Below are 922,746 nucleotides of genomic sequence, written 5' to 3'. Positions count from 1 at the left end.
AAATGATGGATTGTCGTATTTATTTTCTTTCATAGCTTCAAAAAATGAGGTTCTTTAATTAAAATCATTTTAACTTTTTTATTATCCATGTCAAGGTTCAAAACCTTGATATGGAATATTGCTGTTCTTTTTGATGTTAAACTAATACGTTTCAGACTTTGAAAATATTTCAGTCAAAGGAATTTTAGTTCCAGTAATTTCTCCGGTGAGAATAGGGCCTATGTAAATTTACGACAATTATATCAGAATCTTAATGTATTGTCTGTATTGGGAATTGAAAAGTTACTTTTGATTTTTGCGAAACGCTTTAATCAGTTTGTCATTGCGTTTATCCGCTCTTTCATTGTTTAAAGAAAGAACAGCCCAAATGGCGGCAGGAAGCCATCCGATCAGCGTAATCTGTAAAATCAGACAGATAATTCCGGTGAGAACTTTTCCACGGATAATGAAGGATAAGAAAGGAAGTAATATGGCTAGTAACATAGTTTTAAATTTTAATTGAACATACTTTTAACGGGATTGAGGATCAAAATACGCTTTAAAAGTAAGCGGATCCTCAATTTTATCTTCAGCTTCTTCAAGATATTCCAAATATTCTTCCTGATGCTTTTCCATATAAACGAGTACAATAGCCAGGTTTACAAATAGGTTTTTGTCTTTAGAACCTAATTCTAAAGCCGTCTTTAAATACTCCAGCGCTTTTTCATTTTCTCCCATATCGGAATACACAGCACCAATATCAATTAAAGCCGGTGTGTTTTCAGGTTCAATCAGTAAAATTTCATCCAGTTCTTTGATCAGCAGGTCATTTAAAGTATCCCAATGGTCTTCATTTTCCCATCTTTTAGCCTGAAGTTTTTTTACGTTTTCTAATCTTTGGGGTATAGTACTCATTATTTAAAATTACAGAATGGATGTTTGCTTATGCTGTACAAATTTAGCTTCTTAGAACAGAAAGTTTCGTATTCCTGTTCATTATTGTATTAATTCGGTCTGATAACAGGGCTCGAACCTGTGTCCTCCCGGTCCAAGAGCCGGGTGCTCTGCCACTGAGCTATATCAGATATCAGGATAGGTGCAGGGCTCGAACCTGCGTCAACCCGGGTGAAGAGCCAGGTGCTCTGCCACTGAGCTAACCTATCCTTTTATTTTTCTCATATTTTTCCTGAAAAATATTTATTCTGTCTTAAAACTTTCGCAAGAAACGGATTTGAAACCATCACCCCATGCACCAGTTCAGGGGTAGGTCTGAATGGGCTTACTCCATGAATTCTCGGAGCAATCCATCCTGATTTTTCAGGATCTATGCCAGCCTCCTTACAGGCATTGACAATAATTTCCTTATTGCAGAAAACTCTTTCCTGAAAAACCTCCCATGGCAAAGGTACATTATTCCAGACTTCTGTATTGGGATCGATCTTGCCGCCAGTAGATAAATGCCATGCGATCACATCGGCTGCCATCAGGCGCATTACTTTTCCAAAACAAAGATCTTCAAGAATAGAATCCAGCCCTAAAGCATAAATCAGGTTCATCCAATTATCTCTGGCTTTATTCCAGGCTCCGGCTGTATTATTCCAGGTGGTGGAATCATTTCCTTTTTTGACAGCCATGGTTTTCCTGTAAATATCATTTTCATACCAAAGCATCTCCAGAAATCCTGAAATTTCTTCGAGAATAACGGTCCATTTTCCTAATAAATTTCCTTTCTGTTCGTCTGTCAGATGCTGTAAAACTTCCCGGGAAGAGTAGATATAGGAAATAACTGACCAATTTGTTCCTTCCGAATTTTGTTTGCATCGGTTGAAAAGCATGTCGCATATCCCATCAAAAGGTCTGTCCTGGCTTTGATTGGTAAAGGTGCTTCTCAGATTGCTGCGTGCATTAAAATAAGCGATAAAGCAGGCTGTATTCAGATCAGCAGAGAAATCTTCAAAACTGATCGTATGGGAAAGTCCGTGTTTGGAAATTTTCTGAAATTCAATCTTTTTTGATTCGTGAATAAATTTCTGAAGCCTGATTTCAATCCTTTTCAGAAGCCTCCATTTTTTATTATAATTCCGTTTGGAAATATCCATTCCGGCGAGCTTTCTCAAATCTTTATTAAGACGGTCTTTTCTGAAATCATTTTGTCCAACATCTTTATGAATAAGGGAAGAAACTTCTTTCAGAAAAGCTTCAATTTCATCCACATTATTATATCCCGAGTTTTCTTTTTCACTGATTTTAAAAATTTCAACTGCTTTTTTGATTTGTTTTCCTGCACCGATGGCAACTCCAAAAGTTTCAAGCATTGAGGTGTACCCATAGAAACTGTTTTTCAGGGAATGGTTGGCTGCTTTACTTAAAATAGCATGTTCATGAATTTTAAAGTCGCTTTTTATTATATCAACAATCATTTCCGCAACATCTTCAGGACGTTTGCGTTCATCTAAAGTTTTATAAAGCTGTTGGATTGTTGTCATAAAGACAAATTTATAAGATATTTTTATGTAAAGGATCTACTTATGCTTTAATCCCATCCAGTATGGCTGCTTTCAGGATTTCAACGTTGATATCTTTCAAGGATTTGAACTTAATGCAATATCCGGTTACACTGGCTTTACCTATTTTATCTCCATAGGTGGCAGACAGATAGGTTTTATCATCAATGTTGAGAACATAAATAGAAATTCCCGTGGTGTTGGCACTCATTCCAATCTGATAGAAATCTCTGGTGTTTCCGTCGGTATACTGTATGGTATAGAATCCATAGCCGATATTGGGATTGGAAACTGTTTTATTTTCACTGTTTTTACCATCCAGAAACCACAGCTGGCATGCCGGCATAAGCTCTAGAATGATGTGATGAAGTTCCTGCATATCATTTCGTTTCTTCTCAGGCTGGCTGTTGATATAGTCTTTGATTTGTTCTTCGATGGTCATGTGAAATCAGGAATTTGGTTTGAGTATATTGAGCGACTAATTTACAAAATTTCATAAAGCACAATACACGTAACGATGAAACAAAAAAGAACAGCAATTGCTGTCCTTTTTATATTTATTTTTTCTGTCACAATCTGAATGTATATCCTATCCAAATGCTCTTTTCAATAAACTCTCTACTTTCGGCTCACTGCCTCTGAAGCTTTTATACAATTCCATTGGATCTTTTGTTCCCCCTGAAGAAAGCAGTACTTTATATTTGGCAGCAATCTCAGGATTGAAGATTCCGTTTTCTTTGAAATACTGGAAAGCATCCGCATCCAGAACTTCAGCCCATTTATATGAATAATACCCGGCAGAATATCCGCCCTGGAAAATATGGGAGAAACTTGGGCTCATTGCCGTTTCGGAATTGGAAGGATAAAGAGTTGTTGCTTTGGTATACTTATCTTCAAACTCCTTTACACTTTCATTTTTTAATTCTTCAACTTTTGTATGGTAGTTCATATCCAGAAGTCCGAAACCTAGCTGTCTTAAGGTTTGATAACCTTCCATGAAGTTTTTAGACTGTTCTATCTTTTCAATTTTCTCGTCAGGAAGTACTTCCCCGGTTTTATAATGTTTGGCGAATGTTTTTAAGAACTCTGGTTCATAACAGAAGTTTTCCAGAAACTGAGATGGAAGTTCCACAAAATCCCATTTTACAGAAGTTCCTGACAACGTAGGATATTGGGTATCTGCCATCATTCCGTGAAGAGCATGCCCGAATTCATGGAACAAAGTAGTCACTTCCTGGAATGTCAATAAGCTCGGTGTATCTTTTGTTGGTTTGCTGAAGTTACAAACAATTGAAATATGTGGACGGGAATTTTCACCGTTTTGTTTATACTGATTTTTGTAGCTGGTCATCCATGCACCGGCTCTTTTCCCTTTTCTTGGGAAATAATCAACGTATAATAATGCCTTGTAGCTGTCAGCCTGAGCGGAGCCGAAGGCTTCTTTTACTTCATATACTTTTACATCTTCGTGGTATTTCGGAATATCATTTCTTTCCTCAAAAGTCAATCCAAAAAGTTTTCCAGCCAGTCCGAATACAGCTTCCTGTACCTGATTGAGCGGGAAGTAAGGTTTTAATTCCTCATCATTCAGATCAAATTTCTCTTTACGAAGTTTTTCAGCATAGAATGCGTGATCATAGCCTTGCATTTCTTCAATTCCATCAGCTTTTGCTAAAGCTTTTAATTCTTCAATTTCCTTATCAGCATATGGTTTTGCCTTGGCTAAAAGCTCATTTAGAAAATCCAGAACTTTTACCGGAGACTTCGCCATTCTTTCTTCAAGAACAAAATCTGCATAGTTTTTATATCCAATAAGTTCAGCTTTCTGCTGTTTTAGAGTAAGCAGCTCTTTGATCAGATTCTGATTGTCAAACTCTCCGCCGTCAAAAGATTTTTTACCGTTTGCTAATGCCAGTTCCTTTCTCAGTTCGCGGTTTTCAGCATACGTCATGAATGGAATATAGCTTGGATATTGTAACGTTACTACCCAGCCTTCCAGGTTTCTTTCCTTAGCTTCCTCTGCATATTGATTAATGATAGCTTCAGGAATGCCCGCAAGATCTTCTTTGTTGGTGATATGTTTGAAATAAGCATTCGTAGAAGCCAAAACATTCTGTCCGAACTGTAAAGATTTTAAAGAAAGATCCATGCTGATTTTCTTTAATGTTTCTTTGTCTTCCTCATTCAATAAAGCTCCGCTTCTTACAAAACCTTTGTAGGTCTCATTTAAAAGCATTTCCTGCTCTTCATTAAGATTATACTTGTCCTTTTCATCATATACTTTTTTGATTTTGTTGAAAAGGGCTTCGTTTTGAGATATTTTTGAAGAATATTCCGTTAAGATCGGAGAAACCTCCTGAGCGATTTGCTGAATTTCATCGCTGGTTTCTGCAGAATTTAAGTTGAAAAAAATATTTGAAACCACATCCAACTGCTCTCCGGAATAGGCCAGTGCTTCGATTACATTTTCGAAAGTAGGTGCTTCAGGATTGTTGACAATAGTATCAATTTCTGCTTCGGATTTTTGTATCAGTTCTTTAAATGCCGGAAGATAATCTTCATTTTTAATGTCACTGAATGGTGCCGAATGGTATGGGGTAGTAAATTTTTCTGTTAAAATATTCATTTTTTGATCTTTATATAAGGTAAATGTAATGATTCATCAGGAATCACAGCTGAAATGCTCAAAAATAATGCCTTACTCACAAGTTATGACAAAAATACTTATCTTTAAATAATCTTGTCATATGGAAAGTGGGAGTGATGTGGGAATATTTAATTTTGAGAACAGATTTAAAATAAATAACCTTAAATATATAGACTATGAAAACACTCTTAAAAATCATCGGAGCCATCATCGTGCTGATTATTATCTATGCTGTAATTGCTATGCTGGCTTTCAGTAAAGATTACCATTATGAAAAATCTATTGTCATCAATGCACCAAAAGATAAAGTATGGCAGCATACAAACTCTTTAAAAGCATACAATACATGGGATCCTTTTTCTAAAGAAATAAAAAATTTCTCTGTTACCTACTCAGGGGCAGGAGACCAGATAGGCGACTCCTATCACTGGACAGGGGATGACAGCGAAGGTGAGCAATCCATTACTGAAATTACACCTAATGAAAAGCTAGGTACCCAGCTTCATTTCATAAAACCTTTTGAAGGTATGGCTAAAAGTAATATTGTACTGACTCCTGAAGGAAGCGGAACAAAAGTAACCTGGATGATTGATAATGAACTGAACACCATGATGAAGATCATGAAGCCTATGATGGACAGTAACATGGATAAAATGTTTGGCCAAGGTCTTGGTGATCTGAAGAAACTTGCTGAAAAATAAAACGAAAGCCTTGTAAATTTTACAAGGCTTTTTTATTACAATTCTTTCTTACCAATCTCGTTGATCGAGTTATAGTTTCCTTCACCCTTAGGATTAGGTCCGTATTCATTGGGTCCGTGGTCACTGTCTGCAAATAACATCCATAAACCATACAAAGGAATTAGTTGAAACCAACCTGAATTTCCTCTGTCATGACATCTTTTTGCTCCCTGTGCAATAAGAAACCAAAGAAATGGAATTAATAAAAGGAAGAAAACTATAGTAACACCCCCGGATGGCTGTTCATTAGTCTGAAAATAAAAATTGAAAGGAACAGAAAACACAAGATATATAAGATATGATAATCCATATTCTGTTCTTCTGATTCTCCCATCAAATGAAAATGGTGCTTTAAACATGGTTGTAGTTTTAAAGAGGCAAAGCTAAAAAATATTTTTAAAAAGGATGAACTATTTTGCAATCGTTTTTTTATGTTAAGTCAAAGAAATATTATTCAAAAATATTATCTTTATATAAAGAATCGATTGTATGGAGAAGATTGTATTTGAAAAAAATCATATCAGAGACTTTGTAAAAACTACTATCGCAGAGAAAATTGAAAAGCTTAAAAACTTTATCGAATTTACCCTGGAGGCCAGCCGTGACATCAAAAAAACTCCAAAATATGACAGCATGAGAGAAGAGATGCAGGAGGAGATTTATCAGATGCAGCGACAGCTGGGGGCTTTGAATGATCTTAAAAGAAATATGGCAAAAGTCCTGAATACCTCTACGGAAAGAGTACAGCTTGGCTCACTTGTGATCACCAACAAGGCCCGGTTTTATATATCAGTGTCTTTAGGAGAGTTTTTTTTTGAAGGAGACCGGTTTTATGCCATCTCTCCTGAAAGTCCTATGGCCAAAAAAATGATGGGCATGAAATCAGGCGATGAGTTTACTTTAAATAAAATCCATCAGAAGATTATAGAGGTTTTGTAAAAGTAAAAAGTAATTTTGATAAGCTTCCAGCATCTATCACCCGGCCAAACATTAAACTTCCTTCATCCCGCTTCCTGCTTCTATCTTTTTTGTAATTTTGTTACATGAATAAAGCATCCATTTTAAAAGAAATCATAGAGCAAAGAAGAAGTATTTTCCCAAAAGATTATGCTGATACCGAAATATCTCAGGAAGTCATTGATGAAATTTTACATTCGGCAACACTGGCTCCGAATCATAAAAGAACAAAGCCTTGGCGTTTCAAGATCTTCAAAGGGGAAGAAAAAGCAAAACTGGCTTCAGAAATGCAGGCTATCTATAAAGCTACACAATCCGAACAGACTTTTTTGGAGAAGAAATACCAGGATATTGGTTTTAAAATCAATAAATCTGACGCCGTAGTTTCCATTGTTGTCAATTTCAGCGGAATGGTTCCGGAATGGGAAGAAATAGCTGCTGTTTCAATGGCGGTTCAGAACATGTATCTTACCTGCACCGCGAATAATATCGGATGCTATTGGAGTTCTCCCAAAATTGTAGAAGAGTTGAAGGATGCTCTTACTATTGAAGAAAACCAGAAGTGTCTGGGACTTTTCTATATGGGAGGTTTGTCTTAAAATAGCCCTGATCGAGCGGCCTGTCTAAGCTCTTTTTCTTTGTAAAAGAAAAAAGCGAGTAGTGAGAGCAGGTTTCCGCTTTTGGAAAAAATAATTTGAATTTATAAAACTTTTTACCTGGAGCTTTTTACTTCAAACTTTTTTACTATCTTTGCACTCTTAAATATTTAACTGGGACGAGTTCCCGTAAAATTCAAACATTATGTCAGTAAAAATCAGATTACAAAGACACGGTAAAAAAGGAAAACCTTTTTTCCACATCGTGGTTGCAGATTCTAGAGCTAGAAGAGATGGTAGATTCATCGAAAAACTAGGAACTTACAACCCAATTACTAACCCGGCAACTATCGAATTGAACGTTGATTCTGCTGTACAGTGGTTAAACAACGGTGCTCAGCCTACTGATACTGCTAGAGCTATCCTATCTTACAAAGGTGCTCTTTACAAAAAACACTTACAAGGTGGTGTAGCTAAAGGTGCTTTTGACGAAGCTGAAGCTGAAAAAAGATTCAATGCTTGGGTAGAGGCTAAAGATTCTAAAGTACAAGGTAAAGTAGAAGGTTTAGCAACTGCTAAAGCTGATGCTAAGAAAGCTGCTTTAGATGCTGAAGTAAAAGTAAACGAAGCTAGAGTTGCTGCTGCTGCACAAGCTGATGCTGATGCTAAAGCTGCTGAAGAGGCTGCAAACGCACCTGCTGAAGAAGTTGTTGCTGAGGCTACAGAAGGAGAAGCTCCTGCTGCTGAAACTGAAGAAAACACTGAAGCTTAAGACCAAATCCTGTTATGCGTAAAGAAGATTGCTATTTTTTAGGTAAAATCACACGCAGACATGGACTTGCGGGTAACGTAATCCTTAAATTGGATACCGATCAACCCGAGCTTTACAATAAATTGGAATCAATATTCGTTGAAATCAACGGATTATTGGTTCCATTTTTTATTGAAAGATCATCATGGAGCAAATCTGATGCTCTGAATCTTGCATTCAAAAATTCTTCTGAGGCTATGATTGACCAGGTTTTGGGTAAAAATGTTTACCTTCCGCTTGCTTCACTGCCTAAACTTTCGGGAAAACAATTCTATTACCACGAGATCATCGGGTATGAAATTTTTGATCAAAATGATAATAACTGTGGAGTGATCAGATCTGTAAACGATCAGACGGCTCAGGTGTATTTCATTACCAATCTGGATGGAAAAGAAGTGGTTATTCCTATGATCAAAGACTGGATTCTTGAAGTTGACAGAGAAGAAAGAATCATAAAAATGGAACTTCCTGAAGGTCTTATTGATGTTTTTCTGGTTCCATCTAAGAAAGACGAATAAGCTTTTCTTCCTCCCTTTATATTACTCATTACTCATTTTCATTACTCATTTTTACTATCCATCATCAAGGCGGGTAAAAGATATTCCTGTACCATTTTTTCCACTTGTGAGTGAGCATAGGGCTTATTGTAAGCTTGTGCGGTAATCACCATTACAACTGGTATCCTGGTGAAGATGATGATTTTGTTTCCACCATTTCCGCTGGATTGGAAAGCTTCATAACTGCTGTTTCCCACAGTATAAACTTTTCTCCAGAATAAATACCCATAGCCTTCAAAATCCTGATGATCGGAAAAATAATTGGTAAAAGATTTCTTAACCCAGTCTTTACTCAAAATAGTTTTACCCTCCCAAACTCCATTGTTGCTGTACAGCTGCCCGAATTTTGCGAAATCAAGTGCTTTCATACGCAGTCCTCCTGCCAGAGAAGGTTTTTGCTGTGGAGTAAACTGCCACTTATAATTGGTGATTCCAAGCGGTTGAAATAACTTTTTATCCGCATAGTTTTTTAAGCCCTGCGGAACTGTTTTATCCAAAATATCTCCGGTTATCACAACGCCAGCTGTGAAGTAACTCCAGTTTTTTCCTGTTACATTCTCTGTCATGGGCAGATTCAATGTGAAATTCACCCAATTTTCGGTAGGATACATGTTTTCTTCATTTCCGGCAGATTCAGAATTTTCATCGTTTCCTTCAAATCCGGAACTCATTGTCAATAAACTTTTTATAGTAACATTCTCTTTTTGGGAAGAATGATTTTTAAATTGTCTCAGGTCATAAAATTCTTTCAGGTTTTGATTTTCGCTTTTTAAATATCCCTCCTTGATTGCAATTCCCATTAATGCTGAAGAAAACGATTTTCCTACAGAACGGGTATCCTGCAGAGAATCTCTTCCGGATCCGTTGAAATATTCTTCAAGAAGCAATTTTCCGTCTTTTACAACGACAATTCCGGTTATATTTTTAAACCTGTTTTCTGCAATTTTCTTATTCAGATTTCTGATAGTTTCCGTATTGATCTTTGCCTGAGAAACCTTCCATTCACTGCTGGGTTGGATGGACTGAACAGCGATCTGCTTTTCAGAAATATTTTGGGAAGGAATACTGAGATTAATCTGACCTTCTGCTATAACAGGTCCTGTCTTGATTGTAGAAGTATTGAGATACGGACGCATTTCAATCTTTAAAATATGATTTCCTTCCGTGAGAGCATCAATTCCGTTGTGTGCCATATAGAAGCGCATCCATAGATATCTTCCCCACGAATCTTCGTTTTTACTGCTGAGAAGAGGAATTCTCAATGTGGTTTTGGCTTTTTTATTTTCTGCTGTACCTGCACCCGTATTGAGATTTTCTTTATAGATCAGTTTTCCGTCTGCATAAAATGAGAATTGATAATTTCCGTTTTTCAATAGTTCATCAACAGTCCAATTGGGTTCAAGCTGATGAAGGTAGTTGACAAGAGAATTGTCAAAAAAAGCATGAATTCCAAGATCTCCGTTTTCCTGAAACACAGAAGAAGTGAGAAAGTCCGAATCTTTTAAGTTTTCAAGGGCAACGGCTTTGTTAAGGAAAACAATTTTTCCGGTATATTTTTTTTGAATTGGATTTTCAATTTTTTCAGGATTAATTATATTTTTATTTTGTCCCTGATAAATATAAAATGTGAAAATAAAGATCAATAGTAGAACTGGTTTCATTGCAGGAAGTATTTCAACAAAAGTAGCAAACTTCTTAATGGTAAAATAGAATGAAATTAACATTGCTATTTTATTATTTGCCGTGTATTCTAATTGAAAAGCTTTCTAAATTCTCCCGGAGACTGATTCGTCTTTTGTTTAAAGAGCTTACTGAAAGACTGTGGGTGTTCAAATCCCAGTTCATAAGCAATTTCACTTACTGATAAACTTGTGGTACTCAAACGTTCTTTGGCAGAATCAATCAGCTTATTCTGAATGTGCTGCTGGGTGTTTTGCTGCGTGTGAAGTCGTAGAAGTGTTCCCAGATAATTGGGCGAAATATTCATTTGTTCGGCAATGGTTTTTACCGATGGAATTCCGGTTTCAAGAAGATTTCCACTTTCGAAATATTGGGAAAGAATATCTTCAAACTTGTATAATAATTCGTGGCTTGATTTTTTTCTGGTGAAAAATTGACGTTCATAAAAACGGTCAGAGTAAACCAGTAATAATTCAATTTGGGCAATGATCAGTTCCTGCGTAAATCTATCTGTATTGGACTGATATTCCCGTTCAATATTTTTAAAAATATCAACAAGGATTTTCTCTTCTTTATCAGAAAGGAAAAGAGCTTCTTTTACCTGATAACTGAAAAAATCATAAGACTTTATTTTCTTGGTTAATGAAGTGTTCCACAGAAAATCGGGATGAATCAGCAATAGAAATCCGGTAGGCTCTACTTCAATATCCTGTCTTATTTCCAGACTTAAAAACTGTTGTGGAGAAACAAAACATAATACGCCCGAATCAAAATCATATTGCTGCTGCCCGTAATTGAATTTTGGAGTAACATTTTTCTTCAAACCAATCGAATAAAAATTCTGAATCCATTTCAATTCGTCATTATCCACAACATAGCGGACTTTACTGTAATCTATCACACTGATCAGCGGATGCTCAGGATTGGGAAGACTGCAGAAGGCATGAAAATCTGAAATGGAATTAAAACGAACAGGCTGTTTCATAATAGCGAAGTTAGTTGTTTTTTGAAAAAAATATAACGTATTGATTCAAATGTCTTCGACTCCGGTCAGGATGATTTCTAAAGTTTTATATTTAATTCATCCGATTAAATTAAAATAGTAAGTATTAGGAATGTCATCCTGAGCGGAGTCGAAGGATAGTATCAAATTAAATCGCAGTGGAAACAGTCAGACTTTCCCATTTTTCAGCGTCTTTCTTTAAAATATCAATTTTGTTATTCAGAAATTCTATCGTTCCGACACCCAATAATAAATGTACAGGCGGATTTTTCTCTTTACTGATCTGGATCAGTACATCAGCTGCTTTTTCCGGATCATTAGGCTGGTTTCCGTTGATGTCATTAAGATGGGCCTGTTCAGAATTTCTTGCCGCTTCATAAGCCTGAATAGGATTAGAAGGTGTTTTCACAGAATCTTTAGTTAAAAAATCTGTGCGGAAATATCCAGGATACACAACGGTAGCATGAATTCCGAAATCTTTTACTTCTTCAGCCAAAGCTTCAGTAAATCCGGCAACAGCAAATTTTGTTGAACAGTAAATTCCCCAACCCGGAAAATTAGCAGAATACCCTCCAACAGAAGAAATATTGAAGATGTTTCCGGATCTTTGCTCACGGAGATAAGGCATCGCATTTCTGATCACATTTAAGGTTCCGAAAACATTCACAGCATAATTTTCTCTTGCTTCTTCATCCGAAAGCTCCTCCAAGGTTCCGATTTGTCCATAACCAGCATTGTTGACAACTACATCAATTCGTCCGAAATGTTCAACCGTTTTGGCAATAGCAGATTTTATATCGTTGTTGTCTGTGATGTTTACGCTAAGCGGAAGGAAGTTTTCAGAAGTTTCTCCGATGGTGGAGATCAGGGATTCAACGGTACGGCTTGTTGCAGCAACCTGAAATCCTTCGGATAATAATTTTTTTACCAACTCGAATCCTAAGCCTTTTGAAGCTCCTGTCACGAACCATACTTTTTTTGTTTCCATTTTTAAATATTTTTTTGTTTAAATGATGGTACAAAGATGAAAAGTTACAGAAGGGAAAATGTATCCAAATCGGGGAATGATGTATCCAAATCGTGAATGGTGGTTTTTATATCATTTAAATTCAGATAGATTCTAATGAATTTTCAAAAGATTCCTGTATTTCAAGGGAGTGATTCCGATATTTTCTTTAAAACATCTGGTAAAATGACTCTGATCTGAAAAGCCGCATTCCATAGCAATATCCGTTAAAGAATGGGGCAAAGTCAGCAGTTCAAGTGATTTATTAAGTTTTAATTTTCTGAGGTATTCGCCCAGATTACAGTGGAAATATTTATGGAAATCCCTGCTGAGATGAATGGGATGGATGTTCAGGGTTTTAGAAAGCTCCGTAAGATTGAGACTTTCTGTAAAGCTTTCATGTAAAATTTCATTGATCTGACGTACCCAGACTGGCTTTCTATCAACTATCTTCTTCTGATGGGTCAATTGACTGAAAAGATGCAATAGTAACTGATTGACGGCTATTTCAAAAGATAAATCATTGGTTTTCGTTTCTTTGAACATCTGATAAACCAATAGTTTCAGATTGGGATCTTTTATATTGAAACTGCCTTCCACTTTATTTTTCTGGATGTCAAAATGATCAAACCAACTTTGTGAGAGTTCGATGTGAAATCCTCTTGTAAAAATATCCGGTTTAATATTGTAATGCGGATCTTCCCAATGATGGTACAATAATGTTCCAGCAGAACAGCCATAAGTTTCTTTTCTGTTTCCTTCTGTCATATTGCCCTGAAGCAAAAAGGTGAAGTAGGCATTTTCATGATAATGCCAGTCTACGAAAGGATGTGTATACTCCGTATCAGTGATAGTCAATCCTTCTAAATTGAGCATTTGATTGGTTTCTCCAAAATATTCGCCTTTACGAAGAGTATTCATGATAAGTTCTGTTTTAATCGGTCAATCTGTTCATACATTTTATTAAAGAACATTTTCCTTTCCCGGTTTCCGGATTCGTTCAGTGATCTGGAGTTTTTGATCTGATGCTCAAAATAACTCAGAGAATCTTCACAGGTGATTTTATCATTGGTCATCATATATCCAAACATGCTGAAAGGAACGAAAAAGGAACATTGCTGCTCATTTTTGAATAAAATACTGTTGTTTAAAATTACTAAATCATTCACATATATCTGGAAATTAGTTTTTTCCAGTGTTTTAATTTCGAGACCTTCCAGTAGTTTTCTTAAGTCATCCAGAATAAGATCTACATCATTTTTCTTTAATAATCCCATCTCATAGTAGAACGAGATTTGTCTCAAAGCGCTCATAATGGTGGTGTCATTCCAGATTTCGGTTACGTTTTGTTTATCATAAAGATCTTTCAGCATGTCATTTTTTACTGAATGATATTCCATATTAAACTCATGAAAAGGACTTAGAAATTTGTCCTGGTTCAGTAAATTCATCCAGACATAAAACTTAAAACGGGATAGCATTGAACCTGAAATGGTGTAAAAAAACGGGATGTCTTTTGCGGAATAAAATACTTTAGAATTGGTGATATCCTGAAAAACGTTTAAAATTTTCAATGAGTTTTCAAAATAGTTTAAAAGGTCTTCGGTGGTTCTTACCGGTTGTGTTCTTTTGACAACCAATTGATTTTCTGTTCCCAGGAACTGATCCAGTGAGATCTGATAGTATTTGGCAAGCTCCAGCGCTTCTTCAAAGCTGAACTTGGCTTTCAAAGAAGTTCTTCTGTGGGCCGCATCATAACTGATATTGAGAATGTTGGCAATCTCATCATTTAAAGATCTTTCCCCGATTTTTCTTCGGATTTCCTTCAATAGAGCTTCCTGGTGCATAGTTTTGTGATTTTCACAAATGTAGTATTTTTTTTAATTTTTTTTCACATTCGGAACTGTGCTTTCTGCTGATAATTTTGAAATGTAATTTTAAAATAATGAGTTATGAAAACACGAATTTTATTTACAGCAGTTCTTTTATTCAATAGTCTGGCTTATGCATCAGACAGTTTAAAAGCAGATTCTTTGAAACCGAGATTGATAGCAGCTTCTCCTTCAAAGAATGTAAGAAACGTCAACGGAATTTTATTTAAATACTATGATCAGGAAGATCATTTTAAGCCTAAAAAAGTAAATGGATTAGGCCTTGGGTTCAATGTTGTAGGTATTTTCCTTCCTCCGCTGATGCTTTTCACTTTACAGTCACCAGGAAGCTGGAGTCTTGATGATGATTATGTAGTAGTTCCCCGTGAAAAGATGAATAAAATCAATGGACTTCAATTGTCTCTGATCAATATGGAACCTACGGTCACCAATGGTCTGGAGATTAATGTTTCTAGTAATATTAATACACATGCGGTGACTAACGGGATGTCTGTTTCTCCATTTTTTAATCTTCATCATGAAATGAAAGGAATTTCTGTAGCGCCACTGGCTAATGTTGGTCAGAAATGCAGGGGAATACAGATTGGTTTATACAATAAATGTGAGGATTTCAGAGGAATACAGATCGGCGGATGGAATGAAAACGGAAAGAGAAAACTTCCCCTCATCAACTGGAATTTCAAGAAACAGAAAACAAATAAGACGCTATGAAAAAGTTTGTTACCCATAAATAATTCAACCATGAAAAATTATAAACTGATCTTATTTTTATTGATGTTGCCAGCGCTTATTTTTTCACAAAATGTTGCAGCCGATACATTAAAAGCCAATAGTGAAGATTCTTTTGATTATAAAAAATATTATGACTGCGATTTTGGAGAAGGGAATGTTTTATTAGTGATCAAAAAAGGAAAAGAATTTACAGACCTTACAGATTTAAGAAAATCAGGGAAGGGATTTGCGATTAAAATGGAAGCTATATACAGTATGGAATTTAATGACGGGAAAAGATATGAATCAAGTGTAGTGAAAAAAATTACACAGGACAGTCTTTCGATCACGAATTTTTTTAACGAAAATGCAGCCAAACTTGCGGGACAACCCTTCACGTTGATTACTTATCCTCTTTCCTCTTTAAAATATGTCCGTTTTATTGATGACCGGATGCTGTCTTTGTACGGTAAAAAGAATGTCCAGAAAAATTTTGATCTGATCGTAAAGAAAATGGACCGCGCGAAAATGTGTCCTGCTATTATTCAGTTTAAAGACAGAAACGGAGAGATGAAAGTCTGTCATTTTTATCTGACATCTCAGGGCTATGATCTTTTGTATGAAAACAATGGGAGAGTGTATTATCTGGAAGGTAGAGTAGAATGGAAATAATTGATGAAGAGAGTACAGTATGAAGACTTTACTCTCTTTTGTAAGTTTATCAGCATTGGTTTTAATAAAATTATTCCCCATTCACGGAAAAAAATAAAAGGATTGGTGTATCTACTGAAGAAAAATAATATTTTTGTAATATAGCTAGGATGAATGATGAAAATAAAACTTTTACTACTGTTTTTGATTATCGGGAATGTGTTCTGTCATTCACAAACCCATGATATAGAAAAAAATATCCCCGAACACAATACTTATGAAGAATTGGAAAAAGAATTCTATGGCAGCCGTGCGGGAGAAGGAAACAGTAAAAGTATTGCAGACTCATATCTTAAAAAGGCAAAATCTGAAAAAAATATCAGTCATATTGCTGAGGGATATGTTATGCTTCATTTTGACGAAGACTTGCCCAATGCTTTAAAATATCTTGACAGCTTACAGCATATCACCCAAAATTCTAAAGAAAATACCTATCCGGCCAGAACTTATCTTTTAAGAGGAAATCTTTATTTTAGAAATGATAATCTTCAGTCTGCATTGAATAATTATATCTTAGGGCTGAAGTATGCAAAAGAAAAAGGAAATAAGAGGCAGATTGCCATGGCACACATCAGTATTGCCTATCTGAATAATTATATTGGAAAACACGCGGAAACAGCTAAAGTATTAAGACATTATGCCTATGATGCTGATTATATGAATGAGGTTGAGAAAAACTCTCTCAAACTGAATCTGGCTGATGCTTACATAGAAATTAATAAAATGGATTCTGCGTATGTATTGATACAGAATGGCTTACAGGATTCCAAAAAAAATAATGATGTTTACCGTTATTATCAGAATCTTGGACTGCTGGGATATTATCATCTGCATTCAAAAAATTATCAGAAAGCTATTGATGGTTTATTGGAATGTGAAAAATATTTTTTTACAAATAGTAGTGGCAGTAAAAGAAACCAGCATTATACTCTTTTATATTTAGGGAAATCCTATGCCGGGCTTCAGGAAAAAGAAAAAGCTGTAGACTTTTTCCGGAAGATTGATTCTATGGTTCTTGAAACAAATTATATCTATCCGGAGCTGAGAGATGTATATACTTACCTGATTGATTATTATAAAGAAAACGGTGATAAAGAAAAACAACTGTATTATGTGGATCGCTTTTTAAAAGTTGATCAGGTTCTGGATACTCAATTCAGATATATTTCCAGAGAGCTTCCGAGAAGATATGATACTCCGGAACTACAGCAGGAGAAAGAAAATATTACCAATGAGCTTACAAAAAGAAAGAGTCTCTTTTATATTGTTTTAAGTCTTTTGCTTATATCACATTTATTATTTATCAACTTTTATTTCAAATACAAAAAATCAGAAAAAAATTATAAAAAGATTGCCCAGGATCTGATCCAGTCTGTTAATGAAAACAGAGTAGGAAAGCACAAAGATTCTGAATTCAAAAAAGAAACCCTGTCTGAGCCTCTTCCGATAGAAAATACAGTAAATTCAGAAGACAGAACTACTAGAACAATCTCAGAAGATATTGCCCAAACCATTTTAAGAGAACTTGAAATCTTTGAAAACAAAGACCAGTTTTTAAACAAAGGAATTACATTGGGAAGTCTCGCCAAAAAGATAAAAACAAACTCTAAATATCTGTCGGAAATTATCAATACTTACAAAGGGAAAAATTTTGCAACGTACCTCAACGATCTCCGTATTGATTATGCCATCAGCAGATTGGCCAATGACAGAAAATTCAGGTCCTATAAAATTCCATTTATCGCAGAAGAATTAGGGTATAATAATGAGCAGGCTTTCACTTTAGCCTTCAAAAAACGAACCGGAACCCCTCTTTCCATCTATTTGAAAGAGATTGAAAATATGTCTTCAAATTAGGTTTAATTTATTGGTATTCATTTACTTTGTGTTTATAAATTCATGATTTTATGTATATAAATTTATGAATCTATAGATCATATACTTGTTTCATTATTCCACTTCCTGCATCTTTGCTTCAGGTAAAAACACAACCATTTATTTTGTATGTGCACAATACAAGATATCATTCCAGACTATTGATTAATTAAAAAATTAAATCAGGAATTGTATCATAAAAATTAATAATGAAGTGGATAAGAACCAAAAATAATAACCAGAAAATAAAATGTAAATAATGAGATAATTGTTCAAAAGTTTGGAAATATAAAAGTGTAGTGATCATTAAAAATCATAAACAGTTAAAAACAAAATCCAGTGGTGAATCCGCCACACAGTTTAAAAGTATAGTATAGTCTAAAAATGGATGTATGACCGGGTAATTTACCACGGAGTTATCACTTAAAAACTAATAACCATTTCAATAAAACTAATTCCATGAAAACTCAGAGTAAAATAAAATTTTATTCTTTTTAAAAGTGATAGTGTAAGTGTGTTCATTCCGTGTCAATACGGATTTTATTGAAGTTCAGGACAATATTGAGTGGAAATGTAACCTGAAAATGAAGAAGAGTCTGCAGCAGAAAACAGGTGAATTCCCTGAACTCAAAGTTTAAATACTCGTTAAATGATTTTTAAAGACGGCGCAATCATCAAGTTGCGCTGTTTTTTTGTAACTTTGCGGACATTAATTTTTATATAAAAAATTTATCATCAACAAATGAAAAAGCAAACGATCAAAGAAGTCCTAAAGGATTACAAGAAAGTATTACATCATGACATTACAGTTTACGGATGGGTAAGATCATTCCGTGCAAATCGCTTTATTGCACTTAATGATGGTTCTACGATTAATAATTTGCAGATAGTTGTTGATTTCGAAAATTTTGATGAAGCAATCATCAAGAATATCAGTACTGCTTCTTCCCTGAAAGTAGTGGGTGAAGTAGTGGAAAGCCAGGGAGCAGGACAGTCTGTGGAAATTATCGCTAAAAAGATTATTGTTTTAGGAGATAATTTTACAGAAGAACTTCAGAGTACAATTCTTCAGCCTAAGAAACACAGTCTTGAAAAACTTCGTGAGCAGGCACACTTAAGATTCAGAACAAACCTTTTCGGAGCAGTGTTCAGAGTGCGCCATGCAGTAAGCTTTGCGGTTCACTCGTTCTTCAATCAAAACCAGTTCTTCTATATCAACACACCGGTTATTACAGGAGCAGATGCAGAAGGAGCAGGTGAAATGTTTGGAGTAACCAATTTTGACCTGAACAATATGCCGAGAACTGAGGAAGGAGATATTGATTTTGCACAGGATTTCTTCGGTAAAAAAACAAACCTTACCGTTTCAGGACAGCTTGAAGGAGAAACTGCAGCCATGGGATTAGGAAGAATCTATACATTCGGACCTACTTTCCGTGCTGAAAATTCTAACACCACAAGACACCTTGCAGAATTCTGGATGATTGAGCCGGAAGTTGCTTTCAACAACCTTGAAGACAATATCGACCTTGCGGAAGATTTCTTAAAATATGTAATCCAGTATGTATTGGATAACTGTAAAGATGATCTTGAGTTCTTAGACAACCGTTTTGCAGAAGAACAGAAAACAAAACCGGAAAAAGAAAGAGCAAAAGAAGGTCTTATCGAAAAACTTCAGAATGTAGTGGCTAAGCGTTTCAAGCGTGTAAGCTATACAGAAGCAATCGAAATCCTATTGAACTCGAAAGAAAATAAAAAAGGAAAATTTGCTTACCCGGTTGAAAGTTGGGGAACAGATCTTCAGTCTGAGCATGAAAGATATCTTGTTGAAAAACATTTTGAAAGCCCGGTCGTATTATTTGATTATCCGAAAGAGATCAAAGCTTTCTATATGAAACTGAACGATGACAATAAAACCGTTGCAGCTATGGATGTTCTTTTCCCTGGTATTGGTGAAATCATCGGTGGATCAGAAAGAGAAGCAAGACTGGATGTTTTAAAACAGAAAATGGCAGATATGCATGTAGATGAACATGAGCTTTGGTGGTATCTTGATACCAGAAAATTCGGTTCTGTGCCGCATGCAGGCTTTGGTTTAGGACTTGAAAGATTAGTTCTTTTCGTAACAGGAATGACGAATATCAGAGATGTGATTCCTTTCCCAAGAACGCCGAAAAGTGCTGAATTCTAGAACAATAAAAAAAAGCCTTAATCACAAGTTAAGGCTTTTTTTATTTTTCAATAGTTTATTAAGATGGGATGTATCATGCAAAAATCATGCTAAATACGTTTTTTATCAAATAAATTTATTAAATTCGTAGAATATGTTATGTTAAAACGCAAATAAGAATATGCTTAAACAACACTTACAACTCAAATTAGGACAAAAGCTGGCCCCTCAGCAAATCCAGTTGATGAAGCTTATTCAACTTCATACTCTTGAATTTGAAGAGGAGTTGGAGAGAGAGTTAGAAGAAAACCCGGCTTTGGAAATTGCGAAAGAAGATTCTAAGGAAGATGAATACTCTTCCCTGGAAGATGCTTATAAGGATGAGGGTACAGAAAGCATTGAAACAGATTTCGACGTCAATGAATATATCTATGACGATGAACCGAGCTATAAAACTGCATCCAGCAACTATTCTCCGGATGATGAAGAATTTGACAACGAAAGCCTTCTCACAGAGGGACAGTCCTTATATGACTATCTTACAGAACAGATTCACCTGATTAATATCAGTGATGAAGATCTTAAGATTGCAGAATACCTTATCGGGAACTTAGATACAGACGGATATCTTAGAAGAGAAATCAAGTCTATTGTTGATGATCTGGCTTTCTCACAAGGAATTTACACAACTAAAGAAAAAGTTGAGGATATTCTGGAGAACTATGTTCAGAAACTGGATCCATCTGGAGTAGGAGCAAGAGGCCTGCAGGAATGTTTATTGCTGCAAATTGAAAAGAAAGTAAGCTCAGATAAAGCAGTTTCTTTAGCTGCCAATATTTTGAGACATCAGTTTGAAGCCCTGACGAATAAGCACTACAATAAGATCATTCAGAAATATGATATTGAAGAAGAAGATCTGAAAGATGCACTGGAAGAAATCTCAAAATTATCCCCGAAAGTAGGAGGGAACTTCGATACACAAACAATTACAATTAATCAGGAAATTATTCCGGATTTTGTGATTCAGGTAAAAGATGGATTGGTGATTCCTATGCTCAACAGCAAAAATGCACCTACTTTAAGAGTTTCTGAAGAATATAAAGATATTCTGACTACTTATTCCCATGATAAAAACTCATCGGAACATAAGCAGGCTGCATTATTTATCAAGCAGAAACTGGATGCCGCAAAATGGTATATAGATGCTATTAATCAGCGTCAGAATACTTTATTACAGACGATTACAGCCATTGTAAAGTTTCAGAAGGATTATTTCATTACCGGAGACGAAAAGTCTCTGAAACCAATGATTCTGAAGGACGTTGCTGATATTACAGGATTTGATATCTCCACTATTTCAAGGGTGGTAAAAAGTAAGTATGCAGATACCCCTAACGGGATTGTATATCTTAAAGACCTGTTTTCAGACAGCTTAACGAATGATGATGGAGAGGAAGTTTCTACCAAAGAGATCAAAACCCATCTTCAGGAAGTAATCAGTAAAGAAAACAAAAGAAAGCCGCTTACCGATGATGCATTAGTGGTAATTCTAAAGGAACAGGGTTATAATATTGCCAGAAGAACGATTGCGAAATATCGTGAACAGCTCAATATTCCTGTCGCAAGATTAAGAAAAGAACTTTAAAAATATAAAAAAGCATTTCAATTTGAAATGCTTTTTTTATTATTGAATTTGTACTTGTTTAAAGTTTTCATTCCTTCTTTTTTAATATAACAAGTTTTTATCAACAATTTCAGTACCGTATTTCTACTGAATAAAATTCAATCCTTTATCCCGACATTTGGTTGATTAATCTTTAACTGAACCAATTAACCATTTGCTTATGTCAACAAAAACCGTTCAATTTAGTGTTGAAGTGAAAAATATGATCATCACTTCAGGAAGTTTCCAAGTTTTTGGAATTGTTGAAAATTTTATTGGCGCTGTTAATAACAAAACCTCATTTGAAAACAATACTTTCAGTGTTGAAATTAAAAATGCAGAATCAGAATATTACACTGTAACCGTTTGGGTGCATGAATATATCATTGAAGATACAAAATATAAAATTGAAGGCGAGCCCTTAAGTTTATTGGCAACATTCTATCTTCCTGATGTCACTGCTCCTGTCATTGTAAATCCTGAATCCTCTATCGCTTCAATCTATACATTTGCACGTATGTCGAAAGTAGATGATAACGGAACAGTTCATATTACAGGTACCGAACGAAATATGAAAATTGCTTATGGGATGAAGAAGAATCTTTACAAAACAGAAGGAGTCATCGGGGCTATGATCAGCACATCACCGAATGGCTTTGAAACGAACAGTTATCCGATGTTCAACTCTTTATGTAATTTGTACTATTATTCTTTAACAAACCCAATCCTCAGTACAGGAAAACCTTTTTACAGACAGTTTTTGGATTATGCGTGGCATGAACCTTCTGAATCAAACAAAAATTTTCTTCAGGCTGTACGAAATTTATTACATGATCCGTGTAATAATGCCGATAATATTTATAAAATGCTTATTGGTTTGAAAGAAATTTACCCGGATTCATTAGTCTCAATGAAAAATATGACTGATGATCAAAAAATTCCTAATAACTGGACACTTACCTTAAAAAGTAATTCTTCGGGAGCTAAGAACTTTATTCCAAGTGGTGCTGCATTTGTTGTTTTTGATGCAGATGATAATGCATGGATCGCCAATAATTTCAGGGCCGGTTCTCCGGATTCCGGAACGCATTGTCCTGTTTATAAATACGATGCTACACCTGCTGATTTTTCTCCGGTTCAGGGTGGCGGACTACTTGGAGTAGCTTTTGGAGCTGCAGTGAGCCCGGATAAAAAATATATTTCCTTCGGTAACTTCGGCTGGAGTTCGGAATATAACAATCCACAAGAAGGAAGTATCTCCCGTTTTTATTATAAAGATGGAAAACCGGTAAGTCCTTCCAATGGTTTTACATTAGGACTTTCCAGGGTTCAGGGAATGGAATATGATAATCAGGGAAATCTATGGATGGCTTCGGTGGGCTGCCAGGAACCTTTCGCACCTGCCAAACCGGGAATTTATCCTTTTGAAAACGAACCGAGTGCAGTAGTTGTTTATCTAAAACCGAAAGATGGTGACTTTGGAAAGGGTCCCACAAAGGAATTAACTCTTATTTGTAATGAATTTCCCGTAAAAAGATCACAAAACTTACCTCCGTTACCAACCAAAACCCCTTATTTAAAAATATTTGATGTAATTCCTGATCATAAAGGAAGTGCTTATGTTTCCTGTATCGGAAATTATGATAAAGATGTTCCTGAAAATTGTGCTTTTTCAGCAGTTTATAAAGTTGCAATTGAAGGAAATCAACTGGTGGTTACAAATAGCTGGTTCAGTAATTACTCTGAAAGTGCCAATAAGCAGGAAGGTTATGAATCACTTCGTCAGATTGCAATAAATGGTAATGGCGATGTTGTTGTGGTAGGAGTAAGCAGTAGCCGTGCCACAGTTCTTAGCAAAGACCTTTCAACCGTTTTGGGATATTATGATGTAAATACTTATGCTCCCTGGGGAGTTAAAATAGATAAAAACCACACTGTTTTTCTGGCTAATTTTGGTCATGAAACGGATTTTAAGAATAACCCTACGCTGGATATGCAGGGGCCTTTTGGAGTAACGATGCTTCGTAATCCGTCAAAACCGGAAACGGCAATGCTGCTTACTCTTCCTACAGGCGGTTCTGAGGTCACTTTAGCTAATGGATATCCTTTATATGGTACTCAGCGAAAACCAAAATTGAACGAATCAAAACACGAAGAGTTACAAATGCATTGTTATCAGCCAATCATGAGACTGACTTCAACAAATATTGACGGTGCCGGAAATCTGTGGTGTATGAACAACTGGAAACCGTCAGCCCTTGTAGATGTTTTTGATAATCCCGGTGGTGACGGAGTAGTCATTTTCCTTGGAATTGCAGAACCTGAATAGAGTACATTTCCATTTAAAAATAAAATACTCCAAAAGGATAAGCAATTATTCAAAGCAAATTCATATAAAAAAACCTGTTTAAGCATTTTAAACAGGTTTTTTTATTTTAATTGGTAAGTCTAAAATGCTTCTGGTGAAAAGCTCATATAAGACGAAAAATCAAACATTTTATAAAACTAATGTGTACTATTGTACATAAAGTTTGGTCTAAAAAAACTTAAATATTTAAAACTTTTGTGTCTAAAATTATCAATGCAAATTGAGACATGCTCAATCTTTAAAACTGCCTAATTCTAACTCTTTCATAGAAATCTCCCGCATTTCTACTTTTCTTATTTTTCCGGAAATAGTCATGGGGAACTCATCTACAAACTTCCAGTATTTCGGTACTTTATAGTGGGCAATTTTTCCTTTGCAGTATTCCTGCAGTTCTTCAGCGGTGATGGTAAAACCTTTTCTCACTTTTACCCAGGCCATCACTTCTTCCCCAAACCTTTCACTTGGAACACCAATGATTTGAACATCAAGGATGTTGGTGTAAGTATATAAAAAGTCTTCAATTTCTTTAGGTGAAATATTTTCTCCGCCACGGATGATGAGGTCTTTTATTCTTCCTGAAATGGTAATATATCCGTCTTTATCCATTACTGCCATATCTCCGGTATGCATCCAGCGGGCATCGTCCAGTACTTTTTTAGTGTTTTCAGGGTCATTCCAGTATTTCAGCATGACAGAATAGCCTCTTGTACAAAGTTCGCCATGTTCTCCACGTTTCAGGGTTCTGCCATTTTCATCCACAATTTTTATTTCAAGGTGATCCTGAACAGTTCCCACAGTACTTACCTGCTTCTCCAGTGGTGTTCCTATTAAAGTCTGGGTAGATACAGGCGAAGTTTCCGTCATTCCGTAACAGATGCTCATTTCTTTAATATTCATCAAACTTTCTACCTTTTTCATAATCTCGGGAGGGCATACTGATCCTGCCATGACACCAGTTCTTAAGCTTGAAAAATCATACTTATTAAAATCTTTTACTGCCAGTTCAGCAATAAACATGGTAGGAACACCATACAAAGAAGTACATTTTTCGTCAGAAACGGCTTTTAAAGTAATTTCCGGATCAAAACTGTCGTTGGGAATTACCATGCAGGCTCCATGGGCTGTGCAGCATATATTTCCGATAACCATACCAAAGCAATGATAGAAGGGAACGGGAATACAGACCCGGTCTTTCTCAGTATATTTTAATCTGATTCCGATAAAATAACCGTTGTTGAGAATATTATGATGAGAAAGCGTGACGCCTTTCGGGAAACCTGTAGTTCCGGAAGTATATTGAATATTAACAGGGTCATCAAATTGTACATGTTCTTCAAAACTGTGAAGAACTTCATCTGAAATATCCTGACCCTTATTGACAAAAGCTTCCCAGGTTTCATCAAAGAATATTTCATGTTCAAGGGTGGGGCATACTTCTTTGGCATACTCAACCATTTCTTTGTAGTTGCTGCTTTTATAACTTAAGGAAGAAAAAATGAAACGAACTTCAGACTGATTAAGGACATAGGTGAGTTCATGAGTCCTGTAGGCCGGATTGATATTAACTAAAATAGTTCCTATTCTCGCAGTGGCATACTGCAAAAGAACCCATTCATAACGGTTAGAAGACCAGATTCCGATTCTGTCACCGGCTTTTGCTCCCAAAAGCAGTAAAGCTTTTGCAACAGCGGTTGTCTGATTGTAAAATTCCTGGTAAGTAGCTCTGTAATTCTGATGAACACAGACTAATGCTTCCTGATGGGGATGTTTTTCGACAGTACTTTTAAGATTGGCTCCGATGGTCTGTCCTAATAATGAAACCTCAGAAGTTCCATATACATAAGATAAGGGCATAGTTTAAGATTTGGTGGGCTAAAATTAATAATTATATCCCGAAATATGCCTATGTATATTAACTTTCCTGAGAATCTATTTCTTTAAGCTGCTTTAAATTTTTATCAAGTTTTTTAATAATTGTACCATATACCAGTCTGTAATAAAGCCAGATCATAGATATGCCTAATAAGGTACTGACAACAATTCCTACTATAATGATGGTAAGATTTGAGCCGCTAGGCTGTATATTCTGAGAATTTAAAGTGTAAAATATGAATGCAGTCAATACAAACGTGAATATCAACAATAATACAATGCTGATCAGAATAAAAGCATTCACTGTGGTTTTGAACTTAATAATTCTGGTGATAAGACCCTTCAGATTTTCCTCAATCTTGATTCTTCTGTAATTCTGGTAGAACTTCAATACAAAATATGCTGTGATCAATAAACTTAAAACTTTTATAGCTAAATAAGCATGGCCGAAGTTGTTTTCTACTTCCGGAGCTTCCTGAGCGCCTAATCTTTCCAGCATTTTGCGGAAGCTGTCTGATTCTTCTTCCGGGAAAAGATAAAACAGACCTAATACGGAAAAGAACAAAAATTCTACAACGCTGATCCAGAAAATATACTTTATGTAATTACGTGATTTTCTATTCAACATCTGGAGAATCTCCTTGTCGTCATATTTAGGCTGAACAGGTTGTTCCTGCCATGTTTTTTTTAAACTATCTAGATCAAATTCAGGCATATTTTTCCATCTGTTCTTTAAGGGTTTTCTTTAATCTGTTCATTTTCACGCGTGCATTGACTTCAGTGATACCGAGGTTTTCTGCAATATCCTTGTAAGGCAGATCGTCAAGATACATCATGACAATGGCTCTTTCTACATTAGGAAGAGTCTTGATTACAGTATACAAAAGTGATACCTGCTGCTGTTTTTCATCGTCATCTTCCACAAAATCCTTGTGGTTGATGTCCAGCTCATTCGTAGGAAGACTTTTGCTTTTTTTTCTAAAGAGGGTAATGGCCGTATTGAGCGCTACACGATACATCCATGTGGAAATCTTGGAATTCCCTTTAAAGGAATCATAGCTTCTCCAGAGCTGTAAAACAATTTCCTGGAAAAGATCCTCCTCATCTTCCAGAGAATTGGTATACAGGCGCGATACCTTGATAATCAGACCCTGATTATCCTTAATAAGCTTCGCAAATTCTTTTTCTCTGGAATCCATAGATATATAATGGCACGAAGATAATAATAAAGTGGTAATTGGTGAAAATTATAATGTAAAATCATAGAAATGTGAAACAAAGAGAATTAACAGCTGAGATTTCTCTGCTGCCTTAGCTTTATCCACTTTCTTTGCGAAATTTATGTATCTTTGCATCCGCGAGAAAATCGGCTTGTTGATTTCCCGTTTTACGGGAGGTAGGAAAGTCCGGACACCATAGAGCAGCAAAGCGGATAACATCCGTCACCCGTGAGGGTAGGACAAGTGCAACAGAAAGCAAGTACAGTTCGGCTGTAGTGAAACCAGGTAAACTCTTTGCGGTGCAATGGTAAGTATATCGGTTCTTTTCAGTAATGGAAATAGGGGCGGCTCGTCCTGAAAACCGAGGGGTAATCAGCTCAAGTGTTGCAGCAATGTAATACGTAGATAAATAACAGGCACTTCTTCGGAAGTACAAAATCCGGCTTATAGATTTTCTCGTTTTTTACAATATAATCTTCCTCAAATTTTATTTTTAAAATCAAATCTGTTTTCATAGTTATATGTGAAAAAGGGTATTGTTTTGTATAAGTCTAATATAAGACTTATATGAAACTAAATAAGACGAATAGAAAACTTTTATATTTTTCTGTTACCACACATTTGTATAAACAAATTAAAATGAGAACAGAAATCACATTACATTCAGTTCCTGAAGAAAAACCCGGATATATTCTTATTCTACTCTACATTGCCTTTGTATACGGATTATTTTGGGTGATAGATCAATGTCTGGTTTATTTTTTCAGTGATGTTACCAATGTTATACTGATAAAGATTCTTAATAAGACGGTATGGATCGGGTTGATGTTTTTAAATTATTTGATCGTAAAACATTTCCTTTATCTGATTAGAAAACAAAGAAAACGTCCGGTTATTTATCCTGCTTTAACCATCTCAAAAGAAGGAATAACTTATTATCCGGAAAACAAAAAATCCGAATGGGGAAATATTTCAGAAATACAGATTATAGATTCTATATTGGCTGTAACTGTAGATTTTGATTCTGGAAAAGATTTTAAACTTAACCTTTTCAAGACAGATCTTCAGAAGCAAATGAAGCAGGAAGATTTTGAAAAGCTATTGGAATATCATTATAAAAAAGAAATTTATACCTATATTACTCCATCATCCTGTGGTTGTGGCTGTTAATTTTAATATATTAACATACAAAATGAAAACAGAAATCACTTTATATAAATCCAGACAAAGAAAACCAGGATATATGGCGATTATTTTCTTTACGCTCATATCACTTGCTCTATTGACTGCCCTTTGTGCAATAATCTATCTTTTGCTGACAAGTAATAGTTTTTTTAAATTTTTAATCTCGGTTATTGTACTTGTATTGATATCAGCCTTATTTTATGGTTCAGTAAAAATCTTAATCGGATGCATTAGGGAACAGAGAACGCCGGAAGAAAAAGCTGTTGAAATATTATCCATCACCAAAACAGGAATTTTTAACCATAAGAAAAAGCAGCAATTGATTTGGAACGAAATTTCTGAAATTCAGATTATTGATGCCGTTATTTCGGTGACAGTAGATTTGTATCCTGAAAAAGATTTTCAATTAAATTTAGGGGATACAGATGTTTATACGGATATGAACAGAGATGATTTTGCAAAATTACTTCAATGTCATTACAAAAAAGAAATTTATACCTATAATAGCCCTCCATCATGTGGATGCGGAGGTTGATTGAGTTTATATTAATAACTAGCATTACCATTAAAATTTTGACATCATGAAACCCAAATTTACTTCCGTTTTACTTGATAGCACACAGTTAGATTATGACCAGAATCCTTTGTGGGAAAGGATTTCATCGTATCAGATTGATCAGGCTCACGTCATCATTCCATTTTCCAGAAAATTAGCTCAGACTGAAGGGTGGACGAGAAGATTCTGTCTGCTTGCCATTGAAGAATATAAAAAGTTTGTTTATTTATGCTGTATCTCAAAAAACGGAGCCTCCCCTTCAATCGTAGTAGATAAAGTATGGCATATGCATTTGCTCTATACCACTGAATACTGGAAAGAATTCTGTCCGAAGATCCTGGAAAGAGAGCTGCATCATTTCCCAAATGTAGGTGGAATTAATGATTATCATAAGCATCAGGACTGGTATCTGGAAACATTAAAACTGTACATCAATATTTTCAGGCAAAATCCACCCGAAGTTTTCTGGCGCATTCCAAAGGAAATTATACCATTCCTATTACCTGAAAATGGGAATAAGATAAAAAATACCGGACAATTCACATGGAAAAAAACCTTTGAAAAATTACATTCAAAGGTCTTTAATTATATTCATCACAGATCGGTTTTGAAATAAGCCATGACTGATTATTCTCCCATTAATTGTGTTTTGGCCCGCTCTAGGTCTTCTTTGTCTTTATCAGAAAGGGTAGGATATTTGAGATTCATTTTTTCAAGAGTATCAATAATTATCTGGATAGCAGCCACTCTTGCAAACCATTTGTTGTCGGCAGGAAGTACATACCAAGGAGCATGATCTTTTGATGTTTCATTGATTGCTGTTTCATAAGCTTCCATATATTGATCGAATAATGCTCTTTCCGGAAGATCTGCTGCAGAGAATTTCCAGTTTTTTTCCTGTTCATTGATTCTGTCCAGAAGCCTTTTTTTCTGCTCATCCTTAGAAACATGTAAAAAGATCTTTACAACCGTTGTTCCGTTCTGTGAAAGGTGCTTTTCAAAATTTCTGATACTTTCATATCTGTTTTCCCAGAATTTATTGTCGAAATCTTTTACTGAAGACCATGTTTTTTCACTTAAATTATATTCAGGATGTACTTTACAGACCAGGACACTCTCATAATGGGACCGGTTGAAAATCCCAATCATTCCTTTCTGTGGCAATGCGAGATAATGCCTCCATAAAAAATCATGGGAATACTCTTTAGAACTTGGTGTTTTAAAACTGGTCACATTGCATCCCTGAGGATTCACCCCTCCGAAAACATGTTCTATCATACTGTCTTTTCCCGCTGCATCCATAGCCTGTAATACAACCAGGAGAGACTGGCTTCCGTCAGCATATAATCTTTCCTGCAGTTCACGAAGCTTTTCTTTCTCCTGAATCAGCATTTGTTCTCCATCTTCTTTGGTGAGTTTTCCTTTATAAGATGTTGAAGTTTTTTTTATTGAAAACTTTCCATTTACCTTAAAGTCATCTGAGAAATTGGTGTCCATATATTTAAAAGATTAAAAGATGTTGTTGTTATAATTCAATAGGGGGTGGGCTTTAGCCCAGCCATTTTAAGAAGGAATAGGCCCAAAGATTTCAGCAAATGTCACTTCCTCCCACCCATTACCTGTCATCTGCTGCCTTAACAAACATAAATGTAATAAAAAAACCGCCTCTATGGAGACGGTTTCTTTATTTTTTTTGAGTAGAGATTACTTCGCAGCAGCCTTTTTAGCTAGTTTAGCAGCTTTTTTCTCAGCTTTAGCAGCTTCTTTCTGCTCAGCAGGAGTCAATACTTTTGCCTCAGCAACAGGAGCATTAGCGTCTACATTACCTTTAATGTAGATTACACTTCTACTGTTTACAGGGTCATTAGAGAAAACCTCAATCATTTTGTTGAAACCTCCAGGAATAGCAGTGTTGTATCCAACTTTGATCTTAGCGGATTTACCCGGCATGATAGGATCTTGGCTGAACTCAGGAGTTGTACATCCACAAGAAGGCTTTACGTTTGAAAGAATCAAAGGCTTATCACCTGAATTCGTTACAGTAAAGAATCTCGTACCATCAGCATTGGGCTTAATAGTACCGTAATCAAAAGTTGTTTTATCAAATGTAATTGTTTGTGCAGATGCAATTGCAAATGTCCCGAATAATGCAATTCCTGCAATTAGTTTTTTCATATTCTTGAATGTTAATACGTTTGTTAGATAAATTTTGTGAAACAAAGTTAAAAATTATTTTAATTCATGCTTAAAAATTTTTTTCTTTAGACTATTTTTGCAAATTGCAAGCCAAAGAAATAGAATTTATGCAGATTTCAGAAAAGTACAATCCACAGGAAACAGAACAGAAATGGTACAATTACTGGTTGGAAAATAAATATTTCCACTCAGAACCTAATGACAAACCACCATATACCGTGGTCATTCCTCCGCCAAACGTAACGGGGATATTACACATGGGACATATGCTGAACAATACCATTCAAGATGTTCTGGTCCGTCGTGCAAGAATGCGCGGGTTTAATGCTTGTTGGATTCCGGGAACAGATCACGCTTCAATTGCTACCGAAGCTAAAGTTGTTGCTAAATTGAAGTCTGAAGGAATCAATAAGTCAGATCTTACCCGTGAAGAATTTCTAAAACATGCCTGGGACTGGACTCATAAATATGGAGGTACCATCCTTGAGCAGCTGAAAAAACTGGGATGTTCTTGTGATTGGGACAGAACCCGTTTTACAATGGAAGATAATCTTTCAAAACAGGTCATCATAAGTTTCGTAGATCTGTATAATAAAGGAAAGATCTACAGAGGATACAGAATGGTCAACTGGGATCCTGAAGCCAAGACTAATATTTCTGATGAAGAAGTAATATTCAAAGAGCAGAACGGAAAACTATATTTCCTTAAATATAAAATTGAAGGCTCAGAAGAGTTCCTTTCAGTTGCTACTACACGTCCTGAAACTATTTTTGGGGATACTGCAGTGTGTATCAATCCTAATGATGAAAGATATGCTCACTTAAAAGGTAAAAATGTAATTGTACCGATTGTAAACAGAGTAGTTCCAATCATTGAAGACGAATATGTTGATATTGAATTCGGAACTGGAGCCCTGAAAATTACGCCGGCACATGATGTGAATGACTACGAAATCGGACAGAGACATCAGCTGAAAATGATTGATGCTTTGGATGATGACGGAAATCTTAATGAGCATGGATTACATTATGCAGGGAAAAACAGATTCGATGTAAGAAAGCAGATTGCAAAAGAACTGGAAGAAAAAGATCTTTTGCTGAAAGCTGAAGACTATGTAAATAAAGTAGGAACTTCGGAAAGAACAGGTGCGGTAATTGAACCTAAAATTTCTGTACAGTGGTTCCTTAAGATGTCTGATCTTGCTAAGCCTGCTTTAGACGTGGTAATGGATGATGATGTGAAATTCTATCCAGAGAAATTTAAAAATACCTACAAACACTGGATGGAAAACATCCGTGACTGGAATATTTCCCGTCAGCTATGGTGGGGACAGCAGATTCCTGCTTTTTACTACGGAACAGGAGATGAAGATTTTGTAGTAGCTGAAACCGCTGAAGAAGCGTTAGAATTAGCAAAACAGAAATCCGGAAATCCGGAACTTACTCTGGAGAATCTAAGACAGGATCAGGATACATTAGATACATGGTTCTCTGCCTGGTTATGGCCAATGTCTGTATTTGAAGGACTTTTAGATCCAGAAAATAAAGATATCAAATATTATTATCCTACTTCTGACCTGGTAACTGCCCCTGATATTATTTTCTTCTGGGTGGCAAGAATGATCATGTCCGGGCTGGAATACAAAAAAGAAGTGCCGTTCAAGAATGTTTACTTTACGGGAATTGTAAGGGATAAACAAAGAAGAAAAATGTCCAAATCTTTAGGAAACTCTCCGGATCCTATTGAATTAATGGAAAAATATGGTGCTGATGGTGTACGTGTAGGAATTTTATTGAGTTCTGCAGCTGGAAATGACCTTCTTTTTGATGAAGATCTAATGCTTCAGGGAAGAAACTTCATGACGAAAATCTGGAGCGCATTCCGTTTGATCAATATGTGGAATCATGAAGATAAACCTGCAATTGCTACAGATCACCAGGCTATTGAATGGTTTGAAAATAAACTGAACAAAACAATCGTTGAAATTAATGATCAGTTTGAGAAATTCAGAATTTCTGATGCGCTGCATTTGATCTATAAATTAATTTGGGATGATTTTTGTGGTTGGTATCTTGAAGCAATCAAGCCTAACTATGGAGAGGGAATTTCTAAAGAAGTATATAATAAAACCATCTATTTCTTTGAAGAATTGATGAAGCTGCTTCATCCGTTCATGCCATTCCAGTCTGAAGAAATCTGGCAGTTGATTTCTGAAAGAAGTATTGATGAAGCGCTTGTTATTGCCCAGCAGAAGAATGCTGATAACTTTAGTGAAGAGGTTATTAAAAACTTTGAAATCACAGCTGAATTGATTTCTGGAGTTAGAAATTACCGCCAGACAAAAGGAATTTCGCCAAGAGAAACTGTTGAGGTATATACCAATGCTTCTGAATTTGCGAATGAAGCCGTAGTAAGAAAATTGGCTAATATTTCTGAGATCCATTTTGGGCAGAAAACAGATAAGCCAAGCTTTACCTTCCTGGTAGGAGCAACTGAAGTTTCTATTCCTTTAAGTGAAAACTTGGATTTAGGAGAAGAAAAAGTAAAAACTGAAGAGGAATTGAAATATTTAAAAGGATTCTTAATTTCAGTAGATAAGAAACTTTCCAATGAAAAGTTTGTTGCCAATGCTAAACCAGAAGTTGTAGAAGTGGAACGTAAGAAGCAGAAAGATGCTCAGGATAAAATTGCGATCCTTGAAGAGAAACTGAAAAGTTTGTAAAAATTGCCTAATAATAGGTTAATTTGTCGGAATGTCAGGCTGAGCGGAGTCGAAGCCTTTTTGAAAGATGAAACAATATTTTGTATATATTTTAAAATGTTCCGATAATTCCTATTATACAGGAGTTACCAATGATATTGAATTGAGATTTTCTCAGCATCAATCAGGAAAATTTCCTGAAAGTTATACTTATAAAAGAAGACCGGTTGAGCTGGTCTTCTTTTATCTGTTTAATGATATTATTCAGGCAATAGTATTTGAAAAACAAGTGAAGGGCTGGAGTCGTAAAAAAAAGGAAGCAATTATAAATGATAATTGGGATAAACTGAAAGAACTATCTATTTGCCGGAATGACAGCCACGCGGATAATTTTAAAGATAAAAATCCTGAAGGCTTCGACTCCGCTCAGCCTGACACTGAAAATAAAGAATAAATAAAATGACACATATAGAAAACATAAAAAAACTATTCTCGAAGGATTTTGTAGAAAATCCATTGTTAGAAAGTTTTGAAGCAGGAAAGATTTATCTTTCCAGTGGAAAGCTGGTTACCTGCGATCCATTAATCACCAATGATATGCTGCCTTTCACCACAGAATTTCCAAAGGGAGATTTTTCTGTGATAGTACATAAAGAAAGAGACAGCAACTGTGTGGCTTATGCCGAAATTATATTCAATAATTCTGAAATTAAAGAATGGAAGCTGGCAACCACAGCAGGGCAGAATATAAAAGATCTGGCAAAAGAAGAAATTTTTGGATATCCTGTAGAAAGTGGGATGGGATGTTTTATGGATGTTGATACTCAAAATAGCCTCAACGAGCTTGAACAGAGATTATATCAAAACAAAGGCGGAGATTTTATGGGAATCTATGAAGAATTTTTCCATGAGTATTTCTTTGATGAAAATGGAGCTATTGACCAATATGCGTTCCTAAAACCTGCAAAAGAACATCCCGGAACTATATTTGCTTTTGAAACCGGATATGGTGAAGGATTTTATGCCAGTTATATAGCATATGATCAAAATCAATTACCAGTGAAAATAATTACTGAATTTATAGAAATAAGTTAACTTAAAATTAGTTACTTTTGGAACACGATTTTGTCAGTTATAAATTTTAAAGCTAATACAAAACACAATGAATTTCTCATCAGAACAACCCCGAATTATTGTTGTGGGCAGCTCATCCATAGATTTGGTTCTTGAAACCGAAAAACTTCCTTCACCCAACGAAACGGTTTTAGCCGTTAAGTCAGATAGCTATTTTGGGGGTAAAGGAGCCAATCAGTCAGTAGGTACTGCCAGACTGGGGGCAAGTGTGTATTTTATAGGATGTGTGGGAATGGATCCCCTTGGGCAGCAGATTATGAGAAATCTGGTAAGTGAAAATGTGAATGTAGGTTTTGTACATGAAACAGATAAAGATGCTACAGGAACAGCCTATGTGACGACTTCTCACGGTAATGCAGCTATTGTTGTAGTGCCGGCAGCCAATAAATATCTTAGCACATCACATATAGACGAAGCTGAAAAGTATTTTAATACGGCAGATCTTGTACTGGTACAGCTTGAGGTCTCTATGGAGGTGGTAGAGCATACCGTTAAAAAAGCCAAGAAATATGGGAAAAAAGTAGGTTTATATGCTTCTCCCGCAATGAGAGTCAGTGAAGAAATTTTAGAAAAGGTTGATTTTATTGTAGCTAAGAGCAACGAATTATATACCATTTTCGGAGAAGAAAAAAGGGAAGAGGTTCTTAAGAAATATTTCAATAAAGTTTTTGTAAGAGATGATACCAACTCAACTATTTATTTTGATGGTACTGAGATGAAATATTACAGAAACGACAAAGATGAGAAAGTTTATAAAATGGGAATGGGTGATGCATTTACTTCAGGATTTGCTATCGCACTTTGTCATGGAAACTCTATCGAAGAATGTGTAAAGTTTGGAAATGAAGTTTCATCAAGAGTTTCCGGCGGTAAAGGTTCTCAGACAGGGCTGCCAAGAATGTCAGATTTCTTTTCTTAAAACTATTTACGACATATCAAAAGTCTGAAACTTAACATAAAAATATAAGTAAAATGTCCACTTTTATAGTGGATTTTTTCTTTTTATACTATGGAAAAGCTAATACTTACCACAGAAGATCATATCTCTCTGGTTGTCCATCTCTTTAAACCGGAAGAAAGTAATGGAAAACTGTTGCTGATCAATTCGGCAACAGGAGTAAAACAACAGGTGTACTTTTCTTTTGCCAGTTATTTTTCTGAACAGGGATTTACAGTGATTACTTATGATTACAGAGGAATAGGACTTTCCAAGCCGAAAGATATGAGGGGATTTCATGGTTCAATGAGATTGTGGGGTTCAAAGGATTATAAAGCTTTAACCCAATATATCAAAACAAACTTTAAAGATCACAAAAAGTATTGCTTAGGCCATTCTGTAGGTGCTTTGATTCTGGGAATGAATGAAGATTCGGAAATATTTGAGGAATTCTTTTTTGTTGGAACACAAAATGCTTTTGTCGGCAATCTTAAAGGGATGACAAAAATTGAAGCCTATTTGGGGTTTGGAATTGCCCAGCCATTAACCACTTCATTATTAGGGTATTTTCCTGCACATTGGTTTGGACTGGGAGAAAGTCTTCCAAAAAATTGCGCATATGACTGGAGAACCTTAATTTTAAACAAGAAATCAACCAACAAACTGTTGGAGAAAATTGATAACTTTTCTAAAAATTTGACACAAAAAGTATTTGTAATCCGCGCAGAAGATGATATCTGGCTGACAGAAAGAGGCGTATTGAGTTTATTAAATAATACCTATCCTAATCTTCAACCAACGTACAGACTGATCGCTGTTTCAGAATCTGATAAAAAAGAAATCGGACATGTCAATTTTTTTAGAAGCTACAATAGAAAACTCTGGGATATTATTTTAAATGAACTGATAGATAAATGAAAAGTACGATTGAAAACACAATAGCATTTGTAAAAGAAAAATTAGAAGGAGCAGAGGCAGGACATGACTGGTTCCATATTGAAAGAGTCTGGAAACTGGCTGTTCAAATAGCAGAAACAGAAGATTGTGATAAAGAGGTGGTAGAACTGTCTGCTCTTCTTCATGATATTGCAGATCCTAAATTTCATAACGGTGATGAAACTATTGCTCCCAAAATATCCAGGGCGTTTCTTGAAGAGCAGAATGTTCCCGAAGAAACAATCCTGAAGGTTTTATTTGTGATTGAAAATATTTCATTTAAAAACAGGGATCAGGCACCGATAAATCCACCTGTTGAGCTTAAAATTGTGCAGGATGCCGACCGTATTGATGCAATAGGAGCTATTGGAATTGCCAGAACGTTCAACTTCGGAGGCTTTAAGAACAACCTGATGTATCACCCGGATATGAAACCCAAACTGGGAATGTCAAAAGAAGAATATAAAAAATCAAATGGCACAACCATCAATCATTTCTACGAAAAATTATTACTTCTGAAAGAGATGATGAATACTGAAAAAGGAAAAGAAATGGCCGAAGAAAGACATAATTATATGTTGAATTTCCTCGACCAGTTTTATAAAGAATGGAATGTAGATTAGTAATAAACTGATTATAAAGATTGACACACTATTTTACATCATAATCAGATATTCAATTTTACATTGATGTATTTCCCAAACATAGCTATCCATACCAATGTTGTAAGACTTTCATGTGTCTGGATAGTTTTTTTTATGCAGTAAACTCTCTAAATATCAAAGAAACTAAGTCTCAAAAACATTTTTGCACTGTAGTTTAAAATTAAAAAAATAACCTCTGATATAGATAAAATACAGATAAGAAGTATCTTTGTAGAATATGACACTCATTATTTTTATAATATTTCTGGCTTCTGTTCTTTCTCTGGTCCTGTTTAAGGTAAAATCAGGAAGTATGGCAAAGTGGGCGAAGCTGTTCCGTATTGTAACAGTAGTTTTTTCAATTTCTGTTTTTACGTATTGGTTTATCAAGAAAAGTGCTGTGGCATTTGTGGATAATTCTGTAGGGCTGCAGGTTATCAATAAGCTTCCTCAGGCATTGGATTTTTATCTGATCAATGTAAATAAAACCGATAAAAATACAACCCTTGAGCCTAAGCATATTGGCAAAATACGTCCGGAATACTACAGAATAGAATACCTGAAAATGGATAAGTCTGATGAATACTGGATCATAGGCTATCTCGGAAAGAAAAACCTCGTGTACTTTTCCCAGCATTCCGTACCGAATAAAAATATTGATCAGATTGTGGAGGTACAGAATTACATCAACCAAAGTATGAAACTGTCTGAATCGGCAAAAAAACAGGTAGATGCCTATAATTATGAGAATACAAAACTGGGGATCTGGATTGCACTGGATTTTCTGCTTCTGTTTCTCAATCTGGTATTGCTTCTGAAGAAAAATAAATAAAAAAATAGGTAATGAGCCTTTTTAGAGTACTCATTACCCATTATTATTTCTGCTAAGGATAATCCAGGATTTGCATGATTTGTTCCTTGAATTCCTCAGGACAGGATCTGATAAGTTTGTCTTTACTTTGTTTACTGATTTCTTTGGAGGTAATCCATTCCGTTTTATTGGAATTAAGACTGTGATGGTCATATACTCTTTTTATGGTACTGTTCTCATAAAAGATATATTCATTACCAAGCCAGTTACTGGCAATACTGATTTTGCAAATTTCCTTTTCCATGATTTATGTTTTAAAGCATAATGTATCGTGAGATACATTACACTCTAATTTATGAAATTTTTCGTTATGAAAAAGAAGTTTGTTTTAATCTTTTATCGCATTCCTGCTCTAAAATAATGTTCCTGTACTCTCCGTTGCCATTTGCGGAACATGAATATCAGTTTTCCATTCTTCATTCAGTTTCTTGATGAAATAGGCGGATAATAGAGGAGAAGCTTTTTCAATATTCTGGTGTACGAAAAAGTAGAGATTCTGGAGACCTTCTTTTTTCCATTTTGTGAGATGCTTCAACCAGTCATCCAATCTTTCATAGTCACTTTCAGCATTGGCTCCTACGTAACGGATAAATGCATTAGGCGTAGTAAGACGCATATGGAGCATATCTCTTCTTCCGGCAGTATCTACGATGATATTGGTGATGTTATGAGCTTCAAAGAGGTCACAGGTTGTATTGAGGATTTCCTCATCAGTAAACCATTCCGTATTTCTGAGTTCTATAGCTAAAGGAACTTCTTTAGGCCATTCTTTTACAAATTTTTCCAGCCTGTCATAATCCTTGGGTTTAAAATTGTCATGAAGCTGAAGAAAAGCCATTCCCAGCTTTTCATCAAAATTGATTACTGCCGAAGCAAAATGAGTCACCGGATCAGTCACATCAATCAGTCTTCTGAAATGGGAAACCGTATTGGTGATCTTGGGGAAGAATTTAAAATTATCAGGGGTTTTTTCTTTCCATGTTTTTACCTGATCTGGAGTGGGCATTCCGTAGAAAGTAGCATTCAGTTCAATAGAATTAAACTGAGTGGCATAATAGGTCAGTTCATCTTTAGTTCCTTTGGGGTAAAATCCTTTAAGATCCGTTTTATTCCATTTTGCGCATCCGATAGAAATATTTTCCAGTCCTTTTTTATTAAGAGCCAGCATATCCTTGGTTTTAGGATGATCTTTTGGTAAGGTAAAATCTATTTTTGATGGGTCTTCTACTTGTCCGAATTTCATATCTGTAGTTTTGGTATTAAACAATAAACACAAATATAAACCAAAAAAATCATAGAATTTTCTATGATTTTTAATGGAAATAATTGTATCGAAATTACTTATTTTTTAATGATTTTTTTCGTAACCTGAGTCTTATCAGTCGTGATTTTTATGATATAAACAGCAGTAGGATAGCCTGAAAGATCAATACTTACATTAGCTTGATTGAAGTTTCTGTCCAAAAGAATCCTTTCTTGAAAATCAATAAGTTTAATGTTTTTTATAGGAGTATCGGCGCTGATTTGCAGGATGTCTTTTACCGGATTAGGGAAAACTTTGATCTGTTTTGTCTTGAAGCTTGGATTGTCGCTCTTCAGGAAAGAATTGCTGCAGTTTGTGGTGAATGTGACATCAGGGTACATTGTCTGAAGTTCATTCAATTGTGCATCATCCACGCAAACTGATAAATTAGAGTTGTTATTGGTAAAATCAATGAAATCTTCTATTGAACCATTTCTCAGATTAGCAGAATTAAGATTAGACATATTCCATAAAGTAACAGATTCCAGATGTGATGATGTGGAAAGATCAAGTTGAGTAATCTGAGGACAGGTATTAAAATGTACATTCTTCAGATTAATATTATCGGAAGTGTTGATCTGGGCAAGCAAAGGCAGATTTGCCAATGTCAATGATTCTAAATTCGTATTATTTGAAGTATTGACTGAAGCAAGGAGATCATTGTAAGAAAGGCTTAATGATTGCAGAGAAGCACAGTCTTTGGTGTCTAGAGCGGATATTTTTGTATTGCTTACCACAATATCTTTAAACCCGGTACATTGGCTGAGGTTGATTTCTTCTAAGTTCGAGAACATAGCCCCGATTGATAAATTCTGCAAGCCTGGACAGTTTTCTAAATCGAGTTTTTTTAATTCGTTATTATTGTCGAAAGCAAAATTTGTGAGTGCAATACAGTTTTTAGTGAAAATGTTCTGAAGATTGTTTGCTCCTTGTGTCCCGTTGGTTATAAAACGATCTGTTTTTAAGGTATGCAGATGGGAAAGGTTATTGGTGTTTACCGTATTCATATATCCGCAGGAATTGGTAAGATCAATGCTTTCCAATTTTTGGGCAACACTGAAGTTGATAGTATTGGTGATCTTTTGATTGAAAGCTTTCAGGGTTTTTAGTTTTGGAAGACCCACAAGGTTTAAGCTATTTACATCTCCGAAATAAATTCCGGAAGTGGTAGAGTATAGATATCTGTTATAGAAAGAACAGTCTAATTCTTCAAGATTAATCAGTCCTGCCATACTAAAATCAATAGATGGAGCATTCAGGCCCATTATTTTCTTTAAGGAAGAGCAACCAGTAAGGTTTACATTGGAGAAATATGACCCTGTTGATTCATAATGATCCGTATCTGCAATGATTTCCTGCAGGTTTATGCAATTATTGGCAATCAGCTCAATATTCTGTTCTGAATTGCCTGAAGAGGTGAAACCTCCTGTTACTGATATTCTAGTCAAAGTATTCAGATTAGGAACGACAATCTTTTCCAGAAATTTACAGGAATCAAATGTAAGAGTTTGAATACTGGAATTTTCAATATACAATTCTCTAAGCTCTGCGGAACTAATCAATGCATCATTGTTTATTTGATGGCAGTTTTTTATCCTTAAGCTGTTTTCATCAGGATACCATGGATTACCGGAGATCTGATAGGCGATGATATCGGCAATATTCTGAATCCCTGAGCAGTTATCAAAAGAAAGGTTAATAGGAGAAGCCATATATTGACCTCCCTGTGATAAGTCATAATAAAAAGGTCTTCCCTGTACTTTTTTGATTTTAGTGTTGTTTGTAAAGCTGATGTTGGCAGTCTTGGTATTCCAGAAATAAAGTTCCTCGAGATTGGAGAACAATATGGCATCCGAAATCCCGTCCGGCAGATGGGTGTTATAGTATGTACTATTGATATTATTCGGATCAAATGGGCTGCCATTAGGATCAATATACATTTGGTCAGAATCTAACCTGATTGTCAGAACTTTAATCTGTTGCGCTTCTGAAGGCTGGATTTCTCCATCTCCGTTACTGTCTATGGCAATAGAATTACCATTAAAGTCTTGTGCAATCTGGTTAGTTGTATTTGAGCTTAGAAGTAAAGCTTTAAATTTTGAATCAGAAAAGTTCAGATTCTGAGAGTAAGCGATAGAAAATCCGCTTACCCATAAGGTAATTAAAAGTTTTTTCATATTTGAGTTTTAGTTATCAGATAATATTACAAATCCCTTTGTGTACAATCAGATGTTGTAAATATAATTTCTTTTTTTGAAAAAAATCCATTTTAGATGTCTGTAGATTTATTTCTTGGTTTTATGTAATATTTATTAATAAAAGGGTATTATGGTTTAATTTTATTTATTTAATATTTATTTTTAATGTCAATTTTTAGTCTGGAAGAAAGGCTTTTCTCATTGTTATCTTGGAAAAATGACCTTCAAAAGTTCTGATAAATAAAAAAGCACACTAAAAAGTGTGCTTTTTTAAATATAGCGTGTTTATTACTTGATCTTATGCTTCACAGCTTGAACATGACACGAAGTTAACCATCATTTCTTTTGAAACAGATGAACTTCTTTGGTAGTAAAGTGTTTTTACTCCTTTTTTCCAAGCTTCAATATAAAGGTAGTTAACATCTTTTACAGGCATTGTAGAAGGAATCTGAAGATTCAGTGACTGTGCCTGGTCAATGTATTGCTGTCTCTGTGCTGCCTGAGAGATGATCTCCATTGGAGAAATTTCTTTGAATGTTTTGAATACTGCCTTTTCTTCAGGAGTAAGCTCATTCAGGTGCTGTACAGATCCATGGTTGAGCATGATTGTTCTCCATGTTTCTTCGTTATCCAATCCTTTTTCTTTCAATAATTTTGCAAGATATTTATTCTTACGCATAAAGTTTCCTTTAGCAAGACCTGCTTTATAATAGTTGGAAGAGAAAGGCTCAATTCCCGGAGAAGTCTGTCCTAAGATTGCAGAGCTTGAAGTGGTAGGAGCAATAGCCATTGTTGTGGTATTTCTTAATCCGTATCCTTTCAATACTTCTGGTTCTCCATAGATGTTGGCAAGCTCTCTTGAAGCCTGCTCAGCCTGATCTTTAATATGTCTGAATGCTCTTGCGTTGAACTGAGTTGCCTCAAAGCTTTCAAACGGAATCATATTTTTCTGTAAATAAGAATGGTATCCTAAAACTCCTAATCCAAGAGCTCTGTGACGCATTGCAAAGTTTCTTGCTCCCTGTAGGTAATAGTTCCCTTCAGTTTTGTCAATAAACTCGGATAACACAGCATCAAGGAAATATACTGCTAATTTTACAGCATCTGTATCTTTCCACTCATCATACAGTTCAAGGTTCATGGAAGACAGACAGCAGATGAAAGATTCTTCCATAGTAGATGGAAGCATGATTTCAGAACAAAGGTTACTTGCATTCACCGTCATTCCTAAATCTTTATAAACCTGAGGTTTATTTCTGTTTACGTTGTCTGTGAAGAAAATATATGGAAGACCTTTTTGCTGGCGGCTTTCCAATACTCTTGCCCAAACTTTACGTTTCTCCATATCACCGTCTATCATGTCCTGCATCCAGTAATCTGGTACACATACTCCGGTAAACAGGTTCTGAATCGGGCTACCAATATCTTTAATAGATAAAAATTCTTCTATATCTCCGTGGTCAATATCTAAGTAAGCAGCAAAAGCACCTCTTCTTACTCCTCCTTGTGAAACAACGTCCATAGCCGTATCAAAAAGCTTCATGAATGAAACGGCTCCTGAAGACTTTCCGTTATCAGTTACCGCTGTTCCTCTGTTTCTTAATTCTCCAAAATATCCTGAAGTACCCCCTCCGATTTTAGTCTGCATGATTACTTCACCCATTTTGTGAGTAATCCCTTCAATACTGTCCGGAATGTGAGCGTTGAAACATGAGATAGGAAGACCTCTTTCTGTTCCCATATTTGCCCATACAGGAGAAGAAAAACTGATCCATCCTTTTGTAATCATTTCTTTGAATGCCGGTTGAAGTTCAGGTTTGTATAACCTTTTTGCAGCAGCAGTGGTAATTCTGTCGATAGCACCATCTACCGTTTCACCTTTCAACAGATATCCTCTGTTCAGCATCTGCTCAGACTCTTCATTGAGCCACCATATATTTGAATTTTGCTCTTCCATAGATGTTATATTTTCGAATTCCGGAATGAGAGAATCACTCCGGAATTTTGTTTTTTATATTATTGATTGTAAAATTTCTACTTTGTGGGAACCGTTCAGTCCGCTTTCATCTCTTAATCTCTGAAATTCTTTAAAAGACGGAACATTCAAAACTTCATGCTGAACTTCTTCGTTGATGTAGTTTGAATAATGTACAAAAGTAACACCATCTTCCTTTATATAGACTTTATATTCAAAAGTGGAAGAATCTAAATTCTTGAAATCTTCCAGGAACTTTTGGATATTGGTTTTATTGTTTGGAACAAATTCGGGGTTTACCGTATAGCTTACTATTACATTGATCATTTCTTCTGTACTTGTGCTTTATTATTAATTGAACAGCAATTCCACTTATTAATCAGAAAAGGATCATCCTAATACTGACTGCTTTGACGCTCGCTTCGCTCGCGCCTCTGTATTAAAACAAATCGTTTGCTGTAATACTCTTATCGTGCTTCGTATAGTCTACAGGTCTTTTTGCAAAGAAATCATCTAATGAATTGGCAAAAACTTCCTCCTCGAACCATACCATTGGCTTGTATTGTTCAGGGGTGATGTTGTATCTTGTTTTCATGTTGATTTTCTTCAAACTGTCATCCACACGGTATTTCATGAAGTTTAACAGGTCTTCCTTAGAAACATTGTCGATTTCTCCTAATTCAAAGATCCAGCTAAGAATATCTCCTTCTCTTGCGATAGACTCGTCTACCAAGGTGTAGATATCTTCAATATCGCTGTCTGTTAATAAGTCAGGTTGTTCCTCACGGATTTTGTTGATCAGATAGATTCCTGCATTCGCGTGAATTTGTTCATCTACTGAAGTCCATGCAATAATATTGGAAACATTTTTCATGAACCCTTTGAATCTTGTAAAAGAAAGGATGATGGCAAACTGCGAGAAAAGAGAAACATTTTCCACTAAAATACTGAATAACAATAAAGCAGAAACATATTCTTTCGGAGTAGCAGAATTCGCATGCTTTAAAGCATTTCCTAAAAACTCGATTCTTCCTTTTACAGCAGGAATTTCGATAACGTTAAGGAATTCGTCATTATATCCTAATACCTCTAATAATCGGGAATATGCTTCAGAATGACGAAACTCGCATTCTGCAAAAGTAGATCCTAATCCATTGAATTCCGGCTTTGGAAGGTGGTTGTATAAATTCCCCCAGAATGTCTTTACAGACACCTCGATCTGTGCAATGGCTAACAGCGCATTTTTCACAGCGTGCTTTTCATGTGGTTCCAACTGCGAATGAAAATCCTGAACATCTGCAGTAAAGTCCACTTCCGAATGCACCCAGAACGATTTGTTGATTGCCTCTACAAATTGAAGAACCTCCGGGTATTCAAATGGCTTATAGCTTACTCTTTTATCAAAAATTCCCATATTAAATATCTTTATAATTAAATAATTTAGATCTCTGTGGATAACGTTCCGGAAATACTTAACTTTTTGTTTTTCTGCATATTGTGAAATAAAGTTATTCACTTTCGCAAAATCATATTTCTTGTAAAGAACTAATAGCAAAGTTCGAAAAAAAGAACTGATTTTGAAAGGGGTAAATACTAATAGGCTGACTTTTAGCCTGAAAAGTTTTCCACATTTACATGAAACGGGCTAGAATAATAGGCTAGACCACTATCTTGAGGATAAATACATGGAAATCTAGAGTTACAGTTAAACAGAAGTATGTAAATTATTATTAATAAAGGTTTAAAACATTAAACAAAAAAATATTTGAATAAATTTTTATTCTTGTAACAATTTGAAAATATCATCTACTTATTGGGTATAAAACATACATCACTTAATGTTAGTAATTCAGGATTTAAATAAGTCATACGATACAGGGAAAAGCAAACTTCATGTTCTCAAAGGAATTAATCTGAATATTTCTGAGGGCGAGTTTGTTTCTATTATGGGAAGTTCCGGTTCCGGAAAATCTACACTTCTTAATATTATTGGTATTCTGGATGAAAAAGATTCAGGAACCTATGAATTAGATGGAGTTCCTATTGAACATTTGTCAGAAGTAAAAGCTGCAGAATACAGAAGTAAGTTTTTGGGATTTATTTTTCAGTCTTTTAACCTTATCAATTATAAAACAGCTTTGGAAAATGTAGCACTTCCTCTTTACTATCAGAATGTACCGAGAAAAGAGCGAAATCTGAAAGCTATGGAATATCTGGAGAAAGTAGGTCTTGCACAATGGGCAAACCATCTTCCGAGTGAACTTTCCGGAGGGCAGAAACAGAGAGTAGCTATTGCAAGGGCATTGATAACAAATCCAAAAGTTGTGCTTGCAGATGAGCCTACGGGAGCATTGGACTCTAAAACCACACATGATATTATGAAACTGCTTCAGGATATCAATAATGAAGGAAAAACAATCATTGTTGTAACCCACGAACCGGATGTTGCTGCACAAACCAAAAGAAATGTAATACTGAAGGACGGGATTATTGAAAGTGATGAGTTTATTAAGCAAATTGTGCTTTAGGAATTTGAAAATTTGAAAACGAGATAATTTGAAAATTTAACGATTCAATTTTTAATCTTTAAATTTTTAAATCTTTTAATACCAATAAAAAATGTTTGACCTAGATCGTTGGCAGGAAATATTCAGTTCTATCCGGAGTAATGTACTTCGGACGGTGCTTTCAGGGTTCACAGTAGCTTTGGGACTGTTTATTTTCATTGTACTTTTTGGAATTGGAAAAGGACTTCAGAATGCATTCTCTGAAGGATTTGCGGGAGATGCTAAAAATCTTATTATTTTTTCTACAGGAAAAGCATCTTTAGCTTATAAAGGCCTTCAGTCTGATCGAAATATAACAATGAATAACTCAGATTATGACTTTTTAATTAATGCAGATAAGAAGAAAGCTGGACCTTCCAGTCCCAGATATACTGCCAATTTAATGGTGAAATATGGAAAAGAAAGTGGCCTTTATCAGATCAATGGAGCTCAACCTGGGGAACAAGTCATTGAAAACCGAAAGATTATTGATGGCAGGTATCTGACAGATATGGATTTGGAAAGAAAATTAAATGTTGCAGTCATTGGAAGAATGGTTCAGCGGGATTTGATCAAAAATGGAAGCCCGGTAGGAAAAGAGCTCGATATTAATGGGACGATGTATAAGGTCATTGGTGTCTTTTCAGATGATGGAGGAGATAGGGATGAAAGACATATTACCGTTCCGATTACCACTTTACAGCAGATGAAGAAAGGATCTGATACAGTAAATATAGCCTATATCACATACGATGATAAACTGACTCCGGATCAGGCCATTAAGTATGGTGATGAGCTTAAAGATAAATTAAAAGCGAGAAAAAGTGTTTCTCCTGATGATGAAAACGGTGTGCGGGTCTGGAACAATGCGAAAAACATGAATGATACATTTGCATTTATGGCAGTTCTTACAGCAATTGTCGGGTTTATTGGTATGGGTACATTGCTTGCGGGAATTATTGGGATCAGTAATATTATGGTGTATATCGTAAAAGAAAGAACCAAAGAAATTGGAGTACGAAAAGCTATTGGCGCAAAACCAAGTGGAATTGTAGGCCTGATTGTTCAGGAAAGCGTTGTGATTACAGTGGTATCCGGACTTATTGGAGTAGGAATTGGGGTTTTGACATTAAGTCTTATTGGTGATGGTCTTGAAGAATATTTCATCAAAAGTCCGAGCGTTGGATGGGGAGCTATTATTATGGCATTCATTGCTTTGATTTTCTCAGGATTGATCGCAGGATTTGTACCAGCATACAGGGCTTCAAGAATTAAACCGATCGAAGCATTGAGAACAGAGTAATTAGTGTAAAAAAAGAAATGAAGCAAATTCATAATTTATAACTTATAATTCAACAAGGTGAATATCATATTTAAAAAAGATACTTGGCAGGAGATCTATTACTCACTGAGGAATAATAAACTCCGAACATTTCTTACCATGATTGGCGTAGGATGGGGGATGTTTTTGTATGTAAGCCTTCTTGGAGCAGCAAAAGGGATGGAGAATGGTTTTGATAAATTATTTTCCGGTTTTGCTACCAATTCAATATTCCTGTGGGCACAGAAAACATCTATTCCTTATGAAGGATTTCCTAAAGGTCGTGAAGTTCACCTGAACTTAAACGATATGGAAATGCTGAAAAGAAAAGTAACTGCCATAGATTATATATCGCCGCAAAATGCAAGAGGAAGCTTTACCGGAACACCAGGGGAAGCGATGTCTAGAAACGGGAAGAATGGAACGTATTCGCTTACCGGAGACTACTCTGTGGGAAATAAAATTTCAGAAAAGAAACTGATCTTCGGACGTTATATCAATGATGCCGATGTTTCAGGAAATAAAAATGTAGTGGTTATAGGAGAAGAAATTTACAAAAACTTCTTTGATGCCAAGAAAAAAGAAAACCCAATTGGAAAATCAATCAATATTAAAGGGTTGTTCTTTAATGTAATCGGAGTTTTCCGGGTAAAAAAAGGAGGCGGATTTGAAAATGACCAAACAGCTTTCATCCCACTTTCTACCTATACAAAAATGTATAATGCAGGAGAGCAGATAGACATGTTTGCAATTGTAAGTAAGCCTAATGCCAATGTAAATTCCGTAGAAGAAGATGTAAAGCAGGTGTTGAAAACAAAAAATAAAGTTTCACCTGAAGATACCAATGCTTTCGGGAGTTTCAACCTCGGAAAAGAGTTTAAAAAACTGACAGGTTTCCTTACGGGAATGCAGTTATTAACAATCATTGTGGGGACACTGACAATCCTTGCCGGAGTAATTGCTATTTCAAACATCCTTTTGATTACGGTAAAAGAAAGAACCAAAGAAATCGGGATCAGAAGAGCATTGGGAGCAAAACCGTCAGAAGTAAGAAATCAGATCTTACTTGAAAGTGTTGTGATTACGCTTTCCTCGGGATTGCTAGGTTTTATGTCTGGGATTTTTGTGCTGATGATTCTCAATGCCGTTACACAGGGACAGGATTCGTTTCCATTCTATAATCCGACAGTCAACTATGGAAACGTATTTGCTGCGATGGCCGTAATGGTGATTTTAGGACTGATAATCGGGATGATCCCCGCGCAGAGAGCCGTAAAAATTAGACCTATTGAAGCATTAAGAACAGAATAATTAATTTGAAAATCAAGATGAACAGCTGATAAATGTACAGAATCCATCTTTTAATTTTTAAATCATTCAATCTATTTAATAAAAAATAAACTATACATATGAAAAAGAAATTCACCTGGAAAAAAGCCATTTATATTGTCTTGGGGCTTTTATTTGCAGTGGCATTGTTCTCGGGGCTTGGCTATCTTATAAAATCAAATTCTAAAGAAGGGGAGGCTTTCCTGACCCGTAAGCCAACTATTCAGAATATGGATGATAAAGTAATGGCAACAGGAAAAATTGTTCCCAAAGAAGAAATTGAAATTAAACCCAATATTGCAGGGATTATAGATAAAATCTTAGTAAAAGAAGGAGATAGAGTAGAGGTAGGACAGCTGATTGCTACCGTGAAAATTGTCCCAAGCATCTCTGAAGTAAATGCTTCTCAGCAGGAAGTTCAGAATGCACAGATCCAGATCAGCAACGCCCAGATGAATGTAGGAAATATGCAGAAGCAGTTTGAGATGCAGGAGAAATTATACAAGCAGGGAGTAGCCTCTAAACAGGAATATCTGAACTCTCAGCAGCAGTTATTCTCTCAGCAGCAGACTTTGAAAAATGCCCAGCAGCAATTGAATACTGCTCAGAAAAGATTGCAGATTGCTAAAACAGGTGCTACTCCTGAACTTAAAGGACAGGGCTTAGCTACCACCGAAATTCGTTCCAAAGCTTCAGGTACCGTACTTGAAGTTCCTGTAAAAGCAGGAAGTCAGGTGATTGAAGCCAATAACTTCAACGCAGGTACTACAATCTGTTCAGTGGCAGATCTGAACGTTTTGATTTTTAAAGGTGAAATTGACGAAGCTCAAGCTGGAAAGTTAAACGAAGGCATGGATATGAATATCGTAATCGGTGCTTTACAAAACAAAACTTTTCCAGGAAAACTTACCATGATCGCGCCTAAAGGAAAGGATAATGCAGGAACTATTAAATTTCCGGTAGAAGGAAACGTAACTAATCCTAATAATGAGTATATTAGAGCAGGTTTTTCTGCAAACGGTGAAATTGTTTTGAGTTCTCAGAAAAATGCTTTATTATTGGATGAATCTTTAGTTCAGTATGAAAAGAAACAAGGTAAAGATGTTCCTTTTGTAGAAGTGAAACAAAAAGACGGGAAATTCAAGAAAGTATACTTGAAATTGGGAGCAAGTGACGGTATCAACGTTCAGATTCTTCCGGGATCAAACATTACAAAAGACACTGAAGTAAAAGTTTGGAATCCATCTGATAAAGACAAAGAAGAGCTGAAAGAAAAAGCGAATAAAAAATAATAAACTACACTATACACTTTTAAACTGTGAATCCCGGAGGAATTTTTTTCTCCGGGATTCTTTTTTTATATCAAAATTTTTGCAAGAGTAAATTCCTATATTTGAATCAGATAAATCCATGAAAAATGTGTCGATACGCACGGAAAACTTATAAATCACATTATGTCTGTTTTAAATGCCGAAAATCATTTAAACAGCCGGATGCCTATGACATTATACAAAGGATCGAAAAAGAAAAGATATACCATAACCCTAATGGGAAGTCAATTCGTAAAGTAGGACATGTTTTCACAAAAGCAGAAACAAAGGAGCTGGAAAAAATGGTTTCAGATATTGAAAACAGAACGGTAAAATGCCCTGAATGCAGTAATGTGATGGCTGATCTGGGGAAAGATTTTAAAGCTCCTAAAAAAACAGCAGTCAAAGAATGGAGGATTGTAGAAAGTCTTTTTAAAACAGGAAAATGCTTTCATTCATGTGGTTGCGATGGAATAGGGTATATTCCTAAAAATCCTAAAGACTACGAAACATACCTGAATACTATATTGAAAACCTATCAGGAATATTTAACTGCTTGTCAGAAGATTCATCTGGAAGAATGTCCTAAGAAGATTGAAGAAATTAAGTATTGGTCTGAAAATATTCAGAAGATAAAAACTGAAATTATTGATAATAGGTTTGAAATAACATAGGTGTAACAAAATAGAGGTTTAGACTGTCTTACCTTTAAATTCCAAACTATATCCCATGAAAAAAGACTATTGGATTCTTTTACTTTTTATCATTGCAAAGTTTGCTCTCCAATATTCACTGATAAGCTCTGAGTATGAACTTCACAGAGATGAATATCTGCATCTCGATCAGGCGAATCATCTCGCATGGGGATATCTCTCTGTTCCTCCGGTAAATTCCTGGCTGGCCTGGATAATTAAAATGCTTGGAAATTCCATATTTTGGATTAAATTTTTTCCAGCCCTGTTTGGAGCTTTGACAATTGTGCTGACATGGAAAGTTGTTGAAGAACTCAAGGGAAGTTTGTTTGCTAAAATACTGGCTTCTTTGGGAGTATTATTTTCAGTACTTCTTCGGGTAAATATGCTGTTTCAGCCTACATCTTTAGAAATTTTTCTGTGGTTGTTCCTTTATTATGCTTTGATTAAATATTTTAATTCGGAAAAAGTAAAATGGATTTATATTGGAGCTGTCATTTTTGGAATAGGAATATTAAATAAATACAATATTGCTTTTTCATTATTAGGGCTTATTCCTGCATTATTGCTGACAGAGCAAAGGAAGATTTTTATGCAGTCTCATGTGTATTTGGCCGCACTTTTAGCTTTAATCATTATTTTTCCTAACCTTCTCTGGCAGTATCAGAATCATTTTCCGGTCATTCATCATATGAAAGAACTTTCTGAAAAACAGCTTGTGCATGTAGATAGAATGGGTTTTATGAAATCTCAGCTATTATTCTTCATTGGAGTTGTTTTTGTAATTATTGCAGGCTGGGGAGCATTGTTATTGTATAAGCCTTTCGATAAATTCAGATTTTTCTTTTGGAGCTATATCATCACAATTGCTTTGTTTTTGTTTTTTAAAGCAAAAGATTATTATGCAATTGGACTCTATCCGGTGTACATTGCTTTTGGATCCGTTTTTCTTGGTCATCTATTTGAAAAAGGGAGGAAGAGATTCCTGAAACCCGTCAGCATCCTTATTCCTGTACTTTTATTTCTTCCTTTATATAATGTAGCCTTTCCCAATAGAAGTCCCGGATATATTGAATCTCATCCGCAGCAGTACAAAAAATTCGGACTGCTTCGCTGGGAAGATGGAAAAGACCATCCTTTGCCACAGGATTTTGCCGATATGCAGGGTTGGAAAGAATTGGCTCAGAAAGTAGATAAAGAATATTCCCGTCTGTCAAAGTCAGGAAATACCATGGTGCTGTGTGATAATTATGGCCAGGCAGGAGCAATTAATTATTATTCAAAAGCGGGTATTGTGGCGATGTCATTTCATGCAGATTATATCAATTGGATAGATGTAAGCAAAAAATATAAAAATGTTATCAGGGTCAAAGATGCTCCCGAAGCAGGAAAAGAGCTTAAGGAATCCGGTTCTTTTTTTGAAGTTGCAAAATTAAAGGATTCTATTGCCAATCCATATGCAAGAGAAAGAGGAACGGCAATTTTCAGCTTACAGGGAGCAAAAATAGATATCAATAAAAGAATTCAGGATGAAATTGATGAGACAAAAAATGAATGGAAGTAGTTTTCATAAGATTGTAAATGATGTTTTGTTGACAAAATAAAGTTAATAGATAAATGTTATTGCAACTTTGTTGCGTTGTTTGATTTTATGTTAACTTTGCACTATCAACTATCAACTATCAACTATCAACTATCAACTATCAACTATCAACTATCAACTATCAACTGAACTATGGAAAATAAAAAATTTGATGTCATTATAATAGGAGGAAGCTATTCAGGATTATCAGCAGGAATGTCATTAGGAAGATCTTTAAGAAATGTCCTGATTATTGATAACGGAAAGCCTTGTAACAGGCAGACTCCTCATTCCCATAATTTTGTTACTCATGATGGCAAAACGCCTGCAGAAATTACAAAGCTGGCAAAAGAAGATGTAGAAAAATACAACACGGTCCGGTTTTATAACGGAACCGTTATGAAAACAGTAAAATCAATCGAAGGTTTCGAGATTGAAACTTCATCTGATGAAAAATTCCATGCTAAAAAACTCATCCTTGCTTCTGGAGTGAAGGATGTAATGCCGGATATTCCAGGGTTTGCAGAATGTTGGGGGATTTCTGTTATACATTGCCCGTACTGTCATGGCTATGAAGTGAAAAACGAGACTACCGGAATTCTTTCCAATGGAGAAATGGCTTACGAATTTTCAAAACTGATTTTTAATCTGACTAAAAATCTTACTCTGTTTACCAATGGAAAAGCTGTTCTTACTAATGAACAAACTGAAAAGCTAAAGCAGAATAAAATCATGCTGAATGAAGATGAAATTGAAGAGATCAAACATGAAAATGGATCTATTCAAAAAATTATTTTTAAAAACGGAAAAGAAGTTTCTTTACAGGCTTTATATGCTAAAATTCCTTTTGAACAAAATCTCAATGTGTCCGATGATCTGGGATGTGAGCTTACAGAACAGGGATTTATTAAAGTAGATATGATGCAGAAAACAAATGTCTCCGGAGTTTTTGCCTGTGGAGACAATGTAACGATGATGCGTTCTGTGGCTAATGCTGTTGCACAGGGAAATTTTGCCGGTGCTGTAGTCAATAAAGAACTTGTGGATGAAGAATTTTAAAAGATTTTTGATCAGATTAAAAGAAGCATAATATTAGATTTATTAATGGCGTTTTTCATTTTTTAGTGTTTAAAATCATTTTTTCCATAGAGAAATCTCAATGAAAATTCCGTACATTTGGGGTGGAAATTTCAAAAACTAAAAGTAAAATGGATATTATTTTCGACCTGATTGAAAAGGAAAGACAAAGACAAACTCACGGATTAGAGCTTATCGCATCAGAAAATTTTGTTTCTGAAAACGTGATGAAAGCAATGGGAAGTGTACTGACAAATAAATATGCTGAAGGATATCCCGGAAAAAGATATTACGGAGGATGTGAAGTTGTAGATGAGGTTGAAACATTGGCTATCAACAGAGCAAAAGAACTTTTCGGAGTAGACTATGTGAATGTTCAGCCACATTCCGGTTCTCAGGCGAATGCAGCCATTTATCTTGCAGTTTTGAAACCTGGTGATAAAATCATGGGGATGGACCTTTCGATGGGAGGACACCTTACTCACGGTTCTGCAGTGAATTTTTCAGGCATCCAATATAATGTGGTTTCTTATGGAGTTCAACAGGAAACAGGTCTTATTGACTATGACCAGATGAGAGAAATTGCCTTAAGAGAAAAACCAAAAATGCTTATTGCTGGTTTCTCAGCGTATTCAAGAGATTTGGATTATGCTAAATTCAGAGAAGTGGCAGATGAAATAGGAGCTACCCTTTGGGCAGATATTGCTCACCCGGCTGGCTTAGTAGCAAAAGGATTATTAAACTCACCATTTGAGCACTGTCATGTAGTAACTACCACTACTCACAAAACCCTGAGAGGTCCAAGAGGAGGGATGATCATGATGGGTAAAGATTTTGAAAATACATATGGCCACAAAACTCCAAAAGGAGAAATCAAAATGATGAGCCAGGTATTAGACGGAGCTGTATTCCCAGGTATTCAGGGAGGGCCGCTTGAGCATGTTATCGCTGGTAAAGCAGTCGCTTTCGGTGAAGCTTTGGACGGACAGTTCGAAACATATGCAAAACAAGTTAAATTCAATGCTCAGGCACTATCAAAAGCGATGATCGACAGAGGATTTGATATCGTAAGTGGAGGTACAGATAACCACTTAATGTTGGTAGACCTTAGAAACAAGGGCGTGAATGGTAAAGAAACAGAAAAAGCATTAGTACTTGCTGATATTACCTGCAACAAAAATATGGTTCCTTTTGATGATAAGTCTCCATTCACAACATCTGGTATCAGATTAGGAACAGCAGCAATTACAACAAGAGGATTGAAAGAAAATGATATGGATACTATTGCAGGATTGATTTCTGAAGTGGTAGACAATATCAAAAATGAAGAAGTTCTTACCTCTGTAAGAAAGAAAGTTAACGAATTAATGGAAGGAAAAGCTTTGTTTAACTACTAACAGGCATTTCAATATCATATAAAGAATGGGCAACTGCTCATTCTTTTTTTATTCAAATGGAAAAGAAATCTTATACTTTTGAGGAAATCAAACAGAAACTGGTCAATTACTGTGTTTACCAGGACCGCTGTCATGCAGAAGTGGAACAGAAGATGAGAGAGTTTCTGCTTATTGATGAAGCTAAAGAAGAAATTATTTTATACCTCCTGAAAGAAAACTATCTGAATGAAGAAAGGTTTACAAGAAGCTATATCAGAGGCAAATTTTACATCAAACACTGGGGTAAGACCAAAATAAAAATGAATCTGAAGCAAAAACAGGTTTCAGAAAGACTGATCAATTCGTGCTTTGATGAGATAGATGATTCTGATTATGAAAAGACTATCAGAAAAATTTTCGAAGGGTATTATTCTAAACAAAATGGTTTGAAAGAATATCAAAAAAAAACCAAAACTATAAAATATTTGATGAGTAAAGGTTTTGAATATGAGAAAATAATTGATATTTTTGAATAATATATTAATGAATTTAAAAAAACTTGAAATATGACTTTTAACAAAAAAACAATCAGTTCATTGAAAGAGATTGATACATAAAGATTTAATGATGATTTAAAACATGAAACAGCTGAAATAAAGACTTTTTACAGATAAATATCACCTTTATAAGACTTTATATGGTATGATTTTTGTCTGTGAGCTTAGCTGTATCGTAATGGAATTATTAGATTTCATAAATATAACATCAAATTTATTTTTGATTTCAACATATTGAAATAAAATTATTTTATTTTTGCATGATTGTATCAGAATTATCTTTGATCAGATGATCAGATATTACAATTTTAATTAAATATGAACACCAATATAGACAATGTACGATTCTCTTAGAAAAACAATATTTGGAGGGGATAATGTTGTCAATCTCTCAGACGTAAGATACCTTCCTAGATGGATAATTCTTGTAATAGACATTATTATTCTGGTTATATCTTTATTTCTTTCCACTTACATTATCGAAAAAATTACCAAGCAGGAATTTATATACCATGAAGATAAAAGCTTAATCTTTGCTTTTATTATTCTGGCGAATACTGTTTTTATGTATCTCTTCAAGACGTATGCCGGAATTATCCGCCATTCAACATTTATAGATTTATTTAAGCTTCTGATATCCTGCTTTTGTACAATGCTGGCTATTGGAACTATCAATATTCTTTATTTCTGGACTACAGGAGCTAAGTTTATACTTACTCCTTATCTGATGCTTTATTTTGTAATTTCATTTATGGGATTATTCCTTTTCAGACTCTATGTGAAAGAGTTTTTCCATATTGTAAGGGAATACAGAAGAAGTGCATTGAAAAAAAGAATTTTGGTGCTGGGGATTGATGAACAATCCATTGCAATTGCACGTGCGATTCTTGATAATCCAAGTCTGCCTTATCAGGTAGTGGGCTTTTTAACTCAAAGAACAGATTCTAAAAGGGCATCTCTACTTGGAAAGCCCATCTACGGAAAACAAAAAATAGAAGAAAACACGAAAGAAGATCTTATTATTGATGGAATTCTTATTGTAAAAGAGATGATGGCCAGAGATGAGATGAATACGTGGGTGAATTTGTTTTTAGAGAAAGATCTTAATGTCTTTAAAGCGCCTTCAGTACAAAAATTGAGAGACAGTGATTTGGGAGGATCTATCAGAAATCTTCAAATTGAAGACTTGTTAAATAGAAAACCTATCAAAATTCAGAACGAAAAAGTTAAGAGCAGGCATTTTGATAAAACAGTATTAGTAACTGGAGGAGCAGGATCCATAGGAAGTGAAATTGTAAGACAGGTTGCTAACTTTAACCCTTCTTTAATTGTCATTCTGGATCAGGCAGAGACCCCTCTTTATGAAATTGAACTCGAAATGAGAGATAAGTATCCTCATATTGCTTTCAAATTTGTTTTAGGAGATGTTTCTAATCATCACAGAATGGAATCCTTGTTCCAAACATATAACTTCTCAATGGTCTACCATGCTGCTGCTTATAAGCATGTTCCTTTGGTAGAAGAAAATCCGCATGAAGCGATTTTTGTTAATATATTAGGTTCAAAGATTGTTGCAAAATTATCCAGCAAGTATAAAGTAAACAGGTTCGTAATGGTATCTACAGATAAAGCTGTAAATCCCACCAATGTTATGGGAGCTTCCAAACGAGCTGCTGAGCTTTTTGTACAGTCACTTCAAAATGTTGAGGGTAATGTTACCAAGTTTATTACAACAAGATTTGGAAACGTATTAGGATCCAATGGTTCTGTGATTCCTCATTTTAAAAAACAGATTGAAGCAGGAGGTCCGGTAACCATCACTCACCCGGAAATTGTAAGATATTTCATGACGATTCCGGAAGCATGTGAACTTGTACTTCAGGCTGGAACAATGGGAGAAGGAGGTGAAATTTTTGTCTTTGATATGGGCGAACCTGTTAAAATTCTTGATCTTGCAAAAAGAATGATCAAATTATCAGGATTCGAACCTAATATTGATATTAAGATTATTTATACGGGATTAAGGCCTGGGGAGAAGCTTTATGAAGAACTTTTGAGTGATGATGCGAAAACACTTCCTACTCATAATGACAAAATTATGATCTCTAAAGACCCTTCTACGGGATTCGAAGAAATAGATACACTTACTAGACAAATTACTAAAGCTTCCCTCAGAAGAGATAAGGTGGAAGTAGTAAGGATTCTTAAAACAATAGTGCCGGAATTCCGAAGCAATAATTCTATCTATGAGGCCCTGGATAAATAGAAAAAATATAAATGTATATTTGCATAATTTAACAATAGAATGAAAGGAAAAATATTAGCAGTAATCTTGGTGTCCTCTTTAGCGATTTCCTGTAAAGTTAATCCCAATGCGAAGAATGATTTAAATTATATGCAGAATATAGAACAGGTTGCAATCAATGCTTCTGCTAAAAATTCTGCAAATACAATCCAGGCAGGGGATCAGCTGATTATTCTGATTACAGCAAAGGATATGGATGTTGTAAAGCCTTTTAATCAAAACTATTCTTCATCAGAACTTGTTCAAACAAATGCAGCAGCAGGAGGAAATACTCCTAATCAAGGAGCAACAATATTGTCTGGTCCAACATATATTGTAGATGCCAATGGTGATATTGATTTTCCAATATTGGGAAAACTGAATACATTAGATAAAAGTTTAACGACATTTAAAGATGAACTAAGGGAAAAAATGACAAAATATGTCATTAACCCAACAGTTAATATGAGACTGTCTAATTTTAAAGTTACTGTATTAGGAGAAGTAAATAGACAGGGTGATTATACTATTGCAAATGGACAGGCAACTATTTTAAATGCATTAGGGATGGCTGGTGATTTGACTCAGTATGGAAAAAGAAATGATATATTGGTTGTAAGAACAGAAAATGGGGTTGTATCTCATGGTCGTATTAATATTCAGGATGCTAATTTAATTAATTCTCCATACTATAATCTGAAACAAGGGGATGCCATTATTGTTTCTTCAAACAATACAAAAGATGTTATGGCAAAACAAAACCCAAATACAGGTCTTTACCTGACTGCAATTTCTATCGGTATCACAGCCATAGCAGTAGTGGTAAGTTTATTTAATAAGAAATAAAAATTGATGGATAACCAGCGAACTTCACAATTTTCAGAAGAAGAAAACAACTCAATCAGAATTAATATTAGTGAAATTATAAAACCATATGTCCGAAAATGGCCTTGGTTTATTATAAGTGCATTTATTGCTTTGATAATAGGCTATATTTCATTGAAATTTATGGTACCTGTGTATGGTGTACAATCTACAATTCTTATCAAAGACGCTAAAAACTCTTCTTCGTCTGTAATGGCTAGTGATTTGGGAGTTTTACCTGATTTATCTGGAATTGGAGGGCTTAAAACAAATAGTATAGCCAATGAAATTGAAGTTTTGAAGTCAAAAAAAATGATGAGTGAAGTTATCAGCAGTTTAAGTCTTCAAACTAATATTACAGCAAAAGGAAAAATCAGAACCCTAGAGCTATACAAAGAAACTTCCCCTGTAGAAGTAAGAGTAATTGGAGAGAAGAAAGATAAAGGCTCTGTAAATACAATTCAACTTGCAGTCAATGGAGAGAAGTTAACTTTGAGTGGTGAAAGTCTTAAGAAAGATATTGTAACAACTTATGGTAAAACAATAAGTTTACCATTTGCAAACATTATAATAACAAAAAACCCAAAATTTAACTCTGTAGAAGTTAAAGGTTTAAACATAAATAATCTGGTACTTCAGATATCTTCTCTGGAAGCTGCCGTAAATAGCCTTCAAGGGCCACTTAATGTTGATCTTGTAAATAGAGAAACTACCGTACTAAAACTTGGATATCAATACCCTCAGATATCAAAAGCAAAAGATATTATCAATAGCCTGGTAATAGCTTATAATAATGATGCTATTGTAGATAAAAATTCAGAATCAAAAAAGACTTTAGATTTTATTGAAGATAGAATTAAAAAATTATCAGGAGAGCTAGGAGAAGTTGAAAACCAGAAAGAGAGTTTTAAATCGAAAAATAATCTTACTGATTTAGAAACAGAAGCTAAAATTAATTTAGAAAGTTCTGCAGCAGCAAGAGCTAAGCAACTGGATGTGGATGCTCAGCTGGAACTTACAACAGCTCTTATAGGCTATGTGTCTAAACAAGGGCAGTATCAGGTTCTGCCTGCAAATGTGGGGCTGAATAATCCTGAAGCAATATCAGGGATATCTTCATATAACCAGCTTGTTTTACAAAGAAACAGATTGCTTGAATCTGCTACACAAGAAAACCCAACTGTGGTAGATGTTACAAAGCAAATTAACGCAATGCGTAGTTCTATTATGCAGACTCTCCAAAGAAATAGAGTTGGGCTTGAGTTGGCAAAAAATGAATATTTAGGAGAACAAAATAAAGTTTCCGGGAAAATATCCAAACTTCCTTCTATCGAAAAAATGTTCAGAAGTATAGAAAGACAGCAGCAGATTAAAGAGAATCTGTACTTGCTTTTACTTCAAAAAAGAGAAGAAACTGCTATTGCACAGTCTATTATAGCTCCAAAAGCAAAAGTTTTGGATGCTGCATATGCTTCACCCGTAGCAATTTCTCCAAAAACCAATGTTATTTTAACGGTTTATTTAGTAGCAGGTCTGTTAATTCCTTTTATTATAATTTATTTAACAATGCTTTTCAATAATAAAATTGTTACTAAACATGATCTTGAAAAGCTTATACATGCTCCTATTATTGCAGAATTACCAAGTCTTGAAAGTGGAGATTCTGAAATAGTAAAAATGAATGATATTACTCCTATGGCGGAAGCATTTAGAATTCTTATTACCAATATGAACTTCATGCTTTCAAAAGAGAAAAAAGGGAAAGTTGTATTTGTTACTTCAACAGTAAAAGGAGAAGGAAAAACCTTTACATCTGTCAACTTAGCTTTAACATTGGCCAATCCTAAGAAAAAAGCAATTATCATAGGATCCGATATCAGAAATCCTCAACTTCAAAGATATAATCCTGCAAGAAAGGGACTTACCGGACTTACAGAATATCTTTATAATGACAATACTAAACTTGAAGATATCATTCATGTATCATCTTTTAATCCTTATCTGGATGTAATTTATTCAGGAATGATTCCTCCGAATCCAACAGAATTATTATCCAACGGCCGTTATGAAATCCTTCTGAGCGAGTTGAAAGATAAATATGAGTATATAATCTTGGATACTGCACCGTTGCTTCTTGTTACAGACACATTCCTTATTGCTGAACTTTCTGATGTCACAATTTATGTATCCAGATCTAAATACACAGAAAAGGCATTATTAGAATTTGCAAATAGCAATATTGATCAGAAAAAAATCAAAAATGTTGGATTTGTACTTAATGACGTAAGCAGAGAAAATTTAGGATACAGCAACAAATATGGTTATGGTTATAACCAACATACAGAACAATCTTGGTTTCAAAAAATAAAAAATAAACTTAGTTAATGACAACAACATATAAAATAGCGGTTATAGGCCAGGGTTATGTAGGCCTTCCTTTATCTCTTGAATTTGCAGATCACTATCCTGTCTTTGGATTTGATATTAATACGCAGCGTGTTGATCAGCTTAATGAAGGAAAGGATATAACGCTTGAAGCAGATGTTGATAAATTAAATAACGGACTGAAAAAATATAATGAATCTAATGGCTCTTTAGGCTATAAGGCAACAAGCCTGTTGTCTGATATTTCTGAAGCTAATGTATTCATTGTAACAGTTCCTACCCCTATTGATAGATATAACGCTCCGGATTTGAATCCACTGATTTCTGCCTCAAAAATGTTGGGCGAAATTATCAAAAAAGGAGATATTATTATTTATGAATCTACCGTTTTTCCTGGATGTACAGAAGAAGAATGTGTACCGGTTCTTGAAAAATATTCGGGACTTCAGTTTAATGAAGACTTTTTTGTAGGGTACTCTCCGGAAAGAATTAATCCGGGAGATAAAGTAAATACCCTTACCAGTGTTAAAAAAGTAACTTCAGGCTCTACGGAAAAAATTGCCGAAGAAGTAGATAATCTATATAAGAAAATCATTACCGCTGGAACTCATAAAGCACCCAGCATTAAAGTAGCAGAAGCCTCAAAAGCTATTGAAAATGCACAAAGAGATGTTAATATTTCTTTTGTGAACGAATTAGCTTTAATTTTCGATAGAGTAGGAATCGATACCAATGATGTATTGGAAGCTGCTGGTACAAAATATAATTTCCTTAAATATAAACCGGGATTAGTAGGAGGACATTGTATCTCCGTAGATCCTTATTACCTTGCACACAAGGCAGAGCAATTAGGGTATCATCCGGATGTTATTTTATCAGGAAGACGTGTAAACGATTCTATTGCAAAGTTTGTTGCAGCCAAAGTAGTGAAACTTCTTATTGCAAAAGGTGGAGTGATCAAAAATTCTAATGCCTTGATTTTAGGAGTTACATTCAAAGAAAACTGTCCGGATGTCAGAAATACGAAAGTTGTTGATATTTATAGAGAACTTGCTGATTACGGAGTAAATGTGGATATTTATGATCCGTGGGCTAGCAAAGAGGAAGTGAAACATGAATATGGAATTGATATTCTGGATGCTCTTCAGGAAGGTAAAAAGTATGATTCTTTAGTTATTGCAGTATCTCATAATGAGTTCCTGGAAATGGATCTGGATCAACTTAAAAAAGAAAATGCTGTGGTTTTTGATACCAAAGCATGTTTAGACAGAAATCTGGTAGATGCAAGACTGTAACAGATCATGAACTATGATATTATAATCATTGGTGCAGGTTTGGTAGGATTGGCTACAGCCTATCAGACTAAGCTGAAAAATCCTGATTCTAAAATTTTAATTTTGGAAAAAGAAAATGATGTGGCATTACACCAATCGGGACACAACAGTGGAGTAATCCACAGTGGGATTTATTATAAACCAGGCAGCCTTAAAGCAAAAAACTGTATCGAAGGATATAACTCGGTAATTAATTTTGCCGAGAAATATGGAATAAGATATGACCTTTGCGGTAAAATAATCGTAGCTACTTCACAGGAAGAATTACCCCTCTTGGATAATATTTATAAAAGAGGAGTTGAAAACGGTCTGCAGGATTTAAAATACCTTTCAAGAGAAGAATTCCGTGAAATTGAACCCCATTGTGAAGGCGTAAAAGCAATCAAAGTTCCACAGACCGGAATTATTGACTATCCGGGAATAGCAAAAAAAATAAAAAAACTTTTTGAGGAATTAGGAGGAAAAGTAAGATTTAATAATGAAGTAAAAAACATCATTGATAAAGGATCTGAAATTATTGTAAACACCAATATTTCCGAATTTAAAACCAAAAAACTTATTTCCTGCGCAGGACTTTATTCTGATAAGATCACCAAAATGACCAACGAAAAAAACGATGTGGTCATTATTCCGTTTAGAGGAGAATATTATAAAATTAAGGATGAAAAAAAATATTTGGTAAAACATCTTATTTACCCGGTTCCTGACCCTAGTTTTCCATTCCTTGGAGTACACTTTACCAGGATGATTGATGGTAATATCGAAGCTGGCCCTAATGCTGTGCTGGCTTTCAAAAAGGAAGGATACCATTTTTTCGATTTCAATTTCACCGAAACAATGCAGACTATGCTATGGCCGGGGTTTAGGAAAATTGTAGCAAAATATGGAAAAACAGGAATGGGAGAAATGCATCGTTCACTTTCCAAATCCGCATTTACAAAAGCCCTGCAAAAACTGTTACCGGAAATACAGGAAAGTGATCTTGTAGCAGGAGGTTCAGGGGTAAGAGCTCAGGCTTGCGACAGAAATGGAGGATTGATTGATGATTTTGATATCGTGAAAAACGGAAATATCATTCACGTTAGAAATGCACCCTCTCCGGCAGCCACTTCCTGCCTTTCTATAGGTAATAAGATCAGTGAGCTTATCGTGAATTAAAATATGCACCTCTACGTGCACTCAAAAAACTAAAGATATGAAAATTCAAATGGTTGACCTTAAAGGTCAATACCTGAAAATAAAAGAAGACGTAGATGCCGGTATTCAGGAATGTATAGACAATACAGCATTTATTAACGGTCCTGCTGTAAAAGAATTTCAACAGGATTTTGAAAAATATTTGGGGGTAAAACATGTTATTCCCTGTGCTAATGGAACAGATGCTCTTCAAATTGCCATGATGGCGCTTGATCTGCAGCCTGATGACGAAATCATCTGCCCGGCTTTCACTTATGTAGCTACTGCTGAAGTTATTGGTCTTTTAGGACTAAAACCGGTAATGGTAGATGTAAACGAAGATACTTTTGATATTGAGCTGGAAGATTTACAAAAATATCTGACACCCAATACCAAAGCCATTGTTCCGGTTCATTTATATGGGCAAAGTGCCAATATGGAGAAGATTCTTGAATTTGCAAAAACACACAATCTTTTTGTAATAGAAGATAATGCTCAGGCAATTGGGTCTGACTATACTTTTTCTGATGGAACTGTAAAAAAAACAGGGACTATCGGCCATATCGGATGTACCTCATTTTTTCCGTCAAAAAATCTTGGATGTTATGGTGATGGAGGTGCCTTAATGACGAATGATGATAACCTGGCTTCAAAAATCAGAATGATAGCCAACCATGGTCAGGAAAAGAAATATTACCACAAAGTTTTAGGCTGTAATTCAAGATTGGATACACTTCAGGCAGCCGTTTTAAAAGTTAAGCTAAAACATTTGGACGAATACTCAGCTGCCAGAAACAGAATGGCTGATTATTATGATGAGAATCTTGCAGGTATTGCCGAAATTCAAACACCCAAAAGAGCTGAAAACTCTACCCATGTATTCCATCAGTATACCCTTAGAGTGAAAAATGGGAAAAGAGATGAACTACAAAAATACTTGGCAGAAAAGAATATTCCAAGTATGATATATTACCCCTTACCCCTTTACAAACAAGAAGCCTTTCTTCAATATGTAGAAGAAGGTTTTAGTCTTCCTGTTACGGAGCAACTTTGTACCGAAGTGATTTCCCTTCCTGTGCATACAGAATTTGATCAGGAAGTATTGGATGTTATTGTTACAGAAATTAAGAATTATTTTAATTAATATAAAGCAGATATGTCAGATTTTTTTGCACACGAAACGGCGGTTATTGACGAAGGATGTCAAATAGGAAAAGGAACCAAAATTTGGCACTTTTCACATCTTATGACAGGTTGCATTTTGGGCGAAAAATGTAATATTGGTCAAAATGTTGTCATTTCCCCTCAAGTAGTTTTAGGACAGAATGTGAAAGTTCAGAATAATGTTTCTATCTATGAAGGAGTAACCTGTGATGATGATGTCTTTTTAGGACCTTCAATGGTTTTTACCAACGTAATAAACCCCAGGAGTGCTGTAAACAGAAAAAATGAATACCTGAAGACCCATGTTGGGAAAGGAGCGTCTATAGGAGCCAATGCAACTATTGTCTGTGGCCATAATATAGGTCAGTTTGCTTTTATTGGAGCAGGAGCTGTGGTTACAAAAGAAGTACCGGATTATGCATTGGTAGTAGGAAACCCTGCCAGACAGATGGGATGGATGAGCGAATTTGGGCAAAGACTTCAATTTGATGCAGAAAATATTGCCGTTTGTGAAGAAAGTGGAGAAAAATACAAATTAGAAAATAACAAAGTTTCAAAAATTTAAAAACATACAAATGAGTGAAAAAATAAAATTTGCAGTAGTAGGCTGCGGGCATATCGGAAAAAGACACGCCGAAATGATCTCAAGAAATGATGAATGTGAGTTGGTAGGACTGATTGATGTTAAAGATAAATCAGTATTGGGAATTGAAAATTATGACGTTCCCTTTTTTGCATCACTGGATGAATTTTTAGCTTCCGGAATCGAAGTGGATGTTATTAATATCGCTTCTCCAAACGGATTCCATTTTGAACAGTCTTATAAAGTGATAGATGCAGGAAAGCATGTTGTGGTAGAAAAACCAATGGCGCTGAAGAAACAGCATGCTGAAAAACTTATTTTTCAGGCGTTGCATAAACATAAACAAGTTTTTGCAGTGATGCAAAACAGATACTCGCCACCTTCTGTCTGGGTAAAAGAAATGGTAGAGAGCGGAAAACTGGGAAAAATATTTATGGTTCAGCTTAATTGCTACTGGAATCGTGATGACCGATATTACAAACCGGAATCATGGCACGGAAAGAAAGAACTGGATGGCGGAACTTTATTCACGCAGTTTTCTCACTTTATAGATATCATGTATTGGTTATTCGGAGATATTACCAATATTCAGGCGAAATTTGCAGATTTTAATCATGAAACGCTTACTGATTTTGAAGATTCAGGTTTCGTCAGCTTTGATTTTGTAGACGGAGGAATGGGTTCCTTAAATTATTCTACTTCTGTTTGGAATCAAAACCTTGAAAGTTCAATGACAATCATTGCAGAACATGGAGCTGTGAAAATCGGTGGGCAGTATATGGACAAAGTAGAAGTCTGTAATATAAAAGACTATGTAATGCCGGAATTAGCTCCAACAAATCCTGGAAATGATTATGGTGCTTATAAAGGATCTGCTGCCAATCACCATTACATTATTGAAAATGTTGTTGATGTATTGAAAGGGAGAAATACTATTACTACGAATGCTCTGGAAGGGCTTAAAGTGGTGGATATTATTGAGAGAATATATGATAAAAAGTAGAAAATTTCATAATATTTAAAAATTTTGGTAACAAGTAATTATTTCCTAAAAATACTTTCAGATAATCTGCTGCAAGATTGGGTTGGTAACATTTTTAGAGAGAGATTTGATGTAGATGTCCAGGTTAAATTTTCTGATGGTCATTTTTGTCTGATTTTTTCTAAGAAAAACCATTTTGCAACTATTAACTTTACTAATAATGGAAGACAAGCATTTTTCAATAAAGAAAATGCCTTCTGTTATGTGTCTGGAGAATCTATTTCAAAAACAACAGGGCTAGAGATTCCAAATGAGAATTTGGTTTTATTTGGGGTTTCGGAAATAGACTGGTTTATAAGGAAAGAAAACAATGTTTTCACAGTAAATTATGACTTCGTATCATACATGATATGGTCTCTCAATAGATTAGAGGAATATGGAGTGAAATCTGAAGACAAACATTCCAGATTTGAGTTGAAAAACTCTCATTTATGTAAGGATGAATTATACTTGCGACCAATAGTTGATGAGTGGATTTATTTTATTGGAAGTATGCTTTTAGCCTCTGGTATTGATTGTAAGCAAAATAGATTTTCTTACGAAGTAAGTCATGATGTTGATAAAATATCCAGATATATCAGTGTTCCAAAAACTAAATTCTTTACGCTTTTTCTTATAGATTTAGTGAAAAGACCCCGATTGGCTTTTTCTTATTTGACTGATAGGAAATTTTTTTTTGATAATGAGGCTTCAAATACATTTGATTGGATTATGGATGTTTCAGATAAACACGGTATAACCAGTAAGTTTTATTTTATTCCAAGCAATACCTCTTTTAAATTTGATTTTAGATATAACTATACCAATTTTGTAAAACGTCTTATAAAAAAAATTGACGGTAGAGGCCACGAAGTAGGAATTCATTATAGTTACAGTGCATCATCAAAATTTAAGATTAAGACAGAGTGGATGAAGCTCAGAACAATTTTGTCTGAACTGAATATCCCTACAGATCTTGGAGGTAGAATGCATTATTTAAGAATTAATTTTCTTGAAACACTAAGACAAATTTCCCAAGTAGGGCAGAAGTATGATAATACCTTAACCTTTCACGAAACAGGTGGTTTTAGGTGCGGAACATGTTTTCCCTACAAACCGTTTGATATCTATAAAAAATTAGTTTTGAATGTAGAAATACAACCTTTAATTGTAATGGAAGGAAGTGTTTTAGATTACTCTAAAATAAGTATAGATAATGATGAAGCTCTTCATTACGTAAAAAAAATAGTCCTTCAGTGTTATAAAGTTGGAGGAAGATTTTCATTACTTTGGCATAATGATGAATTTGAAAGTGAAAAAAAGAAAGAATTATATTGTCAGATACTTGAATTCTGCTCAACCTTGAATAACACAAAGTCAGTATGAGAATTTTGATAACAGATGCAAATTATAAAAACTCTATAGCGATACAACGGGAATTGTACAGAGAAAATGTGCACGAAATTTTTGCTACAGACAAAGAAGCCGTTTTTTTTACAAAAAGATTGGGATATTGTAAAGATTATATTGTAGGAAGTTTAGAAGAATCTGTTAAACAAATTAAACCTGAATTCATAATCCCGGTAGGAAGCGAGGCAGTAAAGATATGCTCAGAAAAATATAGGGAACTATGTTTAATCCCTACAAAAGAGAGTCTTGAAATAGCATTAAATAAAGATAAAATGGTAATTTTGAACTCTCTTAAGGATGTATATTATCCTGAATGCAGATTATTTGCAAATCTGGAGGATTTAAGGCTATATAGTAGAGATAAGAATTGTGTTGTTAAATCGAGCAATGAAAGTTTAGCTAAATTTGACCCGTTTTATGTAAAATTAGGTTCTGACTCCGAATTCGAAAAAATAGAAAAATACTTGTCAGGGGGAGTAAAACTATTAATGCAGGAACAGGTATCAGGAGTAGGAAGGGGCTTTTTTTGTATCGCTAAAGAAGGTAAAATCATTAGTTATTACATGCATCAACGTATTAGAGAAATACCAATTACAGGAGGATCCAGTACGGCAGCCAAATCTATTTTTTGTGAAAAAATGTTTAATGTATCTAAACAAATTATAGAATATTTAAATTGGTCCGGTCCACTAATGATTGAATATAAATATGATGAGACGAAACAGCAATATTATTTAATAGAGTTGAATCCCAAATTTTGGGGTTCATTAGATTTATCTTATGCATTAGGACTCAATTTCGGTAAAACTTTGATTGAAGCTTATTCAAATAATGTGGAAGAACAAATTGAAAAAAGATATGATGTTGAAAAAAAGTTCTTCTGGGTATTAGATGGAGATCTTTTGGTTTTATTTAAAACAGGAAAACTGTATAAAATAAAAGAATATTTTTATAAGGACTCTTATACGAATCTGTTTGAAAACTTTTTCGTTGATTCAATTAAATTACTATGGACGATAAAAAAAATGTTCTCAAAGTAAATGAGATGAAAAAAGGAATTTTTCATTTTCATAGTACCTATTCCTATGACGGAATTAATACACTTGAAAAAATAATTAAAATAATAAAAGAGAAAAAACTTGATTTTGTTGTTTTAACGGACCATGATACTATAAAAGGGAGCTTAGAACTTCAGAAAAAAGTAAAAGAACAAAATCTGAATGTAGAGATTCCTACTGCTGCAGAATATAAGACTGATAGAGGAGATGTTATTGCATTAAATTTGAAGAATGAAATAACAGATATGAGATGGCAGGAGTTTTATAAAAATGCAAAAGAACAAAATGCCCTACTGATTTTACCGCATCCCTACGACGGACACAGACAAATAGAAGAACTGGCACAAGCAGTTGATGTCATAGAAATATTTAATTCCAGATCATCAGTTATTAATAATTACAAGTCCTATCTATTGGCTTTGAAATATAAAAAGCCTGTAATTTGGAGTTCAGATTCTCATATCCCTCAAACGCTCTTAAATGTAGTGATAGGATATGAAAAAAAAGATTTACAGTTTCATGAAGCATTAACAAATGGAGAAATTGCTCCGTTATTTCTGAAAAAAAGCTCTGTTTTAGACATTTTTTTCTCACAACTCAAGAAAGCTTATGTAAACAAAGATTTTAAATTATTTATTTACATTGTATACAAAACTCTTTTTAAGAGAGCTAAAGAAGATTATTTAAATTTATGAAAAGAAAAATAATATCTTTTTTAGGAAGCAATATATTATCTCAATTAATATTACTGATTGCAGTCCCACTTACCGGAAGAATTTATTCTGATTATGAAATTGGAGTGCTGTCGTTTACTTTATCTATTTCCGCCCCATTGGCATATTTTTATACTTTGTCCTACAACAAAGCCATTATGTTACCAGGAAAGAGTGAGGAGTACAGTATGCTGTATGCTGTTTCGATTTTCTTAAGTATTACCATCTCATTAATTTCTTTTTTCATTATACTTATTTCAACTTTATTTTTTGATATAGATTCCTATTTTTTAATTGTACCATTGGTCGCATTTAGTCAATCTTTATATAGTGCATCAAAAGATATTCTTATTAAAAAAGGCTTGTTGAATATTGTAAGTAAATCAATGATATTAAACTCCATATTTGCAGTTATCATCATACTTTCTGGTTATTATATAAAACTATCATATTGGGTTTTGATATTATCTTATGTGATACCTAACTTTTTGGCTACTATATTTATATTGTTTTATCTCAAAATACAAAGAAGAAATTTTGTATACAGAGAGTTTTATAACATTATAATAAAATATAAGTCGTTTCCATTACATCAAATGCCAGCTTATTTTATCAATACTTTTAATGCAGAGTTACCTAGTTTCTTTATAAAGCATTATTTTGGAGAAGCTATTTTGGGAAATTATTTCATGGCTTCTAAAATTGTGAATAAACCATTAAGTTTAATATCTGAAAGTTTAAATGGATTAATATACAAAGACTTGTCAGAAACTAATAAAGCTAAGCTTAATAAGAAAATGAATACTTATGTTGGATTATTATTTTTAGTTTCCTTATTATTTGCTATAGTATATTTAATTTTTGGTGAATATTTTTTCTCTTTATTTTTTGATATTAATAAATGGAGAAAAGCGTTTGATATGAGTAAAATAATAATTTTTACCACTATTATTTCCGCATCTTTTTCTCATTACTCAAGCGGTGTATTGGTTAAACGGAAAAATAAAATTTTTCTCGTTTGGGAGGTAATTACTACTTTAGTTTTGCTTGTTTCATTTTTTTTAGGAAAGAGTTCTACAATAGATTTATTTATATGGATTTATGTGGGAGTAATTCTATTTAGATATTTATTACTTTCTTTACTATTTAATAAGTCTTGATTTTTTTGTTGCTATGAAGTATTTTACATTACTAATATTTTTTATTATATATAAATTATCTTTAGATTATCTCTATGTTAACTCAATATCTGTACATTATGGATATCTTGGTTATGTAAGAGAATTTAGTCATACAATTAATAACCTTTCTTACGTTGCTATAATATTTTATACTTATTTTTTTAAAAAGATTTTAGAGAAAGATACTCCTGCAAGTTTAATTCTTATGGTAATATATCTATTATACTTTTTACCAAATTTAACTTTTTGCGTATATACCAATAATTTTGAGTTCTTTTTATATAGTGTGATATATTGTGCACTGCTCTTTTTGTTTTATATAAGATATGGAAAAGTGAAATATTATAAAATTTTTGACAACTCCCAGTCAATGACTTTGTTTAATATTTTGCTATATACGGTAGTGCTGATGATGATTGCTTTTTCCGTTATATATAATGGTTTTAGCATTAAATTTGATTTTGAAGAAGTGTATGAAATACGAGCAAAAGTCAGCGAATTAAATATGCCTTCATTTATTAATTATCTGCGGCCGATAGCAAGTATGTTTATTACAATTTCTTTTATGTATTATCTGATACAGAAAAATGTTTTTCTAAGCTGCCTATTTTTCTTCTTTGGCTTAATGATGTATTCTTTTGGTGCACATAAGACAGATTTTGTATTATTGATATTGACGATACTTATTTATTTATTTTATAAGAAAGAATATAATAAGTATCTTCTGCATGCATTTATTGGCTTCAATCTTATTTTGATATTTTTTGTAGAATTTGGAAGTGAGAGTGTTCAGATCAGTATTGCCGGTCTTTATTCAAGAACCTATTTTACACCTACTCTGTTAGCCTATTTTCATTATGATTACTTTTCCACTCATGAATTACTTTATCTCAGAGAGCATTTCGGACATTGGTTTGAGACCAATGTAAATCATAAAAATAATTCACCTTATATAATAGCAGCAACTTATTTTAATGATCCGGATATGTCTTCCAATACAGGTCTGATTGGAAGTGATTATGCACAGTTTGGATGGGCTTCTCTACTGGTATTTCCTCTTGTGAGAGCTTATTTCTTTAAAGTTTTTGATATGTCAAGCTTTAAATTAGACGCAAGGATATATTTAATTTCCAGCTTTTCTTTTGGAGCTTTATTTATCAATGGTGCTTTTTTTACAGCACTTATTTCAGGTGGGTTTTTAGCTGTTTGCTTTTTACTTTATTTAATGCCTAGATATACTAAAAATAATGAATAAAAAAATACTTCATCTTTCACCCACAGATATACGATATGACAGTAGGATATTAAAAGAGCTGAAGGCAGTCCGGAAGATTGAAAATACAACCCTGATAGCCTATGGAATTGATGATTCTGAGGGGCATAAATATGAAACAGAGCATATGCCTTTTATTAAGGTATTCAATATCGCTACAAAAAACCTGAAATTTTTACCAAGACCTGTCAGATATTTTCTTAATCTTATAGAGGCATTTATTAGAATGGTTTTTCCAGGGATCAAATATAAGCCGGATATCATTCATTGTCATGATACCTTATATTTGCCTATTGCAAAAATGATCAAATTATTTTGTGGATCAAAACTGATTTATGATGCCCATGAACTTGAATCAGATAAAGCAGGGCAGTCAAAAATACTTTCAAAGTATACGCTTTTCATTGAAAAGATGTTGTGGAAAGATATTGATATCCTGATTAGTGTGAGCCCATCAATTATTAATTGGTATGATGAGCATCTTGGGAAAAAGAAAAGTGTGTTGATATTGAATTCCCCTTTGCTTGACTCTTCTCAAAAAGAAAACATTAAAAATAATTATCTCAGAGAAAAATTTAATATCCCTGAAGGGAAAAAAATATTTTTATACCTGGGAATAATAAGTGAAGTGGGAAGAGGTATAAATTTGTATTTGGATGTTTTCCAAAGAAAAGAAGTAGATTCCCATATTGTTTTTATTGGTTATGGTGAATATGTAGATGAAATTAAAAAAATAGCACTCAATAATGCTAATATTCATTACCATCCGGCGGTTCCACATCATCAGGTAGTAGATGTGTCTATGTCTGCGGATGTAGGGCTTTGTTTAGTGGAAGCTGTTTCTTTAAGTGATTATTATTGCTTACCGAATAAATTATTTGAATATGCTTTCTCAGAATTATATATTTTAGCATCAGATTTTCCTGATATCAAAAAAATTGTTGGTGAATATAATTTAGGAAAATGTAGTAGCTTGAATGCTGAAAATTTATTTGAAATCGTAAAAGACGTTGAGCATTTAGATTTGAATAGTAGGGCGAAAAAAGACCTTTACCCACTTAGCTGGAACTTTCAGGAAAGTGAATTATTAAAAATGTATAATAATATTTTAAAAAATAAAGAATAAAAAATAAAGACAAATGTGTGGAATTTTTGGAGTCGTATCAAAGACTCATATAAACAAACAGAAGTTTCAAACCCTGGTAAAACACTCTGAACAAAGAGGAGTAGACTCCAGCGGTTTGATCTATTATCAAAATAATCACTATAAGGTAAACAGAGCAGATTATAGTATTGAAAAGTTACTGAATAAAGTAAAGCCGTATAATAATAATATTGTATTGGGGCACAGTAGGTTAATTACCAATGGTCTGGGAGATAATCAGCCAGTGGTGAGAGGAAATATATGTGCTATACATAACGGTATCATTGTAAACGAAGACGAAGTTTGGGATAAATTATCAGTAAGCAGACAACTGAAAATTGATTCCGAAGCTATTGTAGCCATTGCAGAAGAATTTCTTAGCAATAAGGAAAACAAAATTGAAGATCTCCCCAAAGAAATACTTTCCCTATGTAGAGGAGTTATTGCATGTGCTCTGGTATTACCAGAAAAAGGGAAATTGCTTCTTTTCTCCAATAATGGAAGTTTATACGTGGGTTACAATGAGGATAAAACTTATTTTGCTTCAGAAAATTATGGGCTTAAAATTATTGGATGCGAGAATATCAGTCAGATAAAAGATGAAGCTATGATTCTTGATATCCCTGTTTCAGAAGAAAAACTGAATATTGTAGATGAGAAAAGCAGAGTAGAAAATTTGATCCCTGAATTTAAATTTAATACAATTGAGGAAGGCTTACTGGAATACAAAAAGATAAACATCAAGAGATGTACAAAATGTATACTGCCGGAAACGATGCCTTTTATAAAATTTGATGAAACAGGAGTATGTAATTACTGTAAAAATTATAAACCAAGAAATAATCCTAAACCCAAAGAAGAATTATTTAAATTGGTTGAGCCGTACAGAAGAAAAGGAAAAGAATTAGACTGTATCGTTCCTTTCTCAGGAGGTAGAGATAGCTGCTACGGATTACACCTTATCGTAAAAGAGCTGGAAATGAAACCCGTTACTTATACTTATGATTGGGGAATGGTAACAGATCTTGGCCGAAGAAATATCAGCCGTATGTGTGCAGATCTTGGGGTAGAAAATATTATTGTAGCAGCAGATATTTCACTCAAAAGAAAGAATATAAAAATGAACCTTGAAGCATGGCTTAAATCTCCGCATTTAGGGATGATGGCAATGCTTACTGCAGGAGATAAACATTTCTTCAGATATGTAGAAGATATTAAGAAACAAACAGGGATCAACCTTAATCTTTGGGGAGTAAATCCATTGGAAGTAACTCACTTTAAAACAGGATTCTTAGATATTGAACCTGATTTTGAAGAGAAAAGAGTATACAGTCATGGAGCTATGAAACAGTTGAGATACCATTCTAAAAGATTCAGAGCAATGATGCAGAGTCCGGGATATTTCAATAGTTCACTTTGGGATACTCTTTCAGGAGAATACTACCGTAGTTTTACTGATAAGCAGGATTATTACCATATTTTTGATTACTGGAGATGGGATGAAGAACAGGTAGATGATACTCTTTTAAATCATTATGATTGGGAAAAAGCAATAGACACTACTACTACATGGAGAATTGGTGATGGTACGGCAGCTTTTTATAATTATGTATATTATACGGTAGCAGGTTTTACAGAACATGATACATTTAGAAGTAATCAGATTAGAGAAGGACAAATGACAAGAGAAAGAGCTTTAGAACTTGTCGAGATAGAGAATACTCCACGTTATCAGAATATCAGATGGTATCTTGATACTTTAGGACTGGATTTTGAAGGTGTGATAAAAATTGTTAACAATATTCCAAAATTGTATAAGCAATAATAGATACTAATTATTAACTGCTTATTTATAGATGAAAAATTTATTAATTTATAAACTGAGGTTTATTTTTATTTATTTGTTTTGTACCATCAGCATTGGCCCGGTGGTACAGGCATCTGTAAGCAAAACGTCTTTAATGTCGGTTGAGCCTGTATTCAGACAGCAAAATCTGAAAACGACAGAAATCGTTAATCTCATCAACCATTACAATGATATTTTTGCTTCCGAAACAAAAATGGCAAATTGGCCCAATGCTGCTTATGATTGTGCTGCTTTTTTATATATTCCCATACAATATGGCTATGATACGAAAAATCAGGAAATTATAAAAAGACTGCAGGTGCTTTTTACCTATGAACGATTGCTTACCATAAAGAATAGAGCAGATATAGATGATTTAAGTAAAAGAACGTTCTATTTTACAGTTTCCGAATATCTTAGAAGAAGTGGAATACGTGGTGATGCAGAAAAAACAAAAATGTTTAATTTCATCAAAAAAGAGATATTAAACTATTGGAACAATGCCTATGCAAATATTTGGGAAGCAGAATCCAGGAAATTCTACGGCGTAAAACAAAGAGTACAGTATTTGCTTACTGGCGAATATAACGGTGATATGAGCTATTATAGTGCATTTACTGATCTTGAGCTTTATATTATGGCAACAGGAGTTAGTCTTTCACTTATAGAAAAAGATGCCTCAATTACTGCTACTAGGGATTTGATAAACATTAGAAACTCTTTTTATCAGGTAATGCAGAAAAAAGTAGTCTTCCAGGATAATGTATGGTATTTGCAGCCAAATGTTTGGAAAGATCATCCCAATTATCAGGATGTAGTCTTAAAAAAGAATCAAAGTGTCAATTGGGATGCGTCTCATTTTTCAAGAATGCCTGCTTATCTGTACCTACTGAAATTAGCATTTCAATCTGATACTACAAAATTTCAATATTTAGATAAACTTAATACATTGCTTTCAAAACAATTACTGAATAATATTGCAATGTATAATCCTAAAGATGGAATTTATGCCTTCAATAATTTTGTGGATGGAAATAATAGCAACTTTAGAAGTAATCTTAAAAAAGGAGAAAAAGGATTATCACCCTCTGAGGATTATACCCATATTTTCTATGGATGGTGGAAGATGCTGAATACAAATGAAGTAAATATGATGTATGATAGGATTTCACTTAAATACTCTTATTATTCCAGTCAAAATCCTTATATCAATGATAATAAAGGGTATTTTCAAGAAATTGTAAACTTAAAATAAACATATACATACATACTGATGAATATCTGGCTGATTTCCAAATATGCCTCACCTCCACAATACGCAAAAGTTCCATCACGTTTGTTTTATTTGGCAAGAGAATTTAAAAGACAGGGAAATAATACCCTCATGATAACTTCAGATTCTAATCATTTTACCAATTGTCCTGAAACTGACAAGATCTATAATGATGAAGAGGAAGATGGGGTAGCTATAAGATGGATTAAAACAAAAAAATATACTAAAACGGCATCAATGGACAGGATATTGTCCTGGTTTGATTTTGAAAGAAAACTATTCTCTATGAAACTGGCCGGGATGACAAAGCCTGATACGGTTATCATTTCATCACTTTCTATTTTTACGATCATATATGGTTATTATCTGAAAAAAAAGTTTGGTAGTTTTTTAGTTTTTGAAATTCGTGATATCTGGCCTTTAACGATGACAGAAGAAGCGGGTTTTTCCAAATGGCATCCTCTTGTTTTATTGATAGGATTTATAGAAAAGTTTGGATATAAAAACGCTGATCTGGTTGCAGGAACAATGCCAAGGCTGGATTTACACGTAGAAGAATTACTCGGATATAAAAAACCTTTTCATTGTTCACCATTAGGATTTGATCCTGAAAATTATTCTGAAGACTTCCTAACAGAAAAAAATCCTTTTTTAGAAATAGTACCATCGGGTAAAGTCATTATTGGCTATGCGGGAAGTATGGGAGTTACTAATGCATTGGAACCTTTTATTGAAACAATACAGATGATGAAAGAGAACACTGATATCCATTTTGTATTAGTGGGAAGCGGTGATCTCAGAGAGTCCTACAAAGAACAGTTAAAAGATTGTTCTAATGTTACGTTTTTACAAAGAATCCAGCAAAACGAAGTGAAATATTTTCTCCAGGTTTGTGATATTCTATACTTATCCACCAAAGATTCAAAAGTGTGGGACTACGGGCAGTCTATGAACAAAGTAGTAGAATATATGCTCGCGGCGAAACCAATTATTGCTTCTTATACCGGATATCCTTCTATGATTAATGAAGCGGATTGTGGTAAATTTATCAACAGTACATCTACAGAAGATATAAAAAACGCAATTTTATATTATGCTAATATGAGCTCGGAAGAAAGAATAGCGATTGGAGGGAAAGGCAGAAAATGGATTCTTGAAAACAGGACATATCCGGTATTGGGAAAAAAATATATGGATGCTATTTTATTTCATTCCGTAAAGCAAAAGAAGTAGCTTTGCACTGGTTGAAATAAAAAATAGGCTTTGTTTTGAAAATTACTATTAATAATAATTTCATTTATAAACTATTCCTGTTATCTGTTATGGTGGGAAATACTATTGCCATCTCCTTTGCAAAACCTTTGGAGATGAACCCCAGGAATTTTTCTATACCATACCGAATCTTCATCATTATTTTTTCTTTATTGATAATATACAGAGAAAGAAAAAATATCAGCTTTAAAAATATTTCAATAATAAGCCTTGTTGTATTTTGGATTTTTTATATCATCAAGCTTATGTATTCGTTTAATAATTATTCCTTTAATCAGGAAGTACTATTATCAAGGAATGAAGATATTTTCAGAATCTTATGTATGGTACTTTTACCCAGCATTGCATTATTATGTATCAACTATAGTAAAATAGATTTTAAAAGTATAGTAAAATACTATGTTACTATTCTCTGTAGCCTTCTTGTTATAAATTATATATATGGCTATATAAAATTAGACCATATTTTTAGTACGTACTACATAATGTATGGTCATATAGGAGCTTCATTGTTTATCATATCATTATTTTTGCTTTTGTTTTGCAGAGAGGATTATAAATCCTATTTTCTGTTCTTTTGCCTTTTTTTAGGCCTTTTTAATGTTATACAGTCTATGGCGAGAAGTCCAATTGTAGCTATTTCTGTATGTTCTTTGTATATGATTATTTTAAAAGGGAATAAAAAATATATTTTATATGCTCTGATTTTGCTGCTGCTGTTTATAGGATTGATTATTTTGCATGAGCAATATGGCAACGGAGAAATTACAAGTTTTAACAGAATGTATAAATGGATAGCACAGGGAGATACATCAAGCAGAGGTCCATTGTATAGCAAAGCTATCGAGATATTTAATTCACATCGTTTATTCGGAGGAAGGATATTGTTTGAGGACGGCGTTCACCCACATAATATTTTTTTAGAGCTTTTAATGGGCACAGGTATTTTAGGGCTGATTATTTATTTCTTAAAATTTTGGCCCGTTGTAAAAAATGCTGCCTTATTTTGGAATATTCAAAAGGGAAATATATACTATAAACTGATTTTTGCGTTATTTTTGCAATACTTTACTTTGGTACAGACTTCCTGCAATCTTTTCAATATACCGGAATTTTTGTACTTTAGCTCAATGATTATAGGTATTGGTTATACTGCAAAAACACAGGAAGTTTAAAAAAGATATTGATAAAAGCATATGATGATTGATACACCTAATTTCTAAAAATGTACAAAAATTATTTAAAGAGGATTTTCGACTTTGTAGTTTCTCTCATAGGAATTACCCTTCTGCTTCCAATTTTTCTTATTGTGATGGTTGGATTGTTTCTTTCCAATAATGGGAAGCCTTTTTTCTTTCAACAGAGACCTGGCAGAAATGGTAAGGTATTTAAAATTATAAAGTTTAAAACAATGAATGATAAAAAGGATTCTAATGGAAACCTTTTATCAGATGCAGAAAGATTAACAGCTCTGGGAGCATTTGTCCGTAAAACATCTCTGGACGAAATTCCACAATTACTTAATGTTCTTAAAGGAGATATGTCCCTTATTGGGCCTAGACCTCTTTTAGTTCAGTATCTGCCACTGTATAATGAAAATCAGGCACGCAGACATGAGGTAAGGCCGGGAATTACCGGATGGGCACAAGTAAATGGTAGAAATGCAATATCATGGAATCAGAAATTTGATTATGATGTATGGTATGTAGAAAATATATCATTCATCTTAGATGTGAAGATTTTCTTTCTGACAGCAAAGAAAGTGTTTGTAAGAGAAGGCATTTCTGCTGATGGACATGTAACCATAGAACCCTTTCGGGGAAATTAATTTAGAGTTATGTATTTATTCGGAGCAAGTGGACACGGAAAGGTAATTGCAGATATTGCAACAGCTAATGATATAAAAATTAAAGCATTCATAGATCAGGATATCACTAAAAAAGAATGCTATGGGCTTCCTGTGTTGAATACTCTGCCGGCGGATCAGGAAAAACTGATTATTTCCATTGGAAATAACGCTATCCGCAAGAAGATTGCACAAGAAGTTAAGAATGAGATTGGTATTTTAATACATCCGAAATCTATAAATTCAGATTCCGTAACCATTGAAGAAGGAACTGTAGTAATGGGAGGGGTCGTAATCAATGCAGAAACTACCATCGGAAAACACTGTATCATCAATACCAACGCTTCAGTAGATCATGATTGTTTAATTGAAGACTTTGTTCATATTTCACCCAATGCAGCGCTTGCTGGAGGGGTTGAAGTAGGAGAAGGTACCCAGATTGGAATCGGGGCATCAGTAATACAGGGGATCAAAATAGGAAAATGGTGTGTAGTAGGTGCTGGTGCAGTAATTATTAATGATATTCCTGATTATTCAGTTGTGGTAGGAAATCCTGGTAAAATCATCAAAAAAAATATTATATAAACAAGTTACTAATTAATATTATGAATACTAAAATCTGGTTGTCCTCACCTCATATGGGAGGTAACGAACAAAAATATATCAACGAAGCATTTGAAGAAAACTGGGTGGCACCATTGGGGCCTAATGTTGACGGATTTGAAAAAGATCTGGAGCAGTTTTTGGGTGAAAATGCAAAAGTTGCCGTTCTTTCTGCCGGTACTGCAGCATTGCATCTTGCCCTTATTGAATGTGGAGTACAGCATGGTGATGAGGTGATTTGCCAGTCAATGACTTTCTCAGCATCAGCCAATCCTATTGCTTACTGTGGAGGAATTCCTGTTTTTGTAGACAGCGAACCGGATACCTGGAATATGTGTCCAAAAGCTTTAAGAGAAGCCATTGAAGACAGAATTCAAAAAGGAACGAAGCCTAAAGCAATTATTGTAGTTCATTTGTATGGTATGCCTGCAAAAATGGACGAAATTACAGCTATTGCCCAGGAATTTCAGATTCCTGTTATAGAAGATGCTGCAGAAGCTCTTGGTTCTACTTACAAAGGACAGGCATGCGGAACATTCGGACGTTTTGGAGTATTAAGCTTTAACGGGAACAAAATTATTACTACATCAGGAGGCGGAGCTTTGGTTTGTCATGCTCAGGAAGATAAAGATAAAACGGTTTTCCTTTCCACTCAGGCAAGAGATAATGCACCTCATTATCAGCATTCACATATTGGTTTCAATTACAGAATGAGCAATATTGTTGCAGGGATAGGAAGAGGACAGATGGAAGTACTTAAAGATAGAGTGGTAGCGCGTAGAGCAATGCATGATTTCTATTTGGATGCCTTCAAAAATATTGAAGGAGTGACCGTGTTTTCTGAACCTGGAAATGATTTTTATTCAAATCACTGGTTATCTGCCATTATTATTGATCCGCAGGTAGCAGGAAAAGACAGAGAAGGCCTAAGACTTGCATTTTTAGAAGACAATATTGAATCAAGACCACTTTGGAAGCCAATGCACCTACAGCCGGTTTTTGAATCTTCTCCCTATTACGGAGGAAAAATTTCCGAAAATCTTTTTGATAACGGACTGTGTCTTCCGTCAGGGTCCAACTTGTCAGATGATGACAGAGAAAGAATTGCAAACGTAATCCGTAACTATTTCGGAGTTTAATATCATTGAATTTAATGAATCAGTACAAATATTGGAAAGTGGTTTTTGATTTTATCTTAGCGGTAATATTGACCCTCTTTCTTATGCCGGTGCTGATTGTTTTATTTGTGATTGCAAGTATCGATACATCTTCTAATGGAATTTTTTTTCAGACCCGGATAGGACAGTATGGAAGGCCATTTACCATATTTAAATTTAAAACAATTCATGATAAAAAAAGAGTATGCTCCAGAATCGGGCAGACGCTCAGGAAGTTTAAATTTGATGAATTTCCCCAATTGTTTAATATTTTAAAGGGTGATATGAGTTTTGTAGGTCCCAGACCTGATATCGAAGGTTATTACGATAAACTGGCCGGAGCAGATAGAAAAGTTCTGGAATTAAAACCCGGATTAACGTGTGAAGCAAGCATTAAATACAGAGATGAAGAAGACCTTCTGAACAGCCAGAAGAATCCTTTGCTATATAATGATGAAATATTATTTCCAAACAAAGTAAAAATGAATCTTGACTATTTTGAAAATATGTCTTTCAAAAATGATACGAAGATTTTATTTAAAACAATAATAACCATATTGAAATAGAGTTTTTTTACTATTATGAAAATTAAAGAAACCCCGCTTAAAGATTGCTATATCATAGAGCCTACCATATTTGAAGATGAAAGAGGCTACTTCTTTGAAAAATTCAACGAAAAGAAATTTGAAGAATTAACAGGAATGAACGGCCACTTTGTCCAGGATAATGTTTCCAGATCATCTTATGGAGTGCTTAGAGGACTCCATCTTCAGAAAGGTGAGCATGCACAGGCAAAACTGGTATCATGTCTTGAGGGTAGTGTGTGGGATGTTGCTGTGGATCTTAGAGAAGATTCTCCTACTTTTGGGCAATGGTTCGGAATAGAGCTTACCGCAGAAAATAAACTACAGCTTTATGTACCAAGAGGTTTTGGACACGGATTTGCCGTATTAAGTACCCATGCTGTATTTTCCTATAAATGTGATAACTTTTATAACAAAGAATCAGAAGGCAGCGTAAAGTTCAATGATCCGGATCTTGATATTGATTGGAAAGTTGATGAAAAAGACGCCATACTTTCGGAAAAAGATCAGAACTCCCCTGGATTTAAAGACAAAAACTTTTAAAATATATCCCTGAAAACCACTTTTATAAAGTGGTTTTTATTTTTTAATTCTTAACTCTTCAATATTTTGTATCTTTGCAGACTCAAAATCAAAACGATGCGTACAAAATCTGTAGGGAAGAAGAAAATCAATGTAGTCACTCTTGGATGCTCCAAGAATGTATATGATTCTGAAGTATTAATGAGCCAGCTGAAAGCTAATGGCAAAGAAGTGGTTCATGAAGACCGTGGTGACATTGTTGTAATCAATACCTGCGGATTTATTGATAATGCTAAAGAAGAATCTATTAATACTATCCTTGATTATGTCGAGGCTAAAAATAGAGGAGAGGTTGAAAAAGTATTCGTTACAGGATGTTTATCAGAAAGATACAAACCAGATTTGATAAAAGAAATTCCGGATGTAGACCAATATTTCGGAACAAGAGATCTTCCGATGCTCCTAAAACATCTTGGAGCAGATTATAAACACGAACTGGTAGGAGAAAGACTTACAACGACTCCAAAACATTATGCTTACCTTAAAATTTCTGAAGGTTGTGACAGACCATGTTCTTTCTGTGCGATTCCATTGATGAGAGGAGGTCATATGTCAACCCCTATCGAAAAACTGGTTTTAGAAGCTCAGAAACTGGCAAAAAAGGGAACAAAAGAATTAATTCTTATTGCTCAGGATCTTACTTACTATGGTCTTGATCTTTATAAGAAAAGAGCGTTAGGAGATCTTTTAAAAGAATTGGTGAAGGTAGAAGGTGTAGAATGGATTCGTCTTCATTATGCGTTCCCAAGCGGTTTCCCTGAAGATGTTCTCGATATTATCCGTGAAGAACCTAAAGTATGTAATTATATAGATATTCCTCTTCAGCATATCAATTCCGATTTGTTGAAATCCATGAAGAGAGGAACTACCCATGAGAAAACAGATGCTCTTCTAGGAAAGTTCAGAGAAAAAGTTCCGGATATGGCAATCAGAACAACACTTATCGTTGGATATCCTGGTGAAACAGAAGAAAGATTCCAGGAACTTAAAGACTGGGTAAGAGAACAGAAATTTGACAGATTAGGATGCTTTACTTATTCTCATGAGGAAAATACTACGGCTTATGTATTGGAAGATGATATTCCACAGGAAGTAAAGGAGGCAAGAGTAGAAGAAATCATGGAATTGCAGTCTCAGATTTCGTGGGAAAAGAACCAGGAAAAAGTAGGTAAAATATTCAGATGTATTTTTGATCGTAAAGAAGGCAATTATTTTATCGGAAGAACAGAGTATGATTCACCAGATGTGGACAATACGGTTTTGGTTTCTGCTGAAGATACCTATATCTCTATAGGTGAATTTGCAGATGTTAAAATTACTTCGGCCGAAGAGTTTGACTTATACGGAGAATTAGTCTAGTTAAATGCTTATTAATCAGTTTGAAATAAGATTTGTAAAATTAAGCTATTAACGAAAATTAACATAGAATTTTCTCGGTGGCTTGTTTTTATTTAATTGATAATCAGTTTGTTAATATTTTGTGTAATTAAGATTTTTCAAATTTCTATTTTAAAGTATATAAATTTGAAAATTATATCTTAAATTTGCGCAATAAGCAATATTTTTAAATAATATGCTTTCAATAAGTTAATTATTAATATGAAGCTAAAATTGAATAAAAATAATTTTTTTACCCTTCAGTTTCAATGTAATATTCACAAGTTGGGATGCGTTTTTCCTATTTTTTGAAAATATTGATGAAAAAAAATGTAATTAAAAATCTTTAAAAACTTATGAAAAAAATTTTATTAACAGCAATTATGCTTGTTGGCCTTTCGGCTTTTTCTAAGGCTCAGACTACAGGGCGAGTGGGGATTAACACAACCACGCCTGCCGCAACGCTAGATGTAGTAGCAAATACTACTGACAACGCTAGACCTGACGCTTTATTAGTCCCTCGTATGACAAGAGCACAATTATTAGCTAAAGATGCAGCTTATACTACAGCTCAAAATGGAGCACTTGCTTTCGTTACAACAATTGACGGTACAGCAACTCCTAAAACTACCAACGTTACAGCTGTAGGTTTTTACTACTATGATGGCCAGACTACGAATACCTGGATCACTGTAGGTGGTGGTGGAATCGTTACACCTGTTGCTCCTTCTGTAAGAACTTCAGCTACAGGAGCAGACTTATCTGCAGCAGACTTAAATGGTTATGTATTCCTTACAACCAATGCTGATTTGTCAACAATCCCTGTAAGTGCAGCAACAAAAGGAAAAACTATTACGCTTGTTAAAGTAGGTGGAGGTACCCTTACTGTAAACGGTGCAAGTGCAGCATCATTTAATTCAATGACTACTAATGGTAGAGGTCTTGGATTCGTTTATGATGGAGCTTCTTGGCAATCGTACTCAGCTCAATAATTATTAATTTTACACAGATTTAGTCATGAATAAAAAAATATTATTAGTTCTTGCCTCTTCTTTGGCAATGTTTCAATATACAAATGCACAGGTAAGAACAAATGGTTTCGCCAGTGGAAATATACAAGGACAAGGTGCTTTCCTTGATGCATCAGGAAGTGCCGGAGGTTTTACAGATAGTGCTAATGACGGAAAAGGGATTGTTTTTCCAAGAACAGACTTAACTGTCTTTACATTTGCAACTCCTGTTACTGACGAGGATAACTTTCCAACAGCTTACGATGGTATGATTGTTTTTAATAGTGCTACAGGAACTACTGTTTCTGGTATTGCTACAAGTGTAACTCCGGGATATTATTATTTCTCTAATCCAACTGGTGGAACGGCAAATGGTTTTGCAACTTCAACTGGTAGATGGGTTTCGCTTTCAACTTCACCTAAAGTAACTGTTGGAACAGCAGAAACAACTACAAATACTATTATTAATGTTAGTCCGGGTGTTGATAAGCAGCTTTATGCTATCAAAGGATCTTTCACTGCAAGTGGTACTTCTACAGCAGTTAATATCCCAGCCCCTACAGGAATGACTACAATGTATGGTATTACAATCTATAAAGCAGGTACAAACACTGTTTATGATAGAAGTTTATATTCTTATAATCCGGTTACAACTCCAGGAAATGCTGTTACAGGATCTCCTAGTATGTCTGTAGTGTATCCTAACGGTACATACGACTATGTATTGGAATATTTAAAATAAGACATTTATTTAATTACATATAAAACCAATGAGAAATCATTGGTTTTTTACTTTTAAGAGATTTGCGTTCATTTATTTTTTTGGGTTATAAATCATCACTCATTCATTTTTTTGAATGATTAAAGCGGATATTTATTGGATATCGTATCGATCTATAAATTTTAACAAAACAAAACGGTGTTAAAAAATAAGTCAGGCATCTGGTTTTATGTGAGCAGAGGTCCTCTGTCAGAAAGTTTTTCCGGAATCTAGTTCTTAAGACTTTATTTTTTTTAAGATTGATTTTCTGATTTTATTTTAACTTTGTTGATTTTGTAATTTATTGATTTACAGTTGTTTTTAAAAGTATAAAATTTAAATTATGCACAAAGTAGTTAATTATGTTAACTTTTAGACTGTTTTTTTAACACTTTTTAACACCGTAGTCTAAAACCCCTGTTTATAGGGGGTTGCAGTGATGTTTAACATTTGTTTAATATTTTGTTAACGGTTTTTAACATATCGAATAGTGTTTTCTAAAGATTCCTGATACTTTTGCTCCGTCAAAACCAATAAAAGTTCAAAATGATGAAAAGATTCATTCTCGTAATCATAATGATGATTTCAACCTTAGGTGTTTATTCTTTTACGAGTAATGCCTTAGATGCGAAAAAAACAAGTTATGCATCGTACTACCACGATAAATTTAACGGTAGAAAAACTGCTAGCGGAGAAATCTTTGATAACTCAAAGTTTACTGCAGCAAACAGAACGCTTCCATTTGGAACAAACGTTAAGGTTACTAACCTTAAAAATGGTAAAGAGGTAATAGTGAGAATTAATGACAGAGGGCCTTACCATTCATCAAGATCTTTAGACATGTCTAAAGCTGCGTTCGATGAGATTGGAGATATCAGTCATGGTACAATTCCGGTCGAATATGAAATTGTCGATTAGTTTTATGATTTAAATTAAAAAAAAGCCAGCTGATTCAGCTGGCTTTTTGTATGCGTAATATCTGTTGATTATACATTCAATTCCAATAAAGCAGGGCAATGGTCAGAATGTACAGCTTCCTTTAAAATAACAGCCCGGGAGAGCTTATCCTTTAAACTGTAAGAAGTGAAGTTATAATCCAGCCTCCATCCCTTGTTTCTGGCTCTGGAATTTTGTCTGTAGCTCCACCATGTATAATTGTCCGGATCATTATTAAAAAATCTGAAACTGTCTATCAGCTCACATTCATTCATGAAATTCGTCATCCATTCCCTTTCCATAGGAAGAAACCCTGAAACATTCTTTAACCCAATTGGATTGTGAATATCAATTGCTTCATGACAAATATTAAAATCACCCGATATAATCAGATTGGGAATTTCTTTCTTTAAATTTTTGATATACTCCAGAAAGTCATGGCAGAATTGCATTTTAAAATCCAGTCTTTCAATATTAGACGCAGAAGGAACGTACACCGAAATAGCGGAATATCCGTCAAAATCTGCACGGATGATTCTCCCTTCATTATCATAGCTTTCAATGCCGCAGCCATACTCTACATGATTAGGTTTGTTTTTTGAGGCAATTCCGACCCCGCTGTAGCCTTTTCTTACTGCTGAGTGCCAATAACTGTGATAACCTAATTTTTCAAGGCTTTCGATGTCTATCTGATCGTTTCCGGCCTTGCTCTCCTGAATACAGATGATATCCGGATCAGCAGTTTGTAGCCAGCCCAGGAAATCTTTTGTAAAAGCAGCTCTGATTCCATTGACGTTGTATGTGATTAATCTCATTAGTCTTCTATAAAAAGTTTAAAATTTTCATTGTATTTCGAAGGGATAAACTCCGTGATGTCATAATCCGCTACCTGATGAATATAAAAAGGATCTTCAGAAATAATCTGCTCAATTTCATTTTTAGATTCTGCATTGGCTATAATGATACCTCCCGTTCTGGGTTCTTTTCTTCCCGAAGCAATAAAGCGTCCGGATTCATAATGCTTATTAAGGAAAATATTGTGCTGGGGAATAAGACGTTCTACATTTTCAATAGAACTCTTGTAGGTAAGCGAAATAATAAACATGATTTATTTTTTACGAAGATATGAACTATAAAAAAGAAGCGGAAAAAATCATTCGATTTTTTCCGCTTTAAACCCAAAATTAAATAAACTATGAAAAAAACTACTTGGGTTCTAAAATGCTGATAGGAATGATACACTCTTCGAGTGAAATTCCCCCATGCTGGTAGGTTTCTTTATAGTAATTAACGAAATGATTGTAATTTTTAGGGTAAGCCAGGAATATATTGTTTTTAGCAAAAATATATTTCGAGCTTAAGTTTCCTTTTGGAAGGAAAAGCTTTTCAGGATTGGTAATTGCCCATACATCGCTGTCGTCATACGTTAAACTTTTACCTGTTTTATATCTGATATTAGTAGAAGTTTCTCTGTCTCCTACCACTTTACTTGGCTTTTTCACGTATACCGTTCCGTGGTCTGTCGTAATGACCAGTTTATAGCCATTTTCTGCCGCTGTTTTTATAATCTTCAGCAAAGAAGAGTTTTCAAACCAGTTGAAGGTAAGAGAACGGAAAGTTTTATCATCACGGATCAGCTGATCTACGATGTGGTTGTCTGTTTTCGCGTGGGAAAGAATATCAATGAAGTTGTATACGATAACCAGCAGATCATTACTCTTATGCTGGTTGAAATCATCATAGATCTTTCTTTCAAAATCAGCATTCAGTACTTTAAGGTACTTCATAGACTTGGATCCAAGACCAATTCTCTTCATTTGATCTTCCAGGAAATCACGCTCAAATTCATTTTTATTTCCCTCTTCATTATCATTAAACCATTTATCCGGGAAACGTTTTTCAATTTCAGACGGCATTAATCCTGCAAAAAAAGAGTTTCTCGCATACTGTGTAGCAGTAGGAAGGATGCTGTAGTAATAATCTTCCGATATCTTATTATAATATTTTGTAAATAAAGGTTCAATCACTTTCCACTGGTCGTAACGAAGGTTGTCTACCATCAGCAAAAGAACTTTTTCTTTTTCAACTTCAGGTTTTACTTTTTCCTTGAATAGGGTGTGGCTCATGAGAGGTTTGTCAGAATCAACCAGCCAGTCTGCGTAATTTTTTTCAATAAACTTCGCAAACTGAATATTGGCTTCCTCTTTCTGAGACTGCAGAAGGTCAGCAAATTCATTATCTGCAACCTTATCAAATTTGATTTCCCAGCTAAGGATTTTTTTATAATATTCTGCCCATTCCTGATACGTTCTCAGGTATGAAAGCTCCATAGAAAGGTTTCTGAATTCCTGTTGGTACTGCAAAATAGTTTTTTGCTCAACAAGATTGTCTTCCTGAAGGTTTTTCTTTAAGGAAAGTAATATCTGGTTAGGATTTACAGGCTTCAATATATAATCGGCAATCTGAGATCCGATAGCCTCTTCCATAATGTGTTCTTCTTCGCTTTTGGTAACCATCACAATCTTTAAGGAGTTATCTTTTTCCTTAATCATAGGAATAGCTTCCAGTCCGGAGATACCCGGCATATTTTCATCAATTAATGTTAAAGCAAATTTCTCTGAATCCATAAGTTCCAAAGCCTCATTCACATTATTAACAGGGGTTACCTGGTAACCCTTCTTTTCTAAAAATACAATATGAGGTTTAAGTAAGTCTATTTCATCGTCGATCCATAATATCTTTTCTGACATAATTTATTTTTTACACGGTTATTCTATCAAAATGTTGACCAAATCCTTTTAAAATCTCACAAAATAAAAAGATTATAAGTTAAATATTAGTTAAATGAAAATATCGTCTGATATTTCACATTTTTGTGGTGGTTTTTATATATTCCAAAGCTCTTTCCAGAACTTCATCTTTTTCGTTTTTAAGGCCTTCTACAGTTGGTTTTACAAGAATGTCGGGAGTGATGCCTATTCTTTGTGTTTCCCTTCCGTCAGGATAATAAGCTCCAAGTCCTGTAAACCGGGTATCAAGATCGGCAATTTTAAACATAATCACATCTCCGTTGGCTCCTGCAGTATTGCTTCCGATAATTTTAGCGTTCAGATGCTGCTTGAACATCATTGCAGTGGTCTCTGCCTGGCTTTGGGTATTTTCATCTACTAAAACGATTACATTCCCTTTATAGTATTCAGGATTTTTCCTGCCGATAACATTTTTTCTGCTGTAAAATTTACCGGGATAATAAGGATCAGGAAAAGTAAACTGATAATAAACGGAAGGTTCAGGAAGCAAAAGATAACTTAAAGGGATGATCGTTTGCTTTGGATAATTTCTAAGATCAAAGATAATAGATGTTGAAGATTTTAAACTGTTGTACATTTCATCCAGATCTTCCTTCTCTATAATCTCCATATTAACATAGCCGATTTTCTTTTCCTTATCTATGAATTTCCATTTTTTTGGAGCTTCATTTTTCTCATGAAGAATATCTTTGGTAAAATACGTTTTGGTTTTTATTTCCAGATTTTGTCCACCTCTCTCAATTTTTACAGAAATAGAATCGTTATTGCTGAAGAGAAGCTTGCTTTTTGCTTTGTTGAATTTACCCCAGGAATTGGAGGCTGGAATATATTTTCCAAGGCTGTTGACTATTTGCGGAATTGTTTTACCTTCAATATCATAAATAACATCTCCTACATGAAGCGGGCTTTTATTCCGGAATTTTGTAGCATTGATTTTTGTAATCACAAGTTTTCCTTCTGCATAAGAATAGTCTGCAGGCACTCTTCGGTTTCCGTATTGATGCCGCTGAATTTCCTTTGATGAAAGATAAGCATGGGAATCATCTGTTTTGGTAACCAGTTCTGCCAATGTTAGATGATAATTTTCATCATTGTCAATCATCAGAAATTTGGGTATCATTTCTGTAAGAACATCGTTCCAGTTCTGATCAGTTTCATATTTATACGGGAAAAAATATTCTACATAATTCCAGTATCTGAATAGTTCCAATAAGCTAATGGTCTTTGAAGTGAATTTTGAACCGTAGGACTTTTCATTTCTGAAATATATTTTCCTTCCACTTTTTCCGAAATAGTGATTATCTCCAAGATTCCGATTGTTTTCAATATAATGTAGTTTTTGAGACAGGTCTCTGGAGAAAATTTGACGATTATCTATCCAGCTCAGATCAAAGTTTTTAAGAAAATACACCTTATTATCCTTTACTGAGCATTCTTTGCAGGGGGTAACTTCTCCGAGATTTCTGATCCAGTCAGCATAAAAATTATTCAACGCCTCTTTCTCATTAATAGATTCAAGTTCATCAATTTTTTGGAAAAGCTGTTTATCCCAGTTCAGATTTCCTTTTGCTACCTGTGGATGATAATATTTTAAAAATCCCCATATTCTGCAGAGGGATTCCAGTTTTTGCGTTTCAGTTATAATTTGTGCGGAAAAATTTAAACTTAAAAATAATAGAAGGAAAAGAGAATACTTTCTCATTAAGGGTTGTCGTGTTTTCTCTCAAAGGTAGTCCTTTGCAACAACAACTGCAAAAGGTTTTCAAAAAAAATATTGAATTAAAAATAAAAATGAATCGGAGAAATTTTCAATCGTATTATTTGTGAAAAATATGAATGATATCAGTTTTTTAACTTCATGTTTTAATAGTAATTTAATAAATGGCTAAACTTTAAAATGCCTAACTTTGTTTACTAATATTGAAGTTTGAATGCAGAATAAGCTAAAAATCATCAACGATCCTGTTCATGGATTTATCAAAATTCCCCACGAAATTTTATTTGATATCATTGAGCACCCTTACTTTCAGAGATTAAGAAGAATCGGGCAGACCGGTCTTCTGAACCTGATATTTCCGGGAGCTACACATACAAGATTTCATCATGCACTGGGAGCAATGCACCTGATGTTTACGGCATTGGAAACATTAAAGCAGAAAGGGGTGAAAATTTCTGAAGAAGAGGAAAAAGGGGCGATGTTGGCTATTCTGATGCATGATATTGGCCATGGTCCGTTTTCTCATGCGCTGGAAAGTATGCTGATGGATGACTGGCATCATGAAAACCTTTCTTTACTCCTGATGAATAAGCTGAATGAGGAGTTTGATGGCCAGTTGTCAATGGCTATCGAAATGTTTCAGGGAAAATATCATAGAAAATTTTTCAACCAACTGATCTCTTCCCAGCTGGATGTGGACCGTTTGGATTATCTGAAAAGAGATAGTTTTTTTACCGGTGTATCGGAAGGAAATATTAATACCCAGAGAATTATTTCCATGATGAATGTCTGTGAAGAAGGTGAGCTGGTGATTGATGCAAAAGGAATTTATTCCATTGAAAATTTTCTGACAGCCAGAATGTTTATGTACTGGCAGGTCTACTATCATAAAACTTCAGCGTTAGCAGAATTTCTTTTGGTTAAAATCCTTGAAAGAGCAAAATATCTGATTTCCCAGGGAACAGAGCTTCCTGCAGCGGATAATCTGAAATATTTTTTATACCGAGAAAAGAGTGCTGCAACGGATGAAGATATAGAGAGATTTACAAGTCTTGATGATAATGATGTGATTCAGGCAATGAAAGAATGGCAAAATGCAGGTGATTTTGTGCTGTCATATTGGTGTAAATGTGTAATTCAGAGAAATTTACCTAAAACAATTATTTCATCACATCCATTTGGTAAGGAAATAATTGATGAAAAAGTAAAAAATACCAATGAATTTTTCAAAATTGATAATGGAAATGAATTGGTTCATGAAATAAAAAGGAAACTTTTACCCTATCATGCGGAAAAACAACCAATCTATTTACTGCATAAAAATGGCAGGAGAACGAGACTTCATGAGTCAGAAGATCAGCTTTTATCAGGGTTAATTGTAAATAAGACGACCCGCTATATCCTTATGTTTCCAAGAGATATCTCCAGGCTAGACTCTTAAATAATATTAAAATTTACGATCTGAAACCAAAAAATGTTTGCAAATTCTAGAATTTCTTATCTTTGCAGAATATGGAATTTACAGCTTCGCAAATTGCAAGTTTTATTGACGGAAAAATAATAGGTGACGAGAATGCACTTATTACAGGGGTTTCACCAATTGAAAATGGGGAATCAGGACATCTTTCTTTTATAGCACAAGATAGATTTTCTCATTTCTTAGATACCTCACGATGCTCTGTTATCATCATTTCGGAAAAACTTCTGGAGAAAAACAGTTATAACCCTACCTTAATCGTTGTAAAAGATGCCTATCTTTCTTTTCAGATCCTGATGAATTTATATCAGGAAATGCAGGGAAGAAAAGAAGGTATAGAAAATGGTTCTTCCATTCACGATACAGCTGTCATAGGAGATAAAGCATATATCGGAGCATTTACTTATGTTTCCGAGAAAGCTAAAATCGGGGAAGGGGCACAGATCTATCCACACGTATATATAGGAAAAGGAGTGAAAATTGGTAAAAACTGCAAGATAGACAGTGGCGCCAGAATTTATGACTACTGTATTATTGGGGATAACTGTGTGATTCATTCCAATACGGTAATTGGAGGTGACGGTTTTGGTTTCCAGCCAACTGCCGAGGGTTTCAAAAAAATACCGCAGCTTGGAAATGTAATTATTGAAGACGATGTTGAGATAGGCTCAAACTGTAGTATTGACAGAGCAACAATAGGCTCTACAATTATAGGAAAAGGAACTAAAATTGATAACCTGATTCAGATTGCCCACAATGTGAAAATAGGTCAGAACAATGTAATTGCAGCACAAGCGGGAATTGCAGGTTCTACTACAATTGGTGACTGGAATCAGATTGGAGGCCAGGTAGGCGTCGTAGGACATATCAAAATAGGAAATCAAGTGAAGATTCAGGCTCAGAGTGGTGTGAATTCCAGCGTTAATGACAGAGAAACATTGTATGGCTCTCCAGCCATCAGTTATAATGACTATTTGAGGAGTTATGTTCATTTCAGGAATCTTCCTGGAATAGTAAATAGAATAAATAATCTTGAGAATACCTCAAAAGATAATACTAATGAGTGATATGCAAAAAACACTTCAGCAAGAGGTAACTCTTTCTGGAATTGGCCTTCATACGGGTAGAGAAGTAAAACTTACCATTAAACCTGCTAAAGAAAATACAGGTTTTGTATTTGTAAGAACAGACTTGGAGGGACATCCTCAGGTAGAAGCAGATGTAAACTATGTTGTAGCAACAGAAAGAGGAACTACCTTAGAAAAACTAGGGGTGAAAATTACCACTTGCGAACACCTTTTGGCAGCTCTTGTAGGTTGTGATATTGATAACGCAGTCTTAGAAATGGATGCCTCTGAACCACCTATTCTTGATGGATCTTCAAAATACTTTGTTGAAGCTATTGAAAGCGTTGGTGTTGCAGAACAGGGCGTGGCGAGAGAATATCTGGTTGTAAAAGAAGTTCTTACCTACAGTGATCCGGCTACTGGTTCGGAAATCACAATCATTCCTTCAGATACTTACGAAGTAACGACAATGGTAGATTTTGGGACTAAAGTATTAGGTACTCAGAATGCTACTCTTAAAAATATTTCAGAATTTAAAGACGAGATCTCATCAGCAAGAACATTCAGCTTCCTGCATGAATTGGAAATGCTTTTAGATCACGGTTTGATCAAAGGTGGAGATATTTCCAATGCGATTGTATATGTAGACAAAGATCTTACTCCTGAAACGACAGAAAAACTAAAGAAAGCCTTTGGAAAAGATAATGTATCTATCAGACCAAACGGTATTCTTGACAATCTTAATTTAAACTATCCTAACGAAGCCGCAAGACACAAATTATTAGATGTAATTGGTGACCTGGCTTTAGCAGGAGTAAAAATAAAAGGTAAAGTTATTGCCAACAAACCGGGACACTTTGTGAATACCCAGTTTGCGAAAAAACTAAACCGCCAGTGGAAATTGCAGAAAAAGAAAAACGTTCCGGATTTTGACCTGACAAAAGAACCAGTATTCGATATCAACGGAATTATGAAGCTTATGCCTCACAGACCCCCGTTCTTATTGATTGATAAAGTTCTTGAACTTTCAGACTCTCACGTAGTAGGGTTGAAAAATGTAACAATGAACGAACCATTCTTCGTTGGACACTTCCCGAAAGAACCTGTAATGCCTGGAGTACTTCAGGTAGAAGCTCTAGCACAGACAGGAGGTATCCTGGTACTGGCCAGCGTTCCGGATCCTGAGAACTATTCTACTTATTTCATCAAAATTGATAAGGTGAAATTCAAGAGAAAAGTAATTCCTGGAGATACGCTTATATTCAAAATTGAATTGATAGAGCCTATCAGAAGAGGAATTGTTCATATGCAGGGGTATGGATACGTAGGAGATACAGTAGCAGTAGAAGCAGAGCTTATGGCTCAAGTTGCAAAAAATAAAGTTGATTAAATGATTCATCAATTAGCAGCCGTAGATAAACGCGCGAAAATCAGCAAAAATGTAATCGTAGAACCATTTACTACAATTGCAGGGGACGTAGAAATTGGAGAAGGAACGTGGATTGGTCCCAATGTTACCATTATGGAAGGTGCAAGAATCGGAAAAGACTGTAAAATCTTTCCCGGAACTGTAATCTCTGCAATCCCTCAGGACTTGAAGTTCGATGGTGAAGATACACAAACAATCATTGGAGATAACACTACTTTAAGGGAATGTGTCACCATAAACAGAGGAACCAAAGCATTAGGATACACCAAAGTAGGAAGTCACTGCCTGATCATGGCAACTTCACACGTTGCTCATGACTGTATTATAGGAGATAATGTGATTATTGCAAATGGTTGCGGTATTGCGGGACATGTGGAAATTGGTGACTTTACCGTAATGGGAGGTTTATCTGCTGTTCAGCAGTTTGGTAAAATCGGGAAACATACTATGATTTCAGGAGGATCTTTAATTAGAAAAGATATTCCACCTTATGTAAAAGTAGCAAGAGATCCAATTTCTTATGCAGGAATCAACTCTGTTGGATTAAGAAGAAGAGGGTTTTCTAATGAGAAAATCTTTGAAATTCAAAAAATCTACAGAGCTATTTTCCAAATGAAGATGAATGTTTCTCAAGCGTTAGCCTATATTGAAAAAGAAATGCTTCCAACGGCTGAAAGAGATGAAATTTTACAGTTTATTCAAAACTCACCTAGAGGTATCGTAAAAGGATATGGTACCGGAAAGGATAGAGATTAATTTATAAATACTATCAGACAATGAAAAGTTTAATCGTACTTATTGCGCTTTCTGCAACTTCTTTTTTGTTTGGTCAGCAAACGGAAAAGTCTGCAACTGGGAAAAAAGAAAAGCCTTTTACCATAGAAAGAAAACTTTCCGGAGAATCTAATGATAGTATTGCCAAGAATAACTTAAATGGTATTCTGAAACAGAAAAGTATCAGAAGTTCAATATTAGGAACAACTGATCAGTATAAATCTGATGTTCAGATGAATGTAAACAGATTAAATAATAATGTGAATGCATTCAATAATAATACATTTAACAGAATGATGCCTCAAGGACAAGGTATCGAAATTAAAAAAAGAAAATAAATATTTATATAATTAATGGCAACAAGTAACGATATCAGAAAAGGTCTTTGCATCGAATTTAGCAACGATATTTTTAAAGTAATCGAGTTTCTTCACGTAAAACCAGGGAAAGGTCCTGCTTTCGTAAGAACAAAACTAAAATCTGTGACAAACGGAAAAGTATTAGACAATACATTCTCTGCTGGTCACAAAATTGATGAAGTAAAAGTAATCACAAGAAAGTTCCAATATCTTTATGATGACGAGAACGGATTCCACTTCATGAATAACGATGATTTTTCTCAGTTATATTTAAATAAAGAAATGATTGAAAACTCAAACTTGATGAAAGCAGGGGAAGAAGTAACAATCATTTTGAAAGAAGCTGATGAAACTCCGCTTTCTGCAGAACTTCCACAGTCAGTATATCTGGATGTTATCGAAGCTGATCCGGGTGTAAAAGGAAACACGGCAACTAACGCTCTTAAAAACGCAATCGTTGAAACAGGAGCAAGAGTAATGGTTCCTTTGTTCATTGAGCCAGGAGACAGAATTAAAGTAAGCACTGAAGACGGTAGCTACTTAGAAAGAGTGAAATAATAAATAAAATTTACATAAATTCGGTTTGCACTAGCAGTCCGAATTTTGTTTTATAAGAAAATCTATTGTTATGAGATTCCATTCTCCGCAAAAGCTTAAAACGATTGCAGATTTAATAGGCTCAGCATTTGTTGGGCCAGAAGACTTTGAAGTATTGGGAACCAATGAAATTCATATGGTAAAGCCAGGTGATATCGTTTTTGTGAACCACCCTAAATATTATGACAAAGCACTAAACTCTGCAGCCACTATTATTTTAATTGATAAAGAAGTAGAGTGCCCGGAAGGCAAAGCGCTTTTGGTTTCTGATGATCCTTTCAGAGACTTTAATAAAATCAATACTCATTTTACCAGAATCTATAATTTCACAGAAGAACTTCACGATGTTGAAATAGGAGAAGGCACAAAAATCCACCATTCTGCAGTAATCGGGAACAATGTGAAAATCGGAAAAAATACCCTTATCTTCCCAAATGTTGTGATAGGAGACCGTACCGAAATCGGGGATAATGTTGTTATCCAGTCCAACACAGTTTTAGGAGGTGATGCGTTTTATTACAGAAAATTAGATGGAAATTTTGACCGTCTGATTTCTGTAGGAAATGTTATCATCGAAAACAATGTGGAGATCGGAAATGGCTGTACCATTGACAGAGGGGTTACGGATTCTACCCTCATTGGAGAAGGTTCTGTTCTGGATAACCAGATTCAGATAGGACATGATACCGTTATCGGGAAAAAATGTCTTATTGCGTCTCAGGTAGGAATTGCTGGATGCTGCATCATTGGAGATGAGGTGACATTATGGGGACAGGTAGGCATTGCTTCCGGTAATAAAATTGAGGCAGGATCTGTAATTTTAGGAAAAACCGGAGTAAACAGAGATCTTGAAAAAGGTACCTATATTGGGATGTTTGCAGAAGATTTCAAAACTTATCTGAAAAAAGAAGTAAAGCTGAGAAATCTCAAATAAACTATTCCAAAGGTTTTATCCAAAATCAAAGAAATTTAAGTAAATTTGTGAGCATTAATAAAATAATAAATAAATTAAAACAACAATAAAATGTCAATTTTAGTAAACAAAGATTCTAAAGTAATTGTACAAGGATTTACAGGGAACGAAGGAACTTTCCACGCTGGTCAGATGATTGAATACGGAACAAATGTAGTAGGTGGTGTTACTCCAGGAAAAGGAGGTAGCGAGCACTTGGGAAAACCGGTATTTAATACAGTGGCTGATGCTGTTGAAAAAGCAGGAGCAAACGTAAGTATTATTTTCGTACCACCGGCATTTGCAGCAGATGCTATCATGGAAGCTGCTGAAGCAGGTATCAAAGTGATTGTATGTATTACTGAAGGTATTCCTGTAGCTGATATGGTAAAAGTAAAATCTTATATTGCTGACAGAGACTGCAGATTAATCGGACCAAACTGCCCTGGAATCATTACTTCTGAAGAAGCTAAAATTGGTATTATGCCAGGTTTCGTTTTCAAAAAAGGTAAAGTAGGTATCGTTTCAAAATCAGGTACCCTTACTTACGAAGCTGCTGACCAGGTAGTAAGAGCAGGTTACGGTATTTCTACTGCTATCGGTATCGGTGGTGACCCAATTATTGGAACAACGACAAGAGAGGCATTAGAATTATTCATCAACGATCCTGAAACTGAAGCTGTTGTAATGATCGGTGAAATCGGTGGAGGTCTTGAAGCTGAAGCTGCAAGATGGTACAAAGCAAGCGGGTCTACTAAACCGGTTGTAGGATTCATCGCTGGACAAACTGCTCCAAAAGGAAGAACTATGGGGCACGCAGGTGCTATCGTAGGTGGTGATGAAGATACAGCTCAGGCTAAAATGGAAATCATGAGAGAAAACGGTATCAACGTTGTAGATTCTCCTGCTGACATTGGTGCTACTGTAGCAAAAATTCTAGGATAATATAAAACCACACCATATGAAAAAACTTTTATTAGCCTCAGCTTTGACGCTGTCTGCATTATCTTTTGCACAGGTGCAATGGAATAATACAAGATTCGGTCTTACTGCAGGTTTAAACTACTCAAGAGTAGCAAATGCCCACAATCCCTCTGGCCCAAGATATACCTTCCAAGGTGGAGCTTTGGCTTTGATCCCCGTAGGGAAGGCAAACCAATTCTTTATCCAACCCGAAGTTCTGTACTATGGTGCAGGAGAAACCGGAAAAGATAAAGATGCTAAAGGAAAAGATGGTTACGATGCAGTATATGCAAATAACTATCTGAGTGTACCACTTTATTTCAAAGGATACTTTTCAGAAGCTGAATCAGAATTCTTTGGATTGATTGGACCTAGATTTAACTTTTTAGTAAGTCAGGACGTAAAGAATCCTCCTGTAGGAAGACCTTATTATGATCCGGACGTTACTGATCCTACACAACCAGGAGTAGACGGAAAAGCAAAAAGCTTTAACTGGGGACTTGGACTAGGCGTAGGATATAGCTATAAGAGACAACTCGAAGTAGCTTTAAAATATGATTTAGGACTTTCTGATACTTACCCTGGTCTTGTAAAAGAAAAAGGAGGAAGTGATAAGAAAAAATCAGAACAGGTAATTGCACTTACCTTAAGCTATATATTCAAATAGAATATCTCAGAATATAAAAAATCCCGGAAACTTAGTTTCCGGGATTTTTTTATTATAAATTATAAACAGATTGATCTGTAATCTTTATTTTTCAGCCTTTTGGTGATTATCCTTTAATCCACTTCCAAAGCTCTTTTAAAGTAGCTTTATTACCGTACATCAAAATACCTACACGATAGATTTTTCCGGCCAGGAAGATCATAAAAACAGTTGTTACCAATAATAATGCAATAGACAATGCAATCTGCCATGCAGGAACTCCAAATGGGATTCTTGCAATCATCGCAACCGGTGAAGTAAACGGAATGATTGACAGCCAGAAGCCTAATGGCCCATCAGGATTGTTCATCAAAGTAAAACTTCCATACATCCCCAAGGTTAAGGGTAAAATTGCAAATAAAGTAAATTGCTGTGTCTCTGTTTCGTTATCTACTGCAGAACCGATTGCTGCATAAATAGAACTGTAAAAAATATATCCTAGAAGGAAGAAAACGATGAATACAAAAATGATCAGTGGGAAATTAAGTTCCAGCAAACTGTGAGAAATCTGGGTAGCAAGCTGCCCCACATCCAGTTTACTCGCAATCTCATTATTTCCACCCGGGATATTTTTCTGAAGAGGTGAGAAGCCTGTATTCAGAACTAATGCTCCGATGACAGACATTGTGATCCAGATCAGAAACTGAGTCAGTGCAACCATGGTTACCCCCAGAATCTTCCCCATCATCAGTTCAAAAGGTTTTACGGAAGAAATAATAATCTCCACAACACGGTTGTTCTTTTCCTCAAGTACACTTCGCATTACCCTTACCCCATAAATAATGATAAACATAAAGGTAACATACATCAGGATCATGCTCAGCCCGGATTTAACCCCGAAGGCAAGATCAGAATCCTCTTTATTATTATCCGTTACATTAATGGTCTTTAATGTGAAGCTTTTATCAAGATCAATTAACTGAGTCTCCTGAATGCCCAGCTGTTTGATTTTTTCTTTTTTAACAACATTGCTGATATCAGAAACAATTTGCTGCTTTGTGTCGAATCCTATTTTACTGTTGATTACCAGTCTTGTCTCTTTTTCAAGCGCATCGAAATTCTGATTTTTCAATTCCGGAAGAATCAGAATACCATCCAGGGATTCATTTCCTTTTAAATTGTTAATCTTTGATTTTTCATCTGCGGCAGAAACAAAAACGTAATTTAATTTATCATTAGATTTCAGCTGATTCATAAACAATCCGCTCTTATCAACCACTTCTATAATGCTGTGTGACTCATTAGCCTTAAACATTAATCCTACTACAGCTCCGAAAGCAATAATCATTATGGGGGCAAGCAGCGTTAATATGATGAAGGATTTTTTCTTAACCTGTGTAAGAAATTCTCTCTTGGTAATTAAAAAAATATTATTCATAAATTAAGGATGGTTACTTACAGCATTAATAAACACTTCATTCATGCTAGGTATTCTTTCATCAAATGATCTCACTTTGCCCACTTGTACTAGATCAAGAAGAACATTATTTTGACTCTCTTCATTTTTCAGGTCAAAGGAAACAAGATTATTTTCATTCGATAAATTGAAGATGTCATACTTACTCTTGAAATGGTCAAACTGATCGTTGCTGACTTCAGAAAGTGTAACCCCAAAAATATTCTTCTTGAATTTTTCTCTTACGTCAAAAACCCTTCCGTCAATGATTTTTTTAGAATTGTTGATCAAAGCAACATAATCACACATTTCCTCCACACTTTCCATTCTGTGGGTAGAAAGAATGATAGTTGTTCCGTTATTTTTAAGATCAATGATCTGATCTTTGATTAAGTTGGCATTTACGGGATCAAAACCTGAAAAAGGTTCATCAAGAATCAAAAGATGAGGTCTGTGAAGAACGGTTACTACAAACTGGATCTTTTGTGCCATCCCTTTAGAAAGTTCAGAAAGTTTTTTCTTCCACCATTGATCGATGTTCAGTTTTTCAAACCATTTTTTGGCTTCATTCAGAGCATCGTTCTTACTCATTCCTTTCAGTTCCCCGAAATATAGGATCTGATCGCCAACACTCATGTTTTTATACAATCCTCTTTCTTCGGGCATATAGCCGATGTCTTTAATATGATCCGGGCTCAGTTTTTGTCCGTTGATGAAGATATCTCCGGAATCTGCCTGAGTAATTTGATTAATGATACGGATAAAAGAAGTTTTTCCGGCTCCGTTGGGACCTAAAAGGCCGTAAATACTACCTTTTGGAACATGGATGCTGAAATCATCCAGGGCGACCTTTTTTCCGGCATTGTAGGTCTTTTTAATATGTTCAGCTTTTAGCATTAAAATTATTCTTTTTACAATTAGTATAAAAAGATTCCGAAAGTTACGGAAATATTAAAACAGAATTAATGTAAAAGAAAAAATCCTGATGATTATCAGGATTGTAATTTATTGTTTCACGATTTGAGTAACTTTCTGCGTGTTGTCACTTAAAATATAACGGATCATATACTTTCCGGGTTTCAATTTTTCAATATTAATCTCACCGGAATTCATATTCACTGTATAATTAGCGACCTGCATACCCAAAATAGAATAAAAAGTCACACTTTTGATTCTTAAAGAAGAATCTTTTGCCTTAATGATAAGGAAATCCTTTGCAGGATTTGGATAAGCAAGCAACACCCCATCATCCGCTTTCTGAGTGATGGAACTCGGCTCTCTAAGCTGAGCTTTTAAATTGTTGGAAAATCCAACAAAAGTGCCTACAAATAGAAATAAAAGTAAAAGTTTTTTCATCAAATTTATAATTTCTCGAATATATATAACAAATGTAATAAATTCTATAATTTCATACAATAGTTTTTTGTAGAACTTATATTAAATTTGTAGAAACTTATTCAAAAAGTATTCCAAAATGATACATTCAAGAAATAGAAGACTTAGAGTTAATGAATCTATCAGAAGTTTGGTAAGAGAAAATGTGCTTACAACTGATGATTTTGTAATGCCGATCTTCGTAATGGAGGGCAAAAACAAGCAGGAGGCAATCCCGTCTATGCCGGGGATTTTTAGGCGGAGTATAGATTTAACCGTGAAGGAATGTAAGGAATTATTTTCTTTGGGAGTAAAAGCTGTCAATTTGTACATGAAAGTGTCAGAACATCTGAAAGACAATACAGGAAAAGAAGCCTGGAACAATGACGGACTGATGCAGCGTACAATCAAAGCAATTAAAGATGCCGTTCCGGGAATGATCATTATGCCGGATGTAGCGCTGGATCCTTATTCAATTTATGGACACGACGGAATTATTGAAAACGGAAAAGTGATCAATGATGCTACCAACGATGCACTGGCAAGAATGTCAGTATCCCACGCTGAAGCAGGAGCAGATCTTGTGGCACCAAGTGATATGATGGATGGAAGAGTACAGGTCATTCGTGAGGCATTGGAACAAAGCGGATTTACAGATGTAGGAATTGTGAGCTATGCTGCCAAATATGCAAGTTCTTTCTATGGACCTTTCAGAAGTGCTTTAGACAGCGCTCCGAAAGATGATATGGAAATTCCGAAAGATAAAAAAACATATCAGATGGACTTCCACAATACACGTGAAGCATTGAATGAAGTATTTAAAGATATTGACGAAGGAGCGGATGTTATCATGATCAAACCGGGACTTCCTTATCTGGATATTGTTTCCAAAGTACGTGAAGCCATTGATCTTCCGATCGCAGTATACAATGTAAGCGGGGAATATGCAATGGTAAAAGCGGCAGCACAGAACGGCTGGCTGGATAATGACAGAACGATCATTGAAAGCCTGACTTGTTTCAAAAGAGCAGGAGCAGACATGATCTTTACTTATTTTGCAAAAGAAGCTGCTATCCTTTTGAATAAATAACAGTTAGAAAATCGTGATCCGGACACCAACGTTAATGTTAGGTTAATGGTCTGAATTGAAGACTTTCGAGTACATAAAAAATATACTTTTGAGTAAAGCTAATTTCGAGAAACGAAAATAATTAAAACATCAAAAGAATTTATTTATGAGAAATCTTAAAAAGATTGAAAGAAATCAATTGAAGGAAATCAAAGGAGGAGAAGTGATCATTGATGATCCAAATTGCGGAACATGGTGCAAGGGAATCTGGCATCCATGTACAATTAATCATTTAGCTTGTCCACCTGATTAATCATTTCAATAAAAAATAATAGGCTGTTCAGATAAGAACAGCCTATTTTATTTTCAGACAGGTGAGTGGTTTATTATTTTATAACCAACCTTTTTTCCCATAGACGTAGGTATCATCAAACTGTTTATCACTCATAAAAAGATACAAAATACCTTCAATAAAAGGAATGACAGAAGCTGCTCCTAAAGTAACAACATTCAGAACCAGCTGAATGATTCCCTCTTTCGTATAGCCAAGATAAAATTTATTTAAAGCCAGCCAGCCTACAAGAATTCCCAATAATGCCGCAGGAATTTTCTTTTCCGAATGATAAGGGACGCTGTTTTGCTGGTTTTGTACATTTTCTGTTTTTGTGTAACCGTAATTTTCCATTTCTTAATGATTGTAATTGATTGAGATGTTTTACGATAAGTAGTTTAAAATGGTTAAAAGTTACAATGATTTGGAAGTGAACAAGTTTATATTTAAATAAACAAGTTGATATTAACATATAAGTGAAGTTTATATTTTTGATATATTTGCCCTATGATTTTACGAGGAGAAAACTTAATCAAGGAATACGGTCCTAAAAAAGTTGTAAAAGGCGTTTCTGTACAGGTTCAACAGGGAGAAATTGTTGGTTTGCTGGGTCCGAACGGAGCAGGAAAAACCACATCGTTTTATATGATCGTAGGGTTGGTTAAGCCCACTTCAGGAAAGATTTTCCTGGATAAACAGGAGATTACTACGGATGCCATGTACCGAAGAGCCCAAAAGGGAATCGGATATCTTGCTCAGGAAGCTTCCGTTTTCAGAAAATTGTCTGTAGAGGAAAATATTATGGGAGTATTGCAGCTGACCAAGCTTTCAAAGCGTGAACAGCAGATCAAATGTGATGAACTGATCGAAGAATTTTCTTTACAGCATGTCCGTAAAAACAGAGGAGATCTTCTTTCCGGAGGAGAGAGACGTAGAACCGAAATCGCACGCTGTTTGGCTACAAGCCCGAATTTTATTCTTTTGGATGAGCCTTTCGCGGGAGTAGACCCTATTGCCGTTGAAGATATCCAGAAGATTGTAAGAAGTCTTGTAGATAAAAATATTGGAATTCTGATTACCGATCACAACGTACAGCAGACGTTGGCCATTACCAACAAAACCTATATTATGTTTGAAGGAAAAATCCTGAAAGAAGGACTTCCGGAAGACCTTGCGAATGATCCGCAGGTAAGAGAGGCATATCTTGGTGAAAACTTCGTGTATCAGAGTATTTTGGATAAACCTAAAAAGAAAAAATATGCTTACAATATCTGGGCAGGAAACTTTGATTCAAAAGCACAGTTACAGGGATTTGTAGATGAAAACTTCAGACAGTTTGATGATCTGAGACTGATGTATGGTTTTGAAGACATCAGCTTTGCTTCATTAGCAAACTCTGAAATTGAACATATCTTTAATGATGTGGTAGATAAAAATGCCAACAACTCATTTGTTTTCCAGAAAAAAGAAATCAATTCTCAATATTCTCTAGAGCAGGCAGAAGCGGAATCTAAAGAAGCTGGCAGAAAAGAACTGCATTACCTTACAACTTATCTATTTGAAGGATAAAATATAAAGCATTTATTTGCTGAACATGATAATAAAACGTACCTTTTTCTTTTGAAAGCGGTACGTTTTTCATTTAAAAATGATTTCTATGGCTAAACCTTTTAACAGAACAGTCACCTTGTTCGGAATTTATAAACAGCTTGTCCCCTTTATCAGACCTTACCGATTAATGATTTACGGAACCCTGTTTCTTACTTTTCTGGGAGCCCTCGCAGCACAGGTAAACCCTATTGTTTTGAAATATACAGTAGATGAAGTCACCAAGCTAACCCATCTTCCACATCCGATGACAGAGGGTATTCATATTCTTATCATCATTTCAATTATTTTGCTGGGAAAAGAACTGCTGAATATTTTTATCAATTTCGGACAGAAATTTTATGGAGAAAAGATCAGGATCAATGTAAGTTCTGTGTTGGCTCAGTCAGCCATTGATAAAATTTTAACCTATAGAGTTGCTTATTTTAATGATGAAAACCATGAATCCGGAAAATTACAGATCAGAATAGACCGTGGTATAGAAAGTTTAACCAGACTGGTACAGAATTTTTTTATTGATATTCTGCCGCTTTTTTCCAACGCTATTATTGCGCTGATCATTATGTATATGCAGAATGTGTACGTAGGACTTGTTTCAACTATCATTGTTCCGATTTATTTTTATATCAGTTCTCTGCAGGCCAAAAAGCTTGGAGGAGTGCGCCGCCAGCTTAGAAATCAGAGAGAAAAAAAGACATCCGGACTTCTGAATCTGATCAATTCCATTATGGTCATTAAAAGTTTTGTCCGTGAAAAGTTTGAAGGAAAAAAACAATACGATCTTCAGATGGAACTGATGGAAAGCCAGATGATCACAAGAAGAACCAACTTTATTTATGATGGTTTAAAAACGTTTATTGAGCAGTTCGGAGTAGTTTTAATCATTCTTTTAACCGTTTATCTTGTTCTTGATCAGCAAATGACTATCGGTGCGATCATGCTTCATATTATGCTTTTCAATAATGTCTCTGCGCCTATCCGCCAGCTGCACAGGATTTATGATGATATGAATGATGCCATGATCTACGCTGAAGGCTACTTTGATATCCTGAATGCAGACAACGAAACCGAATCGAATGGAACCTTTGTGGAAAAAGAAATCAAAGGAACTTTTGAATTGAAAAATGTTGATTTTACTTATCCCAACGGAACAAAAGCCTTACATGATGTTTCCATGAAAATTGAAAACGGAAAAACGACAGCTTTAGTAGGATTGAGCGGTGCGGGAAAATCAACGGTGATTAATCTTTTGTGTAAATTTTATTTTCCGGATTCCGGAGAGATTCTTCTTGACGGAGTAAATCTTAATGAATTTGATAATACTTTTCTGAGAAGTGATCTTGGATTGGTACTTCAGAGAAACCATATCTTTCAGGGAAGTATAGAAGATAATATCCGCTATGGAGATATGAATGCAGGTTTTGAAGAAATTCAGGAAGCTGGAAAGAAAGCTTATCTGCATGAACAGATCATGGATCTTCCGGATCAATACCAGCATGATGCTACTCAGCTTTCCGGAGGACAGCAGCAGAGGATTGCCATTGCCAGGTTGTTTCTTAAAAATCCCCCGATTATCTTTCTGGATGAACCTACAGCAAGTCTTGATGCCATCGCCACCGAACAGATCAAGAATTCTTTGGATGCAATAAAAGAAGGAAGAACCGTGGTTATCATTTCCCATTCCCTGTCGCAGATTCTGGATTCCGATATCATTTACGTGATGAAAAAAGGAAGAGTAGTGGAAAATGGAACTCATGATGAACTTTACAGTAAAGAAGGTACTTACCGTGAGATCTTTGATGCATCAGCCCGCAGTCTGAATCTCGATAAACTGGTGAATACTTTTAAAGAAAATTAAATAAAAAAACTCAGCTTGCCCGCTGAGTTTTTATTTTTAATAACAATTGTCTAATGCGCTTTTTCAGGAACCTGATAAGTCCCTACATCTGCTCCGAAAGCAATATTAATTCTGTTGTAGCTGTTGATGGCAATAACGGCCATTGTTAAATCCACTATTTCAGTTTCAGAATAGTAATGACTTACCTTTGAATAAATATCATCATTCACTTCCTTGCCATTTAAAGCCGTTAAAGTTTCAGCCCATAGCAGTCCTGCCTTTTCCTTATCGGTATAAAATGAACACTCTCTCCAGGCACTTACGAGAAATATTCTCTGTTCTGTTTCACCTTTTGCTCTTAATTCTTTAGAATGCATATCCAGGCAAAAAGCACATCCGTTCATTTGTGAAACCCGGAAATACATCAGTTCAAGAAATGAATTGTCCAGTGATGAATTCTGTACCTGAAATCCCATGGTGTGAAGTGCATTTACAGCCTTGTTTCCGATCGCAAATGCGTTGATTCTTTGTGACATAATATTTGTTTTTTGATTAATTATGTGACAAATGTAGAACTGTATTTTCCTGAATTTTTTTACAAATGATAAATTTTATAAGGAAAGATTTTAAAAGCTGGAGGATAGAAGCTGGATACTGGAAGTTACTATTATGTAGATGATATATATTCAGTCTACAATAGCTTCCCACTTCCAGCCTCCAGCTTCCTTTTCTCTAAAACTTCTGTGCTCTTATTCTGCTTAAAGAAACCTGAGTGATTCCGATATAATCTGCCAGATCACCAAGACTGATGCGCTGGATAAGATCAGGTCTTTGCTTCATGAAATTGTGATAGCGTTTTTTTCCGTCATCTTCCAGCATTTCACTGATCCTTCCCATCATATTGACCGGAGCTTTTGAATACAATTTGCTGAAAAGTGTTTCTGCTGTGTGATATTTTTTACACAATCCTTCAATAACATCTCTGTGTATACGGAGGACTTCAGTAGGTTCCAGGGCAACGATCATGTATTTTGACGGCTGTCCGGTAAGAAAACCGCTCAGCTCAGCGAAAAAAGCATTTTCTGCAAAAAAAGTCATGATAAAATCTTTATCACCATTGTCAAAAAATAGTTTTACAAGTCCCTTTTCAATAAAATAAAAATACCGGCAGGTTTCATCAGCTTTTAACAAAAAATCTCCTTTTCTGTAAGTTTTGGATTCCATATGGGTAACAAGCCCGTCTATCACTGCCTGTTCCGGTTTTAAAACTTTTTCAATAGACTGAACAAAATGAGTGTGAAGCATAAAAAAGAAACTGTTTTGTGAAAAATAAAATTAATAAAAAAAGCAGTCCCATTTATAAGACATACCTCGAAAAAGAATTTTAGCTTTGTTACATAATGAATGATCACTATCTTAAAAAACTCGATCGGGTAACCGCTATCCTTACCCAATTACAGTCTAAACCTGTAGTTCGGGCGCAGGATCTGGCTGAAAAGTTCGATGTAAGTATCAGAACCATTTACCGTGATGTAAAAACCCTGGAAAATGCAGGTATTCCTATTGTAGGTGAAGCAGGAAACGGCTATTCTTTGATGGACGGATACAAACTTCCTCCCATTATGTTTACCAAAGAAGAGGTCTTAAGTTTTATAACCGCCGAAAAGCTAATGCAGAAATTTTCCCACCAAAGTTTGGGAAGCCATTATCAGGCAGCCATGGAAAAGGTACGGTCAGTATTGCGGAATTCTGATAAAAACCTCATTCAGAATATTGAAAAACAGATTGATGTTTTTAGTTTTCATACCGATTCCGGAGATTCTCTTAAAAATGTGATTCCAATTATTTTAGAAAGCATCGCAGACAAAACCCAATTGAATATAAGATATCAGACGGTAGATGGTAGGGTAGACAACAGAACAATTGAAACTGTCGGGATGTTCTTTGAGTTTAATTTTTGGTACATCATGGCATTCTGTACTTTGAGAAAAGATTTCAGACAGTTTCGGATAGACAGGATTTTAGAAATTTCAAAAACCTTGAATCCCTTTTTGCAGGAATATGGGCAGGTAAATGATTACCGGAAAAAATCAAACGGAAATAAAGTCAGAGCCAAACTTTTGGTTGACAAAAAGATAATGTCTCATCTGGTGAATTCCAAAAAATATTATGGACTGATAGAAGAAGTGGAAACTGAACAGGGGGTAGAACTCACTTTTGAAACAGAATGGATCAGTGACGGATTTCCCCGCTGGCTCGTTACTTTTGCAGACTATGCCACCGTTCTGGAACCGGAAAGTCTTCGCACCAGATTGAATGAGCTGCTTGTAAAAATGACAGAAAGACACCAATAAAACCTCAACAGAGTAATTGTTGAGGTTTAAAGACTTAATTGAGGCAAATAAATGAAATGGTTAATAAGCCAAGGGCAAAATCGCAAAAAAGCTAAATTTGTTTTGTTGCAAAAAATGATATAAGTTGTTGAGATGGAGGAAAATCACTAATTAAATGACATTGCAGATGTATTCTCAGGATTTCCGCCTTTTTGCAATTTTACCTCTTTACTTTTATTAAAATTAAAATCTTTCCCAGAAGAAAGGTGGTTCAATTCCCAAAGCTCTCAGATAAACATATCCTTGTCCGCGGTGGTGAACTTCATTGTCTACAAAATAAAGAATGTTCTGATATACAGGGAATTCATATTCTCCAAATAAATTGAAAGTTTCCTGGAAACGCTCTTCAGAAATCATATTAAAATAATGGTTGATTACTTCTGTTTCTTCATCCCACTTCTTTAAAATTTCTTCTTTTGTTTTCGGATTAAAGGCTTCCTCGTTGTATGCTTCCATGCTTCCTTCAACAATTCCTTTTAAAGCAGGTCCGCCAATGCCAATCAGCTCTACTGCCAGTTTTGCAAACGGTCTCATTCCACCTACAGAAAATTCGAATAGTTCTTTTTCTGGAAAAGATTCAATAACTCTTCTCGTTAGATTTCTATGTCCTTGCCAGTCGTTTAATAACTGTTCAGAAGTCATGAATTGTTTAGTGGCTGTTGCTGTAGTTGTCATAATGTTTTGTTTTTGTTTGTTATTGATACAAAGGTAAGACAGGGTTATGACAACAGTTTGTCAGTAGGGTTTTTGATATTGAAAAAATATTTTTTTCTTTGCTAAAATATCCGGACCTACTTTTCCGTTAGAAGGAAGGATATTAATAACAAAAATCGCTATTAGAATTATGAAGAAGTATATTTTGCCTGTTGTCACCGCATTTTTATTAGTATCATGCAATAAGATTGAGGAAAAAATTGACCAGACGGTTCAAAAAACAACAGAAACTGTGCAGCAAAAGGCACAGCAGGCTGTAGAAGAAACAGTGAAGAAAACAATCAATGAATCAATAAATACGATAACCAATTCCGAAGATGTTAAGTTTAATACCGTTTTTCCTGGTACGGGAGCTTCTATAGTTTCTGAAGAAAAAGGGAAAAAAATTAAAATCCCGGGAAGATCTGAAGGTTACATTTTTAAATACAAAGCAGACATTGCCGCATTGCTCCCGTTTTTAGAAGGCCAGCCTACTTCTGATGAAAGCAAATCAGAAAAGACAGCCCGTAAGATTGATGGACAAAACATCATTGATAAAATAAGTCTTTTATCAAAATTTCTTCCTGATAATACCCTTGATACAAGTATTCTGGAAGATATAAAATCCGATAAAAACATTCAATATTATAAATTGAAAAGGTTTCCCAACAGTAGTACAATTATCTACAACCCAAAAAATCAGACCATCATACAATACGTAGAGGTAAATAAATAATTTGGATATGGCCGTTTTAACGGCCATTTTTTATATGCAGTCAATAGGTGAAGTAATCTCAAGCTACGAAAACCACTTATAAGAAAGAATGAAATCATATTTATTCCCCGGTGTAAGTTAATCACTTTTTCAGACAGAATTAGGAAATTACTACTGCATTTCTTTTCATATTATTAATAAATTACTGATGTTTGTAAGTTTATTATTGTTTTTATAAATAAATACTATTTGTGAGGTTATGGAGTATTATTCATATCATATGATTTATTTTTGTATTTAATATTAATATTTTCACTAGATTTATTAAATAATTGTCAATTGATATGAAAAAGGAATTGTTTAATAAGAAAATTTGTGCACTGGTATTAAGTGGAGCTGGTGCAATGGGATATGCTCAGGACAGCATAAAACAAAATAAAATAGATGAAGTTGTGGTTACAACGGGTAGAACTAAGCCCAGAACCATCATTACCTCAGCAATTCCTATTGATAATATTTCTGCTGTACAATTAAAATCCACAGGGCAAATTACTTTTGATAAAGCTTTAACCTATGCTGTTCCATCTTTTAATTCGTCACAGCAAACCGTTTCTGATGCAACGGCTCATTTTGATCCGGCAGATTTAAGAGGATTAGGACCTTCCAGAACATTGGTTTTGGTAAATGGTAAAAGAAAAAATCAAAGTGCTTTAATTTATGTAAATGATACACCGGGAAAAGGTGAGGTAGGTACAGATCTTAAAAGTATTCCTTCAGCAGCATTACAAAATGTAGAGGTATTGAGGGATGGTGCATCTGCACAATATGGTTCTGATGCTATTGCAGGAGTAATCAATATTATCCTTAAGAACAGTGTTGGAAAAAGTACGGTCAATCTTTTTTCAGGTATTACATCAGAAGGAGATGGCTTTAATATCGGAGCAGATTTTAATACAGGAATCAAGGTTGCAAAAAATGGAAGTCTGAATCTTACATTCGGATATTCTTCCCAAAATAAAACCAACCGTGCAGGTACTGTTACAAAAGATGACCTTTTTGGTGTAGATAATGCCTGGACGCAAGCTAATCCTGGTCTGGGAATGATTATAGGGCAGCCGGAAACAAAAGTGGGCAATATGTTTGTCAATTTTGAGTTGCCAACAGGTGAAACAGGCAAATTTTATGCTTTTGGGGGTACAACTTACAGAAGTGGGACTAGTTTTGCTTTGTACAGAACTCCCTATTGGGTAGCTTCAGATTTTGGTTTATTAACTCCACAAGGACAACCTTACAATGGATTTCAACCGCAATTTAAAACAGATGTTTACGATTATAACTTAACCTCCGGGTGGAAAGGCATGTTTGGAAAATGGAATTTTGATGGGAGTGCAACCTTTGGCTCTAATGCCGTAGATTATGCTGTAGCAAATACCATTAATACATCTTTGGGAGCCAATTCACCAACCCGTTTTAGAGCAGGAGGTCATCAGTTTAGTAATATTATAGGAAACATAGACATCAACCGGGATTTTGGTGCGCTTGTTTTAGGAGCTGGAGCAGAAGTGCGTAATGAAAACTATCAGGCGAAGGCAGGTGAGGAAGCATCTTATATAGGAAGTGGTGCAGAATCATTTCCAGGATTGCAGCCTCAAAATGAAGTCAATAAAAATCGTCAGAATATTGGAGCGTATCTGAATGCTGAATGGGATATTACGAAAAACCTGTTAGTTGGAGGAACTGTGAGATATGAAAATTTCAGTGATTTTGGAAATAATGTTTCCTGGAAAGGAAATGCAAGATATAAACTGTTAGATGATAAATTGGTTTTCCGAGGATCTGTTTCTACAGGATTTCGGGCACCTTCATTACACCAGATTTATTATTCCAATGTTCAAACCAAAATTACAGGGAATACTGTAGCTAATCAGGGTACTTTTAATAATGACTCTCAAATTGTAAGATCTGATCTTGGTGTAGCCAGATTAAATGCTGAAAAAGCTTTTAACATTACTGGGGGATTTGCCGTAAAACCGTTTAAAAACCTTACTATTACAGCAGATTATTATAGAATAAAAATTAAAGACCGGGTACTTTTCTCAGGAGATATTGGTTATAAAACCGGTGCTCCGGGTAGTCCGGATATAACAAACCCAGTGGAGGTAATATTAGACAATAATAAAATAACCTCTTTGAAGTTTTTCACCAATGCGGTAAATACAGTTACTCAAGGGGTAGATTTCGTCGCAAATTATTATACTTCTGCTATAGGCAAAGGAAGATTGGGAGTTATTGCTGCTTTCAATTATAACGAAACTAAAATAGTAGATAATATTGCCGTTCCGCCTATTTTGGCTGAAAATGGTTACTCAGAAAACTTTTTTGATAGAAAAGAACAATCCAGAATTACTTCTGCAAGACCCAAAACAAAAACTATTCTTAGTCTTTCTTATGATATTTCAAAGTTTAACTTTAACCTTAATAATACTTATTTTGGTTCTGTTGCATGGCAGCACGCAACTGATCCTGCCAAAGATCAGACATTTTCTGGGAAGGTAGTTACAGACATCGTTCTAACATATAAAATAACGAAAGACCTTAAAGTTTCCGGAATTGTAAATAATTTATTTAATATTTATCCGGATGTTATAGACAGCAAAGGAGATGTAGTAACAGATCTTGGAGGAAGGTTCAAATATCCTTGGGAGGTGAATCAGTTTGGATTTAACGGAACAACTTTCCAGCTAAATGTTAATTATACTTTTTAATCTCTAAATAAAAGAATTAGCATTTGCTTTGTCATACTTAAAAAAGGACAAGCAATCTCAAAAGATATAAAATTCACATATAGAAATATAAACTGACATTAATTCCTGGTGTCAGTTTATCATTTTTCAGATAGAATAGGAAGCTATTACTACATTTTACTTTTTACATTCTGCAAAAAAAAGTATTTTAGTACTATGAAAATTTATACGAAAACAGGAGATAAAGGTCAGACGGCATTATATGGCGGAACAAGAGTTTCTAAAGCCAGTGCCAGAGTAGACAGTTATGGAAATATAGACGAGCTGAATTCATTCATTGGGATTGCAAAAAGTCATATTGAAGATGAAGAAGTATTGAGACAGCTGAAGAAAATACAGTTTGATCTGTTTACTGTAGGTTCTGAGGCTGCTACACCAGTAGATAAACTGATGCTGGCCAACGGAAAATCACGCCTTCCGATCATTATTTCAGACACAGAAATTGAAGAACTGGAACAATGGATGGATGCTTTTGAAGATAAACTAGAGCCGCTTCAATACTTTATCCTTCCAGGAGGTGGAAAGCCTGCCACTTTTTTACATGCTGCAAGAACCATCTGCAGAAGAGCAGAGCGCTCATTGGTATTTTTGAATGAATCAGAAGAAGTACGTCCTGAATTGATTAAATATTTAAACAGACTTTCAGATTATCTTTTTGTGTTGGCAAGATATGTTTCAAAACTGAACAACGAACCGGAAGAATACTGGAATCCGAATGAGAGATAAAGCACTACTTTTCATCAACGGAGATGCTCCCCAATCTTTCCCTGATCTTGATCATTATGACTTGATTGCTTGTACAGACGGTGCTTTTCACTATTTAAAAAGAATGGGTTTCCCAATGGACAGGTTGGATTTTATATCTGGTGATTTTGATTCCCATTCCGGATCAGATGAAGATATGTATCAGGAAAAATTTATCCTTACATTGGATCAGGATAAAACAGATTTTCACAAAGCTTTGGAAATCATTTTGGAAAAAGGCTTTTCAGAGATTGATGTTTTTGGAGGAAGTGGAGGTGAGCAGGATCATTTTCTTGGAAACCTTACCGTTGCTTATGCATTCAAAGATCAGATGGAAATTAAATTTTATGATGAGTTTTCAGAATATTACTTTATTCCAAATCATTTTAAATTGAAAGGAGCGAAAAATAGAATGATTTCTCTCTATCCATTTCCATCAGTGAATAATATTACAACGAAAGGACTTAACTGGTCTTTGACGAATGAAACTTTAAGCATTACTTCAAGAATAGGAACCCGAAACTTTGCCGTTGAAGATGAGGTTTCCGTAGAATATGAATCAGGAGATGTCCTGTTATTTGTAGGAATCAGCGAAATAGAATATCCCACGATCTATTAAAAAGATCTTTATCGAGTAGTTATTCTACCAATAGAAATGGGCTTTAGCCCATTTAATAAAAAATATATAAATCAACTGGCTTTAGCCAAAACGTATTAAAAACTATTGAATAAATTAATCAAAATATCAGTTCTCATCATTTCATTATGCAGTATTTTCTCATGCAGAACACAGCATTTTGAAACACCCGAATATGGAAAAAAGGAGACTGAAAAAGTGATTCATATAAAGAAGGTAACGAACTTCCGAACTGTCGGAAATATTAAAAATGTAGATGGAAGAACCTTAAAAGAAGGAAAGTTCTACCGAAGTGCCCATCTTCATAAGCTTAAAAAGAAATCTTTTGATGATTTTGAAAAATTGGGAATCAAAGAGATTATTGATCTTAGAAATTCAAAGGAAATTGCCGAGAAACCTGATTGGCTGCCTTCAGGAATCGTTTACAAAAAATATTCAGCGTTTGAAGATGAAGGAGATCAGCTGGCTCAGGCAAGAAAACTGGTTCTGAAAGGCAAGGTGAATGCTTCAGATGCAGATAAGAGAATGATAGATTTCTATCGGGAATATGTTACGGAAAATCCTGAGACCATAAAGAAAATCATCACTGAGATCCTGGAATCTGAAGATCCGGTTTTGTACCACTGTACTGCAGGAAAAGATAGAACAGGAATTACAACAGCACTCATCTTAACGATTCTGAGATTTGATAAAGAGACTATTTATAATGAATATCTTCTATCCAACAACTACAGGAAAGAGATGGTTGAGAAGAGACTTCGCCTTGCCAATCGCTTACATTTCATCTATCCGAAGATGGATTTGCAGGTGCTTGAAAATCTGAGCTGGGTAGAAAAAAGATACCTTGATGCTGCTTTTGGGGAGATTGATAAAAAGTATGGCTCCATAGATGTCTATATTCAGCAGGTATTAGGGATTTCAGATGCCAAAAGAACAGAATATATTCAAAAGTTTACCTATTGATTATCAGAGATAAATTTTTGCAGGATATGATATTGGGTCTTTATTTAAAATTATAATAATTTTAACACCCGAAAATCAAACTTTTTTAGCAATTTTGCATTTCTTAATTCACTTGTTTAGAAATGAAAATAAAGTACTCGGAACTTATTGATCAGACATTATATTTTCCTACAGAGGAATTTAATGTATCTGAGAACAATTTGTTGTTTCACGACGTTCCATTGATGGATGTAGTTGAACAATTTGGCACTCCGCTAAAGATTAGCTATCTGCCGAGAATTTCTCAAAATATTCAGAAGGCCAAAAGCTGGTTTAAAGAAGCTTTTGAAAAAACCGGATATAAAAAGAATTATACCTACTGCTATTGCACAAAATCCAGTCATTTCAATTTCGTATTGGAAGAAGCCTTGAAGAATGATATTTCGATAGAAACATCTTCTGCTTATGACATGGATATTGTGAAGTCTCTTTACGAAAAAGGGAAAGTAGATAAAAACATTGAAGTAATCTGTAATGGTTTCAAAACTGATGATTATCTGACAAATATTTCAGATATGATCAACAATGGTTTTGAAAATATTACTCCGATTCTTGATAATTACAGAGAATTGGATAAACTTACGGAAAGTATCGATTCTACCTTTAATATCGGAATCAGAATCGCATCAGAGGAAGAACCGAAGTTCGAATTCTATACCTCAAGATTAGGAATCGGATATAAAGATATTATTCCTTATTACAGCCAGAAGATTGCCGAACACCCGAATGCAAGATTGAAAATGCTTCACTTCTTCATCAATACCGGGATCAAAGACACTTCTTACTACTGGAATGAATTGTATAAATGTCTTCGTGTATATGCACGTTTGAAAAAAATCGCTCCGGAAGTAAATTCATTGAATATCGGAGGTGGTTTCCCAATAAAAACTTCTTTGAACTTTGATTATGACTATCAGTATATGGTAGAAGAGATCGTTTCTCAGATTAAAAAATTCTGTGAAGAAGAAGGAGTGGAAGAACCTAATATTTATACTGAATTCGGAAGTTTTACTGTAGGGGAAAGTGGAGCGAATCTATATAAGATTATTTCTCAGAAGCGTCAGAATGACAGAGAAAAATGGAATATGATTGACTCTTCTTTCATGACCACTCTTCCTGATACTTGGGCGATTTCAAGACACTTTATCATGCTTCCGCTAAACCGTTGGGAAGATTCTTATGAAAGGGTATTTTTAGGAGGGCTTACATGTGACTCAGATGATTATTATAACTCTGAACAGCATACCAACGCAATTTATTTACCGGTTTTCAGTGATACTAAGCCATTGTATATCGGATTCTTCCATACAGGAGCGTATCAGGAAACAATCGGAGGATACGGTGGAGTACACCACTGTCTGATGCCTCAGCCGAGACACGTCCTGATCCAAAAGGATGAAAACGGTGAATTGCACTATGAAATTTTCCGCGAAAAACAGGAACCGGAAGATATATTGAAGATTCTTGGTTATAAATAAAACCTTAATCTGTCATTGCGAGGAACGAATGTGACGAAGTAATCTCATCTTAATAATCTTAATCACTCAATATATCTTAATATTTTAAAATTTAACCATTAAGTTTTTTATTAAGAATTAAGGAAAGTTAAGGATCTTCACTTCGTTCAGATGACAAAACATATACAAAATAAAAGCTCTCAGATTCTGAGAGCTTTTTATTTAGAAATACGTAGAGATTTTATCAAGTTCGAGTTCCTCATAATCAGTAACTACAGTGTCTGCCAATGTATAATCCTGATTTTTAGAATGTGGACTTCTGTAAGCCGCACAGAAAATTTTAGCCCGATGTGCGGCAAGAATCCCGTTGGTGGAATCCTCAATGACCATACAGTTTTCAACAGGTTCGCCTGCCATTTCTGCAGCCAGTAAAAAAACTTCAGGATGAGGTTTTGATTCTTTTAAATCGGCACCGCTGATCTTTCCACTGAAATATTTTTCCAATCCGAATTTTTCAAAAACCATATTGATCGTTACCATGGTAGCCGAAGAAGCCAGAATAAGTTTTATTCCATTTTCATGATAATGTTCAATTAGGTTTTTTACCCCCGGAATTAAATCAAATTCATCATCATTATAAAAATAATCTTTGAAATGAGATCTTTTGATTCCTGCAATGGATTCATAAGTCTGATTTAAATTAAATTCATTGATCAGGGTTTCAGAAACTCTTTTGGTTGATGCTCCGGTAAAAGAGGTATACAATTCTTCGGAAACCGCAATTTCCAATTCATCAAACGTTTTGAAATAAGCTTTTCTATGTAATGGTTCTGTATCTACAATTACTCCATCCATATCGAAAAGAACAGCTTTTAAAGACATATTAAAAGTTTTGTGCAAAAATAACTTTAAAATTTAAACATTGAAAGGTTTAAAAATTTAAAAATAGAAAGGAAGGTTAAAAATTCATAACAAACCGTTCATTATTTATAACTCAGGTACTATTTTGTATCTTTGTGGAATCTTTTAATTTTTCAATCATTTAATTTTTTAATTAATAATTATATATGAAAACATACGCAGGAATTCCCGAGGAAAACGCAACGCTAGAGAATTCGAAAGTAATGTTGGTAACTGTTCCTTATGATGGAACTTCAACATGGGGAAAAGGAGCTGATAAAGGCCCTGAATTATTCTTAGATGCTTCTGAAAACATGGAGCTTTATGATATTGAAACCCAAACAGAACCTTATCTTCAGGGAGTATACCTGGCAGGAGAAATTTCTGAAAACTCCAGTCCGGAAGCAATGACAGAAGCTGTTTACCAGAAAACAAAAGAACTTTTGAACAATGACGGTAAGTTATTTACTCTTTTTGGTGGGGAGCACTCTGTTTCTATCGGTTCTATCCGTGCAGTAGGAGAGAAATATGACAATCTTACTGTTCTTCAGTTTGATGCTCATACAGATTTACGTCCTGAATTCCACGGTTCTACTTCCAATCACGCTTGTGCTGTTTTTGAAGCAAATCAGAAGCATAACTTAGTACAGGTGGGAATCCGTTCTATGGATGTTGAAGAAGTTGAATATTTACCGGAAGGAAGAGTATTCTTTGCTCACGAAATCGCGAACAACGAAAACTGGATCAATGATGTATTGGAACAAGTATCAGGAAACGTTTATATCACAATTGATTTAGATGCTTTTGATCCTTCTATTGCTCCTTCTACAGGAACTCCTGAACCAGGTGGATTACAATGGTATCCAACACTGGAGTTATTGAGAAAAGTATTTGAAAAATGTAACGTAGTGGCATTTGATATTGTGGAATTAATGGATTCTCCAATGGCTAAGCCAACCGCTTTCTTATCGGCGAAGCTATATTACAAAATGCTTGCTTATTACAATATTTATAACAACAACTAATATTCCACAAGAATCGGATTTTTTCTGCCGTATATTCTTTGGAAATTTGTGAGGTAAAATAACAATACGATGTCCACACAAAGTCAGATAGATTATAACAGAATTGCTAAAGCGATAGAATATATCCAGAGCAATTTCAGGCTTCAGCCAAGTTTGGAGGAAGTGGCAGAGAATATTCACTTGAGCCCCGCCCATTTTCAGAAGATCTTTACAGATTGGGCAGGAACAAGTCCGAAAAAGTTTTTGCAGTTCATCAGTCTTGAACATGCCAAAAACCTATTGAAGGAAGAAAGAGCAAGTTTGTTTGATACCGCTTATGAGACAGGATTTTCCAGTACCAGCAGGCTTCATGACCTGTTTGTAAAGGTAGAAGGTATGTCTCCGGCAGAATATAAAAATGGTGGAAAAAGCCTTAGTATTCATTACAGTTTTTCTGAAAGTCCTTTCGGAAATATAATAGTAGCTTCTACAGAAAAAGGAATCTGCTATATGGCTTTTGAAGACGATAAAGAAAAAGCATTCGGGGAGCTGAAGCAAAAGTTCCCCAATGCTTCTTTTACTGAGCAGCAAGACGCTCTTCAAAAGAACGCACTGTCCATATTCGATAAAGACTGGACCAAACTCAATACTATAAAATTACATTTAAAAGGAACCGATTTTCAACTTAAAGTATGGGAGAGCCTGTTGACTATTCCGATGGGAAAACTGTCAACGTATGGCAGCCTGGCTGAAAAAATAGGAAATCCAAAAGCTTCCAGAGCGGTAGGGACTGCTATTGGAAGTAATCCTGTCGCATTTCTTATTCCGTGTCACCGTGTTATTCAGTCTACCGGTAATCTTGGCGGATATCGCTGGGGAAGTGAAAGGAAGCAGTTGATCGTAGGTTGGGAAGGTTCACAGATGTACTCGTAACATATTTTTACCACAAAAGGCACAAAAGACTTTACAAAGGATTAAAGTTCAAATTATTTGTCTTAAAGTTCATAAAATGAAAATTTTATATTTTCAAAAACTTAAGTGTATTTTTATATGCAGGGATTATTCTTAAAAATACTTAAGTATAAAATTCTTTGTGACTTTTGCGGTTGAAAAAGGTTAATTTTGGCTAAAGCCAATGGATTTTTTATTTCTGATTAAACGGACTAAAGTCCGTTTCTATTGATGCAAAATCTATAGTGCCATTTGTGAAAAATATTTGAGCCATTTGTGTTTAGCTATAAAAAATCATAAATACATTTAAATTATAAAAACTATGATGAGCCTGTTCGAAGAAATATCAGACTATCCTCTCAATATACTTCCACATGACGGAACCGTTCATTATTACGGAAAGGTTTTTTCTAAAGAACAATCGGATTTTTATTATGATTATCTCCTCAATCAGATTCCATGGGAAAATGATGAGGCAGTGATCTTTGGTAAATTGATTCTGACTAAAAGAAAAGTTGCCTGGTTCGGAGAAAAGCCTTTTGAATATACCTATTCGAAAAGAACAAAATATGCAAAGTTCTGGACTCCGGAATTATTAGAATTAAAAAAGAAATGTGAAGAAGTTTCGGGTGAGACTTACAATTCATGCCTGCTGAATTTATATCATGACGGAAGCGAGGGAATGGCTTACCACAGTGATGGTGAAACAGATCTGAAAAAACATGGAGCAATTGCTTCTCTGACCTTTGGAGCAGAAAGGAAATTTTTATTCAAACATAAAAAGACCAAAGAAAAGACCGAAATATTTCTGGAAAACGGAAGTCTGCTCATTATGAAAGGAACTACTCAGGATAATTGGCTTCACAGGCTTCCACCTACTACAAAAGTGAAATCTCCCAGAGTCAACCTGACCTTCAGAACAATTGAAGAATAAATTATTATATGTTTTTTTATCAATAGGAGCGGGCTTCAGCACACTTGAACAGAAAGAACATCTTCATCCGGCTTTAGCCAAAACCTAAAAAATATACTTCAAGTCTTCAAAAACAAAAAAGCTGTTCAAACGAACAGCTTTTCAATTTATTTTAAAACTTCAGCCTCAATTGAGCTGTCATCATACACTTTGATAAATGCTTTAGTGTAATCTTCTTTGGTAGCAAAATTCGGATTATCCATAAATTTTTGTGGGTTGATAGCAAAAAGTGGGAACCATGTACTGCTGATCTGAATCTGAATTTTATGTCCTTTTTTGAAGGTGTGAACTACATCCTGAAGTCTGAAATTAACAGCTGTTTTCTGATTAGGAACCAATGCTTCTCCTTTTTCTTTTGTATTTCTGAATCTGGCAGGCATTATTTCACTTCTTACCATCTGATGATAATTGCCATAGATAACACCGTCTTTCTTTTCTGTCGGTTTGAAATCTTCAGGATATACATCAATAAGCTTTACTGCAAAATCGGCATCTGTAGAAGAGGATGCAATATTCAGTTTGGCCATAATTTCTCCGGCAAATGCCATATCTTCAGTCAGAACATCTGTTGTGAACGTCAGTACATCAGGTCTTCCTACTGCAAATCTCTGATCTTCCGACATATAATTTTTCGGAGTGAAGCCATTGAAATCTTTCAGGTGATCTGAGCTTACAACAGGATTATTAGGATCGCTGTAATATTCAGAATATCCTTGTCCCGAAGTTTTTTTCAAGGTGTTGTCAGCTAAATAGAAATTAACTTTCTGAGCATTTTTAGGAGGATAAGAAGCAAATTCTTTCCATTCTTTAGCTCCGGTATCATACATCAGCGCTTCAGGAAGTCCGGCATCTTCTTTTGTATTGCCTTTCAGATAATGATTGAAGAATCTGGTTTCAATATTTTTCTGGTAATAGGTTGCAATACTGTCTCCAAAATACGTTTCGCTGTGGAAATGTTTACCCTGTTCCTGAGACCATCCACCATGAGAAAAAGGTCCCATTACAATTGTATTTTTAGCTTTAGGACTTGTTTTTTCAATGGTTTTATAAATATTCAAAGGACCTGAAAGATCTTCTGCATCAAACCATCCTCCAACAGTCATTACAGCGTGATTGATATTCTTCAGGTGAGGAAGAAGACCTCTTTTTTGCCAGAACTCATCGTAGTTGGGATGATTCATAATTTCTGTCATGAAGAAATTATTCTTATAATATTTCTCATAGCCCTCTTTCAGGGTGCCCATGTCTCTGTAGAATTTTAATCCGTCTTCGGAAGTCTGTTTGATGAAAGAATCCATATACCAGGCCTGTTTTTCAGGTTGTGTTTTCTGAACTCCAAAAACAGGGAAAGTTCTGAAATAGCCTAACATAAATCTTCCGTTGTGAAGGAAATCGTCATTCCAGAAATCAGAGATAGGAGCCTGCGGTGAAGAAGCTACCAAAGCCGGGTGTTGTGACAACGTTCCTACAGCAGTATAAAATCCAGGATAAGATGTTCCGAACTGACCTGCTTTACCATTGTTGTCCTTGATGTTTTTCAAAAGCCATTCAATGGTATCATAAGTATCTGTACTTTCATCTACATCTTTTTTGGTTTTACGCTCTACTTGTGGAGTCATATTGGTAAAAGTACCTTCACTCATATATCTTCCGCGCACATCCTGGTATACAAAGATATACTTGTCTTTCATAAGGTAAGTGTTGGGACCTACCTTTGTTTTATATTCACTCTCTCCATAAGGTGCAATGCTGTAGCAGGTTCTCTGCATCAGAAACGGATATTTGTTCTTGTTTGATATATCTTTCGGGATATATACAGCTGTAAAAAGCTTTACTCCATCACGCATCGGAATATAAAATTCTCTCTTGGTGAAATTGTCTTTAACGAAAGTATCTTTCTGTTCCGTCTTCTGAGCTTTTCCAAGAATGAAAAAAAGAATACATAATACTGAAATATGGATTTTCATAAAAAAAATTTGCTGCTAATTTAAAAATAAAAACACGGTTATTGATCAATCTTCTCTGGATTCATAAAAATAGCCGGAAAGATCCGGCCATTATCAAAAATATATATATAAAAGTATGGTGTTGTGTTATTGCATTTTTTTACCGGCAAACTTATTCAGCTTCATGCTGATAGAGAACATGATATATCGTTTCAAAATCAGATCTTCACGGTCTTCAAAATAAGAATCTGTGATGGTTCTTCTCACACTTTGATTTTGATTTAAAACATCATAAATCTTCACTTTTGCTGTAAACTGTTTTTTGTAGAATGAATAACCCAGACTGGTATTCCAGAAGTAGAAATCCTTTTTAAAGCCGGGAGCAATATTTGAGTTGGTATTATATTCAAAATCGTTTCCAAATACGAAATTGCCTTTCAGCAGATAATTGGTAAGTTCCAGTTTTAATGACTGATTGGCCGTATTTATACTTTTTAAATTATAATTGGTATAATTTGAGAAGCTGTATCCAAGTCGGTAAGAAGGTTTGATCGTCATTTTATCTTTGATCTCATACACAAGATTAAGACCAGGATTGAGATTGTATGAATTGCTGGTGAAAGATTGTCCGTCGATAAAACCATTATTGTAAGCATAATTCATGTTGAATGTTGGGTTAATGGTCAGTTTGTCATTTTTCCATTTCAGGGTTTTACTAAAGCCCCCGCCGGCGTTAATGCTTTTATTTCCACTTACATTGTCATAAGTAACGATCTGTTTTCCTGCATTATCATAAGTAGAAAAATTGATGATGTCATTATTCCTGTACGTAAAGCCAATATTGAAATAGTAACTGAGGTTTTTTACTTTATTATAATTATTGAAATACAGATAAAGATTGTTGATCCAGGTATTTTTCAAATTGGGGTTTCCTTGATAGGTAATCAAAGGATTGGATTCATCTTTATAAGGAGTCAGCTGTTCTGCAGTCGGAATGTTGAAGTTAGAGTAATTATAGATACTTAAGATTTTACCTTCCCCAAGCTGATAGTAAAGGTTGAGATTATATTCGGGCAACACGAAATTTTTCTGCAGGTCATATTGCTGTCCGTTGTAGATAGAGTTTACCTTCATATCTGAAATGTCAAGGTTCACCGAAGCCCAGAAGTTGAGTTTATTTTTATTGATTTGATAGCTCAATTCAGGAGAAATCTGATTGATTCTCTGCTTCATATTATTCGATAAAAGCTGGTTGAATTTAGTGTAATCTCCGGTTACATTATCAAAATCGTTTACATTCCTTAAATCCCTCGCTGATCTCGCTTCATATTTTATTTTAAAATTTACACTGGACGAATCGGAAACGGGTTCTGAATATCCTGTACTGAAATTGAATGAGCTGTTCTGATTTTTATTTTTGGCTAACTGGTCACGATTATCTTTTGTTATCCCGTTTTGGTCATAAAATGTGTTCTGGGATTGGCTTAGGTTATCCCTTTTAGACTCAGAAATAGAACTGTTCATATTGGCTGAAAGCACACGTCCTTTTTTCTTGAATTTTCTGGAAAAATAGATGTAAGGATTAAATGAATTGCTTTCCGAATCATTACTTGAATAGGAGTTGCTTTCATTCAGAAGGCTGCCATTCTTCAAAGTAGATGATTGTGAATTATTGAAATTAAAACTGCTGTTTTTAGTAAATCTCGGTGAAAAATAAACACTTGTCATAGAATCCAGCTTGATTTTGACTGAAGTATCAAAACTGTATTGCTTAGATTCATTTTCTCCATTACTTTCAGAATTGGTCTGAAGCGTATAATTGGGTAGAAGAGTAGATCTGGAAACCTTGGATCTTGTCTCCGTATTAGAATCTGAATGCATCAGACTGAAAGAATCCAGATCAGCATCTTTCCCCATTTTATCACTGTAATTCAATCCTATGGTGGTAGACCGCTGAATTCCTCTTGTACTGCCTCCCTGATTATAATACGTCACATTTCCTACCGTTGAGACTGATCCGCCCTGCATCATCCAGGCATTCCGCCCGTTCCCCATACTGTCAAAAACTTCATCCCTGGAAAACCCTTGTGAATTGATATTATTGGATGATGCAAGAATACTTACTTTTGTGTCTCCTTTAAAATAACTGGCCAGTCCGCTTGCTTCATACCGCTTGTCTGACCCGTATCCGACCGTAAGTCTTGTCAGCAACCCTTTATTCTTTTTTTCATCAATATTAAAGTTGATAGTAGTGTTCTGAGATTTGGCTGCTTGCCCGCTCAGTTCTTCTTCCTTTGTCTTGGTTGTTGTAAACTGAATGTTCTTGATGATATCTGCAGGTAAATTCTGCAGGGCAATTTTGCCGTCTTTATCGAAGAAAGGTTTGCCGTTGATCATGATCTGATCCACTTCTTTCCCGTTGACTGTAATTTTTCCTTCATTGCTGATGTCTACTCCGGGAATCTGCTTCAGAAGTTCCTCTATTTTACTGTCAGGCCGTACTTTGATTGCCGCTGCACTGAATTCAATGGTATCCTTTTTAATTTTTACCGGTGATGCAGTGATTTTTACCTCATCAATATTATTGACAATACTTTGTTTTTCAAGCTGAATATCTCCTAAGGATAGGGGTTGATCTATTTTATCAAATTTTTTTGAATAGGACGACAATTTATCAGCATCAATTTTAAGAATGGAAGGTTCTTTTACATCGTCTATCTTCAGAGAAAATTTACCTTCTTTATTGGTTGCTGTATAGTTGACAATGGATGAATCTTTTTCTTTCAAAAGATAAACGGTGGCATTTTCTATCGCTTTCTTTTCAGAATCGGATATTTTTCCATCGATGTGTAATTTTTGGGCGTGCAGAATAATGACTGTGAACATCAAAGTCAATAGCAGCAGAGTTTTCTTCATTAGTTTTTTTTTCAGAGCCGTAAAAATATAAAAACATCCCAAAGTTGGGATGTTTCTATGCTTTTTTTGTGAAAATTTATTATTTTTTAATAAAAATTATGCTCTTAAATATCTTGAATAAGCATATCCTTCCTGGCCGTCATCAGTTTTCACTTTCCACCAGTCATCAGAAGTCTGCTCAATTAAAGTTACAGAAGAACCTTTAGCTGCTTTACCTACTACGGCAGCTTCAGTAGAAGGTTCCTGTCTGATATTCAGGTTAGAATCTTCTGTTGCTACTGTTAAAGAAGCTCCTGAAGTAAGACCTGCAACCTGTACATCAATATTGATATCTGAAGCAGAATAAGTAGAATCAATAGCTCCTAAAGCATTCCATACAGCATCTTTAGCCGCGGTGTTGGAAGCATTTCCGGAAACATAAAGAATTCCGTCCTGCTCCTGAACCTGAAGATTGGCGATCCCTGCAGACTGTGCCGCTGAAACTACGCTTGAATATTTATCTTGTAATTCGCTCATCTTAAATTATTTTACGATTAGGTTGTTGTTATACTTTCCGATTTTCAAAGCATCTACAGATTCTTTGATTTTTCTAGCCTGCAGGCCGGAAACATTTCCTGTAAGAGTAAGCTGTCCGTTTACAACTTCTACCTTTACAGAAGGGAAATCCTTCACCGCATCCTGAACTTTTTTCTGAACAGCAGGATCTACAGCAGAAGAAGTTTCAACAGGGGCAGGGGCAGGAGCAGCTGCTACAGTAGACATATCCATTACGTCTTTTACTCCGTTGATCGCTTTTAATTTTGTGATCATCGCGTCTTTAGACTGCTGGTCTGCGAAAGTACCGCTTAAGTGAGCTACACCTTCTTTTACTTCAACAGAAGCATTGGGATTAGAAGTTACTACCGTTGTAGCCTGAGTCTGAAGGTCGGCATCAGAAACTTTCTTTTTACAAGAAATAGCACCGAAAGATACAGCTACAGCTAATGCAGCCATTGCAATAGTTTTTTTCATATTGTATATTTATTAATGTTGTTATACAATCAAATGTAATAATAAAATTTGTACCAAAAGAATAAAAATTCAATAAATGTTTTTTAATTTTTTTACAATATTTTCTAAACCAGGCTTTTAATTTTTAGGGATTAAAAACTTAATGTAAAATTAATCCACATTGAAGAAAATCTTCTGCCAATTGAAAAACCATTATATTTGCGCAAATTGAACTATATATATGAAAGGACAGAATAAACTTTTTATAGCAATTATCATTGCCCTTCTTGTTGGAGTAGGAATCGGAGGTATTGTACATGTGAAATATCCTGAGAATGCGGAACCTTTTGCTAAGAACATAAAATTGTTGGGAACGGTTTTCATCAGATTGGTACAGATGATTATTGCTCCTTTGGTTTTTACGACATTAGTAGTGGGGATTGCCAAAATGAGTGATATTAAAATGATTGGAAGAGTAGGAACAAAAGCAATGCTTTGGTTTATTTCCGCTTCTCTGATTTCCCTTTTTATCGGGTTAATCCTTGTTAACTGGCTTGAGCCGGGACATGTCACAAAACTACCGATTCAGGACGTATCTTCTGCTGATGAACTTCTTAAAAGCAGTAAAAGTTTCTCCATGGAAGACTTTGTAAAGCATATGATTCCTAAAAGTTTATTTGAAGCCTTTGCTACCAATGAAGTATTGCAGATCGTGATATTTGCTGTGATGTTTGGAGTTGCACTTGCGAATTTAGGAGAAGAGTATTCTAAGCCTGTGGTAAAGCTTTTTGATATCATCGCTCACGCAATTCTTAAAATGGTAGGGTATATCATGTGGTTTGCTCCACTGGGAGTATTGGGAGCTATTGCAGCAGTAGTGGCAACCAATGGTTTTGAAATCTTTAAAGTATATGCTATTTATCTGAGAGATTTCTTCTTTGCTATAGCAGTTCTTTGGCTGGTACTTTTACTGGTAGGTTATTTTATCTTAGGAAACCGTCTTTTTGACCTTTTAAAAAGAATTAAAGAACCGTTACTGATCGCTTTCTCTACAACGAGTTCAGAAGCAGTGTTCCCGAAATTGGTGGAAGAGCTTGAAAAATTCGGTTGTAACAGCAGAGTAGTATCCTTTATTTTACCTTTAGGATATTCATTCAACCTGGATGGAAGTATGATGTATATGACATTTGCTTCAATCTTTATTGCTCAGATCTATGGGATCGAAATGAGCCTTGGACAGCAGATCACCATGCTATTGGTATTAATGCTTACCTCAAAAGGAATTGCAGGTGTTCCGAGAGCTTCTCTGGTAATTATTGTGGCAACCTGTTCTATGTTTGGTATTCCACCGGAAGGAATTGCTTTGATCTTACCAATTGACCATTTCTGTGATATGGGAAGAAGTATGACCAACGTGTTAGGAAATACACTGGCCACTTCTGCAGTTTCCAAATGGGAAGGACAATTGACAGAGCCATTAGACAAAATTTAAATATATCAATGAGTTTACAAAACTTAAAAAACAATAAAAGCCATATTCTTGAATATGGCTTTGCTGTTATCAATAATGTATTTTCACAGAAAGAACTTGAAGAAATAAACCATGTTCTGCAGCATATAGATACCTCAAAAGAGAATTTCAGAAAGTCTGAAGATCTTTTCGCTATAAGACAGTTTTTAAAAGAAGTTCCGGAAATTAAAGACCTGATTTTTAATGAAAATATTCAGAAAGTGGTTAAGGAAATCTTCGGAGAAAAATATTTTGTGGTCAAAAGTATTTATTTTGATAAGCCTGAAACCTCCAACTGGTATGTAGCTTATCATCAGGATCTGACAATTTCTGTAGATAAAAAACTGGATCTGCCTGATTTCGGTCCATGGACAACTAAAAAGAATCAGTTTGCAGTACAGCCTCCATTAAATATTTTGGAAAATATCTATACTGTAAGAATCCATCTGGACGATACTGACGAAAATAATGGAGCTTTGAAAGTAGTTCCAAAGTCTCACGCAAAAGGTATTTACAGACCGGAAACCATCGACTGGACGATTGAAACAGAAGAAATCTGTAATGTTGAAAAAGGCGGAATTATGATCATGAAACCCTTAACGCTTCACGGTTCTAACCGGACAACCAACGGAAAGAAAAGGAGAGTGATCCACATAGAATTTTCTGATATGGAACTTCCGGAAGTTCTGCAATGGTCGGAAAGAATGAATTCATAAAAAATCGGTCTTCGAATTTTCGAAGGCCGATTTTTTATGATGGGAAGCTGGAAGAAGAAAGCTTCTGAAAGACTAAGGATTAAAATCAGTCTATTTTATTAATTTTTTTTTAAATCTAAAATTTCTACAAGCCAACTTTTAAAAAGTAATCTGGCAAATAGAAACCTCCAGCTTCACTCTTCCATCTTCCTTACTTTGCAGAAATCTCATCAATAAAAATATAAGCATCTCCTCCTGCTCCCTGGTGCCATTCAGGAAGTTTTCCGAAGTAATAGGCTTTTACTTTGATATATCTCGCTTCGGTAGGAAGAATTTCAGTAGAAAAATCTTTGACCTGTACCTTCTCATCTTTAGCATCAATATCACTTTCAACCGTTTTCAGAAGAATAAAATCTTTCCCGTTCATGGAAGCGTAATATTCTACTTTTCTAGGCATCAGAATCCATGCTCTGCTGTCCTGAAGGTAGGTGGAAGATAATGACTTGATTTGCTGAGGAGATTTGAAATCAATGATTGCTTCGAAATTCTGCCCCTGATAGCCTTGCCATTCACCTTTCCTCCAGTTGACATCACCTCTGATTCCGTCAATAAGAGCCAGTTTTCCGGTAGCGCTGTACTGTGGAGTCACTTTAGACATGATATTAATGTCCCAATAATTTGGTCTTCTGTTGAAATTGGCTGTGGTTACAGAACTTTTTTCTCCGTTTCTTTCGGCATAAGCCATTACCTGAGTAGTCTTTGTGATGGAGAATGGCCCTTTGTAAGTAGAGAAAGTCTTTCTTTTATTGCTGTCGCTTTCATCCATGGTCATATAATATACCTTGTCATTTGGATTCAGTGGGGAGATCTCAACTTTGGTAGAAAAATCAAAGATTCTGTCAGCTGCGATCACGGGCGAAGCTGTTTGTTCTGCATATTTAAAGTCCTTAACAGGTTTCACATTTTCGAAACCAAGTTTTTTAAGCTCTGCTCTGCTGGTGTTTTTAGTAATGGTTTTTGTCGTACCATCTTCCAGATGAAGCTTGATTTCATCAAAATAAGGTATTGTCGTTTCCCATTCCGGTAATCCTGGGGTAACGGAATAAATTCCCATAGAGCTTAGAATATACCACGCACTCATTTGGCCGCAGTCTTCATTTCCAATCAATCCGTCAGGTGTATTTTTATAAAAATTATCAAGGATATATTTTATTTTAGCATCTGTTTTTTCTGGCTTATCTACAAAATTGTACAGGTAAGCAATGTGGTGGCTTGGCTCATTTCCCTGAGCATATTGTCCCATCAATCCTGTGATATCTACCTGTTCCCTTCCAGTTGTTTTATCCGGAGCGGAAAAGATGGCATCAATGAACTGTTCAAATTTTTCTTTTCCGCCATGAGCTGCAATAAGTCCCGGAATATCCTGCTGTACGGAATAAGAATAATGCCATGAATTCCCTTCTGTATAATTATTGTTGACTTCTCTAGGATCAAAAGGTTCATACCAGTTTCCGTTCTTTCTTGGCTGCATAAACCCTGTTTTAGGATTATAAAGATTTTTCCAGTTTTGAGAACGCTTCATGAAATACTGATAATCTTCTTTTTTGCCTAAAATTTTTGCCATTTGAGCAATACACCAGTCGTCATAGGCATATTCTACAGTTTTGGAAACACTTTCATGCTCATCATCGATACTGATATAATTATTCTGCTTGTAAGCATTCAATCCAAAAATGTCCTGCATTGCAGAACCTTTTGCAGCCTGAAAAGCTTTTTCGTAATCAAACCCCTGAATTCCCTTGGCCATAGCATCTGCCATTACAGAAACGGAGTGATAGCCAATCATACATTCTGTTTCATTGGATGCCAGTTCCCATACCGGAAGTTTTCCCCCTTGTTCATATTGTTTGATAAAAGTGTTAATGAAATCTGCAGTTCTTTTTCTGTCAATCAAAGTCATTAATGGATGAGCGCCTCTGAAGGTGTCCCAAAGTGAAAAGACCGTGTAATAATCAAAACCGGTTGCATTATATAACTTGTTGTCCCTGCCTCTGTATTTTCCGTCAACATCCATATTGATGTTTGGTTGTGTGAAAACATGATAAAGAGCGGTGTAAAAAACAGCTAATTTATTTTTATCATCAGACTTCACTTCAATTTTTGAAAGCTCTTTGTCCCAATTGGCTTCTGCCTGTTTTCTTACAGCATCAAAATCCTTTGATTGTCCTTCTGCCAGCATATTTTTGCCAGCTCCTTCATATCCTGTGGGAGAAATAGAAACTTTTACATTAATTTTTTCTCCTTTTTTAACACCGGTTGAAAATGCCAGTGCAAGCTTTGTTCCGGTAAAAAGATGAGTTTCCTGTTTTCCGTTGACTTCTTTCTTGGAAATTTTCATAGGTTTTGAAAATTCAATTCTGGCGTAGATATATTGGTTGGTAGCCCAGGCCTCACTTCTTCTGAAAACTTCAATGGTTTTATCATCAATGATTTTTACTTCCCCTTCAAGAAGTTTATCTCTGTGGTTGAGGTCTAAAATAATATTGGCATCACCTGCATTATTGAAGGTATATTCATGATGACCAACTCTTTTTGTCGTTGTCAGGCGTACTCCAATATTATGTTTATCTAATTTAACAGCATAATATCCGGCAGCAGCCTTTTCATTTTTATGCGAAAATTTTGAGGAATAATTTTTACTGTCCAGACTTGGGTTTCCCATCGTAGGCATCAGCATAATGTCTCCATAATCTGAAACTCCGGTTCCGTTCAGATGGGTATGAGAAAAACCATAGATCACGGAATCCGAATAATGATATCCACTGCATCCGTCCCAGCTTCCGTCAATTCTTGTATCCGGAGAAAGCTGTACCATCCCGAATGGAACGATTGCCCCTGGAAAAGTATGGCCATGGCCTCCGGTTCCTATAAAAGGATTCACATATTGGGAGTAATTCTGTGCGGAAATGATCTGAGTAATAAATAAAGAAAATGCTATAAGCCCTTTTTTCATGTTCTGATTTTATAAAGGCGAAGATATTGAAAAACAGCAAAACAGAGGTAATAAAACAGAAGTCTAGCTTGTCTTATAGAAAACTATTATCATTCATGAAGAAGATATTACTTGCTGTAATCATGCTATTGCCGGCAGCTGCATTTGCCCAGACAATAACAGGGAAGATCACCCAAACCGGAAATGCAGTTCCTTATGTTGAGGTGATTGCTGTAAAAGATCAGAAAAAACAGACCGCTATTTCAGACGAAAAAGGAAACTATTCACTGAAGCTTTCAGAAAACGGGAGCTATAATATTAAGATTATCCAGGACGGTGCAGAAATATCCAGTAAGGAGCTGATGGTAAATGGTGAGGTAAAACACGATTTTTTTATTGAAAAAAAGAATGAAAAACAGATTGAAGGGGTTACACTTACTGCCAGAAAAAAACTGATTGAGAGAAAAGCTGACCGATTGGTTTTCAACGTTTCCAATTCGGTGGCTTCACAGGGAATGGATGGCGTGGATGCTCTTGCAACAACGCCTTTGGTAAAAGTTGATGACAATACCGGAGTTTCCATTGTTGGCAAAAGTGGAGTAGCAGTGATGATCAACGACAGGATTCTGAATTTGTCAGATGCTGAGCTGGTTACTTACCTGAAAAGCCTCAGATCCGAAAATATAGAAAAAATTGAAGTCATTACTTCTCCTCCTGCCAAATATGAAGCGCAGGGAAACAGCGGCCTGATCAATATTGTTTTAAAGAAAAATCAGAATATCGGATGGAGTGGAAGCCTGACCTCCAGCCTTCAGCAGCAGACCTATACCGGACATTCAAACAGTGTGACATTGAATTATCAGAATGAAAAACTGCGAACCTCATTGAAATTAAGACAAAATAAAAATAAAAAGCACTCTTATGAAAACTATTGGATAGAAGGTGCAGATGGTCTTAAAAGTAATGATAACAGAAGTGATTTCGGAGATGGTCTTGGAGCTAACTTAAGTCTGGATTATCAGCTGGGGAAGAAGTCTAATATCGGATTTATTTATGATTTCGGATTCGGGCATTCCAATATGAATATCACCAATACTTCGGACTATTTTCAAAATGGCAGCTATACCAATACCTTACTTACTTATGCAGAGCACAGGGCTACCAGCAGACAACATACTGCCAGTGCTTATTATGATCTGAAATTCGGGAAACAGGATAATAAACTGAGCATTACAGGAAATTATTTTTCCAATACTCCGGAAACGACCATTGATTTTACGACTAGAGAAAGTTCTGGCGACCGATTTGTCGTAAAATCACCCTCAATGGTGGATTATAAAATTTATTCCGGACAGGCAGATCTTACACTGCCTTACCAGTTCGTAAAGACTGAAACAGGTGTGAAATTCACAAATTTTGATAATAACTCTAGTATATTCTATCAGAACTTAACAAATGGAGACTACATTACAGATCCACTGAAAAGTAACGAGTTTGAGTATAATGAAAAAAATTATGCAGCTTATATCAGTTTTGAAAAATCATTCAACGAAAAATGGTCGGCAAAAGCGGGTTTACGGTATGAGTATTCTGTAGTCAATGGGAATTCTTTAACTTCCGGACAGCAGACCGAAAACTCTTATGGGAAATTTTTCCCTACTGCCTATATCAGCTATAAAAGCAATGAAAATCATACTTTCAGCCTGAATTATTCCAAAAGGATCAACAGACCGGGATTTCGTGCGATTAATCCGTATCGCTGGTACATCAATATCAATTCCTATTTCACAGGAAATCCTTTCCTGAAACCTTCCATTAATCATAATTTTGAACTTTCTTATGTTTATAAAGGAAAATTATCGGCATCCGCTTATTTTCAGAGAACAGTGGAAGCGTTTGGTCAGCTGGCTAATCTGAAAGGGGAAAACAGGGTAAGCACTTTTGAAAATTATTATAATCAGAATAGCATGGGCATTTCTCTTAATTATTCCGATACTTTTTTCAAAAAATGGGAAGCTAATTATTCGGCCAATTATTCTTATATGAATACTGACGTTTTTGCAACCGATGCCCTTTCCAGAAAAGGAAACAGCTATGATTTCGATTTTCAGAATAATATATCACTCAACCCAGGCAAAACGATACAGCTGATCTTAAATTACTGGTTCCGTCTGCCTTCCAATTCCGGAAATTCATATATGAAATTTGCCGGCAATTTTACATCGGGTCTGAAACTGAGCTTTATGGAAAGAAGTCTTCAGCTGAATGTGTTTGTTTCTGATATTTTGAAGCAAGGGAAAAGTCTGGGTGAAATCTATTATACAACCGGAACTCATTCGTACAATAATTATTATGATGCCAGAAGACTTACGGTATCTGCAACCTATACTTTCGGAAATAAAAAAGTAAAAGGAATGGACCGCAATGTAAAGTTTGATGAAAAAAACAGAGCCAACTGATCACCTGATTTTAAATTATTTTTTCGATGCATGTCATTGACTACGTCGAATCTTCGATTTCTGACAAAGGAAGAATCTCAACATGGAAATATCTATACTTCTCCTTCAAAGACATCAGTAAGATATTTCTCTTTGTCTTTTTCTTCTCTTTCAGAACCCAGATATTTTTTCCAGGATTGGGATTCATGATATACAATACCCATTTCCCAAACACAGTAAGTAGGGAGGTGGGTTTTGTTTCTGTCCCATATTTCAAAGTTTCCGGAACCGTCATAATAAACACTTTCCCATAATTCATTTTCACTCCGCCACGTACATACCAGGAGAAGATAATTTTCTCCGCAACGATGCATAATGATGAATCCCAGATCTTTAATATTTTGAAAGTCTTCTTCAGCATATTCAACACATAACCGGGCATTATGGATGTCCTGTGGAGAGATTTCTGCAGGGTCACCAGCCAGATCATACCATTTGAATTTCGTTTTTCCGACTGTAAAAATTCCTTTTGGCAGTGCATATTTGGAAGGGTAGGTATTGGTTTTCATAACAATTGTTTTACAATGATAATGGTGTTAATAAATCTAATTATTTTATTTTAAATATCTATTCATAAATATTTTTATTAACGGATAAAATACCACAAAAGTGTTATATGATTCGAATTCCAAATTTCATACATTTGATGGTAAACTAATAATTCCCGGTTTGAAATACTCAAAAATTTTTTAAGTATAACAAAACTGGGGAAACGAAGACCAACTCAATACAAAATATGATGGAAACATTATTTTTTTACCTTCTGCTGCTTGTTGCAGTTACGTTTCTGATATTTTACTTTAAAGACAGTCTATACGCTTCTAAAAAAGTGAAAATATTTAAAGATGTTGATGAGAAATACCCTTATTACTTTATTCCTCAAAAACCTGTCAAATGGTTTGATTTTACCGGGTTGATGAATAGTTTCAGAATGGTTTCTCTTTCTGCAGATATCCTTTCTATCATTGATAAAAGAGAAATGCAGACCGCTTTGGGAAAAGATACCGGAAGAGAACTGATAGAAAATAATTGTGATGAACCTGAAGATGAATTCTGGTTTGATTTCATTGCAGATACCGGCGATGGCTTTGATGCTACCACCTCTGTTTTTTACCATCTGACAAGAGACAGCTATATCTATTCTTTTAAAAATGAATTCAACAGAGATGTTGAGGATGAGGTTGAAATCAAACTGAAAAGGGGATCTGTTTTGGTAGTGGGAGGTGATCTGGTATATCCCGTAGGCTCTGAAATCAATTACAGAGACCGCTTCAAAGGACCTTTAAGACTTGTTGCTCCTGATACAAAAGAAGCAGGCCCGATACTCATTGCCACACCGGGAAATCATGACTGGTACGATGGTTTAAGTGCTTTTTTCAGGCTGATGTGCCAGAGAAGTAAAATCAGTGATTACAGAACCGTACAGAACCGAAGCTATTTCGCTTATTTACTAAGGGATAATGTTCACTTAATGGGTATTGACAATCAATTGCTCGGTGATATTGATATTCCTCAGATGACTTTTTTTACTGAATATGTTGAGAGAATATCAAAAGGAAATGATACAAACCACATTATCCTGCTCATTGCAGAACCTTACTGGTACAATTACCAGATAAAAGACAGACACAAGAGAAGACAGCGTATGGATAGCCTGGAATATATCATCAGAACGATGAAAGAAGCTGTCAGAAAGCTGGAAGCCAGTAATATAAAATCAGAAATTATTTTTGATGTAGTGCTTACAGGAGATATTCATCATTATTCACATTATAAATTAGATGAAAATGAGAAAGGCTATGATAAAGAGATCAAACATTATATTACTTCAGGAGGAGGAGGTGCTTTCGGACATGTTACCGATTTTTTAAAAGATACCATCACTCTTCCTATCCTGCAAAATACAACGACTACAGAACTTACCTATAAACTGAATGGCAGATATCCGTCTAAAGAAAAATCCGGTAAAAAAACATTCTGGAACCTTATTTTCTTTATCATTAACTATGAATTTACTGTATTGCTGTTTTTTCTCTCATTAATTGTTACCTATACCCATTGTTACTCAGATTCTATTTTGAAAGGGTTGATTTTATTTTTAATTCCTGTCATCTTTCATTTTACCATCACCAAAGTCACCAATACAGAATGTTCCGGGAAGGAAGAATGGACGAGCAGAATTTTACGGGGATTTTTGTTTATATTATCTTTTGCTGTTCAATGGTTTGTATTTATGAAGCTTCAGACTTATGGATTTGCTTTTTTAAAAGACAGTCATTTGTCTTTTATTCATATTAATGAAATAAAAAGTTTCTTTAAAATTCCGGTGGGCTGTGATTATTTTGTTTCTCAACTGATCATTTCCGCTCTTTTGCAATCCATACTTTTTGGATGGTATATTCTTTTCGGATATCATTTTTTTAAATTGTATGTAACCGAAATCTCATCAGGGAAAATAAATACAGGAAATAAAAACTTTCTGAAGTTTAAAATAACAGATAAAGAAATTGTCATCTATGTAGTTGCTATCAAAAAAACATACCAATGGATGAATTTATTAAAAAAGAAACAGGCTTCTCATTTACAAAAAGAGATGCTTACGGAGGATCCAAAGAAATTTATCAAAGACAATTTCAAACTGGATCCGGGCAAAAATGTGAAAATTATTGATAAAATAACCATTTCATTATAACCTCAAAACAAACATAACCTCAAAAAACAAAGACATGGAAACTCATTCTAAAAAACCTGCTCCAGATGATAATAACGGCGTTCTGATCTCCTATTACCAATTACGAATGTTTATCGGATTACTCGGATTTCTCCTTTCCTTTCTTCTTTTTATGACCACCTATTTTTTAAATGATGAACATCCGCTTAAAGTAAGTATAAGCCATTATTACTACAGTTTCGGGCATGTGATTTTTGTTGGAACATTATGTATTCTGGGTGGATTATTCGCTACCTACAGAGGAAAAGACAGATATGAAAACATGCTTTCAAATTTTGCCGGAGTAATGGCGGTATTGGTCGCTGTATTTCCAACAAAATTTAATGGATATGGAGGAAATATTTACATCAATATAGATAAGGCTAACTATCAGGACTGGTTCAGCTGGGTACATTATATCAGTGCAGGGCTGCTTTTCGTTTCTTTTGCCGTTTTTTGTCTTTATTTTTTTCAAAAAAGTGATAAAGAACAGGATGGAGAGCCTATTTCCGAAGAAGAAGCACTCAAAAAAAGCCGTAGAAACCTGTATTACAAATGTTGCGGCTGGGGAATACTCATCAGTCTCGCCTGCATTGGGCTTATTGCTATTTTAGGAGATGACTCAGCTTCCGCGAATCAATTTCTAACGTATTCTACCCTTATTTTTGAAACCACCTCATTGTTTTTCTTCTCTACCTCCTGGCTGTTAAAATCCAGTGAATTCTGGAATAAAAATATTCCGTTAGTAACCTATTTCAGATAATAATTGCCGATATATAAAGGGCTGAAGGTCTGTGTTTACAAAAGAATTTATCTATGATTGTGTTTACTTATTCTAAATAGGTGAAAAATGCGTAAATTTGTAAACAATTTATATTTATATGTTGACGAAAGAAAAGGTTCAGGATTTCCTTAAAGAAATAGAAGTAGACGATTTGGTGAATAATCTTCAGATTATGGGTAATGATGTTTATATTGACATGACTGCTCATTCGCCTGCAATGCACGAAAAGAAAAAACTGGAGGCTGCAATGAAACAGGCTTTTGCCAGTGAGTTTGGAGAAGAGGTTCATTTAAAACTTAAAATCGTTTCTCCGGAACCTAGTGAAATTCAGCAAAGTCAGATCAAAGGAAAACAAATTCCGGGAATTCAAAATATTATCGCTATTGCCTCCGGTAAAGGAGGAGTAGGAAAATCTACAGTTTCTGCAAATATGGCAGTAACGTTGGCAAAAATGGGTTTCAAAGTAGGGTTATTGGATGCTGATATCTATGGTCCTTCTGTTCCCACCATGTTTGACACAGAAGGTGCAAAACCAATTTCTGTAGAAGTAAATGGGAAGAATTTGATGAAACCTATTGAGAACTATGGAGTAAAAATGCTTTCTATCGGATATTTCTCAGGAGCTAATCAGGCGGTAGTGTGGAGAGGTCCTATGGCTTCAAAAGCATTAAACCAGATGATCAGAGATGCTGCATGGGGAGAACTGGATTTCTTATTAATAGACCTGCCTCCGGGAACAGGTGACATTCACTTGTCAATCATTCAGGAAGTACCGGTAACAGGAGCAGTGATCGTAAGTACACCTCAGCATGTTGCTTTGGCAGACGTAAGAAAAGGAATTGCTATGTTCCAGATGGAGAGTATCAATATTCCGGTGCTTGGATTAATCGAAAATATGGCGTATTTTACACCGGAAGAACTTCCTGACAACAAATATTATATCTTTGGAAACCAGGGAGCACAATATTTAGCTGAAGATCTTGGAATTCCTGTATTGGGAGAAATTCCGTTGATCCAAAGTATCAGAGAAGCTGGAGACGTAGGAAGACCTGCTGCTCTTCAGGAAGGATCTAAGATTGCTGATATCTACACAGAAACAGCCAGAAAAATGGTAGAAAGCCTTATAGAAAGAAATAAAAGTCTTCCTCCTACTGAAGCAGTGAAGATTTCAACAATGGCAGGATGCTCACCAAAAGCAAAATAATAATACCTTTCAATACTTTGAAAGAACCAAATTGAACTGAAAAATATGGAAACAAACATAACGCACGAAGATACAGTAACAAGAGTAATGGAAGCTCTGGAAAGCATCAGACCGTTTTTGAATAAAGACGGAGGTGATATTGAGCTTATTGATGTGAAAGATAATCAGGTGTTTGTGAAGCTTTTGGGTAACTGTTCCGGATGTTCGTTGAATTTCTCAACGCTGAAATTAGGTGTTGAAAATACCATCAAACAACATGCGCCAGAAATCGAAAAGGTAATCAACGTAGAATAAATTATATCTGAGATATTTTTAAAAGACAGACCTCAATGGGGTCTGTCTTTTTTTGTTTGAATATATTCTTTACAGATTTTGAAATCTGTGAGAACTGTATTTACTGTTTTACTACTTTATTCCCCACTCCTGTAATAGAAACATCAGGTTTACCGGATTTTGTTCCGGAAGTTCGGTAGTAGATCATATTGTCACCACCCTCCATGGATATTTTGTCCACTTTATCAATGTATACTTTATTACCTGTTCCGGAAACCGTAATTTTTTTAGCACTTCCTTTGACTGTTAATGTATTGTCACCACCTTCTACCTCAACAACTCCTCCGTTGAGAGTATAATTGAGATTATGACCTACACCTTCTACATGGACCACCTTATTACCTTCTGTTTTCTCTACACCTTTTGCGGATTCTATCTTTCTGGATTGTGAAAAAGCTGTTCCTGTTCCCAATAACAGAAAAGCAAGAATTCCTGCCGTTTTAATATTTTTCATTGTGAATTTGGTTTGTTAAAGGTAAATATAGAAATAAAATGATTTTTTCAGGCATTTCAAAAGTTAAATCATCTTAAATAATAAGTTTTATATTGAGTTGACTTCAAATTTATCAACAACAAAAAAGCTCCGGAAAATCCGAAGCTTTAAAATAGAATGGTATACTGTAATTTATGTTTACTTTACAATGACTCTTTTTATTTGTCCTTCTGAAGTTTTTACAAGATAAACACCAGTAGAAAGATTGGATGTGCTTATGGTTAAAGCATTCTTTTCCTTTCCGATCAGCTTTCCGGACATATCATACAGTTCGTAATCCTGTTTTCTGTTGAAATAAAGTGTATTTCCTTTGTTAACAGGATTTGGGAATACGTTGAAGGTTGCCTGTTCAGCTTTTGTTTCACCAGTTCCCAAAGTAGGCGGCATTGCCACTTCATACATGGATAAAGTTCCGCTGATCTCGTTGGCAATAATTACATAGCCTTTATTGGTTGTAGTATTTTCAGGAGCGATGTAGATGATCCCTTCAGGGCCATTGTCACCTCCGTAAGCTGAAGTAGAACGCGAATGTTTATAATCGGTAAAAGTAGGGCTGTTAGGATCTGTGATATTATATACCATAACGCCTCCGGTTCTTTCTAATGTGATAAAAGCATATGTCTGTCCGTTGATGTTTCCTAATGCTACGCCTTCCGGTTCAGGGCCTTTTGCACGGCTTCTGTTTTTGGCACCGTTGGATTCATTATCGGCATTGAAAATTAACGGCTGATAAGCTGCAATATATCTTTCAAACTGATCTCCGCTGTCGTACACGATCTGTTTGGTATCCGCATTGAAAATAGAGAATGAGCGTGCTCCTAAAGCTGCCATTTCTTCAAATTCTGCATCTCCGTCTGTATTTCCTGTGGCAGATGAAACCCTGAATCTTCCAAGATTATAAGAAGCCTTTAAAATATTTGAATTCGGGAAAAGTACTGGATCTAAAATATAACCGTTTGCACCTACAGTGGTTCTTTCGCTGTAGCCTGAAAGGTCTTTTTCATCTCCTTCATTGGCTGTTACAATATAATGAGTACTTCCTACCTTATAATTCTGTACTGCATCCGGAACATAATAAGCTTTTACAGGCCAGTTGGCAATTAAAACCTCTCCATTATTGTCCGAAGCATCAAAACCATTACCCGGAAGGCTCATGTCTTTTTTACCCAATCCCCAGATTCCCGTGATGGTTTTGGTTGCCAGGTTAATTTCAGCGACAGCATTATTTTCCTGAAGTGTTACCCATGCTTTCTGGCTATCTGAACTGATGGTAACATATTCAGGTTCCAGATCCTGAGAAAGCGTATTATTTGTTCTTACTTTTCTTAACCCGGTAGCTGTTAAAGCTGCTACCTGAGAATCAAAACTATTGAAATTGAGCGTTGTCACATTACTTTGCGTAAGATTTCCGATACCTCCGGAAATATCAATGATGCTGATCGTTCCTTCGGGATTTACCGTATAGGCATCATTAGGTTCCCCTTCGTTGGCGGTCACTACTTTTGTTCCGTCGGGAGAGAAGGTGATCATATCCGGTAAAGCTCCTACACTTACCTGTTTCAGGAAATTTCCGTTAATATCAAAGAATACTACAGAACCATTTTGCTGCGGATCGGTATTCGGAGAAGCAGCGGCGATGATTCCGTTTTTTACTGCAATACTTGTGATTCCGCCATAGAAAGCCATATTGACTGTTTTTACGACCGATGGAGTGGCAGGCGTACTGAAATCAATAATATCAAAAACATCTGTAATGGAGCTGATCGTGAATAAACGTTGAGTTGATGCATCATGAACCACAATTTCCGTGGAGCTGTTATTATTTCCTGAAGGATCAAAACTTCCCAGATAATTCAGTTGGATCTGATGGGATGGAACCGGTGCCGGCTTATCATTGTCTACAATATAAACAGTTGCAGTATTGTCTCCTGAAATAGTTGCTCCGGTAGGATTTTCGAGGCTTACAACAAAATATTCGGCCTGCTGTTCTGCCACTGTGTCATCAGTAATCGGAATGTTGACTGTATAACTTGTTGTAGATGGAGTGATGTTAATAGTTTGGCTGGCTAAAGTAAAATCATTAGCATCAGCCGTACTGAATGGTGCCGGTTTTACCACAAGATTTACTGTAGCCGTTGAAGGATTGGTGATATTGATTTTAAATGCAAGGTTTCCTGCATTTTCATTGACCTTAATGAAGTTTTTTTCCAAAGAAATTATTGTTCCGGCTGTAGTGAAAGTGCTGGATGTAACAGCTGTAACTCCATTATCACTAAAGTCTTCTACCATATTGGGTTTAAGGGCAAGATAATAAGTTTGTCCCGGTACCAGTCCCGAAGTTGGGATTACAGTAATCGTATTGTTGCTGAAAGTCGTTGTAAATGGAATTAGCGCCCCTGCTGCATTCCCAAGACGAAGCTCTATAAGGTTTTGAGCGTTAGAATTATTGATCGCAGAATTATCTGTTAATCTTATATTTTCATTAAAAGATAAGGTAGGATTTACAGTAGTCGAAGCGTTATTGGTATTATTGGCAGGAAGATAAGTAACAGTTGGTGGAGTGGTGTCCGCACCTCCGGCAGGAGTGGCATCTACCGTAAAGTTATCAAAACGGTTGTTACCTCCTGTTCCGCCTCCTGTTGCTGAGAATTCAACTTTTAATTTAAAGTTGGGATTGTTATTGGCTCCCTGAATGGCAGAAAAATCAATAGTAATGAGCTGAGGATTGGCATCCTGAGGATTCACAGTCTGAAACTGCACAAAATTAGTTCCGTCTGTTGAATAAGACCATGTCTGAGTACCGGCTCCCTGTCCGGATCTTCTGGTGGTAAATTTAACAATGACGCTGTTATATCCGGTGGTAGGCAGATTAAACTGTAATCCTCCTCCAATTGGATTATTGAACCTTAAATGAGTTCCGGATGCATCTCCATTTCTGGCATTTAAATTTTCATCACTAAAATTCTGCCCGGTACCACCAGCAAAATCTATTACACTTGTACCTCCTGCTATAGCCGTAAGAGAGCCATTCACCAGGGTAGAAGCAGGTGTAGTGACTGTGGCAGCAGAAGTATTGTTGTTAAAATTCCAGTAATGAATCAGTGTCTGTCCGAAAAGACCGCTCTGAAAAAAGAATGCGGCAATCACAGACCCTTTTAATAGGTAGTTGTTGATCATTTTTACTTTAATTAGATAAATGCAAAAATGAACTTTATGTTTCGCAACTATTTTAATGGAATCTTAAGAAATGTTTAAAAAATAGGTTTGTTTCCGATAAATGATAGAATGTTGTTCAAATGAGGACTTGTAGGATGTATTTATTTTCCTGATTTTCCGGAAAAATTTAAAATTGTTCCGGACTTATTTCCTTCTAATGGATGTTTCTGCATATAAAAATATCCTGAAACAGCAGTCACAAGCAAGAGTACAAAAATAACCAGAATAATTCTTCTTAACATGTCTCTCATATCGCTAAATTTTTAATATCTCTAATTTCTAAAGTAGATGTAGGGTATCCTTTTTGTGTCACATTGATCATTGCTCTACCCACTTCGTGTAAAGTTAATGATTTTGATTGAAAAAAAACAGGAAAAATCCAAATAAAAGGTTTAAAAAACCATTTTACATTCAATTGACCGTCAACAGGTTTCATAAATCCGGGGCGAAAATTATAAGCCCCTTTGAAATTTATTTTTTTCAAATCATTTTCGGTTTTGCCCTTTACCCGTGCCCACATCATTTTCCCGCTCTCTGTGCTGTCTGTACTTGCCCCTGAAACATAGTTAAAAACTATATCCGGATTTTGGTTCAAAACAGCTTTTGCAAAGTGAAGGGTTGTATCGTAAGTGATTCTGGTATAATCTTCTTCATTCATACCTACACTGCTGATTCCGGCACAGAAAAAACAGGCATCATAGCCTTTTAGTTTTTCATCATGGATGTCTATGGATAAAAAATCCGGGACAAGGTATTCTTTCAGTTTGGGGTGTGATTTTCCAGAAGGTTTTCTGCTTATGCTGAGGATTTCAGAAACATTGGGGTTCTCAAGACATTCCATTAAAATGCCTTCACCTACCATCCCTGTTGCTCCTGTAAGAATTATTTTGATTGGATTCATTGTTTTGCTATTGATAATGATATGACGAATGGGGATAGGGTTTTACTTTAAAATTTGGAAAAGTTTTTTACTAAAAGTAAAAAGTAAAAAGTAAAAAGTAAAAAGTAAAAAGTAAAAAGTAAAAAGTAAAAAGTAACTTTTATTAAAATTCAATAGAGGTGGTTTTAATCCACCTGACAATAAATGATTTATCATTGGCTTTAGCCAAAACTTAATAGCATGGGAGAACATAGAGATTGCTTCGTCGCGTTGTTCCTCGCAATGACAGTACTGTGAAAAGCTGAAAACAGTTTCAAAAAAATAAAACCAGCTCAATGGCTGGCTTATAATATTGTTATTTGTTGTTACTTTTTGTGCTGTAACTGAGTGTAAATGTTGTGGATCAATCCGTCTGCCACAGATATTTTAGGGACAAAAATCCTGTTGATATCAGACCATAACATCACATTATTGAAGATGCTCAGGGCATGTACCAATACATCGGCACGGTCTTCTCTAAGGTTGTAATTGGTCATTCTTTCTTCCACAGACAGCTCATTGAATTCTTTATGGACCTTTTTCAGGTGTGATAAAGACATGGGTTTCCCGTCTTTGGTTTTGCTCATGGAGAACACTTTGTTGATGTTTCCTCCTGATCCAATCGCTACAATTGGTTTCTTGCTGACAATATTTTCCTTGATCTCGTCCTTCATCTCTTTCCAGTTGTCCATCGTAACCAGGTTGTTGAGAAGACGAATGGTTCCGATATTGAACGATTTCTCGTAAACCATTTTACCGTTTTCGTAGAAGGTAAGTTCCGTAGAACCTCCGCCAACGTCGATGTATAAGTAAGCGAATTCTTTATCAAGACCTTCTGCAACATGATTTTCATAAACCAGGGTAGCTTCTTCATCACCGGAAATAATTTCGATGTTGATTCCAGATGCTTCTTTTACGAGTTCAATAATTTCGTTGCCATTGGAAGCGTCACGCATGGCACTGGTAGCACAGGCTCTGTAATGATCCACTTTATATATTTTCATCAGGTCACTGAAGATTTTCATGGAGTCAATGACCATTTTTTCTCTTTCGGGACCTATTTTTCCGATGGTGAAAACATCCATTCCCAGTCTCAGGGGAATTCTGAGAAGGTTGAGTTTGATGAATTCAGGTTTTCTGTTATTAATCTTAACTTCATTGATTAGAAGGCGGGCTGCATTACTCCCTATGTCTATCGCTGCTATCTTCATTTTTTGCTTGTTTTAGCTTTTAAATATTTATAGGTTTCTATTTGTGAACGGCATTCTTTTTTATCATTTCTTATGTATTCATTGCTGAGTTTCTTATCCAGAATTCTGGCTTTTACATTATCCCTAAGCTGAATATCAAGAATATCTTTTAATTCTTTCTTAAGGTTCTTGTCAGTGATTTTAGCGGCGGCTTCAATCCTGTAATCCAGGTTTCTGGTCATCCAGTCAGCGGAAGAAATGTACATGTCTTCTGTTCCTTTATTGTAGAAATACATTACTCTGGCATGCTCCAGGTATTCATCTACAATACTAATCGCTTTTATTTTTTCTTTAAACTCTTTCTGGTTTACGGCACAATAGATTCCTCTTACGATGAGTCTGATTACCACACCAGCTTTGGCGGCATCATATAGCTTTTCTATCAGTAGCCTGTCGCTCATAGAATTTACCTTGATGATGATCTCTGTTTTTCGGCCTGCTTTGGCTTCTTCTATTTCTTTATCAATATGGTGAACAATCTTTTCACGCATAAATTGAGGGCAAACTAATAAATTTTTACAAGTTTTCAAAATCGGAATAAAATCATCCTTCGGTTTTTTCAGAACATTGAACACTTTATTGATATCTGCCATGATACCGCGATCGGCTGTAAGGAGCAGATGATCACCATATATTCTTGCTGTTTTTTCGTTGAAATTCCCGGTACTTACAAATCCATATTGGATGGTTTTATTATGCGCTCTCTTTTTGATAACACACAGTTTAGCATGTACTTTTTTGTTGGGAATTCCCACAAGAACTGTAATCCCCTCCGGTTCCAGCATATCTTTCCATTTCAGATTGGATTCTTCATCAAACCTTGCCTGAAGTTCAAGCATTACGGTCACTTCTTTACCATTTCTGGCAGCATAGATGAGCGCATTGATGATTTTTGAGCTGCTTGCCATACGGTAGGCAGTGATCTGTATAGATTTTACATCCGGATCCATTGCTGCTTCACGGAGAAGATCAATTACCGGATTATATTTGTGATAAGGGAAAGTAAGAAGCACATCTTCTTTTAAAATAACATCTGTTACTCTCTCACCATGTTCAAATGCCTGATGAGTAAAAGAGCTTCTTTCCACAGGTCTTTCATACTTTTCAAAAACATCTGGGAAATCCATGAAATGCTTGAAATTATGAATTTTTCCTCCCGGAATGATACTGTCTTTTTTCGTTAAATTCAGCTTTCTGATAAGGAGTTCCAGCAGCGCTTTATCCATATCTTTATCAAACACGAAACGGGTAGGCTTTCCTTTTCTTCTGTTTTTGAGTCCTTTTTCTATTTTCTCTGCGAAATTGGTTCTGATGTCATTGTCCAGATCAAGTTCAGCATCTTTTGTTACTTTAAAAGCATTAGCAGAAAACTCATCATATCCGAAATAAGAGAAAATATGCGGAAGGTTGAAAGTGATGACATCCTCCAGCAGCATTACGTTTTTCTCTTCCGGATCTTCTGTTGGAAGCAATACGAATCTTCCTACAAAACGGGAAGGAATCTCAATAATGGCATAATTGCTGGAATATTGCCAGTCTTTTTTTCTCATCGCAACCCCCAGATAAAGACTTTTATCTCTCAAATAGGGCATTGGCGTATTTTCATGAAGAAGAATAGGAATTACATTAGATTCTACCACTTCATCAAAATATTGTCTGACAAATTCTTTTTGTCCTGCTGTCAGGTTTTTGGCATTTTTAATGAAAACTTTATGATCAGCCATTTCAGTCTGGATATTTTTCCAGCTTTTATCAAAATTCAGCTGCTGTCTCATCACAATTTCATTGATTCTCTGAAGGATTTTGGAGGGAGGTTGGTAGAAAGATTCAGCAATCACTTTTTCCTTAAAATCCATGGCACGTTTTAATCCGGCAACACGTACTCTGAAAAATTCATCTAAATTGTTGGAGAAAATTCCGAGAAAACGTATTCTTAAATGTAAGGGAACTTTTTCATCCATGGCCTCCTGTAAAACTCTTTCATTAAAGGCAAGCCATGTAATATCTCGTGGATTAAAGTGTAATGACATTCTAAATGTGTATATTTTATCAAAAATAATAATTCGTAAAGATTCTGTCTCTATTTCTTAGGTTAAACTTTGATTAATTTTTAAAGGTTGGTGAATTAAATTGTTTTGCTGATAACAAGCATATTGGTAATCAATTGGTTTAAGCAAATTTAGAGTTACAGTGATTTTACTGTAAATTACTCATTTATTCCATAGTCTTGTTGGAAGAATGGTTATATTTGCCGACTATTTATACTATTTATATGAAAAAAATTTTACTATTAACTGCCGGCTTTCTGATGGCTAATGTATTTGGACAGAGAGAATGTGCTACTGATTTGAAAATGAAGGAGTTTTATACAAGAAACCCTCAGGCTCTGGCAAAAAAAGAAGATTTACGAAATTATTTAACCAGTAAAAATGCTAATACAATGGCTAAAAATGGACAGACTGTTGTTACTATTCCCGTAGTAGTACATGTTCTTTATGGAAGTGCTGCCCAGAATATTTCTGATGCTCAGATTGCATCACAGATTGCAATTCTGAATAATGATTTCAGAAAGTTGAATCCTAACTTTAGTTCTGTCGTTCCTGATGCATTCAAGCCTTATGCAGCCGATATGGAACTGACATTTTGTATGGCAACAAAAACTCCTACAGGTGCTTCCACTACAGGAATAGAAAGAAAATCTGTAGCTGCAAATTTTGATTTTGCAAACCAATATTATTTAGCTTCGGGACTTACAGCCTGGGATCCAACTAAATATTTGAACATATGGGTAGGGAATATGCCAAATCCTTACTTAGGTTGGGCTTATCTGCCTGACGCTGCTGGTTTTCCGGAAGACGGACTTGCTATTGGTTACAAATATTTCGGAACCACAGGAGCTGCTCAGTATCCTTATAATGGAGGCCGAACTGCTACGCATGAAATAGGACATTATTTCGGATTGCTTCACCCTTGGGGAGAAGATGGCAGTCTTTGTAATACACCGGATAATGATGATGGGTGTGCTGATACCCCTGCTATTAATGATGCTCATTACGGTGGTAATGTTTTTCCAGATAATGGATTCATGTGTAATCCGACTGCAAACGGAGCTATGTTCATGAATTTTATGGATTATGTGACAGATACAGAAATGGCATTCTTTACCAATGATCAGAAAACAATCAAGACCAATACGATGGCAGGGCCAAGAGCAAGTCTTTTGAATTCTAACGCATGTGCATTTTTATCAGTAAATGATGTACAAAAGGTAAATTCTATCAATCTTTTCCCTAATCCTACTACACAGTATATTTCTATTGCTTCTCCTTTAGCACCTATTAATGAAGTGGAAATTTTCAATGCAGAAGGAAGACTGGTGAAAAAAGCATTTATTAAAAATGAAACAGATAAAATTGATGTGAAAGATTTTGCCAGTGGTGTTTATTATGTAAGAACTTATAATGACAAAGACTTCGTAAAATCAATGAAGTTTATCAAAAAATAATGAAAATATTTCCATATTAAATCATACAAAGCCTCGATTTTATCGGGGTTTTTATTTTATTGTGTCATTTTGTCACAATTCTTTGAATGGTACAGATATTGAGAAATTGAGAGTGTAAATTAATTTAAAAATAGAAAAAAATATAAAATATTATGAGTAAAATAATTGGAATTGACTTAGGAACGACCAACTCTTGTGTTGCTGTAATGGAGGGTAAAGACCCTGTTGTTATTCCTAACGCAGAAGGTAAAAGAACTACTCCTTCTATTGTAGCTTTTACAGAAGACGGAGAGAGAAAAGTAGGTGATCCTGCAAAAAGACAGGCTGTAACGAATCCAACAAAAACTGTTTACTCTATCAAAAGATTTATCGGAACGCACTTTAAAGATGATGCTTCTGAAGTTTCAAGAGTACCTTATAAAGTGGTTGCAGGACCAAATGATACTGTAAAAGTAAAAATCGACGATAGAGAATATACACCACAGGAAATTTCTGCAATGACGCTTCAGAAAATGAAGAAAACTGCTGAAGATTATCTTGGACAGGAAGTAACAAGAGCGGTAATCACTGTTCCTGCATACTTCAATGATGCACAGAGACAAGCTACTAAAGAAGCTGGTGAAATCGCTGGTCTTAAAGTAGAAAGAATTATCAACGAACCTACAGCTGCGGCGTTAGCTTACGGTCTTGATAAAAACCATAAAGATCAGAAAATCGCAGTATATGACCTAGGTGGTGGTACTTTTGATATCTCTATCCTTGATTTAGGAGATGGTGTATTCGAAGTATTATCTACAAATGGTGATACGCACTTAGGAGGTGATGACTTTGATGATGTGATCATCAACTGGATGGCTGATGAGTTCAAAGCTGAAGAAGGTGTAGAATTGAAATCTGATGCAATCGCATTACAAAGATTGAAAGAAGCTGCTGAAAAAGCTAAAATTGAATTATCTTCTTCTCCTCAGACTGAAATCAACTTACCATATATCACGGCTACTGCTACAGGTCCTAAGCACTTAGTGAAGTCTTTAACAAAAGCTAAATTCGAGCAATTATCTGCAGATCTTGTAAGAAGATCTATGGAGCCTGTTGCTAAAGCATTAAAAGATGCTGGTTTATCAACTTCAGATATTGACGAAGTAATCTTGGTAGGTGGTTCTACAAGAATCCCGATCATCCAGGAAGAAGTAGAAAAATTCTTCGGTAAAAAACCATCTAAAGGAGTGAACCCGGATGAGGTTGTAGCAATTGGTGCAGCAATCCAGGGAGGTGTATTAACAGGTGATGTAAAAGACGTATTACTACTTGACGTTACTCCACTTTCTTTAGGTATTGAAACAATGGGTTCTGTATTCACTAAATTAATTGAGGCGAACACTACGATCCCAACTAAAAAATCTGAAGTATTCTCTACAGCTTCTGACAACCAGCCGGCTGTAAGCATCAGAGTAGGGCAGGGAGAAAGATCAATGTTCAACGATAACAAAGAAATCGGTAGATTCGATCTTCAGGATATTCCACCAGCACCAAGAGGAGTTCCTCAAATTGAAGTAACTTTCGATATTGATGCTAACGGTATCCTAAGTGTGTCTGCTAAAGATAAAGGAACTGGTAAAGAGCAGTCTATCAAAATCCAGGCTTCTTCAGGTCTTTCTGACGAAGAAATCGAAAGAATGAAGAAAGAAGCTCAGGAAAACTCTGCAGCAGATGCTAAGAGAAAAGAAGAAGTTGAAATCTTCAACAAAGCTGACGGATTGATCTTCCAGACTGAAAAGCAATTGAAAGAGTTCGGTGAAAAGCTTTCTGCTGACAAAAAAGCAGCTATCGAAACGGCTCACACAGAATTAAAAACAGCTTTCGAAGCTAAAAGTGTTGATGATGTAAAAGCTAAAACTGAAGCATTAGATGCAGCATGGATGGCAGCTTCTGAAGAATTATATGCAGCTGGTCAACAGCCTGGTGCTGATGCAGGTGCCGGAGCTCAGAATGCTGGCGGAAACGCTGGAGCTGAAGATGTACAGGATGCAGACTTCGAAGAAGTAAAATAATTAATTGATTCATAACAATTAATAACATATAGAAAAACCCCATAAACATTTGTTTATGGGGTTTTTACTTCCAAAAGGTTTCTTACAACAAAAAACTGCCTTTTAACCAAGAACTCAGAGGCAATGCAGAAATAGTAGGATTAGGAGAATCTACTCACGGTTCGAGTGAAGTGTATCAAATGAAATATAAAATAAGTGAATATTTGATAGCCCACAAAAATTTCAATGTCTTTTCGCTCGAAGCCAATATGCCTGAAAGTTTTTTAATGAATCACTATATTCAGGAAGGAAAAGGAAACCCAAAAGATATTCTAAAGGGAATGTATTTTTGGCTGTGGCAAACCGAAGAAACTTTAACTTTTGTTGAATGGTTGAAAAAATACAATGAAAATCATAGTTCAAAAGTTTTTTTTGATGGTTTCGATATGCAATACGCTAAAGGGGCGATAGCTCAAATAAGAAAAACATATCAGGAAAATCAGCTGCCCGAGCAAGAGATTGATGACATGGAAATCGCTTTAAAGGAAAATAACAGAGGCTTTAGAACGTATTCTAAAAAAGGTCAAAAAATTATATCTGAGTATCTGTTTTTAATAAAAGAAAAAAGTATATCAATAAAAAATCCGGAAGAAAAATCGCGCTTCCTACAAAATGTAGATATTATTAGACAATATATCCAACACAGTTTTATTAGAAGAGACCAATTTATGGCAGAGAATGTTAAATGGTTAAAGGAAAACTATTTGAATTCTAAAGTAATTGTCTCCGCTCATAATTATCACATTGCAAAATTAAATTCAGAAAGAATGGGGTATTGGATGAATGAAATGCATGATAACGATTTTGTGAATTTTGGATTTGCCTTTTATGAAGGTACTTATTCTGCCAGTATTAATGGGAAGCTTGGTATCTATAATTCAGAAAAAGCCGGTCCCGGAACATTAGAATATAAGCTTAACTCGCTCGACATTCCAATTTTTATTTTGGATCTGAAAGGAATCAAGAAGGATGGCAACAAACTTGGTAATTGGATATTAAAAGATATTCTATTCCGCAAAACAGGATCAGGTACAGATAAAAGTGAATTTACAAAAACTAATGTTACTGACTCTTTTGATTATTTGATATTCATAAATAAGTCAACAAACTCAAAAACTTTTAAATGGTAACCCAAAATAAGCACAGCAAATTGAGTACTCTATTTATTAATGGATGGGTAATATTAATTTATATAGTTATCTATAAACACTAACATCTAATTATAAATCAAACCCGCAGTAAATTTATTTACTGCGGGTTTTTATTTTTTGTAGACTGATATATGAATTTAATGTATAAACTTTTAAAGCACCTTTTTACTTTCTAAAATAGTTTTGCCCCAATTATTAATATGATCCAATAAAGGAATAAATGATAATCCTAAATCTGACAAACTATATACAACTTTTACGGGAGGCTTTGTTCCAAATACTGTTCGTGTTATTAATTGATCTCTTTCTAATTGTCTTAGCTGAATACTTAAGGTTGTTTCTGTAATAAAAGAAAGCTCTTTTTTTAGTTCACCAAACCTTTTATCACCGTTCTTTAGGTGGCAGAGAATAACTCCTTTCCATCTTCCTCCAATGAGATCCATGACAAAGCTTACTGCACAGGGATAAGATTTTTGGTCCACATTGATGTATGAGGTCTCACATTCTTTTTTCATTTTTTTATAGTATCTATATTGATAGTTATTTTATGCTAATAGTACAGGATCTATTTTTACACAATATAACGAGAATTAAAGAAATAAAAAAATGTACCAATTAGCACAAATTAATGTTGCCCGAATGAAAGGAGTTAACATAGAAGATCCAGTAATGAATGAGTTTGTAAGTCATTTTGATTCAGTTAATCAACTAGCAGATGAAAGTGATGGGTTCATATGGAGGCTAAAAGATGAGGATAACAATGCGGCAAGCTTTAATCCATTTAATGATGAACAAATTATTATCAATCTATCTGTATGGAGAAATATAGAAACATTGGAATACTATACCTATAAAACATTTCATGTTGACTTTCTGAAAAGAAGAAAAGAATGGTTTCAAAAATATGGAAAAGCCTTTTATGCTCTGTGGTGGATTAAAGATAGTGAATATCCAGACATAACAGAAGCTGTGAAGCGGCTAGAGTATTTGCAGGAAAACGGTCCATCATCCTATGCATTTAACTTTCAGTCCGTTTTTAAAAAGCCATAGCCAGATGTAATATCGTATGTATTTAAGTTGTATTATTGTTTTATTCTTCATTCAGGGAATTGTTTGTATATATTGTTTGGTTTTAAGAAAAAATAACTTTAATTAATTTTAAAACTTACTTTTTATTTAGAATAATTATAATTAATTTTGCGCTCTAAATATTTTAAGGGTGAAATTATCGTTATTAGCAGGTGCTGTTTTTCTAACAGCAGGCGGATTCTTGTCTGCTCAGAAAGTTGAATTTTCTCATAATGGACAAATCAAAACGGGAGAACTTGTCAGTGGTGGTTTGAAAGAATGTAAAGAATTGCATAAGAACGGTAATTCTATGGTTCTCAAAGGAAAATGCCAGATTACTTTCCTAAATGATAATAATAGAGAAGAAACCATTATAATCAAAGAGGGGGAGGAACTAAAGTTGCAAATTCTATCACCTAAAAGCTCATCTCGTGAAAGATCAGAAATCAGAATCGAAGGAGTGCAGCTTACTGCAAGAAAAAAACAATTTTCTGAAATAGCAATTCAACAGGAAGCACTTCAAAACCTGCAGTCATTTTCTATCGGAGATGTATTACAGCAATTACCTGGTCAATATGTACAGCAGTTTGACAATACCCAATTTAAAAATATTGTTTTCAGAACCGCAAGCGGACCTTCAATAACAGGTTCCGGAAATGTTCCAGGAGGTGATGATTTCGGGAACAGGGCGTTTGGGGTACAGTTGATGGTCAATGATATTGTCTTATCTAATAACGAAAATATGCAGAGCTATGACTCTGCCAACAGCGGCCCTTTTGGAATAAGCTTTAATACCTCTACCAAAGGAGGAAACCTAATGCCAAGCCAGCCGAATTACGGGGTTGATTTAAGAGAAATTCCTACAGAGAATATCGAAAGTATTGAAGTTGTACAAGGAGTACCGGATGCCAAATATGGAGATTTGACTTCCGGATTGATCAAAGTTACTACAACGGCAAAAGCATCACCATTACGATTGGATGCATCGCTGAGAGAAGGAACTTATCAGGTTGGCCTTACCAAAGGGTTTAAAATTAATCAGAATAATGCCCTGAACGCTTCTGTTGATTATATGAATTCTCTTTCAGATCCCAGAACCAGCCTTGTAGGATATGACAGAACAAATGTCAATTTTCTTTGGTCAAGTAATAAAAATGGATTTAGAAATAAGCTGTCTGCTTCATTTTCTACCAATAGCAGCAAAGGAAAAAGAGACCCTGATGATGTTGACGGAATGATTATCAATGTCGAAAATAAAAGCTTTTCATTAGGAAATAATATCAGTTATTTTTTCGCACAGAATGGTAAAAAAACATTCTTTAAATCAATCAATGTCGATATGGGATTAAGCTATGCAACTCAGCTTACAGAACGCAGATACTGGCTGAACCAAGGCGCTCGTCCTTATGGAAACTCTACAACAGATGGAGTTTATTATGCACCTTATACACCGCCAAGTTATGAGAATCAGGCATTTTCGGATGGGAAACCTCTTAATATTTACACCAATTTTAGCATTAACGGAATAAAACTAACTTCTTCAAAATGGGCTCATAATTACAGTATGGGAGCTAATTTCCGTTATGGAGATAACTTTGGAAAAGGAAGGTACGGAACAGCAGGACAGTTCACAACGATAAATGCAGCCGGGCAGGGTTCCAATGGGATGAGAGATTTTAATTACAGAGACAATGTATTTTCCAGTAAACAGTATGCATTGTATATTCAGGATAATATTACCAAAGTCTTTGCTAATAAACACATTTTTAAAACAAATCTGGGTCTTCGCTATGATTTGCAGAATTCATATTCTACCTATTCGCCAAGAGTAAACACTTCTTATCAGATGGGGAAACTTTCTGTGAGAGGAGGGTTTGGATTAACATCTAAAGCACCTTCACTTAATCAGATCTACACAGCACCAAGATATTTTGACTTCCTTCTTGGGGATTATCGTCTGCCTGGATATTATTCAGCAGCTATTATGCAAACGGTCGTAACACCAGGAGATAATGCGAGTCTTAAACCTTCAAAGAGCTGGAAAACTGAAATAGGAGTAGATTACAGGTTTCCTTTTGGGATTGTTAACCTTACAGCATATTACAATAAGCTGGTAGATGGTTTTACTACCATGAGTGTTCATAAAATAATGGATAAAGCCAAAGTTGATGTCAATATATCAGGAACAAATGTGCCTACTTTTGAAATTGTAGGAACTGAAAAATTTAATTACCTCCAGAACAGAATTATTAACGGATATCAGTCTTCAGATAAAGGATTGGAACTGATGGCCAGCTTCAAAAAAATAGAAGCTCTTAATCTTGTGATTGGTTTTAATGCCAGTTATGTGGAGACTTCCGGGCAGAAAGATGACGGACTTTACAAAATCAGTGCACCGGAGATCATGGATAAGGATTACCAATATGGGATTTATAATGATATCAAAAATAAAAGATCCATGGCCAGAGCAAGTTTCAGTTTTGATTATCACCTTGCTTCATCAGGGTTAATTATTGGCTTGAGAACAGATCATTTTCTTTCAGACAGATCTTTGACAGGAATGAATGACATTTATCCGATAGGGTATATAAAACATGACGGAGAAATGCAGATGATTCCTGAAAATGAGCGTACCAATCCAAAATACCAGGGATTATTCCTGAAACCTTCTGACGAAAAACTTTCAGGGTTATATAACAAAACACTTCATAATGTTCATTTAAGGGTTACAAAAGATTTCTTAAGTGGTTTCAGATTGTCAATATACGTAAGTAATGTTTTCAATTTAAAAGCATACGACGAAAGAGGGGCTGTTTACGGAAACTTTACGTCTACTTCATTTGGAGGAAATATTTCATACAGATTTTAATAACGCTAAAAATAAAAATAATGAAACGATTAATACTATTGTTAGTAATTCCCGTTCTTGCCCTTGTTGGATGCAACAGAGATGATGACTTTGGAGGAAATAACGAGATTAAGCCTGTTCCGTTTACTGTAAATATTAAATATGATGCTTCCAAATACCCTTCCGTAGCAGACAAAGGAGTAGCGAATGTAACTGTTATCCTGAAAAATACAGCCACAGAAGATCAGATTATCGGAAAAACAGATGCCAACGGAGAACTGAAATTAGATGCCGTTCTGCCGGGAAGTTACAGTATTCAGGCTGAATTACAGCTGAAGCAGAGTGAATATGAACAGCAAATAGGAGAGGAAACAAGCTATGAAATTGTTCACTTCGGAGGTTTTGATGAAAAAGTAACCATCAATGCCAATACTTCTTCAAAACTGATCAGAATCACCAGTGGAAACCTTGGAGATCTTGTAATCAAACAATATTATTATGCAGGTTCGGATAATAAATTAGGAGCCAATTTCAGAGATCAGTTTATTGAGGTTCACAACAACTCGGATCAGACTATTTATGCTGACGGATTATACCTGGTATTTCTGGAAGGAAATGTGAACAGTAATGTGACCACCTATACTTTATCCAATGGGCAGTATGACTGGAGCAAAACTGCCGGGGGAGGTGCTGCAGCCAATACGGATTATGTTTATTCTAATATACTTATCAAAATACCGGGCAACGGTAGCCAGTACCCAATTTTGCCTGGGAAAAGTATTATTGTAGCTCAAACGGCCATTAATCATAAGATGCCTTTTGATGATATTAACGGTACAGGAATACCAATACAGGAGCCTGACAAAACTGTTGATCTGAGCCATGCCGACTTTGAAACTTATATGGGAGATTATAATATAAGTATTGGTAAAAAGCCCTTCGCATGGGATATCCAGAATATTATGGTGCCGGATATGCAGGTTGCTTACTGGAGTATTGCCTCTAATGATTTAATCCTGAATGTAAATTCTATGCTGGGATTAGGAATTCTGAGAGCAACGGATGCAGAAGTGGCAAGCTGGCAAAAAGTTGCAGCTCCTAAAGCTCCTACCGGAACCCTGTTTTTACAAATTCCTAAAAACTATATCATAGACGGAATAGATATTACGGATAAAGAGCAGAAAGTACCTAAAGATTTCCCTGCAGATATAGATGCTTCAAGAACTTTCATTGTCAACTCTCTGGGGCAGGCTGAAGGTACTTTTACAGGATTTTCTGTAATCCGTAAAACGAAGGAAATTGTCAATGGACGTATGGTATTGCAGGATACAAATAATTCTGCCAATGATTTTGTAACGATTAAAGCAAACCCTAGAGGATATGCACAATAATAGAAATAAGACGATTAAAGTCTTTCAATACAGTATGTTGGGATTGGTTGCTTTAGGCAGCCAGTTCTTCCATGCTCAGACTACTCATTTAGATAGTATTAACATCAGTTCGGTAGAAAAGGATATCAGAATAAATGATCCGTATATTTCATTTTTCCAGCCTTTGGATTTTTCACGGACAACCTTTCAGTATTCTTCTGTAAAACAAAATTTTAAAAGAGTACAGACAGCAGGAGAAACAGGAAGTTTTACTTTTAAGTCTGAAGGAGTTTATAAGCTGAATGATAAAATTGCATTATCAGGAAGACTTAAAGCAGACAAAACAACTGAAGAAGATGTTCCCTATATTCTAAGCGATGAGAGAACTACAAATTCTTCTTTTATTTATAACCCTTCATATTATTGGGTTCCCCGTTCGGCAAGATGGCAGAAACAAAGCTATTTTATCAGCGGACAGTTTGCCTATAATCCAGTAAAACCTGTAATCCTGCAGTTGGGAGGAGAAGGGTTGTATGCCAAATCTTACCGTCAGAATGCAGATCCAAGACCGAAGGTAGATGATTACAAATACAAAGCCTTTGCAAAATTGGGTTTAAAGTGGAAACAGCATGCCATTTTCGGGAAACTGAGCTACGTAAATCATTACAAGGGAAATGATATCATGTTTGTGAATATGAAAGGAAATGTACCTGCCAATGACAGCATTTATATCCGTTATAATGAAGGTTATGGTAATCAGTACATCGGGAATACCGAGTATAAAACTTCTGAATATAAAATGGGAGGCTATATCTGGGGTGGAGAATATGCTTTTAATAATGGAAGTACCCATTTCTCTGCCGGATATGATTATAAAAATCTGATTGAACGCTTTTACAGGGTCTTCGAATATCAGGACGCAGTCTTTAACTGGCATAAAGACTATACAAAATATTCCGGACTAAAAACAGATCTGCATAGTTTCTATCTTAATTTTTTAGGGAACTATAATGGTAAAAAATGGGCTTCCATGGTGACCTATCAGGATCAGCTGGATACCAATTATAATTATCCTCTGGAATATAGATCGTACCGCCTGGAGCAGAAGAATCTTTTCTGGCAGAATAGTGTGATTTGGTTTAACCATAAAAATGAAGCATTTAAGATTCTTTTTGATGCAGCATATGGGAAAAATCATGTGAAAGATGCATCGGTAGTAATGGACAGAAAACTTTCTTTTTTCAATTACCGTCTGGGTGCAGAAAAAGAATTTGCTTTAAAACCTTCACATAAAATAATGGTTGGTCTTTCGCAAAACCTGTATATTCCATTGGAAAAAGAATTCAATTATCAGCCTTATCAGAGCACAAAAGAGAATATCTTTGCAACGAAAATTGCTCAGCCGGATTTTGCTTATGACGCAACTCCAAAAATTGGTCTTAATTTTAACGCAAGTTATATCTTTGATCAAAACAAAATCAGATATGAGCTGTACGGAAGTTTTTCTCAGACCTGGCTGATGAACAGTACGTATAAAAATCAAGTGGACTACAATGGCAGAGCTAATCATGTTGCCTTGGTAGGGTTGAATGTTTATTATTAAAAATAAATGAAAGACAGATATATCGCTTTTTTGGCCGTTGCCGGAATAGTATGTTTATTAAGTTATACCTCAAATGATCCTACAGGATATACTGTAGAAGAGCTTCGTACTTTATACAGCAGCGGGGATCAGAGCAAATGGCCGGCTCCTCACTTATTTGATGAAGCAAAAGACGGGTTTCAGGATATCGGACCTTTGTCTAAGATGAAATTTCCTGAAGATAATCCCTATTCCGAAGATAAAATGGAATTGGGAAAAATGTTATTCTTTGATCCGAGATTGTCCAAAAGCGGACAGATTTCCTGCGCCAACTGCCATAATCCTGAAATAGGATGGTCAGACGGGAGCAGAGTTTCCTTTGGTCATGACAGACAGACGGGAACAAGAAATGCACCTACTTTAGTGAATATCGGATATGCCAAAACATTCTTCTGGGATGGCCGTTCAGCAACGTTGGAAGAGCAGGTGAAAGCTCCTATCGAAAATCCGGTGGAAATGAATCTTCACATGTCAATGGCCACAAAAAATATCAAGAAGATTAAAGATTATAAGCCTTTCTTTATAAAAGCTTTCGGAAATGGAGAAGTGACAGAAGAGAAAATTGCAAAAGCCGTTGCAACGTTTGAGCGTTCTCTGATCAGTCCGCCATCAAAGTTTGATAAATTCGTTTCCGGGAAAAAAGATGCGTTAACGGACTCTGAAATCAATGGGCTTCATTTATTCCGAACCAAAGCGAATTGTATCAACTGCCACAACACTCCTTATTTTTCTGACCAGAAGTTTCATAACCTCGGACTCACCTATTACGGAAGGAAATACGAAGACTTGGGAAGATATATCGTTACTAAAAAAAATGAAGATGTAGGGAAATTCAAAACCCCTACACTGAGAGAGGTTTCTGAGAACAAACCTTACATGCACAACGGGCTTTTCCCTGAGCTGGCTAACATTGTCATGATGTACAACGCAGGAATGGGAAGAGAAACTCCAAAAGAAGATCAGATCAATGACCCGAAATTTCCCCATAAATCAGGAATGGTGGAAAAATTGAATCTTACGGACGACGAAGTTTTTGATATCGTAGCATTTTTAAAAACGTTAAATAGTTACAAATACAAAATGCGTCCCCCTGAATTGCCTAAATCATAATCACTATAGTAAAAACTCTTCCACCCAGGAAGAGTTTTTTTATGTAGAGGGATATTAATCATTTCATTTTTGAAAGGATTTAAGGGTAAATTATATGAATGGATAGGGACGGATATTGACCTGAAATGGGTTTTAATGTGGAAGTAAATCTTTAATTATTAATATTTTATGAAAATTTATTAATGAATTATAAGGAGTGGTTTTAATTTGTATATTTGATTTTTATTTAGAATAAATAAAAATATTGTTTAACGAAAAATTAATGAATACAATTTTATCCATCTAATCCACAATTTTCACTAAATAAAACTATGGAACAACAAAACAAAAGAATCCTCACTCTGGATTTAATAAAAGGTATAAGTGTTATCGGAATGATCATTATACATACCTTACTGGTATACGCCAATGTAAAATCACAATATGAAACAGCAATTGGCAGTTTTATTGTTTTTCTCGGAAGAGGAACTTCCATTTTCCTGATCTGTATGGGAATTACCTTTATGACTTCCACTCATCAAAGTCTTAAAAGTGCATTAAAACGGGGTGTTTTACTGGTGTTTGCAGGTCTCTTTATGAATTTTATGAAATTTATGATCCCTGTTATTTTTAATTTTGCTCCCGATAATTTTATCCAGAAATACGGATGGCATGCTCCTATAGGGCAGCAGTATGTATATCTGGTACAGCTGGGTGATATTTTACAGCTGGCAGGGATGTCTTTACTGTTCGTTGGGTTTATCAGAGAGTATGTGAAAAATAAATATATTATTCTGGCGATAGGCTTATTCGTTGCACTGATATCCAGAGAAGTGAGCGGAATTAATCTTGACTATCCTGTGATCAATTATGTTCTGGATCTTCTTTTCAATACAGATTATCCGGCATATGTCTATTTTCCTGTTTTCCCATGGATGGCTTTTATTATCATCGGAATGTTTTTCGGTAAATGGTTTCAGGAACTGAACTACAACATCAAACTGGTATTTAGAAATATGCTGTATGTAGGACTGTTGTTTATTGCCATAGGTGCACCGTTGGTTTTTCTGTATGGTGATTATAATTACAACGGATTTTATCATATGGGGCCTGGCGGGGTTATTTATTTTGCAGGCTGGACCTTACTGTTTTTATGGCTGATCAATACAATAACTGCAAACGTTAAGGAAAATGGCTTTATGCGTGTTCTGAAGTACTGCAGCAGAAATTTAACCTCAATGTACATGATCCAATGGATACTGATCTCCTGGGGAAAAGGAATTTTTGGGTATAGACAACATGAAATTGGGTATGTGTCGGTGCTGATTGTACTGTATATCATTCTCACTTTTTCAGTACAGACTCTGGTGGATATTGTGAGAAAGAAAAAAACTTTAATTAATTTCAGACCTGTATCATCAAACAAAGCCGCCTTGAAATAAAAATGCCAGTGTAATGCTGCAATATTTTATAAGAGAAAACCACAGTAAAATATTTCACTGTGGTTTTGTTTTTAATGGGTTAAAGAATCTCTACTTCTTCAGGGATCACAAAAAGAATAGTACACCCATGCTCCGACTTCACGGAATGTTTAAAATTCGGCGGAGTGTACAAATAATCTCCTTTTTCAAGCTGGGCACCTGCAATAGCAGCGTCACCTTCCATGATAAACAGTTCTTCTCCGGCAGGATGATTGTGATAAGGATAGCTGGCTCCCGGTTCAAATTTTAAAAGAATGCTGGTAGAGCGGTTTTTCTCCGGATCAAATTTTAAAGATTTTACAAAAATACCTTCATAATGAATCCCTTTTTCAATTAAAGGCTGCCATTCTTTTTGTTCTGTTTTTACGATGTAATCGTGAATGTTGGTGTTCATGATATATAAATTTTAATTGTTATTGTTGTAGAAATTGGTCTAGACTCCATTGATAGCGGGAGAAAGTACTCAGAAGAAATGCTCCGGCACTGAATGCAAAGACAGAATAATCCAAAGGCTCTTTAATGCCAAAAGAAATACTCATCGCAACCGCAAAAAATAAAGTAAGAATAGAGGCGCACCGTGCTGTGCCTTTTATCTTATACCCTATAAGAAGCAGAATACCGATTGATAATTCAGCAGCTGTAGATAATATGGCAATTATGGAAGCCCATGACTGCGGTAAGAATGAATTCGTTTCAGCAGTATAGCCGACAAATTTTTTCCATCCTGAAGATTGAGCTCCCCAAAGATTCAGCCTGCTTGCTACAGCAGATAAAAATCCGGATGCCAGAGCTATCCTTAACAAAAAAACGGCAGTGTCCTGTTGAGTTTTCATACCTTATTTTTAGATTTTAATTACAGGTACAAAGTTCAGCGAAAACCATTGCCTAAAGAATAGACAATTCCGGGAAAAGCATAGAATATTTGTATGAAGGGAAGCAGAAGGCTGTAAGCTGTAAGCGATGATAATGTATAAACCATCCTGGATGAATCTCAAATCCTGTGGAGAATTCGGTATATTGACATTTAGCTATAAATTAGAGTACAGCTTTAGGCACATGCTTCATCAAAATCGATTGAATATCGATTCACTTCTTTGCTCACTTAAGATAAAACGGAATTGAAAATAAATCTTTGCGTTTTATAAAATCCAGAATTACAGATTTCTCCAACTTTTGTATCTGATTCCCATCCTGATTTCTTTTAAATTTCCTTTACTGCTTTCTGATAATCTTTTGGAGAACGGGATGTATGTTTTTTAAAGAAATTTGAAAAGTAGAAAGGATCGTTGAAACCAAGAAGGTATGCAATTTCTTTCACTGTTAGTTTTTCATAGAGTAAAAGTCTCTTCGCTTCAGAAATAATAAGGCTGTAGATGACATTCTGGGCGGTTTTGCTTGTATGGAGTTTTGAAACCTCATTCAGCTTGGCTTCAGTGGTTCCAAGGATATCAGCAAAATGAGAAACCTGGTAATTATTTTTAAAATGAGTCCTGACACTTTCCAGGAACTTTAAGAATAAAGCGTCCGGTTTCCATATTTCATCACCGTTGGCAATTTTGCTGCGGTTGATTTCTACCAACAGCAATTCTACCAGGGAATGTGTCGAAATGAGATACTGATAAGGCTGCTCCAGAATTTCCTTTTCAATGGTGTTTAGTGTTTCAGAGAAAAATTCGGGATGAAGTACAGTAATTATTTCATTCATTCCAAAATGACAAAAAAGCCCATTGTGAAAAATAAGTTCAATATCACTGTCACTTTTAGAGAAGAAGTCCAGGGTAAATTCTAATGCCGTAAGTTCTCCTTCCACCGATTTTAATTGATGAAACTGCCCTGAAGTAATGGTTATGGTTTGGCCGGTTTTCAGGATGAAAATATTTTCGTCAATCAGGATTTCAGCACTTCCATGATCACACCAGAATAATGTGTATTTGATGACCCGTCTTGGCTCAGGATGTCCTGACTGATTAGAATATTTTTTTATTTCAATCATTTTGTAAACTTACTAAAAGTTAATATATTGAATGGGATGAAACTTTAGGCGTATTGTATTACATAAGGGAAACTAATTTTGTTTTTGATCAATTTTCTCCAAATCTTTCTTTACTGTCCTGACATCTCCTTCCGTAAGCTTACCATAGCCCATTTCTTTAATTTGCTTGAGTTGTATTTTTCTTATTTCATCTTGTTTATTATTTTTTAATAACCCATCCCGTAATGAAATATATTGTGGAGCAGTATATACTTCATCTTTCAAAAACTTTGTAATATTTTTACTATCTATGGTGCAACCTAAAATATACTCCATTTTTAAAGGGTTTCTGGAGTAAAGTGTATAGATGTCTAAAAATCTTTTATCCTTTCTTTTAAACAATTCTTTCCCTGAATATAATTTTAATGCATTGCTCCCATTCATCGCAAAATAATAGAGCTCGTCATTGCTCGCTATTTTGGCAACTTTTTTAAATTGATTATAAATTTTACTTTCTTCTCCACCGACTCCGATATGAGATGATTCAGCATAAGAAATAGTATCTAAAGGCTGTGCCAGCTTTTTTACCGCATCGGAAACCTGAGCATTATATCCTGCAAAGCTGAAAGCTAGAAGAAAACCGTAAAAATATTTATATCCCATTCTTTATAATAATATTTAAAGTTAAATAAAATAATTGAACGATTAAATGCCTAAATTCGTGTAGATTTAAACAAAAATTCAGAATGAAATACTCTAAAATTATTATCGTTGTTACACTGTTTTTATTTCAGTTAGGAGCAGCACAGGAAAAAGCAGATATAGTATTAAATACAGCTTTCAAAGAAGCTAAAGCAGACAATAAAAATGTTTTACTGGTATTCCATGCTTCATGGTGCAAATGGTGCAAGATGATGGAAAAAAACATGAATCTTCCTGAAGCCAAACCTATTTTTGATAAAAGATTCGTCACTGCTTATGTGGATGTTCAGGAAAGAGGCGAAAAGAAAAGTCTTGAAAACCCTGGCGGGCAGGAATTGATGAATAAATATAAAGGTGAAAATGCCGGACTTCCTTTCTGGCTGGTTCTGAACCCAAAAGGAGAAGTATTGGCAGATTCTTTTGATGATAAAGCGCAAAATCTGGGATCACCGGCAACCCCGGAAGAAGTAAGTGCTTTTATTGCTAAACTGGGGAAATCCTCAAAACTGAGTAAAGAAGAATCGCAGACCATTGAGAAAGTGTTTGTGACGAAATAAGACTTTTAAAAATAGAAAATCCCTCCAACATGTTCATTGGAGGGATTTTTATTATATCATCGATTGATTAAAACTTCTTGTAGTAATATTCAATATTTGTCCATAAAACCTGATCTCCTGATTTTACCATTTCAGAAGGAGTGGTAAATATATTCCCAAAAATATTTTCGTACTGGGTTGTTCCAAAATGTGCACTTTTAGTAATCAGCATCCCTTCTCCATCGGTTCGGGGTACTCTTTTAACGTATCTGTAAGTTCTTTTTAAAGTGAATGAGGACGTATTTTTATTGAAATCACCAATATAAGTTGGTTTATTAGTAGTATTCTCTTTGATGAGTACGGAGTCATTTACAATCGTGAAACTATAAGTGAAGTCTGTAGATGAGGTTTCGGAAATCAGTTTGATGGTCTTGTTGGTAAGATCAAGGCTTATCTTTTTCCAGGCAGGTTCCTGATACGTGCTCCAGTATTTGTTCAGATAAGACTCATCAGGATTAGATTTACTTCCGAATGATCCGGTATAAAGAGTGGTTCCTTTTACAGCATAGCTTTTGAATTCAAATTGATACATTTCTTTATCAATTGGCTTCGGATCGTCAATGGTGCTATCATTATTTCCACACGAAACCAGAGAGAGGCCTATCATTGCTGCGTAAAAAGGGTACTTCATCGTTATTTTTTTGCAAAAGTAAGGGTTTTGCACGTATTGGTGAAATAGGAAAGGGTGTGATTTGTCAGTAACAGAACAAAAAAGCAAAAAGGAGAATTCACTTATCTGCCTTTTTGCTCTTTGTTTTACATGTTATTTTCCAAAATATATCATATCCTGCTTCTGCTGCTCATTATAAATGATCTGGAAGCTTACAGGCATATATTGATAAAGGAGTTTCCAATGTTGAATCTTTGCGTGTTTTTTGAAGCTTTCAAAAGATCTTACAAACAGATTTTCAATCATGGTTCTTACATAAGAATCCCCGTTTTTATAGATTGAGTCCATCAGTTTAAGGTGATGGGCAATAATGCTGATTTTAGATTCCTGTAAAAGATTCTTCAGATAATTCACGGTAGCCTGCATGATTCCAGCGAAATTGTCCTGAACAGACAATTGTGTGATTTCCTTGCGAAGTGGCGGATAGAAAAATTTTAAGTATTCAACAGCTATTTTTTGATTAATAGTTTGCATTTGTACTTTCATCATAATTAAGAATTTTTCAAACACTTTATATTGCAGCGAAATGTATACCAAAATTTAAAGACAGGCCGCAAAAATAAATACACATACTATTACAGCGATGTGAGTGAGTAATATCTCTGTATTGTGTCTGCTAGTCGTAGATTTCCAGGTTTTCCAGTCTGAAATTCTTCTTATTTTATTTTTCATAATCTATTGATTGTGAGTTATTTTTAATTTTGTTTAATTTAAACACTTTGTAATGAAACAGATAAAAAATGTAATAAAACCTTTATATACCATGACTGTAAATTTGTCTTGAATATACCTTCTGAAGGTTGGCAGAAATGTGACTAAAAATCACTTTTCTGTATTCTTCACTGCAGAAAGCGGTACAATTGTCCAGAGAATAGATGAAAGTGGTCTCAATAGCATTTTTTAATACGGTATCTCCGTCAGTATAAATTTTGTCCATTTTCTGTAAACTTCTGAACAGCAGATTTCTGTCATTCTGGTGGATCATGTTTTTAATGCGCTCCGTGAAAGTGCGGATGATGCTGTATGAGTTTTGAATTTTAATTTCTTTCACTTCTTTTTCGAAATCGGGAACCACGTCGGTGATTTCCTTTACGGCTTGTAGGTAATTCATAATATTATATTTTAATGGTGATTCTGTTCCAGCATTCTGATGATGGCGCCAAAGATGAAAATGGTTAAAAAAGCAAAAAAGAGCAGGTGATAGGGCTTCAGCCATTTTGGAGTTTCAGGTCCTCTGCTTTTTAATCTTCTCAGCTTATCGAGTCTGTTTAATGTCTTTAAGTCCATTTTTCTATGTTTTCAAATCATGATGCCAATGGTATTCCGTTAGAAATATGTTTTATTTAAATATTTGATATTTAAACAATTATGTATTTGTTGCTGAATTTTTAAAACAAAAAAGCATGTCAAAATGATAAGGGTTTTATCAATTTGGAAAAATGAAAGCCAAAAACTTCTATTATCAAGCCTATTACAAACGAACGACTGAGAATTGGGACTGTTTCAAAGGCCAAATGGTTTAGCTGTTGTCATTCTGACGAATGAATAATCTAATTGATATTCAGGTTTATGGGATTCTTCACTACATTTCATTTCATTCAGAATGATACAGTGGGATAAAATTTCACCCAGAATAAAATGAAAATTTTTAGGTTTCGCAGAAAGAATAAGAATGAATATCTTTGCAGTCCAAATATTCAGAAAAATGTTTTCAAAAATAATAGTACACAGAGTAGGAAATAAGATCAATGGAGATTCCCTGACGCTTTCCCAGGAAGAATTGAAGCTGGAAGAAGGAATGGCAGAAATGCTTGAAGATTACTTTTTAGGTTCCTTTAAATCAGAAGAAACTTTTCATTTTTACAGTGACACCTACCTGGTGAATAATCCGGTTTACAGTGCCGTATCTGAAATTTTTGAGGATAAATCCAAGTTCATCTGGGAGTCGGAGAATATTGCAAAACACCTTTTTGATGCTGCCGAAAACCCAAGAGTTCAGAGTGGAGAACTTTTTATCGTACTTTTTGAAGATGAAAGTGACCGTCCTGATAAAGTAGACAAGATCGGGATCTTCAAAACAGAGAAGAGAGAATCTTTCCTGAAAATCAACCCTTCAGAAGAAACTTTTGATATTGAAAAAGATCAGGGAATTGGTTTATCTAAAATTGATAAAGCCGCTTTGATCTACAACAATGATAAAGAAACCGGATATGTACTTTCTGTAGTTGACAACAACAAAAACGGAGATATGTACTATTGGTTCGAAGATTTCCTGAAGGTAAAACAGCGTGATGATGAATATTTTCACACGCAGGAGGCTTTGATGGTCTATAAAGATTATATCACAAAACAGCTGCCTCAGGAATTTGAAGTTTCCAAAGCAGACCAGGCGGACTTCCTTAATAAGTCTATCAATTTCTTCAAAGAAAAAGAAGAATTTAAGTTAGATGATTTTGCCAGTGAAGTATTGGGAGATGAACACGTGATTGAAAGTTTTGTCAACTTTAAAACAGATTACGAACAGGAAATGCAGGTGAACATTGCTGAAGAATTCCCGATCAGTGAAGCTGCGGTAAAAAAGACTCAGAGACATTTTAAAAGTATCATTAAACTGGATAAAAATTTCCACATCTACATCCACGGAGACAGACAGAAAATTGAAACCGGAGAAGATGATAAAGGAAAATACTACAGACTTTATTTCGAAAAAGAGGTGTAAAAAGATATCTCCCGTTCAATAAGAAATCATAACTTTATCTCACCACACAAAATAAACGTTATGAAATTTTTGATCATTTTCTGGGGGGCTTTTTTCTTTTTTTTCAGTGCTCCTTTTCCCATTTTCATCTATATGATGGGTGAGGAACTTGCAACAGAACCGAGAAATTCATTAGCTGTGAGCTATGGGTATCTCGGTTTTTCTTTGCTTATATGGTTGTATGTGATTCTTTTCTTTATCAATATACTTTTTATAAAAACCTTTAAAGAGAAGAATATGATTCAATCCATACTGCGGAACGGAATTCCAAGAGAAGCAAAAATCATGAACTATAAACTCCTGAAGTATATTCCGAAAACCAATATGAATATGATTCAGGTTGTACTTTCATTTCCGAATCTCAGAAATACAGGAATTGAACATGAAATGATGTTTCACGACTCCAAACCACAGGAAAAAAGGTTTGATGTCGGAAATAAGGTGAAAGTACTGTTAAATCCCAATGTTTCAAAGGAACCTTACTTTATTTTAAGTGATCAGAAAGTCGGTTTCAATACCTCAGGAATCGTTTTAAGAATTGTGTTTGCTGTATTGATGATTGTTTACATAACCGGACTTTACTATTACTTTTATATGCGGGAATCCTTTGATTTTGGCTGGAGATTTCTGACCTTCATGCATCCGATTGTTTTCAGTGGAGTAATGACTCTTATTTATATTTTGGTTTTTCAGTTACTCATCAGCAGGCTGTTTAAAAATAAAAAAGAAGAACGAATCCTCTTTTCAGGAAGAAATGCTGAAGCCAATATTATCAGTGTAAGCCAGACAGGTCTTCTTGTCAATGATCAGCCGCAGATTATGTTTCAGGTGAGCTTTAAAGATTTCAGAGGAACAGAACATATTACTGTTTACAAGAAAATTGTCAGTCTTTTGAACCTCTCTTCTGTTCCTAAATCCGGAACTATTGAAATCATGTATGATGAGAATGATCCGAAGAAGATTATGATTCCTAAAGGGTTTTAAGGAAAAGGCAAAAAAGCAAAAGGGTAAAATGCTAAATTTGATGGTAATGCGTCAAAATAATTAAACAACCTTTAGACTTTATATGTGAAAATTTCTGTTTGAAATTAATTATTTAACATAATCAAGAATAATAAAAAGCATTTTTTTAATGAATACTTTTTGTGTAGGAAATATGATAAAATCAATTCAATTTTATACGAAAATTTTTTAAGTGAAAAATATGTTTTTATCAGATAAACAACTGCTTAACATAATAAAAAATATCCTATAGATATGAGTTAGTTGTATATATTTGAGACCTGATTAAAAACATATTTTATGAAAAAATTAAAAAAAATGACTCGTGAAAACCTTAAATCTGTAAAAGGAGGTCAAGTTTGGTATGCTGAAACTTCTTGCGGTGTACAAGCTACAACTACTCAAGATTGGACAGCAGAGCAAGCAAATGCGTGGGTTGAAGCTCTTGAAGCAAATTATTGTAAGTCGGCTTCTCACTATGGTCCTAGTAATAATCTAGCCTAATTAGCTTAAATTAATGCACTTATAGTGAAAATTAAGACTATAAGTGCAATTTTATAATGAAAAATATCTCTTATGCATTACCATAAAAAACTAATACAAATATTCATTTTATTTTATAGTGTTTTATCTTATGCACAATCATACAGACAGGATACTCTTCATGGTGAATTTACTTACCAATTAAAAGCTAAATTCGATTCACGAACTGATTATAAACATGAGGAACAATTTTTATTACAGATAGGGAATAACCGTGCATTTTTCGCAAGTAATATATCACTTAAGTGTGATTCTGTAATGACGGCTTCAGGAACAGCAACAAAGAATGCTGATGGTAGTATCACTCTTGGTTGGAAAAAAGGAACAGTGATTCCAAAAACAGGTTTATCTTTTACCATAATTCAATCTAATGAAAATATACAATATTTTAGATTAGTTGGAATGTCTTTACTTACTTATAAAGAACCAATAATAAAGAATTGGAAACTTATTAATGAGTCTAAAGTGATCAATACAATTAATTGCAAAAAAGCAGAAGTTACCTTTAAAGGAAGAAACTGGATAGCATGGTATTCTCCTGAAATTCCATTGCCTTATGGTCCATATAAATTTAGTGGATTACCAGGATTAATTGTCAAAATAACAGATGATAAAGGAGATTTTGATTTTGAACTGGTAAAATCTATACCTGCATCTAAATTAAAAGGAAAGTTAGTTACCATCAAGAAAAACAGATATACTGAAGCTATAGAAACAACACAACAAAAATTAAAACAAGCATTAAGAAATGCAGAAGCAAATTCTGCTGCTGTACTTGCAAGTTATGGAACGACAATAATAAAAGGTCAGGAAATGGTAAGACAGAGAGAAAAAGAACGAGAAGAAAATAAAAAATATGAAAACCCAATAGAATTAGAAAAAGATCAGTAATTAGCTGATCTTTTTTATGTACTGATCAGATTCTTAACTCAAACAAATATTCCATTTATTCTTCTTTTTATCATATTCGCTATCTTTGTTTTATTAGCTAAATCATATGAAAACGACAATTGTTGATCTGACAAAACCCATTCAATATAATGCAGGAGACCCATGGTTCATGAGGGTGAAAATCAAACATAAAGCACACAGAAAATCACATTGGCTGATTCGTCTGGCGTTAAGACTGCCCTCAAGACTTTTTCCTAAAAACTGGACGGGCTGGGCAGATGACACGATTAAAAATATGGGACTTCATGCCACCACTCATATTGATGCTCCATGGCATTATGGTCCAGTAGTAGAAGGTAAACCGGCAAAAACCATAGATCAGATTCCTCTGGAATGGTGTTATGGGGATGGAATTGTGATTGACTGTACTCATAAAGAAGATTTTGTGGCTATCACCGTAGATGATCTCAAAAAAGACCTTGACAAAAATGGAATCATGATACAGGAAGGAAATATTGTACTGATCAGAACTGACCGAGATAAGATGATGGGAACTTCAGATTTTGTAGAAAAAGGTACAGGAATGAGCAAAGAAGCTACAGAGTGGCTGATTGACCAGGGCGTAAAAGTAATGGGAATTGATCAATGGGGCTGGGATCTTCCTTTAAGATATATGGCTAAAAAAGCCAAAGAACTCAATGATCCTGAATTCTTTTGGGAAGGACACCGTGTAGGAATTGAAAAAGAATATTTACACATCGAGCAGCTTACGAATCTCAGTGCATTACCTCCGTCCGGATTTAAAATCTGTGTATTTCCATTAAAGATTGTAGGCGGTTCTGCAGCTCCGGCAAGGGTTGTGGCCATAATGAATGAGCAGAAGTAAATCATAAAAAGAAAGAGCAAACCTGCATTGCAGATTTACCCTTTCAAACATTATCATTTTTAGCGTTCTTCTTTTATTGATCTAAGCTTTTTTCCTGAAAAATAAAGCTCTGCTATACTCAAAATTCATTCTGGCGATATTGAGTACGGAAATTCCTTGTGGACATTCCACTTCGCAGGCTTCTGTATTGGAACAGTGCCCGAATAATTCGGTGTCCATCTGAGCCACCATATCCAGAACCCTTTTACTGCGTTCTTCCTTCCCTTGAGGAAGAAGGGCCATATGGGTGATTTTTGCAGAGGTAAATAATGCTGCACTTCCGTTTTTACACGTAGCCACACAAGCCCCACATCCGATACAGGCTGCGGAATCAAAAGCTTCTTCAGCAGTCTGGTGAGTCACCGGAATGGCTGTAGCGTCAGGAGCCTGGCCTGTGTTTACAGACACAAAACCTCCTGAAGATATAATTCTATCGAAAGCAGAACGGTCTACTTTTAAATCTTTCTTCACCGGAAAAGCTTCAGCACGGAAAGGTTCTATCAGAATCGTTTCCCCATCTTTAAAAGACCGTAAATGAAGCTGGCAGGTGGTTGTATTTTTCAGAGGACCATGGGCAATACCGTTAATCATCATTCCACATTGTCCACAGATTCCTTCACGGCAGTCGTGATCAAATTCTACAGGCTCATCACCTTCAATGATCAGTTTTTCGTTTAAGGTATCCAGCATTTCTAAGAAAGACATATGGGAGTTCAATCCTTTCAGGTCGTAGCCCACCAGTTTTCCATCACTTTTTCTGTCTTTCTGTCTCCATATCTTAAGATGTAAATCCATAATTTTCTGTTTTTATTTGTAACTTCTTACCGTTGGCTGAATTTCTTCAAAGGTTAAAGGCTCTTTAATCAGTTCAGGTTCTCCATTTTCACCTGTCCACGCCCATGCGGAGATAAACTGGTATTCCGCATCATTTCTCATCGCTTCCCCGTCCGGAGTCTGGAATTCTTCCCGGAAATGCGCTCCGCACGATTCGTTACGGGTTAAGGCATCATAGCACATCAGTTCTCCGATTTCAAAATAATCGGCAACGCGGCCTGCTTTTTCCAGTTCGGTATTCATTTTATCTCCCTGCCCGGAAACCCTTACATCCTTATAAAATTCCTCTTTCAGTTTTCTGATTTCCTGAATGGCATATTTCAGACCTTCTTCATTTCTGGCCAGTCCGCAATAATCATACAGGAGTTTTCCTAATGTTTTGTGGAAATAATCAACGGTTTTAGTTCCTTTAATACTGATAAAATCACGAATCTGCTCTTTAACGGCATTTTCTGCCTGTTCAAATTCAGGAGTGTTCGGTGAAATTTTTCCGGTATGAATTTCATCTGCCAAATAGTTCGCAATGGTGTAAGGAGCAATGAAATAACCGTCTACAGAAGCTTGTAAAAGAGAATTGGCTCCCAATCTGTTGGCTCCGTGATCCGCAAAATTAGCTTCACCTAGGGCAAACAATCCCGGAATAGTAGTCATCAGCTCGTAATCTATCCAAAGTCCACCCATTGAAAAGTGTGCAGACGGAGAGATCATCATAGGTTCTTTATACGCATCATAACCTGTTATTTTCAGATACATATCGAATAAGTTTCCATATTTTTCACTGATCTTATCTTTCCCCTGTTCCTGTATTGCTTTTGAAAAATCGAGATACACTGCATTTTTCAAAGGCCCGATTCCAAAACCTGCATCAATTCTTTCTTTTGCTGCACGGGAAGAAATATCTCTCGGAGCAAGATTTCCGAAAGCCGGATATCTTCTTTCCAGGTAATAATCTCTTTCATTTTCGGGAATATTATTCGGAGGTCTGTTTTCACCTTCTTTCAATGGGACCCAGATACGACCGTCATTACGTAATGATTCAGACATTAAGGTCAGTTTAGACTGATAATCTCCGGATTGTGGAAGAGAAGTAGGATGCACCTGAATCCAGCTTGGAGAAGCCATTAAAGCTCCCTTTTTGTGGGCTCTCCAGATCGCAGAGCCATTGCATCCCATGGCAAGGGTAGACAGGTAATAGATTTTACCATACCCTCCCGTTGCCAATACTACAGCATGGGCTGCATGTCTTTCAATGTCTCCGGTGTCTAAATTCCTTACGATAATTCCTCTGGCTTTCCCATCAACAGTGACCAGATCAAGCATTTCATGTCTTGAAAACAATTGTACAGAACCTTTTCCAACCTGTCTCATCAAAGCCTGATAAGCTCCCAGAAGAAGCTGTTGCCCTGTTTGTCCTCTCGCATAAAAAGTACGGCTTACCTGAACCCCTCCGAAGGAACGGTTATTCAGATATCCCCCATATTCACGTCCGAAAGGTACACCTTGAGCTACGGCCTGATCGATGAGGTTCAGAGAGCACTCTGCCATACGGTATACATTCGCTTCACGGGCTCTGAAGTCGCCTCCTTTCAGTGTGTCTACAAACATCCGGTAGATACTGTCACCATCGTTTTTATAATTTTTTGCAGCATTCACACCTCCCTGGGCTGCCACAGAGTGTGCTCTTCTCGGGCTGTCCTGGAAACAGAATGATTTAACATTATATCCCATTTCTCCCAAAGAAGCAGCAATGGAACTTCCTGCCAGTCCTGTTCCTACTACAATGACATCCAGTTTTTTGCGGTTGGCAGGGTTAACGAGTTTTGCTTTCTTTTTATAATTATCCCATTTATGTTCTAATGGGCCTTGTGGTATTTTTGAATCTAAAATCATGACCGTTCTGTTTAATGATAAGTAAAGAATACATACACCGGCATCAATGCAAAACCTACACAGATAATGATTGAATAGGCAATTCCTATAGTTTTGAACCATTGTACAAACTTAGGGTGATAGAGCCCCAATGTTCTTACAGCACTGTGTATCCCATGGATCAGGTGATAGCATAAAGCAATCATTGATAAAACATAAATGATAACGTACCACCATTCTTTAAAGACATTCACTACTAGAATGTACAGATCCTTATTTCCGTTTTCATCCAAAGGCGGATTTCCGAATTTGTAGATATACCAGAAGTTCTGGAAATGGATCACCAGGAAGATCAGGATTAATGTCCCGAGAATTCCCATATTTCTGGAAGCCCATTTACTGGCTCTTCCACGTCTGTCCGACTGATAACCGCCACCAGACTTTTTATTTTTTAACGTAATGATCAGCCCGTCTACAGCATGTAGAATAATACTGGCATACAAAACATAAGAAACTATTTTGATAATAATATTTCCGGATAGAAAATGCGAATAAGCATTAAATTGCAGGTGCGCCTGTTCTTGTGGCAGAAAAAGCTGAAGATTTCCGAGAAAATGAATCAACAGGAAGAATCCCAAAAAGAGTCCTGTAAGGCACATCAGCATTTTTCTTGACAGTGTTGATAACATATTTTTTATTTTATGATTAATAATATCCTAAGACTTTCATCCACAATCCTCCTACAACCATATAAATGATCAATAGAACGATCCCTATTTCAAGACCTCTGACCCACCATGCTTTCAGGTCTACATATCCGCTTCCGAAGAATACCGGAGCCGGGCCATGGCCGTAATGGGTAAGTACCCCATAAATAGAACCCATGAAACCCAGCATCATCGCCAATAGCATAGGAGGAATTCCCAAAGAAACCCCAACACCCAGCAATGCTGCATACATAGCTGCTACGTGAGCGGTAGCACTGGCAAAAATATAGTGACTGAAGAAATAGACTACAATAATAACCGGGAAAGCTACCTGCCAGCTCAGACCTCCAATTTGTACCTTGATAAGGTTACTGAACCAGCCAATGAAACCCAGTTCATTTAAAGAACTTGCCATCATCACCAGTACAGCGAACCAAACAATGGTATCCCATGCTCCTTTTTCACTTTTTACATCCTCCCAGGTCAATACTGAGGTTAACAGCAATAATGTTAATCCGATAAATGCAGTAGTGGTTGCATCAATAGAAAGTGCTCCGCCAAATATCCAAAGGGCTAACAGAATGAAAAATGCCAGTAACATCAGCCATTCATTTTTAGAGATAGGTCCCATTTCTTTTAATTTCTGAGCTGCCATTTTCGGAGCATCACCTGTTTTTTTCAGTTCAGGCGGGTATAGTTTGTACAATACCAAAGGAACGACAAAGAAGGCTACCGCACCAGGAATGAAACCTGCAGCAGCCCATGACATCCATGTAATATCAATACCCAGGTTCGCTGCAAATTTCTGACACATCGGGTTACTTGCTGTCCCGGTAAGGAACATAGAAGAAGCGATGAGGTTCATATAATAACTGTTCAACGTTAGGAATGATCCTAATTTTCTGTGGGTTTCAGGTTTTTCAGGAACGGAATCAAAGCTGATAGCCATAGATTTCATGATAGGGTAGATAATTCCACCTCCTCTCGCTGTATTACTCGGAATAGCAGGGGCCAGACAAACATCGGCAAGTCCTAATCCGTAAGCCAATCCCAATGAACTTTTACCAAAAATCCTGATGAATAGAAAGGCAATACGGTTTCCAAGTCCCGTTTTGATAAATCCTCTGGCAATAAAGAATGAAATCCCGATCAGCCAGATTACTTTATCTCCAAAACCGGAAAGCGCTTTGGTAATAGATTTTCCAGCATCTCCCGGAGCCACAACCTGCGTAAGGGCTGTAAAACCAATGGCCATCATACACATTGTACCCATTGGTGCTGCTTTAAGAATAATCCCTAAAATAGTTGCCGCAAAGATGGCGAACAGATGCCAGGCATTCTCAGCAACACCTTCCGGAGCAGGAATGAACCATATGATTAACGCAACAGCAAATGTAATCGCTACGTTTTTGATATTAATTTCTTTCATGATACTAACTATTTAATCGTTTAGAATCTACTCTGTACCTGCACAATGAATAGATTGTTATTGTATTGTGATGTATTTTCCACCTGATATTTGTAACGGTCAAACTGAACCCCCAACTGAATTCTTGCACCGTAATTTTTCAAAAATTCCAATCCGAACATAGGAGTGATCGTTTGTCTTGGGTTGGAAGCCATTCTGAAATTGGTATCAAGGTATTCGTACCGGCATGATAATTCAAAAGCACTGAGGTTCTTATGGTTGATCTCATATCTTAAATTCGGAAGAAAATAAGCTCCTCGAATCAGATACTGATCAGGATTATCAGGGCGTAGTTCAGGGGCAATGGAATTGTACAGAACGTGGTTGGTCGCCTGTTTGGCTTCCAGCTGCATATCAAGGCTCCATTTTGGATCAAATTGGATCAGTGAACTCAGATCTACTCCCAGAGCATATACTTTTTTGCTAAAAACTTCCCCGGTACCCGCATTTAGTCCTACGTTAAAATTATATTTTTTGGAGAGTCCAAAAACCAGACGGGTAGAATATTGTTTTCCGTTATCGTTGTCATTGATTTGATTCTTTCCATTTCCGTTGACTACCGAAACAGCATATTGGAAAGGGATTTCTCCTAATTGAAGCTGTCCTGTAGCAGACATTCCGATCTGGAAACTCGTCCAGCCCAGTTTTCCGAATTCAGTATACTGATTGGACCAGTCTAAAGATTTAATAATATCAATAGGGTAAGTTTCTTCGATACCGAACCAAGGTCTGAACTGTCCTACCGTAATTGCTAATTTCGGATTGAAGGTGTACTTCAGATAAGCATTTTCAAGAACTCTGCTTTTAGGATCATTTTTAAAATCGGCAAGGTTGGCCAAAACAACAACTTCTGTACGTTTACTGATCTGTGCCCGTACCTGAATCCTCATGTATTTGAGCATGAAATTATTATCCGTTCCGGAACCATCGGTATGATGGAGTCCGTTGACATCAACATCCTTGGACATCCCCACGAGATAACGTGCCTGAAAAAGGCCTTTGATCTGCAGCTGCGGATATTTTACATTGTCTTCTTCCTGTGGAGGTGGGGTGGTCTTCAGAGAATCCTGATTTTGCGCATAAGCTGATAACCCACAGGCCAGCATGCACAGGATCAGGCTTTTCTTTTTAATCGAAAAAAAGGCCATATCTATTTTTGTTTTTTTATTGTAAACTTTATTTTACCATTACTTTCCTGCATGCACTTAAATGAAAGACAAGTATTTTAAACTATCTGTCAAATCTTTGATTTGGCATCTATCCCGAGGAAAGGAGTGGCTACACATTCAATTATAGTGCTGCATACTTAGGTCTTTTCATCTGCTGAGGGCAGATTGTTTTTGCATAAGCGTAAGCGGTTTGTGGTAAAATATCTATTTTAATCCTAAGAATGTGAACGGTGCAGATTCTTTAAAATTTGCGTTGGATTTACCGTTGTAAGTGTTATTATTACTAAGATCCAGTTTCATTACTTTTCCCTTAGAGCTCAGGTCGAAATCTTTAAGATCTACCCAGAAAGTATTCGGTGTGAAAACCGTTTCAAAATAATACACCAGGTTTTTCTGATCCGAGACAGAACGCCATCTTGTTGAAGAAATATTAGGCTCTGTTGCAGAGGTGATTCCGTAAGGAACGGAACAGTTTCTGATGACACTGAAAACACTGGCCACCGCTGTACGGGTATCGGCAGTCTGCGGAATTGCATTCACATAGTAAGAAGCTCGTACAAAGCGGTCTGCAGCGCGGTTGGTTCCCGGAAGCATAACTGTTCCCGGAATTCCTTTCCAGTAATTGTTAAGGGCCAGCTGTTCTTCAAAAACAGGAGAATTGGTCATTACCGTATAAGATGGATCATGATGAATGACCAGTTTACCGGCAATATACTCAAATACAGCATTGTCTCCTGAAGCATCGGAAATGGAAAGATGGACTGTTGTAAATCTTTCTGTTCCCGGAATATAATCACTTACAATAACAAACGGTTCTTTTCGTGAAAATTCTACTGCTTCTTTTACGGTGGCAAAATTATCGAGATAATATTGTGCCCATAATGATATGGCAAGTCCCTTTTTACTTCCTTTTCCATCGAATTTCGGGTACTGGGATTCTCCTAACCAAAGCAGGTTGGCAACCAGTCCTTTTTCGTTCATTCCGTCTGCTGATGCAATATCCCAGGAAGAGCTGATAAGGCTTCCGTATTTGGAGTTCCATTTTACAGATTTAGAGCCTACCTGCCCGTTGCGGTCTATTCCTTTTGGGAAAACCCACAGGTTCGCAGGGATTTCGTCACGCCAGTCCATAGAACGGGCTGTAATAACGGTATTCTGAGGCCCTTTGTAAACCACTCTTGTGCATGCTTCCGATGGATTCCATAATCCTATAGAGAGGACCAGAGAAAATAAAATTAATGGGAACTTTTTCATAATAGTATTATTTGAATTTAAATTTTGTATTGAATTTATTGTGAATAATTCAATTAATTTTGATCATATTCATTATTTGGTGATATAAATTTAGATAAATTTGTTTAAATAAAATAATTATTAAGGTTAATAATGTGTAAATCATGTTATGAATCATAGTTAAAGCATGATAATTGGATTATTGGATATTTTTTTGTATATTTTAGATATATGACATTAAAAGTGGGAAAAAATGAAGAATATTTTAATGTGTTTTTCGGCCTTTTTTTAAACTGATTTTTCTCTTGAACATTTGATAGACTGAAGTTTAAAATCTACGTACCACAAAATAGGAAGCTGTTCCAAAAAACGTTATATTTGATAGATAGACTGAAGAGATATATGAATTTTATAGAATGCCATGAAGAACCTATCCATATTCCGGGTTCTATACAAAGTTTTGGTTATTTGATTGGCATTGATGCGGAATCCCGTACCATTACTTTTTTTAGCAGGAATATTTCGGATATATTTAAAATCGGGAGTTCAGAGGAACTGTTCGGAAGGCAGCTTACTGACTTTCCGGAAAGTTTTCAAAGCATTATTGATTCAGAAATCTATACTTCATTGGATAAGTTTACCAGACGGAAGAATGAAACTTATTTTGATAAGATTTTTATTGGTGATACAGAGTACCATTTTTCTGTTTTCAGAAGTGAACTTTATATTTTTATGGAGTTTGAAGAAGTCCTGATTAACCCCAATAAACGAATTTCGAATAAATACGATAATTTTTATATCATCGATAATGAAAAGGAGCTCTGGAATCATCTTCTGGAAACCCTGTCGAAGGTGGTAAACTATGACCGGATGATGGTCTACAAATTTATGATGGATGGTTCAGGAAAAGTAATCGCCGAAAAGAAAAATGAGAATATGGAAAGCTTTCTGGGACTTCATTATCCGGAATCCGATATTCCAAAACAGGCACGCGATCTTTATCTGAAAAAAAGAAAAAGAATCTTCAGCAATGTATATGCAGATACGGTTCCTATTTTAAGCAGGAGCCCTGAAAAGATTGACCTTACTTACTCAGCATCCAGAGGTATGTCACCCGTTCACGGGCAGTATCTTAAAAATGCAGGCGCTGCTTCAAGCTTCAGTGTTTCCATTATTATTGATGATCATCTTTGGGGATTGGTAACCTGCCAGAATGTAGAACCTAAGCATATTGACCTTGAGGACAGGGTACAGGCAGGAATTTTTACAGCTTTGGCTGCTAATGCTTATTCATCTTTTAAATCCAAGAGTGAACTGAACTACCGTTTGGAACTGAATGAGAAAGTGTCTCAGCTTAAAACGGAGTTTTTAAAACATAATAACCTGTTCGACTCTCTTATTGAGTGTAAGACAGAGATCAGAAATCTGCCTGAGGCGGATGGGCTTGCCATTGTTTCGGATGAGAGTATCATAACAGATGGTAAAACTCCTAATCCGGAAAGTATCAACAGAATTGTCCAATGGGCACTGGGGAATACAAATGAGAGAATCTATGTAAGCCGTAACTTTCTTAAAGAGCACGGTGATGAACTGGATCTGTCTGACAATGCTGCAGGTATCGTTATTTATTTTATAGAAAAGGAGAAAAATGAAATGCTGATCTGGTTCCGGAAAGAGTTTGATGAACACATCAACTGGGCCGGGAATCCTGAGAAAAAGATAAGTGTCTTTTCTCAAAACGGAGAAGAAAAGCAGATGATATCACCTAGAACCTCCTTCCGTATTTTTACAGAAAATATCAAAGGAAATTCTAAAAGATGGAATTCCAGAAATGTGAGTGCTGTACAGGCGGTAAGAGATTTGATTTTAGAAACCTCACACAAAAATTATAATGCAATCAAAAGGCTTAATGATGAGCTGAAAAAGGTAAATGATGAACTTGACAGTTTTTCTTATACCATTTCGCATGACCTGGGAACGCCTCTTACGGTAATGAAACTGAATGCACAAATGCTTTTGGGAAATCTTGCTGATGATTCTATAAAAAGCAAAAACAAGATCAATACGATTATTGAGGAAATAGATAATATGGCGGAAATGATGCATGATGTACTGCAGCTCAGCCGCGCCAAGCATAGTGAAATACAGCTTGAAAGCCTGAAAACGGCTCATACTATTGAAAAAATATCTCAAAATGCCAAGATGACCTATGGCAGTCCAAATAGTGAAATCATCATTAAGGAATGTCCGGATGTACTGGCTGATAAAACAATGCTTCATCAGGTGTTCCTGAATATTATCAATAATGCCGTGAAATATTCTTCCCACAAAGAGCTTCCGAAAGTGGAAATTGAAGGGAGAGAAGATGGCCAGACTATTATTTACAGAGTTTCCGACAATGGAATCGGTATTCCTGAGGAGGAAAAACATAAGATGTTTAAAATCTTCAACAGGATGGATAATGCGAAGAAATTTAAAGGAAACGGAGTAGGGCTGTCCATTGTACACCGTATCATGAAAAGGATAGGAGGAAATGTGGATTATGAAAGCAGCAGTGAAGGAACTTCCTTTATTTTAACGTTCAAAAAGCCTTATATTTGAGAAACTTTTAAAACGTTATTTATGGTATCAGAATATCTTAAACAGAATACGGCAGATTATCACGATGCAGCAGAGAAACTTTTTAATTCTGAAAAGATTTTTAACAAAACTTTCACCTTAGAGGATTATAAAAAAATCATCCATACCAATTACCTGATGCTTCTTCACAGTGAAGACAAAATATTCAGCAGTCTTTCCGGGAAATATGCAGAGAAACTTCAGCTTGATGCAAGAAAAAAGCTTTCACTTATTGAAAAAGATCTGAAAAGCCTTTCTCTGGAAAATCAGGAAGTATCTCATAACCTGGAGTTCAATAACGAGCATGAAGCGCTAGGAGCTATGTATGTGATTGAAGGTTCTACCCTTGGTGGGAACGTAATTGCCAAACAGCTTTCCAAAACGGAAGGTTTTGATGAGGTTACATTCAACTTTTTCGGGTGTTATCAGGAAAATACAGGACCTATGTGGAAAAATTTTAAAGAAGTTCTGGATACGGAGGTAGCTGAAGAAAACTACAAAGAAGTGCTTTCTGGTGCGAAAAAGCTGTACACGTTTTTACTGAACGTCAACTAATTTATTTTAATTCTAATTAAATTCCTGAAAAATTGCGCATTTTTTCAGGAATTGTTAAATTTGGGGAGTTTCAAATTTAAACTTAACTAACAAAAATAATTTTTAAAAAGTAACAATATGAAAGTAACTGTAGTAGGTGCAGGCGCTGTAGGAGCAAGCTGTGCGGAATACATCGCAATGAAGAACTTCTGTTCAGAAGTAGTTTTGGTAGACATTAAAGAAGGGTTTGCTGAAGGGAAAGCAATGGATTTGATGCAGACAGCATCTCTTAACGGATTTGATACAAAAATTACGGGTACAACAGGAGATTACAGCAAAACTGCAGGTTCTCATGTAGCAGTAATCACTTCAGGAATTCCTAGAAAACCTGGAATGACAAGAGAAGAATTGATCGGTATCAATGCTGGTATCGTGAAAGAAGTTACTGAAAACTTAGTAAAACATTCTCCGGAAGTAATCATCATCGTGGTTTCTAACCCAATGGATACTATGGCTTACCTTGTTCACAAGACTTCAGGTCTTCCTAAGCACAAAATCATCGGAATGGGTGGTGCATTAGACTCTGCAAGATTCAAATACAGATTGGCTGAAGCATTAGAAGCTCCAATTTCTGATGTTGACGGTATGGTAATTGCTGCTCACAGTGATACAGGTATGCTTCCGTTATTGAGCAAAGCTACAAGAAACGGTGTTCCTGTAACTGAATTCTTAAGTGAAGATCAACAAAAATATGTAATCGAAGAAACTAAAGTAGGAGGAGCTACTCTTACGAAATTATTAGGAACTTCAGCTTGGTATGCTCCAGGTGCAGCAGTTTCTGTAATGGTTCAGGCGATTGCATGTGACCAGAAGAAAATGATCCCTTGTTCTTTAATGCTTGAAGGAGAATACGGTCAAAATGATATCTGTCTTGGTGTTCCAGCAATCATTGGAGCAAACGGAGTAGAATCAATTGTAAACGTAACATTGACTGCTGAGGAGCAATTGAAATTCGCTGAAGCTGCTAATGCAGTAAGAGAAGTGAATGGAGATCTTAAATTTTAATGATTGCCTGCTTTTAATCAGGAATTAAAATAGATAAAACCCGGCTGTTTCAAATGAAACAGCCGGGTTTGTTTTTAATCTTTGAATATTGATTAAGTTTTTGGCGCGGCCGGAGGCCGCGCCAAAAACTTAATATCTGTAAAATAGTCAATACAATATCACTTTGCAGTATTCACAAACTGACTGACAGCATTCACAAATTCTTTATTTTTTTCATAGTACAAAAGATGCCCGCCATCAATAGAAACTATTTTCTGATTGGGAAAACTAAATGTTTTATAGTGCTGGGTTCCTACTGCTTTATCTTTTTTTCCGGTAATAATCAATACAGGAACATGAATATCTTTTGTGATAGGAGCGTAATCGGCATAATATTCCGGGAAATCTTTGGGTTTTGAGATGACTGCCATTCCAAAGTCGATAATTCGGGGATGAAGAGAGTCAATCTTATCAGATTCTTTTATAGTTTCAATATCTTCGGTCAGAAATTTATATCCGATTCTTTTTTTCCTTAACGCACTGCTGATTTTTGAAAGTTCTGATGAAAGACTGTCTTTAGAAACAGCCCTGGTTTTTGTATGTAAAAGACTGTTCCCATATTCAATCTGTTCTTTGACTGATTCATCATTCAGGAAATGTAAGGTAACATTCGCCAGAATGAGTCCTTTCGTATGCTGAGGATATTTTTTTGCATAACTGACGGCAATGATTCCCCCAAAGGAGTGGGCCAGCAGAAAGATTTTTTTCAAATGGAGATGTTGTCTCATTTCTTCTATATCCTGAACCATTTTATCGAGATGATAGTTTTCCGAAGTGCCGGATGCGCCGGAACCCCGCTGATCCATATAAACCATCTGCATGCTTTTTTCCAGATTATTCCCTCCCATCAGTTCAAAAGAGGGATAGCCCTGCCCGGGACCTCCGGGAACATAGAAACAGGCTTCTCCTTTTCCGGAGACTTTGTATTTGATCTTTACATGATCTGAAGTTTCATAAAAACCTTCAGAATGATGATTCTGAGCTGAAACGACAGCCAGAGATATGAACAAAAAGAGTAGGAAAGAAATTGTTTTCATATAGTAATAACAATTGTAAAGGGATGTTTATTACTAAGATTAAAAAATTATGAGATTAGAGTTCAGCGATTTTCTCAAATAATTCTGGATAGCTAATGACTAATCCCATTTCATCGACTGAAATTTCAGCTTTAAAATCATTTTCAATATTTTCATACAGATATTTATGGGATGCTGTCCTTGTATATTCTTGTTGAACAGGCCTGATTTGCTGATTTAATATATCAATATAAAGAACATCAATTTTTTGAGAAATACTTTCCTGCAGTTTTAAATTGTTGATCGGTAAAGTATTGGTAAATGGAGTGAGGGAAATGTCTATAAACTCACAACCATTGAGTTCAGGGCTTATGGTATTGTTGATTTCCCATTGATCCTGTATTCTTTTTCCTGCAAGTTTGCTTTTAATAGTATTGATCTCGGATTCGATCAAAAAATCCTGAACAATCCAGTTTTTATCAATAAGAATGCTGTAGTTTACAGCAAAGATTTTATCTTCATAGCAACCAATGATTTTTGATTCTGCAGTATAGCTTTTATCATCAGATAGTAAATTAAAATATTCAAGAGATTGGTAAAGAATTCCCTGCCAGATTAGTGTTTTCATATATATAGTTTTGGATGTAATGTATTAACGGGTAATTCTTCGTTTCCGGATTCTGCTTAATGTTTCTCTTGCTACTCCAAGAAATGAAGCCAGCTGAGTGAGCGAGATACGTTGCAGCATTTCCGGATGCTTGGATTCAATATATTCCAGTCTTTGTTTTGCTGTATAAAGTTTGAACAGATTTGAAAATTCTTCTTGTCTGGATGCAAACTGGCGAATACAATGGCGTCCTAAAGTTTCAATTTCGGGTGCATTTCTGGCTGCTTCAAATAGTTTTGTTTTATCAAAGATAACAACATGCAGGTCTTCACAAGCGATGATATTAAATTCAGATTTTTGACCGTTCCCAAAGCTGCTGATATTGGTGACGATTTCATTTTCAAAGAAAAACCCGGTGTTTTTGATATCTCCGTCTATTTCATAATAGCTTTTGCAAAACCCATTATCGATATAAAATAAAGTGTTGCAGACTTCATCTTTCTGTAACATCAGTTCATTTTTCCTGTAATTCCTTTCCGATAGAGCAGGTTGAAGTATTTCCCAGCTTTTGTCCGAAAATGGAGTGAGTAATCTGATATATTTCAGAAGATTTTCCATGATATTGAGAAATTCTGTTTTTTGCGAAATTAATGAAATTGCCGGAGATTATACCTTAGCAACAGGTCATAAAAAAGAGCGGTAAAAACCGCCCTCAACAAAATTTTATCTAACAAGAATATTTTACATATAAACGCATCCGCATCCTGTTTCCCATTCCTGGCAAAGACGCATTGGTTCATTACATCCAGGGTTGCCACCGCCGCCGCCGGAAACTCTGTAGCAGGTTCCATCACTGCAATAGTAAGAGCCTATTGTTGGTGGGCAATTGCCATCCATATCACATAATGCATAAGGAGTGTCACCACCACTGATCATCACAAGCTGATTTCTCTTTAATTTTTTTAAATTTTTCATAGTAATCATGTTTTAATTTGTTGATAACTAATGTATAAAATTTTTAACACACCAGCAAGTGTTTTAATTAATATGGATGTAGATTTTAAGATAGTATTTATTTTATCATAGATTTAATCAAGGTCTAAGGTCATAAAAAGAGCAATTTCTTCTGCATTTTCATACAGTCTTGTGTTCAGTCCGGTAATATTGAATCCCATTCTTCTGTAAAACTGGATGGCTGGATAATTTGTGTTTTGTGTTTCCAGTTCAATTACCCTGCAGTTTAGTTTCCTTGCCTGTTTAAGAGCACTTTTAATCAGCATAATGCCAATTCCCTGTCGTCTGTGTTTTTCATCGATCAGGATGTTTTCAATATAAAAACTGTTGTTCCATGTCCTGTGTTCACAGATGATCCAGCCTGTAAGTTGTTCATCTGCAAAAGCACCAAAAGAATTTCCTTGTTCGATAAAGGCATTGAGTTCTTCCAGATCTTCAGAAGTTGTTTCCCATATTTTGTTGTAAGGGAAAGATTTTTCTTTTAAGTTAAACTCAAAAGAACCTCCAAATTCAATCGAAGAAACAGAATATATTATTTCCGTTGTATAGCCATTATGCCCCCAGTTTAAGCTTGGGTTGGATTCTAATTTTTGTAATTTTTTTATTTCCACATCAGATATTTTAAGCTTATTGAATTTCAGTACAGATTTCTATCAGATAATTATCAAGATCTTTGATGTAAGCTGTTTTTTGCCCCCAGGGTTTTACCGAAATATCTTCATAAAGAATAGCCCCGTTTTTTATTGCTTTTTCTACTAAGGCTTCTACATTATCTGTGGTAAAACCCAGTTCTATTCCGAAAGGTTTATCTTCCGTTTTTGAAGTTAAAAAACCTTTTTTAATATTTGAACCTGCAAGGCTTACAGAGGCAAATGATAGCGTAGTTTCTCCGGTCAGGAGTTCTCCATAATCTTTTTCCGGGGTGATGAATTTTATTTCAGAATCAAAAGTATTTTTATAAAAATTAATAGATTGTTCTACATTTTCCACGTACAGAATGACATATTTGAATTTAATCATAGTATTGAATTAAAATGGTTTTATTTTTTGTTAATAATATACTCTTCATCCACCATCAATTTTATATGGAGACCATGTAAAGGATATTCTTTGAAGCTTCCGAAATGTCCGAAATAAAGAGGGTATTTCTGGGCAAGCTGCCGAACTTTGCTTCCAAAGGAATTGATATCCACCTTTTGGATATTCTCTTTTTTCTGCCTACCATTGCTGAAAAAAAGCATCAAATTACAATGATCATTAAAATTGAAATCATTATAGTAGAAGACATTGAGATTTTCTTCCTGGCAAATCTGCACTAAGTCATTAATAAGATTTTGTTTATGCTGTGCAGGAAGGTTGCAGTCAATTCTGACCATATAATTTTCAGCATTACTTTTTTTTAAATCTGAACCCACCATCTGAATAAACCGGTGTTCAATATTTTTGAAAGCTTCTCTTTTCGGAGGATAGCTTTTACTGGATTGAATAGTAAAGGGAATGCCTGAATTTAGTAATAGAGCATTTTCACAAATCAATAATTTTTCAATTTCTGTTACAAACTGAAAATGAAAGTCAAAAAGCTGATAATCTCCAATAGTAATGATCAGTTGATTTTCATTGATGTTTACCTGTAAATGTATCTGTCTGAAGTTTGCTTTCAGTTTTTCCAACTTTATGAGGAAATCATTTGTGTTTTCAACCTGAACTTTCGCTGCCAGTTCAGCAGGAGTATCGGCATGTCCACCAAATCCCGGATAAAATTTGAAAAACGTAAAGTCATATAGATGATCCGGAAATTTGAAATACCAGTATACGCCTAAAATCATAGAAGGTTGATTGATGAATTGTACAATAATCAAAATTAAATAAAATTTCACACTCCAAAACTTTCAAAACCCTTAAATTTGTAGGCAATAAAAATTTACTTGGATGCTTAGGAACATTTCAATTGCGGCAGCTACATTATTGTCCGTAGTTACAATCAATGCGCAGAAGAACAGAAATACTCAACTGGAAAGACCCAAATTAGTCGTTGGTCTGGTAGTAGACCAGATGCGTTGGGACTATTTATACCGTTTTTATGGTAAGTATGGGAATGACGGTTTTAAGAGACTTTTGAATACAGGATACTCTTTGAATAACGTACACATTCCTTATGTGCCTACCATTACAGCTTTGGGACACACTTGTATCTATACAGGATCTGTACCGGCAATTCATGGGATTGCAGGAAACGACTGGACAGATAAAGAGACCGGAAAAGGGGTTTACTGTACTGCAGATGAGAGCGTTCAGCCAGTAGGAACAACCAATACAAAAATCGGAAGCCACTCACCAAAAAATCTTTGGTCTACTACAGTAACTGACGAATTGAGACTGGCGACCAACTTCCAGGGAAAAGTAGTGGGTGTTTCTTTGAAAGACCGTGCTTCTATTCTTCCTGCAGGGCACACTCCAAACGGAGCTTTCTGGTTTGATGACAGCACAGGAAATTTCATTACCAGCACATGGTATATGAATGACCTGCCTCAATGGGTAAAATCATTCAATGCTCAGAATCTTCCTGAAAAATTAGTAGCAAACGGTTGGAATACCTTACTTCCGATCAACCAATATACAGAAAGTGCACCGGACAATTCTTCATGGGAAGGGCTGCTGGGAAGCGCAAAAACACCTACATTCCCTTACAGCAACTTAGCAAAGGATTATCAGACTAAAAAAGATAATATCCGTTATACTCCTTTCGGAAACACATTGACATTGAAGTTGGCAGAAGCTTCTGTAGAGGGTGAAAAACTGGGTGGAGATAATATTACAGACTTTTTAGCTATCAACCTTGCTTCTACAGATTATGCGGGACATAAATTCGGACCAAATTCTATTGAAGTAGAAGATGTTTATATCAGATTAGACCAGGATTTAGCTGAATTCTTCAATTATTTAGATTCAAAAGTAGGAAAAGGAGAATACACTGTTTTCCTTTCTGCAGACCATGGTGGAGCGCATTCTGTAGGATTTCTTAAAGAACATAAAATTCCTACAGGTTTCTTCGGAGAAGATGCTGAAAAAAATCTGAACCAAAAGCTAAAAGATAAATTCGGAGCAGATAAACTGATCAATGCGATTGATAACTATCAGATTTATTTCGACAGAAAAGTATTGGCAGACAGCAAACTTGAATTGGATGATGTAAGAAACTTTGCAGTAAAAGAAATTGAGAAAGATCCTACTGTTTTATATGCTGTTTCTGTAGATAAAGTTCAGGAGTCAAGCATTCCGGAGCCCATCAAACAAAGAATTATCAACGGAATCAACAGACAGAGAAGCGGAGATATTCAGTTGATTTCTCATGATTCTATGCTTCCTCCATATTCTAAAACAGGAACTACACACAGTGTATGGAACTCTTATGATTCACATATTCCATTGATCTTTATGGGATGGGGAGTGAAGCAGGGAGAAAGCAATAAAGAATATCACATGACTGATATTGCTCCTACGGTATCTTCTTTACTGAAAATTCAGTTCCCAAGTGGAAATGTAGGAAATCCAATTACAGAAGTTATCGGTAGATAAGCTGAAATTATACATTATAAAAAAGCATTCCAGTTTGGAATGCTTTTTTGTTTTCATAGCTTATGATGTTCTTATCATTTGCTGTATCTCTTTATGAAAATTCTTATTCTGTTTTCTGATTTTTATAATAGAATATAAAAGGATAACTATAAAAATACATCCCAGCAGTACAGAGCTAATTTTAATATAACGATAATAGGATTTCAGTTTTTCACTTTTTAAAGAGGTTTCCTTATTATGATTGTCAATGACCTGGTTAATGGATTTCAGTTCATTTTGTTTTCTTTTAAAGCGCATTTCCAGATATTTTTTATTATACTGCTGGTAAAGATTCTGTTGTCCCATGGCAAGATGATTTTCTGCCAATTCCTTGTAGATTCCTTCATTCAGGGTGATATCTCCTATATTTTTACAAAGATTTTCTGCTTTTAACAAAAGGTTTATAGCAGGTTGATTTTCATGTTTTTTCTTGTGTATTTCGGCAATTCCTTTTAAGGCAAAAGCTTCCAGACTTTTAGAGTAATTCTTCCGGGCATAGTTTAAAGATTCCACAAAAGCTTCCTGTGCTTTATCAATTTGATTGAGATTAAGATAACAATACCCGATATTGTATAAGACCACACTCATGTTGGAATTGGTAGTTTTCTTTACAGGTACTTTTTCAAAATTCTGGATTGAAATTAAAAACTTTTCCAATGCAATTTCTGAATTGGACTGGCTCTTGTAAATCATTCCTCTTATGGCATAGCTTGTAGCGGTTTCAACATATTTCAAGGGATTTTTGTCCGGGATTTTAGCAATATATTGGTCCGCTTCATTCAGCGTTTCAAGGCTCTTGCTGAAAAGTTCCATCTGCTGATATTGTATTGCGACAGAGATAAGAACTTCTGCATGACTCCAGGGATCATTGGTTTTCTGGGAAAGTTCCTTTGCCTTCATAATATATCTTAATGATTCCTCAAAGTTTCTTTTGGCAATATGAGCTGTGGAAAGAAGCTTATAAAGTTGGATAGAAGTTTTGACATCATGAGATTTCTTTAACAGCCGTTCCCCAATTTTAATTGTATTATCAGGATTGTCATAAATTTCAAGCCTGGCCTTTTTCATTAAGACACTATCCGGTGTCTTTTGAGCCTTTGTGAAAATACAAAAGGATACCAGGAGCAGTGGCCATATTTTTAAAAGTGATTTCATACGGTTTTGGTTTTACTGATTTCCTGAATATAGGCATTGGGAGACATTCCGGTGACGGATTTGAAAACGGTTGTAAAGGCACTGTGTGATGAGAACCCTGAATATTCTGCAAGATAGCTTACTTTATAATTAAGAAAGGTGGAATCATTCCTTAATAGCTGTACAATATGATTGATCCTTAGTTTGTTAATGTATCCATTGAAATTTTTCTCTTTGTTGTTGATGACTTCAGAAAGGTATTTTGTATTAATTTCCATTTGAGAGGAAAGCATAGATAAGGACATATTTTTATTCAGATATCCGTTGGATTTTTCAAACTCTTCAAGTTTCTGAAGGATTTCATCTTCTTTTTCCCTCGATATTTTGTTGAAACCGGCATCTTTTGCTGTTGTAGAAGCTTTATTTAATAAAATGGGTTGAGGTTTCTCATTGCTCTGTTTTTTAAAGAAATCAAACTGCTTTTTTAAATCTTTATTTTTGCTTTTAATAATTAAAAAATAGATGGACAGGCCAATAATAATCAGGAATAGAATGAGAGCCAGAGGTAAGAAGGACCTAAGGAACATCAGTTTTTGAAATTCAATATTTTTATTCTGATTGGTTTCAACAAGTTTTACAATATATCGTATTCCTTCTTTCGAGCTTGCATCGGTTTTTGTTTTTAAATCATTATAGAGTTTATTGTATTGATGATATTTTACATCATCATGAAGTGCGTAATAGTTGCGGGATAATGATTCGTAAATTTTAATTTTTAAATTATTAAAAGACAGATCTTCAATCAAAAAGAGTCCAGCTTCCAGTTTCTCAACAGATGTTGTGTAATCCTGTTTCAAAAAATAATACTGGGACAGATTCTCATACGCTAAACCTAAAAGAAATGGTTGATTGGTCTGGTGTTCAAGATCAGAAATAATATTTTCTATAAGCGCTTTATATTCAACAAGTCTATTTTGTTTTAGGAGATAAGAAGAGCGGAAAATTCTGTTTTCCATTTTTAATATTCTGTTTTCTTCATTATGATCGCTGAGGTACTGATTACTTTTATCAAGGTTTTTGAATGCTGCAGGATAATCTCTATTGATTCCTGAGTTCAAAGCTTGCAGTTGGTACAGCTTTGCTGTGGTTATTCGTAATGCGGCATCATTACTTTTAAGAAGCTTCTGATCAGATAAAAGATGGGTAATAATTCTTTTTGACTGATTGTACAGACTCAGATTTTGGTATTGGTCAGCAAGATTATAATCACTGAAAACCTGCATAAAATAAGAAAGTTCATTTTTCGGATCGGCATCTTCTTTCTGCGCAAAAATATTCACAGATTGTATGTAATCGCCTTTCATAGCAAAAGCCTGTGAAATAATGTTTTGCAGTACAATTTTATGCTCTGTATTCTGATCACTTACGAGGATTCCCTGAGTATAGCTGATGCATTCGTCAGAATTCTGATACAATTTCAGAAATGCCTTATCTGCCAAAATATTAAAGTCCGGACCTGACTGTCCACTGGTAATAAAAGAACAGCAAATGAAAATAAACAGTAATATTTTTCTGCTATTTTGAAATAATTTTTGTCTTGATAGTTTGTTTTTTGTGCTTTTTTGAATAGTTCGGGTAAAATCCATATTCAAAATGATGTTTTGTATCTAATTGATTATTATTTGTTTAGAAATTAAACTCTTTTAAAATTCACGAATTATGAAAGTCTATTTCTTTGGATAGGGTAAATATTGTATTAATATTGTTTTCACCAATTCGGAACGCTAAATATAATAAAATATGAAAAATTTTTACAGAATGTCAATAAAAATATTGACGGCTTGTCTTTTTCTGAAATTTAGTTTTGCAGCAGCACAGCTTACAGTAATAGGGCTGGGAAATTATAATGTAGGTGCAGTTTCAGATAATGGAGTAGTAAGTATGCATACAAGTGCAGGAGGAGTATATAAATGGAATGCAGCAGGCGGACTTGTACAGATAGGTTCAATATCAAACGGATATCCAGCCGCAGGGAGAACGATTGTTTCAAACGATGGAACCAAAATATCATCTTCTGTTACAAATTCTGCAACAGGATTTAATGAAATATCAACTTATGATGTAGCTACTTCCACATGGGTAAACAGAGGAGGGCTGGTTCCTACCGGTTGGGACGGCAGTGTAAGTTCTACATGGGGAATGTCACCTAACGGAAATACTATTGTAGGGTTAGGATTTCTTACTGCTGCGAACGCACATGCTGTGAAATGGGATGACGTAAACGGAATGGTTGACCTGGGAAGTATAGTTTCCGGACGCAGTTCCAGGGCAAATGCAATCAATGCGGCAGGAACAGTGATTGTAGGGTGGCAGGATGAGCCAACCGGAACAAGAAGCGGTGCAAAATGGCAGGATGGAGTAGAAAGTTTTATTACAGATAATAACGGGAATAATGTAGGAGAAGCAGGCGGAATTTCGGCTGATGGAAATACCATTATAGGATCTGCAAATCCTAATCCTTATGTTTGGAATGCTACAAGCGGACTGACTTATATAACACATCCTAATGCTTCGTTCAATTTCAAAGGAGGAGCTACAGGAATTTCAGCTGATGGAACACGAGTTATTGGTTTTTACAGAGCATTTGGAGCACCTCCAATGTCGGGAGAAGGTTTTATCTGGACTGCATCTGCCGGAAGAATTAATCTGAATGATTATGCAGTATCCTTAGGAATTGCAACGAATGGAGTAACGATGGGACTTCCTCTGGCGATTTCACAAGACGGAAAGAAAATTGCCGGATCAGGGACGAATGCTTCAGGTCAAATAGTTGCTTTTTATCTGGATACTTCTGAATTCTTATCAGTAAATGATACCGTGAAAGAGAAAAATAGTGTTGGCATTTATCCTAATCCTGTAACTGATGTGCTTTATTTTAAAGGAACAGGAAAAATAGAAAAAGCAGAAATCTATAATATGGTTGGGCAAAGGGTGAAATCATTCAATACTGTGGAAGGACAAATTGATGTTTCATCTTTATCAAAAGGAGATTATATTCTGCAATACTCTGTGAAAGGAGAAAAACAAGCTTATAAATTCATTAAAAAATAACATATATAAATAGTAAAGTAGTGGGATGATGGCCGTTTTCAATTTTGAAAGCGGCTGTTTTTTATTTGCAAAAGTCTGAAATTTTTGATGTAAAAGCCGGTTTTTTGGCAAATACATATAAAAAACTATCTTTGCAAAAATTTTGGTTTCCAGTATTTTGGAATGAAAAGGGAATTGGGTGTAACTCCCATACTGTCCCCGCAACTGTAAATCGCAATAAAAGTTTCTGCAAACAACCACTGTCTAAAACGGGAAGGAGCAGAATGCGAAAGTCAGGAGACCTGCCAACATTATAATCAAAAAACATATTGCTTTCGGAGGAAAAGTAAAAAAGTATGGATATAAAAAGATCTTTAGTACTGCTTTTTTCATCTTATGGCTGTTTTCTTTTTGGACAAGAGAAAACCATAGACACTATTTATGTCTTCGACAACCAGATGAATAGGGTGAAACTTTTTCATCCCGTAAAAATAATTTCGGCAGAAGAGGCCGAGAAAAACTCCAGTAATCTTTCAGAGCTCCTGAGATTTCAGTCACAGGTTTTTATCAAAGAAAATGGCCGAGGGGCTGTTTCTTCACCATCTTTCCGGGGTACTACCGCTCAGCAGACTGCATTTGTATGGAATGGGATTAATATCAACTCCAGTTTTTTAGGACAGGGAGATATCAATAATATTGCTTTGTTTGGCTATGATCAGATCGGTATAAAAGCCGGCGGTGGAAGTGTAGTCTATGGAAGTGGTGCCATTGGGGGAAGTATTCACCTGAATAATACCCTTGATTTTAATAAAGGTTTCCATGGTTCTTTATTTTCTGAGGTGGCTTCCTTTAATACCTATAATAATTTTGTAAAAGGTTCTTACAGCAATGATAAGTTCAGTTTTAAAGCTTCCGGAAATTATTCTGTAAGTGAAAACAATTATGAGGTAAGCGATCTGAATTACATCAACAGAAATGGAAATTACTATAATACCACATTCAATGCAGGTGCATCCTATAAAATAACCAACGATCATAAAATTTCGTGGCAAAGCCAGTTTTTCGATTCTTCACAGCATTATCCTGTGTATGAAGAAACGGGAACAAAAACAAAATATAAAACTCAAAGTATAAGAAGCCTTCTTTCCTGGGACTGGAATAAAACTAAGTTCAGCAACTCTTTTAAAGCGGCCTATACAGAAGAAAACTTTCAGTATTTCGGTTCGTTAAACCAGCCTAAATCAAGTGGGGGAACAGGGAAAAACTATATCTTTAAAAATGATTTCAATTATTTTCTGAATTCTAAGTGGAATTTTAATCTTATCGGAGAATTTCAGATCAATAAAGGTGAAGGATATCAGAGCGGAATATCCAGTGTCAGTAGAAATATTGGCTCTGTTTCCGGGTTGCTGAGGTATTTTGCTACTAAAGACCTGCGTTTTGAGGGTGGATTTAAGAAAGATTTTGTGGAAGATGTGAAGTCTCCGTTTATGTATTCATTCTCTGGAAAATGGAGTGCCGCAAAATGGTATGATGTAAGCGTTAACGTGTCAAAAAACTTCAGATATCCGTCATTTAATGATATTTATTATGAGCCGGGAGGAAATAAAGATCTGAGACCGGAAACGTCTACCCAGTTTGATATGGTGAATGAGTTCAAAGTAGGAGATTTCAGACTTACTTTGTCTCCTTATTATATGAACATTACAGATCTTATTGTATGGCTGCCTACTGCTTTGGGGTATTGGCAGGCATTTAATGTCAATAAATCTGAATCTTACGGATTGGAATCTCAATTGTCTTTCAGCAAACAATTGGGAAATCATAAAATCCGGGCTAATGCCGGATACTATTATGCAAAATCTATTGATAAGGAAACTAAAATGCAAAGACCTTATGTTCCCATGCACAGAGGAATGGCCAATGTAGATTATGAATACGGTTTCTTTAAGTTTTTCGCACAGGGACTGGTGAATGGCGTTACTTACACTACAAGTGATGAAAAAAGATCAGAAGCAATAGATCCTTATTTTCTTTTAAATATGGGAGTTTCAGCAACACTGGCAAAAAAGTATACTTTAGGATTTAAAGTGAATAATCTAACGAATACTTATTATAAAACGGTTTCTTTTTATCCTTTACCGAAAAGAAACTATAGTGTGTATGCGGCAATAAATTTTTAAAAAATTAAATTGAATAAATTATGAGAATAACTAAACTTTTAACTGTATTATTTGCAGTGGTTTTATTGTTTAACATGTCTTCATGTACAAGTGACTCTGCAGAGTTTGAAATGTCTCCGATCACTTACCAGAACGGATATTTTATCTCTAATGAAGGTAACTTCAACAGCCAGGGGGCTAAAGTAACATTTCTTACAAGAGATTTAAGCCTGAAGCAGGACGATGTATATGGTTATAACAATAGTAAAGAAATCTTAGGTGACGTTCTTCAGACCATTGGTCTTGACGGAAATAAGGCTTATCTTGTGATAAACAACTCGAACAAAATTGTTGTAGTAGACCGTTATACATTTAAGAAATTAGCAGTCATTTCAGATCAGCTTGATAATCCAAGAGGAATTACTTTTGCGAATGGATTTATTTATGTTGCCAACACCAATTTCATTGCTCATACTCAAAGTGTAACTAAATATAAAGCTTCTGATTATTCATTTGTAAGTAAAATCAACATGGCTGATGTTTCTGATAAAACAGTAGAAGCAGGAGGAAATGTTTTCGTACAGAATGCTTCATCAGGATTTGGAAATAAGATTACGTATATCAATACTTCCAACGATAGCAAAACTGAAATTTCCATTCCGAATGGTCAGATTGGAAACACTGTATCTTACAAATCCAATGTTTACACAATTTCTTCAACAGCTACAGATTCTTATATCTACAAGATTACGAGCGCAGGAATTATAACACCGGTAATTACTTTGACAGGAATTCCAAATGCTACAAATCTTCAGATTGATAACGATAAGTTCTATTTCAGCTCTGTCAATAAAGTATATACAACAAGCTTAGCTACACCAACAGTTCCTGCAAGTCCGTTATTAACAGCAGCGGATGGTGGACCTTATTATACGCTTTATGGATTTAATGTTATTGATGGAAGAATCTTTGCATCAGACGTTAAGAAGTTTACAGAAGAAAGTGAAATGGTAATATATTCAGCAGCTACAGGGAGCAAGATGGGATCCATTAAAACTGGAGGTCTTGGTGCTAACGGTACTTACCTGAATCCATAATACTTCACAGTATATAAAAAAATAATTTTTTATTTTTTCATCATTTGTGTTTTTTTCCGGCCGGTTTCTTTTGAAACCGGCCGGCTTTGTTTTCCTTGTGAAAATAAAAAAACCGGCGGGATGGAACATCCCGCCGGGCTTTTATATTAGCTATAGATTGAATTAGATTGTTAATCCCAGTTTTTCCGCTTCAGCAATCACAAATTTTGTGGCTTCCTCTTTTTCATTGGGAATTTCACCTTCCAGAATGGCTTCTTTTACTTTCTCTTTCAAAATACCAATTTCACGGCCTGGCTTAAGATTAAACATTTGCATAATCTCTTCACCAGTAATAGGCGGCTGGAAGTTTCTTACCTGATCTTTTTCTTCCACTTCTTTGATCTTCACCGCTACATATTCAAAGTTTCTTTTGAACTTTTCCTGTTTCTTGGAGTTTTTAGTTGTAATGTCAGCTTTACAAAGGGTAAAAAGATCTTCAAGGTTTTCACCGGCATCAAATAAAAGTCTTCTCAATGCAGCATCTGAAGCATCATCAGTGATCAGGGCAATAGGTCGCGATGAAAGTTTTACCATTTTCTGAACATATTTCATATCACTTCCCAAAGGTAATTTCAATCTCTGGAAAAGGTTTTTAACCATTTTTGAACCTAAAAACTCATGTCCATGAAAAGTCCATCCTGTTCCTTCTACAAACTTTTTTGTAGGAGCTTTACCAATATCATGGAGTAAGGCAGACCAACGAAGCCAAAGATTATCTGTATTCACAGAAATATTATCTACAACTTCTAAAGTATGGTAAAAGTTATCTTTGTGGGTTTGTCCTTCCACTTCTTCCACTCCTTTAAGTTCGATCAGCTCTGGAATAATCAGCTTCATAAGACCGGTTTGCTCCATGAGCCTCAATCCGACAGACGGTTTTTCAGAAAGCATAATCTTGTTGAATTCTACCATGATTCTTTCCATAGAAACAATCTTGATTCTTTCCGCTTCCTGCTGGATAGCCTGCAGAGAGTTTTCCTCAATTTTAAAATTTAAAGTTGAAGCAAAACGTACCGCTCTCATCATTCTCAACGGATCATCAGAATAGGTTTGAGCCGGTTCCAAAGGAGTTCTTAAAATTCCATTCTCAAGATCTTCAACCCCATTGAACGGATCAATCAGTTCTCCGAAATTATCTTTATTTAAAGAAATAGCCATCGCATTGATGGTGAAATCCCTTCTTTTCTGGTCATCTTCAAGGCTTCCTCCTTCTACTTCCGGTTTTCGACTGTTTTCGGTATAGCTTTCCTTTCTTGCTCCCACAAATTCAAGATCAAGTTCTTTATACTTAATCATTGCTGTTCCATAAGTTTTGAATACGGAAACCTTTAATTTAGGATCTATATCTTGAGCTACATTTTGAGCAAGCTCTATACCGCTTTGTTCTGTTACAAAGTCTATATCTGTAGAAGCTTTTCTGTTCATCAGAAGGTCACGTACATAACCACCCACAATATACACGGACTGGTTATTCCTTTCTGCTGCTTCAGAAATTATTTTAAAAAGTTTTAAATTCTTATTTTGATTAAGATTAATTTTCATCGTTAATAATAGTGACAATTTCTACGCATGTAACCCATTAATCATAATGAGCATACATTTTATTAATTTTTCCATCTTCATTAAAAAACATGACTTCAACAGCATGTTTATCCATAATCGACTTATAAAATAATGCTGCTGAATCTACTCCCGCTGTAGAATGAATAAGGTCAAAATGGAGATTTGGGAATTTTTCCAATGCCTTTCTCCAATATTCACGGACAGCTTCTTTTCCCTTCAAAGAACTTTCTTTACCGCCTGTAGCCATCGCAATCATGGGAGTTGTAATCTCAATATCATCCGAATAATGGGTAAGAATAGTCTCTAAATCATGAGAATTCCATGCATTAACCCACATTTGAGCAAATTCCTGATGATTCATAGCAAATAATTTATGAGTTGAGTTTGCAAAGATAGAATTAAAAAAAAGAAATCCTGCCGATATGAACTGACAAGACTCTAAAAAATAAACAAAAAGGTTCAGAATTTCTATTCCCGAAGAACCTTTATTCTGTTGTCACTCCATATTTTGATCACCGAAGAACCAGCGTATTTTGAAACTTTTTCTCTGTCTTCTTCCACTGCATAATCTACAAGACCAATCATCTCTTCAGAAATATCAGAGAATTTCAATGGGCTTTTCTCGCCACTGAAATTGGCAGAGGTAGATACCAGAGGTTTGTTCAGTTTTGTAATTAGTTTTTTGCAGAAATCATTTTTTACAAGACGTATTCCGATGCTTCCATCCTCCGCAAGAAGTTCTTTGGGTAAACCTCTTGGATTTTCATAAACGATCGTTACAGGTTTTTCACTAAGATCAATAATGTCCCATGCTATTTCAGGAACATCCACCAGATCCTGAAGTCTTTTTTCAGATTCTACAAGAATGATCATGGATTTGTTTTTTTCGCGCTTTTTGATGTCAAAAATTTTATTGACAGCTTCTATATTAGTGGCATCACAACCAATTCCCCAAATGGTATCTGTAGGGTAAAGAATTGTTCCTCCGGATTTTAATACTTCAATAATATGTTCCATAATTGTATGTGAAATTCAAAGAGTGGATAAAGGTAGAAAATCTATGGATTTCAGACAAAAAATCAGGATGTAAATGTGGTTATGTTGATAAGTTTTGGCTAAAGCCAATGGAATGGTGTAAAACGTGAAAACGGGCTAAAGCCCGTTCCTATTGATGTTTTTATGACGCATTTAAAAAATGTTTCAACGATTATTAGGTATGCTATCTTATTCAATAGAAATGAGCTTTAGCCCATTTAAATAAAAAAGGAACAAATCCTCTGGCTTTAGCCAAAACTTAATTAAAACTTATTTTTAATCTCCTACATCCATCCCAACTTCGATAAATACCTTTCCTCAATAATATTCAGATGGTGGTAATTATGTCCTACAATCAGCTTTCCGATGGTTTCCACAGAAATTTCATGGCCATTGGCTGTACCTGTATTTTGTAAGGCGTAAGGCGTAAGCGTTTCTAATAGAATCTTGGAAGACTTTCTCACCAGCTTGTATTCTTCCAGAAGAGATTCCAGTGTTCTTTCATTGGCGAAAGACTGATCGGCATATTCATTTTCATCAAACCCTGGAAGATTGTTTTTTTCTCCTCTTGCGAAAGCTAATATTCTGTATTGGAAAACTCTTTCCGTATCCGATAAATGGAGTAGAAGTCCTTTTAATGTCCATTTTCCTTCTGCATAAGCAAAATGAGACTGCTCTTCGGTAAGGTTAGAATAAATTCCTATGGTTTTATCAGCTGATATCTGCAGTTCGTTTAGCCAGTTCCCTGATGGAATCTGATCTAAATATCTTTGAATGTATTTTTGAAAATCGGTCATATTATTTTTTTGTTTTTATAAATTGATTTCGGGGTGTGGGTATAGAGAATGCAACAGAAAGTTAATGATAGTAATGAATATATTTTATAAAATTACTCATTACTGATTTCTCATTACTCATGAATTGCTCCACTCGTAGAAGTTCACAGAGTCATACAATTCAAATCCGCAGGCTGGATACAGCTGATTCCCGATATCATTGCTTTTTCCTGTTTCTAAAAGGATACCACATGCTTTTGATGAACGGCAGTGCTCCTTGGATTCTTCAATTAATTCTTTAGAATAGCCCTTTCCTCTATGGTTTTCATTCACGTAGAGATCATTCAGCAGCCAGTAGCGCTGCATTCTTGTAGATGAGAATATAGGGTATAATTGTACGAAACCTGTAAGTTTACCATTTTCTTCTGCAACAAAAATTTCAGAATCTTTATTTTCAAGTCTTTCCTGAAGAAAACTTGTCGCGGCAGAAATATCTGAGGTCTTGTGATAGAATATTCTGTACTGATCAAATAGTTTTGCAAGTTGAGGCAAGTCGGAAATGACTGCTTTTCTTGTGTTTTTCATATGATTGGTTGGTGGTTATAATAAAATGAGAAGGATTGATTAACCCTTCTCATTTTAGTTTATAGTATGTTAAGAAAAAGCTTTCTCAAGATCTGCAATAAGATCTTCTGCATCTTCAATACCTACGCTTAAACGAACAAGATCATCAGTGATCCCCAGTTCAGCACGTTTTTCTGCCGGGATTGAAGCATGGGTCATCAGAGCAGGGTGGTTAGCCAGAGATTCTACTCCTCCTAAAGATTCTGCAAGGGTGAATACTCTTACTTTCTCTAAGAATTTAATTGCATCTTCTTTCTTTCCGGATTTGAAAGTGAATGAAACCATTCCTCCTGCTTCCTTCATCTGAGATTTTGCCAATTCATACTGAGGGTGAGATTCTAATCCCGGATAAATTACTTTATCTACAGCAGGATGATTTTCAAGATACTTGGCTACTGCAAGTCCGTTGTCAGAATGTCTCTGCATTCTTAATGCCAGTGTTTTGATCCCTCTCAGTACAAGGTAAGAATCATGAGGTCCTAAAATACCACCACTTGCAAACTGAATAAAGTGAAGTTTTTCTCCCAGTTCAGCATCTTTAGCGATAAGCGCTCCCGCAATCACATCAGAGTGTCCACCCAGATATTTGGTGGCAGAGTGCATCACAATATCAGCACCCAGATCAATAGGTCTTTGAATATAAGGCGTTGCAAAAGTATTGTCTACTGCTACTAAAATATCTTTTCCTTTCGCAATATCTACAACCGCTTTGATGTCTACCAATTTCATCAAAGGGTTGGTAGGTGTTTCTACCCAGATCAGTCTCGTTTTATCAGTGATAACATCAGCAATTTTAGAAACATCATCGAAATTCACGAAAGTAAACTTCAGCTGATATTTTTCGAAAAGTCTTGTAAACATTCTGTAAGTACCTCCATAAAGATCATCTACAGCAATGACTTCATCACCTGGGTTTAATAATTTCAAAACACAGTCGATGGCAGCAAGACCAGAACCGAAAGCTAAACCTCTCGCTCCATTTTCAATACTTGCCAAAGAATCTTCCAATGCCTGTCTTGTAGGGTTGGCAGCTCTTGAATATTCATATCCGGAATGTACTCCAGGGCTTTTTTGTGCAAACGTAGAGGTCAAAAATACAGGAACATTTACAGAACCTGTTGCAGACTCGTGGTGCTGCCCTCCGTGAATTACTTTTGTATTAAAATTCATAATTTTTTGCTTTAGGCTTGAGCATTAAGCAATAGAATATATTACTTGAGCCCATTGTTTTTTATTAAATTTGCTCTAGCTGAATACAAAAAGCTTACCGCTTACTGTCTCCAGCTTATCACAATTGTTTTTTTACTTAATAGCAGATTTCACAGCAAACTCTTCTGCAACTTCTTCCATCCACTGCGCTACATCCTCCTCACCCGTTGCTCTCTGATAAGTGCTTCCTAAAGATATTAAAATCTGGTGGATAAACATCTTCATTTGGTCTACAGGCATTTCTTTAGTCCAAAGATCAATTCTTAATGCCTCTCTTGTTTTATCATCCCATACAGAAATCATCGTTGCTTTAGTATCTTGCTTATCAATACCTCCATCCTGAGCGTTCCATGTAATATTTTCAGGTACATGATTTTCATCAAGCTCTACATCTATCGTAATCTGAGTCTTTCTCATTTTTCTATTTTTTCTAAATTCTAAATTTTCTATTGTTTAAGTTTCGGTTTATAACCGGATTCATTAAAAATGGTCGTTGCATCCATTTTCAGGAAAGCTGTAAGTTTTGTTTCAGGCTTTTCCTTAAGGTAGGTCTTACAGATCTGCCATCCTGTAAAAATTCCGATTTGTGGTGAAGATTCATTGTCAATCTCCGTATAAAATTTTGAGAATGGTCCGGGCGATATGAAACGCTCTCCCAATCTTGGATCATCACCGAAAATCAGGTTGCTTTCTACAAAATAATTCCAGATGTTGGCTTCATTAGCTGTTGCCCATTCATATTGCTTTTTGGTATAATTCATTTTCAGATAATCAGGAACATCAGGAAGAAAAGCGTCCTGAAGAATCATTACTTTTCCATTCAGAACGATCTGATCAATGAATTTCTGATGATCAGGAGATTCCGTTACAATATTTTCAGCAAAAAGCTGTGAAACCTTAGGAACGATATTCTGCGGATTCATTGATTTTTGAAAATAAAGTTCCAGTCCTTTATAATTAGGATTTCCATCTCCCATAAAACCGGTAATATCTATAAACAGTAGATTTCCTTTCTGATCATAAAATATCGGATCCTGGATCATCTGTAACGCAGATGAAAATAAATATACTTTGGGGCTTTTAAACTGTGGGAAATAATATTTGATATGCGAGAATAAACTCTTCAGCTCTGTTTGTAATGTAGCCTGATTTATCTTTCCAATCGCTTCCTTGTAGATTTTGATCTCTTCAGCATCCATTCTTCTCTTTTCAAAATCTGCATCTGAAACACTTCCCTGAAACCATGGGAACTGAGTTTTAAACTGCTCCAGCGGAACATTCGGATTGTAAAATTCTTTGGAGATATCTGTTACATCAACTTTTTCGGCAGTTTCTTTAACTTCTACCTTCCATTGATTTTCAGCTTCTTTTTTGCAGGAAACAAGTCCGGCAGCTAAAATAGAAGAAAGCGCAATATATCTAAAAATCTTCATTATTTTTACATGGAATTTAAGTTTACAAAAATAAGGATTAAATACACAATTCATGATGAAAATTAAAATAATTACAACCCTTTGCCTTATTTTGGGACTTTCTTTTTTCTATGGGCAAAAGCTGGAATTTAAAGATAAGAACTTTGAAAAAGCTGTACTTGAAAATTTTGATCTGAATAGAAACGGAATACTTGAACCCATGGAAGCTGGGACGGTTACGAACCTGTTCCTTGTTCAGAAAGGGATTACTTCCACAGAAGATCTGCACTTTTTTAAAAATGTGAAAATGATTATTCTGGATGATAATGTGATTCCGAATATTGTACTAAACAGCTTGGATCAACTCGAATTGTTTTCCTGTACAGGATGTAAAATCTCCTCATTCAAAGCAGAAAATCTGAAAAATTTAAGTTCTTTATATCTGGACAATAATCTGTTGGAAGGTATTTCGCTGAATGGAATTCCAAAAATTGACCAATTAACATTATCTTTAAATCAATTAAAAACAGTTGACCTTACGCAGTTCAAAGTATTAAGGAAACTGAATGTAGAACATAATAAGCTTCAAAAAATTGATATTTCCGGGAATCCTGCTTTACAAACCCTCAATGTAATGGGAAATAAAATAAAAGAAACAGACATCAAAAAAGGTACAAAAACAGACGTAACTATTTTTGGTGCTGAAGAATAAAAACTAATGAGTATGAAAATAGAAACAGAGCGACTGATATTAAGAAAACTCGAGGATGAAGATTTTGAAAGTATATTTCTGCTGGACTCCAATCCGGAAGTCATGAAATATATTGGTGTACCGGTATTGACAGATATCAATGAATCTAGAAATGTTATCAGCATGATTCAGAAACAATATGAAGAAAATGGAGTAGGAAGACTGGGAGTAGTGGAGAAAGAAAGCGGTCTTCTGATAGGTTGGAGCGGATTGAAATTATTAACCCATGAAACCAATGGCTACAAAAATGTATTGGAGCTGGGATATCGTTTTTTGCCGGAATCATGGGGAAAAGGATATGCTGTGGAAGCCGGAATAGCTTCTCTGAATTATGGTTTTAATGACCTGAATGCTGAGGTTATTTATGCCTATGCTCATTCTGAACATGAGGTGTCTAATCATATTTTAAGAAAATTAGGATTTGAAAAAACCAGTGAGTTTGAAGAACCTGACGGAGTCTGTTTCTGGTACGAACTGAAACGTGAAAAATATAAGAGTAATGACTATTAGAAAAGAAGAAGAAAAAGATCATAAAAAAGTTTTCAGTCTTGTAGAGGAAGCTTTCAGAGATATGGAACACAGCGATCATCAGGAACAGTTTCTTGTTGAAAAATTAAGATTGTCCAGTGCTTTTATTCCGGAATTGTCATTAGTGGCAGAAGATGGGAATGGTGAAATTGCAGGACATATTCTGTTCACAAAAATTACAATTGAAGGTGATGGAGAATCTTTCCAATCTCTTGCACTGGCTCCTGTTTCTGTAAAACCTGAATTTAAAAATCAGGGAATCGGCGGGAAATTGATTCTTCAGGGACACCATATTGCCAAAGAATTGGGATATGAATCTGTAATATTGATCGGACATGAAAATTATTATCCGCGCTTTGGTTACAAAAAAACAAGTAATTTTGGGATTTCTTTTCCATTCGATATTCCGGAAGAAAACGGAATGGCTGTAGAATTGATAAAAGACGGATTAAAAAATAAAAAAGGAGTGGTGAAATACCCTCAGGAATTTGGAATAGACTAAAAAAATATAAACAATGCAGACACAAAAAGTGATAGATCATATTGTAAGCTGGTTAAAAGATTATGCGACAAATGCCAAAGTAAACGGATATGTAATTGGAGTTTCCGGAGGAGTAGATTCCGGAGTGGTTTCTACTTTAGCAGCAATGACAGGCCTGAAAACATTACTGATCGAAATGCCGATTCGTCAGAAAGTAGATCAGGTAGACCGTGCACAGGATCATATGAATGACCTTAAATCCAGATTCCCCAATGTAGAAACAATGTCTGTAGATCTTACACCTGCTTTTGAAGAATTGTATAAAACTTTTGATGTAAAAGATGATCTGTATCCTAACGAGAAACTTGCTTTTGCGAATACAAGAGCCCGCCTGAGAATGCTTACTCTTTACTATTACGGACAGCTGAACGGTCTTTTGGTATGTGGAACAGGAAATAAGGTAGAAGATTTCGGAATAGGTTTTTATACAAAATACGGAGATGGTGGAGTAGATGTTTCTCCCATTGCAGATCTTTATAAAACTGAAGTATATAAACTTGCCAAAGGATTGAATCTGATCAAGAGTATTCAGGAAGCTATTCCTACAGACGGACTTTGGGATGTAGACAGAACGGACGAACAGCAGATTGGGGCTACGTATCCGGAACTGGAAAAAATCCAGAAAGAATACGGAACAAAAACGGCTGATGACTACGAAGGAAGAGATAAGGAAGTATTCCAGATTTTTGACAGAATGCATAAAGCTGCCAAACATAAAATGGATCCTATTCCGGTTTGTGATATTCCTGAAGAATGGAGAGCATAATAAAATGTACCAGTTCAGCAGTGTCATCATTTAGCAATAAACGATGCGCTGCCTGATGGGTAAATTGTCACATTTAAACAACTATTGTTATGAACGGTAAAATAAGATCCTTATTTTTTATATGCCTGGGACTCCTTTTCGGAATGGCTGTAATGTATGTTTACAGGAACTTTATTGAAGATAAGAAAGATCATGCAGGTTCTGTAAAAAAGGAAACAGTGAGCTATGGCAGTACCTCCCCGAATGGTGCATCCAATAATGGAAATTCATCAGCTCAGGTATCTATTGATCAACTGACAGAAGAAAAGACGGTGATCAGCTACGTGAAGCAGAATCATCAACTTCCGGATTATTATATCACTAAAAATGAAGCCAGAAAACAAGGATGGAATCCTTCCCAGGGAAACCTTTGTGACGTAATTCCCGGAAAAGCGATTGGCGGAGATAAATTCGGAAACAGAGAAGGGCGGTTGCCTGATGGCGAAAGGTACTTTGAAGCAGATGTAAACTATCATTGCGGCGGAAGAAATGCTGACCGTATCATTTATACCCAAAATGGGGAAGTATACCTTACCAAAAATCATTATAAGAGCTTTGAGAAACAATAATGTGTAAATAACAAATTGTCATTGTGAGGAACGAAGTGACGAAGCGATCTTTAAAAAAATAATCACAGTTGAAAGCAGGTTTTGTCTATATCATGACTAATAAAAATCATACAACTCTTTATACAGGAGTTACTTCAAATCTGCCTAAACGAGTTCAAGCATAAGGAATCATATTACTCACAAAGCTTTACCTCGAGATATAATTTATATATTTTGGTGTATTGGGAAGCTTTTCAGGAGATAGGTGACGCTATATTTAGAGAAAAACAGATAAAAGCTGGTTCGAGACAAAAGAAATTAGATCTGATAAACAGTATGAATCCATTATGGAAAGACCTTGCGGAGGATGTTGAAAATATTATGGATGTTTTTTGAGATTGCTTCGTCACTTCGTTCCTCGCAATGACCAGTGTATAATTTGCATTTAAATTATTATAAATATTAATTTTGAAAAATATTTACACAGAGATAGATTTCTAATCAAGAAACGGATTTCTGCAAAAAATGCAAAACTTTTTTAATCAATAAAAATTGGAAATTTAGTTCAATATGAAGACAGTATATATAGATTTTACAGACATAGGTGATTATGAAGATTTTTACGCTCAGTTAAAGGAAAAAATTCAGCTTCCTGAACATTTTGGCGATAATCTTGATGCACTGTCTGACACCATCACCGGAGAAATAGAAATGCCCCTCCATCTGGAATTCGTAAACATGACCGTAGATCAGCTGGAGATTTTTGAAGATCTGCTGACCACTCTTGAAGATGCCGAATACGAAGTAGAAGACTTTAGCTTTAGCTACTATCTGGAGCAGTATGAAGACGATGGGGATGAAGATGAAGACGAAGAATAGAAAAAAAACAAGACTGTTTCAAATTACGAAACAGTCTTTTTTATGCTGAAATGTGAAGTTCGTTTTCTTTTATCACACCGTGTCAGGGTTTTAAACCTTGACACGGTGTAGAAATTTCTTTAAATTTATCAGAGATAAAATCTTTGTGCCTTTCTACACAATACACTAATTATTACAAAAATGAAGAATCAAAATAAAATGGCAGCAGATCCTTCACTGCCTGCACTTTTACAACCTCTTCATTCATACTGGAGAAATAAAGGTCAATATTCTCATTTTGTTTTGTCTCATATTCGATAAGACTCTGACGGCATGCTCCACAAGGAGGAATCGGAGGATTATTTTCATGAAATTCTTTAGGACCTCCCACCACAAAGATCTTTTTTATTTTCACATTTGGAAAGTTGGCGGCTACCCAAAAAAGAGTAGTTCTTTCTGCACAGAGTCCGGATGGATAAGCGGCATTTTCCTGATTATTCCCGGAATAGATTTCTCCGCTTTCCAATAACACGGAACATCCTACCAGAAATTGAGAATAAGGGGCATAAGCATTCTCACGAGCCTCTTTGGCTCTTTCAAATAATGTATTTTCTATGGTGCTCAGTTCACTGCTATTTTTAAAATATTCGTAACTGATCTGTATATCTTTTTTCATATATTGTAGACTAAAAAAGGGGGGTAAAATTAGTTCTTTTTAATGAGGTGGGCAATATTTTATTCTTCCGGTGAAAAGTTCAATTTTTTTAAAGAGTACAATGTTATATACACCAATAAAATTTAGAAATGTAGAGTTAAAAAACAGATGGGTAATGTCACCCATGTGTATGTATTCATGTGAAAACGGAGAAGCCAATGACTTCCATTTCGTACATTACGGAAGCAGATCACAAGGGGGTACAGGTCTGTTGATTGTAGAGGCTACGGGAGTAGAACCTAAAGGAAGAATTACCAATCACTGCATGGGAATCTGGAATGATGAGCAGGCAGAAAAATTACAAAGGATTGTGGAGTTTGTTCATAAAAACTCTGAAAGCAGAATAGGAATTCAGCTGGCTCATGCCGGAAGGAAAGGCTCAACATGGAATAACCTGCAGATTTCTATTGAAGAAGGCTGGGAAACCGTTGCACCAAGCCCTATTCCGTATCACCCGACGGAAAGAATTCCGCATACGCTCACTACAGATGAGGTAAAGGAGCAGGTTCAGAATTTTAAAAAAGCAGCAAGAAGAGCTGTAGAAGCTGGTTTTGACGTTATTGAAATTCATGGGGCACACGGATATCTGATCCATCAGTTCCTGTCACCGCTATCCAATATCAGAACAGACGAATATGGGGGAAGCTTTGAAAACAGAATCAGGTTTCTGATCGAAATTGTAGATGCTGTTAATGGAGAATTGAATGAAAATACAGCCCTTTTTGTAAGAATTTCGGGAACGGAGTATGCAGAGAATGGTTGGGATATTCAAAGCAGTGTGGAACTGGCAAAAATTTTGAAAGAACATGCTGTAGACCTTGTTGATGTATCCAGCGGCGGCAATATCCATGGCGCGAAAATTTCGGTTTTCGATGGCTATCAGGTTCCTTTTTCATCACAGGTGAGAAATGAAGCCGGTGTAAAGACAGGAGCAGTAGGATTGATTACCAAAATAGAGCAGGCTGAAGAAATCCTTCAGAAAGGTGATGCCGATCTTGTTTTTGTGGCAAGAGAAATTCTTAGAAATCCATATATTGCCGTTCAGGGGTCTTTTGAGATGAAAGAAGACTGCTTTTTTCCACATCAGTATACCAGAGCCAAAATCTCTTCTTAATTACAGAAATAGTTGACAAAACCACAGTAATGGATATCGAAGACTTTATGCTTACCTGCCCCAGCAAAAAATTCCTTGGAGTGGAATGCCTGGGATGCGGCGCCCAGAGAGCAATTGTATTGGTGTTTGAAGGAAAGTTTTCTGAAGCTTTTCACATGTATCCTGCCGTATATACCTTATTATTGTTTTTTTTTACCCTGGGCCTGAGTTTTATCGACAAAAAAAGAAAATACAGCAATATTTTAATGGGTATGGTAATCATTAACCTTATTATTATGGTAATTGGGTATGGATATAAACACTATTGATGTCACAAAAAAATGCTAAATGATTGATATTGAATAAAGTGATTGTTTTTGGTTTCCTGTGCATGTGGGATTATAAAGGATTTTGTAGAAAAATTTCAATTAAAAACAAGGTAATTTAGTTTAAAATTCTAAAATTGATTTTTAATTCAAAATTTGATAAATGTCGTAGAACTACTACAATTTATGAAACAGTGCCATAAAAACTTTTTAAATTAGAACATGAAGTCTATCTTTGTTATATAAATCCTATATCTGGGAACAGTTGTTAATGATTAAAATTTAAGAATATGGCAGGAAATTCAAGAGGAATCTTAAAATTCAATGGAGGAGAAGGTCAAAAGTTATTAAAGCTTAACTACAGCGTATCAAGATCTACAGACATATCAGGACGTGTAGCATCTGATCCGTCAAACGCATTGATTAAAGTAACTATTGAAGCAACAGAAAAATCTGATGTTTTAGAAAGTTTGCTGAACAGTAAATATAAACCTACAAGCGGAGAAATAAACTTCAATAAATCTCACGAAGAAGGAACATTGATTTCTTTGAAATGGGAAAACGGATATGTTATCCAGCATGAAGTAGACTTTGATGCAATAGACAGTAACAATATGCTGATCAGCTTTGTAGTAAGTGCTGAAAGCATTACATATGGAAACTCATCTTATGACGGACTTTGGCCAATGAGCTAGGTCTTTCATGAGTAAAAGATAAAAGACTGTCCTTAAATAAGACGGTCTTTTTTTACCTTAGACTATATTCAGTGGGAGCTTTTGTTTTTATTTTTAAATTCCCGTCCTGTTGAATAAACGGTTAGAAAATTAATCAAATCACTAAAAAATATGTCAAATACACCTGGAAAATCACAAGCGACGTCTTTTCGTCCTACGCAGAATGCAGATGGTATTTCCGAAAACCATCATACAGGTATCAACCGTTTGGTAAAACTTTCTCTTGTCATAGAAGGGAAGATTATCAAGTATTATAAGCATTTTAAGCTTAAACAAAGCACCAGAAGACACCACGAATTTACACTGACACTGGCACATGATACCCTGGGAGACAGACAGACCCATTCATTGGAAGAAGCCAATAAGTTCCTTGGAAAAAGACTTACAGCTGTTATTTCCTATAAAGATATAGACAACAGTCCTGAAAGAACCTTTGTAGGAGTGATTACCGGAGTAGGATTCAGCCAGGAACAAATGAGCCTAGGAAACATTGTGCTTACCGGATACAGTCCTACCATTCTCCTTGACGGAGCACCACATATCCAGAGTTTTGGAGGTACGCAGTCTGTAAATGTAGGAATCATTGCAGAAGAAGTGATTAAACAGGGAATTGACAAAAGCCGTTTTGATATCAGGGTAGATGCGAATAACTTTTCCCAAATCATCTACAGCAGCCAGTATGATGAAACCCATTACAACTATCTGGCAAGAATGGCTGAAGCTTATGGTGAACAGTTCTACTATGACGGTGAAGTCTTACACTTCGGAAAACTTCCTGCTCAGAACAAGCCCATAACCCTTACCTACGGAAGCAGTGCCAATGATATAAAAGTGGAATTGAAAGCAGTACATACCAAACCACAATTTTACGGTTACAACAGTAATAAAAATGAAAGACTGACTTCCGGTTCAACCCCGATCAAACATGTGAGTGATCTGGCAAAAACAGCATACAGTCATAACGAATCTATTTATAAAACCCCGGCTTTACAGATGGCTCCCATCAAAGCTACCACACATCTTGACGTTGAATACTCTCAGAAAAGTGCATCAGGAAGCGAAGCTGTCAACGTTTTTTCCGTTTCAGGAAATACAACAGTTCCTTTCCTGCATCCAGGATGTGTAGCAGATGTGCAGATGCGTAAACAGGATTCTAATGAAACTTCTTATTTCACCAGAATCATGATTACAGAAGCAGAACATGAAATTGACACAATAGGTCATTACAATGGAAGCTTCATAGGGATAGCAGCAGACACTGGCTTTCTTCCAAAACCGGAATATACCCTTCCAAAAGCTGAACCACAGACTGCAACGGTAATTTCTAATACAGATCCCGAAGGACAGGGAAGAATACAGGTGAGATTTGACTGGCAGACCAATGATACCACTCACTTTATCCGTATGATGAGCCCTGATGCAGGGGGAACAGACCAGATTACCCAAAACCGCGGATATGTAGCTATTCCGGAAGTGGGAGATCAGGTGATGGTTAATTTTGTTCACAGCCATCCGGACAGACCCTTCGTAATGGGAGGAATGTTCCATGGAGGAATCGCTTTAGGAGGTGGTGTAAACAATCATCTGAAATCTATCCAAACCAGAAGTGGAATCAGAATTTTAATGAATGATGAAGAAGGTAGTGTAACCATTCTGGATCCGAGTGGCAATACTTATTTCATGGACGGACAGGGCAATATCAGTATGAAAGCACCTAAAAACTTTACTTTAAATGCTGGTGACAATATCAATATCACAGCAGGAAAAGAAATTTCAATAGGAGCTGGAGCAAGTATTACCAGTACTGCAAATGACAATATTGTTTCTATAGCAGGAAAAGATATGAAACTTACGGCTTCAGGAGACATTACGGAAGCTTCCGATACCCGAACAGAAATGATTGAAAAAGAATTCAAGAGACAATCTGAAACATCCAATGAAATAGCAGGTGAAATTTCTATGTTCAGCGAACTGGAAAATATGACCATGCAGAGTGGAAAGATAGTAGAATTCAACAGCGCTGAAAAATCAAAACTTTTCTGATATGGCCATCATAAAAACAGCAACCAATCTGCGCATAACAGTAAAAGATTCCTATCACCTGAGTGTAGGAAAAAAGGTTGAAAAAATAGCAAAGAAAATCAATGTGGAAGCACACAGAGATAATCTGGTTTTAGCGAGTAACAAGAAGATTATGTCCCATGGTCATAAGTAAATATAACATACTGATTCTTTTTATAGTATGCTGTTTCTCATTAACGAATTGTCAGAATAAAAAAATGGAAGAAAAATACAGTTGGCTGGGAACCGTTTCTGCCCCACAGGAATATCCAATGGAAGTGTATGAAGGAGCTATTGTGGCTGATGATTTCACCTACAGTTTTGATGCGATCTGGGGAACACAGAATACAGGATGGGGAAAAGAAGGAGGAACGATGAACGTAACCACCGAAAGAATGAATGCTCCCCATGAGCTGGAGTTCACATGGTACTCGTTGGTAGAAAAAAAATTCTATACCGGAAAATGGAACCTGGACAAAGAAAAGATAAAAAGCCTTTTTGATGAAGGATTTGTAGATCAGGATACGAAAAAAAAATCTACATACAACTCATTTGTCGTAGGATTAGCTCCACAGGGCAGAGTGGTGATTTGGATGAAGGGTGCTGGTAACCAGAGAGAAATAGGTGCTTTCCAGGCTCACGATACTGTTATTACCAAAGAAAAAGCATATGATAATGCTCAGTATATGCTGAAAGAAGGTTTTGCAGACAGAATGCTGAAAGATCCTTCTTACAAGACATTCAAGCCAGAAATTCGTGAGAAAATTGAAAAAGAAGGATATCCTGCAGCGGACATCTATACAACCTACAGAGAAAAATACAACTGGAAACCTTCAGTAGTTCTTCCTGAAGGAGCAGTATGGATAGATTTTGGTTTTACCAATTATAACGGAGAACAGGAAAATCTTTTTGATCAGAGTTTGAAAGATAATACCTATAAAAGCAGAGCGGTACCAAGATTCTGTGGTTTTTACTGGAAAGATAAAAACAACAACAGGTATGCAGTATGGATAGACGCTTTTGATGATAAAGAAATATTTGATTTGTTTCAAAAATTAGGGAAGGATAAAAATATTGATCTTACCATTAAAGTAAACGAAGACAATACTAAAATTTTAGTGTTTCTGGAATCTGAAAAAGAAAAACTAGCTGTTACTAAAGCAAAAATAAGGGTATCCCGAAAGATAGAATCATAGCGTTCACTCAGTCAATTTAAAAACAAGAACTATGCACAACAATCAATTTGGAAGTTATACACCATCTGTATCCAAAGAGGAAGTACTGGATATTACCATTGGGATTTTTTTTGACGGAACCCTGAATAATAAAACCAATACAGACGAAAGAAAGAGAGAGACTGATGCCCATAAAAAACATGGTGGTAAATCTACAGACAATACCAGTTACAACAATGATTGGAGTAATGTAGCCCGTATGTGGGATAACTATGATAAAAACTTTGGAATCTATATAGAAGGCATCGGTACTCAGGATAAAGAAGGAGATGCTACGTTGGGATATGCTTTTGGAACAGGAGAAACCGGGATCAGATCGAAGGTAAGAAAAGGCTGCGAAGAAATTGTAAAAAAGGTAAAAACCATTAAAGCAGAAAAGAAAGCTGATAAAATTGCTGTGCTTACTTTTGATGTTTTCGGATTCAGCCGTGGAGCTGCTGCTGCCCGTAATTTTGTATACGAAATTGGAAAAGCAAAATATAAAGCCACCTCACGTACAGTTGCCAACGAAGCCGTTTCCGTTACTACTTATTCAGACGACGATGGAAAAGGGGTAGCTTCAGAAGAACTTCCAAAATGGGGACATTTAGGCCTTAAACTTGAAGAAGCAGGATTAAAAGTAGATGTTTTAAAAGTAAGATTCCTGGGAATTTACGATACCGTTTCTTCCTATTCAAAATACCTGTCACCAGTACCTAATTTCAGCAATGACGTTGAAGAACTGAGCCTGAATGATATCGGAAAAGCACAGACTGTAGTTCACTTTACTGCAGAAGATGAACACAGGGAAAATTTTGACCTTACGAGAGTACATATCGGAACTGAAAAAACATTCCCCGGGGTACACTGTGATGTAGGTGGAGCTTACGAAAACGGACAGGAAACGTGGGAAGAAGTTGAAACTTCATGGACTACCAGTACCAAATTAAAAGCATTAAAAACAGAGCTTGAAACAGAAGGATGGTATCATAAAGATGAGCTCACCATTACCCCCGGATTCTATTTATCACTAAGAGGAACACGCAAGCTGCTGAAGACATACAGCTACATTCCTTTGCATTTTATGGCGGAATATGGCATTGATAAAAATCTTCCTATAACCATAAAGAAACTGACAGACGATAAATATTCTATTTTGGATGATCAGTTTTTAATAGGAATAAAAGACCGTCTCAGAACTTACGTGATGGGAGATGGCAAGCCTTACTCTTTCAAACATTATAAAGCCCTGCGGGATGCCTATGGAGGAAACGAAATCCCGGAAAACCGTCAGACAGCTTATCAGAAAGAAGTAAAGGAACAGGATGATTTAAGAAAACTTCGCCATGAATATCTTCACTGGTCAGCAAGAAGAGAAGGTATTGGTATGGATCCAAGACCTAACAGAACAAGGGTTATTCATTTTTAATAAAATAAAAAATATAAAGAAAGAAATTGAAGCAGGAACATTTTTATGCAGAAATATAATATACATACCGTTCAGAAAGATGAAACTTTAAAAAGTATAGCCTCGCTGTACGGACTGGATAAAGATACATTAAAACTCTTCCACAATAATCATTGCGATGTTAAGGATATGATCCTGATCAACCTTAACGGGCAGAAAGAACTTTTTATTCCGAGAACGGCAGTTGCAGATAAAAACAATTTGGTGAAATTCGGAAGAGGAAATAATCTCGTTTTTCAGCCGGAAATTTCAGTACGGAAATACAGTGTTGTCATTACCATTGAAAAAGGAGATGATAAAAGCGAATTAAAATATGAAACCTCAGTTCGCTGGCTGAAAACAGAAAAAGGACACCACTTTTTTGAGATAGACAGAACATCTAATCTTTATCTCAATGAAGAAGAAGTCAATGAAATTGCAGATCTGCTGGCGTACAGAACCTCTGAGATTTTATATCCTTTACAGATCAGTACAGATGAACAGGGGAAATTTGAAGCAGTAGAAAATGCTGAGGTATTTATCAAAAGATGGCCGGCTGTAAAAGAAGAATTATATAAAGAATTTGAGGGCGAAACCGTAGACGAATACTGCGGAAAGATTGAAAAAGTAATCAGCCAGCCTGAAGCAATAGATCTTTACCTTAAAAATGATTATTTCATCCGGGCTTTGTTCTTTGGGATTTACCAACGTTTCGGAACGGATTATACGACAGAAATGACATCAACTTTTCCGGTAGTGGACAACGCTATTGAACCCAAATACAAAATTAAGCTGCAAACAGATCCGATAAAAGGAGAAACAGGTCTGATTACTGTAGAAGGATCAGGGAAATTATATGAAGAAAGAGACATTGATGATTTTATAAGAAGATCACCTTTTTCATTGATTATAGAAGACGAACCTGTGATGAATGAACAAGGAACTTTCAGACTCATAAGCTATATGAAAGGAGAAACTTCACTTCCGGAATCTCTTTACCTGGAATGCAGTATCATGCTGCAGGAAGAAAAAAAGATTTCAGTATCAGTTTCAGGAATTGATAAAAACTAAATTACCATTTCACTAAAGATAAAATTAATATGGCAGAAAAACATATTGTAGTACAGGGCGCCATGTGCAAATGCCAGTTCGGGCAGGCTCCGGACAAGCTGAAAGTACTTACACACCAAAAAGAATATGCCAATGATAAAAGCGCTTCCAAAAAACTCATCGTCACCACGAAAGAAATAGGAGCAGCTACATTTGAAAAAAACACATTCGGAAACTGTACCAAAATGGGAGTTCCGCCGCCACCTTGCAAGATCATGGTTACAGAATGGCAGAAGTTTTATGATAAAGTACAGCTCAGCAATGGCGGATATATAATTGTAGAAGACAGCAAAGCCGTATGTGCTATTGCCGGAACTCCATGCATTGAGATTATAGACCACGGGCAGAGAGCAGAAGCCAGCCAGCAGAACTTTAAAAATGCAGATAAAGACGTCCAGCAGCAAATCAATCCGTTGGTGGATTCCGAAGAAATGTATAACGAACAGCCTTCGGGAGGAGGTCAGGATGGTGCAATCTAAATGATACAAAAATGGCAAAAGGCGTAAAGAAAATAAAAGTTGTAAGTGGGCTTTATTACCCTAAAATGTCTGTATTAGGACAAAGGGTTACGATAAAGCCGGATCAGTGGGTGCAGTTTGGAGTGGGCGAATGGTTACCAGGCACTACAGATGCAGACAAAAAGAAACCTCTCACCTGGATGAGGCAGAACAACAGTAAAAAAATTATCATCAATCAGATAACCTCTGCTACCGGATATAAGTTTTTAATAGGAAAACAGTTCTGTGGAAGCTATCAGTTTTATATTGAAGCCAGTCTGTCAGGAGTGAGAGACCCAAAAAATGATACAGGAATATATGTAAAAGGCTGGTGTGATCCCAAAATTGTAAGCAGTAAATGGTCTACACAGAAAAACAGCAAGAGTATTAAAAACAACAAAAAGGCAGAGTATATTTCCTATGGACACATTGTTCACCTGAACCTGATGACAGAAGGGCTGAACGGAAATACACTCAGTATTGAGCTATGGAACCAGCAGTCTGCAAAAAAAGATAAACTGGTACACACCTACAACAATGTACAGGTAATAGATGGTGAGGTAAATGTGAAAATGGAGAATACTTTTGCATGGATGGCCTATGTAGACAACATTCAGAATGTGGAAGAATTCTACGTTAAAGTAAAAGATACTGCATCAAAACAATACATCAAAGACAAGCTGGGTGATGATCTTCATGCCATCTATCTGAATGTAAAGAATAAAATAGCCACTACCAATACCAACGGAGCTCAGAATCAGACACCAACCAAAGTCTATAAACCAGATGTAAACTCTGTAAGACTAGAGCCGTGCAAATTTGAAGTGATAAAGATTACTGAAAATGAAACAAAGGACGGTCAGGCCAGCAATACAACCGTTAAAGTCTTTGACAACGGGAATGGTGTCAAACTGATAAAATCTGCTGCATTACAGGAGCATATTCAAAGAACGATTTTTTATAAATTTGATTCCACAGTCATTGACAAAGACGGAGTCGCAATTCTGAATAATGTACTCAAATTCCTTCTGGAGCATAAAGATTCCACAATGAATCTCAGTGGCTATGCCTGCGTTATAGGAAAAGAAAATTATAACAGAGGACTTTCCCAAAGAAGAGCAGACGTTGTCAAAAAATTCTTTGCAGACGGAGGGTTAGATCCCAGAAGAATAATCTCAGTAGGAAAAGGAGAAGTAGATCCTACCGATGATAAAATGGGAAGAGATAATATTAAATATAAAAATGAGAAAGACTACGAAAACAACCGTAGAGTAGATATCTCATTTGTATTCAATGCCCATGATGCACAAACGGTAAACTATGAAGTGACAGCTCCCAGCGTGTCTACAAAGAAAAATCTGATCATTGATATTACAGGTTTTCAAACCAATGAATGTTTCAGAGACAGTAAAGGAAAACATAAAAAACAAGCTCTGATTGTAGACGTAGGGCAGGCAATAGATAAAGGAGATACGGTGAAAACATTTACTACTCCTTCATTTAGTTATGGTGTATATTCAAACCTGTCCAGAGTCAATGTTTATCCAATAGAATATATTTGGCCTTCAGCAACCAATCCGAATCAGTTTCATTTGCATGTTCATAGCTGTAGATATTTTAGTAACGAAAAAAGAACTACAGTACTGATCAAAGCTTATCCCGATATTAAATGGGAACTCGCTCTTGAGTTTTTGGTGAATGTTTCCAATTATAAAGCGGCCAATATGCCGCCTGGATCTGTTTATGCAAAACACCAGGAAAAATCCAGGCAGGCAGGATACAACAGAATGAGAATGAATGAAACCGGAAAAGTTCCGATTTCAATAGGAGTAGGACTATCTGCTGAATGGGATGCCGGGAGAGAAAAGAGAAGCTTTACTAATGAATTTGCAGATAAAATTAAACTGGTAGCAAGAATGATTGCCACTGCTGTAAATATTGTCCAAAATGCAATCAACTATGCTCAAAGTGCGGCAAAAGAAACAGCAATACCGGTAGGTTTCAATATGAGATATCCAAAATTTACAGTCGTAGGAAAATGGTATCTGGAAAGAGTAAACGAAAGAAATACACTCAGCGTAATTGGTGAAGTAGGCTTTGGCTTTAAACCCTTGATCGGAGCTGAAGTAGTCATAGATATTCTGGGAGCTGCTATTGCTGCAGCCTCTTATGGAGCTACAGGAAATCCAGCTGCCGCAAGAATTATTAATAAATTCCGTGGAGGATTAGAAAAACTAGGAGCTTCGGTAACCTTTACAGCAACGTTCTATGGTGAATTGGAAATAATGGTAGATGCCCTGAAAATTGACAGCATCAACGGGATCAATATGCAGGGGAAAACCACTATTGGAGGGAAAATGGGAGCCACCATTGAACTCAGTGTAAGTGTCGAAATCGGAACAGTTAAAGGAACCAAATCAAAACCGATTATGACTTTTAAAGCCGCTGCAAAAGCCGATTCTTACTTTGGAGGAGATATTGTACTGGATTCCGATTCTAAAGGATTATTCATACAGCCGATCCTGAAATTCTCAGGAGTAGTTCTTTCAGTAGAAATAGAAGGAGAAGTCGGCTGGTGGAAAAGTAATTTTAAAGTAGAAGAAAAAGCAATAAAAGAAGAAACTTTCTACCTGGAAAAAAAATATTTAACTTAAATTGACGTATGCATAATTTAAAAAAAACATTATATTCTGTATATCCGAGACTGTACTGCTCAGGCACCATCTATATAAATGATGTTCCTGTCATAGACTGGTACGGAGACGAAACAAAAGAAGGAGGATTCGGAGGTGATACTATGATCAATCAGGCATTGCTTCAGAGTGGGAAATATAAAGTGACCGGGAAAATGTATCCTCGTTTAGGAAAAAATATCTTGGATGAAGATGATATGATGTCCATCGATTTCTTCTGTGCAGAGCTTGATAACTGGAAGGCTTCACGATCTGCTTTTCATCCCAAAATAGAATCTCCATGGGACGGTCTGAGTGACAATATCAAATATCCTCATTTTGAAATCGCAGGTGAAATAGAAGTCGAGCTTCCTTTTGTACTGGATGGATGGCAAAATTCAGTAGATTTGAAAGACATCAAAGAAGAAGACCTTTTCAGTGATGTTTTTAAATATTATAAGCAGATCAGAACAGTACTTCAAAGCCATAATGCCGGAAAATATCTGGAAATGTCACAGGACAAAATGAAACTGCAGGAACAAGCTTTATATTATACAGAAGAAAGAAAGAAACGCTTTGTGGAAAGCGCAGGACAATTATTTTCTCAGAACCTGGAAGTGGAAGAACTTCATGAATCAGATCTGCAGCTTGAGATAATGGGATATGGAAAATTAGTAAGGCTGATGAGAAAAGACGGCTCACAACCATTGCAATTCAAAAGCCCCGATATTGAAAAACAAAGTAATATAGAAATGGAAGTGAAACTTCATATGAGAACAAAAGAAAAAGGGTTCAGTATTATTTAATCATTGAAAATGACTTTTTTAGGATATTTTACAGCAATTATTATCATATTTTCTCTGTATAAAGGATATAAAATCTTCACGAAATTTGCTGCGAACAGAGATCAGTCAGGAAAAAAAGAAGGTCTTTTGGAGAAAGCCTTCCTTCTTTTTATCATTTCAATCATTATTATTTCTGTTAATGCAATGACATTGGTACTTTCATACACCTTTTTCTGGGAAAAGGCTTACAGAAGCTTTGATGAGCCGCAATATGAAGCAACAGTAGTGGGATACAAAAAAGAAACTACAAAGTTTAAAAACTTTTCAACCTCTACCTACAGAGATAAGGTGATTTTCTTTCCGAAAGTAGAATATACAGGCGCCAATGGGGAAAAGGTAACAAAAACACTGGATATTACAAGTGATCATCCACCTGCTATGGGACAGAAACTAAAGATAACAGATAAAGCAGGGAAGGATAGTACAAATGCTCTTCAGCTGGATTGGGTGATGTTTGCTGCAGGTTGTATTTTTACAGGATTTGCTGCATTTTTTGCTTCATTAATTTCTACCTACACCACATCATATCCCATGAAAAAAAGAATAGCCCTGTCCTCCAGACTTGCATTATTGCTTATTTTCATTAATATTTCCTGTATAGTATTCATATATTTGAAATCATAAAGAATAGTTTAAAAACAAACATATAATAAAAAATAGCGAATTATAGTAATCATCAAAATATAAAATAGTATGAAAAAAGCGAGAGTTCTGATATTGATTTTTGTAGTATTGATCAATATCTGTTGTGGAAATAAATCATTTGACCTTTCATCAGTTTCATTAGGCGATGACGCAAAAAAATATGACTTTGAAAACAAAGATTTATTTATGAAAGATGCCGCAAAAGCAGACATCATTCAATACTATGCTGATGAAAACAAAGGAATAACGTATGGAAATATACCCTTAGATAATACGATGGGTACAAGAATTACAGTATACAAAGGAAAAGTAGGGGCTGTTGACACCAATGCTGCCGAAAAATACTCTTTGGAATTTGTAGAAAAAATAGTAAAAAAACATGGAAATCCTACAGCTTCTATCACGGATAAAGCAACTGTAGATATCAAACTTGTAAAACCTATTTTTGAAAAATTGAAAAAACTTTCTCCCGAAAAAGTTTCATGGGATCAAAATCAAAAAAATGCCTTTACTTATCCAACTTCTTTCTTCTGGGATGATGGAAAAAATTATTCCATACTAAGTATTTCCATTGAAGATGATGGGAAAATAAGAAATAAATACATTTCCGTGACCAAAGAAGCTTACCGTAATAATGCCGTGTTCGGGTTAAAATATCCCACGCCTCCGGCCTCTCCGTGGTATAAATACATGAACTAAATGAATCTGATGTAATTTAGGGAAAAGTAAAAATATCGGAATAACAGTCATGTATTTTTCCTGGATTTGAGAACAGAACAGATGGGAATAAAAAAAGAAAGGCCGTACATTGCATATATCATTTTAGGAATAATAGCCGTATGCTTTATTTATTTTATTCTATGGGTTATTTTCAAGGACAAAATGCCACTGCATGAATATGCTTATGAAATTGCAAATAATTATGACAGCTATGCCGAAAAAGCCATCATTCTTATTCCTTTATTATTTTTTATATTCATATTTATCATAGTAATGAAGCCTAATGCTGCAAAACGTTTTTTACGTCTGCAGTCCTCTCTTCCCACCTCAAAGATCCATTCCGTAGCCAAAGGAGTAGTAGAGATTGAAGGTAGCCTGATCATGAAAAATCCCTTATCTTCACCGGTGAAGAATGAAGAATGCATTGGATATTATTATACCATCGAAAATATTGGGCGAGACTCAGACGGTAAAGAAACATACAGCATCATTCACAGGGAAACCCAATGTAATATTTTTCAGATGAAAGATGATACAGGAATTATAGAAGTAGAACCTGAAGGAATAGAACTGGTTTTGTTGGGAGAAACCAATATAAGCAGCCACGGAGGCAAAAGATACAAAGAAACCCTTATAAAAGACGGGCAGAAAATGCTTTTGGTGGGATATGCCGATTCTAAAAACGGGACACCTTTCATTAGAAAAGACGACTATTATAAAGTTCTCGGGATTACTTCATCATCAGGAATCAGTGTTTGGAACAAATATCAGCCATTGCTGAGGTCATTTATGTTTACCTGTTCCATCATCCTTTTAATAATTATTTATATACTCATACAATAATGAATCAGACGGTCGCAATCATATTACTTATCCTGTTAGGAGTAGTTATTATCAGTTTTTTGATCAATCTGTATAACAAATTGGTCATGCTCAAATTTAATGTTGAAAAAGCTTACGGAAATATTGATGTGGTGCTGAAACAACGTGCAGATGAGATTCCCAATCTTGTCACCGTAGCCAAACACTTTATGAATTATGAGGAAAAGCTTCTGGCCCGCCTTACAGAGCTCAGAACTTTTTACAATAACAGTACGGATGCAGATAAAAGAACCGAAATTGCCAACGAAACCTCAAAAGCACTCTCTTCATTCTTTGCAGTTTCAGAGAACTATCCCGAGCTGAAATCTAATAATAACTTCCTGGAGCTGCAAAAAAGAGTTTCCGATCTGGAAAACAAAATAGCAGACAGAAGAGAATTTTTTAATGACAGTATTAACCTTTATAACATAGGAATCCATGAATTTCCCAATGTTATACTGGCGAAAATGTTAGGATATAAAGACAAGACTTTACTGGAGGTAACCAATGCCGAGAAACATTATGATGGGGTTCAGTTTTAACACCTTCTTCGGACTGGAGGACAGAATTACAGATTATCCTGAAGTTGTTATCTTCGGGGCGATGTTCGTACCTCTGCTATTATTTATCCCCGTTGCCCTGATAGGCTGGATGTTCAGAAAGCTTAAATTCAATATGTACATCATTCATGTGTTGATGTATACATTGCTTTTTACTTTTATATTTGGAGCGATCACCATATTTGTACTTTTCTTTATTACAGACAAAAATGGAGTGAAATTAGCATATTGCTGGCTTACCGTCTTTACCGGAATGTTTATTTTCAGTTTAATCAATGCCAATACCATTACTAAAATGTTTACCGATTGGTCTAAAATAATTAAAGACAAACAGAATCAGTAATTTTGGATTAAAATATCCCACACCTCCGGCTTCTCCGTGGTATAAGTATATGAATTAAAAATAAGCCTTTAAAAGGATGAAGAAATAAAAAAACAGATTCCGGATACTTGAATCCACTTTTTTCTGTTTTATTATTGAGAACTGCTTACTAACACTAACATTATGAAAGGATTGAAATATATAGTACTGTCAATGATCTGTTGGGGACTTGCTTCATGCGGCCATCAGAAAAATAAAGAAACTGAAGCTTTGGTTGAAACACAGGGAAGTACGCAGACAGAACCCTTTAATCTTGCCAAAATTACTGTAGGTCAGAATATTAATGAAATTTTAAAATCTGCCGGAGCAACAGCCAAAGAAGCCGTACGTAGCAGTGAAGTTACCCTCATCGGAAATGAAAAACTGGCTTTTTCATCAAAAGAACTATTACACTTCAACGGAATAGATCTGGAAGGAAAGTATAATAAAAATACCAATAAAGTAATTTTACACTTCGGAAAGGTTGATCAGGAAATAGGTCCTCTTGCCAATGAAAAAGAAGATGAATTGGGAATGTATCAGCTTGATATTTATACAGAGCAGGAAAAAACTGCACTTCTGGATAATCTGAACAAAACACTTCAGAAACCCAGCTTTGATACCATACGTGAAGGTTTTGAATCAAAAGTTAGAGATAATGAAATCATCCAGACGCATAACAAACTCAGACAGGAAGTGGCGATCTGGAGAAACAAAGATATACTCTATTACTACTGCGAAACCAAAATAGATAACAGACCGGACGAATACCGCTGCAATCTCTTTGTATTTAAAAATAAAGAATGGAAAGACCTTCTGAAAGGATCGGGATATCCGGATCTGGATAAAATCTCTCTATAACATTCGCTTAGTCAAATCAGCTTGCTGATCCTTCTTTGCTCTTTAAAAATAAAACATTAAAAAATAAAATCTCTGCGTTAAAAAATCCTGTCAATTAAAAAAATGTTGAGTTTTAAAAACATAAAATGCCAGTCTAAAAAGACCGGCATTTTTTATATTTAAATAAGTATTTGAATTATTTTACCAAAAACTGCATCGTAACCTGATCCAGTTTCAGAATATAAACTCCCTGACCAAGATTTATGGTTCTGATAGAATTTCCATTTCTGAAAGGTTGGTCAATCGTCTGAAGAACTTTCCCCTGTAGGGTATAAATCTCAGCTTTTCTTACCTTCTGAAGATCTCCTTTTACAAAAATCTCCTGGTTGGTAATAGGATTAGGAGAGATTTTAAAACTGTTAAAAGTTGTTTCTACAGCCGTATTTTGAGCCATTCTTGCACTTGATCCGGAATAGCATGTCCATGCAAGATCATCAATAGCCACTCTGTTACTTGTTGAATTATTAACCAGGCTTACCACTACATTCCCGGAAAGGTTGATATTGTTGATAGTAGTAGTTGTAGATGAAGTACTGTAAGGAACAGTTCCTACGGTTGTTCCGTTTACTTTTACATCAAAAGTTCCATTTGTTCCTGAGAATTTAAGCTGTGTAGTTACTGTTAAAGAACCAATACCGTTTGCTGAACTGCCGGAAGTTAAAGACCCGTTTCTTACTGTAATAGCTTTATTGTTAATAGTCTGATCAGTTCTTGCATCCGTTGCTGTCCATGAGATTCCTCCATTGCTCCATGTTCTGGTTGTATAGGTAGAATTGGCTGCAGGAATGGTTTCAAAAGTTTCATTGGCACAGTTGGTTCCTGGAGTAGTACCTCCTGAATTGGTAGTACCGGAAACCGTTGAGCTGTTTGATGACGAATTTCCTGCTGCATCCTTCGCTACAACATAGAAGCTGTAAGTAGTAGAAGGAGTCAGTCCTGAAATAGTCGTTGAGGTTGAGCTTACCGTAGTTTTCAGATTTCCATCCATATAAACGTTATAAGCTGTTACACCTACGTTATCTGTGGAGGCATTCCAGGCAAGAGAAATACTGCTGGAAGTTTTCCCTGAAACAGTAAGCCCTGTTGCTGTGGTTGGAGCCTGAGTATCACCTGAAGGCTGTTGAGAACCCCAGATAAGGTTTACATAATTCGGATTGTCAATAAATGGATTTCTGTTACCCTGGAAAGTATAAGATGCATTATTTCTTTTGATCTCAGCCTGGGAAACGGGATCCTGATTGTGCCAAGCCAGAAGAACATTCAGTTCCCATGTCTGCAGTCCCGGGAATGTAGAACTTCCTAACATGTTTCCTGAGGAAAAAGAAGAAAGTTTACTCTGATAACGGGTTACAAAATAGAAAATCATACGGGCCACATCTCCTTTAAACTCATCAATCGGCTCAAAAACTGTCCCCGAATATCCTGAAGAAGCTGACGTTCCAAGCTTTGAACCATTCTGTGAAGTAAAAGAAGCACTTCCTACCTTTCCGAAAGGATAATTACTTCTCATTCCGTTTACTTTTCCATCTGTAGCTCTGATGAAATTAACGTCAGAAACCATTGGTGAAGCTTCATTAAAGAGACTTTGAGGAACAATATGCTCTCTGTTATAGCAATTTCCTTCCGTAGAATATGTTCCACACTGGTTGGTCCCCGGAGTATACTTATAAGGATCTGTGCCTGAAGGTTTTTCAGAGTAAATATCAAGAATAGAACCGTCATTCTCATAATCCTTATCAATATCAGTGGTTTTATACGCAGTCCATAGTCCACTGTAACCTTTGTCCATATGTCCGTTGGTGATAATACTGCTTAATTCAGTTTTCAGTGCTGCGCCACTCAGTCCGTTGGCAGAATTGTAGTATCCTGCAGGAGCCTGAGCGTAGGTAAGTCCTGCAAATAGAGAAAATAAAATAACTTTTTTCATATAATATTAAGTTTAAGCAAGAATAACACATTTTTGTGAATAAAAAATTAAGTGAGCGTTAATTTTAAATGTACAGCATGTTAGTAATGATGAATTATAAGTTATAAATTATTTTTCTATTAATAAGTGATTGTCTTTTAGTTCAATAGGAGTGGGCTTTAGCCCGCTTATCAAAATCAATATTCATTTGGCTTCAGCCAAAACTTAAAACTTAATAATCCTACTCATAAAAATACACAAAAATTGATTTGTGAAAATCTGTTTTATCTATGGAAAAACGGAATAATTACTTATAAAAAAAGCCAGTACAAAAATACTGGCTTATATAATGGATGACTTAATTTTATTTTCTTTGTGGCGGATAATTTTTCATAATCTCAGCCATGATTTCAGGAATCTGTCTTTGTTTCGCCTTTGGAGAATCTACAGAAATTCCACTTCCGATACCCTGCCAAACCAATTTGTTGGTTTTTGAATCAATAAGGTCTACGATCAGTGCGCCTTCATTATAATTTGAAGTCCATGTTCTGCTCATTCCAACACCCCATCCGAATGGTCCACCCCATCCCCACATACCGTAAGGTGAAGAAGAATTGATATCTGTAACCTTTTTATGATTCGCTTTTACGTTGATAATCAGATCAGGATTTTCTCCGGATTGAAGCCCTTTGCTCTGAAGCTGTTTAGACAGTTCATTCAGGACTCTGTCTTTATCAATATCATTCAATTTTAGATCATCAATTCTTATTTTATACGTTTTGAAAGAATTGAAATTGGCGGTTTCAGCATAATCTGAACGTACCTGAAAAGGGCTACAAGAAGTTAAACCTAATGTAGCAGATGCCAACAAAATAAAAATATATTTTTTCATTTTATTTATTTTTTTTATCATTTTTAATGAATGTATCAGTCTTTTTATCGTACCCGTAAGGACAGTGTCTGCAGCCGCTTTTACAGCAATGACCTCTTTTCAGATGGAATTTTTCTGTAAAAACCTTGTACCCCTGTTCATTATAGTAGAAGTCTTCACCTTCTTTGATGTCATAATGGGCCATAAGTTAAATGCTAGTCAAAAAACTTTTTATATTTGTTACTATGATAATTGTATGCCAAAAGCCTTTAAAAAAATTAAAAATTAATGGCATTGCTTTCTTTCCCTTTATCTTCATTAGGAAACCCGAAGATAAGGAAAATAATGTATTGATCAATCACGAAAAAATCCATTTACGCCAACAATTGGAAATGCTCATTATTTTCTTCTATATTTTTTATGTCATTGAATACTATTACTGGTTTTTTAAGCTCAAAGACGGCTATCTGGCTTACAGAAGAATATCATTTGAAAGAGAAGCTTATGCCAATGAAAATAATTTTAATTATCTCAAAAAAAGAAAATTCTGGAACTTCCGGAAATATCTGTAGAATTATGAATTATTTTGAAAAAGTATTCACATCTCTACTTATTCAATAGAAGTGGGTTAATATCCTGAGCGTACACGAAGGAAGCCGTTTATCAAATAAATCAACAATTCATCCGGCTTTAGCTAAAACTTAGAAAAAAGATAGTATCAATACAATCATCTGTAAGAATCTGCATGATCTGTTGTGAAAAATAAGTAAACAGTACTTTATACAAAGAGAAAATCTCTACAACACTAAATCTTTTCCTACTTTTGCAAACAGTAAACCTTGAGTAGTAAAACTGAAATGCTATTACAACTTCCCACAGAACCTGTTTCCATTCAGGAAATTCCCATTCATAAAAACGTAAAACTTTTCATTAAAAGGGAAGACCAGATTCATCCGCTGATTTCAGGCAATAAATACTGGAAACTATTTTATAATGTGAACCACTATCTGGAAAAAAATCCGGATAAACCCTATATTATTACTTTTGGCGGAGCTTTTTCCAACCATATCGCCGCGGTTTCAGCAGTAGGGAATCTGGCGGGTATTCCAACATTGGGAATCATCAGAGGTGAAGAGCTGCAGCATAAGTGGCGTGATAACCCTACTTTACTTTTTGCCAAAAGAAATGGAATGAACCTGAAATTTGTCACCCGTGAAGAATACCGTCATAAAGAAAAACTGACAGAATTCCTTCATCAGGAGTTTCCCGATGCCCTGATAGTACCTGAAGGAGGTACCAATGAAGAGGCTGTGGAAGGGGTGAAAATGATGCTCAATGAACAAACAAAAGATTTTGACTATCTTTGCACCGCAGTTGGAACCGGAGGAACCATTGCAGGAATTTCAAAATTTAGTGAAGACAATCAGAAAGTTATAGGATTTAAAGTTGTAGATGATGCTTCACTGGAAAATAAAATTTTTGAATTAACTTTGAGACAGAATTTTAATCTAATAGATTCATGTTTTGGAGGTTATGGTAAAATAAATGATGGAAACATCCGTTTTATCAATGATTTCAAAGAGAAGTATGGTATTCCTTTAGAACCGATATATACAGGAAAAATGATGGAGAAAGTTTTTGAACTGATTGAAGATGATTATTTTCCTGAAAACAGCAGCATTTTGTGCTTTCACACTGGTGGTTTACAGGGGATTGAAGGAGCTAATCTGCTTTTAGAAAAACAGAACAGAAATTTAATTATATAAGTAAAATTGAAAAACATGAAAAGACTTTTCCTATCCATAAGCCTTTTAGTTTTATCAAAATTTTCTGCCCAGGCTTGGGCAACCGAAGATCAGTATATTCAGAAGTTTGCTAAATATGCCGTAGAAGAAATGGAAAAATATAAAATTCCGGCTTCTATTACCCTTGCCCAGGGATTATTGGAAACCGGGGGCGGGCAAAGCAGATTGGCACAGGAAGGTAAAAACCACTTCGGTATAAAATGTAAAGAAGACTGGACCGGTAGAACGATGAAACATACCGATGATGCACCCAATGAATGCTTCCGTGTATATGACGATCCAAGACAGTCTTATGAAGATCATTCTATATTTTTATCCACCAGAAAATATTACGCAAACCTTTTCAAATTGGATATGAGAGATTACAGAGCGTGGGCAACCGGTTTAAAAAAAGCGGGTTATGCTACCAATCCACGTTATGCTTCAATTCTTATTACCAAAATTGAAAAGTACAAGCTATATGAATTCGACAATACCAGTTCTAATGAGGTATTGTATGCCGTACTTAAAATGTATCCGAATCTGAAGGACGACAGAACTTTCATGGCACAGCTGGAACCCTCAAAAGCGGTTAAAAAAGCTAAAGACCCGGTTACTGTAGAAGTTCCTTATAAACAGACTTCTTACGCACAACAGCAAAAAAGAGTGGAAAGAATCAAAACGAAAGCTGAAATTCTTAATTCCATCCTTATCAAAAGCCATCCGAATGACGGCCTGAAATATATCGTAATTCCTGAAGATACTGATGTGAAATTCATCGCCAATAAATTCAAAGTCAGCGAAAGCAGACTGATCAAGTGGAATGAACTGGAAGGTGAAATCTTAAAGAAAAATGATATTGTTTTTCTGGAATCAAAAAATTCTACAGGAAATACAGCTACTTATAAAGCAGAATCCGGAGAAGATATGCATGATATCGCTCAGAAATTCGGAATCAAATTAAATAAATTGTATGCTAAAAACAGAATGGATGAAGGACAGCAACCATCTGCAGGACAGCTTATTTATTTAATAGACAAAAAACCAAGAAACTAATTTAATTTTTTGTTGAGCGTTTACCGTTGACAGTTACATGCCAACCAGCAACTGCCAACAGCAACTAAGTATATATGAAGTATCAAAGAAGTTCGGCTTTGTTTGATGAAGCCTACAAATACATTCCGGGAGGAGTAAACTCTCCGGTGAGAGCATTCAAATCCGTAGGAGGTGTTCCTGTTTTTATGAAATCGGCAAAAGGAGCTTACCTTACCGATGCAGATGACAATACTTACATCGATTATATCAATTCATGGGGCCCGGCCATTTTGGGACATACCCATCCTGAAGTACTGGAAGAACTTAAAATCCAGGCAGAGAAAGGATTCTCTTTCGGAGCGCCTACAGAACTGGAAACGGAAATTGCAAAATTTATTATTGATAACGTTCCGAATATTGACCAGATCAGAATGGTTTCTTCAGGAACAGAAGCATGTATGAGTGCCGTAAGACTGGCAAGAGGTTATACAGGAAGAGATAAGATCGTAAAATTTGAAGGCTGTTATCACGGACATTCAGATTCATTTCTGATCAAAGCAGGAAGTGGTGCGGCAACTTTCGGAAATCCAAATTCTCCGGGAGTAACAGCAGGTACTGCTAAAGATACATTACTTGCCCGTTATAACGATTTTGAACAGGTAGAAGATCTATTCCGTCACAATCAGGGAGAAATTGCAGCGGTAATTATAGAGCCGGTTGCAGGAAATATGGGGTGTGTACTGCCGGAAAACAATTTCTTACAAAATCTGAGAAAGATCTGTGATGAAAACGGAGCTTTATTAATTTTTGATGAGGTAATGACCGGTTTCAGACTGGCTTTCGGAGGAGCTCAGGAGCTTTTCAATGTTAAAGCAGACCTTGTGACTTACGGAAAAGTAATCGGTGGAGGTCTTCCGGTAGGAGCTTTCGCAGGAAGAAACGAAATTATGGATCACCTGGCTCCAAAAGGAGGAGTATACCAGGCAGGAACATTAAGTGGAAACCCTTTAGCAATGAGAGCGGGATTAAAAACCCTTCAGCTTATTAAAAATGATCCTGAATTTTTCAACAGATTATACAAGACAACAGAAACATTAGATTTTGAAATCGGAAAAATTCTGAATGAAAAAGGAATTGCTCATAAAATCAACAGAAAAGGTTCTATGATGTCGGTATTCTTCCATATCAACAGAGTTTCTAACTTTGATGAAGCACAGGAAGCTAACCATTCATTGTTTAATAACTTCTTCCACCAGATGCTTCAGAATGGAGTGTATCTGCCGCCAAGTGGTTATGAAACGTATTTCATCAGTGATGCAATCAAGGATAAAGAAATTGATATGACGCTGGAAGCTGTAAGAAAATTTGAATATTCAAATAAATAATAATAAGACCGGATTTTAAATCCGGTTTTTTTATGTACAGAAAATTGATTTCATTAGTTTGGAATTACAAAATGTTCAACGCAACGTTTGTCATTCCATAGGAGTCTCGGCAACGTAAAACAGCATCATTTAGATTCTTACAGAATGACAAAGATGCTGTCAATACTTTCCGGATAAATAAAAAGTACTCATTACATCTGATAAAAATATCCGCAATCTTTGTCACTCCGTAGGAGTCTCAGTAATGTAGATATTATGATATAGATTCCTACGGAATGACAAGGTTACTGGTAAACATTTTTATAAATTGTAAGTAATTTTTACGTCTAAAAATATCCGCAAAGTTTGTCATTCCATAGGAGTCTCGGCAACGTAAAACAGCATCATTTAGATTCTTACAGAATGACAAAGATGCTGTCAATACTTTCCGGATAAATAAAAAGTACTCATTACATCTGATAAAAATATCCGCAATCTTTGTCACTCCGTAGGAGTCTCAGTAATGTAGATATTATGATATAGATTCCTACGGAATGACAAGGTTACTGGTAAACATTTTTATAAATTGTAAGTAATTTTTACGTCTAAAAATATCCGCAAAGTTTGTCACTCCGTAGGAGTCTTAGTAATGCGGGTATTATGATATATGTTCCTAAGGAATAACAGCGTTATGGATAAAGTTGTTTATTGCTGTAATGAATAACAGGGTATTTAAAAAACAATCAGAACAAAGCATAAATCATACAGATTTTGTAATAAACGATACACTTTGTTCACCAGACTTCTTTTTAATTTTGTCATAAATAGATTGGAAATGAAGACTTCTGACAATACCATCTCCCGCAAAGACTTTATCCGAAATTCAGCTTTGGCTGTAGCGGGATTAACTTTAGTACCTAATATCATGACTGCATCACCTTTCCTGGATGAAAATAACAGTTCGGCAAAAGGAAAAATGATTCTGAAAAATGTCCGTCTGGAAACAGGTTTTGAATATCAGGATGGAGAAGTGGCTTCTACCAAAACAGATCTGTTCTATATAGAAGTTGAAAACGGAAAAATTATAAAGATTGCTCCGAACCAGCCTAATGCTAAAGCGACAGATGCAAAAGGACTATTGATGCTTCCTGCATTCAAGGATATGCATATTCACCTTGATAAAACCTTTTATGGAGATCAATGGCAGGCCGTTAGAAAAAGAACCGGAGGGATCAAAGGAATGATAGAGCTGGAGCAGAAAATGCTTCCGGAGATGCTGAAGAATTCAACCTTCAAGGCAGAGAAACTGATCGAATTATTACAGTCAAAAGGAACTTCCTATGCGAGAAGCCATGTGAATATTGAACCCACTTCCAAACTGCAGTCATTAAAAAATCTGCAGAAAGCTTTAGAAAATAAAAAGAAGGGTTTTGGAGCTGATCTGGTAGCCTTTCCGCAGCATGGCGTGTTCTATACAGATTCTGTACCTTATCTGAAAGAAGCAGCAAAGATGGATATTGACTTTATTGGTGGTGTAGACCCTTTCAACATTGATGGTGATATTGAAAAAGTGGTAGACTTTACCGTTCAGCTTGCTTTGGACAATAAAAAAGGAATCGATATTCACCTGCATGAAACCGGTGATTCCGGATTGAAAACTGTAGAATATCTTATTAAAAAAGTAAATGAAAACCCTTCTCTGAAAGGGAAAACCTATTTAAGCCATTGTTTTATTCTGGCTAAACTAGAAGCTGCAAAACAGGAAGAAATCGCAGAAAAATTAGGTGAGGCACAGATCGGAATTGTTTCTACAATCCCTTTCGGAAGGCTGATCATGCCAATACCAACGCTTTACAAACATAATGTAACCGTTCTGACAGGAAATGACAGCATCATAGACCATTGGAATACTTTCGGAACGGGAAGTGTGCTTCAGAAAGCCAACTTAATGGCTCAACTGTATGGATATTCAACAGAGTTTTTATTGTCAAGAAGTTTAAAACTGGCCACAGGAAATATTCTTCCGCTGGATGACAAAGGAACTCAGCAATGGCCAAAATCAGGTGATAAAGCAGACTTTGTTCTGATGAATGCAAGCTGTTCTGCAGAAACTGTATCAAGAATTTCAGAAGTTGAATCATTGGTGCATGATGGAAATGTTGTCTTTTAAACTTTTTTGAACTTAAATGAAAAGTAAAAAAGTCTTGCAGATAAGATTTGAACAATATAATTGCTTATAAATTTATATATATAATTTAGTTGTGTTTTTTTAACCACAAAGGGTATAAAAGTTTTACTAAAGGAAAGCCTGGGAATATATTATTGATTTTCGGAAATAGTCACTGAATGCAGATAGAAACTGAAGTAGGAATGGTGTATGTAAAGCTTTTGTCCCTTTTGTGGTTATTTTAGTTTTTTCTCACAAATTTTAGTAATTTTAGGAGAAAATCAGGCAGAGTGGGCTATCATACGGATCATTTTCCAATTTTAGGAATTCAGGAATTTAGTGAGAATCAGCTGAAGGGCTGTAATCTGCTGTTTAATGAACTTTATGGGGCACGTTCCATTGATGATCCCCATAAGCATGATTTTTTTATCATCAATCTTTTTGAGCATGGAGTCGGTTCACATACTATAGATTTTACAGAATATCCGGTAAAAGACCATCAGATCCACCTTGTTTTTCCGGATCAGGTACATCAATGGGTGATTGAAAAAGAAACCATCGGTTATCAGCTGATGATCAGCCGGGACTGGTTTGAAAGTTTCCTGCCGTCATTAAGGTTTTCTGCCTCTTATTATCAGAACCATCCGGTTATCAATCTTTCCCCGGAAATTTTTAAAACTTTTCTATATGAATTTCAATCTATCCAGAAAGAACTTAGTGGTGAAAAAGTATTTTGGGAGCTTATTCAAAAAAGGAGTGAGCTGATTGGGCTGTTGGTAAGTAAATCTGTGGAAGGAGCTTTCAAAGACTTTGAAGTCTATAACTCAAATCCTATTATTTCAAAATTTCTCCATCTTATTGATGAACATTTTAAAACAGAAAGATCAGTTTCTTTTTATGCGGATAAACTGAATATTTCGGCCAACTACCTGAATATTGTCTGCAAGAAAAATCTTAATGCTTCGGCTTCATCTCTCATTCAGGACCGTATTTTACTGGAAGCCAAAAGACTTTTAAAAGTTTCTGAAATGTCAGTAAAAGACATTGTGTATGATCTCGGTTTCTACGATCATGCAAGTTTTTCCAAATTCTTTAAAGCACAGACGGGAATGACACCTACCCAATTCAAAGAATAATCTGTACAAAACAAGACATAATTGATACACCTGTTTTACCCTGAAGTAGGGCTAATTTTGTATTGTTAAAATCTTAGAATCATGCAATTTCCCTATCAATTAACTGCAAAAGGAAAATATTCCCTTAAAAATGTCCGCCTGGAAACAGGTTTTGAATACGAAAATGAAGAGGTAACCGGAACAAAAACTGATCTTTTCAGTATTGAAATTGAAGATGGAAAAATAAAAACAGTAAAAGCAAATGATCCCGCTTCAGAAGCAATAGATGCTAAAGGATATCTGATGCTTCCGGCGTTCAGAGATATGCACATCCATCTGGATAAAACATTGTACGGTCTTCCATGGCAGGCTCTTTCTCCTAAGAGAAGAACAGTGAAAGATATGATTGCTTATGAGCAGGAAATCATTCCTGAACTGTTGAAAACTTCTGTAAGCAGAGCAGAACAGCTGATCAGTCTGCAGCAGCATTATGGAACTCATTTCGTAAGAACTCATTTCAATATTGATACTACTTCGGGACTGAAATCTCTGGAGCATCTTGAGCAGGCTCTTGAAAATAAAAAGGACTCTTTCAAAGCAGAATTAGTTGCTTTTCCGCAACATGGAGTTTACTATACAGATACTGTTCCTTTGATGAAGGAAGCAGCACAGCTTAAAAGTGTAGGATTTATCGGTGGATTGGATCCTTTAAGTATTGACGGAAGCATAGAAAAAGTAATGGATTTTACCGTTGAGCTGGCTTTAGATCACCACAAAGGAATTGATATTCACCTGCATGAAGTAGGAGAGTCTGGAATGAAAACAATCAATTACCTGATTGATAAAGCAATTGAAAATCCGGCACTGCAGGGGAAAACATTTGTAAGTCATGCATTTGCCCTGGCTCATCTTTCACCAAAAGAAACAGAGCAGATTGCAGAAAAACTGGCTGAAGGAAAAGTGGGAATCGCTTCTTCAGTACCTTTTAAAGGAACGGTAATGCCGATTCCAACCCTGAAAAAATATGGGGTCAATGTATTGATCGGAAATGATAATGTACAGGATTACTGGAGTACTTTTGGTTCAGGAAGTATGCTCCAGAAAGCGAATCTCATTGCTGAGTTATATGGTTATGCTACAGAATATGCACTATCAAGAGCTTTGCAGTTTGCCACTCAAAGTATTCTTCCATTGGATGAGAAAGGAAAACAGCAATGGCCTAAAGCTGGTGATGAAGCTGCAGTTGTTCTGGCAGACGCTTCGTGTTCTGCAGAAGCTGTTTCCAGAATGTCTGAAATAAAAGCCCTGATGAATGACGGGAATTTATTTTGGAGAAATTAATTGAAGTATATATATTTTTATACACTTGTTTTTTGTGAATGCCATCGGGAGTTTCCTGGTGGCTTTTTATTGAATGATAAATTATAAATTATAAATTATGAGTTATGGGTTTCGGGTCTCTTCTCTCTTCTCTATCAATAGAATATATTTCCCTGGTTTTAGCCAAAATTTTTTAACAAACCCTTATAAAAATCTACTTTTAAACAAAAATAACAACTGTTCAAATTGCCATTTTCTGTTTTTTACAATATGAACACCGCTTAATATTGATTTCAGCGGACCATTATAATATCTGATGATAACAATAAAAAAAAGCCCTCGGAAAATACTTCCGAAGGCCTTCTATTTGAAATTAAATCTAAGTACTTATGTATTATTATAAGTTGAAGTTTGTCCATCCTGCGTACCAAGTATCTGTAGCATCTTTTACAGCACCTTTGTAAGTTACCTGTGTAAACCAAGTAGCTAATTTAGGGTTAGTAAATGCACCTCCTGTTAATAAAGGAGAACCTGCGCTAGGCGTAAAGTTTGGTGTAGTTCCTGCAGGAGCCCATGCACCGGCAAGTTTTACATCAGCAGTAGAAGCAAGGATGGTATTTCCTTTAGCATTAAACCAAGTTGTAAGATCGTTCAATGTATACGTTGTAGGAGTAGAAGTAGATGGTCCGAATTTTAAAGGAGTTTGCATTCCTGCTAAAACGTTATTTTCAAAGAACAGCTTATTACCTACAATATTGTTATCTGTTGGAGCACCTTTTGTAGCATCAATGAATAAACCAACAGGGAATCCTGTAAATACAGAGTTGAATACAGAGATAGAAGAGTTTCTTCTGATCTGTAATGCATTCTGGAATAACGCGTTGATTGATCCTGGAGCTGCAGAGTTGATTGGTCCGATAATCGTCATGTTAGAGAATGTAGCTGATGTCTGAGGTGTCAAAGTAGAACCGTTAGCATCATTATCAGATTCAAATGCGTTAGAACCGGAAACGTCTGCTACCTGAGAATCTCTTACTGCGATACCAAACTGTACCTTTCCTGAGAAACCGTTATCTGTATCGAAATCATCATCAAGACCTTTGTAAGAGATAAGGTGAGAACAGTTTACCGTTCCTCCGAACCATTCAAAACTGTCATCATTAGCATAAGCAACTTCTACGTAATCTACTGTAGTTCCGCTACCTACACCACCGAATGTAAGTCCGTTGATCTCTTTATCCGGTAAGAATGCATATCCTGCATATTCTATTCTTACATATTTTAATATACCACTGTTGTCAGCAGCATTGTTTCCACCGTAAAGTCCAAGACCTTCAGAGTTGTTGATTCCTCCTTCAATCTCTCCAACTCCGTTTGCCCCACCGAAAGAAGCATTAGTAGGAGCATTTCCTAAAATTACTACACCTGCCCAGTCTCCTCTTTTAGGACTTGGTTTTTCAGAAGTGAAGATAATTGGGTTGGCAGCAGTTCCTTCTGCCATGATTTTACTTCCTTTTGTAATGATCAAAGCTCCGTTTTTATCAGCTTCACCTACAATCTTTGTACCTGGCTCGATAGTTAAAGTAGCTCCGTTAGTTACATATACTAGTCCTCTTAGCTTATAGATTTTATTTGCTTTAAGCGTAAGGCTGGAAGTGATCTTTCCTGAAAGAATAAGGTTTTCAGTTTCTCCGTTTCCATTACCTCCATTTTGAATAATGGTAGGTCCATCTTCTTCTATATTTCTACATGCGGTAGTTGATACTAGAGCGCCAAGCATTAAAGAATATAAAACGAACTTTTTCATGTTATAAAGAATTAAATTATTTATTAGATTATTTGTTGAATGAATTAAAAATTGTATCCCAGTGTTAAACTGATATTGGTTCCTGAAAGTCTTTCGATAGCAAGAGCATCTTTGCTGTCATACTTACCGTTGTCGTTCAGGTCATGGTAGAATTTAGCACGACGGTTCAGAATATCTGAAACATTCAGCTTGATTTCTCCTTTGTTGCTCCATATTTTTTTAGCAAGCTGGAAATCCAAAAGAGGTCTTGGTGCTTCCCAGATTGGTGGTACCTGATCGTTTCCTACATAAAGGATTCTTCTTCCGATCATATTGAATAGTACTGTAGAAGACCAACCTGATTTTTCAGTGTCATACTGAAGACTTACGTTGACAGTATAAGGAGACTGCCCCTGCATTGGTCTGTCAATCTTAGTAGCCTCGTCTGTTACTTTGTTTTTGATTAAAGCTACGTTTCCACCCAGGGTGAAGTTTTTAAGAGCGCTTACAAAATCAAGTTTTTTTCTTACTTCTAGTTCCACTCCATAAGCATCAGCTTTATCTACGTTAAGGTAGTTGAAGGTATTACTCGTTCCTACCCCTGATTGGTTGAAGTATAATTCGATTGGCTTTTTGAAGTTTTTATAGAAACCTGCTACGGATATAATTTCTCCGTTTCTTGGGTAATATTCCCAACGAACATCGGCACTCGTAATTTTGGTTCTTTCAATTGATTTGTTACCAATTACAGTAGCTCCAAGATCAAAATCATAATATGCTAAAGGAGAAACTTCTCTAAACTCCGGTCTAACAACAGTTTGTGAACCTGCAACACGGATGTTCATTTTAGGGTTTACCTTGAATGTTAAGTTTACAGCAGGTAAGAAATCTGTAACACGGGTGTTCACAAAACGGTCATCACTTTTCTTCGTGCTTCCAACCAATTGATCAAAGTTTTCAACTCTTAATCCCCAAACTGCTCTTAACCATGGTGTAAAGTTGTTGTCAAACTGTAAATACCCCGCGTTAAGGATCGTGTTGGCAATATATCTGTACTGGTTTCCTGCAATTTCATCAAATGTAAATCCACCGTTACCTCCGAAATTCCCAGGATTGAAGATTGTTTCGAAAGGCTGAGAAAGTAATCCCTGGTTGAATTTCTCAAGTCTTACAGAGAACGGTCTTGAGTTGTAGATTCTGTCTTTTACCTGGAACAAATAACCTCCTTTGATCGTTTGTTTTTGTCCAAACATCGTAAATGTTTTGGAGATATCACCCCCTGCATTATATAGATAATCACTTAGGGTAGAATAGAATACACTTCCTGACTTTTGAGAAAGACCATTAGAAATCAATGCTAAATATGGGCTTCCTTCTATATTGGTGTATTGGTTATACTGCAAACGCTGCAGCAAAGGAATATACTGATCCAGGATCCCGAAGCTTCCGTACCAGTTTACGGTAAATCCACCCAGAGCATCTATTTTATGAGTACCGGTAAGGGTAGAGTTGTAGAAAGTAGTTTCTTTAAAACCTATTTCCCTTGCCATAATGTTTGTCCCGTTGATCGGGTCAAATTCAAAGTCCTTTCCTGTTCTGAAGGACATGTGGTTCACCGTATTGTTGGTGATGATATTCTTTAAGGAGATTTTATTGTTGCTGTTGAGCTTTAAAGAAAGGTTCAACATTCCTCCTAAGATAATATCATTGCTGTATTTTTCTGTAAAATAATCGAAGTTGGTATCGGCAAGTTGGTCGTTGATGGTAAAGAAACGGTTGGTAGATTCAGTTCTTCTTTTGTTGTTACTATAGTTTAAAACAGCAATTACCCCTAAATCTTTTCCGAATAATTTGGTGTTGAAACCTCCGTCAAGTTGTAAACTTAAGTTTTCAGGATAACCAATACTGTTGTATCCTAAATTCTTTGTAAACCCTTTACCAATGTTGGTTTTCTGACCTTCATCTAAAATACTGAACGCATTTTTTGCAGGCATATTGGTTGGCAGCTTTCTGTAACCGTCATCAATTCCTAGAAAGTCCCATTTTCCACCTTTCTGCATATGGAATTCCTGTCCCATAGTCGCCGTATTTCCTCCTACACCTACCTGTACATTGAAGAAATTTTTATTAGGAATATCCTTTGTATTTACCTGGATCAAAGCTCCTCCCCATTCACCTGTATATTCTGGAATGAAAGTTTTGTTGATAACAAGGGTTTCGATAACGTTGGCAGGGAAAAGGTCGAAAGAGAAAGTCTTTCTGTCAGGCTCCGTGCTGGATAACTGAATACCATTCAGCATTGCCTGGTTATAACGGTCTGATAAACCTCTTACTACAATATATTTTCCTTCAGATAAACTCACTCCGGAAACTCTCTTCAGAACTTCCCCTGTGTTTCTGTCCGGACTTCTTTTAATAGCTTCAACACCAATAACCTGAGAAACTACACCGGCATTTTTCTGTAGTCCGATAGTAGAGGCTATGGTTTCTTTTCTTGCGTTTGATTTGATGACAACTCCCTCAATTTCTTTTTCTTTGGTAGAGGGCTTGTCCATTACGATATCAAGATGAGTATTACCTTCATTTTTGATAATAACCTCACTGATCTCTTTTCTGTTATACCCATTGGAGCTTACCGTTACAATGTAATTGGTGCCGGGGGACAGGTTGATAGAGTAGTATCCGGAAATGTCAGTCATTACTTCCTGTCCATTTACTTTTACCTTTACCCCTTCTATAGGAGTGTTATCTTTCTCGTCCAATACCCTACCTTCCAAAATCTGACTTTGTGCAAAAGCATAGCCAGCAGAAAACAAGGCAAGTAGCATGATGCTCTTGTGGAGTTGTTTTTTCATTTTACTTCTTTTACTTCTTTTTCAAGGGCAAAATAAGGGCTAAGTTTTTAAGAAAACTTTAGGAGAATCTTAATTAATTGTGAAATTTGTATTAACAGATGAGAGAAATTTATAGTTATTGATGTTTAATTTATATAATTATAATTTTTGTTTTAATTTTAAATATTATTCCCTATATTTGATTTATGTGTATTTATTGTTTAATTTTTTTATTGATTTTGTAATTTTATACTGCGATATGTTTTTTTAATAATTAGTTAACATTTGGCAGATAGATGAAATCAATGGAAATAATTAATTTTGTGGGAATTCTTAAACTAGAAGATGAGCAAAAAAATTCTTTTAATAGACGATGAACTGGACATTTTAGAGATTCTGTCTTACAATTTGGAAAAGGAAGGGTATGATATCTATACAGCTACCAACGGTAACGAAGGTATAGAAAAAGCAAAGGAGATTGTTCCGGACCTTATCTTATTAGATGTCATGATGCCTGAAAAAGATGGTATAGAAACCTGTCAGGAACTTCGTAAAGTGAAAGAACTTCAGAAAACACTTATCGTGTTCCTTTCTGCAAGAAGCGAAGAGTTTTCTCAGTTAGCAGGTTTTCAGGCGGGTGCCAATGACTACATCGTAAAACTAATCAAACCGAAAATCCTTATTTCTAAGGTGAATGCATTATTACAGCTGACCTCACAGGTTTCTGACAATGCAAAACTAATCGAAATCGGAGACCTTATTATCGACAAAGATAATTTCAGAGTTTCCAAAAGCGGACAGCAGTTTCTTCTTCCTAAAAAAGAATTTGACTTGCTTTACCTTTTGGCTTCCAATACTGAAAAGGTTTTCAAAAGAGAAGAAATTCTTGAAAAGGTTTGGGGTAATGATGTGATTGTTGGTGAAAGAACAATCGATGTACATATCAGAAGGTTGAGAGAAAAACTAGGAATCAATACGATTCAGACATTAAAAGGGATTGGATATAAACTGATCGTTTAATTATTTTAGAATCTTAACTTTACGTTCAATCATTAAAACGTTGTAAAATTGAAATTTTACAGACTTACCCTCGTTGCCTCCTGTCTGCTGACATTGGTAATGCTTCTTTTAGTAGTCGTCTTCGATTCACTGAAAGATATCTATTATGAGACCCCTTTGTTTAAAACGGGTCTTTTCATCTGTATTGTCCTGATCTTTCTGATCAACTGTGTGGTATTGGAACTTCTTTTCAATTATTACAGCAGAAAACAGGTAAAAGGACTTTCAGGATTTCTGCCACAGGAAATAGTTCAGAATCAGGATGAAAATATTACCATCAAAGAATTAGGAGAAAGGTTTTCAGATCTCAATCAGCAGCAGGTATCAGAAATTGATATGATGAAAGAGATGGAAAGCTACCGTAAAGAATACATCGGTAATGTGTCCCACGAACTGAAAACGCCTTTGTTTTCTATTCAGGGATATGTAGAAACTTTAAGAGACGGCGGAGTAGACAATCTTACCATCCGGGATAAATACCTGGAAAGAATTGATAAATCTGTCGAAAGACTTATCGCCATTGTAACAGATCTTGATATGATCAACAGGCTGGAAGCAGGTGAAATCAATCTTACCGTTTCAAAATTTGATGTCAATCTTCTGATTAAAGAGATTTTCGATCTTCTTGATCTTGAAGCCGAAAAACGAAATACAACATTACAGATCCAGACCCTTCATCCACAGATTTTTGTGGAGGCTGATAAGCAGAAAATTTCCCAGGTTTTCATTAATCTTATTTCCAATGCGATCCATTATGCCAACAGACAGGAAGCAAAAGTGATCGTAAAGACCAGTGTACTCAAAAATAAGGTGCTGATAGAAGTGATAGATAATGGGATGGGAATCAAGTCTGAAATTCTTCCAAGGATTTTCGAAAGATTTTACCGTGTAGAAACCAGCAGAAGCAGGAGAGAAGGAGGTTCCGGGCTGGGATTGGCTATCGTAAAACATATTCTTGAAGCACATAACGAAAATATCACCGTAGAAAGCGTGTACCTTGAAGGGACGAAGTTTAGTTTTATGCTCGAAAAAAGTAAATAATTCCGGTAAAATGTAAGGAAAAAAAATATTTTAAAAAATCCTGAAATATTTTTTTGTCACATGTCATTTATTATATATTTGCACCAGAGATTTATCATAATTATAAAGGCAAAAAAGTAATTTAAGAAACTGATATGGTTTACAAAATCCGCGTAATATTAGATGCGAAAGAAGATATTTTCCGTGATATCGAAGTTAAGGGAAAACAAACGTTATGGAACTTACATTTAGGAATTAAAAGTGCATTCAGTCTGCAGGGAGATGAGCTTTCTACTTTTAATCTGTTAGAAGATGACGGAACAATTGTAAAAAGTGTCCCATTGGAAGATATGAGTGATGATGGTGATGGTGAGATTATGTCAGATGTTTACATTGATGAAGCTTTTGAAAGTGTAGGTGACAAAGCACAGTTCCAATACGGGCTTCTTGACCTTTGGGAATTCTTCTGTGAACTTGTAGAAGTTATTGAAGAAACAAAAGGGGTTAATTATCCTATCACGGTATACAGATTCGGAAACGTTCCGTTGAAGGCACCTAGCAAAAATGGAAGTGCCGGAGGATCTAAAAAGAAATCAGCAATGCCTTTGGCAGATGATGAGTTTGGTTTCGATGAAGATTTCGGATCAGGAGGAAACTTTGCAGATGAAGACGATAGCTTCGATGATGAGGAAGAAGAAGACTACAATGACGATGTCTTTGATGATGAAGATGACAATGATGACGAAAGATAGTCAACACAATATACTGGCCCTGGATTTTAATCCGGGGCTTTTTTTTGTAAAAGTGTGAAGGTAGGTATTTAAATAAAAACAGCCTCATTTGAGGTTTCAGATATATCAGCTAAGCTTTTGTAAGTCTATTTTGAGTTCTTTAAATTCTTCAGTAAGATTTTCAGGTTCTACTGACGGGTTGGAGATGCTATTTATCTAGCCGTAAATTTTGCCTTTCTCAAAAAAACAATTCTTACTTTTGTTAAAAATAGTTTAATGAAAAAATTAATTTTGTTAGCTGTAATTGGTCTGGGAATTGTTTCCTGTACCACTCAAAAAAATACCCGGAAGATGACAGAACTGCCAAAAGATTGGAAACATAATACGAATATCTACGAAGTAAACATAAGACAATATACTCAGGAAGGAACTTTCAAAGCATTTGCAAAAGAAATGCCCCGCCTGAAATCTATGGGAATAAAAACCCTTTGGTTTATGCCTATCACACCCATTGCCCAGCAGAATAAAAAAGGAAGTATGGGGAGTCCATATGCTGCTGCAGACTATACTTCCATCAATCCCGAATTCGGAACGTTGCAGGATTTTAAAGATATGGTGAATGAAGCACACAGATTGGGATTCAAAGTAATTATAGATTGGGTGGCCAATCATACAGGATGGGATCATGTATGGACGAAAATACATCCCGAATTTTATCTGAAAGATCCAGACGGAAAATTCCATATCGCTTCCGGAATGGATGATATTATTGAACTGGACTATAAAAACCAGGAGATGCGTCAGGCCATGATTGATGCCATGAAATTCTGGGTACAGGAAACTGATATTGACGGTTTTCGATGTGATCTTGCTTCATGGGTAGAGGTAGATTTCTGGGTTCAGGCCCGTCCCGAAGTAGAAAAAGTAAAACCTCTTTTCTGGCTGGGAGAATTTGATGAGTTGGAAAGTCCTGAATATGGGAAAGTTTTTGATGCCAGCTATTCCTGGAAATGGATGCACAAATCTGCAGATTATTATAAAAAAAATGAACCTCTTCAGGAATTAAAAGATCTTCTGAGACAATATTCTAATATCGGAGATGCTTCAATGAGAGCATGGTTTACTGCAAACCACGATGAAAACTCATGGAACGGAACCGAATATGAAAAATACGGAGTCATCACAAAACCTATGGCAGTATTCTCTGCAACATGGAATGGAGTTCCGTTGTTGTACTCAGGCCAGGAACTTCCAAATATGAAGAGACTGGAATTTTTCGAAAAAGATGTCATCAAATGGACCAATACCTATCAGGTTGCCGGTTTCTATAAAACACTATTGGATTTAAAAGCTTCCAACCCAGCTTTAAGAGGAGGTGATTCTAATGTAACTACATACCTTCTTAATACTACAGCCAATGACAAAATCCTGGCTTATGTAAGAAAAAATGGAAATGATGAAGTGCTAGTAGTCTTGAACATGTCAAAAGAACCTGTTAACTTTTCAATTGAAGACGAACATGTATCCGGAACATTCAGAAATGTTTTTGATAAAACGAAAAGAGATTTCAGTAACGGAACAGACTTTAGCTTTAAAGTTTCTGATTATGCCGTATTTGAAAAATAATCTTAAAATTTTTGACTTACATTTTAAAATAGTACAGAATAGTCTTTAACGGTATTCAATTCCTCTCCGCTGGAGGGGTGTCAAAATCATAGATTTTGACGGGTGGCTTAGCTATCCACAATAAAATCCCACTATTAGAATGAACAAACAGGAAATAATCAATATTATTAAAGCAAAAGCTGCCGACAAAATCCAGTATTTTGAAAACCTTATTGCAGAAACAAGGGCTTCCAACAATGATACAAAAAGCTCAATGGGTGACAAATACGAAACCGGAAGAGAAATGCTTCAGCAGGAAATTAATAATCTTCAAAGACAGCTTAACGAAGTTTTGAATCAGCAGGCTGTACTGCAGAAAATAACTTCCGACCCTTCGGAAAAAGTTCAGAACGGTGCATTGGTGAAAACCAATAAGGGATTGTTCTATATCTCTGTTTCAATGGGTGAACTTGTTTTTGAAAATCAGAAAATCATGACGGTATCTGCAGAATCTCCCTTGGTAAAAGTGATGTATGGTAAAAAAACAGGAGAGTCATTCACTGTAAATACTATTCATCAGACAATTGAAAATATATGGTAAAATTAATATAGGTTAGATTGCAGATATACAGTTGTTTAATAGAAAATAGAGATCAGGCTTATAAAAAGCATTCATAAAAATGAGTGCTTTTTTTGATGGTTTTTACTAAATTTGGAACTTAAAATCTCATTCAAAATGCAAAACTACCTGGATCTTTTACAGCATATTTTAGATAACGGAACTGATAAAACCGACAGAACAGGCACTGGAACAAGAAGTGTTTTCGGATATCAGCTGAGATATGATCTGTCTAAAGGATTCCCTTTGGTAACAACTAAAAAAGTGCATTTGAAATCTATTATCTATGAGCTGCTTTGGTTCCTGAAAGGAGATACCAATATCAAGTATCTTAAAGATAACGGAGTAAGCATCTGGGATGAATGGGCCAATGAAAATGGAGATTTAGGACCGGTTTACGGAGCGCAGTGGAGAAGCTGGAGCGGTGCAGACGGAAAAGTTGTAGATCAGATCACAGAAGTAATTGACCAGATTAAAAAGAATCCGGATTCCAGAAGACTGATTGTCTCCGCCTGGAATGTTGCGGAAATACCGAATATGGCTTTGGCTCCTTGTCATGCTCTATTCCAGTTTTATGTAGCAGATGGTAAACTTTCCCTACAGCTGTACCAAAGAAGTGCTGACGTTTTCCTTGGAGTACCATTCAATATTGCAAGCTATGCATTGCTGTTGATGATGGTAGCGCAGGTTTGTGATCTGGAAGTGGGAGATTATGTTCACAGTTTTGGAGATGTTCATATCTACAATAATCACTTCGAGCAGGTAAACAGACAGCTGGGACGAGAGCCGAGAGCACTTCCAACGATGAAACTGAATCCGGAAGTTAAAGATATCTTTGATTTTGATTTTGAAGACTTCAGTCTGGAAAATTATGATCCGCATCCGGGAATCAAAGCTCCTGTGGCTATTTAATAATCTTATATCACTTTAATTTTTTTATTTACTTCTATTAATTTAACATTAATAGATGGCATTACCTGTGCTCATAAGTTGGAGAATCAGAATATAAATCCTTTAGTACACTTTCTTTTGGCAATTGTTTCTTAAATTTGAAAGAACAACTCAGGCTCATTTAACCCTTTGAAAAAAGGAGTGGATGATTGGGTTACAGATCATAAATTTCAAATGCTTAAAAATAAATCATGAAGTATTTAAAAATAAATATTGAAGAAAATGCAGACATTGAAGTGTTGAAAAACGCCATACTTCAATTGAAAGGAGTAGCTTCAGCTGAAACAGTGGATGACGAAAATCCGGAAAGTGAACTTAAAAAAGCTTTTGCAAAGACAAAGGAACAGCTTCAAAAAGGGGACTATGAGACCCTGGTGAATGATATTTTCGATATAATCATTAAAAAATAATTCTAAAAATAATAATGTAGACAGATGAGAAAGGCCATTTTATCAATTGCTATACTCGGGATTTTATTTTCCGCCAATGTATCAGCACAAACCGAAACTTCAGGAAGAGAAAAAGTATACAGAGCAACTCCCGCTAAAGTAACGGAACTTAAACACACAAAGCTTAAAGTAAATTTCGACTATCAGAAAGAACAGATGAATGGGGAAGAATGGCTTACTGCCTCCCCTTATTTTTATGCTGCAAACGAACTTACACTTGATGCAAAAGGAATGCTGATTCATGAAGTAGCGCTTGATAATAACGGGAAGAAATCTCCTTTGAAATATGATTACAAAAATGATGTTCTGAAAATCAGCCTTGATAAAACATACCAGAAAAATCAGGAGTATACAGTCTACATCAAATATACATCCCGCCCGAATGAGGTAAAACAACAGGGAAGTATGGCCATCAATGATGCAAAAGGACTTTATTTTATCAATCCTCAGGGAACAGATCCGGATATGCCTACACAAATCTGGACACAGGGAGAAACAGAATCCTCTTCGGCATGGTTTCCGACTATTGACAAACCCAACCAAAAGACAACGCAGGAAATCTATATGACGGTTCCTGATAAATATGTTACCCTTTCCAATGGCCTTCTGAAAGAATCTAAAAAAGAATCTAATGGGCTTAGAACGGATCACTGGGTGATGGACAAAAGACATTCTACCTATCTTTTCTTCATGGGAGTAGGAGAATATGCCATTGTAAAAGACAAATGGAAAAACATTCCGGTTGATTATTATATTGAAAAAGAATACGAACCTTACGCTAAGCAGATCTACGGAAATACTCCGGAAATGATCGATTTTTTCTCCAAAAAACTGAACTATGATTATTCATGGGCTAAATATGCTCAGATATCCGGTAGAGATTATGTAAGTGGAGCGATGGAAAATACCACAGCAACACTTCATGGGAGTGATATTCTTCAGAAGCCGGGCCAGCTTATTGATGAAAATACATGGGAAGATACTATTGCGCATGAATTGTTCCATCACTGGTTTGGAGATCTGGTTACAGCAGAAAGCTGGAGCAATCTTACAGTCAATGAATCCTTCGCCAACTATTCCGAATACCTTTGGAATGAATATAAATACGGGAAAGATCAGGCAGATTATCACCTGATGACCGATGTGAATAACTACCTCCACAACCCATCCGACTTTAATAAAAATCTGGTAAGGTTCAATTATGAATCCCGTGAAGATGTTTTTGATCTGGTAACGTACCAGAAAGGAGGTGGAATTTTAAATATGCTGAGAAATTATCTTGGAGATGATGCCTTCTTTGCAGGAATGAACGACTATCTTAAAACCAACGAATATCAGAATGCTGAAGCACATCAGTTGAGATTATCTTTTGAAAAAGTATCTGGTAAAGATTTAAACTGGTTCTTCAATCAATGGTATTTTGGGAGCGGAAATCCGAAACTTAATTATTCATTTACATTTGAGCCTGTTAAAAAACAAGTGGCGGTAACCATTAATCAAACTCAGGAAAAGCCATTTGAATTTCCTCTGGTTATAGATGTATATGACAACGGAAAACCTAAAAGATACAGTGTCTGGGTAAATGCAGAAGCAAAAAATACATTTAGTTTTGATGTTTCCATAACTCCTGATCTGGTTAATATCAATGCTGATGGAGTTTTACTGGCAGATATTACAGAGACCAAAACTCCTGAACAGAACCTGATGCAGTTTACAAATTCTAAGGAGTTTAAAAGCAGATATCTGGCTCTAACCGGAATCAAAGATCAGGCTGGGAAAAGTCCTGCAGCAGTAAAATTATTGGCTGCTGCATTGAAAGATCCTTTCTTCAGAGTAAGAATAAAAGCTTTGAATTTAATAGACCTCGCTAATCCTGAACAAATGAAGGCATTAGGCGCTGATGTTGAAAAGCTGGCATCTAGCGATCCTAAAACATTAACTCAGGCAGCTGCTATTGCTGCTTTAGGAAAAACAAAAGACAAAAAATACCTTCCGTTATTTGAAAAAGGAGTAAATGCCGTTTCAAATGCCGTGAAAGGAAGTTCTATGGGTGCACTTCTTTCCATTGATCCATCAAAAGCAAACAATCTGGCCGATAAAATTGATATGAAGGGCGCTTCAGATGAATTGCAGGCACAATTGCTTCCGATTATTGTAAAGAATAAAATTACTTCTCAGATAGAGAATATTGCTCCTCTTGCCACCTTTTATCCATTTATTAAATTCCAGAACCCGGAATTAGGGAAAGCAGCAGAAGATGGTTTCAACTGGATCATGACTTCCGATAATCTGAAAGCTACGGAAAGCATTACGAAAATAGCAGGATATGCCAAGAATCAGATGGCAGATAATCCACAGGCTAAAATGATGATCGTCCAGATGCTGAAAGATGGCTTAAGCAAAAAAATGGAACTGCTGAAACAGAATCCACAAAATGCTGCAAGTATTAATAAGCAGATTGATGTGATCAATAAAGCAATTGAAAACTATAAATAATAAATAAGGCCGGCAAATCTGCCGGCTTTATTTTATCATGACTGAATACCAATTTGTCAAAATATAATATAAAGTAGATTGGGTTTTAATAATATTACAAAAATCAGCATTTTTTACCACTGTTTTTTGCATTATCTTTCATAAATTCGTTTAAAATTTAGACAATTATGAGTTTTGGAATTGAGGCAGCGGGCTATTATGTGCCTGGTTTATATTTGGAGATTAAGGATTTAGCAGAAAAAAGAGGAATAGAACCGGCGAAGTTGGAAAAAGGTTTAGGTCTTCATAAAATGGGGCTTTCTGATGTTCACGAAGATGCAGCAACCTTTGCCGCAGAAGCATTACTGAAGCTTATACAAGATTATAATATCAATCCTAAGGAAATAGCAAGAGTATATCTGGGAACAGAAAGTGCGGTGGATGCAGCAAAACCTACGGCATCTTATGCTGTTCAGATGGTAGAACAGGTGCTGGAAGAAAAATTTGGAGCAAGATGTTTCAGAAATTGTGATGTGCTGGATATGACTTTTGCGTGTGTAGGAGGTGTAGACGCACTGCATAATGCCCTGGATTTTGTAAGGGTGAATCCTGATAAAAAAGCAGTAGTGATTGCCAGTGACTATGCTAAATATGAATTGGCTTCTTCAGGTGAATATACGCAGGGTGGAGGAGCGGTAGCTCTTTTGATTTCTTCACAGCCGGACCTTCTTGAAATTGAAAATAACTGGGGAGTAGCTTCAGAAAGTGTTTTTGATTTTTTCAAACCAAGAAGAACTTATAATAAGGAAGATCTGGATGGTGCTCCGGAAACATATCCTGAAAAAATTGAAATTTTTACAGATGAACCTGTATTTGATGGACAATATTCTAACCAATGTTATCAGGATAGAATAAAAGAAGCTTATCATCATTATAAAGAGATCACAGGCAAGGAAAAACCTTACGAAGACTGGAAGTATATTATCTTCCACCTTCCTTATGCATTTCATGGGAAAAGGGTTTTTACTGAAATCTACAGTTTGGAGAATGGTCTGTCCTATGAAACAGCAGAGGAGCAGAAAGCTGTTGCAAAATCTGAAGACTATCTAAAATTAATCAATGATAAGATAGAAAAGACACAGAGAGCTTCTTCCGAAATAGGAAATATGTATACAGCTTCTGTCTTTATGGCATTTCTTTCGGCATTACAAACCTCTTTTAATGAAAATGAAGACTTATCTGGGAAAGAAATTGGTTTTATAGGATATGGAAGCGGTTCAAAATCAAAAGTTTTTGCCGGAAAAGTATCCGGAAACTGGAACAAGATAGTGGAGAAATGGAACTTATTTGAAAATTTGAATCAAAGAACCGCTGTAGACTTTGATACTTATGAGAAACTTCACAGAAAACAGAAGAAGGAATCTGTAAACAAACAGTATAATGGTTTTGGGCTTGTCTCTGTTGAGACTGAAAATCCGGTTTTAGTAGGAGCGAGATATTACAGTTATCAGAAGTAAGATTATCCTTATTTATCATACAAAGCACCTCTCTTTTGGGGTGCTTTACTTTATTATAAATGCAAAAAACGGGGGAATGTTTTTAAAATTTATGAGGTTGAATTATTTTTAATTTTAAGTGAGAAATGGTTAATAAATTACATGTATTATCACAGAAAATTTTACTGGTTTTAATCGAATTCTCTATATGGTATATTAACGGTTTTTTATTTTAATCTGAATAACCCTGTCTTGAAATAGGGGTTGTCTGCCTTTTAAAGTACCTTTTTTATGTAAAATTTAAGAAAATAAGGTGTTTTTTTTCTCCATTTTCAATACAATTAAGGATTTATTTCTTTTATTATTTTCGTTAATAATAATGTTTTATGTTTATTTTTTTAACCATTTGTTTTAAATGAGTTTAAATTGATTTTAATTTTAAAATTTATTAAAATTCCGTTAATGTTTAAATTGACTTATTTTTTGTTAATTTTTTAAATACAATTAAAATGATTCTCCATCATTTTTTGAGTATGAATGTGAATCTCTCCTTTCTGGAAGCCTGTTTTCAACGTTTAGCAAATTGATGTTATAGATATTTATCGACATATTTGTGCCTTGAATATATTAAAATCTGTTAATATGAATGTGAAATTAAGCGTTTTGACAGTTGGTGTTCTGTTTTTTACAGGACAGACTGTACTAGCTCAGGAAAAGGACTCTAAGAACAGTAAGGACAAGGAGACAAAACTTGAAGAAGTTGTTGTTTTAGGTTATAGCAAGACTGCTACTAAAGCAAAAACGACTACATCTTCGGTAACAGTTGGTTCTGAAACCTTAGAAAACAGACCTAATATCTCGGTACTGAGCTCAATTCAGGGTACTGCTCCCGGGATAGTAGTAAATTCGGCATCTGGATCTCCAGGTTCTGGAAAATTCAATATTTTGATCAGAGGTGCGAGTTCCCTTAATGGTTCTACAGATCCTTTGTATGTTGTGGATGGGGTAATTACTTCCGGTTCTCAGTTCAGAAACCTGAACTCTTATGATATTGATACATTCAGTATCCTGAAAGATGCTCAGGCAACTGCGATCTATGGTAACAGAGCTGCGAATGGAGTTGTTGTAATTACAACTAAAGGAGGAAAATTCAATGCTGGACTGAAGGTTTCTTATGATGCATTAACTTCATTTAGTAAATTACCTACTTCTGACTACAATATGTCAGACGGCAGACAACTTTTACAAATTCAAAAGAATTTGCAAACTGGTAAAGGTAAAACTTTATCACAACAAGAAATTGACAACTGGGGTACTAATACAGACTGGAGTAAACAATTTACCCGTATTGGTATTTCCCAGCAACACAACCTTTCAATTACAGGTGGTGGGGAAAACATCAATAACTTCTTATCTCTAGGATATCTTGATAGCGAAGGAACTGTAAAATCTACAGACTTCAAGAGATTTACAATGAGAAATAACCTTAATGGTAAGTCTAAAGACGGGAAATTAACTTTCGGGGCTATTATGGGGTTAGGATACTCCAGAAGAAACCAGCTGGATGATGAAACGAATACAGGTATTTCCAACAATACCCTTCAGAATCCTTTATTCGGAAGTGTTCTTTCATTACCATATGCAACACCTTCTCCATATGCAAATGGACAGGAGCTATATAATGCTATTAAAGGAGATGCTACTAACAACAGGCATTGGATCCTTCAGGATAACATTAATGGAGGAATCAGAAACAGATTTACAGAGCTAAGTATCTCTGCTAATGCGAACGTAAATTACAAAATTACAGATTACTTAAGCGTTGGAAACAGAACAGGTATTGAATATAAACAATATGATAGAACCTTCGCAAGATCTCCACTTGGATACCTTGCTATCAGTGTAGCAAAAGGAGATGGATCTACATATGGAGGATTCGAAGATTTTTCTACAACAAAAGATTTGACATTCAACAGTATTACGAATATTACATTCAATAAATCTTTTGGAGATCATACAATTAGTGCTGGTGCATACATGGACTATATTAAAGCTCATGTGACTACAAATTCTCAAAGACAAAATGGTCTGAACCCATTACAGTGGGAGTTTGGTGCAGGAACTGGTTATATTCCATTTAACCCGGATACACCCAATATCTACAGACCTTCTAACAGTGCTACAAAAGTAACTGCCGGTACACTAGCGTACTTTGGAACTGTAGATTATGATTACAAAGATAAGTATGGTGTAAGTGGAGTTGTTAGAAGAGATGGTTCTTACCGTTTTCTTCCTACCAACAGATGGGAGACTTTCTGGTCAGTAGCAGCAAGATGGAATATCGACAAAGAAGAATTCATGGCTAATTCAGGGTTCAGATTGCTTAAGCTAAGAGCTTCAATCGGTACTACAGGTAACCAGAACTTAGGAATTGCCAGTGATAACCAAAACCCATTAGCGCTTCTTCCAAATAACTTCCTTGATCTTTATAACGGATTCTCAGGATACCAGAATTTATTAGGATATAACTTTGTTAATTTATCAAATCCTTACTTAGAGTGGGAGCAGGTAAAACAAAGTAACATCGGATTAGATTTCAACTATAAAGGATTAGTTGAAGGTAGTGTTGATTACTATCAGAAAAGAACATCAAGAATGTTCAATGACCTTCAAAAATCATCAGTTACGGGGTACTATTCAATCAGAGGGAACGATGGGGTTCTTGATAATAAAGGTATTGAAGGGATGATCAAGTACAACGTGATCAGAAACGAAAATACAAGATTCTCCGTGTTCGTTAACGGTGCATACAACTCTAACAAGATTGTTTCTATGAACAGCGAAAATCTTGCTGGAGATGTAGTAAATGCTATCGGAGGTCCTGCTGGTCAGTATCAGCTATATTCATATGTTGGTGTAAACCGTGATAACGGAAACTTACAGTTCCTTGACAAAAATGGAAACATCACTGAAGCTCCGACATCTGCAGACAGAGTATTGACTGGAAAATCAAGATATGCTAAGTTTACAGGAGGTTTTGGATTCAACTTACAACATAAAGGCTGGTTCCTTGATACATTATTCTCTTTCCAACAAGGAGGATGGATCTATGATAACTTACAGTCATGGATTATGGACCCAAGTGCAGCTGCTACAAGAAACCTTTCAGCAGACTTGTTAAACGCTTGGACTCCTGATAACAGAGATACTGATGTACCTGGATTGAAAGCGAGTAACCTTAGCTTAGGTTCTTCAGACAGATTCTTACACAAATCAGATTTTATCAGACTTAAGAACATTTCTGTAGGATATAACTTTAGCAAAAGTCAGTTAGGTAAACTGCCGGTAAAAGGAATCAAAGTATTTGTTCAGGCGGAAAACCTTTATACTTGGACAGATTGGAAAGGATTTGATCCGGAGCCAATTACTTCGTATTCACTAAATGTTTACCCTAACCCAAAAACCGTATCTGTAGGTTTAAATGTTGATTTTTAATAGAGAAGAATTATGAAAAGAATTATCAATACAATATTAGTTGTAGCAACCCTATCATCTGCAGCATTTACGCTGAACAGCTGCCAGGATGCACTAGATATAAAGCAGGCTGGAGAATTACAGGAACAAGATCTGTATACAAGTGTTGCTAACCTTAATGAAGTTTTAAACGGATCTGTTTACGCTCAGTTAGACCCAATTGATGAGATCTACTTTACAGCGGTATTTACTGACGAAGTAAAACCAGGATCTGGTAGTGGAGGACAGGAATATACTCTGCACAGACATTTTCTTGATCCGTCTAGTGCTGTTGTTACAGGAGGTACAGTAGGTACTGTTGCGAGTGATGGAATCTGGATGAATAACTATAAAGTAATCAACAGAGTTAACAGACTTCTTGAAGGAGCAAAGAGAATTACACCTACATCTGCTGAAGAAAAGAATACATACAATGCGATTCTTGCACAGGCAAGAGCAATCAGAGCATATTGTTATGTACAGCTGGAGGCTTATTTCTCTAGCGATATGAAGGATCCTAACGCACTAGGAGTTATTCTTCTGAAGGATGTTCCTTCTACAGAAGCGCAATTGCCAAGAGCTAAAAATCAGGATGTATATGATTTCATTAATGCTGATTTAGATTACGCGAGAGGAATCTTAGGAAACTCTACAACACCGAGAAGATATAAAGTAGATAAGAATTTTGTAAACGCTGTTGCTGCTCGTTTCAACCTTTACAGAGGTGAAATGGCTCTAGCTAAGCAAAATGCAGAATTAGTAATCAACGGTTCAGGTCTTTCTCTTACAGTTGCAACACCAATCACAGGTTCCAATGCTGCAGTTCCTGTAACTGAAGCTGATGGTTCTGTATTCCAATCCGGACCTTTCAGTGATACACCTACCGACAAGTGGAATATTGCATTCTATGGTGGGACTGATGAGAAAAGTGGAAATGGTATTGCAGGAGGTTCTTTCAACCCATATAGAAGAATGTGGGCCGATACTGAGAATGGAGAATCTATTTTCTCTCTTAACAGACTTCCTTTAGGTGCAGGCGCTGCTATTGGTGGAAAATGGAATACAAACCAGTCTAACATTAGTGGAGCACCAATGTGGTTCTGGGGAAGAAACTTATACAACATATTTAAAAATACTCCCGGAGATATCAGAAAATATGCTTACGTAGATCCTTCATCAAAACCAAATCCAGATTATGCTTCTGCAACAGCAGGAAATACAAGAACTGACGGATTGGTTATTGACAAGTATCCTGGTAAAACAAGTACTGCTACAAGAAATGATGTAAAAGTTTTCAGATTGTCTGAAATGTATTTCATTATAGCGGAAGCTGAAGTAGCTGCAGGAAACCTTACAGCAGCTCACGATAGAATTCAACAAGTGAGAGTAGCAAGAAACTTCGAGGGAACAGCTACAACTCCTACTTATTCAAGCACTCAATTAGCTTATGCTGATATCTTGAAAGAACGTAGAATTGAATTAGCACTTGAAGGACACCGTTTCATCGACCTTAAGAGACTTGCTGTAGCAGCTAATGTAAGTATGGACAGAAACCTTACGGATGATATTATCGATGTGAAAAATCTTCCAAATGGTGATTACAGATATACATTACCTATTCCAATCAGAGAGATCTCTGCAAACCCGAACGTTAAGCAGAATGACAAGTATTAAGATTTAATTTTAATATATTTTTTAAGAAGAGTCCCAGAAATGGGGCTCTTTTTTTATATAAATTTATAGATAGATTATCTCAGAACCATTCTGTCCTGATAACTTTTTGGAGTTACCCCTTCCAATTGTTTAAATACTCTGGTGAAATAGTTTGTATCTGAAAACCCGGTTTGAAAAGCCGTTTCCTTAATGCTGGTCTGGCTGGCTAATAATTCTTTCGCACGGGTGATCCTTTCCTGCAGAATAAAATCATTCGGTGAAGTTCCCAGCTCGTCTTTGAACATTTTAAAGAAATTCGACTTGCTTACATAAGCCAGCTTTGCGATACTATCAATAGACAATTTCTGATGCAGGTTTCTTTTAATGTAATCTACTACAAAACCTATTCTGGATTTATTTTTAACAATATTTTTTTCTACCATGCTTCTTGCCTGGGTCTGCATCAGTCTTATCAGAAGCTCTTTCAATGCAAAATCAGCCATAATATCCTTTTGAGAATTATCATCCATGGCAATTCTCATAATATTATTGGTCGCGGAAGCCAGAGCTTTATTATTAAACAGAAAATATTCCTCCAGCTGAATGTTCCATTGCGAAGTTTCATCCACTTTTGGAAGATGATAATTGAGATAATTAAGAGAATCTTCTATAAAATCAGGGTTAAGACTTAAAGAAATACATTGGGTAGGGGTTTCATCCGCTTCAGGAAAATCAATAACCATCGTTTCCCCCGGCGCTACCAGAATACTTTCTCCCGGATAATAATCAAAATAATTGGTCTTATTATCCAGCTTCATATGTTTCTTACCTCTCAGCATGGCTGTAAATGCAATGTTTTCAAAATGAAGTTTTACATCAAAAGCAGCCTTATGAGTCTCATAAATACTGAATTCACAGTTGTTTAGATTGAATTTCGTCTGGTGTTCAACAAGACTCAATAGTTGGCTTTCCTTACGTAATTCAGGAGTATTTAATAAAATATTACTATTGTTATTCATTTCTAATTTTTTTTGAAAAAGAGGTAACTCAAATATAGAAAATTTGAGAGTACGTTGCTGTTAATAAAATACTAAAATTGAACACTTTGCACTATTTTACACTTTTTTTATAGGATTGTGCTATACTCTTTTGGACATCTCAGTGTAATTTGGCTTTATCGAAAAATAAAAACAATACTAATATGAGCACTATTACAGAACCAAGATCAACTACGCTTTTACAGCGTCCGGAGTTCAAAAGCAGATATGATAACTATATCGACGGGAAATTCACGCCACCCGTTAAAGGGAAGTATTTTGACGTTGTCTCGCCCGTAGATGGGAAGAACTTTACTCAGGTTGCCCATTCTTCCAAAGAAGATTTGGAACTGGCTGTAGATGCCGCAGAAAAAGCATTCCGAACCTGGAAAAATACTTCCTCTACGGAAAGAAGTATCATCCTGAATAAAATTGCCGACAGAATAGAGCAGAATCTGGAATATCTTGCTACCGTAGAAACGATAGATAACGGAAAAGCGGTGAGAGAAACGCTGGCTGCAGATTTACCTTTGGCAATTGACCATTTCAGGTATTTTGCTTCCGTAATCCGGGCAGATGAAGGGTCTCATAACGAACTGGATAAAGATACCGTATCGCTGATCGTTCATGAACCTCTTGGAGTAATCGCACAAATCATCCCATGGAATTTCCCGATACTCATGGCTGTCTGGAAACTGGCTCCGGCATTGGCAGCAGGAAACTGTGTGGTTTTGAAACCCGCAGAAAGTACTCCTGTTTCCATCATGGTTTTGATGGAGCTTATTGGAGATCTGTTACCAGCTGGCGTTATCAATATTGTTAACGGATTTGGAGCAGAGCTTGGAAGAGCTTTGGTTACCAATCCGAAAGTAGCAAAAGCCGCATTTACAGGATCTACCGCTACAGGACGTCTGGTGATGCAGTATGCAACAGAAAATATCATTCCTGTGACATTGGAATTGGGTGGGAAATCCCCGAATGTTTTCTTCAATTCTGTAATGGATGCCGATGATGAGTTTTTAGATAAAGCGATAGAAGGAGCCGTTCTTTTTGCCCTCAATCAGGGAGAAATTTGTACATGTCCCTCAAGATTACTCGTTCAGGAAGATATCGCAGATGCATTTATTGAGAAGGTAGTCGAAAGAGTAAAAGCGATCAAAGTAGGAAATCCACTGGACAAAACCGTGATGATGGGAGCGCAGGCTTCAAAGATTCAGAAAGATAAAATCCTTTCCTATATCCAGTTGGGAATAGAAGAAGGAGCTGAAGTTCTGGTAGGAGGAGAAGTTAATCATCTTGGAGAAGATCTGGAAGACGGATACTACATTCAGCCGACGATTTTCAAAGGAAACAACCGAATGAGAATCTTCCAGGAAGAAATTTTCGGTCCGGTGCTGGCATTTACCACTTTCAAGGATGAAGAAGACGCAGTGAAGATTGCCAATGATACCATCTATGGGCTTGGCGCAGGAGTGTGGACAAGAGATGCACACCAACTGTACAATATTCCCCGTCAGATAGAAGCGGGAAGAGTATGGGTAAACCAATATCACTCTTACCCTGCAGGAGCGCCTTTCGGAGGTTACAAACAATCCGGAATCGGAAGAGAAAATCATAAAATGATGCTTGATCATTACCGCCAAACCAAAAACATGCTGATTTCTTATAACAAGAATAAGTTAGGTTTCTTTTAATATTATTTAGGACGTGCCCGATTGCCTTGGCTTTATCCAGGGCAACGGTCGGGCTATGCAGGGCTGCACTTCGTTTCGGTGCTTCATTGCATTTCGCACCGGCTCGTTCCTCGCCGCCCTTACTATCCCTCACGCAGAGAAATTACCTTTTCAGATGTGGAGATAAAAACTAATAATCCCAGATAACTCTATCCAAAAAATAAAATATGATTCCAAAAACAATGAAAGCGGCAGTAGTTCAGGGCTACGGCCAGCCTCTAAAAATAGAAGAGGTACCCGTAAGAGAACCCGGAAGATATGAAGTCCTTGTTAAAGTAATCGCCTGCGGGGTTTGTCATACAGACCTACATGCTGTAGATGGCGATTGGCCGGCAAAACCCAAGATGCCTCTTATTCCAGGACATGAAGGAGTAGGTATTGTGGTAGCCTGCGGACCTGAAGCTTTCGTAAAAGAAGGAGATGCAGTAGGAGTTCCCTGGCTGTACAGTGCATGTGGATGTTGTGATTACTGTATCACAGGATGGGAAACCCTTTGTGAAGCACAGAAAAATGGAGGTTACAGTGTAGACGGCGGTTTTGCAGAATACGTTATCGCAGACTCAAGATACGTAGGTCATTTGAAGTCTGATGTCAACTTTTTGGAAATTGCTCCTATTTTATGTGCCGGAGTAACTGTTTATAAAGGATTGAAGGAAACGGAAACGAAACCTGGAGAATGGGTAGCCATTTCAGGCATCGGTGGGTTGGGACACGTAGCAGTTCAGTATGCCAAAGCAATGGGAATGCATGTCGCTGCTATTGATGTAGCAGATGATAAGCTTGAATTAGCAAAAAAATTAGGAGCAGACCTTGTTGTCAATGCAAAAGATACCGATCCCGGAAAATATTTACATAAAGAAGTCGGTGGGATGCATGGTGCATTGATTACGGCTGTTTCACCTATTGCTTTCAAACAGGGAATAGACGTTTTAAGAAGAAAAGGTACTATTGCTCTGAATGGACTTCCTCCCGGCTCTTTTGAACTTCCGATTTTTGAAACGGTTTTAAAAAGGATCACGGTGAGAGGTTCTATCGTAGGAACCCGAAAAGACATGCAGGAAGCGTTGGATTTTGCCAATGAAGGATTGGTAAAAGCCACAGTTACTTCCGCAAAATTAGAAGATATCAATGAGGTATTCGATAAAATGAAAAAAGGACAGATTGACGGCAGAATCGTTTTGGATATTGCCGGTTCAAATTAATTGATGATGTGTTGCTGATCCCGGTTAGAATTACTTGCCGGGATCTTTTATAACGATAAAGTTTGCAATAAGCTAAAATAAAAACAATGGAAGCAAAAATATCCAGACTCTCCGCAACAGAGCAGGCTCTTGAAGTGATCCGGAAACTTGAAGACCAATATGGCCCCCTTATGTTTTATCAGGCAGGAGGATGTTGCGAAGGCACACAGCCACAATGTTTTGAAAAAGGAGGATTTTTTCCCAGAATGAATGATGCAATGATCGGAACCATCAATGGATATGAGTTCTGGATAGACCGTGATCTTTTTGAATACTGGAAATATTCACATTTTACATTAGATGTTACAGACGGTTTCGGACCTGGCGGTTTCTCTCTGGAAACTCCTTTGGGAAAAACCTTTAAAGTTCACTACAGACTTTTCACTCCCGAAGAATATGAAAACCTTGAATCTGTAAAACGCAGTGAATAGAATATTGGATTTAAGATAGGCTTAAGGCTTTTGTGCAATATAAATAAGCTCTCTTTCAAATTCATATTTGCCTCTTGAAATTCCTCTTTTTAAAATAAAATATTGAGCAACAGCAATTACCAAAGCTACTCCTGCGAACATAAGATCTTTTTGATCACCTTGTATATTGACAAAAGCTGCCACGAAGCAAAAACACAGAATCATCATCCAATTAAAAATCTGAAATCCTGATGGGAAAAATTCTACAGAGACAGAAGATTGCCCATTTTTATCAGAAATAGTTCCATGAAAGACAGGATTATTTCTGTTCATATCAAATAGCCTCGCTCTTCTTTTGATGGTGAAAGTGTTTGCAGCAATCATTCCCCGATATTCAAACCGGGTAGGAATTGAAGAATCTTTTTCCAGGGATATGAAAGTAGTATTGGTTTTGTAAGTTACCTTCCATAGTCTTTGTATAAGCTCTGCACTGTTGATATTGAGATCAATAGTAATGGTGTTATATAAGCCAATGCTTTTGAAAAATGAGTTCATCTTTTAAAGAAAATAGTTAAATGACCATCAGACCTTTACAAACCGGTTGACAAACATGGCGGCAACTATATCTCCTACAGCATTCAATACGGTGGCTAAAGGATCTACCAAAGTTCCGATAATCATTACAGCAGGGATTGCTTCCTGAGGTAATTTATAAACAGAAATCATCAGCATTTCACCAATATACCCACCATTAGGAATACCACCAGCCACAATGCTCACAAATACAGTAATTCCCAATGCCAAAAGCAGGTTGGCAGGATCAAAGAAATCTTTTCCAATGATTAAAAATGCTACATAGATCTTGATGATTGAAGACATGGAAGATCCGTTTTTATGCAGAGTAGTCCCAATAGGAATGACCAGATTGGCAATAGAGTTGGGAATTCCTATTTTTGATGCTGCCTGTAAATTAGCAGGCATGGTTGCAAAGCTGCTGCAGGTACTTATTGCAGTAAGAGTTGGGTAGATAGCGTTGGTCCAGAAACTTTTAACTCCTTTTTGCCCGTTCGCCATAAAAGCATAGATAGAAAAGAAGACCAGAAAGTAAATGATTCCTGCAACATAATACAATCCTAAAGGTTTAGCATAAAATCCAAAAAGCTGAGGTCCTAAAGTTGCTACCTGATAGGCAAAGTAAGCACCCAAACCAATGGGAGCCAGTTTCATGACCAGTAAAAGAAGTTCTTTCATCACTTCATATCCTGAAGCAATAAAAACCCTGAAAGGCTGCCCTTTTTCACCTGTTTTTCTGGCCGCAAACCCTGTCAGAAATGCAAATACCAGAAGAGCCAGCATATTCCTTCTCGAGAAAAGCTCAGTGAATTCACCTACCGTAAAGAAGCTTACAATCCTGTTGCCCCACGTATCATCACTCGCCGCTTCAGAAATGATCTCAGAACTCCCTGAGACTCCCGAAACCGGGAAAAGATATACTGCACAGATGGTAAAAACAGCTGCTGTGAGAATAAAGAATAAAAAGGTAAGGGACATCACAAGGATGATTTTTCCAAATTTGGATTGCTGTTCCAAAGAAGCAATAGAATTGGATACGGCAAAAAATACCAAAGGAACTACACTCACAAAAAGAAGATTAAGAAAAATATCTCCCAAAGGTTTTATATAGTCCACAAAACCGGGAGCAACAATTCCAATGATGCTTCCAATAGTGATTCCCAAAAGTAAAAATATGATTCCGGAGTAGTTTTTCAGTACCTCTTTCATGTAGTGCTTTTTATCAAAGATAGGTTTATTTTTAACATTTTGTTATACAATTTTCAGACCTAAATTTCATAAATTTGGGTAAACCTCATTTCTATGGCTTATATAGATTACTATAAAATTTTAGGCGTAGATAAAAGCGCAACACAGGATGATATTAAAAAGGCCTATCGAAAACTGGCCAGGAAACTTCATCCCGATCTGAATCCTGATGATAAGGAAGCAGAAAGACAGTTCAAAGAATTGAATGAAGCCAACGAAGTGCTCAGCAATCCGGAAAACAGATCTAAATACGACAAGTACGGAGAACACTGGAAACACGGCGAAGAATACGAAAAGGCCCAACAGCAGCAGCAAAGACAATATCAACAACAAAATTATGGCGGAGGATTCTCCGGTGCTGATTTTGGTGAAGGGGAAGATTTTTCAGATTTCTTCCAGAATATGTTCGGTGGAGCAGGTAGTGGGTTTGGTAAAAACTCACGAGGAAGAGCTTCCGGAAAATTCAAAGGGCAGGATATCAAAGCAGAATTGAATCTGAATCTGAGAGATGCTGCAAAAACCCATCCGCAAACCTTTGATATCAATGGGAAGAAAGTCAGAATCACTATTCCGGCAGGAGTATATGACGGGCAGCAAATCAAACTGAAAGGACATGGAAATCCAGGTGTCAATGGCGGCCCTCACGGGGATTTGTATATCACTTTCAATATCCCGGCCGATCCGAATTTTGAAAGAATCGGGGATGATCTGAAAACCAAAGTCGTGATCGATTTGTACACTGCTGTTTTAGGAGGAGAAGTGAACGTTAATATCCTGGAAGGAAGTGTAAAGCTTAAAGTAAAACCGGAAACCCAAACGGGAATCACTGTAAGACTGAAAGGAAAAGGTTTTCCTGTCTATAAAAAAGAAGGAGAACATGGAGATCTTTTTGTAACCTATGAAGTGAAACTGCCAACGAACCTTACCGAGAAGCAGAAAGAACTTTTTGAACAACTAAAAAATTCCTAAGCTATGAGTGAAAGAATATCACGGGAAGAACTCGTAAGAATCTATAATATAGAAATCACTTTTTTTGATGAGCTTGTAGACTATGGGCTGTTGAATATACATATTGAAGACAATATCCATTATCTGATGTATGATGATCTGCCAGAACTAGAAAAATTTGCTAACTGGTATTATGATCTTGAAGTCAATCTTCCCGGTCTTGAAGTGATCCACAATATGCTGAAAAAGCTGGATGCACTGAACCGCAGAAACAGGGAGCTGATGAATAAACTTTCTGCAATAAGTGATCAATATGAAGATATTTAGTTTAGTTTTGTAGCTTTTTAAAGCAAACTTTATAATTATGAATGAAGAAAAGGTGATTACATTAAAACCGGACAGAAAGATTTTTGAAGATATTTATTTTAGCGGTAATCAGGGAAGTCTGCTTTTTTCACCTACAACGAAGAGTAAAACCATTGTCACCATTGCAGCAGCAATCATTGTTTTTATTGTTTTTCTTTTGAAAGATAATCTGAGCAAAGAAAGTGTAGGTATTTTATACTTTTTGAGTTTTATATTTTTGCTTTGTGCTATTTTTTTGTCTGTAAGTGTCAATAAAGTTTCAAGATGGAAAAAACAGGTGAATCATTATTTAAATGTTCTGGAAAAGTGTAAAGTGTACGAAATCAGGTTTGATCAGAATTTTTTCACTGTGAATATTGATGGAGAAAAAGAAACCAGTGAGTGGAAAGATTTTGAATATTTTGACAGCAATAATGAATTTATTTCCCTTGAAGGAAAATACAGCTATATGTTTCCCAGAAAAGCAATGAGTGAGAAAGAATACAGCATTCTTAAAAGTAGATTAAAAGAAAATATCAAACAATAAAAATAAAAAACGGAACAAAATTTTGCTCCGTTTTTTTATGATCTGTAAAGTGGTTTATTAACCTTCTTTATTTTCTTCCAGCCAACCCATTTCTTTCATCCACTCGTCATTGTAAATTTTTCCTACATATCTTGAACCATGGTCATGAAGTAAAACGACTATCACATCATCTTTAGTAAACTGATCTTTCATTTGGATCAAAGAAGCAATAGCGCTTCCTGCAGAATATCCACAGAAAATTCCCTCTTCCTTAGCCAGTTTTCTGGCATAGATAGCACCGTCTTTATCAGTTACCTTTTCAAAATGGTCAATTACAGACATGTCATAATTCTCAGGAATGATATCTTCCCCGATACCTTCTGTGATATAGGTGTAAGCATGGTCGTAGTGCAGCTCTCCGGTTTCGTGGAATTCCTTCAGAATAGAACCATATGTATCAACACCAATTACTTTGATGTTCGGATTTTTTTCTTTAAAGAACGTTCCGCATCCCGTGATTGTACCTCCTGTTCCGGCTCCTACGACAAAGTGCGTCAGGTTTCCTTCAGTCTGTTCCCAGATTTCCGGAGCTGTAGATTCATAATGAGCCGCTCTGTTGGATAAGTTGTCGTATTGGTTGACATACCATCCGTTTTCCGTTTCTTTTGCCAGTCTTTTAGATACTGAATAATAAGAACGTGGGTCGGTAGGTTTTACGTCTGTAGGACAAACGATTACTTCAGCCCCTACAGCACGAAGGATATCACATTTTTCTTTTGACTGCTTAGAATTGGTTACAAAAATACATTTGTAGCCTTTGATGATCGCTGCCAATGCTAATCCCATTCCTGTATTTCCGGAAGTACCTTCAATAATAGTACCTCCAGGTTTTAATCTGCCGTCTTTTTCGGCATCTTCTATCATTTTAAGAGCCATTCTGTCCTTTACTGAGTTTCCAGGATTGAAGGTCTCTACTTTTGCTAATACTAATGCTGGGAAATCTTCGCCTAATACTTTGTTAAGCTTTACCAGCGGCGTGTTACCTATAGTTTCAAGGATATTTTTTGCGTATTTCATAAATGTTTTATATGCGGCGCAAAGATAAGGCTTTTAAAATTATCTGCGCTGTGGATAACATGTGGATAAGTTGTGGGTAAAATTAAAAATCCCTTGAAAAACAACGAATACCTGTCAATTATCAATTTAGTTGTACTTAATAACTTTCACAGGAGAGATCTTACTGATCAGGTAGCTGGGAATAATTAAAGCCAATCCTGAAATAAGAAGAATTCCCAATGAGATAGAAATAATTGCGATAGGATTAAGGTCTACCGGAACTGTACTTACATAATAGTTTTCCGGGTTAAGTTTTATTATTCCAAAGAATTTCTGAATTAAAATAAGTCCCAATCCGATAGCATTTCCATACAAAAGTCCCGGAATCATAATAATCAGGGTATAATTGATGAAGGTGGCTCTTATCTGTGAATTGCTTGCACCCAATGTTTTAAGGAGACCGATGGAATTTGTTCTTTCAATAATAAGAATCAGAAGAACCATGATGATATTAATAACCACTACAATCAGCATGATGATAATGATCAATGCTATATTGGTATCAAAAATACTGATCCAGTCCGTAATCTGCGGAAATTTTTCAGTAGCTTTTTCAGCATAATTTTTATAGCCGATCTGTTTTTCAATTTCAGGAAAATCCTTGTCGATATCGTTTACATTTTTCAGAAAGATATCTATTCCGCCAATTTCATCAGACTTCATATCCTGAATTTTTCTGGCATGGTTGATTCCACCGATAACAAACTGTTCATCAATCAACTTAATATCAGTTCTGTAAATCCCTATAATCTTGAATTTACGATAAAGTGGTTTTTGATCAGCCTTTAAAAATACGGTAACAATACTGTCATTCACCTTAAGATGAAGATCATTGGCTACTTTTTGCGAAATAGCAACATCATTGTTGAAGCCTTTCTCGGTAACTTTCGGGGTGGTGCCGGCAATAAGGAATTTTTTAAACCTTAAACTGTCAAAATCTTTTCCGATTCCCTTAAATATAATTCCCGCAAAATTGTGCTCATTACGCATAATTCCGGTAACCATCACATATTTCTGAATACTTTCCACATCGGGAAGTTCTTTTATTTTTGCGATATTGAGTCCCTGATTATCAAGTACGGAAGTATTATAAGAGGAATTTGAACGTGTTGATCTTACAGTAATATGTCCGCTGAAATCTGCCAGCCTCTCTTTGATAGCTTTTTTTGAACCAAAACCGGTGGCTACAGTAATTAAGGAAACAATAATCCCCAATGCTACGGAAAGCCTGCCAATGAAGATGATAACCCTTGAAAGGTTATTTTTGTTATCTTTGGAAAATGCTATTTTTCTAGAGAAATATAAAGGAAATTTCAAGCTTATGAATTTAGATTTCAAAATTAAAAATTTACTTCTGATTTGCCTAATTTTTTTAGGAGTATTCAATCAATATTATTCTCAGACTCATGTTCAATCGGATTTTAAAACCGGGGCAGACCAGCCTGAAATGTATTTGCCACTCTTAAAAGATAAGACAATAGGGGTAGTAACCAATCAGACGGGTTTGATGAGTGACAGAACTCATTTGGTAGATTTTCTGGTAAAAAACGGAATAAAGATCAAGTCGATTTTTGCTCCTGAACATGGTTTCAGAGGAGATGCAGATGCGGGTGCAAAAGTGAAAAATGGTGTAGACATAAAAACAGGAATCCCAATTGTTTCCCTGTATGGCAATAATAAAAAACCAAAGTCGGAGCAACTGGCAGGAATTGATATTGTTGTTTTTGATATCCAGGATGTTGGGGTGAGATTCTATACCTATATTTCCACTCTGTCTTATCTGATGGAAGCAGGTGCTGAAAATAATATCGAGATCATGGTATTGGATCGTCCCAATCCGCATGACGGATATACTGATGGACCTGTATTGAGAAAAAAATGGGCCAGCTTTGTAGGGATGCATGAAGTTCCTGTAGTTTATGGGCTTACCATAGGAGAGTATGGAAAGATGGTGAATGGAGAAAAATGGCTGAAAAATGGCATCCAGGTTAAATATACGCTTATTCAGATGAAGAATTATCATAAAAAGCAGCGCTATTCAATACTTGATAAACCTTCCCCGAATTTACCCAATGATAAAGCAATCAATTTATATCCAAGTCTGTGCTTTTTTGAAGGAACTCAGGTTTCTGTAGGAAGAGGAACAGATCTTCCTTTTCAGATTTATGGTTCCCCATGGACGGAAAATCTTCCTTACCAGTTTACGCCGAAGCCAAGCTATGGTGCTAAAGATCCGTTTCTGAACGGGAAATTGTGTTATGGTGAAAATCTTTCAGAATATCCTAAAGACTTAAGAGCGCTTAACCTTGAATGGGTGATCAAAGCTTATCAGAATTATAAGAATCCTCAGCAGGATTTCTTCCTTAAAAATCTTTGGTTTGATACCTTGTCAGGAACTGATGATTTCAGAAAACAGATTATAGCCGGAAAATCAATTCAGGAAATTAAAGATTCCTGGAAAAAAGATCTGGAAAGTTTCGAAAAGATCAGAACCCGGTATGTGGTATATGAAGATTAATTAATCAAAATTTTGGGGTGGATTTTTATCATTTCTGCCCTTATTTAATATAAAGAGCCCAATTGTTAATCCAACAACTCCCGCAAAAGCAGTTAATAAAGCTCTCTGCAGTTTATCAGGCAGATCGTTTCCGATATAGTTCATTAAAAAAAGAATCACAAAAGTGATCACTAAAATGATAATATGATTTTTTCCGAATAGCTTCATTGTCTTATTTTAATTTATAGGAAATCATTACGCCTCCTCTGTATGGGATGATCTCACCACTTTTATTGAATTTTTCTGCACGATCATAACGTCTCCCTGTGGTACGGTCATATCCCTTATAAAATCCTTGTGATGTTCCGACTGTTCCATAAATGTCAAGATTCCATCGTTCGGATAACTGGAATTGATATCCTGCTGTAACACCGAGCATAATAGAGAACCCCCTTTGATACAGATTTGAGTTGCGGAGTGTTTCTCCGTTCCAGTTTTCAAAGGTATCATCATTCCAGTAATTCCATTTTGAAGCATTGTAGGCCGCAAAACCAATGTTAGCTCCTACATACCAGTGTTTGAATGCCTCATTAAAATAGTATCTTCCTTCTGCAGATACAGAATAAAACTGTAATTCATGTCCTGAGAAAGACTTCCATGGTGAAATGAAAACATCGCCCTGAAGGGTATATTTCGGACTGATCTGTTTTTCTATTCCCAGGTTTAAAATTCCTATCGGAGCAAATAAAGCATTTCCCTTTATGTATAAACTTTTCTCCTGTCCTCCTTGTTCCTGTTCCTGAGCACTTACTGTGCTTGCTGACAGGAAAGCTAAAATGCCTGCTGCTAATAATTTATATTTCATCCGGTATGTAATGTTTATTTTATTTGCTTTAATAATTCATCTGCAAGTTGAGAATCTTTATTGCCCTGAACTGCTATATTTTTTGCCATTTCAGCATAGTTTTTTGCCATTTCTTTATTTCCGGTAAGGTAATAGAGTTTAGCAAGAATGTAAGTGTTTTCTGAGGTTTCGCTTCTCATGACAGATTTTTCTGCCCATTCTGTCGCTTTTTTTAATGAAGATGGGGTTTTCACATGATCTACAAATACCCAGGCAGCTCTTAAAAGCTCATTAGGGTCAAATGAATCAGAATTTTTATAATATTCTAAAGCGGCTTTTTCGTATTCAGGAAAATTACTGTTCTGCTCATAATAGCTGAGTTTAGTCTGATTCAGTTTTTTAAGAGCAGCTTCTTTTCCTACCAATGGTTCAGCTGTTTTTAAAAAATAGTTATCGTTGATCTTTTTATTTTTATCATCAATAGACTGTTCTACTATTTTTCCTAATTTCAGCTGAGCATCAAATTCGTTGTAGGTTTCTTCAGGAAGAAATTTAATGATCTCTGCTTTTCTGGATGCGAAAACAGTATAATTGATATCTTCTGACGACTTTACGAAATAGAGAAGAAAGCCGATTTCATCTTTTGTAAGTTCCTCGGTTTTCTTTTTATTCTGAAAATATCTTTCGGAAGCCTTTTTAGCAAAATCATAATCTGTGTTGGCGTTCAGCTTCATAATATTGATCAGGAATTCCGGATCTTTATCACCACCGGCAAAACGATCTTTCAGGGATCCTTTTTTGTTTCCTGGTGAATTGATATCCTGAGCCATAGCCACAAACATGCTCTCTTCCATATAACCGGTATTTCTGGAAACAAGTTCTCCTTCACCGTTCAGGAAAAGATAAGTAGGATAGGAACGTACTCCGAATTTAGAAGCGATGTCTCTGCCTTCTCCTTTTTCCATATCAAATCTTGCATTGATGAAGTTGGTATTGTAATAATCACTGACAGATTTTTGGGTGAAAACATTTCTCTCCATCATTTTACATGGACCACACCAGGAAGCATATGCATCAATAAAAACCAATTTCTTTTCCTTCTTGGCTTTAGCAATAATGTCCTTGAAAGGGAGCTCCTGAAACTGGATGGCTTCCTGAGCTGAGATAGCAATGGCACAAAATATAGATATCCCGGAGATGATCTTCTTCATTTTCAAATAAGATTTGTAGGCGAAGATAATTAATTTCAAAAATATAAAATGCTGAATCTGCTGATTGAACGTTGATATTAACTAATTTTAAGATTTATACCTATTTTTCTGATCTTTCAGTTTATGTAAAAAAAAGAGTTATCCTTTGGGCTTTTTTTAAATGAGTGAGAATTTAGATTATTTTTTCTTCATCTGTTTATGTTCGTTACCCCATACTTCCAGCTGATTCAAAACCGGAATCAGCTTTCTGCCAATTTCTGTAAGCTCATATTCTACTTTTATAGGTACTTCTGCATATACTTTCTTGGCGATGAGCCCCTCCTGTTCCATTTTTTTCAGCTGCAGGGTAAGCATTCTTTCAGAAATATTGTGGATTTTATCTTTCAGTTCAAAAAATCTAAGTTTCCCATGTTTAAGATGGTAACAGATGGAAAGAATCCAGCGGCCACTGATCAGATTTACAGCATATATTTCAGAACAGCTGTACTCCAGCGTTTTCTTATTTTCATTATTGGTGGATGATTCTTTAATACTCATACTTACATTTTTGTTCGTTCCAGACAATCATTTGTCAACTTGGAAAGGACGATGTTGATAGGTTAAATTTACAAATAAAAACAGGAAATATCCTGTCGGAAAATGGTTTTATCGCCGATGTAGAATAAAATATTTAGAAAAAAATGGATTTTAATAGAATTAACATTGATTTAAAAAATAGTATTGAAAATGTTCCTTATTCATTAGAAATTGATGAAAATTTATTTTTGAATGCCCCGGAAATTATTCAACAGGAAAGAATAGAATTTACGAAAGCGAATCCTTTTAAAAAGCCTGATCATATTGCTGTAAAAGATATTTTTATACCAAGTTCAGAAGATGGATATGAGATCAGACTTCACATTTATCAACCTGAAGGTTTCAACCGGGACAGGATTCTGCTTTACTTTCATGGAGGAGGATATGTTTTCGGGTTACCGGAACAGGTGGATGACCAGATGTTTGGAATAGCAGATACACTCAAAGCAATCATTATTTCTGTTGATTACAGGCTTTCTCCCCAATATCGGTTTCCTATTCCTGTTTTAGATGGTTTTGATGCTCTACGATGGACTATTGAACACGGTGAGTCAAAGTTGGGAATTAATTCTGACCGTATTACCGTTTTTGGAGCAAGTGCAGGTGGACATCTTGCAGCGGCTGTAACTCAAATGGCAGCACACCATAATATTAAAAATATAGAACATCAGTTCTTACTATATCCTGTGATTCACAACAGGCTGAATACTCCTTCAATGGAAGAGTTTACTGATATTCCACTATGGAATAAAAGCTACGCAAAGATAGCGTGGCTGCATTTTCTGGGTGAAGGAAATGAGGATAAAAGCATTCAATATTCGGATCTTACCTGTTATAATGCTTTTTTAAGGTTACCGCAAACCACCATTGTTGCCTGTGAGTTGGATCCTTTAAGAGATGAGGATGTAGAATATGCTCAGCTTTTATATAAAGCAGGAGTGAAAACTGAATTGTGGGTAATTCCCGGTGCACTGCATGTATTTGATCTCTTCGATTCTCCTGTAAAGGATGAATATAATACGTTTCTTATGAACAGACTTTTCAAATAATGATAAAATAAAAACAGATGAAATTACAAAACAAAAAATCGGCATTGCTTCTTATTGATATTCAAAAAGGATTTCTTGATGAAAACTATTGGGGAGGAAACAGAAATAATAAAGAAGCAGAAAAATTAAGCGGAAAAATACTGCAAAAATGGAGAAGCTTGAATTTGCCTATATTTCACATCCGACATAGCTCAACAGACATTAATTCAAAACTGCATGAATCTGATCCGGGATTTGAATTTAATGAAAATGTCCTACCTCAAAATAATGAACCTATTATTACAAAAAATGTGAACAGCGCTTTTATTGGAACTGATTTAAAAGAAAAATTAGATCTTCAGAAAATAGATACTCTGGTGATTCTGGGAATTACGACCAATCATTGTGTTTCAACTACGGCAAGAATGGCTGGAAACTTTGGATTTGAAACCTACGTGATTTCTGATGCTACAGCAGCTTTTGACAGAGTAGGGATACACGGAGAAAAATATGAAGCAGAACTGGTTCATCTCATGGCATTGGCCAATCTGAGTGAAGAATTTGCCACGATACTGAATACTGAAGAATTATTAAAAAAGTTGTAGAAAAACGATAATCTGAACATATTGAAACTGTCATCTTTTTGGTGGTTTTTTTATTACATATAGTTAATAATATATGTTTTGGTTTAAAAAATAGGCTTGTTTATCGATGGTTTTAAATATAAAAATAATTCACTTTATGGTACTGGAATCTTTGTTATATCTTTGCAAACGAATAATTTATATGTAGGAGAACAACAATTCAGAGAGACTTGAGTATTAATTTTAAACACACCTTATCCCAAAAATACATTTACATCACCGCTCTATCTGCCTGCTTGATTGCAGTGGCAGCATTTGCTGTTCTGAGCCTTTTAATTACTGAAGACAGCCGTAAAAACACTGATGATTTTGCAAAGAAAACCTTCTTCCGTAAATATGAATCTGTAGAACATGAATTCAGAAATATTGAGGACTATCAGTATCTGCTTCGCGCATTGATTCAGAAAGACGGTCTGAAGAATTATAAAGATTATTCTTTGGTTTTAAATGATTTAAACAAAAAAAGAAATCTGCTGCCTTACAGCTGGTATTATTATGAAAATACTGCTTCCGGAAAAACAGAAAGTAATAATCCGTTATCCGATATTTTCAAAAATACAGATCATAAAGAGAAAGCTATTGTTTTAAAAAACAACGGGTCCGGACATTTCAGGGATCTTTTGATAACTAAAAAAGACAGTATGTATTGGGTGAGTTATGATTCCCTGATGCTGCCTGATAAAAACAAATTGTATTATGGTTCTACTGTAAGCCTGGATGATCTCCATCAGTACTTTATCAATGTAGATAAAAGTTCTAATACGTATGCGTATGTCTTTACCAAAGAAGGAATTTGTATTACCCATCCGGAGAAAAAATACATCGGAAAGAATATTTTTGATTTTACAGATATTAAGGCTAAAGATACGTTGTCTGGCAGCTCTGAAGCCGGATATACCAAAGGAACAGCGGTCTCGGAATATCTTGGAGTTGAAGTAACCCGCTTCATAAAACCATTAAAAACAGACAATTTTGACGGATATACGGTTGTGAACCATGTTAATTTCATCATTGATGAAAATATAAGCAAGATAAAAACCTATACTGTGTATATTTTTCTGGCAGCTCTGTTTCTTATTGTAACGGTTTTTATCTTATTCCAGAGGGCGACCAATCTGGCTTATCAGGAAAAAGAAAAAATACAGTCTGAAAAGAATTTATTGTTAGTAGAGAACGAAAAGATGCACAAAGCAGAAGTGATCAACCAGCTGCAGCAACTTAAGAATAACATCAATCCACATTTTCTCTTCAATTCTTTGAATTCCCTTTACATGCTGATTGGGATCAATAAAGAAAATGCGCAGAAGTTTACCATGAATCTCTCCAAGATTTATAGGTATCTTATAGTACCTCCGAAGGAGAATATAGTTCCGGTTTTGCAGGAAGTAAAATTTATACAGCAGTATATGGAACTCCTGAAAAGCAGGTTTGATGAAGAAATGAGTTTTGAACTGATTATTAATGATTCTGCAAGTCTGGAAAAGCGCATTCCGTATTTATCACTGCAGATTGTTACTGAGAATGCAATCAAACACAATATTGCGACCATAGATCAGCCTTTGGAAATTATCATTATTATTGACGAAAATGGGATTACTGTGAAGAACACCTGGCAGCCAAAAACTGAACCAGTGCAGGGAGAAAAATTCGGAATTGATTATTTGAATCAAGTTTATGAGTATTTTAAGAATAATCTTCTTCATATTTCTGTAGATGGTGAATATTTCATATGTTTTTTACCATTAATGAAGTGAAAATAAAAATCCATTCACTCCCGAAAAATCACCATTCACTCCCTAATATTATATATATGATTCACGATACCTATAGCTTTGCTGGCTGAAACTAAGATATTTACTATTTGGAATGAATCGGACTATTTTAATGAAGAATTACAGGCTGGCACTGTATTTAGGTCTTGCTATGGCCTCACCAATGGCAATAGCACAGAAAAAAGATACAGTAAAGGTCAACAAAGACAAAACTGATAAGACAGAGACTTCCTCATCAAAGAAAACAAAGAAAATTGAAGATTTGATCAAAAAAGGGACTTATAAAAAAGGACTTTTTAATACGATACAGGTAAAAACGGATATTTATTTTGAAATTCCTGACAGTCTGATGGGACGTCAGTTTTTGGTGGTGAACAAACTTTCTCAGGTACCAATGCAGGTGAATGAGGCAGGTTTGAACAAAGGAATGAATTATGAAAATAAGGTCATTTCTTTCCATCGTGATCCCGTAGCTAAAAAAGTATGGGTAAAAACGGTGGTGCCTAAAGTATCATCCCCAAAAAATGATGCGATTACAAAATCGGTGAAAGACAACTTTTCAGAATCTGTAATTGAAGTCTTTGATATTGAAGCACAAAATAGCGATTCTACAGCAGTAGCCATTAAAGTCAATAAAGTTTTTGATGGAAATCAGAAGAGCTTCAATGATGTTCTGGCCAATGTAGGATTGGGAGGATCTGTGAAATCAAGCCTTTCTTATATAGAAGGAGTGAAAACTTTCCCCAGGAACCTTGTGGTGAAGTCTCAATTGTCTACTTCTGTAAATGAAGGTGGGGTAGATCTTCCGGTAACCCTTGGTGTTACTACAAATCTGGTACTGCTTTCTAAAATACCGATGAAACCGAGAGTCGCAGATTCAAGAGTAGGATTTTTCTCCGAAAAGCACTGGTCGTTTAATGACAATCAGCAGAAAATGGATGAAAAATTCTTCATTACCAAATGGAATCTTGAACCGAGGGACGAGGATAAAGAAAAATACTTAAGAGGTGAGCTGGTAGAGCCTAAGAAACCGATTGTTTATTATATCGATCCGGCAACACCAAAACAATGGCGTGAAAAAATCATTGCCGGAGTACATGACTGGCAGGCGGCGTTTGAGCAGGCAGGATTCAAAAATGCAGTGATTGCGAAAATGCCGGACGAAAAAGATGAAGATTTTGATATTGATGATGTAAGATATTCTGTGATTACTTACGCCGCTTCGCCAAAGTCAAATGCAATGGGACCCTCTGTAGTAGACCCGAGAAGTGGTGAAATTATCGAAGCAGATATCATCTGGTGGCATAATGTAATGACTTCTCTTCATGACTGGATGAGAATTCAGACAGGGCCTATCGACCCGAAAGCAAGAGGAAATAAATTCAGTGATGAGCACATGGGGGAAGCGATTCGTTTTGTTTCATCTCATGAAGTTGGACACACTTTCGGACTGAAGCACAATATGGGAGCATCCTTTGCATTCCCTGTAGAGTCGCTTCGTTCCAAAGAATTTACAGACAAAATGGGTGGTACAGCACCTTCCATTATGGATTATGCACGTTACAACTACGTAGCACAGCCGGAAGATGGGGTTACAGCCATCACTCCGAAAATTGGTCTTTATGACAAATATGCTATAGACTGGGGCTACCGTTGGTATCCGGATGAATTTGTTGAGAAAAAAGCGCTGAGAAATTTAATTGAAAAACATGAGGATGACCCGATGTATTTCTATGGCGAGCAGCAGAGCTACCTGGAAACTATCGATCCACGCTCACAGTCTGAAGATTTAGGAGATGATGCCATGAAAGCCAGTGAGTACGGGATGAAAAACCTGAAAGTGGTTCTCAACAACCTTTTGAAATGGACCTATGAAGATGGTAAGGAATATACGGATGCTGGAAAACTGTATATGGGAGCTATCGGACAATGGGATCTGTACACAGGTCATGTGATGGCGAATGTGGGAGGAATTTATCTGAACAATACTGTTTTTGGCAACAAGAAGAAAGCTTACGAAGCAGTTCCTGTTGAAATACAGACAAGAGCTGTTGATTATATTGTTAAAAATGCAATCAACCTTCCGGAATGGTTATTCTTCAATCCGATTACAGAAAAAACGTATCCGGTTAAAGATTCACCAATGGGACCATTTGAGCAGACACCATATACCATGGCGAGAGGAATGCAGTATGCAAATATCTATTCCTTGTTTATGGATGACCGATTGTTGAGATTGCTTGAAAATGAGCTGAAGCATCAGATGTCAGGTTCAAAAGAAGAGATCTATACCGTTGAGAAATTATTTGATCAGGTAAGAACGGCCATTTTTAACAAAAAAGGAAGCCTTACGATGCTTGAAAAAATGACTCAGAAAAACTATGTGGATGCCTTGATTGTTTCGGTGAATAAATTATTTGAAAAAACAGCAGTTAAAGGATTGAAAGTTGATGATACCCTGAATATCCCAACCATCTGTAATTTCCATGAAGATGATCACGGTTTGAGGAATATCAATTATTCATCCATGAAAAGAGTATCTGAAGTCACTACATACAAGAGGGCGGAACTTCAGAAGGTTCTGGATTTACTGAACAGGACAAGATACAGAGGTGATGATGCTTCCAGAGCACATTACACAGATTTAATCATTCGTATACAAGAGGCTTTAAACAAATAAACGGCAATGAAAAAAACTCTAATACTTTTACCTCTTTTGGCTGCTAATATAGCAATGGCCCAGCAAAAGAAAACCATCACCGGGAAAATAGAAGACGGAAATACTTCTCATATAATTGCCGGTGCATCTATAAAAATAGAGACGCAATCTGTTTCAACAAAAACAGAATTGGAAGGAATTATCGAAAGTGTATCTGTAGGTACAGTAGCCGATAAGGACGGGAAATTTATATTAGAAATTCCTGCAGATACCAAATCTGTATCAGTAAGCTATCCAGGTTATGAATCCCGGGTAATTCAGTTGAATGAAGGACAGACCAACTATACAATAAGACTAACTTCTGAAGTTACAGACAAAAATAAAATCCAGGAAGTAATCATCACTGGATATCAGAAAATTGAAAAACGTAAGCAGACCTCAGCGGTTTCTACAGTAAAAATGGACAACATCAGCCAGGCTGGTGTTGCCAGTGTAGACCAAATGCTGGCAGGTCAGATTGCCGGTGTGGCAGTAACTCCTGAAACAGGGGCTCCGGGAAGCCCGGCAAAGATCAGAATCAGAGGTACAGCTTCTCTTTCCGGTCCTCAGGATCCGCTATGGGTAATCGACGGTCTTCCGTTAGAAGGAAATGATGTTCCGAACTTTACAGATAAAGATAATATTGACCAGCTTCAGAACTTCTCTATTGCAGGGCTCAACCCTAATGATATTGAAGATATTACCATTCTTAAAGATGCAGCTGCAACAGCCATTTATGGAGCAAGAGCAGCAAATGGAGTAATCTCTATTACAACCAAAAAAGGAAAAAAAGGAAGTTTAAAACTGAACTTCTCAGCAGATACTTTTGTTACATCACGTCCTGATTTTGGGAAACTGAATCTTTTGAATGCTTCTGAAAAAGTAGATCTGGAACTGATGCTTGCAAAGCGTGCTGATCTTACTTACCGCGCAGATAAAGGAGAAGTGATGAGGATTCTGACTCAGAACAGTCAGCTTGATGCTTTCAGAAACGGGGGGTTTGATGCGCTGAATTCATTGACGCGCCAACAGATCAATGGCCTAAGGAATAACAATACAGACTGGGGTAAACTGTTGTACAGAAATGCCATCAACAAACAATACGGATTAAGTATTTCCGGAGGAAGTGACCGTGCAGATTATTATTTCTCCCTGGGATATTATGATGAAGAAGGAACAACTATCGGGACAGGTTTTAAACGTTATAACCTGACCTTAAAAAACAACTATAAATTAAGCGATAAGTTAAATGCAGGAATCTCTATTTTCGGAACGCAAAGTGAACGTGAATCTTTTGTAACGGATGCTGATGCTTCAATAAACCCTGTTAATTATTCAAGAAATGCCAATCCTTATCTGAAACCTTTCAATGCAGACGGAAGCTACAATTATGATAAAGATATGGATGGTTTTGAGGACCGCTATATTCCTTTCAATTTCCTTGAAGAAAGAGAAAATACAAACTATTCGCTGAAAAATAACTCTTTGAAAGCGATTTTAGATTTAGAATATAAAGCTTCAAAAAGTTTAAAATTTACCTCTCAGTTAGGGATTCAGTATGATACCAATAAAACAGAAAAATTTGCTGCAGAGAATACGTACTTCACCAGAAAAATGAAAGAAAATACCCGTTATTACAAAGACGGTAAATACAATTATTTTCTACCGGCTGGTGCTGTGAAACAAAACTGGGATAATGATTTCTTCCAGTACAACTGGAAATTGCAGGCGGCGTATAGCACGAAGATCAATTCAAAACATGAAATTGATTTGATGGCTGGAACTGAAATCCGTAAAACAGAAGATAATACTACTATTACCAGAGCCTTTGGGTACGATCCAAAGACCAGAAGAGCTACGGCAATTGTTTTCCCGAATTCAGGTTTTGCAGCAGATAAAAGATATGAAACGTATCGTGAAGCAGCTCCTATAGAGAATGCATATGCTTCTATGTTTGCTACAGCATCTTATACTTATGATCAGAAATATACATTCTTCGGAAGTGTGAGATATGACGGAACCAACCTTTTTGGGGTGAATAAAAAATATAAATATCTTCCGATATGGGCAGTTTCAGGATCATGGCTGGTAACGAAGGAAGATTTTATGAAAAATATTTCTGCGGTATCTAACCTTAGACTGAGAGCCTCTTATGGTCTTCAGGGAAATATTGACAGAAATACATCGCCATTCTTTATCGGGGAATATAATGATACAACGATTCTTCCAGGTGTAAAAGAAGGAGTTATCAATGTTATCAGCCCTCCGAACGATAAACTGAGATGGGAGAAAACAACCAATACCAACTTAGGACTAGACTTAGGATTGTTCAATAACCGTGTAAGCCTTACCGCTGATGTCTATAGCAGAAAAGGAACGGATATGATCAGTATGAAAGAAACTCCCCTTGAAACAGGTTTTGAATATACAATGATGAACTGGGGAAGTTTGACCAACAAAGGTTTTGAACTGGCATTGTCTACCAGAAACATCAATCATGATAATTTCAAATGGACGACTACCATCAATTTTGCTCACAACAAGAGTAGAGTATTGAGTGAGCAGCCCCGTGAAAACGCCTTCCTTCCTTCAAGAGAAGGTCTGCCTGTGAATGCGGTTTTTGCTTTGAAAACTGCAGGAATGGATGAACACGGAAATCCATTGTTCTGGAAAGGGGATCAAAAGATTTCCGCAGCAGAATTCTTTAAATTGTATGATGTGTATGCAGATTTCCTTCCAGGGCAGCTTGTAGATACGAAACTCTCAAACGCTGAACTTAGAAGCCTGTTTACTTATGTGGGAGACAGAGATCCGAAGTTTACCGGAGGGATTATCAACACATTTAAGGTAAGTAATTTTGATCTTACAATCTCGGCAACATTCAATCTGAAGCAAACCGTAATGAGAACACCTTCTTACCGCGGAATGGAGCTGGACAGAGGAAGAAATTATACAAGAGATATCTATGAAGCAGGGGGTTCGCTTCCGGGAATTACAAGTCCTGATATGGATGCTAATCCGGACGGATGGATGGCGAATAAATGGTTTGCCGGAAACCGCTCAAGCGCATACAATCTGCTTGATATATGGGCAAAAGAGATCAGCTATATCAGAATCAGCAGCATCCGTTTAGGCTATACACTTCCGAAAGAATTTACAAATCCTATGGGAATCAGTAGTTTGAGACTAAGCGTTGAAGGGCGTAACCTGTTTGTATTCAGTAACGGATATAAAGGATATTTTGATCCGGAAACGTATGGTAATATTTATGCACAGCCTATCACCAAGTCGGTGACCGTAGGATTTAATGTTTCTTTTTAAAACTTGAGAAAAATGAGAAAAATTACAGCAATCATAGCGCTTACAGCAATCAGCTTTATCAATATCGGATGTGATAGATTTTTAGATATTCAGCCTGAAGGAAAAATCATTCCTGTTACCACTGAAGATTACCGGAAAGTACTTACATCTGCCTATTCAAAATATCCCGTTCACAAGTCGCTGGTAGCCCTTCGTACCGATGAGACCAGTATTGATGATAATGGAGTAGATTTTATTTCTTATCGTGAAATTGCGATGTGGAAAGATTCGAACTATGACTCTAACTCTGCGGAGCTTCCCTGGTTAAGCTTTTATTCCGTAAACTTCTATCTGAATCAGATCATCAATGAAGGAAGCAAAACAATGCAGGATTCTCCGGAGAAGAATCAGATTTTAGCAGAAGCATATGCTCTTCGTGCTTACCTGTATTTCGATATGGTGAATCTATATGGAAAACCCTACAACAGTGCAACAGCTTCTACAGACAGAGGAGTTCCAATTAGTCTTGAAATTGATCTGGAACAGGTTTTGAAACCTTCTTCAGTACAGGAAGTATACAATCAGGTTCATGCAGACCTTAAGAAAGCAGAAGATCTGATGATAGAACAGAAGCAGGCAATAGGAGTCAACTACAGATTCTCAAAAATAGCATTGCTGGCTTTTGAAGCAAGAGCAGCTCTATATGAAGGAGACTGGAATAAAGCTTTAAACTATGCAGATCAGGTACTGGTGGTAAAAGGAGATTTGAGCAATTTAAACACGGTAAATACCCCCCCAAACCATTATGCTTCTCCGGAATCTATCATGGCTTTGGATAATACATGGGATAACTCTATAAAGAATTTATCTTTTGCAGCACCGGAATTGATTTCTTCATACAATAATATTACAGACAAGAGGTTTGGCATGTATTTTGAGAAAAATGGAAGTAAGTATAAAGTTATTAAAGGAGGAAGCTTAGAGTTCAAAGTTTCTTTCAGAACAGCAGAGCAGTACTTTATAAAATCTGAAGCATTATTAAAGTTGAATAAACTTAATGAAGCTAAAGAAACCCTTCTGAAAGTATTAAAAAACAGATACACTCCGGATGGATATACTTCAGTACAAAATGCAGTGAATTCAATGGATTCTGCAGCATTTATGAACTTTATCCTGGATGAAAGATTCAGAGAATTTGCTTTGGAAGGACAAAGGTGGTTCGACTTAAGAAGAGCAAATCAGAAAAAAATTAGCCACACCATCAGTGGTAAAGAGTATATTCTTCAGCAGAATGATCCGCGATATACCATTGAATATCCCATGAGTGCGAAGAAGAATAACCCTAATCTATAGAACTTCATATCAAATTCAATACAGATGAAACCGCTTGAACTTAATCGTTCTAGCGGTTTTTTTGTACTTTTGCACCGTTATGAAAATTGCCATTATAGAAGATGAGCTGCTGGCTGTGAATTATCTGAAAAATCTTTTGGATACACAGAGCATTGTCCCTGTTACAGAGACTGTTATTCTTCGTTCCAAAAAGCAGGCAATTGATTTTTTTGAGAAAGATTCGGCAGATCTTATCTTTATGGATATTCATCTTGGTGATGGGATGAGCCTTGAAATTTTCGAGCAGGTAGAGCTTTTTACCCCTATTATTTTCATTACCGCATTTGATGAATATGCCATGAGAGTCTTCAGGCATTTTACCATTGATTACCTTCTGAAACCTTTCGAACAAGAGGATTTGCATAAAGCTTTACAGAAATTTATTTCCATAAGAAACAATTTTGATCCCGAACCGGTGCTCAAATCAATTTCCTCACTGCGCCAGACAGAAGATGAGGTGATGAAACGTTTTATGGTAAGAGAAGGAAATAAACTCAAATCAATAGACGAGCATAACACGGCTTATTTTTTTGCCTCCGGGAAATACCTTTTCCTTACCACAAAAGATCATCAGACCTATATTTTTGATGATACCATTAAAGATATTATTCAGAAGCTGAATCCTGAGATTTTCTTTAAAATAAACCGTAAGTTTATCATTAATAAAGAAGCTGTTTCTGAAATTATCAAGCATTCCAGTCAAAAAGTAGAACTTAGGCTTTCTCCAGAACCGGAAGTAAATGCCGAAATTTTTATCAGTAAAATGCAGATTACCGAGTGCCTGAATTGGCTGAACAAGTAATAAAACTGCATAGAAATACATACCTAGAAAGAATCAATGAAGTTGATTCCTATCTAAGCTTTCTTAAAATTTTAACCTAAATACTAATCTTTACGTTATTCTTTTGATTCATATCGGTAAGGGGCATGTAATATAACAACAAAAAAACCTCTAAAATGAATTAGAGGTTTTAAGTGGTTTCTCCAGGAATCGAACCAGGGACACATGGATTTTCAATCCATTGCTCTACCAACTGAGCTAAGAAACCATTTATGTTTTCGTTTATTACTTCGTTGTTTTAAAGTGATGCAAAAGTATAATATTTTATAATACCACGCAAGTATTTTGTTTTATTTTTTTGATGAAACCTTCTGATGTCAGTTGTTTTTAGTTTCAATACTTTGTTCATCAGTAATTTGGTAGCTTTTATTTTTTTTATTTTTTTCAAAATATTATTTTTAACGCCTTTCTATAATTGTATTTTCAGTACTGAAACTCATTTTCTGTCCTAAAAACTGCTGTCACACTCTATTAATGATAGAAAAATTACTTTGATCTGATAAATTATAAAAATTATTTTCCCGTTTTAAAAGATCTTAAACAAGCAGTAAAATAACAAAATTTGCAATTGAAATAAATTGCAAGCGCTTGATTTGTAGTATGTAATAAACCTAACAAGTGTTAGTCGTAGAATTACTACACTTTTTTAAATTTAATAATAAATTTCATTTACGTTTTGTAATTACATCTATATTTGGTGATATAGAAAAACAAAATCATAAAAATATTAACCATTAAAATTTACAAATCATGGCAGAAAAAAATTCAAGAGGAATTTTAAAATTCAACAACGGTGAAGGGCAAAAGTTATTAAAGCTTAACTACAGCGTATCAAGATCTACAGATGTATCGGGACGTGTAGCATCAGATCCTTCCAATGCTCTTATCAAAATCACGGTAGAAGCTACTGAAAAATCAGATATTCTGGAAAGTTTATTGAATGGAAAGTACAAGCCTACTGTAGGAGAGATTACTTTCAATAAATCTCACGAAGAAGGAACTTTAACAACACTGAAGTGGAACAACGGTTATGTAATCCAGCATGAGGTAGATTTCGATGCTGTAGATGAGAACAGTATGTACATCAGTTTTATAATAAGTGCAGAACAGATAGATCTGGGGAATTCTTCTTATTTCGGAGCATGGCCTTCTTAAGCCTACTCAGAATTTAAATATCAGGCAGAATAGTACACCCGGTCCAAGGGATGCTGTTCTGCCTTTTTTAACCTTATAGAACGACTGTTTATTTAAAAAAATGTTCTGAAAAAAAACACCTAATCACTATGAATAAAAATGCCTCGAATTCTGATAAGATTTCTGAGAATCATATTCCCGGAATCAACCGTGTGGTAAAGCTGGATATTGTGATTGAAGGCAAAATTATCAAACACTTCAAGCATTTCCGCTTACAGCAAAGTGCCAGAAGACATCACAATTTTGAACTTATTCTAGCCCATGATTCTCTTGGAGAAGCCCAAAACCATACCCTGGAACAAGCACGTCAGTTTTTGGGAAAGAGGATTACGATTGTCTTTAAATACAAAGATTATGAAAGTGAAAGCCCTGAAAGAACTTTTGTGGGGGTCATCACTAAAGCGGCATTCAGCCAGGAAAAAATGAGTCTGGGAAATATTGTACTGAGAGGTCAGAGCCCTACCATTCTTATGGATGCCGCTCCCCATACTCAAAGTTTTGGAGGGGATCAGGCTGTTAATACCGGAATCATTGCCAATAAAATATGTAAAGAAGCACTGGGATCTGAGAAGTTTGATTTCAGAGTAGATACTCAAAATAAAAGCTATATTAATTATAGTGCACAATATAACGAAACCCATTATAATTATCTTGCAAGAACTGCAGAAGCCTACGGAGAACAGTTTTATTATGATGGTGAAGTCCTTCATTTCGGAAAGCTTCCCCCTTCAGAAAAACCGATCAGGCTTGTATATGGAAGCAATGCAACAGACGTTCAGGTGGAGCTGAACGCTGTCCATACCAATCCCCGGTTTTTTGGATATAACAGCAGCAGCCACACAAAAATGGAAGGCTCTGAAAATAATATCAGACATTTGGGAGAAATTCCGTCCAAGGCTTATGAACTGAATAATAATATTTTTAAAACCCATTCACTTTCTCCGGCGCCTATCAATGCCAATATGTTTGTGGATGTGAGTGATTCTCAGAAAAGCGCTGCCGGAAGTGCTGCCGTAGAAGTATTTACTGTTTCAGGAAATACAACCGTTCCGTTTTTATATCCAGGTTGTCTTGCTGATATTGAAATGAGGAAACCGGATACCAGTCAGACTTCTTATTTTACAAAACTTACGATTACCGAAGTATCCCATGAAGTAAACGCCCGAGGGTATTATACGGGAAGTTTTGAAGCTATTGCAGAAGGTACAGGCTTTATGCCGAAACCGGATTTCATACATCCTAAAGCTGAACCACAGGTAGCTACCGTTATTTCCAATACAGACCCACTTAATCAGGGAAGAATACAGGTGAGATTTGACTGGCAGAAAAATCCCGATACTACCCATTTTATCAGAATGATGAGCCCGGATGCAGGCGGTACAGATGTTATTACTCAAAACAGAGGTTTTGTAGCAGTACCCGAAGTGGGAGATCAGGTAATGGTAGGCTTTGAATACCACCACCCGGATTTTCCGTTTGCAATGGGAGGAATGTTCCATGGGCAGGTGGCATTGGGAGGAAGTATCAATAACCATCTTAAATCTATTCAGACAAGGAGTGGCAATAAAGTGATTTTTAATGATCAGGAAGGAAGTATTTTCATAGAAGATCCAAGTGGAAATACTTATTTAATGGACGGAAAAGGGAATATAATAGTTAATGCTCCCAAAAATATAACCTTCACAGCCGGAGAAAATGTACAGATCAATGCGGGTAAAAATATTATTGCCTCAGCGCAGAGAAATGTCAATATTATGGCTGGAGAAGATATCACGGAAACCGCCAATGATGATTATAATCTGACAGCAAGCAATATCATTGAAACGGCTGAAGCTGGCAGAAAATCTACAGCTAAAAATATTACAGAAAATATGGAAGCCGGCTCTTACATCAGTACAAAAGATGCCATCAATGTAGAAAGTGCCAAAGAAGTGCTTATCAATAGCGGTAAACAGGTAAAAATGCAGTAATATGGCGGGCGAAGGTGGAAATATCGTAAGAAATGTCTTTGGAAAGTCCTACAAGGAAGCAGAACATATTATGAAAGATGCTTCCAAGGGGACATTGGATTTTAAATCCCCTCAGGAAAACACCTTTTATGGGAAAAAAGGAGGAAAGAAATTTGATGAATATCAGGCGAAAAGTGAAACTCAGTCATTACTTGTAAAGGCTGTGAAATGTTATGAAGATATAGAATGTACAAAAGAAGTTAAGATTATAAAAAAAGAAGTTAAATATTACTTTAAAGCAATACAGTATAGCAGAACTCCTACGAAATCAGAATTGAAAGGTCTTAAGTGGGCTATCCAGTATGATGATACCCCTTTAGCTAATGCTTCTCAGGTAACAGGTGAGGAGAAGATATCCTATATTGTTCCTAAGGATAGGAAAATATCCAAATTAAGAGTGTATGCTTTCTTTAAAGCACCAGATGAAAAGGTAAGAGCAGAAGTTTCATTCAAAATTTTGGATCCAATCATTATTTATATTTGTGGATATTGGAATAAAAAAATGCCTTATGCTGGAAGTGAATGGGGAGAACAATATTGGGGTATTGGGCTTAAAAGCAGCGCTAAGAAGTATTTTAGATCCACAAAAGAATATTTTATTAACGGAGCCGGCACAAAATTTTCATCGGGAGGAGATCGGTATAAACAAGGTAAATCGTTTGCAGAAGCCAGGCTTAAAAATCAGGCATCAAAATTTTATCAGGAATTATTCAAAGAAGAACGTCGTATAATGGTGGTGTCACATAGTATGGGAGGAGCTTTTGCAGAAGGGGTTCTGAGTGTATTTAAAAACCAAAAGCTCAATATTGAAAAAGTTGTTCATCTGTCCCCGGCAGATACCTCAGGTTTTAGTGTTACATTTCCACAAATAACTTACCAGATAGATATTGACTGGGATCCTGTGCTTATGTATAAAAATGCTAATGATTCCTCTACAATAAGAGGTGTGAAATTCAGCGGTATTTCAAAGAATCCAAAAGGGGATGAATTCGGACATATGTATACAAAAGACGAAGCTTTTGTATGGGGATGGTTTGAAGATCTTGAGCTGATAGAGTTTCAATTTGTAAATCAGGAAAATAAAACATACACAACACCTGGTAGCGGAATGGGATATGGAGGAACATCTACTACAGTATTACAAAAGAATTTTAATGCCTTAAAAGTAAAAAGCCCAACACCTTTTTCAAGAGTATATAAAAATTCTAAATTTTACTTTTATGATGAAAAAACAAAAAAATATTATACAGAAAATTAATGAAGAAATATTTAATAATAGGAATTATTGCAGTACTGTGTCTGATCATTTACAGATATGGTTTTCTCATTGTATTTTGGCTTACAACACCTAAAGAAGGAACTTTAAGTTCATCTGAAAAAGTACTTTTAGAAAAAATAAAAATAGAAAATCATGCAAAAGAGGTATTAAGAGAACCTAAATATAATGTTGATCAACCTAAAGATACAACCGTTTATAAAATTATTGTAAATAAGGTTCCTTGTACCTCTGATACCTTATTTTATAGAAGTAATGCTTTTTCTATAAAGAGAAGATTAGATAGTATTCGCCTGCATCAAAATTATTATAAATATCAGATATTTTATGAGTGTATGGATGGTAAAGAATATGTTTACTCTTTTATGAAAAAGTAACAGGTTGAATGGTCAAATAATATCGAAACAGATTGGACTAAAATAGATTTATTAACCTATAAGCACATATTCATTAGTGTGATTTTAAATAGTATAATGAAATTTATCTTTTCATACATTTTATTTCAGATAATTAGTAAGCAATGATAATTGATAAAAGATCTAAGATAGCTATCGGAATTATAATATTTCTTGAACTTCCTTTTTGGCAAGAGCATATATTATTTATTCCTTTTTAAGGTATGATTCGCTTAATGGAGATGGAAATCATGACGCGACACAATATGACACAGAATTTTTACAACAGTGATATATTCCCTTTTAATAGTTGTTTTTTTATCTTTTATAAGTATTGTGATTTTTAGAAAAAGAAAATAATGATAGTAATACAACTCAGGTTATATTGAAAATTAATGAAGAAATATTTTATTCCAAAATGAAGAAAAAAATAATAACTGCAGGAGGATTTATAGGAATATTATTCTCAACATGGGATTCAATAGTTGATCATACTGATTCAGCATCATTGAGTGACCATATGAAGATTGGATTTATTTTCCATTCGGTTTTTAGTTTGAAAACATTGATATATCTGTCGATTGGTGTGGCCTCCGGATGGATAATAAGTGTAATGATTAATAAAATCAGCGAGCTGCACCAGGAGTGGAACGACTTTTAAATAATAGACAATAACCAACCAATATGGTAGAAACAAGAGTAAAACCTTTTCAGAAATATGCCTTAGGAACCCATGATTATCACGTGGAGAATGCGCTTGAAATACAATTTGGAGAAGCAAAAGGGTTTTATTCATCTTTTAGAATTACACTGCAGGAGAAAGAGAATGAAGATCATACAAAATACTGGCTGATAGATAAGGTAGATGATTCCTCTTTTCCATCTGAAAATAAATTTATGGAAATCCTGTATATCCTGGAGCAGAGCTCTTATCCGCTGGAAATAAAAGTGGATGAAAAAGGAAGTTTTCTGGGCGTAGCAGACCATCAGAAAAATATAGAAAACTGGAAACTCAAAACGGCAGTGCTTCAGGAAAAATACCAGAATGCTGAGGTCTTCAGAAACCAATATCTGTCTGCGCTTGAAGATGAAGCTGTTTTTTATAAAAATAAACTGAAAGAACCCTTCTGGAATCTGCTGTTATTCGCCCCTTATTATGTAGATAACGGAGGAGAAAACCATGAGTCTATCATATGGAATATCAAAGGAATTGGTGATATAGAATGTCCCGGAGTCATCAATGCAGAACAGAGAGAATATGGTTTTAATGCCTTTTTTACTTCCGAAATCAAAGTTCCGGACACCATACAGGAAGAATTAGATAAGAAATACCTGTATTACGCGGGACAGTATCAGGTAAAATTAAGTATAGAAATGGAATACAACTCCCGTAAAAAACAGTATTCCAAAAAGAAAGCTGACTTTATATTGTCAGATGGAGAAAAAACAGTATACCGGGAAACGATCACAATGACTTAATCTTTATGAACAAATGACATGGCGGATAAAGGATACATCATTATAGAAGGAGCCACTGCGTACTGCAGCAGTTCTGTAACCAATAATTCCAATGGAACCGCTGTTCCGATGGAAGTGAAAAGCCAGAAAAAAAAATTAGGCAAAAACAAATACTTTGCACAGAATAAACCTGTAGCAACTTACCTTGATGATAAAGCCGACAGCTTCGGTGGTGGCAATGGATTTGGAAACTGTAAAGGTTCAGATGGGAAAACTTACCCATGCAAAGGCAAATGCAGTATCAAATATAAAGACTATTATGAAAACGTAGAATTCAACAAGAGTATGAAAATACTGTTGGATGCTTCTACCGGAAATTGCCCTGGATATGGCGTTCCCGGAACGATTGCTTTTGCAACTACCGGGCAGGCCAATAACGTTTCCCAGATTGAAGTCAAAGAAGCAGATGAATTTTCCGTAGCCAATACTTCACCACAATGGCCTTCATCTGCTGCGTCTGAAGCGAGCATTGCAGTGTCATCAATCTCAATGATAAGGCCGATACCGGAAGATAAGCCTGTCGGAAACTATTATTATATCAAAGGGATGAACGGACCGTTATTTCCCATTGCAAATCCTTTTGGCGGTGATAATCTGGATTTGAAAGCCCAATTTAAAGGTGATGAGAAAAAAATCATCTGGGCTCTTTTCAAAGGAGAAGGAACCAAAGATAAAGTAAAAACCTTTATTGGATTGGGAAGCAATTTCAGCCAATCTATGAGTAAAATATTTGACGGTCTTGCAGAAGGGAAGTACAGGCTCGAAGCTTATGGCAAAAAAGCTGGTGATGCTAAATGCTCTATTAATGTAGAGGTCGTTCAGGACTTTGTTAAAAAAATTGTCAGTCCAGGATCTTCAACCTTAATTAAAATCCCTTTGCCTGTATCTATTGAACGTAAACTCAGCAGTGCGACCGACCAGGCGAAAATACTGAACAGAGGTTTCTTTATGCCTGTGAATAGCGTTCAATGGACTGTAAAACAAGGAACGACAGTACTCTATAGCAGTTATTCAGAAGTCTCTTCTCCGCACCTTGTGGATGTAACTGGGATTGGTGATCGTATATTTCTAACTTTTAAAAATGAAGGAAAATATACTGTAGAAGCATTTACAGATCCCACAGATCCAAAACCCCAGTCTATAGAAGTTAAAATAGAAAACAGCCTCGGAGTAATGGGAGTGAAAGGAGAACCGGGTTTAGTAAGATTCAGTGATACTATCAAAGTTCAGGCCTCTAAGTTCAACGTTAATTATATACCTTCCGGGACATCTGTATATTGGTATCTTAAAAAAGAAGGAATTGGAAGAGTGGCCTTATTTGAAAATTCACCTTCCTTCAGGACTAGTGTCATCAGTAAAAGAGTTGCTGAATTGCTTTATAATGATGCAAAGCTGGCCAGTAATCAGTATTTCGGAAAATATGTGCTGGAAGCTTATGCCAGCCCGGTTGGAGAAGGAAAACAACCCGGATTTTCAGGATCAGACTGTTTTAATTTTGAGGTGATTCAAAATGTAATTGATAAATTCACCGTTCCCGCCACGAATATTCCGAAAGGAACCAAGATAAAATATACAGCAACAGCAAGAATTGCTACACTGGCTGGAAATGAGGCCATAAAAATAGAAGTACCGGATAAAGTCACCAATAACGGAGACGGAACCATTACATTCAATGATCTCGGAGAATATACGATTTCCGCTTATTTAACAGGAGATTATACGGATGGCAAGAAAATAGAAGCTAAAGTAAAAGTTTCGGAACCAACCGTAAAAAGAGCACTTTGGGCGTATGCAACCGGAGTAAAACGTACCGAAACAGGGTTTGGAGAAGAAACCTATGGATTTCTTGAAATTGATGGTCTTCAGAACCAGGCTTTAAAAGTAAAAGTCTGGGTAAAAGGAGAAGGCGATGATTTCTATAAAGAGAAAGACAAATATATGCTGGAAGAAAAAACCGTCACCCTTAACAGTGAGGGCAAAGCGTCTTTTCTTATTACCACCAATGACGATTACAAGAAAAAATTGCTGGCAGCTATACCCAAAACAACAGAAAATCCCAACCCGTCTTACCGTCTGGTATTTACCGTAGAACTTCAGGCGAATTCATCTGCAGATATTGTGCTTCCAGGGAATATTACCATTCAGGGAACACGTCCTGTAGTGGTAGATGCCACTACAACTTATCTGGAAGTTCTGGATTTCAATGAAGAACTGGTGATGACTTCCGAACAGAAAATTGTCTCCATTATGTTCTCCACAGAAAATGGTAAAGATATCCAGCGGGAGCAGACTTTCTATGGTAAAACCCATAAACTTTGGGTGCACACCGTCAATATGACTGAAGAAGTTCTGAAAATTGACGTTTTGAAAGAAATTCCTAAAGAAGGGTTAAACGAAAAAGACCATATAACCTATACCCACGAAAGCAAACAAAGCTACAACGAAGAAAAGACAGGAAAAGACGGCTTGCTCGAAGTTTCTTTCACGGCAAAAGAAGAATGGAAAAATCCACCAAAGAATTTTGATTATTATATAGCACAGGTTTCCCGGCAAGTGCAAGATCCTGCAGATCCTAAAAAAAAGGTATGGAAAATAGAAAAAAGCCAGTTTACGATTAATAATACACTTCCTGCCGATCTGGTTAGAACGGAAGATATGGAAAAGCTGGGAATCAAAGCTTATAAAAAAGACGGAACTCCTTTTACAAAAGAAGAAATGCTGGAATTAAGGAAACAGTTTATTTTTTATGAAAGTGGCTGCCTTAAAGTATCTCAGAAAGAAACTCCTGAAGCGATTGATAATGATGTGATGCCGGTGGTGGTGGAAATGGCGGAAGTGAAGAAAGAAGGAGAAAATGGCTGTCCACGATGTAAAGCTGAAATTACAGTTGATATTCTCAAAAGAGTATATAAAAATGCTGAGAATGACGATTTACAAGAGTTAGCGTTAACTTTAAATAAATACAGAAATATTTTCGAATTAAATACTTGCGCAAGAAAAGCTCATTTTTTCGCACAGTCATTACAAGAAGCAGGAACGAGTTTAAAAGGAGGTCTCCATGGTGAAAGTTTGGATTATGCAGCCGAAGATCTACCAAAACATTTTAAAAATTTTAGAGCAAATCCTGAACTGGGTAAGCAAAGTCCACCTAATGATCTGGCGTATGAATATGGTAGAAGTTCAAAAAACGGATATAAATCTAATGAAAAGAAAATTGCAGAAATAGCATATGGAGGGAGACTTGGAAATGAATCTGTTGATGATACCTGGAATTTTAGAGGTAGAGGATTGTTACAAATAACAGGAAAGGGTAATTACAAAGAAATTCAGAAAAAAATAGATGAAAAAGCTAAAGACTCTGGAGTGATGATTTCTGACGGAGTAGATAGGGACTATACCCCTAAGGAAGCAGCAATAACTGGGATGGCAGATTGGTATAAGGACTCTATGTATTTGAAAGCGGATGATACAGGCAAATTATCGGATGATGTTGTAGTTGATTCTGTAGTTGATATCTTGAATAAACTTACACCTTCAAGACTACACAGAAAAATTTGGTATCGTGGAGGTAAGCTAGATAAATGGGAAGTTAAAGCAGGTGATTCTATGAAAGCGGTATTTAGAGTTGTAGAATGTGGTAAAGGGACAGGATTGAACTTGGTGGGAAATGCTCCATGGTTTCAAGCTGCATGGAAAGAATATGAAAAATATAAAGGATTAAGAGAAATTGATAGCCCTTTAAAAGAAAAAATCACAGAATACTTTGATGTCTCTTCTGCTGCTGGATTAGGTTACGATTATACAAATCCGTGGTGTGGTGCATTTTTAGCTTGGTGTTTTGATCAGACTCAGGATTATCAAAGGATTAATACTCCTAAAAGTGCAGCTGCCTTTGGCTGGAAGGGAAGTACATGGGAAAATGGAGAAGATTGTAATGCTTTTGTTGGAGCTTTAATAGTTTTTGATTATTCACATGTGGCATTAATTGCTGGTGAAAATTTAGATGGTACAAGATATGTATATTTGGGAGGAAATCAAGGGAATGGAGAAAAAACAGCAGGACATCAAAAAATAATACTTGGTTCTGTTGATAAAGAGAGTAAATCGATCGTTGCTATTACCAAACCTAAAAAATATACAATATCTGAAAAAGATAAAGAATTTCCAAAGTATGATGTTAGTGCTGAAAATTCTAAAGAAAGTTCCAGATAATAAAATATAATTTCTATGAATATAAAAAGTAAAATTAGATTAACAATATATTCCTTATTAATAATGAGCAGTTTTGGCTGCCAAGAAAAAAAGCAAAGTTTAGGCAATCGTCAAAAACCAATAAGTATGAATGATGATACTATAATACAAAAGGTTCTAAAGAAACAGTTGCAGGAAGGTGCAGGTAAATCAATTGATGAGGCGGGAGCTGAATTAGCTAAAATTCAGTTTGGGATAGAAGAGCTTGAAGCATCTGCTGAAACTGCAAAAAAAATATTATTATCTAATGGTTTTAAAGAATTATCTGATAACGAATTTAGTAATAAAATTAAAAATATTTTTGGAAGAATAGTAGACCCTAATTCAGGTAATCCGTTTTTATATGTAAATTATTTTGATAGATGTGATAGAAACTTTGTTACCTATAGTAATAATAGCGTAGATTATGAAGGTGGGTATATTGATAAACAAAGAAAACTTTTCACTGACTTTTATTATCTCCCCGAAATTCTTGATTATCAAAAAGAATATCCCACATTGAATAATATTGAGTCTAGCAAAATTATTAGGAAATCAAGTTCACAAGTAGACGTTGAAATTCCACATTGGAAAGATGTTGCAAATTTAAAAGAACAAAGAAAAGTAAATATTCAAAGAATCATTGCCAGAAATATGTACTTGTTCAATGATAACAAAACATATATTATTTGGTTGGTAACTCATGATAAAAACTTTATAAAGTTACTGGTTAAAAATTTTGGTTATGACAGTGAGCCTAAGTTTAATGAAATGCTTATCAATGAATATATTCAATCGAAGGATATGTATAAAATTGGGGAGCTTGTTTTTGCTAAAAATTGTGATAAAGAATTAGAGGTGAGAAATGGAATATTACAGAATATAGCTGCTGTTTATCAAAAAAGTTCAAATCCTCACGATCTGTTTGGTTTAATGGAGTTTTCTTCTAAGTTATTAGAAACTGAAGAGTATAATAATTATTCGGAAAAAGAAAAAATTAAAATGATAGCTTATCTGGCTAACACGTATGATTTTTTGTTCAAAAAAAATCATAGGCATCAGGATGGTTGGGATCCTAGATGGAATATTTTAGGCGCTTATTTTGAAGATGACTCCAGAAGTAAAATTAAGTGGACTCAGCTAAAAGAAGAAATGCAGAAAAATAATTACTATAACCTGCCAAATTTAAAAGAAGTGATAAGTTACGCAGAGGGATTTGATAGTGTAGGTGCTCCAGACTAAGTTCAATTAAATTTGTTATTGACAACCAGCCCTTGAATATAACAAATATCCTAAAAATAAATATTGAGAGCACAGTTTGATAAACTGTGCTTTTATTTAAAAACACAATAATGATAAAAAGAATTTTATTTTTTCTGGTAGTATTGCAGGTAAATGATTTTCACTCACAAAATATGGCTGAAAATTCCGAAAGTTCCTTTTTATCCATTCTTAAGGCACAATTGAAGGCTGGTGCAAGTGGCGAAAAAAGTGAGACGGATTATCCAGCTTATCAATTTACATTAAAAGATTTAGAGGCTACTGAATCAATTATATCAAAAGAATTAGAAGATAATGGATACAAGAAGCCCAATAAAGAAGCCTTTTCTAGTATAATTAATAAAGTATTCAATAGGATAATTGATCCAAGATCAGAATCAAAGTATTTGCATATCAATTTTGAAGATAAATGCTCAAAAGATTTTAAGCTTTTTAAAAATTTGAATAGTATTGATGTTAATCCATACAGTACTTATGTTTTTAAAAATGAACTTTTTATATCAAATTTATACAGCATCCCTGAAATACTGGATTACACTAAAGATTCTAAATTATTCCAATATGAAAGAGAAGCTGAGAATAAGAATCATGTAGCAGGTGTGAAAATATATTATTGGAAAGATATTACAGACTTAAAAGAACAGAGAAAAAAGAGCATAAAAACTTTAATTGCCCGTAATCAGTATCTATTCAATAATAACAAAGTCCAATACAAATGGCTTATTTTGAATGATCAAAATTTTATGGCAAGCTTAGTAAAAACATTTGGATATGCAGGAGATACTGACCTCTTAAAGTGGGTTATTGAAAGAACAAAGTTTAATAAAAATAATCCACAAGATTATGGAAAATTGTTTTGGATTAAACAATGTGACGGAAGTTTAAAGCTCCATGCCAATACTTTTAAAGTTCTTCAAAAACTATACCTTCCTACTGATCCGTCAGAAAACAGATTTATCTTGGATCACATAAAAGATTATCTTGAGTATCTTGCTGATTTTAATAACAAAGAAACTGGTGTTTCAAAGGAAGATAAGGTGAAAATACTAGCGAATATTGTTTATTTTGCGGAACAATATAAGTATGACAAAAGATTTGTTTCAGGATATGGGGATAATTCTAAAATGATGGGAAGGCTGCGATTCTTTTTAGATCAGGAGGAAATAAATCTTTTACAGAAAAATAATTATTTCAATCTTCCAAAATTTAAAGAATGGTGGGACAATGCAGATTATGATGAATATTTTGTTGAAGAGTGTGAATACAACGGAACATGCGGCCCAGACAATCAACCCATGAAGATAACAGAATGGCGAAAACAACATCCTCAGAAATAAATATTGAAAACACAGTCAAAAATGTTATACTTTTTATATAAAAGCATCTCATCCACGGAACGAAGTTGGAAAAATATAATAAAAGCCAGTTACTCATAAAGTAACTGGCTTTTATTTTTAAGTTATAATTTTAAGGAAGGGTTGAAAAATTGATATTAGGAGCTTGTGTAGGTGCGGTAACAGAAAACTGTGAGCCAGGCGCAACCGTTGTGTTAAAGAATTCTCCATTTTGTAAAAAGAAAGCATTACCGCTTGTTCCTCCCATTGCATCTATTCTTTGCTGTGCATTGTAGGTATTATCCACACTAAACTTTGCTCCGGAAACAGCGATCCAACTGCCGTTTGAAGTTCTTACCCATTGATTTTTGAATTCTGCTTTTCTGCCCTGATATCCATTTTCGGGATTGAAATTTTCAACGAAACTATAGAAGCTTTTAAGATAAGTACTGGTTTGAGGTCGCTTCCAGCTGGCGATCAGTTTCCATGTTGTCGTATCAGGTGATAAGAACCAGGCTGTAAAATCTGTTTTTCCGGTTCCGTCCGGTTCGCCTTTTAATAAGAATTTATAAGTTTGTCCTGCACTCCAGTTATACTTATAATAACTTTGTCCGCCAGAGCCCTCATTCCCGAATTCTCCAACTGTTACTCCGGTGCCTGCTCTGTTGAGGAGGATTTTATGATCAGGAGGAATATTATTAGGATCATCAGTATCAAATGGGCTCCATACAGAGAATAAAATTCTTCTTTCTGTGGCAGAATTCACCTGCATTCCAAAATAGCCTGCACTAAAGCCATTAGCCATAAAATAAGAACCAATCTTATCTTCTCCGGCAGGAACAGTTACTTCGTTATAATAATAGCTCACATTGTCTGTGGTGGGAACTGCATAATTCAGATGACATGAAGGTCCTCTGCGCGCCCAATAATAATAGGAAGGGTCATTGCTGTAAATATTGGTTCCTGTAGAGGCTGCGCCGCTGAAGATAACATCCGTAACATCTGCAAAGTATCCACCGATTTTAGAAACACCCTGAAGATCGACTTTTACATAGCCGGGAGTAGAAACGTTAAAATCTCCAACAGTATAATCTGTATAAGCCGATCCCGTTAAAGTAATATTTTTGGATGTGCTGCCAACCGTTACTTTTACAACACTTGTACCTGAAGGGACTGACGCTTTTAAACCGATGTTTAATGTTCCTGTATTGCTTACTCTGAAATAAGTGCTGATAACAGTATTGGAGTTGGTCCAGTTACCTAAATTAGTAGAAGTGATCACCTCGCTGGCTCCCGAAGGTTTTACCGTAAAAAAAGAATTCCCGGCAACGGGTACATTGAAGGACGATGCGTTCTTTAAAGTTGAGATATTTTTTTGTGCAGCAGCAGTGTCCTCTGTTATCATCGGTGTTTCTGCACAGGATTGAAAAACAAGCAGAGCGACACCCAGAAAAGTATCTGCAAATAATTTTATTCTCATAATAGTATTTGTAATTTGGTTTACAATACTAAATTAAGTTTTACCGATCAAATAAAAAATTAATTCCCATCTTTTTGATTAATTTTATTTTTTCAACAGATTTTATCTAGAAGTGCATTAAGATTAAGTATTCGTTTTTCAATATTCCGGAAGAAACTACTGGAAGGAAAGGGAGGTATATAAAAACAAAAAAACCTCTAAACTGAATTAGAGGTTTTAAGTGGTTTCTCCAGGAATCGAACCAGGGACACATGGATTTTCAATCCATTGCTCTACCAACTGAGCTAAGAAACCATTTATGTTTTTGTTTATTACTTCGTTGTTTTAAAGTGATGCAAAAGTAGTAAGTTTTAGTATACAAAGCAAGTATTCATCGTACTTTTTTTGAATAAAGTTAAAAACTTACTGATTATCAGCCGGATTATTTTCCTGCTCCTTTCTGATCTGCTCACTCATCTCTTCCAATACCGGTTTGATCGTGTTTTCCGGAAGATCACTGATTCGGATATACATCAATCCGTCTATCGCATCATTGAAGTTAGGATCTACATTGAAAGCGATTACTTTTGCGTTTTGTTTGATGTATTTCTTGATCAGAACAGGGAGTCTCAATTCAGGCTCAAGATCGTCAATGATTTTGTCCAGCTTATTAAGATCAGATTCCATTTCCTCAAAGAAAATGTTTTTATCCCTGTCACGAAGCTTTACCTTATATTCATTCCTTGGAGTGATATACTGAGCTACTGCGGAATCAAAATAATTGGAACGCATAAATTCGATCATCAATGATTTTGAGAACTCCGAGAACTTGTTGGAAATACTCACACCACCCATAAGGAATTTATGGTCAGGATTTCTCAGGCACACATGCACAATCCCTCTCCATAAAAGAAAAAGAGGTAGTGGTTTCTGCTGATATTCCTGGCAGATATAGGCACGGCCCATTTCGATCACCTTTTTAAAGAAAGGGTGAATATCCTGCTCAAACTCAAATAAAGAGCTTGTATAGAAGCCTTTGATACCATATTTCTTCATAACCTCTCTACCCAGTGCCATTCTGTAAGCACCAGCCAGTTTTTTCTCCCCGTTGTCCCAAAGGAACAGGTGATGGTAATGCTTATCATATTCATCAAGGTCAAACGGAAGATTACTGCCTTCACCTACTGCACGGAAAGTAAGCTCTCTCTGACGTCCGATTTCCCTCATAATAGAAGGTATTTCCTCGTAAGTGGTAAAGTAAATTTCGTAATTCCCGTTACTGAACAGCATTTTGTCTGTTCCTCTCAATTTATCAACATCTTTAATGATGTCTTCCAGAGGCGTTTCATCAATAATATTCTGAACAATGTTTTCTTCCTTCAATAAAGGAAACTTCACCGATAAGTTCTGAAGATTGATGCTTTGAGCAAGGGATTTTCTCTTTTCGTAGTAAGATTTCATCATATAAACCTTACGTTTCAGAAACTCTCCCAATTCCTCAATTGTTTCCATATCGTCCATCGCCTTTACAGTAATAGGACGCCCGATTCTGATTCTGATAGGTTTTTCTCTATCATTCATCATTTCTGAAGGAAGCATCAAAGTCTGCAAATTCGGATGAAGCTTAGCCACCTGATAAAAAAGACGGCTGTTCTTGGCATGAAAATACATAGGAACTACCGGCACTTTAGCCATTCTGATAAGCTTAAGTGCCGTTTTTTCCCATTCCTTATCTAAAATTTCTCCGTAAGGATTGTTCTTGTTAGAAACTTCACCTGCCGGAAAAATACCTACGCAGCCTCCGTTTTGTAAATGCTTGAGTGTTTCACGCATTCCTGAAGAACTGCTGTAAGCTTCTTTTCTGTTTTCAAAAGGGTTTACAGCGATTACATACGGTTCCATAGGTTTGATCTTTTCCAAAAGGAAATTTCCCATCACCTTGAAATCCGGACGAACCTCTGATAAGACCTTGCACATCAGAATCCCGTCAATAGCACCCAGCGGGTGGTTGGAAACCAGAATAAACGGTCCCGTTTTCGGAATCTTTGCCAGATCTTCTTCAAAAGCTACATAGCTTAAGTTTCTTTCTCTTACAAATGAGTCGAAAAAGTCTTTGCCTTCCTTATCTTTTAGTTTGTCGTATAATTTATTTACTTCGTTTATTTTAGCAATGCTCATCACAGCAGATGCTACCGGGTTCTTGAGGAACCCAAGTTTACTTAAGCCGGAAGCTTTGATCAGATCGTTTTTCGAAATTAAACTCATGTGTGTTTAGTCGCAATTAATATTATTGTGTTACCATTTGAAGAGTATTCTTGGAAATTTGTTCCAATAATACATTTTTTTCATGGTAAAATTTATCAATGTGATCCATCTTCGCATTTCTTACTGTGAATAAAGATACATTTTTAATTGCTTCGGTTTTAAAAATTTTTTGAAGCTCCTGGTTGAGCTCATCTATATGATTAAATTTGTCTTCAAGGCACAATGCCAGGGAGATAGCAGAATTCTGCATCAGGGAAACCTTGATCTTATATTTAGATAAATATCCAAAAATTAAGCTCATATGGTCTTCTGCAATAAAAGAAAAATCTCTTGTAGAAATCTTCAGAAGATCCTGGTTTTCTTTTAAAATATAAGATTCTTCCTGTTGGTTTTTTTCAGAAGCACCTACTTTTGTTCCTCCTTTGGTAGGATCTACGAAAGACTTTACATAAAAAGGGATACTTTTTTGCTGTAACGGCTGTAATGTTTTTGGGTGAATAACACTTGCTCCGTAATAAGCCATTTCAATCGCTTCTTCATAAGAGATATTGGAAAGAAGAGAAACATCATCGAACTTTCTTGGATCTCCGGTCATTACTCCCGGTACATCTTTCCAGATTGTCATCGCTTCAGCATTTAAGCAATAAGCAAAAATAGCAGCAGAGTAGTCTGAACCTTCTCTTCCTAAAGTCACCGTAAAATTGTTTTCGTCAGAACCAATGAATCCCTGGGTAACATAGCAGATCTCAGGATTCAGATTGGAAATAAATTCCTCAGTTCTCACCCAGTCTACCGTACCTTCTCTGTATGAATTATCCGTTTTTACATAATCTCTGGCATCCAGCCATTGATTGGTAAATTGGATTTCATTCAGGTATTCGCTCAGGATTTTGGTAGAAATCATTTCTCCGCAGCTTACCACCTGATCATAAACAAAGTTGTAGTTGGGAGATTTATTTCTTCTTAAAAAAGAATCAATATCATCAAAAAAGAGATTGATTTCTGCAAAAACGGCATGATTTTCAGGAAAAAGGCCTTCCGCAATCTCAATGTGTTTTCGTTTTATCTTTTCAATCTCAGTTTGATAGTTATCCTTTTTGAAATAAAGTTCAACAACTTTTTCCAACTCGTTTGTCGTTTTGCCCATTGCTGAAATCACCAGCAAGCATTTGGCAAATCCCTGGCTTTGTAGAACCATAGACACGTTTTTCACACTTTCGGCATCTTTTACAGATGCTCCACCAAACTTAAAAATTTTCATTAAATTATTAAAAATAAAATTGTTAGATAAAAAATTACATGAGTTTTTTACGGACGTCAAAATTATAAATTTACAACGAGATATGAAATAGCCTGAAAGGGAGATAGAATTAAGATTTCCTTAAAATCAACAAATAATGAAATAATTTGGATTTTTTGTGCATCTGAGATAACAAATCCGGAGATATAATTTTCAATAACAGTTCAGTGTTATGCTTTTTTTTGTTTGTATTTTGTTGAAATACAGTGGATAAGATCTTTTGTAATTAAATTTTCTTAATGCGATAAATTTTCCGAAATTTGGGGAAAACGTAAAAAGAAAAATATGTCAAATCAACCATTACAGACTTTAGGAGAATTTCTTATAGATAAACAGGACGATTTTCAATATTCTACAGGTGAATTTTCTCGTCTTCTGAGCGCAATAAGATTGGCTTCGAAAGTGGTAAACAGAGAGGTAAATAAAGCCGGAATTGTAGATATTACAGGAGCTGCCGGTAACCAAAATATTCAGGGTGAGGAACAGCAGAAACTTGATGTGATTGCTAATGAAATTTTTATTACGGCTTTGTCTCAAAGAGAGGTTGTTTGTGGTATTGCGTCTGAGGAAAATGATGATTTTATTGATATTAAATGTGGTGAAAACGGACATTTAAGTAAATATGTAGTACTTATCGATCCTTTAGACGGATCTTCCAATATTGATGTAAATGTTTCCGTAGGAACTATTTTCTCTATCTACAGAAGAGTTACTGAACCTGGAACTCCTGTACAGCTGGAAGACTTTTTACAGAAAGGAATCAATCAGATTGCTGCGGGATATGTGATTTACGGTTCCTCTACAATGATTGTTTATACTACCGGAAACGGAGTAAACGGATTTACCCTGGATCCTTCTTTAGGAACATATTATCTTTCTCATCCTAACATGACTTTCCCGAAAACAGGTAAAATCTATTCTATCAACGAAGGAAATTATATCAAATTTCCTCAGGGAGTAAAAAATTATCTTAAATACTGTCAGATGGAAGAAGGAGACCGTCCTTATACTTCAAGATATATCGGTTCTTTGGTCGCGGATTTTCATAGAAATATGCTGAAAGGAGGAATTTATATCTATCCTTCCTACTCACAGGCTCCAAATGGTAAATTAAGACTTTTATACGAGTGTAATCCAATGGCATTCCTTGCAGAACAGGCAGGAGGAAAAGCAACAGACGGATTCAGAAGAATTCTTGAAATAGAACCTACAGAACTTCACCAGAGAATTCCGTTCTTCTGTGGAAGTATACAAATGGTAGAAAAAGCGGAAGAATTCATGCGTATCGACAGCGTAAAATAATGGAAGCAATTTATTTAAAATATTTATTACAATTCAAACGCCCGAGTGGAACATCTCGCGGCGTTTTGCTTGATAAGGAAACCTTTATCCTCACTATTTCGGAAGACGGAAGAAAAGGTGTTGGTGAATGTGCTATTTTCAGAGGCCTGAGTTTTGATGACAGGCCCGGTTATGAAGAAAAGCTGAAATGGCTTTGTGAAAATATCAATCAGGATGGAGCATTTTTAAAAGAAGAACTGAAAGAGTTTCCTTCCATTTGGTTTGGTTACGAGCAAGCGGTTCAGAATTTGAAATATGGAGACAGCCTTTATTTTCCAAGTGAGTTTACGGAAGGTAAATCTGCTATTACCATCAATGGCCTGATATGGATGGGAGGAGTAGGGTATATGGAAGAACAGATTCAGGATAAACTTGAAAAAGGATTTCATTGTATTAAATTAAAAATCGGGGTCAATTGGAAATCTGAACATATTATTCTTCAGAAGTTAAGAGACAAATTTTCCAAAGATCAGCTGGAGATTCGTGTGGATGCAAACGGGGGATTCAGCACAGAAGAAGCGGTTACAGTTTTACAGCAGCTTGCAGATCTTCATATCCATTCTATTGAACAGCCAATTAAAGCAGGAAACTGGAATGATATGGCAGAATTATGTGCTAAAACACCTACTCCGATTGCATTAGATGAAGAACTGATCGGAATTATTGATCCTAAAGAAAAGAAAAAACTTTTAGAAAAAATACAACCACAATATATTATTCTGAAACCTGCATTGGTAGGAGGTTTTTCCGGTTCGGATGAATGGATTTCTCTTGCAGAAAATCAAAATATCGGCTGGTGGATTACTTCAGCTTTGGAGAGTAATATCGGATTGAATGCCATTGCTCAGTATACATTTATCAAAAAAAATCCAATGCCTCAAGGTTTAGGCACTGGAGCTTTATTTGTAAATAATTTTGAATCCGATTTAGAACTCAGAAATGAGCTGTTATGGTTCAAAAGTATAACTTAGAAAAGTTAATTAGCATAATGGGGGAGGTGAATCCGGGCAAGTGGTTTGACCACAGTAGTCAGGCCCCCATGATCTGCAGCACATAGCAACCGGGTTCCAGCTGTTGCACCCAAGAGGCGGTCTTCCTCCTTTGATTGTTTTTAATTCTCCTCTTTTGATTTTCTTTAGATTTTTCATGATATTAATTTTATTTGATTGATAAGTAAATGTCGAAAACTTTTTTCAATTATACAACAAATGGGGAATTATTTAGCAATATTTAACAATATCAAAGGAATGTTTCAATAAATTTCAAACATGAAAATATATTCCTGCATCAGATTAAGAGGAATAATTATTGGTTTTTTCGGTCTGTTTTACAAGGATGAGTAATTTTTGGATCGAATATTTTGTTGATTTAGAGGTTGTTATTCAGTTAAATGACATCTTTTACGAAGATGGTCTTCTTAATATAGTCTAATATATAAGAAAACTGTTTTTTAATATTTTCCATAATAAAAAAAATTATAATTCCCTATAGTTTGAATTAGCAATATTTATGCCACACTGTGGATTTGAACTAATTTTAACGTAGTGTTCATTTTTTAAGAATTATTTAAACTATTTGTTAAGAAATAATTGTGAAAATGTTTTCGTTATCCTTGGATCGGTTGGTAATAAGATTTCTGTCAATTCCATTTAAATTCTGAAAGATATCTGACTGTACCTGCGAGCTGGAGAGGTATCCCCAGTGGTTTCCCACTTCATATTTAAAGCTGTTCAAAATATCATCTTTTACAAACGTACAGTCGATAATAGAAACAATATCTTTGTAATGGGTAAGATCACTTGGTCCGTTTTTGCCAAGTCGTGGTGTCAGAATGTTTTTTGTAAACTGAGAAATTCCCAAAACAGCATCCTGTCTGTTCAGGTAAATAGAAATCCGGTTAGCCAGTAATGGCAGCTTATTGTAGGAATCTTCGGAATCTTCAAATACCTTATAGCTTACATCTGCATTCAACAGTAAAACCTGATCAATAACACGAAGTATATTCTCCCTTTTAAGGCTGTAGAGCATGCTTTGAAGTACTCTGTTCCCCAAAGAATGAGCCATAATATGAATTCTTTGATTGCAGGGCGCAAGATCCCGGTTGGAAAAGATATCTTTTAAAAATTGGGTGTAGAAATAAAACAATCTCATCAGAGATGTTCCGGAATTGATACTGGAAGCTTTATCATCAAAATAACTCAACGGGATAATACTTCCTGAGGCTGGCCAGCTTACGAATAAAATATGTTCTACAGGAGATGCCGGGTTATCAATGAATATTTTCTTAAGATCAAGAATAGCCTTTAATTCATCATCAAAATCATACAGATAACCGTGGATGAATATCAGTACATCGCTTCGGTCTTTAGTGGAAGACATGTTTTTGTACAGTTCATAGAACATTCTTTGAGTTCCGCCAAGATTATTGGCTGTAAGGGCGGATTTTTTAATCCCTTTTTCATTGAGCAGAACATCCAAAACTTCTTCATAACCCTGTTTTTCGGGCTCAGAAAAGAACTTGTAGTTTAAGATATTCCTGTTGGTATAGTCTTTTTTCTTTTTGGCTTGAGCGGTGGGTTCTTTGTAGTTGTCAAAATCACATTTGGCGATCCTGAAATTGGGAATAGAATATTCATCATTGGAAAAAGAGTCCACTCTTTCGCCTTTATGCCGGATAATTTTCCGGTTGCTTAAGATATAAACAGCCATGATGGTTAAGTTGGTTAAAATGGTTTTAGTTCTCCCGAAGTTAGTGAAAAATATTGAATTACAATCAATAAGGCTTTTAAATTATCACTTTTACAAAAGCTTATTTTTCCGTAACTTTGTAAAACTTTTTTAGCTAAAAAATAAAAGCTACTTTAATGGAAGAAGAAAAAAAATCACTCAATTTCATTGAGCAAATTATTGAAGATGATATGGCAAACGGTCTGAAAAAAGATCAGATTCGTTTCCGTTTTCCACCTGAACCGAATGGTTATCTGCATGTAGGGCACACAAAAGCGATCTGCATCAACTTCGGCCTGGGTGAAAAATACAACGCTCCCGTAAACCTTCGTTTCGACGATACGAACCCTGAAAAAGAAGAACAGGAATTCGTAGATTCTATTATGAAAGATGTTGAATGGCTAGGTTTCAAATGGGATAAAGTTTTGTACGCATCCGATTACTTCCAGCAGCTTTACGATTGGGCAGTTCAGTTAATTAAAGAAGGTAAAGCTTATGTAGATGAGCAGGCATCTGAAGTGATTACTGAGCAAAGAAAAAATCCTGCAGAGCCAGGAATTGAATCTCCATACAGAAACCGTCCTGTTGAAGAATCGTTAGATTTATTCGAAAGGATGAAAAACGGAGAATTTGAAAGTGGTTCAATGTCTCTTCGTGCAAAAATCGACATGGTTTCGCCAAACATGAATATGCGTGACCCTGTGATGTACAGAATTTTGAATAAACCTCACCACAGAACAGGTACAGCCTGGAAAATTTATCCAATGTACGATTGGGCTCATGGTGAATCTGATTATATTGAACAAGTTTCACATTCACTTTGTTCTTTGGAGTTCGAAAATCACAGACCGCTATACAACTGGTATTTGGATCAGGTTTACGAAGAAGGAAGGGTTAAAAACAAGCAGAGAGAATTTGCAAGGATGAACGTTTCCTATATGATTACTTCCAAAAGAAAGCTGCAGAGATTGGTAGCGGAAGGAGCGGTAACCGGATGGGATGACCCTAGAATGCCTACCATTTCAGGAATGAGAAGAAAAGGATTTACTCCAACTTCCATCAGAAACTTTATTGATAAAGTAGGGGTTGCGAAAAGAGAAAATCTTATCGAGATCCAGTTGCTTGACTTCTGTGTACGTGAAGACCTGAATAAGGTTGCGAAACGTGTGATGGCCGTTGTAGATCCAGTAAAATTAGTGATCGAAAACTACCCTGAAGATAAAGAAGAATGGTTAGAGACTGAAAATAATCCTGAGCAGGAAAATGCGGGAACAAGAGAAGTTCCTTTCTCAAGAGAGTTATACATTGAGCGTGAAGACTTCAAAGAAGAAGCTAACAATAAATTCTTCAGACTGAAATTAGGCGGAGAAGTTCGTTTGAAATCAGCTTACATCATTAAAGCTGAAAGAGTAGAGAAAGATGAAAATGGAGAAATCACTACCATCTATGCTACTTATGATGAGAAGAGTAAGTCTGGAAGCGGTACAGAAGAAAGTTTAAGAAAAGTAAAAGGAACTCTGCACTGGGTATCTGCAAAACATGCGATTCCTGTAGAAGTAAGAATCTATAATCACTTGTTTACTGTGGAACAGCCTGATGCTGAGAAAGATGTTGATTTCCTGAACTTTATCAACCCTGAATCTATGGCTATCGTGAAAGGTTTCGCTGAGCCAAGTCTGAAAGATGTAGCTGTTGGTGAACCTCTTCAGTTCCAGAGAATAGGATACTTTACAAAAGATCAGGATTCTACAGATGAAGCTATGGTATTTAACCGTACAGTAACACTGAAAGATTCTTTTAAACCTGAATAATTTTAAGGAATAGATAATAAAAAAGCAGGACTTAGATTAAGTCCTGCTTTTTTATTATCTTAAGTAGTGTAAGTGTTAAGATATTAGCCCTTCACGCCTTTTACCCATTCCTGGAATCTACCTACCTGTTCCATGATGAAAGATTCATGTTCTTCTTTCTCTTCAGGACGGTTGACCAGAATATGTTCAAAATAAGTTCCTTTCAATACTTTTCTTATGACACCTTCTCCTAAGAAAGGTTTGTAGTCATTCAGAGCCTGAGTAGCTTTTAACAAATGTCGGATATCATACTGTAACGGATTGATATCCGGAACCTGTTTGTTAAGGTTAAGAAGGTTGTAAACGGCTATTCTTGCTGTTCTTACAGAACTTTCCATAGTGAAAACCACATCATTATTGGTCTCTACAAACTGCCCTACAAGGCCTAAGTTGGTACATCCTTCAGGAACTACTCTCGGACGGTCTCCCTGCGCTCTTGGCATAAACATGGAAGTGATGTAAGGCATGAATGCAGTACGAACAATTGTGTTTTCTATGACATTATCCAGTTGGTCTGTCATTCCTAAGTGGTAACATAGTTCGGCAAGAATCTCGTTTCCGGTACATTGAGGCATTGTTTTTTTGATATAATTACCTTCTTTATCCATCAGTAAGGCATATACCCATACCACCAATATATCATCCGGCTGGGTAGGGAAGTGAGGCTGTCTGTTGCAGGTAAAGCTCATTACCCAATTGGAGTCTGTAATGGTAATAATACCTCCTGTAGCAGTTCTTCCGGAATAAGGGTCATTTACACAGAGCTCTTTTAATTTCTCTGTGAAGGCAGAAGGGCGACATGTTAATGTTGCAGATTCCCAGGAAGATTTTTCAATATGGCTGCAGAATTTTTCAGGTTTCCCGAATACTTCAGATTTCGCAGCGAGATTTTTCCACAGTTTCCATCCTGCGCTTTGTCCTGCACTGCTGCTGTCTATTGTAACTTCAGGAACGGTATTGTTATCTCCGTAGAAAGTACTTTCAGTCATAGATCCGGTGGTCACAATAACATAATCATCTTTACCGATCGGTATTCTTACTTCCTCTCCGTTTTGTTCCGTAATAATTCCTTCTACTGTTTTTCCTTCCGTATTGATATGGATGTCAAGATCTTTTACCAGCGTATTGAATTGGATTTGTACTCCTTTTTCTACCAGAAAGTTTTTCAGTGGAGTTACGTAAGTGTCATATTGGTTGTATTTAGGGAACACAAGACATGAAAAGTCTTTCATTCCGTCAATCGCGTGAAGAAATCTGTGCATATACAGTTTCAGTTCCAGTAAGCTGTGCCAATTTTCAAAGGCAAACATAGAGCGCCAGAAGAACCAGAAGTTACTGTTCAGAAAGGATTCTGCAAAATAATCTTCAATCGTAAGATCATCAAGTTCTTCTTTTTTCTTCAACAGTAGTTTTACAATGGCCAGTTGATCCTTTTTCTCAAGTCCGAATTTGCTGAAATCCTTGATCTGTCCCTGGTTATGAATTAATCTTGCTTTAGAATAATTCGGGTCATTGTCATTGATTAGACGGTATTCGTCCAGTACACTGTACGGTGCAGGCAATTCCAGAGCAGGAACATCCTGAAACATATCCCATAGATTTTCATAGGTCATGTCCATTTCCCTTCCGCCACGGATGATATAGCCGTCTTTTGCGTTACCGGCTCCATCCAGAGATCCACCTTCAACATTAAGCTGGTCTAGGAAAATAATGTTTTTGCCGGGAACATGTCCGTCACGGATGAAATAGTAAGCAGCCGACATACCGGCAATTCCGCTTCCTACAATATAGATTTTGCTGTTTTCGTAAGACTGTAAAGGAATTCCTTTATTACGTTGATAGTTTCCAATCTGGTCGGAGAAAGGCATCGTTTTTTCAGGAGTGTTAATCTGAACTTCTTTACTTGAATCCGGTTCGTGATTTACTTTTCCAAACTGGTCAGAGGCATTTAAAACGTTGTCGAATTTTGAATTGATCGTACTCATCTTTTATTGTTTTTAATTAACAGTATAAAGGTACCTCTATTCACAAAGCTACATATATCCTCAAGTTCAGAATTATTATCCCCAAATTCTCATGACTGAATATTTTCTTTATTTCTGTACTCTGAAGGAGAGAGAGCAGTATGCTTTTTGAAAAAGCGTCCGAACGCAGATGCCGAATTAAACTGAAGGTCAAATGCTATCTCTGAAATAGTAATATCCGGATTCCCAAGCATAACGTAAGCTTCTTTCAACAAGGTTTCATCAATAACCTCATGAGGTGTTTTTCCACTTGCTTTTTTAATGATTTCTATAAGATATTTATTGGAAACATGCAGCTGATCCGCATAAAACTGAACTGTTCGCTGCTGCCTGATATTTTCTCTGATAAGTTTGCTGAATTTCAGATAAAGGTCTTTTTTTCCATCCTCTTTTCCCGGAGTTGAAGAATTTTCCTGTTCCATGATCTCAGCCGTTTCCAGCAGCAGGTGAAAAATAATGGTCCGGATAATCTCTTCTGTAAATTTACCCTGCTTTCTCGATTTTTTTTCAAGATCATCCAGAAGATTCTGGAGTAATGAAGAATTTTTTGAAGTGGTTTTTACAACACTGTAAGAACCTTTGGAGAAAAGATTCATTTTTTCAATGATAAAGGGATTGGAAATATTTTTAATCAGAAAATTCTTGTCGAAGAACAGCAGTTTCATGATAAAATCATCACTGGTTTTTCCAAATTTTACAATTGTAGAAGGAGCAGCCATAAGAAAACTGTGTGCATCTACTTTATATTTCTGACGATCTATCTCAATATTGATTTCTCCGGCAGTACAGATGCACAGTGCATAATAATCCATTCTGAAAGGAGCTTTAGGAAATTCAAAAATGGGTTTTCCGGAGGAAATATAGTAAGATTGCCGGCAGTCAATACTGTAAAAGGATAGTGTATCATGTAAATTCTCGTAGGTTACCATTCTTAGTATTGATTGAATTTTTATTGTGTTTTTAAGTGACTTTAGTCTAAAAATCCCTGTTGTTACTGCAATTTACGGTTTTTATAAATGAATTTTAGTTTTAAATAGTAAAAAAAAAAGCTTTTTTTAGGATACAGCTGATAGTCTGTTTTTATGGATGTTATTTATAAAAAAGGGTTTTAAATAAAGGCTTTTGGGTTATTTTTATCTAATTTTGCTCTTTCAAATTTTCCCCAAAATATTATTGTGAGATTAATTAACGTTTATACGAGTTCTTTCAAAGGACTCTCGCAGGAGAGTTGGATGCTGGCGTTGGTAATGCTCATCAACAGGGCCGGTTCTATGGTACTTCCGTTTCTGGGAGTTTATATGACCAATCATTTACATTTCAGTATTGAAAATTCAGGAATTGTTCTGAGCTTTTTTGGAATAGGCTCGGTAATTGGTTCGTGGCTGGGAGGTATGATCACAGATAAAATTGGCGAATACAGGGTACAGAGTCTGAGTTTACTCCTCAGTGTTCCATTATTTTGTTTAATTCCGCTTTTTACAACTGAAGCTGGTCTGGCCGGGATTATTTTGGCTCAGAGTATTGTAAGTGAAACATTCCGTCCGGCAAATTCGGTGGCAATCACCAAATATGCGAAACCTGAAAATATCACTAGGGCTTTTTCACTGAACCGTATGGCTGTAAATCTTGGGTTTTCTATCGGGCCTGCATTAGGAGGTATTTTATCTGCTATTTCTTATGAATTTCTGTTTTTCAGTAATGCGCTGGCTGCTTTGCTGGCAGGGCTGATGTATATATGGTTCTTTAAAGGCCGCGCAAGATTGGCCAAACAAAAGGCGAAAAAGGTAAAAGAAGCAATTGTCATTAAAAAAGAGAATTCTCCGTACCGGGATGGTAAATTTTTGGTATACTGTGTATTCTGTATGCTGTTTTCAATATGTTTCTTCCAGTTGTTCAGTACACTGACAATATTTTATAAAGATACCGCACATATGAGTCAGCAAAATATCGGCTATATTCTTGGATACAGTGGTTTTCTGATTGTATTGCTTGAGATGGGTCTTGTACAGATTGCTGAAAAATATTTTACTTTAGCTTTTACCATGCTTATCGGGACTTTCCTGTGTGGAGTTTCCTATGCAATGCTGGCTTTCGATTATAGTATGGTTACCCTTGTGCTGTCTATGACATTACTTTGTGTAGGAGAAATATGGACACTTCCTTTTATGTCAACCATTACAGCATTGCGTTCAGGAGAGAATAATAAAGGTGCTTACATGGGATTGAACGGGATGTCATTTTCTATAGCATTCATTATTACACCTTATATAGGAACACTCATTGCTGAAAAATTAGGATTCAATGTACTTTGGATTGGAACAGGGGTGCTGGCTGCAGCTATTGCCATCGGTTTTTACTTTATCATTCCATGGCTGCTTAAGGATAAAAATAAAGCAGAAGGAGAAATGATGTAAGTATTGAATCAGTTTAAAAAAAAGCTTCGGGCAATTTCTACGAAATTGCCCGAAGCTTTTTAGTATATATGAGTTGTTTAATATTAAGATCTGGAAAGAATGGTATTGATAATCATATGAGCATGAATTCTCGAGTTTTCAATGAACCAGAGGTGAGTATCTTTTCCACCGCATACAACTCCTGCAAGATAAAGGTTGGGAATATTGGTTTCCATAGTTTCAAGATTATAGAACGGGTTCAGGCAGTCTCCATTGAGTTCAATACCCGAATTTCTCAGAAAATCAAAATCAGGAAGATAACCCGTCATCGCCAGCACAAAATCATTGTCAATTTCATGAATTTCTCCGTTTTCATCTTTAAAAACAACAGTATTATCTTTAATTTCGATCATTTCGGCATTAAAATGGGCTTTAATACTGCCTTCTGTAATTCTGTTTTCTATATCCGGTTTCACCCAATATTTTACACTTTTTGAAATCTCGGAATGACGAATAATCATCGTTACTTCAGCACCTTTTCTATAGGTTTCCAGGGCTGCATCCACCGCAGAATTACTTGATCCTACAACAACAATTTTCTGTTTTGCATAAGGATATGGTTCAGTATAGTAATGCTTGACCTTTGGAAGATTTTCGCCGGGAATATTCATAAGGTTGGGAATATCATAGAATCCGGTAGCAATCACCAGATTTTTAGCATGATAGGTTGCTTTGGTTGTTTTTATCTCAAACAGCTCATTGCTCTTGGAAACACCCAGCACTTTTTCATACAGATTGATGTTAAGTTTTTTTTGTCTGGCAATTCCCTGATAATATTCCAATGCCTCCTGTCTTCCTGGTTTGGGAGCTGTCGAAATAAATGGAATTTCGTCAATTTCCAGTTTTTCTGCAGTAGAGAAAAAACGCATATATAAAGGATAGTTGTACAGAGAGTTGACAATGGTTCCTTTTTCTATGATTAAATGACTAAGATTATTTTTTTGAGCTTCAAGGGCACAGTTTAAACCGATGGGTCCGGCCCCGATAATGAGAATATCCAACATTTCCATCTAACAAATGTACGATGTAATTTTTAAAATGAGAAGCGATAACCCAGCAGCTCTCATAGTCTTTATCTCTTTAAATCATTTACCGCTTGGCATCAGTTTTGGTGTTTTTTACCAATAGCAAAATTTATAATATGAAAAAAATACTTATTCCATTGGTTGTTTTGGTTCTGGTTGTAGCCTGTAAAAAAGAGGCAGGAAAACCTGTTCCCAATGTGGTTGATTCCATCGCACAAAATAAAACAGACAGTGCAGGTACCGTTCAGAATATTGCTGATAAAGAAGCTGTGTTGAAACAGACCAATGATGAGGTTTTGAAGGCTCTGAAAAATAAGGACTATACCAGTTTTGCTGCCTTGATCCACCCTGAAAAAGGAATCCGTTTTTCAATGTATGCTTTTGTGGATATAAAGGGAGATAAACATTTTTCTAAAGCAGATTTTGAAAAATATCAGCCTACTAAAACACTATTTACCTGGGGAGCACATGACGGTTCAGGAGATCCTTATAAGACAACGGTCAATGATTATCTTGGTAAATGGGTCTTTTCTAAAGATTTTACAGCATCCCAATATTCACTGAATAAATTCATAGGAGGAGGTAATTCCCTGAATAATTTAAAGGAAATTTATCCTAAACATGACTTCACCGAAAACTATATCAAAGGAACCGAAAAAAATGGCGAAATGGATTGGAAAACACTCCGCTTTGTATTTGAAGAATTTCAGGAGAAATATTATCTGATTGCAGTGGTGAATGATCAGTGGACGATTTAAAAATTAGAAGTTAGAAGCCGGTATTTTACTTCCAGCATCCAGCTTCTAACTTCCTTTCTTTGTATTATAAAATTTCAGTCAGTTGGCGGGTTAGGTTTTTTCTTGAGAACTGCTCAATATGCTGAGTGTTTTCGAGAAGATTTCCGTTTTTCCAAAGGATAAATTTTTCAAGAATAAATTTCTTGATAATTTCTGTATCCTGATAACTGAAATGTTTTCCTGCCTGGGTTTCTTCCAGAATTTTTGCAACATCAGCTTTGTCCGGCCCGAATGAAAGAATCTGTTTTCCTGAAGCCAGATATTCAAATATTTTTCCGGGAATGATTCCTTTTGAAGATTCATTTGGGAAATTGGTGATAAGAAGCAGATCTGAATTCTGCATTTCCTCCACCGCTTTTCCATGGGCAAGATATCCAAGGTTCTGAATATGATTTTTCAGACTTGAATTTTCGATAGACTGCAGGATTTTATCATCTATTCTGCCTACAAATTTCAATGTAAAATCAGCTGCAAATTCAGCATTTTCCTTCACCAGTTCATCAAGTGCTTTCCAAAGATTCTCAGGGTTTCTGAGTTGCTCTAAAACACCAATATAACTTAGAGTAAACTGATCTTTACTATTCTGTCCTTTTACTTTACTATCCGAATCACTTTCATCAAATCCGTTCGTAATACAAACAGCATTAGCTCCTGCTTTTCTGAAGTTTTCCGCATCAGTATAGCTTGTAGCCAAAGTGATGTCAGCATTTTTAAATACGGCACTTTCAAGCTGACGGTGTTTCTGATCCGAACTTTTAGTTAGTTTCAGATGTTTGTAATAAGAAATTTCTGTCCATGGGTCGCGGAAATCAGCGATCCATTTCAGACTCGGTATATTATTTTTAAGTCCTAAACCAATCAGGTGAAGCGAGTGGGGAGGACCCGAAGTTACAATCGTATCTATTTTATTTTCTTTCAGGTATTTCTCCAGAAATTTAATGGAAGGTTTTACCCAAAAAACTCTGGCATCAGGAATGAAAAAATTACCTCTCACCCAGATCGAAAGTCTGGATTTCCAGCTTTGATTTTTTCCTACATCAAACTGTCCTGCTTTAAATTTTTTATTGCTTTTATTCAGCTTTTCAGCCAGCTGGTAAGGTTCCCATATCTTGGTTCTTACCATCTCAATATTTTCAGGAACATCTTTCATCAGGGTTTCATCCAGTAATGGATAACTTGGATTTTCCGGAGTATAAATGATAGGTTTCCATCCGAAATCCGGCAGATATTTTGCAAACTTCAGCCATCTTTGAACACCAGGACCTCCCGCAGGAGGCCAGTAATAGGTGATAATCAATATTTTCTTCTGTTCCATTTTTTAATTGATGTCTATGTCATTCTGAATGAAGCGGAGCGCAGTGAAGAATCTCACTCTATCTCTTCATTGAGAAATTTCCAATCCGGATTGAATTCTTTAATTAAGTTTTCTTTCTTTTGACTGGTCCAGCCTTTTATTTGCTTTTCCCTTATTATTGCTGTCTCAATGTCATCAAAATGTTCAAAATATATTAAATAAAAACAATTATATTTTGATGTGAAATTTTTTTCAATAGCTTCTGGATTTTTATGCCAGTATAATCTTTTCTGTAAATCGTTGGTTATAATACTGTCTTTGTTTTATTAGTCAGTATATAGACATAGTAATTATGTGTACCTAACGTTTTCATTTGGGATTCTTCATTACGCTATGCTTCATTCAGAATGACATTGTGCAATATTATATTGTTTTAAGCTTTTTGTTCAGCTAAAATTTCTTTTTTCTTATTCTTGTTCATCCAGAAAATTCCAAATGCAGACAACAGGATGAATAATCCGAATGATAGTAGAGAAAGCCATTTCCCTTTTTCAATTACTTCAGGCTCAAATACCATTCTGATGTGGTGGTTTCCTGCAGGAACATGTACTGCACGAAGTAAGTAATCTGCTTTGATGTACGGAACTTCTTTCTCATCCACCAATACTTTCCAGCCATGAGGGTAATATACTTCAGAGAATACTGCTAATTGCGGAGTCTTCGACTGAGATTTAAATTCAAGTTCGTTAGGCTGGTATTTCGTAAGATTGATAAATGCAGCAGGATCTGCCTGAACCGGTTTGTTGTCAAAATAGGATTTATCAGATGATGCAATAACTGCTGTTTTCTTATTGTCGATAGTCCCGATGGATTTAATTTCCTGATTAGGAGAATCTACAAACTTTAAATCACTTACAAACCATGCATTTCCATTGGCTTTTGGATTAGGAACAACCTGTGGCTGCTCAGGTCCTCCGAAAACCATGTACTTGGCATTTAATAAGTTTAAGATATTAGGTGTTTTTACACTGTCTACATTATTGATGTATTCATTCAGAACATCATCATATCTTCTTAGTTTTACGGCGTGATAACCACCAATTGAAGCTTTAAAATAAGAGGTATTGGTCTCACTTGTCACACCCAGGGTCTGGTTGTAAATTCTGTAGTGAGTTTTGTCTTTTTCAGCGATTGTTTCCAATGTTTTGTTAATATTGACATTGGATAAAATGGATTCCAGATTAGGATTCCCCTGAACTTTTTCAGCCAGCAGATCTGAACTTTCTGTTTGGAAAGGATTTTCAGCAAATATTTTATCTACGTAGTTTTCGTCATTTAAATAACGTTTGTTTACGGTCCATAGATCAAATAAGCTTACTACTCCAATTACTACCAAAGCAATATTCTGATTAAGCTTTTTCTTTAAGGTTAAGAATAAGGCAGTAGCAGTAATCGCTACATAAATAAATGCCTTTATGGCATCTATTCTGAATAGTTTATATCTTTCATCTACAAGATAATCCAGTAGGAAAGGAGGAAAATAAGTTTTTTCGCCTTCTGTAGAAAACCCTAATAATGATTTTCCGAAGATCAAAAGAATTAATAAAAATCCTAAAGTTCCACCTCCTGTATACATAAGAATTTTCTGCTTGTATTCTTCAGTCAGCTCTTCGTCTGTGAAGAATCTGTATAATCCCAAAATGGCAATCAAAGGGAATAATAATTCTACAACTACCAGGATTGAAGAAGGGGCTCTGAATTTATTATAAAACGGAACATAATCAATAAAGAAGTCAGATAATGGCATAAAGTTACTTCCCCAAGCCAGTAAAATAGTCAGGATAGAAGCACCTAAGATCCAGTAACGGTATTTTTTTCTGGCAAAGAAGAATCCTAAAAAAGCAAGGAAACATACAATGGCTCCCTGATAAGCAGGTCCTGAAGTTCCCGGCTGATCTCCCCAGTAGGTCATTCCGCTGAAGCCTTTTGAAATTCTGTCCATTTCAGCCTGTGAACCAACATTTTCCTGAACCAGTTCCTGAACTCTGTTCATCATTTCTTTTCCTTCCGGCTCCTGGCTTCCGCCACCCATCAATCTTGGGATGAAAAGGTTTAAAGTTTCAAGCTGTCCATAGCTCCACATCAGCATACTTTCTTTATCCATTCCGGATTTTCCTGAAGTATGGCTGTCATTATTTAAGATCTGCTTTCCACGAACTGTTTCTTTTACATACTCAGAATTGGCCATGATTCTTTGTGAATTCATTCCAACTCCGATAATGCATGATGCTGCAATAATTCCTGATGAAATAAGGAAATGCTTCATCGGTGTCTTTTTCAGTATTGCTCTGATCAGTTCAGACAAGAATAAAAATCCTAGTGCAAGGAACAGATAATACGTCATCTGCGGGTGATTGGCTGCAATCTGAAGTCCCATAAAAAGGGTAGTAACAATGAACCCCCAGATGTATTGTTTTCTGATATAAACCAGTAAAATTCCGGCTAACAGCGGTGCAAAATACTCAATGGTGTTTACTTTACCATTGTGCCCGGCTGCAATAATGATATAAAAATAGGTTGAAAGTCCGAAGAAAGTGGCCCCTAAGAGCGCATACTTCCAGTTTCTGACTACTACCATTCCCAAAAGGAAAAAACCTGCAAACAGCAGGAAGAGATAATTAACCGGCCTTGGCAGGAAATTCAGATTGCTGTCGATTTTCTTGATGATGTCACCTTTGAACTGGCTTCCCATCTGATAAGTCGGCATTCCCCCAAACATGGAGTCACTCCAATAGGTTTCATTTCCGGTATTCGCTCTATAGTCGAGCAGTTCTTTTGCTCCTCCTCTGTATTGCACAATATCGTGCTGGAAAAGCTGTTTTCCTGTAAATACAGGGGTGGAATATAAAAATGCTAAAACTATAAATACGACTAATGAAGCTGCAATATAAATGAAGTTTTTATTTTTTGCCATGCTGGTTATTATCTTTTATTTCTTGGAATGTTACCTTTTGTCCTTACTCTCTTTCACCTCTTCAAAGTCTACAGTTTCTGCATCCCAGTTAAGGTTCTGTTTGTTATTCTTATTCGAGTCCTGTATATCCTGCTGTCCGTTGTTTTGATTATTGTTATTAAAACGGTAACTATAAAATGTCTTAAAGAAAATCCTTTTCAGAATATTCCAGACAAAGAAAATAATAATGGCAGTGAGTACTAACTCAAGAATGTACTTCATAATGTTAAAATTTAAAGTTCAGGGTTTAAATAATAAACCCTGAATGCATTTAATTCAGTTATTTAGCAGATGGGTTTACCATTACCGATGAATTGGAAACGCTTTTCATAGACTGAGATTGTTTTCCATCTGAAATGGTTTCTATCTGTGTCGTTTTTACGTTGATATTCTGGTTGGTAATCCATCCTGTGCTTTCGTCAAACTTAATGGTTCCGTTCTGAACCAGTTCACTGCTCAGGCTGTGTGTAATAGGTCCCTGAGCTTTCTTTTCAGTCTTCTTAGGAATACCTCCGGTAACGGCAATTTCTGCTGATCCGTTTCCTAAGCTTTTCATTACATAATTGGAAGTTACTTTTACAGCTCCACTTGCATCTGCATTTTCAGAAGTAGACCATTTTTCACCAATTTTTACTCCTTTTTTAGGAATAATCATCAGATTTTTATGGAACTGATCTTTTAATACCTTTTCATTGAATGATTCTTTAAGACTTGCCACAACACTCGCTTTTTGATTGGCATCTTTGATAAGAGTCCCTACTGCATTGGAAACTTTTGTATAAACAGCATCAAATCCTGTAATAGAGATTACATTCCCTTTTGTATCCATTTTCATGGCAAGTTTGTTTCCGGTAAGTGCTTTGTTTACATTCCAGATCATTTTAAGATCATCCTCTTTAGGAAGAGCAAGCTTGGTATCTACCACTACTGTTTTTCCCTGTGCAGACTGAGAATTTCTTTTCGCTACAAGATTAAGGGTCATTTCGTATACATCTCCTTTAATATCATTAACTACAAAGTTCATTTCATCCGTAGATTCACTGGTTGCAGTGATAGATTTTCCCTGAGGATCCGTCATTGTTTTTACATCCCTCTGATAAGTGGTAAGAGGATAAGTTTTCCCTTTTTCAAGCTTAAAAGTCTGTTTGATAACTCCCGCAGAATCTTTGATTGCCGGATTTTCTGCAACTTTTGCCACAGAATCAGCAGGAACTTCTACGGTTACCGTTTTTCCGGTTTTAGGATCTACTTTCGTTATTTTTGCCGTTTCTTTTTTACAAGATACAAGAGCTATTGATGATATAAGCGCAAGCGCTGCAATGTTCTTCATTTGATTTTAACTTTATTTTTTACTACTATTTCTTATTATATTTTCTGCAATATCATACAGTTTCCCCTGAGATTCTCCATCTGACTCATTAGACAGTATAACAACTCCCATATTTTTTGATGGATAGACCTGAAGTACGCTTGAAAAACCAAATGTACCTCCGGTATGAAAAACCATTTGAGTTCCGTCTTCATAGGTATGTACCCTCCAGTACAGTCCGATTCCATCCCCATCACTTTTTACAAGAGGAGTATGGGATATTTTCACATATTTATTGCTTTCATCCAAATGGTACTGCATGTATTTCACGAGATCTCCTGTTGTAGAAAGAATTCCGCCTGCAGGAGCCATAATTGTTGTGAAATTTCTGGGCATTACCTTTCCTTTTTCATTATAGCGAGTCAATAGCTGTGCAGAATTCGTACCAACAATGGTTTGGTTCATTTTCAGAGGCTTTGTAATATACTCTGAAAGCAGATCTTTATAGCTTTTCTGATATACTTTTTCCAGGATATCTCCTGCGATCTGTGTTCCTACATTGGAATATTTATAGTTTGTTCCGGGTACAAAATCTACTTTAGCCTGATGAAGATCTTCATAAAACTTCTTTTTCGAGTAGTTTTTATAAAAATCAGCTAATGCTATGGCAACAGAGTCCATCGGTTTTTTGAATGTTTCAGACTGATCCGGTAAGAACTGAGGTAATCCTGATGAATGATTGGTAAGATTACCGACCGTTATCGGGTGTTTTTCAAATTCAAGATTAGGATAATTCCCGCTAAGATATTTCCGGATATCATCATCTATTTTAATTTTACCGTCTGCTAAAGCATGGGCCAGAAGTGTTCCGGTAAAAGTCTTGGTGATGGATGCGATCTCGTAAACACTTTTGGAGGTCGGAAGTTCTGATTTTCCGATTTCCGTGGTTCCATAATTATAAAAATAACTTTTACCATCTTTGAAAATACCTATTGAGAGCCCTACACGTGCAGGATTCTGCATATAAGTGAGCGCTTCCTTCTGAACAATTTTATCAAGTTCAGTGGTAAGGTGGTTGTCAGTTGTTGTATTTTTTGTCTGTGCATTCAATGCAAATGGTACAAAAAATAATGGTAAAAGCAATTTTATTTTCATGTTTAAGGATTTGGTATAGCAGTCATTTTCTGTCTTACCGCTTCATACAAAATCGCTCCACATGCTACAGAAACATTCAGAGATTGAGTTTTTCCTTCAATAGGAAGTTTTATTTTTTCGTCAGCATGATGCAGAACCTCTTTAGAAATTCCGGTTTCTTCATTCCCCATAACAATAGCACATGGCTCTGTAAGGTTGACATCATAAATTAATTTCTGAGCTTTTTCACTGGCTGCATACACAGAAATTCCGCTTTGCTGAAGGAAATCCACAGCATGAGCCAGGTTGTTTTCTTTACATATTTTAATATTGTAAATAGCACCTGCAGAGGTTTTTATAGCATCAGAATTAATAGGAGCTGCACCCTTTTCCGGAATGATTATAGCATCAACACCTACACATTCTGCCGTTCTGCAGATAGCACCAAAGTTTCTTACATCAGTAAGTCTGTCCAGAATTAAAAGAAAAGGAGTTTTTCCCTGCTCAAATAATTGTGGAACAATATCCTCCACTTTATGAAACGGTACATCCGAAATAAAAGCAACCACACCTTGGTGGTTTTTTCTTGTAAAACGGTTCAGTTTTTCAACCGGAACATAATTGGGACGGATTTTATTTTTCGCTAAAATTGCTTTTAGTTCAGCATAAATAGGACCTTGAAGTGCATTTTGCACAAAGACCTTGTCAATCGTTTTTCCCGCTTCAATTGCTTCAATCACGGGACGCAGCCCGAAAATAAAATCGTCTTTCATTGAAAATTTATTATATAGTTATAGAGTGAATTGTCAATCGTGAATTTTACGTTGTAAGTCAATTTTGGTGTGTAAATATTCACATTTAACCATTGACTTGCGCAGCAAGATTTACTATCTTCCTTTCTCTCCTAAAATTGCTCTTTTCTGCGCCATCACATATCCGTAGTGAAGGCTTTCATGCATGTTGTTGAAGATAATGGCATCCTGAATGCTTTTCAGATCCATCCCAAAACTTGTCGTGTAAGGAGTGTAGTCTGAGAAGAAATCACTGTCATAATCCTTCATTAAAATCTTCGAAGTTTCCGTAAGTAAAAACTCTAAATCTTCTACTTCCGACTTCTGAACATTTAAATTCGGTAAAGTTCCTTTTTTGTAAGTTTCGATCCAATATTTGTCAATACGGAAAGGATTTCCGCTTAGGTAATAATGCAAAAGCTGCTGTGTAGCAACAGTATGAGCAATATTCCAGTAAATATTATTGTTAAAACCATCCGGAATCAGAATCAGATCTTCATGGGATGTGTTCTGAAGGACGTCTAAAACGTTCTTTCTTACCTGTCTGTGCGCTTGAAAATGATAATTCATTTTGCGAAATTTTTAATCACCAAAAATAGTTTAATAAACTGGAAATGACAATTTTTGAGCAGGTGATTAAAGCAAAATTTATATATTTTTATGAAAAAATAGAATAATCTTATTGAGTTTTAAGCTTTCAGCAGTTCTTAACCTTGCATCAATACTGGAATATTTAACAAACTTTAACTCAAAAATGGCATTTATTGTGTTGATTAATGCAAGTATTTATCAGAAATTTACCACTTATTTTAAATCAAGCTATGTCAGAGATATATCAAGCTGAAGATATCCGCCAATTGACGGAAAAAGTAAAAGAAAAAAACTACTTATTTTCTCTTCTGAGACAGGAAATCAACAAAGTTATTATTGGGCAGGATTACATGGTAGACCGTCTTTTGGTAGGGCTTTTGGGGAATGGTCACGTTCTTCTTGAAGGGGTGCCGGGATTGGCTAAAACCCTTGCCATAAAAACGTTGGCAGATGCTGTTCATGGTGAATTTTCAAGAATTCAGTTTACACCGGATTTGCTTCCTGCAGACGTAGTGGGAACCATGATTTACAATATCAAAGACAATGATTTTTCTATAAAAAAAGGTCCTGTATTCGCGAACTTTGTACTGGCAGATGAGATCAACCGTGCGCCGGCAAAAGTGCAGTCGGCTCTTTTGGAGGTAATGCAGGAAAAGCAGGTGACCATTGGTGATGAAACAATGAAGCTGCCGAAGCCGTTCCTGGTATTGGCAACCCAAAACCCCATTGATCAGGAAGGAACTTATTTGCTGCCTGAAGCACAGAGTGACCGTTTTATGTTGAAATGTACCATAGATTATCCTTCTTTTGAAGATGAAAGACAGGTAATGAGAATGGTTTCAACTTCACATCAGCCGACTGTGAAACCTGTGATTTCTCTTCAGGATATTGTAGATGCAAAAGAATTGATCAACCAGATTTACCTGGATGAGAAAATTGAAAAATATATTCTGGATATGGTTTTTGCAACGCGTTATCCGGAAAATTACGGTCTTTCTGATCTTAAAAATTATATCAGCTTTGGGGCGTCTCCAAGAGCATCTATTAACCTTGCTATCGCTTCAAGAGCATATGCATTCCTAAAGGGAAGAGCCTTTGTGATTCCTGAAGATGTAAAAGCATTGGCAAAAGATGTATTGAGACACAGAATAGGCTTGACTTTCGAGGCTGAAGCAGAAGAAGTTTCATCAGAAGAAATCGTTAATAGAATTTTAGCAAAAATCCAGGCCCCGTAATGAGTAATGTACTAATCAGAAAAGCAGTTCTGGAGGACTGTGCTTCCATGCTGGATTTAATTAAAGAGCTGGCGGAATATGAAAAAGCATTGCATGAAGTAACGGTGACGCTGGATGAATTTATTCAGGATGGTTTTGGAGTTACTCCGGTCTGGGGAGCTTTTGTGGCAGAATTTGAAGGTGAAATAGTGGGAATATCGCTGTATTATGACAGATATTCAACATGGAAAGGAAGAAGGCTGTATCTTGAAGATCTTGTTGTGACAGAAAGACTGAGAGGAAAACAGATCGGAAAAATGCTGCTTGATGCTACGCTGGAATATGGAAAATCAAAAAACTACAGTGGAATGGTGTTCCAGGTATTGAACTGGAATGAGCCAGCCATCAATTTTTATAAAAAATACAGTCCGAAGTTTGATAACGAATGGTTGAATGTATCTATTGAGTTGAAAGATTAACTTTAAACCATCATCCCGTATTCAACATTAAACTTTGAATTTTAAACCTTAATTTGGTCTATGCAGATAAAAGATATTGTAAAAAAAGTAAAGCAGATTGAAATCCGTACCAGAAAAAAGACGGAGGCTGCTTTGATGGGGCAATATCACAGCGCTTTTAAAGGGCAGGGGATGACTTTCTCTGAAGTTCGTCCTTACCAGTTTGGAGATGAAATCAGAAGAATCGACTGGAATAAAACTGCAAGATTCCGTGAGCCATTCGTAAAAGTAATGGAGGAAGAAAGGGAATTGACGATGATGATTCTTGTTGATATTTCTGCTTCCATGGATTATGGTACGAAAGTTCAGCTGAAAAGAGAATATGTAGCCGAAATAGCAGCAAGCCTAGGATTTTCAGCAGCCGGAAACAATGATAAAGTAGGATTGATCCTGTTTGCTGATAAAGTATATAAAGTAATTCCTCCTCAAAAAGGAAGAAAACATATTCTTTCCATTATCAGTAATATTCTGACCGCAGATTATGTTCCGGCAGAATCCAGAATAGACAAAGCTATGGAATATATGATGGGGATTTTTAAAAGGAAATCTTTGGTTTTTCTGTTTTCAGATTTTGGAGATGAATATGATTCCAAAATGCTGAGAGTAGCTTCAAAGAAGCATCAGTTGTTGGGAATGAGGATTTATGATGAAAAAGATAATGAAATTCCTGACGTAGGATATGCCCGTTTACTTGATGTGGAAACCGGAAAAGAAATATGGGCCAATACTTCCAGCGCAAGATGGCGGTATACCTTCGCTGAAGCTCAAAAACAAAAGCTGAGAGCTCTGGAAGAAGATTTTGCCAACAGCTCTGCCAGTTTTATGAATATTAATACCGGCTCAGATTATTCAAAATTGTTGTATAATTATTTTCAGAAAAAATAACACGGGCTCAGCTCGTAACTAAAAACATCAGGCATTTGCCTTTATTATTTTAACATTGAGAAAAATACTTTTAATATTATCTTTTCTGATCTGTGCGAATGCTTTTTCACAGATATTATCCTCTAACGTAGAAAAGAAAACCCTTGCTCTTGGAGAAATCAATCATATTACCATAAAGATTGATAATCTTAATGAGCAGCAGGTAACTTCCGCTCCGAAAAATGAACTGCTCCCTTTTCATTTTGAAGAAACCAAAGACAGTATCGGGCAGACGGCCAATTCTTACGAAAGAAAGATTGAATTTGCTGTTTTCGACGAAGGGAAGTTTACTATTCCGGAACTGGAATTCAAAGTAGGAGATAAAGTACTTAAAACTATTCCTTATGAAATAGATGTCATTAATACGGCTCAGAAAGCAGATCAGATCAATGATATCATGAGTAATAAGCAGGTGAAACTTGACGCTAAGGATTATTGGGAGCTTTACAAGTTTTATATTCTGGCAGCACTCGCAGGTATTGCTTTAATCATTGCTATTGTTATGATTGTAAAATGGGGCAGGAAATCCAAAAGTTCTCCGGTAATAGCTACCAATCAGACTTTGAAAGAGCTTGACTCACTTAAAAAGAAAAAATATATTGAAGGAGGAAACTTCCGTTCATTCTATGTTGAACTGATCGATATTTCCAGAACCTTCATTACCAAACAATACCATCTTCCTGCAGATGTTCTTCTTACAGATGACCTTATTGATGTCATGAAAAAGAACAATACAATTTCACAGGACAACGAAAAAATAATAGAGGATGTATTCCTGAGAGGAGATCTGGTGAAATTTGCCAAAACCTTCCCTGATCAAAATACAATGGAAACCGATTTTGCCAATATCAGAGATTTTGTGAAAAGATCATCCAAAGATTTAGAATTCGAAAACTTAAGAAAGGATGTTTAATTTTGAATTTTACAGCCCATGGTTCTTGTTACTTTTTCTATTGTTTATCCCACTTTTAATTAAGGATACCGGAAAACAGAGAAGAAAAGGTATAAAAGTGCCTACCATAAAAAATATGGACCATAGCGATGGAATCCAGGGTGTACTTTTTTTACTGAAAATCTCAAAGTATATTATTCTTTCTGCCTTGATTATTGCCATGGCCAGACCGAGAACGTTTACGATTTCTCAGGACAGGGATGATACAAAAGGAGTAGATATTATGCTGTCCATTGACGTTTCGTTAAGTATGCTTGCAAAGGATCTGAATCCCGACAGAATTACAGCATTGAAAGATATTGCTGTAAAATTTGTTCAGAAACGTCCCAATGACAGAATTGGAGTGGTAGCTTATGCTGCAGAAGCCTTTACCAAAGTTCCGGTTACTTCAGATCATCAGGTGGTGGTTGATGAAATTAAAAACCTGAATTCTGCAGGTCTTGAACCTGGTACGGCTATCGGAGAAGGTCTTTCTGTTGCAGTGAATCATTTGGTTAAAAGTAAAGCAAAAAGTAAAGTGGTGATCCTGATGACGGATGGGGTAAGCAATATCCAGAATGCCATTCCTCCACAGGTTGCAGCTGAGCTGGCAAAAAATAATAATATAAAAGTATATGCAATCGGAATCGGTACCAATGGGTATGCTCTGATGCCGACATCGCAGGACATTTTTGGAGATCTTATCTTTACGGAAACGGAAGTGACTATTGATGAAAATACCTTGAAAGAAATTGCACAGACTACAGGAGGGAAATACTTCAGAGCAACCTCAAACAGTAGTCTGGAAGAAATATATGATGAGATCAACCAGCTGGAAAAATCTGATGTGAAAGTTTCCAAACTGTACAATTATGAAGAATATTTCAAGATATTTCTTTGGATTGCTTTAGGAATGTTGGTATTTGACGCATTATTGAGATGGGTGTTTTATAAAATTTTAAGCTGATGAGTTGGTCTTTAGGAAATTATTGGTATTTATTTTTACTGTTGCTTCTGCCGCTGTTAGCTTTCTTTTTGATCCGTTTCTTACAATGGAGAAACAAAAAAAGAGAAATTTTTGCAGCCAGCCAGTTTCACGATAACTTATTTGAAAAGAGATCAGGATTCACGAAGTTTTTTCCTGCATTATATTTATTAGGAACATTGTTTCTGATATTTTCCATCATTGATCTTTTGAATGGTTCAGAAGAGGTGAAAAGTACCCAGAAACTGAACAATGTGATCTTTATGCTGGATGTATCCAATTCTATGAATGCTGAGGATATAGACCCAAGCCGCCTTGCAGAAGCTAAAAACCTGATGACGGCTACAATGAAGAAAATGAATAATGACAAGGTGGGTATTGTCATCTTTGCCGGACATGCAATGTCTATCATGCCTCTTACCACAGATTATAATTCTGCAGAGACTTATATCAGCGGGATTGAAACCAATTCTATGCAGATTCAGGGGACGGATTTTCTAAAAGGGATGCAGGCTGCCGCGGATAAATTTAAAAATGTAAGCAAAGGATCAAGAAAAGTAATCTTGCTGAGTGATGGTGAAGATAACGAAGGGAACGATAATGCAGCGATAAGACTGGCAAATAAAGAGGGTATAAGCGTTACTTCTGTAGGAATTGGTACCGACGAAGGAGCCCCGGTTCCGGAATATGTATTTGGGCAGCTGATGGGGTACAAAACAGATGTGAACGGTGGAACAGTTATTTCAAAGAGACAGACTGAAGCCTTAAAGAAAATGGCAGAATCTACAGACGGAACTTATATTGATGGCAATAATATCAATGAAGCTCCGGACAGAATTGTTGATGCAGTCAATAAAAAGTCTGCAGGTGCTGAAACCATGGTGAAATCACAGAATGCCAATCATTATTATCAATATTTCCTTGGAGTATCTATTCTGTTTTTCTTTTTAATTTATATTTTTAATCCGAAAAAGGATTTTAATGTGTAGATTTCCCTTATTTATAGAAGAAATTCTACAAGTACTTTAACCGAATTTTAACAAATAAAACTCTGTTTCTTAACATATAAAGGAATAATTTTGCAAGTGATGAATACTAAAATCATATTTTTATCGTTTATTGTTGTCATCTCGTTCTCAGGCTTCATGTCTGGGCAGGAAAACTACAGGAATTTAGTTCATGAAGGCAACCAGAAATTTGACGGTAAAGATTATGACGGAGCCTCCTCAAAATATATGGAAGCAATAAAATCTAATGATAAAGATTTTACTGCTCACTATAATATGGGGAATGCTCTCTATAAAAGTAAAAAATACGAAGAGGCAAAGACGGAGTTTGAAAAAGCAGAGAAACTTTCACAAACACTTCCTGATAAGACTGCCGCTCTTCATAATTTAGGGAATGCTTATATGCAGATGAACCAGCCGGAAAAAGCGGCTGATTTTTATAAGAAAGCTCTGAAGCAGGATCCCTACAGTGAGGTAACCAGAAAAAATTATGAGATTGCCAAACTGAAAGAGAAAGAAAAAGAACAACAAAAGAACCAAGAGAATAACTCAGGAAAAGGCGGCGGCGGAAATGATCAGAACAAAGGTGACGATCAGAAAGGTGACAAAGACAAAAAACAGGATCAAGGAAATGGCCCGCAAAACGAAGGTAAAAGCGACCAGGGGGATAATCCTAAGCAGAATCAGAATAATGAAGGCAGAATGCCTAAGAATCTTGAAAATGCGATCTTAGATAAAATAAACGAAAAAGAAAAAGAAACCGCCAGAAGAATTTTAAACAAAAATTCTTATTCGATGCCTGAAAGCAACGAGAAAGATTGGTGATGCAGCACAAATTGATTTACATATTGCTTACCCTCGCATCCGTAATTACTTACGGACAGGTAAATCTTACTCTGGATGCTGACAAATCCGAGTATGCAGGGAAGGATATCGTAAACCTTACTATTGTTCTTGAACTTAACGGAAGTGACCTTGTACAACAGACAGGTTTTCAGCTTCCGGATCTTTCAAAATTTAATATTATAGGAAGCGGATCTGTTACCAATACCGTGATTGATCCTGCTACCAATACTTTAATTACTCAAAAAGTATCGAGAATTGCTCTCGAACCTAAGAAAAAAGGAAAAATAAAAATTGGTTCTGTGCTGGTTACAGTAAACAACAGAATCTATAAAACAGAACCTTTCGATGTCAATATCCGTGATATTGTTGATAGAAGAGCATTAGCTGCTAATACATCCAATGATGTCTATCTGAATATGGAAATTGATGACAGGGAAGTCTATCAGGATCAGCCTACCATTGCTGTTCTTAGAGTATATTCAAGAAATATGGATAACCTGAGAAAGGTGAAAAATATCCATCTTCCACAGCAGGATAATATCAATGTACATCCTATTAATTTTGATAAATCTGAGATAGATCCGTCTGGATATGGAAATATGCCTTCACAGGTGTTGGCCATGTTTATGGTATTTCCAAATGAAGCAGGGTTTGTTGAAATTCCCGGAGTATCGGCTTCTGTGAGCAGCTATTCTAATAAAACGAAGATTGTCTCCAATAAAGTAAAAATCAATGTAAGAAAGCTTCCGGAAGGAGCTCCTGAATGTTTTAAAAATGCTGTTGGAAACTTTAATGTCAATGTATATAATGCTTCCAAAGAAAAGCCGGAAGCTAAAAAGCCGCTGAATGTTGTTGTGAAGGTTTCAGGAGAAGGAAACTTACCGGATATGGAACTTCCTAAAATTGCAGCATCTCCGGATTATGAAGTTTTTCCTCCGAAAATTACCTCCAAAATTTCTCCGGGAACTACAGGAATGAAAGGCGAGATTCTGGCTAATTATGTTATTATTCCAAAAAAATCAGGAGCAATCTCTATTAAAACTGAGCAATTTGCTTTCTTTGATCCTGAAAATAAAGAATATGTAGATCTGGGACAAAAAACACTGGATCTTAATGCTTTTTCTCACGATCAGATCCTGGAAGCCCGCTCTACGGTAGAAAAAGTAAATGAGTATACTAATAACCTTCTGGAGACTGTAAATACACCGGTTTTAAAAACTACTTCATTTAAAGTAAAAGAAAAAAGTAAATTCCATTGGAATATCCTTTTAACGAATATCGCCATTCTGATAAGCTTATTTGTGGCTTATCTGTTATTTAAAAATTGGCAAAAAAAACGTACATTAGTTAGGGAAAATATACCGTCAAAACCTTTAGGTTCAGTAGCTGAAACAGAAAAAGAGATCAGAGAATTGCTGAAAACAGATATCAATGATTATTTCGGTTATCTGGAAAATCTTAAAGATAACGGCGATTATGAAAAGTTCTTTACAACGCTGGAGGAATTGGATCAGGAAGTGAGAAGTCAGTATTTTCAAGGCTCTGCAGCAGAGTTTAAGACTTTTCTTGAAAAACACAAAGGCGCTTCAGTTGCAGAAGAATACAATAAATTGCAGCAGAGAGTTCAGATGGAGAAATACAATCCTGTGAAATCTGCTGATGCACTTGAAGAACTTTTGAAAACAATTGTTAATTTGTATTCACAAATTAGCAAATAGTCAGTTTATTTTCATATTTTTGCGAAATTTTTAATTACAAAGAGATGGAAATTTTTGATGGTTTCTCTTTTAAAGAGGTCGTTACCAGCTTTATGGTTCTTTTTGCCGTTATCGATATTATCGGCTCGGTTCCCATTATAGTAAGTCTTCAGCAGAAGTTCGGACAGATTGAGGCCGGAAAGGCTGCAATCACTGCTGGTGCTATTATGATTGTTTTCCTTTTCGTAGGAAATAAGATCCTTAAACTTATTGGAGTAGATGTAAATTCTTTTGCCATTGCCGGTGCTTTTGTGATTTTTGTCATAGCCCTGGAAATGATTTTAGGAATTGAAATTAATAAAACAACTGAAGCAAAGGCTGCATCTATTGTACCCATCGCATTTCCGCTGGTTGCAGGAGCTGGAACTTTAACCACAGCACTGTCTCTGAGGGCTGAATTTCATGATATTAATATTATCCTCGGAATTGTTCTTAATACAATTTTCGTATATTTGGTGCTGAAATCAGCGAAATGGTTGGAGAGGAAAATTGGGGATGCTACTTTGATGATCCTTCAGAAAGTTTTCGGAATTATCCTTTTGGCAATTTCAATTAAATTATTCACCGCAAATTTTGCCCAGTTGGTGCAGAATTATATTAATTTTTAAGAGTCATGAAGAAGTTTTATAAAGTATTTTTAGTACTGTTTATTGTATTCATCGCCATCAATCTTTATGCGATCAACTGGCAAGCGACAGATATCTTAGGAGATGAAGATAACGTTAGGTTTGCGTTCTCAGCTGGAGCTGCTGCATTAGGCCTTATTTTGCTTTTTGTAATGGATACATGGAGTAGAATCGGTTTAAAGAAATAATTGAATATTTCATATAGATATAAGCCTCTTTCATTTTGAAGGAGGTTTTTGTTTTATTAGGTAGAAGGTAATAGGGATTAGGAAATAGGTTATCTTAAATACAATTTTGGTTTTTTATATTCAATATAGGTGTGCTTTGGTCTGTTCAAACAAGTATAAAACCTCAATTGGCATTAGTCGAAGCAAATTATTACGCAAAGTTCGCAAAAATGATTATAAACCATTTTAAAATCGTTCGCAATGGCGTTACACTCAGCAAAGAAAACTATAGGCAAATATCTGCGAAAATCCGGAAATCTGTGGTTAAATAGTACAATCAATCAAGATATTAAAAGTTTCCGGAGTTCTGTGAAATAACCAGGTTTTTCAATATGGCTTCAGACTTCAGTTCCGTTTCTTTCCATTCTTTCTCCGGATTGCTTTGAGCTGTTATTCCACCTCCCACAAAAACATGTACAGAATCTTTATAAAGCCTTGCACAGCGTAGATTTACAAAATACAGAATACTTTCTTCGGTTTCAACTTTGATATACCCGGCATAAAATTCACGTGGAAATTTTTCGTATTTACGGATATTCTCATTGCAAAAGTCTTTTGGAATGCCACAGACAGCAGGAGTAGGGTGCAGGTCCTGAATAATACGGTCAAGGTCTTCTGCTTTAATATGGGTCTTAAAATCTGTGCGTAAATGCTTTATATTTCCTGAAATATGATCATAGGTTTCCGAATGTTTTACATTGTCAGAATAATTGTTAAGAATATCCTGAATATAAGTAGTAACAGGTTTCTGTTCTTCAATTTCCTTTTCAGACCATTCTTCAGATACCGGAAGAGTACCGGCAAGGGCCATGGTTTCAAACTCGTGGGTGATTTTATTGAATTTTCCTAAAACTTCTGAGAAAGCCCCCATCCATGTGTTTTGCCCGTCGTTAAACAGATATCTGAAAGCATTGGGATAAGAATTACACAAATTTTCGAAACTTTCTCTATAATTGATTGTCTTGAAATCTGTAAAAATCTTCCTTCTTGAATAAACAAGTTTAGGCAGATTGTTTTCTTTGATTACTTCAATCACTTGCTGTAGAGTATTACAGTATTCTTCCTTCGTTTCAGCAGCAGAATTTGTTGAGTCACTGATCAATTCTTGGTTTGTAATTGAAGTATGGGTAAATTCTTCAGCATTAACTTCAACAATATTTCCATGGAAACTGATTTGATCTAAACCATTGTAGGAATAAAAATTGACTGCATTTTTTATATTTTTTTCATCAGCAGACAGTAGTCTTTCGTCAAAAGGGAGTTTGAAATAAATCATGAGCTATGAAGGAATTTTTGAAAATCAATGACCAGAAATAATATAAGGACTTTCCGGAGTAATTTTCCTTTCTGCAAAGGTATTACTAGTCTTAAAAATGTCAAAATAAAAAGAGCTTAAATTTATTTTAAGCTCTTTATTTTTTATGTTGTGGTAACTTATCTGTTAATGATATTATTCGTCATTGTTGTATGATTGATCAAAACACCTTTTTCATCACGGATTTCAATTTCTGAAACGTGCATGGATTTTCCTTTTCTGATAAAACGTGCAGTAGCCGTTACAATGCCGTCCTTTTTGCTTCTTAAATGATTGGAATTGATATTGGTTCCTACTCCGTAATATTTTTCACCATCAATGAAGATATTAGACAGGCTTGACCCTAAAGTTTCGGCCAAAACACAGCTTGCTCCTCCGTGCATAATTCCAAACGGCTGATGTGTTCTTGGAAGAACAGGCATAGTGGCAGTAAGGGTTTCATTTTCAAGATCAATATCGATGAATTTTATTTCAAGGGTTTTGGCAAGCGTTACATCTCCCCAGTTATTGATGAATGCTAATATTTCTTCTTTTGTCTGACCTTTCATTTTTTATAATTGATAAATGATGATTGATTAATTTCGTTTTTAGCTTTATTCATTACCGGTTCCCATGATATCAGGATTCCAGTTTTCGGGAACTTTCGGGACAATATCATTTTTTATATAATAGTCCTGAATTTCCTTCATAATTTCTGAAAAGGGAACGGAAGCTATTCTTTCGTAAGGAATAGTATAACCCAGGTAAACAATATTTCTTTTGAAATCACCTGCTGCCAGTACAATAGGAACTTTTGCAGCGAGGGCCATATGATAGAATCCTTTTCTCCATTTCGGAACCCAGCTTCTTGTTCCTTCCGGGGTAATAACAAGACTGAAATCTTCTTTGGAAAACTGGTTGGCTACAAAATTCACCAGATCATTTTTCTGGGTTCTGTCTATACCAATACCGCCAAGACCTTTTACGATACTTCCGTACCAGGCTTTGGTGTGGGCATCTTTAATAATGATTTTTAAAGGTTTTTCCAGTGACCAATAGGCGAAATTTCCTAAAATGTATTCCATATTATGGGTGTGAGGTGCTACCACTAGGATACACCTGTTCAGGTTGTTAACATCGCCCTGCAGAACGACCTTCCAGCCTAATATTTTTAACATTGCTTTGCCTATCAGCTTTTTCATAGATTTCTTGAATTAAAAACAAAAAAGTATAACCAAACTTTGGTTATACTTTACAAATATATTGAAATATTATCGCTCTTAAAACAAACCGCTAATTAAATCTACGATTTTCATTACGAATTCCATTGCAAATTGTATCATGATAAAGCTGTGTTTTTGGTTGGTTGGTTATTAAATTTTAGCTCTACGAAATTAAACCTTTTTTTTTACATAAGAAACTAAATATGGTTTTATTTTTACTTTTCTGAGAGAAGAAGAGTGTGAATTTCAAACGGTTGCCATCCACTCACACCTTCTACCACTCTCTGAAGTTAATTATTTAGTTTGTATGGAAATTTCGTTTTTTCCGTCTTTGATTTTGATGTCCATATCTTTATTTGATTTTTTGATATTGGACACTGCAGAATCAATTACTTTCTTTGCCTGGTTGTTCGGAACTTTTTTGCCATTTACGATGATACTGTCTTGATCATCAGAGTTATACTCAATACTAGAACCGTTTACCGTGATTTTATTTTTTTCAATTCTAACGCCGTTGTTATCTTCATCGTTGTCCTGATCTTCATCATTGATACCATCTCCGTCTAAGTCACCATCAATATGGATATGGTTTTTGTTCATTGAAATAACCACTGCTTTTTGCGGAACTACAAGTTCATATTCCAGGCTATAGTCTCTGAATCTGTGCTCATATGGATATTTGATATAGTTTGGAAGTAGTATTTTGTTGTTTACAACTTCTACAGGAACTGTCAGCTGAATAGGGAAATTGTATCCTTTTCCTTCTTTTTTGATGATCAGATAAGGTGTTTTAATATCTGGCTTTCTTGTTACGTCTACAGAGATATAGTCTTCTTCATACACTGATCTTTTGTCAGAATAAATGTCATTATTATAAGCTTTGAAATTCTGAGGAATATTGATTTGCTTTACATCTACATACACTGTATCTGAAGTAGTGTTGATGGCCACATTCTCTACATCTTCCTTACTTCCTCTGTAGATCATGTCTTTTTTAGCCATGCTTATTCCGAAGTACGTTCCCAGTCCGATCAGAAGAAGAAATAAACCTCCTACTACCCATCCGATATTTCTCAGTTTTGTTTTTGGAGAAAATATCTTAATACTTAATAAGCTGAAAAGAATTGCTGGAATTAAGCTTCCGATTACCATCATGGCTGCCAATACTTTATCAAGACCCTGGTCATCCATATAGAATCTTATTTCATTGGCACCAGGAAAGTCTGTATCCATTCCGAAAAGACCGAATAATACAAATACTCCGATAATGCTGCTTACAGCCATCAATACGAAGAATCCTCCTACGATATACTTGAAAACATTCCAGATTCCGCTGCTTGCATTGTTGATATAAGGTTTGTTTTCGTTGTATATTTCTCCGACCCTCTGAGTAGATTCATTGGCAAACTGAACCAATTTATTAGACTCATTCTTAAGATTGTCGAAGTTCATAGGCTTTCCCTGCATTTTCAGGAAATCTGCTGCTGTTTCAGCTTTTGGAAGTACGATCCAAAGGATTACATATAAAAGACCGATCAGTGAAGATGAAATGGCTGCTGTAAAAATTCCTAATACAAAGATTCCCAGCCAGATTGCTCTCATTGCGGTAATATCCATTCCTACATATTGAGCTAAACCTGCGCAAACCCCTGCTACTTTTTGTTTTTCCGGGTCACGGAACAGTTGTTTTTTATCGGAATAATAAGTTCCTGAATTGGTATTTCTGGCAGATGTTTTTTCAGAAAAATAAGCCTCTTCCTGTTCTTCAATTTTTTCCGGGCTTCCGATCTGTGCGATTACCTTTTCTACATCGGTATCATTTATTACTTCACGTTTTCCCAGAGAATCTTTGAAAATCTCCACCATTCTTATTTCTATGTCATGCATTACCTCATCAGCTTCAGAAGCATCCAGTGAGCTTCTCAGAGCGTTCAGGTAATCGCTGAGCTTTATATATGCGTGTTCTTCTATTGTAAAAGAAAAACCTGCGAGTCCTATTGAGAGTGTCTTGTTCATAGCTTTGTTTTTTAATTTTGTTGGGTGATGTTTTTTACTGAGGCTGTCAGCTCATTCCATGTGTTTTGAAGTTCATCCAGGAAAAGTTTTCCTTTTTCTGTGATCTGATAATATTTTCTGGGTGGTCCTCCTGTAGATTCTTCCCATCTGTAAGAGAGAAACTCTCCGTTTTTAAGTCTTGTAAGAAGAGGGTAGAGGGTTCCTTCCACTACATCCAGTTTTCCTTTTTTCAGTTCGTCAATAAGATCAGAAACATACATTTCGCGATTATTGATGAGACTTAGAATACAGAATTCCAGAATTCCTTTTCGCATTTGCGCTTTGGTATTTTCGGTATTCATCTTTGATAAGTTTTGTTAATTAGTTATATAATTTTCGAAGTTCGGAACCTAGCTAGTTGTACCTATTTCGATTTTACATTACAAAGATATGTAAATAAAATGGTATTATGCAATACAAAGTAGTGAAATTTTTAAAATAAATAGTATAAATATTTGATAATCAGATTTATAAATTTTACTATGAATTTTGATAAGAATGAATTTGATCAAAAAATGTTTAAATTTTAAATGAAAATGAAAGAAATAAAGAGAAAAAAAGTTATCATTCATTAATTATTGCTCATTACCCAAGATATAGCCCCGATAGCAGCGGTTACCTCACAGCGGCTTGGGTTCAGGTACGGAGCGAGGAGTATGAGCGTATAGCGGGAAATAGCTTCTTATTACTGAACACTCTTTTATTTAAAGGCTGTTAAAATGTTTCAGATCCTTACAGATAATAAGGCCGGAATTTTGAGATCGGTATTATGATTCGTATTTTTGTTAGGAAAAAAACACCTAAATCACTTACTATTACCATGAATTTATTCAATAAGTATAAACATTTACCGGCTTTTGTTTTACTGGGGCCTGCATGTTTCGGACAATATCAGTTTGAGGTTAAAAATGCATCAAAGAATTATGATGCAATCATCCAGGTAGAAAATTGCTATGATGACCGGTGCAGCGGCAAAGGAACTGTAGAATTGTTTGATCATAAAAATACAAAGGTACAGACTTTTGCATCGGATAATCTGGTGTTGGAAACAGATCAGACTGAAAAGCCCAGGCTGGGAAAAATGATCCAGCTGACAAATAAACAGAACTCTGTAATCATTAATGATTTTAATTTTGACGGAACTGAAGATATAGCGGTAAGGAACGGGAATATGGGAAACTATAGCGCTGCTTCCTATGACGTTTATGTATTCAACAGTACAAGAATGGCATTTGTGAAGAGTAAAGAACTTACGGATCTTGCGTCCAGTGCTCTTGATATTTTTGATGTGGATGTGAAACGTAAGCGCCTGATCTCCTATGGAAAATCTGGCTGTTGTGATATTTTTACCACTGAATATGCTGTTGTTCCCAATAAAGGACTTGATAAAGTCTTTGAAAAAGAAGAAGATATGACGGTAGAAGGCCGCGTAAAAGTGATCACTAAAGAAAAGATCAATAATAAGTGGGTAACCAAAACAAAGGTGTACCCTTCAGAACAATATAATAGAGAAAAGTAAGATGAAAATTCAGAAAGAGATTGATTTTATCCTGGCAGTGGATGCCTTGAAAAATGTACAGCGAAGAAATTATAATGCTGACGATTCCCGAAGAGAGAATACTGCGGAACATTCATGGCAGATCATCATTCTGGCTCAGATTCTTTATCCATATGCTAAAAACCGTGCAGATATTGATCTGTTGAGAGTGATAAGAATGCTTTCCATTCACGATTTGGTAGAGATAGAAGCTGGGGATACCTTTATTTTTGATGAAAAAGCAATGGTAGGGAAGTTTGACAGAGAGAAAGCATCTGCACAAAAGATTTTCGGTATCCTGGATGAGCCTTTGCGTACAGAGTTCTTCAATCTATGGCTTGAGTTTGAAGATGAGAAAACACCGGATGCTATTTTTGCCTGTGGAATCGACAGAATTATGCCATTTATCTTAAATTCTCATACTTCAGGAAAAAGCTGGACGGAAGCCGGAGTAACAGAAAAACAAATCCGGAATATGCTTGAAAATGCTATCAGCAGAGCATCGGATGAAATGGGAGAAGCCTTTGAACTGCTGCTGAGCAGAAGCCTGGAAACTGAAAAAGTTGTGAAATAAATTTATTGAAAATAGAATAATTTTCGGGCGGCCTTTGGCCGCCCGAAAATTTATCATTTATAGTATCTGAATTGGTTTCTTGAATTCGTCAATCGCTACAAAAGTAAAATCACCTACAATGGCTTTTTCTCTTTCATAGGAATACATCTGCTCGGTATAGATCTCAACATTTACTTTCATACTTGTTTTTCCTACGTATGAAACTTTGCCAATCAGTTCAACAATAGTTCCGGCTGGAATAGGTTTCTTGAAATCGATCTTGTCACTGCTCACTGTTACCACTCTTTTTCTGGCAAATCGTGTGGCTGTAATAAAAGCTACTTCGTCCATCAGCTGCATGGCCGTACCACCAAAAAGGGTATCGTAATGATTGGTTGTGTTAGGGAAAACCGCTTTAAAGATTCTGGTTTCGGATGCTTCAATTCTTTCTTCTGTAGTCATATATCATTATTAATTAAAGCGAAATGAAAACGATATTAAAACAACAGAATAATGACAGGAACTTAAAGAACCCCCTGAAACAATCCATCAGATCAATACAACTTCAAATCGCGAAAGTTATTTGTTTAAAGAAATAGGCAGGTCTCCTGACTTGTAACATCTTTTATCTCCTTCCCATGCCTCGCACAGTGGATCTTTGATAAAGATTTCAGTTACTTACAGTTGCGCGACAGTCCGTGATTTTCACACGGTTCCCTTTTAATCTGCAGTGATGCAGAACCAATTCCTGTGATGAATAAGCGTAAAACTTTTCGAGTGCAAAAATAATGAATTTATTCCGGATTATGGTAAATAATCTGGCTGATTACTCTTCCTTTCTTGATGGTCCACAGCGTGGTGTATCTGTTTTCTCCTGAACCGTTTATCATGTATAAGAAAATATTATCGGTGTCAAGGGAGGTTACGCCAATATTCTCAAAATCCATAGTAGGCTGGAACATGTTTTTGATGGCTTCTCTTACAAAGACAGAACCTCTTCCGGGTTGTTGTACTCTGATTGATTTGATCTCAGTCATTCCTTCAGGAAGATCATTTCCGATTCCCCAAGGTTTTACTTTATCAATGGTAAGAAGTTTTCCTTCCGCATCTTTTTCCTTTTTACGGTAGCCGGCATTGGAAGGGTAGATATCAATCACAACTTTGCTTCTTTGGGCAGTAGGAACTTTTGGATCAGAATTATCTGTGAAAATAAGTGATTTTCCGTTTTTGGACCTGGAGGGAGTATAGGCCGGAAGCTGGTCTATATAAGCAATACGTTCTTTATTGACCATTCCTTCTTTGTCCAGTGTTTCATAACGTACAAATGGTTTGTCTTCATCCTGTTTTTCAGGATATTTGATCCAGATCCACTCTGTTTCTCCGGGAGCAGGTTTTACATAAACAAATACATCTCCTTTACGCATACGGATCTTATCTACAATTTTTCTGTAATTGTCTTTATGAACCCGTACATTGGCATATCCTTCTTCAGCTTTTACAACTCCGAAAGGAACTTTATTCTGCCCTTTTACAAAGGCTATAGATAAAATACTGAAAGCGGATAAATAGAATGCTTTGTTTATGAAAGTCATCATGAAAATTTTTTGATCCCCCAAATATATAAATTAAATGCTTTTCAGGAGATAATTTATACCATTGCAGTTCTTTAAAATCTTGTATTTGTTTCAGATGGATTAAAAATGCAGATATCTTATGGGATTATTTTGTATAATAGGTGTGATTTTTGGCTTGTAATTTAAAATGTATTGATAAAATATAACAATAAATGAAATATTTATAAGAATTATTTCAAAAAATGCTCTATTTTTCAGGAGAATTTAAAAACTAATAAACATGACAAAAAGACTACTTTATGTATTCTCTTTTATTTTGGGTATTTCAAGCTTTCAGGCAGAAAACAAGATAGAAGCAGGATCAAAATCTTTATTTTATTGTGATACAAATGCTCCAACAGATGTTGTGGTATCAAATGTTAGCCTTACTTCCGCAACGGTTACCTGGACTGCCGACCCAAATACTCCGAACAATTATGTAAGATACCGGAAAGCTGGCAGTACCACCTGGATGATAGCAACGGGATTGTCTGGGCAAAATGTGTTTACTATTGGTATGTTAGAGCCCTGTACAATTTATGAAGTACAAGTTGCAAAAATATGTAACACGATAACGGGAACATGGTCCACTCCTATATTTTTTACAACAGTCATCAATTACTGTGCAAGCGCTTCTACAGATACCAGCATGATGCATATTTCCAATGTGACAGTAAACTCCACAGGGGTTACGGCTCCCATGGTCAGCAACTCCGGCTCATCCAACTATACAGATTACAGAAGCGATGTAAGCCGTAGAATAAAGTTTTTTGTAGGAAGTGTGGGCAATAAACTTTCGGTAAGTAATAGCTGGACCGGAACTCCAGGTACAACAACGGTAACTGCATGGATAGATCTCAATGCTAACGGCATTTTTGAATCCAGTGAAAGAGTAATGGTTGCCAATAATGTTACTCAGGCAGCTCCGGCTGTGTCTGTATTTAATATTCCAAGTTTTGCAACACTGACAACGTGTGGTACTGTAATGCGAGTGGTTTCAAGTCAAACTACACCTACAGATGCTTGTGGGACATTCACCTATGGCGAGGTTGAAGATTATGGGGTAGATATTATAAATCTCACACTAGGCGTTGGAGAATCAGTAAAATCTGTACAGCCTGAAATTTATCCTAATCCGGCATCTGATATTTTAAATATTTCCGGCACTTCAGAAGCAGCAAATTTTGAAATTTATAATGCTGTGGGACAAAAAACAGGAGAAGGTAAAGTTTCAGATCATAAAGTGAGCCTTCATCACCTTTCAAAAGGTGTTTATTTCATCCAGCTGAAAGACAGAGAAAGAGTAACCCGACTAAAATTCATTAAGAAATAAAATGAAAAAAGAGTGTTTGAAAAAACACTCTTTTTTTATCTGCAATATAGTTTTTAAGATTTTGTATTTTGTTGTGTAGAACCATAAATGGCTTGGGGATTATTTTTCAGAAAGTAAGAAAAGATCCCATAGAATAAAAGAACGAAAAGATATAAAACGGAACATAGATAAAACGCAGTCCCGAAACCATAGCTGATCGAAATATCACTTCCAAATCCCATCGCTATTTTATTATTTCCAAATCCTTCCATATTAGATTGAAATGTCAGATAAAAAATAAGTAAAGAGGCGAGTCCTATAATAGAAAGAATAATATGATACAGATATTTCTTTCTGACATTCTTCATCACCTGAACAAGAATTCCTGCAATAGCAGCCAAAAATGCAATGATGATCAATGGGTTAGGAGGAATGTTTTGCTTGTCTTTTTTATTCTTGGGTTCGTTCAGAGGCGAATATTCAATATCTGTGTCTGAAGATGTATCTGCTTCTGCTTTATCATTTCCAAGTGCGGCGCCAAAAGGTGAGCTTTTTTTGAGGCTTTCCTTCATTCGCTCATTGATAGCCTTTTTGGAAACTCCTGTTATAAGATCAGTTCCTTTGACAGACATTAATGTTGTATCTCCACATTTTATCAGGAAAAACGGAAAGAAAAAACATAGAATAATAACCGTATAACTGGGTATTGGTAAAAGGTCTGAAAGTGCTTTTAATGGTTTCATAAATTATAGTTTTATATAAAAATAGAAAAAATTTAGGATTAAATAGAAAAGGGAGAGCACCTTCTGGCACTCTCCCTTGTTATTTGCATTTACTTAATTTTCGGATTAATTAGATTCTCTCAAGTTCATCCGCATTAATTGTTGTTTTGAAAGTTCCGTAATTAACAATCACTTTGTTTCGGGAAATCTTTTCGATAGTTCCTACACTGGTACTTCCTGTAATACGAACACGCTGTCCAATCTTCATCCAAAGAGCACGGTCGCTTTTACGCTGTTCTTCCAGTTTTTCATTGGTTTCTGCAATTTTTTCAATGACTTCCTCCTTTTTCAGCTGTTGAGTAATTTTTCTCTTAACAACCTGCAGGCGTTTTGTTTCATCTTTGTCATGGCCCAATTTTCTGAATTTCTCTTGCTCAAGAAGCTTTACAAAGTCTTTTACAACATCCTTTCTGGATTTTCCCTTTGTATAACTGTCGATGAATGTTTCAATCTTATTCCCGAACTGAAGCTTGCGGTGTTCCTCCTCATATAATTTCTGGAAATTGAAAAGTTTCTGCTGAAGCTGATCATTCAGTTTCTGAAGATTGTCACGCTTATCTTCTACAGATTCTTTTCTTTCTGCAAGATCAGATTTCAGCTTTTCAACTTCAAATTTCTCCTGCTGCAGCTTTACAATAGTCTTATCAAGGTTAACAATATCATGCTCTACCTTTTTCTTCGCAGAATGGATAATAAATCTTGGGATTTTATTCTTTTCTGCAACTTCAAAAGTAAATGAACTTCCTGCCTGGCCTACTTCCAGCTTATACATCGGCTCCAGTGTTTCTTCATTGAAGAGCATTGCTGCGTTCTGGGCATTGGGAAGCTGTTCTATCACCAGTTTAATATTGGTGTAGTGCGTTGTAATAATGGCAAAACTCTTTTTGTCGTAGAAAAACTCCATGAAACTTTCTGCCAGCGCACCTCCAAGTTCAGGATCAGAACCGGTACCAAATTCATCAATCAATAGAAGCGTATTGGCATCTGCCTCACGGATGATTCCGGACATTTTCTTCAATCTGGATGAATAAGTCGACAGGTGGTTTTCAATGGATTGATTATCACCAATATCGGTCATGACTTTCTCAAAGAAAAACATTTCAGATTTGGGATGAACCGGAACCAGAATACCACTCTGAATCATCAGCTGTAATAATCCTACTGTTTTCAGAGTAATTGATTTTCCACCGGCATTAGGCCCGGAAATACAGATGATTCTGTTATGTTCTGTTAAAGCAAGAGTCTGGGGATGAATCGTTTTATTCTCTACTTTATTTCTCAACCATAGCAATGGATGGTAAGCGTCTTTAAGCTTCAATGTCTTATGACGGTTGATCTTTGGAAGAATTCCATTCACTAAATCAGCAAATTTAGCTTTCGCTCTTGTAAGATCCAGGTCAAAAATATAAACCTGATATCTCCATAGCTGAGGTTGAAACTCTGCCAGTTCTGTGGTAAGCTGTCGGAGAACTTTGTCGATTTCTTTTTTCTCTTCTTCTTCACTTTCACGAAGCTTGAAGTAATGTTTTACAACACTGTCCGGCTGAATGTAAGTAATGGAACCTGTTTTGGAAATTCCCAACGTTCTTCCGGCCACTCTTTTTTTGAATCCTGATTTTACAGCCAGAACTCTTTGGTCATCAATAATTGTTTCCCGGATATCATCCAAAAAGTCACTCTGTCCATAGGTGGTGAGTGCACGGTTGAAATTTTCCTGAATTGCTTTTTTAGCAAGCTGAATTTCAGTTCTTATGCCTTTTAAGGCCGGAGAAGCTTCATTTTTTACTTCACCAAAACGGTTGAAAACCTTATCTACTTTATCAATGATCTCTTTTCTGAATTCCAGTACAGAAACTTCTTGTAATAAAGTAGGAAATGTTTCGGGCATGGTAGGGAAGAACTTCTGCAGTTTTCCGATCTGTTCCGTGATGGTTTTTATTTTGATGAAAGCAGCATTTTCCAGTCGGTAATTCTCAATCAGCATCAGTTTCAGCTCACTTTCAATATCTTCATATTCATCAAACGGAATCGCATTTGAACTTTCAAAACTCGACAGATATTCTGACGTTTTTTTTAACGAAAGTTCCGCCTCGTCTATTTCCATTGGGCGAAGTTGAAGAATTTTTTCTCTTGTTTTCGGAGAATACGCAAATGGGGAGATTTCCGCGAGCAATTGCGGAAACTCTAATTCGTCTAAATCTTCTTTATCTATATACACACTGCAAATTTAGTGAGAATTTTGATTATTACGTATATCCGAGAGATTTACAGAATAAATTAACTTTAAATCTGATGTTTTTTTTGAACCCTTAAAATGATAAAAGTTTTAAGGTTTACCGATGGATCTAAATACCTTGATACATAAAGTAAGTGATCCGTATGATTGAAAAAACAGAATAATTTTTTTTTGAAAAAGAAAAAGTTTGAATGTATAATGGTTAAGGCTTATATTTATTGCACTAATAACTATAACTATGAAAAATTTACTGCTTGCCCTTCTTTTTCTTTTGGCAGGTATTCAGGCTCAGGCCCAGATTCAGATTCAGAAAAATGAGATTGAAAAAAATGAAAAGAAATCCATTAGCAGAACTCCCCAAAAGACCGCTGGTAAAAAACTTCCGGTGAAAAGCTTAAAAAATAAGGACCGTAAAAAAATGGCTGGCCATAGCAATAAAAATAATAATGTCCGTAAAAAAGAACACAAAAAAAGTGATCAGGATAAAACAGAATCAATTGTTATTTACGAAAAAAGCTATACTGTAAAATACGGGGTGTATTTATTTATGAATCTGGACGCTGATGAAAGCGGATTCTCAGAAACCTTAGTATTAAGAGATATCTGAAATAGCTTTAGTAAACATAAAAATTTATTTACAACCACTTATCCTATCTGAACAATGAAACTAGAAACCTCAAGGTTGATTTTAAACGGTATCAATGAACAGCATACCGAAGATATTTTAAAAATCCGAAGCAATCCGGAGGTCAATAAATTTGTGAAAAGGGTTTCACCGAAGACAAATTATGATGCCCTTCAGTTTATTTTAACGATTAAGGAAAGAGTTCAGAATAATCAAACCGTGTATTGGGGAATTTCTTTAAAAGATCAGTTGAATCTTATCGGAACAATCTGTCTTTGGAATTTTTCTGCAAACCGGAAAACAGCAGAAGTTGGTTATGAATTATTGCCGGAATATCACAGACAGGGAATAATGTCTGAAACATTGAAAGCAGTTTTAGATTTTGGGTTTAACGAATTGCATTTACAGGAAATTGTAGCGATTACCAATAAAATTAATGAAAACTCAAAAGGACTTCTTGTAAAACATGACTTTATTTTGTTAGAGGGAAAGAAAGATGAAGGCTTTCCGGATAACATTATTTTTAGTTTAAAAAGACCGTCCGGTAATGAATAATATAAAATCTAACAGGTTTTTTCTATCTTTATCGCCGATTGAAATTATATATGAAAAATGAAATAAAATCTTTAACGGGGCTTAGAGGGGTTGTTGCATTATGGGTAGCTTTTTTTCATTTTAGTTTTTTTAGAAATGAATTCATTCAGGATATAGTAGGGAAAGGGTATGTGGCAGTGGATATCTTTTTTGTATTGAGTGCTTTTTTATTGACTGTTTCTTATTCTGGAAAATTTAAAGAACTTAATTATAAAACAATAGAAATTTTTTATAAAAAAAGAATCAATAGAATTTATCCTGTATACATTGTATCGGTTGTTTTTATTGCATTGTTTTTAATGAAGACTTCTATAGCAGGGCTTCTGATTAATGCGACCTTATTACAATGCTTTTTTAATCCTGATTACCTGCTGAATGTTGTCTATTGGTCGCTAAGTACAGAGTGGGTTTGTTATTTGATTTTTCCGTTTATACTATGGTTTGTCCTGCATTATAAAATACGAAGCGAAGTTTTAATTATTGCAAGTTTGGTTTTGAGATTTATGCTTCCCTATCTCCCAGGCCATTTGTATATAGGTTCTGAACATTCCATGGAAGTAGGCGAATCACCAAGATATCTTGATCTTCCTTATGGTCTTGTTTCCCTTCTGAGAACAGTATCTTCTTATTTTCTTGGAATTGGGGTTGCTCTTTTACCACTATTTAAAATGAAGAAGGATACCCTCGTTATTTATATCATTCTCTTACTGTTTGTATCTATGTTGTTTATTGAAAAAGGATTGTTATTTATTCCTTTATTATCAGCATTGATGATAAAATATCTGTATGAAGGAAAGCAAAACTATTTAAAAACATTTTTAGAAACCAAGGCAGTGTATTTCCTGGGGAATATTTCTTATTCGCTATATATTATCCATTATATTGTGAAGAAGCAGGATTTCGTTATTGTGCATTCTTATCATCTTAATAATCTGTTATTGATATCTTTTTCGTTGTTATTATCCTATGTTTCTTATATGCTGATCGAAAGAAAACTGAAGATATTTAAAGTATAATGCAGGCCCTTATTTTAATATTATTATTTTTGCAGTATGACGTGGACAGAAATTTTAGCCCCTATAAAGAGTACAGAATACTTTACAACCCTTTGGGAGAAAGTAAAGAATGAATATGCAACAACTAAAGTTTTTCCACCGAAAAATCAGATTTTCAGAGCACTGGAGCTGACGGCTTTTGATGATGTTGAGGTCGTTATTATTGGTCAGGACCCTTACCATAATGATTTTCAGGCCAATGGTTTGTGTTTTTCTGTTTCTGAACAGGTTACTGCACCGCCATCACTTAAAAATATTTTTATTGAGTTAAAGGATGATTTAGGAGTGGTGAGAACTTCCAAAGAATTGGATGACTGGGGAAGACAAGGTGTTTTGTTGCTGAATGCTACGTTAACGGTTCGCGCTCATTCACCCAATTCCCATAAAGATCTGGGTTGGGAAAAATTCACCAATTTTATCATTAAAGAAATTTCAGATAAAAAAGAGAATGTAGTATTTGTTTTATGGGGTGCTTTTGCACAAAAAAAAGCCGAACTCATAGATCCGGCTAAGCATTTTATTCTGAAATCGGCGCACCCTTCACCATTTTCTGTATACAGAGGTTTTTTTGGGAGTAAGCCTTTCTCAAAAATTAATGAGTATCTTGTTTCCAAAGGCAAGAAGCCTATTTCGTGGTAGAATCTGTTGATTGATCTGCCTTTTTTATTGTAATTCCGATTTTATATTTTCCGGCTAATGCTTTTGTTCCGTCCTGTTGTTTTGGATATGGAGCAACATCTTGTAAGGTAATGGTATACCCATTGAATTCTGCCGACTGGCGGTAATTCCTTCCCGGATAATCTATGCTTGCAAGATTCAGAATCATAGGTCGTGTAGAAGTTCCCATTACTTCCACCTGAGCAAGAGCGGCTCCGGCCCAGATACAATTGACTCCTTCAGGACAACGGCTGTCTTCAGAAACCCCTTTGAATGTCACATTCATCTGGTATTCTTTTAAAAACTTATTTTCTCCTTCATTCAGGTATATAACACCATCTTTCTGACTATTAGTGCTTGTTGTTTTAGTACCTGCAGGCATTTCAGTAGTTTTTGTGTTAATCTTAGATTTCTTTTGGGCATCGCAACCTGTTAATGCGAAAATTCCCAGACTGAGTATGATAATTTTATGGAACATAGTTTCTTATATTTTAATTAAATAACGTTAAACATATTAAGAAGTACTACCAAAAACATTGCCACTCCTACCACAAAACTGAATCCGGTTCCGTAAATGAATCCAATCAGTGCTCCTTTGGTAGATTGTAAGGCTTTATTCATATCCTTACTGTCATGAAGTAATTCACCAATAAATACCCCTGCAAACATTCCTATCAGGAAACCCAGGGGAATCGGAATAAATATACCAACAATAGTTCCTATTACAGACCCGATGCTTCCCCAGCGTGTACCTCCATATTTTCTGTTGGTTTTTGCAGGAATGACATAACTTAACACTACAGATGCTGCTGTAAGAATTCCGAATGCCCAGATATAGATCATAGGAAGATCCGCATCCGTCCCGAATTTATAGATCAGAAGCCCGCAGATGCTCAGCAAAAGCCCCGGCAAAACAGGAAGAAAAGTTCCCAATATCCCTACAAACAGGAGAATAAGGCAGAATATATTAATAATTGTCGTATCCATTCTTTTAAAATATAGATGCAATATAAAAAAAGTGGCCTTATAAAAGACCACTTTGAGAACTGAGTTATAAAATTTTATTACAAATTTAAGATTACGTATTCCAGAATCGGTCCTGCTTTACCGATATTTCCACTGGCGTGGTTATGGAATGTGGTATAGTAGATATTTCCACTGCTTGTAGTTGCTGAACATGATCCCACATAATCACCATGTGCCTGGTGGGCGTTCCATGCATTCTGATTAATGGTAATGGTAATATTGTTACCACTTGCCGTATGATGGCAGATTGTCATCTGATTATTGTTTAACGATGTTCCGACAGGTGTTTTAGGAGCTGTTGCATTTACATACTTATTGGTTCTTATCATCAATGGTTCATTATCTTTCTGTACCAATACTTCCCAGAACAAAGGATCATAATACTGGATTTTTTGCCACAAAGGCTGATCATACTGAATATCTAATGTGCTAAATCCTATTGCTGAAGCCATAGCAGTATTGGAAACGCTACAGTTATTATACATCGCACTATTACCATTGGTATTAAAACAGATCTTTGTAAGATCCAGAAAGCCTCCATAAACACCGCAGTATGGTGCATTTTTATCTCCACCTACCAGATAGGCTGCAGCCCAGTCTGAAGTATAAATGCTTCCACCATTCGTGATAAAAGTAGAGAGATTACTGAAAACAGAAAGGTCATTACTCGGATAATTGGTTCCTGAGTAATTGAAGTTACGTGAACCACAGTTCAGGAAAATAATATCGTACTGAGAAATGGTGTTGAAGTTTTTTAAATCCTGATAGCTAATTTCTGTTGCTGTATAACCAAGACTTGTAATTATAGTTTCTATTTCGTCATAACTGCCTTCTACATAAGCTATTTTTGCAATCTGATTCAGCTTTGAATCTTTGCTTGCTACACTGGTTGTTTCATTTTTTTTAACGGTAACTGGAACTTCTGTTCTGAAGTTTAAACCATTTCCTGTCTGAATGTGAAGTGTAGAGTTTCCTTCAGGTGCAGTTAGACTGAATGTACCATCTGCATCGGAATAGGTGTGGTAAACCTGATTTTTACTATCAATAGTAAATACAATAGCTCCTCCAATAGGTTTTGTTCCGTTTTTAGCAAATACTTTACCTTCTACTGTTCCGGTGGGTATCGGTTTGGTGTCTTCGGGATTGATTGACTCATCTCCACCTTTACAGTTTGCTAACAGTACAAGGCTGCACAGCATGATGAACAAGTAATTTTGTTTCATATTTAATTGATTTTTATGGGTTAGTTTTAATCAAATTTAATAATTTTTTAATATTAAAACGTTAAAATTGTAATTGTTTTTAATATTATTTACTTTATGTTGATTTTTATAGTTAAATTTTCATTTATAATCAGGGGTTGTAGAGGATTTGATATTTTTCAGTTTTTCTCAAAAATATTTTTATCAAATATCTTCTGATGAATAACTTTTGGGATGAAAATTGATTATGAATAGTAAAATGATGATTCTTAATTTCATAAATTTGCTGTAATGAATGACCAGTTACAAGAAACTAAAAACTTTATACAGGAGCTGAGCGAACAGCTTTACATTTATATTACCCAGATATCACCTTCCGGGTTGGACTGGGTTTTCCATATTATTGTAAAACTGAGCTTACTTGTTGTCCTGTTTTTAATTACTGATTTTGTTTTTAAGTTCATCATCAATTTTGTATTCAGGTTATTTCATAATGAACAGAAATTTCCCATCTTAAAATCTATTTATCAGGCCAAAATCACCAACTCTGTAGCTCATTTTGCTGCTCTGATTGCTGTAGCTGGCATCCAGGGATCCATATTTCCGGAAAATGCGCTGCCGAAGACAACCATTTTTATCATAAGATGTATCAATCTGGGATTGGTATTAATGTTAGCAGGAATGCTTTACAGATCACTGACGGCTTTCAGAAACTATTTCAGCATCAAACAGGATTTCTACAAGATTATGGCGCTTAATGCCATTTCAGAAACTGTAAAGATTTTAGGACTTTTTATATTTACCGTAGTAGGGTTTTGTGTGATTTTTGGGATCAAAGGAACCACAATCGTAGGAAGTCTTGGGGCGATTACAGCAGTGCTTGTACTGGTTTTCAGAGATACAATATTAGGATTTGTAACAGGACTTCACGTTGCCACTTCTAAAAATTTAAAAGTAGGAGACTGGGTAAGCATTCCAAAATATACTATTGAAGGGAATATTACGGAAATAAATCTTTTAACGACTAAGATCACCAATTTTGATAAAACGGTTTCCACTATTCCTACTTATGATTTGATGACCACTGAGATCAAGAATATGCAGGTGATGTCTGAATCTAATACCCGAAGAATAAAAAAATCCATTTACTTCAACATCAATTCTTTTAAGTTTCTGACTGATGAAGATGTTGAGCGCTTAAAGGAGATTAACCTGATTTCAGATTATCTGGAAGAAAGGACTTCAGAGATCAAAAAAGAAAAAGAAAGCCTTGAACATAGAGATAAAATTGTGAATGGAAGGCAGCTTACCAATATCGGTGTTTTCAGATATTATGCACAGAAATATATTGAAAATGATCCGGATGTAGACAAAAATGGAACCCGAATGGTACGTCAGCTAGAGATTACCCCGCAAGGGCTGCCCCTTGAAGTGTATTGTTTTGCCAGTGACTCTCAATGGGAACGTTTTGAACAGATTCAGGCCGATATTTTTGATCACTTATTAGTCGCTTCAAAAGAATTTGAACTTCAGGTGATGCAGGTAAGTGTAAAAGTGTAAAAGAGCTGGAAGACGGAAGAAGGAAGCTGGAAGTTTCAGAACCTTTTAAACAAATTTTAAATTAAATTTTTAAATGATCATAAATGTGGAAGACCAATAGAAGTACAAAGTCTGGATTTACTTCCAGCCCCATGCTTCCACCTTCTAACATCTTATATCTAACATCTAAAATAAAAAATGACAAAACTAAGCGTAAACATTAATAAAATTGCGACGTTAAGAAATGCAAGAGGAGGCGAAACCCCAAGTGTTACAGAAGCTGCTGTAAAAATTCAGGAATTCGGAGGGCAGGGAATTACCATCCACCCAAGACCTGATGAAAGGCATATCACAAAAAAAGATGTCTATGATCTGAAACCGTTAGTTACGACTGAATTTAATATTGAAGGAAATCCACATCAGAGTTTTATTGATATGGTATTGGAAGTGAAGCCGGAGCAGGTAACTTTAGTGCCGGATGCTGATGATGCAATTACATCTAATGCAGGCTGGGATACTAAAAAACATCTTGATTTCCTTACAGAGATTATTGCAGAATTTAAAAAATCAGGGATCCGTACTTCTGTTTTCCTTGATCCTTTGCCGGAGTTGGTAGAATATGCTGCTAAAACAGGCGCAGACAGAATAGAACTGTATACCGAAGCTTACGCAAAAAATTATCTGACCAATAAAGAACAGGCTATAAAACCTTATTATGACACAGCGGTTGAAGCTACCAATTTTGGATTGGGAATCAATGCAGGTCATGATCTAAGCTTAGAAAACCTGAAATACTTTGCAGACACCATTCCAAACCTGTTGGAAGTATCTATCGGACATGCTTTGGTTTCAGAAGCACTTTATATGGGATTGGAAAATACAGTTCAGGCTTATCTGAAGAGACTGGCAAAATGGTAATAATTAAGAAACCGGAAGTTAGAGATTAGAGGTTGGTAAAACTTCGTTTTTGGCTCTCATGTGTTTTGCAGGTTTATAATGCAAACAATGCTACAGGGACTTATTATCTGACTTCTGATTTCTTACATCTAACTTCTAATACAATATGGAAATTTTAAATTCAAAAATATTCGGCGAAAATTCAACTCATACGCCGCTTCTTGTATTTCACGGATTATTTGGAATGCTTGACAACTGGGGAAGTTTCGGAAAAGATCTGGGAGAATATCTACCCGTACATCTTATTGACCTTAGAAACCACGGAAGAAGCTTTCATTCAGAAAGTATGTCTCATGACGATCTGGCAGATGATATTGCACACTATATGGATCATTATGGAATTCAGAAAGCTCATGTTTTAGGACACTCTCTAGGAGGTAAAGCAGTGATGCAGTTTGCTATAAAATATCCTGAACGTGTTGAAAAACTGATTGTTGTTGATATTTCACCTAAAGCATATCCGCCACACCACCAGGGAATTATCAAAGCGCTTGAAATTGTTGATTTCAATACCGTAGGTTCAAGAAATGATGTAGAAGCAGTTCTGAACCAATATATTCCAGAAAAATCTACCGTACAGTTTTTAACGAAAAACCTGTATTGGGATGAAAATAAAAAGCTGGGCTGGAGATTCAATCTTAAAACATTATCTGAAAAATATAACGAATTTGTTTCCAATGCTGTTAAATTCGGTGTTTTTGAAGGTGACTCACTCTTTATTGCGGGCGAAAAGTCCAATTATATCCTGCCTCAGGATGAATTTGGGATCAGACAGCAATTTCCTAAAGCTAAGGTAGTTACAGTGAAAAATGCCGGACACTGGGTACAGGCAGAGAATCCGGTTGATTTCGCAAACGTTGTTAAAGAGTTTCTTGAATTGAATTAATTTTATTCTTTGATTTTTTATATTATGTTAAATTTTTATTAAAAACCAATATTATTTCTCCATGATTTGAATTTTTTGTATTTTGGATTTCCAAAACAATAAAAATATTAACTTATGGAAAACAAAAATTCAAAAAAGAAGCCATTTTTTGCGTCATTCTTAGAAAAACAGGTTAAAGATCCTGAAACAGTAAAAGGAGGAGGTATTACTTCTGTATTGGTAGATCAGATTACTACATCCCTTCAGGACCAGATCACTACACCTCTTAAGGATAATGTTACCAAGCCTGATAATGATAATGTAACGATGAAATATCCTTCTGATGGGGATGATGATGTTTTAGATGTGTAAGAATATACATACAGCTTAAGCTAAATTATATATCAAACTAAAACTAAACATTATGAAAAACCAAAACTCAAAGAAGAAGCCTTTTTTCGCATCATTCTTAGAAAAACAGGTTAAAGATCCTGAGACAGTAAAAGGAGGAACTGATATGTCAATTCCTGAAAGAGACGTTATTACAAAACCGGCAATAGACGTTGTAACTTCTCCGAAAGATGATATGATGCACACGCTGAAATATCCATCTGACGGTGATGATGATGTAATCACTATTCCACTATAAAATCAGTAGAATATTTAATAAATAGTAGGGGAAACTTAAACATTAAGTTTCCCTTTTTAATAAAAACCGGCAAATGATTCTCTGCATCACCCATTCACAGGATTTTTATAATATCGATATCTTTTTCGAATACCTGGCCTCCAAAAATATCCCTTATTTCAGACTGAATTCTGACCGATTGAATCACCTTCAGAAAATCAGCATTCATGAAAATTCATTTGAATTGACTGATGAATATGGAAATACTATTCATTCTGATGCGATCAAAGGAGTATGGCACAGGAAAGCATGGAGAATCAGTGCTCCTGAAGAATTGGATAAGGACTATGAACGAATTTTCCTGAACGAATATGGAAGCCTGCGTTACAATCTGATCACTGCCTTAGAGCATATTCCCTGGATCAACCCTTATGAAAATGAAAAAAAAGTAGATGGGAATAAGATATTTCAGCTGAAAATTGCAGAAAGAAATAACTTAACCATTCCCAAAACTGTATTTTCCAATGATGAAGAGAAAATAACAACATTTTTTCATCAATACTGTCAGGGGAAAGCAATTGCCAAGCTTCATGGAGTAACAGCGAAAACGATGTCAGGAGAAAATATGATGTCCACTACAATTATTGAAGAGGAATCACTTGAAAACCTTGCAGACATTGCTTACTGTCCAATGATTTTTCAACCCTACATCGACAAAGAATATGAATTGAGAATCGTCTATGTAGGCGGTGATTTCTTTACAGGAAAGATCAATAACAGTGAAAATGCAGATTGGAGGGTAGCTCGTGAAGGCTATTTCTGGTCAGCTTACGAACTTCCGGATTTCATTAAAACCAATCTCACTTCCATGATGAATGAAATGGGACTTTATATAGGAGCCATCGATATGATCAAAGGGAAAGATGGAGAATATTATTTCCTTGAAGTTAATCCACAGGGAGAGTGGGGAATGCTGCAAAAAGAACTGGGATTTCCCATTGCAGAAAGAATTGCCGATAATCTTATCAACAGAATCAATTTCCATGAATAAAATTTTAATTATAACCCATACCGCAGATAATTTTTCTATTGAAAAAGTAACAGAATACATTGAAAAAAATAACTGTGAAGTCATTCGTTTTGATGTTGACGTCTATCCTTTACAAAACAAACTGTCTACCATTTTTCAGGATGGAGAATGGATAAGTTTTCTTGAAACTCCAGATGCAAAACACCGTTTGGATGATATTTCAGCCATCTGGTACAGAAGAGCTTACAATATCGGAAAAGGACTGAAAGAGGAAATGGACTCTAAGTTTTACGGTGCGGCAATGGGAGAAATCAGAAATACACTTTTCGGTTTCTTTGAATCTGTGGATGCTTATTCTTTAGGAAAACCAAGTGTGTACAGAAGACTCGACAGTAAAGAAGAGCAATTGAAAATTGCAGATAAACTAGGGCTGACCATTCCGGCTACATGTCTTACCAACAATCCTGATGAAGCCAGAAAATTTATTCTGAAACATCAGAATGTAGTGGCGAAAATGCAAACCGGTTTTGCCATCTATGAAGACGGTGTGGAAAATGTAGTGTTTACTAACGTTGTCAGCGAAGATAAACTGGAAGAACTGGATTCATTATTGTACTGCCCTATGCAATTCCAGCAAATGATTCAAAAGAAAAAAGAACTTCGTATTACCATTGTGGGAAGAGATGTTTATGCATTTGAAATAGACTCCCAGCAATCTGAAGATGCCAAAGTAGACTGGAGAAAAGATGGAATTAATCTGATTGATAAATGGAACAGAACAGAACTTCCTGGAGATGTAGAAGCAAAACTGCTTGAACTTCTTGATATCTATAACGTAGATTACGGAGCGATAGACATGATTGTTTCCCCTGAAGACGAATATTATTTCATCGAGATCAATGCAGCAGGAGAATTCTTCTGGCTGGATAATCTTACAGAAGGAAACCTTATTTCCAAGAGTATTTCAGACGTTCTGTGTGACAAAGCTCCAAGGAGAAATAATGAGGTAATGGCTTAAGAACAAAGTGTTTTTAATCATAGAAGTCCTGAAAGTTGTATATTCTTTCAGGACTTTTAAATATAATAACCTGTTGTGATTTAAATTTTTCCTGTATGTTGATTTCTGAGTGATAATATTGGTTAAATAAAGTTGAATTATGCTTTAAAAATCGCAAATTTGCAGAAGCAGTTTTTCTAAGGAATTTTTGCCGGATCCGGAAGAATTGCCGGATAGAAAATATTGTTATATTTTAGTCAGTAATCAAGTAAAATAATTAATGATTTTTGTAACGGGTGCTACCGGAATTCTGGGAAGAATAATTGTACTGGAGCTTCTTAAAAGGGGTAAAAATGTACGTGCTTCCAAAAGACCGGGCAGCAATTTAAACGAAGTAAAGCATTCATACAGCTTTTATACAGAGAATCCCGACGATTTTTTCAACAAGATCGAATGGGTAAACGTAGATTTTGATGATCTCAATTCTCTGACAACAGCACTGCGAGGTGTGGATGAGGTGTATCATTGTGCCGCAAAAGTGAGCTTTCATCCCAAAGATGAAAAAGAAATGTACCGTACAAATATTAAAGGTACAGAAAATCTCCTCTTTGCATGTGAAGGATCAGACGTTAAAAAATTTCTTCATGTGAGTTCCGTTGCCGTTCTTGATAATTTTAATGAAAAAGGAGAACTGGACGAAGATTCTGACTTTAATCCAAAACTGGAACACTCTGCCTATGCTATTTCAAAACATTTATCTGAGATGGAAGCATGGAGAGCTTCAGCAGAAGGCTTGAATGTAGTTATTATCAATCCGGGAATGATCGTAGGAAGCGGAAACTGGAATCAAAGCAGTGGAGAACTTTTCTCAACCTTTGAAGATAACAGTTTTACTTTTTCAGGAGGTTCTGCCTATGTTGATGTAAGAGACGTAGCCCATACTGCAATCGGGCTCATGGAAAATAATCTTTTCGGAGAACGTTTTATCATTGTTGCTGAAAATAACAGATATGCCGACCTGGCAAAACAGGTAAGAACCCGTCTGGGGCTTAAAGATGCCAGAATTCTTTCACAATCCATATTAAATATCGGAAGAATAGCCAATATCCTTTTCGGATGGCTGATTCCCAAACTGAAAATGGCTACCAAATCAAATATTGAAGCCATTTCTTCATTCAACACCATTTCCAATCACAAAGTCAAAGAAAAACTGAACTATCAGTTTATTCCTGTAAAAGAAAGTATAGACTTTCACCTGAATAATTATATTAACGACAAAAAGCTGAAGAAATGAATCTTGCAGAGGCAATTATCCTTAAAAATGTAGAAAAACATCCTATAAAAGCAGCCATCGGATTTAAAAAGAAAGATGGAGCCTGGAAAGAGCTGAGCTGGAAAAAATTCAGTGAGGTTATTTTTAAAACAGCCAATGCTTTAAAGGAAGCTGGAGTTCAGGAGAATGACAGAGTTGCTATTTATTCGGATAACTCATCAGAATGGATGATCGTTGACCTGGCTTCAATGGCCATTGGCGCCGTTACGGTACCTATTTATTCAACCAATAATGCGGAGCAGGCAGAACATATCATTAACGATTCCGGAGCTAAAGCTGTTTTAGTAGGAAATCAGATGCAGTATGATGCCTGTCTTGAGTTTTTACATAATGAAGAAAACAATCTTGAAACCATTATTGTTTCTAAAAAAGCAGTATGGATCAAGAAAGAATTCAATAGTTTTTATCTTGAAGATTTTATCGCAAAAGCTTCTCCGGAGCTGGAGATATACAAAAAGGAAAATGATGATACTGCTACATTGATCTATACTTCCGGAACTACCGGAATTCCGAAAGGGGTAATGCTTACTCATGGAAATTTTATCAAAGCATTTGATTCTCATTTTGAATTTTTTAAGTTTAAAAACTTCGAGGAAGAACTTTCGCTGGCATTCTTACCATTAAGCCACGTTTTTGAAAGAAGCTGGAGTTTATTATGCTTATATGGCGGAGCTCGTGTGTATTTCCTGGAAGATCCGAAAAATGTAGCCAAAGCACTGGAAGAAGTAAAACCTACTGCCATGTGTGCGGTACCGAGGTTTTTCCAGAAAGTATATGCAGGAGTTCTGGAAAAAGCAGAAGAAGGTTCATCATTGAAGAAGAAAATCTTCGACTGGGCTCTTAAAACCGGATGGGAAACTGCTGAATTGAGAAGAAATGAAAGACCAATTCCTTTTGGATTAAAATTCAAAGAAGCTGTCGCAGACAGATTGGTTTTCAGTAAAATAAAAGAAAAAATGGGTGGAAGACTTTGGTTCTTACCTTGTGGAGGAGCTTCATTGTCACCGGAAGTTACCCGTTTCTTCGATTCAGTGGGAATTCACGTGACAGTAGGTTATGGATTGACAGAGACTACTGCAACATTGACACTTTTCCCTTTAACACATTTTGAACATGGTACGAGCGGAAAGCCTTTACCGGGTGTTGAAATGCGTATCGGGGAAAACGATGAAATTCAGGCGAGAGGAAATGGAATCATGAAAGGATATTATAATAAACCTGAAGAAACCCAGAAAGTATTCACAGAAGATGGATGGTTCAAAACCGGTGATGCCGGAAAGTTCGATGATAAAGGAAATCTTATTATCACAGATAGAATCAAAGATCTGATGAAAACTTCCAATGGAAAATACATTGCTCCACAACAGATTGAAAATCTTCTGACCAACAATAATTTTATCCAGCAGATTATGCTGATTGCGGAAGGAAGACAGTTCGTTTCAGCGTTGATTGTTCCAAATTTTGAATTTTTACAGGATTATATTAAAAAGAATGGTATTCCTTTCACCAATTGGGAAGATGCTGTAAAAGATGAAAAGATCATCAACCTTTATAAAGAGAAAATAAAAGAATTACAGAATCACCTGGCGGACTATGAAAAAGTGAAGAAATTTACTTTGATGCCGGCAGAATTTGATATCAATACAGGAGAAATTACTCCTACACTGAAAGTCAAAAGAAATGTAGTGATCAAAAAATACGCGGATATTATAGAGAAAATGTACTAAGAAGTACAGTTAAATTAGACTATGACGACACAAGATTTTATAGGAAAAGAAAATTTCACCATTCATACACAAACGGTTTCAGAAAGCTGCCCATCTAATATTGCCCTGATTAAATACTGGGGAAAATATGCGGATCAGATTCCTGCCAATCCGAGTATCAGTTATACCTTAAACCATTGTAAAACCAATACCTCAATGGAATTCATCGCGGATGGAGCTTTTTCGGTACAGACCTTTCTGGCTGGAAATGAAGAAGTGAAGTTTGCCGAAAAAATTGAGAAATATTTTAAAAATATAGAACAGTATCTTCCCTGGATTTTAAAAGGAAAATATATCATCAGAACAGAAAATACATTTCCCCACAGTTCAGGAATTGCAAGTTCAGCTTCAGGATTTGGAGCCATTGCAAAATGTCTGATGGCATTGGACACTTCATTTACAGGAAAAACTTCTGGAGAAGAATCTTTGAGAAAGGCATCATTTTTAGCAAGATTAGGAAGCGGAAGTGCATGCCGAAGTTTGTATAACGGACTTGTGGTATGGGGAAAAACTGATGAGGTAGAAGGAAGCTCAGATCTTTTCGGGGTACAGTATCCGGATGCTGAAATTCATGATGTATTCAAAAACTTTAACGACTGGGTTTTACTGATTCATGAAGGGCAGAAAAGTGTTTCCTCAACAGTAGGACACGGGTTGATGAATACCAATCCTTATGCGGAAAGAAGATTTCAGGAAGCAAGGGAAAACTTCGTCCCAATGAAAGAGATCCTGAAAAAGGGAGATATGGAACGTTTCATCAAGCTGGTAGAACATGAAGCACTTACACTACATGCGATGATGATGATGAGTGATCCTGCTTTTATACTCATGAAAACGGGTACTTTGGCGGTTATCAACAAAATCTGGGATTTCAGAAGAGAAACTGGCCTATCATTATTCTTTACGCTGGATGCTGGAGCTAATGTTCACATTCTGTTCCCAAATAATGGGACTGAAGAACAGATTAAAGCCTTTATTGAAGCTGAATTATTACAGCACACACAGAAAAATGGAGTAGTGAAAGATATTATGAAGTTCTAGTATGCAAAAGAAAAAACTTTATATTCTCATTGCTGTTTTTATTGCTGTATTACTTATGTTTTTTACTGAATATGAAGTAGGGACGGAAACAGGCAGCTGGGGTAGAAACAGAACTATTAACTGGGGCTGGAACTTTGGATTTTAATATAAAAATAGCATTGAATATTTAATAAAAGTGGGTTAAAGCCCACTTTTTTTATTAATCTTCAGTAACAACAGTTTCACGTTCGCCATCTTCTTTTTTTCCTTCTTCTATCATAATTTCAGCCTCTGCTTTCTCTTCGGAAGTCGCTGTTTCAATCAATTCTTCCTGTTCATCGTTGTGATGGTCTATGAAAAATTCGCAGTATACCGGAAGGTGGTCTGAACCAAAATTTTCCAATGTCTTCAGCTGTTTAATAAAAATATCTTCACTATGAAACATCAGATCGATAGGAAATCTTAAAAGACGGTATTTCGCATGGAAGGTAGAAACAAAAGAATGCCCGATTCTCGGATCTATCAGATGACTTGTTTTTCTGAAAAGAACAGATGATCTTGACCATGCAACATTATTGAAGTCTCCCACTACAATAACAGGTTTTTTAATGTCTTTTACACATTTGGCAGTACTTAGAAGATCGCCGTCTCTTTCCTTTGAAGTTTCTTCTTCCGTAGGACTCGGCGGCGGCGGATGAACCCCGAAGAAAACAAAAGAAAAACCAGCAGCTGTTTTCATATGGATCTCAATACTCGGAATATCATCAGCTACAAAATAATGGGTCTTTGCTTCTTTGATTTCAATTCTGGAATAGAAATGCATGCCGTAAGTATTTTCAAGAGTCACTTTATGTTGGAAGCCGTATTCTTTTTCTAAAGATCTCATAGCATTTTCCCAATCACCATTGCTTTCCATAGTCATGAAAAAATCAGGATTATGTTTTTTAATAAGTCCGGTGAATTTCTCATATTCTTTATTGAACTGATAAACATTGGCAGAAATAAAATGCAGTTTATCAGAAGATTTGTGACGCTGTCTGTGTTTTTTTACGGGGTAAAAACGGGTGTATTTGATGAGGGTATGGCTGTGATGAACAAATAAGACCAGCAAAAGCCCCTGGTAATACCATAAATATCCATTAGAATCAGTAAAAAGGCCTAACAGAAAAGTAAGAAATATAAGGTAGGTGATCTGTATTTTAGCAAATTCTGGCACCCTGAATATCCAGTGTGAATGCTGAATTTTTGGCAGTATTGTCATGACCAGCAGAAGTATGGCCAAAGTCAGATAAATAATCCACATAAAAGCTCTGAAATAATTTTGACCACAATTTAAGGAAAATGAATTTTAAAATTTGTTAATCAATTTAAATTTTATTTTATCTATTTTTAATTATCTAAATCTATACTATGAATAAAATAATTATATTTCTTCTTCTGATCAGTATTTCGGGTTTCGGTCAGCAGAATAAAGATATTGAAAAACCTATCCGTAACTTATTCCTTGGTATGAAAAATGCAGATCCGGAACTGGTAAAATCGGCCTTTGCTGAAAATGCCGTTCTTCAAACGATCACGAAGGATGGTGCTGTAAAAAGTGACAGCATACCGGATTTTGTTGCTTCGGTTTCAAAATTTACAAAAGGAGATCTGGATGAAAGGATTGTTATAGAAGCCATTCATACAGATGGAAACCTGGCCAGTGTATTTACACCTTACTCTTTTTACTTAAAAGGGAAATTATCACATTGCGGGGCTAATAGTTTTCAGCTGGTAAAGCAGAATAACGAATGGAAAATCCAGTATATTATTGATACAAGAAGAAAAGACAGCTGTAAAGAAATACAATAATAAAGTTCAATTGAAAATTAGTTTAAAATAGAAAATGAAGATCCATCATATTGCAATCATCTGCTCAGATTATGCCGTTTCAAAGAAGTTTTATACGGAAATTTTAAACCTGAATATCATCCGGGAAGTATATCGGGAGGAAAGACAGTCTTATAAACTTGATCTCGCTATCGGAGATCATTATGTGATTGAGCTGTTTTCTTTTCCCAATACTCCACAACGCCCGTCACGTCCTGAAGCATGCGGTTTAAGACATCTTGCTTTTTCTGTTGAGAATGTCTCGGAAAAACGGAATGAACTGCTAGGAATGGGATTGGATTGTGAAGAAATCCGTATAGACGAATTCACCGGAAAAGAATTTTTCTTTACCCAGGATCCCGACCAATTGCCGTTAGAGTTTTATGAAATGTAAAAATTAGTGTGCATAGCCTGCAAAGAAACTCACTGCCATAATCGCTAAAACAATAGAAGAAATGACTACATATACGTAGTCTTTTTCTTTTAGATAGCCTATTAAAGCGAAAACAATTCTCATTAAAGGGGTGAAGATCAACAGAAGAATTCCCAGCTGAATAATAGCCATTCCTTCTCCTTTACACAGGGAATTCCAGAAATGTCCCCATACTTTCTCTGAAGAAGTACCTACCACAAGGCTGGTATATTTTTCGGGCATTTTGAAACCCTCAAAAAATAACTTGATAAAACCAATCAGGGATGTTGCCACAGAAAGAATAACACCCAATCTCAGAAGGTTTCCTACGGAGCGGTTCAGATCTACATCTGTAAAATTCTTTTTCATTATCTGAAGCTTTTGTTGATACCGTTATACATCATATAAACCGAAAGAATGGTAATCACAATGGCAAAAAATACCTTTAATTTTTTTGTTTTTGATACCATCAGTGTTTTTGAACCAATAAAACTTCCGATGACAACTCCTATCAATACCGGAGCTACAATGACAGGAATAATTTCTCCTCTCTGGAAATAGATCAGTGCACTCGCTACTGCCGTTACTCCGATCATAAAATTACTGGTCGTTGTAGATACTTTGAAAGGCAGTTTCATCATATTATCCATTGCCAATACTTTCAGCGCACCAGAACCTATTCCTAATAACCCAGACATTGCACCGGCAAACATCATCATCAAAAATCCAGGAACTGTATTTCTTGCAGAATAGTTTTTCAATATTCCTTTATCAGGGAATGTTCCGTACAATTTCAGTTTATCTTCAAGACTTCCTTTGATCAGAGGTTCCTGGTGATCGGGCTTTCCTTTAAGATTTAAAATAACCGTTAAAAGAAGAATACTTGCGAAAATAATTCCGATTGTATTGGGGTTAAGCATTCCGGAAACCAGAGCACCCGCAATAGCTCCTGCTGTGGTGGCAATTTCGAGAAACATCCCGATTCTCATGTTGGTAAATCCTTCTTTGACGAAAGCTACGGCCGCGCCGGAAGAGGTACCAATCACTGAAATAAGTGAAGCACCGATAGCATAATGCATTGGAACGCCGAATCCCAGCGTTAATAAAGGAATGATAATAACTCCTCCTCCTAAACCCGTAAGTGAACCTAAAAGACCAGCGGAAATTGCGCCAAGGAAGAGTATGATGATTTCTGACATACTACAAATAATGTTACAAATATAAAATTATTGTAGTAGTCTGCCAAACATTTGAAAAAGATAAATTTAACGTATTTTTGCATGCATGAAAAATGTAATGAAATTATTTTATGTTATCCTTGGGGCAACTCCTAAAGGAAGAAATATTGAGCAGCACGATGTTTTCTTCGGAATAGCAGAGAATCTTAAAGATTTGATTCCGGATATGAAAGAGTTTTGGAAGGAAGCAGAAGGTAAAATTCACCTGGATTGTTATCAGGAAGTCAAATTTGCTGACGGCTATGAAGTGGAAATTGTAGAGAAGGAAGAGAAATCATCAGAAGACCAATTGTTTTTCCTCAATCTGGGAGGGTATAAGCCGGGGTTTTTTGAAGAATTCCATGAGCAGCATTTAATGGTGGGGCAGTCTATGGGAGAGATTGTAAAAAGGGCAAAAGCTACCGAGTTTTATCAGACAATGGGCTTTGAAGGAGCTGTAAGCCATATTGATGATAAGCATGGAGTGGATATTGATGATATTTTCAATGTGAGTGATATTCTTCCTGCCTATATGAAAGAAAAATACACTATCATTCTTAAAAAATCTGATGCAGAAAATCAGGAGAACCCGATGGGACTTGGGTATTTAAAAATCGATAAAATTCAATAAGAAGTAAATTTAATAAAAATAAAAAATGAAAATAGGAATTCTGGGAGGCGGACAGCTGGGAAGAATGCTGATACAAAGTGCACTGAAGTATGACGATGAGTTTTATACTCTGGATCCGGCTTCTGATGCGCCATGTCATAACATATCGTATTTTACACAGGGAAATTTTAATGACTATGATACAGTTCTGAACTTCGGTAAAGACAAGGATGTTGTAACCATTGAAATAGAACATGTAAATGCTGATGCATTGGCAGAACTTGAAAAGCAGGGAATAAAAGTTGTTCCTAATGCCAGTATCATCAAAACGATCCAGCAAAAGATCCTTCAGAAAGAATTTTATAAAAGCCATGATATCCCAAGCCCGGAATTTCAGGTAGTTTGGAATAGTGATGAGAAAATCATTATGCCATTGCCGTTTGTTCAGAAAATGAATACAGGCGGATATGACGGAAAAGGAGTACAGGTGATCAAAACGCAAGAAGATTATCAACACTTATGGACGGAAGCTTCTGTCATTGAAAGTCTGGTAGATATTGAAAAAGAGCTTTCCGTAATTGTGGCAAGAAATGAAAAAGGAGAAACCAATATTTTCCCGGTGACGGAAATGGTTGCTGATCCCAAATTAAATCTATTAGACTTCAATGTATGTCCGGTTCTTTTAACAGAAGATGTTCAGAACCAGATTGATTCCATAACAGAGAAATTTCTAAATGCGGTGAACTCTCCGGGATTGTTTGCTATCGAATTATTTCTTGACAAAGAAGGAAAAATATGGGTGAATGAAACCGCTCCGAGACTGCACAATTCAGGACATCAGAGCCAGGAAGGAAATACCAATTCTCAATTTGAGCAGATGTACCGAGTGGTGAAAAACTTACCTTTAGCCGATACTGATGCTATCACTTACAGCGGAATGCTGAATCTTGTTGGAGCAGAAGGATACGCTGGAAAAGTAGTCTATGACGGAATGGAAGACGTTCTTAAGTTACCTGAAACCTACATCCATTTATATGGGAAAACAGAAACCAAGCCAGGAAGAAAAATGGGACATATCAATGTTCTTGCAGACTCCAGAGAAGAACTTATGGAAAAGCTTGTTATTGTAAAAGGTATGATGAAAGTAATTTCCGAGTAATCCGTTTAAAATAATTAAAAGGGAGCTGTTTAAAAATTTAAACAGCTCCCTTTTTTGTTATACGGTTATTCAATAGGAGCGGGCTTTAGCCCGTTTATAAAATGATTATAAATTCAATTGGCTTTAGCCAAAACTTAAAAGCTAAAATCTAATGCTATTGATGATTTAATTGTTTTGATTTATCAAGGATTTTTAACCACCTCGATACTGTCTTTCTTATAATTGTATTTGATATAGCTTCCTAAAGCTGTTGACAGAACTGAAAATTCTTCCAGTTTTGTAAGCGGAGCATAGAGTTTAAAAGTACAGATATCCGTTGCAGAAATAAAAGGATTAGTGACTAAATGGCTGTGGGTAGCCATTGTTACAGTACCCCCGTTTTCCAATGACGTAAAAGCCGGAATAAGCCTTGAATGAAATTTTTTACTGGAAATAATAGTACCCTTTTTATCAGAAATAAAAAGATAATCATTTCCGAAGGGGATGACTCCGGACTGTGCAGTACCTGGTATTAAATATACCTTATAGTTTTCATTAAACGGAATAATAATCATATTAAGACTATATCCCTGTGGTACCGTTACCTCATATTTTGGATCATATAACTGTGGTATAATGGCTGATCGGATATTTTTTAATGTGCTTTCAGTTTCATTAAGTTCTCTTTGCTTATAACTTTCATCTATTGGTTTTGTTTGGTTATTTTTAAAAGAAAATTCGGCGATGATCAGATTACTGCTTTTATTAAGAAAAGCTGTTTTTATATTATTATCGTTGGTTTGATAGGTGATGTAGCTTCCGGTATTTTCAGCCAAATTTTTGTTATTGCCTACAAGATCTCCGGCATGCCATGATGCACTTTCATATGAATAGAGTAGGTTTCCTTCTGCTTTGATGGAATCTAGTTTCTGCCGGAGCTCCTTATCAGAAAGAGTAAGGCTTTGTGCAGAGATAATCATTGAAACTAAAAAGAATAATAATCCGATAGTTGGTCTCATAGGTTATTTTTTGAGCCAAAATACGAAATTGATAGATTCTAAAAAGGTATTGTTATCATTTTTCCTTTATATTCTCCATTTACAATTTTAAAAAGAGCAACATAACCTCCCGCTCCGTCAGAATTAATAGTTGTGATATATAACGTATCGTTTTTACGGTCAAAATGACATTCCGTAAATTCATTGTTAGGATTAAAGAGATTTTCAATCTCCCGGTTAGGAATCTGAACTTTTTTATCTCCAATCTGTACCGTAATAGATTGGTAATAGGTTTGAGGAATGGTGCCGTCTGTTCCCCATATGGGTTGCCCTTTATATTTATCCTCAATTTTTTGCCCGTTATAATCAGATGAAGAAAAGAATTTTTTATTTTCCTTGTAATTGAACTTCCCTGAAATGATATCTACCTTGATATTCCCAGATTTGAAAACCGCTTTATTTTCATTCCTTACTATAGGAGAAACAGGTTCGTAAGATTCTATCAATTGTACTCTTGAACTATGGATGTAGCCTATTATTTTGTCATTATAATAAACATTCAGCCAGTTTTTGTTCTTCTCATCCGGTTCATAAGCGTAGACAATTTCATCAGAATTGACCTTTCCTACAATCTTACTTTTAGCATCTGCATTCTCCCTCACATTTACATAACCATCTTTGTCTACAATTTTAGCAAACTGAGCAAAAGACATTTGTATGCTTAGAATTGCTACTAACAGGAATACTTTGTTTGCTTTCAATGGTTTATATGTTTTTTTTGTTAAAATAATAGTTGTGATGGAATCTACAATCAAGGCCGAGATATTTTACTAAAGAAAACTAAAAGAGAGAACTTATTATTCGATTATGGTAACTTCCAGCATCCCTCTTTTAGCTTCCAGCTTTAAAAAGCTTTATTTAAAAATCTTCTGAATCACATTTCCAATCTCTACAAAATCCCCATGATTTCCTACGGAACGTATTTCGGGACTGTTTTTATCATATTCTGAGAAAGGGAAAATCAAAAGATAATTGTTGTCTTTCAGATTTCTGTTGAGAAGTTCCGGGATCAGTCTCATTCGTGGAATATAGGATTTCATGCCTCGTTTTGCCATCAGGATAATCAACGCTTCATCATCTTTCAGCTGGGCAGCGGTTCTTTCGCCATCCTGCCATGTGCTCATAATGATAAATTCTGCTTCTATACTGGCCTTTTTCATAATTTTCTGTAGAATATCAATGATATTTTCAGGGGCATAAAAAACAACTGTAGCTCCGGAATTTCTGGCAATATTCCAGACCCTAAGCAATGCATGGAAGAATCCTGCATCCTTATCGGCATTCTCAGGAATCATGACGGCATATTTCTTTATGGTGGAAAGCGGTTGTGCAGCATGATATACCAGCACATTCACATCATCATTCTGCAGGTAACCGTTGTAAAGATTATAGACAAAAGAAGGTGAGAATCCTTTTTCATCCTCCAATCCGATGATGAGGTCTGTGATTTTCTGTTCTTTAATCACATTATTTACTCCATTGACAACATCATTGTCATATCTTTTTAGGGCTTGCAGTTTCACATCTGCGGCTGCGGCTGCATCTGCGGCCTGATGAAGAAGTTTCTCAGCATTTTTTACTGAAGATTCATTTTTATCTTCATTGATGACGTTCAGGGCAAACAGATCTTCTGTATTGGAATGTGCTTTAATCAGAATTCCAAGATTCACCATTCGCTCAACAGTAGCCTCATGGTTGATGGCCAACAGAATGCTTTCTTCTTCATGCGTATTTCCGGAAACGGTATCTTCATTATCACTTTCAGCAATTTTCTGAGCACTTGCCATAGAAATAAAAGAGGAAATGGTACATGAAATCAGGATCAGAAGGATACTTCCGTTCAGTACATGTTCATTTAGTAATCTTACAGGTTCTCCGGTTTCGGTTTCGGAAAGGATGATGTTGTATCCTACCATTACTGAAGCCAGTGTTGCAGCTGCAGAGGCAGAACTTAACCCAAAGATAAGTTTTCCTTCCTCTTTGGTCAGTCTGAATGTTTTTTGAGTTGCTACCGCAGAAAGATATTTTCCTCCTATGGACGCTACCAGCATAATTCCGGCAACTTCCAGTGTTTCCCAGCTTTTAAAGAACACTTTAAAATCAATCAGCATTCCTACACTGATCAGGAAAAACGGAATAAAGATGGCATTTCCTACAAATTCAACTCTGTTCATCAAAGAAGAAGTATGAGGAATAAGTCTGTTTAAGGCTAATCCTGCAAAGAATGCCCCGATAATGGCTTCCACACCCGCAAGTTCCGCAAGCATCGCTGCCAGATAAATCATGACCAATACGAAAATATACTGTGAGATTTTATCATCTACTCTTTTGAAAAACCAACGTCCTATAATCGGAAAGACAATGAGTACAATCAGTGCAAAAACAATGAAAGAAACAGATAGTTTAACCCAAAATTCTGTCCCTACATCTCCCTGGGACATTCCCACAATTATGGCAAGTACCAATAAGGCCAGGATATCCGTGATCATTGTACCTCCAACGGTGATATTAACAGCCTTGTTTTTGGCAATTCCCAATTTACTTACTAATGGATAGGCAATAAGAGTATGGGATGAAAAAAGACTGGCAAACAGAATGGAAGTCAGCATTGAAAAGTGCAAAATATAATATCCTCCAAGATATCCCAGTACAAAAGGAACGGTGAAGGTATAGATACCAAAGGTGAGACTTTTCCACTTGTTCTTTTTAAAATCTCCCATATCAATTTCTAGACCCGCCAGGAACATAATATAGAGTAGTCCGGTGGTTCCCGTTACAACAATACTGCTGTCTCTGGACAATACATTGAATCCGTTCGGACCAATGATAGCTCCGGCGATGATAAGCCCCAAAAGGTGGGGAACTTTAATTTTATTAAGAAGCAATGGCGCTGCCAAAATAATGACCAGTACCAACAGGAACTTCAGTACCGGATCTTCTATAGGAAGACTCAGGTTGTGTATACTCAGTAAAATCATAAGTGTTTATTTTGTGGAACGAACTAATTCAACAGAGAACTTAGCGGTACAGCCATCAGATGTGATAGTTCTTGTGCCTTTGATCTTGTTGTCTGAAATATCATTAAGAAGAACGTTCATTTCTACATTCTTTTTGGCAGTAGAATCTGTTTTGAAAGACAACCTGATCTCATTGTTTTCAAACTTGCCTGTATATAGCCTTACCAGATTATTGTTATTGATGATTTTGGTAATAGGCTGGGTAGAATCGTTATCAAACTCCCAGATGTCAGTACGCTGGTCACCCACAGCATACTCACTGCAGTTAGACTCTGTACAGATTACTTTTCCATTCCATGGACCGGAAATTTCAGCGGGCCATGAAGAAGTAATAACTACCGAATCTTTTTTAGCAAAAATACTGTCTCTCATTTTCAGGAGCGACTGATATTCGGATTCTTTCTTCGCGAATACTTTTTCTTTTTCTAATAATTGTTTTTCCCTGTCTGTCAGGTTTTTCTCCTTCTCTTTGTAATCACAGCTTACAAGAAAAAAAGAGGCGACCAGAAATAAAAAAAATGTGTTTTTCAGCATATTGTATAGGTTGGAGTATACAATATAGGAAAAATGGAGGGAATATGAAAATACTCCCTGATGATGTTCTTTAGTATTCTAAAGGAATAAAGACAATTCCCGACACGTCAAACCCTTGTATATTGGTCTTCCAGACAGGAGATGTTTTTACGATATTGGTGAGTTGTTTTTTGATGGTATCAGAAATATTCAAATTTTTTATTTCCACAAAAGTTGGAACTCCGTTTGGCTCTATATCTAAAATAAGAACAGAATTTCCTTTCTCTTTTTTCTTATATTTCTTTTCCAAGGCCGGATATATGTTTTTTTCAATCCATTGATACAATGCTGCTTCACCACCTTCGAATTCAGGATGCGGAGGTTTATTGTCTTTAAATTTTGGAGGAAGATCCTTGGGGTAAGAGGTCAGATTTGAATTTTCTTTGACTAATGTTAGCACTCCTTTTTTATTGGGACTATAGATTTTATGGTTGATTTTTTCTGTGGTAAGATCAATATCTACAAAATGAATTTCTGCGTTGTTAATTCTGTAAATACCTCTGTGAGTTTCTTCCCCAGATATTTTTTTAACAAGAGCATTTTCTCTGATAGTATCCCCTTTATTAGGAATCAGATATAATTCCTGATCCGTTTCTTTGTCTTTTTTGTTTTGAATATAGATTTTGTAATCAAAACTTTTCAGTTTGATATCTTCCCTGGGCTCTGCTTTTTGAGAAAGATAAAATGCAGGAAGAAGTAAAACAGTAATGATGGATAGTTTTTGCTTCATGGTTATAAAGTTGTGTTTGGACAAATGTAAAGAAATTCTGATACTTACCTATAAATTTTAATCGAATTTAATGGTTAGAAATGCAATACAGCAAATAAAAAAATGAGGAAATTTTTCACATATTATGATACTTTCTGCCTCCTGAACATCTCCGGTTTGTAATTAATAATAAAAACGCCACAGATGATCATAACAGCTGCAAGAATAAACTTGAAAGTCACTTTCTCATCCATAATCAGCCAGCCTAAAAATATAGCAATGATGGTATTGATATAGGCCAGAATAGAAACCTGTACCGGCGAAATTTTTGTCAGTGCATAATGGAAGGCAAAAAAAGCGGCTACTGAACCAAAAACAGAAAGGTATAACATGGCTGAAATACTCTTTACAGACCAGTTTCCAAAGTTATAATTTTCAGAAAACAGGAATGCAAAAATAATCTGAACAACCCCTGCAAACAGGAACTGATAGAACAGATTCAACGTTATATTTCCGCTCTGGATATTTAATTTTTTGGTGAAAATGGTTCCGGAAGCCCAGCCTGCAATGGCACAGAAGAGGAAAATCATCCCCATTCTGTAATCAGGGTTGGCAAGATCTTGCAGTCCATCCCAAAAAATAAAAAGAATTCCGCTGAAACATAACAAGACGCCACTAAGAGCCCGTAAACTGAACTTTTGTAATCCCACAGCTACACTTCCCAAAAAAACAAGGATAGGAGAGCAGGCACTGATCAGTGAGGCAAGACTGCTCGAAACAGTTTCCTCAGCGACTGTAGTCATACCATTAGCGACAACCAACATCAGGGAAGAAAAAACAACCTGATATCCTAAGCTTTTCCAGCCAATCCATTTGAATTCCTTTCTCGAAAGTAGAACGACAAGCATAATGAGAGAAGCCAAAAACTGACGGATTCCTGCTACAAACCAGGCAGGAATGGTTTCCACAGCTACACGTATAGCCAAAAATGTAGTTCCCCAGACCATAGCAACGGTAAGAACAGCAAAAATAAGTTTATAGTCTTTCAATGTAAATAAGTAGTGTAACACACAAATGTAGAGGTTTTGAAGAAAAAAGAATGGGTACAGTTGTTTTAATTTTTGATGATACAGATGGGAAAAGGGGAAATAATTGATGATTGATTGGATTTTGTTTGATTGTGATAAAAGAACTTCCTGCTTCCTTCTTCCAACTTCCCGCTTTATTTTTTTATCTTTGAAGATCTAATAAAATTGAAGATGGTAGGAATTATTATGGGCAGTCAGAGTGATCTGCCGATCATGGAGCAGGCTGCAAATTTTCTTAAAAGCCTGGATATCCCTTATGAACTAACTGTAGTTTCAGCACACAGAACACCGGAAAGAATGTTCGATTATGCAAAAACCGCTCAGGAAAGAGGGTTGAAAGTAATCGTAGCCGGAGCCGGAGGGGCGGCACACCTTCCGGGAATGGTGGCAAGCTGTACAACACTTCCGGTAATTGGGGTTCCGATCTTGTCCAGTAATTCAATAGACGGATGGGATTCTGTTTTATCTATTCTTCAGATGCCCGGCGGAATTCCGGTAGCTACTGTAGCTTTAAACGGTGCTTTGAATGCAGGAATTTTAGCGGCAAAAATTTTAGGAAGCGGAAATGAAGAAGTAGCAGCAAAACTTCAGAAATACCAGGATTCCCTAAAAGATAAAGTATTAGGAACGGTAGAGGATATCAAAGCCCAGCATCCAAATCATTTTGACAAATAGCTTATCTTTAAACTCAAAATAAAAGCCTCACTTTTCAGCGAGGCTTTTTTGTTTTTATTTCTTAATGAATTTTGAAGAAATTGTTTTTTCTTTTAGAATGAGCTGTAAAATGTAATTTCCTTTAGGTAAAGAGCTTACATTAATCATATCATTATTAGGATTTCCTTCTTTCACAAGCCTTCCGCTTGCATCATAAATTTTATAGCTTTTCATGTCCTTTAATCCTTCAATATGAATATCATCCACTGCTGGATTAGGATAAAGTGAAAGTTTTTTATTCAGTTTTAAATCAGATGAAGACAGTAAACAGTTTCCTACTGTATCACCGGTCATAATCCAGCCTTTATTGATAAGAATATCTCTTTTATCTGCCACGTTTGAAGCGTATTTAAATCCTGTTACAGGACCTAATGCAACGTTGTTTGCCGTATTGGGGTTGTCTGCCCATCCCAGAAGTGTTTTGCTGTAATTTTCACAATTGAGCGCAGCTAAATTTAATGCAGCATTAGCATTTGTAACAGAAGCTAAGTTCCAGTTCCCTAGGGGCTGATTATAACTTGAAGCACCGTTGAGAATCTGGTCTATTCTGGTGACCTTGGTCATGTCCCAGTTTTCCAAAGGTTGATTAAAGGTTGAACAACCATGAAAAACATGAGCCATATTGGTAACCTTAGACGTATTCCAATTGAGCTGCTGATTGAAAACAGGGATCACATGAAACATAAAATGCATATCCTCAAGACTAGAAGTATCCCAGTTGTCCAGACGTTGATTGAAACTTAAACACTGCCCAAACATCCAGCTCATATCTGTCACTTTTGAAACGTCCCAGCTATTGAGAGTTTGGTTAAAAACGGTCCTGTTTCCAAACATATAGCTAAGGTTTGTAGCAGAAGACATATTCCAACTGTCAAGATAGGGTGGATTAAACTGATCTGTAATTGTTACCGGAGAAACATCAAATAAAAGCGAAAACATAAAACTGAAATTTTTGATTTTCGAAGTCTCCCAGTTTTGCATGGAGCTGGCACCCATAAAGCTGGTTGTACCATAAAACATAAAAGAAGCATCATCAACATTATTAAGATCAGGACTGTCTGTTGCGGTAAGAATCATTAGCCTGCACAAACTGAATGCACTGTTCATTGTTGTCCATGAAATATTTCCCCATTGTTCTATTTCCAGTAATTTGTCTGTACTTCCATTGATCTGCCAGATAGGAAATAACTGCTCAGGAAGTGTCATCATCTGTGGTGACCCGAATTTTATTTGTTTGAATTCCCCATTTCCATTACTTACTTTTACTCTGTATTTTGCATCATTTCCGTCTGAAAGTGATATGCCAAAATCAATCAGGACCTGTTTCGTAGAAGTGACATTGGTAAGAGAGCCGTTGTGCTGGGGATAGCCTATTTCCTCCCAGTAAATATCATAATTATCACCAATTCCGGGAAACCATATTTGCTGAGGACTAGCCTGATAGGGAGCGTCTACATTTACTGCAGGTAATGCCGTAGAAGCAGGTTTCCAGATCGTGATAAATTCATCCTGAGCTCTCACCATGAAAATCAGTATTAGAAAAAAGAGTGTTGAAATTTTTTTTAATAGCATGTTCAGTGTTATTTCTTTATGAATTTTAAATTCCGGATATTCTCTTTTGAATAAAGCTGTAAAATATAATTCCCTGGAATTAAAGCTTGAATATTGATCTGCTCACTCACCAGATCTCCACTTGAAACGATTCTTCCGCTCGCGTCAATAATTTTAAAGTCTTTAGCATTGGAATTTTTTACATAAATAATGTCTGTGGCAGGATTTGGGTAGATATTGATTTCACCTTTTATCTTTACATCAGAAGTTCCAAGGAAGGATTGACATTCTCCGTTATATGTATCTCCACTGATTGCCCAGCCTTTATTGTTAATCAGATTGTTTCTCGCAGTTACTGCTGCATTATGGGAATAAGTAAGAGGAGAAATTGAGGTTAGGCTAATGTCATTTGGTGTTGAAGGATTCAGGCTCCAGCCATACAGCGTGCTGTCATAATTCTGGCAGTTCAGCGCAGAATTTTTGAACATATTGGAAGCGTACAATAATGAACTGAGATTCCATTTTCCCAGGTTCTGGTTGAAAGCAATGGCATTGTTGAACATGCTGTTCATACTTTTTACTAAACTGACATTCCATTTTCCTATATCCTGATTGAAGCTTTTTGCTCCGTTGAACATGTCCTGCATCCATTCTACTTTTCTGGTATCCCAATTGGAAATATTGCTGTTAAAATTCTCAGCATTATAAAACATACCATTCATAATGGTGACACTGCTTGTATTCCACATAGATATATCCTGATTGAAAGCTTTTGCACCATTAAACATATGATTCATTTCTATGATTTTTGAAGTATTCCAGTCTTTAAGGGGATAATTAAATTTCGTAGCCCCGGAAAACATAAACTCTGAATCAAGATTATTAGACATATCCCAGTTTCCAATAGGGCGGTTGAATTCAGCGGCTCCATTAAACATAGCCGTAGTAGAAGTTACTTTAGAAGTATCCCAGTTATCTAATGGTTGATTGAAAAGTTTAGCTACATTGAACGTGATAGCCATTATGGTTACATTGGAAGTGTTCCAGTTTCCAACCGGCTGATTAAAAACGAAACATCCTGTAAATGTTCCAAGTAATGTAGTTACATTGGATGTATTCCAGTTATTTATAGTAGGATTTCCCACTAAGCCATAACAACCTGAAAACATGTAAGACAAATCAGTTACCTCCTTCAGATCAGGAATGTCTGTGGCGGTAAAATCTAAAATTTTGCATGCCTGAAATGCCTGTTCCATAGAAGACCACTGAATATTTCCCCATTGTTCTATCAATTGTATTTTATGAACATCTCCTACAATTCCGTTGTCATTAAATATGTCCCAGTCAGCAAATCTTATCTGGTGAAAATTTCCGTTTCCATTACTTACTTTTAACCGGTAAGTGGCATCTGATGGATTGGGGTTGTGCGGAACTCCGAAATCGATCAGGGTCTGATAAGCAGAAGTTACATTCGTTAAGGTCGCATTGTGTGAAGGATAGCCTATTTCTTCCCAATAGATTTTATAGTTTGTTCCTCTTCCTGGAAACCAGATTTGATTATTATTTGAGTTAACAGGAATTCCTGCATAAGGATAGGAAGGCGGGGTAAGACTGGGTTTCCATACCGTGATAAATTCATTTTGTGCCTTTACCAGGAATATCAGCAAAAGAAAAATGAGTGTTGGAATTTTTTTTAAAATCATGATTATCGTTTTATGGTATTAGGTTATTGTTTAATGAATGGAAATGAATGAATCTTATTCTCTGTCAAGACCTGCAGAATATAATTTCCCGGAGACAAAAGTCTGACAGTAATTTCTTCATGTTTCAGATTGTCTTTGGCAACAGTTCTTCCACTCATATCAGTTATAATATAACTTTCCGGCTTCGGAATGTTTTTCAGATAAATATGATCTTTTACAGGATTGGGATAAATGGAAGCTGTATTGATGGTTGCCGTTTCAGAAGTTGAAAGTGTTTGATTGCAGAGTCCATTGTAAACATCACCGGATATCGTCCAGCCTTTATTATTGATTAAATAATTTCTTGCAGCTACAGCATCAGCATGAGAATAGACCAATGGTGATGCATTTGATAGATTAATATTAGCAGGTGTTGATGAGCTTTGACTCCATCCGTAAAGGGTTTTATCATAATTCAGGCAGCTCATAGCAGAGTTGAGAAACATACCGGTAGCGGTTGTTAATGAACTTAGATTCCATCTTCCAATATTTTGGTTAAAAGCGGTGTCATGGAACATTTCATTCATATTAGTGACATTTCCTGTATTCCAGTTTTGAATATCCTGATTGAAGTTGTGAGCAGTATGGAACATATGCTCCATGGTGGTAACTTTTGCGGTATTCCATTTTCCCAAAGGCTGGTTGAATGCTGTATTGTCAAACATATATGACATATCTGTAACATTGGAAGTATCCCAGTTTCCCAATGGTTGGTTAAAGAGATAATCATCACCAAACATATAATACATATCTGTAATTGTAGAGGTGTTCCATGTATTGAAAGAAGGATTGCCGAGTAATGAAGTACATAAATAAAACATCTGACGCAAACTGGTTACCATACTGAGGTCTGGTACATCAGTAGCTGTCACATCCATATAGTCGCAGAATACAAAAGCATTGTCAAAGCTTTTCCATTTTATATTTCCCCATTGAGTAATTTGTGTGATTTTCGTGCGGTCAGGGGCATTATAAGTGGGAATTATTGTATTATCAAAAAACCTCACCTGATCAAAGCTGCCGGTTCCGTCACTAATTTTGATTCTGTAGCTGGCCTGGGCAGAAGATGGATTTAATGGTGTTCCTAAGTTGATAGTAAATTCAGTAGTTGAGGTTACATTGTGCATTGTTCCGGTATGTTGCGGATATCCTACCTCTTCCCATGACACCTGGAAGTTAGTTCCTCGGCCGGGAAATTTAATGAGCTGTGCATTTTGGGGTTTCCAAATGGTGATGAACTCATTTTGTGCTTTTATTGTGAGTATCAACAATAGGAAAATGAGTAACGAGATTTTTTTTAAAATCATGATTATAGTTTATGGTATTAGTTTTAAGGTGAAAATAGAAATGAGTGAATATTTTTAATTATATCTCTATTTTATGATATAAATATACAGAAATTTTAAAATATTAGTAATATTATTCGTTAATGTTTTAAGTATTTTTTATTTTGATCAAATAAAAAACTCTCCGTTTTGGAGAGTTTTATTTTATTCCTGAAGCATATTGTCACGTGTATTTTTCTGGACTGCGATGGCTCCGAAGAGAGCGAGCAGAAAGGCAAAGGCATAAAAACCTTTTTCACTCGGAAGAATAGTGGCGTTCCAAAGTCCAATGGCCAGCAATACAATAGATGATAATGTAGCAAACCAGCAGATCCCGTAATAAATGTCTGTTACCTGAATATTTTCTAACCTGTCACGTACTGCTTTTTGTAGAGAAACAACGGCAAATAGGCCATAAAGAAGAATAGTAAAATAATATCCTTTTTCATTCAGCAGCATTTCAGCTCTTGCAAGACCGACGATGAAACCAATCATTCCTGCTCCCAATGCTACCCATGATGCAGCGACGAATGCATTCGATACTCTTTGTTTTTTCATAGTTTAATGTTTTATTTAAGAGGGCTAAGATATTCATTTTTTATAAATAGAGCTCTAGCAGAGGGGAAATATGGGAAAAATACGGATTGTTATATTCATGGATTTTAAGTTTTGGCTAAAGCCGGTTGATTTTATTATAAAAACGGATTCCCTTCGTCTAAGCTCAGGATTATAGTCCGTTCTTATTGAATATGTATAGAATACCTCCAAATTCATAGTTCATAATCTATAATTCAAAATTTTCCCCTAGCCCCGATAGCAGCGGTTACCCCGGAATTTGCGTTGAGACCCTTCGGCTTCGCTCAGGGTGACAGTGCTGGCGTGAGGAGTATGAGCGGATAGCGGGATCAGCTCATAAAAAAACTCCCCAAAATTGGAGAGTCTGTTATTATTGAGTGATATATTCGTAATTATACTGAGCTGAAAGGTTTCCGTTGGCTTCTTTTGAGACTACCTGAGTAGGTAAACCGGCGCTGTTGTATTCTATCGTAGAGGTTCTGGTTTGGTTTTGTATCCAGGTCCCGTTACTTTTGTAGCTTACCTTTTCTATCAGATAATTATTGGGGCTCATCACAATAGCTCTGCCCATCATAATTCTAATATACTTATTGAGATTGATATATGGGTTCAGTTTATCATCGTAGGAATACACAACTTTAGTGCTGGATCCTCCACCCTCTGAAATCTCTGATGAAATATTGTTCCCATTATAAGCATACGTATCAACGATGGGATTGGAACAGTCTGGCGACTGGCAAAGAGATGTAGAGATCACCTGTCCGTTGGTATTATAATTATAGGTAATCGTTCTGTTGTAATCCGGATGAGTGTTGTAGATTGCTTTAACGCTTGCCAGCTGATCTCCGTTATAATTAAAAGCAGAATAGTATTCCAGTGTCTGGTTGGTATTATAATGATTTATCTTTACAGGTTTCCCGTTATTGTATTCAAATGTGGAAGTTCCATAGGCAGACGAAGTTTTTATAAGCTGTCCCTGACTATTGTATTCAAGGGTTTCTACGCTGGTTTGAGGCTGTGATGGATTATCATAGTAAACTGTAGTGATTTTACTTAATAACATTTTTGGTTCGGAAGGATTATTGGTTCCCTCATTATCATCATTGCCGCTGCAGCTGTTAAGGAATACAACAGCGCTCATCATTCCCAGAAATAAGTAGTTTTTCATGTTATTTTTTTAGTTGACAAAAATAAGGAATTGCCCTGCGGCACTCCATAAAAAATCCCACTATCTTAGAAATAATGGGATCATATCATGTTTTATTTAAATCTTAGTATCTGTAGTATTCAGGCTTGAATGGCCCTTTTACATCTACACCGATATATTCAGCCTGCTCAGGAGAAAGAGTTTCAAGTTCTACGCTTAATTTCTTAAGGTGTAAAGCTGCTACTTTTTCATCCAGGTGCTTAGGAAGCATATATACTTCATTACCATAAGCTGCAGAGTTGTTCCATAATTCGATCTGAGCCAAAGTCTGGTTAGAGAAAGAGTTAGACATTACGAAACTTGGGTGGCCAGTAGCACATCCTAAGTTTACCAATCTACCTTCTGCAAGGATGATCACTTCTTTTCCTTCAATAGTATAAATATCAACCTGAGGTTTCACTTCAGATTTAGTCTGACCATAGTTTTTGTTTAACCAAGCCATATCGATTTCGTTATCGAAGTGTCCAATGTTACAAACGATAGCTTTATCTTTCATTTTAAGGAAGTGTTCTCCTCTTACGATATTGAAGTTACCTGTTGTAGTGATGATGATATCAGCGTTGTCTACTACAGTGTCTAATCTTTTTACTTCATACCCGTCCATAGCAGCCTGAAGCGCACAGATTGGGTCAATTTCAGTAACAGTAACGATAGAACCAGCTCCTCTGAATGAAGCTGCAGTACCTTTACCAACATCTCCGTATCCGCAAACTACCACTCTTTTTCCGGCCAACATTACGTCTGTAGCTCTTCTTACTGCATCTACAGCAGATTCTTTACATCCGTATTTGTTGTCGAATTTAGATTTAGTTACTGAATCGTTTACGTTGATTGCAGGCATTACTAAAGTTCCGTTCTTCATTCTTTCGTACAGTCTGTGAACACCTGTAGTGGTTTCTTCAGAAAGACCTTTGATATCTTTTGTGAATTCAGGGTATTTATCAAAAACCATGTTTGTTAAATCTCCACCATCATCCAAAATCATGTTTAATGGCTTTCTGTCTTCACCAAAGAATAAAGTCTGCTCAATACACCAGTCAAATTCTTCTTCATTTAAACCTTTCCAGGCATACACCGGAATTCCAGCAGCAGCAATAGCAGCAGCAGCGTGATCCTGTGTAGAGAAAATATTACAAGATGACCAGGTAACTTCAGCTCCTAAAGCTACCAATGTCTCGATAAGCACAGCCGTCTGGATTGTCATGTGAAGACATCCTGCGATTCTTGCTCCTTTCAGTGGCTGAGATGGTCCGTATTCTTCACGGATAGACATCAAACCAGGCATTTCTGCTTCTGCAAGGGTAATTTCTTTTCTACCCCATTCTGCAAGGGAGATATCCTTAACTTTATAAGGAACGTATTGTGTTGTAGTACTCATATGTAATGAATAATTTTAAATTCAATTGATTACGAAAGGCAAAATTACGATTAATAATTAAGATATAAAAACGGCAGATCAAGTTCAGTTTTATGAGATTAAACATGAATTAATATTATTTAGTCTTAATATAAATAATTAATTTTAACTGATAAATAAATATATTATGAACCATACCCATACAGAAAAGAAAATCAAACCTGTTGCTCCAAAAGTACAGGAACTCATCAATGCTTCAAAAAGTATTATTCTGGCTACTGTAGATGCAGAAGGGAATCCCAATTCAAGCTATGCTCCTTTTGTTCAAGTAGAGCATACATTTTATATCCTGGTATCTTTCATGGCAAAACATACTAAAAACCTTGCTGACGGAAGAAAAACATCCATCATGTTTATTGAAGATGAATCAGCAACGAAGCAGATCTATGCCCGTGAAAGGCTGACTATTGAAGCAGGAGCGTCTCAGATTGAAAGAGATTCTGAAGTATGGAATACTGTAGTTGCCCAACTTAAAGAGACTCATGGTAAAGTAGTGGATGTCATTTCTGAAATGGGAGATTTTATTTTAATTGCCTTGCAGCCTGTAAAGGGATCTTATGTAAACGGATTCGGAAGCGCCTATTTTGTAGATGCAAATCTTGAAATTGTAGAGCATAGAAATGATGTGAATCATCAATCTAAATAATTAAGCTGGATGTTGGGAGCGGGAAGCTGGAGGTTTATAAATATTAAGGAAACAAAGAGTTTGTTTTTTATCGACAATTTCTTTTATCTGGTTTACAAATTATTTTTATAACAAATAGTAACTTCCATTCTCCAGCTCCCAGCTTCAAGCTTTTTTTAGTATTTTTGTCTCATATAAAAAAGAATGCCACTCTACAGAGATTTTTCAGATGATAATGCCACCATCCTTGTTTGGAAGTATGATGAAAGTGAAGAATTGGATATCCATAAGCTTCTGGAACCGGAAAATGCTGAGAAGGTAAAAGATTATCATCCTAAAAAATTATTGGAAGTCCTGATGGTACGCAAGCTCCTGAAAGGATTAAAGCCCAATTCTAAGATTTTATATAAAGAAAGAGAGCCTTTTCTTTCTCCCAACGATGCAGAGATTTCCATTACGCATTCTTTTCCCTTTGCTGCCATTGCCATTTCTAAAAATAAAATAGGGATTGATGTAGAAAAGTTCAATCCTAAGATTTTAAGGGTGATCGATAAATTTACCTATGAAAATGAGCGCGGTTTTATTCCTGAAGATAAAGCAGATACTTTTTATACAATTATATGGAGTGTAAAAGAAAGTATGTATAAAATTCACCACTCAAAATATTGGTCTTTAAAGAAAAACTATGAGGTGAAGCCTTTCGAGCTGAAGCATCTTCATAAAATAAGCTGCCGTGTCTATGACGACCAGTTTTCAGATGAATTCAAGGCCAGGGTAGAGTTTTTCGATGACTACTGCTTTACGATTGTGGAGGAGTAGGATCTGTCTCGTTTTTGTACTTCTCGATTACTTTTCTCTGTTCTTTTGCTACATCATAGATCAGTTCCAGAATATCATGGATGTTTTTAAGCTCCGTTAAATGGGATATTTTATCTGGATCTCTTCTGTCTACAATGTCATTTTCCTCAATCTCGGTTTTTCTTTTCAGAAGCATATCTTCAATGGAAGAATCTTCCGGCTCAAGGCGGCTTTCCATTTTCAAGGTTTCGTTGATGTCATTTCCGTTGAGGAGGGCAGAAGTTTGCTGCATTTCTGCTTCAATCTTCCGGCTCCAGCTTTCAGCATCTATTTCAGGATATTGTTCATTACTCTTGGAATATTGAGAAAGAGAAGCGGTATATGCTGTGATCAGGTGTGATGTTGCCACAAACTGATGAACAACTTCCAGTTTTTTCTGCTGATTTTTAGGATCCGAAATCATTCTCTGAAAATTGTCAGAAAGGTTGGCCAAAGAAATGATCGCATTTTTTCGCTTTACCTTATAATCTTCAAGATCAAAATTTCCCTGTAAGAATTTGGAAATCACACTCTGAAAATAGATAAGGTTGTCTGCTGCAGACTTCTTCATCAGATCCAGGTTTTGGGTATGTTCCCAAACTGGCAGTACTATATAAGATACTACAAAAGCAATGATTCCCGCAATCGCTGTATCAAATATTCTATCTTTAAAAATGATATTGACTTTCCCTGGATTTAAAAAATTAAAACTCAGGAAAACATAAATTGTCATGAATAATACCGCCCAGAAATAACGTCCTTTCAGAAAACTGAAACACATAATCATACTGATAAGCAGAATAGCGAGTAAAACACCGTTAATATGTACAAAATGCAGAATGGCGTAAGCAATGCTGGCCCCTGCAATTGTGCCATAGAGACGGAGCAGGTTTCTCTGTTTCGTGATGGAGTAAGCTGGTTTTAAAATGGCTGTAATGGTAATTAATATCCAATACGTATGTCCCAGTCCCAGAACATCAAACATCGAGAAAATATACCCCAGCAGCAAAGCCGTTGTAATTCTTATCGCATGGCGGAAATGGGAAGAGGATAGCGAAATATTATTTCTTAAAACCTTAGCATTGAGTTTGGGCTCATTAGGCATGAATTTTTTCAAGTCTAATCCCGTGGATAAACTTTTTGCCAGTTTTATATTCTGAGAAAATACTTTATAGATCTCGTTGATTTCTTTCGTAATTTCATAGATACGCATCAGGATCTGGCGCAGGATCATGAAATTTTCCAGATTATCAGGAGAAAGCTGTTTATTTCTGAGTTCGAAATAATTGTAATTAAGACTTTTTAATTCCTGTTCCAGATTTACCATCGGCTTTGCTCTGGTACCACTTTGAAGGGCAATTCCGATATTGGTGATCTCCTCTGCCAAAAGATTGAGATAATCATGGATATTAACAAGGATCATACTGTCCTCAAAACTCTGCTGAAGCTTCTGATAATCGCTTTCGGAAGTCATCAGCTTCTCATGAAGGTCCATGGAATTCAAAAACATCAGCATCAATAAACGACTGGTTGTTGTAGATTCATTGACAATAGTTCTTGTTTTAAAAACAGTTTCTCTGGTGTCTTCCTGTAAGTTTTTTATTGCAATCTGTTTTGCAATAACCTGAGTGGTCAGTTTATTAAAATCCGGATTTTTCTGATAATAATTAGCTTTAATCTTTAAAAACTCGGCCAGCTGAAGATAATTTTCCCCAATCATCTGGCTTGCCAGTTTATATGGACGGATTGTCGTTACAATAAGGAATATGAGCAAAAACCAAATACAGCCTGAAGCAAAGATCAGCAGACTTTTAAAGATATTACTTCCTGTAAGATGACCGTCAATAAAAATGGCAAGTACAACGAGTGATAGTGAACCTACTGCCGCCAATCTCTGACCGTAAACTCCGATCAGGGAGAAAAACATCCCAAATACGATGACTTCCAGGATTACCAATATTTTGATATTCATCACAAGACTTGCGATGAGCGCGACAAAAACAAAACAGAGGATTGCAAAAGTAAGGGCATTCCTTCTTCTGATGAAAGGCCCGGGCTGATCTGTAAGAGCTACAAAGCTGGTTCCTAGAGGGAAAAGAAAATATTCCTTCAAAAGCCCGAAGTGGGCGAGGACTAAACAAGGCAGAACAGTAGCTAATGTAATTCTGATAGCAGAATATACATACTGGCTGGTTACAAATTTTTTTAGCTCTGCCGAATAGTTCATACTACAAAAATAGCTATTGAATTTAAGAAAATCGCCATAAAAGAAAGACTTTTGTAAACTTAAATATTATATTTTTTTAATTGAGCTGTAGTACTATTTAAAAATAAATTGACAGAAGAAACATATGAATGATTCACAACTCATAATTGGTTATTTTTAACACAACAGCTAACAAATCTTGTTCCACGAATTCTTACCTTAGCTTATCTCAAGCTTAAATTATCATTTTATGAAGATCATCAGTAAAAATATATTAGCCATTTTGTTTTCTTTTATCATGTTAAGCTGTATTTCACAGAAGAAAAGCAGTTTTAAGGCAAAGAAAATTTATGAATCAAAAACTCTGATCATCACCCAGATTTCAGAAAACACATTTATTCATACTTCTTTTAAGCAGACCAATGATTTCGGGAATGTTCCCTGTAACGGATTGATTGTAAAAGACCATAATGAAACTATTGTTTTTGATACACCTACTAATGATACAGGTTCAGATGAGCTGATACAATGGATCAATGAAAAACTTCATGCGAAAATCAATGCAGTGATTCCCACTCATTTTCATGATGATAGTTTAGGAGGATTGCTGGCCTTTCATAAAAAGAATATTCCTTCTTATTCCAATGCTAAAACAATCGAACTAGCCAAAGAAAACAATTTCGTTGTCCCTGAAAACAGTTTTAATGATTCTGTGATTCTGAAAGTGGGTGATAAGGGTGTTATTGCTAAGTATTTCGGAGAAGGTCATACAAGAGATAATACTGTTGGATATTTCCCAAGTGAACATATTCTGTTTGGAGGTTGTTTGTTGAAAGAGCTTGAGGCGGGCAAAGGATATTTAGGAGATGCAAATGTCTCTGCGTGGTCAAATACCATTGAAAAAGTAAAAAAAGAATATCCCGACGTGAAAATTGTAGTTCCGGGACATGGAGATTATGGAGATGGGAGACTTCTTGAGTATACCATTACATTATTTAAAGGTCAATAGTGAAATTTTGCTTCGCAAAGTGAATGGTGAATGATTGTAGTATAAAAGAAATTGACAAGTGAAGCGGATTGACCCCTTCACAATTGATATAAAAAAGCCTCAATACAATGTATGAGGCTTTTTTTATATAGCTGTAGCTTTTTTTAACGATCGTTGTTGGATGTTTCTTCTCCGATGTTCCAGGTAAGACCGAAACGAAGCGTGTTATCCAATGCACTGTTGATTTTAGACATGTTGATCAGGTAAGAAAGATCAAGTCCGAAAGAACGGTATCTTAAACCAACACCCGCTGTAGCAAACTGTCTTGCTCCCTGCTCTTCACTTTCATGGAAGTAACCTCCTCTTACAGAAAATGCATTGTCATAAGAATATTCTAAAGCACCACTGTACATGATACTGTTTTTATTTTTGAAAGATTTTCCAATACCAGCCATTGGCCCTACATTCGGGATTTGATAAATAGGCTGTCTTGTATTTGGATCAATTCCTGCATATTCAGATCCGGGAACCAAAAGTTTTGAACCTTCTACAGAAATTCCAACTCTGTTCATATCATCCAGGTACATGTCATACCCAACTCCTAATCTTGCCATTGTAGGAAGATAAGATCTTGACTCTTCATTTCCTGTATAATCCAGTTTCGGACCTACATTCTGAATAGCTAAACCTGCATTCACTTTACCATCATATCCTCCGATACTGGAGAATCTTGGTGAGGTATAGTATGCTGAAACGTCTACTGCGAAACTGTTTGCTGCTTTAAGTGTAGTGTCTGTGTTGAATCCTCCGGCTAAGTCTGAACGGATAAATCTACCGGTAACAGCACCAGAGAATGAATCAGAAAGCTTCAAAGCATAAGCAACGTCAATTGAGAATTCGTTTGGTTTTGATGTACCCATTGATGCAATTTCTGTACCTACCAACTGAGTCAGGTCTACCTGTCCCATGTTGAAATAATAGATACTTGCAGAGATTGTAGATCTCTCTTCCTGCCCCAAAAACTTATGGAACGAAGCATATAATAAGAATACATCATTGGTAAGTTTCCCCATGTAAGGCGTATAGTTAAGACCTACGGAAGAACTTGTTCTGCTGAAAGGATATTTAGCCGCATTCCAGAATTGTGAAAATGCATCCGGAGAGGTTACCACCCCTTGATCTCCCATACCTCCTGATCTCGCATCAGGCGCAATTCTTAGGAAAGGAGCTCCGGTAAGAACTGGGTTTACTTTACCTAAATCTTGCGAATAGCCTAAAAAACCAGCACTCAAACCAAATCCTAAAAGCAGTTTAGTAGTTAAATTCATATGTTGTCTTTTATATATTATCAGTTTTTTGTTAATATTATTGTCTATGTATTATTTAATTATTTCAAAAGTACCATTTTTTCTACAGCTGTAGCACTTCCTTTGCATTTTTCTTGATTTTGACTTTTTGCAAATATCTTAAAAATATACGTACCTTTTGCTACTGTTGACCCAAAATCATCTCTTCCGTCCCATTCTATTGCCTGACGAGGGGTTCTAAAGCCCTGTAGGAAAGGTTCTGCGACTACCGGCTGCGATAAAGTTCTTACCAATCTTCCGGTTATAGTATAAATTTGTACGTTCACATCCAGAATATCATCACAATTGTGTTCAAACTGAATATAGGTTTTATTTGTAAATGGATTTGGCCAGTTCAGCGGACGGTTGATCGTCAGGTGTTGGTCAGATTCATCTTTAACTTCAAAATTTAACGTAGCAGATGTAGAATTATTGTTTATATCCCAAACTTTAAATGTCAGTTGGTGTTGTCCAATCGCTAAATTTCTGAAAGGATAGGTTACATTTCCTTTTTGGTAGTCAGCAAGACTTGGATTTAAACATCCGTTTCCTTCTCCTGCAGAGTAAAAATCATTTAAAACAACGGTATTGATAATCTGCCCGTCCAGGTACGTGGTAATATCGTGACCTACCCCTGAACCTGTAGAGTTGATTCCTGTGTCATCTGTAAGACAGGCAAGAAGCATAGGATTCTGGTTGGTAATTCCACCATCTGCAAAGTTGGTGTTATTCATATACAGTTTTACTTTTGGAGGCTGGCTGTCATTGATTCCATTAGGGTTGATATCACCTACTTGCACCGCCTGGTTGTTGAAAACATCCGTTGACTTGTTGTCTGCATAGGCTAAAATTCTTCCCTGTCCCACCGCATAGTTGATATCTTTAGGAACATAGAATTCTGCAGTGAATACTCCGTTTACAGCAGTTCCGGCAGCTTTTACAATAGCACTTCCTTCCTCTGTATAATCTAAAACCGGAGATAAAACACCGGTATTATTTAATGTTTTCTTATTTAATCTCTTATCAAAAATATTGATGCTGACTTTCCCGTTGAAGGTATTGTTCAATGTTCCGTTCGGATTATTGATGTGTCCTTTTATTTTCACGAAATCCAATCCTCTGATCAGTCCCGGAACCGGAGTTTCAATATTATCAATGGTAAGAAGTCTTTGAGGTCTGCTTAATTTCATAGCAGGGTCACCCAGGAAGTTTACCTTTAAATGGTTATTGTTTGGTCCCTTCTGTTTTTTAGCCAGTAAATGGGCATTTCCTAACGTATTGAAATCGTCATTCGTTAGTTTAAAAATATTCTGGGTAAATGTATTCGTGAAATCACGTCCGTAATCTACACCAATAGCACGGCTGGAAGTAATCATTGTTGATGCACCTCCCTGTTTCATTTTGATAAACTGTTCCCCTACAGAATTGGTTGCAGGCTCATCCCATAATGTAAATTCACATGTGATGGTAGAAACAAACGGGAATCTGCTGTATACATTAGAGAAGTTATTGGCATTCTGAACCTCAGTAGTTGTTAATACTCTTTCCTGTGCCCAGCCATTGATTCCTCCATGTCCGAAATAAAACAGATATAAACTGTTTCCGATAGCATTGGAAATAGCCTGGTTTACCTGTGGATATCTTCGACCTCCAGAGGTACTCTGAGCGGTAAAGGCATCCATATATAACTTTTTAACATTATATTCTTTAAGTTCCGTCTGTCCCGGTTGTTCAAATATGCCGGCCAGAGAACTGTTCATTACATTATGAAACGGACCTCCTCCCTCATCATTATCATCCACTACAAAGTCAAGTCGCATACGCCAGTCTCCGAAAGGAGTTGACTGCCCCTGAAGTTTGTTGTAATAAGCCAATGTTTTATTGATCATATCTCCAGCTTCACTTGCGTTTGCAGCAGGAATTCTTCCCACAGGCAGATCCGGTAAATTATTTTCAATTAACAATGTGGTCTGCGGTTTGGTCATTACAATATAATCATCCGTTACAAATGAGGATACGTAATCTGAAGACTGTTCACTCTGGTAGCTGGCAACAACGTTTGTATTATTGGGAACTCTGTTTTTATAATCAAATGAAGCATCACCCAGGATAAATACGTATTGAAGTCTGCCAAGAGGAGTATTGAGTTTGCTGACGAAATCTCTTATAGCCGTAAGATCTTTACTTCCGCTGCCATATTCTTCATAGATTTTGTTAACGTCTACAATTTCTACATTATAATTATGAGCAGTCTGGTGATAGTTGGCAATTCTCTGTGCCTGGCCCATCATTTCAGGAACCGTCAGAATCAGGTAATCTATATTTTGTAAGGCAGAAAGATTTTGATTGGAAATTCTTCCTACAAACTGTGGGCTGAAAGCCGCATCAGCACGGAATGCCACAAATTCATTATTGAAATTCTGATCAGCAGCTGTATAAGCAAAGTTGAAAGCGCCGGCTCCGGCTTTATTCACTCTTCGGCTGGCATTGGTAATATCCGTTACATCCCATACCTGTTCTATATTAGCCGCATTGGTAATGCTGAATCCGTAATCTGTATTACTTCCACTTACAATTGAATAATCCCTGAAGTTCATCTGTGAACCATTGAACGCAAGATTTTCTTTGTACTGAACTTCTGCATAATCAAAATAGAAAGTTCCGTTAGGGTTTTTAGAAATATCAGGATTCAAAACCATTGTAATCTGATTTCCGGTAAGATTGGTAAGCGTTCCGGAATAGGTTACAGGGTAGAAGGTATACTGATAAGATGAAGTATCTGTAGGAATCGTTTGCAGTGGATGCGGATTTAAATTATTGATCTTAAAATCAATCGTATTCTGTTGCGAATTATAAGCTACCACCTGAGTTCTGTATCGTATAACATCACCGGCCTGTATTGGCGAGTTGGTGGAAAGTGTTATTGTTTTTTCATTGCTGAAAGGAGTGTCTTCCACCCAGGTTCTTCCTACTTTCAACAAGTTTTTCTGATCCTTGTTGATCACCTGGTAATTGTCATATCTTGTAATCAGCTGGGCAGGAAGGGTTCCATCAACAGTTGGAACTCTCTTCCCTGAACCTTTGTCAAAGTTGATATAGTAATAAGAAAAATCTTCATATATATTTTTAACGTTATTACTTCTTTCGCTGAACCGGGTATCTTTTCTTTTAAAACCATTTCCATTGGAAGTGTCGTAAAGGTTATATCCATCAGGACCCTGAGCATAGAAAAGAGCATAATCATTATCGTTCCATACCCCGTCATCTTCACCTACTACCTGAATGGCATTTTCCTGTAAAGCTCCATATCTTGCATCCTGATTATATTCAGGAAGCAGTACCCCTCCGTTTCCATAAATTCTGAAATTTTTAGGATTTACAGAGCCGGGATTGATTCCGTTATCTTTTAAAAACTGGGATGTGATTTTGAATACACCGGATTTGTCAACTTTTATTTTATAAAAGTTACCACTTGATAATGGGTTGCCGGTTGTTCCTATCTTATTAACAGTTCCTGTAGTATTTACAAATGAAGAGGCTTCTGAAACATTAAACGAAGATAATCTCTGAACACGGCCTTTTACATTTTTAAACAAAGCAACACTGATACTGGCATAGCTGTCTCCATCTAAATTATAATAAGAAACATCTGCTACATCATAATCAGGGAGTCTTCCTTTATCCAACTCAAATAAATCCTGAGTAGGAACGCTTTCCCAGACAAGATCTGAAATTTTAAGCTGCTTTTCTCCGATTTTTTGCTTGGTTACTATAAAAACATTATTTTGGCTGAAAGAAAAACCCTCATTTTTAAAATTAGGAAGATTTAATTTTGTGTCGCCAAAATCCTGAATTTTCGATCCATTCCATTCTATGGTGTTTCTTTGGGCGTAAAGTGTTGATGCAAAAGCGATTAAAGATAAAAGCGTAATTTTTCGTTTCATGTTTACTATTGAAATTGCTAAATTACAAAATAAATGAAAATTTTAGAATTAAATTGCGATACAATAAAATTAAATTGTTAACGTTTTTCAAAAAAATCAAATGTTTACTTGATTTATTGAATAATTTATTTTTTCTTTGTACTTTGAAAATATTTATATCGACTATGAAAAAACTAAAGTTGTTTTCATTAATAGCATTAAGTTCTACACTTGCATTAACCAGCTGTGGCGGATCAGGAACCAGCAAAGGTGGCGGTACCAAAAAATTTGTCAGTAAAACGGGTTGGAAACCAAACGAAAAACAAGGTTGGTTTTTTGCAGGAAAGCAACAAAAGCAGAAGGGGTGGCCTGGAATGGTATATGTAGAAGGTGGAACTTTTACAATGGGATTAGTGAAAGATGATGTTATGCACGATTGGAATAACACGCCTCGCAGGATGCAGGTAAGTTCATTCTTTATCGGAGAAACAGAAATTACTAACTACGAATACCGCGAATACCTGACATGGTTGAAGTATGTATTCCCACCAAGTGATCCTAGTTTTAAGGAAATCTATAACGGTGCATTACCGGATACCTTATTGTGGGACAACAAATTAGCAAGAAACGATTATAATGAAACGTATCTGCGTTCTCCGGAATTTGATTACTATCCGGTGGTAGGAGTTTCCTGGACTCAGGCAAACAGATACTGTGAATGGCTGACAGATAGAGCGAATGAAAAAGCTTTGATGCAGTCTGGTATTATTGCCAAAGATTTGTATATCAACGAATCCAACAACCAGGGAGGAACTGCATTCAACATGGATAAATTCAAATCGAATGATCCTGAAATGCAAGGATATATTAATGAAAAAAGAATGCAGCAAAAAACTGGTATGAAAACTACAAACCAGAGATTGCTTGCAGCTAACAGAGCTCCAAATTCTGCAATGGTACAGAAGTTCAGACTTCCTACCGAAGTTGAATGGGAATATGCAGCTCTTGGTATGGCAAAAACCAGAGAATATAACCAATACCTAGGAAAAAAACCTGAAATCGAAAGACTAAGAGGTACCAAAGGAAGAGACAGAGGAATGTTCCTTGAAAACTTCAAAATGGGTAAAGGTGACTATTCAGGGATTTCAGGATGGAAGAATGACGGTTCTGCACAGACTTCTGATGTAAGAAAGTATCCATCTAACGATCTTGGTGTATACGGTATGTTCGGGAACGTTTCAGAATGGACTGCGGATGTGTACAGACCAATCATTGATGAAGATTACAGTGATTTCAACTACTATAGAGGAAACATGCCTCAGGCTATCGTAAGAAACGGTGACGGAACTTATAAAATGATCGACGAAGGTACTATCAAATATGATACTTTGGCTGACGGAAGATTAGTTTACAAAGGACTTCCTGGACAATTCGAAAGACAAACTATCGCTGATTACAGAAACTACAGAGATGGTGACAGACAATCTTCTTTAGAATATTACAGAGCTTCTGATTCTGCTGCTGGGTTCGATATGTACAATGCTCCTAAACAAAGCTTTGTTGTAGATGGAGCTGGTAGAGTGAAACTACAAAAAGATACCAAAGACAGAACTTCAGGAATTTCTAACGAGGTTAGAGTTGTAAAAGGTGGTTCTTGGCAGGATACAGCATATTGGCTGGATCCGGGACAAAGAAGATATAAAAATCAAAACAGAGCTTATGGTTGGGTAGGATTCCGTGTTGCACAGGATGCCAGAACTAACGATAAGGGTAGAACTAGAAGATAATATTTATCAAAAAATACTTATAAAAAACCTTCCGAACTTTCGGAAGGTTTTTTTATTTTTGAACCATGAAATCGCTTTGGTTAAAAAGTCTAAAATACTCATATAGATTTGGCGATTGCATATGACCTCTTTTTAAAAAATATATATTTCCACATGAATATAGAACAGTTTTATCCTTTATTTCTGCAGGCTGCAAAAGTGACCATCGATAGCAGAAAAATAGCAGAGAATGATATTTTCTTTGCCTTTTCCGGTGAGAATTTCAATGCAGCTACATTAGCGGAAAAAGCCATAGATGATGGAGCTTTGGCCGTAATTGTTGAACTTCCGGAGTTTGAAAACAGAGATAAAAATATTTTCTATGTTCCATCTACCCTTGAGTTTTTACAGCAATTGTCTCTTTATCATAGAAGCAAGCTTACCATTCCTTTTATTGGGCTTACAGGAAGTAATGGGAAGACGACGACTAAAGAATTGATTCATGCTGTACTCTCAGAAAAATATAATGTACAGTATACATTTGGAAATCTGAATAACCATATAGGAGTTCCTTTGACAATTCTTTCCATTAAACCGGAACATGAAATGGCTGTGATTGAAATGGGAGCTAATCATCAGAAAGAAATTGAATTCCTGTGTACCATCGCTCAACCCGATTTTGGATATATTACCAATTTCGGAAAAGCCCATTTAGAAGGATTCGGAGGTTTTGAAGGGGTGATTAAAGGAAAGTCTGAGCTTTATGACTATCTTAAAAATGATAACAGAACTGTTCTTGTTAATGAAAATGATCCTATTCAGGTAGAAAAAACTGAAAATTATTTACCTAAAATTACTTTTGGAAAAGAGACATCAGATTACAATTTTGAATCTTTTTCTGCAGAACATTTTGTAGGATTGACTTATCAGGGAGTAAAAGCAGTTTCAAAACTGACTGGAGAATATAATTTCACCAATCTTTGTGCAGCGGCAAGCCTGGGGCTTCATTTCGGAATCAGTTTTGAAAAAATAAAACATGCGCTGGAATTGTACACGCCTACCAATATGAGATCTCAGGTGGTGAAAAAAGAGGGTAAGACTTTGGTTCTGGATACGTATAATGCCAACCCGAGCTCTATGACCGCTTCTTTGAATAATTTCATCAGTTTTGAGGGCAGTAAAACCATTATTATTGGGGATATGCTGGAATTGGGTGATGAAAGTGAGAAAGAACATCAGAACATCTTAAAACTGGCTCAGGAACTTAACTTCAATGAAATTATCACGGTAGGAAAGCATTTTAAAGAGGTTAATTCTTCAGATCTTGCTTTTGAAAATACAACAGTCCTGATAGAATATTTAAAACAGAACAAAATTCACTCTGAAAATATATTGCTGAAAGGCTCCAGGGGAATTGCTCTCGAGAAGCTGATCGAATTTATTTAACAGAGTAAGGAAGCTGGAGGCTGGGAGAGGGAAGATCCTGAAGGTAAGTGAAGAGTATTCTCTTTTTTATTCAACTTTATAAACTTCATTGTTAAATGATCCCCGAAAAAGTGGATTGCCGGATAGTAACTTCCAGCTTCACTCTTCCAGCTTCCAGACCTACTACTTATTTCTTCAAGTCCCAGAATTCCTGTACAATCAGTATAATATTTTTGAAGGTACTTGGGAAAACTTCATCCTCAATTTCTGCTGTTGTTTTCCAGGCCACTTCAGTAATACCTTCTTCTATTTGCGGCTTGGAAGTGTCTTCTCCGTCAAAGTTCATTTCAAACCAATGGGTACATTTTAAAATTTTCTCACCATTTCTTTCTATATAGATATGGTAAGTGGTATTGATGAATTTTACAAGTTCTACATCACTCAGACCGGTTTCTTCTTCTATTTCCCGTACTGCAGACTCTTCTCTGGATTCTCCTTTTTCCATTTTACCCTTCGGAAGATCCCATTTGCCAAGTCTTTTAATGAAAAGGATTTTACCTTCTGGATTATTAACTAAGCCTCCTGCTGCTTCTATAATTCTGAAAAGCTTCTGGAATTCCTGCCATATTTCATCCAAATTCTCTCCATATACGTTAAGTTCCTGCACAGAAGTATTCTCCAGAAGATCCAAAGCGATCTCTAAAGTTGTATAATTTTCATACTCAAGCTTTTTTTCAAGAGCTTCCGGATGCTTAGATATCAATAATTTTTTTTCGTTGACAAAAACTTTATACATTTTACTTGAAATTAAATATAATTGATAATCAGTAGTTTGTGATTTTTAAAAACATGAAAAAATGTCATTTTTACTATGTTTTTTACTATTTTTTTACTACAATTATTCAGCAAATATAAAAAAATAGATATAAAAATAGCCTCGTAATGAGGCCTTAGTTTTCTTTATTTACTGAAGATTGTTTCTCTTCAATCTTATTTGGAAATAAATTTTTAATAACTGTTAAGTAGAATATTAGGATTGATGCTGTTAAAGTTCCACATACAAACATAAATTCAGTTTCTGAGATTTTAAACTCTAATTCAACGGTCTTAAATAGAAGTGGTATTTTAAAAACTTTAAAACCGTGTAATAGTATAAAAAAAGCAATAAAAACGGCCCATATACTGGAGAACCAAAAAGCCTTTTTTGCATTTTCCTTTCTTAGTCTTCGTTCATTTTTTTTATCCTTAAATTTTGAATGACTTTCTTTAAGTTGAGTCTTCTTTTTCAACTTGAACTCTAAAACTTTCAATCTTAATTCCTCGTGTTTAATAAAATCTCTGGAATCTGTAGAAGTGTCAGACTCTACAATTAGTTCTCCTGATGCTTCACTAATTTCTTCTTCTCCAAGAGTTTCGTCTTCCGGATTAAATTCATTGAAGAATTCACTTACTTGTTCTGGAGTCGGGTTTTCATGGTTAGTTGGCGTTGTATTATCTTCGCTCATCAATTAGTTTTTTATAGTGCTCTTTAATTATTTCGTTACTAATAACTTTGTGGTACACTTTTGGGTCATAAGCTTCTTTCCATGGAGTGTTATTCATATGAGTTTTAGTTGAAAGCTGTAGACCTGTAAATCCTTTATAGGCGTTCCAAATTGTTTTTAAAAAAGCTTTATCTTCATTTGATAATTTATTTTCTGAATACAGATCGACAATTTCAATATCAACATTGCTATGTCCAAATCGTTTTGTAACATGATATAATTCAGGGATTACAGGGCCGTATTTCCAAGCCTGAACACTATTTTTTATCAAAGGTTTGTCGTAAAAGCCAAGAAACCAACCATGTGCAATGTAAGTTAACTTAAGAAGCTTCATTGGCTCAAGAACCTGTCCATCTTCTTTAGCTAACTTTAGAAATTGTTTTGCAACATCAAAGCAGTTATACATAGCATTTATTTTTTTTAAAGATACAATTATTAGCTCAAAAAGCAAAAAGTTTGCAAAAGTAGTTTATTTCTTCAAAAAAACGAACATTTGATACTTATTACTTTTCAACAAATATCACAAAGCATTACGACAAAACACGTCGTATAATAAAAGATGCCCCGTTTGGGGCTTTATTTTTACCAGTTGTTGGATGTCTCATGTTTTTTATTCATTGCTTCTTTTAAATCGGAAATTAACAATTTAATTTTTTCATCAGTTTTTTCTTTTATGTCATTCCATGGACCTTTTCTCAGAAAAACATCATTGGTTTTGTCGGGTTTATCATTAGTGGTTAACGGCCCATAATTTATTGCACTTTTTGGCCTGCAGTTAGTGCCCTCATGAACTAATGAGTGAATAATATATTTATAGCGACCATTTTTTAAGTATATGTTTATTTTAAAATTTACATATCCTATAGTACACAGAGCACCAACATATATTTTTTTTGTATAATATCTCAGTTTTCCACCGCCTGTTATTTCTCCTTCATTGCTATCTTCAATTGTAAATACTTCTCCGTCATCTTTCAGGCTTTTTGTAATCCAATCTCTCGCCCTATTGTATAACTCCTGTTTTGTCACTGTAGAATCAACCGGCACGACTTCTTCATATTTTAATTCTTGAGCTGAAAAAAAGGAAGTAGTTACTAAAAATATTATAACTATTATTTTACTTTTCATTTTCATAAGATTGTTTTTCGAAAGGTGTGTTTCGTATTTTTATATCAACACTGACAGGGGAACAAGATATGAGATAATAAGTATCTTTGTTTTTATATTTAGCCTCATAGATCCATTCATCTGATTTGAAGGATTTGCGTAACAAAGTAATGAGCTGTTGGTAATCAAGCCTATTTGTAGTTATTTTATCATCACGATCTGCCACAAATGATTTGATAAATTCATACTTTTTATTACGGTTCATTTCGGAAACTATGTTGTACCATATCTCCTGAATGTTTTTTATTTTATTTGTATAAATAGATATTTCTTGTATTGTTTTAATGTCGTCAGATTCTGAGACTATCACCGAGTATGTTTCAAAATCATAAGAACGGCGTTCAATACCTAAAGACGTTGTTTTATAATTACTTTTAATACTTAAACCTGATTCTAGATCTGAAAACTTTTTTCCCACATAGCTTGACAATTGATCAACAGAGGAAAATGTTTGTGATTTAACTATTTGAGTATTTAACAAAAATAGTAACAACATTATAATTGAAAGTTTCATGATTAATTTTTCACAAATATAAAAATTAAAAAATATTCACATTTTACGGATACCCGTAATAAATCCGTATAAATACGTATTGTGTGAGAAAAAAGATTTGCTATACATGTGTAAAAATCATTGTTTATTGAAATAATATATTATATTCGTAACAAGGATATGAAGTTAATAAGTAATTAGCATCACTATATAATTAGTATTTTTGAGTTTAATTTATAAATGATTAACAATGAAAACACTAAAACTAATTATTGCAGGAGTTGCTGCTACAATTTTAATTAATTCATGTTCTTCTGATCGTGATGAAGAGGTGAGGGAAGATGCAATAGAATCAGTTAAAAAGAGTAACCAAGAAAAATTTAAGTTAAACAAATCTGGTACTGAAAGTCGTGATGCTGAACCACAAGCAGTCAGTGATACTATCATTGTGAAAAGTGGTAACGCAACTATGGCAGATGATCCGGATACAAATCTAGATCCAGGAAATGAAGGAGATCCAAAAGACGTTCCTCCAAGAAAATAAAATCAAAAAATCAAAATCTGCAAAAATAGGGTCGGTTCTTTTAATAGTATCGGCCATTTTACCTTGTATAGATGTTGTTTTTAAAAGATATGTCCCTGGAATGGACACTTTAAAGGACTCACAAGGAGTGCTTGTTACGGTAGATATTTGGCTTGTTACGTTGTTTATTTCTCCCGCTTTAATACTACTAGCTGTATCATTTAGGCCTAACCCTAAACTTTATTTTTTTCCTCTATTGACCTCTTTTTATAGTGGCACTGTATATTTTTCTCCTATTTTAGGAGGAAAAGTTGATTTCTTAAAAGTAAATAGTTGGACTTTTTTTATTGTCTCAGCCGCAGGGGCTCTTTTATATATGTGGCTTTTAAAATACATACGATGGCTAAGGCTGGACGAAAATGCTTCTGATCATTTTAAAAATGACTTAAAAGAAGAAATAAAAAGATTAAAACAAGAGAACGAGCAGTTAAAATCCAACAAACACCAGATTTAAAGATGAAAAGCTACGATTATTTACTTTTAGAGAAGCTGCTTGAAAAAAACAGGAGAATGTTTCGAAAGAAATTGATTGAATCCGAAGAGTATATTGATAATCATGAAATAATAATGACTAAAATTAAAAAAGTCATATTTAAATTTGAGAAATATGATATTGATATATTGCAAAATATGGATATTGACGAAACACTTGAAAGGTTCCGAAGAGAGATATTTTTAGTTAAGTTTAATCTTAATTAAATACAGCTTAACTTTTCTCCTTTTTTTGCGTTAAACTATTTTTAAGATCTAGAATTAGATCCGAAACCGCTATTCTTTCCTTCTCTATAAATTCAATAATTGCTTTAGCTTGATCTTCGTTCTGTTTTTTTTGTGCTTCTAGGCTTTTCTTTAATTCTTTTACTTCTGATAATAGGGTGTCAAAATTAGAATCTGATTTAACTGCTTTATTATCTGTTTTTAAGTTTGTGGGTGTATTTTCTTTTTCTGATTGGTTATACATAGGCAGCTCGCCCAATAGAAGCCATTTTTTTGATACATTATATGTGTCAAGAATACTATCTATAATTGCTTTTGACGGTTCTGGATATTTGTCAATATTACCTCTTTTGTCAATCTTAAATAGCCTATCAACACTTTGTTGACTTATGGTTTTTTCTCCTTTAGTTTTCTTCTTTAGATTTTCACTAATTTCTCTTGCAAAAGCAGCAGTGTTTCCAAAAGTCTTTTCAGTTATAAGTTCTTTAATCCTTAAATTAATATCCGGTAATATACATACCGCGTTTGTATTTTCTTCTTTTTTCATATATTTGTATAAATATTAGATGGTTATGAACGACAAGGAAATAAGTATTGAGCTTTTAAAGCTATATCCCCAGTACGAACATGAATATACTTTTGAACAGTTTTTAAATTTATTTAACTCTATGAGACGTTTTGTTGTTAGTAGAAAAAATTCAGTCACAAGAATAACAAAGCAAAACCTCAAAACATTTGAAGAGAAACAAGAACCACAGCATTTTGTAATTGTTGAGTTTCAAAGATTTAAAGAAAACTAAAGCTTAAGAAGCGCCTTTCTTCCTTCTAGTGTTATCCGTACAAAAATTACCTCTTTCTCTTCGGTAGAATTCAATCTATTTACAAACCCTTTTTTAATAAGCTTTAAAACCTCGTTGTATTCAGCGGGGTTTTCGTCTTTATCAAACGCCATAGCGTGTTCGCTAATCTTTTCTAATAATTCTTTCATATAAAATTTTTCTCACTGGTTATCAATTAGTTAAGTGTTTTGATGGTAAAATAAACAAACAACGCTTGTATATAACAAACATTGTGTGTATATTTGTCTCAACAAAACAACAACACAAAGGTAATCTTTTTGTTGAATGCGAAAAAACAGTGATAAAACTAATTTTTAATTAAAACAAATAATGTATGGAAAGTTTAATAATTGGGAAAACGATAAGTGCAGAAATTTCCTACTACTTGAAAGAATATACAACGGCTCAGGATATTGCTGATGTTAATACCGAGACGGGGATAAGTACTTCAACTTTAAACTATGTAAAAAGAAGAGCGGGTAATATTTCAGAAGAAAATAAAAAGGGAATTATCAGTTTGGCAAAAAAAGCATTCAATAATGCAGAAGCTAAAAGAAAGGAAGCCCTTAAGTGTAAAAAAGAACTCAGTTTAATTCTTCAATCATGAATCTAGACTATCAAATAGCAGAAGATTATTTACTAAAGCTTCCTTCTGAAACAAGAGAGGAATTATGTAAAAAGATTTTGAGTGGTTTGAAAACAAGAAAAAAGACTAAGAAGGAGATTGAGCATGAATACGCAAGTTACTTAAGCAAGTCAAAATCATTCAAGGATTTCAAAGAAAAATATTTTACAAAAAAATGAGCCACCTCGGCAAAGGTGACTCGGCAAAAACGAAATAGTAATTAAAATCACTACATCATGAAGGCAAAAGTAAAGAAAATTTTGGACAAAGAGATCAAAGCTTTTGAATTTTACAAGCAGACTGATTTCAGAACTAACAGAGAAAGAGTACATGGGTTTGTGTGGTTGGAAGATGGGGAGAGAATCTATGTTAAGTTTAATGAGTTTCAAATATTAAACAAGCTCGGGCAAGTATCGGGAATGGTTTTAAAATCGAATCCTGGTTACAAGAGAATAAAGAGAATGATCGCTCGTTGGTTTTCTTCTTATCGCAAAGGGTCAAAAGGAGGTCAGATGCATCATGTTACATATTGGAGAAGTAGAGCAGTTGACGGAATGCACAACATTAATCTTTTCAAGAGCTCCGGAATTAGCTTTTCAGAAAACAGGTCTAACTTTTTAAGACTAGCATCATGAAAGCTTTATTTCTACTCAAATGCTGGTTTATATATCAGTTCATCTGTTTAATTGAATACTTACTTAAAAAACAATAATCATGAACCTAACAGAAATACTAAGTCCTGAATTTCTAATTGATAAGGACTTTACGAAAAAAGTTTCAGATGAAGTTTATTACGAATTACAGATAGCAAGCTCAGAACCTTCAGTAATAGTATATGTCTATAATAATTCTGCTTCGATATGTATCGGTACAGGTAGGGAAAAAGACATTAAGATTGAAAGTGAGTCTCAGTTCTCACGTTTTTTAGAAACCATTCAAAACACTTTATCATGAAATCAAAAAAAGTAACTAGATACTATTCAGATTGCGGTAGGGGATTTTGGAAAAAGCAAAAGGCTTTAAATCATGAGCAAAATTGTACTTACTGGAAGAATCCAAAATTTAGATCATGTCTGTCATGCATTAATAAATGTATTGTAATTGACCATAATGATATGGAAGAGCCTTATCGCCAAACATGGCAAACTAATCTTTGTAAGTTTTCAGATTCAGGAATTCCAGTACATCCTGATTTTGACTTCATAAGAAAAAACTGTAAACATTATTTACCTAAACAATCATGAAAGTAACTGTAATAATAGAAAACGTTGGTGGTGTTTTTTACGTAAACCACAAACGATTAGGCCACGATAAGCTTTCTGAAATGGAGACAACAGCCTTAAACGAGTTCATCAAAGAGTTTAAACAATCAAATCAATAATCATGACAAAAGAAGATAAAATTAGAAAGGCTTGGGAAAATTGGGAACACATAGCAGTAGACGGAGGAGTTGATGAAAATGGATGGACAAACTATGTGCAGTCATATGGCTCTTTTAATATAAATGACTTTGAGCAGAAACAATTTCTAACAGGGGCTTCTATCAGACCAAATGAATTATCTGGAATCGAAAACAACAATGGATGGATGGTTCTTAATGAAGAATCATATGAAGAGTTAGAAAATGGATATTACATGTGGTATAATAATACAAACGGAGATTGGGAAATAGATGATTTATCAGATACCCATATTAAAAATTACACTCACTTCCAAAAAATTACAGTTCCACCTAAACCACCAATTTATTAACCAAAGCAAAAATGATATGGATATTCAAGACTACAGCCGGGGGCGTAACAACGCAAATTCCAAACTGGCATTTCAACAAGTAAAGGTGACTATTCCTAAAATGCAGGATAGGGTTTTAAATGAAGTAGACGGGATTAAATCAACTATTGAGATTGCCAATATACTGGGAGTCCAGATTCACACAATTTCCGGACGCTTCTCAGAGCTAAAAGCAAAGCAAAAAATCTATCAAACATCATCAAAAAAGATCGGTAGTAAATCATATGCCGTGTACACAAAAACAATTAATTAATCATGGAAAAATTATCACTCTACCAAAAACTGCACAAAATCCAAAAAGAGCTTATTGGCTTAAAAAAAGATAAGAAATCATTTAACTATGAATATACTTCTGGGGAAAAAGTGATTAATCACCTTAAACCACTAATGAACGAATATTCATTGCTTCTAAAACAGGAAATTCTTTCTATTGAAAACGAACGTCAGGATTATGTAACGATAAACAAAGACAAAACCGAAAAAAATAACTCGGAAATTCTTTCTAAAGTTGAAATGAAATTTACATGGATTGATGTAGAAACAGGAGATACCGATATAAATCTTTTCGGAGCTAACGGCCAGAACGGATGGGATAAAGGCGTTGGTTCCGCTCTTACTTACGGTGAAAGATATTTTCTTCTAAAGTACTTCCATATAGACACTTCTAAAGATGATGTAGACGCTAAAAACAATATAACGCCTGAGCAGCAGGATGAAATTGTAAAAGACATTTTAGAGAGCATAAGTAAAAGCAGAACAAAAGATGAATTAATGGAGGTTTGGGAAAGTATTTCAGAAGAACAACAGATTAGAACCAAAATAGAGTTCTCTAAAAAACACACTTCACTTACAAAAGCTAAATAATGGATTTTACAAAATATATATTCAGATCTCATATGGTTGGCAATATAATTAATGTTCCTAAACCATTAACAGCAGATCAGGCTTCTACCTTAATAAAATACAGAGAAAGGAATTCTGGAGTAGGCAGGATCTTGACTGAAAAACAGAAAGACGATTTAAAAGACCTTGAATATAAGGAAATGAAAAGTCGAAAATTTGAACTTTCAGATTTCAATAAAGCTGAATTAACTAAGATTGTATGTTATGAAAAATCCGGGAGATCAAAAATACTTGAAAATGCATATCTGGAAAAAGGCTTAAAAGTTGAAAAATCGGCCAGAGATTTAATCTCTAAAGTTCTTAAAATATTATTGACTTCAGATGATGAAAGAAAATCAAATAATTGGGTGACAGGCAAGCGTGATGTTTTTTCTAAAAGTGTAATCCCGGATATTAAGTCTACATACAGTTATGAAACTTTCATTAAACACCTATTAGAATCGGCTAGTTCTCTTTATCTAAGACAGCTTGATAGCTATATGGATCTGTGGAAAATTTATGAATCACTGCTTTGCTTTGTTCTTATTGACACTCCTTCAAATCTAGTAGATAGGGAAATTATTAAATCTTCATACTCTAAAGATATTTTAACATTTGACGGTGATATTAAAGATTCAGGCATTGAAGATGTGAAAAGAATAATTACAAATCACATTTATACTAGAGCTGGCTTAGAAAAATATTGTACAGAATCTTCATACGCATACATTGAATGGTTTGATGATTTTGTAGAAATACCAGACGCTGAAAGAATTCATATGATTCCTCATTCATTTGATAAGATTAGAATAGAGCAACGAAACGAATGCATAAATCTCGGCAGAGAATTTATGAACACAGTAAAACCAATAAATAATATAATACAAATAATAGCATAGCATGGAAATACAAGGAACAATTAAAAGAATCGGAAATCCTGAAACATTCGCTTCAGGATTTCAAAAAAGAGAATTCGTAATACTAACTACAGAACAATATCCACAACCTATTAACATAGAGGTTATGGGAGATAAGATTGACATTCTTGACCCGATTAAAGAAGGTGATAATGTAAATGTTGGAATCAATATTCGTGGCAGAGAATGGACTTCTCCATTAGGCGAAACTAAATATTTCAACTCGATAGTTGCCTGGAAGATTCAAAAACTTTCCTGATGAAAGAAAAAGACGGATACTGGACTGGCCGAGATAGCAATGGCCTATTCAAATGGAACGAAAAACGCTTAATCCGAATTGAAAACGACAAAAAGAAAAACAATGAGAAATCCAAAACCAAACCCAGAAATTGAGGCAATAAGATTAAGTCTATGTAAAGACTTGGGTTACCTACCAGGTGATAAAATTCCAAATAGTAGTGTATCAATAGCATTAGGAAAAATAGATGCCGAAGCAACCCTAATTTACGCAAAAACACTTAATCGTAAAGCCAGATTCGCAAAGCCTGGAGAATGCCAGTACACAATTGAGTTGGAAGGCAAAAGACAGGTTAAACCTGATGATAAGCCAGAAAAACTATTTAATGGTCTTTTATCAACAAGACAGGCAGCAGAAGTACTTAAAATATCTGTAATGAATCTTCAACAACATCGAAGAATGGGAAAAGTTTCCGCTGAAAAAATAGGAAACAGAATGTTTTTCAAACCAGAAGAAGTTGAAAGATTTAGAATTCAAAGAGCTATTGATAAGCTTTAAAAAAACTACCATGCATTAGTGATGTTTTAGCATGGGTACCGAATTGAAATAACTTAAGTTTTAATGAATGATATGGCACAATTAGGATTTACATTTTATCCTAAAGATTGGTGGACCAGCGATTCGTTCTACACTTTGAATCCCTTTGAAAGATATATTTACTTGGAATTGTTGTTTATGATGTATGACAATTCAGGCTACATATTAAACGAAAAGATTAAAGTTGAGCGTCGTTTATCCACAACTATTAGGGAAGATGTCTGGTTAAAAATTACCGATTTAATGGTCAAAGAAGGTGACCAAATAACCTGCGACAGTGTTAATAAGAGATTAAAAAAAGCAACAGCAAATAGGGAAAACGGGAAAAAAGGAGGAGCGCCTAAAGGCAATAATAATGCTAAAAAAAATGAAAGTGAAGATGAAAAACAACCCAAACAACCCAAAAAAACAACCCAAAACAACCCACCTTATAAAGAGAAAGAGAATAATAATATAATTACTACTAACAGTATTAATAATCTATATAATTATTCTTTTGTGAAAATCGATGATTTCCACGAGCTCTATAAAAAATTTGAATTTGAGAGAAAGTATTTGTTTCTGGCTTACAAGTTTTGGGAAATGTGGAACAAGGAGAATCCAAATCAGAAAACTTTAACAGATGCCAAAATTTCAAAATGGTATGAGGCAATCAGGTTGATTGTTGAAGTGGATAAGCAAAAACCGGATAAGCTGATAGGTATTTACTGCTATTTTCAGAAATGCGCAAGTAAAGAATCTGGATTTGATGATTTCTGGTTCAAGACAGTAAAATCGGTTTCAGCATTCAGAAAGAAGGACAAAGACGAAGTTTACTACCTGGATAAAATCATCAGTCACGTAAACAACAAAATAGGCAAAGATCAAGATTTTTCAAGACTCGTACAGGACACAATTAAAAAATTCAACAAATGAAAGCAATTAGACACCTCAAAAATCGATTTGAATACGCTTTAGGTGGTTCTGGTTCAATTAAGGTAAATCAGAATGATATTGACGCTTTAAATGCGTTGATAAAAGAAGAAAATACAAAATGTAGAAATACTGAGCTTGAAGATTCATTGATTTTATTCTATCTTTTGTCTGCTTACAAGGTTCAAAACATTAAAAACAAAGCTTTTCTACAAGAGAAAAACGAAGATGAAATTAGATTTCCATTAGGAATGCCCGAGGCAAGTGTAATACTAAACAAATTATCCAGCAGAATAAATCCTAAACAGCAAATAATTCAAATGATTGCCGATGAGCTTTGGATTTATCAGGAGTACGAGAGAATACCGAAAGACAGGGATTTGTACATAAAGGAAATGTATTCAGAGCAGGATTGGGAGCAAAAAGATCACCTGTCGAATTTAAAAGTAACTAAACAAGAAATGATCCAGATAAAAAAGGAAGACAGGATTACTTTTGAGCAGGTAGAAGAGTTGTTAAATAAGTCCATTGCTTACGCTAAAGATAATTTTCCAATGTTTAAAAAGCTAGATCAAGGATTCGCTAAATTCATGAAAATAGAACCGTTAAGTAGTAGGGTATGATAGAGGAATTAAAGCCTATTGGACAGGTTGAAAAGCCAGCAGAAATCATAAATTTAAATGATTACCTGGTAAGTCCTGATGAAGATATTCCAGAACCCACTCCAATATTGTCAATAAAAGAATTTGGGCGTAAAATTCCAATATTCACAGAAGACAATGTTTCAATGATTTTTGGTCCTGCAAAATCAAGAAAATCAGCGTTGATCAGATCTATTTGTCAAACGGTTTTATCCGGAGAAAATGATAAAATGTTTTCAAATTATTACAGTAACAACATAGCTGTTTTTGACACTGAACAATCAAGATTTCATTGTCTAAGATCAACTAGAATAATCTGGAATATGACTCAACAGGCTATTAATTATTTCTGTATTTCGACTTTAAATAAAGATCAAAAGAAGAAAATAGTTGAAGACTTTTTAATGCAGAATCAGGATTGCGGAATGGTAATACTTGACAACATTGTTCACTTCGTTGGAGACTTTAACAGTGCTCAGGAAAGTTCAGAAGTTACAGAGTGGGTTTTGAATATGAAAAGCAAGTATAAAACACATATTCTGGTTGTCCTTCACGAGAATGCATCATCAGGCTTTATTAAACCAAGGGGGCATTTAGGAACTAACCTTATGAATCTTTGCGAAACAGCGATAAGAATACAGAAAGATCCGAATGATAAATTTCAAAGTATAGTTTCTGCAGCATTGACAAGAGGGAGGGGGTTTGAAGATTTTGCATTAACAATGGATGATCAAATGATTCCTTATCTGGGTGATTTAAGTCCATATGAAAAAGAAAATTTTAAATTATGAATTATTCAAAATTATTAAAAAATACGGCAAATAGAGTTCCGGTGTCAGTTTCATTTATCAACACCGCCCCAATAAAACAAAAACCACTGATAAAGCCTTTAACTGGACCGCAAAACTATAATGAAAAAGACCGTAATGAAGTTGAAAAGTGGTTAAGCTTCTGCGCTATCGGAACAACTATGGTAGATACCGGGACTAAGATGTTAAAAAACAAAGGTTTGATTCATTCGCGAGACGGAGTGTTTGATCTAATTACGGCTTTTAAACAACTTAATAAACATTTTACAGGCAATGAAAATTTTGATCAAAAAGAATTAGGGATTGATGATTTTGTTTTCACATTCTTAACTTCCACTGAAGAACAGCAACAGAGGGTGATTAAATTCCAGGAATCGCTTTTGAGAAAAAGTTAGTTTTTCTTTAAAACTCCTCTCCATTCTCCATTCTCATTATATGAATGTTCTGCGTACTGATCTGAAGCAATAAGTTCAAAAACAGAACATTCGAGAGCGTCGGCGCACTTTTGTATTAGCTCCATTTTAGGGCCTCTTTTTAACCTCTGATTAAAATCGATATAGCTTATGCCAATCCTTGAACACATTTCTTGTAATGTGATCCCCTTACGTGTAGCTACATCTTTAATTCTGAATTCCATATTGCAAATATACGATATAAATAATAATGTTTATACGTGAAGATAAAAATAAATTAAAAAGTTTATAATATATTTGTTTATATAAATAAATGTGTTTATATTTGTAACAGCAAAATCGAACAACAATTAAAATTTACAACGACATGAAAAGGTATAGATTTAAAATTACATCGAGAAATAATAATTCAGTATTGGGTACTGGTGCTTTTACTTCATCGAAAGAAATGAACCCTACAGAGCAAATAGATTTTTTCCATCAATATACAAACGGAAGGTATTTAAATCAGGAAAATTTTGTAATCATTGAAATTGGAGAAGAGAAGCCTGATTAAAATAAAATTCACATGGTTAGTTTTTCCGGGTGGCGGATTCCAAAGCCCGGTTTTATTTCAAACAAAATATTTTTTTAAAAATGAAAGATTATTTCAGAAAATCAAATCCAGAATACATCAATATTATTTGTGAAATTGAAACGATAGAAAGCAGAATTAATTCTGGTATTATCACAAATAATAAAACTCTAAAGTACAAAAATAGAGATCTTAAAAGGCTCTACGAAAAACTAAAAATAACAGATAAATATTTAGACTAATGAAAACTAAGTATATAAAAGTGTCGACAGCTGATCGACTGCCGGATGAATCCGATTACTTTAATACAGATGATGGATGGGTTCAATTTAACATTCACGATAAAAAATTTTGGTTAGAAGGTGTATATGAAGTACATCCTAAATACTGGCTAGAAGAAGTAAATGACTATGAGGATGAGATGATGGAGCTTCTAACCGAATTAACCGAGGCAATAGAATTTGAGTCTATTATCATTAAAGAAAACATTGATAATGATGGATGGGAAAATTTCGGAGGAAGACTTTATGACAAAGCAAAAAATTTACTAACGAAAATAAAAGAATCATGAGATATTTAAAGACACACTATGATCCTTTCGCAAATCCATCAGACGAAGAAAGCTGGAGCGAAACTGGAATTTGTGGGACTTATCTTAATGATGGAAATTCTACAAACGATAAAGATATGGTATCCTGCCAAAAATGTAAAAACCTATTCGTTAAATCAGATATAGAAGTTGCAAGAGCAAGACAGCAAGAGCTTGATGATATGCAGGGTTTCGTTGACTTTATGAACGAATCAAACAAAAAATAAAACGGAAACCCGGACGTATTCTAAAGGGGAAAACAACAACAATTTAAAGTAAGGTCAAAGTTCGCAAAACATAGCGAACGCACCAGACTTATGTCAAATTAAAAAAATATAACAATGGCAATAGAATATAATTCAGAAGAAATGCTTGAAAAGTATGGTTTAAATTCTGAGCAAAAAAAAGCTGCAAAAGCAGTGTTTTCAGCAATGCGAAAGGCTGGAAAATTAGGAGTTGAATTTTGGGATATGTATGGAACTCTGACAGCTTACAATGGGAAGAAGTTCAGGGGAATTTCAATGGATGACATTCCAAATGCGATTCAGGTTGTGAATTCAGAAGGTTCAGAATTGACATATTGGGAACAATTAGAAAATTTTAGTCCTGGCTGTTCTGATGATGATGCATTGACCTACATACGATTAGGTTATAATGGCTATTTAAATCTAAAAATTACAGAAAAACACAATGATGGTGTATCATTCGAGTATGAATATAAGTCCTCTAAAAGAAGAAGAAAGTTTGCCTACAGATTTAACTATGTTTCACAGTACTCGCCTAATGTCGCTCAGCTGGATTTTTTGAGAAGTAAAGGTTACGCTTTACCATGGATGAATCTAAATATTGATACCCTTGAAAAATACGGATGGATAAAACTTAAAGAAAACTAGCCATGAGTCACCAAGAGAAACAAGAGATCTTTGATCAGTATGCAAGAACCAGAGAATTTGAAAACTGGAATGATTTAAAAAATTGCTGTATAGAATTCGATATTGACTTAGATGAGTACATTTTCGAAGCCTGCGATTTCGTCCAGGAGGAACAGCAGAAGAGAATAGCGGAGAATGCTACCATAAACTATTCCTCAGAAGATCAATATTTTTTTATTGACGAATACTCAATCATTAACCCCGAAAACAAAATACAATAATGGAAAAGATAAAAAACCTAATGAAAAAAGCTGATGATTTATCTACTAAAGCTGATTTAGCATGTGGAGCAATTGTTATTGAAATATTAAAAAAATATAAGAAAACAAGAGATGCTGAAATTGAGAACAGTTTTGTTGAGGATTTAGGATGTTTTAGCCAGGCTGGTGATGGATTGGTTTTTACTGATGAAGTCGGAAGCAATGTCCCGGTATGTGATATTGTTGCATTAATTGAAAGTAATGGGTATTTCACGTATGATGATTTTATTAATTCGAGGATATGAAAGCACTAGAAGAACTAACAGCGGATTTACGGGGAAAATTGCCGAGGCTTTTAATTTCATTTTCAGGAGGAGAAACTTCAGCTTATATGCTATGGTGGATATTAGAGAACTGGAAATGGAGATATGAGATACAAGTAGTATTTGCGAATACTGGGCAGGAGAATGAGGAAACTCTTGAATTTGTTGAAAAATGTAGCGAATACTTTGATGTCAGAGTGATATGGGTAGAAGCTGTTTTTAATATGCAGTATCGAAAAGGAACTACACACAGAATAGTTGATTTCAAATCAGCTTCTAGAAATGGTGAACCTTTCGAGCAGATGATAAAAAAACACGGAATTCCAAATCAGACAACGCCTCATTGCAACCGAGAATTAAAACTTTATGCAATTAATTCATATTTAAAATCAATAAAGTGGAAAGATTACTATACAGCCATCGGTATCAGAGTAGATGAGTTTGACCGAATGAATGCAAAAAGAGAAGAAAATAAAATCCTCTATCCATTGATTAAAGAAAAACCTATGACTAAAAAAATGATTAATCAATGGTGGAATCAACAGCCGTTTAGGTTGAAATTGAAAGGTTATCAAGGTAACTGCAAAACCTGCTGGAAAAAATCAGATGCAAAACTGTTCACGTTGGCAAAGGAAAATGAGGGACAGTATGATTTCTTTAGAAATATGGAGCTAAAATATGAGAACTATGTGCCAGCAAGTAGATTGGATAAAATTAAAAAAAGAGGTGAAGTTCCAAATCTACCATGTCGATTCTTCAGAAAAAACAGAAGTGTTCAGGAGATGATTAATGAAGCAAAAACATTCAATAAAAGAGTTGTTGACGATGCGATGGAATTTCCAGAATTGAACCTATTCGATCTATTAGAAGAAGAAAGTTGCGATATATACTCTGAATGTGGGATTGATAATTAAAAGACCAATCCCCTGAACTAATAAACTTCCTTCACGGATTAATAAAAAAATAACGTCTTACTGACATTAGGAAAACGATAACCAAAAAAATAAAATAAAATGAAAATTAGAAGTAAAATATGCGAAATACAATATTTATCAATGTTATGTAAGACTATTGGATTCGATTGCTTTACTGACTTTGCTGCTCATGTAAATCAGTTTTCAGTTTCGCTTCACAATGGAAAATGGAACAGAGACAGTCAACCGATTAAAACAGAATTTTACGTTGAAGATTCTCATCATCCATTACAAAAGGCTGACAGTGTTATTTATCAACTAAAACAAATTTTAAAAAAGAACAAAATCAATTATTCTGAATTGATTGAAGTGGAAAGAATTGAAATAGACTATAGATTTTAAAAACAAAACAATGAATAAAGAAGAACAATCATGAAGCAGTTACAATTAGAACTAAACAAAAGGCTCCTTATTGTGGAGTATGAAACAGTCCATGAAATGGAAGTAGAATATTCACTTTACAAAGGTCTTCCGGAAGCTGATAAAGAAGTTTTATGTAAAGGCTCTGAAATAACAGAGGATATTATAAGCCCGTATGTAGAGAATTTCCTTGAAAATATGGATAGTTTAGCCGTTTATCGGAAATATGATGCTACTGAAAAAGACTTTGAAGAAGATCATTGGTCACATTGTGCTGATGATGCTGTAGATTCTTTCGTTTCTGCCGTCAGAGCTTACGGCTACCATTGGGGAGAGAATCCTGTGAAAAAACCAGTAAAAGATAACTACGGGTATCACGAAAATATTAATGTTTTGGATACTCCACCGGAATGGGATGAAGAATGCTATTATGAAGACTTGGATAAATGGCAGAAAGCCGAATCCCGGACGTTTAACCCTGAGAAATGTATAATATGTGAAATACTTAAACCATGAAAATAACATTTAAAAATTACTATGTAATACAGAATATTAATGGAATAATAATGCCTCATACTTTGAGCTATGAAAAAAGGGCATGTATATCTAATTTCATTGAAGGCAGTTCTATGATATGGTATGAAACTAAAAAAAATATGGCTGGAAATGTTTAAAAGTAAATGTGAATTTTGAAATACTGTAATTATGAAAGAGAGATATTTTTTTATTTCATATTCAATTAGAACTGATAAAATTTCAGGATATGGAAACTGGGGGTACATTACAAGAGACGGTAAGTTTTTTAACAAAAAAATTGTAGGAAAATCAATAGCTGAAAAGAGTGGGTTTAATGAGGAGAATGTTGTTATTTTAAATTTTAAAGAATTCAACAACGAGTCAGATTTAAATAATTTTTTTGATCTAAAAGAAAATTAATTACGGAAACCCACAATACCAAATCAAACAACAAAACTAAATTAGTAACATGAAAGAATTTATTAAAGACTGTTTATTGTTTCAGCACAAAGATAGGCAGATGAGAATTATCGGAGTTACAACCTGGCTGAGTATTCTCGGGTTGATAGGATTGTTTTACTGGATATTGTTTTAGTATATTTACTCCATGGAAAACATGGAAGAAATAGAAGCAAAAATACTTGAAAAAGTCAAAGCCGATCATAAAATAAATGGAGGCGCGAATGGAACGGATTTAAATGAACTGGACAAGATAATACAACTCCAAATACCCGAAAGAAATCAGTTGCTGGATAAGATGGTCGCCGAAAAGAAAATAGCTTATCTAAGGCCTTTAAACACAATACGTATTACTTTACCAAAATAACCCCTGCATTAACAGGGGTATTTTTTTGTCCAAAATTTCAATGTTAGTTTATTCAATAAAAATTGTTAGTAAAAACTATAAAAAAAGTTAGAAAATACTTTTTTAACTACACGATTCTTTGTAAATTTACTATAAAGCAGTTGGAAATGAAGGAGATAAAGCCTAAGAAGTGCGCGGTGTGTGGCGGGGAATTTATACCGAGTAAGACTACTCAAAAAGTATGTGATTGGAGCTGCGCAATTTCTTTAGGTCATTCAAATATTCAAAAGCAAAATGCTAAACTTTGGCAGAAAGAGAAGAAGATCAGGAAGGAGAAGCTAAAGACTCACAAAGATTATTTAAACGATTTACAGAAGGTATTTAACGAGTTTATTAGAATTAGAGACAAGGGTAAACCGTGTGTGAGTTGCGGGTGTATGGTTGATGGGAATGGACACGCCTCACATTTTTTTGCGGTTGGATCGCATCCGAATGTAAGATTTAGCGAAGACAATGTTCATGTTAGCTGTGTTGAGTGTAATTTACATAGACACGGGAATCTAGCTGAATATTCTTTAAGACTGCCAAGGCTAATAGGACAAGAAAGATTTGATATGCTTGTTGTGAAGGCTAAACAATCCTTACTTAAGCTTTCAATTCCAGAGATAAAAGAAAAAATTGAGTATTACCGTAATAAAATTAAGGAGATGAAGAAGGAATATGACGGTATTTGATATGATTAATTGTTGTTTAATTACCAAGCACAGATGATGAGTGCAGAAGGGGTGGTTAGTTGGTTGATGAAGTAGGGTGCTTGGTGTTTTTTAGAATTTTAAAATAAAAATATATGAAAGTATTTAATTTCGATATGCACCATGATGTGGTAAAAAAAAACAATGAGATAGACAAGCTTAGAAATGAGATTTGTAAATTATTAGGTAAAGATCTAGAGGCTGAAATATATGAAGATATAAAGATGTATAGCTATTCTTTAGCACTCAACAACTCAACAACTATTATTAGTTTTTTAAAACTAAAATTAAATCAGATTAACTCATGGAAATCGATTACGCCATGAATTTAAAAAAGTATTATTTAGTCTGGTTATTTAGATTTTCTGCGGTTTGGGATGTTCTGACGTGCAAGAAGTTTGTACTTGAATCTTATAAATGTTCAACAAGTAAAATTCACACGCGCACTAAGTTTGACTATGATGAAATAAAAAATACAGATACTAATAAACTGTAATAAACGTGATGCTAGCATATAGGTAATGCGCTACAGCCGTGGATAGGCAAATGAAGTTGGAGTAGAGAATCTGGTTCGAGTCCGGAGTATCAGCGAACATTTTAAGACGAGAGAAGTAAGAGCGACCTTACGACTTTACAATGAAAACAGACTGATCATCTGGATTGTGCACGATTAGAATTGTAAAGGTGGAAAAAGCAAAGCCACGGGGTAAAAGCCGTGGAAACGGGAAAGTAGCTCAGATGGTAGAGCAGTTTAATCTTTTAAAATAGGTGGGAAACCTAATCCATTACTAATGGAAAGTTAAGCGAGGCGGTGGTTCGAATCCATCCTTTTCCACAATAAAAGCAAGCAAGTGCTAAAAGCAATCCGGAGAGAACTGTGAACGTGACGGGAAAACGGAGTAATATTCCTAAGGTGAGAAGTGCGCCAATGTCAATAAGAGAAAGCATATTCAACAAACGAAGGTAACGTTATAGTTTGCTTTTACATGCGAAATGTAGCATAGTGGAATGCTTCGCTAAACGAGAACCTTTAATAGGTGACGTGGGTTCGATTCCCACCATTTCGCCAGTGAGGCATCTGTAATGCTGGCTGATAGGAAAGACTATCATTTTAGATTGATTTAATGCAGTAGGAATTTTTCATATTAATATTTTGTGATTTGGTGTCCCGCTGCTGTAATAGGTAGCGGGGTTTTTAATTTAGGGAGTATGGAGAACAGTGTAGAAAATAAAATTGCCTTTATGGCTCAGTATTACGGACAGAATGTGCTTAGAAGTTACTTTCCAGAGCAAAAAGGTTTAAGTAAGATAGGTGGCATGTGCTTTCATATTCAGCATTTGTTAAAGAACGGATATTTGGAGCTTAAGCGTCTTCCTGATTTAACGGATAAAGATGCGTTGAAAATCGCCGGAATACTGAAATGGAATCATTACACTAATGAAGGTAAAATAAAGCAGGTCAAAAACTTTATTGATTCTTATTTGGACTATCATTCAACAAATATTTCTCCAAATGAATATTTTGAAGTATTAGACTACTTGCGATCAAACGGTTATGCAGTTCCTTACAAAGGACTTACAGTTGAGCAACAAGTTGATTATTTGTGGATTAAAATAAGCTAATTTTCTATGGCAGAGGGAGTGACAGGGAGTGCGGTGAATAAAGAAAAAGAAAAAATTATTTATCCTGATTTCTCACCTTTAGGACAATACCGGAAGTGGGTCAAATACTTGGATAAAAAATACGGGATAAGAAATGGCAAAGAAGAAGAGTGAAGAGAATGAAGGAAGAAAGCCGGATGGAAAGTTTGCGGAGGGGAATAAGTTTTCACCTGGAAGAACACCCGTATATTCAAACGGTGAAGAGCTTGCTGAAAAACTTCTTGAATACTTCGAATGGATTAAAGGGGAGTTTATTATCGAAAGAAAGATAACAAGTAAAACTACCGGAAAAGGGAAAGATGCTGTTACAACGACCGAAGACGAGCCAGTAAAGATATGGACTCGTTATCCAGAGGAACCCACAATGACTGGATTAGCTATGTATCTAGGTTTTGAAAGCAGACAATCCCTTTACGACTATGGGAAAAAAGACGGTTTTTCTTACCCTATAAAAAGAGCCTTACTTGAAGTAGAAAATAATTATGAAAAAGGACTATTTGGAGATAAAGTTGTTGGCGTTATTTGGGGACTTAAAAACATGGGCTGGACAGACAAGACTGAAACAAAACTAACCGGCGATCCAGACAATCCAGTCGAAATAAAAGAACAAACAAAAATCATTTTCACACGTGGTTTTGGAGATTCCAAATAAGTTTGAGCCATTGTTTGAATGGTTGCAATATAAAAGAGGTGGTAAAGATGAATCTAAACCGCCTTTTTCCGTTGCTATACTTACAGGTGGACGTAATTCATTTAAATCATTTACCGCATCTGTAATGCTTGCTGAAGCAGTATCATCATTCAGTCATAGAATACTGTACACTAGATATACAATGACTTCTACAGAAGACTCTGTAATACCTGAATTTAAAGAAAAGCTTGATCTTCTCAATTATGGAGATCGTTTCAACATAAACAAAGACCGGATTATTTATAAAGAAGGAGAAAAGGAAGAGTCAGAGACTACACCAAAGGTTGTTTTCAAAGGGATTAAGACCTCTGCCGGGAACCAAACAGCAAACCTTAAATCTCTAAAAGGGTTTTCAATATTTGTACTGGAAGAAGCTGAGGAAATGCCATCGTTTTCAGAGTGGGATAAAATTCGAAAATCCATCAGAGCAAAAGATGTGTTTAATCTCTGTATTCTGATTCTCAACCCTACAACTAAGGAACATTGGGTGCATAAAGAATTCTTCGAGGAAAGAGGTATTCCGGATGGATGGAATGGTGTAAAAGATGGTGTTTGCTACATCCATACTACCTATAAAGATGGGCAAAGGGATTGGACGGCTGATCACATTATGGAGGACTTTGAGAAGACAGAAGACGCGTATCATCAATACTTATCGACTCCAATGAAAGAACGAGATTCTTTACCAGAAAAAATAAAGAAATGGCACAATTACTATGCGCATTCTGTTCTTGGTGGTTGGCTTGACAAAGCAGAAGGAGTAGTGTTTACAGATTGGATTATTGGTGATTATCAAGAGATTAATTCCACGCTACACGGCCAGGATTTCGGTTTTTCCGTTGACCCTACGACATTGGTCAGTGCATCCATTGATAAGGCCCGGAAAAAGATATATCTGCGGGAAGAATTATACAAAACACATCTTACCACCACGGATATTTATGAGGCTAATAAACGAGTTGCGGGAACTCGTAAGGTTTATGCAGATTCTGCAGAATCAAGACTAATTGAAGAGCTTAGAAAACGGGGAAATAATATTGAAGCAGTTGAGAAAGGTCCGGGAAGCATATCGGCTGGAATTGCTTTAATGCAGGATTATCAGTTGGTGATTGATCCGGGGAGTATAAACCTTATCAAAGAGCTGAACAACTATGTTTGGAGTGATAAGAAGTCAGGCGTTCCGGTTGATGCTTATAACCACCTTATTGATGCTTGTAGGTATGCTTGCTACAAAGAACTCAAAACAACTCGAAATGTCGATCTTAAAAAGCTTGGCAGAATGTTAGGATAATAAAAATACTATATATGGATTTGAAAGGATTAGATGCAGAGGAAATAGTAAAGAAGTTGGATAAACTAAGACCGAACACGGACTATTTATCGAAAGCTGTTCTGCAGTATAACGTGGAGACACACGAGATTTTCACAAATAAAACGAAATACCCGGATAAGCTCGTTGAAACTGAAGAAGGGACGTATTCGCAACCAATTAACAGAATTGGTTTTGCGTTTCAGCAGTTAATAGTTGATAAAATTGTGGCGTTTGGTTTTGGTAAACCTGTTACATACATTCCTACTAATGACAGTTTCTCATTGGTCCAGGATGTTTTAAAACAAAATAAGATCATTTCTTTAACACGTGATGCAGCAAGGGAAGTTTATGGAACTACAAAAGTAGCAGAGGTCTGGTATTTAACACCCGAAGCTGATAGATTGCGTGTTAAATTATTGCAACCAACAGAAGGTGACGTTTTCTACCCTGTTTTTGAAAATGGAGATATGACTGCCTTTGTTCGTGAAATTACCTTAAAGGACGAAAGCGATAAAGAAGTTGAATATAGGGAGATATACACCGCTGAAGAAAAGATTGTTCTAAAAAAGGAATCTCAATGGATTGAAGAAAGTAGAGAGCGAAATTTAATTGGGAAAATTCCGGTTGTGTATGGGTCACAAAAGAAAACCGAATGGGATATTGTGCAGGTTTTAATTGAAAGGATGGAAGAACTAGCTTCTGGGCATGCTGAAACTAATGACTATCATGCGGATCCAAAAGTTAAGGCGAAAGGTGAGTTAACTGGTTTTGCTAGGAAGGGACAGAAAGGGGCTATTTTCCAAATGGAAAAAGATTCAGAGTTAGACTATCTTACATGGGATAATAATACAGAATCTCAAAAACTGGAATTTGACAATCTCAAAGAATTTGTATACAAACTCACCCAAACACCTGATATTTCCTTTGAAAAACTTAAGTCTATGGGAGCTATATCTGGTGTTGCTGCGCAATATTACTTCATGGATATTCACTTGAAAGTGGAAATGAAGCGTGAAATATGGGATGATTATTTGGCGAGACGAATTAACATCATTAAAGCGTTTCTAGCGAATGTTCTGAGCACAAAAGATGCCAAAAAGCTGGAAGAATTAGAAGTTGATATTGTCTATAATCCATACATTATTAACGATAAAAAAGAAAAGATTGCTTATCTAATAGATGCAACGGGCGGTCAGCAGATTATGAGCACTGAAACCGCAATGCGAGAGTTGGGTATTGACGATCCAGAGGAAGAAATGAAGCGAATTCGTGAAGAAAACCAATATTCAGCGGAAACAGAGAATTCACAAACGTTTGGAGTATGAGTATTGCAAAGATAATTCAGAAGAAAGAATTTAATATTGCAATAAATATTTACAGGTAAAAATTAAAATTATGAATGGTCAACAAAGAAAAGAAATGTTCGACTTTTATAAAGAATGTATTGTAGAAATAATCTATACAAATAAAATTTCTAAATACTTTCGTATTATTTTCAGAGAATATACCTATAATATTTGTCTTTCTAATCATTTTGGTGAATATAGAAAAGGTTACAGACAATACATTACAAAAAAATTAACTCATTCAAATGCAAAACATTATGCATACCAATTACACAACTTGCAAAAAGCCGAAAAACATCTATGAAAAAGAAAACTATTAAAATTCCGATCTACTTTGGCGATTTAACCATTATTCATTCTGATGGATGGGAGGAGGTTAATAAGAAATATGAAAAACAAAGTGACTGGTCTTCACCGCTTGATAATGGTTACGAGGCATGCGTGTTTCCGGCACATTATAAAAGTGGGTATACGCAATATGTAGTAGCTTTTAAGAGAATCCCAAAAGGATCAACAATAGCTCATGAGTGTGTTCATCTTGTTAATCACGTCTTTCAAGATAGAGGGCTTGTGCTTGATATGTACAATGATGAAACACAGGCTTATTTAACGGGGTGGTTTTTTGAACAAATAGAGAGATTCTTTAATAACATTGAAAATGGAAAATAATAAATCAGGTGTTGAACCTAAAAACGTTTGGATTGCTAGAAGAAAAAAGGAATTGAGGTCAGCCATAATAGATATGCTTAACCAATATCATGAGTTGCCGAAAGAATGGATTGATGAATATAATAGTCATACTAAAAATAATCCGGCTGGTGTTATTGACACGATAAAAATTATAAAAGAAACTTCCGCCAAAAATTACGATGTTCAATTCGGAAATGGTAAAACAGGATCAATAGGATATAGTGAATTAGACTCTGAATTTCAATTGTTTGAAGCGAATAACGACGTAGTGCAAGCAATTCTTTGCAGAAGTAAAATGGAATTAACGGTAGGTAAATCTTTTATTCAAATAATGGTCAATTGGTTAACAAGTATTGGGTTTATAGTTGATATAGATAATGGACTTCGACAAGCAACATAGAAAAAGAGTAGAGCAATACTTAAGACGAGTTGAAAAGCTTTTCAATGACCTTGTTGAAAGCATTGTCTTTTCATCCCTGCCAGCAACTTTAAAGGAAGGGCTTTTTCAGTTTAGGAAATATCCAAAGATAACCAAGCATATTGAAGAGGTTTTTAATCAATTCAACTCTGATTTACGGGAATTAATAACTGTGTCTACTGCTTACTCATGGAATATTGGAGACTTGAAGAATGACGCTTTAAAACTGGCAACTTTAAACCGGATCTCAAAAGAAATACCTGCAGAGGTTTTAAATAAGCTCAAAGATGCTCCAATGCCAAGGAATGCAGAAGCTTTAAAAGCATTTCAAGAACGTAAAGTAGGTAAATTCAATATTTCAGAACGGGTATGGTCAATTACCCAAAACACCAAGAAAGAGCTTGAATTTGCACTTGATTTGGGCTTGTCCGAAGGTAAAAGCGCTCAACAGTTAGCCAGGGAAATAAAAAAATACCTTCGAGAACCGGATAGGCTATACCGAAGAGTCCGAGATAAGCACGGTAATTTGACATTGAGTAAGAATGCGAAAGCCTACAAACCGGGACAAGGTGTATATCGTAGCAGCATGGCAAATGCTGTTCGTCTTACTAAAGAGGAGAACAATTTAGGTTATAGAGAGTCAGATCAGCTTCGTATCATGCAGAATAACGACATTGTTGGTTATCAAATCCAGTTGAGCAATGCACATAAAATTATTGACATCTGTGATGATCTTAAAGGTTTTTATCCGAAAAATTTCATATGGAAAGGCTGGCATATCGGATGCATGTGTCAACGCTTCACAGTCCGTAAAACAGATAAGGAAATCATTGATGAAATAAACAAAGGACTCAATTTACCACCTGAAAAATCGGAGAATTATATTGCTGACGTTCCAAATCATTTTAAAACCTACATGGACGAAAACAAAGCTAAAATGGAAGGTTGGAAAACTCAGCCAGCTTTTATGGTGGATAATAAAAGCTATGTAAAATAGAATATTTAAATTTGCATTACACTTGTAGGTGGTTTTCTACTTGCTTCAGTAAAAAATGAATAAAGTGATTGCATATTTTGTGATCGCTTTTTTTGTTTTAATTTCGTAAATTTGCTATAACAGTAAACTCATTCAGGACGCTGAATCTTACAATTAGTTGCGCTACATGGGGTAGCCTTCGGGAGAAATCCGCATGACGTAAGCAGGTTCGAACCCTGCCGTTTAATTGTAGTAGTTTGCTGTTATTTTTTTATACAAATCCATGATCTCACACCAAGAACAAAAACTATATGATGAATTGACGGAAGGATGTAACTTTATGCCACTTCCGGACAAGCTTTTACTAATGGTTGAAAACTGCAACCTTACCGGAGAAATTCATCCGGAATTCCCGTTTATCTGCTATCACTTTCATTCATATTCATATACGAAGCAACAGTATGAAATGCTATGTAATTTTCATGTGAAATTGCTTAATAAAGTTCAGCAACATAAGATGTTGTCGGATAACGTAGCAAATACTGTTATTGTTCTAAGAGAGCCACTAGCACATTCAGGACAGTCAGAATACGAAGATAAAAACATTGCTTACTGGAAAGATATAGTGGAAAACACTCCCGAAATTAGATTCAGGAGTGAGTTTAGGAAATACTTAATTTAAAAAATATAAATACCATGAAAACACCAATTCAAGACTTCTTACTAAAGTCAAGGGGCTTCAATGCAAACCGTCCCGCTTATTTTATGTTTGTAATGGGGAACTCAACGGTTTTAATTAACAAAGAAAAAGAGTTGATTATTAAGACATTTATCGATGCTTTAAAAGATTCCGATTTATCCAAACAAGAAAAGGAAAAAAGAGCTGAAAAGTATTACATAGAAAATTACGTTGATGAAAAATAATAATTGGGTTTTCTGGTTAATAGGAATTGGATCGGTAGTTTTTATGAGTTTTGTTTTATGGCAAAATTATTTGTATGCAACTAATTTAGGAAAAGATTATCAAGGGCTATTTGGAGATATGTTCGGTGCATCGAATGCATTATTTACTGGTTTATCTTTTGTAGGAGTAATTATTGCTATTTTACTGCAGAGGCAAGAATTGCAACTTCAACGTAATGAGTTGGAGCTAACTCGAAAAGAAATGGAGCAAACACGTGATGAATTTGTGACTCAAAATTACACTTTGAAACTTCAGCAATTTGAAAACACATTTTTCCAGATGTTGAAAATGTTGAATGATATTGTTAAACGACAAAAATACTATGAAAGAGATCAGTTTTTTGGTGGAGAAGAAGTGTTTGATATTATTTTCAAAAATTATTACTCAGCAAAACATAATTATGTTGCAACAAAACTAGAACTAGATGATTTAGAAGCTTTTTATGATGAGACAAGAGTTAAGTCAGAATTCAAAAACTTGTCTAAAACAGAAATACTTACCATATACAGAGAATCAAGTCAGTTAATGGATAAAAAATTGATTCCATATTTTTCACACATTAATTCAATGTTAAAATTACTGAGTGATTCAGAAATAAAAAATAAAGAAGTTTACTCATCTATTTTAAAATCTCAATTAAATGATTCAGAACTTAGATTTATTTTTTTCAAATGTGTAACTGGTGACGTATGGAATGAGTTCTCAACAAATATCCAAAAATTCGGAATTTTAAACAGGGAAACATTACTTGAATTGGTTGAAAAACAGTTGGTTGAAGATTTAAAGTTACTACAAAATAAAACAGCCCCATAATTGGGGCTTTGTTATTGATTGTACTTAGCTAAAGAATCTTTGTGAAATTGATGATATTTAACATCATTTCCAGAAAACCAAGTACACCATAGTGAAACACCATCCTTGCCACTAACTGTCATTAAAACATTCATGTTTAAATCCGACTTTAGATAAACAACGTCTCCAATTTGTAATTCCATATTTATAAAATTTAGTTAAGTTTTAAAATTAATTTATTTATTGCTTCATTCATTACGGTTTCCCATATTTAATATCATTTATGAATTAATTATTTTTCTTTTCAAAACCGGATAGCGTTCATCGTTGTAGTCAGGTTCTGTTTTTTCTCCCGGCTTAGGGTTTAAATATTTTACCTCAATATGCATCGGAATATCAGTTACATCAAAATTATTCAAATACTCTTGAAGGTCATCTTCGTTATCAAATACGGCCTCTGTATCTCTATCGGCAAAATCGCCAATTATAAGCATATAGATTTTCTTTTCCATACTTTACTTATTAATTGCTAACTCTTTTCCTGTAAGTGTGAAAAAGAGGTTTTGGAACTGGTGGACATATTTAACATGTTTTAAAGGAATGCTCAATGATTGGTTAAGACTATCAGAACTGACACAAATTACGGTTCCGCGCTCTCCATATTCTATTTCCAATTGTAGATCCCACCCACCAGATTCATCAACCAAAGATTCTATTTCAACATACTGATCTATTTGAAATCCGAATTTAAGTATCCAATCCTCGGTTAATGGTATCGGCTCGATAGAGGCTTCTTTGTCTTCCTCTTTACATGCAGTCAAATATAGCAATGCATTAGCGGTGATTGAGTACACTACTTTGGTGACCTTGTCTTGGGTTAGATTTCCAATTCTCAATTCGTTTGCTTCCATATTAATTTCTTTGCACTTTTTTTAATATTATTTTATCTGAAAGATCCTTCATTTTATAGCCCAGAGTGTTGATTTTATGTGAAGATATAAATCCAATCTTTTCACTAAAATAAAAAACTGCTGATTCAAAGTTATCGATTATATCAGGAAATCCCAATTGTTTTAACCGCATTACGTCATGAGGTGATAGTCCGTTTTTCTTAATCTGCTCTTTGACTTGTATCAACTCTAGAAATTCACAGCCCAAAGCAAGAGAAATTTCCATCAGCCTTCCGTTTAATTCATATTCATTCATATTAAATAACATCAAGTTCAACTATTTTAAGCCATTTTTGTGGAGAATCATTCATTAATAACCAGTCATTTTTTAATTTTAATTGAACAGGTTCAAGCAGAACTTCTTCTTCTAAATCAATTCTTATTTTTTCAATCAAAGCTAATTTATCAGATGATACCCAATTGTTATAGATACTGTATTCCCTCTCAAAGGGTAAATTATATGACTTTACAATAAATAATTTACTATGTTCTTCTTTCATTTGTTGGCTCATAATTAATTCAAATTTATAACATAATACTGGATAGTTAATTTGTCCAGGAGTTTAGTATTCTGGACTATAAAATAGTTTCCACATTTAATCGGACGCATGATTACTACTTTCATCTAATTTATAATCAAAACTAATCTCAAATCGCTCAACAAAACTTAGAGGAGCTACTATTTTCAAACAATCTCCTTCAAAGTTCTCTATCGTTATGCTTGGTTCAGAGCGGTTAATTGTGACACAGCGAAAAGTCCCTTCCTTAATTTTCCGTTCTTTTAAAAGCCATTCCACTTCTTTTTCCGCAAAGAAATTGTCGATAGTAAAGTCAAAACTTAAACTTCCTTTTCTCACCTTCTCATCCATTCCAATACCTTTTGAGTGTCAAACAATAACTTCTTTTTACGTTTCCTTCCTTCATAGCCTCCTATGATTAATTCATCAGGATAATATTGGCATCTAAGAAGCGCATAGACTTCTTTCTGTCCCTTTCCTGTTACCTCGCAAAACTCCGATAAATCCATTGTGATTTTTTGAACCATTGCCAGCCTGTTAAAAGCTACATAAAGTTCACTTAGTGTCATATCCGACGTTCTCATACTCCCCAAATCTCCCCTCATAAAAATAATACCGTGGTTATAATAGTAAAATTACGAAATATCGTGTATAAAAGCAATAAAAGCTATTGAAAACAAACGATTTACGGACGAAATTTACGGTAATTAATAATAAACCTTTTAATATGACAAGAGAAACTATAATTGAAAAGCTGAGAAACAAGTATGCAAACCTGGGTCTTGGTGACGATATTTTAGGGTCGCAAGCAGATTTAATTTTAACCGGAAGTCCAACAGATGAAACAATTGATGGAGTAGTCGAAGGTGTAGGGGGATTATTAAAATCTATTCAATCAAGCTTGGATAAGGCAAGACAAAAGCCAGATCCTGAAAAGCCAAAGCCAACTGCACAGCCTAACCAAAATCCAGAACCTAAACCAGGTAATCAGGATCAAACATTAGCTGAGCAAGTTAAGGCCCTTACACAATCAGTTCAGGCATTAGTAACCAAAACAGCTACCGACGACAAAAAAGGAAATCTTGTTAAAGCTCTTGCTTCGAAGAACATTCCTGAAAAGTACTACAACAAGTTTTTGTCAACCGTCGATTATGGAGAAGGCTACTCTGAAGAAGACACAGTAAAATCTATGGAGACTGAATTTGAGGATTTCAAACAAGCTTTTGCAACTGAAGGTGCTCAAGGTGGAAAACCGCCTATTGGAACCGGAGGAACTGACCAAAACAACCAAGTATTGAAAGACATTGAAAGGTTAGGATAAAATCGAAAACAAAAATGAGCAAATTAGGATTAAAGAAGACGGTAGTTGCGGGAGATAAGACAATTTTCGCTCACGTTCTTGAAACTGCTTTAGGCGGTTTCGTATTAGATACAACAGGGCTTACTGTTGGAGATAAAGTACTTGCGGGTACTGCATTTTCGTATGATGAAGCAACGAGAATGGCAAAGCCTGATCAAGTAAATCCAAAGGGATTACTGTATGAAGATGTAGTTATTGACTCTGCAACTTCTGTTGATATTGTTCTTAGAGGAACTGTTTATGCAAACAGAATTCCAGCATTGACCGATGCTTTAAAAGCTAAGATGCCGCAAATCATTTTCTCACTTTCTAAATAATTAAAACTATGAGTGAAATTGTAACATCAATATTCGGACAATACGGTACAAGCGGAGCAATTCAGGCAATTATCGACAAAAGAATGGATAAGTTCAAAACCAGAGAATTCACCAAGTATCTTTCTTGGGACACTCCTCAGGTTGATCTTTCCTTTGCAGATGTAATTGGTAGAAGTAGAATTGAAGCAATCGCATCAGTAATTGGTGAAGATGCCGTATCTCCAGTAAGAAGCAGACAAGGGCTTGAAAAGTTAGAGGGGAAAATTCCTACTATTTCTCACAAGTACCTAATGAAATCTTCTGACTACAGAAACTACATTACTTTACAGAATCAGAATAACGTTTCTGATGATACGAAGAAAAAACAAATCATTGATCTTATTTTCAATGACGTAAAAAACGCTGCTGACGGTTGTACCGCTAGAGTAGACGTTATGTTCTTACAGGCGTTATCTACAGGTAAAATTGATTTGTCTGTGACTAACAATCCTGATGGAGTTGCTTACGGCCAAATTGACATGCTACTACCTGCAGATAATATCATAACAGCAGCCAAAGTATGGACTGACACAACAGCTAAACCGACAAGCGATCTTGAGGCAGTTATATCTGCAGCACAGGCAAAAGGAAATGGAGATTTTGCAAAAATTCTCATGACAAGACCAACCTTCAACAAGTTGAAAGACTCTGCTGAGATCCAGGCAATTTTCAAAAATTCGAATAAAGATAATTACGCTTTGGTAACTCTTGCCAGAGTAAATGATTTCTTTACTTCAAATGGATTACCTCCGATTGAACTTCAGGACTCTTTATTTGGCCTAGAGCAGGATGGGAATATCACCACATTCAAAGCATTTGCTGATGATGTGATTGTATTCGTTCCTCAGGGGCAATTAGGGACAGTTAAGAATGGTCTTGTGGTTGAAGGAGACTTAATGCAAGTATCCGGGCATTCATATGCAAACGTTGACAAAGTGAAGATTGCTAAATGGTCGAAAACTGAGCCAATGAATGAGTTCACAAGAGGACAATTACATGCTATTCCGGCATTAACTGCAATCGATGCTGTATATCATTTAAAACTAAAACTAGCATAATAAATGAAAGTTAGGGATTATTTGTCAGCAAATCTTGAGTTATGGTCGGTTGAAGTGTCCGATTCGCTTATTGATGCAGAATTGATTAATGTAGGATTGAATGGCGACTCTGAATACGAACCCGAATTAGAAGTAAAAACTAATACGCTGTTTTACAATTTAATCCCTAAGCTTTTATTATCTCCAAAAAGAGTTTCAGAAGGACAGTTTACAATCGAATATGATAAAGATGCAATGCTTGCATATTACCGTATGATTGCTGGCCAGTTAGGGCTTCCAAATAATCTGGAAAGGAACAAAATTCGTGATCGTTCAAATCTCTGGTAAATGGCAATTCAATATCCATATAAGTTAGAAGTATTTGTAAAAACAGATGCTGTAAAGGATGAAAACGGAAACTGGATTCCCGGAACTGAGGAATGGCAGGACTTCGGTAAATGTCGTGATGAAGACAGTCTTTCAAGTACAAAAACTATTTCTAACGATCAGATTAAGTACGAATACACCTGGCTGATTCAATGCCCTAAAAAACTTAAATCTATTGATAATGGTTCAAGTATAAGAGTTATAGGATCAAAAGGAGAAACAAGACTTAAAGGAGAGGTTTTAAGAGTTAAATACGATCAATTTCACAGTAGAATATGGGTGTAAGAGCAAACTTTAACATGCCGGGTTTAAACCAGTATCTCAATGATGCTTTGGACGCAAAAATCCAGAACATCATTAGAATTATGCGGGTGGTTGGTGAAGATGCTATAAACGAAGCGCGGTCTTACGCGAAAGATAAAGACTGGCAGGATGTAACCGGAAACCTTAGGTCGTCTATTGGGTATGTAATCACTTTGAATGGCAATGTTGTAAGTCAAGACTTCGAGAAAGTACAAGGACCACAGACAACAACAAAGGATGGAAAGAAAATAGGCTATGATTTGGCGATTGATATTGCCAAAGCTCTTCCTGAAATAGCTTTAGTGATTGTAGCTGGTATGAACTACGCTTCAACCGTTGAAAGTAGAGGTCGTAATGTCCTAACCAGCGCTGAACTCAAAGCGAAATTAAAACTCAATCAATTTCTAAATAGTATACGGTGAGAAATTCAGTAATAGAAGCCAAACAGTGGATTTACAATGAGTTGAAAAATGGTGGTGTTGGATCTATTATCACAGGAGATCTGTATAAAGACTTTAGACCATCCGGTAGCATCAAAGAAGATGTTGTTGTAAATGCTATCACTATCAATAATACGTTTTTTCAAACCGGCGCATTTAATGTGAATTGCTACGTCCCTTATTTAAAAGTTAAGATCAACGCAATTGATCAAAATGTTCCGAACGAAATTAGATTAAAAGCTGTTTCCGACAAAGTAAAACCAATTCTGGAAAGAAAATTCACTGACAAATACAATGTTGATATAGAATTCGAGCAAGCAATTATGGATGACAAAGATTGCTATATCAATTTCAGACTAAAATTAAACGCATTTAATAATTAAAATTCAATAAAATGGCAGGACAGATTAACAATGGTGTAGCGAAAATTGAATTAGCACCAGTTGCATCAGACGGGGGAATGGGCACCGTCTTTAAAAAATTAGGGGAAACCATGCTTGGGACTTTAAAAATCAATATGGAAGATGGTACAACTACAGATTTCAATGTTGAGGAATATGATGATCCCATTTTCACAAGAACTACTAAAGGAGCAATGTCTTTTGATTTTGATGTTGCTAATCCGGATGCTGACACCTTGGTTGAGGTTGGAGCCGGAACAAAAGACACCGACGGAAATTATATTCCTCCTATTGGAAATGTTACCGTAGAAAGATCATTAAAAATAACACCTGAAATCGGTTTTGGATTTGATGTAGTAAGAACTCTTATTACCTATAAATTCACCACCGACATGGGTAAAGACAACTTAATGGGAGTATCTGTAAACGCAAAGGTTCTCAGACCAACAAAGGAGAATACTCCATCATTTGAGTTGGTTAAATATCCAGTAACACCTTAATATTTTTCTTTTCAGCGCACTTGCTTAGGTGGGTGCGCTTTTTTTAACTACAAAAATTACAATTATGGAAGAAGAGAAAATATTAAGCGAAGAGGAAAAAGTAATTGCAGAAGAAAAGGAACTGAAGGTTTTAAATAGTGTTGGATTTGCTGTTAAAACATCATTTTGGGGCAAAGAATTGATCTGGAATGTTAATAAAATCCCATTGAAGGTAATGTTTGCTCAAAGTTACCGGTTTTTTAAACTTAAAGTCTTCCAGGAGAAACAGGAAAATGATGATTTCCAAGAAATATTAAACTCACAATTTAATTCAGTCGCTGATAATGCCAAGCTTTGCGCAGAAATTATTGCGATTACGATCCTGGGAACAAAATGGAATAACTGGCTTTTTAGAAAGCTTTTAACTGAGCATTTATTCAATAATATCAATTCAAGAGAACTTCTAGAATTTACACAAAACGTTCTTTCATTGAACGATTACCAGTCTTTTACGATCTCTACCACATTACTAAGCGCAGTAAGAGTGACGAATCCGATGAAGGTAGAGAAAACGGCCTAAAAACTATTTATGGTCTATGTGGTCAACTATGTCACCACTTTGGATGGACACTCGATTATTTACTTGAAGAGGTGGATTATGCTTTTTTACAAAGAATGCTGATTGATGCCCCTTCATATGATTACGATAAAGATGAAGATGTGAAAAAAGACTCGAATAAAGGTAAAACATTTAATTATTCAGAATTATCTCAAGAGGATTTTTTATCACAGTTGGAGCAATATAAATAATGAAGAATGAATAATGTAGGAGGAGCTTTAAATTTCAATGCGACGTTGAATTTGAACGAATGGAGGAGAAATGTTGATCAGATACGAAGAGATATTCTTGGATTAAATCAGCAAACACAGCAACAGACATCACAAATGGACACCGCTTTCCGGAATCTATCAATTGGTGTTGCAAGTTACTTTTCAGTACATGTTGTTCGGGATTTTATAAATGAACTTATAACAGTTCGTGGCGAATTCCAACAAATGGAGAATGCTATCGAAACCATTACTGGTTCGACATCCCAAATGAATAAGCTGATGGATGAATGGAAAGAACTTACTTTAAGGTCTCCATTTCGTTTATCAGAAATCGGTCAAGCAGGAAAACAATTACTAGCATATGGCATTGATGTAAATAAAGTTACACATGATATTGAAATGCTTGCCAATGTGGCTTCCGGGGTATCAGCGCCAATCGGTGATATTGCTTATGTTTATGGAACCTTAAAAACACAGGGTAGAGCATATACTAGAGATATTCTACAATTCACAATGCGAGGTATTCCATTAATGGATGAGTTAGCGAAAGTCATGAACGTAAATGTTTCTGAACTTAAAGGGCTAATTGAAGCTGGAAAAGTTGGTTTCCCAGAAGTTGAAAAGGCTATGAATAGACTGACTACTGAAGGAGGTAAATTCAATAATCTTATTGGCAAGCAAGCCACAACATTAACGGGTTCAGTAAATAGACTTAAGCACGAATTTGAATTAATGCTTAATGAAATCGGAACCAATAATGAAAACATTCTTAAAGGCGGAATTGACGCAATTACCCACTTGATTGAAAACTATCAGGAAGTTGGAAGAGTTTTGCTTACTCTAATTGAAATATACGGAATTTACAGAACTGCTTTATTGGTGACAACAGCAATTCAAAAAGCTTCAATTGCGGTAGAGGCTATCAAGACATGGATCTCATTGGCTAGAAGTATTAGAACTGCAGCAGATGCACAAGCTTTATTTAACCTTACCGCAAGAGCCAATCCTTATACTCTTATAATTACTGTAATAGGAGCTTTATTAGCAATAACTTACAATTATCGCCAGGAACTAGGCGAGCTTACCGGAATGATCGAAGAGCAGACAAACTCACAGAAAGCACAGGAGGAGGTAATGTCTGAATATCACAGGAATTTCGCCAAAGGTGTAAACGAAACCAAAGCTAATATTTCTGAGTTAATCGGCATTATCAAAAATGAGTCTTCCACATTAGAAATGCGTAAGGCCGCATATGAAAAGCTTATTAAGATTGATCAGACTTTCATCGGTGTTCTTGATGGTCAGTATAAAGCAACAAATAGGCTCGGACAGGCTTTAGAATATGTTACATCTAAAATTGATGCATTTGCAATGGCTCAGGCCAAGGCTGCTGCTTCAAGAAAAATACTTGAAGAATCATTCGAGGAGCAATTTAAGCGCGATGCTTTAAAAGTTCAGGCCGATTCAGCTCAAAAAGAAGCTGATAAGTGGAAGAAAATGGACGAAGAGGCAAGAAAGGCTGGAAAAGCGAGCCTAGAGTACATGAGAAATGCTTATGATGCTGAGAAGAGACGAGATAAGCTTCTTGAACAACTTGAAAAGCAAAGAAAGGTAGCCAACGAGAAAACCGGTATTTCTAACGCAATCATCAGGAGCAACCAGCAGGAAATTAATCAAAAAACAAAGGTTTTAAATCAACTAAGAGAAGAAGTTAGGCTAGGAAAACTAAATGGTGAACAATTAGAGCTTAAAAAGAAACAAATTGAAAAACTAGATTTTGAACTTAATGGTTTTAAGCCTCAAATTATTCAATCACCTGAAGAAAATAAAAAGTCTGAAGGATGGGCTGAAAGGATTAAAGCTCAAATTGAAGAATTGGAATCGCAGGCACAGAAAGCACCTACACAAGCAGCCTATCAAGCAATACGCAATAGAATAGACAAGTTAAATGAATTATTAAATCCAAAAAAAAATAAGCAAGAAAATCAAATAGCTGAAATATTACCAGAAGGTTCTATAAAAGAACTTGAAAGAAGAGCTCAGTTGCTAAATGATGCTATTGATACAGCTGTTAATGGTGTAGTTAAACTTCGAAATCTAGACAAGTTTGGACACGATAAAGATAAAAAAGGGAACCCTTATTTAACAGGCGAGACGGTATCTACAGAAGAAGCTTATAAAAGACTTCAACAAATACAGGATGAAATAGACTCCAAAAGGTATAAATCTAACAAAGATAGACTGGATGAAACTAAAACACAGTTTGAAAACTATTACTCTATTGCTTCCTATTACGGAAAAGAAATAGCTGATAAACAGTATGCTCCTCTAATTAGTAAATCAAAAAATTACCTTCAGTACGTAGAGGGAGAAGTTAATTCTATCGAAAAAAGAATAGAGAGTGGGGAGAAGCTTTCCAAATCTGATCAGGAGTATTTAGTTATGCTTAGAAATGAGATGGATTCATTAAATGGTTTTGAAGCCCCCATAGAAGCTTTTAAGCGTGAGTTTGAAAACACTCTAAAACTTATGACGTCATACATTGATCAGATAGATGCAATAGATAATGCGATAGATAAGGCCTTCCAAAAAGAAGGAGGAAATAGCAAACAATTCTTGGATCAGAAAAAGTATCTGGAAGAGTTAAGGAGAAATGCTGTTCAGGCTCAAAAAGAACAGTATGTTCAGTTTATCAACGAACATCAAACTTTTGAACAACGCAAAGTAGAAATAACAAAGAAGTACGATGATATACGTCTGAAGATTCAAAAATCAAATGATTCCGACTTAGAAAAAACAAGGCTTACTGACGAAGCAAATAAAGCTCAGGCTAAAGACATTTCATCAATGTCTGTCGAACTATTTCAGAAAACCGATTTGTGGGTTAAAGCTTTTGGAGATTTAAATCGTGTAGGGCCAAAAACACTTCGTAGAATGCGAGATGAGTTTAAGAAATTTTTAGACTCAGACGCCGCCAAAGCACTAAAACCCGAAGACCTTAAAACAGTACAGGATGCATATGATAAATTAGACGAGAGTGTTAAATCAAGAAACCCTTTCGCAGCAATAAGCATTTCAATTGGTAAGTATTCTGAAGAAAAGAAAAAGCTTGCAGATGCGGAGAAAAAATACGGAAAAAACAGCAAAGAATACAATGAGCAGTTAGAAAATACAAGAATTGCTTTAGCAAACATATTTAAAAATGGGCAAGATGCCGCTAATGCTGTTATTGGTTTTGCGTCAGATCTTGGTGGCGCATTAGGATTACTGTCCCAAGAATCTCAAGAAGCATTAAAAAATGCTCAACAATTATTTGATGGTATTATTAACGCTGTAACGGGTTATTTTTCCGGAGACTATGCTAAAATGGCAGGTGGAATTGTTCAAATGATTACATCTATTTCAAAAGCTATGAATGGTGATATTGATCGTAATAAATCTATACAACAATGGGGCATTGAGATTGAAAAGCTAAAATCATTATATGAACAACTGAATAAAACTATTGAAAAGACTGCAGGTGAAGCTCAGTTAAAAATGAATCAAGATCTCATCCAAAATCTCAAACAGCAACAGGATATTTTAGCTAAAATGAGGGATACTGAAAATGAGAAGAAGAATTCAGATACAGATAAAATTGCATCATATACACAACAAATTGAAGACATAAATAATAAGATTGCTGAGATTGCTGATAATTTTAAAAACAGTATCACAGGATCTGATTTTAAAGATTTGTCTCAAAAGATGGCAGAAGCTCTTACATCCGCATTTACACAAGGAGAAGATGCTGCAAAGTCATTTGATAAGGTTGTGGATGATGTTATGCGTAATGCAGTTCAAAATGCTTTAAGAATAAAATTTCTGGAACCCGCTGCTCAAAAGATAGTTGACCAGATTTATCAATCTATGGGATTTGGAAATGGGGATGCATCAACTTTAGAATCACAGATTAAACTTGCTGAAAAAGAAATCAATGATGTAGTAAACAAACTTAAAAACACTAGTGTACTTGACGGAAATTACCTAACACTATACAAAAAAAGGGAAGAATTAGAGAAGTTGATCAGCTCTTTAAAAGAACAAATTGCGACTTCTAATACATCAGGAGGTTTTGATGGCCTTACTCAAGAAGAAAGAGACAAGAATAAAGAATCGGTACAGGACGCCATGAAAAAGTACATGGAAGGGATGAAGCAATATCAAGACCTTTTCGGTCAAGCAGCAGAAAATGCTCAAGGCTTAAAAGGCGACATCAAAGGAATCACCGAGAAAACAGCTGGTGCTTTAGAAGGCCAACTTAATGCAATGCGCATTATGCAGGCTGAGGCTTTGAAACGCTTCAAGGATGGTTTAGAAGTTATGAGAAGCCAGCTTCTTGTTCAATCACAGATAGAAATGAATACAAGACCTATAAAAGGTATGTATGAAGAAATTAAGTCGATGAATTCTAAAATTAAAAATAGCCTAGCCGGAATACCATAATGAAAACAGATTATATTTTAAAAGAAATGAAAGCTTTCAGCCCTTGTAAAGGGGGCTTTGAAAAGGCTTATAAGGATGCTTCAATAAAGAACCTTTGCGAACTATTTTTTGCAAATTCTGATTGGGCTTTAAGACAAAATTTCCCGTCAAAAGAAGTACTTGAAAAATACCGTGGTTATTATGAAAATTACGGACTTTACTATAGACAAAGTACTATAAACAAGGCTGTTAATTTGGCTATCTTTGATAGTGAATCTGAAATAGAATACTCAGGATTTGATGTTTCAGATGTTTTTATTCGTGGAAAATCGAAAATCACAATAAAAGCTTCCGGATATTCTAAAGTATTTGTGACTGTTTTAGATGATTCTGAGCTTGTAGTAGATAGACGGGATTTTGCTGAGGTATTTGTTTACCAATATGGAGGAATGATTAATGGAGATTGTGTGGTAAAACAGAAGAAATGGGATTAAAGTGGTCAATCAATGGAAGGGATTTTGCGGACTTTGGAATTAATGTTCAAGAGTCTAAAAGTGTTCTTGATAAATTAAAGCCACGTGAAAGAAATTCATATACATGGGCTGAATACCACGGAAAGCAAATCGACTTATCTAAACCTTACTATGAAGCGCGAGAAATGGAGCTTCAGTGCTGGCTTAAAGCATCTGATTCAAATAGGTTAACAGAAAATTTTAATTCCTTTTTAAGCTTATTTGATACAAAATCGACAAAGCGTTTTACTATCGAACCTTTCGGCAATAAAGAATACGCATATGAGGTGTTGCTTAATGGTTCTGCTGAACTTATAAAAGAGTTTAGAAACGGTGAAATGTACGGCTCTTTTACGCTAAAACTATTAGAGCCAAATCCAATAAAAAGAGTTCTAAAAACAACTCTGGACACCTTCAAACTATCCTACGAAATAGATTCCGAGACAGAGATTTTCTTCGGTGATGGGACCAAGCAGACCGGACGTAGTAATGTAAGCCTTACAAAAGACTATTCAGAACCTTCTTATGAGAATTCCGGATTGTCACTTGTAAGTGTAAGTGGTTTTAATGATGAATATTTCGAGGTATACTCTGTTCCGGAAAAATCTACCACTTATCAGTTCTCGGTTGAAGTGACTTTAGTATCACCTAAAAACATAAAACTTTATGTAATCGGAAGAAAGCCTGATAATGTTTATGAAGTGGTTGCAATAAGTACAATTTACGAAGGCTTAATAGGCAAAAACACCATAACCGTGATTAAGGACGTCAATATACCGGTCTATGGGAAATTTATATACAAGGTTTTGGATTCAGACGGAAATGAAATTCCGGGAATGGTTTACAATAACCCTCGTATTGAAACCGCTGAGGTAGTCGGAGAGTGGCAGGACATGACAGGTAAAGAAAAAATAATAATAATTGCTGGAAATATTGAAGACATGAAAAACCTTCAGACACCAGCGGAAATAATTTGGGAAAAAATATAGAACTATGGACGAACAAGTAACGATTATAATTACAGATACAATACCACCGGCTAACATAGCGACTATCGATAAAGACCAATTAGTAGGTAATGCTGTCTCTAAAGAACAGTATGAGAAAGGCAAGGAGGAACAAGATAAAAAGCTTGCTGAAATAAAAGAGCAAGTTGAATCAGATTTTAAGGGAGTGATTTCACCAACTGATCCAGCGCCGACAGAAGACGGCAGTTATAAACCTTCTGTTTCATCAGCAGATCCTGGAACAAATTATCCAAATGCCGGAAATATGAAAGCAATTAAAGGATTTTCAACAATGTTCTATAAAAAGGGGACAGTATGGACGAAATCAGAAGAGGAAATGGCTAAGGCTGCGCAAAATTTAACAGCTTTTGAGGCCTTACAATTTCCAGCCACTGCCGGAACACAGGCCGTGTATCAGGAAGCTATATGGCAGGTTAAAGCAGGACAACAGGCAACAGCATCAGATATTCCTTCTTACACATCTACTGTTTGGATAAAAGTAGATAAAGCAGACAACTTACTTAGTAAGGTCAGTGAAAATTCTGTAGGCAATAAAACAATAAGTACAGTAACTGATAGGATCATTAGAAATAATACTTTTGACCAAACCTTTGAGATACCACCTAGAGTTGATGGTTTATTAAAAACCGGACAGTACATTAAACCTAATGGGACTATAACTACTTCAACTGGAACCCGCCAAACTATTGAGATTCAGTTGTTAGCAGGAGTTACGGCTTATTATAAAGGATATAACGTTGGAGCCAGCAGTACAGTTCCTAACGTTGTTTTCGTAAATGCCAGTTCGGTAGCTACCGTGGTTTTAGCAGGAGCTGCGAGTACAAGTATAGCAGAACCTTATGAGGGAAACTACACGCCAACTGTTAATGGCACACTCTACATAAACACAGATACAAGACCAGCGTATATTGACAAATATCTATTCTATAACGATAGTAGCGCTATTTTAACTTTATCGTATAGGCAAAAAATGCTATCAGCAAATAGGCTTGATTTGGAAGCTACGTCAATAGCTTATTGCGGTGATTCTATTACAAGATATGGACTAGATCAAAATTACGGTAAGGGCTTTCAGCTTGTTATTCAAGAGTCTGTCAAGTTCAAAACATCGACAACCTACGCCACTGGTGGGTTTACATTAGCGCAATTAAATGGGAGCTCAACAAATTGGGTTTCACATGACATTTTCTCGCTATTAATTGGAATCAATGATCATAGGTTGGCTACTCCATTAGGCGCATTAACAGACTTTGATAACGCCACTAATAATGGGACGTTCTATGCGGAATTAAGGAAATACGTTGACAAAGTATATTCGCTTAATCCTAAAGCTGTAATGATAATGTGTACGCCTACGCAGGTGAATACTTTTCCATTTACGACTACAAATCCTCGTAACTCATTCACTAAAAATGCAGTTAATTGTGATTTAAATGATTATGCAGAAGCTATCAGGACAATAGCAAGAAAGTATAGTTTCCCATTAGCCGATTTATTTAATGACGCGAATCAAAATATCCTTAATATTCAGCAATTGACTTATGAGGGCGTACATCAATTTTCTGAGGGCTACAGAAGACTGGCGAACATTATAATGAACGCAATTAATAAAGTAATTTAATTGAATAATATAACACTATACAGAAATGGATCACCCTTGTTTAATTTGATTGAGCGAGGGAAACGTTCTGTAGAATCAGCAACACTTAACCGGGTTATGCTTTCGGATGATTCAGTTTCGATAAAGCTAAATTCCCGGGAAAAGCTGGATATTCTGATCAATGATTATTTCATCTTGTTTGATTCAGTATACCGCATTAATACATTGCCGGCATTGGTAAAGAATAGCAATACCTCATATGAGTATAACATTACTGCGCAGGGTTTAATGTTCGATATGCAGCGATGTAAATACTTCAATGCAGATGCAACCGGATTTGGGCCGGATCTGGAATTTCCTTTGATCGGCACAATTGAGGTTTTCTTGTTGGCACTTAAAAACAATATGAAGCGTTTTGCTGCAAACTGGGAGCTGGGGAATTTTACCAACGGAGAAACCAAGACAATAACTTTCGGTGATGATACATGCCTATCAGCCATGCAGAAGATCTGCAATGAGTTTAAAACTGATTTTTGGATAAAGTATGAGAATGGTAAATATGTAATTCATACCGGAGACTACGGAAAGAAAGTACCGTTAAAGTTTGAGTATGGAAAAGGTAAAGGCTTATATTCTTTATCCAGGAATAATGTTGATGATAACGACATTGTAAACCGTCTATATGTTTTCGGAGGAACCAATAATATTCCTAACGAATACAGGAATTTTAGCAAGCGATTAAAATTACCTGGTGCTGACTTTTTAGAGGATCAAAGCTCAATTTCTGGTTTTGGATTAAAAGAAGGATCTATCACTTTCGATGAAATATATCCACATCGAACAGGAAGTATAACGTCTTTAGGAGATACGAAATTTAAGTTCTTAGATTCTACAATGGATTTTGATTTGAACGAGAAAGAAGCTGATGGGGTGACAACAAAGTATCTGATTGCAGGAACATCTGTCAAAGTACATTTCAATACCGGTAATTTGGCGGGATATGAATTTGAGATTAAAAAGGGCGGTTACAATCACTCAACGAAAAGCTTTGAAATAATTCCATTCAAAAATGATCAGGGGCAAAGCTTTCCGGATGAAAATTCAACTGCTTTTCAATTTGCTATTGGGGATGAGTATGTATTGCTGGATATTGTAATGCCGAAAACATATATAGATAACGCAGAAAACGAACTTCTACAGAAAGGACTTGAACAATTTGAGCTAAATAAGAACGCTAAGGTTTCCTACGATCTGAATGTTGATCCTGCTTACATGGAAAAAATAGGAGTAGGGAAGTTTGACATTGGTGATTACATTCAAGTTTATGATACAGTTTTGGGAATCGACAAGATTTTGAGGGTAAATCAGATTACGAATAGCTTTATTGAATCCTATGATTACAATCCATTTAGATTAAAAATTGTAATTGCAGACTCATACGAAATTGCATACAGTTCTAAAGTAGAGCTTCAAATTAAGGAAATAAAAAATGTTTTATCCATCACCAATTTAGGACAGATCAATTATTCAAAACTCGGATTAAAAACCACTGAAGAGCTTAAGAATCTTGTCTTTGATACGGATGATTATTTTAATCCGGAGAACATCCGTCCAAATTCTATTGAAACAAACATGATTTCAGTTGGCGCCAGATCTCAACAGATTAGCTGCAGCGTTGTTTTCTACGTAATGTTTGAGAATGATAAGAATAAAGTGAAAGTCAATCCTGGAATCATTTACTCTCAGACTTTTGACAAAGAGTGGAATATCCCGGAGAATATTGAAACTATTCCAGATGATCAGTTTAGATACGTCTATGGGAAATGCAGTAAAACCGATCAAAATGGTTCAATTGTATTCACGCAGGAGCAGATTAAATTTGATGCAGACGCTAATGATTATTACTTTCTGATTGGAATTCTCCATTCGGTAGTTGAAGGTGTTAGGGTGCTTTCTATTACTGTAGGAACAACCACCATAAACGGCGGACTGATCAGAACTGGTATTATTTCATCACTTGACGGCCAGATGACAATAAATTTGGACACTCAAGAAATCAAAGGTAAAATCAAGTTTACTGATGGTTCGGACGGTTTCACTTCAATTGATAATGGCTTATTGATGTCTCAGGTTATAGAGGTAGGAAATGAAACCGAAAGAAACGCCTTTATTTCTTCTGTTACAGATGCCGGCGGGGATAGTATAAGATTTGGAGCAGGCGCGGATTACGCTCATAAGAATGATGCAGTTTTTCAAGTGTTGCAGAATGGAAAAATGATTTCTAAAAATGCAGAGATTAAGGGGAATATCGACGCAAATACCGGGACAATTGGCGGTGTAAATGGTTGGTATATTACGACTTCAACTCTTACAAGTACGACAGGCAAAATACTATTTGGCACTGTTAACACTAATGGCGATCTGGTTGACGGTTTAATGATCTCAAGTGATGTGCATCCGAACAGCCAATATATCGGAAATTTCATTATTAATTCTTCCAAAGACGCTGGCAATGTAATAAATACGGGCGCATCAATTTCAGCATCAGGGAATAACGTTGGAAACACAGCGTTGGAGCTTTCAGCATCTGGCCCACAGGGAAATAATAACGCATTAACAGTCAATGATGGATATGTCTTCTTAAATAATATAGGCGGGGCAGGATTTAAAGGGTTTAAAGTTTATGTGACAGCATTAGGAGGACAAATAGCAGAAGGTTTTTCTGGACAAAAAACAATTGGAGGGACTATTTGTGTTTTTCAAAATGGACTTTTCATAGGGTAAATAAAATATAGAATAATGAAAGAATTTATATCAAATAACCTAATAACCATACACTCCGGAGGAATCGGAGGGAAGGTTTGGGCATCCTTTCAGCTGGCAGCAGTTCCGGCAGTTGGGTTTTCTATTTCAGAAAGGCTTACAGGATGGTACATTGAAAGCTATGTTTTTATTTTCGTTTTAGGTTTCGCGCTTATTGCTGATTTAGTGGCGGGAATATGGAAACACATGAAATTGGAGACATTTTCACCGAAAAAGATGATAACTGGTTTTTGCCAAAAAATAGGACTTGTTATTCTTGTCTACTTTTTAACAGAAGCATTCATACAGATAATTTCAGACGCTGACCTAGATAGTGTTTATTTCAAAGTAGCAAGTAAGATCATGATTTTCATTTACCCAGCAGGAAACGCTTTGGTTAATATTGGAATCATCACGGACGGTAAGTTTCCTCCGTTGGCTTTTTTGAAGAAATTCGAAAAGTTCAATAAGACATTAGACATCAGAGATCTTAATCTTAAAAATAATAGTGATGAAATCAAAAATACTGATAATAATCCTGCTGAGTAGTATTTTGCTCGGATGTAGGACCAAGCATAAAACGTCTTTCTATTCTAATGAAGGCCGAACAGATATTGAGCGTGTCACATTGGATTCTGTTAAAGAAAAAACAGTGAAGGAATCAACAAAAAAAGTGACGGACCAAACAGTTAAAAAGAAGCTGGAAGATTTTTCCGGAGATATTGTCATTAAAGGGAAATCAGACACTTTAAACCCACTTATATTTCATAATGTAGTTTCCGGAGATACACTACAAAGTATTATCATTCGTGGAACCGCTGATTATTATATAAACAATCACTACCAGAAGTCGGAAGAAGATAAAAAAGAAAACTCCAGCGAAGAAAAAACAAACATTATCCAAGATGCTGCTCGGGAGCTTGTGTCAAAAAAAACAATTAAAGCGGTAGCTTCGGAAGTAGAAAAGAAAACCAATGAAATAAAAGCTACCGGATTTCAGGCCGGTTTATGGATTGTCCTGGCTATTTTGGGAGTCGTTGGAATCGTAATATTTGGAATTTATAAATACTTTAAGAAATGAAAAACATTAAGCTATATAACGAAGATAACCTGGAATTAATGAAAAGACTTCCAGATGAAAGCATAGATGTGATCTGCATAGATCCTCCGTACTTGTATTTGAAAAATCAGAAGCTCGAAAGACCGTTCGATGAACATAAGTTCTTTTCAGAATGTAGAAGGCTTTTAACAAAAAACGGATTCATTGTGATGTTTGGTCGTGGTGAAAGCTTTTACCGTTGGAATACGATTCTTTCAGATCTGAAGCTCACTTTCAAGGAGGAAATTATATGGGACAAATCTTACACTACTTCCTCTATGCATGCAATTAGCAGGTGTCATGAAACCATTGTGATATTTGGAAATTCAGCAATAAATAATGTACGGGTGCCATATCTTGAGATTAAGCAAGAAAATACACCTGGCATAATTCAGGACATTAAAAGAATTAAATCAGCACTTAACAACACAAAGGAATTGGAAGCATTAGAGCTATTTATGACTAAAAAAATAGTAAAGTTTGGTGATGATAAAAAACGAGGATTTAATACCACAATACAAGGTGTAAGTAAAGAACAATGCCGATCGGTTAAAACTATGCAGTCGGTAGTGAATGGCATGAAAGAAAAAAGTATTATAACTGTAAAAAGAAATCATTTTGATAATATCCATCCAACACAAAAACCTGTACGACTATTAGAACGTCTTTTAGCTCTAGTTATTCCAGAATCAAAGCAACGTGAGGAAATTATAGTGGCTGACTTTTTCGCAGGCTCAATGAGCTGTATGGAAGCAGTACACAATATGGGAATGAAAGGAATAGCAAGTGAAATTGATCAGGAGTACTTTGAATTAGGAAAAAAGAGAATTGAAAATTTGATTCCGGTTCAAGAAGAGTTGTTTAAAAGAGAGGTTGTTTAAATTAAAATAGAATAAAATGAAAACATCACAAAAAGGAATAGACCTGATTGTATCATTTGAAGGCTTCAGCGCTAAGCCTTATCTGGATTCTGCAGGAATTCCGACGATAGGGTATGGTAACACTTACTATCCCGGAGGAAAGAAAGTAACCATGAAAGATCCTGCAATCACAAAAGAAAAAGGAGCAGAGCTATTCGCTTCAGTTTTGCCGACTTATGAAAAGATAGTGAACTCGAAAGTGAAAATAGCACTTAATCAAAATCAGTTTGACGCCCTAGTTTCTCACACTTACAATACAGGAGGATCTGACACTCTGTTTTCTTTGATCAATAAAAAAGCAACGGATTCAGAAATTAAAAATTGGTTTACAAAACGATATATTACCGCAGGCGGAAAAACATTAAACGGACTCATCCGCAGAAGAAAGGCTGAGGCTGATCTGTTCTTTGCGAAATAAAAATTCCCCGCTGTTTGGTGGGGAATTTTTATTTGTCATTTTTAGTTTTATCTTCTTTTTGTCTCTCTTTTTCTTTTTTTTCTTCGTAAAGAGTTATAAAATTAGCAATTGGAATAATTAACGAAGCCATGCCAGCTTTTGCAGATATTGTTGCGATATTTTCTCGTATAAATGGAAAAATCATAGCCGCGGCATTTACATTAGAGAATCTTTCAGCCAATAATAAATCATCGTTGTTTTCAATATCAAATTCGCTTAATTCAAACTGAGCAACATGCTTGGATGAATATGTTATTTGATTATTTTTTTTATCTTTTTTGGAGTAATAGAAAGAAGCATTATAAATAAATTCAACAACAAGAAAACTATCTTTCACAATTCCATGTTTAATTTCAATTTCTGTGCTCAATTTAAGCTTGTCTTCAGGCTTCATACTTCTATCTCTCTTAAATGAAGTTTCAGCTAAAATTATAGTTTGTAGGTTTGTTTTCATTTTATTTATGCAGCAAAGGCAAATTCGTCATTATATATGCAGGATTTCTTTTGCCCCTCAATATTTGGAGTTATAATTTGTTGTTCTTCGTAGATGAAATCAGTGTTGTATTTCATTGCAATTTTAGAAATATAATCAATAATATTTATTGTTTTTTGATTATTTTCACATGACAAATTATTTATGCTTAAGATGGTATCTGTTTTTAAGCTATAGTTTTTAACTTTTACAACACAATTATCAACATTTGTATTGTCGTATAAGCTTTCAAACTTAAATTCGTATTTAGTGTCATTGTCAAAAATAGCTACAATAGAATCTGGGAAAAATTCTACAAAATTCAAATACATACTATCACTAATGGCATTTATAGTATCCTTATCTAATGTTTTTGAATACAAAAGAATAAAATGAACATGTACATTTGAATTATATTCATATTTGATAAGAAGATCTTTATGGATTTTTAGAATTTTACCAATCTCTTCTAATAAATATTTAATTTGCTTATTCATAATATTTTATTTAACTGAACCATTACGTTGTCACATAGTCCTTTAGATTCAATGCTATCATCATCATCTAAAAGGAATTCTCTATAATCTGCTAATTGTCTTTTTTCTTTTAGTTTCATAAGATCGACAGTTAGAGCATTTCTTGAGCTTAATCCGATTATTTTTACTAATCGATTGATTGCATTGTTGTGCGATTCACTTGTTTTAGATAGGTCTCTAATTTGAGAATCTGTTAGGTTTTCTTTAATATGGAAAACATGATTCATGGCCTGCATACAAGTGTAGTAATAACAATGTATACTTGAATTAAACATGTTATTAGACCGTAACACATCACCTGAATCATACGTGTTTTGTGATTTTTTCAGATAAGAATGCGACATTTAATATGGCTTCTGTTTTAGTTTTATTGGTTAATTAGTTAGTTTTTTTAAATAAATGTTGCATATTCAAATTAAATTTAATATGCATGTATCTTTCTGTGAACAAAAATACGCAATTTTCGTTCCGATGATTCATTCATGTACTAAAAAATGTTATAACATTGTTTGTTGTAACAATACAACAAACAAAAAATGTAATACTGCGGCATATTTTACACGGTTATTGATATTATCTATTTGTTTCCATTTTGATTACTTAGAAGGCTATTTCGTCGCATTTTTGAAATACAAACAGCTTTTGTGTATCAATAATTATAGCGAAAATAACACTTCAACGCGACAACACATGTCGTTCTGTATAATTTTTGGTGAATCTACAGAATAAAACGTTACTTACATTACGGTTTCCCGTAGAGTTATTACTACAGTCTATCCGTATATTTACGGAGTTTTTTTTAAGAGACAAGAACAAGTCAAGTTTTTTTAAGTATCCTCCCGCGTAGAGGGTTTTTTGTAGAAATAAAAACTCTCCTTATTAGGGGAGAGCCGATTGTACTGTAAGATTGTACAACATTTATTATTAGAAAGTAAATGTATGCGTGAATGAATTTCATTTATATGCTTGCGATCATACGATGTTAATTATTATTGTCGTATATGTATAATAAATAAAATATACCACTAAAATAAAGATTTAATTAATAGGTGATTAATTTGGCATATTGGTTGACGTGATCATGAAAGCTTATTTAACACCAAATCTTAACTCATAATTCATTTTACACTTTTAACCTCCTAATGCCATGGGAGGTTTTTTATTTGTTGGGAGTTTGGTTTTTGTGATCCTCAATTTGCTTTTTTGTTATCTTCTCTTTCTTAGCCTCATTTTTTAATGCCTCTTCTATTACCTGAGCTTGAGAATGATCGCGCTTTTCGCAGATTATTTCCAATATAGCCTTTGCGTCGGCATTCATTCTTATGTTTTGCTGTTTCTTTGCCATGTTCCTTGTTTGCAACAAATATAATGAAAAAATGTATATCAAAATAATTTACGAATTTAACATTTAATATTTGTTTTGTATATTAAAAAGATATACATTTGTGATAATAAAACGACAATCATGAAACCAAATTTTAAAATATTTATAAAACACATTAAAGTATCTAAAAATACTATTAATTCTTACTTAGAGATACATTTAAATAAGGAAGCTATCGCACATGCTGAAGTAAATGGCAATAAAAGCATTTCAGCTTCAGGTATTTCAATAGGGGATGCATGGTTAACGACTATTAAAAGCAAGAAAGATATAGTAGATTTATTTGGCGAATACTGGTCCGCAAGTGGGTTAAGAGCGGTTAATAAAAAATTATATAATCCTGATCTTATATTATATGAGACATTTTTAGAACATAAGAGAATAAGTAATATGACAATAGATGATCAATATTATTACTTATACGAAGACGATGATAACTATAAAGAATTTGTAAAAAGTGAAGCGGAAAGATTTGAGGAGGAATATCCAGAACTTATATATGGCCCATTAAGAAAAAGGCATTCATTGGTGAGAAAAAGAAAATATTATTTTCTTCCAAAAATGGTTCAAGTAGGAACAAACGACCAAGTAAATGAAGCGCTAAAATTTTGGAAAGAATTTAAATAACTTAAACTATAATAGTCATGAAACTAATCCCCCTTTCTGATTTTGTTATGGAGCAAGAACGAATTTTAGAAGAAGTCTATTCTAATTTTGAACACCAGTATGACTGTGATAAAGCTAGACTTGAATTCGTTGTACGAGTAACGAACTACACTAAGTTTCTAAAACAGCCATTGAAGATGGGAATGTTTTTGCCCATGGATAAACACGGTGTTATTTTAGAACCTTTACAATTATGCTGTAACAGTTCAGATTGCGGATGCATGGGAATGCCGGTAAATGTAAGTTCTCAGGAAGAGATAGACGAGTATTATCAATCGGAGTATAGAATTTTGTTTGAAGGTTTTCGATCTAAACCAGCATTAAACGAAGTTTTTAATGACTCATTGAAATTGACAATTTATTTAGAAAGGTTTCAATTCATGAATGTTCACGAAAATGGATTGGGAGGCGGTGATCTTATTGGAAACACAATAGAGGCTTTGGCTCATGCTTATTTAGGAATTGAACTAACCCCTTCCGCTTTAGAGGCTATAGGACTAAAAGAATAGAGATGAGAACTAGATCTAGTGTTAAAAATCAAAACGCATTATATAAATATTTAACTGGAAATAGAGTGAAAGTTGATAATGTTTTCCTGCAGCAAAAAGACAATTCAATTGTAACTGATTATACATTCGATATTTCTGTGCATAAATTTAATTCTACAGAAGATGCGATTAAACTTAGAGATTTATCAATGGGTAGGTTTCTGCGAATAATGTTAGATCCTGAATACAAAGCAACAATTGATGAATTTTACACTGTGAAAGATACCTTTATGGAAGCAGTTGAATATTTAAACCCCACGGAGTAGTCTCCACAAAATATAAGAATATGATACTTACAAAAAATGCATTAGCTGATTTCGCAAGATGGTCGCATGACAGAACAACATCGCAGACACCATTGCCTAATGATTTGTTTGAGCTTTTACAACAAAGTTTAATTATTGAATGGTTTGACTTTGTGGAAATAAATATCCATGTTGATATTACAAGTTCTTACTATTTAGGAAAGATTTATGTAACATCTTTAGATACACCGGATTTTCAGGAAAAATATTTCCATAATGTAGATAGGAAGCATGTTACAAATAGTTTGATTCAAAAGGCAAACGAAATTTACAATACAACTCATTAATTTGAGTTTTCATGGTTATTAGTTTTATCCTCGGTTTTCCGGGGATTTTTGATTTAAAATATTATATTTGATTTCTCATTTTCTATGAAATGAGTTAGTAATTAATATATCCTCGATTTAGGTCGGGGATTTTTTTGTGGATAACTTTTTAATGCGTCAAGTTCTGACGTATAAAGGGTTTTGCTTTGCCGGAAAATTGTAAATTTAATTATGCAAATTTCTGGTGTTGTTTTGAAAATTTTTGAAGAAACTGAAAAAGATGATTTTACAGAGAGAATCATCAGGATAAAGTCATTTGAAAAAGATCAGCTGCTAGATATTTATGCATACAATAAACTTGCATTCAGAACTGGATTCTTAAAAATAGGTGAACAGGTTACTTTCTCAATCATTTTAAGAGGTATTGAGGTTGGTAAAAAACAGGAAACACAAATAGTATTGCAAAAGCCTATTAAGCCGGATTTAATACTTACAAAAGACCATCCTATTGATGGTATTGAATGGATACGGAAAGATTCTAGAATACCAAAATAAAAGGCGTAACATTTTAGCTACGCCTTAAGTTTAATACTCGTCTAATACAACATTTTGCGCCTTCTCGAAACGAAGTTCTTTTATATAATCTGCATACAACTCTGTCATTTTTTGTCTTGAATGTCCAAAAATTGCCGCAATAGTTTCAATATCTATACCTGCTCTAAGCTTATCACTTGCGCCTTTATGCTTGTTTGAATACAATTTCTTATTAATTTTTAATCCATCAATTATTTCCCTTTTCCATAATTTAGTAGGGTAAGCCCTATCAAACTGATACTTATTTGGACAGAAGAAATTTTCTTTCAAAAATGGCAATTTGCCAGGGATAGGGTGTCCAAAAAGAAATAAATCAGGATCTGAAAGATCAAAAGAATATATTAGCTTCTTTATTGTTCCTATAATTGGAACAACTCTTGTTTTTTTTGTTTTGGAATACACCGAATTAATTTTAATTATCTTCCTTTCAACATCCACGTCCTTACATCTCAATCGTAGTAATTCACCTGGACGTATTCCCATATAATAAACTATTGAACAAAAAACGTAGTAATTGAAGTTTAGCTTTTTCAAATGACTAAACGCCTTTTTTTGCTCTTTCTTTGTCATGACTTCATATCCACCTCTATTCTCTTCTTTCAAAGACTTAATATCTCTAGCTGGATTAGATGTGATTATTTCCCACTCAATTAACTCGGAGAAGATAGAACTATACCTTCTTAATGTTTTATTATAATTCATAGATGACCAACTCCTGTCATTTCTTGCAGCATTTAAAATGGTCTTAATGTGATAACGCTCGCAATTTTGAATAGAAATTTTGTCGAATCCTTCTATAGCTCCATAGTGCTTAAAAATATTCACTGCAATAGAATATTCACCATATGATCCGGAGGCTAAAGATGCCTTCTTTTTATCAAGACCAAATTCCAATGCTTGGAATATCGTCATTGATTGGTTCTTCTTTTTGGACTGAGGATTCCATCCTTCATTGATTTCTTTTTCGATAATCCTCTTTAAAGTTTCAGCCTTTATCATTCTTTCTTCAAAAGAACGCTCAGAGTTGATGCCTTTGTAGATTTTTTTTATAATTTTGCTATTGTGGTAAATGTAGACGTACCATTTTTCATCCATGTTTTTAGATGAAAACACTCGTACTTCGAAATTTTTCATGTAATGTATGTTTTGGGTTTTTACTATTTTTTACTATCAAAAATTTATGTAGTAAATAAAGTATTGATTATCAGTTAATAGTAAAGGTACGCAAAAACTTTATACATTTGTAATAGTTAAGAATTTAAATACAAAAATAAAAAATGAATTTAGAAGGACGAAAGATTATTGTCAATAAATCATCTAAAGAACTTACCGAGTTGTTAAAATCACCTGAAAACTATAAAGATTTTATGCCGGATGGTCTTCAAAAATTTGAAACAAGAGATAACGGATTTAAATTCGGATTACAGGGAATGCCGGAAATCGCGTTAAAAATAGACGAAGTAGATGATCAGAAAGCTGTTTTAAAATCTGCAAGTTCAAGCTTGGATTTCACATTAACAGCAACTTTAAACCCAATCAGTGATAATCAGACTGAAGTTCAGATGTTATTCGAGGGAAAATTCAATCCATTCATCAAAATGATGGTGGAAAAACCTTTACAGAACTTTATCAATACGCTTACCGATAAAATCGAAGCCTATAAATAACAAAAAAACCTTCATTTTTGAAGGTTTTTTTATTTTGATATGAAAATTGTTATGCAATGACCCCTGAACAGTGGTCATAGGAACTTCCTGTAGCAGAAGACAGTACATTCACTTCATTATTTACTTTTAAAACACCCATGAAAGCGAAGATCAGGGCTTCCTTATAATCAATGATTTCTTTTTTAGGGATAATCACTTCAGCTTGTGTTTTTGATCTTATTTTTTCAATTAAAAATGAGTTGTAAGCACCTCCGCCGGTGATAAGAATATCCTTTATATTATTTTTATTGATAACATTGGCGATCTGCTGTGCGGTGTGTTCCGTAAAAGTGGCAAGGGCATCTAAGATTTCAATGTTTTTAAGAGCCGGAAATATATGTTTATTGCACCATTCGATTCCCAAAGATTTTGGGTGTGAATGCTGGTAGAAATCTAAAGTATTAAGATCGTTCAGCAAAGCTTCATTTATTTCTCCTTTTTGAGCAAGCGCTCCGTTTTCATCAAAACTTTTGTTGATTTGTTGTGCTAAATGATTCAATACAATATTAACCGGAGCTATATCAAAAGCGATTCTTTTTCCGTCTGAATGTAAAGATATGTTGGAAAACCCGCCAAGGTTTAAGCAGGCGTTATACTCTGAAAAAAGTAATTCATCACCTATAGGAACCAACGGAGCTCCGTTTCCATTCATCAGCACATCCTGGCTTCTGAAATCATAGATAACGGGTAATCCTGTTTCCAGTTTGATTGCTCTGCCGTCTCCTATCTGAAGGGTAAATTTTCGCTTAGGCTGATGGAAAATCGTATGACCGTGAGATGCAATCATGCTGATGTTTTCGAGCTGATGCTTATGAATGAATTTTTTCACCTGCCGGCCAAGGTAAAAACCATATTCTGAATGCAGTTCCAGTAAATCTTCAGCAGAAAGATGAATAGAGTTTCGAAGTTTGTTTTCCCAATCCTCAGAATAGGGGATTGTCTCGGCTTTCAGGATCTGAAAGGTCCATTTGTCTTGTTTCTCAAATTCAGCAAGACAGATATCCAAACCGTCCATACTTGTCCCGGACATCAGTCCAATAGCCAGAGCTTTCATTATTTTTTTGGATTATTTTTTATTCTCAGAAATTCTCTTTGAACTGAAATCTCCTGAGTTGTTATAGAAAGTATATTCTGAAAAGTCATCCTTTGCAGTCATTCCATTGGCGCCTACCAGCGTAGAGCCGTCTTCCATGGTAACATATACTGTATCTTTAGTATAGATTCTGTTCTTTCTTTGATCCCAATAAATACTCTGCATTGCAAATCTCTGTCCTTCATTGGTTTTTATCCTTACGTCACCTTTGGCTTCGTAGAATTTTTTATATTCAAAGATACGGGCGTATTTAGCTGTAATCCTTCCCGGAACTTTAGGTTTCTTTTTATCAAAAAACTCAATGTCAATTCCTTTTCTGGCTACTACATAAGGGCTGTCAATCAGCTCATACTTTTCAATGATGGGTGCTTTGGCTTTTAAAGTGATAAAGCCGGAGTCACGCTGTATAATATTGGCGTTGTTGATAATTTGTGAAGGGAAATTTTTGCTTTGGCTGCCATTTCTTTTGGTAAGATCCTCTTCACAGGATGTCAATATAAAAAATATAGCACAACTAAAAAGGCATGCTATATTTTTATATGATATTTTTTTTGAAAAATTCATTCTAGTTATAAAGAGTCTTTCGGAACCATTTATCAGCAAAATTAAAGCCGATTTTCAGGTTGACAAAATTTTGATTGATCAGGTTGTTTTTAAGAGTTCCTCTTTTACCTACTTCCAGACCTATTTCCAGACCACTCATTCTTGTGATACTACTTGTTTTGAATGGAAGCATTACCCCGGCAGAAATACCGAATTTGTTGATGCTTGTTCCTTCCAGTTTAAGGTTTCCTCTTTCATAGAAAGCTCCATATCTGTAGATTACCCTTGAAAAGTAGTTTCTGAAGTTATTATAGTTAGGAAGGTACCATCCACCGGCAGAAACTCTGTACGTATCCTGAAAGTCGAAAGTTTTACCAAAATAAGAGATATCTTCTCCTTTTTTATAATCCACCTGTCCTGATAAGAACCAATGGTTTTCACTTCCATATCCAACCCCTACGGATGCTTGTAATGGAAGAAGGTTTTTAGATTTTGTTTCCTGCTGATCTATGATTGTCTCATATACCTTATTGGTTTCCTGAGCATCAGAGTATCTGTAAGTACTGTTGACGTATTCAGTAGTCATATTACTTGTGTTACCAAAAGTAGCAGTTGCTCCTACTGTGAATTTCTTATCAGTACGGGTATTTAAAGTCTGGTAGCTTGTACCAAGCGTAAAATTAAAGTTTCTGACTCTGTTTTTAGTTTGATAACCGTTAACATATTCACCAGCATAACTACCTGTAGCAGGGTTGTACGCACGGAATTCATTAAGGTCATTAAGGTCTCCAAAATAAAGGTTCGCTCTTGCTCCCACAGAAAGTTCCTGATTAATTTTATAAGAAACAGCAACCTGTGCAGCATTCAATGTTCCGCTGCCTTTAAAGTTATTTTTATACATTGGAGTTCCGTCTGCAGCCAATTGTTCATTTACGATATCGTAACTTTTAGAACTGTATGGCTGGTATGAAATCCCCATTTTCACTTTTGGAGATAGTGGAAATGCAAGAGAAATATTGGAAAGATACGTAGAATGCTTTGTAGATTTCATATCGTTATAGTTCGATTTGAAATAATTGTTTTCATTGGTAGCCTCCAGTCTGATACTCGTAAGTTCAAAATTGGCGTTGTTTGCCGGGTTGGCAAAATTGAAACTACTAGTGAAATCACTTATAAAAGCAGTTGATATACCTCCCATAGAAGTAGTCTCGATCGTATTATCATATTTCACATCTCCAATTCCATACGTTGCATAAGGCGAGTTGCTTAGACTCTGTGCATTTAGAAAATATCCAACTGATATGAATGATACTACAAAGATTTTTTTCATTCTTTATTTTTAAAACAATGCGCAAATATCTTAAATATTAATGAATTGTAAAAATTATATGTGGTTAAAGTTTGTTAAGGGCCTTTCTTTCAAAGAAAAATGCAAATTTTCATCAGTTAAAATATCAGTTCTATTATATAAAAAAGGCTGTTCTATATTGAACAGCCTTAGTTTATAGGACTTATTATCTCTATTTATTATTTTACCTGAAGCACGGATCGGCTGTGGCTAAAGCTTTCAAAGCTGAACTTTCCATGATATTTTCCCATTCCTGAAGTTCCTACACCCCCAAAAGGTAAATAATGCGAACCCACATGGATAATTGTACTGTTGATCTCCGCATCTCCGCTTGTGGTATGATGCAAAACGTTATCTGCAAATTCCTGGTTTTCTGTAAAAACATATAATGCCAGTGGTTTTGGGCGGCTGTTTATTTCTTCCAGAGCCTCATTAATATCACTATATGTCATGATAGGAAGAATAGGGCCGAAGATCTCCTGCTGCATTACCTGATCATTCCAGGTGATATTATCCATTAAAGTAGCTTCAAAATGACGGGTTTCCAGATCATAGCTGCCCCCATAGATCACTTTTTCAGGAGCTGCTTCCAAATAACCGGCTAGATGTTTAATTTGATTTTGGCTCACAATTTTCCCGATTTTCCCTAATGACTGACCTTCATAAGTAGTATTTAAATGCGCTTTAAACTTTTCAATAAATGCACCCTTTATAGATTCATGGATGTAAATATAGTCCGGAGCAACACACGTTTGCCCACAGTTAATCCACTTTCCGTAAGATATTCTTGCTACCGCCTTATCAAGATCTGCATCTTTGTGAACAATCGTTGGCGATTTTCCCCCAAGTTCCAATGCCAGAGGTATTAATTGCTCTGCGGCTGCTTTCATCACAATTTTTCCAACATTCGGACTTCCTGTAAAGAAAATATAATCAAAAGGAAGGCTTAATAATAGAGTATTCTCTTCAATAGCTCCCTGAATGACTGCTACATAAGATTCATCGAAAGACTCTTTTACAATATTTTCAAGAACCTGGGCAACATGAGGTGTATTTTCAGAAGGTTTTAGAATAGCTGTATTTCCGGCTACCAAAGCGCCAATAAGCGGACTGAATGTAAGCTGAACCGGATAGTTGAAAGGGCCAATAATATAGGTAACACCATAAGGTTCATACATTACTTTGCTTACCACTTCAGCTCCTGATGGATGTGGCTTTGAAGGGACGGAAGTTGGTTTTGCCCATTCATCAATATTCTCCAGAAAATAATCCAGCTCACTAATGACAATTTGAATTTCCACATACTCTGCTTCCTTTCTGCTTTTTCCCAGATCAATAGACAGGGCTTCACAAAGATCATCCGTATGCTGCAAAAAAACTTTACGGAATTTTCTTAATTGCGCTTTTCTGAATTCAATATCTTTAGTCTTATTGGTTTTGAAAAAGGTTTTCTGCTGTTGAAATATACCTTTGATTTTTTGTTCCAGGTTTGTATCCATTGGTGTATGATTTTTACTAGTTGAAAATGATGTGAAACCGTAATGAATTTACGAAAAATTTCACTCCGTAAATTTATTGCTTAAAATTAAATTGTGTAAAATTTAATTTTAAGTTTTATTCTAATCTTATTATTGATATTTCCTATAATAGGATAGGAGTGATCTCTTTTGAAATTTGTAATCTATAGTTTTATACATTTTAAGCAGACTTAATTTTATAAATTGAGATAAGATTTTTTATCTTTGAAACATGAATTGGGAGAACATCGCCGGACAGACGAATCTGAAAAAAATTCTTAGAGAAAGCATTGCCGAAAACAGAGTGAGCCATGCCCAACTTTTTGTAGGAAAAGAGGGATACGGAACTTTACCTATGGTTTTAGCCTATGCAAAAGAGATTCTAAATCGTGAGAATGAACATGCTGCAGCGAAAGTAGAACATCTCAATCACCTGGATCTGCATTTCAGCTTTCCTGTTTTTACGGATAATAGAAATTCTTTAAGTAAGAATAAATTTGATGAATTCAGAGAAATGATCATGGCTTCTCCTTATGCAAGCTATGATGACTGGACTGCTTTTTTAGAGTCGGAAAATAAGCAGCTGTTTATTTCCGCAGATGAAATTGATGACCAGAACCAGAAGTTTTCTTTGAAAAGTTTTGAAGGAGGAACTAAAATTCTTATCGTCTGGAGAGCTGATAAAATGAATATTGCCGCTTCCAACAAGTTTTTGAAATTTTTAGAAGAACCACCGGCTAAAACAATCATCCTTCTTACTGCGGAAAGTACCAATGATATTCTTCCTACCATCCTTTCTAGAACGCAGATTGTAGAAATCCCGAGAATACATGATGAAGATATTGAAAACCATCTCAAAAAGAACTTTTCTGTTTCAGAAGAAAAAGTGAAAGAGATTGTTCATGAAGCGCAGGGAGATCTCAATGATGCCATAAAACTGTTGAATTCTGGAGATAAAAGTAATGAATTCGAAAAGCTCTTTGTACAGTGGGTGAGAGATGCATTTATGGTGAAAAAGAAACCTGAGTATCTGAGAAGTATCATTCTTTGGGCAAGAGAAATAGCAGGATGGAACAGGGAAAAGCAGAAAAATTTCCTGAACTACTGTTCTGAAATCTTCAGACTGGCATTACTTCAGAATTATCAGTCCGAAAATCTGGTGTATAAAAAGATTAATGCGAACGGCTTCAATTGGGCAGGGTTTTCAAAATTTATCAGTGGCGCCAATATTGAAAGTATTCTGGAAGAAATCAATACTGCGGATCTGCACCTTACCCGAAACGGAAATCCTAAAATTGTCTGGACCGATCTTGGCATAAAATTATCAAGATATATTCACAAAAGCACATAAATAAAACTCCGGTAGCAGCCGGAGTTTTTTGTTTCTGTTTTTCCTTTTTTTTAATACATTTTACATTAACATTGTGTTAAAGATTCACATTTTGCAGTGAAATTTCTCTAAATACTCCATTATTATTAAGCTTTCTGAGGTTGTTTTTGTCTGAAAACAGGCTTTCCAGCAGTTTCAGTGCCCATTATAGAAAACGTCTTTTCTTTACAATAAATTAAATCTATATTAAAAAATCAATCAATCGTTTGATTTGTGTTAAAACTTGTGTACATTTGCGCCCTGAAAAATGAACACTAACATGATTTCAAAAGAAGAAAATATATTATTCGCAGCCGAGAAGCTTTTTGCAGAAAAGGGATTCGAAGGAACTTCCACCCGTGAAATTGCAAAGGATGCTAATGTAAATATTTCTATGATTTCGTATTATTTTGGCTCTAAGGAAAAACTTTATGAGAAATTAGTAGAATACAGAATGAATGAAGGTCAGTTTTTTTCAAAAGACCTTTTGGGAAGAACCGATATCAACGAGTGGCAGAAGATTGAAAAAGTAATCGATCAGTTTTCTAACAAGATCCGTACTCAAAAATGCTTTTACAGGATTATGCAGAGAGAACAGCTGTATAGTAAGAATCCTCAGATTATAGAATTTTTGAAACAAACTAAAATGGGATTCCTTTCTATGTATTCACAAATATTGGAAAGCGGTCTTAAAAATGGAATTTTCACCAAAAATCCACCTATTTATCTCCTTCATTCCACTATAAGCGGAACCTTATTTTATGCATTCAATGCAAAAGAAATGTATAAAGAGTTTCTGAATGAAACAGAGGATGAGGAAACTTTTGATGCAAAATACTATACAGAACTTAATAAACATATTAAATACTTACTAAAAGACCTTTTAGGTTATGAAGAGAATAAATAACTCAGTGATTGCATTATCACTATTCGTAGGAATAGCAAATGCAAATGCTCAGGAGAAAAAAACACTTTCTCTTGACGAAGCTGTACAGTTGGGAATCCAGAACAGCAAGAATCTCAAGATCGATGCAGCCAAGATCGAAGAGGCTACAGCTGATCTTTTGGAAGCTAAAAACAGACAGTTACCGGAATTGAAAGTATCAGGCAGCTATATGTATCTTCCGATAAAACCGAATGTAGATATCAAACTTCCGGGTGTTTCAGGAGCAGGAGGTCCCGAAGTACATCAAGTACTTTACGGTTCAGCTAATCTTAGTGTTCCAATTTACAGCGGAGGAAGAATCAAGTATGGTATTCAGTCAGCGAAATATTTGGTAGAAGCTTCGAAATTAAGCACTGAGAACGACAAAATTGCGATTGCTTATAATGTTGCCCAGGCTTACAACAACTTATTTAAAGCCAATCAGTCTATTAAAGTTTTTGAAGAAAACCTTGCTGCTTCTCAAAAAAGAGATGAAACATTCCTTAAAATGGAAAACAATGGTTTGATTGCGAGAAATGACAGATTAAAAGCAAACCTTCAGACTTCAAATATCGAACTTCAGCTATTGGAAGCTAAGAACAACTACAATATTGCCAACATCAATATGGATTTGTTGCTAGGAATTCCTGAAACTACAGAGTTAGTAGTAGATGAAAACTATATTGAAGAAGGTTCAGATGTGAAACCTGTTGATTTTTATGTAACTGAAGCCAGAGAAAACCGTAAGGACTTACAGGCTTTGGCACAACAGAGAAAAGCGGCAGAGTTGGGATCAAAAGCGGCAAAAGCTGAAAATCTTCCTTCTATTGCATTTACCGGAGGCTATGTAGCCGCAGATATTCCTAAGTTTCTTACTGTATACAATGCTATCAATGTAGGAATCGGGGTTTCTTATAACTTATCCAACTTATGGAAAGAAAACTCTTCATTAAGACAGTCGCAGGCGAGAGAAAAACAACTTGCCGCTACAGATGAGCTATTGAATGATAACATTAAGCTTGATGTCAACAGAGAGTATCAGAATACAGACTATTCAAAAAAGAGAATTGTTGTTTTCGAAAAATCTGCTGAGCAGGCAAATGAAAATTACAGAATTACAAAAAATAAATACGACAACGGTCTTGCAACCATGACAGAATTACTGGATGCAGATGCGGCTCAGATTGCAGCCAACGTTGGAGTGATCAATGCTAAAGCAGATGCTGCCTTAGCATACAGAAAACTATTACAGACAACAGGAACTTTAACAATTAAATAATCAGATCGAAACCAAAATGGAAAATAATAATACACAGGCAGCTGAACCTAAAAAGAAAAAAAGTTTAGTTTTTCCTATCATTTTAGCGGCAGTAGTAATCGGAGGAGGATTCTATGGTTACAGAGCCTTTACTTACGGACAGTATCATGAAGAAACTGACGATGCTCAGATTGCTTCCAATATGTCACCGGTAATTTCTAAAATCTCAGGATATGTAGCTCAGGTAAAAGTAAAAGACAACCAGTTTGTAAAGAAAGGAGATACGTTGGTGATTTTGGATAACAGAGATCAGAAAATGGCTCTTGAACAGGCTCAGGCAGCATTATCTACTGCTAAAAGCAATATTTCAAATGCAGAAGCTACTACAACAGCTACTTCTAAAAATATCGGTTCTTCAGAAGCGGCAGTAGTAACTGCTAATGCTCAGATAGAAGCGGCAAAAGTAAACGTTTGGAAAACTTCTCAGGATTTGAAGAGATATGCTAATCTTGTAAAAGATCATTCTATTACAGAACAGCAATATGAGCAGGCTTTAGCTGCAAAACAATCTGCAGACAGACAGTTACAGGTTTTAGTTGATCAGAGAAATCAAATTGCTCAGCAAACCCATATTGCTTCTTCTCAGACAGCCGCAAGTTCACAACAAATCAGTGTTGCCGGATCTGTTGCTAAGCAAAGAGAAGTAGATGTAGAAAATGCAAAATTGAATTTATCATATACCGTAATTCTTGCTCCTGAAGACGGACATGTAGGAAAAGTGTCTACACAGGCAGGTCAGTATCTGCAGGCAGGATCACAGTTGTTTGCTTTGGTTAAAAACGATCAGAAATGGGTTGTAGCCAACTTTAAAGAAACACAGGTAGATAAAATGGTAGAAGGACAGAAGGTGAAAATCGAGATTGATGCTTTCCCTGATCAGGAATTTGAAGGAGTGGTAAGTTCATTCTCTCCGGCTACAGGAGCTACTTTCTCTATTCTTCCTCCGGATAATGCGAGTGGTAACTTCGTAAAAGTAGTCCAGAGACTTCCTATAAAAATCGATTTTGTAAATCTTGACAAGAATATTGCAAAAAGACTGAGAACAGGAATGAACGTGAAAGCAGAAGTTGCTTTGAAATAACATTTAAAATTGTTGAAAGTCAATGGCGAACTTCGTTGTCAATAGTGAATCAGTTTTTGTAGTCAATTTAAAATAGACTGCTTTATAATTCAGGATTCACTTGTGAAACAAAATTCGCCATTGATTTTTTACATCATAAAAACTTATGCAAGATTCATTAGTAGAATATGGAGCGCGTAGAGTGATCATTACGATTACTGCTATCCTTTGTGCCCTTCTTGAAATTGTAGACTCCACGATTGTCAATGTTGCCTTGAATGAAATGAAGGGGAATCTTGGATCTACACTTTCTGAAGTGGGATGGGTAATTACGGCTTATGCCATTGGTAACGTAATTATAGTACCAATGACGAGCTGGCTTTCCCAGCAGTTTGGACGTAGGAATTACTTTGCGGCATCCATCATTATATTTACCATATTTTCATTTTTATGTGGAAATGCGACCAATATCTGGGAACTCGTGTTCTTCAGATTGATGCAGGGAATCGGTGGGGGAGCCTTATTGGTAACTTCACAGACGATTATTACGGAATCTTATCCGATTGAAAAAAGAAGTATGGCCCAGGCTATTTATGGTCTGGGAGTAATCATTGGTCCTACATTAGGTCCGCCTCTTGGAGGATATATCGTTGACAACTTCAGCTGGCCATATATTTTCTATATTAACATTCCGATTGGAATTGCCGCAACCTTGATGACGCTGCAGTTTGTAAGAAGTCCGAAATATGCCGAAAAACGTAAGGTCTCGGATGTAGATTGGATTGGAATTGGTTTACTGGCGGTAACGGTAGGTTCATTACAGTTCATTCTGGAAAGAGGACATGAAGAAGACTGGTTTGAAAGCGGAATGATCGTAGCCTTCACAGCAGCAGCAATTTTAGGATTTATATTATTCCTCTGGAGGGAACTTACCTTTAAATATCCAATTGTTGAGCTCAGGGTGCTTAAAAACAGCAATTTAAGAATCGGAACCATGATGTCATTCGTGCTTGGATTTGGGCTTTATGGTTCCACATTCATCGTTCCACTGTATACCCAGAGTATTTTAGGGTGGACGGCACTTCAGTCAGGAGCTTTGATGATTCCTGCAGCTTTAACGACGGCCTTCATGATGCCAATCATTGGTAGATTGCTAGCAAAAGGAGCAAAACAGCAGATCCTGGTTTCTTTAGGATTGTTCATCTTCTTTGTCTATAGTTTCTGGGGATATAAAATTCTGACACCGGACACCAGTAAAGATGCATTTTTCTGGATGCTGATTGTAAGAGGAGCAGGATTAGGACTACTGTTTATTCCAATCACCTCTTTGTCCTTAAGTACATTGAAAGGGCAGGAGATTGGTCAGGGAGCAGCCTTTACCGGAATGATGAGACAGCTAGGAGGATCTTTCGGGATTGCAGCAATTACAACTTTTATTGCCAATGCAGGCCAGAAGTACAGGAATAACCTGATTTCCCACCTTGACGAAAACAGTTTTGAGGTCCAGCAAAGACTCGCAGCATTGAAGGCAAGTTTTGTAGCGAAAGGAATGACCCCGGACGCCGCGATGAATGCGGCTTATAAAATGCTCGACATGTCAGTAACCAAGCAGGCAACGGTATTGTCTTACATGGATGTATTTCTTTACCTCGGAATCGTATTCCTGATATGTATTCCGTTTATCTTACTCGTAAAAGAAAGAAAGAGCAAAGAAAAAATAGATTTGAGTGAAGCCATGCACTAAATTTTAATTAAAAACCTTCGATATTTTCGAAGGTTTTTTTTTGTTCATTTCTGTCATAAAAAAATATCAGACAATAACTTTTAGTTTTAATTCTGTTAAACAAAAAATAATATCACTTATTGGAGAGTTTAATTATTTTTTCTAGCTTTACAAGAACAAATGAAAAAATATGAATAGATTCCCTAATCCCTCAAACCCTCTTCAAAAAGGTGTTTTCCCAATAAAGTACCGGATTTTTATCTGAATATCATTTTTAATATCAATTGATTGAGCACTATCATCCACTTTGTTTTTATATTCAATAAAGACAATGTCCTTATTTCTGAAAGCTTTATTAAATATTGTCTTTCGTTTTAATAATTAACTAAACCATGATCTCAACATACTTACAAAATATTAAATATGAATCAAATACAACTGCCGGAAACCTATCTGGCATTATCAGATTTCAGAAAGCATGATGTCTATCTTCCTGAAATGAATCAGGCTCAGATTATTTCAGATTTTTTTCCCGGAACCTTTACAGAACTTACCCAGCGCCTGTCTGATATTACAGGAGCTTTTTATGGTGGAATGCTTAAGCAGATTGGCAGACTTTATGGAGCCGAAGCTATTGAACAGCTTTCCAGTACCTTCATGTATGATCTCGGATCCAGAATGACACTGAGAAATCTTGAAACAAAACCTAATCTGCAGCCCGGTATTCCGGCCGCAGCCAAAATACTGATAGGAGCAATTTTTACATCCAGTCCCGAATATAATTTTGAATTTAAAGAATTAAATGACCACCAATGTGAACTGCTGATCAAAGGAGTAGACCGTTACCATAAAATAACGCAGAGCCTGCAAATCGCTGGCCTGTTGAAATGGCCGGTCATAAAACCATTTTTACAGGGAGTTTGCGATACCCTGGGGCTGGATGTTTTACTTGAAATAAAAGTGCTGAAACTTGACCCGGACAGCTCATGCAGTTATCATATAATGGTCTCAGAGAAATAAGATTCTTCAAAAGCATTTCGCAGATTTTGAAGATTTCGCAGATCTTATTGTAATCAATTTTATCTCAAAATATTAATAAAAGCGGACTAAAGTCCGCTTTTACCATTATAAATTAAGGATCGGCTTTAGCGAGAACATAAAACCCGCACCCCGAATCTTGAAATTTAATCTACTTCATCCTCTCTATCCACTCAATTCCGCTCACATCAATCAGTTTCAGCGCATGAATTTCACTTTTCTGAAGAATATCATCAATATCCAAAGTTACATCAGCCTTTGCTCCCAAGGGAATTACCAAGCTGTGCTTTCCGGGTTTTACTTTGGTGACATAATGATTCTGTATATTTTCTTTAGACAATTCAGAAAGTTCTTGATGATTCAGTGCTTTTAAAATATTTCCATTTTTGTCCAGAATATGGATGCCTATCAGGAAAGAGCCATAAACATCGGCCCCTTCCGTCCTGTAGACTTCAAATTTTAAATCCGAATTAGTATGGGAAATATTTGAAATTTCCAGTTTCGGTTTTACCGATTTATTATGCAGGGTTCCCCATACACCTCCATGGAAATACTGATTGGTAAAAAGAGTCAGCCCGAATATGATAAGCGAACCTGCCAGTACAAGAACTTTTGGTTGTGAGATAGGAAAGTTTCCTGAGCCAAGCCACTGAAACCCTCTTTTTTGAGTGAAGATTTTGTTATTCTTCATGAAATAGTAATCCAGTGAATAAGGACCGCTTCCGGTAAGAAACAGAACAAATCCGCCAGCAACTCCTAAAACTCCTATCTGCCATTCATCAAGACAGGTTGTTCCCAGCCAGCCGGAACCCAATAGAATCCCAAGGGCAAGACTGAAGATGCCGATGCTCATCAGCCGTGTAAATAACCCGAGAATAATGAATAATCCCACAATAGCTTCAATAATAGTGAAAATCATCATGGATCGCTGTAAGGCATCAGGATGGGTGACCAGATATTCAATAATAGGTTTTATACCGAGTGCATTCGGTAAAAAGTGATTGAATTTTTCCCCGATATATCCCTGCTCATCAGGAATAAGCTTGTTTTCGAGGATAAGTCTGCGCCAGAAGGCTGAAAAGTAAGTCCATCCGATCACCATGCGGAGGGATAAAGCATATAATCCGGCCATGTCCGAAGACTGGCTGTTTAGAGTATGTTTCATTGAAATTAATATTGTATTGTAAAAAACTGATTTTTAATTAGGTTAAAAAAGTTTAAACCAGATTAAGCTTCAGTCTTTTAAACAGAATATATTTCGGCGGGCTGTTTCCTGTAGAATGCCCTGAGTATTCATTGAAAAAAATCTTCTCTTCAGCAGAAACCTCTGCAGAAGAATAAAAATTGGAAAAAGAATCTTTGTATTGGCCCTGAATGTTAGCTTTTGAGACTGAAACTCCTGCTGAAGCGGATGCAGCATCACAGCTGGAAGAAAGAGATGAAGTTATCTTTACCTTATTCAGCCCGCTGATATACTGAATATCAAAAATATCAAGAACATTTCTTTTTACAGAACACGGTGATAATGAAAACACCAATACAAGCATCGTAATGACAGCTTTATAGGTTTTCATATGGAGTCCTGAATGGGGCATGGTTACAAAACTACACTTTATTTTAATGTAAGCTTAATAAATTGTAAAAAATCCTCCTGCTGGTCTACAAATAAATAATGGGAACAGTTGTCGATAAGTCTGAAATTTTTCACCCCAACGATATTTTTAAGATCATTCAGCTGTTTTTCTGAAAATATTCCGTCATCCTTGCCATACACTGCAAAAATGGGAATTCCTTTTTTTCGGATGTCTTTTAGAACGGGAGTATTATCCAGATTGTTCAGAGTTTCATTTTTATAGAATTTAAGGGGTGAATCAGGATTTCTTATATTGTTTTTATAAAACTCACCTGCCTTGTATTCGTTTCTCAGCATTTCACTTTTGGGAGTAGGATTGGGCATATCGAAGAAACTCAGCTTACCGGCCATTTCATAACATCTTTTTCTATAGGCCGCAGAATTTTTATCCAGATTTTCTATTTCCGAAATCTCTTTGAGCTGTACAGAATCATTTTTAAAATGTTCTTTTGCCTGTTTTAAAATATGATCATAAGTTTCCTGCTGGGTAAATAAAGCTCCGGCAAGAGTCAGAGAATTTACTTTTTCAGGAAATTGTGAAGTGAATAGAGTCCCGATAATTCCACCGAAACTGTGAGCAAGAATATTTGCTTTTTTAATATGATAAGCTGTGTAAATTCCTTTTAAATCTTCAAAACTTTCTTTAAAAGTCATAGTGGCATTTTCATCTTTTGAACGGCCTTCACCGCGTCTGTCATAGACAATGACATAAAATCCTTTATCAGCCAGCTTTTGAGCTGTAGTTCCTTCAAATAAAGTGGCATTTCCGCTCGGTCCTCCATGAATAAAAATAACAGGAATGTTTTTTGGATTTCCATAGGCTTTAGAATATAGATTCTGTGCATTTAAAACAATAGAACATACAATAAAGATAATAGAAAACAGTGATTTCATGATAGCGTTTTAGGATCCTCTAAACTACTGAATATTCTGTGAGCAGGATAAAATAAATGGAATTATCATTAAATTTAAAAAATAAAAATCACTACTGACGGACAGTTGTCACAAACCTGATTTATTTTTACAACATTATTTAGAATTTAAACAGAATATTGTAATGAGTTATTGTTTAGCAATAGAAGGTATGCAGCCCGAAAGCAGAAAAGAACTGCACAAAAATTATCATGACCACTATTATGGATTTTCAATTCATGATGATAATGAATTGTTTGGAAGGCTGATTCTGGAAATCAACCAGGCAGGCTTAAGCTGGGAAACCGTTCTGAAAAAAGAAGACAGTTTCAGAAAAGCCTATGATCATTTTAATATTCAGAAAATAGCAGCATATACAGAAGAAGACCGCGAAAGACTGTTGAATGACAGCGGAATTATCAGAAATAAATTAAAGGTAAATGCTGCGATTGAAAATGCCAGAACGATTTTAGAGCTTCAGAAAGAATTCGGGTCATTTGAAAAATGGCTGGAACATCATCATCCTAAAACATTGCAGGAATGGATGAAGTTATTCAAAAAAACATTCAAATTCACAGGTGGAGAGATTGTCAACGAATTTCTCATGAGTACCGGATATCTGAAAGGAGCCCATCATGAAACCTGTCCGATACATTCAAAAGTTTTGGCTCAAAAACCTTTGTGGAAGAGAAGTTTGGATCAATAATAAACATAAATTCCTACGGAATGACAGAGTGTGTAAATAATGTCAAACACTTCTTTTTTGTCACTCCGTAGGAATCTCAATCATTCTTTGTAGCTTTATTCACTACTTCTTTATGCTCATTTCCCCATTTTTCAAACTCGAGGATAATGGGTTTCAGCTTGTACCCGATTTCTGTAAGCTCATATTCTACCCTTGGAGGAACTTCGGCAAATACTGTTCTGGTAATGATTTTGTCCTCCTCCAGCCTGCGAAGCTGAAGAGTAAGCATACGCTCTGTAATATTCTGAAGCTTTTTTCTCAGTTCTCCGAATCTCATTTTTCCATTGATCAGATAACAGCAGATAGCCAATGCCCATTGTCCCCCGATAATGTTGGAAGCATAGATTTCCGGACATTCATCAGCAAGCGCTTTTTTATTGGCAAAATTCGTTGAAGTTTCCTTTATTTTAGTCATTACTTACATTTTTTATAGTACCATACAATGGGTGGCTAATGTACAAAATGTAAGTTACGTATCGTAATTTTGTAATAGAAATTTAAACATAATGAAGACTTTAGTAATTATTATCCATCCTGATATTGAAAAATCTGTGATCAATAAAAAATGGACTGACGAATTAAAAAAATATCCTGAAAAATATACGGTTCATCAATTATACGAAGCTTATCCTGATGGAAAAATCAATGTAACTCAGGAGCAGAAGTTGATGGAATCTTATGATAAAATTGTATTTCAGTTTCCTTTTTACTGGTTCAGCAGCCCGCCACTTTTAAAACAATGGTTGGATGAGGTGGTTTTATATGGTTGGGCGTATGGAAGCAACAGTGGTTTCAAGCTTGCAGGAAAGAAAATGTCACTGGCTGTTACTGCTGGAATTGATGAAGAAGGATACAGTACATCCGGAGAGTATAAATATACCATGAAGGAGCTTTTCAGGCCTTATGAATTGACGTTTGATTATATAAAAGCAGATTATAAAGAACCTTTTGTTTACTACGGAATTGAAAGAGATTCTTCCGATGAATGGATCAACAGAAGTGTTCCGATGTATCTGGAGTTTTTGGATGCTTTATAACAGAGTAAAAGTAAAGTTGGACTTTAATTAAATGAGTTCAACTTACTTTTCTATGTATTCAAAAGGTTCTACATTCCAGTCCTGAATATATTTCTTTATTGTATTACTATCAATATTAAAAGGGACATCTTGATATTTCCAGCCTTTTGCGGGAATTTTTAAATCTATAAGATAATTCTCAATAGAATAAATGTCAAGAACTTTTGCATTTTTAGGTTTTATAGAATCAAAAATGATGAGAAATTTATCTCCTTTTTTGTAAGAACAATTTGTTGTTTTATAATATATTTTATTACTAACCTGATAGCTATAATCTGTTCCTACACCATTGTTATTCTTTGGATGCCAATCCGTAATAGCCTCTCCAATTGTATATTTAGGACTTTTGAGCATTTTTTTTACCCATAAATTCTCGTCTACCATGCAGAATATGATCAATCCTAAAGTGAGTACCAAAAGAATAATATGAAATTTTTCAGAGATAAATTTTTTCATGTTCAACTCATATATTTTTCATTGAACTTTTGCAGATCTACTGCCTGTTCCTGAAAATATTCTTTAAATTTATCTGAAAGATTTTTTTCTTTAAACTTTACTATAGTATACCCGCTATCAAAAGCAATAATTTCTAAAATACTTTCCTGAATTAAAAAATGATTAGGTTCCCAAACGATGGAATCTTCAGCAGATAGTTTAGAGATTAATGAAGTATCTGGTACAATATTATTTGGAACAGCGGATATTATCCCCCAAATCATCTGAGTATTGCTTTGATAAAGCTTTTCAAATTCCCGATGATCCAAAACAAAAAAATCTTCATCAAAATTAATGGGAAGTGGCTGTTCAGATATAAAATCCAGATCAGTTAAGATCCAGTGATAAATAGTCAGATCATCCCATATAGGCTTTAAAATTTCCTGAAGATTGGTATGGAATTTTACTTTCTTTGTACTTCTGATAATCCAGTTCATTTATTCTTTATTTAAAATCCTGTTGATTCTTTTCTCTGCTTCTTCCTTTGTAATTCCATTATAAAAATCATGTACAAAAGGATGTTCATAGCTTTGGTGAGGATAAACAAATGGCCTGCCGATTGCATTATTTACCACCACAGTTGTAGGAACGCTTTCCTGAAAATCATAATCCGGAAGATAGGTAGAAAGCCATCCGAAATATTCAGCTTCAAATTCCTTATTATCGTAATTCTCAACATATTCATTATAGCTCTTCTCACTCAATGAAACCCATATTCCATAATCCAGATCTCTGCAGTCATCATTAACTTCCTGCACAAGAACTGTGCGGATAAATCGGTGTGTATTTTCAGGATCTTTGACGACACACAGGTCTGAACTGAGTTCAGCATTTTTTAATTCTTCTTCGGATAAGCAGGAATAAAAATAAGGGTATGAATAGGCTATTGCCGGCCAGTCTTCTTTTTCTTCCCCGCAGCATTGGCAGATGTATTTCATGATTAAATTTGCTTTTCGGCTAAAATACCTAAAAATCCTTATCCCACCGTCGGCGTATCCTCTTCTTTCAGTATTTTCTTCTCTTTCATGGTGAGCATCATGCGTTCATATTTGTATTTTTCCCAGTCGAAACCATTGAGAAAATCAAGGGCTGCCTGGAAACCTCTGTTGAAAAGTTCTTCCTTTTCCTCTTTTTTCATAAAGAAATTCAGCCAGCTGCTGGTACCGCAGTTCACACTCTGTATACTGTATAAACGGTAAAAAGTATGTTTGGTAAGGAAAGTTTTGTCATTAAAACCTTTCAACGTACTGATGATATTTCCGGCATAGCTGAAGGGTGTTTTCATGATTTCTGCACTGGTTTTCCCTCTTTCCGAAAGAATAGCAGAATCACTAGTCAGCTGTACTCCGAAAAGAGGCATTCTTGGATAAAAAACTTCATCGGCATGAAACAGGTCAATAGGAAAGTTGGAAATACTGCCTCCATCAATGAAAACCCCGGCAGGGTTGATATCTTCCGGTTTGGTATTCATCCAATATCTCCAGGCGTATTTTACAGAGCTGTCATCTTTATTGATCTGTTTCTGAAAAGGTTCAAAGAAAAAAGGAACAGCCATAGATGCTCTTACAAATTCCGCCGGGCTGATGTGCTTCAGTTCCTCTTCGGACCAATAGAGATTGGCCATTGTAGGAAGTTCCACCTTAATTTTAGCATTGATATCGGTGGTAATGACAACATATTCAGATTTGAGAAGGTAAAACGGATTGTTTTTATAATAATCATTATTGAGGGCACTTTCATAGAAAATTCGATATCGGGTCTGATCAATATGTTCCTTATTTTTTATTTTAATCTTTTCGATATTCTGCAGAGTCACTATATAATATTCCTGACCGTTTCCATACCGGTAGTTGAGGTTAAGATTCCGTTCTTTCTGAATAAATTTCTCGTTGAGGTGGGCCACCGTTTTGATTCCAAATTGATCCAGTGCATTTTGCATGGTATTCTGGAAAACATTTCCGGGATTGAGACCGCTGTTTTCTTTCCTAAAATTATTATACAGTTTTTGAATGCAGAAAAAGAGAATGACAGCCGGAATCAGAGGAATCAAAAACATCAGTTTGGCATTCAGTATAGTAGCTGAAGAAACCAAAAAAGGAATACTGATCAGGATAATGAACAGGATCGCAGCAATAATGGCATTGATCTTAAAAAAATCCTTATTGTTAAGCATTGCATGCAGCGTCGTTTTTACATAAGTTTTTCCATCCATAAAATCGGAAAAATCCCAGCTGAAAAGGATATCTTTGATAAGCTCACTTTTGGGCTCTTCTTTGGTTTTACAGGCCGCAATGAGCATCGTATTAATGGCTCCGGCACTCGTTCCGGCTACTTTCAGAAAACGGATACCAAATATTTCCAGTCCGTAAAGATAGCCTACCAGTGCACTTCCCCAGACACCACCACCTTCCTGCACAAACTCTATATACTGATTCCCAGACTGATCCAGGAGATCAGAGAATTCTTTGGCAGATATATTCTCATGCAAAGCAGCCAGTTTATCTTTGGAGGCCTGCGAAAGAGAAGAATCTTCCATGATTTTGTTGAGGTTTTCGGAGGTCATGGTATTTTGTCTTGATGGTGTTTGGGTTAAAGGCAAAAAGCAATCAACCGGTTTATATTTTTATCGAAGATAAAATCTTTGCGTCTTTGTGCTTATATAAAAATTAATCACCATTGTTTACGTCTTACATAAATAAACGTACTGATCATGACCGTAGCCATAGCTCCCAGCGTTATAAAATATCCGTATTTATGATGAAGTTCAGGCATATTATCGAAATTCATCCCATAAACCCCGGCAATAAAGGTGATCGGTAAGAAGTAAATAGAATAGATAGCCAGAACTTTCATAACCTGGTTGGCCTTTTGATCCGAAAGTGCCAGGAACATGGAAATAAGGTTGGTGATCTGAATATTCAAGTGATCAAAATCTGCCACTACATCTTTATGTTTATCTTTCAAATCAACAATTTCGGAGTCCTGTAAATTCAATAATTTAAATTTATCAATGGCATCCGTAGAAATCACCAGTACCCGTGAATTCAATCCTGATTTTCGTTTCAGTTTATAAAGGCGGCGGATCTGGCTTGTATGATTGGTGTTTTTAAGGAAAATCTCATTCTCTATATTGTCCATAGTTTCAAACAGACTTAAAGATTCATCATCAAAACTTTTCATGATCAATATAGCAATCATCAGTGTGATCTGCTGAGGATTAAGGTCTTCCTGAATTAAAGAAACTTTCTTCTTGACTTCGGTGATACTTCTGGTTTTCATCCTGTGGATGGTGATAATGGTATTCTCCACCAAAAAAATCCCGATCTTGGTACTGATGTCACTGATGGTATTCAGATTCTTTCTTTCCAGTTCTGTACTTTCACGCAGGAGAAAGAATTTGATATTTCCGTCCTCTTCATATTTGGGAAGGTGGTTGGGGTCCATGGTATCTTCCAGAAGAAGATTATTGATTTCATATCTTTCATGAAGAAATTTCAGGTCTTCTGCAGTAGGAGCCTCTACATCTACCCATTCGCACTGGGAGGTTCTGTATATCGTATCAATTGGCATAAAGTAAAAATACTAATATTTTGAAAAACTATGTGTTAAATAAGTTTTATCTTTGCCAAAATTAAAAAACTATATGATTAAAAGTACAATAAAAGGTGTGGGATTTTATGTTCCAGATAACGTTGTTACAAATGATGATTTAGCAAAACTAATGACGACCAATGATGAATGGATTACGGAAAGAACGGGTATCAAGGAACGCAGACATAGAAAAAACAGGAATGACGCTCAGGAAACTACTGCTTATTTAGCGTTTAAAGCCTCAGAAAAAGCCATTCAGAACGCAGGTCTTACCTCAAAAGATATTGATTTTATTGTTTTTGCAACCCTTTCTCCGGATTACTATTTTCCTGGGAGCGGAGTATTGCTTCAGGATATGTTGGGATGCGATACAATTGGAGCACTGGACGTGAGAAATCAATGTTCGGGATTTGTATATTCTATGAGTGTTGCCAATGCATTTATTAAATCAGGTACTTATAAAAATATTCTTGTTGTAGGAGCGGAGGTTCACTCTTTCGGATTAGATTTTTCTGATGAAGGCAGAGGAGTTTCTGTTATTTTCGGAGATGGAGCAGGAGCAGTTGTACTTTCAGCTTCAGAAGATGAAAATTCAGGAGATATTTTAGCGGTGAATATGCATTCTGAAGGTAAATATGCAGACGAACTTTGTACGCAGTTCCCGGGTTCAAAATTCGGATGGAGTGACAGAATGAGAAAAGAGCCTGAAAATGTAACCAACAAAGAAGTATACCCAATCATGAACGGTAACTTCGTGTTCAAACATGCGGTGACAAGGTTTCCTGAAACGATGATGGAAGCATTGAACAAAGCAGGGAAAACAGTTGAAGATCTAGATATGTTCATTCCGCACCAGGCGAATCTTAGAATTGCTCAGTTTGTACAGGATAAATTCGGATTACCGAATGAAAAAGTCTTTAACAATATTCAGAAATACGGAAATACAACCGCTGCTTCTATTCCTATTGCTTTAAGTGAAGCGATTGAACAAGGGAAAATTAAAAGAGGTGATTTGGTACTTCTTTCAGCTTTCGGAAGCGGATTTACCTGGGGAAGTGTGCTGTTTGAATACTAAGAGAAGAGAGTAAATAGCTTTTGTATCTATAAAACAGAAAGAAAGCTTTATTTTCCACTTATATTACAGCTGAAGACGTGAAAATTCCCATCCTTTGGAGGGGTGGGGAAAATTCAAAGAATTTTTGACGGGGCGGTTGGCAACATCTATTCCCTAAACAATATAAAAAAACCGCAGAACTGCTAAAGTTCTGCGGTTTTTGGTTTATGTATTCCTATTAAAGGCTTTTCAATAATTTTTCGGTATCAGTAGAATCCTGTCCTGTACTTTTTGCAAGCTCAATAGATTTTTCAGCCCATGTTTTTGCATTTTTCTTATCCCCAATCTTATTGTAAAGATTTGCCAGAGTATCTGTATTAGCAAAGTTCTGATCTTTCTTTACAGATTCCTGTGCCCATGCAATTGCTTTTTCAAGAGATGTTTTATTGCTTACGTTTTCAAAGAAGTTCCACGCAAGAGAATTCAGTTCTTCAGAACCTGCTGCAGAATAGTCTTTGTATAAGTCAATGATCAATTTTTCATACTCAGGAATATCTTTATTCTTTAAAGCTCTGTTGGCTTTCATTCTTTTTAAGATCTTGTCAGCCTCTTCTTTGCTTAGGAATTTCTGAGTTTCAGACATGAAATAGTTGTCGTCCCATTTTTTTGTATCTGCATTATATGCTTTTTTGGAAACGGTATTCAACTTGATGTTTTTGTCAAACTTTTCATACTTATCTTCCGGGAAGAATTTAACGATATCCGCTTTCTTATCCTGAAAAATTTTGTACAAAGGGCTGTCTATAGTTTGAACCCCTGAAAGAAGCATTTGAACATCTTCCTGATCTAAACTTGGTTTCTGCTGGAAATAACGGTTAAGTACTTTACCGGCAAACTCAGCATCATTATACATTGTAAGTCCTGCAAGATTCTTTAGAAACTCAGGATCTTTTTCTCCTTTTTCAAACTGCTCTTTTAAAGAAGTCAGTCTTTTGTTTGGATCTTCGGCATCTTTGGCAAACTGGATAAAGTCTTTTTCTTCAACATATCCTAACGTTCTGTGTACTGCTTCACCGTTTCCATCAATAAACAGGTAAGTAGGGAATGCTTTTACATTATATTTTTTAGCCAACTCAATTCCTTCACCTTTTTCCATGTCAATTTTAGCATTGATGAAGTGAGAATTATAGTATTCACCCACAGACTGAAGTGGGAAGATATTTTTTACCATCAGTTTACAAGGTCCACACCATGAAGCATATGCATCTATAAAGACCAGTTTTTTTTCTTTTTTTGCTTTGGCAAGGATAGACGCAAAATTGCCGTCTTCAAATTTAATTCCCTGTGCCCATGCAAGAACTCCTATAAAGATTGAGGAAAGTATTGCTATTTTTTTCATAAAAACTTTTTATTCCCTGCAAATGTAATAAATATGATGACACATGAGCCGTTCATATTGAAAATAATTATAAAGGAATTTTGGTTTTAAAACAGGCATCGGTTCATATGAAGGATAATCATTTATTATTTCGGTCTAATTATTAAAATTAATGTAAATCGCTGTTTTAAGTTAAATGATTAAATTTCAATATAATATTTTAATAAAAAATAAAATATCACTAGTTTTGTAAAAAACAAAAAGACACCCAGTGAAAATAATGATGAATTATTATAAAATAAAAATAATAATTTGTTTCTGTATGTCTAAAAATATCCTGAAATTTTTGTTTTTGCTGGTAACAGCAGTCCCAATATTCGCTCAGAAAAAAAACAACTTTGAGCTTATCTGTGAAAGAACGTCTTCTGTTACCGCACATAAGGATTTACCCAAAGCGATCAAGACCGCAGATTCTCTTTATATGCTGGCACAGAAACCTTCTGAGAAAATACAATCTCTTATTCTCTCTTCAGAACTTTATCATCATGCCGGCGAGCTTAAAAAAGCAATTTGCTATAGTGAAAACGCCCACTCGATAATCAATCAGATAAATGACCCGGAACAGATGGCTGTGGTAACCCGATTACTTGCCAGGCAATATAGACAGGTAGGGTTGTATGAAAGGTCTAAAAAATACATTGTAAAAGGACTGGAAGCTTCCGGCAGGATTACTGATTTTCAAAAAAGTAATGAGGCGGCAGGACTCCTGAATCAGGAAATGGCTTTCTATGAAATGGAACTGGGCAATTACTCAAATGCAATACGATTTATAGAATCTTCTCTGAAATATTTTGAGAGAATCAACAGCCGTAATGAAAACAGAACAGCTGCTGCTTCCTATCAATTGCTTGGTGATGTCTATTTCAAACTGAATGACTATCCTGTTTCTGAAAATTATTACAGGAAAGCTGAAGGTTTGCTCAAAGTCGGAAGCTGTACGCTCGGATTGGTTTATAATGGTCTGGGAGGAATCCGTCTGAAGCAGAAAAACTGGAAAGATGCGGAACTATACCTGAAAAAAGCAGAAAAAATAGCAGACACCTCCAGAAGTCTTACATTGAAAAAAGCAGTATACTCCAATATAAATGATTACTATGAAGGGATGGGGGATAATTTCAAAGCTTCTTTATATGCTGTGAAATATGTACGGACATACGACAGTATTGCAGCTCGTAATCAAAGCTTCACAATGAAAGGAGTAGAGGTTTCAAAAGGGAAGACCAGTAAGAAGAACGGACAGATGAATCTGGTGAAAAATGCCACTATTATTGTCCTGTTTACATTGTTGGTTGGTTTACTTGTTTTCTTCAGAACGAAACAGAAAAAACAACGTTCAAAGTTCAGAAATATCATAAGAACTCAGTTGAAAATGATCAGCAGCAGAAGTAATCATCCTTTAAAACAATCCGATGGTTCTGAGTTTTCCAATATATCTGTGGAAGAAATTGATGAAAAAGATTCTGAAACAGACCGAAGACGAAATGATTCTCTGATGACTTCCGAAACAGAATCAAAGCTGCTTGAACTTCTTGAAGATTTTGAGAAAGGTGATCTCTATAACAATAAGGGAATGTCTCTGTCTTTCCTTGCAGGTGAATTGAATACCAATACAAAATATCTGTCTTATGTAATCAATCAGCATAAGAGTGCTGACTTTAAATCGTATATCAACCGACTGAGAATCAGATATATTGTGGATAAGCTGATCAACGATGAGAAATACCGACAGTATAAAATAAGCATCCTTGCTGATGAATGCGGCTTCTCTTCACACAGTAAATTTGCTGCAGTTTTCAAAGCGGTCACAGACTATTCTCCATCAGCCTATATTAAATATCTTGATGCTGAAAATCAATCAGATAAAAATGTTCATTTTCCTGAAAATGATTAAAAATAGATAGGTTTTTAAATTCTATCTTACTGTTTTCACGAAAATGAACAACCTATTGTTTTACAGGAACCCTTTGCTATCCTATCTTTGCGCCAGTTCGAGGGACATGAATACAATCATACTACAGCTTATCTCTTTTATTTTTTGAAGGAATATTTCTTTTCCTGAAATAATATTATAGTAAGAAAATCATCCCTAAGCTGAAAACTAAACCATGAAAATTTATATATGGAACGCGTGTATATTTCATCATTGAAACAGCCACGGTTCCTGTTTTTATCTTTAAAGGAAGTATTCTGTTCACAGAATATAAACCATATCTTATAATCGGGGTTGATTGCCCGGTTTTTTTTCAGTCAAGTTTTTTTAAGTGCAAATCCACAGAAGTCTGTGGATTTGTGATTTTATTTAACTTTTGGACTGTCGGGTTTGGTTTTTGAAGTATCAGCTGCCGGAGCGGGTATAGAATTAGCTACAGCAGAATCACCCATTTTGTTTCTTAAAGATTCCTTGTTGTGGGCATCTTTATATTCCTCTCGTTTTTCTTTATTTTGAGCACAACTTCCAAGGAAAAGAAGTCCAAGAACTGCTCCTATCCAGAATTTTTTCATAGTAGTATATATTAATGTTTGGTAATAATCAAATATAAGATTAATTAAAAGATAAAAGATAAAAGATAAAAGATAAAAGATAAAAGATAAAAGATAAAAGATAAAAGATGTTATTATTAAAATTCAATAGGGGGTGGATTTTAACTCACTAACAAAAAAATATTCGTCCCATTGGCTTTATCCAATAAAAAAAATCTGCAGCGATTTCATCTGCAGATTTTCCATTTTTAAATTGAACGTATATCAATACTATTTGACTGGAGACATTACCGCTGAATCTTTTTTTATCTTGACACTGTCAGGATTTGTCATTTTTGTAGTCATTGTATCAGTGGTTGTAGGCGGTATACTTTTTTGAGTATTTTCTACTGTCGCTGAATCACGATTGCTCGATGACATTGTCGATTCTTTGGTTCCACAGCTCACTGCAAATATTCCTATTCCAATGACTGTTAGCAATAACTTTTTCATACTATTTTATTTTGGGGTGTATACCTATTCAAAATCAACAATTATTCCTAAGAGGGTAGGGAAAGTCGTAAAATATAGGTAAAGTTTGTTAAAAGATGTTAGGTAAAAGGTAACAGGTTGTAGGGATTAGGGGAGAGAGTATTGAAGTATTGGAGAAGTAAAAGTATATTTCTGGCTACCAATAACCTTAAACCTTAGACCTTGAACTTTAAATCTTTAAACCTTGAACTCTGCATCCCACAAAAAAGCCCCGAAACCGAAATTCCGAGGCTGTTCAATCATTTATCAATGATCATTTATCTTTTATTATCCCAAATAAGGATATTTGTAGTTTTTTGGAGAAACAAAAGTTTCTTTTACACTTCTTACAGAGGTCCATCTCAGAAGATTCATTTTAGAACCTGCTTTATCATTTGTTCCTGAAGCTCTACCACCACCGAAAGGCTGTTGTCCTACTACAGCACCTGTTGGTTTATCATTGATGTAGAAGTTACCTGAAGCATTCTCTAAAGCTTTATAAGCTTCATTGATCGCGTAACGGTCTTGTGAGAATACAGAACCTGTTAATGAATAAGGAGAAGTAGAATCTACAAGTTTTAGCGTTTCTTTCCAGTCCTTATCTTCATATACAAAGATTGATAAGATTGGCCCGAAGATCTCTTCTACCATACTTTCGTAGTGAGGATTTGTAGTTTCAATTACTGTTGGGTGTACAAACCATCCTTTAGAATCATCAACTTTTCCACCGATTGCTACAGAAGCTTCATCTGAAGCATTTGCTCTGTCGATATATCCTTTACATTTCTCGAAAGAATTTTTGTCAATTACTGCGTTTACAAAGTTAGAAGTATCTTCTGGAGAACCTACTTTAATAGAATTCATCTGAGTTTCCATTACTTTTTTCACGTCAGCCCAAAGAGACTTAGGTACATAAGCTCTTGAAGCAGCTGAACATTTTTGTCCCTGATATTCGAAAGCACCTCTTACCAATGCAGTAGCTACAGCTTCTACGTTAGCAGATGGGTGAGCGATTACAAAATCTTTCCCTCCTGTTTCTCCAACAATTCTTGGATATGTTCTGTAGTTGTGGATATTATCACCAATCATTTTCCACATTCCCTGGAATACTTTTGTAGAACCTGTGAAGTGAAGACCAGCAAAATCACGGTGTGCCAATACTTTTTCAGCAGTTTCTTTTCCATCTGTAAAGATCATGTTGATAACTCCCGCAGGAAGACCAGCTTCAATTAATACATCCATAATTACTTTTGCAGAATATACCTGCTTGTCAGACGGCTTCCAAACTACAACGTTTCCTAACATTGCCATACAAGTAGGAAGGTTTCCGGAAATAGCAGTAAAGTTGAACGGAGTTACTGCAAAGCAGAATCCTTCTAATGGTCTGTATTCAACGCGGTTCCAGATTCCATTGTCAGAAACCGGCTGCTCAGCATACATTTCTGTCATGAACTCTACATTGAATCTTAAGAAGTCGATGAATTCACAAGCTGCATCAATTTCAGCCTGGTGTACATTCTTAGACTGTCCGATCATTGTTGCAGCATTAATCACATCTCTGTAAGGACCAGCCAAAAGATCAGCTGCCTTTAAGAAAATTGCTGCACGCTGTTCCCAGCCTAGTTCATTCCATTCTTGTTTAGCTGCCAATGCCGCGTTGATAGCGTCATCCACATGCTGCATACCACCCTGATAATAGAAACCGAAGTCATGAGCATGATCCTGTGGAGACTGAAGCTGTACTTTTGTATCAGTTTTCACTTCTTTTCCATTGATAATCATTGGAACTTCCACCTTTTCAGCCCACATTTTTTTATAAGTGTCGATAAGGCTTTTAACTTCCGGAGATCCCGGTTCATAAGAATTTACCGGCTCATTTACCGCTAATGGTACTTGCGAAATTGCTTTTGACATATTACGTTTTATTATTTTATTAAATTAAATAAGATGTGTATACAAATTTACGATAATTATAAGGAAAGAAAAAAATACCGCCTGTTTTTATGAAATAAAGCTTATTGTTAAGTAATAGCTAATGAATAAAGGATTTTTAACATGTTGTGTTGATAATATTGGATGTATTTACTCGATCTTTTAAATAGAAGGAAAAGATAAAGTGGAATATCAGAATTATAGGAATAAGGACAATAAAATATTTGTCATAGTTCATAAACTATGCTTAAGTATTATAAATAAGGGATTTATCATGAAATGTTAAAATTACATAAAATTGTATTTGTTGCGATTTTGAACATTTTAAATAATTTTTTTGATAGCCAAGGTTTTAAGATTGTTCTAATTTTACACCATTATTAATAGTATGAAAAAAAGAGTTTTATTTTTCTCTTTTCTGATGTTTTTCTCAGCGTTGTGTGCAGGTCTTTTTGCACATAAAGGGAAAACTCAGTCATACTCTGATATTATCTCAAAAATCAATCTCCTTCAGCAGAAATCCGATCAGCAGACCCAGCCTGAAATGTATAGTTTTTCAGATGTGCAGGATGTACAGGATTCCAATGACTGGGAGAAAGTGAAATTTGATTACTCAGTACTTGCACAGCAGTGGCTCAATTATTTCTTTGCAGGCTACACTTACAATACACAGGTTGCGGCTGTTCAAAACCGTACCTACATTACAGCACCAAGATACATTCTGTATCACTGTCTGCAGATAGCGGGCTGCTAATCCCTTTTTTAAATTTTTAATGATCCATTGTGGTTTGTATTCACTCAATACAGATCCGTAAAAATCATTCCCATTTTACATTTTTTGAACATGTCTATTTGCCTTTATGGAGAGGTGAACCAGTACTGTTTGTCCAATTTTAAATAAAAATACTATGCACTTAACACCGAGAGAAACGGAAAAGCTTATGCTATTTCTGGCAGGCGAACTCGCTCTAAAAAGAAAGGCAAGAGGCCTTAAATTAAACTATCCTGAATCAATTGCACTCATCAGCCACTTTTTGCTTGAAGGAGCAAGAGATGGAAAAAAAGTAGCCGAACTGATGCAGGAAGGCGCTAATCTTCTTACTAAAGATGACGTAATGCCCGGCGTATCAGAAATGATCCACGATGTTCAGATTGAAGCCACTTTCCCTGATGGGACTAAGCTGGTAACCGTACACAACCCAATCCGCTAATACTACTGATTATGATACCAGGAGAAATTTTTGTAAAAGAAGGTACAATTATCTGCAATGAAGGCAGAGAAACTGTAAAAATAAAAGTAACAAACACCGGAGACCGTCCTATTCAGGTGGGTTCACACTTCCACTTTTTTGAAGTCAATAAAGCGATGAGCTTTGACCGTGAAAAAGCTTTCGGAAAGAGACTGAATATTGTAGCAAGTACTGCAGTAAGGTTTGAACCGGGAGAAGAAAAAGAAGTGGAATTGGTAGAAATAGGAGGAACCAAAAAAGCAATGGGCTTCAACAACCTTGTCGACGGACAGATAGATTCCGAAGAACAGAAAAAGGCAAGCCTTGCAAAAGTTGAAGAATTAAACTTTAAAAATCATTAAGATGAGCTTACACGTAGACAGAAAACAATACGCCAATATATTAGGTCCTACAGCCGGAGACAAAATCAGATTGGGAGACACTGAAATAATCATTGAAATTGAAAAAGATTTCACTCACTATGGAGACGAAGCCGTTTTCGGAGGAGGAAAAACAGTCCGTGACGGAATGGGACAGAATGTTACTGCTAAAAGAGATGAAGGTGTTCTGGACCTTTGCATCACAGGAGCTGTCATCATTGACCATTGGGGAATTATAAAAGGTGATATCGGAATCAAAGACGGAAAGATCGTAGGAATCGGAAAAGCAGGTAACCCTGATACAATGGATGGTGTAAGTCCTAATATGATTATTGGAGCTTCAACTGAAGTCCACGGTGGAAAAGGATATATCGTAACAGCCGGAGGTATTGATACCCATATTCACTACATCTGTCCTCAACAGATCGAAACATCTCTATACAGCGGGATCACAACAATGATTGGCGGTGGTACAGGTCCGAATGACGGAACTAATGCTACAACAGTGACTCCGGGAAAATTCAATATGCAGAAAATGCTTGAGGCAGCAGAAGAATATCCTATGAACCTTGGTTTCTTCGGAAAAGGAAACTGTTCGGCAGAAGAACCTATTGAAGAGCAGGTAGAAGCAGGTGCTTTAGGTGTGAAAATCCATGAAGACTGGGGAGCAACTCCCGCAACAATTGATGCAGCACTGAAAGTAGCGGATAAATATGACGTTCAGGTTGCTATCCATACCGATACGCTGAATGAAGGAGGATTCCTTGAAGATACAATGAGAGCAATCAACGGAAGAGTGATCCATACATTCCATACAGAAGGAGCTGGTGGAGGTCACGCCCCGGATATCATTAAAGCAGCAATGTACCCAAATGTACTGCCCGCTTCTACAAATCCTACACGTCCTTATACAGTCAATACGATTGATGAGCACTTAGATATGTTGATGGTTTGTCATCACCTGAGCAAGAATATTCCTGAAGATGTAGCTTTTGCAGATTCCCGTATTCGCCCTGAAACCATTGCAGCAGAAGATATTCTTCATGACATGGGCGTTTTCAGCATCATGAGTTCGGATTCTCAGGCGATGGGAAGACCGGGAGAAGTGATTACAAGAACATGGCAGACGGCAAGCAAAATGAAGGAGCAGAGAGGTGATTTAGCTGAAGATCAGGATAGTGGAAACGATAATTACCGTGCAAAAAGATATGTGGCTAAATATACCATCAATCCCGCTATTGCACATGGTATTTCAGAATATGTAGGATCTCTTGAAGAAGGTAAATTGGCAGATTTGGTGATCTGGAAGCCTGCATTATTCGGAGTAAAACCGGAAATGATTGTAAAAGGAGGGTTTGTGATTGCTGCTAAAATGGGAGATCCAAATGCATCTATTCCAACACCTCAGCCAATTATTTACAGAAATATGTTCGGAGCTCATGGAAAAGCCAAGTTTGGTATTTGTGCGAATTTCGTTTCTCAGGTTTCTATCGACAACGGAACCATTGCTTCTTACAAATTGGAGAAAATGATTCTTCCGGTAAAAAATTGTAGAAATATTTCCAAAAAAGACCTTATTCATAACGATAAGACTCCTTTAATTGAAGTGAACCCTGAAAACTATAAAGTAACGGTAGACGGTGAGTACATCACTTGCGAACCTGCGGAAACACTTCCTTTAACACAGCTGTATTACTTATTCTAAGATCAATTTAAAGTACAGTATCTGAAAGCGAAACTATTGGGCTTTGTCATTCTGACGAAGGAAGAATCTCATAGGGATTCTTCACTACATTTCGTTTAGAATGACACTTTCAGGTACTTCTTTATCCCAGGTTTACTCACTGAATTTAAAATAATTATAGAACTAAGTTTAAAATGAAATATTTAAATAAAACAGTTGTTTCTCTTGTTGTAGCCGGAATGTCTATGCTTTCAGGAAATCTGAGCGCTCAGTTTTTGGGCGGGCACAGGCTTAAAAGTGATGAAGATGGACCAAAAGGGCAGTTTATGGTGTATGGTTCATTAGATTACTCTAAACTTACAACTCCATCCAGCAGCAGCAGTACTGTCTCAAGCGCACCACTTGGAGTAGGGTACTTCATTAACAATAATGACCTTATCGGAGTCAATTATGCTTACTCACAGAATACAGTTGATCATAATGTAGTCTACAAACAAAATGAAGCAGGTATCTGGTACAGCCCTTCATTGATGCTTGGAAAGTACTTTGTACTGATCGGGCAGGTAGATGCTCACTATGTTTGGGGACAGCAGCTGTCAACGGCTGCTGATGCAATGCAGAACTTTAACGGATTCCGTCTTCGTGCCTATCCCTTGATTGGAATATTACTGGGAGGAGGCTGGGCCCTGAAATTCAAATTTGCAGAACTTTCAATGCTTCAGACTAAAACCAAAGAAGAAGGCTGGACGAAGAACTATGTAGCAGGAATCAGTGGTTCAACATTCGGGGTAGGAATCTCCAAAAACTTAGACTTTAGAAAAAAATCCAAAAATGATAATTAATCAAATCACAGGCAATCTCTCTGAAAATCCTACAGGGAAAACCATAGATTATCTTGATCTGGAATGGTTTGAAACTACCAAAAGAATCCAGCGCAAAAAAACCAGACAGGGAACTGACGTTGCGATCAAGTTTCTCAGAGAAGGACAGCGTTTGCGTGAAGGAGATATTCTTTTTGAGGATGCGGAAAAAATAATCGCGGTAAATGTTCTGGAGACGGAAGCGATCGTGATGTCACCTGCTTCGCTCCTGAAAATGGGTACCGTATGTTATGAGATCGGAAACAAACATATTCCGCTCTTCATTCAGAATGATAAAGTATTGCTTCCTTTTGAAATGCCGATGTTCAGATGGCTGGAGGCAAGCGGTTTCAACCCGGAGAAACAATCTGTGAAACTGCTGAATCTTCTTAAATCCAATGTAGAACCCCACGGGCATGGAAGTCTGGGATCAACAATCTTTACAAAAATCTTAAAAATGGCAGCTCCGAAAGATGAATAATATCAACATAAATTTCCTGTCAGGACTGCTTCATCTTGCAGATCCGACACTTCCCATCGGAGGGTATACTCATTCCAACGGACTTGAAACCTATGTGCAGGAAAGGATTGTACATAATTTAGGTACAGCCAAAGAATTTGTGCAGAATATGCTTCAGTACAACCTTAAATTTAATGATGGGGCTTTTGTAAAACTGGCGTATGAAGCAGCGGAAAAAGGAGATTTGCAGGCATTGTTACTTCTTGATAATGAGTGTAACGCTATAAAATGTCCGAAGGAAATCCGCCAGGCCAGTCAGAAATTGGGGATCAGGCTGATCAAAATCTTTAAAAGGAGAGACCGTTTCCCTTTTATGGAAGCGTTTGAAAAAGCAGTGCAGAATAAAGAAGCCAATTCCCATTACTGTATTGTGTTCGGAGTGTATGCTTACCTAATGAAAATTCCTTTGTATGAAGCTCTTTTAGGATTCTATTATACCTCAGTGGCGGGAATGATCACCAATGCGGTAAAGCTTGTTCCTCTTGGACAGCTGGATGGACAAGATATTTTATTTTCCCTTTATCCTGTAATGGAAAAAACAGTCTGGGAAACCATAGAGCTGGACAGAGATATGATAGGACTTTGTAATACCGCTTTCGATATCAGGTGTATGCAGCATGAGAGATTGTATTCAAGACTTTATATGTCGTAAGGAAAAGGTAAATAGCTGATGATGCAGAATACGATGCACATTGCTGAGTGAAACGCCTTTGCGATCGTAAAATATTCACGGTAAAAAACTTAGCGTCCATAGCGTTAAAAAACAATTAAAATTTTAAAAAAATGGAAAATAGAAAATATATAAAAGTAGGAGTTGCAGGACCTGTAGGTTCAGGAAAAACTGCATTACTGGAACGTTTAAGCAGAAAATTATTCGGAAAGTATGACCTTGGAGTAATCACTAATGATATTTATACAAAAGAAGATGCTGAATTTATGGCAAAAAACAGTCTTCTTCCCCATGATAGAATTATCGGAGTAGAAACAGGAGGCTGCCCACACACTGCCATCCGCGAAGATGCAAGTATGAACCTTGAAGCCGTAGATGAGCTTGCAGCACGTTTCCCTGAAATTGAACTGGTTCTTATCGAAAGTGGAGGTGATAACCTTTCAGCGACATTCAGCCCGGACCTTGCAGACGTTACCATCTTCATTATTGACGTAGCAGAAGGAGAGAAAATTCCTAGAAAAGGAGGTCCTGGTATTACAAGATCAGACTTGTTAATTATCAATAAAATAGACCTTGCCCCGTATGTAGGAGCCAGCCTTGAAGTAATGGAAAATGATGCCAGAAGAATGAGAAAAGGAAATCCTTTTGTATTTACAAACCTTAAAACAGATGAAGGACTGGACAAAGTAATAGGTTGGATTAAAAAATATGCTCTTCTCGAGGAAATTGAAGAACCGAACTTAGTAAGATAAATGGACAGTCGTTTAAATATTATCGCAGGATTTAAGGGAGGAGAATCCTATGTGAAAGACCTTTATGTCTCACTTCCTTTCAGAGTGGTTTCTGTAGGGCAGCGGAAAAGTGACAAAAAACTTTATCAGATGGTGATGAGCTCCTCTCCGGGAATTCTGGATGGAGACCACTACCATCTGGAGGTTGCTCTTGAAAAAGGTGCTGCGCTTCAGCTGCAGTCACAATCCTATCAGAGGCTTTTCAATATGAAGGATAAAGCACTTCAGGAGCTTAATGTTTCTATGGAAGATGAAACCTCTTTTGCTTACGTTCCTCATCCCATAGTTCCGCATGAAGATTCCAATTTTAAGAGCAAAGCGAATATTCATATTGGGAACAACAGCCAGATCATCATCAGTGAGATTATTACCTGCGGAAGAAAACATTATGGAGAAGTTTTTAAACTGAAGCGTTTTCAGAATGTGATGGAAATCTACCACAACAATAAGCTGGTAGTGAAAGATAATGTTTTCATTCAGCCTGATATGATCCCGATCAGCAGTATCGGAAATCTGGAACAGTATACCCACCAGGGAACCCTGATCTTCTATAGTACGAAGGGAAATGTAGACAAGAATGGATTGATTGAAGAGATCGTTGAAGCAGCGGCACAGCATCATGAAGAAATGGAAGTCGGAGTCTCTGCAATGGATGACAATGGTTTTGTCGTAAGAGCTTTGGGACACGGAGGAGAGTTGATGTACAACTTCTTCCTGTATATTCAGGAAATTCTCTGGTCACTCGAGTAAAAAAGGGAGCCTTGTCAAGGTTCAAAACCTTGACAAGGCTCTCAAGTAAAACAAAAAAGTAAAAAATGGATAGTACAGTTTGGGCGCTTCTTTTGAGTGCCGTTTCAATAAGTTTCATACACACCGCTTCAGGGCCGGATCACTACCTGCCATTCATTGTGATTTCAAAATCCAAGAAATGGAGCGGAATGAAAACAGCAGTATTAACGGTTGTCTGCGGTTTCGGACACGTATTCAGTTCTCTGATTTTAGGCTTTATCGGGGTTTTCCTTGGATGGCAGCTCAATAAGATCTCCTGGTTTCAGGATATCAGAGGAAATTTCTCAGGATGGGCACTGCTTATTTTTGGAGGAGTTTATCTGGTATATAGTTTCATTCAGGCCATCAGAAACAAGCCTCATAAGCATTTTGATGTAATGGGTGATGATGTTTATGTATACGAACATAATCATAGTGAAGTGGTAATGCCTCAAAAAAGAATAAAAGTGACTCCGCTTGTACTTTTTATGATTTTCGTAATGGGACCCAGTGAACCTTTAATTCCTTTATTATTCTATTCGGGAGTAAAACATTCAATGTCTGAAATTGCTGTTCTGGTAACGTCTTTCACCATAACTACCGTCCTGACAATGCTTGGAATGGTTCTTCTGGGACGTTATGGTTATTCAACACTATTCAATACTGAAAAGCTGGAAAGATATATGGGAGTGGTGAGCGGGGCTGTGGTAACCGTTTGCGGAATAGGAATGGTCTTTCTTGGATGGTAAACGAGTTTCAGGATTCAGGATTCGGGGTACGAGTGGTAGAGTTTGAAGGTCAGAGAGAATGAGAGTTTTAGTGTAGAGTCCCACTTCCTGCTCCCAATTTCTAGCTTCCAGCTATTACTTTTACTGTCTCACTCAAATCATCAATACATTTTACATTGTACAAAATACATTATACAAAAAAACTATGAACGAATTTTTCAAAAAACTACCTTTTATAGACCATGTTTTGAAAGGAATCGGACAGATTATGCTTCAGGAAAACAGATGGACAGGACTTCTGTTTCTTACAGGAATCTTTATGGGAAGCTGGCAGTGCGGGATTGCAGTATTGCTTTCAACGGCGGCCGGAACTTTTACTGCCATGAAACTTAACTATGCTAAATCTGAAATCAATGCCGGGCTTTACGGCTTCAGTGCGGCACTTGTAGGAGTAGCGTTGTCCTTTCTATTTGAAACTACATTGCTGATCTGGATTTTAATAGTGTTGGGTGGAGCATTGGCAGCTGTTATTCAGCATTTCTTTATTCAGAAGAAAATTCCGGTGTTTACCTTTCCTTTCATTATCATTACATGGATATTGGTATTTGCACTCCATCATTTTACGCATATTCCGCCATCTGCGATGTTGAGCAGTGAAGTGGTGCCCACAGAATATGATGATTTTCTTGCCTGTACCAATGGTTTTGGCGAAGTAATATTTCAGGGTGGAGTACTTTCAGGAATGATTTTCTTTCTTGCCGTTTTCATCAGTTCTCCCATAGCCGCTTTATATGGGCTGGCAGCATCTATTCTTGGTGCAGGATTATCACAGTTGAACGGAGAGCCTATTAAAGAAATCCACATGGGATTATTTGGTTTTAATGCCGTGCTTTCAGCAATTGCTTTTTCCGGAGTTAAAAAAACAGATGGTTTATGGGTACTTATTGCCGTTCTTATCACGATTGCCATTGATGATCTTTTGATTGACAATCATTGTTTAGATATCGTGGGTGGAGTATTTACTTTTCCATTCGTAGCCGGAACGTGGATTACGCTTTTAATTCAGAAAGTATTTCTTAAAACTAAAGAATAGAGTTTTAGAAGGGAGTTCAAAGTTCAAAGTTTAACGTTCAAGGTTTAAAGTTTAAAGTTTAAAGTTCTCCTACGAATGACTGATGATTCACTTGTCTTTCATTTGACTTCTAAAATCATTAATACATTATACAAACAAATAAAAAATGAAAATAACAAAAATAGCAGCCGTATTTCTGGTCATGGCATTCAGTGGAAAAATGATGGCGCAGGAAGCAGAAAAACAGTTGCTGATCAAAGATGCAGATGACAAATTTCCCATTGCAGATGCTTTGGTAAAATATGACCACGGGAACAGCCATACTCATACAGCGGCAGATGGTATATTTGCCATTCCTGTAAAATCACTTCCTGATACCCTTGTGATCAGCCGTCAGGGATATGATGAGGTAAAATGGGTGGTGACCAGCGATGAAGATAAAAATAAAGTTATTTTTTTACAGCATAAGCCTTTTCAGATTTCTGAAGTTGCCATCAATCACAGTTCATTTTTATCAGCCATTACAAAGGTTGATCTGAATAAATTTCCGGTAAACTCAGCGCAGGATTTATTGAGAAAAGTTCCGGGATTGTTTATTGCACAGCATGCTGGAGGAGGAAAGGCCGAACAGCTTTTTTTAAGAGGATTTGATGCCGATCACGGTACCGATGTCAGCGTTAATGTGGACGGAATGCCGGTGAATATCGTTTCTCATGCCCATGGTCAGGGATACTCAGATTTACACTTTGTGATTCCTGAAACGGTAAACAATATTGACTTCGGAAAAGGAGCCTATTATATGGATCGCGGTGATTTCAATACGGCAGGATATGTAGATTTTCAGACCTATAATGGATTGAAAAACAGTATGATTAAACTGGAAGGAGGCTCTTTCAATTCAGAAAGAGTTTTGGGAATGTTCAATATTCTGCATGATGATCTGGGAAGAAAAAATGCCTATATCGCAGCAGAATACAACTATACAGACGGCCCTTTTGATGTAAAACAGAATTTCAACAGAGTTAACATCTTCGGGAAATACAACCAATGGTTAACTGATAAAGACTATTTCAATATTCAGTTTTCAACATTCAATTCTTCATGGAATGCTTCCGGACAGATTCCGGAACGTGCCGTAGATGAAGGAATCATTGGCAGATGGGGAAGTATAGACCCTACGGAAGGCGGAAAAACTTCCAGAACAAATCTTCAGATGAATTTCAAGCACATTATATCTCCTTCTGAGCAGATTGATGCCATGGCTTTCTATTCAAAGTATAATTTCAATCTGTATTCTGATTTTACCTTTAATTTAAAAGATAAAGATCATGGAGATGAAATTCAGCAGACCGACGGAAGAAATATCTACGGTGCCGAAGTGAAATATACCAAAGCTTTTGCCCTGGCTAATAGTTCTTTAAACTGGACTTCTGGAATAGGGTTAAGGAATGATGATATCAATACTTTACAGCTTAACCATGTGTATCACAGAGATATGCTGCTTGACAGATTATCCGATGTGACAGGGACGGAAACCAACCTTCATGCTTACTCAGGATTGGTATGGAAGACAGGAAAATGGACCATTAACCCTGCTTTGAGAGTAGATCATTTTATCTTTAACATGCATAATCTGCTGGATGTAGAACAATTGCCGTCCGGACAGTCAAAAGAAGCAACAAGACTAAGCCCGAAATTGAATTTCTCCTACGCTCAGAATGATAACGTGATGTGGTTCCTGAAAACAGGGATGGGCTTCCACTCCAATGACCTGAGAGTAGTCGTTCCCAATAAAAACGAAAATACCCTTCCATATTCTATTGGAGCAGATTTTGGGGTGAGATTACATCCGTTCAAATCATTGATTATTACTCCGGCATTATGGTATATGGATCTGCAGCAGGAATTTGTTTATGTAGGAGATGATGCTGTAGTAGAACCTTCCGGAAAGTCAAGACGTTTCGGGGCCGATCTTGGAGTTCGTTTCCAGCCGTTGGAAAACTTTTATCTGAATGCCGATATCAATTATTCTCATGCAAGATTTACCGAAGAAGAAAAAGGACAGGATTACGTTCCGCTGGCTCCTGTAGTAACCAGTACAGGATCTGTAAACTGGGATTTCCTGGATGGCTTTTCTTTAGGACTTCAATACCGATATCTGGGAGCAAGACCAGCAGTAGAGGATAACAGTATCAGAACCAAAGCTTACTTTGTAAATGATCTAATGCTTTCTTATAACCGCCGGAAATGGGGTGCAAATGTTCAGCTTAACAACCTTTTCAATGTAAAATGGAATGAAGCCCAGTTTGCAACAGAAACCCAGTTGAAAGGAGAAGCAGAACCTATTACAGATCTTACTTATACACCAGGAAGTCCTTTTGGAGTAAGGGTAGGAGTGTATTATAAGTTCTAAATGAATGAGTGGGAGAGTATAAAGGGGTGAGAGAGGAGGTTGCTGGATGCGGGAGTTGCTTTTGCCCTTTTACTTTCCACTGATTCGGTGTTGAGTCTTAAAAATATTTTGTATAACTTTAAATAATCATAAAAAGGATATGGAAGTTCTATCCAATTTTCAATATAAAAAACTCTTTCTTCCGAATATTACGGACAGGATATTAGCCAATAATGCTGATATACAGCTCTATCGGATAGAAAATTACCTTAAAGGCATTCTGATGCCGGTCATTCCGTATCGTACAACGTTTAATTTTATCATTTTCGTTACCAACGGTCATATCAGACAATATCTTGAAAATAAAGAATATCATGCTGGGAAAGGCGGGGTTATCTTTATCAAACAAGGAACCATCACGGCAACTGTAGAATTATCAGACGATATTGAAGGCTTCTTCCTGGCTTATGAAAATAATATCCTGTCTGAACAGGAACTGCCAAAGCATAAAAGCAGTATCTTTTTCATGACTCCTTTCCTGAATCTGGACAGCCTGACTTATGGAACCATTACCCAGCTTCTTCCTATCATGGAGCAGGAGTTGTGGCTAAATAATCTCAATATCAATGATGTAGTAGTAACGATGCTTCATCTTATTTTAATCAAAATGCTGAGCACAGATTCTGATACCCATCACAAATCTGCGACGCGCCCTATGGAATTGTCCCTTCAGTTTCGGGATCTTTTGTTTAAATATCATGTGGGAGAAAAGAGAGTGGCGTTCTATGCCGATAAACTATCTGTAACAGAAAGCTACCTGAATAAATGTGTAAAAGGTGTTACCCAGAAATCCCCAAAACAGTGGATCAATGAGATAGATATCAATTACAGCAAAGCATTACTTCACTCCAGTAAAGATATTGCTGAAATTGCTTACGAACTGAATTTTCATACTGCTTCCCATTTTACCCAGCTTTTCAAAAAAATTGCAGGTATTACTCCAAAGGAATACAGAATACAGTTTTTGAATAACAACAGGATTTCAATATAATAAGGCTGGGAGTAGGAAGCCGGATGCTGGAAGTATTGCAGAAGCTTGATCAAAATGAGTTGAAAGTTCGGAATTTGATTTCAGAACTTCCATCTCCCTGCTTCCTTTCTTCCATTTTCTCACATCCTCTCATTTTCAAGAATTTTCAGAACCAGCCTTTCCTCTTTTGTCAGATCAGCTTTTCCATCATTTTCTTCTATAATTTCCAGTTCGTCAAGGTATTTTTTGATGGTATTGTTTTCGTAAAGATTAATAACTAAAGGATGAACATAATATTTTCTGCAGACAGCTGAGGTATTTCCTAAGTTTTCTGCAACGATCTCCAGAGCTTCTTTTACTTTCTTTTTATATTGAGTATCATTTTCTGCATACCCGATCTCTTTAAAAGCGATCAGAGCACTTACCGTTCCAGACCAGGTCCTGAAATCCTTAGCCGTAAAATCTTCGCCGCTGATCTCTTTTATATATTCATTCACCATACCTGAATCCACAGAATGGCGGTTTCCTTCATCATCAAAATATTGAAAAAGTTCCTTTCCCGGAATATCTTTACATTTCTGAATAAGTCTTGCCAGCCTCTTACTTCTAAGGTCAACGTTATGCATAATGCCTTTTTTGCCTTTAAAAGAGAACGTAATTTTCTGTCCTTTTACCTTGACATGCTTATCCTTTAAAGTAGTCAGTCCAAAAGAACCGTACAGTTTTTCATAAATAGTATTACCAATACGGATATTGGTTCTTTGCATAAGGCTCACAATTAAAGCCAGAATTTTTCGCTTTTCAAAATTTCTCAAAGCAAGATCCTGTTCTATATGCAGCCGCATTTCCGGTAACGCATATCCGAACTGAAGCATTCTGTAAAATTTCGTATGATTTCTTAAAGCGCTCCAAAGAGGGTGGTAGCGGTATTGTTTTCTTTTTTTGATGTCAAAGCCCGTTGCCTGAAGATGCCCGTTGTCAAGGGCGCAGATCCATACATTTTCCCAGGCAGGCGGAAGTACCAGGCTGTTGATTCTTGTAATTTCTTCCTTATCCTTGATCTTTTCACCGTCTTTATAATAGGAATATTTCTTTCCTGTTTTCTTACGGGTAATTCCGGCGGTCTCTGCATCGGTGGTATATACAAGATGTACCGCCTTTGCAGAAGCTTCCGGGTCCTTCATTATTTTAACAATTTTTGAAGGCTTAAGGTGAGAAATCATCTCCAGATCTGTATTCTTCTCCATAAAGCATGGTTACGAGTTTTTACCCCTCGAAAAAATCAGTAAAAGAATCCCTACTATTATACAGACTAAGAGAATTCCCCACCACATTCCTGCCTTAAAAATTGTTTCTACTGCTTCACAACTTGTTAGTGTCAACAAACTTAATATCATAATACTGTAAAAGCTCCACTTTTTCATAACCATATATTTTGTTGAGGTGTTAGATTCTGAGTCGGTCAGCCCTCCATTTTTTTATAGACCGTTTAATTTCATCTCCTGAGATGTTTTCGTGAAGAGCTCTGTATAAAAGCTCTTTGAACTCATCGTCATAGGTAAATCTCAATGCAGCAATCTGATCAAATCTTAGTTTTTCAACAGTTTCATCCGATCTTTTATTGAAAATTTCAAAATACCGCTGTTGAAATTCCAGAATTACCATTCGGTTTTGAAGCCCCAATGCATAATGCTGCCGCGTCATAAACGCCAGATAAAAAAGCAGAAAAATCACAATAGAAAATAAAATCCAGGTCAGCTGATTTCCCGGGTCATCCCAGATTTTATAAATTCCAAAAATCTCTAATAAGATGAGTAAAGGGAGATAGATAAAATGATGAGGTGGATAAAACTTCCTGTGGTTATTGTAGTTCTGCTGTTTCATGGAATTGAATACAGCAATAATCTTTCCAAAAATTTATTATTTTGATAATGTGGTAGTTTTTTTTAGATGAAAATGATTTATTTTATTAAATATGTTTAAGGTTTTAATGTTTTTAAATTATAAATTTATTCCCAATCCATTTACATGTATTAAGTGTCAGAAAGCTTAAATATACTTTTCAAACACAAGGATTGTCATTTAAAAAACAGAATATTAAAAAAGATTTTGTGACTTTAGGGGGTAAATAATCAATGTCTTTTAATACAAAAACATATAAAATTAAACCACAGATCTCTTCAAAAAGAAATCGGGATAAAATAACAGATTATTAAGTAAAATAGCCGTTAGATTTCAGCTCCAACTTCAAATTTTTCGTAACTTTCGGTGTTTAAAAAAGAAAAGAATGACTTCAAAGGAAAAAGTTGCTGCGCTTCGTGAAGAAATGCAGAAAAATAATGTTGATGCATTTATAGTATATTCTGCAGACCCGCATATGAGCGAATACCTTCCCGAAGAATGGCAGGAGAGAGCTTGGTTGTCAGGTTTCTTAGGTTCTGCTGGTTTTGTGGTAGTTACCAAAGACAAAGCCGGACTTTGGACAGACGGAAGATACTTTACACAAGCTGCTATCGAGCTGGATGGTTCAGGTATTGATCTTTTCAAAGAAGGTATGGAAGGAACTCCCAACTATATCGACTGGATTATTTCAGAAATCCCTTCAGGAGGTAAAGTGGCTGTAAATGCTTTAGCAGCCTCTAATGCAAACTGGGAATTGCTTTCTCAGAAATTTAATTCAAAAAATATTACGCTGGTAGATTTTCCGCTTTTAAAAGAAGTTTGGAAAGAAAGAGGAACACCATCTGCTAACCCTATTTTCGTACATCCGGTAGAAAGAGCGGGAAAATCCGTCTCTGATAAAATTGCTGCCATCCGTCAGAAAATGGAAGATCAGGAAGCTACCGTACATATCATATCAAGTCTGGATGACGTAGCATGGACGGCTAACCTGAGAGGAAGTGATGTAGAAAGCAATCCTGTGTTTTTAGGATATATTGTGATTACTAAAAACGATGCTGTTCTATTTACAGGATTAGAAAAAATGGAAGTAGGAGCAAGAAAACAAATGGATGATTCCTTTGTGAAGATGATGCCTTACGAAGAATTCTACAATTACCTGAAGACCTTCAAAAATGAAAAAGTACTGGTTTCTCCAAACAGCAATCAACAGATTTTTGAAACTTTAAAAACAGACAACCAGTTTATCAAAGCTCCGGTTCCCGGTAATTTGATGAAAGCCCAGAAAAACGAAGCTGAGCTGGAAGGGTTCAGAAAAGTAATGGTAAGAGATGGAGTCGCTATGGTAAAATTCCTTTATTGGTTAACTCACAATGCAGGAAAAGAAACGATGAATGAATATTCTATCGGACAGAAACTAAGAGGATTCCGTGCAGAAGGTGAAAATTTTGTCGGAGAAAGCTTCGGTTCTATCGTGGGATATAAAGATAATGGTGCCATCATGCATTATTCTGCCAAAAAAGAAGGAAGCAAAGACGTAACCAATGAGGAAACAATCCTGGTAGATTCAGGAGGTCAGTACCTTGAAGGAACTACAGATATTACAAGAACTTTCGCCTTAGGAACACCTTCGGATGAGTTTAAAAGAAATTCAACATTGGTATTACAGGGATTGATCCGTTTATCAATGGTAAAATTCCCAAAAGGAACAAAAGGAGTGCACCTTGATGCTATCGCAAGACTTCCTTTATGGATGGAAGGTAAAGACTTCAACCACGGAACAGGACATGGTGTAGGAAGCTTCATGAATGTACACGAGGGACCCCAAAACATCAGAAAAGACCTGAACCCTCAGGAACTTCTTCCGGGAATGGTATGTTCAAACGAACCTGGATATTACCTTGAAGGACATTATGGAATCCGTCATGAAAACCTGATCGCAGTAAAAGAAGCAGAAAAAACAATTCACGGAACATTCTATGAATTTGAAACCTTAACATTCTGCCCGTTCTTCAAAGATACTGTAGTGAAAGAAATCCTTTCAGAAAGTGAAATCGCATGGTTGAATGGTTACCATAAAACGTGTGAAGAAAAGCTCGCTCCTTATTTGGAAGGAGAAGTTAAAGACTGGTTCCTGCAATTGGTAAGCCCTCTTTAATAAAGTTTAGTTAGGGTTTAAAGTTAATGAAATCATCACTTTATATCTTGAGCTTTAAACATTAAACAAAAGAATTGTTAGATAAACCAAAGTCCTGTAAGGTATTTCCTGCAGGGCTTTTCTTTTTGTACAACCGTATTTTTACGGATATAATTCTAGGGATTCTACTGATTGATAAAAAACTGCGTTGACCTATCTTTGTCCCAACAAAACATCATTCATATCTTCATAAATAACTCAAGTAAATTCAAAACGGTAAATCATCTCGTCCTGAGGTGATTTTTTTTGTTCTCAATTGAAACTTGCATGGCTATACATTCGCTTAAAAAGAATCAATGAAATTGATCTCATCTTCGCTAACTTAAAATAAAATCTTAGAAAAAATGAAAACTTTGCGTTTATAAAGCATGTTGCATTCATCTTTTATCTATTTTCGTGATTCATTAGAACACCCTTATTTTTAAGAATGATGATACAGGATTATTTTCGAAGCTTTAATCTGTTTTCAGAGAACGAAATTGAAGAGTTTCTACAACTTTTCGAAATCCGTAAGCTGAATAAAAACGACTTTTTCGTACAGGAAGGCGAGCGGTGTAGAGAAGTAGCTTTCATAAACTCCGGAATTTTCCGGTCTTTCTATACTTCCGGTGACGGAAAAGATATGACTTATTGTTTCAAGTTTCCGAGCACGATGATTGCGGCTTATTCATCATTTATTTCAGGATGTCTCAGTAAAGAAAGTATTCAGGCTATTACCGATGTAGAATTATTGATCCTGAAAAAAGAAAAAATGGATATTCTGGTTCAGGATGCACTGAACTGGACTCAGTTTTTAAAAATTATTGCTGAACAGGAATATCTTGAACTGGAAAGAAGATTTTTTCAGCTTCAGAGAGACAGTGCGAGCCAAAGGTATGCAGCACTTCTTGAAAATTATCCTGATTATATTCAGAAAATTCCATTACAGTATTTATCTTCTTACCTGGGAATTACACAGCGGCATTTGAGTCGTATCAGAAAGGAAGTTTCTTTTTAGACATTTGTCCTGTTCATTGAAATGGGAGCGCTATACTTTTGTCAAAAAAAGTTATGGAGCAAAATATTTTAATCATTGGAGGAAATGGATTGGTTGGAAAAACTATTTCCCGCATTCTGAAATCAAGAAACCCTCATCTTACCATTTTTATTGGAGGAAGAAAAGGTGGACAAACGGATAAAGACCTGAGAATCGACGTTACAGATCCTGCTTCTTTTAAGGTTATTCTGGAAAAAAAAATAAACCTCATCATTCTTTCTGTGAATGATAGAGAAGATCATATACTTCGTTTTGCGATTGCTCATCATATAGATTATCTGGATATCACCAAGCCTACTCCGGCCTTGGTAAAAGCTTATGCTATTGCCGGAAAAGCAGACGTGAACAGCAGAATTGTTTTCAGTTCAGGATGGATGGGCGGAATTGTACCGGGATTGGTCAATACTCTTTCCAGTTCAGATGATATTAAGGAAGTAAAGGTATTTGTTTATTATTCGGTAAAAGATCTGGCAGGAGAGAGTTCAGCTCATTTTATGGCAGAAAACGTAGCCGTTCCTTTTGTACATTATAAGAATGACAGACCTGTTTCTATCAGACACTTTCTGGATACGGAACCTTTTAAGTTCTCTTTTGGAATAGGAGAGAGAAAGGCTTACAATTTTGATGTACCAGATCTTTATATTCTTAATAAGGTGGAACGAATTCCCGGAGTAAGTGTAAAAATGACCTATAATTCTAAATTCATTACATGGCTGCTGGGATCCTTTCAGTACCTTAGAATTTTTAATATTTTATCATTAAAAGAAAGAAAAATGATTTTTGGATCCAGTGGAAACGGAGATCAGTCTGTGTTTGAAATTGTGGTAAAAGATAAAGAAGGTCAGAAGAAACTGAGCTTACGAAGTATGAAAGGACAGGCAGAACTTACTGCTTTATCTGCTGTTCTGCATACCGAAGAACTGCTGAGAAATCCCCATGAAAATAATGTGTATTTCAGCCATCAGCTGCATGAGCCTTTATCATTAATGACACAGCTTCATAGCTATGAAACCATCAATATCAATATCACACAATGAAAAAAATAGCAATTATCAACGGGCATCCCAATAAAGATTCTTTCAACTTTGGCGTGGCAGAAGCTTACAGTGCAGGAGCTGCAGAAACAGGCGCAGAAGTAAAGGAAATTGTTATAAGAGATTTAAACTTTAATCCTAATCTGCAGTTTGGATACCAGAAAAGAATGGAACTGGAACCGGATCTGATGAAAGCATGGGAGATTATTCAGTGGGCTGACCATTTGGTGTGGGTACATCCTGTCTGGTGGGGAGGATTTCCAGCTTTGATGAAAGGATTTATAGATCGCCTTTTCTTACCGGGAATGGCTTATAAATACCGGGAGAATTCTGTGTGGTGGGATAAACTTTTAAAAGGTAAAACGGCACATGTAATTACTACTTTAGATCAGCCGGGCTGGTATTACCGTTTGTTTTTTGGCAGACCCAGCGTGAATCAGCTTAAAAAATCCATATTGGAATATTGCGGCGTAAAACCTGTAAAACTGACCTATATCGGGATCATCCGGAATTCTAAAGATGAGCAGAGGGGTCAATGGTTGAGAAAAGTGAAGGAATTAGGGAGGAAACAGAAATAATCTATAAATTTTAAGATGTAGAGTTGATGATAACTTTATCCGGTAATAATTGATTTTTTATTACCGGATAAAGGTTTCTCTGTTAAAGTAAAAATACTGCTGTTTTGCCATTTTACAATCCTTTTTTCCCCTCAATCCAGTATGCCTGTGATTTTATACATTTGGGAGAAACTCCTTTGGCCTTAAGAAACTTCCTGATCAGAGACATTCTTTCTCCGTTTCCGGTGAGGTAGAAAACAGCATCATCATTATAAATAGCTTCTTTTTCCTCCCTCAGAAAATCATTCAGCGCTTCAATCATCCTCATGGTATTGTTTTTGGGGCTGTGATAGCCATATAAATTCAGTTTTTCAAGAGCAGAACATTCTTCCAGTTCATGAAGGCAGATGAATAAAGAACCATTTTCTTCCACGGCTTCTTTGATCGAAAGTGAACTTCCCAGTGAAGTTTCGTCACCCACAGAAAAATGAATTTTTGCATTGGGAGCAAAGAATTGTTTTCCTCTGGGCATTAAAAGCTTTATAGAATCTCCGGCAGAAAGCTGGGTAACAAAATGGCTTCCGGCGGCAGATGTATCATGAAGGTGAAATAGAACATCAAAAGTGCCGGCCTCCTGGTTGAAATTGAAGGGAGAATAATTCCGGAAATCGCGGCCATTGATTCTTATCGCTATTGCATACGCAGGTTCGTAAGAAACATCCTGTAAGTCCGTTTGAAAACGGACAAGACGAAGATCATTCGTTATTTTTTCTATCTGGATAACCGTACAGTCTTTAAATTTTGAGGACCAGACATTTTCTACAGTGTCGTTGATCCATTTTGGTAAACTCGGCATAAATCATTTTTATTGCAAAGGACGTTGCAAAATCAGAAAATACCGATAGCTGTTTCAGGGGAATAATTGGACTATTCGTGGTTAGTGTTTGTTTTGATGCAGATTCCGGAATTCTGATGGAGATTGGTCTTCCAGTTTGGAAAATAAGCGGCTGAAATAAGTATGGTCACTATATCCCAATTCATAAGCGATCTCTTTTACACTTAGGCTCGTAAAGACCAGTAATCTTTTAGCTTCAATTAAAATCTCCTGATGAATCCAGTGTTGTGCAGGTTTTCCGGTTGCTTCCCGGACAGCCTCCGTCAAATATCCTCTTGTGATATTTAAAATTTCTGCATATTCGGATGGACTTTTCGAGGTTTTGAAATCCTTTCGAACCAAGTTTCTGAACGTTCTCGATAACTGTAAAGCCCGGTTTTCACTGGAAGCAGGAGGTAGATTCTTCTGGGAATAAATCAAGGCAAACATACCCAGGAATGCATTAAGCAATGAATGAACAACCAGAAATCCTTCTTTGGAGGAAAGCATCTCGTTTGTATAAGAGGCATGAAGCATACTGGCTGTTGTGGTTATTTTTTTAATGAGTTTTTTGTCAATAAGCAGTGGCTGTATTTCACCCAGAGATTCATCAAAAAAAGCACGTACCGTATCAGGAACAAGTTCCGCTTTTACAGCTACAAACCATCCGCAAACGTCTTTCATCAAAAGTCCCTGATGGACCTGCCCCGGCAATACACAGAAAATACCGGAATCTTTTGATTCAATTGTTTTAAAATCTACCATCATTTTTACATGACCGCTTTCCATACAGGTGAAAATGTAATGACTGTCCCGGTGTATTCCTTTGTCTAAAAGAATATCTTCAGCATCCTGAGTCCGTTTATCCATTCTTTTAACATGGAATCTGTGGTGAGAAATGCCGTTTAAATCGTAAGTAGGAATAGTCTGTTTCATCTGTAAGCCAGTTGTGATGAGGATAAATACGCAACCGTAAAATTACGTATTTTCACGGTTTTACATCCGGAATATTAATCTCAAATTCGCGGTGCATAATGATAATATTTTCTTTAGATCAGATTTTATATGAATATACAACGGGATTCGGAACAGAAAGAAACCTGTTCCGGATTTTATTTTGCTTTTGAAAATGCCATTTTTATCGCTAAATAGGTTAACACACTGGCCATAAACCATTTCTGAATCTTTATCCAGACCGGATTATTGGAAAAGAATAAGGCAACTCTTGCAGCAGTTAATACAATGATAAAGTTAATGCTGAAGCTGATCAGAACCTGAATTACTCCAAGTTCAAGGCTCTGCGTGAATACGGAACCATACTCAGGTTTGATGAACTGAGGAAAGAAAGACAGGTAAAAGACAGCCACTTTCGGATTTAATACATTCGTTAAAAAACCAATGGTAAAAAGCTTTTTGGGACTGTCATGAGCAACATTCTTATCAACATCAAAAATATTCCTGCTTTTTGGTTTTACAGCCTGATAGGCCAGATATAAAAGATAGACCGTTCCCAGGGCTTTAAGAACGGTATAAGCCAATGGAACAGCCAGCAAAACTGCAGTCAGACCAAAAGATACCATGATAATGTGGAACAAAAACCCGCACACTACTCCGGCCAAGGAAATAAATCCGGACTTTTTCCCTTGTGTTATAGACTTTGAAATCAGGTAAATCATATTAGGACCGGGACTGATCACTAAGATGAGTGCAGCCAGGATGAAAAATATAAGTTCGTGAAATGGAATCATTGACAGTAGTTATTTAAACGGGAGTATTCCCGGCACAAAGATACAGACTGTCCCTGATCCGATATTATAAAAAATTGCAGAAATATTAATTTTTACTCAATTAAATTTTATTTTCCACTTGAATGTGATTTAAAATAAATAGCAGTCTGTTTTTTTTGTAAATTTCAACACATAAAATAATTATCATTCACAAATAAATAGTATCATGACTACTGAAAACATCTTTGAAGCCATCAGAAAATGGAAAAATCTTATTGATTCTTATAAAAACGGAATTGATACAAATGGGGCAGAAATTTTGAATTTTTTAAATCAGGGAACTCATTTCAGTGTTTCAGGTGACGAAATTGAACAATGGAAACAGAATCTTGGAACCGTAGAATTGAAGACAATTCATGCGTATGTAGGTATTCATGAGAAGCAGCTGAAATTTTTTCTGATTGATTCTAAAAGTGATAAGGATGCCGATTTTAGTACCATCATTATTAAAGAATTTTCAAGCAAATTTCCTGAAGAGAAGATGGAGAGCAGCAATGACCGAGAAGTGATATCACCTCCAATTACGTCTGAATCAGCCATTAACCGTAATTTCAGATGGAACATGTTCGGTACATCATGGATACAGGCTCAGAAAACAGAAGCTATTTTTCAGCTGATTTCAATTCCGTTTTCAGATTATGATAAAATGGGAATTACAGGAGGACAAACCTGTACCAGTTTCTTTGGACTTACCGATGATCTGGAGAAAAAAGATCCGGAGTTTCCTTATCATATCGAAATTATAACAGTGAAAAGCCTTGCGATTAATCATATGAGTGAGACTGCAGAAAATTATTCTACTCCAAGACCTCCTTTTACCGTTGATACTCTTAATGATTATCAACTTTTGAAGCAAAGCACCAGTGTTTTCGTATAACAGCTTATCCCTGTATTTACAAATTATTATTAACCTGGTCTTATGTACAGGACTGATTGTATTGGTAAGAGAAGGGATAAAAACAAAACTTCCTGTGATTATACTTCTCTCAGGAGAATTCATGCTGGAGCTGACGGACTTGGCGGACCGGCTGATGAAATTAAATACACTCAATATTTACAACTATATATTGAGCCAGTTTTTTGGCTTAATGATTCTTACTGTGATTTATAGCAACTACTACATCCGGCTTTCCCGTGAGTTAAGGTGGATGATCTATGGTTATGCAATATTGATACTGATTATTAATGTGTTGTGTGTGCAGGATAATACACAGGTTACTTTTTATTCCAATATTATCACCAGTATTATTATTTGTAGTTATGCCGCCTCTTATTTTATGAAGATCATAAGGGAAGGGAAGGCAGATCGGGATATGTTTATCGTGAACGTCATTGTTTTCCTGTTTTTTTCTATTGAATGCATCATATCCACGACCTTTAATTTTTTAATCAGCAACCATCTGAGTTGGGTAGCACCTATCTGGCTTTTTAGAGGCATCTTGCTATTGTCTTTTTATATTGCTTTTATTAATCTGGGATGTGGCGTTGGGAAAATCAGGATCAGATAGTTCTATGGATATGGATCGGTATTGGACTATTTTTTTTAACAACGTTATTCATTACGTTATTGGTTATTAATTATTTGAAAAGTATAAAGAAAAATAAACAGAAAGTATCTCAGCTGGTCCGGAATACAAAAAAGGAATATTGGGAGAATACACTGCTTTTACAGGAACAGGACAGGGAGCGTCTTGCAGAAGAACTTCATGATAATATTATCTCACAGTTGAATCTCATCCGTCTGAATCTTACGGATAAAAACCCCGAAGAGCTTAATCGCGATCTAAAAAAATCCATGCAGCTGATAAGGGAATTATCTCATAATCTTACACCGCCGGATCTTGATGAAGTTGAGCTGGAAGATTTGATTGCAGACTATCTTGAACAGGTTAATAAAAATATAGAAGTCATTTTCCGCCATATTACGATAAGAGCTCCGATCAGCAGTCCGGTAAAACTGAACCTTTTCAGAATTGTTCAGGAACTGATCACCAATATTCTGAAACATGCTGGAGCTACCAGAGTAGATGTATCCCTGAGAATATCTCTAAACTATCTGATGCTGACCATAGAAGATAACGGGAGAGGTTTTATCATGGAACCCCACTTAGGAGGTATAGGATTGAGGAATATTCAGTCAAGAGCACAAAAAATTCAAGCCATTTATAAACTTAAAACACAGCCCGAAAAAGGCACAAAATTCATAGCCTGTATGGCCATACAATAAAATAAACATGGAACACACAAAAATTAAAATCGGAATTGTAGATGATGACCTGCTGTTTGTACAGCTTTTGAAAAAATATATTGATCATAATGGAGAGTATCAAGTTACGCTGACCTCAACAGGCGGCTATCAATTTCTCACCGAGGATTCCGTATCTTTAGATATTCTGATTCTGGACCTGAGAATGACGAATGGTGATGGCCTTGAAGTAATGTCTGAACTGGCCAAAAGAGAAACGGAGACAAAAATCATTGTTCTTTCCAGTTTTTACCGCCGTTCATTTATGGGACAAATGCTGAAAATGGGAGCCCATGCTTTTTTACCCAAAGAAATTGAATTAGAAGAATTATTGGCCGTCATCAAAACTGTTCACCACACAGGACATTACTTTTCCAATGATCAGATTGATGTCATGAGAAGTCAGCTTTCCAATAAGCTTCCGGAGTTTCATTCCTTTTCAAAGAATGAGCTTACCGATAGAGAAGTGGATGTTCTGCGGCTGGTTTGTCAACAGCTCAGCACTAAGGAAATAGCTGATTCTCTTTTTATTTCTCCCAAAACTGTAGAAACCCATAAAACCAACCTGATGATCAAAACAGGAGTGAAAAATATGGCAGGTCTCGTTATTTACGCAGTGCAGAATCAGGTTATAGATCCGAACGAAATCGTATTATTTGATAAATAGTTTTATCCAAAAAAAGAATCAGGGAGTACATGAATGCACTCCCTGATAACAAGAAATCTAAAAATACACTATAATTTAGGATTCAATACTTTAGCAATAGAAACCGCATCTGCTACCGTATCCAGGCTGTAGATCTGCAGAATACCCTGAGTGGTAGCTGCCTGACCTAAAATGTTCTGTTGGTTTTGTGCATTCACTGCATTTTCAAACATAATTCCTGTAGAATGCGCTGCAGATTGATATACGTTACTTAAAGCCATTGCAGGAGATTCTGCGACTACTTTTACGTTCGATTGTGTTACTGCGTCTGTGATTTGTTCGTTTACTGGCATAATGATTATTGTTTATTTGGGTTAAAAGTATCCGGATTCTCCGGTTGTTTAAAATAATTATTTAAGGCTTTCCTCAAAAATGAATTACGGATTAAGGATCTTAGCCATAGAAACAGCATCAGCAATGGTATCCAGACTGTAGATCTGTGCGATACCCTGTGTAGTAGCTGCCTGAGTTACAATGTTCTGTTGGTTTTGCGCGCTCACTGCATTTTCAAACATAATTCCTGTAGAATGTGCTGCTGTCTGATATACGTTGCTTAAAGCTACTGCAGGAGATTCTGCAACTACCTTTACGTTCGACTGTGTTACTGCGTCTGTGATTTGTTCGTTTACTGGCATAATGATTATTGTTTATTTGGGTTAAAAACAACCGGCTTTTCCGGTTGTTCGGGCAATGGTATTTAAGCTTTTCGCAAAAATGGATTAAGGATTAAGGATTTTAGCCATAGAAACAGCATCAGCAATGGTATCCAGACTGTAGATCTGAGTGATTCCTTGTGTAGTAGCTGCTTGAGTGACAATGTTTTGCTGGTTTTGTGCATTTATTGCATTTTCAAACATGATTCCTGTAGAATGGGCTGCTGATTGATATACGTTGGCAAGTGCCATTGCAGGAGATTCTGCGACTACTTTTACGTTCGATTGTGTTACTGCGTCTGTGATTTTTTCGTTTACTGGCATAATGATTATTGTTTATTTGGGTTAAAATAACCGGGTTTTCCGGTGGTATAAAATTGTTTTATTTGCGGTCTGCAAAAATGGATTAAGGTTTAAGGATTTTAGCAATGGAGATGGCATCAGCTATAGTATCTTTACTGTAGATTTGAGTGATCCCTTGTGTGGTAGCTGCTTGCGTTACGATATTGTGCTGATTTTGAGCAGTCATCGCATTTTCAAACATAATTCCTGTAGAATGGGCAGCAGATTGATACACGTTACTCAAAGCCATTGCAGGAGATTCTGCAACTACCTTTACGTTCGACTGTGTTACTGCATCTGTGATTTGTTCGTTAACTGGCATAATGATTATTGTTTATTAGGTTAAAAAACGACCGGATTTTCCGGCTGAGAATTACTTTTTATCAAAAAAGTGTAAAAATTAAGGCTTAAGAATCTTAGCAATGGAAACCGCATCTGCTACCGTATCCAGGCTGTAGATCTGCAGAATACCCTGAGTGGTAGCTGCCTGCCCTAAAATATTCTGTTGGTTTTGTGCATTCACTGCATTTTCAAACATAATTCCTGTAGAATGGGCTGCAGATTGGTACACGTTGGCTAAAGCCATTGCAGGAGATTCTCCTACTACTTTCACGTTCGATTGCGTTACTGCGTCTGTGATTTGTTCATTAACTGGCATAATTGTTTTTGTTTTTTGTTGAGATCTGATCTCGGTTAATAATTATTGAGGTAAACTAGTTTTGTATTTTATTTTAAACTCACTACAGATCCTGCAGATGATACATTTCAAAGGCATTGGTATTGACAGGTTATGAATAAATTAGACTTGAAGGGTGGCTCTGAATACAATGGTTGAAACCCTTATCTGTAAAATCTGTGTGAGTTTAAAGCATATTTCCTGATAAAAGGATGTGGCTTTTATTTTTAATATCTGTCTTAAAAATAAATTTCTACTGCAGGTATACTGGCAATGCTGGATTCCTTTGGGCTAAAGATGGATTCTGAATGATTGCTTCTGTACATAGACAGCATCTGAAAGACGGTGCAAATAAATGTTGACCTGATTGTATTTATGTTGAGGGCACCGGATTTCATCTCTGCAGGGAAATAAACCACATCCGTAGTTTGGGTTGAACTGAAATTAGAAACGTCCTTTCCTAATGGTCTCCAGTTCTTTTATTTTCATATTCTTTGGACTCATTTTTTTTAGACCCATGACATAGCTGCCGATTGCCGTCATGTTATTTCGTTGCTGGTTCAGGGCAGAATTGATCTGCATTGCACCTGTAGAATGCGCACTTACCTGTGTTGAAATGGCGTTAGGTACAGCGGTAGACATTCCCATAATTATAGTATCGATTTCGTTCATAATATCTGTTGGTTTTGATGTTTTTAAGGGCGGATATTACCAAATCTGGCACTCAGCTTATTCATTCGGTCTATTATTTTGAGCTCTTTCTCCTTTACCTTTGCTGTTGAGGCCTCCTGAAGTCTTTTCAACTGTTCTTCATAGTTCATCATAGGAGGATCAGCCTGAGGTGGTGGTATAGTCTCCTGTGCCTGAGGTGATTCTTGTTGTTTCACAGCTTCTTCCAGCTTTTCCAGCAAAGGGCCAAGTGATTTCATGGTCTCTTTGACGGCTTTATCTCTGATGTAATTAATGATTTCCTCTTCATGTCTTAAAACAAAAGGCATGATTTCTTTTTCGACGATTTCAGGTTCCGTTACAAGTACCGGAGGTTTGTGAGCGGGTGCCTTCTTGCGGGTTCTTCTGCGCATAAGTACTGTTTTTATAATGTTGGAAAAAGTAAACGCTTACTTTACAGCAGATAATTAATAAATGCAGCTGCAGCCTTCCAGTCGTGGTTGATATCTTTTACTACATTATAACCCGTTATCTCCAACGCAATACACGCTGAAATAGCAGTGGCTGACAACATTTCTTTTAACTGGTTCGGAGGAAGGGTAAGGATATAATCATCCGGAATTACAGGAAGCCTGCCGTTGTTTGGAGGGTTTTCATTCACTACAATACTCAGGATTTCCTGGAAATAATGGGCAATCAGCTTAGAAGCCTGGAATTCCAGCTCTCTTTTTAATTCAATTATTTCTTCCTGGCTTACCAGTTCGGCAATAGCAGCTACATCCACATCATGTACAGAATACTGAGCTTCTCCCGTATCAGATGGAGTGATCGTGATATCTGTTTTGAGAATCCATTTTGCCTTTTCAAGATTAATGGTAAGAAGTTTTGAATCAAGATCTGAAACTGCAATTTCATTTAAGGTGGTAAAAGGTAAAATTCTCACATTACAATAAAAAGCTTTCGGATCATCCAGCTTGACCATGATGACGGCAATTCCAGTTGATCTGTCTATAGGTTCCACTACAAAAGACTGGAAATGATTGTATCTTTTATTTCCTCTGTTGATGCAGTTCACCAGTCTTATGGCAGGCTGAATATTAATGTTTGAGGTCTGAAGATTAAATACAACTCGCTCTGCATTATGTTCCGTCTTTTTAACATCAGTACTTCTCGTGTCAAAATAAGAAATATCACTGCTTCGGGTCAGGTAAAGTCGTTCATTTAAATCATTTAAATTTTCTAGATTTAAAATTTTGGCGGGTTTGGTTGTTGAAGAATAATTCATCTTTTATTTATTTTAATTTTTTCAAGGAGTTGATTTATTATTGTTTTTTTCTTGCGGTTAACTTCAGGTTCTACTGAAGGAATTACTGCTTCCTTAATCTCTGGTTTTACGAGTGGCTGTGTCAGTTTTACTGACTTTAATACTAATTTTCCCCCATGATCAGCCGTGATAAAGCTTTTTCTCATACCTTCCTTTTCTGATGAGACTTCTTCCGGAACCGGATCTACTCGTTTTTTTTTTCAGGATCTTCAGTCTCAGGAGAAACTTCCGTAAACGAGGGAGGAGAAGGAAGAGCCACTGGAACCGGAGGCGTGTTGACATTATAAATAGTATTGGAAATTTTAGCCTTCACCTCAGCATATTCACTTACCATTTTGAACAGATCTTTCATCATTTCATTTCCCTTTCCTGCATCCTGGCCTTGCAGGTGCTCTGCCATCTGAGTGGAAGTTTCTTTACTACCAGGAGCCGGACCGAAAGTCGTTCCATACGTCAGTAGATTATTGGCCAGCCTGCTTAATGCAATCAAACCTACCTGCTCAAATCCTTTCAAAAAAGACTGTAAATCCTGAACCATCATTCCTGTAGACTGTTCTATCATTACTTTTGTTACTCCGGTCATTGGGGAAGCCTTAGGAGGGGCCAGTACCTCACTGTTCACAAATACTACAGCTTTCTCCGCCGGAGTGGTAGCATTTGCTGCCTGGGATTGTTGGGTTTCACTGTTGTGTTCACTCATGATTGTAAGGTTTTATATTATCCTTTTAAAATTTTAATGGCATCTGCAACAATCGCAGGGTTGAGCTGGTTCAAGTTCTGCTGGTTTGTTACAGAATTCTGAATAGAAATTCCACTGGCATGCGTGGCCATCTGGTAAAGCATACTCATAGCCTGTGCGGGAGACTCACCAAGTACGGTAACATTGGTCTGCGTTACTGCATCTGTAGTCTGGGTGTTTACGGTTTCTGCCATATTCTGGTTTTAATGGGTTACTATTATTTTTTATTTTCAAACATCTTCTTTCAAAGTCTTTGTTTCAACTCAACCTTACTGTTAGGTCTTGGTTAGGTCTTCACTGTGAGACTGTTGATCTCTTTTGTCTGATACAAATTTCATCAAACGGAATAAATCTTCATTAAGGGAAAAAACTGAATTTTAAAAAATAAGGGAATTCTCCTACGAGTGAATTTTTTAGATAACCATCGTGTCAGTAAATAACAGAATCGGAAAATAGAACAGCCCATATAACTGTATTTCTATCATCATTACTACATGATACACAAATACACTATCTGCCCATAAGGGGAAACCCTGAATTTCTAAAAATGGGTAGATCCCCTCTATTTTGTCGGGAGCTTTACCTTGAAATTTGTTCCCTAACGTATTATAATAAACGATATGATAAGAAATAGAAAAAAAAACAAAGAAGCTGTTTCCAATACAGATGCTGCTGCTCGCAGACCAGCACCAAGACCTGAACGTCAACGTGGCCCCAAACCTGAATTTAAACCTAAAGTGCTTATCCAGCCCGGATATGCCACCGGTGATATGTTTGGAATTGCCGCGACTTTAATTGATGATGAGGAGCTTCATGTTGTCATTTCAAAAGGCGACGGCACGGTCAAAGACCATACCGATAAAGCAGATTCTATAAAAAAATTCTATAGAGATTCCGGGATAGGTGAGGACAGAATACATGTTGTAGAAGTAAAACAGTTAAGGGGAGATAAAGCCGGTAAGAAAAAATTAGAAGATGAAGCACGTAAGTATCAGCGAAAGGGATATATTAAAGGGGTGAACTATGGAACAGATTACATTGCCAGAAAATACTCGCCGGCCTTACGGGCTAAGCTAAAAGAAAGATGGGAGGTCAATATCAACACCTATGAAGATGACGCTATAAAAAAATGGCTGGAACAACAAGGAATACCCACCAGTGGAAACAACTTACTTATTTTATGGTCCCGTTTCAGTGGGAAAGGAGGAGATATTCATATAGAGCACGATACAAGTTATACAGGGATCAGGCAGATTGTTTATAGAGTAGCAGAGATGTATGATGCAATTATTATTACCGGAGATAAAGGCTATGTGAAAGAGAGAGGATCTAAGTTTGATGACATTGTCAATGAGGTCAAAAGGTATATTCATCCTTCCAAAGTATTCAACATCACCGAATTTTGGGATGATAAAACACCATCTTTATTAGCATGGGGAGGTAATACCCGTTTTGGGCAGTTTAAGCTGTATGAGTATTTTGAGAAAAATTTCACCCATGTAAAGCATCTGGGCTTCAGAAGCGGTAACCTTGAAGTGATGGCGATGTTAGGATACACGGTAAGGTACATGGAAGAAGAAGGCAGTGAGAGCGGAGGCAGAATGCTTGCCTGGAAGAAGGAGAATGAAGGTAAGACTAAAAAAGGAGGTGATGCCACCGGATATGAACGTTTGTTGCTGAGTGAACCACCAACACGATCAGGTAAATTTCTTCAGGAAAAAATAAAAGACATCAATCAAAGAATTGAGTACGAATTAGGTGAAGAGATCAACAAAATAATAATGACCACACCTAAAACAGAAAATGAGATAAAAGAATTGAAGCAGCAGCTTAAACCTACTATAGAAGCAAAATTCAGAGGCGAAAAAAGAGATTATACAGGGGCGCATTTCGCTCCGCGTAGAAAAGATGAAAAAGCCTTAACTCCCATACCAAAAGAAGAAAAAAGCAGGTTTAATGAAGGATTTAATGACAAAGATATGGAGCTTATACTCTCATTTTTAAAGCCTGAACGCTGGGTTGACAAAGAAATTACGTATAACCCAATCATCCCACAGAAAAGAAAAGATTACAAAAAACTGTTGGAAATTGCTGATTAAACAGTAAGCCCGGACTCTAATGGTTAATTACAATACAAATTTTCACAGATATTTCAAAAAAACAGCCTTCTACACAGAAGGCTGTTTTTTGATGAATAGTGCTATGCTGAAAGAAGGGTATCTTCAGTTTCCTTTTCAGGTAATTCCTTTCTCTTTCTCCAGAAGAAATAGGCAACAACAGCGGTTGCAATGGGCAGGGCAATCCCAAACTCATCAATATAATAATTGGTATTTCCCGTATCTACCGTAAGCGGTGTGAAAATAGACTGTATAAAAAGATTGTGGCTGGCATGTAAAACAACACCTGTCCATAAACTTCCGGATTTTAACCGTAACCAGGTGAAAATGAAACAAGATGCAAATATCATGATCGTAAAACATAATAGAGCCAGCCATTTGGGACCGCCCGTATTATAATTGGAAAAAAGCAGAAGAGGATAATGATAGATAGCCCATATGAGACCCATCCAAAGGGAGGTGGCAGTATAAGAATTGATCTTTGCTAACTGCGGAGTAAGAAATCCCCGCCAGCCTATTTCCTCACCCAATGCCGATCCTACAGAACGTACCATACCAAAACTGCTCATCAGAATTACATACAGGATGACGGTCAGACCATCAGAAAGATTCCAGCCCATACCTTTACCGGCTTCAGCTATAAACTCATGATTATAAAAGCCGCCAGCTCCACTGATCCAGATGATAAGGTAAGGAATAAAGCTGTAAAGAACAGGAATACAGTAAGCCATGATCTGGTATTTCGTAAGGCCCCATTTCCAGCCCAGGGAAGAAACAGGAATTTTCCGGATACGGCAGGTAAGAAGTGCTGCAATGGCCGGGCACCACATCACAATGGTAGCATAGGATATAATTCCGCCACCGAGTTTTCCGGTACGAATACACATATAATAGACCGGGAGACAGAAAAGCAGGGTAAGAAACAGGTAAGTGGCAATATTCTTCCTGATTTCGGATTTGGATATTGTATTTTCCATAAACTGATTTGGTGTTGTAGTTTATAAATAGTTGAAAAATAGAAGGTTATTTTTTAATAAAAGTACACTTATTTCTTATATGAATATTAATTTTAGCACTGTTCAATTTAAAAAAGAGGTCTTCCGTTTTTTAATAATGGAAAACTGTAAATTAGCCAAAACATTTTTTTCAGAATTACCTTAGAACATGTCCAGACTAAAAGCGATAAGAGAACAAAAAAATCTGACTCAGGAGGAACTGTCAGAAAAATCAAAAATTTCTGTAAGAACTATTCAGCGGATAGAATCCGGAACAGAACCTAAGGGACATACTTTAAGAACGCTGGCGCAGACTTTGGAAATAGAGGAATCTTTATTATTGCAAGAAGAAATCATCATTTCCCAGGAAAATAATGAGGTAACAACAGAAACCGCAGAAGAACCTGAAACGATCAATTATTCTTTGGTTAAAATGATCAATCTCTCTTCCTTATTATTTGTGGTTGTACCGCCATTAAATATTCTGGCTCCCTTTCTATTAATGTTTATCATGAAGCAGAGAAACAGTCTCACCAAACAGATTATTTCACTGCAAATGTTTTGGACAGCTATGGCACCCATTGTATTTATGCTCGGTATCTTTTTAAAGCTCGGAAAAGAGTTTACTCTTATTCTGATGATCCTTATTGTACTGTCCAATGTATTTATGATCCTCCGGAATGCTGCAGAGATTGACCGCAAAAAGAAACTGTATTTCAAATTGAAATTCAGTATGTTATAATTTGTGTCGTGGCTTTGTCGGGTTTTTGTCGGGTTCATTTTTATTAAAAAAACAAAATGAAATTGAACCTTTGTCAAAAAAATAACAATGACAAAATCTGCACAGCTTATCCTTCCTTTTTTTATTCTGTTGATGAGTATCGTTCATGCACAGACAGAAAAAACAGATCCTCTTTATAAAACAATTATATCGAAAGACAGCTTGTTTTTTTCAGCTGGCTACAATACCTGTAACATCGGGAAGATGGAAAGCATGTTAAGTGACGAGTTTGAGTTTTATCACGATAAAGGCGGCTTTGAGGACAAAAAGAAATTTATTATTGATTTTAAAAACGGATTGTGCAAGTCTCCGGAAACCTACCAATTAAAAAGAGTATTAGTTGATAAAAGTACTGAGATTTATCCCATGTATAAAGATGGAAAAATATATGCTGCCATTCAGAACGGAGATCATCTGTTTTATGAGAAGGTAGGAGATCAAGCTGAAAAATTAGTCGGGGAAGCAAAGTTTACTCATCTGTGGATCCTGGAAAATGCTGAGTGGAAACTTAAGAATTCATTGAGTTTTGATCACCATCCGAAGCAGACTACTGATAGTGAAACAATGTTTGATAACGATCAGTCGATGCAAAGCTGGCTGAAAGAAAATAATATTCCAACGATGGGATTAGGAATTATCGAAGGAGGAAAACTGCAACAGATAAAAGTTTTTGGAAATACTAAAACAGGAATTTCATCTCCTCTTAATGCCTGTTTTAATGTAGCCTCTCTTACCAAACCTGTCACGGCAATGGTCGCATTAAGGCTTATAAGCTTAGGGAAATGGAAGTTGGATGAACCTTTGGATATATACTGGACTGATCCGGATATCATCAACGATCCGAGACATCAGAAACTGACAACCAGAATGATCCTGAGCCACCAGACCGGCTTTCCCAACTGGAGATGGATGAACACTGACAAAAAACTGAATTTTCAGTTTGATCCCGGTACAAAATACCAATACTCAGGAGAAGGTTTTGAATACCTTCGGAAAGCGCTGGAAAAAAAGTTTGGAAAATCACTGGACCAGCTTGCGAAAGAACTTATTTTTCAGCCTCTCAAAATGCATAACACAAACTATATCTGGGATCAGAATACAGATGAATCAAGATTTGTAACAGGATACAATGAAAAGGGAAATGCTTATCCTATAGAAAAAATTAAAACAGCCAATGCTGCCGATGATATGCATACCACGATAGAAGATTACGGAAATTTTATGATCAGCGTTATGAAAGGAAAAAATCTGAAGCCGGAAGTCTTTCAGGAAATGATCAAAAAACAGGTAAAAGTAAAAGAAGGTAAATATTTCGGGTTAGGTTTTGAAATCTATGATTTTGGGAATGGTGAATATGCTTTATCTCATGGAGGTGCCGATCAGGGAACAAGGTGTATTGCCATTGTACTGCCCAATTCAGGAAAGGGGATTGTGATATTTACCAATGTAGATGATGGCTATAAAGTCTATGAAAAACTGGTAGTTCACTATCTGGGAGAGCAGGGAAAGAAAATAGTTGACATTGAACAGAAATAAAGTAAATCCTCTGGATTTTAGGACTTCAAATAGATTTAAAGTCTGATAACACTTATTTTTTTAACCATTTGAGCAAAAAGAATAAAATAAATATGGCTACAACACTAATAATTAGATTACCTATTGTATGGTCAAATCTTAATCCACGTTTATATTCAACATTGAAGGAATAGATTATTTTAATCAGGATTAAAATAATAACAATACTTGTAAAAATTTTTGCACCTAAGGATTTCATTTTTGCCTGTTTTAAAATATTGTAATAAAAGGATAAGGGTAAAAAGTTTAAAAAATTCCATTGTAGAGCTGCAAAACAAAGAATACATTGTACTCAACTGAATTAACTCAAATTCAATGGCAATTTATTAAAAAAAACTTACGTTTAAAAGAAAAATCCCTGTTGTCAAAGTAAATGAGAGCAGGGATTTGTTTTATATTGATTTTTAAAATCTATTTTACTTTTTCCAGGAGATACAGCTTAGCTCCGGAAAACCCCAGCTTAGGCATCAGGTTTCCTTCCAGAATCATCGTCTTATTATTAGCATCGATGACAGAAATATAATTGTTGGAATTGTATTCTATATAATTTTCCTTTTCTTTCGTTGAAGGATTTTTTCCGAACTCCATAGAATACTTTACCCAGTCTTCATCTTGTGAACTGCAGTGTACAGGTTTGAATTTAGACTTTTTAGCCTTGAAAACAATCTGGTCAAAACCTTCCGTACATTCTGAGGTGAATGAGCCGTCAGGATTCTGATCTTTTGAAAAATCCTCGAAAGAACCACGGTAAACACCTACCACTTTCCAGGTTCCGTCTATACGGTCTTCATCAATTTTCCCTTTCGCTTTGCTTACCGCCCAGCTGATTCCGTTTACGGTTCCTTTTACAGCTTTATAACTTAAGCTTACAGCGCCTGAAACTACTTTTGTAGCCGTTCTTACCACACATGAATTGAGAACAAGGACAGCCGAAGCCAGCAATACTATTTTCTTCATTTTGTCAAATTTTTTCAGATACGAAGATACTGTTTTTGGAAAAACTGTTGAATGATGAATTCTGTTTTGCCTATTTTGATAATCATTTCATGCATCTTTATGTATTCTGCTGTCTGGTTTACCGTGCGAAAATCAGTATTCACCGTTCAATATGGCCTGTTCAAAGTATTTACACTTATTTCTATCTCTGTTTTGCAATAATTTTACCATTACAAAACATCACTATTATGAATACTACATTGAACTTCAGTAAAAAAGTACAGGCCATTTTATCCTTACTTATTTTTATAGGAATGGGATTATGGTCTCTGAAAGCACAGACTTATACCGCTGGCGAAAAAGACATTGAAAATACAGCTGTCAGAGCAGCTTTCCAACATACAAAGAAAATAAGAGCCGGATTGCTGGATGTAGGATATGCGGAAGTAGGACCTGAAAATGGAAAGCCCGTTATCCTTCTTCATGGATGGCCCTATGATATCCACAGTTTTGAACAATCTTCAGCTATACTTGCCGGAAAGGGCTACCGTGTTTTAGTTCCTTATTTAAGAGGCTATGGTACAACTACCTTTGTATCTCCCAATACAAAACGCAATGGTCAGCAGAGTGCTGTTGCACTAGATATTATTGCTTTTATGGATGCCCTGAAAATTGATAAAGCGATCATTGGCGGCTTTGACTGGGGAGCCAGAACTGCCGATATTATGGCTGCATTGTGGCCGGAACGTTGCACTGGCCTGGTTGCCGTAAGCGGATATTTAATAGGAAGCCCAAAGGCAAACGAAAAACCTCTCCCTCCAAATGCCGAGTTTTTATGGTGGTATCAGTATTACTTTTCAACTGAAAGAGGGTATAAGGGATACAAAGCCAATACTGTGGCATTTAATAAACTGATCTGGAAAACAGCTTCGCCAAAATGGGCTTTCGATGATCAGACCTACGAACGCTCTGCCGGAGCATTTGATAACCCTGACCATGTTGATATCGTAATCCACAATTACCGCTGGCGTCTGGGATTGGCGAAAGGAGAAAAACAATATGATGCGCTTGAAGCTAAACTGGCAAAATCTCCGTCCATTACGGTCCCAACAGTTACCCTGGAAGGTGATGCCAACGGAGCTGCGTTTCCTGCACCGGAAAGTTATGCCTCCAGATATACCGGAAAATATGCCCATCATACCCTGACAGGCGGAATTGGACACAATTTACCACAGGAAGCTCCCAAAGCATTTGCAGATGCCATTATAGAGGTAGATTCTATGTCGCAATCTAAATAACATCTGTCGGATTAAATAGTATAATGTTGGAAAGAAAGAATTAAAGGATTTTGATATTCAATTTATACCCTGAACAAAACAAAACCACTACTCAATAGCAGTGGTTTTTTATTTTTATCTAACTGTTCATTAGCCTTTAAAACCTTCTTCAAGCTTCAGTTTATTCACCAAAGGATTGGCATACATCGCCAGGAAATACTCCTTAGACACCGGATCAGACGGGTCTATACGCATCTCAAGTCTTCGGATAAACAGCTGTTTCTCCTGTTCGGTATATTGTGAAGCATACGTATCTGTATTGTGAATCAGATCGTAGGCTATATATTTTGTCGGCCAAAGCTTATAATTTTTAATGATTGAATGGTCAATCACCTGTGCAATAGCCTGCAACTGTTTGTTTTTATTCTCAATAGTAGCGGCAATTTCATCCAGTTCGGTATCAATAACATCCCCGGCATGCAGATGAATTCGTTTCTTTTGCCCTAATATTCCGCTGAGCATGGTGGTAAAATCTTCATTTTTACCTTTGATGTATTCCTCATCCCTGTGTTGTGCCAGTAGCTGAGGCATTTTTAAAGAATCTGTAGGGTCATATTCATAAGAAATGGATATAGGAACAATCTTTAAGGTTTTAAAATACTCTATCAGTGACTGATCTCCGGATGCCATGGCAAGCATTTTTAAAACACCCTGTTGAGTGGCATCATTACCGTTTTTGGTACGGCCTTCACGCTGGGCGATCCATACAGAACGGTTTTCATGATGCAATTGATGATCAATATACTCAGACATGGTTTGTGAACTTTTAAGCTGGTCGCGAAGAGACAAACCTCTTTGAACTAAAAAGTTGCGGTTCAGCTTTGCCAGTACATTCAAAAAGTTTCTTTTCACAAGATTATCACCAATGGCAGAAGCTGTCATAATATGGCCGCTTTCCAGAAGAGCCAGATTAAGCAGTGAAGTATCCAATACAATATCTCTGTGATTTGAAATGTAAAGGTAGGGCGTATTTTTATCCAGCTTATCGAAGCCCGAGGTCGTTAAACCTTCAGAACTTTTCGCAAGGATCTGACGAACGGTATGTGCTACAAAATGATGCTGAAAATCACTTATAGAGTGGATCTCTTTAAACTGTTCCAGCCAGACCTGCTCATCCACACCGGGAAAAGTAAAGTTCATCAGTGCTTTCATCATGGGATCACGGGCTACACTCTGCAATCTTTCATTCACTTCATGATCATGAAAATACCGTATTTCATCAAACTTCGACATGCAATTATTTAAAAATTAAAACTTTTTGCAAAAGAACGAAAATTTATCTGGGGAATGGGTATAATGGATGTTAAAGTATTATGAAGGGCGTAGGAGTTAGTTGAACCGTGTATAACAAACGATCTACATACGCGTTCACCTTATCATTCCGTAGGAATCTAAACTGCTTATTTTCTCATCACTTATTATCCAAACCATTGTCTGGATTCCTACGGAATGACAAACTTCGTGGATAGTCTAAGCGGGTGGTTTGTATTAAGTCAGGAGCAAATAAGTAGCTATGCACACATACATACATACATACATACATACATACATACACAAAAAAAATATGCGCCCACCTTGTCATTCCGCAGGAATCTAAACTCTTATTCTATCATAATTTATTATCCAAATCTCTGTCTGGATTCCTACGGAAAGACAAACTGTGTGGATAGTCTAAGCGGATAGTTTGTACTTCATTATACGACAAACAATTTTGTCATTTGATATGAAATACTACTCATATCAAAGCCAGTTTTCAAACAAGTAATTCAAAAATTCTAAATTAGGATTTGTCTTCCTTATAAGCTCAAGCTTCTTAATTCTTGACCAGTTTTTAATTTCCTTTTCTCTTTCAATGGCATGATAAATCCAATCATATTTCTCGTAATAAATTAGAAACTCAAGATTATATCTTGCTGTGAAGCTACTTGGATTTAGTCTGGTTTTGTGTTGAAACAATCTTATGTGGAGGTTTCCTGTAACGCCAGTATAAAGTACTTTTCTATTTTTATTGGTAAGAATATAGATATAGTAGGTATATCTTCCTGTTGAAAACTCAATCATTTGTGTATTTGTTTTATAAAAGTTACAAAAAATATTTTTCAACTGGATTTTCAATTGGATTTAATCAAAGTATTGAAAGAAGAATGATAGCTTCTTTCTCAATTGAGTATGAGTTTTTATTTGTAAGAAAAGGTGAAAGGTATACTACGAACCAAACAAGGTAATGAGACACAATCTTTGTCATTCCGCAGGAATCTAAACTCCTATTTTCTCATCACTTATTATCCAAACCATTATCTGGATTCCTACGGAATGACAAACTTCGTGGATAGTCTAAGCGGATAGTTTGTATTAAGTCTGGAGCAAATAAGTGGCTATGCACACATACATACACAAAAAAATATGCATTCACCTTGTCATTCTGCAGGAATCTAAACTCTTATTCTATCATAATTTATTATCCAAATCTCTGTCCGGATTCCTACGAAATGACAAATGGTATGAATCTTCTACAGATCTAGTTTTAAATTTTCAGGAGCTTCTATAACCGCAATAATAAAATCTTTCATAAATTTTTTAAACTTGCCATTTCTTACATCAATCCAGAATGAAGCATCATGTTCTATATTAGCATATTGTAAGAAAAACAGAGGCCACCAATGTGATGTTCTGAACTTTATTCCTAAATAATTTCTAAGATCAATCAGATATACTTTATCGTGGTGTGAATCCTTATATTGAGGTGTTTTTACCAAACCATAAATAACTCCACCTTCTTCATAATTGAATTTGATGAATAAGTTTTTAAAGACAGGAATTTCAAAATGATGAAACTGTTCATTATATGTGATACGCATTTTTAATTCTTTGGTTAACTCATCTGTCAGTTGAAGCATCTGCTGGTCAACAAGATTTTTCATTTCCTGTTTAATCGAATTTAAAGTGTTGGATACTTTAAAAGCGGTTTCTATATTTTCTTCAGTTTCTGTGATAAAATGATTCAATGAACCCATATCTAAGTTTTCTTTTCCCATATAATTTTCAATAAGTTGACTTTCAAAATCTACCAAAAAAGAACGCACTCTTTCATTTTCTGTATTTTTTATAAATTCTTTTAATATTGGTATAATATGTTCTTCGTAGTTGATCAAATAAAGCTTTCCTGTTTCTATTAGTTTTTCGATTTCTTTTCCGCCGCTGTATTCTGTTAATTCCTTTGATTTCGGGGTTAAATAGAGAAGCTGATAATGGTTATTACTGATATACTGTAAATATTTCAAATAATCTTCAACCTGATTTTCCTGATCTTTTGTCCAAGGGTAAATTTTATTTTCAATTCCCAGAATACTTGACTGATCTTGATTCTTCAGAACAATGTCGACCCGTCGGTTTTCAAAGGTTGAATCCTCTAAAATAACCTGAACTTTTTCCGGAGTATCATAAGGGAAATACAATCCTAATTCTTCTTTGAAAAGCTTCAAATAAATATCACCCTGACCATGGTTTTCATTTGGATTTAGAAAAAACGCTAATATTTCAGAGACTTTATTTTCGTTCCAGTGGAGGAACTTCATCGCATTAAATTTAGAGGCCAGCTTTTTAGAATGTCTTTTTTCATATTCAATTTCAAACCTGGAGTGGGCCTGGATCTCTCTGAAAAAAGAAATATAATCGTTCATGATGTATTAGTTAATCTTGTTTTTAAAACTTTTTTAGCAATGATAATAAAAATCTCCAGCTTCTGCTTAGGGGAAAGCGTAAATTTTCTTTAAAAATACCATAAATAGTACTCAGAAATACCTGGAGCCCCTTCCGAAGTCCCTCTAACCCCTTACCCAAGCCTCTGGAGGGACTTATATAAGGGGATAGAGACCGTTACTTAAGAGGGTAGAGACCGTTGCTATACTACCTGGAGGGTGTTAGTAAAGGGGGTAAGAGGAGTAAAGTACCATTGTAAGAATCATGAGCACTATCCATCCGGCTTCATCAGTGGCACAGCCACCATTCCTTTGCTCCCTCAAATCATGTATTTCTATCAATGAAGCCTTTGCGTTAAAAAAATCACTATAAATCTGCAGATATAATGACTTATTCTTTTGTTTTAAACGCAAAGACGCAAAGTTTTTAATATTGATATATTTTTTTAAGGCGCAAGAAAATCAAAGATTTTCAGCAAGTGAGTATATCGGGATATAAAAATTTTATCTGAGATAGAATCCTTGAGCCTTAAAAAGCATCCCCATGATAAGACCTTGCGCCTTTGCGATTTCCAACCCAAAGCAAGCAGACGGGTAACCACAAAAAGTTACTATAAACCTGCGGATAAAATGACTTATTCTTTTGTTTTAAACGCAAAGACGCGAAGTTTTTAATATTTATATGTTGTTTAAGGCGCAAGAAAATCGAAGATTTTCAGCAATAAACAAGGAACAGAAATTTTATCGGAGATAAAATCCTTGCGCCTTAGAAAGCATCCCTATGATAAGACCTTGCGCCTTTGCGATTTCCAACCCAATCAAGCAGACGGGTAACCACAAAAAATCACTATAAACCTGCAGATAAAATGATTTATTCTTTTGTTTTAAACGCAAAGACGCAAAGTTTTTAATATTGATATGTTGTTTAAGGCGCAAGAAAATCAAAGATTTTCAGCAAGTGAGTATATCGGGATATAGAAATTTTATCGGAGATAAAATCTTTGCGCCTTAGAAAGCATCCCTATGATAAGACCTTGCGTTTTTGCGATTTTCCTACCAAAATCAAACAGACTGGTAACCACAAAAAATCACTATAAACCTGCAGATAAAATGATTTATTCTTTTGTTTTAAACGCAAAGACGCAAAGTTTTTAATATTGATATGTTTTTTTAAGGCGCAAGAAAATCAAAGATTTTCAGCAAGTGAGTATATCGGGATATAAAAATTTTATCGGCGATAAAATCCTTGCGCCTTAAAAAGCGTCCCCATGATAAGACCTTGCGCCTTTGCGATTTCCAACCCAACCAAGCAGACGTGTAAGCACAAAAAAAGCACGTTTTCACGTGCTCTCAGAAAAAGTGTTTATTCTTACTGATTGTTGTTTGAAGTAGGTGGAGGTGTTTCAGTAGGTACTGAAGTTTGTCCAGCCACAAAAAACTGCTTCATTCCTTCGTAGATCACATTGGTACCGGGTACATTTTCTTCAGAAAGGTATCTGATGCTTCGATAGAAGCTGATGGCGTTATGATAATTATCGTGGTCCAGTAATACCTTGGTATCGGAAAGTTGTTCGATCACAGAATCTAATAGTTGCAGTCTTTGCTCTATCTGCTCTCTGGCTGTGTAATCTCTGTCGAATTCTGCCTTATCAAGGAAGTTTGGAACATGTTGAACATTTTGTTCCATATAGGTTTTGGCTTTATTCACAAAGAGTTTGTTCTGCTCTGCAATTCTTCCGTATTGCTGTCTCTGATCCGGAGTAAGGTTGATGGTTTTCCCTGTAAGGACAGTCTGAATGTCCTGAATTGCTTTGTCAATGGTTTTTAAATCGCTTTCTGAAAAGCTTACACTGATTAAATTGTCTAGTGCCATATGCTTGTGTTTTTGGTTGTTGTTGTGATCAAATATAGTAAGCGTAAAGCATAGAAAAATAGGGCGTTGTAAGATTTTAAGGGAGCATTCATCAGAAAATGCAAACGGGATAATGAGGTTTGTTTTTTCTGATTTTTTGAAGAAAAAAACAGTGTGTAAAGAAAGAAATAACGAAATAGGAGAGGAGTCCATTTTAACGATTCAGGGAAATGCTGGGCATCAAGCAGGAAGCACTGGCTTTTGACCTTGGGACTACTGGAACCAGAAGAAAGTTTCTCTGCTGGAACAGAAAGAAATTATTGAAGATCCTTTACTGAAAGAATTTCTGAAGTATTGAAAATTCTGGTGGAAGCGTTTCAGAATTTTAACGATGAACAAGCAATCAATATCATTTCAAATACTTTCCACGACTTTAAAGATAGCTCTGTTGCTTCTGCAATGAATTATAACTGTACATTTAATCCAATAGATAAAATTGTAGAGTTGTATGATGAAAAGATTGAGCTTTATGAAAGGATGCTGAAGGAGAAAGATGAGATGATGGTGAGACTGGAGAGGTTGATTGAAAAGGGATAAACTTGCAATATTATAAGTGAAAAGCTCAACAGAATGTTGAGCTTTTCATATTTAAATTTATACTGTTATCTGATCTTACTTAAAGCTTTCCTCCTATTCCTTTGAATTTTTCGACAAAGGCACTAATTTTTTGAAAAACACTTTGTTTCTTGCTTAAATACTGTGGATTTAACGGGCTCATTTTAGGTAAGATAGCGTTCAGTTCTGTTCCGTTTTCACTGGCAAATTCACGTTTTAGTGATGTAGCTATATATCTCTTTGTCGCCTCCTCATTTAAATTCTCTTCTGTTATCAGCTCAAAAGCTTCAGCTCTTTGTTTCTCACCTGCATAAGTATAAAATGCGTCTAAAATATTTGGTTTTTCTTGTATTTTATCAAGATCTGTTTCATTAATAAAGTCGACTACAAGACTCTCTTTTGCTCTTTGTCCAATACTGGCACGAATTACTCTACGAATTTCATCAATTAAAGCAGTTTTATCTTTTGTCTTTTTGTTATGTTCAAAAATTAACTCTAGAATGTAATCCAGGTTTATTTCCTGAGATTTTAATAAGTCTATTTCAAAAACAACATCATCCCAATCAATTTTAGATGCTTCGGCTTCATTTCCATTTTTCTCTCGTCTTAACCAATCGCGTATGTCATTATACGTTGAGCGATAATCCTGAGCGGTTCTTTCTGGTAATAGAGCGATTTCCTGCATTGCTGAAATATCTTCGTCTGTCACAAAATAAGTTTCTTTGAATGCTTTGATTGCCTCAGGATTATTTAGATCTATAATCTGTAATGCTTTAAGGTGAGTAAATTCATCGTAATTTTGCAAAATATTTTCTACACGTAGATATTCACCAAAAAGTTTCGTAAATTCTTTTTTGTCTTTTTCTGTAATGATTTCATCAGGATTGGGAAACCTTTCATTCAATTCATTTACAACATCGATATAACCTCTGCGGGCTTCACCAGTAGCAACATCTGTAAAACCTTCCAAATATTCTTTATAGCTCTTTTCAAGCACCACGTTTTTGGTATTGTTATCTCCAAATAAAGTGATGGCATCAATGGTTGCCTGTTCTAAATCTCTAAATGTAACAATGTTACCAAAGGTTTTTGTAGCATCATAAATACGATTGGTTCGCGAAAATGCCTGCATTAGCCCATGATAGTGCAGATTTTTGTCTACAAAAAGCGTATTCAGTGTAGGGGCATCAAATCCAGTAAGAAACATGCCGACTACAATGATAAGGTCTAATTCTTTGCTCTTTACTCTTTTTGCAAGGTCGCGGTAGTAGTTTTGAAATTCTTTACTTTCAACTCCAAAACTGGTTTTGAACATAGCGTTATACTCATTGATTGCTTTGGATAAGAATTCTTTTGCACTAATATCCATTGCTGATGGTTCAAAAGTTTCATCAGGAATTTCACCAATGGCGTTTTGTTCTTCATTGGCTGCAAAAGAAAAAATGGTTGCTATTTTCAACGGCTTTTCACTTTCTTTTTGCAGGTGATTCAGTTCTTCATAATAACATTTGGCAGCATCTACACTGCTTACGGCAAACATGGCATTAAATCCTTTGTTGCTACCCTGATTTCTATGGGTTTTAATTCTGAAATTTTGCAGAATGTATTGCGAGATTTCTTTAATACGGGCTGGATGAAGTAATGCTTTTGTGTTTTCTGCAGCGCTCAGTTTTTTTTCATCCTGCTCTTGCTCTATTTTCTTAAATTGTGGACGTACATTGTTGTAATCTACTTTGAACTTCAATACCTTTTCATCTCTAATTGCATCGGTTATCACATAGGAATGCAATTCGCGACCAAATACACTTGCTGTAGTTTCAGCGCCTAAAGCGTTTTTAGGAAAGATTGGTGTACCGGTAAACCCAAACTGATAGAATTTTTTAAATTTTTTCTTTAGGTTTTTCTGAGCTTCACCAAATTGAGAACGGTGCGCCTCATCGAAGATGAATACTACTTGTTTTTGATAAATGGCTAAATCACCTTCACTTTTCATGAGGTTGTTTAGCTTCTGTATGGTGGTAACAATAATTTTGTTATCTTCTTTTCCTATGTTTCTTTTTAAACCGGCAGTACTATCGGAACCGTTTACGCTATCGGGCGAAAAACGCTGATATTCTTTCATGGTCTGAAAGTCCAAATCTTTACGATCCACAACAAAGAATACTTTGTCTATAAAGTCAAGCTGTGTTGCCAGTCTTGCCGCTTTAAAACTGGTCAGGGTTTTTCCTGAGCCTGTGGTATGCCATATAAATCCGCCACCTTCTGCAGAAGACCATTTTTTTGTTTCATAAGAACTTTTTATTTTCCACAACATTCTTTCTGTTGCTGCTATCTGATACGGACGCATGATGAGTAATGTATCGCTAGTATCAAAAACAGAATAGGTGAGTAATACATTTAGCAATGTATGTTTCTGAAAAAAAGTGGCTGTAAAATCTTTCAGGTCTTTAATCAAAGAGTTATCCGCTCTTGCCCAGTTCATGGTAAAGTCGAAACTATTTTTATCCCGCTTTACAGTGTTGGCAAAATAACGACTGTCGGTACCGTTTGAGATAACAAATATCTGTAAATATTTAAAAAGTGAGTTTTCGCTGTTGAAGCTTTCTTTACTGTAACGATGTACCTGATTAAATGCTTCACGGATAGCAACTCCACGTTTTTTTATTTCTACATGTACTAAAGGTAAACCATTCACCAAGATGGTTACATCATATCGATTGGCATGCGTTCCTTTTTGTTCGAATTGTGAAATTACCTGCACTTTATTGCGGACAACGTTCTCTTTATCTACTAAATAAATGTTTTGGATGTGACCATCGTCAAATACAAAATCGTAAATATAGTTTTCATGAAGCTTTCTTGTTTTATCAACGATGCTGTCTCCGGGTTTATCCAAATATTCTTCTACAAAACGAATCCATTCCGCATCTGTAAACTCCATATTATTCAGTGCCTGCAGTTGTTGCCTTACATTAGCCAACATAGCTTGCTGTGTAGTAAGGTGAGATGGTTTTTCGTAACCCTGAGCGACCAAGTCCCGGATAAATTCCTGTTCAAGGGCAACTTCCGTCTGATAGACCGCAGGTGGTTCGTTCAATGTTGAATATTTGTCGTATTTATCGAGAACGATGAAATTGTTGGTTTCGGTTATGGTGTTATACTGTGCCATTTTCTTCTATAACATTTGGGTTAATAGTTGATTTGAATCCATATCTTCTTTTCACTTCTTCTACCAGAAAGCTCAATACCCGCTTATCATTTTCTTCAATAATTGATATTTCTTCACCATGATGTTTAGAATGACTGGAGAGATTTATTATTCGTTTGTAATATGCTTCACGTGATTCTTGGGGTAAAAGGTCTTCCCATTTATTGTGTCCCAAAAAGGTAGAGGTTTTTTCTAATATATTACGAAGAAAATTGAAATGAAACTTTTTTATATCATTTGGCGATTGTATAGCTTTTTCTAATTCAGATAAAAGAAATAAATGATACGAGAATGGAGAGTCGCTTACTAGCTCATTTATTGAAAAAGTTCCATCATCCAGTTTTTCTAAACGCCATTTTATTGTGTTCTTTACTCCGTTAAATTCATTAAATAACACATTGTAGAATAATGGATTATGAGTAGTGATAATGAATTTTAATCCTGAATTACTATACTTAATCAACTCAGCTATATTTACAGCCAACTCGATTAAGTGGGTATCATCGAGTGAACTTACCGGATCATCAATAAATACATAATCCAAATTATTAAATAGCCCACCTAAGTTTTTGAGTTTTTCTTGTGCTGTGTTCAATTCAATATTAGCCACTTCCGCTTCATTTCTTAATACGTCTGCTTTGTTAGCGTCCTCTTTGTTTCTGCTTTTTTTAGCTAGATTTTCTGCTTTTTTTGTGTCTTTGCTTTTTGATTCGGCTATTACGGTCAATGATTTTATTTCTTCTTGTGCCTCTCCTAATGGGATTAATGCCTCTATAGCTTCCTTTAGTAAACTATAAAACACACTCCAAATAAAACAGCTCTCTTCGCCTTTGGAAATTTTCACAAATTCGGAGGGCTCATCATTTCCACGTTCAAATGAAAAGCTTACTTCAGAGTAAGGAGGAATCGTTACATCCTTATTGTCTTGATCTTTAATAGTGTATTCCTCATTAAAAGTGGGTGTTAATTTATCATTAGTATAACGCTGGAAATGAGCTGCTATATTAGGCTCTTGTCCTTGATCCTGAAGTATCCATTTTGTATACTCATTGGGCTGAATTTTCAATTTCATTAAATCATTATCCCAATAAAACAAATCTTCGGTAAATGCATTATAGTACATTATCTTGATTTCTGTTTCCTCTTCTTCGGTTTCTGGATTTTTGGGAGCTATCAATTCTTTAAATTCACGTGACAAACGTGTTTTACCAGTACCATTAAAAGCATAAATTAATTGCACTTTTTTATTGGCATCTCTTAAAGATTGTGCTATTTGGAGTAATGACTGTGCCATATTATGCTTCTATATTATCTTTTGGAAAGGTTAATAACAGATCTCTGTAATATTCATACTGTTTTTGTCGTAATTCTATTTCTTTTGGTAAACCTTCACTTATTGAATTAGTTAGAATATCAAATTTGTCTAGAATAGAAACGATGTGTTCTTGTTCTTCAGGAGAAGGTATTGGAATTATTGTCTTTCCTAGCCCTTTTGCATTAATAGCAGAAATTTTACCAGAAGATATGTGCTTTTTAATCTGATCGTGGAATTGTTTGGTTCGTGTAAAATAAGCGACAAACTTTGGATTTAAAACGGTTTTATATGAAAAACAAGCATCATGAATAACCACACCTTCGTCACCTAACCAAGCTGTCCCTTTTCCAATATCTTCAATTGTTTCACCAGCCGCAACGATAACCACATCACCTTTTTGAGCTAATCGCAGATTTTTATTTTTAACGAGCTCTTCACTCACAAAAGATTTTGTTTTTTCCGTCCAAGTACCATAATGTGTGTACATTTCACCATAATGAATAGTAGGAACTCCTTGTGTAACCAAATCAGTTTTTACAAAACGTTTGCCTCTTTGAAACTCCCCAATACTTTCATCATCCATTTGCAGATGTTTCACTTCATTTTCATTAAAACAGAACAACTCTTCCCGATAATAATTATACTGTTGTTTACGAGCTGTAAGCTCTGTTGTAAGCTCTGTTGTAAGCTCTGTTATAAGTTCTGTAAACTTATCGAGAATATTAACTATTTTTCGTTGAATATCAAGTGATTTTTTTATATTTTTTGGGCAAGGAATAGGAATAAGTGTTTCTTTTGCAGAAGACCAATGCCTTTTATAATTATTCTCTCTCTTATAAAAATTCACCAACGCATAATAGATATATTTAGTATTATATGCTTTTGATTTAAGAATCTTCAAGCCATCAGCACCTTGTATAAAAGAAAAATCGATGTATTTTATATGCTCGGAATGATCACCAAAAATGACATACTCACCTGCTTCAACCGCAGCAATATCTTCATCTGTGTAACCAGCAATAAAAGTTATACCTTGGTCTATAATTGGGGTCTTTCCAGTATCACCATAGGTATTTTTATTTAGTTTTACAGGAGCTGTAATTGTCAAAACAACTTCATTTAATGTTTTCCATTTCACCTCCGCACCATCTAATAATTTTTCTAGATAACTCATCCTTCAATTTCGTTTATAATGGTAGCAATATCAGCACGAAGCTTATTGATTTTTTCTACAGTTTGGGCAACTTCCTTGTTCAATTCAACTATGTTGATCTTTTTTTTATTGTCTTTAGCTTCTACATACCGGCTTACCGATAGATTATAATCGTTTTCTGCAATTTGAGAATTATCGATAGATGCTGCTATATGGGCTTTATCTGTTTTGCTATCGAAGATTTCCATTATCTTTTCAATGTGTTTGTCTTCCAACACATTGTTATTGGTTACTTTTTTAAAGAAATCTTCACCCGTGGCATCTATAAACTGGGTTTTGGTATCAGTTTTATGTTTGGAAATCACCAAGATATTTACCGAAATAGAAGTACCATAAAACAAATTAGACGGTAAAGCGATAATGGTTTCTACAAAATTGTTATCTATCAAATATTTTCTAATCTTTTGTTCCGCGCCACCTCTGTAAAATATTCCAGGAAAACATACTATAGCTGCTCTTCCTTTGCTAGAAAGATAACTGAGTGCATGCAACACAAAGGCAAAATCGGCTTTGGACTTAGGAGCTAATACACCAGCAGGCGCAAAACGATCATCATTAATCAAGGTGGGGTCATCCGATCCTATCCAATTGACCGAATAAGGTGGATTAGATACTATGGCATCAAAAGGTTTTTCATCTCCAAACTGAGGATCAATCAAAGTATTACCCAATGCAATATCAAACTTATCGTAATTGATGTTATGCAAAAACATATTCATACGAGCCAGGTTGTATGTCGTATGGTTAATCTCCTGTCCAAAAAAACCTTCTTGAATAATATGATTATCAAAATGTTTTTTGGCTTGAAGCAACAAAGATCCCGAACCTGCTGCCGGATCATATATTTTATTAACCTCTGTTTGCTTATGCATCGCTAATTGTGCTATGAGTTTAGATACGTTTTGTGGAGTAAAGAATTCGCCACCGGATTTTCCGGCATTTGCAGCATAATTGTTTATCAAAAATTCATAAGCATCACCAAAAAGGTCAATTTGATTGTCTTCAAAACTTCCAAAATTCAATTCTTCTACACCCTTTAAAATAGCAGCTAAACGGCTGTTTTTGTTTTCTACTGTATTTCCGAGACGCGTACTTGTTGTATCAAAATCAGCAAAAAGTCCTTTAATGTCATTTTCAGAAGGATAGCCATTTGCAGAATTCTCGATATCATCAAAAATAGCTTTTAAGTCTGTATTGAGGTTTTTGTTTGTGTTGGCTTTTTCAGCAATGTTTACAAACAATTGACTAGGATATATAAAATAGCCTTTTGTTCTTACCGCATCAGCTTTAATTTCAGGTGTTATTACTTCATCTGGTAGCTTTGCATAATCAACACTCTCATCACCACCTTCCATATAATTTGCAAAGTGTTCACTAATATATCTATAAAAAAGTGTTCCTAATACAAAATGTTTAAAGTCCCATCCGTCTACAGAGCCACGTACTTCGTTGGCTATTTTCCATATTTTATTTTGTAATATATCTCTTTGAGCTGTACTTGTCATTTTTTGTTTTTTATATCTTATACCTTATACCTCCTCATTACATATAACATAACAGTCTTTAAGGCTATTAATAGCAATGTTTTTATAACCTATTTGCTGTAAAAAGAAGACAAATTTACTATAAAAATATTGTTATAATACCTTTATCTACGAAAATTAAACTTGTAATGATGACCTATTTATTTAAGATTATTTTAAAATTGCACAAATTCTACTTGGAAACTAATTTATAATAGATCTATAATTAAATATAACGCATGGCATGATTTAAAAAGCCTAAATAATTTAATATTTAGGCTCTTATCTTTAATTATATAAATAAAATTTAGTTATTCAATTTCCAATGACACCGTATCCATCTTCCTACACATCCACCTCCTCAATCTCCAAACCGGCAAATACACAAACACCACAGACAACACACCCGCCAACGTTCCCACCACCACAGCCATTGCAGTAGCATCCAGCTTATAATCCTTTGAGAAATTGTACTGTCCTATAAAGAGTAGGGAGAGTACCAATGAACCTGTAATTAAGCCATGTATAATGCTTAGTTTGGTCATTAACTTTTTAATATTCAACTGCTCGTCTACGGTAAACTCTATGGCTTCCTGGCTGGCGGCATCGGTTACTCTTTTGATGATGTCAATGGTAAGGACTACCGGAAGGAAAATAGCCATCGGGAGGGTAAGACGGGCCAGGTTTTGGGTTCCTGAGAAGAAATGCGTGTAGCCTAACTCTTTGAAGCTGGCATACGCAATGATGAAATTAAAAAATACATTCGGGAGGACATAGTAAATCGTACGCTTGATGAGAAAGCGTTTCAGGGTAGTTTTTTTGATGGGTTTTGGCTTTGGCGGCTTTATTTTAAATTTCATACAGAGGTGGTCAATAGCTCAATGGCTTTATCTTTTATCAGATGGGCTTCTTCTTTGGGAAGAAAATTTTCATTGGACATGAAGGTGAAGTCCATTTGCTGGTTGTACGTACTGGCAACTAAAGTATTTGAGTTCAGCCATGGGAAAGCCACGGTAGGACTGAACACGGTTTCCAGATTGAAATTGGTGTAATCATTCGGGATATTCACCTTTCCCATATTGGATAAGGTCACATCATGTCCGCCTTCGCTGGATTTCAGCATCCTGATCATACGGCTTACAACAGGGTGCATATGTTCTCCCATCCAAAGAAGTTCACGGGCTTCCAGCTTACTGATTTTCTCAATAAGGTCTTTTTTGATCTGCTTGGCATTGTCCATAACATTCCTGTTGTCTTTTTTGATGGAAAGCTCTACCGTTGGGGCAAAAGCAAACAAATGATCTTCCTTGATTTCCGGAATGAAATGGCGTACATCCACAGGACTGATCACCTTACCTTTGGCACGCTCTCCCTGAATATCACGGAAGGCCTGCATCACGGAAGAACACAGCAAAGCGTGGACGGAAATTCCGTTAGCTTTACATTTTTCAGTAATCAGTTTGGTATCTTCAGGAGTCATTTTCCAGTGGATGGCGTAGCTTTTTCCAAGGTTTCTCTTTTTACTTTTTCGCTGGATAGAAAAAAATATTCTGGCAAACAGCAGATAAAGACCGGCCTTGTATTTTTTGATTCCCGTATTAAAATCCGAAGGCAGAAAATCATCTACCGATTCAAAAGCAACATAAGGAATTAATGGAGAATAAGGATTGTCCAGCAAGCTCAGAAGTTCACGCATTAAGGTCACTCCGGTAGTTCCGTCTGAAATGCAGTGCGGCATGATCCAGAGGATTTCGGAATGGTCATGTCCCTTCACCCATACTACTTCGGCCAGAGGCTTTTTGGGTTGATCAAAAAGTTGGAACCATGCTTTTTCAGATTCTTTGAACCAATCATCGTCTGTCTTTCGCTCTACAATACGGAGTGGAATAGGTTCAATATCTTTCTGTCCCATAAAAAAAGGATAGCGTCCGATGGTATGATCAACGATAGCTCTCAGCATGGGATGTTTCTGCTGGATTTTGATTAAAGCTGTTTTAAAAGTCTCCTCAGAAATCTGTCCGTTGATTTTTGCGGTATACACACAGTTTAAAGGCGTTTCAGGATCTACATACATGATCCTTTCCACCATCATTAAAGGTCTCTTGATCATGATACTACGGTCTGTTTAATTTGTGAATAAATCGTCTGCATAACCTCATCGCGGATAGCCAATGCCTCTGTATACGGTAAATAACCTTCGCTTCCCATGAATGAAAAATCCATTTTTCCACGGTAGGTAGAAACCACCAGGGTAGTGGTATTTCCCAAAGGACCAATCACTGACGGACTGAAGATCGTCTCAACGGTAAATTCTTTATACTCATGAGGAATCTGAATACGTCCCAGATTGGAAAACATACAGTCGTTGGAGGATTTTCCGTTCTTCAACAGTTTTGTGAAACTATTCAGCGCATCATGCCCGGATTCCATGACCATCATCGTGATATAAGGATTCAGTTTTGAGGTCTTTTGTTCCACAGATTTCTGCATCGCGCGGAGGTTGTTCTCAAAGCTTAGTTTTTCATCAGCTGAAACCACAATCATCAGCCCGAAAGCGAAGATATGATCTTCTTTAATCTGACTGGCAAAACGTCTGATATCTACTGGACAGGAAACCTTATTGAAGGATTTTTCAGCCCTTACTTTTTTAAATGCCTGCAATACGGCTGCACTTAAAAAGGTATTCACGGTCACTTTCTGAGATTTGCAGTAAGAGATTAATTCCTTGCTTATCGTTTCATCCAGTTTCCAGTTGATCAGGTAGTCATTCTGTCTTTCTACCGCTTTTTTGCCTACAGGAATCCATTTGATGGCAGTAGCCGCCAGTCTTCCTATAAATTTTGCTTTCAGTTTTTGTCTGCGGCTGTTCAGAATGTGGGCAGGAACTACATCCTGTATTCCCAGAATCGGATTTTCTGTCCCGATTTCAGCAGCCGGATTATCCAGCACTTTCAGAAACTCATTCAGGAAAGACATGGCAGAACCTCCATCACATAAACAGTGGTGGAAGGCAAACAGCATATCGGAAACATCTTCCCCTTTGATCCAGATAAACCGGATCAGGGGCAGTTTTTCATAATTAAATGGAGTGTTCCATTCTCTTCTGGATTCTTCCTGCCATTGATCTTCACTCTGTCGGGTGATAATCCTTACAGGAATAGAAATGTGTTTTTCCGGAACATTGAACCACGGAATATTTTTTTCATCATGGCTGATCAATGCTCTCAGCCATGGATGTTTATGTTGAATTTGAGCCAGAGCCTGCTGGATATCTTTTAACGTAAAAGTACCTCTCAGTCTGAACGGGATGACCGCATTAAAAGGTTCTGTTCCGTCCCCCAATAATATGCGTTCACCAAATAATAATCTTCTTTTCATGTGTTGATTCATAGGCTATACGGGAGCTAGTGTTGAATGTTCCTGTACAAAATTCTCTAATAATTCTACTGCCTTATCGTTACCTCCGGCAAGGGTAAATGTGTTTCTTACTTCCTGAGCAGCAATTCTGTATTTAGGATTTTCCAACAGTTCAAAAACGGTTTCACGAAGCGCATCTACACGCAGTCTTTTGTATCGGATACTGATTCCGCAGCCTGCCTGCTCAATCAGTTTTGCAATATGGAAATGATCATAAGCAATAGGGGTGATCAACATTGGTAATCCGTTTCGGAAAGTATCATTTACGGTATTGAATCCACCATGGCAGATCACCATGTCCATTTGCTGCATCACTGCAGATTGAGGAACAAAACTGTTCACAATAAAATTGTCCGGCCATTCTTCAAAAATTTCTGGTGGAGTAGCGGCAATTACCGTAACTGGCTGGTCTTTAAATGCAGCAATAATTTTTTCAAAGAAAGCTTTTCTGATGTCTACCAACAATGTCCCCAATGATACAAATATCTTTGGAGTGGTAGAAGCATTCAGTTTATCCCAGTCAAATGGAGCATCGTTCGGACGGCCTTTTACCGGACCTACGAATTTCATATGAGACGGAACCGTTTCAAAGCCGGCAAAGGCCTGTGAGGTAAACACCATATTCAGTTTGTGAGAATGGATATAAATACCTTCTTCATGAATGCCTACTTCTTTTTGAAGGTCTTTGATCAGGTTTTGCTGCCATTCCCAGATTTTTGGGGCACTTTTTTCCGTATCTCCCATCACATCCGGTGGAACAGGTGTTGTCGTTACACAAGGAATATTATTTTTGTGAGCGAAAAGAGCGCCTCCGAAAGTAATACAGTCATTCACGATAACATCCGGCATCCAGCTTTCAGTAAGTCTGTTAAGTCCCGGCATCATCATTTTAGCGAAAGGAACATAGGTTTCTTCCAATGCCAGTTTCATCACTTCAGGTCCTGAACAGGCTGGTCCGTCATCCTGTCTCTTTAAAATACGGGCAATTTCCTCCTGATACGGAACAAGATCTTCTTCAGGATAGAAATAAGAACCTCCTTCCGGAATATGTTTATTGTCTAATGGGGTAATTCCGAACCATTTTACTTCGTGTCCACGGGCAATAAGACTTGCTCCAACACTTAAAGTAGGGCTCACATGTCCGAAAAACGGAGGAACTACAAATAAAAATTTAGACGGTTTTTCAGGTTTTGAAGCTTTCAATATTGCTTGTTCCAATAAGTTGGCCACTGTAGCAGAACCTCCGGCTTCTACAAAAGATTGTCCCACTTTCTGAGCTGCTTCTTTATAGCTCGGATTGTTCAGAACCTGCTGTACAGCTTCTCTAAGGTGATTTCCTTTAAATCGGTTAAAATTAAGACGTTCACCTGCTTCTGTACGTACAACACGTCCTGCAACGTGTGACTGGTCATAGGCAATAGGGATCACGACCAAAGGAATACCGTGTGATAATGTTTCAGATACGGTATTGTGACCGCCATGGCAAACCACACCGTCAAGATGAGGTAACAGATCCAATTGTGGAACCTGCTGATACACCATAAAGTTATCCGGCCATTCCTCGAAAAGTTGAGGATCGGAAACCACTACAACGGTTAGATCTTCATCTTTAAAGGCATCAATTACCTTTTGGAAGAATGCTTTTTTATGATCATGATCGAAGGTAGTCCCAATGCTTACCAGGATCTTTTTGTTGTTTTTGCTTTTTAACTTTTCCCAGTCGAATTCACATGAAACACGTCTTTCTGTAAGAACGGGACCTGTGAACTGATATTGAGAAGGCAGATCATCCATTTCACCAAAGAAATAACTGGAAGTCAGAACAAGGGTCAACAGGTCTGAAGTCGCCAGGGAACGTTCTTCCTGGAAACCCAGTTCTTTCTGTAAATCAATGATCTGATTCACTTCCCACTCGTGTACCTTAGGCAGTTCATTCATAATTTTAATGGCGGCCGGAGCGGTAACGGAAGTCGCACAAGGAATTCCAAGTGTTTTTGCTGCAACTGGGGCTGCAAATAACTGATGATCCCCGATAATCAAATCGGGTTGATATGTTTTTAATAATGAAACAATACCCTTATAGCAATGTCTGTTCAGCGGGATAAGAACCTCTTCGTAAAGGAACTTCACGCTGTCTATGCCATATACTACTTTTTTGGAAATAATATCGAGATATTGTTCACTTTCTTTCTTTTCTTCGTCGGTCTGATCGTATTGGATCAGTAATAATTTTCCTCCCTCAGGAAGTTTAGCCTCTAAAGTCGGGTCAAGGCTGATCCAGGCTACTTCATGTCCTCTTTCCAGCAGCGTAGCACCGATGCTTAGGGTAGGGTTGACATGTCCTGTCAATGGTGGAACTATAAATGCAAATTTAGCCATGGTTTTGTGTTAAAATTTTAGATAAAAATTGAGCGATTGTTTCCGCAATCAGATTGGGTTCCTGGATAGGAATATTGTGATCACCCGGGATTAATTCAAGTTCAGATCCGTTGATTTTAGACTGAAGCCACTCTCCGGTAGGTCTGCAGTTGGAATCAGCTCCATAAAGCAATAAAGTAGAAGCCGCCAATTCACTGAAACGGGCTTCACCAAGGAAATGTTTTTCCCTGATCATATCTGCTTTAATGGTGGTCTGATTAAACAGAAATTCATACATACGGTGGTTTTTTTCCATTTGTCTTTTACCCATCTGTACTTTGGTGGTATCTGTAAAATTGGCGACATAATGCTCAAGAAATTCTTTGCTGTATTCATCAATGATGTTACGGGCTTTTTCGTCCTGAGGATCCGGAGCTTCCGTCACCACGAGCTGATTCACGCGGTCAGGATATTCTAAAGCTGTTTTTAAAGCGATAAGACCTCCGAAACTATAGCCGACAAGGTGTACTTTTTCCAGTTGAAGGTGATCTATTAAACCTATTAAATCGGATGACATATTGTCAAGATCGTACCCATCCAAAAAGCGTTCACTCATACCGTGGCTTTTCAGATCGTACATCACCACATGGAAATGCTTTGCCAGCACAGGGGCAATATTAAAATAGTAAATGGACAGGTTACTGAACATACCGTGGATCAATACCACGGTTTGTTCGGCTCCTTTGTTGAGTTCCTGTATATGAACTTGTCTGTTATTGACAGTGATTATTGGCATTCGTAGATATAATTGATGATCATACTAAGGTCAAGATTAATAAGCTGGTCAAGATCCATAGAAGATAACCAACCTGTAAAGTCGATCTGATCGCCAAAATGCGCTTTGATTTTTTCTGAGAAAGAAACAATCTCGATGCTGTCCATTTCAAGATCTTTGGTGAATGAACTTTCCGGAGTAATGTCCATTTCTTCTACAAATTCAGCCCCTATCACTTCAGTAATAAAACCTTTTAATAAAGTGAAAAGTTCTTCGTGGTTCATTTTTAATGTTGCGTTTACAGTGTCCATCCGATAATATAATTTTTATGTTTAATAGTTTTGATTTCAATATTGTTGATCCACAGGTGATCATCTTTTATCATTTCGACTTCGAAGGCTTTAGGATTTCCTTTCAGTCCTGTTCCCATGAACTTTCCGTAGGCTTCCTTGGCTACCCAGAAACGGGTGGTCCATTCTGCCTGATCTCTGTCTTTTAATAAGGCTAATTCGTTGTCGGTAAATACCATATCGTAGAATCCTGAACTGCGTTCTTCCATCAGTTCCATATCGATTCCTACAGATTTTCCATATCTCGCGATTCCTACGGCTTCTTTGCCTTTATGAGCTAATGAAATATGAATGTCTTCTGTAAAATCACTGATGAGGTAAGGTTTCCCCACTTCATCGGAACGGATTTCAAAGGTGATCGGGAAACAGGCATGATTCTTTTCCTGACGAAGAAGATTTCTTACGGCATCTTTTACCGCTACACGGCTTACCATCCAGTTTTTCTTTTTGTTGGGTAATAACTGCTGGTGATGTTGTTTTTCCGTCTGGTTAAAATACCTTTTCAGGATAAAATCCCATGAAGCCACTCTGGTATACGCCTGGTGGAAAAAGAATACTTCGGGAGCAATCTCTTCCGAAAGACGGTTGTGCAGCGGTGACATGGAAACATTCCACAAGGCGGCATCAATTTCCAGTCTTCTGTTCTGCCAGCCGGTGATGGCACACCATACTTTTCCGTCTCTTTTCAGGATGATATCTGCGATGGCAAATTCATCATTAAGTTCTGTCAGCATGCATGTACATTCAAAAATACCTTCCTGATCATGCATATCTCCGAAGAATTCAATATCTCTGATTTTTACAGGGAATGCAATACGGTCTTTCACCAAAGTAAGCTGCAGCCAAAGTCCGAATAACTGTCCTGCATTGTCCAGTAAAGAACCTTTACCGCCGTTTCCTTTTATTTTTCCGATAATTCCTTTGTCTCCAACGGCTGAAACTTCAGTGATTCCCTGGTATTTGTCTCCATGGAACATATGCATGTCATAGATTTCTTCAGGAGTTCTTTCGATAGGTAAAAGGTTTCCAATGGAAATATTGAAATTAGGTGTTGGAACAGAAGTAGATTTTAAGATTACTTCTGCATTGGCAAAGTTCTCAATATCAAGATAGGCGTGGTTGGGTGAGCGCCATTCTCCTTTCACTGTTTTCTCGAAAGGTTTGGCTACGTTCATCCATTGGAATACACTTACATTCATGATTTTATGGACCAGCGTTCCCGGAATTTCGGCTTCTGCAATTTCAGCAAGCTGTTCAAAGATCATCGTCATCGGAATTACCGGTTCCATATCCGCTACATGAGCCCATCCTTTAGGCTGTCTCAATAAGCTGTGGTCAATCAGATAAGGATGACTTTCCAGGGTTACATACAGGTCTTTCGAGAAGGTTGTGCTTCTTGGTGCTTTCGGAGCAACTTGTGCTGCCGGAGCTGCAGGGCGCTGAATCGTGATTTCCGGGCGGTTCTGGAATAAAGTCAATACTTCTTCCTGCATACGGATCATATCGGCTACATTATCCTGGAATGCCTGTACCAACGGGTGACCACTTTTGGTGGCAATTGCTGAAGCTGTTGCTGTATATTGTTTTGGTGCATCAAAGGATTGAGCCAAAGCTTTCACTTCTTTAAAATTACGGATAATAGGAGAACCCAATTCCAGCTTAATCCCTTTTCCTGAAGTTCTTTTTGTATGATTCTGTATCTCTAAAAAGTCAAGAGCAATTGTTTTACCTTCTACAAATAATGAAGCGACAATACGTTGTAACTGCGCTAATGCAGAACGGGTAGGAACACTGGAAGCAATTGTACTGAAGGCTTTTCCTTTCAAGGTATCATCAATAAATCCTATCAATCCTCCTGTACCCACCTGAATGAATACTCTTGCGCCTTCTTCATATAATGTATCGGTCAGTTCACGGAAACGGACAGGCTGAACCAAATGCTCGGCACTCAGTTTTCTGATCGCTGCCTGATCTGCAGGATAAGGTTCTAATGTTGTGGCTGACCACAATGGAATTTTTGTCTTCTGGAACTGCGCTTTTTCCATTCCTGCAAGGATGACATCCAGTTTATCAGCGATAAAAGGAGAGTGGAATCCTGATTGGAACGGCAATACCTGATGGAAAATCTGATTGGCTTTTAACAAAGGAACCAATTCATCCAAAGCGGCATTACTTCCACAAAGAATTACCTGATTAGGGCAGTTGTCATTGGAAATATAAAGGTTTGAAATTTCGTTAATAAAAGGTTTTATAACATCAATTCCGGCTCCTATGGCGATGAACTTGGAGTCTTTTAATTCAAAAGTTTCAGGATTCAGCACATCAATTAATGCTTTTACAGAGTTGGCTTCTGCTAATTCGGATGAATATCCTGCCAGCCATTCTCCTAAACTGTGTCCGGCATTCATATCCGGGATAATTCCCAGTTTTTTCAGTGAATTATCAAGGATACTGCAGTTGTTGAAAATATTTAAAGCATCGGTTAAAAGTCCTTCACCTTCTGTTTCGATAGGAGCTGTTAATCCAAAATAACGACTAACGCTTTCTACTTCACCTTTTGCAAGACCATCTAAGCCAGGAAATACAAAAGCTACTTTACCACCATCCTTTAATAATGGGGTATAGGTGTACCAGATATCCTGCTTGTTTTTCCAGATGATATTTTTGGAAACTATTTTAATGGCTTTTTCTACTCTTGCAGGTGTTGGGTCGAATATAGCAACTCTGAAATCTCCTTCACCAATGGCTGTTTCATTATTTTGTAATGCTGAAAGCAGTTGTTCATGAGTAGGTCTGGCCAATATCAGCACCTGATCTTTTTTAGGCATATCATAGCCTTCAAGAACTACGTGTGCATTGATTCCTCCAAATCCGAAAGCATTCACAGCAGCTACTTTTGGAAGTCCTGTTTTTGACCAGTTTTTGGCTTCCTGTACAGGCTCAAACCTTGTGTTCTGCATCTCTGCAGTTGGATTCTCACAATATAATGTTGGCGGCAAAGTATCATGATGCAATGCCAGACAGGTTTTAATTAATCCTGCAATCCCGGCAGCCGGCATAGCATGACCGATATTGGACTTTACAGAACCAATACCTGCCATCGGAGCAGCTTCTTCTTTTCCGAAGAATTGAGCTAAGGTCTGAAGTTCTGTTTTATCTCCAAGGGGTGTTCCTGTGCCGTGAGCTTCAAGATATCCCACTTTATTTTTATCTAAATCAGCGTTGATCCATGCCTGTTCCAAAGCTTTTAACTGACCTTTCACGGACGGGCTCATCACGCTGGTTCCGGTACCGTCACTGCTTACTCCAATCCCTTTAATAACAGCATAGATTTTATCCTGATCGCGAACGGCGTCTTCTAATCGTTTTAAAACGACAAAACCACAACCTTCACCAATCAGTAGTCCGTCAGCATCCATACTGAACGGCTTGATCTGCTGTTGACGGGACATGGCTCCCAGCTGGGCAAAAATACTCCAGAACGCAGCGTTCTGTCCTGTGTGTACTCCTCCTGCAATCATGATGTCGGAACGTCCTCTCTGAAGTTCCTGTACAGCATGGTCTACAGCAATCAAAGCAGAGGCACAGGCTGCATCTACAGTAAATGCGGCACCGCCTAAATTGAAACGGTTGGCTACAAGAGAGGCTACAAGATTAGGAATTAATCCCATAGCAGTATCTGCTGCAAAACGTCCTTTGCGTTCCTGAAAAGCATGTTTTACCTTTTCAATATCGGAAGTAGAAACGTGGGGCAGTAATTCCTGCAGTAACGAAGAAATCTGTTCGCCGGTTCTTACAATTTCAATAGCGCGGGTAGCTCCCGGACCGGTATAGTTTCCTTTACCGATAATAATTCCTGCTTTTTCAAGGGAAGCATTCTTTTGAAATACACCAGCATCTTCCAATGCTTTCTGTACCAGATCAAGGGTAAGCAAATGGTCAGGTTCCGTTCCCTGAACAGCCAATGGCAGAATACCAAACGCCGTAGGATCGAATGTATAATCAGGGATAAACCCTCCGCGCTGACAGTAGAAACGGTCAACGGGACTTGTTGCATCACTGAAATGAACCGGATCTATCCGATCAGCCGGAGCCAGCTCGGTAGAATCGACTTTATTGACAATATTCTGCCAAAAAGTGTTGGCATCCTGTGCCCCGGGAAAGACACAGGAAAGGCCAATTACAGCAACATCTGTTTTTTTCATATTGAATTTATGCAGCGTTTTACCAATTATTTCCTGACATGATCAGCACCTGGCTTTCAGTTCCGTATTTGATCTCGTTAAGAAAGATTTCTTTCCCTTCATCCAAAGGAATCATGGATATTCCTCTGCGTTCATATTCTGATTCCAGGGTGGAAGAGACCATTCCGGCTCCTTTCCAGGGTCCCCAGTTGATAGAGATTACTTTTCCTTTTAATCTTTTGTTTAAAGCATTCGCGTAATCATCCAGTACACTGTTTGCTGCGGCATAATCTGTCTGGCCTTTGTTACCGTATACGGAAGCAATACTTGAGAACAATACTACAAACTGACAGTCTGTACGAAGCTGTTCAGCCAATACACGAAGTGGTTTTACTTTGGTATCAAATACACGTCCGAAAGAACTTGTCGTCTTTTGTTTGAATAGTTTATCTTCTAAAAGACCTGCTCCATGGATTACTCCGTCCAGACGGTTATATTTTTCATAAATACTGCTGATCAGGTTGCTTAAACCTTCTTCGTCACAAAGATCCAATGATTGGTAAATAATGGTATTTCCAAGTTCTTCCATATCACGGATTGTGCGTAGGATCTGATTGTTTTTGAAAATCTTCGTCGTTTCTTTTTCTATTTCTGCAGGAGAAGTGAATTGTCCGGATCTGATCAGGAAACCTCTGATTTCCTCTTTTGTTTTCATACTTTCAAATTCTTTAGCAGAAACTTCATTTCTAGGATCTGCAGATCTTCCTACCAGAATATAAGTACAAGGATACGCCTGAGACATGTGTTTTGCCAATTCTGCAGTGATTCCCTGTGCACCTCCCAATACCAATACCACAGATTTTTGATCTAATTGAATTTGAGCTTCACTCAGACTCGTTGACAATGGGGAAGGGATGATATCTACTCTGTGTCGTTGGTCATTTTTGTAAATGATCTCAGCGGGTTTATCATTTGTAAGGATTTCCTTTAATGTAATTTCAGCAATCTGATCTACTTCCTGAGGAGTACTCAGGCTGATCAGTCTACATGTTGTATTATCAAATTCTCTTGCTAAACTTTTGAAAAGTCCCGGATATCCCTGATGGTGGCGTAATATACTTACATCAGTGATTTCCTGAAGATGAGCCGTGATGTCTGAAACTAGGTATACCCATTTAGCTTTATCAAAATCCAGTTTTTTGATCAGATCTACGTGATCAATAATGCTTGGTTTATCAACTGCTGAGAACAGGTCCAGCATAATTAATCCCTCAATGTTTGAAAGATCTTTTTCTGTATCTACTATTTCTACAATTGCACCATGTTTTTCCAGAGCTTCTTTGATCGCTGAGGTTTGTTTTCTTTCATCCTGAGTAATTGCGAAACGTTTTCCCTGCAATATTTCTGTGTTTTGTACTAAAGAAGCGTCAGTAGGAGTGATATCAAAACGAAGACGTGAAAGTACATTTTGAGTTGGTTCTGCAATGTTTGTTTCCTTGGTTTCGCTTTTTGTTTCGTTCGCTTCACCATTCATTTCGTTGATCCAGCCTGCCAGACCACGAAGTGTTTTAATTGCAGCGAGTTTTTCCATAACATCATCAGCCTGTTCAAGGTTTTGACCAAAACCGATTTTGGTTTTAAGATCACCGATAATTTCCATACGTTTAATGGAATCTATACTCAAATCCGCTTCCAGATCAAGATCAAGACCTAACATTTCTTTTGGATATCCTGTTTTATCACTTACGATATTCAGAATAGCATTTTGAAGGTCTTCAAGAGAGAATTCCGGTTGAGCTTGTGGTTTTGAAGCTGTTGATTCAGCTGCAGATCCGTTTTTTTCAGGGGCAGCAGTTGTTTCAGCTCCTGAGAATTCAGTAAGCCATGAAACAAGACCACTTAAGGTTTTTATTCCTGCTAATTGCTCCATAACAGTATCTTCACTGGTGTTTCCGTTACCCAGAGTTCCAAGTTCGTTACGAAGTGTTCCGATGATTTCAACTCTTTTAATAGAATCAATACTTAAGTCAGCTTCAAGGTCCATTTCCATACCCAGCATTTCCTGAGGATATCCTGTTTTATCACTTACCACCTGTAGTAATAAGGATTTGATATCTCTTGAAGGGGCCTGTTTCACAGCAGCAACGGCTACGGGTCTTTCCTGTTGAACAGGCTGAACCGGAATGGTAGATATTGGCTGATGAGCAGGAGTCTGTACTGGTGAATGATATACAGGAGCAGGGAACGCCTGAGGATTCTGTCCCATAAAGGAAAGCATCACATCACGCTGTGCCTGTATCATTAATTTCATGCTGTTTAAATATTCCTGCAGCATACGTTCAGCAGTAGACTGAGCTTCAGTTGCAGGGGGTTGTGGATTATTAGTAAAATTGTTCATGGGAATAGGGTTTATAAGTGGTAAAGCACCATTAGATGGCAGATTACCATTAGTTGGGTGGGCAGTTTGCCCGTTTACACGCCAGATGGCAGGGCTTTTCTTGTAAAGCTCAGGTTGGTTAAGATCAATTACCTTAACGCTTCGGCCATCAAAAAGTTTATCGATACTGAAGCTTCGGCCTGTTCCTAAATATTGTGCCAGCATACAAAGAAGATGGCTGAATTTATTACGGCTGTTGTCTTCAACATATAAGGTCAGCTGATCTTTTTCAAGGCAGGATTTGGTTAATCCTGTAAGGACTTTTCCTGGTCCTACTTCGATGAATATTCTTGCACCGTCATTGTACATCGCCTGAAGCTGTTCTACAAATCTTACAGGCTGTACCAGATGATCAGTAAGTCTTTCTTTTATTTCTGATGGATTCGACGGATATACCTCAGCTGTAGTATTAGACCAAACAGGAATCTGCATTTCCTGGAAAGGAACATCTTTCAATACCTGAGCATATAAATCCTTGGATTTTGCCAATAATGGGCTGTGGAATGCACACGCAACTTCCAGTTTTTTAGCAGAAATACCTTCCTGTTTAAGAACTTCCAGTAATTTATTGATCGCTTCAGTACTTCCTGCAATGACACATTGAGCAGGAGCGTTGAAGTTTACAGGATAACATCCTTCTACTTTTGCAATAATCGGCTGTAAACGTTCCGCTGTAGCACTTGCAGCCAGCATTGAACCAGGATCTCCACCTTCTACTGAGTCTAAAATAGACTGAGCTCTCTGAACACTTAAGTCAACCAGTTTATCTTCTCCAAATACCCCGGCAAAACATAAAGCCGGTATTTCACCATAACTATGACCTGCCAGCATATCAGGAATAATGCCTAATGATTCTAAGAATTTAGCCAGTGCAAGGTCTACAATTCCTAAAAGAGGTTGCGCTAAACGGGTATCTTTAATGGTTTCTTTTTGTTGTTTTAAATCAGCTTCATTAAATGTTTTAGATGGGAAAACTACTTTTTCAAGTTCAGGATACTCATCAATAATCTTACGCATAGCAGGGAAAACGACGAATAAATCACGAGCCATATTAATTCTCTGGCTGCCCTGTCCTGGGAATGTGAAGGCTACTTTACCTTCTTTCTTATTCACAGTAAAGGTATCTTTTGTCTCAATCCCTAGTAGTACTAGTTCAAGCTTCATCATCAGATCTTCAGCGGTGTCTGCAACAATACTGAACTGGATTGGTTTTTCTGAACTGATGCTTAAACTGTAAGCAAGATCTTTTAATGGAATGCCATCATTGATTTCTAATAAAGCTTTAATCTGGCTCGACTGTCCTTTTGCTTCTTCGTAAGTCTCTCCACGGAAAACAAACAGTTCTGAAGGCCACGATTGCATTGCGATTGAATTATCCTGTTTAGGATGATTGGCAATTACCGTATGGAAGTTCGTTCCTCCAAATCCAAACGCACTGATTCCTGCATACCGGTTTTTCTCCGCCCACAATCCACTTTCTGCATGGAAGGCAAACGGACTGGTTGCTGCATTATAATAAGCATTAGGCTGCTGAAGGTGAAGGGTAGGTGGTTTTACCCCGTGATATACGGCAAGGGACGCTTTGATTAATCCTGCTAATCCTGCCGCACATTTTGTATGCCCGATCTGTGTTTTTACAGAACCTAAATGAGTCTGTCCCGGTAATGCCCCTGAACGGCTGAATAAATTAGTTAATGCACTTAATTCAGTTTTGTCACCGACTACAGTTCCTGTACCGTGAGCTTCTACAAGACCTACAGAAGCAGCACTTATACCAGCTTGGGAATAAGCACGTTCCAACGCTCTTACCTGGCCTATCTGTCTTGGAGCAGTCAATCCCAGAGCTTTTCCGTCACTGGATCCGCCAACTCCTTTGATCACCGAATAAATACGGTCACCATCGCGTACAGCGTCTTCATATCTTTTTAAAACAAGGATAGCGATACCTTCTCCAAGGGCAATACCATCTGCATCACCATCGAATGTAGCACATCTTCCTTTTCTGGAAAGAGCATGAGTACTGGAGAACATCAGGTAATCATTGATTCCGTTGTGTAAATCTGCTCCTCCGGCAAGTACCATATCGGATTTTCCTAATACAAGTTCCTGGCAAGCAAGATCAATAGCTGCTAATGATGAAGCACAAGCAGCATCTACGGTAAAGTTTCTGCCGCCAAGATCCAGTCGGTTTGTGATTCTACCTGCAATAACATTGGCAAGAATACCCGGAAATGAGTCTTCTGTGGTATGTGGGAAGGCTTCTTTTACTTCTTCGTGAAGTTCTCCGAAAACCTGCTTATAATATCCTCTGAAACTATAGCTGTTGGCAAGATCATTTCCTCCTTCAGCACCTATAATAACAGAAATGTTTTCTCTGTTGATGTGTTTTTCACCATATCCTGCATCTTCCATGGCGCGTTTTGCAACCAATAAAGTTAACAGCTGTGTAGGTTCAATGGCCGCAAGAGATTGTGGCGGAATTCCGAATGCCAATGGATCGAAATCGATTTTAGGAATAAATCCACCCCATTTTGAGTGAGATACATCCGGTCCGTCAGAATCCGGGTGGTAATACAATTCTTTATTCCATCTTTCATCCGGTACTTCGGTAACACTGTCTTTTCCTAAAATAATATTTCTCCAATATTCATCAAGGTTTTTAGCACCCGGGAAAATACATTCCATTCCTACGATAGCGATGTCCAGAGGTTTTTCTGTAGAAACCGGTTCTTCCGGTAACGCTGCCTCCTGAATATGCTCATAGTTGTCTACAACACTTTGATGCAGAGCCGCTAATGAGATCACACGATTGTGCATGGTAGCTACCTGCCCAATCATATACATTCCTAAGTCTAGTTGGTCATCTTTAGGAATATTGACAAGTTGATCACCCTGACGCTCTATACCTTTAGCCGCAATTCTTAAACGGCCTACGTTTAATTTCTCGAGCTGTTCCCACACTTGTTTTTTATCCATTCCGGCAGCAAGAAGCTTTGCTTTTTCTGTATTGAAATGGTGGGCAAATGCTGTATTTAAACAACGGGTTTCATGTCCGGGAGCTGTTTCCAGTAGAACTGTATCTTTTGCCTGCATAGCCTGCGACTGAAATTCTTCCTGAATGGCTCCGGTCTGTACAGCTTCATTGGTATAGAGATAAGCGGTTCCCATCAATACACCAATTTTTACTCCTCTTGCAGCTAACGGTGCAGCCATGATAGAAACGAACGCAGTTGAAAAGGCGTTATGAATTCCTCCCGCAAAAAAGACACTGATGTTTTCAGGGTGTTCTTCTTTTAAGATACGTTCAATTTGTTTTTCCCAAAGAACCATACTTGAAAGGGGACCTACATGGCCTCCGCACTCACGCCCTTCAAAAATGAAGTTTCTGGCACCTTCTTTCAGGAAAATATCCAGAAGGGCAGGGGAAGGAACGTGTAAGAATGATTTTATTCCGGCTTTTTCAAATACTTTAGCCTGGGCTGGTCTTCCGCCTGCAATTAAAACGACAGGAGGTTTAGCTTCTAATATATATGATGTCTGTTCATCTCTTAATTCCTGTGGTGCGAATCCCAGGATTCCTACACCCCAGGTTTTTTCACCAGCCAGTCTTTTAGTATCCATTACCAGAGATTTTGCAGATTCTCCTTTCAATAAGGATAAGGCAACAAAAGGTAATGCTCCGGCATCTGCTACTGCATTCGCAAATGACGGTACATCGCTTACACGGGTCATCGGACCTTGAGCGATAGGATAACGAAGACCCAGTTCCTGAGCTAAAGTGTTGTCTTTATCAATTACTTTAAGTGCTTTTGCCTGCTTTAGGTGTCCATACATGGCTTCTTTGAATCCGAAAACCATTTTTTTCAGGGTTTTGAAATCCTCATACAGATCTGTTGCCAGCGAAATGTCTTGTCCCATCGGGATATAACATGTACTGAGGTCCAGACCAGTGAAGTACTGTTTCAGATCTTCAGCTGTTGTGTTTTCTGGTAATGCAGGTGAATTGGGTCTTACCAATACACGATGGTTAGCAATCACCTTAGTTTCTGTACCATTCAGTTTTGAGCAGACTTCTTTCAGTTCGTTAGGAACTGAACTTTCAGGAAACAGAGCCAGCTGGCTGTCCAGTACAACTCCTGTTGCTCCCAATGCTTTTGATGCCGCTGCGGTATGGAGACCTATTCCTCCCTGTACCCACACCGGAATGTTCTGAATTTCTTTGATCACACGCTGAAATAATACAAACGTGGATTCATAGCCTACCCATCCACCTGCTTCATTTCCTTTGATAATGATTCCTTCTGCTCCTGATTGTTCAGCTTGTCTGGCTTCTTCCAGACTGCTTACCTGATAAACAGCAGGCAGGTTGAAAGGCTTCGACATTCCGAACGGAAGGATTGCAAACCTTACTTTTTCAGGAATTTGGAGAGCGGTGAAATTGTCATTAGAAAAATAAATACCATACGATGGTACGTCTATCTGATCAAGTTGATGTAACGCTTCCTGGGCAGTCACTAACTCATTTCCTAAACTTAAAACGGGAAATGCACCCGCCTGGTGTAGTTTAGGGATAAGGTTAACGTCTGGTTTTTCAAAAGGCGTCAGTCCAATAATGGTTAAGTTTTTCATGGCGTGATAATTATTGAATGATAGCAAGAGATTCATAACAAAATGTAGGGCCTTTCGGTATTAAGGCGATCGCTTTTGTTACGATATAATAAAATTGGTTTTTGTTAAATCTTTAATGATGTATGTGTTTTTATGGTAATTATTCAAGAATCTATTGTTTGTTAATAGATTGTATGATATAAGGTTGGTATCCGGTTTTTCAAAAGGCATTAGCCTGATTTTGGTCAAGTTTTTCATAGCATTTACGGTATAGGAATAGTTAATGATATCTCATATCAGAACACGGATGCCATTAGTATTGATGGTGTTTTTCTGTTATGAGTGAATAAAAATAATAAAAATTTATATATTTTTTAACCATAAATACAATTTGATAATTATTTATTAATATAAAAATATCAATTGTTCATATGTTATTAAAATATATTTATTGTTTATTTATTCTTAGAAACATGCCGGTACAATCTTCTCAACTTTAATTATAAATAGTTATAGTTAAAGAAATGTTAAGCAAATATAGGAATAAAAAATAAAATATTTCAAAAACAAGAGATTTGTTTTTGCATATATTACAAAAAGATAATATAGAATGAATAAGGTTCCGAAATGTAAAAATTGCCTTTATCAATCTGATAAAACGGCAAAGCGAATTTAAATAAAATTAATCAATATATTGTGATTTAATTTGAATTATTTATGAACTTTCTCTATCTTTTTGATAAATAAATAGATAGAGAATTTTAAGAATAATTAATATATCTTTCCGAAATTCATAAAAAAACAGTAAGTGTTTGATATACTTACTGTTTTTTTATAGGTTTGATGGTTGAGATGTTTCTGATGAATAAGCCTTTTAAAGATTATTGGATAATGTAATTTTATTATCCGGTGAACAGGCTTTCAAGATTTAAAATATACTTAATCCGTATTGTTTTGCAAGATCTAAAATCATGTGATATCCAGCCAGTGAATTTCCATGTTGATCCAAAGATGGACTGAATACACCAATTCCTATTTTTCCGGGAACACTTACGGTAATTCCGCCTCCGACACCGGATTTACTTGGAAGACCTACGGTTCTGGAGTATTCACCACTGAATTCATACATTCCGGCGGTCAGCATCTGTGACTCCACCAATTTTGCTATATCTGCATTCTTATAAGTGGCATCTCCGTCAAACCTTACACATTGGTTGGCAAAGAAATAACCGATTTTTGCAAGATCTTCAGCGGTAAGCTCAATAGAACACTGCTTGAAATAATTATCCAGCTGATCTTCATTTCCTGAAATCAGTCCACTGTTTTTCATGATGTAAAACATACCCCGGTTACGGTGTCCGGTTGCTTTTTCAGATTCATAAACAGATTTGTTATACTCAATTGTCTGATTTTTGGTAATATACCTTACCATATCGAGAATCTTAAGGAAAGGTTTCTCGCCGTCTCCTGAAATTAACGAAGTAGTAAGAATAGCTCCTGCATTCATCATGGGATTGAGTGGTTTGCCTGTGGTCTCAAGGTTTGAAAAATGGTTGAAAGGTTTGTCGGAACCGAAATATCCCATCTTGTTAAAAATATGCGCTTCTCCTTTTTCGTTTACAGCCACCATCAATGATATGATTTTGGAGATACTCTGCATCGTGAATTTTTTACTCACATCTCCGGTGTTGAATACTTTTCCATTTTTATCTACTACTGAAAACGCGATTGCTTTAGCCTCCATTTTTCCCAGTTCAGGAATGTAATCTGCCACTTTGCCCTGTGTATAATAAGCTCTGTTTTTTTCCAGAATAGTGTTTAATGTTTTTTCTGAAATTGTTGAAATGTCTGCCGGTTTCTGAGCGTAAACTATTGTGTTTAAGGAAAGAAAAGCTGCGGTACAAATTCCTTTTGCAGAAAATAAAAAGCTGTTGTTTTTCATAGGGAAGATCTTCAAATAAAATGTTTATGATAAGCCTCGAAAAACAAAGATAAAGTTTTTTAACCTTGTTGGCAATTCTCCTTTATTGTGCCCTAGGATATCATTCTGGTTTTGGATGTGTGTATTTGTACAAGAAGGTTGTGAGGTCAAGATGTATGAAGATTATTTGAAGAATAATGAATGGATGAGAAGATTGTTATTTTCATCTTTATTAATGTTATTAATTTTAATTTAAATGTAATTTTTTTAGTAAAAAATAAACAAATTTATCTTTTGGTAGTGTTTTTTGGTTTTTAATAAATTAAAATTTAGAATTTTATTTGGTTTATGATGGTCTTTAGCTGTAAAAATTAAGATAGGAATAGATTTTTTTATATAACTAATAGAGTGGTGAAATAACATATAAATATGAATTTATCTATATCGTTGGGATTCAATTGTAAAATTATGTTATTTTTTCACTATTAAATGATTTTTGTATTAAATTTTTTATTAATTTGACAAAAAAATTAATAACTTTTTTAATAACTATGAAAAACAACACCTATTTTGGTAGGGAGCACATCTTTAGATGGCTTCTACTATGTTGGCTTTTGGTACCTTGGGTACTGCAAGCACAAGCTCGAATTACATGGACCGCTCAGGTCGGATGCCAGGAATTCCGTGGCGAAAAAGATGATCAGGTTCCAGACAATGGAGTCGCCTTTTCCTACATCAATTCATCCCAATGTCTGCGTGTCTGTGAGGCATCAGCTGTCACCTATGAGGTGCAGGGACCTAATGTTTTTGGTGTACAATGGACGGTTTCCGGAGGAACGGTAACTACTTCCGGGCCTGCGAATACCATAGCCAATGTAGGCTGGGGATCAGCAGGTAACGGATCTCTGCAGGCTGTCATCACGTACAATGATGGAACTGTTGAAACTCAGACTATCTGTATTGTGAAGATCAACAGACCGATCGCAAAATTTGAATTGATGAATTTGGGCGATACGGTATGTAAAAATACGACGATCTATTTTGATAATCTTTCCGAACAGAACGGAGGGTCTGATATCATCAATTACTTCTGGGATTTTGGCGATGGTACAACTTCCACAGCTTTTGAACCATCTCATTTGTATGCTAATCCTGGAAATTATACAATTCAATTGACCGTAACCAACAAGTGCGGCTGTCAGGATAAAATTAAAAAACAGATTAAGGTATTAAAAGCAGATCCTGTACAGATCAACTGTGCCTCCGTAGTATGCGAAGGAAGTACTGAAAAATACAATGCACAGGATGGATGTAACAAAGGACAGTGGAAAGTTATTGGTGGAACAATTGTTAACACTAACGGTAACGAAATTGAAGTGGTTTGGGATCAGGTAGATCCGCTTGATGGCTTCGGATATGTAATGTATATGTCTGATTGTGCCTGTCCTGAGTGGACTACGATCAAAATTCCTGTAGTTTTAAAGAATGCAAAAGTTAAAGGGCAGGAAGTGATATGTACCGGCAGACAGTACACATATTCAATTCCTCAATGGCCTACAACGAGCGTTCAATGGAATGTATCAGGTCCTGCAGGAGGTCAGCTGACAAATACCCAGCAGAGAAATGAAGTTGTTTTCTCAGCAAGTCAGCCAGGTACTTATCACCTTACAGCTAATTATTTCAATACTTTATTGACTTGTGAAGGGCAGGCATCTATTGATATTATAGTAGAGGCGCCGGTAGTGATAAGCGGAGGTGTAGATGAAATATGTGCAGGAACAAGCCAAGGATTTACAGCCTCGCCTAATATCCCTGTTATCTGGAAAGTAACAACAGGAAGTTCTACTTATACTTCTCCTGTAATGACAGGAATATTTAACTACAACTTTGCGACAGCAGGAACTTATACTGTTACAGCTACCAAGCAAGGTGGAGGTTGTGAAAGTAATGCAAGAATTATTAAGGTATTACCAATTCCACAGGCTCCTAACGGAACAATCTCCGGAGAAACAAAAGTATGCCCTGGAAAACCTTACGTTTATACCATCAGCTCAGTTGACTCGGGAATGGTACCGGTTTGGAGTGTTACCAACGGAACTATTCAGGGAAGTAATGCAGGTCCTTCTGTAACGGTTATATTTAACGCTGGCGCTACATCATATACAGTGTCTGCACAGAATAAATCCATCAGCAGTGCAGCATGTCTTTCGGCTCCAAAATCGTTCAATGTAACGAAACTGGATCTTAGCACGATTGTTATTAATCCGAATTCAGGGCCTTTCTGTCCGAGCAGCACTCAAAATTTCAGTGCCAATCTGAATGGAATTGTTCCGGATTTTATGGAATGGTCATTTGCGAGTTCTAACTTCGGAAGTGTTATTGGAGGACAGGGTACAGCTAATATTACGGTAAATTTCAACGAAATTTCTTCAACGAGTACTACTGATTTGGTTTTAAAAGTAGTGAAATGTGGAGTGACGAAGATTATCACTATGCCGGTATCTTTAATTACCCTTCCGGTAGTGAGCTTTACAAATGTTGGCGGAATTTGTTTAGGATCAAACCTTACTTTCACGGTAAATCAGGGAACCATCACTTCAGCTACGAATGTGACTTTCACCTTTCCTGGCGGAACGTATACTACAGCCTTCAACCCTGCCGGAATTTACAGTTTCCCGAATAACGGATATATCCAGAACAATTCAGGAAATAATATTTCTCAAACGGTTACTGTAACTTATACAGGTACGAACGGATGTAATTATAAGCCGACGGCAAGTGCTAACTTTATTGTATATCCTGAAACCATTATTACAGTTTCTCCGGTGTATAATATTGCGGTTTGTGATCCTACAACAATGACACCGTATACGCTTACGGCTAATAGTTCTACCGGACTTACGAATATTATTTCATGGCAGTGGTATAAAAATAATGCGCAGATAATAGGGGCAACCACCAATTCATACACGATATCAGGTGCCGGTGCTTTTGGAACTTATAGAATACAGGCTGTAGATATTAACGGCTGTGTGGTTTCTTCTCAGAATATTAATGTGACTCAGTCTTGTCCGAGCAGTGGAAGCTGTACAACAGACCCTCAGATTAACTTCGTTCCGGCATGGTCAGCTTGTAATAACATTACAGTTTCAGGTTTAACTTATAATGGAGTTCCGGATGAAATCCAATGGTTGTCAGATACTGTACTTACTTTAGTTTCCGGTCAGGGAACAGCTTCACCGGTATATCAGACTAATCTTGCAGGAGCACACATCGTTTTTGTACGTCTGAGATACGGTTCATGCTGGTACAGTAAAGGAGTAGAGGTAAGAAAGAACTATGAACCTAAATTCAATATCAGTACAGTGTGCAGCGGAAACGGATATAATGTAACGTTGTTCAACACTTCTACTATATTTGAAATCAATCCGGGGTCTATTACGTATACATTTACTTCACCGGGACAGCCTACTCAAACAGGGCAGTCGGCTACTTATAACCTGGCACCAGGTACGTATACATTTACCATGACAGTGTCTGCACCAGGGAAACCAACGTGTACCACTACGAAGACTATTACATTAGCTCCGATTCCTAATACGGACTTCCTGGTTCCGGCCTGGTTATGTGCACGTTCGCCTATTACGTTCAGTCCAATAACATATGTTTCAGGAAATACATATACCTGGATCTTTGATGGTACATCTTATGTTACAACAGGGCCGGATGCTACAATAACATATAATACGGCAGGAACAAAAACAATTCAGCTGAAAATTAAAACACCTATGGGATGTGAATATACTTCTGCTGTCATTGGTGTAAATGTGAAAGAGGCTACTCTTGACGGTGATATAGCGCCTCCTGTTCTTGTTGCGTGTATGGGAAGTGCTCCTAATATCGTATTTACCAGTACGCTTGGATCTCCAAGTCAGTATATCTGGATGAATGGTTCTCAACCTGTGTCAGGAGCACCAAGTTCTCCTGTGTTCACTCCAACACAATCTGGTAACTATTGGCCGGTGCTTGTATCATCAGATGGATGTAGAACAAGTGTTATGAGCACAAAAGCAATACCTGTAACACTTAAAAACCCTCCATATGTTAACATATCCGGAACGGCTAATATCTGCGAAGGATCTTCAACAGTACTTACCGGTATTGTAACGGATAATACATTGGAATATCAATGGAAAAAAGGAAATTCGGTAGTCGTACCATGGACTTCATCTCCTTATCCGATTGCTTTGAGCACAGGACCATTAGCTGCAGGTACCTACATTTATACGCTGGAAGTAAGAACACCAGGTGCATCAGGATGTACAAGCAGTAAAAGCTTTACAGTTACCGTAAATAGCCCACCGGCACCAATTTCGGTAACATACAATATGGCAAATTGTCAGCCTTATGAGGTTGTGCTGACTGCATCTGGACCGTCTGCAGGAGTTTATAACTGGAGCAACGGAATGACAGGTCAGTCTATTACTGTAAATGAAGGTGGTGCTTATCAGGTTATTTACACTGCACCAAGCGGTTGTAAAGTAGTAGGCAACACGCAGGTTCCATTAAGTCTTGAGAGTCTGATGTGGGTGTTCCCAACAGGATGCTATGATCAATGTCTTAGAAAGAATTATATTATAGGACCTAAAGGAATCTTCGATCATCATGAGTGGCAGTTGTTCGGAAATAATATCCAGAGCGGAAACAATGATTTCATCTATCCGTTATATATTAGTACTCCTGGAACTTATCAGCTTCAGATCGATCATTTAGGATGTCAGTTTACTTCCGGAACCATGAATTACTATCCAGGTAAAGAATGTGGATTCGAAACAGAATGTAAGCTGGAAGCGAGTATTAAAGACATGAAATGGGTTGGAGATCACTATAATGTTTATGGTGTAATCTACAATGGCGGAAGCCAGCCTATAAGTCTTACGGTTTCAAGTCTTAATGGTTTTGGAGTTTATATTCCATCCATTATTACTATTCCTGCAGGCGGGGTATATGATATGAACGCTAATCCATTGGCATTCTATCCAAACTCAAGCTTCCAGGGTACTGATGAGATCTTATTCTCAAATGAAACCTGTAAGTTTACTACCAAAGCGGTAGATCCTAACTGGATGGGTATGAGAAGTGCAGGAAGAAGTGTGATTGCTGCTTCGGTTTCTTCTCTGAAAATGATACCAAATCCTGCTAAGGAAAAAGTGAAAATCTCGTATAATACAGGTAATGAAAAATTACTGGCAAAACAGGTTACGGTTTTTGATGCCATGGGCAATGTCAAATTCCGTAAGGAACTGAAAGCGGCTTCCGGAGAGGTTGACGTGGAAGTTACCAGCTGGTTGCAGGGTGTTTACATTGTTATTGTACAAACGGGAGACACATCATTACAAGGAAAACTAATTAAAAATTAGTAGCTTATCAAGCAGTGTTCTCTTCGGAGAGCACTGTTTTTTTATAGTATGTGATAATTAAATGAACTTTTATGATACAACTAAAAAACAAACTTTGGGGACTTCTTCTGATATTACCAGGATTATCTTTTAGCCAGACTTACCAATGGCAATGGGGAAAACAGGTAGGAGGATTAACAGGTTCTGCTGATCCGGGGTTTCATTATGTATTTGATGAATCAATAAGGGATATTGTAGTAGATAACAACAATAACACTTACTATCTTGCAACAATGCGCGAACAGGGACAAAATCTAAATGGTACTTCTGTAACCAATTACGGTCTGAGTGATCTTTTTCTGTTCTCTGCTGATTGTGAAGGAAATATAAGATGGTCCAGACCAATAGGGGGATCGGGAGACGGAGAAAATGCCTGGCATATTAAAGTAGATAATAACGGGGGATTATATGTGATGGCTACCATTTATAATAATTCTTATGTAGGAGATCCAAATGCTGTTCCTGTACATTTCGATGATACCCATACATTACCGTTGTATACCCATTATGACCAAACAATAGATCCTGCCCACAAAGCAGCCTTTCTGTTGAAATATAATACTTCTGACGGTACACTGGCATGGAGCAAGCCTTTGCAGGGAGACGTTAATTATTCATCCCGTATGTGTGACGTTCAGATGATGTACATGGATTCTTCCAAAAACATCCATGCTGTGATGGGATTCAGAGCGGGAACCCATTTAAATGGTTTGATTACAGTACCTTCATCCTTTACATCAACCTATCAGTATTATGCCGTGAAGTTCAATTATGATAATGGTAATATGACACCGGCAGTTCCCTTGCTTTTGCCTATTACAGGAGATGCGATAAATGCAGTGGGAAGAGAGGGAAAGGTTAATGTAGTATACGATGAAAGTTTGAACCGCTATTATCTTGCCGGTAAAAGGATGGATCCCGGATTCAGTAATCTGGTTGATCTTTCTTACAATAATGTCCTGTTTACGAAAGCAGCGTATGTGCTGGCTTTTGATGGTACAACCGGAACTGAGGTATGGAGAAAAGAACTTAATAATGGTACAACAAGTACTGATGATGAAATTCATTCTATTGTAAAAGATCCGGTTACTTCAGATGTTTATATTTCAGGACGTTATTTTAATGGAATAACAGTGCCTGCAACCTTCGGAAGTTATACTTTTCCTCTGAGAAGTTATGTGGAAGCCGTTCCGTTTGTCATGAAGATGAATGCGTCAGGTACAGTACAATGGGCAAGAACTCCGGATAGTATGTCTGGTCTTCAGTTTGGTTACCGTTTTACCAAAGGAACAATTGCTGTTAATGGAAATGAAATTGCTTTTGCCAAAGGAAGCTGGTCTGATGTCTGGGGAAGCTATGCAATGGTGCGCCCTGATGGAGATAGATCGGATCCTTTATTGGTAAGACTTAACAAAGATACCGGAGATGTTTTGGGAACGGGAGAGATTCACAGTAACTTTTATGTGATAGATGAATTTACAGCAGTGGCTGCAGATAAAGATGGCAATTATGTGGTGGGAGGCTTTTTTCATGACCAATTGTTTACAGATACCAATGATAATGTCAATACAATGGCTGTCAATGTATCAGGAGGGAAATCTCAGTCTTTTTTTACAAAATTTGCTAAATCAGCATGCAGCCAGATGTCAGTAGAAGAAACAGCTGTTCAGGCAGGAATACAATTATATCCGAATCCTGTTCAGGATGTACTTACAATCAGAAGTAAAGAACCTTTGGTTTCTTATGAAATCTTTGGTGCAACAGGACAACTGGTAAAACAGGGAACTTTGAATTTGATGCAGGAACAGGTAGTATTATCTTCTCTTCAGACAGGAGTATATTATATTAAACTTAAAACCAAATCTTCTACAGTAACAGAAAAGATATTGAAGAAGTAAAAAAAATAAAACTGAAAATTAATAACCTTATATATAAAACAGTGTTCTCCAAAAGGGGGCGCTGTTTTTTATTGGATACTCTTAATTGAAAAAATAAACTTGTTCGTTATTTTACAATTTTTTGTCTGTCAGAATAATTTGCTTTGTATAAAAAAATAAAATGAAAAAGTTACTTATTCTAAGCTTGTTATTAATACTTACTTCCTGGTGTAATGCCCAGACTAAAGATCTTATGAAAACGGTAAGAAAGACTATTGAAGCCAGTAATGCAATCTATGCCGATCTGGCTAACAAAAATGACGGATCTATTCTGACCAGATATACAGATGATGCCTGTCTGTTTCCTTCCAATACAACACCGGTTTGCGGAAGAGAAAAGTTACTCAATTTCTTTAAAAATGGACCTAAGGTTCAGGTCAAGTTTACGATTCAAAACCTGTATGGAGATGGTAAAACCTCAGTCACTGAAGAAAGTTATTACGAAATGACAGATGTAGAAGGTAAAAAACTGGATGACGGAAAAGTAATAGTGATCTGGAAGAATACAAAAGAGGGTTGGAAAATGCACCGCGACATGTTCAGCAGTAATCATCCTGCAAAATAGAATTAAAAACCAATATTGACAGCCTGTTGAAGATCCATATCATTTTTAATCAGTGACTGTCTGGAGACAGAAGGAGTGATGCCTGTAAACTTTTTAAACTCTTTGATAAAATGGGCCTGGTCATAATACCCGCAGTCATAAGCTATAGTGGTAAGTGATTCCGGGGTGTTGAGAACCATTTGCAGGCTTTTGTTAAATCTGATGACAGCAGCAAAAGCTGAGGGGCTTATTCCAACATTCGTAAGATAAAGCTTTTGAATATATCTTTCCGATAACCCTGAAGCCTGTGCCAAAGCCGGCAGGTCCAATGTATGATGATTCATTAAAAACTGTTGGCTGAGTGCCTGAACCATGATAGCTTTCTTTACCCGGTTTTCATTTTTTTTCAACTGTTGAAGAAAGTATGCTTCCAAAATATTGATTTTTTTATAAAGACTATCAGCAAACATGATGCGGTCATATAAATCTGTGCTTCCACTTTTTGCTACATCATACATATCAGTAGCGTAGTTCGTGAATTCCGACAAAGGATCAGAAAAGAATAAAGTACCGGCATACGGATAGATCCTTGCTATCAGCACCGAAGTTCCCTGTGCAACAGTAAGCCTGGTAGGAAGTGTGAGGTGTCCCAGAAGCTCTATATCCGGAGTATCCTTTCTTTTTCCATTAATAATAGTAGCTGCAGCACCACCGGAAATATTAATGATCAGATCTATATATCCGCTGGGATAAAAAACTTCATCCCTGAGATCATTATCAATGGTAACAACGGTATAACTCTTTATGTAAGGTGCTAAGCTGGCGGAAGGTAAAATTTGCATAGCTGGTAATGGGTGTTAATTCATTGACAGATAGTTTCTTCTAAGTTAGGAATAAATATAATATGAATAGAAAAGAAGAATGTCAAATAAAAACTTCCATATTAAAAGTACATCTGATTTTTTGTAATGACGATTTAAATAACCTATTCCGTATTTTTGTAGCCAGTAAGCAATTAAACCGCTTATTTCAAAACATGGGCAATATATTTTCTGACAATCAGCAAATAGAGGTGGTATCTTCTTTCTCTGAACTTGTAAATACCAGTTTTCAAGGAATGATGAATGCAATTTGCTGGCATCGGAATTTGGTTGGAAATTTTAAAGAAATCGTTTCTCAACTTCAGTTAAATGAAGATGTAACAGTAATTTCCGCTCAGGATCTTTTAGCATTACAATTATCAGAAGAAGGAGATATGGCAAGAAAAATGATCTTAAATGATTTACAGTTATTAAATGATTTTGGCGCTTCTCCGGTTCTTAATTTGCTTAAATGTTATGAACGGGATGAAGAACTCGGTTTCATTTCAACAGATGTATATTCATATCATGTAGATCGTTCACCCATCGGAACAGATACTTTTTTATGTACCTACCATGGAGCTGCAAGTGATATCATTCCCAATGATCATGTGGAACAGAAAATTTTGATTCCTGAAATCCGGGAACAGCTCAAAAAACTACACGATGGCCCCGAAGAAGAATTTGAAGACTTCCTCAGAGAATATTTCTTTGATCTTCATTATCAGCCTAAACCCAATGCAGAACCCGTAAATTTAGGGAAAGGTCATCTTTGGAGAATCGCTGTAGATCATCCGGAACAGCAGGCGCTGCCATGTGTTCATAGAGCTCCTGTAGAAAACGATGGTGAATATCGGTTGCTGTTGATTTGCTGATATATTAGATGCTGAAATAATAAGTAAGATGTTCCTTTACTCTTGCCCTATAGCTTTTAGTTGCATTAAATAATCTTTACCTTCAATATTCCCGACTGCAAATTCGTGTTCCAGCAGCTTGAGTCTTTCTGTCTTGGTATAAGGACGGTTATAGATTTCGTTCAAAATATCATTTTCATTAACATTGGAGTTTGGAAGGTGTTTTAGATCACGGTAAGCACAATAATATCTGATTCCTAATAATCTTTGTGAATGCGCATTGAAATGAACACCATCAGGATTAGCCGTAAGCCCTTTTGCGGAAACAAAATAACAGTTTTCATTAGATTGCGCAAAGTCCTCAAGTTCCCGGTTGACGAAAGAATAGTGCATGAAATACTGACCAAATAATCCGTTGGGTAAATAATCTCCTAATCCGCCAATGATAAGCGGGGCTTCGGGAATATTGAGTTCCTGGCGTAAAGCATTAATAATCTTAGAGAATTTTTCCTGATATTGTTCTGCCTTTTCAGGAGAGCAGTCACTTTCACCCTGATGCCATAAGATTCCTTTAATCTCACTTGTTCGCTGGGCAAGTCTGGCCTGTGATAGGGCATTCTCAAACAAAGTACTCCCTACAGCCCAGTCATCAAGGCTGGTTCCCCCATCAGCACATGGAATTAATCCAATTTCATCTTGTTGATGATCTTTTCTCCAGGAAGCTGCAAATGATGAAGCGAGCCCTACACCTGAGCTCGGACGGTCAAAATTAATTGGTTCTGACATAATCTGCCATAATCCGTTTCTCAACATTTTAATATGTTCATCAAAAATAAGCGGAACTTCTTTCGCGTAGCCACGTCCGGCCATATTGGACTGGCCTATCATTAAAAAAGAATGTATCATTTTTGTTTATTTAATACTAAGCCTATGCTTCTGCTGAATGAATTCCAGGCTAATTTTTTTACTTCATTAGGAGCAATATCTCCCGATCTGTATGCGGTGATAGTTGCTGTGATAACACTGGTGAACAGAATTCTTATCCACGTTAATGGCAGTGTACTGTCTATCAATTGTTCTTTCTGCAACGTTACTATTGCACTGAATATATTGCTTCTTGCTTTTAAATAATCCTTACTTATTTCAGTTGTATAAGCAGGCTCCACTTCGTTCAGCTTAATTAAAAAGGCATACTTCGTTCCGCTGTCAATACCAGCATATAATAAATTTTCCAGTTGTATCAGGGGATTGGTAGAACTGTTGCAGGCTTTAATGGCCGCCCCTTCCCAGGCCTTCATCATATTTGCATTGCAGGCTTCCAATAATTCGTTTCGGTTTTTAAAGTATCGGTGCAATGTCCTGCGGTTAAGATTACAGTTTACTGCGATCTCTTCAAATGTTGCCGAAAAATTCTCATTGAACACAGATATTGCTGTGTCAATAATTTTTTGTTGGGTATTCATTATTTTTTAAGCACCTCAAATATAGGACAAATGTCTCAATTTTGAGACATTTGTTTTGAAAATAAAGATAGATAGAAATAGATGTTAAAAATAACAGGCAGTAAATCAGATGATTGAAATTGTTTTTTTTAGCCCCAAGCAAGGATATGGAATTTCTGTATTTATATAGATGAGTACTCCAATAAAAACATTTTTTTAATCAAAATAATTAATTCAAAATCAAAATGAAAAAATTCATTCATGTAAAATTGATATCAATGCTGGTGATCTTACTGGCTATTCCTTTTGTTCTGGCAAGTTGCAGTAATGATGATGAAGCTCCAAAACCTAATCCTGTGACCATCAGTTTTGATGATCTTAACGGTGAATACACAGGAAAGGCAAGTGTATCCCAGGGAACTGTGAGCGGAGAAACAGCGGTTGCTTTTGCTGCCAAGAAAAACCTGATTTCCTATTCAGAATTTCCTATGAAAGAGATTATTTACGCTGTAATTTCTGATCCTGCGAAAGCAAATCAAGCCTTAACAGCAATTGGAAAAATAAAATATGATCTGGATTATACAGCAGTTTTATACCAGTATAAAAAGGAAATAGAACTTAATCTTCTTCCTAAAGAATTAACTGTTCAGGTTCCTGTGGATGGGGTAAACAAGAAGGTTGTCATCACCTTTACAGCTTCCAAGAAAGGGTTGTTTACCAAACAGAATACACAAAATATGAATTTTGAACTGCTTGCGAGTAAAATAACCGTTGAAGGAACAGTTGTCAATCCTTTCAACCCCATAAAATATAATTTTCAAATGCTGAAGAAGTAGTAGCAGAATTAGATATTGTACAGATGCACTTGTACAAGTGCATCTGTTTTTATGTTAATTACCATTTGATTTTTATTTTGGGAACCACTTTTTTTATTTCTTTGGCTACATTAGTTCCTGCTTTCCCTAGCTCATTACTAATGTTTCTGACCACTTTTACCGCTTCGTGATTTTTTCCGGGGCCATATTGTAAATCATGAACGGTCGTATTCCATGTTTTGACAATATCGTTATTAGGACCAAACTGACCTTTTAAAGCGTCTCCAATTTGATTTAATCCTTTAACGATTGTATTATTCTTTCCAAAACATCCATTGTCACCGCCTACACCGTTTGTTAAGCATTTATTTAATTCACGGTAAGTCAGTTGGCCACCTGCACAACCTGCAAATGCGTAGGGCTGGCCTCCGGTACTTATGGCACATTCAACGGCTATTTGTGCTTCCGTATTCAAATTAAGTTTACTTGCTCCATAACAAACCGCAGTTCTCATGAAAGATATTTCACCACTGTTAGCCTGATCTTTAAAACAGGAGACTAATTGTTTGAGTTCAGGATCGTTTACTTTGTCAGCGAAACAAAGCGGGTACATTTCGTAATTACCACCATATTCTTTATAGCATTTCAGCATATCCTGAGTAATTTGCTTTTCTTTTGACCCGCCTAAAATACTGAGCATACAAAGACTTTGCTCCTCCATGGTTGCTGAGTTTTTGGCGCATTTATAAATTTCAAGCTCTTTTTTACCAGCCATATTCGTAACCATGCAGTCCCCGAATTTCATCTGATTTAATGATCCATCAAAATTCAAAGAATTCTTATAACAGTCTACTGCAGTCTGCTCACTGGTCATCATAACATCTCCAAAAGGTTTTTGCTCATCAATAATCTGTGTAGGTAACGGTCTCAATCCGTTAGCGGTTTCAATTCCTATCTCATTGTCATACATAGGTTTTGGCAGATACATAACTGGCCGCGGAGGAACAGGAATAGTGGAATAGCCAACAATCCGATATCCCAATCTGTAATCTAATTCGATAATATTTCTATTAAAGTCAAGAAAAAATGCCTTTTGATAAGGAACTGCCGAAGGCAAACACAGATAATTAATTCCGGTTTGGTCATATACTGCCTGGCCTGCATTTCCCGGATTTCCATTCTGGACAATTACTCCCGTGTTATACATGGTAAAAGACTGACCGTAAGTTGTCAAAACCATTTGCCCGATAGGATAAACTTGAGCAAAGAGGATAGAGCAGAAGCCCATAAGTGAAGCGAATACACTTAAAATGGATAGTTTTTTAATAATTGTGTTCATGGTACGTATTTTTGATAAAGTTACCTCTGTAAACAAATACTAAAACATTACCCTTTTTCGCTATTTTTTAGTTCGAAGAGACTTTAATAAAATATAAAACAGCCTTGAAAAGGGCTGTTTTATATTTTAAATTCAAAATTTTTGAATGGTGATAAGAAATAAATTTATTTTCCGATACAAAACTTAGAAAAAATATTTCCCAGCACCTCATCATTAGTAACCTCTCCGGAAATTTCTCCAAGATGTTCCAGGGCGTTTCTAAGCTCATAAGCCAGTAATTCTGTAGAAATCTGGGAGGAAATAGCTTCTTTCACTTTATCAACGGCATCCATGGATTTTCTAAGGGCTTCAAAGTGACGTTGGTTGGTGATCACAACGTTATTTTCTTCAGATTTTAAATGTTCAACATAAGATGAAAATTCATTTTTCAGATCCTGAATGTTTTGATTTTCAACAGCTGAGATTTTGATAAAATCAAATTCGTGAGAAATGGCATTTCTGAAAATATTCTCTACTGTTTCATATTTTGTAGGAACAACTTCGTCAATTTTTGTTGCACAGATGATCAGCTTCAGATCTTCTCTCAGCAGCGACTGAATCATTTCAATATCCTCCGAAAAATCTTCAGTAGCAGCATCGGCCAGATAAACAAGAATATTGGCGTTCTCTACTTTTTCTTTTGCTTTTTTTACCCCGATAGCTTCAATTTCGTCCACTGTTTCGCGAAGTCCTGCCGTATCAATCAATCGGAAGGCGTGGCCTTTTATATGAAGAATTTCCTCAATGGTATCTCTGGTCGTTCCGGCAATATTACTTACAATTGCTCTTTCTTCCTTCAAAAGGGAGTTCAGCAGCGTAGACTTTCCGGCATTCGGTTTTCCAATGATGGCAACGGCTGTTCCGTTCTTAATGGCATTTCCGTATTGGAAACTTTCAATCAACGAATTTAATTTGACTTCAATTTTATCCAATAATCCACTTAAGGCACTTCTGTCGGCAAATTCCACATCTTCTTCCGCAAAATCAAGCTCCAGTTCAATTAAGGAAACGAAATTTAAAAGATCCGTTCTTAATACAGAGATTTCATTGGTAATTCCTCCTTTCAGTTGATTGATGGCTACCTTTCTGGAAGCTTCGTTATCAGAGGCAATCACATCAGCAATGGCTTCTGCCTGAGAAAGGTCAATTCTTCCATTAATAAAAGCACGAAGTGTAAATTCACCTGCTTTGGCCATTCTCGCTCCGTTTTTGATCAGTGTTTCAAGAATACGTTTTCCGATATGCGGCGAGCCGTGAAATGCAATCTCCACAGAGTTTTCAGTGGTGAAACTTTTTGGTGCCAGAAAGATGGAAAGCATTACTTCATCAATGGCTTCCTCCTCATCCATAAAATAACCGTAATGAATGGTATGGGATTTCTGTTTTTCCAGATTTTTTGCCGGAAAACTTTTCTGAACTACAGATAAAGCTTCATTTCCTGAAACCCGGATGATGCCTAAAGCACCTATTCCATTGGCAGTAGCCAGTGCACATATCGTATCGTTATTCATGCTGCAAATTTACGGTTTTTAATATGAATTTTCGCTGACGTCTGTTATTCAGATTATCTATTGTTGTATTCGGATGAAAAACAGAGAAGAGTGAATCCAGATAAAATTAATCATGGTTTTGATCATTTTGTATTGTGAATAAGGATGCTGCATGTAAAAATAGGATTCTTTATTCCATCACCTAATTAGGGATGAAAAAGAATATTTAAACTTTTAAATAATATAAAAAATTCTTAATTGTAATCTTTTTTAAAGGTTTAATGTGTTTTAATATAGTGTTTTGTGAATGTTTTGATAGGATTGTTAAATATGGATTTTGATGAGTATTTTAAGATTATAAAAAATTAAACATCTGTTTGGTATGTTAATTGATTCTTAGTCCGTCGATGATGTTGAAAATTTAAATATTTCCCAATTAAACAATAATAATCTGTTAAAATATTGTAAATGTACATGAATAAATTATTTTTTTTTAAAATTAATAAAAAAGTCATTTTTTTATTAATGCTCTTTTTCAGCGCTGTAGCATATGCTCAGTGTATTCCTTACACAGGACAGGCCATGACCAGTGGAAATACCTATTGTCTTAATGGCAGCCTTAGTGTAAGTACGAATATAAGTATTCCGAATGGGGCAACACTTGTCATTCAATCCGGGCAGCTTCAATCTAATAGTATTCAGGTTGATGGGGTTCTGGAAATCGGTGATGGAGCCAGTGTTAAATCTACAGGAACAGTGAAAGTAGGAACTTTCGGATCTCAGAAAAACTCAAAAATTAAATTAGGAACCAAATCCTTCTTATCTCTTGTAGGATCGGTAGTTCAGGAAGATCCAACTTTTGGAGGATTTTACCCTGGAACAACCTCAGTTATTGAAATGGGAACAAACAGTGTTGTAGAGATTTGCGGAACATTTACCCAGCAGTCTACAACGTATCCTTCTGTTGAATATATTGGAATTCCTACCGGAAAAGCTTACTGTATTGCAAAAGCAGACGTAAGTGGGGGTGGGGGAGCTTCTATTATTAGTGATGATAGTCAGATTGTAACAATTGCCATGGGATCTGTTACAGGATTAGGGATGGGGAATTCAAGCTTCTGCGGTCCTAATGCAACAAAAGCCATGTGTCCGGGTATTTGGCCTGAAGGACTGTCCGAAGATAAAACAAGTTGTGGGAATGCTCCGGTTATCATCGATGACCTGGATGGGTTCTGTACAAAACCAGCGGTTTCAGGAACACCTGATGGATTTACGAAATTCGGAATTACAGTACAGCAGAAAAATAATGCCTGGCCGGAAAATATACCTAATGGATTCCTGACCATGGAATCAAAAAATAAAGGTTTTGTCATGACGAGAGTTCAGCATGTAAGCCAGACACCGCAATCTGATGATGCCATTGCCGATCCGAAAGAAGGAATGCTTTTATATGATATCCAGGACAAATGCGTAAAGCTTTATAACGGGACAGAATGGAAATGTGTGCAAAAAAGCTGTAATGATTAATCTAACCACTAAGAGTATGAAAAATATAAGAAATATAAGTATAGCCGTTGCCCTGATCGTTTTTAACTCATTTTTTGCTCAGATAGCTATTGGTAAACAGACGGTAGATGGAAACAGTACTGTGTTGGACTTTGATAACGTGTCCGGAAATACAAAGGGCTTGATTCTTCCTGCAACATCCGGACTTCCTACAGGGACTTTGGTAAATGGAACACTGATCTTTGATGTTACGGATAATAAAGTGAAAGTCTACGAAAATGACACATGGAAGTCTTTGTCTGATGCTGGTAATTCAAGTGCGGTTATCGTCAATAACTCTGCGGAATCAGGTAAAGGAGTGATTATGGGAGAGGCAGCAAGTACTGCTGATGGAGTATTGGTTCTTGAATCTCAGGATAAAGCAATGATTCTTCCAAAAGTAGCAGCACCGCATCTTAGCGTAAAAAATCCTTATCCCGGTATGATCTGTTATGATACAACCAGCAAAACACTGGCAATATTTGACGGATCAGTCTGGAATTACTGGAAATAATTAAAATAATAGAAAGAGGTCATCTCAAAAGCTAAATTATTGGCTTTTGTCATGCTGACGTAGAAAGAATCTCATTTCTGAACTGCATTTGCAGGCTGTCTGTATTCAGAGTGGCAGTTTTGGGACAACCTCTTTTTTTATTTCTGAGTTTAAACAATCTGAGCACTTTCCTTGATGCTGTTCATCACAAAAATACTCTTGGTCTGGCCAATTCCTTCAATTTCTGATAATTTGTTCACAAAAAACTCATGGAACTCATCCATATTGGGAGCAAGAATCTTCAGCATAAAATCAAAATCTCCGCTGATATTGTAAAACTCTACAACTTCCTTCAGTTTGCCCACTTCCTCAATGAATTTTCCCGCTGTTTTCTTATTGTGAACACTCAGTGCGATCATACAGATCACCATCATTCCTTTATTGACCTTTTTACGGTCTACAACAGTAGTGTATTCTTTAATAATTCCCTGTTTTTCCATGCGCTTGATACGTTCATGCGTAGGTGTGGGACTTAAATTGATTCTTGCTGAAATGTCACGGACACTCATCTTGGCGTCTTTCTGAAGAAGACGCAGGATAGACAAGTCTTTTTCGTCAGGGATATAATTTTCAGTTGCCATTTTGTTCTGTTTTTATGGATTGTTGTTTGATTTATCAGTAGTTTTGTTCTTTAATGTGTTTTATATCTTTAATATTGTTCCAAATTTAAGGTTAAATTTTCAAATACGTTCTGTAAATTTTAATTTTGCAGCAAATTTGAATATATGGATACAAGGAAGAATGTAATATTAATTTTAGCATCGGTGGGAACATTTGTGGAGGCTTTGGATATTGCCATTATTAATTTAACAATTCCTTCTATTCAACAGCAGTTTCAGATCGGAGCAGAAACGGTTCAATGGCTGCAGACACTTTATGTATTGTTCTTTGGAGGATTTCTGATTATTGGTGGAAAGCTTTCAGATCAGATTGGAAGAAAGAAAATGTTTTTACTCGGAGCATTGATTTTTATGCTCACTTCATTGGGCGCAGGATTATCTCAAAACTTTGAAGTGCTGGCAATATTCCGTGCTTTACAGGGATTAGGAGCTGCATTGGTAATGCCTTCTGCATTATCCATTGTGACCAATACATTCAGAGGAGAACAGGAAAGAAACCATGCTATCGGAATTTTCAGTTCATTTGCTGCAATCGGTTCAGGAAGCGGCCTTTCGGTAGGGGGAATTATCAGTACTTACCTAAGTTGGCACTGGGTTTTCCTGATTAATGTACCTATTCTTCTTGTAACACTTGTGCTCTCTTACTTCTATCTCCCTGCAGATGAGAAAAATGAAACCGCACAGAAAACAGATATGATTTCCGGAATATTAATGGTGCTTGGGCTTTTAAGTCTTACTTACGGTACCCATGAATTGGTGCATATTAAAGAACAGCCGTTCATGGTTGTAGGCTCCTTGATTCTGGCAATACTGCTTTTGGTTATGGTATATTACCGACTGAAATTTGTTGCAGAACCTTTAGTTGATTTAAAATTATTCAGACATCAATCTTTAGTGGTTTCCAATGCTGTATTCTTTACGTTGGGAGCATTTTTTATCGGGTTTTTATTCCTGATTTCACTGATGCTTCAGAAAGATATGGGTTATAGCGCTGCTTCTGCAGGATTAATGCTTGTTCCGTTCAGTATCATATCTGCTCTGACGGCTAAATTTATTCTGCCTCATATATCAAAACGTCTGAGTTCATCCCAGATGGGAGTTTTAGGATGGTTGTTTATGCTGATGGGAGGATTGTCACTGTTGATCTCTGTTTATACCGGACATCCGCTAGCTGTAGTTTTATTAGGCGCAGCATGTATTTCGGGGGTAGGAATGACATTTTGTTTTACCGCACTTTCTGTAATGGGAATCCAGGATGTTGAACCTTCAAACTACGGATTGGCATCAAGTTTGAGCTCTACAAGTTACTTTTTGGGAGCCGGGATTGGATTATCATTCATGACTTTAATGAGCCAGATCTTTCCTTCAGAGTTTTCAGTAGGAAGTCTGAATCTGATTGTTTTAATCAGTTATGCTCTTATAGCGCTCGGAATGTTGTTTTATTTTATATTGAAAAGCTTAAAAGTGAAGCAGGCAGAAGTTGTTGTTTCATAACAGGCAGTCTAAAAATACACAAACTATATGACGAAGAATCGGTGCTTAGGTATCGGTTCTTTTTTTGTCTTTCCACATCACTTCATTACCTTTGTTTTTTACTAAACATCATGAAAATACAGATCATCAGTGATCTTCACCGGGAGTTTGGGAGTACAGAATTATGTTTTGATTATTCTGATATTGTTGTTTTGGCAGGTGATGTCAATTTGGGAACCAAAGGAATTGAATGGATTAAAAATGCAATTCCCAATAAACCTGTAATATATGTTTTGGGCAATCATGAATATTACAAAGGGTCCTACCCAAAAACACTCAATAAGATCAAAGAAGCTGCCTTCAGTTCTAATATTCACGTACTGGAAAATTCATTTGCAGATATTGACGGTATTCGTTTTCACGGTGCAACCTTATGGACGGATTTTTCCATCTTTGGGAATCCGGTTCAGTACGGAATGCTTTGTCAGTCCAAAATGAATGACTATAAAATGATCAGGAGAGATCCTTCCTATTCCAAAATGAGGACATTGGATACCTTTAAAATCCATCAGTTTTCAAAACAATGGCTGAAGGATAGTCTTGAAGATTCAAAAGGACTTAAAAATATAGTCATTACCCATCACGCACCCAGTATACAATCTGTTCCGGAATATTACAAAGAGGATCCGTTAACAACAGCCTATGCTTCTGATCTGGAAGATTTAATTACGCACTATCAGCCACTATACTGGATTCATGGGCATATTCATACTCCGTGCAGATATAAAATCGGAGAAACAGAAATTATCTGTAATCCTCACGGCTATATTGATGAAAAATACAACGGATATGATAAAGAACTGCTGATTGTTGTTTAGGAAACAATAAAAAGTAAAATTCGATTATTTGCCTTCTTAGCTCTCTTTACTTCTTGGCTCTTTTTCCTTTTTCAATTATCTTCGTGCTTAATTTTCTTTCCAATGTCTAAAAAATCCCAGCCAAAATCTGATTTTGTTTCGCAGCTAGCTTTTGATGAAGTGTTGCAGCAGGTGGAATTTGATCTTAGAATCAAGGAATTTGTGGTGATGGAAATTGATAAGGCTAATTATATTATACAGCCAAATATTCCTTACCGCTCAGATTATTTCTGCATTTTCATGATACAGAAGGGCGGGGTCACATTCAGGTTGGATGACAAAAGCTATGAAGTCTCCAAAGGTGATATTGTTTTTTGCCCGATGTTAGAAACTTTTTGGCTGGATGAAATTACTGAAGACTATGATGCTAAGTATATTTTCTTTTCATTGAATTTTATTTCTGACGCAGGTTTTAATTATAAGTCAAATAATGTTCTGAAGAGCCTTTCGTCAGATCCTACTCATATCATCAGGAATGAATCTGATGTGTACAGGAAACTGAATTTCCATCTCGATGAACTTAAAGTGTTGAATGATAAGGAAAAAGATAATTATTATTTTAATGAAATGATCTGGCATCATTTTTCGCTGGTCATCTATGAAATTGATAATTACTTCAAGAAAACAGAAAAACCTCATCAGGTAACCAATCGAGAAGATGAGTTGACGACCAGCTTTTTCACGCTGGTTCAGCGTCATTTCAAAGAAGAGCATAACGTGCAGTTTTATGCCGATAAGCTTTTTATCAGCCGTAAATACCTTACGAAAGTCATTAATAAAACGGTGTTCAAATCCCCAAGAGATATTATCCATCAGGTTTTAGCGGTAGAAGCCAGATTGCTGCTAAGAAATCCTAACCTGAATATTGCAGAAGTCGCCTCTCAATTAAAGTTTTCAGATCAGGCGTCTTTCAGTAAGTTTTTCAAAAAACATGTGGGAAGATCCCCTTTGGAATACAGAAAGGATGATTTGTATTGATAATGAGTGATTTATGATTTTAAGACGTCTTTTTACCAAATTTAAACTATAATTTCGATTAAAAATAACAAATAGTACCATTTATATTGTCTATGGATGATATTTCTCATGTTTTTTGAAATAAGGAGTCTTTTTGACAAAACAAGAGGTTTTTTGAATAATCCTATTGAATTTTTTTCGTTCGATTTTTGTCCGGAAAATTTAAAAGGACTATTGTTATGCAAAGATTTTTTATTCAAAAATCAACCCTACTTTTCCTCTCACTGATCGTTTTGACGGGGTGTAGGAAAGATAATCAGAACCAAGGCTATCAGCAGCAGGCACCGGAATTACCTGTGGCAAAAGTGACCCAGGGAGACGCCTCTCTTTCCAGAGAATATGCAGCATCTGTAGAGGGTGTTTCCAATGTGGAAATTAGACCTCAGGTAACAGGATATTTAAGCAAAATTTATGTAGATGAAGGAGACTTTGTGAGAGCAGGGCAGCCGTTATTCAAAATTGAAGATCAGGTTTTTCGCGAGCAGCTAAAAAGTGCTCAGGCAGCTTTGATCACCGCTCAGGCCACCCTTTCAACTTCTAAAATTGATCTTGACAGGAAAAAAGAACTGTTCAGAAATAAAATGGTTTCAGAAATTCAGGTAAAAGAAGCTGAAGCTGCTTACAATGGAGCAAGAGGAGCCGTAAGCCAATCTACATCCACTATTGAATCAGCTAAAATCAATATGAATTTCTCTACCATCAAAGCTCCGGTAAGTGGATTTATCGGGAGATTCAACTATCGTTTGGGAAGTTTGATGACGCCGGGGAATCAGGAACCGATTACCTTATTGTCAGATATTCATCAGGTATATACATATTTCAGTTTGAGCGAAAATGATTTTAATAATTTCCAAAAACAGTATGTAGGAAACAACATTGATGAAGTGATCAAAAATACTCCGGCAGTATCATTACTTCTTTCCGGTGGTGAGCAATATGCTGAAAAAGGAAAGATTGATGCCGTAGAAGGACAGTTTAATAAGACAACCGGATCAATTACATTAAGAGCAAAATTCAACAATCCCAATAATCTTTTAAGAAGCGGAAATACCGGTAAAATTGTATTGGATCAGTTCTACAGCAATGTTGTTTTACTTCCTATTGTTTCTACCAGAACTATTCAGGATAAAGTGTTTGTGTTCACAATTAAGGGTGGAAAAGCAGCAATGGTTCCCATTGAAGTGAATGGAAAAGCCGGCGATAACTTCATTGTAGCCAAAGGACTTAAGGCAGGAGATGAATATATTACCAGCGGCTTTGACCGATTACAGCCGGGAACCCCTGTCGTGGCACAAAAGAAAAATGCTCAACAGAAAAAATCGTAAGAAGAAATCATGTTAAAGAAAATCATAAAAAGACCCGTACTGGCAACGGTTATTTCCGTATTGCTTGTTATACTGGGGATTGTCGGGATGGTAAGCCTTCCGATTACCAAATTTCCGGACATTGCACCGCCTACTGTTATGGTAACCGCTGCTTATCCGGGAGCCAATGCTGAAACGATTGCCAGGTCGGTAGCGCCACCTTTGGAAAATGCTATCAACGGAGTGGAAAATATGGACTATATTACTTCTACCGCAAGTAATGACGGAACATTAAGCATTACTGTTATTTTCAAACTGGGAACAGATCCCGATCAGGCAGCGATTAATGTGCAGAACAGAGTAGCACAGGTGACCAACCAGCTTCCTGCGGAGGTAATTCAGGCGGGAATCACAACAGTGAAAAGACAGAACAGTATGATTGCGATGGTTTCGCTGACCAGTAAAGATGGAAAAATGAACGACCTTTTCCTTGAAAACTATGCGAAAATCAACATCGTTCCGGAGCTGAAAAGGGTAAAAGGAGTAGGAGATGCAATGGTGTATGGAAATAAAGATTACTCTATGCGTATCTGGCTTGACCCGAATAAGCTGACTTCATACAATCTTACCCCATCCGATGTTTCCCGTGCCATTCAGACTCAAAACCTGGAAGCAGCACCAGGAAGATTAGGAGAGAGAAGTAAAGAAGTAATGGAATATGTTCTTCGGTATAAAGGTAAGTTTACAGAGCCTGAGCAATATGAAAATATCACCATCAAAGCATTGAACGACGGTTCTGTTTTAAAACTAAAAGATATTGCCAAAGTGGAATTCGGAGCATACAGTTATACGGTTTCTTCCAATTATAATAAAAAAGCTTCCGTAACGATGGCGATCTTCCAGATGGCGGGATCTAATGCGAATGAAGTGCAGATTGCTCTTCAGGAGAGAATGAAAGAGTTGGAAAAATCTTTCCCGGAAGGAATGGATTATGAAATTCCATACGCAACAAAAGAAGCGTTGGATCAGTCTATAGAACAGGTTATTCATACCTTGATAGAAGCATTTATTCTGGTGTTCATTGTGGTATATATTTTCCTTCAGGATTTCCGTTCTACCTTAATTCCGGCGATTGCAGTTCCGGTATCTATTGTAGGAACATTCTTCTTTATGAAGGTTTTCGGATTCTCCATTAATATTCTTACGTTGTTTGCTCTCGTATTGGCGATTGGTATTGTTGTGGATGATGCCATTGTAGTGGTGGAAGCCGTTCATGCCAAGATGGAACATAAAAAACTGAATCCGAGAGCAGCTACCATGTCGGCCATGAGTGAGATTACGGGAGCAATTGTTTCTATTACATTGATTATGTCCGCGGTATTCGTTCCGGTGGCCTTTATGAGTGGTTCCACGGGATTATTCTACCAGCAGTTTGCCTTAACATTGGCGATTGCAATTGTGATTTCAGCAATCAATGCATTGACACTGAGCCCGGCGCTGTGTGCTTTATTTTTAAAACAACACTATCCGGGAACGCATGAAAAAATGAACTTCAAAGACCGTTTCTTTGCGGGATTCAATGCCAGCTTTAATAAACTGACATTCCGATATGGGAAAGCTGTTTTATTCCTTTTAAAAAGAAAATGGGTGGCCCTGATCATCATTGTGGCCTTCGGAGGATTGTTCGCCTGGATGTCTATGACAACACCTAAAGGATTTATTCCGGATGAAGACCAGAGTTTTATTATTGTAACAGCAAACCTTGCTCCGGGAGCATCAAAGGACAGAACTTCAAAAGTAGTTTCCGACACAGAAGACCTATTGATGAAAAATCCTGCTGTGGACAAAGTAATTTCAGTAGACGGATTAAACCTGTTCAGTGGTTCCATGTCATCTTCTGCAGCTTCTATTTTTGTTAAATTAAAAAAAGGAGGCGAGAGAGGCGCTGTGAATAACATCAATGACATTATCGGACAAACCCAGGGGATGCTTTCCCAGGACAAAAGAGCTAATTTCCTTGTGATCAACACACCAACGGTAGACGGTTTCGGAAATACGAGTGGTATGGAGCTTGTGCTTCAGGACCGCACCAACGGAGAGCTTCAGAATTTAGGAAATATCTCTTATGGGATGATGGGAGCTTTGATGCAGAGACCGGAAGTAGCGGTTGCATTTACCACTTTTGATGTTACATATCCTCAGTTTGAAGTCCTTGTAGATGAAGTGAAATCGGCTCAGCTGGGAGTGAATGTTTCTGAAGTACTGGGAGTAATGCAGGGATATTACGGAAGTATTCAGGCTTCGGATTTCAACAGATTCGGAAAGTATTACAGAGTTTTGGTACAGTCGACTCCGGAAACAAGACAGGATAAAGAATCCCTGAACGGAATCTTCGTTAAAAATAATTTAGGCCAGATGGTTCCTATCAATACATTGGTAAGCCTGAAGCAGGTAACGGGAGCTGAGGTGGTAGACCGTTTCAATCTATTCAACTCATCCAACTTAACGGTAATGGCCGCTCCGGGATACAGTACAGGGCAGGCGATGGCTGCGATTGAAGAGGTGAGCAAGCAGGTACTTCCTCCGGGATATACTTACGATTATAAAGGGATGAGCCGTGAAGAAGCAGGTTCAAGCTCGCAGTCTGTAATGATTTTCGGGTTATGTATTGTATTTGTATTCTTCCTTTTATCAGCGCAATATGAAAGTTATATCCTTCCATTAGCCGTATTGATCGCTATTCCGGTGGGGCTTTCAGGAGTCTTTGTAGGAATTACATTCGCGGAGCTGTCTAACAATATTTATGTACAGATTGCTCTCGTTATGTTGATTGGACTTTTAGCGAAGAATGGTATCCTGATTGTAGAATTTGCTATTCAGAGACGTAGAGCAGGGAAAAGTCTTATTGCATCTGCAGTGGAAGGAGCAAAAGCACGTTTACGTCCTATTTTGATGACCTCTCTGGCATTTATTACCGGATTGCTGCCATTGATCTTTGTGGTAGGACCTTCAGCAATGGGTAATCACTCCATTGGATATGCGGCCATTTCAGGGATGCTTTTCGGAACGATCTTAGGAATTTTTGTGGTTCCTGTTCTTTTTGTGGTATTCCAGGCTTTGCATGAGAGAATCAATGGAAAGGTAGTAACAGATGCGGATTGGGAATATTAATTCAAATGATTTAAAAATGAAAATTAAAAATATAGCATATATCGCATTCATTTCAGGGACGGCAATTTCCTGTAAAGTTCAGAAATATGAGCAGCCTGAGGTTAAAATGCCCGAAGCTTTCAGAAATGATAGTATTGTTTCAGGGCAAAATGAAAATATTGCTAAGATCAGCTACAAAGATTTTTTCAAAGATCCGGTTCTGGTAAGCTTGATTGATAAAGCGATGGTACAGAATAATGATCTTCAGGTGGCTTTAAAGCAGATAGAATTTGCCTCCCTGGCGTATACTCAGAGTAAATGGGGAAATATCCCGACGATCGGTGCTTCTGCCAATGCGAATATCAACCGTCCCTCAGACAACAGTATGAATGGAATGATGGCCGGACAGTTCATGGGGAAAAGGTATATGGAAGATTATACAACTTCTCTTAGTTTTTCATGGGAAGCAGATATCTGGGGTAAGATCAAAGGCAGAAAAGAGCAGGCTTTAGCAGAATATCTTAAAACACAGGAAGCAGCAAAGGTGGTAAAAACACAAGTGGTGTCTGCTGTAGTGCAGGGATATTATAATCTGCTGATGCTGGATACTCAGCTGGAAATTACAAAATCCAATCTGGCATATGCTGATAATACGTTGAAGTTTCTGATCAAACAGCAGGAACTGGGATTAACAACAGCTTTGGCAGTACAGCAGCAGGAAATTGTAAAAGATCAGATTCTGAAATCAATTCCGGTGATTGAAAGTTCTGTGACAACCCAGGAAAATGCTTTGAGTCTGCTGACGGGTTCAATGCCCGGGAAAATTGAAAGAAGTGCAAGCCTGAACAATGTACAGTCTCCGGATCATATTGCGGCGGGAGTTCCGTCAGAATTATTAAGCTACAGACCGGATATTAAAACGGCTGAGCTTGACGTAAGAAAGAGCGCTGCAGCGATTCACGTTGCCAAAATGAGTATGTATCCGTCACTGAATATTACAGCACAGGGTGGTGTAAATGCTTTCCAGATCAGTAAATGGTTCAGCGTTCCGGGATCTCTTTTCGGAATGGTGGCAGGAGCAGTAGCACAGCCTATTTTGAATGGAAAACAGTTGAAAACGCAGTATGAACAGTCTAAAGTAGTTGCTGATCAGGCGGAAATCAACTTTAAACAGTCTGTTTTAAAAGCGGTAGCCGAAGTTTCTGATGCACTGGTACAAATTCAAAAACTGGAAGAGCAGCAGAAAATTGCAGAAGGGCTGGCCGTGAAATCCGGTGAAGCGGTGAAAAAAGCTGATCTGTTATTTAAATATAATTCAGCAACTTATGTAGAGGTGATCATTGCCCAATCGAATAAACTTCAGGCAGAACTGGAACTGGCTTCTCTGAAAACCCAGAGACTGAATGCTATAACAGCACTTTACCGCTCAGTAGGAGGCGGGTGGCAATAAAGTAAAATTGAATCTGCTTCGTCTGTAATGATGAAGCAGGTTTTTAATCCATTATCATTATGAAGACAAATATACAGGAGGGAATCATTTTAATTCCGGATTTCAGCGGATTTACCGAATTTGTGTTCAATACAAAATTGTATACAGGCGAGTATATTGTAAGACAGCTATTGTCTACACTGATTGATGTGAACGATCAGTATTTTGAAATTTCCGAGATTGAGGGAGATGCCATTTTATTTTACCGTTATGATGAAAATCCGTCTTACCAGAGCATTTCAAAAATGCTGTGGAAGATGAGAAGTGCTTTCAACAGAAAGATAGAGGAGCTGAGTAAGAGTTTAAGCACTACTATTGATCTGGCTCTCAAGTTTATTGTTCATTATGGATCTTTTTCACAATACAATATTGGAAACTTCAGAAAACTATATGGGAAAACAATTGTGGAAGCCCATCAGCTTTTGAAAAACGGATTGGCAGAACAGCCTTCTTATGCTCTTTTCAGCAATTCTTTTCTGGAAAACAGCAAAAATAAGGAGTCGGATTTTAATAAGGATCCGCGTCGTCTGCCTGAAGTAGGCGTTATCCATTATTTTGAAAATTTAAACTAGCATATATTTTTTAATATTATTCCTTGTAAATTTGCTATTGCTAGCGGCCCGGGTGAGATCCGGGCTTTTTTGTTGGTAAGACTTTTAGAAATTGAATGAATGAACAACTTATTTTCATAATGAAGACTCTCATATCAATGACAAATTGTAAAGTTTTTTAATAAAAATTAAATTACAGATAAAATATGTTTTTAAGAATATTTATTATGGAAGTGATTTATATTGTGTTTGTTTATTGAAAAATTTTCACTGTTTTCCAGTTTATGTTTCTATTTTCAGTTGATATCTTGCTGGAAATTAAGGATTTATTTTATTTTTTTTACTTTTTGATGTAACAAACTTGTGAAGATAATGGTCTTATAGAAAAAACTATAATTTCACATGAAAGTAATCTTATTTCCAATAGCGATACTAGCAGGTTCATTTGCAATGGCTCAGCAGGCCCCGGCAGCAAAGGATACTGTAAAAGGAAATACAAAAGAAATAGAAGCGGTTACCCTGGTTGCCAGAAAGCCGACCGTAGAATCTAAAGTAGACAGAACTGTATTTAATGTAGCCAACAGTGCAATTCTGGCAGGAAATACAACATGGGACGTTCTTAGAATGACTCCTTTGGTAAGCATAGATAATAATGATGATGTAAAAGCCGAAGGACAGATGGTTACAGTATACATCAATGATAGAAAATCGGTTTTTACAGGGAAGGAATTAAAGGAATATCTTAAGACAATTCCTGCCGATAACCTGATGAAAATTGAAGTGATTACCAGTCCTTCTTCACGTTATGAAACGTCAGGTTCCGTCATCAATATTGTTTTAAAGAAAAGGGATGATGAAGGTTTAAAAGGAAGTATATCTTTCAACAACAGACAAAGTACCAAAAACTCACAATACACAAATTTTAATCTCAACTATCATAAGAAAAAATTTACCCAAACCCTTATTGGAAGTTATAATGACGGAACTTATGTGCAGAAGAATCAGACATGGGATAACCGTTATGCTGAAAATAAACTTACTCAGTTTAATCTGGAAAATGTAATGAGAAATGAAAGTCCATCTCTTTCTTCCACTTCAGAGTTTGAAATCAATGATAAAAATAATTTCGGACTTGTACTGGAGTATTCCCAGAACAGGAATTTGCTTTCAGCAGAATCTGATGGGATGACTACAAAAGATGGAGATCCGGGTGAATCTTTTCACCAAATTCAAAATAACTGGGGATTCAGCCGTAATCTGGGTACTAATGCTTTCTATAAATACTATGATAAAGAAAAAAATAGAATTTTAGATATTAATTTAGGAACCAATTATTCCAGTAATGACAATGATAATTTGATTGACAAGCAGATTAATAAGCAGGGTGCCATAACCAATCAGCAGCTGGGGTCTATCAGTTCCAATCAGATGCGTAATTATTATCTGAAAATAGATTATACACAACCTTTTGGTAAAACAGGAGGTACGATGGAAGTAGGAGGGAAAACGGAATTGAACAATCATGTTATTCCTAACAGTCTCTATGGAATCAGTATTGATAATGGTACACCGGAATATGCTAATCTTTCCAAAAACGACAGATTCCATTATGAAGATCATCTGAGCTCTTTATATGCCAATTATAGCAAAACATTTTTCGAAAAACTGGAAACAAGAGTCGGAATCCGATATGAATATATTGATTATAAAGTGAGACAGGATGTGGCAGGTACAGAGAGGAGAGATTCTTACGGAACTTTTCTTCCCAATCTATTGCTGAAATATAATTTTTCAGAGAAATTTGATTTGAGTCTTACCTATAACCGAAGTATCTGGAGACCTTGGTATTCTGAATTTAACCCTTTTGTGACGCCTGAAATTAATGGAACGTATTCCAGAGGAAACCTTTATCTGAATCCAAACCCCAACGACAGGCTTTATCTGAAATTCGGAATTTTGAAAAAGTATTTTCTTTCCGCAAGATATATGCACACCAATCAGGATTACTGGACTACTTATGTAACGGAAAACGGAAGAACAGTTTCTCTACCAGGGAACTTTGATGGAAAAGTTGAAAAATATTACCTTTTTGCCAATACCAATCAGAACTTCCTGAAAAATAAACTGAATGTAAATGCCGGATTTGGATGGTATTACATTAATAATAAAGATTTTAACGAGAAAAATAAGCTGGGTGCCAAAGATTATATCAGTTATTGGGGAGCCTCCGCGAATGTTTCTTATACCAACCTTTTCAATAAAAACATTAATCTGAGTGCATGGGTGGAACTTGCCAATCAGAACAATGGAAATTCATATGCGAATAATACCAACGTATTCCACAATATTTCAGTCACCAAAATATTCCCGAAAACTCAGATGGAACTGAGCATGCAGCTGATGAATATTTTCAAAAGACCTTATGGTGATAACACTACTTACAGCCAGGATGGGACTTTCAGAGAGTATTCAAAATGGGATTGGTACGGAGTTTCTCTTACGTTTGTAAAGCGTTTCGGAAACCAGAAGGTAAAAGAAAATACTAAAACCGATGTAGAGAAAAATGGTGGCGGAGGAAAATAATCATAATATTTGTTAGATCGATGAAAGCAGGTTCCCAATTGGAATCTGCTTTTTATTTTCCTGAAATATTTATGCTTAATGATCTTAGTATAGCAAAAAATCTACACTGAAGTTTTTGAACCATTAAGAAAATATTAAGCTGTTAAGAGTATTAAGAGCATATCTGAAGATATTCATAAAACACTGTGCTTCATTCAAATTTATTTGAATCTTAATTTTTCTTCATCACTTAAGAACTCCTTAATGGTTTAAAAAAAGTTTTGAAGATTGAATATTTGAGCACATCTAAAATTTAGATTTTTATTTTTAACGCAAAGTTTTAATCTGAGATACTTTTGAATTTAAGTGAGCAAAGAGATGGAATCAATAGTAATTGATTCTTTCTAAACGTTCACATTACCTATTAGCTTCATCCGCGACGTTGTCGCTTCACTTTGCTTCCTTGTATCATACGACAGAATCTAAGAATCTTTGCGTTTAAATAAATTATAAAAAAACAGATCCCAATTTTGGAATCTGTTCGCGTTCTATCAAATAATTATTAAATAGAGTTTATACTCTTAACTCTCAGTTTTTATTTAAGGGTAAACTTCACTTTTGTTTTAATGGCATCGGAAGAATTTCCAATCAGTGCTTCAAAATCTCCGGGTTCAGCTACCCAGTCATGTTTTTGAGCATCAAAGAAACTTAAAGCCGTTTTATCAATGGTGAAAGTAACTTCTTTCTGTTCGCCAGGATTCAGATATACTTTTTCAAAACCTTTCAGTTCTTTTGCAGGCCTTGGAACAGATGATTTTAAATCACTGATGTAAAGCTGGGCAACCTCAGCACCTGCCTTTTTACCTGTATTTTTAACTGTTACAGTAAATGTAATTTTACCATCCTGTGAAATGGTTGTCTGGTCTGCTTTTGCCTTTCCAAATTCAAAAGTCGTATAGCTCAATCCATGTCCGAAACTGAACAGAGGTTTTATATTTTTAGTATCATGCCAGCGGTAGCCTACAAAAACGCCTTCGTTGTAAGTAATATTGATAGGGTTTTTCTGGTCTTTACCTTTTCCAGCAGCCAACTCATCTTTCTGCCCGGGATATTCTCCAAGTTGATGTGCTGAATTGTCCTCCAGTTTTACAGGAAATGTAAACGGAAGTTTTCCTGATGGATTTGCATCACCTGCCAGAATAGAGGCAATAGAATTTCCAGCTTCAGAACCCAGATACCACGACTGTAAAACGGTCGGAACTTCTTTGATCCAAGGCATAGCTACGGCATTTCCGGAAACCAAAACAACAGCAAGATTTTTATTCGCTTTTGCAAGAGCAGAAATCACATGATCCTGGTTATAAGGAAGTCCATAGCTTTTTCTGTCATTTCCTTCACTGTCCTGGAAATCAGCTTTGTTCAATCCTCCTACAAAAATTACATAATCTGATTTTTTGGCCAATTCTACAGCTTCATTCAGCAATTCAGCTTCAGAACGGGTATCTTTTAAATCCTGTCCGGATTTTACCCCATTATATTCACCTCCGATATCTCCTACATAACCTCTCGCATACTGTACATCTGCCTGCTTTCCAAACCTTGACTTGATTCCGTCTAAAGGAAGAGCTTCGTATTTCACTTTTAAAGATGAAGAACCTCCACCAACTGTCATTATTTTAATGGCATTCTCTCCAATAACCGCTATTTTTTTAGCTTTATTAAGGTCAATAGGAAGTACATTACCCTGGTTCTTTAATAAGACGATTCCTTCTTCACCAATTTCTTTGGCAACAGCTTTATGCTCTTCAGAAGCAATATTCCCGAAAGGTTTATTGCGGTTCATTGTTGTTTTATAAGCAAGGCGAAGTAATCTTGTTACTTTATCATCAAGCTCTGTGGTTCCTACTTTTCCTGCTTTAATCAGATCAAGATAAGGTTTTGCCAGATAGTAGTTGTCATAGGCATTTTTAGTTCCGGCAGAAAGTCCGTTGGTCCACGATCCGAATTCCAGATCAAGTCCGTTATGAATCGCCTGTTCCGTATTGTTTACAGCACCCCAGTCGGAGACTACAACCCCTTTATAGTTCCATTCCTTTTTTAGAATATCATTTAATAGATATTGATTCTGGCTGGCATACTGGCCTTTGTACATATCATAAGCACCCATGATTGTCCACGAATCACCCTCTGTTACCGCTGCTTTGAAAGGTGGAAGATAAATTTCATAAAGAGCCCTGTCATCTACATTCACATTGCTCGTATGACGGAACATTTCCTGATTGTTCAGTGCAAAATGTTTCACAGAAGTTGCCACCCCATTAGATTGTACCCCTTTAATATAAGGAACTACCATTTTTGAGGTCAGATAAGGATCTTCACCCATATATTCAAAATTTCTTCCATTCAGAGGAGTTCTGTAGATATTGACTCCAGGTCCCAGAAGAATATCTTTTTTTCTGTAGCGGGCTTCTTCACCCAAAGCTTTACCATAATTCCATGACATTTTTTTATTCCATGTAGCGGATAAAGCAGTCAGAGCAGGGTAGGCGATAATGGAGTCGTTAGTCCATCCTGCCTGATCCCATTCGTCCCACATCACTTCAGGACGCACCCCGTGAGGACCGTCAGTGGTCCAGAATTCCGGAATTCCAAGTCTTGGAACACCCGGCGAACTGAATTTTGACTGTGCATGAAGCATTGCCACTTTCTCTTCCAGTGTCATTCTTGATAATGCATCCTGAATACGCTGTTCTACAGGTTTGGATTCATCTAAATAAACGGGAAGGATATTATTAGTCTGGGCCATATAAGAAGCAGAAATAAAGGTGAATAAACTTATAATGACGGTTTTCTTTAACATAATGCCTTTCTATTTGATTAAAAGCAAAAATAGAGAAAATTTTTTATTATCTCAAATTGAGAAAATAAATTTTAATGAATAAAAAAACTGTCCACGTATTTGCAGACAGCTTATTATTAAATATTTTTAATTATTAAGAAAAAAATCGAAATTGCAAAATGGTAAAAGACAAATGAAGCTACTCCTATATTTTCACTCAATACCTTTAACCCTACAACCCTCCTAACACAGTGCCTGGATTCCTACGGAATGGACAAGGTGGACGTATAGGTAAAGCGTGTAGTTTGTCCATTCTGTAGGAATCTACACCAAACCTCCTATTCTTAAATTCTCACCCGAAAACCCGTACCCCCGCATCTCGAATTCACTCTCAAATCCTCAGACTCATTAATCCCATCCTTTCACAGCTCCGCCTTTGAAAATCTCTTTGGCTTTCTTTTCCACTTCCGGAGACTGGTAGGCTTTTACAAAGTTTTTTACTTTCTGACTGTTTTTATTATCCTGTCTGGCAACCACCAGATTCACATACGGAGAGTCTTTATCTTCAATTAAGATCCCCTGTTTTTCCGAATCTAATCCTGCCTGAGCTGCAAAATTGTTATTGATAATTCCTACCACAACATCCCTGTCATCTAAGACTCTTGGAATCTGGGCTCCCTCAATCTCCATGATTTTCAGCTGTTTCGGGTTTTCTGTAATATCTGTTACTTTTGGCAGAAGTCCTACACCTTGTCTTAATTTTAGCAGACCTCCTTTCTGAAGCAGAAGCAGGGAACGTCCTCCATTGGTTGGGTCATTGGGAATAACAACAGTGTTGCCTTCCTGCAGCTGACTGATATTTTTAATCTTTTTTGAATAGGCTATAATAGGGTATACAAATGTATTTCCTACAGGTACAAGATGGTATCCTCTCTGCTTGGACTGCTCTGCCAGATAAGGAAGATGCTGAAAAGCATTGGCATCAATATCTCCGTTTGTCAGGGCTTCATTGGGAACTACATAATCATTAAAAGGAATAAGTTCCACATCCAGATTATATTTATCCTTAGCTACTTTTTTGGCAACCTCAGCAATTTCCTGTTCCGGACCATAGGTGATTCCTACCCGGATAAAGTTCGGATCATCTTTTCTTCCCGAACAAGCACTGAACAGCAGTATTCCGGCAGCTATTACACCAAAAATCTTTATTTTTTTCATTCTATTTTTTATTTAAATGGATTAGGACAGAACAAATGAGTAAAATAATATACTTTCCAGTTCGCATCCCAAACTCAACTACCTGTGATCAAATCTTTTTGACAACCGGTCTCCCGCAAATTGAATGATGAAGACCAGCAGAACCAGTAAAATTAATACCGTATTCATAATGACAATATCATATCCGATATAACCATACTGATAGCCAACCTGTCCAAGTCCGCCTGCACCTACAGCACCACCCATTGCAGAATATCCTACAAGCGTAATCAAAGTGATAGTGGCATTGTTGATTAAAGAAGGAAGTGCTTCAGGAAGCAATACTTTTCTGATAATCTGCAAAGGAGAAGCTCCCAAGGCTCTTGCCGTTTCTATAAGACCATGAGGAACCTCAATAAGGCTGTTCTCAACAAGTCTCGCAATAAACGGAGCTGCACCCACACTTAGCGGAACCAAAGCTGCATTTACTCCAATAGAAGTTCCTGCCAGAATTCTCGTAAAAGGAATCATCCATACGATCAGAATAATAAAAGGAATGGCACGGAAAATATTAACCAGAATAGATAGTCCTCTATGATAGACTGCATTTTCCAGCAGTTGTCCTTTTCTGGTTAAAAATAACATGATTCCCACCGGAAGTCCAAGTACAAATCCAAAAAATCCGGATAAAAATGTCATATAAACCGTTTCCCAGGTTCCTTTTGCCAAAAGGGCAATTACCGTATCACTAAGCATATCCTTTTACTGTATTTTGAATTTTATTTTGGTTGAAATAATAGATCGCCTGTTGGTTTTCTTCAGCCTCACCCTGAAGCTGCAGCAAAATTTTTCCAAAATTTGAATTTCCGAAATATTCTACGTCAGCCTTTAAAAGTTTATAAGGGATTTTATATTGATTGTATAGCGCTGAAAGAATTTGTTCAACACTGATGTTTTCGTTAAGTTCTATTTCGACAAGCGGAAATAAACCGTCTTTGGGTTCTTTCTGCAGTCTGCTAATGAATTCCTGTGGCAGGGTCATGATGTCTGAATTTATAAATTGCCGGATTATCGGGTTCTCTTTGTCCGAAATAATCTCGCTTAAAGTTCCTTTTGTTAATAATTTTCCTTTGTCGATCACTGCAACGTGGTTGCAGACGGCTTTGATAACTTCCATTTCGTGGGTAATTAAAAGGATGGTAATTCCCAGTCTCTGATTGATATCTCTTAAAAGCTGCAGAATAGATTGCGTTGTAGCCGGATCCAGCGCACTGGTTGCTTCATCACAAAGCAGAAGGTGAGGATCATTAGCTAGAGCCCTTGCAATAGCTACCCTCTGTTTCTGTCCTCCTGAAAGACTTCTGGGATAATCATTGGCTTTATCTTCAAGCCCTACGATCCTCAGTAGTTCGTTGACTTTTCTGTTGATTTCATCCTTACTGCTATGATCCAGTTCCAAAGGTAAAGCTACGTTATCAAAAACAGTTCTTGAAGAAAGAAGATTGAAATGCTGGAAGATCATTCCGATTTTTTTACGTTCCTCAGCCAATTGTTTAGAACTGAGCTGGGTAAAATCTTTTCCATTAATAATAATCTGCCCTTCATCCGGTCTTTCCAGTAAATTTACTGTACGGATAAGGGTACTTTTTCCTGCACCCGAAAAACCGATAATTCCTACAATATCTCCTTTCTCTATATTTAAACTCACCTTATCCAATGCCTTAAAGGACTGTTTTTTCTGGTGAAATGTTTTCGATATGTTTCTGATTTCTATCATTCTGATTTTGTATTCTGTTTAAATAGGCTGATATGGCCTGCCTGCTCTGTTAAAAAATCTTCTTACTCTTCTGATTTTTACCTTTGACCGTTTTGAAAGTCTGAAATACTTGGTGACATTCGTTAGAAGTACTCCCAGCAATATGATGAATAAACCATACAGCTGACCTCCATTGATGCTTTGGTTGGCAACAATCCAGCCTGCAATCACTGTTACAATAGGATTGATATAGGTGTGAGTGCTTACCAAGGCAGCGGGTTTTACGGACAGAAGCCAAATGTACGACAAATAAGCGACTATCGATCCAAAGAAGATCAAAAATAGAACCCCAAACCATGCCGATAATGGAACTGCAGAAACTGAAAAACCAGTCCATTCTTTTCTCATAAAAGCAATTAAAAATGAAGCTAATCCCGCTACTATAAGCTGTTGAGCAATATTCATAAAGGTAGATTGAGAAGCTGGATTTTTCTTTGAATATAAAGATCCCAGTACCCATGCGATGGAACTTAAGCCCAACACAATAAAGGCAGTGATACGTAGATTTTCATTAGCAATAGCATGAGCAGCATTTGAGTTTACACTGCCTTTTAAAAACATAATTAATCCTGCAAATCCAATGGCCAGTCCTATCGGAATAAATTTATCTGAGAAATAATATTTCCAGTTTTTTCTGTCGATTGCAATAAACCAGAACGGGCCGGTTGCAATAGAAATGGCCGCTTCTGAAGCCGTTACATATTGTTCTCCCCAGGCTACGAGTCCTGTTCCTCCGGTAAGAATAAGAATACCGGTAATTGCATTTTTCTTCCAGTTGATCAGAGAATTTGCTTTTTCTCCTTTAGAAAGAAGATATCCTATCATCAGAATTCCGGCAACCAGAAATCTTAACCCCGAAAGAATGAATGGCGGAAAACCTTTTAAGCCAAATGAAATAGCTAAAAACGTAATTCCCCATATCACATAGATGTTTGTAAAAGCCAATGGAATCAACCATTTGTTTTTAGAATTATTCATTTTTATTTTTTTAATGTTGTTGTGTTCAATAAAAAAAGGCTCTACCATGTGGTAAAGCCTTTAAAATATGTCTAAATAAAAGTAAGGTCAACCACAGTATTCTCGATGCACAGGCATACAGATATCCTTCATCATGTTTTTGATGGTATGTTTCTTAATTAAATTATTTTTTAATTCTGTCTTCATTTTATTCTATTTCCTGAATACGTTTGCAAATATATAATTTAATTTTTATTAGTCCACTAAAAAAGTAGACATTTTAAATATTAATTTATTATTAATAGTTTAATATATTGTTTGTTAGTGTTTTATTAGTTGTTTGTTTACTGTTTTTTTAAATTAAAAAACAGTTTTAGTTCTTTTTTATTTCAAAAAAAATAAAAAATATTGCTTGTTTTTCATTATCAAAAATGTAAAATAAATTGAAATTTATGAGAATTAAATAATTTTATATTGTTAAAAAGAAAACAGGTAGAAATTTATTCTGATGCATTTTTATTTTGTAGATTATTTATAAACCTTGATTTATTTATTGCGGGAACTCCCATTAAATCTGTGAATTTTAAATCAACTTATTATTATCAGATTAACGCGACAAGATCATTGGATCTTTTTATTTATTAAACTAGTTAAATGCGCAGCATTTCTGTTCACTGTAATTTAGCATAAAAATTAAAGACAATGGACAATAGAATAATAGGTCTGCATCATATTACTGCAATAGCAGACAATGCCAAAAGAAATTTAGATTTTTATACCCAGGTTTTAGGAGTAAGACTGGTGAAAAAAACAGTGAATTTTGACGATCCGGGAACTTATCATTTCTATTTTGGGAATGAAAACGGAACACCGGGAACCATTCTTACCTTCTTTCCATGGGAAGGAATTGGTAAAGGAAATAACGGAAGCGGAATGGCTACCCATATTGGATATTCAGTACCCAAAGGAAGTCTTGAGTTCTGGAAAAACAGATTGCAAAGCTTTAATGTAAATGTGGAAGAAGAAGAAGTATTTGGAGAAAAGATGATTTCTTTTAAAGATCCTGACGGTCTACAGTTACAGTTGATAGAACCTGCAGGTGAAGACAGCAGAAAAGTATGGACAACTGATGACATCAAAGATGAATATGCATTGAAAGGATTCCATAATGTAACTTTAACCTTAAAAAAAGCAGATCCTACAATAAAAGTTCTGACTGATGTTTTAGGTTACGATTTGCAGAAACAGGAAGGAGAAAGATACAGATTGGCTACCGATGCAATTGATACGGCAAATCTTGTAGATATTATTGAAAACAGTACAATTCCTGCGGGAAGAAATGCTGCCGGAACCAATCATCATATTGCATTCAGAGTGAAAGATGACAACGTTCTGATGGAATATCGTGAAAAAGTATTATCTGCAGGACTAAGCATTACTCCGAAAATCAACAGAGATTATTTCTATTCATTGTATTTCCGTGAGCCGGGAGGTGTTTTGTTTGAAATTGCAACTGACAATCCGGGGTTCACTGTGGATGAGCCATTGAATGAGTTGGGAACAAACCTGAAGCTTCCTGCACAGTACGAAGGAATGCGTGAGAAAATAGAAGGAGTACTTCCGAAGTTATCATAGATCATCGGCCGGCTCTGATAAAGATGCTAATTTTGAATTAAGAATTAAAAACAATAAAATGGAAAGAACAGAAATAGTTTTAGAAGGAAGAAAAGGAGAAATCCAGCTTTTCTCAGACGATCATAAAGCAGGTAAAATGGATATTTCAGTCATTGGAAAAAAACTGACGGTTTATCATACTGAGGTACATCCGGAATATGAAGGAAAAGGTTTTGCTAAAATTTTATTAGAAAGACTGGTTTCCTACGCAAGAGAAAACGATTTAAAAATTCTGCCGTTATGTCCGTATGTTCACGCACAGTTCAAACGTCATCCGGAAGAATATAATGATGTGTGGATGAAAGAAGAACTGTAGTGAGTTTGAGAGGCGAGTTTCGGGATGCGGGTTTTTGAGTTTCGGGGTTTTGAATACGAGTTTTAGGGTTTGAGAGTAAGAGAATTTGAGATGGTAAGAGCATAGATTACTTCGGAATGGACGAACTATGCGCTTTATTTATCCGTCCACCTTGTCATCCCGTAGGAATCTAAACATTGTATGTTGCCTCTGGAAACAATCCTAGAGATTTTTCTTCCTTTTACCATTCCGCCTTCTTCATTTATTTGCTATTTTACCCTTTCGCAATTTTGCCTTTTTATCCATCACAATAATTAATTAACAATTTCAACACAATGAAACTTATCACAGGACTGCATCACGTTACGGCAATTACCGGCAATGCACAGGAAAATATAGACTTTTACACTGGCGTTTTGGGCCTTCGTTTAGTCAAAAAAACGGTCAATTTTGATTACTCAGATGTTTATCATTTTTATTTCGGGGACGAATACGGAACACCGGGAACGATCATGACTACTTTTCCGTATGGCAAAGATCTGATCAATGGCAGACACGGGAAAGGAATGCTCAATACGACTGCATTTTCAGTTTCTATAGAAGCTCTGGATTATTGGATGAACCGTCTGGAACAGTTTAATATTCCTTTCAAACAGCCACAGCAAAGATTCTCAGAAGAAGTTTTTATTTATCTTGAAGATTTTGACGGATTGGGTTTGGAGTTGGTTTTCAATGATAAGGATGAAAGAAAAGGATATTACAATGGTTATATTCCTAAAGATTATGCCGTCAAAGGAATTCATCACGTAGAAATCTGGCAGGATGCCTATGAAAGAACGGCCGCTCTTCTGACCACTCAGATGGATCATAAAGTGATTAAGGAAACTCCTGACAGACTGAGATTGGGAACAGAAAATATGCCTGGAAAATATGTAGATCTATTGTCTACTCCTAATGCATTGAAAGGATTAGCTGGAAGAGGAACTGTTCATCATGTAGCTTTCGCTACTCCGGATGCGGCCTCTCAGCTTGAAATGGTAAAAAGATTAAATGCCTACGGACTGGAACATACCGAAGTGAAAGACAGAAAATATTTTACTTCCGTATATTTTAAAGAACCAGGAGGTGTTTTATTTGAAATTGCAACTTCCGGCCCTGGTTTCGATGTAGATGAAGAAGCAGCGTTTTTAGGAGAAGCTCTGCAGTTGCCACAGCAGTTTGAAAAAAGAAGAGAACGTCTGAAAGAAGTTCTTCCCGCAATTAATTATCCAACAGAAAAATTCAGATAGAAATAATGAGTCATATTTTAAATATAAAAACAGCAGGAATTCCATTAAACCAGGCAGAAAAAGCTTTGATTATGGTTCATGGACGTGGAGGAAGCGCTCAGGATATTCTGAGTTTATCTCAACATTTGAATGTAAAAGACTATGCTTTATTAGCCCCACAGGCTTTGAATCATACCTGGTATCCTTTTTCATTTATAGCACCGGTAGAACAAAACGAACCATGGTTATCATCAGCCCTTGAAATGGTTGAAGAAACAGTAAAAGCTGCCGTAAAAGCAGGAATTAAACCGGAAAATATATACTTTTTCGGATTTTCTCAGGGAGCCTGCCTTACCCTTGAATTTCTGGCCCGCAATGCTCAGAAGTTCGGTGGAGCAGCAGCCATTATTGGTGGAGTGATAGGAGATAAGATCAATCGTGAAAACTATAAAGGAGATTTCGCCGGAACCCCTGTTTTTCTGGGAACCAGCAACCCTGATTTTCATGTTCCTGTAGAAAGAGTATATGCTACAGCCAATATTTTACGAGAAATGAATGCTGAGGTGACAGAAAAAGTATATGCCAATTTTGGACATTCTATTAATGAGGAAGAAATTGAATTGGCTAACTTGATACTATTTAAATAAGTATTTTAACTTTAAAATTATTCGTAATTTTTAAAGACCTTTAATGTGTTTAAGTAAAGTTACGATTCCTCCGGAATGACAAAGTGAATGGATAGATAAGGCGTAATATTTGTCATTCCGGAGGAATCTATCAAGCATCATTAATTATTCAATAGAGGTGGACTTTAGCCCGCCTTAAGAAAATAAATATTCTATTGGCTTTAGCCAAAACTTATAACCTAAAGAAAATGCACGAACAACTACTTTTAATATTAGGCCTTTTATTACTCGTCATGATGCTGGTCATGCTGGCACAACGGATTAAAATTGCTTATCCTATCTTTCTGGTGCTCGCCGGATTAGGAATTAGTTTTATTCCGGGAGTTCCTGTTTTAAAGCTGGACCCCGAAATTATATTTTTAATTTTTTTACCTCCTCTTTTGTATGAAGCAGCCTGGTATACTTCATGGAATGATTTCTGGAAATGGAAACGTCCCATCAGCCTGCTGGCTTTTGGTCTTGTATTTCTGACCTCTCTGGTAGTTGCCTATACTTCACAGATGCTGATTCCCGGATTTACACTGGCATTAGGATTTTTATTGGGAGGAATTGTCTCACCACCGGATGCTGTTGCTGCCACTACAGTCTTAAAAGGATTAAAAGTTCCAAAACGCACTCTTGCTATACTGGAAGGAGAAAGCCTGATTAATGATGCCTCTTCACTGATTGTTTTCAGATTTGCGCTGGCCGCAGTAATGACAGGAGCTTTTTCAATGCATGAAGCAACAGGGCAGTTTTTTCTGGTAGCAGGAATGGGAATTGTAATAGGAATTGCCGGAGCTCATATTTTTTATGCAATTCACCGGTTTTTACCTACTACACCCGCTATTGATGCTGCCATTACCGTAATTACGCCTTATATTCTGTTTCTTTCTGCAGAACATTTTCATTTTTCGGGAGTAATGGCTGTAGTGAGTGGAGGTTTATTTATGTCTTTCCGTGCTCATGAAATTTTTAAAACAGGAACTACAAGAATCAATATGACAGGAGTCTGGAATACTCTGATTTTCGTAATGAATGCTTTAGTCTTTGTATTAATAGGTCTTGAACTTCCGGATATCATCAATGGATTGGGCGAAATTTCATTAATGGAAGGAATCAAATATGGTTTAATTATAAGTTTGATCGTTATTATAGTACGTCTGTTATGGATTTATCCTGTGGCTCATATCCCAAGATGGCTGAGTGAAAAAGCCCGCCGTGATCCAAGTCCGGGATGGAAAAATCCTTTAATTATAGGATGGGCAGGAATGAGAGGAGTTGTATCTTTGGCTACAGCTTTGTCAATACCAGTAATGATGAACAGTCAGGCCGAATTTCCGATGAGAAACCTGATCATTTTTATCACATTTGTGGTCATTTTTGTGACATTGGTGTTTCAGGGATTGACACTGCCTTTGGTGATCAAATTGACAAAAATTCAGGAAATTGATCCTATTCTTCCTTCCCATGAACAGCAGGCCGGGATTCAAATGAGACTGGATAAGCTTGCTGTCCAAAAACTTGATAAAGAATATAATGAATTGGTGAACAGCAATAGTCTGCTTGAGAATTTTAAAAAAGCTCTGGAAACCGATATTAAACTTCATCAGAATCATTTAAACTCTTTGGAAATGTGTACTAACAGACGAAACGATATGGCAGAATATCACAATGTGATGCTGGATATATTTGCCCTGCAGAGAAAAGAACTGTTTCAAATGAAACGTGAAAAACGCTTCAGCGAAGACGAAATAAGAAAAGCAGAATCTCAATTGGACCTGAACGAACTGAAGATTACAGGGAATAAGCACTTGTAAAAGTGAGATCAACAGCTATAAACTTTAAACTCTGAACCTTGAATTTTAAATCTTAAAACATGAAAACATTACATTTTTTAGTCATTGGAAAGAATCAGGAAATTCTCGAGACTTTAAAAAGAATTATAGAAAATAATGAAGGTTGGACTGCCGAAATACAAAGTGAGGAAAATTTCTGTTATGAATATATAAGAGATAATGCGGTAGATATTGTTCTTCTAAGTTCAGGACTTGAGGAAGATTTTGAAAAAGACATTAAAATATTTTGCGCTGATTTACATAAAGATGTTAAAGTGATTGAGCATTACGGAGGAGGAAGTGGACTTTTAAAGAATGAAGTTTACAGTCTTTTTCCTAATTTGCAGGGGTAAACCTGACATTATGTTTGAAAATATCATCAAAAATATTACCCGATTTATCTCAATCACCCCCGAAGAAGAAAAAATATTTACAGATCTGCTCTCTTGCCAGTCGTTTCCAAAGAAAACCGTTTTGCTGAGAGAAGGAGAGATCTGTCAGTTTGAAGGCTATATTCACAAAGGATGTCTTAGAATGTATTGTTTGGATGATAATGGATCTGAAGTCACTTTGCTGTTTGCCATTGAAGACTGGTGGATCAGTGATATTGCCTCATTTCAGGAACAGAAACCTTCTAAAGTGTATATTGAAACGCTGGAAGATTCGGAAATCTATATGCTGAATCCTGCAACAAAAGAAAAACTACTGCAGGAAGTCCCTAAATTTGAAAGAGTTTTCAGAATGCTGGTTCAGAGGAATCTGGCAACACTGCAAAGCCGATTGGTCAATACCATTTCCAAAACTGCCTCAGACAGATACCTTGAATTTATTAAAGTATATCCTTCAATCCCACAAAGAGTAGCACAATATTATATTGCTTCCTACCTTGGGGTTTCAAAAGAATTTGTAAGTACCATCAGAAAACGTCTTGCCTCAAAGGAGAAATAACCTTTAGGTTTTAAGAACCCTCTCTTTTATTTTATCAATTCAAGAATAAATACTGATGAATACAACGGTGAGATTCTACGGAATGACAAACTGTATGGAGAGAAAAAGCGTATTATTTGTCATTCCGTAGGAATCTAAACATAGTTATTCTTAAATATTCTTACCTGCCTCAAAAGTTTAAATATCATCATACTGCCGGTTACACAAGTATCCGGCATTTTTTTTTGCTGCAAAGTCATTTATTAAACTAGTTAAATGTGCAGGGTTTTTCAGCGCTCTACATTTGTCATATCAAAAACGAACAAATAACAACGTAGATATGGACAGAAAAGATTTTTTAAAAAAAGGATTACTCGGAACAGGAATGTTTGTAGCATCAGCTTCTCTGGCAAATGCTATGAAAAACGAGATTGATGAGATCGAACCATTAGAACCCATCGGATACAATCATCTTCCTAATACAGAATCAAAAATAAAAGATAGCTCTATCATCCACAGAGCAGACTCAAGAGGAAAAGCAGACCACGGATGGTTATTAAGCCAGCACACTTTCAGTTTTGCCAATTATTACAATCCTGAAAGAATGCACTTCGGAGTCCTGAGAGTCCTGAATGACGATAAAGTGGAAGCAGGAAGAGGTTTTGGAACACATCCTCACGACAATATGGAGATCATCAGTATTCCTTTGGATGGTGATCTTGAACATAAAGACAGCATGGGGAACACAGCAGTAATCAGAAGCGGAGATATCCAGGTGATGAGTGCAGGAACCGGAATCATGCACAGTGAGTTCAACAAAAACAGTGATAAGCTTGTAAAATTTCTTCAGATCTGGATCTACCCGAAAAAAAGAAATATCACTCCAAGATATGACCAGATCACTTTAGACAAAACGAAAGGACACAATAAATTTCAACAGATCCTTTCCCCCAATGCGGATGACGAAGGAGTATGGATTCATCAGGACGCCTGGTTTCATCTGGGAACTTTTGATCAGAATACAGAAACACTTTATCAGATCAGAAAAAAAGGAAACGGAATGTATGTTTTCATTCTTAAAGGAAGCGCAGAAATAGGCGGAGAGACTTTGGAAGAACGTGATGGATTCGGAGTCTGGGATATTCAGGATGTCAATATTAAAGCACTAAAAGAAGGTACAGAAATCCTTGTGATTGACGTGCCAATGACACTATAAATAAAAATTCAACAGAAATAGCAACCCTTAAATTAAATCATTATGAAAAAATTAATCCTATCATTTGCAGCTGGTTTATTATCATTAACAGCATCCGCTCAAAACCCTGGAAAATCATTATTAAATCCTACTAATCATGCTGTGGTATTGATAGACCATGAAGGGCAGATGGCTTTTGCAACAAAAAGTATCAGTATGGAAGAATTAAGAAACAATGTGGCACTTGTAGCGGGAGGATCAAAGATTTTTAATGTTCCAACAGTGGTAACAACGGTGGCAGAAAAATCATTCAGCGGACCTGTTTTCCCTGAAATTTCAGAAGTATATCCTGAAGCAACAAGCGGATATGTAGACAGAACTACAATGAATACATGGGAAGATCTTAATGCTCACAAAGCAATTACAGGCAAAAATAAAAAGAAACTGGTTTTCGCAGGATTATGGACAAGTGTATGTATCGTAGGACCAGTATTATCAGCTATTGACGAGGGATATGATGTATATGTGGTAACAGATGCTTCAGGGGATATTTCTAAAGAAGCTCATGATCAGTCAATCACCCGTATGGTTCAGGCCGGAGCACATCCTATTACTTCTGTTCAGTATGTATTGGAACTTCAGAGAGACTGGGCAAGAAAAGAAACCTACAAACCAGTCAATGATTTGATGAAAAAATATGGTGGAGCTTACGGTATTGGAATTCAGTATGCTCAGGAAATGTTAAAACATTAATGGTCTGTTTCGGCAGGCTGAAAGCCTGCCGAAACCTTCAAACTTAAATATTGAAATAATGAAATTACTGAATACACTTATATTTTCCTCCGTTTTAGGGACAGGAATTCTGCACGCTCAGAAAGCAGATATGATTATTACCAATGGGAAGATCACCACAATGGATGATAAAAATCCTGAAGTACAGGCTGTAGCTATAAAAGACCATAAAATCTTACAAACCGGAACGAATGCCCAGATTTTAAAATTAAAAAGCAGCAATACAAAAGTCATTGATGCCAGAGGAAACAGAGTAATCCCTGGATTGTTTGACAGCCATTTGCATGTGATTCGCGGAGGAAGATTTTACAATACTGAACTTCGCTGGGATGGAGTGAGATCCTTAAAAAGAGCGCTGGAAATGCTGAAAGAACAGGCGCAGAGAACCCCAAAAGGACAATGGGTAAGAGTGATTGGAGGCTGGAATGAATATCAGTTTGAAGAAAAACGACTTCCTACACTGGCTGAAATTAATGAAGCAACAGGAAATGTACCCACTTTCATCATGTACCTTTATGGGAAAGCATGGTTGAACAAAGCCGGATTACAGGAACTCAATATCAATGGAGAAACTCCTAGTCCTGCACAAGGTTTAATTGAGAAAGATAACAACGGAGACCCTACAGGTTTACTGGTGGCAGAGCCCAATGCATTTATTCTTTATTCAACATTAGCCAAATTGCCGGAGCTGAAAGAAGAAGAAAAAGTAAATTCTACCCTTCAATACATGACTGAGCTGAACAGATTGGGGGTAACGGCTGTAATGGATGCAGGAGGAGGATTTCAGAATTTCCCTGATGATTACGGAACGACAGACCAATTGAACAAAGAAGGAAAAATTACTGTTCGTTTACCTTACTATTTATTTGCTCAGAAAAAAGGATCCGAACTCGCAGATTATACCAAATGGATAGGGATGGTAGAGATTGACGACCATGGCCACAATGATTTCAACGAAATAGATTATCATGTAAATGGAGGCGGGGAAAACCTGGTATCAGATGGAGCCGATTTTGAAAACTTCCTTTTCCCAAGACCGGAGCTTCCCGCAACCATGGAAAAAAATATGAAAGAAGTCGTAAGCCTTCTGGTAAAAAATAAATGGCCTTTTAGAATTCATGCGACCTATAATGAAAGCATCACAAGATTTTTGAATGTCATTGAAGAAGTGAATAAAGAAACTCCTTTGAACGGATTGGTCTGGTTTATTGATCATGCTGAAACCGTGACTGAAGACAATATGAAAAGAATTAAAGCAATGGGTGGCGGAATTGCCATACAGCACAGAATGGCTTATCAGGGAGAAAGCTTCATCCACAGATACGGAAAAAAGCCTGCTTTAGCTTCTCCTCCGGTGAAAAAAATGCTTGAAATGGGAATTCCTGTAGGATTGGGAACGGATGGAACCAGAGTAGCAAGCTACAATCCATGGGTTGCTTTGTACTGGATTACTACAGGAAAAACAATCGGTGGAAACCAGGTAATGGGTAAAGAAAATACCCTGGATAGAAAGACAGCCTTATCCCTTTCTACCTATGGCGGATATGAATTAATAAAAGACTATCAGAAAGGAAAAATACAAAAGGGATATTTTGCAGACCTTACCATTTTAGACAAAGATTATTTCACGGTCAATGATGAAGACATTAAAAATATTACTTCCAAACTGACGATTGTAGACGGAAAAGTAGTTTACGGAGACGAAACTTATAAAACTGCCGCTCCGGTATCTCTTCCGGTCATTCCGGACTGGTCACCTGTAAAATATTACGGAGGTTATCAAACAAAATAGTTTTAAACCACAAAAGCTACAAGTATTTCAACTGAAGAGGGTAAAAATTCCCCTTCTCTGGAGGGTGGCAAAAATTCTTTGAATTTTTGACGGGGTGGTCTTACACGCAAAACCTGCCACAACATCAAAGTAAGCACAATCATCTGTGTCATCTGCGGTTAAACAAAATCCCCTCAATTTCATTCTTAAAAATTCTATTTAAATCATGAAAAAGTTAATCCATATTATCACCAATACCAATCCGGCAGGAAAATTAACAGATACTGCACTGTTGGTTTTCAGGATCTTACTTTCTGTAGAATTAATCGTAGCCCACGGATTAAAAAAATTAGGGGTAGGCGTTTCAGAAGCAGAGCAGGTTCCAAATCCACTACACCTTCCGGAAGCATTCAACAGTCTTTTTGCTGATGCCGCCAATCTGGTGTTTCCGGTGTTTGTCATCTTTGGGTTTCTCACAAGAATTGCAGTATTGCCCATCTTGGCGGTGACCCTTACAGGTTACTTTATCCTTCATTGGAATGACGCATTATTAGTGAAAGATACCCCCTTTATGTACAGCTTATGTTATCTGTTTTTACTGTTTATGGGATCTGGAAAATACTCAGTTGATAATTTTTTAACAAAGAAATAATCATGAAAAAACTGGTTGCTATTGTACTCTTTCTGCAGATTTTTATTCCCACTCAGCTTTCTGCTCAGTTTAAGCTGATGAGGTTTGATGAAGATTATGCTGCATATAAAGACTCTGCAAAAACTTTTTATAACTCCATAAAATATATCCCGGTTACAGAAAACAACAACTATCTGTCATTGGGAGGAGAAGCAAGACTGGAATTTGTGGATTTTAATAATGAAGATTGGGGAAGATCAGGAATTGGAAGCAATCCCTTTCTGATTCAGAGATATAATATACACGCTGATTTGCATCTGGGCTCGCGGGTAAGAATTTTCGGACAGGTGAGAAGTGCCTGGGAAAACGGAAGAAAGAACGGACCAAGGCCAATTGATGAAGACCATTTGAATATCCAGAATCTCTTCATTGATGTAGATATCCTGAAAAATGACAAAGAAAAGCTGACGGTGCGTGCGGGAAGGCAAGAACTGGATTATGGAAGCGGAAGACTGATCTCAGTAAGAGAAGGACCGAATTTAAGATTGTATTTCGATGGCGTAAAATTCATGTACAAAAGAGGGAATTTCAGATCTGATGCCTTTATGATGGCTGCCAGTGAAATCAGTCCCGGAGCATTTGATAATACCTCTTCAAAATCTATCAATCTTTGGGGAAGTTACAATACCTTGATTATTCCCAGAAGTGGAAATCTGGAGCTGTATTATTTGGGAATTCACAGAAAAGATGTACGCTTTGAAGACGGAATTTCAGATGAGACCAGACATACTTTCGGAGGGAGATTCTGGAGATATGGTGGTGGTTTTATCTACAATTTTGAAGCAGCTTATCAATTCGGAAACTTCAATAAAGGAAATATCAGTGCATGGACGGCTTCTGCAGACATCGGATATATGTTTGAAAATGTAAAAGGAAAACCGACCATCAATCTCAGAAATGATTATATTTCAGGAGACAGCAATAAAGGAGACGGAAAACTGGGAACATTCAATCCTCTGTATCCGAAAGGCGGATATTTTGGATTTAATCCTCAGATTGGTCCTGTCAATCTGATTGATATCCATCCTTATGCAACCGTAGATTTGAGTGAAAAAATAACCGTTCAGGCAGATGTCGTTTTCAACTGGAGATATTCTACCCAGGACGGAATTTACAGACCGAGCGGAACATTGAACCTGCCGTCCTCAAATTCAAAGAAAAGATACATCGGAACTGCTTTCTTAGGAAGCTTTAATTATAAAATCAATAAATTCTTAACCTTTAATACAGGAATACAATATTTCAATACAGGCGAATTCATCAACGAGGTGATCGATAACCACAAAGACGGACTCTTTATCAACTCCAGAATTGTATTTAAATTTTAAAAGAAATATGATGTTATAAAAAATACAAGAATATCCTAAAATCTGCACCAAAATTATCCCACATCAATGTACCTCTTGATCACTGAAACTACCTTTGAAAAAATAAAAATAGCCGGAGCAAAGCGACTTGCGCCTTAAAAAAAGCATCAGGAAAAACTTAGCGTCCTTGCGTTATCCAACAAAAACACTCAACAAGCAACAAAAAACAACTGACAACAAAAATAAATCTCATGAAAAATATACTAAAACAATCACTGGTAATCGCAGCTTTAGCATTTTCAACGTTAAATTTTGCACAAACAACTACTACAACACCTGCAAAAACAACAGCCATCGGAACCTCCAAAACCTGGGGAACCGTAGACGGTATCTCCATGGTAGGACTGGTACAGGGACCTTCCTCAGCAGATGCCCAGCTTCAGGTAGCCTGTGTTTTTGAATATACAGAAGGAGACATCTTCAATGCTCAGGCCTTACCTGCTAAATTGAACGGATTGGTTCACCTGGATGAAGCTTTAAAAGGAGAATTAACCAATATCAGAAAGACAGGACAGTTCCAGGGACATTCTTTGGAAACCCTTTTAATTACACCTCCTGCCGGATCTATGTCTGCAAAGAAATTATTATTGATTGGCTTAGGTGACCGCAACAAGTTCACTCCAGATTTAATGACTTCTGTAGGAGAAGTGGCTGCCCGCGAAGCGATGAGGTTAGGTGTTACCAACTTTGCCTTTGCCAGCGATCTGAAAGATGCCGGAATAGACTCTCCAACTGCTTTGGTAGCCGGAAATGTAGTAAGAGGAATTGTACACGCCAACCGTTCTGAAAATTACCTGAAAGAACACAAATTATCCACTACAAAAAAATTAGAAAAAGTATATCTTCTGGCTGGCCCTGCTTTCTTTGAAACCGCAGGCGGAGGAATTGCTGATGCCATTTCAGAAGCTCAAAAAAAATAATGAACCTAGTTTCATTACATTGTTGATCCGGCCCTCTTTTATAAGGGGGCTTTTTGTTATATTTACTTTTTAAGAAAATGATATGGGATTCGGACTTGAAATAAGTTTTGTATTTGATAAAGAGGAGCCTTTATGGCAATATCTGGACTTGAGAGATCAATACTATTTTGACGGAAGAGACGGTTTAAATCTGGTGATGACAGATGAGAGTCCGGAAGATGATGACCGATTATTGTGTCAAATAGAAAGAGTCTTACATATAGACCTGAAAATATTGGATTTCTGGCATTTTTATGAAGAATATATTGATCTGGAGGTTTTAAAATCTAACCTGGTACAATTGAAGAATGCATTAAAAAATCAACCTGATTTCTATAAAAAGATAGTATATGGTCATGATATTGAAGATGGTTATCTGAAGGAGAAGTTTGTTGAGGATATCAATTTTCTTATTGAAAGGCTGGAGCTGAATATACTAAATGGTGCAGAAAAAGTAATGTTTGTCAGCTCATAATCATTAATATTGCTGGGAGGTTTGGGATACTGGTGCCTACAACTTATTAAAGATCAGCTCCCAACTAAATTAGCAAAATCCAAAAAAAATCCCGATTTTTGCACTCTTTCCATAAACCCGAGTTCATGAAATTATGTATTGCCGAGAAACCCAGTGTTGCCAGAGATATCGCCAAAGTATTGGGCGCTACCACGCCTAAACAAGGTTATATGGAAGGAAACGGCTATTGCGTAACATGGACGTTCGGACATCTTTGCACCCTGAAAGAACCTCACGACTACGGCCCTCAGTTCAAATCCTGGAATCTTTTTTCACTGCCGATTATTCCCAGCAGTTTTGGTATCAAGCTGATCCCGAATAAAGGCGTTGAAAATCAGTTTAAAGTGATTGAAAGATTGGTTGAAGAATGTGATGAGGTTATCAACTGTGGGGATGCCGGGCAGGAGGGAGAACTCATTCAGCGCTGGGTATTGCAGAAAGCAAAATGCAACAAACCCATCCAGCGTTTATGGATTTCTTCATTGACGGAAGATGCGATTAAAGAAGGATTTGCAAGTTTAAAACCTGCAGAAGATTATAAAAACCTCTATCTGGCCGGAAATGCCAGAGCCATAGGAGACTGGTTGTTGGGAATCAATGCGACCAGGCTTTTTACGAAGAAGTTTGGCGGAAATAAAGCCGTTCTTTCCATTGGAAGGGTACAGACTCCCACATTGGCCATGCTGGTGCAGCGCCAGAAAGAAATTGATGCCTTTACCACAGAAGAATATTGGGAACTGAAGACCAAATACCGTGATGTTCTTTTCAGTGCAGCAATCGATCGTTTAAAAACGTTGGAACGTGCAGAAAAAGGATTGGAATACCTTAAAGTCAACCCATTTGAAATTGTTTCTTTCGAAATTAAAGAAGGAAAAGAAAAAAATCCACGACTTTTCGACCTGACCGGACTTCAGGTAGAAGCCAATAAAAAATATGGATATTCAGCAGAAAATACGTTGAATTATATCCAGAGTCTGTATGAAAAGAAGCACGTAACCTATCCACGTGTTGATACAACTTATCTATCCGAGAGTTTATATCCGAAAATAACAGGAATTCTTCAGAAAATGTATCCTTATCAGGATCTGATTGCTCCGTTACTGGAAGCTCCGATTCCAAAATCGAAAGCTGTTTTCGATGATACCAAAGTAACCGATCACCATGCGATCATTCCTACGGAAATTCCACCTTCCCAGAATCTGAGCAGGGAAGAAAAACTGATCTATGATCTGATTGCAAAGCGCTTTATAGCCGTATTCTATCCGGAGTGTAAAATTTCCAATACCCTGGTGGAAGGAAAAGTAGGAACCATTCCTTTCAAAACCAGCGGAAGGCAGGTTCTTGAAGCAGGATGGAGAGCCGTTTATGCCAAAGAACCTAAAGAAGAAACCACCGATAAGGAAAAAGAAAAAGAAGAAGAACAAACGATCCCTGAATTTATTGTAGGAGAAACCGGACCACATGATCCGATGATTCACCAGGGGAAAACAACGCCGCCAAAGCCTTATACCGAAGCAACATTGCTGAGAGCAATGGAAACTGCCGGAAAACAGGTTGAAGATGAAGAGCTGCGTGAAATGTTGAAGAACAACGGGATCGGAAGACCATCCACGCGAGCGAACATCATTGAAACCCTTTTCAAAAGAAAATACATCGAGAAAAAAAGGAAAAACCTCATCGCTACCCAAACCGGAATTCAGTTGATTGACACCATTGAAGACGAACTTTTAAAAAGTCCGGAACTGACGGGTGAATGGGAATCAAAACTTCGTAGGATTGAGAAAGGAGAGTATGAAGCCAATCTTTTCAAAGAAGAACTGATTCAGATGGTTACTGAACTTACTGAAAAAGTAGTATATGGAAAAGGAAAAGTGATTACCCTTCAGGAAGAAGAAAAAGAAGAAGTAAAGGAAAAGAAAAAAAGAGAACCTGCACAGAAAAAAGAACTTCAGTCCTGGGAAGAAACGAAATGTCCGAAATGTAAAGAACACAACCTGATCAAAGGAAAAACAGCAGTAGGATGTTCCGATTTCAAAAACTGTGGATTCAAAATTACCTTTGAAATTTTCGGTAAAAAATTATCTGATAAACAGCTTTTAGACCTTGTTTTAAAAGGTAAAACTTCAAAGTTGAAAGGCTTTGTCACCCATCCGGATGCTATTGCAGAAGGTGTTTTGACTTTGAGCGACGACTTTCAGACACAACTTAGCTAATATTGAATTTGATTTAATCCAAAAATCTGCCCAATCTGCTCAATCTGTGAGAGGATAAAAATCCTTGATGAATAAATTAAATGTTATCATTTAGTGGAGAATACGGGATTCGAAACCATGATCTTTTGACTGGCAGTCAAACGCAATAGCTTTTGTATACGTTACCTTACCCATATTGGAATGAGAGAACATTCTTTCAAAGATAATAAATAGTGGTTTGAACTTCATAAGAATAGATGATCTAATTGGACATTGCCATATTTTATCGGAGATAAAATCTTTGCGTCTTAAAAATATGCAACTTGGAAAAACTCCTTGCGCCTTTGCGTTTTCCAACAATCTTCCGGCTTTTCATTTATACAGAGATTCCTCCGGAATGACAAACGGTACAGATAAACTAAGCGTTGTATTTGTCATTCCGGAGGAATCCAGCCTTATTTTCTATATTTTCCAATTTTCAATACAAATATCCTATTGAAGACGTGAAATTTCAACATTCTCTTTTTTCTGCTTCATAAACTGCAAGATAGATCCCATTACAAAAAGCAAGAAAACGACAAGAAGAGTCTGACCAATGATCGGGTCTTTGATATCTTTAGCCAAAGGATGTCCAATGGGAACTCTTGTAAAAGTCTCATTAATTGTGGGAACAAGAGACAGGAAAAAACTGAATGACAGCAAAAAATTCTCAAAATACCTTGCCTTCCTGCTTTCCTTTTTACCTGAGAACAGGAAATACGCAGCAGAGATCAAAACAATGATAAATAACGAGAATACATGCCCTGCATTGAAACCTCCGGCTTTTGAGATTCCTAATGCTGAAAGTGAGGTGATGAGCGTACCGTAAAAATAGACCTTTCCGGATAGCTGAGCCAGATTGATTTTACCATATTTGATAAATCCTATTATGGCGCCAACAAGTGCTGTGATGCCAATGATGGTATGAAAAATTCCTAAAATTGATAGATGCATATTGATATTATTTTAAATGTATACTCATTCAGTTTTTAGTTGTGGGCCTATTTCCATTCCCTGAAACTGATGGTACAAATTTGCGGTAGAATCACAGAAATGATTTTGTGATTTCGTTCAAGAATTTGAGATTTTAGTTCAAAAAAAACACTCCCTTATTGAAATAAGAAATGCCTGTATAATTTGTATAAAATAGTTTTTTAGTTATTTTTCTTTCCGCTCCTGACGATAACCTGACGGGGAAATATGATATTTATCGCTGAAGTTTTTTGTAAAAGTCGCCAGATCATTAAATCCGCAGTCAAATGCGATATCAGTAATGCGTTCATCAGATATTAAGAGCAATTCGGCGGCTTTCTCCAGTTTTTTGTTTCTTATATAGTTGGCGGGAGTATCGTCATAGAGTTTTGCAAATTCTCTCTTGAAGGATGATATACTTAGATTGCTCTGTTCTGCAAGCTGTTCAATGGTGAGCTGCGTAAATAAATTCGCTTCAATAATTTGCTTAAAAGAGTAAGCTGTTGGAGAGAAAAGTTGTGACAAAATCAATTGTATGGCACTGGCATTCTGTGATTGAGCCAGCAATAACATGATCTCTTTTAGCTTAAGAATTAATATATCTTCATTAATGAGTGATGGATTTTCAAAGTAAAAAAGTAAGCCTTCTACATATTTTTGAATCAGAAAATCATTATTTATTTTCTCACTGGATTGATTTGAAACTGTGTTTGCAGGTCTCTGCAATAAGGAAGGTAATTCTCTGTCGTAAATTTTCTTCAGTATATCCGGGTAGAAGGTCACAATTACGACCTGACAGTGACTTTCTAAATTTGAATTTTGAATATGCTTTCCCGAGCTGATACAGTTCAGAAACAGGGAATAGTTGGTGGGAACATCAAATTCCTGCTCATCTGTTTTATATTGAAACGCTCCTTTGATCACGTACAGAAAACAGGCTTGCTCCGAAACCGGAAAATCATATCTGAATGGCCCTGTCATATCAATTTTCTGTATCAGAGTCTTTCCAAATAATTCATATTTTTTGTAATCATTCAGCATAATGGGCGAGTTTCGTTTTGAAGTGAATCAAGTGAAAGTTAATTAATTTTATCTGTAAAAAATGAGTCAACAACAAATATACACAGTCATTCTCTAAAAAGCTTAATTTACACAGTTAGATTCCTACAGAATAGCAAACTATGTGGATAAACTAAGCGGTATACTTGTCATTCCGCAGGAATCCAGCCTTATGTTTTCACAGTCTTTTTTATACGAATACTCCAACAGGAGAGGTGAGAATTCATGGATTACCGAAACAATTTCTCATACCATCCGCTAACATCATTTTTAATCTCTTCATGATGCTTGCATAAAATCACAGCCAGTTCCAGTTCAGATCTTTCAGATTTATAAGGATTTGTAGTAAGAAACCCAAAGAAATTTCCATCCTGATCAACGATTGCCGGAGGATAAGCTCCATATTCATTCCATGGAGAGTAGGTGCTGTGAGGACTTCCATAATTTCCATATGCATTCCAGATAGATTTTGAATTGAAAACATTTCCGTAATCGCTGAACTTATTCCATATCGAATTTTTATCAAATTGATCACAGGTTAAACATCCCAGATATTGGTCCTGATCTGCACCGCCATACAAATGTAATGTCTGTGCCTGAAAACAGAAGCCTGCCAGTAAACCTATAAGTAGAAAAAAACTTTTTAAACCCATCATAAAGCTTTCCTGCAAAGCTAGCCTTTTGAACTGAAAAATTTTGATTATTGCTGAACAAAACCACACACCACAAAACCCGTACAAATTTCTAATATATATAAGGTTTAAATATTCATGTAGAGATCAAACAGCAGTATAAGTTTATCTCAGTTCCCTCAAAGCTTCCTGACACTGGAAATTTTTAATCTTTAAATTCTTTAATCTTTAAATCAATTTCTACCTTTACATGCAAATTCAAAAAGTAATGACTCCAGAAAAAAGAAAACTCATCACAGACAGCTTCAACCGTTCGGAAACTTTACAGTTCTATAAAGCAGAACTGCTGGAAGTAGAAACCGATTTTATATCCATGAAGATTCCTAAAATGGAAATGATGACCCGGAAAGCAGGAATGTTCAATGGAGCTATGATTGCTTCTCTTGTGGATGTTTCTTCCGGATATGCTGCCGTGAGTCATTATGCAGAAGACTGTTATGTGGTAACCGTTGAATTGAAAGTGAATTACCTTCGTCCTGCAATGGGTGATGCTTTAGTATCAAAATCCTATGTTATCAAAGGGGGAGGGAAAATCATTGTGGTGAGAACGGAAATCTATGTTCAGAGTGAAAATTCCGACTCAGAAAGTCACGTGGCGACCTCTTTGGTCACTATGATGAAAATAAAATAACGGATTAAGGGGAATAACAGATAAAATATTCCTTAAATAAAGGGTTTCGCGGAATTCTTTTTTTTGAAATGGAATGGCTTTTGCTCCATATCCCCCATAAACATTAAAAAATAACTCAATGAACTTAATTATCCGATTATTTATAACAGCGATTGTTGCTTATCTTTTGACCAAAATCTTACCGGGAGTACATTTTGAAGGATTTTCTTCAGCCATTATCTTTGCTATTGTGCTTGGGGTTCTGAACATATTTGTAAAGCCTATTTTAAGCCTGTTTGGTCTGCCGTTAACGATCCTTACCTTAGGATTCTTTGCTTTGGTAATCAATGCCGGAATTATTCTGATTGCGGACTATTTCATAGACAGTATGGTGGTAGATGGTTTCTGGTGGGCATTTATCTTCAGTATATTATTGTCAATTGTGACTTCTCTGGCGAATTCAATGTTCTCAGATGGAGATTAATTAAAAACATTACAGATCAAAATATAAATCCGCTCAACAAGCGGATTTTTTTTATTTTTTAATGAACTTCAACAACACCAAATTTCCCTTTGAATCTTTTAGTTTTAGAAAATAATTTCCTGAAATAAGTTGATGAATAGAAATTTCTTTTACAAACCGGTCTTTTACAATCACCCTTGCATTCACATCTATAATCTCATATTCCTGAAAATTCCTGTCCGTATTTACTTTTAAAATATCTGAAACAGGATTCGGGTAAACTTTAATTAAAACATTGCTGTTTTTTTGCTGCGTTTCATGAGTCGCTAAAAATAAACATGAGGGTGGAGTTGTTATAATTCCGTCAGTAAAATCATAATACAAAGTACTTTCCATAGGAATCAAATTGGTGCTGATGGTTGCAGGAATATTTTCAAAGAGAGTACAATTGTTAAAACGTACATTGGCACTTTCAAAATTTCTGGCAGTCTTATACCAGGATTCACATCCTGCAGGCTGCATTACAACTCCTGGCCAGAAGGTATCCATGGCAAATCCGTCAATGGAATTGGGACTTACCATATCAATCATTACACAGCTTCCGGTAATCCATGTAGAAGGAATTTTAAAGTAAATGTTGGCCGTAGGAATACTTCCTGTATAATATTTTTTACTGATGACAGCTGATGAATTTCCCTGACCATCAACAAGAAATGCTTTGATTTCTTTATTCTGATCAATGGGAATCTGTACATTATTGACTGCTGAACTGGAACTCAATGTAGGGGTGCTCCCATCAGTAGTATAATAAATAGTTCCGTTTCCCGAAATAGTTGCCTGATAAGCATTATAATAATGATTGGGGAAAGGGCTTATCGTTAACTGTGAAAAAAAGAAAGAAGACACAAAGAGTGCAGAAAAAAGGAGAAATTTTTTCATGTAAAATGGATATTAGTTTAGTTTTTATAAAATTAATAAAAATTCATCTGCATATTAACTATTTATTTTCAATATCGTAAAACTTAAATGTTAATTCTTTAGTCCGTTTTTATTTTAAATATTAACTTTGGCAATCTTTGAATTTAATAAAAGGATGTATAAAATCATTAGGATTCTGTATATCCGTTAAAAAATGAATATCAACATATGAAACTTAAGTACAGTCTGCTGGCCTTGGCAGCTCCGCTTTTAATGAATGCACAACAAGTAATGACGCCTGAAATTCTTTGGACTTTGAAAAAAGTTGGAGTACAGGCTGTTTCACCAGATCAGGGCTCCCTTATCTATAAAGTAGGACAGGTTGATCTGAAAACAGAGAAAACAAAAAACGAGAACTATTTTCTGAATGTTCTTAATAATCAGTCTTCCAAAATTGATTTTGGTAAAAAAGCCCTTATTCAATGGGATAAAAACGGTATCTATGCTCAGGAAGGTGATAAAATCTATCTTTCTAAAGATGCAGGAAAAACCTGGACAGAATTTTATACCATCGGTGAAGTTGATAATGTTGTCATTTCTCCGGACGGGAAGAAAATTGCTTTCAGTAAGCAGGTGCTGGTAGAGAAAGTAATGGGGAAAGATAAATTCAGTGATACTCCTAAAACGACGGCTCAGGTATACACAGACCTGAACCACAGACACTGGGATTATTTCAATGAAGGAAAATACAACCATGTATTTGTAGTAAATACTTCTGATAAAGCAGAATCAGCTAAAGACCTGCTGGAAGGAAAAATGTGGGATTCTCCTCAGAGACCTTTCGGGGGCGCTGAAGATTTTATCTGGAGTTCAGATTCTGCACAGCTTTTATATGTTACAAAACCTAAAAGTGGAAAAGACTATTCTACAAGTACCAATACCGATATCTTTGCTTACGATTTAGCATCAGGTACAACCAAAAATCTTACAGAATCCAACAAAGGATATGATGTAAATCCTAAATTCAGTCCGGATGGAAAATCTCTGATCTGGCAGAGTATGGCCAGAGACGGATATGAAGCCGATAAAAATGATGTGAAAATCATGGACTGGAAGTCTGGAAAGACAACTAACCTTACATCGGGTTGGGACGAAAGTGTTTCAGGAGACGTACTTTGGGGTGCGGACTCAAAAACAATCTACTTTACAGCAGCATTCAGAGGTACAAAACAGCTTTTTGCCCTGGATTCAAAATCAGCAAAAGTACAGCAGATTACAAAAGGAGATTTTGATGTTAACGAAATCTTTACAGATAATAAATCTTCACTTTTAGTAGGAAGAACAGACGTAAACCATGCAACAGAACTTTTCTCAGTAAACGTTAAAAACGGAGAAATGAAGCAGGTGACTGAAGCGAACAAAGAAACTTATGCTAAGTTAGCTCAGGGGAAATCTGAACTTAAGATGGTGAAAACTTCTGATGGTAAAGAAATGGGAGTTTGGTTCCACTATCCACCAAACTTTGACCCGAATAAAAAATATCCTACTTTGGTATACTGCCAGGGTGGTCCACAGTCTGCTCTTACTCAGTTTTTCAGTGTAAGATGGAACTTTGCTCTGATGACAGCTAATGATTATATCGTGGTTGCTCCAAACAGAAGAGGTATGCCAGGCTGGGGAACAAAGTGGAATGAAGAAATTTCAAGAGACTGGGGCGGACAGCCAATGAGAGATTATCTGGCAGCCACAGACTTTGCAAAAACTTTACCATACGTAGACGGTGACAGAGTAGCAGCGGTAGGAGCGAGCTACGGAGGATACAGCGTATTTATGCTGGCAGGAATCCATGAAAACAGATTCAAAACGTTCATCGCTCATGATGGGCTATTTGATATGAAATCATGGTATCTGACGACTGAAGAACTTTGGTTTGCGAACTGGGATCTTGGTTCACCATGGGAGAAACCACAACCAAAAGCATACACAGAATTCAATCCAAGCAATTTTGTAGATAAATGGAATAAGCCTATCATGATCGTTCAGGGAGGAATTGATTTCCGTGTTCCTTACGAGCAGGGGCAGGAAGCTTTCCAGGCTGCTAAATTAAGGGGATTAAAATCTAAACTGGTTTATTTCCCTAACGAAAACCACTGGGTACTTCATCCGCAAAACGGATTGGTATGGCAGAGAGAATTCTTTGATTGGCTGAAGGAAACTTTGTAAGATCAATAAAAATAAAATATCAATAGGAGCGGGCTTTAGCCCGCTTTTTTTTATGATGAAAAATCCAATGGCTTTAGCCAAAACTTAAATAAACTGAGTTGGGTTAAGGAAATTAAAATTCAGGCTATTGGAAGCTGGAAGAGGAGAGGTTGGAAGTTGCTGTTAATCTTAGCATTTATAGAGGTTGCCATAAATTAATAATAGCACTGTTTAAAAAAGATGAAAATACGGACAACCCGTTTTTCATAACCTCAATAACTTCCTTCTACAAGCTCCCAGCTTCCAGCCAGATTAAATAAATTAAATCTTTATATTTGAATATGCAAAACCGGATTTCTTCATTTTCACCTCTTATTGATGTTCATTCTCGGATTATCATTTTAGGATCAATTCCCGGAGTAAAATCACTGGAAAAACAACAGTACTATGCCCACCCTCAGAACAAATTCTGGAAAATCATCTTTGAATTGCTGAATGAAGAATTTACTGAAAATTATACTCAGAGAATCGAAGTATTAAAGAAACATCATATTGCCCTTTGGGATGTCATTGATTCCTGCGAGCGAAAAGGAAGCCTGGATTCTGAAATCAAAAATGAAGAAGCCAATCAGATTGCTGAACTGCTGGACAAACATCCAAACGTGAAAGCCATTTTCTGCAATGGTGGAAAATCTTACAAAAATTTACAAAAACTGTTGGGGAAAAGTTATAAACTGCCCATTTTCCTATTACCTTCTACAAGTCCGCTTCATACGGTTTCCTTTGAGAAGAAGCTGGAAGAATGGAAGAGTATACTGGAGTTTTTGGGAGTTTGAGAGTTTGAGGGTTTGAGTGTCGGAGAGTTAGAGAGCTGGGCTGTAAGAGTATAGATTCCTTCGGAATGGACAAATACGATGTATTATCTATCCGTACACTTTGTCACTCCGTAGGAGTCTAAGTATTGTATGTAATTCTCGGTAAAGAATTCTGGAGTTTTTGAGATTAATTTGGGATAAGATTTAGAGAGCTGGCTTGGATTCCTACGGAATGACAAACAGAACGCTTTATCTATCCGTATCCTTATCATTTCGTAGGAATCTTTTGAGAAGAAATTGGAAGAATGGAAGAGGATACTGGAGTTTTTGGGAGTGGAGAGTTAGAGAGCTGGGCTGTAAGAGTATAGATTCCTTCGGAATGGACAAATACGATGTATTATCTATCCATACACTTTGTCACTCCGTAGGAGTCTAAGTATTGTATGTAATTCTCGGTAAAGAATTCTGGAGTTTTTGAGATTAATTTTGGGATTAGATTTAGAGAACTGGCTTGGATTCCTACGGAATGACAAACAGAACGCTTTATCTATCCGTATCTTTATCATTTCGTAGGAATCTTTTGAGAAGAAATTGGAAGAATGGAAGAGGATACTGGAGTTTTTGGGAGTGGAGAGTTAGAGAGCTGGGCTGTAAGAGTATAGATTCCTTCGGAATGGACAAATACGATGTATTATCTATCCATACACTTTGTCACTCCGTAGGAATCTTTTGAGAAGAAATTGGAAGAATGGAAGAGTATACTGGAGTTTTTGGGAGTTTGAGAGTTCGTAGGTTTGAGAGTCGGAGAGTTAGAGAGCTGGGCTGTAAGAGTATAGATTCCTTCGGAATGGACAAATACGATGTATTATCTATCCGTACACTTTGTCACTCCGTAGGAGTCTAAGTATTGTATGTAATTCTCGGTAAAGAATTCTGGAGTTTTTGAGATTAATTTTGGGATTAGATTTAGAGAGCTGGCTTGGATTCCTACGGAATGACAAACAGAACGCTTTATCTATCCGTATCTTTATCATTTCGTAGGAATCTGTTTTACTCTATTATTCTCAAACTCTCCGACACTCAAACTCCCAAATATTCTCTCAGTCCTTTCAAAAGCTCCAGCTGGTTTTTTGTTCTATCCAGATTGTGCTCAGGATGTGTGATAGAATAGTAAGTGCTTCCGTTCAGGTAATCCGTTAAAAAACGAAGTTCCTGGATATAAATGGCGACTTGTGCAGCATAATCAAGATTGCCAGACTCTTCCGGGGTCAGTTTTTCCTTTAGATAAAATAAAAACCCTTCTTTTACAGCCTTATACATTTCAGGGTTGAAATTGTTTTTGGCACTGCCATCATCTTCATGGGTTGTATTGGTATAAGACTGGATCATCGTTCCAAAATCATATAAAATAGTAGAAATCATCATAGTATCCAGATCAATCACAGCCAGCGGGCTATGATTCTGATCAAAAAGAATATTGCTGATTTTTACATCTGCATGGATGATTCTTTTGGGAATCCGATTGTTTTTCTCCATTTCGATCCATTGATCAGGCAAAGACAATAACTTATTGGTGATTTCTATTTCAGCCTTTGCATTTTCTTTTAAATAAGGAGCTGCATTCTTTAATGAATTTTTATAATCTGCAACCCTTTTCTCAAAGTTAAGGAAATTCGGAAGAGAATCTTCTATGGCAGGCAGTTTTTCGGTATTGATGGTGGTAAGGAAATAACTGAAGGTTTTAGCCGCTTCAAAAGCCACCTGTAAAGATGGGGCGGAAAGAAAGGTCATACTATTTTCTACGAAACTTAGCATACGCCAGGGCTGACCATCGGCATCTTCTACCAAAAGCCTGTTGTTTAGAGAGGGGATAGGTTCAATAATTTGAAACTGATAATCATGTGCTCTAAGAATTTCATTAACCATTAAATGATTATTAACGATGACTTCCGGCTGCCTGAAAACATGATTGTTGATTTTCTGCAGAATAAACTTTTTCCTCTGATCTTTATCTTCCAAAAGATAGGTTGTATTGATCAATCCGTCAGTAATAGAAGTGAGTTCATAATTATCTGTACCGATAAACTCATTAATAATATCATTTAACTCCATAAATCTTCCGGGTATCTGTTGTTTTTAATCTCTGAAGTCAGAAAATCTATAATTTCCTTTTTATCATCGGCATAAGTGACACCCATCCATTGAGACGGAGATGCTTTTACTTTTACCTGTACTCTGTTTTCATCTATCATTCTCTGTACGGCAGTAGGAATATAAAATTCCTGGGTAGGCAGCGGATCAGATTCGATAAAATCATAAAAATAAGCTTCCAGATAACAGAAAATATGAGGATGGAATATAAAAAAGTTCATGGATACCAAAGTATCAGAATCTAATTTTACATTTTCTCCATTTTTAATATAAACGATGGAGTTATTTATTTTTTGAATGGAAGTCTGCTCTTCAACCTTAATCAGATAATTTTCCGGATCCAGTGTACATATTCCTCTGGCTACAGCTCCATTACCGCTCAATGTTGTGCCTACAGGATAAGCAATCATACCCAATTGTGAATCTGAAATATGATGATGGTTGATTTCATGTGCAGCCAATTGATACGCTTCTTTTCCGTAAAAGTCATCCGCGTTGATCATCACAAACGGTTCCTGTATAGAATATTTTGCACAAAGTACAGCATGAGCAGTTCCCCATGGTTTTTCACGATCAGGATAATCAAAACCTTCCAGCGAAATAGGAATACTGTCTATTTCCTGATATACCCAGTGAAGTTCAAAGTTTTTAGCCTTTGAAATGGTATTGAGTCTCTCAATATAACTTTGAGGAATCAGTTTATTGACAATAATAACTACTTTTTGGAAACCGGCTTCCAGAGCGTCAAAGATAGAATACTCCAGAATTGGCGAACCGTTATTGAGTATTCCGTCTACCTGCTTTAATCCTTTATATCTGCTTCCTAATCCACCTGCTAATATGAGTAATGTTTTCTTAGAACTCATCGGTCATTCCAAATACAGGTTTACGGGTTTTCCATTTTCCATTGGTAAAATCAGGAATATCAATCACCTGACCGCCTTTGGCAATAGACTCTTCACTCAATGGCGTAATCGAATACCACAACGCAAGATCATACACATCCATCGGGAATTCTATATTTCTTTTAATACATTCAATAAAAGTATTCATCACAAAGAAATCCATTCCGCCATGACCGGCTCCTGCTGCAGTGTTTTCAAACTTCTTCCACATCGGATGATCGTGTTCTTGCATCCATTTTTCAGTATTATCCCAACGGTGGGTATGGTTCATCGTTTTTTCAAAATAAATATGACCCTGGTTGAAGTCTCCCCATCCGAAATCCTGCCACAACCCTTCAGTTCCCTGAACCCGGAAGCCCAGATCATAAGGTCTCTGTAAACTTGTATCATGAGTCAGAAGAATGGTTTCTCCATTAGCACAGGCAATTTGTGTTGTTACCACGTCTCCCTGATTGAACTTCACTTGGGCACTAGGATGGTTTTCTCCTCCTTTTGGATGTTCAACAATATATTTATGAAGCCCTACAGATTTTGATGAGAATGAAGACAGCCTCGTTAATCGGTTTCCTCTGTTGATGTCCATCATCATTGCTACCGGGCCTAATCCATGTGTAGGATAAAGTTCTCCGTTACGCTTTACATAATGTTCAGTTCTCCATTTTGCTTCACTGAATCCTTTCTCTCCGAATTCTGCACCAGAATTGTAAGGAGTAACGCCGTCATTGAAAAGTACACCTCTCAAATCGTGCTGATAACCGCCTCTTCCATGTACCAATTCTCCAAACATTCCTTTACGAACCATATTCAGAATGGCCATAATATCTCTTCGGTAGCATACATTTTCCATCATAAAGATAGGAACTTTTGTTTCCTCATATACCTTTACAAACTCCCAGCAGTCCTGAAGCTTTATCGCTCCGGAAACTTCCATACCCACAATTTTTTTAGCGCGCATAGCTTCTACCCCTTGGGTAAGATGCCATTCCCATGGAGTAGCAATGACAACAGCGTCTATTGCTTTTGATTTTAAAAGATTTCTATAGTCATATTCACCGTTGGAAAACTCCTGAGCAGCCGGCTTATTATTGTCTTTTAAGATTTTTTGAGACGCGGCAAGCATTCTTTTCTCTGGATCTGCAAACGCAACAATCTCTACGTCATTACGCTTTGCCAGTAATTTTACATGTTCCTGCCCACGAAGACCGACACCGATGAAACCGACACGGACTTTTTTATCTGTTTTAAAATCATTGGAATAGGCAAATAATGAATTGGGTAAAACCAATGCCCCAAAGCTTGCCAAAGCTGCTGTCTTAAGAAAGTTCCTGCGCGAATTGCTATTGTCCATCTATTTTTTTTCTTAAATATATTAAAAACTTTTGTAAATCCCGACGTTGTGATAGTAGGGAGTTGAAGAGGTCATTAGTTTGAGTGTCGAAAAATTTAATAGTTTAAAGCATATGGTGAATATCCCGGAGATTTATTGATTAATCCATGCTTTTCTTAAAGCTATTTGTTTTGAATCGGGATTGGGTAGAGAAGTTACCTTTCCGGTAATTTCATCATAGTTGAAACCTGCTTTTTCCAGATATTCTTTCAAAGGAATAGGTTGGGTGCCTTCTATAAAGTTGCTGAAAAATGTGCGTATTTCAGGATAAGTCATTTTTGTAATTTCATCAAACAGATCATCATCATTGAAATATTTACCTTCTCCATATTTTTTCATAAGCATCTGCATCAGGTTCTGAGTTCCCTTTTTTCCATCAGAAAGTTCCCTTAGCCTTATATCTAAACACAGTCCGAGTAATGCTCCTTTCATATAAAAGTTCATATACTGATCTTGTCTTTCCATAGAATTTTTACTCATTTCCGTAAAAGATAATGTGTTGTCAAACTCTTTCATACCATGTATCTTTTCTTCCAAACTCTTTTCAAAATCTTCCAGGCTGATCATTTTTTGTTTGATAGGCATATGAATCGTAGCATATTCGGTCATTCCTTCATACAGCCACAGATGTTTAGACATGACAGGATTCAGGAAATCATAATGCTGAATTTCTCCTGAATGAATGTTGAGAGGAGTAACAACATGGAAAAACTCATGAGAAGCCACTCTGTTTAAAGCATTCGGAAGAAATTTCATACTTCCGGATCTGTACAGGCAAACTGTAGAGTGGGAGTGTTCCAGACCATCTCCCAAAAATCCATTCTCATTTGAAGATTCATAATAAATTAGAAATGCATATTTCTTTACCGGTAATGTGCCTCCCAGATAAGCCTGCTGATTTTTCAGAATGTTCTCTATTTCATGAGCTATTGTTTTGGAATAATGTCTTTCCTTTTTATTATAAAATGATACAAGCACTTTAGTATGACCTATCTTGAGCCACGTTGTGTCTGGAACCGAATATAGAACAGGAGAATCTACCAGTTCCCGGTAATCTTTTGCCCAAACTACATCCGTGTTTTTATTTTTCTGTTGATAATCTAAAGCAGAGGAAGCATAAAAATCCTTGTTTCTTGTAATGGTAATTTGGTAAGGAATATCTTTCATTTCTTCAAAATATCCCACTAAAGAATTATAATTGATGACTGAAACACTGTCTTTTATAAACATACTTCCGGCAGATCTTGCCTCATTGGATTCCTTCTCCAAAGAGTCCCATCCATCCGCTACCTGATAGGATATTTTCTTTACACGATTCAGATCATGTACCAGCCAGCTGTTTTTATCCAGACGTTCGGTCAGAATTTTTTTTCCGTTTTTATCGGTGGCTGTGAAATTAGAAACATATTGTCCGAAATTCATAGCCTGATAAAATCCGGGTACCAGTTTGGGAATAATAAACTTGCCCTGTTTAAGATCATTCTTTGGGGGCGAAAAAGATACCCGGACTTCATCGTTGGACATATGAAGAAGGTCTATATTGTATTCGTAATTATTCTTTGTTTTTTGGGCTATAATGATATTAGGAATTATAACGATCAGAAAAAATAGCTTTATAATACTATTCATTGCTATTGCTTTAAGTACTACGAAAATACAAAATTACTAAGGTTTGCTGACTTTATTTTTCCATATAATAAACTTCTTCGTAAGGCTGGATCAATACCCATCCGTGGCCTGAGAACTTCATCTGAAACTCTTCACCACTTCCTCTGCCAATAAGGCTTTTGAAAGAAACATTTGTTTTCAGTTCCGGGCTCAGATTTCCGGACCATGCAACAGTGGCATTAGGATCTGTAAATACAGGCGTATCAGGAGTTACCAGTAAAGTCAATGGATCTCCGTGAGTTGTAATCGCAATATGTCCCGTTCCTGAAAGTTTCACCTGGAAAAGTCCTCCGGACATCATTCCTGCAATACTCTTAAGCATAGTAATATCACTGTTTACACTTTGCTCATGGGCAAGAACATCATTTCCGTTCACACATACTGATTCATTATTCAGATAAAGGATACGTACTTTTTTCCCGGAATCTGCTACATACAATTTTCCGGTTCCTTCCGCTTTCATAAGCTTACTTCCTTCACCACTGATTGCTTTTTTTAGAAGGTTTCCAATTCCTCCGGCCAGCATTCCCTGTCTTTCAAAATTGATATTTCCCACATAGCTTACCATGCTTCCTTTTTTAGTCCATACCGCCTGATTATTTAGGTTGATTTCCAGAAGATGTTTGGTTTCCAGCTCAAAATAATCTCTTTGCTGCGGATTTTCTTTTGTTTCGTTGATAAAGGCTTCAATTGAATATTTACTCATAATGATAATTTTTTGATTGGTTATTTTATGCGGTTATCGATTTGATTTTGTTTAATTTATATTCTCTCTTATTACTTTTAGGATTCAGATCCACAAATTCATAGGCTTCAAAGTTGGCAAGTTTTGCTTTGAATACCTCAGCAGCTTTTTCTACCGACCAGGTTTTAGGATAATGGAATCCTTCAAATTCAGCATTGAAAATCTCTGCTTTGAACTCATGGGAAAACTCATCATCACCCGCGTAGGTTAATGCTATCTTGCCGGTCCATGTAATATCATATTGATTGTTGTCTGTTTCTGAAAACCGGATTTTATGACCTGCACAGCTGTCATGGCCAAGCAGATAAATATTGAAGGCCAGATCCTCATCGTCAAAATGTTGTTCAGACGGAAGATCGTTACTGAAAAGATCTTTTTTAACAACAGCATCAAAGTCCAGTTTTTCATCCGGATTGTTTATTCTGATTCCTCTTTGTTCCCCCCAATACGTTGACGATAGAGTACAGGCATGGTAGTTTCCCCATACGCCTTTAGAGTCCCAGTCCGATAAATCTTCGTCTTCTTCTTCGCTGTCATGATCATCATTGGCATAATAGTCTTCAGTTTTTAAATGAAAATCAAACCAGATAAAACCATACTCATCAATTCGTCCACTCCAGTTGAATGTGACGATCTTATGTCCGTTAGGATACGGATTATTAAGGAAGTATATTTTGCTTACTGGCTCCATACTGAATTTTAATTTTCCCAAAAATAGAACTTTTTAAGCTTAAAAATCCCCGTAAAATCACGGTTTTATATTTCATTGTAAATAATACTTGACAAAGGGGTATTCAATGTCGTATATTTGCACTCCGAAAATTACACCTTGTAATTACAATAATTTTTAAACCGTAATTTAAAAAATGAAAACATCAGATTTTAATTTTGATCTTCCTGCGGAATTATTAGCAGAACACCCATCAGAGCACAGAGACGAAGCTAGATTAATGGTACTTGATAGAAAAACACAAACTATCGAGCACAAATTATTCAAGGATGTAGTGGATTATTTTGATGAGGATGATTTGTTTATCTTCAATAATACTAAGGTTTTCCCTGCTCGTCTTTACGGAAATAAAGAAAAAACAGGTGCTAAAATTGAAGTTTTCTTATTAAGAGAACTTGATAAAGAAACCAGAGTTTGGGATGTTTTGGTAGATCCGGCAAGAAAAATCAGAATTGGTAACAAATTATTCTTCACTGAAGATGAATCTTTGGTAGCAGAAGTTATTGATAACACCACTTCAAGAGGAAGAACATTAAGATTCTTATTCGACGGTTCTTACGACGAATTCAGAACGAAATTAAAAGAATTGGGAGAAACTCCACTTCCAAAGTATATCAAAAGAGCAGTAGAGCCGGAAGATGCAGAAAGATACCAGACTATCTATGCTAAAATAGAAGGAGCTGTTGCTGCACCTACAGCAGGTCTTCACTTCTCCAAGCATTTGATGAAGAGATTAGAGATCAAAGGAATCAATTTTGCTGAAGTAACACTTCACGTAGGATTGGGAACATTCAACCCGATTGAGGTAGAAGATCTTTCTAAGCACAAAATGGAATCTGAAGAGATCATCATCGATGAAAAAAATGCTGACCTTATCAACAGAGCAGTAGAATCTCACAGAAGAGTTTGTGCGGTAGGTACTACAACAATGAGAGCATTGGAAACTTCTGTTTCTTCAAACAAAAAGATCTCTGCTTTCAACGGATGGACAAATAAATTCATTTATCCGCCTCACGATTTCGGAGTAGCTACTTCAATGATCACAAACTTCCACACACCGAAGTCTACACTGCTTATGATGATTGCTGCCTTTGCTGGAAAAGATTTCGTAATGCAGGCTTATGAAGAAGCTGTAAGAGAAAAGTATAAATTCTATTCTTACGGTGACGCAATGTTAATTCTATAAAAAAGTAAAAAGAGCCAAGTTAAAAGTAATACAAGTGTAAATGAGACAAAATGATTTACTTATAAGAACTTTTACATTTGGAGTTAATTGTCTTAAATTTTTAAGAACACTTCCAAATGATTCTGAAAGTAAATTAATAAGATTTCAACTTGGAAAATCAGCTACTTCAATAGGTGCTAATTATGAAGAATCCCAAGCTGGATCTTCTAAAGCTGACTTTAAAAATAAAGTGAAAATTGCTTTAAGAGAAGCAAGAGAAAGTAATTTCTGGCTTCGGGTTTTAGAAGAATTAGATGGTTATGATTCTGAAGAATTTAAAGCTTTATTGAATGAGAGTAACGAATTGAAAAACATTTTGGCTGCAATAGCTAACAATACTAAACTTTAAAAACTTTTTACTTTTAACTTGGCTCTTTAATATTATGAAAGATATCCGTATATTATCACTGGACCAGCTTAAAGATTACTTTGAGTCTTTAGGAGAAAAACCGTTTCGTGCGAAACAGGTCTATGACTGGCTATGGAGTAAAAATCTCCATTCGATAGATGAAATGACGAATCTTTCGAAATCACTTCGTGAAAAAATTTCCGAAGAATACACCATTAATCCTGTTTCCGTAGATCTTCTTCAAAAAAGTACTGACGGAACCATCAAAAACGGAGTGAAACTTCATGACGGGCTGATGGTGGAATCTGTTCTTATTCCTACAGAAACAAGAACTACAGCCTGTGTATCTTCCCAGGTAGGATGCTCATTAAACTGCGAATTCTGTGCTACAGCAAAACTGAAAAGGATGAGAAACCTTGAAGTAGCTGAAATTGTAGATCAGGTAGCCCTGATTGACAGCCAGAGTAGAATGTACTTCGAAAGACCACTTTCCAATATCGTATTTATGGGAATGGGAGAGCCGATGATGAATTACAAAAACGTCGTTGAAGCCATCAGGAAAATTACCCAGCCGGAAGGATTGGGAATGTCTCCAAGAAGAATTACCGTTTCTACATCCGGTATTCCAAAGATGATCAAAATGCTGGCAGATGATGAACTGCGTGTGAAATTGGCTTTATCCCTTCACTCAGCTATCGAATCTAAGCGTAACGAGATCATGCCTTTCTCAGATAAATTTCCGTTGACTGATATAATGGAATCTCTTCAGTACTGGTATCAAAAGACAGGTTCTGTCATTACTTTTGAATACTGTGTATGGAAAGGAATCAATGACGGAGATGAAGATATTAAAGCTTTAATCAAATACTGCAAACAGGTTCCTTCAAAAGTAAATCTTATTCAATACAACCCGATTGGTGACGGAAAATATGATCAATGTAACAAACAGGCGGAAGAAAACTATATCCGTCAGCTTGAAAATGCAGGGGTTACTGTAATGGTCAGAAGAAGCCGTGGAGGTGATATTGATGCTGCCTGCGGGCAATTGGCCAACAAAGCAACAGATTAAAATTTCCTTAAAAAAAATCAAAACTTTCTTAAAAAAAGGTTAAAGCCCTACCTTTGCACAAATTATTTTGTGATGATGGATTTTCTTATGAGCGAGGATGGGCTGGAAAATGTGTATGCATGGGCTATCCCGTTGCATGCAACCGTTATTTTAGCTGAAATGATTTACAGCCATGTTTCAGAAGCTAAGCTATATAGCGGGAAAGATCTTGCTACCAATGTTTATCTGGCATTGATGAACTTTGGTCTGGACCTTATCATGAAAGCATTTGCCATGGGCGTTATGTTTTTCTTCTACAATCACAGACTTTTTTCATGGGACCTTAGTGTATGGTATCTGCTGGCTTGTTTTATAATCACAGATTTTGCCTATTATGTACTGCATTATGTTGACCATCGTTCCAGAGCATTCTGGGCAGTTCATATCACGCACCACAGTTCAGAATATTTTAACCTTACAACAGGATTCAGAAGCCCTGTACTACAGCCGCTTTACAGATATTTATATTTTTCACCACTTGCATTTTTAGGATTTAATCCGTGGCATATTATGGTGGCTTATGCCATTGGTCAGGTATATGGAACGTGGGTTCATACACAGACTGTGAAGCGTATGGGATTTTTAGAATATATTCTTGTCACTCCTTCCCACCATCGTGTTCATCATGCATGTAATGTAAAATATCTGGATAAGAACATGGGAATGTGCCTGATCATCTGGGATAAAATATTTGGAACCTTTCAAAAAGAAGATCCTAATATTCCTGTAAAGTATGGGATTTATCCCAAAATGCCGGATAACAGACCAGATACAGTCCTTTTTTATGAATGGAGAAAAATCTGGAAAGATCTCAAACAGCCAGGATTAAAATTCACTGACAGAATCAATTATATTTTCAATTCACCGGGGTGGAGACATGACGGAACCGGAAAAACGGTAAGACAATACCAGAAAGAATATTTTGCAAAACAGGCAAAAAAGAAAGAACAACAGCAAACTCAGGAAGAGCAGAAAACTGCTTAAACTTGTTTTTAAAATCAATAGAAATCTAAGGGAAAAGCGGGCTATTTCAGCCCGTTTTTCTATTTTGAGATGAGAGAAAGGTGAATAAACAAAATAATAAATCCCTTAAACTCTCCAATACAAAATCAAGAATTTTTCAAAGGACTATATAAAATATTCAGATTCCTGTGGAATGACAAGGTGTGTGGAGAAATAAAACGCTTAGTTTGTCCATTCCGTAAGAATCTATGTTCGTATAGATCCCAACCCCTCAACTTGCAATAAAACCTTATTTTTGTCCTATGAAAAAATTCTTTCTGATTGTTGCCCTTATCATTACTCAATCTGCATTTTCCCAGCAGACCGATTTTCTGAAAATAAAAAAATACAGAGTTAATTATCTGAATGAGAAGATTGATGAAACTTCAGGGCTGGATATTTTGAACGGGAAATTATATACCTTCAATGATAGCGGAAATCCAGCTGAGCTTTTTGAGATTGATAAAAATAATGGCGAAATTATCCGAACACTTAAAACCAATTTAATTAATACTGACTGGGAAGCTTTGGCAAACGACGGTGAAAACTTTTATATCGGAGATTTTGGAAATAATACGGGAACAAGGAAAGATCTGATGATTTATAAAGTTCCTTACGAACGTCTTGATACGTCTATTAATATTAAAATTCCCGGTTCAGAAAGAGCTTTAGACGGATCTAGAATTCTTTTTTATTATCCTGAACAAACCGAATTTATTTCCAAAAATACCAGAAATGATTTTGATGCGGAAGCCATGATCTATTTGAATGGAAAGCTGCATATCTTTACTAAAGAATGGGCTGCAAAAGCAACCTCTCATTATATTGTAGATCCAGAGATTTCAGAACGGCAAAAGGCAGAAAAAATAGAAACCTATAAAACAGGTTTTGTTGTTACAGATGCTTGTTATTTTGATAAAAAGCTTTATTTAGTGGGATATACCAAGAAAACGGAAGTCTTTTTAGATATCTTTACTGAAACAGAGCCCGGAGTATTTTTCAAAGAAAAACCAAAGCATTATTATTTAGGAACAGCTCTTTCATTAGCTCAGATTGAAGGAATAAGCGTAGATGAAACCGGAATCTATATTTCCGGAGAAAAATTTAAATCTCCATTGGGAACTGCAAAACCCTCTTTTTATTTTATCCCGAAAGATCAACTCAAAGATTAATTTGTCTTAAAATTGAGCGAAAAAAATTATCTTTGTGAGAATTAATAATTATTCACCCAGCATTCGCAGATTGTGGCAAATACAGTAGAAGAGATTAAACGACCGATCAATGATGAAATGAAACTTTTTGAACAGAAGTTTTATGAATCAATGCAGAGTAAAGTAGCTTTATTAGATAAAGTAACCCGTTTTATTGTTACCACCAAAGGAAAACAGATGCGTCCAATGTTTGTATTTCTCTGTGCCAAACTGGTGGGTGAAGTGACTGAAAAAACGTATCGTGGTGCGTCTATGATCGAGCTGATTCATACGGCTACTCTTGTACATGATGATGTAGTGGATGAAAGTTTTAAACGTCGTAATTTCTTTTCAATCAATGCTTTGTGGAAGAATAAAATTGCGGTTTTGGTAGGTGATTATCTTTTGTCAAAATCCGTACTATTATCTACAGATCATAAAGATTATGACTTGCTTGGTGTAATCTCCAGAACAATCCGGGAAATGTCAGAAGGAGAGCTTCTTCAGCTGGAAAAAGCGAGAAAACTGGATATTACTGAAGATGTTTATTATGAAATTATCCGCCAGAAAACAGCGACTCTGATTGCTGCCTGCTGTGAAATAGGAGTTCTTTCCAATAATGCAGACGAAGCTTTGGCTAAGAAGATGATGGATTTTGGGACCTTTACAGGAATGGCATTTCAGATCAAAGATGACCTTTTCGATTATTTAAGTTCAAACGTGATTGGAAAGCCTGTAGGAATTGATATTAAAGAACAGAAAATGACCCTGCCTTTAATTCATACCCTGAAAATAGCTGATGAGAAGGATAGAAAGTATTATTTCGATACCATAAAACGTTATAATAACAACCCGAAACGTGTAAAAGAGCTTATAGAATTCGTTAAAAACTCCGGAGGATTGGAATATGCCATTAAGGTAATGAAAGACTTTCAGCAGAAAGCAAAAGATCTCCTCAATGAGTTTCCGGATTCTGAAGCAAGAAAATCGTTACATAGTATGTTAGATTATGTAATTGAAAGAAAGTTTTAAAAATACTGATATATAAAAAGGCTTCGGCGCACCACAGGTGCGCCGAAGCCTTTTTATGTTTCCCTAATTATATTTTCTGTACCGTTACATTGGTCACATTTCCATTTCCTGTAGGCCCCATCTCTGTTGATAAAATAGTGCATGCCTGATTGGGAGCTGCTGTAAAACGAATCTGATAACCAGCTGTAGGCACTACAATTACAGTTGTATAATTCATTAGTTCACCAATTCTTGTGGAAGCAGTCAGGGTGGGAGTTGCGGCTCCTGCATAATGGCTTCCTCTTCCCAGGTAGTTACTGTCCGGAACAGGTCTGATACCCAAAAGTAATTGCGCTCCTGCAGAAATATTTGTGAAACTTGCCTGCAAAGTCACCAGATAATTACCGGCCTGACTAAAAGTCAGAACCCCCGAAGAGGTGTTGTAAGAATAAAATGGGGAAGTAGCAACCGGGCTGGCAAACATTAGTGTCACGATTGAAGCTGCGCTGCCAATATTTTGATCTGCAGCCAAACGTGCATGAAATAATGAATAGGCTGTAAAGTCAATAGTTTTCAAGACACCAGTGGCATCAGCAACAACGACTCTGTCTGTTCCTCCAACTCCAATATTGGAATTAATATTTCGGACACGTACATTTCCTGAACTTACATCCAGCTTTTCTGTTGGAGTAATTGTACCTATACCAACTTGGGCTGTATTGGTCACTGCAAAATCATTAGATTGTTGTACTGCTGTAGGAACTCCTGATGTCGAATTGTCTTTAGCTCCGTCAATATGAAAGGTTGTTTGAGGATTCGAGGTGTTTATTCCTACCTGTGCGAAGTAAAGTGTAGAAAAGGCGAAGACCTTAACTACGGTCAGTAATTTTTTTGTCATCTTATAGTGTTTTAAAAATAATTACTAACGTGAATTTCAAATAATATACCAGAAAAACGAAAATAAATGGTTTTCGATAAATATCTATAGCTTATAGTTCAAAAATGACAATTGATTTGGTGTTTTTTGAATTAGATTATTTTTAGGCTTACAATAATAACTGCTAGAACTATACAAAATAAAGCGATTAAAAATAAATAATCCGCAATACTCTCAAAGGTGTATTCCCGTTTTTCAGTTTTCGTTCTGATAGCCAGAAATGAGAAGAAGCAGCTGCATGCAAAAAAAATACTGGCAAGACCTGCAAATTCGTCCAAATATGTATTCTGACTGATTTTAGCGATTTTTAGAGATGTCATGATAATCAATGAAAATCCTAAAAGATTGCTTGACGCATTCAAAATGTGAGGTGATTTTTTTTCCATCTTTTACAATTTTTTTCAAAATAAAGCACAATTTTTTTTATTATCAAATTTTTAAAAAAGATTATTAAAAATTAAAATTAATTTAAAAATTGTATATTAGCAAAATACTTGAAGACTAAAAAACTTTTTTACTTAGCTATGCAAACAACCTATATTGAAACACAGCAAATATCCTTTCAAGATTTTAAAAATCAGATACTTGAAGATTACAGGTTAGGAAGGATCTCTCGTGAAATGTCTTATCTCGGAAGGAGAGAAGTACTCACTGGAAAAGCTAAATTCGGAATTTTTGGGGATGGAAAAGAACTTCCTCAGCTTGCAATGGCGAAAGTTTTCAGAAATGGAGACTTCCGTTCAGGATATTACAGGGATCAGACTTTTGCATTGGCAATAGATGCCTTAACGGTAGAAAGTTTCTTTGCACAGATGTATGCAGATACAAGCGTGGAAAGAGAGCCTGCTTCAGCTGGAAGACAAATGAACGGGCATTTTGCAACAAGAAGTTTAAATGAAGACGGAAGCTGGAAAGATTTGACGGCTCAGAAAAATATCTCTTCGGATATTTCTCCTACAGCAGGACAAATGCCAAGATTATTGGGATTGGCTCAGGCTTCTACAATTTATAAAAGTGTAAAATTTGAAGGTTCAGAAAAATTCTCAAGAGAAGGGAACGAAATAGCTTTTGGAACAATTGGAGATGCTTCTACAGCAGAAGGTCATTTCTGGGAAACTCTGAATGCGGCATGTGCACTTCAGGTTCCTATGATTGTTTCTATCTGGGATGATGGATACGGAATTTCAGTTCCTACTAAAAATCAAAGAGCAAAAGCTGACATCAGTGAGATGCTAAGCGGTTTCCAGAGAAAAGAAGGAGATAATCAGGGATGTGAAATCATTCAGGTGAAAGCTTGGGATTATCCTGCATTATTGGATGCATATGCTAAGGCAGAACATTTTGCAAGAACAGAAAGTGTACCGGTAGTGGTTCATGTAATTGATGTTACTCAGCCTCAAGGGCACTCTACATCCGGATCTCACGAAAGATATAAAAATGAAGAACGTCTGGCTTGGGAAGCTGAGTTTGACGGATTGGCAAAATTTAAAGAATGGATTCTGAACTATTCTATTGAAATTGATGGAAATGAAGAGGTGATTGCTACTACTGAGGAGCTTGAAGCCATTGATGAAGAAGCAAAAAAGATAGCAAAAGCAGGACAGAAAACGGCTTGGGAAAACTATCAGAAAGCAGTATCAGAACTTATTCAGTCTATTTTACCTTTAGTAGAAAGCCTTAAAGGGCAGAATGCTGAAGTTGAAACATACATTTCTCAATTCAATAAGCTTGTTTCAAAAGCTAAAAAGGATATTTTCCATTTAGTAAGAAAAGCTTTACTGGCAACAAGAGGAATGAACTCTGCAGAAAGAAATCAATTGATGCAGAAATACAATGAAGTGGCTGCTGTTGAAAAAGACAACTATTCATCTCACTTATACTCTCAGTCGGAGTGGAAGTCTGAAAACATTCAGGAGATTAAGCCGGTATATTCCGACAGTTCTGAAGATGTTGATGGAAGAGTAGTGATCAGAAATAACTTTGACAAAATTTTTGAAAAATATCCTGAAACTTTAATTTTTGGTGAAGATACCGGAAACATTGGTGACGTAAACCAGGGATTGGAAGGAATGCAGGAAAAATACGGTGCTTTACGTATCGCTGATACAGGAATCCGTGAAGCAACCATTCTTGGACAGGGAATTGGTATGGCAATGAGGGGTTTGAGACCAATCGCTGAAATCCAGTACCTGGACTATGTTCTTTACTGTTTACAGGGAATGAGTGATGATCTGGCAACCGTACATTACAGAACGAAAGGAGGGCAGAAAGCTCCATTGATCATCAGAACAAGAGGTCACAGATTAGAAGGAATCTGGCATTCAGGTTCTCCAATGGCAGGTATTCTTAACCTTTCAAAAGGAATTCTGGTATTGGTACCTAGAAACCTTACTAAAGCTGCCGGATTCTACAACACTATGCTTCAGGCTGACGAACCTGCGATCATCGTAGAATGTCTGAACGGATACAGATTGAAAGAGAAACAACCTGATAACTTAGGAGAATTCACTGTTCCTGTAGGTAAAATTGAAGTAACAAAAGAAGGAAAAGACGTTACTTTGGTCACTTACGGTTCTACGTGGAGAATTGTAACAGAAGCAGCTAACGAATTGGAAAAATTAGGGATTTCGGCAGAAGTAATTGATATTCAGTCATTGATTCCTTTCGATTTATCTCACGAAATAGCTGAAAGTGTTAAGAAAACCAACAGATTAGTAGTGATTGACGAAGATGTGGAAGGAGGAACTACAGGATTCATCTTACAGCAGATTCTTGAAAAGCAAAAAGCATTCAGATATCTGGATTCAGATCCGTTGACGATCTCTGCAAATGATCACAGACCTGCCTATGCAAGTGATGGTGACTACTTCAGTAAGCCGTCTACAGACGATATGGTAGAAAAAATCTACGCAATGTTTAATGAAACAAATCCTCAGAAATATCCTGCGATATTCTAATTGGGATTTTAGATAAATTTAAAAACCGCTTCCTTTTTGGGAGCGGTTTTTTGTTTTATATTTGTTTGAATAGTTTAATGATAAATGATGAAAATTAGACTTTTATATTTGATATTAATAATGGTAAAAATAAAAGCCATCTTACATTGACAGCCTTTTAATTTTCTTAATCCTTCTCAGCCAAAGCAATCCTCAGCTTATTCAAAGTATTCATCAACGTTATACTTGCTGTAAGTTCTACAATTTCCCGTTCTGTAAATTGCTCTGTCAGTTTTGCTTTGGTCGTTTGCCAATCATCTTTGCTGTAAGTGAGAGCTTCAGCCCATTCTAAAACAAGCTTTTGCTGATCATTGAAGGCATTGGTATGTTTCCAACCTGGAAGTCTGTTAATGGCATCCTGTTCAAAGCCAAAATCAGACAATTCTTTAGCATGATAACTACAGCAATAAGCACATCCATTGATTTGAGAGACACGCAGTTCTACCAGAGCGATCAGTTTTTCATCAATACCGGACTTTCGGATGCTATTGTGGACTTTGTATAGATTTCCAATGGTTTCTTTTGCAATTTCTTTGTAATTCATAATGAAATATTTTCTGCAAATTTGCATCAGAAATGGCTTTGAACCTATATGCTTACCTTTTCGTTATATACTTACCTTTTTGAAAGTACAATTTAATACAAAAGGCTATCAAACATTGACAGCCTTTTTATTTTTTACTTCTTCATTCAAAAAAGCACAGTCTTTATTTTCATGCTGTCCTTTCACCTGATATTTTGCTTCCCATTCCTCCAGTAAATATAAGATCGGTAACAATGCCAGTCCTTTTTCTGTAAGAGAATATTCTACTCTTGGAGGGAGTTCCTTAAACTCTTCACGGATCACCAGTCCATCGGCTTCCATTTCCCTCAGTTGATCCGTTAATACCTTTCTGGAAATGACATTAATGCGTACTGCCAGTTCTCCAAAACGTAACTTCCTGTCTTTAATAACAAGAACTATAATAGGTTTCCATTTGCTTCCTAAAGCGGCCATTGCCTTACCCAGAGGACAGCTGTATTGCATTAATTCATTCTTTTTCATAGAAAAATTATTATTTAAATAGCATATGGAACCAAAATTTCATACGTTACTTTGATGTTACTAATGTAAGTTACTGCGAAGTTACCACTATTTTTTTAATAAAAGATACAAAAACGAACTATTATTAGTTACTTTGTGTAACAATTATAAAATATAAATTTAAATATGAGCACATCATCATTATTTAAACCGTTTCAATACAAAAATTTACAGCTTAAAAATAGAATCGTAATGGCTCCTATGACCAGAGCACAGTCTGACAATGGAGTTCCAACTCAGAATATTGCAGACTATTATGGGAGAAGGGCCGCTTCAGAAGTAGGATTGATTCTTTCCGAAGGAACTGTGATCAACAGACCGGGATCAAAAAACATGCAGCATATTCCTGATTTCTATGGTACAGAAGCTTTAAACGGCTGGAAAAACGTAATAGATACCGTACATCAGAATGGAGGTAAAATGGGCCCTCAGATCTGGCATGTAGGAGATACAAGAATGTCCGAGGATTATCCTTTAGTTTCAATGGAAAAGGCTTCAACAATGACCATTGAAGATATTCAGGATACCATTGCACAGTTTGCAGCATCTGCAAAATCAGCAAAAGACCTTGGTTTCGACTGTATTGAAATTCATGGAGCTCACGGTTATCTGATCGACCAATTTTTCTGGGAGTTGACTAATACAAGAACAGATGAATATGGCGGTAAAAGATTAAAGGAAAGAAGTAGATTTGCTGTGGAAGTTGTAAAGGCTATCAGAGCAGCAGTAGGAGATGATTTTACCATTATCATCCGTCTTTCACAATGGAAACAGCAGGATTATAAAACCAGACTGGCATTCACTCCAAATGAAATGGAAGAGTGGTTGTTACCTTTAAAAGAAGCTGGTGTAGATATTTTCCACTGTTCGCAGCGTCGTTTCTGGGAATCTGAATTTGAAGGTTCTGATTTAAACTTTGCGGGATGGGCTAAAAAAATTACAGGACAGCCAACTATTACAGTAGGTTCTGTAGGTTTGAACGGAGATTTTCTTAACGCTTTTGCAGGACAGGGAACAGAAAAGACAGATCTTACGGAGCTGATCAGAAGACTTGATAATGAAGAATTCGATCTTGTTGCGGTAGGAAGAGCCATTTTGCAGGATCATCAATGGGTACAGAAGATCAAAGATGGAAACACTGAAGCTCTTCTGGATTTTTCAGCAGAAAGTATGGGCGTTTTATTTTAATATCAATAACGAATAGTGAATTTACTTCGCTGTCAATTTTTTACAGCATAATTTATTGACCTGCAAAGTTAATTTGACCATTCAACCTGATATTAAATCAGCATAATTCACTTTATTTTATATTTAATTTTCACCTATTTATTAAAGAACCCGATTTCAGAATTTCTGAAATCGGGTTCTTATTTGTTTTATAAACAACTTCTAAAGGCTTTGAAGGTCATTTTATAAGAATCTGCATCCTGTTGCAGCTGGTTCGCATGACCAGTAGGCAGGAACTCCATTTTCAGCTTTGTGGCGGCAGGCAACAGTATCTCCTTCACACTGTGGTGCATTTCCTCCGATGATGTTTTTTAATGTCGATTTTGTTAATTTCTTTAGATTTTTCATGTTAATTAATTTGTTGATTCATACAAATATAATATTTTTTGTAAATCAAACAGTATTTTACACTAAAATGGGAAATATATTTTTTCAAAGATTATTTTTTAAAACAAACCCGCTTCCGGAATTTCCGAAAGCGGGTTTTAACAGATTTAAATATCTAAAACTGCCCTTAAACCGGCAGAAATGATTTCTTTATCTTATAAACCAATATTCTTAGTTGGTTTCAATTGTTTTAAGATGCTTTTCGGGATTGCATTTTTGTGAACAAGGATCGCTGTTGATTTGTATTCAACATAAGGTCTTGTTACATAAAGATATCCGGCGAAATCATTGGTTACTCCCCATGAATTTTTCACCATATAATATTCTTTACCCGTTTGATCTTTTGCCAAACCTACGATATGCATACCATGATCATCCGTTGTAGAAAGGTTATTAAGTGCTTTCTGACGCATATCTTCAGTGATTGTTTTATCTTTTTTAGGCTCTGTAAATAAAGTTTGCTTATTCTCTGCAGTGATCTGATCAAGCTCCATATCCGGAACATAAGCTACACCATTTTTGTAAGAGAAATAAGGCTCAGAAACGTCAGTTGCCCAGCCTACAGAATATCCTTTCGTTACTGCATTGTCGATGATCGCTGTAAGATCTTTCATTGGAACATTCCAGTCAGAATCGTGGCTCCAGTTATCAGGAATCGGAACTACAAATTTCTCATAATATGCATAATCTTTATAAGAAGATAATTCTACATAATCTTCAGCATTGATTCCCACTACTTCCTTTGCAAATGTTTTCGGAGTGTAATTCTTCCCTTCATATGTGAAGTTAGCAGGTACTTTTCCTAAATATTCATCAAGAATAGCATCTACAGAATCCATCCAGTTATCTGTAAGTTTTCCTTTTGAAGAAGCTTGAACAAGACTGTCAAGAACAGGCTTCAGTTTCCCCTGCATTTCCTTGAAGTTATTCGTAGTTTGTCCGGCTTTTAATCCTGTGTACACATCCTGAGGAACTGCTCCATACTTCTTGTACATATTGATTACGTCGTGAAGTTCTCCTCCGTCACCCCAGCTGATTGCGCCATTATTCAAAACATATAATTTCGCTTTATCATGATAAGAGTTTCTCGCTGTAAAAATCTCAGCAAGATCTACAGGTTTTTTGTCCATTCTCTGCATTTCAGATTCAAGGAAAGAATTACCTGAATAGCTCCAGCAAGTTCCTGATGAACCCTGGTTTTTTACAGAAGTTGCACCAACGTCTTTTAACGTTGTGAACTGAAAATTAGCGTTTTGTGATTGGTTGTTTTTTAACTTGTTGATTAAGTCATCTTGGGCAAACATCATACTTCCTGCAGACAAAACAAAAAGTAATGATGCAATTTTGGCATTTTTCATTACTATAAAAAGATTATTTATATTAAGAGTCGTTGATAATAAAGATTTGTTACAGATGGAAAAGTTAAATTTGAAATAAAAAAAAAATATCAAATGGCTTATTTTAAAATTTGTTTTTTCGATATTTTAATAAAAAAGTTGACCATGTTTCCAACCCCAGCAAAAGTTTCTGCATCTATAATAATATAACTCCTGACTATGGAACAAGAATTATTATTGGAATGCCAGCGTAACGACCGCAATGCACAGCGGAAGGTTTACGAGAAAATGGCGGGCAGGCTTTACGCAGTCTGCAGACGCTATTTGAAAAACGATGAAGATATAGAAGAAGTATTGGCAGATACGTTTTATAAAATCTTCACGAAAATTACCCAGCTTCAAAATGCTCAAACCTTTGAAGCATGGGCCAGAAAAATTGCGGTGAACGAATGCCTGCAGAAATTAAGATCTAGTAAGGGATTGTTGATTTCTCTTGAAGAAAATTTCATGGATCCTTCTGAAGGAACCACAGAGAACCTTTCCCTTGAAAAAGATATTCTGAGTTTACTGAATTTTCTTCCCGAAGGCTGCAGAGCGATCTTTAATCTTTTCGCTATTGAAGGATATCCTCATAAAGAAATAGCCGCAATGCTTTCCATCAGTGAAGGTACTTCAAAATCACAGCTCAATTTTGCAAGAAAAAAGCTGCAGGAACTTTTAGTGAATCAAAACATTTAAACTTTTACAATAATGGAAAATAATCATATAGATCAACAATTCAATGAAGCATCCAAGCTTTCAGAAGAGCCAACTGTTTTTCCTGGTTTTGAAAAAGTATGGGGGAAAATTGAAGAGAAATTAGATAAAAAAGAAGAAAAAAAGAGAACAATTCCTATTTGGCTGCCATATGGTATTGCCGCAAGTTTGATAATTGGTTTGGGAGCTTTTTACTTTATGAATAATAAAGAGACTGCAGAACCTGTAATCGCAGAGAATACAACTTTAAGAGGTCCGGTTACAAAGACAGATATTTCAAAAATAGATAGTACTATAAAGAATAATATTCAAAAAGAAAAAAAGATTATTAAACCTGCAGAAAATCTGGCTGTCAATCCGGAACCTATTAAATACTCTGTGAAAGTTCCGCCACTTCCGCCTTTGCCACTTCCAGTACCTTCAGATCATATCTATCAACCGGTAATCTCTGAGTACCGTATGGAAAGAGAACAAAATGTATATGCTGATAGAAATACAAATTATATTCCTACCGGCCAGCGAAAAGATACCAATCAGACTAAAAGTATTGAAGAGGTTGTAGTAATGGGATATTCAAAGGCAGTTAAAAGAAATTATGCAACAACATCCAGTACAATAACAAGTAGTTCTGTCAGTAATCTACCACAGTCCACCACTTATTCATCATTACAGGGAAGTGCTCAGGGCTTGCAGATAAGCACTTCATCGGGTAATAAAAATGTAGTTAACAGCATTAATCAAGGATTTCTTAGTAACAATAACCCGATCCTGATCAGAGGAGCAGCTTCTGTTTCACCAGAAAATAACCCTTTATACGTAGTTAACGGAATATTGACAAAAGCTGATGACTTCAGAAATTTAGATCCTAACAAAATTGACAGCATGCAGATTCTGAAGGGCAGTTCTGCTACAGCAATTTATGGAAGTAAGGGGGTAAATGGAGTAATTGTGGTAATAACCAAAGACCTTTCAAGAAGGGAAAGAAAAAAGTTGAAGAAACTTCAGGAAGAAATTAATAAACAACAACAGATTTCACCAGTTACTCAAAATAATGAGAGCTATGATGCCTTTGTTGAAAATCCTTTTGAGCTCACCCGCAGTCAGCCTTTATCTACGTTTTCTATTGATGTTGATAATGCCTCTTATTCGAACGTAAGAAGGATGATCAATAACGGACAGGGAGTTGATGGAAATGCAGTAAGAATAGAAGAAATGGTTAATTATTTTAAATATGACTATCCACAGCCTAAAAATGGAGAGCCTTTCTCAATAAATACCGAATACAATGATTCGCCATGGAATCCAAAGCATAAATTACTTAAAATAGGACTTCAGGGAAAAAATATCCCCATGGATCATCTGCCAGCATCAAACCTTGTTTTTCTTATTGATGTTTCAGGTTCAATGGATGCGGATAACAAATTGCCCCTGTTGAAGTCTTCCTTTAAAGTTCTGCTGAATCAGCTCAGACCCAAAGATAAAGTGGGAATTGTAGTATATGCAGGAAGTGCAGGAATGGTTCTGCCCCCTACGTCAGCAGGGGAAAAACATAAGATTATAGAAGCTTTGGATCATCTTCAGGCAGGAGGAAGTACCGCAGGAGGAGCAGGAATTGAACTGGCCTATAAACTGGCACAGGAAAACTTTGTGAAGGACGGTAACAATCGTGTTATTATTGCAACAGACGGGGATTTCAACGTAGGAATGTCTTCAACTTCAGATCTTAAAACGTTGATTGAAGATAAAAGAAAATCAGGAGTCTTTTTAACATGTTTAGGTTTTGGAATGGGTAATTATAAAGACAATACTCTGGAAACTCTTGCAGATAAAGGAAATGGGAATTACGCCTATATTGATAATATGCAGGAGGCGAATAAGTTTCTGGGAAAAGAATTTGCAGGAAGTATGTACGCCATAGCCAAAGATGTAAAGATCCAGATTGAATTTAATCCTGAATACGTAAAATCATACCGCCTGATTGGTTATGAAAACAGAAAATTGAAAAATGAAGACTTTGTAAATGATAAAATAGATGCCGGAGAATTGGGAAGCGGACATACTGTTACGGCTTTGTATGAAGTGATTCCGACAGATGTAAAATCAGACTTTACTCCTAAAGACAGTGATCTGAAATATACTCATAATACCTCATCGAAAGAATTTGGAGATGAACTGGCTACAATAAAATTCCGTTATAAAAAGCCTGATGGAGATACCAGCCGTGAAATCAGCCAGATTGTTAAAAACGTTGATAACAGAATATCTTCTGCCAGTCCGGATTTTAAATTTGCTTCTTCAGTAGCATGGTTTGGATTGGTACTAAGAAATTCTGAACTGATTACCAAAAAAGATCTTTCAGAGATTGAAAATCTGGCCCAGCAAGGCAAAAATAAAGATGAAGAAGGCTATCGTTCAGAGTTTATAAGATTGATAGAAAGTTATAAAACAATTAAAAAATAATTTGTAAAAAAGAAATTTCCCCGGAAATTTCTTTTTTTATATTTTTAAGCATACTAATAACTGATGAAAAAGAATTATCTGCTGTTACTGCCATTTACCATTACTGTATTACAGGCACAAAATTCACAATTATACTATTCCGGAAAATTTTTAACACCTAAAGACAAAACACAGAATTTTTTAAAGATTCATAATAAAAACAGTGGTATTTATGAACTGACCGATGAGGAAGGATTTGCAATCATTGCTGCCAAACCTTATGACACACTCGTTTGGAATCAAGGCAAGAATACTCATGTTATTTCTACCTATGAGCTCAGGGAATTAAAAGTCATTCTGGAAAGCCAGACAGGCAATAAAAATGTAGAAAATATTTACAGTAAAACATATGACAGTTTGGTTTCAAAGGAAATTAAAGATGATTTCAGTATTGAAAAAACAAAGACCCGTTTAAGTAAAAGATCACACTCTTATTTTGATCAGATAAGAAGATTAAAGCAAAGGAATGATAGTGTTTATATTGTAAAAAGACTCAATCGGAAAACATTACTTTTTAACGGAAGTTTTACCACATCATTAGATATTAAAAACAGGAATGCTATTCCGGGAACTCAAAGCAAATATGTACAGGGAAGATCAGAAAACGGAAGTCTTGTCTGGAAAGGACCTGAAACCAATGAGATGTTCAGTTTCGGACCCGATATTTCTACATTAGGATTTAATGGATTACCTTATGAATATGATCAGAATGGAAAATTAATCCCCTGGGTTGATGGTCTTCAGCGCGCGCAGAAATATGACAACAATATTTTTAAAACAACAGTAGGATACAACAATCAGTTGAACGTAAATGCTTTTATAAAAGATGGGTACAATGAAAAAATCCGTTTGTCATTGAACCTTGGCCAGCAGAAAAACCAAATGTATTTTATCGATCAGTTTGATATTGCCAATTCCTTTAAAGCCAAGCTTAATACGGAACTAAGTGGATATTCCATTAATCTTGCTTTTAATTACGAAGAAGATAAAGCCACCAATACCAATAGGATAGGGCTGTTCAACAAAGCTTATCAGAATTCATTGTTAACACCCGTTTCTTTTTCAAATGAACAACATACTTTCCTAAACAATGGTTTTCAGAGAAGTTACAGCAAATATGCTGACAATCCCTTATTCCTTTTTGAGCAGGAAAGCAAATATAGTTATCAGAACCGCGAAAGATGGTTTAGCCTTAATATAATAAAAGACTGGGATCATCTTAAACTGAATATCAGCCAGTCCTATGAAAGTAACAACATCTGGAATTTTGATCAGTACAAACCTTCTGCTTATGGTTTTAGCAATGGAGTATTGAATGAAAGAACTCAAAACAGCAGTTCATACCATTCCAATATACTGGGTTCCTATACATTGGGAGATTATAATTTTAAAAATATTTTCAGCCTGAATTTTATTTTAAATGATAAAAAATCGGATGTTTATAACAGTTTTATCAATCAGAAATACCTCTATCAGAGAACTTCGCAGGATCATATTTTTAATTATAATATGGATATCCGGGATTATGATTTTGAAGCAGGTTTAAATCTTGGAAATTCATTTTACATCTCGAATACATCGCTTAAAAATAACTATTGGCTTCCCAAAGCTAATTTCTATGTGAAATTTAATAACATTTTCGATTGGTATAATTACAGTTTTAAAGTACTGGGAAGTTACACACAGCTAAGCTCAGAGCCGGAAATTACAAGATCATACGCTTCTTATGCCACCACTTTATTGAATGCAAAAAACTACAATCAATATTTCCCGGTACAGGAAGTGGAAAGCTTCAGAGGTTTATCCAATATCAATACCAGAGAATGGAAAGTGGGAACTAGGTTTAACTTTGGTTATAATGTAAGTTTGGAAGGAGAATATTTCAACAGAAAGAATATAAATGATATATTTCCTGTTTTTGAAAATAATCAACTGAAATTAAAGAACATAGCTGACCATACATACAGTGGATATGAATTCAGTTTTACCTATGACAGGCTTCGCCTTGGGTACGATATATTTACAACCCATAAAGTCTCATTTTTCAAATATAAAGATATTGTAGACCGTATCTCTCCCGGATATCAGAATCTGGCTGTTTCAGGATTTAAAGACATTTATAAAACCCTTACTGAAGGACAGGTTTTGGGTGCTGTCATGGGAAGCTATTTTGAAAGAAATGCTGACGGGCAATTGATTATTGATGAGTCTGGATTCCCCAAAAAAGCAGAAGGAATGAAAATTATCGCAGATCCTCCACCAGATTTCGTGATGAAATTTACCCATAGTTTTGCCTATAAAAACTTTTCCTTAGATATCAATTGGGAATGGAAAAAAGGCGGACAGCTCTGGAATGGAACACAGGCAGTTCTTGACTATTATGGCCGTTCTTCTGAATCGGGAGAAGACAGAAATATCAAAAACTATGTTTTTCAGGGCGTGCAGGCCAATGGAACAGGAAACCAGATTCCTGTAGATTTCTATGATCCCAACCTGAATGTACAGGAAAACCGGTGGTCCAGATATGGTTACCTTGGCGTGGCAGAAAACTATATTCAAAAGGCAGATTATATAAGAATCAGCAATATTTCACTGTCTTCCAGTTTTCCAATCAACTATGGAAAACAGAATCTTAAACTTACTTTTTATGTGAATAATCTAATGCTTTGGCAGGCCAGTAAAGGAGCAGATCCCAATCAGAATTTTTATGATATGGATAACGGAAGAGGACTTGATTTTTTCAACCTTCCCTCTTTTAAAACATTTGGATGTATTGTTTCACTCAAATTTTAACCCATGAATTTCAAGTTTATATCACCCTATATCATCTTGCTGAGCTTATTCTTTTCAACCTTTTCTTTGAAAGCACAGCATTCATTTCAGGACTTTGAAAAGGAAAAAACGTACATTCAGACCAACCATGTTTTTTATAAACCTGGTGAGGGAATGTATTTTAAAATATACGTTGTAAAAGGAAAAAACAATCTTCCGGTGGAAGACAGTAGAATTGTTAATTTTGAAATTATTGATCCCGCAGGAAGCGTTTTGAAAAAAATGAAATATGAAATTACCAATGGATATGCCCAGGGGTATTTCTATTTTGATGAAGACATGAAAGGCGGAATTTATAAGATCAGAGCCTTTACCAACTGGATGCAGAATGAAGAAGGAAAAAATACCTTCGAGAAAGAAATTACCCTCCAGAAAATAGTTTCCCCAAGAATATTAATGAAGCTGGATTTTCCTAAAAAAGGATATGGCCCGGGAGATGAGGTAACAGCCGACTTTTCAATGAGAAGTCTGAGCAACCTTCCGATTCCCTTTTATGAAGCGGATTATACGGTAATGACCAACGGGGAAACTGTCTCAGAAGGGAAACTCATCACCAATAAAGAAGGTAAAAATCAATTGATTTTCAAGCTCCCTGAAGTTCTGAAATCATCTGATGCACTGTTGAATATTAAAGTGAATTTTGATGGATTTACAGAATCTATTTCCAGAAATATTCCGGTTGTTCTGAATAATCTTGATGTAAAGTTTTTACCTGAAGGAGGGACTTTTATCAATGGAATAGAACAAAATATAGCCTTTAAAATTCTTGATGAATTTGAAAAACCTGTAGATGCTGTCCTGGCTGTTTACAATCAGAATCATGAAAAGGTAAAAGAAATTTCAGCCTACAATTTCGGGATGGGAAGCTTTCGTTTTACTCCTAAAAAGGAAGAATCCTATTATGCAAAAGTTAGTAAGCCGGAAAATATAAACCAAACTTTCAATTTCCCGGCGGCAAAAGATGAAGGTTTGGTTTTAAATATTCAGAATGAAAACAGAAAAATAATTTTCACCATCATTTCAACTCAGGAAAAACAGATTACCCTGAAGGGAAATTTCCGCGGAAAAGAATTGTATACTAAAGATATTCTTTTAAAAAAAGGCAGCAATTCATTTGAAATTGATGAAAAAGACTTCCCGATAGGAATCTGCCGATTTACCGTTCTTGAGAATAATATCCCTCTTGCAGAACGTATTGTTTTTACCAATAAAGAGAATCGATTAAATATAAAAATTAAGCCTGTAAAACAACATTACCTGCCACGGGAAAAAGTAATTCTGGATATCGAAACTACTGATGAAAATAACAGACCTATTCCTGCCAACCTTGGATTGAGCGTAGTGGATGATAAATTATGGACATACGCTGATGACAAGCAGAATCATATCATTTCCTGGCTTCTGATGGACTCTGAGTTGAAAGGGAAAATTGAAAAGCCACAGTTTTATTTCGATAAAAAAGAAGAAAAAGCGGATAAAAGCTTAGATCTTGTGATGCTCACAAACGGTTACAGATATTTCGACCTCATCCCGGAAGTTTTAAAAACCAATAAATACAAATACCTTCCTGAAAAGAAAAACACAATTTATGGAGTGGTGGAAGACGAAAACAAAAAACCGGTGAAAGCAGATGTTTTCCTTTTGAATACGGATAATAAAAAAATTCTTAAACAAGCCGCTGCAGAAAATGGACGTTTTTATTTTTCAGACCTGAACGCAGACAATTCATATAAAATGATAGCCAGATCTTCTCAGCCTAAACATCAGTTGAAAATCAGAATATTGTCTTATAATCTGGATATTAACCCTTTAGTGGAACAGAAGCTTTCTAATATTGATGTAGAAGAAATCGTAAAAGAAGCTGAAAGAAAAGAAGTAATAAAGACAGAAAACAAAAATAATACCCAAACATTGAGCAAACCCGGTCGGTCAAAAACTGATACTATTCAGAATAAAAGGATTGAAGAAGTTGTGGTTTTAGGATACAGTTTGAGAAGAGATAAAGCCGCGGTTACTTCTACAACAATAATGTCTTCGATGGAAATTCAGAATCCCAATGTAACGTCATTACTTAGCGGAAAAGTCGCCGGGTTAATAATTACACCAGCGGGACAGTCCGGAGCCAGTTCACAGATAAGAATACGGGGAGAAGCATCCATTACCAATAAGAACCCATTGTTCATTGTAGACGGTACTCCTGTTGAAAACTTCAATACTACCATAAATCCGAATGATATCAATAGTATCACCGTCCTCAAAGATGCAGCCGCTACAGCTATTTATGGAAGCAGGGCAGTGAATGGAGTAGTGATTGTAAATTCATACAAAAACAGCAGTTCAAAGATCAATTTTGATATTACCCCGAAATCTTATATTGCTGTTGAAACGCTACCACAAGGAAGACTTATATCATACGCAGGATCAAGAGAATTTGCTTATCCGGAATATAAAACCACCAATACATCCTACCGTTTCGATTACAGAGAAGCGCTTTATTGGAATCCGGTGGTAGAAACCGATAAAAATGGGAAAGCAAAAGTGGAATTTTATAATTCGGATGCCAACTCCACTTTTAGAATTATGACAGAAGGTATTGCAGCATCAGGACTTGTAGGAAATGATGAAACTACGTATGCTGCACAGAGCCTTATCTCAATAGATGCTAAAATTCCACAATATCTGACAAGAACAGATCAGATGACGATTCCTGTTGTGATTAAAAATAATTCTTCGGAACTAAGGAAAATAACTATGGATGTTATTGTTCCCAATCATGTAAAACTAATCGGCTCTGACAGTTTAATTACCCTGAAACCATTGGAATCAGGAAGATTATTTGTCAAAATACAGACCGATGAAATCGTGGATTCCAATATTCAGTTTACCCTAAGATCCGGAGACTTCAGGGAAACGATGATTCTTCCGTTTAAAGTAGAAGAGAAAGGATTCCCACATAAGTTTTCTATCATCAATAACAAAACGGAAGATATCAGAATCAATATTTCGGAGTATATCAACGGAAGTCTGTATTCCTCATATTATGTATTTGAAAACGCTGCTTTACAGATGTTTGCAGATATTGAACAACTGAAGAGAGAGCCTCATGGCTGCTTTGAACAGCTTTCCTCAACAGTCTACCCAAACATTTTTATTCTGGATTATTTAAAATCAGAGAAAAAAATAGATACTGCAACGGAGAATATGGTGATTAAAAACCTGAAAAAAGGGTTTCAGAAAATGCTGAGTTATAAAAACAGAGACGGAGGTTTCGGATATTTCAGCAGCGGAGAATCAGATGTGGCACTTTCTGCATTTGCGTTACTGGAATTTACGGATTTAAAAAAATATGTAAACCCGGATGCCATGCTTATTCAGGGACTTTCCTCATTTATTTTATCCCAAAAGAATGCAAACGGATTATTTGAAGTAAGAAAACCCTATGAATTAAGAAAAGATTTCTCCGAATATTCCTGGTCAAGAAATATGTATGTGGTATATGCTTTATCCAAACTGGGTTTTAAAAATGAAATAGAAGACACCTTTGCTATAATGATCAAAAGAGCTTTAGTCACAAAAGATTCTTATCAGCTTGCTTTGCTTGCCAATGCTGCCGCTCATCTGGGAAAACAACAGGAGTATGATCATCTGATAAAGCTTCTGGACCAGCAGTATGAAACGAAAAATATAAAATCTAAAATCACTTTTACAGGTTCATGGGGACTGTCTGCCGATGCGGAAATCCTTTCATTATATATCATGGCACTTCAGAAAGATGAAAAACTGAATCAGTTAAAGATTGCAGAAGCTGCTGATCAGCTTATTAATTTCAATGGATATTTCGGGTTCGGTTCTACCCAGGCAACAACGCTGGCCATACAGGCTTTGTCCGAGTTTTTCTCTAAAAATGGACAGTTATATGGAGCTGAAAGACCGGTTATCACCATCAATAAAGCAATCACTTATCCTAATATCAGTCTTTCATCAGCATATAAAGCCGGAGAAAATAAGATCAGTATTCATTATCCAACCAAAAATGGACTGCCTTATCAATTAGAATATCAGTATTATACTCTTCAGGCCCCGGAAAGTAAAGATATTCCTGTTATAATGGAAACAAAACTAAAATCTGCGGTATCCAAAGTAGGCGAGACTAACAGAATGACGGTTACCGTTAAAAATAAAATCAACGGCCAGCTGCCAATGACTATAGCGAAGATCGGTATTCCTGCAGGCCTGACCCTACAAAATGCCTTGCTGAAAGATCTTATTGATAAAAAACAGATTTCTTACTATGAAATCTTTGACAATTATCTGGTACTTTACTGGGAACATTTCAATGCAGAGGAAACAAAAACCATCAATCTGGATCTCAAAGTGGAATTTGCAGGAATTTATACTGGTAAATCAAGCAATGTGTATCTCTATTATATGCCGGAAGCAAAGCATTGGAATCAGGGGATAACAGCGAATATTGAACCTTAATTTTTTATAAATTAAAACAGACCTCCATAAGAAGGTCTGTTTTATTTTAAAAATTAATTTTCAAAAATTATTGAAAATTCAAAAAATATAATTACATTTGTTTCAGAAATCTAAAAGGAAAATAAAATGCAACTTTCAGAAGCAAAAGAAAAATACATTCAGACCTGGGGAACCTTTGCCACCAATTGGGGAATCAACCGTACGATGGCACAGGTACATGCATTGCTTTTGGCTAGCGGCAGATCCCTTTCTACTGATGAGGTAATGGAACAGCTGGAAATTTCAAGAGGAAATGCCAATATGAATCTTCGCGCCCTGATAGACTGGGGAATTGTGAAAAAAGAATTTGTGAAAGGAGACCGTAAAGAATATTTCGTGGCAGAAAAAGATGTGTGGTACCTTTTCAAACAGATTACCAAAGAACGCAGAAAAAGAGAAATTGAGCCTGTAATTTCTTTTCTTGAAGAATTAAAAAATATTGAAGATAAAGACTCAGAAGAAGCTCAGGAATTTATCAAACTGATGAATGATTTCAGTTCTGTAACCGGAAAAATAAATAATATTATGGATCTGGCGATAAAAAGCGATGATCACTGGCTGGTAGGAAAGATTACCAATCTGTTGAAATAGAAAAATTGAAAAAGGGTTAAAATCCTTTTTTATTTCAATTTAATTTTCAAAAATTACTGAAAATATAAAATTTATAAAATGTTTAATATTGTTTCTTATATAATTTTCTTAAGTATCAGTTCTTATGTCACAATTGATGTAGGAAGAAGATGTTACCATGAAGGAAAAGCCTATTTGAAATACTTACTTCATGATGAAGGTCTTTGCCTGACAATTAACAGGATACTTCTTGGCTGTTATTATCTCGTGAATCTTGGTTTTATCGCAATAAACCTTACAATATGGAACAAAATAAGCAGTCTCGAAGAAATGATAACCATTACTGCTACGAGAGTTGGAAGTATCATTTTAATCCTTTCTATGCTGCATTATATGAACATTTTTATCCTTTACTTCCTGAGAAATAAATTAACATTAAAATAATACTATTATGACAACTACAGTTTTAACCACAACGTATAATTTTTCTGCGTACATGATCTATTTACCTATTGTAATTACCCTTACAGTATTGGTATCCCAATTTTTGTTTAAAAATTCAAAAACATTCATGATTGATATTTTTCACCAGAAAAAAGACATTGCAATGGCAACAAATTCATTATTTAAAATTGGGTTTTACCTTTTAAATATAGGTTTTGCTCTATGCATCATTGAATTTTTTCAAATTGAAACCATAGAAAGGCTGGTCGTTGCGCTGAGCAAAAAAATAGGAGGATTTTCAATTTATTTAGGAATAATGATGCTTTTGAATCTATTGTTATTCCTGAAAGGACGTAAGCACGCATTGAACAAAGAAAAAGTAGTAAGTGAAAGAAATGCTGATCTTGAAAGAAATTAATTTTTTATTTGGAATTATATTTCAAAAATTACTGAAAATATAAAATTAACAATAAGTATGAAAAATTTAATCGTTCACTTATTTCTGATTATTTATTTCAGAAGAAAAGGATCACTTTAAACAGTCATTGCCATGAAAACATTTGCAAAATATGATTATTACATTCATCTGTTTTTTATAATAATAGGGCCTCAGGCTTTTATATTTGGTGGTTTGTCGGGATTTGTTCTGTTTTATTTTATAGTAGGAATCCCTCAATTGATAAGCTTTCTGGTCAAACTATTTCTTAGAACAAAAAAATCAGCATTGTATATCGCGTATGGGATTGTAATACTGCCGGTTTGGATTATTGTACTGATTTTGTTTACAGAAAAACATATCAATGATTTTTTTGGATATGTTTTAATGGCTGCTCTTTTATACAGTCCCGTGATGGCAGCAGCATATGTTTATGATTGCTATAATACTTATGAACCTTATAAATCACAATTATGAAAACGCTCAAAAACCACACATTAATCTACGACAATCAATGCCCGATGTGTAATCTCTATTCCAAAGGTTTCACAAAATGTGGAATGCTGGATGAAGATGGAAGAGAAGCATTTACAGAACTTTCTGTTAGAAATAAAAACCTAATCGATTTCAATCGTGCGAAAAATGAAATTGCTCTGGTAGATCACGACAAAAATGAAGTCGTTTACGGGCTGGACAGTCTGCTTCTCATCATTGGAAACTCTTTGCCATTGTTGGAAAAAATTGCTCGAATACAACCTCTGTATTGGTTTTTTCAAAAGCTGTATTCCTTCATTTCTTACAATAGAAAACAGATTATCCCTTCCCAAAATGACGGTACAGAACAATCATGTATCCCGGATTTTAACCTGAAATACAGAATGGCCTACATCAGTTTTGTTGTTATTTTTTCAGCATATATCCTAAGTGAATTTTCCGTAAAGCTGAATTTTGATTTAGAACGAAATTTCCTGAGAGAATTTACAGTTTGCCTTGGTCAGCTCGTTTGGCAGATCCTCTTTTTAAAAACTTATCTCAAAGATAAAATCTGGGATTATCTCGGAAATATGATGACTGTTTCTTTAATTGGAACCTTACTTTTAATTCCTGCGCTGATGATCGATTTCACCCCTGTTTTTTATCTGATATACTTTGGAATTGTAGTATTGATCATGCTTCTGGAACATATAAGAAGATGCAGAATACTAAAACTAAACTTTCTCCCTACCATTTCCTGGATAGTATTCAGAATCACTGCGTTGGTCGTTATCATTCTGACAACCATTGAATTTAAAATTTAACAAACTTAACACCTCTGAAAATGTCAACCATCTATTTAAACACCGTAATCAATGCAGATATTCACTATGTTTTTGATCTGGCAAGAAACATTGATCTGCACCAGCAGTCAACCTCAGTATCTCATGAAAAAGCAATTGCAGGACGTACTTCAGGATTGATTGAAGAAAACGAAACCGTAACCTGGCGGGCAAAACATCTGGGAATTTATCAGACCCTTACCACAAAAATTGTCAGTATGGAGAAACCGGTTCAGTTCATTGATGTTATGCAGAAAGGCACCTTCAAATCTATGCGACACAGACATACCTTTAAATCTGTAAACGGAAAAACATTAATGACCGATATTTTTGAATTTGAATCTCCACTCGGGATTGTAGGAAAATTGTTTAATGCCATTTTTCTTACAGGATATCTCAAGGATTTTCTGCTCAAAAGAAATGAGATGATCAAAACTATTGCAGAATCTTCCACCCATGACGGAATAGCCATTTTTTAACCTAAAGAACACAGTATTATGAATTTTTTAAAAGCAGAATGGCGGAAGCTGGCCATCATCAATTACGAAATAGATCCTGAAATCTTATTGCCTTATTTACCTAAAGGTACAGAACTCGATTTTTATAAAGGTAGATGTTATGTAAGCTTAGTAGGATTCATGTTTTTAAATACAAAACTGCTGGGATTACCCATTCCTTTTCACCGGAATTTTGAGGAAGTGAACCTAAGATTTTATGTAAAGAAAAAAGAAAGGAGTCTGGAAAAGAGGTGTGGTATTTATCAAAGAAATTGTTCCCAAACCTGCATTGAGCTTTGTCGCCAATACTTTGTACAAAGAAAATTATCACACAATGCCAATGAAAAACCAGATTCATGAAAGTGGGGACGAACTGCTGATCCGGTATTCATGGAAAGATAAAAGCTGGCATTCTATTGAAGTTATGGCTGAAAATACAGCAAAACCTATGGAAGAAAACTCAGAGTTTGAATTTATCACAGAACATTATTTTGGCTTTACAAAAAAGGAAAATGTAACTTCCGAATATGAAGTATGCCACCCAAAATGGGATTGTTACACCATAAAAGACCATCATCTGGATATTGATTTTCAAAAAATATATGGAAATGACTTTGAAGGTCTGAATCATCAGGAACCTCTTTCCGTAATGTTGGCTGAAGGCTCAGAAATTCAGGTGAGAACAAAGAAATACATCAGCTAAAAAAGAACAAGAATACCCCTTATCCATAAACATCTGTGTTAGTTTGTGCAATTTGTGGTTAAAACCTTAAACATTGAACCCAAAACTTTGTATTTTGAACTTAAAATTTTAAAACAATGAAAATAATCATAGCCGGAGGCACCGGATTTCTTGGTGAAAATCTGGAGAAATACTTTACGGAAAAAGGAAACCAAGTCTATATCCTGACCCGTAATCCTCGACGTAAAAACGAAATTTACTGGGATGCCAGAACATTGGGTGAATGGAAAAACACTTTGGAAAAAGCAGATGTTCTGATCAATCTTACGGGAAAATCTGTAGACTGTCGTTATCATGAGAAAAATAAACAGGAAATCTATTCTTCAAGAATTGATAGTACAAGAATATTGCAAAGAGTAGTAGATCAATGTTCTGAAAAACCCAAAGTGTGGCTGAATGCCAGTTCTGCTACCATTTACGTTCATTCTGAAAAACATCTCAATACAGAAGAAAACGGAATTATAGGAGATGACTTTTCAATGAATATCTGCAAATGCTGGGAGAAAGAATTCTTTGCAGTCAAAAATGAAGGAATACGAAAAGCTGTTCTTCGCACATCAATCGTTCTGGGCAATAATGGCGGAGCATTTCCAAAGCTGAAAATGATTACCAGGATGGGTTTAGGAGGAAAACAGGGAAGAGGTAATCAAATGGTAAGCTGGATTCATATTGATGATTTTTGTAAAGCGGTAGACTGGATTATTCAGCATGAGGATATGTCAGGAACGATCAATATAACCGCCCCTGCACCGGTTTCCAATGAAAATATGATGAAAAAATTGAGAAAAAAACTGAATGTTCCTTTTGGACTCAATGCTCCTGTCTGGCAGCTGGAAATTGCATCTGTATTCCTGAATACAGAAACCGAATTACTCTTAAAAAGCCGTAATGTGTACCCAGAAAGATTGATAAAAAATGGATTTCAGTTTTCATTTTCCGGATTTGATGAAGCTATTCTTAATCTCTTGGAATCCTAATGTTTGCGGATCTCCCAAAGGATAATTAAATTAGCGGAAAACTATTCCATATGTTGGTTATACCCAAATTAAAACCTTTTTTCCTTTCATCTTTTTTAATAAGTTCAGTAGTATTTTCACAGGCTCATAATGTGTCTGACGGATATCAGAAACCCACAGACCCTCTTGTTGTTCAGAATCTGGACCAGTGGCAGGATATGAAATTCGGACTGTTTATGCATTGGGGAACCTACAGCCAGTGGGGAATTGTTGAAAGCTGGGGCTTATGCCCTGAAGACGAATCTTGGACGCAGAGAAAACCTGAGCATGGGAAATCTTATGACGAATATGTAAAGAATTATGAAAACCTTCAGACAACTTTTAATCCCACTCAGTTTAATCCTCAAAAATGGGCGGATGCAGTAAAAAAAGCTGGAATGAAATATGTGGTTTTTACCACGAAGCATCATGATGGTTTTGCGATGTTTGACACCCAGCAGTCAGATTATAAAATCACTTCTCCTAAAACTCCTTTTTCAAAAAATCCAAAATCAGATGTGACGAAAGAAATCTTCAATACCTTCAGAAAAGAGGGATTCAAAATTGGAGCATACTTTTCAAAGCCTGACTGGCATTCCGATGATTACTGGTGGCCTTACTTTCCGCCGAAAGACAGAAATGTAAATTATGACCCTAAAAAATATCCGGAAAGATGGGAGAGTTTTAAAAAATTCACCTTCAATCAGCTGAACGAAATCACATCCGATTATGGTAAAATTGATATACTCTGGCTGGATGGAGGCTGGGTACGTCCTTTTCATACCATTGATCCGAAAGTTGAATGGCAGCGCACGATCAAAGTAGAGCAGGATATTGATATGGATAAAATAGGAACAATGGCCAGGAAAAATCAGCCGGGAATTATTATTGTAGACCGTACCGTTCCCGGAAAATGGGAAAATTATGTTACACCAGAGCAGGCGGTTCCGGAACATGCTCTTCCCATCCCTTGGGAAAGCTGTATCACCATGGGAGATTCCTTTTCCTATGTTCCCAATGACAACTATAAAACCTCCCAAAAGATTATTGAAACCTTGGTGAAAATCATTTCCAGAGGAGGAAATTACCTGATGAATATCGCTCCCGGACCTAATGGTGATTATGACCCCATAGTGTATGAAAGATTACAGCAGATTTCCGGCTGGATGAACAAAAATCAGTCTGCTGTTTTTGCTACAAGAAGCATTGCTCCCTATCACGAAGGAGATTATTATTATACCCAAAGCAAAGACCATCATACGGTAAATGTTTTCCATCTTGATGAAAAATCAGAATATAAGGCTCCATCAACATTAAGTTTTACAATTCCTGATAATTTTAAACCAAAATCTTTGAAAGTTTTAGGATTGTCAAACAAAATTCAATGGAAAAAATTAGGAAATTCAATTGAAATTAATTTACCTAAAGAAAGAAATAAGTTAAAATATTCAACTGTAATTCAAATAACGCAATAGTTGAATTGGTGACTTATTTTTATATTAAAGTGACATAGGAAATCGAAGCATTAAGAAAATATAGTCTGTGAACGTTAAGAAAATTCTAGTGTTTGAGTGCGAGACAACTGTTGAACAGGAAAACTAACATTAAATTCACACGAGTTTTAGAATTTTTAGAGAGCAGATTCTATTTTTAGCGGAGAGTTCCAAGTCTTGAACTTTTGGTTCTTTTGCTTCAAGGTAAAAGAACAAATTTTAAACTAAATTATTCTTGAGATGTGTTTTAAACTTCGATTTAAAATTATAGGAATTTTCTTGCTGAGTTCAGTATTTATCTCTGCTCAAAAACCCTTATATAAAGACCCAAAACAATCCATTGAAACCAGAGTTCAGGATCTGCTGAAGAGAATGACCCCTGAAGAAAAATTCTGGCAGTGTTTTATGATTCCCGGAGATTTGGATAACGTCCCAAAGGGACAATATTCTCATGGGATTTTTGGATTGCAGGTAAGTGCTGGAAATCAGGGAGGCGGCGCTGCAGGGCAGTTGTTGAAATATAACGCCAATGAAGATGCCGAAAGATTGGTGAAAAAAATCAATGCTATTCAGAAGTATTTTGTAGAAGAATCAAGATTAGGAATCCCGATTATTCCCTTTGACGAAGCATTACACGGATTGGTAAGAGAAGGAGCTACCGCTTTTCCTCAGGCCATCGGTTTGGCAGCCACTTTCAACCCGGAGTTGATGAACAAGGTTTCAACAGCGATTGCAAAAGAATCCAAATTGAGAGGAATCCGTCAGATTCTGACCCCTGTAGTAAATCTGGCAGGTGACGTGAGATGGGGCAGAACAGAGGAAACTTACGGTGAAGATCCCTTTCTGACCTCAGTAATGGGAGTTAGTTTTGTCAGTTCATTTGAAAATATGGGAATCATTACTACTCCGAAGCATTTTCTTGCCAATGTAGGAGAAGGTGGAAGAGATTCATATCCGATTCATTGGAGCAAAAGATACCTTGAGGAAACACATTTAATACCTTTTCACAATGCTTTTACAAAAGGAAAAAGCCGTTCAGTAATGACCTCTTATAATCTTCTTGATGGAAGACCTTCAACCGCTAATCATTGGCTGTTAACAGAAAAGTTAAAAAAAGACTGGAATTTCAAGGGCTTCGTCATCAGTGATGCAAGTGCGGTAGGAGGCGCAAATGTCTTGCATTTTACAGCAAAAGATTATGATGATGCTTCCGCACAGGCCATCAATGCAGGGCTGGATGTGATTTTTCAGACAGAATATAAACATTATGAGCTTTTTATTCCTCCGTTTTTGGATGGAAGAATATCAAAAGAAAGAATTGATGATGCTGTTGCAAGAGTATTGAGAGCTAAATTTGAGCTTGGATTATTCGAAAACCCTTATGTTTCAGTCAAAGAAATTGAAGAATTAAAAAAACTGAATCATAAACCGCTGGCAGAAAAAACGGCTGCAGAGTCTTTCGTTTTGCTCCAGAATAATAATCAGACCCTTCCTGTTCCCGAAAATGTAAAAAGAATTCTGGTGGTAGGAACAGATGCTGTTGATGCCAGATTAGGCGGTTATTCAGGGCCTGGAAACAAAAAGATTAATATTGTTGACGGAATTAAAAATTATACCAGAGATAAAAATATTGAAGTCGTTTATTCAAAAGGGATTGATTGGAATGTAAAGGATTTTACTACAATTTCCAATGAATATTTATCCTCCGAAAACAAAAAAGGATTAAAAGGTACCTATTTCTCTGATACCAATTTAAAAGGAAATCCGGCTTTTGAAAAACAGGATAAACAGCTCAATTTTAAATGGACTTTATACTCACCCGATCCTCAAAAACTTCAACCTGATCATTACAGCATCCGCTGGACAGGAAAACTGGAAGCACCGGATTCAGGAAAGTATCAGTTAGGATTGCGCGGAAATGACGGCTTCAGATTATACCTTGATGGAATATTAATCATTGACCAATGGGAAAAACTAAGCTATTCCACCAAAATGGTTGATCTAGATTTAGTAAAAGGTGAAAAATATGACATTACCATTGAGTTTCATGAAAATCGGGGAGAAGCAAACCTTGAGCTGATCTGGAACTATGGACTTCATAAGTACCGGAAAGAGTATGAAGAAGCTTTAGATCTTGCTCAGAATGCAGACTATATCATTGTTACTGCCGGCATTCATGAAGGCGAATTTCAGGACCGTTCTTCACTGAGTTTACCCGGACATCAGGAATCATTTATTCATGAAATTTCAAAATTGAAAAAACCGCTAACAGTAGTTTTAGTAGGCGGATCTGCTATAAAAACAACTGCCTGGAAAGATAAAGTAGGTGCTATTTTAGATGTTTGGTATCCGGGAGAAGAAGGAGGAAATGCTGTGGCAAAAACTCTTTTTGGTGCAGAAAATCCATCCGGGAAACTGCCCATCACTTTTCCGGTTGAAGAAGGTCAGCTGCCTCTGACGTATAATCATCATCCAACAGGAAGAGGAAATGATTATTATGACTTGAGTGGTGAACCATTGTATCCGTTTGGCTTTGGTTTAAGTTATACCACCTTTGAAATCTCTGGTTTACAGCTGAACAAAACCAAATATTCAGAAAATGAAACTATAATTGCTAAAGTCAATGTAAAAAATACAGGACCAAAAGCAGGAAGCGAAGTTGTTCAGCTCTATGTAAAAGACTTATTGGCAACTGTTTCCAGACCGGTGATTGAGCTTAAAGGATTTCAGAAAGTAGAATTGAAGCCCGGAGAATCAAAATCTATCACCATTGAAGTTCCCATAAAGCAATTACAGTTTCTGAATGAAAAAATGGAATGGGTTGTAGAAAAAGGAACTTACAGAATTATGGTTGGCAATTCATCCAAGAACCTGCCATTAAAACAAAATATTGAAGTTTTGTAGATTAAATTAAAAAACAAAAAGAGCAGAAATTCCTGCTCTTTTTGTTTTTTAATTTTTTGAAGATATCTAGTATTTTCGGGCTAGTAGAACGTTCAATAAGAATGTTCCTGTCCAGTTACTGTTATTAGATCCGTTATTTCCAATGAAATCTATACGGGCTACAGATACAGTAAGTCTTGTTCTTCCGGCAGTACCGTTATTGGCAAGGCTTACAAAAGATGCTGTAAATACATCCGGGAAACTTGAATTATTTCCTGCTGTAAGGATTGGATACATATTGGTAACGTTGAACGGAGTACCCTGATATTCATAAACCAAGGTCATTCTGCTGGCATTGGAATAGAGTGACGTGTGAGCATTATCTACTGATGTTTTGCTAATGATCCACCATCTGTCATTGGTTGTTCCTGTATCATAACCAGGATTACCATGGTTAGTCCAGTCGGCAACAGGTGCTGTTCCAAGTCTATGAGGAGGAATGAGAACTTGCGTTCCATAGATTTCCACATTGCTCGGTTTAGGAAGAACTGTAAAAGACAAATCCCATGTTCCGCCAGTTGTATTGCTGTTGTTCACAACTTCAGCATAGGCACCGATAGGAATCACAAAAGAAGCAACAGGAGTGTTGTCAATTCTTAGGGTATTACCGCTGGAAGCCTGAAGTGTGATATTATTCGGCGAAATGTTTTTGATCTTATAAATTCTCCCCGTAAAACTCGTTGTTCCGGTTCCGATGACAGGAAGGGTAAATGTGGCATCGGCTGTTCCATTATAAGTAATATAATGATCAGTAGTCAGAATATTATAAGCAGTGGCGGTGACTTCACTATAGCCAGCCCTCAAGGAACCATTTACAGCAAGTGTGCTGTTAGGAGTTGTAGTATTAATACCTACTTGTGCAGTTAAGGGAAGGGTTCCAAATAAAAGGATCAAAATGTATTTTTTCATGTGTTGGAAATTTGGTTTCGATCAAATATAGAAAAAAAATAACTAAAAATTAAATAAAACTTAATAAATTATATATTTTTAAATAAATCACTATTTAAGAATGTAATAACTGTTGAGAAATATTAAACCAGCCTACACGGGACTTCCAGATCTTCGGTAAGATAATAGCTGCAGCAAAGGCGGTGGTAACCATCTGCAATAATCAGTTCATTTTCACCTCTTACCAAAAGTATGGGCGAAAGTTTTTTATTTTTTTCTACTTTTTTCAGGTTTTCTTTTACATGAATATTGGTTTCAGGAAGAAGGGCAAGCTTGCTGGCTCTTAAAATATCTTTCGATTTTTTTGTAATGGTAGGGGCTGCCTTTAATTTTTCAACCATTTTTCTGGCTTTATCCGGTTCAAAAAGCAGTTCCAGATAATCCTGTGCTGCAGGAAAATCGTGGACTTCAGGTTCTTTCATCCAGATACTGTCTTTGGTTAGATTGCCCTTTTTTACAGACGTTTTCATAGGTGCTTATTAAAAGATAAATGTATGAAAAATAGGCCGTTATTAACAGCCATTATTTCAAATGAGCCAATAATTTTGCAGTGTGGGTTTTACTTTCCAAAAAAATATTGGTATGATATATGCAAGATTTATAACGAACCGGAATGAATTTAATGAAAATTATAAAATTTATTGAAGTCATTCAAAAATATGAACATCATGAAAAAGTTTTTAATTTCAACACTATTAGTATTAGGTTTATCAATGAATGTTTCTGCCCAGAAACGTCCACCAGCTCCTCCACATCCATCAAAAACGGAATTGGTTAATATTAAAATGCAAGAGCTCACCAAAAAATATAACACTGAGAAAAAGCTCATTCTTAATCATCCGCTTGCTACCAAACAGATGAAAAGGGATCAGATGAAAGCCTTAAATCAAAGATATGCGACTGAAAAACGATTACTTAGACAGGCTAAATAATACAGAATTTTTGCGGTTATTAAAATAAAAAAAGCCGTTTTTTATATTTTAAATTTTGAGAAGTTTTTAATATAAAATAAAATTTATTGAAAGAGGATGCGTTTGTATCCTCTTTATTTGTTTAAAATTGAATGAAAATAGCTTTATTGATGCATTTTAAGATCGGTTTACAGAAACATCAAACATCCAATATTTTTCCTTAAATTCGCATAAAAATTTTTAAAGTAATGAATTACGATATTATTGTCATTGGAAGTGGTCCTGGTGGATATGTTACTGCGATCAGAGCAGCGCAATTAGGTTTCAAAACCGCAATTATCGAGAAAGAAAATTTAGGAGGAATCTGCCTTAACTGGGGATGTATTCCAACTAAAGCTTTATTGAAATCTGCTCAGGTTTTTCATTATATCAACCATGCTGAAGATTATGGTTTGAATAAAGTGGAGGCTAGCTTTGAATTCCCGAATGTAATTCAGAGAAGCCGTGGTGTTGCCAGCAAAATGAGCAAAGGAATCGAATTCTTGATGAAAAAGAATAAGATTGACGTAATTCTTGGTACTGCAAAAGTACAGAAAGGTAAAAAAGTTTCTGTGACAGATAAAGAAGGTAAAGTAACTGAATATTCAGCTACTCACATTATCATCGCTACAGGAGCTCGTTCAAGAGAATTACCAAACTTACCACAGGATGGTAAAAAAGTAATCGGATACAGACAGGCATTATCTCTTCCTGAGCAGCCGAAATCTATGATTGTTGTAGGTTCTGGAGCTATCGGGGTAGAATTTGCTGACTTCTATAACACAATGGGAACTAAAGTAACTGTTGTTGAATTTATGCCAAACATCGTTCCTGTAGAAGACGAAGAAATCTCTAAACACCTGGAGAAATCTCTGAAAAAGACAGGAATTGAAATTATGACAAACGCTTCTGTAGAAAGTGTTGATACAAGCGGTGAAGGAGTAAAAGCTACTGTAAAAACAGCTAACGGAAACATCACTCTTGAGGCTGATATCTTATTATCTGCTGTAGGTATTGCTGCTAATATCGAGAATATCGGATTAGAAGAAGTAGGAATCCAGACAGATAAAGGAAGAGTATTGGTAAACGAGTGGTACGAAACTTCAGTACCAGGTTACTATGCAATCGGAGATATCATCCCAACTCAGGCTTTGGCTCACGTTGCTTCTGCAGAAGGAATCACTTGTGTTGAGAAAATCAAAGGGATGCACGTTGAAAAAATCGACTATGGCAATATTCCTGGATGTACTTACTGTCACCCTGAAGTAGCTTCTGTAGGTCTTACTGAAAAGCAGGCTAAAGAAAAAGGATACGAAATCAAAGTTGGTAAATTCCCTCTTTCTGCAAGTGGTAAAGCTACTGCAAACGGAAACACAGACGGGTTTATCAAAGTAATCTTCGATGCTAAATATGGTGAATGGTTAGGATGCCACATGATTGGTGAAGGAGTAACGGATATGGTGGCTGAAGCTGTGGTAGCTAGAAAACTGGAAACTACAGGTCACGAGATCATCAAGTCTATTCACCCGCACCCAACAGTTTCTGAAGCAATTATGGAAGCTGCTGCTGCTGCTTACGGTGAAGTGATTCACATTTAATCTGAAATATACAGAAATCAATATATAAAAGCCCGGAGATATCCGGGCTTTTTCGTTGAAATACATTAATAAAACCATTGATTTTATTAAAATAATTTTAAAATCAGCATATTTATAAAAATTAACTCGATTATTTCAGGCTGTTTCCTTACATTTATTCTATGAATTTTGACAGAGTAGGACTTGTTTTATCAGGCGGCGGTACCAAAGGAATCGCTCATGCAGGAGTATTAAAATTCTTACAGGAAAAAGGAATTGAAGTAGATATCCTTTCCTGCTGTAGTGCAGGATCTATTGTAGGATGTCTTCATGCTATCGGAAAAACGCCGGAAGAAATTCTGGAATTTTTCAATTCTGTATATTTTTTCAACTGGAAACATTTTACATTCAATCAGCCGGGGTTTGTTTCTTCAGTGATTTTCCGGAACTATCTGAAGCCTATTTTTCATGAAATGAAATTGGGTGATCTCGATATTGAAGTAAAAATTGTGGCCACAGAGCTGGTTTCCGGAACCCAGAAGATTTTTGACAAAGATTTTGAGATTGTGGATGCTATCATTGCCTCGTGTTCCATTCCCGGAATAACAACCCCTTACATTATTGGAGAGGAAATGTACTGTGATGGAGGTGTACTGAACAACTTTCCGGCAGATATCATCAGAGATGACTGTGATAAGCTCATCGGAGTATTTGTTTCTCCACCCAACGAAGCTAAAATCAAAGACCTGAACTCCATTAAAGCAATCGTTTCCCGTTCCTATGATTTACTTTCCTATAGAATTGAAAAAATAAAATTTGATTACTGTGACTGGTTCATTTCCTCTCAAAAACTAGCGGCTTACGGTACTTTTGAACGTGGAAAAGACAGGCTGGAACAGATTTTTAATATTGGTTATAAAGCAGCTAAAGAAAGCTATGAAACCAGTGGTTATTTTGAAGAATTAAAACAGTCCGGAACATAAAAAATCCCGCATCAACGCAGGATTTCAGTTTATACAAAGGAAGGCGAATTTTGAGTTCTTAAAGTAAAGTTATAGACAGACTGTAACAATTTCCAGTTTCTCTCCTCCAGCTTCCAGCTTTTATTTCATTCTAATTTTTGACTACATATCCGTCCTGACGTACAATTTCATTATCATTGGCATCGTTGACAACCAGTGTGTAAGGCGCTTTTTTAGGAGAATCTGTAAGGTAATTTCTCCAGATCTGGTAGCTGTGCCCCTCATTGCTGAAAGTGATATAATAATTCCCTCCAGTACCGTCAGGAATCATTTCACCATCGCTGATGATCATGCTTGGTTTTGCCGTGATCTTTGCATTGGCATTCCATGACTGATAAAGGTATTTGCCGTTTGGCTGTTTGTCGATTCTGATCTTGAACTTTTTGGTTTTAATAATAACTGTTTTGGGTACTTGTTGAAGAGCAGAAGAAGCTACAGAAATATCTGTTTTCGGATTCGGAACCTCTTTGGCATAAACAAAAGAAAATTGAGCCAAGCAGAAAGTTCCTAGTAAAATGTGCTTTATCATATTGAGTGGCTATTGGTTAACATTTCAGAGTCTATCAAATATAGCGCCATATTTTAATTAAAAAGAAGAATATAGAGTGCCGGGAAGAGATTTCGGAGACCGCTAAATATTTATTTTTAGAAATAATTGTATTGATTATCAATTTGTTGTATTTTTGTTTGTGAAATATTGTCAGTTTTTGAAACAACTGAATACTTTTCTTCTGTACATTTGTACCATCAAAGGATCTCGTTCCTTTATTATCAAAATGAAACTAATTAATTTTAAGTTTTTTCTATTAAAAGTATCAGAAATCATCTTCACGATTTTTAATACATCTCCTCCTGTAATTTCTTAATTTTTTCGAAAGAATTATCACATAATTCGTACTCTGTTTTTTCATATTCTGAAGAATCAGAGCACAACCCCTGTTTTCAATTATAATCAAAAATAAAAAACAAAACTATGGAATTAGCTTTTCATGGCTGGATGGTTCCGGCCGTAATTGCACTTTTGTGCGTACTTTTTTATAAATTCATTTTAAGAATTTTCTTTGGATTAATCATTGTTCCTCAGGACAAAATAGGTTTGGTAACCAAGAAATTTGTGTTGGTTGGCAAGCAGGAACTTCCGGAAGGAAGAATTATTGCAACCGGTGGAGAAGCGGGTTTTCAGGCTCAGACATTAGCTCCGGGCGTATATTTCAGAAAATGGATATGGCAATATACTATCGATTTTCAATCTTTTACAGTGATTCCGACCGGAAAAATAGGATTATTGCTGGCAAAAGATGGGGTAGAACTAGAAACCGGAAGAATCTTAGGTAGAAAAGTTGATTGTGATTCTTTTCAGGATGCTGAAGCTTTTTTGAAAAACGGAGGAAGAAAAGGCCGTCAGACCGCGATTATTGCACCAGGATCCTATAGAATCAACACGTTATTATTTGAAATAGAATTAACGGATATGACTCAGATTCCTGATAATGCAGTGGGGGTTATCACAACCATGGAAGGAGACCCTTTAGCAGAAGGTCAGATTGCGGGTAAAATTATCAATGGACATAATAAATTTCAGGATGTAGATACTTTTTTAAATAGCGGAGGATTTAAAGGTCTTCAGGAGCAGGTAATTCTGGCGGGTTCTTATTTCCTGAATCCCTGGTTTACAAAAGTTGAAATGGTGAAAATGACGGAAATTCCAATTGGCCATGTGGGAGTTATTATCAGCTATGTAGGAGAAGAAGGACAAGATTTGAGCGGGATTGATTTTAAACATGGAAACATTGTTGAGAAAAGCCGTAAAGGAGTTTGGGCAGAACCCATTGGTCCCGGAAAATATCCCATCAATCCTTATATTATGAAGGTTGAACTTGTTCCTACCACCAATTTGGTACTGAACTGGGCTTATGAAAGAAGCGAATCTCACCAGCTGGATAAAAACCTCTCAACGATTACGGTACGAAGTAAAGACGGTTTCCCTTTCAATCTTGATGTTTCGCAAATCATCCATATTCCGACGTATGAAGCTCCAAAAGTGATTGCACGCTTTGGAAATATGATCAATCTTGTAAGCCAGGTTTTAGAGCCAACTATTGGAAATTATTTTAGAAATTCAGCGCAGGATAGTGATGTGATTGCATTTCTGGGAACGCGAAAAGAAAGACAGCAGTCGGCAAAAGACCACATCAGCAGTGTTTTGGAACAATATAATGTAAATGCAGTAGATACTTTGATAGGAGCGATTGTTCCTCCGGAAAGTTTAATGAAAACCTTAACGGATAGAAAATTGGCGGAAGAACAGAAAATTACTTACGAAACTGAAATGCTGGCTCAGGAAACGCGTCAGGCTCTGGAAAAAGAAACGGCTGTTGCTGATATGCAGAAAGAAATTGTAAAAGCGGATCAGGGTGTTGTGATTGCGGAAAGAATAGCTGATGCATCAGTGAAAAAAGCAACCGGAGATGCCAATTCCGTAAGATTGCAGGCGAATGCAGAAGGAGACAGATTGAAGCTGTTGGCCACAGGTGAAGCAGAAAAAACAAGACTTCTCGCAAAAGCTGAAGCAGAAAAGATAGAGTTGCTGGCAAAAGCAAATGCGGAACAAATTTCATTAACAGGTAATGCAGAAGCAGAAAAAATTCTGGCCATTGGTAAATCTAATGCAGAATCCTATAAGTTATCTGTAGAAGCAATGGGCGGAAATAACTTTACCCAATTGAAAATCATGGAAAATATTGCCAGCCAGAATGTAAGAATAATGCCTGAAGTATTAATCGGAGGAAACGGAGATTCAGCGAATGGCGGAATTAGCGGACTTTTAGGACTTCAGCTTTTGGAACAGGTACAAAAGAAAAATGCTGAAACGGCTGCTGTAATTGAGGAGAAACCGGATAACAATTCTTGATTTTAACTTGAAGAATAATTTAAAAAAAATCGCCCGGAAATTTTTCCGGGCGATTTTGTATTTCTTTATACTGTATAACTTGCAAACGCCTCTTCCAGGCTTTCAAATTTACCTTTGAACTCATCAATAGGGCAGTCCTGAAGAATATTTCCTTTATGAATAAGAATAACTCTTGAACAAAGTGCTTCCACTTCCTGCATGATGTGAGTAGAAAGTAAAACGGTTTTCTGCTGGCCGATTTGTTTTACCACATTACGGATTTCAATGATTTGATTGGGATCCAGACCATTGGTAGGTTCATCAAGAATCAGTAAATCCGGCTGATGAATAATAGCCTGAGCCAATCCTACACGTTGTTTGTAACCTTTAGAAAGCTGTCCGATTTTTTTAGATTTTTCTGGTGTGATTCCTACCAGTTCTATCACCTCATCTACTCTGGACTCTGATATTTTGTGGATATTGGCTACAAACTGAAGATATTCTTTTACGTACATTTCCAGATAAAGCGGATTGTTTTCAGGAAGAAAGCCTATTTTCTTTTTGCTTTCAATCTCATGGTTTGAGATATTCATCCCATTGAAAATGATTTCACCCTGGTCAATTTTCAGCGCTCCGACAATAGATTTCATCAGGGTAGATTTTCCGGCACCGTTTGGGCCAAGAAGACCGATGATCTCATTTTTATCAATAGAAATGTTGATATTGTCAAGGGCAGTCTGCTCACCAAATTTTTTGGTTAAATTGATTATCTGAAGTGGCATAAGTTTTAATGTCTTTCTGCAAAAATAAAATAAAAAAACTCATCCGATAGAATGAGTTTCGCAATATTTATAAAATATAATTATTTTTTTGATTTTTTCTTGGTTCCACCTGTTGCCGGAGCAGCAGTAGAGGCACTATTACCAGCTCCTTTGGTTACAGAACCGGGGCTGTCATACATGGCATACTTTCCATTGGTTCTGCCGAAAATTTTCTCCACTTGTTTTTGGGTCAAAAACTGTGATTTTCCTATATATTTCCGGTTCTTATTGATCACCTGGATAAACTGTACGGTTGGCTGGCCATAGTTTTTTTCATAATGAAGCTCAATGATATCATTAGGCAGTTCCAGGATAATATTTTCACCAGGAGCAGAGATAAACCCATCCATAATAAGTTTAAATAATCCGGTAACATCACCATTAATATTCTGAAATGAAAAAGATCGGATTGTATTCAGGTTGGCGGTGTTCAGATCCTGGTAGTTGACTGTAAATTTATCTTCCTTTTTATAGAGACCAACAGAATTATCTTTACCAATTTCCACCAAACTTTCATTCTTCAACACTTTAATCTGTGAGAAAACTGAAATACCGAACATACAAGTAATAAGTAGAATTATTTTTCTCATAAAATGAATTTTAATGTTTTACAACTTGGTGTACATAAATTTACTAATAAAAAAGCTAAAAAACAATTTTATTTGTTTAAGCAAAAGTAATATTTTTTTTTAATATCATGATGAGATAATCCGCGGATGCTATGGATTTCATTGTTTATGTAAGTGTTTGTTAATTAATTGTTTGGTTGTTTTTTGTGAGCGCAGAGTCAATTTGCTTTAAGACTGACTGATCATTATTTATAGGATGTAATGCATTGAAAAACAGATTGGAAATCACTCAAATAAGGCTGAGCTAATGACTAATTTAAAATTAATGTTAAAAAAATGTCATTATAGATTAAATTCTACAAGAGAAGCAGAAAACATGACCGTGGAATTTTCGGAAACAATTTTATAACAATTTATTTCTTGAAACAGAAGATATCAAGGTATCAAACTCCTGTTTATAACTTCTTCCTACGGGAATCTTATGGTTGTTGACAATAATTTCATTATTACTGAATGCCGTCACAACAGTAGAATTAATGATAAAAGATCTGTGAATTCTTACAAAACCTTTACCAGATAGCGTTTGTTCCAGATCTGTAATCTTACTTTTCGAAATAAACCTTTCATTGGTAACGAGTACTACCTTGATGTCATTTCCCTGGCTTTCAAAATAAACGATCTCCGAAAGCATAAGTTTCCGGTGCATTCCTTCAGTTTTGACGAGGATATAATCTTTTGTATGGTCGGCTGTAGTTCTCAGGATACGTTCTACAGATTTGAAAAACCGTTCAAAAGTAATGGGTTTCAGGAGATAATCTACCGCTTCCAGTTCAAAACCTTCAATGGCAAAATCCCGGTAAGCTGTAGTGAAAATAGTATTGGGCTTCTGAGACAGTGACTTCAGAAAATCAATTCCATTGAGGTGAGGCATCTGAATATCCAGAAACATAAGGTCTACAGTCTGATTTTGCAGTGTTTTATAAGCCTGCATTGCATTTTGAGCTTTTCCCACCAACTTTAAATCGTCGATTTTAGAAATATGGTTTTCCAGTAATGACATAGCCAGAGGTTCGTCATCTACAATAATACAGTTAATCATGATGTGAAGGAGTACTTATTTCAACTTTAAAAATATTGTTTTCCTGTGAGATACTGAAGGTAAAATTTTTCTGATAATGATGGAGCAGCTGTCTTTGTATGTTCTGCAGCCCGATTCCTTTTTCATTGGCTGTCTGGTGGTCTGAGAAAGTGTTTTCAATTTTAAAAACAGAATGAAGATCATTGGTTTCCACTTCAATCTTTATTTCTGTGGTTTCGGAACTTTTTCCGGCTCCATGTTTAAAGGCATTTTCTACCAAAGTAAGATAGAGCAGGGGCGGAATGGTATTTGGGGAGTTTAACCTGGTGTGTTTCTGGATTTTTAACCTTTCATTATGATACCGCAGGCTTTCCAGCGCAATATAATGTTCAATAATAGCCAGTTCATCAGAAACGGTTACCCATTTTTTCTGTCCTTTGTGTAAAATATAGTCCAGTATGTCAGAAAGCTGGCTGATTGATTGTGAAGTCTTGTCAGAATTACTGATCGACAGCGAATAAATATTATTCAGGGTATTAAAGAGGAAATGGGGATTGAGCTGGGATTTGAGAGACTGTAATTCCAGTTCTGTTTTTTCCTTTTGCAGTTTGATTGTTCGTTCCTTTTCATCCTTATACCTTATAAAAAACATGATTGAAATAAAGATAAATGCCCCGCTGATAATAGTAAATGTATAATGGAGCAAGAGGTAAGGAATATCTGTGAAAATACTGAAAACACTGTCTTTCACTTCCCGGGTAAAAAGAGGCTCTGCAATATAAACAAGGAAAAACCTGTTGATGACAGAAATAAGATAAAGACTGAGAATAAGATACAGTGAAAATGTAATATACTTTTTCCGGTCAAAAAAATGGCGGACCAGCACAAAATAAATAAAATTGGCTCCTGCAATCTGGAAAATCCAGTGACAAAAGTTATAAATCATTATTTCTTTAAAAGCTCCACTTTCATATTCTCCATACATTCTTGCCGTTCCGAATAAAAATAAAGCAATCCAGAAGAACAGCTGGAAGTATAGAGTTTGTCTGATCTGAGTTCCTGATTGAGTTTTCATCATCTTCAAAAATATAAAAACTTAAGTTACGCCAGAGAAATGTCATGCAGAATACTTTAAAATAATGTCAGATAACATCATTTATGGTACAAACTTCCTGTTTTGTTGTCGGTACTGAATAGGCCGTTGTTCGGATTCTATGAAAGAAAGGAGTTGGAAATTGGTCAATATTTGCATAAAAAAATAATGACGGAACGTTCTGAAAGGCTTTACGGGTTGGATCACCTGAGGGCTGCTGCTATTTTACTCGTGTTACTATATCACTATCGGGCATTTAAGCATCCCGGCTGGATCGACAGCATTGGAAGATTTGGCTGGACAGGAGTGGATCTTTTCTTTGTTTTAAGCGGGTTTCTGATCTCAGGCCAGTTGTTCAAAGAAATAGAAGATAAGGGAAATATCAGTCTGAAAGCATTTTATATAAAACGCTTTTTCAGAATTATTCCGGCTTACTTTTTTACTCTTTTTCTCTATTTTATATTTCCTTTTTTCAGAGAAAGGGAAGCTTTATCCCCTTTATGGAAGTTTGTCACTTTTACTCAAAATTATGGACTGGATGTCATCAGCTTTGGAACATTTTCTCATGCATGGTCACTCTGTATTGAAGAACAGTTTTACCTTATTCTTCCTTTGTTTCTTTTGATTGTTATGCCAACAAAACTGTACAGATATATAGCCGTTCTGATGATGGCTGTCATTGGATTTTCTATTATAGCAAGGCTGATGGCATGGAATGAATTTATTGTGGTGGCAGATACTTCTTCCACAGATTTCTGGAAATTATGGTATATGAAAATATATTATCCTACCCACACACGGTTAGATGGCCTGGGAATGGGTGTCATGATCGGTTATCTCATGCAGTATTCTTCAATATTCAAAAGAATAGTTGCCGGCAATGGAAATAAGCTTTTCTTTCTTGGAATAGTATTGCTGGGAATTTCATTTTGGATATGTAATGAACAGGCTTCCAAAACGGCTTCTGTATTTGGGTTTACACTGGTGGCGGTAAGCTATGGAATTATTCTGATGGCTGCCATTTCACAATCGTCTTTCCTGTATCGTTCAAAGTCATATATTACCGCTCAGCTGGCAGCTCTGTCATATACTGTTTACCTTTCACATAAAGGAATTATTCATATGGTGCAGGGACTTTTTGACTATTTTAAATTTGAAACCTCAGATAATATTACTCTTTTGATTTGTCTGTTTGCTTGTATTTTGGGTGGCTTGTTTTACCGTTTGGTTATTGAAAAACCTTTCTCTGTCCTTAAATCCAAAGTTTTAAAAAAATCTGTATAGCCTTCTCAATCTGCGGGAGCATAAAAAATAAAAGAGTCAGTTTCGGAATAGAAACTGACTCGTAAATAGTTAGCATAAAAAATTATTGATTGGAAGTCATCGCTTTTAGAACCACATTTTTTATCGAAGCCTCTTTAAAGCTCCAGTATTCACTTTTTTCAGGCATCTGATTTTCTAAAATGACCAAAGTAGTATCTGTAGAAGGAAAATAGACATTAAGGCATGTAAAACCATCTCCGAGACCTGTCACTGCAAAATAATCAAGACCTGCTTCTTTGATAAATCTTACATTGTAACCAAACCCCATACTTTCTTTTCCAAAAACGTTGTGCTGGGAGCTTGTGGAAGGAGTCAGCATCTGCTTTTGAAACTCAGGAGAGAGAAGTTTTCCTTTAAATAATGCTGCATCCCATTTAGCAAGATCCTGCACCGTAGAAATGATACCAGCTGCAGGTGCAATATTATCATTCAGGAATGATTGTTTCACTTTTTCAAACTGATTGTCTTCGTTCATATAGCCGGGAACAAGAGACTGATTGTTCCTGGTGTTGAATACCAGTGTTTTATCCATTTTTAGCTTTTTGAAAAGAGAAGTGGCAAGTTCTGTGAAGCTTTTTCCAGTTGTGTTTTTAAGAATTTCCCCCAACATCATATAGGAGAGGTTACCGTATTTGAATTGGGAGCCGGCTTTGAACGTTGTCGGTTTATTTATATCTGTAATACTATGAGTATGGTTCAAAAGATGATGTACAGTAACCGTATCTGCCCAGGTCTGGGTAAGAGCGGGAAGATATTTTTTAATAGGGGTGTGGAGGCTCAGTTTTCCTTGTTCAGCAGCCTGTAAAATTAAAACAGCAGTAACCTGCTTTGAATTGGACATGATTTCAAACTGGTCATCTGTTTTCACCGGGATTTTCTTTTCGAAATCTTTGTACCCATTGGATTTCAGGTATTGGATTTTTCTTTTCTGAGTAACCAAGACAACGCCGTTGAATGCAATTGGACTGGAAGCCGTTATAATGCTGTCTATTTTGTGTTTATAAATGTCTTTTTTCTGAGCTGTTGCGGTAACAGACAGTACTGCTGAAAACAGAGCTGTGAAGAATAATTGTGTTTGGGTCATTCCTTATTTTTTATGGTAATAGTCATAAGTTGCTTTCGAGATGTCTGCAATAATTGCTTCTGCATTTTCGAACTTTTCATTGGTATCATGAACAAAAACAGCGATGTATATCTTTTTGTTGTCTGAAAGTTCAATAATTCCGAAATCATTGATAGCGCCTGTCATTCCTTCTTTATTGGTAAAAGATGTTCCAGTTCTGTGGGCTACTTTTACCTGTGGCGGAAGATTGCCCTTAAGCCTTTTTGGTCCGGCAGTGTTATTGAGCATAATGTTATAGAGCCACAGACTATGTTCTTTATTCAGTATTTTTCCATTACTGAATGCTGTAAGGAGCCGGATAGCTTCGTTGGGTGTTATTTTATTTACAAACTGAGATTCCCAGTCTTTGTGCATATCCTCTTCATTGTTTTGAATGATACAATCTTTACTGTTGACCAGCTGCTGAACAGGCTCCGACCCGCCAACCAACCTCATCAGGATATCACTGATATTATTGTCACTGTAGGAAACGATCCATTTCAGAGCTTCTTCCAGGCTGATTTCTATATTACCCTCAGGATGTTCTTTTTTGAACGGACTCCAGGTATCTTCGAGAAGTTCTTCTTTTTTAATGAATAGTTTCTGCTGTAAAGAAAGTTCACCCTTTTCTACCTTTTTCAACACCGTTAAAGCAATAGGAAACTTTACTGTACTGAGCATGGGATACAATGTATTACCATTAATCTGTATTGTTTCTTTCTGATCAGTTCCAAGGATTGAAACACCCACATCTGCCTTCTTATTGGAGATAATGGATTCAATGGTTTTCTTAAGATCAGGAGATTTCTTGTGCTGTGAAAAAATAAGGAGATTGAATAAGAGCGCAAATAGCGTGAAAATAATTCCTTTCTGCATTTGAATCTGGTTTTAAAGTTTTTTTGATTTCCAAATATATGTATTTCCACTCCTTCTTCTATTGTAAATATTTTAATAATTTAGTTCCATGAAAATAAAAACTATTAGCCTTTTTATCATTCTTTTCACGATTATTTCCTGTAAAAAAGACAAAGAATATCCGAAATATGTTGAGCTGCAATCCGGAGGCGGAGTATATTCATTGTATATAAAAAACGGAACTTTTGAATTTTTAAAAACAGAATATATAAGCTATGATCAGATTTCAACAGCTCCATTTTCAGAGGGAAAATATGAGATATCAGGTGATGAGCTTATTCTTAAAAGTGATAAAGGAAAAAAGTATACTTTCAAAATAGGAAATGAAGCGGAACTGATTCCTGAAAAAATGGATTCTCTAAAAGATTTGAAAGGCCTGTTTCCGATCCAGATTCTTCACAATAACAAAATGCCGAAAGAAATGGGGCGATTGGATTCTTTAGGGAGGAAAAATGCTTTGTGGCTTTATTTCAATGAAAAGGGGAAGGTCATTAACCAGCGTTTGTATAAAAATGGAGAGCTTTTAAAAGACAATTATAAGTCTGATATTATTGTAAAATAGATAAATATTTGACGCAAAGTTTATTTTTTTATCCTTACTTTTTTTGAGGAAGCAAAGGTGGAATCAACTACATTGATTCTGTTGAAGCGGACGTACTGTCATAAAGCTTCATGCGGCTTTGTCGCTTGCTTTAATTATAATTTAAATAATAAAAACTTTGCGTTTGAAAAACATACAACTGAGTCATTATTAATAAAAAAGGCACCATTTACTTGTAAATGGCGCCTCGTCACTGAATATATTTGAATGTAAAATTGTTTTAGCTTATCTATTCATTCTGTTTGATTTGTGGGTTATTATTAATCTCTTTATTAGGAATCTGGAATCTGAATTTATCAGGAGTAAGGTTGAACCTTCCAAAAGTATGATTTGTCCCTGTGTATACTCTTTCTAAAGGGGTGTTTAATCGTTTCATATCAAACCACGCGTAGCCTTCACCCCAAAGTTCTATCCTTTTTTGAAGGACAATCTCATTGATCAGGTTATTGCCTGACTTTGTAGAGAGTGTATACGCCTTATCCCTTTTCGAGGTAATCTCGAATAATACTTGTCTTGCTTCCGTTTCTCTTCCCTGTCTGGCAAGGGCCTCAGCTTGTACATAATATAATGAGGAAGCCCGGATGTAAATATAATCTCCTTCAAAAAGAGTAGGATCTTTAAATTTCCAGCTTACATAAGGTGGGTAGTTTTTTGTTTTTCCGTTAAAGGTATAAGCCGCAGCCTGACTGCCATTGAACACTTTTTTACGGTAATCCGTTTCCGGAATTGCTTCATAAAGCCGTTTGTCTATCAGTTTACGGATCTGAGCAGCACCGGCATATCCTTCGTTGGTATTATCAAACATTGAGAAGAATGAGGCATAATAATTTCCAATGCTCATGGTAGAAATCGTATTATGAAAACCCCATATTACCTCAGGATTATTGATATTGGAAAATCCGGTGGTGGTATAATCATCTTCTGTCATAAGGCCAACGCCCTGTTTGCTTTCCTCAGCATATTGAGCCGCTTTGATGTAATCTCCCGTTTCCAGAAATACTTCAGCTGCAATGGCCTTGGCGGTTCTTCTATCGATCTGGGCTCTGGACGGACGTGCATAAGTATCTAAGAGTGTAATAGATTCCTCAATATCATTTTTGATTTGTCCATACACCTCAGCAACAGTTGATCTGGGAAGTCCCTGGCTGGGATTGCTTGCGGTAAGCACCAATGGAAGTCCCGGTTCAGACTGATGACCGCCATAATCGTTGGCATAAAAACGGACTAAATAAAAATAAGAGTAGGCTCTTAAAGCTAATAACTGTCCTGCAATGGCTCTGTTCTTTGCACTCGCATTTTTATCTAAACCATCAAGAAGCTTATTGATCACAAATATTCTTGCATAAAAAGTAGTCCATACAATCTCAGAAGCGATGTTGCTGGCATTGGTAGCTTCGTAATTATAAAACATTCCCAAATGCTGGTTCGTAGACTGGATGATATCATTGGACATCAGGTCGGAACCTGCTTTAATTCCCATAATTCCAAAATCTGAGTGAACGGTAGTACCGCCGGCACCATTACTGCGAAGATCAAGATAGATTCCGCCAAGAATTTTTTCGGGACTGGAAGAGTCGTTATTCAGTTGTTCACCTGAAATATCACCTTCCGGTAAAGTGTTGAGATCATTGGCACAGCTGGTGATCATAAAACCTATGGTTACCGCTGCTAAAAAGTATTTTATTTTTTTCATTCCTGTTCTTTTAAAAATTAAGTTTAAAACCTAAAGAGACACTTGATAAAAGAGAATATCGGTAGGCGTCAGAAACTCCTGTTAATGAAGCTCTTGGGTCATATCCTTTTCTCTTAGACCACAAATACAGGTTGTTACCTGTCACATAGACTTTCAGACCTGATAAGCCTGCCTGTTGTGCGAAACCATCAGGAAGCTGATAGGAGAGCGTTACATCCTGAAGACTGATATAATCCGATTTAATCAGATAAAGCGTTGAATTTCCATTCTGATTGGTAGCATTAAGATCTACTCTTGGTAATTCAGCAGTTGGATTTTCAGGAGTCCATGTTTTATCCAGATCCGTTGAATAGTTAGATCCGTAGCTGTCCGAATGGAATAAGCTTCTGTAAATATCATCATATCCATATCCTCCGAACTGATAGGCAAAATTCACTGCCAGATTGAATCTTTTATAGCTGAAATCTGTTCCGAATCCACCATATACCTTTGGAATTGCTGATTTACCAGTGTTATAATCTGTAGCTTCCTTATAATTGTTGGTGACAGTTCTCTCTTCTTTCTGAGTGGCAGGATTGATGGATGTACGGTACCATAAAGCATCTCCGTTTTCAGGATTCACTCCGGCAAATTCTTTAAGGAAATACGTATAGCGGTCTCCACCTTCTGTCAGAATAAATAATCCGGAAACCAGACCTGTATTTCTCTGCTCAGCCGGTAATCTTGTAATCTTATTTTTATAATGAGTGGCATTGGCATAAGCGCTCCATTGGAACTCATCACCACGGAGAATATCCACACTTATATTAGCCTGAACACCTCTGTTGGTCATATCTCCTATATTTCCGTATTTCACATAAGAACCTGCATTGGATGGAGGAAGAGGAAGCGTGTAGATCATATCCGATACTTTTCTTTCAAAATAATCTGCATTCAGGGTGATTCTGTTTTTTAAAAGTGACAGCTCAAAACCGGCATTCAGATTTTTGGAAGTTTCCCATTTTAAATCCTTATTTCCTTGTTTTTTAAGCGAAAGAACGGGTTTGTCATCACCGAAATTATTAATTCCGTAGATATCCTGGTAAGCATAATAATCTCTGTTGGAACCTCCTAAAAGAATGTTGTCATTTCCCTGCTGCCCATAAGAAGCTTTCAATTTTAAAGAATTAATTACGCTGTTGTCCTTAAGAAAATCTTCTTTTGCAATATTCCAGGCCAGTCCCAATCCATAGAAGTTTCCCCATCTGCTTTCCGGAGAAAAGACAGAAGAACCATCCCTACGGATATTGGCATTAAAGAAATATTTTCCATCATAATTATACAATAGCCTTGTGAAATATCCCTCTACAGCATATTCATAGCCATTTCCTGATAGCCCGGTAATTTTTACGGCATTATCGAAGGCTTGAGAATCAGGTAATAAAAGCTGTTGTTTTGAACCTGAAAAACCATCATCCTTTATTTTGTTTAATTCATGACCTACAAGAAGATTGAAACTGTGATTTCCCAGTTTTTTCTGATAAGTAAGCAATTGCTGATGGTTCAGAGTATATTTAAAATTTGAACTTTGCGAAATAGTACCTCCTACAGAAGATGAAGTTCCGCCTTCCGTATTTCCGAACTGAAGATTTCTTGTATTTTCAAGATAAGCTCCAAAGTTATAGGTGAAATCCAGTCCTTTGATGATTTCATAATTTAAACCAAGGTTAAGATTGGTGATATTACTTATGATCTGAGATTTATCTTTCTGGAGGTTGCCCACAGGGTTTTCAAAAACGGCGTAAGACCTTGTTGCCCCATTGGGTCCCTGTCCGTCTCCATAGTCATACAGAGCATTTCCGTTGCTGTCATACAATTGCTGATAATTGTTATCCCTGAGGAAAACAGGATAAAATGGTGCAATATTTCTGGCAAACTGGAAAGGGTTGGAAAAGCCTCCTGTTTCCCCAAAATCCTGCTTACTGTAGGTATAAGACAAAGCACTGGTCAACTTCAGTTTTGATGTGATGGAGTAATCTACATTCGATCTGATCCCGAATCTTTCAAAACCGGAAGATATTAAATACCCTTTGTCATCCAGATAATTAAGGGAAGTATAAGACTTTACCTGATCTCCATTGGCATTGATTCCTACCGTGGCTTCTCTTCTCAATGCAGGTCTGAAAAGCAGTTTCTTCCAGTTGTCCTGATACAATAGCTTCGCATCAGGATTGAAAGATCCATCCTTTGAAATCAATTGATTAAAAGGAACGCTATAAGCATTATACCCCAGTTTGGTAAGCGCTGCAAGTCCCACGTCATGCGGGCTTGGTCCGGAAGGAACTGCACCGGGCTGCTTCAGTCTTGCAATTTCACCAATTCTGGCTCTGTTATAATAAGCAGTATAATAATCCTGTGGAGAAGTATAAACGGAGTAATCCTCAATAGATCTGAAATTGACACCAGTTCTTACATCGGCTTCAATACTTACTCCTTTACTCTTCCCCCTTTTCGTATTCACAATAATCACTCCATTGGCCCCTCGGGATCCGTATAGAGCATTAGAAGAAGCATCTTCAAGAAAAGAAATACTTTCAATATCCGATGCGGCAATACTGTTCAGGTTTCCGCTGTAAGGAATACCATCCAGTACAATCAGTGGGTCGCTTGAAGCATTGATAGAACCTATTCCTCTCATTCTGATGGTTGGCTGAGAACCAGGCTGACCGGAAGAGATCACCTGTACACCTGCTACTTTTCCTCCAATTCCCTGAAGAATATTTCCATTCTGAAGATTAGACAGGTCTTTTGCCTTCAATGACTGTACAGATCCTGTGATCTCCTCTTTTTTCTGCTTCCCGAAGGCTACCACAACCACTTCCTTTATTGAAGTTTCTTTGGAAAGGCTGTCTTTAGTTTGGGCATAGCCATATTCCGCGAATAGGAGCAAAGCTAATACACCAAGTTTACATTGTTTCTTTTTCATTATATTAATCAAGGTTTAAATTGAACTGTGTATTACTGCTGATCTGTCTGTACTCAATAATAACTTTCCTCCTCCTTTTTCAGGGAGATATAAGAAATAGAATAATAAAATGTACAGGAGATGTACCCGGATTAAAGAAGCCTTGAACTTATGGCTTTCATTCCTACAGTAATGAATGTATCTCTTAAAAAGTTATGACATCATCATGTTGCACATCATATCAAAGCACATGTCTTGAGAAATACAGGTGTGCTGTGAAAAAGCAGACATTCTACAACACTTTTGCTGTGCCGGAGCTGCCACCATAATAGTGCATAGGTAAGAATCAAAGTAGTTCTTATTCATGAGAATAGAGTTTATTTTTTTTTAACTGTGTCAAAATTATTTAATAATTGATGAACCCCAGTAAAAAGAACGTATGAGATAAATCATATTAACCTACTAAATTAGTAGACTAATTGAAAATTATAGAATTTTTTTATTGTATGTGTCTGATAGCCATTAATTTAATTAATCATCTGAAATGTTAAAAAAATTATAAAAAAATAAGATTTGAAACTGTGAATTAACGTTAATATAATAAGTCTATTGTTTTTGTAGACTTTTTATTTATTTTATAACACAAGCTGCTGCCTGAACTGGGAATTGAGCAAGTGAAATTTTTGTAAGAGGTTTGGTTTTGGCTAAGAAGAGGATAGATCTGGTGAAATATTCTTTAGATGCATTTCGGAATTTTACACCAACAAAAAATTAAATAAATGAATATTGTTTTAACAGGTTCCATTGGGAACATCGGAAAACCACTTACAAAAGAACTTGTACAAAAAGGACACTCAGTTACAGTAATCAGCAGTAAGGAAGAAAGAATAGCTGCTATAGAAGCTTTGGGAGCAAAAGCCGCCATAGGCAGTATGTTTGATGCAGAATTTCTTACAGAAACTTTTACAGGAGCAGACATTGTTTATTTAATGGAAACAATGGAAGCCGCAGGAGATATGTTTGATAAAAACATTGATTTTATCGGAAAGATCGGTGAAATCGGTCGTCATTACAAAACTGCTGTAGAACGTTCAGGAGTGAAGAAGATTATCCATCTCAGCAGCATTGGTGCCCATACAGATAAGGGGACAGGCATTATTGTCTTTCATTATCATGTAGAGCAGATCCTGAAGCAGCTGCCGGATGATATTGCAATTAAATTCATTCGTCCTGTCGGTATTTATTTCAATATGTTTTCATTCATCAGTACGATAAAAAACAAAGGAGCCATTGTTTCCAATTGGGGAGGTGATCAGAAAGAACCGTGGGTTTCTCCGTTAGATATTGCAGATGTTGTAGCTGAGGAAATTGAAAAACCATTTGATGGGAAGACAGTACGTTATGTAGCCAGTGATGAGGTTTCTCCCAATGAAATTGCAAAAGCTTTGGGAGAATCAATCGGGAAGGCAGAGCTGTCATGGAAAGTGATTTCAGATCAGGAATTACTGAAAAGCTGGCTTGACATCGGTTTCAATGAACAGGTAGCTAAAGGTTTTGTAGAAACTCAGGCAAGTCAGGCAAGTGGAATTCTGTACGAAGATTATTATCAGCATCCACCTGTCCTGGGGAAGGTGAAACTGGCAGATTTTGCAAAAGAATTTGCCGCTGCTTACCAAAATGAGGAAGTGTAAAATATTGAACAACAAAAGTCACAAAAGCTTTAAACACTTAAATAAACTTTAGAGGATATTGTTACGCAAAAGAAGAACACATAAGTTTTTAGAATCTTTGATTTTTAAAAGTGTACAATAATAACCACAGCATCTGTGAAAATCGATGTTCTCTGTGGTAAAACAATTTGTAATTTTATAGATATGGAAAGACGGGTTACAAAAAGAATAAAAACCATTACAGAATTTCACCGCTCAAGAGGATTACCGCCTCCTGAGCATCCGCTGATCAGTGTGATTGATTACAAAAATGTTAAGCGGCCTGCTGATATCGGAGAAGTTAACTGGATGCTGGATTTTTACCAGATTTCTTTGAAAACAGGAATGAATGGAAAGCTGAAGTATGGCCAGCAGGAATATGATTTTGATGAAGGAACTCTGTTTTTTATTTCCCCGAATCAGGTTTTCAGAATTGAAGCAGATTCCGGTATGAAGGATAAACAATCCGGCTGGATGCTGTTGATTCATCCTGATTTTCTGTGGAACACCTCAATGGCAAAGACCATAAAACAATATGATTTTTTTGACTATTCAGTGAATGAAGCTTTGTTTCTTTCAAAAAAAGAAGAGCTTACCATCAATGGAATTATAGAACATATTGAACAGGAATATCATGGGATAATTGATAAATTCAGCCAGAATATTATCATCTCCCATATGGAAACACTGCTCAATTATTCCGAAAGGTTTTATGAAAGGCAGTTTATTACCAGAAAAATAACCAATCATAACATTCTTACCCGTTTAGAAACTTTATTGGTTGATTATTTCAATGATAATGATCTGGTGTCAAAAGGGTTGCCTACGGTACAGTTTACAGCAAAAGAACTTGGAATTTCACCCAATTATCTTAGCCGGCTATTAACAAACCTTACCGGGCAAAGTACCCAGCAGTTTATCCATGATAAGTTGATTGAAAAAGCGAAAGAAAAACTCTCTACGACAGATCTCTCAGTAAGTGAAATTGCTTATGAACTGGGCTTTGAGCATCCACAGTCCTTTACAAAACTATTTAAAAATAAAACCCGGCTTTCTCCGCTGGAGTTCAGAACCTCTTTTCAGTAGAAGATAAAGATAAGATACAAACAGCTTTATTATGAATGGTGCTGTTTGGATTTAATCCCTGTTTTATTGTATTTATTCCGGTATTCGATAGGAGATAAGCCCGTAATTCTGCGGAATATTTCCCGAAAGGCTTTCACATCAGAATAGCCTGCTTCATACATCACTTCATTGATGGTTTTTCGGGAGATTTCCAGTTCTTTTTTGGCAGATTCCACCTTTACTCTTTGTTGGTATTCAAGAGGAGTATTGCCGGTTGCTTTTATAAACCTGCGGTCAAAACTTCGTCTTCCAACTGTGAATTTCTGGGAAAGTGCTTCCATGGATATTTTCTCAGAAAAATTCTTTTCAATGTATTCCTGGGCCTGAATAATCATGTCATCACCATGCGATTTTTGCCCGTTAAAGATGATGAAATCCGATTGTGTTTCCCTGTCGATGTCAATTTGAAATATTTTGGAACAATAAATAGCCGTTTGTCTGTCGTAATATTTTTCAACCAGATAAAGAAGAAGGTTTAAGAAAGAATACCCTCCGCCATTTGTATAAATACCGTGTTCATCCGTAATGATTTTTTCTGCCCTTACATTCACTTTGGGAAACAGTTTTTTAAAATTGGCAACCGTATTCCAGTGGATAGAACAGCTTTTTGAATCCAGGAGTCCTGTAGAAGCCAATATATAAGCTCCAGTGCACATGCTGGCTACATCCGCTCCCTTTTTATACTGTTCCGATATCCAATGGACAAGTGCCGTATTTTGGTCATCTATTTTTGTGAAATTCGGGGCAATGGCAGGAATGACAATCAGATCGGTTTTCTGGACTGCTGCAATATTTTTCTGTGGAATCACGGTAAGCAAACCATTTACAAAATCAGAATGCTCAGAAACTCCGGCCAGCTCGATGGTGAATACCGTATCTTTATTGTTGTGGCTGTAATACCTGTTTGCTTCCGTAAAAATATGATAGGTCCCTATAATACAGGATAATGTATTGGGTGCTGTCTGTGCATCGGGAACTAATATGGTTAAATGTTTCATATCGCAGAATGTAAAGGTGAATAAATTGTGCCGATTGTAACCTCATCTGTATCATACAAATATAAAAAAATAAGATGTCCGGATCAACCTCTTATAATGTCTATTTTACACCCCTTACAGGTCTTTCTATGTTCTTACCTTTGAATAAGTAAATAAGAGAATACAGTCCGAAAGGATGGCAGAAAAGAAAAAACTAACACTAATAACAAATAAAATTATGAAATCACAGGATTTTACAACAAGTATTACCGTTGATGCTGCGCCACAGCAGGTATTTGATGCCATTAATAATGTCCGGGGCTGGTGGTCTGAAAACATTGAAGGATCTACATCTGTACTGAACAGCGAATTTGCCTATCATTATCGTGATGTCCACCGGTGCAGGATAAAAATTACAGAAATGCAGCCCAATACCAGAGTGATGTGGCATGTTCTGGATAATGATTTTAATTTCATTGAAGATAAAACAGAATGGGTAGACACTCATATCGTATTTGATATCCATGAAAAAGAAGGAAAAACAGAACTTACATTTACCCATCAGGGGCTGATTCCTGAAGGTGAATGCTACGAGGTCTGCCATGACGCCTGGACTCATTATATTCAGGACAGTCTGAAATCCCTTATTACGACAGGTCAGGGGAAAGCAACTCCAAAAGAAGATTTTACGGTCTCTGATCATCCGGAGGAAAATACAGATACGAAAAGCATTTATCATAGATTGCTCATTACTGTACCTGTTGAAAAAGTATATGAAGCCATCACTACCCAGGAAGGATTAGCCGGATGGTGGACTCCGGATACGGAAGCAAAAGCTGAGATAGGCAGTATGCTGAGATTTGGTTTTGGACCTGATTATTTTAAAAAGATGGAAGTGGTGGATCTGAAACCTTATAGTCTGGTGAAGTGGCGTTGTATCAAGGGATTTGAGGACTGGGTTGGTACTACACTCACTTTTGAGCTGGAACCTCATAAAAAAGGATGTGTTTTATTATTCCATCATGATGGCTGGAAATCATACAATTCAGAATTTGCATCCTGCAGTTTTGACTGGGCCTTATTTTTCAGAAGTCTGAAATCTCTTTGTGAAACAGGAAAAGGCTTTCCATATCCGGAATTTGATAAAATAAATTAATGCTGTACTCCATAATTATCCGATCCTGATTGTCAGAATATCTAAAAATAAATAACTCTTATAGTTTTGATAAAAAAATAAAAAAATAAGGCTGTTTCACAGAGGAGACAGCCTTTTTCTTAAGATTGTTTTGTAATTCAGTGAATTGCACCTGCTGCCATCCTTGAAAAACTGTTTCTGAAATTTAAAAAATTGATATCTCTCATCATTCTTAATGGAATTGGTGTTCTTTTACAGAAAAATTAATTATATTTTTGATAATTATTTTATCTGCACAATTCTTTATCATGAGCGATAAAGCATAACAATTGTAGAAAACCACGCCAATATTATGATGAAAAAATACCTTACTTATATAGCACTTTTGGGAGCACCTTTCTTTTGGGGGCAAAATAAAGGGACTGAAACATCTGCTTACCAGCAAAACTGGAAATCGTTAGAGAAGGAAAATGAGGATATAGCATTTGACGCTGATATAAAACTGTCTGATGCTGAAACAGCTTTGGATAAAAAGATATTCCAAATACGTAAGCAATTTCTGAGCGATACAGAATCCAAAAAAATATCTTTATACAACAGCTCTTTTTATGAATTAAGACCATTAATAGAAAGCAGTAAGCTGTATGAACTCCTACAGACCATGCCGAAAGGAGGTTTACTGCACACCCACAGCGGAGGAATAACGGAGGTGCAATGGATTATTTCGGCTGCCAGAAAATATCGGGAATGCTATGTTTACGATCAGAAAGATAATGATCAGTTCATTTTTGGACAGCTGGCTTTTTTTGAAAAAGGAAAAGTTCCGAATGGATTTGTCAGCCTTGATAAAAAACTGAACTCAACCCCGGATTTTGAAAAACAATTACAGGAACTTCTCACTCTGAAACGTGATAGCTTATGCTCTTACACAGATTATTGGATTGAATTTGAAAAACGTTTTAAGCGTATCAATCTGCTGCTTCCTTATCGTCCTTTCTTTAAAGAATATTATTTGAAAGGATTTCAGGATTTGATCAAAGATAAAGTACAGCACGTAGAAATCAGATATATTTTTGATGAGCTTTACGATTTCCAGCATGGGAAATATCCTCTAAAAACTTCCATCACAGATCTGCAGGACATTCTTAAAGAAATACATAAGTCTGATCCGCAGTTCACCCTGAAACTTATCTATTCAAGCTTTAAATTCCTGGATAATGAAAGTATCGGAAAACAGCTTGAAACAGCGTTTGAGATGAAGAAAGAATTTCCGGATATGATCTCAGGTTTTGATCTTGTAGCAGATGAAGCTGCGGGACATAATATCAGCTTTTTTGAGAAAAACTGGGCAAAACTGAATGAACTTAACAAGAAGTATGGTGTGGAAATACCTCTTTTCCTTCACGCCGGAGAAAGTAACTCCGCCTTGAATAAAAATGTTCTGGATGTAGCTTTATTAAACAACAAAAGAATTGGACACGGACTGAATCTTATCTACTTCCCCAAAACCATGGAGCAGATCAGAAAACAGAATAAACTGGTTGAAGTAAGCCCCATCAGTAACCAGGTTCTGGGATATGTGAGTGATATGAGAAATCACCCTGCCAGAGTATTGTTAAGCAATGGAATACAGTGTTCCATCAGCAGTGATGATCCTTCAGTTTATGGATACGCAGGGCTTAGTTATGATTTCTGGGTAGCGCTGGTGTATTGGGAACTGGATGTAAAAGCATTGAAAAAACTGGTTTTCAATTCCATTAATTATTCTTCTTTGAATGAAAATGAGAAAAAGAAATCATTAACCTATCTGAACCAGCAATGGAATGATTTTGTCCAGAAAACAAATCAGAAATTAAACTAATCAGGGGTTTCCCGGAAAAAATAAAGAGCCTGTCTCAAACGTCGAACAATTTGACTTTTGTCATTCTGACGAAGGAAGAATCTCATTAACGATCAAACATATGAGATTCTTCATTACATTGCATTTCATTCAGAATGACACTTTTGAGATGGTCTTTTGCCTTTTATAGATTGATGAAGATTATTTTGTAAGCCTTGATCTGGATAACTCCTTTTTTACAGCAGTACCTAATTTTGATGGACTTACCTTTGTCAATACTAACGATTCACAACCGTTGAAGACTGCAAAACGTTTTACGGTTTCTACAAAAGGGGTAAGCCATACTTCAGGAGCTATTGTATTGTTTTCAATATGTAAATGAATAAGCTCAAATTTTTTTTCTTTTCTGTGGGCTTTACAATCAACTCTTCCTATAAACTGATTTCCAAACAGTATCGGCAGACAGAAATAACCATATTGTCTTTTTTCCTTTGGAGTATAACATTCCAGCCTGAAATCAAAATCAAAAATCTGTTTGATCCGGTCACGGTGAATAATAGAATTATCAAACGGTGACAGCAGCCGTACACTGGATTCTGTCAGAGCAAATGTTTTTTCCAGCAGATCATTTTGAACAAAAACGGAGTTTCCTCCATCAACCCTGACTTTCGATATTCTGTTTTCTTCCAGCATAGTTTGTAACACTATATTGACATTCTTCTTCAGGTCATTTCCACTCCTAAGATGGGTAATCTGCTTTACCGTAGTAAATCCATAAGCACGGAGATTGGTTGTTACCAGATATTCCGCCAGCTCAAGTGGAGTAGGTTCTGTGGTATTCATGGAAGTGGGTAGAACTCTTTCGGCCAGGTCATATGTTTTCTGCATACCGGAACGTCCGCTGATCATCAGGTCTCCCTGCATAAAAAGTCTTTCAAGAGCCAGTTTGGCAGGTTTCCAGTTCCACCAGGTTCCTGTTTTATGACTTTCGTTTTCGAAATCTCTTGCCCGTTTAGGGCCTTCGTGGCGGATGGTATCTGTAACGTACTGCATTACTTTTGGGTCTGCATTGTAGTAACGGGACTCCCCTCGTTTGATGGTCAGCATTTGAGGTAAAACATACCGAAAATCCTGCATTGGAAGATAAGAAGCGGCATGAAACCAATATTCGAATACTTTACGTTCTCCTACCAGTTCCTCCAGATCATCTGCTTTAAAGTCCGGGATTCTGGTCCAGAGCGTATGATGATGGGCGCGCTCCACCATAGACAAAGTATCAATCTGTATATATCCGAGATGCTCCAATGCATGAAGAACCGCATCTTTTCCGGTTCCGAATGGTGTATTTTGGGTTAATCCCTGACTATTTAATGTTGCAAGCTTTAAATGCTCCAAAGTCAACTTCTTTTCCATATCCGAAGAAAACAGATTTGTTTGTGATATTTTTTCAAATATAATGATTCCACCGAAAGCTTTGAGTAAGATGTCATTTAAATACTCGCATGGGATGGCTGGTGACAGAATACAGGTGAAGCATCAGTTGTTATGGTCGTTATCCCTTTTTAATTCTCTTTCAATCTCATTTACATAGGGCAACGGGAGATGAAAACTTTCTTCAATGTATTTTCTTATATATTCATCAGTTTTGCCATTTATTTTTCTGATAAAAAGCTGATTTCCGGATTGTAAGGATTCAATATAAGTGGATGTGTCCTGTGTGTTTTGAAAAATTGATTTCTCAACTACCGCTCTTTTATCATCATTGATGATGATATCACTAAATGAAGTATTCATAAGAACGGTCTGAAAAAATGATTCTGCCGGCAGAAAAGTATGAAGATAATAATCTTCAAAGTCCATTACTATTTTGTTACTGGTTAAAAATGTACAGGTTTCTCTGGTGAAAATAAACCATTTTCCGCCAATATAGGGGACCACTCCCTTCATAAATGTTCTTTTATAGATGAAGGATGAGATCATATAGGCTAATTCCGTAAAATGATTCTGTATTCTCTGCAGAGTATCCGGTCTGTAAAATTTCTGGTCATAATAAAAAAGATAATTCCGGTCTTTATTGGTGGAAAGAAACTGGCGGATGATATTTTGTGATTTCAGAGGATGATCTTCCCCGCTTAGGTTGATAAAATAATCCCATTCTTTACTTACATTTAATAGAAATTCCATAGCATTCAGCTCTGCCTGAACCATATTGAAGCCTCCTGACACAATATTCAGGCTGTCCAGAATATAGACATTCGGAAATTGAACGATGTACAGCTGTATTTCTTCAATGAATTCGGGCTTAGCTTTCCTGTCGATATGGATAAGATAAAACTGATCCCTTGTATAAATCTTCTGAAACATCTCTTTAAATACCTCAGGTTTATGATGTACCATAATAAAATAAGCAATCCTTACATGCGGGCCTGTAGGTGATTCCAGAGTTTTGGGATGAGGTTTGGCTATGGGATCGGAAATTTGCATGATTCGGAGTTTAAAATCATCCGCGATAGCAAACAATTTGATTGATTGGTAGAAGATAAGAATAATTTTTTGATAATCAATCATTTAAATAAAATTGTATTTGCCTTTTTTTATTGTAGGTTTGCAAAACATTTATAAAACAGGTCACTGCCTTTGCTATTCTGTCATAGTTTAAAATCACATTTTTTTCTTTCAGTTTTGCTTTTTCAGCTACCAATTTATAGTCTTCATTTCTTGGGCAGAAATCAAAGAGTATAAAGTTCTATTGTAGAGAAGCGATGCGTCATAGCTGGATAATCCATACTGTAGTAAGGATAATATTGTAGCTAAAACAAGAAAAATGATGAGCAGAAAAGAGTTTTCTTTATTTGTTTATCCTTAATGATATACCAACTCAATTCTGATAAACAGACTTGCTTACGAAATACCGGGAAGCCGGAATTTATAATGAATTTTAAAAATTTAAACCTAATCAATCCCATTATCCGTGCCATGACAGAAGCAGGATATTCCAGACCTACTGAAATACAGTGTAACGCAATTCCACTTATTTTAACGGGCAGGGATGTTGTAGGATGTTCCCAGTCAGGTACAGGAAAAACAGCAGCATTTATTATGCCTATTCTGCAACTGTTGAAAAGGCATACTACGGAACATAAAGAAATACGGATTTTAATACTTACGCCCACACCGGAATTAGCCAGACAGTTGGAAGAAAATCTTGGAATTTACAGTAAATATTTGCCATTGTCTCAGCTTTCTGTGTACGAAGGTATTCCTGTCGGAAGCCAGCTTGCAGCACTGAGAAAAAGAGTGGACATTCTTGTGGCAACACCGGGAAGGCTGCTCGATTTGGAAAATCAAAGACATATTGATCTTTCGAAAATTGAGGTATTTGTTTTGGATAAAGCAGATAAAATGCTTGAGATGGGTTTCATTAATGATATAAAAAAAGTAGTAAAACTGCTTCCCCAGAAAAGACAAAATCTGTTTTTTTCTACAACAATCCCGGGAAGTGTAAGGCATTTTGCCGGAACAATTCTGAACAATCCTGTGGAGGTTATTGTCAGTCCGGTTTCTTCTGCAGCGCAGACCGCTAAGCAGGCGGATGGTTTTGCAGAAAAAGAAAAGAAAAATGATGTGCAGACTGATACTCTGCAGAAAAAAAACATAAGAACAATGCTTCTTACACGTACCAAACATGTAACCAGCAAATTGGTCCAGCAGCCGTAGAATTTCAGTATACACCACTGAATCTATGTCTACAGGATCAGAACAAGAACCGGAATAGAATGAACAGCTATTTCATTTTTACAAATAGAATCTGTAACGTTTACAGACTATAATATATAATTTTTAATAATAATTACAATGCAAGAAGGCACCGTAAAATTTTTCAATGAAGCAAAAGGCTTCGGTTTTATTACTCCAGCAGATGGAAGTAAAGATATATTTGTACATTCTTCAGGATTAAACACAAGATCGATCCAGGAAAATGATAAAGTCGTTTTTGATGTACAAAAAAGTGATAAAGGTTTAAATGCTGTTAACGTTAAGTTAGCATAATTGAAATCTTAATTGCATAGATGTTAAATTAACATCTTTTGACATGTCAAGTCTCATATTTTTATATTTTTTACAATTCAACATCCATACACTTTAGTATCCGGATATATTGTTTGAAAAGACATTGATGTAAGTAGATTTTTTTTATTTTCATTATGTTCATTAGCCTCTTACTTTATGTGAGAGGTTTTTCGGGGATTCAAGAAGATTGATATCTGAAAAATAAAATATGAGACTTGATATGCAATCGTTACCGCATTCATTATAAATGCTGTACATATTTTAATCCCTTAAAAGGTCCAGGAAATAATATGATTGTTATCAATAATTTTGATGAGTACAAGGCTTGTGAAGGACAGATGATTGGAGATTCTGCCTGGCATATGATAGATCAGGAGCAGATCAACAGATTTGCAGATGCTACTTTAGACGATCAGTGGATCCATACAGATAAAGAAAGGGCAGAAAAAGAAGGCCCTTTTAAATCAACCATTGCTCATGGTTATCTGACCTTATCATTGATTCCTTATCTCTGGAAACAGATTGCCGATGTTCGCAATGTAAAAATGGAGATCAATTACGGGATCGAGAATCTTAAATTCGGAGACGCTGTGCCGGTAAACAGTGAGGTAAAGCTGCAGGCAATGGTAAAATCAGTAATCAACCTCAAGGGAACAGTAAAAGCAGTTGTTGAAGCCAAACTGCTCATTAAAGATCATATAAAACCTGCTTATACAGGAGATGTGGTTTTTCTTTATCATTTTTCCTGATACAAAATTTACACTGATAATTTTTAACTGATAATGCTCCATGCAATAAAAAAGTATCATTGAATTCAATGATACTTTTAAGTTTTTGCCACCTGTTCTATGGGTTGTTAAAAACGGCTGCCCCTGTGTTTTACAATGAAAGCACTATTTTACCCAATAAAGGTTTGTTGCGTTTTGAATCCTCCATCCTCTGATGGGCTTTTTGAACCTCTTCAATAGGGTAGATACTGTCTATAACGGGTTTTACCTGTCCGGTTTCTATCAATTGGGTAATATGATGAAGCTCGTCTCTGCTTTGTCTGGTAAAAACAAAATGATACGTTGCATTTTTTTCCCAGGCATGGATAAGGTTTTGTGGCTGTGCAATATCAACCAGCGTTACTACAGTACCATAATCAGCTAAAGCCAGAGGGCTGTCTGAGAGCGTAGTTCCTCCAACCGTATCGATAATGACATCAACACCTTTTCCCTGGGTGTAAGACTGTATTTCTTCAACCCAGTTTTCTTTTTGATGATCAATGACCACATCCGCTCCGAGATGCTGAAGCTTTTCGTGTAAAATGCTCTGCCCTGTTGTGTACACATAAGCACCTAGCGATTTAGCCACCTGTATAGCGAGTGAGCCAACACCACCTGCACCTCCGAGAATGAGAATACGGTCTCCTTTTTTTATCTGAGCCCTTACCACGAGCATTTCCCATACCGTTCCTCCAATAAGCGGAATCGCAGCGGCTTCCTCATAGCTGATGTTATCTGGCATTCCGGATAATGAGGATTCGTCGGTAATGTGATATTCTGCATAACTGCCCGGTCCGCCAAAACGTGGCGAATAATAGACCTTATCACCAGGTTGCCATTTTGTTACAGCTTCACCCACGGCAACAACATTACCCGCAATATCATGGCCGGTTGTGATAGGTAATTCAAATTGAGATGCGTAGTCTCCACGTCTTACCTGATAATCCAGAGGATTTACCGAAGTTGCCCTTACTTTTACTAATACCTGAGAAGAATTTGTTATAAAAGGAGCGGGACTTTCCGTTACCTCCAGAACTTCCGGTCCTCCGTAGTTTTTTATGACAATTGTTTTCATAATTAAATATTTCGCTTACTTTTTATTAGTTTAAGACCTGCATTTACTATTGAGGCAGTGTTCCCATAAATTCAAATATTTCGGCACCTATTTCTTCAGCGTTGGTTTCCAGCACAAAGTGCCCGGTATCATAAAATTTTAATTTTGCATTGGGAAGATCTTTTTTATAAGCTTCAGCTCCTGCAGGCAAAAAGTATGGATCTTTGTTTCCCCATACCAATAACATCTTTGGCTGATGTTTTCTGAAATATTCATGGAATTTGGGATATAAAGCTACATTGGTTCTGTAATCTTTCATTAAGTCCAGCTGGATCTCTATATTACCCGGTCTGTCAAGGAATTTCTGATCTAGGGTATACGATTCCGGTGCAATGAGAGAAGGATCAGAAACACCATGATAATATTGAAATTGGGTCGCTTCTTTAGAAACAAAGTCTTTCAATGCAAGGCGGTTTTCCTGTGAGGGATCTTTCCAGTATTTCTGTATAGGATTCCATTCCTTGCTTAATCCTTCTTCATAGGCGTTTCCGTTTTGGGAGACGATACCAGTGATCTTTTCAGGATTGTTCATGGCCAGGCGTAAGCCTACCGGAGCTCCATAATCAAAGATATAAACCGCAAAACGTTTCATTCCCAGTTTATCAATAAATGCCTGTACCGTTTCTGCAAGACGGTCAAAGGTGTATGAGAACTGCTGGTGATCCGGAGCATCAGAATAACCAAAACCAGGCAGATCTGGAGCGATGACATGGTATTTTTTACTCAAAATCGGGATCAGGTTTCTGAACATATGGGATGAAGTAGGGTATCCGTGCAGTAAAAGTATTGCAGGAGCATCAGTTGGGCCTGATTCTCTGTAAAATAGGTTTAGATCATTTACTTTAATGTTTCTGTAGTGGATAGGATGGTTTTCCATAATGTGATTGTTTAAAGTTAATTTTTGTTTGGATTGAGTCATGGTCATATTGCTCATCACTAAGCCAAGCGACAGGCTTGCAATTAATTGTCTTGAAATTGTTTTCATTGATTTTTTTGACAGTTCAAAATTAATACGGATATTTGATTACTGAAAACGATTAATTATAATCAATACAATCACTTTTAATGATTAGTTGAAATGAATATAAATGATTTAAAAATATTTGAAGCCGTTGCAGAAAGTGGAAGTTTTACCAAAGCCGCTTCCACGATGTTTACGGTTCAGTCGAATGTTACGGCAAGAATAAAAAGTCTTGAAGATGAGTTTGATACTAAGCTTTTTTCACGTACATCCAGGAAAGTAGAGCTTACTTCTGAAGGGATGATCCTGATGCAGTATTCTAAACAGATTCAGCATTTGGTGGAAGAAGCAAAGAACAATATTCTGAGCGGTGAAAATATAAGAGGATGTCTGAAAATAGGCTGTATAGAAACAACAATGGCTTTGAAAGTACCCGAGATCCTCAATACTTTTGACGAAAAATATCCCGGTATCGAGCTGGAGTTTAAATCTGATACAAGAGATGCCGTACTTTCCGGAGTTCTGGATTACAGGCTTGATGCTGCTTTCGTTTCCGCTCCCGTAAATGCCAAAGGACTGGAAAAGATCTGTATTAAAGAAGAGCAGCTTGTCATTCTTACCTCATCAAAAGGCCCGAACCTGCAAACCCTGATTGCGAACGAACCCCTGAAGATCGTCGTATTTGATGAGGGCTGTATTTTCAGAGAAAGATTAGAATCGTGGCTTAGCCATAAAGGAATTCTGAATTATAAAAGTACCACCCTGAATTCTATTGAGGGTGTGATTAATTTCGTAGAAGCAGGTTTGGGAATCAGCATACTGCCGGAAGAAATTGTCTCCAAATATTACGCAGGAAGAAACATTAAGACCTATGGCCTCAATAAGCAGCTGGGAACCATGAACACCATTCTTGTTTTCAGAAAAGACGGACCGCAGTCCAAAGCTTTGCAGTGCTTTATTGATATGCATGCGCAATTATTATGATCTATTACAATTTGTTTTTGATTTCAGGAAGCGTAATTTCTTTGTTATAGAGCAGATTAACTACATTTTTTATGAAATCCTCCTTTTTAATCCGTTCTCCATTGGTATTATAAGCGATGGAGAGATCTGCCTCTTTATTATAGATGAGAATAGCGTGTGATCCTAAGGTATCGCCGCCATGGCCGTAAAATGTAATGCCATTAAAGTCCCAGATTGCCATTCCTCTTCCCCAATTTTCCTTTCCCAATACAGGTTCCATCAGTTTCAGTGTTTCTTTTTTCAGAATGACATTATGGAATAAACTGTTGATGAAAATATTCAGATCATAAGGTGTTGAAGAGATATCACCCACGCCGATTACATTGAGAAAGTCTATTTCCTCTTTCAACATACTCCAGGAATTGTTTTCATAACGAAAAGGTGGGAATATGTTTTTTTGATTGGCTTTGAAAGGTATTAAATTTTTTAATTGGAGAGGATTTATAATTTCTGATTGAACGATCTTGTAAAACGATTTCTCATATTTTCTTTCGAGAATTTTCGTTAAAAGATAATAAGCAGAGTTAGAATATGCCACTTTTTCACCGGGCTCAAAACTCTTTCCCTGTTTGATGATCAAATCCATTATCTCTTTGTCCTTTACTTTTCCGGTAACCCATACTTCTCCATCTTTCACCACATAGCTTCCCAGCCCGCTGGTATGTTCCAATAAATTTTTAATGGTCATTTTATCAGAATTGGGAATCTCCGGATAAAACTCTGAAAGTTGAGTATTGAGATTCAGTTTGTTTTTTTCAATTAACCTGAAAATTAAAACGGCTGTAATCATTTTCGTAACAGAGCCTACCTGATATTTAGTATTCTTATTATAAGTTAATTCCGGGATATTTTTTTGTCCGAAATTTTTAGAATAAACCTCTTTACCATTTTTAAAAATAGATAAACTGCCCACTCCCAGATTATTCTTTTCAATATAACTGAAATAATGATCTAATTTTTCCGGGTTGATGGTTTGTGAAAAAAAATAATTGGAAATAAGAAGAAGCAGTAATGTAATTTTAATATTCATGATGAGCCTTTGTGGGTTAGTCATTCATAAAACAACCTTATGGGTAAGAATATTACATAGTATGATGTTTCTGCCCTCCAAAACTCACTTAAGTATTTAAAGCTCTTATGGTTTTATTTAAAAATTAAAGATCCTCAATTCGCCTACAAAGCTCTGCGATTAGACTACAATTTCAGGAAACAGGCTTTATAATTTTGCTTTGTCAATAAAACATTTAAAATTATGATACAACAAAATAGAATCTGGTTTATAACCGGAGCATCAAGAGGGTTCGGGCGCATCTGGACTGAAGCAGCGTTGGAACGTGGTGACAAAGTGGTAGCTACTGCAAGAAAACTGGAAAGCATCGCCGATTTTAAGGAGAAATACGGTGATAATGTACTTACTTTAGCACTGGATGTTACCCATCCTGAGCAGGTAAAAGAAGCCGTATATAAAGCCCATCAGCATTTCGGAAAACTGGATATAGTACTGAATAATGCCGGATATTCGCTGGTAGGAACCATAGAAGAGGCAGGTGCGGATGAAATCCGTGCTTTATATGAAACCAATATTTTAGGTCCTGTAAGTGTCATTCAGGCAGCGTTGCCGATCATGAGAGAACAGGGATACGGGCATATTCTGGGGACATCAAGCAATCTCGGACACGTTACATTGCCTGTCATTGGGTATTACAGTTCTTCCAAATGGGCTTTTGAAGCCATCCATGAGAGTCTTGCGGAAGAGATCAAACAATTCGGGATTAAAGTGACTATTATAGAACCTGGGGCCTATGCTACAGAATTCGGAAGTCAGGATTCCCTGAAATTTTCCCAGAATATGGAGGTGTACAATGACTTTAAGACAGAATTTATAAAGACCATTCAGTCTTATGAGAAAGGAGATCCTACAGCGACACCAGAAGCACTCTTCAAAGTGGTAGATGCTGAAAATCCACCGTTGCGTTTTCATCTGGGAAGCCATAACCTTCCTTTGGTGAAGTCTGTATATGCAGAAAGAATCAATCTTTGGGAAGCCTGGGATGAAGTTTCCAGTGCCGCGCAGGGATCATAATAAACTGTAACAACCGGTTATAAAATTATAGCCGGTTTTTCGTACCTTTAAAATACCATTTATGAAAAAGACAGATCAAACTCCATTCAAATTTGAATCGTTATCAGATGCCAGCCAGTTTTTCGGACTGCCAAAACCGAAGCATCCTCTCATTAGCTTAATGAATGGGGCACATAATCTGGTCGCTACTGATAAATTGTCTCAAAAACATGTTCTGAGTTTCTATAAGATCTCCTATAAACCCAAACTGGAAGGCAGAATAGAATACGGACAGGGCTACTACGATTTTAATGAAGGCGGACTGCTCTTTGCAGCACCCGGCCAGGTGATAGGAGGGAACGGGAACAGTGATACGGTGTGCTCACAATATTCTCTGCTCATTCATCCTGATTTCTTTTTAGGATATCCCATCGCCAGGAAGATCAGGCAATATGGTTTTTTCTCCTATTCCACAAAAGAAACGCTGCACCTTTCTGAAGAAGAGAAGAATACGGTTCTTTCTATTTTCAATTTTATTGAATCTGAACTCAACAGCCGTATTGATGACTTCAGCCATGATGTAATGATCTCTCAGATAGAACTGCTTCTGAACTATGCCAACCGTTTTTATAAGCGCCAGTTTATCACCCGTAAAGCAACCAGCAGCACTCTTTTGCAAAAATTTGAAGATTTGCTGGATGGATATTTTAAAGATGAAATGTCTCTTAATAAAGGAATACCTACGGTGAGTTATTTTGCAGAAAACCTCCATCTTTCACCCAGCTATTTAAGTGATATGCTGCGTTCCTTAACGGGGCAGAGTACCCAGCAGCATATTCATGATAAGCTAATCAGCCAAGCCAAAGAAATGCTTTCCACCACCAATCTGTCTGTGAGTGAAGTAGCGTATGCACTGGGGTTTGAGCATTCCCAGTCGTTCAGTAGTTTATTTAAAACCAAAACCAAACTTTCTCCATTAGAATTCAGGAAGTCTTTCAATTAACCTTTGCGGTACATAGGCTGCATTAATGATCGAGTCTGTAAATAAATTCCTCGATCTCGGTTTGTCTCTCATTGGCAAAGCCTTTATCTGTACCGGTTTTTACAAAACCACAGTTCTCACAGATTTTCACAGATGTTTGTGGTTTTATAATCTTTACCCCCTTCAGAAGTCCCTCGAGGCAGTATGATAAGGGGCTAGACCCTATCTGATAAAGGTCTCGAGCCCCTTATGTAACACCCTTTACCCCCTTACTCAAGGGGGTAAAGGCAGTTCGGAAGTCCCTGGAGAGGGTATGATAAGTGGGTAGAGCCCCTTAGATAACGGTCTGGAGGTAGTTTGTAGGTTTCAGGACATACTTATATCATTGTCAATATACACTTATCTAAGTGTCAGTAGACAGTTCTTTAAGTGGTCAGAACGACTAGGGAAGAAGCTGAAGCTATTTCTGTAAGTGGTTCCAGACACTTGAGTAAGTGTTGCCGATTAATTTTTAAGGGGGTATAAGAGGTTTATGAAAACGCTGAACCAATCTGGTTAATAATATTCAAATACTCTTTCTATTTTTTGTTGTATTGCTCCCTGATCATCTACTAATTCTTCATAAATGGAGTTGGCTTGCGGATCAAGTTTTACATTCTTATAAATGAGCTTAGATTTTTTTTGCTTAGTGCTATCTTCAAGAAGGGTTTCGCGTCTCATTTCATTGATGTAGGTGTAGAAAATAGTGCTGTTAACTGGGGTTTCAAAGAAATTTCCGGTTTCTTCTGTTTTTATAAGACGGCTATTTTTGTCGAAATAAAATAGCTTGCTAAGGGATATATTGTGAGCAGAATCATTTGAAACTCTTTTGTACAGAGAATCCGAAACTTTTTCAAAATAGCCTGTAGTTTCTATCTTCTTATTTCCAGGATTAAAGGCTTCAAAATAGCGTTTGGCTTTGTCTTTTGAATGGTAGGTGATGATTTTATTGATAGACCTTTCATGAGAAGATCCGCTTCCGATAGCATTGTAATATTCTATTTTTGTCAGAAAACCCTCTTTGTCATAATAGGAAATGTTTTTATAGATATTCTCCGGTGAATAAGTGATGATCTCTGTGATGGTTTTGGGATGCCCGAAATAGTTAGAAAACTGCAGGTCATTAATGATAGACTTTTCCTGACCACTTACAAGAGCATATAACAGAATAAACAGATAGCTAAGTTTTGCTTTCATATGGTAAATGTTGGGATGTTCTATAATTTGCGTTAAGTCTCAAATATAGGCAACTCTCTCCAATATTGGAAAATGGAACTGGCTTTTGTTTGAATAGAATCTCCTTACTGACTACAGATACAACAGTGCAATAGATTATTTCTTATGAAAAAGGATTTTTAGATTATGCTGTTGCTAGAATGTTTGATTTATAATAATAAAACCACACGAAAGATTCGTGTGGAGCGTTTAGTATTTTTTCCAGTAATATAAAATCAAAAGATTTTATTGTTTAACATTTTTATTTTTAACACCTTCTCTTAAAAGATCGACTAATTCAGAAACAACTTGTGGGTCATCCTTATATCTATCCAAATATTGAATTAGATCAGCATCTGTTTTATCAATATATTTTTCAAGTAATTTTCTGATTTGTACTGCCGTTTGCTTCTCTGGTATTTTAGGAGTAATTTTAAATCTTAACTTGGTTTCGTCTTTTATAGATAAATATGGTTCAAAAAATTTGAAATAACCTCTTCCAACTGCTCCTTGAAACATAAATAATTTTGGCCTCTTACTTCCACTTTTTAAGATTTGTGTTTTTGCAATACCGGGATAAGGATCTATGTAATAAATGTTTTTAATTCCTAATTGATATGCTTTTTTGGAACATAGTTCACATGGTGATGCTGTAGTAAATAAATTCCCACCTCTTAAAGGCTGTCCACCATATTTTGTAATTTGTAGCATTGCATTTTCTTCTGCATGTAAGGATCTAGTATGAACCTGATTATCTTTAGCTTCAAATTTATTATGATATTCTTTAAAACAGAAGGGACAACTGTGACCTTTTAAATCCTCTTTAAATTTTTCAACATCTTCAAATTTTTCTAATATAGTTTCTTTCACCTTTTCTTTAAAAGTTTTACCGTCATAATCTCCTTCATTTCTTTCATATTTAGTGAAAATATTCCTTTCATTTCCTTCAACTAAATCGGTCATACTTCTTAATGAGCATGGAGTTTGACCTTCGGGAACCTCGTTCCATCCTACAGCTTTTACAGAATAGAATTTATCTGTAACTATTGCACCAACCTGCCTCGAAATACAACCAGAATTATATTTTGAACTAAACGCTAGCTGCATACTTCTTTCAAAAGCATTTGGAGTGATGATCCCTGGTTTAAGTATTAAAGCAATTAATTTTAATAATTGAAATTCAAATGAGTAATATCGATTTTCATTTAAATCTTGATCATTAGGTTTAAAAACATAATATTCCGCTTTTTGAATACAGTTTTCAATATCTGGAGAATTAAAATCCCCATCTTTAAAAGCGTTAATCTTATAATGTGTTTCATCTAGATCTTGTAATGAATTTATAATATCTTTAATTTTTTCTTGCGTGAATGATTTGAGATTCTCGATCTTGTTTTTCAAATATTCGTTGGCAATTTTTGGATCACTGTTTGATGATATTAGATAAAATCCAGAGTATCTTTCTTTAAAATAATTTATTTCAAGTGAGTTTTTTAAGGAATCAATTATTAACCTTGATTGACCATCTTCCTTTTTGTTAACTTTAATTATTTGTTTAATAATTTCAGCAACTGTGTATATATTTTTGGAATCTTGAACTTTATTAAAGAAAATCCCGCCATTTCCTCTTAGATTAATTGCTGCATCTTGTAAGAAAAGTTGTCTTGCCAATGGTTCTTTTTTGTCAATTATTAAAAAAAAATCTTGACAAAATTTAAAATAATCACCAAAAAATAATGTATTGAATTGTTCAGTATCTAAAGGATCTTCGCCACATTTATTATCGATATCATAAATATTAACCTTTCGATCATTTAATTTAAAAATATTTTGAAAATTTTGCAAAATATCTTTTTTCGCAGCTAGAAATGGTGTAATGTCAGTTTTTATTATTGATCTCGTCTTATCTTCTTCTCCTATTCTTGGTGTTTTAATTTTATCGCTATCAAATATTTTACTAAATACTTCAATTATTTTGTCTTCTTTAATATCATTAAAATTATCTGTCACATTTGCTAATTCAGATATTAGGTATAGTAAGATAACATTTTGATATTTTATCACTTTAAATGGAACCCACTTATTATTATCATTAGTTACAAAATCCCTACAAATTTTAATTTTTTGTTTTTCATTAATATTAACATTTGGAATGTCAAAATTTATGAATGGGTTTTCCTCTTTTGTCAGTAAATCAACAATATCATTACAACCTCCTCCCGTTCTTCCTGTAAGACCTAATACTATAAAATTCTCTCTTAAACTGTAAAAATTATCTAAACTCATATCTTGTTTTGTGTAATTTATTAGTAAATAATTGTTTAACTATGGATTTGTGGTTTTATGGATTTTCGTAAAAACACTCTTTTTTATCACTATTATTTTTTTAAGTCTTTGCTTTCGAAATAATTTAGAATATTTCATTTTCAATTATGACTAATTGAAAGTGACCAATATATCATCACCAAATGTTCCTTTTTTAGGTGGTTTACCTGTTTTTGATATGGCGGTGATTTTTTTATCATCATAAAGTTCCTTTAACGCATCTTTATAATTTTTGCTAATGAAAGGTGTATCAACATTATGACTTTCATAAACTTCCTTCATTGTCATAGTTTTTCCAGAAAAATTTTTGCAGATGTCATCTTTTAAAGTATTTAGTGATCGTGATAATTTAAAAAGTAGCATTTGCTGTGGTAAGAAATCGGCAGGATCATATTCAAACGAAGGTACACCTTCCTCATTACTTGTGCTCTCTTTTGCCATAATTCCCTTCATGGTTTCGTAACCTTTAAAATTTTTACTTACAAAAATTAAATGATGACTAGTTCTCTTTCCTTTTGCATCTCTAAATCTAAATGGTAAAACATACCTAGAACCATATTCTTTTAAGGCATTACATAATTCTTCAATAATAAGTAGTTCCTTTTCCTCGGGAGTCTTATTTTGTAAATTAGTACGTAGCTCATCACATCTATCCGAACCAAATAATGCATCCATATGAGCTTTTACATTTCTATTATTTAAACCCATATTAATTCTATTATAGTTAAAAAAGAATATAGCATCACATCCCCAATCCTTTACCACAGAATTGACTAACCTTAATGATAAACCTTTATACCCCCACGGATCAACAAAGAAAAGAGTTGGAATTAATGACATATTTTCAAATTTTGAAACTATGTTTTGACCTACTTCTTCATTCCATACTTTTGGTTGATAAGTTAAAGTTTTAATATTTTCAATTTCATTAATTGTATTTTCTAGTTCTTTTGAATTATCCTCATTTTTATCATTAAAAATTGTTACTAATCTTGTACGAAGATCATCATCTTGTACTGCACTATTTAGAATTTTTGTAGGGGTTGAAATTGTTCCATCTTTATATCTTCCTGGGCCAGCAAAAAGATCAATATATGCAACTTTTTGAGCATTCCTCGGATATTTTTTCTGTGTATTAATAATAATTTTCGCCCAAACAATAAAATATTTAGAAACAATAGTTGATTTTATGAGCGATTGCTCTTTTTGTTCATTAAAAAAATTATTTGCTGACATAATAATGATAGGTGATTTATTTTTTAATTAATGAATACTATGATCTTTTTGGCATCTCATCATAAGTTTTACCATTTAATAATCTTCCAGCTGCTTTTTTATTTTTACCACCCCATTGTTTAAAGAAAAATGCGATACCATATTTTTCGCATTGTTTTTGAATATCAATGACCCATTCAGTTTTCATAGGCCTCGGTCTATGACCACTTTCTCCACCAACGATTACCCAATCTATATTCAACAGGTCCAGATTTTCTAGAGGGCCAATTAAAGGTTCTAACGAGAGAAATTTTACACAAGCATTGATTTGTTGAAGATAATCTATTCTGTGAGTAACATCTTTGTTTTCTACGGAAACCCCCATCCAAATATTACGTGTCCATATTAATTCTGAATGAATTTCAAAAAGACGTTCTGCTCTCTTTGTTAGAACTTGAAAAATGTGTTGAGGGTTATCATTCATTACTTTAAAGACATCTTTGATAAATGAATCTGAAATATCTTCGTGAAATAAATCGCTCATAGAATTTACGAAAACAATTTTAGGATTTTTCCATAAGTACGGTACATTCAAAGCTATTGGATGCTCTCTTATTATTTTAAAGCCATCCTTATATTTTTCCTGCCCCATAGCTTTTAACCTGCGAGTCATAATCTCTGCATAGCAGAATTTGCATCCCTGTGAAATTTTTGTGCACCCTGTTGTAGGATTCCATGTCATTTCTGTCCATTCTATAGATGATTGTGCCATTAGATTAATTAAAATTTAGAATGCAGTTTTTTGATATTAAGACGGATTTTCTATGATTAACTTTATCTGTAAATATAACTTTCATTTTATTTATTTCAACTAGTTTACGTAAGGCTTTTGTATAATGATTTCTACTATAAAGCCCACTTATTTGGTGCTCTTCGAAAAGCTCATAACTGCTTAGCTTTTTACCTTTATATTTTTCAAGTAATATTTCAACTAGTATGGCGATATTTGTTTGATCATCATCAAATAGCTCGTTTATTTCTGCTCCATACTTTTTTGCGTCGAAAGTGTATGTGTTAATCCCATCGAAAATCGTCCCCACGTTTGCAAAGTCGTTATAAATTGTTTTTATTAGATCATAACCTCTTGATCCTTTTGTGATATGAAGTATATAATGACTTGTTGCATCTGAATCTTCTTCTTGAAATTTGAATGCTGTGTAAAAAACATTTTGTCCTAAATGAGTTTTGTATTCTTCTCCTAAGCGCTCAATTATTAAATTCAATTTTTCTGGAACTGTTGATTTAAATCTTCTATCTGCTCTTAAATTATTAAACGTTGTGGGAAATAAATCTTTCATTAGTTCTTCAAATTTGTTGTTTTCAAGAGCTGGATGAATTCTTTTAGTATTGACAAAAATAAAAATTTCATTACCCCAGTTTTTTAAAAACTCTGCAAGGACTAATGTTTCAATACCTTTGTACCCAAAAGGATCAATAAATAATAAAGATGGATAATCATTTTTTGATTTTCTTCTATTTCCTGAATGCGTATTTTGTATCAAAAATTGAGTTATCTCTTTACTTTCCCCAACTGTACTTTTCCCAAAATGAACTTTTTTTTTGAATGTTCCTGTAGGGAATTCTTTATAAAAATTTATTTTTAGGCTTCCATGATAAAAGTTATCATTAAAAACTAGCTTAACATTTTCCCTAAGTAAGTCAATTTTGCTACAATGTCTTCCTATTAAAATTGGTGTAGACGCATTTCCATCCTCATAAAAACCAGGACCTGCGAATAAATCTATATATCGTACCTGTTTTGGCAGATATCTGCTTGTAATGATATTACAATAGCTGGGAAAATATTCTGATATTATATTTGCTTTAATTTTTGATGAAATGGTTTGGGTTTCAAAAAAATAGTTTTCTTTCATAAATCTATTGTGTTTGTTTGATATTAATGAAGATTTATTAGCAAAAAATCAAATATAACATTCTTGTATTAAAGAATGTTACGGATTTCCGTAAATAACAAAAATAAAAATAACTTTAAAGTTTTAAATCAGTATTTTCACGGAAATTTTAAAGTTTTCAAATAAAAAGCCTTTAAAATTTGGACATAAAAAAATCCCAACTCTCGTAAGGATCTATTCATTTATAAGTTTAAAGAAATCAGATAAACTAATTTTTCGTGCTTCACATATTTTAAAAAGTGTTTCAATAGGGATTCTATACGTTTTTTCACTTTTAATTTTTCTAATGGTACTTTCTTCTACACCATGATTTTTTGCAAAAGAAGTTTGTGACTTGCCTTCCTGAAGCCAAGGTATCAACCATTTCTTTGTAATGTATGAACAAATTTTCTCGTTTATATCTGTCATAGAAACAAATCAAGTAATTAAATAATAAAAAAGCGCGGTCGATCGACCGTAATTGAAATTCTTTTATTACATTTATAAAAAAATACAAACATGAAAAAGACAAGCACACATTTTGAACCTCAGCTTTGGAAAGGTGGTAAGAAGCGCGCCGGGTTACAGCTGATGGAGAACTTTTTCCGGTTCAATGAGTTGGCAGCCTCCAAAGAGAAGTTAAATAGCATTATGAATTACGCCGTAAAGCGAAATAGCTGGATCAAGGAAGATCCGTCGGTAGTCTTTCAGTTTCATCAGGCAGTGCGGTCGTTTGTCCGTGCGGGCTACCTCATCCATTTGGAAGGAAAGAAATGGGTGGCTGATACTGCGGTAGAAAATCCTTCTCCATTATTTCTAGGCCTGCTTTCGGAGAAAGAATACCATAATCCTCTGCTGGTCTTTAAAAAAGCATTCAAAGAATACAGCGTCAAAGAGTTTGATTATTTTATGTCTGGGATTGTTTATTTCTCAATGGGAGCCTACGATAAGCTTCCGGAAACAAATCTGGTTAACCCATATATCCACCTGCTGAAAATGCTGGATGCTGCACACCTTATTTTGGAAAGGAGAGGGAGGTAGAAGCGGGGAGCGGGGGGCTGAAAGAGTGAAGCTGCTATGTTTGCAGGTATTGGTCACCAACATACAATGATGTTTTTTAACTGAAAAAGAGAAAACTCCTGAAGCAGAGCATAATACTGATAATATTCTTTGTATTTTTAGTACCGCAACAAAGGTGAAGGAAACATCAAAACTGGCTTTGTAAAAATCAAATGTTATTATTCCTGAAGTTGTCAATATGGTAAACAAATAGAAAATGAACGGCAAAATAATACAATCCATCTTGGGTTTTTCTTTTACTTTATTTCTTCTTTCCTGTTCGGGAACAAAGAATGTTGTTGAGGTTGAAAAGGTAAAAAGGGATTCACTCTATACAGAAATTCAACGGATCGGTTTGGAAGCAGCCAGAAATAGCAATGTTCCCGGGGTAGCCATAGCTGTGATTCAGAATGGAAAAATAGTGTGGACACAATGTATAGGGTTTGCTGATAAAGAAAATCAGAAGCCGGTAACCACAGAAACTATTTTTAATGTGGGTTCTGTTTCCAAAATGGTATCTGCATGGGGATTTATGCAGCTCACAGAAAAAGGGCTTGTAAACCTGGATGATCCTGTAAATGACTATCTGACCCGCTGGAAACTGCCTGCTTCCCAATATGATATATCAAAAGTGACCTTAAGGCGTATTCTCAGCCATACAGCAGGACTTTCGGTACATGGGTATGGAGGTTCTGAACAAGGAACAAAATTGTTGAGTCTGGAAGAATCCCTTTCCGGAATGACCAAAAGAAATGGGGAAAGCGTGCGTTTGATCAGTGAGCCGGGAACAAAATGGGAGTACTCGGGTGGCGGCTATACATTGGCACAGCTGATGCTCGAAGAAAGAACGAAGGAGAAATTTGCAGATTATATGAAGAAGAACGTATTCAAACCTTTAGGATTGAATCATACTACCTATGAATGGACAGAAGAAATGATGAAAAACTCTGCAACAGCTTATGATGCTTCCGGTAAACCCATAAAGAACAGAATATTTACAGAACAGGCTGCTGCAGGGCTGCAGACAACAGTGTTGGACCTGGCACATTTCGCAGAACTGTCATTAAACTATGAGCCCAACCAACTGCACAAAGTGTTGAAACCATCAACCGTACAATTGATGGAAAAATCTGTTTTGCCATTTTCCGATAAAGGAAAGAGTGGCCTTGGATATCGTTTTATGTATTATGAGGAGCTTGAAACAGTAGGACATACCGGAGAGAATGAAGGCTGGAGTGCTGGCCTGTTTATGCATTTGCCCACAAAGAGCAGTATTGTGATTCTCTGTAATGGGTCCAATGGAGACCGTGTTTGGTTTCCTGTCTATCAGAGCTGGGCAAAAAGAATAAAAGCAAACTGAAGCAGAATATTACAATGAAAAATCCAGAAAAGTGTTTTCTGGATTTTTGTATGATGGCTTAGGAGGTTTATTTCAGGACTTTCTCGTAGATCTCATTCAGCAGGTTTTGTCTCATTTTAGAATTTCTTTGATTTAAAAGGATAATTATGCCCCATTTTTTTGCTCTGTTGTAGCAGATGATGGAAGATTGGCCCATAGAATCACCGGACTTCAGGTAAATGGTATTCTGATCATCAGTACTAATCGTAAGGCCGAGTCCCATTTCTCTTTTTTCATCCTTATAGTAGAGCTTTTCGGTGAGCATTGCGGCTTCAGATATTGGATTTCCGCTGGTGAGAACTGCTTTCAGATACGTGAGCATATCCGAAGCATTTGATTTTACCAATCCTGCCGATGCGGTAATGTTCCACTTGAAAAATTCCTGAACACCACCATTGGGATTATAACCTGCTGTGATATTCCTTACATTGAAATCCTTTGTCAAGGTGTTGGTCATCTGCAGAGGAGTGATTATTTTTTCACGAATTACTTCATCATAGCTTTTACCGTACACCTTTTCCAGTATCTGTCCCAGCAGTGTATAACCAATCGTAGAATAGCGGTATTTGCCATAATCAATAAGTTCATTGCAGTTGTTGACAATGGAAGTCAGGGTTTTTTCTGTGACATTGCTTACAGGCTGCTGCGGATTTAATTCTATTAATTTAGCAAAATCTATATCTGGCAGGCCGGATTGATGAGAAGCCAGATCTGAAATTTTGATTTTGTTTTTGAGGTTTTTCTGTAAAATATAACCTTTAGGCAGATAATTATCAATATAATCCTCTGGCTTTAGCTTGTTCTCAATAACGGCCTGGGCTATTAAATTGGACGTCAGAATTTTAGTAATAGAAGCAATTTCAAATATGGAATTCTTATTAATATCAACAGGACTTTCTTTGCTCAGTTTTCCATAAGCCGTATAATATTCTTCATCATTGCTGATAAACCCCACACTGATTGCTACGTCCAGATTTTTCTGATAATTGTCTTTGATAATTGATTCTATTTTTTGGGAAATGTTCTGTCCAAAAGTAAAAGTACTCATCAGTAATAGTACTGCTAAAAAGGTAAATGAAGTTTTCATTGTATCGTTATTTTAATGATTAAAAATGATTTCGATACAAAGATGTGGAAGTGCTTACCTCTACGCGACCGAATAAAAGTATTCGGCCTCATTGGCCTGGAAAAATGCGTTCGGGTAATGTAAGATGCAAGTACGAGTAATTACAAGGTGTTGTTTTGTAGTAGGTTACGATATTGTATAAGTGTGTTTCCTGTATGCTTTTTAAAAGCAGTATTGAAAGAAGATTTTGAATTGAAAACTACTTTATATAGGATTTCCAGCAACAGACAGCACATACAGATAAAAAAAAGGAATCTGTAAAATATAAGAAAGAATGAAATAATGTAACGCAATATTTTATAATTTCAATATCATATTTTAAGGGAGCAAAAACGGAATCCACTTCACGTAGTGATGACAAAGACGAAAGTTATCATTCTTTAAAAAATACAAACAGCTACTTCTATAACTATCATAACTTCCTTCCTCCAACTTCCCGCTTCAAAATTAAAAAGAGGCTGAAAAAGCCTCTTTTTATCATTTCAAAATCTGTTGATCATAAAGAAGATGGTCATCTTCATCAAAACTTATGATCAATACTTTATATTGTTTTGCACTGTCGTTGTTGAAGAATTTAATTCTCGGTGGAACATAATCGCTGTCAAATAAATTCGGATTCCAGTAAAGAGTTTCTCTGGTGTCATTTTCAATTTTTTCCGGAGCGTCATCATTTATCATTTCAATAGGAAACTCTGAAGGTTTGTCATATCCTTTGATGATGGCTGAGTTGTTCTTTGGTGCTTCCTTTTCATTACTTTTGGACTTCATATTTCCTTTCATGGTGTAGATGGCTACGGCATCACCTATTAACCCTGAGCCTTTAATAATTTTTACCATCGCAATATTATTAACAGGCATGTTTGAAATCATGGTAGGATCAGTAAGTACCTCATCTAAATACAGCTTAGCCTGCTGGCCCCGGATATAGGGTACATTTACACCTGAATTATTTCTTTGAAACGTTAATCCGGCAGCTTTTCCCTGCAGCCAGTCTAATATGTTGGTATATCCTGAAGCATGCTGGTCTTCATTCACGAAGTCGAAGACCGTAGAATTTACAGAACTGAACATTCCGGTGGAGAGCTGCTTATCTAATTCTTCTTTTGGGTCTTTCTTTTTTCCTACCAATGCTACTTCCTGAATCTGGATATCGTTACCCTCTGTTTTTTTATAATTTTTTTGAGTATTAATGGCTCTGGAAATTGCCGGAGGAAGGGTTTTGTTTTTAGCAGCTTTTACCAGTGTATATTTTGTACCCGGGAAATTACCTTTAAATTCTGAAGGATTCACCAGCGGTTCTACGGTGACGAATAAGTTATCAGTACCTGATTCTTTATTTTCAGAATTGACGAATAATGAAACATTCACAGGTTCATCATTGTTGAGGTTATTTAAATAGACATATCCGTTTTGATCTGTTTTAAATTGATTAAAGGCCGGTTGATTTTTCCCTAACTGCAATACTAAATTTACATCAGAGTTGATGAGCAGAGCATTGTTTTTAATAGGTTTTACTCTGTAAGAAAGATATTGCTGAGATTGGGTTTTAATGACAGGGGCAGTTCCGCTGAGTACGGAATTCCAGTCGAATCTCTTCCAGTTTTCGGAAATAAGCAGTGCGTCCAAAGCTTCACTATTGGCATTTTTGGAAAAATATTGTGCCGGGCTGTCTATTTTTGAAGTAAAATCTCCCGTTAGCCAAAGTCCGCTAAGGATATTTTCTTCTTCCGGAGTGGAGGTGCTGCCGTCATCTTCACTCACTACAACCGTATAATTTTTAAAATAAGACTCCGGAGAAAGATCAATGCTGTTGAAAGATCTTGGGGTTTGTTTTAAGCTCTGAGCTATGATTTCTGCTTTTTCAATCTTTAAATCACCAGGTTTTATAAAGCAGAGTCTTTGGGCCACAAGATTGTCCTGCTCATCAAAAATGGCCAATTGCAAAACACCGTTGGCTCCGTTGCTGATTTTTGTGGGAATAAGACTTGATGCCTCGTTGGTTAAATGGTTGATATTTGCTCTGTAAGCAAGATGGTTATTGATAAGTCCTACAATTTTATAACCCTGCAGCTGTTGTTTCAGATTAACGCCTTTTAAAGTATATTTAATCCCTTCTTTAGAGCTGTGAACTTCTACATTCAGGCCGCTGTCTGCAGCTTGTGGCAGATCTATGGTCTGGCTTTTCCCTGCATTATCCTGGATAACAGCCTGGTATTTTTTTCCGGATGCCGGAGTTATTGTAAAGGAAGCAACATTTTTATCAAAAGATTTAAATGTAGTGACGGGAGTTTTTGGATTTTGTACATCAATTATTTTTCCGGTCCAGTTTTCCGGTAAAGAACTGGCAGATAATCTTACTGCAAATTTGGTAGGCATCCCGTTAATTAAAGTTCCTCCTTCCGGAAACACTTTTGCAGACCAATCAGAACTTTTAGCAATCACTAATGATTCTGTGGAATTTGGGTTGTAAACCGGAAGTGTTTTAACAATCTGAAAATCTTCGTTAAAATTAGTCATGTAAGGCGTATAAGCTCTTACAAAATAAACCTGTTCAGGAAGGTCTTCTTTTAGTTGAAAATCTCCGCTGCCTTCCCCATTAGTAAGAAGTACTGTTTTCCAGTCTATTAATTTTTTATCAGAATTGTACAATTCTACAAACAGGGTAGTAGATAATGCAGAACGGTTATAGCCATCAAATACGAAACTTTTGAACCAGATTTTGTCACCAGCGGCATATTGGGATTTGTCGGTAAGTAAGTATACTTTCTCCTGCTCGTAATTATTCTCAAGATTGGTAATTGCTTTTTCTAATTTGGTTTGTGCCAGTACAGGCGTTACCATTGAGATAAGCAATACACAGAATATATTTTTCATAAAAATCTCAGCGCATTTTAATTCTATGCTAAAGTAATCATTTAAAGGATTCGGAAATTGATATTGACCCAATTTCAGGCGTATTTCTTTCAGATTTTAATGGATAGGTTTTTAACAGTAAAATCTGTAGAAGAATTTTTTCGGAAAAACGGTACTGATAAAGCGGTTTGATGATAACAACCCTTTTACAACTGTTCAGTATTTTATCAATAACATAAGATGTGGTAGGATAAAAACCGCAAATAAAACCTATCTTTAATTACATGAATTGGAGAAGCTTATAGAGGACGGGAAGTAATTCCGGTGTCGGCAAGATAGTTGTATTCAATGAAGAACCAAACCAAAATATAAACTATGAATATGCGGGTAAAACAGAATTATCGTCTTAAGAATGATTATTCCGATAACTTCGGCGCGGATGTCTTAAAAGGTCTGTCTGCTCATCCGAAAAAATTATCTTCAAAATATTTTTATGACAAAACAGGAGACCACCTCTTCCAGCAGATTATGGTCATGCCTGAATATTATCTTACCAATTGTGAGCTGGACATATTTCAAAATAAAACAGAAGAACTAGCAAAAGCGATTTCCAATATCAATGAATCTTTTGATCTGATAGAATTGGGAGCAGGCGATGCGATGAAATCATCTTACCTTCTCAAAAATTTAGTAGAAAAAGGAACAGATTTCACCTATATGCCTATTGATATTTCGGGAAATATTCTTTCTGTTTTGCAGGAAAACCTGAAGAAAAAACTTCCTGAACTGGAAATCTTACCCCTGGAAGGAGAGTATTTTGATATGCTTGATAAAGCCACCGGTATTTCGAAAAGGAAAAAAGTGGTCCTTTTCTTAGGCGGGAATATCGGAAACATGGAAAGTGAGGAAGCCAGACATTTCTGCAATGAAGTGAAAAGAAAACTGAATGCCGGAGATTTGTTTCTCGTAGGTTTTGACCTCAAGAAAAATCCAAACACCATTCTTGCCGCTTATAACGATCCTGCGGGAATTACCGCTTCGTTCAATCTTAATCTTCTTACCAGAATCAACCGGGAACTGAAAGCTGATTTCAAGGTGGAAAATTTTCAGCACTATCAAAACTATGACCCCATTTCAGGAGCCTGCAGAAGTTTTTTGGTGAGCCTTTATAATCAGGAAGTACATGTGGGAAATCATTTGTTTCATTTTAAAAAAGATGAGCTGATTGATATGGAGGTTTCTCAGAAATTTTCGGAACAGGATATCAAAAAACTGGCTGGAGACTCAGGGTTTCATATTCTTGTTGAAATTAGAGATACTAAAAACTGGTTTGTAGATTCTATCTGGATGGTATAATTTAAAATGATTTTTTATGAAAAAAGATGCATTACTTGTACAGGCAAATCCTCATAAAAACTGGATAAAAAAATATTCCGAAATCCGGAATCATTCCGTTGAGATCTGCGGTCCTCTGGAAATTGAAGATTACGTAGTTCAGCCTATCGTGGATGTGAGTCCTCCGAAATGGCATTTAGGCCACACAACCTGGTTTTTTGAAACCTTTATTTTGCAGCCCAATTTTCCGGGATATGAGGTTTTTGATCCTCAGTACAATTTTGTGTTCAACAGTTATTACGAAACCATCGGTGCCCGTGTAATCCGTACCGACAGGGGAAATCTGAGCCGTCCTTCTGTTTCAGATGTTTTTAAATACCGTGAATATGTAGATCAGAAGATGGATGAATTTCTTCAGAACGGATATCTTACTGAATCACTGGAATCTTTACTGGAATTGGGCTTAAACCACGAACAGCAGCACCAGGAACTGTTACTGACAGACATCAAATATATTTTAGGTCACAATCCTTTATTTCCTGCTTACAAAAAGGAAAATACTTCAAAAAAAGAAACTGCTGGAAATTTTGAAATGATAAGTTTTCCAGAAGGAATTTATGAAATTGGGTTTAAGGGTGAAGGTTTTTGTTTTGATAATGAGCTCGGAAGACACAAAGTATATCTGAATGATTTTAAGATTTGCAGCCAATTAGTGACTAATAAAGAATATTTAGAATTTATTGAAGCTGGCGGTTACGAAGATTTCAGACACTGGCATGCCGAAGGCTGGGATTGGGTAAAACAGAATAATGCAAAATCCCCTTTATACTGGCATTGTATTGATGGAAAATGGATGAATTATACGTTAAACGGCTTACAGGAAATCGACCTGGAGGAAGCCGTCTGCCATATCAGTTTTTTCGAAGCTTCTGCTTTCGCTTCATGGAAAGGAAAACGCTTGCCAACTGAAGCTGAATGGGAAGTGGCATCAGCGCATTTGGAATGGGGAAAAGGCTGGGAGTGGACCAATTCTGCTTATCTTCCGTATCCGGGATATAAAAAAGAAGCAGGAGCTGTAGGAGAATATAACGGGAAATTTATGGTGAATCAAATGGTGCTTCGTGGTGCTTCAGCAGCAACTCCGCACGGGCACAGCAGAAATACCTATCGGAACTTTTTCCAGACTCATTTACAGTGGCAGTTTACCGGAATCAGACTTGCACAATAATTTTACCTATGATTACAGTTGAATCGGTTTCAAAAAGTTTTAACGGAAAAAAAGCAGTGGATGCTATTTCTTTTCAGGCCAATGATAAGGAAATTTTGGTGCTTTTAGGAACAAGCGGCTGCGGAAAAACAACCATGCTGAAAATGATAAATCGTCTTATCGAAGTGGATTCCGGGACTATTCTGATTGACGGTAAAAATATTCAGTCCCAAAAAGTGGAAGAGATACGGATGGGAATTGGCTTTGTCATGCAGCATTCCGGGTTATTTCCCCATTATACTATACAACAGAATATAGCAATCATTCCCGATTTACTGAAATGGGACAAAAAAAAGACGGATGGTAAAATCCGTGAATTATTGCATAAGCTTCATCTTTCAGAAGAGATCCTTACACGTTTTCCTAACGAATTAAGCGGCGGCCAGCAGCAAAGAGTGGGAATTGCCCGTGCTTTGATTGCCGATTCGCCTGTTTTGTTGATGGATGAACCGTTCGGAGCATTGGATAATATTACCAAAAGCGATATTCATACAGAATTCAAATCACTGGAAGAGCTTAAAAATAAAACAATTATTCTGGTTACTCACGATGTTCAGGAGGCATTCGATTTAGGTCATAAAATTTGTCTGATGGATAAAGGAAAGATTATTCAGACTGGAACTCCAAAAGAAATGCTGTACCAGCCCCAAAATGATTTTGTTAAAAACTTCTTTGCCAAAAACCGGCTTTTACTGGAATACAAAGTGGCTACATTGAAGGATATGACTTCTCTGATTGATGGTCATCGTTTCTATGAAGAGCTTCAGTTTTCAGACAATATAGGTTTATGGGATGCATTACAGCAGTTGAGTGCAGATACTTCGCTTTCCGGAGATTATGAAAATCTGATTAAAGCTTTTAATGAATACCGAAAATTCCAGACTGTATGAGTGAACAAAGTTTTTGGCAGTTTATCACAGAGCAGCATGAAAAACTGCTTACTCAGATTTTACAGCACCTGGGACTCACTTTTTTGTCTCTGTTTCTGGCCATTATTATTGGTGTGCCTTTAGGAATCTTAATTGCTAGAAAAAGAAAATTATCAGGTTCTGTTTTGGGAATTGCAGGAATTTTACAGACTATTCCGAGCATTGCTTTGCTGGGATTTATGATTCCTGCTTTCGGGATCGGGGCAACTCCGGCTATTGTTGCTCTGCTGATCTACGCGCTTTTACCCATTATCAGAAATACGTATACCGGAATCATGGAAGTAGATCCGGCGGTCACTGAAGCCGCAAAAGCAATGGGGATGAATAGAAAACAATTGCTTTTCAAAGTTCAGCTTCCTTTGGCAATGCCTGTCATTATTGCGGGCATCAGAACTGCGGCAGTCATCAATGTTGGGGTGGCAACTTTAGCTTCATTTGTGGCGGCGGGAGGTTTGGGTGAATTTATTTTTGGCGGAATTTCCCTCAATAATACCAATATGATTCTGGCCGGAGCAATTCCTGCAGCGTTACTGGCTGTTCTTTTAGATCAGACCATTGCGGTTTTGCAGAAATTAAGCTATCAGTCCGTAAAGAAATTAAAATATATTGTTCCTGTAGTATTGGTGATTATCGGTATTATTTATCTTTTGACTTCCGTGTCGGATCATAAGCTTAAAGCAGGCTTTACGCCTGAGTTTATGGGACGGCAGGATGGGGATCTGGGACTTCGTTCGGTGTATGGGCTTGATGCGCATCCGCTGGTTGTAAGTGATGCCATTATGTACAAAGCAGCCTACGAAAAAGAACTGGACCTCATCAGCGGATATTCCACAGATGGCAGAATCAAAGCTTTTGATTTGTATGTTCTGGAGGATGACAAGAAGATTTTCCCGCCTTATTTTGCAGCTCCGGTAATCAAAACAAAAACTCTGAAAAAGTTTCCTGAACTGGAAAAAACATTGAATCTTTTAGCTGGGAAATTCAATGATTCAATCATGACAGATCTGAATTATAAAGCGGATTATCTCAAACAGACTCCTGAGAAAATCGCCAAAGATTTTTTATTAAAAACACATTTGTATAAAAATCCACGCAAAGGAAATTCTCAAACCATAAAAATCGGTTCAAAAATTTTTGGTGAGCAATATATTCTTACCGAAATTTACAAAATGCTCATTGAAGGCTACACGGATTATAAAGTGGAAACGAAAACGGGGCTTGGCGGAACGAAAATCTGCTTTGATGCTCTGGTGAATGATGCGATTGATTTTTATCCCGAATATACAGGAACCGGACTTTTGGTTTTGCTGAAACCTTCGGCAAAAACGATAGAAGAAGTTTCTAAAAGCCCGGAAAAAACGTTCGACTATGTCAATCTGGAATTCCAGAAACAGTACGGGATTGAATGGCTGCAGCCACTTGGTTTTAATAATGCTTATGCTTTGATGATGCGGAAAAAACAGGCTGATGAACTTAAAATTAAAAATATTTCAGACCTGAAAAATTATCTGGATCCAAAATAATGACCCTAAACATGAAATACAATTTCGACGAAATTATAGAAAGAAGAGGAACCGATTCTGTAAAATGGGATTGGGCAAGAGAAGATATTTTACCGATGTGGGTTGCTGATATGGACTTTAAAACCGCTCCGGAAGTGATTGAGGCTATCGCTGAGAAGTTTTCTCATGGTATTTTCGGATATGGTACAATTCCTAAAGACTTTCATCAGTCAGTGATTGATTGGTGGGAAACAAATCATCATTTTACCATAGAAAAAGACTGGCTTTTGCCTGCAACGGGGATCCTTCCATCGCTTTCAGCCATCGTTCGTACGTTTGTGAAGCCTGATGAAAATATTATTTTGCAGACTCCTGTTTACAATCACTTTTTCACCATTTTAGAAAATTATGGATGTCATATAGTCTGCAATGATTTGAAATATGAAGGAGGAGATTATACCATTGATTTTGATGATCTGGAAAAAAAAGCTTCTGATCCGAAAACTAAACTTTTGTTGTTCTGCAATCCGCATAATCCGGTGGGAAAAGTCTGGACAAGAGAAGATTTGGAAAAAATAGCGGAGATTTGTTCACGGAATAATGTGATGGTGGTTTCTGATGAAATTCATTCTGATTTGATTTTTAATAATCTGCGGCATATTCCGTTTGTTTCGGTAGCTCAGAATGATGAGATGCAATCGGTGACTTGCGGTTCACCATGTAAGACTTTTAATTTTTCAGGTTTACCAATATCGTACCTGATTTCCCGGGACAAAAATATATTGGAACAGACCCGTAAGACTTTAGAGCTTCAGGAAAACAGCTATCCAAACCCAATTGCAATAGAAGCCTTGATTTCAGCCTATACAAAAGGAAATGAATGGATGGGTGAGCTTAAAGACTATCTATATCAGAATTTTATATTTCTTAGAGATTTTTGCGGTGAACATCTGCCTGCCATCAAAGTAATTTCTTTGGAAGCAACCTATCTGGTTTGGCTGGATTGCCGCTCATTTGGTAAAACTTCTGATGAATTGTCAAAAATTCTTCTGATGGAGGGTAAAGTCTGGCTTAATTCCGGAACAATGTACGGGAAAAATGGAGAAGGTTTCCTGAGAATCAATATCGGTTGTCCAAGGCAGCTCCTGACGGAAGGTCTGGAGCGGTTAAAAAAATCTTTGAAGGAATAAAGCGGGAAACCAGGAAAAATGGTAACCGGAATTAATGAGATAAAAAGTAAGCGCCAATTTTCACAAATTGGCGCTTACTTTATTTAGACAACCTGACTATTGGTTTAATTGTGTTTACAAGTTGTTAAAACATGATGGTTTTGAGTGGCAATGCATTGTGATATGTTGAAAATTACATGCTGTAAGTGTGAATTAAATAAAAATGTACTGTAAATTAAAAATTTAGACAGAAAAAAATAATCAATATTGAGTGAAAAAAGTGTCTTGAAAGAATATTTTTGTTATTTTTATAAAACAAACTAATACATGTAAATAAATGAAAATTATTCATACATAAATATTTATTTAAATATAATATCTTAAAAATAATCCTTTTTTATTTTAATAATACAATAGATCTTGTCCGATACAAGGTTGTCTTTCTATGTGCTAAAGACAATGTTTTATTAAAAATAGATACGCAGAAAATAAGCTTAAACCATACACTTAAAACCAAATTATTCTTATGGAAAAACAACACAATCACACGCATGGCTGCACCCATTGCTCTTGCCACAATCCTGTTTTAGATGTTCTTAAAGAAGAACTTTTCAGTGCAGAAAATCTGACGAAAATAAATCCCGGTTCCGGAAAAGCAACCCACGAAAAACCACAAACACTGATGGTAAGTGGAGGTACTATTCTGCCTATGATCGGTGGATCAACGGATACCATTGAAGCCATTGGATTTGCTGATGGAAAAGTTGTTGTAACCGGTACAGCAGATCAGGTAGAAACCTATATGAATGACAAACATTCAGGATTTCAAAGAAAAGAATTGACAGGCACTCAAACTTTACTTCCCGGACTGATAGAACCCCATGTTCATATGATTCCTACGGCAATGATGACCGGCTGGCTGGATCTGAGTCCTTTTGACGGACAGAATTTAAAAGCAATATACGATTTGACTTCTGTTGGGGCCATTATCAACGGGCACATTCCAAAAATTCCTGGAGCGGTTATTTTAGGAAGAGGATTGGATCCTTCTTTAATGCCATTTACGGAAAAAGAAGGCAAAAAAGAGTTAATAACGATTGATAATGTCATCCTTGATACGATTAATCATGATACTCCTATGATGCTGTTAAGCGCCTCAATGCATACCCTTTATCTGAATACGAAGGCATTAGAGTATGTGTTTGATCATAATCCTGATATAAAAAGTGAGTATAAAACTGTTGACAAATATATCAGCGAAACGAAAGGCCAGCTGCAGGAAGGTTTACAGATGACTCCGGCATTGAAGACCATAAAGCTGCAGATCATTGCAATGAGCATAGAGATCAACCGTTATCTTACCGAGCTTTTTCACACGGCCAATTCAAGAGGAGTTACTTTTATGTATGATGCCGGGCTTAATAAGGGCTCGGTAACACTTTTAACCAAATATTTTGAGACGCATCCTGAGGTGGTAAGAACGGGTGGGGCACATCTTTGTTCCAATCAGGAGGATGTAGATAAACTGGAACCTTATAAAGAGCCGGAACACTATAAACCTGTATATTATGGACATATTAAAGTGGTTTCAGATGGCTCAAACCAGGGATTAACCGGATATCAGAGTGCTCCATACCTGTGTGATCCTGCCAATAATACAGGGGTATTTAATTTCCCGCAGACTGGTATTCCTGCCCATACAATTCCGCCAAGCTATAATACATTGATCAATTCTGTGGTAGCGGTAAAAGGCTGGCCATTAATGGTTCATGCCAATGGTGATCAGGCAGTAACATTTGCCATCAATGCGTATCAGCGTACTCTGGCTCAATATAAAGGTCCGGAGCTTCGTAACCGTATAGAACATTGTTCACTTCTTACTGCAGATCAGATTACCAATATGCTCCAGATGGGAGTTTCACCAAGTTTCCTAATCGGACACGTAGGGTACTGGGGATATGCTTTTAAGGAAGTAATATTCGGTGCAAAGGCACAAATGCTCGATCTTTGCGGTTCAACGCTTGCTGCCGGAATGAGAATTACCCTTCACAGTGATAATGAGGTGAGTCCGTTAGGTCCTTTGAGAATGATGGAACAATCAATTACCAGAATCATGGAAAAGAATCCAAAGGATATTGAAGTTTTAAATGGTGCGGAACGTCTTACTCCTGAACAGGCTTTGATTGCGGTTACTTATGATGCTGCATGGCAATGTTATGCAGACAAATGGGTGGGATCGTTAGATAATGGGTATTTTGCTGATTTTGTTATATTGGAACAGAACCCGCTTTCGTTAAATACCCCTTCATTGCAATATATGAAAATGAGGGATATTCCGGTATTGGAAACCTGGGTAGGCGGTATATGTGTATATACCTATGATCAGAATAGAAAGACAGAGACCGAAAAAGACATGATTTTTTCAGGCAAATAATAATAAGTTCTGAAAAAATTAAATAGTTGCTAACTAAATATCAATCAGAGCAGATGATTTCTGCTCTGATTCATTAACCCTAATATAATTTATACTTTGCTTTTAACTCTTTATAATATCTCTTAGCTAAAGTATAGTGGCTTTGACTAGCAGCAGTAACAAAAAAATATATCAGGCAGTCAATTTCGGATAGAGATTTTTTACAGTAATGTTTTTAAGTAGATTAATAGAGAATTTGCTATTTCTGTATTCATTTTAGACGATACTATTTGTTGAAGTTTGGGTTGTTCTTTTTGATACATATCATATAGTTTCTTATTATTTTGTATCAAACAAAACTCTACATTAGCTATTCTGTCAGCTAATTTTACAATGATACTAATTTGATTATGAATAAGTTTATTATACATATTGTCTTTTCTTTCTTCTCTGTTTTTACCATCTCCATCAGTTAAAGAATACACAATTTCAGTAATTTTTTTTCCAAATCTTTTTTCTAATTCTTCAATTGAAACTGTAGTATCTTCCAATATATCGTGAAGCCATGCACTTATCAGGATATCAGTGTTTTCTTGATTTGTCGGGAGAATAGAAAATCTCATTAATACACTTACTACATTGCCTAAATGAATTTCATAGGGGTATATTCCATAGTGCTGACGATTGTGTTTTTCTATTGCAAATTTTCTAGCATTATACAGCTGGTCTTTATAATTCATCTTACTTCTTTATCTATTATTTTCATGATCTCTTTTGCTCTGATTTCATCTACAAATTCTCCCGGTGTTGGATCCGGATAATAACTTAATGCTGCTTTTTCTCTATGCCATTCTCCATTATAGTATTCTTCTCCCTGTAATCCTGAGTCTTTATACATTACCGCTCTTAGTAGTGAATAGTGTTCCTTATTATTGATCTTTTCTATTTCAAAGTGATAATATAAAATCTTTTCTATTGTATCTTTTTTATTCATTTTCAAGTAAATTTATATTTTTTGGTGTTTTTATTTTTTTATATTCTGCAGCCTGTTTAGCGATTTGTTTGAAATAAAACTCTCCGAAGTCGGGAGACTTCGGAGAGCTGGTTAGCTCATTTTTGAGCTAACCTTGATACAATTTATTGATAATATTAAGAATAGAATAATTTGTTTGTACTACTATAATTAATCTATTTTTTGGGCATTACCCTTGATTATAACATTATTTTCTTTTTGATTTAGATACAAAACTTCCCTTATTACCCAACGTTTATTATCAAAGTTACTTTTCTGACTAAAATACACATTCAAAATTTGTGATATAAAAAAAGTATTAAGATAGCTCATTTTTTCTTTCATTCCAATTTTTGAGTCATTCAAAATATCTTCATAAGAAGGATATTCGGTAAGATTTTCAAATAATTCTAAGGCATAGTTTTCACCGGTTTGTTTATCATCTTCTATTAATTCATTCAACAATTCTTCATACTTGGGTTGCATTATTTTATTGAAAATATCTAGCTCAATATTTATATCAAATTGATATATTTCTTTGTTTTCAATATATTTTTCATAGTAATGTTCATCATAGAATAAATGTTGAGAATTCGTTTCTTGATTATTAATGTATACTTGCATCTTATTTATCTTTAATTTAATTTAATATTTGTTTGGTTTCCATTTATATCTATTTTAAAAATATTTCCGTCTGGTTCAACTGTAATAGATCCTGATGGACCATATGCTTCACCTGCTTTTGCATCTTCTGCTGATCTGACACCAGATCTCTGAAAAAAATCTTCAGGAGTTGTAATTCTTTCAATACTTTTTGTTTCATTACCTGGAATTATTTTAGTCGTTTCCATTTTTAACCATCCTTCAATTTTTCCGGCATCAAAAATAGCATTATTTGATTTTATTATTTTTCCTGCTTGAGAGCTTGTCAATTGACCAAATCCAACATCTAAATCACTTGTTAGAGTATAATTACCTCTTATTCTACTACCACCAAATATAACAGAAGAGTTTCTAGAAAATGCCTGTTTTAAGATAAATGTTGCTTGATCTTTTGAGAGACCAGGTATTATTTGAGATAATTTATCTGATGCTTCAGTAATTATTTGTTCTGTTGTTTTAATTGAAGAGGGAATAGAAATATCTTCTTCTTCAATCTTGCTCTCTCTGGAATTTGTTTCCTTTTCTTTAGGTGATTTTGATTCATCTAAATTAGTATTTTTGACCGGTTTTTCACCTTTAATTTTCTCAGTTTCTTCTAGCAAACTTTTCACCTTTACAAGGTCATTATCTGCCATTGCTTTTTCAAGTTCAATAGCCAGCTTGTCATCTTTAGCTAAAGTTTTTGCTTTTTCAAAGGTATTTTTAACCAAAAGCAATTGTTCAGGGGTTAATCCTGTATCACTTATGAGTTTGGCTAGTTTGAGTTCGGCTACAAAACTATCAAATGTAACAATTCCTTTCCGAATAGCAAATACTGCTCTGGCTAATAATTCGCCTGTTTGTGCTAAACCTGGTATTGTTACGTAAGTAAGTTGCCTTGCTTTTACAAAGCCAGCCAGTATTTTTTGCTGTTGGGCTTGTATTTTAGCCTGTTTAATAATATTTTCCCTTACTTTTATTTCAAGACCCTCGATTTTAAGTAGATCACTTTCTAATGTGGCTAATGCTTTAGTAGCATCGTCGGCATCATTAAATGCTTTGGCTGCCACAGAAATAGGTTTAGCTGATCTTAGTATTTTTGCTAATGATCCTGCATCTAACGCAGCACCCGCAATGGCGAGCACCAGCCAAGCCAGACTTGGATCGTCACCTTGCAGTACCTGTCCGACTTGTATTGAGGCATCATATAGACTTTGGTTTAAGTTATAGTCATGAATCTCCTGTTTTACATAATATGTACTAATCGCTAAAGTACCTCCGCTGGCTAAAATAGCTAATAAAAATGGAGTGGCCTGTCCTAAAGATACAATGGAAAGAATGATACCTCCGGCTATAAGAATAATATTTTTTATAAGTTCATATTTAGCTTCCTGCCGGACTTTATCTTGTATAACTTTTACAGCATTTTTATTGCTGGAAATACCCGCTTGTTGTATAGAAATAGGAATAAGTTCTCCTAAATCCCAAATGAAATCTAAATCCTCATCTATTATATTTTCTTCAGCTTCATTTATTTTTTCCAACTGTGTTATAATACTGTTTTTTAAATCAGTTATAATTTGTTCGTCGGTTTTGAAATCAAAATTTTCCCAATCAGGGGCCCATTCTTGCTTTTCGGCTTTCAGTCCTTTATTGTTGAAATCATCACCTATTGATAAAATAGGAATAGATCTGTAGATTTCATTTCTGGCAGAGTATTTTCTTTCAATTCCTGATGCTTTATTTATTTTTTGATCATGAATGTCTGTTGCATAAGGATCCCTGCCAACAGCATCGTATGCTTCTTGATATAGCTTTTGCTGCTCTTTAAAACTAGGCAGACTAGCTTGTATGGCAGTCATTTGTTTTTTATAAGCTTCTATACCGGTTTTAAGTTCCTGTAATTTATTTTTATGTTCTCCATATGGCAACCAAATACCATGTCTCTCTGCCTCAGTAAGAATTAATTTCCTGTTAATTTGAAGCATATAAAGAGCCATTTCTTTTCCGAATTTTTCAAACTCTTCAATTAATATGTCTTGTGCTTCGCTATTTTTAGGAGTTTTCTCTAAAAACGCAGCAGCTTTTTTACCCTTTGGAGATAGTTCGGGTGCTTTTAATGATTTTAATTTGTTTTTTAGTGCTATATATTCACTATCCTCTGTAATTTTACTGTATTCGTTGGTTAAAAATTTGTTAAGTTCTTCTCTGTTAATTTCCTTTTCATTTTTTTTATCTTTATCATTGTCTACAATTCCTAATAATTTTTGCTTTAAAGCTTCTCTGGCAGATTCGTTTTTCGGTGCTCCAAAGAAAAGATTATCCAGATATTTCTCAAGAGGTACATTTACATTTGTTGGTGCGCCTGCTTTGATCTCTCCTGCAAAGTTTATTCTACCGTCTTCGCCCCAGCGTTCAGCTACTTTTATCGCATTCTCTTTACTGCCACCATATACTGCCTGATAATAAATAACGTATCCTTCAATTGTATTTCCTTTTGGGATGTTTGTAGTGGGAATGAAGCTAACAATTAAACAATAATCAAGTGCATGTTCAGGGTTACATTTTTTTAATTTTATAGGATCTTTGCCTGTTTGGAAAGATGATTGAAAAAGTTCATGACTTTCAAGCTTAGATTCTAAAAGAGATGCAGGTTCAGATGTACCTTTATTTCTTTTGTCCGATTCTGCTTTTTTATTTGGTAATGTGGCTTTTCTGATAGTTTCCCCTTCATCTAAATTTTTTGTTACCTCATTCATTTTCAACAAAGTTTCCTTATCAAAGATTCCAGAGCCTGTAATCCCATTTTGTTGTTGGAAATTGATCAGTGCAATTTTAGTCTTATCTCCAAAAGAAACTTCGTTTTCGGGTACATTGTGGCCTAATGCGTTGAGTGCGTTATTCAGAGCCAATACATGCAATCCGCTGTTGGAAAACTGTATGCTGGATGAACCTTTTTCGATTTTTTTAAATGCCCTGTTCCTGAAAGGGACATACGTTATTTGGGTAACTTCTGTTTTTGCGAGAGATATTTTGCTGTCCTGATCGGTGATCTGCTCAGACTTTTCTTTATCCTCTTTATTATTGGTTTTTTGCTTATCGGACCTGCCGGCCCTGGGCGCAAATGTTTTTTTGTGTCTGCTCATGGTATTGGTTATTAGATGAGTGTTTATTATGCTGTGCTAAGGGTTTTGTACAAATGGGCTGAGACGGGATTGATTTTTTCCGAAAGCTTTTTCGTTTTCTATCATTAAATAAGTACTGATTAGAGAATAAGTAATAATGGTTTCATTACGGTCATGTAATGCCATAGCAACATTTTTCATAATGTTTCGGATATTAGCACCTGTATAAGTATACTCTTTGGTTAAATGTTTTAAAAGGTCTTCACTTTCAAAAGTTATATTTTTAGGCAAATAATGCTCCCAAAGGGCTTTTCTGGTAATTTCTGTCGGTCGTATTACATTGATAGAAACATCGATACGGCGTTTGAAAGCATCATCCATATTGTTTTCAAAATTGGAAGCCAGGATTGTTAATCCGTCAAATTTTTCTATTCGCTGCAACAAATACGAAACTTCCTGGTTGGCGTAGCGGTCATGAGCATCTTTTACATCAGAACGTTTCCCAAACAAAGCGTCGGCTTCATCAAAAAACAGCATACAGTTTTTACCCTGCAGCCTGTTGAATAATACTTCAAGATTTTTCTCAGTTTCACCAATGTATTTGCTCACTACTTGTGAGAGATCTACATGATACATATCAATACCAAATGTAGTAGCAAGAATACCGGCCAGCATCGTTTTTCCCGTTCCCGGTGCACCGTAGAATAAAGCAATAAAGCCTGGTTTAAAGCTATGCTCATTGGTTTTGAAAAAGCCGTTTTCCAATGCTTTTATATAGTGGCCAATGGGTTTTATCTGATCTTGTACATTATCTTCCAAAATAATATCTTCCATGGTGAGATCAGATTTGTAAAGCCTGCCGGGAAAGTAAGAACCATGGTCCAGCTGTGGTTTCTGACCTGATAAAAAATAATTGAGATAAGCGGTATCCAGTTCAATCTTTCCATGAATAAATTCTGCTGAAGAACGATTGTAAATAATATCATTTTTCAACAACACACTGCCATTGATGAGTTGTGCACCATACTGCGACCACAGTGATAAATCCTTACCTGCCAGCAAAAAAAGTGCGGTTTGAAAAGTTGGCTTAAAGCTGCGGCTGATTTTATCATACTCACCACCTGCTTCAATAGCAAATGCATTACTGCTTTCTTCTATCTGCACAAATGTTTTCAGAACGGACGGATAATGAGCTGAAGCAATGCCCAGCGCTAAGATTATTCTGTCCACAACGGTAAGCTGATGGGTATTTACCGTAACCGAATAAGGAGATTTATCGTCTGATTTTGGAGGTTCAGGTATTTCATAACCAACATTCAATTCTGTCTCATCTTCCAGAAACAACTCTTTGCATCGCTTTTCAATAAGGAATTGCAGCCATTTCATTTCTTCATTTAAAGAGTTATGATTTACAGTATTGGCTTGGAATAGGGGATTGATTGTTTCCGTTTTTTCATTAATTTTTGTTTTTATTAATGACGGGTCTTCATGGTTAATATGAGATTTCATAATCTTATTTTGAATTAATAGTGTTGCAGTGAGGTATTGCTGATGTAAAATCAGCAACTTTAGAGTATTTGGAAAGTTTCAGAGTATTTAGAAAATGTAACCTGTTACCAGTTTACAAATATGAATTTTTTCTGCCAGGGGAGTTTTACGAGACCAATTCCCCAGGAAAGCTTTTCAAGAAGAATATCCTGTGTTTTTCGTTCTACGATAAGGGTGTAATCAGAGTCGGTAATGGTTAATTTCCCCGGTCGCTGGAAAAACTCGTTTTGTAATAGTGCAGCAGATGATTTTTTCATAGGAGCCCAGTTGTGCTGTACACTTTCTATTACATTTTTGGCCTGTGTTTTATGCTTACGTGAAAGTTTAATATGCCTGTTAATTGTTTGGTGCATCGGAATATTACACAGAAATTTTTCAAAAATCATGTCGTATTCCGGAGCATTTGTTTTTCCGGCAGCGATATAATGCAATAGATGGGCACACAATTCCGGATCAGTGAGTTGCTGGGTTTTTGGATCAATGAGCTCACAATGTTCAAACAGGGTTTTGATGAATGGGTGGATCAAAATAAGCCCTGCATTTTGAATGTATTGTCCCTCGTTCTGGTTTACCTCTGCCTGAGTTTCTGTATCTTTTTCCTGAATAGTTTCTATTAAAGCTGTTACATTCTCAGGTAGCTCTGCAGCATTCGTTTTGATGCTTTCAGAAATTTCATTTTCTGTAATAAAAGGGAATATCTTAACTACTGCTTTCCTGTTCTGATGATTGCTTTTTGTTTGTGATAAGCCAATCTGTTCTATTGTTGAAATTTCCTGTAAAAGATACTCCCGTGGATGGGTATTGGATGTATTCAAATACTCCGATATTACATTGAAGATCAAACGCCATATTGCAATTCTATCCGTATGATTCAGTTTTGATATATAATGTATTGTATCGGTTCCCAGGTTGATCTTCAATTCCTTATTTTTCAGAATTGCCAAACATAATTGTGCAATTTGTTCATTGGAAAGCTGATTAATAATCCGATTTTTAACATTTTCTTTTGACAAAACAGATAGAATGTTCTTTTGAAAGCTATCGGACGAAATAAGACGGTCAAAAGCCGTTGATTCCAAGATAGCCATATTATTGCTCTCCGAATTCCACCAGGGCATAGCTCCTTTTTCTAAAAAATAGATAAAAGCCCTGAGCATCTTTTCCTGATTGTCTATCAGGTATGCCTTAGTGTCCCTTTCTGTTTCCTGATGGGAAGTTTCAATGGGACTGGTAATTTCTGACAGTTCTTCTTTAAAAAGTTCAACTATCTGATCTTTTAACTCTGTATTTAATGCGCTGCTTTTTACATCCACATTTAATTCTAAACGGGGAATCTGCAGGGTCTGACCAGCTAATTTATATTCTAAAGCTTTGATATGCTTTTCTATTTCCGGAAAAACATCAATAGACAAAAAGCTGTTAATATCATCTTTTATATGCAATGCTTTTTCTTTATTGTTGACGGTAATTTCAAGAAAAACTTTCTGAATGATATGATTTTGCTTCACATTAATAGGTTTACATTATAAAATATCGGGAGTAGTCAAATGGTTTTACTTTTGGTTGAACTCTCCACCCCAAAAACCTGCAGGACAAAGACTGAATCTTGATCTCTGTTTAGCACTCAATCTGCATCCACAGCCTCTGATAAACCCATCTTTTGGACCATCTACCACTTCCAGTGTCTCTGGATTGAGCCATTTCATTGCGTTGCAATTGTTGCCGTTTTTTAAAGGACATGCATTACAAATTTCTTCCCTTAAAGAGAAAATAGCTTCTTCATTTTGATTTGCTGCCCCCAGTTTTGAGCGTAGTTCGTTAAAGTGGCCTTCAATGATTTCATTGCGCTTGCTGAAAAGATTTTTAATATTCATATGATTAAAGTTTTTAAAATTATTGGGTCAAAATTAGAAAGAAGAAAAGCCATTTTGCGAATTATAAGACCGCTCTATTCTGTCTTTGCAGTAAAACACAAAAATCATTTCGTGGTGATGCGGGTTTACAATTTTTAGAACTTGTTGGGTAAAAAATGTGGTACTCCTAATCAGGAATGCATGTGTTTTTTTGTAGAATTAATACTTCTTGTAATCAAAATTCAGAAATGCGGGACCACTAAAAATGACCATTTAGTTAATGGATAATCTTATGTTGAAAAATGATGCTTTTTAAAAGCAGAATGAGCCTCAATCACCAGGCTGAAAATTTAGTATAATTAGTCAAATAAAATCTCTGGTCTTAGATTTAATTTTTCAATATTGATTTTAATGTGTTTATTTTCAGTGTTTTAATTGTGTGTTTTTTCGTTTTTTTTTTAAAGTGTTAAAATCCTATTTACTGCAAAGACTGTATTGAGGCCTCAAAATATTTGTCTTTTGAGGGGGGGTGATTGTATGTTTGCACCATAATAATTAAGAACAGAAATTATGATTAATAAAGTATTAACAGTTTTAAAAAATCAGCTAAATGCTCCGGATGGTTTATGGGATCCTAACGTTCCTAACGAAATTGAAATCGCTGTTGTTGATGACATTGCAAAACATGATGACAATACTGAGGGACTTAATAACAAAGTAGTAATCAGTCTGCTCAACATTGAGGAAGAATCAACATTGAAAAACAGGTCAAGGTATCAGCAGGTTGTTGTTGAGAACAATCCAATTCGATACGATAAAGAAAGTACACCAGCTTACTTAAACCTATATGTAATGATTGCTGCCAACAGAAGTACCTATAGCAAATCATTACTAAGTATTTCAAAAGTGATTGAGGTATTTCAGGCAAAAAATGTTCTGGAGTATGTGGATCTTGAGCCCGAAAACAACTTCAGTTTCAGAATTGAACTGCATTCAATTCCCTTTGAGCAGCTAAGTTACGTCTGGGGACTATTAGGCGGAAAAATAATGCCATCTGCCTTATATAAAATAAGTGTGATAAAAATTGCGGCTAAGGATGTAATCCCTGTTAAATTAATTAATGACGTTAATATCCAAAGTATTAAAATTGATTAATCATAAAAGCAAAAACTAAAACTAATAACCCTTTAAATTTTTAAACATGTTAAATTCAGCAACACCAGGTGTTTCTGTTGAAGAAATTACAAAACTTCCATACTCAGTTGCCTATATAGAAACAGCTATGCCAGCGTTTATTGGGTATACCGACCTACTCCCTGCCGGGTATAATGAACCCTTCAGAATCAATTCTCTTTTAGAATATGAACAATATTTTGGAAAAGCAAAAAAAGAAAATATCCAGCTAAAAGATGTAGAAGGCCAGGGAGCAACTATTGTAGCCCCTCAGGTACAGTTTTTAATGTACTATTCGCTGCAAATGTATTTTGCTAATGGCGGCGGACCGTGTTATATCATTTCTGTAGGGGATTATACATCAGCAGAAGTACAATTATCCTCATTGGAAACAGGATTGGGTAAGATAGATCATAAAAATATTAAAGAACCGATTCTTATTATTTTCCCTGATGCTATTTCGTTAGCCAATGAATCTGAGTTTTATAGTATCTATAATCAGGCAATTGATAAAGCTAAGGATGAGAGTAAGAACAGGTTTGTTATCCTGGATACCTATTACGGAAATTCTATCATCAAATCAAACAATCTTACCACGATTGAATCTTTTAGAAGTAATATAAACCCAACTAATCATGCGGCGGCTTACTTCCCTCACTTAAAAACCATTTTGAATTATACTTTTGATGAAACTAAAACCCCTATCACCCATGCCGGTTTACAAAAAAAAGGGCAAGGAAGTGCTCTTTTTTATGCGGGTGAGATCTCTGCTTTAGATGAATTGAAAAGGTTGGCAAGTGCCGAAATCTCAACGGGATCTGCCGATGCTTACGTGCTTGCTGATTTATTAGATCAGGCTATTGCGATAGCAGAAGAAGTGAATGAAGCAGCGGATGCAGGTGATAAAAAAAATGCTTTAACAGAAGCAATTGATGAAGCAAAAGTTGTTTTAGAAGCCATATATGACGGAATAATAGATGATTTTGTGATCCCTGATGGTTTTGACGAAGATGCACCTGTGTTCAGTGGAGAGTTTGATGCCTTAAAAACTGCAATTCTTGAGGTAAAAGACGAAAAAGGAGATGCAAACGGTATAACGCTTAAAAATTTAGAATTATCCAATTCGGCACTTTACAATCAGGTGAAAAAAGAAATACTGTCGTTAAAAGTTGTTTTACCACCATCATCAGCAATTGCAGGAGCATACGGCAGAATAGACAGCACAAGAGGAGTGTGGAAAGCTCCGGCAAATATCAATATTAGCCATGTCATTACTCCGACAGAAAAAATTTCAGATCAGGAACAATCTACTTTAAACATAGATGATTTCGGAAAATCAATCAATGCAATCAGAACTTTTACAGGAAAAGGTACATTAATCTGGGGAGCAAGAACACTTGAAGGGAAAGATAAAAATAATGAAGGGAAAGATAACGAATGGAAATATGTACATGTACGCCGTTATTATAATATGATCAGACAAGCGATCAACGAAGCACTCAATAAGTTTATTAATGAGCCTAATATCCCTCATACATGGTTACGGGCAAAAACAATGCTGGAAAATTTTCTTAACCAGCAATGGATGGAGGGTGCATTAGCAGGCAGCACTCCGAAAGAAGCCTACGAAGTAACAGTTAAGGGAGTAGAAGGCACTACTATTATGAATGTTGACCTTAAAATAGCATTAGTACGTCCGGCAGAGTTTATTGTACTCAGTTTCTCGCACAAATTACAACAGTTCTAAAAAATAAAAACAATAAATCAATCACGAATAAATATTCGAAGTTTTACTTCGAGGAATAATTAATATTAACGTAAAATTTTTAAAAATGAATTACAAAACCCCTGGAGTTTACGTGGAGGAGCAAGGAAAATTTCCCCCTTCCGTAGCGCAAGTTGAAACGGCTATCCCTGCTTTTATTGGATATACAGCGGATGGACCGAAAAATAAACCAACGAGAATTGTTTCGATGTTGGAGTATGAAGAACTTTTTGGAAAAGCAAACTCTGAAATCTTCGCTGTAGCTTTCAAAGATGGTGTTGCAACAGCAATGCCAACCAAGGTAAGCGACTTTAAAATGTATTATGCCATGCAGATGTATTTTGCCAATGGTGGTGGCCCTTGCTATATTGTTTCTGTAGGAGATTATAAAAGTCCGGAGGCTGTAGATGCTCCTACACCTGCAGAAGCTTTTTTATCAGGTCTTGAATTATTAAAAAAAGAAGATGAACCTACACTGATTGTTTTTCCGGATCTTCAAAGTTTAGTGCCTTCTGATGCTGATGTTGCTGCTGCTCAGGCTGTTGTTACTACAGCTTTAAATGCTAAAAATGTTGCTTCCGCAGCTAAAGGTATTGCAGGTGTTGTTGCAGGTGCTGTTGCAGGTGCTAATGTAGAAGCGGCTGTTGATGCTGCAGTTGCTAAGGCGGCGGAATTTAATGTTCCTAATCCTAACGATTTACAGATTGTGGGAGCTAAGGCTGGTCAGGCTGTTGTAGTGGCGGTTAAGATTGCTGCTGCTGTAGATAATGCTACTGTTGCTACTGTTAAGGCAGCAGCTGATGAGGTTGCGGCTGATTTTGAGACAGATTTTACTACGGCTTCGGCTATGGAGACTGATGCTCTTGCTGCCAGCAGCATTGTTACTGCCAGAGCAGGTAATTCTGTTGCGATTGGCAAAATCTATGCTTTGTACAGCAAGGCTTTAGATCAGGCAGAATTGTTAAAAGACAGATTCGTCATTATGGATGTTCTTGAAGATGCTGCTGATTTTAGAGATAAAGTATCTTCTACAGGTCTGAAATACGGAGCAGCTTATTATCCAAAATTGAAGACTGTTCTAAGCTATGATTTCAAAGATGCTGATATCTTAGTTACCGGTGCATCTGGTATCACAACTTTAGCGGATTTGAAGACTGTTAATTCTGAAATGTATAACCAGGCTAAAAAAGCAATCGAGTCTACATCAGTAGTATTGGCACCGTCATCAGCAATGGCCGGAGTTTATGCAAAAGTAGACAGTACTTCCGGAGTATGGAAATCGCCTGCCAATTTAGGGCTTAGTTTAGTAGAAGCACCAGCAGTAAAAATCTCCAATAAAGAACAAGATCTGCTTAATGTAGATGCTGAATCAGGAAAATCAATTAACGCGATCAGAACTTTTACAGGAAAAGGAAACTTGGTTTGGGGGGCAAGAACGCTGGATGGAAACAGCAACGAATGGAGATACATTTCTGTGCGTCGTTTCTTCAACATGGTAGAAGAATCTGTGAAGAAAGCTACAGAACGTTTCGTCTTTGAACCGAATACTGCCAATACATGGGCTCGTGTACAGGCTATGATCGAAAATTTCCTTGACCAGCAGTGGAGAGACGGTGCATTAGCAGGAAGCAAGCCGGAAGAAGCTTTTTACGTAAGCGTTGGTTTACACAAAACAATGTCTGCTCAGGATATTCTGGAAGGAAGAATGAACATTGAAATCGGAATGGCAGCAGTACGTCCGGCTGAATTTATTGTGTTACGTTTTTCACACAAATTACAGGAAGCATAAAATCAATTAAATAACAATCAAAATTAAAAATAAATTATGAGTACATATCCATTAGTAAAGTTTGCCTTTGAAGTAGATTGGGGTGGAACAAAAGTAGGTTTTCAGGAAGTCAGCGGTTTAAATGTTGAAGCAGCTTTAATTGAATACAGACATGGCGCAAGTCCTGATTTCAGTAAGATTAAAATGCCTGGAATGAAAAGTTTCAGTAACATCACTTTAAAGAGAGGAACTTTCAAAACCGATAATGAATATTTCGACTGGTTCCAAAGTATTCAGCTAAGCACCGTAGAGCGCAGATCTATTACGATTTCTCTTTTAGATGAGACAGGAGCGCCTGCAGTTACATGGAAAGTGAAAAATGCATTCCCGCTTAAGTTACAGTCAACAGATCTGAAAGCTGAAGGTAACGAGGTTGCTATTGAAACGCTGGAAATTGCACACGAAGGATTAACTATTGAAAACAATTAATATTAACTTTAAATTTTTAACAAATGAATTACAAAACACCTGGAGTTTACGTAGAAGAAATTGCGAAATTCCCACCATCTGTAGCACAAGTAGAAACAGCTATCCCGGCTTTTATCGGACATACGGATAAAGGACCAAGAAATGAACCGACAAGAATTTCTTCTATGTTGGAATACGAAACGATTTTTGGAGGAGCAAAAAATGAAAAAACAGCAATCTCTATTAAGATTGAAGATACAGTTGTTACTGCAAATATAGATAATACCAAGGTAAGCCCTTACAAAATGCATTATGCTATGCAAATGTATTTTGCTAATGGTGGTGGACCATGTTATATTGTTTCAGTAGCTGACTATGAAAAAACTCCTGCATTAGGAACGGAAACAGTTGCTGGAGGTCTGTGGTTCGGATTGAAATCACTGGAAAAAGAAGATGAGCCAACGCTTATTGTTTTCCCGGATGCTGAAGTTTTAGGAGCAGATGCTTATAAATTATACAATAAAGCTTTAGATCAGGCAGAAGACTTGAAAGACAGGTTCGTTATTATGGATGTTTTTGAAGATGCTGCTGCTTTTAGAGCTGGAGTAGATGCTGCAGGATTAAAATATGGAGCTGCCTATTATCCAAAATTGGAGACTGTTTTAAGCTATAGCTTTGATGATAAAGACGTTAAAATCGATAGCTATAAAGAAGTAAATGCTGCTGGAGTTCTTGTGGACGTTACAATGCCTCAAAATGGAAATACCTTAGCATGGTTGAAATCAAGAAGTTCAGCATTGTATAACCAGGCTAAAAAAGAAATTGAATCTAAAAGATTGGTATTGACTCCATCTTCATCAATTGCCGGAATTTATGCTAAAGTAGACAGTACTTCCGGAGTATGGAAAGCACCAGCCAACTTAGCAATCAGCAATGTACTGGCACCTGTTGTAAAAATTTCTAATGAAACGCAGGACGGTCTTAACGTAGATTCGGTAGCAGGAAAATCAATCAACGCGATCAGAACTTTTACAGGAAAAGGAACGATGGTTTGGGGAGCAAGAACATTAGACGGTAACAGTAACGAATGGAGGTATGTACCTGTACGTCGTTTCTTCAACATGGTAGAAGAGTCTGTGAAGAAAGCTACAGAACGTTTCGTTTTTGAACCGAATACGGCCAATACATGGGTTCGTGTACAGGCTATGATCGAAAATTTCCTTGACCAGCAGTGGAGAGACGGTGCATTGGCAGGAAGCAAGCCGGAAGAAGCTTTTTACGTAAGCGTTGGTTTACACAAAACAATGTCTGCGCAGGATATTTTAGAAGGAAGAATGATCATTGAAATCGGAATGGCAGCAGTACGTCCGGCTGAATTTATTGTGTTACGTTTTTCACACAAATTACAGGAAGCATAAGCTAAATTAAATAACAAATAAAAATAAATACATTATGAGTACATATCCATTAGTAAAGTTTGCCTTTGAAGTAGATTGGGGCGGAACAAAAGTAGGTTTTCAGGAAGTCAGCGGTTTAAATGTTGAAGCAGCTTTAATTGAATACAGACATGGCGCAAGTCCTGATTTCAGTAAGATTAAAATGCCTGGAATGAAAAGTTTCAGTAATATCACTTTAAAGAGAGGAACTTTCAAAACTGATAACGAATATTTCGACTGGTTCCAAAGTATTCAGCTAAGCACCGTAGAGCGCAGATCTATTACGATTTCTCTTTTAGATGAGACAGGAGCGCCTGCAGTTACATGGAAAGTGAAAAATGCATTCCCACTTAAGTTACAATCAACAGATCTGAAAGCTGAAGGTAACGAGGTTGCTATTGAAACGCTGGAAATTGCACACGAAGGATTAACTATTGAAAATAACTAATCATGGCAGTTTTATATCCTCCAACCAGTTTCTCTTTTATTGTTAATGGGATTTCAACAACAGAGGGTATTGACTCCAGATTTCAATCTATATCTGGTTTATCAACAGAAATTGGAACTGAAGAATATGCCGAAGGAGGAGAAAACAGGTTTACACACCAGCTTCCTTTGAGACCCAAATATCCTAATCTGGTTCTTAAGCGTGGGTTAATCGTAAGTTCCGGATTGATAAGCTGGTGTAGAAATGCGATGGAAAACTTCCAGTTTGAACCCAGAGACCTGATCATTACTCTTTCAGGCGGGATTCAGTCTACAGCACCCCTAATGGTTTGGAATGTAGTTGGAGCATATCCTGTAAGATGGGAAGTATCAGAATTCAACGCAGAAGAAAGCAAACTTGCTATTGAAACAATAGAACTGAAATATAGATATTTCACAATACCCTCATCGTTAGCAAGCTTAGGCTTGTAATTTCTAAATCAAATCTAAGCACCCGAACGTGTGTTAGTTTAAAGATAATATTTACCCAAATCTTTTTTCATAAAAAACAACAGATTGGTCTATAACAGAGACTGAACACACCCTTCATGTGCTTAGATTTTTAAAAATAAATATGTTAAATCATTGGTTATTAGTGTTTTGAATATTAATGATCGATTAAAAAACAAACAAAATGCCAATAGAAATAAAAGAGCTTCACATTAAAATAAATGTGGACGAAAAAGCAGAAGCAACGACGACTGGCACATCGGTAGATGAAGCACAGCTCATGCGCGCAATCAGCGAAAGTGTAGAACAGGCAGCAAAGATAGAAAACCGTAAAAAAGAAAGATAATGAGAGGAGCAATTCAAAAACTGACAATCGGAACATACGAAAACTCTGATTATGAAAAAAGAGTTCAGAGCGGTGCTTTTAAAGCTTTTATCAATCCGACAGGTTTTTCTATGACCTATAAAACGAAATATAATAAAGATCAGGCAGATGGTAATTCTAAACCTAATTTAGGATACACCTCATCAGCATCACCTGATTTACAATTAGAATTTCTATTTGATGGGACAGGAGTTACAGAAGCGAATTCAGGGCTTAAACTGATCAATAAAATTAAAGGGAAATCGTTTGCAAAAACAGCTGTAACAAAACAGATTGAAGATTTTTATAAGGCAACAAGCGAGCTGGAAGGTTCTATCCATAAACCTTATAATGTTATCCTTAATTGGGGAAGTTTTGAATTTAAAGGAGTGCTTTCTGAATTAACGATAGAATATAAATTATTTGATAACGAAGGCCAGCCTCTGAGAGCTATAGGAAAGGCAACATTCAGTGAATCAACAAGTCCTAAACTTGCCGGTAAAATTGAAGATAAACAATCTCCGGATCTTACCCACAAAAGAACAGTACAAGCTGGCGATACACTGCCATTAATGACTGAAAGAATTTACGGAGATTCCAAATATTATCTGGAGGTCGCTAAAGTAAACAATCTTGTCAATTTCAGACAGCTAAAACCAGGGCAGGAATTATTCTTTCCGCCATTAGAAAAAGTTTCATGATATGAATAATAGCGGATACATACAAACAGCAAAAAATCCAGATTTAGTCACCCATAAGGTCATGTCTGGAGGCACAGAACTGCCGGGGAAGTACGGGGTGAAAAGCATTGTCGTGGAAAAAGAAGTCAACAGAATTCCTTATGCCCGCATTGTTATTTTAGACGGAAGTGTACCGGAGCAGGATTTCAAGCTCAGTAATGAAGAGCTGTTGATTCCCGGAAAAGAAATTGAGATTACCGCTGGATACCATTCTGAAGAAGAAACCATTTTTAAAGGAGTTGTTGTAAAACACAACATAAAAATCAGAAACGGTTCTTCTTACCTGATTGTAGAATGCAGAGATAAGGCCGTAAAAATGACCTTAGGAAGAAAAAGCAAGTACTTCTACGAAAGCACAGACAGTGATGTCATGGAAGAACTCATTAGTAATAACGGGCTTACTGCCGATGTTGAAGCTACTTCAAATTCACATAAGGAATTGGTTCAGTACCAGGCTTCCGATTGGGATTTCATGCTTACCAGAGCGCAGGCAAACGGTAAACTTTGTTTCGTTGAAGATGGAACCATCAAAATTGCTAAGCCTGATTTTAGTGCTGAAGCCGTAGAAACGGTGGTTTACGGATCATCCATACATGAATTTGATGGAGAAATTGATGCCAGAGACCAATTCAGTAAAATTACAGCCAAAACATGGAGCTATACTGATCAGGAACTTACAGAAGTTGAAGCTCAGGATCCGGCGATTAATCTCAACGGAAATCTTTCATCAGGTGATTTGGCAGATGTTTTCGGAATTGAAGACCTGCAGCTTAAGCATGGTGGAAATCTTACTCAGGGAGAACTGCAGGAATGGGGTGATGCCAAAGCAACTTTCCAGCAATTAGCCAAAACAAGAGGAAGAGTAAAACTCCAGGGAATCCCATCTGTGATACCAGGAGCTTCATTAACACTACAGGGAGTAGGGAACCGTTTCAACGGGAAAATATACGTAACCGGTGTCCGCCATGAAATCGCTGAAGGAAATTGGCTGGTGGATGCTCAATTCGGACTTTCTCCAACATGGTTTTCAGAAACCTATGATGTAAGTGAAATGCCGGGTTCAGGAATTATCCCTGCCATAAGCGGATTACATGTAGGAGTAGTGTCTCAATTGGAATCAGATCCGGACGGAGAAGACAGAATTTTAGTGCAGATCCCCATCATCAATAACGAAGAAGAAGGAATTTGGGCACGTATTGCTACTCTTGATGCCGGAGAAAACAGAGGATCATTCTTCAGACCGGAAATCGGAGACGAAGTCATCATCGGATTTATTAATGATGATCCCAATGATGCCGTGGTACTCGGAATGCTAAACAGCAGTGCAAAACCAGCTCCCATTGTAGCCTCTGATGATAACCATGAAAAAGGATTTGTTACCCGAAGCGAAATGAAAATGATCTTTAATGACGACAAAATTTCGTACACACTGGAAACCCCAAAAGGTAAAAAAGTGATTGTAGATGAAGATGCCGATGTCATTACAATAAAAGATGAGCATTCTAATACTCTTACCCTTAATAAAGACGGTATCAGTATGGAAAGCGGAAAAGACATTAAGATCAAAGCAAAAGGCGACATTAATATGGAAGGAACCAATATCAATGTAAAAGCAAGTGCTCAATTCAAAGCAGAAGGAAGTTCCGGTTCAGAGCTTAAATCAGGAGCAGTAACAGTAGTAAAAGGATCTCAAGTTAAAATTAATTAATAATCATGAAACCGGCAGCAAGAATTACAGATATGCATACCTGCCCTATGGTAACGGGAACTGTTCCCCATGTAGGAGGTCCTATAATTCCGGCAGGAGAACCCACAGTGCTTATCGGCGGAATGCCCGCAGCAAGACAAGGAGACAAAGCATTATGTACCGGGCCACCGGACACCATTGCTTCAGGATCTTCAAGTGTTTTAATAGGCGGGAAACCTGCCGCAAGAATGGGAGATTCTACCGCTCATGGAGGGGTAATAACCGCGGGTGATGCTACTGTTTTAATAGGCGGATAATATGGAGGGCAGCTTTTAATACAATCATAAGCTCTCTTAGAAATAACATCTGAACTAAAATAAAAATGTAAAACATCAATAACAAAACGGTTAGAATAACCAAAAAACTCTATGCTACAGATGCAAGATGTGAACATTAAATATAACAAATAACGTATGAAAATAAATACAGATTTTTTAGGAACAGGCTGGAGTTTTCCGCCTGAGTTTAACGAAACTGAAGGAAAACTGGCCATGACCACAGATGTAGAAGACATCAATAACAGCCTTAAGATTTTATTGTCAACACGCCCAGGTGAACGTGTAATGTTCCCAAACTACGGGTGTGACTTGCAGGAAATGCTCTTTAAACCGCTGGACTTAACGCTGATTACCCAAATGAAAGGAATCGTTGAGCGTGCTATTTTATATCATGAACCCAGAATAAACATTCTAAGTATTGAAATAGATGCTCAGGAAGAGCTTCAGGGAGAAGTTTTGATACAGGTTGACTACGAAGTAAGAAATACTAATACAAGAAGCAATATGGTTTTCCCTTTTTACAAAGGAGAAGCTACCGAAATATAATGAATTACGGGATGTCTGTAGCCATTTTGAATACTACCAAACACTACAATAAGTATTGCATCTGACCATAGAAAGATAAATATAAACAAATGAAAAAAACAGATACATTTTCACATTATCGTGAAGGAAAATCACAAATGCAGCGCTTTTTAGCAGAATTAGATCCTGGGAATCTTGAGTTACACGATTTCGATTTGTTTGACTGGCTATTATTCGCCAACAATTTTGCTCAACGTGTAAACTATTTTGACAAAGGTAATAATACAACACCAAAAGGAAACTGGGGAAACTTCTTCCTGGGTGATGATGCCAATGCGATCCCACGCAGAGAGAGCGTTGAGTATAAAAGTATGAAAAAACAGGTTACAGATCTTATGTCCCAGTTTGAACAGGATAGCAGCCTGACCCCTCACCTGACATTATTTGTCTGCTTTTTAAAATTATTAGATTTCTCAAAAAATGCCTTCAATAATCTGACTAAAAGGCACCTGGATTTCTATTATAACGAAATTCTTCAAATTAAGAAAAACGACGCCAAATCAGACAAGGTCTATGTGATTTTTGAACTCGCCAAAAAAGCGATTCAGGAAAAAATTCCAGCCGGTACATTGCTGGATGGAGGTAAAGACGCTGATGGAAAAAAACGAATCTACACTACAGGTGATGAACTTATTGCCAATCAGGCAAAAGTAGTAGAGATTAAAAGTTTCTTAAATGATGTTGAAAAAAGAGAACTGAAAATGGCTCCGGTAGCCAACTCTGCTGATGGTATGGGAGATAAATTACCGGAAGACAGCAACTACTGGTGGCCGTTTGGATATAATTCTGATGAAACCGTTTCAAATAAATCTATTTATAAAGAACTTCCAAAAGCTAAACTGGGTTTTTCAATAGCCTCTTCATTATTAGATTTAAAAGAAGGGGAACGTACGGTCACTCTTAAGATCGATTTTAATAAAAATTCAACCCAGAAATTACAAAATCTTTCAAAAACAGATATTGAAAATAATATCAAAGTGCTTTGCAGCGGGGAAAAAGAATGGTTATCAGGTGTTGTTTTAAAATGTATTAAAAACGAAGAAGCAAGATTAGAACTTTCTTTTACATTATCTAAAGATTTCCCGGCAGTTGTAAAATATAATAAAGAAGTGCTGGCAGAAACATTTCAAACCAGCTTTCCTGTTATAAGATTGATGATTGAAGGAGAAAAATATTACGATATGTACGAAGCTCTTTCAGAAAAATTAATAAAAAATATTGAAATAGCAGTTGATGTAAAAGGCGTAAAATCAATTCAGATAGAAAATGACAACGGAACATTAAATTCAGAAAAGCCTTATTATCCTTTTACCGCACAACCTGTTAAAGGATCTAATTTTTATATCAAATGTCCTGAAATGTTTTCCAAAAAATGGCAGAACGCGGACATTACGATCAACTGGAAAAATGCTCCGGATTCTATAAAAGATTTATATAGCGGATACGTCATTCAGCCTAATCAAAACATCAGTTTAAACGATTTTGAATCTTTAAAAAACTCCTCAATTGTAGGTTCTGATGGTTACTTTAAAGCAGATGTCGCCTTGCTGGATAAGGAAATCTGGTATGAAAAAGCCAATGATATTGATGTATTCAGTAAAGTAAGAGACGCTTATAAAGTCCAATTTTCTGTAAATAATACAAGCAATGAGGCCGGGACAAGTGAGACGATCAGGTTGACACTTAATCAGTCATCATTACAGGATGTATATCCTAAACTGTATACATTGGCATTATCAAGTAATCCGAGTTTAAAAAAACTTATTCCCAACGAACCGTATATTCCTTTTGCTGAAGATATAGAGCTGAATTACAGCGCAAAAGAAAATGCATATTCGTACTTAGAAAGAAAATCTGCCGGAGAAGCTTCAAAAAATAAAGAAGTACAGCTGTATCATGAGGATGTATTCGGACAGTATGAAAAAGAAGTCGAAACCAACAGCATTGTACCTGTACATCAAAATGGAGGCGAATTATACATCGGTTTGGAAGCAATGCCTCAGACGACAGTTTCACTATTGATCCAAATGCTGGAAGGAAGTGAAAATCCTTTGGTGGAGACCTTCCTGGAAAAAGAATTTATAGAATGGCATATCCTTTCAAACAATACATGGATGAGTTTGTCGAATTATATGCTGCAGAACGAGACCAGAAAGTTCCTGGAATCAGGGATTGTCAAGTTTAAAGTGCCTAAGGACGTTGATAAAAGCCACACAAGATTTACCGACGGATTAGTCTGGATCAGAGCCAAATCACAAAGAAGTTATGATGCAGTATGTAAAATTCAGGGAATCTATACGCAGGCTGTTTTAGCGACATTTCAGAATCAGGACAATGACCTGTCTCACCTTAATAACGGACTGGAAGCAAAAACTATTGCTAAACTTATCACAAGAGTTCCTCAGGTAAAATCGGTTAGCCAACCTTATAACTCGTTTGACGGTAAATACAAAGAAACCGATACTGAGTTTTACAGACGGGTAAGTGAACGATTGAGACATAAGCACAGAGCTATTACCCAATGGGATTACGAACATTTGGTATTACAGGAGTTCCCGGAAGTCTTTAAGGTAAAATGTTTAAATCATACTTCCGAAACATCCTATATGGCTCCGGGCCATGTAACCCTGATGGTGGTTCCAAATATTAAAAATAAAAATGCTTTTGATGTCTATCAGCCGAGAGTAAGCCGAGCTTCGCTAAATAAGATTCAGAATTATGTAAATGAATTAAATACAATGCATGTGAAAGCTCAGGTGATCAATCCCAATTACAAAGAAGCGAAAGTAGAAACAAAGGTCAAGTTCTTTGAGCAGTACGATGAAACATTTTACACCAAACAGCTGGACGAAGATATTAAAAAATACATATCGCCCTGGGCTTTTACAGACTCTGAAAATATTGATTTTAATGTAGAGTTGAATGTTAATCAGTTGGTTAACTATCTGGAGCAGCTGTATTATGTAGACTACATTGATGATATTAAAATATTGGTGAACAATGTTCCGCAAAGGCAGTCTTTAATCGAAGTAGATCCAAAATCAATTCTGGTATCTGCCAAACAGCACAATGTCACTATTACAGAGCAGGTATGTATTTAATAATAAATAAGAAGAAACATAATCATGTCAGAAAATAAACATATTAGTATATCAAAAAATATAGAAACCGGGGATCAGACAGATTTTCATTTTCTACGCAAAACCGGGGTTGAATACATAGAGAAGTTAGGAGGAAAACTATGGACCGATTATAACTCGCATGATCCTGGGATCACCACGTTGGAAGTTTTAAGCTATGCCATAACGGATCTTGGGATGAGGATGAACCTGAATATGGAAGATATCTTAGCATCTGATGATGTAAAAAATGACATTCATACCCAGTTTTTAAAGGCTGCAGAAATTTTACCTTCAAGACCTTTAAACGAGCTGGACTACAGAAAGTTGTTTATAGATATTAACATGGCAGGAAGTCTTACAAGACCGATCCGCAACTGTTGGTTAGTCCCTAAAAATGAAAAATTATACGTTGATTGCAAAACAGGAGATTTAGACTTTAAACCCATTGGAGACACTACACAAAGTTTTAACGTAAAAGGATTGTATGATCTGTATGTAGACTATGCTGAAGAGATTGATACGGATGGTATAGGATGTGAAAAATCTAATGTCAATATCAAAATATTAGACAGTTACCATGCCAACAGAGGGCTTTGCGAAGATCTGGCGGAGATTAAAGAAGTTGAAATCCAGAAAGTTGCAGTATGTGCCCGTATAGGACTTGTCAACAAAGCAGATGAGGAACTGGTGCATGCTAAAGTAATCAGAACGATCAATAATTATCTTTCTCCTGAGGTTCATTTTTATTCATTGAAGCAAATGCTGGACAAAGGCCTGACTACAGATCAGATCTTTGAAGGACCTCTTTTGGATAACGGTTTTATCGATACTGAAGAGCTTAGAAACAGCCAGTTAAGAACAGAAGTTCGTCTTTCCGATATCATCAGTGAAATCATGAAGATTGAAGGGGTTAAAGAAATTCATGACGTTTCTATTGCAGGTTGTGACAGTGTGATCAAACAAAATAACGACTGGCTGATCTGTATTGAAAAAGGCAGAAAACCGGAACTGTGTGAACTGAGCTCATTCAGCTACAGTAAAGGATCTCTTCCGTTAAATATCAACGACAAAAAAGTTCAGGAATACTTAGAAACTCTTAAAAGGGAAGAAGAAGTGCTCAGAGAGGATGCAAGACAGAATAAAGAATTGGCTTTGCCGCAAGGAACTTCATATGATATTGCAAACTATGCTACTATTCTGAATGAATTTCCGGATACCTATGGAGTAGGAGAATCAGGAATTATAGGGAATCAATCCCCGGAGAGAGAAGCTTTGGCCAAACAGATGAAAGGGTATTTGTTATTTTTTGATCAGATCCTTGCCGGCTATTTCAAACATCTTGAAAAAGTAAAAGAAGTATTAAGCATCAATGGTAAGCTAAAAAGAACCTTTTTTACACAGGCTCTTAAGAATATTAAAGGGTTTGATGAACTGGTTTCTGAATACGATACCGAAAATGATGATCAGCTTACAGATTCATTGTATAAAGAGTTGGATAACAGTGTGGAACGTAAAAATGAAGTTTTGGATCATTTGATCTCCCGTTTTGCCGAAACATTCAGTGACTATACTTTCTTAATGAAATCCCTGTATGGGAAATCTACCGATGAAATTGTCTTAGGTAATAAAGAAAATTTCTTAAAAGAATATTCATCATTAAGTAAAGACAGAGGGTTAGGTTATAATTACACCTTAATCGGAGATTCAGATCTTTGGAATACCAGTAATATTTCCGGTGTTCAGAAAAGAATCGCCCGTTTGTTGGGAATTAAAGATTATACCCAAAGAAACTTATCGCAGTCGCCGGTTTCCATTATTGAAACAATAGATAATGCCGGTAAAAAAACGTATACATGGAAAATAAAAGATGCTGGTAACAATATTATCTTATCATCTGTAAATAGTTATACGACTGAGCATATTGCAATCAAAAACCTGAATGAAGCCATTTATCAGACCATTCAGATCGATCAGGAAGATCTTGAAAATGCATTAGCTACACTGGATGAGAAGAATCCTGCAGATACATTAGAAAAACTGAAAAACTGTGAAAAGGATTACTGTTTAATTGGAAATATAAAAATCCGTGTTTCATTGGGAGGGAACTATTATTTTGAAATTCTGGATGACAGTGGTCAACAAAATGTTATTGCTGTTCACAAAAAGACCAATCCTTATTCAGAATTGAAAGACCTGAAAAAAGGAATTGAAGAGACGATTAATTATTTCAAATATGAATTTACAGAAGAGGGTATTTTCCTTGTTGAGCATTTATTATTAAAGCCAACCACTAAAGATTATAAACTCATGGGCGGTATTGGCTGCATGTCTGTCGGAGGTACTTTCAGAATCATGTATGACCTGGAAGAAGAAAATCCTGCAACAGATCCGATAGAATATTCGGAAGCCTTTATGTCTTCTTGCGAAGAAAACTGCGAAACAGACGTTTTTGACCCTTATTCTTACAGGGTGAGTGTTGTTCTTCCTGGCTTTGCCTATCGTTTTCAGGATCCTGATTTCAGACGTTATGCAGAAACAGTGATCAGACAGGAAATTCCGGCTCATGTTTTAGCAAAAATTTGCTGGGTGGGAGATCGTTTGAGTGAAAAACAAACTGCTCAGAATGATTTGGCTGAATTTGAAGTAGCCTTTAAAAAATACCTTTCAGATAAGTCAAGAAACAATATTGCGAATCTCGGAAACAGCATTACAAATTTATTGACTGCTCTTAGCCATTTGAATAATATCTATAGACCGGGAAGACTGTTGGACTGCGACGCCAGTGATAGTGACATTCTGGATGGAAAAATCATATTAGGACAATCGAACTTATCAAAAAAAATTGAAAAATAATGAATACCAAATTAGACAATGTAACAACCCAATATAGAAAGTTCAACGACAATCAGGCGTTAACTGAAGGGCAATTAAACGAATTTATAGATTATTTTGAAGATCAGGACAGACTATCAAGAACCCGTCTGAGCGGCGTGGGGATAGTGTGTGGTTTTCAATCGGAATATGTAGAGCTTGAAATCTCACCTTCTTTAGCAGAAAAAACATTCAGACCCGGAGATAGAGATCTTGAGGAGATTCCTTTTGATACGATTGCTATTACACAAGGAGCTGGGGTGACTACGGATGGAGACTTAATAACACTGCGTAAGGCAGGAAGCAAAAACTCAGAGGTTACCATTGATTTCCAGGCTAAAAATTATAGATACTATAGAAATTATATTGATGTCGTAGGATATGAGCATTTTCGTATCGGAGGGCAGCAAATCCCTCTTTTAGAATTGTTTACAACACAAGAGTATACAAAGTTAGTGAACGAAGGAGCTAACGCCGGGGATTTTAAACAGGTAATAGATATTCGTAGTTCGTTAAATGATAAAATTGTAATTCTGTATTTAGAAAGTTATTCTAATGATGAAAATCCATGTCAGGATGCAGATTGTGACAATAACGGGGCTGAGCAGGTTTCTAATCTTAAAGTACTTCTGGCAGATTCAGCATCTGTTTCAGAGCTTATTGCGAAAGGTGATGCAAAAGATGCTATCTATAAACAACACAATACTTATGAAAAGCTTTTTGACAGTTTACCGAACATACAGGCTAAAAGAGTTATTTTGGATATCGAAGTTAAAACAGCTTTACAATTAAAAACAAAATTCAAAGAATCAATCACTGCTGTTGCAGATTTAAGCCAGGGCTTTGACTCTATTGCAGATACTTTTAACGTGAGTGTCAACCTGGGAGGGCAAACGCTTATCGATAAATTGAATTCCTTATTGTCTATGACGACAACAGGTTTGGAGGATTATCAATACCGATATGATTTACTGAAGGATTTGATTGATACCTACAATGAAATAAAAGATCTGATCCTGCATCTGAACGCTGAGTGTTGCCCGGATATTACTTCATTCCCAAAACACCTGATGTTAGGTCCTGTGGGAGCAAAACAGGAATTAGGGCAGTACACCCCTTTACGTCATGGATTTTACAATTCACCTGTAACAACAAATGATGATGAGAATTATGAAAGAGTTGTAATGCTTGCCAACCGTTTTGTGCAGAAAATCAATGGATTTCAAACCTATATCGGACGCATTAAAATTACACCTTCCAATCTTAATGTAAGGCTGGGTAATAAGGCAATACCATATTACTATAATGTGGATCAGCCTTTATTGGCTCAGTGGAACTTTGAAAAAGCAAAAACCGATAGAGCCGCTTACAATCTAAGTTATCATACAACCAATCTGGCAGGAGAAGATTTTATTCAGAATCCGCTGAATTATAACATTGACAATAATGATTTCTATAGAATTGAAGGTCACCTAGGAATGCCTTATAAAACAGCATTGCAAAACATCAATGACCTTAAAACACAATACGGATTAGCTTTTGATGTCATTGCATTGGTTCTGGATAAAGGCGAAAAACCTGGCGGCGAGCCGCCAGTCAGAGAAAAAACAGTGTCGATAGACGAGCTCAGAAAGCAGCTGGTGTCCATTTCCAGTGATGTTAGCAACAGAACATTCAATTCACAAAATACTTTACTGAATATCTCTAAACTGGATGAACAGTTAAGACTGCTGAACCAGGCCGAATTCTCAAAAGAAGGATCACCTGAAGGAATTACCGTTGTAAAACAAGATCCTAAAAAAGATGATGTTGTAAGTGAGCTTTTAAGTGAGTTTCTGGAGCGAAAATCAGGACTGGAGCACAAGGGCGGAGTAGAACCGGGCGGAACTATTGCTTTGGTTTATTATTCTGAGGCTGATAATCAGGTGCTTGCAGACTTTTCGTTACCTTACTTATGTTGTTCTAAAAAAGATCCTGCATTCCTGTCATTACCGAGCAGCAAGCTATGTCAGAAAGATGCTCCGATTGCTATGACAATTGTTCCGACAGACGGACAGGTAAAAGCATTTGTAAATGGTACTCAGGTTCCTGCGGTTACACAATCCGGAGGTCAGAGCTTCTTCGATCCAGGGTTGGTGAATGCAATTTACTTTGGACAAACCATTACATTTACTGTGGATGATGATCCGGTAGAAGCACAGATGGTCGTATATGCACAACCGAATGTATCTGTTACTACAGGTACCGTGAGCTATGATGCTCCTACGATGGACGAGAATGCCAACAATCCGGATGCTACAGTTGAATTTAATGTTGCCGGGGACTTTACAGGTCTTACATTTACCTGGAATTTTGATGATGGTACTCCAATACAGCATAATGAGGCGCCTGCTAACAAAAAGATCCACGTGTACAAACTGGTTGCAGGACAAGAAAAAACTTTCAATCCAATACTTACAGTAACCAATACTAATGGTTGTAGTACGGTGTACAAATTAGCTCCGCTTAAATTAAAAGGTCAATCCACTATTGCATGTTTAAGTGGTATGAGAGTGGTTATTCAGTACAGAGATGATGTAGACCAAGGTCACGTTTGTAATGATGCTACTTTCAACTTAAAAGGAAATGATATTGTAATAGGAGGGATCAATCCATACCCTGGTTTTGTTGGAAATATACATTTAAGTAATACAGGAGGTAATCAGGATAGAGGTAATCATAAACCTGGTACTCCTGCGTTGAGCAGATATAATGAAATTACGATCACTCAGGCTGAAGCGAAACAAATGGCATCACAATCATTGGATGGCTTTGTAGAGTTTTCACTTGAATGTGCATTACCTCCTAGTAACAGACCACCAACAGGTTGTCACCAGGATGTTGCTTATACAGAAATCTTCTTAGCAAACGCTACTATTCCTATTTATAAAGGGTATCCAAATGGGAATTTCCTAAAAATAAACCCTTGTACAGGAGTGACAAAATAATAGTCAAATAATAACTTCATAGACAGTCTGAATTGTCTATGAAGTTTATTAAAAGACCTTAATAAATCATTAAAAATGAACAATAATGAATAATCAATTAAGTAATATAACCGTTCAATATCGAAAGTTCAGTAAAGGACAGTATCTGGAAGATCCCGATCAGTTCAATGAGTTTCTGGACTCTTTCGAAGATCAGGACCGTTTGTCCAGAGTGCTGCTTCAGGGGGTTGGTGTTGTATGTGGTTTCAAACCCAAACTTATTTATAAAAACAGACTTTTAGACAAGATACAGCTCTCTCAGGGGGCGGCTGTAACAACTGACGGAGATTTGCTCACCTTAAGTAATACAAGTGAGGTAAGTAAGGATTTGTACGTGAGTGATTTAAAAACCATCAACTTAGAAAATAAAGACTATACGCATTGTAAAGCATACGATAATTTTAAAGTAAAATATCCGGCATTTTATGAGGGAACCGAGCAGATTGAACTCTGGGAACTGGCAACAGCTCAGGAAGCAAGATCGGATTTTCAACCCATTAATACCCTATCGAATTTAGAAGACAAATACCTGCTGCTGTATCTGGAGGATTATGAAAAAGAGGTTAAACCCTGTAGAGGAGTTGACTGTGATAATCATGGTATACAGCAGATTAGAAACCTCAAAGTATTAGTTACTACAGCAAGTGGTATCACTCATATTCTTGGAGAAGATGGTTTTTCTCTGCCTGATCCCATAACAGGTGAGGTTAAACCCAAAAGAAAAGATAATCTTCAGCCTCATCCTTTGTTTATAGAAGGAATTATGGAGCCTGTAAAACAAAACAGGATTATTTTAGAGAAGTTTGTTGCAGACGAAATTGTAAGTGCTTCCGATTTAAAAAGACAGTATATTAAGGCTTTGGACAAGGATGATTACGGTAAAATCGTCTTTGATAAAATCCAGGCGATCGCTAAAATATTAAAGGTTTCAGGTTCTAGCCATGAAGTATTCAAAGCATCATTTACAAAGATTTTTAACCAGGATTTTGGTTTTCAGTATGCTTATGATGTAGTAAAGGATTTGATGGATACCTATGCTGAAATTATAGAGTTACTTCCTAAAGCATTTACCAAATGTCTTCCGGATTTTGTTTCTTTTCCCAAACACATCATGCTTGGAAAATTAATCTCGGATACCCAATTGGATTCCTCAAGACATCAGTTTTATAATTCGCCTGTCTTAGACAGTGAAAAAGCAACCCAAAAAGTTAAAACCTTAATCAATCGATTTAATCAGCAAGTGGGACGTTTTGATCCTGATAGTATTATTAAAGGTAAGGAACGCGTTAAAATTACTCCATCACAAATATTAAATCCTTTGGGCAATAAGGCGGTTCCTTTTTACTACCGGGCTACAGAAGAATTTTTAAAAACATGGAATTTTGACAAGACAAGCAACCGGTCATCTGGCAGTAATTTAACCTTTGATACCGAGTGGGTGTTAATAGGGGAATCCGAACAGGTAAGTCCTTTAAATCTCAATATAGATAACAATTCGTTTTATAATATAGAAGGCCATCAGGGGATGGATCACCGAATCGCTTTTGAACAGATAAAGGAAATCAAGGATAAGCAGCAGCTGGGATTTGATATTATGCTTTTGTCTTTAGAAGAATTAAAAGGAAATAAAGATCTGTCGAAAGCATATTTCAATGAATATGTAGAAAAAAATTCCGGATTGGAACATAAGCGGGGAGTTAAAACGGGAGGAACTTTTATCATGGTGTATGGTTCCATAAAAGACCCGAAAGTTATTGCAGACTTTTCACTTCCATACATATGCTGTACTCCGAAATCGATCATTAAATTAAGCTTGCCAACTTCTGTTATCTGTGCTGAGGCCAGTCCTATACCTTTTACAGTATCCCCTATGAGTGGAGTGGTAAAAGCAAGTGTTGGTGACGGTGTGAAATTTATCAAAGGACAATATTTCTTCGATCCGAAGTCTGTGGAAGATCAGTTCCATGGCCAGGTAATTACCTTTACTGTAAATGGGAAACCTACTGATTGCAGCATTAAGGTGATTTCAGAACCGGATATAAAAGTAGAAGTCGTTCAACCTATCATTTATCCTGGAGGAGATTCAAAGGCAACAGTAGTAAACTTTAGAGTTTCCGGAGCAAACTTTGCCGACTATACTTACAACTGGGATTTCCTGGGTACTGATGTTTGGCTTCCTATGAATCCTGATGAAAATGGATATTTGAGTTATAAATATTACAATCTGGATCCATCAATGATTCCGGTAGTAAAAGTAAAAGTGATCGGCAATGGCTGTACTGACACGGTGACTGTAAATTTACCTCTGGATAAAGAGTGTCCGGTGATTTCAAATGTTAAATATACAGTTGTTGATAATGGTGATGATACCCAGACATTCACATTTGATTGGGATTTGCCTTCAGATCTTTCCGGAATAACAGGCTTGAATATTTATGATTCAAATGACCTCGGAAATGGATGGCATTATGAACCCGGATCATTCCGTCCGCGAAGATCAATCACACTGCCTTTAGGCAAATACTCTATTAGATTCGGTTTAGTGGGTTCATGTAGGGAAGCAGAAAATACGTTGAATCTTCCGGGATTTGATGATATTGGAATTATAAAAGATCAGAATAATCACCCACCCACAGCATTGATCAGATGGAAGGATAATTCAGGAATTGAGGACAGGCTGTGTAGACAGTTGGTTTGTAATTTTACAATTGATGTTTATGCAACTGATCCGGATGGAGATATTGCAACTATTCAGATTTTTAAAAGTACGGATAATGGGGCTACATGGAGTTTGTTTATTGGCAATCTTACGGGGACAACATTTACAGATGCTATCAATGGAGCTGGTACACAGTTGTATAGAGCAATTGTTACTGATCAAAAAAACAATAAGACAACTTCAAATACTCTGTCTTACAAAAAAGAAAATCATCCACCAGCGGTATCAATCAGATGGAATGATACCTTCGGAATTGAGGATAGGGTATGTACACAGCCTGTTTGTAATTATACAGTTAACGTTTTGGCTAGCGATCCTGATGGTGATATTGCCAACGTTCATATTCATAAAAGCACTGATAATGGGGCTGTATGGAATTTATTTATTGGCAATTTTACAGGGACGACATTTACAGACTCTATAAATGCGGTGGGTACAAATTTATATAAAGCAGTTGTAGTAGATGGGGAAAACAATACAGTAACTTCAAATATTCTTTCCTATAAAAATGAATACCGTCCAACGGTTGTGATAGATAACATTAGCTTTCCTGATAAAAATTGCTGTAATGTTGAGTTACCTACGATTACAGCTGGTGCCGGTGGAAATCAAAACATTCGTTTATCTAATTTACCTATTAGGCAATTGGGATTAAAAGGATGGGGGAGCGGAGCGAATGAGCTTCTGTATTTTTGGAGCAAACTAGAAGGTCCGGATGTAATACTTGAGAATGTTAACGAAGCAACTTTGACAATCAAAGAGTTAGTCGTTGGAAAATATAAATTCCAGCTTTTGGTTAAAGATGCTAATAGTGATGCATTTGAAATAGATGTAGCAGAGATAATAGTGGAGTAAAGAACGCATTCTTGATGCTAAATCTAATATAAAGGGGTGTTTTTTTGTCTTTAGAATAATGATAACACCCCTTGTACTAGGAAAAATAAATAATAACAATAAAAACATAATACAATGGCAGCAGCAAAATGTGATGCTTCATTCAAAATAGAATATGAATCTTCTTCACCAATAACGGAGGCGACTGTAACTTATCTGAATCCGCCAGGCCCCACACATGATATAAAGCAATTGCTTACAATTAATAATACAATAAAGCTTAATGATATTCAGAATGATATTCAGGCTCCAGACACATACGACCTGGAAGTGAAACTGGCTGTAGATGATGTTGTTACTACGAAGAGGTTTTCTTTGAACGTTGGGAGATGTACCTCATCTTCTTGTTATGTACCGAAGATCTATGAAATAAAAGTGTTGGATGATGGGCAGATTGTAATGAACTACTGGGTGGATACTACCACCAATCTTGCAGCATTGGAATATCAGATCGCAAAAGATCCCGGCTTTAAAGATGAAGATATTATTTATTCAAAGGTGGGCTTTAGTGATGTAAATTATACCCAATTTGAAAATATTGACATGAGAAATGGAAATATTCCTGATAAAACTCGTTTATACATAAGAATAAGAAAATATTGCGGGAGAGATGGAGTTTCGGATTGGTCGGATTTCGTTGAATTTGACTCTGGAATATGGGGAGTAGAAGCTTACTGCTTGTCTGGTGTAGATGATCGGAACAAAGATGCTCTTTGTTATGGAACAGATCCTGCCTGGAAGATGAAAGTAACTTTACAGCCTTTTCGGCCAGATGTAGGGAGCTTGATTTGTCTTACTAATGGTAAGCCTGCAATACCGGAAAATATAAGAGATTTTGAGCAAAATGCACCCGAAAACCTCAAAAAAAGTGGAATAAGATGGATAAGATTCCTAAGATCCAATTCAGATTTTAACCCAAGTTTAATTTATCGGGTAAAGCCAGAAACAGGTGAAATAGAGGTTCTTGAAGGCGACGTGAAGTGTTATTAGAATATCTCACACGATGATGATCCAAAATGCCCCAATAAAATCCTCAAGAAATTGAGGATTTTATTCACTCAGGCAATTATCTTCTGTTGTTTTTACGTCTTGTACTTATAATATTGAAAAGTTTCGCAACATCCTTCAGATGGATTTCGAAATCCTCATAATACTCATTCAGAGAATGAAGAGTGATAAGACCTTTCTCAACATCGTGGTTGACGATTCGCTTTACTAAAATCCCTTTCTCTTTGTGAACGATTACAAAATCCCACTTATCATAATGCAGTTTACTCATCCAGTAATCCTGTCTGATATTTCGGCATAAGATAATGTCACCTTCCAGGTAGCTTTCATATGATCCGTTATCCATGCTGTCTCCTTTCACTTCAAAACACATGTATTCACCCCGGTGCTCTACATCGTCCGTAAAAGGAATAGTGGGTAAGCTTTCTATGTATTCTTCATCAGCAAAATTACTCAGATAACCGGCTTGTGCATATTGATTCGCCAGCGGAACGTGCATAATCTTTAAATCTGAAAAAACAACCGGAGACGCGCTGTCATCATTGAGTTCCTGTTGCTTTAAGAGTAAATTGGTTACAAAATAAGCAGTTGTTTCCGGTATCTTTCGTTCGCCTTTTTCCCAATATTGTACGGCTCTTGTGCCCACTCCTATGGATTTTGCTATATCAGCCTGCTTCATGTTTAGTTTCTTTCTGATTTCTTTGAATTCTAAATAGTTCATTTTGATATGTTTATAGTTATTTGCAAAAAAAAATGAACAAAATGTTCGTTTTTATTTTGAAAAACGAACAATGTTCGTATATTTGTTTCGTCATTAAGATGGAACGGTACAAATGTACAAAATTATATTTGAAATTTAATGTTTTTTTAATATTTTAAAATGTTGTTTTTTGTTTGTAATTATCTGTAATTAAAAAAGTTAAAAAATAATTTTATGTGTAGTGTATTTAAAATACAGATATTTTCCTTTTTTATTTTATCCGGTGCTAATAGAAACAGGGAAAATTTTAAACAATCTATAAAATGTAAAAAGTGCGTTTTGAATATTAGATAATTTGATTTTTGTTCGTTTGTATGTCGTTTTATTGATGATAAAAATGCGTTTATTTTTTGATTGATATCTGAATAAAGCAATCATTTTGCTCTTTGTTTTTCCTGAAAATAAAAAGCAGGCCCAAAATGTAGAATATCATTACTGTTCAACATATAAAATATCGATTAATTATAGTTGTCAGTAAAATTGCTAATACATACAAAAGGGCAAATGAAATTTAAATAAAGAAGTCAGGGTAAAATTTTTATTGGGAAATACCTGGTACCGGCTTCTAAAAAAACAAAATTAAATAATTGAATTAGACATCTTTTAAAAGACGGAATATTCGTCTTTAGGGTTTCTTATGACTCAATGAAACGGTCAATAGGTAAGAAAAGGAAAGCCTGTCTGATTCGAAAAAAACTTTTTAACCAAAAAAACTTTTAACCATAGAATATGAAACGTAGTAAAGAATTAGTCGAAAAAAGAAAAGATTTTGTCATTGATTATGTAAAACGTAATCAGGATAAACAGATGAAAGTGATTGTCAACGAGCTGATGGAAATGTTGTTTTTGTCCGAGAGAACAATATATAATATCATTCTTCAGCCATAGTTATGGTTTGTGAAAGAAAGCTCAGTTCTTAGCATTTAATATAATGTTATTATTTGGATATCAGTAAGATAATGTTTGTGGATAGTGTGTACTCATGATTCATATCTTGAAATTATTCATTCTAAAAAGGTAAAAAGGATTCAAAATTATTGCTGTACCCTCAATAGATCCGTGCATCAGATTGAAGGGCTGTCCTGACATCTTTCTCAAATTTAAATTATAAGTAAAATATTAGGGTGAAAAACGGTTTTGCCTTTAGTTCTATTGTTTTAAATGAAACATGAATTTTAAAAAGAAACCGTTTGACCTTAGTGTATTGGAAGAGAAATCAACTTAAAAAACTAAAAAGAAATTATTCATTTAATAAATTCTGGAAGCCATGAAAAAAAAAGAAAAGAAAAAAAAGAAAAAAGATAAGGAAAAAGACAATGAAAAACTGAAGAAACCAAGCAGAGATATCAGTGATCTTATTGACGAGCTAGCGTATGCAGATGAGAGTGATAATATCCGGAAAATCAGAAAATTTTTAGATGATATGTATATCCTGTCTCAGGAATGAATAAGCATCTGAAAGTTGTTGGAAAATAAAAAAAATAATAAATAATATAATAGGAAACGAATGAATTTGGATAGTATAAAAGCCCTTTTGATCGGAACTGCAATAGCATTTTCTGGAGGATTATTAAGGGTACTGGTCTCCATACAAAATAAAGAGAAAAAACAGCCATGGGAACACTTTATCACATTGGTAATCGTGGTGATTGTGGGTTTTACAATGAGTTATTTAATGAACAGAGCTGAATTGCATGACAAATGGTATTCAACAGGAGTATTATTTGTACTGGGATACGGTTATGATAAATTCCTGAAAATGATCACTAATAATCTGCCTAACTGGATTGATAAAGCAGTGAATCTTCTTATTGAAAACCGATATGGTGCGAATACAGACAGATCATCTGATGAAGAAGAAAAAAAAGATGATATGAAATAAAAAAAGATTCTGAAACAGTCTTTACCGTAATGATAGAATCAGTCACTCAAAAGAAGGTGTTATCCTAAAAAGAGTGTATTTAAATTTTAAAAAACCTGAAAATTCAAAAACAAGAGAACAAACCAGGAAATGGTTCAGTGTTGCCTGTTTCTCAAAGTCAAATACCATTTCTATTTACTTAAATTCTTAAAGAATCTACCTCATCCGGTATGATTTTTCTAACCCGGCAGGCACCCTATAAGGCACAATATTTTGGTTGTGCCTATAGGTCTTTTAAAACAATATGAAATTAAAAAAACTAAGTCAATGAAAGCAGCAAAACCTGTAGAAAAAGACAATAAGGCCAATAAAAACCAGAGCAAAAAGCAAAAGCAGAAAGATCGGGTGGCTGTACCTCTGTCTGAGGTGCAAGTGGCAAATATACAGACACAAAAATCTGGAGACTCATCCACTAAAATTGGATCAGCAAATCCTGATAGTAACAGACTCGGTTTAGATGGTACTATTGCAGCCGTTCCCGGCTCACAAACTGTTTACGACCAAGGTGCAGAAATAATGCATAAAAGATTTCAGGAGAGTTTAATCAAAACCGGCGATATCAACCATCCTGATACTCAAAAGATGAAGAAAGGATATATGGCAACCTTGAATGTCAATCAAGTACAAGATTATAATAATATTAAATCGGAAAATTATGTACCAAAGACGTCAGGGGAGCAGACAGCAGTTCGTCAGATAGTTAAAAATCCGGAAACTTCTGTAAAAACGCCAAAAGAAGGAGAAAAAGAAGCATTAAAAAACATTAGCAGCCAATCTGAAGCCTCAAAACCTGTTATAGATCAGAAACCAAAAGAGAAATCGGTTGAGATTAAAATACCTCCAATTAAACCAATTTCATCCGAAGTTAATAGCAATAGCTCAAAAAAGGGTGCTGATAAAAGTGAAGTGCCTCGCCCAGAAAAGGCTATAGATGACAAAAAATCTAATAATAAAAAATTAAATTCAAAAACTAAAGGAGAAAAAGAAACAAAAGTCGTCATTCCTGATGATATTCAATCCGTTGTTACTCCAAGAATGGATAAAGCTTTTGATAGTGAGCAAGCTGAAATAGCTCCAGATGCACAGGCGACAATCAACATTGTGGGGCTTGTTGCGGCTGCACAGGAGTTTAGGGATCAGGGAGTAGAAGCTAGGGATCAGGTAAAATCTCAAAATGAAGCAGCTAAAACACTAAAAAATAAAATTAAAGAGGTTGAAAAAGAAATTCAGAAATCAGACGATGATTTACAAAAATCAGAAGATAGCATAGAAAGTAAAGAAGCTCTCATCCATAAATTAGAAAAAGGATTAGAGACCTCAGTAAAAAGACAACAAAAGGTAGAACAGGAGGTAGGAATATATCAGCAGGAATATAATAAAAATAAGACCAAAGCAAGTGATTTCAATAACGAAGCAAAAAGTTTACTCGGTGGATCTCAAAAACATCAAGATCCTAAAAATGCTGATTCCGGAAACCTTACCAGAAAATTAAATGAATTAAGTACTAACGCTGGTACGATCAATCAAGCAGTATCTCAGGCAGGAAATACAACTCAGAAATTATCTCAGGAAGCTCAGCAAGCCAAAGGTAAGAATACAAGGATACAGAGCGAAATAATGTCTTCCAGAGCGTCGATACTAAAGTCAAAAGCTAAACTTGCAGCAGATACTAAAAAGAATAAAGAAGCAAAAAGAGAGTTAGGACAACTTAACCCAAGACTAAAACAGGTAGAATCGCAAAGTAAGAAATTAAATCAGGAAGCAAATGCATTGTTATTGGATTCTTACATTATTGAGCATGAAGTGATTAAAACTCAAAATGCTTATTATGCCAATATGTCTAAAGTTGAGGGACGAAATAGTTTGATACAAAAAGAAAAAGATAAAATTCAACAAACACCAAAAGAACTTAATGAGGCAGAGCGTTTATTAGTTGATTTTACACAATTGAAAACGCAAGATGAACAAGTAGCTTTCCTAAGACAACTAAGCCCGGATAAACAAAATTTACTAAGAGATAAATTTGAAGAAGTAAATGCTAATTATGACAGTGATCAGTCTGAGCATCAAAGCTTAATCGACCAAAATGTTGAAAGCATCAGAAATTCTCAAATAGAGGTCTTTAATAACAAACGTAAAGATGCTTTACAGAAATCATTAAACTTAGTAACCAAAAATCTGAATAGAATTACCGGTTTAAAAAGATTATGGATGTCTATATCTATTGCCTTTTCAGATATTTGGAATGACGTCACCTCCATTACCTGGACCGATGTAGGTAAATTTATTGAATCGATCTTTAGTCCAAAAGCATGGGTGGAGGCTATTTCAGGATCTATAAGAGGTATCTGGGACGATTTGACAAGTTGGAAAGGATTCTCAGAAGACCCGGTAGGAATGATTCTTCAAAAAGCAGCCGGAATAGCCAATAAAGTACTTGTCATAGCTGGTGTAATTACAGGGATATTGGGTATATTAACACTAGCGGCAGCTGTAGGATCAATTTTCACTTTAGGTGGTTTAGCACCATTAGCTGCCTGGTTGGGAGGAGCTACAATAACAATGGGAACCATCACATTCTGGATTGGTGCCATAGCATTAGGGTTGAATATACTCAACGGAATTAAAAATATTTATGACGTACATACGGCAAAAACGGCTGAAGTTTTATTTAAAAACTCTGGCGAGTTAAAAAGCGACATTGCTAATTCTGGTATGGCCATTTTGGCGATGATAGGTGGGAAAGCCTCGAAAAAAGGAGGAGCTTCCATAAAAGATCTGGCAAAAAGAAACCCGAAAACTTTTGGTAAACGAATGTTCATTACCGCAAGAAATGGAATAAAAGCAAGTATTGTTTCTATACCTAGAAGAATAACCTCTGTTTTCAAAAAAGATACATGGATTAAAGCGGGCCAAAATTTTAAAGCAGCGTATAAAAAAGCAAAAGATTGGGTTACTGAACCTTTCAAGAAAAAGACTACGACAACGCCAAACCGTAACCTGAATCAACTTCCTTTTGAAGAACAGACTGTTCCTGACAGAATGCATGAACAGCCTGTAAGAAATGAAAGAAGTAATGCAAAATCCAATATTAAGGAAGAAGATGTAAAACCTGCTCCAGTGCAGGAAAATGTATATGAAGAAAGCATATTCAGACAAGATAACAGACCTTATTCTCCTGCAGGTTCAAAAGAAGGAAGGATAAAATCTCACATTAATGAAGAAGGAAACTTAACTCCTGCAGACAAAAACGGAAGTGCTACTGTTTCTGATCACGTAAGAGGAAGCGAACCTATGAAAAGTAAGAGTCCTTATACTTCTTTCTCAGATGAAGGTCCTGGTATAGGCAAAACCTACGGAGACAATGTGATTGAAGTTGATATCAAAAGGCTGGAAGCTGATATCGCCGCAGGTAAAATAAGTGAGGTAGAGGTATTGAGACCTGAAAAGGTACAAGCGGAACTACAGGCTAAAATAGATCAGGCGGAGAAAAGATTTGAAGAAAGTCCAACGCCTAAAAATCAAAAAAGAGTAGATGATGCGGTAAGAGATCTTAACAATAGTGTCAGAGACAAAGAGATTTTAATTAAAGGTGAAATTCCTGCTGAGTATTTTAATGTGAAATCGACTAAAAATAATATCTCTAAAAATATTTTGCCAAAAGAAGATCCTCACACATTAGGGAATAAAAAAACATATGGACTAAAAAGTAAGGAACAAAATAATAAAATTAGCTCAACACAAAACCGTACATTTGATGAGAGTTTAGGACCACTAGCTAATCAAGAAGCACAATGGATAAATGAAAGTGGTCATTGGAGAGATACTAATTATGGGCCAAAACCAGGATTAGCTGCAACAGAACAAACCATAGCTACCGGTACGGTCCAAATGGAGTTACATCCTAACTTTAAGAATTTAGTAGGTGAAATGGAAGAGTTGGGATACAAAGTAACTATTATAGAACAGGACTTTGGCAATATAAAAATTGACCCACATGTAAAAGTCGTAGAGATTACTAATAAAAAAGGAGAATTTTTACATTTTGAAAAAGAAGTTACTTTGTTAAAAGGTATGGATTATGAAACAGCTATACATGAGTATGGGCATGTAAAGCAGTTAATGAAATTAGAAAATGAGGGGATAAAGTTGGCTACTGAAAAAGGATTTTATCGAGACAATGGCAGTTTTGTAAAAACTTATGATGGTAATTCTAAAATTTGGAGTGCCATGGAATATCATAATAGGCTGATTGATTTAAAGAGATTACAAGATTTAAAATCTGCTGGTATAAAAATTCCAGAAGTTTTAATGGAACAGACTAAAATGGGTGTTACTGAATATCGTAGCCAATTTGTCAAAAGTTTAGGAAATCCTAAATATGGTATGGAATCAAGAATTATTGGACTTAAAAGTAATATTGGTTCTATATATGATGAAATTATAAAATTAGAACAAAAATATAAATATTAGAATTATGAAAAATTATAAAAAAGAGTTTAATTATATCTTATATTATTCAGATAGTACAAATGAACAAGATGATTTACACTTCTATGCGGAAGATTTTGGACAAGAAAAAATGCAAGGTATTTTCAAACTAACTTTAGGTCTCCATTTTCCAGAAATTTTATTTTTACCAAAAATTGAAAATATATATGAATCATGGCCTCCTCATTTTGATTATCGCTCAATGCAATTAGCAAAAGATATATGCATAGGATTACTTTATGGAGAATCATATATTGTGTTGCCTTATAATGAATGGGCGGGAACAGTGAGAATAATAGAACCAGAAGTTAAAAATGCAATAGTTCAATCTGATTCAGAATCAGAATTTACGGATAAAAGTATTGTCTTTTTTATTACTGAAGAAGAATATGAAATTTATCAACAGGAAGCTAAAAAAATAGATGAATTAAATGACTTAGAAGAACATAGAGGATATGAAACTATTAGTCAAACCCGTACAGAAGATTTGGAAAAATATATGAAAGTACCAGTGTTTATAAAAGAAAAAATATTACCTTATTTTGCTGATAGTGATTTATATAATATTAGCCGAAAAAAAGATGAAAAAGGTAATATTATTTTTACCCAAACTATAGGAAATAAATAAAAATATGTCATGTTTCTATTACAAAATAAAAAATTCAATTAATGTTTGTAATTGGAAGTTTGACGGATAAAAAGGTAAAATATTTCTTCAATACTTAACAAATGAACAAGTTATATGAAGATTAATCAACTATGGATAACATTATAAACTATTATCAATCAAAAAAATAATTAATGAGTCAACAGTTCCCACGTTAGTATTTAAAAATAATTAATAATAAAATGAATAACCAAATAAACGAACTCCTTTATCACTATAACGAAGAAGGAAACGAAGGATATGATTTAAACGAAGTACAACTCCTTGAAAAAATAGATCCGGACAGAGTTGAACAATTAAAATTGCTTCTTCATAATGACAATCAATATATTGCTTATCAAGCCATGCTTATTTTACTTGCGTGGGCAATACCTGAAGGATTTAAACAACTTGATCGGTTCATTTCTGAAAAATGGGATGAAAAGGAAAATTTTGAACCTCATAGACTCCACAATGAGGACAATGTATATGATGTAATTACAAATGCCTTATATATTGCTGCATTAAATGGAAAGACCGAGCAGGAGCTTTATCCATATATTAAACATTTTTTGAGCATTTATGGGGATAAATTTTTTGAATCCAATCTAAAAGATTTTCTTTTAAAAAAGAATTGCAGCCCACTTTTAAAAGAAATAGAACAGGCAATACATGCTGCATTAGAAAATAAAAGATATTATCAGGCAAGTCAGCTGTTTCCGGTTATGGTATATTATGACAAAAATACTTTTAATAAATACAAAGATATTTTTATTCCTTTAATAAGCGAGGATAATAGAATTGTATATAATATAGAAGAAGCAGAAAAAAACATTTAATATACATATTATACAATTTGACATAAATTTTAAAGAAAGCCGTTTTATGATCTAATAAAACGGCTTTCTTGTTATAGTGAAAATAAGATATTTCTCTTGCTGCTGCATGAGTCTTTTCGTGTGATTGTATGTGGCAGCAAGAGGGACATAAATTATTGAGGATTAATTGATTAATTACAATTTTATAATCTTTTTAAAGACAAAATTTAAAAGCTTCGTTTTTTCTTTCAATAAAACTGGATATTCTCAAAAAATAAGTTCAGATTTAATGGGATAACATCCAACATAAAAGAATAATCAATACTTTTGAATACATCAAATAAACCAAATTAATAATTCATTAAAATATTGAATATGAAAAAAATACTATTCTTTTGCTCCCTTCTGTTCAGTCTTTCCGCTGTAAGTGCCCAGACTATAGAATCCGGAAGTCACAGCACCACTGGATATATCAAAAGTGATGGAACCATAGAAAACAGCAGTCATTCCACTGTGGGATATATTAAAAATGATGGTACGATTGAAAATAAAAGCCACGGCACAATTGGTTATATCAAAAGTGATGGAACTATTGAAAACAAAAGTCATTTTACCGTTGGCTATGTAAAAAGTAATGGTACTGTAGAAAACAGCAGTCATTCCACTATTGGTTACATCAAAGATGATGGAACGGTAGAAAACAGCAGCCACGGCACTATAGGATATGCAAAAGGAGTCAAAAAAGAGTGGGCAGCTGTAGTGTATTTCTTCTTTAGGCTGGATTAATTATCAGCTCTGCGAAAAAGAAACTAGCGTTACCATATAAGTTGAAAAAAAGCTCGGATCATAAGATCCGAGCCTTTTTTATTATAGATACAGAACAGGTTTACTAAACAGAAATGCAGAAACTGTTATTTAATTATTCGGAAAAAAGGATACTGCAACTACAGAACCGGAAGGCCAAAAAACTTTCACAGGAATAAAAAAAGAATGAATTTTGAGCTTTGAAATTTAAGAAGCAAGCCATTCAGTTTTACAAAATAACAGGTACTGCAACTACAGAATCGGAAGGTCCCAAAACTTTTACAGGAATCAAAAAAAGATGAATTTTGGACTTAATATCAATGATACGAACTAGTATCTCAAAAACAATCATATAAATAATATAAATAGCAAAGAATAGTGAAATTATGGAAAAAAATGAATTAACTCCAAGGAAAGAATTAAAAACCTATTTTGAAACCGGTAAACATCCAACGCAGGGCCAATTTTCGGAACTGATAGATTCTTTAAGACACAGAGAAGATGCCCTGACCAATAAAGAAAAGGCGATCCTTGCCAATAGTCTGGCACTTATTGATAATGCATTCATTTACTATTCTACAAACATTGTTGGAAATTTAAAATTCCGGATTGCTATTAGCTCGCAGGATGAAGAAGACCAGGTGGTAACCGTAAGACAAACTGACAACATTGTGGAAAAGCAATTCTTATTAGGCAGCTCACCTTATACCTTTAAAGTAAAGGAAATATCAGAAGAAACATTAAAAGGAACTGAATATTATCTTTTGAGATATGAAATAAGCCCAAGCTATACAATTTTTAGAATGTTTGGAAATGGCCTGAATACAATTCCTGAAGGTTTTGATTTAGGGTTGCTGGAGGGTAAAAGGTTACCCATACAAATTTATAAACAAGATTATGGAAGAAAGGTAAATGTTATAAATACAAATATTAAGTTTGTTAATAAAACTGAAGTACCTATACAATACAGGGTAAGTGGAAGTAACTGGAGTTCGAGATTCAGAGCTGAAGACTCTGTTACTGATCATTATGATATAGCTGATAATTTAAGCTTTAATTATAAGGCAGACCTTACAGAATTGAATCAATCTATACAATGCACTATTGTTGATGAAGATACAAATAGTCTTCTAGCTACAGGCTACTTATATGCCGGACAAAATCAGGACGCCTGGTATGGTGGTGACATAAGTGGAATCAGAAATGTAAGAATCGAATGTAATTATTCTATCAATGAAAAATAATCAGACAGGAATATCTGAGGAGTAATCAATATTACGAAATATTTATATTGGCATAATCAAATTCGCCAAAAAGGATCTAAGAATAAGGGTGTGAGTTTTGAAATCATGTACCCATCATTCGACTTTAAAAACTAAGTTTACTGCCACTACAGAGCAGAACAGTCCAAAAAAAATTACAGGAATAAAGAAAAGGATGAGTCCCAAACTTTAAAAACATAACATTAATAATCATTGAAAACCAAAGGTAATTATGCTCTAAGCATAAGCCGCTAAGAATTGTAAAGTATTATGGAAGAAAATAAACCAACTACAAGAGACCAGTTAAAAACCTATTTTGAAACAGGTAAACATCCTACACAAAACCAATTTTCGGATCTGATTGATTCTTTAAGACACAGGGAAGATGTTCTAAACAAAAAAGAAATGTTACTCTTTGCTAACTGTTTGGCATCTATTGATAGTGCGTTTATTTACTATTTTGCAAATAACGTGGGAAATTTGGAAATCCAGATTGTTGTGGCCTCACCGGATGAAGAAGATCAGGTGATCACAATAAAAGATTCTACAAAAGTAGGTGTAGTGAGACAATACTTATTTGGAAGTGCTCCTTATACGATTAAAATAAAAAATATATCAGAAGGTAATTTAGGGGAAACTGAGTATTATAGTTTTGGTTATCAGTTAAGTGAAAGCTATTATATTCGTAGATTATTTGGAAACAATCTGCATACACTTCCTGATGGTTTTGACTTTGGAAAATTGAAGAATACCAGACTACCCATCGAAATTTCCAAAATGGATAATAAAGCAAGAATAAATATTGTAAATACAAGTATTAAGTTTCTTAACAAAACTGAAGTGCCTATTCAATATAAAGCATACTCGCAATATTGGGGTAATGAAGAAAGATCTGAAGATACTGTTACCGATCATTATGATGCATGGGACTTTCTGTACATTTCTTATAATGCGGACCTTCAAACAAGCAGCCAGAACATACGGTGTGATTTGTATGATGCAGATACTAACACTCTTGTAGCGACAGGGTATTTGTATGCCGGACAAAGTCAAGAGAGTTGGTGGGGTGGCCAGGTAGAAAAAGTCAGAAATGTTAGGATCGAATGTAATTATTCTGTTGTTGAAAATAATAACCAGGCTGAAAAAGAGTTACAGGAATAAAAAAGGGACTAGGTACTGATTTTTAACTGTCAAATCATTGATGTTAAGAGCATAAACTGCAAAGTTTAAGACATAAAGAAAATGTTCTGATCAGTAAAAATAAAGCAGACTATTTTTTAAAATAAAAAGCAAACCAGTTGAGTTGTTCATGAGCTGTTTTCTGATGAAATAAACAGAAATGTCACCTGTGAAATGATCTAAAGACACAGTTACTGCAACTACAGTACAGATAGGGCAAAAAACTTTTATGAGAACAAAAAAGTGATTAATTTTGAACTGTACATCACAACATAAATAGTACTGTTGTGTAACAAAACAAGCCGTATCCTATGAATATAAAAGATCTTGAGATCTACAAGACGGCAGAGAAGTAACCCATTACATTCTCATTACTGAAAATACAACCTCAATTGGGTAGGATGTTCTGCAGCGGGAATCTTTTTCCACTGGAATTTTATCCGGAAAACGAAATGAAGGGTTGTCACATCTGTTTTTTTGAAAACAAATAATAAATTCTGTGAAAACGGAAGGTGGAAATGTATTGCAAAAGATGAAGAAACGAGAACCGTAGAGTATAGGTGTAATTATTTGTTTATGAGTGAGATGTAAGTTGCTGCAACTACAGGATATAGAGGACTAAAAACTTTTATAAGAACAAAAAAAGAATCAATTTTGAACTGTACATCACAACGGATATCAGCTCCGGAAAGCAGGCATACTAAGAATATAAGCAAATAAAGAAAACTAAAATATCATGGAAGAAAACAATATATTAACCCCAAGAGAGGAGCTGAAAACCTACTTTGAAACCGGTAAATATCCTACAGAAAGCCAGTTTGGCCGATTCATAGACAATTATCTTCATTTAAATGAGCTTAATTTCGGCCTGGATGTAAAGGCATCAGCAGACTGGACCTCCAAATACTATCATTTCTATAGAGCCGGAAATATTGAAAAATCAGGACGAGGACATATCAACCTTGAAGCTGAAAATGGAAGCCAGCCACAGCCAATAGATAATTATGCACATGCTTTCAGTAGAAGTGTAAGTTATAAGTATTTAAAGGTAAAATTATCAAACGAATTAGATATTGATAAATACAAACCTAAGATTATCATAAAACGGTACAAACAGAAAAAAAAGATTAAGGATGGAGTGAAAGATGGAGGCTTTTACAAGGAACAGCTGTTAGACGCAATATCCTGGGGCAGAATGTCCGAATATCCGGTAACATCTAAAGAAATGATTCTGGACATTAATCCTGTTAATTATTTCAGACCTGGATCAGAGGTTAATGAATTTTATCCATCGGGAACACTTACCAGACTGGGCTCATTCAGACATACAGTTCATCATAGAAAACCATTTTCTCTTATTCAGATGTTTTTGGAAATTGAGATAAACGGAACAAAATATACATCGTACCCCGTTAATATAAAAATTATTTTAGGGCGTGACTTTAACGATTTGGTTAATTACATTATTGATTAATCACAAACATACCTCAATCGGAGAGATTCTCATTAGCAGGACACCTCTTAGCGTCTGGAATCCCGGAATTTTCTTATGTAAAAGCATTAGAATCTCTTCCCGGAAGCGGAATGACAGGCCTTCGGATCTGCAGTTCTCTTTCAGACGTAGATTGATTCTTTAAAAAAGCAGGACTCCAATGACGGAGCGACTTTCCAAAAGCAGCTGCTTCGGCAGTTGTGGAGAGACACTCGAATGTGAGCTACTTTCCGGTTGAGGTTTTCTTAAGCAAACTACGAAATACAACGTAACCATCCTTGAGATGTGTTGCATGATATTTAAAATCATATAAAATATAAAACATACCTCAATCGGAGAGATTCTCATTGACAGGACACCTCTTAGCGTCTGGAATCCCGGAATTTTCTGATGTAAAAGCATTAGAATCTCTTCCCGGAAGCGGAATGACAGGTCTTCGGATCTGCAGTTCTCTTTCAGACGTAGATTGATTCTTTAAAAAAGCAGGACTCCAATGACGGAGCGACTTTCCAAAAGCCGCTGCTTCGGCAGTTGTGGAGAGACACTCGAATGTGAGCTACTTTCCGGTTGAGGTTTCTTGAAATCAACCACAGGACAGGTGGAAGCATCTTAAAATAAAAAAGAAGCAATGCACCAGATCTTTAAAAGCATAAAACCAATGGAGTCAGAACAATTACAAAAATTATTTACTCATTTAGAAAAGGTTATTACATGGCGTATAAACAATCCATCAGAGGATTTTAATGTAGAAGCCCCTGAATTTAATACCAGTAACCATGAAAATTTTCAATTAGGAGATTATATTTCAGGGAAAGAGCTTGCCCATCAGGAAGTTGTGATTCTTTTAATGGCTTTATTACCACGATTGGATCCATCATTGTTGAAACGCATTTATTTGGAGTTTCCAGGGAGTGCGATGTTTGACTTCTGTGCAACCAATGATAGTGGCAGGCTCTTTTATCCTACAATTCAGACCGCTCAATATATTTTAGGAGGGGATAGTATCTCAGAACGATTGAAAGCACTGGATTATTTCGGCCCGAATTCGGTTTTGAGTAAAGAAGAACTCATTGCTTTCTCAGGTTCAGCTCATGAGAACAGCCAGATAAGAATTCATGAAGAAGCTTTTAATAAAATCATTTTTGGCTTGGATTTATTGCCGAAAATGAGCAATGATTTTCCTGCAGAACAAATACATACCCGTCGATCATGGACCGATTTAATACTTCCTCAAACTACGCTGCAGGAGCTTAAAAGTATTGAAGCCTGGTACCATAGCAGCAGGATTCTTATGGAAGATTGGGACATGCAGACAAAACTTAAACCAGGGTTCAGAGTACTGTTTTATGGAGAACCGGGAACCGGAAAAACTCTTGCAGCCAGTCTTTTAGGGAAATACACCAAACGTCCTGTTTTCAGAGTAGATGTCTCTATGCTGGTCTCAAAATATATCGGAGAAACAGAAAAGCAATTAGCTAAACTGTTCGACAAAGCAGAAAATAAAAACTGGATTTTATTTTTTGATGAAGCAGATGCTATTTTCGGAAAAAGAACCTCTGTAAAAGATGCCCATGACAAATATGCCAATCAGGAAGTTTCTTATTTGCTGCAACGCATAGAAACATTTTCAGGACTTATTATTCTGGCATCCAACTTTAAAAATAATATGGATAAAGCCTTTACGCGACGCTTTCATAGCTGCATACAATTCAATAATCCAAAGCATGAAGAGCGTCTGCGTATCTGGCAGCAAAACGTACCGGAACAATTACAGCTTGAAGATATTGATCTGGAACAAATTGCCAAACGATATGAATTAACCGGTTCTAATATTATGAATATCATACAGGATGTGAGTTTAAAAACAATAGCATTAAAAGAACCCGGCTACAAAGTAAGTGTAGACATGTTACTGGACAGCATTAAAAAAGAGTACGTAAAAGAAGATAAAATATTTATGTAAGAATTTGAATTCCAATCAGGTTTTCCGGAATTGAAGAATTCAAGAAATCAGAGCTATAGGCCTGTTCAATTTTTAAAACTAAAACCAATGAAAGCAAAAATTCTGTTATTGATCATATTGAGCAGCCTCATGTTGGGCTGCCGGAGTAAACACAAAATTACAACCACTTATAAAGAAAATACAAAAGAAACAGAAACAGAAAAAGCTGATTCTTTAAGCTTACAAAGCTCACAATCAATTCAAAGTATATCAGATGATGTGTCATTGAAGGAAGAGAGAAATGAAATCTCAGGAGATCTATTGATAAAAGGAAAATCTGATGTATCCAATCCCCTTATTTTCCATAACATAGTAGGGAGGGATACCATTCAGCGTATTTCCATTGTGGGAAATGCAGAATATTCCATCAGCAACCATTATGCAAAGGCCAGCCATGAAAAATCAGAGGTTAAAAAAGAAGAAATCACCTATGTTATTCAGGATTTAACTCAGAAAACGAGTTCAAAAGAAACGGTCAAAGAAGTAGCTTCAAAAGTCTCTGAAGAAACAAAGAAAATCCAATCAAATGGATTTGAAATCCTGGCCTGGATTTTCATTACGATTATTGGAATCACTTTAATACTCATCTTTTTCACCTATAAATATTTTAAGAAATGAAAACATCACAAAAAGGAATAAACCTGATTGTATCATTTGAAGGTTTCAGTGCTAAGCCTTATCTGGATTCTGCAGGAATTCCGACAATTGGGTATGGTAACACGTACTATCCGGGAGGAAAGAAAGTAACCATGAAAGATCCTGCAATCAGCAAAGAAAAAGGAATAGAGCTATTTTCATCTGTTTTACCAACGTATGAAAAAATCGTCAACAGTAAAATTAAATTGATTCTTACTCAAAATCAATTTGATGCTCTTGTCTCTCACACGTACAATACAGGAGGATCTGACACTCTGTTTTCTTTGATTAATAAAAAGGCAGATGAGAAAACAATCAGAAATTGGTTTACCGAGAAATACATTACTGCTGCCGGAAAAACGTTAAACGGACTCATCCGCAGAAGAAAGGCTGAGGCTGATCTGTTCTTTTCTAAATAAGCAATTCCCACCTAATAGTGGGGACTTTAAACCCTATATTATCATTGGAAATAAATCTCAAAGTCAGGTGATTTCAGAGATAGCAAAAGTGGAATCAGCTTCATTGATTCTTTCTAAGTAAATGCATACCATATAGCTTCATCTGCAACGATATGGTTTTCTTCGCTCCCCTTAAAATGCCGCGCAATAGAAATAATCTTTAGGCCTTTCCCCAATTATCAATTTTATCAAAACTAATTATCAATTATCAAATGAGTACACCATTACATACAATTTTCAGTTGGTTTGAAACTGGAGATTTTCCAACAGAAACCCAGTTTAAAGACACATTTTTATCTTTTTATCACAAAGATGACTTAATCCCTATGCAAGGCATTGAAGGGTTTGAAGAAATTTTTCAATTATTTGCCAGTGCGGAAGCATTTCAAGCACATTTAAAAGACCCAAATGCTCATTCAGAATATTTGGCTTTACTGAATGCAGGCAACCTGACTTCAGCTCATGTTAATAGCTGGAAAAGTAAACTTGGATTAAGCAATGCTGCTACCATTGACAGTTCTGATCAATTGGGTAATGCATATACTAAAATACAGGTAGATGGTTTTGTTGATGCATTGAAAGATGCTGATAAAGACTTAGCCCTGAAGATAGAAAATATTAGGAATATATTATTATCCAATGATTTGTCTTTAGATGAACTTCAGGAAATAGTAAACTTCATAAAAAAAAACCGTGACGATATTGAAGCTTTAAAAGCTATTCCAATAGGAGAATCAAGGGAAGATAAAGTAAAGCTGTTACTTGACTACGATGGGCTAGGCAGCCCGAAAAATCAACAGGAATTTAATAAGCAAGTCTATGATAAGGTTTTGCTGATTTCACAAACAGCTACAAGTGCAGTGGTACAGGTCACAGGAAGTACAGAGTTTCCTAATACCCTTGAAACGGAAAATGTAATCATCCAGGCCCGGGACAGTGTTACGGGGAAAAAAATAAATATTGACGATTACGCTACCAACCAAACCATAAAGATTAACATGTTTGGCGACATCGTTAATCCAATCAATATTCTCATTTTAAAAGTTAAACCATAAAAAATAAAAAACAATGAATAATAACGCAGTAATAAGTAATAACGCACATCAGGATAATTTTTTTGGAGAATTACAGCACACCCGCTTTCAGTATTTTGATACACTTCCCAGTACGGATAAAGCTATCCCGGGTTGGATCATTGATTATAAAAATGAGTTGCATCAGTGGAACGGTACCCAATGGATTAACCTGGCTCAAAATTACGTACATCCCGATTATCCACTGACTAATAATCCATTTCAAACAGATCAAACAAGCGGACTTCTATTGCTAAGTCAGATACTGACCAATAGTTCAGGACACGTTATTAAAATAGCAGGCCGAAATCTTACCAATGCAGATATTGTTTCCATCTTTTTAAATGATGCTATTCAATCAGGGACATTTACCTGGTCATCCAATAAGATTAGATCATATATTGAAAATTTCATAGGGCAAAGCCTTACTGGAGCATTGATTTATCAGCCGGGAGGCTATACTCCTTCTGCTGTTAAAGGTTCAATGGCTGCTCCGACACCGGTTACATCTGCTGCCATTAAAACAGGGATGGTGTGGGTGATTACAGCAAATGGCTGGGTGGGTAATGAGCCCGTTTCTGTTGGTGATCATCTTATTGCTAATACTGATGATGCTTCAAATGCTCCTAAAAATTATCAGATTATAGAAAAAGGCATTCCTGACATTGTAGATGCTACAGATACGGTGAAAGGACTGATTCAAATTGCTACAGATGATGAAGCTATTGAGGGAGTCAATCCTATTAAAGCAATGACTCCAAAATCTACGAAAGCTGTTCTGGATGAAAAAATTAAATCCAAAACAGTGCAAATCGGAGATGGCTCATCCGTTACTTTTTCCATTAATCATGGCTGGAATACCCTGAATGTTGATTATATCTGTTATCGTAATGCTGATAATAGAAAAATAAATGTAAGCTGTGTGGCTACATCGGCAAATGATGTACAGATAGATGTTTTAGCACCTCTTACCCCGAGTGAATATAGAATTACTTTAACTGCAAGATTAGACTAATGATTGCTCCTGAATATTTTAACAATCACATCGCTGTAGAAGGCGAAATAATTGTGAAAAGTGTTCCAAACGATGCAGGTTCTGTAATGGTTTGGAATTCTGTAACGAAAAAAATCAGCACAAGAACCCATGCGGAAATTGTGTCTGATTTAAATTTAGTGACAACTAATACCGAGCAAGTTATATCGGCAAGAAAAACATTCTCAGGGGGTACCGGGAATGCTTATAATTCAGTGGCTTTGGAATTAAGAGGTAATGGTACATCTGATACAGTTTACCCCGCCATTTCTTTTCATCAGCCGGGCCTTTATGGCGCTACATTGCAGTACAGGTCAAACGGTTATCACTTTATGAATATCAATGGGAATGCTTTTGATTACGTAAATTCTGCCGGGTATTATAAAGACGGTTCAGATAATGAAAAGTTTCTTACAGGAGGCGGTGGAGATTATGATTCCCGAAAAAAAGAAGACTCCTGGTTTCATTCAGGAAGAGACTTTCCGCAGGGAACACTGATTGAAACTGATGTAGACTATTCTGTAGACTATGGAGATCAGTTTCTTTTAGAGATCAAAGGTAATATGTACGGAAGTGATCAACCTTTGGATTGTAAGATCCAGGGCTATATCTATAACGGTACTATTATTTCTCATAGCGGCTATTCTACATTATATTACTGGGATGGGATTACGGCCTTAAACTTAAACGGTAAACTTTGTTTTTGGTTTACTCAATTGTCTTATTGGCAGGGGTTTGATGTAAAAGTAACTGTTGGGTATGGAGGTTTAGACCAAGGTAGAAACCGGGTTATTTCAGTTTCGGATCATCCGGACCCGGGAGGTACAAAAAGAGTTCAGATCAAGCTTAAACATTTACTAACCAAAGAAGAGTTAGTTTCTGATAATACATTTTGGGAGAAAAAAGATACAGGTGGCTATTGGGTATTAGATTCAGACAGACCTATAGCGGGTTTAAATGGGAATAGTTCTCAGGTTATTTTATCTGGTGGTTTACTGGCTTCTTCTGCTTATACTGATTCCCAGTTTATTCCTCCTTACGGAATACATTCAAGAGGTTTTGTGCAGACAGATGAAGGTTTTCAAAACAGATTTTACAAAGTAGATGAAAGAAATAGAATCTGGTCATTTGCTAATGCCGATACGTATGGACTTTCTTATTATCAGGGAAGTGCCAATAGCCTGAATGAAGGTATAGGTTTCCATTTTGGAGATGCCAATAATCCTACCCATTTTCTGGGGCGGTCAGGTCAGATTTATTCTAAACAGGGTATTTATTCTACTTCATTTACGACAGGTAATAACCAGGTTTTAAATTATGGTAATCCATCTACATTATATATAGGAAATCCTACTATTAATACTATTATAGAGTCTAATGGCAATGATATAATACACTATAAAAATGGAGTAAATGGAGTGGTTTGGGATGCTCATAATTTAGATCCGTCTACTTTTGTCAATGCTTCAGCTTTAAATAATTATGTTCCCTATAATGGCGCAACACATGATGTTAATCTTGGGGCAAAGGATTTGGAATTTGAAGGAGGGGGATCTATAAATAAGCACCAGAATAAGGTAAGAATATTTAATAAAGTTTATCAGGGCTATTATGATGATGGGGGACATACAGGTATTTTAGCTATTAAAATGCCACAGGCTTCACCAGATCATGCTATGTTTAGTATTGATATTAATATTTATGGATATGAAAGTCAATACCTGGGAAAAGTTAATGTAGCTTTTTACAAATATGTATCAGGGGCTATGGTCCCTAATGGTTCAAAAGCGATATGGGAAGTAACAGATAATTTTCCTACAACTACCGCAAGAATTGGGATAGGAACTGACGGATATGTCAGTATTTTATTAGGAGAGGCGGATACATTTTGGAATGCCTACTTATCATTTGAAGTAGCTAAAGTGGAAGTTAAATATGGGAACTATAATCAAGATTGGAATGTAGGATGGTCTCATGCAATAGAACCTAACTTTGATTTATATCCTGCCAATATCATTGTTTTGCCTTCTGATGTAGTCGCTACAAGAAGTTGGTTAACTAATTTTGCAGACAGCAGCTATATCCCTAAAGCAGTTCAGTTTAATGATAACTTCAACAGTCTTGGAGGCTATTCCAGTTCTGGAGTTTATAGAGCCAACAATAATGCGGGAGGAGTTCAGCATTTATACAGTCCTATGTTGCACATGGGTGCTCAGGATACCACAGCACAATTACAGGTAAAATATAATGATACGAGTGCAGATGCAGGAGAATTAGTTTATAGAAGCGGGCATAATGGCAACTGGACTCTATGGAGAAGAGCCTGGGACAATGTAAATTTCAAACCAGGTGATTATCAGACAAGAAATACGGATGAAATTATCTCGGCAGCAAAATCCTATTACAACAGAATACCTTTCAAACTAAAAAATAGTTCCTATAAATCCTGGTCCATTCAGAAACCTACAAATAACAATTTAATATTGGCACCTTCTGCTTCAAATAATGCGGAAGATTGGGATTTAAATAATGGTATAGAATTCACTGATGCTGGCCAGGTTTCTTCAAAAGGTTTTAATAAAATTGGCTATAATGATAACTATCTTTTAACTGCGGGCGGAGGCCATAGATTAGCAGCAGATTTTGTGTCATCTTCAGAGTTAGGAAACTATCTCAGAAAAGATGGAGGTACTATGACAGGTGCTTTTAATATAGAGACTCCAGCTATGTTAGGTAAGTGGAAAAGTACTGCACAGACAGGGAATTATTTGACATGGCAAAAGTATGATGGGGCTAAAGATATAGCTTATATTGGAGCTGATGGAGGTTCTGCCACATGGGGTGGGACAGGTGATAGTTTTGTAGTTAGAGCGGTAAATGACGGTGATTTATTATTGAATTCCGACAATGGTGTTGTTAAAATTCAAGGTGGAATTCCTTGGACTACTAACAATTTTAATCCCGCAGAATACTTAGCGAAAAGAGGTAATCATCAGGATGCAACTGCAGTAAAAACAGATTATCCTTTAAGCATTACAGATTGGGCTTCAGGTACCGGATTCCCGTCTACTTATGGTAACTCTTTACACATTGCAGGAAATAATACATGGTATCATAGAATAGATTTTCCTTTATTCAGCAATCACTTAGAGTATTGGCAGGCTATCAATACCACAACCATGACGAAAAAAGGTAATATTCCTTTATTGTCAGATGGAGAAACAATTTGGACTAACAATAATTTTAATCCTGATGCTAAAGTTAATTCTGCTGAAAATGCACAAACATTAGGGTTTTCAAGTGGTTTATCAGCAGGTGCACCTTACATATATCACAGAACAGATGGCTATGTATTCTTAGCTACTCAATCCTGGGTATCATCTAATTTTACGAGTCAAACTCTGTCAATTCAACCTGAAGGGGAAGATGGTCAATGGATAAATCTGACCAATTCAAACGGAGTTTTAGCTTCCAATTATTTTATTACATCCAGAGATGGTTCAAGAGACCCGAATACAGTTGTTACACCAAATGGTAATTCCCGTAGAGTTAGATTTGATTTTATTAACGCTGGATCTGTTGGAGGTTCTGGAAATTATGCGGGTGTAATGACTTACGCTCCATGGGATGGTACGTCTGCATCAACTGGGGATTCTTCATATCAATTAGCTTTTGCCAATCAAACTGGTATAAATGGAGAAGGAATACCAATGCTTAAAATAAGAAAAGGCATTGATGATAAGTGGTCTAAGACATGGTATAAATTATGGAGTGACGCAGATTTCTCACAAGGTCATATTAATAACTGGAATTTTATGTCTAGTAATGGTATTATTGTAAACCAGCAATTTACTAATAATACAGGTAATGGATTAATGGTTGCTGATGAATATAATGGCGGAGAATCTGGTATATATAATGAACAGGATGGATTCTATTTAGCTGTATTGGAAGGTGAGTATTATAAATATTCAAGCAGATATAATGGCTGGGAAGGTATTAATTTCAATAGAAAGAGCTATAACATTGGTATAGGTACAGATGCTAATGATGCCGATAAAGTAACTGTTTCAGGCTCGGTAAAAGCTACCGAAAACTTTAAATCAAAAGATGAGAAGCCTAATACTTTATTTATTCCGGACGGAAGTCTTTCTTATCTTGATGATGAGATTACCAATGAAAAATCCAGAATGAGATTATCTCATGGCATGATTGAGCAGCAGCCGGGAACTCAATATTATGATTCTGACAATAGAATGCTGGTAATCAGATGTGTATATGGTGAGCATTTTGTGTTAGGAAAATGTTTCCGAGGTCAAAGAATATTAGTGTTAAATGCTAGTGATAATTGGCAAGGATTTGACATAGAAAGTGCAGGATATTCATATAAAATACCACCTTATAGCTCTATCCAGTTATTTGTCTGGGATGAAAAGACCGTTTATAAATATGCAGAAAATAAAATGTATTAAAAATGATGAGTAATCACTAATATAAAATGACGTCACTTGTCTTAAAGTGGCGTCATTTGCCCATTCGTGATCAGGCTTGGCTATCTTCAGACACTTTTATATAAAGTTCGCTTGAATCAGAGGCAATTACCGTTATTTTTCAGATAAATGTGACTTTGAAATTAGTGTACAAGCGCCCATATTAAAACACCGATTCCGGCATACACAGTAACCGTAATGATATCAGCTATGGGTTGTGAAAAGCGTTTTTCTGCAATTTTTTCGCTGTTAATCTGGTTCTTATGAAATTTTAGAATTTTTTTAGGATTATAAACAGCGTGTGCAACCAGACTGTCGCTTTCCCATCTGTCAACTATTATTTTATAGCTCTTTCCAGCAACATCAATTTTAACATTTTTGTTAGGGGCAAGCGTCTCCTGAATATTAATTGGAACAGCAGTCGGTTGAGTAGCTATATTTTGTATTTGGGTAGAAGTATTATTCGCTAATTCAGCCGTCTTTTTTGGCCCCTGCTTATTGTCGGTTGCAGGATCCGGCTGTTTTTTTACCTGATAAGTATAACAGCTGGTAAGAGATAATAATGTTATGATGAGATAAAGATACTTTTGCATTAGCCAAATTTAAGAATTAAACGGAATATTTAGCATTTTCTTTTAAAAGATCCCTTTTTTATAAAAATGATGTCTGTAAATGCAGCGTCAGTTCTTATGGATTGGTTTACAGATAACGGGTTTTATCTGTAATCAATAATTCTATTGGATGAGGTGACATTATCCTGTTTTTAAACACTTTTATACATGATTCTGTTCGTTTGAGTTTGCTGAACTGTAAGTTTACTGCAACTACAGAATGGAGAGACCAAAAAACTTTCACAGGAACTAAAAAAAAATGAATTTTGAACACTGTAAATGCAAAGCAATATCATTCCATTACAGAAAAAAAGTCTACTGCAGCTACAGAATAGAACGGTCAAAAAACTTTTATAAGAGCATAAGAAAAATGAAATTTGAGCTCTGAAAAATGTGAAGAGTCATTGAATTCAGAAATATACTAAGTGAGCAGGCAGGATATATTGTAGGAAAAAATGTAGTGATACTGTAGACCCTCAAATAAAGATATAAACATTCACAAAATGCATAGTTCTGCTGATGATAGCATATCAATAATTCAATAATTGACACGATGATAAAGAGTGATGAATCTAAAATCGCTCAAAAAAAGTAAAATTCCATTCAAGGCAATCAGCCTATCAATAATAAAGGTTTCCCGGATGGCCGATTTTATCAAAACTAATTTTCAATAATCAAGATGAGTACACCATTAAATATAATTTTCAGTTGGTTTGAAAAAGGTGATATTCCAACAGAGTATCAATTTAAGCAGACCTTTTCTTCATTCCGTCATTTAGATGAAAAAATCAAAATGGACGAGGTGATGGGCTTACATGAAGCTTTTCAACAAACACTATCCACCACAATTTTTACAAATCATCTGGAAGATGAAAATGCACATATTTCAGCCCTGGCAAAACTTAATGCGGCCAATCTTACTGATGCCAATGTAGAAGAGTGGAAAGAAAAATTAAAAATCAAATTAGCCGCTACCATAGATGGAGGGGAAGAGATTGGAAATGTTTACACAAAAGAGCAGATCAGTGAAATTGTAAATGTAATTCAGGCAAAGGATAATGAAATGCTTGAGCATATTGCAAAAATTAACGAAATACTGCGCTCTAATGACGCCAATCTTGATGAGCTTCAGGAAATCGTAGACTATATCAAAGAAAACAGGGAACAGATAGAATTGCTTAAAGAGGTTGTTATTAGAAACATTTCAGATGATAAAATCAACCTTGCCGGCATTTATTCAAACTGGGGCGCAATTACTTATCAAAATCAGTTTAATGATTTGGTATATGATAAAATTAAAAACATCGAAGACGCGGCCAATGCCGAAAAAATAAAGCATGAAGAGAGAGTTAGGGGTGACTCCAGGATAAAACATGATCTTGATACACTAAGTTTTGTGATTGATGCTTATGACACAGTTACAATGTTTACAATACCCATTAAGGTGAGAAGAATAGACACCAACAATCTTGAAGTGCTATTTGACTCAGTACCACCCAATATAATTCAGTTAACAATTAAAAAAATATAATTATGGACATTAAATACGCTTATTACCGAAGTTCTGTTGGATATAAAATAGAAGGGAAAACAGACAATGATATTTTAACTGCCGGCGGCGGTACAAGGGGAATCAATTCTTTTTGGCATGATGGAAATTTAAATCCGTTAGATTATGTGCCTAAAACACGTACTTTAACAATTAATGGTACAGCTTATGATTTGTCAGCAAACAGATCATTTACAACGCCAGATACCATTACCCGTCTGAAAGGAGGTGCATCCGGTTCTTTGGTTTCCGGAGATGTTACCCTTGCAGCAGGTGCCAATATGGCGGTTAACCAGACCGGAAATACAATTACGTTAGTTTCTACCGATACAACCTACAGCGCAGGTAGCGGTTTGACATTGACAGGCACTTCATTTTCTTTACCGGTCACTACTTCAGGTACAGGAAATGTGGTTACGGGAATTACCCAGACAACCAATGGAATAACGGTGTCTTTGGGCTCTATGCCCACTACATCGGATTTAGCTAACTATATTCCGTTATCACAAAAAGGAGCTGCGAATGGAGTTGCTGCACTGGATGCATCAGGACTGGTGCCTGCATCTCAATTGCCATCTTATGTGGATGATGTTTTGGAGGGATATTATAAAACTGCTGACGGAAAATTTTACAAAGAAGCGGGTTATACTACGCTTATCACTGGTGAAACAGGTAAAATTTATGTATCCCTTGATACCAACAAAACTTACCGATGGACGGGAACAACGTTCGTTTATATCACCTCAGGGGCTGTAGATTCTGTAAATGGATTAACCGGTGTTGTAGTCTTAAACAAATCTCATGTTGGCCTAGGGAATGCTGATAACACGGCAGATGCAGCAAAAAATGTTCTTTCCGCTACAAAGTGGACTACAGTACGAACTATTACACTTTCCGGAGTTACCGCAACGGCACAAAATATTGACGGTTCTGGAAACGTAACAGTTCCTATTACTGCTGTTCCTGCGACATTATTAACGGGAACTGCAGCAGTCAATACAACCGGATCAGCTGCAAAACTGACAACACCGAGAACAATTTCTGCTTCAGGTGACGCTACGTGGACAGCAACTTTTGACGGTTCAGCCAATGTTACCTCAGGTTTGACATTAGCTGCAACAGGAGTAACTGCCGGGACTTATGATGAGGTGACCGTTGATGCTAAAGGTAGAGTAACTGCCGGTAGTAATAATGTAAAGTCGTACACGACCTCTATTTCCGGAACAGGTGGTGTGGTACACAATTTAGGGACCAGAAATGTAGATGTAGCCATGTATGACACGGTAACCTTTTACAAAATAGAAGGCAGAATAAGATTAACCGATCCGAATAAAATAGATGTTGAATTTGATTCTGCTTTACCTAATGCTGTATCCATAACAGTAACGCGTAAAGATATTTAACATGGATGTAAAATACGCATATTATAACACTTCTAAAGGCTATAAAGTAACGGGCGGCACAGCTGCTCAGTTTTTAAAAGCGGATGGTTCCCTGGATAACAATGCTTATGTGAATAAATCAGGAGATCTGATGACTGGTGCCCTTACATTTAATCATTCTATTGGTAGTACAATAAGAAAAGATTTATCTACGGTAACGGCAGCAACTGGATTTTCAAGAGATATTTTACAGCTGGCAGGCTCTAATGGGGTAGTGGATACTGTTGCGTGGTTTGGAGCTGTAGAGGCAGATGGGACAGTAAAAATGTCGTATGGATATTTCGGTGCAACAACTTACAATGCTACTAAGGCACTACTCTGGACATCAGATCAGAGGGTAGGAATTGGATTAAATGGATCCTCATTACCGCTGGATGGGTATAGGCTTCATGTTTCCGGGAATAGCTATACATCAGGTAACATAGGAGTTGCAGGAACTATTAACAGTACAGCGGGTGAACTTCAGGTTCAAAGACAGGGAGTAAACAGAATTAGAACAGGCTCTGCATTTACATTAATTTCAGGAGATGGAACTTCAGGAATTGTTTATTTGAGACCTCAGGGAGATTCAGTAAGTGCGGGTCAGGTAGTTATCAATGCTAATAACACTCAGTTTGTAGATGCTTATAATTTGTTATTTGGCAGTCAAACGGCGGCAGGATCAGCTATTTTCCATACTAACCTCGCTAATACGACACAGGGTTATGGGGTGTGGTTAGGCCAAAATTTACAATTTAATGGCACTGATTTTATTCAGCCAAGAGGATCATTGAGTTCATGGGGACTTACAGTGAATAACCATAAAAACTTCTCATTTAATTATGGGAGTGCTACGGGTACAAATGGGGAAATTCCGGCATTAACTGAGGTTGTAAAAATTAATAATACAGGTAGAATTACAACACTAAATGATGGAACTTCTTCTGATTGGATATCAGCATACAATACAGGCTTTCTTTACAAGGGTATTTTAGGTCCTACAGTAGATTTAAATAGTATTACTTCTACAGGATGGTGGGTTCAGACAGGAAATGCAAATGCAACTTCTGCAAATAATTATCCTGCAGGCTTAGCAGGTCAATTAAGAGTTTACTATACTTCAACACATATAGTTCAGGAATATACTACCTATGCTAATAACAATGATGTTTACAGGAGGTACTATTTCAGTGGAACCTGGTATCCCTGGACAAAAGATTGGGATTCAAATGATTTTTCTGCAGTAAATATAAACAACTGGAATACCGCATTTAATTGGGGAAATCATGCTAATGCAGGATATCTTACGAACGCTCCATTATCTAATTATTACACAAAAAATGAATCTTTAAATTTATTTGTTGGAAAAAATGGAGTTGAAACAATAAGCGATACAAAGACATTTACCAACAGTCCTGTGATTCCAAACGGAACGTTAGGAACTCATGCTGTAAACAGGAACCAAATTGCATTAAGTGCTACTCCTGAAAGTGAAAACGGGCAGCAATTAACGATTAGCGGTAACAATTCTGTCAGTCTTACAAATTATTTTGTAACATCAAGAGACGGATCAAGAAATGCAGATGATATTGCACCCAATTCTACGTCTAAAAGAGTAAGGTTTGATTTTGCCAAATCTAACAGTGCAGGCTTGGGAGCATCCGGAAATTATGCAGGAATCATGACCTATGCTCCCTGGGATGGTAACACTGCCTCTACAGGGGATTCTTCCTATCAGTTAGCATTTGCCAATCAGACTGGAATTAATGGTTCCGGCATTCCGATGTTGAAAATCAGAAAAGGAATTGATGGAAGCTGGACGACGTCATGGTATAAATTCTGGACAGAGGCAGATTTTACTGAAACAAATATTCAGCAATGGAATTATATGACTCAGTACGGGCTACAGCTCAACCAGGATTTTACAGTAAATACAGGATCAGGTTTAGTGATTTCAGATAATCATCTCAATAGTGATGAGTCAGGTATTGTAGATATTCATCAGAAAAGATTTTTAGCAACGAAACGAAAAGAATATTATTCTTATGGTTCCGAGTATGATGGGTTGGGAGGTTTAAATTTTCATATAGAGTCCACTCGCTTCGGAATGGGAAGAGGAGCCAATGATAGTGATAAGTTAGCTGTAAAAGGCTCCATAAAAGCCAGTGAAAATTTTAAATCTGAGGATGAAAACCCGGATACAATGTTTATTCCTAATGGCAGAACATCGAGTCTCAGAGATGAAATTGTTAATGATCAATCTGATCCTAAGAATTATGCCGTTAGATTAGATCCGCATGAATATGAATTCTCTTCCAGCAATCTTAGCATAGATGATAGAAACAGGCTTATCCATGTTATTGGAGAACAGATTAAAATGGTGGTCAATTTCAAAGAAATCTATCCGAAACAGCAGATCGTTATTTATAACTTTGACAATGGAGGTACCATGGGAGTTGATGTATATGGCAAAAGAATATATAATATCAGCCCAAATTGTTTCCTTAGGTTGTATGTGACAAAATCAGGAAGAATAATTGCAGAACAAGAACAGAACTGTAAGTTTATCTGGTAAAAAAATATAATAGTTATTCTACGGAATATAGATTAAAAACTTCTTACTATAATGTAAGATAAAGCCAAACCGACAGTCAGAGGATGAAAGTCTTCTGATTGTGGGATTTGTGTTGTATTACCGTGAGAGCTGCAAATATCAAATCTGGTAAAAATTGCCTGAATAACATTTTTTGTCTCTCAAATTGAAACACCTATGAGTTATTAACGGATAAAAAAATATCGCCACTTGTTTAAAGTGGCGATATTTTTTTGTGAACCTACTGGCAAGAACATCTAACCAATTTTTAAAATATATTGAATGTGTTTTAAGTGTATGTATTTGGTAATTAATATTTTGTAAATTATTTACTTAGGTTTGAATCCTGTTAATGTTTTGGTTTGTATCTTTCCTTTTCTGATTTAGAAAAAAGATATTGGTTAATCGAGCTGGATTTACATTAATTTAAAAGCTAAAAGGATGACAATAAAAATCTATAGACCTGAAAATCCTATATTAAAAAAGTATATTGAATGCTTTTATATTCTGGAGCAAACCTCTGAAGAATCTTCTGCAACTTATTTTACCTTTCCAAGCATTTATACAATTGTCACTATTAGTGAGAAAACAGAAACTTTGGTCACCAAAAATAAAATAACAACTAGGCATTGCCAGTCCAATCCAATTGAAACCAACCTGGTAAGCAATTTTAATGAACCTGTATTGATCAGCTATAAAGGTATAATCAATGAAATTACTACTTACTTTAAACCATTGGGGATAAATGCTTTTATACCGAATAATTTAAGAGATTATTCAGAGGGAAGCTTTCCTGATTTTAGTCCATACGCGGATTATAAAGAAACCATGGCAGCCATTCTTTCCTTAAAAGTTCCGGATGAAAAAATCAGAGCAATAGAATTGTATTGGCTTTCAAAATTTCATCCGTTTGAGAATGTCTTGTTGGCGGAGGTGCTGACTGAAATGTTCGATACAGATAATATCAATCAATCTATGACGAAATTGTCTTATACAACGGGTCGGTCACGAACAACGATAAACAAGCATTTTGATCAGTATATTTGTAAAACACCTTCTCAGTTCAAGAAAATCATCAGATTCAGGGCAGCTGTTCAAAGCCAGCTTGAAAATAAAGATAGAGCAGGATTGTCTTATAGTATGGATTATTTTGACCAGTCACATATGATCAGGGATTTTAAAAAATTAACAGGTTTTACCCCAAAAGTTTTTTTTTCAAAAATAACAACAGTTGAAAAAGATCTCATAAAATGGATGTTTATTTAGTGGGGTTTACAAAAATACAATGATGCTGGTTTATTAAATAGTAACATTGCAGCTTAATAATGTCATTAAATAATTTATGAAGCTAATCCTAATAATACTGTTATTCCCAATTCTTATTTTTGGACAGAAAAATGCGTCAGCTACTCTTGCGGAATATATGCAGGCTCAGGTTGAAATAAATAATTTTAGTGGAACTGTTCTTGTTTCGAAAGACGGCCATGTTTTACTAAAAAAAGCGTATGGTTTGGCAGATTATGAGTGGAATATTAAAAACACCATAGATACTAAATTTCAGTTGGCCTCAGTCACAAAACAATTTACCGCCACAGCTATACTTCTATTGATTGAAAAAGGGAAACTGTCCCTTGATGATAAACTGAGTAAATTTCTGCCAGATTATCCCAAGTCCGATAGTGTTACGATCCATATGTTATTATCGCATACTTCAGGGTTGGCTATGGGTTTTAAAGACATAGCTTTAAGCTCTGTGGACAAAGATTCTGCCTATACCGAAATAAAAAAAATACCGTATGAATTCTCTCCTGGAATTAGAGGTAGTTACAGTAATATTGGCTATTATTTATTGGCTAAGATCATTGAAAAAGTGTCAGGTGAAAAGTATGCCGTTTTCTTAAAGAAGAATATATTTGAAAAAGCAGGGATGAATAATACGGGCGTCAGTAATAATAAATCGATAGTTGAAAAAAAAGCAAAGGTTTATTGTCTTACAGAAAGCGGGCTTATTCACAATCCCTATATCAACTGGGAGATTAATTTAGGACATGATGGCGTTTATTCTACTGTTGAAGATCTGGCCTTATGGGATAAAGCTCTGTATGGAACAGATATTCTTTCCGCACAGATGAAAAAATTAATGTTTAAGTCCTATAGCACTGAAAATTGGGGATATGGCTTTATAATCAATCCGTTTTATAATCACGGACATCAATTAATTGCCCATGACGGAGGATTTTTTGGTACAATGACTTCCTTTAACCGATTTACGGATGACAAACTTTTTGTGACTGTACTTTCTAATAACGAATCATTTTCCCATATTATAGCGTATGGACTTTCCGCTATTGCATTGGGAAAAAAGGTTGACCTTCCTTACAAACACCACCGAATTGAAATAGACACAAGTTTATACGATCAATATGTCGGTAAGTATGATAAAATTGCCATATTGAAAATTGACGGTAAGCTTTATTTTAATAGTACAGAGATGGAACTTATCCCAGAATCTAAAACCAAATTTTTTAGAAAAGATAATAATGACAGAACAATTGAATTTATTCCGGACAGTATGGGGCTTTACAATTCTATAATTCTGACCAAAGGCGGAGTAAAAGAAGTTATAAGAAGGAGTAAATAACTATGATGATCAGGAGGTTTATTCATCTGTAACTATTCAATATTTTCAAAGTTTACATTTTATTTACAATGCAAATTCCTCACAATGAAATATATTAAAGTAATTTAACCGGATCAACTTTGCTAGGATTTTAAAAATAAAAAAAACATGAAACACCTACACTTATATGTTTTGTTAATATTTGTTTTTTACATCTCATGTGGACAAAACCAAACAAAAGTATCACAGGAAAATATCAAGTCTGGCAGAGCTAACTATTCCGAGTCTCAGCTTAAAGAGGCGGAAACCTCCAAGGTGCCTATGAGTATGGTCCGGAATGTAAAACAAGATAGGAACGGAAACATTTTGATTGCTTCTTATTTTGGCGTGTTTCGATACGATGGAACATCTTTTACTAATCTAACAGGTAAAATAAGCTCGCCCTGTTTCTCCAGCTTCTGGGATGTTCTGGAAGATAGAAAAGGAAATCTTTGGTTGGGTACCAAGGATTCAGGAGTCTATTATTACAATGGTGAATCCTTCCGGCATTTTACAACAAAGGATGGTCTGGGCAGTAATTCAGCACTTCATATATATGAAGATAAAGCCGGTAATATTTGGTTTGGCACAGGAGGTGGAGCAAGCCGTTACGATGGAAAATCTTTTCGGAATTTCACAATGAAAGACGGACTGCCCAATAATGTTATTAACACATTCATGGAAGACAAAACCGGAAAATTGTGGATTGGGACAAGAGGTGAGGCGTGTTTTTATGATGGAAAAACATTTACTGTTTTCAAAAATAAAGAGGGTAAAGCCTTCAGCAACATTTGGTCAATAATCGAAGATAAAAAAGGAAATATTTGGTTCGGTGACGTTCATGGTCTCTGGCGTTATGATGGCAGTACCTTTACCAATGTTTCGCAGAGAGGCGCTTATGCTATAATCGAAGATAAAAAAGGAAATATCTGGACTACGGGTGAAGTAAATCCACAAACCTGGGCACTTTCACGTTACGATGCAAAGTCCTTGTACAATAAAGTCCCTACCTTAACAGAAATTAAGTCAGGAGGAAGAATGGCTTTTTTGGGGATATTGGAAGCTAACGATGGAAGTATTTGGTTGGGCTCTGGAAGTGGTGTGAGTCGTTACGATGGAAAGACTGTCACAGATTTTAAAAATAAAAAAGGTCAGAAATAAGTGGAAAATAGATGTTAAATCGGCAATATTCATTCTCTTTATTCTATAAAACATCTCAATTCCAACGCATATAAGATAAGATATCCAAATCAGAATGAATAACCTAAGGCTGCTGCTTATTATTTCCATGCCTGGTTGATTACTGCGCTCATGGGTGCAATCATTGGTTCGGCGCCGTATTTTTCTGAAAGTTTTTTTTCAAGCTCTATTTTTATCTCATCCATCCATTCTGGATAATGCTGTCTGATCTCTTTAAAAACAAACCCTCCTTCAACGAGGCCTGCCGCAGTTTCTTTTGCGGTTGTGCAAATCGAAAACTGCTCTATAGTTTCATTGAGTATTTTTGAAAATCCCACATTTTCTAACTGGCATCTTATGACGGCTTTATCACTCATAGACACAGCAAGATTGTATGATTCAGGCAAAGGATCTTTCAGGTATTTTTCTGCTACCAATCTTGAGACATAAGATACCATATTATATTCCAGTTTATCCCACGTAGTAAAGATGAAGGTCCCGCCTGGCTTTAAAACACGATAGGCTTCACTAAATGCTTTGTGCTTATCCGGAACAAACATATATCCAAAGCAACATACCACTAAGTCAATACTATTATCGTCGAATGGAAGATCTTGTGCATCTATCACTTGCCATCCAATATCAAGATGGGCCAATTTTCTTTTTGCTTCGGCTAACATATCAGCGTTAATATCCGAGGCGATGAGCTTTGCCGAGGGCATGATTTTCTTTCTGATATGCCGCGTAACTCTACCTGTTCCCGCAGCTATCTCTAATGCAACAGAAACTGTCGCTGAATCAATGCGTCCTGCAACCTCTATGCCCCAGGGTTCAAAGAAAAGAGGGCCAAGGAAATGATCGTAATGATGCGCTTCGTCATCGGCACAATTAAAAGAAGAAGAAGTTGGTATATCACTCATAAAATATAGGTTTTTAATTGCGAGTTGAAAAACAGCGATGGTGAAAAGCAACTATGTAAGCATGGCAAGCATCTCTAAGAGTTTTTAGAAATTCTCTTAGTTTATAATTCACTTTTCTCATATTTTGTATGTGTAATGATACAAAACTTAGAACTTATTTTAAGCTATTGTTTATCCGTTTATTGAAATTTTCGTGGACAAATAGGTTATATGATGAATTTAGCTGTAATAAACTGTATTAAAGATAATTATATTTTTGATTCTAACGAAATCAAATTCTAAATTTTAAAGGTTTTACAAATCAGGATTTGAGTTTTTAGATTTTATAGAACTAAAAGTCAGTGAAGCTTCCGGTACATTATAGTGCAACAACCGTAAACTGTTATGAGATTAGGTTGTATTATCTATATTTGAGATGCTGTATTTACTTCGAAATTTCTGATCTGATTAAACAGTTTTCCTGCTGCAATTTTTATTTGTTTATGAATTCAAAAATTGAATTGACAAATTCCTCCGGCTATTTCTGCCATTGCCAATAGGTATAGGAGCCCGTTTTCTTCTGCACCATTCATCTTACCTTGTGTAATCATGTCGTGTCCGCAATCTTTTATGGTAATGATCTTGTGTTTCACGCCTGCCTTTGTCAGGTAAGTTTCCATTTTGTTTTTGTTCTCGGCGGGTGGAACCTAATACATTTTTCTCCCCGAAAATACTTGATTACAAAATAAAAAATTCAATTAAAAAAAACATAAATGTAGTATTTTACATTCCAGTATTTTGCTTTTCTAGAAGGATAGTTAATACAGTGATTTTAGTGTTAATGTTTTCTTAAAGAATAAATAACACTTTGTTTCCCTACTAGTTTCGATATTGTAATACTTTTCGAGTACAAAAAAAAACTAATGCGGAAACTCTTCATGAATGTATGTGTATTGTACACAGGCTTAAGTATATCTGCTCAGGAAGTGGTATGGCAGAAAGACATCAAATCCTCTACCCAGGATTTCCTGAGTCAGGTCACCACAACAATTGATCAGCAATATTTGGTTACCGGAAGCTCTATTCAAAGCAATAAGCAGAAAACATCCGGAAATAAACAAAACAATGGTTACGATTTTCACCTGGTGAAACTGAATCAGCAAGGAGAGGAAGTCTGGGAAAAATACTTCTCAGGATCCAACCATGATTATCTGTCTGCAACAGTTACCACACAAGATGGCGGATTTCTAGTAGCTGGAACCTCTTTTTCAGGAAAAGGGTTCGATAAAAAAGACAATTCTAAAGGAGGATCAGATATCTGGCTGATCAGAATCAATGAATTCGGTGATGAATTATGGCAAAAAACCTTGGGTAGTTCTTCAGACGAAGAAGCAAGAGCGGTTATTCAAACTACAGATTTGGGATTCGTTATTGCCGGAAATGTACAGAATTCTTCAAAAGGTTATGGTTCCAAAGATGTATGGGTTACCAGAATCGATAAAAATGGAAAAGAATTATCCCAATTAATCTTAGGCGGGAAAGGCTTAGATGAAGTGGAAAAGATGATTCCAACGAAAGATGGAGGAGCTTTACTGGGAATCTACTCAAGAAGTTCATCCGTTAAAACGAATAATCAGCAACCAACGATCAACACTATTACTTCGACTGATAAACCTGCAACTCAGAGCCCGCTATCTGCAACCTCAAAACAAAGCGACAACTTCGGTGAAGGCGACTACTGGATTGTCAAGCTAGACAAGAACGGAAAAGTAGAATGGGAGAAAAACTTTGGAGGCAAAGGAGATGATCATATCAGAACTTTAGCTTTGGCTTCAAATGGCTTTATCATCGGTGGTGAATCCAGATCAGAAAGGTCAGGAAACAAAACCGTAGGTATTGAAGAAGGAACAGACCTTTGGCTGGTTTCTTTAAATGAAAGAGGTGATGAACAGTGGCAGAAATCCTACAATTTTAAGAACAGAGATATCCTAATGAGTATGAGTGTACTTCACTCGGCAGATGACAAGTCTTCTAAAGGAATTCTATTAGGCGGATATACTCAGACAGAAGGAAGAATACAGACTGATGATGAAACCTTCTGGATGCTATACTTGGATCATAATGGCAATGAGCAGTGGAGAAAACATGTCAAAGGAGAATCCAGAAAGAAAGAAGAGAGACTTTTCGATTTGAAACTCAACAGAGACGGATCCTTTATTCTTGCCGGAACCAGTGCAGAAGAGTTGGGGAAAGAGAATTGGAAGATCGTGAAGCTGGGAGACAAGCAAGTTGATCAGCTGATTGAGAAATATGACATCAAAATCTATCCCAACCCTGTTTCAGATTATGCTTACGTAGAAATCGGTTTTGATTTTAAAGATGCCGATATTCTGTTGTATGATATGAGTGGAAGACAGCTTCAGAGCGTAAAAACTAAAAGCAGAGTAACTAAAATCAATACACAGGCTCTGGTCCAGGGAGCATATCTGGTGACGATAAAAACAGATACGAATAAAACAGCGAATTCAAAACTGATTAAGAAATAACCATGAAAAAACACTTTTTTATATTTTTAATTCTATCTTTCTGTTTTACTTACGGACAAAAGGAGAAGACAAAAAAAGAATCAGATACCATTAAAGTTCTGGCGAAAACAACCACTACTACGAATAATTCAACCAATAAAGATGATTACTTAGCTAAAGCTTTTACTGTTACAACTCCTGAAGTTTCACAATTAATTAAATCTGAACTCATTCCGATTAATTATGCAACCGGCAGGGCAGAATATTCAATTCCTATTTTTGAAGTTAAAGAAGGAAATATTAGCGTTCCGGTAATGTTAAAATACTCATCAAACGGGGTAAAAGTAACTCAGGAAAGCACGAATGTTGGATTAGATTGGGTTTTAATAGCCGGAGGTAATGTGACAAAGTTTGTTAATGATATTGATGATAATAAATATAGAGTCAACCAGAATTCAAGTAATTATCCCCGTGCAGAATGGGATGAATCTTCGCTAACATGGATAACAGTGTATGATGCATCCTCAGATTGGGGGCAGTATGTAAGTAAAAAAGGACGACTGGTTAATGATAGTGATGTTGAATTTATGCCGGACTCCAAAATTACTGCCGCATCTTCAAATTACGAGCAATATACAGATATGGCGGCAGACACTTTTTTTGCAGTCGCACCTGGATTAAATTCCAAATTTTATTTAAATAAAAAAACAAATCAGGACGGCAATTGGGATACAAGATTTAGTACGTACGGTTACAGAGGCCATGAATTAGATGGGTTTGGCAACAAAATTTATGTCAACAAGTATGATAAATTTGACATTAGTAATGTTCCCAATAAAGGATGGATGGGATGGAATACTGTTTTTCCTACGGAGTGTAGTATGAAATTGGGCAATCTTGATAATTATGCTACACAGAATAATTATTCATTGTTAAGAAACAATGCTAAAGATTATGATCAGTTTCAGGTAATCAATGCATATGGAAATGTATATTCATTTAAAACAAACGATGTCAATATCAGTTCCACAACTGAGTTTCCTTTCAGTAGTTTTACAGATTCATCACCTGAATATCCCAAAAGTGAAATGTCAATATGCAAGCTTATCTTAAAAAATAACTATAATATTGATATTAATACGTGGAATCTCGATTCTATACTGGATGTTACTTCCAATAAAAAAGTAACTTTTACCTATAAAGAGTTCCAGCAATCTCAGACTAAGCTTAAGGATCTTGATAAAGGTAAAGTAATTTTAAGTTCATATATTATTAATTATGGAAATGGGGGCAGTATTATCAATTATCCGGGAGGTGGTATTTCACCCGTAGATTATACCAGCAATAAATATGCTCAAAATACTGTATATCATTATGTAGAAGAAATTAACTGGAGTGAAGGTAAGGTGAAATTTTTCTATGATTTTACCAGATCCGATGCTTTTGATGATAATAATAACGTAAATCCTAAACGGGCACTTTCCCAGGTTATTGTTTATGATGTTAACGGGCAGATTGTTAAAAAGGTGAAACTAAACTATGGTTATTTCAAAAATACGCAAGTTTCAAGTGACCTGGATTTAAGATTAAGATTAGACGATGTTGCATTTTATGATAAAGATGATACTTTTCTCTACAATTATAAACTTGATTATAATCCCCTTCCAATGCCTTCAAAAGGAACTTCGGAAGCTACCAAAAATTATAGAGATCTTTTCGGTAATTTTAAACAGCAATCGGCCGGAAATTTTCCTAAAACATATTATCAAATCATAAATCAGAAGTTCAAATTTGATAATCTTCCACTTAATGGAACCACTTTTTTATATGGTGATATAGACATGACTCCGGATAATCAAGCGTCTATAGGAATGCTGAACCAGATTACAACTCCTACAGGAGGGTATTTCCAATTTGCATATGAGCTAAATAGATTTCTTTTGAATGGCCAGGAACAACTGGGTGGTGGAGTCAGAGTCAAAGAACAAAAGATACTTGATGACTATACGGCCAGAACGATTAAGTATAAATATCTGAACGATAGTGGCGCTTCTTCGGGGACTATAGGAAGTATGCCTTCTATGACTACTAACAGAATTGGGGGATGGTACAACAGTGTCAGCGATTCCGGTGTTGCTTCTTATCCGGCGGTGTATTTGTCACAGCAGAATATGCCTGAAACTGATGACGGAAGTTTTGTGATATATGAAAAAGTGACCGAAGAAGAAACCGGAAAAGGAAAGCAGGTGTTTTCTTTTACGGGATTTAGTAATTATCCTAATATTTATCCTCACACAGAAGATCATACGGGTGGTGTTTATGGAAGTAGGCTTGTGGCGAATGAAAATTATTTCAAAAACCGCAGCCATTTAAGAGCAAAGTTGATTAGCAAAGAAGTTTACGGTGAAGGAGCAGCTTTTCCAATGCAAACAGAAACCTATATTTACAAAATCGGGAAGGATGTTAGTACAGATTTTAATGTATACTTTTCTAACTCATATATTTTTAAACCTTCCTGGAGTCTGATTATTGATAATACTCCAGAAAATCTTGTATTATATAAAAAGATTAACCGGAATAATTATTTAAGTATCAGTAACTTTAATGAAGAACAGGTCACAAAGGAATATTTTGGAGCCAACCCGGTTTTAAATAATGGTGTACCAATATCGTACAATTATCAGGAACCCTTTTTTCTCCCAACAAAAGAGAAGATAACTCATTTTGATGGAAGCATTACAGAAAACTCTTTTGCCTATCCTTTGACACAGGGAATGCAATACTTGATTAATTTAAATATTGTTGCCAATTCACAACTTCAAAGTTCAATCAAGAAAAAAAATGATACGGACCAGGGAAAGGTCATATCAACAGTATATAAAAATTTTCCATCAAGTCAGGCTGATGCTGATTTGAAAACAGCTGGATTCCCCTTGCCTTATGCCGATCTTTCTACCAATATCCTGATTAATTCACCAGTTGTACAAATGACATACGATAAGTTTGACAGCAAAGGAAATTTACAGCAATTTACAAACAGGGAAGGTGTGCCGACCACTGTTATCTGGGGGTATAATCAGACAAAACCCATCGCTAAGATAGATGGAGCTAAATTCTCAGATATTGATTCCTCCCTTATTAGCAGTATTGTGAATGCTTCAAATAACGATGCAGCAGCTTTGCCAAACAATGATGAGACTACATTATTAAGTACTTTAGATAATTTCAGGGGTAATTCTGCTTTTGCAGCATATCAGGTAACAACCTATACTCATGATCCACTGATAGGGCTTAGAAGTATTACAATGCCGGCTGGTACAAGAGAGAGTTATATTTATGATAATGCATTGAGGCTTCAGAAAATAACAGACAGAGCAGGAAAAACTGTAAAAGAGTATAAATATGGATATGTACCTACGGTTTACTATTATAATACTTCCAAAAGTCAGTCATTTACAAAAAATAATTGTAGCCAGTCAGGAGCAACTCCCGTACCTATTGTTTATACTGTGCCTGCAGGAAAGTACTCCTCCACTATAAGTCAGACACTGGCAGATCAGACAGCCCTTAATGATATTGCTGCTAATGGTCAGTATTATGCCAATGCCAATGGTTTATGTAACTCTACAATATCTTGCAGTCTTTCATTCAATACATCTATAGGGATTTCGGGAGGAGGAAGCGCTTCTGTTACTACTAATGCAATGTATAAAGTAAGTTTTGGGTTTTCCTCCGGATCAAACTCAGTCAATTTACCTTGGACGACAACAGGTGTAAAAGTGGCTGACATTGTAGGAAACTGCAGGCCAACATCAGATTATTCATCTTACAACGGACAGGTGTATTATACAATTAAAACCAATGGGGAGATTATAATAAGAAGACATTTGGGAGTTTCTACCCCCAACAATACTTCCTATAATTATGAGCTATACTTTCCCGTAAACTAATTAACCATGAAAAAAACTCTGATTTTATTATGTATGCTGTTTTTGGTAAGTACATTGTATGCACAAATACAAACTGTACCCAGCAGCAACGAAAATTATATTTATACTAAAAACTATCTTGATTATCCTGCATCTGGTGATCCTAAAGTTTCTGAAACAGTTCAATACTTTGATAAATTTGGAAGACCCAAGCAGCTGATTAATGTAAAAGCAACTCCACAAGGTAAAGATTTGGTGACACCAATTAGCTATGATGAATTTGGCAGACAAGTAGATTCATGGCTCCCTTCACCAATGAATACTCTTAATGGAGCTATTCAGTCAGGCGTTAACTCGAATGCTACAAATTATTATGGAGATAATTTTCCATTTACTCATAAAAATATTGAAGCTTCTCCAATAGAAAGGGTCTTATCAAATGTGCAGCCGGGGCTGGCCTGGCAAAACCATCCTGTTAATTTTAAATATCAGGCTAATATTCTGGACGATCATGTGGCCAGATTCGTTACAACCACAACCGTAACAGACAATACCACCTACTCAAAGGTTGTCTGGGAAAATGAGTATGCGGTAAATCAGTTATATAAAAGTATAGTAACTGATGAGGACGGAAACAAAGCGGTACAATTTACAAATGGATACGGAAACATAATACTGCTTCGTAAGATATCACAGGATGATGAAAATGCAGATACTTATTACGTTTATAACGAATTTAATCAGTTGGCTTATATTATTCCGCCCAAAGCGGTTATGGATTTTTTTAATGCATATGGAACGGGAAGCAACGTCGAAGTTCCGGAATTTATTCTAAATGATCTTTGCTATCAATACCATTATGATGGAGTAAACAGGCTTGTGGAAAAAAAGCTCCCCGGAAAAGGGTGGCAGTATATGGTGTATGATAAACAAAACAGATTAGTATTGGCTCAGGATGCGAATCTTGGAGCTGCTAAACAATGGATGTTTACAAAATATGACCAATTCAGCAGAATAGTTTATAAAGGAATTTATACAAGTTCACAGGCTTATGGAAGCCAGGGCAGAATTTTTGAACAAAGTACAATCAATACCTTCACCAACAACAATACATTAAGACAGGCTTCTATAGGATTTAATAGTGCAGGAATGGAGGTCTATTATCCGGGTAATACTACCTATCCAACTGTTAATTTTAAATTGCTCAGCGTAAATTATTACGATACTTATCCGCCGTATAGTTTTAATCCGGCACATCCAGCAAATGCGGTTACGGATAATATTACTGATGTTAATAATACCAAAGGGCTTGGTTTATTAACACTGATAAAAAATATTGAGAACGATAACTGGACTAGGAATTATTCTTATTATGATGTGAAAGGCAGGGAAATCGGAACCTATTCTATCAACCATTTAGGAGGCTATACTTCTACAGAATCTGTACTTGACTTTTCAGGAGCAGTAAAACAAACTATTGTGAAACACAAAAGGCTGAATACTGATACGGAGAGGATTATAAAAGAAACATTTGAATATGATTCGCAAAACAGATTACTTGTACATAAACATAAGGTAGATAATAATACAGAAGAGATACTGACTCAAAATACATACAACGAAATTTCCCAGCTGTCAGGCAAAAAAGTTGGAGGGGCAGGTTTTTCTAATCCCCTTCAGACAATAGATTATCAATATAATATCAGGGGCTGGATGACAAAAATAAATGACCCAGATAATCTTGTAAATGGGAAATTATTTGGTTATTCCATTAAATATCAGAATCCTGAAAATACTGAAGCATACGCAATCTTTAACGGAAATATTTCTGAGATCGACTGGAAAACACAAAGTGACAATGTTTTAAGAAGATATGATTTTTCTTATGATACTTTAAACAGATTCGCATTTGGCCGTTTTACAACTCCGGGTGCTACAGTCATTGAAAATAATTTTTATAATGAATGGGCAGACTATGATATTGGAGGTAATATCAGAAGTTTAGGCAGATATCAGAAATCATACAATAATCAACCGCTTCTTATAGATAATTTAACGTACACTTATACGGGCAATAGGCTGATTTCTGTCAAAGATAATTCTGGTAATTACAGCGGATATCCTGACAGTTCCGGAAATACTATTGGATACGATCTCAATGGAAATATGACAGATCAGAAAGATAGAGGGATTGTGGATATCAATTACAACCATCTCGATCTGGCAGATAAGTTTACTTTCGATCAGACCTACGTTGTAAAGGATTTGTTTTTGGGAGACCTTATAAAAAATGTTACAACTCAGTATCTTTATAGATCGGATGGTGTAAAGCTGAATAAAAAATATATTTACGGAGTAGGTAAAAATACTACGGAGTCCTCTACAGTGACGGATTATCTGGATGGTTTTCAGTATGAAGTGCAGGGGAATACAACACAAATATTCCCTCCGGTTTTAAAATTCATTCCTACCGCTGAAGGATATTATAATTTCGAAAATAATAAATATGTTTACAATTATTCAGATCATTTAGGAAATGTAAGGCTTAGCTATACAAGCAATGGGACAGGCGGAGTAGAGGTTATTGAAGAAAACAACTATTATCCTTTTGGATTAAAGCACCGTGGTTACAATGATGGTGTTGGAAATCCTTCATATCAATACAAATATAACGGCAAGGAACTTCAGGAAGAATCCGGAATGTACGACTACGGAGCAAGAATGTACATGCCAGAGATTGGAAGATGGGGAGTCCTGGATCCGTTGGCTGAAAAAATGACAAGGCTGAACCCTTACAATTATGCCTTTGATAATCCGGTAAATTTTATTGATCCGGACGGAAGAGAAGGGGCTGGCTGGGGCTATAGAAATGGAGCATGGGTCTTTTTGCCTGGAATGCAGCAGGGAGATGAAGAATATACAAAACGAGGTTTCACAGATTTCCGCCCTGACGGAAGCGTTGTAGATAATGTTGTCATTACCAACAGTTCTGAGCAGAATACGGGACATACCTATCTGGGTTTTAATGGAGAGGCAAAATACGTTACGCAGGGCTCATCTTTAGGAACAGCAATTCCACTTACTGTAGGCTGGGGAAATACGGGAGTCGGAACAGGTACGGGTACTATAGCCGGAACCGGAGCAGGACTTTCATTATTAACGATCCTTGCTTCAGCTGTAGCAATCTGGACACTGCATGGAGATGCTGCGGTTGATACTCCGGCAGACGAACCTGAAGACTTAAATAACTTATATTTGTACAGAAATATGAGAAGTGTTGGAGGACTTCCTGAATTGGGTAACTCTCTTAACACTTTAGGAATAAGAAATAAGGATATGTCTAATAATATCTTTGGTGAAATAAAAGCTGATACGGATTATGTTTATGGCAGTTCAGGAATGGGAATGTCAGTAACACCAGGATATGGCAATGTTGTTCCGGTTGTAGAATTTGCTACTCCTAAGACAACTCTATTTAGAATAAAAGCCACAGATGTGTACAGATCCGGCTTAGGTATCAATGTAGATAAGATCAATCATGCAAATATAACACCAGTCGGAAGAATAATGTTACAACAATTTAGAACCCAAATACAAGCTACAGCACCATTATGGAAACCAGTAAGATAACAGAAGTAAATCATATTATAGATACCTATTTGAATTTTGAATCCCTTTCAACTATTGATGATGAGCAATATAAAGAGGTTGTAATTGAATTTTTTAAAAAGCTGGATCAATTAAAGAACAAAGGGTTGCATAATGATGATGAGCTTACACGTTTTATCAATGAAAAATATTTTGGGATATCAGAAAAATTTGAAGAAAATCCTATTTATGAAGAACGGATTCAGACGATCTTTCCAGAAATAAGTGAGTATTGCTCGCCTCCTTATTTTTGGAGTACACCGCTAAATGATTATATGAAAAATAAATGGGGATTAATTATCAATGATACTGATATACAATCATAGTTCCAAGCCGAACTAAAATCATGCTCTAATAGAATGCCAATATCCTCTCATTTTTGAGAGGGTATTTGTAAGTTTTTAAGAATTGAAATTGAACTCAATATTATCGTGAAGAATGGAACAGCTGTCGTTCAAAATAAAATTTGGGGCTATCCAAACTCTTTTTTTACTGATATAGAAAATGTCTTAGAGTTATGTGGTTGAAAATAAGGAGTATATAGATATTATCTTTACGTATAAACTTAAAAGATGCTATTCAAACACATTTCCGGAAGATTGGCTCTTATAAATCAGTTTGATTTGCTAGAATAATTATTTTATATCTTAACGATTGATAACATATTGGTTGGTGACCAAAATATTAGCTGAGAAAAGAGCTGGAATATTGTAATTCACTTTTCTCCAATATATTATATGATGTGGACTAATTAGTAAATTTATTTGAACTAAAAAGGATAGTGTGCTCTTTACAGAATACATAAATTTGTATATAAACAATTTCATGGGCAGGCACCGAGCATATCCCGTTAACAGATTATTTAAAAATTAAACTTATGAAAGTATTGGTCATTGGCGCAAATGATCGAGTAGGATCTCTCTTGGTTAATAAATTAGCTCGTCAGCATCAGTTTTAGCAGGCTCAAGAGATCCAAATTCAGCAAATAATACAGATCATATTGAGCACGTTTATATTGATCTGCTCAGCAATGCTGATACGCTTGCAGAAAGTATGAATGGTATTGATACCATTTATTTTGTCTCCGGATCGCGTGGGAAAAATTTCTTACTGGTATCACCAAATGCTTTGATAATTTCAAAAATTTCGTTTTCAGTTAATTCTTTCGGAAGATTTTCTTTTTCGGAAAGTAATAGAGGTCCACTTGAAACAGCACTTGCACATACCACTTCGCCATTGGCAATTAGACTAGGAATTGTTTTATTTCCTGCGTGAAACATTTGTAAAATTTCCAAAATGGGAAATGGCTGATTAAAGAAAGAATCGGGTATTTCGTAATGATTGAATCGAGAACAATTTCATAATACAAAATTGTAAAGTATTAAGTCTTTTCAAGATTTTTTAAAGCGATAGAATTTTTTGTTTCGACAGAGAATTCTATTGACGTTTTACTTCTGTAATGATTTTAGAGCTGATTAGTTTGATTTTCTTAACTTTGAAAAATGAAAGAAAAGCTAAAAAGAGTTGTTTCGGAGTTTAATACTGAATTAAAACTAAAAGGCTTCCGTGCATTCCAGATTGAACAGGATGGAAGTGAAACCCGTGTCTACAGCAGAAAAGAATTTTATAAAATCTGCCTTACGACAGGGAAAAGTAAAATTCATTATTCTGATAAAAGTTTCGAGCAGGAAGGAACGGTGCTTTTTTTTGGAAATCCGCATATTCCGTATTCCTGGGAAACCATTTCAACAACTTATAAAGGCTATACCATTCTTTTTTCTGAGGAATTTTTCAAGAATTCTGAACGTTCCGAAAGCCTCCAGCAATCTTCTTTCTTTAAAATTGGCGGAACTCCCGTTCTGAAAATTACCGAAGAACAGAGACTCTTTCTCAATACGATTTTTCAAAAAATGATTGCTGAGCAGAAAAGCGATTATGTCTACAAGGATGAGCTGATTCGCAATTACATCAGTTTAATTATCCACGAATCTTTGAAATTAGAACCTGCAGAAGATTTTGACCAGAACAAAAATGCAGCATCAAGATTATCGTCCGTTTTTCTGGAACTGTTGGAAAGACAATTTCCCATCGAAACTACAGACCAATCTCTGCAATTGAAATCAGCTCAGGATTTTGCAAAAAATTTGAATGTTCACGTTAATTATCTCAATCGAGCTGTGAAAGAAGTTACAGGAAAATCCACAACGACTCATATTACGGAACGAATTCTCACAGAAGCTAAAGCATTGCTGCAGCACACCGACTGGAATATCTCAGAAATAGCTTTCGCATTGGGATTCGATTATCCGACATATTTTAATAATTTCTTTAAAAAACAAACCGGAACCAATCCAAAAGCATTTCGTTTGACTGAGGTTTGATTTTCTTAATTTTTGGTTTGATTATCATTAACTGTCAGAACTACGCTGTTTCTAATTTTGTATCAGTAATTTTTAAAACAAAATTCAGATATGAAAATAATAACAACAGTGATGGCTCTGTCCTTTCTTTTCATGGGACAGGCATTTGCGCAGAATAAAAAATCAAATCCAGGAAAAATGAATGCAACAGAACAAAACGAACATTATACTTTCCAACTCAGTGATAAAGTTACCCGAAAAGCAGTTACCTTTAAAAACCGTTACGGAATCATACTTTCCGGAGATTTATATCTTCCAAAAAATGCAGAAAACGAAAAACTGGCGGCGTTGGCAATCAGTGGACCGTTTGGTGCGGTGAAGGAGCAGTCTTCAGGTTTGTATGCCAATCAAATGGCGGAAAGAGGTTTTGCTGTTATCGCTTTTGACCCTTCTTACACAGGCGAAAGTGGTGGCGAACCAAGAAATATAGCTTCACCCGACATCAATACCGAAGATTTCAGTGCAGCTGTTGATTTCCTGGGACTTCAGAAAAATGTAGACAGAAATAAGATCGGGATCATCGGAATTTGCGGATTTGGAGGAATGGCACTGAATGCTACTGCAATCGATAAGCGAATAAAAGCCGTTGCGACCACGAGTATGTATGATATGACAAGAGTGATTTCTAAAGGATATAATGATGTAGTTACACTTGAGCAACGAACAAAAACACTCGTAGACCTGAATCTGCAAAGATGGAAAGATGTAGAAACCGGGGAACAAGCATATCCATCTTCTCATCTTCCGGAAAAATTAACTGGCAGTGAGCCTCAATTTGTAAAAGATTATTTTAATTATTACAAAACTCCAAGAGGTTTTCACGAGCGTTCAGTAAATTCAACAAAAGGTTGGAGATTGACCAGCGCACTTTCATTTATGAATATGCCCATTTTAAGTTACATCAAAGAAATTTCACCGAGACCTATTCTTTTAATTGCTGGTGAAAATGCACATTCAAGGTATTTTTCAGAAGACATTTACAAAATGGCTGCGGAACCGAAAGAATTGGTGATTATTCCGAATGCGGTTCACGTTGACTTATACGACAAGGTAGATGTGATTCCTTTTGAAAAACTGGATAATTTCTTCAGAACCAATTTAAAATAATTGAACATTGCAATAGCTGAATCTGCTTTTTTAAAAAGCGGATTCATCCTTTTTATTTCTTTAAATATTTAATAATGAGTTTTAACGAAGATATCTTTACCAGACTAAAAAATGGTGAAACAATAATGCCCGGCGATCCGGAAATTCACAAATTGCTGGAAGCTTCTTATAAGGTTAAGAAACAATTGATTGAATTAAATAATTCTACAGAACCGGATGAGATTTTAAAAATATTAAGTCAAATTATCGGCAAAGAATTGGAGAATGTAGTGGTGTTTACACCTATTTACATCAATTATGGAAAGAATCTCAATATTGGTAAAAATGTATTCATCAATTTCGACTGTACTTTTCTGACTCTAGGAGGACTTACCATTGAAGACGATGTTTTAATCGGCCCGAAAGTAAACCTGATAACGGAAAATCATCCTTTAGAACCTCAACATAGAAAAGGATTAATTGGAAAATCCATTTTAATCAAGAAAAATGCTTGGATTGGAGCCAATGCAACCATTTTACCGGGAGTTACGATTGGAGAAAATGCTGTAGTTGCAGCCGGAGCGGTCGTTTCTAAAGATGTTCCGGACAATGTTGTGGTGGGAGGAGTTCCTGCAAAAATCATCAAAACAATTGCATAAATTAAATGTAAAACAATGAAATATTTAATCATCATTCTTTTAGCGTTTAGTCCAACTGTAATCGCACAAAATAAAGTAAATTCAAACAAAATAAAATCAAACGAAATGAGTACAGATATTCCTAAAATAAGTGATTTTCCGACAGGTGAAGAAAACACGGCTTATGCGCAGTATTTTATTGGCAAGTCCTATTTGGCGCCACTTACAAGCAATAAAGATTTAAATGTTCCTCTTTCTAATGTCACATTTGAACCGGGTTGTCGTAACAATTGGCACAGCCACACAGGCGGACAGCTTTTGATTGTTGTAGGTGGCGAAGGTTTATATCAGGAAAGAGGAAAACCCGCACGTCGTTTAAAACCCGGAGATATCGTAGAAATTGCTCCGAATGTTGAGCATTGGCACGGTGCCAATGCTGACAACTGGTTTTCGCATTTAGCAACGAATGGAAATCCGCAGACCAATCAAAATGTTTGGCTGGAAGCTGTTTCCGATGAAGAATTTGCTGAAGCCAACAAAAAATAATTTTCAATGATGAGCAAAAACAAGTTTCTACAATGGATAATTCTTTTTATTCTCACATTAAGTATAACAAAAATGAATGCACAAGAAAATAAAACCAATCAAAATTTGAATGCTAAAGAACAAAGTTTGGTAAAGATTTCTTCACTCACGACAACTGGAAATCTTGGAAGTCTAAAACTTCAGTTGAATGCCGGATTGGATTCTGGTTTGACGATTAATGAAATTAAAGAAGTCTTGGTTCAATTGTATGCGTACTGTGGTTTTCCGAGAAGTCTGAATGCTATTAATACTTTTAAATCAGTTTTAGACGAAAGAAAATCAAAAGGTATTAATGATATCGAAGGAAAGAAAATCATTGTCGAAAATAATGTTGAAGACAAATATGAACAAGGCAGAAAAACCCTTGAAGAACTTACAAAAATGCCACAAACCAAACCAGCACCAGGTTTTGGTGAGTTTGCTCCACGGGTTGACGCTTTTTTAAAAGAACATCTTTTTGCCGATATTTTTGTGAGCGATGTGCTGACTTATAAGCAAAGAGAAATCGTGACGATTTCTGCTCTTGCTTCTTTGGATGGAGTAGAAGGACAGTTGCAATCGCATATCAATATGGGAAAAAACACAGGAATTACTGAAAATCAATTAGCTCAATTGGCTGATTTGGTTCAAGAAACCGTTAATAAAACTCAGGCAAATACAGCTCGAAAAATCATTGGAAAACCGCTTGTTCCGATTATTGAAAACGACATGATGATTCGGATTTCCGAAATTGAAATTATCCCTGAATTTTTAGAAGAATATAATTCTATTCTGAAAGAAGAAGCTTCAGCATCAGTAAAGCTGGAGAAAGGTGTGATTGCAATTTTTCCGATGTATCAAAAGGAAAATCCAACTCAGATAAGAATTGTAGAAATCTATGCGGACAAAGAAGCATATCAGTTTCATTTGCAAACGCCACATTTTTTGAAGTATAAATCATCAACCTTGAAAATGGTAAAATCCCTGAAATTAATAGATATGGAAAGTATTGACAAAGAAGCGATGTCTGATATCTTTAAAAAGATAAAGTAGTATTAGACCAGTAAATTGTAATATAAAGTCATTTTATTTACACGTTTAATTTTGAAATTTTTTTTAAAGACTTTAGAGAAATTAGTCTAAAAGAAATTCAATAAAAAATTATTTATGAGGAAGATAACTGTATCTTCAAATACGTGCTTCATTTAAGCCAACTAAAACAAAAATTGTAAAGCTCATTTTTATCAAGTAATTTTTTTTGTAGACTAATTTTAGTACAATTTAACTTTAAGCATTTTACAAAGGCAATCTTGGTATAGCCAGTCTTCAATTGATCTTATTAGTCTTTTATTACATATAATGAATAGAGCAGATTTAATACAAAATACTATCATTAAAAATTGCCTGTCTGCAACATCTTCATTAATATTGTGTTAATATGTTACCAATAAAATTATTAAAATTTTTCAGTTTTCTTAAAGCCTACAGGATATTATTCCTTCTGTTTTTCCTTGTTTTTTTTTCTTGTAAAAAACCGCAGAAAGCTTCAGATAAAATTACTATCGGGTTTTCGCAGGGATTGGGCAATCATCCCTGGAGATTGGCAATGAACCACTCTATGGAGATACAGGCATCGCTTCATTCCGAAGTAGAGTTGAATATACAGAAAGCAGAAAGTTCTGTCAGCAAGCAGGTTCAGGATATCCAAAAAATGATTGATGGTAAGGTGGATGTGATTATCATTTCACCCATTGATCCGCAATCCCTGGTTTCGGTAGTGGAAAAAGCAGCTACTAAAAATATTCCGGTTATTTTGCTCGACAGAAAGATCAATTCAGAAAAATATACGACTTATATCGGTGCAGACAACGTGGAGATTGGGAAAGAAGCGGCCAATTACATTCTTTCAGATTCCAAAAATTATAAAAAAGTAATCGAAATAAGAGGTGATGACCAATCTTCCCCAACCATAGAAAGAAGTCTTGGCTTTCAGGAAATCATCAGAAATAGCCCCAACACAGATCTGATAAAAACATTTAAAGGTCTTCCGGCTGATGCTTTCAGGAAATCATTGGATTCCTTAGGAAATCAAAGTCTGTATGTTTTTGCCTTTAATGATGAGCTTGCCACCAATGCATGGCAGGTTGCACGAAATACAGGTTTGGAAAATCAAATCAAATTTATCGGCGTTGACGGCCTGAATACAAAAGACGGCGGAATCCAGATGGTTTTGGATGGAAAACTGAATGCCACTTTATTGTATCCGACTGGTGGAGCAGAAGCGATCGAGACGGCGATTAAGATTTATAATGGTGTTGCTGTTCCGAAACGCATTAAACTCAGCACAACGATCATTGACCGGATGAATGCGGAAATTATGCGCAATCAGTTTGATAAAATTATTGAACAGCAAGGCGTTATAGAAAATCAGGTACAGGCGGTTAAAAAACAAGTCGAGCTATATTCTTCGCAAAAAGAATTATTCCGATGGTCTATTATATTGTTAGTGTTGATGTTTTGCCTGGTTGCCTATTCGATTTACCTTATTTATGCAATAAAGATAAAAAATAAGCAGCTTACACTTACCAACGAGAGAATTACTATTCAAAGAAATCAGATTGAAACCATTGCCAATGAGTTGAAAGACAGCAATGAAGCGAGGGTTAATTTCTTTACGGGAATATCTCACGAATTTAAAACACCCATTACGCTTATTCTCAGTTCATTGGAGTCTTTAATGGATTTTGGCAAAACCAAAGGTACAAAACCATCCTATGAGCTGGAGCTGATCAATAAAAATTCCAACAGATTATTACGATTGGTGGATAACTTGTTGGATTTTAGAAAAATAGAAAATCAAACTTTTAACCTAAGAGTTTCCAAGACGAATATTTATGATTTTACTTACTCAATTTTTCGTGATTTTGAAAATGAAGCTAAGAAAAGAAATATCAAATTCGAAATTCATTCACAGAATAAAAATCTTGAGCTTTACATCGACAGAAACCTGATGGATAAAGTCTATTTCAATCTTTTGTCCAATGCTTTCAAATTTACACCAGATAATGGAAAGATTGAAATCACGATTCAGGAAAAAGGAAATCAGGCGGTGATCAGCTTCAAAGATAATGGAATCGGAATCCCTGAAAAAGAAATCAGCAATGTTTTTGAAGCGTATTTCAAAGGCTCCAACAATAGAAAAAACAGTTCAGGAATTGGGCTTCATCTTAGCAGACAGTTCATTGAGCTCCATCTTGGGAAGATAGAAGTGAACTCTTTTCAGGGAACGGAGTTTATCATCAGTCTTTATAAGGGAAACAAGCATTTCAACGAAGACCAAATGGTAAAAGAACCTAGTCTCGCAGATGCCGAAAGCCTGACAAACGATGCTATTTTAAATGGATTGGAAGACGAGATTAATATCCAACATGAGGAATCTCAGGGCGAACGCTACTCGCTTCTTTTGGTGGAGGATAATTTGGATTTGTCCTTCTTTTTAAGCAAAAAGCTTCAGAATGAGTTTAAGGTGACGGTTTCTGATGGGAATGATGCAATTGATAGGGCACTGAATGAAATTCCTGATATTATCGTCTGTGACGTTAATCTTCCAGACAAAAATGGTTTTGAAATCTGTGAAATTCTTAAAAATGATCTTCGTACATCACATATTCCGGTCATTCTTCTGACAGCTCTTGATAATAAAGAATCTTATCTTCAAGGCTTGAAATCCGGCGTTGACCTTTATCTCACGAAACCTTTCAGTTACCCGATTCTGATACAATCACTACATACGCTGCTTTACAACCGTGAAAAGCTACGTTATTATTATACAAATAATATTGGCAGAATTTTGGATAGCAAATCGTTTGGAAATATAGAACAGAAATTTGTGAACAATCTGAACAATCTCATCAAAACCAATATCGATAATGCCGATTTTTCAGTAGAGAATCTTGCAGACCTGCTCAATATTTCCAGAATTCAGTTGTATAGAAAGATTAAAGCAATGTTTGATGTAAACGTTAGCGATTATATCAACAATTTCCGTCTTGAACAGGCCAAATCTATGCTTCAAAATCCTGAACTGACAATTTCGGAAATTGCATACAAAACCGGTTTTTCTTCCCCGAATTATTTCTCTACTGTTTTCAAGAATAAGTTTGGTATATCCCCGAATGCCTTTAGAAAGTCTGCGGGGAAGGAGTGATAATACTACGAAATCAAATGATTAAATATTTGAATATAACATTAAAGTGATAAAATATGGAGCTTCAATTTATATTTAAAATCAATCCTCACATCTAATATTTTTTACAATATTGAGCAGCAGTAAATCAAACTGCTGCTTTTTTTATTATACTTTCTCAACAACATACCTTCATCTAAACTAATAAACAGCTTTCTGAACGATTTATAATTCCTAAAAGTTCCTGAGCTAAAAACCATATAGCTTGATTCGTTTTTTGGTTAAAATTTTCATGACATTAGTTGCTCTTAAATCATAAAAACACCAAAACATACGTAACATTTTTATAAAACAATGTTACATTTTTGTAACCTGATGAAACTTTAATAAAATTATTTTTAAATAAATTATTGATTTTCAGTTAATTGTAATTAATTAACAAATAGTTAACCTTGACGAAATATTTAGTTACATAATTAGACCTTCGGATTGCCGCCCGGGGATATATTAGCCACAAACAAATAAATATTTTAACAGATGAATAAAATTCTTATGTGGTCTATCACGGCAGCTTTGGCAGGATTTCTTTTCGGGTTTGATGTAGTCGTGATTTCCGGCGCAGACAAAAAGTTGCAGACGCTCTGGAATAGCTCAGATGCATTTCACGGAGCAGTCGTAATGGGTATGGCATTGTGGGGTACAGTGATAGGCGCTATTTTCGGCGGAATCCCGACCAATACATTAGGACGGAAAAAAACGCTCTTGATCATTGGTGTCTTATATGCGTTTTCTGCTATAGGAACGGCGCTTTCCAATGATCCTTATCTGTTTGCATTTTTCAGGTTTATAGGTGGTTTGGGCGTTGGTGCTTCTACGATTGCTGCACCGGCCTATATTTCAGAGATTGCCCCTGCAAAAGATCGTGGCAGAATGGTTTCCCTGTATCAGTTCAATATTGTTCTGGGAATTCTGATTGCATTTTTATCAAATTATTTACTAAGCGGTATCGGCGATAATGACTGGAGATGGATGCTTGGTGTGCAGGCAATTCCCGCAGCAATCTATACATTATGTGTGTTTACTATTCCGGAAAGTCCGAGATGGCTGGTTTCGCAATCTAGAATAGAAGAAGCGAAAAAAGTGATGAAAATCCTAAGTCCCGATCAGGATTCTGACACCTTGATCACCCAGATGAAAGATGACCACGCAGAATCGCCAAAGGAAAATATCTTTATGAAAAAATACCGTTTTCCGCTGATGTTGGCTTTTCTAGTAGCTTTTTTTAATCAGATGTCGGGGATCAACGCGTTTCTGTATTATGCACCAAGAATTTTTGGCGAAGCAGGATTGGGTGAGAAAACAGCACTTCTCAGCAGTATAGGAATTGGTGTTGTTAATATGGTTTTTACTCTGGTTGGAGTCAACCTTATTGATAAAGTAGGAAGAAGAACATTGATGTATTTGGGTTCCGTAGGTTACATCATTTCTTTAGGATTGGTTTCTATGGCGTTTTATTTTCATTGGTCAGGATTGGCGATTCCTATTTTCTTGTTCCTCTTCATTGCTTCTCACGCTATTGGTCAGGGAACGGTAATTTGGGTGTTTATTTCAGAGATTTTTCCAAACCATCTGCGGGCATCGGGACAGGCTTTCGGTAGTTCCATACACTGGCTTCTGGCAGCAATCATTCCATCACTAATTCCTACATTATTTTCTACCATCGGAGCCGGGACCGTATTTTTGGTCTTTACCGTTGCAATGGTATTCCAATTATTATTCGTAATGTTTATGATGCCGGAAACCAAAGGAATATCACTGGAAAAATTAAGCAAAACACTGACGAAGTAGATTTGCAAACCAATATAATCATGGCGAAGAACACCTCTAAAATTTTTAAATAATTCGAAAATTTCCTATTAAATAATCATAATGAAGAAAATCATATCGACTTTAATAATGGCTTCCACATTTTGTTCCGGGCTCAACGCACAGTCGGACTCGAAAACGTCTGAAGAGCAACTTTACAGGCCCAATTATCACTTCACTCCTCAAAAAGGCTGGATGAATGATCCGAACGGTCTCTTTTATCTTAACGGAACTTATCATTTATTTTTCCAGCATACACCGTTTCAGAGCGTGCCGGATTTTGGTAAGATGCATTGGGGGCACGCCATCAGTAAAGATCTTATAAAATGGGAAGAATTGGCTCCTGCAATTGCCTATGACGAGAAGGGTGCAATATTCTCAGGAAGTGCAGTTGTAGATAAGGATAATACATCAGGTTTTGGAGATGGAAAAAATGTTCCGTTGGTAGCAATTTTTACCTACCATGATATGAAGAAAGAGAAAGCCGGAGAAATTGATACGCAGTCTCAGGCAATCGCTTATTCTTTGGATAATGGAAAAACCTGGACCAAATACAATAACAATCCGGTATTGAAAAATCCCGGAATAAAAGATTTCAGGGATCCGAAAGTTTTTTGGGATGCGAAAAGAAAACAATGGGTAATGGGATTGGCGGTACAGGATAGACAGCATTTTTATGCCTCAAAAAACCTGAAAGACTGGACATTCCTTTCAGAATTTGGTAAAGATTTCGGCGGACACGGTGGTGTTTGGGAATGTCCAGATCTTTTCCCGGTAAAGGTAGAAGGAACCAATGAAGAAAAATGGGTGCTTATCGTTAACATCAATCCGGGTGGGCCAAACGGAGGTTCTGCAGCCCAGTATTTTGTAGGTGATTTTGACGGAAAAACTTTCAAAATGGATGATGCTTTTACAAAGCAGCTTGAAAAAGAAAAAGTAGTCTGGCTGGATTGGGGACGCGATAATTATGCGAGTGTCTCGTTTGATAACGTTCCGGATAACAAAAGAGTAATAATAGGTTGGATGTCAAACTGGGACTATTCACCGAATGTGCCTACAGAAAAATGGAGAGGAAGTTCCACTATTCCTCGTGAAGTAACATTGGAAAGGACCAAAGAAGGTTACACTCTGAAAAATATCCCTGTTTCCCAACTTAAAAATTACGAAGGAAAGACAGTTAAAAAAGAAATTAACCTTGTTTCGGATAAAAAACTTATCAGCAAAGGAGAAATAGACCTTTCCAAAGCAGTTTTAGATGTTGATCTCAAAAAAATGACCAAAGGGATTTACACTTTTGCTTTGAAAAATTCATTGGGAGAACGTGTAATTTTCGGAATTGATAATAACAAGCAGGAATTGTTTATTGACCGTACCCAATCCGGCAAAACCGATTTTAAGAACAATTTTGCAGACAGGATCTCAAAAGCTCCATTAGCAGAAAACTATCAAAACGCAACGTTCAAAATTGTATTGGACAAAACTTCCATCGAAATTTTCTTCAATAAAGGCGAAAAGGTAATGACCGAAATCTTTTTCCCGAATGAAAGCTTCTCGGAACTGAGCTTATTTACAGATACCAAAGGAAGTACGGTGAACTTCAATGCTCATCAGATTAATATCAAATAAAAACTATAGTATGAAGAAATATAAAATAGCCATCGCCTTTTGCCTTCTGCCTTTTTCGTATGTGTTTGCGCAGGAAGTCATTAAAGGTAAAGTAGTTTCCTCAAATCAGAAACCGTTAAGTGGGGTTATCGTAACCGTTTCGGAAACCGGAGCCAATACCACCACAGACAATAGCGGTGCATTTCAGATCAACGACCTGCAAAAAGGAAACACTTTAGTTTTCACGTATCCGGATTATTCCACCCGTGAAGTCGTGGTGGATGGAAAAACAGTCCTTAACATTGTTTTAGCTGCAGAGAAAATAAAAGGTATAGATGAGGTGATCGTAACCGGGTATACCAAACAGAAAAAAGCAGACATTACCGGTGCGGTTTCTGTGGTAGATATGAAAGACCTGAACAAGCAAACCGAACCCAATCCGATCAAATCTTTACAGGGAAGGGTAGCGGGTGTTAACATTGCAGCTGACGGATCTCCTTCCGGCAGTAACACAAAAGTGCTGATTCGCGGGGTTGGAACGCTGAACAATACAGATCCTCTGTACGTAATAGACGGTGTTCCCACAAAAGCCGGAATGCACGAGCTTAATCCAAGTGACATCGAATCGATGCAGGTACTGAAAGATGCTTCTTCAGCAAGTATATACGGTTCCAGAGCGGCTAATGGTGTGATCATCATCACGACCAAAAAAGGAAAAAAAGGGAAGATGAGAATCGATCTCAATTATTATACAGCATATTCACAATATGCAAAGAAAACAGAAGTTCTGAATGCAAAACAATTCGGACAGGTGCTTTGGCAGGCCAACATCAATGACGGACTGAACCCGAATAGCAACAATCTAAGCTACAGTTTTGACTGGGGGGTACAGAACGGTATTCCGACTTTATACAACAGCTATGTTCCGGAATACCTGGATGCCGGAAAAACGATTAAATCAGCCAATACCAACTGGTATGATGAGGTTTCGCAGACCGGGGTTGCCAATTCGCTGGATGTTTCTGCTTCAAGCGCTTCGGATAAAGGTTCTTACTTTTTCTCTATGGGGTATTATGACAATGATGGAATCGTGAAACTTACCAATTTCAAAAGATTGTCTGCCCGGGTTAATACCTCTTATAACTTTTTCGACGGAAAGTTGAAAATCGGGGAGAATTTCACCTTCAATAAAACCAATGAACTGATGGATCCGGGCGTTTTGGATCCTGCTTTACGTGCTTTGCCCATTATTCCGGTTCATACTGTGGACGGAATCGGGTGGGGAGGACCGGTTGGCGGAATGAATGACAGGCAAAACCCTGTCAGACTTTTAGAATATAATAAAGACAACGGCTACCAATACCAAAGATTCTTCGGAAATGTTTATGCAGAATTACAGCCTATAAAAAATCTGACTTTAAAATCCAGCTTTGGAATAGATCTTTCCAATTATTACAAAAGAATGTTGCAAAGAAGCTATGTTTCAGGTTACCTGCAAAACAAAACCAATGCAGTAAACATCGACCAGTCAGACACCGAAAAATGGACGTGGTCCAATACCGCACAATACACCGCAAAAGCAGGAAAACATCATTTTGATGTTTTGGGTGGAATGGAAATGTACAAGGATACGTATAAAAATACCTGGTTGAGAAAAGAAGGATTCCTGATAGAAACACCGGATTATATGTATCCCGATGCAGGAACAGGGGATGCTTTCAATGGAGGAAGTTCCACCTATTACAGCCTGTTGTCCTACTTCGGAAAATTCTCTTATGATTATGACAACCGTTATCTTTTCTCTGCAACAATGCGTTATGACGGCTCTTCAAGATTCGGTAAAAATAACCGTTTCGGGACTTTCCCTGCATTCTCGGCAGGATGGAGAATCAATAAGGAACATTTTGCAGAAAATCTGATTCCGTTTTTCTCAGATTTGCGATTAAGAGCGGGTTGGGGGCAGACCGGGAATCAGGAAATCAGTAATTCCGCGGTGTATTCGCTTTATATAGCAAATTATGCGGGAGGAAATCCAACTTGGGCAACATCTTACGGTACGGCTTACGATATTTCCGGTGTCGGAAGCGGATTACTGCCATCAGGATTTATCGCAACTCAGACAAAAAATGATGACCTGAGATGGGAAACCACCACGCAGACCAATCTCGGTCTGGATTTCGGATTTTTTAATCAAAAACTGACAGGGAGTGTCGATGTGTATAAAAAAGCAACAAAAGACATTCTTGTATTGCCACCTTATCTTGGTGTGATCGGAGAAGGAGGAGATCGATGGATCAATGGTGCTTCTATGGAAAACAAAGGGATTGAAGTTACATTGTCTTATCAGAATGAAACCGCAGGTGGTTTCCGTTACGAAGTTTCAGGGAATATCTCGATGAACCGCAACAAAATTACTGAACTTCCGCAATCCGTTATCAACAATTATGGCGGAAACGGAACAACGGATAATATTCTTGGGCGTCCGGTAAACTCAATGTACGGTTATGTTGCCGACGGACTTTTCAGGACTCAGGCAGAGGTGGATAATTCTGCAAGTCAGTCAGGTAAAGGCTTGGGAAGAATCCGCTATGCAGATTTAAATGGTGATGGAATGATTGACGACAAAGACAGAACGTGGATTGGCAATCCGAATCCGGGATTTATGTATGGTGTCAATCTCAACTTTTCATATAAAAACTTTGATCTTTCAACATTCTGGCAAGGCATCAGCGATGTAGATGTAATCAATTCAAAAAAATACCAGACCGATTTCTGGAGCGTGGATGATGTAGGTTCCAATAAAGGAACAAGACTTCTGAATGCATGGTCACCTCAGAATCCGAATTCGGATATTCCTGCGCTTACGACAGTGGATGGCAATGCAGAATCCAGATTCTCATCATACTATGTGGAAAGCGGAAGTTATCTGAAGCTGAGGGTTCTACAGTTGGGCTACACATTCCCGAAATCTCTGATGGAGCATTATAACATTGTTAATTTCAGAATGTATGCAAGTGTTCAGAATCTTTGGACGATAAAATCCAAAAGCTTTACAGGAATAGATCCTGAAACGCCGGCATTCGGTTATCCGTTACCGCTGACGTTTAATTTTGGAGTTAATTTTTCCTTATAATTTTTAAATAATAAAAAATGAAAAAGAATATACTTTTTACAATAGCTTTTGCCTTTTTGCTTGGAACTACTTCCTGCAACGATTTTCTGGACACTGAACCAAGAGGTGTTTTGTCGGAAGCTGATGTGGTAACACCTCAGAATGTGGATGGTTTTGTGGTTGCGGCCTATGCATCTCTCGGAAATGACCACTATGATACCCCTTTCAGTCTTTGGCCTTATGGAAACGTCCGTTCTGATGATGCGTACAAAGGAGGAAGCGGAACCAATGATATCCAGACTTTTCACTTTTTTGAAATTTCAAATAATATCCGTTCAGATTTTGGTGAGTTAGACAGATTATGGTATCTCAATTATGTAGGGATTTCCAGATGTAATAAAGCGATTGCCGCACTTAAGCAGCTTTCAGACTCCGAATACCCAAACAAGCAAAAGCGGATTGCCGAGATGAGTTTCGTAAGAGGACATTACTACTTTTTACTGAAAACGTTATTTAAATACGTGCCTTATGTCGATGAAAATACACCCATTGATGATTATCCGAAAATCTCCAACAGAGCAAAAACCGACCAGCAACTTTGGGAAGCTATTGCTTCTAATTTTGAATTTGCAGCGGCTAATCTGCCTGCAACACAGTCGGAAGTGGGAAGACCCAAGAAAAGTGCAGCTTATGCTTATCTTGCTAAAGTAAGGCTGTATCAGGCGTATGAGCAGGATGATAACTATACGGTAACGCAGGTAAATCCGGTTACGCTTCAGAAATCTATTGATGCTGCCAATCAAGTGATCGGAAATTACACGCTGGAGCCTGATTTCGGGTACAATTTCCTACCGGGAACACATGAGAACGGCCCGGAGGCAGTTTTTTCCATTCAATATTCTGACAATGACGGAACGCTTTTCGGAAGGCTCAATTACGGTGATGTTCTTTCTCTGCCACAAGGTTTGGGATGCTGCGATTTTCATAAACCAAGCCAGAATCTGGTGAACGCATTCAAAACGACGCCTCAGGGATTACCGATGTTTGATACTTTTAATGATACAGATTTGAATTACAATCAGCTCAACAATTATAAAGTGGATCCTAGGCTTTACCATACGGTTGCCTTGCCTGGACTGCCCTGGAAATATGAAGAAAATAAAATTTTTCAGGAAAGCTGGAGCAGAAGCCCTGGAACTTATGGTTATTATTCTTCATTGAAGGAAAATGTACCTGTAGGATGTGGCTGTACCGTGAATGTAGACCCTTTCTACGGTAATTCCAAAAATAGAATCATCATAAGATATTCTGATGTTTTGCTGATGAAGGCCGAAGCCTTAATTGAACTTGGACAAATCAACGAAGCATTGCCATTAATCAATCAGGTGAGACAGCGTGCGGCGAACAGTACGGTTTTGACCGGAAGTTATACCACGAACAATCTGATCAGCAAGTATGAGCCGGGCGTGAACTGTACCTGGAACCAGGATTTTGCAAGGAAAGCATTGCGATGGGAGAGAAGAATGGAATTTGCAATGGAAGGAAGCCGTTTCTTCGACCTTGTGAGATGGGGTGTTACAGCAGGAGCGATGAATACCTATTATTCCGGTGAAAAAACAAAAAGATCTTACTATTCTCAGGCAGGATTTGACCACGGAATTGAAGAATATTGCCCGATTCCTTTGGCTCAGATCAATTTCAGCCAAGGGGTTTATAAACAAAATAACGGCTACTAAAAATATTAAAATATGAAAAGTATATTTAAAAATTTGCAGTTGGTTATAATGGTATTACTTTCAGCAGTAATTATAATGTCTTGTGATAACAGTAATGAAGATGGACTTGTTACGGATGTTTCGGTCAATATTTCTTCTTTCAGGGTGAATGGTGTTTCAGGGGAAATTGATCATAAGAATGATAAAATCACAATCATACTTCCTTACGGGACAAGCGTTAAGACATTGGTTCCGGTTATTGAAATTCCGAAGGGAGCGGTAGTTTCTCCTGCATCAGGAGCAACGCTTGATTTTTCACAGCCGGTTAAATTCAAAGTGAAAAATGGCAATATCTACAAAGATTATCAGGTAATTGTAAAAGCTCAGGATCCTGTTATCAGCTTTAAGATCAATGGATTATCTGCTACTATCAATAATTCGGGCAAAACCATTTCTCTTACAATGCCGGAGGGAACAAATCTTACCGCATTGCAGCCGGTAATAGAAACAGGAAACAGCATCAGCATCAATCCTGCATCGGGAACGACTCTTAACTTTACCAATCCTGTTTCGTTTACTGTTTCTAATGGCAGTATTACAGAAGTGTATACTGCTAAAGTAACAACGCCTGTTTCAGGACCGTCCGTTGCATTCCTTGGAACGGCTGCTACAAGAACTGGATTGACAAATCCGGATGAGATTGCAGCTTCTGACTGGCTTTTCGGAAAATATTCAGGGGCAGTATATGTTTCGATTGCTGATGTCGCAAGTGGTGCAGCCAATCTTACGGGAATTAATGTGATCTGGTGGCATTTTGACTCGGCTACCGCTCTGCCGGGCGATGCGCTGAATACGAATGTAACTTCCAAAATCAAAACCTATCTTAATGGCGGAGGAAATATTTTGCTCACAAGCTTTGCTGCACAATATGTTGACGCGTTGGAAATAGTTCCCGCAGGAAAAGGACCGAATAATGTTTTCGGAGATTTTCTTCCGAACGGATTTATAGATACAGGAAGTGATTGGGGAATCTCTTTCAAAGGAAATGAGAATCATCCTGTTTTCGATGGTCTTCAGACTTACGAATCCGGGAAAGCCAATCTGCTTGAGAAAGGTACATTCCGTCTGAATCATACAGCCTGGTGGTTCCTTCCGGATTGGGGTGGATATGTAAATGGTGCCGGATGGAGAAACCAGACAGGTGGTAATAATCTTGCCAGCGAGGCTTGGGACAATACTTTGGACGGACGTGTCGCTATTGCTGAATTTCCCGGCGGAACTGCCAACAAAAAATGTATGGTCATCTGTACGGGGGCCTACGACTGGTACAATGAAACAGTGAACGGAAACCCAAGCCAGCCCAACTCGTTTCAGGATAACATCAAAAAGATGACGGAGAACAGTCTCAATTATCTTGTAACCCATTAATATCAGAACCAATGTCAATTAAAAATATATATGTAGCAGCTGTACTTTCGCTGGCAACATTCTCCTGTCAGAATCACGATTCGGATACGGAGGTTAATTCGGAAGATATTTACAGCAAAACCAATATCTTTCCTCAGCCACCTAACCGATGGATGGGAGAGAATAATCCTTATTATACAGAAGGTTATGCAGGAGACGTAATGCCTTATTATGAAAACGGGAAGTTCCATCTTTTCTTTCTTCACGATGCAAAAACAAAACCTGCAGGAGAAGGATTTCACGATATTCACAGCTTCGAGACCAGTAATTTTACAGATTTTACTTATCAGGGAAGACAGATTCCTTACGGAACTTCATCAGAAGCCGATTTCGGAGTGGGAACGGGAAGCCTTGTAAAGGTTGGAAATACTTATTATTACTATTATACGGGTCATAATGAAGTAGCTTCATTTCTTTCAGGTAATCCACGGGAGAGTGTTTTGTTGGCAACAAGTACGGATATGAAAAGCTGGACGAAGATCAAGAATTTTAAAATCACTGCTCCGGCAGGGTATTATGATTATGAATTCCGTGACCCACACGTTTTCTTTAATTTTGAAGACGGAAAATATTGGATGCTGGTTTCTGCTCAGACCTCTGACAAGAAAGCAGTTGTGCTGAAATTTACCACCACCAATCCGGCAACCGGAAACTGGACTGTAGAAAATCCGATTTATACTACCAGTTCTTCCGAAAATTATATTATGCTGGAATGTCCGGACCTTTTCAAAATGGGCAATTATTGGTATCTTGTTTTTTCTGAAAACTGGAGCAGCAATACCGGAACGCATTACCGAATTTCCACATCGCCAAACGGACCCTGGACCACACCTCAGAATGACCGTCTCGACGGCTCTTATCTCTATGCGGCTAAAACGGTTTCGGATAATACAAACCGTTATCTGGTAGGATGGACCGCAAGAAAAACTCCTGAAAATAATACCGGTGGAAAAGATTGGGCAGGAAATATTGTTACTCACAGACTGGTTCAGAATTCGGACGGAACACTGGCTGTGAAACCTGTTTTAGGATTACAATCTGTATTTGGTCAAAATGCTGTATTATCAGTAGATAAGATTACAGGTAATGCTTCTCAGAACGGGAATAGTTTTAATCTTTCCGCGAATTCCCAGGTAATGTTCGGGAAGCTCCAGAAAGCCAATCAGATCAGCTTTACGTTGAACGCTTCTGTTAACGGAAAATCAGGATTGATTTTGGCACAGGATAATGATGGGAAGAATAGTTTTAAAATTTCATTTGAACCTTCTTCCAACAGAATGGCAATTTATGTAATGAATGGCGGGAGTGAGGATTTTGCCAATGCTTATCCTTTGTCTGGAATTTCAGGAACCAATTATAACGTAACGGTTTTCATCAGCAATGATGTTTGTGTAGTGTATGTGAATGATAAATTAGCGTTCAGCAATCGTGTGTACAATGTTGTAAACAAAAAATGGAGTATTTTTGGTACTTCGGACAGTTCATTCAACAATATTAATGTTAAAAATCCTTAATTAATGTTTCTTAATAAAAAAATAAATGCAGTAAGCTACGGAGAAGTTCTCTTCGATGTCTTTGGTGGAGAAAAGAAAATCGGCGGTGCTCCGCTCAATCTGGCACTCAGAACGGCGTCTTTCGGATTTCCGGTAGCGATGATAAGTGCTGTTGGTAATGATGAGGATGGAAAAGTAATTTGTGACTACGTTAGAGAAAATCAACTTGATACCAGCGGAATTATGACAACCCAGAATTATGATACAGGTATTGTCCAGGTAACATTGAATGAACGTGGTTCCGCAACTTATGAAATCAAATTTCCGTCTGCCTGGGATTTTATTGAAATCAATAATGATACTTTGAATGTCGTTAAAAATGCCGATGTCTTTTTTTACGGAAGCCTTGTCTGCAGGAATGATGCTTCAAGAAACACGCTTTTCAGGCTACTGGATTCCAACCCTGAAATGTTTAAGGTTTTTGATGTGAATCTGAGAAAGCCTTTCTACCATATTGAGCTTCTGGAACAATTAATGAACAAATCTGATTTCATTAAATTTAACGATGAAGAAATCCTTGAAATTGCCTGTGAGTTGGGTTTTAAATCAGATGATATTGAAGAAAACATCCGTTTCATTTCAGAAAAAACAAATACAAGTTCTGTTTGTGTCACGTTGGGAAAACATGGCTCAATATTACTTTGGAACAATAAATTTTACAAACATGGTGGCTACCCTGTGAAAGTGGTCGACACGGTTGGAGCAGGGGATTCGTTTCTGGCGAGTTTAATCACCCAGTTGCTATCAGATAAAAACCCCGAAACAGCACTGGATTTTGCAAGTGCGGTTGGTGCTTTGGTGGCGAGTTATTCGGGAGCTAATCCGAAGCTTCAAAATGATGAAATTGTGGAATTTATGAAAGAGCGGGTTTGATAGAAGTTTAGTTTTTGAAGAACGAAAAAGGTATTGCTATTCAGGCCCAGTATCCGCAGATTGTCTGGGTTCCCAACGCAGATACACAGGGGACATATGCCTCTCCGTCTAATACCTTAGTGAACGATCCGGATTGTGCCTATGTCGTTGAGCAGCTGATTAATGATTTTTCTCAGGATCCTGAGAAAGATTCCTGCTATAAGAGCTTGTTGAACAAATATAGTGATGTGCTGAACAGCAGTGGAAGTTCTGTGCATTTCTGGATGAAATCACCAACAGTAATCCTGATGGGTGTTTAACAGGACAGACAATTCCGGAAATCCTGAGTTCAGAAATGTACTGGATACATCCGGATCACTTAGGAAGCTCTTCAGTGCTAACAAATAGCGTATCTAAAATCACAAACTGGTATGAATACATGCCATTCGGAGAACCAATGATGGAATTATCCAATAATGAGTATAATAATCCTTATAAATACAACGGCAAAGAATTTGATTCTCAAACAGGATGGTATTATTATGGAGCACGATATTATGATCCACAAAGAAGCTTCTGGCTATCGGTAGATCCATTGGTAGAAATCACCATGTCACCATTGCCTATACATGGCATGATCCTGTTAACTAGACCCTACAGGAATGATGGGGGAAAGGATAGGAGAGCCAGGAGGGCCGAACGTTAACAAAGTGTATGATGGAGGTGTTATAGAGGAGATAGTACTTAAAGGTAAAAAATTGAATTGGTTGCAAAGAGTTGGCAGACTCTTTAATAAAATATTTGACGGTCCAGTTCATTATCCTACTGCTTCTGATCGAAGTTATCGGCAGGTTACAACTAATACTTTAGTTGCAAATCAGGGGATAAACGAATCTCCTCAATACAGATTTATTCTTCCCAAAAATTTTGGAGGTTGGAGTCAAGATGATACGGGTTCTGATGGTTTAATTTGGAAAGGATGTTTATCTTGTCATGCTGATAATGGAGCATATACATATGCTGCACATAATTCTCAAGAGGCAAATGGGGGGAAGATGTTATCTGCAGTATTACAATCTGTTGCAGTAAATAAATTATTTGGTCCAGCTTCTTTAGCTAGTAAAAAAGCAGATGAAGTTTTGACGCTTGACAAGATGATAGGAGAGTCTGGTACTGTAGTTGGAACAATCAATGAAGGTTGGTATACTGGTGATATTTTAAACATAGAAATAGTATCAATAGAAAGAAGTATTAATGCTCCCAAAGGCAATGTATTTGATAAACTAATTAATGGAGTAGAAACTTTAGCAAAGCAAAAAGGTTTTAAGGAAATTAGAATTGAATTTAAAATGGTAATGAATTCTAGATTAGCAAGTGACCCTACTTGGGCGAGAAAATATGGATATCATTTTGACTCATTTAAAGATGGTGCAGCTAATTTTGAGTCCACAGCCGTAACCTGGGAAAAAACATTAAAATAATGGAAACAACAAGGAAATTTAAACAATTAGCAGTTCAAATTACTTTAAAAAGTATGGATAAAGGAGAAAGAGATTGGATAACGTTTAATGATAAAATTCATACTAAGATAATAGGAGATGATTATTTTGGATCTGATATAATGCTCTTAGTAAATGAATTGCCTATTATGGAATGTGATCTTAAAAATTCTTACTTTTTAATTACAACAGACCGAATTATATCTGTAATAGACGGTTATTATGATGAAGTATTTTTTATTGAAATGAATAATGTATCAAACGAATACAATGCTGAAAATTTTAAACAAATAAACGGGGAGTATCCAAAAACGAATATAATTGCTGTTAAAAAAAATGATAATACAACCTTGATTGCAAAAATAGATTCTTATTATCCGGCTTATTTTGCTAAAATGTTGATATATAATATTTTTTCGTATAAAAAGCTTGGAAAATGGTATGTTAATCCAAAGTAGTAATTCCATTAAGAAGTATGACTAAATTAATTAAAGCAGAGAATACCGAATTTATTTATTGGGATAATTTTGACTATCAAATAAGTGATAATATACTTGTTTCTAATGATGCCAAAAAATATGTTTCTCCTGATGAATTATTGAAAGTATGTCGTCCGGTTTTTACTGAGTATTATAAGAAGGGAGTTTTCATACTGGATTATCTGTTTTGGATAGATTATACTGATATTACTAATATAGATTTAAAAGTAGAAAATAATACATTCCAGGATATAGATTTTGAAAGGTCTGTTAAAACTTATTTTTTAAATAATTTGACATGTTTTAGCTGTGGAAAAGTATATAAAGGAGCTTTATCTGTTGACCCGGTGTTAATATATCCGAATAATTTTGGATTAAGAGATAAGAAATTGAAAATGATTAGTGAAGAAAATAAGACGATTAAATGTCATCAATGTGGAAATGGTTTTACAAGCAAAGTTTTGTACATATTTTAGTGATTTTCCTAAGAATTGAGATTGTGAGTAAAGCATTGAAAGCTAGAGAAAATGATTTTCCTGAAATGACAAGATGAGGAATCGTCAAAATAGTAGAACTTTACATCTATTCTCATATGATGGCTAACTAATGATGAATTATAGATGAAAACTCTGGACATAGATGGAATAATCAAATCAGAAAACAATTTGTAAACTACATGGAACAGAAAACAGGTCTAAAAGTTAATCATGCAATATGGAAATGAAAATAATATATATATCTGAGACTAATTATGAGTGTTATTTTGGCGGTAATTGTTGGAAAATAGTTTACGAAGGTAAAACCATAAATATTAATATGAATAATTTCTATGGTTATCCTTTTTATATAATTTTTGAAAATATAGAAACGGTGAGTAAACAGTTAACAATGCTAACTAATAAAAATAATATATTACTTTCCGATGTTTTTCCTATAGAACTAATCTTGAAAGATATTATTGATCATGACCAAGGTTACTGGTTGAATTTATGTTTATATTTTATTATTAAAATGGAATGTTTAAACAGTAATATTAAACAGCTTTTGATTACAGCTAAAAATAATAAAAAATTTAGTCAAGAATTAAGGCATAAAATAAGAAAAGTTATACTTCTTAATAATTAAGTATATATGAAGGTGTTATAGAAGAGATCGTGCTTAAAGGCAAAAAAATGAATTGGCTGCAAAGAGTTGGTAGATTCTTGGGCTTTGGAAATTCACCATCCAGAAATGCTACGGACGCGTTAATGTTTGTAACTGTTTGATAAACAATCAAATGATTGGATTTGTTTCCGAGAATAATTTTATTAATATGAATTACATATCATGGAATTATAGAGGAATTTCTTTCTTTAAAGAAGAAATTATTCACTTTGATGGTAAGAATGATAACGAATTCCCATCAATAAAAGACTTTCAACAAAATGGAATCTATACATCAGAAATTAGAAATAAATTGTGTAATTATTTAGAGAGTTGTCCAGCAATTGTTTCAACTTCTTACAGACGACTAAATGCTTACACTCTTGAGCCAATATTTTCTTTAACGTATTTTACAGATGGAGATTTTATTTTTACTAATTTATTCCAGGAATATATCTATTATGACAATTTCGCTTTACCTCGAAAATGGTATGAATTAATTAAGGCTCGAAATTATATCAATGACGATTTTGAATTAAACGATAAAAAATTTCATCAGTAGAAATAGATGTATTTAATAATTTTAAAAGAAGTTTTGATGATAATAGTATTATTAATGATGTAATTTTATAAACAATAATGATCTACATTTTTTTATGGATTTTGAACTGAATGTAATGAAAATGAATTTATAATGATTATATTTTAGTGTAAGATCTAATCCTCAAAGAAACTATTGTTTGGTATTCTAAAAACAAAATAAAAGGCGCCAACTTCAGTTGATGCCTTTTGGCTTTTGGTGAACTTTACAGTATTATCTTCGAACCAATTTCTCGCAGATATTGATCGAATTTTAAATGTATTTAATAAAAAAAATGACAATAAAGCTTAGAGTTATTATTATTATTATTATTATTAGAGGGGCAATTGAGTAACGGATGGGATATTTACACTGTTGCTTAGTGATAATTTTATGTCTTGAAAAGATTTTCAACTCTAAATATCCATTGACCTCCGCTTTTAGGTGGCGGATCAGTTATGATGACACTCAGAACATTTAACAGTCCATATTCATAGGTAAGAACTTTTCAACTTTACCCATACATTTAAGTCATTTTTGTATTGGACTTATTACTTTACATATTATTTTTTTGTAATTGCTTGATATATAGGTCAGCAGGACGGAGCAGGATGCTCAGTATTGGTTTTGTGGATAGATTAGTTAACACAAAATTAATATTTATGAAAAATAAATCTTTACTGTTTAAACCCACTCTTAAATCTTTATTGTTTTGTGGATTAGCATTATCCACTATTGATTTTAGGGCTCAGACATTGGCATTTCCGGAAGCAACCGGTTTTGGAAGATATACTACGGGAGCAAGAGGTGCGGCAAATCCTCAGATTTATCTGGTTACCAATTTAAATGACAGCGGCCCGGGTTCATTCCGTGATGCGGTGAGTCAGCCGGGCCGGTTTGTTATATTTAAAGTGGGAGGTATTGTTAACTTACAATCGGTTGTTGCTGTGGCGGCTAATACCACAATTGCCGGGCAAACTGCTCCCGGAGAAGGAATTGTATTTTTGGGGCCCAGAGTATCATTTACAGGAGCCAATAACACAATTGCCAGATATCTTCGCATCCGTTATGGTGGGACATCTCAAAATCAGGATGCATCAGGAATAGCCAACGGGGCAAACATCATCTTAGATCATATGACTTTTACCTGGGGTACAGACGAAGTATTCTCAGTTAACTGGGATAACAACGGCACAAGTCCCGATAATATAACGATTCAGAATTCTATTATAGGGCAGGGAATGCACCGTCATAATCATTCTGCGGGAGGATTAATGCAGCCTCCGCCAGGGGGAAAGATCAGTTTAATCGGAAATTTATATATCTGTAATAAAACCCGTAATAATAAAATAAAAGGAATCAATGAGTTTGTCAATAATGTAGTTTATAACTGGGGTAATTATGGAAACACCTACGGTCACACCCAATCCGGGGAGGCATACATCATGGGAGGAGATTCAGCGGGAAGCTCTTTTGCCAATATCATCAACAATTATTTTATCGGAGGTCCCAATACAAGCAATACTGTTACCACGCCTTTCAGTGTTGGAAATGCCAATTTCAATTTATATGGTTCCGGGAATTATTTTGATAATAATAAAAATGGAGCATTAGATGGAGCTGCAGTTCCTCAAAGCTTAGTGGGTTACCCTGTAGGAGATCCGGCAGCCATAATGGCTACTCCGTATGATTATCCGATGAAAACCCCTACATTAACCGCTCAGGAGGCATATAATAAAATTGTTACAAGTGTAGGAGCATCCTATCCAAGACGCGATCAGGTAGATGGCTTAATGATTTCAGATTTAATGTCGAAAGGGACAACAGCTACTTATGTTTATGTACAAACTGATTTGACGACCCAATTTGGGTTTACCAATGGCGGTGCGGGGCATGTTTATGGTGCGCCGGCTCCTTTGGATACTGACAATGACGGAATGCCTGATGCATGGGAAACAGTCAATGGACTGAATCCAACTGTCTTCGATGCTTTGGCAGTAAGCACAACACATGCTCCGTATCTGAATATTGAGGTTTATATTAACAGTCTGCCCAATACAACTCCTCCGGATTTCATTATTCCGCCAACAAATGTGAATTTCACCAATGCAATCACAACTACAGGAGCTTCACCTTCAAGTTTTTTAACCGTTAATTGGAACGATAATGCTGCAAATGAAACTAATTATATTGTAGAACGTTCTACCGATGGTACTAATTTTACCGTCATTGCAACATTGGGGGCGAATGCAACAAGTTATAATGAAGCCAGTTTAACGCCTGATACTCAATATTATTATAGAGTTAAAGCAACAAATACATCACAATCTTCAGTTTATACATCAAATACATCAGTAACCACACCACCAATCCCATCAGCTCCCACAAAAGCAAATAACCCGATTCCCGCAACTGGCAATAATAACGTTGAGTTGAACGGTGGAAACCTGCTTTTAAAATGGAATGGCAGTCCAAACACAACAACGTATACCGTTTATTTTGGAACAGATCCTTTAAATTTAAGCACTATTGCAACTTTATCTTATTCTGCTGCGCCATCATATCAGCTTAATAATTTAAATCCGGCAGTAAATTACTATTGGAGAATTGATGCTTCCAGTGTTCTTGGTACTGCTGTGGGAGATGTGTGGAATTTTCGTGCATTGGCTCAAGGTCTTGTTGGCAACTGGCCGTTTGCAGAGGCTCCTTCCGCTGGTGCACAAATTGCAGATATAACGTCTTTTGCCAATCATGGAGTACTAAATACAGCTTATGATAATGCCAATGTAAGAGTGCCGGGAAAAGAAAACAACGCCCTTGATCTGGCAACTTCACCTGGTAATATGTACATCGCCAGTATTCCTCATCAGAATCATATTTTATTTGATAATCATTCGTTTACTGTTTCTTTTTGGATGAAAGCTCTAACAAGCATGATACCATCGTCTTCGTCTACAAGTCTGTATGTATTGTGTAAAGGTTCTTTCACTAAAAATACGGCAACGGGAGCTACCGGTAAACGTTTTAATATAGAAATCAAAGGAGGTCAGCTGAGATATGCTATTGATGATGACGTTACGAAAAAAGAAATCACATCACCTATTGCCAATTATTTTACTGATAACTGGGTGCATGTTGTGATTCAGAGAGATATTGCTGCGCATAAAATGAGAATTTATGCCAATGGCACTTTAATGACTGAAGGAGACGAAACTGCGGTTACAGGGATTGGTGAAGCAAGTGATCTGATCATCGGGAATATTGGTGAGCTTGAGTTTTTATCAACTGCCAATACTCCGGCTCCTTATAAAGGTGCGTTCGACGAACTTAAGTTGTACAATTATGCTTTATCTCCAACAGAAATCTATACTTTGTACAATCAGGCCGTGCTGAGTAATAATGAATTCAGCATCAGCAAAAATGTAGGAACAGTATATCCGAATCCTGCAAAAGACCAGATTTTCATCAAGCTTCCCGAATATAGAAAATCCAGTTTAACGGCAACAATTATTGATCTGACAGGAAATATCGTTGCCAAAGAAAAGATTAATACTGATGGAAAAGGGATCTTTACATTAAATATTGCAGACAAAAAAGCCTCAGGAAATTATATACTCAATGTTTCAGGAGAAAATCTGAATAGTAATTTTAAAATTATTATTAAATAAAAGGTATTACCAACGTTAATTTCATTCATACTTAAAAGAAGTCCTTTCAAATCATTTTGAAAGGATTTTTCTTTAATTGTAAATTTTTACTTCTGCAAGAGTCAAGCAGAATAGATTATTTCAAATATTTTTCTAAATCAGCCTGTTAGATTTAAAATTTGATTATTTTTTGACGTTCATAAGAAACTTATCATTATTTTTGATTTTTACAACTCAATTGAATAATTATGTTTAGATCAAAATTTTTAATTTCCGGATGTATTTGTGCAATCGTTTGCACGAGTTCTTTTCTGAAAGCACAAAATTCTATCCAGATAAAAAATACATTGAATTTTTCAAGAAATGAAGTCGTTTCAATTTCTGTAGATCAATTAAAATCATTTTTAAATAAAAACAAAGAGTCTGATCTTAGAATAAAAGACAGCAACAATAAATATCTTCCTATTCAGTGGATCGATTATGATGGAGATGGGAAAAATGATGAACTCCTTTTTCAGGCAAATATTAACGCTAAAAAAACAAATTCTTATACAATTGTAGCTGATGAGAAAACTCTGATTCCTGAAACCAAAGTTTCGACATATTCAAGACTGGTTCCGGAGCGCGCAGACGATTATACTTGGGAAAATGACAAAATTGCTTTCAGAGTGTATGGTCCAAAAGGTCAGCAGGAAGCTTTGCAGGGCGTTAAAGGAAGTACACTTTCCAGCGGTGTTGATATCTGGCTGAAAAGAACCGATCAACCCATTATCAATAAATGGTATAAGGGCTATCTGACCGATCCGATGTACTATCACAAAGACACGAGAGGTGAGGGCTACGATCCTTACCAGGTTGGAGACAGCCGGGGAACAGGTGGAATTGGAATTTGGGTGAATGAAAAGCTTCAGGTGTCACAAAATTTTGTGAGTTCCAAAACCATTGCGGAAGGTCCTTTAAGAACAGTTTTTGAATTAACCTACAATCCATGGAGTGAATTCGGAGTGAAAGAAACAAAACGGATTTCCCTTGATCTGGGCTCCAATTTTTCAAAGTTTGAATCCAATTTTCAGGTTGAAAAGCAGGTTCCCAATTACACGATCGGAATTACTTTGCATAAAAATGAAGGGGAAGCAAAACTAAACGACAAAAACGGATATTATTTCCACTGGGAAAAAATTGACGATGCTTTTGTAGGAGAAGGAGTGGTTGTAGATCCTAAAATTGTTGAAAAATCTGTTGCTTTTAAATCTGAAACTCCGGATCAGAGCAACCTGTTAGTGGTGACAAAACCTCAAAATAAACTGACTTATTACGCCGGGTTTGCATGGCAGAAAAGCGGACAGATTCAGACACAAAAAGATTGGGAAACTTTATTGCAAAAACAATCTCAGATGATTGCAAATCCATTAATTATCCAAATTAAATAATCATGAAATTAAAACTTTCAATAGTTGCCTTTTCTTTAATAACAGCTGTTTTTTCTGCTCAGGTTAAAGATACTTTAGCCGAAAAAATGCTGGTATACCAACTTCCAATTGGCGGTTGGGGCAAACAGCTTGAGGATAAATCTGTGGTGAATTATAATTTGCCGCTCGATAAAGATCTTTTGAAAAGGATAAAGGCCACGGGTGACGATCACGCAACGATTGATAACAACGCAACGTCAAAGGAAATTAATGCCTTAATAAAAGCATATTCCATCACAAAAAATCCTGAATATCTGAAATCTGCAGAGAAAGGAATCAGCTATCTTCTTTTAATGCAGTATAAAAACGGAGGTTTTCCACAATATTATCCGAATTCCGGATTGTACAGAAAGCAGGTGACCTATAATGACAATGCGATGATTAACGCTTTGACGGTTTTGTATAATGTGGCGGAAGGGAAAAATGATTTTAATGTTGTTGATTCTAAATTAAAGGAAAAATCAAAAATAGCTGTACAAAAAGGAATTGAATGCATCTTGAAAACTCAGGTTTTACAAAAAGGAATTCCAACAATCTGGGGCGACCAGTACAACGAAATTACGCTTCAGCCCGATAAAGCAAGGGCGTTTGAGCCTATTTCTCTGGCAACCGGAGAATCCGTAGGAATTGTAAGGTTTTTAATGCTGCAGCCTGTAACTCCCGAAGTTGAAAAATCGATAAAATCTGCTGTCAACTGGTTTAAGCAAAATAAAATTGAAGGCTACAGCTACAATGTTTCAAAAGTAAACGGAAAAGCTGTCCGGACTTTGGCTGAGGACAAAAATTCTGTGATCTGGGCAAGATTTTATGATATTAATAATAATAAACCTCTTTTTGGTGACCGCGATGGAAGCGTAAAATATAACTACAACGAGGTTTCTGAGGAAAGAAGAAACGGCTACAGCTGGTTCGGTGATTTTGCTGATAAGCTGATCAATAAAGAGTTTCCGAAATGGACACAGAAGAATAATGTGATGCCTTAGTTTTAAGGGTTGGAGAGTGAGAGTGAGAGTGAGAGTGAGAGTGAGAGTGAGAAGTGGAGTTGTGGTGTTTTTGGTGTCATTGCGAGGAGCAAAACGACGAAGCAATCTCTTTTAAAACAACCTTTTTGGCTAATTACTACTCATATTGAAAAGGCGATTACAGCCCTAGCCCCGATTGCAGTGAAAATCCTTTTTTGAAAAAAAAGATTGCAACGGAAAGCGGGAAAAAGCTCCTAAATAAAAAATACTATAAATAGAAAATGACTGAGCGCTACACTCAGTCATTTTCGTTTCTAATTCTAATTTTTATTTATAACGTATTGCAAATATTGCCTCCTAAAGTTGCGCCTGCATTGGTCGTTACATCAGACTTTACAGAAGATAAAGAAAGCATTGGGATCGTATAAGGCGGAGTAAATGCCGTACCGCTTCCTGCTGTGTTTCCGGTAACGTTGGTAAATGTATTGTTGGAAGTAACGGTAACCGCTGTGTAACCGCTCATCAGGTTAATGGGCTCTTTTACATTCTCAAATACGTTTCCATCGACACGGATATTCGCCTGGACTCCTGCTGCAATACATTTGTTGCTTACAGAACTGTTGAAATAGCTGTTAACAATATGTATTTTACCAAATCTCACTCTCGGCATACGCTCTCTGCATCCCGGAGCCCACCAGCAGCGAACAAATGTTACATTCAGTTTTCCCGCATCGGCTGTTGCACCGTCACTCGATCCGATAAGATTGGAGAATCTGTGGTCATCTGTTCCTCCTGAACCACCAGGTTTCGGAGCTTTCAGGTAATGGAATTTCGTATAAGAAACCGTAACGAAGTCAGATTTGTTTTTAATATCAAAATTCCCGTCTACACCGTCTCTGAATTCGCAATGGTCGATCCATACATTTCTGCAGTCATCCAAAATAGCATTGTCCCAGCCGTCTGTATCATAAGCTCCCGGACCTTCGAAAATCAGATTTCTGATAACGATATTGTTGCATCTTTTAATATTGATAATTCCTGAACCACTTGCCGTCTGGTCTGTAGAAACCAATTTTGCACCGCTTGCCCCGTAAAGTGTTTTTCCCGTTTGATCCTGAAGTGAAAGACGAGTCGTAATGGTGATGGTTCCTGTCACTTTAATGACTTTTACCGCTGTGTTTTCGATCGCAGCTTTTAACTGAGCATAGGTAGTCACAGTAGTTTCAGCAGCTGTTCCACCACCGGTTGTTCCACCATTTTGAGAAGCCCATCCCGGGGCTACACAGTTTGCTAAAGGAACTACGGCATTGGCAACGAGTTTGTTTGCAAGAGTAAGTTGGTTTGGATTTTCCGTTAAATCTGTTTTGATGTCTTCCTGCCCGCAGCCAGTCAAGGCAAAGCTTAGAGCTACCGTAAGAAGGGCAGCTTTAAATGTTGTTTTCATAGTAATAATTTGTTGTTATTGGATTAGGTTGTAAAATTATATATTTTATATTTAAATGTTTTATATTTTAATATATTAATATTTATATAATTATAATGTTATTAAATATATTTATTCAATCGGTTGCACTTTATTATTAATTGAAATTATTTAATAAATTGGTTTTTACAAATAAAATTCCCGCAGATTTCAGAATTACATAGGTTATTTACTGTGAATTCTGAAATCTGCGGGAGATTTTCTGCTTATTATTTATTACCTATTATTTTGATTCAAAAATATACGTTTGTCCTTTTTCAGTATCAAAATCAAAAACCTGCGTTTCAGGAATAGGGTAACCTTTTAATTCAGCTCTGTCTGAAACTAATGGCGTTTTAATAGCATTCACCTGATAATATGGATTTGAATTTTCTTCTGTTGCGGAAGTAAAACTTGTTTTAGATTTTAGCTGAATATCTTTCGCAATTCTGATTCTGGCATTTCCTCCCAGAGAAGATTTCACAACCAGTTTCATCAGTTTAGAATTTTTCCATTCGATATCGATTTCAAAACCACCTCTTGCTCTTAACCCTTTCACAGAACCATTGGGTAAAGCATCAGGAAGGGCCGGCAAAATATAAATATAACCGTCATAGCTTTGCAGTAATAGTTCTGCAATTCCTGAAGTACATCCAAAATTTCCATCAATCTGAAATGGCGGATGTGCATCCAGAAGATTAGGATACGTTCCTCCTGATTGACCTTTTGTTTCCATTGGAGCGGGTGTTAGCTGATCTGAAATTAATTTAAAAGCTTTGTTTCCGTCCAATAGTCTTGCCCACCAGTTTACTTTCCAGCCCATTGACCAGCCTGTGGATTTGTCACCGCGGTACGTCATCGAATTTTTTGCAGCTTCTGTTAAATCAGGATTTCTGAAAGGAGAGATTTGCCCCGACGGAAAAAGTCCGTACAGATGCGAAATATGTCTGTGTTTATCATCGGTTCTGTCCATATCTTGAAGCCATTCCTGCAATTGGGTGTGTTGCCCGATCTGCATGGGCGGAAGTTTATTTAAAGCCGATTTTACTTCATCCGAGAGGCTTTTATCTTCATTTAGAATTTTTGAAGCATGAATGAAATTATTAAAAACATCAAAGACCAACTGATTATCCATCGTTGTTCCGGCCGTAATTCCCACACTTTTCATGTAGGTGTTTTCAGGCGACATGGAAGGCGAAACCACCAGAAATTTTTTCGAAGGATCCTGCTGCAGGACATCGAGATAAAACAAGGCACAACCTTTCAGAGCAGCATAATGTTTTTTCAAAAATTGCTGATCTCCGGTGTACAGATAATGATTCCAGATGTGCTGAGTCAGCCATGCTCCGCCCATCGGCCACATTCCGTAAAACCCGCCGTCTACAATTCCTGTGATCCTCCACAAATCTGTATTGTGATGCATATTCCAGCCTCTGGCGTGATACATTTCTTTGGCAGATTCCTGTCCGGTCACCGATAAATCCTGAATCATCTCAAATAAGGGTTCGTGCATTTCGCTGAGGTTTGTATTTTCAGCTGGCCAGTAGTTCATTTCTGTATTGATGTTCACGGTAAATTTACTGTCCCAGGCAGGATTCAGCTGATCGTTCCAGATTCCCTGAAGATTGGCAGGCTGAGTTCCCGGTTGTGAAGAAGATATTAAAAGATAGCGTCCGAATTGGAAGTATAAAGCCACCAGATCCGGATCTTCTGAACTTCCAAATTCTTTAATTCGAAGGTCAGTTGTTTTTTTCGCCTGTTCTGTTGTTCCTAAATCAAGACTGACACGTTTGAAATATTTCTGATATTTTTGAATGTGAGCTTTTAATTCAACATTATATTTTTTATGTAAAGCTGATTGTAAATATTCCGAAACTCTCGCATCTGGATTTCCGGAAATATCATTATACTTTTTAAAATTCGTAGCAATCGAAACATAAATGACCACTTCATCTGCTCCGGAAATTTCAAGTTGATCGGTTGTTGAGGTTAGTTTTCCGCCTTTTAAAACAGGAAATGCCACTGTTTCAAAATTAATTTTTCCAGTTTTATTATCGGAAGAACCGCTTGTTCCGGTAATCACCAATTGATTTTTCTCTGTAAAAATTGATTTCTTCAGGTGTGGAGTAGAAGCATTAATAGAAAAATTAAGATTTCCTTTTTTACTGGAAGATAATTTAATCATAATCACGTTGTGCACAAAAGATGAGAAAATTTCACGCTTGAAAGACACTCCATTTACTTCGTAGGAAACGGTACTGATTGCCTTTTCAATATCTAACGTCCGGGTGTAATTTTTAAAATGTTCATGACCTTTAAAATCCAGAAACAGATCGCCCATCGTCTGATAAGGCATTCCATAATTCAAATCTTTTGGGGCAGCTCTTGGATACGTTGTATTTGATAATTTTTGAGCTTGTTCAAACTGGCCTTCATTCAACAGTTTTCTGATTTTTTGGATGCTGTCGAATGTATTTTTCGGAACATTATTTCCCGGTTCTCCTGCCCAGATTGTTTCTTCATTAAGTTGAAGATGTTCCTGCGAAACTCCACCAAAAACCATAGCCCCTAATTTTCCGTTTCCAATCGGTAAAGCTTCGTTCCAGTTTTCTGCAGGCTTGTTATAAATCAGTTTTAAGTTTTGCTGCGCCTGAACTGAAACTGAAATCACCATTCCAAAAGCCAGTAAAAAGATTTTATGTTGCTTGATTTTCAGCATCTTTTATTTGTTAAAATAGTTTCGTTTTCTGATATTTTTAATTACCCATTACTTATTGTTAATGGTTTTAAGCCAGTCTGAACATAATTTTTTCCAGTTATCCGTCAGTTCAGATTTATTCGTAATTCCGATTTTATGTTCACCTTCAGGAAAAATAAACATTGCTCCCTTCACTTTATTTTTTATCATTTCCTGATAGTATAAAATACTGTTCATCACAGGAACGGTTTTATCATTTTGGGCATGAAATAAAATGGTGGGCGGAGTTTTTTCCGTTACCCGGTTTTGCATTGAATATTCTTTGATTTTTTCAGGAGAAGCATTTTCACCAAGTAAACTATTTCTGCTTCCAACATGAGCAAATTCCCCTAAATCAATAACCGGAGAGACCAGAATCGCAAAATTGGGAATCGTAGGAATTGAAGTCCAATCTTCTTTTAATTCGGTATAATCTGTAGAAATATTGCTCACAGATGCTGCCAAATGTCCACCTGCAGAAGTTCCGATGACCCCGATCTTTTCCGGCGAAATGCCGTACTGCTCAGCATTTTTTCTGAGATATTTTATGGCTGCCTGGATATCCTGTAACGGAGCAATTTCTTTTTGTTTCAGGTCTGGAGAAGTCGGCAGCCGATAATTTAAAACAAAGGCCGAAATTCCTTGGGTATTGAACCATTTTGCGATCTGATAACCGCCCAAATCATAAGTGAGTTTGTAATATCCACCGCCGGGAATGACGATCACAGCCATCTGTTTTCTTTCTTCTTTTGGAGGTAAAAAAGCAAAAAGCTCGGTTTCTTTTATCTGTATGATTCTTCCGTCTTTTTCTTCTGTTTTTAAGGGCAACCCTTTAGAATTTGGCATCTGACCTTTTGGCCAGACCATGATTTTTTCCTGTGCGGATAAATGAAGCGTGAAGAAAATTAATAGCAAGAATGCAATTTTTTTCATAACTAGATCATTTGGGTAAAGCTTGTTTAACCTTATAAGGTTTGAATTTTAGAAATTAATCTTTAAGAAAATCCTCTCTAAACGGTGTAAAAGCATCAATTAGCTGTCCCGCTTCCAGACATTTCACTCCATGAAAAATATTGGGCTGCGCGAAAAATCCGTCACCTTGCTGTAAAATTTTTGTTTCACCATTAACTGTTACTTCAAACTTTCCTGAAGCAACATAGGTAATCTGCGAATGAAAATGCTGGTGCAAAGCTCCGATTGCATCTTTTTCAAACTTTACAATCACCATCATCACCTGAGAATTGTAACCCACAAATTGTCTGGAAACTCCGGCTCCTAAATCTTCCCATTCTGAATTACCATCGAAGAAGGGTTCTTTTTTGAATTTCATTTTTTATGTTTTTGAATTATTATTTAATTAAAATTTTAAGCCCAATTTGTCATTCCGTAGAATATAAACTTCGTATTATCAATGAATTATTTAGATTCCACGCTACATTTCGTTCAGCTCTGAATGATAAATAAGCTGTTTAATTACTTACGTTAAAGAACTATTTAATATATTTCTCCAAGCCGATTTTTAAACTCTTCAAATTCTTCAACGCCAGTTTTGCAACTGATTCTGCGCCTAATGTTGATAAATGAGTATCATCGTCTTTTCCTTTCGGATAGTAAGGATCTTCTCCTTCTTTGTAATGCAGATGTAGTTTTTTTGAATTTTCAGGACCGTAAGAAACTTCCAGTTGTTCTGTCAGTAACTGCATATCTACAAACGGAACTTTCAGATCATTGGCCACCATTCTTACCACTAAAGGGTATTCTTTATGGGTATCAATCAAAACTCCGTTTTCATTGAAATTTCTTCTTACAATAGAAGTCATCAGAATGGGGTTGGCTCCTTTTGCTCTGGCTTCGTTCACATATCTTTCCAGATTGGCTCTGTATTGCGTATAAGGATTGGTGAATTTCGTGGAATCTTTTAATTTCTGGTCATTATGGCCAAACTGAATAATAACAAAATCACCTTTTTTTAACTGTTTTTCAACTTTATCCCATCTGCCTTCAGTCCGGAAGCTTTTTGAACTTCTGCCGTTCATCGCATGATTCTGAATTTCAATTCCTGTTGTTAAAAACTGTGGCAGAACCTGTCCCCAACCGTGTTCTGGATTTTTATCCGGATTTTCTTTGTTGGCCATAGTAGAATCGCCGATGAGGAATAGGGTTGGCTTTTGTTGAGCAAATACGAATGTTGCTAAGCAAATGTATACTATTAAAAGTAGTTTTTTCATTTTAAATAATTTTTAATTCGTTTTCTTTTGTCTTAAAATTGACGTAGTCAAACAAAAGAACCAAAAGTTCAAGACTTATTACTCATGGTTGGTTTCCAACCATCAAAAATTTTTTCTAAAGTATAATTTTTCAAATCTTTTTTCGTCAGCTGATGTGACCAGCTTACCCGTTTGGAGATATTTCCTCCTTCCCCTTTGCTGCCAGATTCTGCATAATAAGTGGTCTTTTCTTTATCAGGAAACATTTTGTCGCCTTTCCAGGGATTCCAGCCTTCGGGAAGGATGTGTTTTCCCATTTCGGTGTTAATGAAAACGGTTTTGGCGTAAGGTCTCCAGGGTCTTCCCAAATAAACTTTTGTAATGCCTTCTTTGGCGATTAATTTACAGTCGAAAAAGACAAAGCCATACTTTCTGTCGGCTTCTGTTGCAGCTGCGGTGATGTAAGAATCGGCTAAGCTTTTAATCGTACAATTTTTAAAAACAACCGTTGCCTGTCCGAAAATAAAATCTGTTGTTCCTTCGATATAGCAGTTTTCGAAATATTGCCTGCTGTGGTTGGTTGCGGAATAAATGGTATCCTGACAGCCCAGAATATTTGAGTTTTTAATCATAAAACGGTCACCTTCCACATGGAGAGAAACTGCCTGTCCTTCATTACACGAAGAATTTTGAATCGTCAGGTTACTGATTTTAATTTCATCACCCATCACTGATAAAGTGTAAGAATTGAAGGTTGTCATCTTTTCATTAAAAGAATTCAATTTTCCTGAAAAATCATTGTTAGTGATGATTGTGTTGTCTTTATTTTCGCCTTCTAATGTGATTTTATGTTTTGAAGAGGGAATAACAACTTTTTCATTATACGTTCCGGATTTAATAAAAACTAAAGCTTCTGCCGGACCTAAATCTCTGATAGAATTGATCGCTTTTTGAATGGATGTGAAATCTCCGCTTCCGTCTTTGGCTACGATAATTTTTATGTAAGGATCATTTCCTGCAAAGAGAAAATTTGCCATCGATATGAACAGAATTAAAAATAATTTTCTCATAAAAGCTATTTCAAAACTTTATTTAAAAAGTCAACCGTTAAATTCAATGTTTCTGTAAACCAGGGTTCTGCCGACCAGAAAGAATGCGGGGTATCTTTGATTTCATGAAACTCAGTCGGTATATTATAGCTCTTCAGTTTTTTCATCATATCGTCTCTTCCTGCATGAAAACGTGGCTGCGAACTGTTGATGAAAAGGGTAGGAGGTGTATTTTTATCCACATACTCCAAGGGTGAGGCTTCTTTCCAGATTTTAGGATTGTCTTTTTGCTGATAACCCAGCCAATAAGCATCGTAGGTTCCTTCTTTTCCGGATTCTTCATGAACAAATGAAACAACGCCGTCTACATTGACGATAGCCTGTACTTTAATCTTTTTCCTGACACCGACTAAAGTGGCGATCTGTGCTCCGGCAGATTCACCCAAAACCACCATTTTCTTTTTGTCTAAAGAATATATTGAATGATTTTTCTTCAACCATTGAATGCCCGTTTCAATATCTTCAACCCCGGCAGGATATTTTGCAACATCTGCCAACCGGTATCCGATAGCAATTACTATATAACCTTTTGAAGCCAGCTCCATTGCCATAAATTTTTCATTCTCCTTACTTCCCGAGACCCAGCCACCCCCGTGAACCATTGCAATTCCCGGATGTTTTTTTGATGTATCGAGAGGATAGTAGATGTCAGCTTTTAACGAAAGTCCGTTGATATTGGTATATTTTACATCTTTATCAACTCCAATGTTTTGTGGAACAGGCCGGTCGATAGGTGTGATAAAAGGATATTTTTTCTTTAATTTTTCATATGTCGCTTCATTGGTGTAAGGAGTAGCATTCGGTCTGTTTACCTGCCCAAATGCCATTGTCCCTACAAAAAAAATAGAAATATAAGTATGTTTTCTGTTAAAATTCATGTTGTCAAATTTTAAAATTTTGAACCATTATGAATATTGAAGGAGTTAAGTTTAATTAAGAAAATCATTCTGATTTTAAAAGTATTATTCAAAGCAAAGCTCAACTTAATATTCTTAAAAACTTAATCAATCTTAATGGTTTAATCTTATTCTTGATGCATTTTATTTAACTGCGTTTTTCGCTACATCTTTTCCGATGGAAAGTGAATTTTTATCGGATATCACTTCTTTAGGAACCAATACAGCTCCCGTTTTGCTTCCTAAGACTTTCACAACAGGTTTATTGGCAGATTCAAACTTCACCGTTGAAAGATTGATGTTTTTACTGTTGTAAATGGTTGCTCCCGTTCCTTCTGTATATTTCAGTTTTACATTTTTCAATTGAATGCCGTCTGCGTCTACAATTGTTAATGCTTTTCTCGTATCAAACTGCGAATCTTCAATGACAATATTTTTAAGATTCATTTCTGCTAACCCGAATAATGTAATGGCTTCATCAGAATTAACGGCATTGATGTTTTTAAAGAAAATATTTCTGAAAACCGGTGTTTCTTCTGTTACCGGATATACTTTTTCAGGGGCCTTGTTACCTTCCTGTTTTTGTCCGTCCTCCAATACCGGAGAAGCTCCTTCGTAGAACATATTAAAACCAATTGTCTGTGTCGGAATATTGATCATGTCAATATTTTTAATGTAAATATTTTCAACAATTCCACCTCTTCCACGGGTTGTTTTAAAACGAAGACCGATGTCTGTTCCGATGAAGGTACAGTCGGAAACGTGGATATTTCTTGCTCCGCCGGACATTTCACTTCCGATAACAAAACCTCCGTGACCGTGGTATACAACATTGTTTTTAATAATTACATTTTCAGTCGGCATTCCTCTTTTTCTGCCATCCTGGTCTTTCCCTGATTTTATACAGATGGCATCATCACCCACGTCAAAAGTATTATCGTAAATCAAAACATTTTTACATGATTCGAGATCTACACCGTCTCCATTTTGTGAAAACCATGGATTTCTTACTGTAAGATTTCTTAAAATAATGTTGGTACACATTAACGGGTGAAGATTCCATGCCGGAGAATTCTGGAAAGTTGGTCCGTCTAACAGCACTTTATCACAACCGACTAAACTTACCATTACCGGACGGAGAAAATCTTTAACTGTTGTCAATTCATCTTTAGAAATTTTATCAGGAACATTGAAGCTTGAGCTGCTTTCAAATCCTTTTTTATAACTTTCTGAAGGGAACCATGTTTTTCCGTCTGAAGATAATAATCCACCTGATTTCACAATGTTTTTCCATTCAGATTCTGAAACTTTACTTTTTTTGATGGCTCTCCACGCATCACCGCTTCCGTCGATTACCCCTTTTCCTGTGATGGCAATATTGGTTGCATTTTTCGCAGAAATAGGAGATTGGCAACGAATGGTATTTAACCCTTCAAAACTTACGTCAACCAAAGGGTAATCTGCTTTATCTTTACTGAAAATGATGAAAGCGCCTTCTTCCACGTGAAGATTGATGTTGCTTTTTAGTTCAATAGGACCTGTTAGCCACATTCCGCGGGGAACAACCAATTTTCCGCCGCCTTTTTTGCTAAGGTCTTCGATTGCTTTTTTGAAAGCTTCCGTATTTTTTACATTTCCGCCTGCAATGCCACCATACTGTGTGATGGAAACGGTGTTGGCTGCAAATGAAGTTTCTGCAACCTGAGGCATTTTAAACTCAATGTTTTTATAAATATCCGGGGTCTGAGCATACGTTTGCCCTGAAAACATCATGACTGCTACTAAACCGATAATTGTAAGAGACTTCTTCATTTTATTTTTTTTGAGTTTTAATTACTTTTTTAAATTCCTGGTAAATAATGGACGCTACTGCTTTTGCACCTTCCGGCTGAAAATGGGTATTGTCTTTTTGACCCTTTGGATAGGCTTCATACACATTCTCAGGGAGATTCATGAAATAGTGATTCGTTGTAAAATCCTGTCCCTTTTTGGTGAAATATTCCATGGATAATCTGTTTAAATCTATGTAAGGAACATTCATTTCTTTAGCAATATCAATCGGTGCCTGTGCATATTCTCCGTGTACATTTTCCAGTTTGCCGTCTTTCCATGGATAATTTCTGGCAACGGGTGTTAAGATTATAGGATTTGCCCCTTTTTGTTTTGTCTGTGTTACAAATAATCTTAAAAATTCTTTATATCCTTCAATATTTACATACCGTTCTGTATGCTTTTCAGAACCGTCATTATGACCAAACTGCATGATCACATAATCGTTCGGCTGCAAATGTTCATATACATATCTCCATCTTCCTTCCTGAAAAAATGTTCTGGTACTTCTTCCGCCATGAGCTCTGTCGATAACAGCAACAGAATCTGTTGTCATCGCGGGTTTCAGAGATGTCAGACTGTCTTTTGTAAAATAGGGCTGAAAAACCTGTCCCCAACCGGTAATCGGATAACGAACTTTCATATAATCTTTTCCAGGTTCGTAATCTCCGGTATAATCTGCCATTGTGGAATCTCCGATAAGATAAATATGGGTGACTTTTTTATTGTGTTTTGCCGTTGTCTTTTGGGCGTTGTTTTGTGATTGACATGAAGACAACAGCAAAACGACGAATAAAAATGAAACTATCTTAAATTTTCTTTTCATGACTAATATATCTTGTTGGCAATCGCAAAGACGCAAAGTTTTTAATCTTAATTATGTTTTAAGGCGCAAGAAAATCAAAGATTTTTAACAAAATATTCAGTATTAAATTTTATCGAAGATAAAATCCTTGCGCCTTAATGCATATACCTTTAAATTTTCTTTGGGTCTTTGCGATTTACCAACTCTAATTTTTAGTAATTCTAAACCAGTCAAAATCTGCATATCCTCCGCGAGGTGCTTTGGTTGTGCTAACGCTATATAAACCGACTTTAGCGCCAATCCATTTTCCGGGTTTTGCCTGAAAGATGTCACCTGCTTTTGTGAATTTTTTTCCGTTTTCACTGTAACTGAACTGGCATAAGCCGTTCGGTTCACTTACATTTACTTTTAAATAGGCTTCGTTTCCTTTTAATTTTGTTTCAAACAAGACTTTTTCTTCACCTCCTTTATCTGCTTTTTCGGCTCTTCTTAACTGAAGATAAAACCCATCAGGTTTGTTGGTGATTACAATTGATTCATGATCTAACCCCATCACTAATAAACCTGCAGTTTTTCCTTCTTTAGCATCTTCGGGAGTCAATTTAACTTTGGTAGAAGCTGCAAAATTCGGAGCCGGGAATTTTTGAGTTAACAGATTCGGAACGTTCCATAGATTTTTTTCACCTTCAGGAACTTTTATAGAAAATAATCTTAAAAATTTTTGTCCCGGGAGTTTGGATGACCAGACGATATTTTCGTTGGCACTCCATTGCCATTGAATTCCTAATTTTTCACTATCAAATTCATCTGTTTCAGGAGGTGTAGCGACAGGGTAGGATTGCCCCACGTTTGGTTTTTTATACGTTAAAACCGGTTCTCCGATTCCGTTTTTATTATTATCAGTTCCAATAAATGGCCAGTCTTTTTCCCATTTCATTGGTTGTAAATGAACAACTCTTCCGCCCGCATCCACATCCTGGAAATGGTAGAACCAGTCTTCCCCTGAAGGGGTATCTACCCAGGCTCCCTGATGAGGTCCGTTGATTTTTGTGGATCCTTGTTCCAGCACTATTTTTTCTTCGTAAGGACCATAAATATTTTTTGATCTTAATACCAATTGCCAACCGGTTGCAACACCGCCTGCGGGAGCAAAAATGTAATAATATCCGTTTCTTTTATACATTTTCGGACCTTCCACGGTTGGATGTGCATCGTGGCCATCGAAAACATGAATACCTTTATCCAGGACTTTTGTTCCTTCAGGATTCATTTTATTAAGCGTCAGAATACTTTTTACTCCGGCTCGGCTTCCCGCCCAACCATGGACTAAATAAGCGTTTCCATCCTCGTCCCAAAACGGACAAGAGTCGATTAACCCTTTTCCTTCCATTACCAAAACAGGCTTCTCCCAAGTTCCCAGCGGATCTTTAGTTTTCACCATATAAATTCCGAAATCGGGATCGCCCCAATAAATGTAGAACTCTCCTTTATGGAATCTGATGCTTGGTGCCCAAACTCCGTCGCCTCTTTTTGGTGTGGAAAAATGGTCGTTTGGAAGAACATCAGGAAGTGCATAATTCACCAGTTTCCAGTTCACCATATCTTTTGAATGAAGAATGGGCAGCCCCGGAGCTTCATTGAAACTCGAAGCGGTCATATAATAATCTTCACCCACACGAATAGCGTCCGGATCAGAATAATCTGCGTATAAGACAGGATTTCTGTAATTTTTTCCCTGATCGGCAGTCCAGACTTCGGAAACATAGTGTTTTTCCTGTGCGTTGAGGTATGTTGAAGCAACTGAAAATAATGTGATTGCTGCTATATTTAAAATTTTTGTCTTCATAAAATCAGATTCATTATCTAGGTAATAGGAATTAGGGTGCGGGTCTTAGTTTATTTTTCAAACTCTAAACTTGCCAAAATGAATGGTCCTGTTCCTTTTCCATCGTTTGAACGAACTTCTTCGTTTACATAATATTCGTAAGAGCCGTCTCTGTATGGTTTCCCTCCTAATCCGGCAACTGCACAGCATTTATTTAAATTGACCACTCCGTTTTCATCAACTGTGATTAAATTTTTGATAATTCCGTCGTACCCTTTTTTTGCAGCAGCTTTGTATGATTTTGGAAGATAACCTTCGTTAACCGATTTAATGATCGTATAAACGAACATTGCTGATGCTGTTGCTTCTTCATAATTCCCTTTTTCCAAAGGCTTGTCTAAGACCTGGTACCAAAGGCCGGATTTTTTATCCTGAACTTTAATGACAGCATCTGTATAAGATTGTATATAAGAAATTAATTTTGCTCTTCCCGGATGGTCTTTAGGTAAATAATCCAACACATCTACCATGGCCATTCCGTACCAGCCCATTGCTCTTCCCCAGAAATTTTGCGAAAGCCCGGTTTCTTTATTTGCCCAGGCTTCTTTTTTACTTTCATCCCAGGCGTGATAAAGAAGTCCTGTTTTTTTGTCTAAAAGATTTTTCTGAACAGAATCAAATTGGAAAACAATATCATCATACGCTTTCTGAGCATCTGCTCCTTTAGTGAAATCTTTTGTATAATGGGTGTAGAAAGGCATTCCCATATAAAGTCCATCCAGCCAAACCTGGTAAGGATAGATTTTTTTATGCCAGAAAGATCCTTCATTGGTTCTTGGCTGCCCGTCGATTTGTAAACGTAAAGTTTGAAGTGCCTTCAGGTATTTCTCTTTTTTCTCTTTTTCATAAAGGTAAAGAAGAACATTTCCGCTGTTAAGCATATCAATATTATACTTGGAAAGGTCGTAGGTAAGAATTGTACCGTCTTCTTTAATAAGGTCTTCACCGAAACCGCTGATATAGTCGTAATATTCTTTTTTGCCTGTTTTTGCATATACTTTTTCTGCTCCGTCCAAAACAATCGCTGAGGGGTAGGTCCATTTGGGGCTTTTACTGAAATCAAGCATCCAGGCTTGTGGGAATCTCTGCATTTCGGAAAGCAGCATTCTTTCTGACCATTTCAAATTGGCAGGAACTACTTTTCCTGATTTTGAAGTTTCTGTTGAAGGTTTTGCTGTGGTTATATTTTTGGTCTGAGCACAGGCCAGGAACATTCCTGAACCTAGAATGGCCACAGCGTATGCTTTTATTGTATTATTAATGAAATTCATGATCCTAACTTAAAGTTGATTATTTTTATCTAAAATTTCCAGTTTTTTATCCAAATCCTGATAAAATGCTTCCTCTGTTATCAAACCATTTGGCTCCAATGACCAGGCTCCCAAAAAGTAGTAAGAAACATTTTTTGTTTTCTTGAAAACTACGGTATGAGTTGATTTTATTTTTACATATTTATCAAAACTTTCGAGAGGATAGAAGATAGCCATTCCTAGATTGTCCTCTTTTTTCGTTTCGGTTTGATTGCCGTAAGTAGCAATGTAGCCCCATTTTTTATTTTTACTGATTCCCTGTTTTAACGGAATATTTTTAAAAGCAACAATTCCGGTGCATAATCCTGAAATGGTATTGCTTAAGTTTAAATCTACTTTTACAAACCGATCTCTGTTGAAAATCGTCAGTTTTGACTGTAAATCGATGGCATTGCCCCAGGTTTTCCAGCTTTTATAATCAATGGCTGCGTAAGACTGATCTTTTTCATTAACAACTTTTACGGCTGTATTTTTTACAATTTTAAAAGTTTCAACAAAATCATTTTGTTCATCATATCTTCCGTAAGAACCGATACCAATCGTACGGCCGGACTTCAGAATATCCTGTCCCCACGGCGCATCATGATGATAGGATTCAAAACCGTTTTGCCCGACTTCAGGTAAAACCAAAGTGTTTACTTTTTTACCAAAAATATCTGTTGCATTTCTCCAATCTAAATACAATCTGTAGCCGATCTGGTTATTTTCCAGTCCAATACCTTCATACCTGATATAGTAAGAATGGTCTGTATGTTCACCAGGAAGGACAAGCTGGTTAATATTTTTAAATGTTCCTCCAACGTACTGATTATCTTCCCATTTTCCGCCTTCTTTTACGGAAAGTTCTGCATAGGAAAAGGGAGTTTTTGGGTTTTTCTTAATTTCTTCAATTACAGAAGTCTGAGCCAGAGAAAATGTTGAGCTCAAAAATACTCCTGCCATTACTATTCTAAACAAATTGAATTTCATAATATTCTTTATTAGATAACTGGTTTTTTAACTAAAAGTTTTCATGGTTATTAGTATTGTCTTTCGGTTATTTTTTTAACCAGATCGTTAAAATATACTTCAATATTATCGTAGTTTTTATCCAAATCCCGTTCGTTAGAATTGGCAACTTTTGGATTTAATTTATTCTTAATTTCCCATTCATCAGGCATCCCGTCGTTATCTGAATCGGATAGGGGCTTTCCTGTTTTTAAATCCGGAAATCCACCGACATCTTTTTGTGAATCTATGATTCCGCTGGAACTTCCTTTTGAGCCTTTGTAAGTGAAACTTCCGTTTTTTACATCTTTTAAAACATGTAAATCCACTGAATCTCTTACCAAACTCGCACCTCCGATCTGTAAAATTTTCTCGTAAGCTTCTTTTGCAGACTGCGTTTTTACATTATTCTGAATATCGTGAGGCTGATTGATTTTTATCTCATTTTTATCTTTGTCCGTCAAATTATAAGAAGGTTTCATCTGGGCAAAAACACCTTGCGTCCAGTTATCTTTTGTTATTTCTGAATTTCCTTCCATCAAATTTCCGTTAATGTAATATTTCCCCCAGATGTTGTAAACTTCTGTTTCGGTTTTTTCATTTTTATCGATGGCAACAATTCTCTGTCTGGTCATTGTTGCGGGTCCCGGTTTGTAGTAATTATTGATAATATTTACGTTCATTCCTTCACCACCGTAGACGTTGTTGTGTCCCCAGTTGTAGATCACATTATTTCTGAAATCGGTAAGATCAGTCAGTGCAAATTTACTTCCCGCATATTCTCCCAATCTCGGATTTCTGCTGTCGTGATGAGCATAGATATTATGGTGGAAACTTGCCAATCTTCCTCCTGCAATTCCACCATATCCGTGAGCTCCTTTCCGGTGGGCAGAATTTCTTAAACTTTCTGCGATCACGCACCATTGAAGGGTTGTATTTTCATTCACATAAATAGATACTGTTTCATCCGTTGACCAGCTCATAGAACAATGATCAACGATCAGATTTTTAATAAATCTTGCCCCTAACGCATCGCCTTCATAATTTTTCTGATCACCCATTCTGAATCGCATGTAACGGATAACCACATTGTCTGCGCCTACAAAAGTTTCGTAGTTGGCAACGGTAATTCCGTCTCCGGGAGCAGTTTGCCCGGCAATGGTAACATCGCCTTCTTTTATCTTTAAAGGGGATTCCAGATAAATGGTTCCGCCGGTTTTAAACACAATATATCTCGGACCTTTTTGGTCTAAAGCATATCTTAAGGTACCTTCTGAGCCATCGTCTGTAAGCTTTGTCACGAAGCAAACCTTTCCGCCACGACCCCCTGTAGTGTATCTTCCGAAACCTTCTGCTCCCGGAAAACTCAATATCTTCTGAGCATTGGCCCACGAGGAGATACCGCATAAAATTCCTATCGTGAAGAGTTGGGTGAAGTGTTTTTTCATGATTGAAAATCTTTGGTGTTTGTGATGGTTGGGTTTAATTTATTTTAAATTTTTTTTCGTGTTCCAGTTGTCGTTTCCTTTGAGAATATTTTCTGGAGTGTATTTTTTTCTTTCTTCTTTTGTTAATTGATGTGACCATGAAACTCTTTTGGAAATATTGGCTCCGCTTCCTTTTGAGTTGAATTCTGCGTAAAAAGTGGTCTTTTCTGCATCAGGTTTGCTCCAGTTGTGCCATCCTTCAGGCTTTATGGTGGAATTGATTTCACAATCGATGTAAACGGTTTTTGCAAAAGGTCTCCAGGGTCTTCCCAGATAAACTGAGTTTTCTTTAGCATTTCCGATGATTTTTGAATTGATAAAAACAAATCCGAACTCGTTTTCCTGTGGAGTAGAAGCGGCTGTCACGTAGCTTGCCGTTTCTTTGGAATAAATCGTACAATTTTCAAAAACGGCGGTTCCTGCTCCGAAAATATAATCGGTTGTGCCTTCGATATAGCAGTTTTTAAAGTAGTTTCTTGATGGTTTTGTCTTATCTATCAAATCCTGGGCTCCTTTTAAGTATAATGTATCCTGATTTCCTAAGAATCTGCAGTTTTCAAAAGCGATTCTGTCACCTGAGGTCAATACGGCAACAGCCTGTCCGACTCTTCCTGAGCTGTTTTCAAACGAAATATTTTTCGCTGTAAAATCATTTGAATAAATAAAAACTGTAGAAGAACCTGTGGTTCCGATATCTTTTCCTTCTGCATTCTTTTTTGATGCAAAATCATCATATGTAATGATGGTGTTTTGAGGATTTTCTCCTTCTAAGACAATCGCTCCTTTTGTTTCAGGAATGATAATTTTTTCTTTATAAATCCCAGATTTAATTAAAATTTTTGTTCTTGTTGAAGAACCGTTTTCAATAGCATCAATCGCTTGTTGTACTGTGGTAAAGTTGCCTTTTCCGTCTTTTGAAACCACGATCGTTTTATCGGCAGTTTTAAAAGAAAGAAGACTTAACAATAGTATCGAAAATATTGAAATAAGGTTAAAATTTTTATTAATCAGAGGAGTTTTCATAAAGTTTTAATTTGTTTTAAAATACAGACTTAACCTAAGGCTAAGCCTGTATTCTTAACTTGATATGAATGTACTTTTAATTTCTAGTAGCCGTAATCTTGTGTAAGGTTATAATTTGACATAATGATATCACTGTAAATAGGCAATAATTCTCTTTTGTTGGGCTGGAAATATTGCGCAAAACCTTTTACAGGATCGCTGATATACGTTGGTAACACTGCGGCTCTCCACGCTATTTTGGTATATCCCACGGGGGTTGCATCCTGAGAAGGCAGATAAAATACCTGGGATTTGTCTCCTCCGGTAAAGAAAATATCGATATCATTAATATTTTGCTGAGCTGTTTTTGTAGGATCGTAAACTGATTTCTTATAATAAAGATTCAATGGTACGTTAGCATACTGACCTGTTCCGTTGGCAAAAGCAGTTAATTTTTGTCTTGTTTCCGTAATTTTAGCATCTAATAAATTCCAGCGGATCAAGTCATATTTTCTGATCCCTTCACAACCCAGTTCCAATAATCTTTCCTGAACAAGATAGTTGAAGAACCCAATTTTATCGGTAGGAATTGTTCCAACTTGGCCTAAATTTCCAGCGTAAGCTCTGTTTCTTACCGCTTTTACCGCATTGATTGCATCTGAAGAAGGTGCTCCATGAAGCTCATTATCTGCTTCTGCAAACATTAATAATACATCTGAAAAACGCAGTAAAGGCCAGTCAACAGCCAGGTTTTGAGAAGGTCCTGTTACATTCGTCCACGATTTTCTGTATTTAGAATCTGTGAAAGAAATGGCATTTACGATTTCTGCCTGATTAGAATTATTCACTTTGAAAATTCCAACGTTCATATCTCTTCTCAAGTCATATTTACTGAACTCGTAGAAATAAGTCGGAAGGGCATTGATCCCGCCGCCGCCTTTCCAGTTGGAGTTGTCGTCATGCTTTAAGCCATTATAATATCCGATTTTACTATCTGTTCTTGCGTTTCCTCCGAACGCTCCTACACAGAAGATGATTTCGTTGGTGGTGTCTTGTGTGTTTGTATGTAAAGCTTTGAAAACCTGCTCGTAGCTGGGATTTAAGCTATGTTCACCGGTATGATTCATGATGTCTTTACATTCATCAAGGGCAATTTGATAATAGGTTTGAGGATTTGTTCCCTTCGCCATCTGCTGTGGATTTCTTCTTAAAGAATATCCTGCTCTTGCTAATGCGATTCTTGCTCTCAGTCCTTTTACAAAACCTTTGGAAATTCTTGCATTGGTCGTGCTTCCTTCGGATCTCCATGGAACTAAAGTGGCAGCCTGGGCAAGATCAGCAATCATTTTTTCGTAAATAACGTCTCTGTCTGTCTTAGGTAAATAAAGATTGTCATAATCTGCAGATGGTTTGTCCTGAAAAGGGACATCACCCCAGTTTCTGATCAGTTCATAATAAAACTGAGCTCTCAATGTCAAAGCTTCTCCAAGGTATCTGTCCATTAATTTTTTATCAGCGTCAGAACCTGTCTTGTAAACAGGAGACAGCGGAATATTTTTAATGCAAAGATTGGCTCTTTCAATTCCTGAATATAATTTTAAGAAAGGCTTATTTAATTCTGTATTGGTAGGGCAGGCACCAAATGTTGCGAGACCTCTTCTGTCATTACAGTTGTAATCTCCCGAAGTTCTGAAATCATCACTTGAATGTGGATATATTAATGCTAATCGCTGTCCATATCCATCATCACCTGCAAGCTGGCTGTAAACTCCCACTAAAGCGGTAAATGTGTCAGATACACTATCGAATTGCTGAGCTTCTGCCACACTTGAATAGTTTTCAGGTTCAAGATAATCGCTACATGAATGTATGGTAGTAAGAGATAGGATACAACTTAATATAATTATTGTTTTTTTCATGTTAATTTTCAATTAAAAGGTTAAATCAATACCTGTTAAAATAAATCTGCTTCTAGGATATGCAGCATAATCAACTCCCGGAGTTAAAGGATTTTTTCTTGTACTGGCTTCAGGATCATATCCTTTGTAACCTGTGATGGTAAATAAATTATTCACTGTTGCATACAACCTGAAATTTTTGATACCAAGCATCTCCAGAGAGCCTTTTGGCAGGCTATATCCTATGGTAACATTATTCAACCTTAAGAAAGATCCATCTTCGATGGCGTAAGAATGGAGGATGTAATTTCCTTGCGGAGGAGTCCACATGGTAGTATTTGCGTTTAATGCAGCCAGAGCTGTAGGATCGGTAACTTTTATCCCCTGATCGTTGAACCATCTCCATCTGTCTGCAACTTCTGCCGACATGTTGTTGTCTCTATATAGATACTGAGTGGTAAACTCTATTTTATTGGCATTATATACTTTGTTTCCGATAGAGAAGTTAAAGAATAAGCTCATATCCCAGTTTCTGTATCTGAAAGTCTGGCTGAAACCTCCGAAGAATTTTGGCTGTGCGCTTCCCAGCTCGGTCTGGTCAGCTGCTGTGATTTGTCCGTCACCATTCAGATCTTTCAATTTAAGATCTCCCGGCTGAATTGGTTTAGAACCGTTAGCCACAGCACTGCTGCTTGGAACTCCGGTTTTCAAAGTATAGGCCTGAGAGGTCGCATTGTAATCAAAATCACTGATCTCATATCGTCCCTCAGTTACATATCCATAATACGTACCTACCGGATTTCCAACTTTGGCAATGAAGTCGTACAAACTGTTTACCCATCCTGAAGCCACCAGATAATAATCATTTCCTCCCGAAACATTTGCCCCCAGGCTTTTAATAATATTTTTATTGGCAGAAATATTGAAGTCTGTTTTCCATGTGAAATTTTCTTTATTGACAATAAGTCCTCCCATGGTAAATTCCAGACCTTTGTTCTGCGTTTTTCCTGAATTTTGATATTGATACTCATATCCTGAGGTCTGGGGAATTTTTGCTAAGACCAACAAATCTTTTGTATCAGTAATATATCCGTCGATACTACCATATAATCTTCCGTTAAAAAAACCGAAGTCGATCCCTAAGTTTTTAGATACGGTGGCTTCCCATGTTACGTTCTTGTTTGCCAAAGTATTTCCTGTAGTAGCTCCTGGAGTTACACCGCTTCCGAAGGTATATCCATAGTCAGTGGAAGTCGTGAAAAAAGTATCATACAGGTAGGCCGGAATTCTGTTGTTTCCTGCAAGACCGTATCCGAAACGTAATTTAAGCTCCTCCAGCCATTCTTTATTTTTAAGGAAATTTTCTTCTTTAAGTTTCCAAGCTACAGAAACTGCAGGAAAAGTTCCCCATCTGTTTCCTGCTCCGAATACATTGGATGCATCGGCTCTTATGGAGGCTGTTACGATATATTTATTATTAAAAATATAGTTTGCTCTACCAAAAAAGGAAAGAAGTCTGTCCGGAGGCAATGCACCGGTTTTAGGAGCATCCTGAATCATCCCTGAAGGTGGAGTTGCAGATTGGATATTAGCAAAAGCCTCATTAGGTGAGATAGAAACTGGGAGCCATTTGGTATATGTACTTGAAGTTTCTCCGTCAGTTTGTACGGTTTCTTCTCCCAATAATAAATCTACTTTATGATTTCCGAATTTTTGGGTATAATTTAAAGTGTTGGTATTGGTAATCCTTCTGGTCTGGTTTCTCGTTAACTGTACAATCGGCTGATTGTTATTGGATCTTGCATCATTGGTAACAGTACCCCAGAACTGATTGATGAAATTATCTTTCTGAACATACCCTACAACACTTCTGAAAGTTAAATTTTTCGTAATGTTATAATTCAAGTACGCATTTAGTAATAAATCATTTGTTTTTGCATCCTTTACTTCATTATCATTTAAAATCAGAGGATTTACAAGATTGGTTAATGTGGCGTAGTTAGGATCAAAATCATCAATAGGAACATTGCTTCCTCCTTCAAAAGGCTGGTATCTTACAGCGTTTCTTAATCTGTTGGTACCCTGAGATCCGCTTGCCGAAGTTCCGGCCCCGGAAATCAGCTGTCGGCTGTATCGTGCATTAAATCCAACCTTCAGCTTTTTTGAAATATCATAATCATACTTGAAATTGGCCATGCTTCTCCTGAAGCCGGACTTGAGCATAATCCCATCTTCTTCCACATGATTTAACGTCAAGGAAAAAGTAGATTTATCGGAACCGCCTGTTAAGCTTAAATTGTGAGTGAAGTTGAAAGCTTCTTTTCCGAAAAGCTCATTCTGCCAGTCTCTCTTCTTTATATTTCCGTATTTATCAGCAAGTTCATTGAAATTACCATATCGGGTTGTAAAGGTAGTCATGTCGTCAGCTATACCGTTTTTATTATAAAGCTCGTACTGATACATTACAAATTCATAAGGGTCAAGAACAGGGATGGTGTTTGTGATTTTTCTTACCCCAGTATAACCGCTGTAATTGACTTGAGCAGCAGCTTTTTTGCGTCCGCCTTTTGTGGTGATCAAAACAACACCGTTGGCACCTCGCGATCCATAGATAGAGGTAGAAGCAGCATCTTTTAATACTTCAATAGATTCAATTTCTTTAGGAGAAATAATCGAGAGAGCGTTATCCATCTGGATTCCGTCTACGATATAGAGAGGAGCATTACTTTGTGTAATAGAAGTACCCCCTCTTACCTTAATTTCAACTTCAGCGCCGGGTGAACCTTCACTGGCCGTGATCTGAACACCGGCAACTCTTCCCTGAATTGCTTCTGCTGCACTATTTACAGGCATATCTTTTACTTCGTCAGCCTTTACGGAACCAACGGCATTGGTGACATCTTTTTTTGAAACTTTAGAATAACCTACCAAAACCACTTCATCAATGTTTTTTTCGGTTTCCTTTTTAGTTTCTTTTTCTTGAGCCATAGCAAGGACAGGAAGTAGAAAGACAGTTAAATATAACCACTTTATTGAATGTACTCTTTTATCCATTTTGTATCCTTATAGTTTTAATTTTTGGTTGAAAGTTTTTTTCAATCGTTTTGTTTTGTGTGGATTTGTAAAGTATTCTACTGATTTTTAGCGGCAAATATTTTCTGAAAGATTTTACACGTTTTAGAGTGCAATCGATTGCGTAAATTTTCATAATAAATATCCTGGCTTCTAAACTAATATTATTTTTCAATACGCAAAGAAAAAAATATTATTTTTTCATTAATTTAATTGTTGAAAGATGAAGGGATTTGTAAAATGATAGATAGTTATAATATTGTAAATAGTTGTAAATTAATAATTTGTAAATTTTAGTTTAGTTTGAATATTTATGTAAAAGAAATCAAATTTCTTTATTCTTTATTAATTTAAAACTTAAATTTTGCTTAAAATTTATCTGTTTTTGCCCTTAAAAATTTCCCAAAATGACAGTCAAGATTATTTTTTTTGCAATATTTCTGACTTTTGTCATCTTTTCAGATCAATATTTTTAGTTAGATTCTATACTCCATATTAATTATTCTTATTGTATACAATATATATAGTACTTTTTATTTATTATTATCAAATTAACATCTTAATTTTATCATTTTGTTTTGGCATGATTTTATATTTAAACCCTATTTAAGCATTAATTTTGGGTAATAGTATTGATGTAATTCCTTGGAAATTTTCTTGTTTTTATTATTGTTATCAAAATTAATTAACTGTAAATTAGATATTTATATATTTAAATTATTTTTTTGTTAACTAATTAAAGAATAATTATATATTTATCCCACAAGTATTTCTATCATATTTTAGTGTAATTTTATGCAATCGATTACACAATGTTTAACAGGTTTTGATAAAACCGCAAAAAGAAAAGTATAGTAGTATGTCACAATCAGAATTTCGTTACGCCCATCATCCCGAAGATGTAAAAAAGTATACCACTGAAGATCTTAGGAGGGAGTTTCTAATCAATGATTTATTTAATGAAGATAAGATAAAATTAGTCTATTCTATGTATGACAGGCTGATTGTAGGAGGAATCATGCCTTCCGCACAAGCTTTGAAGCTGGAACCTACAGACGATTTGAAAGCTCAGTATTTTCTTGACAGAAGAGAGTTGGGAATCATTAACGTTGGTGGTGCCGGAAAAGTGACGGTAGACGGCGAAGTATATGAGCTTGGAAACAAAGAAGCTTTATACATCGGAAAAGGGGCTAAAGAAGTAGTTTTTGAAAAGTCAGTTGATGCACAACCTTATTTTTACATCAACTCAGCTCCTGCACATCACACATATCCAACTAAAAAAATCACGAAAAGTGAAGCCGAAATTGTAGAATTGGGTGAAGAGAAATACGCCAACAAACGTACAATCAATAAGCTGATTGTAAATTCTGTACTGGAAACCTGTCAACTTCAAATGGGAATGACGGAACTTCATCCGGGAAGCGTATGGAATACAATGCCTGCACATACTCACACCAGAAGAATGGAAGCTTATTTCTATTTTGATCTGGAAGAAGGACAAACAGTAAGCCACTTCATGGGACAGCCTGATGAAACGCGTCATATTTTTATGACCAACAGACAGGCGGTATTGTCTCCGGAATGGTCTATCCACTCAGGAGTCGGAACTTCCAATTATACTTTTATCTGGGGTATGGCCGGAGAAAATATGGACTACGGTGATATGGACGGTATCAAAACTAACGAACTAAAGTAATTTTTCCAATGAATTTATTTGATTTATCCGGTAAAGTAGCAGTCGTTACAGGCGGTACTCACGGATTAGGAATGGCAATGGCAGAAGGTCTTGCCGCTGCAGGTGCTGAACTGGCGATCACAAGTACGACACCGTCAAAATTAGAGGAAGCTTTAAACTATTATCATTCAAAAGGATACAAAGCAACCGGTTATCTTTTTGATGTTACGGACGAGCTGGAAGCCGCTCAGAAAGTAGCTTTAATGGAAGCTACTCATGGAAAAATAGACATCCTTGTCAACAACGCGGGAATCATCAAACGTATTCCGGCAATTGATATGGAAGTGGAAGACTTTAGAAAAGTAATTGATGTAGACCTTACAGGACCTTTTATCATGTCGAAATTAGTAGGCAAATATATGATCAAAAGAAAATCCGGAAAAATCATCAACATCTGCTCGATGATGAGTGAGCTGGGACGAGACAATGTAGTAGCCTATGCTTCTGCAAAAGGCGGTCTGAAAATGCTTACCAAAAATCTGGCGACAGAATGGGCAAAACACAATATTCAGGTAAACGGAATCGGACCCGGATATTTTGCCACTTCTCAGACAGAACCCATCCGGGTGGACGGACATCCTTTTAACGACTTTATCATCAGCAGAACGCCGGAAGGAAGATGGGGAAATCCGGAAGATCTTGCAGGAACAGCTATTTTCTTAGCTTCTGACGCAAGCAGATTCATCAACGGACAGATTATTTATGTGGATGGAGGGATTTTGGCAACCATCGGGAAACCTGCTAATGAGTAACAACAGAATCAGACTAGAATGAAACCTTTTATTACAGATAACTTTTTATTACAAAATAAATACGCTGAAGAATTATACTTCAAATACGCTGAAAAACAACCTATCATTGATTACCATAATCATTTGATTCCTAAAGATATTGCAGAAGACACTGTTTTCGAAAATATCTCAAAGGTTTGGATTGCTGGTGACCATTACAAATGGAGAGCCATGCGTACCATGGGTGTGAATGAAAAATTCATCACGGGAGACGCTTCAGATAAAGAAAAATTTGAGGCCTGGGCCAAAACAGTTCCTTATACATTGAGAAATCCTTTGTATCACTGGACACATCTGGAATTAAAAAGATATTTCGGAATTGATGAATTATTAAATGCAGACAACGCATCTGACATTTACGATAATATCTCATCCCAGCTTCATACTCCTGAAAAATCAACAAGAGGCTTATTAAAAATGATGAATGTAGAATCTCTGTGCACCACGGAAGATCCTACAGATGTATTGAATTATCACCAGGATCTGGCAAAAAGCGATTTTAACATTAAAGTAAGCACAGCTTTCCGTCCTGATAAAGCAATTTTAATCGAAAATCACAACTTTGCAGATTATATTTCAAAATTAGGCGAATCTGCCGGAATTGAAATTAATTCCTATCAAACATTGTGCGATGCTTTAATCAAAAGAATTGAATATTTCCACGAAAATGGCTGCAGATTATGCGACCACGGATTGAATAATATTTCTTTCGAAGAATTCACAGAAGCGGAAGTAAGCGAAATTTTTAATGATAAAATTTCAGGAAAAGTAATTGCTGAAAGACAGGTGAATCAATTCAAAACTGCCATTTTATTATTTTTAGGAGAAGCGTACCACAAATACGGCTGGGTTCAGCAGTTCCATCTTGGAGCATTGAGAAATAATAATGAAAGAATGCACAGAATTCTTGGCCCAGATACAGGCTGGGACTCTATAGGTGACTTCGTTCAGGCTGAAACCCTGTCTAAATTACTGAATACATTAGACGGGAAAGATAAATTAACAAAAACCATTTTATATAATTTAAATCCTGCCGACAACGAGATTTTCGCGACAATGATCGGAAATTTCAATGATGGCAGCATCAAAGGAAAAGTACAGTTCGGATCAGGATGGTGGTTCCTGGACCAAAAAGACGGAATGATCAAGCAGATGAATGCCCTTTCAAACATGGGACTGATCAGCTGTTTCGTTGGGATGCTGACGGATTCCAGAAGTTTCCTTTCTTTCCCTAGACACGAATATTTCAGAAGAGTACTGTGCAACCTTTTCGGAGAAGAAATGAAAAATGGTGAATTACCTGATGATATCGATCTGATAGGGAAGACCATTTCAGATATTTGTTATCATAATGCTAAAAATTATTTTGATTTTTAAATTTCAAATTAAATAAAAAAACTCTAGCAGATTGAGCTGATGCGAAATCTGCGAGAGATAAAAATAAAGTTTTAAACCATTAAGGAAATTTAAGAGGTTAAGTTGAATTAAGAAAAATCAAATTGATTGAAATAATCTTAAGGCAAAGCCAAACTTAACTTTTCTAAACTCCTTCAATAAATCTTAATGGTTAAAAAAATAAAAGAAAATTTACCTTAAAGGTTAATTAAAACTATGAGCAGCAAAATAGTCACATTCGGAGAAGTCATCATGCGACTTTCGCCACCCGGAAACAGAACCATGAAGCAAAGTCACGAAATGGAATTTTTTTTCGGTGGAACAGAGCTTAATGTAGCATCTTCATTGGCAACAATGGGTTGTGACGTCAGGCATGTCAGCAGCGTTTCTGATGATTTTGTAGGAGAATCGGCGGTTTCCTTCATTAAGAGTTTTGGAATAGATACCTCCTTCATCAGCAAAAATGATTATCCTTTAGGTTTGTACTTTTTAGAAGTAGGGTCATCAGTTCGCGCCAGTAGAATTGCCTATAACAGATTGAACGGCTCTTTTGCCAATATTAAGCCTGAAAATATTGACTGGAAAAAAGCCCTTGAAGGCTGCCAATATTTCCACTGGACAGGTATCAGCCCCGGAATTTCCGAAGCAGCTTATGAAAGCCTTAAAGAAGGTTTACAAACAGCCCGTGAATTGGGAATAGAGGTTACAACCGATCCTGCATACCGCTCAAACCTTTGGAAATACGGCAAAAAAGGAAACGAAGTTTTGAAAGAGCTGGTTTCTTATTCAACGATTTTTATAGGGGGAGTGAATGAAATTAATGAAATTCTAGGAACTCAGTTTTCATCAGATAAAGAAGGGTTCACTGAAGCTTGTAAAGAATTAAAACAGCAATGTCCTTCTATTCATAAAATTTTCGACAAAATAAGAATTGGCGTTACAGCAAGTTCTCAGCAGACACAGGGAAGAGCTTTAGTTGGTGATAACTATTTTGAAACTGAATTGTTGGAAGTTAATCCTGTAGTCGATCGAATCGGGACAGGCGATGCTTTTGCAGCAGGTTTGATCTATGGGTTAATCAATTTCGATGACGAAAAAGCATTAAAATTCGCTAATGCAGCGTGTGCGATAAAGCACACCATTTTAGGGGATATCAATTACAGCAGCGCAGAAGATATTCTGGAAGTCATGAATGGAGATTCAGGAGGAAGAATAAAAAGATAGTTGGCAATTGGCTTATCGATAAAATAAAAAAATGTAGACTTAGCTGAGTGAAATCGAAGATTCGACACAGTCAAACGCCTTTGCGAACTTAAAAATACACATCAAGTTTTAAAAAGAAAATCTTTGCGCTAAAAACAAAAGATTTAGATAAAAGTCTTGAATAGGCAGCATACTAAAGGATGGATTAAATTCCATCAAAGATTATTTTCAAACAGAATAATTAAACAAAATGACAAAAATTCAATCGGTTACTGAGGCCATCATCAATCAGGGAGTTTTACCTCTGTATTATAATGCTGATGAAACGGTAACTCTGGAAATACTGAGATCGCTTTACAAAGCCGGAATTCGTGCAGTGGAATATACAAGCCGTGGTGAATCTGCCTTAAGCAATTTCACAAAAATGGTAGAAATACGTAATGCAGAAATGCCGGAAATGCTTTTGGGAATTGGAACAATAAAAAATGTGCAACAAGCTGAAGAATATTATAAAGTAGGAGCAGATTTCTTTATCAGTCCGGGTTTTGTAGCTGAGGTTGCAGAATTTTTGATTCCTAAAGATTTGTTGTACAGTCCGGGTTGTATGACGCCGACTGAAATTATTACCGCTGAAGACGCAGGAGTTACTTTCATTAAACTATTCCCCGGGAACGCCTTAGGAATCGGATTTATGAGTGCAATCAAAGATGTTTTTCCAAATCTGAAATTTATGCCGACAGGTGGAGTAAATACCACTAAAGAAAGCATCGAAAGCTGGTTCAAAGCCGGTGTTTCAGCAGTAGGAATGGGAAGCAAACTGGTAAGCAAAGAATTAATGCTTGCTAAAGATTATATAACGATTGAAAAAGAAACGAAGAAAGTACTGGAAATTATTCAGTCTTTATAATAATGATTAAATAAAACACTTTGTGGTCTTGGTAAGTGAAACGCCTTTGAGAACTTAAAAACAAACATCATTATTAAAAAATAAAAAACGAACTAATCCTAAAACTAATATGAGTTCAGTTAAATCTCCTAAACCGAGTACTTTCAGATGGACGATATGCTTTTTGCTGTTCATTGCAACCACAATCAATTATCTTGATCGTCAGGTTTTATCTTTGACGTGGAAAGATTTTATCGCACCGGAATTTCACTGGAACAATAATGATTATGGAAATATCACGGCATTATTCTCTATTTTCTATGCAGTAGGAATGCTTTTTGCTGGAAAATTTGTCGATTGGATGGATACCAAAAAAGGTTTCCTTTGGGCAATCGGAATCTGGTCTGTCGGCGCAGTTTTACATGCATTTTGCGGAATTGCAACCTCAGGAATTCTTACCGGAAACTGGCTGACAGGTTTTCACGGATCTAAAGAATTGATTTCTACAGTTTCCAATACCTCAGCCATCATCAGTACGAGTGTAACACTGTTCATTTTTGCACGCTTCGTATTGGCTATTGGTGAAGCAGGAAATTTCCCGGCAGCAATTAAAACTACGGCGGAATATTTCCCTAAAAAAGACAGAGCTTTAGCAACAAGTATTTTCAATGCAGGAGCAACGGTTGGAGCTTTGGCAGCACCGGTTACCATTCCTTTTATAGCAAAGGCGATGGGGTGGGAATGGGCATTTATCATCATTGGTGCGTTGGGATTTGTATGGATGGGATTGTGGATTTTCTACTACAAAAAACCTCACGAACATCATAAAGTTAACGAACATGAATTAACCTATATTCAGCAGGATCAGGAAGACTTTGCTGTTGAAAAAAATACCGTGCAGGCAGAAGAAAGAAAATTCACTTTCAAAGAATGTTTCAGTCACAGACAGACCTGGGCTTTTGCCTTTGGGAAATTTATGACAGACGGTGTTTGGTGGTTCTTTTTATTCTGGACTCCGGCTTATTTAAGTTCCGTTTACAAAATGGATTCTACACAAAGTGCATTGCCATTGTTTGTTCTTTATATGATTACTTTATTGTCAATCATCGGAGGGTGGCTTCCAAAATATTTTGTGGAAAAGAAAGGAATGAATGCCTATTCAGGAAGAATGAAAGCCATGTTGATTTTCGCATTTTTTCCCTTATTGGCACTGTTAGCACAGCCTTTAGGTTCAGTAACCTATTGGATTCCGGTTTTAATTATCGGAATTGCAGGAGCAGCACATCAGGCCTGGTCGGCAAATATTTTCTCGACAGTTGGCGATATGTTCCCGAAAAAAGCCATTGCAACCATTACCGGAATTGGCGGAATGGCGGGTGGAATCGGTTCATTCATTATTAATAAATCTTCAGGCGTATTGTTCGATCATGCGCATAAAGCCTGGTCAACGGTTGACGGAATTCCTTTATTGGAAAAATATCCTCAATACATCAACGAAAGATTACCCGACGGATTTTTTGAGCAGCTGGAAAAATCAGGATCAGTAGTTGTAGATGGAATCGATAAAGGCTACATGATTATATTTTCAGCATGTGCCGTAGCATATCTTATCGCTTGGACCGTAATGAAAACATTGGTTCCAAAATATAAGGTGATAAAATAAAACTTTATGAGCTTTGTTAAGCGAAACGCCTTTGCAAAATTAAAAACAGGTAGTAGCCAAAAAAACTTGGGCTCTGCGTTAAAAAAAAATAAAATCATCGAGTTAAAAAGATGGAAAATCAGATAAAACAAAAATTAAATCGTGAATTAATCGGTTCTCAGGAAAAACTTCCCATCAAAATTATACAGTTTGGAGGTGGAAATTTTATGAGAGGATTCACAGATTATGTCATTGATAAATTAAATAAAGAAGTGGGGTTCAATGCCGGAATTGTAAATGTTCAACCAACGGCGGGCGGTTCGGTTCATAAACTGGAAGAACAGGATAATCTGTACACGCTTTTCTCTAGGGGAATTAAAAAAGGGGAGATCGTTGATACAAAACAAGTGATTTCTGCGATTCAGAAGTCAATTAATCCTTATACAAATTACAATGAATTCTTAGCGTTGGCGAAAGAACAAGAATTAGAATTTATCTTCTCAAACACAACAGAAACGGGAATTGCTTATGACGAATCAGAAAATGATTACATTGGTCCGCACAAGAATTTCCCTGCGAAATTAACCGTTTTATTGTACGAAAGATTTAAACATTTCAATGGAGCTACAGATAAAGGAGTAAGAATTATTCCCTGTGAATTGATTGAAGACAATGCATCTGCGTTGAGAGATATGATGCTGAAGTATGCCCGACTTTGGAATTTAGATGCTGATTTTGCGCAATGGATTAATCAAAATAATTATTTCCATAATACTTTGGTTGACAGGATTGTTCCAGGGTATCCGAAAGATGACGCAGAATCATACGAAGATCAGTTGGATTATGAAGATCAGATGATGGTTGTTTCTGAAACATTCTTACTTTGGGTAATTCAGGATGCCGGAAATTTAAAAGAGAGAATTCCTTTTGCTCAGATTAACGAACAGATTTTGGTGGTCGATGATATTCAACCGTACCGTTTGAGAAAAGTGAGAATCCTGAATGGCGGTCATACCTTAATGCTGGCTCCTGCAGTTTTATCAGGTAAGGAAACGGTAAAAGAATCTATTGACGATGCATTTATCGGAAAGTTTTTAAGTGAAACCATTTTTAATGAAGTAAATCCGACTTTGGGTCTGGATGAAACGGAACTGAAAGATTTTGCGGAAGAAGTTTTCGACAGGTTCAGAAATCCTTTTATTAAACATTATCAGGCGAGTATCGCGTTATATTTTGTTTCTAAATTTAAAGTAAGAATCCTTCCTAGTTTGCTGGGTTACGTTGAAATCAACAAAAAATTACCACTAAATCTGGTATTCTCTTTGGCAAGCTTAATCAGATTCTATCAGGGGAATTTTGGTGAAAAATCTTTGCCTATCAATGATGAAGAATCTATTGTTGCTAAATTCAAAGAAATCTGGATAAACGAAGATTATGGGAAAGTAGCAGAATTATCATTAAGTGAAACCGCTTTCTGGGATACAGACCTTACTCAGGTTGACGGACTGAAAAATGCAGTCGCAAAAGCTTTGTGGGAAATAGACCACAACGGCGTAGAAACTGCGTATTACAACTTTATACAATTATATTCTTAGAAAAAATGCAAAAGAAAGTACTAAAAGTAAATCCCAAGGATAATGTAGCGGTTGCGCTGGTAGATCTTGCGCAGGGGGAAACTGTTACTTTGGGTGAACTTACTTATGAAATTATAAAAGACACGAAAGCGAAACACAAATTCGTGACTGAAGATCTTGCTGTAGGTGATGCTATTATCATGTACGGAGTTTTGGTGGGAAAAGCCAGCCTGCCGATCCGGAAAGGAGAGGTGATTACGACTGAAAACGTAAAACATCAAAGCGCAAAAGTAGAACGAAAAACAGAAACCACTTCCTGGACAGCTCCGAATGTTGATAAATGGAAAGATAAAACGTTCATGGGCTATCATCGCGAAGACGGGCAGGTAGGAACGGAAAATGTATGGTTATTTTTCCCGTTGGTTTTTTGTGAAAACAGGAATGTTGAGATTTTAAAGGATGTTTTTGAAAAAGAACTGTTGTTTGAAAAAGTGACAAAACACCAGTTATTATTAAGATCATTAATCAATAATTCCGAAACGGAAACTGCTGTTGAAGAAGAGCAGGATTCAAGAGTATTTAAAAATATTGAAGTTAAATTCATTACGCATCAGGGCGGTTGTGGCGGAATTCGTCAGGATGCCGAGGCATTGGGAAGATTGCTGGCAGGATATGTTAACAATCCGAACGTAGCCGGAGCAACAGTTTTAAGCTTGGGCTGCCAGAATTTACAGGTTCAGATTTTTAAAGATGCCCTGGAAAAAATCAGTCCGGATAATAAAAAGCCCATCATCGTTTACGAACAGCAAAAGTCCGGAACTGTAGATGAAATGTTAAGCGGAATTATTAAAGATTCTTACGAAGCCATCAAACAGGCTAATGAAACAGAAAGAAAACCTGCTCCGATTTCTAAACTTGTTTTAGGGTTGGAATGTGGGGGGTCAGACGGTTTCTCAGGGATTTCTGCAAACCCGGTTTTAGGACAGCTGTCAGATTTAATGGCAGGAATCGGAGGTTCAACTATTCTTTCAGAATTTCCGGAACTATGCGGAGTAGAGCAGGAGCTGGTCAACCGTTGTGTGAAAGAAGAAGATGCAGAAAGGTTTTTACAATTAATGAAAGATTTTGAAAATTCAGTCGTTGCTGCAGGATCTGGCTTTGATATGAATCCGTCGCCGGGGAATATTAAAGATGGCCTAATAACCGATGCTATGAAATCTGCAGGAGCGGCTAAAAAAGGCGGTTCATCGCCAATAAATGATGTACTCGATTTTACAGAATACATCAAAGAACCGGGCTTAAATTTATTGTGTACACCAGGCAATGACGTGGAATGTACTACCGCTTTGGTGGGTTCAGGTTCCAATGTTGTTTTATTCACAACTGGTCTTGGAACTCCGACAGGGAATCCTGTGGTTCCCGTAGTGAAAATTTCCTCAAATACATCATTATCAGAAAGAATGCCCGATATCATCGATTTCAATACCGGAGACGTGATTACAGGGGAAAAATCAATAGACGAAAAAGCAGAAGAATTGTTAGAATTTATCATAGAAGTTGCCAGCGGAGAGGTAAAAACCAAAGCAGCAATTCTCAATCAGAACGATTTTATTCCTTGGAGACGGGGCGTAAGTTTATAGTTATCGTTTTTATATAAATAATTAGATTTGAAAATGCTTTCCACATGATGTGGAAAGTATTTTCTTTTGAATTGATAACGCGGATTTGTAATTCGTGCTTATAAACTTTTATCACTCAAAATACTTCTTACTGCTTCAGCAATATCTCTTGAATAAATTGCTATATTCTCTGCTACAGACCACGAATCAGATTTTTTCTTTACTAAGATTGGCGAAATTTATATAGCTATTTCTATTACAAGCTTTTTAAATTCTTCATCAGTTAAATGTTTCTTTTCCATATTTTCAAATTAAATAAATATTGGTACTTTTTATTAAAAGAGTAAAGTAGTCAAAAAAGGTGAAATTAATGTCAGTACAGTGAAAATAGCATCTCCCATGTGTAATTTTCTATACTCACCTTGTTCCCAACTTGATTGCATATAACCTGTCATTAAAGGTTCATTTCCAAAGATTATTATAAATAAATTTCTTAATATCCAATAATAAATCATAAAAAATAAGGGCAAGAATGCCCATGTAGCAGCACTACCGTTTGTCATTTTTAATGATTCACGATTAATATTAAGATATCCAAGTAAAGCAATCAAAATTGCGAATATTAATATGATAAGGTAGGTTGTTCTATTTTTCAATACTTTATAAGACATCCATAAAATAAATTGACCAATACCACCAAGCATGATATAAAGAGATTGATTATCCAGATCCATCTATGTTTGTCTTTAAATTAACTATAGCTACCTTCTTTTCGAAGACTTCCTGATATAAAGCTGCGGCGCCAAAACCACCTTCTTCTCAATAGAAACCCCGGAACCATTTTCTTTCACACTATCAATAAAAACCTGTCCTGCCATTTTCCCCATCGTCAGGGGAGTCTGATCTACAGAACTTATCGGAAGCTCCATAAATTGAGTAAAAGGTTCATTAGAAAAGCCAATAACAGCAACCTCCTGCGGGATTTTAATTTTACGTTTTTTCAGTTCCTGACAAGCACCTAACGCAGCAAAATCACTGGATGAAAAGATGGCATCAGGAACAGATTTTTTATCCCAAAGTTTTTTAACTGCATCAATTCCTTCATCGATCGAACTTCCGGTTGTGATAATATTTTCTTCCTTAATGCTTAAATTATGGTCCAGTAAAGCCTGTTTGTACCCGTTCAGACGGTTCTCATAAATTTCCAGATTTAAGTCCCCGGAGAAATGACAAATATTTCTGTAGCCTTCATTAATCAAATGTTCAGTCGCCATATAACCGCCACGATAATCGTCGATAGTTACTGTGCTGATTCCTGAAATGTCTTTTTTACGGTCAAAAAATATAATAGGAGTATTGGTGGTATTCAGAATATTCAGAATATGTTCGGTATCAATGGTCGTCTTGGAAACAGACATGAAAATACCGTCAACCTGAGCATTAAGCAAAGTGTTTAGGTGCCTTTTTTCAATAGTTACATCTTCATGGCTCTGGCAGATAATGACATGATAACCATGTGGGGAAAGCTCTTCTTCAATTCCGCGGATCACAGATGAAAAGAAATTGGTATTAATGTAAGGCACGATAATTCCTACGTTTTTTGTTTCCCCGCTTTTCAGAGCTTTGGCAAGGTTATTTTGCTTGTAGTTCATTTCTTTGGCAGTTTTCTTTACCAAATCTTTCGTTGCCTGGCTTATTCTCGGATGGTCGTTCAATGCTCTGGAAACAGTTGCCACACTTACGTTAAGCTTTTTCGAGATGTCATATATTGTGGCATTTTTCTTATTCATACATGCTTTTTCTGAAGTTTTGGGTATGTCCGGGATGACATACATTATAGTCGTAAATTTAATCAAATTATGTCTATCAAACAGGAAATATTGAGATTTTATACAAGATTAAGAGTGATTAAAATCAGATTAAACCTAAAAAATATTGAATTGCTTAATTTTTCTTGAGGTTGGGCTCAATTTTTAATTAAGAGAAAAACCGTATTCACTGGAAATAAGGCTCATTAATAAAGAAAATTTTATTTAATAATAAAAAACATCGATTAATTTAACCAAAAAGGGCACCGGAAACCGATGCCCTCATTACTAACTGTTGATATAAAGAAATAACTATTTTTTCCAAAGTTTTTCAATTTCCTCCAAAGATTTTCCTTTAGTTTCCGGAACCATTTTCCATACAAAAAATAGTGATAAAACACTCATCGCTCCATAAAAACCATAAGTAAAAGCTCCACTAAATTCCATCATAAAAGGATAGGTGGAGGAGATCAGGTAATTAGCAGCCCATTGGGCAGCAACGGCAACAGCAATCGCTGCACCCCGGATTTTGTTAGGAAAAAGTTCTGAAATTAAAACCCAACATATCGGTCCCCAGGACATCATAAAAGATGCCGTATAGATGATGATGAAAACCAAAGTTGCAATCCCGATGATATGCAAATAAGAGAAGATGGCAATGGCAAACATTCCAATTGCCATTCCTATGGAACCTACGATCAGTAAAGGTTTTCTTCCCCACTTGTCAACCGTGAAAATGGCTACAACCGTAAAGATGACGTTAACCAATCCCATAACCACGGTCTGCAGCATGGAAGCATCCTTATGAACACCCATGCTCTCAAAAATCCTCGGAGCGTAGTATAAAGCTACATTAATTCCTACAAACTGCTGAAAAACAGAAAGTAAAATCCCAATAATGATTACTGTTTTTCCGAATGCAAAAATCATACTTTTATGCTGGGTAGCAGTACCTTTGATTTCCTGAAAAATCTCATGGCCTCGAAGTTGACCATTAATTTTGGTTAAAATTTTAAGCGCTTCATCATCTTTTTTAATCAAGGTTAAATATCGTGGAGTTTCTGGAACAAAAAACAGTAAAATCCCGAATAAAGCAGCCGGAATGGTCAGTGATAAAAACATATAACGCCAACCGATATCGTTGATCCATTCTACTGATTTTCCGTCAGCAATGCCCCAATTGACAAAATACACTACCAGCATCCCGAAAATTATGGCAAACTGGTTTAAAGAAACCAATCTTCCGCGAACTTCAGCAGGAGCTATTTCTCCAATATACATCGGGCAAACTGCAGAAGCAAGACCAACACCAATTCCTCCAATAATTCTATAAAAGTTAAAAGCCAGCAAAACTCCCATTGATTGTTCGCCCTGCTTAAAAAATAAAAATTCAGGATAAGCAGCTCCCAAAGCACTGATGAAAAATAAAAATGCAGCTGCCATCAGTGATTTTTTCCTTCCTAACCTGGTGGAAAAATATCCGGAAACAGCTCCTCCAATCACGCACCCTATCAATGCACTGGAAATAGTTGCTCCATGAGCCAATGAGCTCAGCCCCAATGGGATAATTAAATATTCCTGAATGGATTTTTCTGCACCCGAAATGACGGCTGTATCATATCCAAACAAAAGCCCGCCCAAAGTGGCAACCAATGTAATCAGAGTGACATATACCATGTTGATTTCCGCCTTTGTTCCTGAAGAATATTTCGGCCCTGAATCTATTATTTGCATAGTCTCATATAGTTTTAGTTGTTAAAGATTAGGTACTTGTTAGTTAATCAGCATTTGTGTTATAAATACTGATTAATCAGGCTTTCCATATATTCCTGCTTACCGCTTTCTTGGCCTACTTCTCCAAGTCCTTCCGCATGGGCAGCCAGGTCAGTAAGAGATAATTTCCCCTCTTCAAAATCTTTACCTTTTCCATTATTGAAAGAAGAATATCTGTTAGCTCTGATTTCAGAATATTTTGATTTTTCTAAAATAGCATCTGCAGCCAGGAAAGCTCTTGCAAAATTGTCCATTCCGCTGATGTGAGCGATAAAAATATCCTCCAGATCCGTTGAGTTTCTTCTGATTTTAGCATCAAAATTTACACCTCCGCCCTGGAAGCCTCCTGCCTGAATAATCACCAGCATTGCTTGAGTCATTTCATATAAATCAACCGGGAATTGGTCTGTATCCCAACCATTTTGATAGTCTCCGCGGTTGGCATCAATACTTCCTAAAACGTTATTGTCAGCCGCAACTTGTAATTCATGTTCAAAAGTATGCTGGGCTAAAGTTGCGTGGTTGACCTCAAGGTTAAGCTTAAAATCATCCATTAAATCATATTGACGAAGAAAGTTTAAGCAGGTTGCCGCATCAAAATCATATTGATGTTTTGTAGGCTCCATTGGTTTTGGTTCAATAAAGAAGGTCCCTTTGAAGCCTTGTGAACGTGCATAATCTTTTGCCACGTGTAAAAATTTTGCCATATGTTCAAGCTCACGTTTCATGTTGGTGTTCAGTAAAGACATATATCCTTCACGACCGCCCCAGAAAACATAATTTTCTCCGCTTAACTTTATTGTTGCATCTAATGCATTTTTAACCTGCCCTCCTGCATAAGCCAACACATCAAAAGATGGATTTGTAGCTGCACCATTCATAAATCGTGGATTGGAGAAACAGTTTGACGTTCCCCAAAGTAACTTTACTCCGGAAGCCGCCTGTTTTTCTTTAGCATAATCGGTTATGAATTCTATTCTTTTGGTTGATTCTCTGAAATTATCCGCTTCATCAATTAAATCATAATCGTGGAAACAGTAGTAAGGCATACCCAGTTTTGTGAAAAATTCGAAAGCCGCATCCATTTTTTCTGTTGCTCTTTGTTTAACATCTGTTGCTTTTAACCATTCAAAATGCTGTGTTCCCACTCCAAAAGGATCTCCACCCGTTGCACAGAATGTATGCCAGTAAGCCGTCGCAAATTTGAAATATTCTTTCATCGTTTTCCCGCGAACGACTTTGTTTTCGTTATAAAATTTGAAAGCCAGAGGATTGTCAGATTCTTTTCCTTCAAATTGAATTTTTCCAATTCCTTTGAAATACTCTTTGTTACCCATTGTAATTGCCATTATATTTTAGTTTTAAATAGATGAATGAATCAATGCAATCGATTGCATTGATGTGTTAAAAAATTTCTTAATTATTTAGATTTTGTAATAATTTTAATTTCCATTTCTCATAACTATCCTTGTACTGGTTATAGTTCTTAGTATCAGGGTAATAGCTTTTTAAAATGTCTTTGTCAGTCAGGATTTCGTTTTGCGATTCGAATGCTCCGGCCCCCATGGCTGCAGCTCTTGCGGCGCCTGTAGAACCTGTGGAATTTATAATTCTTATTTCGGTATCCAAAATAGTAGTGATGGTCTGTGTGAATAAAGAAGAGCGGAATAAATTGTCACCACCTGCTTTTATAATACCTTTCTGAAGCCCGTCGGACATTAAAATATCAGTTCCATACACAAAAGAATAGGCAATACCTTCCAATCCTGCCCGGAAAAGATGTTCGCTTTTGTGACGGTTAAAGTTCAGGTTAAAAACAGACGATCCGATATCTTTATTATGCAGAACTCTCTCTGCTCCGTTTCCGAAGGGCAGGACAATAACTCCATCGGAACCGATTGGTATTTTTGAAGCTAAATCATTAATTTCGTGATAGCTGTGTCTTTTTTGGTCAACCTGATGTCGAAGCCAGCTGTATTGAATTCCAGCACCATTCAGGCAAAGCATTTTGCCGATTCTCGGTCGTTCCTTTGTGTGGTTAATGTGTGCAAAATTGTTAATCCTTACAGACTCCTTAGATTTAATATTATCAGTCACACCATAAACAACTCCGGAAGTTCCGCCTGTGGCTGCAATTTCTCCGAGATTCATTACATTGAGAGAAAATGCGTTATTGGGTTGATCTCCAGCGCGGTAATAAATAGGAATTCCTTCGGGAAGGCCACTTTCCTCTGCTCCCTGTTTTGAAACATAGCATTGTTCAGTGAAATTTTCCACAATGTCAGAAACAAAAGATTCATCAATTTTCAGGTGTTGCAGCATTGTTTTTGAAACCTCATGTTTTTCAAAGTCCCAAAGTATACCCTCTGAAAGCCCTGTAACAGAAGTTGTTGCTTCACCGCTGAGCTTAAATGCAATGAAATCTCCCGGAAGCATAAATTTCCAGATCTTGTCATAGACTTCAGGAGCATTTTCCTGTACCCATTTCAGCTTGGATGCAGTGAAGTTGCCCGGAGAATTAAGCAGCTCTTTCATGCATTTTTCTTCTCCGATCTCATCAAAAATCCGGTCGCCAATTTCAACAGCCCGGCTGTCACACCATATAATTGACGGACAAAGGACCTGTTTGTCTTTTCCAATCAATACTAATCCATGCATCTGATAAGATATGCCGATTCCTTTAATCTCATTTTTGTGGATTTTGCTCTCTGCAATTATTTTTTGAGTGAGAATACGGAGGTTTTGCCACCATTCATCGGGGTTTTGTTCTGCCCAGCCTGCTTTTGGGGAATCTATCAACATCTCATGTTCCGGGTATTTGGCATGGGCGATTAATTTGCCCTGATCATCTACGATGGAAGCCTTTATCGATGAGCTTCCTACATCATAACCTATAAATTTCATTAATTATTAATAATTGTAATGCTTTAAATGTAATAATTTTATGTATTATACCGAGGGTTTTTGTAAATCTGTGAATTTTCAATATTATCAAGTGTTAAGCTATTGTTATTCAGTGTCTTAATTTTAATTAATTAATTTTTAGATACTTTAATTCTAATTAAATGAAACAAATTGAGAATTTAATTTTAACTAAAAACAGCTTTAAGGATCCAATATTGAGCAATCGATTGCACAAAGTGAAGATTAATTTAGATTTTGATAGATGTTAATGGGGGATAAATCATCGCAAAATAATCAACATGAAAGAGCAGGATACCGCCAAATCCTAAAATGTATACTTTTATGAAAATGAAATGAAAGAATAATTTTCGTTATACAGTTGGAAATTATTTGCTGATTTTTTGCAAAAGCAAACTGAATAAATTGTATTTAAATGATATTCCTTTATTTTGCCATTCTTTTGAGTATTAAATTTTATTAATGAAAAATCAGATTTTACAATAAATATAAATTATGAAATCTCAAAATACATCAAGCTTTTTACTATATCTGTTGATATTCTTATTGTTTTCATCGGGGATAAAGAGCCAGGATAAATTTCCCGACGGCAGTATAATTCCAAAATGGTTTAAAGAAAATAAGCCTACAGATATCAATAAATTAGGTGAAAAATATATTCTTACCGATCATGGAGTGAAAAACGACAGTACGGTTCTTCAGACAAAACAGGTTCAGGCGGTCATTGATCTTGCAGCTAAAAATGGCGGCGGTGTAATTATTGTACCCAAAGGAACATTCCTGATCAGTTCTGTATTCTTCAAACAGGGAACACATTTGCATCTGGAGAACGGTGCGAAATTAAAAGGAAGCGATGATATCAGTGATTTTCCGGTTGTGGAAACAAGAATGGAAGGACAGACTGTAAAATATTTTCCTGCATTAATCAACGCAGATGGATTGAATGGTTTTACCATTTCAGGAAAAGGAACGCTTGACGGAAATGGATTGCACTTTTGGAAAGCATTCTGGAAAAGACGCCAGTGGAACCCTAAGTGTACCAATATGGACGAAATGAGACCAAGAATCATCTATATTTCAAATTCTAAAAACGTTCAGGTTGAAGGAATTACCGTAAAAAATTCCCCTTTCTGGAGTACTCATTATTATAAAAGTGAATTTGTAAAATTGTTAAACCTGACAATTCTTGCACCAAAAGAGCCGGTAAAAGCCCCAAGTACAGATGCTGTTGATATTGATGCCTGCACGAATTTCCTGATTAAAAACTGCTATATGTCGGTGAACGACGACGCCATCGCATTAAAAGGCGGAAAAGGCCCGAAAGCAGATAAAACTCCTGAAAATGGTGAAAACAGAAATATCATCATAGAAGATAACAGCTTTGGGTTTTGTCACAGTGTTCTCACTTGCGGCAGCGAATCTATCCATAATTATAATGTGATTCTGCGCAACTCAAAAGTGAAAGATGCTTCGAGGCTGCTGCACCTTAAAATGAGACCAGATACTCCTCAGCATTATGAATACATTACAGTTGAAAATATCACGGGCAATGTTAAAACTTTCTTGTATGTAAAAGGCTGGAACCAGTTTTTCGATTTGAAAGGAGAGGAAAGGCCTAAAAAATCTTTAGCGAATCATATTTTGATCAAAAATATTGACATCAGTTGTGAAACGGCATTCGATGTTGAAAAATCAGACTTGTATGATTTGACAGATTTCACGTTGGAAAATCTAAAAATAAAAGCGTTAAAACCTAAAGAGGAAAATTTGGATGCTATTAAAAATTTGAAAAAAAATAAAGTAAATGTTTCCCGGGTTGCTTCTTTAGGTCAATCTTACGACAAAAAAGACGATTCCGACATTGCCGCAAAATGAGTTGTTTTTCTAAAATATTCGTTCCGGTATATTTATGCTCCCAATTATTGCATTCTCAATCTAAGGAAATTCAGTTCCTGAGTGAGACGGATTCTGAGCATACAAAAGAATGGGATTTTTGGATAAATGCCGGGAGTCAATATTTTAATGGATTGATTATGAAAAATTGGATTGGAATTATAGTCATTTTTATTTGTTCATCAATGTTTTCCCAACAAACCAATTTCAAATTTGATTTTGGTGGAAGCAGAACTCAGGATGGTTTTATTTCCATCACAGAACACTCTGAATTCAACAGGAAAGTGGGCTACGGATTCATGGATATTTCCGGCTTAAAATCAATCGACAGAGGAGGAAATGCTTTGACAGGAGATTATATTACGAGCGATAAACCTTTCTATTTTTCGGTGATAATTCCGGAAGGAAATTATGATATTAAGTTAAATTTAGGCGATTCTAAAGGAACTTCCCAAACAACAGTTCGTGTAGAAAATCGCCGTCTGATGTTGGATGATGTAAAAACAAAAGAAGGTGAAATGGTTGAAAAACTGATTACCGTTCATATTAAAGATAGCATTCTCCGTAATCAGGATGGAGTTGAAATTGGGATTGTAAAATTAAAGCCAAGAGAAAGAAGATACTTACATTGGGACAATGTACTGACGATTGAATTTAACGATAAAGCTCCAAAAGTTTGTGCAATAACCATTCAGCCCAACAAAACGGCGAAAACAATTTACCTGACAGGGGATTCCACGGTTGTAGATGCACAGTATGAACCTTGGGCCTCCTGGGGGCAAATGTTGCCCTGTTTTTTTGTTCCCGAAGAAGTTGTTATTGCCAATTACGCCGAAAGCGGGGAAACTTTGAAAGCCTTTGAAGACCGCCACCGAATTGATAAAATATGGAACAAGATTCAACCCGGGGATTATCTATTTATCCAGTTTGGGCATAATGACCAGAAGTATGGGAACAGCACAAAATCTGGTTATAAAAAAAGATTACAGGAATGGATTAATAAAGCAAAACAATTGGGAGCGATTCCGGTTTTAGTTACATCAATGAATCGAAGAGTTTTTGATAAAAATAATAAGATTGTCAATACCCTGGATGATTTTCCTGATGCCATGCGGGAAATTGCGAAAGAAGAAAATATATATTTAATCGACCTGAATGCAATGAGTAAAACGCTGTTTGAAGCGTTGGGACCGGAAAATTCTAAAAAAGCATTTGTTTATTATCCTGCAAATTCTTATCCCAATCAGCCGGATGCTTTGGCGGATGACACTCACTTTAATACGTATGGTGCTTATGAACTGGCAAAATGTGTGGTAAAAAGTATTGTCGATCAGAAGCTGCCTTTGGCTAAGTTTATTTCTAAAAAATATAAAGGTTTTGATTTAAATAAGCCTGATCCTTTCGAAAATTTCCATTGGCCGGAAAGTGTCTTTATGGAATCTTTAAAACCGGATGGAAACTAAAAAAATAACAAAATGAATATTCAATCTATAGTAAAGGCGAGCCTATTTTGTTTTGCGTTCGGGAATCTTCCCGCACAAAATCCGTGGCCAAAAACCACTGAAATGGCAAAGCCGTGGACACGATGGTGGTGGATGGGAAATGCTGTCAATGAAAAAGGATTGGATAAAGAACTGATAATGCTTCATAAAGCAGGTTTCGGAGGTGTAGAAATCGTTCCCATTTATGGTGCAAAAGGCTTTGAAAATCAATACATCAATTATCTTTCTCCGGAGTGGATGAAAATGCTTCAATTCACTACAGACAAGGCAAAAAGTTTGAACATGGGAGTTGATATGTCCGTTGGAACAGGCTGGCCAATCGGCGGGCCGCAGGTTGGTGAAGAAGATGCTGCCACAAAAATGATTGTCCAGACATATACGATTTCATCAGGTGAAAAGTTTTCTGAGAAAATCATTCTGAAAGATCAAAAACAAAAGGATTTAAAAACAATAAAGTTAGATATTGTAACGGCTTACAATGAAAAAAATGAAGCAGTTGTTTTAACCGATAAAATAACAAACGACGGCTCTCTCAATTGGAAACCGGATTTCGGGAAGTGGATAATGTATGCTGTTTTTACAGGTAAAACCTTACAAAAAGTAAAACGTGCAGCTCCGGGTGGTGAAGGTTATACCTTAGACCATTTCTCACCTGAGGCAACAAAAGATTATCTTAAAACTTTCGATAAAGCTTTTGGAAACTCAAACTACGGAATCCATTCTTTTTTCAATGACAGTTATGAGGTTTATAATGCCGACTGGACCCCTGATTTTAAAAATGAATTTAAAAATAAGAGAGGATATGACCTGAGTCCATACATCAAATATCTTGTCAGTAACGAAGAAAATGAGATAACAGGTAGAATTAAATCTGATTATAGGGAAACCCTGAGCGAATTGATTTTGAGCAATTTTACTAAGGATTTTACGAACTGGGCTCGTTCCAAAAACTCAAAAAATACCAATCAGGCTCATGGCTCACCTGGAAATTTACTGGATTTGTATGCTGCAGTCGATATTCCGGAGTCTGAAACTTTCGGAAGTACAGCTTTTGATATTCCGGGGCTGAGGAGAGACAGTGCAGATGTGCAAAAATCTGATAAACCAGATATTAATATGCTGAAATTTGCTTCATCGGCTGCTAATGTTACGGGTAAACAGTTAATTTCAAATGAAACTTTTACCTGGCTTACAGAGCATTTTAAAACCTCCTGGTCGCAGGCAAAACCCGAAGTGGAGCAGGTTTTTTTATCGGGAATCAATCACGTCTTTTATCACGGCACAACGTATACACCGGCCGATGTTCCTTTTCCGGGATGGCTGTTTTATGCTTCGGTTAATTTTGTTCCGGAAAATAGCTTGTGGCCCCATTTAATGGGATTAAATTCTTATGTAGCACGTACTCAAAGTGTTTTGCAGAGCGGGAAACCTGATAATGAATTGTTGATGTACTGGCCAATTTATGACCAATGGGCCAATCCGAAAGGGAAGGATATAGCATTTAAAGTTCATAACGTGGAAAAATGGCTGCAGCCAACTCCGATGTATGAAAATCTAACGAAACTAAGTAAAATGGGCTATGCTCTTGATATGGTTTCTGACAAGATGATTGGCGAAGCTAAATCGGAAAACCAGAAAATTCAGACTGCAAAAGAAGGATCTTCTTACCAGGTTTTAATCATTCCTGAATCAACTTATTTACCGGAAACTACGTTACATAATATTCTCAAATTAGCTCAAAATGGCGCCTCGGTTATTTTTCAAAATAAGCCAAAAGATATTCCCGGAAATTTGGAAGTTGAAAAAAGAAGAGCAGAACTAAAATCATTGTGGGCTCAGATCCAGTTTCAGAATCAGGGTGAAAATATAAACATTGCAAGCTTCGGAAAAGGAAAAATTGTTCTAAGTTCTGATATTGAAAAAGGCCTGGAATATTTAAAAATACAAAGAGAAAAATTAACGGAAACAGGATTGAAGTTTGTGAGAAGGCAGTTTGACGGAGGAAAATACTATTTCATTGTTAACCATACTGCAAAGGATATTGATCAGTTTCTTCCTTTTAACTATACAGGAAAACAAGCCGTCATCATGAATCCTGAAAACGGAGGTTTCGGAGTTGCGGAAACCCATAACAATTCCGTGAGAATTCAACTTAAATCAGGACAGTCTTTAATTTTAAAAAACAGTGAAACTGTCGATCATTCCATTGCAAAATGGAATTATACTGAAAAGACAGGTTCTCCTATCAGTTTAAATCAAGCATGGAAGCTGACTTTCAAAGAAGGCGGCCCCGAACTTCCAAAATCAAGGACTCTAAAAAATCTGGAACCCTGGACAAACTTTTCAGAAGATCCTGCAACACAGAGTTTTTCAGGAACCGGCGTTTATACAACCACATTAAATTTGAAGAATAAAAAAGCAGACGATTATCTTTTAAAATTCGATCAGCTATATGAAAGTGCAAAAATAATTGTTAACGGTCAGGAAGCGGGGATTGTCTGGAGTATTCCTTTTGAAATCAACATCGGGAAATATCTGAAAAAAGGGAAAAACACTATTCAGATTGAAGTTTGCAATTTGATGGCGAATAGAATACGTTATATGGATCAGAATAAAATTCAATGGCGTAATTATCACGAAATCAACTTTGTAAATATTAATTATAAAGCTTTTGATGCATCCGGTTGGAAAGTTCAGCCTTCCGGATTGGAAGGGCAAATTCAGCTATTTCCATTATATTATTCGAAATAGAATTAAAATAAGGTAAAATATATCAAAATAAATTGCGCAATCGATTGAATTATGTTAATTTAATAGTTCAAAATTATGAATATAAAATATAACTTTATTGTAGTGATCATTCTTTTTTCACATCTCTTTTCAGCGCAAAGGCAAATGGAGTATTTAAAAAGAGGAATTGTTGCAGTACCTTCAGAATCGGGGGTTTTTGTAAGTTGGCGTTTACTGGGTACAGAACCTCAGAATATTCAGTTTGATTTATATCGTATTGAAAAGAGCAAAAGCAAAAAACTGAACGAAAAACCATTGCTTAATGAAACCAGTTTTTTAGATACAACGGTGGATAAAACAAAGAATTACACTTATTTCGTAAGATCCAATACCCAGAATCAGGAGATTGATCAGGATTCTGCGAAATATGCTGCTAATCAAAAACCCTATTTTTCAATTCCTTTAAAAACTCCGGCCGGATATACGCCAAATGATGCTTCTGTGGCCGATCTGGACGGAGATGGTGAGTATGAAATTATCCTTCATCAGGCAGGGCAATCCAGAGACAACAGTCAGAAAGGTTTTACAGATGAGCCCATTATTCAGGCTTATAAATTGAACGGAAAGTTGTTGTGGGAAATTAACTTGGGAAAAAATATCAGGGAAGGGGCGCATTACACCCAGTTTTTAGTGTACGATTTAGACCAGGACGGCAAAGCAGAAGTCGTCATGAAGACGGCAGATGGAAGCAGGGATGGTAAAGGAAGATTCATCGGAGACCCTGCAAAAAATTATCGCAATGAGAACGGATTTATTCTTTCCGGACCTGAATATTTGACTGTTTTTAATGGTGAAACAGGTGAGGAGATTAATACAGTTCATTATGAAGTTCCCAGATTTGCAGGCAGTTTAAATCCAACTCCTGAACAAATGACCGAGACTTGGGGCGATGCAAAAGGAAACCGTATTGACCGGTTTTTGGGTGCAGTTGCTTATCTGGACGGCAAAAGGCCCAGCATCATTATGTCGAGAGGTTATTATACCCGAACGACGATCGCAGCCTGGGATTATAAAGATAAAAAGCTCAGTTTGAGATGGCTGTTCGATACGGAAAGTTCGGAAGAAAATAAAAAATACCGGGGTCAGGGAAATCATAACCTGAGCATTGCCGACGTTGATAATGATGGAAAAGATGAAATTATCTTTGGTGCAATGACGGTTGATGATAATGGAAAAGTCTTGAACAGCACGGGCTTTGGCCACGGTGATGCGTTGCACGTGGGTGATCTGGATCCTTCTTCTCCCGGATTGGAAATTTTCGATATTCAGGAAAGATTTGATGATGCGGGCGCCCATTTCAGAACCGGCGCAACAGGTAAAGTTTTATGGAAATTACCTTCTTTGATTTATAGTAAACAGGGCAAATTTCAGGGACCGGGAAGAGGACTGTCTTTAAATATCGATCCCCGTTATCAAGGTTCAGAATCTTGGGCGGCGGGAGCTGGTGTAAAAGGCATTTACGATACTAAAGGAAGAAAAATAAGTGATAAAAATCCTGCCTGTAATATGGGAATTTATTGGGATGGAGATTTTTTAAGCGAAATTTTAGACGGAACTTCTGTATCAAAATGGGGCTGGAAGAAAGAAAAGTCCAATCTAATTTTTGATGCTAAAGATTTTCAGTGCGAATCCAACAACGGGACCAAGAAAAATCCTTCTCTGGTTGCTGATTTATTTGGAGACTGGCGGGAAGAATTGATTTACAGAACTTCAGATAACCAGGAGCTCCGGATTTTCAGCTCTACCATTCCTACGAAGCACCGTTTGTATACGATGATGCATAATCCGCAATATCGGTTGAGCATTGTTTGGCAAAATGTAGGCTACAACCAGCCTCCCCATACTGATTATTATTTGGATGAATCTGTTTCAAAAGTTCCTTCGCCAAATATTTATACGGTTAAACCTTAAATTTTCTAAAATAAAAAATAATATAATTATGAAGAAAGTACTAATGAGAGTCACTTTTTCTGCGTTGATGTTCGGAGTTTTATATTCCTGCTCAGTTCAGAAACAAACGGCGGAAAAGAACATTAATCTTCCGGATAAAAAAGAAGTTTTGGACGTTTCACGAAGGGCAAATCAATATTTCATGAACAAATGGCCGGATGCGGGAAAGGAAATTGTCGGAAAAAAAGTCTGGCCAAGCAATCTGTGGACGAGGGCCGTTTACTATGAAGGACTGATGGCTCTGTATAAAATAGACCCTAAAAAAGAGTATTACGATTACGCTGTCGATTGGTCTCAAAAACACAACTGGGATATGATGCGTGATACCTACACCCGTAATGCGGATAATCAGGCTTGCGGACAAACGTATCTGGATCTTTATGAAATGGATGGCAAAAAAAATCCGGAGAGAATAAAATTTGTGAAAGCCTCTATGGACAGTATGATTGCCTCTAAAAAATCAGATGACTGGTGGTGGATTGATGCGCTTCAAATGGGAATGCCGATTTTTACAAAGCTGGGCAGAATTACAGGCGAACAAAAATATTTTGATAAAAATTATGAGATGTATGCCTTTACGAAATATAAGCATGGAGGAAATGGTTTATACAACCCAAAAGACAAACTTTGGTGGCGGGATAAAAGCTTCGTTCCCCCTTACACAGAACCCAACGGTGAAGATTGCTACTGGAGCCGCGGAAACGGCTGGGTAGTTGCAGCTCTGGCCCGGACGCTGGATGATACCCCGGAATCTGACCCGCATTATCAGGAATATTTACAGGATTACAAAGACCTGTTATCAGCTTTGTTATCTATTCAGAGGGAAGATGGCTTTTGGAATGCAAGCCTGCATGATCCTGGCAATTTCGGAGGTAAAGAAATGACGGGCACAGCTCTGTTTGTGTATGGAATGGCATATGGAATTAATAAAGGATTGATTGATAAAAAGACATATTTACCAGTTGTTGTAAAAGCCTGGAGTGCGATTGTAAAAGATTCTGTTCAGCCGAATGGATTTTTGGGCTGGGTTCAGGGAACAGGAAAAGAACCTAAAGACGGTCAGCCGCTTGCTATTGACAAACAGCCTGATTTTGAAGATTATGGTTTAGGCTGTCTGTTACTTGCTGCCAGTGAAGTGTATCAATTAAAATAACCAATATTCAAAATTGTTAACATTCATTGAATTAATATTAACATGACACTACAAGATGCGCAATCGATTTCATAGTATTAATTTTCAAATTCAATCCATAAGATAAATTATGAATGCATTATTAGGAGTTTTTTTTCACTTCTTAGGAGGTTTTTCTTCAGGGAGCTTTTACTTACCCTATAAAAAAGTAAAAGGCTGGTCCTGGGAAACCTACTGGTTAATAGGAGGAGCTTTTTCCTGGATCATTGTTCCGCCGCTTGCGGCATTTCTTACCATTCCTGGTTTTTGGGAAATCATTCAGAATGAAAGGTCTTCCATATTGGGACTGACATTTTTGTTTGGGGCTTTGTGGGGAATTGGTGGTTTTACTTATGGTTTGGGCGTTAGATATCTGGGCGTAGCGCTCGGAAGCAGCATTATTTTGGGGCTTTGTATGGTATTTGGCTCGCTCGTTCCTTCTATTTATTATGAATTTTCTCCGCAAACAGGAAAAGACAATATCGGTTTGCTGTTTTCCAGCCGATGGGGACAGTTTGTTTTACTGGGACTTCTGGTTTGTGTTATCGGAATTATCATCAGCGGAAAAGCAGGAATGATGAAAGAAAAAGAATTACAAACCGATTCAATAGATCCTCACGGGGTAGAAGTAAAAACGGAATATAAATTCGGACTGGGATTAATTGTTTCGATCATATCCGGGGTTTTAAGCGCATGCTTCAACTTCGGGCTTGAAGCCGGAAAACCAATGGCAATTGCAGCCAATGAAGCCTGGAAAATAGCTCATCCGGATCAGGGAGAATTCCTATTTCAAAATAATGTAACCTACGTTGTTGTACTTTGGGGCGGTATGGCAGTCAATCTGATTGGGTGTTTGTATTTAGCCGTTAAAAATAAATCCTATACTGATTATACTAAAAGAAACGTACCGGTTGTACGCAACCTGATTTTCTGTGCACTTGCCGGAACCATGTGGTTTTTACAGTTCTTCTTTTACGGTATGGGCGAAAGTAAAATGGGAAATGGTGCCAGCTCATGGATTTTGCACATGGCCTTTATCATTTTCATTGCTAATTTATGGGGTATTATTATCAAAGAATGGAAAGGAGTTTCCAAAAAAACGATTATAACCATTTCTGTCGGAATGATCGTAATGTTTATCTCTATTTTGATTGTAGGATACGGAAACTCTTTACGATAAACTTCATGTACGATTTTACATTCATTCATTCATTCATTCATATAGTTTCAGAGTTATAATTTTAGCTCTTTTAAAGGCACTGAAAAAAATCAGTGTCTTTTTATTAAAAGTAATTTAACTGTAAAAGGAAGTGTTCATTAAAAAAGGAGTTTTTAATTCACGGTTTAGTTAAGTATTTTGTTAAATAGTTGATGATTTACAATTGTTTTGTTGTTTATTTTACAATATAACTTAAATATTATGGTTGATAATGGTGAATTATGAATATTTCAATACAGGATATTGCAGGATGCCCGGGTTTTTGTAACGGTGTATTTTGGTAACATAAAAATTAAGATATGTCTTTAATAGTTAAACATAAAAATATAAAGCGAATCGTCTTTCCGGCATTTATGCTTTCAACAAGTTTTGTCTGGGGGCAAAAGGCGGTAAATGATTCTGTGAAAAACACAAAAGATATTGAGGAAGTAGTTGTTATCGGTTATGGTAAAGTTAAGAAGTCAGACTTAACAGGATCTGTTTCTTCAGTTTCCGCAAAAGATTTGGCAGCTACACCGGCAATGAATGCTTTACAGGCGCTACAGGGAAGAGCATCAGGTCTGAATATTGTGACAGCAGGCGGTGCTCCGGGAGCCAATGCAAACGTTACGATCAGGGGTGGTTCTTCCATAACTCAAAGTTCCGATCCGCTGTATATTGTAGACGGTTTCCAATTGGATAATGCTTTGAATGTGATAAATCCTAATGATATTGAAAGTATCGATGTACTGAAAGGAGCTTCTGCTATTGCCATTTACGGAGCCCGTGGTTCCAATGGTATTATTGTTATTAAAACTAAAAGCGGGAAAAAAGGAAAAACGATTATCACCTACAATACTTTCATGTCATTTGATATGCTTTCAAAGAAATTGGATATGCTCTCCAATGTGGAACAATATGTAAAGTATCAGTACGAATTGGGAGTTCTTCAGTCCAAACCATCAGCATGGAGTAATGTTTTTGATAATAATCTGGGGACTGATTCACCGGGATTTTATTCTGAAGCCTATCAGAGAATTGCCAATCGCTACGGATCGGCTTCCGCATTAGACTGGCAGGAAAAAATGCTGGGAGGAACAGGGTTAACTCAAAACCACAATGTAAATGTTTCTGTAGGAAATGATAAAACACAGGCATTCATCAGTTATAATTACAATAAACAGGATGGATTGCTTCAAAACTACAGCGAGACAAGAAATTCGTTACGTGCCAATATCAATTCAGAATTGTATAAAGGAGTAAGAGTAGATTTCAATACCATGTTTACAAACAATTCTGTAAACGGTGGAGGGGCTTATTCAGGAATGAAAAAAATTCTTCTCCAGCCTATTACCGGAGGTACATTATTTACTCAGGACCGTTTGTTCAATACTCAGACTTTCCCGGATTTTTCAGCTTTGGATTCTGGTTTTGATACAGAAAATCCGTACATAGAAACCCAGGCTTCAACTTCAAACAAGCGTACCAGAACATTCTTAGCCAATGCAGGTGTAGAATTTGACTTCCTGAAAAACTTCACATGGAGAACTGCCGGACAATATAGCTGGACAAACAGCAAATCAACATCATTTTCAGACAGAAATTCCCGTGCGTTTCTTACAGATCCTATCAATACAGGAATCAACGGAAGTATCGCCAATGCAGAAACACTCCGTTATCAGATCACCAATACTTTAAATTATAATAAAACTTTTGGTGAAAAACACAAAGTAAATGCTTTAATCGGGAACGAAATCTGGTATGAAGAATCCGAAGGAAGCAGCATGAAGCTTACCAAATTTCCATATCCTAATTTCGGACTGGATGATATTGCCAACGCAACGGTGGCAGATAAAAACACCGACAGATCGAGCATGAGCTTACTTTCCTATTTTGCCCGTGTGAATTATAATTATGATAATCGTTATTTAATTACAGGAACAATACGTGCGGATGGTTCTTCAAAATTTGCAGAAGGTTCCCGCTGGGGATATTTTCCATCTGTAGCGGGTGCATGGCGTGTTTCCCAGGAAAATTTCTGGCAGGGGCATAAGATCGATAAAATTGTTAATGATTTTAAATTAAGAATTGAATATGGGGTAACCGGTAATAATGGGGTCGCTAATAACCTATGGAGAACCAATGTCTTACTTACAGATTATCCAATAAATAATACTCAGGGATATCCGGCATACGTTACCAGTACAAACTGGGGAAACAGAGACCTTCAGTGGGAAGAACTGAGAACGACCAATATTGGGGTAGATCTCGCTTTTTTTAATAACAGAATTAAACTGACTTCCGAATGGTACAATAATAATGTAAGCAAAATGCTGCTTGAAAGTGTACTTCCCGTTTCTTCAGGATATTCAAGACAATATCAGAATATCGGTTCTATGAGAAACAGAGGGATGGAATTCACATTAAATACGGTGAATTTAAAATCAGAAAACTTCAGATGGACTACAGATTTTAATATTTCTTTCAATAAATCTAAAGTTCTTTCCCTTGAAGACGGAAGACAGGACAGACAGTTTAGTGTTGGAGGCAGCAGAACAGGAATGGTGACCTACTATGCAACGGTAGGAGAAGAGCTGGGCGATATGTACGGGTATGTTTATCAGGGAGTTTATACTACGGACGATTTTACCCAAAACCCGGACGGATCTTTAACCTTAAAGCCGGGTGTTGTAAAACCTGCAACCGGAACCCCTAAACCGGGCGATATGAAATTTGCTGCTGATAATGAAGCAGGAGATCAGTTTACAAGAAAAATGCAGAAGATCGGTAACGGTACTCCGGACTTTATCGGGGGAATCAGTAATAATTTCTCTTACAAAGGTTTTGACCTGGCTGTATTTATGAAATTTAGCGTCGGGAATGATATTTATAATGCGACTAAACAAAGTTTAAGCCCATATGCAATGTTCCAGAATGTTCCTTCAGAATTCGGAAACAATTATTACCATTTGATTGATCCTAATACGGGGCAGGCAACAACCAATTTAGTAAGATTAAAAGAACTGAATCCAAACGAAGATTCAAGCCTTTGGAGCTTAAGCAATACAAACACTTCAAATATTGCCTATCCATCATCATACTATGTAGAAAACGGTTCTTATCTGAGAATTGCCCAGGTAACACTAGGATATTCTTTTCCTAAAGAATTTTTGAATAAAGTGATGTTGTCCCATGCCCGTATCTATTTTACCGTTAATAATTTGGCGACGATTACAGGTTATTCAGGTTATGACCCTGAAGTTTCTGCGGCAAGCGGGGTGACTGTCACACCTGGGTACGACAGTTCTACGTATCCCCGTTCAAGAAGCTATGTTCTTGGTCTTAATTTAACTTTCTAATGATGTAATATTTAAAATCATGAAAAATATATATAATACTCCCGTGTTTTTAAGAAAATTAGTCATTCTTCCCTCAATTTTCGTTGCTGTTTTAGCGATGAATTCATGCAGTGACGATTTTCTGGATCAACCCGCTTACAATTCATTGGATACAGAATCCGTATTTAAAAATATAGATACTGCAGAAATGTTTGTTCTGGGCTGTTACAGAGGTATTGTTCCAACTGAAATGTATTATCAGTTAGGAGCCGGAGATACAGTAACCCACTCTTCAGAAGATGGCTCTACCAATAATTCCAAATATAATATTGCCAACTATCAATATGATGCGTATACTCCTAATACGGTAACGGGGATTTACTCTGCCATGTATGCAGTTATTGAAAGAACAAATATTGCAGTCAGCGGATTAAGCAAAATGGAAGCAAGCCCAAAACGTGATGCTTTATTGGCTGAAGTTAAGGCCATTCGTGCATTTTGTTACTATAATTTAATTCGTGTTTACGGAGACGTTCCTTCAGTTTTTAAACCTTTGGATGAGATGGATCCGAATGATCCGAATACATTATATCCAAAACGTACTTCAAGAGACGAAATTTATGATCATATCATTGCTGATCTTCAGGAATCTGTAGCAAACATTCCAAGTTTTGGACAAAGCGGATATGCAACAACAGAACGTTTAACAAAACATGGAGTCAATGCCCTATTGGCAAGAATTGCTCTGTATGCAGCAGGATACTCTCTTCGTTGGGACCTGAATACAGGAAGCGGAGCCATGATGTCGCGTCGCAATGATAACAGTAGGATTCAACAACTATATCAGATTGCGGATAATGCCTGTGCTGCTGTTATTAACGGAGGCGCCAATTCTCTGGTTCAGGCTCAGGGGGGCAAAAGTGGTTTTGAAGCCTTGTGGTTCAATTTCTGTCAAAGAAAATTTTCAGTGACCAACTCAGAAATTCTTTGGCAGGTTGCAGAATACGGGGCAAATACAAATTCGGCTTTCGGAGTCTATGCCAATGAAGGTTCTCGTGGGGGAACGTACGGATCAAGAAAGGCATTACAATTTATTCTTCCTAGCTATTATTTGTCTTTTAATCAGGGAGATACGCGCAGAGATGTTTCTTGTACTTCTTACAGTGTATATTTCTTAAACAATGGTAATGCAAGTGACACCTGGGTGAATGCCGGAACTACATTTTCCTGCATTCTGTCAGGTAAATTCAGAATGGGATGGTGTGTGGCTCCGCAGGCGGCTGATGCACGTAATTTAAATATTCCTGTGTTAAGATATGCAGATGTTTTATTAATGTATGCAGAAACTCAAAACTATCTAAACGGAGGACCTACTGCTGCAGGAATTTCTGCTTTAATGCAGGTAAGAAACCGTGCAGGAATAGGTGCTGTGCCGGCTCCGTCTGGTCAGCAGGCATTTGAAGCCGCTATTGTTCAGGAGCGTAAATGGGAATTTGCAGGAGAGTTTAATCTTCGTACAGATCTGATCCGTATGAATCGTTTGGCAAGTGAAATTGAAGCGACAAAACAGACGATGAAAAACTTGTCAAACAAAACAGGAGCCTATGCCAATACACCTGTTTACAGACTTTATAAACTAGAAAAAAATGCGCAGATTTATGGTGATCCGTTTTTAGCATTGAAATATATTGATATTACAGACCCTGCAGAAATTGCAGTAATCACTAATGTTCCGACGAGTTCTACAGGTTTCGCGAATTACCAGACAGCATTAAGAGGTATTGCAGTAACACACGGACAAACCACTACAATAGATGACAAATGGTATCCTGCGAATATGTTCCAGGCTTATAACAGTACATTTAACAGCAATGCAAAAAGAACAGCCGGATTCATAGGAGCTGCTGCAGGCCAGCTTCAGATCGGTAATATCATCTATACCAAACCAACCGGTTCAGCCGAAAACGGAGGAGTATATCCGAACTGGATTGAAGGTGGAGGAGATGGTCTTTTCTACGGATTTGTACCCAATAAAACAGAATTGTTGCCTTTTGCCGCACAGTCGGCAGGTCATCCGTTGGTTGATAATCCAAATCTGTCTCAGCTTCCCGGATACTAATCAGATTAACACTTAAAGTATATTTTAACTATTAACTAAATGAATTTCTGACTGCTGACATTTTATTAATGGTTAAATTTTTAAACCAACATTTTTAATCACAAAATATTAATTATAAATATCCTCAGCCGGATTGTTTTATAAAGATGAATTGACTGGCAAAGATTCAAATGTTAATTTATCTTTAAATACAGTATTTACCAGTATAGTACGGGATGCTGTAAAAAATATTACAGTCTAATTTTGGATAGAAATTCAGAAATATAAGTAAACCAATGGAAAAAGTAAAAACATTCAAATACGTAGACTATTTATGGGACGAAAACAAAGCTGCATCTTTCGGAAATAATCAGGTAGCTTTATTTTTATACCGCTCAAATATATTAGGGGCAGATTTAAGAATTACCAATTACGGAGGTGGTAACACAAGCTGCAAAACCATTGAAAAAGACCCGTTAACTAACGAAGAAGTTGAGGTGATGTGGGTAAAAGGCTCGGGCGGTGACATCGGAACACTAACAAGAAAAGGAATTGCCGGATTATACACAGAAAGATTGAGAAACCTGAAAAATGTGTACCAGGGCTTAGCAGATGAAGACAGAATGGTGGGCTTATTCAATCACTGTATTTTTGACCTGGAAAGCAAAGCTCCTTCTATTGATACACCTTTACATGGTTTACTTCCATTCAAACATATTGATCACCTTCATCCGGATGCTTTAATTGCAGTAGCGGCCGCAAAAGACAGTGAAAAAATCACAAAGGAAATCTGGGGTGATACAATGGGCTGGGTTCCATGGCAGCGCCCGGGTTTCGACTTAGGATTACAATTGGAAAAATGTTTAAATGATAACCCTGGGATCAGAGGAATTGTTTTAGGAAGCCACGGATTATTTACCTGGGGAGATACTTCTTACGAATGCTACATCAACAGTTTGGAAGTTATTGAAAAGGCTTCTGAATATATTGCTGAAAAAATTAGAGAAAAAGGACATGTTTTCGGTGGACAGAAAGTTGAATCTCTTCCTGCTGATGAGCGTAAGAATAAAGCCGCTCAGCTGATGCCGTTATTACGTGGCCTGGCTTCTTCCGAAAGCAGAATGGTGGGTCACTTCACAGACAGCGATGTGGTTTTGGAATACATCAACAGCAATGATTTGGAGCGTTTGGCACCACTAGGAACTTCTTGTCCGGATCACTTCTTAAGAACTAAGATTCAGCCGTTAGTTTTAACTTTAGATAAAAATGAAGATGTAAGCGATGCTAAAGCTGTTTTAGAAAAACTAACTCCTCTTTTCGAACAGTACAGACAGGAGTACACAGAATATTATGAAACCTGTAAACACCCGAACAGCCCTGCAATGCGTGATCCGAATCCGGTGATCATCATTTATCCGGGAGTAGGAATGTTCAGTTTCTCAAAAGATAAGCAGACAACCCGTGTGGCAAGCGAATTTTACGTCAATGCAATCAACGTAATGCGCGGAGCAGAAGCTATTTCAGAATACACTTCATTACCAAGACAGGAAGCTTTTGATATTGAATATTGGTTGCTTGAAGAAGCTAAGCTTCAAAGAATGCCTAAAGAAAAGCCATTGTCAAGAAAAATTGCTGTTGTTACAGGAGCCGGAGGCGGAATCGGACAGGCTATTGCAGACAAAATGGTTCAGGAAGGTGCTGTCGTTGTTTTTACAGACCTGAATCAGGAAATTTTAGATTCTGTTACAGAAAAATACAGCAAAGATCAGGCTGTAGCGGTTACTTGTGATGTGACTAATGAAGAGGCTATTGCTAATGCTTTTAAAGACACAGTTTTAGCGTTCGGTGGAGTAGATATCATTGTTCATTCTGCTGGCTTAGCGATTTCCAAATCATTGGAAGATACCACTACAAAAGACTGGGATTTACTGGAAGATGTTTTGGTAAAAGGTCAGTTTTTGATGGTGAAAAATGGGGTGGAAATCATGAAAAAGCAAGGCTTAGGAGGAGATATTGTTAACATCGCAAGTAAAAACGGATTGGTTGCCGGCCCTAATAACGTGGCATACGGAACTGCAAAAGCCGCTCAACAGCATATGACAAGATTACTGGCAGCAGAATTGGCAACAGATAAAATCCGAGTAAATGTTGTAAATCCTGACGGGGTAATTGTAGGAAGTAAAATCTGGGAAGGAGCCTGGGCAGAAGGCCGTGCAAAAGCCAACGGAATTTCTGTTGAAGAACTGCCGGCATTTTATGCAAAAAGAAATTTATTAAACGAAATTATCCTTCCTGAAGACATTGCAAACGGAGTTTTTGCGTGCGTTGCCATCTTAGATAAAACCACAGGAAACATCATCAATGTAGACGGAGGAATGGCAAATGCTTTCCCAAGATAATAGATTAAAAAAATTCATCACAAAAGGCTTTTTTTTGACACTTAAGTTTTTTTGAAAATCTTTGATTTTCTTCTTATGTGGACTTTTTCTTTCCATTGATTTAAACTTTTTAAAGCTTAAGTGTTCTAAAGCGTTTAAAAATAAAAAGCTTTTGTGTCTCTTGTGGTTAAAAATCAATTCAAAAAAATCAAATCATGATTATAGGAAAAGATATCATTGAACAATATAATAAACCAGAAATTGAAAACTTTACGACAGATTTCGATTTTCTACAAAATAAATTAACAAGATCAGGAGCCAATGTTGCTGAGATTGTCAACAAAATCGCTGATTTCCAGGTGGCTATTCCGAGCTGGGCTTTAGGAGCGGGAGGAACCCGTTTTGGAAGATTTTCCTATGGCGGCGAACCTTCTTCTTTAGAGCAAAAATTGGATGATGTAGGTTTAATTCATGCTTTAACGCATTCTGCAGGAGCTGTTTCATTACATATTCCTTGGGATATTCCAACTGATGTGAAAGCCATTAAAGAAATAGCTGCCTCTCACGGACTTGTTTTTGATGCCATGAATTCCAACACATTCCAGGATCAGGCAGGAGCTGAGTACTCTTATAAATTCGGTTCTCTGAATGCTGCGAATGAAGATTCAAGAGCCTATGCCGTGGAACACAACAAAGAAGTGATCAGGATCGGAAAAGAATTAGATTCAAAAAGTTTAACGGTTTGGCTGGCGGACGGAGCAAGTTTTCCGGGACAATTGAATTTTCAGACCGCATTGTCAAACACTGAAAAAAGTTTAAAAGAAATTTACGCAGGAATGCCTGAAGACTGGAAACTTTTCATTGAATATAAACCTTACGAACCGAATTTTTATTCAACCACAATTCAGGATTGGGGAACTTCGTTTATGTTGGCCAATGCTTGTGGTGAAAGAGCTTATACACTGGTAGATTTAGGTCATCATTTACCGAATACTAATATTGAACAGATTGTTGCAACCCTTATGTACAAAGGAAAATTAGGAGGTTTTCATTTCAACGACAGCAAATATGGTGATGATGATTTAACGGTAGGTTCCATTAAACCTTATGCCTTGTTCTTGATTTTCAATGAATTGGTGTACGGTATGGAAAACAATCCTCAAAACCCTTATCCGGCCTGGATGATTGATGCAAGTCATAACATTAAAGATCCGCTGGAAGATTTATTACAGTCTCTGGAAGCTATTTTAATTGCTTATGCACAGGCACTTCTGGTTGATCAGAAAGCATTAAAAACAGCACAGTTAAACAACGATGTCGTTGGTGCGCAGGATATTTTGCAAAATGCCTACAGAACAGATGTTCGTCCTTTATTAAGGGCTGCAAGACTGCAGGCAGGAGCCGCTTTAGATCCGATTGCAGCTTACAGAAGTTTAAAGGTAAGAGAAAATTTAATTGCTGAAAGAGGTTTAGAAACCAAAGCAACGGGATTATAAAACCCTGTTTTAAAACTGATAATTTCAACTTTTGAGTGCAATCGAAAGTTATTATTATATGTATCCTTATATTTTTATCATTAAGGTTGAAAGTGTTTAGATTATTGGGTTTTTAAGTAATATTGCTTAAAGAAATTAGTGGATTTTTTCTGATAATCTTAATATCTGAACACTCCTTAATGGTGTTTAAAACAAATTAGTATACTTTGTTGAGTAAAAAGCCTTTGCAAACTTAAAAACGTTTAGTAGTCAAATAAAACATTGTGAACTCTGCGTTTAAAAAATAGATTGCTTTGCTGCTTCGCTCCTCGCAATGACAAAAAATAAAAATTCATCCCAGGAATGTCTAAAAAAAAGGTAACCATTGTATTTGATATTGGAAAAACCAATAAAAAGTTCTTTTTATTCGATAAGAATTATAAAGAAGTTGTTCGGGAATATACAGAATTACCGCTCACTACTGATGAGGATGATTATCCTTCGGAAGACCTTGCAGCCTTACAAAATTGGATAAAAGATAATTTTAATGCCATTCTTGATAATGAAGAATATGAAGTAAAAGCCATCAATTTTTCCACCTATGGAGCGAGTTTTGTGCATCTGGATCAGAAAGGAAATGTTCTGACTCCACTATACAATTACACCAAACCAATGGATCAGGAAATTCTTGATTTATTTTATGAAAAACATGGCAGCAAACTGAAAATTGCCTGCGAAACAGCATCACCTCAGGCAGGAATGCTTAATTCAGGCCTGCAGTTATTCTGGTTGAAATATAAGCATCCGGAAATATTCAGAAAAATCCGTTACAGTCTTCATTTACCTCAGTATTTATCATATTTATTTACCGGAATTTGTGTGTCGGAGTTTACTTCGATAGGCTGTCACACCAATTTGTGGGATTACGACAAAGCGGATTATCACGACTGGGTATATGAAGAAGAAATAGATGCTTTATTACCTCCAATTGTGCCGACTTCTGCGAGTATCAATACTTCTTACAGAAATAAAAAAATTAAAATAGGTGTTGGGATTCACGACAGTTCTTCAGCATTATTACCTTATATTTTAAGCAAAAAAGAGCCATTTTTACTGCTTTCAACAGGAACCTGGAGTATTTCGTTAAACCCTTTTAATGATGAAAGTCTTACTGATGAAGATATAGAAAATAATTGCCTGAATTATATGCGGATTGATGGGAAACGTGTAAAAGCATCCCGTTTTTTCATGGGAAATGAATATAAAATTCAGGTTGAAAAATTATGCGCTTATTATGGAAAAGAATATGGTTTCCACAGAGAAGTACAGTTTGATCAGGATCTGTATTTGCGCTTAATGAAAAATAAAAACATCTATTTTCGCTTTGAAGGTATTATTTTGAAACGAAAAATGATCAGTGAAACAGATTTAAAATCATTTGCTACTTTTGAAGAAGCATATCATCAATTAATGATAGAACTGATGGATTTACAGATTCATACCATCAAAAATGCGATCGGGAATTCGGATATCGAAAACATTTATATCGATGGTGGATTCACTGATAATGATGTATTTATGAAGCTCATGTCTCACCATTTTCAGCATTACAATGTGATGTCTACCCATTCTCCGCTGGGTTCTGCATTGGGAGCTTCCATGGTGATTTCGAACAAAAAAATAGACGAAACTTTTTTACAGCAGCATTATCAGATGAAAGTGCTTCAACCGTTAATTCTTAATTTATAAAACATGGCATTTCCATTTGACACCCGTTACGCTTCGCTTGAACTTTTAATCGAAAAGGCAAAAAAAAGAATGCCCCGTTTCGCTTTCGAATATCTGGATGGCGGTTGTAATGAAAACATAAACCGGGACAGAAATACGAGCGAACTAAGAGAAGTTCTTCTTCGCCCGCGTTACCTGAATAATTACAGCGAAACCAACATGGAGACTGAATTATTCGGAGTAAAATATTCCGCGCCTTTCGGGGTTTCTCCTGTTGGGTTACAGGGATTAATGTGGCCCAATGCACCCGAAATTTTAGCAAAAGCAGCTTTTAAGCATAATATTCCCTTCATATTAAGTACAGTGACAACAAGCAGTCTTGAAAGAATTTCCGAATTAACAGAGGGAAAAGCCTGGTATCAGTTATACCATCCGAGAGAAGAATGGCTGCGCGATGATATTCTCGACCGTTGTGAAGCTTCCGGATATGATGTACTCGTTATTTTAGCTGATGTCCCGACTTTTGGATACAGAGCAAAAGAAATAAGAAACGGCTTATCAATGCCGCCTCAAATTAATTTCAGAAACGTTTCCCAGGCTTTGGTCAAGCCACAATGGTGTTTAGAGATGCTGAAACACGGCGTTCCGAGTTTTGCCACGATGAATAAGTATATGGATAAAAACATGAATGTGAAACAGCTGGGCCAGTTCATGAATGCTACATTTTCCGGCAGATTGAATTCAGACCGAATCAAGGCGATCCGCGACAAATGGAAAGGAAAATTAGTCATTAAAGGTGTTGCTTCAGACGAAGATGCGGCAGAAGCAGTTCGTTTAGGTTTTGACGGAATGATTATTTCCAATCATGGAGGAAGGCAGCTTGATGCGGGTGAATCTACGATTGCCGTAGTGAAAGAAATCAGTGAAAAATATAAAGGTCAGATTAAAATCATGATGGACAGCGGTGTAAGAACCGGTCCGGATGTTGCCCGTGCTTTAAGTTGTGGTGCTGAATTTACCTTTATGGGAAGAACTTTCATGTATGCAGTAGGAGCTTTAGGGGACAAAGGCGGCGATCATATTATTGAAATGCTTAAAATGCAGTTCAGACAGGTGATGGAGCAGGTTTGCTGTGAAAAACCGGAAGATTTGCAAAACTTCAGAGTGAAATAAAATCTTTGCGTTAAAAACATAAACAATTTCAAAATAAAAATTCGCAAGACAATCTTGCGAATTTTGTTTGTTATAATTTGAAAATTTATTTCTTCTTTTCAGCCTTCACCGCCTGTCTGGCCAATAGCTTCCAGTCATTTTTCACTTTTACCCAAACCAATAAGATATCCAACGTCACATCTCCTGGTGCTTTTCCGGCATCAGCGGTCGTTGCATAAAAATGATGACGGACAATGGCTGTATTTCCTACAATATTTAGAGTTTGATTTGTAATATCAATCGTTACAAAATCAGACTTTTTGCTGACTAATTTTTCTACAAATTCCTTGGCGTCATCAATATGACCTCCTGAATGTCCATAAGTTAATTCCGGCAGGATCAAAGATTCTAAATCAGGTTTTTCTCCGCTTATCATTGCTAATCTGAACTTTTCGGCAACAGCATTTACGGCCTCCTTATCACTTGTTTTCTGCGCTGAAACACTTACTGCCATCATAAAACCAATGGCAAAAATTAATTTTTTAATCATAATTGAATAATATATTTCTTGATAGTATTTAAAAGTGTTTTTGTTCTAAATTCGAAAATATGATTTATGTAATCGATTGCATGATTGTTTATAAAGAATCTCTTTGAATAAATTTAAAGACGTTATTCACAGATTCTTTTTTATTTTTCAGAATCATATAGGCTGCAGATTCTCCCATAGCTTTAAAATCTGTAGTAATTACCGTAATTCCCAGCAGTTCTTTAAGAGGCGTTTCGTTATAGGAAATAATTCCGATGTCTTTGCCCAACTCAAGATTTTTCTGTCTGATTTGCTTAACAAGGTTCACCAGATCCCGTTCCCGGATCGTAATGAAAATATCTTTTTCCTGCAATTCCATATCGGGATAAATTTCATCAAGAATTTCATAATCGAGTTTAAAATCCTTACAGAATTTTTCAAAACCGCGGACAATACGGAAGGGATAGGGATGAATGGATTTGTCGGGATACACCAAAATGATCTTTTCGTATTTTTTTATTTTGTCTAAACCTTCCTCTAAAGCATTGTAAATATCATGTTCAAAATCCTGAAATATAGAGCCATATTCTCCTGAAATATTGGGCTTTGTATTATCTAACAACAATAATTTGTTTTTCGGGATTTGTTCAATCATATCTAAAACCTGCTGTGTTGAGCTGGTATGTTTAGACTGCTCATCACGGAAATGAGGCATGATCACGTAATAATCAAATCCGCCCAGGTTCTTTTTTAAGGAATTAATGAAAAGTGTTTCGTCACAATGGTAAATATACATTTCAACATTGCCTTTGGTACCGATTGCATTGACGAAATAATTATAAATCATCATTTTATAAGTACTCGGTTTGTTGATCAGGAAGAAAATGTTGATTACGTCGTTTTTATTAATCCGTGAGATATAATATCCTTTTCCCTTTACAGATTCGATGATTTGTCTTTTTCGGAGTTCTTTATACGCTTTTTCTACAGTATCTCTTGAAAGAAAGCAAGACTCGCTGAGTTCGTTTATGGAAGGAATTTTTTCACCAATCTTAATCTCTCCGCTATCAATTCCATTAAGAATAGAATCCACAATCTGTTTGTATTTGGGAACTCTGGAATGCTCATTGATTATTATTTCAAATGTTTCTGCCATGATATTGGATAGGAGATGTTTATTTCAGTTTAAAGAATAATTCAAAGGTTAACGAACGGTGCAAGGCAAGTTACAAATATTTATAATATTAATTGTAATTGCAATAGTTCTGCTATAAATTATAACGGAAAAATACAATTTTAGTATACAAAGTTAGGTATAACATGTAAAAAACTTAATAGTATACTTTAGTATGGGAGTAAAAAAAACAAAAAGGAATAGAAATTAAATTGTAGTGTCTGTTATTTCAAAAACAAAAGATGTAGAAGTTTCAAACTTTCCTCCCTGTGTTGCCCCGAACAGGAATTTAGGAGTCTTACCGTCCTTATCCATTAAAATCATGGGACGTTCCAATCTCCCGAATCGTTTTAAATGACTGGGGGGAGCAGGCTCCTTAACATAACTTTTCATATCAAGGTAAGCGATTTTCGGTTTGGACCAGTTAAGGCCGTCCCTGGAAGTTAAATGTAAACCGTATTCATGGTTAAAGAATCCCATATCACGGGCCACTATATGGAATTTTCCATGTTGTTTCCAGATAAAAGCATCTTCCAGCTGGGCATTGTCAGGCTGCAATGAAAAATCGATGACAGGATTCTCCTTTATTTTTTCATAAGGACCTGAAGGATGATCAGCCTTGGCCAATCCATATTTCCGATTTCCTCTTACCGGACCTTTCTGATTTTCGTATTCCTCAGTATTCCAGGATTTATAAAAAAGCCAGAATTTGCCGTCATTTCCTTTTATAAAAGCCGGGTTGGTAGTGCAATGGTCATCCCATGCGCCTTGTTCTCCGGGAAGAAGCAGAGGAGATTCCGGTCTTACCCAATCTCCGTCAAGACTTTTTGAAGTGGCAAGTCCTATTTTTTTGGTATTTGTTTTTCCGTTGTGGTTGCCCATGTAGAAAAGATAATACTCATTTTCCACTTTGGTAATTAAAGGATTATGACAAGTTGTGGCATCCCAGAATTCGCCGCCTCTGGGAGCAAGAATAACTTGTTTATGCCTGAATTCATCATAGGGAGAATCTGCTTCTGCACGGCAAATTTCAGAACCGTTGAGCCAGCCGCCCATTCCTTTTTCTTTTCTCCACCTGGAATAAAAAAGATGAACCTTACCGTCTTCGCCCCAAATCGGAGAATTACACCAAATATAATAGTTCTCCAATGAAAAGGTCCGCCCGATTGGTTTTAAGCTGAAATAAGGTTTGCCGGAAGATGAACTTGTAAATGAAAGCCCCAGAACCCCTGCTGTAATCCCAAGGGCTGAGGTCTGTAAAAAGTCTCTCCGTGTAAAGTGTCTGGGCTTATCCATCTCATCTGATTTACGGCTAATTTAATATAAACATATAAACAGACTGTCCTGTACTTTCGGTGAACTGTTTTAATCTGAATTTATCTGCCTTTATTATTGGGTTTTGGATTTGAAAATTTGAAATCAGGATATAAAAAAAGCCTGCCTTAAGGCAGACTCTAACTACTACTATATGAATATGAAATTTAAGGCATCTTTTTAAAACCTTCCGCTTTTATTTTCCATGAACCGTCTTTTGGAAAACCTGGAAATTCACCTTTGGAACTGTCCCAGCCTTCGAGCATCATGGCAACAGTCGTTAAAACTCCTCCGTTTCCGGGAAGATAAATACGGAGACGTTTATCCTGGAAATTATGACCGTTTTTAAGATAGGTATTCGTCTGAATATTCATGAAAAGCGCATCCAGAGCTTTATCCGGAAGCCCCAGTCTTGCGGCATTCATGGCCGTCATCGGGAAATCCCAACCCCAGGTATGTTCCCAGTTCCATCTTTCCCAAACAATATCCAGTGTGTTTTTCATGATTTTTTTATCCAGTTTCGGAGATTCCGGAACCATTCCTAACGCTCCCAGAACGGCAGGATGATCAGTCATCCATTTTGGAAAAGTGAAAGAATCTTTTGCAGATTCGGTTGACAAATAAACGCCATCCTGAACCGGAAGCGGGGCTAATTTTGTAATAACCTCATCCCATTTTTTATCTCTCGGCTGGCCCAATCTTTCCTTCCATTGTTGAGCAACTTTCAGTGCCCAATCCCAATAAGCCACTTCATAAGTTGGGTTGTATGTATCTTTTGCAGGGAAAACTTCCTGTGCCGGAATGACCCCTTTTCCGAGATTATAACGGTTTTTCTCTTTATCATAATGAGCATAATCTGCCATAAATTCGGCGGTTGCAAAAATGAGGTCTTTATATTTTTCCAAAACTTTTTTGTCCTGTTTGTCGCGGTACAGAAGTTCGGTCATATAGATGATATGCGGTTGTTCCCAGATCAGGAATGCAGCTACAGAAGACGGACTTTCATTTCCATCATTATCAGACATTTTAATCCATCTTACACCCTTATAGCCTTGTCTTTCTGCTAATTTTTTTGCTTTTTCAAAAGTCCTGAAATAATAATCCAATTGTTTTTCTAAAATCTCAGGTCTTCCCCATAAAGCGTAGTGAACCCCGTGCCACCAATGCATTTCTGTGTGCGGTTTTCCGTACCAGCTGTTGAAGGTCAACCCTGTTTCCTGTGGCGGATTGCTTCCTCCGCACTGTACTTTGGTTAAATATTCTGACAGAACAATCCTGCGTTCCAGTTCATTCGCCCTTGGGTCTGTACTTCCTTCAAAATCAACTGCTGCACCGCTTTTCCAGAAAGACTCCCATGCTGAAACACTTTCTTTTTCTGCATCAGCAAATAGCGTTTTTCCGCTTTTCGGGTTTTTAGCTGAAAATTCAACGCTTAATTCTATTTTTTTGTTTTTTGAAGACGGTTCAAACACAAAATAATGTTTTCCCGCTTCCCGTAATTTTCCTTCCGTAAAATAAAACTGAGTATAATAATCTGCACTCTGCAACTGATGATGAATGATACCTTGCGTTGATTGTGAAGAAACAATTCTTGTCGTATGATCGTTTTCATTGCCATAAAAAGCAGCATCATCCAGAAACTGTCCGGTAGGAGAAGGGTAGCGCGCGAAAACTTTTAACCTGTTTTGAGCAATTAAATCAGACTCAATTTTAACTCCTATTTTATCAGAATTCTGAAAAGAAGCCGTCCAGACTTTTACAGGGGTTCCGTCCAATGAGAATTCACTTGTTATAATTCCTGTCCAAAGATCAATTTTCTGATTAATGTTTGTCAGGTCTGAAATGTTTGCTTTCTGACCATCTTTTTTAAGCAGTTCAATACCGATATTTCCTAATTGCAGACGGTGTTTGTTGACTCTGAAATACTCAACGGCCCCTTTATTTCGTTCAGGTTCTTTGAGTTGTACACTGTACAGTGCTTTACGTCCTTCATTGTTGAAATCGTATGCTTTTAATGTTTCCTCAAATGTATAATCTTTAGTATTTGGAAAGCTGTTCCATCCCCATTCCGACTGGGTTCCCAATGAAACTCCATTTTTGTAATATTCAGGAAACGACTGCATTCCGGTGATGTCGACCGTGTAAGCAAATTTTCCGTTTCCAACCGTTAAAGTAGATAGGGTATCCGCTTTTGTATTCACCACATTATGACGCTGGACTACTTTTTTCCGGTCTATTTTCTGAGCAGTTAATGAAGAAAAGGCTATCAGAAAAATTCCAAGATATACTGCTAATTTTTTACTCATATTTTTTTATTTAAGAATAGTGGCACTCATCAGTCCGATAACGACATCGTTGCTCACTGCTGTTAATTTTATGGATTTTAATTCTCTGTTTGGGTCAATCGGCAGATCCAGAATGGTTGCGGCACCGCCTTCAACAGCCCGGCTGCTTACTCCTTTAATTTCTGAATATTTCGTTAAACTTCCTCCTTTGTACAATTCCCCGGTTTTCAGCTGAACCCGGTACGGAATTTTATCATCCGGAATTTCAAAAGCAAAATTATCATCAAACAAATCCTGCTCGATAGGCCACCAGTTCACAGGATTTTTTAGTTCTAATGCTGTATCTGAACCGTCTGAATACTGAACCGTAACCGTTCCGTTGGTAATTTGTGACTGCATCGGATTGGTAGAACCTGCCATTAGAAAATAGATTTTTCTTCCTTTTCCCGTAACAGGAATTTCAACCGATTCCGGAAAATTATCCCACTGGCTTGTAAAGACAATGTTTTTTTCTTCGTTATTAATTAAAAAAGGAATTCCTAAGAACTCAAGTTTCCCATCTTTTCGTTTTTTCATCAGTCCGCTGTCATCAATTTGAGTAGTGGTCAGCGGATAGCACCAGTTCCCGATTCCTTGCCACGGAAGCTGTAGAGTAGGGACATTTAATCTTGGGGAAAGATATTTTTGATTGAAAATTCCGGTTACTCTCTCATTATATTTTGAGGCTAACGAAACAGGGGTGAACTCGCCTTTATTTTCGATTTCCCAATCTGTTATTTCTACATTTTGTTTGATTCCATTGTATTCAAGCTGAATAAAGTTGGTTCCCCTGCTTAGATCATTCGTTGGAATTTCAACTGATGTATTTTGATTTTTTTGAATTGAAAAAGTTATATTTAAATGATTAATATTCAATTTTCCATTGATTATATTGGATGATTTAGAGTGAATTTGCAGTTTTTTATTCACCCATTTTATTTCTAAAGGATATTGAATATCAACATTTACAGGTTGCCACCATTTCGTTCCATTTTGTTCCAATTGAACGAAAAAGGTTCCTTTTCTTTCTTCTTTCACCAGATCAAACTGATTCCCGTTTCGGATTTTTATCAGTTTCTGCGGGTCATAAACCTGTTGAATCTTCTTTTTTGGATCTAAATTGAGTTGAAGATTTTCAGAGATGTAATTGATGTAATCTGTTTTTTCAGTTTTTAATTCATCTTCCGAATACGTAATTTCAATGGTAAATTCTTTTCCTTTTTCTGTTTCTAACTTTACAAAAGGCCGTGAAATAGAATTTGGATGTATCGCAAATTGTACTTTTTTACCGTTTACGGTTACCGATCTTATTTTGGTATGATTCACAGGAATCAATACATCAAGCGAAACTGCACTTGCATAGTTTGATTTAAACCAATAATTTGTTTTTTTTAAATTTCGGTTAAACTTAAATTCCCAATCCTGAAGTTTCAGCTCTGCAAAATTCCAGTGTTTGGGAAACCCGGGTTTTATATTGATTTTATTTTCTAATAATTTGGGATAAATTCCGAAAAGTCCTTCTGTTAAAGTTCTTGCAGCCACACCAATCGGGTCGGCAAAATCACGGTACAATTCCCCACGGAAAGCATCATAGTGAGATAATTGTTCAAAATTTCCCGGACTGATTCCGTAGTACATACTTTCGGCCAGATTGCCTTTCCAAAGTCGATAGGCCTCATCATTTCTTCCTGCCTGCCAATACGCTAAAGCGGTTTGTAAATTCTCTGCCAGCGCCACATTATTGATCGACCAATCATAAGGCTGCCAGTTGGTGGTGGAAAGTGTGTAGTGATCTTTATTAATTCCCCCCTTTACTATTATGGGGATCTTCGGAATATGATTGTTGACGTACTGCGTATTTTGATAGTCTTCAAATTCATTTAAAATATAAGCATCCGAAACATGATAAATCGACCATATTCCAGGCTTGTCGTGAAGAATCTGATTGCCCAGGGCGTCTTTATATTCAGCAAAATACCCTTTATTTTTAATCCAAAGCTCGTTTTTCATAGCTTTTAAAATAGATTCAGCTTCTTTTTCGTAAGGAGTGGAATCTTTACCAATAATTTTCGCCAGTTTTGCCATTTCACGGTTGGCTCTGTAATGATAGGCAGAAGTGTGGGTTACTTTTCCCCCCGAATACTGCAAAGCATCACTCGCCCAGATTGCAGCATAAGCATCATAAAGGTCACCCCGTTTGAAATTTCGTTTTTCCCAATCCATGTGACGAACCATTGCAGGCCACATTTTCTTTAGAAAATCTACATCTCCTGTGTAGTTGAAATGAGAAAACAGCTGATCAAAGAAAACCAGATTCATATCATAATGATGAGGTTTTGAATTGTCATTGGGGTTTCTGGAAATATATCCACTTGAGAATACTGAAGTTCCCATTTCTTCTTTGTGTCTTGCCAGATGCAAAAGCGTATCCATCTCAACGGGTGCGGAATCCGGGCTTAAAACCTGAGAATTGGAATAGCTTTCAAAGTGTTCTTTTGCACGATCGTGCCAACTGAGAACATCGGCTGCATAAGCTCCTCGCCAGGCATTTAGCCTCATTCTCCAGGCAACTGCGCCATGAAGAAACGTCGGACTTTCCCAAATGGCATCTGCGGCGACCGAAAGGGTAGCTCCGAAGTTATTTAAATCCGAATCCGGAGTTTTCAACTGAATCCAGTTGATTAATGATAATCGTGATTGTTCGGCTTCATTGAAAATATCCGCAAGATGTTTGTCTGAAAAGTTTTGATCTGATTTTCCTTTTTTAATTTGAATAAAAACAGGATTTTTTTGTGTTGAATATGTTGCGTAAATGATCGGAGATTTTTCTGCTTTATTTTGTGTAAAATCAGATAATTTTTCCAACGTTTTCACATCGGTTAATTGTAATGAATGGGTGTTTGAAAAACTTCCGCTGATCAATTGGTTTTCTTTTTTCTTGTTTAAATAAGTAAGCTCAAATTGGTTTTTATTGAGTTGAAACTGGTTGTCTTCACAATATTCCGGTAGCAAATAAAAACCTGATTCCGGGTCTGCACCGATGTCGCCGTTTCTGCTGAATGTTTTTCCGCTTGCTCCGCCATAAACTGCATAGATCTTTGTTGAAGGATCTACATTTTCTGTTTCCATTTTTAAAATCAAACCTTCTTCTTCAGATTGTGCTAAAACCGTCAGTTTTAAATTTCCATTTCCAAGAATCTGATCTTTAATGGCATACAACATCAGGCCCGGACGATAACGGGTTTCAATGGTATCAGCCTGAATTAATTTTTTAATCGAATTTCCTTTCTGAATAACAAACTGAAGATTACCACCCATTCCGGGAAGATACAGCGCAAACTCCGGCAAATCCCCGGCTTCCACTCTTGAGGCGCGGTTGTTGCCATACAAAGCTCGGTTAAAGCGGTATCTTCCGTTAACCAACAAAAAATCACCTTTGTCTTCTTTGTAATGCAGTTCTCTTTCATTGTTTTGCCAGTGTCTGGATTGAGAAAAAGAATGTGAGCATGCAGATAAAACAATAAAGCCCGCTAAAATGGATGTTTTTCGCATTTTATTTTTTTAAATCAGTTAATGGCTGTCCGTTAACAGTCACGTTTTTCAGGGTAACATTTCTTAGGAAATCAACTTTATATGGAATTTCAACACCGTTAATTTTAGCATTGATCATTGTAAAATCTGTTACAGGAGAAGATTCGTAGGCATCAGAAAGGATGGTATATTTTCCGCCTTTTTCCACGACCATATTTTCTACCCAGACGTTTCTGATCGTAGGGATGAAGTTACCCGGTTTTTCGTAATGCATATTGAAACGCACCGCAGCTTCTTTATAAGCGCCTACTTTTGTATTGTAAAAGAATACATTTTCGATAATTCCGCCCCGGCTTGAACTGGTTTTAATACGAAGTGCCCTGTCAAGATTTTTACTGTCCATCACATTTCCTATGGCATAAATATTTTTTGCTCCGCCCGCAATTTCGCTTCCAATCACTACGCCGCCGTGTCCGTCTTTCATTTCACAGTTTTCGATGATGTGGTTTTCCGCCGGTTTGCCGATACCCCTTCCGTCTTCATCTCTTCCGGATTTTATGGCAATACAATCATCTCCCGTATCAAAATATGAATCTTTGATCCACACGTTTTTACAGGCTTCAGGATCAAAGCCATCATTATTGGGACCGTGGCTGATTACTTTTACTCTTTCAATCAAAACATTTTCACACAATACAGGATTAAGATTCCACATTGGAGAATTTTTTACCAAAACATCTGCCATATAGAAATTTTTACTCTTATAAGGCTGAACGAAATTAGGTCTCAAATAATATCCGTCACCAAATATTCTTTCTCTCGGGTCTTTCTTTTGGGCCATGTATTCATGCAGTTTTGCACGGGCAGGATTTTGTCTTCCCGGACGGGATTCGTTCCAACCATATTTTTTTGCACCACACCAAAACCACCAATGGTCGTTATCAGAGTTTCCGTCCAGTGTTCCTTTTCCGGTTACAGCGATATTTTCTTCCTCGTAAGCATAGATCAGGGACGAATAATTCATACATTCCATTCCTTCCCATCTTGTGAAAACAATAGGGTAGTCGTTACTGTCCTGACTGAACAGGACTGTTGCACCTTCGTTAACATGTAAATTCACATTACTTTTTAAATAAATAGCTCCTGTCAAAAAGATACCTTTTGGAACGACAACTCTTCCTCCGCCTTCTGCATTACATCTTTCGACGGCTTTTTTAAAAGCTTCCGTATTTTTTGTCTTTCCATCACCCACAGCACCAAAATCAGTAATGAGATAGTCTTTTTTTCTGAAATTGGGCTTTACAATTTGTTTTTTTAAGGTCTGGATTTCCTGTAAAGGTTGTTCCGAAGAAGTCCAGGGTTTATATTGCCCCCAAACAGGAATTGACGTTATTAATGCGAAAAGTAGTAAAGCGAATTTTTTCATAATGTTAGAGAAATATGAGTTTAAGAAAGAACATCAATATTAAAAATCTCTTTCTATATCGCAATCTAAAATAATTATGATTAAAAATTATCCTGCACTGTCGGTATAAAATTCATTAATTGCATAAGCAACCTGAGGCATCCTTGGATGTTGTAGTAAAATGGACGGAAAGGTACCGGTCTGAGGTGCAATATATCTTGCATCAGCAGATTTTATCTGATTTCCTGCATTTTCCGGAGATATTAAACATAGTAACGTATCTTATAGAAAATGGGAGCCAGAATGCTCCCATTTTTGTTATAATTGATTAATAATTGAAACCTATTTTAAATTAGTTTCAAAGAATGATTCTAATTTATCAAAAGCAATTATATCAATTTTATCATACAAATCCACGTGAACTGCATTTGGAATTGTCATCAGCTCTTTTGGTTCTACAGCCTCTTTAAAAATATCTTCATGAAATATTTTGAATGTGTGTTTTCTCCGGCAATTAATGATATTGGTTTGGGCGAAATTTCTTTTACATAGCTTAAAATCGGCATGTTCATAAATGAAATAGGATTGGTTGGCAGTCAAGCTCCATTGGAATTCAAAAAATTGGGATGAGATCCATGTAGTGTTCTATAATAATATTTCCCTTACATAGGGTTCAAGTGAGTTATAAAACGTTTCAAACTTATCATAATCATTATAATGTTCAACACTATTAAAAACTTGTTCCATTAAAGCTGTAAATGACTTTCTTTCGTCCAGACAATTTGTTATTTATTATTGCTTGTTCGTTTATTACAATAATCCCAGACAAGTTGTTCATTTTGCTTACTGTAAAATTTTTGAGAAGCAGTTTTTATTTTTCTCTTCTCAAAATATTTTCCGCTTATTGACTTTACATCTTCTGAAGTTGCCAAGTATAAAATGGTTTCAGCTCCTTGTTCCGGTGTTTTAAAAAATGGTCTTATCAGTTTTACGACGAAATTTAGCAAACTTCCCAAATTACTGTTTACCCCAAAATTGGTGGCAACAGCACCGGGATGCAAACTGTTTACGGTAATATTTTTTAAACCACCGTCAATAAGTTTACCAGAAAGATGCTGACTAATCCAAATTAGAAAAAGTTTTGCATTACCGTAAGCAACAAGCGGATTGTAATTATTCTTTAGTTCCAAATCATCAAAATCGGGATTTGCATTGAGCTTATGTGAATTGGAAGAAACATTGATAATTCTGCCGTCTTCGCTCTTTTTCAGTAAACCTAATAGCAACTCAGTAAGTAAAAACGGAGCAAATAAATTTACAGCGATGGTTGTTTCCAAACCCTCTTTCGTTTCTTGTCTCCCTTTGCTCATAATTCCCCCGGCATTGTTGATTAAAATGTCTAACCGGTCGTATCGTTCAATAAACGTTTGGGCAACTTTCTTTACTTCGTTCATTAAAAATAAATCTCCTATTATGAAGTCAATTTTGTCATTGCCTGTTAAGTTTTTAATCTCCTCACACACCGTTTCGGTTTTTACTTTATTTCTTCCGTGTATTATCACTCGATAGTTTTGTTTGGCGAGAGCAAGTGCCGTAGCTTTTCCTATTCCGCCTGTTACCCCCGTTATAAATGCTGTTTTTTGTTGTTTCATTTTTCCTTTTATTAATTAGATTACAAAATTATGTATATTTGCTAACTATTGGTAAGTACTATACTCTTGGTTAGTGCTTTCGTTGGGGTTAGTAAAACAATATATATGGCAAAGAATAAAGAACATTTACCTTGTGATGCGAGCACACTCCGGGCTATTCGAGATGCAATGGAAACTTTAAACGGAAGTTGGAAATTGTCCATATTGTTAGCATTGAAAGGCGGTACCAAACGTTTCCGGCAAATTGCCAGAGCGGTAGATGGTATTAGTGATAAGATGTTGTCAAAAGAACTGAAAGATTTGGAAACCAACTTATTGGTTAAGCGAACAGTATATGATACGTTTCCGCCTACTGTTGAATATGAAATTACCGAACACGCTGACACTTTACAAGAAGTGATGTTTGCCTTGACAAAATGGGGGAAACTGCACCGAAAAAAAATAACAGGAGGTTAAGCCTATGCCTTTTATTTTATCCATCCTGAATAAATAGAAACCGGCATTATTGCTAGAGTTGAAGGTATTATTATTGCAAAACCATATGATAATTTCAGAATCAGGGTATCGTATTTCCCTATAGAACGGAATGCGCTTTGAAAGCCATGCAACAAATGCCAACCAAGGGAGAAGCATCCTATCAGATAAATCGCTACCTCAACCGGATTTTTGAAATTTTTCAATAAGCATTTCATATAAAGGAAGTTCTTCCCCATATTGAAACTGATGAACTCGATTGGGAATCCAAAAATTTTGTGTATGTATAATTAAGAATAGCAGGATCAAAGTACCAAATAAAGTCATGCTTTTGCTATACCATGTGACACCTGGTGTATTGTCTTTATAAAAATATTGAATCGGCCGGGCTTTTCTGTTCTTTCTCCAAAGAACAAGTCCTTGAATTATATGAATTATAAAGCCAAAAATTAGAATAATTTCAATAGATCGGATTATAGGATTTGTAGCCATAAAATGTGCCCCAATAGTAAATGTCTTACCTTTGTCATTATAGAAAATAAGTGCATTTACCGAAGCATGTACAATAAGAAAACTGATTAGGAATAAGCCACTTAATGCCATTAGGATTTTCCTGCTTATTGAGCTTTTAAACATAGTGATAAGTTTTTATAATATGATAATATTGTTTTGGTCTATATCAAAGTCCCTGAAATTTACTTCTCCCAACATATCCATCAATTCTGCTTCTAATTGAAAACTAATTTGAGATATTGGAACATCATTGGCACCTCCTTCAAAAGGATTTTCAGTATTTTCACCTACCTGCGCTATGGAAGAATATAACCAAGAAATTAAGCAACTGAAAGGAAGGATCAACCAAATCATATTTCCTTTCATAAATCCGCAAACACTTTCATTTAGACTGTTAAAATCAGCCAGCAATCCATATGGTAGTAGAAATGAAAACGATTGAATGAGAAGATTATTAATAATATTATACTGGCGTGGAAATGGTGACTGTTTAATGTGTTCACTTTTCCCCTGCAAATTGTAAAACTCTTTTATTGATTTTTCCATATCAACAAATTGTGTCACATTGATTTCCTGTTTTTCGTATAGATATTTCAGCGTTTTACTTTGCAGGCTTAAAATGTAAGTTGAAATATTTTTTACTTTATAAATATTCTGTAGCTCCTCAGCAATCAGGTATTTAGCCAGTTCTTCTTCAAGGGGTGTTTGTTGTTCAGGAATTTTAAAGTGTTTACGATATTTTATATTATGTTTTTTATTTGTTGATTCCCAGCTTTTGGTTTCTCTCATACTATAACGTAAGGCAGTGACCCAAGCCATATGATTATAAATAAGGGTTGTTGAGGTTTCACTATTATTCTGTAAATAATCTTTGCTTACTAAACCCCAGGAACGGCTATTTGATAAAATAGAAGTCCATACATCCTGGGCTTCTATAGACCGATTATAACTTAGGTTATTTTTGAACCCTAAAATAAACGCGGTAGCAGTTCCCAGCATTGCAATGACAGACCAGGGAATTGCGACCCATTTTATTCCTAATATATGATACAGACATATTGGAATAAAACCTAACAGGAGCAGGGTATAAATTCTTCCTTTAGTCCATATCACAAATTCAAAGAGGTTGTAGGATTTTCCTATATACATTATTTCTATTAGTATTTGCTAAAATCGTAGGTTTAAATAACCTACGACTTTAATTGTTACTTTTTAAATTGATACAAAAGACATTTTTATTTATAGCCCATATCAACGTTTGTTTTCAGGTTTAGCAATCCATGTCATATACTCGGTAGTTCCCAAATAAACGGGATTCTCAGGAGTAAGTGTTGTCTTTTTTAATATGGCACCTGAATAGGGAGCATTAATATCTGTCTCAACTTCTAAAGACTTTTGAGTTGACAGGATATATTGTTTTATCCACTCATCTATTTGGAATCGTTCAGGTCCGCCTATTTCAAGAATTTTATTGGCAGGTTTTTCTGTTGCTATTTTAGCAAGAAATGTGGCAACATCGGCACTCGCAATAGGTTGAATAAATGCATCCGAAAGTTTTACCTTTCCTTCTGATGTACTTGTTGCTACAATACCACCAGCAAACTCAAAAAATTGAGTAGCGTGTACAATTGTAAAAGGGACGCTGGATTCTTTAATTAAGTTCTCTTGAACTTGCTTGGCACGAAAATATCCACTTTCCTGTAACTTATCAGTTCCAACAACTGACAAAGCAATGTGATGTTGTACACCGGCTATCTTCTCCGCCGGAAGTAAATTTTGATTTGAAGTTTTGAAGAAATTCATTACTGGTTCATCATCAAATGATGGTGAGTTGGAAACATCAATAACTACACTTGCATTTTCAAGAGCGTCTTCAAGGCCCTCTCCGGTAATAGTGTTTACACCTGTATTAGGTGATGCAACGATTACTTCATGCTCCTTCTTTAGGATGTTTACTACCTGGCTGCCAATAAGTCCGGTACCTCCAATGATTACAATTTTCATTCTGATTTTGTTTATAATTGTTAATGCAACAAAATTGAAAATAAAAAAAACATTAAAACTTAAACTGGTTTAAGTTTTTACAAAGGCACTATATTCATCTTTGTACTGTAATAGTCATTGAGGCTACCGAACTGTAGAAAATCAATTCAAGCATAGGCCCTGCAACATTAAGTTGCAAGGCTTGTTAGATTAAATAATGATCAGAAAATATGCAGTACCAGGAGGAAGTTAAAACAATTTCAGGATCGAAAGAAATCTATTAAAGTTGATGTATTTTAGTTTTAAGGAGTTGATTCTGCTAAATTAATTTTAACAATCATAAAATATATCATTATGAAATTGAGGTTTTAGGAAGTTGAATTTTCATAAATTCGTTTTTGCTAGCAAAAGCCGTTTTTTGCCGAAGTCAAATTTTGTATTTTTTCGGGAACATTGATTTTTAGTAATATATCAAAAAATTAAAATGAAGACATTATTATATTTAACAGATCTCTATTATAAGGCAAAAGGAAGAAAGTATTATGAGGAAGATCTATACATCACTTCAAAATTAAAAAATCACTTTAATCTTCTTATCGGACATCCACATCAAGCAATTTTAAATCTTGAAAAAGCTGATCTGGTGGTTTTTAGAAATACAGGCTCAATACTCGGTTATCAAGAATATTTTCAGCAGTTTTTGACAGAAGTTAAAGAAAAGAACAGTCTGACATTTAATTCATTCGACGGGAAAGCAGATATTTTAGGAAAACAATATTTGATAGATTTGACGAATCTGTCGTATCCGGTAATTCCTACTATCGAAAGTTTAGGGGAACTTGATAAAATCGGAATCCACGAAAAATATATCGTTAAATTAAAAAATGGAGCAGATTCGATAGGGATGGAAATTTTGACCCATGAGAAATTGCTTAATTCAAATCCTCAAGGAAAATTAATTCAACCATTAATTGATTTTGAATACGAAGTTTCATTCTATTATTTAAATGACCAATTTCAATATGCCCTTTATGCTCCTGACAAAAACAAACGCTGGGAATTGGTAGAATATAAACCAACAGAAAAAGATTTGGAATTTGCGAAAAAATTTATAGAATGGAATAATATAGAACGCGGAATTACAAGGGTCGATGCTTGCCGTCTTAAAAACGATACACTTTTGTTAGTTGAACTTGAAGACCTGAATCCTTTTCTTTCAATCGAATTGTTGCCTGAAGAGAAACGAAATCAATTTATAAATAATTTAGTTGAAGCATTAAACTCATCATCTAATGATTGATAATCTATCAAACTGATTTAAAAATTTTCCCTTTAAAACCAATAAACGATCTGCTTTCAAATCTTAAAACTAAAATTAATCTCGAAATGGAAAGTTGTGATTTTATAAAATAGTTATACCTACAGTTTTGCGGACAGGCAGATATTTTGCCGCAACTGATCATATGTCTATTTCATATTACGATTTTAATAATTTGTCCCGGGAATCTCAAATTGAGCTAGTTATGGAGAAGCGAAGAATAATTAATGAAACGATCAATAAAGAATGAATGTTTGAGTAGATTTTGTTAGAGGTTTAAAAAATATTATTCTGGCTTATTGTGCCATAAAAAACAAAAAAAATGGCTCCATCTAGATTAAAATGGCTCCATCTAGATTAAAATGGAGCCATTTGGCTTTTGGTGACCTCGACAGGATTCAAACCTGTAACCTTCTGAGCCGTAATCAGATGCGCTATTCAGTTGCGCCACGAGGCCTTGTGTTACCTTGTTGTTTAAAGGTTTGCAAATATAGCACTTTTTTCCGTTCTTTGAAAGATGAAACAAAGAATTTTACTTTTATTTACGGTTTTTGCGCTAACAGCTTGTAAAAGAGAATCAAAAATTTCGTCCTCAGACTGGACAAATATATCTGCCCGTACCCAATTTAAAGAACACGAAGGTACCCTCGAGCTAAAATCGGGGAATTTCACTTATCATTTTAAACAAAATCAAACTCCATTTAAGAAAATAATTCTGCTGAATGCAAGTATGGCAGGGTATATTTCAGAGCTTGGAGCAGAAAATCTAATCATAGGAGTTTCCAGCCCGGAATATATTTATTCAGAAAAAATTCAGAATATGCTTAAAGAAGGAAAAACCCAGAACGTAGGAAGCGAGCAGAAATATGATGTAGAGAAGATTATCTCCATGAAGCCGGATGCTATTTTTACCAATCATATTGCCAGCTTTGACAATACTTACGAACTGCTAAAAAACAATGGTATTCAGGTGATATTTCTGGATGAATACATGGAGCAGAAGCCTTTGGAAAAAACGGCCTATATTAAACTTTTCGGAGAGTTTTTAGGAAAAGAAAAAGAAGCAGAAACGAAATATCAGGAAGTTGAAAAAAATTATAACGATCTGAAACAGCTTGCATCAAAGGCCAAAGAAAAACCTGTGGTACTGGCTAATGAAATGTACGGGGATGTATGGTATCTTCCAGGTGGAAATACCTCTGTTGCCCATTATATTTCAGATGCCAATGCCAATTATATCATGAAGGACAATAAAGATGAAAAGGCATTGACGATGAGTTTTGAAGAAGTATATGCCAAAGCTGGAGGTGTTCAGTATTGGGTGAATGCAGGAAGTCATACCTCAAAAAAAGAAATGTTGGGGATGAATCCTTTCTACGGAAAACTGGATGTATTCAATAAAGGAAAAATTTACACCATAGCAGGAAAAGAAAAACTGAAAGCCAATGATTTCTTTGAAAGTGGGGTGGTAAGAGCAGATTTGATCCTGAAAGATTATATTAAAATCTTTCATCCGGAACTTTTACCGGATTATCAGCTTACTTACATGAAAGAATTGCAGTAACTCGTACTATTTGCTTATTTTTGCCTTTCCTTTTTATAAAATTATGTGGAAAAAAATTAAACAGCTTATTTTCATCATTCTTGTTCTGAATGTAGTTTTTATTATCTGGGGCAGATTTTTTAATCCCCCGATTACCCTTACCCAGATAGGAGGGCTTTTTGAATATGGAAAACTACACAGAGATTATATTTCCTATGACGAAATGGGAAGCAATGTGAAAAAAGCCGTAATTGCTTCTGAAGACCAGAAATTCTTTGATCATGATGGTTTCGATTATACAGCAATCGAAAAAGCGATGAAATATAATGAGAAAGGCAAAAAAATAAGAGGAGGAAGTACCATTTCCCAGCAGACCGCAAAAAATATATTTCTTTGGCAGGGCAGAAGCTGGGTGAGAAAAGGGCTGGAAGCAGTCTATACTTTTATCATTGAAAAAGTATGGAGTAAAGATATTATCCTTGAAAGATACCTGAATTCCATTGAAATGGGGCAGGGTGTATTTGGAGTGGAAGCTGCTGCACAATATTATTTTGGAAAATCATCCAAAGACCTAAGTGCTTCAGATGCAGCCTGGATCGCCGCTGTATTGCCTAATCCAAAAAAATACGACCCTAAAAATCCATCTCCCTATTTAAGAAAGAAACATAATTGGATTATGAGACAGATGAGGAATGTGAGTTTGAAATAGTATCTTTGTACTAATGAAATTCTTTAATTCCAGCACAAACTTTGAGTCAGTTCTTAAAAAATATTTTTCTTTTAAGAATGAAACCCTTTCTTTAGAACCCTTTGCAGAGTTTTTAGAGACCATCAAAGAGGTAGACTTTACAGATGTGCTCAATTTTTTCAGAAGCAATCCTAATTTTGCTGAGAACTTTAAATATTACATCCACAATATTTTTAAAGGACGACCTTTCAATCTTTCGTTGACGGAAGCTAATATTCTTTCAGAGAATGCCTTCTTTCCGGAGCTTAAAAAAAGAATCCTGAACAAGGTTTTACCACCCGTTGAAAACGAAAAGACAGTGTGGTTTATGATTGATAATGTGAGTCTGAGACCTAAGAAAGATCTGAGATACCTGCATAACCTTCCCGAAAATGAGATTGATGAATTTTTAAACATGCTAGGGGCATCAGATTTTATTCTGAAACCCAATGTGAAAAAAGAACTCATTTTCTCTATGAATATTCTTTCCTGGAGGGTTACTGGGATGGCTATGGAGGTGGAAGTGGTGAGAATGGCCCCACAGTACAGAAATCTGGACAATCCTTTTCTTGCCCTTCAGAATGAGCTGGAAACATTAGCAGATGATCTGGTAAAAGAACCCGAACTTCAGCTTCACTCTAAAGACAGCAGATATAAACAGATAAAAATCTACGCAGAGCAATGTCAGGAATTTGTAAATATTGCTTTTAAAAATTCCGCTAAATATGGTATTTCCGGAAAGATTAACCAATCCCTGCTTAAGATTCGCCAGCAGACTGAACGAATTTATGATATCGTACAGTTATTGGTCATTGATACCGATGAAGATGCTCTGATAAAATCTAAACAGTTGGTCTTTAATATTCTGAGCTATAAATCTCATAAAAACAATATTTCTGATCTGATTAACGATAGTACAAGGCTGATTTCCCACCTTATTACCAATCATACCGCAGAAGCCGGAACGCATTACATTACTTCTACCCGAAAGGAATATATGACGATGTTCTACAAGGCGAGTGGTGGTGGAATCATTGTAGGAGCACTTTGTGTTTTGAAAATGCTGTACGGGTATATTCCGGGAAGTGACTTTTCACACGCTTTTCTGTATTCGATGAATTATGCAATGGGATTCGTGATGATCTATCTGATGGGCTTTACTCTTGCTACAAAACAGCCGGCTATGACTGCTGCTACCATGACAAAAGTATTGTCTGAAGAAGGAAAGGCCCAAAGAAATAATACTGAATTTGCCCATTTGGTATCCAAACTGTTCCGAAGTCAGTTTATTGCCTTTGTAGGAAATGTATTACTCGCTTTTCCGGTGGCGCTTGCCATTATTTACGGACTCGATGTATTTTTCTCACAAAATCTGGCAGTAGACAGATCTGATAAACTATTAAAAGACCTTGATCCTTTTAAATCAAAAGCGATTCTGCATGCAAGTATTGCAGGGTTTTATCTTTTTATTTCAGGAATTATTTCAGGAAATATCGGGAACAATTCTGTGTTTTACCAGATTCCGGAAAGAATTGCCAAAAACCTTTCAATCAGAAGCTTTTTCGGAAAGAAATTCGCAAAAGGACTTTCAAAATATTACGCTAAAAACTGGCCTGGGATTGTTTCCAACTTTTGGTTCGGGGTGTTCCTCGGAGCAACAGCTCCGGTAGGAATGTTTTTCGGGCTGGATCTGGATATCAGACACATCACCTTTGCAGCGGGTAACTTTGCGTTGGGATTGTATGGGAAAGATTTTTCAGTAGATTCCTATACATTCTGGATGTCTTTTGTAACGGTTTTCCTTATTGGTTTCTTCAACTTCCTGGTAAGTTTCAGTTTATCCATGTTCCTGGCATTCAGATCGAGAAAAATGAATTTTGGACAGGTAAGTGATATCTATAAAGAAATTTTCAGATATTTTACAAAGCATCCGCTGAAATTCTTCCTGCCATTAAGTTCAAGATTGGATAAAAAAGCAGATGACCTGATGAGCAGTACTATTTCTAATAAATCAGAAGAACATTAATAATTAAAATAAAAAATGCTACCCTCAGGTAGCATTTTTCTATAGAAGATCTTTTGTCCTTATAAAATCTGAAGGTCATTAAATTTTTCTGTCCCAAATTTATCCTGGAACTTTTTGAGATAAAAGTTTTTACGCATTTTAAAATCATGTTTCAGTAAAGGAGAATCAATTTTAATAATAACACATTTGTTTTCTATATTGACACTTCTAATTTCATTAAAAAGGCTTTCATCAAGATAATCTTCAAGGAAATCTTTAATGTCAAATGCAATAAGTTTATGTTCAAAACCGTAGATTCTGGCAAAAGATTTTACCAGTTCGGAGGATTGATATTCACGTTTTTTCTTCTTCTTCATAGTCGGGTTTCGGGGTGCGTGATTTGTGTTTTGGAGTTTCGGAATTTGTTTTGGATGATAAGTTAAGATAAAAAATACTACAGTATGGATAAATAAATTTAATATTTTGTTTTTTAAATTATAACCAGGTATTTCTGTATTGTCAGGCACTAAACTTCAAAAATTATACTTTCCTCATTAATTTTCTTAACTACATTTTCAGTTCTTTCCCGATGAGTATCCGTAATGAATATCTGTCCAAAGCTTTCTTTGTTGACCAGTTCAATCAATTGTGAAACTCTCATATCATCAAGCTTATCAAAAATATCATCCAGTAAAAGAATAGGTGTTTTTTTGGTAAGTTCTTTCACAAGACTCATCTGAGCCAGTTTTAAAGAAATAAGAAATGACTTTTGCTGGCCCTGAGATCCTATTTTTTTGATTAAAACATGGTCCATTTCAAAAAGAAGATCATCCTTATGAATTCCTTTTGAAGTATAGGTGAGCATACGGTCTCTTTCGATGCTTTCTTTTAAAAGATTTTCAAAAGAATTTTCCAGCAAATGAGATTCATAAATAACAGATACAGTTTCTTTCCCACCGGAAATAATCTGATAGAAATTCTGAACAATTGGATTGAGCTGTTCTACAAATTCCTTTCTTTTCTTAAAAATTTTAGTCCCGAATCGGGTAATAGGGTCATCATAAATTTCCAGCGAATCCTTGTCCCAAGTTCTGTTTTTGGCGAAATATTTCAGCAAAGCATTTCGCTGCTGAATGGTCTTCTGATATTGGATAAGGTCAAAAAGATACTCTGAATCCGTCTGAGAAATCATAGAATCCAGAAACTTACGCCTGCTTTCCCCGGAATCCGAAATAAGATTGGAATCATAAGGTGAAATCATAACACTCGGAAGGTAGCCGATATGATCCGCAAGCCTGTCATAGCTCTTATCATTCTTTTTGATGACCTTTTTAGCTTCCTTAGGCTGAGTGATTCTGATGATATCTTCGCTGTCTTCATTTTGAATTTCAGCATCAAGAGTAAAGAAATCTTCCTCTCTTTTAATATTATTGGCATCTGTATTTCCCAGGAAACTTTTTCCTACGGATAAATAATGCAAAGCATCCAGAATATTGGTCTTTCCCACACCGTTATTTCCTACAAAACAATTGATTTGCGGGGAAAATTCAAATTTTTTCTCAGAGTGGTTTTTGAAATTGTAGAGGGAAAGCTTCTTGATAATCATTCGTCAAAAATACTCCATTATTAGTAAAAATAAAAAAGGAAGTGCCGAACAAGTTTCCACCCCGAATGAATAATAAGTGTCATCTCTTTTGTTTTCAGAGAAATAGATGAAAATATAAGTTATGATGCTTGACATAAAAAAAGCTAGTGCATATGCTAATTCAAGGTAGAAAATTGAGAGTATGCTGCTGATGAAAACAAGTGCATAGGCAATGTATTTGGTGTTTTCTACACCTATCAGCATAGGAAAGGTTTTTACCGTATCACTATTCATATCCCGGATATCAAAAGGAAGCACAAGAGCAGTGATAAAGAAAAAGCTGATCAGGAAGATAGGAACACTGAATTCTGGTAGGGTGAGCCAGCAGTTGACCAATGCCCAAACTAATCCGACATAAAAAACTTTGAGTAAGGGGATTTTCCGGATATAAACATCAAGAAAAAAGCTGTTGTACAGCAGTCCCAATACGACAATAATGAACCATTTCAAAAGCCTTATTTCATTGTGATTGTGAATGATCAAAAAAGCACATGTGACTCCGGCTATTGCATTTACAATTACTATTTTAAAAAAATGTTTGGTGTATTGGTATTTAGTATACAGATAACCACTGAAATAAGTGATGAAAATTAATGCAAAGGTAGGGAAACGGAATGTGTTTTGCTCTTTCATGAAAAATACTGCAAAAAGAGTTCCCATAAGAGAGACATAAAGTTGGCTGTCTATGACAGTTTTTTTCAGTATTTTTAAAATGTTCATTTATCAAAATTAATATATATGAAAAGATTTTCCAAGATTTTTATGCTTTTGCTTGTAATGCTAAGCTTTTCAACGGTATCCGCACAGAAATATTACGATACCCAATGGAAAAAAATTGCTGAAAACAGTACGAAAGGAGCTTATAAATCTAATCTTCCCATTATTTTAGACATACAAAAACAAGCGATGAAAGAAAATAATGCCTTTGAACTGATCCGTTCTCTGAAAGCGGAGTTCAGTATTGTAAACCAAACGGTGGATGATGACCAGAACGATTCCGCTTCCCAATTTTTTAAAAAGCTTAAAGATGCAGAAGGCAAGATGAGCGGGGAAAGTAAATTGGTATACAAAGTTTTACTGAATGGTTTTTTCATGGATTATTACAACCAGAACTCATGGAAAATAAACGGAAGAACCAATATCAATTCTCAGGATGTTTCACAAATTGAGACCTGGAGTAAGCTTGATTTTAAAAATTATTTGACAAAAAGCTTTCAGGAAATTGATCAGGAAAAGCCTGAAATGAAAAAGATTTCTCTGGAAAAGTATAAGAATATATTTTCCGGAACGGGTGACACAGCCTATTTTCCAACATTGTCTGATTGGTATGCAATAAAGAAAGTAGAGTTTTTATCTGAAAACAATATTTTCACAAAAAATGAACTGACAGCAAACCGTACAACGATCAATGCGATTTATGATGAGATGATTGCTCAGAATACAGGAAATGCAAAGCTGTATTTCATGAAAGAAAAGATTACAGAGAATTGTAATTTCAATCACTGCAAAGATAAACTTGAACAGCTTCAGAATCTTTTAAAATCTAATGTAGAAGGAGATTATAAAGTGGTAGTCATGGGAGAAATCATGGATGAACTTGTGGGCAAGAAGAAACCTAAAGAAGCTATTGCGTTGGCTGCCCAGGCTAAAAATGAATATCCGAAATCTCCATTCATTGAGAATATCAAAAGTAAGGAAGCTCAGATTGTAAATCCATATCTGACTCTAAAATATGAAGCCCAGACTCAGAATAATCTGCCGATTCATTTTGTTGCACAATATCAGAATGTATCAGAATTTACCCTGAATATTTATGAAGTAAAAGATGATTTTACATCACTACTCCAATACGTTCAGAATTCTTATTCTGATACTTTCGGAAAATTAAAGAAGAATCTGGTAAGGAAAGAAACATTCCAGCTTCCTGATCCTAAGGATTATCAGAATCATAGAACTTCACTGGAAGTGAAACCGCTTCCTTCAGGAGTATATGTAGCAGAATTTACGGTTGCCGGAGCCGACATGAAAGATTCAGACTCCAGACAGAATTTTTACTTTCTGGTATCCGGAAACAAGATCATCTATCAGTCTAAAACTGACAGAAAACCTCTTGCAGATGAATTGAAATTGGTTAACAGTGAAAATGGTAAACCTTTAACAAATGAAGGTCTTAAATTTTATGAATTTGTTTCCAATAAAACGTTAACTAAAATTGATGGAACAACGAATGCAAGCGGAGTATTTAAGTTCCCTTCTTCTGAAAACAAAGACTATTACAGAACTTTCCTGATCCAACAGCCTAAGACCAATGATTTCCAGATCATGCAGGTCTATGGAAACAGAGGAAATGCTGACGATTATAATTATAATCCTAACAAAGAAACCCGTTCAACTGCCCAGATTTTCATAGACAGAGGTATTTACCGTCCTGGACAGACTGTTTATTTCAAGGTGATTAATACCAGAATCAATAAAGAAGTTGAATCTGTTCTTTCAGGAATAAAACAAAAAATTACTTTATTTAATACCAATAGCGAAGAGGTTTCTTCCCAGGAATTTACTGCCAATGAGTTTGGTTCTTACCACGGAAGCTTCATTCTTCCTAAAGGAAAACTGAACGGTAATTTTTATCTGAGAATAGACGGTGAAAGCCAGGGATATAAAAATTTCAGAGTAGAAGAATACAAAAGACCGAAGTTTGAAGTCACCTTTGATCCGGTAAAGGATGAATACAAATACGGACAGACTATAGAGCTGAAAGGAAAAGCAGTCATGTTCTCCGGTGTTCCGCTGAACAATACCACAGTAAACTATGAAATTAAGAAGCAGAATATCAGATGGAGATATTTCAGCTGGTATCCACAGGACAATGATAATGAAAACTCAATTCTGGGTGAGGCAAAGACCAATGAAAAAGGTGAGTTTACGATTCGTCTGGAACTTAAAAAAGATGAAAAACTGGAAGGGATACAAATTGATAACTATGCCATCAATGCTTCTGTTACAGACATCAATGGGGAAACACAGACCGCCAATACGCAATTGAAAGTAGCTTCGGTCTCTCATTATATTCAGGCAGAAAATATCAACAATACTTTTGCAGATGAAAATGTAAAAGTAAAAGTGGAAACCAAGAACTATAATGATCAGAATCTTAAGAAGCCCTATCAGGTTAAGTTATCAAAACTGATCGCTCCGGACAGGATTTTCAGAGATAATTTCAAGTCTGATGTTCAGAATCTGCCGAAATATTCAAAAGAAGAATTTATCAGCAAATTCCCACACGATCTTTTTGATAAAAATGATGAGATCAAGAATTGGAAAACCGAAAAAGTACTGGTAGAAAGACAGCAGCAGCCATCTGCTGACAATGCGCAGCTTTCAACGAATCTTGATTTAGGAAAGCTTGAAGCAGGAGATTACCAGCTGGAACTTTTCAATTTCGAAGGGAAAGATACTATAAAAACAGCACAGAATTTCAGTGTTTGGGATAAAGCATCTTTAAAACCGGCTCAAAAAACTTTCCTTACGGGGATTGCTCCGAAGGAAGAATTGTCAAGAGGAGAAAAAGCTAAAGTGTATGTATTCTCAGCAATTCCTGATGCATTAGTGAATGTTTTTGTACAGGATGGTTCCGGGAAAACAGTTTCAGAAGTTCATCAGCTCAAAAAAGGAATATTGGAATATACCGTTGAAATTCCTAAAGACAAAAGTGTGTCCACACTGAATCTGCAGTTCCAGCTGGTTGCATTTAATGATGTGAGAACAGAATCTGTAGCTTTAAACATAAAAGACACAGAAAAACCTTTAAAAATTGAAACAGTAACCTTCAGAGATAAACTAGAACCGGACTCTAAGGAAAAATGGACGGTAAAAGTAACCGGAAACGATAAAGAAAAGATTAATGCTGAGGTCTTGGCCAATATGTACGATATGTCTTTGGATCAGTTTGCTGCAAACAGCTTTAGTTGGAGAAAATTGTACACGCCATTTGTGATTGTTACTTCTTACGGAATCAACAATTATCTGCAACAGCAGAACTATCAGAAAAGACTGAGATATTTTGAAGACAAATATGTACAGGTTCCACAGTTTAACTGGTTTGATGGTGACTTTTTATATTCATTACAGGGGAATGTTGCAGGAGTTGTAATTCAGGAAGGAGTTAAATCCCCGGCTTATGCACCACCGCCATCACCAATTGCTGGCGCAAAATTTAAAACTGCAAGAGCATCCGTAGCAAAAGAAGTTGTAATGAACGAAGCGGTAGACGCAATGGCATCTAATGCAGATGGTGTTTTAGATAAAGATGATCAAGAAAAAGCACTGGATAAAGTGGCCGTTCGCCAAAACCTGAACGAAACAGCATTCTTCTATCCGGATCTTAAAACAGATGCCGAAGGAAACGTAAGTTTTGAATTCACTTCTCCGGAAGCATTGACAAAATGGAAACTGATGTTCCTTGCCCACACAAAAGATGCAAGAGCTGCTACATTGGAAAAAGAAGTGGTAACACAAAAAGAATTCTCAGTAACTCCAAATTATCCAAGATTCCTGAGAGAAGGAGATGAGCTGAATCTGCAGTCGAAGTTATCTAACCTTACAGATAAAAAACTGGATGGTTCTGCAGAGTTACAAATTCTGGATGCCTTTACCAATGAAAATATTTCTTCAAAATTTGGAATAAATTCAGGAGTACAAAACTTTAGTTTAAATGAAAATGGAAGCAGTGCATTAACATGGAAATTAAAGGTTCCGGAAAATGTTTCCTCTGTTATTTTTAAAGTGGTTGCTAAAGCTGGTCAGTATTCTGACGGTGAGCAGCAAGCCATTGCCGTATTGCCCAACAGAATGCTGGTGACGGATGCTGTTCCGGTTTTTGTGAAAGAAGGAGAAACCAAAACATTTGTGTTGGACAATCTTAAAAATAATACATCCACAACAGCTTCTAATGTTTCCAATACGTTAGAACTGACAACCAATCCGATCTGGGAAATCATGTTTGCCCTTCCAAGTCTGAAAAATGATCAGAATAATTCAGCAGATGTGATCTTCAATAAATGGTTCGCAGATGTGCTGGCTTCAGAAATATTCAAAGCTAATCCGAAAATGAAAACGGTTTTTGAAGAATATCAGAATAAAGGATTATTAAATTCAAATCTTGAAAAAAATCAGGAGCTGAAACAACTGTTGCTGGAAGAAACACCTTGGGTACTGGAAAGTAAAAATGAAGGGGAGCAGATGCAGAAACTGGCATTACTATTTGATGCCAATACGATGAAAAATTCTATCAGTCAGGATTGGGATGAGTTCAAAAAACTGCAAAATCCGGATGGTGGATTCTCATGGTATCCTGGTTATCCAAGTTCTTACGGTACCTCATTGTATATTCTTAAAAACTTAGGAAAGATCAACTCTTGGTTAAAAGAAAATGTAAAAGACTATCAAAGTGCCGACCAGAATGCTATGACAGCTAAACTGGTTCAGTATGTAGACAATGAGGTCAACAAGTATTTTGATGTAAAAAAAGGAAACGTTTGGAATAACTGGGCTATGGATTATCTTGATACCAGAAACTATTGGGAAAAACAATATCCGTTGAAAGGAAAAGGTGCTACTCTGAAAACGTTAGTTAAACAAAAAGCAAAAACAGCTAAGATTACAGATTTCACATTCTTCGGACTTCACCGTGCAGCATTGTTAATGAATGATTATGGTCTGAAAGATGTATCTGATAAATTGATGACTTACCTTAAAGAAACGTCAACGGATACAAAAACACAAGGCGTTTACTGGAAGCAGAATCTTAATGACTGGGGATGGTTTGGTTCAAAGGTGGTCAACCATGCTGGTGCACTGGAAGCATTCAACAAGTTAAAATCTAATGACCAAAGCTTTATTGAAGATATGAAAATCTGGCTGGTAACTCAGAAGGAAGTGAACTCATGGGGAAGCTCAAGAGGGACAGCTGAAGTGATTTTTACTATTTTAAATTCAGGAAAATCATGGACAGGAGCAGAAAGTGATAAAGCTGCTGTCGTTTGGGGAGGAAAAGAATTAGCTCCTCAGACACAAGCCACGGGTTATGTGAAGTCAACTTTAAAACCAGAAGCCGTAGATAAAAACTTAGCGACAGTAACTATTACAAAACCTGGTCCAGGAATTGTGCAGGGAGGATTGTTCTGGCAGTATTATGAAGATCTCGATAAAATCAAATCTTCTGAGAATTATATTTCCGTAACGAAAGAACTCTATAAAAAAGTGAAAACCGTAAACGGTGAAGAACTTCAGAAAATCTCAGCAGAAACCCCATTGAAAGTAGGAGATAAAGTAACCGTAAGAATGATTCTGAATACAGACAGAGCGATGGAGTTTATCCACATTAAAGATATGCGTGCGGCAGGATTTGAACCTGTAGATGTATTATCCGGATATCAGTGGAAAAATAATCTTGGATACTACCAGTCCACCAAAGATGCTTCTACCAACTTCTATATTCAGTACATGCCAAAAGGAAAATATGTTTTTGAATATGATGTGGTTTCCAATGCATCAGGGAAGTTCTCCAACGGAATTACAACCATGCAGAATTACTATGCACCACAGATGAATGCTCACACAAAAGGAAGTAATGTGACAATATCAGAATAATGTATAAAAAAACTGCAGTAATTTTTTACTGCAGTTTTTGTTTAAAGATTTCAAAAAAAAATAGAATTAAATCGAAAAATCAAACAATTGTTTAATTCTGGAATGGTTTTTGGAGTTAGGTTAGTAGAAATTAAAAAAATTATAAAGATGAAATTTTCTAAAACTTTAATTACTGGATTGGTATTGATGGCTGGAGTAAATGCTTTCGCGCAAAAGAAAGCAGAAAAGTTTGAAAAACTACAGATTGAAATGTTCCCCAAAGCTAAAGAAGGATATAAACAAGTATATATTCAGCTTCCCGTAGCAAAAAACGAAAACGATTTAAAAGTTGAACTTTTTGTAGGTGCTGAAAAAATGTTAGATTGTAACAATTATTTCCTGATGGGAGAAATGAAAACTCAGGATCTTCAGGGATGGGGCTACAATTATTATGAAGTAGAGTCTAAAGGAGAAACAGCAGGAACTCTTATGGGATGTCCAGGGCAGAAACAGACTAAAAAGTTTGTTACCCTAAAGCCTGAAACTGTAAGATACAACAGTAAACTTCCATTGGTATTTTATGTACCGAAAGATATTGAAGTTCGTTACAGAATTTTACGTCCGGATGCTGGCATGAAAAAAGCAGTTCAAAGATAAATCAGCTTATTATAATTATACAGAAAACTCCTCACAGCAATGTGGGGAGTTTTCGTTTTTATACAGTATCAGATTGAATAATTCAACGTCTCGTTTGTCATTCCGCAAGAATCCAGCTTCCAAAATTCAGAATCAATTTTTATTTATATTGTTATGATTAACTATAAGTTTTGGTAAAACCAAATTCCTATTAATTGATTCTTCCATTATCTTAGCCAAGTGAAACACCTTTGCGAACAAGCTTAAACCGATGCATAATGTATTTGCAGACATGACGTTGTAATATATTTTTTGGCTAAAGCCGATAGAAATTTGATCTTTTATCAAACGGACTCCCTTCGTCTCCGCTCAGGATGATAGTCCGTTCCTATTGAATATTGTTTCTCGCAAATTTTGCTAATTGAAAAGATTGTAATTTTCGGTGTCTCCCATCCAAGTTTGTCATTCCGCAGGAATCTAAATCTCAAAATTCAGAATAAAATACTAAAGCTTGTTTTTCCGGTCGAGTACTTTTAAATCCTTTTATTTCTCGATAAAATTGCTTTAGAATTATTGTGAAAAAAGTAGAGTTAAATTTTTTTTCAAAGTTTTTTAGTTTTTAATTAACATTTAAACGATTCACCCAAAACTTTATTTTATAAGGTGTTAAATTTAAACACATTTTAAACTTACTTTAAATTCACCATATTGTAGAATTATCTTAAAGGATTTTATCTTTTTTTGCATTATATTTGTTATAAACATAAACCATGAAAAACAATTTATTGATTTTTACGTTTAGTTTTTTTGCTTTCCCCGCTTTTGGCTGGGCACAGTCTGCGCCGGATTTTAAAGAACTTCTGGATAGTGCTATGGTTCGGGATTCGAACCTCAAAATGCAGGTTATCCAAAACAAACTTACCGATCTTGACGAACACAAACTGAAAGACATCTTTCTTCCTACCCTGGAATTGAGTGGTAAAGCCGGCTATCTTAACGGAACAGCAAGACTTACGTCACCGGAAATCAATCTCGCTCCCTTTATCAATATTCCGGAAGGAGCTTTTAACAATAATTTCAATGTATCAGGATTTTCAGGTATTGCCAAGGCAGATGCCAAAATGCTGTTGTATTCCGGAGGGAAGGTAAAGTACATGAAAAAAGCAGTTGAAGAAAAGAAGAAATCTGAAGATATTCTGCTGGAGAAAACAAAAGATGAAGTGATTGCCGGTATTTCCAGAGCATATGATCAGCTAGCCTTGATTCATCAGTCTAAAAAAGTGCTGGATGAAAGCAAAAAAAGACTAGATATCAACAGAAAAACTGCCGATAAAGCGCTTGGCTACGGTTTGATTACTCCTTATGACCATAAGAAAATCGAACTGGCTCAGGCCACCTTAGATGCAAAAATGGTAGAATATGAAGGGAAGAAAGAACTGCTTCTTACCCAGCTTTATATTTTAACAGGAATCAGCAGAGAAAGGCTCAGAATGATTGATCCGGTATTATCTCCTGTAGAATTGCTTGCGGCAGAAAAAGGAATAGAGCAGAGAGCTGAAATCCGTGCATTGGAACATGGGATAAGTGCAGCAGACTATAAAATAAAGGCTGAAAGAACATGGATGATTCCTAAAGTACAGCTGATGGCTTCCGCATATTATATCGGCTTGTACGGAAACAGGATCAAATCTTCAGAAAATGTAATCCCGGCAGTTCCACTACTTGGTTATGAAGGAAAAAAACTGGACTGGAGACCCAATAATATCAACGTATTTCCATTAATTACAGCAGGAGTAGGGTTTAAGTGGGAAATTTTTGATGGTAAAGAAGGAAAACACGCTGAAGAAACAGCTAAGGTAGGAAAAGAAGTATTACAGAACCAGAAAGAAGATGCACTGAAAAAACTGACATTGAATCTGGCTAATAATCAAACCAATTATGATATAGCTTCCGCTCAGATTACCTTAAAAGCCAAAGAAAAAGAACTGGCAAAAAATGCACTCGTACAGGCAGAAAAAGAATTCAGGTACGGAATGAGCAAATCTTCTCAGCTTATTGATGCAGAAAACGATCTTGAAGCTGTTGAACTTGAATATCAGAATGCCATTTTCAACCAGAGAAGAGCGGGAATAGAACTGATGAGATCTACCCAGGAACTGGATATCACCAAATTTTATTTAATCCCTTAAAAATTTAAATGATGCATAAAAATATATCTATACTCTTCGCTGCTCTGTTTTTGTTGGGGAGCTGTGACAAAAAAAATGAAAAGACCAAAGAACCTGAAGGAAAAACCAAGAAGGATGTGATCTCTTTTGCCCCAAAAGTTACCGGAAGGATCTTAAAAATATACGTTTCCGAAGGTCAGACGGTGAAAAAAGGAGATACTTTGGCTCAGCTTGACGTACCTGAAGTGTCTGCAAAAATAGCACAGGCACAGGGCGCAGTAAACGCTGCTTCAGCCCAGGAGCAAATGGCAAAAAATGGAGCGACATCCGATCAGTTGAGACAGCTTCAGGCCAAATATAAAGGTTTGAAAGAGCAATATGAATTTGCTCAGAAATCTTACAAAAGAGCAAACAATATGTTCCGTGACAGTTTAATGTCTCCGCAGGCTCATGACGAAATCTATGCAAAACTGCAGGGTGCAAAAGCACAATATGATGCGGTTGTAGCAGAGCTGGATGACGTAAACAGAGGAACCCGTTTTGAGAAAATAGAGATGGCAGCAGGACAGGCATCACAGGCCAAAGGAGCTTTGCAGGAAGCCAATGTAGCCTATTCCGAAAGATACATCATTGCCACCAACGACATGGAAATAGAAACCATCAGTTTAAATACAGGAGAGCTGGCAACAGCTGGTTTTGCCTTGTTTAACGGATATATTCCGGAAAGTACCTATTTCAGATTTACGATCCCGGAAAGTGCTATTTCAAAATATAAAAAAGGGCAGGAGGTTACGATGCAGATCGTTTATAATAAAGAAAATCTTACAGGAAACATTGTATACATCAAACAGCTTACAAAGTATGCGGATATTACAACGGCTTACCCTGATTATCAGTTGCAGGATGCGATCTATGAGATCAAAGTAAAACCTAAAGACATGAATAAGGCTAAAAGTATTTTAGTCAATGCTAATGTAATCCTGAAATAAATTGAAAAGAACGGATGAAACTTCTATTGAATTTCATGTTGTTCTTTAACATATAAAAATCTACAGATGAAAGAATTTTTCCGTCTTTTAAAACGTGAGTTCAAACTTTTTATCGGCAATTCTACCTTAAGAACCGTGTTCTTTTTGGCACCGGTTTTTTATGCAACCTTGCTGGGGTTTGTCTACAAAAGCGGAAAAGTTGAAAATACTCCCGTATTGGTGGTCGACAGGGATAATACTCCGCTGTCTAACCAGTTGACGGAAATGCTGGATGATAATAAAAGCATCAGGATTATCAGATATCTGCAGGAACCTCTGAGCATCAAAGATGAGGTGATCAGACATGAAGCTGCCGCTGTAGTGATTATTCCCTCAAGATTTGAAGGAGACATGCTTCAGAAAAAATATCCCGAACTGAATGTTTATATCAATACAGGAAATGTTTTAACGGCAAATTTTGCCTCCAAAGCTCTTCAGCTGACCATAGGAACATTCTCTGCCGGAGCATCCATCAAAGGACTTCAAAAGGCAGGAATGCCTGCAGCAAAGGCAGCAACACAATATGAGCCTTTCAAAGCCAATTACATTACTCTTTTCAATACTACCGGAAACTACCTGATCTTCATGTGGCCGGCAATGCTGGCAGTAGTATTGCAGCAGGTGATCTTATTAGCTATGGCCGTAAGTTTTGCCGCCGAATTTGAAAGAGGTTCTTTCGTGAAAGAATACCTGAAAATGAAAAAATGGGCCTTCCCAACCATGCTGATAAAAGTGATCCCTATCTGGGTATTTTCTATTCTCATTGTAGGTATTTATTACTTTATGCACATGATTTTCCATGTTCCGATGCCTGAAGGAATATTTAATTTTATTCTCCTGACAGCGGTCTTTGTAGGATCAGTTTCATTTTTGGGAGTATTTATCAGTATTCTGATTCCCGATGCATTGAAAGCAACACAGATTTTGATGGTGATTGCCTCACCGGCTTTCATTATCAGTGGTTTTACATGGCCATTGAATGCGATGCCTGCTTTCGTTCAGTTCATCGCCAATATTATTCCATTAACCCCTTTCTTGCAGGCTTTCAAAATCTTATTAATTCAAAAAGGATCCGTAGAACTTACATTTCCTTACCTGAAACATTTAAGTATCCTTTTAGTGGTATACGCCATTATTGGCTGGATTGCTTTAAAGATCAAACTTTGGTTTATTTTCAGAAAAGCGGCACCACAGGAAATTGCAGTTGAGAACACTTCTCCGGAGGATGTTGAGTAGTCGTAGAGGGACTAATCGCCGATATCAATTAACCTTAATTAGAAATAAGATTGTTTGTCATGATTTTATACAATATTATCTTTAATGTTTGCAAAGTTATATTGAAGAATATCTTTTAATTTTCCGATCACAAAGGCACTCCGTTTAACAAGGTTTGATTATAGTTTCCGCTGAATGTAATGCCATTGCGAACAAAATTATTTTCAAACTAAAAAAATATTTTGCGACTCTTGCGTAAAAAAAATCAGATTATTTTCTTCATTGGAATTCAGGTTAATTAATAACCAATAATCATTTGGTAAGCAGTTTCTTGTCTTGTATTTCAAATGCTCAGTACTGTGTAAGTCCTCTAATGAGTAATTGCAATAATTTCTTCTTTCCTTTTTTCAACCAACGATAAAATCAAACAAAAAAACTGATATATTTGTCCATAGTAAAATAGAAATTATATGGAAAATGTATTTGATGCAAAAGATGCTCAAAATTATATTGATAGGATAAACAAATTGGTAGAAGACACCCATGGTTTATGGGGAAAAATGACGGTAGACCAGATGTTGGCACACTGCTGTATAACCTATGAGATGATTTATGAGCCGGAAAAACATAAAAAACCGGGATCTATTGCAAAATTTATATTAAAAACCTTCGTGAAATCTAAAGTAGTAGGAGAGAAAGCATATCCAAGAGATTCTCCTACGGCTCCACAGTTTTTGGTGACTACCAGAAAAAACTTTCACGAAGAAAAAACAAGACTGATTGGTTTTATTCAGAAGACACAGCAATTGGGGGCAGACGCTTTTGATGGGAAAGAATCTTTTTCTTTCGGAAAATTAAAAGCTCAGGAGTGGAACAATATGTTTGCTAAACATCTGAACCACCATCTGTCACAATTTGGCGTTTAAAACACACAGCATGAAAAAACTTTTATTACTCTTCCTTCTGGCGGCCAATTTTGTATGGGGGCAGATGCCGGATATTTCAAATACCTGGCTGAATAACAGCAAACCTTATCTTGGAACTATTGGAAACAAAGGCCAGGAACTGAAACTTAAGATCAATATTTCTGAACAGAATAAAAAGAATGACCAGGAGTATTTTGTTTCAGGATATTCCCTTGTGGATACCAACTACACAAAATTTGAAGGTAAGATTACCATTTCAAAATATAAAGATTCCAGGAAGCAAGGAACCGTGTTTGGGGAATATGAACTGGCAGAAGAGAATAAAGGGAAACATTCAGGACTTTTTAAGGGAAGATTTGTCTACAATTTTAAGTGGAATAAGAAAACAGAAAAAATTGAAGGGCAATATATTGAGCTTATAGGAGACTGGAAAAGCTATGATGGAACTATAGCGTTTAAAACCCATTTAAAAAACCAGTAACCATGCTGAGAAGAATATTAGCTGTAGTGGTGGGGCTTCTTGTGGGCTCAATTTGTATTACAGTCGTAGAAAAAATAGGACATTATCTGTATCCTCCTCCCGCAGAAGCGGCCGCCGGAGATATGGAGGCGCTGAAGGTATATATTAATGATGCTCCTTTTATGGCTCTGTTTTTTATCATTCTGGCATATGCCTTAGCAGCAGTTGTTTCCGGATTTACAGCCTCAAAAATCTCAAATAACGGAAAATCTACAGCAGCTGTAATCTGTGGAATCATTTTTCTACTGATAACCATCTATATGATGACCTCTTTACCTACTCCAATCTGGTTCTGGATTGTAGGAATCCTTGTTTGGGGATTGGTTTTCGAAGGACATAAACTTGCTTTAAAAACAAAAAAAATATGAAACTAGGAGCATTTTCAATCAGCTTAAGTGTAAAAGATCTTCAGAAATCCAAAGATTTTTATGAGAAACTGGGCTTTACAACTATGGCAGGAGCTACAGAAAGTAACTACCTGATCATGAAAAACGGTTCTACCTTGATAGGCCTTTTTCAGGCAATGTTTGATGGAAATATGCTTACTTTCAATCCGGGATGGGATGAAAATGCACAGAATCTTGAATCTTTTGAAGATGTGCGTGAAATTCAGAAAAGATTAAAAGAAAGTGGAGTTGAGATCGGTAAAGAAGCCGATGAAACAACCTCAGGACCTGAGCATATTTACCTTAAAGATCCCGATGGAAATATGATTCTTATAGATCAGCACAGATAACAATAAAACACATTCATGATGAGAATATTTAAGAGAATTATTTTATTTTTAGCCGCATTACTAATCATTTTGTTAGTGGTGGCAGCTTTTATCTCGGGAGACTGCAAATATGAAAAAACAATCTCTATCAATGCACCTGTAGATAAAGTATGGCAAAATACAAATACTTTAAAAGCAATGGATCAATGGAGCCCATGGAATGACCTTGATCCTGCTATGAGAAAAGACTGGACAGGCACAACGGGGCAGCCCGGAGAAAAAGTGTGCTGGGACAGTAAAAATGAAAATGCTGGAAAGGGTTGTCAGGAATTGAAAAAGGTAGATGAGGCAGGTAAAAGAATAGATACTGAAATCAAATTTCTTACTCCATATGAAAGTGAAGCAAACGCTTATGTAACAGTAGCTCCGGAAGGAAACGGAAGCAAGGCAACATGGGGATTTACATCACAGATTCCTTATCCGTTTACTTTGATGAAACTATTTATGAATATGGAGGATGCTATTGGAAAAGACTATCAGAAAGGGCTTTCAGGATTAAAAGCTTTATCTGAAAAACCTTAATAAAATACAAATTAAAACTAAACTTAAAAAAACAAAACAATTATGGCAACAGTAAACGTCTACCTTACATTCAATGGAAATTGCAAAGAAGCATTCGATTTCTATAAATCTGTTTTCGGAGGAGAATATCCTTATATCGGAACATTTGGAGAAATGCCTCCAATGGAAGGAAAAGAAACTTCTGAGGAAGACAAAGACAAGATCATGCACGTTTCACTTCCGATTTCTAAAGAAACAATATTGATGGGAAGCGATACAGGAGGAGAGTGGTCTTCCAATTTCAAAGCAGGAAACAATTTCTCCATTTCTATAAATGCAGAATCTAAAGAAGAAGCAGACAAATTATTCGGCGGTCTTTCTGCAGGAGGACAGGTAACAATGCCAATGGCAGATACTTTCTGGGGAGCTTATTTCGGAATGTTTAGTGATAAATTCGGGATCAACTGGATGGTAAACTATGATGATCCTGCTAAAATGCAGCAGCATCCATAACATTAATATTTTGTATTTGAAATATAGTTAGAACATACCGGCAATGCAATTGCCGGTTTTTTATTTGATATTATATTTGCATCCCAAAAATTTTTAAATTTGATGGAAGGAGTATATCAGACTCATAAAATGATAGAATATTTTATACTTAACACAAAAAATAGAAAAGATGAAATTTACAATTGAAGACATTAAAACAGAGCATCAGAAAGTGAAAAGCGGAGCCGATTTCCCGGCTTATATTCAGGCTGTAAAAAAGTTAGGAGTTTCTCATTATACAACCTATGTCTCAGATGGAAATACCGAATATTTTGACCAGGAAAATCAATCTGTTCAGACCAGAAGCAAGTATCATCCGCTTACTGTTTCAGGAAACCTAAATCTTGAAAACTTTAAACTAAGACTCAGACTTCACCAACAGGGAGGAACAGATTATATGACTTTCTGTAATGACTGTGCAGAAAACGGTGTCAAAGGCTGGAAGATGGATCTTCATGCGATGACCTGTACTTATTTTGACAAAAATGAAACTGATGTGCTGACAGAACAGGTTCCAGGATAATCTTTTAGAGAAAACCGTATGCAAATTATGGTACCCAACTTTCTTTAAATCGTTTTGAAATAGTATTTGCTGTTATTGATTTAAATTATTAATTTTGTTAAAAACGATAGATAATAGTAATTGGTAAGCATGAGAAAGGTTTTTACGAAGTTGGCATTCACAGTATTAGGTTTTGGGTCCATATTGACATTTGCCCAAAAAAATGAGCTGGGAGCATGGTATATGTATTTTGGAAATAACAAGATCAGCAAGAAGCTGAACTGGCATAATGAAATTCAATACCGTAATTTTGATGCGGTTGGAGATCTGGAACAGTTACTTATCCGTACCGGGATTGGATATGATCTTACAGAAAATAATAACAATGTTTTATTGGGATACGGTTTTATTCTGAGCCAGCCGTATGTAAACGGCGAGAAAAAAGAAAATATAGAGCACAGAATTTTCCAGCAGTATATTACCAAGCAGAAATTTGGACGTTTTTATCTTCAGCACCGTTACCGTTTGGAAGAACGTTTTCTGGAAGATGATTTCAGGATGAGGTTCCGTTATATGCTGGGAGTGAATATTCCGATTACTCAAAAAGAGATGTTGCCGAAAACCCTTTATGCATCAGTATACAATGAGATTTTCCTGCATTTCAATAGTCCGGTTTTTGACAGAAACAGAGTCTATGGCGCTTTAGGATATGTTATTAATAAAAACATGAGGATTGAAGCCGGTTATATGAACCAGATTCAGGAGAACAGAAACCGCGGACAGATTCAGATTGGTTTTTATAATAATATTCCATTTACCAAAAACTGATCATCACCGCTGCTGAATGCTTGATGAAAGCCATTATTTGAAAAATTAAAATAATAAACACAAAAAATAAACACCTATGCATTCAGGAAAAAGATTTGGAGCCCGTGAGTTCATTATCTGGACCAGACGGAGTATTTATGCTCTGCTCGTATTATCAGCTATTCCTACAGTTCTGTACTTCCTAGGATTGAAATTTCTCTCACTTCCGTGGCAGCCTATTGCTATCATGGGAACTGCAGTTGCTTTTATCGTCGGATTTAAAAACAATGCCAGCTACAGCAGACTTTGGGAGGCAAGACAGATCTATGGAGCCATTATCAATGACAGCCGCAGCTTTGGATATATTCTTAGAGATGCACTGCTTTCCAAAGATGCAGGTAAGGTAAAAGAAATGTTTCTCCGTCATTATGCATGGCTTACCGCATTGAGGTTTCAGCTTCGTGAACCAAGAGCATGGGAAAACATGGGGACAGAGCAGTATGATGAATATTCTAAAAAATATGACATTCCAGAGAGACTTTCCAAACTGGACGAGGAATTGAAAAAATACCTGTCCGAACCGGAGCTTCAGTATATTTTAAGCAAAAAGAACAGAGCAACACAATTGATGGCAAAACAGAGTAAAGCCTTGTCTGAAGCCTATGAAAAAGGAGAACTCAACGATTTTCAATGGACGCAGATCAATCAGCAATTGGTGAAGTTTACGGACGATCAGGGAAAAGCCGAAAGAATTAAAAACTTTCCGTATCCAAGAAACTTCTCTTCAATCACGACTTATCTTTTATTGTTGTTCATTGTTTTTGTGCCTTTCGGATTACTGAAAGAGCTTGATAAATTAGGAGACGGAACAGTAGTAGAAGGTTGGACAGTATGGTTTAATATTCCGTTTTCTTTATTAGTGACATGGTGTTTTCATACCTTAGACAGTGTTGGAGAAGCTTCTGTAAACCCATTTGAAGGAAGTCCCAATGACGTTCCAATCACTCAGATCAGCCGTACCATAGAGATTGATATGAGAGATATGCTGGATGAATCTGACCTTCCGCCAGCCATCACTCCAAAGAACAATATTGTACTCTAATTTGAAAATTAAAAGATTAGATATTTTCTGTAAAAAGCAGAAAGTGTATTGATCAAAACAAAAAATAACACTTAAAAAAACAACTTAAAATGATTCACAGCTATGTTATAATATCCATTGCAGTACTGCTGTCTGTGATGATATTGGTAATGATCGGCCAGAAATTAAAAGTCGCTTACCCGATTTTTCTTGTGATTGCAGGATTGCTGATAAGCTTTGTGCCGGGAATGCCGCGTATAGAAATAGAACCTGATCTTGTTTTCCTTATTTTCCTGCCGCCTATTCTGTTTGAAGCAGCTTGGTTTACTTCATGGCAGGACTTTCATAAATGGAGAAAACAAATATTTTCAATGGCTTTCGGATTGGTATTTTTAACATCTATCGTTGTGGCTTATCTTTCGTCTTCCATTATTCCAGGACTTACTTTAGCAATGGGATTTTTGCTGGGAGGTGTAAATTCTCCACCGGATGCGGTAGCGGCCACTTCGGTACTGAAGCATATGAAAATTCCTAAAAAAATCACCAATATCCTGGAAGGAGAGAGCCTTATCAATGATGCGTCCAGTTTAATTGTATTTAAATTTGCCCTTGCAGCGGTTATTTCAGGACAGTTTATCTGGAGAGATGCTGTTCAGGATTTCTTTACGATGGCTATTGGAGGAATTGCTGTGGGAGTGGCGACCGGCTTTTTATTTGGAGCATTGCTCAGAATTATTCCTACCAATTCCAATATAGATACCATTATTACCCTTATTGTGCCGTACATTATGTATGTGGGAGCAGAGCATTTCCATTTTTCAGGAGTACTGGCAGTAGTGGCCGGAGGATTACTGATGTCTTATAACTCACACTGTTATCTGAGCCACACTTCAAGGATACAGTCCGGGAACGTGTGGAGTGTATTGATATTCCTGATGAATACAATTATTTTCATTCTGATTGGCCTTGAACTTCCCATTGTAGTGGAAGGAATGAAAGAATATACAATCTCAGAAGGTATTTTCTACAGTGTAGTGATTGGGGGAGCTATCATCGGGACAAGAATTCTTTACAGCTATGCATTGATGTATTTCCCAAGAGTTTGTTCCAAAGAATTAAGATTAAAAGTTCCGAAACCGGATTGGAGAGAACCTTTCATTATCAGTTTTGCAGCAATGAGGGGTGTGGTTTCACTGGCTGCAGCCTTGTCGATTCCTGCCTTTTTACCAAACGGAGATGCATTTCCACACCGGAACATTATTTTATTTGTAACTTTCGTTATTATATTGATTACACTGGTAGGACAAGGATTATTGCTGAGCCCGATCCTGAAATTATTGAATATTCAGGATGCCGGAAGTGAATTACCTGAAGAAAAGCAGGAAGTGATTCTGATGCGCAAGCTGAAAGAAACAGCACTGCACAAACTGGATAATGATTTTTCTGAACTGGCAGTCACAAACAGTCTGGTACGTCATCAAAAACACAAGCTGGAAAATGAAATGATGCTGATGGCTGACAAAGCCCAATGTATGGCTTCTACAGGAGACTATGTATCGGCAATCAATGAAAATAAAGACGTCTTGCGGCAGGTTATTCAGGCGCAGAGAAACGAACTGCACAGAATGAAAAGAGAAAAGATATTTGATGACCATGTGATGAGAGCCATTGAAATGCAGCTGGATTTTGATGAAGCAAAGATCACCGGATTTTCACATTGATCATTAAAAGGAAACCACAAAAGATAAGCTTGAGTTATAAAAAAGTCACAAAATGAAGAATCTCAGATTTTTCAAAGCTTAAATGTATTTTTCTTTATTTGAAATTTAATTTTAAACAAATTCAGGTTAAAACTTTTATGACTTTTGTGGTTAAATATTTTAGACAAAATGTTTAATTTTAGACATATTAAATCTATAATATGAGCACACCCATCACTGTTCAGTATAAAATAAATGCTCCGGCAGAAAAAGTCTGGAAAGCATTGACCGATAAAAATGAAATGAAATCCTGGTATTTTGATATCCAGGATTTTGTATTGGAATCAGGTGCGGAATTTAATTTCTATGAGCCGGGAGGAGCCAATAAATACCATCATCACGGTGAAGTTTTAGAAATAATACCTGATCAGAAATTGAAACATACATGGTCATATCCTGATTTTTCAGAACTGAAGACCATTGTAACCTGGGAATTGCAACCCGAGGACGGACAGACTTTAGTAAAGCTGACTCACGATGATATTGAAAACTTCAAAGATTTAGGAGATGGTTTTTCAAGAGAAAACTTTACAGAAGGCTGGAAAACTATTTTGGGACAAAGCTTAAAAGAATATGTAGAAAAATAGACCATGATTACATTAAAACCTTTTACGATTCAAGATGCACCTTTGCTGATTTCAAAGATAGAAGATGAAAGAATGCTTCTTCAGTTTGCCGGACCCGCATATCGTTTCCCACTTACTGCAGAACAGCTGGAAACCGATTTGTCTGATGAAAACAGAACCTTGTTTACCATTGCGGATCACACAGAAACTACCATTGGTCACGCTCAGATTTTTTTAAAGGAAAAGACATTCCTGCTGGGCAGAATTCTGATCTGGGACGAGAACAACAGAGGAAAAGGCTATGGTAAAAAAGTAATGCAGGAACTTCTGAAATATGGGTTTAGTCATTTTGATAAAGAAACGGCAGAACTGAATGTTTACGACTGGAATACCGGAGCTATTGAATGTTACCGGAAAGTAGGGTTTGCCTTTGACCCTGAAGTAAAAAGCGAAGCGAAGATTGATACAGAAACCTGGGTTTCCCTGAATATGAAAATCCATAAAAATACCTTTGAATTACAGGAATCATGACACAGTTTACAGCACTTCGTCCTATTCTCTGGACAGAAAATATTGATGAGACCATAGGATTTTATATGCGTGTTCTCGGTTTTACATTGATGGATAGAAATGATGATTGGCAATGGGCTTCCCTTCGTAAAGATGAAATATACCTCATGCTTTCTCAGCCTAACCAGCATGAAAAAAATACTTCAATTGGTTTTTCCGGCTCTTTTTATTTCAATGTAAATAAGGTGGATGAGCTTTGGGAAGACCTTAAAATAAAGGCCAAAGTCTGCTATGAGATTGAATCTTTTGAGTGGGGAATGAGAGAATTTGCGATCTATGACAACAATGGTTATATACTGCAATTTGGTGAACCCATAGATAATATTGGCAATACGGAATAAAATTTGCTATTTTTGGGGAAATATTTAGAAATTCAATGAAAAAAAATATAATAGCGGGTTTCGCAGCGATTTTATTACTGGCATCTTGTAACAAGAATAAAGAAATTCTTGATACACTGAATACTTATAATAATTCAATGGAGGCAAAAGGATACCATTTCGGAGATAAGCTTGAGCTTCCGAAAGAGGTGACGGAAAATGCAGAAAGTGTAACCATCAGCTTTGGAGATAAAGAAACAACAGATTTAACCGTTGATCCTAAGTTTTTCACATTAGGTGATAATGCTGTGACATTCAACGTTAAAACAAAAGGAGGAGAAGTATTGAATCAGGATGCAACCATTAATGTATTTGCAAAAAATCCTGAAAAAAATATTCCTTACCAGATTGTAGCAGAATATCCTCACGATCCTAAAAACTTTGTACAAGGTTTCCAGGTGGAAGGAAATACCATTTATGAAAGTGACGGACAGAACGGAGCTTCCCAGATTTTAAAATATACATTGGGAACTACAACTCCGCTTGCTTCTACCAAACAGGCTCAGGAAGATTTTTCTGAAGGAAGTACCATTGTAGGAGATAAAGTATATCAGCTGACATGGCAGAGCAAAAAAGGATATATTTATGATAAAAGCTCTTTAAAGCTGCTTTCAGAATTTGCTTATCCAAATGTATTGGGTGAGGGCTGGGGACTGACGTATGACGGGAAAAGTCTGATTGCTTCTGACGGAAGTAAACTGTTGTATTTCCTTGATGTCAATAACCCTTCAAAACTGATTAAATATATCGCTGTTGCCGGTAGTGCTCAGGCTTATGATCAACTGAACGAGCTGGAATACCACAACGGATTTATCTATGCCAATGTATGGCAGAAACCAATTATTTTAAAAATTAACCCAGCCAACGGTGAAGTAGTGGGAACTTTTGATTTCACAGAAATTGCCAAACAGAACACAAAAGGAAGTGATGATGTGTTGAACGGAATTGCTTTTAAAGGTGAGAATATGTTGGTAACAGGGAAGAACTGGCCGAAGATTTACGAAGTTGTCATTAAATAACAAAAGTTTAATAACAATTTCTATCTGAATAAAATAAAGTATGTAAATTGGTAGCGTTCCATAGGGAGCGCTATCTTTAGTAAAAAAGAATTTTGAGATTACTATATCTGATATTAACTTTTGCTTTCTGCACATTTTCTGCGCAGAATATTATCCCATTAGATACTTTAAAATTGAAGGAAGCTAAAGACATGCTTGCCGATGATTACGGAAATCTGTATATCTATAAAAATAAAGATTTTAGTTTTACCAAATATGATTCTTTAGGAAAACAGATCGGGAAAATGATGCTTACTGTTCCTTATAAGGTGCAGAACGTACAAAATCCACTGAATGTGCCTTTATTTTCTGAAAATGCTCAGGAAATGAAGTTTGTAGATCAGAATATGAATGAAATTCAAAGGCTTGATTTTAAGCAGAAATTTGGTTTCATCAGAATGGCTTATGCCGAAGATCTGCAGCAGCTGTGGCTTTTGGATGACAGCACAAAACGGTTGATACAGTATAATTTCAGGAACGATACCACGATCAATTCCTATCCGTTTGATATCAGTTTTGAAGATATGACGGATATGCTGGTCTATGAAAATAAGGTCTATATTTTAACAAGAAAACATATCAGAATTTACAGCCTGAAATTTGAAAAACTTTTTGAAGCCCCTTTAGAAAACGGAAAACGGTTTCGAAGAGAGAATGATGCAATTTTGGTTGTTGCCAGTAATTTCATTTCACAATACGTTCCTGAAAAAGGAATGGTAACGGTTTTTGAAGATCCGGAGGCGCAAATTGTGGATAAAAATATCCTTTCTTATTTTGAAATCAAGGGGAACAAACTCTATCTTTACAGCCTTGAAAAAGTAAAGAAAGCCAAACAGCAGAAACAGCTTGAAGCTCAGCCGGAATCTCTACAGCAATCTACAGAAAAACCAGTAGAAAAAACTGAAGAAAAACCCGATGAGAATAAGGATGAAAAGCCTTCAGACAATACGCTGCAGAAATTGCTTGAAGAGACTTCCAAAGTTCAGACTGAAGGGATCGAAAAACTTATCAACTAATCAGTAAATACAAGGAAAAAGAATATTATGCATATTGCAGTTACAGGAAACATCGGAGCGGGAAAAACAACTTTGACAACGATGCTTTCCAAGCATTACGGATGGGATGCACAATTTGAAGACGTAGATCATAATCCTTATCTGGAAGATTTCTATTCAGATATGAGTAAGTGGAGTTTCGCATTGCAGGTTTATTTCCTGGGAAGCAGATTCCGTCAGGTAAAGGAGATCAGAGAAAGTGGTAAAAATATCATTCAGGATCGTACCATTTACGAAGATGCCCATATTTTTGCAGAAAACTTAAATGATATGAATCTTCTTTCGGACAGGGATTTCAATAATTACTCATCGGTTTTCAATCTGATGAAGTCTTTTGTATCGGCTCCGGACTTACTGATCTATCTGAAATCTGATGTTCCCAATCTGGTTAAAAAAATCTATAAAAGAGGTCGGGAATATGAAGCTTCTATCAGTATTGAATACCTTTCAAAACTGAACCAGAAATATGAAAAATGGATCTCCAGCTATACAGAAGGGAAACTTCTTATCGTTGAGGTAGATGACCTTGATTTTGTTGAAAAGCCGGAAGATTTCGGACTCATTCTGGAGAAAATTGAAGCAGAACTTCACGGGTTGTTTTAACATATTTTTATCAGAATATTAAGACAGACTCAGTTTAATTCTTTTTAAATTTGTCTATAGCAAGTTTAACTTTTTGAATAATTATATCATGGTAGTTAAAGTTTTACATAATGGGAACTGTTCAAAGTCCAATGCCGTACTGGAGTATCTTGACGAAAACGGAGTGTCTTTTGAGATCATTAATATTGTTGAAGATCCACTAAGCATTCTTGAGATCAGAACTGTGTTGAAAAAGCTTAACCAAAGTGTTTTTCATATCATCCGCAAGACAGATAAGCTGTATGTTGAGAATTATGCAGATAAAAATTATTCAGAAGAAGAATGGCTTAAAATTCTCTCCGAAAATCCCTCTCTGATCCAAAGACCAATTTTGGTAAAAGGTTCAGTCGCGATGCTGGGAAGGCCTATTGAAAATGTGAAATTTTTTATTGAAAAATAATAAATACATATATCAAAAAAATCCGTTCTGTAAAAGAGCGGATTTTTATTTTATTGAGCTTTTGTTTTCTCAGTTCTGTTGATCGCATTATATAAAGCTTCCAGTTCTTTTGGTGGGTGCCCGGAATCAAAACTTGAAGAAGTATACTCTTTTCCGTTGGAAGTGATAATAATAGAAGCGGCCATCGCACGATCAGAATGTCTGCCTGTAGTAGGGGATTGAAGATCAGATATCTTAGATAAGTCAAGGGTTTCAGCGAGCTTGGAAACCACTTTCCATTCAGCAGAAGATACTTTAGTATTGACGATGTCTTCGTTTGTATTTGTTGTTTTTAATGAAGGAGTAAAAACAATGCTCTTACTAAATCCTCTCGTTCTTTCTGCTAACTGAATCTGTTCAATCTTTTGCTGCTGTACTGCAGTGGTGATATTTGTGGTGTTGTTTTCACTGTTGTTTTTGTGAACACAGCTTGTTGCAGAAGTGATTAAAATAATATTAAATAGGACCAGTTGGATGTTCATAGTGTTTTTATTTACGTTTTAAACAATAAAAAACCGCTTCATTACTATGAAACGGTTCCTGTTTTTTACAATAGAATAACGCCTTCTATTTTTGCTACTTCTTTATAAATATTCACAACCTGATCAGCATCCAAAACAAATGCATTGATGTTGCAGGCGGTGTATTTTCCATTTTTACTTTCGCGGTTTCCCAGTGTAAATTTAATGCCGTCAAAAACCCTGTATATTTCAGTAAGCTTTGACTGGTCTGTAGGAATAATAAATTTAAATAAATAATCTTCCGGAAAATCATGATGATCCTCCAGTTTATCCTTCAAAGACTTGTAAAACTCTTCAGGATTTGCGTGTTGATTTCCTTGTAATATATCCATCTGCAATTATTAATATAATATAAATATAACGAAATTTCTCCTATTTTCCAAATGGTCCCAGAAGAGATTTGGAGTTCTGATGCTCGTAATCTTCAATGATATTGAATAACCCGTTTACCAGTTGTTCGGAAGCCAGTTGGCTCAGTCCGCCTGAATTAACCGTGTTTTTATTTCCCCCTAAAAGACTGCCCAGAAAATTGCTTCCAGATAATGCGGAGTTGATGGTTTTTACAATCCCGTATTCATTCAGTTTCTCATCCACTTTGGGAGCGATCGCTGCAATAAGCTGCTGGGATGTTTTTTCTTTCAGAACCTGTGTCGCGGTAGTTCCCTGCATGATTCTTGTTACGTCCTGAGCATTCAGACTGTTGACGGCACCTTCCAGAATAGGTTTTGAAGTATTTACCGTGTAAGCTGCTGCCTGTGCAATATAATCTCTTTCTTTAGCAACCAATGACGGGGCCACCTTTTCCAGCATAGAATTGATGTCTCTCAGCTCTTTGGGAAGTGCTTTATCTACCATGTTATTCTGCAGAAAGGCTTCCTTATTTCCATAGATACCCATACCTTTA

The 922,746-nt window shown here is 36.2% G+C and carries 829 protein-coding genes, 7 tRNA genes, 1 other RNA gene, 3 pseudogenes and 2 riboswitches (2 of these 842 only partly in view); of the genes and pseudogenes, 521 read left to right on the top strand and 319 right to left on the bottom strand.

Going from position 1 to position 922,746, the window contains the following annotated elements; all coding sequences use genetic code 11:
- The 8 genes from CHRYMOREF3P_RS09365 to CHRYMOREF3P_RS09330 form a co-directional block, all read right to left on the bottom strand.
- A protein-coding gene (locus CHRYMOREF3P_RS09365) for a class I SAM-dependent methyltransferase (RefSeq protein ID WP_180564468.1) crosses the window boundary here: on the bottom strand, positions 1-33 show its 5' end (the start). 699 nt of this gene lie to the left of the window's left edge; only the first 33 of its 732 coding nucleotides appear in the window; the start codon lies at positions 31-33; its stop codon lies off the left edge, out of view.
- Between the two features lie 249 nt (positions 34-282).
- Positions 283-483: a YqaE/Pmp3 family membrane protein gene (locus CHRYMOREF3P_RS09360; RefSeq protein ID WP_077419178.1), complete on the bottom strand. Its 201-nt coding sequence runs from the start codon at positions 481-483 to the stop codon at positions 283-285.
- A 27-nt stretch (positions 484-510) separates the two neighbouring features.
- Positions 511-894: a tetratricopeptide repeat protein gene (locus tag CHRYMOREF3P_RS09355; protein WP_180564467.1), complete on the bottom strand. Its 384-nt coding sequence runs from the start codon at positions 892-894 to the stop codon at positions 511-513.
- 97 nt (positions 895-991) lie between these two features.
- A tRNA-Lys gene (locus CHRYMOREF3P_RS09350) sits at positions 992-1,064 on the bottom strand.
- Positions 1,065-1,068: 4 nt separating this feature from the next.
- A tRNA-Lys gene (locus CHRYMOREF3P_RS09345) sits at positions 1,069-1,143 on the bottom strand.
- Positions 1,144-1,154: 11 nt separating this feature from the next.
- Positions 1,155-2,465: a hypothetical protein gene (locus CHRYMOREF3P_RS09340; protein WP_180564466.1), complete on the bottom strand. Its 1,311-nt coding sequence runs from the start codon at positions 2,463-2,465 to the stop codon at positions 1,155-1,157.
- 40 nt (positions 2,466-2,505) lie between these two features.
- On the bottom strand, positions 2,506-2,925 hold the full coding sequence (locus CHRYMOREF3P_RS09335) for a DUF1801 domain-containing protein (protein WP_180564465.1): 420 nt from the start codon (positions 2,923-2,925) through the stop codon (positions 2,506-2,508).
- Between the two features lie 147 nt (positions 2,926-3,072).
- The gene (locus CHRYMOREF3P_RS09330) at positions 3,073-5,109 is read right to left on the bottom strand and encodes a M3 family metallopeptidase (RefSeq protein ID WP_180564464.1); all 2,037 of its coding nucleotides are present in this window, start codon (positions 5,107-5,109) and stop codon (positions 3,073-3,075) included.
- A 197-nt stretch (positions 5,110-5,306) separates the two neighbouring features.
- Here CHRYMOREF3P_RS09330 and CHRYMOREF3P_RS09325 point away from each other — a divergent pair, with 197 nt between their 5' ends.
- Positions 5,307-5,831 (top strand): SRPBCC family protein, encoded by a 525-nt coding sequence (locus tag CHRYMOREF3P_RS09325; protein ID WP_077419183.1) that lies wholly within the window; start codon positions 5,307-5,309, stop codon positions 5,829-5,831.
- A 35-nt stretch (positions 5,832-5,866) separates the two neighbouring features.
- On the opposite strand, the gene CHRYMOREF3P_RS09320 is transcribed toward CHRYMOREF3P_RS09325, so the two are convergent.
- Positions 5,867-6,229 (bottom strand): DUF805 domain-containing protein, encoded by a 363-nt coding sequence (locus tag CHRYMOREF3P_RS09320; RefSeq protein WP_077419184.1) that lies wholly within the window; start codon positions 6,227-6,229, stop codon positions 5,867-5,869.
- 130 nt (positions 6,230-6,359) lie between these two features.
- Between CHRYMOREF3P_RS09320 and CHRYMOREF3P_RS09315 the strand changes: the two genes are divergently transcribed.
- The 4 genes from CHRYMOREF3P_RS09315 to rimM all read left to right on the top strand — a co-directional run bounded on the left by CHRYMOREF3P_RS09315 (position 6,360) and on the right by rimM (position 8,752).
- On the top strand, positions 6,360-6,809 hold the full coding sequence (locus tag CHRYMOREF3P_RS09315; protein ID WP_077419185.1) for a hypothetical protein: 450 nt from the start codon (positions 6,360-6,362) through the stop codon (positions 6,807-6,809).
- 104 nt (positions 6,810-6,913) lie between these two features.
- Positions 6,914-7,426, top strand: a complete 513-nt coding sequence (locus tag CHRYMOREF3P_RS09310; RefSeq protein WP_077419186.1) for a nitroreductase — start codon at positions 6,914-6,916, stop codon at positions 7,424-7,426.
- A gap of 202 nt (positions 7,427-7,628) precedes the next feature.
- On the top strand, positions 7,629-8,195 hold the full coding sequence (locus CHRYMOREF3P_RS09305; RefSeq protein WP_077419187.1) for a 30S ribosomal protein S16: 567 nt from the start codon (positions 7,629-7,631) through the stop codon (positions 8,193-8,195).
- Positions 8,196-8,209: 14 nt separating this feature from the next.
- Positions 8,210-8,752 carry a ribosome maturation factor RimM gene (gene rimM / locus CHRYMOREF3P_RS09300; protein WP_047386745.1) on the top strand — a complete coding sequence of 181 codons (543 nt, stop codon included), beginning with the start codon at positions 8,210-8,212 and terminating at the stop codon, positions 8,750-8,752.
- 41 nt (positions 8,753-8,793) lie between these two features.
- On the opposite strand, the gene CHRYMOREF3P_RS09295 is transcribed toward rimM, so the two are convergent.
- The 5 genes from CHRYMOREF3P_RS09295 to CHRYMOREF3P_RS09275 form a co-directional block, all read right to left on the bottom strand.
- Positions 8,794-10,515 carry a serine hydrolase domain-containing protein gene (locus tag CHRYMOREF3P_RS09295; RefSeq protein ID WP_232538995.1) on the bottom strand — a complete coding sequence of 574 codons (1,722 nt, stop codon included), beginning with the start codon at positions 10,513-10,515 and terminating at the stop codon, positions 8,794-8,796.
- 26 nt (positions 10,516-10,541) lie between these two features.
- Positions 10,542-11,456, bottom strand: a complete 915-nt coding sequence (locus CHRYMOREF3P_RS09290; RefSeq protein ID WP_077419188.1) for a helix-turn-helix domain-containing protein — start codon at positions 11,454-11,456, stop codon at positions 10,542-10,544.
- A gap of 166 nt (positions 11,457-11,622) precedes the next feature.
- Positions 11,623-12,462 carry an SDR family NAD(P)-dependent oxidoreductase gene (locus tag CHRYMOREF3P_RS09285; RefSeq protein ID WP_077419189.1) on the bottom strand — a complete coding sequence of 280 codons (840 nt, stop codon included), beginning with the start codon at positions 12,460-12,462 and terminating at the stop codon, positions 11,623-11,625.
- A 132-nt stretch (positions 12,463-12,594) separates the two neighbouring features.
- Positions 12,595-13,401, bottom strand: a complete 807-nt coding sequence (locus CHRYMOREF3P_RS09280) for a helix-turn-helix transcriptional regulator (RefSeq protein ID WP_180564463.1) — start codon at positions 13,399-13,401, stop codon at positions 12,595-12,597.
- The gene (locus CHRYMOREF3P_RS09275) at positions 13,398-14,327 is read right to left on the bottom strand and encodes a helix-turn-helix domain-containing protein (protein WP_180564462.1); all 930 of its coding nucleotides are present in this window, start codon (positions 14,325-14,327) and stop codon (positions 13,398-13,400) included. The genes CHRYMOREF3P_RS09280 and CHRYMOREF3P_RS09275 overlap by 4 nt, the downstream gene beginning before the upstream one ends.
- 105 nt (positions 14,328-14,432) lie before the next feature.
- Between CHRYMOREF3P_RS09275 and CHRYMOREF3P_RS09270 the strand changes: the two genes are divergently transcribed.
- The 6 genes from CHRYMOREF3P_RS09270 (at position 14,433) to CHRYMOREF3P_RS09245 (ending at position 23,831) form a co-directional block, all read left to right on the top strand.
- Positions 14,433-15,083 carry an LA_2272 family surface repeat-containing protein gene (locus CHRYMOREF3P_RS09270; RefSeq protein WP_077419192.1) on the top strand — a complete coding sequence of 217 codons (651 nt, stop codon included), beginning with the start codon at positions 14,433-14,435 and terminating at the stop codon, positions 15,081-15,083.
- A gap of 30 nt (positions 15,084-15,113) precedes the next feature.
- A complete protein-coding gene (locus tag CHRYMOREF3P_RS09265) occupies positions 15,114-15,755 on the top strand; it encodes a hypothetical protein (RefSeq protein ID WP_077419193.1) in 642 nt (213 codons plus the stop codon).
- Between the two features lie 153 nt (positions 15,756-15,908).
- Positions 15,909-17,651, top strand: coding sequence for an AraC family transcriptional regulator (locus tag CHRYMOREF3P_RS09260; protein ID WP_180564461.1), 1,743 nt, complete (start codon positions 15,909-15,911; stop codon positions 17,649-17,651).
- A gap of 760 nt (positions 17,652-18,411) precedes the next feature.
- Positions 18,412-19,860: an asparagine--tRNA ligase gene (asnS, locus tag CHRYMOREF3P_RS09255; protein WP_047386768.1), complete on the top strand. Its 1,449-nt coding sequence runs from the start codon at positions 18,412-18,414 to the stop codon at positions 19,858-19,860.
- Between the two features lie 160 nt (positions 19,861-20,020).
- A complete protein-coding gene (rpoN, locus tag CHRYMOREF3P_RS09250) occupies positions 20,021-21,484 on the top strand; it encodes an RNA polymerase factor sigma-54 (protein ID WP_077419195.1) in 1,464 nt (487 codons plus the stop codon).
- A gap of 199 nt (positions 21,485-21,683) precedes the next feature.
- Positions 21,684-23,831, top strand: coding sequence for a hypothetical protein (locus CHRYMOREF3P_RS09245; protein WP_180564460.1), 2,148 nt, complete (start codon positions 21,684-21,686; stop codon positions 23,829-23,831).
- A 270-nt stretch (positions 23,832-24,101) separates the two neighbouring features.
- Here CHRYMOREF3P_RS09245 and CHRYMOREF3P_RS09240 read toward each other — a convergent pair whose 3' ends face one another.
- From CHRYMOREF3P_RS09240 to CHRYMOREF3P_RS09230, 3 genes are read right to left on the bottom strand one after another with little or no spacing between them, the layout of a single operon-like run.
- Positions 24,102-25,724 carry an AMP-binding protein gene (locus CHRYMOREF3P_RS09240; RefSeq protein ID WP_180564459.1) on the bottom strand — a complete coding sequence of 541 codons (1,623 nt, stop codon included), beginning with the start codon at positions 25,722-25,724 and terminating at the stop codon, positions 24,102-24,104.
- A 58-nt stretch (positions 25,725-25,782) separates the two neighbouring features.
- Positions 25,783-26,457, bottom strand: a complete 675-nt coding sequence (locus CHRYMOREF3P_RS09235; RefSeq protein WP_077419198.1) for a beta-carotene 15,15'-monooxygenase — start codon at positions 26,455-26,457, stop codon at positions 25,783-25,785.
- Positions 26,450-26,941, bottom strand: a complete 492-nt coding sequence (locus CHRYMOREF3P_RS09230) for an RNA polymerase sigma factor (protein ID WP_047386784.1) — start codon at positions 26,939-26,941, stop codon at positions 26,450-26,452. Before CHRYMOREF3P_RS09230 ends, CHRYMOREF3P_RS09235 begins: the two co-directional genes overlap by 8 nt.
- 159 nt (positions 26,942-27,100) lie before the next feature.
- Between CHRYMOREF3P_RS09230 and rnpB the strand changes: the two genes are divergently transcribed.
- The 4 genes from rnpB to CHRYMOREF3P_RS09210 all read left to right on the top strand — a co-directional run bounded on the left by rnpB (position 27,101) and on the right by CHRYMOREF3P_RS09210 (position 29,319).
- Positions 27,101-27,425, top strand: an RNA gene (gene rnpB / locus CHRYMOREF3P_RS09225) — RNase P RNA component class A.
- A 176-nt stretch (positions 27,426-27,601) separates the two neighbouring features.
- Positions 27,602-28,132 carry a hypothetical protein gene (locus CHRYMOREF3P_RS09220; RefSeq protein ID WP_180564458.1) on the top strand — a complete coding sequence of 177 codons (531 nt, stop codon included), beginning with the start codon at positions 27,602-27,604 and terminating at the stop codon, positions 28,130-28,132.
- Positions 28,133-28,154: 22 nt separating this feature from the next.
- Positions 28,155-28,682, top strand: a complete 528-nt coding sequence (locus tag CHRYMOREF3P_RS09215; protein WP_077419200.1) for a hypothetical protein — start codon at positions 28,155-28,157, stop codon at positions 28,680-28,682.
- 46 nt (positions 28,683-28,728) lie between these two features.
- Positions 28,729-29,319: a glycine-rich domain-containing protein gene (locus CHRYMOREF3P_RS09210; RefSeq protein ID WP_180564457.1), complete on the top strand. Its 591-nt coding sequence runs from the start codon at positions 28,729-28,731 to the stop codon at positions 29,317-29,319.
- Between the two features lie 11 nt (positions 29,320-29,330).
- On the opposite strand, the gene CHRYMOREF3P_RS09205 is transcribed toward CHRYMOREF3P_RS09210, so the two are convergent.
- Both CHRYMOREF3P_RS09205 and CHRYMOREF3P_RS09200 read right to left on the bottom strand, forming a co-directional pair.
- A complete protein-coding gene (locus CHRYMOREF3P_RS09205) occupies positions 29,331-30,200 on the bottom strand; it encodes a polyphosphate kinase 2 family protein (protein ID WP_077419202.1) in 870 nt (289 codons plus the stop codon).
- A gap of 207 nt (positions 30,201-30,407) precedes the next feature.
- On the bottom strand, positions 30,408-30,878 hold the full coding sequence (locus CHRYMOREF3P_RS09200) for a DUF1573 domain-containing protein (RefSeq protein WP_077419203.1): 471 nt from the start codon (positions 30,876-30,878) through the stop codon (positions 30,408-30,410).
- Positions 30,879-31,006: 128 nt separating this feature from the next.
- On the opposite strand from CHRYMOREF3P_RS09200, the gene CHRYMOREF3P_RS09195 reads away from it, so the two are divergent.
- From CHRYMOREF3P_RS09195 to CHRYMOREF3P_RS09165, 7 genes are all read left to right on the top strand, one after another.
- A complete protein-coding gene (locus CHRYMOREF3P_RS09195) occupies positions 31,007-33,622 on the top strand; it encodes a valine--tRNA ligase (protein WP_077419204.1) in 2,616 nt (871 codons plus the stop codon).
- Between the two features lie 67 nt (positions 33,623-33,689).
- Positions 33,690-34,055, top strand: coding sequence for a GIY-YIG nuclease family protein (locus CHRYMOREF3P_RS09190; protein WP_077419205.1), 366 nt, complete (start codon positions 33,690-33,692; stop codon positions 34,053-34,055).
- A 5-nt stretch (positions 34,056-34,060) separates the two neighbouring features.
- Positions 34,061-34,696: a DUF4241 domain-containing protein gene (locus CHRYMOREF3P_RS09185; protein WP_077419206.1), complete on the top strand. Its 636-nt coding sequence runs from the start codon at positions 34,061-34,063 to the stop codon at positions 34,694-34,696.
- A gap of 67 nt (positions 34,697-34,763) precedes the next feature.
- Positions 34,764-35,654 (top strand): ribokinase, encoded by an 891-nt coding sequence (locus tag CHRYMOREF3P_RS09180; protein WP_077419207.1) that lies wholly within the window; start codon positions 34,764-34,766, stop codon positions 35,652-35,654.
- Between the two features lie 90 nt (positions 35,655-35,744).
- On the top strand, positions 35,745-36,590 hold the full coding sequence (locus CHRYMOREF3P_RS09175; protein WP_077419208.1) for an alpha/beta fold hydrolase: 846 nt from the start codon (positions 35,745-35,747) through the stop codon (positions 36,588-36,590).
- Positions 36,587-37,231 carry an HD domain-containing protein gene (locus CHRYMOREF3P_RS09170; protein ID WP_180564456.1) on the top strand — a complete coding sequence of 215 codons (645 nt, stop codon included), beginning with the start codon at positions 36,587-36,589 and terminating at the stop codon, positions 37,229-37,231. Before CHRYMOREF3P_RS09175 ends, CHRYMOREF3P_RS09170 begins: the two co-directional genes overlap by 4 nt.
- 259 nt (positions 37,232-37,490) lie before the next feature.
- Positions 37,491-38,084 carry a hypothetical protein gene (locus CHRYMOREF3P_RS09165; RefSeq protein ID WP_077419210.1) on the top strand — a complete coding sequence of 198 codons (594 nt, stop codon included), beginning with the start codon at positions 37,491-37,493 and terminating at the stop codon, positions 38,082-38,084.
- A gap of 52 nt (positions 38,085-38,136) precedes the next feature.
- Here the strand turns inward: CHRYMOREF3P_RS09165 and CHRYMOREF3P_RS09160 are convergent, their stop codons facing one another.
- From CHRYMOREF3P_RS09160 to CHRYMOREF3P_RS09135, 6 genes are all read right to left on the bottom strand, one after another.
- On the bottom strand, positions 38,137-38,367 hold the full coding sequence (locus tag CHRYMOREF3P_RS09160) for a hypothetical protein (RefSeq protein WP_077419211.1): 231 nt from the start codon (positions 38,365-38,367) through the stop codon (positions 38,137-38,139).
- Between the two features lie 108 nt (positions 38,368-38,475).
- Positions 38,476-39,366 carry a DUF72 domain-containing protein gene (locus CHRYMOREF3P_RS09155; protein WP_077419212.1) on the bottom strand — a complete coding sequence of 297 codons (891 nt, stop codon included), beginning with the start codon at positions 39,364-39,366 and terminating at the stop codon, positions 38,476-38,478.
- A 98-nt stretch (positions 39,367-39,464) separates the two neighbouring features.
- Complete coding sequence (locus CHRYMOREF3P_RS09150; protein ID WP_180564455.1) at positions 39,465-41,603, bottom strand: T9SS type A sorting domain-containing protein; 2,139 nt, start codon at positions 41,601-41,603, stop codon at positions 39,465-39,467.
- A gap of 319 nt (positions 41,604-41,922) precedes the next feature.
- Positions 41,923-43,581, bottom strand: a complete 1,659-nt coding sequence (locus CHRYMOREF3P_RS09145; RefSeq protein ID WP_047386822.1) for a ribonucleoside-diphosphate reductase subunit alpha — start codon at positions 43,579-43,581, stop codon at positions 41,923-41,925.
- A 54-nt stretch (positions 43,582-43,635) separates the two neighbouring features.
- Positions 43,636-43,926, bottom strand: coding sequence for a hypothetical protein (locus CHRYMOREF3P_RS09140; protein WP_180564454.1), 291 nt, complete (start codon positions 43,924-43,926; stop codon positions 43,636-43,638).
- Positions 43,927-44,038: 112 nt separating this feature from the next.
- On the bottom strand, positions 44,039-45,013 hold the full coding sequence (locus CHRYMOREF3P_RS09135) for a ribonucleotide-diphosphate reductase subunit beta (protein WP_047378790.1): 975 nt from the start codon (positions 45,011-45,013) through the stop codon (positions 44,039-44,041).
- A 424-nt stretch (positions 45,014-45,437) separates the two neighbouring features.
- On the opposite strand from CHRYMOREF3P_RS09135, the gene CHRYMOREF3P_RS09130 reads away from it, so the two are divergent.
- From CHRYMOREF3P_RS09130 to CHRYMOREF3P_RS08955, 36 genes are all read left to right on the top strand, one after another.
- Positions 45,438-46,127, top strand: a complete 690-nt coding sequence (locus CHRYMOREF3P_RS09130) for an ABC transporter ATP-binding protein (RefSeq protein ID WP_077419215.1) — start codon at positions 45,438-45,440, stop codon at positions 46,125-46,127.
- Positions 46,128-46,218: 91 nt separating this feature from the next.
- Complete coding sequence (locus CHRYMOREF3P_RS09125) at positions 46,219-47,448, top strand: ABC transporter permease (RefSeq protein WP_047386830.1); 1,230 nt, start codon at positions 46,219-46,221, stop codon at positions 47,446-47,448.
- 57 nt (positions 47,449-47,505) lie between these two features.
- On the top strand, positions 47,506-48,777 hold the full coding sequence (locus CHRYMOREF3P_RS09120; RefSeq protein ID WP_047386832.1) for an ABC transporter permease: 1,272 nt from the start codon (positions 47,506-47,508) through the stop codon (positions 48,775-48,777).
- Between the two features lie 98 nt (positions 48,778-48,875).
- The gene (locus CHRYMOREF3P_RS09115; protein WP_180564453.1) at positions 48,876-50,087 is read left to right on the top strand and encodes an efflux RND transporter periplasmic adaptor subunit; all 1,212 of its coding nucleotides are present in this window, start codon (positions 48,876-48,878) and stop codon (positions 50,085-50,087) included.
- A 125-nt stretch (positions 50,088-50,212) separates the two neighbouring features.
- The gene (locus CHRYMOREF3P_RS09110) at positions 50,213-50,779 is read left to right on the top strand and encodes a hypothetical protein (protein ID WP_077419216.1); all 567 of its coding nucleotides are present in this window, start codon (positions 50,213-50,215) and stop codon (positions 50,777-50,779) included.
- A gap of 55 nt (positions 50,780-50,834) precedes the next feature.
- Entirely contained in the window at positions 50,835-52,361 is a 1,527-nt protein-coding gene (locus tag CHRYMOREF3P_RS09105) for an ArnT family glycosyltransferase (protein ID WP_180564452.1), read from the top strand.
- Between the two features lie 171 nt (positions 52,362-52,532).
- A complete protein-coding gene (locus CHRYMOREF3P_RS09100; RefSeq protein ID WP_180564451.1) occupies positions 52,533-53,438 on the top strand; it encodes an NAD(P)/FAD-dependent oxidoreductase in 906 nt (301 codons plus the stop codon).
- Between the two features lie 149 nt (positions 53,439-53,587).
- Entirely contained in the window at positions 53,588-54,853 is a 1,266-nt protein-coding gene (gene glyA, locus CHRYMOREF3P_RS09095) for a serine hydroxymethyltransferase (protein WP_180564450.1), read from the top strand.
- 56 nt (positions 54,854-54,909) lie between these two features.
- Complete coding sequence (locus CHRYMOREF3P_RS09090) at positions 54,910-55,368, top strand: regulatory protein RecX (protein ID WP_077419220.1); 459 nt, start codon at positions 54,910-54,912, stop codon at positions 55,366-55,368.
- Between the two features lie 358 nt (positions 55,369-55,726).
- Entirely contained in the window at positions 55,727-57,655 is a 1,929-nt protein-coding gene (locus tag CHRYMOREF3P_RS09085; RefSeq protein WP_077419221.1) for a polysaccharide biosynthesis protein, read from the top strand.
- 39 nt (positions 57,656-57,694) lie between these two features.
- A complete protein-coding gene (locus CHRYMOREF3P_RS09080; RefSeq protein ID WP_180564449.1) occupies positions 57,695-58,519 on the top strand; it encodes a polysaccharide biosynthesis/export family protein in 825 nt (274 codons plus the stop codon).
- Positions 58,520-58,525: 6 nt separating this feature from the next.
- On the top strand, positions 58,526-60,922 hold the full coding sequence (locus tag CHRYMOREF3P_RS09075; RefSeq protein WP_180564448.1) for a GumC family protein: 2,397 nt from the start codon (positions 58,526-58,528) through the stop codon (positions 60,920-60,922).
- On the top strand, positions 60,922-62,217 hold the full coding sequence (locus CHRYMOREF3P_RS09070; protein WP_180564447.1) for a nucleotide sugar dehydrogenase: 1,296 nt from the start codon (positions 60,922-60,924) through the stop codon (positions 62,215-62,217). Before CHRYMOREF3P_RS09075 ends, CHRYMOREF3P_RS09070 begins: the two co-directional genes overlap by 1 nt.
- A 6-nt stretch (positions 62,218-62,223) precedes the next feature.
- Positions 62,224-63,414: an L-2-hydroxyglutarate oxidase gene (gene lhgO / locus CHRYMOREF3P_RS09065; protein ID WP_180564446.1), complete on the top strand. Its 1,191-nt coding sequence runs from the start codon at positions 62,224-62,226 to the stop codon at positions 63,412-63,414.
- A gap of 37 nt (positions 63,415-63,451) precedes the next feature.
- Positions 63,452-64,576, top strand: coding sequence for a DegT/DnrJ/EryC1/StrS family aminotransferase (locus CHRYMOREF3P_RS09060; protein ID WP_180564445.1), 1,125 nt, complete (start codon positions 63,452-63,454; stop codon positions 64,574-64,576).
- Positions 64,577-64,588: 12 nt separating this feature from the next.
- Complete coding sequence (locus tag CHRYMOREF3P_RS09055) at positions 64,589-65,161, top strand: acyltransferase (protein ID WP_077419227.1); 573 nt, start codon at positions 64,589-64,591, stop codon at positions 65,159-65,161.
- Positions 65,162-65,171: 10 nt separating this feature from the next.
- Positions 65,172-66,182, top strand: coding sequence for a Gfo/Idh/MocA family protein (locus CHRYMOREF3P_RS09050; protein WP_180564444.1), 1,011 nt, complete (start codon positions 65,172-65,174; stop codon positions 66,180-66,182).
- A 24-nt stretch (positions 66,183-66,206) separates the two neighbouring features.
- Positions 66,207-67,586, top strand: coding sequence for a polysaccharide deacetylase family protein (locus CHRYMOREF3P_RS09045; RefSeq protein ID WP_180564443.1), 1,380 nt, complete (start codon positions 66,207-66,209; stop codon positions 67,584-67,586).
- Positions 67,583-68,650 carry a hypothetical protein gene (locus tag CHRYMOREF3P_RS09040; RefSeq protein ID WP_180564442.1) on the top strand — a complete coding sequence of 356 codons (1,068 nt, stop codon included), beginning with the start codon at positions 67,583-67,585 and terminating at the stop codon, positions 68,648-68,650. Before CHRYMOREF3P_RS09045 ends, CHRYMOREF3P_RS09040 begins: the two co-directional genes overlap by 4 nt.
- A gap of 5 nt (positions 68,651-68,655) precedes the next feature.
- Positions 68,656-69,363, top strand: coding sequence for a PHP domain-containing protein (locus CHRYMOREF3P_RS09035; protein ID WP_180564441.1), 708 nt, complete (start codon positions 68,656-68,658; stop codon positions 69,361-69,363).
- Complete coding sequence (locus CHRYMOREF3P_RS09030) at positions 69,360-70,541, top strand: lipopolysaccharide biosynthesis protein (protein ID WP_180564440.1); 1,182 nt, start codon at positions 69,360-69,362, stop codon at positions 70,539-70,541. Before CHRYMOREF3P_RS09035 ends, CHRYMOREF3P_RS09030 begins: the two co-directional genes overlap by 4 nt.
- A gap of 586 nt (positions 70,542-71,127) precedes the next feature.
- On the top strand, positions 71,128-71,817 hold the full coding sequence (locus CHRYMOREF3P_RS09025) for a hypothetical protein (protein WP_180564439.1): 690 nt from the start codon (positions 71,128-71,130) through the stop codon (positions 71,815-71,817).
- Positions 71,818-71,962: 145 nt separating this feature from the next.
- Positions 71,963-72,961, top strand: a complete 999-nt coding sequence (locus CHRYMOREF3P_RS09020; RefSeq protein WP_180564438.1) for a glycosyltransferase — start codon at positions 71,963-71,965, stop codon at positions 72,959-72,961.
- A 13-nt stretch (positions 72,962-72,974) separates the two neighbouring features.
- The gene (locus tag CHRYMOREF3P_RS09015) at positions 72,975-74,804 is read left to right on the top strand and encodes a glucosamine 6-phosphate synthetase (RefSeq protein WP_180564437.1); all 1,830 of its coding nucleotides are present in this window, start codon (positions 72,975-72,977) and stop codon (positions 74,802-74,804) included.
- 31 nt (positions 74,805-74,835) lie between these two features.
- Complete coding sequence (locus CHRYMOREF3P_RS09010; protein ID WP_180564436.1) at positions 74,836-76,080, top strand: hypothetical protein; 1,245 nt, start codon at positions 74,836-74,838, stop codon at positions 76,078-76,080.
- Positions 76,081-76,098: 18 nt separating this feature from the next.
- A complete protein-coding gene (locus CHRYMOREF3P_RS09005; protein ID WP_180564435.1) occupies positions 76,099-77,331 on the top strand; it encodes a glycosyltransferase family 4 protein in 1,233 nt (410 codons plus the stop codon).
- Between the two features lie 35 nt (positions 77,332-77,366).
- A complete protein-coding gene (locus CHRYMOREF3P_RS09000) occupies positions 77,367-78,545 on the top strand; it encodes an O-antigen ligase family protein (RefSeq protein ID WP_180564434.1) in 1,179 nt (392 codons plus the stop codon).
- Positions 78,546-78,595: 50 nt separating this feature from the next.
- The gene (locus tag CHRYMOREF3P_RS08995; RefSeq protein ID WP_180564433.1) at positions 78,596-79,198 is read left to right on the top strand and encodes a sugar transferase; all 603 of its coding nucleotides are present in this window, start codon (positions 78,596-78,598) and stop codon (positions 79,196-79,198) included.
- A gap of 9 nt (positions 79,199-79,207) precedes the next feature.
- Positions 79,208-79,801: an acetyltransferase gene (locus tag CHRYMOREF3P_RS08990; RefSeq protein WP_180564432.1), complete on the top strand. Its 594-nt coding sequence runs from the start codon at positions 79,208-79,210 to the stop codon at positions 79,799-79,801.
- Between the two features lie 20 nt (positions 79,802-79,821).
- Positions 79,822-80,958 carry an aminotransferase class I/II-fold pyridoxal phosphate-dependent enzyme gene (locus tag CHRYMOREF3P_RS08985; RefSeq protein WP_180564431.1) on the top strand — a complete coding sequence of 379 codons (1,137 nt, stop codon included), beginning with the start codon at positions 79,822-79,824 and terminating at the stop codon, positions 80,956-80,958.
- Between the two features lie 14 nt (positions 80,959-80,972).
- Positions 80,973-81,542: a sugar transferase gene (locus CHRYMOREF3P_RS08980; protein ID WP_180564430.1), complete on the top strand. Its 570-nt coding sequence runs from the start codon at positions 80,973-80,975 to the stop codon at positions 81,540-81,542.
- Between the two features lie 15 nt (positions 81,543-81,557).
- Positions 81,558-82,103, top strand: coding sequence for a dTDP-4-dehydrorhamnose 3,5-epimerase (rfbC, locus tag CHRYMOREF3P_RS08975; RefSeq protein ID WP_077419241.1), 546 nt, complete (start codon positions 81,558-81,560; stop codon positions 82,101-82,103).
- A 96-nt stretch (positions 82,104-82,199) separates the two neighbouring features.
- Entirely contained in the window at positions 82,200-83,501 is a 1,302-nt protein-coding gene (gene rimO / locus CHRYMOREF3P_RS08970; protein ID WP_077419242.1) for a 30S ribosomal protein S12 methylthiotransferase RimO, read from the top strand.
- Between the two features lie 374 nt (positions 83,502-83,875).
- Positions 83,876-84,511: a hypothetical protein gene (locus CHRYMOREF3P_RS08965; protein WP_077419243.1), complete on the top strand. Its 636-nt coding sequence runs from the start codon at positions 83,876-83,878 to the stop codon at positions 84,509-84,511.
- Positions 84,512-84,536: 25 nt separating this feature from the next.
- Positions 84,537-85,271: a hypothetical protein gene (locus CHRYMOREF3P_RS08960; protein WP_180564429.1), complete on the top strand. Its 735-nt coding sequence runs from the start codon at positions 84,537-84,539 to the stop codon at positions 85,269-85,271.
- Positions 85,272-85,835: 564 nt separating this feature from the next.
- On the top strand, positions 85,836-86,207 hold the full coding sequence (locus CHRYMOREF3P_RS08955) for a septal ring lytic transglycosylase RlpA family protein (protein ID WP_034699143.1): 372 nt from the start codon (positions 85,836-85,838) through the stop codon (positions 86,205-86,207).
- A 68-nt stretch (positions 86,208-86,275) separates the two neighbouring features.
- On the opposite strand, the gene CHRYMOREF3P_RS08950 is transcribed toward CHRYMOREF3P_RS08955, so the two are convergent.
- The 4 genes from CHRYMOREF3P_RS08950 to CHRYMOREF3P_RS08935 all read right to left on the bottom strand — a co-directional run bounded on the left by CHRYMOREF3P_RS08950 (position 86,276) and on the right by CHRYMOREF3P_RS08935 (position 90,737).
- Positions 86,276-87,040, bottom strand: a complete 765-nt coding sequence (locus CHRYMOREF3P_RS08950; protein ID WP_180564428.1) for an exodeoxyribonuclease III — start codon at positions 87,038-87,040, stop codon at positions 86,276-86,278.
- Positions 87,040-87,330, bottom strand: coding sequence for a YciI family protein (locus CHRYMOREF3P_RS08945; protein WP_077419246.1), 291 nt, complete (start codon positions 87,328-87,330; stop codon positions 87,040-87,042). Before CHRYMOREF3P_RS08945 ends, CHRYMOREF3P_RS08950 begins: the two co-directional genes overlap by 1 nt.
- 100 nt (positions 87,331-87,430) lie before the next feature.
- The gene (locus CHRYMOREF3P_RS08940; RefSeq protein ID WP_077419247.1) at positions 87,431-88,975 is read right to left on the bottom strand and encodes a bifunctional response regulator/alkaline phosphatase family protein; all 1,545 of its coding nucleotides are present in this window, start codon (positions 88,973-88,975) and stop codon (positions 87,431-87,433) included.
- A 115-nt stretch (positions 88,976-89,090) separates the two neighbouring features.
- The gene (locus CHRYMOREF3P_RS08935) at positions 89,091-90,737 is read right to left on the bottom strand and encodes a S41 family peptidase (RefSeq protein ID WP_180564427.1); all 1,647 of its coding nucleotides are present in this window, start codon (positions 90,735-90,737) and stop codon (positions 89,091-89,093) included.
- A 229-nt stretch (positions 90,738-90,966) separates the two neighbouring features.
- Between CHRYMOREF3P_RS08935 and CHRYMOREF3P_RS08930 the strand changes: the two genes are divergently transcribed.
- The 9 genes from CHRYMOREF3P_RS08930 (at position 90,967) to CHRYMOREF3P_RS08890 (ending at position 99,037) form a co-directional block, all read left to right on the top strand.
- Positions 90,967-92,193: an HD domain-containing protein gene (locus CHRYMOREF3P_RS08930; RefSeq protein ID WP_180564426.1), complete on the top strand. Its 1,227-nt coding sequence runs from the start codon at positions 90,967-90,969 to the stop codon at positions 92,191-92,193.
- Positions 92,194-92,264: 71 nt separating this feature from the next.
- Entirely contained in the window at positions 92,265-93,296 is a 1,032-nt protein-coding gene (gene lpxD, locus CHRYMOREF3P_RS08925) for a UDP-3-O-(3-hydroxymyristoyl)glucosamine N-acyltransferase (RefSeq protein ID WP_077419250.1), read from the top strand.
- Complete coding sequence (locus tag CHRYMOREF3P_RS08920; protein ID WP_047386958.1) at positions 93,289-94,686, top strand: bifunctional UDP-3-O-[3-hydroxymyristoyl] N-acetylglucosamine deacetylase/3-hydroxyacyl-ACP dehydratase; 1,398 nt, start codon at positions 93,289-93,291, stop codon at positions 94,684-94,686. Before lpxD ends, CHRYMOREF3P_RS08920 begins: the two co-directional genes overlap by 8 nt.
- Entirely contained in the window at positions 94,687-95,481 is a 795-nt protein-coding gene (gene lpxA / locus CHRYMOREF3P_RS08915) for an acyl-ACP--UDP-N-acetylglucosamine O-acyltransferase (protein WP_047386961.1), read from the top strand.
- A gap of 20 nt (positions 95,482-95,501) precedes the next feature.
- Positions 95,502-95,837: a hypothetical protein gene (locus tag CHRYMOREF3P_RS08910; protein ID WP_228408913.1), complete on the top strand. Its 336-nt coding sequence runs from the start codon at positions 95,502-95,504 to the stop codon at positions 95,835-95,837.
- Between the two features lie 15 nt (positions 95,838-95,852).
- Positions 95,853-96,416 carry an elongation factor P gene (gene efp / locus CHRYMOREF3P_RS08905; RefSeq protein WP_077419251.1) on the top strand — a complete coding sequence of 188 codons (564 nt, stop codon included), beginning with the start codon at positions 95,853-95,855 and terminating at the stop codon, positions 96,414-96,416.
- A 70-nt stretch (positions 96,417-96,486) separates the two neighbouring features.
- On the top strand, positions 96,487-97,389 hold the full coding sequence (locus CHRYMOREF3P_RS08900; RefSeq protein ID WP_077419252.1) for an LpxD N-terminal domain-containing protein: 903 nt from the start codon (positions 96,487-96,489) through the stop codon (positions 97,387-97,389).
- Between the two features lie 90 nt (positions 97,390-97,479).
- Positions 97,480-98,352 carry a succinate--CoA ligase subunit alpha gene (gene sucD, locus CHRYMOREF3P_RS08895; RefSeq protein ID WP_077419253.1) on the top strand — a complete coding sequence of 291 codons (873 nt, stop codon included), beginning with the start codon at positions 97,480-97,482 and terminating at the stop codon, positions 98,350-98,352.
- A 16-nt stretch (positions 98,353-98,368) separates the two neighbouring features.
- A complete protein-coding gene (locus CHRYMOREF3P_RS08890) occupies positions 98,369-99,037 on the top strand; it encodes a porin family protein (RefSeq protein WP_077419254.1) in 669 nt (222 codons plus the stop codon).
- Between the two features lie 106 nt (positions 99,038-99,143).
- Here CHRYMOREF3P_RS08890 and CHRYMOREF3P_RS08885 read toward each other — a convergent pair whose 3' ends face one another.
- From CHRYMOREF3P_RS08885 to CHRYMOREF3P_RS08875, 3 genes are all read right to left on the bottom strand, one after another.
- Positions 99,144-100,454: an ABC transporter permease gene (locus CHRYMOREF3P_RS08885; RefSeq protein ID WP_077419255.1), complete on the bottom strand. Its 1,311-nt coding sequence runs from the start codon at positions 100,452-100,454 to the stop codon at positions 99,144-99,146.
- A 3-nt stretch (positions 100,455-100,457) separates the two neighbouring features.
- Positions 100,458-101,369 carry an ABC transporter ATP-binding protein gene (locus tag CHRYMOREF3P_RS08880; RefSeq protein ID WP_077419256.1) on the bottom strand — a complete coding sequence of 304 codons (912 nt, stop codon included), beginning with the start codon at positions 101,367-101,369 and terminating at the stop codon, positions 100,458-100,460.
- A gap of 108 nt (positions 101,370-101,477) precedes the next feature.
- Positions 101,478-101,828 (bottom strand): T9SS type A sorting domain-containing protein, encoded by a 351-nt coding sequence (locus tag CHRYMOREF3P_RS08875; RefSeq protein WP_047378731.1) that lies wholly within the window; start codon positions 101,826-101,828, stop codon positions 101,478-101,480.
- A gap of 118 nt (positions 101,829-101,946) precedes the next feature.
- Between CHRYMOREF3P_RS08875 and hemB the strand changes: the two genes are divergently transcribed.
- Positions 101,947-102,936, top strand: coding sequence for a porphobilinogen synthase (gene hemB, locus CHRYMOREF3P_RS08870; protein WP_180564425.1), 990 nt, complete (start codon positions 101,947-101,949; stop codon positions 102,934-102,936).
- 145 nt (positions 102,937-103,081) lie between these two features.
- Positions 103,082-103,228 (top strand): bacteriocin-like protein, encoded by a 147-nt coding sequence (locus CHRYMOREF3P_RS08865; protein WP_156118482.1) that lies wholly within the window; start codon positions 103,082-103,084, stop codon positions 103,226-103,228.
- A gap of 78 nt (positions 103,229-103,306) precedes the next feature.
- Here the strand turns inward: CHRYMOREF3P_RS08865 and CHRYMOREF3P_RS08860 are convergent, their stop codons facing one another.
- Positions 103,307-103,600, bottom strand: a complete 294-nt coding sequence (locus CHRYMOREF3P_RS08860) for a TM2 domain-containing protein (RefSeq protein WP_077419258.1) — start codon at positions 103,598-103,600, stop codon at positions 103,307-103,309.
- Between the two features lie 153 nt (positions 103,601-103,753).
- Between CHRYMOREF3P_RS08860 and lptB the strand changes: the two are divergent.
- Together lptB and CHRYMOREF3P_RS08850 are read left to right on the top strand one after the other, a co-directional pair.
- Positions 103,754-104,479, top strand: a pseudogene (lptB, locus tag CHRYMOREF3P_RS08855) (LPS export ABC transporter ATP-binding protein); the annotation flags it as partial.
- 505 nt (positions 104,480-104,984) lie between these two features.
- The gene (locus CHRYMOREF3P_RS08850) at positions 104,985-106,712 is read left to right on the top strand and encodes an ABC transporter ATP-binding protein (protein WP_180565761.1); all 1,728 of its coding nucleotides are present in this window, start codon (positions 104,985-104,987) and stop codon (positions 106,710-106,712) included.
- A 50-nt stretch (positions 106,713-106,762) separates the two neighbouring features.
- Here the strand turns inward: CHRYMOREF3P_RS08850 and CHRYMOREF3P_RS08845 are convergent, their stop codons facing one another.
- Entirely contained in the window at positions 106,763-107,227 is a 465-nt protein-coding gene (locus CHRYMOREF3P_RS08845; RefSeq protein ID WP_077419260.1) for a carboxymuconolactone decarboxylase family protein, read from the bottom strand.
- Positions 107,228-107,423: 196 nt separating this feature from the next.
- Positions 107,424-107,996 carry a Crp/Fnr family transcriptional regulator gene (locus tag CHRYMOREF3P_RS08840; RefSeq protein ID WP_180564424.1) on the bottom strand — a complete coding sequence of 191 codons (573 nt, stop codon included), beginning with the start codon at positions 107,994-107,996 and terminating at the stop codon, positions 107,424-107,426.
- 95 nt (positions 107,997-108,091) lie between these two features.
- Here CHRYMOREF3P_RS08840 and CHRYMOREF3P_RS08835 point away from each other — a divergent pair, with 95 nt between their 5' ends.
- Positions 108,092-109,045 carry a helix-turn-helix transcriptional regulator gene (locus tag CHRYMOREF3P_RS08835; RefSeq protein ID WP_180564423.1) on the top strand — a complete coding sequence of 318 codons (954 nt, stop codon included), beginning with the start codon at positions 108,092-108,094 and terminating at the stop codon, positions 109,043-109,045.
- A gap of 222 nt (positions 109,046-109,267) precedes the next feature.
- Here the strand turns inward: CHRYMOREF3P_RS08835 and CHRYMOREF3P_RS08830 are convergent, their stop codons facing one another.
- Positions 109,268-109,759, bottom strand: coding sequence for a DinB family protein (locus CHRYMOREF3P_RS08830; protein ID WP_047387000.1), 492 nt, complete (start codon positions 109,757-109,759; stop codon positions 109,268-109,270).
- A 169-nt stretch (positions 109,760-109,928) separates the two neighbouring features.
- On the opposite strand from CHRYMOREF3P_RS08830, the gene CHRYMOREF3P_RS08825 reads away from it, so the two are divergent.
- The 6 genes from CHRYMOREF3P_RS08825 (at position 109,929) to CHRYMOREF3P_RS08800 (ending at position 117,157) form a co-directional block, all read left to right on the top strand.
- Complete coding sequence (locus CHRYMOREF3P_RS08825; protein WP_077419263.1) at positions 109,929-110,513, top strand: hypothetical protein; 585 nt, start codon at positions 109,929-109,931, stop codon at positions 110,511-110,513.
- Between the two features lie 323 nt (positions 110,514-110,836).
- Positions 110,837-113,257, top strand: coding sequence for a TonB-dependent receptor plug domain-containing protein (locus tag CHRYMOREF3P_RS08820; RefSeq protein WP_180564422.1), 2,421 nt, complete (start codon positions 110,837-110,839; stop codon positions 113,255-113,257).
- 195 nt (positions 113,258-113,452) lie between these two features.
- Positions 113,453-114,022, top strand: coding sequence for a cob(I)yrinic acid a,c-diamide adenosyltransferase (locus CHRYMOREF3P_RS08815; protein ID WP_180564421.1), 570 nt, complete (start codon positions 113,453-113,455; stop codon positions 114,020-114,022).
- The gene (locus CHRYMOREF3P_RS08810) at positions 114,012-114,659 is read left to right on the top strand and encodes a thiamine diphosphokinase (RefSeq protein WP_077419266.1); all 648 of its coding nucleotides are present in this window, start codon (positions 114,012-114,014) and stop codon (positions 114,657-114,659) included. Before CHRYMOREF3P_RS08815 ends, CHRYMOREF3P_RS08810 begins: the two co-directional genes overlap by 11 nt.
- Before the next feature lie 105 nt (positions 114,660-114,764).
- A complete protein-coding gene (locus tag CHRYMOREF3P_RS08805) occupies positions 114,765-115,640 on the top strand; it encodes a tyrosine-protein phosphatase (protein ID WP_180564420.1) in 876 nt (291 codons plus the stop codon).
- A gap of 122 nt (positions 115,641-115,762) precedes the next feature.
- Positions 115,763-117,157 carry an arginine decarboxylase gene (locus CHRYMOREF3P_RS08800; protein ID WP_077419268.1) on the top strand — a complete coding sequence of 465 codons (1,395 nt, stop codon included), beginning with the start codon at positions 115,763-115,765 and terminating at the stop codon, positions 117,155-117,157.
- A 201-nt stretch (positions 117,158-117,358) separates the two neighbouring features.
- Here CHRYMOREF3P_RS08800 and CHRYMOREF3P_RS08795 read toward each other — a convergent pair whose 3' ends face one another.
- Positions 117,359-118,018: an HAD family hydrolase gene (locus CHRYMOREF3P_RS08795; RefSeq protein WP_077419269.1), complete on the bottom strand. Its 660-nt coding sequence runs from the start codon at positions 118,016-118,018 to the stop codon at positions 117,359-117,361.
- 185 nt (positions 118,019-118,203) lie between these two features.
- On the opposite strand from CHRYMOREF3P_RS08795, the gene speB reads away from it, so the two are divergent.
- The 3 genes from speB to CHRYMOREF3P_RS08780 all read left to right on the top strand — a co-directional run bounded on the left by speB (position 118,204) and on the right by CHRYMOREF3P_RS08780 (position 120,925).
- On the top strand, positions 118,204-119,061 hold the full coding sequence (speB, locus tag CHRYMOREF3P_RS08790) for an agmatinase (RefSeq protein WP_180564419.1): 858 nt from the start codon (positions 118,204-118,206) through the stop codon (positions 119,059-119,061).
- Between the two features lie 69 nt (positions 119,062-119,130).
- Positions 119,131-119,973 carry a bifunctional helix-turn-helix domain-containing protein/methylated-DNA--[protein]-cysteine S-methyltransferase gene (locus CHRYMOREF3P_RS08785; RefSeq protein WP_180564418.1) on the top strand — a complete coding sequence of 281 codons (843 nt, stop codon included), beginning with the start codon at positions 119,131-119,133 and terminating at the stop codon, positions 119,971-119,973.
- 343 nt (positions 119,974-120,316) lie between these two features.
- The gene (locus CHRYMOREF3P_RS08780) at positions 120,317-120,925 is read left to right on the top strand and encodes an alpha-ketoglutarate-dependent dioxygenase AlkB family protein (RefSeq protein ID WP_180565760.1); all 609 of its coding nucleotides are present in this window, start codon (positions 120,317-120,319) and stop codon (positions 120,923-120,925) included.
- A gap of 146 nt (positions 120,926-121,071) precedes the next feature.
- Here CHRYMOREF3P_RS08780 and CHRYMOREF3P_RS08775 read toward each other — a convergent pair whose 3' ends face one another.
- From CHRYMOREF3P_RS08775 to CHRYMOREF3P_RS08760, 4 genes are all read right to left on the bottom strand, one after another.
- On the bottom strand, positions 121,072-122,931 hold the full coding sequence (locus CHRYMOREF3P_RS08775; RefSeq protein ID WP_180564417.1) for a CocE/NonD family hydrolase: 1,860 nt from the start codon (positions 122,929-122,931) through the stop codon (positions 121,072-121,074).
- Positions 122,932-123,057: 126 nt separating this feature from the next.
- Complete coding sequence (locus CHRYMOREF3P_RS08770; protein ID WP_180564416.1) at positions 123,058-125,826, bottom strand: TonB-dependent receptor; 2,769 nt, start codon at positions 125,824-125,826, stop codon at positions 123,058-123,060.
- 96 nt (positions 125,827-125,922) lie between these two features.
- A complete protein-coding gene (locus CHRYMOREF3P_RS08765; protein ID WP_077419274.1) occupies positions 125,923-126,342 on the bottom strand; it encodes an SH3 domain-containing protein in 420 nt (139 codons plus the stop codon).
- A 6-nt stretch (positions 126,343-126,348) separates the two neighbouring features.
- Positions 126,349-126,837, bottom strand: a complete 489-nt coding sequence (locus CHRYMOREF3P_RS08760; protein ID WP_180564415.1) for a BON domain-containing protein — start codon at positions 126,835-126,837, stop codon at positions 126,349-126,351.
- A 220-nt stretch (positions 126,838-127,057) separates the two neighbouring features.
- Here CHRYMOREF3P_RS08760 and CHRYMOREF3P_RS08755 point away from each other — a divergent pair, with 220 nt between their 5' ends.
- Positions 127,058-128,308 carry a dicarboxylate/amino acid:cation symporter gene (locus tag CHRYMOREF3P_RS08755; protein WP_077419276.1) on the top strand — a complete coding sequence of 417 codons (1,251 nt, stop codon included), beginning with the start codon at positions 127,058-127,060 and terminating at the stop codon, positions 128,306-128,308.
- A gap of 8 nt (positions 128,309-128,316) precedes the next feature.
- Positions 128,317-129,042 carry a phytanoyl-CoA dioxygenase family protein gene (locus CHRYMOREF3P_RS08750; protein WP_077419277.1) on the top strand — a complete coding sequence of 242 codons (726 nt, stop codon included), beginning with the start codon at positions 128,317-128,319 and terminating at the stop codon, positions 129,040-129,042.
- Positions 129,043-129,232: 190 nt separating this feature from the next.
- On the opposite strand, the gene CHRYMOREF3P_RS08745 is transcribed toward CHRYMOREF3P_RS08750, so the two are convergent.
- Positions 129,233-132,034, bottom strand: coding sequence for a GH92 family glycosyl hydrolase (locus tag CHRYMOREF3P_RS08745; RefSeq protein ID WP_180564414.1), 2,802 nt, complete (start codon positions 132,032-132,034; stop codon positions 129,233-129,235).
- A 95-nt stretch (positions 132,035-132,129) separates the two neighbouring features.
- Here CHRYMOREF3P_RS08745 and CHRYMOREF3P_RS08740 point away from each other — a divergent pair, with 95 nt between their 5' ends.
- Positions 132,130-134,472, top strand: a complete 2,343-nt coding sequence (locus tag CHRYMOREF3P_RS08740) for an outer membrane beta-barrel family protein (RefSeq protein ID WP_180564413.1) — start codon at positions 132,130-132,132, stop codon at positions 134,470-134,472.
- Between the two features lie 92 nt (positions 134,473-134,564).
- Here CHRYMOREF3P_RS08740 and CHRYMOREF3P_RS08735 read toward each other — a convergent pair whose 3' ends face one another.
- On the bottom strand, positions 134,565-135,020 hold the full coding sequence (locus CHRYMOREF3P_RS08735; RefSeq protein ID WP_180564412.1) for a hypothetical protein: 456 nt from the start codon (positions 135,018-135,020) through the stop codon (positions 134,565-134,567).
- Positions 135,021-135,247: 227 nt separating this feature from the next.
- On the opposite strand from CHRYMOREF3P_RS08735, the gene CHRYMOREF3P_RS08730 reads away from it, so the two are divergent.
- The 4 genes from CHRYMOREF3P_RS08730 to CHRYMOREF3P_RS08715 all read left to right on the top strand — a co-directional run bounded on the left by CHRYMOREF3P_RS08730 (position 135,248) and on the right by CHRYMOREF3P_RS08715 (position 139,503).
- Positions 135,248-137,203, top strand: coding sequence for a metallophosphoesterase family protein (locus CHRYMOREF3P_RS08730; protein WP_077419281.1), 1,956 nt, complete (start codon positions 135,248-135,250; stop codon positions 137,201-137,203).
- 34 nt (positions 137,204-137,237) lie between these two features.
- Positions 137,238-137,984 carry a hypothetical protein gene (locus CHRYMOREF3P_RS08725; protein WP_077419282.1) on the top strand — a complete coding sequence of 249 codons (747 nt, stop codon included), beginning with the start codon at positions 137,238-137,240 and terminating at the stop codon, positions 137,982-137,984.
- A gap of 118 nt (positions 137,985-138,102) precedes the next feature.
- On the top strand, positions 138,103-139,209 hold the full coding sequence (locus CHRYMOREF3P_RS08720; protein ID WP_180564411.1) for an Mrp/NBP35 family ATP-binding protein: 1,107 nt from the start codon (positions 138,103-138,105) through the stop codon (positions 139,207-139,209).
- A 45-nt stretch (positions 139,210-139,254) separates the two neighbouring features.
- The gene (locus tag CHRYMOREF3P_RS08715) at positions 139,255-139,503 is read left to right on the top strand and encodes a NifU family protein (RefSeq protein WP_002977212.1); all 249 of its coding nucleotides are present in this window, start codon (positions 139,255-139,257) and stop codon (positions 139,501-139,503) included.
- Between the two features lie 100 nt (positions 139,504-139,603).
- Here the strand turns inward: CHRYMOREF3P_RS08715 and CHRYMOREF3P_RS08710 are convergent, their stop codons facing one another.
- From CHRYMOREF3P_RS08710 to ppk1, 6 genes are all read right to left on the bottom strand, one after another.
- Entirely contained in the window at positions 139,604-139,996 is a 393-nt protein-coding gene (locus CHRYMOREF3P_RS08710; RefSeq protein WP_077419284.1) for a DUF3060 domain-containing protein, read from the bottom strand.
- 177 nt (positions 139,997-140,173) lie between these two features.
- A complete protein-coding gene (locus CHRYMOREF3P_RS08705) occupies positions 140,174-143,212 on the bottom strand; it encodes a choice-of-anchor I family protein (RefSeq protein WP_180564410.1) in 3,039 nt (1,012 codons plus the stop codon).
- 140 nt (positions 143,213-143,352) lie between these two features.
- The gene (locus tag CHRYMOREF3P_RS08700) at positions 143,353-143,502 is read right to left on the bottom strand and encodes a hypothetical protein (RefSeq protein WP_156118480.1); all 150 of its coding nucleotides are present in this window, start codon (positions 143,500-143,502) and stop codon (positions 143,353-143,355) included.
- Positions 143,499-144,152, bottom strand: a complete 654-nt coding sequence (locus CHRYMOREF3P_RS08695; RefSeq protein WP_180564409.1) for an NAD-dependent epimerase/dehydratase family protein — start codon at positions 144,150-144,152, stop codon at positions 143,499-143,501. Before CHRYMOREF3P_RS08695 ends, CHRYMOREF3P_RS08700 begins: the two co-directional genes overlap by 4 nt.
- A 344-nt stretch (positions 144,153-144,496) precedes the next feature.
- Complete coding sequence (locus CHRYMOREF3P_RS08690; protein WP_077419287.1) at positions 144,497-145,381, bottom strand: exopolyphosphatase; 885 nt, start codon at positions 145,379-145,381, stop codon at positions 144,497-144,499.
- The gene (gene ppk1 / locus CHRYMOREF3P_RS08685) at positions 145,378-147,450 is read right to left on the bottom strand and encodes a polyphosphate kinase 1 (RefSeq protein WP_077419288.1); all 2,073 of its coding nucleotides are present in this window, start codon (positions 147,448-147,450) and stop codon (positions 145,378-145,380) included. The genes CHRYMOREF3P_RS08690 and ppk1 overlap by 4 nt, the downstream gene beginning before the upstream one ends.
- A gap of 242 nt (positions 147,451-147,692) precedes the next feature.
- Here ppk1 and CHRYMOREF3P_RS08680 point away from each other — a divergent pair, with 242 nt between their 5' ends.
- The 3 genes from CHRYMOREF3P_RS08680 to CHRYMOREF3P_RS08670 all read left to right on the top strand — a co-directional run bounded on the left by CHRYMOREF3P_RS08680 (position 147,693) and on the right by CHRYMOREF3P_RS08670 (position 152,145).
- Entirely contained in the window at positions 147,693-148,925 is a 1,233-nt protein-coding gene (locus CHRYMOREF3P_RS08680; RefSeq protein WP_180564408.1) for a zinc-dependent metalloprotease, read from the top strand.
- Positions 148,926-149,077: 152 nt separating this feature from the next.
- Positions 149,078-150,976: a molecular chaperone DnaK gene (dnaK, locus tag CHRYMOREF3P_RS08675; protein ID WP_077419290.1), complete on the top strand. Its 1,899-nt coding sequence runs from the start codon at positions 149,078-149,080 to the stop codon at positions 150,974-150,976.
- A gap of 179 nt (positions 150,977-151,155) precedes the next feature.
- Positions 151,156-152,145 (top strand): erythromycin esterase family protein, encoded by a 990-nt coding sequence (locus CHRYMOREF3P_RS08670; RefSeq protein WP_077419291.1) that lies wholly within the window; start codon positions 151,156-151,158, stop codon positions 152,143-152,145.
- A 173-nt stretch (positions 152,146-152,318) separates the two neighbouring features.
- On the opposite strand, the gene CHRYMOREF3P_RS08665 is transcribed toward CHRYMOREF3P_RS08670, so the two are convergent.
- Positions 152,319-152,681, bottom strand: a complete 363-nt coding sequence (locus tag CHRYMOREF3P_RS08665) for a winged helix-turn-helix transcriptional regulator (RefSeq protein ID WP_077419292.1) — start codon at positions 152,679-152,681, stop codon at positions 152,319-152,321.
- A 91-nt stretch (positions 152,682-152,772) separates the two neighbouring features.
- Between CHRYMOREF3P_RS08665 and CHRYMOREF3P_RS08660 the strand changes: the two genes are divergently transcribed.
- From CHRYMOREF3P_RS08660 to CHRYMOREF3P_RS08635, 6 genes are all read left to right on the top strand, one after another.
- Complete coding sequence (locus CHRYMOREF3P_RS08660; protein ID WP_180564407.1) at positions 152,773-153,216, top strand: DUF3291 domain-containing protein; 444 nt, start codon at positions 152,773-152,775, stop codon at positions 153,214-153,216.
- Positions 153,217-153,385: 169 nt separating this feature from the next.
- Entirely contained in the window at positions 153,386-156,103 is a 2,718-nt protein-coding gene (locus CHRYMOREF3P_RS08655) for a TonB-dependent receptor plug domain-containing protein (protein ID WP_232538994.1), read from the top strand.
- A 20-nt stretch (positions 156,104-156,123) separates the two neighbouring features.
- Positions 156,124-157,473, top strand: a complete 1,350-nt coding sequence (locus tag CHRYMOREF3P_RS08650; protein WP_149386773.1) for a DUF4876 domain-containing protein — start codon at positions 156,124-156,126, stop codon at positions 157,471-157,473.
- The gene (locus CHRYMOREF3P_RS08645) at positions 157,463-159,055 is read left to right on the top strand and encodes a DUF6850 family outer membrane beta-barrel protein (RefSeq protein ID WP_180564406.1); all 1,593 of its coding nucleotides are present in this window, start codon (positions 157,463-157,465) and stop codon (positions 159,053-159,055) included. Before CHRYMOREF3P_RS08650 ends, CHRYMOREF3P_RS08645 begins: the two co-directional genes overlap by 11 nt.
- Positions 159,056-159,061: 6 nt before the next feature.
- Positions 159,062-160,204, top strand: coding sequence for a cytochrome-c peroxidase (locus CHRYMOREF3P_RS08640; RefSeq protein ID WP_180564405.1), 1,143 nt, complete (start codon positions 159,062-159,064; stop codon positions 160,202-160,204).
- A 311-nt stretch (positions 160,205-160,515) separates the two neighbouring features.
- A complete protein-coding gene (locus CHRYMOREF3P_RS08635) occupies positions 160,516-161,625 on the top strand; it encodes a heparan-alpha-glucosaminide N-acetyltransferase domain-containing protein (RefSeq protein ID WP_180564404.1) in 1,110 nt (369 codons plus the stop codon).
- A gap of 79 nt (positions 161,626-161,704) precedes the next feature.
- On the opposite strand, the gene CHRYMOREF3P_RS08630 is transcribed toward CHRYMOREF3P_RS08635, so the two are convergent.
- The 4 genes from CHRYMOREF3P_RS08630 to CHRYMOREF3P_RS08615 form a co-directional block, all read right to left on the bottom strand.
- Positions 161,705-162,058, bottom strand: a complete 354-nt coding sequence (locus tag CHRYMOREF3P_RS08630) for a cupin domain-containing protein (RefSeq protein WP_180564403.1) — start codon at positions 162,056-162,058, stop codon at positions 161,705-161,707.
- 19 nt (positions 162,059-162,077) lie between these two features.
- Positions 162,078-162,497 carry a DoxX family membrane protein gene (locus CHRYMOREF3P_RS08625; protein WP_077419299.1) on the bottom strand — a complete coding sequence of 140 codons (420 nt, stop codon included), beginning with the start codon at positions 162,495-162,497 and terminating at the stop codon, positions 162,078-162,080.
- Positions 162,498-162,865: 368 nt separating this feature from the next.
- On the bottom strand, positions 162,866-163,657 hold the full coding sequence (locus CHRYMOREF3P_RS08620; protein WP_180564402.1) for an AraC family transcriptional regulator: 792 nt from the start codon (positions 163,655-163,657) through the stop codon (positions 162,866-162,868).
- A gap of 72 nt (positions 163,658-163,729) precedes the next feature.
- On the bottom strand, positions 163,730-164,299 hold the full coding sequence (locus CHRYMOREF3P_RS08615; RefSeq protein WP_180564401.1) for a hypothetical protein: 570 nt from the start codon (positions 164,297-164,299) through the stop codon (positions 163,730-163,732).
- A gap of 83 nt (positions 164,300-164,382) precedes the next feature.
- On the opposite strand from CHRYMOREF3P_RS08615, the gene CHRYMOREF3P_RS08610 reads away from it, so the two are divergent.
- On the top strand, positions 164,383-164,895 hold the full coding sequence (locus tag CHRYMOREF3P_RS08610) for a thioredoxin family protein (RefSeq protein ID WP_180564400.1): 513 nt from the start codon (positions 164,383-164,385) through the stop codon (positions 164,893-164,895).
- Between the two features lie 67 nt (positions 164,896-164,962).
- Here CHRYMOREF3P_RS08610 and CHRYMOREF3P_RS08605 read toward each other — a convergent pair whose 3' ends face one another.
- From CHRYMOREF3P_RS08605 to CHRYMOREF3P_RS08590, 5 genes are all read right to left on the bottom strand, one after another.
- Entirely contained in the window at positions 164,963-165,565 is a 603-nt protein-coding gene (locus CHRYMOREF3P_RS08605) for a hypothetical protein (protein WP_180564399.1), read from the bottom strand.
- A 132-nt stretch (positions 165,566-165,697) separates the two neighbouring features.
- Entirely contained in the window at positions 165,698-166,093 is a 396-nt protein-coding gene (locus CHRYMOREF3P_RS08600; RefSeq protein WP_180564398.1) for a hypothetical protein, read from the bottom strand.
- A gap of 51 nt (positions 166,094-166,144) precedes the next feature.
- The gene (locus CHRYMOREF3P_RS24255) at positions 166,145-166,276 is read right to left on the bottom strand and encodes a hypothetical protein (protein WP_262889597.1); all 132 of its coding nucleotides are present in this window, start codon (positions 166,274-166,276) and stop codon (positions 166,145-166,147) included.
- Between the two features lie 82 nt (positions 166,277-166,358).
- Positions 166,359-166,715 (bottom strand): hypothetical protein, encoded by a 357-nt coding sequence (locus tag CHRYMOREF3P_RS08595; RefSeq protein WP_180564397.1) that lies wholly within the window; start codon positions 166,713-166,715, stop codon positions 166,359-166,361.
- Positions 166,716-166,726: 11 nt separating this feature from the next.
- Entirely contained in the window at positions 166,727-166,891 is a 165-nt protein-coding gene (locus tag CHRYMOREF3P_RS08590) for a hypothetical protein (protein WP_232538993.1), read from the bottom strand.
- Between the two features lie 418 nt (positions 166,892-167,309).
- Between CHRYMOREF3P_RS08590 and CHRYMOREF3P_RS08585 the strand changes: the two genes are divergently transcribed.
- The 5 genes from CHRYMOREF3P_RS08585 to CHRYMOREF3P_RS08565 all read left to right on the top strand — a co-directional run bounded on the left by CHRYMOREF3P_RS08585 (position 167,310) and on the right by CHRYMOREF3P_RS08565 (position 171,684).
- Positions 167,310-168,323, top strand: a complete 1,014-nt coding sequence (locus CHRYMOREF3P_RS08585; RefSeq protein WP_180564396.1) for a nucleoid-associated protein — start codon at positions 167,310-167,312, stop codon at positions 168,321-168,323.
- Between the two features lie 60 nt (positions 168,324-168,383).
- Positions 168,384-169,346, top strand: coding sequence for a hypothetical protein (locus tag CHRYMOREF3P_RS08580; RefSeq protein WP_180564395.1), 963 nt, complete (start codon positions 168,384-168,386; stop codon positions 169,344-169,346).
- Positions 169,347-169,664: 318 nt separating this feature from the next.
- Positions 169,665-169,868 (top strand): bacteriocin-like protein, encoded by a 204-nt coding sequence (locus CHRYMOREF3P_RS08575; protein WP_077419309.1) that lies wholly within the window; start codon positions 169,665-169,667, stop codon positions 169,866-169,868.
- 72 nt (positions 169,869-169,940) lie between these two features.
- Positions 169,941-170,798 (top strand): GLPGLI family protein, encoded by an 858-nt coding sequence (locus CHRYMOREF3P_RS08570; RefSeq protein ID WP_180564394.1) that lies wholly within the window; start codon positions 169,941-169,943, stop codon positions 170,796-170,798.
- A 106-nt stretch (positions 170,799-170,904) separates the two neighbouring features.
- Complete coding sequence (locus tag CHRYMOREF3P_RS08565) at positions 170,905-171,684, top strand: cyclase family protein (RefSeq protein ID WP_180564393.1); 780 nt, start codon at positions 170,905-170,907, stop codon at positions 171,682-171,684.
- An 81-nt stretch (positions 171,685-171,765) separates the two neighbouring features.
- On the opposite strand, the gene CHRYMOREF3P_RS08560 is transcribed toward CHRYMOREF3P_RS08565, so the two are convergent.
- The 6 genes from CHRYMOREF3P_RS08560 to CHRYMOREF3P_RS08535 all read right to left on the bottom strand — a co-directional run bounded on the left by CHRYMOREF3P_RS08560 (position 171,766) and on the right by CHRYMOREF3P_RS08535 (position 179,024).
- Positions 171,766-172,518, bottom strand: a complete 753-nt coding sequence (locus CHRYMOREF3P_RS08560) for a succinate dehydrogenase/fumarate reductase iron-sulfur subunit (RefSeq protein WP_077419312.1) — start codon at positions 172,516-172,518, stop codon at positions 171,766-171,768.
- Between the two features lie 12 nt (positions 172,519-172,530).
- Positions 172,531-174,447, bottom strand: coding sequence for a fumarate reductase/succinate dehydrogenase flavoprotein subunit (locus CHRYMOREF3P_RS08555; RefSeq protein ID WP_180564392.1), 1,917 nt, complete (start codon positions 174,445-174,447; stop codon positions 172,531-172,533).
- 11 nt (positions 174,448-174,458) lie between these two features.
- The gene (locus CHRYMOREF3P_RS08550) at positions 174,459-175,115 is read right to left on the bottom strand and encodes a succinate dehydrogenase cytochrome b subunit (protein ID WP_047387121.1); all 657 of its coding nucleotides are present in this window, start codon (positions 175,113-175,115) and stop codon (positions 174,459-174,461) included.
- A gap of 16 nt (positions 175,116-175,131) precedes the next feature.
- Positions 175,132-176,562 carry an anion permease gene (locus tag CHRYMOREF3P_RS08545; protein ID WP_180564391.1) on the bottom strand — a complete coding sequence of 477 codons (1,431 nt, stop codon included), beginning with the start codon at positions 176,560-176,562 and terminating at the stop codon, positions 175,132-175,134.
- A 20-nt stretch (positions 176,563-176,582) separates the two neighbouring features.
- Entirely contained in the window at positions 176,583-177,749 is a 1,167-nt protein-coding gene (locus tag CHRYMOREF3P_RS08540; protein ID WP_047387125.1) for a porin, read from the bottom strand.
- A gap of 225 nt (positions 177,750-177,974) precedes the next feature.
- A complete protein-coding gene (locus tag CHRYMOREF3P_RS08535) occupies positions 177,975-179,024 on the bottom strand; it encodes a linear amide C-N hydrolase (protein WP_180564390.1) in 1,050 nt (349 codons plus the stop codon).
- Between the two features lie 357 nt (positions 179,025-179,381).
- Between CHRYMOREF3P_RS08535 and CHRYMOREF3P_RS08530 the strand changes: the two genes are divergently transcribed.
- The 3 genes from CHRYMOREF3P_RS08530 (at position 179,382) to CHRYMOREF3P_RS08520 (ending at position 183,221) form a co-directional block, all read left to right on the top strand.
- The gene (locus CHRYMOREF3P_RS08530; protein WP_232538992.1) at positions 179,382-181,604 is read left to right on the top strand and encodes an ATP-binding protein; all 2,223 of its coding nucleotides are present in this window, start codon (positions 179,382-179,384) and stop codon (positions 181,602-181,604) included.
- 21 nt (positions 181,605-181,625) lie between these two features.
- Positions 181,626-182,177 (top strand): biliverdin-producing heme oxygenase, encoded by a 552-nt coding sequence (locus tag CHRYMOREF3P_RS08525; protein ID WP_180564389.1) that lies wholly within the window; start codon positions 181,626-181,628, stop codon positions 182,175-182,177.
- 117 nt (positions 182,178-182,294) lie between these two features.
- Positions 182,295-183,221, top strand: coding sequence for a malate dehydrogenase (locus CHRYMOREF3P_RS08520; protein ID WP_045500033.1), 927 nt, complete (start codon positions 182,295-182,297; stop codon positions 183,219-183,221).
- A 158-nt stretch (positions 183,222-183,379) separates the two neighbouring features.
- Here the strand turns inward: CHRYMOREF3P_RS08520 and CHRYMOREF3P_RS08515 are convergent, their stop codons facing one another.
- From CHRYMOREF3P_RS08515 to CHRYMOREF3P_RS08485, 7 genes are all read right to left on the bottom strand, one after another.
- Positions 183,380-184,297 (bottom strand): alpha/beta fold hydrolase, encoded by a 918-nt coding sequence (locus CHRYMOREF3P_RS08515; RefSeq protein WP_180564388.1) that lies wholly within the window; start codon positions 184,295-184,297, stop codon positions 183,380-183,382.
- 55 nt (positions 184,298-184,352) lie between these two features.
- Positions 184,353-184,904, bottom strand: coding sequence for a putative glycolipid-binding domain-containing protein (locus CHRYMOREF3P_RS08510; protein WP_180564387.1), 552 nt, complete (start codon positions 184,902-184,904; stop codon positions 184,353-184,355).
- A 24-nt stretch (positions 184,905-184,928) separates the two neighbouring features.
- Positions 184,929-185,501: a Crp/Fnr family transcriptional regulator gene (locus CHRYMOREF3P_RS08505; RefSeq protein ID WP_180564386.1), complete on the bottom strand. Its 573-nt coding sequence runs from the start codon at positions 185,499-185,501 to the stop codon at positions 184,929-184,931.
- A gap of 123 nt (positions 185,502-185,624) precedes the next feature.
- Entirely contained in the window at positions 185,625-185,858 is a 234-nt protein-coding gene (locus CHRYMOREF3P_RS08500) for a hypothetical protein (protein ID WP_180564385.1), read from the bottom strand.
- A 113-nt stretch (positions 185,859-185,971) separates the two neighbouring features.
- Positions 185,972-186,508, bottom strand: coding sequence for a GNAT family N-acetyltransferase (locus CHRYMOREF3P_RS08495; protein WP_077419323.1), 537 nt, complete (start codon positions 186,506-186,508; stop codon positions 185,972-185,974).
- Between the two features lie 16 nt (positions 186,509-186,524).
- Complete coding sequence (locus CHRYMOREF3P_RS08490; protein WP_180564384.1) at positions 186,525-186,917, bottom strand: VOC family protein; 393 nt, start codon at positions 186,915-186,917, stop codon at positions 186,525-186,527.
- 20 nt (positions 186,918-186,937) lie between these two features.
- The gene (locus tag CHRYMOREF3P_RS08485) at positions 186,938-187,723 is read right to left on the bottom strand and encodes a hypothetical protein (RefSeq protein WP_180564383.1); all 786 of its coding nucleotides are present in this window, start codon (positions 187,721-187,723) and stop codon (positions 186,938-186,940) included.
- 103 nt (positions 187,724-187,826) lie between these two features.
- Here CHRYMOREF3P_RS08485 and pafA point away from each other — a divergent pair, with 103 nt between their 5' ends.
- Positions 187,827-189,473: an alkaline phosphatase PafA gene (gene pafA, locus CHRYMOREF3P_RS08480; protein WP_077419326.1), complete on the top strand. Its 1,647-nt coding sequence runs from the start codon at positions 187,827-187,829 to the stop codon at positions 189,471-189,473.
- A gap of 60 nt (positions 189,474-189,533) precedes the next feature.
- Here pafA and CHRYMOREF3P_RS08475 read toward each other — a convergent pair whose 3' ends face one another.
- On the bottom strand, positions 189,534-190,667 hold the full coding sequence (locus tag CHRYMOREF3P_RS08475) for a tetratricopeptide repeat protein (RefSeq protein WP_180564382.1): 1,134 nt from the start codon (positions 190,665-190,667) through the stop codon (positions 189,534-189,536).
- Positions 190,664-192,292 carry a helix-turn-helix domain-containing protein gene (locus CHRYMOREF3P_RS08470; protein WP_180564381.1) on the bottom strand — a complete coding sequence of 543 codons (1,629 nt, stop codon included), beginning with the start codon at positions 192,290-192,292 and terminating at the stop codon, positions 190,664-190,666. The genes CHRYMOREF3P_RS08475 and CHRYMOREF3P_RS08470 overlap by 4 nt, the downstream gene beginning before the upstream one ends.
- A 172-nt stretch (positions 192,293-192,464) precedes the next feature.
- Here CHRYMOREF3P_RS08470 and CHRYMOREF3P_RS08465 point away from each other — a divergent pair, with 172 nt between their 5' ends.
- From CHRYMOREF3P_RS08465 to CHRYMOREF3P_RS08455, 3 genes are all read left to right on the top strand, one after another.
- The gene (locus CHRYMOREF3P_RS08465; protein WP_232538991.1) at positions 192,465-193,757 is read left to right on the top strand and encodes a T9SS type A sorting domain-containing protein; all 1,293 of its coding nucleotides are present in this window, start codon (positions 192,465-192,467) and stop codon (positions 193,755-193,757) included.
- 126 nt (positions 193,758-193,883) lie between these two features.
- Positions 193,884-194,061: riboswitch (cobalamin riboswitch) on the top strand.
- A gap of 31 nt (positions 194,062-194,092) precedes the next feature.
- A complete protein-coding gene (locus CHRYMOREF3P_RS08460; RefSeq protein WP_180564380.1) occupies positions 194,093-195,919 on the top strand; it encodes a TonB-dependent receptor plug domain-containing protein in 1,827 nt (608 codons plus the stop codon).
- A 20-nt stretch (positions 195,920-195,939) separates the two neighbouring features.
- The gene (locus tag CHRYMOREF3P_RS08455; protein ID WP_180564379.1) at positions 195,940-196,995 is read left to right on the top strand and encodes a YncE family protein; all 1,056 of its coding nucleotides are present in this window, start codon (positions 195,940-195,942) and stop codon (positions 196,993-196,995) included.
- Positions 196,996-197,157: 162 nt separating this feature from the next.
- On the opposite strand, the gene CHRYMOREF3P_RS08450 is transcribed toward CHRYMOREF3P_RS08455, so the two are convergent.
- The 8 genes from CHRYMOREF3P_RS08450 to CHRYMOREF3P_RS08415 form a co-directional block, all read right to left on the bottom strand.
- Positions 197,158-198,576 carry a CCA tRNA nucleotidyltransferase gene (locus CHRYMOREF3P_RS08450; protein ID WP_077419332.1) on the bottom strand — a complete coding sequence of 473 codons (1,419 nt, stop codon included), beginning with the start codon at positions 198,574-198,576 and terminating at the stop codon, positions 197,158-197,160.
- 37 nt (positions 198,577-198,613) lie between these two features.
- Positions 198,614-198,958 (bottom strand): nuclear transport factor 2 family protein, encoded by a 345-nt coding sequence (locus tag CHRYMOREF3P_RS08445; RefSeq protein WP_077419333.1) that lies wholly within the window; start codon positions 198,956-198,958, stop codon positions 198,614-198,616.
- A 107-nt stretch (positions 198,959-199,065) separates the two neighbouring features.
- Positions 199,066-199,614, bottom strand: a complete 549-nt coding sequence (locus CHRYMOREF3P_RS08440; RefSeq protein ID WP_180564378.1) for an L-threonylcarbamoyladenylate synthase — start codon at positions 199,612-199,614, stop codon at positions 199,066-199,068.
- A 302-nt stretch (positions 199,615-199,916) separates the two neighbouring features.
- Positions 199,917-200,429, bottom strand: coding sequence for a DinB family protein (locus CHRYMOREF3P_RS08435; RefSeq protein WP_077419335.1), 513 nt, complete (start codon positions 200,427-200,429; stop codon positions 199,917-199,919).
- A gap of 117 nt (positions 200,430-200,546) precedes the next feature.
- The gene (locus CHRYMOREF3P_RS08430) at positions 200,547-200,993 is read right to left on the bottom strand and encodes a GNAT family N-acetyltransferase (protein ID WP_180564377.1); all 447 of its coding nucleotides are present in this window, start codon (positions 200,991-200,993) and stop codon (positions 200,547-200,549) included.
- A 69-nt stretch (positions 200,994-201,062) separates the two neighbouring features.
- Positions 201,063-202,202 carry a cystathionine gamma-synthase gene (locus tag CHRYMOREF3P_RS08425; RefSeq protein ID WP_077419337.1) on the bottom strand — a complete coding sequence of 380 codons (1,140 nt, stop codon included), beginning with the start codon at positions 202,200-202,202 and terminating at the stop codon, positions 201,063-201,065.
- Positions 202,203-202,334: 132 nt separating this feature from the next.
- On the bottom strand, positions 202,335-202,658 hold the full coding sequence (gene gldC / locus CHRYMOREF3P_RS08420) for a gliding motility protein GldC (RefSeq protein WP_077419338.1): 324 nt from the start codon (positions 202,656-202,658) through the stop codon (positions 202,335-202,337).
- Positions 202,659-202,687: 29 nt separating this feature from the next.
- Positions 202,688-203,674, bottom strand: a complete 987-nt coding sequence (locus tag CHRYMOREF3P_RS08415; RefSeq protein WP_175627297.1) for a gliding motility protein GldB — start codon at positions 203,672-203,674, stop codon at positions 202,688-202,690.
- Positions 203,675-203,726: 52 nt separating this feature from the next.
- On the opposite strand from CHRYMOREF3P_RS08415, the gene CHRYMOREF3P_RS08410 reads away from it, so the two are divergent.
- The 7 genes from CHRYMOREF3P_RS08410 to CHRYMOREF3P_RS08380 all read left to right on the top strand — a co-directional run bounded on the left by CHRYMOREF3P_RS08410 (position 203,727) and on the right by CHRYMOREF3P_RS08380 (position 207,705).
- Positions 203,727-204,365, top strand: a complete 639-nt coding sequence (locus CHRYMOREF3P_RS08410) for a leucine-rich repeat domain-containing protein (protein WP_077419340.1) — start codon at positions 203,727-203,729, stop codon at positions 204,363-204,365.
- Positions 204,366-204,377: 12 nt separating this feature from the next.
- A complete protein-coding gene (locus CHRYMOREF3P_RS08405; protein ID WP_317169680.1) occupies positions 204,378-204,914 on the top strand; it encodes a GNAT family N-acetyltransferase in 537 nt (178 codons plus the stop codon).
- A complete protein-coding gene (locus CHRYMOREF3P_RS08400; protein WP_180564375.1) occupies positions 204,904-205,434 on the top strand; it encodes a GNAT family N-acetyltransferase in 531 nt (176 codons plus the stop codon). The genes CHRYMOREF3P_RS08405 and CHRYMOREF3P_RS08400 overlap by 11 nt, the downstream gene beginning before the upstream one ends.
- A 13-nt stretch (positions 205,435-205,447) precedes the next feature.
- Complete coding sequence (nadE, locus tag CHRYMOREF3P_RS08395; protein ID WP_180564374.1) at positions 205,448-206,239, top strand: NAD(+) synthase; 792 nt, start codon at positions 205,448-205,450, stop codon at positions 206,237-206,239.
- 89 nt (positions 206,240-206,328) lie between these two features.
- The gene (locus tag CHRYMOREF3P_RS08390; RefSeq protein WP_232538990.1) at positions 206,329-206,847 is read left to right on the top strand and encodes a ribonuclease domain-containing protein; all 519 of its coding nucleotides are present in this window, start codon (positions 206,329-206,331) and stop codon (positions 206,845-206,847) included.
- Between the two features lie 92 nt (positions 206,848-206,939).
- Complete coding sequence (locus CHRYMOREF3P_RS24320) at positions 206,940-207,011, top strand: hypothetical protein (protein WP_317169715.1); 72 nt, start codon at positions 206,940-206,942, stop codon at positions 207,009-207,011.
- Positions 207,012-207,396: 385 nt separating this feature from the next.
- Positions 207,397-207,705, top strand: coding sequence for a barstar family protein (locus tag CHRYMOREF3P_RS08380; protein ID WP_077418150.1), 309 nt, complete (start codon positions 207,397-207,399; stop codon positions 207,703-207,705).
- A 172-nt stretch (positions 207,706-207,877) separates the two neighbouring features.
- Here the strand turns inward: CHRYMOREF3P_RS08380 and CHRYMOREF3P_RS08375 are convergent, their stop codons facing one another.
- A complete protein-coding gene (locus tag CHRYMOREF3P_RS08375) occupies positions 207,878-208,360 on the bottom strand; it encodes a cytidine deaminase (RefSeq protein ID WP_077418153.1) in 483 nt (160 codons plus the stop codon).
- Between the two features lie 100 nt (positions 208,361-208,460).
- On the opposite strand from CHRYMOREF3P_RS08375, the gene namA reads away from it, so the two are divergent.
- The 17 genes from namA to CHRYMOREF3P_RS08290 all read left to right on the top strand — a co-directional run bounded on the left by namA (position 208,461) and on the right by CHRYMOREF3P_RS08290 (position 224,406).
- Entirely contained in the window at positions 208,461-209,513 is a 1,053-nt protein-coding gene (gene namA, locus CHRYMOREF3P_RS08370; protein WP_180564373.1) for an NADPH dehydrogenase NamA, read from the top strand.
- A 29-nt stretch (positions 209,514-209,542) separates the two neighbouring features.
- Positions 209,543-209,821, top strand: a complete 279-nt coding sequence (locus tag CHRYMOREF3P_RS08365; protein ID WP_077418159.1) for a DUF2752 domain-containing protein — start codon at positions 209,543-209,545, stop codon at positions 209,819-209,821.
- A 287-nt stretch (positions 209,822-210,108) separates the two neighbouring features.
- Entirely contained in the window at positions 210,109-210,513 is a 405-nt protein-coding gene (tssD, locus tag CHRYMOREF3P_RS08360) for a type VI secretion system tube protein TssD (RefSeq protein WP_077418161.1), read from the top strand.
- 150 nt (positions 210,514-210,663) lie between these two features.
- Positions 210,664-212,595, top strand: coding sequence for a type VI secretion system Vgr family protein (locus CHRYMOREF3P_RS08355; RefSeq protein ID WP_180564372.1), 1,932 nt, complete (start codon positions 210,664-210,666; stop codon positions 212,593-212,595).
- Between the two features lies 1 nt (position 212,596).
- Positions 212,597-212,767, top strand: coding sequence for a hypothetical protein (locus CHRYMOREF3P_RS08350; protein ID WP_156106421.1), 171 nt, complete (start codon positions 212,597-212,599; stop codon positions 212,765-212,767).
- 64 nt (positions 212,768-212,831) lie between these two features.
- Positions 212,832-213,809, top strand: coding sequence for a DUF2931 family protein (locus CHRYMOREF3P_RS08345; protein WP_232538988.1), 978 nt, complete (start codon positions 212,832-212,834; stop codon positions 213,807-213,809).
- Between the two features lie 31 nt (positions 213,810-213,840).
- Positions 213,841-215,256 (top strand): T6SS phospholipase effector Tle1-like catalytic domain-containing protein, encoded by a 1,416-nt coding sequence (locus tag CHRYMOREF3P_RS08340; protein ID WP_077418167.1) that lies wholly within the window; start codon positions 213,841-213,843, stop codon positions 215,254-215,256.
- A 45-nt stretch (positions 215,257-215,301) separates the two neighbouring features.
- The gene (locus CHRYMOREF3P_RS08335; protein WP_180564370.1) at positions 215,302-216,345 is read left to right on the top strand and encodes a hypothetical protein; all 1,044 of its coding nucleotides are present in this window, start codon (positions 215,302-215,304) and stop codon (positions 216,343-216,345) included.
- A gap of 29 nt (positions 216,346-216,374) precedes the next feature.
- On the top strand, positions 216,375-216,863 hold the full coding sequence (locus tag CHRYMOREF3P_RS08330) for a DUF4280 domain-containing protein (protein WP_077418171.1): 489 nt from the start codon (positions 216,375-216,377) through the stop codon (positions 216,861-216,863).
- An 11-nt stretch (positions 216,864-216,874) separates the two neighbouring features.
- Positions 216,875-219,535 (top strand): OmpA family protein, encoded by a 2,661-nt coding sequence (locus CHRYMOREF3P_RS08325; RefSeq protein WP_180564369.1) that lies wholly within the window; start codon positions 216,875-216,877, stop codon positions 219,533-219,535.
- An 8-nt stretch (positions 219,536-219,543) separates the two neighbouring features.
- Complete coding sequence (locus CHRYMOREF3P_RS08320; RefSeq protein ID WP_232538986.1) at positions 219,544-220,359, top strand: hypothetical protein; 816 nt, start codon at positions 219,544-219,546, stop codon at positions 220,357-220,359.
- Positions 220,360-220,368: 9 nt separating this feature from the next.
- Positions 220,369-221,022: a hypothetical protein gene (locus CHRYMOREF3P_RS08315; RefSeq protein ID WP_077418175.1), complete on the top strand. Its 654-nt coding sequence runs from the start codon at positions 220,369-220,371 to the stop codon at positions 221,020-221,022.
- 69 nt (positions 221,023-221,091) lie between these two features.
- The gene (locus tag CHRYMOREF3P_RS08310) at positions 221,092-221,742 is read left to right on the top strand and encodes a hypothetical protein (protein WP_077418178.1); all 651 of its coding nucleotides are present in this window, start codon (positions 221,092-221,094) and stop codon (positions 221,740-221,742) included.
- Positions 221,743-221,823: 81 nt separating this feature from the next.
- Positions 221,824-222,606, top strand: a complete 783-nt coding sequence (locus tag CHRYMOREF3P_RS08305; RefSeq protein WP_077418180.1) for a hypothetical protein — start codon at positions 221,824-221,826, stop codon at positions 222,604-222,606.
- Positions 222,607-222,692: 86 nt separating this feature from the next.
- Complete coding sequence (locus CHRYMOREF3P_RS08300; RefSeq protein ID WP_228408882.1) at positions 222,693-223,166, top strand: LemA family protein; 474 nt, start codon at positions 222,693-222,695, stop codon at positions 223,164-223,166.
- Positions 223,132-223,527, top strand: coding sequence for a hypothetical protein (locus CHRYMOREF3P_RS08295; protein ID WP_180564368.1), 396 nt, complete (start codon positions 223,132-223,134; stop codon positions 223,525-223,527). The genes CHRYMOREF3P_RS08300 and CHRYMOREF3P_RS08295 overlap by 35 nt, the downstream gene beginning before the upstream one ends.
- 162 nt (positions 223,528-223,689) lie before the next feature.
- Positions 223,690-224,406, top strand: coding sequence for a hypothetical protein (locus CHRYMOREF3P_RS08290; RefSeq protein ID WP_180564367.1), 717 nt, complete (start codon positions 223,690-223,692; stop codon positions 224,404-224,406).
- A 175-nt stretch (positions 224,407-224,581) separates the two neighbouring features.
- Here CHRYMOREF3P_RS08290 and CHRYMOREF3P_RS08285 read toward each other — a convergent pair whose 3' ends face one another.
- From CHRYMOREF3P_RS08285 to CHRYMOREF3P_RS08275, 3 genes are all read right to left on the bottom strand, one after another.
- The gene (locus CHRYMOREF3P_RS08285; protein WP_180564366.1) at positions 224,582-226,372 is read right to left on the bottom strand and encodes an endonuclease; all 1,791 of its coding nucleotides are present in this window, start codon (positions 226,370-226,372) and stop codon (positions 224,582-224,584) included.
- 343 nt (positions 226,373-226,715) lie between these two features.
- Entirely contained in the window at positions 226,716-227,243 is a 528-nt protein-coding gene (locus CHRYMOREF3P_RS08280) for a DUF4136 domain-containing protein (RefSeq protein ID WP_047387292.1), read from the bottom strand.
- 1 nt (position 227,244) lies between these two features.
- On the bottom strand, positions 227,245-227,427 hold the full coding sequence (locus CHRYMOREF3P_RS08275) for a DUF5522 domain-containing protein (RefSeq protein ID WP_034745671.1): 183 nt from the start codon (positions 227,425-227,427) through the stop codon (positions 227,245-227,247).
- 40 nt (positions 227,428-227,467) lie between these two features.
- Here CHRYMOREF3P_RS08275 and CHRYMOREF3P_RS08270 point away from each other — a divergent pair, with 40 nt between their 5' ends.
- From CHRYMOREF3P_RS08270 to CHRYMOREF3P_RS08240, 7 genes are all read left to right on the top strand, one after another.
- Positions 227,468-227,794: a hypothetical protein gene (locus CHRYMOREF3P_RS08270; protein ID WP_180564365.1), complete on the top strand. Its 327-nt coding sequence runs from the start codon at positions 227,468-227,470 to the stop codon at positions 227,792-227,794.
- A gap of 285 nt (positions 227,795-228,079) precedes the next feature.
- A complete protein-coding gene (locus CHRYMOREF3P_RS08265; protein WP_077418192.1) occupies positions 228,080-228,988 on the top strand; it encodes a 1-aminocyclopropane-1-carboxylate deaminase/D-cysteine desulfhydrase in 909 nt (302 codons plus the stop codon).
- Positions 228,989-229,003: 15 nt separating this feature from the next.
- On the top strand, positions 229,004-230,062 hold the full coding sequence (locus CHRYMOREF3P_RS08260; RefSeq protein WP_180564364.1) for a glucosaminidase domain-containing protein: 1,059 nt from the start codon (positions 229,004-229,006) through the stop codon (positions 230,060-230,062).
- A gap of 74 nt (positions 230,063-230,136) precedes the next feature.
- Positions 230,137-231,426 (top strand): glutamate-1-semialdehyde 2,1-aminomutase, encoded by a 1,290-nt coding sequence (gene hemL, locus CHRYMOREF3P_RS08255; RefSeq protein ID WP_077418196.1) that lies wholly within the window; start codon positions 230,137-230,139, stop codon positions 231,424-231,426.
- Positions 231,427-232,240: 814 nt separating this feature from the next.
- Positions 232,241-233,575, top strand: coding sequence for an amidohydrolase (locus tag CHRYMOREF3P_RS08250; RefSeq protein ID WP_180564363.1), 1,335 nt, complete (start codon positions 232,241-232,243; stop codon positions 233,573-233,575).
- Between the two features lie 287 nt (positions 233,576-233,862).
- Entirely contained in the window at positions 233,863-234,708 is an 846-nt protein-coding gene (locus CHRYMOREF3P_RS08245) for a helix-turn-helix domain-containing protein (RefSeq protein ID WP_077418200.1), read from the top strand.
- An 81-nt stretch (positions 234,709-234,789) separates the two neighbouring features.
- Positions 234,790-236,028 carry an amidohydrolase gene (locus CHRYMOREF3P_RS08240; protein ID WP_180564362.1) on the top strand — a complete coding sequence of 413 codons (1,239 nt, stop codon included), beginning with the start codon at positions 234,790-234,792 and terminating at the stop codon, positions 236,026-236,028.
- 376 nt (positions 236,029-236,404) lie between these two features.
- On the opposite strand, the gene CHRYMOREF3P_RS08235 is transcribed toward CHRYMOREF3P_RS08240, so the two are convergent.
- Positions 236,405-237,814, bottom strand: coding sequence for a hypothetical protein (locus CHRYMOREF3P_RS08235; protein ID WP_077418204.1), 1,410 nt, complete (start codon positions 237,812-237,814; stop codon positions 236,405-236,407).
- 44 nt (positions 237,815-237,858) lie between these two features.
- The gene (locus CHRYMOREF3P_RS08230; protein ID WP_077418206.1) at positions 237,859-240,648 is read right to left on the bottom strand and encodes a TonB-dependent receptor domain-containing protein; all 2,790 of its coding nucleotides are present in this window, start codon (positions 240,646-240,648) and stop codon (positions 237,859-237,861) included.
- A gap of 324 nt (positions 240,649-240,972) precedes the next feature.
- Between CHRYMOREF3P_RS08230 and CHRYMOREF3P_RS08225 the strand changes: the two genes are divergently transcribed.
- From CHRYMOREF3P_RS08225 to CHRYMOREF3P_RS08175, 11 genes are all read left to right on the top strand, one after another.
- On the top strand, positions 240,973-241,647 hold the full coding sequence (locus CHRYMOREF3P_RS08225) for a response regulator (RefSeq protein WP_077418208.1): 675 nt from the start codon (positions 240,973-240,975) through the stop codon (positions 241,645-241,647).
- Between the two features lie 48 nt (positions 241,648-241,695).
- Positions 241,696-242,727, top strand: coding sequence for a sensor histidine kinase (locus tag CHRYMOREF3P_RS08220; protein ID WP_180564361.1), 1,032 nt, complete (start codon positions 241,696-241,698; stop codon positions 242,725-242,727).
- Positions 242,728-242,861: 134 nt separating this feature from the next.
- Positions 242,862-243,458 carry an IS1096 element passenger TnpR family protein gene (locus CHRYMOREF3P_RS08215; protein WP_077418212.1) on the top strand — a complete coding sequence of 199 codons (597 nt, stop codon included), beginning with the start codon at positions 242,862-242,864 and terminating at the stop codon, positions 243,456-243,458.
- A 255-nt stretch (positions 243,459-243,713) separates the two neighbouring features.
- Positions 243,714-245,063, top strand: coding sequence for an alpha-amylase family glycosyl hydrolase (locus tag CHRYMOREF3P_RS08210; protein ID WP_077418214.1), 1,350 nt, complete (start codon positions 243,714-243,716; stop codon positions 245,061-245,063).
- 139 nt (positions 245,064-245,202) lie between these two features.
- Entirely contained in the window at positions 245,203-245,643 is a 441-nt protein-coding gene (locus CHRYMOREF3P_RS08205; protein WP_077418216.1) for a hypothetical protein, read from the top strand.
- 135 nt (positions 245,644-245,778) lie between these two features.
- Positions 245,779-246,573 carry a thymidylate synthase gene (locus tag CHRYMOREF3P_RS08200; protein ID WP_149386689.1) on the top strand — a complete coding sequence of 265 codons (795 nt, stop codon included), beginning with the start codon at positions 245,779-245,781 and terminating at the stop codon, positions 246,571-246,573.
- Positions 246,574-246,803: 230 nt separating this feature from the next.
- Complete coding sequence (locus CHRYMOREF3P_RS08195; RefSeq protein WP_180564360.1) at positions 246,804-247,022, top strand: hypothetical protein; 219 nt, start codon at positions 246,804-246,806, stop codon at positions 247,020-247,022.
- Positions 247,023-247,046: 24 nt separating this feature from the next.
- Positions 247,047-249,557 (top strand): M1 family metallopeptidase, encoded by a 2,511-nt coding sequence (locus CHRYMOREF3P_RS08190; protein ID WP_180564359.1) that lies wholly within the window; start codon positions 247,047-247,049, stop codon positions 249,555-249,557.
- Positions 249,558-249,724: 167 nt separating this feature from the next.
- On the top strand, positions 249,725-251,053 hold the full coding sequence (locus CHRYMOREF3P_RS08185) for a hydroxymethylglutaryl-CoA synthase family protein (RefSeq protein WP_180564358.1): 1,329 nt from the start codon (positions 249,725-249,727) through the stop codon (positions 251,051-251,053).
- Between the two features lie 621 nt (positions 251,054-251,674).
- The gene (locus tag CHRYMOREF3P_RS08180) at positions 251,675-254,527 is read left to right on the top strand and encodes a SusC/RagA family TonB-linked outer membrane protein (RefSeq protein ID WP_180564357.1); all 2,853 of its coding nucleotides are present in this window, start codon (positions 251,675-251,677) and stop codon (positions 254,525-254,527) included.
- A gap of 12 nt (positions 254,528-254,539) precedes the next feature.
- Positions 254,540-256,219: a RagB/SusD family nutrient uptake outer membrane protein gene (locus tag CHRYMOREF3P_RS08175; protein ID WP_180564356.1), complete on the top strand. Its 1,680-nt coding sequence runs from the start codon at positions 254,540-254,542 to the stop codon at positions 256,217-256,219.
- 74 nt (positions 256,220-256,293) lie between these two features.
- Here the strand turns inward: CHRYMOREF3P_RS08175 and CHRYMOREF3P_RS08170 are convergent, their stop codons facing one another.
- Positions 256,294-257,217, bottom strand: coding sequence for a helix-turn-helix domain-containing protein (locus CHRYMOREF3P_RS08170; protein ID WP_180564355.1), 924 nt, complete (start codon positions 257,215-257,217; stop codon positions 256,294-256,296).
- Between the two features lie 182 nt (positions 257,218-257,399).
- Here CHRYMOREF3P_RS08170 and CHRYMOREF3P_RS08165 point away from each other — a divergent pair, with 182 nt between their 5' ends.
- From CHRYMOREF3P_RS08165 to CHRYMOREF3P_RS08155, 3 genes are all read left to right on the top strand, one after another.
- Positions 257,400-258,929, top strand: a complete 1,530-nt coding sequence (locus CHRYMOREF3P_RS08165; RefSeq protein ID WP_180564354.1) for an aldehyde dehydrogenase family protein — start codon at positions 257,400-257,402, stop codon at positions 258,927-258,929.
- Positions 258,930-259,135: 206 nt separating this feature from the next.
- Positions 259,136-260,170, top strand: coding sequence for an alcohol dehydrogenase AdhP (adhP, locus tag CHRYMOREF3P_RS08160; RefSeq protein ID WP_180564353.1), 1,035 nt, complete (start codon positions 259,136-259,138; stop codon positions 260,168-260,170).
- A gap of 86 nt (positions 260,171-260,256) precedes the next feature.
- Positions 260,257-260,640 (top strand): DUF779 domain-containing protein, encoded by a 384-nt coding sequence (locus CHRYMOREF3P_RS08155; protein WP_047387354.1) that lies wholly within the window; start codon positions 260,257-260,259, stop codon positions 260,638-260,640.
- Between the two features lie 21 nt (positions 260,641-260,661).
- Here the strand turns inward: CHRYMOREF3P_RS08155 and CHRYMOREF3P_RS08150 are convergent, their stop codons facing one another.
- Together CHRYMOREF3P_RS08150 and CHRYMOREF3P_RS08145 are read right to left on the bottom strand one after the other, a co-directional pair.
- Positions 260,662-261,174, bottom strand: coding sequence for a hypothetical protein (locus CHRYMOREF3P_RS08150; RefSeq protein WP_077418245.1), 513 nt, complete (start codon positions 261,172-261,174; stop codon positions 260,662-260,664).
- Positions 261,175-261,201: 27 nt separating this feature from the next.
- A complete protein-coding gene (locus tag CHRYMOREF3P_RS08145; protein WP_077418249.1) occupies positions 261,202-262,401 on the bottom strand; it encodes a dicarboxylate/amino acid:cation symporter in 1,200 nt (399 codons plus the stop codon).
- Between the two features lie 93 nt (positions 262,402-262,494).
- On the opposite strand from CHRYMOREF3P_RS08145, the gene CHRYMOREF3P_RS08140 reads away from it, so the two are divergent.
- The 3 genes from CHRYMOREF3P_RS08140 to CHRYMOREF3P_RS08130 are packed head-to-tail and all read left to right on the top strand — an operon-like array spanning position 262,495 to position 264,280.
- On the top strand, positions 262,495-263,409 hold the full coding sequence (locus CHRYMOREF3P_RS08140; RefSeq protein ID WP_077418252.1) for a DnaJ C-terminal domain-containing protein: 915 nt from the start codon (positions 262,495-262,497) through the stop codon (positions 263,407-263,409).
- A 3-nt stretch (positions 263,410-263,412) separates the two neighbouring features.
- On the top strand, positions 263,413-263,715 hold the full coding sequence (locus CHRYMOREF3P_RS08135; RefSeq protein WP_180564352.1) for a chaperone modulator CbpM: 303 nt from the start codon (positions 263,413-263,415) through the stop codon (positions 263,713-263,715).
- Positions 263,716-263,752: 37 nt separating this feature from the next.
- On the top strand, positions 263,753-264,280 hold the full coding sequence (locus CHRYMOREF3P_RS08130) for a hypothetical protein (RefSeq protein ID WP_180564351.1): 528 nt from the start codon (positions 263,753-263,755) through the stop codon (positions 264,278-264,280).
- 57 nt (positions 264,281-264,337) lie between these two features.
- On the opposite strand, the gene CHRYMOREF3P_RS08125 is transcribed toward CHRYMOREF3P_RS08130, so the two are convergent.
- Both CHRYMOREF3P_RS08125 and CHRYMOREF3P_RS08120 read right to left on the bottom strand, forming a co-directional pair.
- Positions 264,338-265,336 (bottom strand): PLP-dependent cysteine synthase family protein, encoded by a 999-nt coding sequence (locus tag CHRYMOREF3P_RS08125; protein WP_047387369.1) that lies wholly within the window; start codon positions 265,334-265,336, stop codon positions 264,338-264,340.
- A gap of 126 nt (positions 265,337-265,462) precedes the next feature.
- Positions 265,463-266,692 carry an ABC transporter permease gene (locus CHRYMOREF3P_RS08120; RefSeq protein WP_077418260.1) on the bottom strand — a complete coding sequence of 410 codons (1,230 nt, stop codon included), beginning with the start codon at positions 266,690-266,692 and terminating at the stop codon, positions 265,463-265,465.
- 4 nt (positions 266,693-266,696) lie between these two features.
- On the opposite strand from CHRYMOREF3P_RS08120, the gene CHRYMOREF3P_RS08115 reads away from it, so the two are divergent.
- A complete protein-coding gene (locus CHRYMOREF3P_RS08115; RefSeq protein ID WP_180564350.1) occupies positions 266,697-267,893 on the top strand; it encodes an exo-beta-N-acetylmuramidase NamZ domain-containing protein in 1,197 nt (398 codons plus the stop codon).
- Here CHRYMOREF3P_RS08115 and CHRYMOREF3P_RS08110 read toward each other — a convergent pair whose 3' ends face one another.
- From CHRYMOREF3P_RS08110 to CHRYMOREF3P_RS08095, 4 genes are all read right to left on the bottom strand, one after another.
- Positions 267,894-268,100, bottom strand: coding sequence for a hypothetical protein (locus CHRYMOREF3P_RS08110; protein ID WP_077418263.1), 207 nt, complete (start codon positions 268,098-268,100; stop codon positions 267,894-267,896). It lies immediately after the preceding gene.
- A gap of 4 nt (positions 268,101-268,104) precedes the next feature.
- Positions 268,105-268,737, bottom strand: coding sequence for a DUF3575 domain-containing protein (locus CHRYMOREF3P_RS08105; RefSeq protein ID WP_180564349.1), 633 nt, complete (start codon positions 268,735-268,737; stop codon positions 268,105-268,107).
- A 14-nt stretch (positions 268,738-268,751) separates the two neighbouring features.
- Positions 268,752-269,927: a thioredoxin family protein gene (locus CHRYMOREF3P_RS08100; protein WP_180564348.1), complete on the bottom strand. Its 1,176-nt coding sequence runs from the start codon at positions 269,925-269,927 to the stop codon at positions 268,752-268,754.
- 177 nt (positions 269,928-270,104) lie between these two features.
- Positions 270,105-270,464, bottom strand: a complete 360-nt coding sequence (locus CHRYMOREF3P_RS08095; RefSeq protein WP_077418271.1) for a winged helix-turn-helix transcriptional regulator — start codon at positions 270,462-270,464, stop codon at positions 270,105-270,107.
- A 143-nt stretch (positions 270,465-270,607) separates the two neighbouring features.
- On the opposite strand from CHRYMOREF3P_RS08095, the gene CHRYMOREF3P_RS08090 reads away from it, so the two are divergent.
- From CHRYMOREF3P_RS08090 to CHRYMOREF3P_RS08060, 7 genes are all read left to right on the top strand, one after another.
- On the top strand, positions 270,608-271,552 hold the full coding sequence (locus tag CHRYMOREF3P_RS08090; protein WP_180564347.1) for an alpha/beta hydrolase: 945 nt from the start codon (positions 270,608-270,610) through the stop codon (positions 271,550-271,552).
- A gap of 17 nt (positions 271,553-271,569) precedes the next feature.
- Positions 271,570-272,136, top strand: coding sequence for a cysteine hydrolase family protein (locus CHRYMOREF3P_RS08085; RefSeq protein WP_077418276.1), 567 nt, complete (start codon positions 271,570-271,572; stop codon positions 272,134-272,136).
- Positions 272,137-272,345: 209 nt separating this feature from the next.
- Positions 272,346-273,929 (top strand): histidine kinase, encoded by a 1,584-nt coding sequence (locus tag CHRYMOREF3P_RS08080; RefSeq protein ID WP_077418279.1) that lies wholly within the window; start codon positions 272,346-272,348, stop codon positions 273,927-273,929.
- A gap of 112 nt (positions 273,930-274,041) precedes the next feature.
- The gene (locus CHRYMOREF3P_RS08075) at positions 274,042-276,627 is read left to right on the top strand and encodes a zinc-dependent metalloprotease (RefSeq protein ID WP_180564346.1); all 2,586 of its coding nucleotides are present in this window, start codon (positions 274,042-274,044) and stop codon (positions 276,625-276,627) included.
- 6 nt (positions 276,628-276,633) lie between these two features.
- Entirely contained in the window at positions 276,634-279,966 is a 3,333-nt protein-coding gene (locus CHRYMOREF3P_RS08070; RefSeq protein ID WP_180564345.1) for a SusC/RagA family TonB-linked outer membrane protein, read from the top strand.
- A gap of 12 nt (positions 279,967-279,978) precedes the next feature.
- The gene (locus CHRYMOREF3P_RS08065) at positions 279,979-281,298 is read left to right on the top strand and encodes a RagB/SusD family nutrient uptake outer membrane protein (protein WP_180564344.1); all 1,320 of its coding nucleotides are present in this window, start codon (positions 279,979-279,981) and stop codon (positions 281,296-281,298) included.
- Between the two features lie 79 nt (positions 281,299-281,377).
- Positions 281,378-282,139 carry a LytR/AlgR family response regulator transcription factor gene (locus CHRYMOREF3P_RS08060; protein ID WP_077418290.1) on the top strand — a complete coding sequence of 254 codons (762 nt, stop codon included), beginning with the start codon at positions 281,378-281,380 and terminating at the stop codon, positions 282,137-282,139.
- A gap of 174 nt (positions 282,140-282,313) precedes the next feature.
- Here CHRYMOREF3P_RS08060 and CHRYMOREF3P_RS08055 read toward each other — a convergent pair.
- Positions 282,314-282,386, bottom strand: a tRNA-Phe gene (locus CHRYMOREF3P_RS08055).
- A gap of 542 nt (positions 282,387-282,928) precedes the next feature.
- Between CHRYMOREF3P_RS08055 and tssD (CHRYMOREF3P_RS08050) the strand changes: the two genes are divergently transcribed.
- The 9 genes from tssD (CHRYMOREF3P_RS08050) to CHRYMOREF3P_RS24150 all read left to right on the top strand — a co-directional run bounded on the left by tssD (CHRYMOREF3P_RS08050) (position 282,929) and on the right by CHRYMOREF3P_RS24150 (position 295,418).
- Positions 282,929-283,333 (top strand): type VI secretion system tube protein TssD, encoded by a 405-nt coding sequence (gene tssD, locus CHRYMOREF3P_RS08050; RefSeq protein WP_077418293.1) that lies wholly within the window; start codon positions 282,929-282,931, stop codon positions 283,331-283,333.
- Between the two features lie 128 nt (positions 283,334-283,461).
- A complete protein-coding gene (locus tag CHRYMOREF3P_RS08045) occupies positions 283,462-285,342 on the top strand; it encodes a type VI secretion system Vgr family protein (RefSeq protein ID WP_077418296.1) in 1,881 nt (626 codons plus the stop codon).
- 1 nt (position 285,343) lies between these two features.
- Entirely contained in the window at positions 285,344-286,639 is a 1,296-nt protein-coding gene (locus CHRYMOREF3P_RS08040) for a hypothetical protein (RefSeq protein WP_180564343.1), read from the top strand.
- A complete protein-coding gene (locus tag CHRYMOREF3P_RS08035; RefSeq protein ID WP_077418301.1) occupies positions 286,639-287,034 on the top strand; it encodes a hypothetical protein in 396 nt (131 codons plus the stop codon). Before CHRYMOREF3P_RS08040 ends, CHRYMOREF3P_RS08035 begins: the two co-directional genes overlap by 1 nt.
- A 436-nt stretch (positions 287,035-287,470) precedes the next feature.
- Entirely contained in the window at positions 287,471-287,713 is a 243-nt protein-coding gene (locus CHRYMOREF3P_RS08030; RefSeq protein WP_077418303.1) for a hypothetical protein, read from the top strand.
- Between the two features lie 23 nt (positions 287,714-287,736).
- On the top strand, positions 287,737-288,531 hold the full coding sequence (locus tag CHRYMOREF3P_RS08025; RefSeq protein WP_180564342.1) for a hypothetical protein: 795 nt from the start codon (positions 287,737-287,739) through the stop codon (positions 288,529-288,531).
- An 18-nt stretch (positions 288,532-288,549) separates the two neighbouring features.
- On the top strand, positions 288,550-292,782 hold the full coding sequence (locus CHRYMOREF3P_RS08020; protein WP_180564341.1) for a hypothetical protein: 4,233 nt from the start codon (positions 288,550-288,552) through the stop codon (positions 292,780-292,782).
- Positions 292,783-292,797: 15 nt separating this feature from the next.
- Positions 292,798-294,042, top strand: coding sequence for a hypothetical protein (locus tag CHRYMOREF3P_RS08015; RefSeq protein WP_180564340.1), 1,245 nt, complete (start codon positions 292,798-292,800; stop codon positions 294,040-294,042).
- Positions 294,043-294,215: 173 nt separating this feature from the next.
- On the top strand, positions 294,216-295,418 hold the full coding sequence (locus CHRYMOREF3P_RS24150; RefSeq protein WP_232538983.1) for a hypothetical protein: 1,203 nt from the start codon (positions 294,216-294,218) through the stop codon (positions 295,416-295,418).
- 130 nt (positions 295,419-295,548) lie between these two features.
- Here the strand turns inward: CHRYMOREF3P_RS24150 and CHRYMOREF3P_RS08005 are convergent, their stop codons facing one another.
- The 4 genes from CHRYMOREF3P_RS08005 to CHRYMOREF3P_RS07990 all read right to left on the bottom strand — a co-directional run bounded on the left by CHRYMOREF3P_RS08005 (position 295,549) and on the right by CHRYMOREF3P_RS07990 (position 300,400).
- Entirely contained in the window at positions 295,549-296,895 is a 1,347-nt protein-coding gene (locus tag CHRYMOREF3P_RS08005) for a DUF3472 domain-containing protein (protein ID WP_180564339.1), read from the bottom strand.
- A gap of 221 nt (positions 296,896-297,116) precedes the next feature.
- Positions 297,117-297,189, bottom strand: a tRNA-Phe gene (locus CHRYMOREF3P_RS08000).
- Positions 297,190-297,297: 108 nt separating this feature from the next.
- Entirely contained in the window at positions 297,298-299,139 is a 1,842-nt protein-coding gene (locus CHRYMOREF3P_RS07995) for a lysophospholipid acyltransferase family protein (RefSeq protein ID WP_047387446.1), read from the bottom strand.
- A gap of 22 nt (positions 299,140-299,161) precedes the next feature.
- On the bottom strand, positions 299,162-300,400 hold the full coding sequence (locus CHRYMOREF3P_RS07990; RefSeq protein WP_180564338.1) for an aspartate kinase: 1,239 nt from the start codon (positions 300,398-300,400) through the stop codon (positions 299,162-299,164).
- 324 nt (positions 300,401-300,724) lie between these two features.
- Here CHRYMOREF3P_RS07990 and fbp point away from each other — a divergent pair, with 324 nt between their 5' ends.
- Entirely contained in the window at positions 300,725-301,741 is a 1,017-nt protein-coding gene (gene fbp / locus CHRYMOREF3P_RS07985; RefSeq protein ID WP_047421077.1) for a class 1 fructose-bisphosphatase, read from the top strand.
- Positions 301,741-302,751, top strand: coding sequence for an o-succinylbenzoate synthase (locus tag CHRYMOREF3P_RS07980; protein ID WP_180564337.1), 1,011 nt, complete (start codon positions 301,741-301,743; stop codon positions 302,749-302,751). The genes fbp and CHRYMOREF3P_RS07980 overlap by 1 nt, the downstream gene beginning before the upstream one ends.
- A 9-nt stretch (positions 302,752-302,760) precedes the next feature.
- Here the strand turns inward: CHRYMOREF3P_RS07980 and CHRYMOREF3P_RS07975 are convergent, their stop codons facing one another.
- Positions 302,761-302,928, bottom strand: coding sequence for a bacteriocin-like protein (locus CHRYMOREF3P_RS07975; RefSeq protein ID WP_156118473.1), 168 nt, complete (start codon positions 302,926-302,928; stop codon positions 302,761-302,763).
- Between the two features lie 430 nt (positions 302,929-303,358).
- A complete protein-coding gene (locus CHRYMOREF3P_RS07970; protein ID WP_180564336.1) occupies positions 303,359-304,489 on the bottom strand; it encodes an alpha/beta hydrolase in 1,131 nt (376 codons plus the stop codon).
- 155 nt (positions 304,490-304,644) lie between these two features.
- Here CHRYMOREF3P_RS07970 and CHRYMOREF3P_RS07965 point away from each other — a divergent pair, with 155 nt between their 5' ends.
- Positions 304,645-306,318, top strand: coding sequence for a glutamine--tRNA ligase/YqeY domain fusion protein (locus CHRYMOREF3P_RS07965; protein WP_077418321.1), 1,674 nt, complete (start codon positions 304,645-304,647; stop codon positions 306,316-306,318).
- Positions 306,319-306,401: 83 nt separating this feature from the next.
- Here CHRYMOREF3P_RS07965 and CHRYMOREF3P_RS07960 read toward each other — a convergent pair whose 3' ends face one another.
- Positions 306,402-308,342 (bottom strand): oleate hydratase, encoded by a 1,941-nt coding sequence (locus tag CHRYMOREF3P_RS07960; protein ID WP_180564335.1) that lies wholly within the window; start codon positions 308,340-308,342, stop codon positions 306,402-306,404.
- Between the two features lie 89 nt (positions 308,343-308,431).
- Positions 308,432-309,310 (bottom strand): helix-turn-helix domain-containing protein, encoded by an 879-nt coding sequence (locus CHRYMOREF3P_RS07955; RefSeq protein ID WP_077418325.1) that lies wholly within the window; start codon positions 309,308-309,310, stop codon positions 308,432-308,434.
- 303 nt (positions 309,311-309,613) lie between these two features.
- Between CHRYMOREF3P_RS07955 and CHRYMOREF3P_RS07950 the strand changes: the two genes are divergently transcribed.
- Positions 309,614-310,795: an MFS transporter gene (locus CHRYMOREF3P_RS07950; protein ID WP_077418327.1), complete on the top strand. Its 1,182-nt coding sequence runs from the start codon at positions 309,614-309,616 to the stop codon at positions 310,793-310,795.
- An 83-nt stretch (positions 310,796-310,878) separates the two neighbouring features.
- On the opposite strand, the gene CHRYMOREF3P_RS07945 is transcribed toward CHRYMOREF3P_RS07950, so the two are convergent.
- Positions 310,879-311,844, bottom strand: a complete 966-nt coding sequence (locus tag CHRYMOREF3P_RS07945; RefSeq protein WP_180564334.1) for a YpdA family putative bacillithiol disulfide reductase — start codon at positions 311,842-311,844, stop codon at positions 310,879-310,881.
- A gap of 131 nt (positions 311,845-311,975) precedes the next feature.
- Here CHRYMOREF3P_RS07945 and CHRYMOREF3P_RS07940 point away from each other — a divergent pair, with 131 nt between their 5' ends.
- Positions 311,976-312,617: a hypothetical protein gene (locus CHRYMOREF3P_RS07940; protein WP_180564333.1), complete on the top strand. Its 642-nt coding sequence runs from the start codon at positions 311,976-311,978 to the stop codon at positions 312,615-312,617.
- A 64-nt stretch (positions 312,618-312,681) separates the two neighbouring features.
- On the opposite strand, the gene CHRYMOREF3P_RS07935 is transcribed toward CHRYMOREF3P_RS07940, so the two are convergent.
- From CHRYMOREF3P_RS07935 to CHRYMOREF3P_RS07900, 8 genes are all read right to left on the bottom strand, one after another.
- On the bottom strand, positions 312,682-313,971 hold the full coding sequence (locus CHRYMOREF3P_RS07935) for a glycosyl transferase family 1 (protein ID WP_077418333.1): 1,290 nt from the start codon (positions 313,969-313,971) through the stop codon (positions 312,682-312,684).
- A gap of 53 nt (positions 313,972-314,024) precedes the next feature.
- Positions 314,025-314,207, bottom strand: coding sequence for a GIY-YIG nuclease family protein (locus CHRYMOREF3P_RS24315; RefSeq protein ID WP_317169714.1), 183 nt, complete (start codon positions 314,205-314,207; stop codon positions 314,025-314,027).
- Between the two features lie 176 nt (positions 314,208-314,383).
- Positions 314,384-316,924 carry a YfhO family protein gene (locus CHRYMOREF3P_RS07925; protein WP_180564332.1) on the bottom strand — a complete coding sequence of 847 codons (2,541 nt, stop codon included), beginning with the start codon at positions 316,922-316,924 and terminating at the stop codon, positions 314,384-314,386.
- Between the two features lie 30 nt (positions 316,925-316,954).
- On the bottom strand, positions 316,955-317,185 hold the full coding sequence (locus CHRYMOREF3P_RS07920) for a hypothetical protein (RefSeq protein ID WP_047387482.1): 231 nt from the start codon (positions 317,183-317,185) through the stop codon (positions 316,955-316,957).
- Positions 317,186-317,243: 58 nt separating this feature from the next.
- Positions 317,244-318,293, bottom strand: coding sequence for a DUF6263 family protein (locus tag CHRYMOREF3P_RS07915; RefSeq protein WP_077418337.1), 1,050 nt, complete (start codon positions 318,291-318,293; stop codon positions 317,244-317,246).
- Between the two features lie 12 nt (positions 318,294-318,305).
- Positions 318,306-319,427, bottom strand: a complete 1,122-nt coding sequence (locus tag CHRYMOREF3P_RS07910; RefSeq protein WP_180564331.1) for a serine hydrolase domain-containing protein — start codon at positions 319,425-319,427, stop codon at positions 318,306-318,308.
- Between the two features lie 2 nt (positions 319,428-319,429).
- Positions 319,430-320,179: a 23S rRNA (guanosine(2251)-2'-O)-methyltransferase RlmB gene (gene rlmB, locus CHRYMOREF3P_RS07905; protein ID WP_077418341.1), complete on the bottom strand. Its 750-nt coding sequence runs from the start codon at positions 320,177-320,179 to the stop codon at positions 319,430-319,432.
- Positions 320,180-320,293: 114 nt separating this feature from the next.
- A complete protein-coding gene (locus tag CHRYMOREF3P_RS07900) occupies positions 320,294-320,767 on the bottom strand; it encodes a DinB family protein (RefSeq protein ID WP_180564330.1) in 474 nt (157 codons plus the stop codon).
- A gap of 251 nt (positions 320,768-321,018) precedes the next feature.
- Here CHRYMOREF3P_RS07900 and CHRYMOREF3P_RS07895 point away from each other — a divergent pair, with 251 nt between their 5' ends.
- The 10 genes from CHRYMOREF3P_RS07895 to CHRYMOREF3P_RS07850 all read left to right on the top strand — a co-directional run bounded on the left by CHRYMOREF3P_RS07895 (position 321,019) and on the right by CHRYMOREF3P_RS07850 (position 329,784).
- Positions 321,019-322,023 (top strand): AAA family ATPase, encoded by a 1,005-nt coding sequence (locus CHRYMOREF3P_RS07895; protein WP_077418735.1) that lies wholly within the window; start codon positions 321,019-321,021, stop codon positions 322,021-322,023.
- Positions 322,023-322,481, top strand: coding sequence for a GNAT family N-acetyltransferase (locus CHRYMOREF3P_RS07890; RefSeq protein WP_180564329.1), 459 nt, complete (start codon positions 322,023-322,025; stop codon positions 322,479-322,481). Before CHRYMOREF3P_RS07895 ends, CHRYMOREF3P_RS07890 begins: the two co-directional genes overlap by 1 nt.
- Before the next feature lie 60 nt (positions 322,482-322,541).
- Positions 322,542-323,405 (top strand): DUF58 domain-containing protein, encoded by an 864-nt coding sequence (locus CHRYMOREF3P_RS07885; RefSeq protein ID WP_047378531.1) that lies wholly within the window; start codon positions 322,542-322,544, stop codon positions 323,403-323,405.
- 55 nt (positions 323,406-323,460) lie between these two features.
- On the top strand, positions 323,461-324,357 hold the full coding sequence (locus CHRYMOREF3P_RS07880; RefSeq protein WP_180564328.1) for a BatD family protein: 897 nt from the start codon (positions 323,461-323,463) through the stop codon (positions 324,355-324,357).
- Entirely contained in the window at positions 324,350-325,342 is a 993-nt protein-coding gene (locus CHRYMOREF3P_RS07875) for a VWA domain-containing protein (protein ID WP_077418346.1), read from the top strand. The genes CHRYMOREF3P_RS07880 and CHRYMOREF3P_RS07875 overlap by 8 nt, the downstream gene beginning before the upstream one ends.
- On the top strand, positions 325,342-326,349 hold the full coding sequence (locus tag CHRYMOREF3P_RS07870; protein ID WP_077418348.1) for a vWA domain-containing protein: 1,008 nt from the start codon (positions 325,342-325,344) through the stop codon (positions 326,347-326,349). Before CHRYMOREF3P_RS07875 ends, CHRYMOREF3P_RS07870 begins: the two co-directional genes overlap by 1 nt.
- A gap of 99 nt (positions 326,350-326,448) precedes the next feature.
- Positions 326,449-327,192 (top strand): tetratricopeptide repeat protein, encoded by a 744-nt coding sequence (locus CHRYMOREF3P_RS07865; RefSeq protein ID WP_077418350.1) that lies wholly within the window; start codon positions 326,449-326,451, stop codon positions 327,190-327,192.
- A complete protein-coding gene (locus tag CHRYMOREF3P_RS07860; protein ID WP_180564327.1) occupies positions 327,192-328,931 on the top strand; it encodes a BatD family protein in 1,740 nt (579 codons plus the stop codon). Before CHRYMOREF3P_RS07865 ends, CHRYMOREF3P_RS07860 begins: the two co-directional genes overlap by 1 nt.
- 44 nt (positions 328,932-328,975) lie before the next feature.
- Positions 328,976-329,578, top strand: coding sequence for a MarC family protein (locus CHRYMOREF3P_RS07855; RefSeq protein WP_047387516.1), 603 nt, complete (start codon positions 328,976-328,978; stop codon positions 329,576-329,578).
- A 5-nt stretch (positions 329,579-329,583) separates the two neighbouring features.
- Positions 329,584-329,784 carry a hypothetical protein gene (locus tag CHRYMOREF3P_RS07850; protein WP_047387519.1) on the top strand — a complete coding sequence of 67 codons (201 nt, stop codon included), beginning with the start codon at positions 329,584-329,586 and terminating at the stop codon, positions 329,782-329,784.
- 328 nt (positions 329,785-330,112) lie between these two features.
- Here the strand turns inward: CHRYMOREF3P_RS07850 and CHRYMOREF3P_RS07845 are convergent, their stop codons facing one another.
- The 5 genes from CHRYMOREF3P_RS07845 to CHRYMOREF3P_RS07825 form a co-directional block, all read right to left on the bottom strand.
- Positions 330,113-331,099: a chorismate-binding protein gene (locus CHRYMOREF3P_RS07845; protein ID WP_180564326.1), complete on the bottom strand. Its 987-nt coding sequence runs from the start codon at positions 331,097-331,099 to the stop codon at positions 330,113-330,115.
- A 158-nt stretch (positions 331,100-331,257) separates the two neighbouring features.
- Entirely contained in the window at positions 331,258-331,686 is a 429-nt protein-coding gene (locus tag CHRYMOREF3P_RS07840) for a PaaI family thioesterase (protein ID WP_149386627.1), read from the bottom strand.
- 45 nt (positions 331,687-331,731) lie between these two features.
- On the bottom strand, positions 331,732-332,319 hold the full coding sequence (locus CHRYMOREF3P_RS07835) for a 1-acyl-sn-glycerol-3-phosphate acyltransferase (RefSeq protein ID WP_077418358.1): 588 nt from the start codon (positions 332,317-332,319) through the stop codon (positions 331,732-331,734).
- Positions 332,320-332,634: 315 nt separating this feature from the next.
- On the bottom strand, positions 332,635-334,356 hold the full coding sequence (locus CHRYMOREF3P_RS07830) for a PspC domain-containing protein (protein ID WP_077418360.1): 1,722 nt from the start codon (positions 334,354-334,356) through the stop codon (positions 332,635-332,637).
- A gap of 11 nt (positions 334,357-334,367) precedes the next feature.
- Positions 334,368-334,697 (bottom strand): PadR family transcriptional regulator, encoded by a 330-nt coding sequence (locus CHRYMOREF3P_RS07825; RefSeq protein ID WP_047387534.1) that lies wholly within the window; start codon positions 334,695-334,697, stop codon positions 334,368-334,370.
- Between the two features lie 518 nt (positions 334,698-335,215).
- Here CHRYMOREF3P_RS07825 and CHRYMOREF3P_RS07820 point away from each other — a divergent pair.
- Both CHRYMOREF3P_RS07820 and CHRYMOREF3P_RS07815 read left to right on the top strand, forming a co-directional pair.
- A complete protein-coding gene (locus CHRYMOREF3P_RS07820; protein ID WP_077418362.1) occupies positions 335,216-335,914 on the top strand; it encodes an XAC2610-related protein in 699 nt (232 codons plus the stop codon).
- Between the two features lies 1 nt (position 335,915).
- On the top strand, positions 335,916-336,506 hold the full coding sequence (locus CHRYMOREF3P_RS07815; RefSeq protein WP_077418364.1) for an HD domain-containing protein: 591 nt from the start codon (positions 335,916-335,918) through the stop codon (positions 336,504-336,506).
- Positions 336,507-336,563: 57 nt separating this feature from the next.
- Here the strand turns inward: CHRYMOREF3P_RS07815 and CHRYMOREF3P_RS07810 are convergent, their stop codons facing one another.
- Positions 336,564-336,947 (bottom strand): acyl-CoA thioesterase, encoded by a 384-nt coding sequence (locus CHRYMOREF3P_RS07810; protein ID WP_002977578.1) that lies wholly within the window; start codon positions 336,945-336,947, stop codon positions 336,564-336,566.
- A gap of 118 nt (positions 336,948-337,065) precedes the next feature.
- A riboswitch (cobalamin riboswitch) is annotated at positions 337,066-337,246 on the bottom strand.
- Positions 337,247-337,279: 33 nt separating this feature from the next.
- A complete protein-coding gene (locus CHRYMOREF3P_RS07805; protein ID WP_077418366.1) occupies positions 337,280-338,080 on the bottom strand; it encodes a hypothetical protein in 801 nt (266 codons plus the stop codon).
- 259 nt (positions 338,081-338,339) lie between these two features.
- On the opposite strand from CHRYMOREF3P_RS07805, the gene CHRYMOREF3P_RS07800 reads away from it, so the two are divergent.
- Positions 338,340-339,431 carry a GEVED domain-containing protein gene (locus CHRYMOREF3P_RS07800; RefSeq protein WP_180564325.1) on the top strand — a complete coding sequence of 364 codons (1,092 nt, stop codon included), beginning with the start codon at positions 338,340-338,342 and terminating at the stop codon, positions 339,429-339,431.
- A 53-nt stretch (positions 339,432-339,484) separates the two neighbouring features.
- Here the strand turns inward: CHRYMOREF3P_RS07800 and CHRYMOREF3P_RS07795 are convergent, their stop codons facing one another.
- Together CHRYMOREF3P_RS07795 and CHRYMOREF3P_RS07790 are read right to left on the bottom strand one after the other, a co-directional pair.
- The gene (locus CHRYMOREF3P_RS07795) at positions 339,485-340,153 is read right to left on the bottom strand and encodes a hypothetical protein (protein WP_077418370.1); all 669 of its coding nucleotides are present in this window, start codon (positions 340,151-340,153) and stop codon (positions 339,485-339,487) included.
- Between the two features lie 109 nt (positions 340,154-340,262).
- Positions 340,263-342,410 (bottom strand): endonuclease MutS2, encoded by a 2,148-nt coding sequence (locus tag CHRYMOREF3P_RS07790; protein WP_180564324.1) that lies wholly within the window; start codon positions 342,408-342,410, stop codon positions 340,263-340,265.
- 256 nt (positions 342,411-342,666) lie between these two features.
- Between CHRYMOREF3P_RS07790 and CHRYMOREF3P_RS07785 the strand changes: the two genes are divergently transcribed.
- The 4 genes from CHRYMOREF3P_RS07785 to CHRYMOREF3P_RS07770 are packed head-to-tail and all read left to right on the top strand — an operon-like array spanning position 342,667 to position 345,341.
- Positions 342,667-343,035 carry a hypothetical protein gene (locus CHRYMOREF3P_RS07785; RefSeq protein WP_077418374.1) on the top strand — a complete coding sequence of 123 codons (369 nt, stop codon included), beginning with the start codon at positions 342,667-342,669 and terminating at the stop codon, positions 343,033-343,035.
- A 54-nt stretch (positions 343,036-343,089) separates the two neighbouring features.
- The gene (locus CHRYMOREF3P_RS07780; RefSeq protein ID WP_077418376.1) at positions 343,090-343,608 is read left to right on the top strand and encodes a GNAT family N-acetyltransferase; all 519 of its coding nucleotides are present in this window, start codon (positions 343,090-343,092) and stop codon (positions 343,606-343,608) included.
- A gap of 50 nt (positions 343,609-343,658) precedes the next feature.
- Entirely contained in the window at positions 343,659-344,663 is a 1,005-nt protein-coding gene (locus tag CHRYMOREF3P_RS07775; protein WP_077418378.1) for an acyltransferase family protein, read from the top strand.
- Between the two features lie 36 nt (positions 344,664-344,699).
- A complete protein-coding gene (locus tag CHRYMOREF3P_RS07770; RefSeq protein WP_047378498.1) occupies positions 344,700-345,341 on the top strand; it encodes a uracil-DNA glycosylase in 642 nt (213 codons plus the stop codon).
- Here CHRYMOREF3P_RS07770 and CHRYMOREF3P_RS07765 read toward each other — a convergent pair.
- The 3 genes from CHRYMOREF3P_RS07765 to CHRYMOREF3P_RS07755 form a co-directional block, all read right to left on the bottom strand.
- Entirely contained in the window at positions 345,328-345,837 is a 510-nt protein-coding gene (locus CHRYMOREF3P_RS07765) for a hypothetical protein (RefSeq protein WP_077418380.1), read from the bottom strand. The two genes, CHRYMOREF3P_RS07770 and CHRYMOREF3P_RS07765, sit on opposite strands and share 14 nt — an antisense overlap.
- 17 nt (positions 345,838-345,854) lie before the next feature.
- Positions 345,855-346,346 (bottom strand): DUF456 domain-containing protein, encoded by a 492-nt coding sequence (locus CHRYMOREF3P_RS07760; RefSeq protein ID WP_077418382.1) that lies wholly within the window; start codon positions 346,344-346,346, stop codon positions 345,855-345,857.
- 77 nt (positions 346,347-346,423) lie between these two features.
- Complete coding sequence (locus CHRYMOREF3P_RS07755; RefSeq protein ID WP_228408883.1) at positions 346,424-347,608, bottom strand: carboxypeptidase-like regulatory domain-containing protein; 1,185 nt, start codon at positions 347,606-347,608, stop codon at positions 346,424-346,426.
- Positions 347,609-347,878: 270 nt separating this feature from the next.
- On the opposite strand from CHRYMOREF3P_RS07755, the gene CHRYMOREF3P_RS07750 reads away from it, so the two are divergent.
- The 11 genes from CHRYMOREF3P_RS07750 to CHRYMOREF3P_RS07700 all read left to right on the top strand — a co-directional run bounded on the left by CHRYMOREF3P_RS07750 (position 347,879) and on the right by CHRYMOREF3P_RS07700 (position 357,888).
- Positions 347,879-349,147, top strand: a complete 1,269-nt coding sequence (locus CHRYMOREF3P_RS07750; RefSeq protein WP_180564323.1) for a mechanosensitive ion channel family protein — start codon at positions 347,879-347,881, stop codon at positions 349,145-349,147.
- 177 nt (positions 349,148-349,324) lie between these two features.
- Entirely contained in the window at positions 349,325-350,044 is a 720-nt protein-coding gene (locus tag CHRYMOREF3P_RS07745; protein ID WP_077418386.1) for a pyridoxine 5'-phosphate synthase, read from the top strand.
- A gap of 145 nt (positions 350,045-350,189) precedes the next feature.
- A complete protein-coding gene (locus tag CHRYMOREF3P_RS07740) occupies positions 350,190-350,969 on the top strand; it encodes an alpha/beta fold hydrolase (RefSeq protein ID WP_180564322.1) in 780 nt (259 codons plus the stop codon).
- A 114-nt stretch (positions 350,970-351,083) separates the two neighbouring features.
- Complete coding sequence (locus tag CHRYMOREF3P_RS07735; protein WP_077418390.1) at positions 351,084-351,320, top strand: microviridin/marinostatin family tricyclic proteinase inhibitor; 237 nt, start codon at positions 351,084-351,086, stop codon at positions 351,318-351,320.
- Positions 351,321-351,372: 52 nt separating this feature from the next.
- On the top strand, positions 351,373-351,597 hold the full coding sequence (locus CHRYMOREF3P_RS07730) for a microviridin/marinostatin family tricyclic proteinase inhibitor (protein ID WP_047387582.1): 225 nt from the start codon (positions 351,373-351,375) through the stop codon (positions 351,595-351,597).
- Positions 351,598-351,670: 73 nt separating this feature from the next.
- Positions 351,671-352,627 carry an MvdC family ATP-grasp ribosomal peptide maturase gene (locus tag CHRYMOREF3P_RS07725; protein WP_180564321.1) on the top strand — a complete coding sequence of 319 codons (957 nt, stop codon included), beginning with the start codon at positions 351,671-351,673 and terminating at the stop codon, positions 352,625-352,627.
- The gene (locus CHRYMOREF3P_RS07720; protein WP_077418394.1) at positions 352,620-353,624 is read left to right on the top strand and encodes an MvdD family ATP-grasp ribosomal peptide maturase; all 1,005 of its coding nucleotides are present in this window, start codon (positions 352,620-352,622) and stop codon (positions 353,622-353,624) included. Before CHRYMOREF3P_RS07725 ends, CHRYMOREF3P_RS07720 begins: the two co-directional genes overlap by 8 nt.
- Positions 353,625-353,883: 259 nt before the next feature.
- Complete coding sequence (locus CHRYMOREF3P_RS07715) at positions 353,884-354,897, top strand: NAD-dependent epimerase/dehydratase family protein (RefSeq protein ID WP_077418396.1); 1,014 nt, start codon at positions 353,884-353,886, stop codon at positions 354,895-354,897.
- On the top strand, positions 354,894-356,663 hold the full coding sequence (locus tag CHRYMOREF3P_RS07710) for an AMP-dependent synthetase/ligase (RefSeq protein ID WP_180564320.1): 1,770 nt from the start codon (positions 354,894-354,896) through the stop codon (positions 356,661-356,663). Before CHRYMOREF3P_RS07715 ends, CHRYMOREF3P_RS07710 begins: the two co-directional genes overlap by 4 nt.
- A gap of 21 nt (positions 356,664-356,684) precedes the next feature.
- On the top strand, positions 356,685-357,743 hold the full coding sequence (locus CHRYMOREF3P_RS07705; RefSeq protein WP_180564319.1) for a diphosphomevalonate/mevalonate 3,5-bisphosphate decarboxylase family protein: 1,059 nt from the start codon (positions 356,685-356,687) through the stop codon (positions 357,741-357,743).
- 1 nt (position 357,744) lies between these two features.
- Positions 357,745-357,888, top strand: coding sequence for a hypothetical protein (locus CHRYMOREF3P_RS07700; protein ID WP_180564318.1), 144 nt, complete (start codon positions 357,745-357,747; stop codon positions 357,886-357,888).
- Positions 357,889-357,942: 54 nt separating this feature from the next.
- Here the strand turns inward: CHRYMOREF3P_RS07700 and CHRYMOREF3P_RS07695 are convergent, their stop codons facing one another.
- Positions 357,943-359,025 carry an endonuclease/exonuclease/phosphatase family protein gene (locus tag CHRYMOREF3P_RS07695; protein WP_180564317.1) on the bottom strand — a complete coding sequence of 361 codons (1,083 nt, stop codon included), beginning with the start codon at positions 359,023-359,025 and terminating at the stop codon, positions 357,943-357,945.
- A gap of 107 nt (positions 359,026-359,132) precedes the next feature.
- On the opposite strand from CHRYMOREF3P_RS07695, the gene CHRYMOREF3P_RS07690 reads away from it, so the two are divergent.
- Together CHRYMOREF3P_RS07690 and CHRYMOREF3P_RS07685 are read left to right on the top strand one after the other, a co-directional pair.
- Positions 359,133-359,573 carry a nuclear transport factor 2 family protein gene (locus tag CHRYMOREF3P_RS07690; protein WP_077418404.1) on the top strand — a complete coding sequence of 147 codons (441 nt, stop codon included), beginning with the start codon at positions 359,133-359,135 and terminating at the stop codon, positions 359,571-359,573.
- 34 nt (positions 359,574-359,607) lie between these two features.
- Positions 359,608-359,985, top strand: coding sequence for a VOC family protein (locus CHRYMOREF3P_RS07685; protein WP_077418406.1), 378 nt, complete (start codon positions 359,608-359,610; stop codon positions 359,983-359,985).
- 3 nt (positions 359,986-359,988) lie between these two features.
- Here the strand turns inward: CHRYMOREF3P_RS07685 and CHRYMOREF3P_RS07680 are convergent, their stop codons facing one another.
- Both CHRYMOREF3P_RS07680 and CHRYMOREF3P_RS07675 read right to left on the bottom strand, forming a co-directional pair.
- Entirely contained in the window at positions 359,989-360,372 is a 384-nt protein-coding gene (locus tag CHRYMOREF3P_RS07680; RefSeq protein ID WP_047378474.1) for a DUF1634 domain-containing protein, read from the bottom strand.
- Positions 360,372-361,202: a sulfite exporter TauE/SafE family protein gene (locus CHRYMOREF3P_RS07675; protein WP_077418408.1), complete on the bottom strand. Its 831-nt coding sequence runs from the start codon at positions 361,200-361,202 to the stop codon at positions 360,372-360,374. Before CHRYMOREF3P_RS07675 ends, CHRYMOREF3P_RS07680 begins: the two co-directional genes overlap by 1 nt.
- A gap of 97 nt (positions 361,203-361,299) precedes the next feature.
- On the opposite strand from CHRYMOREF3P_RS07675, the gene CHRYMOREF3P_RS07670 reads away from it, so the two are divergent.
- Together CHRYMOREF3P_RS07670 and CHRYMOREF3P_RS07665 are read left to right on the top strand one after the other, a co-directional pair.
- The gene (locus CHRYMOREF3P_RS07670; protein ID WP_180564316.1) at positions 361,300-361,851 is read left to right on the top strand and encodes a DUF1543 domain-containing protein; all 552 of its coding nucleotides are present in this window, start codon (positions 361,300-361,302) and stop codon (positions 361,849-361,851) included.
- Between the two features lie 25 nt (positions 361,852-361,876).
- Entirely contained in the window at positions 361,877-362,989 is a 1,113-nt protein-coding gene (locus tag CHRYMOREF3P_RS07665; protein WP_180564315.1) for a 5-(carboxyamino)imidazole ribonucleotide synthase, read from the top strand.
- A gap of 182 nt (positions 362,990-363,171) precedes the next feature.
- Here CHRYMOREF3P_RS07665 and CHRYMOREF3P_RS07660 read toward each other — a convergent pair whose 3' ends face one another.
- From CHRYMOREF3P_RS07660 to CHRYMOREF3P_RS07635, 6 genes are all read right to left on the bottom strand, one after another.
- A complete protein-coding gene (locus CHRYMOREF3P_RS07660) occupies positions 363,172-363,987 on the bottom strand; it encodes a hypothetical protein (protein ID WP_180564314.1) in 816 nt (271 codons plus the stop codon).
- Positions 363,988-364,025: 38 nt separating this feature from the next.
- The gene (locus tag CHRYMOREF3P_RS07655) at positions 364,026-364,727 is read right to left on the bottom strand and encodes an SH3 domain-containing protein (RefSeq protein WP_180564313.1); all 702 of its coding nucleotides are present in this window, start codon (positions 364,725-364,727) and stop codon (positions 364,026-364,028) included.
- A 153-nt stretch (positions 364,728-364,880) separates the two neighbouring features.
- A complete protein-coding gene (locus tag CHRYMOREF3P_RS07650; RefSeq protein ID WP_077418416.1) occupies positions 364,881-367,004 on the bottom strand; it encodes a cation:proton antiporter in 2,124 nt (707 codons plus the stop codon).
- Positions 367,005-367,010: 6 nt separating this feature from the next.
- Complete coding sequence (locus CHRYMOREF3P_RS07645) at positions 367,011-367,577, bottom strand: hypothetical protein (protein ID WP_077418418.1); 567 nt, start codon at positions 367,575-367,577, stop codon at positions 367,011-367,013.
- 70 nt (positions 367,578-367,647) lie between these two features.
- The gene (locus tag CHRYMOREF3P_RS07640) at positions 367,648-368,346 is read right to left on the bottom strand and encodes a hypothetical protein (RefSeq protein WP_077418420.1); all 699 of its coding nucleotides are present in this window, start codon (positions 368,344-368,346) and stop codon (positions 367,648-367,650) included.
- A 122-nt stretch (positions 368,347-368,468) separates the two neighbouring features.
- Entirely contained in the window at positions 368,469-369,374 is a 906-nt protein-coding gene (locus tag CHRYMOREF3P_RS07635; RefSeq protein ID WP_077418422.1) for a DMT family transporter, read from the bottom strand.
- A gap of 210 nt (positions 369,375-369,584) precedes the next feature.
- On the opposite strand from CHRYMOREF3P_RS07635, the gene purE reads away from it, so the two are divergent.
- Positions 369,585-370,088, top strand: coding sequence for a 5-(carboxyamino)imidazole ribonucleotide mutase (gene purE / locus CHRYMOREF3P_RS07630; RefSeq protein WP_077418424.1), 504 nt, complete (start codon positions 369,585-369,587; stop codon positions 370,086-370,088).
- 54 nt (positions 370,089-370,142) lie between these two features.
- Here purE and CHRYMOREF3P_RS07625 read toward each other — a convergent pair whose 3' ends face one another.
- The 6 genes from CHRYMOREF3P_RS07625 to ahcY form a co-directional block, all read right to left on the bottom strand.
- On the bottom strand, positions 370,143-371,651 hold the full coding sequence (locus tag CHRYMOREF3P_RS07625) for a BspA family leucine-rich repeat surface protein (RefSeq protein ID WP_232538981.1): 1,509 nt from the start codon (positions 371,649-371,651) through the stop codon (positions 370,143-370,145).
- A 56-nt stretch (positions 371,652-371,707) separates the two neighbouring features.
- Positions 371,708-373,381 carry a BspA family leucine-rich repeat surface protein gene (locus tag CHRYMOREF3P_RS07620; RefSeq protein WP_180564311.1) on the bottom strand — a complete coding sequence of 558 codons (1,674 nt, stop codon included), beginning with the start codon at positions 373,379-373,381 and terminating at the stop codon, positions 371,708-371,710.
- A 23-nt stretch (positions 373,382-373,404) separates the two neighbouring features.
- A complete protein-coding gene (locus CHRYMOREF3P_RS07615) occupies positions 373,405-374,727 on the bottom strand; it encodes a BspA family leucine-rich repeat surface protein (protein ID WP_180564310.1) in 1,323 nt (440 codons plus the stop codon).
- 183 nt (positions 374,728-374,910) lie between these two features.
- On the bottom strand, positions 374,911-375,303 hold the full coding sequence (yiaA, locus tag CHRYMOREF3P_RS07610) for an inner membrane protein YiaA (RefSeq protein WP_034699887.1): 393 nt from the start codon (positions 375,301-375,303) through the stop codon (positions 374,911-374,913).
- 388 nt (positions 375,304-375,691) lie between these two features.
- Entirely contained in the window at positions 375,692-376,489 is a 798-nt protein-coding gene (locus CHRYMOREF3P_RS07605; protein WP_077418432.1) for a hypothetical protein, read from the bottom strand.
- Positions 376,490-376,592: 103 nt separating this feature from the next.
- Positions 376,593-377,906 carry an adenosylhomocysteinase gene (gene ahcY / locus CHRYMOREF3P_RS07600; protein WP_047378461.1) on the bottom strand — a complete coding sequence of 438 codons (1,314 nt, stop codon included), beginning with the start codon at positions 377,904-377,906 and terminating at the stop codon, positions 376,593-376,595.
- 166 nt (positions 377,907-378,072) lie between these two features.
- On the opposite strand from ahcY, the gene CHRYMOREF3P_RS07595 reads away from it, so the two are divergent.
- Positions 378,073-378,591, top strand: a complete 519-nt coding sequence (locus tag CHRYMOREF3P_RS07595; protein WP_077418434.1) for a pyridoxamine 5'-phosphate oxidase family protein — start codon at positions 378,073-378,075, stop codon at positions 378,589-378,591.
- 183 nt (positions 378,592-378,774) lie between these two features.
- Positions 378,775-379,389: a 4'-phosphopantetheinyl transferase family protein gene (locus CHRYMOREF3P_RS07590; RefSeq protein ID WP_077418436.1), complete on the top strand. Its 615-nt coding sequence runs from the start codon at positions 378,775-378,777 to the stop codon at positions 379,387-379,389.
- On the opposite strand, the gene CHRYMOREF3P_RS07585 is transcribed toward CHRYMOREF3P_RS07590, so the two are convergent.
- Complete coding sequence (locus CHRYMOREF3P_RS07585; protein WP_077418438.1) at positions 379,370-381,634, bottom strand: FUSC family protein; 2,265 nt, start codon at positions 381,632-381,634, stop codon at positions 379,370-379,372. The two genes, CHRYMOREF3P_RS07590 and CHRYMOREF3P_RS07585, sit on opposite strands and share 20 nt — an antisense overlap.
- 229 nt (positions 381,635-381,863) lie before the next feature.
- Here CHRYMOREF3P_RS07585 and blaCHM point away from each other — a divergent pair, with 229 nt between their 5' ends.
- On the top strand, positions 381,864-382,622 hold the full coding sequence (blaCHM, locus tag CHRYMOREF3P_RS07580) for a CHM family subclass B1 metallo-beta-lactamase (protein ID WP_180564309.1): 759 nt from the start codon (positions 381,864-381,866) through the stop codon (positions 382,620-382,622).
- 143 nt (positions 382,623-382,765) lie between these two features.
- On the opposite strand, the gene porV is transcribed toward blaCHM, so the two are convergent.
- Both porV and porU read right to left on the bottom strand, forming a co-directional pair.
- Positions 382,766-383,929: a type IX secretion system outer membrane channel protein PorV gene (gene porV, locus CHRYMOREF3P_RS07575; RefSeq protein ID WP_047378455.1), complete on the bottom strand. Its 1,164-nt coding sequence runs from the start codon at positions 383,927-383,929 to the stop codon at positions 382,766-382,768.
- A 59-nt stretch (positions 383,930-383,988) separates the two neighbouring features.
- Positions 383,989-387,891, bottom strand: a complete 3,903-nt coding sequence (gene porU, locus CHRYMOREF3P_RS07570; RefSeq protein WP_077418442.1) for a type IX secretion system sortase PorU — start codon at positions 387,889-387,891, stop codon at positions 383,989-383,991.
- 164 nt (positions 387,892-388,055) lie between these two features.
- Between porU and gldJ the strand changes: the two genes are divergently transcribed.
- Entirely contained in the window at positions 388,056-389,657 is a 1,602-nt protein-coding gene (gene gldJ / locus CHRYMOREF3P_RS07565; RefSeq protein WP_077418444.1) for a gliding motility lipoprotein GldJ, read from the top strand.
- A 153-nt stretch (positions 389,658-389,810) separates the two neighbouring features.
- A complete protein-coding gene (locus tag CHRYMOREF3P_RS07560; protein WP_077418445.1) occupies positions 389,811-391,082 on the top strand; it encodes a UDP-N-acetylmuramoyl-tripeptide--D-alanyl-D-alanine ligase in 1,272 nt (423 codons plus the stop codon).
- A 166-nt stretch (positions 391,083-391,248) separates the two neighbouring features.
- Here CHRYMOREF3P_RS07560 and CHRYMOREF3P_RS07555 read toward each other — a convergent pair whose 3' ends face one another.
- From CHRYMOREF3P_RS07555 to CHRYMOREF3P_RS07535, 5 genes are all read right to left on the bottom strand, one after another.
- Complete coding sequence (locus CHRYMOREF3P_RS07555) at positions 391,249-391,857, bottom strand: NUDIX hydrolase (RefSeq protein WP_180564308.1); 609 nt, start codon at positions 391,855-391,857, stop codon at positions 391,249-391,251.
- 154 nt (positions 391,858-392,011) lie between these two features.
- Positions 392,012-392,566 (bottom strand): hypothetical protein, encoded by a 555-nt coding sequence (locus CHRYMOREF3P_RS07550; protein ID WP_180564307.1) that lies wholly within the window; start codon positions 392,564-392,566, stop codon positions 392,012-392,014.
- Positions 392,553-393,011 (bottom strand): Panacea domain-containing protein, encoded by a 459-nt coding sequence (locus tag CHRYMOREF3P_RS07545; RefSeq protein WP_180564306.1) that lies wholly within the window; start codon positions 393,009-393,011, stop codon positions 392,553-392,555. Before CHRYMOREF3P_RS07545 ends, CHRYMOREF3P_RS07550 begins: the two co-directional genes overlap by 14 nt.
- A 176-nt stretch (positions 393,012-393,187) precedes the next feature.
- Entirely contained in the window at positions 393,188-393,733 is a 546-nt protein-coding gene (locus tag CHRYMOREF3P_RS07540; RefSeq protein ID WP_180564305.1) for a DUF4468 domain-containing protein, read from the bottom strand.
- Positions 393,723-394,286 (bottom strand): hypothetical protein, encoded by a 564-nt coding sequence (locus tag CHRYMOREF3P_RS07535; protein ID WP_180564304.1) that lies wholly within the window; start codon positions 394,284-394,286, stop codon positions 393,723-393,725. Before CHRYMOREF3P_RS07535 ends, CHRYMOREF3P_RS07540 begins: the two co-directional genes overlap by 11 nt.
- 229 nt (positions 394,287-394,515) lie before the next feature.
- On the opposite strand from CHRYMOREF3P_RS07535, the gene CHRYMOREF3P_RS07530 reads away from it, so the two are divergent.
- The 3 genes from CHRYMOREF3P_RS07530 to CHRYMOREF3P_RS07520 are packed head-to-tail and all read left to right on the top strand — an operon-like array spanning position 394,516 to position 395,547.
- The gene (locus tag CHRYMOREF3P_RS07530) at positions 394,516-394,809 is read left to right on the top strand and encodes a hypothetical protein (RefSeq protein ID WP_180564303.1); all 294 of its coding nucleotides are present in this window, start codon (positions 394,516-394,518) and stop codon (positions 394,807-394,809) included.
- Positions 394,772-395,302 (top strand): hypothetical protein, encoded by a 531-nt coding sequence (locus CHRYMOREF3P_RS07525; protein WP_180564302.1) that lies wholly within the window; start codon positions 394,772-394,774, stop codon positions 395,300-395,302. Before CHRYMOREF3P_RS07530 ends, CHRYMOREF3P_RS07525 begins: the two co-directional genes overlap by 38 nt.
- Positions 395,303-395,304: 2 nt before the next feature.
- Positions 395,305-395,547 carry a hypothetical protein gene (locus CHRYMOREF3P_RS07520; RefSeq protein WP_149831953.1) on the top strand — a complete coding sequence of 81 codons (243 nt, stop codon included), beginning with the start codon at positions 395,305-395,307 and terminating at the stop codon, positions 395,545-395,547.
- Between the two features lie 7 nt (positions 395,548-395,554).
- On the opposite strand, the gene CHRYMOREF3P_RS07515 is transcribed toward CHRYMOREF3P_RS07520, so the two are convergent.
- The gene (locus CHRYMOREF3P_RS07515) at positions 395,555-396,112 is read right to left on the bottom strand and encodes a hypothetical protein (RefSeq protein ID WP_149831954.1); all 558 of its coding nucleotides are present in this window, start codon (positions 396,110-396,112) and stop codon (positions 395,555-395,557) included.
- Positions 396,113-396,137: 25 nt separating this feature from the next.
- Here CHRYMOREF3P_RS07515 and CHRYMOREF3P_RS07510 point away from each other — a divergent pair, with 25 nt between their 5' ends.
- Positions 396,138-396,365: a hypothetical protein gene (locus tag CHRYMOREF3P_RS07510; RefSeq protein ID WP_180564301.1), complete on the top strand. Its 228-nt coding sequence runs from the start codon at positions 396,138-396,140 to the stop codon at positions 396,363-396,365.
- Here the strand turns inward: CHRYMOREF3P_RS07510 and CHRYMOREF3P_RS07505 are convergent.
- Positions 396,362-396,553: a hypothetical protein gene (locus CHRYMOREF3P_RS07505; RefSeq protein ID WP_180564300.1), complete on the bottom strand. Its 192-nt coding sequence runs from the start codon at positions 396,551-396,553 to the stop codon at positions 396,362-396,364. The two genes, CHRYMOREF3P_RS07510 and CHRYMOREF3P_RS07505, sit on opposite strands and share 4 nt — an antisense overlap.
- 185 nt (positions 396,554-396,738) lie before the next feature.
- On the opposite strand from CHRYMOREF3P_RS07505, the gene CHRYMOREF3P_RS07500 reads away from it, so the two are divergent.
- From CHRYMOREF3P_RS07500 to CHRYMOREF3P_RS07430, 15 genes are all read left to right on the top strand, one after another.
- On the top strand, positions 396,739-397,011 hold the full coding sequence (locus CHRYMOREF3P_RS07500; protein WP_180564299.1) for a hypothetical protein: 273 nt from the start codon (positions 396,739-396,741) through the stop codon (positions 397,009-397,011).
- Positions 397,008-397,208 carry a hypothetical protein gene (locus tag CHRYMOREF3P_RS07495; protein ID WP_180564298.1) on the top strand — a complete coding sequence of 67 codons (201 nt, stop codon included), beginning with the start codon at positions 397,008-397,010 and terminating at the stop codon, positions 397,206-397,208. Before CHRYMOREF3P_RS07500 ends, CHRYMOREF3P_RS07495 begins: the two co-directional genes overlap by 4 nt.
- Positions 397,209-397,265: 57 nt before the next feature.
- Entirely contained in the window at positions 397,266-397,664 is a 399-nt protein-coding gene (locus CHRYMOREF3P_RS07490; protein ID WP_180564297.1) for a hypothetical protein, read from the top strand.
- 79 nt (positions 397,665-397,743) lie between these two features.
- Positions 397,744-397,983: a hypothetical protein gene (locus tag CHRYMOREF3P_RS07485; protein ID WP_180564296.1), complete on the top strand. Its 240-nt coding sequence runs from the start codon at positions 397,744-397,746 to the stop codon at positions 397,981-397,983.
- Positions 397,980-398,273 (top strand): hypothetical protein, encoded by a 294-nt coding sequence (locus tag CHRYMOREF3P_RS07480; protein ID WP_180564295.1) that lies wholly within the window; start codon positions 397,980-397,982, stop codon positions 398,271-398,273. Before CHRYMOREF3P_RS07485 ends, CHRYMOREF3P_RS07480 begins: the two co-directional genes overlap by 4 nt.
- A gap of 139 nt (positions 398,274-398,412) precedes the next feature.
- The gene (locus tag CHRYMOREF3P_RS07475; protein WP_180564294.1) at positions 398,413-398,781 is read left to right on the top strand and encodes a hypothetical protein; all 369 of its coding nucleotides are present in this window, start codon (positions 398,413-398,415) and stop codon (positions 398,779-398,781) included.
- A gap of 16 nt (positions 398,782-398,797) precedes the next feature.
- Positions 398,798-399,073, top strand: coding sequence for a hypothetical protein (locus tag CHRYMOREF3P_RS07470; protein WP_180564293.1), 276 nt, complete (start codon positions 398,798-398,800; stop codon positions 399,071-399,073).
- 2 nt (positions 399,074-399,075) lie between these two features.
- Complete coding sequence (locus CHRYMOREF3P_RS07465) at positions 399,076-399,684, top strand: ERF family protein (protein WP_180564292.1); 609 nt, start codon at positions 399,076-399,078, stop codon at positions 399,682-399,684.
- Positions 399,684-400,601, top strand: a complete 918-nt coding sequence (locus CHRYMOREF3P_RS07460; protein ID WP_180564291.1) for a hypothetical protein — start codon at positions 399,684-399,686, stop codon at positions 400,599-400,601. The genes CHRYMOREF3P_RS07465 and CHRYMOREF3P_RS07460 overlap by 1 nt, the downstream gene beginning before the upstream one ends.
- Position 400,602: 1 nt before the next feature.
- The gene (locus tag CHRYMOREF3P_RS07455; protein WP_180564290.1) at positions 400,603-400,878 is read left to right on the top strand and encodes a DUF3127 domain-containing protein; all 276 of its coding nucleotides are present in this window, start codon (positions 400,603-400,605) and stop codon (positions 400,876-400,878) included.
- Between the two features lie 102 nt (positions 400,879-400,980).
- The gene (locus CHRYMOREF3P_RS07450) at positions 400,981-401,415 is read left to right on the top strand and encodes a helix-turn-helix domain-containing protein (RefSeq protein ID WP_180564289.1); all 435 of its coding nucleotides are present in this window, start codon (positions 400,981-400,983) and stop codon (positions 401,413-401,415) included.
- Between the two features lie 72 nt (positions 401,416-401,487).
- The gene (locus CHRYMOREF3P_RS07445) at positions 401,488-402,369 is read left to right on the top strand and encodes a hypothetical protein (protein ID WP_180564288.1); all 882 of its coding nucleotides are present in this window, start codon (positions 401,488-401,490) and stop codon (positions 402,367-402,369) included.
- A complete protein-coding gene (locus CHRYMOREF3P_RS07440) occupies positions 402,366-402,989 on the top strand; it encodes a hypothetical protein (RefSeq protein ID WP_180564287.1) in 624 nt (207 codons plus the stop codon). Before CHRYMOREF3P_RS07445 ends, CHRYMOREF3P_RS07440 begins: the two co-directional genes overlap by 4 nt.
- Positions 402,986-403,798 (top strand): hypothetical protein, encoded by an 813-nt coding sequence (locus tag CHRYMOREF3P_RS07435; RefSeq protein WP_180564286.1) that lies wholly within the window; start codon positions 402,986-402,988, stop codon positions 403,796-403,798. The genes CHRYMOREF3P_RS07440 and CHRYMOREF3P_RS07435 overlap by 4 nt, the downstream gene beginning before the upstream one ends.
- Entirely contained in the window at positions 403,795-404,211 is a 417-nt protein-coding gene (locus tag CHRYMOREF3P_RS07430; protein WP_180564285.1) for a hypothetical protein, read from the top strand. Before CHRYMOREF3P_RS07435 ends, CHRYMOREF3P_RS07430 begins: the two co-directional genes overlap by 4 nt.
- On the opposite strand, the gene CHRYMOREF3P_RS24250 is transcribed toward CHRYMOREF3P_RS07430, so the two are convergent.
- Positions 404,208-404,336 carry a hypothetical protein gene (locus tag CHRYMOREF3P_RS24250; RefSeq protein WP_262889585.1) on the bottom strand — a complete coding sequence of 43 codons (129 nt, stop codon included), beginning with the start codon at positions 404,334-404,336 and terminating at the stop codon, positions 404,208-404,210. The genes CHRYMOREF3P_RS07430 and CHRYMOREF3P_RS24250 overlap by 4 nt on opposite strands.
- A gap of 260 nt (positions 404,337-404,596) precedes the next feature.
- Between CHRYMOREF3P_RS24250 and CHRYMOREF3P_RS07425 the strand changes: the two genes are divergently transcribed.
- From CHRYMOREF3P_RS07425 to CHRYMOREF3P_RS07290, 29 genes are all read left to right on the top strand, one after another.
- The gene (locus tag CHRYMOREF3P_RS07425; protein WP_180564284.1) at positions 404,597-404,785 is read left to right on the top strand and encodes a hypothetical protein; all 189 of its coding nucleotides are present in this window, start codon (positions 404,597-404,599) and stop codon (positions 404,783-404,785) included.
- 80 nt (positions 404,786-404,865) lie between these two features.
- Positions 404,866-405,045, top strand: a complete 180-nt coding sequence (locus CHRYMOREF3P_RS07420; RefSeq protein ID WP_180564283.1) for a hypothetical protein — start codon at positions 404,866-404,868, stop codon at positions 405,043-405,045.
- The gene (locus CHRYMOREF3P_RS07415; RefSeq protein ID WP_180564282.1) at positions 405,045-405,374 is read left to right on the top strand and encodes a hypothetical protein; all 330 of its coding nucleotides are present in this window, start codon (positions 405,045-405,047) and stop codon (positions 405,372-405,374) included. Before CHRYMOREF3P_RS07420 ends, CHRYMOREF3P_RS07415 begins: the two co-directional genes overlap by 1 nt.
- On the top strand, positions 405,371-405,619 hold the full coding sequence (locus tag CHRYMOREF3P_RS07410; protein ID WP_180564281.1) for a hypothetical protein: 249 nt from the start codon (positions 405,371-405,373) through the stop codon (positions 405,617-405,619). Before CHRYMOREF3P_RS07415 ends, CHRYMOREF3P_RS07410 begins: the two co-directional genes overlap by 4 nt.
- Before the next feature lie 114 nt (positions 405,620-405,733).
- Positions 405,734-406,285 carry a hypothetical protein gene (locus tag CHRYMOREF3P_RS07405; RefSeq protein WP_180564280.1) on the top strand — a complete coding sequence of 184 codons (552 nt, stop codon included), beginning with the start codon at positions 405,734-405,736 and terminating at the stop codon, positions 406,283-406,285.
- Between the two features lie 2 nt (positions 406,286-406,287).
- Positions 406,288-406,545, top strand: a complete 258-nt coding sequence (locus CHRYMOREF3P_RS07400) for a hypothetical protein (RefSeq protein WP_180564279.1) — start codon at positions 406,288-406,290, stop codon at positions 406,543-406,545.
- Positions 406,545-406,829: a hypothetical protein gene (locus CHRYMOREF3P_RS07395; RefSeq protein WP_180564278.1), complete on the top strand. Its 285-nt coding sequence runs from the start codon at positions 406,545-406,547 to the stop codon at positions 406,827-406,829. The genes CHRYMOREF3P_RS07400 and CHRYMOREF3P_RS07395 overlap by 1 nt, the downstream gene beginning before the upstream one ends.
- A complete protein-coding gene (locus CHRYMOREF3P_RS07390; RefSeq protein WP_180564277.1) occupies positions 406,826-407,761 on the top strand; it encodes a phosphoadenosine phosphosulfate reductase family protein in 936 nt (311 codons plus the stop codon). Before CHRYMOREF3P_RS07395 ends, CHRYMOREF3P_RS07390 begins: the two co-directional genes overlap by 4 nt.
- A 99-nt stretch (positions 407,762-407,860) precedes the next feature.
- The gene (locus CHRYMOREF3P_RS07385) at positions 407,861-408,163 is read left to right on the top strand and encodes a hypothetical protein (RefSeq protein ID WP_180564276.1); all 303 of its coding nucleotides are present in this window, start codon (positions 407,861-407,863) and stop codon (positions 408,161-408,163) included.
- A 30-nt stretch (positions 408,164-408,193) separates the two neighbouring features.
- Positions 408,194-408,697, top strand: coding sequence for a hypothetical protein (locus tag CHRYMOREF3P_RS07380; protein WP_180564275.1), 504 nt, complete (start codon positions 408,194-408,196; stop codon positions 408,695-408,697).
- A complete protein-coding gene (locus tag CHRYMOREF3P_RS07375) occupies positions 408,694-408,855 on the top strand; it encodes a hypothetical protein (protein ID WP_180564274.1) in 162 nt (53 codons plus the stop codon). Before CHRYMOREF3P_RS07380 ends, CHRYMOREF3P_RS07375 begins: the two co-directional genes overlap by 4 nt.
- A 31-nt stretch (positions 408,856-408,886) precedes the next feature.
- Positions 408,887-409,117 carry a hypothetical protein gene (locus CHRYMOREF3P_RS07370; protein WP_180564273.1) on the top strand — a complete coding sequence of 77 codons (231 nt, stop codon included), beginning with the start codon at positions 408,887-408,889 and terminating at the stop codon, positions 409,115-409,117.
- A 49-nt stretch (positions 409,118-409,166) separates the two neighbouring features.
- Positions 409,167-409,292, top strand: coding sequence for a hypothetical protein (locus CHRYMOREF3P_RS24245; protein WP_262889584.1), 126 nt, complete (start codon positions 409,167-409,169; stop codon positions 409,290-409,292).
- Positions 409,293-409,313: 21 nt separating this feature from the next.
- Positions 409,314-409,523, top strand: coding sequence for a hypothetical protein (locus tag CHRYMOREF3P_RS07365; RefSeq protein WP_180564272.1), 210 nt, complete (start codon positions 409,314-409,316; stop codon positions 409,521-409,523).
- A gap of 146 nt (positions 409,524-409,669) precedes the next feature.
- A complete protein-coding gene (locus CHRYMOREF3P_RS07360) occupies positions 409,670-410,236 on the top strand; it encodes a recombination protein NinG (protein ID WP_180564271.1) in 567 nt (188 codons plus the stop codon).
- 113 nt (positions 410,237-410,349) lie between these two features.
- A complete protein-coding gene (locus CHRYMOREF3P_RS07355; protein ID WP_180564270.1) occupies positions 410,350-410,580 on the top strand; it encodes a hypothetical protein in 231 nt (76 codons plus the stop codon).
- 397 nt (positions 410,581-410,977) lie between these two features.
- Positions 410,978-411,089, top strand: a tRNA-OTHER gene (locus CHRYMOREF3P_RS07350).
- A 154-nt stretch (positions 411,090-411,243) separates the two neighbouring features.
- A tRNA-Leu gene (locus CHRYMOREF3P_RS07345) sits at positions 411,244-411,321 on the top strand.
- A gap of 142 nt (positions 411,322-411,463) precedes the next feature.
- Positions 411,464-411,877, top strand: a complete 414-nt coding sequence (locus tag CHRYMOREF3P_RS07340) for a hypothetical protein (RefSeq protein WP_180564269.1) — start codon at positions 411,464-411,466, stop codon at positions 411,875-411,877.
- Between the two features lie 6 nt (positions 411,878-411,883).
- Complete coding sequence (locus CHRYMOREF3P_RS07335; RefSeq protein ID WP_180564268.1) at positions 411,884-412,030, top strand: hypothetical protein; 147 nt, start codon at positions 411,884-411,886, stop codon at positions 412,028-412,030.
- On the top strand, positions 412,011-412,568 hold the full coding sequence (locus CHRYMOREF3P_RS07330; protein WP_180564267.1) for a terminase small subunit: 558 nt from the start codon (positions 412,011-412,013) through the stop codon (positions 412,566-412,568). The genes CHRYMOREF3P_RS07335 and CHRYMOREF3P_RS07330 overlap by 20 nt, the downstream gene beginning before the upstream one ends.
- Positions 412,546-413,898, top strand: coding sequence for a PBSX family phage terminase large subunit (locus tag CHRYMOREF3P_RS07325; RefSeq protein ID WP_262889583.1), 1,353 nt, complete (start codon positions 412,546-412,548; stop codon positions 413,896-413,898). The genes CHRYMOREF3P_RS07330 and CHRYMOREF3P_RS07325 overlap by 23 nt, the downstream gene beginning before the upstream one ends.
- A gap of 14 nt (positions 413,899-413,912) precedes the next feature.
- Positions 413,913-415,244, top strand: coding sequence for a phage portal protein (locus CHRYMOREF3P_RS07320; RefSeq protein ID WP_180564265.1), 1,332 nt, complete (start codon positions 413,913-413,915; stop codon positions 415,242-415,244).
- Positions 415,245-415,565: 321 nt separating this feature from the next.
- Positions 415,566-415,934 carry a hypothetical protein gene (locus CHRYMOREF3P_RS07315; RefSeq protein WP_180564264.1) on the top strand — a complete coding sequence of 123 codons (369 nt, stop codon included), beginning with the start codon at positions 415,566-415,568 and terminating at the stop codon, positions 415,932-415,934.
- Positions 415,924-416,355: a hypothetical protein gene (locus CHRYMOREF3P_RS07310; protein WP_180564263.1), complete on the top strand. Its 432-nt coding sequence runs from the start codon at positions 415,924-415,926 to the stop codon at positions 416,353-416,355. Before CHRYMOREF3P_RS07315 ends, CHRYMOREF3P_RS07310 begins: the two co-directional genes overlap by 11 nt.
- Positions 416,333-417,370 (top strand): hypothetical protein, encoded by a 1,038-nt coding sequence (locus CHRYMOREF3P_RS07305; protein WP_180564262.1) that lies wholly within the window; start codon positions 416,333-416,335, stop codon positions 417,368-417,370. Before CHRYMOREF3P_RS07310 ends, CHRYMOREF3P_RS07305 begins: the two co-directional genes overlap by 23 nt.
- Positions 417,371-417,632: 262 nt before the next feature.
- Positions 417,633-418,031, top strand: coding sequence for a hypothetical protein (locus CHRYMOREF3P_RS07300; RefSeq protein ID WP_180564261.1), 399 nt, complete (start codon positions 417,633-417,635; stop codon positions 418,029-418,031).
- 14 nt (positions 418,032-418,045) lie between these two features.
- On the top strand, positions 418,046-418,273 hold the full coding sequence (locus CHRYMOREF3P_RS07295; RefSeq protein WP_180564260.1) for a hypothetical protein: 228 nt from the start codon (positions 418,046-418,048) through the stop codon (positions 418,271-418,273).
- Positions 418,263-419,126, top strand: a complete 864-nt coding sequence (locus CHRYMOREF3P_RS07290) for a putative phage abortive infection protein (RefSeq protein WP_180564259.1) — start codon at positions 418,263-418,265, stop codon at positions 419,124-419,126. The genes CHRYMOREF3P_RS07295 and CHRYMOREF3P_RS07290 overlap by 11 nt, the downstream gene beginning before the upstream one ends.
- An 11-nt stretch (positions 419,127-419,137) precedes the next feature.
- Here CHRYMOREF3P_RS07290 and CHRYMOREF3P_RS07285 read toward each other — a convergent pair whose 3' ends face one another.
- The 7 genes from CHRYMOREF3P_RS07285 to CHRYMOREF3P_RS07255 form a co-directional block, all read right to left on the bottom strand.
- On the bottom strand, positions 419,138-419,308 hold the full coding sequence (locus CHRYMOREF3P_RS07285; protein WP_180564258.1) for a DUF2158 domain-containing protein: 171 nt from the start codon (positions 419,306-419,308) through the stop codon (positions 419,138-419,140).
- 78 nt (positions 419,309-419,386) lie between these two features.
- Complete coding sequence (locus tag CHRYMOREF3P_RS07280) at positions 419,387-419,617, bottom strand: hypothetical protein (protein ID WP_180564257.1); 231 nt, start codon at positions 419,615-419,617, stop codon at positions 419,387-419,389.
- Positions 419,618-419,620: 3 nt separating this feature from the next.
- Positions 419,621-420,016: a hypothetical protein gene (locus tag CHRYMOREF3P_RS07275; protein ID WP_180564256.1), complete on the bottom strand. Its 396-nt coding sequence runs from the start codon at positions 420,014-420,016 to the stop codon at positions 419,621-419,623.
- Between the two features lies 1 nt (position 420,017).
- On the bottom strand, positions 420,018-420,281 hold the full coding sequence (locus CHRYMOREF3P_RS07270; RefSeq protein ID WP_180564255.1) for a hypothetical protein: 264 nt from the start codon (positions 420,279-420,281) through the stop codon (positions 420,018-420,020).
- A gap of 31 nt (positions 420,282-420,312) precedes the next feature.
- A complete protein-coding gene (locus CHRYMOREF3P_RS07265) occupies positions 420,313-420,555 on the bottom strand; it encodes a hypothetical protein (protein WP_180564254.1) in 243 nt (80 codons plus the stop codon).
- Between the two features lie 96 nt (positions 420,556-420,651).
- The gene (locus CHRYMOREF3P_RS07260) at positions 420,652-420,924 is read right to left on the bottom strand and encodes a hypothetical protein (RefSeq protein ID WP_180564253.1); all 273 of its coding nucleotides are present in this window, start codon (positions 420,922-420,924) and stop codon (positions 420,652-420,654) included.
- Positions 420,909-421,142 (bottom strand): hypothetical protein, encoded by a 234-nt coding sequence (locus tag CHRYMOREF3P_RS07255; protein WP_180564252.1) that lies wholly within the window; start codon positions 421,140-421,142, stop codon positions 420,909-420,911. The genes CHRYMOREF3P_RS07260 and CHRYMOREF3P_RS07255 overlap by 16 nt, the downstream gene beginning before the upstream one ends.
- Before the next feature lie 158 nt (positions 421,143-421,300).
- Between CHRYMOREF3P_RS07255 and CHRYMOREF3P_RS07250 the strand changes: the two genes are divergently transcribed.
- The 19 genes from CHRYMOREF3P_RS07250 to CHRYMOREF3P_RS07165 all read left to right on the top strand — a co-directional run bounded on the left by CHRYMOREF3P_RS07250 (position 421,301) and on the right by CHRYMOREF3P_RS07165 (position 439,010).
- A complete protein-coding gene (locus CHRYMOREF3P_RS07250) occupies positions 421,301-421,894 on the top strand; it encodes a hypothetical protein (RefSeq protein ID WP_180564251.1) in 594 nt (197 codons plus the stop codon).
- 14 nt (positions 421,895-421,908) lie between these two features.
- The gene (locus tag CHRYMOREF3P_RS07245) at positions 421,909-422,250 is read left to right on the top strand and encodes a hypothetical protein (RefSeq protein WP_180564250.1); all 342 of its coding nucleotides are present in this window, start codon (positions 421,909-421,911) and stop codon (positions 422,248-422,250) included.
- A gap of 8 nt (positions 422,251-422,258) precedes the next feature.
- Positions 422,259-423,347: a major capsid protein gene (locus CHRYMOREF3P_RS07240; RefSeq protein WP_180564249.1), complete on the top strand. Its 1,089-nt coding sequence runs from the start codon at positions 422,259-422,261 to the stop codon at positions 423,345-423,347.
- Positions 423,348-423,350: 3 nt separating this feature from the next.
- Positions 423,351-423,674, top strand: coding sequence for a DUF6706 family protein (locus tag CHRYMOREF3P_RS07235; RefSeq protein WP_180564248.1), 324 nt, complete (start codon positions 423,351-423,353; stop codon positions 423,672-423,674).
- Positions 423,675-423,998: a hypothetical protein gene (locus tag CHRYMOREF3P_RS07230; protein WP_180564247.1), complete on the top strand. Its 324-nt coding sequence runs from the start codon at positions 423,675-423,677 to the stop codon at positions 423,996-423,998.
- Positions 423,989-424,438 (top strand): hypothetical protein, encoded by a 450-nt coding sequence (locus CHRYMOREF3P_RS07225; protein ID WP_180564246.1) that lies wholly within the window; start codon positions 423,989-423,991, stop codon positions 424,436-424,438. Before CHRYMOREF3P_RS07230 ends, CHRYMOREF3P_RS07225 begins: the two co-directional genes overlap by 10 nt.
- Positions 424,435-424,839, top strand: a complete 405-nt coding sequence (locus CHRYMOREF3P_RS07220; RefSeq protein WP_180564245.1) for a hypothetical protein — start codon at positions 424,435-424,437, stop codon at positions 424,837-424,839. The genes CHRYMOREF3P_RS07225 and CHRYMOREF3P_RS07220 overlap by 4 nt, the downstream gene beginning before the upstream one ends.
- Before the next feature lie 11 nt (positions 424,840-424,850).
- On the top strand, positions 424,851-425,357 hold the full coding sequence (locus tag CHRYMOREF3P_RS07215; protein WP_180564244.1) for a hypothetical protein: 507 nt from the start codon (positions 424,851-424,853) through the stop codon (positions 425,355-425,357).
- A gap of 64 nt (positions 425,358-425,421) precedes the next feature.
- On the top strand, positions 425,422-425,916 hold the full coding sequence (locus CHRYMOREF3P_RS07210; RefSeq protein ID WP_180564243.1) for a hypothetical protein: 495 nt from the start codon (positions 425,422-425,424) through the stop codon (positions 425,914-425,916).
- 5 nt (positions 425,917-425,921) lie between these two features.
- Positions 425,922-426,146 carry a hypothetical protein gene (locus CHRYMOREF3P_RS24390; protein WP_410500287.1) on the top strand — a complete coding sequence of 75 codons (225 nt, stop codon included), beginning with the start codon at positions 425,922-425,924 and terminating at the stop codon, positions 426,144-426,146.
- 6 nt (positions 426,147-426,152) lie between these two features.
- On the top strand, positions 426,153-430,652 hold the full coding sequence (locus CHRYMOREF3P_RS07205) for a tape measure protein (RefSeq protein WP_180564242.1): 4,500 nt from the start codon (positions 426,153-426,155) through the stop codon (positions 430,650-430,652).
- Positions 430,652-431,125 (top strand): hypothetical protein, encoded by a 474-nt coding sequence (locus tag CHRYMOREF3P_RS07200; RefSeq protein ID WP_180564241.1) that lies wholly within the window; start codon positions 430,652-430,654, stop codon positions 431,123-431,125. The genes CHRYMOREF3P_RS07205 and CHRYMOREF3P_RS07200 overlap by 1 nt, the downstream gene beginning before the upstream one ends.
- Positions 431,116-432,132, top strand: a complete 1,017-nt coding sequence (locus CHRYMOREF3P_RS07195) for a phage tail domain-containing protein (RefSeq protein ID WP_180564240.1) — start codon at positions 431,116-431,118, stop codon at positions 432,130-432,132. The genes CHRYMOREF3P_RS07200 and CHRYMOREF3P_RS07195 overlap by 10 nt, the downstream gene beginning before the upstream one ends.
- A 4-nt stretch (positions 432,133-432,136) precedes the next feature.
- Positions 432,137-433,792, top strand: coding sequence for an SGNH/GDSL hydrolase family protein (locus CHRYMOREF3P_RS07190; RefSeq protein WP_180564239.1), 1,656 nt, complete (start codon positions 432,137-432,139; stop codon positions 433,790-433,792).
- A 36-nt stretch (positions 433,793-433,828) separates the two neighbouring features.
- Positions 433,829-436,555, top strand: coding sequence for a hypothetical protein (locus CHRYMOREF3P_RS07185; RefSeq protein ID WP_180564238.1), 2,727 nt, complete (start codon positions 433,829-433,831; stop codon positions 436,553-436,555).
- A 15-nt stretch (positions 436,556-436,570) separates the two neighbouring features.
- Positions 436,571-437,122: a phage holin family protein gene (locus CHRYMOREF3P_RS07180; RefSeq protein WP_180564237.1), complete on the top strand. Its 552-nt coding sequence runs from the start codon at positions 436,571-436,573 to the stop codon at positions 437,120-437,122.
- A complete protein-coding gene (locus CHRYMOREF3P_RS07175; protein ID WP_180564236.1) occupies positions 437,085-437,654 on the top strand; it encodes a hypothetical protein in 570 nt (189 codons plus the stop codon). Before CHRYMOREF3P_RS07180 ends, CHRYMOREF3P_RS07175 begins: the two co-directional genes overlap by 38 nt.
- Positions 437,651-438,553: a DNA-methyltransferase gene (locus tag CHRYMOREF3P_RS07170; protein WP_180564235.1), complete on the top strand. Its 903-nt coding sequence runs from the start codon at positions 437,651-437,653 to the stop codon at positions 438,551-438,553. Before CHRYMOREF3P_RS07175 ends, CHRYMOREF3P_RS07170 begins: the two co-directional genes overlap by 4 nt.
- A 16-nt stretch (positions 438,554-438,569) precedes the next feature.
- A complete protein-coding gene (locus CHRYMOREF3P_RS07165; protein ID WP_180564234.1) occupies positions 438,570-439,010 on the top strand; it encodes a lysozyme in 441 nt (146 codons plus the stop codon).
- Between the two features lie 28 nt (positions 439,011-439,038).
- Here the strand turns inward: CHRYMOREF3P_RS07165 and CHRYMOREF3P_RS07160 are convergent, their stop codons facing one another.
- The 3 genes from CHRYMOREF3P_RS07160 to CHRYMOREF3P_RS07150 form a co-directional block, all read right to left on the bottom strand.
- Positions 439,039-439,503: a protein-export chaperone SecB gene (locus tag CHRYMOREF3P_RS07160; RefSeq protein WP_180564233.1), complete on the bottom strand. Its 465-nt coding sequence runs from the start codon at positions 439,501-439,503 to the stop codon at positions 439,039-439,041.
- Between the two features lie 5 nt (positions 439,504-439,508).
- Positions 439,509-440,018: a hypothetical protein gene (locus tag CHRYMOREF3P_RS07155; RefSeq protein ID WP_180564232.1), complete on the bottom strand. Its 510-nt coding sequence runs from the start codon at positions 440,016-440,018 to the stop codon at positions 439,509-439,511.
- A gap of 1,198 nt (positions 440,019-441,216) precedes the next feature.
- Positions 441,217-441,402, bottom strand: coding sequence for a hypothetical protein (locus tag CHRYMOREF3P_RS07150; RefSeq protein ID WP_180564231.1), 186 nt, complete (start codon positions 441,400-441,402; stop codon positions 441,217-441,219).
- A gap of 120 nt (positions 441,403-441,522) precedes the next feature.
- On the opposite strand from CHRYMOREF3P_RS07150, the gene CHRYMOREF3P_RS07145 reads away from it, so the two are divergent.
- From CHRYMOREF3P_RS07145 to CHRYMOREF3P_RS07125, 5 genes are all read left to right on the top strand, one after another.
- Positions 441,523-442,068, top strand: a complete 546-nt coding sequence (locus CHRYMOREF3P_RS07145; protein ID WP_180564230.1) for a hypothetical protein — start codon at positions 441,523-441,525, stop codon at positions 442,066-442,068.
- A 47-nt stretch (positions 442,069-442,115) separates the two neighbouring features.
- On the top strand, positions 442,116-442,616 hold the full coding sequence (locus tag CHRYMOREF3P_RS07140; RefSeq protein ID WP_180564229.1) for a hypothetical protein: 501 nt from the start codon (positions 442,116-442,118) through the stop codon (positions 442,614-442,616).
- A gap of 2 nt (positions 442,617-442,618) precedes the next feature.
- A complete protein-coding gene (locus tag CHRYMOREF3P_RS07135) occupies positions 442,619-442,921 on the top strand; it encodes a hypothetical protein (RefSeq protein WP_180564228.1) in 303 nt (100 codons plus the stop codon).
- A gap of 20 nt (positions 442,922-442,941) precedes the next feature.
- The gene (locus CHRYMOREF3P_RS07130) at positions 442,942-443,247 is read left to right on the top strand and encodes a hypothetical protein (protein ID WP_180564227.1); all 306 of its coding nucleotides are present in this window, start codon (positions 442,942-442,944) and stop codon (positions 443,245-443,247) included.
- A gap of 210 nt (positions 443,248-443,457) precedes the next feature.
- On the top strand, positions 443,458-443,781 hold the full coding sequence (locus tag CHRYMOREF3P_RS07125) for a hypothetical protein (RefSeq protein WP_180564226.1): 324 nt from the start codon (positions 443,458-443,460) through the stop codon (positions 443,779-443,781).
- 30 nt (positions 443,782-443,811) lie between these two features.
- Here the strand turns inward: CHRYMOREF3P_RS07125 and CHRYMOREF3P_RS07120 are convergent, their stop codons facing one another.
- Positions 443,812-444,954: a tyrosine-type recombinase/integrase gene (locus CHRYMOREF3P_RS07120; RefSeq protein WP_180564225.1), complete on the bottom strand. Its 1,143-nt coding sequence runs from the start codon at positions 444,952-444,954 to the stop codon at positions 443,812-443,814.
- Between the two features lie 143 nt (positions 444,955-445,097).
- Here CHRYMOREF3P_RS07120 and CHRYMOREF3P_RS07115 point away from each other — a divergent pair, with 143 nt between their 5' ends.
- Positions 445,098-445,487 carry a hypothetical protein gene (locus tag CHRYMOREF3P_RS07115; RefSeq protein WP_047387661.1) on the top strand — a complete coding sequence of 130 codons (390 nt, stop codon included), beginning with the start codon at positions 445,098-445,100 and terminating at the stop codon, positions 445,485-445,487.
- Between the two features lie 49 nt (positions 445,488-445,536).
- Here CHRYMOREF3P_RS07115 and CHRYMOREF3P_RS07110 read toward each other — a convergent pair whose 3' ends face one another.
- The 4 genes from CHRYMOREF3P_RS07110 to mdlD form a co-directional block, all read right to left on the bottom strand.
- A complete protein-coding gene (locus CHRYMOREF3P_RS07110) occupies positions 445,537-446,580 on the bottom strand; it encodes an anhydro-N-acetylmuramic acid kinase (RefSeq protein ID WP_180564224.1) in 1,044 nt (347 codons plus the stop codon).
- A gap of 12 nt (positions 446,581-446,592) precedes the next feature.
- Entirely contained in the window at positions 446,593-447,183 is a 591-nt protein-coding gene (gene lptC, locus CHRYMOREF3P_RS07105) for an LPS export ABC transporter periplasmic protein LptC (protein ID WP_034699921.1), read from the bottom strand.
- A 1-nt stretch (position 447,184) separates the two neighbouring features.
- Positions 447,185-448,492, bottom strand: coding sequence for a membrane protein (locus CHRYMOREF3P_RS07100; RefSeq protein ID WP_047387668.1), 1,308 nt, complete (start codon positions 448,490-448,492; stop codon positions 447,185-447,187).
- Between the two features lie 197 nt (positions 448,493-448,689).
- A complete protein-coding gene (gene mdlD / locus CHRYMOREF3P_RS07095; RefSeq protein ID WP_180564223.1) occupies positions 448,690-450,009 on the bottom strand; it encodes an NAD(P)-dependent benzaldehyde dehydrogenase MdlD in 1,320 nt (439 codons plus the stop codon).
- A 250-nt stretch (positions 450,010-450,259) separates the two neighbouring features.
- Between mdlD and CHRYMOREF3P_RS07090 the strand changes: the two genes are divergently transcribed.
- The 6 genes from CHRYMOREF3P_RS07090 to CHRYMOREF3P_RS07065 all read left to right on the top strand — a co-directional run bounded on the left by CHRYMOREF3P_RS07090 (position 450,260) and on the right by CHRYMOREF3P_RS07065 (position 457,442).
- Positions 450,260-451,378 carry an ATP-binding protein gene (locus CHRYMOREF3P_RS07090; RefSeq protein ID WP_180564222.1) on the top strand — a complete coding sequence of 373 codons (1,119 nt, stop codon included), beginning with the start codon at positions 450,260-450,262 and terminating at the stop codon, positions 451,376-451,378.
- A gap of 286 nt (positions 451,379-451,664) precedes the next feature.
- Positions 451,665-452,303, top strand: coding sequence for a TetR/AcrR family transcriptional regulator (locus CHRYMOREF3P_RS07085; RefSeq protein ID WP_180564221.1), 639 nt, complete (start codon positions 451,665-451,667; stop codon positions 452,301-452,303).
- Positions 452,287-453,600, top strand: a complete 1,314-nt coding sequence (locus tag CHRYMOREF3P_RS07080) for a TolC family protein (RefSeq protein ID WP_180564220.1) — start codon at positions 452,287-452,289, stop codon at positions 453,598-453,600. Before CHRYMOREF3P_RS07085 ends, CHRYMOREF3P_RS07080 begins: the two co-directional genes overlap by 17 nt.
- Positions 453,601-453,616: 16 nt before the next feature.
- Entirely contained in the window at positions 453,617-454,720 is a 1,104-nt protein-coding gene (locus CHRYMOREF3P_RS07075; protein WP_077418458.1) for an HlyD family secretion protein, read from the top strand.
- A gap of 145 nt (positions 454,721-454,865) precedes the next feature.
- Positions 454,866-456,443 (top strand): DHA2 family efflux MFS transporter permease subunit, encoded by a 1,578-nt coding sequence (locus CHRYMOREF3P_RS07070; RefSeq protein WP_077418460.1) that lies wholly within the window; start codon positions 454,866-454,868, stop codon positions 456,441-456,443.
- 402 nt (positions 456,444-456,845) lie between these two features.
- The gene (locus tag CHRYMOREF3P_RS07065; RefSeq protein ID WP_077418462.1) at positions 456,846-457,442 is read left to right on the top strand and encodes a hypothetical protein; all 597 of its coding nucleotides are present in this window, start codon (positions 456,846-456,848) and stop codon (positions 457,440-457,442) included.
- Between the two features lie 169 nt (positions 457,443-457,611).
- Here CHRYMOREF3P_RS07065 and CHRYMOREF3P_RS07060 read toward each other — a convergent pair whose 3' ends face one another.
- From CHRYMOREF3P_RS07060 to CHRYMOREF3P_RS07050, 3 genes are read right to left on the bottom strand one after another with little or no spacing between them, the layout of a single operon-like run.
- Positions 457,612-458,625, bottom strand: a complete 1,014-nt coding sequence (locus CHRYMOREF3P_RS07060; protein ID WP_077418464.1) for a TQO small subunit DoxD — start codon at positions 458,623-458,625, stop codon at positions 457,612-457,614.
- Positions 458,626-458,677: 52 nt separating this feature from the next.
- Positions 458,678-459,034, bottom strand: coding sequence for a hypothetical protein (locus CHRYMOREF3P_RS07055; RefSeq protein WP_077418466.1), 357 nt, complete (start codon positions 459,032-459,034; stop codon positions 458,678-458,680).
- Positions 459,035-459,072: 38 nt separating this feature from the next.
- Positions 459,073-459,987, bottom strand: coding sequence for an alpha/beta hydrolase (locus CHRYMOREF3P_RS07050; RefSeq protein WP_077418468.1), 915 nt, complete (start codon positions 459,985-459,987; stop codon positions 459,073-459,075).
- 163 nt (positions 459,988-460,150) lie between these two features.
- Between CHRYMOREF3P_RS07050 and CHRYMOREF3P_RS07045 the strand changes: the two genes are divergently transcribed.
- Positions 460,151-460,711 carry a DNA-3-methyladenine glycosylase I gene (locus CHRYMOREF3P_RS07045; RefSeq protein WP_180564219.1) on the top strand — a complete coding sequence of 187 codons (561 nt, stop codon included), beginning with the start codon at positions 460,151-460,153 and terminating at the stop codon, positions 460,709-460,711.
- A 76-nt stretch (positions 460,712-460,787) separates the two neighbouring features.
- On the opposite strand, the gene CHRYMOREF3P_RS07040 is transcribed toward CHRYMOREF3P_RS07045, so the two are convergent.
- Positions 460,788-461,165 (bottom strand): winged helix-turn-helix transcriptional regulator, encoded by a 378-nt coding sequence (locus CHRYMOREF3P_RS07040; RefSeq protein ID WP_077418472.1) that lies wholly within the window; start codon positions 461,163-461,165, stop codon positions 460,788-460,790.
- Positions 461,166-461,256: 91 nt separating this feature from the next.
- Here CHRYMOREF3P_RS07040 and CHRYMOREF3P_RS07035 point away from each other — a divergent pair, with 91 nt between their 5' ends.
- Positions 461,257-461,787 carry an NAD(P)H-dependent oxidoreductase gene (locus CHRYMOREF3P_RS07035; RefSeq protein ID WP_180564218.1) on the top strand — a complete coding sequence of 177 codons (531 nt, stop codon included), beginning with the start codon at positions 461,257-461,259 and terminating at the stop codon, positions 461,785-461,787.
- Between the two features lie 42 nt (positions 461,788-461,829).
- Here the strand turns inward: CHRYMOREF3P_RS07035 and CHRYMOREF3P_RS07030 are convergent, their stop codons facing one another.
- From CHRYMOREF3P_RS07030 to CHRYMOREF3P_RS07010, 5 genes are all read right to left on the bottom strand, one after another.
- Positions 461,830-462,282: a hypothetical protein gene (locus CHRYMOREF3P_RS07030; protein WP_077418477.1), complete on the bottom strand. Its 453-nt coding sequence runs from the start codon at positions 462,280-462,282 to the stop codon at positions 461,830-461,832.
- 2 nt (positions 462,283-462,284) lie between these two features.
- Complete coding sequence (locus CHRYMOREF3P_RS07025; RefSeq protein WP_077418479.1) at positions 462,285-462,758, bottom strand: hypothetical protein; 474 nt, start codon at positions 462,756-462,758, stop codon at positions 462,285-462,287.
- Positions 462,759-463,259: a DUF2199 domain-containing protein gene (locus CHRYMOREF3P_RS07020; protein WP_232538979.1), complete on the bottom strand. Its 501-nt coding sequence runs from the start codon at positions 463,257-463,259 to the stop codon at positions 462,759-462,761.
- A 38-nt stretch (positions 463,260-463,297) separates the two neighbouring features.
- Positions 463,298-464,884, bottom strand: coding sequence for a patatin-like phospholipase family protein (locus CHRYMOREF3P_RS07015; protein ID WP_180564217.1), 1,587 nt, complete (start codon positions 464,882-464,884; stop codon positions 463,298-463,300).
- Positions 464,885-464,991: 107 nt separating this feature from the next.
- Positions 464,992-465,891, bottom strand: coding sequence for a CorA family divalent cation transporter (locus CHRYMOREF3P_RS07010; RefSeq protein ID WP_047387733.1), 900 nt, complete (start codon positions 465,889-465,891; stop codon positions 464,992-464,994).
- A gap of 73 nt (positions 465,892-465,964) precedes the next feature.
- On the opposite strand from CHRYMOREF3P_RS07010, the gene CHRYMOREF3P_RS07005 reads away from it, so the two are divergent.
- The gene (locus CHRYMOREF3P_RS07005) at positions 465,965-466,987 is read left to right on the top strand and encodes a 3-oxoacyl-ACP synthase III family protein (protein ID WP_077418488.1); all 1,023 of its coding nucleotides are present in this window, start codon (positions 465,965-465,967) and stop codon (positions 466,985-466,987) included.
- A 217-nt stretch (positions 466,988-467,204) separates the two neighbouring features.
- Here the strand turns inward: CHRYMOREF3P_RS07005 and CHRYMOREF3P_RS07000 are convergent, their stop codons facing one another.
- Positions 467,205-468,365 carry a thioredoxin family protein gene (locus CHRYMOREF3P_RS07000; protein ID WP_077418490.1) on the bottom strand — a complete coding sequence of 387 codons (1,161 nt, stop codon included), beginning with the start codon at positions 468,363-468,365 and terminating at the stop codon, positions 467,205-467,207.
- A 301-nt stretch (positions 468,366-468,666) separates the two neighbouring features.
- Here CHRYMOREF3P_RS07000 and CHRYMOREF3P_RS06995 point away from each other — a divergent pair, with 301 nt between their 5' ends.
- On the top strand, positions 468,667-470,295 hold the full coding sequence (locus CHRYMOREF3P_RS06995) for an AraC family transcriptional regulator (RefSeq protein WP_180564216.1): 1,629 nt from the start codon (positions 468,667-468,669) through the stop codon (positions 470,293-470,295).
- A gap of 404 nt (positions 470,296-470,699) precedes the next feature.
- Here CHRYMOREF3P_RS06995 and CHRYMOREF3P_RS06990 read toward each other — a convergent pair whose 3' ends face one another.
- From CHRYMOREF3P_RS06990 to pruA, 3 genes are all read right to left on the bottom strand, one after another.
- The gene (locus tag CHRYMOREF3P_RS06990; protein ID WP_077418494.1) at positions 470,700-470,906 is read right to left on the bottom strand and encodes a hypothetical protein; all 207 of its coding nucleotides are present in this window, start codon (positions 470,904-470,906) and stop codon (positions 470,700-470,702) included.
- Between the two features lie 249 nt (positions 470,907-471,155).
- On the bottom strand, positions 471,156-471,377 hold the full coding sequence (locus CHRYMOREF3P_RS06985; protein WP_077418496.1) for a cytochrome C551: 222 nt from the start codon (positions 471,375-471,377) through the stop codon (positions 471,156-471,158).
- A gap of 306 nt (positions 471,378-471,683) precedes the next feature.
- Positions 471,684-473,309, bottom strand: a complete 1,626-nt coding sequence (gene pruA / locus CHRYMOREF3P_RS06980; RefSeq protein WP_180564215.1) for an L-glutamate gamma-semialdehyde dehydrogenase — start codon at positions 473,307-473,309, stop codon at positions 471,684-471,686.
- 406 nt (positions 473,310-473,715) lie between these two features.
- On the opposite strand from pruA, the gene CHRYMOREF3P_RS06975 reads away from it, so the two are divergent.
- From CHRYMOREF3P_RS06975 to CHRYMOREF3P_RS06915, 13 genes are all read left to right on the top strand, one after another.
- The gene (locus CHRYMOREF3P_RS06975; protein ID WP_077418498.1) at positions 473,716-474,081 is read left to right on the top strand and encodes a hypothetical protein; all 366 of its coding nucleotides are present in this window, start codon (positions 473,716-473,718) and stop codon (positions 474,079-474,081) included.
- A gap of 154 nt (positions 474,082-474,235) precedes the next feature.
- Positions 474,236-474,538: an urease subunit gamma gene (gene ureA / locus CHRYMOREF3P_RS06970; RefSeq protein ID WP_047387758.1), complete on the top strand. Its 303-nt coding sequence runs from the start codon at positions 474,236-474,238 to the stop codon at positions 474,536-474,538.
- Between the two features lie 11 nt (positions 474,539-474,549).
- On the top strand, positions 474,550-474,918 hold the full coding sequence (gene ureB, locus CHRYMOREF3P_RS06965) for an urease subunit beta (protein ID WP_047387761.1): 369 nt from the start codon (positions 474,550-474,552) through the stop codon (positions 474,916-474,918).
- Position 474,919: 1 nt separating this feature from the next.
- Positions 474,920-476,641, top strand: a complete 1,722-nt coding sequence (ureC, locus tag CHRYMOREF3P_RS06960; RefSeq protein WP_180564214.1) for an urease subunit alpha — start codon at positions 474,920-474,922, stop codon at positions 476,639-476,641.
- Positions 476,642-476,814: 173 nt separating this feature from the next.
- A complete protein-coding gene (locus CHRYMOREF3P_RS06955; protein ID WP_077418499.1) occupies positions 476,815-477,462 on the top strand; it encodes a hypothetical protein in 648 nt (215 codons plus the stop codon).
- Positions 477,452-477,961, top strand: coding sequence for an urease accessory protein UreE (gene ureE / locus CHRYMOREF3P_RS06950; protein WP_180564213.1), 510 nt, complete (start codon positions 477,452-477,454; stop codon positions 477,959-477,961). Before CHRYMOREF3P_RS06955 ends, ureE begins: the two co-directional genes overlap by 11 nt.
- Positions 477,954-478,652 carry an urease accessory protein UreF gene (locus CHRYMOREF3P_RS06945; RefSeq protein ID WP_232538978.1) on the top strand — a complete coding sequence of 233 codons (699 nt, stop codon included), beginning with the start codon at positions 477,954-477,956 and terminating at the stop codon, positions 478,650-478,652. The genes ureE and CHRYMOREF3P_RS06945 overlap by 8 nt, the downstream gene beginning before the upstream one ends.
- Before the next feature lie 131 nt (positions 478,653-478,783).
- Positions 478,784-479,422 carry an urease accessory protein UreG gene (gene ureG / locus CHRYMOREF3P_RS06940; protein WP_045499433.1) on the top strand — a complete coding sequence of 213 codons (639 nt, stop codon included), beginning with the start codon at positions 478,784-478,786 and terminating at the stop codon, positions 479,420-479,422.
- Positions 479,423-480,211 carry an urease accessory protein UreD gene (locus CHRYMOREF3P_RS06935; RefSeq protein WP_180564212.1) on the top strand — a complete coding sequence of 263 codons (789 nt, stop codon included), beginning with the start codon at positions 479,423-479,425 and terminating at the stop codon, positions 480,209-480,211.
- A gap of 65 nt (positions 480,212-480,276) precedes the next feature.
- The gene (locus CHRYMOREF3P_RS06930; RefSeq protein WP_180564211.1) at positions 480,277-480,978 is read left to right on the top strand and encodes a hypothetical protein; all 702 of its coding nucleotides are present in this window, start codon (positions 480,277-480,279) and stop codon (positions 480,976-480,978) included.
- Positions 480,979-481,162: 184 nt separating this feature from the next.
- Entirely contained in the window at positions 481,163-482,050 is an 888-nt protein-coding gene (locus CHRYMOREF3P_RS06925) for an urea transporter (protein ID WP_077418504.1), read from the top strand.
- Between the two features lie 145 nt (positions 482,051-482,195).
- Positions 482,196-484,442, top strand: a complete 2,247-nt coding sequence (locus CHRYMOREF3P_RS06920) for a TonB-dependent receptor (RefSeq protein ID WP_180564210.1) — start codon at positions 482,196-482,198, stop codon at positions 484,440-484,442.
- Between the two features lie 139 nt (positions 484,443-484,581).
- Complete coding sequence (locus tag CHRYMOREF3P_RS06915) at positions 484,582-485,472, top strand: helix-turn-helix domain-containing protein (RefSeq protein WP_180564209.1); 891 nt, start codon at positions 484,582-484,584, stop codon at positions 485,470-485,472.
- A 119-nt stretch (positions 485,473-485,591) separates the two neighbouring features.
- Here CHRYMOREF3P_RS06915 and CHRYMOREF3P_RS06910 read toward each other — a convergent pair whose 3' ends face one another.
- Positions 485,592-486,698: a DNA topoisomerase IB gene (locus CHRYMOREF3P_RS06910; protein ID WP_077418507.1), complete on the bottom strand. Its 1,107-nt coding sequence runs from the start codon at positions 486,696-486,698 to the stop codon at positions 485,592-485,594.
- 199 nt (positions 486,699-486,897) lie between these two features.
- Positions 486,898-487,335 carry a DUF6526 family protein gene (locus CHRYMOREF3P_RS06905; protein WP_047387789.1) on the bottom strand — a complete coding sequence of 146 codons (438 nt, stop codon included), beginning with the start codon at positions 487,333-487,335 and terminating at the stop codon, positions 486,898-486,900.
- A 403-nt stretch (positions 487,336-487,738) separates the two neighbouring features.
- Between CHRYMOREF3P_RS06905 and CHRYMOREF3P_RS06900 the strand changes: the two genes are divergently transcribed.
- The 4 genes from CHRYMOREF3P_RS06900 (at position 487,739) to CHRYMOREF3P_RS06885 (ending at position 492,195) form a co-directional block, all read left to right on the top strand.
- On the top strand, positions 487,739-489,508 hold the full coding sequence (locus CHRYMOREF3P_RS06900) for an aminopeptidase P family protein (RefSeq protein WP_180564208.1): 1,770 nt from the start codon (positions 487,739-487,741) through the stop codon (positions 489,506-489,508).
- 469 nt (positions 489,509-489,977) lie between these two features.
- Complete coding sequence (locus tag CHRYMOREF3P_RS06895) at positions 489,978-490,544, top strand: Crp/Fnr family transcriptional regulator (protein WP_077418739.1); 567 nt, start codon at positions 489,978-489,980, stop codon at positions 490,542-490,544.
- Between the two features lie 53 nt (positions 490,545-490,597).
- Complete coding sequence (locus tag CHRYMOREF3P_RS06890; protein WP_180564207.1) at positions 490,598-491,620, top strand: saccharopine dehydrogenase; 1,023 nt, start codon at positions 490,598-490,600, stop codon at positions 491,618-491,620.
- On the top strand, positions 491,617-492,195 hold the full coding sequence (locus CHRYMOREF3P_RS06885) for an NAD(P)H-dependent oxidoreductase (protein ID WP_180564206.1): 579 nt from the start codon (positions 491,617-491,619) through the stop codon (positions 492,193-492,195). Before CHRYMOREF3P_RS06890 ends, CHRYMOREF3P_RS06885 begins: the two co-directional genes overlap by 4 nt.
- Positions 492,196-492,307: 112 nt before the next feature.
- On the opposite strand, the gene CHRYMOREF3P_RS06880 is transcribed toward CHRYMOREF3P_RS06885, so the two are convergent.
- The 3 genes from CHRYMOREF3P_RS06880 to CHRYMOREF3P_RS06870 form a co-directional block, all read right to left on the bottom strand.
- Positions 492,308-493,030: a siderophore-interacting protein gene (locus CHRYMOREF3P_RS06880; RefSeq protein WP_180564205.1), complete on the bottom strand. Its 723-nt coding sequence runs from the start codon at positions 493,028-493,030 to the stop codon at positions 492,308-492,310.
- Between the two features lie 81 nt (positions 493,031-493,111).
- Positions 493,112-493,984, bottom strand: a complete 873-nt coding sequence (locus tag CHRYMOREF3P_RS06875; RefSeq protein WP_180564204.1) for a helix-turn-helix domain-containing protein — start codon at positions 493,982-493,984, stop codon at positions 493,112-493,114.
- 176 nt (positions 493,985-494,160) lie between these two features.
- Complete coding sequence (locus CHRYMOREF3P_RS06870; RefSeq protein ID WP_180564203.1) at positions 494,161-494,796, bottom strand: LysE family translocator; 636 nt, start codon at positions 494,794-494,796, stop codon at positions 494,161-494,163.
- Positions 494,797-495,001: 205 nt separating this feature from the next.
- On the opposite strand from CHRYMOREF3P_RS06870, the gene CHRYMOREF3P_RS06865 reads away from it, so the two are divergent.
- The 4 genes from CHRYMOREF3P_RS06865 (at position 495,002) to CHRYMOREF3P_RS06850 (ending at position 497,747) form a co-directional block, all read left to right on the top strand.
- Positions 495,002-495,712: a hypothetical protein gene (locus CHRYMOREF3P_RS06865; RefSeq protein WP_180564202.1), complete on the top strand. Its 711-nt coding sequence runs from the start codon at positions 495,002-495,004 to the stop codon at positions 495,710-495,712.
- Positions 495,699-496,343, top strand: coding sequence for a hypothetical protein (locus CHRYMOREF3P_RS06860; protein ID WP_180564201.1), 645 nt, complete (start codon positions 495,699-495,701; stop codon positions 496,341-496,343). Before CHRYMOREF3P_RS06865 ends, CHRYMOREF3P_RS06860 begins: the two co-directional genes overlap by 14 nt.
- Positions 496,344-496,417: 74 nt before the next feature.
- Positions 496,418-497,062, top strand: coding sequence for a sensor histidine kinase (locus CHRYMOREF3P_RS06855; RefSeq protein ID WP_180564200.1), 645 nt, complete (start codon positions 496,418-496,420; stop codon positions 497,060-497,062).
- A 7-nt stretch (positions 497,063-497,069) separates the two neighbouring features.
- Positions 497,070-497,747, top strand: a complete 678-nt coding sequence (locus CHRYMOREF3P_RS06850; protein ID WP_180564199.1) for a response regulator transcription factor — start codon at positions 497,070-497,072, stop codon at positions 497,745-497,747.
- A gap of 68 nt (positions 497,748-497,815) precedes the next feature.
- On the opposite strand, the gene CHRYMOREF3P_RS06845 is transcribed toward CHRYMOREF3P_RS06850, so the two are convergent.
- From CHRYMOREF3P_RS06845 to CHRYMOREF3P_RS06795, 11 genes are all read right to left on the bottom strand, one after another.
- Positions 497,816-498,079 carry a RebB family R body protein gene (locus CHRYMOREF3P_RS06845; RefSeq protein WP_047378387.1) on the bottom strand — a complete coding sequence of 88 codons (264 nt, stop codon included), beginning with the start codon at positions 498,077-498,079 and terminating at the stop codon, positions 497,816-497,818.
- Between the two features lie 84 nt (positions 498,080-498,163).
- Positions 498,164-498,421 carry a RebB family R body protein gene (locus CHRYMOREF3P_RS06840; protein ID WP_047421299.1) on the bottom strand — a complete coding sequence of 86 codons (258 nt, stop codon included), beginning with the start codon at positions 498,419-498,421 and terminating at the stop codon, positions 498,164-498,166.
- Positions 498,422-498,505: 84 nt separating this feature from the next.
- Entirely contained in the window at positions 498,506-498,763 is a 258-nt protein-coding gene (locus CHRYMOREF3P_RS06835) for a RebB family R body protein (RefSeq protein WP_077418519.1), read from the bottom strand.
- An 82-nt stretch (positions 498,764-498,845) separates the two neighbouring features.
- A complete protein-coding gene (locus CHRYMOREF3P_RS06830; RefSeq protein ID WP_077418520.1) occupies positions 498,846-499,103 on the bottom strand; it encodes a RebB family R body protein in 258 nt (85 codons plus the stop codon).
- Between the two features lie 78 nt (positions 499,104-499,181).
- Complete coding sequence (locus tag CHRYMOREF3P_RS06825; RefSeq protein ID WP_047378383.1) at positions 499,182-499,439, bottom strand: RebB family R body protein; 258 nt, start codon at positions 499,437-499,439, stop codon at positions 499,182-499,184.
- Positions 499,440-499,901: 462 nt separating this feature from the next.
- Positions 499,902-500,129 carry a RebB family R body protein gene (locus CHRYMOREF3P_RS06820; protein ID WP_077418521.1) on the bottom strand — a complete coding sequence of 76 codons (228 nt, stop codon included), beginning with the start codon at positions 500,127-500,129 and terminating at the stop codon, positions 499,902-499,904.
- Positions 500,130-500,152: 23 nt separating this feature from the next.
- The gene (locus CHRYMOREF3P_RS06815) at positions 500,153-500,539 is read right to left on the bottom strand and encodes a hypothetical protein (protein ID WP_180564198.1); all 387 of its coding nucleotides are present in this window, start codon (positions 500,537-500,539) and stop codon (positions 500,153-500,155) included.
- Between the two features lie 41 nt (positions 500,540-500,580).
- On the bottom strand, positions 500,581-501,411 hold the full coding sequence (locus CHRYMOREF3P_RS06810; RefSeq protein ID WP_077418523.1) for a hypothetical protein: 831 nt from the start codon (positions 501,409-501,411) through the stop codon (positions 500,581-500,583).
- Entirely contained in the window at positions 501,408-501,596 is a 189-nt protein-coding gene (locus CHRYMOREF3P_RS06805; protein ID WP_077418524.1) for a hypothetical protein, read from the bottom strand. Before CHRYMOREF3P_RS06805 ends, CHRYMOREF3P_RS06810 begins: the two co-directional genes overlap by 4 nt.
- Before the next feature lie 38 nt (positions 501,597-501,634).
- A complete protein-coding gene (locus CHRYMOREF3P_RS06800; RefSeq protein ID WP_077418525.1) occupies positions 501,635-502,150 on the bottom strand; it encodes a hypothetical protein in 516 nt (171 codons plus the stop codon).
- Positions 502,151-502,167: 17 nt separating this feature from the next.
- A complete protein-coding gene (locus CHRYMOREF3P_RS06795; protein WP_034697211.1) occupies positions 502,168-502,383 on the bottom strand; it encodes a RebB family R body protein in 216 nt (71 codons plus the stop codon).
- Positions 502,384-502,809: 426 nt separating this feature from the next.
- Here CHRYMOREF3P_RS06795 and CHRYMOREF3P_RS06790 point away from each other — a divergent pair, with 426 nt between their 5' ends.
- Complete coding sequence (locus CHRYMOREF3P_RS06790) at positions 502,810-504,288, top strand: hypothetical protein (RefSeq protein ID WP_180564197.1); 1,479 nt, start codon at positions 502,810-502,812, stop codon at positions 504,286-504,288.
- A gap of 101 nt (positions 504,289-504,389) precedes the next feature.
- Here the strand turns inward: CHRYMOREF3P_RS06790 and CHRYMOREF3P_RS06785 are convergent, their stop codons facing one another.
- A complete protein-coding gene (locus tag CHRYMOREF3P_RS06785) occupies positions 504,390-505,283 on the bottom strand; it encodes a CPBP family intramembrane glutamic endopeptidase (protein WP_180564196.1) in 894 nt (297 codons plus the stop codon).
- 187 nt (positions 505,284-505,470) lie between these two features.
- On the opposite strand from CHRYMOREF3P_RS06785, the gene CHRYMOREF3P_RS06780 reads away from it, so the two are divergent.
- Both CHRYMOREF3P_RS06780 and CHRYMOREF3P_RS06775 read left to right on the top strand, forming a co-directional pair.
- A complete protein-coding gene (locus CHRYMOREF3P_RS06780; protein ID WP_077418528.1) occupies positions 505,471-506,043 on the top strand; it encodes a helix-turn-helix domain-containing protein in 573 nt (190 codons plus the stop codon).
- An 87-nt stretch (positions 506,044-506,130) separates the two neighbouring features.
- A complete protein-coding gene (locus CHRYMOREF3P_RS06775; RefSeq protein WP_077418529.1) occupies positions 506,131-507,618 on the top strand; it encodes a serine hydrolase in 1,488 nt (495 codons plus the stop codon).
- Positions 507,619-508,068: 450 nt separating this feature from the next.
- Here CHRYMOREF3P_RS06775 and CHRYMOREF3P_RS06770 read toward each other — a convergent pair whose 3' ends face one another.
- Positions 508,069-508,614, bottom strand: coding sequence for a hypothetical protein (locus CHRYMOREF3P_RS06770; RefSeq protein WP_077418530.1), 546 nt, complete (start codon positions 508,612-508,614; stop codon positions 508,069-508,071).
- Positions 508,615-508,841: 227 nt separating this feature from the next.
- Between CHRYMOREF3P_RS06770 and CHRYMOREF3P_RS06765 the strand changes: the two genes are divergently transcribed.
- Complete coding sequence (locus tag CHRYMOREF3P_RS06765; protein WP_180564195.1) at positions 508,842-509,891, top strand: alpha/beta fold hydrolase; 1,050 nt, start codon at positions 508,842-508,844, stop codon at positions 509,889-509,891.
- A 129-nt stretch (positions 509,892-510,020) separates the two neighbouring features.
- On the opposite strand, the gene CHRYMOREF3P_RS06760 is transcribed toward CHRYMOREF3P_RS06765, so the two are convergent.
- The 4 genes from CHRYMOREF3P_RS06760 to CHRYMOREF3P_RS06745 all read right to left on the bottom strand — a co-directional run bounded on the left by CHRYMOREF3P_RS06760 (position 510,021) and on the right by CHRYMOREF3P_RS06745 (position 515,501).
- The gene (locus tag CHRYMOREF3P_RS06760; RefSeq protein ID WP_180564194.1) at positions 510,021-511,163 is read right to left on the bottom strand and encodes a 1-acyl-sn-glycerol-3-phosphate acyltransferase; all 1,143 of its coding nucleotides are present in this window, start codon (positions 511,161-511,163) and stop codon (positions 510,021-510,023) included.
- A 507-nt stretch (positions 511,164-511,670) separates the two neighbouring features.
- On the bottom strand, positions 511,671-511,991 hold the full coding sequence (locus CHRYMOREF3P_RS06755) for a GIY-YIG nuclease family protein (RefSeq protein ID WP_077418532.1): 321 nt from the start codon (positions 511,989-511,991) through the stop codon (positions 511,671-511,673).
- 449 nt (positions 511,992-512,440) lie between these two features.
- Positions 512,441-513,610, bottom strand: a complete 1,170-nt coding sequence (locus CHRYMOREF3P_RS06750; RefSeq protein WP_180564193.1) for a PD-(D/E)XK nuclease family protein — start codon at positions 513,608-513,610, stop codon at positions 512,441-512,443.
- 1,387 nt (positions 513,611-514,997) lie between these two features.
- Positions 514,998-515,501, bottom strand: coding sequence for a hypothetical protein (locus tag CHRYMOREF3P_RS06745; RefSeq protein ID WP_180564192.1), 504 nt, complete (start codon positions 515,499-515,501; stop codon positions 514,998-515,000).
- A gap of 209 nt (positions 515,502-515,710) precedes the next feature.
- Between CHRYMOREF3P_RS06745 and CHRYMOREF3P_RS06740 the strand changes: the two are divergent.
- Positions 515,711-516,077 (top strand): annotated as a pseudogene (locus tag CHRYMOREF3P_RS06740) (XRE family transcriptional regulator).
- A gap of 79 nt (positions 516,078-516,156) precedes the next feature.
- On the opposite strand, the gene CHRYMOREF3P_RS06735 reads toward CHRYMOREF3P_RS06740, so the two are convergent.
- The 13 genes from CHRYMOREF3P_RS06735 to glsA all read right to left on the bottom strand — a co-directional run bounded on the left by CHRYMOREF3P_RS06735 (position 516,157) and on the right by glsA (position 543,425).
- Positions 516,157-519,264 carry a type I restriction endonuclease subunit R gene (locus CHRYMOREF3P_RS06735; RefSeq protein WP_180564191.1) on the bottom strand — a complete coding sequence of 1,036 codons (3,108 nt, stop codon included), beginning with the start codon at positions 519,262-519,264 and terminating at the stop codon, positions 516,157-516,159.
- Positions 519,251-520,597, bottom strand: a complete 1,347-nt coding sequence (locus CHRYMOREF3P_RS06730; protein ID WP_198424132.1) for an AAA family ATPase — start codon at positions 520,595-520,597, stop codon at positions 519,251-519,253. Before CHRYMOREF3P_RS06730 ends, CHRYMOREF3P_RS06735 begins: the two co-directional genes overlap by 14 nt.
- 1 nt (position 520,598) lies before the next feature.
- A complete protein-coding gene (locus tag CHRYMOREF3P_RS06725) occupies positions 520,599-521,792 on the bottom strand; it encodes a restriction endonuclease subunit S (RefSeq protein ID WP_180564190.1) in 1,194 nt (397 codons plus the stop codon).
- Positions 521,789-523,336, bottom strand: coding sequence for a type I restriction-modification system subunit M (locus CHRYMOREF3P_RS06720; RefSeq protein WP_180564189.1), 1,548 nt, complete (start codon positions 523,334-523,336; stop codon positions 521,789-521,791). Before CHRYMOREF3P_RS06720 ends, CHRYMOREF3P_RS06725 begins: the two co-directional genes overlap by 4 nt.
- A 329-nt stretch (positions 523,337-523,665) precedes the next feature.
- The gene (locus CHRYMOREF3P_RS06715) at positions 523,666-524,214 is read right to left on the bottom strand and encodes a hypothetical protein (protein WP_180564188.1); all 549 of its coding nucleotides are present in this window, start codon (positions 524,212-524,214) and stop codon (positions 523,666-523,668) included.
- The gene (locus tag CHRYMOREF3P_RS06710; RefSeq protein WP_180564187.1) at positions 524,211-525,464 is read right to left on the bottom strand and encodes a phthiocerol/phthiodiolone dimycocerosyl transferase family protein; all 1,254 of its coding nucleotides are present in this window, start codon (positions 525,462-525,464) and stop codon (positions 524,211-524,213) included. The genes CHRYMOREF3P_RS06715 and CHRYMOREF3P_RS06710 overlap by 4 nt, the downstream gene beginning before the upstream one ends.
- Positions 525,461-526,732, bottom strand: a complete 1,272-nt coding sequence (locus CHRYMOREF3P_RS06705; protein WP_232538977.1) for a condensation domain-containing protein — start codon at positions 526,730-526,732, stop codon at positions 525,461-525,463. The genes CHRYMOREF3P_RS06710 and CHRYMOREF3P_RS06705 overlap by 4 nt, the downstream gene beginning before the upstream one ends.
- A gap of 15 nt (positions 526,733-526,747) precedes the next feature.
- Positions 526,748-529,150 carry a glycosyltransferase gene (locus CHRYMOREF3P_RS06700; protein ID WP_077418541.1) on the bottom strand — a complete coding sequence of 801 codons (2,403 nt, stop codon included), beginning with the start codon at positions 529,148-529,150 and terminating at the stop codon, positions 526,748-526,750.
- Positions 529,143-529,925 carry an alpha/beta fold hydrolase gene (locus CHRYMOREF3P_RS06695; RefSeq protein WP_180564185.1) on the bottom strand — a complete coding sequence of 261 codons (783 nt, stop codon included), beginning with the start codon at positions 529,923-529,925 and terminating at the stop codon, positions 529,143-529,145. The genes CHRYMOREF3P_RS06700 and CHRYMOREF3P_RS06695 overlap by 8 nt, the downstream gene beginning before the upstream one ends.
- Positions 529,916-530,215: an acyl carrier protein gene (locus tag CHRYMOREF3P_RS06690; protein ID WP_002977699.1), complete on the bottom strand. Its 300-nt coding sequence runs from the start codon at positions 530,213-530,215 to the stop codon at positions 529,916-529,918. The genes CHRYMOREF3P_RS06695 and CHRYMOREF3P_RS06690 overlap by 10 nt, the downstream gene beginning before the upstream one ends.
- On the bottom strand, positions 530,203-534,459 hold the full coding sequence (locus tag CHRYMOREF3P_RS06685; RefSeq protein ID WP_180564184.1) for a type I polyketide synthase: 4,257 nt from the start codon (positions 534,457-534,459) through the stop codon (positions 530,203-530,205). The genes CHRYMOREF3P_RS06690 and CHRYMOREF3P_RS06685 overlap by 13 nt, the downstream gene beginning before the upstream one ends.
- 19 nt (positions 534,460-534,478) lie before the next feature.
- Complete coding sequence (locus tag CHRYMOREF3P_RS06680; protein WP_180564183.1) at positions 534,479-541,504, bottom strand: type I polyketide synthase; 7,026 nt, start codon at positions 541,502-541,504, stop codon at positions 534,479-534,481.
- Between the two features lie 907 nt (positions 541,505-542,411).
- On the bottom strand, positions 542,412-543,425 hold the full coding sequence (gene glsA / locus CHRYMOREF3P_RS06675; RefSeq protein WP_180564182.1) for a glutaminase A: 1,014 nt from the start codon (positions 543,423-543,425) through the stop codon (positions 542,412-542,414).
- Between the two features lie 530 nt (positions 543,426-543,955).
- Here glsA and CHRYMOREF3P_RS06670 point away from each other — a divergent pair.
- The 3 genes from CHRYMOREF3P_RS06670 to CHRYMOREF3P_RS06660 all read left to right on the top strand — a co-directional run bounded on the left by CHRYMOREF3P_RS06670 (position 543,956) and on the right by CHRYMOREF3P_RS06660 (position 551,365).
- Positions 543,956-548,824: a PKD domain-containing protein gene (locus CHRYMOREF3P_RS06670; RefSeq protein WP_180564181.1), complete on the top strand. Its 4,869-nt coding sequence runs from the start codon at positions 543,956-543,958 to the stop codon at positions 548,822-548,824.
- A 71-nt stretch (positions 548,825-548,895) separates the two neighbouring features.
- Positions 548,896-550,761 carry a T9SS type A sorting domain-containing protein gene (locus CHRYMOREF3P_RS06665; protein WP_180564180.1) on the top strand — a complete coding sequence of 622 codons (1,866 nt, stop codon included), beginning with the start codon at positions 548,896-548,898 and terminating at the stop codon, positions 550,759-550,761.
- Between the two features lie 160 nt (positions 550,762-550,921).
- Positions 550,922-551,365, top strand: coding sequence for a YybH family protein (locus CHRYMOREF3P_RS06660; RefSeq protein WP_077418547.1), 444 nt, complete (start codon positions 550,922-550,924; stop codon positions 551,363-551,365).
- Positions 551,366-551,367: 2 nt separating this feature from the next.
- Here the strand turns inward: CHRYMOREF3P_RS06660 and CHRYMOREF3P_RS06655 are convergent, their stop codons facing one another.
- Entirely contained in the window at positions 551,368-552,186 is an 819-nt protein-coding gene (locus tag CHRYMOREF3P_RS06655) for a helix-turn-helix transcriptional regulator (RefSeq protein ID WP_180564179.1), read from the bottom strand.
- 194 nt (positions 552,187-552,380) lie between these two features.
- Between CHRYMOREF3P_RS06655 and CHRYMOREF3P_RS06650 the strand changes: the two genes are divergently transcribed.
- On the top strand, positions 552,381-553,079 hold the full coding sequence (locus CHRYMOREF3P_RS06650; RefSeq protein ID WP_180564178.1) for a DUF1826 domain-containing protein: 699 nt from the start codon (positions 552,381-552,383) through the stop codon (positions 553,077-553,079).
- A gap of 36 nt (positions 553,080-553,115) precedes the next feature.
- Here the strand turns inward: CHRYMOREF3P_RS06650 and CHRYMOREF3P_RS06645 are convergent, their stop codons facing one another.
- Entirely contained in the window at positions 553,116-553,964 is an 849-nt protein-coding gene (locus CHRYMOREF3P_RS06645) for a sialate O-acetylesterase (protein WP_180564177.1), read from the bottom strand.
- Positions 553,961-554,521, bottom strand: a complete 561-nt coding sequence (locus CHRYMOREF3P_RS06640) for a TetR/AcrR family transcriptional regulator (protein ID WP_180564176.1) — start codon at positions 554,519-554,521, stop codon at positions 553,961-553,963. The genes CHRYMOREF3P_RS06645 and CHRYMOREF3P_RS06640 overlap by 4 nt, the downstream gene beginning before the upstream one ends.
- Before the next feature lie 224 nt (positions 554,522-554,745).
- Between CHRYMOREF3P_RS06640 and CHRYMOREF3P_RS06635 the strand changes: the two genes are divergently transcribed.
- Positions 554,746-555,336 (top strand): DUF4840 domain-containing protein, encoded by a 591-nt coding sequence (locus CHRYMOREF3P_RS06635; RefSeq protein ID WP_180564175.1) that lies wholly within the window; start codon positions 554,746-554,748, stop codon positions 555,334-555,336.
- A gap of 58 nt (positions 555,337-555,394) precedes the next feature.
- On the opposite strand, the gene CHRYMOREF3P_RS06630 is transcribed toward CHRYMOREF3P_RS06635, so the two are convergent.
- Together CHRYMOREF3P_RS06630 and mnmE are read right to left on the bottom strand one after the other, a co-directional pair.
- Positions 555,395-556,654 (bottom strand): hypothetical protein, encoded by a 1,260-nt coding sequence (locus CHRYMOREF3P_RS06630; protein ID WP_180564174.1) that lies wholly within the window; start codon positions 556,652-556,654, stop codon positions 555,395-555,397.
- Positions 556,655-556,818: 164 nt separating this feature from the next.
- A complete protein-coding gene (gene mnmE / locus CHRYMOREF3P_RS06625; protein WP_180564173.1) occupies positions 556,819-558,204 on the bottom strand; it encodes a tRNA uridine-5-carboxymethylaminomethyl(34) synthesis GTPase MnmE in 1,386 nt (461 codons plus the stop codon).
- A gap of 453 nt (positions 558,205-558,657) precedes the next feature.
- Here mnmE and CHRYMOREF3P_RS06620 point away from each other — a divergent pair, with 453 nt between their 5' ends.
- Together CHRYMOREF3P_RS06620 and CHRYMOREF3P_RS06615 are read left to right on the top strand one after the other, a co-directional pair.
- Positions 558,658-559,710 (top strand): hypothetical protein, encoded by a 1,053-nt coding sequence (locus CHRYMOREF3P_RS06620; RefSeq protein WP_180564172.1) that lies wholly within the window; start codon positions 558,658-558,660, stop codon positions 559,708-559,710.
- A 16-nt stretch (positions 559,711-559,726) separates the two neighbouring features.
- Positions 559,727-560,242: a hypothetical protein gene (locus tag CHRYMOREF3P_RS06615; RefSeq protein WP_232538976.1), complete on the top strand. Its 516-nt coding sequence runs from the start codon at positions 559,727-559,729 to the stop codon at positions 560,240-560,242.
- 149 nt (positions 560,243-560,391) lie between these two features.
- Here the strand turns inward: CHRYMOREF3P_RS06615 and CHRYMOREF3P_RS06610 are convergent, their stop codons facing one another.
- Positions 560,392-560,862 (bottom strand): Lrp/AsnC family transcriptional regulator, encoded by a 471-nt coding sequence (locus CHRYMOREF3P_RS06610; protein ID WP_077418557.1) that lies wholly within the window; start codon positions 560,860-560,862, stop codon positions 560,392-560,394.
- 144 nt (positions 560,863-561,006) lie between these two features.
- On the opposite strand from CHRYMOREF3P_RS06610, the gene CHRYMOREF3P_RS06605 reads away from it, so the two are divergent.
- From CHRYMOREF3P_RS06605 to CHRYMOREF3P_RS06570, 8 genes are all read left to right on the top strand, one after another.
- Complete coding sequence (locus CHRYMOREF3P_RS06605; RefSeq protein WP_180564170.1) at positions 561,007-562,395, top strand: MFS transporter; 1,389 nt, start codon at positions 561,007-561,009, stop codon at positions 562,393-562,395.
- Positions 562,396-562,505: 110 nt separating this feature from the next.
- Entirely contained in the window at positions 562,506-563,252 is a 747-nt protein-coding gene (locus CHRYMOREF3P_RS06600; RefSeq protein ID WP_180564169.1) for a metallophosphoesterase, read from the top strand.
- A gap of 102 nt (positions 563,253-563,354) precedes the next feature.
- Positions 563,355-564,269: a helix-turn-helix domain-containing protein gene (locus CHRYMOREF3P_RS06595; RefSeq protein WP_077418560.1), complete on the top strand. Its 915-nt coding sequence runs from the start codon at positions 563,355-563,357 to the stop codon at positions 564,267-564,269.
- A gap of 218 nt (positions 564,270-564,487) precedes the next feature.
- Entirely contained in the window at positions 564,488-565,633 is a 1,146-nt protein-coding gene (locus CHRYMOREF3P_RS06590; protein WP_180564168.1) for an efflux RND transporter periplasmic adaptor subunit, read from the top strand.
- Positions 565,634-565,642: 9 nt separating this feature from the next.
- Positions 565,643-568,783 carry an efflux RND transporter permease subunit gene (locus CHRYMOREF3P_RS06585; protein WP_180564167.1) on the top strand — a complete coding sequence of 1,047 codons (3,141 nt, stop codon included), beginning with the start codon at positions 565,643-565,645 and terminating at the stop codon, positions 568,781-568,783.
- A 16-nt stretch (positions 568,784-568,799) separates the two neighbouring features.
- Complete coding sequence (locus tag CHRYMOREF3P_RS06580) at positions 568,800-570,212, top strand: efflux transporter outer membrane subunit (protein ID WP_077418744.1); 1,413 nt, start codon at positions 568,800-568,802, stop codon at positions 570,210-570,212.
- Positions 570,213-570,271: 59 nt separating this feature from the next.
- Entirely contained in the window at positions 570,272-570,823 is a 552-nt protein-coding gene (locus CHRYMOREF3P_RS06575) for a DUF2652 domain-containing protein (protein ID WP_047388034.1), read from the top strand.
- A 381-nt stretch (positions 570,824-571,204) separates the two neighbouring features.
- Positions 571,205-573,385 (top strand): TonB-dependent receptor domain-containing protein, encoded by a 2,181-nt coding sequence (locus CHRYMOREF3P_RS06570; protein ID WP_077418563.1) that lies wholly within the window; start codon positions 571,205-571,207, stop codon positions 573,383-573,385.
- A gap of 574 nt (positions 573,386-573,959) precedes the next feature.
- Here CHRYMOREF3P_RS06570 and CHRYMOREF3P_RS06565 read toward each other — a convergent pair.
- The 5 genes from CHRYMOREF3P_RS06565 to CHRYMOREF3P_RS06545 form a co-directional block, all read right to left on the bottom strand.
- Positions 573,960-576,170, bottom strand: coding sequence for a glycoside hydrolase family 3 C-terminal domain-containing protein (locus CHRYMOREF3P_RS06565; protein WP_410500286.1), 2,211 nt, complete (start codon positions 576,168-576,170; stop codon positions 573,960-573,962).
- Positions 576,171-576,611: 441 nt separating this feature from the next.
- Positions 576,612-577,421 (bottom strand): methionine ABC transporter substrate-binding lipoprotein MetQ, encoded by an 810-nt coding sequence (gene metQ, locus CHRYMOREF3P_RS06560; protein WP_077418565.1) that lies wholly within the window; start codon positions 577,419-577,421, stop codon positions 576,612-576,614.
- A 78-nt stretch (positions 577,422-577,499) separates the two neighbouring features.
- Positions 577,500-578,156, bottom strand: a complete 657-nt coding sequence (gene metI, locus CHRYMOREF3P_RS06555) for a methionine ABC transporter permease MetI (protein WP_047378236.1) — start codon at positions 578,154-578,156, stop codon at positions 577,500-577,502.
- On the bottom strand, positions 578,149-579,177 hold the full coding sequence (locus CHRYMOREF3P_RS06550) for a methionine ABC transporter ATP-binding protein (protein ID WP_077418566.1): 1,029 nt from the start codon (positions 579,175-579,177) through the stop codon (positions 578,149-578,151). Before CHRYMOREF3P_RS06550 ends, metI begins: the two co-directional genes overlap by 8 nt.
- 18 nt (positions 579,178-579,195) lie before the next feature.
- Positions 579,196-580,194, bottom strand: coding sequence for an EamA family transporter (locus tag CHRYMOREF3P_RS06545; protein ID WP_175627274.1), 999 nt, complete (start codon positions 580,192-580,194; stop codon positions 579,196-579,198).
- 681 nt (positions 580,195-580,875) lie between these two features.
- On the opposite strand from CHRYMOREF3P_RS06545, the gene CHRYMOREF3P_RS06540 reads away from it, so the two are divergent.
- The 15 genes from CHRYMOREF3P_RS06540 to CHRYMOREF3P_RS06470 all read left to right on the top strand — a co-directional run bounded on the left by CHRYMOREF3P_RS06540 (position 580,876) and on the right by CHRYMOREF3P_RS06470 (position 596,342).
- Positions 580,876-581,808, top strand: a complete 933-nt coding sequence (locus tag CHRYMOREF3P_RS06540) for a ring-cleaving dioxygenase (RefSeq protein ID WP_180564165.1) — start codon at positions 580,876-580,878, stop codon at positions 581,806-581,808.
- Between the two features lie 58 nt (positions 581,809-581,866).
- Positions 581,867-582,163, top strand: a complete 297-nt coding sequence (locus tag CHRYMOREF3P_RS06535) for a GNAT family N-acetyltransferase (RefSeq protein ID WP_149386463.1) — start codon at positions 581,867-581,869, stop codon at positions 582,161-582,163.
- A gap of 314 nt (positions 582,164-582,477) precedes the next feature.
- A complete protein-coding gene (locus CHRYMOREF3P_RS06530; protein WP_180564164.1) occupies positions 582,478-583,431 on the top strand; it encodes a ring-cleaving dioxygenase in 954 nt (317 codons plus the stop codon).
- A 5-nt stretch (positions 583,432-583,436) separates the two neighbouring features.
- Positions 583,437-584,057: an alpha/beta hydrolase gene (locus CHRYMOREF3P_RS06525; RefSeq protein WP_077418571.1), complete on the top strand. Its 621-nt coding sequence runs from the start codon at positions 583,437-583,439 to the stop codon at positions 584,055-584,057.
- Between the two features lie 227 nt (positions 584,058-584,284).
- Positions 584,285-585,895 carry a Na+/H+ antiporter gene (locus tag CHRYMOREF3P_RS06520; protein WP_077418572.1) on the top strand — a complete coding sequence of 537 codons (1,611 nt, stop codon included), beginning with the start codon at positions 584,285-584,287 and terminating at the stop codon, positions 585,893-585,895.
- A gap of 59 nt (positions 585,896-585,954) precedes the next feature.
- Entirely contained in the window at positions 585,955-586,266 is a 312-nt protein-coding gene (locus CHRYMOREF3P_RS06515; protein WP_077418573.1) for a hypothetical protein, read from the top strand.
- 10 nt (positions 586,267-586,276) lie between these two features.
- Complete coding sequence (locus tag CHRYMOREF3P_RS06510; protein ID WP_180564163.1) at positions 586,277-586,861, top strand: Crp/Fnr family transcriptional regulator; 585 nt, start codon at positions 586,277-586,279, stop codon at positions 586,859-586,861.
- A gap of 319 nt (positions 586,862-587,180) precedes the next feature.
- Positions 587,181-588,056: a pirin family protein gene (locus CHRYMOREF3P_RS06505; protein ID WP_180564162.1), complete on the top strand. Its 876-nt coding sequence runs from the start codon at positions 587,181-587,183 to the stop codon at positions 588,054-588,056.
- A gap of 42 nt (positions 588,057-588,098) precedes the next feature.
- Positions 588,099-588,788, top strand: a complete 690-nt coding sequence (locus CHRYMOREF3P_RS06500; protein WP_077418576.1) for a hydrolase — start codon at positions 588,099-588,101, stop codon at positions 588,786-588,788.
- Between the two features lie 58 nt (positions 588,789-588,846).
- Positions 588,847-590,619: an amidohydrolase gene (locus CHRYMOREF3P_RS06495; protein ID WP_180564161.1), complete on the top strand. Its 1,773-nt coding sequence runs from the start codon at positions 588,847-588,849 to the stop codon at positions 590,617-590,619.
- 205 nt (positions 590,620-590,824) lie between these two features.
- A complete protein-coding gene (locus tag CHRYMOREF3P_RS06490) occupies positions 590,825-591,250 on the top strand; it encodes a DoxX family protein (RefSeq protein ID WP_180564160.1) in 426 nt (141 codons plus the stop codon).
- A gap of 2 nt (positions 591,251-591,252) precedes the next feature.
- Positions 591,253-592,617, top strand: coding sequence for an alginate export family protein (locus tag CHRYMOREF3P_RS06485; RefSeq protein ID WP_180564159.1), 1,365 nt, complete (start codon positions 591,253-591,255; stop codon positions 592,615-592,617).
- Between the two features lie 230 nt (positions 592,618-592,847).
- The gene (locus tag CHRYMOREF3P_RS06480) at positions 592,848-593,576 is read left to right on the top strand and encodes a M17 family peptidase N-terminal domain-containing protein (RefSeq protein WP_077418580.1); all 729 of its coding nucleotides are present in this window, start codon (positions 592,848-592,850) and stop codon (positions 593,574-593,576) included.
- Between the two features lie 82 nt (positions 593,577-593,658).
- Positions 593,659-594,090, top strand: a complete 432-nt coding sequence (locus tag CHRYMOREF3P_RS06475) for a hypothetical protein (protein WP_180564158.1) — start codon at positions 593,659-593,661, stop codon at positions 594,088-594,090.
- A 125-nt stretch (positions 594,091-594,215) separates the two neighbouring features.
- Positions 594,216-596,342, top strand: a complete 2,127-nt coding sequence (locus CHRYMOREF3P_RS06470) for a type IA DNA topoisomerase (protein ID WP_077418582.1) — start codon at positions 594,216-594,218, stop codon at positions 596,340-596,342.
- Positions 596,343-596,432: 90 nt separating this feature from the next.
- On the opposite strand, the gene CHRYMOREF3P_RS06465 is transcribed toward CHRYMOREF3P_RS06470, so the two are convergent.
- The 4 genes from CHRYMOREF3P_RS06465 to CHRYMOREF3P_RS06450 form a co-directional block, all read right to left on the bottom strand.
- Positions 596,433-596,570 carry a hypothetical protein gene (locus CHRYMOREF3P_RS06465; protein WP_180564157.1) on the bottom strand — a complete coding sequence of 46 codons (138 nt, stop codon included), beginning with the start codon at positions 596,568-596,570 and terminating at the stop codon, positions 596,433-596,435.
- A 243-nt stretch (positions 596,571-596,813) separates the two neighbouring features.
- Positions 596,814-597,314, bottom strand: coding sequence for a hypothetical protein (locus CHRYMOREF3P_RS06460; protein ID WP_180564156.1), 501 nt, complete (start codon positions 597,312-597,314; stop codon positions 596,814-596,816).
- Positions 597,315-597,518: 204 nt separating this feature from the next.
- Positions 597,519-598,373: a helix-turn-helix domain-containing protein gene (locus CHRYMOREF3P_RS06455; protein ID WP_180564155.1), complete on the bottom strand. Its 855-nt coding sequence runs from the start codon at positions 598,371-598,373 to the stop codon at positions 597,519-597,521.
- Positions 598,374-598,621: 248 nt separating this feature from the next.
- The gene (locus CHRYMOREF3P_RS06450) at positions 598,622-599,047 is read right to left on the bottom strand and encodes a hypothetical protein (protein ID WP_198424131.1); all 426 of its coding nucleotides are present in this window, start codon (positions 599,045-599,047) and stop codon (positions 598,622-598,624) included.
- Positions 599,048-599,291: 244 nt separating this feature from the next.
- Between CHRYMOREF3P_RS06450 and CHRYMOREF3P_RS06445 the strand changes: the two genes are divergently transcribed.
- Both CHRYMOREF3P_RS06445 and CHRYMOREF3P_RS06440 read left to right on the top strand, forming a co-directional pair.
- Positions 599,292-599,714 carry a PaaI family thioesterase gene (locus tag CHRYMOREF3P_RS06445; protein ID WP_047388081.1) on the top strand — a complete coding sequence of 141 codons (423 nt, stop codon included), beginning with the start codon at positions 599,292-599,294 and terminating at the stop codon, positions 599,712-599,714.
- A 118-nt stretch (positions 599,715-599,832) separates the two neighbouring features.
- Entirely contained in the window at positions 599,833-600,177 is a 345-nt protein-coding gene (locus tag CHRYMOREF3P_RS06440; protein WP_047388083.1) for a phage holin family protein, read from the top strand.
- Positions 600,178-600,228: 51 nt separating this feature from the next.
- Here the strand turns inward: CHRYMOREF3P_RS06440 and CHRYMOREF3P_RS06435 are convergent, their stop codons facing one another.
- Positions 600,229-601,095 carry a chitobiase/beta-hexosaminidase C-terminal domain-containing protein gene (locus CHRYMOREF3P_RS06435; RefSeq protein WP_180564154.1) on the bottom strand — a complete coding sequence of 289 codons (867 nt, stop codon included), beginning with the start codon at positions 601,093-601,095 and terminating at the stop codon, positions 600,229-600,231.
- Between the two features lie 207 nt (positions 601,096-601,302).
- Between CHRYMOREF3P_RS06435 and CHRYMOREF3P_RS06430 the strand changes: the two genes are divergently transcribed.
- Positions 601,303-603,297 (top strand): S9 family peptidase, encoded by a 1,995-nt coding sequence (locus CHRYMOREF3P_RS06430; protein WP_077418588.1) that lies wholly within the window; start codon positions 601,303-601,305, stop codon positions 603,295-603,297.
- Between the two features lie 320 nt (positions 603,298-603,617).
- A complete protein-coding gene (locus CHRYMOREF3P_RS06425; protein WP_077418589.1) occupies positions 603,618-604,112 on the top strand; it encodes a DNA-deoxyinosine glycosylase in 495 nt (164 codons plus the stop codon).
- A gap of 1,059 nt (positions 604,113-605,171) precedes the next feature.
- Here the strand turns inward: CHRYMOREF3P_RS06425 and CHRYMOREF3P_RS06420 are convergent.
- From CHRYMOREF3P_RS06420 to CHRYMOREF3P_RS06395, 6 genes are all read right to left on the bottom strand, one after another.
- The gene (locus CHRYMOREF3P_RS06420) at positions 605,172-606,203 is read right to left on the bottom strand and encodes a phosphotransferase enzyme family protein (RefSeq protein ID WP_077418590.1); all 1,032 of its coding nucleotides are present in this window, start codon (positions 606,201-606,203) and stop codon (positions 605,172-605,174) included.
- Complete coding sequence (locus CHRYMOREF3P_RS06415; protein ID WP_077418591.1) at positions 606,194-607,108, bottom strand: sugar phosphate nucleotidyltransferase; 915 nt, start codon at positions 607,106-607,108, stop codon at positions 606,194-606,196. The genes CHRYMOREF3P_RS06420 and CHRYMOREF3P_RS06415 overlap by 10 nt, the downstream gene beginning before the upstream one ends.
- Positions 607,098-608,495: a Gfo/Idh/MocA family protein gene (locus CHRYMOREF3P_RS06410; RefSeq protein ID WP_077418592.1), complete on the bottom strand. Its 1,398-nt coding sequence runs from the start codon at positions 608,493-608,495 to the stop codon at positions 607,098-607,100. Before CHRYMOREF3P_RS06410 ends, CHRYMOREF3P_RS06415 begins: the two co-directional genes overlap by 11 nt.
- 132 nt (positions 608,496-608,627) lie before the next feature.
- Positions 608,628-610,163, bottom strand: coding sequence for a peptidase M61 (locus tag CHRYMOREF3P_RS06405; RefSeq protein ID WP_180564153.1), 1,536 nt, complete (start codon positions 610,161-610,163; stop codon positions 608,628-608,630).
- Positions 610,164-610,215: 52 nt separating this feature from the next.
- Positions 610,216-610,908, bottom strand: coding sequence for an AIM24 family protein (locus CHRYMOREF3P_RS06400; protein WP_045499102.1), 693 nt, complete (start codon positions 610,906-610,908; stop codon positions 610,216-610,218).
- Between the two features lie 25 nt (positions 610,909-610,933).
- Positions 610,934-611,659, bottom strand: a complete 726-nt coding sequence (locus CHRYMOREF3P_RS06395; protein WP_180564152.1) for a hypothetical protein — start codon at positions 611,657-611,659, stop codon at positions 610,934-610,936.
- 154 nt (positions 611,660-611,813) lie between these two features.
- On the opposite strand from CHRYMOREF3P_RS06395, the gene queA reads away from it, so the two are divergent.
- The 6 genes from queA (at position 611,814) to CHRYMOREF3P_RS06365 (ending at position 617,583) form a co-directional block, all read left to right on the top strand.
- Positions 611,814-612,863, top strand: coding sequence for a tRNA preQ1(34) S-adenosylmethionine ribosyltransferase-isomerase QueA (gene queA / locus CHRYMOREF3P_RS06390; RefSeq protein WP_047388096.1), 1,050 nt, complete (start codon positions 611,814-611,816; stop codon positions 612,861-612,863).
- A gap of 40 nt (positions 612,864-612,903) precedes the next feature.
- Positions 612,904-613,251, top strand: a complete 348-nt coding sequence (locus CHRYMOREF3P_RS06385; protein WP_077418595.1) for a four helix bundle protein — start codon at positions 612,904-612,906, stop codon at positions 613,249-613,251.
- Between the two features lie 34 nt (positions 613,252-613,285).
- Positions 613,286-614,320 (top strand): 23S rRNA (adenine(2503)-C(2))-methyltransferase RlmN, encoded by a 1,035-nt coding sequence (gene rlmN / locus CHRYMOREF3P_RS06380; protein ID WP_047388102.1) that lies wholly within the window; start codon positions 613,286-613,288, stop codon positions 614,318-614,320.
- 72 nt (positions 614,321-614,392) lie between these two features.
- On the top strand, positions 614,393-615,343 hold the full coding sequence (locus CHRYMOREF3P_RS06375) for a sterol desaturase family protein (RefSeq protein ID WP_077418596.1): 951 nt from the start codon (positions 614,393-614,395) through the stop codon (positions 615,341-615,343).
- A gap of 281 nt (positions 615,344-615,624) precedes the next feature.
- Complete coding sequence (locus tag CHRYMOREF3P_RS06370) at positions 615,625-616,533, top strand: hypothetical protein (protein ID WP_077418597.1); 909 nt, start codon at positions 615,625-615,627, stop codon at positions 616,531-616,533.
- A 72-nt stretch (positions 616,534-616,605) separates the two neighbouring features.
- Positions 616,606-617,583, top strand: coding sequence for a polyprenyl synthetase family protein (locus CHRYMOREF3P_RS06365; RefSeq protein ID WP_077418598.1), 978 nt, complete (start codon positions 616,606-616,608; stop codon positions 617,581-617,583).
- Positions 617,584-617,650: 67 nt separating this feature from the next.
- Here CHRYMOREF3P_RS06365 and CHRYMOREF3P_RS06360 read toward each other — a convergent pair whose 3' ends face one another.
- Together CHRYMOREF3P_RS06360 and CHRYMOREF3P_RS06355 are read right to left on the bottom strand one after the other, a co-directional pair.
- A complete protein-coding gene (locus tag CHRYMOREF3P_RS06360) occupies positions 617,651-618,460 on the bottom strand; it encodes a hypothetical protein (protein WP_077418599.1) in 810 nt (269 codons plus the stop codon).
- 131 nt (positions 618,461-618,591) lie between these two features.
- Entirely contained in the window at positions 618,592-618,885 is a 294-nt protein-coding gene (locus tag CHRYMOREF3P_RS06355; protein WP_047388112.1) for a hypothetical protein, read from the bottom strand.
- Between the two features lie 138 nt (positions 618,886-619,023).
- Between CHRYMOREF3P_RS06355 and CHRYMOREF3P_RS06350 the strand changes: the two genes are divergently transcribed.
- Complete coding sequence (locus CHRYMOREF3P_RS06350) at positions 619,024-621,456, top strand: thiamine pyrophosphate-dependent enzyme (protein ID WP_180564151.1); 2,433 nt, start codon at positions 619,024-619,026, stop codon at positions 621,454-621,456.
- Positions 621,457-621,622: 166 nt separating this feature from the next.
- Here the strand turns inward: CHRYMOREF3P_RS06350 and CHRYMOREF3P_RS06345 are convergent, their stop codons facing one another.
- The gene (locus tag CHRYMOREF3P_RS06345; RefSeq protein ID WP_180564150.1) at positions 621,623-622,039 is read right to left on the bottom strand and encodes a carboxymuconolactone decarboxylase family protein; all 417 of its coding nucleotides are present in this window, start codon (positions 622,037-622,039) and stop codon (positions 621,623-621,625) included.
- A gap of 108 nt (positions 622,040-622,147) precedes the next feature.
- On the bottom strand, positions 622,148-622,540 hold the full coding sequence (locus CHRYMOREF3P_RS06340; RefSeq protein WP_180564149.1) for a winged helix-turn-helix transcriptional regulator: 393 nt from the start codon (positions 622,538-622,540) through the stop codon (positions 622,148-622,150).
- 165 nt (positions 622,541-622,705) lie between these two features.
- On the opposite strand from CHRYMOREF3P_RS06340, the gene CHRYMOREF3P_RS06335 reads away from it, so the two are divergent.
- Complete coding sequence (locus CHRYMOREF3P_RS06335) at positions 622,706-623,767, top strand: NADH:flavin oxidoreductase (RefSeq protein ID WP_180564148.1); 1,062 nt, start codon at positions 622,706-622,708, stop codon at positions 623,765-623,767.
- A gap of 222 nt (positions 623,768-623,989) precedes the next feature.
- On the opposite strand, the gene CHRYMOREF3P_RS06330 is transcribed toward CHRYMOREF3P_RS06335, so the two are convergent.
- Together CHRYMOREF3P_RS06330 and CHRYMOREF3P_RS06325 are read right to left on the bottom strand one after the other, a co-directional pair.
- Positions 623,990-624,154 carry a bacteriocin-like protein gene (locus CHRYMOREF3P_RS06330; RefSeq protein WP_157885757.1) on the bottom strand — a complete coding sequence of 55 codons (165 nt, stop codon included), beginning with the start codon at positions 624,152-624,154 and terminating at the stop codon, positions 623,990-623,992.
- 194 nt (positions 624,155-624,348) lie between these two features.
- Positions 624,349-625,551: an aminopeptidase C gene (locus tag CHRYMOREF3P_RS06325; protein WP_180564147.1), complete on the bottom strand. Its 1,203-nt coding sequence runs from the start codon at positions 625,549-625,551 to the stop codon at positions 624,349-624,351.
- Positions 625,552-625,749: 198 nt separating this feature from the next.
- Here CHRYMOREF3P_RS06325 and CHRYMOREF3P_RS06320 point away from each other — a divergent pair, with 198 nt between their 5' ends.
- From CHRYMOREF3P_RS06320 to CHRYMOREF3P_RS06255, 14 genes and pseudogenes are all read left to right on the top strand, one after another.
- Positions 625,750-626,268, top strand: a complete 519-nt coding sequence (locus CHRYMOREF3P_RS06320) for an RNA polymerase sigma factor (RefSeq protein ID WP_077418605.1) — start codon at positions 625,750-625,752, stop codon at positions 626,266-626,268.
- A 12-nt stretch (positions 626,269-626,280) separates the two neighbouring features.
- A complete protein-coding gene (locus CHRYMOREF3P_RS06315) occupies positions 626,281-628,746 on the top strand; it encodes a vWA domain-containing protein (RefSeq protein WP_180564146.1) in 2,466 nt (821 codons plus the stop codon).
- A gap of 63 nt (positions 628,747-628,809) precedes the next feature.
- Complete coding sequence (locus CHRYMOREF3P_RS06310) at positions 628,810-631,578, top strand: hypothetical protein (RefSeq protein WP_180564145.1); 2,769 nt, start codon at positions 628,810-628,812, stop codon at positions 631,576-631,578.
- A 3-nt stretch (positions 631,579-631,581) separates the two neighbouring features.
- Positions 631,582-636,099 carry a TonB-dependent receptor plug domain-containing protein gene (locus tag CHRYMOREF3P_RS06305; protein WP_180564144.1) on the top strand — a complete coding sequence of 1,506 codons (4,518 nt, stop codon included), beginning with the start codon at positions 631,582-631,584 and terminating at the stop codon, positions 636,097-636,099.
- A gap of 126 nt (positions 636,100-636,225) precedes the next feature.
- A complete protein-coding gene (locus CHRYMOREF3P_RS06300) occupies positions 636,226-636,729 on the top strand; it encodes a GbsR/MarR family transcriptional regulator (RefSeq protein ID WP_180564143.1) in 504 nt (167 codons plus the stop codon).
- Between the two features lie 78 nt (positions 636,730-636,807).
- The gene (locus tag CHRYMOREF3P_RS06295) at positions 636,808-637,152 is read left to right on the top strand and encodes a hypothetical protein (RefSeq protein ID WP_077418609.1); all 345 of its coding nucleotides are present in this window, start codon (positions 636,808-636,810) and stop codon (positions 637,150-637,152) included.
- 7 nt (positions 637,153-637,159) lie between these two features.
- Positions 637,160-637,570, top strand: a complete 411-nt coding sequence (locus tag CHRYMOREF3P_RS06290) for a hypothetical protein (RefSeq protein ID WP_077418610.1) — start codon at positions 637,160-637,162, stop codon at positions 637,568-637,570.
- Positions 637,571-637,702: 132 nt separating this feature from the next.
- Complete coding sequence (locus CHRYMOREF3P_RS06285) at positions 637,703-638,065, top strand: hypothetical protein (protein WP_180564142.1); 363 nt, start codon at positions 637,703-637,705, stop codon at positions 638,063-638,065.
- The gene (locus CHRYMOREF3P_RS06280) at positions 638,062-638,886 is read left to right on the top strand and encodes a DCC1-like thiol-disulfide oxidoreductase family protein (protein ID WP_180564141.1); all 825 of its coding nucleotides are present in this window, start codon (positions 638,062-638,064) and stop codon (positions 638,884-638,886) included. The genes CHRYMOREF3P_RS06285 and CHRYMOREF3P_RS06280 overlap by 4 nt, the downstream gene beginning before the upstream one ends.
- A 20-nt stretch (positions 638,887-638,906) precedes the next feature.
- Complete coding sequence (locus tag CHRYMOREF3P_RS06275; protein ID WP_180564140.1) at positions 638,907-639,383, top strand: SRPBCC family protein; 477 nt, start codon at positions 638,907-638,909, stop codon at positions 639,381-639,383.
- Positions 639,384-639,401: 18 nt separating this feature from the next.
- Positions 639,402-640,104 (top strand): annotated as a pseudogene (locus CHRYMOREF3P_RS24385) (YqjF family protein).
- Between the two features lie 116 nt (positions 640,105-640,220).
- Complete coding sequence (locus CHRYMOREF3P_RS06265; protein WP_180564139.1) at positions 640,221-641,120, top strand: TIGR01777 family oxidoreductase; 900 nt, start codon at positions 640,221-640,223, stop codon at positions 641,118-641,120.
- A gap of 50 nt (positions 641,121-641,170) precedes the next feature.
- On the top strand, positions 641,171-642,613 hold the full coding sequence (locus CHRYMOREF3P_RS06260) for an alpha-L-fucosidase (RefSeq protein ID WP_180564138.1): 1,443 nt from the start codon (positions 641,171-641,173) through the stop codon (positions 642,611-642,613).
- Positions 642,614-642,910: 297 nt separating this feature from the next.
- A complete protein-coding gene (locus CHRYMOREF3P_RS06255) occupies positions 642,911-645,535 on the top strand; it encodes a beta-glucosidase (RefSeq protein WP_232538975.1) in 2,625 nt (874 codons plus the stop codon).
- 66 nt (positions 645,536-645,601) lie between these two features.
- Here CHRYMOREF3P_RS06255 and CHRYMOREF3P_RS06250 read toward each other — a convergent pair whose 3' ends face one another.
- The gene (locus CHRYMOREF3P_RS06250) at positions 645,602-646,483 is read right to left on the bottom strand and encodes a hypothetical protein (RefSeq protein WP_077418618.1); all 882 of its coding nucleotides are present in this window, start codon (positions 646,481-646,483) and stop codon (positions 645,602-645,604) included.
- Positions 646,484-646,605: 122 nt separating this feature from the next.
- Positions 646,606-646,992 (bottom strand): hypothetical protein, encoded by a 387-nt coding sequence (locus tag CHRYMOREF3P_RS06245; protein ID WP_077418619.1) that lies wholly within the window; start codon positions 646,990-646,992, stop codon positions 646,606-646,608.
- Between the two features lie 198 nt (positions 646,993-647,190).
- Between CHRYMOREF3P_RS06245 and CHRYMOREF3P_RS06240 the strand changes: the two genes are divergently transcribed.
- From CHRYMOREF3P_RS06240 to CHRYMOREF3P_RS06230, 3 genes are all read left to right on the top strand, one after another.
- Positions 647,191-647,454, top strand: coding sequence for a hypothetical protein (locus tag CHRYMOREF3P_RS06240; RefSeq protein WP_228408889.1), 264 nt, complete (start codon positions 647,191-647,193; stop codon positions 647,452-647,454).
- Between the two features lie 227 nt (positions 647,455-647,681).
- Positions 647,682-649,070 (top strand): dihydrolipoyl dehydrogenase, encoded by a 1,389-nt coding sequence (gene lpdA / locus CHRYMOREF3P_RS06235; protein WP_047388165.1) that lies wholly within the window; start codon positions 647,682-647,684, stop codon positions 649,068-649,070.
- Between the two features lie 161 nt (positions 649,071-649,231).
- A complete protein-coding gene (locus CHRYMOREF3P_RS06230) occupies positions 649,232-650,032 on the top strand; it encodes a patatin-like phospholipase family protein (protein ID WP_077418622.1) in 801 nt (266 codons plus the stop codon).
- Positions 650,033-650,162: 130 nt separating this feature from the next.
- On the opposite strand, the gene CHRYMOREF3P_RS06225 is transcribed toward CHRYMOREF3P_RS06230, so the two are convergent.
- Positions 650,163-650,600 carry a hypothetical protein gene (locus tag CHRYMOREF3P_RS06225; protein ID WP_077418623.1) on the bottom strand — a complete coding sequence of 146 codons (438 nt, stop codon included), beginning with the start codon at positions 650,598-650,600 and terminating at the stop codon, positions 650,163-650,165.
- 444 nt (positions 650,601-651,044) lie between these two features.
- On the opposite strand from CHRYMOREF3P_RS06225, the gene CHRYMOREF3P_RS06220 reads away from it, so the two are divergent.
- Positions 651,045-652,982, top strand: a complete 1,938-nt coding sequence (locus CHRYMOREF3P_RS06220; protein WP_077418624.1) for an SPFH domain-containing protein — start codon at positions 651,045-651,047, stop codon at positions 652,980-652,982.
- 65 nt (positions 652,983-653,047) lie between these two features.
- On the opposite strand, the gene CHRYMOREF3P_RS06215 is transcribed toward CHRYMOREF3P_RS06220, so the two are convergent.
- The 4 genes from CHRYMOREF3P_RS06215 to CHRYMOREF3P_RS06200 form a co-directional block, all read right to left on the bottom strand.
- Positions 653,048-653,743 carry an ABC transporter ATP-binding protein gene (locus CHRYMOREF3P_RS06215; protein ID WP_180564136.1) on the bottom strand — a complete coding sequence of 232 codons (696 nt, stop codon included), beginning with the start codon at positions 653,741-653,743 and terminating at the stop codon, positions 653,048-653,050.
- Positions 653,744-653,823: 80 nt separating this feature from the next.
- Complete coding sequence (locus CHRYMOREF3P_RS06210; protein ID WP_077418626.1) at positions 653,824-654,372, bottom strand: hypothetical protein; 549 nt, start codon at positions 654,370-654,372, stop codon at positions 653,824-653,826.
- Between the two features lie 382 nt (positions 654,373-654,754).
- Positions 654,755-655,450, bottom strand: a complete 696-nt coding sequence (locus tag CHRYMOREF3P_RS06205; protein WP_077418627.1) for a LytR/AlgR family response regulator transcription factor — start codon at positions 655,448-655,450, stop codon at positions 654,755-654,757.
- Positions 655,443-656,507 carry a sensor histidine kinase gene (locus CHRYMOREF3P_RS06200; RefSeq protein ID WP_180564135.1) on the bottom strand — a complete coding sequence of 355 codons (1,065 nt, stop codon included), beginning with the start codon at positions 656,505-656,507 and terminating at the stop codon, positions 655,443-655,445. The genes CHRYMOREF3P_RS06205 and CHRYMOREF3P_RS06200 overlap by 8 nt, the downstream gene beginning before the upstream one ends.
- Positions 656,508-656,690: 183 nt before the next feature.
- On the opposite strand from CHRYMOREF3P_RS06200, the gene CHRYMOREF3P_RS06195 reads away from it, so the two are divergent.
- Positions 656,691-657,806, top strand: a complete 1,116-nt coding sequence (locus CHRYMOREF3P_RS06195) for an acyltransferase family protein (RefSeq protein WP_180564134.1) — start codon at positions 656,691-656,693, stop codon at positions 657,804-657,806.
- Between the two features lie 82 nt (positions 657,807-657,888).
- On the opposite strand, the gene CHRYMOREF3P_RS06190 is transcribed toward CHRYMOREF3P_RS06195, so the two are convergent.
- Together CHRYMOREF3P_RS06190 and bla are read right to left on the bottom strand one after the other, a co-directional pair.
- Complete coding sequence (locus CHRYMOREF3P_RS06190; protein WP_180564133.1) at positions 657,889-658,929, bottom strand: serine hydrolase domain-containing protein; 1,041 nt, start codon at positions 658,927-658,929, stop codon at positions 657,889-657,891.
- 3 nt (positions 658,930-658,932) lie between these two features.
- Entirely contained in the window at positions 658,933-659,823 is an 891-nt protein-coding gene (gene bla, locus CHRYMOREF3P_RS06185) for a class A beta-lactamase (RefSeq protein ID WP_180564132.1), read from the bottom strand.
- Positions 659,824-659,911: 88 nt separating this feature from the next.
- On the opposite strand from bla, the gene CHRYMOREF3P_RS06180 reads away from it, so the two are divergent.
- Entirely contained in the window at positions 659,912-660,424 is a 513-nt protein-coding gene (locus tag CHRYMOREF3P_RS06180) for a hypothetical protein (RefSeq protein ID WP_180564131.1), read from the top strand.
- 268 nt (positions 660,425-660,692) lie between these two features.
- Here the strand turns inward: CHRYMOREF3P_RS06180 and CHRYMOREF3P_RS06175 are convergent, their stop codons facing one another.
- Both CHRYMOREF3P_RS06175 and CHRYMOREF3P_RS06170 read right to left on the bottom strand, forming a co-directional pair.
- The gene (locus CHRYMOREF3P_RS06175) at positions 660,693-662,156 is read right to left on the bottom strand and encodes a RagB/SusD family nutrient uptake outer membrane protein (RefSeq protein WP_180564130.1); all 1,464 of its coding nucleotides are present in this window, start codon (positions 662,154-662,156) and stop codon (positions 660,693-660,695) included.
- A gap of 10 nt (positions 662,157-662,166) precedes the next feature.
- The gene (locus CHRYMOREF3P_RS06170) at positions 662,167-665,121 is read right to left on the bottom strand and encodes a SusC/RagA family TonB-linked outer membrane protein (RefSeq protein ID WP_180564129.1); all 2,955 of its coding nucleotides are present in this window, start codon (positions 665,119-665,121) and stop codon (positions 662,167-662,169) included.
- A gap of 758 nt (positions 665,122-665,879) precedes the next feature.
- Here CHRYMOREF3P_RS06170 and CHRYMOREF3P_RS06165 point away from each other — a divergent pair.
- Together CHRYMOREF3P_RS06165 and CHRYMOREF3P_RS06160 are read left to right on the top strand one after the other, a co-directional pair.
- Positions 665,880-666,791, top strand: coding sequence for an SDR family oxidoreductase (locus tag CHRYMOREF3P_RS06165; RefSeq protein ID WP_180564128.1), 912 nt, complete (start codon positions 665,880-665,882; stop codon positions 666,789-666,791).
- A gap of 183 nt (positions 666,792-666,974) precedes the next feature.
- Positions 666,975-667,895, top strand: coding sequence for an AraC family transcriptional regulator (locus CHRYMOREF3P_RS06160; RefSeq protein ID WP_180564127.1), 921 nt, complete (start codon positions 666,975-666,977; stop codon positions 667,893-667,895).
- 29 nt (positions 667,896-667,924) lie between these two features.
- Here CHRYMOREF3P_RS06160 and CHRYMOREF3P_RS06155 read toward each other — a convergent pair whose 3' ends face one another.
- Positions 667,925-668,932, bottom strand: a complete 1,008-nt coding sequence (locus CHRYMOREF3P_RS06155; protein ID WP_180564126.1) for a GlxA family transcriptional regulator — start codon at positions 668,930-668,932, stop codon at positions 667,925-667,927.
- 217 nt (positions 668,933-669,149) lie between these two features.
- Between CHRYMOREF3P_RS06155 and CHRYMOREF3P_RS06150 the strand changes: the two genes are divergently transcribed.
- Positions 669,150-670,067, top strand: coding sequence for an SRPBCC family protein (locus CHRYMOREF3P_RS06150; protein ID WP_180564125.1), 918 nt, complete (start codon positions 669,150-669,152; stop codon positions 670,065-670,067).
- A gap of 331 nt (positions 670,068-670,398) precedes the next feature.
- Positions 670,399-671,907 carry an adenosine kinase gene (locus tag CHRYMOREF3P_RS06145; RefSeq protein ID WP_180564124.1) on the top strand — a complete coding sequence of 503 codons (1,509 nt, stop codon included), beginning with the start codon at positions 670,399-670,401 and terminating at the stop codon, positions 671,905-671,907.
- Positions 671,908-672,087: 180 nt separating this feature from the next.
- On the opposite strand, the gene CHRYMOREF3P_RS06140 is transcribed toward CHRYMOREF3P_RS06145, so the two are convergent.
- Positions 672,088-673,299 (bottom strand): winged helix-turn-helix domain-containing protein, encoded by a 1,212-nt coding sequence (locus tag CHRYMOREF3P_RS06140; RefSeq protein WP_180564123.1) that lies wholly within the window; start codon positions 673,297-673,299, stop codon positions 672,088-672,090.
- Between the two features lie 123 nt (positions 673,300-673,422).
- Positions 673,423-674,370 carry a beta-1,6-N-acetylglucosaminyltransferase gene (locus tag CHRYMOREF3P_RS06135; RefSeq protein WP_077418746.1) on the bottom strand — a complete coding sequence of 316 codons (948 nt, stop codon included), beginning with the start codon at positions 674,368-674,370 and terminating at the stop codon, positions 673,423-673,425.
- 447 nt (positions 674,371-674,817) lie between these two features.
- Here CHRYMOREF3P_RS06135 and CHRYMOREF3P_RS06130 point away from each other — a divergent pair, with 447 nt between their 5' ends.
- The 3 genes from CHRYMOREF3P_RS06130 (at position 674,818) to CHRYMOREF3P_RS06120 (ending at position 676,706) form a co-directional block, all read left to right on the top strand.
- Positions 674,818-675,603: a DEAD/DEAH box helicase gene (locus CHRYMOREF3P_RS06130; protein WP_228408890.1), complete on the top strand. Its 786-nt coding sequence runs from the start codon at positions 674,818-674,820 to the stop codon at positions 675,601-675,603.
- A gap of 138 nt (positions 675,604-675,741) precedes the next feature.
- Complete coding sequence (locus CHRYMOREF3P_RS06125; protein WP_077418640.1) at positions 675,742-675,936, top strand: cold-shock protein; 195 nt, start codon at positions 675,742-675,744, stop codon at positions 675,934-675,936.
- Between the two features lie 311 nt (positions 675,937-676,247).
- Positions 676,248-676,706, top strand: a complete 459-nt coding sequence (locus CHRYMOREF3P_RS06120; RefSeq protein WP_077418641.1) for a MaoC family dehydratase — start codon at positions 676,248-676,250, stop codon at positions 676,704-676,706.
- A 130-nt stretch (positions 676,707-676,836) separates the two neighbouring features.
- Here the strand turns inward: CHRYMOREF3P_RS06120 and CHRYMOREF3P_RS06115 are convergent, their stop codons facing one another.
- Positions 676,837-677,799, bottom strand: coding sequence for a zinc-binding dehydrogenase (locus CHRYMOREF3P_RS06115; protein WP_180564122.1), 963 nt, complete (start codon positions 677,797-677,799; stop codon positions 676,837-676,839).
- Between the two features lie 46 nt (positions 677,800-677,845).
- Positions 677,846-678,823 (bottom strand): alpha/beta fold hydrolase, encoded by a 978-nt coding sequence (locus tag CHRYMOREF3P_RS06110; RefSeq protein WP_077418643.1) that lies wholly within the window; start codon positions 678,821-678,823, stop codon positions 677,846-677,848.
- A gap of 93 nt (positions 678,824-678,916) precedes the next feature.
- Here CHRYMOREF3P_RS06110 and CHRYMOREF3P_RS06105 point away from each other — a divergent pair, with 93 nt between their 5' ends.
- Complete coding sequence (locus tag CHRYMOREF3P_RS06105; protein WP_077418644.1) at positions 678,917-679,783, top strand: LysR family transcriptional regulator; 867 nt, start codon at positions 678,917-678,919, stop codon at positions 679,781-679,783.
- 4 nt (positions 679,784-679,787) lie between these two features.
- Here CHRYMOREF3P_RS06105 and CHRYMOREF3P_RS06100 read toward each other — a convergent pair whose 3' ends face one another.
- Complete coding sequence (locus CHRYMOREF3P_RS06100) at positions 679,788-680,852, bottom strand: serine hydrolase domain-containing protein (RefSeq protein WP_180564121.1); 1,065 nt, start codon at positions 680,850-680,852, stop codon at positions 679,788-679,790.
- 222 nt (positions 680,853-681,074) lie between these two features.
- Here CHRYMOREF3P_RS06100 and CHRYMOREF3P_RS06095 point away from each other — a divergent pair, with 222 nt between their 5' ends.
- Complete coding sequence (locus CHRYMOREF3P_RS06095; RefSeq protein ID WP_180564120.1) at positions 681,075-681,905, top strand: SDR family NAD(P)-dependent oxidoreductase; 831 nt, start codon at positions 681,075-681,077, stop codon at positions 681,903-681,905.
- A 61-nt stretch (positions 681,906-681,966) separates the two neighbouring features.
- Complete coding sequence (locus CHRYMOREF3P_RS06090; RefSeq protein ID WP_047388223.1) at positions 681,967-682,887, top strand: helix-turn-helix domain-containing protein; 921 nt, start codon at positions 681,967-681,969, stop codon at positions 682,885-682,887.
- A 534-nt stretch (positions 682,888-683,421) separates the two neighbouring features.
- On the opposite strand, the gene CHRYMOREF3P_RS06085 is transcribed toward CHRYMOREF3P_RS06090, so the two are convergent.
- The 6 genes from CHRYMOREF3P_RS06085 to CHRYMOREF3P_RS06060 all read right to left on the bottom strand — a co-directional run bounded on the left by CHRYMOREF3P_RS06085 (position 683,422) and on the right by CHRYMOREF3P_RS06060 (position 690,041).
- A complete protein-coding gene (locus CHRYMOREF3P_RS06085; protein WP_077418648.1) occupies positions 683,422-684,102 on the bottom strand; it encodes a hypothetical protein in 681 nt (226 codons plus the stop codon).
- 264 nt (positions 684,103-684,366) lie between these two features.
- Positions 684,367-686,406 (bottom strand): hypothetical protein, encoded by a 2,040-nt coding sequence (locus tag CHRYMOREF3P_RS24145; RefSeq protein WP_077418649.1) that lies wholly within the window; start codon positions 686,404-686,406, stop codon positions 684,367-684,369.
- A 150-nt stretch (positions 686,407-686,556) separates the two neighbouring features.
- Entirely contained in the window at positions 686,557-687,681 is a 1,125-nt protein-coding gene (locus CHRYMOREF3P_RS06075; RefSeq protein WP_077418650.1) for a three-Cys-motif partner protein TcmP, read from the bottom strand.
- A gap of 37 nt (positions 687,682-687,718) precedes the next feature.
- Positions 687,719-688,432 carry a DUF5131 family protein gene (locus CHRYMOREF3P_RS06070; protein WP_077418651.1) on the bottom strand — a complete coding sequence of 238 codons (714 nt, stop codon included), beginning with the start codon at positions 688,430-688,432 and terminating at the stop codon, positions 687,719-687,721.
- 4 nt (positions 688,433-688,436) lie between these two features.
- Entirely contained in the window at positions 688,437-689,594 is a 1,158-nt protein-coding gene (tcmP, locus tag CHRYMOREF3P_RS06065) for a three-Cys-motif partner protein TcmP (protein WP_077418652.1), read from the bottom strand.
- A 213-nt stretch (positions 689,595-689,807) separates the two neighbouring features.
- Positions 689,808-690,041 (bottom strand): helix-turn-helix domain-containing protein, encoded by a 234-nt coding sequence (locus tag CHRYMOREF3P_RS06060; RefSeq protein WP_077418653.1) that lies wholly within the window; start codon positions 690,039-690,041, stop codon positions 689,808-689,810.
- A gap of 90 nt (positions 690,042-690,131) precedes the next feature.
- Here CHRYMOREF3P_RS06060 and CHRYMOREF3P_RS06055 point away from each other — a divergent pair, with 90 nt between their 5' ends.
- Positions 690,132-690,653, top strand: coding sequence for a hypothetical protein (locus tag CHRYMOREF3P_RS06055; RefSeq protein WP_077418654.1), 522 nt, complete (start codon positions 690,132-690,134; stop codon positions 690,651-690,653).
- A gap of 235 nt (positions 690,654-690,888) precedes the next feature.
- Positions 690,889-692,031, top strand: coding sequence for a serine hydrolase domain-containing protein (locus CHRYMOREF3P_RS06050; RefSeq protein WP_077418655.1), 1,143 nt, complete (start codon positions 690,889-690,891; stop codon positions 692,029-692,031).
- 67 nt (positions 692,032-692,098) lie between these two features.
- Here CHRYMOREF3P_RS06050 and CHRYMOREF3P_RS06045 read toward each other — a convergent pair whose 3' ends face one another.
- Complete coding sequence (locus CHRYMOREF3P_RS06045) at positions 692,099-693,157, bottom strand: serine hydrolase domain-containing protein (RefSeq protein WP_180564119.1); 1,059 nt, start codon at positions 693,155-693,157, stop codon at positions 692,099-692,101.
- A gap of 516 nt (positions 693,158-693,673) precedes the next feature.
- The gene (locus CHRYMOREF3P_RS06040) at positions 693,674-696,070 is read right to left on the bottom strand and encodes a hypothetical protein (RefSeq protein WP_180564118.1); all 2,397 of its coding nucleotides are present in this window, start codon (positions 696,068-696,070) and stop codon (positions 693,674-693,676) included.
- Positions 696,071-696,424: 354 nt separating this feature from the next.
- Between CHRYMOREF3P_RS06040 and egtD the strand changes: the two genes are divergently transcribed.
- From egtD to CHRYMOREF3P_RS06010, 6 genes are all read left to right on the top strand, one after another.
- Complete coding sequence (egtD, locus tag CHRYMOREF3P_RS06035) at positions 696,425-697,405, top strand: L-histidine N(alpha)-methyltransferase (protein ID WP_180564117.1); 981 nt, start codon at positions 696,425-696,427, stop codon at positions 697,403-697,405.
- A gap of 16 nt (positions 697,406-697,421) precedes the next feature.
- Positions 697,422-698,612 (top strand): ergothioneine biosynthesis protein EgtB, encoded by a 1,191-nt coding sequence (gene egtB / locus CHRYMOREF3P_RS06030; RefSeq protein ID WP_180564116.1) that lies wholly within the window; start codon positions 697,422-697,424, stop codon positions 698,610-698,612.
- 8 nt (positions 698,613-698,620) lie between these two features.
- On the top strand, positions 698,621-699,541 hold the full coding sequence (locus tag CHRYMOREF3P_RS06025) for an ABC transporter ATP-binding protein (protein ID WP_180564115.1): 921 nt from the start codon (positions 698,621-698,623) through the stop codon (positions 699,539-699,541).
- A complete protein-coding gene (locus CHRYMOREF3P_RS06020) occupies positions 699,538-701,103 on the top strand; it encodes an ABC transporter permease/substrate-binding protein (RefSeq protein ID WP_180564114.1) in 1,566 nt (521 codons plus the stop codon). Before CHRYMOREF3P_RS06025 ends, CHRYMOREF3P_RS06020 begins: the two co-directional genes overlap by 4 nt.
- Positions 701,104-701,114: 11 nt before the next feature.
- Positions 701,115-702,272: a MalY/PatB family protein gene (locus CHRYMOREF3P_RS06015; protein ID WP_180564113.1), complete on the top strand. Its 1,158-nt coding sequence runs from the start codon at positions 701,115-701,117 to the stop codon at positions 702,270-702,272.
- A 505-nt stretch (positions 702,273-702,777) separates the two neighbouring features.
- Positions 702,778-704,685 (top strand): amidohydrolase, encoded by a 1,908-nt coding sequence (locus CHRYMOREF3P_RS06010; RefSeq protein WP_180564112.1) that lies wholly within the window; start codon positions 702,778-702,780, stop codon positions 704,683-704,685.
- 200 nt (positions 704,686-704,885) lie between these two features.
- Here the strand turns inward: CHRYMOREF3P_RS06010 and CHRYMOREF3P_RS06005 are convergent, their stop codons facing one another.
- From CHRYMOREF3P_RS06005 to CHRYMOREF3P_RS05975, 7 genes are all read right to left on the bottom strand, one after another.
- Positions 704,886-705,404, bottom strand: a complete 519-nt coding sequence (locus tag CHRYMOREF3P_RS06005; protein ID WP_180564111.1) for an HD domain-containing protein — start codon at positions 705,402-705,404, stop codon at positions 704,886-704,888.
- The gene (locus CHRYMOREF3P_RS06000) at positions 705,401-705,658 is read right to left on the bottom strand and encodes a hypothetical protein (RefSeq protein WP_077418664.1); all 258 of its coding nucleotides are present in this window, start codon (positions 705,656-705,658) and stop codon (positions 705,401-705,403) included. The genes CHRYMOREF3P_RS06005 and CHRYMOREF3P_RS06000 overlap by 4 nt, the downstream gene beginning before the upstream one ends.
- 189 nt (positions 705,659-705,847) lie before the next feature.
- A complete protein-coding gene (locus CHRYMOREF3P_RS05995; protein WP_077418665.1) occupies positions 705,848-706,300 on the bottom strand; it encodes a hypothetical protein in 453 nt (150 codons plus the stop codon).
- A gap of 11 nt (positions 706,301-706,311) precedes the next feature.
- Positions 706,312-709,464 carry a peptidoglycan-binding domain-containing protein gene (locus CHRYMOREF3P_RS05990; RefSeq protein WP_180564110.1) on the bottom strand — a complete coding sequence of 1,051 codons (3,153 nt, stop codon included), beginning with the start codon at positions 709,462-709,464 and terminating at the stop codon, positions 706,312-706,314.
- A gap of 36 nt (positions 709,465-709,500) precedes the next feature.
- Positions 709,501-710,952: an ATP-binding protein gene (locus CHRYMOREF3P_RS05985; RefSeq protein WP_180564109.1), complete on the bottom strand. Its 1,452-nt coding sequence runs from the start codon at positions 710,950-710,952 to the stop codon at positions 709,501-709,503.
- A gap of 104 nt (positions 710,953-711,056) precedes the next feature.
- On the bottom strand, positions 711,057-712,499 hold the full coding sequence (locus CHRYMOREF3P_RS05980; protein ID WP_180564108.1) for a contractile injection system tape measure protein: 1,443 nt from the start codon (positions 712,497-712,499) through the stop codon (positions 711,057-711,059).
- A 45-nt stretch (positions 712,500-712,544) separates the two neighbouring features.
- A complete protein-coding gene (locus CHRYMOREF3P_RS05975; RefSeq protein ID WP_077418669.1) occupies positions 712,545-712,865 on the bottom strand; it encodes a hypothetical protein in 321 nt (106 codons plus the stop codon).
- A 549-nt stretch (positions 712,866-713,414) separates the two neighbouring features.
- Here CHRYMOREF3P_RS05975 and CHRYMOREF3P_RS05970 point away from each other — a divergent pair.
- The 17 genes from CHRYMOREF3P_RS05970 (at position 713,415) to CHRYMOREF3P_RS05890 (ending at position 737,726) form a co-directional block, all read left to right on the top strand.
- Positions 713,415-713,999, top strand: coding sequence for a DUF4255 domain-containing protein (locus CHRYMOREF3P_RS05970; protein WP_077418670.1), 585 nt, complete (start codon positions 713,415-713,417; stop codon positions 713,997-713,999).
- A 46-nt stretch (positions 714,000-714,045) separates the two neighbouring features.
- Positions 714,046-715,764 (top strand): phage tail sheath family protein, encoded by a 1,719-nt coding sequence (locus CHRYMOREF3P_RS05965; RefSeq protein WP_180564107.1) that lies wholly within the window; start codon positions 714,046-714,048, stop codon positions 715,762-715,764.
- An 85-nt stretch (positions 715,765-715,849) separates the two neighbouring features.
- Positions 715,850-717,571: a phage tail sheath family protein gene (locus tag CHRYMOREF3P_RS24075; RefSeq protein ID WP_077418672.1), complete on the top strand. Its 1,722-nt coding sequence runs from the start codon at positions 715,850-715,852 to the stop codon at positions 717,569-717,571.
- A 36-nt stretch (positions 717,572-717,607) separates the two neighbouring features.
- A complete protein-coding gene (locus tag CHRYMOREF3P_RS05955; protein ID WP_047378138.1) occupies positions 717,608-718,039 on the top strand; it encodes a phage tail protein in 432 nt (143 codons plus the stop codon).
- A gap of 23 nt (positions 718,040-718,062) precedes the next feature.
- The gene (locus tag CHRYMOREF3P_RS05950) at positions 718,063-719,436 is read left to right on the top strand and encodes a phage tail sheath family protein (RefSeq protein WP_180564106.1); all 1,374 of its coding nucleotides are present in this window, start codon (positions 718,063-718,065) and stop codon (positions 719,434-719,436) included.
- 34 nt (positions 719,437-719,470) lie between these two features.
- Positions 719,471-719,902 carry a phage tail protein gene (locus CHRYMOREF3P_RS05945; RefSeq protein WP_047378138.1) on the top strand — a complete coding sequence of 144 codons (432 nt, stop codon included), beginning with the start codon at positions 719,471-719,473 and terminating at the stop codon, positions 719,900-719,902.
- A 2-nt stretch (positions 719,903-719,904) separates the two neighbouring features.
- On the top strand, positions 719,905-720,372 hold the full coding sequence (locus tag CHRYMOREF3P_RS05940; RefSeq protein WP_047388278.1) for a phage tail protein: 468 nt from the start codon (positions 719,905-719,907) through the stop codon (positions 720,370-720,372).
- A 202-nt stretch (positions 720,373-720,574) separates the two neighbouring features.
- Entirely contained in the window at positions 720,575-720,736 is a 162-nt protein-coding gene (locus tag CHRYMOREF3P_RS05935) for a DUF5908 family protein (protein WP_175627276.1), read from the top strand.
- Positions 720,736-721,455, top strand: a complete 720-nt coding sequence (locus CHRYMOREF3P_RS05930) for a CIS tube protein (protein ID WP_077418675.1) — start codon at positions 720,736-720,738, stop codon at positions 721,453-721,455. The genes CHRYMOREF3P_RS05935 and CHRYMOREF3P_RS05930 overlap by 1 nt, the downstream gene beginning before the upstream one ends.
- 1 nt (position 721,456) lies before the next feature.
- Positions 721,457-723,202, top strand: coding sequence for a type VI secretion system tip protein VgrG (gene vgrG, locus CHRYMOREF3P_RS05925; protein ID WP_180564105.1), 1,746 nt, complete (start codon positions 721,457-721,459; stop codon positions 723,200-723,202).
- Between the two features lie 5 nt (positions 723,203-723,207).
- Complete coding sequence (locus CHRYMOREF3P_RS05920; RefSeq protein WP_077418677.1) at positions 723,208-723,498, top strand: PAAR domain-containing protein; 291 nt, start codon at positions 723,208-723,210, stop codon at positions 723,496-723,498.
- A gap of 156 nt (positions 723,499-723,654) precedes the next feature.
- The gene (locus CHRYMOREF3P_RS05915; RefSeq protein ID WP_077418678.1) at positions 723,655-724,065 is read left to right on the top strand and encodes a GPW/gp25 family protein; all 411 of its coding nucleotides are present in this window, start codon (positions 723,655-723,657) and stop codon (positions 724,063-724,065) included.
- A gap of 89 nt (positions 724,066-724,154) precedes the next feature.
- Positions 724,155-727,205: a baseplate J/gp47 family protein gene (locus CHRYMOREF3P_RS05910; RefSeq protein WP_180564104.1), complete on the top strand. Its 3,051-nt coding sequence runs from the start codon at positions 724,155-724,157 to the stop codon at positions 727,203-727,205.
- A 24-nt stretch (positions 727,206-727,229) separates the two neighbouring features.
- Positions 727,230-730,079 (top strand): hypothetical protein, encoded by a 2,850-nt coding sequence (locus tag CHRYMOREF3P_RS05905; RefSeq protein ID WP_180564103.1) that lies wholly within the window; start codon positions 727,230-727,232, stop codon positions 730,077-730,079.
- Positions 730,079-733,084 (top strand): PKD domain-containing protein, encoded by a 3,006-nt coding sequence (locus tag CHRYMOREF3P_RS05900; protein WP_180564102.1) that lies wholly within the window; start codon positions 730,079-730,081, stop codon positions 733,082-733,084. Before CHRYMOREF3P_RS05905 ends, CHRYMOREF3P_RS05900 begins: the two co-directional genes overlap by 1 nt.
- Positions 733,085-733,169: 85 nt before the next feature.
- On the top strand, positions 733,170-736,697 hold the full coding sequence (locus CHRYMOREF3P_RS05895) for a PKD domain-containing protein (RefSeq protein WP_180564101.1): 3,528 nt from the start codon (positions 733,170-733,172) through the stop codon (positions 736,695-736,697).
- Between the two features lie 114 nt (positions 736,698-736,811).
- Positions 736,812-737,726 carry a hypothetical protein gene (locus CHRYMOREF3P_RS05890; RefSeq protein ID WP_077418683.1) on the top strand — a complete coding sequence of 305 codons (915 nt, stop codon included), beginning with the start codon at positions 736,812-736,814 and terminating at the stop codon, positions 737,724-737,726.
- A gap of 76 nt (positions 737,727-737,802) precedes the next feature.
- Here the strand turns inward: CHRYMOREF3P_RS05890 and CHRYMOREF3P_RS05885 are convergent, their stop codons facing one another.
- Entirely contained in the window at positions 737,803-738,465 is a 663-nt protein-coding gene (locus CHRYMOREF3P_RS05885) for a S24 family peptidase (protein ID WP_047421519.1), read from the bottom strand.
- Between the two features lie 768 nt (positions 738,466-739,233).
- Here CHRYMOREF3P_RS05885 and CHRYMOREF3P_RS05880 point away from each other — a divergent pair.
- The 17 genes from CHRYMOREF3P_RS05880 to CHRYMOREF3P_RS05805 all read left to right on the top strand — a co-directional run bounded on the left by CHRYMOREF3P_RS05880 (position 739,234) and on the right by CHRYMOREF3P_RS05805 (position 760,791).
- Positions 739,234-739,392 (top strand): hypothetical protein, encoded by a 159-nt coding sequence (locus CHRYMOREF3P_RS05880; protein ID WP_156106583.1) that lies wholly within the window; start codon positions 739,234-739,236, stop codon positions 739,390-739,392.
- A 379-nt stretch (positions 739,393-739,771) separates the two neighbouring features.
- Positions 739,772-739,951: a hypothetical protein gene (locus CHRYMOREF3P_RS05875; RefSeq protein ID WP_077418684.1), complete on the top strand. Its 180-nt coding sequence runs from the start codon at positions 739,772-739,774 to the stop codon at positions 739,949-739,951.
- A gap of 60 nt (positions 739,952-740,011) precedes the next feature.
- Positions 740,012-740,386, top strand: coding sequence for a hypothetical protein (locus CHRYMOREF3P_RS05870; RefSeq protein WP_139348578.1), 375 nt, complete (start codon positions 740,012-740,014; stop codon positions 740,384-740,386).
- Between the two features lie 306 nt (positions 740,387-740,692).
- Positions 740,693-744,898: a hypothetical protein gene (locus tag CHRYMOREF3P_RS05865; protein ID WP_180564100.1), complete on the top strand. Its 4,206-nt coding sequence runs from the start codon at positions 740,693-740,695 to the stop codon at positions 744,896-744,898.
- Between the two features lie 4 nt (positions 744,899-744,902).
- On the top strand, positions 744,903-745,544 hold the full coding sequence (locus CHRYMOREF3P_RS05860; RefSeq protein ID WP_180564099.1) for a hypothetical protein: 642 nt from the start codon (positions 744,903-744,905) through the stop codon (positions 745,542-745,544).
- Positions 745,545-745,765: 221 nt separating this feature from the next.
- Entirely contained in the window at positions 745,766-746,401 is a 636-nt protein-coding gene (locus tag CHRYMOREF3P_RS05855) for a hypothetical protein (protein WP_180564098.1), read from the top strand.
- Positions 746,402-746,755: 354 nt separating this feature from the next.
- A complete protein-coding gene (locus CHRYMOREF3P_RS05850; RefSeq protein WP_180564097.1) occupies positions 746,756-747,166 on the top strand; it encodes a 5-fold beta-flower protein in 411 nt (136 codons plus the stop codon).
- Between the two features lie 404 nt (positions 747,167-747,570).
- Entirely contained in the window at positions 747,571-748,428 is an 858-nt protein-coding gene (locus tag CHRYMOREF3P_RS05845) for a hypothetical protein (RefSeq protein ID WP_180564096.1), read from the top strand.
- A 288-nt stretch (positions 748,429-748,716) separates the two neighbouring features.
- Positions 748,717-749,607 carry a hypothetical protein gene (locus CHRYMOREF3P_RS05840; RefSeq protein ID WP_180564095.1) on the top strand — a complete coding sequence of 297 codons (891 nt, stop codon included), beginning with the start codon at positions 748,717-748,719 and terminating at the stop codon, positions 749,605-749,607.
- A gap of 754 nt (positions 749,608-750,361) precedes the next feature.
- Positions 750,362-751,099, top strand: a complete 738-nt coding sequence (locus CHRYMOREF3P_RS05835) for a hypothetical protein (protein WP_077418693.1) — start codon at positions 750,362-750,364, stop codon at positions 751,097-751,099.
- Between the two features lie 365 nt (positions 751,100-751,464).
- Positions 751,465-751,587 (top strand): hypothetical protein, encoded by a 123-nt coding sequence (locus CHRYMOREF3P_RS24240; protein WP_262484622.1) that lies wholly within the window; start codon positions 751,465-751,467, stop codon positions 751,585-751,587.
- Positions 751,588-751,745: 158 nt separating this feature from the next.
- A complete protein-coding gene (locus CHRYMOREF3P_RS05830) occupies positions 751,746-753,080 on the top strand; it encodes an ATP-binding protein (RefSeq protein ID WP_077418694.1) in 1,335 nt (444 codons plus the stop codon).
- A gap of 87 nt (positions 753,081-753,167) precedes the next feature.
- Positions 753,168-753,737 (top strand): hypothetical protein, encoded by a 570-nt coding sequence (locus tag CHRYMOREF3P_RS05825; RefSeq protein ID WP_077418695.1) that lies wholly within the window; start codon positions 753,168-753,170, stop codon positions 753,735-753,737.
- The gene (locus tag CHRYMOREF3P_RS05820; protein WP_180564094.1) at positions 753,734-754,174 is read left to right on the top strand and encodes a lysozyme; all 441 of its coding nucleotides are present in this window, start codon (positions 753,734-753,736) and stop codon (positions 754,172-754,174) included. The genes CHRYMOREF3P_RS05825 and CHRYMOREF3P_RS05820 overlap by 4 nt, the downstream gene beginning before the upstream one ends.
- Positions 754,175-754,425: 251 nt before the next feature.
- A complete protein-coding gene (locus CHRYMOREF3P_RS05815) occupies positions 754,426-755,268 on the top strand; it encodes a hypothetical protein (protein WP_077418697.1) in 843 nt (280 codons plus the stop codon).
- Between the two features lie 13 nt (positions 755,269-755,281).
- Positions 755,282-756,301: a hypothetical protein gene (locus CHRYMOREF3P_RS05810; RefSeq protein ID WP_180564093.1), complete on the top strand. Its 1,020-nt coding sequence runs from the start codon at positions 755,282-755,284 to the stop codon at positions 756,299-756,301.
- Positions 756,301-760,791 (top strand): hypothetical protein, encoded by a 4,491-nt coding sequence (locus CHRYMOREF3P_RS05805; protein WP_077418699.1) that lies wholly within the window; start codon positions 756,301-756,303, stop codon positions 760,789-760,791. The genes CHRYMOREF3P_RS05810 and CHRYMOREF3P_RS05805 overlap by 1 nt, the downstream gene beginning before the upstream one ends.
- 161 nt (positions 760,792-760,952) lie before the next feature.
- Here the strand turns inward: CHRYMOREF3P_RS05805 and CHRYMOREF3P_RS05800 are convergent, their stop codons facing one another.
- The gene (locus CHRYMOREF3P_RS05800; RefSeq protein WP_180564092.1) at positions 760,953-761,402 is read right to left on the bottom strand and encodes a hypothetical protein; all 450 of its coding nucleotides are present in this window, start codon (positions 761,400-761,402) and stop codon (positions 760,953-760,955) included.
- Positions 761,403-762,099: 697 nt separating this feature from the next.
- Between CHRYMOREF3P_RS05800 and CHRYMOREF3P_RS05795 the strand changes: the two genes are divergently transcribed.
- The 6 genes from CHRYMOREF3P_RS05795 to CHRYMOREF3P_RS05770 all read left to right on the top strand — a co-directional run bounded on the left by CHRYMOREF3P_RS05795 (position 762,100) and on the right by CHRYMOREF3P_RS05770 (position 770,803).
- Positions 762,100-762,951 carry a hypothetical protein gene (locus tag CHRYMOREF3P_RS05795; RefSeq protein WP_077418701.1) on the top strand — a complete coding sequence of 284 codons (852 nt, stop codon included), beginning with the start codon at positions 762,100-762,102 and terminating at the stop codon, positions 762,949-762,951.
- A 2-nt stretch (positions 762,952-762,953) separates the two neighbouring features.
- Positions 762,954-764,372 (top strand): hypothetical protein, encoded by a 1,419-nt coding sequence (locus tag CHRYMOREF3P_RS05790; RefSeq protein WP_180564091.1) that lies wholly within the window; start codon positions 762,954-762,956, stop codon positions 764,370-764,372.
- 1 nt (position 764,373) lies between these two features.
- Positions 764,374-766,965: a pyocin knob domain-containing protein gene (locus tag CHRYMOREF3P_RS05785; RefSeq protein ID WP_180564090.1), complete on the top strand. Its 2,592-nt coding sequence runs from the start codon at positions 764,374-764,376 to the stop codon at positions 766,963-766,965.
- Positions 766,966-767,424: 459 nt separating this feature from the next.
- Entirely contained in the window at positions 767,425-768,249 is an 825-nt protein-coding gene (locus CHRYMOREF3P_RS05780) for a helix-turn-helix domain-containing protein (RefSeq protein ID WP_180564089.1), read from the top strand.
- A 76-nt stretch (positions 768,250-768,325) separates the two neighbouring features.
- Complete coding sequence (locus CHRYMOREF3P_RS05775; protein ID WP_077418705.1) at positions 768,326-769,624, top strand: serine hydrolase domain-containing protein; 1,299 nt, start codon at positions 768,326-768,328, stop codon at positions 769,622-769,624.
- Positions 769,625-769,771: 147 nt separating this feature from the next.
- Positions 769,772-770,803: a two-component regulator propeller domain-containing protein gene (locus CHRYMOREF3P_RS05770; protein ID WP_180564088.1), complete on the top strand. Its 1,032-nt coding sequence runs from the start codon at positions 769,772-769,774 to the stop codon at positions 770,801-770,803.
- 119 nt (positions 770,804-770,922) lie between these two features.
- Here the strand turns inward: CHRYMOREF3P_RS05770 and CHRYMOREF3P_RS05765 are convergent, their stop codons facing one another.
- Positions 770,923-771,741: a class I SAM-dependent methyltransferase gene (locus CHRYMOREF3P_RS05765; RefSeq protein ID WP_180564087.1), complete on the bottom strand. Its 819-nt coding sequence runs from the start codon at positions 771,739-771,741 to the stop codon at positions 770,923-770,925.
- A gap of 488 nt (positions 771,742-772,229) precedes the next feature.
- Positions 772,230-772,400: a hypothetical protein gene (locus tag CHRYMOREF3P_RS05760; RefSeq protein ID WP_175627277.1), complete on the bottom strand. Its 171-nt coding sequence runs from the start codon at positions 772,398-772,400 to the stop codon at positions 772,230-772,232.
- A 243-nt stretch (positions 772,401-772,643) separates the two neighbouring features.
- Between CHRYMOREF3P_RS05760 and CHRYMOREF3P_RS05755 the strand changes: the two genes are divergently transcribed.
- The 4 genes from CHRYMOREF3P_RS05755 to CHRYMOREF3P_RS05740 are packed head-to-tail and all read left to right on the top strand — an operon-like array spanning position 772,644 to position 782,148.
- Positions 772,644-774,266 carry a T9SS type A sorting domain-containing protein gene (locus tag CHRYMOREF3P_RS05755; protein ID WP_180564086.1) on the top strand — a complete coding sequence of 541 codons (1,623 nt, stop codon included), beginning with the start codon at positions 772,644-772,646 and terminating at the stop codon, positions 774,264-774,266.
- Positions 774,267-774,268: 2 nt separating this feature from the next.
- Complete coding sequence (locus tag CHRYMOREF3P_RS05750) at positions 774,269-778,195, top strand: DUF5977 domain-containing protein (protein ID WP_180564085.1); 3,927 nt, start codon at positions 774,269-774,271, stop codon at positions 778,193-778,195.
- A 6-nt stretch (positions 778,196-778,201) separates the two neighbouring features.
- Positions 778,202-781,804: a DUF6443 domain-containing protein gene (locus CHRYMOREF3P_RS05745; protein ID WP_180564084.1), complete on the top strand. Its 3,603-nt coding sequence runs from the start codon at positions 778,202-778,204 to the stop codon at positions 781,802-781,804.
- Complete coding sequence (locus tag CHRYMOREF3P_RS05740; RefSeq protein WP_077418711.1) at positions 781,786-782,148, top strand: hypothetical protein; 363 nt, start codon at positions 781,786-781,788, stop codon at positions 782,146-782,148. The genes CHRYMOREF3P_RS05745 and CHRYMOREF3P_RS05740 overlap by 19 nt, the downstream gene beginning before the upstream one ends.
- 747 nt (positions 782,149-782,895) lie before the next feature.
- On the opposite strand, the gene CHRYMOREF3P_RS05735 is transcribed toward CHRYMOREF3P_RS05740, so the two are convergent.
- On the bottom strand, positions 782,896-783,102 hold the full coding sequence (locus CHRYMOREF3P_RS05735; RefSeq protein ID WP_077418712.1) for a hypothetical protein: 207 nt from the start codon (positions 783,100-783,102) through the stop codon (positions 782,896-782,898).
- A gap of 222 nt (positions 783,103-783,324) precedes the next feature.
- Here CHRYMOREF3P_RS05735 and CHRYMOREF3P_RS05730 point away from each other — a divergent pair, with 222 nt between their 5' ends.
- From CHRYMOREF3P_RS05730 to pelA, 23 genes are all read left to right on the top strand, one after another.
- Positions 783,325-784,203, top strand: coding sequence for a helix-turn-helix domain-containing protein (locus CHRYMOREF3P_RS05730; protein ID WP_077418713.1), 879 nt, complete (start codon positions 783,325-783,327; stop codon positions 784,201-784,203).
- Between the two features lie 90 nt (positions 784,204-784,293).
- Complete coding sequence (locus tag CHRYMOREF3P_RS05725) at positions 784,294-785,349, top strand: alpha/beta hydrolase (protein ID WP_180564083.1); 1,056 nt, start codon at positions 784,294-784,296, stop codon at positions 785,347-785,349.
- Between the two features lie 74 nt (positions 785,350-785,423).
- Complete coding sequence (locus CHRYMOREF3P_RS05720) at positions 785,424-785,987, top strand: DapH/DapD/GlmU-related protein (protein WP_180564082.1); 564 nt, start codon at positions 785,424-785,426, stop codon at positions 785,985-785,987.
- A gap of 15 nt (positions 785,988-786,002) precedes the next feature.
- The gene (locus CHRYMOREF3P_RS05715) at positions 786,003-786,512 is read left to right on the top strand and encodes a cupin domain-containing protein (RefSeq protein WP_180564081.1); all 510 of its coding nucleotides are present in this window, start codon (positions 786,003-786,005) and stop codon (positions 786,510-786,512) included.
- 72 nt (positions 786,513-786,584) lie between these two features.
- On the top strand, positions 786,585-787,583 hold the full coding sequence (locus CHRYMOREF3P_RS24140; protein ID WP_232538974.1) for a carboxymuconolactone decarboxylase family protein: 999 nt from the start codon (positions 786,585-786,587) through the stop codon (positions 787,581-787,583).
- A gap of 385 nt (positions 787,584-787,968) precedes the next feature.
- Positions 787,969-790,737, top strand: coding sequence for a substrate-binding domain-containing protein (locus CHRYMOREF3P_RS05705; RefSeq protein ID WP_180564079.1), 2,769 nt, complete (start codon positions 787,969-787,971; stop codon positions 790,735-790,737).
- A gap of 516 nt (positions 790,738-791,253) precedes the next feature.
- Entirely contained in the window at positions 791,254-792,564 is a 1,311-nt protein-coding gene (locus tag CHRYMOREF3P_RS05700; protein WP_180564078.1) for a sugar porter family MFS transporter, read from the top strand.
- 81 nt (positions 792,565-792,645) lie between these two features.
- Positions 792,646-794,208 (top strand): glycoside hydrolase family 32 protein, encoded by a 1,563-nt coding sequence (locus CHRYMOREF3P_RS05695; protein ID WP_180564077.1) that lies wholly within the window; start codon positions 792,646-792,648, stop codon positions 794,206-794,208.
- 10 nt (positions 794,209-794,218) lie between these two features.
- A complete protein-coding gene (locus CHRYMOREF3P_RS05690) occupies positions 794,219-797,320 on the top strand; it encodes a SusC/RagA family TonB-linked outer membrane protein (protein ID WP_180564076.1) in 3,102 nt (1,033 codons plus the stop codon).
- A gap of 17 nt (positions 797,321-797,337) precedes the next feature.
- Complete coding sequence (locus CHRYMOREF3P_RS05685) at positions 797,338-799,035, top strand: RagB/SusD family nutrient uptake outer membrane protein (RefSeq protein ID WP_077418721.1); 1,698 nt, start codon at positions 797,338-797,340, stop codon at positions 799,033-799,035.
- Between the two features lie 12 nt (positions 799,036-799,047).
- Positions 799,048-800,442 (top strand): DUF4960 domain-containing protein, encoded by a 1,395-nt coding sequence (locus CHRYMOREF3P_RS05680; protein ID WP_180564075.1) that lies wholly within the window; start codon positions 799,048-799,050, stop codon positions 800,440-800,442.
- 11 nt (positions 800,443-800,453) lie between these two features.
- Positions 800,454-801,995: a glycoside hydrolase family 32 protein gene (locus CHRYMOREF3P_RS05675; RefSeq protein WP_180564074.1), complete on the top strand. Its 1,542-nt coding sequence runs from the start codon at positions 800,454-800,456 to the stop codon at positions 801,993-801,995.
- A gap of 3 nt (positions 801,996-801,998) precedes the next feature.
- On the top strand, positions 801,999-802,907 hold the full coding sequence (locus tag CHRYMOREF3P_RS05670) for a carbohydrate kinase family protein (protein ID WP_077418724.1): 909 nt from the start codon (positions 801,999-802,001) through the stop codon (positions 802,905-802,907).
- Positions 802,908-802,921: 14 nt separating this feature from the next.
- On the top strand, positions 802,922-803,206 hold the full coding sequence (locus CHRYMOREF3P_RS05665; RefSeq protein WP_180564073.1) for a hypothetical protein: 285 nt from the start codon (positions 802,922-802,924) through the stop codon (positions 803,204-803,206).
- 35 nt (positions 803,207-803,241) lie between these two features.
- Complete coding sequence (locus CHRYMOREF3P_RS05660; protein ID WP_180564072.1) at positions 803,242-803,592, top strand: RHS repeat domain-containing protein; 351 nt, start codon at positions 803,242-803,244, stop codon at positions 803,590-803,592.
- On the top strand, positions 803,549-804,367 hold the full coding sequence (locus CHRYMOREF3P_RS05655; protein ID WP_180564071.1) for a hypothetical protein: 819 nt from the start codon (positions 803,549-803,551) through the stop codon (positions 804,365-804,367). Before CHRYMOREF3P_RS05660 ends, CHRYMOREF3P_RS05655 begins: the two co-directional genes overlap by 44 nt.
- A complete protein-coding gene (locus tag CHRYMOREF3P_RS05650; RefSeq protein ID WP_180564070.1) occupies positions 804,367-804,843 on the top strand; it encodes a hypothetical protein in 477 nt (158 codons plus the stop codon). The genes CHRYMOREF3P_RS05655 and CHRYMOREF3P_RS05650 overlap by 1 nt, the downstream gene beginning before the upstream one ends.
- Before the next feature lie 17 nt (positions 804,844-804,860).
- A complete protein-coding gene (locus tag CHRYMOREF3P_RS05645; protein WP_180564069.1) occupies positions 804,861-805,340 on the top strand; it encodes a hypothetical protein in 480 nt (159 codons plus the stop codon).
- Positions 805,341-805,578: 238 nt separating this feature from the next.
- Entirely contained in the window at positions 805,579-805,989 is a 411-nt protein-coding gene (locus CHRYMOREF3P_RS05640; protein ID WP_180564068.1) for a hypothetical protein, read from the top strand.
- A gap of 187 nt (positions 805,990-806,176) precedes the next feature.
- Positions 806,177-806,569, top strand: coding sequence for a hypothetical protein (locus CHRYMOREF3P_RS05635; RefSeq protein ID WP_180564067.1), 393 nt, complete (start codon positions 806,177-806,179; stop codon positions 806,567-806,569).
- 680 nt (positions 806,570-807,249) lie between these two features.
- Positions 807,250-810,255: a LamG-like jellyroll fold domain-containing protein gene (locus CHRYMOREF3P_RS05630; protein WP_180564066.1), complete on the top strand. Its 3,006-nt coding sequence runs from the start codon at positions 807,250-807,252 to the stop codon at positions 810,253-810,255.
- Between the two features lie 227 nt (positions 810,256-810,482).
- A complete protein-coding gene (locus CHRYMOREF3P_RS05625) occupies positions 810,483-811,664 on the top strand; it encodes a DUF4861 domain-containing protein (protein WP_180564065.1) in 1,182 nt (393 codons plus the stop codon).
- Between the two features lie 2 nt (positions 811,665-811,666).
- Positions 811,667-812,686 carry a pectate lyase gene (gene pelA, locus CHRYMOREF3P_RS05620; RefSeq protein WP_077418730.1) on the top strand — a complete coding sequence of 340 codons (1,020 nt, stop codon included), beginning with the start codon at positions 811,667-811,669 and terminating at the stop codon, positions 812,684-812,686.
- A 310-nt stretch (positions 812,687-812,996) separates the two neighbouring features.
- Here pelA and CHRYMOREF3P_RS05615 read toward each other — a convergent pair whose 3' ends face one another.
- From CHRYMOREF3P_RS05615 to CHRYMOREF3P_RS05540, 16 genes are all read right to left on the bottom strand, one after another.
- Positions 812,997-814,109, bottom strand: a complete 1,113-nt coding sequence (locus tag CHRYMOREF3P_RS05615; protein WP_077418732.1) for a polysaccharide lyase family 1 protein — start codon at positions 814,107-814,109, stop codon at positions 812,997-812,999.
- A 262-nt stretch (positions 814,110-814,371) separates the two neighbouring features.
- A complete protein-coding gene (locus tag CHRYMOREF3P_RS05610; RefSeq protein ID WP_180564064.1) occupies positions 814,372-816,846 on the bottom strand; it encodes a glycosyl hydrolase family 95 catalytic domain-containing protein in 2,475 nt (824 codons plus the stop codon).
- Between the two features lie 48 nt (positions 816,847-816,894).
- The gene (locus CHRYMOREF3P_RS05605; RefSeq protein WP_180564063.1) at positions 816,895-817,797 is read right to left on the bottom strand and encodes an alpha/beta hydrolase; all 903 of its coding nucleotides are present in this window, start codon (positions 817,795-817,797) and stop codon (positions 816,895-816,897) included.
- A 55-nt stretch (positions 817,798-817,852) separates the two neighbouring features.
- Positions 817,853-818,194: a cupin domain-containing protein gene (locus CHRYMOREF3P_RS05600; RefSeq protein ID WP_180564062.1), complete on the bottom strand. Its 342-nt coding sequence runs from the start codon at positions 818,192-818,194 to the stop codon at positions 817,853-817,855.
- 160 nt (positions 818,195-818,354) lie between these two features.
- Complete coding sequence (locus CHRYMOREF3P_RS05595; RefSeq protein ID WP_077416242.1) at positions 818,355-819,092, bottom strand: rhamnogalacturonan acetylesterase; 738 nt, start codon at positions 819,090-819,092, stop codon at positions 818,355-818,357.
- Between the two features lie 68 nt (positions 819,093-819,160).
- Complete coding sequence (locus CHRYMOREF3P_RS05590) at positions 819,161-820,141, bottom strand: pectinesterase family protein (RefSeq protein WP_180564061.1); 981 nt, start codon at positions 820,139-820,141, stop codon at positions 819,161-819,163.
- Between the two features lie 5 nt (positions 820,142-820,146).
- Entirely contained in the window at positions 820,147-821,058 is a 912-nt protein-coding gene (locus tag CHRYMOREF3P_RS05585) for an alpha/beta hydrolase (RefSeq protein ID WP_180564060.1), read from the bottom strand.
- 162 nt (positions 821,059-821,220) lie between these two features.
- The gene (locus CHRYMOREF3P_RS05580; RefSeq protein WP_180564059.1) at positions 821,221-822,888 is read right to left on the bottom strand and encodes a glycoside hydrolase family 28 protein; all 1,668 of its coding nucleotides are present in this window, start codon (positions 822,886-822,888) and stop codon (positions 821,221-821,223) included.
- 1 nt (position 822,889) lies between these two features.
- On the bottom strand, positions 822,890-823,732 hold the full coding sequence (locus CHRYMOREF3P_RS05575; protein WP_180564058.1) for a rhamnogalacturonan acetylesterase: 843 nt from the start codon (positions 823,730-823,732) through the stop codon (positions 822,890-822,892).
- A gap of 184 nt (positions 823,733-823,916) precedes the next feature.
- Positions 823,917-825,557, bottom strand: a complete 1,641-nt coding sequence (locus tag CHRYMOREF3P_RS05570) for a glycoside hydrolase 43 family protein (protein WP_180564057.1) — start codon at positions 825,555-825,557, stop codon at positions 823,917-823,919.
- Between the two features lie 50 nt (positions 825,558-825,607).
- Positions 825,608-826,867, bottom strand: coding sequence for a glycoside hydrolase family 105 protein (locus CHRYMOREF3P_RS05565; protein WP_180564056.1), 1,260 nt, complete (start codon positions 826,865-826,867; stop codon positions 825,608-825,610).
- A 9-nt stretch (positions 826,868-826,876) separates the two neighbouring features.
- On the bottom strand, positions 826,877-827,875 hold the full coding sequence (locus CHRYMOREF3P_RS05560) for a DUF4861 family protein (protein WP_180564055.1): 999 nt from the start codon (positions 827,873-827,875) through the stop codon (positions 826,877-826,879).
- A 50-nt stretch (positions 827,876-827,925) separates the two neighbouring features.
- Positions 827,926-829,341: a polysaccharide lyase family 1 protein gene (locus tag CHRYMOREF3P_RS05555; RefSeq protein ID WP_180564054.1), complete on the bottom strand. Its 1,416-nt coding sequence runs from the start codon at positions 829,339-829,341 to the stop codon at positions 827,926-827,928.
- A 39-nt stretch (positions 829,342-829,380) separates the two neighbouring features.
- Entirely contained in the window at positions 829,381-830,403 is a 1,023-nt protein-coding gene (locus CHRYMOREF3P_RS05550; RefSeq protein WP_180564053.1) for a pectinesterase family protein, read from the bottom strand.
- An 83-nt stretch (positions 830,404-830,486) separates the two neighbouring features.
- Positions 830,487-832,301, bottom strand: coding sequence for a RagB/SusD family nutrient uptake outer membrane protein (locus CHRYMOREF3P_RS05545; protein ID WP_180564052.1), 1,815 nt, complete (start codon positions 832,299-832,301; stop codon positions 830,487-830,489).
- 12 nt (positions 832,302-832,313) lie between these two features.
- Positions 832,314-835,334, bottom strand: a complete 3,021-nt coding sequence (locus CHRYMOREF3P_RS05540; RefSeq protein ID WP_180564051.1) for a SusC/RagA family TonB-linked outer membrane protein — start codon at positions 835,332-835,334, stop codon at positions 832,314-832,316.
- A gap of 877 nt (positions 835,335-836,211) precedes the next feature.
- Here CHRYMOREF3P_RS05540 and kduI point away from each other — a divergent pair.
- The 8 genes from kduI (at position 836,212) to CHRYMOREF3P_RS05500 (ending at position 846,218) form a co-directional block, all read left to right on the top strand.
- On the top strand, positions 836,212-837,048 hold the full coding sequence (gene kduI, locus CHRYMOREF3P_RS05535) for a 5-dehydro-4-deoxy-D-glucuronate isomerase (RefSeq protein ID WP_180564050.1): 837 nt from the start codon (positions 836,212-836,214) through the stop codon (positions 837,046-837,048).
- A gap of 8 nt (positions 837,049-837,056) precedes the next feature.
- On the top strand, positions 837,057-837,839 hold the full coding sequence (locus CHRYMOREF3P_RS05530) for a gluconate 5-dehydrogenase (RefSeq protein ID WP_077416268.1): 783 nt from the start codon (positions 837,057-837,059) through the stop codon (positions 837,837-837,839).
- A gap of 18 nt (positions 837,840-837,857) precedes the next feature.
- Positions 837,858-839,255, top strand: coding sequence for a glucuronate isomerase (gene uxaC, locus CHRYMOREF3P_RS05525; protein WP_077416270.1), 1,398 nt, complete (start codon positions 837,858-837,860; stop codon positions 839,253-839,255).
- Between the two features lie 234 nt (positions 839,256-839,489).
- The gene (locus CHRYMOREF3P_RS05520) at positions 839,490-840,497 is read left to right on the top strand and encodes a sugar kinase (protein WP_180564049.1); all 1,008 of its coding nucleotides are present in this window, start codon (positions 839,490-839,492) and stop codon (positions 840,495-840,497) included.
- A 229-nt stretch (positions 840,498-840,726) separates the two neighbouring features.
- The gene (locus CHRYMOREF3P_RS05515) at positions 840,727-841,383 is read left to right on the top strand and encodes a bifunctional 4-hydroxy-2-oxoglutarate aldolase/2-dehydro-3-deoxy-phosphogluconate aldolase (RefSeq protein ID WP_180564048.1); all 657 of its coding nucleotides are present in this window, start codon (positions 840,727-840,729) and stop codon (positions 841,381-841,383) included.
- Between the two features lie 109 nt (positions 841,384-841,492).
- A complete protein-coding gene (locus tag CHRYMOREF3P_RS05510) occupies positions 841,493-843,025 on the top strand; it encodes an MFS transporter (protein ID WP_180564047.1) in 1,533 nt (510 codons plus the stop codon).
- 110 nt (positions 843,026-843,135) lie between these two features.
- On the top strand, positions 843,136-844,599 hold the full coding sequence (locus CHRYMOREF3P_RS05505; RefSeq protein WP_180564046.1) for a tagaturonate reductase: 1,464 nt from the start codon (positions 843,136-843,138) through the stop codon (positions 844,597-844,599).
- A 5-nt stretch (positions 844,600-844,604) separates the two neighbouring features.
- Positions 844,605-846,218 carry a UxaA family hydrolase gene (locus CHRYMOREF3P_RS05500; protein WP_180564045.1) on the top strand — a complete coding sequence of 538 codons (1,614 nt, stop codon included), beginning with the start codon at positions 844,605-844,607 and terminating at the stop codon, positions 846,216-846,218.
- A gap of 314 nt (positions 846,219-846,532) precedes the next feature.
- On the opposite strand, the gene CHRYMOREF3P_RS05495 is transcribed toward CHRYMOREF3P_RS05500, so the two are convergent.
- From CHRYMOREF3P_RS05495 to CHRYMOREF3P_RS05475, 5 genes are all read right to left on the bottom strand, one after another.
- Entirely contained in the window at positions 846,533-846,931 is a 399-nt protein-coding gene (locus CHRYMOREF3P_RS05495; protein WP_077416281.1) for a hypothetical protein, read from the bottom strand.
- A gap of 27 nt (positions 846,932-846,958) precedes the next feature.
- Positions 846,959-847,987, bottom strand: coding sequence for a LacI family DNA-binding transcriptional regulator (locus CHRYMOREF3P_RS05490; protein WP_077417997.1), 1,029 nt, complete (start codon positions 847,985-847,987; stop codon positions 846,959-846,961).
- A gap of 330 nt (positions 847,988-848,317) precedes the next feature.
- On the bottom strand, positions 848,318-849,739 hold the full coding sequence (xylE, locus tag CHRYMOREF3P_RS05485; RefSeq protein ID WP_077416283.1) for a D-xylose transporter XylE: 1,422 nt from the start codon (positions 849,737-849,739) through the stop codon (positions 848,318-848,320).
- 59 nt (positions 849,740-849,798) lie between these two features.
- Entirely contained in the window at positions 849,799-851,127 is a 1,329-nt protein-coding gene (gene xylA, locus CHRYMOREF3P_RS05480) for a xylose isomerase (RefSeq protein ID WP_180564044.1), read from the bottom strand.
- Between the two features lie 67 nt (positions 851,128-851,194).
- On the bottom strand, positions 851,195-852,682 hold the full coding sequence (locus tag CHRYMOREF3P_RS05475; RefSeq protein WP_077416286.1) for a xylulokinase: 1,488 nt from the start codon (positions 852,680-852,682) through the stop codon (positions 851,195-851,197).
- Positions 852,683-853,195: 513 nt separating this feature from the next.
- Between CHRYMOREF3P_RS05475 and CHRYMOREF3P_RS05470 the strand changes: the two genes are divergently transcribed.
- The 12 genes from CHRYMOREF3P_RS05470 (at position 853,196) to CHRYMOREF3P_RS05415 (ending at position 875,394) form a co-directional block, all read left to right on the top strand.
- A complete protein-coding gene (locus CHRYMOREF3P_RS05470; RefSeq protein WP_198424130.1) occupies positions 853,196-854,575 on the top strand; it encodes a glycoside hydrolase family 28 protein in 1,380 nt (459 codons plus the stop codon).
- Positions 854,576-854,733: 158 nt separating this feature from the next.
- A complete protein-coding gene (locus CHRYMOREF3P_RS05465; protein ID WP_077418000.1) occupies positions 854,734-856,056 on the top strand; it encodes a rhamnogalacturonan acetylesterase in 1,323 nt (440 codons plus the stop codon).
- 12 nt (positions 856,057-856,068) lie between these two features.
- The gene (locus CHRYMOREF3P_RS05460; protein WP_180564043.1) at positions 856,069-858,846 is read left to right on the top strand and encodes a glycosyl hydrolase; all 2,778 of its coding nucleotides are present in this window, start codon (positions 856,069-856,071) and stop codon (positions 858,844-858,846) included.
- A gap of 75 nt (positions 858,847-858,921) precedes the next feature.
- Positions 858,922-860,796 carry a rhamnogalacturonan lyase gene (locus CHRYMOREF3P_RS05455; RefSeq protein ID WP_180564042.1) on the top strand — a complete coding sequence of 625 codons (1,875 nt, stop codon included), beginning with the start codon at positions 858,922-858,924 and terminating at the stop codon, positions 860,794-860,796.
- Positions 860,797-860,824: 28 nt separating this feature from the next.
- Positions 860,825-861,988 carry a glycoside hydrolase family 88 protein gene (locus CHRYMOREF3P_RS05450; RefSeq protein WP_198424129.1) on the top strand — a complete coding sequence of 388 codons (1,164 nt, stop codon included), beginning with the start codon at positions 860,825-860,827 and terminating at the stop codon, positions 861,986-861,988.
- Between the two features lie 109 nt (positions 861,989-862,097).
- On the top strand, positions 862,098-863,186 hold the full coding sequence (gene rhaT / locus CHRYMOREF3P_RS05445; protein WP_180564041.1) for an L-rhamnose/proton symporter RhaT: 1,089 nt from the start codon (positions 862,098-862,100) through the stop codon (positions 863,184-863,186).
- A gap of 338 nt (positions 863,187-863,524) precedes the next feature.
- Positions 863,525-866,563 (top strand): SusC/RagA family TonB-linked outer membrane protein, encoded by a 3,039-nt coding sequence (locus CHRYMOREF3P_RS05440; RefSeq protein ID WP_180564040.1) that lies wholly within the window; start codon positions 863,525-863,527, stop codon positions 866,561-866,563.
- A gap of 19 nt (positions 866,564-866,582) precedes the next feature.
- On the top strand, positions 866,583-868,661 hold the full coding sequence (locus CHRYMOREF3P_RS05435) for a RagB/SusD family nutrient uptake outer membrane protein (RefSeq protein ID WP_180564039.1): 2,079 nt from the start codon (positions 866,583-866,585) through the stop codon (positions 868,659-868,661).
- Positions 868,662-868,936: 275 nt separating this feature from the next.
- The gene (locus CHRYMOREF3P_RS05430) at positions 868,937-871,039 is read left to right on the top strand and encodes a bifunctional aldolase/short-chain dehydrogenase (RefSeq protein ID WP_180564038.1); all 2,103 of its coding nucleotides are present in this window, start codon (positions 868,937-868,939) and stop codon (positions 871,037-871,039) included.
- A gap of 194 nt (positions 871,040-871,233) precedes the next feature.
- The gene (locus CHRYMOREF3P_RS05425) at positions 871,234-872,514 is read left to right on the top strand and encodes a sugar isomerase (protein ID WP_180564037.1); all 1,281 of its coding nucleotides are present in this window, start codon (positions 871,234-871,236) and stop codon (positions 872,512-872,514) included.
- A 342-nt stretch (positions 872,515-872,856) separates the two neighbouring features.
- Positions 872,857-874,242: an FGGY-family carbohydrate kinase gene (locus tag CHRYMOREF3P_RS05420; RefSeq protein WP_077416303.1), complete on the top strand. Its 1,386-nt coding sequence runs from the start codon at positions 872,857-872,859 to the stop codon at positions 874,240-874,242.
- Between the two features lie 3 nt (positions 874,243-874,245).
- Positions 874,246-875,394 (top strand): alpha-hydroxy acid oxidase, encoded by a 1,149-nt coding sequence (locus CHRYMOREF3P_RS05415; RefSeq protein ID WP_077416305.1) that lies wholly within the window; start codon positions 874,246-874,248, stop codon positions 875,392-875,394.
- An 85-nt stretch (positions 875,395-875,479) separates the two neighbouring features.
- On the opposite strand, the gene CHRYMOREF3P_RS05410 is transcribed toward CHRYMOREF3P_RS05415, so the two are convergent.
- The 7 genes from CHRYMOREF3P_RS05410 to CHRYMOREF3P_RS05380 all read right to left on the bottom strand — a co-directional run bounded on the left by CHRYMOREF3P_RS05410 (position 875,480) and on the right by CHRYMOREF3P_RS05380 (position 887,302).
- Positions 875,480-875,923 carry a nuclear transport factor 2 family protein gene (locus CHRYMOREF3P_RS05410; protein WP_077416306.1) on the bottom strand — a complete coding sequence of 148 codons (444 nt, stop codon included), beginning with the start codon at positions 875,921-875,923 and terminating at the stop codon, positions 875,480-875,482.
- Between the two features lie 88 nt (positions 875,924-876,011).
- Positions 876,012-877,058 (bottom strand): GntR family transcriptional regulator, encoded by a 1,047-nt coding sequence (locus CHRYMOREF3P_RS05405; protein ID WP_077416308.1) that lies wholly within the window; start codon positions 877,056-877,058, stop codon positions 876,012-876,014.
- Positions 877,059-877,283: 225 nt separating this feature from the next.
- On the bottom strand, positions 877,284-878,372 hold the full coding sequence (locus CHRYMOREF3P_RS05400) for a twin-arginine translocation signal domain-containing protein (protein WP_180564036.1): 1,089 nt from the start codon (positions 878,370-878,372) through the stop codon (positions 877,284-877,286).
- A 185-nt stretch (positions 878,373-878,557) separates the two neighbouring features.
- A complete protein-coding gene (locus CHRYMOREF3P_RS05395; protein ID WP_180564035.1) occupies positions 878,558-880,696 on the bottom strand; it encodes a hypothetical protein in 2,139 nt (712 codons plus the stop codon).
- 6 nt (positions 880,697-880,702) lie between these two features.
- Positions 880,703-884,266 carry a DUF4450 domain-containing protein gene (locus CHRYMOREF3P_RS05390; RefSeq protein WP_180564034.1) on the bottom strand — a complete coding sequence of 1,188 codons (3,564 nt, stop codon included), beginning with the start codon at positions 884,264-884,266 and terminating at the stop codon, positions 880,703-880,705.
- A gap of 1 nt (position 884,267) precedes the next feature.
- A complete protein-coding gene (locus CHRYMOREF3P_RS05385; RefSeq protein WP_180564033.1) occupies positions 884,268-885,671 on the bottom strand; it encodes a glycoside hydrolase family 28 protein in 1,404 nt (467 codons plus the stop codon).
- 764 nt (positions 885,672-886,435) lie between these two features.
- Entirely contained in the window at positions 886,436-887,302 is an 867-nt protein-coding gene (locus tag CHRYMOREF3P_RS05380) for an SDR family oxidoreductase (RefSeq protein WP_077416318.1), read from the bottom strand.
- A gap of 105 nt (positions 887,303-887,407) precedes the next feature.
- Here CHRYMOREF3P_RS05380 and CHRYMOREF3P_RS05375 point away from each other — a divergent pair, with 105 nt between their 5' ends.
- On the top strand, positions 887,408-887,758 hold the full coding sequence (locus CHRYMOREF3P_RS05375) for a winged helix-turn-helix transcriptional regulator (RefSeq protein WP_077418005.1): 351 nt from the start codon (positions 887,408-887,410) through the stop codon (positions 887,756-887,758).
- A gap of 198 nt (positions 887,759-887,956) precedes the next feature.
- On the opposite strand, the gene CHRYMOREF3P_RS05370 is transcribed toward CHRYMOREF3P_RS05375, so the two are convergent.
- The 3 genes from CHRYMOREF3P_RS05370 to CHRYMOREF3P_RS05360 all read right to left on the bottom strand — a co-directional run bounded on the left by CHRYMOREF3P_RS05370 (position 887,957) and on the right by CHRYMOREF3P_RS05360 (position 890,293).
- Entirely contained in the window at positions 887,957-888,412 is a 456-nt protein-coding gene (locus tag CHRYMOREF3P_RS05370; protein ID WP_198424128.1) for a hypothetical protein, read from the bottom strand.
- Between the two features lie 12 nt (positions 888,413-888,424).
- Positions 888,425-889,438 carry a bestrophin family protein gene (locus tag CHRYMOREF3P_RS05365; protein WP_077416320.1) on the bottom strand — a complete coding sequence of 338 codons (1,014 nt, stop codon included), beginning with the start codon at positions 889,436-889,438 and terminating at the stop codon, positions 888,425-888,427.
- A gap of 102 nt (positions 889,439-889,540) precedes the next feature.
- On the bottom strand, positions 889,541-890,293 hold the full coding sequence (locus CHRYMOREF3P_RS05360) for an SDR family oxidoreductase (RefSeq protein ID WP_077416322.1): 753 nt from the start codon (positions 890,291-890,293) through the stop codon (positions 889,541-889,543).
- Positions 890,294-890,756: 463 nt separating this feature from the next.
- Here CHRYMOREF3P_RS05360 and CHRYMOREF3P_RS05355 point away from each other — a divergent pair, with 463 nt between their 5' ends.
- Positions 890,757-891,572 carry a hypothetical protein gene (locus CHRYMOREF3P_RS05355; protein ID WP_077416325.1) on the top strand — a complete coding sequence of 272 codons (816 nt, stop codon included), beginning with the start codon at positions 890,757-890,759 and terminating at the stop codon, positions 891,570-891,572.
- A 398-nt stretch (positions 891,573-891,970) separates the two neighbouring features.
- On the opposite strand, the gene CHRYMOREF3P_RS05350 is transcribed toward CHRYMOREF3P_RS05355, so the two are convergent.
- A tRNA-Arg gene (locus CHRYMOREF3P_RS05350) sits at positions 891,971-892,047 on the bottom strand.
- A 60-nt stretch (positions 892,048-892,107) separates the two neighbouring features.
- Between CHRYMOREF3P_RS05350 and CHRYMOREF3P_RS05345 the strand changes: the two genes are divergently transcribed.
- The 3 genes from CHRYMOREF3P_RS05345 to CHRYMOREF3P_RS05335 are packed head-to-tail and all read left to right on the top strand — an operon-like array spanning position 892,108 to position 895,886.
- Entirely contained in the window at positions 892,108-893,154 is a 1,047-nt protein-coding gene (locus CHRYMOREF3P_RS05345) for an ABC transporter substrate-binding protein (protein WP_180564032.1), read from the top strand.
- 43 nt (positions 893,155-893,197) lie between these two features.
- On the top strand, positions 893,198-893,842 hold the full coding sequence (gene mtgA, locus CHRYMOREF3P_RS05340) for a monofunctional biosynthetic peptidoglycan transglycosylase (RefSeq protein ID WP_047378078.1): 645 nt from the start codon (positions 893,198-893,200) through the stop codon (positions 893,840-893,842).
- Positions 893,843-893,855: 13 nt separating this feature from the next.
- On the top strand, positions 893,856-895,886 hold the full coding sequence (locus CHRYMOREF3P_RS05335; RefSeq protein ID WP_077416329.1) for a recombinase: 2,031 nt from the start codon (positions 893,856-893,858) through the stop codon (positions 895,884-895,886).
- Between the two features lie 59 nt (positions 895,887-895,945).
- Here the strand turns inward: CHRYMOREF3P_RS05335 and CHRYMOREF3P_RS05330 are convergent, their stop codons facing one another.
- The 3 genes from CHRYMOREF3P_RS05330 to CHRYMOREF3P_RS05320 form a co-directional block, all read right to left on the bottom strand.
- Positions 895,946-896,242, bottom strand: a complete 297-nt coding sequence (locus CHRYMOREF3P_RS05330; protein ID WP_077418007.1) for a hypothetical protein — start codon at positions 896,240-896,242, stop codon at positions 895,946-895,948.
- Between the two features lie 149 nt (positions 896,243-896,391).
- Complete coding sequence (recF, locus tag CHRYMOREF3P_RS05325) at positions 896,392-897,471, bottom strand: DNA replication/repair protein RecF (RefSeq protein ID WP_077416331.1); 1,080 nt, start codon at positions 897,469-897,471, stop codon at positions 896,392-896,394.
- Positions 897,472-897,474: 3 nt separating this feature from the next.
- Entirely contained in the window at positions 897,475-898,230 is a 756-nt protein-coding gene (locus tag CHRYMOREF3P_RS05320) for a hypothetical protein (RefSeq protein ID WP_077416333.1), read from the bottom strand.
- Between the two features lie 18 nt (positions 898,231-898,248).
- Here CHRYMOREF3P_RS05320 and CHRYMOREF3P_RS05315 point away from each other — a divergent pair, with 18 nt between their 5' ends.
- The 22 genes from CHRYMOREF3P_RS05315 to CHRYMOREF3P_RS05210 all read left to right on the top strand — a co-directional run bounded on the left by CHRYMOREF3P_RS05315 (position 898,249) and on the right by CHRYMOREF3P_RS05210 (position 921,282).
- Positions 898,249-904,161 (top strand): alpha-2-macroglobulin family protein, encoded by a 5,913-nt coding sequence (locus tag CHRYMOREF3P_RS05315; RefSeq protein ID WP_180564031.1) that lies wholly within the window; start codon positions 898,249-898,251, stop codon positions 904,159-904,161.
- Between the two features lie 147 nt (positions 904,162-904,308).
- A complete protein-coding gene (gene eco / locus CHRYMOREF3P_RS05310; protein ID WP_077416337.1) occupies positions 904,309-904,797 on the top strand; it encodes a serine protease inhibitor ecotin in 489 nt (162 codons plus the stop codon).
- A 749-nt stretch (positions 904,798-905,546) separates the two neighbouring features.
- Positions 905,547-906,965 (top strand): TolC family protein, encoded by a 1,419-nt coding sequence (locus CHRYMOREF3P_RS05305; protein ID WP_077416339.1) that lies wholly within the window; start codon positions 905,547-905,549, stop codon positions 906,963-906,965.
- Positions 906,966-906,976: 11 nt separating this feature from the next.
- Positions 906,977-907,933: an HlyD family secretion protein gene (locus tag CHRYMOREF3P_RS05300; RefSeq protein ID WP_180564030.1), complete on the top strand. Its 957-nt coding sequence runs from the start codon at positions 906,977-906,979 to the stop codon at positions 907,931-907,933.
- Positions 907,934-907,999: 66 nt separating this feature from the next.
- A complete protein-coding gene (locus CHRYMOREF3P_RS05295; protein ID WP_077416343.1) occupies positions 908,000-909,208 on the top strand; it encodes an ABC transporter permease in 1,209 nt (402 codons plus the stop codon).
- 449 nt (positions 909,209-909,657) lie between these two features.
- Positions 909,658-910,113: a DUF1569 domain-containing protein gene (locus CHRYMOREF3P_RS05290; RefSeq protein WP_047388398.1), complete on the top strand. Its 456-nt coding sequence runs from the start codon at positions 909,658-909,660 to the stop codon at positions 910,111-910,113.
- 10 nt (positions 910,114-910,123) lie between these two features.
- Positions 910,124-910,594, top strand: coding sequence for a hypothetical protein (locus tag CHRYMOREF3P_RS05285; RefSeq protein ID WP_180564029.1), 471 nt, complete (start codon positions 910,124-910,126; stop codon positions 910,592-910,594).
- A gap of 2 nt (positions 910,595-910,596) precedes the next feature.
- Positions 910,597-911,001, top strand: coding sequence for a hypothetical protein (locus CHRYMOREF3P_RS05280; RefSeq protein WP_180564028.1), 405 nt, complete (start codon positions 910,597-910,599; stop codon positions 910,999-911,001).
- The gene (locus tag CHRYMOREF3P_RS05275) at positions 910,998-911,369 is read left to right on the top strand and encodes a VOC family protein (protein ID WP_077416349.1); all 372 of its coding nucleotides are present in this window, start codon (positions 910,998-911,000) and stop codon (positions 911,367-911,369) included. The genes CHRYMOREF3P_RS05280 and CHRYMOREF3P_RS05275 overlap by 4 nt, the downstream gene beginning before the upstream one ends.
- A 15-nt stretch (positions 911,370-911,384) precedes the next feature.
- Positions 911,385-911,930, top strand: coding sequence for an SRPBCC family protein (locus CHRYMOREF3P_RS05270; RefSeq protein ID WP_232538973.1), 546 nt, complete (start codon positions 911,385-911,387; stop codon positions 911,928-911,930).
- A 42-nt stretch (positions 911,931-911,972) separates the two neighbouring features.
- The gene (locus CHRYMOREF3P_RS05265; protein ID WP_077416353.1) at positions 911,973-912,422 is read left to right on the top strand and encodes a VOC family protein; all 450 of its coding nucleotides are present in this window, start codon (positions 911,973-911,975) and stop codon (positions 912,420-912,422) included.
- A 169-nt stretch (positions 912,423-912,591) separates the two neighbouring features.
- Entirely contained in the window at positions 912,592-912,984 is a 393-nt protein-coding gene (locus CHRYMOREF3P_RS05260; protein WP_180564027.1) for a DUF1398 domain-containing protein, read from the top strand.
- A gap of 129 nt (positions 912,985-913,113) precedes the next feature.
- Entirely contained in the window at positions 913,114-913,791 is a 678-nt protein-coding gene (locus tag CHRYMOREF3P_RS05255; protein ID WP_077416357.1) for a DUF2490 domain-containing protein, read from the top strand.
- A 76-nt stretch (positions 913,792-913,867) separates the two neighbouring features.
- Positions 913,868-914,872 (top strand): bestrophin family protein, encoded by a 1,005-nt coding sequence (locus CHRYMOREF3P_RS05250; protein WP_077416359.1) that lies wholly within the window; start codon positions 913,868-913,870, stop codon positions 914,870-914,872.
- Between the two features lie 89 nt (positions 914,873-914,961).
- A complete protein-coding gene (locus tag CHRYMOREF3P_RS05245; protein ID WP_077416361.1) occupies positions 914,962-916,572 on the top strand; it encodes a Na+/H+ antiporter in 1,611 nt (536 codons plus the stop codon).
- A 200-nt stretch (positions 916,573-916,772) separates the two neighbouring features.
- Entirely contained in the window at positions 916,773-917,198 is a 426-nt protein-coding gene (locus tag CHRYMOREF3P_RS05240; RefSeq protein WP_180564026.1) for an SRPBCC family protein, read from the top strand.
- A gap of 3 nt (positions 917,199-917,201) precedes the next feature.
- Positions 917,202-917,708, top strand: coding sequence for a GNAT family N-acetyltransferase (locus tag CHRYMOREF3P_RS05235; protein WP_180564025.1), 507 nt, complete (start codon positions 917,202-917,204; stop codon positions 917,706-917,708).
- Complete coding sequence (locus CHRYMOREF3P_RS05230) at positions 917,705-918,088, top strand: VOC family protein (RefSeq protein ID WP_077416367.1); 384 nt, start codon at positions 917,705-917,707, stop codon at positions 918,086-918,088. Before CHRYMOREF3P_RS05235 ends, CHRYMOREF3P_RS05230 begins: the two co-directional genes overlap by 4 nt.
- 35 nt (positions 918,089-918,123) lie before the next feature.
- Positions 918,124-919,146, top strand: a complete 1,023-nt coding sequence (locus CHRYMOREF3P_RS05225; protein WP_180564024.1) for a glutaminyl-peptide cyclotransferase — start codon at positions 918,124-918,126, stop codon at positions 919,144-919,146.
- Positions 919,147-919,238: 92 nt separating this feature from the next.
- Positions 919,239-920,201, top strand: a complete 963-nt coding sequence (locus CHRYMOREF3P_RS05220; protein ID WP_180564023.1) for a hypothetical protein — start codon at positions 919,239-919,241, stop codon at positions 920,199-920,201.
- A 27-nt stretch (positions 920,202-920,228) separates the two neighbouring features.
- Positions 920,229-920,843 carry a deoxynucleoside kinase gene (locus CHRYMOREF3P_RS05215; protein ID WP_180564022.1) on the top strand — a complete coding sequence of 205 codons (615 nt, stop codon included), beginning with the start codon at positions 920,229-920,231 and terminating at the stop codon, positions 920,841-920,843.
- An 88-nt stretch (positions 920,844-920,931) separates the two neighbouring features.
- Positions 920,932-921,282: an ArsC/Spx/MgsR family protein gene (locus CHRYMOREF3P_RS05210; RefSeq protein WP_047388424.1), complete on the top strand. Its 351-nt coding sequence runs from the start codon at positions 920,932-920,934 to the stop codon at positions 921,280-921,282.
- A gap of 50 nt (positions 921,283-921,332) precedes the next feature.
- Here the strand turns inward: CHRYMOREF3P_RS05210 and CHRYMOREF3P_RS05205 are convergent, their stop codons facing one another.
- From CHRYMOREF3P_RS05205 to CHRYMOREF3P_RS05195, 3 genes are all read right to left on the bottom strand, one after another.
- Positions 921,333-921,803: a hypothetical protein gene (locus CHRYMOREF3P_RS05205; protein WP_180564021.1), complete on the bottom strand. Its 471-nt coding sequence runs from the start codon at positions 921,801-921,803 to the stop codon at positions 921,333-921,335.
- Positions 921,804-921,868: 65 nt separating this feature from the next.
- Positions 921,869-922,174, bottom strand: coding sequence for a DUF493 family protein (locus tag CHRYMOREF3P_RS05200; RefSeq protein ID WP_047388428.1), 306 nt, complete (start codon positions 922,172-922,174; stop codon positions 921,869-921,871).
- Between the two features lie 40 nt (positions 922,175-922,214).
- Positions 922,215-922,746: the 3' portion of a DUF4197 family protein gene (locus CHRYMOREF3P_RS05195; RefSeq protein ID WP_077416375.1), read on the bottom strand. The gene runs 140 nt beyond the window's last position; the window shows 532 of its 672 coding nt (coding positions 141-672); its start codon lies beyond the right edge, outside the window — the gene reads right to left on this strand; the stop codon is at positions 922,215-922,217.

This window comes from Chryseobacterium sp. JV274, assembly GCF_903969135.1.
Taxonomy (GTDB): domain Bacteria; phylum Bacteroidota; class Bacteroidia; order Flavobacteriales; family Weeksellaceae; genus Chryseobacterium.
The sequence above is the reverse complement of the archived record's forward strand: the minus strand, read 5'-3'. Positions and strand labels throughout refer to the sequence as shown.

Coding starts and splice junctions, on each gene's coding strand:
- CHRYMOREF3P_RS09360 (WP_077419178.1), bottom strand. CDS start 483: ATGTTACTAGCCATATTACTTCCTTTCTTATCCTTCATTATCCGTGGA.
- CHRYMOREF3P_RS09355 (WP_180564467.1), bottom strand. CDS start 894: ATGAGTACTATACCCCAAAGATTAGAAAACGTAAAAAAACTTCAGGCT.
- CHRYMOREF3P_RS09340 (WP_180564466.1), bottom strand. CDS start 2,465: ATGACAACAATCCAACAGCTTTATAAAACTTTAGATGAACGCAAACGT.
- CHRYMOREF3P_RS09335 (WP_180564465.1), bottom strand. CDS start 2,925: ATGACCATCGAAGAACAAATCAAAGACTATATCAACAGCCAGCCTGAG.
- CHRYMOREF3P_RS09330 (WP_180564464.1), bottom strand. CDS start 5,109: ATGAATATTTTAACAGAAAAATTTACTACCCCATACCATTCGGCACCA.
- CHRYMOREF3P_RS09325 (WP_077419183.1), top strand. CDS start 5,307: ATGAAAACACTCTTAAAAATCATCGGAGCCATCATCGTGCTGATTATT.
- CHRYMOREF3P_RS09320 (WP_077419184.1), bottom strand. CDS start 6,229: ATGTTTAAAGCACCATTTTCATTTGATGGGAGAATCAGAAGAACAGAA.
- CHRYMOREF3P_RS09315 (WP_077419185.1), top strand. CDS start 6,360: ATGGAGAAGATTGTATTTGAAAAAAATCATATCAGAGACTTTGTAAAA.
- CHRYMOREF3P_RS09310 (WP_077419186.1), top strand. CDS start 6,914: ATGAATAAAGCATCCATTTTAAAAGAAATCATAGAGCAAAGAAGAAGT.
- CHRYMOREF3P_RS09305 (WP_077419187.1), top strand. CDS start 7,629: ATGTCAGTAAAAATCAGATTACAAAGACACGGTAAAAAAGGAAAACCT.
- rimM (WP_047386745.1), top strand. CDS start 8,210: ATGCGTAAAGAAGATTGCTATTTTTTAGGTAAAATCACACGCAGACAT.
- CHRYMOREF3P_RS09295 (WP_232538995.1), bottom strand. CDS start 10,515: ATGTTAATTTCATTCTATTTTACCATTAAGAAGTTTGCTACTTTTGTT.
- CHRYMOREF3P_RS09290 (WP_077419188.1), bottom strand. CDS start 11,456: ATGAAACAGCCTGTTCGTTTTAATTCCATTTCAGATTTTCATGCCTTC.
- CHRYMOREF3P_RS09285 (WP_077419189.1), bottom strand. CDS start 12,462: ATGGAAACAAAAAAAGTATGGTTCGTGACAGGAGCTTCAAAAGGCTTA.
- CHRYMOREF3P_RS09280 (WP_180564463.1), bottom strand. CDS start 13,401: ATGAATACTCTTCGTAAAGGCGAATATTTTGGAGAAACCAATCAAATG.
- CHRYMOREF3P_RS09275 (WP_180564462.1), bottom strand. CDS start 14,327: ATGCACCAGGAAGCTCTATTGAAGGAAATCCGAAGAAAAATCGGGGAA.
- CHRYMOREF3P_RS09270 (WP_077419192.1), top strand. CDS start 14,433: ATGAAAACACGAATTTTATTTACAGCAGTTCTTTTATTCAATAGTCTG.
- CHRYMOREF3P_RS09265 (WP_077419193.1), top strand. CDS start 15,114: ATGAAAAATTATAAACTGATCTTATTTTTATTGATGTTGCCAGCGCTT.
- CHRYMOREF3P_RS09260 (WP_180564461.1), top strand. CDS start 15,909: ATGATGAAAATAAAACTTTTACTACTGTTTTTGATTATCGGGAATGTG.
- asnS (WP_047386768.1), top strand. CDS start 18,412: ATGAAAAAGCAAACGATCAAAGAAGTCCTAAAGGATTACAAGAAAGTA.
- rpoN (WP_077419195.1), top strand. CDS start 20,021: ATGCTTAAACAACACTTACAACTCAAATTAGGACAAAAGCTGGCCCCT.
- CHRYMOREF3P_RS09245 (WP_180564460.1), top strand. CDS start 21,684: ATGTCAACAAAAACCGTTCAATTTAGTGTTGAAGTGAAAAATATGATC.
- CHRYMOREF3P_RS09240 (WP_180564459.1), bottom strand. CDS start 25,724: ATGCCCTTATCTTATGTATATGGAACTTCTGAGGTTTCATTATTAGGA.
- CHRYMOREF3P_RS09235 (WP_077419198.1), bottom strand. CDS start 26,457: ATGCCTGAATTTGATCTAGATAGTTTAAAAAAAACATGGCAGGAACAA.
- CHRYMOREF3P_RS09230 (WP_047386784.1), bottom strand. CDS start 26,941: ATGGATTCCAGAGAAAAAGAATTTGCGAAGCTTATTAAGGATAATCAG.
- CHRYMOREF3P_RS09220 (WP_180564458.1), top strand. CDS start 27,602: ATGAGAACAGAAATCACATTACATTCAGTTCCTGAAGAAAAACCCGGA.
- CHRYMOREF3P_RS09215 (WP_077419200.1), top strand. CDS start 28,155: ATGAAAACAGAAATCACTTTATATAAATCCAGACAAAGAAAACCAGGA.
- CHRYMOREF3P_RS09210 (WP_180564457.1), top strand. CDS start 28,729: ATGAAACCCAAATTTACTTCCGTTTTACTTGATAGCACACAGTTAGAT.
- CHRYMOREF3P_RS09205 (WP_077419202.1), bottom strand. CDS start 30,200: ATGGACACCAATTTCTCAGATGACTTTAAGGTAAATGGAAAGTTTTCA.
- CHRYMOREF3P_RS09200 (WP_077419203.1), bottom strand. CDS start 30,878: ATGAAAAAACTAATTGCAGGAATTGCATTATTCGGGACATTTGCAATT.
- CHRYMOREF3P_RS09195 (WP_077419204.1), top strand. CDS start 31,007: ATGCAGATTTCAGAAAAGTACAATCCACAGGAAACAGAACAGAAATGG.
- CHRYMOREF3P_RS09190 (WP_077419205.1), top strand. CDS start 33,690: ATGAAACAATATTTTGTATATATTTTAAAATGTTCCGATAATTCCTAT.
- CHRYMOREF3P_RS09185 (WP_077419206.1), top strand. CDS start 34,061: ATGACACATATAGAAAACATAAAAAAACTATTCTCGAAGGATTTTGTA.
- CHRYMOREF3P_RS09180 (WP_077419207.1), top strand. CDS start 34,764: ATGAATTTCTCATCAGAACAACCCCGAATTATTGTTGTGGGCAGCTCA.
- CHRYMOREF3P_RS09175 (WP_077419208.1), top strand. CDS start 35,745: ATGGAAAAGCTAATACTTACCACAGAAGATCATATCTCTCTGGTTGTC.
- CHRYMOREF3P_RS09170 (WP_180564456.1), top strand. CDS start 36,587: ATGAAAAGTACGATTGAAAACACAATAGCATTTGTAAAAGAAAAATTA.
- CHRYMOREF3P_RS09165 (WP_077419210.1), top strand. CDS start 37,491: ATGACACTCATTATTTTTATAATATTTCTGGCTTCTGTTCTTTCTCTG.
- CHRYMOREF3P_RS09160 (WP_077419211.1), bottom strand. CDS start 38,367: ATGGAAAAGGAAATTTGCAAAATCAGTATTGCCAGTAACTGGCTTGGT.
- CHRYMOREF3P_RS09155 (WP_077419212.1), bottom strand. CDS start 39,366: ATGAAATTCGGACAAGTAGAAGACCCATCAAAAATAGATTTTACCTTA.
- CHRYMOREF3P_RS09150 (WP_180564455.1), bottom strand. CDS start 41,603: ATGAAAAAACTTTTAATTACCTTATGGGTAAGCGGATTTTCTATCGCT.
- CHRYMOREF3P_RS09145 (WP_047386822.1), bottom strand. CDS start 43,581: ATGGAAGAGCAAAATTCAAATATATGGTGGCTCAATGAAGAGTCTGAG.
- CHRYMOREF3P_RS09140 (WP_180564454.1), bottom strand. CDS start 43,926: ATGATCAATGTAATAGTAAGCTATACGGTAAACCCCGAATTTGTTCCA.
- CHRYMOREF3P_RS09135 (WP_047378790.1), bottom strand. CDS start 45,013: ATGGGAATTTTTGATAAAAGAGTAAGCTATAAGCCATTTGAATACCCG.
- CHRYMOREF3P_RS09130 (WP_077419215.1), top strand. CDS start 45,438: ATGTTAGTAATTCAGGATTTAAATAAGTCATACGATACAGGGAAAAGC.
- CHRYMOREF3P_RS09125 (WP_047386830.1), top strand. CDS start 46,219: ATGTTTGACCTAGATCGTTGGCAGGAAATATTCAGTTCTATCCGGAGT.
- CHRYMOREF3P_RS09115 (WP_180564453.1), top strand. CDS start 48,876: ATGAAAAAGAAATTCACCTGGAAAAAAGCCATTTATATTGTCTTGGGG.
- CHRYMOREF3P_RS09110 (WP_077419216.1), top strand. CDS start 50,213: ATGTGTCGATACGCACGGAAAACTTATAAATCACATTATGTCTGTTTT.
- CHRYMOREF3P_RS09105 (WP_180564452.1), top strand. CDS start 50,835: ATGAAAAAAGACTATTGGATTCTTTTACTTTTTATCATTGCAAAGTTT.
- CHRYMOREF3P_RS09100 (WP_180564451.1), top strand. CDS start 52,533: ATGGAAAATAAAAAATTTGATGTCATTATAATAGGAGGAAGCTATTCA.
- glyA (WP_180564450.1), top strand. CDS start 53,588: ATGGATATTATTTTCGACCTGATTGAAAAGGAAAGACAAAGACAAACT.
- CHRYMOREF3P_RS09090 (WP_077419220.1), top strand. CDS start 54,910: ATGGAAAAGAAATCTTATACTTTTGAGGAAATCAAACAGAAACTGGTC.
- CHRYMOREF3P_RS09085 (WP_077419221.1), top strand. CDS start 55,727: ATGTACGATTCTCTTAGAAAAACAATATTTGGAGGGGATAATGTTGTC.
- CHRYMOREF3P_RS09080 (WP_180564449.1), top strand. CDS start 57,695: ATGAAAGGAAAAATATTAGCAGTAATCTTGGTGTCCTCTTTAGCGATT.
- CHRYMOREF3P_RS09075 (WP_180564448.1), top strand. CDS start 58,526: ATGGATAACCAGCGAACTTCACAATTTTCAGAAGAAGAAAACAACTCA.
- CHRYMOREF3P_RS09070 (WP_180564447.1), top strand. CDS start 60,922: ATGACAACAACATATAAAATAGCGGTTATAGGCCAGGGTTATGTAGGC.
- lhgO (WP_180564446.1), top strand. CDS start 62,224: ATGAACTATGATATTATAATCATTGGTGCAGGTTTGGTAGGATTGGCT.
- CHRYMOREF3P_RS09060 (WP_180564445.1), top strand. CDS start 63,452: ATGAAAATTCAAATGGTTGACCTTAAAGGTCAATACCTGAAAATAAAA.
- CHRYMOREF3P_RS09055 (WP_077419227.1), top strand. CDS start 64,589: ATGTCAGATTTTTTTGCACACGAAACGGCGGTTATTGACGAAGGATGT.
- CHRYMOREF3P_RS09050 (WP_180564444.1), top strand. CDS start 65,172: ATGAGTGAAAAAATAAAATTTGCAGTAGTAGGCTGCGGGCATATCGGA.
- CHRYMOREF3P_RS09040 (WP_180564442.1), top strand. CDS start 67,583: ATGAGAATTTTGATAACAGATGCAAATTATAAAAACTCTATAGCGATA.
- CHRYMOREF3P_RS09035 (WP_180564441.1), top strand. CDS start 68,656: ATGAAAAAAGGAATTTTTCATTTTCATAGTACCTATTCCTATGACGGA.
- CHRYMOREF3P_RS09030 (WP_180564440.1), top strand. CDS start 69,360: ATGAAAAGAAAAATAATATCTTTTTTAGGAAGCAATATATTATCTCAA.
- CHRYMOREF3P_RS09025 (WP_180564439.1), top strand. CDS start 71,128: ATGTATTATCTGATACAGAAAAATGTTTTTCTAAGCTGCCTATTTTTC.
- CHRYMOREF3P_RS09020 (WP_180564438.1), top strand. CDS start 71,963: ATGCCTTTTATTAAGGTATTCAATATCGCTACAAAAAACCTGAAATTT.
- CHRYMOREF3P_RS09015 (WP_180564437.1), top strand. CDS start 72,975: ATGTGTGGAATTTTTGGAGTCGTATCAAAGACTCATATAAACAAACAG.
- CHRYMOREF3P_RS09010 (WP_180564436.1), top strand. CDS start 74,836: ATGAAAAATTTATTAATTTATAAACTGAGGTTTATTTTTATTTATTTG.
- CHRYMOREF3P_RS09005 (WP_180564435.1), top strand. CDS start 76,099: ATGAATATCTGGCTGATTTCCAAATATGCCTCACCTCCACAATACGCA.
- CHRYMOREF3P_RS08995 (WP_180564433.1), top strand. CDS start 78,596: ATGTACAAAAATTATTTAAAGAGGATTTTCGACTTTGTAGTTTCTCTC.
- CHRYMOREF3P_RS08990 (WP_180564432.1), top strand. CDS start 79,208: ATGTATTTATTCGGAGCAAGTGGACACGGAAAGGTAATTGCAGATATT.
- CHRYMOREF3P_RS08985 (WP_180564431.1), top strand. CDS start 79,822: ATGAATACTAAAATCTGGTTGTCCTCACCTCATATGGGAGGTAACGAA.
- CHRYMOREF3P_RS08980 (WP_180564430.1), top strand. CDS start 80,973: ATGAATCAGTACAAATATTGGAAAGTGGTTTTTGATTTTATCTTAGCG.
- rfbC (WP_077419241.1), top strand. CDS start 81,558: ATGAAAATTAAAGAAACCCCGCTTAAAGATTGCTATATCATAGAGCCT.
- rimO (WP_077419242.1), top strand. CDS start 82,200: ATGCGTACAAAATCTGTAGGGAAGAAGAAAATCAATGTAGTCACTCTT.
- CHRYMOREF3P_RS08965 (WP_077419243.1), top strand. CDS start 83,876: ATGAAAAAAATTTTATTAACAGCAATTATGCTTGTTGGCCTTTCGGCT.
- CHRYMOREF3P_RS08960 (WP_180564429.1), top strand. CDS start 84,537: ATGAATAAAAAAATATTATTAGTTCTTGCCTCTTCTTTGGCAATGTTT.
- CHRYMOREF3P_RS08955 (WP_034699143.1), top strand. CDS start 85,836: ATGATGAAAAGATTCATTCTCGTAATCATAATGATGATTTCAACCTTA.
- CHRYMOREF3P_RS08950 (WP_180564428.1), bottom strand. CDS start 87,040: ATGAGATTAATCACATACAACGTCAATGGAATCAGAGCTGCTTTTACA.
- CHRYMOREF3P_RS08945 (WP_077419246.1), bottom strand. CDS start 87,330: ATGTTTATTATTTCGCTTACCTACAAGAGTTCTATTGAAAATGTAGAA.
- CHRYMOREF3P_RS08940 (WP_077419247.1), bottom strand. CDS start 88,975: ATGTCAGAAAAGATATTATGGATCGACGATGAAATAGACTTACTTAAA.
- CHRYMOREF3P_RS08935 (WP_180564427.1), bottom strand. CDS start 90,737: ATGAGAAAGTATTCTCTTTTCCTTCTATTATTTTTAAGTTTAAATTTT.
- CHRYMOREF3P_RS08930 (WP_180564426.1), top strand. CDS start 90,967: ATGCAGAATAAGCTAAAAATCATCAACGATCCTGTTCATGGATTTATC.
- lpxD (WP_077419250.1), top strand. CDS start 92,265: ATGGAATTTACAGCTTCGCAAATTGCAAGTTTTATTGACGGAAAAATA.
- CHRYMOREF3P_RS08920 (WP_047386958.1), top strand. CDS start 93,289: ATGAGTGATATGCAAAAAACACTTCAGCAAGAGGTAACTCTTTCTGGA.
- lpxA (WP_047386961.1), top strand. CDS start 94,687: ATGATTCATCAATTAGCAGCCGTAGATAAACGCGCGAAAATCAGCAAA.
- CHRYMOREF3P_RS08910 (WP_228408913.1), top strand. CDS start 95,502: ATGAAAAGTTTAATCGTACTTATTGCGCTTTCTGCAACTTCTTTTTTG.
- efp (WP_077419251.1), top strand. CDS start 95,853: ATGGCAACAAGTAACGATATCAGAAAAGGTCTTTGCATCGAATTTAGC.
- CHRYMOREF3P_RS08900 (WP_077419252.1), top strand. CDS start 96,487: ATGAGATTCCATTCTCCGCAAAAGCTTAAAACGATTGCAGATTTAATA.
- sucD (WP_077419253.1), top strand. CDS start 97,480: ATGTCAATTTTAGTAAACAAAGATTCTAAAGTAATTGTACAAGGATTT.
- CHRYMOREF3P_RS08890 (WP_077419254.1), top strand. CDS start 98,369: ATGAAAAAACTTTTATTAGCCTCAGCTTTGACGCTGTCTGCATTATCT.
- CHRYMOREF3P_RS08885 (WP_077419255.1), bottom strand. CDS start 100,454: ATGAATAATATTTTTTTAATTACCAAGAGAGAATTTCTTACACAGGTT.
- CHRYMOREF3P_RS08880 (WP_077419256.1), bottom strand. CDS start 101,369: ATGCTAAAAGCTGAACATATTAAAAAGACCTACAATGCCGGAAAAAAG.
- CHRYMOREF3P_RS08875 (WP_047378731.1), bottom strand. CDS start 101,828: ATGAAAAAACTTTTACTTTTATTTCTATTTGTAGGCACTTTTGTTGGA.
- hemB (WP_180564425.1), top strand. CDS start 101,947: ATGATACATTCAAGAAATAGAAGACTTAGAGTTAATGAATCTATCAGA.
- CHRYMOREF3P_RS08865 (WP_156118482.1), top strand. CDS start 103,082: ATGAGAAATCTTAAAAAGATTGAAAGAAATCAATTGAAGGAAATCAAA.
- CHRYMOREF3P_RS08860 (WP_077419258.1), bottom strand. CDS start 103,600: ATGGAAAATTACGGTTACACAAAAACAGAAAATGTACAAAACCAGCAA.
- CHRYMOREF3P_RS08850 (WP_180565761.1), top strand. CDS start 104,985: ATGATTTACGGAACCCTGTTTCTTACTTTTCTGGGAGCCCTCGCAGCA.
- CHRYMOREF3P_RS08845 (WP_077419260.1), bottom strand. CDS start 107,227: ATGTCACAAAGAATCAACGCATTTGCGATCGGAAACAAGGCTGTAAAT.
- CHRYMOREF3P_RS08840 (WP_180564424.1), bottom strand. CDS start 107,996: ATGCTTCACACTCATTTTGTTCAGTCTATTGAAAAAGTTTTAAAACCG.
- CHRYMOREF3P_RS08835 (WP_180564423.1), top strand. CDS start 108,092: ATGAATGATCACTATCTTAAAAAACTCGATCGGGTAACCGCTATCCTT.
- CHRYMOREF3P_RS08830 (WP_047387000.1), bottom strand. CDS start 109,759: ATGACAACTACAGCAACAGCCACTAAACAATTCATGACTTCTGAACAG.
- CHRYMOREF3P_RS08825 (WP_077419263.1), top strand. CDS start 109,929: ATGAAGAAGTATATTTTGCCTGTTGTCACCGCATTTTTATTAGTATCA.
- CHRYMOREF3P_RS08820 (WP_180564422.1), top strand. CDS start 110,837: ATGAAAAAGGAATTGTTTAATAAGAAAATTTGTGCACTGGTATTAAGT.
- CHRYMOREF3P_RS08815 (WP_180564421.1), top strand. CDS start 113,453: ATGAAAATTTATACGAAAACAGGAGATAAAGGTCAGACGGCATTATAT.
- CHRYMOREF3P_RS08810 (WP_077419266.1), top strand. CDS start 114,012: ATGAGAGATAAAGCACTACTTTTCATCAACGGAGATGCTCCCCAATCT.
- CHRYMOREF3P_RS08800 (WP_077419268.1), top strand. CDS start 115,763: ATGAAAATAAAGTACTCGGAACTTATTGATCAGACATTATATTTTCCT.
- CHRYMOREF3P_RS08795 (WP_077419269.1), bottom strand. CDS start 118,018: ATGTCTTTAAAAGCTGTTCTTTTCGATATGGATGGAGTAATTGTAGAT.
- speB (WP_180564419.1), top strand. CDS start 118,204: ATGAAAACATACGCAGGAATTCCCGAGGAAAACGCAACGCTAGAGAAT.
- CHRYMOREF3P_RS08785 (WP_180564418.1), top strand. CDS start 119,131: ATGTCCACACAAAGTCAGATAGATTATAACAGAATTGCTAAAGCGATA.
- CHRYMOREF3P_RS08780 (WP_180565760.1), top strand. CDS start 120,317: ATGAGCCTGTTCGAAGAAATATCAGACTATCCTCTCAATATACTTCCA.
- CHRYMOREF3P_RS08775 (WP_180564417.1), bottom strand. CDS start 122,931: ATGAAAATCCATATTTCAGTATTATGTATTCTTTTTTTCATTCTTGGA.
- CHRYMOREF3P_RS08770 (WP_180564416.1), bottom strand. CDS start 125,826: ATGAAGAAAACTCTGCTGCTATTGACTTTGATGTTCACAGTCATTATT.
- CHRYMOREF3P_RS08765 (WP_077419274.1), bottom strand. CDS start 126,342: ATGAGCGAATTACAAGATAAATATTCAAGCGTAGTTTCAGCGGCACAG.
- CHRYMOREF3P_RS08760 (WP_180564415.1), bottom strand. CDS start 126,837: ATGAAAAAAACTATTGCAATGGCTGCATTAGCTGTAGCTGTATCTTTC.
- CHRYMOREF3P_RS08755 (WP_077419276.1), top strand. CDS start 127,058: ATGAAAGGACAGAATAAACTTTTTATAGCAATTATCATTGCCCTTCTT.
- CHRYMOREF3P_RS08750 (WP_077419277.1), top strand. CDS start 128,317: ATGAGTTTACAAAACTTAAAAAACAATAAAAGCCATATTCTTGAATAT.
- CHRYMOREF3P_RS08745 (WP_180564414.1), bottom strand. CDS start 132,034: ATGAAAAAAGGGCTTATAGCATTTTCTTTATTTATTACTCAGATCATT.
- CHRYMOREF3P_RS08740 (WP_180564413.1), top strand. CDS start 132,130: ATGAAGAAGATATTACTTGCTGTAATCATGCTATTGCCGGCAGCTGCA.
- CHRYMOREF3P_RS08735 (WP_180564412.1), bottom strand. CDS start 135,020: ATGAAAACCAATACCTACCCTTCCAAATATGCACTGCCAAAAGGAATT.
- CHRYMOREF3P_RS08730 (WP_077419281.1), top strand. CDS start 135,248: ATGATGGAAACATTATTTTTTTACCTTCTGCTGCTTGTTGCAGTTACG.
- CHRYMOREF3P_RS08725 (WP_077419282.1), top strand. CDS start 137,238: ATGGAAACTCATTCTAAAAAACCTGCTCCAGATGATAATAACGGCGTT.
- CHRYMOREF3P_RS08720 (WP_180564411.1), top strand. CDS start 138,103: ATGTTGACGAAAGAAAAGGTTCAGGATTTCCTTAAAGAAATAGAAGTA.
- CHRYMOREF3P_RS08715 (WP_002977212.1), top strand. CDS start 139,255: ATGGAAACAAACATAACGCACGAAGATACAGTAACAAGAGTAATGGAA.
- CHRYMOREF3P_RS08710 (WP_077419284.1), bottom strand. CDS start 139,996: ATGAAAAATATTAAAACGGCAGGAATTCTTGCTTTTCTGTTATTGGGA.
- CHRYMOREF3P_RS08705 (WP_180564410.1), bottom strand. CDS start 143,212: ATGATCAACAACTACCTATTAAAAGGGTCTGTGATTGCCGCATTCTTT.
- CHRYMOREF3P_RS08700 (WP_156118480.1), bottom strand. CDS start 143,502: ATGAGAGACATGTTAAGAAGAATTATTCTGGTTATTTTTGTACTCTTG.
- CHRYMOREF3P_RS08695 (WP_180564409.1), bottom strand. CDS start 144,152: ATGAATCCAATCAAAATAATTCTTACAGGAGCAACAGGGATGGTAGGT.
- CHRYMOREF3P_RS08690 (WP_077419287.1), bottom strand. CDS start 145,381: ATGAAGATAGCAGCGATAGACATAGGGAGTAATGCAGCCCGCCTTCTA.
- ppk1 (WP_077419288.1), bottom strand. CDS start 147,450: ATGTCATTACACTTTAATCCACGAGATATTACATGGCTTGCCTTTAAT.
- CHRYMOREF3P_RS08680 (WP_180564408.1), top strand. CDS start 147,693: ATGAAAAAAATTTTACTATTAACTGCCGGCTTTCTGATGGCTAATGTA.
- dnaK (WP_077419290.1), top strand. CDS start 149,078: ATGAGTAAAATAATTGGAATTGACTTAGGAACGACCAACTCTTGTGTT.
- CHRYMOREF3P_RS08670 (WP_077419291.1), top strand. CDS start 151,156: ATGAAATATAAAATAAGTGAATATTTGATAGCCCACAAAAATTTCAAT.
- CHRYMOREF3P_RS08665 (WP_077419292.1), bottom strand. CDS start 152,681: ATGAAAAAAGAATGTGAGACCTCATACATCAATGTGGACCAAAAATCT.
- CHRYMOREF3P_RS08660 (WP_180564407.1), top strand. CDS start 152,773: ATGTACCAATTAGCACAAATTAATGTTGCCCGAATGAAAGGAGTTAAC.
- CHRYMOREF3P_RS08650 (WP_149386773.1), top strand. CDS start 156,124: ATGAAACGATTAATACTATTGTTAGTAATTCCCGTTCTTGCCCTTGTT.
- CHRYMOREF3P_RS08645 (WP_180564406.1), top strand. CDS start 157,463: ATGCACAATAATAGAAATAAGACGATTAAAGTCTTTCAATACAGTATG.
- CHRYMOREF3P_RS08640 (WP_180564405.1), top strand. CDS start 159,062: ATGAAAGACAGATATATCGCTTTTTTGGCCGTTGCCGGAATAGTATGT.
- CHRYMOREF3P_RS08635 (WP_180564404.1), top strand. CDS start 160,516: ATGGAACAACAAAACAAAAGAATCCTCACTCTGGATTTAATAAAAGGT.
- CHRYMOREF3P_RS08630 (WP_180564403.1), bottom strand. CDS start 162,058: ATGAACACCAACATTCACGATTACATCGTAAAAACAGAACAAAAAGAA.
- CHRYMOREF3P_RS08625 (WP_077419299.1), bottom strand. CDS start 162,497: ATGAAAACTCAACAGGACACTGCCGTTTTTTTGTTAAGGATAGCTCTG.
- CHRYMOREF3P_RS08620 (WP_180564402.1), bottom strand. CDS start 163,657: ATGATTGAAATAAAAAAATATTCTAATCAGTCAGGACATCCTGAGCCA.
- CHRYMOREF3P_RS08615 (WP_180564401.1), bottom strand. CDS start 164,299: ATGGGATATAAATATTTTTACGGTTTTCTTCTAGCTTTCAGCTTTGCA.
- CHRYMOREF3P_RS08610 (WP_180564400.1), top strand. CDS start 164,383: ATGAAATACTCTAAAATTATTATCGTTGTTACACTGTTTTTATTTCAG.
- CHRYMOREF3P_RS08605 (WP_180564399.1), bottom strand. CDS start 165,565: ATGAAGTACCCTTTTTACGCAGCAATGATAGGCCTCTCTCTGGTTTCG.
- CHRYMOREF3P_RS08600 (WP_180564398.1), bottom strand. CDS start 166,093: ATGATGAAAGTACAAATGCAAACTATTAATCAAAAAATAGCTGTTGAA.
- CHRYMOREF3P_RS24255 (WP_262889597.1), bottom strand. CDS start 166,276: ATGAAAAATAAAATAAGAAGAATTTCAGACTGGAAAACCTGGAAATCT.
- CHRYMOREF3P_RS08595 (WP_180564397.1), bottom strand. CDS start 166,715: ATGAATTACCTACAAGCCGTAAAGGAAATCACCGACGTGGTTCCCGAT.
- CHRYMOREF3P_RS08590 (WP_232538993.1), bottom strand. CDS start 166,891: ATGGACTTAAAGACATTAAACAGACTCGATAAGCTGAGAAGATTAAAA.
- CHRYMOREF3P_RS08585 (WP_180564396.1), top strand. CDS start 167,310: ATGTTTTCAAAAATAATAGTACACAGAGTAGGAAATAAGATCAATGGA.
- CHRYMOREF3P_RS08580 (WP_180564395.1), top strand. CDS start 168,384: ATGAAATTTTTGATCATTTTCTGGGGGGCTTTTTTCTTTTTTTTCAGT.
- CHRYMOREF3P_RS08575 (WP_077419309.1), top strand. CDS start 169,665: ATGAAAAAATTAAAAAAAATGACTCGTGAAAACCTTAAATCTGTAAAA.
- CHRYMOREF3P_RS08570 (WP_180564394.1), top strand. CDS start 169,941: ATGCATTACCATAAAAAACTAATACAAATATTCATTTTATTTTATAGT.
- CHRYMOREF3P_RS08565 (WP_180564393.1), top strand. CDS start 170,905: ATGAAAACGACAATTGTTGATCTGACAAAACCCATTCAATATAATGCA.
- CHRYMOREF3P_RS08560 (WP_077419312.1), bottom strand. CDS start 172,518: ATGGATTTACATCTTAAGATATGGAGACAGAAAGACAGAAAAAGTGAT.
- CHRYMOREF3P_RS08555 (WP_180564392.1), bottom strand. CDS start 174,447: ATGATTTTAGATTCAAAAATACCACAAGGCCCATTAGAACATAAATGG.
- CHRYMOREF3P_RS08550 (WP_047387121.1), bottom strand. CDS start 175,115: ATGTTATCAACACTGTCAAGAAAAATGCTGATGTGCCTTACAGGACTC.
- CHRYMOREF3P_RS08545 (WP_180564391.1), bottom strand. CDS start 176,562: ATGAAAGAAATTAATATCAAAAACGTAGCGATTACATTTGCTGTTGCG.
- CHRYMOREF3P_RS08540 (WP_047387125.1), bottom strand. CDS start 177,749: ATGGCCTTTTTTTCGATTAAAAAGAAAAGCCTGATCCTGTGCATGCTG.
- CHRYMOREF3P_RS08535 (WP_180564390.1), bottom strand. CDS start 179,024: ATGAAAAAGTTCCCATTAATTTTATTTTCTCTGGTCCTCTCTATAGGA.
- CHRYMOREF3P_RS08525 (WP_180564389.1), top strand. CDS start 181,626: ATGGTATCAGAATATCTTAAACAGAATACGGCAGATTATCACGATGCA.
- CHRYMOREF3P_RS08520 (WP_045500033.1), top strand. CDS start 182,295: ATGAAAGTAACTGTAGTAGGTGCAGGCGCTGTAGGAGCAAGCTGTGCG.
- CHRYMOREF3P_RS08515 (WP_180564388.1), bottom strand. CDS start 184,297: ATGAAAACAATTTCTTTCCTACTCTTTTTGTTCATATCTCTGGCTGTC.
- CHRYMOREF3P_RS08510 (WP_180564387.1), bottom strand. CDS start 184,904: ATGAAAACACTAATCTGGCAGGGAATTCTTTACCAATCTCTTGAATAT.
- CHRYMOREF3P_RS08505 (WP_180564386.1), bottom strand. CDS start 185,501: ATGGAAAATCTTCTGAAATATATCAGATTACTCACTCCATTTTCGGAC.
- CHRYMOREF3P_RS08500 (WP_180564385.1), bottom strand. CDS start 185,858: ATGAAAAATTTAAAAAAATTAAAGAGAAATCAGCTTGTGATGATCAGT.
- CHRYMOREF3P_RS08490 (WP_180564384.1), bottom strand. CDS start 186,917: ATGATTAAATTCAAATATGTCATTCTGTACGTGGAAAATGTAGAACAA.
- CHRYMOREF3P_RS08485 (WP_180564383.1), bottom strand. CDS start 187,723: ATGATTTTAGGCGTATACTGGTATTTCAAATTTCCGGATCATCTATAT.
- pafA (WP_077419326.1), top strand. CDS start 187,827: ATGCTTAGGAACATTTCAATTGCGGCAGCTACATTATTGTCCGTAGTT.
- CHRYMOREF3P_RS08475 (WP_180564382.1), bottom strand. CDS start 190,667: ATGAAATCACTTTTAAAAATATGGCCACTGCTCCTGGTATCCTTTTGT.
- CHRYMOREF3P_RS08470 (WP_180564381.1), bottom strand. CDS start 192,292: ATGGATTTTACCCGAACTATTCAAAAAAGCACAAAAAACAAACTATCA.
- CHRYMOREF3P_RS08465 (WP_232538991.1), top strand. CDS start 192,465: ATGTCAATAAAAATATTGACGGCTTGTCTTTTTCTGAAATTTAGTTTT.
- CHRYMOREF3P_RS08460 (WP_180564380.1), top strand. CDS start 194,093: ATGGATATAAAAAGATCTTTAGTACTGCTTTTTTCATCTTATGGCTGT.
- CHRYMOREF3P_RS08455 (WP_180564379.1), top strand. CDS start 195,940: ATGAGAATAACTAAACTTTTAACTGTATTATTTGCAGTGGTTTTATTG.
- CHRYMOREF3P_RS08450 (WP_077419332.1), bottom strand. CDS start 198,576: ATGAAAATTAATCTTAATCAAAATAAGAATTTAAAACTTTTTAAAATA.
- CHRYMOREF3P_RS08445 (WP_077419333.1), bottom strand. CDS start 198,958: ATGAATCATCAGGAATTTGCTCAAATGTGGGTTAATGCATGGAATTCT.
- CHRYMOREF3P_RS08440 (WP_180564378.1), bottom strand. CDS start 199,614: ATGGAACATATTATTGAAGTATTAAAATCCGGAGGAACAATTCTTTAC.
- CHRYMOREF3P_RS08435 (WP_077419335.1), bottom strand. CDS start 200,429: ATGACCGATTTTCAAAAATACATTCAAAGATATTTAGATCAGATTCCA.
- CHRYMOREF3P_RS08430 (WP_180564377.1), bottom strand. CDS start 200,993: ATGAAAAACACAAGAAAAGCAGTCATTTCCGACTTGCCTCAACTTGCA.
- CHRYMOREF3P_RS08425 (WP_077419337.1), bottom strand. CDS start 202,202: ATGAATTTTAATACAAAAGTAATTCACGGAGGGCAGCACCACGAGTCT.
- gldC (WP_077419338.1), bottom strand. CDS start 202,658: ATGAGAAAGACTCAGATTACGATAGATGTAGAGCTTGATGAAAATCAT.
- CHRYMOREF3P_RS08415 (WP_175627297.1), bottom strand. CDS start 203,674: ATGAAGATTTTTAGATATATTGCGCTTTCTTCTATTTTAGCTGCCGGA.
- CHRYMOREF3P_RS08410 (WP_077419340.1), top strand. CDS start 203,727: ATGATGAAAATTAAAATAATTACAACCCTTTGCCTTATTTTGGGACTT.
- CHRYMOREF3P_RS08405 (WP_317169680.1), top strand. CDS start 204,378: ATGAAAATAGAAACAGAGCGACTGATATTAAGAAAACTCGAGGATGAA.
- CHRYMOREF3P_RS08400 (WP_180564375.1), top strand. CDS start 204,904: ATGACTATTAGAAAAGAAGAAGAAAAAGATCATAAAAAAGTTTTCAGT.
- nadE (WP_180564374.1), top strand. CDS start 205,448: ATGCAGACACAAAAAGTGATAGATCATATTGTAAGCTGGTTAAAAGAT.
- CHRYMOREF3P_RS08390 (WP_232538990.1), top strand. CDS start 206,329: ATGAACGGTAAAATAAGATCCTTATTTTTTATATGCCTGGGACTCCTT.
- CHRYMOREF3P_RS08380 (WP_077418150.1), top strand. CDS start 207,397: ATGAAGACAGTATATATAGATTTTACAGACATAGGTGATTATGAAGAT.
- CHRYMOREF3P_RS08375 (WP_077418153.1), bottom strand. CDS start 208,360: ATGAAAAAAGATATACAGATCAGTTACGAATATTTTAAAAATAGCAGT.
- namA (WP_180564373.1), top strand. CDS start 208,461: ATGTTATATACACCAATAAAATTTAGAAATGTAGAGTTAAAAAACAGA.
- CHRYMOREF3P_RS08365 (WP_077418159.1), top strand. CDS start 209,543: ATGGATATCGAAGACTTTATGCTTACCTGCCCCAGCAAAAAATTCCTT.
- tssD (WP_077418161.1), top strand. CDS start 210,109: ATGGCAGGAAATTCAAGAGGAATCTTAAAATTCAATGGAGGAGAAGGT.
- CHRYMOREF3P_RS08355 (WP_180564372.1), top strand. CDS start 210,664: ATGTCAAATACACCTGGAAAATCACAAGCGACGTCTTTTCGTCCTACG.
- CHRYMOREF3P_RS08350 (WP_156106421.1), top strand. CDS start 212,597: ATGGCCATCATAAAAACAGCAACCAATCTGCGCATAACAGTAAAAGAT.
- CHRYMOREF3P_RS08345 (WP_232538988.1), top strand. CDS start 212,832: ATGGAAGAAAAATACAGTTGGCTGGGAACCGTTTCTGCCCCACAGGAA.
- CHRYMOREF3P_RS08340 (WP_077418167.1), top strand. CDS start 213,841: ATGCACAACAATCAATTTGGAAGTTATACACCATCTGTATCCAAAGAG.
- CHRYMOREF3P_RS08335 (WP_180564370.1), top strand. CDS start 215,302: ATGCAGAAATATAATATACATACCGTTCAGAAAGATGAAACTTTAAAA.
- CHRYMOREF3P_RS08330 (WP_077418171.1), top strand. CDS start 216,375: ATGGCAGAAAAACATATTGTAGTACAGGGCGCCATGTGCAAATGCCAG.
- CHRYMOREF3P_RS08325 (WP_180564369.1), top strand. CDS start 216,875: ATGGCAAAAGGCGTAAAGAAAATAAAAGTTGTAAGTGGGCTTTATTAC.
- CHRYMOREF3P_RS08320 (WP_232538986.1), top strand. CDS start 219,544: ATGCATAATTTAAAAAAAACATTATATTCTGTATATCCGAGACTGTAC.
- CHRYMOREF3P_RS08315 (WP_077418175.1), top strand. CDS start 220,369: ATGACTTTTTTAGGATATTTTACAGCAATTATTATCATATTTTCTCTG.
- CHRYMOREF3P_RS08310 (WP_077418178.1), top strand. CDS start 221,092: ATGAAAAAAGCGAGAGTTCTGATATTGATTTTTGTAGTATTGATCAAT.
- CHRYMOREF3P_RS08305 (WP_077418180.1), top strand. CDS start 221,824: ATGGGAATAAAAAAAGAAAGGCCGTACATTGCATATATCATTTTAGGA.
- CHRYMOREF3P_RS08300 (WP_228408882.1), top strand. CDS start 222,693: ATGCTCAAATTTAATGTTGAAAAAGCTTACGGAAATATTGATGTGGTG.
- CHRYMOREF3P_RS08295 (WP_180564368.1), top strand. CDS start 223,132: ATGCCGAGAAACATTATGATGGGGTTCAGTTTTAACACCTTCTTCGGA.
- CHRYMOREF3P_RS08290 (WP_180564367.1), top strand. CDS start 223,690: ATGAAAGGATTGAAATATATAGTACTGTCAATGATCTGTTGGGGACTT.
- CHRYMOREF3P_RS08285 (WP_180564366.1), bottom strand. CDS start 226,372: ATGAAAAAAGTTATTTTATTTTCTCTATTTGCAGGACTTACCTACGCT.
- CHRYMOREF3P_RS08280 (WP_047387292.1), bottom strand. CDS start 227,243: ATGAAAAAATATATTTTTATTTTGTTGGCATCTGCTACATTAGGTTTA.
- CHRYMOREF3P_RS08275 (WP_034745671.1), bottom strand. CDS start 227,427: ATGGCCCATTATGACATCAAAGAAGGTGAAGACTTCTACTATAATGAA.
- CHRYMOREF3P_RS08270 (WP_180564365.1), top strand. CDS start 227,468: ATGATAATTGTATGCCAAAAGCCTTTAAAAAAATTAAAAATTAATGGC.
- CHRYMOREF3P_RS08265 (WP_077418192.1), top strand. CDS start 228,080: ATGCTATTACAACTTCCCACAGAACCTGTTTCCATTCAGGAAATTCCC.
- CHRYMOREF3P_RS08260 (WP_180564364.1), top strand. CDS start 229,004: ATGAAAAGACTTTTCCTATCCATAAGCCTTTTAGTTTTATCAAAATTT.
- hemL (WP_077418196.1), top strand. CDS start 230,137: ATGAAGTATCAAAGAAGTTCGGCTTTGTTTGATGAAGCCTACAAATAC.
- CHRYMOREF3P_RS08250 (WP_180564363.1), top strand. CDS start 232,241: ATGAAGACTTCTGACAATACCATCTCCCGCAAAGACTTTATCCGAAAT.
- CHRYMOREF3P_RS08240 (WP_180564362.1), top strand. CDS start 234,790: ATGCAATTTCCCTATCAATTAACTGCAAAAGGAAAATATTCCCTTAAA.
- CHRYMOREF3P_RS08235 (WP_077418204.1), bottom strand. CDS start 237,814: ATGAAAAAGTTCGTTTTATATTCTTTAATGCTTGGCGCTCTAGTATCA.
- CHRYMOREF3P_RS08230 (WP_077418206.1), bottom strand. CDS start 240,648: ATGAAAAAACAACTCCACAAGAGCATCATGCTACTTGCCTTGTTTTCT.
- CHRYMOREF3P_RS08225 (WP_077418208.1), top strand. CDS start 240,973: ATGAGCAAAAAAATTCTTTTAATAGACGATGAACTGGACATTTTAGAG.
- CHRYMOREF3P_RS08215 (WP_077418212.1), top strand. CDS start 242,862: ATGGTTTACAAAATCCGCGTAATATTAGATGCGAAAGAAGATATTTTC.
- CHRYMOREF3P_RS08210 (WP_077418214.1), top strand. CDS start 243,714: ATGAAAAAATTAATTTTGTTAGCTGTAATTGGTCTGGGAATTGTTTCC.
- CHRYMOREF3P_RS08205 (WP_077418216.1), top strand. CDS start 245,203: ATGAACAAACAGGAAATAATCAATATTATTAAAGCAAAAGCTGCCGAC.
- CHRYMOREF3P_RS08200 (WP_149386689.1), top strand. CDS start 245,779: ATGCAAAACTACCTGGATCTTTTACAGCATATTTTAGATAACGGAACT.
- CHRYMOREF3P_RS08195 (WP_180564360.1), top strand. CDS start 246,804: ATGAAGTATTTAAAAATAAATATTGAAGAAAATGCAGACATTGAAGTG.
- CHRYMOREF3P_RS08190 (WP_180564359.1), top strand. CDS start 247,047: ATGAGAAAGGCCATTTTATCAATTGCTATACTCGGGATTTTATTTTCC.
- CHRYMOREF3P_RS08185 (WP_180564358.1), top strand. CDS start 249,725: ATGAGTTTTGGAATTGAGGCAGCGGGCTATTATGTGCCTGGTTTATAT.
- CHRYMOREF3P_RS08180 (WP_180564357.1), top strand. CDS start 251,675: ATGAATGTGAAATTAAGCGTTTTGACAGTTGGTGTTCTGTTTTTTACA.
- CHRYMOREF3P_RS08175 (WP_180564356.1), top strand. CDS start 254,540: ATGAAAAGAATTATCAATACAATATTAGTTGTAGCAACCCTATCATCT.
- CHRYMOREF3P_RS08170 (WP_180564355.1), bottom strand. CDS start 257,217: ATGAATAACAATAGTAATATTTTATTAAATACTCCTGAATTACGTAAG.
- CHRYMOREF3P_RS08165 (WP_180564354.1), top strand. CDS start 257,400: ATGAGCACTATTACAGAACCAAGATCAACTACGCTTTTACAGCGTCCG.
- adhP (WP_180564353.1), top strand. CDS start 259,136: ATGATTCCAAAAACAATGAAAGCGGCAGTAGTTCAGGGCTACGGCCAG.
- CHRYMOREF3P_RS08155 (WP_047387354.1), top strand. CDS start 260,257: ATGGAAGCAAAAATATCCAGACTCTCCGCAACAGAGCAGGCTCTTGAA.
- CHRYMOREF3P_RS08150 (WP_077418245.1), bottom strand. CDS start 261,174: ATGAACTCATTTTTCAAAAGCATTGGCTTATATAACACCATTACTATT.
- CHRYMOREF3P_RS08145 (WP_077418249.1), bottom strand. CDS start 262,401: ATGAAAGAGGTACTGAAAAACTACTCCGGAATCATATTTTTACTTTTG.
- CHRYMOREF3P_RS08140 (WP_077418252.1), top strand. CDS start 262,495: ATGGCTTATATAGATTACTATAAAATTTTAGGCGTAGATAAAAGCGCA.
- CHRYMOREF3P_RS08135 (WP_180564352.1), top strand. CDS start 263,413: ATGAGTGAAAGAATATCACGGGAAGAACTCGTAAGAATCTATAATATA.
- CHRYMOREF3P_RS08130 (WP_180564351.1), top strand. CDS start 263,753: ATGAATGAAGAAAAGGTGATTACATTAAAACCGGACAGAAAGATTTTT.
- CHRYMOREF3P_RS08125 (WP_047387369.1), bottom strand. CDS start 265,336: ATGAAATACGCAAAAAATATCCTTGAAACTATAGGTAACACGCCGCTG.
- CHRYMOREF3P_RS08115 (WP_180564350.1), top strand. CDS start 266,697: ATGAATTTAGATTTCAAAATTAAAAATTTACTTCTGATTTGCCTAATT.
- CHRYMOREF3P_RS08110 (WP_077418263.1), bottom strand. CDS start 268,100: ATGAAGCTATTCGGAAAAAATCATATTATCATTTTAGTGATCACTTTT.
- CHRYMOREF3P_RS08105 (WP_180564349.1), bottom strand. CDS start 268,737: ATGAAATATAAATTATTAGCAGCAGGCATTTTAGCTTTCCTGTCAGCA.
- CHRYMOREF3P_RS08100 (WP_180564348.1), bottom strand. CDS start 269,927: ATGAAGAAGATCATCTCCGGGATATCTATATTTTGTGCCATTGCTATC.
- CHRYMOREF3P_RS08095 (WP_077418271.1), bottom strand. CDS start 270,464: ATGAGTATTAAAGAATCATCCACCAATAATGAAAATAAGAAAACGCTG.
- CHRYMOREF3P_RS08090 (WP_180564347.1), top strand. CDS start 270,608: ATGGATTTTAATAGAATTAACATTGATTTAAAAAATAGTATTGAAAAT.
- CHRYMOREF3P_RS08085 (WP_077418276.1), top strand. CDS start 271,570: ATGAAATTACAAAACAAAAAATCGGCATTGCTTCTTATTGATATTCAA.
- CHRYMOREF3P_RS08075 (WP_180564346.1), top strand. CDS start 274,042: ATGAATCGGACTATTTTAATGAAGAATTACAGGCTGGCACTGTATTTA.
- CHRYMOREF3P_RS08070 (WP_180564345.1), top strand. CDS start 276,634: ATGAAAAAAACTCTAATACTTTTACCTCTTTTGGCTGCTAATATAGCA.
- CHRYMOREF3P_RS08065 (WP_180564344.1), top strand. CDS start 279,979: ATGAGAAAAATTACAGCAATCATAGCGCTTACAGCAATCAGCTTTATC.
- CHRYMOREF3P_RS08060 (WP_077418290.1), top strand. CDS start 281,378: ATGAAAATTGCCATTATAGAAGATGAGCTGCTGGCTGTGAATTATCTG.
- tssD (WP_077418293.1), top strand. CDS start 282,929: ATGGCAGAAAAAAATTCAAGAGGAATTTTAAAATTCAACAACGGTGAA.
- CHRYMOREF3P_RS08045 (WP_077418296.1), top strand. CDS start 283,462: ATGAATAAAAATGCCTCGAATTCTGATAAGATTTCTGAGAATCATATT.
- CHRYMOREF3P_RS08040 (WP_180564343.1), top strand. CDS start 285,344: ATGGCGGGCGAAGGTGGAAATATCGTAAGAAATGTCTTTGGAAAGTCC.
- CHRYMOREF3P_RS08035 (WP_077418301.1), top strand. CDS start 286,639: ATGAAGAAATATTTAATAATAGGAATTATTGCAGTACTGTGTCTGATC.
- CHRYMOREF3P_RS08030 (WP_077418303.1), top strand. CDS start 287,471: ATGAAGAAAAAAATAATAACTGCAGGAGGATTTATAGGAATATTATTC.
- CHRYMOREF3P_RS08025 (WP_180564342.1), top strand. CDS start 287,737: ATGGTAGAAACAAGAGTAAAACCTTTTCAGAAATATGCCTTAGGAACC.
- CHRYMOREF3P_RS08020 (WP_180564341.1), top strand. CDS start 288,550: ATGGCGGATAAAGGATACATCATTATAGAAGGAGCCACTGCGTACTGC.
- CHRYMOREF3P_RS08015 (WP_180564340.1), top strand. CDS start 292,798: ATGAATATAAAAAGTAAAATTAGATTAACAATATATTCCTTATTAATA.
- CHRYMOREF3P_RS24150 (WP_232538983.1), top strand. CDS start 294,216: ATGGCTGAAAATTCCGAAAGTTCCTTTTTATCCATTCTTAAGGCACAA.
- CHRYMOREF3P_RS08005 (WP_180564339.1), bottom strand. CDS start 296,895: ATGAGAATAAAATTATTTGCAGATACTTTTCTGGGTGTCGCTCTGCTT.
- CHRYMOREF3P_RS07995 (WP_047387446.1), bottom strand. CDS start 299,139: ATGAGTTTAATTTCGAAAAACGATCTGATCAAAGCTTCCGGCTTAAGT.
- CHRYMOREF3P_RS07990 (WP_180564338.1), bottom strand. CDS start 300,400: ATGAAAATTTTTAAGTTTGGTGGAGCATCTGTAAAAGATGCCGAAAGT.
- fbp (WP_047421077.1), top strand. CDS start 300,725: ATGTCAAATCAACCATTACAGACTTTAGGAGAATTTCTTATAGATAAA.
- CHRYMOREF3P_RS07980 (WP_180564337.1), top strand. CDS start 301,741: ATGGAAGCAATTTATTTAAAATATTTATTACAATTCAAACGCCCGAGT.
- CHRYMOREF3P_RS07975 (WP_156118473.1), bottom strand. CDS start 302,928: ATGAAAAATCTAAAGAAAATCAAAAGAGGAGAATTAAAAACAATCAAA.
- CHRYMOREF3P_RS07970 (WP_180564336.1), bottom strand. CDS start 304,489: ATGGCTGTTTATATCTTAAGCAACCGGAAAATTATCCGGCATAAAGGC.
- CHRYMOREF3P_RS07965 (WP_077418321.1), top strand. CDS start 304,645: ATGGAAGAAGAAAAAAAATCACTCAATTTCATTGAGCAAATTATTGAA.
- CHRYMOREF3P_RS07960 (WP_180564335.1), bottom strand. CDS start 308,342: ATGAGTACGATCAATTCAAAATTCGACAACGTTTTAAATGCCTCTGAC.
- CHRYMOREF3P_RS07955 (WP_077418325.1), bottom strand. CDS start 309,310: ATGGTAACCTACGAGAATTTACATGATACACTATCCTTTTACAGTATT.
- CHRYMOREF3P_RS07950 (WP_077418327.1), top strand. CDS start 309,614: ATGCTGGCGTTGGTAATGCTCATCAACAGGGCCGGTTCTATGGTACTT.
- CHRYMOREF3P_RS07945 (WP_180564334.1), bottom strand. CDS start 311,844: ATGGAAATGTTGGATATTCTCATTATCGGGGCCGGACCCATCGGTTTA.
- CHRYMOREF3P_RS07940 (WP_180564333.1), top strand. CDS start 311,976: ATGAAAAAAATACTTATTCCATTGGTTGTTTTGGTTCTGGTTGTAGCC.
- CHRYMOREF3P_RS07935 (WP_077418333.1), bottom strand. CDS start 313,971: ATGGAACAGAAGAAAATATTGATTATCACCTATTACTGGCCTCCTGCG.
- CHRYMOREF3P_RS07925 (WP_180564332.1), bottom strand. CDS start 316,924: ATGGCAAAAAATAAAAACTTCATTTATATTGCAGCTTCATTAGTCGTA.
- CHRYMOREF3P_RS07920 (WP_047387482.1), bottom strand. CDS start 317,185: ATGAAGTACATTCTTGAGTTAGTACTCACTGCCATTATTATTTTCTTT.
- CHRYMOREF3P_RS07915 (WP_077418337.1), bottom strand. CDS start 318,293: ATGAAGAACATTGCAGCGCTTGCGCTTATATCATCAATAGCTCTTGTA.
- CHRYMOREF3P_RS07910 (WP_180564331.1), bottom strand. CDS start 319,427: ATGAAAATAAAATTGCTTTTACCATTATTTTTTGTACCATTTGCATTG.
- rlmB (WP_077418341.1), bottom strand. CDS start 320,179: ATGAAAGACGATTTTATTTTCGGGCTGCGTCCCGTGATTGAAGCAATT.
- CHRYMOREF3P_RS07900 (WP_180564330.1), bottom strand. CDS start 320,767: ATGAATTATCATTTTCAAGCGCACAGACAGGTAAGAAAGAACGTTTTA.
- CHRYMOREF3P_RS07895 (WP_077418735.1), top strand. CDS start 321,019: ATGTCAGAGATATATCAAGCTGAAGATATCCGCCAATTGACGGAAAAA.
- CHRYMOREF3P_RS07890 (WP_180564329.1), top strand. CDS start 322,023: ATGAGTAATGTACTAATCAGAAAAGCAGTTCTGGAGGACTGTGCTTCC.
- CHRYMOREF3P_RS07885 (WP_047378531.1), top strand. CDS start 322,542: ATGCAGATAAAAGATATTGTAAAAAAAGTAAAGCAGATTGAAATCCGT.
- CHRYMOREF3P_RS07875 (WP_077418346.1), top strand. CDS start 324,350: ATGTTTAATTTTGAATTTTACAGCCCATGGTTCTTGTTACTTTTTCTA.
- CHRYMOREF3P_RS07870 (WP_077418348.1), top strand. CDS start 325,342: ATGAGTTGGTCTTTAGGAAATTATTGGTATTTATTTTTACTGTTGCTT.
- CHRYMOREF3P_RS07865 (WP_077418350.1), top strand. CDS start 326,449: ATGAATACTAAAATCATATTTTTATCGTTTATTGTTGTCATCTCGTTC.
- CHRYMOREF3P_RS07860 (WP_180564327.1), top strand. CDS start 327,192: ATGCAGCACAAATTGATTTACATATTGCTTACCCTCGCATCCGTAATT.
- CHRYMOREF3P_RS07855 (WP_047387516.1), top strand. CDS start 328,976: ATGGAAATTTTTGATGGTTTCTCTTTTAAAGAGGTCGTTACCAGCTTT.
- CHRYMOREF3P_RS07850 (WP_047387519.1), top strand. CDS start 329,584: ATGAAGAAGTTTTATAAAGTATTTTTAGTACTGTTTATTGTATTCATC.
- CHRYMOREF3P_RS07845 (WP_180564326.1), bottom strand. CDS start 331,099: ATGATTTATTTCAAACTCCCTTTTGACGAAAGACTACTGTCTGCTGAT.
- CHRYMOREF3P_RS07840 (WP_149386627.1), bottom strand. CDS start 331,686: ATGAAAGGTCAGACAAAAGAAGAAATATTAGCATTCATCAATAACTGG.
- CHRYMOREF3P_RS07835 (WP_077418358.1), bottom strand. CDS start 332,319: ATGAAAAAGCTGATAGGCAAAGCAATGTTAAAAATATTAGGCTGGAAG.
- CHRYMOREF3P_RS07830 (WP_077418360.1), bottom strand. CDS start 334,356: ATGAACAAGACACTCTCAATAGGACTCGCAGGTTTTTCTTTTACAATA.
- CHRYMOREF3P_RS07825 (WP_047387534.1), bottom strand. CDS start 334,697: ATGAATACCGAAAATACCAAAGCGCAAATGCGAAAAGGAATTCTGGAA.
- CHRYMOREF3P_RS07820 (WP_077418362.1), top strand. CDS start 335,216: ATGAATTTATTCAATAAGTATAAACATTTACCGGCTTTTGTTTTACTG.
- CHRYMOREF3P_RS07815 (WP_077418364.1), top strand. CDS start 335,916: ATGAAAATTCAGAAAGAGATTGATTTTATCCTGGCAGTGGATGCCTTG.
- CHRYMOREF3P_RS07810 (WP_002977578.1), bottom strand. CDS start 336,947: ATGACTACAGAAGAAAGAATTGAAGCATCCGAAACCAGAATCTTTAAA.
- CHRYMOREF3P_RS07805 (WP_077418366.1), bottom strand. CDS start 338,080: ATGATGACTTTCATAAACAAAGCATTCTATTTATCCGCTTTCAGTATT.
- CHRYMOREF3P_RS07800 (WP_180564325.1), top strand. CDS start 338,340: ATGACAAAAAGACTACTTTATGTATTCTCTTTTATTTTGGGTATTTCA.
- CHRYMOREF3P_RS07795 (WP_077418370.1), bottom strand. CDS start 340,153: ATGAAACCATTAAAAGCACTTTCAGACCTTTTACCAATACCCAGTTAT.
- CHRYMOREF3P_RS07785 (WP_077418374.1), top strand. CDS start 342,667: ATGAAAAATTTACTGCTTGCCCTTCTTTTTCTTTTGGCAGGTATTCAG.
- CHRYMOREF3P_RS07780 (WP_077418376.1), top strand. CDS start 343,090: ATGAAACTAGAAACCTCAAGGTTGATTTTAAACGGTATCAATGAACAG.
- CHRYMOREF3P_RS07775 (WP_077418378.1), top strand. CDS start 343,659: ATGAAAAATGAAATAAAATCTTTAACGGGGCTTAGAGGGGTTGTTGCA.
- CHRYMOREF3P_RS07770 (WP_047378498.1), top strand. CDS start 344,700: ATGACGTGGACAGAAATTTTAGCCCCTATAAAGAGTACAGAATACTTT.
- CHRYMOREF3P_RS07765 (WP_077418380.1), bottom strand. CDS start 345,837: ATGTTCCATAAAATTATCATACTCAGTCTGGGAATTTTCGCATTAACA.
- CHRYMOREF3P_RS07760 (WP_077418382.1), bottom strand. CDS start 346,346: ATGGATACGACAATTATTAATATATTCTGCCTTATTCTCCTGTTTGTA.
- CHRYMOREF3P_RS07755 (WP_228408883.1), bottom strand. CDS start 347,608: ATGAAACAAAATTACTTGTTCATCATGCTGTGCAGCCTTGTACTGTTA.
- CHRYMOREF3P_RS07750 (WP_180564323.1), top strand. CDS start 347,879: ATGAATGACCAGTTACAAGAAACTAAAAACTTTATACAGGAGCTGAGC.
- CHRYMOREF3P_RS07745 (WP_077418386.1), top strand. CDS start 349,325: ATGACAAAACTAAGCGTAAACATTAATAAAATTGCGACGTTAAGAAAT.
- CHRYMOREF3P_RS07740 (WP_180564322.1), top strand. CDS start 350,190: ATGGAAATTTTAAATTCAAAAATATTCGGCGAAAATTCAACTCATACG.
- CHRYMOREF3P_RS07735 (WP_077418390.1), top strand. CDS start 351,084: ATGGAAAACAAAAATTCAAAAAAGAAGCCATTTTTTGCGTCATTCTTA.
- CHRYMOREF3P_RS07730 (WP_047387582.1), top strand. CDS start 351,373: ATGAAAAACCAAAACTCAAAGAAGAAGCCTTTTTTCGCATCATTCTTA.
- CHRYMOREF3P_RS07725 (WP_180564321.1), top strand. CDS start 351,671: ATGATTCTCTGCATCACCCATTCACAGGATTTTTATAATATCGATATC.
- CHRYMOREF3P_RS07720 (WP_077418394.1), top strand. CDS start 352,620: ATGAATAAAATTTTAATTATAACCCATACCGCAGATAATTTTTCTATT.
- CHRYMOREF3P_RS07715 (WP_077418396.1), top strand. CDS start 353,884: ATGATTTTTGTAACGGGTGCTACCGGAATTCTGGGAAGAATAATTGTA.
- CHRYMOREF3P_RS07710 (WP_180564320.1), top strand. CDS start 354,894: ATGAATCTTGCAGAGGCAATTATCCTTAAAAATGTAGAAAAACATCCT.
- CHRYMOREF3P_RS07705 (WP_180564319.1), top strand. CDS start 356,685: ATGACGACACAAGATTTTATAGGAAAAGAAAATTTCACCATTCATACA.
- CHRYMOREF3P_RS07700 (WP_180564318.1), top strand. CDS start 357,745: ATGCAAAAGAAAAAACTTTATATTCTCATTGCTGTTTTTATTGCTGTA.
- CHRYMOREF3P_RS07695 (WP_180564317.1), bottom strand. CDS start 359,025: ATGTGGATTATTTATCTGACTTTGGCCATACTTCTGCTGGTCATGACA.
- CHRYMOREF3P_RS07690 (WP_077418404.1), top strand. CDS start 359,133: ATGAATAAAATAATTATATTTCTTCTTCTGATCAGTATTTCGGGTTTC.
- CHRYMOREF3P_RS07685 (WP_077418406.1), top strand. CDS start 359,608: ATGAAGATCCATCATATTGCAATCATCTGCTCAGATTATGCCGTTTCA.
- CHRYMOREF3P_RS07680 (WP_047378474.1), bottom strand. CDS start 360,372: ATGAAAAAGAATTTTACAGATGTAGATCTGAACCGCTCCGTAGGAAAC.
- CHRYMOREF3P_RS07675 (WP_077418408.1), bottom strand. CDS start 361,202: ATGTCAGAAATCATCATACTCTTCCTTGGCGCAATTTCCGCTGGTCTT.
- CHRYMOREF3P_RS07670 (WP_180564316.1), top strand. CDS start 361,300: ATGAAATTATTTTATGTTATCCTTGGGGCAACTCCTAAAGGAAGAAAT.
- CHRYMOREF3P_RS07665 (WP_180564315.1), top strand. CDS start 361,877: ATGAAAATAGGAATTCTGGGAGGCGGACAGCTGGGAAGAATGCTGATA.
- CHRYMOREF3P_RS07660 (WP_180564314.1), bottom strand. CDS start 363,987: ATGAGACCAACTATCGGATTATTATTCTTTTTAGTTTCAATGATTATC.
- CHRYMOREF3P_RS07650 (WP_077418416.1), bottom strand. CDS start 367,004: ATGATTTTACTGAGTATACACAACCTGAGTCTTCCTATAGAAGATCCG.
- CHRYMOREF3P_RS07645 (WP_077418418.1), bottom strand. CDS start 367,577: ATGCTGAAAAACACATTTTTTTTATTTCTGGTCGCCTCTTTTTTTCTT.
- CHRYMOREF3P_RS07640 (WP_077418420.1), bottom strand. CDS start 368,346: ATGAAGCAAAAACTATCCATCATTACTGTTTTACTTCTTCCTGCATTT.
- purE (WP_077418424.1), top strand. CDS start 369,585: ATGGTAGGAATTATTATGGGCAGTCAGAGTGATCTGCCGATCATGGAG.
- CHRYMOREF3P_RS07625 (WP_232538981.1), bottom strand. CDS start 371,651: ATGGTGAGAGCTCAGGATGAATTTATCACGATCTGGAAACCTGCTTCT.
- CHRYMOREF3P_RS07620 (WP_180564311.1), bottom strand. CDS start 373,381: ATGATTTTAAAAAAAATTCCAACACTCATTTTTCTTTTGCTGATATTC.
- CHRYMOREF3P_RS07615 (WP_180564310.1), bottom strand. CDS start 374,727: ATGATTTTAAAAAAAATCTCGTTACTCATTTTCCTATTGTTGATACTC.
- yiaA (WP_034699887.1), bottom strand. CDS start 375,303: ATGAAAAAACAAAGAGTATCGAATGCATTCGTCGCTGCATCATGGGTA.
- CHRYMOREF3P_RS07605 (WP_077418432.1), bottom strand. CDS start 376,489: ATGAAAAACTACTTATTTCTGGGAATGATGAGCGCTGTTGTATTCCTT.
- ahcY (WP_047378461.1), bottom strand. CDS start 377,906: ATGAGTACTACAACACAATACGTTCCTTATAAAGTTAAGGATATCTCC.
- CHRYMOREF3P_RS07595 (WP_077418434.1), top strand. CDS start 378,073: ATGAACCATACCCATACAGAAAAGAAAATCAAACCTGTTGCTCCAAAA.
- CHRYMOREF3P_RS07590 (WP_077418436.1), top strand. CDS start 378,775: ATGCCACTCTACAGAGATTTTTCAGATGATAATGCCACCATCCTTGTT.
- CHRYMOREF3P_RS07585 (WP_077418438.1), bottom strand. CDS start 381,634: ATGAACTATTCGGCAGAGCTAAAAAAATTTGTAACCAGCCAGTATGTA.
- blaCHM (WP_180564309.1), top strand. CDS start 381,864: ATGAAGATCATCAGTAAAAATATATTAGCCATTTTGTTTTCTTTTATC.
- porV (WP_047378455.1), bottom strand. CDS start 383,929: ATGAATTTAACTACTAAACTGCTTTTAGGATTTGGTTTGAGTGCTGGT.
- porU (WP_077418442.1), bottom strand. CDS start 387,891: ATGAAACGAAAAATTACGCTTTTATCTTTAATCGCTTTTGCATCAACA.
- gldJ (WP_077418444.1), top strand. CDS start 388,056: ATGAAAAAACTAAAGTTGTTTTCATTAATAGCATTAAGTTCTACACTT.
- CHRYMOREF3P_RS07560 (WP_077418445.1), top strand. CDS start 389,811: ATGAATATAGAACAGTTTTATCCTTTATTTCTGCAGGCTGCAAAAGTG.
- CHRYMOREF3P_RS07555 (WP_180564308.1), bottom strand. CDS start 391,857: ATGTATAAAGTTTTTGTCAACGAAAAAAAATTATTGATATCTAAGCAT.
- CHRYMOREF3P_RS07550 (WP_180564307.1), bottom strand. CDS start 392,566: ATGAGCGAAGATAATACAACGCCAACTAACCATGAAAACCCGACTCCA.
- CHRYMOREF3P_RS07545 (WP_180564306.1), bottom strand. CDS start 393,011: ATGTATAACTGCTTTGATGTTGCAAAACAATTTCTAAAGTTAGCTAAA.
- CHRYMOREF3P_RS07540 (WP_180564305.1), bottom strand. CDS start 393,733: ATGAAAAGTAAAATAATAGTTATAATATTTTTAGTAACTACTTCCTTT.
- CHRYMOREF3P_RS07535 (WP_180564304.1), bottom strand. CDS start 394,286: ATGAAACTTTCAATTATAATGTTGTTACTATTTTTGTTAAATACTCAA.
- CHRYMOREF3P_RS07530 (WP_180564303.1), top strand. CDS start 394,516: ATGAAAACACTAAAACTAATTATTGCAGGAGTTGCTGCTACAATTTTA.
- CHRYMOREF3P_RS07525 (WP_180564302.1), top strand. CDS start 394,772: ATGAAGGAGATCCAAAAGACGTTCCTCCAAGAAAATAAAATCAAAAAA.
- CHRYMOREF3P_RS07520 (WP_149831953.1), top strand. CDS start 395,305: ATGAAAAGCTACGATTATTTACTTTTAGAGAAGCTGCTTGAAAAAAAC.
- CHRYMOREF3P_RS07515 (WP_149831954.1), bottom strand. CDS start 396,112: ATGAAAAAAGAAGAAAATACAAACGCGGTATGTATATTACCGGATATT.
- CHRYMOREF3P_RS07510 (WP_180564301.1), top strand. CDS start 396,138: ATGAACGACAAGGAAATAAGTATTGAGCTTTTAAAGCTATATCCCCAG.
- CHRYMOREF3P_RS07505 (WP_180564300.1), bottom strand. CDS start 396,553: ATGAAAGAATTATTAGAAAAGATTAGCGAACACGCTATGGCGTTTGAT.
- CHRYMOREF3P_RS07500 (WP_180564299.1), top strand. CDS start 396,739: ATGGAAAGTTTAATAATTGGGAAAACGATAAGTGCAGAAATTTCCTAC.
- CHRYMOREF3P_RS07495 (WP_180564298.1), top strand. CDS start 397,008: ATGAATCTAGACTATCAAATAGCAGAAGATTATTTACTAAAGCTTCCT.
- CHRYMOREF3P_RS07490 (WP_180564297.1), top strand. CDS start 397,266: ATGAAGGCAAAAGTAAAGAAAATTTTGGACAAAGAGATCAAAGCTTTT.
- CHRYMOREF3P_RS07485 (WP_180564296.1), top strand. CDS start 397,744: ATGAACCTAACAGAAATACTAAGTCCTGAATTTCTAATTGATAAGGAC.
- CHRYMOREF3P_RS07480 (WP_180564295.1), top strand. CDS start 397,980: ATGAAATCAAAAAAAGTAACTAGATACTATTCAGATTGCGGTAGGGGA.
- CHRYMOREF3P_RS07475 (WP_180564294.1), top strand. CDS start 398,413: ATGACAAAAGAAGATAAAATTAGAAAGGCTTGGGAAAATTGGGAACAC.
- CHRYMOREF3P_RS07470 (WP_180564293.1), top strand. CDS start 398,798: ATGGATATTCAAGACTACAGCCGGGGGCGTAACAACGCAAATTCCAAA.
- CHRYMOREF3P_RS07465 (WP_180564292.1), top strand. CDS start 399,076: ATGGAAAAATTATCACTCTACCAAAAACTGCACAAAATCCAAAAAGAG.
- CHRYMOREF3P_RS07460 (WP_180564291.1), top strand. CDS start 399,684: ATGGATTTTACAAAATATATATTCAGATCTCATATGGTTGGCAATATA.
- CHRYMOREF3P_RS07455 (WP_180564290.1), top strand. CDS start 400,603: ATGGAAATACAAGGAACAATTAAAAGAATCGGAAATCCTGAAACATTC.
- CHRYMOREF3P_RS07450 (WP_180564289.1), top strand. CDS start 400,981: ATGAGAAATCCAAAACCAAACCCAGAAATTGAGGCAATAAGATTAAGT.
- CHRYMOREF3P_RS07445 (WP_180564288.1), top strand. CDS start 401,488: ATGGCACAATTAGGATTTACATTTTATCCTAAAGATTGGTGGACCAGC.
- CHRYMOREF3P_RS07440 (WP_180564287.1), top strand. CDS start 402,366: ATGAAAGCAATTAGACACCTCAAAAATCGATTTGAATACGCTTTAGGT.
- CHRYMOREF3P_RS07435 (WP_180564286.1), top strand. CDS start 402,986: ATGATAGAGGAATTAAAGCCTATTGGACAGGTTGAAAAGCCAGCAGAA.
- CHRYMOREF3P_RS07430 (WP_180564285.1), top strand. CDS start 403,795: ATGAATTATTCAAAATTATTAAAAAATACGGCAAATAGAGTTCCGGTG.
- CHRYMOREF3P_RS24250 (WP_262889585.1), bottom strand. CDS start 404,336: ATGGAGCTAATACAAAAGTGCGCCGACGCTCTCGAATGTTCTGTTTTT.
- CHRYMOREF3P_RS07425 (WP_180564284.1), top strand. CDS start 404,597: ATGAAAAGGTATAGATTTAAAATTACATCGAGAAATAATAATTCAGTA.
- CHRYMOREF3P_RS07420 (WP_180564283.1), top strand. CDS start 404,866: ATGAAAGATTATTTCAGAAAATCAAATCCAGAATACATCAATATTATT.
- CHRYMOREF3P_RS07415 (WP_180564282.1), top strand. CDS start 405,045: ATGAAAACTAAGTATATAAAAGTGTCGACAGCTGATCGACTGCCGGAT.
- CHRYMOREF3P_RS07410 (WP_180564281.1), top strand. CDS start 405,371: ATGAGATATTTAAAGACACACTATGATCCTTTCGCAAATCCATCAGAC.
- CHRYMOREF3P_RS07405 (WP_180564280.1), top strand. CDS start 405,734: ATGGCAATAGAATATAATTCAGAAGAAATGCTTGAAAAGTATGGTTTA.
- CHRYMOREF3P_RS07400 (WP_180564279.1), top strand. CDS start 406,288: ATGAGTCACCAAGAGAAACAAGAGATCTTTGATCAGTATGCAAGAACC.
- CHRYMOREF3P_RS07395 (WP_180564278.1), top strand. CDS start 406,545: ATGGAAAAGATAAAAAACCTAATGAAAAAAGCTGATGATTTATCTACT.
- CHRYMOREF3P_RS07390 (WP_180564277.1), top strand. CDS start 406,826: ATGAAAGCACTAGAAGAACTAACAGCGGATTTACGGGGAAAATTGCCG.
- CHRYMOREF3P_RS07385 (WP_180564276.1), top strand. CDS start 407,861: ATGAAAATTAGAAGTAAAATATGCGAAATACAATATTTATCAATGTTA.
- CHRYMOREF3P_RS07380 (WP_180564275.1), top strand. CDS start 408,194: ATGAAGCAGTTACAATTAGAACTAAACAAAAGGCTCCTTATTGTGGAG.
- CHRYMOREF3P_RS07375 (WP_180564274.1), top strand. CDS start 408,694: ATGAAAATAACATTTAAAAATTACTATGTAATACAGAATATTAATGGA.
- CHRYMOREF3P_RS07370 (WP_180564273.1), top strand. CDS start 408,887: ATGAAAGAGAGATATTTTTTTATTTCATATTCAATTAGAACTGATAAA.
- CHRYMOREF3P_RS24245 (WP_262889584.1), top strand. CDS start 409,167: ATGAAAGAATTTATTAAAGACTGTTTATTGTTTCAGCACAAAGATAGG.
- CHRYMOREF3P_RS07365 (WP_180564272.1), top strand. CDS start 409,314: ATGGAAGAAATAGAAGCAAAAATACTTGAAAAAGTCAAAGCCGATCAT.
- CHRYMOREF3P_RS07360 (WP_180564271.1), top strand. CDS start 409,670: ATGAAGGAGATAAAGCCTAAGAAGTGCGCGGTGTGTGGCGGGGAATTT.
- CHRYMOREF3P_RS07355 (WP_180564270.1), top strand. CDS start 410,350: ATGAAAGTATTTAATTTCGATATGCACCATGATGTGGTAAAAAAAAAC.
- CHRYMOREF3P_RS07340 (WP_180564269.1), top strand. CDS start 411,464: ATGGAGAACAGTGTAGAAAATAAAATTGCCTTTATGGCTCAGTATTAC.
- CHRYMOREF3P_RS07335 (WP_180564268.1), top strand. CDS start 411,884: ATGGCAGAGGGAGTGACAGGGAGTGCGGTGAATAAAGAAAAAGAAAAA.
- CHRYMOREF3P_RS07330 (WP_180564267.1), top strand. CDS start 412,011: ATGGCAAAGAAGAAGAGTGAAGAGAATGAAGGAAGAAAGCCGGATGGA.
- CHRYMOREF3P_RS07320 (WP_180564265.1), top strand. CDS start 413,913: ATGGATTTGAAAGGATTAGATGCAGAGGAAATAGTAAAGAAGTTGGAT.
- CHRYMOREF3P_RS07315 (WP_180564264.1), top strand. CDS start 415,566: ATGAAAAAGAAAACTATTAAAATTCCGATCTACTTTGGCGATTTAACC.
- CHRYMOREF3P_RS07310 (WP_180564263.1), top strand. CDS start 415,924: ATGGAAAATAATAAATCAGGTGTTGAACCTAAAAACGTTTGGATTGCT.
- CHRYMOREF3P_RS07305 (WP_180564262.1), top strand. CDS start 416,333: ATGGACTTCGACAAGCAACATAGAAAAAGAGTAGAGCAATACTTAAGA.
- CHRYMOREF3P_RS07300 (WP_180564261.1), top strand. CDS start 417,633: ATGATCTCACACCAAGAACAAAAACTATATGATGAATTGACGGAAGGA.
- CHRYMOREF3P_RS07295 (WP_180564260.1), top strand. CDS start 418,046: ATGAAAACACCAATTCAAGACTTCTTACTAAAGTCAAGGGGCTTCAAT.
- CHRYMOREF3P_RS07290 (WP_180564259.1), top strand. CDS start 418,263: ATGAAAAATAATAATTGGGTTTTCTGGTTAATAGGAATTGGATCGGTA.
- CHRYMOREF3P_RS07285 (WP_180564258.1), bottom strand. CDS start 419,308: ATGGAATTACAAATTGGAGACGTTGTTTATCTAAAGTCGGATTTAAAC.
- CHRYMOREF3P_RS07280 (WP_180564257.1), bottom strand. CDS start 419,617: ATGGAAAAGAAAATCTATATGCTTATAATTGGCGATTTTGCCGATAGA.
- CHRYMOREF3P_RS07275 (WP_180564256.1), bottom strand. CDS start 420,016: ATGGAAGCAAACGAATTGAGAATTGGAAATCTAACCCAAGACAAGGTC.
- CHRYMOREF3P_RS07270 (WP_180564255.1), bottom strand. CDS start 420,281: ATGGAAATTTCTCTTGCTTTGGGCTGTGAATTTCTAGAGTTGATACAA.
- CHRYMOREF3P_RS07265 (WP_180564254.1), bottom strand. CDS start 420,555: ATGAAAGAAGAACATAGTAAATTATTTATTGTAAAGTCATATAATTTA.
- CHRYMOREF3P_RS07260 (WP_180564253.1), bottom strand. CDS start 420,924: ATGGATGAGAAGGTGAGAAAAGGAAGTTTAAGTTTTGACTTTACTATC.
- CHRYMOREF3P_RS07255 (WP_180564252.1), bottom strand. CDS start 421,142: ATGACACTAAGTGAACTTTATGTAGCTTTTAACAGGCTGGCAATGGTT.
- CHRYMOREF3P_RS07250 (WP_180564251.1), top strand. CDS start 421,301: ATGACAAGAGAAACTATAATTGAAAAGCTGAGAAACAAGTATGCAAAC.
- CHRYMOREF3P_RS07245 (WP_180564250.1), top strand. CDS start 421,909: ATGAGCAAATTAGGATTAAAGAAGACGGTAGTTGCGGGAGATAAGACA.
- CHRYMOREF3P_RS07240 (WP_180564249.1), top strand. CDS start 422,259: ATGAGTGAAATTGTAACATCAATATTCGGACAATACGGTACAAGCGGA.
- CHRYMOREF3P_RS07235 (WP_180564248.1), top strand. CDS start 423,351: ATGAAAGTTAGGGATTATTTGTCAGCAAATCTTGAGTTATGGTCGGTT.
- CHRYMOREF3P_RS07230 (WP_180564247.1), top strand. CDS start 423,675: ATGGCAATTCAATATCCATATAAGTTAGAAGTATTTGTAAAAACAGAT.
- CHRYMOREF3P_RS07225 (WP_180564246.1), top strand. CDS start 423,989: ATGGGTGTAAGAGCAAACTTTAACATGCCGGGTTTAAACCAGTATCTC.
- CHRYMOREF3P_RS07215 (WP_180564244.1), top strand. CDS start 424,851: ATGGCAGGACAGATTAACAATGGTGTAGCGAAAATTGAATTAGCACCA.
- CHRYMOREF3P_RS07210 (WP_180564243.1), top strand. CDS start 425,422: ATGGAAGAAGAGAAAATATTAAGCGAAGAGGAAAAAGTAATTGCAGAA.
- CHRYMOREF3P_RS07205 (WP_180564242.1), top strand. CDS start 426,153: ATGAATAATGTAGGAGGAGCTTTAAATTTCAATGCGACGTTGAATTTG.
- CHRYMOREF3P_RS07200 (WP_180564241.1), top strand. CDS start 430,652: ATGAAAACAGATTATATTTTAAAAGAAATGAAAGCTTTCAGCCCTTGT.
- CHRYMOREF3P_RS07195 (WP_180564240.1), top strand. CDS start 431,116: ATGGGATTAAAGTGGTCAATCAATGGAAGGGATTTTGCGGACTTTGGA.
- CHRYMOREF3P_RS07190 (WP_180564239.1), top strand. CDS start 432,137: ATGGACGAACAAGTAACGATTATAATTACAGATACAATACCACCGGCT.
- CHRYMOREF3P_RS07180 (WP_180564237.1), top strand. CDS start 436,571: ATGAAAGAATTTATATCAAATAACCTAATAACCATACACTCCGGAGGA.
- CHRYMOREF3P_RS07175 (WP_180564236.1), top strand. CDS start 437,085: ATGAAATCAAAAATACTGATAATAATCCTGCTGAGTAGTATTTTGCTC.
- CHRYMOREF3P_RS07170 (WP_180564235.1), top strand. CDS start 437,651: ATGAAAAACATTAAGCTATATAACGAAGATAACCTGGAATTAATGAAA.
- CHRYMOREF3P_RS07165 (WP_180564234.1), top strand. CDS start 438,570: ATGAAAACATCACAAAAAGGAATAGACCTGATTGTATCATTTGAAGGC.
- CHRYMOREF3P_RS07160 (WP_180564233.1), bottom strand. CDS start 439,503: ATGAAAACAAACCTACAAACTATAATTTTAGCTGAAACTTCATTTAAG.
- CHRYMOREF3P_RS07155 (WP_180564232.1), bottom strand. CDS start 440,018: ATGAATAAGCAAATTAAATATTTATTAGAAGAGATTGGTAAAATTCTA.
- CHRYMOREF3P_RS07150 (WP_180564231.1), bottom strand. CDS start 441,402: ATGGCAAAGAAACAGCAAAACATAAGAATGAATGCCGACGCAAAGGCT.
- CHRYMOREF3P_RS07145 (WP_180564230.1), top strand. CDS start 441,523: ATGAAACCAAATTTTAAAATATTTATAAAACACATTAAAGTATCTAAA.
- CHRYMOREF3P_RS07140 (WP_180564229.1), top strand. CDS start 442,116: ATGGAGCAAGAACGAATTTTAGAAGAAGTCTATTCTAATTTTGAACAC.
- CHRYMOREF3P_RS07135 (WP_180564228.1), top strand. CDS start 442,619: ATGAGAACTAGATCTAGTGTTAAAAATCAAAACGCATTATATAAATAT.
- CHRYMOREF3P_RS07130 (WP_180564227.1), top strand. CDS start 442,942: ATGATACTTACAAAAAATGCATTAGCTGATTTCGCAAGATGGTCGCAT.
- CHRYMOREF3P_RS07125 (WP_180564226.1), top strand. CDS start 443,458: ATGCAAATTTCTGGTGTTGTTTTGAAAATTTTTGAAGAAACTGAAAAA.
- CHRYMOREF3P_RS07120 (WP_180564225.1), bottom strand. CDS start 444,954: ATGAAAAATTTCGAAGTACGAGTGTTTTCATCTAAAAACATGGATGAA.
- CHRYMOREF3P_RS07115 (WP_047387661.1), top strand. CDS start 445,098: ATGAATTTAGAAGGACGAAAGATTATTGTCAATAAATCATCTAAAGAA.
- CHRYMOREF3P_RS07110 (WP_180564224.1), bottom strand. CDS start 446,580: ATGAAAGCTCTGGCTATTGGACTGATGTCCGGGACAAGTATGGACGGT.
- lptC (WP_034699921.1), bottom strand. CDS start 447,183: ATGAATTTTTCAAAAAAAATATCATATAAAAATATAGCATGCCTTTTT.
- CHRYMOREF3P_RS07100 (WP_047387668.1), bottom strand. CDS start 448,492: ATGAAAAAAATCTTTGTAGTATCATTCATATCAGTTGGATATTTTCTA.
- mdlD (WP_180564223.1), bottom strand. CDS start 450,009: ATGGATACAAACCTGGAACAAAAAATCAAAGGTATATTTCAACAGCAG.
- CHRYMOREF3P_RS07090 (WP_180564222.1), top strand. CDS start 450,260: ATGAATTGGGAGAACATCGCCGGACAGACGAATCTGAAAAAAATTCTT.
- CHRYMOREF3P_RS07085 (WP_180564221.1), top strand. CDS start 451,665: ATGAACACTAACATGATTTCAAAAGAAGAAAATATATTATTCGCAGCC.
- CHRYMOREF3P_RS07080 (WP_180564220.1), top strand. CDS start 452,287: ATGAAGAGAATAAATAACTCAGTGATTGCATTATCACTATTCGTAGGA.
- CHRYMOREF3P_RS07075 (WP_077418458.1), top strand. CDS start 453,617: ATGGAAAATAATAATACACAGGCAGCTGAACCTAAAAAGAAAAAAAGT.
- CHRYMOREF3P_RS07070 (WP_077418460.1), top strand. CDS start 454,866: ATGCAAGATTCATTAGTAGAATATGGAGCGCGTAGAGTGATCATTACG.
- CHRYMOREF3P_RS07065 (WP_077418462.1), top strand. CDS start 456,846: ATGAATCAAATACAACTGCCGGAAACCTATCTGGCATTATCAGATTTC.
- CHRYMOREF3P_RS07060 (WP_077418464.1), bottom strand. CDS start 458,625: ATGAAACATACTCTAAACAGCCAGTCTTCGGACATGGCCGGATTATAT.
- CHRYMOREF3P_RS07055 (WP_077418466.1), bottom strand. CDS start 459,034: ATGAAAACCTATAAAGCTGTCATTACGATGCTTGTATTGGTGTTTTCA.
- CHRYMOREF3P_RS07050 (WP_077418468.1), bottom strand. CDS start 459,987: ATGAAATCACTGTTTTCTATTATCTTTATTGTATGTTCTATTGTTTTA.
- CHRYMOREF3P_RS07045 (WP_180564219.1), top strand. CDS start 460,151: ATGAGTTATTGTTTAGCAATAGAAGGTATGCAGCCCGAAAGCAGAAAA.
- CHRYMOREF3P_RS07040 (WP_077418472.1), bottom strand. CDS start 461,165: ATGACTAAAATAAAGGAAACTTCAACGAATTTTGCCAATAAAAAAGCG.
- CHRYMOREF3P_RS07035 (WP_180564218.1), top strand. CDS start 461,257: ATGAAGACTTTAGTAATTATTATCCATCCTGATATTGAAAAATCTGTG.
- CHRYMOREF3P_RS07030 (WP_077418477.1), bottom strand. CDS start 462,282: ATGAAAAAATTTATCTCTGAAAAATTTCATATTATTCTTTTGGTACTC.
- CHRYMOREF3P_RS07025 (WP_077418479.1), bottom strand. CDS start 462,758: ATGAACTGGATTATCAGAAGTACAAAGAAAGTAAAATTCCATACCAAT.
- CHRYMOREF3P_RS07020 (WP_232538979.1), bottom strand. CDS start 463,259: ATGAAATACATCTGCCAATGCTGCGGGGAAGAAAAAGAAGACTGGCCG.
- CHRYMOREF3P_RS07015 (WP_180564217.1), bottom strand. CDS start 464,884: ATGACCTCCGAAAACCTCAACAAAATCATGGAAGATTCTTCTCTTTCG.
- CHRYMOREF3P_RS07010 (WP_047387733.1), bottom strand. CDS start 465,891: ATGCCAATTGATACGATATACAGAACCTCCCAGTGCGAATGGGTAGAT.
- CHRYMOREF3P_RS07005 (WP_077418488.1), top strand. CDS start 465,965: ATGATTAAAAGTACAATAAAAGGTGTGGGATTTTATGTTCCAGATAAC.
- CHRYMOREF3P_RS07000 (WP_077418490.1), bottom strand. CDS start 468,365: ATGAAAAAAATAGCAATACTTTCCTCAATCTTTATAGGAGTTCTTGCA.
- CHRYMOREF3P_RS06995 (WP_180564216.1), top strand. CDS start 468,667: ATGTCTAAAAATATCCTGAAATTTTTGTTTTTGCTGGTAACAGCAGTC.
- CHRYMOREF3P_RS06990 (WP_077418494.1), bottom strand. CDS start 470,906: ATGAAAAAATTCTGGATAGGAGCAGTTCTTGGACTTCTTTTCCTTGGA.
- CHRYMOREF3P_RS06985 (WP_077418496.1), bottom strand. CDS start 471,377: ATGAAAAAGTTATTGCTAACAGTCATTGGAATAGGAATATTTGCAGTG.
- pruA (WP_180564215.1), bottom strand. CDS start 473,309: ATGTCAAAAGCAATTTCGCAAGTACCATTAGCGGTAAATGAGCCGGTA.
- CHRYMOREF3P_RS06975 (WP_077418498.1), top strand. CDS start 473,716: ATGAAAAAAAGAGTTTTATTTTTCTCTTTTCTGATGTTTTTCTCAGCG.
- ureA (WP_047387758.1), top strand. CDS start 474,236: ATGCACTTAACACCGAGAGAAACGGAAAAGCTTATGCTATTTCTGGCA.
- ureB (WP_047387761.1), top strand. CDS start 474,550: ATGATACCAGGAGAAATTTTTGTAAAAGAAGGTACAATTATCTGCAAT.
- ureC (WP_180564214.1), top strand. CDS start 474,920: ATGAGCTTACACGTAGACAGAAAACAATACGCCAATATATTAGGTCCT.
- CHRYMOREF3P_RS06955 (WP_077418499.1), top strand. CDS start 476,815: ATGAAATATTTAAATAAAACAGTTGTTTCTCTTGTTGTAGCCGGAATG.
- ureE (WP_180564213.1), top strand. CDS start 477,452: ATGATAATTAATCAAATCACAGGCAATCTCTCTGAAAATCCTACAGGG.
- CHRYMOREF3P_RS06945 (WP_232538978.1), top strand. CDS start 477,954: ATGAATAATATCAACATAAATTTCCTGTCAGGACTGCTTCATCTTGCA.
- ureG (WP_045499433.1), top strand. CDS start 478,784: ATGGAAAATAGAAAATATATAAAAGTAGGAGTTGCAGGACCTGTAGGT.
- CHRYMOREF3P_RS06935 (WP_180564212.1), top strand. CDS start 479,423: ATGGACAGTCGTTTAAATATTATCGCAGGATTTAAGGGAGGAGAATCC.
- CHRYMOREF3P_RS06930 (WP_180564211.1), top strand. CDS start 480,277: ATGGATAGTACAGTTTGGGCGCTTCTTTTGAGTGCCGTTTCAATAAGT.
- CHRYMOREF3P_RS06925 (WP_077418504.1), top strand. CDS start 481,163: ATGAACGAATTTTTCAAAAAACTACCTTTTATAGACCATGTTTTGAAA.
- CHRYMOREF3P_RS06920 (WP_180564210.1), top strand. CDS start 482,196: ATGAAAATAACAAAAATAGCAGCCGTATTTCTGGTCATGGCATTCAGT.
- CHRYMOREF3P_RS06915 (WP_180564209.1), top strand. CDS start 484,582: ATGGAAGTTCTATCCAATTTTCAATATAAAAAACTCTTTCTTCCGAAT.
- CHRYMOREF3P_RS06910 (WP_077418507.1), bottom strand. CDS start 486,698: ATGGAGAAGAATACAGATCTGGAGATGATTTCTCACCTTAAGCCTTCA.
- CHRYMOREF3P_RS06905 (WP_047387789.1), bottom strand. CDS start 487,335: ATGAAACAGCAGAACTACAATAACCACAGGAAGTTTTATCCACCTCAT.
- CHRYMOREF3P_RS06900 (WP_180564208.1), top strand. CDS start 487,739: ATGACTTCAAAGGAAAAAGTTGCTGCGCTTCGTGAAGAAATGCAGAAA.
- CHRYMOREF3P_RS06895 (WP_077418739.1), top strand. CDS start 489,978: ATGATACAGGATTATTTTCGAAGCTTTAATCTGTTTTCAGAGAACGAA.
- CHRYMOREF3P_RS06890 (WP_180564207.1), top strand. CDS start 490,598: ATGGAGCAAAATATTTTAATCATTGGAGGAAATGGATTGGTTGGAAAA.
- CHRYMOREF3P_RS06885 (WP_180564206.1), top strand. CDS start 491,617: ATGAAAAAAATAGCAATTATCAACGGGCATCCCAATAAAGATTCTTTC.
- CHRYMOREF3P_RS06880 (WP_180564205.1), bottom strand. CDS start 493,030: ATGCCGAGTTTACCAAAATGGATCAACGACACTGTAGAAAATGTCTGG.
- CHRYMOREF3P_RS06875 (WP_180564204.1), bottom strand. CDS start 493,984: ATGAAACAGACTATTCCTACTTACGATTTAAACGGCATTTCTCACCAC.
- CHRYMOREF3P_RS06870 (WP_180564203.1), bottom strand. CDS start 494,796: ATGATTCCATTTCACGAACTTATATTTTTCATCCTGGCTGCACTCATC.
- CHRYMOREF3P_RS06865 (WP_180564202.1), top strand. CDS start 495,002: ATGACTACTGAAAACATCTTTGAAGCCATCAGAAAATGGAAAAATCTT.
- CHRYMOREF3P_RS06850 (WP_180564199.1), top strand. CDS start 497,070: ATGGAACACACAAAAATTAAAATCGGAATTGTAGATGATGACCTGCTG.
- CHRYMOREF3P_RS06845 (WP_047378387.1), bottom strand. CDS start 498,079: ATGCCAGTAAACGAACAAATCACAGACGCAGTAACACAATCGAACGTA.
- CHRYMOREF3P_RS06840 (WP_047421299.1), bottom strand. CDS start 498,421: ATGCCAGTAAACGAACAAATCACAGACGCAGTAACACAGTCGAACGTA.
- CHRYMOREF3P_RS06835 (WP_077418519.1), bottom strand. CDS start 498,763: ATGCCAGTAAACGAAAAAATCACAGACGCAGTAACACAATCGAACGTA.
- CHRYMOREF3P_RS06830 (WP_077418520.1), bottom strand. CDS start 499,103: ATGCCAGTTAACGAACAAATCACAGATGCAGTAACACAGTCGAACGTA.
- CHRYMOREF3P_RS06825 (WP_047378383.1), bottom strand. CDS start 499,439: ATGCCAGTTAATGAACAAATCACAGACGCAGTAACGCAATCGAACGTG.
- CHRYMOREF3P_RS06820 (WP_077418521.1), bottom strand. CDS start 500,129: ATGAACGAAATCGATACTATAATTATGGGAATGTCTACCGCTGTACCT.
- CHRYMOREF3P_RS06815 (WP_180564198.1), bottom strand. CDS start 500,539: ATGCGCAGAAGAACCCGCAAGAAGGCACCCGCTCACAAACCTCCGGTA.
- CHRYMOREF3P_RS06810 (WP_077418523.1), bottom strand. CDS start 501,411: ATGAATTATTCTTCAACAACCAAACCCGCCAAAATTTTAAATCTAGAA.
- CHRYMOREF3P_RS06805 (WP_077418524.1), bottom strand. CDS start 501,596: ATGAGAAAAAGCTTTATCACGGCTGATCATGGGGGAAAATTAGTATTA.
- CHRYMOREF3P_RS06800 (WP_077418525.1), bottom strand. CDS start 502,150: ATGAGTGAACACAACAGTGAAACCCAACAATCCCAGGCAGCAAATGCT.
- CHRYMOREF3P_RS06795 (WP_034697211.1), bottom strand. CDS start 502,383: ATGGCAGAAACCGTAAACACCCAGACTACAGATGCAGTAACGCAGACC.
- CHRYMOREF3P_RS06790 (WP_180564197.1), top strand. CDS start 502,810: ATGATAAGAAATAGAAAAAAAAACAAAGAAGCTGTTTCCAATACAGAT.
- CHRYMOREF3P_RS06785 (WP_180564196.1), bottom strand. CDS start 505,283: ATGGAAAATACAATATCCAAATCCGAAATCAGGAAGAATATTGCCACT.
- CHRYMOREF3P_RS06780 (WP_077418528.1), top strand. CDS start 505,471: ATGTCCAGACTAAAAGCGATAAGAGAACAAAAAAATCTGACTCAGGAG.
- CHRYMOREF3P_RS06775 (WP_077418529.1), top strand. CDS start 506,131: ATGACAAAATCTGCACAGCTTATCCTTCCTTTTTTTATTCTGTTGATG.
- CHRYMOREF3P_RS06770 (WP_077418530.1), bottom strand. CDS start 508,614: ATGAAGAAAATAGTATTGCTGGCTTCGGCTGTCCTTGTTCTCAATTCA.
- CHRYMOREF3P_RS06765 (WP_180564195.1), top strand. CDS start 508,842: ATGAATACTACATTGAACTTCAGTAAAAAAGTACAGGCCATTTTATCC.
- CHRYMOREF3P_RS06760 (WP_180564194.1), bottom strand. CDS start 511,163: ATGTCGAAGTTTGATGAAATACGGTATTTTCATGATCATGAAGTGAAT.
- CHRYMOREF3P_RS06755 (WP_077418532.1), bottom strand. CDS start 511,991: ATGATTGAGTTTTCAACAGGAAGATATACCTACTATATCTATATTCTT.
- CHRYMOREF3P_RS06750 (WP_180564193.1), bottom strand. CDS start 513,610: ATGAACGATTATATTTCTTTTTTCAGAGAGATCCAGGCCCACTCCAGG.
- CHRYMOREF3P_RS06745 (WP_180564192.1), bottom strand. CDS start 515,501: ATGGCACTAGACAATTTAATCAGTGTAAGCTTTTCAGAAAGCGATTTA.
- CHRYMOREF3P_RS06735 (WP_180564191.1), bottom strand. CDS start 519,264: ATGGCACAGTATAACACCATAACCGAAACCAACAATTTCATCGTTCTC.
- CHRYMOREF3P_RS06730 (WP_198424132.1), bottom strand. CDS start 520,597: ATGGCACAGTCATTACTCCAAATAGCACAATCTTTAAGAGATGCCAAT.
- CHRYMOREF3P_RS06725 (WP_180564190.1), bottom strand. CDS start 521,792: ATGAGTTATCTAGAAAAATTATTAGATGGTGCGGAGGTGAAATGGAAA.
- CHRYMOREF3P_RS06720 (WP_180564189.1), bottom strand. CDS start 523,336: ATGACAAGTACAGCTCAAAGAGATATATTACAAAATAAAATATGGAAA.
- CHRYMOREF3P_RS06715 (WP_180564188.1), bottom strand. CDS start 524,214: ATGAAATTTAAAATAAAGCCGCCAAAGCCAAAACCCATCAAAAAAACT.
- CHRYMOREF3P_RS06710 (WP_180564187.1), bottom strand. CDS start 525,464: ATGATCAAGAGACCTTTAATGATGGTGGAAAGGATCATGTATGTAGAT.
- CHRYMOREF3P_RS06705 (WP_232538977.1), bottom strand. CDS start 526,732: ATGAAAAGAAGATTATTATTTGGTGAACGCATATTATTGGGGGACGGA.
- CHRYMOREF3P_RS06700 (WP_077418541.1), bottom strand. CDS start 529,150: ATGGCTAAATTTGCATTTATAGTTCCACCATTGACAGGACATGTCAAC.
- CHRYMOREF3P_RS06695 (WP_180564185.1), bottom strand. CDS start 529,925: ATGCCAATAATCACTGTCAATAACAGACAAGTTCATATACAGGAACTC.
- CHRYMOREF3P_RS06690 (WP_002977699.1), bottom strand. CDS start 530,215: ATGGACACTGTAAACGCAACATTAAAAATGAACCACGAAGAACTTTTC.
- CHRYMOREF3P_RS06685 (WP_180564184.1), bottom strand. CDS start 534,459: ATGAAAAAAACAGATGTTGCTGTAATTGGCCTTTCCTGTGTCTTTCCC.
- CHRYMOREF3P_RS06680 (WP_180564183.1), bottom strand. CDS start 541,504: ATGAAAAACTTAACCATTATTGGACTGACGCCTTTTGAAAAACCAGAC.
- glsA (WP_180564182.1), bottom strand. CDS start 543,425: ATGAAAAACAACAGCTTTTTATTTTCTGCAAAAGGAATTTGTACCGCA.
- CHRYMOREF3P_RS06670 (WP_180564181.1), top strand. CDS start 543,956: ATGAAAAACAACACCTATTTTGGTAGGGAGCACATCTTTAGATGGCTT.
- CHRYMOREF3P_RS06665 (WP_180564180.1), top strand. CDS start 548,896: ATGATACAACTAAAAAACAAACTTTGGGGACTTCTTCTGATATTACCA.
- CHRYMOREF3P_RS06660 (WP_077418547.1), top strand. CDS start 550,922: ATGAAAAAGTTACTTATTCTAAGCTTGTTATTAATACTTACTTCCTGG.
- CHRYMOREF3P_RS06655 (WP_180564179.1), bottom strand. CDS start 552,186: ATGCAAATTTTACCTTCCGCCAGCTTAGCACCTTACATAAAGAGTTAT.
- CHRYMOREF3P_RS06650 (WP_180564178.1), top strand. CDS start 552,381: ATGGGCAATATATTTTCTGACAATCAGCAAATAGAGGTGGTATCTTCT.
- CHRYMOREF3P_RS06645 (WP_180564177.1), bottom strand. CDS start 553,964: ATGATACATTCTTTTTTAATGATAGGCCAGTCCAATATGGCCGGACGT.
- CHRYMOREF3P_RS06640 (WP_180564176.1), bottom strand. CDS start 554,521: ATGAATACCCAACAAAAAATTATTGACACAGCAATATCTGTGTTCAAT.
- CHRYMOREF3P_RS06635 (WP_180564175.1), top strand. CDS start 554,746: ATGAAAAAATTCATTCATGTAAAATTGATATCAATGCTGGTGATCTTA.
- CHRYMOREF3P_RS06630 (WP_180564174.1), bottom strand. CDS start 556,654: ATGAACACAATTATTAAAAAACTATCCATTTTAAGTGTATTCGCTTCA.
- mnmE (WP_180564173.1), bottom strand. CDS start 558,204: ATGAATAACGATACGATATGTGCACTGGCTACTGCCAATGGAATAGGT.
- CHRYMOREF3P_RS06620 (WP_180564172.1), top strand. CDS start 558,658: ATGAATAAATTATTTTTTTTTAAAATTAATAAAAAAGTCATTTTTTTA.
- CHRYMOREF3P_RS06615 (WP_232538976.1), top strand. CDS start 559,727: ATGAAAAATATAAGAAATATAAGTATAGCCGTTGCCCTGATCGTTTTT.
- CHRYMOREF3P_RS06610 (WP_077418557.1), bottom strand. CDS start 560,862: ATGGCAACTGAAAATTATATCCCTGACGAAAAAGACTTGTCTATCCTG.
- CHRYMOREF3P_RS06605 (WP_180564170.1), top strand. CDS start 561,007: ATGGATACAAGGAAGAATGTAATATTAATTTTAGCATCGGTGGGAACA.
- CHRYMOREF3P_RS06600 (WP_180564169.1), top strand. CDS start 562,506: ATGAAAATACAGATCATCAGTGATCTTCACCGGGAGTTTGGGAGTACA.
- CHRYMOREF3P_RS06595 (WP_077418560.1), top strand. CDS start 563,355: ATGTCTAAAAAATCCCAGCCAAAATCTGATTTTGTTTCGCAGCTAGCT.
- CHRYMOREF3P_RS06590 (WP_180564168.1), top strand. CDS start 564,488: ATGCAAAGATTTTTTATTCAAAAATCAACCCTACTTTTCCTCTCACTG.
- CHRYMOREF3P_RS06585 (WP_180564167.1), top strand. CDS start 565,643: ATGTTAAAGAAAATCATAAAAAGACCCGTACTGGCAACGGTTATTTCC.
- CHRYMOREF3P_RS06580 (WP_077418744.1), top strand. CDS start 568,800: ATGAAAATTAAAAATATAGCATATATCGCATTCATTTCAGGGACGGCA.
- CHRYMOREF3P_RS06575 (WP_047388034.1), top strand. CDS start 570,272: ATGAAGACAAATATACAGGAGGGAATCATTTTAATTCCGGATTTCAGC.
- CHRYMOREF3P_RS06570 (WP_077418563.1), top strand. CDS start 571,205: ATGAAAGTAATCTTATTTCCAATAGCGATACTAGCAGGTTCATTTGCA.
- CHRYMOREF3P_RS06565 (WP_410500286.1), bottom strand. CDS start 576,170: ATGGCCCAGACTAATAATATCCTTCCCGTTTATTTAGATGAATCCAAA.
- metQ (WP_077418565.1), bottom strand. CDS start 577,421: ATGAAAAAAATAAAGATTTTTGGTGTAATAGCTGCCGGAATACTGCTG.
- metI (WP_047378236.1), bottom strand. CDS start 578,156: ATGCTTAGTGATACGGTAATTGCCCTTTTGGCAAAAGGAACCTGGGAA.
- CHRYMOREF3P_RS06550 (WP_077418566.1), bottom strand. CDS start 579,177: ATGATAGAAATCAGAAACATATCGAAAACATTTCACCAGAAAAAACAG.
- CHRYMOREF3P_RS06545 (WP_175627274.1), bottom strand. CDS start 580,194: ATGAATAATTCTAAAAACAAATGGTTGATTCCATTGGCTTTTACAAAC.
- CHRYMOREF3P_RS06540 (WP_180564165.1), top strand. CDS start 580,876: ATGGACAATAGAATAATAGGTCTGCATCATATTACTGCAATAGCAGAC.
- CHRYMOREF3P_RS06535 (WP_149386463.1), top strand. CDS start 581,867: ATGGAAAGAACAGAAATAGTTTTAGAAGGAAGAAAAGGAGAAATCCAG.
- CHRYMOREF3P_RS06530 (WP_180564164.1), top strand. CDS start 582,478: ATGAAACTTATCACAGGACTGCATCACGTTACGGCAATTACCGGCAAT.
- CHRYMOREF3P_RS06525 (WP_077418571.1), top strand. CDS start 583,437: ATGAGTCATATTTTAAATATAAAAACAGCAGGAATTCCATTAAACCAG.
- CHRYMOREF3P_RS06520 (WP_077418572.1), top strand. CDS start 584,285: ATGCACGAACAACTACTTTTAATATTAGGCCTTTTATTACTCGTCATG.
- CHRYMOREF3P_RS06515 (WP_077418573.1), top strand. CDS start 585,955: ATGAAAACATTACATTTTTTAGTCATTGGAAAGAATCAGGAAATTCTC.
- CHRYMOREF3P_RS06510 (WP_180564163.1), top strand. CDS start 586,277: ATGTTTGAAAATATCATCAAAAATATTACCCGATTTATCTCAATCACC.
- CHRYMOREF3P_RS06505 (WP_180564162.1), top strand. CDS start 587,181: ATGGACAGAAAAGATTTTTTAAAAAAAGGATTACTCGGAACAGGAATG.
- CHRYMOREF3P_RS06500 (WP_077418576.1), top strand. CDS start 588,099: ATGAAAAAATTAATCCTATCATTTGCAGCTGGTTTATTATCATTAACA.
- CHRYMOREF3P_RS06495 (WP_180564161.1), top strand. CDS start 588,847: ATGAAATTACTGAATACACTTATATTTTCCTCCGTTTTAGGGACAGGA.
- CHRYMOREF3P_RS06490 (WP_180564160.1), top strand. CDS start 590,825: ATGAAAAAGTTAATCCATATTATCACCAATACCAATCCGGCAGGAAAA.
- CHRYMOREF3P_RS06485 (WP_180564159.1), top strand. CDS start 591,253: ATGAAAAAACTGGTTGCTATTGTACTCTTTCTGCAGATTTTTATTCCC.
- CHRYMOREF3P_RS06480 (WP_077418580.1), top strand. CDS start 592,848: ATGAAAAATATACTAAAACAATCACTGGTAATCGCAGCTTTAGCATTT.
- CHRYMOREF3P_RS06475 (WP_180564158.1), top strand. CDS start 593,659: ATGGGATTCGGACTTGAAATAAGTTTTGTATTTGATAAAGAGGAGCCT.
- CHRYMOREF3P_RS06470 (WP_077418582.1), top strand. CDS start 594,216: ATGAAATTATGTATTGCCGAGAAACCCAGTGTTGCCAGAGATATCGCC.
- CHRYMOREF3P_RS06465 (WP_180564157.1), bottom strand. CDS start 596,570: ATGAAGTTCAAACCACTATTTATTATCTTTGAAAGAATGTTCTCTCAT.
- CHRYMOREF3P_RS06460 (WP_180564156.1), bottom strand. CDS start 597,314: ATGCATCTATCAATTTTAGGAATTTTTCATACCATCATTGGCATCACA.
- CHRYMOREF3P_RS06455 (WP_180564155.1), bottom strand. CDS start 598,373: ATGCTGAATGATTACAAAAAATATGAATTATTTGGAAAGACTCTGATA.
- CHRYMOREF3P_RS06450 (WP_198424131.1), bottom strand. CDS start 599,047: ATGATGGGTTTAAAAAGTTTTTTTCTACTTATAGGTTTACTGGCAGGC.
- CHRYMOREF3P_RS06445 (WP_047388081.1), top strand. CDS start 599,292: ATGACTCCAGAAAAAAGAAAACTCATCACAGACAGCTTCAACCGTTCG.
- CHRYMOREF3P_RS06440 (WP_047388083.1), top strand. CDS start 599,833: ATGAACTTAATTATCCGATTATTTATAACAGCGATTGTTGCTTATCTT.
- CHRYMOREF3P_RS06435 (WP_180564154.1), bottom strand. CDS start 601,095: ATGAAAAAATTTCTCCTTTTTTCTGCACTCTTTGTGTCTTCTTTCTTT.
- CHRYMOREF3P_RS06430 (WP_077418588.1), top strand. CDS start 601,303: ATGAAACTTAAGTACAGTCTGCTGGCCTTGGCAGCTCCGCTTTTAATG.
- CHRYMOREF3P_RS06425 (WP_077418589.1), top strand. CDS start 603,618: ATGCAAAACCGGATTTCTTCATTTTCACCTCTTATTGATGTTCATTCT.
- CHRYMOREF3P_RS06420 (WP_077418590.1), bottom strand. CDS start 606,203: ATGGAGTTAAATGATATTATTAATGAGTTTATCGGTACAGATAATTAT.
- CHRYMOREF3P_RS06415 (WP_077418591.1), bottom strand. CDS start 607,108: ATGAGTTCTAAGAAAACATTACTCATATTAGCAGGTGGATTAGGAAGC.
- CHRYMOREF3P_RS06410 (WP_077418592.1), bottom strand. CDS start 608,495: ATGGACAATAGCAATTCGCGCAGGAACTTTCTTAAGACAGCAGCTTTG.
- CHRYMOREF3P_RS06405 (WP_180564153.1), bottom strand. CDS start 610,163: ATGAATAGTATTATAAAGCTATTTTTTCTGATCGTTATAATTCCTAAT.
- CHRYMOREF3P_RS06400 (WP_045499102.1), bottom strand. CDS start 610,908: ATGAGTAAATATTCAATTGAAGCCTTTATCAACGAAACAAAAGAAAAT.
- queA (WP_047388096.1), top strand. CDS start 611,814: ATGAAAACATCAGATTTTAATTTTGATCTTCCTGCGGAATTATTAGCA.
- CHRYMOREF3P_RS06385 (WP_077418595.1), top strand. CDS start 612,904: ATGAGACAAAATGATTTACTTATAAGAACTTTTACATTTGGAGTTAAT.
- rlmN (WP_047388102.1), top strand. CDS start 613,286: ATGAAAGATATCCGTATATTATCACTGGACCAGCTTAAAGATTACTTT.
- CHRYMOREF3P_RS06375 (WP_077418596.1), top strand. CDS start 614,393: ATGATGGATTTTCTTATGAGCGAGGATGGGCTGGAAAATGTGTATGCA.
- CHRYMOREF3P_RS06370 (WP_077418597.1), top strand. CDS start 615,625: ATGAAAAAATTCTTTCTGATTGTTGCCCTTATCATTACTCAATCTGCA.
- CHRYMOREF3P_RS06360 (WP_077418599.1), bottom strand. CDS start 618,460: ATGACAAAAAAATTACTGACCGTAGTTAAGGTCTTCGCCTTTTCTACA.
- CHRYMOREF3P_RS06355 (WP_047388112.1), bottom strand. CDS start 618,885: ATGGAAAAAAAATCACCTCACATTTTGAATGCGTCAAGCAATCTTTTA.
- CHRYMOREF3P_RS06350 (WP_180564151.1), top strand. CDS start 619,024: ATGCAAACAACCTATATTGAAACACAGCAAATATCCTTTCAAGATTTT.
- CHRYMOREF3P_RS06345 (WP_180564150.1), bottom strand. CDS start 622,039: ATGAATTACAAAGAAATTGCAAAAGAAACCATTGGAAATCTATACAAA.
- CHRYMOREF3P_RS06340 (WP_180564149.1), bottom strand. CDS start 622,540: ATGAAAAAGAATGAATTAATGCAATACAGCTGTCCTCTGGGTAAGGCA.
- CHRYMOREF3P_RS06335 (WP_180564148.1), top strand. CDS start 622,706: ATGAGCACATCATCATTATTTAAACCGTTTCAATACAAAAATTTACAG.
- CHRYMOREF3P_RS06330 (WP_157885757.1), bottom strand. CDS start 624,154: ATGAAAAATCTAAAGAAATTAACAAAATCGACATTAAAAAACATCATC.
- CHRYMOREF3P_RS06325 (WP_180564147.1), bottom strand. CDS start 625,551: ATGAAAAATGCCAAAATTGCATCATTACTTTTTGTTTTGTCTGCAGGA.
- CHRYMOREF3P_RS06320 (WP_077418605.1), top strand. CDS start 625,750: ATGGAACAAGAATTATTATTGGAATGCCAGCGTAACGACCGCAATGCA.
- CHRYMOREF3P_RS06315 (WP_180564146.1), top strand. CDS start 626,281: ATGGAAAATAATCATATAGATCAACAATTCAATGAAGCATCCAAGCTT.
- CHRYMOREF3P_RS06310 (WP_180564145.1), top strand. CDS start 628,810: ATGAAAAAGAATTATCTGCTGTTACTGCCATTTACCATTACTGTATTA.
- CHRYMOREF3P_RS06305 (WP_180564144.1), top strand. CDS start 631,582: ATGAATTTCAAGTTTATATCACCCTATATCATCTTGCTGAGCTTATTC.
- CHRYMOREF3P_RS06300 (WP_180564143.1), top strand. CDS start 636,226: ATGCAACTTTCAGAAGCAAAAGAAAAATACATTCAGACCTGGGGAACC.
- CHRYMOREF3P_RS06295 (WP_077418609.1), top strand. CDS start 636,808: ATGTTTAATATTGTTTCTTATATAATTTTCTTAAGTATCAGTTCTTAT.
- CHRYMOREF3P_RS06290 (WP_077418610.1), top strand. CDS start 637,160: ATGACAACTACAGTTTTAACCACAACGTATAATTTTTCTGCGTACATG.
- CHRYMOREF3P_RS06285 (WP_180564142.1), top strand. CDS start 637,703: ATGAAAACATTTGCAAAATATGATTATTACATTCATCTGTTTTTTATA.
- CHRYMOREF3P_RS06280 (WP_180564141.1), top strand. CDS start 638,062: ATGAAAACGCTCAAAAACCACACATTAATCTACGACAATCAATGCCCG.
- CHRYMOREF3P_RS06275 (WP_180564140.1), top strand. CDS start 638,907: ATGTCAACCATCTATTTAAACACCGTAATCAATGCAGATATTCACTAT.
- CHRYMOREF3P_RS06265 (WP_180564139.1), top strand. CDS start 640,221: ATGAAAATAATCATAGCCGGAGGCACCGGATTTCTTGGTGAAAATCTG.
- CHRYMOREF3P_RS06260 (WP_180564138.1), top strand. CDS start 641,171: ATGTTGGTTATACCCAAATTAAAACCTTTTTTCCTTTCATCTTTTTTA.
- CHRYMOREF3P_RS06250 (WP_077418618.1), bottom strand. CDS start 646,483: ATGAAAAAATACATTTTGATCCTTTTATTTGGAACCCTTCCCTTAACT.
- CHRYMOREF3P_RS06245 (WP_077418619.1), bottom strand. CDS start 646,992: ATGAAAACGTCTGTAAAAAAGGGCAATCTAACCAAAGACAGTATCTGG.
- CHRYMOREF3P_RS06240 (WP_228408889.1), top strand. CDS start 647,191: ATGAAAAAGTTTTTAATTTCAACACTATTAGTATTAGGTTTATCAATG.
- lpdA (WP_047388165.1), top strand. CDS start 647,682: ATGAATTACGATATTATTGTCATTGGAAGTGGTCCTGGTGGATATGTT.
- CHRYMOREF3P_RS06230 (WP_077418622.1), top strand. CDS start 649,232: ATGAATTTTGACAGAGTAGGACTTGTTTTATCAGGCGGCGGTACCAAA.
- CHRYMOREF3P_RS06225 (WP_077418623.1), bottom strand. CDS start 650,600: ATGATAAAGCACATTTTACTAGGAACTTTCTGCTTGGCTCAATTTTCT.
- CHRYMOREF3P_RS06220 (WP_077418624.1), top strand. CDS start 651,045: ATGGAATTAGCTTTTCATGGCTGGATGGTTCCGGCCGTAATTGCACTT.
- CHRYMOREF3P_RS06215 (WP_180564136.1), bottom strand. CDS start 653,743: ATGCCACTTCAGATAATCAATTTAACCAAAAAATTTGGTGAGCAGACT.
- CHRYMOREF3P_RS06210 (WP_077418626.1), bottom strand. CDS start 654,372: ATGAGAAAAATAATTCTACTTATTACTTGTATGTTCGGTATTTCAGTT.
- CHRYMOREF3P_RS06205 (WP_077418627.1), bottom strand. CDS start 655,450: ATGATTAACTGTATTATTGTAGATGACGAACCTCTGGCTATGTCATTA.
- CHRYMOREF3P_RS06200 (WP_180564135.1), bottom strand. CDS start 656,507: ATGATGAAAACTCAATCAGGAACTCAGATCAGACAAACTCTATACTTC.
- CHRYMOREF3P_RS06195 (WP_180564134.1), top strand. CDS start 656,691: ATGACGGAACGTTCTGAAAGGCTTTACGGGTTGGATCACCTGAGGGCT.
- CHRYMOREF3P_RS06190 (WP_180564133.1), bottom strand. CDS start 658,929: ATGACCCAAACACAATTATTCTTCACAGCTCTGTTTTCAGCAGTACTG.
- bla (WP_180564132.1), bottom strand. CDS start 659,823: ATGCAGAAAGGAATTATTTTCACGCTATTTGCGCTCTTATTCAATCTC.
- CHRYMOREF3P_RS06180 (WP_180564131.1), top strand. CDS start 659,912: ATGAAAATAAAAACTATTAGCCTTTTTATCATTCTTTTCACGATTATT.
- CHRYMOREF3P_RS06175 (WP_180564130.1), bottom strand. CDS start 662,156: ATGAAAAAAATAAAATACTTTTTAGCAGCGGTAACCATAGGTTTTATG.
- CHRYMOREF3P_RS06170 (WP_180564129.1), bottom strand. CDS start 665,121: ATGAAAAAGAAACAATGTAAACTTGGTGTATTAGCTTTGCTCCTATTC.
- CHRYMOREF3P_RS06165 (WP_180564128.1), top strand. CDS start 665,880: ATGAATATTGTTTTAACAGGTTCCATTGGGAACATCGGAAAACCACTT.
- CHRYMOREF3P_RS06160 (WP_180564127.1), top strand. CDS start 666,975: ATGGAAAGACGGGTTACAAAAAGAATAAAAACCATTACAGAATTTCAC.
- CHRYMOREF3P_RS06155 (WP_180564126.1), bottom strand. CDS start 668,932: ATGAAACATTTAACCATATTAGTTCCCGATGCACAGACAGCACCCAAT.
- CHRYMOREF3P_RS06150 (WP_180564125.1), top strand. CDS start 669,150: ATGAAATCACAGGATTTTACAACAAGTATTACCGTTGATGCTGCGCCA.
- CHRYMOREF3P_RS06145 (WP_180564124.1), top strand. CDS start 670,399: ATGATGAAAAAATACCTTACTTATATAGCACTTTTGGGAGCACCTTTC.
- CHRYMOREF3P_RS06140 (WP_180564123.1), bottom strand. CDS start 673,299: ATGGAAAAGAAGTTGACTTTGGAGCATTTAAAGCTTGCAACATTAAAT.
- CHRYMOREF3P_RS06135 (WP_077418746.1), bottom strand. CDS start 674,370: ATGCAAATTTCCGATCCCATAGCCAAACCTCATCCCAAAACTCTGGAA.
- CHRYMOREF3P_RS06130 (WP_228408890.1), top strand. CDS start 674,818: ATGAATTTTAAAAATTTAAACCTAATCAATCCCATTATCCGTGCCATG.
- CHRYMOREF3P_RS06125 (WP_077418640.1), top strand. CDS start 675,742: ATGCAAGAAGGCACCGTAAAATTTTTCAATGAAGCAAAAGGCTTCGGT.
- CHRYMOREF3P_RS06120 (WP_077418641.1), top strand. CDS start 676,248: ATGATTGTTATCAATAATTTTGATGAGTACAAGGCTTGTGAAGGACAG.
- CHRYMOREF3P_RS06115 (WP_180564122.1), bottom strand. CDS start 677,799: ATGAAAACAATTGTCATAAAAAACTACGGAGGACCGGAAGTTCTGGAG.
- CHRYMOREF3P_RS06110 (WP_077418643.1), bottom strand. CDS start 678,823: ATGAAAACAATTTCAAGACAATTAATTGCAAGCCTGTCGCTTGGCTTA.
- CHRYMOREF3P_RS06105 (WP_077418644.1), top strand. CDS start 678,917: ATGAATATAAATGATTTAAAAATATTTGAAGCCGTTGCAGAAAGTGGA.
- CHRYMOREF3P_RS06100 (WP_180564121.1), bottom strand. CDS start 680,852: ATGAATATTAAAATTACATTACTGCTTCTTCTTATTTCCAATTATTTT.
- CHRYMOREF3P_RS06095 (WP_180564120.1), top strand. CDS start 681,075: ATGATACAACAAAATAGAATCTGGTTTATAACCGGAGCATCAAGAGGG.
- CHRYMOREF3P_RS06090 (WP_047388223.1), top strand. CDS start 681,967: ATGAAAAAGACAGATCAAACTCCATTCAAATTTGAATCGTTATCAGAT.
- CHRYMOREF3P_RS06085 (WP_077418648.1), bottom strand. CDS start 684,102: ATGAAAGCAAAACTTAGCTATCTGTTTATTCTGTTATATGCTCTTGTA.
- CHRYMOREF3P_RS24145 (WP_077418649.1), bottom strand. CDS start 686,406: ATGAGTTTAGATAATTTTTACAGTTTAAGAGAGAATTTTATAGTATTA.
- CHRYMOREF3P_RS06075 (WP_077418650.1), bottom strand. CDS start 687,681: ATGTCAGCAAATAATTTTTTTAATGAACAAAAAGAGCAATCGCTCATA.
- CHRYMOREF3P_RS06070 (WP_077418651.1), bottom strand. CDS start 688,432: ATGGCACAATCATCTATAGAATGGACAGAAATGACATGGAATCCTACA.
- tcmP (WP_077418652.1), bottom strand. CDS start 689,594: ATGAAAGAAAACTATTTTTTTGAAACCCAAACCATTTCATCAAAAATT.
- CHRYMOREF3P_RS06060 (WP_077418653.1), bottom strand. CDS start 690,041: ATGACAGATATAAACGAGAAAATTTGTTCATACATTACAAAGAAATGG.
- CHRYMOREF3P_RS06055 (WP_077418654.1), top strand. CDS start 690,132: ATGAAAAAGACAAGCACACATTTTGAACCTCAGCTTTGGAAAGGTGGT.
- CHRYMOREF3P_RS06050 (WP_077418655.1), top strand. CDS start 690,889: ATGAACGGCAAAATAATACAATCCATCTTGGGTTTTTCTTTTACTTTA.
- CHRYMOREF3P_RS06045 (WP_180564119.1), bottom strand. CDS start 693,157: ATGAAAACTTCATTTACCTTTTTAGCAGTACTATTACTGATGAGTACT.
- CHRYMOREF3P_RS06040 (WP_180564118.1), bottom strand. CDS start 696,070: ATGAAAAATATATTCTGTGTATTGCTTATCTCAATGGTAACGCCTGTA.
- egtD (WP_180564117.1), top strand. CDS start 696,425: ATGAATATGCGGGTAAAACAGAATTATCGTCTTAAGAATGATTATTCC.
- egtB (WP_180564116.1), top strand. CDS start 697,422: ATGAAAAAAGATGCATTACTTGTACAGGCAAATCCTCATAAAAACTGG.
- CHRYMOREF3P_RS06025 (WP_180564115.1), top strand. CDS start 698,621: ATGATTACAGTTGAATCGGTTTCAAAAAGTTTTAACGGAAAAAAAGCA.
- CHRYMOREF3P_RS06020 (WP_180564114.1), top strand. CDS start 699,538: ATGAGTGAACAAAGTTTTTGGCAGTTTATCACAGAGCAGCATGAAAAA.
- CHRYMOREF3P_RS06015 (WP_180564113.1), top strand. CDS start 701,115: ATGAAATACAATTTCGACGAAATTATAGAAAGAAGAGGAACCGATTCT.
- CHRYMOREF3P_RS06010 (WP_180564112.1), top strand. CDS start 702,778: ATGGAAAAACAACACAATCACACGCATGGCTGCACCCATTGCTCTTGC.
- CHRYMOREF3P_RS06005 (WP_180564111.1), bottom strand. CDS start 705,404: ATGAATTATAAAGACCAGCTGTATAATGCTAGAAAATTTGCAATAGAA.
- CHRYMOREF3P_RS06000 (WP_077418664.1), bottom strand. CDS start 705,658: ATGAATAAAAAAGATACAATAGAAAAGATTTTATATTATCACTTTGAA.
- CHRYMOREF3P_RS05995 (WP_077418665.1), bottom strand. CDS start 706,300: ATGCAAGTATACATTAATAATCAAGAAACGAATTCTCAACATTTATTC.
- CHRYMOREF3P_RS05990 (WP_180564110.1), bottom strand. CDS start 709,464: ATGAGCAGACACAAAAAAACATTTGCGCCCAGGGCCGGCAGGTCCGAT.
- CHRYMOREF3P_RS05985 (WP_180564109.1), bottom strand. CDS start 710,952: ATGAAATCTCATATTAACCATGAAGACCCGTCATTAATAAAAACAAAA.
- CHRYMOREF3P_RS05975 (WP_077418669.1), bottom strand. CDS start 712,865: ATGAATATTAAAAATCTTTTCAGCAAGCGCAATGAAATCATTGAAGGC.
- CHRYMOREF3P_RS05970 (WP_077418670.1), top strand. CDS start 713,415: ATGATTAATAAAGTATTAACAGTTTTAAAAAATCAGCTAAATGCTCCG.
- CHRYMOREF3P_RS05965 (WP_180564107.1), top strand. CDS start 714,046: ATGTTAAATTCAGCAACACCAGGTGTTTCTGTTGAAGAAATTACAAAA.
- CHRYMOREF3P_RS24075 (WP_077418672.1), top strand. CDS start 715,850: ATGAATTACAAAACCCCTGGAGTTTACGTGGAGGAGCAAGGAAAATTT.
- CHRYMOREF3P_RS05955 (WP_047378138.1), top strand. CDS start 717,608: ATGAGTACATATCCATTAGTAAAGTTTGCCTTTGAAGTAGATTGGGGT.
- CHRYMOREF3P_RS05950 (WP_180564106.1), top strand. CDS start 718,063: ATGAATTACAAAACACCTGGAGTTTACGTAGAAGAAATTGCGAAATTC.
- CHRYMOREF3P_RS05945 (WP_047378138.1), top strand. CDS start 719,471: ATGAGTACATATCCATTAGTAAAGTTTGCCTTTGAAGTAGATTGGGGC.
- CHRYMOREF3P_RS05940 (WP_047388278.1), top strand. CDS start 719,905: ATGGCAGTTTTATATCCTCCAACCAGTTTCTCTTTTATTGTTAATGGG.
- CHRYMOREF3P_RS05935 (WP_175627276.1), top strand. CDS start 720,575: ATGCCAATAGAAATAAAAGAGCTTCACATTAAAATAAATGTGGACGAA.
- CHRYMOREF3P_RS05930 (WP_077418675.1), top strand. CDS start 720,736: ATGAGAGGAGCAATTCAAAAACTGACAATCGGAACATACGAAAACTCT.
- vgrG (WP_180564105.1), top strand. CDS start 721,457: ATGAATAATAGCGGATACATACAAACAGCAAAAAATCCAGATTTAGTC.
- CHRYMOREF3P_RS05920 (WP_077418677.1), top strand. CDS start 723,208: ATGAAACCGGCAGCAAGAATTACAGATATGCATACCTGCCCTATGGTA.
- CHRYMOREF3P_RS05915 (WP_077418678.1), top strand. CDS start 723,655: ATGAAAATAAATACAGATTTTTTAGGAACAGGCTGGAGTTTTCCGCCT.
- CHRYMOREF3P_RS05910 (WP_180564104.1), top strand. CDS start 724,155: ATGAAAAAAACAGATACATTTTCACATTATCGTGAAGGAAAATCACAA.
- CHRYMOREF3P_RS05905 (WP_180564103.1), top strand. CDS start 727,230: ATGTCAGAAAATAAACATATTAGTATATCAAAAAATATAGAAACCGGG.
- CHRYMOREF3P_RS05900 (WP_180564102.1), top strand. CDS start 730,079: ATGAATACCAAATTAGACAATGTAACAACCCAATATAGAAAGTTCAAC.
- CHRYMOREF3P_RS05895 (WP_180564101.1), top strand. CDS start 733,170: ATGAATAATCAATTAAGTAATATAACCGTTCAATATCGAAAGTTCAGT.
- CHRYMOREF3P_RS05890 (WP_077418683.1), top strand. CDS start 736,812: ATGGCAGCAGCAAAATGTGATGCTTCATTCAAAATAGAATATGAATCT.
- CHRYMOREF3P_RS05885 (WP_047421519.1), bottom strand. CDS start 738,465: ATGAACTATTTAGAATTCAAAGAAATCAGAAAGAAACTAAACATGAAG.
- CHRYMOREF3P_RS05880 (WP_156106583.1), top strand. CDS start 739,234: ATGAAACGTAGTAAAGAATTAGTCGAAAAAAGAAAAGATTTTGTCATT.
- CHRYMOREF3P_RS05875 (WP_077418684.1), top strand. CDS start 739,772: ATGAAAAAAAAAGAAAAGAAAAAAAAGAAAAAAGATAAGGAAAAAGAC.
- CHRYMOREF3P_RS05870 (WP_139348578.1), top strand. CDS start 740,012: ATGAATTTGGATAGTATAAAAGCCCTTTTGATCGGAACTGCAATAGCA.
- CHRYMOREF3P_RS05865 (WP_180564100.1), top strand. CDS start 740,693: ATGAAAGCAGCAAAACCTGTAGAAAAAGACAATAAGGCCAATAAAAAC.
- CHRYMOREF3P_RS05860 (WP_180564099.1), top strand. CDS start 744,903: ATGAAAAATTATAAAAAAGAGTTTAATTATATCTTATATTATTCAGAT.
- CHRYMOREF3P_RS05855 (WP_180564098.1), top strand. CDS start 745,766: ATGAATAACCAAATAAACGAACTCCTTTATCACTATAACGAAGAAGGA.
- CHRYMOREF3P_RS05850 (WP_180564097.1), top strand. CDS start 746,756: ATGAAAAAAATACTATTCTTTTGCTCCCTTCTGTTCAGTCTTTCCGCT.
- CHRYMOREF3P_RS05845 (WP_180564096.1), top strand. CDS start 747,571: ATGGAAAAAAATGAATTAACTCCAAGGAAAGAATTAAAAACCTATTTT.
- CHRYMOREF3P_RS05840 (WP_180564095.1), top strand. CDS start 748,717: ATGGAAGAAAATAAACCAACTACAAGAGACCAGTTAAAAACCTATTTT.
- CHRYMOREF3P_RS05835 (WP_077418693.1), top strand. CDS start 750,362: ATGGAAGAAAACAATATATTAACCCCAAGAGAGGAGCTGAAAACCTAC.
- CHRYMOREF3P_RS05830 (WP_077418694.1), top strand. CDS start 751,746: ATGCACCAGATCTTTAAAAGCATAAAACCAATGGAGTCAGAACAATTA.
- CHRYMOREF3P_RS05825 (WP_077418695.1), top strand. CDS start 753,168: ATGAAAGCAAAAATTCTGTTATTGATCATATTGAGCAGCCTCATGTTG.
- CHRYMOREF3P_RS05820 (WP_180564094.1), top strand. CDS start 753,734: ATGAAAACATCACAAAAAGGAATAAACCTGATTGTATCATTTGAAGGT.
- CHRYMOREF3P_RS05815 (WP_077418697.1), top strand. CDS start 754,426: ATGAGTACACCATTACATACAATTTTCAGTTGGTTTGAAACTGGAGAT.
- CHRYMOREF3P_RS05810 (WP_180564093.1), top strand. CDS start 755,282: ATGAATAATAACGCAGTAATAAGTAATAACGCACATCAGGATAATTTT.
- CHRYMOREF3P_RS05805 (WP_077418699.1), top strand. CDS start 756,301: ATGATTGCTCCTGAATATTTTAACAATCACATCGCTGTAGAAGGCGAA.
- CHRYMOREF3P_RS05800 (WP_180564092.1), bottom strand. CDS start 761,402: ATGCAAAAGTATCTTTATCTCATCATAACATTATTATCTCTTACCAGC.
- CHRYMOREF3P_RS05795 (WP_077418701.1), top strand. CDS start 762,100: ATGAGTACACCATTAAATATAATTTTCAGTTGGTTTGAAAAAGGTGAT.
- CHRYMOREF3P_RS05790 (WP_180564091.1), top strand. CDS start 762,954: ATGGACATTAAATACGCTTATTACCGAAGTTCTGTTGGATATAAAATA.
- CHRYMOREF3P_RS05785 (WP_180564090.1), top strand. CDS start 764,374: ATGGATGTAAAATACGCATATTATAACACTTCTAAAGGCTATAAAGTA.
- CHRYMOREF3P_RS05780 (WP_180564089.1), top strand. CDS start 767,425: ATGACAATAAAAATCTATAGACCTGAAAATCCTATATTAAAAAAGTAT.
- CHRYMOREF3P_RS05775 (WP_077418705.1), top strand. CDS start 768,326: ATGAAGCTAATCCTAATAATACTGTTATTCCCAATTCTTATTTTTGGA.
- CHRYMOREF3P_RS05770 (WP_180564088.1), top strand. CDS start 769,772: ATGAAACACCTACACTTATATGTTTTGTTAATATTTGTTTTTTACATC.
- CHRYMOREF3P_RS05765 (WP_180564087.1), bottom strand. CDS start 771,741: ATGAGTGATATACCAACTTCTTCTTCTTTTAATTGTGCCGATGACGAA.
- CHRYMOREF3P_RS05760 (WP_175627277.1), bottom strand. CDS start 772,400: ATGGAAACTTACCTGACAAAGGCAGGCGTGAAACACAAGATCATTACC.
- CHRYMOREF3P_RS05755 (WP_180564086.1), top strand. CDS start 772,644: ATGCGGAAACTCTTCATGAATGTATGTGTATTGTACACAGGCTTAAGT.
- CHRYMOREF3P_RS05750 (WP_180564085.1), top strand. CDS start 774,269: ATGAAAAAACACTTTTTTATATTTTTAATTCTATCTTTCTGTTTTACT.
- CHRYMOREF3P_RS05745 (WP_180564084.1), top strand. CDS start 778,202: ATGAAAAAAACTCTGATTTTATTATGTATGCTGTTTTTGGTAAGTACA.
- CHRYMOREF3P_RS05740 (WP_077418711.1), top strand. CDS start 781,786: ATGGAAACCAGTAAGATAACAGAAGTAAATCATATTATAGATACCTAT.
- CHRYMOREF3P_RS05735 (WP_077418712.1), bottom strand. CDS start 783,102: ATGTTTCACGCAGGAAATAAAACAATTCCTAGTCTAATTGCCAATGGC.
- CHRYMOREF3P_RS05730 (WP_077418713.1), top strand. CDS start 783,325: ATGAAAGAAAAGCTAAAAAGAGTTGTTTCGGAGTTTAATACTGAATTA.
- CHRYMOREF3P_RS05725 (WP_180564083.1), top strand. CDS start 784,294: ATGAAAATAATAACAACAGTGATGGCTCTGTCCTTTCTTTTCATGGGA.
- CHRYMOREF3P_RS05720 (WP_180564082.1), top strand. CDS start 785,424: ATGAGTTTTAACGAAGATATCTTTACCAGACTAAAAAATGGTGAAACA.
- CHRYMOREF3P_RS05715 (WP_180564081.1), top strand. CDS start 786,003: ATGAAATATTTAATCATCATTCTTTTAGCGTTTAGTCCAACTGTAATC.
- CHRYMOREF3P_RS24140 (WP_232538974.1), top strand. CDS start 786,585: ATGAATGCACAAGAAAATAAAACCAATCAAAATTTGAATGCTAAAGAA.
- CHRYMOREF3P_RS05705 (WP_180564079.1), top strand. CDS start 787,969: ATGTTACCAATAAAATTATTAAAATTTTTCAGTTTTCTTAAAGCCTAC.
- CHRYMOREF3P_RS05700 (WP_180564078.1), top strand. CDS start 791,254: ATGAATAAAATTCTTATGTGGTCTATCACGGCAGCTTTGGCAGGATTT.
- CHRYMOREF3P_RS05695 (WP_180564077.1), top strand. CDS start 792,646: ATGAAGAAAATCATATCGACTTTAATAATGGCTTCCACATTTTGTTCC.
- CHRYMOREF3P_RS05690 (WP_180564076.1), top strand. CDS start 794,219: ATGAAGAAATATAAAATAGCCATCGCCTTTTGCCTTCTGCCTTTTTCG.
- CHRYMOREF3P_RS05685 (WP_077418721.1), top strand. CDS start 797,338: ATGAAAAAGAATATACTTTTTACAATAGCTTTTGCCTTTTTGCTTGGA.
- CHRYMOREF3P_RS05680 (WP_180564075.1), top strand. CDS start 799,048: ATGAAAAGTATATTTAAAAATTTGCAGTTGGTTATAATGGTATTACTT.
- CHRYMOREF3P_RS05675 (WP_180564074.1), top strand. CDS start 800,454: ATGTCAATTAAAAATATATATGTAGCAGCTGTACTTTCGCTGGCAACA.
- CHRYMOREF3P_RS05670 (WP_077418724.1), top strand. CDS start 801,999: ATGTTTCTTAATAAAAAAATAAATGCAGTAAGCTACGGAGAAGTTCTC.
- CHRYMOREF3P_RS05660 (WP_180564072.1), top strand. CDS start 803,242: ATGTACTGGATACATCCGGATCACTTAGGAAGCTCTTCAGTGCTAACA.
- CHRYMOREF3P_RS05655 (WP_180564071.1), top strand. CDS start 803,549: ATGATGGGGGAAAGGATAGGAGAGCCAGGAGGGCCGAACGTTAACAAA.
- CHRYMOREF3P_RS05650 (WP_180564070.1), top strand. CDS start 804,367: ATGGAAACAACAAGGAAATTTAAACAATTAGCAGTTCAAATTACTTTA.
- CHRYMOREF3P_RS05645 (WP_180564069.1), top strand. CDS start 804,861: ATGACTAAATTAATTAAAGCAGAGAATACCGAATTTATTTATTGGGAT.
- CHRYMOREF3P_RS05640 (WP_180564068.1), top strand. CDS start 805,579: ATGGAAATGAAAATAATATATATATCTGAGACTAATTATGAGTGTTAT.
- CHRYMOREF3P_RS05635 (WP_180564067.1), top strand. CDS start 806,177: ATGAATTACATATCATGGAATTATAGAGGAATTTCTTTCTTTAAAGAA.
- CHRYMOREF3P_RS05630 (WP_180564066.1), top strand. CDS start 807,250: ATGAAAAATAAATCTTTACTGTTTAAACCCACTCTTAAATCTTTATTG.
- CHRYMOREF3P_RS05625 (WP_180564065.1), top strand. CDS start 810,483: ATGTTTAGATCAAAATTTTTAATTTCCGGATGTATTTGTGCAATCGTT.
- pelA (WP_077418730.1), top strand. CDS start 811,667: ATGAAATTAAAACTTTCAATAGTTGCCTTTTCTTTAATAACAGCTGTT.
- CHRYMOREF3P_RS05615 (WP_077418732.1), bottom strand. CDS start 814,109: ATGAAAACAACATTTAAAGCTGCCCTTCTTACGGTAGCTCTAAGCTTT.
- CHRYMOREF3P_RS05610 (WP_180564064.1), bottom strand. CDS start 816,846: ATGCTGAAAATCAAGCAACATAAAATCTTTTTACTGGCTTTTGGAATG.
- CHRYMOREF3P_RS05605 (WP_180564063.1), bottom strand. CDS start 817,797: ATGAAAAAAATTGCATTCTTGCTATTAATTTTCTTCACGCTTCATTTA.
- CHRYMOREF3P_RS05600 (WP_180564062.1), bottom strand. CDS start 818,194: ATGAAATTCAAAAAAGAACCCTTCTTCGATGGTAATTCAGAATGGGAA.
- CHRYMOREF3P_RS05595 (WP_077416242.1), bottom strand. CDS start 819,092: ATGAAAAAACTACTTTTAATAGTATACATTTGCTTAGCAACATTCGTA.
- CHRYMOREF3P_RS05590 (WP_180564061.1), bottom strand. CDS start 820,141: ATGAGAAAATTATTTTTAATTCTGTTCATATCGATGGCAAATTTTCTC.
- CHRYMOREF3P_RS05585 (WP_180564060.1), bottom strand. CDS start 821,058: ATGAATTTTAACAGAAAACATACTTATATTTCTATTTTTTTTGTAGGG.
- CHRYMOREF3P_RS05580 (WP_180564059.1), bottom strand. CDS start 822,888: ATGAAGAAGTCTCTTACAATTATCGGTTTAGTAGCAGTCATGATGTTT.
- CHRYMOREF3P_RS05575 (WP_180564058.1), bottom strand. CDS start 823,732: ATGAAAAGAAAATTTAAGATAGTTTCATTTTTATTCGTCGTTTTGCTG.
- CHRYMOREF3P_RS05570 (WP_180564057.1), bottom strand. CDS start 825,557: ATGAAGACAAAAATTTTAAATATAGCAGCAATCACATTATTTTCAGTT.
- CHRYMOREF3P_RS05565 (WP_180564056.1), bottom strand. CDS start 826,867: ATGAATTTCATTAATAATACAATAAAAGCATACGCTGTGGCCATTCTA.
- CHRYMOREF3P_RS05560 (WP_180564055.1), bottom strand. CDS start 827,875: ATGAAATTCAATTTGTTTAGAATAGTAATGGCAGGAGTATTTTTGAGC.
- CHRYMOREF3P_RS05555 (WP_180564054.1), bottom strand. CDS start 829,341: ATGAAAAAACACTTCACCCAACTCTTCACGATAGGAATTTTATGCGGT.
- CHRYMOREF3P_RS05550 (WP_180564053.1), bottom strand. CDS start 830,403: ATGAAAACTCCTCTGATTAATAAAAATTTTAACCTTATTTCAATATTT.
- CHRYMOREF3P_RS05545 (WP_180564052.1), bottom strand. CDS start 832,301: ATGAAAAAAACAATAATTATATTAAGTTGTATCCTATCTCTTACTACC.
- CHRYMOREF3P_RS05540 (WP_180564051.1), bottom strand. CDS start 835,334: ATGGATAAAAGAGTACATTCAATAAAGTGGTTATATTTAACTGTCTTT.
- kduI (WP_180564050.1), top strand. CDS start 836,212: ATGTCACAATCAGAATTTCGTTACGCCCATCATCCCGAAGATGTAAAA.
- CHRYMOREF3P_RS05530 (WP_077416268.1), top strand. CDS start 837,057: ATGAATTTATTTGATTTATCCGGTAAAGTAGCAGTCGTTACAGGCGGT.
- uxaC (WP_077416270.1), top strand. CDS start 837,858: ATGAAACCTTTTATTACAGATAACTTTTTATTACAAAATAAATACGCT.
- CHRYMOREF3P_RS05520 (WP_180564049.1), top strand. CDS start 839,490: ATGAGCAGCAAAATAGTCACATTCGGAGAAGTCATCATGCGACTTTCG.
- CHRYMOREF3P_RS05515 (WP_180564048.1), top strand. CDS start 840,727: ATGACAAAAATTCAATCGGTTACTGAGGCCATCATCAATCAGGGAGTT.
- CHRYMOREF3P_RS05510 (WP_180564047.1), top strand. CDS start 841,493: ATGAGTTCAGTTAAATCTCCTAAACCGAGTACTTTCAGATGGACGATA.
- CHRYMOREF3P_RS05505 (WP_180564046.1), top strand. CDS start 843,136: ATGGAAAATCAGATAAAACAAAAATTAAATCGTGAATTAATCGGTTCT.
- CHRYMOREF3P_RS05500 (WP_180564045.1), top strand. CDS start 844,605: ATGCAAAAGAAAGTACTAAAAGTAAATCCCAAGGATAATGTAGCGGTT.
- CHRYMOREF3P_RS05495 (WP_077416281.1), bottom strand. CDS start 846,931: ATGGATCTGGATAATCAATCTCTTTATATCATGCTTGGTGGTATTGGT.
- CHRYMOREF3P_RS05490 (WP_077417997.1), bottom strand. CDS start 847,987: ATGAATAAGAAAAATGCCACAATATATGACATCTCGAAAAAGCTTAAC.
- xylE (WP_077416283.1), bottom strand. CDS start 849,739: ATGCAAATAATAGATTCAGGGCCGAAATATTCTTCAGGAACAAAGGCG.
- xylA (WP_180564044.1), bottom strand. CDS start 851,127: ATGGCAATTACAATGGGTAACAAAGAGTATTTCAAAGGAATTGGAAAA.
- CHRYMOREF3P_RS05475 (WP_077416286.1), bottom strand. CDS start 852,682: ATGAAATTTATAGGTTATGATGTAGGAAGCTCATCGATAAAGGCTTCC.
- CHRYMOREF3P_RS05470 (WP_198424130.1), top strand. CDS start 853,196: ATGAAATCTCAAAATACATCAAGCTTTTTACTATATCTGTTGATATTC.
- CHRYMOREF3P_RS05465 (WP_077418000.1), top strand. CDS start 854,734: ATGAAAAATTGGATTGGAATTATAGTCATTTTTATTTGTTCATCAATG.
- CHRYMOREF3P_RS05460 (WP_180564043.1), top strand. CDS start 856,069: ATGAATATTCAATCTATAGTAAAGGCGAGCCTATTTTGTTTTGCGTTC.
- CHRYMOREF3P_RS05455 (WP_180564042.1), top strand. CDS start 858,922: ATGAATATAAAATATAACTTTATTGTAGTGATCATTCTTTTTTCACAT.
- CHRYMOREF3P_RS05450 (WP_198424129.1), top strand. CDS start 860,825: ATGAAGAAAGTACTAATGAGAGTCACTTTTTCTGCGTTGATGTTCGGA.
- rhaT (WP_180564041.1), top strand. CDS start 862,098: ATGAATGCATTATTAGGAGTTTTTTTTCACTTCTTAGGAGGTTTTTCT.
- CHRYMOREF3P_RS05440 (WP_180564040.1), top strand. CDS start 863,525: ATGTCTTTAATAGTTAAACATAAAAATATAAAGCGAATCGTCTTTCCG.
- CHRYMOREF3P_RS05435 (WP_180564039.1), top strand. CDS start 866,583: ATGAAAAATATATATAATACTCCCGTGTTTTTAAGAAAATTAGTCATT.
- CHRYMOREF3P_RS05430 (WP_180564038.1), top strand. CDS start 868,937: ATGGAAAAAGTAAAAACATTCAAATACGTAGACTATTTATGGGACGAA.
- CHRYMOREF3P_RS05425 (WP_180564037.1), top strand. CDS start 871,234: ATGATTATAGGAAAAGATATCATTGAACAATATAATAAACCAGAAATT.
- CHRYMOREF3P_RS05420 (WP_077416303.1), top strand. CDS start 872,857: ATGTCTAAAAAAAAGGTAACCATTGTATTTGATATTGGAAAAACCAAT.
- CHRYMOREF3P_RS05415 (WP_077416305.1), top strand. CDS start 874,246: ATGGCATTTCCATTTGACACCCGTTACGCTTCGCTTGAACTTTTAATC.
- CHRYMOREF3P_RS05410 (WP_077416306.1), bottom strand. CDS start 875,923: ATGATTAAAAAATTAATTTTTGCCATTGGTTTTATGATGGCAGTAAGT.
- CHRYMOREF3P_RS05405 (WP_077416308.1), bottom strand. CDS start 877,058: ATGGCAGAAACATTTGAAATAATAATCAATGAGCATTCCAGAGTTCCC.
- CHRYMOREF3P_RS05400 (WP_180564036.1), bottom strand. CDS start 878,372: ATGGATAAGCCCAGACACTTTACACGGAGAGACTTTTTACAGACCTCA.
- CHRYMOREF3P_RS05395 (WP_180564035.1), bottom strand. CDS start 880,696: ATGAGTAAAAAATTAGCAGTATATCTTGGAATTTTTCTGATAGCCTTT.
- CHRYMOREF3P_RS05390 (WP_180564034.1), bottom strand. CDS start 884,266: ATGCGAAAAACATCCATTTTAGCGGGCTTTATTGTTTTATCTGCATGC.
- CHRYMOREF3P_RS05385 (WP_180564033.1), bottom strand. CDS start 885,671: ATGAAAAAATTCGCTTTACTACTTTTCGCATTAATAACGTCAATTCCT.
- CHRYMOREF3P_RS05380 (WP_077416318.1), bottom strand. CDS start 887,302: ATGAAACAACAAAAAACAGCATTTATAACGGGGGTAACAGGCGGAATA.
- CHRYMOREF3P_RS05375 (WP_077418005.1), top strand. CDS start 887,408: ATGGCAAAGAATAAAGAACATTTACCTTGTGATGCGAGCACACTCCGG.
- CHRYMOREF3P_RS05370 (WP_198424128.1), bottom strand. CDS start 888,412: ATGTTTAAAAGCTCAATAAGCAGGAAAATCCTAATGGCATTAAGTGGC.
- CHRYMOREF3P_RS05365 (WP_077416320.1), bottom strand. CDS start 889,438: ATGTATATAGGAAAATCCTACAACCTCTTTGAATTTGTGATATGGACT.
- CHRYMOREF3P_RS05360 (WP_077416322.1), bottom strand. CDS start 890,293: ATGAAAATTGTAATCATTGGAGGTACCGGACTTATTGGCAGCCAGGTA.
- CHRYMOREF3P_RS05355 (WP_077416325.1), top strand. CDS start 890,757: ATGAAGACATTATTATATTTAACAGATCTCTATTATAAGGCAAAAGGA.
- CHRYMOREF3P_RS05345 (WP_180564032.1), top strand. CDS start 892,108: ATGAAACAAAGAATTTTACTTTTATTTACGGTTTTTGCGCTAACAGCT.
- mtgA (WP_047378078.1), top strand. CDS start 893,198: ATGTGGAAAAAAATTAAACAGCTTATTTTCATCATTCTTGTTCTGAAT.
- CHRYMOREF3P_RS05335 (WP_077416329.1), top strand. CDS start 893,856: ATGAAATTCTTTAATTCCAGCACAAACTTTGAGTCAGTTCTTAAAAAA.
- CHRYMOREF3P_RS05330 (WP_077418007.1), bottom strand. CDS start 896,242: ATGAAGAAGAAGAAAAAACGTGAATATCAATCCTCCGAACTGGTAAAA.
- recF (WP_077416331.1), bottom strand. CDS start 897,471: ATGATTATCAAGAAGCTTTCCCTCTACAATTTCAAAAACCACTCTGAG.
- CHRYMOREF3P_RS05320 (WP_077416333.1), bottom strand. CDS start 898,230: ATGAACATTTTAAAAATACTGAAAAAAACTGTCATAGACAGCCAACTT.
- CHRYMOREF3P_RS05315 (WP_180564031.1), top strand. CDS start 898,249: ATGAAAAGATTTTCCAAGATTTTTATGCTTTTGCTTGTAATGCTAAGC.
- eco (WP_077416337.1), top strand. CDS start 904,309: ATGAAATTTTCTAAAACTTTAATTACTGGATTGGTATTGATGGCTGGA.
- CHRYMOREF3P_RS05305 (WP_077416339.1), top strand. CDS start 905,547: ATGAAAAACAATTTATTGATTTTTACGTTTAGTTTTTTTGCTTTCCCC.
- CHRYMOREF3P_RS05300 (WP_180564030.1), top strand. CDS start 906,977: ATGCATAAAAATATATCTATACTCTTCGCTGCTCTGTTTTTGTTGGGG.
- CHRYMOREF3P_RS05295 (WP_077416343.1), top strand. CDS start 908,000: ATGAAAGAATTTTTCCGTCTTTTAAAACGTGAGTTCAAACTTTTTATC.
- CHRYMOREF3P_RS05290 (WP_047388398.1), top strand. CDS start 909,658: ATGGAAAATGTATTTGATGCAAAAGATGCTCAAAATTATATTGATAGG.
- CHRYMOREF3P_RS05285 (WP_180564029.1), top strand. CDS start 910,124: ATGAAAAAACTTTTATTACTCTTCCTTCTGGCGGCCAATTTTGTATGG.
- CHRYMOREF3P_RS05280 (WP_180564028.1), top strand. CDS start 910,597: ATGCTGAGAAGAATATTAGCTGTAGTGGTGGGGCTTCTTGTGGGCTCA.
- CHRYMOREF3P_RS05275 (WP_077416349.1), top strand. CDS start 910,998: ATGAAACTAGGAGCATTTTCAATCAGCTTAAGTGTAAAAGATCTTCAG.
- CHRYMOREF3P_RS05270 (WP_232538973.1), top strand. CDS start 911,385: ATGATGAGAATATTTAAGAGAATTATTTTATTTTTAGCCGCATTACTA.
- CHRYMOREF3P_RS05265 (WP_077416353.1), top strand. CDS start 911,973: ATGGCAACAGTAAACGTCTACCTTACATTCAATGGAAATTGCAAAGAA.
- CHRYMOREF3P_RS05260 (WP_180564027.1), top strand. CDS start 912,592: ATGAAATTTACAATTGAAGACATTAAAACAGAGCATCAGAAAGTGAAA.
- CHRYMOREF3P_RS05255 (WP_077416357.1), top strand. CDS start 913,114: ATGAGAAAGGTTTTTACGAAGTTGGCATTCACAGTATTAGGTTTTGGG.
- CHRYMOREF3P_RS05250 (WP_077416359.1), top strand. CDS start 913,868: ATGCATTCAGGAAAAAGATTTGGAGCCCGTGAGTTCATTATCTGGACC.
- CHRYMOREF3P_RS05245 (WP_077416361.1), top strand. CDS start 914,962: ATGATTCACAGCTATGTTATAATATCCATTGCAGTACTGCTGTCTGTG.
- CHRYMOREF3P_RS05240 (WP_180564026.1), top strand. CDS start 916,773: ATGAGCACACCCATCACTGTTCAGTATAAAATAAATGCTCCGGCAGAA.
- CHRYMOREF3P_RS05235 (WP_180564025.1), top strand. CDS start 917,202: ATGATTACATTAAAACCTTTTACGATTCAAGATGCACCTTTGCTGATT.
- CHRYMOREF3P_RS05230 (WP_077416367.1), top strand. CDS start 917,705: ATGACACAGTTTACAGCACTTCGTCCTATTCTCTGGACAGAAAATATT.
- CHRYMOREF3P_RS05225 (WP_180564024.1), top strand. CDS start 918,124: ATGAAAAAAAATATAATAGCGGGTTTCGCAGCGATTTTATTACTGGCA.
- CHRYMOREF3P_RS05215 (WP_180564022.1), top strand. CDS start 920,229: ATGCATATTGCAGTTACAGGAAACATCGGAGCGGGAAAAACAACTTTG.
- CHRYMOREF3P_RS05210 (WP_047388424.1), top strand. CDS start 920,932: ATGGTAGTTAAAGTTTTACATAATGGGAACTGTTCAAAGTCCAATGCC.
- CHRYMOREF3P_RS05205 (WP_180564021.1), bottom strand. CDS start 921,803: ATGAACATCCAACTGGTCCTATTTAATATTATTTTAATCACTTCTGCA.
- CHRYMOREF3P_RS05200 (WP_047388428.1), bottom strand. CDS start 922,174: ATGGATATATTACAAGGAAATCAACACGCAAATCCTGAAGAGTTTTAC.